This window comes from Streptomyces sp. Edi4, from assembly GCF_040253615.1.
GTDB lineage: Bacteria > Actinomycetota > Actinomycetes > Streptomycetales > Streptomycetaceae > Streptomyces.
This window is the reverse complement of the sequence record NZ_JBEJGY010000004.1, coordinates 2,229,831-3,143,983: the sequence shown is the minus strand read 5'-3', so window position 1 is coordinate 3,143,983 and position 914,153 is coordinate 2,229,831. Positions and strand designations below refer to the sequence as shown.

821 protein-coding genes, 16 tRNA genes, 2 other RNA genes, 17 pseudogenes and 2 riboswitches (2 of these 858 cut by a window edge) are annotated in these 914,153 nt (G+C 71.2%); of the genes and pseudogenes, 447 read left to right on the top strand and 409 right to left on the bottom strand.

Features of this window, described 5'->3' with window-relative positions; all coding sequences use genetic code 11:
• Window positions 1-895, bottom strand: the 5' portion of a protein-coding gene (locus ABR738_RS16350) for a glycerophosphoryl diester phosphodiesterase membrane domain-containing protein (RefSeq protein WP_350230710.1). Its footprint begins 350 nt before the window's first position; the window shows 895 of its 1,245 coding nt (coding positions 1-895); the start codon lies at window positions 893-895; its stop codon lies off the left edge, out of view.
• A 155-nt stretch (window positions 896-1,050) separates the two neighbouring features.
• On the opposite strand from ABR738_RS16350, the gene mtnA reads away from it, so the two are divergent.
• The 7 genes from mtnA (at window position 1,051) to ABR738_RS16315 (ending at window position 9,748) form a co-directional block, all read left to right on the top strand.
• Entirely contained in the window at window positions 1,051-2,199 is a 1,149-nt protein-coding gene (gene mtnA / locus ABR738_RS16345) for an S-methyl-5-thioribose-1-phosphate isomerase (protein WP_350230709.1), read from the top strand.
• A 4-nt stretch (window positions 2,200-2,203) separates the two neighbouring features.
• A complete protein-coding gene (mtrA, locus tag ABR738_RS16340) occupies window positions 2,204-2,893 on the top strand; it encodes a two-component system response regulator MtrA (RefSeq protein WP_189389435.1) in 690 nt (229 codons plus the stop codon).
• A gap of 1 nt (window position 2,894) precedes the next feature.
• Entirely contained in the window at window positions 2,895-4,895 is a 2,001-nt protein-coding gene (gene mtrB / locus ABR738_RS16335; protein ID WP_350230708.1) for an MtrAB system histidine kinase MtrB, read from the top strand.
• Window positions 4,885-6,786: an LpqB family beta-propeller domain-containing protein gene (locus ABR738_RS16330; protein WP_502964094.1), complete on the top strand. Its 1,902-nt coding sequence runs from the start codon at window positions 4,885-4,887 to the stop codon at window positions 6,784-6,786. The genes mtrB and ABR738_RS16330 overlap by 11 nt, the downstream gene beginning before the upstream one ends.
• A 113-nt stretch (window positions 6,787-6,899) precedes the next feature.
• Window positions 6,900-7,736: a ComF family protein gene (locus ABR738_RS16325; protein ID WP_350230707.1), complete on the top strand. Its 837-nt coding sequence runs from the start codon at window positions 6,900-6,902 to the stop codon at window positions 7,734-7,736.
• A 317-nt stretch (window positions 7,737-8,053) separates the two neighbouring features.
• Window positions 8,054-8,743 (top strand): ribosome hibernation-promoting factor, HPF/YfiA family, encoded by a 690-nt coding sequence (gene hpf / locus ABR738_RS16320; protein ID WP_350230706.1) that lies wholly within the window; start codon window positions 8,054-8,056, stop codon window positions 8,741-8,743.
• Window positions 8,744-8,992: 249 nt separating this feature from the next.
• Complete coding sequence (locus tag ABR738_RS16315; protein ID WP_350230705.1) at window positions 8,993-9,748, top strand: response regulator; 756 nt, start codon at window positions 8,993-8,995, stop codon at window positions 9,746-9,748.
• A gap of 21 nt (window positions 9,749-9,769) precedes the next feature.
• Here the strand turns inward: ABR738_RS16315 and ABR738_RS16310 are convergent, their stop codons facing one another.
• Window positions 9,770-10,933: a winged helix-turn-helix domain-containing protein gene (locus ABR738_RS16310; RefSeq protein WP_350230704.1), complete on the bottom strand. Its 1,164-nt coding sequence runs from the start codon at window positions 10,931-10,933 to the stop codon at window positions 9,770-9,772.
• A 120-nt stretch (window positions 10,934-11,053) separates the two neighbouring features.
• On the bottom strand, window positions 11,054-11,626 hold the full coding sequence (locus ABR738_RS16305; RefSeq protein ID WP_350230703.1) for a GNAT family N-acetyltransferase: 573 nt from the start codon (window positions 11,624-11,626) through the stop codon (window positions 11,054-11,056).
• Window positions 11,627-11,824: 198 nt separating this feature from the next.
• Between ABR738_RS16305 and secA the strand changes: the two genes are divergently transcribed.
• Window positions 11,825-14,650, top strand: a complete 2,826-nt coding sequence (secA, locus tag ABR738_RS16300) for a preprotein translocase subunit SecA (protein ID WP_350230702.1) — start codon at window positions 11,825-11,827, stop codon at window positions 14,648-14,650.
• 378 nt (window positions 14,651-15,028) lie between these two features.
• On the opposite strand, the gene ABR738_RS16295 is transcribed toward secA, so the two are convergent.
• Window positions 15,029-15,436, bottom strand: coding sequence for an Rv3235 family protein (locus ABR738_RS16295; RefSeq protein ID WP_350230701.1), 408 nt, complete (start codon window positions 15,434-15,436; stop codon window positions 15,029-15,031).
• A gap of 279 nt (window positions 15,437-15,715) precedes the next feature.
• On the opposite strand from ABR738_RS16295, the gene ABR738_RS16290 reads away from it, so the two are divergent.
• The 3 genes from ABR738_RS16290 (at window position 15,716) to ABR738_RS16280 (ending at window position 22,899) form a co-directional block, all read left to right on the top strand.
• A complete protein-coding gene (locus tag ABR738_RS16290) occupies window positions 15,716-16,222 on the top strand; it encodes a DUF6912 family protein (protein WP_350230700.1) in 507 nt (168 codons plus the stop codon).
• A gap of 91 nt (window positions 16,223-16,313) precedes the next feature.
• Window positions 16,314-17,021, top strand: coding sequence for an HAD family hydrolase (locus ABR738_RS16285; protein WP_350230699.1), 708 nt, complete (start codon window positions 16,314-16,316; stop codon window positions 17,019-17,021).
• Window positions 17,022-17,913: 892 nt separating this feature from the next.
• Window positions 17,914-22,899, top strand: a complete 4,986-nt coding sequence (locus tag ABR738_RS16280; protein WP_350230698.1) for an NAD-glutamate dehydrogenase — start codon at window positions 17,914-17,916, stop codon at window positions 22,897-22,899.
• Between the two features lie 387 nt (window positions 22,900-23,286).
• Here the strand turns inward: ABR738_RS16280 and ABR738_RS16275 are convergent, their stop codons facing one another.
• A complete protein-coding gene (locus tag ABR738_RS16275) occupies window positions 23,287-24,096 on the bottom strand; it encodes an ABC transporter ATP-binding protein (protein ID WP_350234602.1) in 810 nt (269 codons plus the stop codon).
• Window positions 24,097-24,106: 10 nt separating this feature from the next.
• A complete protein-coding gene (locus tag ABR738_RS16270; RefSeq protein ID WP_350234601.1) occupies window positions 24,107-25,009 on the bottom strand; it encodes an ABC transporter permease in 903 nt (300 codons plus the stop codon).
• A gap of 236 nt (window positions 25,010-25,245) precedes the next feature.
• Here ABR738_RS16270 and ABR738_RS16265 point away from each other — a divergent pair, with 236 nt between their 5' ends.
• Window positions 25,246-25,872: a TetR/AcrR family transcriptional regulator gene (locus ABR738_RS16265; RefSeq protein WP_350230697.1), complete on the top strand. Its 627-nt coding sequence runs from the start codon at window positions 25,246-25,248 to the stop codon at window positions 25,870-25,872.
• 543 nt (window positions 25,873-26,415) lie between these two features.
• Here ABR738_RS16265 and ABR738_RS16260 read toward each other — a convergent pair.
• The 4 genes from ABR738_RS16260 to ABR738_RS16245 form a co-directional block, all read right to left on the bottom strand.
• Window positions 26,416-27,297 carry a carbohydrate ABC transporter permease gene (locus ABR738_RS16260; protein WP_350230696.1) on the bottom strand — a complete coding sequence of 294 codons (882 nt, stop codon included), beginning with the start codon at window positions 27,295-27,297 and terminating at the stop codon, window positions 26,416-26,418.
• 171 nt (window positions 27,298-27,468) lie between these two features.
• Window positions 27,469-28,821, bottom strand: coding sequence for a carbohydrate ABC transporter permease (locus ABR738_RS16255; RefSeq protein ID WP_350230695.1), 1,353 nt, complete (start codon window positions 28,819-28,821; stop codon window positions 27,469-27,471).
• Window positions 28,822-28,828: 7 nt separating this feature from the next.
• Window positions 28,829-30,196, bottom strand: a complete 1,368-nt coding sequence (locus tag ABR738_RS16250; RefSeq protein WP_350230694.1) for an ABC transporter substrate-binding protein — start codon at window positions 30,194-30,196, stop codon at window positions 28,829-28,831.
• A 260-nt stretch (window positions 30,197-30,456) separates the two neighbouring features.
• A complete protein-coding gene (locus tag ABR738_RS16245) occupies window positions 30,457-33,678 on the bottom strand; it encodes an FtsK/SpoIIIE domain-containing protein (RefSeq protein ID WP_350230693.1) in 3,222 nt (1,073 codons plus the stop codon).
• A gap of 430 nt (window positions 33,679-34,108) precedes the next feature.
• On the opposite strand from ABR738_RS16245, the gene ABR738_RS16240 reads away from it, so the two are divergent.
• The 4 genes from ABR738_RS16240 to ABR738_RS16225 all read left to right on the top strand — a co-directional run bounded on the left by ABR738_RS16240 (window position 34,109) and on the right by ABR738_RS16225 (window position 39,767).
• A complete protein-coding gene (locus ABR738_RS16240; RefSeq protein WP_350230692.1) occupies window positions 34,109-35,791 on the top strand; it encodes a serine/threonine-protein kinase in 1,683 nt (560 codons plus the stop codon).
• Between the two features lie 142 nt (window positions 35,792-35,933).
• Window positions 35,934-37,178, top strand: coding sequence for a serine/threonine-protein kinase (locus ABR738_RS16235; RefSeq protein ID WP_350230691.1), 1,245 nt, complete (start codon window positions 35,934-35,936; stop codon window positions 37,176-37,178).
• A gap of 89 nt (window positions 37,179-37,267) precedes the next feature.
• Complete coding sequence (prfB, locus tag ABR738_RS16230) at window positions 37,268-38,374, top strand: peptide chain release factor 2 (RefSeq protein ID WP_350230690.1); 1,107 nt, start codon at window positions 37,268-37,270, stop codon at window positions 38,372-38,374.
• Window positions 38,375-38,813: 439 nt separating this feature from the next.
• Entirely contained in the window at window positions 38,814-39,767 is a 954-nt protein-coding gene (locus tag ABR738_RS16225; protein WP_350230689.1) for a hypothetical protein, read from the top strand.
• A gap of 134 nt (window positions 39,768-39,901) precedes the next feature.
• On the opposite strand, the gene ABR738_RS16220 is transcribed toward ABR738_RS16225, so the two are convergent.
• Window positions 39,902-40,093, bottom strand: a complete 192-nt coding sequence (locus ABR738_RS16220; protein ID WP_350230688.1) for a hypothetical protein — start codon at window positions 40,091-40,093, stop codon at window positions 39,902-39,904.
• Window positions 40,094-40,369: 276 nt separating this feature from the next.
• Here ABR738_RS16220 and ftsE point away from each other — a divergent pair, with 276 nt between their 5' ends.
• From ftsE to ssrA, 5 genes are all read left to right on the top strand, one after another.
• Window positions 40,370-41,059 carry a cell division ATP-binding protein FtsE gene (gene ftsE, locus ABR738_RS16215; RefSeq protein ID WP_350230687.1) on the top strand — a complete coding sequence of 230 codons (690 nt, stop codon included), beginning with the start codon at window positions 40,370-40,372 and terminating at the stop codon, window positions 41,057-41,059.
• A gap of 46 nt (window positions 41,060-41,105) precedes the next feature.
• The gene (gene ftsX, locus ABR738_RS16210) at window positions 41,106-42,029 is read left to right on the top strand and encodes a permease-like cell division protein FtsX (protein WP_350230686.1); all 924 of its coding nucleotides are present in this window, start codon (window positions 41,106-41,108) and stop codon (window positions 42,027-42,029) included.
• 136 nt (window positions 42,030-42,165) lie between these two features.
• Entirely contained in the window at window positions 42,166-43,368 is a 1,203-nt protein-coding gene (locus ABR738_RS16205; RefSeq protein WP_350230685.1) for a S41 family peptidase, read from the top strand.
• A 34-nt stretch (window positions 43,369-43,402) separates the two neighbouring features.
• Window positions 43,403-43,915: an SsrA-binding protein SmpB gene (smpB, locus tag ABR738_RS16200; RefSeq protein ID WP_350230684.1), complete on the top strand. Its 513-nt coding sequence runs from the start codon at window positions 43,403-43,405 to the stop codon at window positions 43,913-43,915.
• Window positions 43,916-44,113: 198 nt separating this feature from the next.
• Window positions 44,114-44,483, top strand: a transfer-messenger RNA (tmRNA) gene (gene ssrA / locus ABR738_RS16195).
• Between the two features lie 95 nt (window positions 44,484-44,578).
• Here the strand turns inward: ssrA and ABR738_RS16190 are convergent.
• The gene (locus ABR738_RS16190) at window positions 44,579-44,998 is read right to left on the bottom strand and encodes a hypothetical protein (RefSeq protein ID WP_350230683.1); all 420 of its coding nucleotides are present in this window, start codon (window positions 44,996-44,998) and stop codon (window positions 44,579-44,581) included.
• Window positions 44,999-45,084: 86 nt separating this feature from the next.
• Complete coding sequence (locus tag ABR738_RS16185; protein WP_502964093.1) at window positions 45,085-46,647, bottom strand: MFS transporter; 1,563 nt, start codon at window positions 46,645-46,647, stop codon at window positions 45,085-45,087.
• 101 nt (window positions 46,648-46,748) lie between these two features.
• Here ABR738_RS16185 and ABR738_RS16180 point away from each other — a divergent pair, with 101 nt between their 5' ends.
• The 6 genes from ABR738_RS16180 to ABR738_RS16155 all read left to right on the top strand — a co-directional run bounded on the left by ABR738_RS16180 (window position 46,749) and on the right by ABR738_RS16155 (window position 55,434).
• Window positions 46,749-47,759, top strand: coding sequence for a LysR family transcriptional regulator (locus ABR738_RS16180; protein WP_350230682.1), 1,011 nt, complete (start codon window positions 46,749-46,751; stop codon window positions 47,757-47,759).
• 153 nt (window positions 47,760-47,912) lie between these two features.
• Window positions 47,913-49,202, top strand: a complete 1,290-nt coding sequence (locus ABR738_RS16175) for a hypothetical protein (protein WP_350230681.1) — start codon at window positions 47,913-47,915, stop codon at window positions 49,200-49,202.
• Between the two features lie 237 nt (window positions 49,203-49,439).
• Window positions 49,440-51,542 carry a bifunctional polysaccharide deacetylase/glycosyltransferase family 2 protein gene (locus ABR738_RS16170; protein ID WP_350234598.1) on the top strand — a complete coding sequence of 701 codons (2,103 nt, stop codon included), beginning with the start codon at window positions 49,440-49,442 and terminating at the stop codon, window positions 51,540-51,542.
• Window positions 51,539-52,696 carry an acyltransferase family protein gene (locus ABR738_RS16165; protein WP_350230680.1) on the top strand — a complete coding sequence of 386 codons (1,158 nt, stop codon included), beginning with the start codon at window positions 51,539-51,541 and terminating at the stop codon, window positions 52,694-52,696. The genes ABR738_RS16170 and ABR738_RS16165 overlap by 4 nt, the downstream gene beginning before the upstream one ends.
• 143 nt (window positions 52,697-52,839) lie before the next feature.
• A complete protein-coding gene (locus ABR738_RS16160) occupies window positions 52,840-54,177 on the top strand; it encodes a nitrate/nitrite transporter (RefSeq protein WP_350230679.1) in 1,338 nt (445 codons plus the stop codon).
• 102 nt (window positions 54,178-54,279) lie between these two features.
• A complete protein-coding gene (locus ABR738_RS16155) occupies window positions 54,280-55,434 on the top strand; it encodes a uroporphyrinogen-III synthase (protein ID WP_350230678.1) in 1,155 nt (384 codons plus the stop codon).
• Between the two features lie 57 nt (window positions 55,435-55,491).
• On the opposite strand, the gene ABR738_RS16150 is transcribed toward ABR738_RS16155, so the two are convergent.
• Window positions 55,492-55,716 (bottom strand): type II toxin-antitoxin system VapB family antitoxin, encoded by a 225-nt coding sequence (locus tag ABR738_RS16150; RefSeq protein WP_350230677.1) that lies wholly within the window; start codon window positions 55,714-55,716, stop codon window positions 55,492-55,494.
• Between the two features lie 80 nt (window positions 55,717-55,796).
• On the opposite strand from ABR738_RS16150, the gene ABR738_RS16145 reads away from it, so the two are divergent.
• From ABR738_RS16145 to ABR738_RS16115, 7 genes are all read left to right on the top strand, one after another.
• On the top strand, window positions 55,797-56,318 hold the full coding sequence (locus tag ABR738_RS16145) for a GNAT family N-acetyltransferase (protein WP_350230676.1): 522 nt from the start codon (window positions 55,797-55,799) through the stop codon (window positions 56,316-56,318).
• 78 nt (window positions 56,319-56,396) lie between these two features.
• Window positions 56,397-56,957, top strand: coding sequence for a CGNR zinc finger domain-containing protein (locus ABR738_RS16140; protein ID WP_350230675.1), 561 nt, complete (start codon window positions 56,397-56,399; stop codon window positions 56,955-56,957).
• Between the two features lie 105 nt (window positions 56,958-57,062).
• On the top strand, window positions 57,063-57,650 hold the full coding sequence (locus ABR738_RS16135) for a sigma-70 family RNA polymerase sigma factor (RefSeq protein WP_350234597.1): 588 nt from the start codon (window positions 57,063-57,065) through the stop codon (window positions 57,648-57,650).
• Entirely contained in the window at window positions 57,647-58,405 is a 759-nt protein-coding gene (locus ABR738_RS16130) for an anti-sigma factor family protein (RefSeq protein ID WP_350230674.1), read from the top strand. The genes ABR738_RS16135 and ABR738_RS16130 overlap by 4 nt, the downstream gene beginning before the upstream one ends.
• Before the next feature lie 117 nt (window positions 58,406-58,522).
• The gene (locus tag ABR738_RS16125; protein ID WP_350230673.1) at window positions 58,523-60,934 is read left to right on the top strand and encodes a HelD family protein; all 2,412 of its coding nucleotides are present in this window, start codon (window positions 58,523-58,525) and stop codon (window positions 60,932-60,934) included.
• Window positions 60,935-61,328: 394 nt separating this feature from the next.
• Window positions 61,329-62,762, top strand: a complete 1,434-nt coding sequence (locus ABR738_RS16120) for an NAD-dependent malic enzyme (RefSeq protein WP_350230672.1) — start codon at window positions 61,329-61,331, stop codon at window positions 62,760-62,762.
• Between the two features lie 365 nt (window positions 62,763-63,127).
• Complete coding sequence (locus ABR738_RS16115) at window positions 63,128-63,409, top strand: HU family DNA-binding protein (RefSeq protein ID WP_037692421.1); 282 nt, start codon at window positions 63,128-63,130, stop codon at window positions 63,407-63,409.
• Between the two features lie 735 nt (window positions 63,410-64,144).
• Here ABR738_RS16115 and murA read toward each other — a convergent pair.
• Window positions 64,145-65,485 carry a UDP-N-acetylglucosamine 1-carboxyvinyltransferase gene (gene murA, locus ABR738_RS16110; RefSeq protein ID WP_350230671.1) on the bottom strand — a complete coding sequence of 447 codons (1,341 nt, stop codon included), beginning with the start codon at window positions 65,483-65,485 and terminating at the stop codon, window positions 64,145-64,147.
• Window positions 65,486-65,789: 304 nt separating this feature from the next.
• Between murA and ABR738_RS16105 the strand changes: the two genes are divergently transcribed.
• The 12 genes from ABR738_RS16105 to ABR738_RS16050 all read left to right on the top strand — a co-directional run bounded on the left by ABR738_RS16105 (window position 65,790) and on the right by ABR738_RS16050 (window position 81,691).
• Window positions 65,790-66,389: a YqgE/AlgH family protein gene (locus tag ABR738_RS16105; protein WP_350230670.1), complete on the top strand. Its 600-nt coding sequence runs from the start codon at window positions 65,790-65,792 to the stop codon at window positions 66,387-66,389.
• Window positions 66,390-66,444: 55 nt separating this feature from the next.
• The gene (locus tag ABR738_RS16100; protein ID WP_267052954.1) at window positions 66,445-66,732 is read left to right on the top strand and encodes a DUF3039 domain-containing protein; all 288 of its coding nucleotides are present in this window, start codon (window positions 66,445-66,447) and stop codon (window positions 66,730-66,732) included.
• 198 nt (window positions 66,733-66,930) lie between these two features.
• The gene (locus ABR738_RS16095) at window positions 66,931-68,250 is read left to right on the top strand and encodes an extracellular solute-binding protein (RefSeq protein ID WP_350230669.1); all 1,320 of its coding nucleotides are present in this window, start codon (window positions 66,931-66,933) and stop codon (window positions 68,248-68,250) included.
• A gap of 26 nt (window positions 68,251-68,276) precedes the next feature.
• The gene (locus tag ABR738_RS16090; protein WP_350234596.1) at window positions 68,277-69,200 is read left to right on the top strand and encodes a carbohydrate ABC transporter permease; all 924 of its coding nucleotides are present in this window, start codon (window positions 68,277-68,279) and stop codon (window positions 69,198-69,200) included.
• A gap of 104 nt (window positions 69,201-69,304) precedes the next feature.
• Window positions 69,305-70,123, top strand: a complete 819-nt coding sequence (locus tag ABR738_RS16085; protein WP_350234595.1) for a carbohydrate ABC transporter permease — start codon at window positions 69,305-69,307, stop codon at window positions 70,121-70,123.
• A 750-nt stretch (window positions 70,124-70,873) separates the two neighbouring features.
• Window positions 70,874-72,619, top strand: coding sequence for a beta-N-acetylhexosaminidase (locus ABR738_RS16080; protein WP_350230668.1), 1,746 nt, complete (start codon window positions 70,874-70,876; stop codon window positions 72,617-72,619).
• A 343-nt stretch (window positions 72,620-72,962) separates the two neighbouring features.
• On the top strand, window positions 72,963-73,862 hold the full coding sequence (locus tag ABR738_RS16075; RefSeq protein ID WP_350230667.1) for an FAD binding domain-containing protein: 900 nt from the start codon (window positions 72,963-72,965) through the stop codon (window positions 73,860-73,862).
• On the top strand, window positions 73,859-75,940 hold the full coding sequence (locus tag ABR738_RS16070) for a (2Fe-2S)-binding protein (protein WP_350230666.1): 2,082 nt from the start codon (window positions 73,859-73,861) through the stop codon (window positions 75,938-75,940). The genes ABR738_RS16075 and ABR738_RS16070 overlap by 4 nt, the downstream gene beginning before the upstream one ends.
• Window positions 75,937-78,252 (top strand): xanthine dehydrogenase family protein molybdopterin-binding subunit, encoded by a 2,316-nt coding sequence (locus ABR738_RS16065; RefSeq protein ID WP_350230665.1) that lies wholly within the window; start codon window positions 75,937-75,939, stop codon window positions 78,250-78,252. Before ABR738_RS16070 ends, ABR738_RS16065 begins: the two co-directional genes overlap by 4 nt.
• A gap of 123 nt (window positions 78,253-78,375) precedes the next feature.
• A complete protein-coding gene (locus ABR738_RS16060) occupies window positions 78,376-78,792 on the top strand; it encodes a hypothetical protein (protein WP_350230664.1) in 417 nt (138 codons plus the stop codon).
• A 20-nt stretch (window positions 78,793-78,812) separates the two neighbouring features.
• On the top strand, window positions 78,813-81,128 hold the full coding sequence (locus tag ABR738_RS16055; RefSeq protein WP_350230663.1) for a DUF6571 family protein: 2,316 nt from the start codon (window positions 78,813-78,815) through the stop codon (window positions 81,126-81,128).
• Between the two features lie 194 nt (window positions 81,129-81,322).
• Complete coding sequence (locus ABR738_RS16050; RefSeq protein ID WP_350230662.1) at window positions 81,323-81,691, top strand: hypothetical protein; 369 nt, start codon at window positions 81,323-81,325, stop codon at window positions 81,689-81,691.
• A gap of 6 nt (window positions 81,692-81,697) precedes the next feature.
• Here ABR738_RS16050 and ABR738_RS16045 read toward each other — a convergent pair.
• A tRNA-Cys gene (locus tag ABR738_RS16045) sits at window positions 81,698-81,772 on the bottom strand.
• A gap of 194 nt (window positions 81,773-81,966) precedes the next feature.
• Between ABR738_RS16045 and ABR738_RS16040 the strand changes: the two genes are divergently transcribed.
• From ABR738_RS16040 to ABR738_RS16025, 4 genes are all read left to right on the top strand, one after another.
• A complete protein-coding gene (locus tag ABR738_RS16040) occupies window positions 81,967-83,403 on the top strand; it encodes an MFS transporter (RefSeq protein WP_350230661.1) in 1,437 nt (478 codons plus the stop codon).
• A gap of 842 nt (window positions 83,404-84,245) precedes the next feature.
• Complete coding sequence (locus ABR738_RS16035) at window positions 84,246-86,072, top strand: DEAD/DEAH box helicase (RefSeq protein ID WP_502964092.1); 1,827 nt, start codon at window positions 84,246-84,248, stop codon at window positions 86,070-86,072.
• 480 nt (window positions 86,073-86,552) lie between these two features.
• Window positions 86,553-87,197 carry an IclR family transcriptional regulator gene (locus ABR738_RS16030; protein ID WP_350230659.1) on the top strand — a complete coding sequence of 215 codons (645 nt, stop codon included), beginning with the start codon at window positions 86,553-86,555 and terminating at the stop codon, window positions 87,195-87,197.
• A 189-nt stretch (window positions 87,198-87,386) separates the two neighbouring features.
• On the top strand, window positions 87,387-88,175 hold the full coding sequence (locus tag ABR738_RS16025; protein WP_350230658.1) for a S16 family serine protease: 789 nt from the start codon (window positions 87,387-87,389) through the stop codon (window positions 88,173-88,175).
• Here the strand turns inward: ABR738_RS16025 and ABR738_RS16020 are convergent.
• The 8 genes from ABR738_RS16020 to ABR738_RS15985 all read right to left on the bottom strand — a co-directional run bounded on the left by ABR738_RS16020 (window position 88,105) and on the right by ABR738_RS15985 (window position 94,781).
• Window positions 88,105-89,481, bottom strand: a complete 1,377-nt coding sequence (locus ABR738_RS16020) for an MFS transporter (RefSeq protein ID WP_350230657.1) — start codon at window positions 89,479-89,481, stop codon at window positions 88,105-88,107. The two genes, ABR738_RS16025 and ABR738_RS16020, sit on opposite strands and share 71 nt — an antisense overlap.
• A complete protein-coding gene (locus tag ABR738_RS16015) occupies window positions 89,478-89,657 on the bottom strand; it encodes a hypothetical protein (protein ID WP_350230656.1) in 180 nt (59 codons plus the stop codon). Before ABR738_RS16015 ends, ABR738_RS16020 begins: the two co-directional genes overlap by 4 nt.
• A 40-nt stretch (window positions 89,658-89,697) precedes the next feature.
• Window positions 89,698-90,318: an ArsR/SmtB family transcription factor gene (locus tag ABR738_RS16010; protein WP_350230655.1), complete on the bottom strand. Its 621-nt coding sequence runs from the start codon at window positions 90,316-90,318 to the stop codon at window positions 89,698-89,700.
• A 111-nt stretch (window positions 90,319-90,429) separates the two neighbouring features.
• On the bottom strand, window positions 90,430-91,395 hold the full coding sequence (locus ABR738_RS16005) for a glycine betaine ABC transporter substrate-binding protein (protein WP_502964221.1): 966 nt from the start codon (window positions 91,393-91,395) through the stop codon (window positions 90,430-90,432).
• A gap of 17 nt (window positions 91,396-91,412) precedes the next feature.
• Entirely contained in the window at window positions 91,413-92,288 is an 876-nt protein-coding gene (locus ABR738_RS16000) for an ABC transporter permease (RefSeq protein WP_350230654.1), read from the bottom strand.
• On the bottom strand, window positions 92,285-93,541 hold the full coding sequence (locus ABR738_RS15995; RefSeq protein ID WP_350234593.1) for an ABC transporter ATP-binding protein: 1,257 nt from the start codon (window positions 93,539-93,541) through the stop codon (window positions 92,285-92,287). The genes ABR738_RS16000 and ABR738_RS15995 overlap by 4 nt, the downstream gene beginning before the upstream one ends.
• Before the next feature lie 37 nt (window positions 93,542-93,578).
• Window positions 93,579-94,226, bottom strand: coding sequence for an ABC transporter permease (locus tag ABR738_RS15990; protein ID WP_350230653.1), 648 nt, complete (start codon window positions 94,224-94,226; stop codon window positions 93,579-93,581).
• 39 nt (window positions 94,227-94,265) lie between these two features.
• Window positions 94,266-94,781, bottom strand: coding sequence for an Lrp/AsnC family transcriptional regulator (locus ABR738_RS15985; protein ID WP_350230652.1), 516 nt, complete (start codon window positions 94,779-94,781; stop codon window positions 94,266-94,268).
• A gap of 121 nt (window positions 94,782-94,902) precedes the next feature.
• Here ABR738_RS15985 and hppD point away from each other — a divergent pair, with 121 nt between their 5' ends.
• Window positions 94,903-96,048, top strand: coding sequence for a 4-hydroxyphenylpyruvate dioxygenase (hppD, locus tag ABR738_RS15980; protein WP_350230651.1), 1,146 nt, complete (start codon window positions 94,903-94,905; stop codon window positions 96,046-96,048).
• A gap of 158 nt (window positions 96,049-96,206) precedes the next feature.
• On the opposite strand, the gene ABR738_RS15975 is transcribed toward hppD, so the two are convergent.
• Window positions 96,207-97,844 (bottom strand): tetratricopeptide repeat protein, encoded by a 1,638-nt coding sequence (locus tag ABR738_RS15975; RefSeq protein WP_350230650.1) that lies wholly within the window; start codon window positions 97,842-97,844, stop codon window positions 96,207-96,209.
• A 98-nt stretch (window positions 97,845-97,942) separates the two neighbouring features.
• On the opposite strand from ABR738_RS15975, the gene ABR738_RS15970 reads away from it, so the two are divergent.
• On the top strand, window positions 97,943-99,310 hold the full coding sequence (locus tag ABR738_RS15970; protein ID WP_350230649.1) for an FAD-binding oxidoreductase: 1,368 nt from the start codon (window positions 97,943-97,945) through the stop codon (window positions 99,308-99,310).
• A gap of 10 nt (window positions 99,311-99,320) precedes the next feature.
• Here ABR738_RS15970 and ABR738_RS15965 read toward each other — a convergent pair whose 3' ends face one another.
• Together ABR738_RS15965 and ABR738_RS15960 are read right to left on the bottom strand one after the other, a co-directional pair.
• Complete coding sequence (locus tag ABR738_RS15965) at window positions 99,321-99,815, bottom strand: SsgA family sporulation/cell division regulator (RefSeq protein WP_350230648.1); 495 nt, start codon at window positions 99,813-99,815, stop codon at window positions 99,321-99,323.
• Between the two features lie 143 nt (window positions 99,816-99,958).
• A complete protein-coding gene (locus ABR738_RS15960) occupies window positions 99,959-101,125 on the bottom strand; it encodes a putative hexosyltransferase (protein WP_502964091.1) in 1,167 nt (388 codons plus the stop codon).
• A 266-nt stretch (window positions 101,126-101,391) separates the two neighbouring features.
• Here ABR738_RS15960 and ABR738_RS15955 point away from each other — a divergent pair, with 266 nt between their 5' ends.
• Together ABR738_RS15955 and ABR738_RS15950 are read left to right on the top strand one after the other, a co-directional pair.
• The gene (locus ABR738_RS15955; protein WP_350230646.1) at window positions 101,392-102,993 is read left to right on the top strand and encodes an RDD family protein; all 1,602 of its coding nucleotides are present in this window, start codon (window positions 101,392-101,394) and stop codon (window positions 102,991-102,993) included.
• Window positions 102,994-103,097: 104 nt separating this feature from the next.
• Window positions 103,098-103,907 carry an RDD family protein gene (locus ABR738_RS15950; RefSeq protein WP_350230645.1) on the top strand — a complete coding sequence of 270 codons (810 nt, stop codon included), beginning with the start codon at window positions 103,098-103,100 and terminating at the stop codon, window positions 103,905-103,907.
• On the opposite strand, the gene ABR738_RS15945 is transcribed toward ABR738_RS15950, so the two are convergent.
• Window positions 103,893-104,243 carry a hypothetical protein gene (locus ABR738_RS15945; RefSeq protein ID WP_350230644.1) on the bottom strand — a complete coding sequence of 117 codons (351 nt, stop codon included), beginning with the start codon at window positions 104,241-104,243 and terminating at the stop codon, window positions 103,893-103,895. The two genes, ABR738_RS15950 and ABR738_RS15945, sit on opposite strands and share 15 nt — an antisense overlap.
• Before the next feature lie 423 nt (window positions 104,244-104,666).
• Here ABR738_RS15945 and ABR738_RS15940 point away from each other — a divergent pair, with 423 nt between their 5' ends.
• Together ABR738_RS15940 and ABR738_RS15935 are read left to right on the top strand one after the other, a co-directional pair.
• Window positions 104,667-107,057: an immune inhibitor A domain-containing protein gene (locus ABR738_RS15940; protein ID WP_350230643.1), complete on the top strand. Its 2,391-nt coding sequence runs from the start codon at window positions 104,667-104,669 to the stop codon at window positions 107,055-107,057.
• A gap of 135 nt (window positions 107,058-107,192) precedes the next feature.
• The gene (locus tag ABR738_RS15935) at window positions 107,193-107,492 is read left to right on the top strand and encodes a hypothetical protein (RefSeq protein ID WP_120723159.1); all 300 of its coding nucleotides are present in this window, start codon (window positions 107,193-107,195) and stop codon (window positions 107,490-107,492) included.
• A 22-nt stretch (window positions 107,493-107,514) separates the two neighbouring features.
• Here ABR738_RS15935 and ABR738_RS15930 read toward each other — a convergent pair whose 3' ends face one another.
• Both ABR738_RS15930 and ABR738_RS15925 read right to left on the bottom strand, forming a co-directional pair.
• A complete protein-coding gene (locus ABR738_RS15930) occupies window positions 107,515-108,102 on the bottom strand; it encodes an isochorismatase family protein (RefSeq protein ID WP_350230642.1) in 588 nt (195 codons plus the stop codon).
• 179 nt (window positions 108,103-108,281) lie between these two features.
• Window positions 108,282-109,610, bottom strand: coding sequence for a nicotinate phosphoribosyltransferase (locus ABR738_RS15925; RefSeq protein WP_350230641.1), 1,329 nt, complete (start codon window positions 109,608-109,610; stop codon window positions 108,282-108,284).
• 284 nt (window positions 109,611-109,894) lie between these two features.
• On the opposite strand from ABR738_RS15925, the gene clpS reads away from it, so the two are divergent.
• The 10 genes from clpS (at window position 109,895) to ABR738_RS15875 (ending at window position 117,708) form a co-directional block, all read left to right on the top strand.
• On the top strand, window positions 109,895-110,200 hold the full coding sequence (gene clpS, locus ABR738_RS15920; RefSeq protein WP_350230640.1) for an ATP-dependent Clp protease adapter ClpS: 306 nt from the start codon (window positions 109,895-109,897) through the stop codon (window positions 110,198-110,200).
• Entirely contained in the window at window positions 110,200-110,790 is a 591-nt protein-coding gene (locus ABR738_RS15915) for a DUF2017 domain-containing protein (protein ID WP_350230639.1), read from the top strand. Before clpS ends, ABR738_RS15915 begins: the two co-directional genes overlap by 1 nt.
• Before the next feature lie 319 nt (window positions 110,791-111,109).
• On the top strand, window positions 111,110-112,579 hold the full coding sequence (locus ABR738_RS15910) for an amino acid permease (protein ID WP_350230638.1): 1,470 nt from the start codon (window positions 111,110-111,112) through the stop codon (window positions 112,577-112,579).
• 85 nt (window positions 112,580-112,664) lie between these two features.
• Window positions 112,665-113,087: a M67 family metallopeptidase gene (locus tag ABR738_RS15905; RefSeq protein WP_350230637.1), complete on the top strand. Its 423-nt coding sequence runs from the start codon at window positions 112,665-112,667 to the stop codon at window positions 113,085-113,087.
• A 68-nt stretch (window positions 113,088-113,155) separates the two neighbouring features.
• Window positions 113,156-113,281: riboswitch (cobalamin riboswitch) on the top strand.
• 38 nt (window positions 113,282-113,319) lie between these two features.
• Complete coding sequence (locus ABR738_RS15900) at window positions 113,320-114,294, top strand: ABC transporter substrate-binding protein (protein WP_350230636.1); 975 nt, start codon at window positions 113,320-113,322, stop codon at window positions 114,292-114,294.
• Window positions 114,295-114,352: 58 nt separating this feature from the next.
• A complete protein-coding gene (locus tag ABR738_RS15895; RefSeq protein ID WP_350230635.1) occupies window positions 114,353-115,381 on the top strand; it encodes a FecCD family ABC transporter permease in 1,029 nt (342 codons plus the stop codon).
• On the top strand, window positions 115,378-116,172 hold the full coding sequence (locus ABR738_RS15890; protein WP_350230634.1) for an ABC transporter ATP-binding protein: 795 nt from the start codon (window positions 115,378-115,380) through the stop codon (window positions 116,170-116,172). The genes ABR738_RS15895 and ABR738_RS15890 overlap by 4 nt, the downstream gene beginning before the upstream one ends.
• A 66-nt stretch (window positions 116,173-116,238) precedes the next feature.
• A complete protein-coding gene (locus ABR738_RS15885; protein WP_264198279.1) occupies window positions 116,239-116,367 on the top strand; it encodes a putative leader peptide in 129 nt (42 codons plus the stop codon).
• A 110-nt stretch (window positions 116,368-116,477) separates the two neighbouring features.
• Window positions 116,478-116,756 carry a MoaD/ThiS family protein gene (locus ABR738_RS15880; RefSeq protein ID WP_350230633.1) on the top strand — a complete coding sequence of 93 codons (279 nt, stop codon included), beginning with the start codon at window positions 116,478-116,480 and terminating at the stop codon, window positions 116,754-116,756.
• A 1-nt stretch (window position 116,757) separates the two neighbouring features.
• Window positions 116,758-117,708: a PLP-dependent cysteine synthase family protein gene (locus ABR738_RS15875; protein ID WP_350230632.1), complete on the top strand. Its 951-nt coding sequence runs from the start codon at window positions 116,758-116,760 to the stop codon at window positions 117,706-117,708.
• A 75-nt stretch (window positions 117,709-117,783) separates the two neighbouring features.
• Here the strand turns inward: ABR738_RS15875 and ABR738_RS15870 are convergent, their stop codons facing one another.
• Entirely contained in the window at window positions 117,784-118,296 is a 513-nt protein-coding gene (locus tag ABR738_RS15870) for a type II toxin-antitoxin system PemK/MazF family toxin (RefSeq protein ID WP_350230631.1), read from the bottom strand.
• A 317-nt stretch (window positions 118,297-118,613) separates the two neighbouring features.
• Here ABR738_RS15870 and ABR738_RS15865 point away from each other — a divergent pair, with 317 nt between their 5' ends.
• Complete coding sequence (locus ABR738_RS15865; RefSeq protein WP_350230630.1) at window positions 118,614-119,366, top strand: MBL fold metallo-hydrolase; 753 nt, start codon at window positions 118,614-118,616, stop codon at window positions 119,364-119,366.
• 70 nt (window positions 119,367-119,436) lie between these two features.
• Here the strand turns inward: ABR738_RS15865 and ABR738_RS15860 are convergent, their stop codons facing one another.
• Entirely contained in the window at window positions 119,437-120,687 is a 1,251-nt protein-coding gene (locus tag ABR738_RS15860) for a PTS transporter subunit EIIC (RefSeq protein WP_350230629.1), read from the bottom strand.
• A gap of 304 nt (window positions 120,688-120,991) precedes the next feature.
• Complete coding sequence (locus ABR738_RS15855; protein ID WP_350230628.1) at window positions 120,992-122,287, bottom strand: PTS transporter subunit EIIC; 1,296 nt, start codon at window positions 122,285-122,287, stop codon at window positions 120,992-120,994.
• Between the two features lie 229 nt (window positions 122,288-122,516).
• Between ABR738_RS15855 and ABR738_RS15850 the strand changes: the two genes are divergently transcribed.
• From ABR738_RS15850 to rdgB, 3 genes are all read left to right on the top strand, one after another.
• Window positions 122,517-122,750 (top strand): PTS sugar transporter subunit IIB, encoded by a 234-nt coding sequence (locus ABR738_RS15850; RefSeq protein WP_018517946.1) that lies wholly within the window; start codon window positions 122,517-122,519, stop codon window positions 122,748-122,750.
• A 531-nt stretch (window positions 122,751-123,281) separates the two neighbouring features.
• Window positions 123,282-124,019 (top strand): ribonuclease PH, encoded by a 738-nt coding sequence (gene rph, locus ABR738_RS15845; protein ID WP_350230627.1) that lies wholly within the window; start codon window positions 123,282-123,284, stop codon window positions 124,017-124,019.
• 114 nt (window positions 124,020-124,133) lie between these two features.
• Entirely contained in the window at window positions 124,134-124,736 is a 603-nt protein-coding gene (gene rdgB / locus ABR738_RS15840) for an RdgB/HAM1 family non-canonical purine NTP pyrophosphatase (protein ID WP_350230626.1), read from the top strand.
• A gap of 42 nt (window positions 124,737-124,778) precedes the next feature.
• Here the strand turns inward: rdgB and ABR738_RS15835 are convergent.
• The 4 genes from ABR738_RS15835 to bcp all read right to left on the bottom strand — a co-directional run bounded on the left by ABR738_RS15835 (window position 124,779) and on the right by bcp (window position 126,831).
• Window positions 124,779-124,866 (bottom strand) — tRNA-Leu (locus ABR738_RS15835).
• A 49-nt stretch (window positions 124,867-124,915) separates the two neighbouring features.
• A complete protein-coding gene (locus tag ABR738_RS15830) occupies window positions 124,916-125,581 on the bottom strand; it encodes an HNH endonuclease (protein ID WP_350230625.1) in 666 nt (221 codons plus the stop codon).
• A complete protein-coding gene (locus ABR738_RS15825) occupies window positions 125,578-126,225 on the bottom strand; it encodes an HNH endonuclease signature motif containing protein (RefSeq protein ID WP_350230624.1) in 648 nt (215 codons plus the stop codon). The genes ABR738_RS15830 and ABR738_RS15825 overlap by 4 nt, the downstream gene beginning before the upstream one ends.
• 138 nt (window positions 126,226-126,363) lie before the next feature.
• Complete coding sequence (bcp, locus tag ABR738_RS15820) at window positions 126,364-126,831, bottom strand: thioredoxin-dependent thiol peroxidase (protein WP_350230623.1); 468 nt, start codon at window positions 126,829-126,831, stop codon at window positions 126,364-126,366.
• Between the two features lie 153 nt (window positions 126,832-126,984).
• On the opposite strand from bcp, the gene ABR738_RS15815 reads away from it, so the two are divergent.
• From ABR738_RS15815 to ABR738_RS15805, 3 genes are all read left to right on the top strand, one after another.
• Window positions 126,985-127,302: a DUF3618 domain-containing protein gene (locus ABR738_RS15815; RefSeq protein ID WP_350230622.1), complete on the top strand. Its 318-nt coding sequence runs from the start codon at window positions 126,985-126,987 to the stop codon at window positions 127,300-127,302.
• A 44-nt stretch (window positions 127,303-127,346) separates the two neighbouring features.
• The gene (locus ABR738_RS15810; RefSeq protein ID WP_114036654.1) at window positions 127,347-127,679 is read left to right on the top strand and encodes a GroES family chaperonin; all 333 of its coding nucleotides are present in this window, start codon (window positions 127,347-127,349) and stop codon (window positions 127,677-127,679) included.
• 74 nt (window positions 127,680-127,753) lie between these two features.
• Window positions 127,754-127,818: riboswitch (guanidine-III (ykkC-III) riboswitch) on the top strand.
• A 31-nt stretch (window positions 127,819-127,849) separates the two neighbouring features.
• The gene (locus ABR738_RS15805) at window positions 127,850-128,170 is read left to right on the top strand and encodes a DMT family transporter (RefSeq protein WP_350230621.1); all 321 of its coding nucleotides are present in this window, start codon (window positions 127,850-127,852) and stop codon (window positions 128,168-128,170) included.
• 79 nt (window positions 128,171-128,249) lie between these two features.
• On the opposite strand, the gene ABR738_RS15800 is transcribed toward ABR738_RS15805, so the two are convergent.
• From ABR738_RS15800 to ABR738_RS15790, 3 genes are all read right to left on the bottom strand, one after another.
• Window positions 128,250-128,609, bottom strand: a complete 360-nt coding sequence (locus ABR738_RS15800; RefSeq protein WP_350230620.1) for a hypothetical protein — start codon at window positions 128,607-128,609, stop codon at window positions 128,250-128,252.
• An 18-nt stretch (window positions 128,610-128,627) separates the two neighbouring features.
• Entirely contained in the window at window positions 128,628-128,795 is a 168-nt protein-coding gene (locus tag ABR738_RS15795) for a hypothetical protein (RefSeq protein WP_350230619.1), read from the bottom strand.
• A gap of 187 nt (window positions 128,796-128,982) precedes the next feature.
• Window positions 128,983-131,574, bottom strand: coding sequence for a transglycosylase domain-containing protein (locus ABR738_RS15790; protein WP_350230618.1), 2,592 nt, complete (start codon window positions 131,572-131,574; stop codon window positions 128,983-128,985).
• Between the two features lie 194 nt (window positions 131,575-131,768).
• On the opposite strand from ABR738_RS15790, the gene ABR738_RS15785 reads away from it, so the two are divergent.
• From ABR738_RS15785 to ABR738_RS15775, 3 genes and pseudogenes are all read left to right on the top strand, one after another.
• The gene (locus tag ABR738_RS15785) at window positions 131,769-132,569 is read left to right on the top strand and encodes an ABC transporter permease (RefSeq protein WP_350230617.1); all 801 of its coding nucleotides are present in this window, start codon (window positions 131,769-131,771) and stop codon (window positions 132,567-132,569) included.
• A gap of 109 nt (window positions 132,570-132,678) precedes the next feature.
• Window positions 132,679-133,455 (top strand): ABC transporter permease, encoded by a 777-nt coding sequence (locus ABR738_RS15780; protein ID WP_350234592.1) that lies wholly within the window; start codon window positions 132,679-132,681, stop codon window positions 133,453-133,455.
• Between the two features lie 55 nt (window positions 133,456-133,510).
• Window positions 133,511-133,807 (top strand): annotated as a pseudogene (locus ABR738_RS15775) (ATP-binding cassette domain-containing protein); the annotation flags it as partial.
• A gap of 106 nt (window positions 133,808-133,913) precedes the next feature.
• Here the strand turns inward: ABR738_RS15775 and ABR738_RS15770 are convergent.
• Together ABR738_RS15770 and ABR738_RS15765 are read right to left on the bottom strand one after the other, a co-directional pair.
• Window positions 133,914-134,642: a 5-formyltetrahydrofolate cyclo-ligase gene (locus ABR738_RS15770; RefSeq protein WP_350230616.1), complete on the bottom strand. Its 729-nt coding sequence runs from the start codon at window positions 134,640-134,642 to the stop codon at window positions 133,914-133,916.
• Between the two features lie 12 nt (window positions 134,643-134,654).
• The gene (locus ABR738_RS15765) at window positions 134,655-135,821 is read right to left on the bottom strand and encodes an NsdA family TPR-like regulatory protein (protein ID WP_350230615.1); all 1,167 of its coding nucleotides are present in this window, start codon (window positions 135,819-135,821) and stop codon (window positions 134,655-134,657) included.
• A 218-nt stretch (window positions 135,822-136,039) separates the two neighbouring features.
• Between ABR738_RS15765 and ABR738_RS15760 the strand changes: the two genes are divergently transcribed.
• The 5 genes from ABR738_RS15760 to ABR738_RS15740 are packed head-to-tail and all read left to right on the top strand — an operon-like array spanning window position 136,040 to window position 137,859.
• Window positions 136,040-136,363 carry a recombinase family protein gene (locus ABR738_RS15760; protein WP_350230614.1) on the top strand — a complete coding sequence of 108 codons (324 nt, stop codon included), beginning with the start codon at window positions 136,040-136,042 and terminating at the stop codon, window positions 136,361-136,363.
• Entirely contained in the window at window positions 136,360-136,710 is a 351-nt protein-coding gene (locus ABR738_RS15755; RefSeq protein WP_350230613.1) for a beta/alpha barrel domain-containing protein, read from the top strand. Before ABR738_RS15760 ends, ABR738_RS15755 begins: the two co-directional genes overlap by 4 nt.
• Before the next feature lie 46 nt (window positions 136,711-136,756).
• Entirely contained in the window at window positions 136,757-137,272 is a 516-nt protein-coding gene (locus ABR738_RS15750; protein ID WP_350230612.1) for an ATP-binding protein, read from the top strand.
• Between the two features lie 57 nt (window positions 137,273-137,329).
• Window positions 137,330-137,578: a DUF7848 domain-containing protein gene (locus tag ABR738_RS15745; RefSeq protein ID WP_350230611.1), complete on the top strand. Its 249-nt coding sequence runs from the start codon at window positions 137,330-137,332 to the stop codon at window positions 137,576-137,578.
• 35 nt (window positions 137,579-137,613) lie between these two features.
• Window positions 137,614-137,859, top strand: coding sequence for a DUF7848 domain-containing protein (locus tag ABR738_RS15740; protein WP_350230610.1), 246 nt, complete (start codon window positions 137,614-137,616; stop codon window positions 137,857-137,859).
• A gap of 122 nt (window positions 137,860-137,981) precedes the next feature.
• On the opposite strand, the gene ABR738_RS15735 is transcribed toward ABR738_RS15740, so the two are convergent.
• The gene (locus ABR738_RS15735) at window positions 137,982-138,155 is read right to left on the bottom strand and encodes a hypothetical protein (protein ID WP_350230609.1); all 174 of its coding nucleotides are present in this window, start codon (window positions 138,153-138,155) and stop codon (window positions 137,982-137,984) included.
• Window positions 138,156-138,341: 186 nt separating this feature from the next.
• Window positions 138,342-139,676, bottom strand: coding sequence for a hypothetical protein (locus ABR738_RS15730; RefSeq protein WP_350230608.1), 1,335 nt, complete (start codon window positions 139,674-139,676; stop codon window positions 138,342-138,344).
• A 175-nt stretch (window positions 139,677-139,851) separates the two neighbouring features.
• On the opposite strand from ABR738_RS15730, the gene ABR738_RS15725 reads away from it, so the two are divergent.
• The 6 genes from ABR738_RS15725 (at window position 139,852) to ABR738_RS15700 (ending at window position 144,831) form a co-directional block, all read left to right on the top strand.
• Window positions 139,852-140,184 carry a hypothetical protein gene (locus ABR738_RS15725; RefSeq protein WP_350230607.1) on the top strand — a complete coding sequence of 111 codons (333 nt, stop codon included), beginning with the start codon at window positions 139,852-139,854 and terminating at the stop codon, window positions 140,182-140,184.
• 248 nt (window positions 140,185-140,432) lie between these two features.
• Window positions 140,433-140,657: a hypothetical protein gene (locus tag ABR738_RS15720; RefSeq protein WP_350230606.1), complete on the top strand. Its 225-nt coding sequence runs from the start codon at window positions 140,433-140,435 to the stop codon at window positions 140,655-140,657.
• 158 nt (window positions 140,658-140,815) lie between these two features.
• Window positions 140,816-140,950, top strand: a complete 135-nt coding sequence (locus ABR738_RS15715; RefSeq protein ID WP_350230605.1) for a hypothetical protein — start codon at window positions 140,816-140,818, stop codon at window positions 140,948-140,950.
• Window positions 140,951-140,996: 46 nt separating this feature from the next.
• Window positions 140,997-143,285 (top strand): type IV secretory system conjugative DNA transfer family protein, encoded by a 2,289-nt coding sequence (locus tag ABR738_RS15710; RefSeq protein WP_350230604.1) that lies wholly within the window; start codon window positions 140,997-140,999, stop codon window positions 143,283-143,285.
• A 131-nt stretch (window positions 143,286-143,416) separates the two neighbouring features.
• Window positions 143,417-144,097: a replication-relaxation family protein gene (locus ABR738_RS15705; RefSeq protein ID WP_350230603.1), complete on the top strand. Its 681-nt coding sequence runs from the start codon at window positions 143,417-143,419 to the stop codon at window positions 144,095-144,097.
• A 407-nt stretch (window positions 144,098-144,504) separates the two neighbouring features.
• Window positions 144,505-144,831 carry a hypothetical protein gene (locus tag ABR738_RS15700; protein WP_350230602.1) on the top strand — a complete coding sequence of 109 codons (327 nt, stop codon included), beginning with the start codon at window positions 144,505-144,507 and terminating at the stop codon, window positions 144,829-144,831.
• A gap of 339 nt (window positions 144,832-145,170) precedes the next feature.
• Here ABR738_RS15700 and ABR738_RS15695 read toward each other — a convergent pair whose 3' ends face one another.
• Window positions 145,171-145,665, bottom strand: coding sequence for a hypothetical protein (locus tag ABR738_RS15695; protein ID WP_350230601.1), 495 nt, complete (start codon window positions 145,663-145,665; stop codon window positions 145,171-145,173).
• Window positions 145,666-146,160: 495 nt separating this feature from the next.
• Here ABR738_RS15695 and ABR738_RS15690 point away from each other — a divergent pair, with 495 nt between their 5' ends.
• Window positions 146,161-146,571: a type II toxin-antitoxin system death-on-curing family toxin gene (locus tag ABR738_RS15690; protein ID WP_350230600.1), complete on the top strand. Its 411-nt coding sequence runs from the start codon at window positions 146,161-146,163 to the stop codon at window positions 146,569-146,571.
• A gap of 16 nt (window positions 146,572-146,587) precedes the next feature.
• On the opposite strand, the gene ABR738_RS15685 is transcribed toward ABR738_RS15690, so the two are convergent.
• A complete protein-coding gene (locus ABR738_RS15685) occupies window positions 146,588-146,800 on the bottom strand; it encodes a hypothetical protein (protein ID WP_350230599.1) in 213 nt (70 codons plus the stop codon).
• 362 nt (window positions 146,801-147,162) lie between these two features.
• On the opposite strand from ABR738_RS15685, the gene ABR738_RS15680 reads away from it, so the two are divergent.
• The gene (locus tag ABR738_RS15680) at window positions 147,163-147,939 is read left to right on the top strand and encodes a ParA family protein (protein WP_350230598.1); all 777 of its coding nucleotides are present in this window, start codon (window positions 147,163-147,165) and stop codon (window positions 147,937-147,939) included.
• 202 nt (window positions 147,940-148,141) lie between these two features.
• On the top strand, window positions 148,142-148,315 hold the full coding sequence (locus tag ABR738_RS15675) for a hypothetical protein (protein WP_350230597.1): 174 nt from the start codon (window positions 148,142-148,144) through the stop codon (window positions 148,313-148,315).
• A 274-nt stretch (window positions 148,316-148,589) separates the two neighbouring features.
• Here ABR738_RS15675 and ABR738_RS15670 read toward each other — a convergent pair whose 3' ends face one another.
• From ABR738_RS15670 to ABR738_RS15655, 4 genes are all read right to left on the bottom strand, one after another.
• The gene (locus ABR738_RS15670; protein ID WP_350230596.1) at window positions 148,590-149,282 is read right to left on the bottom strand and encodes a hypothetical protein; all 693 of its coding nucleotides are present in this window, start codon (window positions 149,280-149,282) and stop codon (window positions 148,590-148,592) included.
• Window positions 149,283-149,417: 135 nt separating this feature from the next.
• On the bottom strand, window positions 149,418-151,658 hold the full coding sequence (locus ABR738_RS15665) for an SGNH/GDSL hydrolase family protein (RefSeq protein ID WP_350230595.1): 2,241 nt from the start codon (window positions 151,656-151,658) through the stop codon (window positions 149,418-149,420).
• Between the two features lie 309 nt (window positions 151,659-151,967).
• Window positions 151,968-152,291 (bottom strand): hypothetical protein, encoded by a 324-nt coding sequence (locus tag ABR738_RS15660; protein WP_350230594.1) that lies wholly within the window; start codon window positions 152,289-152,291, stop codon window positions 151,968-151,970.
• Between the two features lie 311 nt (window positions 152,292-152,602).
• Complete coding sequence (locus tag ABR738_RS15655; RefSeq protein ID WP_350230593.1) at window positions 152,603-154,180, bottom strand: recombinase family protein; 1,578 nt, start codon at window positions 154,178-154,180, stop codon at window positions 152,603-152,605.
• Window positions 154,181-154,234: 54 nt separating this feature from the next.
• On the opposite strand from ABR738_RS15655, the pseudogene ABR738_RS15650 reads away from it, so the two are divergent.
• The 3 genes and pseudogenes from ABR738_RS15650 to ABR738_RS15640 all read left to right on the top strand — a co-directional run.
• A pseudogene (locus ABR738_RS15650) lies at window positions 154,235-154,954 on the top strand (AAA family ATPase); the annotation flags it as partial.
• Window positions 154,955-155,049: 95 nt separating this feature from the next.
• Window positions 155,050-155,748: a DUF1707 SHOCT-like domain-containing protein gene (locus ABR738_RS15645; RefSeq protein ID WP_502964090.1), complete on the top strand. Its 699-nt coding sequence runs from the start codon at window positions 155,050-155,052 to the stop codon at window positions 155,746-155,748.
• Between the two features lie 229 nt (window positions 155,749-155,977).
• Entirely contained in the window at window positions 155,978-157,408 is a 1,431-nt protein-coding gene (locus ABR738_RS15640) for a DUF445 domain-containing protein (RefSeq protein ID WP_350230592.1), read from the top strand.
• A gap of 431 nt (window positions 157,409-157,839) precedes the next feature.
• On the opposite strand, the gene ABR738_RS15635 is transcribed toward ABR738_RS15640, so the two are convergent.
• From ABR738_RS15635 to ABR738_RS15625, 3 genes are all read right to left on the bottom strand, one after another.
• Entirely contained in the window at window positions 157,840-158,145 is a 306-nt protein-coding gene (locus tag ABR738_RS15635) for a hypothetical protein (RefSeq protein ID WP_350230591.1), read from the bottom strand.
• A 94-nt stretch (window positions 158,146-158,239) separates the two neighbouring features.
• Window positions 158,240-158,431, bottom strand: a complete 192-nt coding sequence (locus tag ABR738_RS15630; RefSeq protein WP_350230590.1) for a DUF397 domain-containing protein — start codon at window positions 158,429-158,431, stop codon at window positions 158,240-158,242.
• Window positions 158,431-159,276, bottom strand: a complete 846-nt coding sequence (locus ABR738_RS15625; RefSeq protein ID WP_350230589.1) for a helix-turn-helix domain-containing protein — start codon at window positions 159,274-159,276, stop codon at window positions 158,431-158,433. The genes ABR738_RS15630 and ABR738_RS15625 overlap by 1 nt, the downstream gene beginning before the upstream one ends.
• 261 nt (window positions 159,277-159,537) lie before the next feature.
• Here ABR738_RS15625 and ABR738_RS15620 point away from each other — a divergent pair, with 261 nt between their 5' ends.
• Entirely contained in the window at window positions 159,538-160,140 is a 603-nt protein-coding gene (locus ABR738_RS15620) for an ATP-binding protein (protein WP_350230588.1), read from the top strand.
• Between the two features lie 41 nt (window positions 160,141-160,181).
• Here ABR738_RS15620 and ABR738_RS15615 read toward each other — a convergent pair whose 3' ends face one another.
• Window positions 160,182-161,111 carry an HNH endonuclease gene (locus ABR738_RS15615; RefSeq protein ID WP_350230587.1) on the bottom strand — a complete coding sequence of 310 codons (930 nt, stop codon included), beginning with the start codon at window positions 161,109-161,111 and terminating at the stop codon, window positions 160,182-160,184.
• 262 nt (window positions 161,112-161,373) lie between these two features.
• Between ABR738_RS15615 and ABR738_RS15610 the strand changes: the two genes are divergently transcribed.
• Complete coding sequence (locus ABR738_RS15610; protein WP_350230586.1) at window positions 161,374-162,519, top strand: DNA cytosine methyltransferase; 1,146 nt, start codon at window positions 161,374-161,376, stop codon at window positions 162,517-162,519.
• Window positions 162,520-162,589: 70 nt separating this feature from the next.
• On the opposite strand, the gene ABR738_RS15605 is transcribed toward ABR738_RS15610, so the two are convergent.
• Both ABR738_RS15605 and ABR738_RS15600 read right to left on the bottom strand, forming a co-directional pair.
• Window positions 162,590-163,027 carry a very short patch repair endonuclease gene (locus ABR738_RS15605; RefSeq protein WP_350230585.1) on the bottom strand — a complete coding sequence of 146 codons (438 nt, stop codon included), beginning with the start codon at window positions 163,025-163,027 and terminating at the stop codon, window positions 162,590-162,592.
• A gap of 29 nt (window positions 163,028-163,056) precedes the next feature.
• Window positions 163,057-164,076 carry an SEC-C domain-containing protein gene (locus ABR738_RS15600; protein ID WP_350230584.1) on the bottom strand — a complete coding sequence of 340 codons (1,020 nt, stop codon included), beginning with the start codon at window positions 164,074-164,076 and terminating at the stop codon, window positions 163,057-163,059.
• A gap of 507 nt (window positions 164,077-164,583) precedes the next feature.
• Here ABR738_RS15600 and ABR738_RS15595 point away from each other — a divergent pair.
• The 7 genes from ABR738_RS15595 to ABR738_RS15565 all read left to right on the top strand — a co-directional run bounded on the left by ABR738_RS15595 (window position 164,584) and on the right by ABR738_RS15565 (window position 171,977).
• The gene (locus ABR738_RS15595) at window positions 164,584-165,360 is read left to right on the top strand and encodes a class E sortase (protein ID WP_350230583.1); all 777 of its coding nucleotides are present in this window, start codon (window positions 164,584-164,586) and stop codon (window positions 165,358-165,360) included.
• A 9-nt stretch (window positions 165,361-165,369) separates the two neighbouring features.
• Window positions 165,370-165,621 (top strand): DUF3311 domain-containing protein, encoded by a 252-nt coding sequence (locus tag ABR738_RS15590; protein ID WP_350230582.1) that lies wholly within the window; start codon window positions 165,370-165,372, stop codon window positions 165,619-165,621.
• Window positions 165,618-167,114: a sodium:solute symporter family protein gene (locus ABR738_RS15585; RefSeq protein ID WP_350230581.1), complete on the top strand. Its 1,497-nt coding sequence runs from the start codon at window positions 165,618-165,620 to the stop codon at window positions 167,112-167,114. The genes ABR738_RS15590 and ABR738_RS15585 overlap by 4 nt, the downstream gene beginning before the upstream one ends.
• A gap of 240 nt (window positions 167,115-167,354) precedes the next feature.
• Entirely contained in the window at window positions 167,355-167,675 is a 321-nt protein-coding gene (locus ABR738_RS15580) for a DUF6412 domain-containing protein (protein ID WP_350230580.1), read from the top strand.
• A 158-nt stretch (window positions 167,676-167,833) separates the two neighbouring features.
• A complete protein-coding gene (locus tag ABR738_RS15575; RefSeq protein WP_350230579.1) occupies window positions 167,834-168,601 on the top strand; it encodes a YidC/Oxa1 family membrane protein insertase in 768 nt (255 codons plus the stop codon).
• Between the two features lie 134 nt (window positions 168,602-168,735).
• The gene (locus ABR738_RS15570; protein ID WP_350230578.1) at window positions 168,736-169,593 is read left to right on the top strand and encodes a fumarylacetoacetate hydrolase family protein; all 858 of its coding nucleotides are present in this window, start codon (window positions 168,736-168,738) and stop codon (window positions 169,591-169,593) included.
• Between the two features lie 860 nt (window positions 169,594-170,453).
• Complete coding sequence (locus ABR738_RS15565; RefSeq protein ID WP_350230577.1) at window positions 170,454-171,977, top strand: choice-of-anchor A family protein; 1,524 nt, start codon at window positions 170,454-170,456, stop codon at window positions 171,975-171,977.
• Between the two features lie 95 nt (window positions 171,978-172,072).
• Here ABR738_RS15565 and ABR738_RS15560 read toward each other — a convergent pair whose 3' ends face one another.
• Both ABR738_RS15560 and ABR738_RS15555 read right to left on the bottom strand, forming a co-directional pair.
• Window positions 172,073-172,576 carry a heme-degrading domain-containing protein gene (locus tag ABR738_RS15560; protein ID WP_350234590.1) on the bottom strand — a complete coding sequence of 168 codons (504 nt, stop codon included), beginning with the start codon at window positions 172,574-172,576 and terminating at the stop codon, window positions 172,073-172,075.
• Window positions 172,577-172,647: 71 nt separating this feature from the next.
• On the bottom strand, window positions 172,648-173,850 hold the full coding sequence (locus ABR738_RS15555) for a Gfo/Idh/MocA family oxidoreductase (RefSeq protein WP_350230576.1): 1,203 nt from the start codon (window positions 173,848-173,850) through the stop codon (window positions 172,648-172,650).
• Window positions 173,851-173,918: 68 nt separating this feature from the next.
• Between ABR738_RS15555 and ABR738_RS15550 the strand changes: the two genes are divergently transcribed.
• The 13 genes from ABR738_RS15550 to ABR738_RS15490 all read left to right on the top strand — a co-directional run bounded on the left by ABR738_RS15550 (window position 173,919) and on the right by ABR738_RS15490 (window position 187,510).
• Window positions 173,919-175,070 carry an ROK family transcriptional regulator gene (locus ABR738_RS15550; RefSeq protein ID WP_350230575.1) on the top strand — a complete coding sequence of 384 codons (1,152 nt, stop codon included), beginning with the start codon at window positions 173,919-173,921 and terminating at the stop codon, window positions 175,068-175,070.
• A gap of 237 nt (window positions 175,071-175,307) precedes the next feature.
• Entirely contained in the window at window positions 175,308-176,099 is a 792-nt protein-coding gene (locus ABR738_RS15545) for a hypothetical protein (RefSeq protein WP_350230574.1), read from the top strand.
• A 143-nt stretch (window positions 176,100-176,242) separates the two neighbouring features.
• The gene (locus ABR738_RS15540) at window positions 176,243-177,037 is read left to right on the top strand and encodes a GntR family transcriptional regulator (RefSeq protein ID WP_350230573.1); all 795 of its coding nucleotides are present in this window, start codon (window positions 176,243-176,245) and stop codon (window positions 177,035-177,037) included.
• Between the two features lie 825 nt (window positions 177,038-177,862).
• Window positions 177,863-178,993 carry a TIGR03364 family FAD-dependent oxidoreductase gene (locus ABR738_RS15535; protein ID WP_350230572.1) on the top strand — a complete coding sequence of 377 codons (1,131 nt, stop codon included), beginning with the start codon at window positions 177,863-177,865 and terminating at the stop codon, window positions 178,991-178,993.
• 74 nt (window positions 178,994-179,067) lie between these two features.
• The gene (locus ABR738_RS15530; protein ID WP_350234588.1) at window positions 179,068-179,778 is read left to right on the top strand and encodes a phosphonatase-like hydrolase; all 711 of its coding nucleotides are present in this window, start codon (window positions 179,068-179,070) and stop codon (window positions 179,776-179,778) included.
• Window positions 179,775-180,854: an ABC transporter ATP-binding protein gene (locus ABR738_RS15525; RefSeq protein ID WP_350230571.1), complete on the top strand. Its 1,080-nt coding sequence runs from the start codon at window positions 179,775-179,777 to the stop codon at window positions 180,852-180,854. Before ABR738_RS15530 ends, ABR738_RS15525 begins: the two co-directional genes overlap by 4 nt.
• A 133-nt stretch (window positions 180,855-180,987) precedes the next feature.
• On the top strand, window positions 180,988-181,797 hold the full coding sequence (locus ABR738_RS15520) for a 2-aminoethylphosphonate ABC transporter permease subunit (RefSeq protein WP_350230570.1): 810 nt from the start codon (window positions 180,988-180,990) through the stop codon (window positions 181,795-181,797).
• Complete coding sequence (locus ABR738_RS15515) at window positions 181,784-182,581, top strand: ABC transporter permease (protein WP_350230569.1); 798 nt, start codon at window positions 181,784-181,786, stop codon at window positions 182,579-182,581. Before ABR738_RS15520 ends, ABR738_RS15515 begins: the two co-directional genes overlap by 14 nt.
• Window positions 182,582-182,684: 103 nt before the next feature.
• Entirely contained in the window at window positions 182,685-183,785 is a 1,101-nt protein-coding gene (locus tag ABR738_RS15510; RefSeq protein WP_350230568.1) for a 2-aminoethylphosphonate ABC transporter substrate-binding protein, read from the top strand.
• A 140-nt stretch (window positions 183,786-183,925) separates the two neighbouring features.
• Complete coding sequence (locus ABR738_RS15505) at window positions 183,926-184,705, top strand: HAD-IIA family hydrolase (protein ID WP_350230567.1); 780 nt, start codon at window positions 183,926-183,928, stop codon at window positions 184,703-184,705.
• Between the two features lie 114 nt (window positions 184,706-184,819).
• Entirely contained in the window at window positions 184,820-185,410 is a 591-nt protein-coding gene (locus ABR738_RS15500) for a hypothetical protein (protein WP_350230566.1), read from the top strand.
• Between the two features lies 1 nt (window position 185,411).
• Complete coding sequence (locus ABR738_RS15495; protein WP_350230565.1) at window positions 185,412-186,095, top strand: class F sortase; 684 nt, start codon at window positions 185,412-185,414, stop codon at window positions 186,093-186,095.
• Window positions 186,096-186,520: 425 nt separating this feature from the next.
• Window positions 186,521-187,510, top strand: a complete 990-nt coding sequence (locus ABR738_RS15490) for a glycoside hydrolase family 6 protein (RefSeq protein WP_350230564.1) — start codon at window positions 186,521-186,523, stop codon at window positions 187,508-187,510.
• A gap of 62 nt (window positions 187,511-187,572) precedes the next feature.
• Here the strand turns inward: ABR738_RS15490 and ABR738_RS15485 are convergent.
• Window positions 187,573-187,646 (bottom strand) — tRNA-Lys (locus ABR738_RS15485).
• Window positions 187,647-187,841: 195 nt separating this feature from the next.
• Between ABR738_RS15485 and ABR738_RS15480 the strand changes: the two genes are divergently transcribed.
• The 5 genes from ABR738_RS15480 (at window position 187,842) to ABR738_RS15460 (ending at window position 193,764) form a co-directional block, all read left to right on the top strand.
• Window positions 187,842-189,587 carry a peptidoglycan-binding protein gene (locus ABR738_RS15480; RefSeq protein WP_350230563.1) on the top strand — a complete coding sequence of 582 codons (1,746 nt, stop codon included), beginning with the start codon at window positions 187,842-187,844 and terminating at the stop codon, window positions 189,585-189,587.
• 11 nt (window positions 189,588-189,598) lie between these two features.
• A complete protein-coding gene (locus ABR738_RS15475; protein WP_350230562.1) occupies window positions 189,599-191,044 on the top strand; it encodes an SPFH domain-containing protein in 1,446 nt (481 codons plus the stop codon).
• 190 nt (window positions 191,045-191,234) lie between these two features.
• Entirely contained in the window at window positions 191,235-191,834 is a 600-nt protein-coding gene (locus ABR738_RS15470; RefSeq protein WP_350230561.1) for a lytic polysaccharide monooxygenase auxiliary activity family 9 protein, read from the top strand.
• Window positions 191,835-191,916: 82 nt separating this feature from the next.
• Window positions 191,917-192,567, top strand: coding sequence for an HAD family hydrolase (locus ABR738_RS15465; protein ID WP_350230560.1), 651 nt, complete (start codon window positions 191,917-191,919; stop codon window positions 192,565-192,567).
• 198 nt (window positions 192,568-192,765) lie between these two features.
• Window positions 192,766-193,764, top strand: coding sequence for an SGNH/GDSL hydrolase family protein (locus ABR738_RS15460; RefSeq protein WP_350230559.1), 999 nt, complete (start codon window positions 192,766-192,768; stop codon window positions 193,762-193,764).
• A 34-nt stretch (window positions 193,765-193,798) separates the two neighbouring features.
• Here the strand turns inward: ABR738_RS15460 and ABR738_RS15455 are convergent, their stop codons facing one another.
• The 8 genes from ABR738_RS15455 to ABR738_RS15420 all read right to left on the bottom strand — a co-directional run bounded on the left by ABR738_RS15455 (window position 193,799) and on the right by ABR738_RS15420 (window position 201,309).
• On the bottom strand, window positions 193,799-195,409 hold the full coding sequence (locus tag ABR738_RS15455) for an MFS transporter (protein WP_350230558.1): 1,611 nt from the start codon (window positions 195,407-195,409) through the stop codon (window positions 193,799-193,801).
• 333 nt (window positions 195,410-195,742) lie between these two features.
• A tRNA-Lys gene (locus tag ABR738_RS15450) sits at window positions 195,743-195,816 on the bottom strand.
• A gap of 91 nt (window positions 195,817-195,907) precedes the next feature.
• A complete protein-coding gene (locus ABR738_RS15445; RefSeq protein WP_350230557.1) occupies window positions 195,908-196,666 on the bottom strand; it encodes an IclR family transcriptional regulator in 759 nt (252 codons plus the stop codon).
• 212 nt (window positions 196,667-196,878) lie between these two features.
• Window positions 196,879-197,661 (bottom strand): amino acid ABC transporter ATP-binding protein, encoded by a 783-nt coding sequence (locus tag ABR738_RS15440; protein WP_350230556.1) that lies wholly within the window; start codon window positions 197,659-197,661, stop codon window positions 196,879-196,881.
• Window positions 197,651-198,301, bottom strand: coding sequence for an ectoine/hydroxyectoine ABC transporter permease subunit EhuD (ehuD, locus tag ABR738_RS15435; RefSeq protein ID WP_350230555.1), 651 nt, complete (start codon window positions 198,299-198,301; stop codon window positions 197,651-197,653). Before ehuD ends, ABR738_RS15440 begins: the two co-directional genes overlap by 11 nt.
• On the bottom strand, window positions 198,298-198,957 hold the full coding sequence (gene ehuC, locus ABR738_RS15430; RefSeq protein ID WP_350230554.1) for an ectoine/hydroxyectoine ABC transporter permease subunit EhuC: 660 nt from the start codon (window positions 198,955-198,957) through the stop codon (window positions 198,298-198,300). The genes ehuD and ehuC overlap by 4 nt, the downstream gene beginning before the upstream one ends.
• Window positions 198,954-199,832, bottom strand: coding sequence for an ectoine/hydroxyectoine ABC transporter substrate-binding protein EhuB (gene ehuB, locus ABR738_RS15425; RefSeq protein WP_350230553.1), 879 nt, complete (start codon window positions 199,830-199,832; stop codon window positions 198,954-198,956). The genes ehuC and ehuB overlap by 4 nt, the downstream gene beginning before the upstream one ends.
• A gap of 76 nt (window positions 199,833-199,908) precedes the next feature.
• On the bottom strand, window positions 199,909-201,309 hold the full coding sequence (locus ABR738_RS15420) for an amidase (protein ID WP_350230552.1): 1,401 nt from the start codon (window positions 201,307-201,309) through the stop codon (window positions 199,909-199,911).
• Between the two features lie 244 nt (window positions 201,310-201,553).
• Here ABR738_RS15420 and ABR738_RS15415 point away from each other — a divergent pair, with 244 nt between their 5' ends.
• Together ABR738_RS15415 and ABR738_RS15410 are read left to right on the top strand one after the other, a co-directional pair.
• Entirely contained in the window at window positions 201,554-202,690 is a 1,137-nt protein-coding gene (locus tag ABR738_RS15415; protein ID WP_350234587.1) for an LLM class flavin-dependent oxidoreductase, read from the top strand.
• A gap of 598 nt (window positions 202,691-203,288) precedes the next feature.
• Entirely contained in the window at window positions 203,289-205,010 is a 1,722-nt protein-coding gene (locus ABR738_RS15410) for a glycosyl hydrolase family 18 protein (RefSeq protein ID WP_350230551.1), read from the top strand.
• Window positions 205,011-205,140: 130 nt separating this feature from the next.
• Here the strand turns inward: ABR738_RS15410 and ABR738_RS15405 are convergent, their stop codons facing one another.
• Window positions 205,141-207,066, bottom strand: a complete 1,926-nt coding sequence (locus ABR738_RS15405) for a putative bifunctional diguanylate cyclase/phosphodiesterase (protein WP_350230550.1) — start codon at window positions 207,064-207,066, stop codon at window positions 205,141-205,143.
• A gap of 341 nt (window positions 207,067-207,407) precedes the next feature.
• On the opposite strand from ABR738_RS15405, the gene ABR738_RS15400 reads away from it, so the two are divergent.
• Complete coding sequence (locus tag ABR738_RS15400) at window positions 207,408-208,679, top strand: M6 family metalloprotease domain-containing protein (RefSeq protein WP_350230549.1); 1,272 nt, start codon at window positions 207,408-207,410, stop codon at window positions 208,677-208,679.
• A gap of 513 nt (window positions 208,680-209,192) precedes the next feature.
• Here the strand turns inward: ABR738_RS15400 and ABR738_RS15395 are convergent.
• The 4 genes from ABR738_RS15395 to ABR738_RS15380 all read right to left on the bottom strand — a co-directional run bounded on the left by ABR738_RS15395 (window position 209,193) and on the right by ABR738_RS15380 (window position 211,656).
• Window positions 209,193-209,266 (bottom strand) — tRNA-Lys (locus tag ABR738_RS15395).
• Window positions 209,257-209,982: a bifunctional DNA primase/polymerase gene (locus ABR738_RS15390; RefSeq protein ID WP_350230548.1), complete on the bottom strand. Its 726-nt coding sequence runs from the start codon at window positions 209,980-209,982 to the stop codon at window positions 209,257-209,259. Before ABR738_RS15390 ends, ABR738_RS15395 begins: the two co-directional genes overlap by 10 nt.
• A 231-nt stretch (window positions 209,983-210,213) precedes the next feature.
• Window positions 210,214-210,561 (bottom strand): DUF8844 domain-containing protein, encoded by a 348-nt coding sequence (locus ABR738_RS15385; RefSeq protein WP_350230547.1) that lies wholly within the window; start codon window positions 210,559-210,561, stop codon window positions 210,214-210,216.
• Between the two features lie 219 nt (window positions 210,562-210,780).
• Window positions 210,781-211,656 carry a LysR family transcriptional regulator gene (locus tag ABR738_RS15380; protein WP_350230546.1) on the bottom strand — a complete coding sequence of 292 codons (876 nt, stop codon included), beginning with the start codon at window positions 211,654-211,656 and terminating at the stop codon, window positions 210,781-210,783.
• Window positions 211,657-211,759: 103 nt separating this feature from the next.
• Here ABR738_RS15380 and ABR738_RS15375 point away from each other — a divergent pair, with 103 nt between their 5' ends.
• Window positions 211,760-212,368: a GNAT family N-acetyltransferase gene (locus ABR738_RS15375; protein ID WP_350230545.1), complete on the top strand. Its 609-nt coding sequence runs from the start codon at window positions 211,760-211,762 to the stop codon at window positions 212,366-212,368.
• Between the two features lie 113 nt (window positions 212,369-212,481).
• Here ABR738_RS15375 and ABR738_RS15370 read toward each other — a convergent pair whose 3' ends face one another.
• The 11 genes and pseudogenes from ABR738_RS15370 to ABR738_RS15320 all read right to left on the bottom strand — a co-directional run bounded on the left by ABR738_RS15370 (window position 212,482) and on the right by ABR738_RS15320 (window position 220,520).
• The gene (locus ABR738_RS15370) at window positions 212,482-212,691 is read right to left on the bottom strand and encodes a DUF397 domain-containing protein (RefSeq protein ID WP_350230544.1); all 210 of its coding nucleotides are present in this window, start codon (window positions 212,689-212,691) and stop codon (window positions 212,482-212,484) included.
• A 273-nt stretch (window positions 212,692-212,964) separates the two neighbouring features.
• On the bottom strand, window positions 212,965-213,159 hold the full coding sequence (locus tag ABR738_RS15365; protein WP_350230543.1) for a hypothetical protein: 195 nt from the start codon (window positions 213,157-213,159) through the stop codon (window positions 212,965-212,967).
• Window positions 213,156-213,383: a hypothetical protein gene (locus tag ABR738_RS15360; RefSeq protein ID WP_350230542.1), complete on the bottom strand. Its 228-nt coding sequence runs from the start codon at window positions 213,381-213,383 to the stop codon at window positions 213,156-213,158. Before ABR738_RS15360 ends, ABR738_RS15365 begins: the two co-directional genes overlap by 4 nt.
• Window positions 213,384-213,388: 5 nt before the next feature.
• Complete coding sequence (locus ABR738_RS15355; protein WP_350230541.1) at window positions 213,389-213,604, bottom strand: hypothetical protein; 216 nt, start codon at window positions 213,602-213,604, stop codon at window positions 213,389-213,391.
• A 69-nt stretch (window positions 213,605-213,673) separates the two neighbouring features.
• Complete coding sequence (locus ABR738_RS15350) at window positions 213,674-214,519, bottom strand: helix-turn-helix domain-containing protein (RefSeq protein ID WP_350230540.1); 846 nt, start codon at window positions 214,517-214,519, stop codon at window positions 213,674-213,676.
• A complete protein-coding gene (locus tag ABR738_RS15345) occupies window positions 214,509-215,030 on the bottom strand; it encodes a DUF6879 family protein (protein ID WP_350230539.1) in 522 nt (173 codons plus the stop codon). The genes ABR738_RS15350 and ABR738_RS15345 overlap by 11 nt, the downstream gene beginning before the upstream one ends.
• Complete coding sequence (locus tag ABR738_RS15340) at window positions 215,014-215,220, bottom strand: hypothetical protein (RefSeq protein WP_350230538.1); 207 nt, start codon at window positions 215,218-215,220, stop codon at window positions 215,014-215,016. The genes ABR738_RS15345 and ABR738_RS15340 overlap by 17 nt, the downstream gene beginning before the upstream one ends.
• Window positions 215,221-215,403: 183 nt before the next feature.
• On the bottom strand, window positions 215,404-216,735 hold the full coding sequence (locus ABR738_RS15335) for an AAA domain-containing protein (RefSeq protein WP_350230537.1): 1,332 nt from the start codon (window positions 216,733-216,735) through the stop codon (window positions 215,404-215,406).
• A complete protein-coding gene (locus ABR738_RS15330; protein ID WP_350230536.1) occupies window positions 216,732-218,318 on the bottom strand; it encodes a hypothetical protein in 1,587 nt (528 codons plus the stop codon). Before ABR738_RS15330 ends, ABR738_RS15335 begins: the two co-directional genes overlap by 4 nt.
• A gap of 239 nt (window positions 218,319-218,557) precedes the next feature.
• A pseudogene (locus ABR738_RS15325) lies at window positions 218,558-219,712 on the bottom strand (hypothetical protein); the annotation flags it as partial.
• On the bottom strand, window positions 219,633-220,520 hold the full coding sequence (locus ABR738_RS15320) for a phosphatase PAP2 family protein (protein WP_350230534.1): 888 nt from the start codon (window positions 220,518-220,520) through the stop codon (window positions 219,633-219,635). The pseudogene ABR738_RS15325 and the gene ABR738_RS15320, both read right to left, overlap by 80 nt.
• A 328-nt stretch (window positions 220,521-220,848) precedes the next feature.
• On the opposite strand from ABR738_RS15320, the gene ABR738_RS15315 reads away from it, so the two are divergent.
• Window positions 220,849-221,454, top strand: coding sequence for a histidine phosphatase family protein (locus ABR738_RS15315; protein WP_350230533.1), 606 nt, complete (start codon window positions 220,849-220,851; stop codon window positions 221,452-221,454).
• Window positions 221,455-221,765: 311 nt separating this feature from the next.
• On the opposite strand, the gene ABR738_RS15310 is transcribed toward ABR738_RS15315, so the two are convergent.
• Window positions 221,766-223,343, bottom strand: coding sequence for an NsdA family TPR-like regulatory protein (locus ABR738_RS15310; protein WP_350234586.1), 1,578 nt, complete (start codon window positions 223,341-223,343; stop codon window positions 221,766-221,768).
• A 402-nt stretch (window positions 223,344-223,745) separates the two neighbouring features.
• Between ABR738_RS15310 and ABR738_RS15305 the strand changes: the two genes are divergently transcribed.
• Both ABR738_RS15305 and ABR738_RS15300 read left to right on the top strand, forming a co-directional pair.
• The gene (locus ABR738_RS15305) at window positions 223,746-224,156 is read left to right on the top strand and encodes a hypothetical protein (RefSeq protein WP_350234585.1); all 411 of its coding nucleotides are present in this window, start codon (window positions 223,746-223,748) and stop codon (window positions 224,154-224,156) included.
• Between the two features lie 52 nt (window positions 224,157-224,208).
• Window positions 224,209-225,072, top strand: coding sequence for a spermidine synthase (locus tag ABR738_RS15300; RefSeq protein WP_350230532.1), 864 nt, complete (start codon window positions 224,209-224,211; stop codon window positions 225,070-225,072).
• A gap of 12 nt (window positions 225,073-225,084) precedes the next feature.
• On the opposite strand, the gene ABR738_RS15295 is transcribed toward ABR738_RS15300, so the two are convergent.
• Window positions 225,085-225,675: a hypothetical protein gene (locus tag ABR738_RS15295; RefSeq protein WP_350230531.1), complete on the bottom strand. Its 591-nt coding sequence runs from the start codon at window positions 225,673-225,675 to the stop codon at window positions 225,085-225,087.
• Between the two features lie 99 nt (window positions 225,676-225,774).
• On the opposite strand from ABR738_RS15295, the gene ABR738_RS15290 reads away from it, so the two are divergent.
• Both ABR738_RS15290 and ABR738_RS15285 read left to right on the top strand, forming a co-directional pair.
• Window positions 225,775-226,464, top strand: a complete 690-nt coding sequence (locus ABR738_RS15290; protein WP_350230530.1) for a response regulator transcription factor — start codon at window positions 225,775-225,777, stop codon at window positions 226,462-226,464.
• Complete coding sequence (locus ABR738_RS15285; protein ID WP_350230529.1) at window positions 226,461-227,858, top strand: sensor histidine kinase; 1,398 nt, start codon at window positions 226,461-226,463, stop codon at window positions 227,856-227,858. The genes ABR738_RS15290 and ABR738_RS15285 overlap by 4 nt, the downstream gene beginning before the upstream one ends.
• A gap of 152 nt (window positions 227,859-228,010) precedes the next feature.
• Here ABR738_RS15285 and ABR738_RS15280 read toward each other — a convergent pair whose 3' ends face one another.
• Window positions 228,011-228,580: a GNAT family N-acetyltransferase gene (locus tag ABR738_RS15280; RefSeq protein WP_350230528.1), complete on the bottom strand. Its 570-nt coding sequence runs from the start codon at window positions 228,578-228,580 to the stop codon at window positions 228,011-228,013.
• A 280-nt stretch (window positions 228,581-228,860) separates the two neighbouring features.
• On the opposite strand from ABR738_RS15280, the gene ABR738_RS15275 reads away from it, so the two are divergent.
• Window positions 228,861-230,342, top strand: coding sequence for a cellulose binding domain-containing protein (locus ABR738_RS15275; protein ID WP_350230527.1), 1,482 nt, complete (start codon window positions 228,861-228,863; stop codon window positions 230,340-230,342).
• Between the two features lie 63 nt (window positions 230,343-230,405).
• Here the strand turns inward: ABR738_RS15275 and ABR738_RS15270 are convergent, their stop codons facing one another.
• The 6 genes from ABR738_RS15270 to ABR738_RS15245 all read right to left on the bottom strand — a co-directional run bounded on the left by ABR738_RS15270 (window position 230,406) and on the right by ABR738_RS15245 (window position 236,213).
• Window positions 230,406-230,612: a hypothetical protein gene (locus ABR738_RS15270; RefSeq protein ID WP_350230526.1), complete on the bottom strand. Its 207-nt coding sequence runs from the start codon at window positions 230,610-230,612 to the stop codon at window positions 230,406-230,408.
• A gap of 11 nt (window positions 230,613-230,623) precedes the next feature.
• Window positions 230,624-231,391, bottom strand: coding sequence for a MerR family transcriptional regulator (locus ABR738_RS15265; RefSeq protein WP_350230525.1), 768 nt, complete (start codon window positions 231,389-231,391; stop codon window positions 230,624-230,626).
• Between the two features lie 56 nt (window positions 231,392-231,447).
• The gene (locus ABR738_RS15260; RefSeq protein WP_350230524.1) at window positions 231,448-232,893 is read right to left on the bottom strand and encodes a GH1 family beta-glucosidase; all 1,446 of its coding nucleotides are present in this window, start codon (window positions 232,891-232,893) and stop codon (window positions 231,448-231,450) included.
• 145 nt (window positions 232,894-233,038) lie between these two features.
• Complete coding sequence (locus ABR738_RS15255; RefSeq protein ID WP_350230523.1) at window positions 233,039-233,881, bottom strand: carbohydrate ABC transporter permease; 843 nt, start codon at window positions 233,879-233,881, stop codon at window positions 233,039-233,041.
• Window positions 233,878-234,873 (bottom strand): carbohydrate ABC transporter permease, encoded by a 996-nt coding sequence (locus ABR738_RS15250; RefSeq protein ID WP_350230522.1) that lies wholly within the window; start codon window positions 234,871-234,873, stop codon window positions 233,878-233,880. The genes ABR738_RS15255 and ABR738_RS15250 overlap by 4 nt, the downstream gene beginning before the upstream one ends.
• Before the next feature lie 2 nt (window positions 234,874-234,875).
• Window positions 234,876-236,213, bottom strand: coding sequence for an ABC transporter substrate-binding protein (locus ABR738_RS15245; protein ID WP_350230521.1), 1,338 nt, complete (start codon window positions 236,211-236,213; stop codon window positions 234,876-234,878).
• Window positions 236,214-236,446: 233 nt separating this feature from the next.
• On the opposite strand from ABR738_RS15245, the gene ABR738_RS15240 reads away from it, so the two are divergent.
• Entirely contained in the window at window positions 236,447-237,481 is a 1,035-nt protein-coding gene (locus tag ABR738_RS15240) for a LacI family DNA-binding transcriptional regulator (RefSeq protein ID WP_350230520.1), read from the top strand.
• A 213-nt stretch (window positions 237,482-237,694) separates the two neighbouring features.
• On the opposite strand, the gene ABR738_RS15235 is transcribed toward ABR738_RS15240, so the two are convergent.
• From ABR738_RS15235 to ABR738_RS15220, 4 genes are all read right to left on the bottom strand, one after another.
• Window positions 237,695-237,767 (bottom strand) — tRNA-His (locus tag ABR738_RS15235).
• Window positions 237,768-238,047: 280 nt separating this feature from the next.
• Entirely contained in the window at window positions 238,048-238,650 is a 603-nt protein-coding gene (gene orn, locus ABR738_RS15230; protein WP_350230519.1) for an oligoribonuclease, read from the bottom strand.
• A 10-nt stretch (window positions 238,651-238,660) separates the two neighbouring features.
• Window positions 238,661-239,911 carry a helix-turn-helix domain-containing protein gene (locus ABR738_RS15225; protein WP_350230518.1) on the bottom strand — a complete coding sequence of 417 codons (1,251 nt, stop codon included), beginning with the start codon at window positions 239,909-239,911 and terminating at the stop codon, window positions 238,661-238,663.
• 386 nt (window positions 239,912-240,297) lie between these two features.
• Window positions 240,298-240,621, bottom strand: coding sequence for a hypothetical protein (locus ABR738_RS15220; protein ID WP_350230517.1), 324 nt, complete (start codon window positions 240,619-240,621; stop codon window positions 240,298-240,300).
• A gap of 480 nt (window positions 240,622-241,101) precedes the next feature.
• Between ABR738_RS15220 and ABR738_RS15215 the strand changes: the two genes are divergently transcribed.
• Entirely contained in the window at window positions 241,102-241,623 is a 522-nt protein-coding gene (locus ABR738_RS15215) for a universal stress protein (protein WP_350230516.1), read from the top strand.
• Window positions 241,624-241,836: 213 nt separating this feature from the next.
• Here ABR738_RS15215 and glmS read toward each other — a convergent pair whose 3' ends face one another.
• From glmS to ABR738_RS15200, 3 genes are all read right to left on the bottom strand, one after another.
• Entirely contained in the window at window positions 241,837-243,654 is a 1,818-nt protein-coding gene (gene glmS, locus ABR738_RS15210) for a glutamine--fructose-6-phosphate transaminase (isomerizing) (protein ID WP_350230515.1), read from the bottom strand.
• 63 nt (window positions 243,655-243,717) lie between these two features.
• A complete protein-coding gene (locus tag ABR738_RS15205) occupies window positions 243,718-243,999 on the bottom strand; it encodes a hypothetical protein (protein WP_053723696.1) in 282 nt (93 codons plus the stop codon).
• Between the two features lie 146 nt (window positions 244,000-244,145).
• Window positions 244,146-245,030, bottom strand: coding sequence for a DUF4429 domain-containing protein (locus ABR738_RS15200; RefSeq protein ID WP_350230514.1), 885 nt, complete (start codon window positions 245,028-245,030; stop codon window positions 244,146-244,148).
• A gap of 178 nt (window positions 245,031-245,208) precedes the next feature.
• Between ABR738_RS15200 and ABR738_RS15195 the strand changes: the two genes are divergently transcribed.
• Window positions 245,209-246,810, top strand: coding sequence for a beta-N-acetylhexosaminidase (locus ABR738_RS15195; protein WP_350230513.1), 1,602 nt, complete (start codon window positions 245,209-245,211; stop codon window positions 246,808-246,810).
• A 55-nt stretch (window positions 246,811-246,865) separates the two neighbouring features.
• On the opposite strand, the gene ABR738_RS15190 is transcribed toward ABR738_RS15195, so the two are convergent.
• From ABR738_RS15190 to ABR738_RS15140, 11 genes are all read right to left on the bottom strand, one after another.
• Window positions 246,866-248,704 carry an IucA/IucC family protein gene (locus tag ABR738_RS15190; protein ID WP_350230512.1) on the bottom strand — a complete coding sequence of 613 codons (1,839 nt, stop codon included), beginning with the start codon at window positions 248,702-248,704 and terminating at the stop codon, window positions 246,866-246,868.
• A complete protein-coding gene (locus ABR738_RS15185; RefSeq protein ID WP_350230511.1) occupies window positions 248,701-249,288 on the bottom strand; it encodes a GNAT family N-acetyltransferase in 588 nt (195 codons plus the stop codon). Before ABR738_RS15185 ends, ABR738_RS15190 begins: the two co-directional genes overlap by 4 nt.
• Window positions 249,285-250,580: a lysine N(6)-hydroxylase/L-ornithine N(5)-oxygenase family protein gene (locus ABR738_RS15180; RefSeq protein ID WP_350230510.1), complete on the bottom strand. Its 1,296-nt coding sequence runs from the start codon at window positions 250,578-250,580 to the stop codon at window positions 249,285-249,287. Before ABR738_RS15180 ends, ABR738_RS15185 begins: the two co-directional genes overlap by 4 nt.
• Window positions 250,564-252,012 carry a pyridoxal phosphate-dependent decarboxylase family protein gene (locus ABR738_RS15175; RefSeq protein WP_350230509.1) on the bottom strand — a complete coding sequence of 483 codons (1,449 nt, stop codon included), beginning with the start codon at window positions 252,010-252,012 and terminating at the stop codon, window positions 250,564-250,566. The genes ABR738_RS15180 and ABR738_RS15175 overlap by 17 nt, the downstream gene beginning before the upstream one ends.
• A gap of 799 nt (window positions 252,013-252,811) precedes the next feature.
• Window positions 252,812-253,648 carry a siderophore-interacting protein gene (locus ABR738_RS15170; protein WP_350230508.1) on the bottom strand — a complete coding sequence of 279 codons (837 nt, stop codon included), beginning with the start codon at window positions 253,646-253,648 and terminating at the stop codon, window positions 252,812-252,814.
• A 2-nt stretch (window positions 253,649-253,650) separates the two neighbouring features.
• Window positions 253,651-254,682, bottom strand: a complete 1,032-nt coding sequence (locus tag ABR738_RS15165) for an ABC transporter substrate-binding protein (protein ID WP_350230507.1) — start codon at window positions 254,680-254,682, stop codon at window positions 253,651-253,653.
• Window positions 254,683-254,794: 112 nt separating this feature from the next.
• The gene (locus ABR738_RS15160; protein ID WP_350230506.1) at window positions 254,795-254,989 is read right to left on the bottom strand and encodes a hypothetical protein; all 195 of its coding nucleotides are present in this window, start codon (window positions 254,987-254,989) and stop codon (window positions 254,795-254,797) included.
• Between the two features lie 104 nt (window positions 254,990-255,093).
• Complete coding sequence (locus ABR738_RS15155; protein ID WP_350230505.1) at window positions 255,094-256,254, bottom strand: acyl-CoA dehydrogenase family protein; 1,161 nt, start codon at window positions 256,252-256,254, stop codon at window positions 255,094-255,096.
• Between the two features lie 2 nt (window positions 256,255-256,256).
• Window positions 256,257-257,195 carry a hydroxymethylglutaryl-CoA lyase gene (locus tag ABR738_RS15150; RefSeq protein ID WP_350230504.1) on the bottom strand — a complete coding sequence of 313 codons (939 nt, stop codon included), beginning with the start codon at window positions 257,193-257,195 and terminating at the stop codon, window positions 256,257-256,259.
• The gene (locus ABR738_RS15145) at window positions 257,192-259,171 is read right to left on the bottom strand and encodes an ATP-binding protein (RefSeq protein WP_350230503.1); all 1,980 of its coding nucleotides are present in this window, start codon (window positions 259,169-259,171) and stop codon (window positions 257,192-257,194) included. The genes ABR738_RS15150 and ABR738_RS15145 overlap by 4 nt, the downstream gene beginning before the upstream one ends.
• Before the next feature lie 53 nt (window positions 259,172-259,224).
• Complete coding sequence (locus ABR738_RS15140; protein ID WP_350230502.1) at window positions 259,225-260,832, bottom strand: carboxyl transferase domain-containing protein; 1,608 nt, start codon at window positions 260,830-260,832, stop codon at window positions 259,225-259,227.
• Between the two features lie 110 nt (window positions 260,833-260,942).
• Here ABR738_RS15140 and ABR738_RS15135 point away from each other — a divergent pair, with 110 nt between their 5' ends.
• Together ABR738_RS15135 and ABR738_RS15130 are read left to right on the top strand one after the other, a co-directional pair.
• Entirely contained in the window at window positions 260,943-261,539 is a 597-nt protein-coding gene (locus tag ABR738_RS15135) for an SACE_7040 family transcriptional regulator (RefSeq protein ID WP_350230501.1), read from the top strand.
• 101 nt (window positions 261,540-261,640) lie between these two features.
• Window positions 261,641-262,411 carry a phosphatase gene (locus ABR738_RS15130; RefSeq protein ID WP_350230500.1) on the top strand — a complete coding sequence of 257 codons (771 nt, stop codon included), beginning with the start codon at window positions 261,641-261,643 and terminating at the stop codon, window positions 262,409-262,411.
• A gap of 341 nt (window positions 262,412-262,752) precedes the next feature.
• Here the strand turns inward: ABR738_RS15130 and tesB are convergent, their stop codons facing one another.
• The 4 genes from tesB to ABR738_RS15110 all read right to left on the bottom strand — a co-directional run bounded on the left by tesB (window position 262,753) and on the right by ABR738_RS15110 (window position 265,998).
• The gene (gene tesB / locus ABR738_RS15125; protein ID WP_350230499.1) at window positions 262,753-263,628 is read right to left on the bottom strand and encodes an acyl-CoA thioesterase II; all 876 of its coding nucleotides are present in this window, start codon (window positions 263,626-263,628) and stop codon (window positions 262,753-262,755) included.
• Between the two features lie 24 nt (window positions 263,629-263,652).
• Window positions 263,653-264,810, bottom strand: coding sequence for an acyl-CoA dehydrogenase family protein (locus tag ABR738_RS15120; RefSeq protein ID WP_350230498.1), 1,158 nt, complete (start codon window positions 264,808-264,810; stop codon window positions 263,653-263,655).
• Window positions 264,811-264,989: 179 nt separating this feature from the next.
• The gene (locus ABR738_RS15115; RefSeq protein WP_350230497.1) at window positions 264,990-265,211 is read right to left on the bottom strand and encodes a DUF397 domain-containing protein; all 222 of its coding nucleotides are present in this window, start codon (window positions 265,209-265,211) and stop codon (window positions 264,990-264,992) included.
• Window positions 265,204-265,998: a helix-turn-helix domain-containing protein gene (locus ABR738_RS15110; RefSeq protein WP_350230496.1), complete on the bottom strand. Its 795-nt coding sequence runs from the start codon at window positions 265,996-265,998 to the stop codon at window positions 265,204-265,206. Before ABR738_RS15110 ends, ABR738_RS15115 begins: the two co-directional genes overlap by 8 nt.
• 139 nt (window positions 265,999-266,137) lie before the next feature.
• Here ABR738_RS15110 and ABR738_RS15105 point away from each other — a divergent pair, with 139 nt between their 5' ends.
• Entirely contained in the window at window positions 266,138-266,410 is a 273-nt protein-coding gene (locus ABR738_RS15105; protein WP_350230495.1) for a hypothetical protein, read from the top strand.
• Between the two features lie 93 nt (window positions 266,411-266,503).
• Here the strand turns inward: ABR738_RS15105 and ABR738_RS15100 are convergent, their stop codons facing one another.
• A complete protein-coding gene (locus ABR738_RS15100; protein WP_350230494.1) occupies window positions 266,504-268,495 on the bottom strand; it encodes a PucR family transcriptional regulator ligand-binding domain-containing protein in 1,992 nt (663 codons plus the stop codon).
• Between the two features lie 263 nt (window positions 268,496-268,758).
• Between ABR738_RS15100 and speB the strand changes: the two genes are divergently transcribed.
• The 3 genes from speB to ABR738_RS15085 all read left to right on the top strand — a co-directional run bounded on the left by speB (window position 268,759) and on the right by ABR738_RS15085 (window position 275,442).
• A complete protein-coding gene (gene speB / locus ABR738_RS15095) occupies window positions 268,759-269,724 on the top strand; it encodes an agmatinase (RefSeq protein ID WP_350230493.1) in 966 nt (321 codons plus the stop codon).
• 124 nt (window positions 269,725-269,848) lie between these two features.
• The gene (locus tag ABR738_RS15090; RefSeq protein WP_350230492.1) at window positions 269,849-271,522 is read left to right on the top strand and encodes a thiamine pyrophosphate-binding protein; all 1,674 of its coding nucleotides are present in this window, start codon (window positions 269,849-269,851) and stop codon (window positions 271,520-271,522) included.
• A 131-nt stretch (window positions 271,523-271,653) separates the two neighbouring features.
• Complete coding sequence (locus ABR738_RS15085) at window positions 271,654-275,442, top strand: ABC transporter ATP-binding protein (RefSeq protein ID WP_350230491.1); 3,789 nt, start codon at window positions 271,654-271,656, stop codon at window positions 275,440-275,442.
• A gap of 127 nt (window positions 275,443-275,569) precedes the next feature.
• Here ABR738_RS15085 and ABR738_RS15080 read toward each other — a convergent pair whose 3' ends face one another.
• From ABR738_RS15080 to ABR738_RS15045, 8 genes are all read right to left on the bottom strand, one after another.
• Window positions 275,570-276,349 (bottom strand): ANTAR domain-containing protein, encoded by a 780-nt coding sequence (locus ABR738_RS15080; RefSeq protein ID WP_350234584.1) that lies wholly within the window; start codon window positions 276,347-276,349, stop codon window positions 275,570-275,572.
• A 196-nt stretch (window positions 276,350-276,545) separates the two neighbouring features.
• Window positions 276,546-277,028 carry a DUF5994 family protein gene (locus tag ABR738_RS15075; protein WP_350234583.1) on the bottom strand — a complete coding sequence of 161 codons (483 nt, stop codon included), beginning with the start codon at window positions 277,026-277,028 and terminating at the stop codon, window positions 276,546-276,548.
• 323 nt (window positions 277,029-277,351) lie between these two features.
• Entirely contained in the window at window positions 277,352-278,224 is an 873-nt protein-coding gene (locus tag ABR738_RS15070; protein ID WP_350230490.1) for a slipin family protein, read from the bottom strand.
• 356 nt (window positions 278,225-278,580) lie between these two features.
• A complete protein-coding gene (locus ABR738_RS15065) occupies window positions 278,581-279,165 on the bottom strand; it encodes a DUF5994 family protein (RefSeq protein ID WP_350230489.1) in 585 nt (194 codons plus the stop codon).
• 460 nt (window positions 279,166-279,625) lie between these two features.
• Window positions 279,626-280,024: a MarR family winged helix-turn-helix transcriptional regulator gene (locus ABR738_RS15060; protein ID WP_350230488.1), complete on the bottom strand. Its 399-nt coding sequence runs from the start codon at window positions 280,022-280,024 to the stop codon at window positions 279,626-279,628.
• A gap of 346 nt (window positions 280,025-280,370) precedes the next feature.
• Window positions 280,371-282,749 (bottom strand): phosphoketolase family protein, encoded by a 2,379-nt coding sequence (locus ABR738_RS15055; protein WP_350230487.1) that lies wholly within the window; start codon window positions 282,747-282,749, stop codon window positions 280,371-280,373.
• Window positions 282,742-285,420 carry a magnesium-translocating P-type ATPase gene (gene mgtA / locus ABR738_RS15050; protein WP_350234581.1) on the bottom strand — a complete coding sequence of 893 codons (2,679 nt, stop codon included), beginning with the start codon at window positions 285,418-285,420 and terminating at the stop codon, window positions 282,742-282,744. Before mgtA ends, ABR738_RS15055 begins: the two co-directional genes overlap by 8 nt.
• A gap of 351 nt (window positions 285,421-285,771) precedes the next feature.
• Window positions 285,772-285,921, bottom strand: coding sequence for a hypothetical protein (locus ABR738_RS15045; protein ID WP_350230486.1), 150 nt, complete (start codon window positions 285,919-285,921; stop codon window positions 285,772-285,774).
• A 948-nt stretch (window positions 285,922-286,869) separates the two neighbouring features.
• Between ABR738_RS15045 and ABR738_RS15040 the strand changes: the two are divergent.
• From ABR738_RS15040 to ABR738_RS15025, 4 genes and pseudogenes are all read left to right on the top strand, one after another.
• A pseudogene (locus tag ABR738_RS15040) lies at window positions 286,870-286,995 on the top strand (IS5/IS1182 family transposase); the annotation flags it as partial.
• 285 nt (window positions 286,996-287,280) lie between these two features.
• The gene (locus tag ABR738_RS15035; protein ID WP_350230485.1) at window positions 287,281-287,907 is read left to right on the top strand and encodes a histidine phosphatase family protein; all 627 of its coding nucleotides are present in this window, start codon (window positions 287,281-287,283) and stop codon (window positions 287,905-287,907) included.
• Between the two features lie 163 nt (window positions 287,908-288,070).
• Complete coding sequence (locus ABR738_RS15030; protein WP_350230484.1) at window positions 288,071-288,421, top strand: hypothetical protein; 351 nt, start codon at window positions 288,071-288,073, stop codon at window positions 288,419-288,421.
• Between the two features lie 108 nt (window positions 288,422-288,529).
• Window positions 288,530-289,933, top strand: coding sequence for a S28 family serine protease (locus tag ABR738_RS15025; RefSeq protein WP_350230483.1), 1,404 nt, complete (start codon window positions 288,530-288,532; stop codon window positions 289,931-289,933).
• 417 nt (window positions 289,934-290,350) lie between these two features.
• On the opposite strand, the gene ABR738_RS15020 is transcribed toward ABR738_RS15025, so the two are convergent.
• Window positions 290,351-290,572 carry a hypothetical protein gene (locus ABR738_RS15020; protein WP_350230482.1) on the bottom strand — a complete coding sequence of 74 codons (222 nt, stop codon included), beginning with the start codon at window positions 290,570-290,572 and terminating at the stop codon, window positions 290,351-290,353.
• Window positions 290,573-290,685: 113 nt separating this feature from the next.
• Here ABR738_RS15020 and ABR738_RS15015 point away from each other — a divergent pair, with 113 nt between their 5' ends.
• On the top strand, window positions 290,686-291,510 hold the full coding sequence (locus tag ABR738_RS15015; RefSeq protein WP_350230481.1) for a helix-turn-helix domain-containing protein: 825 nt from the start codon (window positions 290,686-290,688) through the stop codon (window positions 291,508-291,510).
• Window positions 291,497-291,862, top strand: coding sequence for a DUF397 domain-containing protein (locus ABR738_RS15010; protein WP_350230480.1), 366 nt, complete (start codon window positions 291,497-291,499; stop codon window positions 291,860-291,862). Before ABR738_RS15015 ends, ABR738_RS15010 begins: the two co-directional genes overlap by 14 nt.
• A gap of 12 nt (window positions 291,863-291,874) precedes the next feature.
• On the opposite strand, the gene ABR738_RS15005 is transcribed toward ABR738_RS15010, so the two are convergent.
• Window positions 291,875-292,435 (bottom strand): carboxymuconolactone decarboxylase family protein, encoded by a 561-nt coding sequence (locus ABR738_RS15005; protein WP_350230479.1) that lies wholly within the window; start codon window positions 292,433-292,435, stop codon window positions 291,875-291,877.
• Between the two features lie 73 nt (window positions 292,436-292,508).
• Here ABR738_RS15005 and ABR738_RS15000 point away from each other — a divergent pair, with 73 nt between their 5' ends.
• Window positions 292,509-292,868: a winged helix-turn-helix transcriptional regulator gene (locus tag ABR738_RS15000; protein ID WP_350230478.1), complete on the top strand. Its 360-nt coding sequence runs from the start codon at window positions 292,509-292,511 to the stop codon at window positions 292,866-292,868.
• Window positions 292,869-292,896: 28 nt separating this feature from the next.
• Here the strand turns inward: ABR738_RS15000 and ABR738_RS14995 are convergent, their stop codons facing one another.
• On the bottom strand, window positions 292,897-293,889 hold the full coding sequence (locus ABR738_RS14995) for a LysR family transcriptional regulator (protein WP_350230477.1): 993 nt from the start codon (window positions 293,887-293,889) through the stop codon (window positions 292,897-292,899).
• Window positions 293,890-294,054: 165 nt separating this feature from the next.
• Here ABR738_RS14995 and ABR738_RS14990 point away from each other — a divergent pair, with 165 nt between their 5' ends.
• The gene (locus ABR738_RS14990; RefSeq protein WP_350230476.1) at window positions 294,055-294,978 is read left to right on the top strand and encodes an EamA family transporter; all 924 of its coding nucleotides are present in this window, start codon (window positions 294,055-294,057) and stop codon (window positions 294,976-294,978) included.
• On the opposite strand, the gene ABR738_RS14985 is transcribed toward ABR738_RS14990, so the two are convergent.
• The 5 genes from ABR738_RS14985 to ABR738_RS14965 all read right to left on the bottom strand — a co-directional run bounded on the left by ABR738_RS14985 (window position 294,939) and on the right by ABR738_RS14965 (window position 300,007).
• Window positions 294,939-295,736: a sugar phosphate isomerase/epimerase family protein gene (locus ABR738_RS14985; protein WP_350230475.1), complete on the bottom strand. Its 798-nt coding sequence runs from the start codon at window positions 295,734-295,736 to the stop codon at window positions 294,939-294,941. The genes ABR738_RS14990 and ABR738_RS14985 overlap by 40 nt on opposite strands.
• A 326-nt stretch (window positions 295,737-296,062) precedes the next feature.
• A complete protein-coding gene (locus tag ABR738_RS14980) occupies window positions 296,063-296,482 on the bottom strand; it encodes a sporulation inhibitor A family protein (protein WP_350230474.1) in 420 nt (139 codons plus the stop codon).
• A gap of 299 nt (window positions 296,483-296,781) precedes the next feature.
• Window positions 296,782-297,645: a sugar phosphate isomerase/epimerase family protein gene (locus ABR738_RS14975; protein WP_350234580.1), complete on the bottom strand. Its 864-nt coding sequence runs from the start codon at window positions 297,643-297,645 to the stop codon at window positions 296,782-296,784.
• 29 nt (window positions 297,646-297,674) lie between these two features.
• A complete protein-coding gene (locus tag ABR738_RS14970; protein WP_350230473.1) occupies window positions 297,675-298,856 on the bottom strand; it encodes a dihydrodipicolinate synthase family protein in 1,182 nt (393 codons plus the stop codon).
• Window positions 298,853-300,007: a Gfo/Idh/MocA family protein gene (locus tag ABR738_RS14965; protein ID WP_350230472.1), complete on the bottom strand. Its 1,155-nt coding sequence runs from the start codon at window positions 300,005-300,007 to the stop codon at window positions 298,853-298,855. Before ABR738_RS14965 ends, ABR738_RS14970 begins: the two co-directional genes overlap by 4 nt.
• Before the next feature lie 225 nt (window positions 300,008-300,232).
• On the opposite strand from ABR738_RS14965, the gene ABR738_RS14960 reads away from it, so the two are divergent.
• A complete protein-coding gene (locus ABR738_RS14960; protein ID WP_350230471.1) occupies window positions 300,233-301,282 on the top strand; it encodes a LacI family DNA-binding transcriptional regulator in 1,050 nt (349 codons plus the stop codon).
• A 374-nt stretch (window positions 301,283-301,656) separates the two neighbouring features.
• On the opposite strand, the gene ABR738_RS14955 is transcribed toward ABR738_RS14960, so the two are convergent.
• Complete coding sequence (locus tag ABR738_RS14955; RefSeq protein WP_350230470.1) at window positions 301,657-302,811, bottom strand: CapA family protein; 1,155 nt, start codon at window positions 302,809-302,811, stop codon at window positions 301,657-301,659.
• A 185-nt stretch (window positions 302,812-302,996) separates the two neighbouring features.
• On the opposite strand from ABR738_RS14955, the gene ABR738_RS14950 reads away from it, so the two are divergent.
• The 3 genes from ABR738_RS14950 to ABR738_RS14940 all read left to right on the top strand — a co-directional run bounded on the left by ABR738_RS14950 (window position 302,997) and on the right by ABR738_RS14940 (window position 307,245).
• A complete protein-coding gene (locus ABR738_RS14950) occupies window positions 302,997-303,233 on the top strand; it encodes a hypothetical protein (RefSeq protein ID WP_350230469.1) in 237 nt (78 codons plus the stop codon).
• A gap of 311 nt (window positions 303,234-303,544) precedes the next feature.
• Window positions 303,545-305,767 carry an SF1B family DNA helicase RecD2 gene (gene recD2 / locus ABR738_RS14945; RefSeq protein WP_350230468.1) on the top strand — a complete coding sequence of 741 codons (2,223 nt, stop codon included), beginning with the start codon at window positions 303,545-303,547 and terminating at the stop codon, window positions 305,765-305,767.
• Window positions 305,768-305,946: 179 nt separating this feature from the next.
• Complete coding sequence (locus tag ABR738_RS14940; RefSeq protein ID WP_350230467.1) at window positions 305,947-307,245, top strand: citrate synthase; 1,299 nt, start codon at window positions 305,947-305,949, stop codon at window positions 307,243-307,245.
• Window positions 307,246-307,759: 514 nt separating this feature from the next.
• On the opposite strand, the gene ABR738_RS14935 is transcribed toward ABR738_RS14940, so the two are convergent.
• The 3 genes from ABR738_RS14935 to ABR738_RS14925 form a co-directional block, all read right to left on the bottom strand.
• A complete protein-coding gene (locus ABR738_RS14935; RefSeq protein ID WP_350230466.1) occupies window positions 307,760-307,984 on the bottom strand; it encodes a heavy-metal-associated domain-containing protein in 225 nt (74 codons plus the stop codon).
• An 86-nt stretch (window positions 307,985-308,070) separates the two neighbouring features.
• On the bottom strand, window positions 308,071-308,271 hold the full coding sequence (locus tag ABR738_RS14930; RefSeq protein ID WP_267053117.1) for a helix-turn-helix transcriptional regulator: 201 nt from the start codon (window positions 308,269-308,271) through the stop codon (window positions 308,071-308,073).
• A gap of 293 nt (window positions 308,272-308,564) precedes the next feature.
• Window positions 308,565-309,467: a sugar phosphate isomerase/epimerase family protein gene (locus tag ABR738_RS14925; protein WP_350230465.1), complete on the bottom strand. Its 903-nt coding sequence runs from the start codon at window positions 309,465-309,467 to the stop codon at window positions 308,565-308,567.
• Between the two features lie 350 nt (window positions 309,468-309,817).
• On the opposite strand from ABR738_RS14925, the gene ABR738_RS14920 reads away from it, so the two are divergent.
• The 5 genes from ABR738_RS14920 to ABR738_RS14900 are packed head-to-tail and all read left to right on the top strand — an operon-like array spanning window position 309,818 to window position 316,137.
• Window positions 309,818-311,008, top strand: coding sequence for a 5-dehydro-2-deoxygluconokinase (locus ABR738_RS14920; protein ID WP_350234579.1), 1,191 nt, complete (start codon window positions 309,818-309,820; stop codon window positions 311,006-311,008).
• Window positions 311,005-311,892 carry a Cgl0159 family (beta/alpha)8-fold protein gene (locus tag ABR738_RS14915; RefSeq protein WP_350230464.1) on the top strand — a complete coding sequence of 296 codons (888 nt, stop codon included), beginning with the start codon at window positions 311,005-311,007 and terminating at the stop codon, window positions 311,890-311,892. Before ABR738_RS14920 ends, ABR738_RS14915 begins: the two co-directional genes overlap by 4 nt.
• A gap of 32 nt (window positions 311,893-311,924) precedes the next feature.
• The gene (gene iolB, locus ABR738_RS14910; protein ID WP_350230463.1) at window positions 311,925-312,740 is read left to right on the top strand and encodes a 5-deoxy-glucuronate isomerase; all 816 of its coding nucleotides are present in this window, start codon (window positions 311,925-311,927) and stop codon (window positions 312,738-312,740) included.
• Complete coding sequence (iolD, locus tag ABR738_RS14905; protein ID WP_350230462.1) at window positions 312,737-314,620, top strand: 3D-(3,5/4)-trihydroxycyclohexane-1,2-dione acylhydrolase (decyclizing); 1,884 nt, start codon at window positions 312,737-312,739, stop codon at window positions 314,618-314,620. The genes iolB and iolD overlap by 4 nt, the downstream gene beginning before the upstream one ends.
• Before the next feature lie 14 nt (window positions 314,621-314,634).
• Complete coding sequence (locus ABR738_RS14900) at window positions 314,635-316,137, top strand: CoA-acylating methylmalonate-semialdehyde dehydrogenase (protein WP_350230461.1); 1,503 nt, start codon at window positions 314,635-314,637, stop codon at window positions 316,135-316,137.
• Between the two features lie 187 nt (window positions 316,138-316,324).
• Here the strand turns inward: ABR738_RS14900 and ABR738_RS14895 are convergent, their stop codons facing one another.
• A complete protein-coding gene (locus tag ABR738_RS14895) occupies window positions 316,325-317,032 on the bottom strand; it encodes a CTP synthase C-terminal region-related (seleno)protein (RefSeq protein WP_350230460.1) in 708 nt (235 codons plus the stop codon).
• 76 nt (window positions 317,033-317,108) lie between these two features.
• Here ABR738_RS14895 and ABR738_RS14890 point away from each other — a divergent pair, with 76 nt between their 5' ends.
• The 5 genes from ABR738_RS14890 to ABR738_RS14870 all read left to right on the top strand — a co-directional run bounded on the left by ABR738_RS14890 (window position 317,109) and on the right by ABR738_RS14870 (window position 324,239).
• Window positions 317,109-317,999 (top strand): LysR family transcriptional regulator, encoded by an 891-nt coding sequence (locus tag ABR738_RS14890; RefSeq protein ID WP_350230459.1) that lies wholly within the window; start codon window positions 317,109-317,111, stop codon window positions 317,997-317,999.
• A 383-nt stretch (window positions 318,000-318,382) separates the two neighbouring features.
• The gene (locus ABR738_RS14885) at window positions 318,383-319,852 is read left to right on the top strand and encodes an APC family permease (RefSeq protein ID WP_350230458.1); all 1,470 of its coding nucleotides are present in this window, start codon (window positions 318,383-318,385) and stop codon (window positions 319,850-319,852) included.
• 21 nt (window positions 319,853-319,873) lie between these two features.
• The gene (locus tag ABR738_RS14880; protein ID WP_350230457.1) at window positions 319,874-320,644 is read left to right on the top strand and encodes a maleylpyruvate isomerase family mycothiol-dependent enzyme; all 771 of its coding nucleotides are present in this window, start codon (window positions 319,874-319,876) and stop codon (window positions 320,642-320,644) included.
• Window positions 320,645-320,742: 98 nt separating this feature from the next.
• Complete coding sequence (locus ABR738_RS14875) at window positions 320,743-323,373, top strand: alpha/beta fold hydrolase (protein WP_350230456.1); 2,631 nt, start codon at window positions 320,743-320,745, stop codon at window positions 323,371-323,373.
• An 8-nt stretch (window positions 323,374-323,381) separates the two neighbouring features.
• Entirely contained in the window at window positions 323,382-324,239 is an 858-nt protein-coding gene (locus ABR738_RS14870) for an ABC transporter permease (protein ID WP_350234578.1), read from the top strand.
• Between the two features lie 37 nt (window positions 324,240-324,276).
• Here the strand turns inward: ABR738_RS14870 and ABR738_RS14865 are convergent, their stop codons facing one another.
• Window positions 324,277-325,548 (bottom strand): aspartate aminotransferase type Ic, encoded by a 1,272-nt coding sequence (locus ABR738_RS14865; RefSeq protein WP_350230455.1) that lies wholly within the window; start codon window positions 325,546-325,548, stop codon window positions 324,277-324,279.
• Between the two features lie 179 nt (window positions 325,549-325,727).
• On the opposite strand from ABR738_RS14865, the gene ABR738_RS14860 reads away from it, so the two are divergent.
• Both ABR738_RS14860 and ABR738_RS14855 read left to right on the top strand, forming a co-directional pair.
• On the top strand, window positions 325,728-326,348 hold the full coding sequence (locus ABR738_RS14860; protein WP_350230454.1) for a hypothetical protein: 621 nt from the start codon (window positions 325,728-325,730) through the stop codon (window positions 326,346-326,348).
• 36 nt (window positions 326,349-326,384) lie between these two features.
• Window positions 326,385-326,729, top strand: a pseudogene (locus ABR738_RS14855) (glycosyltransferase family 2 protein); the annotation flags it as partial.
• Between the two features lie 72 nt (window positions 326,730-326,801).
• Here ABR738_RS14855 and ABR738_RS14850 read toward each other — a convergent pair.
• The 5 genes from ABR738_RS14850 to ABR738_RS14830 form a co-directional block, all read right to left on the bottom strand.
• The gene (locus ABR738_RS14850) at window positions 326,802-328,220 is read right to left on the bottom strand and encodes a glutamine synthetase family protein (protein ID WP_350230453.1); all 1,419 of its coding nucleotides are present in this window, start codon (window positions 328,218-328,220) and stop codon (window positions 326,802-326,804) included.
• 17 nt (window positions 328,221-328,237) lie between these two features.
• Entirely contained in the window at window positions 328,238-329,761 is a 1,524-nt protein-coding gene (locus ABR738_RS14845) for an amino acid permease (protein ID WP_350230452.1), read from the bottom strand.
• A 103-nt stretch (window positions 329,762-329,864) separates the two neighbouring features.
• Window positions 329,865-330,896, bottom strand: a complete 1,032-nt coding sequence (locus ABR738_RS14840) for a hypothetical protein (RefSeq protein ID WP_350230451.1) — start codon at window positions 330,894-330,896, stop codon at window positions 329,865-329,867.
• 832 nt (window positions 330,897-331,728) lie between these two features.
• Window positions 331,729-332,295, bottom strand: coding sequence for an HAD hydrolase-like protein (locus ABR738_RS14835; RefSeq protein ID WP_350230450.1), 567 nt, complete (start codon window positions 332,293-332,295; stop codon window positions 331,729-331,731).
• Window positions 332,296-332,403: 108 nt separating this feature from the next.
• A tRNA-Arg gene (locus ABR738_RS14830) sits at window positions 332,404-332,476 on the bottom strand.
• A 210-nt stretch (window positions 332,477-332,686) separates the two neighbouring features.
• On the opposite strand from ABR738_RS14830, the gene ABR738_RS14825 reads away from it, so the two are divergent.
• The gene (locus tag ABR738_RS14825; protein WP_350230449.1) at window positions 332,687-333,583 is read left to right on the top strand and encodes a DUF5655 domain-containing protein; all 897 of its coding nucleotides are present in this window, start codon (window positions 332,687-332,689) and stop codon (window positions 333,581-333,583) included.
• Window positions 333,584-333,681: 98 nt separating this feature from the next.
• Here the strand turns inward: ABR738_RS14825 and ABR738_RS37765 are convergent, their stop codons facing one another.
• From ABR738_RS37765 to ABR738_RS14660, 32 genes are all read right to left on the bottom strand, one after another.
• Window positions 333,682-335,139, bottom strand: a complete 1,458-nt coding sequence (locus tag ABR738_RS37765) for an SPDY domain-containing protein (protein WP_502964089.1) — start codon at window positions 335,137-335,139, stop codon at window positions 333,682-333,684.
• 65 nt (window positions 335,140-335,204) lie between these two features.
• On the bottom strand, window positions 335,205-336,323 hold the full coding sequence (locus tag ABR738_RS14810; RefSeq protein WP_350230448.1) for a DnaB-like helicase N-terminal domain-containing protein: 1,119 nt from the start codon (window positions 336,321-336,323) through the stop codon (window positions 335,205-335,207).
• Complete coding sequence (locus tag ABR738_RS14805) at window positions 336,323-337,594, bottom strand: DNA cytosine methyltransferase (protein ID WP_350230447.1); 1,272 nt, start codon at window positions 337,592-337,594, stop codon at window positions 336,323-336,325. Before ABR738_RS14805 ends, ABR738_RS14810 begins: the two co-directional genes overlap by 1 nt.
• Entirely contained in the window at window positions 337,591-338,454 is an 864-nt protein-coding gene (locus ABR738_RS14800) for an adenine nucleotide alpha hydrolase family protein (RefSeq protein ID WP_350234576.1), read from the bottom strand. Before ABR738_RS14800 ends, ABR738_RS14805 begins: the two co-directional genes overlap by 4 nt.
• Before the next feature lie 247 nt (window positions 338,455-338,701).
• Window positions 338,702-339,124 carry a hypothetical protein gene (locus ABR738_RS14795; protein ID WP_350230446.1) on the bottom strand — a complete coding sequence of 141 codons (423 nt, stop codon included), beginning with the start codon at window positions 339,122-339,124 and terminating at the stop codon, window positions 338,702-338,704.
• Between the two features lie 158 nt (window positions 339,125-339,282).
• Window positions 339,283-339,885, bottom strand: coding sequence for a hypothetical protein (locus ABR738_RS14790; RefSeq protein ID WP_350230445.1), 603 nt, complete (start codon window positions 339,883-339,885; stop codon window positions 339,283-339,285).
• Window positions 339,886-339,972: 87 nt separating this feature from the next.
• Window positions 339,973-340,116: a hypothetical protein gene (locus tag ABR738_RS14785; RefSeq protein WP_350230444.1), complete on the bottom strand. Its 144-nt coding sequence runs from the start codon at window positions 340,114-340,116 to the stop codon at window positions 339,973-339,975.
• Window positions 340,117-340,831: 715 nt separating this feature from the next.
• Window positions 340,832-342,622 carry a type IV secretory system conjugative DNA transfer family protein gene (locus ABR738_RS14780; protein WP_350230443.1) on the bottom strand — a complete coding sequence of 597 codons (1,791 nt, stop codon included), beginning with the start codon at window positions 342,620-342,622 and terminating at the stop codon, window positions 340,832-340,834.
• 34 nt (window positions 342,623-342,656) lie between these two features.
• The gene (locus ABR738_RS14775) at window positions 342,657-343,442 is read right to left on the bottom strand and encodes an SPDY domain-containing protein (RefSeq protein WP_350230442.1); all 786 of its coding nucleotides are present in this window, start codon (window positions 343,440-343,442) and stop codon (window positions 342,657-342,659) included.
• A 2-nt stretch (window positions 343,443-343,444) separates the two neighbouring features.
• On the bottom strand, window positions 343,445-343,867 hold the full coding sequence (locus tag ABR738_RS14770; RefSeq protein ID WP_350230441.1) for a hypothetical protein: 423 nt from the start codon (window positions 343,865-343,867) through the stop codon (window positions 343,445-343,447).
• A 166-nt stretch (window positions 343,868-344,033) separates the two neighbouring features.
• The gene (locus ABR738_RS14765) at window positions 344,034-344,855 is read right to left on the bottom strand and encodes an SPDY domain-containing protein (protein ID WP_350230440.1); all 822 of its coding nucleotides are present in this window, start codon (window positions 344,853-344,855) and stop codon (window positions 344,034-344,036) included.
• Window positions 344,855-345,202: a hypothetical protein gene (locus tag ABR738_RS14760; protein WP_350230439.1), complete on the bottom strand. Its 348-nt coding sequence runs from the start codon at window positions 345,200-345,202 to the stop codon at window positions 344,855-344,857. The genes ABR738_RS14765 and ABR738_RS14760 overlap by 1 nt, the downstream gene beginning before the upstream one ends.
• A 29-nt stretch (window positions 345,203-345,231) precedes the next feature.
• Window positions 345,232-346,035: an SPDY domain-containing protein gene (locus ABR738_RS14755; RefSeq protein ID WP_350230438.1), complete on the bottom strand. Its 804-nt coding sequence runs from the start codon at window positions 346,033-346,035 to the stop codon at window positions 345,232-345,234.
• Window positions 346,032-346,415 carry a hypothetical protein gene (locus ABR738_RS14750; protein ID WP_350230437.1) on the bottom strand — a complete coding sequence of 128 codons (384 nt, stop codon included), beginning with the start codon at window positions 346,413-346,415 and terminating at the stop codon, window positions 346,032-346,034. Before ABR738_RS14750 ends, ABR738_RS14755 begins: the two co-directional genes overlap by 4 nt.
• Before the next feature lie 274 nt (window positions 346,416-346,689).
• On the bottom strand, window positions 346,690-347,097 hold the full coding sequence (locus ABR738_RS14745; protein WP_350230436.1) for a hypothetical protein: 408 nt from the start codon (window positions 347,095-347,097) through the stop codon (window positions 346,690-346,692).
• A gap of 115 nt (window positions 347,098-347,212) precedes the next feature.
• Window positions 347,213-347,971, bottom strand: a complete 759-nt coding sequence (locus tag ABR738_RS14740; RefSeq protein WP_350230435.1) for a hypothetical protein — start codon at window positions 347,969-347,971, stop codon at window positions 347,213-347,215.
• A gap of 23 nt (window positions 347,972-347,994) precedes the next feature.
• Window positions 347,995-348,690, bottom strand: coding sequence for a hypothetical protein (locus ABR738_RS14735; protein ID WP_350230434.1), 696 nt, complete (start codon window positions 348,688-348,690; stop codon window positions 347,995-347,997).
• 13 nt (window positions 348,691-348,703) lie between these two features.
• A complete protein-coding gene (locus ABR738_RS14730) occupies window positions 348,704-349,558 on the bottom strand; it encodes a relaxase/mobilization nuclease (RefSeq protein ID WP_350230433.1) in 855 nt (284 codons plus the stop codon).
• Window positions 349,555-349,980 carry a hypothetical protein gene (locus ABR738_RS14725; RefSeq protein ID WP_350230432.1) on the bottom strand — a complete coding sequence of 142 codons (426 nt, stop codon included), beginning with the start codon at window positions 349,978-349,980 and terminating at the stop codon, window positions 349,555-349,557. Before ABR738_RS14725 ends, ABR738_RS14730 begins: the two co-directional genes overlap by 4 nt.
• 101 nt (window positions 349,981-350,081) lie before the next feature.
• The gene (locus ABR738_RS14720) at window positions 350,082-350,579 is read right to left on the bottom strand and encodes a hypothetical protein (protein ID WP_350230431.1); all 498 of its coding nucleotides are present in this window, start codon (window positions 350,577-350,579) and stop codon (window positions 350,082-350,084) included.
• A gap of 48 nt (window positions 350,580-350,627) precedes the next feature.
• Window positions 350,628-351,899: an MFS transporter gene (locus tag ABR738_RS14715; RefSeq protein ID WP_350230430.1), complete on the bottom strand. Its 1,272-nt coding sequence runs from the start codon at window positions 351,897-351,899 to the stop codon at window positions 350,628-350,630.
• A 27-nt stretch (window positions 351,900-351,926) separates the two neighbouring features.
• Entirely contained in the window at window positions 351,927-353,024 is a 1,098-nt protein-coding gene (locus ABR738_RS14710; protein ID WP_350230429.1) for a hypothetical protein, read from the bottom strand.
• A 77-nt stretch (window positions 353,025-353,101) separates the two neighbouring features.
• Window positions 353,102-353,560, bottom strand: coding sequence for a hypothetical protein (locus tag ABR738_RS14705; protein WP_350230428.1), 459 nt, complete (start codon window positions 353,558-353,560; stop codon window positions 353,102-353,104).
• A 39-nt stretch (window positions 353,561-353,599) separates the two neighbouring features.
• Window positions 353,600-354,700, bottom strand: a complete 1,101-nt coding sequence (locus ABR738_RS14700; RefSeq protein WP_350230427.1) for a hypothetical protein — start codon at window positions 354,698-354,700, stop codon at window positions 353,600-353,602.
• The gene (locus ABR738_RS14695) at window positions 354,693-355,433 is read right to left on the bottom strand and encodes a glycosyltransferase family 2 protein (RefSeq protein WP_350234575.1); all 741 of its coding nucleotides are present in this window, start codon (window positions 355,431-355,433) and stop codon (window positions 354,693-354,695) included. Before ABR738_RS14695 ends, ABR738_RS14700 begins: the two co-directional genes overlap by 8 nt.
• 50 nt (window positions 355,434-355,483) lie before the next feature.
• Window positions 355,484-356,017, bottom strand: a complete 534-nt coding sequence (locus tag ABR738_RS14690; RefSeq protein WP_350230426.1) for a hypothetical protein — start codon at window positions 356,015-356,017, stop codon at window positions 355,484-355,486.
• 83 nt (window positions 356,018-356,100) lie between these two features.
• Entirely contained in the window at window positions 356,101-356,649 is a 549-nt protein-coding gene (locus ABR738_RS14685) for a hypothetical protein (RefSeq protein WP_350230425.1), read from the bottom strand.
• Window positions 356,650-356,657: 8 nt separating this feature from the next.
• A complete protein-coding gene (locus ABR738_RS14680; protein WP_350230424.1) occupies window positions 356,658-357,647 on the bottom strand; it encodes a DUF8094 domain-containing protein in 990 nt (329 codons plus the stop codon).
• A 218-nt stretch (window positions 357,648-357,865) separates the two neighbouring features.
• Complete coding sequence (locus tag ABR738_RS14675) at window positions 357,866-358,633, bottom strand: hypothetical protein (protein ID WP_350230423.1); 768 nt, start codon at window positions 358,631-358,633, stop codon at window positions 357,866-357,868.
• Window positions 358,634-358,670: 37 nt separating this feature from the next.
• On the bottom strand, window positions 358,671-359,597 hold the full coding sequence (locus tag ABR738_RS14670) for a hypothetical protein (RefSeq protein WP_350230422.1): 927 nt from the start codon (window positions 359,595-359,597) through the stop codon (window positions 358,671-358,673).
• A complete protein-coding gene (locus ABR738_RS14665) occupies window positions 359,587-359,817 on the bottom strand; it encodes a hypothetical protein (RefSeq protein WP_350230421.1) in 231 nt (76 codons plus the stop codon). Before ABR738_RS14665 ends, ABR738_RS14670 begins: the two co-directional genes overlap by 11 nt.
• Window positions 359,818-359,941: 124 nt before the next feature.
• A complete protein-coding gene (locus tag ABR738_RS14660; RefSeq protein ID WP_350230420.1) occupies window positions 359,942-360,163 on the bottom strand; it encodes a hypothetical protein in 222 nt (73 codons plus the stop codon).
• 36 nt (window positions 360,164-360,199) lie between these two features.
• Here ABR738_RS14660 and ABR738_RS14655 point away from each other — a divergent pair, with 36 nt between their 5' ends.
• The gene (locus ABR738_RS14655) at window positions 360,200-360,355 is read left to right on the top strand and encodes a hypothetical protein (protein ID WP_350230419.1); all 156 of its coding nucleotides are present in this window, start codon (window positions 360,200-360,202) and stop codon (window positions 360,353-360,355) included.
• A gap of 83 nt (window positions 360,356-360,438) precedes the next feature.
• Here ABR738_RS14655 and ABR738_RS14650 read toward each other — a convergent pair whose 3' ends face one another.
• From ABR738_RS14650 to ABR738_RS14615, 8 genes are all read right to left on the bottom strand, one after another.
• Window positions 360,439-361,239: a plasmid replication/partition related protein gene (locus tag ABR738_RS14650; protein WP_502964088.1), complete on the bottom strand. Its 801-nt coding sequence runs from the start codon at window positions 361,237-361,239 to the stop codon at window positions 360,439-360,441.
• 131 nt (window positions 361,240-361,370) lie between these two features.
• Window positions 361,371-362,885 carry a VirB4 family type IV secretion system protein gene (locus ABR738_RS14645; protein ID WP_350230418.1) on the bottom strand — a complete coding sequence of 505 codons (1,515 nt, stop codon included), beginning with the start codon at window positions 362,883-362,885 and terminating at the stop codon, window positions 361,371-361,373.
• Window positions 362,886-362,913: 28 nt separating this feature from the next.
• A complete protein-coding gene (locus tag ABR738_RS14640) occupies window positions 362,914-363,378 on the bottom strand; it encodes a DUF6238 family protein (RefSeq protein WP_350230417.1) in 465 nt (154 codons plus the stop codon).
• Window positions 363,379-363,502: 124 nt separating this feature from the next.
• Window positions 363,503-364,975 carry an SCO6880 family protein gene (locus ABR738_RS14635; protein WP_350230416.1) on the bottom strand — a complete coding sequence of 491 codons (1,473 nt, stop codon included), beginning with the start codon at window positions 364,973-364,975 and terminating at the stop codon, window positions 363,503-363,505.
• Window positions 364,976-365,058: 83 nt separating this feature from the next.
• On the bottom strand, window positions 365,059-366,435 hold the full coding sequence (locus ABR738_RS14630; protein WP_350230415.1) for an SCO6881 family protein: 1,377 nt from the start codon (window positions 366,433-366,435) through the stop codon (window positions 365,059-365,061).
• A 36-nt stretch (window positions 366,436-366,471) separates the two neighbouring features.
• Window positions 366,472-367,164 carry a hypothetical protein gene (locus tag ABR738_RS14625; RefSeq protein ID WP_350230414.1) on the bottom strand — a complete coding sequence of 231 codons (693 nt, stop codon included), beginning with the start codon at window positions 367,162-367,164 and terminating at the stop codon, window positions 366,472-366,474.
• Window positions 367,164-367,478, bottom strand: a complete 315-nt coding sequence (locus tag ABR738_RS14620; protein WP_350230413.1) for a DUF6112 family protein — start codon at window positions 367,476-367,478, stop codon at window positions 367,164-367,166. The genes ABR738_RS14625 and ABR738_RS14620 overlap by 1 nt, the downstream gene beginning before the upstream one ends.
• A 501-nt stretch (window positions 367,479-367,979) precedes the next feature.
• The gene (locus tag ABR738_RS14615; protein WP_350230412.1) at window positions 367,980-369,113 is read right to left on the bottom strand and encodes a C40 family peptidase; all 1,134 of its coding nucleotides are present in this window, start codon (window positions 369,111-369,113) and stop codon (window positions 367,980-367,982) included.
• 512 nt (window positions 369,114-369,625) lie between these two features.
• Between ABR738_RS14615 and ABR738_RS14610 the strand changes: the two genes are divergently transcribed.
• From ABR738_RS14610 to ABR738_RS14525, 18 genes and pseudogenes are all read left to right on the top strand, one after another.
• Window positions 369,626-370,381: a DNA-methyltransferase gene (locus tag ABR738_RS14610; RefSeq protein WP_350230411.1), complete on the top strand. Its 756-nt coding sequence runs from the start codon at window positions 369,626-369,628 to the stop codon at window positions 370,379-370,381.
• Between the two features lie 252 nt (window positions 370,382-370,633).
• Window positions 370,634-371,185: a DUF4913 domain-containing protein gene (locus tag ABR738_RS14605; RefSeq protein WP_350234573.1), complete on the top strand. Its 552-nt coding sequence runs from the start codon at window positions 370,634-370,636 to the stop codon at window positions 371,183-371,185.
• Complete coding sequence (locus ABR738_RS14600; protein ID WP_350230410.1) at window positions 371,182-371,664, top strand: hypothetical protein; 483 nt, start codon at window positions 371,182-371,184, stop codon at window positions 371,662-371,664. The genes ABR738_RS14605 and ABR738_RS14600 overlap by 4 nt, the downstream gene beginning before the upstream one ends.
• A gap of 18 nt (window positions 371,665-371,682) precedes the next feature.
• Window positions 371,683-372,384 carry a hypothetical protein gene (locus tag ABR738_RS14595; protein ID WP_350230409.1) on the top strand — a complete coding sequence of 234 codons (702 nt, stop codon included), beginning with the start codon at window positions 371,683-371,685 and terminating at the stop codon, window positions 372,382-372,384.
• A 24-nt stretch (window positions 372,385-372,408) separates the two neighbouring features.
• Window positions 372,409-373,128, top strand: a complete 720-nt coding sequence (locus ABR738_RS14590) for a hypothetical protein (RefSeq protein WP_350230408.1) — start codon at window positions 372,409-372,411, stop codon at window positions 373,126-373,128.
• Between the two features lie 178 nt (window positions 373,129-373,306).
• The gene (locus ABR738_RS14585) at window positions 373,307-373,627 is read left to right on the top strand and encodes an SH3 domain-containing protein (protein WP_350234571.1); all 321 of its coding nucleotides are present in this window, start codon (window positions 373,307-373,309) and stop codon (window positions 373,625-373,627) included.
• A gap of 106 nt (window positions 373,628-373,733) precedes the next feature.
• Complete coding sequence (locus tag ABR738_RS14580; protein WP_350230407.1) at window positions 373,734-374,222, top strand: hypothetical protein; 489 nt, start codon at window positions 373,734-373,736, stop codon at window positions 374,220-374,222.
• The gene (locus ABR738_RS14575; protein ID WP_350230406.1) at window positions 374,219-374,668 is read left to right on the top strand and encodes a hypothetical protein; all 450 of its coding nucleotides are present in this window, start codon (window positions 374,219-374,221) and stop codon (window positions 374,666-374,668) included. The genes ABR738_RS14580 and ABR738_RS14575 overlap by 4 nt, the downstream gene beginning before the upstream one ends.
• A gap of 10 nt (window positions 374,669-374,678) precedes the next feature.
• Window positions 374,679-375,086 (top strand): annotated as a pseudogene (locus tag ABR738_RS14570) (hypothetical protein); the annotation flags it as partial.
• Between the two features lie 44 nt (window positions 375,087-375,130).
• Entirely contained in the window at window positions 375,131-375,976 is an 846-nt protein-coding gene (locus tag ABR738_RS14565; protein WP_350230405.1) for a winged helix-turn-helix transcriptional regulator, read from the top strand.
• Window positions 375,973-376,491, top strand: a complete 519-nt coding sequence (locus ABR738_RS14560) for a regulator (RefSeq protein WP_350230404.1) — start codon at window positions 375,973-375,975, stop codon at window positions 376,489-376,491. The genes ABR738_RS14565 and ABR738_RS14560 overlap by 4 nt, the downstream gene beginning before the upstream one ends.
• Entirely contained in the window at window positions 376,488-377,723 is a 1,236-nt protein-coding gene (locus tag ABR738_RS14555; RefSeq protein ID WP_350230403.1) for an MFS transporter, read from the top strand. The genes ABR738_RS14560 and ABR738_RS14555 overlap by 4 nt, the downstream gene beginning before the upstream one ends.
• Before the next feature lie 35 nt (window positions 377,724-377,758).
• Window positions 377,759-378,061: a hypothetical protein gene (locus tag ABR738_RS14550; protein ID WP_350230402.1), complete on the top strand. Its 303-nt coding sequence runs from the start codon at window positions 377,759-377,761 to the stop codon at window positions 378,059-378,061.
• Between the two features lie 52 nt (window positions 378,062-378,113).
• On the top strand, window positions 378,114-379,343 hold the full coding sequence (locus ABR738_RS14545) for an ATP-grasp domain-containing protein (protein WP_350230401.1): 1,230 nt from the start codon (window positions 378,114-378,116) through the stop codon (window positions 379,341-379,343).
• Window positions 379,340-380,212 (top strand): SPDY domain-containing protein, encoded by an 873-nt coding sequence (locus tag ABR738_RS14540; RefSeq protein ID WP_350230400.1) that lies wholly within the window; start codon window positions 379,340-379,342, stop codon window positions 380,210-380,212. The genes ABR738_RS14545 and ABR738_RS14540 overlap by 4 nt, the downstream gene beginning before the upstream one ends.
• 30 nt (window positions 380,213-380,242) lie before the next feature.
• A complete protein-coding gene (locus tag ABR738_RS14535; RefSeq protein WP_350230399.1) occupies window positions 380,243-380,731 on the top strand; it encodes a hypothetical protein in 489 nt (162 codons plus the stop codon).
• Window positions 380,732-380,946: 215 nt separating this feature from the next.
• Entirely contained in the window at window positions 380,947-381,240 is a 294-nt protein-coding gene (locus ABR738_RS14530; RefSeq protein ID WP_350230398.1) for a hypothetical protein, read from the top strand.
• 110 nt (window positions 381,241-381,350) lie between these two features.
• Window positions 381,351-382,283 carry an MSCRAMM family protein gene (locus ABR738_RS14525; RefSeq protein WP_350230397.1) on the top strand — a complete coding sequence of 311 codons (933 nt, stop codon included), beginning with the start codon at window positions 381,351-381,353 and terminating at the stop codon, window positions 382,281-382,283.
• Between the two features lie 248 nt (window positions 382,284-382,531).
• On the opposite strand, the gene ABR738_RS14520 is transcribed toward ABR738_RS14525, so the two are convergent.
• From ABR738_RS14520 to ABR738_RS37760, 3 genes are all read right to left on the bottom strand, one after another.
• A complete protein-coding gene (locus ABR738_RS14520) occupies window positions 382,532-384,769 on the bottom strand; it encodes a helix-turn-helix domain-containing protein (protein WP_350230396.1) in 2,238 nt (745 codons plus the stop codon).
• Between the two features lie 232 nt (window positions 384,770-385,001).
• Entirely contained in the window at window positions 385,002-385,475 is a 474-nt protein-coding gene (locus ABR738_RS14515; RefSeq protein ID WP_502964087.1) for a GNAT family N-acetyltransferase, read from the bottom strand.
• Window positions 385,405-386,745: an NsdA family TPR-like regulatory protein gene (locus ABR738_RS37760; RefSeq protein WP_502964220.1), complete on the bottom strand. Its 1,341-nt coding sequence runs from the start codon at window positions 386,743-386,745 to the stop codon at window positions 385,405-385,407. Before ABR738_RS37760 ends, ABR738_RS14515 begins: the two co-directional genes overlap by 71 nt.
• 270 nt (window positions 386,746-387,015) lie before the next feature.
• On the opposite strand from ABR738_RS37760, the gene ABR738_RS14510 reads away from it, so the two are divergent.
• From ABR738_RS14510 to ABR738_RS14475, 9 genes are all read left to right on the top strand, one after another.
• Complete coding sequence (locus ABR738_RS14510) at window positions 387,016-387,432, top strand: ATP-binding protein (RefSeq protein ID WP_350234569.1); 417 nt, start codon at window positions 387,016-387,018, stop codon at window positions 387,430-387,432.
• The gene (locus ABR738_RS37755; RefSeq protein ID WP_502964086.1) at window positions 387,399-387,986 is read left to right on the top strand and encodes a DUF6415 family natural product biosynthesis protein; all 588 of its coding nucleotides are present in this window, start codon (window positions 387,399-387,401) and stop codon (window positions 387,984-387,986) included. Before ABR738_RS14510 ends, ABR738_RS37755 begins: the two co-directional genes overlap by 34 nt.
• A 22-nt stretch (window positions 387,987-388,008) precedes the next feature.
• Window positions 388,009-388,599, top strand: coding sequence for a hypothetical protein (locus ABR738_RS14505; RefSeq protein ID WP_350230394.1), 591 nt, complete (start codon window positions 388,009-388,011; stop codon window positions 388,597-388,599).
• Window positions 388,600-388,665: 66 nt separating this feature from the next.
• Window positions 388,666-388,968 (top strand): hypothetical protein, encoded by a 303-nt coding sequence (locus tag ABR738_RS14500; protein ID WP_350230393.1) that lies wholly within the window; start codon window positions 388,666-388,668, stop codon window positions 388,966-388,968.
• A gap of 167 nt (window positions 388,969-389,135) precedes the next feature.
• A complete protein-coding gene (locus ABR738_RS14495) occupies window positions 389,136-389,297 on the top strand; it encodes a hypothetical protein (RefSeq protein WP_350230392.1) in 162 nt (53 codons plus the stop codon).
• 461 nt (window positions 389,298-389,758) lie between these two features.
• Window positions 389,759-390,205, top strand: coding sequence for a hypothetical protein (locus ABR738_RS14490; RefSeq protein WP_350230391.1), 447 nt, complete (start codon window positions 389,759-389,761; stop codon window positions 390,203-390,205).
• A 91-nt stretch (window positions 390,206-390,296) separates the two neighbouring features.
• Complete coding sequence (locus tag ABR738_RS14485; protein WP_078983438.1) at window positions 390,297-390,470, top strand: CsbD family protein; 174 nt, start codon at window positions 390,297-390,299, stop codon at window positions 390,468-390,470.
• Between the two features lie 287 nt (window positions 390,471-390,757).
• Entirely contained in the window at window positions 390,758-391,711 is a 954-nt protein-coding gene (locus ABR738_RS14480) for a YihY/virulence factor BrkB family protein (protein ID WP_350230390.1), read from the top strand.
• 406 nt (window positions 391,712-392,117) lie between these two features.
• Entirely contained in the window at window positions 392,118-392,327 is a 210-nt protein-coding gene (locus ABR738_RS14475; RefSeq protein WP_350230389.1) for a hypothetical protein, read from the top strand.
• 65 nt (window positions 392,328-392,392) lie between these two features.
• On the opposite strand, the pseudogene ABR738_RS37750 reads toward ABR738_RS14475, so the two are convergent.
• Window positions 392,393-392,518 (bottom strand): annotated as a pseudogene (locus ABR738_RS37750) (ribonuclease BN); the annotation flags it as partial.
• Between ABR738_RS37750 and ABR738_RS14470 the strand changes: the two are divergent.
• From ABR738_RS14470 to ABR738_RS14450, 5 genes are all read left to right on the top strand, one after another.
• Complete coding sequence (locus ABR738_RS14470; protein ID WP_350230388.1) at window positions 392,505-392,837, top strand: hypothetical protein; 333 nt, start codon at window positions 392,505-392,507, stop codon at window positions 392,835-392,837. The pseudogene ABR738_RS37750 and the gene ABR738_RS14470 sit on opposite strands and share 14 nt — an antisense overlap.
• Window positions 392,834-393,067 (top strand): hypothetical protein, encoded by a 234-nt coding sequence (locus ABR738_RS14465; RefSeq protein WP_350230387.1) that lies wholly within the window; start codon window positions 392,834-392,836, stop codon window positions 393,065-393,067. The genes ABR738_RS14470 and ABR738_RS14465 overlap by 4 nt, the downstream gene beginning before the upstream one ends.
• A 30-nt stretch (window positions 393,068-393,097) precedes the next feature.
• A complete protein-coding gene (locus ABR738_RS14460; RefSeq protein WP_350230386.1) occupies window positions 393,098-393,298 on the top strand; it encodes a hypothetical protein in 201 nt (66 codons plus the stop codon).
• Between the two features lie 470 nt (window positions 393,299-393,768).
• Entirely contained in the window at window positions 393,769-394,362 is a 594-nt protein-coding gene (locus tag ABR738_RS14455) for a hypothetical protein (protein ID WP_350230385.1), read from the top strand.
• A gap of 71 nt (window positions 394,363-394,433) precedes the next feature.
• Window positions 394,434-394,802, top strand: coding sequence for a helix-turn-helix transcriptional regulator (locus tag ABR738_RS14450; RefSeq protein ID WP_350230384.1), 369 nt, complete (start codon window positions 394,434-394,436; stop codon window positions 394,800-394,802).
• A gap of 232 nt (window positions 394,803-395,034) precedes the next feature.
• Here the strand turns inward: ABR738_RS14450 and ABR738_RS14445 are convergent, their stop codons facing one another.
• Window positions 395,035-395,391 carry a PRC-barrel domain-containing protein gene (locus ABR738_RS14445; protein ID WP_350230383.1) on the bottom strand — a complete coding sequence of 119 codons (357 nt, stop codon included), beginning with the start codon at window positions 395,389-395,391 and terminating at the stop codon, window positions 395,035-395,037.
• Window positions 395,392-395,612: 221 nt separating this feature from the next.
• Here ABR738_RS14445 and ABR738_RS14440 point away from each other — a divergent pair, with 221 nt between their 5' ends.
• Window positions 395,613-395,999 carry an STAS domain-containing protein gene (locus tag ABR738_RS14440; protein WP_350230382.1) on the top strand — a complete coding sequence of 129 codons (387 nt, stop codon included), beginning with the start codon at window positions 395,613-395,615 and terminating at the stop codon, window positions 395,997-395,999.
• Between the two features lie 213 nt (window positions 396,000-396,212).
• On the opposite strand, the gene ABR738_RS14435 is transcribed toward ABR738_RS14440, so the two are convergent.
• Together ABR738_RS14435 and ABR738_RS14430 are read right to left on the bottom strand one after the other, a co-directional pair.
• Window positions 396,213-396,695: an Asp23/Gls24 family envelope stress response protein gene (locus ABR738_RS14435; protein WP_502964085.1), complete on the bottom strand. Its 483-nt coding sequence runs from the start codon at window positions 396,693-396,695 to the stop codon at window positions 396,213-396,215.
• Between the two features lie 181 nt (window positions 396,696-396,876).
• Window positions 396,877-397,302 (bottom strand): ATP-binding protein, encoded by a 426-nt coding sequence (locus tag ABR738_RS14430; protein WP_350230381.1) that lies wholly within the window; start codon window positions 397,300-397,302, stop codon window positions 396,877-396,879.
• A 646-nt stretch (window positions 397,303-397,948) separates the two neighbouring features.
• Between ABR738_RS14430 and ABR738_RS14425 the strand changes: the two genes are divergently transcribed.
• The 5 genes from ABR738_RS14425 to ABR738_RS14405 all read left to right on the top strand — a co-directional run bounded on the left by ABR738_RS14425 (window position 397,949) and on the right by ABR738_RS14405 (window position 400,380).
• Window positions 397,949-398,284 (top strand): MerR family transcriptional regulator, encoded by a 336-nt coding sequence (locus ABR738_RS14425; protein ID WP_350230380.1) that lies wholly within the window; start codon window positions 397,949-397,951, stop codon window positions 398,282-398,284.
• Between the two features lie 100 nt (window positions 398,285-398,384).
• The gene (locus tag ABR738_RS14420) at window positions 398,385-398,789 is read left to right on the top strand and encodes a porphobilinogen synthase (protein ID WP_350230379.1); all 405 of its coding nucleotides are present in this window, start codon (window positions 398,385-398,387) and stop codon (window positions 398,787-398,789) included.
• Window positions 398,790-398,795: 6 nt separating this feature from the next.
• Window positions 398,796-399,149, top strand: a complete 354-nt coding sequence (locus ABR738_RS14415; protein ID WP_350230378.1) for an SPDY domain-containing protein — start codon at window positions 398,796-398,798, stop codon at window positions 399,147-399,149.
• Window positions 399,150-399,255: 106 nt separating this feature from the next.
• Window positions 399,256-399,546 (top strand): hypothetical protein, encoded by a 291-nt coding sequence (locus ABR738_RS14410; protein WP_350230377.1) that lies wholly within the window; start codon window positions 399,256-399,258, stop codon window positions 399,544-399,546.
• A 15-nt stretch (window positions 399,547-399,561) separates the two neighbouring features.
• On the top strand, window positions 399,562-400,380 hold the full coding sequence (locus ABR738_RS14405; protein ID WP_350230376.1) for an SPDY domain-containing protein: 819 nt from the start codon (window positions 399,562-399,564) through the stop codon (window positions 400,378-400,380).
• Between the two features lie 651 nt (window positions 400,381-401,031).
• Here ABR738_RS14405 and ABR738_RS14400 read toward each other — a convergent pair.
• The 3 genes from ABR738_RS14400 to ABR738_RS14390 form a co-directional block, all read right to left on the bottom strand.
• Complete coding sequence (locus tag ABR738_RS14400) at window positions 401,032-401,730, bottom strand: hypothetical protein (RefSeq protein ID WP_350230375.1); 699 nt, start codon at window positions 401,728-401,730, stop codon at window positions 401,032-401,034.
• 79 nt (window positions 401,731-401,809) lie between these two features.
• Window positions 401,810-402,211, bottom strand: coding sequence for a hypothetical protein (locus ABR738_RS14395; RefSeq protein ID WP_350230374.1), 402 nt, complete (start codon window positions 402,209-402,211; stop codon window positions 401,810-401,812).
• Window positions 402,212-402,678: 467 nt separating this feature from the next.
• On the bottom strand, window positions 402,679-404,415 hold the full coding sequence (locus ABR738_RS14390; protein WP_350230373.1) for a relaxase/mobilization nuclease domain-containing protein: 1,737 nt from the start codon (window positions 404,413-404,415) through the stop codon (window positions 402,679-402,681).
• An 84-nt stretch (window positions 404,416-404,499) separates the two neighbouring features.
• Here ABR738_RS14390 and ABR738_RS14385 point away from each other — a divergent pair, with 84 nt between their 5' ends.
• Window positions 404,500-404,985 carry a hypothetical protein gene (locus ABR738_RS14385; protein WP_350230372.1) on the top strand — a complete coding sequence of 162 codons (486 nt, stop codon included), beginning with the start codon at window positions 404,500-404,502 and terminating at the stop codon, window positions 404,983-404,985.
• A 9-nt stretch (window positions 404,986-404,994) separates the two neighbouring features.
• On the opposite strand, the gene ABR738_RS14380 is transcribed toward ABR738_RS14385, so the two are convergent.
• The 7 genes from ABR738_RS14380 to ABR738_RS14350 form a co-directional block, all read right to left on the bottom strand.
• A complete protein-coding gene (locus ABR738_RS14380; RefSeq protein ID WP_350230371.1) occupies window positions 404,995-405,465 on the bottom strand; it encodes a plasmid mobilization protein in 471 nt (156 codons plus the stop codon).
• 158 nt (window positions 405,466-405,623) lie between these two features.
• On the bottom strand, window positions 405,624-405,860 hold the full coding sequence (locus ABR738_RS14375) for a hypothetical protein (RefSeq protein WP_350230370.1): 237 nt from the start codon (window positions 405,858-405,860) through the stop codon (window positions 405,624-405,626).
• 87 nt (window positions 405,861-405,947) lie between these two features.
• A complete protein-coding gene (locus ABR738_RS14370) occupies window positions 405,948-406,139 on the bottom strand; it encodes a hypothetical protein (protein ID WP_350230369.1) in 192 nt (63 codons plus the stop codon).
• Window positions 406,136-407,743: a hypothetical protein gene (locus ABR738_RS14365; RefSeq protein ID WP_350230368.1), complete on the bottom strand. Its 1,608-nt coding sequence runs from the start codon at window positions 407,741-407,743 to the stop codon at window positions 406,136-406,138. The genes ABR738_RS14370 and ABR738_RS14365 overlap by 4 nt, the downstream gene beginning before the upstream one ends.
• The gene (locus tag ABR738_RS14360) at window positions 407,740-408,381 is read right to left on the bottom strand and encodes a WhiB family transcriptional regulator (RefSeq protein WP_350230367.1); all 642 of its coding nucleotides are present in this window, start codon (window positions 408,379-408,381) and stop codon (window positions 407,740-407,742) included. The genes ABR738_RS14365 and ABR738_RS14360 overlap by 4 nt, the downstream gene beginning before the upstream one ends.
• Window positions 408,382-408,544: 163 nt before the next feature.
• On the bottom strand, window positions 408,545-409,252 hold the full coding sequence (locus ABR738_RS14355; RefSeq protein ID WP_350230366.1) for a zinc finger domain-containing protein: 708 nt from the start codon (window positions 409,250-409,252) through the stop codon (window positions 408,545-408,547).
• Between the two features lie 2 nt (window positions 409,253-409,254).
• Window positions 409,255-410,151 carry a helix-turn-helix domain-containing protein gene (locus ABR738_RS14350; RefSeq protein ID WP_350230365.1) on the bottom strand — a complete coding sequence of 299 codons (897 nt, stop codon included), beginning with the start codon at window positions 410,149-410,151 and terminating at the stop codon, window positions 409,255-409,257.
• Between the two features lie 1,140 nt (window positions 410,152-411,291).
• On the opposite strand from ABR738_RS14350, the gene ABR738_RS14345 reads away from it, so the two are divergent.
• Complete coding sequence (locus ABR738_RS14345; protein WP_350230364.1) at window positions 411,292-412,731, top strand: helix-turn-helix transcriptional regulator; 1,440 nt, start codon at window positions 411,292-411,294, stop codon at window positions 412,729-412,731.
• Between the two features lie 93 nt (window positions 412,732-412,824).
• On the top strand, window positions 412,825-413,232 hold the full coding sequence (locus tag ABR738_RS14340) for an acyl-CoA thioesterase (protein ID WP_350230363.1): 408 nt from the start codon (window positions 412,825-412,827) through the stop codon (window positions 413,230-413,232).
• Between the two features lie 290 nt (window positions 413,233-413,522).
• Here ABR738_RS14340 and ABR738_RS14335 read toward each other — a convergent pair whose 3' ends face one another.
• On the bottom strand, window positions 413,523-414,155 hold the full coding sequence (locus ABR738_RS14335; RefSeq protein ID WP_055643649.1) for an HAD-IA family hydrolase: 633 nt from the start codon (window positions 414,153-414,155) through the stop codon (window positions 413,523-413,525).
• Window positions 414,156-414,329: 174 nt separating this feature from the next.
• On the opposite strand from ABR738_RS14335, the gene ABR738_RS14330 reads away from it, so the two are divergent.
• The 12 genes from ABR738_RS14330 to ABR738_RS14275 all read left to right on the top strand — a co-directional run bounded on the left by ABR738_RS14330 (window position 414,330) and on the right by ABR738_RS14275 (window position 426,059).
• Window positions 414,330-415,550: a helix-turn-helix domain-containing protein gene (locus tag ABR738_RS14330; protein WP_350230362.1), complete on the top strand. Its 1,221-nt coding sequence runs from the start codon at window positions 414,330-414,332 to the stop codon at window positions 415,548-415,550.
• A 514-nt stretch (window positions 415,551-416,064) separates the two neighbouring features.
• Window positions 416,065-416,532, top strand: a complete 468-nt coding sequence (locus ABR738_RS14325; protein WP_350230361.1) for an ATP-binding protein — start codon at window positions 416,065-416,067, stop codon at window positions 416,530-416,532.
• A complete protein-coding gene (locus ABR738_RS14320; protein ID WP_350230360.1) occupies window positions 416,532-417,056 on the top strand; it encodes a DUF6415 family natural product biosynthesis protein in 525 nt (174 codons plus the stop codon). Before ABR738_RS14325 ends, ABR738_RS14320 begins: the two co-directional genes overlap by 1 nt.
• Window positions 417,050-417,514, top strand: coding sequence for a DUF6302 family protein (locus ABR738_RS14315; protein ID WP_350230359.1), 465 nt, complete (start codon window positions 417,050-417,052; stop codon window positions 417,512-417,514). The genes ABR738_RS14320 and ABR738_RS14315 overlap by 7 nt, the downstream gene beginning before the upstream one ends.
• A gap of 53 nt (window positions 417,515-417,567) precedes the next feature.
• Window positions 417,568-417,771 carry a DUF5999 family protein gene (locus ABR738_RS14310; protein ID WP_350230358.1) on the top strand — a complete coding sequence of 68 codons (204 nt, stop codon included), beginning with the start codon at window positions 417,568-417,570 and terminating at the stop codon, window positions 417,769-417,771.
• On the top strand, window positions 417,768-418,415 hold the full coding sequence (locus tag ABR738_RS14305) for a hypothetical protein (protein ID WP_350230357.1): 648 nt from the start codon (window positions 417,768-417,770) through the stop codon (window positions 418,413-418,415). Before ABR738_RS14310 ends, ABR738_RS14305 begins: the two co-directional genes overlap by 4 nt.
• 149 nt (window positions 418,416-418,564) lie before the next feature.
• On the top strand, window positions 418,565-419,797 hold the full coding sequence (gene fxlM / locus ABR738_RS14300) for a methyltransferase, FxLD system (protein ID WP_350230356.1): 1,233 nt from the start codon (window positions 418,565-418,567) through the stop codon (window positions 419,795-419,797).
• A gap of 62 nt (window positions 419,798-419,859) precedes the next feature.
• Window positions 419,860-420,060 carry an FxLD family lanthipeptide gene (locus tag ABR738_RS14295; protein ID WP_350230355.1) on the top strand — a complete coding sequence of 67 codons (201 nt, stop codon included), beginning with the start codon at window positions 419,860-419,862 and terminating at the stop codon, window positions 420,058-420,060.
• Between the two features lie 89 nt (window positions 420,061-420,149).
• On the top strand, window positions 420,150-423,155 hold the full coding sequence (locus ABR738_RS14290) for a lantibiotic dehydratase (protein ID WP_350230354.1): 3,006 nt from the start codon (window positions 420,150-420,152) through the stop codon (window positions 423,153-423,155).
• Entirely contained in the window at window positions 423,152-424,297 is a 1,146-nt protein-coding gene (locus ABR738_RS14285; RefSeq protein WP_350230353.1) for a lanthionine synthetase C family protein, read from the top strand. Before ABR738_RS14290 ends, ABR738_RS14285 begins: the two co-directional genes overlap by 4 nt.
• Window positions 424,298-424,308: 11 nt before the next feature.
• A complete protein-coding gene (locus ABR738_RS14280; RefSeq protein WP_350230352.1) occupies window positions 424,309-425,259 on the top strand; it encodes a thiopeptide-type bacteriocin biosynthesis protein in 951 nt (316 codons plus the stop codon).
• 476 nt (window positions 425,260-425,735) lie between these two features.
• Window positions 425,736-426,059: a hypothetical protein gene (locus tag ABR738_RS14275; protein ID WP_350230351.1), complete on the top strand. Its 324-nt coding sequence runs from the start codon at window positions 425,736-425,738 to the stop codon at window positions 426,057-426,059.
• A 1-nt stretch (window position 426,060) separates the two neighbouring features.
• On the opposite strand, the gene ABR738_RS14270 is transcribed toward ABR738_RS14275, so the two are convergent.
• From ABR738_RS14270 to ABR738_RS14255, 4 genes are all read right to left on the bottom strand, one after another.
• Window positions 426,061-426,414, bottom strand: coding sequence for a hypothetical protein (locus ABR738_RS14270; protein WP_350230350.1), 354 nt, complete (start codon window positions 426,412-426,414; stop codon window positions 426,061-426,063).
• Window positions 426,415-426,647: 233 nt separating this feature from the next.
• The gene (locus tag ABR738_RS14265; RefSeq protein ID WP_350230349.1) at window positions 426,648-427,472 is read right to left on the bottom strand and encodes a shikimate dehydrogenase; all 825 of its coding nucleotides are present in this window, start codon (window positions 427,470-427,472) and stop codon (window positions 426,648-426,650) included.
• 7 nt (window positions 427,473-427,479) lie between these two features.
• On the bottom strand, window positions 427,480-428,235 hold the full coding sequence (locus ABR738_RS14260) for an NAD-dependent epimerase/dehydratase family protein (RefSeq protein WP_350230348.1): 756 nt from the start codon (window positions 428,233-428,235) through the stop codon (window positions 427,480-427,482).
• On the bottom strand, window positions 428,232-428,405 hold the full coding sequence (locus ABR738_RS14255; RefSeq protein WP_350230347.1) for a hypothetical protein: 174 nt from the start codon (window positions 428,403-428,405) through the stop codon (window positions 428,232-428,234). The genes ABR738_RS14260 and ABR738_RS14255 overlap by 4 nt, the downstream gene beginning before the upstream one ends.
• Before the next feature lie 166 nt (window positions 428,406-428,571).
• Here ABR738_RS14255 and ABR738_RS14250 point away from each other — a divergent pair, with 166 nt between their 5' ends.
• Window positions 428,572-429,351, top strand: a complete 780-nt coding sequence (locus tag ABR738_RS14250) for a coenzyme F420-0:L-glutamate ligase (RefSeq protein WP_350230346.1) — start codon at window positions 428,572-428,574, stop codon at window positions 429,349-429,351.
• Window positions 429,352-429,651: 300 nt separating this feature from the next.
• Here the strand turns inward: ABR738_RS14250 and ABR738_RS14245 are convergent, their stop codons facing one another.
• The 3 genes from ABR738_RS14245 to ABR738_RS14235 all read right to left on the bottom strand — a co-directional run bounded on the left by ABR738_RS14245 (window position 429,652) and on the right by ABR738_RS14235 (window position 433,132).
• Window positions 429,652-430,830, bottom strand: a complete 1,179-nt coding sequence (locus tag ABR738_RS14245) for a methyltransferase domain-containing protein (RefSeq protein ID WP_350230345.1) — start codon at window positions 430,828-430,830, stop codon at window positions 429,652-429,654.
• A gap of 15 nt (window positions 430,831-430,845) precedes the next feature.
• Window positions 430,846-431,742, bottom strand: a complete 897-nt coding sequence (locus ABR738_RS14240) for a radical SAM/SPASM domain-containing protein (protein ID WP_350230344.1) — start codon at window positions 431,740-431,742, stop codon at window positions 430,846-430,848.
• A gap of 73 nt (window positions 431,743-431,815) precedes the next feature.
• Window positions 431,816-433,132 (bottom strand): NsdA family TPR-like regulatory protein, encoded by a 1,317-nt coding sequence (locus ABR738_RS14235; protein ID WP_350230343.1) that lies wholly within the window; start codon window positions 433,130-433,132, stop codon window positions 431,816-431,818.
• Between the two features lie 220 nt (window positions 433,133-433,352).
• On the opposite strand from ABR738_RS14235, the gene ABR738_RS14230 reads away from it, so the two are divergent.
• The 6 genes from ABR738_RS14230 (at window position 433,353) to ABR738_RS14205 (ending at window position 438,771) form a co-directional block, all read left to right on the top strand.
• Window positions 433,353-434,273: a dTDP-4-dehydrorhamnose reductase family protein gene (locus ABR738_RS14230; protein WP_350230342.1), complete on the top strand. Its 921-nt coding sequence runs from the start codon at window positions 433,353-433,355 to the stop codon at window positions 434,271-434,273.
• On the top strand, window positions 434,270-435,475 hold the full coding sequence (locus tag ABR738_RS14225) for an SIS domain-containing protein (RefSeq protein ID WP_350230341.1): 1,206 nt from the start codon (window positions 434,270-434,272) through the stop codon (window positions 435,473-435,475). The genes ABR738_RS14230 and ABR738_RS14225 overlap by 4 nt, the downstream gene beginning before the upstream one ends.
• A 16-nt stretch (window positions 435,476-435,491) precedes the next feature.
• Window positions 435,492-436,157: an RraA family protein gene (locus ABR738_RS14220; RefSeq protein ID WP_350230340.1), complete on the top strand. Its 666-nt coding sequence runs from the start codon at window positions 435,492-435,494 to the stop codon at window positions 436,155-436,157.
• 11 nt (window positions 436,158-436,168) lie between these two features.
• Entirely contained in the window at window positions 436,169-437,221 is a 1,053-nt protein-coding gene (locus ABR738_RS14215) for a DUF2332 domain-containing protein (RefSeq protein WP_350230339.1), read from the top strand.
• Between the two features lie 13 nt (window positions 437,222-437,234).
• The gene (locus ABR738_RS14210; protein ID WP_350230338.1) at window positions 437,235-438,002 is read left to right on the top strand and encodes a sugar phosphate nucleotidyltransferase; all 768 of its coding nucleotides are present in this window, start codon (window positions 437,235-437,237) and stop codon (window positions 438,000-438,002) included.
• A 70-nt stretch (window positions 438,003-438,072) separates the two neighbouring features.
• Complete coding sequence (locus tag ABR738_RS14205) at window positions 438,073-438,771, top strand: alpha/beta hydrolase (protein ID WP_350230337.1); 699 nt, start codon at window positions 438,073-438,075, stop codon at window positions 438,769-438,771.
• A 15-nt stretch (window positions 438,772-438,786) separates the two neighbouring features.
• On the opposite strand, the gene galE (ABR738_RS14200) is transcribed toward ABR738_RS14205, so the two are convergent.
• The 3 genes from galE (ABR738_RS14200) to ABR738_RS14190 form a co-directional block, all read right to left on the bottom strand.
• Window positions 438,787-439,782: a UDP-glucose 4-epimerase GalE gene (galE, locus tag ABR738_RS14200; RefSeq protein WP_350230336.1), complete on the bottom strand. Its 996-nt coding sequence runs from the start codon at window positions 439,780-439,782 to the stop codon at window positions 438,787-438,789.
• 293 nt (window positions 439,783-440,075) lie between these two features.
• The gene (locus ABR738_RS14195; RefSeq protein WP_350230335.1) at window positions 440,076-440,522 is read right to left on the bottom strand and encodes a hypothetical protein; all 447 of its coding nucleotides are present in this window, start codon (window positions 440,520-440,522) and stop codon (window positions 440,076-440,078) included.
• Complete coding sequence (locus ABR738_RS14190; RefSeq protein WP_350230334.1) at window positions 440,519-440,902, bottom strand: hypothetical protein; 384 nt, start codon at window positions 440,900-440,902, stop codon at window positions 440,519-440,521. Before ABR738_RS14190 ends, ABR738_RS14195 begins: the two co-directional genes overlap by 4 nt.
• A 958-nt stretch (window positions 440,903-441,860) precedes the next feature.
• Here ABR738_RS14190 and ABR738_RS14185 point away from each other — a divergent pair.
• Together ABR738_RS14185 and ABR738_RS14180 are read left to right on the top strand one after the other, a co-directional pair.
• Window positions 441,861-442,058 (top strand): helix-turn-helix transcriptional regulator, encoded by a 198-nt coding sequence (locus ABR738_RS14185; RefSeq protein ID WP_350230333.1) that lies wholly within the window; start codon window positions 441,861-441,863, stop codon window positions 442,056-442,058.
• A complete protein-coding gene (locus ABR738_RS14180) occupies window positions 442,055-443,446 on the top strand; it encodes a tyrosine-type recombinase/integrase (RefSeq protein ID WP_350230332.1) in 1,392 nt (463 codons plus the stop codon). Before ABR738_RS14185 ends, ABR738_RS14180 begins: the two co-directional genes overlap by 4 nt.
• Before the next feature lie 264 nt (window positions 443,447-443,710).
• On the opposite strand, the gene ABR738_RS14175 is transcribed toward ABR738_RS14180, so the two are convergent.
• Window positions 443,711-443,786: transfer RNA gene (locus ABR738_RS14175), tRNA-Arg, on the bottom strand.
• Window positions 443,787-444,151: 365 nt separating this feature from the next.
• Between ABR738_RS14175 and ABR738_RS14170 the strand changes: the two genes are divergently transcribed.
• The 7 genes and pseudogenes from ABR738_RS14170 to ABR738_RS14140 all read left to right on the top strand — a co-directional run bounded on the left by ABR738_RS14170 (window position 444,152) and on the right by ABR738_RS14140 (window position 453,206).
• Complete coding sequence (locus ABR738_RS14170) at window positions 444,152-445,756, top strand: dynamin family protein (RefSeq protein WP_350234567.1); 1,605 nt, start codon at window positions 444,152-444,154, stop codon at window positions 445,754-445,756.
• The gene (locus ABR738_RS14165; RefSeq protein WP_350230331.1) at window positions 445,753-447,504 is read left to right on the top strand and encodes a GTPase; all 1,752 of its coding nucleotides are present in this window, start codon (window positions 445,753-445,755) and stop codon (window positions 447,502-447,504) included. The genes ABR738_RS14170 and ABR738_RS14165 overlap by 4 nt, the downstream gene beginning before the upstream one ends.
• A gap of 157 nt (window positions 447,505-447,661) precedes the next feature.
• A pseudogene (locus ABR738_RS14160) lies at window positions 447,662-448,057 on the top strand (single-stranded DNA-binding protein); the annotation flags it as partial.
• Window positions 448,058-448,593: 536 nt separating this feature from the next.
• On the top strand, window positions 448,594-450,006 hold the full coding sequence (locus ABR738_RS14155; RefSeq protein WP_350230329.1) for a Cys-Gln thioester bond-forming surface protein: 1,413 nt from the start codon (window positions 448,594-448,596) through the stop codon (window positions 450,004-450,006).
• Between the two features lie 310 nt (window positions 450,007-450,316).
• Window positions 450,317-451,981, top strand: coding sequence for an energy-dependent translational throttle protein EttA (ettA, locus tag ABR738_RS14150; RefSeq protein ID WP_350230328.1), 1,665 nt, complete (start codon window positions 450,317-450,319; stop codon window positions 451,979-451,981).
• Between the two features lie 5 nt (window positions 451,982-451,986).
• Window positions 451,987-452,514: an acyl-CoA thioesterase gene (locus ABR738_RS14145; RefSeq protein WP_350230327.1), complete on the top strand. Its 528-nt coding sequence runs from the start codon at window positions 451,987-451,989 to the stop codon at window positions 452,512-452,514.
• Window positions 452,511-453,206, top strand: a complete 696-nt coding sequence (locus ABR738_RS14140; RefSeq protein ID WP_350230326.1) for a DUF8010 domain-containing protein — start codon at window positions 452,511-452,513, stop codon at window positions 453,204-453,206. Before ABR738_RS14145 ends, ABR738_RS14140 begins: the two co-directional genes overlap by 4 nt.
• A 346-nt stretch (window positions 453,207-453,552) precedes the next feature.
• Here the strand turns inward: ABR738_RS14140 and ABR738_RS14135 are convergent, their stop codons facing one another.
• The 4 genes from ABR738_RS14135 to ABR738_RS14120 all read right to left on the bottom strand — a co-directional run bounded on the left by ABR738_RS14135 (window position 453,553) and on the right by ABR738_RS14120 (window position 461,054).
• On the bottom strand, window positions 453,553-454,500 hold the full coding sequence (locus ABR738_RS14135) for an ABC transporter ATP-binding protein (RefSeq protein ID WP_350230325.1): 948 nt from the start codon (window positions 454,498-454,500) through the stop codon (window positions 453,553-453,555).
• On the bottom strand, window positions 454,497-457,214 hold the full coding sequence (locus tag ABR738_RS14130; RefSeq protein WP_350230324.1) for an FtsX-like permease family protein: 2,718 nt from the start codon (window positions 457,212-457,214) through the stop codon (window positions 454,497-454,499). Before ABR738_RS14130 ends, ABR738_RS14135 begins: the two co-directional genes overlap by 4 nt.
• Window position 457,215: 1 nt before the next feature.
• Complete coding sequence (locus ABR738_RS14125) at window positions 457,216-460,458, bottom strand: ABC transporter permease (RefSeq protein ID WP_350230323.1); 3,243 nt, start codon at window positions 460,456-460,458, stop codon at window positions 457,216-457,218.
• A 191-nt stretch (window positions 460,459-460,649) separates the two neighbouring features.
• Window positions 460,650-461,054, bottom strand: a complete 405-nt coding sequence (locus ABR738_RS14120) for a globin (RefSeq protein WP_350230322.1) — start codon at window positions 461,052-461,054, stop codon at window positions 460,650-460,652.
• Window positions 461,055-461,248: 194 nt separating this feature from the next.
• Between ABR738_RS14120 and ABR738_RS14115 the strand changes: the two genes are divergently transcribed.
• Window positions 461,249-462,223 carry a methyltransferase domain-containing protein gene (locus ABR738_RS14115; RefSeq protein ID WP_350230321.1) on the top strand — a complete coding sequence of 325 codons (975 nt, stop codon included), beginning with the start codon at window positions 461,249-461,251 and terminating at the stop codon, window positions 462,221-462,223.
• On the opposite strand, the gene ABR738_RS14110 is transcribed toward ABR738_RS14115, so the two are convergent.
• The 13 genes from ABR738_RS14110 to ABR738_RS14050 form a co-directional block, all read right to left on the bottom strand.
• Window positions 462,204-463,715 (bottom strand): FHA domain-containing protein, encoded by a 1,512-nt coding sequence (locus ABR738_RS14110; RefSeq protein WP_350230320.1) that lies wholly within the window; start codon window positions 463,713-463,715, stop codon window positions 462,204-462,206. The two genes, ABR738_RS14115 and ABR738_RS14110, sit on opposite strands and share 20 nt — an antisense overlap.
• A gap of 207 nt (window positions 463,716-463,922) precedes the next feature.
• Entirely contained in the window at window positions 463,923-465,281 is a 1,359-nt protein-coding gene (locus ABR738_RS14105) for a vWA domain-containing protein (RefSeq protein ID WP_350230319.1), read from the bottom strand.
• A 103-nt stretch (window positions 465,282-465,384) separates the two neighbouring features.
• Window positions 465,385-466,674, bottom strand: a complete 1,290-nt coding sequence (locus ABR738_RS14100) for a PP2C family protein-serine/threonine phosphatase (protein WP_350230318.1) — start codon at window positions 466,672-466,674, stop codon at window positions 465,385-465,387.
• A gap of 2 nt (window positions 466,675-466,676) precedes the next feature.
• On the bottom strand, window positions 466,677-469,286 hold the full coding sequence (locus ABR738_RS14095; RefSeq protein ID WP_350234566.1) for a tetratricopeptide repeat protein: 2,610 nt from the start codon (window positions 469,284-469,286) through the stop codon (window positions 466,677-466,679).
• Between the two features lie 50 nt (window positions 469,287-469,336).
• Window positions 469,337-470,677, bottom strand: a complete 1,341-nt coding sequence (locus ABR738_RS14090) for a coiled-coil domain-containing protein (protein ID WP_350230317.1) — start codon at window positions 470,675-470,677, stop codon at window positions 469,337-469,339.
• A gap of 44 nt (window positions 470,678-470,721) precedes the next feature.
• A complete protein-coding gene (locus ABR738_RS14085) occupies window positions 470,722-471,777 on the bottom strand; it encodes a glutamate ABC transporter substrate-binding protein (RefSeq protein WP_502964084.1) in 1,056 nt (351 codons plus the stop codon).
• A gap of 59 nt (window positions 471,778-471,836) precedes the next feature.
• Window positions 471,837-473,219: a GlnX family signal transduction membrane protein gene (locus ABR738_RS14080; protein ID WP_502964083.1), complete on the bottom strand. Its 1,383-nt coding sequence runs from the start codon at window positions 473,217-473,219 to the stop codon at window positions 471,837-471,839.
• Window positions 473,220-473,420: 201 nt separating this feature from the next.
• On the bottom strand, window positions 473,421-474,395 hold the full coding sequence (locus tag ABR738_RS14075; RefSeq protein ID WP_502964082.1) for an N-acetylglucosamine kinase: 975 nt from the start codon (window positions 474,393-474,395) through the stop codon (window positions 473,421-473,423).
• The gene (locus ABR738_RS14070; protein WP_350230315.1) at window positions 474,392-475,657 is read right to left on the bottom strand and encodes a 6-phospho-beta-glucosidase; all 1,266 of its coding nucleotides are present in this window, start codon (window positions 475,655-475,657) and stop codon (window positions 474,392-474,394) included. The genes ABR738_RS14075 and ABR738_RS14070 overlap by 4 nt, the downstream gene beginning before the upstream one ends.
• An 8-nt stretch (window positions 475,658-475,665) precedes the next feature.
• Window positions 475,666-476,544, bottom strand: a complete 879-nt coding sequence (locus tag ABR738_RS14065; RefSeq protein WP_350230314.1) for a carbohydrate ABC transporter permease — start codon at window positions 476,542-476,544, stop codon at window positions 475,666-475,668.
• Window position 476,545: 1 nt separating this feature from the next.
• A complete protein-coding gene (locus ABR738_RS14060; protein ID WP_350230313.1) occupies window positions 476,546-477,490 on the bottom strand; it encodes a carbohydrate ABC transporter permease in 945 nt (314 codons plus the stop codon).
• 7 nt (window positions 477,491-477,497) lie between these two features.
• A complete protein-coding gene (locus ABR738_RS14055; protein ID WP_350230312.1) occupies window positions 477,498-478,835 on the bottom strand; it encodes an ABC transporter substrate-binding protein in 1,338 nt (445 codons plus the stop codon).
• A gap of 41 nt (window positions 478,836-478,876) precedes the next feature.
• On the bottom strand, window positions 478,877-480,079 hold the full coding sequence (locus ABR738_RS14050; protein ID WP_350230311.1) for an ROK family transcriptional regulator: 1,203 nt from the start codon (window positions 480,077-480,079) through the stop codon (window positions 478,877-478,879).
• A gap of 582 nt (window positions 480,080-480,661) precedes the next feature.
• Here ABR738_RS14050 and ABR738_RS14045 point away from each other — a divergent pair.
• On the top strand, window positions 480,662-481,153 hold the full coding sequence (locus tag ABR738_RS14045) for an ATP-binding protein (protein WP_350230310.1): 492 nt from the start codon (window positions 480,662-480,664) through the stop codon (window positions 481,151-481,153).
• A 63-nt stretch (window positions 481,154-481,216) separates the two neighbouring features.
• On the opposite strand, the gene ABR738_RS14040 is transcribed toward ABR738_RS14045, so the two are convergent.
• Together ABR738_RS14040 and ABR738_RS14035 are read right to left on the bottom strand one after the other, a co-directional pair.
• Complete coding sequence (locus ABR738_RS14040) at window positions 481,217-481,888, bottom strand: class I SAM-dependent methyltransferase (protein ID WP_350230309.1); 672 nt, start codon at window positions 481,886-481,888, stop codon at window positions 481,217-481,219.
• A gap of 202 nt (window positions 481,889-482,090) precedes the next feature.
• Window positions 482,091-483,161, bottom strand: coding sequence for a mechanosensitive ion channel family protein (locus ABR738_RS14035; protein WP_350230308.1), 1,071 nt, complete (start codon window positions 483,159-483,161; stop codon window positions 482,091-482,093).
• A 253-nt stretch (window positions 483,162-483,414) separates the two neighbouring features.
• Between ABR738_RS14035 and ABR738_RS14030 the strand changes: the two genes are divergently transcribed.
• The 4 genes from ABR738_RS14030 to ABR738_RS14015 all read left to right on the top strand — a co-directional run bounded on the left by ABR738_RS14030 (window position 483,415) and on the right by ABR738_RS14015 (window position 486,635).
• Window positions 483,415-483,951 (top strand): HNH endonuclease, encoded by a 537-nt coding sequence (locus ABR738_RS14030; protein WP_350230307.1) that lies wholly within the window; start codon window positions 483,415-483,417, stop codon window positions 483,949-483,951.
• A 174-nt stretch (window positions 483,952-484,125) separates the two neighbouring features.
• Window positions 484,126-484,272, top strand: a complete 147-nt coding sequence (locus ABR738_RS14025) for a hypothetical protein (protein WP_350234898.1) — start codon at window positions 484,126-484,128, stop codon at window positions 484,270-484,272.
• A 4-nt stretch (window positions 484,273-484,276) separates the two neighbouring features.
• Window positions 484,277-486,301 (top strand): 4-alpha-glucanotransferase, encoded by a 2,025-nt coding sequence (gene malQ, locus ABR738_RS14020; RefSeq protein WP_350230306.1) that lies wholly within the window; start codon window positions 484,277-484,279, stop codon window positions 486,299-486,301.
• A 94-nt stretch (window positions 486,302-486,395) separates the two neighbouring features.
• A complete protein-coding gene (locus ABR738_RS14015; protein WP_350230305.1) occupies window positions 486,396-486,635 on the top strand; it encodes a hypothetical protein in 240 nt (79 codons plus the stop codon).
• A 132-nt stretch (window positions 486,636-486,767) separates the two neighbouring features.
• Here the strand turns inward: ABR738_RS14015 and ABR738_RS14010 are convergent, their stop codons facing one another.
• The 3 genes from ABR738_RS14010 to ABR738_RS14000 all read right to left on the bottom strand — a co-directional run bounded on the left by ABR738_RS14010 (window position 486,768) and on the right by ABR738_RS14000 (window position 489,984).
• Window positions 486,768-487,988, bottom strand: coding sequence for a beta-ketoacyl-[acyl-carrier-protein] synthase family protein (locus tag ABR738_RS14010; RefSeq protein ID WP_350230304.1), 1,221 nt, complete (start codon window positions 487,986-487,988; stop codon window positions 486,768-486,770).
• A complete protein-coding gene (locus tag ABR738_RS14005; RefSeq protein WP_350230303.1) occupies window positions 487,985-488,278 on the bottom strand; it encodes a phosphopantetheine-binding protein in 294 nt (97 codons plus the stop codon). Before ABR738_RS14005 ends, ABR738_RS14010 begins: the two co-directional genes overlap by 4 nt.
• A 68-nt stretch (window positions 488,279-488,346) precedes the next feature.
• Window positions 488,347-489,984 (bottom strand): MFS transporter, encoded by a 1,638-nt coding sequence (locus ABR738_RS14000; RefSeq protein ID WP_350230302.1) that lies wholly within the window; start codon window positions 489,982-489,984, stop codon window positions 488,347-488,349.
• A 142-nt stretch (window positions 489,985-490,126) separates the two neighbouring features.
• Between ABR738_RS14000 and ABR738_RS13995 the strand changes: the two genes are divergently transcribed.
• A complete protein-coding gene (locus tag ABR738_RS13995) occupies window positions 490,127-491,374 on the top strand; it encodes a cytochrome P450 (protein ID WP_350230301.1) in 1,248 nt (415 codons plus the stop codon).
• Window positions 491,375-491,438: 64 nt separating this feature from the next.
• Here ABR738_RS13995 and ABR738_RS13990 read toward each other — a convergent pair whose 3' ends face one another.
• A complete protein-coding gene (locus ABR738_RS13990) occupies window positions 491,439-491,903 on the bottom strand; it encodes a MarR family winged helix-turn-helix transcriptional regulator (protein WP_350234563.1) in 465 nt (154 codons plus the stop codon).
• A gap of 251 nt (window positions 491,904-492,154) precedes the next feature.
• Between ABR738_RS13990 and ABR738_RS13985 the strand changes: the two genes are divergently transcribed.
• The 4 genes from ABR738_RS13985 to ABR738_RS13970 all read left to right on the top strand — a co-directional run bounded on the left by ABR738_RS13985 (window position 492,155) and on the right by ABR738_RS13970 (window position 496,604).
• A complete protein-coding gene (locus ABR738_RS13985) occupies window positions 492,155-493,450 on the top strand; it encodes an MFS transporter (RefSeq protein WP_350230300.1) in 1,296 nt (431 codons plus the stop codon).
• A 175-nt stretch (window positions 493,451-493,625) separates the two neighbouring features.
• Window positions 493,626-494,534: an EamA family transporter gene (locus tag ABR738_RS13980; RefSeq protein WP_350230299.1), complete on the top strand. Its 909-nt coding sequence runs from the start codon at window positions 493,626-493,628 to the stop codon at window positions 494,532-494,534.
• 152 nt (window positions 494,535-494,686) lie between these two features.
• A complete protein-coding gene (locus tag ABR738_RS13975) occupies window positions 494,687-495,658 on the top strand; it encodes a DMT family transporter (protein WP_350230298.1) in 972 nt (323 codons plus the stop codon).
• Window positions 495,659-495,692: 34 nt separating this feature from the next.
• Window positions 495,693-496,604, top strand: a complete 912-nt coding sequence (locus tag ABR738_RS13970; protein WP_350230297.1) for a LysR substrate-binding domain-containing protein — start codon at window positions 495,693-495,695, stop codon at window positions 496,602-496,604.
• A gap of 92 nt (window positions 496,605-496,696) precedes the next feature.
• On the opposite strand, the gene ABR738_RS13965 is transcribed toward ABR738_RS13970, so the two are convergent.
• Window positions 496,697-497,605 (bottom strand): aldo/keto reductase, encoded by a 909-nt coding sequence (locus tag ABR738_RS13965; protein ID WP_350230296.1) that lies wholly within the window; start codon window positions 497,603-497,605, stop codon window positions 496,697-496,699.
• 346 nt (window positions 497,606-497,951) lie between these two features.
• Here ABR738_RS13965 and alc point away from each other — a divergent pair, with 346 nt between their 5' ends.
• Complete coding sequence (gene alc / locus ABR738_RS13960; RefSeq protein ID WP_350230295.1) at window positions 497,952-499,109, top strand: allantoicase; 1,158 nt, start codon at window positions 497,952-497,954, stop codon at window positions 499,107-499,109.
• A gap of 126 nt (window positions 499,110-499,235) precedes the next feature.
• Here alc and ABR738_RS13955 read toward each other — a convergent pair whose 3' ends face one another.
• The 3 genes from ABR738_RS13955 to ABR738_RS13945 are packed head-to-tail and all read right to left on the bottom strand — an operon-like array spanning window position 499,236 to window position 503,176.
• On the bottom strand, window positions 499,236-500,330 hold the full coding sequence (locus tag ABR738_RS13955) for a hypothetical protein (protein ID WP_350230294.1): 1,095 nt from the start codon (window positions 500,328-500,330) through the stop codon (window positions 499,236-499,238).
• Between the two features lie 58 nt (window positions 500,331-500,388).
• Window positions 500,389-502,659 carry a hypothetical protein gene (locus ABR738_RS13950; protein WP_350230293.1) on the bottom strand — a complete coding sequence of 757 codons (2,271 nt, stop codon included), beginning with the start codon at window positions 502,657-502,659 and terminating at the stop codon, window positions 500,389-500,391.
• Window positions 502,660-502,702: 43 nt separating this feature from the next.
• Entirely contained in the window at window positions 502,703-503,176 is a 474-nt protein-coding gene (locus tag ABR738_RS13945) for a hypothetical protein (RefSeq protein WP_350230292.1), read from the bottom strand.
• A 237-nt stretch (window positions 503,177-503,413) separates the two neighbouring features.
• Here ABR738_RS13945 and ABR738_RS13940 point away from each other — a divergent pair.
• Window positions 503,414-503,560, top strand: a pseudogene (locus tag ABR738_RS13940) (allantoicase); the annotation flags it as partial.
• 206 nt (window positions 503,561-503,766) lie between these two features.
• On the top strand, window positions 503,767-504,618 hold the full coding sequence (locus tag ABR738_RS13935) for a hypothetical protein (protein ID WP_350230291.1): 852 nt from the start codon (window positions 503,767-503,769) through the stop codon (window positions 504,616-504,618).
• A gap of 13 nt (window positions 504,619-504,631) precedes the next feature.
• Here the strand turns inward: ABR738_RS13935 and ABR738_RS13930 are convergent, their stop codons facing one another.
• On the bottom strand, window positions 504,632-504,838 hold the full coding sequence (locus ABR738_RS13930; protein WP_350230290.1) for a DUF397 domain-containing protein: 207 nt from the start codon (window positions 504,836-504,838) through the stop codon (window positions 504,632-504,634).
• Complete coding sequence (locus ABR738_RS13925) at window positions 504,835-505,671, bottom strand: helix-turn-helix domain-containing protein (protein ID WP_350230289.1); 837 nt, start codon at window positions 505,669-505,671, stop codon at window positions 504,835-504,837. Before ABR738_RS13925 ends, ABR738_RS13930 begins: the two co-directional genes overlap by 4 nt.
• Window positions 505,672-505,781: 110 nt before the next feature.
• Between ABR738_RS13925 and ABR738_RS13920 the strand changes: the two genes are divergently transcribed.
• The 3 genes from ABR738_RS13920 to ABR738_RS13910 are packed head-to-tail and all read left to right on the top strand — an operon-like array spanning window position 505,782 to window position 507,555.
• The gene (locus ABR738_RS13920) at window positions 505,782-505,982 is read left to right on the top strand and encodes a hypothetical protein (protein ID WP_350230288.1); all 201 of its coding nucleotides are present in this window, start codon (window positions 505,782-505,784) and stop codon (window positions 505,980-505,982) included.
• Window positions 505,960-506,364, top strand: coding sequence for a hypothetical protein (locus ABR738_RS13915; RefSeq protein ID WP_350230287.1), 405 nt, complete (start codon window positions 505,960-505,962; stop codon window positions 506,362-506,364). The genes ABR738_RS13920 and ABR738_RS13915 overlap by 23 nt, the downstream gene beginning before the upstream one ends.
• A 3-nt stretch (window positions 506,365-506,367) precedes the next feature.
• Window positions 506,368-507,555, top strand: a complete 1,188-nt coding sequence (locus ABR738_RS13910) for a methyltransferase domain-containing protein (RefSeq protein WP_350230286.1) — start codon at window positions 506,368-506,370, stop codon at window positions 507,553-507,555.
• A gap of 86 nt (window positions 507,556-507,641) precedes the next feature.
• Here the strand turns inward: ABR738_RS13910 and pepN (ABR738_RS13905) are convergent, their stop codons facing one another.
• The gene (gene pepN, locus ABR738_RS13905) at window positions 507,642-510,212 is read right to left on the bottom strand and encodes an aminopeptidase N (RefSeq protein ID WP_350230285.1); all 2,571 of its coding nucleotides are present in this window, start codon (window positions 510,210-510,212) and stop codon (window positions 507,642-507,644) included.
• Between the two features lie 603 nt (window positions 510,213-510,815).
• Window positions 510,816-511,832: an aspartate-semialdehyde dehydrogenase gene (locus ABR738_RS13900; protein ID WP_350230284.1), complete on the bottom strand. Its 1,017-nt coding sequence runs from the start codon at window positions 511,830-511,832 to the stop codon at window positions 510,816-510,818.
• 253 nt (window positions 511,833-512,085) lie between these two features.
• Between ABR738_RS13900 and ABR738_RS13895 the strand changes: the two genes are divergently transcribed.
• Complete coding sequence (locus ABR738_RS13895) at window positions 512,086-513,564, top strand: M28 family metallopeptidase (RefSeq protein ID WP_350230283.1); 1,479 nt, start codon at window positions 512,086-512,088, stop codon at window positions 513,562-513,564.
• A gap of 92 nt (window positions 513,565-513,656) precedes the next feature.
• Here ABR738_RS13895 and ABR738_RS13890 read toward each other — a convergent pair whose 3' ends face one another.
• Window positions 513,657-516,989 (bottom strand): S8 family serine peptidase, encoded by a 3,333-nt coding sequence (locus tag ABR738_RS13890; protein ID WP_350230282.1) that lies wholly within the window; start codon window positions 516,987-516,989, stop codon window positions 513,657-513,659.
• Between the two features lie 219 nt (window positions 516,990-517,208).
• On the opposite strand from ABR738_RS13890, the gene ABR738_RS13885 reads away from it, so the two are divergent.
• The gene (locus tag ABR738_RS13885) at window positions 517,209-517,679 is read left to right on the top strand and encodes an NUDIX hydrolase (protein ID WP_350230281.1); all 471 of its coding nucleotides are present in this window, start codon (window positions 517,209-517,211) and stop codon (window positions 517,677-517,679) included.
• Window positions 517,680-517,742: 63 nt separating this feature from the next.
• Here ABR738_RS13885 and ABR738_RS13880 read toward each other — a convergent pair whose 3' ends face one another.
• Together ABR738_RS13880 and pepN (ABR738_RS13875) are read right to left on the bottom strand one after the other, a co-directional pair.
• Window positions 517,743-518,786: a hypothetical protein gene (locus ABR738_RS13880; protein WP_350230280.1), complete on the bottom strand. Its 1,044-nt coding sequence runs from the start codon at window positions 518,784-518,786 to the stop codon at window positions 517,743-517,745.
• A 147-nt stretch (window positions 518,787-518,933) separates the two neighbouring features.
• Window positions 518,934-521,516 carry an aminopeptidase N gene (pepN, locus tag ABR738_RS13875; RefSeq protein WP_350230279.1) on the bottom strand — a complete coding sequence of 861 codons (2,583 nt, stop codon included), beginning with the start codon at window positions 521,514-521,516 and terminating at the stop codon, window positions 518,934-518,936.
• Window positions 521,517-521,729: 213 nt separating this feature from the next.
• On the opposite strand from pepN (ABR738_RS13875), the gene ABR738_RS13870 reads away from it, so the two are divergent.
• Window positions 521,730-522,380, top strand: coding sequence for a mycothiol-dependent nitroreductase Rv2466c family protein (locus tag ABR738_RS13870; protein WP_350230278.1), 651 nt, complete (start codon window positions 521,730-521,732; stop codon window positions 522,378-522,380).
• 744 nt (window positions 522,381-523,124) lie between these two features.
• On the opposite strand, the gene ABR738_RS13865 is transcribed toward ABR738_RS13870, so the two are convergent.
• From ABR738_RS13865 to ABR738_RS13855, 3 genes are all read right to left on the bottom strand, one after another.
• The gene (locus ABR738_RS13865; protein WP_350230277.1) at window positions 523,125-523,766 is read right to left on the bottom strand and encodes a superoxide dismutase; all 642 of its coding nucleotides are present in this window, start codon (window positions 523,764-523,766) and stop codon (window positions 523,125-523,127) included.
• A gap of 206 nt (window positions 523,767-523,972) precedes the next feature.
• Window positions 523,973-525,382: an amino acid permease gene (locus ABR738_RS13860; RefSeq protein WP_350230276.1), complete on the bottom strand. Its 1,410-nt coding sequence runs from the start codon at window positions 525,380-525,382 to the stop codon at window positions 523,973-523,975.
• A gap of 150 nt (window positions 525,383-525,532) precedes the next feature.
• Window positions 525,533-526,900, bottom strand: coding sequence for an amino acid permease (locus ABR738_RS13855; RefSeq protein ID WP_350230275.1), 1,368 nt, complete (start codon window positions 526,898-526,900; stop codon window positions 525,533-525,535).
• 258 nt (window positions 526,901-527,158) lie between these two features.
• On the opposite strand from ABR738_RS13855, the gene ABR738_RS13850 reads away from it, so the two are divergent.
• Together ABR738_RS13850 and ABR738_RS13845 are read left to right on the top strand one after the other, a co-directional pair.
• Window positions 527,159-527,779 (top strand): biotin transporter BioY, encoded by a 621-nt coding sequence (locus ABR738_RS13850; protein WP_350230274.1) that lies wholly within the window; start codon window positions 527,159-527,161, stop codon window positions 527,777-527,779.
• Between the two features lie 148 nt (window positions 527,780-527,927).
• On the top strand, window positions 527,928-528,887 hold the full coding sequence (locus ABR738_RS13845; protein WP_350234562.1) for a threonine/serine dehydratase family protein: 960 nt from the start codon (window positions 527,928-527,930) through the stop codon (window positions 528,885-528,887).
• Between the two features lie 66 nt (window positions 528,888-528,953).
• On the opposite strand, the gene ABR738_RS13840 is transcribed toward ABR738_RS13845, so the two are convergent.
• The gene (locus ABR738_RS13840; RefSeq protein ID WP_350230273.1) at window positions 528,954-530,423 is read right to left on the bottom strand and encodes an amino acid permease; all 1,470 of its coding nucleotides are present in this window, start codon (window positions 530,421-530,423) and stop codon (window positions 528,954-528,956) included.
• Window positions 530,424-530,606: 183 nt separating this feature from the next.
• Between ABR738_RS13840 and ABR738_RS13835 the strand changes: the two genes are divergently transcribed.
• Window positions 530,607-531,095, top strand: coding sequence for a ribose-5-phosphate isomerase (locus tag ABR738_RS13835; protein ID WP_350230272.1), 489 nt, complete (start codon window positions 530,607-530,609; stop codon window positions 531,093-531,095).
• A gap of 9 nt (window positions 531,096-531,104) precedes the next feature.
• Window positions 531,105-531,914, top strand: a complete 810-nt coding sequence (locus ABR738_RS13830; protein ID WP_350230271.1) for an Fpg/Nei family DNA glycosylase — start codon at window positions 531,105-531,107, stop codon at window positions 531,912-531,914.
• Here ABR738_RS13830 and ABR738_RS13825 read toward each other — a convergent pair.
• Complete coding sequence (locus tag ABR738_RS13825; protein WP_350230270.1) at window positions 531,902-533,131, bottom strand: GNAT family N-acetyltransferase; 1,230 nt, start codon at window positions 533,129-533,131, stop codon at window positions 531,902-531,904. The two genes, ABR738_RS13830 and ABR738_RS13825, sit on opposite strands and share 13 nt — an antisense overlap.
• Before the next feature lie 118 nt (window positions 533,132-533,249).
• Between ABR738_RS13825 and ABR738_RS13820 the strand changes: the two genes are divergently transcribed.
• Together ABR738_RS13820 and ABR738_RS13815 are read left to right on the top strand one after the other, a co-directional pair.
• Window positions 533,250-534,395: a SpoIIE family protein phosphatase gene (locus tag ABR738_RS13820; RefSeq protein WP_350230269.1), complete on the top strand. Its 1,146-nt coding sequence runs from the start codon at window positions 533,250-533,252 to the stop codon at window positions 534,393-534,395.
• 284 nt (window positions 534,396-534,679) lie between these two features.
• Window positions 534,680-534,874, top strand: coding sequence for a hypothetical protein (locus tag ABR738_RS13815; RefSeq protein WP_350230268.1), 195 nt, complete (start codon window positions 534,680-534,682; stop codon window positions 534,872-534,874).
• 160 nt (window positions 534,875-535,034) lie between these two features.
• Here ABR738_RS13815 and ABR738_RS13810 read toward each other — a convergent pair.
• A tRNA-Gly gene (locus ABR738_RS13810) sits at window positions 535,035-535,108 on the bottom strand.
• A 205-nt stretch (window positions 535,109-535,313) separates the two neighbouring features.
• On the opposite strand from ABR738_RS13810, the gene ABR738_RS13805 reads away from it, so the two are divergent.
• The 5 genes from ABR738_RS13805 (at window position 535,314) to clpX (ending at window position 540,043) form a co-directional block, all read left to right on the top strand.
• Window positions 535,314-535,390 (top strand) — tRNA-Pro (locus tag ABR738_RS13805).
• Window positions 535,391-535,578: 188 nt separating this feature from the next.
• Window positions 535,579-536,973 (top strand): trigger factor, encoded by a 1,395-nt coding sequence (tig, locus tag ABR738_RS13800; RefSeq protein WP_350230267.1) that lies wholly within the window; start codon window positions 535,579-535,581, stop codon window positions 536,971-536,973.
• A 263-nt stretch (window positions 536,974-537,236) separates the two neighbouring features.
• Window positions 537,237-537,845 carry an ATP-dependent Clp protease proteolytic subunit gene (locus tag ABR738_RS13795; protein WP_350234561.1) on the top strand — a complete coding sequence of 203 codons (609 nt, stop codon included), beginning with the start codon at window positions 537,237-537,239 and terminating at the stop codon, window positions 537,843-537,845.
• A gap of 45 nt (window positions 537,846-537,890) precedes the next feature.
• Window positions 537,891-538,574, top strand: a complete 684-nt coding sequence (locus ABR738_RS13790) for an ATP-dependent Clp protease proteolytic subunit (protein WP_350234560.1) — start codon at window positions 537,891-537,893, stop codon at window positions 538,572-538,574.
• A 176-nt stretch (window positions 538,575-538,750) separates the two neighbouring features.
• Window positions 538,751-540,043, top strand: coding sequence for an ATP-dependent Clp protease ATP-binding subunit ClpX (gene clpX, locus ABR738_RS13785; RefSeq protein WP_350230266.1), 1,293 nt, complete (start codon window positions 538,751-538,753; stop codon window positions 540,041-540,043).
• 81 nt (window positions 540,044-540,124) lie between these two features.
• Here clpX and ABR738_RS13780 read toward each other — a convergent pair whose 3' ends face one another.
• Both ABR738_RS13780 and ABR738_RS13775 read right to left on the bottom strand, forming a co-directional pair.
• Entirely contained in the window at window positions 540,125-541,114 is a 990-nt protein-coding gene (locus tag ABR738_RS13780) for a hypothetical protein (protein ID WP_350230265.1), read from the bottom strand.
• Window positions 541,115-541,201: 87 nt separating this feature from the next.
• A complete protein-coding gene (locus tag ABR738_RS13775; protein ID WP_350230264.1) occupies window positions 541,202-541,795 on the bottom strand; it encodes a transposase in 594 nt (197 codons plus the stop codon).
• Window positions 541,796-541,919: 124 nt separating this feature from the next.
• Here ABR738_RS13775 and ABR738_RS13770 point away from each other — a divergent pair, with 124 nt between their 5' ends.
• The 3 genes from ABR738_RS13770 to ABR738_RS13760 all read left to right on the top strand — a co-directional run bounded on the left by ABR738_RS13770 (window position 541,920) and on the right by ABR738_RS13760 (window position 547,374).
• A complete protein-coding gene (locus tag ABR738_RS13770) occupies window positions 541,920-543,089 on the top strand; it encodes an RNA-guided endonuclease InsQ/TnpB family protein (RefSeq protein ID WP_350230263.1) in 1,170 nt (389 codons plus the stop codon).
• Between the two features lie 180 nt (window positions 543,090-543,269).
• A complete protein-coding gene (locus ABR738_RS13765; protein WP_350230262.1) occupies window positions 543,270-545,894 on the top strand; it encodes a valine--tRNA ligase in 2,625 nt (874 codons plus the stop codon).
• A 319-nt stretch (window positions 545,895-546,213) separates the two neighbouring features.
• On the top strand, window positions 546,214-547,374 hold the full coding sequence (locus tag ABR738_RS13760) for a sensor histidine kinase (RefSeq protein WP_350230261.1): 1,161 nt from the start codon (window positions 546,214-546,216) through the stop codon (window positions 547,372-547,374).
• Between the two features lie 45 nt (window positions 547,375-547,419).
• Here ABR738_RS13760 and ABR738_RS13755 read toward each other — a convergent pair whose 3' ends face one another.
• Window positions 547,420-548,427, bottom strand: a complete 1,008-nt coding sequence (locus ABR738_RS13755) for a rod shape-determining protein (RefSeq protein WP_350230260.1) — start codon at window positions 548,425-548,427, stop codon at window positions 547,420-547,422.
• A gap of 101 nt (window positions 548,428-548,528) precedes the next feature.
• On the opposite strand from ABR738_RS13755, the gene folC reads away from it, so the two are divergent.
• From folC to ABR738_RS13705, 10 genes are all read left to right on the top strand, one after another.
• Entirely contained in the window at window positions 548,529-550,034 is a 1,506-nt protein-coding gene (gene folC / locus ABR738_RS13750) for a bifunctional tetrahydrofolate synthase/dihydrofolate synthase (protein WP_350230259.1), read from the top strand.
• A 4-nt stretch (window positions 550,035-550,038) separates the two neighbouring features.
• Window positions 550,039-550,410, top strand: a complete 372-nt coding sequence (locus tag ABR738_RS13745) for a DUF4233 domain-containing protein (RefSeq protein WP_350230258.1) — start codon at window positions 550,039-550,041, stop codon at window positions 550,408-550,410.
• A 111-nt stretch (window positions 550,411-550,521) separates the two neighbouring features.
• On the top strand, window positions 550,522-550,935 hold the full coding sequence (gene ndk, locus ABR738_RS13740; protein ID WP_350230257.1) for a nucleoside-diphosphate kinase: 414 nt from the start codon (window positions 550,522-550,524) through the stop codon (window positions 550,933-550,935).
• Window positions 550,936-551,201: 266 nt separating this feature from the next.
• Window positions 551,202-552,221, top strand: coding sequence for a rod shape-determining protein (locus ABR738_RS13735; RefSeq protein WP_053727412.1), 1,020 nt, complete (start codon window positions 551,202-551,204; stop codon window positions 552,219-552,221).
• A 122-nt stretch (window positions 552,222-552,343) separates the two neighbouring features.
• Window positions 552,344-553,465 carry a rod shape-determining protein MreC gene (gene mreC, locus ABR738_RS13730; RefSeq protein ID WP_350230256.1) on the top strand — a complete coding sequence of 374 codons (1,122 nt, stop codon included), beginning with the start codon at window positions 552,344-552,346 and terminating at the stop codon, window positions 553,463-553,465.
• A gap of 12 nt (window positions 553,466-553,477) precedes the next feature.
• Window positions 553,478-554,152, top strand: coding sequence for a rod shape-determining protein MreD (gene mreD, locus ABR738_RS13725; protein ID WP_350230255.1), 675 nt, complete (start codon window positions 553,478-553,480; stop codon window positions 554,150-554,152).
• A 19-nt stretch (window positions 554,153-554,171) separates the two neighbouring features.
• Window positions 554,172-556,430: a penicillin-binding protein 2 gene (gene mrdA, locus ABR738_RS13720; RefSeq protein ID WP_350230254.1), complete on the top strand. Its 2,259-nt coding sequence runs from the start codon at window positions 554,172-554,174 to the stop codon at window positions 556,428-556,430.
• 4 nt (window positions 556,431-556,434) lie between these two features.
• Window positions 556,435-557,628 carry a rod shape-determining protein RodA gene (rodA, locus tag ABR738_RS13715; protein WP_350230253.1) on the top strand — a complete coding sequence of 398 codons (1,194 nt, stop codon included), beginning with the start codon at window positions 556,435-556,437 and terminating at the stop codon, window positions 557,626-557,628.
• Window positions 557,629-557,878: 250 nt separating this feature from the next.
• Entirely contained in the window at window positions 557,879-559,432 is a 1,554-nt protein-coding gene (locus tag ABR738_RS13710) for a CYTH and CHAD domain-containing protein (protein ID WP_350230252.1), read from the top strand.
• Window positions 559,433-559,518: 86 nt separating this feature from the next.
• Window positions 559,519-561,444, top strand: a complete 1,926-nt coding sequence (locus ABR738_RS13705) for a TIGR03960 family B12-binding radical SAM protein (RefSeq protein ID WP_350230251.1) — start codon at window positions 559,519-559,521, stop codon at window positions 561,442-561,444.
• A 243-nt stretch (window positions 561,445-561,687) separates the two neighbouring features.
• Here ABR738_RS13705 and ABR738_RS13700 read toward each other — a convergent pair whose 3' ends face one another.
• On the bottom strand, window positions 561,688-562,680 hold the full coding sequence (locus ABR738_RS13700) for an aldo/keto reductase (protein ID WP_350230250.1): 993 nt from the start codon (window positions 562,678-562,680) through the stop codon (window positions 561,688-561,690).
• A gap of 126 nt (window positions 562,681-562,806) precedes the next feature.
• Between ABR738_RS13700 and ABR738_RS13695 the strand changes: the two genes are divergently transcribed.
• The 10 genes from ABR738_RS13695 (at window position 562,807) to galE (ABR738_RS13650) (ending at window position 576,203) form a co-directional block, all read left to right on the top strand.
• Window positions 562,807-563,436 (top strand): TetR/AcrR family transcriptional regulator, encoded by a 630-nt coding sequence (locus ABR738_RS13695; RefSeq protein WP_350230249.1) that lies wholly within the window; start codon window positions 562,807-562,809, stop codon window positions 563,434-563,436.
• A gap of 141 nt (window positions 563,437-563,577) precedes the next feature.
• Window positions 563,578-564,732 carry a hypothetical protein gene (locus tag ABR738_RS13690; protein ID WP_350230248.1) on the top strand — a complete coding sequence of 385 codons (1,155 nt, stop codon included), beginning with the start codon at window positions 563,578-563,580 and terminating at the stop codon, window positions 564,730-564,732.
• Window positions 564,733-564,864: 132 nt separating this feature from the next.
• Window positions 564,865-565,698 carry a TIGR03936 family radical SAM-associated protein gene (locus tag ABR738_RS13685; RefSeq protein WP_350230247.1) on the top strand — a complete coding sequence of 278 codons (834 nt, stop codon included), beginning with the start codon at window positions 564,865-564,867 and terminating at the stop codon, window positions 565,696-565,698.
• A gap of 222 nt (window positions 565,699-565,920) precedes the next feature.
• Window positions 565,921-570,045, top strand: a complete 4,125-nt coding sequence (locus tag ABR738_RS13680) for an Rne/Rng family ribonuclease (protein ID WP_350230246.1) — start codon at window positions 565,921-565,923, stop codon at window positions 570,043-570,045.
• Between the two features lie 249 nt (window positions 570,046-570,294).
• Window positions 570,295-571,167, top strand: coding sequence for a UTP--glucose-1-phosphate uridylyltransferase GalU (gene galU / locus ABR738_RS13675; RefSeq protein WP_350230245.1), 873 nt, complete (start codon window positions 570,295-570,297; stop codon window positions 571,165-571,167).
• 170 nt (window positions 571,168-571,337) lie between these two features.
• Complete coding sequence (rplU, locus tag ABR738_RS13670; RefSeq protein ID WP_120723413.1) at window positions 571,338-571,658, top strand: 50S ribosomal protein L21; 321 nt, start codon at window positions 571,338-571,340, stop codon at window positions 571,656-571,658.
• A 14-nt stretch (window positions 571,659-571,672) separates the two neighbouring features.
• On the top strand, window positions 571,673-571,927 hold the full coding sequence (rpmA, locus tag ABR738_RS13665) for a 50S ribosomal protein L27 (protein ID WP_350230244.1): 255 nt from the start codon (window positions 571,673-571,675) through the stop codon (window positions 571,925-571,927).
• Between the two features lie 149 nt (window positions 571,928-572,076).
• Window positions 572,077-573,516: a GTPase ObgE gene (gene obgE, locus ABR738_RS13660; RefSeq protein WP_350230243.1), complete on the top strand. Its 1,440-nt coding sequence runs from the start codon at window positions 572,077-572,079 to the stop codon at window positions 573,514-573,516.
• A 61-nt stretch (window positions 573,517-573,577) separates the two neighbouring features.
• A complete protein-coding gene (locus ABR738_RS13655; RefSeq protein WP_350230242.1) occupies window positions 573,578-575,212 on the top strand; it encodes a glycosyltransferase family 2 protein in 1,635 nt (544 codons plus the stop codon).
• Window positions 575,213-575,228: 16 nt separating this feature from the next.
• On the top strand, window positions 575,229-576,203 hold the full coding sequence (gene galE, locus ABR738_RS13650) for a UDP-glucose 4-epimerase GalE (RefSeq protein ID WP_350230241.1): 975 nt from the start codon (window positions 575,229-575,231) through the stop codon (window positions 576,201-576,203).
• Window positions 576,204-576,288: 85 nt separating this feature from the next.
• Here galE (ABR738_RS13650) and ABR738_RS13645 read toward each other — a convergent pair whose 3' ends face one another.
• The 3 genes from ABR738_RS13645 to ABR738_RS13635 all read right to left on the bottom strand — a co-directional run bounded on the left by ABR738_RS13645 (window position 576,289) and on the right by ABR738_RS13635 (window position 582,559).
• Window positions 576,289-578,163 carry a glycosyltransferase family 2 protein gene (locus tag ABR738_RS13645; protein WP_350234559.1) on the bottom strand — a complete coding sequence of 625 codons (1,875 nt, stop codon included), beginning with the start codon at window positions 578,161-578,163 and terminating at the stop codon, window positions 576,289-576,291.
• A 356-nt stretch (window positions 578,164-578,519) separates the two neighbouring features.
• Window positions 578,520-579,692, bottom strand: a complete 1,173-nt coding sequence (locus ABR738_RS13640; RefSeq protein WP_350230240.1) for a glycosyltransferase — start codon at window positions 579,690-579,692, stop codon at window positions 578,520-578,522.
• Entirely contained in the window at window positions 579,689-582,559 is a 2,871-nt protein-coding gene (locus tag ABR738_RS13635) for a bifunctional glycosyltransferase/CDP-glycerol:glycerophosphate glycerophosphotransferase (protein ID WP_350230239.1), read from the bottom strand. Before ABR738_RS13635 ends, ABR738_RS13640 begins: the two co-directional genes overlap by 4 nt.
• A gap of 313 nt (window positions 582,560-582,872) precedes the next feature.
• Between ABR738_RS13635 and ABR738_RS13630 the strand changes: the two genes are divergently transcribed.
• Genes ABR738_RS13630 through ABR738_RS13620 form a run of 3 tightly spaced genes read left to right on the top strand, consistent with a single transcriptional unit; the run spans window position 582,873 to window position 586,911 of the window.
• A complete protein-coding gene (locus tag ABR738_RS13630) occupies window positions 582,873-585,455 on the top strand; it encodes a YfhO family protein (protein ID WP_350230238.1) in 2,583 nt (860 codons plus the stop codon).
• A gap of 2 nt (window positions 585,456-585,457) precedes the next feature.
• Entirely contained in the window at window positions 585,458-586,459 is a 1,002-nt protein-coding gene (locus ABR738_RS13625; protein ID WP_350234558.1) for a glycosyltransferase family 2 protein, read from the top strand.
• Entirely contained in the window at window positions 586,459-586,911 is a 453-nt protein-coding gene (locus tag ABR738_RS13620; protein WP_350230237.1) for a GtrA family protein, read from the top strand. The genes ABR738_RS13625 and ABR738_RS13620 overlap by 1 nt, the downstream gene beginning before the upstream one ends.
• Window positions 586,912-587,073: 162 nt before the next feature.
• Here the strand turns inward: ABR738_RS13620 and ABR738_RS13615 are convergent, their stop codons facing one another.
• The gene (locus ABR738_RS13615; protein ID WP_350230236.1) at window positions 587,074-589,281 is read right to left on the bottom strand and encodes a PIG-L family deacetylase; all 2,208 of its coding nucleotides are present in this window, start codon (window positions 589,279-589,281) and stop codon (window positions 587,074-587,076) included.
• A gap of 316 nt (window positions 589,282-589,597) precedes the next feature.
• Between ABR738_RS13615 and proB the strand changes: the two genes are divergently transcribed.
• The 5 genes and pseudogenes from proB to ABR738_RS13590 all read left to right on the top strand — a co-directional run bounded on the left by proB (window position 589,598) and on the right by ABR738_RS13590 (window position 595,181).
• Window positions 589,598-590,725, top strand: a complete 1,128-nt coding sequence (gene proB, locus ABR738_RS13610) for a glutamate 5-kinase (RefSeq protein WP_350230235.1) — start codon at window positions 589,598-589,600, stop codon at window positions 590,723-590,725.
• 152 nt (window positions 590,726-590,877) lie between these two features.
• On the top strand, window positions 590,878-591,339 hold the full coding sequence (locus tag ABR738_RS13605; protein ID WP_350230234.1) for a DUF8830 family protein: 462 nt from the start codon (window positions 590,878-590,880) through the stop codon (window positions 591,337-591,339).
• 416 nt (window positions 591,340-591,755) lie between these two features.
• A complete protein-coding gene (locus tag ABR738_RS13600) occupies window positions 591,756-593,072 on the top strand; it encodes a glutamate-5-semialdehyde dehydrogenase (protein ID WP_350230233.1) in 1,317 nt (438 codons plus the stop codon).
• Window positions 593,073-593,151: 79 nt separating this feature from the next.
• Window positions 593,152-593,724 (top strand): annotated as a pseudogene (locus tag ABR738_RS13595) (SCO2584 family spore wall biosynthesis protein); the annotation flags it as partial.
• A gap of 359 nt (window positions 593,725-594,083) precedes the next feature.
• Window positions 594,084-595,181 (top strand): SCO2583 family membrane protein, encoded by a 1,098-nt coding sequence (locus ABR738_RS13590; protein ID WP_350230232.1) that lies wholly within the window; start codon window positions 594,084-594,086, stop codon window positions 595,179-595,181.
• 232 nt (window positions 595,182-595,413) lie between these two features.
• Here ABR738_RS13590 and ABR738_RS13585 read toward each other — a convergent pair whose 3' ends face one another.
• Window positions 595,414-596,532, bottom strand: coding sequence for a M48 family metallopeptidase (locus ABR738_RS13585; protein WP_350230231.1), 1,119 nt, complete (start codon window positions 596,530-596,532; stop codon window positions 595,414-595,416).
• Window positions 596,533-596,641: 109 nt separating this feature from the next.
• On the opposite strand from ABR738_RS13585, the gene ABR738_RS13580 reads away from it, so the two are divergent.
• The 9 genes from ABR738_RS13580 (at window position 596,642) to ABR738_RS13540 (ending at window position 601,606) form a co-directional block, all read left to right on the top strand.
• Entirely contained in the window at window positions 596,642-596,815 is a 174-nt protein-coding gene (locus tag ABR738_RS13580; protein WP_350234896.1) for a hypothetical protein, read from the top strand.
• An 81-nt stretch (window positions 596,816-596,896) separates the two neighbouring features.
• Window positions 596,897-597,058: a hypothetical protein gene (locus ABR738_RS13575; RefSeq protein ID WP_350230230.1), complete on the top strand. Its 162-nt coding sequence runs from the start codon at window positions 596,897-596,899 to the stop codon at window positions 597,056-597,058.
• Window positions 597,059-597,095: 37 nt separating this feature from the next.
• The gene (gene nadD, locus ABR738_RS13570) at window positions 597,096-597,713 is read left to right on the top strand and encodes a nicotinate-nucleotide adenylyltransferase (protein ID WP_350230229.1); all 618 of its coding nucleotides are present in this window, start codon (window positions 597,096-597,098) and stop codon (window positions 597,711-597,713) included.
• A 46-nt stretch (window positions 597,714-597,759) separates the two neighbouring features.
• Window positions 597,760-599,568 (top strand): LCP family protein, encoded by a 1,809-nt coding sequence (locus ABR738_RS13565; protein WP_350230228.1) that lies wholly within the window; start codon window positions 597,760-597,762, stop codon window positions 599,566-599,568.
• Window positions 599,569-599,660: 92 nt separating this feature from the next.
• A complete protein-coding gene (gene rsfS / locus ABR738_RS13560; protein WP_100578254.1) occupies window positions 599,661-600,098 on the top strand; it encodes a ribosome silencing factor in 438 nt (145 codons plus the stop codon).
• Window positions 600,095-600,751 (top strand): histidine phosphatase family protein, encoded by a 657-nt coding sequence (locus ABR738_RS13555; protein WP_350234557.1) that lies wholly within the window; start codon window positions 600,095-600,097, stop codon window positions 600,749-600,751. Before rsfS ends, ABR738_RS13555 begins: the two co-directional genes overlap by 4 nt.
• A gap of 112 nt (window positions 600,752-600,863) precedes the next feature.
• Window positions 600,864-600,936, top strand: a tRNA-Ala gene (locus tag ABR738_RS13550).
• A 263-nt stretch (window positions 600,937-601,199) separates the two neighbouring features.
• Window positions 601,200-601,370 (top strand): hypothetical protein, encoded by a 171-nt coding sequence (locus tag ABR738_RS13545; RefSeq protein WP_350230227.1) that lies wholly within the window; start codon window positions 601,200-601,202, stop codon window positions 601,368-601,370.
• Window positions 601,371-601,372: 2 nt separating this feature from the next.
• Window positions 601,373-601,606 (top strand): hypothetical protein, encoded by a 234-nt coding sequence (locus tag ABR738_RS13540; protein WP_053726163.1) that lies wholly within the window; start codon window positions 601,373-601,375, stop codon window positions 601,604-601,606.
• Between the two features lie 52 nt (window positions 601,607-601,658).
• Here ABR738_RS13540 and ABR738_RS13535 read toward each other — a convergent pair.
• Window positions 601,659-602,855: pseudogene (locus ABR738_RS13535) on the bottom strand (glycosyltransferase 87 family protein); the annotation flags it as partial.
• A 121-nt stretch (window positions 602,856-602,976) separates the two neighbouring features.
• On the opposite strand from ABR738_RS13535, the gene ABR738_RS13530 reads away from it, so the two are divergent.
• Window positions 602,977-603,049: transfer RNA gene (locus tag ABR738_RS13530), tRNA-Ala, on the top strand.
• 60 nt (window positions 603,050-603,109) lie between these two features.
• On the opposite strand, the gene ABR738_RS13525 is transcribed toward ABR738_RS13530, so the two are convergent.
• Together ABR738_RS13525 and ABR738_RS13520 are read right to left on the bottom strand one after the other, a co-directional pair.
• Window positions 603,110-604,669, bottom strand: coding sequence for an NADH-ubiquinone oxidoreductase-F iron-sulfur binding region domain-containing protein (locus ABR738_RS13525; RefSeq protein ID WP_350230226.1), 1,560 nt, complete (start codon window positions 604,667-604,669; stop codon window positions 603,110-603,112).
• 28 nt (window positions 604,670-604,697) lie between these two features.
• Entirely contained in the window at window positions 604,698-605,972 is a 1,275-nt protein-coding gene (locus ABR738_RS13520; RefSeq protein ID WP_350230225.1) for a ferric reductase-like transmembrane domain-containing protein, read from the bottom strand.
• 428 nt (window positions 605,973-606,400) lie between these two features.
• Between ABR738_RS13520 and leuS the strand changes: the two genes are divergently transcribed.
• The 5 genes from leuS to ABR738_RS13495 all read left to right on the top strand — a co-directional run bounded on the left by leuS (window position 606,401) and on the right by ABR738_RS13495 (window position 615,145).
• Window positions 606,401-609,274, top strand: a complete 2,874-nt coding sequence (gene leuS / locus ABR738_RS13515) for a leucine--tRNA ligase (RefSeq protein WP_350230224.1) — start codon at window positions 606,401-606,403, stop codon at window positions 609,272-609,274.
• A 155-nt stretch (window positions 609,275-609,429) separates the two neighbouring features.
• The gene (locus ABR738_RS13510; RefSeq protein WP_350230223.1) at window positions 609,430-610,173 is read left to right on the top strand and encodes a hypothetical protein; all 744 of its coding nucleotides are present in this window, start codon (window positions 609,430-609,432) and stop codon (window positions 610,171-610,173) included.
• 113 nt (window positions 610,174-610,286) lie between these two features.
• Window positions 610,287-611,132, top strand: a complete 846-nt coding sequence (locus ABR738_RS13505; protein ID WP_350230222.1) for a DegV family protein — start codon at window positions 610,287-610,289, stop codon at window positions 611,130-611,132.
• A 297-nt stretch (window positions 611,133-611,429) separates the two neighbouring features.
• Window positions 611,430-612,440 (top strand): ComEA family DNA-binding protein, encoded by a 1,011-nt coding sequence (locus tag ABR738_RS13500; protein ID WP_350230221.1) that lies wholly within the window; start codon window positions 611,430-611,432, stop codon window positions 612,438-612,440.
• Entirely contained in the window at window positions 612,437-615,145 is a 2,709-nt protein-coding gene (locus ABR738_RS13495) for a ComEC/Rec2 family competence protein (RefSeq protein WP_350230220.1), read from the top strand. Before ABR738_RS13500 ends, ABR738_RS13495 begins: the two co-directional genes overlap by 4 nt.
• Window positions 615,146-615,265: 120 nt before the next feature.
• Here the strand turns inward: ABR738_RS13495 and ABR738_RS13490 are convergent, their stop codons facing one another.
• A complete protein-coding gene (locus tag ABR738_RS13490; RefSeq protein ID WP_350230219.1) occupies window positions 615,266-615,724 on the bottom strand; it encodes a pyridoxamine 5'-phosphate oxidase family protein in 459 nt (152 codons plus the stop codon).
• Between the two features lie 309 nt (window positions 615,725-616,033).
• On the opposite strand from ABR738_RS13490, the gene ABR738_RS13485 reads away from it, so the two are divergent.
• Complete coding sequence (locus tag ABR738_RS13485; protein WP_350230218.1) at window positions 616,034-616,921, top strand: YceI family protein; 888 nt, start codon at window positions 616,034-616,036, stop codon at window positions 616,919-616,921.
• 84 nt (window positions 616,922-617,005) lie between these two features.
• On the opposite strand, the gene ABR738_RS13480 is transcribed toward ABR738_RS13485, so the two are convergent.
• On the bottom strand, window positions 617,006-617,254 hold the full coding sequence (locus ABR738_RS13480; protein ID WP_350230217.1) for a hypothetical protein: 249 nt from the start codon (window positions 617,252-617,254) through the stop codon (window positions 617,006-617,008).
• Between the two features lie 78 nt (window positions 617,255-617,332).
• Between ABR738_RS13480 and holA the strand changes: the two genes are divergently transcribed.
• Complete coding sequence (holA, locus tag ABR738_RS13475) at window positions 617,333-618,334, top strand: DNA polymerase III subunit delta (protein WP_350230216.1); 1,002 nt, start codon at window positions 617,333-617,335, stop codon at window positions 618,332-618,334.
• Window positions 618,335-619,276: 942 nt separating this feature from the next.
• On the opposite strand, the gene ABR738_RS13470 is transcribed toward holA, so the two are convergent.
• Window positions 619,277-619,990: an ABC transporter permease gene (locus ABR738_RS13470; protein WP_350230215.1), complete on the bottom strand. Its 714-nt coding sequence runs from the start codon at window positions 619,988-619,990 to the stop codon at window positions 619,277-619,279.
• Complete coding sequence (locus tag ABR738_RS13465) at window positions 619,990-620,916, bottom strand: ABC transporter ATP-binding protein (RefSeq protein ID WP_350230214.1); 927 nt, start codon at window positions 620,914-620,916, stop codon at window positions 619,990-619,992. Before ABR738_RS13465 ends, ABR738_RS13470 begins: the two co-directional genes overlap by 1 nt.
• 602 nt (window positions 620,917-621,518) lie before the next feature.
• Between ABR738_RS13465 and ABR738_RS13460 the strand changes: the two genes are divergently transcribed.
• From ABR738_RS13460 to ABR738_RS13445, 4 genes are all read left to right on the top strand, one after another.
• Window positions 621,519-622,163, top strand: coding sequence for a hypothetical protein (locus ABR738_RS13460; RefSeq protein WP_350230213.1), 645 nt, complete (start codon window positions 621,519-621,521; stop codon window positions 622,161-622,163).
• A gap of 104 nt (window positions 622,164-622,267) precedes the next feature.
• Window positions 622,268-624,658: a sensor histidine kinase gene (locus ABR738_RS13455; protein ID WP_350230212.1), complete on the top strand. Its 2,391-nt coding sequence runs from the start codon at window positions 622,268-622,270 to the stop codon at window positions 624,656-624,658.
• A 271-nt stretch (window positions 624,659-624,929) separates the two neighbouring features.
• Window positions 624,930-627,305, top strand: coding sequence for a sensor histidine kinase (locus tag ABR738_RS13450; RefSeq protein ID WP_350230211.1), 2,376 nt, complete (start codon window positions 624,930-624,932; stop codon window positions 627,303-627,305).
• A gap of 89 nt (window positions 627,306-627,394) precedes the next feature.
• Complete coding sequence (locus tag ABR738_RS13445) at window positions 627,395-630,025, top strand: sensor histidine kinase (protein ID WP_350230210.1); 2,631 nt, start codon at window positions 627,395-627,397, stop codon at window positions 630,023-630,025.
• A gap of 27 nt (window positions 630,026-630,052) precedes the next feature.
• Here ABR738_RS13445 and ABR738_RS13440 read toward each other — a convergent pair whose 3' ends face one another.
• Together ABR738_RS13440 and rpsT are read right to left on the bottom strand one after the other, a co-directional pair.
• On the bottom strand, window positions 630,053-630,667 hold the full coding sequence (locus ABR738_RS13440; RefSeq protein ID WP_350230209.1) for a response regulator transcription factor: 615 nt from the start codon (window positions 630,665-630,667) through the stop codon (window positions 630,053-630,055).
• Window positions 630,668-631,667: 1,000 nt separating this feature from the next.
• A complete protein-coding gene (rpsT, locus tag ABR738_RS13435; protein WP_350230208.1) occupies window positions 631,668-631,934 on the bottom strand; it encodes a 30S ribosomal protein S20 in 267 nt (88 codons plus the stop codon).
• 227 nt (window positions 631,935-632,161) lie between these two features.
• On the opposite strand from rpsT, the gene lepA reads away from it, so the two are divergent.
• From lepA to hemW, 3 genes are all read left to right on the top strand, one after another.
• Entirely contained in the window at window positions 632,162-634,027 is a 1,866-nt protein-coding gene (gene lepA, locus ABR738_RS13430; protein WP_350230207.1) for a translation elongation factor 4, read from the top strand.
• A gap of 272 nt (window positions 634,028-634,299) precedes the next feature.
• Entirely contained in the window at window positions 634,300-636,183 is a 1,884-nt protein-coding gene (locus ABR738_RS13425; RefSeq protein ID WP_350230206.1) for an AMP-dependent synthetase/ligase, read from the top strand.
• A 78-nt stretch (window positions 636,184-636,261) separates the two neighbouring features.
• Window positions 636,262-637,494 (top strand): radical SAM family heme chaperone HemW, encoded by a 1,233-nt coding sequence (gene hemW / locus ABR738_RS13420; RefSeq protein ID WP_350230205.1) that lies wholly within the window; start codon window positions 636,262-636,264, stop codon window positions 637,492-637,494.
• Between the two features lie 257 nt (window positions 637,495-637,751).
• On the opposite strand, the gene ABR738_RS13415 is transcribed toward hemW, so the two are convergent.
• Together ABR738_RS13415 and ABR738_RS13410 are read right to left on the bottom strand one after the other, a co-directional pair.
• On the bottom strand, window positions 637,752-638,576 hold the full coding sequence (locus ABR738_RS13415) for a DUF3097 domain-containing protein (RefSeq protein ID WP_350230204.1): 825 nt from the start codon (window positions 638,574-638,576) through the stop codon (window positions 637,752-637,754).
• Window positions 638,577-638,602: 26 nt separating this feature from the next.
• Window positions 638,603-639,325: an MBL fold metallo-hydrolase gene (locus ABR738_RS13410; protein ID WP_350230203.1), complete on the bottom strand. Its 723-nt coding sequence runs from the start codon at window positions 639,323-639,325 to the stop codon at window positions 638,603-638,605.
• A gap of 164 nt (window positions 639,326-639,489) precedes the next feature.
• Between ABR738_RS13410 and hrcA the strand changes: the two genes are divergently transcribed.
• The 8 genes from hrcA (at window position 639,490) to ABR738_RS13370 (ending at window position 647,052) form a co-directional block, all read left to right on the top strand.
• Window positions 639,490-640,509: a heat-inducible transcriptional repressor HrcA gene (hrcA, locus tag ABR738_RS13405; protein WP_100578282.1), complete on the top strand. Its 1,020-nt coding sequence runs from the start codon at window positions 639,490-639,492 to the stop codon at window positions 640,507-640,509.
• Complete coding sequence (gene dnaJ, locus ABR738_RS13400) at window positions 640,510-641,649, top strand: molecular chaperone DnaJ (RefSeq protein WP_350230202.1); 1,140 nt, start codon at window positions 640,510-640,512, stop codon at window positions 641,647-641,649.
• A gap of 204 nt (window positions 641,650-641,853) precedes the next feature.
• Window positions 641,854-642,945, top strand: a complete 1,092-nt coding sequence (locus tag ABR738_RS13395) for a nitronate monooxygenase (protein WP_350230201.1) — start codon at window positions 641,854-641,856, stop codon at window positions 642,943-642,945.
• A complete protein-coding gene (locus tag ABR738_RS13390; RefSeq protein ID WP_350230200.1) occupies window positions 642,942-643,685 on the top strand; it encodes a 16S rRNA (uracil(1498)-N(3))-methyltransferase in 744 nt (247 codons plus the stop codon). Before ABR738_RS13395 ends, ABR738_RS13390 begins: the two co-directional genes overlap by 4 nt.
• Before the next feature lie 311 nt (window positions 643,686-643,996).
• Window positions 643,997-644,557: a hypothetical protein gene (locus ABR738_RS13385; RefSeq protein WP_350230199.1), complete on the top strand. Its 561-nt coding sequence runs from the start codon at window positions 643,997-643,999 to the stop codon at window positions 644,555-644,557.
• Window positions 644,558-644,675: 118 nt separating this feature from the next.
• The gene (locus ABR738_RS13380) at window positions 644,676-645,035 is read left to right on the top strand and encodes a histidine triad nucleotide-binding protein (protein ID WP_350230198.1); all 360 of its coding nucleotides are present in this window, start codon (window positions 644,676-644,678) and stop codon (window positions 645,033-645,035) included.
• Between the two features lie 48 nt (window positions 645,036-645,083).
• Window positions 645,084-645,995 (top strand): ribonuclease Z, encoded by a 912-nt coding sequence (locus ABR738_RS13375; protein ID WP_350230197.1) that lies wholly within the window; start codon window positions 645,084-645,086, stop codon window positions 645,993-645,995.
• 58 nt (window positions 645,996-646,053) lie between these two features.
• Window positions 646,054-647,052, top strand: a complete 999-nt coding sequence (locus ABR738_RS13370) for an adenosine deaminase (RefSeq protein ID WP_350230196.1) — start codon at window positions 646,054-646,056, stop codon at window positions 647,050-647,052.
• Between the two features lie 548 nt (window positions 647,053-647,600).
• Here ABR738_RS13370 and ABR738_RS13365 read toward each other — a convergent pair.
• On the bottom strand, window positions 647,601-648,935 hold the full coding sequence (locus ABR738_RS13365) for an MFS transporter (protein ID WP_350230195.1): 1,335 nt from the start codon (window positions 648,933-648,935) through the stop codon (window positions 647,601-647,603).
• Window positions 648,936-649,731: 796 nt separating this feature from the next.
• Here ABR738_RS13365 and ABR738_RS13360 point away from each other — a divergent pair.
• From ABR738_RS13360 to ABR738_RS13340, 5 genes are all read left to right on the top strand, one after another.
• Window positions 649,732-650,799, top strand: a complete 1,068-nt coding sequence (locus ABR738_RS13360) for a carbohydrate kinase family protein (RefSeq protein ID WP_350234556.1) — start codon at window positions 649,732-649,734, stop codon at window positions 650,797-650,799.
• A 174-nt stretch (window positions 650,800-650,973) separates the two neighbouring features.
• Window positions 650,974-652,011: a PhoH family protein gene (locus ABR738_RS13355; protein WP_350230194.1), complete on the top strand. Its 1,038-nt coding sequence runs from the start codon at window positions 650,974-650,976 to the stop codon at window positions 652,009-652,011.
• Window positions 652,012-652,024: 13 nt separating this feature from the next.
• Entirely contained in the window at window positions 652,025-652,528 is a 504-nt protein-coding gene (ybeY, locus tag ABR738_RS13350) for an rRNA maturation RNase YbeY (RefSeq protein ID WP_350230193.1), read from the top strand.
• Window positions 652,525-653,826, top strand: a complete 1,302-nt coding sequence (locus ABR738_RS13345; RefSeq protein ID WP_350230192.1) for a hemolysin family protein — start codon at window positions 652,525-652,527, stop codon at window positions 653,824-653,826. Before ybeY ends, ABR738_RS13345 begins: the two co-directional genes overlap by 4 nt.
• A complete protein-coding gene (locus tag ABR738_RS13340; protein WP_350230191.1) occupies window positions 653,823-654,176 on the top strand; it encodes an MmcQ/YjbR family DNA-binding protein in 354 nt (117 codons plus the stop codon). Before ABR738_RS13345 ends, ABR738_RS13340 begins: the two co-directional genes overlap by 4 nt.
• A gap of 33 nt (window positions 654,177-654,209) precedes the next feature.
• Here ABR738_RS13340 and ABR738_RS13335 read toward each other — a convergent pair whose 3' ends face one another.
• Window positions 654,210-655,697, bottom strand: coding sequence for an MFS transporter (locus ABR738_RS13335; RefSeq protein ID WP_350230190.1), 1,488 nt, complete (start codon window positions 655,695-655,697; stop codon window positions 654,210-654,212).
• Window positions 655,698-655,841: 144 nt separating this feature from the next.
• Here ABR738_RS13335 and ABR738_RS13330 point away from each other — a divergent pair, with 144 nt between their 5' ends.
• The 5 genes from ABR738_RS13330 (at window position 655,842) to ABR738_RS13310 (ending at window position 660,808) form a co-directional block, all read left to right on the top strand.
• On the top strand, window positions 655,842-656,663 hold the full coding sequence (locus tag ABR738_RS13330; protein ID WP_350234555.1) for a helix-turn-helix transcriptional regulator: 822 nt from the start codon (window positions 655,842-655,844) through the stop codon (window positions 656,661-656,663).
• A gap of 42 nt (window positions 656,664-656,705) precedes the next feature.
• Window positions 656,706-657,050 carry a cytidine deaminase-like protein gene (locus ABR738_RS13325; protein WP_350230189.1) on the top strand — a complete coding sequence of 115 codons (345 nt, stop codon included), beginning with the start codon at window positions 656,706-656,708 and terminating at the stop codon, window positions 657,048-657,050.
• Between the two features lie 578 nt (window positions 657,051-657,628).
• Window positions 657,629-658,111, top strand: a complete 483-nt coding sequence (locus ABR738_RS13320; RefSeq protein ID WP_350230188.1) for a hypothetical protein — start codon at window positions 657,629-657,631, stop codon at window positions 658,109-658,111.
• Between the two features lie 275 nt (window positions 658,112-658,386).
• Window positions 658,387-659,706 (top strand): beta-xylosidase, encoded by a 1,320-nt coding sequence (locus ABR738_RS13315; RefSeq protein ID WP_350230187.1) that lies wholly within the window; start codon window positions 658,387-658,389, stop codon window positions 659,704-659,706.
• 61 nt (window positions 659,707-659,767) lie between these two features.
• Entirely contained in the window at window positions 659,768-660,808 is a 1,041-nt protein-coding gene (locus tag ABR738_RS13310; protein WP_350230186.1) for a WxL protein peptidoglycan domain-containing protein, read from the top strand.
• Window positions 660,809-660,865: 57 nt separating this feature from the next.
• Here ABR738_RS13310 and ABR738_RS13305 read toward each other — a convergent pair whose 3' ends face one another.
• Window positions 660,866-661,636, bottom strand: coding sequence for an SDR family NAD(P)-dependent oxidoreductase (locus tag ABR738_RS13305; protein ID WP_350230185.1), 771 nt, complete (start codon window positions 661,634-661,636; stop codon window positions 660,866-660,868).
• A 413-nt stretch (window positions 661,637-662,049) separates the two neighbouring features.
• On the opposite strand from ABR738_RS13305, the gene era reads away from it, so the two are divergent.
• The gene (era, locus tag ABR738_RS13300; protein ID WP_350230184.1) at window positions 662,050-663,003 is read left to right on the top strand and encodes a GTPase Era; all 954 of its coding nucleotides are present in this window, start codon (window positions 662,050-662,052) and stop codon (window positions 663,001-663,003) included.
• Window positions 663,004-663,021: 18 nt separating this feature from the next.
• Here the strand turns inward: era and ABR738_RS13295 are convergent, their stop codons facing one another.
• The 3 genes from ABR738_RS13295 to ABR738_RS13285 all read right to left on the bottom strand — a co-directional run bounded on the left by ABR738_RS13295 (window position 663,022) and on the right by ABR738_RS13285 (window position 665,971).
• Window positions 663,022-664,473: a serine hydrolase domain-containing protein gene (locus ABR738_RS13295; protein WP_350230183.1), complete on the bottom strand. Its 1,452-nt coding sequence runs from the start codon at window positions 664,471-664,473 to the stop codon at window positions 663,022-663,024.
• A 344-nt stretch (window positions 664,474-664,817) separates the two neighbouring features.
• Window positions 664,818-665,651, bottom strand: a complete 834-nt coding sequence (locus tag ABR738_RS13290) for a GNAT family N-acetyltransferase (RefSeq protein ID WP_350230182.1) — start codon at window positions 665,649-665,651, stop codon at window positions 664,818-664,820.
• A gap of 53 nt (window positions 665,652-665,704) precedes the next feature.
• Window positions 665,705-665,971, bottom strand: coding sequence for a protealysin inhibitor emfourin (locus ABR738_RS13285; RefSeq protein ID WP_350230181.1), 267 nt, complete (start codon window positions 665,969-665,971; stop codon window positions 665,705-665,707).
• A 301-nt stretch (window positions 665,972-666,272) separates the two neighbouring features.
• On the opposite strand from ABR738_RS13285, the gene ABR738_RS13280 reads away from it, so the two are divergent.
• From ABR738_RS13280 to ABR738_RS13265, 4 genes and pseudogenes are all read left to right on the top strand, one after another.
• Window positions 666,273-666,608 carry an RNase A-like domain-containing protein gene (locus ABR738_RS13280; RefSeq protein WP_502964081.1) on the top strand — a complete coding sequence of 112 codons (336 nt, stop codon included), beginning with the start codon at window positions 666,273-666,275 and terminating at the stop codon, window positions 666,606-666,608.
• A 24-nt stretch (window positions 666,609-666,632) separates the two neighbouring features.
• Window positions 666,633-667,326, top strand: a pseudogene (locus tag ABR738_RS13275) (contact-dependent growth inhibition system immunity protein).
• A 240-nt stretch (window positions 667,327-667,566) separates the two neighbouring features.
• Complete coding sequence (gene leuA / locus ABR738_RS13270) at window positions 667,567-669,333, top strand: 2-isopropylmalate synthase (RefSeq protein ID WP_350230180.1); 1,767 nt, start codon at window positions 667,567-667,569, stop codon at window positions 669,331-669,333.
• Between the two features lie 326 nt (window positions 669,334-669,659).
• The gene (locus ABR738_RS13265) at window positions 669,660-670,394 is read left to right on the top strand and encodes a TerB family tellurite resistance protein (protein ID WP_502964080.1); all 735 of its coding nucleotides are present in this window, start codon (window positions 669,660-669,662) and stop codon (window positions 670,392-670,394) included.
• Between the two features lie 58 nt (window positions 670,395-670,452).
• On the opposite strand, the gene ABR738_RS13260 is transcribed toward ABR738_RS13265, so the two are convergent.
• Window positions 670,453-670,914: a hypothetical protein gene (locus ABR738_RS13260; protein WP_350230179.1), complete on the bottom strand. Its 462-nt coding sequence runs from the start codon at window positions 670,912-670,914 to the stop codon at window positions 670,453-670,455.
• A 98-nt stretch (window positions 670,915-671,012) separates the two neighbouring features.
• Window positions 671,013-671,741, bottom strand: a complete 729-nt coding sequence (locus ABR738_RS13255; protein WP_350230178.1) for a hypothetical protein — start codon at window positions 671,739-671,741, stop codon at window positions 671,013-671,015.
• Between the two features lie 306 nt (window positions 671,742-672,047).
• On the opposite strand from ABR738_RS13255, the gene recO reads away from it, so the two are divergent.
• The gene (recO, locus tag ABR738_RS13250; RefSeq protein WP_350230177.1) at window positions 672,048-672,797 is read left to right on the top strand and encodes a DNA repair protein RecO; all 750 of its coding nucleotides are present in this window, start codon (window positions 672,048-672,050) and stop codon (window positions 672,795-672,797) included.
• Window positions 672,798-672,907: 110 nt separating this feature from the next.
• Window positions 672,908-673,753: an isoprenyl transferase gene (locus ABR738_RS13245; RefSeq protein ID WP_350230176.1), complete on the top strand. Its 846-nt coding sequence runs from the start codon at window positions 672,908-672,910 to the stop codon at window positions 673,751-673,753.
• 345 nt (window positions 673,754-674,098) lie between these two features.
• Here ABR738_RS13245 and ABR738_RS13240 read toward each other — a convergent pair.
• The 4 genes and pseudogenes from ABR738_RS13240 to ABR738_RS13225 form a co-directional block, all read right to left on the bottom strand.
• A pseudogene (locus tag ABR738_RS13240) lies at window positions 674,099-674,528 on the bottom strand (Fur family transcriptional regulator).
• 59 nt (window positions 674,529-674,587) lie between these two features.
• A complete protein-coding gene (locus ABR738_RS13235; protein ID WP_350234553.1) occupies window positions 674,588-675,490 on the bottom strand; it encodes a metal ABC transporter permease in 903 nt (300 codons plus the stop codon).
• A gap of 5 nt (window positions 675,491-675,495) precedes the next feature.
• The gene (locus ABR738_RS13230; protein ID WP_350230175.1) at window positions 675,496-676,254 is read right to left on the bottom strand and encodes a metal ABC transporter ATP-binding protein; all 759 of its coding nucleotides are present in this window, start codon (window positions 676,252-676,254) and stop codon (window positions 675,496-675,498) included.
• A 29-nt stretch (window positions 676,255-676,283) separates the two neighbouring features.
• Window positions 676,284-677,291, bottom strand: a complete 1,008-nt coding sequence (locus ABR738_RS13225; protein ID WP_350230174.1) for a metal ABC transporter substrate-binding protein — start codon at window positions 677,289-677,291, stop codon at window positions 676,284-676,286.
• Between the two features lie 165 nt (window positions 677,292-677,456).
• Here ABR738_RS13225 and ABR738_RS13220 point away from each other — a divergent pair, with 165 nt between their 5' ends.
• Window positions 677,457-678,839 carry a glycine--tRNA ligase gene (locus tag ABR738_RS13220; protein WP_350230173.1) on the top strand — a complete coding sequence of 461 codons (1,383 nt, stop codon included), beginning with the start codon at window positions 677,457-677,459 and terminating at the stop codon, window positions 678,837-678,839.
• 1,077 nt (window positions 678,840-679,916) lie between these two features.
• Here ABR738_RS13220 and ABR738_RS13215 read toward each other — a convergent pair.
• Window positions 679,917-680,351, bottom strand: coding sequence for a hypothetical protein (locus tag ABR738_RS13215; protein WP_350230172.1), 435 nt, complete (start codon window positions 680,349-680,351; stop codon window positions 679,917-679,919).
• Window positions 680,352-680,528: 177 nt separating this feature from the next.
• On the opposite strand from ABR738_RS13215, the gene ABR738_RS13210 reads away from it, so the two are divergent.
• From ABR738_RS13210 to ABR738_RS13200, 3 genes are read left to right on the top strand one after another with little or no spacing between them, the layout of a single operon-like run.
• Window positions 680,529-681,776: a sensor histidine kinase gene (locus ABR738_RS13210; protein WP_350230171.1), complete on the top strand. Its 1,248-nt coding sequence runs from the start codon at window positions 680,529-680,531 to the stop codon at window positions 681,774-681,776.
• Window positions 681,764-682,420, top strand: a complete 657-nt coding sequence (locus ABR738_RS13205) for a response regulator transcription factor (protein WP_350230170.1) — start codon at window positions 681,764-681,766, stop codon at window positions 682,418-682,420. The genes ABR738_RS13210 and ABR738_RS13205 overlap by 13 nt, the downstream gene beginning before the upstream one ends.
• A complete protein-coding gene (locus ABR738_RS13200) occupies window positions 682,417-683,268 on the top strand; it encodes a DUF4097 family beta strand repeat-containing protein (RefSeq protein ID WP_350230169.1) in 852 nt (283 codons plus the stop codon). The genes ABR738_RS13205 and ABR738_RS13200 overlap by 4 nt, the downstream gene beginning before the upstream one ends.
• Window positions 683,269-683,462: 194 nt before the next feature.
• On the opposite strand, the gene ABR738_RS13195 is transcribed toward ABR738_RS13200, so the two are convergent.
• Together ABR738_RS13195 and ABR738_RS13190 are read right to left on the bottom strand one after the other, a co-directional pair.
• Complete coding sequence (locus tag ABR738_RS13195; protein WP_350230168.1) at window positions 683,463-684,050, bottom strand: TetR/AcrR family transcriptional regulator; 588 nt, start codon at window positions 684,048-684,050, stop codon at window positions 683,463-683,465.
• Between the two features lie 97 nt (window positions 684,051-684,147).
• Complete coding sequence (locus tag ABR738_RS13190; protein ID WP_350230167.1) at window positions 684,148-685,164, bottom strand: aldo/keto reductase; 1,017 nt, start codon at window positions 685,162-685,164, stop codon at window positions 684,148-684,150.
• A gap of 179 nt (window positions 685,165-685,343) precedes the next feature.
• Here ABR738_RS13190 and ABR738_RS13185 point away from each other — a divergent pair, with 179 nt between their 5' ends.
• A complete protein-coding gene (locus ABR738_RS13185; protein ID WP_350230166.1) occupies window positions 685,344-685,532 on the top strand; it encodes a DUF6243 family protein in 189 nt (62 codons plus the stop codon).
• A 106-nt stretch (window positions 685,533-685,638) separates the two neighbouring features.
• Here the strand turns inward: ABR738_RS13185 and ABR738_RS13180 are convergent, their stop codons facing one another.
• Window positions 685,639-687,036, bottom strand: a complete 1,398-nt coding sequence (locus ABR738_RS13180; protein ID WP_350230165.1) for an MFS transporter — start codon at window positions 687,034-687,036, stop codon at window positions 685,639-685,641.
• Window positions 687,037-687,348: 312 nt separating this feature from the next.
• Between ABR738_RS13180 and ABR738_RS13175 the strand changes: the two genes are divergently transcribed.
• On the top strand, window positions 687,349-688,230 hold the full coding sequence (locus ABR738_RS13175) for an MmyB family transcriptional regulator (protein WP_350230164.1): 882 nt from the start codon (window positions 687,349-687,351) through the stop codon (window positions 688,228-688,230).
• On the opposite strand, the gene ABR738_RS13170 is transcribed toward ABR738_RS13175, so the two are convergent.
• Window positions 688,203-689,705: an MFS transporter gene (locus ABR738_RS13170; protein ID WP_502964079.1), complete on the bottom strand. Its 1,503-nt coding sequence runs from the start codon at window positions 689,703-689,705 to the stop codon at window positions 688,203-688,205. The two genes, ABR738_RS13175 and ABR738_RS13170, sit on opposite strands and share 28 nt — an antisense overlap.
• A gap of 401 nt (window positions 689,706-690,106) precedes the next feature.
• Here ABR738_RS13170 and dusB point away from each other — a divergent pair, with 401 nt between their 5' ends.
• The 3 genes from dusB (at window position 690,107) to ABR738_RS13155 (ending at window position 696,026) form a co-directional block, all read left to right on the top strand.
• Entirely contained in the window at window positions 690,107-691,252 is a 1,146-nt protein-coding gene (gene dusB, locus ABR738_RS13165) for a tRNA dihydrouridine synthase DusB (protein ID WP_502964078.1), read from the top strand.
• A 450-nt stretch (window positions 691,253-691,702) separates the two neighbouring features.
• Window positions 691,703-694,438, top strand: a complete 2,736-nt coding sequence (gene ppdK / locus ABR738_RS13160; protein WP_350230162.1) for a pyruvate, phosphate dikinase — start codon at window positions 691,703-691,705, stop codon at window positions 694,436-694,438.
• Between the two features lie 556 nt (window positions 694,439-694,994).
• Window positions 694,995-696,026 (top strand): ArsR/SmtB family transcription factor, encoded by a 1,032-nt coding sequence (locus ABR738_RS13155; RefSeq protein WP_350230161.1) that lies wholly within the window; start codon window positions 694,995-694,997, stop codon window positions 696,024-696,026.
• Here ABR738_RS13155 and ABR738_RS13150 read toward each other — a convergent pair.
• The 4 genes from ABR738_RS13150 to ABR738_RS13135 form a co-directional block, all read right to left on the bottom strand.
• The gene (locus ABR738_RS13150) at window positions 695,984-696,850 is read right to left on the bottom strand and encodes a carbohydrate ABC transporter permease (RefSeq protein WP_350230160.1); all 867 of its coding nucleotides are present in this window, start codon (window positions 696,848-696,850) and stop codon (window positions 695,984-695,986) included. The two genes, ABR738_RS13155 and ABR738_RS13150, sit on opposite strands and share 43 nt — an antisense overlap.
• Window positions 696,847-697,785 (bottom strand): carbohydrate ABC transporter permease, encoded by a 939-nt coding sequence (locus tag ABR738_RS13145; protein ID WP_350230159.1) that lies wholly within the window; start codon window positions 697,783-697,785, stop codon window positions 696,847-696,849. The genes ABR738_RS13150 and ABR738_RS13145 overlap by 4 nt, the downstream gene beginning before the upstream one ends.
• A 65-nt stretch (window positions 697,786-697,850) precedes the next feature.
• Entirely contained in the window at window positions 697,851-699,104 is a 1,254-nt protein-coding gene (locus ABR738_RS13140) for an ABC transporter substrate-binding protein (RefSeq protein ID WP_350230158.1), read from the bottom strand.
• A gap of 125 nt (window positions 699,105-699,229) precedes the next feature.
• The gene (locus ABR738_RS13135) at window positions 699,230-701,086 is read right to left on the bottom strand and encodes an APC family permease (protein WP_350234550.1); all 1,857 of its coding nucleotides are present in this window, start codon (window positions 701,084-701,086) and stop codon (window positions 699,230-699,232) included.
• Window positions 701,087-701,293: 207 nt separating this feature from the next.
• On the opposite strand from ABR738_RS13135, the gene ABR738_RS13130 reads away from it, so the two are divergent.
• Window positions 701,294-701,698 (top strand): VOC family protein, encoded by a 405-nt coding sequence (locus ABR738_RS13130; protein ID WP_350230157.1) that lies wholly within the window; start codon window positions 701,294-701,296, stop codon window positions 701,696-701,698.
• A 63-nt stretch (window positions 701,699-701,761) separates the two neighbouring features.
• On the opposite strand, the gene ABR738_RS13125 is transcribed toward ABR738_RS13130, so the two are convergent.
• Genes ABR738_RS13125 through ABR738_RS13110 form a run of 4 tightly spaced genes read right to left on the bottom strand, consistent with a single transcriptional unit; the run spans window position 701,762 to window position 706,772 of the window.
• Window positions 701,762-702,685: an oxidoreductase gene (locus ABR738_RS13125; protein WP_350230156.1), complete on the bottom strand. Its 924-nt coding sequence runs from the start codon at window positions 702,683-702,685 to the stop codon at window positions 701,762-701,764.
• Window positions 702,686-702,740: 55 nt separating this feature from the next.
• Window positions 702,741-703,088, bottom strand: a complete 348-nt coding sequence (gene nirD, locus ABR738_RS13120; RefSeq protein WP_350230155.1) for a nitrite reductase small subunit NirD — start codon at window positions 703,086-703,088, stop codon at window positions 702,741-702,743.
• The gene (gene nirB / locus ABR738_RS13115) at window positions 703,085-705,553 is read right to left on the bottom strand and encodes a nitrite reductase large subunit NirB (RefSeq protein WP_350234549.1); all 2,469 of its coding nucleotides are present in this window, start codon (window positions 705,551-705,553) and stop codon (window positions 703,085-703,087) included. The genes nirD and nirB overlap by 4 nt, the downstream gene beginning before the upstream one ends.
• A 46-nt stretch (window positions 705,554-705,599) precedes the next feature.
• Window positions 705,600-706,772, bottom strand: a complete 1,173-nt coding sequence (locus tag ABR738_RS13110) for an NAD(P)/FAD-dependent oxidoreductase (protein WP_350230154.1) — start codon at window positions 706,770-706,772, stop codon at window positions 705,600-705,602.
• 294 nt (window positions 706,773-707,066) lie between these two features.
• On the opposite strand from ABR738_RS13110, the gene ABR738_RS13105 reads away from it, so the two are divergent.
• The 4 genes from ABR738_RS13105 (at window position 707,067) to ABR738_RS13090 (ending at window position 710,475) form a co-directional block, all read left to right on the top strand.
• Entirely contained in the window at window positions 707,067-707,627 is a 561-nt protein-coding gene (locus ABR738_RS13105) for a hypothetical protein (protein WP_350230153.1), read from the top strand.
• 22 nt (window positions 707,628-707,649) lie between these two features.
• Window positions 707,650-708,948 carry a sensor histidine kinase gene (locus ABR738_RS13100; RefSeq protein ID WP_350230152.1) on the top strand — a complete coding sequence of 433 codons (1,299 nt, stop codon included), beginning with the start codon at window positions 707,650-707,652 and terminating at the stop codon, window positions 708,946-708,948.
• 23 nt (window positions 708,949-708,971) lie between these two features.
• The gene (locus ABR738_RS13095) at window positions 708,972-709,628 is read left to right on the top strand and encodes a response regulator (RefSeq protein ID WP_350230151.1); all 657 of its coding nucleotides are present in this window, start codon (window positions 708,972-708,974) and stop codon (window positions 709,626-709,628) included.
• Window positions 709,629-709,695: 67 nt separating this feature from the next.
• Window positions 709,696-710,475, top strand: a complete 780-nt coding sequence (locus tag ABR738_RS13090; protein WP_350230150.1) for a TSUP family transporter — start codon at window positions 709,696-709,698, stop codon at window positions 710,473-710,475.
• An 89-nt stretch (window positions 710,476-710,564) separates the two neighbouring features.
• Here ABR738_RS13090 and ABR738_RS13085 read toward each other — a convergent pair whose 3' ends face one another.
• The 3 genes from ABR738_RS13085 to ABR738_RS13075 all read right to left on the bottom strand — a co-directional run bounded on the left by ABR738_RS13085 (window position 710,565) and on the right by ABR738_RS13075 (window position 712,909).
• On the bottom strand, window positions 710,565-711,302 hold the full coding sequence (locus ABR738_RS13085; protein ID WP_350230149.1) for a class F sortase: 738 nt from the start codon (window positions 711,300-711,302) through the stop codon (window positions 710,565-710,567).
• A 6-nt stretch (window positions 711,303-711,308) separates the two neighbouring features.
• A complete protein-coding gene (locus ABR738_RS13080; RefSeq protein WP_350230148.1) occupies window positions 711,309-711,941 on the bottom strand; it encodes a GVDTG sorting domain-containing protein in 633 nt (210 codons plus the stop codon).
• Window positions 711,942-712,120: 179 nt separating this feature from the next.
• On the bottom strand, window positions 712,121-712,909 hold the full coding sequence (locus ABR738_RS13075; RefSeq protein ID WP_350230147.1) for an aminotransferase class IV: 789 nt from the start codon (window positions 712,907-712,909) through the stop codon (window positions 712,121-712,123).
• 69 nt (window positions 712,910-712,978) lie between these two features.
• Here ABR738_RS13075 and ABR738_RS13070 point away from each other — a divergent pair, with 69 nt between their 5' ends.
• From ABR738_RS13070 to ABR738_RS13060, 3 genes and pseudogenes are all read left to right on the top strand, one after another.
• On the top strand, window positions 712,979-713,635 hold the full coding sequence (locus tag ABR738_RS13070; protein WP_350230146.1) for an NADPH-dependent FMN reductase: 657 nt from the start codon (window positions 712,979-712,981) through the stop codon (window positions 713,633-713,635).
• A gap of 135 nt (window positions 713,636-713,770) precedes the next feature.
• Window positions 713,771-714,091 (top strand): annotated as a pseudogene (cutA, locus tag ABR738_RS13065) (divalent-cation tolerance protein CutA); the annotation flags it as partial.
• Window positions 714,092-714,276: 185 nt separating this feature from the next.
• The gene (locus ABR738_RS13060; protein WP_350230145.1) at window positions 714,277-714,765 is read left to right on the top strand and encodes a gamma-glutamylcyclotransferase family protein; all 489 of its coding nucleotides are present in this window, start codon (window positions 714,277-714,279) and stop codon (window positions 714,763-714,765) included.
• Here the strand turns inward: ABR738_RS13060 and ABR738_RS13055 are convergent.
• The gene (locus ABR738_RS13055) at window positions 714,719-716,833 is read right to left on the bottom strand and encodes a molybdopterin oxidoreductase family protein (protein WP_350230144.1); all 2,115 of its coding nucleotides are present in this window, start codon (window positions 716,831-716,833) and stop codon (window positions 714,719-714,721) included. The genes ABR738_RS13060 and ABR738_RS13055 overlap by 47 nt on opposite strands.
• Window positions 716,834-717,043: 210 nt before the next feature.
• Complete coding sequence (locus ABR738_RS13050; RefSeq protein ID WP_502964219.1) at window positions 717,044-717,715, bottom strand: SanA/YdcF family protein; 672 nt, start codon at window positions 717,713-717,715, stop codon at window positions 717,044-717,046.
• Window positions 717,716-717,915: 200 nt separating this feature from the next.
• Here ABR738_RS13050 and ABR738_RS13045 point away from each other — a divergent pair, with 200 nt between their 5' ends.
• From ABR738_RS13045 to ABR738_RS13025, 5 genes are all read left to right on the top strand, one after another.
• Window positions 717,916-718,887 (top strand): sirohydrochlorin chelatase, encoded by a 972-nt coding sequence (locus tag ABR738_RS13045; RefSeq protein ID WP_350230142.1) that lies wholly within the window; start codon window positions 717,916-717,918, stop codon window positions 718,885-718,887.
• A gap of 68 nt (window positions 718,888-718,955) precedes the next feature.
• The gene (locus ABR738_RS13040) at window positions 718,956-720,275 is read left to right on the top strand and encodes a deoxyguanosinetriphosphate triphosphohydrolase (RefSeq protein WP_350230141.1); all 1,320 of its coding nucleotides are present in this window, start codon (window positions 718,956-718,958) and stop codon (window positions 720,273-720,275) included.
• Between the two features lie 109 nt (window positions 720,276-720,384).
• Window positions 720,385-721,647, top strand: coding sequence for an NAD(P)/FAD-dependent oxidoreductase (locus tag ABR738_RS13035; protein ID WP_350230140.1), 1,263 nt, complete (start codon window positions 720,385-720,387; stop codon window positions 721,645-721,647).
• A 29-nt stretch (window positions 721,648-721,676) separates the two neighbouring features.
• A complete protein-coding gene (dnaG, locus tag ABR738_RS13030; protein ID WP_350230139.1) occupies window positions 721,677-723,572 on the top strand; it encodes a DNA primase in 1,896 nt (631 codons plus the stop codon).
• Between the two features lie 167 nt (window positions 723,573-723,739).
• Entirely contained in the window at window positions 723,740-724,999 is a 1,260-nt protein-coding gene (locus ABR738_RS13025) for an RNA polymerase sigma factor (RefSeq protein ID WP_350230138.1), read from the top strand.
• A 50-nt stretch (window positions 725,000-725,049) separates the two neighbouring features.
• Here ABR738_RS13025 and ABR738_RS13020 read toward each other — a convergent pair whose 3' ends face one another.
• The 4 genes from ABR738_RS13020 to ABR738_RS13005 form a co-directional block, all read right to left on the bottom strand.
• Window positions 725,050-726,978: an ABC transporter ATP-binding protein gene (locus ABR738_RS13020; protein ID WP_350230137.1), complete on the bottom strand. Its 1,929-nt coding sequence runs from the start codon at window positions 726,976-726,978 to the stop codon at window positions 725,050-725,052.
• The gene (locus tag ABR738_RS13015; protein WP_350234547.1) at window positions 726,975-728,708 is read right to left on the bottom strand and encodes an ABC transporter ATP-binding protein; all 1,734 of its coding nucleotides are present in this window, start codon (window positions 728,706-728,708) and stop codon (window positions 726,975-726,977) included. The genes ABR738_RS13020 and ABR738_RS13015 overlap by 4 nt, the downstream gene beginning before the upstream one ends.
• Before the next feature lie 129 nt (window positions 728,709-728,837).
• On the bottom strand, window positions 728,838-730,283 hold the full coding sequence (locus ABR738_RS13010; RefSeq protein WP_350230136.1) for a xylulokinase: 1,446 nt from the start codon (window positions 730,281-730,283) through the stop codon (window positions 728,838-728,840).
• 123 nt (window positions 730,284-730,406) lie between these two features.
• Window positions 730,407-730,706, bottom strand: coding sequence for a YtxH domain-containing protein (locus ABR738_RS13005; RefSeq protein ID WP_350234546.1), 300 nt, complete (start codon window positions 730,704-730,706; stop codon window positions 730,407-730,409).
• A 171-nt stretch (window positions 730,707-730,877) separates the two neighbouring features.
• Here ABR738_RS13005 and ABR738_RS13000 point away from each other — a divergent pair.
• From ABR738_RS13000 to ABR738_RS12985, 4 genes are all read left to right on the top strand, one after another.
• Window positions 730,878-730,950 (top strand) — tRNA-Asn (locus ABR738_RS13000).
• Between the two features lie 5 nt (window positions 730,951-730,955).
• Window positions 730,956-731,028, top strand: a tRNA-Asn gene (locus tag ABR738_RS12995).
• A 165-nt stretch (window positions 731,029-731,193) separates the two neighbouring features.
• Window positions 731,194-731,270, top strand: a tRNA-Ile gene (locus ABR738_RS12990).
• A gap of 627 nt (window positions 731,271-731,897) precedes the next feature.
• Complete coding sequence (locus ABR738_RS12985; RefSeq protein ID WP_350230135.1) at window positions 731,898-732,311, top strand: hypothetical protein; 414 nt, start codon at window positions 731,898-731,900, stop codon at window positions 732,309-732,311.
• A gap of 642 nt (window positions 732,312-732,953) precedes the next feature.
• Here the strand turns inward: ABR738_RS12985 and ABR738_RS12980 are convergent.
• The 6 genes from ABR738_RS12980 to ABR738_RS12955 form a co-directional block, all read right to left on the bottom strand.
• Entirely contained in the window at window positions 732,954-733,388 is a 435-nt protein-coding gene (locus tag ABR738_RS12980) for a hypothetical protein (protein ID WP_350230134.1), read from the bottom strand.
• A 6-nt stretch (window positions 733,389-733,394) separates the two neighbouring features.
• The gene (locus tag ABR738_RS12975; protein ID WP_350230133.1) at window positions 733,395-737,087 is read right to left on the bottom strand and encodes an RHS repeat domain-containing protein; all 3,693 of its coding nucleotides are present in this window, start codon (window positions 737,085-737,087) and stop codon (window positions 733,395-733,397) included.
• Window positions 737,088-737,349: 262 nt separating this feature from the next.
• Window positions 737,350-738,126, bottom strand: coding sequence for a hypothetical protein (locus ABR738_RS12970; protein WP_350230132.1), 777 nt, complete (start codon window positions 738,124-738,126; stop codon window positions 737,350-737,352).
• The gene (locus ABR738_RS12965; RefSeq protein ID WP_350230131.1) at window positions 738,123-739,640 is read right to left on the bottom strand and encodes a C2 family cysteine protease; all 1,518 of its coding nucleotides are present in this window, start codon (window positions 739,638-739,640) and stop codon (window positions 738,123-738,125) included. Before ABR738_RS12965 ends, ABR738_RS12970 begins: the two co-directional genes overlap by 4 nt.
• Window positions 739,641-739,698: 58 nt before the next feature.
• The gene (locus ABR738_RS12960) at window positions 739,699-740,037 is read right to left on the bottom strand and encodes a hypothetical protein (RefSeq protein WP_350230130.1); all 339 of its coding nucleotides are present in this window, start codon (window positions 740,035-740,037) and stop codon (window positions 739,699-739,701) included.
• A 430-nt stretch (window positions 740,038-740,467) separates the two neighbouring features.
• On the bottom strand, window positions 740,468-740,650 hold the full coding sequence (locus ABR738_RS12955) for a hypothetical protein (protein ID WP_350230129.1): 183 nt from the start codon (window positions 740,648-740,650) through the stop codon (window positions 740,468-740,470).
• Between the two features lie 562 nt (window positions 740,651-741,212).
• Here ABR738_RS12955 and ABR738_RS12950 point away from each other — a divergent pair.
• Window positions 741,213-742,523 (top strand): MFS transporter, encoded by a 1,311-nt coding sequence (locus ABR738_RS12950; RefSeq protein WP_350234545.1) that lies wholly within the window; start codon window positions 741,213-741,215, stop codon window positions 742,521-742,523.
• Window positions 742,524-743,049: 526 nt separating this feature from the next.
• Here the strand turns inward: ABR738_RS12950 and ABR738_RS12945 are convergent.
• The 5 genes from ABR738_RS12945 to ABR738_RS12925 all read right to left on the bottom strand — a co-directional run bounded on the left by ABR738_RS12945 (window position 743,050) and on the right by ABR738_RS12925 (window position 749,490).
• Entirely contained in the window at window positions 743,050-744,387 is a 1,338-nt protein-coding gene (locus ABR738_RS12945; protein WP_350230128.1) for a carboxyl transferase domain-containing protein, read from the bottom strand.
• The gene (locus tag ABR738_RS12940) at window positions 744,380-745,792 is read right to left on the bottom strand and encodes an acyl-CoA synthetase (protein WP_350230127.1); all 1,413 of its coding nucleotides are present in this window, start codon (window positions 745,790-745,792) and stop codon (window positions 744,380-744,382) included. Before ABR738_RS12940 ends, ABR738_RS12945 begins: the two co-directional genes overlap by 8 nt.
• 221 nt (window positions 745,793-746,013) lie before the next feature.
• Entirely contained in the window at window positions 746,014-747,645 is a 1,632-nt protein-coding gene (locus tag ABR738_RS12935) for a GAF domain-containing protein (RefSeq protein ID WP_350230126.1), read from the bottom strand.
• 42 nt (window positions 747,646-747,687) lie between these two features.
• Window positions 747,688-748,731, bottom strand: a complete 1,044-nt coding sequence (locus tag ABR738_RS12930) for a rod shape-determining protein (RefSeq protein WP_350230125.1) — start codon at window positions 748,729-748,731, stop codon at window positions 747,688-747,690.
• A 192-nt stretch (window positions 748,732-748,923) separates the two neighbouring features.
• Window positions 748,924-749,490, bottom strand: coding sequence for a hypothetical protein (locus ABR738_RS12925; protein ID WP_350230124.1), 567 nt, complete (start codon window positions 749,488-749,490; stop codon window positions 748,924-748,926).
• Between the two features lie 147 nt (window positions 749,491-749,637).
• Between ABR738_RS12925 and ABR738_RS12920 the strand changes: the two genes are divergently transcribed.
• Entirely contained in the window at window positions 749,638-750,342 is a 705-nt protein-coding gene (locus ABR738_RS12920) for an SCO2400 family protein (protein WP_350230123.1), read from the top strand.
• Between the two features lie 85 nt (window positions 750,343-750,427).
• On the opposite strand, the gene ABR738_RS12915 is transcribed toward ABR738_RS12920, so the two are convergent.
• A complete protein-coding gene (locus ABR738_RS12915) occupies window positions 750,428-750,850 on the bottom strand; it encodes a MarR family winged helix-turn-helix transcriptional regulator (RefSeq protein WP_350230122.1) in 423 nt (140 codons plus the stop codon).
• Between the two features lie 218 nt (window positions 750,851-751,068).
• Here ABR738_RS12915 and ABR738_RS12910 point away from each other — a divergent pair, with 218 nt between their 5' ends.
• The 4 genes from ABR738_RS12910 to ABR738_RS12895 all read left to right on the top strand — a co-directional run bounded on the left by ABR738_RS12910 (window position 751,069) and on the right by ABR738_RS12895 (window position 754,694).
• Complete coding sequence (locus ABR738_RS12910; RefSeq protein ID WP_350230121.1) at window positions 751,069-752,097, top strand: NADP-dependent oxidoreductase; 1,029 nt, start codon at window positions 751,069-751,071, stop codon at window positions 752,095-752,097.
• Between the two features lie 182 nt (window positions 752,098-752,279).
• Window positions 752,280-752,705: an organic hydroperoxide resistance protein gene (locus tag ABR738_RS12905; RefSeq protein WP_350230120.1), complete on the top strand. Its 426-nt coding sequence runs from the start codon at window positions 752,280-752,282 to the stop codon at window positions 752,703-752,705.
• A gap of 144 nt (window positions 752,706-752,849) precedes the next feature.
• On the top strand, window positions 752,850-753,812 hold the full coding sequence (gene pip, locus ABR738_RS12900; protein WP_502964077.1) for a prolyl aminopeptidase: 963 nt from the start codon (window positions 752,850-752,852) through the stop codon (window positions 753,810-753,812).
• 48 nt (window positions 753,813-753,860) lie between these two features.
• Entirely contained in the window at window positions 753,861-754,694 is an 834-nt protein-coding gene (locus tag ABR738_RS12895; protein ID WP_350230118.1) for an EI24 domain-containing protein, read from the top strand.
• Window positions 754,695-754,778: 84 nt separating this feature from the next.
• Here the strand turns inward: ABR738_RS12895 and ABR738_RS12890 are convergent, their stop codons facing one another.
• The 3 genes and pseudogenes from ABR738_RS12890 to ABR738_RS12880 all read right to left on the bottom strand — a co-directional run bounded on the left by ABR738_RS12890 (window position 754,779) and on the right by ABR738_RS12880 (window position 757,437).
• Window positions 754,779-756,026 (bottom strand): pyroglutamyl-peptidase I, encoded by a 1,248-nt coding sequence (locus tag ABR738_RS12890; RefSeq protein WP_350230117.1) that lies wholly within the window; start codon window positions 756,024-756,026, stop codon window positions 754,779-754,781.
• A 66-nt stretch (window positions 756,027-756,092) separates the two neighbouring features.
• Window positions 756,093-756,543: pseudogene (locus ABR738_RS12885) on the bottom strand (TetR family transcriptional regulator C-terminal domain-containing protein); the annotation flags it as partial.
• A 9-nt stretch (window positions 756,544-756,552) separates the two neighbouring features.
• Complete coding sequence (locus tag ABR738_RS12880) at window positions 756,553-757,437, bottom strand: SGNH/GDSL hydrolase family protein (RefSeq protein ID WP_350230116.1); 885 nt, start codon at window positions 757,435-757,437, stop codon at window positions 756,553-756,555.
• A 327-nt stretch (window positions 757,438-757,764) separates the two neighbouring features.
• On the opposite strand from ABR738_RS12880, the gene ABR738_RS12875 reads away from it, so the two are divergent.
• Window positions 757,765-758,259, top strand: a complete 495-nt coding sequence (locus ABR738_RS12875; RefSeq protein ID WP_350230115.1) for a DUF3145 domain-containing protein — start codon at window positions 757,765-757,767, stop codon at window positions 758,257-758,259.
• A gap of 69 nt (window positions 758,260-758,328) precedes the next feature.
• Here ABR738_RS12875 and fabF read toward each other — a convergent pair whose 3' ends face one another.
• The 5 genes from fabF to ABR738_RS12850 form a co-directional block, all read right to left on the bottom strand.
• A complete protein-coding gene (gene fabF / locus ABR738_RS12870) occupies window positions 758,329-759,591 on the bottom strand; it encodes a beta-ketoacyl-ACP synthase II (RefSeq protein ID WP_350230114.1) in 1,263 nt (420 codons plus the stop codon).
• Window positions 759,592-759,669: 78 nt separating this feature from the next.
• Window positions 759,670-759,918, bottom strand: coding sequence for an acyl carrier protein (locus tag ABR738_RS12865; protein ID WP_350230113.1), 249 nt, complete (start codon window positions 759,916-759,918; stop codon window positions 759,670-759,672).
• A 59-nt stretch (window positions 759,919-759,977) separates the two neighbouring features.
• Window positions 759,978-760,973, bottom strand: a complete 996-nt coding sequence (locus ABR738_RS12860) for a ketoacyl-ACP synthase III (protein WP_350230112.1) — start codon at window positions 760,971-760,973, stop codon at window positions 759,978-759,980.
• Between the two features lie 13 nt (window positions 760,974-760,986).
• On the bottom strand, window positions 760,987-761,904 hold the full coding sequence (locus ABR738_RS12855; protein ID WP_350230111.1) for an ACP S-malonyltransferase: 918 nt from the start codon (window positions 761,902-761,904) through the stop codon (window positions 760,987-760,989).
• Between the two features lie 89 nt (window positions 761,905-761,993).
• Complete coding sequence (locus ABR738_RS12850; protein ID WP_350230110.1) at window positions 761,994-763,190, bottom strand: PucR family transcriptional regulator; 1,197 nt, start codon at window positions 763,188-763,190, stop codon at window positions 761,994-761,996.
• Between the two features lie 100 nt (window positions 763,191-763,290).
• On the opposite strand from ABR738_RS12850, the gene ABR738_RS12845 reads away from it, so the two are divergent.
• Entirely contained in the window at window positions 763,291-763,950 is a 660-nt protein-coding gene (locus ABR738_RS12845) for a pirin family protein (protein WP_350230109.1), read from the top strand.
• Here the strand turns inward: ABR738_RS12845 and ABR738_RS12840 are convergent.
• A complete protein-coding gene (locus tag ABR738_RS12840) occupies window positions 763,937-764,755 on the bottom strand; it encodes a serine hydrolase domain-containing protein (RefSeq protein WP_350230108.1) in 819 nt (272 codons plus the stop codon). The two genes, ABR738_RS12845 and ABR738_RS12840, sit on opposite strands and share 14 nt — an antisense overlap.
• 169 nt (window positions 764,756-764,924) lie before the next feature.
• On the opposite strand from ABR738_RS12840, the gene ABR738_RS12835 reads away from it, so the two are divergent.
• Window positions 764,925-765,419, top strand: a complete 495-nt coding sequence (locus tag ABR738_RS12835) for a MerR family transcriptional regulator (RefSeq protein ID WP_350230107.1) — start codon at window positions 764,925-764,927, stop codon at window positions 765,417-765,419.
• 6 nt (window positions 765,420-765,425) lie between these two features.
• Complete coding sequence (locus ABR738_RS12830; RefSeq protein ID WP_350230106.1) at window positions 765,426-766,454, top strand: aldo/keto reductase; 1,029 nt, start codon at window positions 765,426-765,428, stop codon at window positions 766,452-766,454.
• 61 nt (window positions 766,455-766,515) lie between these two features.
• On the opposite strand, the gene ABR738_RS12825 is transcribed toward ABR738_RS12830, so the two are convergent.
• The 3 genes from ABR738_RS12825 to ABR738_RS12815 all read right to left on the bottom strand — a co-directional run bounded on the left by ABR738_RS12825 (window position 766,516) and on the right by ABR738_RS12815 (window position 769,545).
• The gene (locus tag ABR738_RS12825) at window positions 766,516-767,412 is read right to left on the bottom strand and encodes a DUF4429 domain-containing protein (protein ID WP_350230105.1); all 897 of its coding nucleotides are present in this window, start codon (window positions 767,410-767,412) and stop codon (window positions 766,516-766,518) included.
• A 117-nt stretch (window positions 767,413-767,529) separates the two neighbouring features.
• On the bottom strand, window positions 767,530-768,741 hold the full coding sequence (locus ABR738_RS12820) for an alpha/beta hydrolase (protein WP_350230104.1): 1,212 nt from the start codon (window positions 768,739-768,741) through the stop codon (window positions 767,530-767,532).
• Window positions 768,742-768,891: 150 nt separating this feature from the next.
• Window positions 768,892-769,545 (bottom strand): TetR/AcrR family transcriptional regulator, encoded by a 654-nt coding sequence (locus ABR738_RS12815; protein ID WP_350230103.1) that lies wholly within the window; start codon window positions 769,543-769,545, stop codon window positions 768,892-768,894.
• A gap of 193 nt (window positions 769,546-769,738) precedes the next feature.
• Between ABR738_RS12815 and ABR738_RS12810 the strand changes: the two genes are divergently transcribed.
• Complete coding sequence (locus tag ABR738_RS12810) at window positions 769,739-771,337, top strand: MFS transporter (RefSeq protein ID WP_350230102.1); 1,599 nt, start codon at window positions 769,739-769,741, stop codon at window positions 771,335-771,337.
• 141 nt (window positions 771,338-771,478) lie between these two features.
• Entirely contained in the window at window positions 771,479-771,763 is a 285-nt protein-coding gene (locus tag ABR738_RS12805) for a small hydrophobic protein (protein ID WP_350230101.1), read from the top strand.
• 507 nt (window positions 771,764-772,270) lie between these two features.
• On the opposite strand, the gene aceE is transcribed toward ABR738_RS12805, so the two are convergent.
• Window positions 772,271-775,000 (bottom strand): pyruvate dehydrogenase (acetyl-transferring), homodimeric type, encoded by a 2,730-nt coding sequence (gene aceE / locus ABR738_RS12800; protein ID WP_350230100.1) that lies wholly within the window; start codon window positions 774,998-775,000, stop codon window positions 772,271-772,273.
• Between the two features lie 438 nt (window positions 775,001-775,438).
• On the opposite strand from aceE, the gene ABR738_RS12795 reads away from it, so the two are divergent.
• From ABR738_RS12795 to ABR738_RS12785, 3 genes are all read left to right on the top strand, one after another.
• Complete coding sequence (locus ABR738_RS12795) at window positions 775,439-775,861, top strand: DUF3052 domain-containing protein (RefSeq protein ID WP_350230099.1); 423 nt, start codon at window positions 775,439-775,441, stop codon at window positions 775,859-775,861.
• A gap of 114 nt (window positions 775,862-775,975) precedes the next feature.
• Entirely contained in the window at window positions 775,976-776,434 is a 459-nt protein-coding gene (locus tag ABR738_RS12790; protein WP_350230098.1) for a peroxiredoxin, read from the top strand.
• A gap of 162 nt (window positions 776,435-776,596) precedes the next feature.
• The gene (locus ABR738_RS12785; protein ID WP_350230097.1) at window positions 776,597-777,172 is read left to right on the top strand and encodes a TerD family protein; all 576 of its coding nucleotides are present in this window, start codon (window positions 776,597-776,599) and stop codon (window positions 777,170-777,172) included.
• A 74-nt stretch (window positions 777,173-777,246) separates the two neighbouring features.
• On the opposite strand, the gene ABR738_RS12780 is transcribed toward ABR738_RS12785, so the two are convergent.
• Genes ABR738_RS12780 through ABR738_RS12760 form a run of 5 tightly spaced genes read right to left on the bottom strand, consistent with a single transcriptional unit; the run spans window position 777,247 to window position 779,288 of the window.
• A complete protein-coding gene (locus tag ABR738_RS12780; protein ID WP_350230096.1) occupies window positions 777,247-777,483 on the bottom strand; it encodes a hypothetical protein in 237 nt (78 codons plus the stop codon).
• Window positions 777,480-777,692, bottom strand: a complete 213-nt coding sequence (locus ABR738_RS12775) for a hypothetical protein (protein WP_350230095.1) — start codon at window positions 777,690-777,692, stop codon at window positions 777,480-777,482. The genes ABR738_RS12780 and ABR738_RS12775 overlap by 4 nt, the downstream gene beginning before the upstream one ends.
• A gap of 60 nt (window positions 777,693-777,752) precedes the next feature.
• Window positions 777,753-778,583, bottom strand: a complete 831-nt coding sequence (locus ABR738_RS12770; protein ID WP_350230094.1) for a helix-turn-helix domain-containing protein — start codon at window positions 778,581-778,583, stop codon at window positions 777,753-777,755.
• On the bottom strand, window positions 778,580-779,107 hold the full coding sequence (locus tag ABR738_RS12765) for a DUF6879 family protein (RefSeq protein ID WP_350230093.1): 528 nt from the start codon (window positions 779,105-779,107) through the stop codon (window positions 778,580-778,582). Before ABR738_RS12765 ends, ABR738_RS12770 begins: the two co-directional genes overlap by 4 nt.
• Window positions 779,079-779,288, bottom strand: coding sequence for a hypothetical protein (locus tag ABR738_RS12760; RefSeq protein ID WP_350230092.1), 210 nt, complete (start codon window positions 779,286-779,288; stop codon window positions 779,079-779,081). Before ABR738_RS12760 ends, ABR738_RS12765 begins: the two co-directional genes overlap by 29 nt.
• A gap of 415 nt (window positions 779,289-779,703) precedes the next feature.
• On the opposite strand from ABR738_RS12760, the gene ABR738_RS12755 reads away from it, so the two are divergent.
• The 3 genes from ABR738_RS12755 (at window position 779,704) to ABR738_RS12745 (ending at window position 782,490) form a co-directional block, all read left to right on the top strand.
• Complete coding sequence (locus tag ABR738_RS12755; protein ID WP_350230091.1) at window positions 779,704-780,279, top strand: TerD family protein; 576 nt, start codon at window positions 779,704-779,706, stop codon at window positions 780,277-780,279.
• 161 nt (window positions 780,280-780,440) lie between these two features.
• Window positions 780,441-781,583, top strand: coding sequence for a DUF475 domain-containing protein (locus ABR738_RS12750; RefSeq protein WP_350230090.1), 1,143 nt, complete (start codon window positions 780,441-780,443; stop codon window positions 781,581-781,583).
• Between the two features lie 169 nt (window positions 781,584-781,752).
• Window positions 781,753-782,490, top strand: coding sequence for a TerD family protein (locus ABR738_RS12745; RefSeq protein WP_350230089.1), 738 nt, complete (start codon window positions 781,753-781,755; stop codon window positions 782,488-782,490).
• Between the two features lie 17 nt (window positions 782,491-782,507).
• On the opposite strand, the gene ABR738_RS12740 is transcribed toward ABR738_RS12745, so the two are convergent.
• Complete coding sequence (locus ABR738_RS12740) at window positions 782,508-783,410, bottom strand: TerD family protein (RefSeq protein WP_350234544.1); 903 nt, start codon at window positions 783,408-783,410, stop codon at window positions 782,508-782,510.
• A gap of 220 nt (window positions 783,411-783,630) precedes the next feature.
• On the opposite strand from ABR738_RS12740, the gene ABR738_RS12735 reads away from it, so the two are divergent.
• The 4 genes from ABR738_RS12735 (at window position 783,631) to ABR738_RS12720 (ending at window position 788,894) form a co-directional block, all read left to right on the top strand.
• Window positions 783,631-784,794, top strand: coding sequence for an HpcH/HpaI aldolase/citrate lyase family protein (locus tag ABR738_RS12735; protein WP_350230088.1), 1,164 nt, complete (start codon window positions 783,631-783,633; stop codon window positions 784,792-784,794).
• Window positions 784,795-784,900: 106 nt separating this feature from the next.
• The gene (locus ABR738_RS12730) at window positions 784,901-787,378 is read left to right on the top strand and encodes a phosphoribosyltransferase (protein ID WP_350230087.1); all 2,478 of its coding nucleotides are present in this window, start codon (window positions 784,901-784,903) and stop codon (window positions 787,376-787,378) included.
• Window positions 787,375-788,187 (top strand): HAD family hydrolase, encoded by an 813-nt coding sequence (locus ABR738_RS12725; RefSeq protein WP_350230086.1) that lies wholly within the window; start codon window positions 787,375-787,377, stop codon window positions 788,185-788,187. The genes ABR738_RS12730 and ABR738_RS12725 overlap by 4 nt, the downstream gene beginning before the upstream one ends.
• Window positions 788,188-788,231: 44 nt before the next feature.
• A complete protein-coding gene (locus tag ABR738_RS12720) occupies window positions 788,232-788,894 on the top strand; it encodes an O-methyltransferase (RefSeq protein WP_350230085.1) in 663 nt (220 codons plus the stop codon).
• Between the two features lie 419 nt (window positions 788,895-789,313).
• Here the strand turns inward: ABR738_RS12720 and ABR738_RS12715 are convergent, their stop codons facing one another.
• The 4 genes from ABR738_RS12715 to ABR738_RS12700 all read right to left on the bottom strand — a co-directional run bounded on the left by ABR738_RS12715 (window position 789,314) and on the right by ABR738_RS12700 (window position 792,658).
• Entirely contained in the window at window positions 789,314-789,529 is a 216-nt protein-coding gene (locus ABR738_RS12715; protein ID WP_350230084.1) for an FmdB family zinc ribbon protein, read from the bottom strand.
• An 87-nt stretch (window positions 789,530-789,616) separates the two neighbouring features.
• Complete coding sequence (locus tag ABR738_RS12710; RefSeq protein WP_350230083.1) at window positions 789,617-790,138, bottom strand: DUF4383 domain-containing protein; 522 nt, start codon at window positions 790,136-790,138, stop codon at window positions 789,617-789,619.
• A gap of 244 nt (window positions 790,139-790,382) precedes the next feature.
• Window positions 790,383-791,744: a hypothetical protein gene (locus tag ABR738_RS12705; RefSeq protein WP_350230082.1), complete on the bottom strand. Its 1,362-nt coding sequence runs from the start codon at window positions 791,742-791,744 to the stop codon at window positions 790,383-790,385.
• A gap of 155 nt (window positions 791,745-791,899) precedes the next feature.
• Entirely contained in the window at window positions 791,900-792,658 is a 759-nt protein-coding gene (locus ABR738_RS12700) for a DUF4097 family beta strand repeat-containing protein (RefSeq protein ID WP_350230081.1), read from the bottom strand.
• A gap of 183 nt (window positions 792,659-792,841) precedes the next feature.
• Between ABR738_RS12700 and ABR738_RS12695 the strand changes: the two genes are divergently transcribed.
• Window positions 792,842-792,916 (top strand) — tRNA-Val (locus ABR738_RS12695).
• Between the two features lie 119 nt (window positions 792,917-793,035).
• On the opposite strand, the gene ABR738_RS12690 is transcribed toward ABR738_RS12695, so the two are convergent.
• Genes ABR738_RS12690 through ABR738_RS12680 form a run of 3 tightly spaced genes read right to left on the bottom strand, consistent with a single transcriptional unit; the run spans window position 793,036 to window position 794,029 of the window.
• On the bottom strand, window positions 793,036-793,275 hold the full coding sequence (locus ABR738_RS12690; RefSeq protein WP_350230080.1) for a hypothetical protein: 240 nt from the start codon (window positions 793,273-793,275) through the stop codon (window positions 793,036-793,038).
• Window positions 793,272-793,766 carry a hypothetical protein gene (locus ABR738_RS12685; protein ID WP_350230079.1) on the bottom strand — a complete coding sequence of 165 codons (495 nt, stop codon included), beginning with the start codon at window positions 793,764-793,766 and terminating at the stop codon, window positions 793,272-793,274. Before ABR738_RS12685 ends, ABR738_RS12690 begins: the two co-directional genes overlap by 4 nt.
• Before the next feature lie 41 nt (window positions 793,767-793,807).
• The gene (locus tag ABR738_RS12680; RefSeq protein ID WP_350230078.1) at window positions 793,808-794,029 is read right to left on the bottom strand and encodes a hypothetical protein; all 222 of its coding nucleotides are present in this window, start codon (window positions 794,027-794,029) and stop codon (window positions 793,808-793,810) included.
• A gap of 172 nt (window positions 794,030-794,201) precedes the next feature.
• On the opposite strand from ABR738_RS12680, the gene ABR738_RS12675 reads away from it, so the two are divergent.
• The 5 genes from ABR738_RS12675 (at window position 794,202) to corA (ending at window position 798,685) form a co-directional block, all read left to right on the top strand.
• Complete coding sequence (locus ABR738_RS12675) at window positions 794,202-794,954, top strand: DUF6879 family protein (protein WP_350230077.1); 753 nt, start codon at window positions 794,202-794,204, stop codon at window positions 794,952-794,954.
• A gap of 13 nt (window positions 794,955-794,967) precedes the next feature.
• Window positions 794,968-795,810, top strand: coding sequence for a helix-turn-helix domain-containing protein (locus tag ABR738_RS12670; RefSeq protein ID WP_350230076.1), 843 nt, complete (start codon window positions 794,968-794,970; stop codon window positions 795,808-795,810).
• Window positions 795,811-796,023: 213 nt separating this feature from the next.
• Window positions 796,024-796,200, top strand: a complete 177-nt coding sequence (locus ABR738_RS12665; RefSeq protein WP_350230075.1) for a hypothetical protein — start codon at window positions 796,024-796,026, stop codon at window positions 796,198-796,200.
• 707 nt (window positions 796,201-796,907) lie between these two features.
• The gene (locus ABR738_RS12660) at window positions 796,908-797,486 is read left to right on the top strand and encodes a DUF1990 domain-containing protein (protein ID WP_350230074.1); all 579 of its coding nucleotides are present in this window, start codon (window positions 796,908-796,910) and stop codon (window positions 797,484-797,486) included.
• A 113-nt stretch (window positions 797,487-797,599) separates the two neighbouring features.
• On the top strand, window positions 797,600-798,685 hold the full coding sequence (gene corA / locus ABR738_RS12655) for a magnesium/cobalt transporter CorA (protein ID WP_350234543.1): 1,086 nt from the start codon (window positions 797,600-797,602) through the stop codon (window positions 798,683-798,685).
• Between the two features lie 46 nt (window positions 798,686-798,731).
• On the opposite strand, the gene ABR738_RS12650 is transcribed toward corA, so the two are convergent.
• Together ABR738_RS12650 and ABR738_RS12645 are read right to left on the bottom strand one after the other, a co-directional pair.
• Window positions 798,732-798,998 carry a hypothetical protein gene (locus ABR738_RS12650; RefSeq protein WP_350230073.1) on the bottom strand — a complete coding sequence of 89 codons (267 nt, stop codon included), beginning with the start codon at window positions 798,996-798,998 and terminating at the stop codon, window positions 798,732-798,734.
• A gap of 657 nt (window positions 798,999-799,655) precedes the next feature.
• On the bottom strand, window positions 799,656-800,069 hold the full coding sequence (locus ABR738_RS12645) for an RNA-binding S4 domain-containing protein (protein WP_350230072.1): 414 nt from the start codon (window positions 800,067-800,069) through the stop codon (window positions 799,656-799,658).
• Between the two features lie 99 nt (window positions 800,070-800,168).
• Here ABR738_RS12645 and ABR738_RS12640 point away from each other — a divergent pair, with 99 nt between their 5' ends.
• Window positions 800,169-800,402 carry a DUF2277 domain-containing protein gene (locus ABR738_RS12640; RefSeq protein ID WP_350230071.1) on the top strand — a complete coding sequence of 78 codons (234 nt, stop codon included), beginning with the start codon at window positions 800,169-800,171 and terminating at the stop codon, window positions 800,400-800,402.
• Between the two features lie 170 nt (window positions 800,403-800,572).
• Here the strand turns inward: ABR738_RS12640 and ABR738_RS12635 are convergent, their stop codons facing one another.
• The 7 genes and pseudogenes from ABR738_RS12635 to ABR738_RS12605 form a co-directional block, all read right to left on the bottom strand.
• Window positions 800,573-801,208: a DedA family protein gene (locus tag ABR738_RS12635; RefSeq protein WP_350230070.1), complete on the bottom strand. Its 636-nt coding sequence runs from the start codon at window positions 801,206-801,208 to the stop codon at window positions 800,573-800,575.
• A 210-nt stretch (window positions 801,209-801,418) separates the two neighbouring features.
• Complete coding sequence (locus ABR738_RS12630; RefSeq protein WP_350230069.1) at window positions 801,419-801,877, bottom strand: DoxX family protein; 459 nt, start codon at window positions 801,875-801,877, stop codon at window positions 801,419-801,421.
• Between the two features lie 82 nt (window positions 801,878-801,959).
• Window positions 801,960-802,528 (bottom strand): annotated as a pseudogene (locus ABR738_RS12625) (alkaline phosphatase D family protein); the annotation flags it as partial.
• Entirely contained in the window at window positions 802,503-802,661 is a 159-nt protein-coding gene (locus tag ABR738_RS12620) for a hypothetical protein (RefSeq protein WP_350230068.1), read from the bottom strand. The pseudogene ABR738_RS12625 and the gene ABR738_RS12620, both read right to left, overlap by 26 nt.
• A gap of 120 nt (window positions 802,662-802,781) precedes the next feature.
• Window positions 802,782-803,306, bottom strand: coding sequence for a hypothetical protein (locus ABR738_RS12615; protein ID WP_350230067.1), 525 nt, complete (start codon window positions 803,304-803,306; stop codon window positions 802,782-802,784).
• Window positions 803,307-803,438: 132 nt separating this feature from the next.
• Window positions 803,439-803,582 carry a hypothetical protein gene (locus ABR738_RS12610; RefSeq protein ID WP_350230066.1) on the bottom strand — a complete coding sequence of 48 codons (144 nt, stop codon included), beginning with the start codon at window positions 803,580-803,582 and terminating at the stop codon, window positions 803,439-803,441.
• Window positions 803,579-803,785 carry a hypothetical protein gene (locus ABR738_RS12605; protein WP_350230065.1) on the bottom strand — a complete coding sequence of 69 codons (207 nt, stop codon included), beginning with the start codon at window positions 803,783-803,785 and terminating at the stop codon, window positions 803,579-803,581. Before ABR738_RS12605 ends, ABR738_RS12610 begins: the two co-directional genes overlap by 4 nt.
• A gap of 395 nt (window positions 803,786-804,180) precedes the next feature.
• On the opposite strand from ABR738_RS12605, the gene ABR738_RS12600 reads away from it, so the two are divergent.
• A complete protein-coding gene (locus ABR738_RS12600) occupies window positions 804,181-804,933 on the top strand; it encodes an ABC transporter permease (protein WP_350230064.1) in 753 nt (250 codons plus the stop codon).
• A gap of 254 nt (window positions 804,934-805,187) precedes the next feature.
• The gene (locus tag ABR738_RS12595) at window positions 805,188-805,769 is read left to right on the top strand and encodes a TMEM165/GDT1 family protein (protein WP_350230063.1); all 582 of its coding nucleotides are present in this window, start codon (window positions 805,188-805,190) and stop codon (window positions 805,767-805,769) included.
• Window positions 805,770-805,927: 158 nt separating this feature from the next.
• Here the strand turns inward: ABR738_RS12595 and ABR738_RS12590 are convergent, their stop codons facing one another.
• Both ABR738_RS12590 and ABR738_RS12585 read right to left on the bottom strand, forming a co-directional pair.
• A complete protein-coding gene (locus ABR738_RS12590) occupies window positions 805,928-806,602 on the bottom strand; it encodes an HAD-IA family hydrolase (RefSeq protein ID WP_350230062.1) in 675 nt (224 codons plus the stop codon).
• A 210-nt stretch (window positions 806,603-806,812) separates the two neighbouring features.
• Entirely contained in the window at window positions 806,813-807,661 is an 849-nt protein-coding gene (locus tag ABR738_RS12585; protein WP_350230061.1) for a peptidoglycan-binding domain-containing protein, read from the bottom strand.
• A 542-nt stretch (window positions 807,662-808,203) separates the two neighbouring features.
• Here ABR738_RS12585 and ABR738_RS12580 point away from each other — a divergent pair.
• Window positions 808,204-810,264 (top strand): MDR family MFS transporter, encoded by a 2,061-nt coding sequence (locus ABR738_RS12580; RefSeq protein WP_350230060.1) that lies wholly within the window; start codon window positions 808,204-808,206, stop codon window positions 810,262-810,264.
• 23 nt (window positions 810,265-810,287) lie between these two features.
• Here ABR738_RS12580 and ABR738_RS12575 read toward each other — a convergent pair whose 3' ends face one another.
• On the bottom strand, window positions 810,288-810,791 hold the full coding sequence (locus tag ABR738_RS12575; protein WP_350230059.1) for a GNAT family N-acetyltransferase: 504 nt from the start codon (window positions 810,789-810,791) through the stop codon (window positions 810,288-810,290).
• A gap of 107 nt (window positions 810,792-810,898) precedes the next feature.
• Window positions 810,899-811,231, bottom strand: a complete 333-nt coding sequence (locus tag ABR738_RS12570; protein WP_350230058.1) for an antibiotic biosynthesis monooxygenase family protein — start codon at window positions 811,229-811,231, stop codon at window positions 810,899-810,901.
• A 119-nt stretch (window positions 811,232-811,350) separates the two neighbouring features.
• Here ABR738_RS12570 and ABR738_RS12565 point away from each other — a divergent pair, with 119 nt between their 5' ends.
• Window positions 811,351-812,490 (top strand): serpin family protein, encoded by a 1,140-nt coding sequence (locus ABR738_RS12565; protein ID WP_350230057.1) that lies wholly within the window; start codon window positions 811,351-811,353, stop codon window positions 812,488-812,490.
• Here the strand turns inward: ABR738_RS12565 and ABR738_RS12560 are convergent.
• The 4 genes from ABR738_RS12560 to ABR738_RS12545 form a co-directional block, all read right to left on the bottom strand.
• On the bottom strand, window positions 812,447-813,544 hold the full coding sequence (locus ABR738_RS12560) for a DUF2330 domain-containing protein (protein WP_350230056.1): 1,098 nt from the start codon (window positions 813,542-813,544) through the stop codon (window positions 812,447-812,449). The genes ABR738_RS12565 and ABR738_RS12560 overlap by 44 nt on opposite strands.
• A gap of 122 nt (window positions 813,545-813,666) precedes the next feature.
• Window positions 813,667-814,446 carry a pyridoxamine 5'-phosphate oxidase family protein gene (locus ABR738_RS12555; protein WP_350230055.1) on the bottom strand — a complete coding sequence of 260 codons (780 nt, stop codon included), beginning with the start codon at window positions 814,444-814,446 and terminating at the stop codon, window positions 813,667-813,669.
• A gap of 80 nt (window positions 814,447-814,526) precedes the next feature.
• Window positions 814,527-814,898: a hypothetical protein gene (locus ABR738_RS12550; RefSeq protein ID WP_502964076.1), complete on the bottom strand. Its 372-nt coding sequence runs from the start codon at window positions 814,896-814,898 to the stop codon at window positions 814,527-814,529.
• Window positions 814,895-816,142, bottom strand: coding sequence for a cytochrome P450 (locus ABR738_RS12545; protein WP_350230054.1), 1,248 nt, complete (start codon window positions 816,140-816,142; stop codon window positions 814,895-814,897). The genes ABR738_RS12550 and ABR738_RS12545 overlap by 4 nt, the downstream gene beginning before the upstream one ends.
• 261 nt (window positions 816,143-816,403) lie before the next feature.
• On the opposite strand from ABR738_RS12545, the gene ABR738_RS12540 reads away from it, so the two are divergent.
• Both ABR738_RS12540 and ABR738_RS12535 read left to right on the top strand, forming a co-directional pair.
• Window positions 816,404-817,576, top strand: a complete 1,173-nt coding sequence (locus ABR738_RS12540; protein ID WP_350230053.1) for a steroid 3-ketoacyl-CoA thiolase — start codon at window positions 816,404-816,406, stop codon at window positions 817,574-817,576.
• A 541-nt stretch (window positions 817,577-818,117) separates the two neighbouring features.
• A complete protein-coding gene (locus ABR738_RS12535; RefSeq protein ID WP_350230052.1) occupies window positions 818,118-819,329 on the top strand; it encodes an alpha/beta hydrolase in 1,212 nt (403 codons plus the stop codon).
• Here the strand turns inward: ABR738_RS12535 and ABR738_RS12530 are convergent.
• The 7 genes from ABR738_RS12530 to ABR738_RS12500 form a co-directional block, all read right to left on the bottom strand.
• A complete protein-coding gene (locus ABR738_RS12530; protein ID WP_350230051.1) occupies window positions 819,326-819,748 on the bottom strand; it encodes an aggregation-promoting factor C-terminal-like domain-containing protein in 423 nt (140 codons plus the stop codon). The two genes, ABR738_RS12535 and ABR738_RS12530, sit on opposite strands and share 4 nt — an antisense overlap.
• 305 nt (window positions 819,749-820,053) lie before the next feature.
• On the bottom strand, window positions 820,054-820,899 hold the full coding sequence (locus ABR738_RS12525) for an ECF transporter S component (RefSeq protein WP_350230050.1): 846 nt from the start codon (window positions 820,897-820,899) through the stop codon (window positions 820,054-820,056).
• Window positions 820,896-822,623 carry an ABC transporter ATP-binding protein gene (locus ABR738_RS12520; RefSeq protein WP_350230049.1) on the bottom strand — a complete coding sequence of 576 codons (1,728 nt, stop codon included), beginning with the start codon at window positions 822,621-822,623 and terminating at the stop codon, window positions 820,896-820,898. Before ABR738_RS12520 ends, ABR738_RS12525 begins: the two co-directional genes overlap by 4 nt.
• Entirely contained in the window at window positions 822,620-823,891 is a 1,272-nt protein-coding gene (locus tag ABR738_RS12515; protein WP_350230048.1) for an energy-coupling factor transporter transmembrane component T, read from the bottom strand. The genes ABR738_RS12520 and ABR738_RS12515 overlap by 4 nt, the downstream gene beginning before the upstream one ends.
• Window positions 823,892-823,897: 6 nt before the next feature.
• Window positions 823,898-824,542, bottom strand: a complete 645-nt coding sequence (locus ABR738_RS12510; RefSeq protein WP_350230047.1) for an SCO2322 family protein — start codon at window positions 824,540-824,542, stop codon at window positions 823,898-823,900.
• The gene (locus tag ABR738_RS12505; RefSeq protein WP_350230046.1) at window positions 824,542-825,795 is read right to left on the bottom strand and encodes an SCO2321 family membrane protein; all 1,254 of its coding nucleotides are present in this window, start codon (window positions 825,793-825,795) and stop codon (window positions 824,542-824,544) included. Before ABR738_RS12505 ends, ABR738_RS12510 begins: the two co-directional genes overlap by 1 nt.
• A gap of 779 nt (window positions 825,796-826,574) precedes the next feature.
• Window positions 826,575-827,636: a Strvi_7410 family MBL fold metallo-hydrolase gene (locus ABR738_RS12500; RefSeq protein ID WP_350230045.1), complete on the bottom strand. Its 1,062-nt coding sequence runs from the start codon at window positions 827,634-827,636 to the stop codon at window positions 826,575-826,577.
• A 710-nt stretch (window positions 827,637-828,346) separates the two neighbouring features.
• On the opposite strand from ABR738_RS12500, the gene ABR738_RS12495 reads away from it, so the two are divergent.
• The 3 genes from ABR738_RS12495 to ABR738_RS12485 all read left to right on the top strand — a co-directional run bounded on the left by ABR738_RS12495 (window position 828,347) and on the right by ABR738_RS12485 (window position 830,636).
• On the top strand, window positions 828,347-828,622 hold the full coding sequence (locus ABR738_RS12495) for a hypothetical protein (RefSeq protein ID WP_350230044.1): 276 nt from the start codon (window positions 828,347-828,349) through the stop codon (window positions 828,620-828,622).
• A 320-nt stretch (window positions 828,623-828,942) separates the two neighbouring features.
• Window positions 828,943-830,403: an aldehyde dehydrogenase gene (locus tag ABR738_RS12490; protein ID WP_350230043.1), complete on the top strand. Its 1,461-nt coding sequence runs from the start codon at window positions 828,943-828,945 to the stop codon at window positions 830,401-830,403.
• Complete coding sequence (locus ABR738_RS12485) at window positions 830,403-830,636, top strand: ferredoxin (RefSeq protein WP_350230042.1); 234 nt, start codon at window positions 830,403-830,405, stop codon at window positions 830,634-830,636. Before ABR738_RS12490 ends, ABR738_RS12485 begins: the two co-directional genes overlap by 1 nt.
• A gap of 33 nt (window positions 830,637-830,669) precedes the next feature.
• Here ABR738_RS12485 and ABR738_RS12480 read toward each other — a convergent pair whose 3' ends face one another.
• Complete coding sequence (locus ABR738_RS12480; protein WP_350230041.1) at window positions 830,670-831,287, bottom strand: TetR family transcriptional regulator; 618 nt, start codon at window positions 831,285-831,287, stop codon at window positions 830,670-830,672.
• Between the two features lie 254 nt (window positions 831,288-831,541).
• Between ABR738_RS12480 and ABR738_RS12475 the strand changes: the two genes are divergently transcribed.
• From ABR738_RS12475 to ABR738_RS12460, 4 genes are all read left to right on the top strand, one after another.
• Window positions 831,542-832,864 carry a glycosyltransferase family 4 protein gene (locus ABR738_RS12475; protein WP_350230040.1) on the top strand — a complete coding sequence of 441 codons (1,323 nt, stop codon included), beginning with the start codon at window positions 831,542-831,544 and terminating at the stop codon, window positions 832,862-832,864.
• Between the two features lie 121 nt (window positions 832,865-832,985).
• The gene (locus tag ABR738_RS12470; protein WP_350230039.1) at window positions 832,986-833,741 is read left to right on the top strand and encodes a class I SAM-dependent methyltransferase; all 756 of its coding nucleotides are present in this window, start codon (window positions 832,986-832,988) and stop codon (window positions 833,739-833,741) included.
• Complete coding sequence (locus tag ABR738_RS12465) at window positions 833,738-834,814, top strand: prenyltransferase/squalene oxidase repeat-containing protein (RefSeq protein ID WP_350230038.1); 1,077 nt, start codon at window positions 833,738-833,740, stop codon at window positions 834,812-834,814. Before ABR738_RS12470 ends, ABR738_RS12465 begins: the two co-directional genes overlap by 4 nt.
• 86 nt (window positions 834,815-834,900) lie before the next feature.
• Window positions 834,901-835,470, top strand: coding sequence for a hypothetical protein (locus ABR738_RS12460; protein WP_350230037.1), 570 nt, complete (start codon window positions 834,901-834,903; stop codon window positions 835,468-835,470).
• 20 nt (window positions 835,471-835,490) lie between these two features.
• Here the strand turns inward: ABR738_RS12460 and ABR738_RS12455 are convergent, their stop codons facing one another.
• From ABR738_RS12455 to ABR738_RS12440, 4 genes are all read right to left on the bottom strand, one after another.
• Complete coding sequence (locus ABR738_RS12455) at window positions 835,491-836,501, bottom strand: LLM class F420-dependent oxidoreductase (RefSeq protein ID WP_350230036.1); 1,011 nt, start codon at window positions 836,499-836,501, stop codon at window positions 835,491-835,493.
• 114 nt (window positions 836,502-836,615) lie between these two features.
• Entirely contained in the window at window positions 836,616-837,467 is an 852-nt protein-coding gene (locus ABR738_RS12450) for a hypothetical protein (RefSeq protein WP_350230035.1), read from the bottom strand.
• Between the two features lie 144 nt (window positions 837,468-837,611).
• Window positions 837,612-838,580 (bottom strand): N-acetylmuramoyl-L-alanine amidase, encoded by a 969-nt coding sequence (locus ABR738_RS12445; RefSeq protein ID WP_350230034.1) that lies wholly within the window; start codon window positions 838,578-838,580, stop codon window positions 837,612-837,614.
• A 125-nt stretch (window positions 838,581-838,705) separates the two neighbouring features.
• Window positions 838,706-839,299 carry a class I SAM-dependent methyltransferase gene (locus tag ABR738_RS12440; RefSeq protein WP_350234542.1) on the bottom strand — a complete coding sequence of 198 codons (594 nt, stop codon included), beginning with the start codon at window positions 839,297-839,299 and terminating at the stop codon, window positions 838,706-838,708.
• A 332-nt stretch (window positions 839,300-839,631) separates the two neighbouring features.
• On the opposite strand from ABR738_RS12440, the gene ABR738_RS12435 reads away from it, so the two are divergent.
• Complete coding sequence (locus tag ABR738_RS12435; RefSeq protein ID WP_350230033.1) at window positions 839,632-840,846, top strand: thiolase C-terminal domain-containing protein; 1,215 nt, start codon at window positions 839,632-839,634, stop codon at window positions 840,844-840,846.
• Between the two features lie 646 nt (window positions 840,847-841,492).
• Complete coding sequence (locus ABR738_RS12430; protein WP_502964075.1) at window positions 841,493-842,932, top strand: MFS transporter; 1,440 nt, start codon at window positions 841,493-841,495, stop codon at window positions 842,930-842,932.
• 34 nt (window positions 842,933-842,966) lie between these two features.
• Here the strand turns inward: ABR738_RS12430 and ABR738_RS12425 are convergent, their stop codons facing one another.
• Window positions 842,967-843,608, bottom strand: a complete 642-nt coding sequence (locus ABR738_RS12425) for a response regulator (protein WP_350230031.1) — start codon at window positions 843,606-843,608, stop codon at window positions 842,967-842,969.
• Window positions 843,609-843,997: 389 nt separating this feature from the next.
• Between ABR738_RS12425 and ABR738_RS12420 the strand changes: the two genes are divergently transcribed.
• The 3 genes from ABR738_RS12420 to ABR738_RS12410 all read left to right on the top strand — a co-directional run bounded on the left by ABR738_RS12420 (window position 843,998) and on the right by ABR738_RS12410 (window position 847,126).
• A complete protein-coding gene (locus tag ABR738_RS12420; protein ID WP_350230030.1) occupies window positions 843,998-845,206 on the top strand; it encodes an ice-binding family protein in 1,209 nt (402 codons plus the stop codon).
• 164 nt (window positions 845,207-845,370) lie between these two features.
• Window positions 845,371-846,051 (top strand): DUF5819 family protein, encoded by a 681-nt coding sequence (locus ABR738_RS12415; RefSeq protein WP_350230029.1) that lies wholly within the window; start codon window positions 845,371-845,373, stop codon window positions 846,049-846,051.
• A 64-nt stretch (window positions 846,052-846,115) separates the two neighbouring features.
• A complete protein-coding gene (locus tag ABR738_RS12410) occupies window positions 846,116-847,126 on the top strand; it encodes an HTTM domain-containing protein (protein ID WP_350234541.1) in 1,011 nt (336 codons plus the stop codon).
• A gap of 81 nt (window positions 847,127-847,207) precedes the next feature.
• Here ABR738_RS12410 and ABR738_RS12405 read toward each other — a convergent pair whose 3' ends face one another.
• From ABR738_RS12405 to ABR738_RS12390, 4 genes are all read right to left on the bottom strand, one after another.
• Complete coding sequence (locus ABR738_RS12405) at window positions 847,208-847,429, bottom strand: hypothetical protein (protein ID WP_350230028.1); 222 nt, start codon at window positions 847,427-847,429, stop codon at window positions 847,208-847,210.
• A gap of 337 nt (window positions 847,430-847,766) precedes the next feature.
• Window positions 847,767-848,963 (bottom strand): histidine kinase, encoded by a 1,197-nt coding sequence (locus ABR738_RS12400; protein ID WP_350230027.1) that lies wholly within the window; start codon window positions 848,961-848,963, stop codon window positions 847,767-847,769.
• A gap of 56 nt (window positions 848,964-849,019) precedes the next feature.
• On the bottom strand, window positions 849,020-849,742 hold the full coding sequence (locus ABR738_RS12395; RefSeq protein WP_350230026.1) for an ABC transporter permease: 723 nt from the start codon (window positions 849,740-849,742) through the stop codon (window positions 849,020-849,022).
• On the bottom strand, window positions 849,739-850,656 hold the full coding sequence (locus tag ABR738_RS12390) for an ABC transporter ATP-binding protein (RefSeq protein ID WP_350230025.1): 918 nt from the start codon (window positions 850,654-850,656) through the stop codon (window positions 849,739-849,741). Before ABR738_RS12390 ends, ABR738_RS12395 begins: the two co-directional genes overlap by 4 nt.
• 348 nt (window positions 850,657-851,004) lie before the next feature.
• Here ABR738_RS12390 and chsH3 point away from each other — a divergent pair, with 348 nt between their 5' ends.
• From chsH3 to ABR738_RS12370, 4 genes are all read left to right on the top strand, one after another.
• Entirely contained in the window at window positions 851,005-851,859 is an 855-nt protein-coding gene (chsH3, locus tag ABR738_RS12385; RefSeq protein WP_350230024.1) for an enoyl-CoA hydratase ChsH3, read from the top strand.
• 100 nt (window positions 851,860-851,959) lie between these two features.
• Window positions 851,960-853,036, top strand: a complete 1,077-nt coding sequence (locus ABR738_RS12380; RefSeq protein ID WP_350230023.1) for a Zn-dependent alcohol dehydrogenase — start codon at window positions 851,960-851,962, stop codon at window positions 853,034-853,036.
• 153 nt (window positions 853,037-853,189) lie between these two features.
• Window positions 853,190-854,140: a 3-oxoacyl-ACP reductase gene (locus ABR738_RS12375; protein ID WP_350230022.1), complete on the top strand. Its 951-nt coding sequence runs from the start codon at window positions 853,190-853,192 to the stop codon at window positions 854,138-854,140.
• A gap of 124 nt (window positions 854,141-854,264) precedes the next feature.
• Window positions 854,265-854,675 carry a DUF3592 domain-containing protein gene (locus ABR738_RS12370; protein ID WP_350230021.1) on the top strand — a complete coding sequence of 137 codons (411 nt, stop codon included), beginning with the start codon at window positions 854,265-854,267 and terminating at the stop codon, window positions 854,673-854,675.
• A gap of 525 nt (window positions 854,676-855,200) precedes the next feature.
• Here ABR738_RS12370 and ABR738_RS12365 read toward each other — a convergent pair.
• On the bottom strand, window positions 855,201-855,347 hold the full coding sequence (locus tag ABR738_RS12365; protein WP_350230020.1) for a hypothetical protein: 147 nt from the start codon (window positions 855,345-855,347) through the stop codon (window positions 855,201-855,203).
• A 57-nt stretch (window positions 855,348-855,404) separates the two neighbouring features.
• On the bottom strand, window positions 855,405-856,526 hold the full coding sequence (locus ABR738_RS12360) for a hypothetical protein (protein WP_350230019.1): 1,122 nt from the start codon (window positions 856,524-856,526) through the stop codon (window positions 855,405-855,407).
• 251 nt (window positions 856,527-856,777) lie between these two features.
• Between ABR738_RS12360 and ABR738_RS12355 the strand changes: the two genes are divergently transcribed.
• The 4 genes from ABR738_RS12355 to ABR738_RS12340 all read left to right on the top strand — a co-directional run bounded on the left by ABR738_RS12355 (window position 856,778) and on the right by ABR738_RS12340 (window position 860,120).
• Window positions 856,778-857,002, top strand: coding sequence for a hypothetical protein (locus tag ABR738_RS12355; RefSeq protein ID WP_502964074.1), 225 nt, complete (start codon window positions 856,778-856,780; stop codon window positions 857,000-857,002).
• 110 nt (window positions 857,003-857,112) lie between these two features.
• A complete protein-coding gene (locus tag ABR738_RS12350; RefSeq protein ID WP_350230018.1) occupies window positions 857,113-857,970 on the top strand; it encodes a Nif3-like dinuclear metal center hexameric protein in 858 nt (285 codons plus the stop codon).
• Window positions 857,967-858,710 (top strand): zinc ribbon domain-containing protein, encoded by a 744-nt coding sequence (locus tag ABR738_RS12345; RefSeq protein ID WP_350234540.1) that lies wholly within the window; start codon window positions 857,967-857,969, stop codon window positions 858,708-858,710. The genes ABR738_RS12350 and ABR738_RS12345 overlap by 4 nt, the downstream gene beginning before the upstream one ends.
• Window positions 858,711-860,120: a bifunctional RNase H/acid phosphatase gene (locus tag ABR738_RS12340; RefSeq protein WP_350230017.1), complete on the top strand. Its 1,410-nt coding sequence runs from the start codon at window positions 858,711-858,713 to the stop codon at window positions 860,118-860,120.
• Window positions 860,121-860,289: 169 nt separating this feature from the next.
• Here ABR738_RS12340 and eda read toward each other — a convergent pair whose 3' ends face one another.
• Together eda and yaaA are read right to left on the bottom strand one after the other, a co-directional pair.
• Complete coding sequence (gene eda, locus ABR738_RS12335) at window positions 860,290-860,958, bottom strand: bifunctional 4-hydroxy-2-oxoglutarate aldolase/2-dehydro-3-deoxy-phosphogluconate aldolase (protein ID WP_350230016.1); 669 nt, start codon at window positions 860,956-860,958, stop codon at window positions 860,290-860,292.
• Window positions 860,959-861,070: 112 nt separating this feature from the next.
• Complete coding sequence (gene yaaA, locus ABR738_RS12330; RefSeq protein ID WP_350230015.1) at window positions 861,071-861,871, bottom strand: peroxide stress protein YaaA; 801 nt, start codon at window positions 861,869-861,871, stop codon at window positions 861,071-861,073.
• 394 nt (window positions 861,872-862,265) lie between these two features.
• On the opposite strand from yaaA, the gene ABR738_RS12325 reads away from it, so the two are divergent.
• Window positions 862,266-863,705, top strand: a complete 1,440-nt coding sequence (locus tag ABR738_RS12325; RefSeq protein WP_350230014.1) for an RNB domain-containing ribonuclease — start codon at window positions 862,266-862,268, stop codon at window positions 863,703-863,705.
• 36 nt (window positions 863,706-863,741) lie between these two features.
• Here the strand turns inward: ABR738_RS12325 and ABR738_RS12320 are convergent, their stop codons facing one another.
• Together ABR738_RS12320 and ABR738_RS12315 are read right to left on the bottom strand one after the other, a co-directional pair.
• Window positions 863,742-864,341 carry a hypothetical protein gene (locus ABR738_RS12320; protein ID WP_350230013.1) on the bottom strand — a complete coding sequence of 200 codons (600 nt, stop codon included), beginning with the start codon at window positions 864,339-864,341 and terminating at the stop codon, window positions 863,742-863,744.
• Entirely contained in the window at window positions 864,338-865,207 is an 870-nt protein-coding gene (locus ABR738_RS12315) for a MerR family transcriptional regulator (RefSeq protein WP_350230012.1), read from the bottom strand. Before ABR738_RS12315 ends, ABR738_RS12320 begins: the two co-directional genes overlap by 4 nt.
• A gap of 150 nt (window positions 865,208-865,357) precedes the next feature.
• Here ABR738_RS12315 and rnpB point away from each other — a divergent pair.
• Both rnpB and ABR738_RS12305 read left to right on the top strand, forming a co-directional pair.
• Window positions 865,358-865,756: RNase P RNA component class A (rnpB, locus tag ABR738_RS12310), an RNA gene on the top strand.
• 313 nt (window positions 865,757-866,069) lie between these two features.
• Entirely contained in the window at window positions 866,070-866,264 is a 195-nt protein-coding gene (locus ABR738_RS12305; protein WP_159030374.1) for a hypothetical protein, read from the top strand.
• Between the two features lie 16 nt (window positions 866,265-866,280).
• Here the strand turns inward: ABR738_RS12305 and ABR738_RS12300 are convergent, their stop codons facing one another.
• A complete protein-coding gene (locus tag ABR738_RS12300) occupies window positions 866,281-866,619 on the bottom strand; it encodes a MazG-like family protein (RefSeq protein WP_350230011.1) in 339 nt (112 codons plus the stop codon).
• 77 nt (window positions 866,620-866,696) lie between these two features.
• Here ABR738_RS12300 and ABR738_RS12295 point away from each other — a divergent pair, with 77 nt between their 5' ends.
• Window positions 866,697-867,053 carry a nuclear transport factor 2 family protein gene (locus tag ABR738_RS12295; protein WP_350230010.1) on the top strand — a complete coding sequence of 119 codons (357 nt, stop codon included), beginning with the start codon at window positions 866,697-866,699 and terminating at the stop codon, window positions 867,051-867,053.
• Between the two features lie 66 nt (window positions 867,054-867,119).
• Here ABR738_RS12295 and ABR738_RS12290 read toward each other — a convergent pair whose 3' ends face one another.
• Both ABR738_RS12290 and ABR738_RS12285 read right to left on the bottom strand, forming a co-directional pair.
• Complete coding sequence (locus tag ABR738_RS12290; RefSeq protein ID WP_350230009.1) at window positions 867,120-868,001, bottom strand: PhzF family phenazine biosynthesis protein; 882 nt, start codon at window positions 867,999-868,001, stop codon at window positions 867,120-867,122.
• 62 nt (window positions 868,002-868,063) lie between these two features.
• Window positions 868,064-868,825, bottom strand: coding sequence for an SDR family oxidoreductase (locus ABR738_RS12285; protein ID WP_350230008.1), 762 nt, complete (start codon window positions 868,823-868,825; stop codon window positions 868,064-868,066).
• Window positions 868,826-869,180: 355 nt separating this feature from the next.
• Here ABR738_RS12285 and ABR738_RS12280 point away from each other — a divergent pair, with 355 nt between their 5' ends.
• Window positions 869,181-870,506 carry a Bcr/CflA family multidrug efflux MFS transporter gene (locus tag ABR738_RS12280; RefSeq protein WP_350230007.1) on the top strand — a complete coding sequence of 442 codons (1,326 nt, stop codon included), beginning with the start codon at window positions 869,181-869,183 and terminating at the stop codon, window positions 870,504-870,506.
• Between the two features lie 10 nt (window positions 870,507-870,516).
• Window positions 870,517-871,533, top strand: a complete 1,017-nt coding sequence (locus tag ABR738_RS12275) for a small ribosomal subunit Rsm22 family protein (RefSeq protein WP_350230006.1) — start codon at window positions 870,517-870,519, stop codon at window positions 871,531-871,533.
• A 17-nt stretch (window positions 871,534-871,550) separates the two neighbouring features.
• Here ABR738_RS12275 and ddaH read toward each other — a convergent pair whose 3' ends face one another.
• Window positions 871,551-872,393, bottom strand: a complete 843-nt coding sequence (ddaH, locus tag ABR738_RS12270; RefSeq protein ID WP_350230005.1) for a dimethylargininase — start codon at window positions 872,391-872,393, stop codon at window positions 871,551-871,553.
• A 333-nt stretch (window positions 872,394-872,726) separates the two neighbouring features.
• Here ddaH and ABR738_RS12265 point away from each other — a divergent pair, with 333 nt between their 5' ends.
• Window positions 872,727-873,464, top strand: coding sequence for a bifunctional DNA primase/polymerase (locus tag ABR738_RS12265; protein WP_350230004.1), 738 nt, complete (start codon window positions 872,727-872,729; stop codon window positions 873,462-873,464).
• A gap of 298 nt (window positions 873,465-873,762) precedes the next feature.
• Here ABR738_RS12265 and ABR738_RS12260 read toward each other — a convergent pair whose 3' ends face one another.
• The 4 genes from ABR738_RS12260 to efeO are packed head-to-tail and all read right to left on the bottom strand — an operon-like array spanning window position 873,763 to window position 878,052.
• On the bottom strand, window positions 873,763-874,722 hold the full coding sequence (locus ABR738_RS12260; RefSeq protein ID WP_350234539.1) for an SCO2278 family lipoprotein: 960 nt from the start codon (window positions 874,720-874,722) through the stop codon (window positions 873,763-873,765).
• Window positions 874,622-875,596: an iron uptake transporter permease EfeU gene (gene efeU / locus ABR738_RS12255; protein WP_350230003.1), complete on the bottom strand. Its 975-nt coding sequence runs from the start codon at window positions 875,594-875,596 to the stop codon at window positions 874,622-874,624. The genes ABR738_RS12260 and efeU overlap by 101 nt, the downstream gene beginning before the upstream one ends.
• A gap of 9 nt (window positions 875,597-875,605) precedes the next feature.
• Window positions 875,606-876,868: an iron uptake transporter deferrochelatase/peroxidase subunit gene (gene efeB / locus ABR738_RS12250; RefSeq protein WP_350230002.1), complete on the bottom strand. Its 1,263-nt coding sequence runs from the start codon at window positions 876,866-876,868 to the stop codon at window positions 875,606-875,608.
• 35 nt (window positions 876,869-876,903) lie between these two features.
• Complete coding sequence (gene efeO / locus ABR738_RS12245) at window positions 876,904-878,052, bottom strand: iron uptake system protein EfeO (RefSeq protein ID WP_350230001.1); 1,149 nt, start codon at window positions 878,050-878,052, stop codon at window positions 876,904-876,906.
• A gap of 166 nt (window positions 878,053-878,218) precedes the next feature.
• Here efeO and ABR738_RS12240 point away from each other — a divergent pair, with 166 nt between their 5' ends.
• Complete coding sequence (locus ABR738_RS12240; protein WP_350230000.1) at window positions 878,219-878,896, top strand: PhzF family phenazine biosynthesis protein; 678 nt, start codon at window positions 878,219-878,221, stop codon at window positions 878,894-878,896.
• Window positions 878,897-879,165: 269 nt separating this feature from the next.
• On the opposite strand, the gene ABR738_RS12235 is transcribed toward ABR738_RS12240, so the two are convergent.
• The gene (locus ABR738_RS12235; protein WP_350229999.1) at window positions 879,166-882,990 is read right to left on the bottom strand and encodes a ricin-type beta-trefoil lectin domain protein; all 3,825 of its coding nucleotides are present in this window, start codon (window positions 882,988-882,990) and stop codon (window positions 879,166-879,168) included.
• A 1,343-nt stretch (window positions 882,991-884,333) separates the two neighbouring features.
• Here ABR738_RS12235 and ABR738_RS12230 point away from each other — a divergent pair.
• A complete protein-coding gene (locus tag ABR738_RS12230; protein ID WP_350229998.1) occupies window positions 884,334-891,059 on the top strand; it encodes a polymorphic toxin-type HINT domain-containing protein in 6,726 nt (2,241 codons plus the stop codon).
• A 615-nt stretch (window positions 891,060-891,674) separates the two neighbouring features.
• Here ABR738_RS12230 and ABR738_RS12225 read toward each other — a convergent pair.
• The 7 genes from ABR738_RS12225 to ABR738_RS12195 all read right to left on the bottom strand — a co-directional run bounded on the left by ABR738_RS12225 (window position 891,675) and on the right by ABR738_RS12195 (window position 897,478).
• Window positions 891,675-892,976, bottom strand: a complete 1,302-nt coding sequence (locus ABR738_RS12225) for a tyrosine-type recombinase/integrase (protein ID WP_350229997.1) — start codon at window positions 892,974-892,976, stop codon at window positions 891,675-891,677.
• Window positions 892,976-893,200, bottom strand: coding sequence for a helix-turn-helix domain-containing protein (locus ABR738_RS12220; protein ID WP_350229996.1), 225 nt, complete (start codon window positions 893,198-893,200; stop codon window positions 892,976-892,978). Before ABR738_RS12220 ends, ABR738_RS12225 begins: the two co-directional genes overlap by 1 nt.
• Window positions 893,200-894,645 (bottom strand): replication initiator, encoded by a 1,446-nt coding sequence (locus ABR738_RS12215; protein WP_350229995.1) that lies wholly within the window; start codon window positions 894,643-894,645, stop codon window positions 893,200-893,202. Before ABR738_RS12215 ends, ABR738_RS12220 begins: the two co-directional genes overlap by 1 nt.
• 146 nt (window positions 894,646-894,791) lie before the next feature.
• Window positions 894,792-895,490 (bottom strand): DUF2637 domain-containing protein, encoded by a 699-nt coding sequence (locus ABR738_RS12210; RefSeq protein WP_350229994.1) that lies wholly within the window; start codon window positions 895,488-895,490, stop codon window positions 894,792-894,794.
• A 35-nt stretch (window positions 895,491-895,525) separates the two neighbouring features.
• A complete protein-coding gene (locus ABR738_RS12205; RefSeq protein ID WP_350229993.1) occupies window positions 895,526-896,938 on the bottom strand; it encodes a cell division protein FtsK in 1,413 nt (470 codons plus the stop codon).
• A 1-nt stretch (window position 896,939) separates the two neighbouring features.
• On the bottom strand, window positions 896,940-897,128 hold the full coding sequence (locus ABR738_RS12200; protein ID WP_350229992.1) for a hypothetical protein: 189 nt from the start codon (window positions 897,126-897,128) through the stop codon (window positions 896,940-896,942).
• Complete coding sequence (locus ABR738_RS12195; protein ID WP_350229991.1) at window positions 897,125-897,478, bottom strand: SCO3933 family regulatory protein; 354 nt, start codon at window positions 897,476-897,478, stop codon at window positions 897,125-897,127. The genes ABR738_RS12200 and ABR738_RS12195 overlap by 4 nt, the downstream gene beginning before the upstream one ends.
• A 178-nt stretch (window positions 897,479-897,656) precedes the next feature.
• Here ABR738_RS12195 and ABR738_RS12190 point away from each other — a divergent pair, with 178 nt between their 5' ends.
• Complete coding sequence (locus tag ABR738_RS12190) at window positions 897,657-898,526, top strand: GntR family transcriptional regulator (RefSeq protein WP_350229990.1); 870 nt, start codon at window positions 897,657-897,659, stop codon at window positions 898,524-898,526.
• Between the two features lie 51 nt (window positions 898,527-898,577).
• Window positions 898,578-898,904, top strand: a complete 327-nt coding sequence (locus tag ABR738_RS12185; protein WP_350229989.1) for a hypothetical protein — start codon at window positions 898,578-898,580, stop codon at window positions 898,902-898,904.
• Between the two features lie 506 nt (window positions 898,905-899,410).
• Here ABR738_RS12185 and ABR738_RS12180 read toward each other — a convergent pair.
• The gene (locus tag ABR738_RS12180; protein ID WP_350229988.1) at window positions 899,411-900,613 is read right to left on the bottom strand and encodes an NsdA family TPR-like regulatory protein; all 1,203 of its coding nucleotides are present in this window, start codon (window positions 900,611-900,613) and stop codon (window positions 899,411-899,413) included.
• A 145-nt stretch (window positions 900,614-900,758) separates the two neighbouring features.
• On the opposite strand from ABR738_RS12180, the gene ABR738_RS12175 reads away from it, so the two are divergent.
• The 3 genes from ABR738_RS12175 (at window position 900,759) to ABR738_RS12165 (ending at window position 902,454) form a co-directional block, all read left to right on the top strand.
• Window positions 900,759-901,064, top strand: coding sequence for a hypothetical protein (locus tag ABR738_RS12175; RefSeq protein WP_350229987.1), 306 nt, complete (start codon window positions 900,759-900,761; stop codon window positions 901,062-901,064).
• Window positions 901,057-901,344 (top strand): DUF7848 domain-containing protein, encoded by a 288-nt coding sequence (locus ABR738_RS12170; RefSeq protein ID WP_502964073.1) that lies wholly within the window; start codon window positions 901,057-901,059, stop codon window positions 901,342-901,344. Before ABR738_RS12175 ends, ABR738_RS12170 begins: the two co-directional genes overlap by 8 nt.
• A gap of 858 nt (window positions 901,345-902,202) precedes the next feature.
• Window positions 902,203-902,454, top strand: coding sequence for a hypothetical protein (locus tag ABR738_RS12165; protein ID WP_350229985.1), 252 nt, complete (start codon window positions 902,203-902,205; stop codon window positions 902,452-902,454).
• A 136-nt stretch (window positions 902,455-902,590) separates the two neighbouring features.
• Here the strand turns inward: ABR738_RS12165 and ABR738_RS12160 are convergent, their stop codons facing one another.
• A complete protein-coding gene (locus ABR738_RS12160; RefSeq protein WP_350229984.1) occupies window positions 902,591-902,755 on the bottom strand; it encodes a hypothetical protein in 165 nt (54 codons plus the stop codon).
• Window positions 902,756-902,856: 101 nt separating this feature from the next.
• Here ABR738_RS12160 and ABR738_RS12155 point away from each other — a divergent pair, with 101 nt between their 5' ends.
• Both ABR738_RS12155 and ABR738_RS12150 read left to right on the top strand, forming a co-directional pair.
• Entirely contained in the window at window positions 902,857-903,219 is a 363-nt protein-coding gene (locus ABR738_RS12155) for a hypothetical protein (RefSeq protein ID WP_350229983.1), read from the top strand.
• A complete protein-coding gene (locus ABR738_RS12150) occupies window positions 903,216-903,629 on the top strand; it encodes a hypothetical protein (protein ID WP_350229982.1) in 414 nt (137 codons plus the stop codon). Before ABR738_RS12155 ends, ABR738_RS12150 begins: the two co-directional genes overlap by 4 nt.
• A 92-nt stretch (window positions 903,630-903,721) precedes the next feature.
• Here the strand turns inward: ABR738_RS12150 and ABR738_RS12145 are convergent.
• From ABR738_RS12145 to map, 3 genes and pseudogenes are all read right to left on the bottom strand, one after another.
• Window positions 903,722-905,001: pseudogene (locus tag ABR738_RS12145) on the bottom strand (tyrosine-type recombinase/integrase).
• Window positions 905,002-905,232: 231 nt separating this feature from the next.
• The gene (locus ABR738_RS12140; protein ID WP_350229981.1) at window positions 905,233-905,895 is read right to left on the bottom strand and encodes a biliverdin-producing heme oxygenase; all 663 of its coding nucleotides are present in this window, start codon (window positions 905,893-905,895) and stop codon (window positions 905,233-905,235) included.
• 196 nt (window positions 905,896-906,091) lie between these two features.
• Window positions 906,092-906,961 (bottom strand): type I methionyl aminopeptidase, encoded by an 870-nt coding sequence (gene map / locus ABR738_RS12135; protein ID WP_350229980.1) that lies wholly within the window; start codon window positions 906,959-906,961, stop codon window positions 906,092-906,094.
• 89 nt (window positions 906,962-907,050) lie between these two features.
• Between map and ABR738_RS12130 the strand changes: the two genes are divergently transcribed.
• On the top strand, window positions 907,051-907,281 hold the full coding sequence (locus ABR738_RS12130; protein ID WP_350229979.1) for a hypothetical protein: 231 nt from the start codon (window positions 907,051-907,053) through the stop codon (window positions 907,279-907,281).
• 156 nt (window positions 907,282-907,437) lie between these two features.
• Here the strand turns inward: ABR738_RS12130 and ABR738_RS12125 are convergent, their stop codons facing one another.
• Both ABR738_RS12125 and ABR738_RS12120 read right to left on the bottom strand, forming a co-directional pair.
• Window positions 907,438-907,764 (bottom strand): MerR family transcriptional regulator, encoded by a 327-nt coding sequence (locus ABR738_RS12125; RefSeq protein WP_350229978.1) that lies wholly within the window; start codon window positions 907,762-907,764, stop codon window positions 907,438-907,440.
• 563 nt (window positions 907,765-908,327) lie between these two features.
• Window positions 908,328-909,011 carry a type III effector protein gene (locus ABR738_RS12120; protein WP_350229977.1) on the bottom strand — a complete coding sequence of 228 codons (684 nt, stop codon included), beginning with the start codon at window positions 909,009-909,011 and terminating at the stop codon, window positions 908,328-908,330.
• Window positions 909,012-909,139: 128 nt separating this feature from the next.
• On the opposite strand from ABR738_RS12120, the gene ABR738_RS12115 reads away from it, so the two are divergent.
• On the top strand, window positions 909,140-909,571 hold the full coding sequence (locus tag ABR738_RS12115) for an Hsp20/alpha crystallin family protein (protein ID WP_350229976.1): 432 nt from the start codon (window positions 909,140-909,142) through the stop codon (window positions 909,569-909,571).
• Between the two features lie 265 nt (window positions 909,572-909,836).
• Window positions 909,837-910,232, top strand: a complete 396-nt coding sequence (locus tag ABR738_RS12110; RefSeq protein WP_350234538.1) for a DUF2267 domain-containing protein — start codon at window positions 909,837-909,839, stop codon at window positions 910,230-910,232.
• 6 nt (window positions 910,233-910,238) lie between these two features.
• On the opposite strand, the gene ABR738_RS12105 is transcribed toward ABR738_RS12110, so the two are convergent.
• Window positions 910,239-911,552: an MFS transporter gene (locus tag ABR738_RS12105; RefSeq protein WP_350229975.1), complete on the bottom strand. Its 1,314-nt coding sequence runs from the start codon at window positions 911,550-911,552 to the stop codon at window positions 910,239-910,241.
• Window positions 911,553-911,656: 104 nt separating this feature from the next.
• The gene (locus ABR738_RS12100; RefSeq protein ID WP_350229974.1) at window positions 911,657-912,256 is read right to left on the bottom strand and encodes a hypothetical protein; all 600 of its coding nucleotides are present in this window, start codon (window positions 912,254-912,256) and stop codon (window positions 911,657-911,659) included.
• A gap of 96 nt (window positions 912,257-912,352) precedes the next feature.
• Here ABR738_RS12100 and npdG point away from each other — a divergent pair, with 96 nt between their 5' ends.
• Window positions 912,353-913,054, top strand: a complete 702-nt coding sequence (gene npdG, locus ABR738_RS12095; protein WP_350229973.1) for an NADPH-dependent F420 reductase — start codon at window positions 912,353-912,355, stop codon at window positions 913,052-913,054.
• Between the two features lie 177 nt (window positions 913,055-913,231).
• Entirely contained in the window at window positions 913,232-913,408 is a 177-nt protein-coding gene (locus ABR738_RS12090; protein WP_350229972.1) for a hypothetical protein, read from the top strand.
• 11 nt (window positions 913,409-913,419) lie between these two features.
• Here ABR738_RS12090 and ABR738_RS12085 read toward each other — a convergent pair whose 3' ends face one another.
• Window positions 913,420-914,153, bottom strand: the 3' portion of a protein-coding gene (locus ABR738_RS12085) for a site-2 protease family protein (protein ID WP_350229971.1). The gene runs 61 nt beyond the window's last position; 734 of the gene's 795 nt are visible here — the last part of the coding sequence; its start codon lies off the right edge, out of view; it ends in the stop codon at window positions 913,420-913,422.

Here is a 914,153-nt window from a genome sequence, read left to right as displayed (position 1 = left end):
ACCGGCGCAGCGCCTGGACGATGCCCTGCCGCTCCAGCATCAGCGCCGGGCCGGCGAGGATGTAGCGGATGTACAGCCAGAGGGTGACCACGCACGCGGCGAGTCCGCCGAGCGCGGTGAGCGCGGCGCCGCCGCCCCCGCCAAGGAGCGCCCCGGGCAGGATGCCGACGGCGGAGATCGCGGTGAACAGGAGGGTCAACAGGCCCACCAGGCCGAACAGGCTGAGCAGGCGCGGGCGGGCCTCGGCCCAGAGGGCGCCCGGCGTCACGGAGCGGCCCAGGACGGAGCGGCTGACCACCAGGGCCAGGACGGCGGTCGTCAGCATGGTGGCGAGCTGACCGATGACCACCGATGGCATGAGCGCGAGGAGGCTGGACTGCATCGCGTCGAAGGCCTGGTTGATGGCCTCGGCGCCGGTGGCGTTCGGGTCGACCGTGGCGGGCGCCGGCAGGATGAAACGCGTGGTGAGGAGCTGGGCGGTCTGGGAGACCACCGCGACCGCCAGCGTCAGACCGACGACGGTGCGCCAATGGGCGCGTGCGGCGGAAACCGCGCCGTCGAGGATTTCGCCGACGCCCAGCGGGCGCAGCGGGATCACGCCCGGCTTGGCCGCGGGCGGGCGGCCGTAGTTGTGGTTCCAGTTGCCGCCGGGCGGCTGTCCCGGGATCCGGCCCCAGCCGCCGTGGCCGGTAGGCGGGCCATTCCAGCCCGGTGCGGGCGGGGGCGGGTTCTGGCCGGGACCCGGCGAGGACCACGGGGCGGCCGGCGGCTGGTCCTGGGACCACTTCGAGGAGGCGTGGGCCCGCTCGGACGGTTCGGGCGCCGGAGAGGTCCCGGAATTGTCGCCGTCGGAGGGGGCCGATCCGGGCGAGGCCCAGCCCGGAGAGTCATTCACGGTCGTCCACCTCGTGGATTGGTCACGGGACCGGCTGCGCGAGCCGGCTCCTTGGGGTTGGCTGCCATCGTGCCATGTGGATCCGGGCCATGGACCGGCCCCCGTATCTCGTTCGCACCTTCATTTGTCGGTGGCTCACGGGGCAGACTGGGCGGATGGCTGATCAGGACGTGCGAACGACCATGGGGTCCGCTCCCTCGGGAATACCTTCGCTGCGCTGGGACGAGCCGCCGGAGGGCCCGGTGCTGGTTCTGCTGGACCAGACCCGGCTGCCCGCCGAGGAGGTGGAACTGGTCTGTACGGATGTGCCGGCGCTCGTGCGGGCCATCCAGACACTGGCGGTGCGCGGAGCCCCGCTGCTCGGCCTCGCCGGGGCCTACGGGGTGGCGCTGGCCGCGGCGCGCGGGTACGACGTGGACGAGGCCGCGGCGCACCTCGCCGGGGCGCGGCCCACCGCGGTCAACCTCGAGTACGGGGTGCGGCTGGCGACCAGGGCGTACCGGGCAGCGGTGGAGAAGGGCGCGGAACCGGCGGAGGCGGGGGCGGCGGCGCTGGCCGCGGCCAAGGAGCTGCACCGGCTGGACGCCGAGGGCAGTGCGGCCATGGCCCGGCACGGGCTCGCGCTGCTCGACGAGCTGCTGCCGGGCGGCAGCCATCGCGTCCTCACGCACTGCAACACCGGGCGTCTGGTCTCCGGCGGTGAGGGCACCGCGTTCGCGGTCGCGCTGGCCGCGCACCGGGCGGGCCGTCTGCGGCGGCTGTGGGTCGACGAGACGCGGCCGCTGTTGCAGGGGGCGCGGCTGACGGCGTACGAGGCGGCCGGCAGCGGGATGGCGTACAGCCTGCTGAGTGACAACGCCGCCGGCTCGCTGTTCGCGGCCGGGGAGGTGGATGCTGTCCTCATCGGCGCCGATCGCATCGCCGCCGACGGCTCGGTGGCCAACAAGGTGGGAAGCTATCCCCTCGCCGTGCTGGCCAAATACCACCATGTGCCGTTCATCGTGGTCGCGCCGGTCACCACGGTGGATCTGAACACCCCCGACGGCGCATCCATCGAGGTCGAGCAGCGTCCCGGCCAGGAGGTGACAGAGTTCACTGCCCCGCAGATCCCAGGGGGCGGCTGGGGGTCCGGTTCCGGGCTCCCGGTGGCACCGCTGGGGACGCAGGCGTACAACCCCGCCTTCGATGTGACACCGCCGGAACTGGTCACGGCGATCGTCACAGAGGAGGGTGTCCTGTCCCCGGTGACAGGCGGCGGGCTGAGGGAGCTGTGTGCCAGGTCACGCCAGGTAACGATTAGCTAATGGGATGATGACGTTTATGAAGGGACGCGTCCTTGTCGTCGACGACGACACCGCACTGGCCGAGATGCTCGGCATTGTGTTGCGTGGAGAAGGTTTTGAGCCGTCGTTCGTAGCGGATGGCGACAAGGCACTGGCGGCATTCCGTGACGCCAAGCCCGACCTGGTGCTGCTCGATCTCATGCTGCCCGGACGGGACGGCATCGAGGTGTGCAGGCTGATCAGGGCCGAGTCGGGTGTGCCGATCGTCATGCTCACCGCCAAGAGCGACACCGTGGACGTGGTGGTCGGCCTGGAGTCCGGGGCCGACGACTACATCGTCAAGCCGTTCAAGCCCAAGGAACTGGTCGCCCGGATCCGGGCGAGGCTGCGCAGGTCTGAGGAGCCCGCGCCGGAGCAGCTCGCCATCGGCGATCTGGTGATCGACGTGGCCGGACACTCGGTGAAGCGGGACGGGCAGTCGATCGCGCTGACCCCGCTGGAGTTCGACCTGCTGGTCGCACTGGCTCGCAAGCCGTGGCAGGTGTTCACTCGTGAAGTACTCCTCGAACAGGTCTGGGGGTACCGCCACGCGGCGGACACCCGCCTGGTCAATGTGCATGTCCAGCGGCTGCGCTCGAAGGTCGAGAAGGACCCCGAGCGGCCGGAGATCGTGGTGACCGTCCGTGGCGTCGGTTACAAGGCAGGACCGAGCTGAGATGACCCAAGTGGCTGGGCGCAAGACGTCCTGGGGCGGCCGGTTGCTCCAGGACGGAGCGCCCGGCGGTCCGGTGCTGCGGCTCGTCGTGCGCTGGCTGCGGCGCCCGCTGCTGCCCGCCGCGCGGCTGTGGCGGCGCAACATCCAGCTCCGCGTGGTCGCGACCACGCTGCTGATGTCGCTCGGCGTGGTGCTGCTGCTCGGCTTCGTGGTCATCGGCGCGGTGCGCAACGGCCTTCTTGAGACCAAGGAGAAGGCCGCCGAGAGCCAGTCCGCCGGAGGATTCGCGGTGGCGAAGGACAAGGCGGGCACGCCCGTCTCGTCCGGCGCCGACGACTCCGCCCCGGGCGGGCGCGGCTCCGGTTCATCGGTGAGCTGGCGCAACGATCTGGTCACCCAGCTCGCCAGCAGTGGCCAGGGCGCGTTCTACGTCGTCGCCCTCGGCTCGGCGTCCTCCGACTCGGCGTCCAGCAACCGGGGGCCGCGCGCCTCCGGGTTCGTCGATCCCCGGGCGAGCGTGCCGCAGGCCCTGCGGGACGATGTCGACGGGGGCACCGGCGCGTTCAAGACGTACACCTCGATCAAGTTCACCGACGGCCAGGAGGCCGAGCCCGGGCTCGTGGTGGGGACCCGGCTCAAGGACGTCGACGGGCAGTCCTATCAGCTGTACTACCTCTTCCCGCTGGTGCAGGAGGAGAAGTCGCTCACCCTGGTCAAGACGACCCTGGCGACCGCCGGGCTGTTCGTCGTCGTCCTGCTCGGGGCGATCGCCTGGCTCGTGGTGCGCCAGGTGGTGACGCCGGTGCGGATGGCGGCGGGGGTGGCCGAACGGCTGTCCACCGGCGTCCTCAGAGAGCGCATGAAGGTCACGGGCGAGGACGACATCGCCCGCCTCGGCGAGGCCTTCAACAAGATGGCGCAGAACCTCCAGCTCAAGATCAACCAGCTGGAGGAGCTGTCGCGGATGCAGCGCCGGTTCGTGTCCGACGTCTCCCACGAGCTGCGCACCCCGTTGACGACCGTACGGATGGCGGCCGACGTCATCCATGAGGCCCGGGCCGACTTCGACCCGGTCACGGCGCGCTCGGCGGAGCTGCTGGCGGGGCAGCTCGACCGGTTCGAGTCGCTGCTCGCCGACCTCCTGGAGATCAGCCGGTTCGACGCGGGCGCGGCGGCCCTCGAGGCCGAGCCGATAGACCTGCGGGAAGTCGTACGCCGGGTGATCGAGGGCGCCGAGCCGCTGGCCCAGTGCAAGGGCACCCGGATACGCGTGTCCGGCGACGAGCAGCCCGTGGTGGCCGAGGCCGATGCCCGCCGCGTCGAGCGGGTGCTGCGCAACCTGGTGGTCAACGCCGTGGAGCACGGCGAGGGCAGGGACGTCGTGGTGCGCCTCGCGGCGGCCTCGGGCGCCGTCGCGGTGGCGGTGCGGGACTACGGTGTGGGGCTCAAGCCCGGCGAGGCGACCCGCGTGTTCAACCGCTTCTGGCGGGCCGACCCGGCCCGCGCCCGCACCACCGGCGGTACCGGCCTCGGCCTGTCGATCGCCGTCGAGGACGCGCGGCTGCACGGCGGCTGGCTCCAGGCCTGGGGCGAGCCGGGCGGAGGCTCCCAGTTCCGTCTGACGCTGCCGCGTACCGCCGATGAGCCGCTGCGCGGATCGCCCATACCGCTGGAGCCTGAGGACTCACGGGCCGCCCGTGAGCGCGCCAAGGCCGAGGCGGCGGCCGGTCAGGCACAGGGCAACCGGCTCTCCACCGTCCCGACGCCGCGCGTGGACCGTTCGACGCTGCCCGTGCCGCCCACGGCCCCTGCGCGCCCGCGCACCTCGGGTCCGGCCGCGAGCCCTGCGGGGCTGCCAGGAGGCGGCGGGGGCCGGGTGGTGACGCGGCTGGGTGACGCCGAGCAGGGCGCGCGGGCGGGCACCGAGCGCGGCGAGGGCATGGCGGGCCCCGAACGGTTCGCCGAAGCGACTGACCAGGAGGGATCGGCCCGTGGGCGCTGACCGGGGGAGGGCCCGCGGCAAGCTGCTGGGGCCAGTGGTGGCGCTGGGCTGCGGCTCGCTGCTCGTGTCGGGCTGCGCGTCCATGCCGAGCAGCGGTGACGTGCACTCGGTCTCGGCGTCCCAGCGGGCCGACTCGCAGGTGCAGGTCTACGCGGTGCCGCCACGGCCCGGGGCCGAGCCCAATGAGATCGTCGCGGGCTTCCTCGAGGCGATGACCAGCGATGATCCGCAGTTCGCGATGGCTCGTCAGTATCTGACCACGAAGGCCGCCAAGGACTGGCGGGCCGACCAGGTCACCGTCCTGGCCGACGGCCCCGACCCGCAGGCCAACCGCTCCAGCGACCGGGGCGCGGACTCCAGCGGCTTCACCTTCACCGTCTCCGGCAAGCGTGTCGCCCTCGTCGACAAGCAGCGCGCCTACCAGCCGGCCAAGCCGCAGGAGACGTACACCCAGACCATCCACCTGGTCCGCCAGAGCGGCCCGGACGGGTCTGGCCGGGAGTGGCGCATCGACGCGCTGCCGCAGGGACTGCTGCTCGGGCAGTCGGACTTCCAGCGGATCTACCGTTCCGTCAACAAGTACTACTTCGCTGCGGGCCAGGACCGTCTGGTCGCCGACCCGGTGTACGTGCGCCAGCGCACCGATCCCGAGACGCAGATGAACCTCATCACGCAGACGGTGCAGTCGGTCCTCGACGGCCCCACCAGTTGGCTGGAACCGGTCGTCACATCGAAGTTTCCCTCGGGCACGTCGCTGAAGAGCGACACCAAGTCGCTCGCCCTTGACGACCGCAACGCGCTGAAGGTTCCCCTGAATGAGCGCGCGTCCAACGCCGGTGAAGCGGTGTGCAAGCGGATGGCGGCCCAACTCCTGTTCACCGTGCGGGATCTGACGACCACTCGGGTCGGCTCCGTGGAGCTCGACCGTGCCAATGGATCCCAGTTGTGCGTACTCAGCGGCGACCAGGCCGAGACGTACGCGCCCGACCGCATGTCGACAAGTCCCGGACAGTACTTCGTGGACGCCGGGGGCCATGTGGAGCGCATGCGCGCCGACAGCGGTAGCGGCGGCTCGGGCAGTGGCGTGGACGGCTCCGACGACACGGACTCCACGGCGGTCACGGAGCCGGTGCAGGGCCCGTTCGGCAAGGGCGAGCAACAGGTGCGTACGGTCGCCGTCTCGCGGGACGAGAAGCGCGCGGCCGGGGTGTCGGCGGACGGCAAGTCGCTGTTCGTGGCTCCGCTCGCGGCCGGCGGCGAACTGGTGCGGACGTCGGTGACCAGCGCCGACAAGGACGTCAACGGGGGCCTGTCGGCGCCGAGTTGGGACGGGAGAGGCGATTTGTGGGTGGCCGACCGTGACCCGGCGAGGCCTCGTCTGCTGCGCCTTGTGCAGGGCTCGGGCTCACCGGAGACGGTGGACGTCGCCGGTCTCGGCGGCGCGCGAGTGCAGCAGGTGCGGATGTCGGCGGACGGGGTGCGGGCCGCGCTGCTGGTGTCCGACGGCGGCCGTACGACGCTGCGGATCGGCCGGGTCGAGCGGACCGCACAGGGCGGCAAGAACGTGATCTCGGTGGTCGAACTACGGCCTGCCGCCCCGCAGATGGAGGACGTGACGGCGGTGTCCTGGGCCGGACGCAGCCGCCTGGTGGTGGTCGGCAAGGAGGCCGGCGGGGTCTCGCAGCAGCTGCGTTACGTGCAGACCGACGGTTCCACCTCGGCGGCCGGCACCCTGCCCAGCGTCAACAAGGTCACGGATGTCGCCGCCACCGACGACGACCGGATGCCGTTGGTGGCCCACTCGCAGGAGGACGGCATCGTCCGGCTGCCGCCGGGTGCGAACTGGAAGACGGCGGTGAAGAAGGGCTCGGCGCCGGCCTACCCGGGCTAGTCGGTCCGGGGACGCGACGCCCAGCGCCCCCGGCACCCGCCTGCTCCGCCTGACGGTCCCCCCGGTTGTCCACAGGGGTGGCCGGGGCGCGGCGGTGTGGGCACAGTGGACTCATGCGGGGGTGGTGGCGGGAGTTCTCCGGCCTGGTGCTGCCGGCTTCCTGCGGCGGCTGCGGCAGGCAGCGTACGGCGCTGTGCGGGCGGTGCCGGGCGGCGCTGCTGGACGGGCCGGCGCGGCGGGTGCGTCCGGCGCCCGAGCCGGCCGGGCTGCCCGAGGTGTACGCGGCGGCGCGGTACGAGGACGCGGTGCGCGCGGTGCTGCTCGGTCACAAGGAGCGCGGCGCCCTCGGTCTGGCCGGGGTGCTCGGGCGGGCGCTGGCGGGCGCGGTGCGGGCGGCCGCCGGCCCCTGCGCGCGGGGGCAGTTGGTGCTGGTCCCCGTGCCGTCGTCGCGCCGCGCGGTACGGGCCCGGGGCCATGACGCGACCCGCAGGATGGCGCTGGCCGCCGCCGGAGAGCTGCGCAGGACGGGGACGGACGCCCGGGTGGCGCCGGTCCTGCGCCAGGGCCGCGCGGTGGCCGACCAGGCGGGGCTGAGCGCGCCGCAGAGGCTCGCGAATCTGGCGGGCGCCCTGAGGGTGGCGGGCGGCGGGGCGCGGCTCCTGGAGGGCGGCAGCGTGGTCCTGGTGGACGATCTGATGACCACGGGCGCGTCCCTGGTGGAGGCCGCGCGGGCGGTTGCCGCAGGGCGGGTACGGGAACCCGGTATGGGTTACCGCGGAGAAGGCGAAGAAGATGGATGCCTCAGGCAGAGAATTCCGGGAATTTCACCGCCCGGATCCGCGCATCATCGGCGAAGAAGCGGGGATGCGCAGTGGCATGCGGGTCCTCGGCGGGTCCTGGCCGCGGTTGTCGCGGCCACTCCGGAATCGTTCGCGATAAACCGGAACTGACCGAGAACTTGCATCGTTGCAGGTAGTGAGAGAGCGGAAACACCTGACTGGAGGTACGTTCCAGTAGCGGGTGCCGACATCGCGTCGGGCGAGCTATGTTCGGTGGTGAGGAATGGCGAAAGCCCGTTCACTTAATGCACGGCTGAGCTCCGGCGCGTTTTCACTTACCACCCGACGAGGTGGGGTGGGGATCTTCTCGACGGGGGAGGAGGAGGTGATACGTCACCGAGTCCGAGGCTCCGGCACTATCACCGGGGTCTGGTGCAAAAGGGAGCAACTCCGCGTTGAGGCGGAGTGATCCGGGAACGGAGTTCTGCGTGGACATCGTCGTCAAGGGCCGCAAGACCGAGGTGCCCGAGCGGTTCCGCAAGCACGTGGCCGAGAAGCTGAAGCTGGAGAAGATCCAGAAGCTCGACGGCAAGGTAATCAGCCTGGACGTCGAGGTGTCCAAGGAGCACAACCCGCGGCAGGCGGACCGCTCGGACCGGGTGGAGATCACCCTCCACTCGCGAGGCCCGGTGATCCGGGCCGAAGCGGCGGCAGCGGACCCGTACGCGGCGCTCGACCTGGCGACCGGCAAGCTGGAGGCGCGGCTGCGCAAGCAGCACGACAAGCGTTACACCCGCCGCGGCAACGGGCGGCTCTCGGCCGCCGAGGTCGTCGACGCCGTTCCGGGCGTGGCGCAGCTGGACGGAAACGGCGAGCTCGTGGCCACCGCGGATGAGGACCGCGTCCCCACCACCAGGATCGGCTCGCTCGAAGTGCAGGGCGAAGGACCGCTGGTGGTGCGCGAGAAGACACACACCGCGGCTCCCGTGACGCTTGACCAGGCGCTCTACGAGATGGAGCTGGTCGGGCACGACTTCTATCTGTTCGTCGACTCCGAGACCAAGCAGCCCAGTGTCGTCTATCGGCGGCACGCGTACGACTACGGCGTCATCCGCCTGGAGACCGACCCGCTCGCCGGCGAGGACGCGAGTGGCGCGGGCGGCGCTCTGGGCGGCTGATCCCGCCGGGAAGGACCACGGGTGAACGCGCCGGCCGACGCGCTGAACAACGGCGGACGGCGTGCCGTATCCACGGATGATGGTGCCCCTGGAGCGTCTGTGCGCCCCCAGGGGCACCACCGTGCGACCACGGAATCGCCTTTCTGAGGGCCGGGCATGAAATCATGGCGTCGCACGCCAACCCCGCCTCCCCGGAGCGTGGTTGGTGCAGCACACCAACTCGGGCCACGGCCTTCAGGGGGAGGAACGATGGCGGACAGCTTCGGGCCGGTGCACCACGGTTCCCACGCGGACAGCCCGAGCGGTGGGGACGGCTGCGACAGCGGCATGGGCGGCTCGCGCGAGGAGCCCATCCGCGTCCTGGTCGTGGACGACCACGCCCTCTTCCGCCGGGGCCTTGAGATCGTGCTGGCCGCCGAGGAGGACATCCAGGTCGTCGGCGAGGCCGGGGACGGCGCGGAGGCGGTGGACAAGGCGGCCGATCTGCTGCCCGACATCGTCCTGATGGACGTGCGCATGCCCCGGCGCGGCGGCATCGAGGCCTGCACCTCCATCAAGGAGGTGGCCCCCAGCGCGAAGATCATCATGCTGACGATCAGCGACGAGGAGGCCGACCTCTATGACGCGATCAAGGCCGGCGCGACCGGCTATCTCCTGAAGGAGATCTCCACCGACGAGGTGGCGACCGCGATCCGGGCGGTGGCCGACGGCCAGTCGCAGATCAGCCCGTCGATGGCCTCCAAGCTGCTCACCGAGTTCAAGTCGATGATCCAGCGCACCGACGAGCGCCGCCTGGTGCCCGCGCCCCGGCTCACCGACCGGGAACTCGAAGTGCTCAAGCTCGTAGCGACCGGGATGAACAACCGTGACATCGCCAAGCAGCTGTTCATCTCCGAGAACACCGTGAAGAACCATGTGCGCAACATCCTGGAGAAGCTGCAACTGCACTCCAGGATGGAGGCGGTGGTCTACGCGATGCGCGAGAAGATCCTCGAAATCAGATGACCGGCGCCGAAGCCGTGGCCCTCACGTGAGCGCCGCGGTGAGCGCCGCCGTCTCCTGAGGCGTCCCGGCCCGCTCGATCCGTACGGCGTCGCAGTCCACCCACTGGGCCGCCTCCCGCAGCGCCTCGGCCATGGGCCCGACGGCTTTGGGCGACTCCAGGGAGACCTGCTTGGCGACCAGGGTGCGGCCCTCGCGTGCCGGATCGACCCGGCCGATCAGCTTGCCGCCGGACAGCAGCGGCATCGCGAAGTACCCGTGGATCCGGCGGGGTTTGGGGACGTAGGCCTCCAGGCGGTGGGTGAAGCCGAAGATCCGCTCGGCCCGGGCCCGCTCCCACACCAGCGAGTCGAACGGCGAGAGCAGCGTGGTGCGGTGACGGCCGCGCGGCACGGAGGCCAGCGCCTGAGGATCGGCCCACGCGGGCTTGGACCAGCCCCGCACGGTCACCGGGACCAGGCCGGAATCGGCGACCACCGCGTCGAACTGTTCACCCTTGAGGCGGTGGTAGTCCGCGATGTCCGTGCGCGTGCCGACGCCGAGGGACTGGCCCGCGAGCCGCACCAGCCGGCGCAGGCATTCGGTGTCGTCCAGATCGTCGTGCAGCAGCGCGTCCGGAATCGCGCGCTCGGCCAGGTCGTAGACCCGCTTCCAGCCGCGCCGCTCGGTGCAGACCACCTCGCCGTACATCAGGGCGCGCTCGACGGCGATCTTGGTGGCCGACCAGTCCCACCACTCGCCCTTGTTCTTGGCACCGCCCAGGTCCGTCGCGGTGAGCGGGCCCTCGGCGCGCAGCTGCTTGATCACCTGCTCGTAGGTGCTCTGCGGCAAGTCGTGGTTCCAGTGCGGGCGCGCGCGGTAGGCGCGGCGGCGGAAGGCGAAGTGCGGCCACTCCTCGATGGGCAGGACGCAGGCCGCGTGCGACCAGTACTCAAAGGCGTGGCCGCCGCTCCAGTACGCCTCTTCGACGGCCTTGCGGCCCACCGCGCCGAGGCGGGCGTAGGCGACGAGCTCGTGCGAGCGGGCGAGCACGGAGATGGTGTCGAGCTGGACCGCGCCGAGGTGGCGCAGCACTGCGCGCACTCCGCCCCTGCGGTCGGGCGCGCCCAGGAAACCCTGCGCGCGCAGGGCGATCCGGCGGGCCTCGTCGGCGGACAGTTCGACGGCGGGGAGCGGCAGGCTGGTCATGCTCCGCACGATAGTGGCCGCCACTGACAGCGCCCCAGGGGTGGGCGGGTGCGCGTGGGCGGGGGCGGGCCCGGGCCCACGTCCACGGGCAACGGCCGTCGCCGCGCGGGCAGATGACGCTCAGGCCCGCGCGGGCAGATGCGGCAGCGTGGAGGGCAGGCCGAGATCGGAGGGGAGCAGGGAGCCGACCCAGGCATCGCGCCGGGTGCCCTTGTTGACCGTGCCCGCGCGCAGGACGCCCTCGATGGTGAACCCGGCCCGCTCGGCGACGGCTCGCGAGGCGGTGTTGCCGACCTCGGCCCGCCACTCGAGACGGTCGACCCCGATCTGGGTGAACGCCCAGCGGGCGAGCAGCAGCACGGCCTCCGTCACATAGCCGTGGCCCCGGTGGCCGGCCGCCGCCCAGAAGCCGATCTCGGCTCCGCCCCGGCCGCGCGCCATGACGCCCATCACGCCGAGCAGCGGACCGCCGCCCCTGGGGAAGATCGCGAAACAGTACTCGGTGCCGTCCCGCCAGGCCTGCGGAGCGATCTTCCCGGCGAAGGTTTCGGCGTCGGAGCGCGCATAAGGGGAGGGGATGGTCGTCCAGCGCTGGATCGCCGGGTCCTGGGCGGCTTCGTAAACCGCGTTGATGTCCTGGGGGCCGAGCGGACGCAGAAGCAGGCGCTCGCTGGTCAGCGTGGTGGGTTCCATCGCCCGATTCTCCGGGGGTCCCGGCGGGCACGGCCACCCCTTTTCCCCCTCAGCCCGGCACCTTCGGACAGTCCTGTCCGTTGTCGTAACAGCAGACCTCCCGGCGCGGCCGGGTCCTCGCATACGATGACCGTTGCTGTATCCACACCCATAGCCACTCGACCGCGCCAGGCCCGACCGGCAAGGAGACCAACCCCCGTGTCCGTCCTCTCAAAGATCATGCGTGCAGGCGAAGGCAAGATCCTGCGCAAGCTGCACCGCATCGCGGACCAGGTCAACTCCATCGAAGAGGACTTCGTCAACCTCTCCGACGCCGAGCTGCGAGCCCTCACCGACGAGTACAAGGAGCGGTACGCGAACGGCGAGAGCCTGGACGACCTGCTCCCCGAAGCTTTCGCGACCGTGCGTGAGGCGGCCAAGCGCGTCCTCGGCCAGCGTCACTACGACGTCCAGATGATGGGTGGCGCCGCCCTGCACCTCGGCTACGTCGCGGAGATGAAGACCGGTGAGGGCAAGACCCTCGTCGGCACGCTGCCGGCCTACCTCAACGCGCTGTCCGGCAAGGGCGTCCACCTGATCACGGTCAACGACTACCTGGCCGAGCGCGACTCCGAAATGATGGGCCGGGTGCACAAGTTCCTCGGTCTCGAGGTCGGCTGCATCCTCGCCAACATGTCGCCCGCCGAGCGCCGTGCCCAGTACAACTGCGACATCACGTACGGCACGAACAACGAGTTCGGCTTCGACTACCTGCGCGACAACATGGCGTGGTCCCAGGACGAGCTCGTCCAGCGCGGCCACAACTTCGCGATCGTCGACGAGGTCGACTCGATTCTGGTGGACGAGGCGCGTACGCCGCTGATCATCTCCGGCCCCGCCGACCAGGCCACCAAGTGGTACGGCGACTTCGCCAAGCTGGTGACGCGCCTGACCAAGGGCGAGCCGGGCAACCCGCTCAAGGGCATCGAGGAGACCGGCGACTACGAGGTCGACGAGAAGAAGCGCACGGTCGCCATCCACGAGCCGGGCGTCGCCAAGGTCGAGGACTGGCTGGGCATCGACAACCTCTACGAGTCGGTCAACACCCCGCTCGTCGGATACCTGAACAACGCCATCAAGGCGAAGGAACTGTTCAAGAAGGACAAGGACTACGTCGTCATCGACGGCGAAGTCATGATCGTCGACGAGCACACCGGCCGTATCCTCGCCGGCCGCCGCTACAACGAGGGCATGCACCAGGCCATCGAGGCGAAGGAAGGGGTGGACATCAAGGACGAGAACCAGACGCTCGCCACGATCACCCTCCAGAACTTCTTCCGCCTCTACTCCAAGCTGTCGGGCATGACCGGTACGGCGATGACCGAGGCCGCCGAGTTCCACCAGATCTACAAGCTGGGCGTCGTGCCGATCCCGACGAACCGGCCCATGGTCCGCAAGGACCAGTCGGACCTGATCTACCGCACCGAGGTCGCCAAGTTCGACGCGGTCGTCGACGACATCGCCGAGAAGCACGAGAAGGGCCAGCCGATCCTGGTCGGCACCACCTCGGTCGAGAAGTCGGAGTACCTGTCGCAGCAGCTCTCCAAGCGCGGCATCCAGCACGAAGTGCTCAACGCCAAGCAGCACGACCGGGAGGCGACCATCGTCGCCCAGGCCGGCCGCAAGGGCGCCGTCACCGTCGCCACCAACATGGCCGGACGAGGCACCGACATCAAGCTCGGCGGCAACCCCGACGACCTGGCCGAGGCGGAGCTGCGCCAGGCGGGCCTCGACCCGGTCGAGCACGTCGAGGAGTGGGCTGCCGCGCTGCCCGCCGCCCTGGAGAAGGCCGAGCAGGCCGTCAAGGCCGAGTTCGAAGAGGTCAAGGAGCTCGGCGGCCTGTATGTGCTCGGCACCGAGCGCCACGAGTCGCGCCGTATCGACAACCAGCTGCGCGGCCGCTCCGGCCGTCAGGGCGACCCCGGCGAGTCCCGCTTCTACCTGTCGCTCGGGGACGACCTGATGCGCCTGTTCAAGGCCCAGATGGTCGAGCGCGTCATGGCGATGGCCAACGTGCCGGACGACGTGCCGATCGAGAACAAGATGGTCACGCGCGCGATCGCCTCGGCTCAGTCGCAGGTCGAGCAGCAGAATTTCGAGACCCGCAAGAACGTCCTGAAGTACGACGAGGTGCTGAACCGCCAGCGCGAGGTCATCTACGGCGAGCGCCGCCGCGTCCTTGAGGGCGAGGACCTGCACGAGCAGGTCAGGCACTTCATGGACGACACGATCGACGCCTACATTCAGGCCGAGACCGTCGAGGGCTTCGCCGAGGAGTGGGACCTGGACCGGCTGTGGGGCGCCTTCAAGCAGCTCTACCCGGTGAAGGTCACCGTGGAGGAGCTGGAGGACGCGGCGGGAGACCGCGCGGGCATCACCGCCGAGTTCATCGCCGAGTCCGTCAAGGACGACATCCACGAGCAGTACGCCGCCCGCGAGGAGCAGCTGGGCTCCGACATCATGCGCGAGCTGGAGCGCCGCGTGGTCCTGTCGGTGCTCGACCGCAAGTGGCGTGAGCACCTGTACGAGATGGACTACCTCCAGGAGGGCATCGGCCTGCGGGCCATGGCGCAGAAGGACCCGCTGGTGGAGTACCAGCGCGAGGGCTTCGACATGTTCAACGCCATGATGGAGGGCATCAAGGAGGAGTCGGTCGGCTACCTGTTCAACCTGGAGGTCCAGGTCGAGCAGCAGGTCGAGGAGGTCCCGGTCGTGGACGCCGCGCCCGCCGACGCGCCCTCGCTCACCAAGGAGGACACCATCCCGGCCGCGCGTCCGGAGATCCGGGCCAAGGGCCTGGACGCCCCGCAGCGCCCGGACCGGCTGCACTTCTCGGCGCCGACGGTGGACGGCGAGGGCGGCATCGTCGAGGGCGACTTCGACAACGGTGACGACGAGCCGGCCCGCTCGGAGTCCGACGGCATGACCCGCGCGGAGCGCCGCAAGGCGCAGAAGACGGCGGGTGGTCGCCGCCGCAAGAAGTAAGCGGTCGGCACACCGGCGAGGGCCCGGCACCGGGCTGGGACACGAACGTCCCGGACGGCGCGGGGCCCTTTGCCGTGCCGGGCTCTTAGCCGTGGCGTGCCCTCCGCTGTGCCGGGCCCCTCCGCTGTGCCGGGCCCCTCCGCTGTGCCGGGCCCCTCCGCTGTGCCGGGCCCCTCCGCCGTGCCGGGCGCTTCGCAGCGCCGGGCTCCGCCATGCCGGGCCCTTTGCCGTGCCGGGCCCCTCCGCTGTGCCGGGCTCCCCGCCGTGGCGGGCCCTTCGTGCCGGGCCCTTCGCTGTTCCGGGGCGGCGGAAGGGCGCCGGGCTCGCCACGGTCGCCCGCCCGCTGCCTGGCCACGCCGCCGGCCTGGCCCGCACCCGTCATCCCCGCACCCGCTCACCGCCGAGTTCGACCGCCGCGCAGCGCCAGCGCAGGTCCGCTCCCCGCTCCAGGCGGAAGGCCATGGCGCGCACCTGCTCGCCGGCCGCGATGCAGGCGGCCACCTCGACGATGCCCCGGGCCGGCGGGGCCGCGCGGCAGGACCGTACGACGGGGCGGGCGCCCCGGGTGCGGAAGGGCGTGCCCGGGGCGAGCCGCACCAGTTGCTCGTACGCCTCTCCGACGGTCAGGCCCAGCATCCAGTGCACCGGGCGTTCGCCGCTGAGCACGGCGAGCAGCTTGTGCGCGAACAGTTCATGCGGAGTGAGCCGCCGTGGCCCGCGGGTTCCGGTGCTCCCGGGCCCACGCTGATCGCCGCGCCCCGCCGGTCCTGTCGTGGTCCTGCTCATGGCTGCCGCCTCCTTCGATACCAGTGAGTAACGTGTGTTGGGGACCTTGTACGGGGGCGGCGGGAGGGCCCGCAAGGACCGCGCCGGGGGAGCCGAGGGGGCGCGGCCCTTCACCTATCCGAGTGAGCGCGGGGCACGTCTTCCCAGGTGGCGGCGGTGCTGACCGGCTTCGCGGGGAAGGGACACCGGGCGGACACCGGCAGCTCGAAGGGGGACTCCCGCGCGTATCCTGAAGCCGTCTCCCGACCCGATGAGACGACGAGAAGAGAGCGGTCCCTCATGCGCGTGTACGTACCCCTGACCATCTCCGGTCTCGCGACGGCGCACCGTGCCGGAGAGCTCGGCCCCGGGCCGCTCACCGCCTACGCCGTCACGCCCGGCCTGCGCGAGTGGTACGTGTCCGACGACATCGAGGAACTGGAGTACGCGGCGCTCAACCGGGCGGCCGCCGCCTCGCTGCGGCTGCTCGCCGGGGAGCCCGGCACGCCAAGACGCCGGGTCGTGATCGCCGCCGATGTGCCCGACAACGCTGCGACCGCCGACCCGGACCGGGCGCTGGACGCGAGCTCGGTCGGCGAAGTGCGGATCGAGACCTCGGTGGCGCTGGCGAGGGCGGCCGCCGTCCACGTGGACGCCGAGGACGCGGTGGCCGATGTGACGGCTGCGGCCGACGCGCTCGGCGCCGCCGACCACGGCGACGACGACGCCCAGTTCACGCTGGACGGCGCCGAGGACCACGAGCTGCTGTGGTTCGGGGTGCAGGAGATCCCCAACCTGATCGCCTGACCTGCGCGTACGCCCGCCGCCCGGGCGTCGCGGGCCGACGTCACGGCCTGCGCCGTGCTCGATTGTCAGTGGGGGTGGGTACTTTTTTGTCATGGGGTTCGTCATGGGGAACGGCACGCAGAAGACGGGAAAGCGCCCGGCGCATCTCGTCTGGGACTGGAACGGCACGCTGCTCGACGACATCGCCGCGGTCATTGAGGCGACCAACGCCGCGTTCGCGCAGCTCGGCATGGCGCCGATCACGCTGGAGCGCTACCGCGACCTGTACTGCGTGCCGATCCCGGTGTTCTACCAGCGGCTGATGGGCCGGCTGCCCACGGACGCGGAGTGGCTGGTCATGGACGCGGCCTTCCACGAGCAGTACTGGGCCAGGGCGGATGCCTGCGGGCTCACCGAGGGCGCCGCCGAGCTCCTTGCCGCGCGCCAAAGGGCGGGGCGCGGCCAGTCGCTGCTGTCCATGGCGCCGCACGAGCACCTGGTGCCGATCGTGCGCCGGCACGGCATCACCGAGCACTTCCTGCGGGTCGACGGGCGCACGGGACCCTCGCACGGCAGCAAGGCCGAGCACATGGTGCGCCATCTGACCGCGCTGCGGGCGGCCGACCCGGAGATATCGGGCGAGCGGATCGTGGTGATCGGGGACGCGGTGGACGACGCGGTGGCGGCGGCCGCCGTGGGGGCGCGGGCGGTGCTGTTCACCGGCGGCTCCCACAGCCGGGTCAGCCTCACGGTCGCGGGCGTCCCAGTCGTCGACACCCTCGCGGAGGCGGTGGCCGTCGCGGAAGAACTGGTCGGCTGAGCTCGGGAGCGACGTCTTAGCAGACCGGCGACGTCTGGGGCGGCGCCCTGGCTGGGCGGGACGGGAGGGACGGGCCGGGCGGTACAGCCGGGGCAGACCGGGGCTGGGGCAGACCGGGCCGCACGGGCGGACCCGACCGGAAGACCGGGCCGAAGTAGACCGGGGCTGGGGCAGGCCGGGCCGTATGGGCGGACCGGACCGGACCGGAAGACCGGGCCGAAGTAGACCGGGGCTGGGGCAGGCCGGGCCGGGCAGCCGAACCGTACGGCCGAACCGGGCGGCCGAACCGGGCGGGGCCGGACCGGGTCGGAGAAGACCGGGCCAGGGCAGACCCGGGCGGGAGGAGACCGAGCCGAGCAGACTCGGGCCAGGGCAGACCGGACCCGAGAGGACCGGGTGAGGGCAGACCCGGGCCGGGAAGAGACAGGGTCGGGGCAGGCCGGGCCGGGGGAGACCGGGCGGGATCGGGCCGGACGAGGCCGGGGGCCCCTCAGCGGCTGGTTCACGTCGTTGCTCGCGCCTCGGCGACGGGCCATGGAGACGGCCGTCGCCGGGTGCGCTGTCCAGAGTGTCCAACTCTGAGGCCCGCTTTTGTACACAAGAGGCTCATGACGATCCGGGGCCCAGGAGCGATAGCCTAGTCCCGTGATCAGCGCGATATGTCGCGGAGGCACTGATGCCTCTGCCCTGCGCCCGGCGCACGACCGTGCCCGGGCAGTCGCTGATTCCCCCCACCCGGAATCAAGGCCCCCAGCCACACAATTGGCCGGTATGCGCCCGGGTATCTCCCATCGCGGCATAGCGTCGACACCGACCGGACACCCCGCGTCGTGGCGTTGCGTCGCTTCTTTCCCCTACGTCACGCAACGGCGCGCGACAGGAGCCAGAGGACATGCAGACCAAGCTGGACGAAGCCAAGGCCGAGCTGCTCGCACGGGCGGCCCGGGTAGCTGAGAACAGCCCGGCCGGGGGGCCCGGAGCCCTGGGGGACACCCCCAGGAGCGACCGGGCGGCCACGACCGAGGCCACGAGCGAGGAAGGACCCGACCAGGGCGTCCTCCTCGGATACCTCCAGCGCTACTACCTGCACACCGCACCCGAGGACCTGGCCGACCGCGACCCGGTCGACGTCTTCGGCGCGGCACTTTCCCACTACCGCCTCGCGGAGAACCGGCCACAGGGCACCGCCAACGTCCGGGTGCACACCCCGACGGTCGAGGAGAACGGCTGGACGTGCAGCCACTCCGTCGTCGAGGTCGTCACCGACGACATGCCCTTCCTCGTGGACTCGGTCACCAACGAGCTGTCCCGGCAGAGCCGTGGCATCCACGTGGTCATCCACCCGCAGGTGGTCGTGCGCCGCGATCTGACCGGCAAGCTCATCGAGGTCCTGGACACCGGGACCCAGACGGCCGACCTGCCGCACGACGCGCTCACCGAGTCCTGGATCCACGTCGAGATCGACCGCGAGACCGACCGGGCCGACCTGAAGCAGATCACCGCCGATCTGCTGCGCGTCCTGTCCGACGTACGGGAAGCCGTCGAGGACTGGGAGAAGATGCGCGACGCCGCGCTGCGCATCGCCGACGAGCTGCCCAAGGAGCCGAAGGCCGGTGACCTGCTCGACGAGGACATCGACGAGGCCAGGGAACTGCTGCGCTGGCTCTCCACCGACCACTTCACCTTCCTCGGCTACCGCGAGTACCAGCTCACCGACGACGACTCGCTCTCCGCCGTCCCCGGCACCGGCCTCGGCATCCTGCGCTCCGACCCCAAGCACGGTGAGGACGACGCCCACCCCGTCTCGCCGTCCTTCAGCCGGCTGCCCGCCGACGCCCGCGCCAAGGCCCGCGAGCACAAGCTGCTCGTGCTGACCAAGGCCAACAGCCGCGCCACCGTGCACCGCCCGTCCTACCTCGACTACGTCGGCGTCAAGAAGTTCGACGAGCAGGGCAACGTGATCGGCGAGCGCCGCTTCCTCGGCCTGTTCTCCTCGGCCGCGTACACCGAGTCCGTGCGCCGGGTGCCGGTCGTGCGCCGCAAGGTCCAGGAAGTCCTCAAGGGCGCGGGCTTCTCGCCCAACAGCCACGACGGCCGCGACCTGCTCCAGATCATGGAGACCTACCCGCGCGACGAGCTGTTCCAGACCCCCGCCGACCAGCTGCGCTCCATCGTGACCTCCGTCCTGTACCTCCAGGAGCGGCGCCGGCTGCGCCTCTACCTGCGTCAGGACGAATACGGCCGCTACTACTCGGCGCTGGTCTACCTGCCGCGCGACCGCTACACCACGGGCGTACGGCTGCGGCTCATCGACATCCTGAAGGAAGAGCTCGGCGGCACCAGCGTCGACTTCACCGCCTGGAACACCGAGTCGATCCTGTCCCGGCTGCACTTCGTGGTCCGCGTCCCGGCCGGCACCGAGCTCACCGCGCTCACCGACGCCGACTCCGAGCGCATCGAGGCCCGCCTGGTCGACGCCGCCCGCTCCTGGGCCGACGGCTTCTCCGACGCGCTGAACGCCGAGTGCGGCGAGGAGCGCGCCGCCGAGCTGCTGCGCCGCTACGGACACGCCTTCCCCGAGGGCTACAAGGCCGACCACTCGCCGCGCGCGGCCGTCGCCGACCTCGTCCACCTGGAGCAACTCACCCACGGGCGGCGGGACTTCGCGCTCTCGCTGTACGAGCCGGTGGGCGCCGCACCCGGCGAGCGCCGCTTCAAGATCTACCGGATCGGCGAGCAGGTCTCGCTCTCCGCGGTGCTCCCGGTCCTCCAGCGCCTGGGCGTCGAGGTCACCGACGAGCGGCCCTACGAGCTGCGCTGCGCCGACCGTACGCACGCCTGGATCTACGACTTCGGCCTGCGCATGCCGAAGAAGAACAGCGGCGACCACCTGGCCGACGACGCCCGCGAGCGCTTCCAGGAGGCCTTCGCCGCCACCTGGACCGGCGCCGCCGAGAACGACGGCTTCAACTCCCTGGTGCTGCGCGCCGGCCTCAACTGGCGCCAGGCGATGGTGCTGCGGGCCTACGCCAAGTACCTGCGCCAGGCCGGCTCCACCTTCAGCCAGGACTACATGGAGGACACCCTCCGCGACAACGTCCACACCACCCGGCTGCTCGTCTCGCTCTTCGAGGCGCGGCTCGCGCCGGAGCGTCAGCGGGCCGGCACCGAGCTCATCGACGGCCTGCTCGAAGAGCTCGACGGCGCCCTCGACCAGGTCGCGAGCCTGGACGAGGACCGCATCCTGCGCTCCTTCCTGACCGTCATCAAGGCGACGCTGCGCACCAACTACTGGCAGAAGAACGCCGAGGGCAAGCCCCACGCGTACATCTCGATGAAGTTCGACCCGCAGGCGATCCCCGATCTCCCGGCGCCCCGCCCGCAGTTCGAGATCTGGGTGTACTCGCCGCGTGTGGAGGGTGTCCACCTGCGCTTCGGCAAGGTCGCCCGCGGCGGCCTGCGCTGGTCGGACCGGCGTGAGGACTTCCGCACCGAGATCCTTGGCCTGGTCAAGGCGCAGATGGTGAAGAACACCGTCATCGTGCCGGTCGGCGCAAAGGGCGGTTTCGTCGCCAAGCAGCTGCCCGACCCGTCGGTGGACCGCGACGCCTGGCTCGCCGAGGGCATCGCCAGCTACAAGACGTTCATCTCGGCGCTGCTCGACATCACCGACAACCTGGTCGGCGGCGAGGTCGTGCCCCCGGCCGACGTGGTCCGTCACGACGAGGACGACACCTACCTCGTGGTCGCCGCGGACAAGGGCACCGCGACGTTCTCGGACATCGCCAACGACGTGGCCATCAGCTACAACTTCTGGCTCGGCGACGCCTTCGCCTCCGGCGGCTCCGCCGGCTACGACCACAAGGGCATGGGCATCACCGCCCGGGGCGCCTGGGAGTCCGTCAAGCGGCACTTCCGCGAGCTCGGCCACGACACCCAGAGCGAGGACTTCACGGTCGTCGGCGTCGGCGACATGTCGGGCGACGTGTTCGGCAACGGCATGCTGCTCTCGGAGCACATCCGCCTGGTCGCCGCCTTCGACCACCGGCACATCTTCATCGACCCGAAGCCGGACGCGGCCGTCTCCTACGCCGAGCGCCGCCGTCTGTTCGACCTGCCGCGCTCCAGCTGGGCCGACTACAACAAGGAACTGCTCTCGGCCGGCGGCGGCATCCACCCCCGCACCGCCAAGTCGATCCCGCTGAACACGCACATCCGTGAGGCCCTGGGCATTCCGGCAGGCGTCACCAAGCTGACCCCGGCCGACCTGATGCAGGCGATCCTGAAGGCGCCGGTCGACCTGCTGTGGAACGGCGGCATCGGTACGTATGTGAAGTCGTCCGCGGAGTCCAACGCGGACGTCGGCGACAAGGCCAACGACGCGATCCGCGTCAACGGCGAGGACCTGCGGGTCAAGGTCGTCGGCGAGGGCGGCAACCTGGGTCTGACCCAGCTCGGCCGGATCGAGTTCGACCGCAAGGGCGGCCCGGACGGCGAGGGCGGCAAGGTCAACACCGACGCCATCGACAACAGCGCCGGCGTGGACACCTCCGACCACGAGGTGAACATCAAGATCCTGCTCAACGGGCTCGTCACCGACGGCGACATGACCGTCAAGCAGCGCAACAAGATCCTCGCCGCGATGACCGACGAGGTCGGCCACCTGGTGCTGCGCAACAACTACGCGCAGAACGTGGCGCTGGCCAACGCGGTCGCGCAGTCGCCCTCGTTGCTCCACGCCCATCAGCGCTTCATGCGCCGTCTGGGCCGGGACGGGCACCTGGACCGCGCGCTGGAGTTCCTGCCGAACGACCGCCAGATCCGTGAACTGCTCAACGGCAACAAGGGGCTCAGCCAGCCCGAGCTCGCCGTCCTGCTCGCGTACACCAAGATCACGGTGGCCGACGAGCTGATCCACACGGTGCTCCCGGACGACCCGTACCTCGCCAAGCTCCTGCACGCCTACTTCCCCGAGCAGCTGCGCGAGAAGTTCACGGAGGCGGTCGACGGGCACGCGCTGCGCCGCGAGATCATCACCACGGTGCTGGTCAACGACACCGTCAACATCGGTGGTTCGACCTTCCTGCACCGTCTCCGCGAGGAGACCGGGGCCTCCCTCGAGGAGATCGTGCGGGCGCACGCCGCGGCCCGCGAGATCTTCGGCGTGAACGGCGTGTGGGACGCGGTGGAGGCGCTGGACAACAAGGTCGACGCCGACGTCCAGACCCGGATCCGGCTGCACTCGCGCCGTCTGGTGGAGCGCGGCACCCGCTGGCTGCTCAACAACCGGCCGCAGCCGCTCCGGATCGCCGAGACGATCGAGGACTTCTCTGCCGGTGTCGCCCAGGTCTGGGACGCGCTGACGGGGCTGCTGCGGGGCGCCGACCTGGAGTGGCACCAGGGCATCCTGAAGGAGCTCACCGGGGCGGGTGTCCCGGATGAGCTGGCGCGACGGGTCGCCGGGTTCTCCTCGGCCTTCCCCGCGCTGGACATCGTGGCCATCGCGGCCCGCACCGGCAAGGAACCGCTCCAGGTCGCCGAGGTCTACTACGACCTGGCCGACCGGTTGGGGATCGCCCAGCTGCTCGACCGGATCATCGAGCTGCCGCGCGCCGACCGCTGGCAGTCGATGGCCCGCGCCGCCATCCGCGAGGACCTGTTCGCCACGCACGCCGCCCTGACGCAGGACGTCCTGTCGGCCGGCGACGACGCCAGCTCGCCGGAGGAGCGCTTCAAGGCGTGGGAGGAGCAGAACGCGGCGATCCTGGGTCGCGCCCGCACCACCCTGGAGGAGATCCAGTCCTCCGACGCCTTCGACCTGGCGAACCTGTCGGTCGCGATGCGGACCATGCGGACGCTGCTGCGCACGCACAGCTGAGGCGGTGAACGGCCCGGGGCCGTGAACCGTTGAAGGGGGCGCCCACCATCACGGTGGGCGCCCCCTTCGCGTGCTCGGGGCACGGTCAGGCGTCGGAGGCGTTCGCGCCCCGGCGGCCGGGCCGGGCGGTGCCGGAGGTCGTGGTCGTGCCCGTGGACGCGGTGACCGTGGCGTTCCACAGCCTTCGGCAGGAGTGCGGAGCTGGCTGTGCGTGGTGGTCATACGTGGTTGGTCGTACGTGGCTGGTCGCGCAGTTCCCCGCGCCCCTTGAGCATCCGGGGCCGGCCCGCGTGGGCAGGTTCGGCTCCCCCCGGCCGGCAGGGTGGGGGCCGGTCCGCACGAGCAGGTCCGCCCCCCCCCGGCGGGGCCGGGGGCGGACCGCGTTGGTCACCTCTTCTTCGTGAAGCTTTCGTACGCCGCCAGTACCTCGTCCGTCGGCCCGTCCATCCGCAGCGTGCCCGACTCCAGCCACAGCGTCCGCTCGCAGGTCTCCCTGATCGACGCGTTGCTGTGGCTGACCAGGAACACCGTGCCGGCCTCCTTGCGCAGCTCGGTGATGCGCTCCTGGCTGCGACGCTGGAAGCGGGCGTCCCCCGTGGCCAGGGCCTCGTCGATGAGCAGTACGTCGTGGTTCTTGGCGGCCGCGATGGAGAAGCGCAGCCGGGCGCCCATCCCGGAGGAGTACGTGCGCATGGGCAGCGAGATGAAGTCGTCCTTCTCGTTGATCCCGGAGAAGTCGACGATGTCGTCGTAGCGCTCACGCACCTCCTCGCGGGACATGCCCATGGCGAGCGCGCCGAGCGTGACGTTGCGTTCGCCCGTCAGGTCGTTCATCAGCGCCGCGTTCACGCCGAGCAGCGACGGCTGGCCCTGCGTGTAGATCTTGCCCCGCGCGGTGGGGAGCAGCCCCGCGATCGCCTTGAGCAGGGTCGACTTGCCCGAGCCGTTGGAGCCGATGAGGCCGATCGCCTCGCCGCGCCGGGCCACGAAGCTCACGCCCTTCACCGCGTGCACCTCGCGCAGGCCCGGGCTCTCCTTGCGCGAGACGATGCGGTTGAGCGCGGCGGTCGCGCCGCCCTTGTTCTTGGCGCCCCCGCCGACGACCTTGTACACGATGTGCACGTCGTCGGCGATGACGGTCGGGGTGCCTGGGGTGCCCGGCGCGTCCGTCGTGGCCTTCGGGGCCTTCGGGGTCAGGGTGTCGGTGTCAGCCACGGCCGTACTGCTCCTCTGCCTTCCAGAAGTAGATGAAGCCCGCCGCCAGCGCGACGAAGGCCCAGCCCCCGGCCACCAGCCACACGTGCGGCGGCAGCTGCTTGGCGTGGAAGCTCTTGATCATGGCGAACCGGACCAGGTCGATGTAGACCGCGACCGGGTTGAGGCCGAGCAGCCGTCCCACCACGTGCGGCAGCTTGTGCAGCTGCGGGGCGAGGTTCCACATCACGCCGGACATGTACATCCAGGTGCGCAGGATGAACGGCATCACCTGGGCGATGTCCGGGGTCTTCGCGGTGACCCGGGCCATCACCAGGGACAGGCCCGTGTTGAACATCGATTGCAGGACGAGCGCCGGCACGAGCAGCAGCCACGAGACGCCCGGCAGCTGCCCGAAGCCGATGATGATGATCGCCAGCGCCGCCAGCGAGAACAGCAGCTGCTGGAGCTGCTGGAGGGCGAGCGAGACGGGCAGTGAGGCGCGCGGGAAGTGCAGCGCGCGCACCAGGCCGATGTTGCCGGTGATCGCACGGGTGCCCGACATGATCGAGTTGGCCGTGAAGGTCCAGATGAACACGCCCGTGACCAGCCACGGGATGTAGTCCGGCGTGCTGGACTTGTTGCCCATCAGGATGCCGAAGATGAAGTAGTACACCGCCGCGTTCAGGAGCGGGGTCATCAGCTGCCAGATCTGGCCCAGCTTCGCCTCGCTGTACTGCGCGGTCAGCTTGGCGGTGGCGAACGCGGTGATGAAGTGGCGCCGGGCCCACAGCTGGCGTACGTAGTCGGGCAGCGTCGGGCGGGCGCCGCTCACCTTCAGGCCGTACTTGGCGGCCAGCTCGGCCGGGCTGAGGTTCTGGTCGCCGGCGGAGCTGCGGGTGGACTGCGTCGGGATGGATGCCGACGCTGCCGATGGTGCTGCGGTCGGTCGCGCAGCTGCGGTCTGGCTCACTACGGTCGCTTTCGCCGGGGGCCCCGGGAGGCTTCCCGGGGGCGGGGGATCACTCGCGACGGGAGGGTTCCCGGGCGGGGGAGGGCTTGCGACGGGACGGGACCGTATCGTCGCAACGATGAGAGTAGGACGCGGCACGTCGCAACGCAACCGTCTCGTCGCAACGCTATGCTCAAGCCATGACCAAGACGGACCCGGAGCCCCCCGCAAGCCGACCGCCGTCGCGGCGCGCGCCCGCCGGGGCGGCCGTGCTGCGTGAGGACGTCACGGACGCCATCCGCAAGGCCGTTTTCGAGGAACTTGCCGCGGTCGGGTTCGCCCGGATGTCCATCGAGGGGATCGCGCGGCGCGCCGGGGTCGGCAAGACGGCGGTCTACCGGCGCTGGAAGTCCAAGCTCAGCCTGGTCCTCGACCTGGTGTCCGTCTTCGCCGAGCAGGGGCTTCCGGTGCCGCACACGGGGTCGCTGTACGGGGACATCCGGGCGCTGCTCGCGGTGGCCTCGCTCGCCCTGCGCCACCCCATCGCCTCGCAGGTCATCCCGGATCTGCTCGTCGAGTCCGTACGCCATCCGGAGATCGCCGACGCGATCAAGACGGCGCTGCTCGACGGGCAGCAGGGGGTGGCGGCGGTGGTGGTACGGGAGGCGGTCGAGCGGGGTGAGCTGGCGGCCGGGGCGGATCCCGACCGTGCGCTCGATCTGATCGTGGGTCCGCTGTACTGGCGGCTCGTCGTGGTCAAGGGTCCCCTGCCGAAGGGGTACCTGGACGATCTGGCCAAGTCGGCGGTGGCCGCGCTGACGGCGTAACGGGCCGGACCCCGGCGGGGTATGCGGATGCGGGCCAGCGCCAACCCCGCCGGGGGCGCGGGGAACTGCGTGAGGAGCGCCCCCGGTCCGCAGCCGACGTCCCTGGGGCTCCGCCCCAGACCCCGTTCGCGCTGAACGCGCTCGTCCTCAATCTCCCCCAAGGCCTTAAGGGCCAGGGGGTACCCCCATGACGGGCTGGGGTTGCCTCAGCAGGAGCCCTGCCAGGGGCGCGGGGAACTGCGCGCTCAGCCACGCACGGCCCGCACCCGAGGTCTCTGGGGCTCCGCCCCAGACCCCGTTCGCGCCTGAAGGGCGCTCGTCCTCAAACTCCCCCAAGGCCTTGAGGGCCAGGGGGTACCCCCATGACGGGCTGAGGGTGCCGGTGTGGGCCAGCACCGACCCTGCCAGGTGCGCGGGGACTGCGCGACCAGCCACCGCACGGCCCGCACGCCGAAGCGTCCCCGGGGTTCGGCCGGGACCCGTCGACCCCGGCCCGCACCTCGAAGGCCCCGGGGCCGGGGCGGTCGGCCCGGGTGGTGGGGGTTACTTCACCGCGCCGGCCATCACCCCGGACACGAACTGCCGCTGAAACGCGAAGAACACCGCCAGCGGAATCACCATCGACACGAACGCCCCCGGCGCCAGCACATCGATGTTGTTGCCGAACTGCCGGACCTGCTGCTGAAGCGCCACCGTGATCGGCGGATGCTTGGAGTCGGCGAAGATCAGGGCGACCAGCATGTCGTTCCACACCCACAGGAACTGGAAGATGCCGAGCGAGGCGATCGCCGGCCCGCCCAGCGGCATCACGACCCGGGTGAACAGCCGGATCTCGCCCGCCCCGTCGAGCCGCGCGGCCTCAAGCAGCTCGCGCGGGATCTCCGCGAAGAAGTTGCGCAGCAGGAAGATCGCGAACGGCAGGCCGAAGGCGACGTGGAAGATGATCACGCCGGCCGTCGTCTCGAAGATCCCGATCTGGCCGAAGAGCTTGGCGACCGGCACGAGCGCGACCTGCACCGGCACCACCAGCAGGCTCACCACGACCATGAACCACCAGTCACGCCCGGGAAAGTCCATCCACGCGAACGCGTAGCCCGCGAGGGATCCGATCACGACGACCAGAACGGTGGCCGGGACGGTGATCGTGACCGTGGACAGGAGGGAGTTGGTGATCGTGCTGTTGTCGAGCAGGCTCGCGTAGTTGTGGAAGGTGAACTGGGACGGGTCGGCGAACGTCTTCCACCAGCCGGTCGAGGCGATGTCGGCGGGGCTGCGCAGCGAGGAGAGCAGCAGCCCGACGGTCGGCATCAGCCAGAACAGCGCGACCAGGATCAGGAAGACGCGCAGCGCCCCGCCGCCGGCCCGCGAGGCGATCCGCGCGGGCAGCGACTGCCGGGCCCTGACGATCCCTTCGACGGCGGTCATCGCCTGGCCTCCTCGCGCGGGTAACGGGCGGCGCCGCGCTCACCGGCGCGGAACGGGATGGGAGATCCCCCGCGTCGGGCGGTCATCGCCTGGCCTCCTCGGGCCTGGAACGGGTGGTGCCGTGCTCACCGGGGCGGTGGCCAAGAGCTGGAGGCACCCCGCGTCGGGCGGTCATCGCCTCGCCTCCCGTCGCATGCGGCGGACATTGAACAGCATCACCGGGATCACGAGCAGCAGCAGCAGAACCGCGATCGCGCTGCCGATGCCCAGGTCCGCCTCCGTGCCGAAGGACGAGCGGTAGAGCTGAAGGGCGAGCACGTTCGCGTCGGCCTGGCTGGAGCCGGGGGCGATGATGAAGACCAGGTCGAAGATCTTCAGGACGTTGATCATCAACGTGACCAGGACGACCGCGAGCACCGGCGCGAGCAGCGGGACCGTCACCCGGCGGAACACCTGCCACTCGTTCGCGCCGTCGACCCGCGCCGCTTCGAGCAGTTCCCGTGGCAGACCCGCCAGGCCCGCCGCGATGAGCACCATCGCGAACCCCGCCCACATCCAGATGTACGAGCCGATGATGGCGGGGGTGACCAGGGCCGGGCCCAGCCATTCGACGCCGTTGTACGGGGCGTGGAAGTTGCTTTCGGGGAGCCGGAGTTGGGCCCCGTCGGCCGTGGCCGGCAGCGAGAACGTACCGTCCGCGGCCGCCGTGGCCGAGGCGACCACCTTGCCGCCGCGTACCGCCTCGACCTTCATGCCCTTGAGGCCGAGCTCCTTGGGGTCGATGACGGTCGGCCGCCCCCCGCCGCCCTTGGTGAAGTCGAGCCAGACCGTGCCGGTGACCTTGCCCGGGGTGCTGGGGGCGGCCTTCGCGGGCGCGGCCGACGACGGCATCGCGTCGGCGGCGACGCCCACGAGGGGCAGCAGCACAGGGTGGCCGGCCCGCACCGGGCCACGGGTGAGGAACGTGCCACCGCCGCCGTCCTTGAGCGGCGCGGTCGGCAGCGGATGCGCCTTCGGATAGCCGGCCGCGTCGGTGAACGTGTCGTGCACGCCCACCACGACCGCGTTGGCCACCCCGCGCGCCGGGTCCTGCTCGTACACCAGGCGGAAGATGATGCCCGCGGCGAGCATGGAGATCGCCATCGGCATGAAGACGACGAGCTTGAACGCCGTTCCCCAGCGCACCCGTTCGGTCAGCACGGCGAAGATCAGGCCGAGGGCGGTGGCGATGGTGGGGGCGCAGACGACCCAGATCGCGTTGTTCTTCACCGCCGTACGGATGGTGTGGTCGGTGAACAGGGTCTTGTAGTTGTCGATCCCGGCGAAGGAGCTCCCCGACTGGTCGAAGAACGAGCGGTAGACCGAGAAACCGATCGGATAGACGACGAGCGCGCCGAGCAGCACGAGCGCGGGCAGCAGGAACACGGCCGCGATCCACTTGCGTGTGGCGGTGACGCTCTTGCGGGTCCTGGGCGCGGGGGGTGCGGCGGGCGGTGGGGCGCCCCCCGCCGTGGCGGTGGTCATCGCGGGGTCAGTTCTTGAACGCCGCGGCCGCGTCGGCCTCCAGCTTGGACTGGGTGCCCGCGACGTCGGAGGGGTTCTTCAGGAAGTCCTGGAGGTCCTTCCACTCGCCCTTGCCGGGGGTGCCGCCGAAGGACTGCGGGGCCTGGTCCGACATGTCGAAACGTACGTTGTCCCCGGCCGCGACCAGCGCCTTGGCGATGCCGCGCTGCACATCATTGGGGTACGCGCCGAAGTCGAGGGCCTTGTTGGGCGAGATGAAGCCGCCGGAGCCGGCCGCGATCTTCGCGGCGTCGGTGGACGCCAGCCAGGTCAGCAGCGCCTGCGCGCCCTTGGTGTCCTTCAGGGCCACCGCCGCGTCGCCGCCGGTGACCACCGGCGCCTTGTCACCCACCGAGGGGAAGGGGAACGCCTTCGCGTCGGTGCCGACCTTGGCGGAGGTCTCCGCGATGTTGACCGAGGCGAAGTCGCCCTCGAAGACCATGGCCGCCTTGGGCTGGTCACCGCCGGTGAACGTCTGGGTGACGGAGGCGGGGAACTCGGTCTGGAGCGCGCCGTCGGTGCCGCCCGCGATCAGGTTCGGCTTGCCGAAGAGCTGGGCGAGCGTGGTGAGCGCGTCCTTCACGGACGGGTCCGTCCACTTGATGGCGTGCTTGGCCAGCTGGTCGTACTTCTCGGGGCCGGCCTGGGAGAGATAGACGTTCTCGAACCAGTCGGTGAGGGTCCAGCCGTCCGCGCCGCCGACGGACACCGGGGTCACACCGGAGGCGGAGATCGCCTCGGCGGTGCTGAGGAAGTTCTTCCACGTCGTGGGCGGGGTGGCGCCCGCGTTGTCGAAGACCTTGGTGTTGTACCAGACCAGGGACTTGTTGGCGGCCTTGAAGTACACCCCGTACTGGGTGCCGTCGACCGCGCCCAGGTCCTGCCACACCTTGGAGTAGTTCGCGGTGAGCTGCGCCTTGGCCTCGGGACCGGCCGGCTTGGTCCACTTCTTCGCCACGGCCTGCTGAATCGCGCCGACCTGGGGAAGCATGGCCACATCGGGCGGGCTGCCGCCGGCGATCTTCGTGCCGAGGAAGTTGACGATCGGGTCCTGGGCGGGGACGAAGGTGACGGTGGCGCCGGTCCGCTTCTCGAACTCCTTGAGCACCTTGACGAAGTTGGCCTGCTCGGCCCCCGTCCACACCGCGGCGACCTCGATCTTCTCGCCGTCGAGCCTGGGGAGCTGGACGCCGGAGGCCGATGTCGTGCGGGTGGCGCTCGTGGACGGCGTGTCCTTCTTGCCGTCGCCACCGCCGCACGCGGTGGCGCCGAGCGCGAGAGCGCCGACGGCCAGGGCGGCCGCGAAGGTGCGGCCGGGTGTGCTGGTGCCTGCCATGGTGCGGACTGTGCGAGTGGTGCGCATGCGTGCCCCGTCTCTCCCGTGCGCGTACGAACTGCCGCGCCCGGTGACGCAGGCGCCGCCGCTCTCGTCCCGTGCGACAGTCCTACGCCGCGTGCCGGGGCCCCGCAATACCGCCTTCACCGCCAACTCGGTGATCGTAATGGGCTTGTGACGTTGGGTCATGCCGAGATGCCCCAACTACCGCCCCTTGCGGCCGGGTTGATCACCTGGGCGGGCGCAGCGGGCTTCGGTCCCTACGTCAGCGGCCCCACCGGGCAGGCGTTGACCAAGGACGCCGCGCGCTCCAGGGCGCTGGCGAGCAGGGCCAGGTCGGTCGGGCCGTTGCCGAGTTCGCGGACGGGCCTGCGGGCCGGCGGGTCGCCCATCCGCTCCCACTCCAGGACCACGACCGTGGGGCGCTGCGTCGCGGTGCGCGGTATGCGCCCGGTGACGCGGCCACCCTGGAAGGGGACGGACACCCCGTCCGCCTGGTGCAGCCGGCCACGGCCCGGGGACGGCTCGTCCGGCGAGGGAGCGGCGGGCGGCGCGTCGAGGACCACCCGGTGCCGGGCGCCGCGCGCGAGCTCGGTGTCGGCCGTGCGGTCGGGCCGGGCCGATGACGCCACCAGGTGCACCCCAAGGCGCTCGCCGTCCCTGGCGACCGCCTCCAGGGCGCGGACGACCGAGCCGGCGGCGGGCCGGCCCGGGCTGCCGAGGGCGGGCGCGACCAGCGCGTCCAGATCGTCGACCAGGACGACAAGGCGGGGCAGCGCCGGGCCGTCGTCCGCGCGCTCACGGGAGACCGGGCGCAGTCGCAAGGTGCTGCTGCCGGGCGGATCGAGGTCGCCCCGGCTCTCCGTGGCGGGCGCCTGGCGCTGGCCCACCAGACGGCCGGCGATCTCGCGCCGCTCCTGCCACGCGGTGAAGCCGAGGCCGCCCAACAGCTCGGCCCTGCGCTTCAGTTCGGCCCCGAGCGCCTGCGCGAACTCCCGCATCCGTACGGGGTCGGAGGCGACCAAGTGCGTGGAGACGTGCGGTAGTTCGGTGCACGGGCGCAGGCCGTCGCCGCGCTCGCCGCCCGCACCGTCGACCAGGATCAGGCCGAGCCGGTCGGGGCGCGCCCCTGCCGCGAGGGAGGCGGCGGCCGCCCGCAACAGCTCCGTACGGCCGCTGCCGGGCGGGCCTTCGATCAATAGGTGGGGGCCTTCGGACACCAGGTCCACGCCGAGCGGGCCGCGCGGCCCCGTGCCGAGCACCACCGTGCCGTCCGGCGCAGACTCCCAGCGGGCCATCAGGGACGCGGGAGTGGCCCGGGCGAGCCCCAGCTCGTCAAGCAGGCGCGAGGTCCCCGGCAGCGACGAGGCGAGCCGCCCCGCCGATGCCGTCGCGCCGTCGCCGGTGCGCAGCGGGGCCAGCGCGCGGGCGAACCGCTCGGCCCAGGGCCGCGACACCGCGTCCACCGCCGCCACCGTGCCGTGGCCCGCCGGGTGGCCGCCCGCGATGCGCACCAGGCGCAGCGCGGTGGCCACATCGCCGCTGAGCAGGGCGACCGCCCCGCACTCACGGAAGGCGAGCGAGGCCGCGCACGCCGTCTCATAGGTGGCCGCGACGGGGGAGGAGGCGGACGCGGCCGGGGTCTCGGCCAGGCACAGCAGATGGATGCCCGCGGCGGCGCCGGCCGCGGCGAGGCGCGCGGTGCTCTCGCGCAGCGGGGCCGAGCCCGGGTCGCCGTCCACGACGACCACCGTGAAGGGGCCCTCGTAGCGGGCGGCCGCCTCGGTCACCGCGCCCCGGTCCGCGGAGGCCCAGCCCGGGCCGAGCGGGCCCGCGTCGAGTCTTCTGGTCAGCTCCGCGGTGCGGGCCGCGGCCTGGTCGCGGTCGTAGGCGAGCAGCAGCCGGCAGTCCTGGCCGTGCGCGGGGCGCACCTGGGGGAGCCAGCCGAGCCAGTCCCACTCGGCGGTGCGCGCCTGGAGGCCGCGTGCCCGGTCCGTGCTGATGAGGACGATCTCCAGGGTGGCCGGCGCGTGCAGCGCGGCGAGCTGGGCGATCGCCGAGCGGGCCAGGCCCGCGAGCCGCTCGCGGGGCCCCGCGAGGCCCAGCGAGCCCGCCTCGCGCAGCCCCACCGTGACCGGCACGGCCGCGAGCTCGCCCCGGTCCGCCGTGCCGAGCCGTACGGCAAGCGCCTCCGGGTGGCCGGGGCCGCGCTCCCACAGCCGGGGGCCGGGGCCGAGTGCGGTCAGGAGCAGCGCGGCCGGGTCGGGCCAGCTCTCGGTCGTGGGCGCGGCCGGGAACTCGTCCGGCTCCGCCGTTGCCTGCTCGGGGGCCGGCTCACCGCGCCCGCCGGCCAGCCGCCGCGCCCATGCTCCTATCCCGCCTCGCCTGCGGCCGCCGTCGGCCTGGTCGGCGCGCGCGTGCTCGACCTCGTCGATCGCCTGGCGCATGTGTTCCGGCAGCCGGGTGCCGCGCGTCGGGGTGCCCTGGCGTCTGCTGGGCCCCTGCTCCCGCCGGTCGTCCCGGCCGTCGTACCCGTACCCCCTGGGGGCCTGGGGCGTACCGAAGGCGTCGAAGCGCTCGCCGTACGGCGGCTCGTGCCCGCCGGGTCCCGAGGCGGGACCCGAGTCGGTACGGAAGGAAGCCGGGCCGGGAGGGGCCGTACGGGGAGAGGGGGAGACCGTGTGCGGGGGCGCCCCGGAGGAACCGGAGGAACCGGAGGGGGGTGAGGTGGGCGGGGGAGCGGTTGGGGACGACGGGGACGTGCCGGGCCGGGCTTCCAACGGGGCCGCGCCGCTTGCCTGTTGGGGGTCCGGGGTCAGGGGTGGCGCCGGGGCCGGGGTGACCCGGAGGTGGCCCTCGCCGTCCGGCGTGGTCGCGAGGGACGGCTCCGCGCCGGGCCCGCCGAGCGTGAGGCGCAGCGCGGACTCGCCGATCCGCAGCAGCGCGCCGGGGGCGAGCCGGACCGGCCGGGCGCCGATCTCCCCACCGTCGATCCGGGTGCCGTTGGTGGAGTCGAGATCGGCGACGCTCACGCGGCCGTCCTCGCCGACGGTGACCGCGCAGTGCCGGCGCGAGACGTCGGGGTCGTCGAGCGCGACATCGGACTCCGTGGAGCGGCCGATGACGACGCGGCCGCCGTGCAGCAGATGGACCCCGCCCGCGTCGGGCCCCGCCACCACGTGCAGCCGGGCCGGGGCCGGGCCGTCGTGGGCGGGCTCGTCCTCGGCCGGGGCCGCGAGCGAGAGCACCGCGCCGTCCACAAGCGGCGGCTCGCCGAGGACGCGGCGCTGGGGGTCGAGCCGGTCACGGCCCGCGAACAGCACCACGGAGGCGCCCGACACCTCGGCGCCGGACGCGGCCGACGCGAGGCCCGAGGCGACGGCCGCGAGCGCCGTCCCCGCCGGGGCGGTGACGAGCACGTCACAGGCGCGCGCCACAGCGTGGCCGCTGCGCGGCGCGAGGACGGTCAGCCGGATCTGCATCGCCTCGGCGGTCCCTTCTGCGCGGGGGTGCCGCGAAAGGGGGAGCAGCCTTGTGATTCCCCCCACCCGGCACACAATTCGTGCTGAGGGCATCCTCGCACCTGCCACTGACAACACGCCCGTCGCCCACCTCGAATTGATCTTGATTGGTCGGCTCGGCGCGCAAAAGTGGACGCAAAAGTGGCTGGTTGCGACCGAGTGGGGCATGTGCGACGGATGCCTGGCACGGTCGTTCGGCAACCTTCCGTACGAGGGGCGCGTCTTCCCCGAAAAGCGTGACGCGCCGTCCCCGGGAGCGCCCCGGGACGCGGGAGAAGAGCGTGAACAACCTGGTGGCGCCGAGCCCACGACCCGCCGGGACCGCCGGGGGCGGCATTAGAGTGGGCCGGAAACCCCCAGCAATGGACGCGAGCAGCAGGGAGCGCATGACGTGCGGCCGGTAGGCAGCAAGTACCTGCTCGAGGAGCCGCTCGGACGCGGCGCCACGGGCACCGTCTGGCGAGCCCGCCAGCGCGAGACCGCGGGGTCCGAGGCGTCCGTCGCGGGCCAGCCGGGCGAGACCGTGGCCATCAAGGTCCTCAAGGAAGAGCTCGCCAACGACGCGGACGTGGTGATGCGCTTCCTGCGCGAGCGCTCCGTCCTGTTGCGGCTGCGCCACGACAACATCGTGCGCACCCGCGACCTGGTCGTCGAGGGCGATCTGCTCGCCCTGGTCATGGACCTGGTCGACGGCCCCGACCTGCACCGCTACATCCGCGAGAACGGCCCGCTCACGCCGGTCGCCGCCGCGCTGCTCACCGCGCAGATCGCCGACGCGCTCGCCGCGAGCCACGCCGACGGCGTGGTGCACCGCGATCTGAAGCCCGCCAACGTCCTCCTGGACGAGCGCGACGGCGCGATGCGCCCGATGCTCACCGACTTCGGCATCGCCCGCCTCGCCGACTCCCCGGGCCTGACCCGTACGCACGAGTTCGTCGGGACCCCGGCCTATGTCGCGCCGGAGTCCGCCGAGGGCCGGCCCCAGACCTCGGCCGTGGACATCTACGGCGCGGGGATCCTGCTGTACGAGCTGGTCACCGGGCGTCCGCCGTTCGCCGGCGGCACCGCGCTCGAAGTGCTGCACCGCCACCTCAGCGAGGAGCCGCGCCGCCCCACGACGGTGCCCGCCCCGCTGTGGACGGTCATCGAGCGCTGCCTCAGCAAGGATCCCGAGCGCCGCCCGAGCGCCGAGAACCTGGCGCGCGGGCTGCGCGTCGTCGCGGCCGGCATCGGTGTGCACTCCACGCCTGCCCAGGTCGAGGCGGCCGACGGCGTGGGCGCGCTCCTCGCGCCCGATCCGGCGCCCGCGCCGGTCCCCGACGCGCCGGGCGCCGCCGACCCCACCCAGGTGCTGCCGAGCAACGCGGCCTCCTACGACCCGGCCGCGCGCACCTCGGTGCTCCCGCAGACGGGTCAGGGCCCCCACGCCGACCCGACCGCCGTCATGCCGCCGGTCCCGCAGGGGCAGCCCCAGCCGCAGGAACCGCACCCCTGGCAGTCCCAGCTCCAGGCGGCCCGCGACCGCAACGAGCAGACCCAGGTCGGCTACCTGCCGCCCGACCAGGACCCGCTGCGCCGCCGCCCGCACCGCCAGCAGCAGCCCCCGCAGGGCTACGGCCAGCAGGGCGGCCAGCCCCCGCAGGGCTACGGACAGCAGCCTCAGCAGGGCTACGGCCAGCGTCCGCCACAGGGCCACCAGCGCCCGCCCCAGCACCAGCAGCAGTACGCGCCCCCGCCGGGGTCCTACCAGCAGCCGCAGCACTACGAGCCGCCGCGCCAGCAGTACGCGCCGCAGCCGCAGGCGCCGCAGCCGCAGGCCCCCGCGCGTGAGCCCAGGGAGCCCCGCGAGCCGCGCCGGCGCAGCCCGAACCGGATGCGCATTCCGGGCCTCGGCTGCCTCAAGGGCTGCCTGTTCACGTTCGTGCTGCTCTTCGTGGCGGGCTGGCTGATCTGGGAGCTCACCCCGCTCCAGGACTGGGTCGCCCAGGGCAAGAGCTACTGGCAGGCGATCGGTGACGGGATTTCGACGGTATCCGGCTGGATCAAGAGCATCGGCAACGCGGCGAAGCAGTGATCACGGGACTCCGCGTCACCCGCACGGGACGCGAGTTCGTGGATTTGTCGACTTCCAGAGGGTGATTTCGGCGCCAGAAGTGAAGGTTGGCGTCCCGGCCGCGTAGCCTCAGCGTGCACAGCCAGCCGCTGAGGGAGCAGTCTTGGCACGGAATATCGGCAGCCGGTACACCGCCCACCAGATCCTGGGCCGGGGGAGCGCCGGCACGGTGTGGCTCGGCGAGGGGCCTGAGGGGCCCGTCGCCATCAAGCTGCTGCGCGAAGACCTCGCGGCCGATCAGGAGCTGGTAGGCCGCTTCGTGCAGGAGCGCACAGCCCTGCTCGGCCTCGACCACCCCCATGTGGTGGGCGTACGCGACCTGGTGGTCGACGGCAACGACCTCGCCCTGGTCATGGACCTGATCCGTGGCACGGACGTGCGCACCCGGCTCGACCGCGAGCGCAGGCTCGCCCCCGAGGCGGCCGTGGCCATCGCCGCCGACGTCGCCGACGGACTCGCCGCCGCGCACGCGGCGGGCATCGTGCACCGCGACGTCAAGCCCGAGAACATCCTCCTGGACATGCAGGGCCCGCTCGGCCCCGGCGGCGCCCACCCCGCGCTGCTCACCGACTTCGGCGTCGCCAAGCTCATCGACACCCCCCGCCGCACCAAGGCGACCCGCATCATCGGCACCCCGGACTACCTGGCCCCCGAGATCGTCGAGGGCCTGCCGCCGCGCGCCGCCGTCGACATCTACGCGCTCGCCACCGTCCTGTACGAACTGCTCGCGGGCTTCACCCCGTTCGGCGGCGGCCACCCCGGAGCCGTCCTGCGCCGCCATGTGACCGAGACCGTGGTCCCGCTGCCCGGCATCCCCGACGAGCTGTGGCAGCTGATCGTCCAGTGCCTTGCCAAGGCGCCGGCCTCCCGCCTGCGCGCCTCCGAGCTCTCGGCCCGGCTGCGCGAACTGCTCCCCCTGGTCGCGGGCATGCCCCCGCTGGACGTGGACGAGCCCGGCGCCGAGGGCGACGCGGACGAGGAGGCGTACGAGGACCCGTACCCGACCGCTCCCACCAGCCCCCGGCGCGGCGCGGTCCCGCTGGTGCCCGGGGCGCCGCACGACTCCGCGAACCGCGACACCCACACCAGCATGCGGGTGCCGGGCCCCGACGAGCTGGCCGGCGGCCCCCTCGGCACCGCCCGCGCGCCGCGCCCGGCGGGCACGCCACGGCCGGGCTCGGCCCGGCACCGCGCCGACCAGGTCCGCAAGCGCCGCCTGGTCCTGACGGCGGCCGCGGTCGCCCTGGCCGCCGCGGTCGGCGTCGGCGGCTGGCTGGCCCTGAGCGACGATTCCGGCTCCCAGCCGCCGCCGCACGACACCAAGAACTCGGCGCCCGTCGTCCCCTAGACGGCGCCGGGTGCGGCCGGAGCGGGCCGGCGGGCCCGTGATCCGGCGGCCCGGGGAACGCCGGAGCGCGCAGCCGTTACGCTGGACCCGTGGCAGTCGTCGATGTATCCGAAGAGCTGAAGTCCCTCTCCTCGACCATGGGGTCGATCGAGGCCGTCCTGGACCTCGACACGATGAGGGCAGATATCGCTGCGCTCGAAGAGCAGGCGGCCGCCCCGTCCCTCTGGGACGACCCGGAGGCGGCGCAGAAGATCACTAGCAAGCTGTCGCACCTCCAGGCGGAGCTGCGCAAGACCGAGGCCCTGCGCAGCCGGATCGACGACCTGGCGGTGCTCTTCGAGCTCGCCGAGGAGATGGACGACCCGGACACCCGCACCGAGGCCGAGGCCGAGCTGGAGTCCGTGCGCAAGGCGCTGGACGAGATGGAGGTCCGCACCCTCCTGTCCGGCGAGTACGACGCCCGTGAGGCGCTGGTCAACATCCGCGCCGAGGCCGGCGGCGTCGACGCCTCCGACTTCGCCGAGCGCCTTCAGCGCATGTACCTGCGCTGGGCCGAGCGCCACGGCTACAAGACCGAGGTGTACGAGACCTCGTACGCGGAAGAGGCCGGCATCAAGTCGACCACCTTCGTGGTCAGCGCGCCCTACGCCTACGGCACGCTCTCCGTGGAGCAGGGCACGCACCGCCTGGTGCGCATCTCGCCCTTCGACAACCAGGGCCGCCGCCAGACGTCCTTCGCGGGTGTCGAGGTGCTGCCGGTCGTGGAGCAGTCCGACCACGTCGACATCGACGAGACCGAGCTGCGCATCGACGTGTACCGCGCGTCCGGCCCCGGCGGCCAGGGCGTCAACACCACCGACTCCGCGGTCCGCATCACGCACGTGCCGACCGGCATCGTGGTGTCCTGCCAGAACGAGCGCTCCCAGATCCAGAACAAGGCGAGCGCCATGAACGTCCTCCAGGCCAAGCTCCTTGAGCGCCGCCGCCAGGAGGAGCAGGCGCTGATGGACTCCCTCAAGGGCGACGGCGGCAACTCCTGGGGCAACCAGATGCGTTCGTACGTCCTGCACCCGTACCAGATGGTCAAGGACCTGCGCACGGAGTTCGAGGTCGGCAACCCGCAGGCGGTGCTCGACGGCGAGATCGACGGCTTCCTCGAAGCGGGCATCCGCTGGCGCAAGCAGCAGGAGAAGTAAGCCCGTACGCGTACGTACGGACACGACGGCGCCGGGCCCCGTTCAAGGGGCCCGGCGCCGTCCGTCGTACCCGGGATGCGTGTGCCGCGACGGCGGTTCGGCGGGGAGGCGGCGGGCACGGATCTCCTCCGGCGCCGAATTAGCTCGCGCAAGCGTGAGTGGAGCGACTCGGCGCTTTGTCGACATCGGAACTTCCCTTTGTGGGGCGCCAGTTCGGGTCTTCTGTCACAGTCGTATTCCCGTACGCCCGGCAAGTGAGTTGATATCGGACATTGCGTACGCAACGGCCTTGACGCGCTCTTTAAAACTGACAAAGCTAGCGCGCGGCATGCGTAACTCTGGGGCGCGTGTGACGGGGGAGGGGCTTTTACGGTCCGCCCGGTGTTGCCGCCCCGGGCGCTGCTCCATGACGAGATCGGCTACTGGGGGTAGCAAGCAGATGACCAAGAACACGCGGCTGCGCGTCGCGCGGATAGCCGCCGGCGCGGTGATCGCCGCCGGTGCGTCCCTGACCGCTGCGGGGGCGGCCCAGGCCGTCGGCTCCGGCGACACCACCCCGCCCGCACTCACGCTCGGCGGCACGTGCGCGCCGACCGACCCGCTGTGCGGTGGCGCCACGGGCAGCACCGGCTCGACCGGCTCCACGGGTTCGACCGGCAGCACGGGCTCCACCGGGTCCACGGGCAGCACCGGCACCACCGGGTCCACGGGCTCGACCGGCAGCACGGGCTCCACGGGCAGCACCGGTTCGACGGGCACCACCGGCTCGACGGGCACCACCGGTTCGACCGGTAGCACCGGTTCGACGGGGTCCACGGGCTCCACCGGTTCGACGGGCTCCACCGGCAGCACCGGGTCCACGGGCTCCACCGGGTCCACGGGCAGCACCGGCTCCACCGGCTCGACGGGCAGCACCGGCTCCACCGGTTCGACGAGCACCACCGGTTCCACGGGCTCCACCGGTTCGACCGGTAGCACCGGTTCGACGGGGTCCACGGGCTCCACCGGTTCGACGGGCTCCACCGGCAGCACCGGGTCCACGGGCTCGACCGGGTCCACGGGCAGCACCGGCTCCACGGGCTCGACCGGCAGCACTGGTTCGACGGGCTCCACCGGCACCTCGGGCACCACCGGTTCGACGGGCTCCACGGGTTCGACCGGCACCACGGGCACGACCGGCACCACCGGTTCCGTCGGCACCACGGGCAACACCGGCACCAACCCGGACACCGTCGGGTCGCAGCCGGTCGAGCAGGGTCAGCAGAAGGAGGAGCTGGCTGCCACCGGAGCGGGCGGGACCACCTTCCTGCTGATCGGCGCCGCCACCATGATCGCGGGCGGCATCGGCTTCCGCTTCATGCCGCGCGTGGTCAACGGCCGTAACGTCGCGTAAGCACACACGCCGTAAGCACACGCCGTAAACACACGCCATAGGCACACGAGAGGGCCCTGAGCGCGATCACGCGCCCCGGGCCCTCTTCGCTTACCGGCGTCGTCGCGTACCCGCCCGCGCGGGCACAGTCCGTCTCAGACGGTCTGGTGGGCCAGCAGGGCCACGGCGCCCACCAGCACGATCAGCAGCGTGATCAGGGCGGCGGGGCTCAGGGATCCCCACTGGTGCTCCTGCTGGAGGCGCTCCCGGTTCGCCCGGCAGACGCGGCAGCGGCCCTCGCTCACGGGCGCCGCGCAGTTGGCGCACACCAATCGGTCATAGGTCATGCGCTCTCCTCCTCCCGCGCGGCGGAGCCGGCGTGTCCTGCTTCAACCCGCTGTCTCTCCGCTCAACGCTCAGGGAAACGCAACCGTTCCCACCTACCACTGTGCCAGCTTCCGCGCGGTTCGGCGCGCCCCACCGGATTCGTCACCGCCCCGCCCCCGCCGTCAAGGGACATGTCCTGGGACATAAGGGGCATCCAAGGACGGGGCCTGCGCGGGCTCGTCCCCTTCGCGTAAGGTCACGCACACCTATACTCCCGGCCGACCCGTGGTGCACCCGTGATCCGATTCGACAATGTCTCCAAGACCTATCCCAAGCAGACCCGACCAGCCCTGCGGGAAGTCTCCCTCGACATCGAGAAGGGCGAGTTCGTCTTCCTCGTCGGCTCGTCCGGTTCCGGGAAGTCGACCTTCCTGCGACTCGTCCTTCGGGAAGAGCGCGCCAGCCACGGGCAGGTGCACGTGCTGGGCAAGGACCTGGCCCGCCTGTCCAATTGGAAGGTGCCGCACATGCGGCGCCAACTGGGCACCGTCTTCCAGGACTTCCGCCTGCTGCCCAACAAGACCGTGGCGGAGAACGTCGCGTTCGCCCAGGAGGTCATCGGCAAGGCGCCCGGTGAGATCCGCAAGGCCGTGCCCCAGGTGCTCGACCTGGTCGGGCTCTCCGGCAAGGAGGACCGCAGACCCGGTGAGCTGTCCGGCGGTGAGCAGCAGCGCGTGGCCATCGCCCGCGCCTTCGTCAACCGGCCCATGCTGCTCATCGCGGACGAGCCGACCGGCAACCTCGACCCGCAGACCTCCGTCGGCATCATGAAACTGCTCGACCGGATCAACCGGACCGGCACCACGGTCATCATGGCGACGCACGACCAGAACATCGTCGACCAGATGCGCAAGCGCGTCATCGAGCTGGAGTCCGGCCGACTCGTACGCGACCAGGCGCGCGGCGTCTACGGCTACCAGCACTGAGCGCCGTAGCGCACTCGTCGAGCACTGAAAGGCTGAAATAGTCGCCATGCGCGCCCAGTTCGTACTCTCGGAGATCGGGGTCGGTCTCCGCCGCAACCTGACCATGACGATCGCCGTCGTCGTCTCCGTCGCCCTCTCGCTGGCCCTGTTCGGCGGGACGCTGCTGATGCGGGACCAGGTCAACAGCATGAAGGACTACTGGTACGACAAGGTCAACGTCTCCCTCTTCCTGTGCAACAAGGCGGAAGCCGAGACCGAGAAGGTCACCCAGTGCGCCAAGGGCGCGGTGACGGCGCAGCAGAAGAAGGACATCGAGGCCGACCTCAAGAAGCTCGACATCGTGCAGAGCGTGGTGTACGAGTCGCAGGACGAGGCGTACAAGCACTACAAGGACCAGTACGGCTCCACCCCGATGGCCAGCACCATCACCCCCGACCAGATGCAGGAGTCCTTCCGGGTCAAGCTCAAGGACCCGCAGAAGTACAAGGTGGTGGCCACCGCCTTCGCCGGCCGGGACGGCATCGAGTCGGTGCAGGACCAGCGCGGCACCCTCGACACCCTCTTCAAGATCCTCAACGGCATGAACGCGGCGGCCCTCGCGGTCATGGCGATCATGCTGATCGTGGCGTTGATGCTGATCGTCAACACGGTGCGGGTCTCGGCGTTCAGCCGCCGGCGCGAGACCGGGATCATGCGCCTGGTCGGCGCGTCCAGCTTCTACATCCAGGCGCCGTTCATCATGGAGGCCGCGTTCGCCGGGCTGCTCGGCGGCATCGGGGCGGCCGGACTCCTCGTCATGGCGCGGTACTTCATAATTGATCACGGCATGTCGCTGGCGCAGAACCTGAGCCTCATCAAGTTCATCGGATGGAACGCCGTGCTCGCCAAGATCCCGCTGGTGCTCGCCGCCAGCGTCCTGATGCCCGCCGTCGCGGCCTTCCTCGCGCTGCGCAAGTACCTCAAGGTCTGAGTCAGGTCCGAGTCGGGTCCTGGTGAGGACCGAGTGAGGTCCGGGTCCGGACCGACCCCCGCGTGTGACGTACGCCCCGGGCGCCATGGGAGCAACACCCCCTGTGGCGCCCGGGGTTTGTCCTAGACTCGGCGCCATGTCCGGCCCCGATCTCTGTCCCGGGCCCCGTGGCGCGGGCCGCCGCGGGGCCGCTCTGGCGCTGGTCCTCCTGGGCGTGCTGGCCACCGCCGCCGCCACCAACTGCCTGCCGGGCCCCGAGCGCGCGCCCCTCGTCCTGACGTCCGGCACCTCGGTGGCCGCCGGGGCGGACGCGCGCGCGGGGCACACCACCCGGGGCGGCGAACGCGCCGTCGATGAAGTGCGGCGCGCGGCCGCCGAGGCCGAGGCCGACGGCAAGTCGGGGGCCCGGGCCGCCGAGGAGGCGGTGGGGCGCAGCGGGGACCGCTGGGGCGCGGTGTACGACAGGGCGCAGTACGAGCAGTACGAGGACGCTCTCGAAGGCCGCTACACCGGGGTCGGGCTCTGGCTCGCCCGCACCGCCGACGGCCGCACCGAGGTGACCCGCGTCCAGGACGACGGCCCCGCCGCCCGCGCCGGCGTCCGGCCCGGCGACTTCCTGCGCGCGGTCGACGGCCGGCCCACCCAGGGGCAGCCCGTCACCGACGTGGTCGCCCGGCTGCGCGGCGACGCGGCCGGAAGCAGGGTCGCCCTCGACCTGAGCCGGGGGACGCGCGCCTGGACCCTGACGCTCGGCCGGGCCGTCCTCGCCGCCCAGGACGTGAGCGTCACCGATCTCTCCGCCAAGGTCGTGATGATCAAGGTGGCGGCCTTCACCAAGGGAACGGGCGAGCGGGTGCGCGGCGCGGCGCGCCGGGCCCCGAAGGGCGCCGGGATCCTGCTCGACCTGCGGGGCAACAGCGGGGGCCTGGTCACCGAGGCCACCACGGCGGCCTCCGCCTTCCTCGACGGCGGCCTCGTGGCCACGTACGACGTGCACGGCCGTCAGCACGCGCTGTACGCGCAGGGCGGCGGCGACGGCACGCGCCCCCTGGTCGTCCTGATCGACGGCGGCACCATGAGCGCGGCCGAGCTGCTGACCGGCGCACTCCAGGACCGGGGCCGCGCGGTCACGGTCGGCGCGCGCACCTTCGGCAAGGGCTCGGTCCAGATGCCCACCGGGCTCGCGGGCGGCGCGGTGGCCGAGCTGACCGTGGGCCACTACCGCACCCCGGCGGGCCACGCCCTGGACGGCTCGGGCATCACGCCGGACCTGCCCGTCACCGACCACCCGCTCGAGCACGCGGAGACGGTCCTGAGCGGTCTGGGCGGCGCGAGGTAAACCGCTTGCGCGGGGGTGAGAAAATGGCCGCACTATGGTTAAGAACACGGGCAAGGACAAAGAGAAGGACAGCAAGCGCAAGCTCGTCGCGCAGAACAAGAAGGCACGGCACGACTACCTCATCATCGACACCTACGAGTGCGGTCTCGTGCTGACCGGTACCGAGGTGAAGTCGCTGCGGCAGGGCCGGGCCTCGCTGGTCGACGGGTTCGTGCAGATCGACGGCGGCGAGGCGTGGCTGCACAACGTGCACGTGCCGGAGTACGCGCAGGGCACGTGGACCAACCACAGCGCGCGGCGCAAGCGGAAGCTGCTGATGCACCGGGTCGAGATCGACAAGCTGGAGTCGAAGTCGGGCGAGACGGGTCACACGATCGTGCCCCTCGCGCTCTACTTCAAGGACGGCCGCGCCAAGATCGAGATCGCGCTGGCCAAGGGCAAGAAGGAGTACGACAAGCGGCAGACCCTGCGCGAGAAGCAGGACCGGCGCGAGACGGACCGGGCCATCTCGGCGGTCAAGCGCAAGGAGCGGGCGAGCCTGCGGTAGGACCCGCCCCTCGGCCCCACCCGGTCCGCCCGGTCCGCACCCGGTCCGCCCGGTCCGCACCCGGCCCGCCCGGTCCGCGCCCGGCCACCCCGGTCCGCGCGCCGCACGCGCGTAATGGGCTGGCACCGTCGGGCGTCGGTCACGTACGATGGCACTGCACCTCAGCGAAGGTGCGGCACCACCTTGAAAACACCACATGGGGATGATCGGTTTCGACAGCGGATGTCGAAGCAGGGGAAGCGTGTCGAGGAAGCGGCAATGATCTCGTAAACCATATGTCGCAAACAATAATCGCCAACACCAAGCGCGATTCCTTCGCCCTCGCTGCCTAAGTAGCGACTTGCGAAGTGTCAGCCCGGGGCTGTTCCCGACCCGGATCCTGGCATCAGCTAGGGAACTAAACTTCTGGACCCGGTCACGGGGTCCAGGAGGAAATAAAACAGTGACTGGGCCCGTCGGCGACTTGTTCGCGTGATTGCCGGGGCCGAGAAAATCGCAGCGAACTGCACACGGAGAAGCCCTGTTTTTGCACCGTTGGACGCGGGTTCGATTCCCGCCATCTCCACCGTCGAGGAGAACCGGATGTCCGGCTCGCCTCGCCCCATGTAGGCAAGGGCCCGGTCGCTTTCGAGCGGCCGGGCCTTTGTCGTGCCCGGAGCCGGATCAGGCGACCGGGCGGCCGGTGAGCATGCCGAGGAGCTGGTCCATCTCCTTGCGCCACATGCGGTGGACGTTCATGCGGACCGGCTTCGGCCGGCCGGGCAGCTGACAGCGGAACGAGCTCCACAGCGTGTTGCGCCGGACGTCGGTGATCATCCGCATCGCCTCGTGCGGCGGGATCGCGGTGACGAGCTCCTGGGGGCGGTTGCTCATCCGGCTGGCCCGGTGGAGCAGCACGGCCTGCTGGGTCACGGTGACGAAGTAGTAGGTCAAGAAGGCCTGACCCACGATGCCGAACAGGCTCATCAGCCAGACGCTGGGGCCGGCTATCGCCTGGATCGTGACGACCGGGCGGTCCTGCGGATTGGCCAGGGCTATCGCCTCGGCGACCTGCCGCTGGATCGTCGACTTCTTCATGGCCACGGGGAAAGGCCTTTCTTCGTTACGCGGACACGCGGGCGGAGGGGGCCGCCCCTGAGCGGTGTCGCAAGCGGAGGGAGATGCCCCGCTCATCGGCGGGGCGGTGCAGAGTACCGCCCGTGTCCCGCGACGCACACCACCAGGGCGACGGCCGCCGCGCAGACCGGGACCAAGTAGCCCATCACGGCGTCCGCTTGAGCGATGACCTGGCCACCGGCCGCCGAGCCGAGCGCGATGCCGCCGAGGATCGCGGTGACGGCGAGCGTCATGCCCTCGTTCAGCCGGCCGCGCGGGGTGCGCCGCTGTATCAGCGTCATGCCCGTGACCATGGTGGGCGCGGTGGCGGCGCCCGCGCACAGCAGCGCCGCCGCGAGCACGGGCAGCGAGCCGTCCGCACGCGCCGCCAGCAGCGGGAGGCACATCAGGGCGCTCATGGCCGCGACACACACCACGAGCCGCCCGGCCGCGCGGCGGGCCGGGCGCAGGGCGCCGTAGGCGAGACCGGCGGCGCAGGACCCGGCCGCCTGGAGCGCGAGCACCGCACCGGCGGCGGCGCGGTGGCCGAGCGCGTCGGCGTACGCGATGGTCGTGATCTCCAGGGCGCCGAACACCGCGCCGGTGGCCACGAAGACGGCGAGCAGCGGGACGAACCCCCGGACGCGGACCGGGGACTTGGAGGTCTTCGTACGGGGTACGGCGGGCGGCTCGGTGGCGCGCTGGGCGGCGAAGATCAGCACGCTCGTCATCAGGAGCACCGTCCCGACGAGGGTGCCGGCCTCGGGGAACAGGGCCGAGCACAGAAAGGCGGCGGCGACCGGACCGGCCAGGAAACAGAGCTCGTCGGCGGCCTGTTCGAAGGAGTTGGCGGTGTGCAGGGCGGCCGCGTCCGCCGGCGACGGGCCGCTGAACAGATGGGCCCAGCGGGCACGGGACATCCCGCCGGTGTTGGGGGTGGTGGCGGTAGCGGCGTACGCGGCGAACAGTGTCCAGTCGGGGGCGCCCAGGCGCACGCACAGCAGCAGCGCGAGCGAACCGGCGACCGCGATCGCCGTGGCGGGTACGGCGACCCGGGCCTGTCCGTGCCGGTCGACGAGCCGGGCCGTCCAGGGGGCCACCAGGGCGGTCGCGGCGAGACCGGTCGCGGTGACCGCACCCGCCAGGGCGTAGGAACCGCGCGACCCCGAGATCATGAGGACGGCGCTCACGCTGAACATGCCCATGGGAAGCCGGGCGAGCAGATTGCCCAACGTGAAGGCGAGGGCGCCCGGGGTGCGCAGGAGGCGGAGGTAAGGGTTCGACGGGCTCGAAGGCTTCGCCGGCTTCGCCGGGGTCGGGTGGCTTGGCGGCTTCGCCGGGCTCGACAGGCCCGAAGGCTTCGACGAGCTCGATGAGTTCGCCGGCGTCGATGGGTTCGATGGGTTCGGTGGGGTCGTCTGGCTCGATGGCTTCGCCGGGGTCGCCGGGTTCGGCGGCTTCGCCGGGCTCGACGAGCTCGAAGGCTTTGACGAGCTCGATGAGTTCGGCGGCCTCGATGGCCTCGATGGCTTCGCCGAGGTCGGCGGGTTCGATGGCTTCGACGGGCTCGACGGGCTCGACGGGCTCGGCGGGTTCGGCGGGTTCGGCGGGTGGGCGTGCGGGGGCGTGGGCGGCATGGCCCGATCCTTTCCGTCGCCGCGCACAGCGGTCCAACACCTGCTCAGCGCCCATTCACGCACTCTTGTTGTCAACGCGCGGCGTGCGGTTGACTGCCCGCGTGCCCCGTGACGCCGACCCCCGTCTGCTGCGCTCCTTCTTGGCCGTCGCCGAGGAGTCGCACTTCACCCGTGCCGCCGCCCGGCTCTTCGTCGCCCAGCAGGCCCTGAGCCGTGATGTCCGGCGCCTGGAGCGGGAGTTGGGGGCCGAACTGTTCGTGCGTACCACCCGCGCGGTGGCGCTCACGGCGGACGGCGCGCGCCTGCTGCCGTACGCCCGCCGGGTGCTCGCCGCGCACGACGAGCTGCGCGCGGCCTGGGTCGGCGGCGCGGAGGAGCGGCCGCTCGTCGTCGACATCTCGGCGCCGGTCGGCACCGGCGCGCGGGTGCTGGCGGCAGCCCGGGCCGAGGCGCCAGGCGTCGAGTTCGTGGCCCGGTACATCAGCGGCCTCACCGGGGCGGCCGCCGAGATCCTGGCCGGACGCGTCGACGTCTCCTTCGGTCGGGTGGCCGGGCTCGGGCCCGAGGTCCTGGCCGGGCTCGACCACCAGCCGGTGCGCTTCGAGCGGATGGCGGTGCTGCTCGACGCGGGGCACCGCCTCGCGGGTCTGGCCGAGGTGCCGGTGGACGCGCTGGCCGGCGAGACGCTGTACGTGGCGGCGGGCAACCCGGCCACCCTGGAGTGGACCGATCCGGCCCGGCGGCTCTTCGCGGGGCGCGGCATCGAGGCGGCCGCGCCGTTCCCGGAGATCGCGGGCGAGGAGGAGTTCGTACGGGTGGTGCGCAAGCGGGGCTGGTCGGTGCTGGCCAGTACCGACTTCATGGAGGTGCCCGGCATGGTCGTGCGCCCGCTGACCGCGCCCGTGCCGCTCGCGCCGGTGTCGATGGTGTGGCGCGCGGGGTTCTCGCACCCGGGTCTCGGCGCCCTGCGCCGGGTGGCCGACGCGGCGGCGGCACGGCGCGGATGGCTGACGCGGCCCCCGCGAAGCTGGCTGCCCGAGCCCGACTTGTCCTTGATGGAGCCGTATGCCCCAGGTGTGGGCGGCCTAAGGCGAACATCACGCGATACGTGAATACATGTCCACAGCAGCGTGCGCTACATTCAACGCCCGGGTGCGGCGGGATAGTGGGGGCGCGAGGAACGGGTGGGGTTTTCCCCGTTCCGGAGGTGGTGCCCGGGAGTCGTGCGCGCAACCCGCGAACACATTCAGGGAGTGCGTACGAACATGGACAGTCGGATAGACAGCGGGCCGGGCGGACAGCCCCCGGCCGGACGCGCGGCCAAGGAACACCCGCAGCACGACGCGACGATGCAACTCGGCGTCCTGGCCGAGCCGTTGAGCGCACCCGGGCCCACGGAGCGGCCCTCGGCGCCCGCCCCCCGCCCCCGCCCGGCCCAGGCCACCGCCACGGCCCCCACGGCTCAGCTCACCGCCCGGGTGTCCCAGCCGGCCCCAGCGGCCCGGGTGTCCGCCACGCAGCCCACCGACGGGACCGCCCCCCGGCCCGCCGACGCGGCCGCCACCCCGCCGCCCGCCGCCGACCGCTTGACCAAGCCTGCCCCCGCCGACCGCTTGACCAAGCCCGCCCCCGCCGACCGCTTGACCAAGCCCGCCCCCGCCGACCGTGCGGCCGCGCGGCCCGAGCTGGAGGACGGGACGACCAAGCTGCGGCCCCTCGACCGGACAGCCCTCCGGCCTCAGCCCCAGCCCGTGGGCCGGACCGCCAACGCCCAGGCCAACGCCCAGGCCGACGACCGGGTGAGCGGCCCGGGGCCCGTGGCCCGGACCGCCACCCCGCCGCCCTCCGCCGACCGCTTGACCAAGCCCGCCCCCGCCGACCGTGCGGCGGCGCGGCCCGAGCTGGAGGACCGGACGACCAAGCTGCGGCCCCTCGACCGGGTCGTCGCGTCGGGTGCGTCCGCGTGGGCGGGCGGGGTGGGCGCGGCGCAGGAGGGCGGCCGGGCTGGTGGGGCGGGCCGGGTGGCCGAGGGCGGGGCGCAGAGCGAGGTGGAGCGGTCGGCCACGCAGAAGATCCCCATCTTCCGGCCGCTCGCCGCCATACCGAGCCAGCGCGGCCACGACCGGCCCGTGTTCGTCGACTCCAGCGGGCGCCGAGGCAAGAAGGTGCGCTGGCTCGGCTGGGTCTTCGGCCTCGCCGCGACCGGCTTCGCCGCCGCGCTCGTCGGCTCGCTGCTCGGCGGCAGCGCCACCGCCCCGAGCCTGACGATCCCCGACGGCGGCGGCAAGGCCGACGCCGTGACGGCGCCCCCGCAGGCGGCCTCCTCGCAGGCCCCGGAGCCCAAGGCGTCCCCGAAGAAGATCACGGCGCCCACGCACACCGTCCCCAAGGCGCCCTCGCCCAAGGCATCCAAGCCCGCCGGCAAGCTCCCGCACGGCGCGACCCCGGTCACGGGACACATCCCGGTGAATACCAAGGCGTCCCCGCCCGCGGGCACCGCCTCCAAGCCGGCCGGCCACGCGGTCTCGCCCTCCGGCGGCAAGACCGGCGCCTGAGCCGAGAGGCCGCCCGCGGGGCCGCCCGGCGCGGCCCGCCCGAACTCCCGCACCCCGCCGGCACCCCGGCGCCCGGCACCCCCCTCCCGGCCCGCCCGCAGTGGTCCAGGGCGCGCCGGCAACCCTCAGCACCAACCCCGTACGGCCACGTCGGCGTACCGGCCCGAAGGCGTAACGACACCTGCCATGAGAACCACCAAGGCCAAGCCGCGGCCCATGCGGCGCAAGCGGCTGCCCATGCGCTATCTGCTGCCGCTGCTGCTGCTCGTCGCGCTCGTCGCGATGCTGATGCTGCGCGGCTATGTGCACAGCGAGATCTCCGCGGACCACCGCGTGCGCGACCCCGCGCCCACCGACAGGGTCCCGGACAAGATCATCGACGGTGGCCCGGTCATCGACGCGCGCACCCCCGGCAAGCCGGTCAGCCTCCAGATCCCGGACCACAAGATCGTCATCACCTTCGACGACGGCCCGGACCCGACCTGGACCCCCAAGGTCCTCGACGAGCTGAAGAAGTACCACGCGCACGCCGTCTTCTTCGTGACCGGCACCAACGCCTCGCGCTACCCGGACCTCATCAAACGCATGGTCGCCGAGGGCCACGAGGTGGGTCTGCACACCTTCAACCACCCCGATCTGTCCTACCAGTCCAAGTCGCGCATCGACCGCGAGCTCTCCGAGAACCAACTGGCGCTCGCTGGCGCGGCCGGCGTGCACAGCTCGCTGTTCCGGCCGCCGTACTCCTCCTTCGCCGACGCCATGGACAACGACACCTGGCCGGTCGTCCAGTACGTCGGCAGCAAGGGCTACGTCGTGGCCCTCGACTCCACCGACAGCGAGGACTGGAAGCGGCCAGGCGTCAAGAAGATCATTCACAACGCCACCCCGGAGGACGACAAGGGCGCCATCGTCCTGATGCACGACTTCGGCGGCGACCGCTCGCAGACCGTGGCCGCGCTCGACAAGTTCCTGCCGGACATGCAGGAATCGGGCTACACCTTCGTCAACCTCACCACCGCGCTCGGCGCTCCCAGCGCCCTGACCCCGGTCAGCGGCATGGACCTGTGGAAGGGCGAGGCGTTCGTCGGCGCCGTCCAGGTGGCGGAGCACACCACCGACTTCCTGGTCGTCGGCCTCGCCGTCGTCGGCGTGCTCGTCTTCGCCCGCTTCGGCCTGATGCTGGTGCTGTCCTTCGCGCACGCCCGCAAGGTGCGCGGCAAGGGCTTCCAATGGGGAGCGCCGGTCACCGAACCGGTCTCGGTGCTCGTGCCCGCGTACAACGAGCGTGAATGCATCGCCAATACCGTTCGTTCGCTCATGGCGAGCGATCATCCGATCGAAGTGATCGTGATCGATGACGGTTCGAGCGACGGCACCGCCGACATCGTCGAAGCGCTCGGCTACCCCAATGTGCGTGTGGTGCGCCAGGAGAACGCGGGCAAGCCCGCCGCCCTCAACAACGGCATCGCGCACGCCCGTTACGAACTCGTCGTCATGATGGACGGCGACACCGTCTTCGAGCCGTCCACCGTGCGCGAACTGGTGCAGCCCTTCGGCAACACACGCGTGGGAGCCGTCGCGGGCAACGCCAAGGTCGGCAACCGCGACTCGCTCATCGGCGCCTGGCAGCACATCGAGTACGTCATGGGCTTCAACCTCGACCGCCGCATGTACGACCTGATGGGCATCATGCCCACCATCCCCGGCGCGGTCGGCGCCTTCCGCCGCCAGGCCCTGGAACGCGTCGGCGGCATGAGCGAGGACACCCTCGCCGAGGACACCGACATCACCATGGCCATCCACCGGGACGGCTGGCGCGTGGTCTACTCCGAGAACGCCCGCGCCTGGACCGAGGCCCCCGAGTCCGTCCAGCAGCTCTGGTCGCAGCGCTACCGCTGGTCCTACGGCACCATGCAGGCGATCTGGAAGCACCGGGGCGCCGTCAAGGACCGGGGCGCGTCCGGCCGTTTCGGCCGCGTCGGCCTGCCCCTTGTCGCCCTGTTCATGGTCGTGGCCCCGCTGCTCGCGCCGCTCATCGACATCTTCCTGCTGTACGGGATCGTCTTCGGCAAGACCGAGCAGACCATCGTGGCCTGGCTCGTCGTGCTCGCGATCCAGGGGGTGTGCGCGGCGTACGCCTTCCGGCTCGACAAGGAACGCCTGACCCACCTCCTGTCGCTGCCCCTCCAGCAGGTCCTGTACCGGCAGTTGATGTACGTCGTGCTGCTCCAGTCCTGGATCACCGCGGTGACCGGCGGCCGCCTTCGCTGGCAGAAGCTGCGCCGCACCGGCGTGGTCGAGGCGCCCGGCAACCCGGCCGAGCGGAAGGCCGCGCGATGAGTTCGTACGTGGAGGTGCCCCAGGCGGTGGCGACGGCGCCCGCCCCGGCACCCCGGGTGCCCGCGCGCGACCGGTACTTCGACTTCCTGCGCGCCCTGGCCCTGTTCCGGGTGGTGCTCTACCACCTCATGGGCTGGGCCTGGCTGCCGCTCGCCTTCCCTTCCATGGGCGTGATGTTCGCGCTCGCAGGCAACCTGATGTCCCGCTCCCTGAAGCGGCCCGCCCTCCAGGTCGTCCGCGGCCGGATGCGCCGCCTGCTGCCCCCGATGTGGCTGCTCGGCGCGGTCGGGATCACCGGCATGCTCGCGCAGGGCTGGGGACCCGGCTCCGAGGGGCACCCCGCGTGGTGGTGGGGGCACCTGCTGTTCTGGGTGGTCCCGCTGAGCGATCCGCCGTACGCGGCCGGCCTGCCCGGCATCCACCACGTCCTCGGCGACAACTGGGGTGCCAACCTCGCCGAACCGCTCTGGTACCTGCGGGCCTACCTGTGGTTCGTGCTGCTCTCGCCGCTCTTCCGGGCGATGCTGCGCCGCGCCGCCTGGCCCACCGTCCTCGCCCCGGTCGCGCTCTGCGCGCTCCTGGAGTTCGTCGACCTCGGCCTTCCCGGGCGCGTCGACTCCGCGCTCACCGACTTCGCCACGTTCGGCGCCTGCTGGATCCTCGGCATGGCCCACCAGGCGGGCGTGCTGCGCAAGGTGCCGGGCTATCTGGTGCCCTCGCTCGCCCCGATCGTGATGGCCCTGGGCTACGCGTGGGCGGTGCACGGCGGGTACTCCGTCACCGGCTCCACCGAACTGGACTCCATCCCGCTCGCCCAGGCCCTGTGGTCGCTCGGGTCGGTGCTCCTGCTGCTGCACATCAGCCCCTCGTGGGCCCAGTGGCCGGCCCCGCTGCGTCGCTGGGACCGGGTGATCACCCTGCTCAACTCCCGCGCCGTGACGGTCTACCTCTGGCACAACCTGTGCATCCTGGTCGCCGCCACCGTCTGGGACGACCTGTGGAGCATCCACGCGCTCGCGGGCGCGGGCAAGTTCCTCAACAGCTCATGGCCGGTCCTCGCGGTGACCTGGTTCCTGGTCGGCCTGTGCGTGCTCTGCTTCGGCTGGGTCGAGGACGTGGCCGCCAAACGCGCACCACGGCTCTTTCCCGTGTGAGCCCCGTGGGCGGCGGCGGGCTCACCGCCGCCGCCCGCACCGCGTGAAGACACGGTTGCACCCCGGTCACCGGGCGCCATGCGGGCGAAACCCGGCCTCCCTACGGTCGCTCCCACCAGTGGTGGACCGACCGTGGAGGCACGATGACCGGCCGATGGATCGAACGGTGGGAGCCGGAGGACGACACCTTCTGGCGCCACACGGGCGCACGCGTCGCCCGGCGCAACCTGTACCTGTCCGTGTTCTGCGAACACATCGGGTTCTCCGTCTGGAGCCTGTGGTCGGTCCTTGTGCTCTTCATGGGCCCCGCCTACGGAGTGGACCCGGCGGGCAAGTTCATCCTCATCTCGCTCGCCACCCTCCTCGGCGCCCTCGCCCGCATCCCCTACACCTTCGCCGTCGCCCGCTTCGGCGGCCGTGACTGGAGCGTCTTCAGCACCCTGCTGCTCCTGGTCCCGGCCGGCGCCGCGTGGTGGGCGATGCGCCCCGGCACCTCGTACACCACCTTCCTGCTCGTCGCCGCGCTCGCCGGGGTCGGCGGCGGCACCTTCGCCTCCTCGATGACCAACATCAACGCCTTCTTCCCGCTCCGCGAGAAGGGCTGGGCGCTCGGCCTCAACGCGGGCGGCGGCAACATCGGCGTACCCGTCGTCCAGCTCGTCGGGCTGCTCGTCATCGCGACGGCGGGGGCCGGCCACCCCCGGGTCCTGCTCGCCGTCTACCTGCCGCTCATCGTGCTCGCCGGGCTCGCCGCCGCGCTCGGGATGGACAACCTGGCGCCGGTGCGGGGCGACACCGGAGCCGTCAAGGAAGCGCTGCGCGACGTTCACACCTGGATCATGGCGTTCCTCTACCTCGGCTCGTTCGGCTCGTTCATCGGCTACAGCTTCGCCTTCGGCCTGGTGCTCCAGACCCAGTTCGGACGCACCCCGCTGCAAGCGGCCTCGCTCACCTTCGTCGGGCCGCTGCTGGGCTCCCTGATCCGGCCCCTCGGCGGCCGGCTCGCCGACCGCTACGGCGGCGCCCGCATCACCCTCGGCAACTTCGCCGCGATGGCCGCGGCGACCTGCGTCGTCCTGTACGCCTCGCTCCACGCCTCGCTGCCGGTCTTCCTGACCGGGTTCATCGCCCTGTTCGCGCTCAGCGGGCTCGGCAACGGCTCCACGTACAAGATGATCCCCGCGCTCTTCCAGGCCAAGGCGCTCGCCCAGGGGCTGACCGCAGGGGAGGCGGCGGACCGGGGACGGCGGGTCTCGGGGGCGGCCATGGGTCTGGTCGGCGCGGTCGGCGCGCTCGGCGGACTCGCCGTCAACCTGGCCTTTCGCCAGTCCTTCCAGACCTCGGGCACCGGCACCGCCGCCTTCGCGGCCTTCCTGGTCTGCTACGCGGCGTGCTCGGCGGTCACCTGGGCGGTATACGTCCGCAGGCCCGCCCCGGCGCCGGTACGCGCGGAGGCGGCGCCCGTGGGCGGCGAAGTGTGATCCTGGTCGGCGGGGCGGTACGTAACAGCGGGGAAACCGGGGTGAACCGCGCACGTCACGCCCCGTTGGCAGGCTCGGCCGTCACCGCACACCTGGAGAGTCATGACCGCAGCACCACAAGCGGCCGCAACCCACGGGCCGCTCGCCGGGTTCACCGTCGGGGTCACCGCCGCCCGCCGCGCCGACGAGCTCGCGGCGCTGCTCACCCGACGCGGCGCCACCGTGCTGCACGCGCCCGCGCTGCGGATCGTGCCGCTCGCCGACGACAGCGAACTCCTGGCCACCACACGGCAGTTGATCGCCGGTCCGCCCGACACGGTGGTGGCCACCACCGCCATCGGCTTCCGGGGCTGGATCGAGGCCGCCGACGGCTGGGGAGTGGGCGGCGCCCTGCTCGACACCCTCAAGGGCGTCGAACTCCTCGCGCGCGGGCCCAAGGTGAAGGGCGCGGTGCGGGCGGCCGGGCTCACCGAACGCTGGTCGCCGGCCTCGGAGTCGATGGCCGAGGTCCTCGACCGGCTGCTCGCCGAGGGCGTCGCGGGCCGGCGCGTCGCGGTCCAGCTGCACGGCGAACCGCTGCCGGGCTTCGTGGAGGCGCTGCGCGAGGGCGGCGCCGAGGTCGTCGGGGTGCCGGTGTACCGGTGGCTGCCGCCGCAGGACATGGCGCCGCTCGACCGGCTCCTGGACGCGGCCCTCGTGCGCGGCCTGGACGCGCTCACCTTCACCAGCGCGCCCGCCGCGACCTCCCTCCTGAACCGGGCCGAGGAGCGCGGCCTGCTGCCCGAACTCCTCGCCGCGCTCCGCGACGACGTACTCGTGGCCTGCGTGGGCCCGGTCACCGCGCTGCCGCTCCAGGCCAGGGGCGTGACCACCTATACCCCCGAGCGCTTCCGCCTCGGCCCCCTCGTCCAGCTCCTGTGCGCCGAACTCCCGGCCCGGGCCGGGGTGTTGCCGTTGGCCGGGCACGCCGTGGAGATCCGGGGCCACGCCGTCGTGGTGGACGGCGAACCGCGCCCGGTCCCCCCGGCGGGCATGGCCCTCCTGCGCACCCTGGCCCGCCGCCCCGGCTGGGTGGTGCCCCGCGCCGAACTGCTCCGCGCCCTACCCGGCTCGGGCACCGACGAACACGCCGTGGAGACGGCGATGACCCGCCTGCGCACGGCCCTCGGCACCCCCCGCCTCATCCAGACGGTCGTCAAACGCGGCTACCGGCTGGCGCTTGATCCGGGGGTGGATGCGAAGTATGGGGGCGGGTGAGAGTTCCGGAGCGGACGTCAGCGACAGGCCGGCGCCGGTCATCAAGTGGGGGCCAGGTCAAAGGGTGTCCTTCTCGGCGGCACGCAGTCGCCGGAAGCCCTCGGCGTCACAGGCCCGCGCCAGCTGGAAGTACTTCCGACGGGCCTCGGTGCGGCTGCGGCTGCGGCGCTCGGCGTACTCGCGCAGGGCGAGGTTCACCACCTCGTGCTTCGTGAGGGCGCCGGACAGGCGCATCGCCTCGGCGAGCGCTTCGCCGTCGATGTCGATCTGTGTGGCGGACACGTGACCTCCCGGCGGCTCGGGGCACCTGCCAAGGTGGCCGTGCCGCATGCCTGGGTACTGCGGATCGCTACCGTACGCCCATGACCACACTGCGCCCCGCCGCGATCTCCGACGCCCCCGCCATGGCCGCCGCGCTGCTGCGGAACCGGGAGCACATGCGGCGCTGGGAGCCCTACCGGCACGCGGGCTTCTACACCGCCGCCGGGCAGGAGGAGCGGCTTCGGGCGCCGGGGGCGCGGGTCTGGGTGTGGGTGGACGGGGAGCGGGTGGTGGGGCAGTTCACCCTGTCCGGGATCGTGCTAGGGCCCTCGTGCAGCGCGAGCCTCGGGTACTGGGTCGACGCCGAGTACAACGGGCGGGGCATCGCCACGCGGGGCACCGAGGAGATCTGCCGCGTGGCCCGCGAGGAACTGGGTCTGCACCGGATCGAGGCCGGAACCGTGCTGCACAACGTCGCTTCCCAACGGGTGCTCGCCAAGGCCGGGTTCGAGGAGTTCGGGCTCGCCCCGCGCTATCTGCACATCGATGGCGAGTGGCGCGACCACCGGCTCTTCCAGCGCATCCTGCACGACGCGCCGCCCGCGTCGGCGTCCGGACGGTAGGAGGGGTTCCGGGGGCGGCTCCGGGCGGGCACTCTGGGGGTGGCACTCACCGGTAACCCCCTAGGCGGTGACAGGCGCATGGCGCGGTTCGACTCGGGGCGGATCTGTCTCGATCTGCTGGCGACCGGGGCGTACGACAGGGAACAGCTGGGCGGCGCCAAGGAGTTGGGGCAATGGCTGCGCGGCGCCGGACTGCTGCCCGGGGGTGCGGCGCCCGTCGTGGTCGGCGGTGACTGGCCCGCCAGGTTCGTCGAACTGCGCTGCTGCGTGGGTCAGTTGGTCCACGCCGAGCTGGACGCACGGCGCGATGGCGCCCCCGACGCGCTCGCCCGCGTCAACGCCCTCGCGGCCGTGCCGCCGCCAGGAGTGCGCGCGGTCCGGGGCGCGCACGGCGGCCTCGTACGGACCCTGGAGCGCGCGCCCGAGTGCGGCGCGCTGCTCGCCCTCGTGGCCCGGGACGCCATCGACCTGCTCACCGACCCCGGCGCACTTGCCCTGCTGCGCCAGTGCGAGGGCGACACCTGCCGGCTGCTCTACCTCGACACCTCGCGCGGGCGCAGACGCCGCTGGTGCTCGAGCGAGGCGTGCGGCAACCGCGAACGGGTGGCGCGCCACCGCAGGCGCGTCGCCGCGCTCTGACGGGGGCGCCGAACGGCCGCCGCGCCGGGAAAGGCGCCGCCGGTTTGAATGGTTGCGGTCAACCGTCCGTATGGAGGGACGTACCGGCTCGCAGCCGCGCGCCGGATGGTCTCGACCTGGAGGTGCCGGTTGCGCAAGGATGCCGCCGTGGCCGATGACCGTCCGCGCGGAGCCCGGCACCGCTCCGTGCCCGACGAGGAGCTGATGCGGGCGCTGTACCGCGAGCACGCGGGGCCGCTGCTCGGGTACGTCATGCGGCTCGTGGCGGGCGACCGCCAGCGGGCCGAGGACGTCGTGCAGGAGACGCTCATCCGTGCCTGGAAGAACGCCGGTCAGCTCAACCGGGCCACCGGTTCGGTCCGCCCCTGGCTGGTGACGGTCGCGCGTCGCATCGTCATCGACGGCCACCGCAGCCGGCAGGCCCGGCCGCAGGAGGTCGATCCGTCGCCGCTGGAGGTCATGCCCGCGGAGGACGAGATCGACAAGGCGCTGTGGCTCATGACCCTCTCCGACGCGCTCGACGACCTGACCCCGGCCCACCGGGAGGCGCTGGTCGAGACGTATTTCAAGGGACGTACGGTCAATGAGGCCGCCCAGGCGCTCGGCGTGCCCAGCGGGACCGTGCGGTCCCGGGTGTTCTACGCCCTGCGCTCGATGAAGCTCGCACTGGAGGAGCGGGGGGTGACGGCATGACGAGCGGGGAGTACGCCGAGGGCTCGGCGCACGAGGCGGTCGGCGCCTACGCGCTCGGCATCCTCGACGACGCCGAGGCCACCGCCTTCGAGGCGCACCTCGCGGGCTGCGAGGCGTGCGCCGCCGAACTGGACGACCTGGCGGGCATGGAGCCGGTGCTGGCCGCGCTCAAGGAGTTCCCGGGCCCCGCCGCCCAGCCGCTGCGGCCGGTGCCGCCGGGGATGACCGAGGGCCTGATCAACGAGGTCGCCGCCCAGCGCGCCCGGCGCAGGCGCCGCACCACCTGTCTGGTGGCGGCCGCGGCCGCGCTGATCGTGGGCGGGCCCGCGGTCGCGGTGGTGGCGACCTCGTCGGACACCGGCACCCACCAGAGCGCCCAGGCCAATCCAGTCAACCCGGCCGCGGACGCCTTCGACCACATGACGCGGAAGGTCTCCGCGACCGACCCCACCACCGGGACCACCGCGACGGTGGGCACCGAGGCCAAGGCCTGGGGCACCCACACCGTCCTCGAGCTCAAGAACGCCAAGGGCCCCCAGAAGTGCAGCCTGATCGCGATCGGCAAGAACGGCGAGCAGGAGACCGTGACGTCCTGGGCGGTGCCGGCGTGGGGCTACGGCATCAAGGACAGCCCGCACGCCTCGGCCCGCTACCCGCTGTACGTGCACGGCGGCACCGCGATGAACCGCGACCAGATCGACCACTTCGAGGTCCGCACGTTCGACGGGAAGGCACTCGTGGACGTTCCCGCGTGAGCCCGGGGCCCAGACGGGTGTCCCGACATGCGGGGCCGCACCGGACAGTGGCCTGACAAGGGGTCCCCCTTCGCGTACGGTTGACGGCTGCCCAATGCACGTCAGAAGGGGGCCTCGGTGGCCGCGCAGGATGCCGCTGTCGATTCCGCTGCCGGTACCTCCGAATCCGCGGTGGATTCGGTCCGGGAACGCGAAATCGCCGGCGAACAGGTACATCTCGACCAGGTGTACCGCCGCCTGGAGGAGAAGATCCATGAGGCGGAGTTCCTGATGAACGACGCCGCCAAGCGCGGACAGGTCGGCACGCCGGGTGCCCTGGCCGAGCGCGACGCCCAGGTCTTCCGGGCGGGGGTCCATCTCAACCGGCTCAACAACGAGTTCGAGGACTTCCTCTTCGGCCGGATCGACCTGCTGCTCGGCAAGGACGGCAAGAAGGGACCGGACGGCGCGTACACCTCGGTCGAGCCCGCCGAGGACGCGGTGCGCCCCGACGCCACGGCCGACATCGCCGAGACCCTGCACATCGGCCGCATCGGCGTCCTGGACGCCGATTACTCGCCGCTGGTGATCGACTGGCGCGCCCCGGCCGCCGCGCCGTTCTACCGCTCGACGCCGGTCGACCCCGGCCGGGTGGTGCGCCGCCGCGTCATCCGCTCCAAGGGCCGCAAGGTGCTCGGCGTCGAGGACGACCTGATGCGCCCCGAGCTGACCGCGACCCTGGACGGGGCCGCGCTCGCGGTCATCGGCGACGGCGCCCTGATGGCGGCGCTCGGCCAGGCCCGCAGCCACACCATGCGGGACATCGTCGCCTCCATCCAGGCCGAGCAGGACATGGTGATCCGGGCGCCCGCCGCCTCCGTCACCTACGTCGAGGGCGGCCCCGGCACCGGCAAGACCGCCGTCGCGCTGCACCGCGCCGCCTACCTGCTCTACCAGGACCGGCGCCGCTACGCGGGCGGCATCCTGATCGTCTCGCCCACCCCGCTGCTCGTCTCCTACACCGAGGGCGTGCTGCCGTCGCTCGGCGAGGAGGGCCAGGTCGCGATCCGCGCGGTCGGCAACCTCGTGGACGGCGCGGAGGCCACCGCGTACGACGACCCGGCGGTCGCCCGGATCAAGGGCTCGTCCCGCATGCTCCACGTGCTGCGCAAGGCCGCCAGAGGCGCCCTTGAGGGGCCGGGGGAGCGCCCGGGACGCTCCAGACGGCGCGGCGGCGAACAGCTCGCCCTCGGTGACCAGCTGCCCCTCGGCGAGCAGGCGCCCGCGCCGGAGCCCGCCCAGCGGCTGCGGGTCGTCGCGTTCGGAGCCCGTATCGAGCTGGAGGGCGAGGAGCTGCGGCGCATCCGCCAGACCGTGCTCAGCGGCACCGCGCCCGTCAACCTGCTGCGCCCGCGCGCCCGCAGGCTCCTGCTCGACGCCCTGTGGGCCAAGTCCGGCGCGGGCGGGCGCCACACGGACCCGGAACTCGCCGCCGAACTGCGCTCCTCCTTCGACGACGACATCACATCCGAGGACTCCTTCATCGCCTTCCTCGACGCGTGGTGGCCCGAGCTGACCCCGCGCGGGGTGCTGGCGGCGATGGCCGACGAGCGGCGCCTGGCGCGCTGGTCGCGCCGGGTCCTCAACCAGGGCGAGGTGCGCCGCCTGGCCCGCTCGCTCGCCCGGGCCGCCGACGGCGCGTACTCGGTGCACGACGTGGCCCTCCTGGACGAGCTGGAGACGCTGCTCGGCGCCCCGGCCCGGCCCAGGCGCAAGCGCGAGTACGACCCGCTGGACGCGCTGACCGGCCTCGAAGAGCTCATGCCGCACCGCGAGGAGAGCCAGCGCGAGCGGGCCGAACGTCTGGCCCAGGAGCGCACCGAGTACGCGCACGTCATCGTCGACGAGGCGCAGGACCTGACCCCCATGCAGTGGCGCATGGTGGGCCGCAGGGGCCGCACCGCCACCTGGACCGTGGTGGGCGACCCCGCGCAGTCCTCCTGGTCGGATCCGGACGAGGCGGCCCAGGCGCGCGACGAAGCGCTCGGCAGCCGCCCGCGCCGCCGCTTCGAGCTGACCGTGAACTACCGCAACCCGGCGGAGATCGCCGAACTGGCCGCCAAGGTGCTGGAGTTGGCGATGCCGGGCATGAAGTCCCCGGCCGCCGTCCGCTCCACGGGCGTGGAGCCGAGGTTCGCGGTGGTGCGCGACGGCGACCTCGCCCGCTCGGTGCGCCAGGAGGCGGCGCGCCTGCTGGACCAGGTGGACGGCACCGTCGGCGTGGTCGTCGCCATGCGGCGCCGCGAACAGGCCGCGCGCTGGCTCGCGGAGCTCGGCGACCGCGTGGTGGCCCTGGGCAGCCTCGAGGCCAAGGGCCTGGAGTACGACGCCACGGTGGTCGTGTCGCCGGCCGAGATCGCGGACGAGTCCCCGGCCGGGCTGCGGGTGCTCTACGTGGCCCTGACCCGGGCGACGCAGCAGCTCACGGTGGTCTCGGGGGACCGGGACGAGCCCGACGCGGACGGGGTGCCGGACCTGCTCCGGGATTAAATTCGCAGTCAACTCGCGATGCGGGGATCACTTCCCGGGGTGGTTTGTTAGCCTGGTTGTGGCACCGGCTCGATCCAAGCCCCCGGGCCCAACCTTAGTCGCTCAGAGCGACCACTTGCCGCGAGGCGAGCATGGCGGGCCGGTGTCCTTAACGTGAGCGACAGGCCCACGTCACCCTCTGGTGACGTGGGCCTGTTGTCGTTGGCGGGGTCATCTGCTGTGTGCGGCGGGGTCTTCCGCCGACCACCGCTTTCTCGTATGGTGGAAACAACTTTCCGAAACAGGACGCCCATTATCGGCTACCAGCCAGTAGGTGCGACCATCGGATGGCACCACCACGCCACAGCCGAGGCGGTGCTAGCAACGAAGCTAGGGAAAGCAGAGGAACACGGTCATGGCAACGGCGCCCAGCGTCTCGTACTCGATGACGGTCCGTCTTGAGGTGCCGGCAAGCGGCACGGCGGTATCGCAGCTCACCACGGCGGTCGAGTCCTCGGGCGGCTCCGTCACCGGCCTGGACGTGACCGCCTCGGGCCACGAGAAGCTGCGGATCGACGTCACCATCGCGGCCACCTCCACCGCGCACGCCGACGAGATCGTCGAGGAACTGCGCCGCATCGAGGGCGTCACCCTGGGCAAGGTCTCCGACCGTACGTTCCTGATGCACCTCGGCGGCAAGATCGAGATGCAGTCCAAGCATCCCATCCGCAACCGTGACGACCTCTCGATGATCTACACCCCGGGTGTGGCCCGCGTGTGCATGGCGATCGCCGAGAACCCCGAGGACGCCCGGCGCCTGACCATCAAGCGCAACACCGTCGCAGTCGTGACGGACGGTTCCGCCGTGCTCGGCCTCGGCAACATCGGCCCGATGGCCGCCATGCCGGTCATGGAGGGCAAGGCGGCCCTGTTCAAGCGCTTCGCCGACATCGACGCCTGGCCCATCTGCCTGGACACCCAGGACACCGACGCCATCGTCGAGATCGTCAAGGCGATCGCCCCCGGCTTCGCCGGCATCAACCTGGAGGACATCTCCGCGCCGCGCTGCTTCGAGATCGAGGCCCGCCTGCGCGAAGCCCTCGACATCCCCGTCTTCCACGACGACCAGCACGGCACCGCGATCGTGGTCCTCGCCTCGCTGACCAACGCCCTGCGCGTGGTGGGCAAGGGAATCGGCGACGTACGCGTCGTCATGTCCGGCGCGGGCGCGGCCGGTACGGCCATCCTCAAGCTGCTGCTCGCGGCCGGCGTCAAGAACGCGGTTGTCGCCGACATCCACGGCGTGGTGCACGCCGGCCGCGCCGACCTGGTCGACGCGAGCCCGGAGTCCCCGCTGCGCTGGATCGCCGACAACACCAACCCCGAGGGCCTGACCGGCACGCTCAAGGAGGCCGTGGTCGGCGCCGACGTCTTCATCGGCGTCTCCGCCCCCAACGTCCTGAACGGCGACGACGTCGCGGCGATGGCGGAGGGCGCGATCGTGTTCGCGCTCGCGAACCCCGACCCCGAGGTCGACCCGGCGATCGCCCGCGAGACCGCGGCCGTCGTCGCCACCGGCCGCTCGGACTTCCCCAACCAGATCAACAACGTCCTGGTCTTCCCCGGCGTCTTCCGCGGCCTCCTGGACGCGCAGTCGCGCACCGTCAACACCGAGATGATGCTGGCCGCGGCCGGCGCGCTCGCGGACGTCGTCGCCGAGGACGAGCTCAACGCGAACTACATCATCCCGTCGGTCTTCAACGACAAGGTGGCCGGGGCGGTGGCCGGGGCCGTCCGCAACGCCGCCAAGGCCGCCGGAGCGGCTGTGACGGGCCCCACGTCGGCCTGAGCTACGGCGCGTCGCGGGATGCGGGCCCAGTAACGCCCCCTTAGGGTGGCGGACCATGACCCGCATCCGTACCGGCCCCTCGTGAGTCCTCACGTTGTCGACGGAGCGTCACCTTGACGAGGCAGTGGCGCTTTTCGTGTGACTCAGTGTGACTCGGACGGGTGCCGGATTGGCTTTCCCGCCGTAGGTGGGGGCAGGATGCTCCCCCAAGGACTTCGTCCAGGGGGGACCCCCAGGACGCGAGGGTCGTGACCCGGGTGCGGGGACTGTCCGAGGGCCCTGGCAGCATCGGCTTCGCTGTATCCAACATGCGGCTTCCGCCGCGTGGCACGCCTCACAGGCAAGAAGAACACGGGAGTAAGAACATGAACCGCAGTGAGCTGGTGGCCGCGCTGGCCGACCGCGCCGAGGTGACCCGCAAGGACGCCGACGCCGTGCTGGCCGCTCTCGCCGAGACCGTCGGCGAGATCGTCGCCAAGGGCGACGAGAAGGTCACCATCCCCGGCTTCCTGACCTTCGAGCGCACCCACCGTGCCGCTCGTACCGCTCGTAACCCGCAGACCGGCGACCCGATCGACATCCCGGCCGGTTACAGCGTGAAGGTCTCGGCGGGCTCGAAGCTCAAGGAAGCCGCCAAGGGCAAGTAAGCGTCCTTTGCTCCGCAAGGCCGCTTAGCAGCAAACGCCGAGGGCGGCCACCCTGTCCAACAGGGTGGCCGCCCTTTCGCGTGCCGCGGGTGGCTGGGTGCGCAGTTCCCCGCGCCCCTGGTGGGGTCTGTGCCGGCCCGCGTGGGCATGGTCGGGCTGTCCGGCCTTTGAGGACGAGGCCGTTCGGGCCGAACGGGGTCTGGGGCGGAGCCCCCGGGGTCCCGGCTGCGGGTCGTGGTCGCTTCTCGCGCAGTTCCCCGCGCCCCTGGCGGGGTCTGTGCCGGCCCGCATGGGCATGGTCGGCCTGTCCGGCCCTTTGAGGACGAGCGCGTTCAGCGCGAGCGGGGTCGGGGGCGGAGCCCCCGGGTCCCGGCTGCGGGTCGTGGTCGCTTCTCGCGCAGTTCCCCGCGCCCCTGGTGGGGTCTGTGCCGGCCCGCGTGGGCATGGTCGGGCTGTCCGGCCTTTGAGGACGAGCGCGTTCAGCGCGAGCGGGGTCGGGGGCGGAGCCCCAGAGGGTTGGGCCTCAGCCCGCTCATGACCCCCGGAGGGTTGCAGGGAGGGGCGGGGTGGGGCGTCCCCGGGGTCTGGGGCGGAGCCCCGGCAACCCCCGCCCGGTTTCGGGTGCGGGCCGTGCTGGGGCGCCCGCGCGGTTCCACGCGCCCCTCGTGGGGCACCCGGCACGGCCCCGCGCCCCTCGTAGGGCCCCCGGCACGGCCTCAGCCGCCCCCGGGTCGGCTAGACCAGGGCGCCGTTGGGGAGTTCCACCTTCGCGCCCAGGCTTTCCAGTTTCTCCATGAAGTTCTCGTAGCCCCGGTTGATCAGGTCGATGCCGTGGACCCGGGACGTACCCTGGGCCGCCAGCGCCGCGATGAGGTAGGAGAAGCCGCCCCGCAGGTCCGGGATGACCAGGTCGGCGCCCTGGAGCTTCGTGGGCCCGCTCACGACCGCCGAGTGCAGGAAGTTGCGCTGCCCGAAGCGGCAGTCCGAACCGCCCAGGCACTCGCGGTAGAGCTGGATGTGCGCGCCCATCTGGTTGAGCGCGGAGGTGAACCCGAGCCGCGACTCGTACACCGTCTCGTGGACGATGGACAGCCCGGTGGCCTGGGTGAGAGCGACGACCAGCGGCTGCTGCCAGTCCGTCTGGAAGCCCGGGTGGACGTCCGTCTCCAGCGCGATGGACTTGAGCGAGCCGCCGGGGTGCCAGAAGCGGATGCCCTCGTCGTCGATCTCGAAGGCACCGCCGACCTTGCGGTAGGTGTTCAGGAACGTCATCATCGAGCGCTGCTGGGCGCCCCGGACGTAGATGTTGCCCTCGGTCGCCAGCGCGGCGGACGCCCAGGAGGCGGCCTCCAGGCGGTCCGAGAGGGCCCGGTGGGTGTAGCCGCCGAGCGTGTCGACACCGGTGACCCTGATGGTCCGGTCGGTGTCCATGGCGATGATCGCGCCCATTTTCTGGAGGACGCAGATCAGGTCCTCGATCTCCGGCTCGACCGCCGCGTTGGACAGCTCGGTCACGCCTTCCGCGAGGACGGCCGTCAGGAGCACCTGCTCGGTCGCCCCGACCGAGGGGTACGGCAGCGTGATCTTGCACCCGCGAAGCCTCTGGGGGGCCTCCAGGTACTGGCCGTCGGCCCGCTTCTCGATGGTCGCGCCGAACTGCCGCAGCACCTCGAAGTGGAAGTCGATCGGCCGGCCGCCGATGTCGCAGCCGCCGAGGCCCGGGATGAAGGCGTGGCCGAGGCGGTGCAGGAGGGGGCCGCACAGCAGGATCGGGATCCGCGAGGACCCCGCGTGCGCGTCGATGTCGGCGACGTTGGCGGACTCGACGTGGGAGGGGTCGAGGATCAGCTCGCCGGGCTCGTCGCCGGGGCGGACCGTGACGCCGTGCAGTTGCAGCAGGCCCCGGACGACGCGTACGTCGCGGATGTCGGGCACGTTGCGCAGTCTGCTCGGGCCGCTGCCGAGGAGGGCGGCGACCATCGCCTTCGGCACGAGGTTCTTCGCGCCGCGGACGCGGATCTCGCCCTCAAGCGGGGTTCCGCCGTGGACAAGCAGTACATCGTCTGTGCCGGTCATGAATCTCGCGTTCCGGAGTCGTCGGGCAAGGGGCAGGGGTAAAGGGTAAGGGGCTTTCGCCCCTGCCCCATAAGGCCAAGGACGGTTCACGTATGTAATGAATTCGCTACAGCACGCTCCGCTCAGGCCCGCTCACCGCAGGGTCACGGACCCGGGCCCCCCGCGGGAGGCACGGGGCCGGGGCACGCGCGTGCGCCCCGCTGCTGCCGTGCGCCCGCCGGCCGCCCCGGCCCCCACCCCGTGTGACGCCCTTCGCGGGCCGTCCCGTCTCCCGCGGGGCCCGGTTATGCGGGATCATGTCGGCATGACCGAGGTGTCCTCGCTCACCGGGCGGCTGCTCGTCGCCACACCGGCCCTCGCGGATCCGAACTTCGACCGCGCGGTCGTGCTGCTCCTCGATCACGACGAGGAGGGCACGCTCGGCGTGGTCCTGAACCGTCCGACACCGGTCGGCGTCGGCGACATCCTGGAGTCCTGGGCGGGCCTGGCGGGGGAGCCGGGGGTGGTGTTCCAGGGCGGCCCGGTCTCGCTGGACTCCGCGCTCGGCATCGCGGTCATCCCCGGCGACGAGGGCACGTCCCCGAGCTCTCAGCTCCGTTCGAGCAGGGGAGACCCCGTCGGCTGGCGCCGGGTGTACGGGGCGATCGGCCTGGTCGACCTGGAGGCGCCGCCGGAACTGCTCGCGGGCGCGCTCGGCTCGCTGCGGATCTTCGCCGGGTACGCGGGCTGGGGCCCGGGTCAGCTGGAGGCCGAACTCGGCGACGGCGCCTGGTACGTGGTCGAGTCGGAGCCCGGCGACGTCTCCTCCCCGGATCCGGAGAGCCTGTGGCGGGCGGTGCTGCGCCGCCAGCGCAGCGATCTCGCGATGGTCGCCACCTATCCGGACGATCCCTCGCTCAATTGACGTCCTGGCGACGTCCTTCCCCCGGTTCCGGGTGGCTTCAGTACCCTTGGTGGTTATGAGCACTCTTGAGCCCGAGCGCGGGGCAGGTACGGGGACCCTCGTAGAGCCGACACCCCAGGTGTCGAACGGCGACGGCGACCACGAGCGCTTCGCCCACTACGTCCAGAAGGACAAGATCATGGCGAGCGCGCTCGACGGCACACCCGTCGTCGCGCTCTGCGGCAAGGTGTGGGTGCCGGGGCGCGACCCGAAGAAGTACCCGGTCTGCCCGATGTGCAAGGAGATCTACGAGTCCATGAGCGCCGGCGGCGACAAGGACAAGGGCGGCAAGGACAAGAAGTAGGTCTTTCCGCCTCCACGGCCCCCGGGGTGTGCCTCAAGCACACCCCGGGGGCCGTTTCGCGTCCCCGGGGGCCTCCGTGGGCCGGCGGGTTGTCCAGACCTCTTGCCCAGGGCTTTGCCGCCGCCATAACCTCCTCCCTGTTGTGCAAGATGCGAAACGCTCGTTGCGTATGTTGCAACGCCCTGGGGAGGATCCACCGTGAAGCTGTCGAAGCAGCTGTCGAAGCTCTCTGCCCGAACCGCCCTTCCGCTGGCGGCACTTGCCCTCTTCTGCGCGGCCGGCTGCGCCCCTCAGACCTCCGACACCTCCGCGAAGAGCGACGACAAAAGCGGCACCCTGCGGGTCTGGCTCTTCCAGGAGGTGAGCAACGGCCCCAAACAGCAGGTGGTGGACAAGGCCGTGGCCGCCTTCGAACAGGCTCATCACGGCGTGGACGTGCGGGTCGAGTACATACCCGTCGACACCCGCGCCCAGAAGATCAAGGCCGCGTTCAACGACCCGGGCTCCGCGCCCGATCTGATCGAGTACGGCAACACCGACACGGCGGGCTATGTGCGGGACGGCGGACTCGCCGATGTGAGCGCGGAGTTCGCCGCCTGGGACGAGGCGAAGGACACCGACCCGACGGCGAAGCAGTCCGTGACGGTCGGCCGGAAGATCTACGGTGCCCCGCTGTTCGTGGGCGTCCGCGCGCTGTACTACCGCACCGACGTCCTCAAGGACCTCGGTATCGCCGTGCCGAAGACCCAGGACGAGCTGGCCGCCGCGGCCAAGAAGATCCACCGGGCCGAACCCGCTCTGTACGGGCTCGCCGTGGGCGGCGCCTACACGTACGGGGCGCTGCCCTTCCTGTGGGCCCACGGGGGCGAACTGGCCACCGAGAACGGCGGAAAATACACCTCCGCCCTCGACAGCGCGCCCGCCCGCGAGGGCATCGCCGCCTACACCTCGCTCTTCGGCGACGACAACTGCCCGGCCGCCAAGTGCGCCCAGATGGGCGGAAACGCCACCATCACCGCCTTCGCGGGCGGCAAGGCGGCCATGGCGATCGGTGGCGACTTCAACCATGCCGCCGTCGAGGCCGGCGCGGTCAAGGGCAAGTACGCCGTCGTGCCGCTGCCCGGCCGCACACCGGGATCGGTCGCCCCCGCCTTCGCCGGCGGCAACAACATCGGCGTACTGAAGAGCAGTTCGCACCGTTCGCTCGCGGTCGGCCTCATGAAGCAGCTCACCGGCAAGGCGACCCAGCGCGAGATGTTCGACGCGATGGGCTTCCTGCCGACGTACACCGATGTACGCGCCGAGGCCGCCAGGAAGCAGCCGTTCGTCGAGCCGTTCGTCCGCACCCTGGCCTCGGGCACCAAGTTCGTCCCCGCGTCGCCGGGTTGGGGACAGATCGACTCCTCGCTGGTGCTGCCCACGATGTTCCAGGAGATCGTCAGCGGCAAGAAGGACGTCGCCCGGGCGTCCTCGGAGGCGGCGAAGAAGATGAACGAGGCGTTCGGGGCGGCGGGTTGAGCCCCGCGACGGCCGAGCGGACGAAAGTGCCGCCGCCCGCGCCGAATTCCCCGCCCAGGCGCACCCGCTCCTTCGGCCGGGCGGGCTTGACGCCATGGCTCCATCTGGCCCCCGCGCTCGCTGTCCTGGCCGCGCTGCTCGTCTACCCGATCTACCAACTCGGCCTGATCTCCTTCCTCGAATACACCCAGGCGCAGGTCAGCGGCGGCGCGGCGACCAGCTTCCAGGGGTTTGGCAACTACGCCACGCTGTTCTCGGACGGCCAGTTCTGGTCGGTGCTGCTGGCCACGCTCGTCTTCGCGGCGGCCTGCGTCCTGTGCACCCTCGTGGCCGGCTGCGCGCTCGCCGTCCTCCTGACGCGCGTACGGGCGCTGCCCCGGCTCGCGCTGATGCTGGCCGCGCTCGGGGCGTGGGCCACGCCCGCCATCACCGGCTCGACGGTGTGGATGTTCCTGTTCGACCCTGACTTCGGCCCGGTCAACCGCGTGCTCGGCCTCGGCGGCCACTCCTGGACGTACGGCCGCTACAGCGCGTTCCTGCTCGTGCTGCTCGAAGTGGTGTGGTGCTCGTTCCCGTTCGTGATGATCACGGTGTACGCCGGGATCCGGGCCATCCCGGGTGAGGTCCTGGAGGCCGCCGCCCTCGACGGCGCCTCGCAGTGGCGGATCTGGCGGGCCGTCATGGTCCCGATGCTGCGGCCGATTCTCACCGTCGTCACGATCCAGTCCGTCATCTGGGACTTCAAGGTGTTCACGCAGATCTACGTCATGACGAACGGCGGCGGCATCGCGGGCCAGAACCTGGTCCTGAACGTGTACGCGTACCAAAAGGCGTTCGCCTCCTCGCAGTACAGCCTCGGCTCGGCGATCGGGGTGGTGATGCTGGTGATCCTGCTGGTGGTGACGCTGGTGTATGTGCGGTTGCTGAGGCGACGGGGGGAGGAACTGTGAGCGGCAGCAAGGTAGTTGAGGCCGGTGGGGCCCGCGCGGCCAGGGTTGGCGCGGGGCCCGGTTCCGGTTCGGGTTCCGTCCGCCCTGGGTTCTCTCTCCGGGTCCTGCGGCCCGGGCGGCCGGCCGCCGAGGGGGTCGCGCTGCTGGTGGCCGCGGTGGTCGCCTTCCCCCTGTACTGGATGGTCCTTTCCGCGTTCAAGCCGGCGGGGGAGGTGCAGACGACCCACCCCCGGCCGTGGACGCTGTCCCCCTCGCTCGACTCCTTCCGGCGTGTCTTCACCCAGCAGGACTTCGGGCGCTACTTCCTCAACAGCCTGATCGTGGCGGGGACGGTGGTGCTGCTCTCCGCGCTGATCGCCTTCCTGGCCGCGACCGCGGTGACCCGCTTCCGGTTCCGGTTCCGCACCACGTTGCTGATCATGTTCCTGGTGGCGCAGATGGTGCCGGTCGAGGCGCTGACGATCCCGCTGTTCTTTTTGATGCGCGACCTCGGGCAGCTCAACACGCTGGGGTCGTTGATCCTGCCGCACCTCGCGTTCTCGCTGCCGTTCGCGATCTGGATGCTGCGGGGGTTCGTGAAGGGGGTGCCGGTCGCGCTGGAGGAGGCGGCGGCGCTCGATGGGGCGAGCCGTACGCGGTTCCTGTGGCAGATCCTGTTTCCGCTGGTCTTTCCCGGGCTCGTGGCGACCAGCGTCTTCTCCTTCATCTCCGCGTGGAACGACTTCCTGTTCGCGAAGTCGTTCATCATCAGCGACACGTCGCAGTCCACGTTGCCGATGGCGCTGCTCGTCTTCTTCAAGCCGGACGAGAACGACTGGGGCGGGATCATGGCGGCGTCGACGGTCATGACCGTGCCGGTGCTGGTGTTCTTCGTGCTGGTGCAGCGGAGGTTGGTGGTGGGGGTGGGCGGTGCGCTCAAATAACCCCGGGTACGCCTCCACCCGGGCGCCATCCCCGTTCCGGCCCCTCCCGACCCGGGCCAGGCATCCGCCGGGCTGCCACCCGGACCGCTTCTGGCCCCGGCCAGCCCGGGTACGCGTCGCCGGGGTGCCACCCCGGACCGGGTCTGACCCCTCCCGGGCCAGGCATCCGCCGGGCTGCCACCCGGACCGCTTCTGGCCCCGGCCAGCCCGGGTACGCGTCGCCGGGGTGCCGCCCCGGACCGGGTCTGGCCCCTCCCGGGCCTGGGAACGTCGCCGGGGTTGCCGTCCAGGATCTGGCCCCTCCCCGCCCCTTCCCTAAACCCGCCGGGGGTGAAAGACCCTGGGGCTCCGCCCCAGACCCCGTTCGGCCTGAACGTCCTCGTCCTCAAATGCCGGACAGGCTGAGATTGCCTGTGCGGGCCAGCACCAACCCCGCCAGGGGCGCGGGGAACTGCGCGAGAAGCGACCAGGGCCCGCACCCGAACGCCAAACCCTTTAAGGGGCGCGGGGAACTGCGCGGGAAGTGACCAGGGCCCGCACCCGAACGCAAGCCTCTTGAGGGGCGCGGGGAATGGCGCGAGAAGTGACCAGGGCCCGCACCCGAACGCAAGCCTCTTGAGGGGCGCGGGGAACTGCGCGATCGGTCCCCCCGGCCCCGCCGCACCCACCACCCCGTACCCGCACCCCCTCCCACCCCCGGCGGGTTTCGGGAAGGGGCGGGGAGGGGCAAACCAAACCGAAGGACCACCCATGCCCACCAACCCCCCCACCAACCCCGCCCACACCCTCATCCCCGCCCCCCGCACCCTCCTCACCCACGACACCCCCACCCCAGCCCCCCACCCCCTCACCCCCCTGACCCGCCTCTGCCCCACGACCACCCTCCACACCGCCCCCGGCACCGAACCCCTCGCCCCACTCCTCCGAAACACCATCGGCGCCGCGACCGGCCTCCCCCTCCCGGGCGGAGCCCCCACCCCGGACGGCATCGTCCTGCGCCTCACCCCCGCCGTCCCCGCCGTCCCCGCCGTCCCCGCGGGCCCCGCCGGCACGGGCAACCCCACCCACCCGGAGGGCTACCGCCTCACCACCGACCGCTCCGTCGAGAACGTCGCCGTCCTCCTCGAATCCCCCACCCCCGCCGGCCTCTTCCGGGGCATCCAGACGCTGCGCCAGCTGCTGGGGCCGGAGGCGTTCCGGCGGGCCCCGCTCAGGGGCGCCGGTCAGAGCTGGGCGCTGCCGCAGGTCAGCGTGGCGGACGAACCCCGGTTCGCCTGGCGCGGGCTCATGCTCGACGTGGCCCGGCACTTCATGCCGAAGGACGGCGTACTGCGCTACCTCGACCTCATCGCCGCCCACAAGCTCAACGTCTTCCACTTCCACCTCACCGACGACCAGGGCTGGCGGATCGAGATCAAGCGCCACCCCCGGCTCACCGACGTCGGCGCGTGGCGCGGCCGCACCAAATGGGGGCACCGCGCCTCACCCCTGTGGGACGAGAAGCCGCACGGGGGTTACTACACCCAGGACGACATCCGCGAGATCGTCGCGTACGCCGCCGAGCGGCATATCCGCGTCGTCCCGGAGATCGACCTCCCCGGCCACTCGCAGGCCGCCATCGCCGCGTACCCCGAACTCGGCAACACCGACGTCATCGACACCGCCTCCCTCTCCGTCTGGGACACCTGGGGCGTCAATCCGAACGTACTCGCCCCCACTGACACCACCCTCCGCTTCTACGAAGGCGTGTTGGAGGAGGTGCTGGAGCTTTTCCCCGAGGACGTCTCGCCGTTCATCCACATCGGGGGCGACGAGTGCCCCAAGGACCAGTGGCAGAAGTCGGACATCGCCCAGGCGCGGATCCGCGAGCTCGGGCTCGCCGGTGAGAACGAGCTCCAGTCCTGGATCATCCGGCACTTCGACACCTGGCTCAGCGCGCGCGGGCGCCGGCTCATCGGGTGGGACGAGATCCTGGAGGGCGGTCTCGCGCCCGGCGCGGCCGTCGCGTCCTGGCGGGGATACGGCGCCGGCGTCGCCGCCGCCGAGGCCGGGCACGACGTGGTGATGTGCCCCGAGCAGTACGTGTACTTGGACCACCGCCAGGCCCCGGGGGCCGAAGAGCCCATGCCCATCGGGTTCGTGCGCACGCTGGAGGACGTCTACCGGTTCGAGCCCGTTCCGGCCGGGCTCGGCCCCGAGGCCGCCGCCCACATCCTGGGCACCCAGGCCAACGTGTGGACCGAGGTGATGGAGAACCAGGCCCGCGTCGACTACCAGACCTTCCCCCGCCTCGCCGCCTTCGCCGAGGTCGCCTGGAGCGCCCTGCCCGCCCCCGCCGACCGCGACTTCGCGGATTTCGAGGCGCGAATGACCGCCCACTACCGGCGCCTTGACGCCCTCGGCGTCGATTACCGGCCGCCCACGGGCCCGTTGCCGTGGCAGCGGCGCCCCGGTGTGCTCGGACGCCCGATCGAGGGGGCGCCCCCAAACAGGTGAGCCACGGCCCAAGGTGACCGCTCGGCGGCCGTCCTCCTGGGAGCGTGGCCCCGGGTCACGGCCGCCCGGCCACGACCGGCTGCGAGGAAGACCGCTGTGACGAACACCCGGCGTGCGGAACGAGGCGTACCGCACAAGGCGCACAAGTCGCGCAAGGCTTGCGAAACCGGAACATTCCCCGGAGCGGGGACAGAAGTGAGCTTCGTGGACCCTCCCGTCGGGCGGTACGGAAGATGTGCCAGAGTTGCCACGTCCGGGCTGTGAGCACGTACGGTACGGCCATCAGCAGGTGGCCACAGACGGCACAGTCGTACGGCCGGGACACCGGGAAGGGGCAGCTGGGTTGACCACGCACGCACCGCAGACGGCGCAGTCGGTGACGCTGCCGGTCTCGCTCGACGAGGCCGTGGCGGCTCTCGCGGCCATGCCCGCCGCCGTGCCCGTCGCCGGCGGCACCGACCTGATGGCGGCGGTGAACCGGGGTCTGCTGCGCCCCGCGGGACTCGTCGGACTCGGCCGCATCAACGAGATCCGTGGCTGGCAGTACCAGGACGGCCATGCCCTGCTGGGCGCCGGGCTCACGCACGCGCGGATGGGGCGCCCCGACTTCGCGGCGCTCATTCCGGCGCTCGCCGCCGCCGCGCGCGCCGCCGGGCCCCCGCAGATCCGCAACGCGGGCACCCTCGGCGGCAACATCGCCTCCGCCGCCCCCACCGGCGACGCGCTGCCCGTGCTCGCCGCCCTCGAAGCCACTCTCGTCATCGCGGGCCCCGATGGCGCGCGCCGCGAGCTCCCGGTGTCGCATCTGCTGGCGGGCCGCGACATGCTGGCCCCGGCCGAGTTGATCGGTTATGTCCGGGTGCCGCTGCTGCACGCGCCCCAAGTTTTCCTCAAGGCGACCGGCCGCACCGGACCCGGCCGCGCGACCGCCTCGGTCGCCGTCGTCCTCGACCCCGCCCGGCGCGGCGTGCGGTGCGCCGTCGGCGCCATCGCGCCGATGCCCCTGCGCCCCCTCGAGGCCGAGCACTGGATCGCCTCGCTCATCGACTGGGACGGTGAGCGCGCCGCCCTCGCCCCCGAGGCGCTCGGCGCGTTCGGCGAGTACGTGGCCGCCGCCTGCGTACCCGACCCGGCGCCCCCCACGGACGGCTCGCCCCCGCCGCCCCTCTCGCCCGCCGTACTGCATCTGCGGCGCACCGTCGCCGCGTTGGCCCGACGAGCACTGGGGAGGGCGCTGTCGTGACCGACCGCGACAACGAACACGAGCCCGAGCGGGCGTACGAGCCCGAGCGCGAGCAGGAGTCCGCGCGGGCGTACGGGTACGGCTACGGCCAGGCCCACGGGTACGGCGGCTGGGAGCCGGTGCCGCACGGCGGCGAGTACGAGCCGGACGCCACGGCGTTCGTCCAGCTGCCCCCGGACATGGACATGATGGGCGCGCCCCTCGAGGCGCCCGGGCACGGCTATGTGCCGCCCATGATCGTGCCGCTCACCCCGGCCGCCGCCACGGATCCGGGTGCCACCGGCGTCTGGCGCATCCCGACGGAGCTGTCCGGCCAGGGCCCGTCCGGCGCGCCCGAGACCGAGCACGCGCCCGGCGCGCAGACGGTGGTGTGGCCGGAGCCCCCCGCGCCCACCCCGCAGCCCGCGACCCCGACGCACCCCGCCCACGACCCCTCGGCCACGGCCCAGTGGAACTTCGTCGACGAGCCCTCCCTCGCGGGCACCGGCCAGTGGACGATCCCGGTCGCGCAGGGTGAACTCCCGGAGGAATCCGGCGAGTTCACCACCTCGTCGTTGATCGAGCAGTGGGGTTCGACCCCGCCCGCCACGCTTCCCGGCGGCGCGCCCGCGCCCTGGGCCCACCAGTTCCCCGAGCCCGCGCCGCACCCCGCGACCGGGACCCAGGAGCACGCGCCGAGCGCGCCCGGCGACGCGGACGCGCCGGACGCGCGGAACATCCCGGACGCGCCCGTGACACCCGCGTCGCCGCACGCGCCGGTGGCACCGCACGCGCCGGTCGCCCCGGCCGGGCACACGGCCGCGGACGCCCCGGAAGCGTCGGCCGCGCCGGGTACCACGACGCCGCCGCAGACGCCACGAGTGCCGGACGCACGCGACGATTCGGGCGCCCCGGGGTACGAAGACAGCCCTGCGTCCAACCCGTTCCCGCACGCGTACCCCCAGCCCCCCGAGCAGCCGCACGCCGAGGCGGTGCCACAGCCGTACCCGGACGCGGCACCCGCCCCGCACCCGGCCCCCGGACCGCACCCGGCGCCAGCCCCGGCCCCCGAAGCCGGGTCGGTACCGCAGCCGCACCCGCTCCCGGAAACGTCTGCCGCCGAGCCCGTGGCGGAAGCCGCCCCCGAGCCCGAGCCCGAAACGGCTGCCCCGGAGGCAACCGGCGCACCCGCCGCCCCCGGTGAGCCCACCGCGCCCACCGCGCCCGAGCCCACCGCGCCCGAGTCCGCCGCCCACGCGACCGCTCCCACCGGCGACCCGGCCACCCCCCCTGGCCCGGACGCCACCCTCATCACCGAGTCCGCCACCCCGGGCCCCGAAGCCCCCGCATCCGCATCGGAGCCCCAGCCCGAACCGGAGCCCGCGCCCGCCGCCCCCGAGCCCGCGTCACCCGAAGCCGTCGCCGCGCCCACCGCGCCCGAAGACGCGCCGACCGCCGAGCCGACCGCGCCCACCGCCGAGCCGGCCGCACCGCCCGCCGACGTGACCCCCGCCTCCGACCTCGAACACCCCCGCGCCTCCTACGTGTTGCGTGTCAACGGCGCCGACCGGCCCGTCACCGAGGCCTGGGTCGGCGAGTCGCTGCTGTACGTGCTGCGCGAACGGCTCGGGCTCGCAGGCGCCAAGGACGGCTGCTCGCAGGGCGAGTGCGGGGCGTGCAACGTCCAGGTGGACGGGCGGCTCGTCGCCTCCTGCCTGGTGCCCGCGGCGACCGCCGCCGGGAGCGAGGTCCGCACCGTCGAGGGGCTTGCCACCGACGGTGAACCCTCCGACGTACAGCGCGCGTTGGCCGAATGCGGCGCCGTGCAGTGCGGCTTCTGCATCCCCGGCATGGCGATGACCGTGCACGACCTGCTCGAAGGCAACCACGCGCCCACCGAGCTCGAAACGCGCCAGGCCCTCTGCGGCAACCTGTGCCGCTGCTCCGGCTACCGGGGCGTGCTCGACGCCGTGAAGGACGTGGTGGCGGCGCGCGAGGCGGCCGGAGCGCCGGCCGACGAGCCCCGCATCCCGCACCAGGCACCCCCGGGGGCCGGCAGCGTGCAGCCCCCGCACACGCACGACGGAGGCATGGCGTGAGCAACGACGCAGCCACCGCGACGGCCGAAGGCGCCGCTTCGGCGGCGGGGCCGGAGCAGCAGCCGCCCACGCACGGGATCGGCGCGTCGCTCGCGCCCGTCGAGGCGCGGGCCAAGACCGAGGGGACCTTCCCCTACGCGGCCGATCTGTGGGCCGAGGGTCTGCTGTGGGCGGCCGTGCTGCGCGCGCCGCACGCGTACGCCCGTATCGTCTCGATCGACACCGCGGCCGCCGCCGCCATGCCGGGCGTACGGGCCGTGGTGACCCACGCCGACGTGCCCGGCGAGCCCGCCTTCGGGCGCCGCGTCGCCGACCGTCCGGTCTTCGCCTCCGAGTTCGTACGCCACCACGGCGAGCCCATCGCCGCCGTGGCCGCCGACCATCCGGACACCGCGCGCCTGGCGGCCGCCGCGATCGCCGTCGAGTACGAGGTGCTGGAACCGGTCACCGACCCGGAGAAGGCGTTCTCGGCCGAACCGCTGCACCCCGACGGCAACTTGATCCGGCACATCCCGCTCCAGTTCGGCGACCCCGAGGTGACCGGCGACGTCGTCGTCGAGGGTCTTTACCGGATCGGCCGCCAGGACCCCGCGGCCATCGGCGCCGAGGCGGGCCTCGCGGTGCCGAGGCCCGACGGCGGCGTGGAGCTCTACACCGCCTCCACCGACCCGCACAGCGACCGCGACCTGGCCGCCGCCTGCTTCGGCCTCGAACCGGAGCGGGTGAAGGTCGTGGTGACCGGAGTGCCCGGCGCGACCGGCGACCGCGAGGACCTGAGCTTCCAACTCCCGCTCGGGCTACTGGCGTTGAAGACGGGCTGCCCGGTCAAGCTGACCGCGACCCGCGAGGAGTCCTTCCTCGGACACGCCCACCGTCACCCCACCCTGCTGCGCTACCGCCACCACGCGGACGCCGAGGGCCGCCTGGTCAAGGTGGAGGCACAGATCCTCCTCGACGCGGGCGCCTACGCGGAGGCCTCCGCCGAATCCCTCGCCGCCGCCGTCGCGTTCGCCTGCGGCCCCTACGTCGTGCCGCACGCCTTCGTGGAGGGCTGGGCGGTGCGCACCAACAACCCGCCGTCCGGGCATGTGCGGGGCGAGGGCGCGATGCAGGTGTGCGCGGCCTACGAGGGCCAAATGGACAAACTGGCGACGAAGTTGGGTCTTGACCCGGCCGAGCTGCGGATGCGCAATGTGCTCGCCACCGGCGACCTGCTGCCCACCGGCCAGACGGTCACCTGCCCGGCCCCGGTGGCCGAACTCCTGGGCGCGGTACGGGACTTCCCGCTCCCGGTGCTGCCCAAGGACGCGCCCGAGGACGACTGGCTGCTGCCGGGCGGACCCGAGGGCGCGGGCGAGCCGGACGCCGTGCGGCGCGGGGTCGGCTACGCGCTCGGCATGGTCCACATGCTCGGCGCCGAGGGCACCGACGAGGTCTCCACGGCCACGGTCAAGGTCCACGACGGCGTCGCCACGGTCATCTGCGCCGCCGTCGAGACCGGCCAGGGCTTCACCACGCTCGCCCGCCAGATCGTCCAGGAGACCCTGGGCATCGAGGAGGTGCACGTCGCGCCGGTCGACACCGACCAGCCCCCGGCGGGCCCCGCCACCCACGGCCGCCACACCTGGGTGTCCGGCGGCGCGGTGGAGCGCGCGGCCAAGATGGTCCGCACCCAGCTCCTCCAGCCCCTGGCGCACAAGTTCGGCATGTCCACGGAACTGCTCCAGATCGCGGACGGCAAGATCACGTCGTACGACGGCGTCCTGTCGACCACGGTCAGCGAGGCCATGGACGGCAAGGAACTCTGGGCCACCGCCCAGTGCCGCCCGCACCCCACCGAACCGCTCGACGACACCGGCCAGGGCGACGCGTTCGTGGGCCTGGCGTTCTGCGCGATCCGGGCGGTCGTGGACGTCGACGTCGAACTCGGCTCGGTCCGCGTCGTCGAACTCGCCGTCGCCCAGGACGTGGGCCGCGTCCTCAACCCCCGCCAGCTCGCCACCCGCATCGAGGCCGGTGTGACCCAGGGCGTGGGCGCCGCCCTGACGGAGAACCTGCGCACCTCGCGCGGCCGGATCCGCCACCCCGACCTCACGGGCTACGCCCTGCCGACCGCCCTGGACGCCCCCGACATCCGCATCGTCAAGCTGGTCGAGGAGCGCGATGTGGTGGCGCCCTTCGGCGCGAAGGCGGCCAGCGCGGTGCCGGTCGTCACCTCCCCGGCCGCGATCGCCTCGGCGGTCCGCGCGGCGACGGGCCGCCCGGTCAACCGCCTCCCGATCCGCCCCCAGGCGGCGGTGGTGCAGGCCTGAGGCCTCAAGTGGCCTTCCCGGTAACCCCGTTGGGCTGAATCTGTCCGGATCCGCCTGGTGAGGTCCGCGCAAGCTCCGTAAGGTACGCGATCGGCAAAGGTCCGGTCCGTACAGGGAGTTGGCATGGCCTTCGAGGACGAATGGCGTCAGTCGCATGCGAGCGTCGCCATGCGGCTGAACCAGGTTCCTGGGGACCCGGGAGGCCCCGGCGCCGGGGGAGACCTCGTGGCGCACGCCGACGACCTCGGGGTGGTGGGCGGCGACGCGTACAAGCTGTACGAGGCCCTGCGGACCGACGGCGACCGCGCCCGGCAGTCCACCTTCGAGGCCGCGCGGGCGCTCGGCGCCGACAACTTCACCAGCGGCGATGCCCTGATGCGCGTCCACGACCGGTGGGGGACCCAGTTCTCCACGCTGAAGGACGCCTGCGCCCAGATCTCCAACCATCTCGACTATTCGGTCGCGCGCCACGCCAAGGACGACGCGGCGGTGCTCGGCACGCTCACCCAGGTCTCGGTCATCAGCCAATACCTCAAGTAGGGCCACGGGAGGGTCAGTTCATGCTCGGGTACGCGGACGTCCTGAACGCGCCGGTGGACAAGCTGAAGAGCGCGGTGAACGACTGGTCGGACATGGCGACCCGGCTCAAGAAGCTCGCCGGTGAGGCGCACGACGGCATGCGGGCGCACGCCGAGCGGGCCGCGTGGGCGGGCGTGAACGCCGGTGTCTCGCGGGAGTTCATCGCCCGAACGGCCCATGAGTTCGACGACGCGGCCAAGGAGGCGGCCGGCGTCCATCAGGTCCTGCTCGACGGGTACGGCGCGTTCAAGAAGGCCAAGGACGACCTGCGGGCGATTGCGGACGACGCCGGGCGCGACGGCATCGCGATCGACGCGGCCGGGACCGTCACCGCCCGCCACCCCCTCCAGGACGACCTCGCGGCCCGCCACGACCGCGACCATCCGCAGGCGGTCCAGAAGCAGAACGACGCCATCCGGTCCTGGCAGCGGCGCGTCGACGCGGTCCTGGAGACGTGCGCCGACGCGGACGAGGCGCTGCGACGCGCGCTGGACGGCAATGCCACCGACGCCCACGACTTCACCGCGCCGGCGTTCGCGAGCCTCGCCGACGAGGAGGCCGCGCGCGCCGCCGGCCTCGCGAAGAAGGTCACAGGGCCGGGCGGCACCGCCCGCAACGTGGCCGAACTCGGGGAACTCCAGGAGCTGTTGGACGACCATCGAGGCGACCCGGCCTTCTCCGCCGCCTTCTACCGGCGGATGGGCGCGGACGGCACGCTGGAGTTCTACACCCGGGTGTCCCTGGACGCGACGGGCCTCGGCCCGGCCGGCGCGGACCGGGCGGCGGCCGTCCGGCACATCCAGGACGACATGGGCCCCATGCTCAGCCTCGCCACCAGCCCCCGCACCCCCGGCCACCTCGACGCGGGCTGGACACTCGACCTGATGCGGGCCGGCCGCAAGAGGGTCGATGTCAGTGGTTTCGCGGGTGTCACCACGCAGGTGTACGGCTACCAGGCACTCGGCGCGCTGCTGCGGCACGGCACGTACGACAGGGAGTTCCTGCTGCCCGTCGCCCGTGACCTGGTGGGCTTCGAGCACCAGCACCCGAAAATCTTCCAGCAGGCCGTGCCGTACAACAACGCGATGGCCTTCAACCTGGACAAGGAGGGCGGACGCGGCTTCGACCCCCTGACCGGCCTGATGACGGCCCTGAGCAACAACCCGCGTGTGGCATCGGAGTTCTTCAACGAGCCGGTGCGCGAGGACACCGATGGCAACGGCATCGTCACCACCGACGACAGCCCGGTGACCGTCATGGGGGACGACGGCAGGCGCGCGCCGCTGGGCATGGTCGACCACATGCTGGACAAGGAGGCGAACGACGACTGGTACGACACGGCGCCGGGCGGCGGCTCGACGCCGTTCCAGTCGGCCATGGGCAACGCCCTGGAGGCGGCCGTCACGGGCCGCACCCCGGGCGACACCGACGCACGCCCGGTGGAGCACACGGCGGCCATGGCGCGGGTGATGGAGCAGGTGGTCGAGAAGATCGGCTCCGACCCGGGCCTCCTGAAGGAGGACGAGGACGGCAACCCCGGCAAACTGTCGGGCCTGATGGGGCACTTCGGGGACATGGCGGCGGAGTACATGCCGGATGTGCAGATCGCCACGGAGAACGGCGCTCACCAGGGAAAGCCGTTCGGGGTGCCCGCGGCGTTCGACCGGGTGCACGTGGCACGCTTCCTCGGCGCCGTGGCCCAGGACCCGGGGGCGTACGGTGCCATCACCAACGCCCAACAGGCCTATACGACGCTGCTGGTCCGGGACGTCTTCGTCCACCCCGACCAGCACGGCCACGACGTGGGCGAGGCGGTACGCAACGCCGTGCATCCGGGCGGGCAGATCGCCGGAATGATGGCCGAAGCGCGGGTGGAAGCCGTCTATGAGAAGCAGGCGGCCGACGACGAGGAGTTCAACAAGGCCGTCGAGGCGAAGTCCAAGTGGGTCAACCGGATCATCGACTCGGTGGGCGGCAAGTACATCGAGCTGCTGCCCGTCGGAGGCGATGCGGTCGGCTGGCTCAAGGAGGACATCACGGAGTCCTTGACCGAGGGAGCCCAGCAGGACACTTCCGAGGAGGCGGGGCAGGCGGCGGCGGACGGATACGCGAAGGCGCAGACGAACGCCAAGAGGGCCGCCGCCGACGCGGTGGGCAGCGCGGGACGCAGCGCGGGGCTCGCGGAGCGGGACATCCGGGAGTACCGGGGGACGGCGTCGACGAGTGTCGCGGACGCGTTTGCGGATGGGCGGGGCGCCACCTCGGTCGCGTCGCGCCCCGGGGGCAGCGGGAAGTGATACGCGGCCGGACCGGGACGGCCGCCGTCGCGGCGGCCGGTGTACTGCTGGCGGCCTTGAGCGGTTGCTCGACGGATCCGTCCGTGCCCAGTGTTCCCCCGAGCCTGTGCTGGGGGGCTTTCGCCGGAAGTTCTGTGGTGCCCCTTCTTCCGGACGGCGGATGGGCCGGTCAGAGAACTGACAGCCCGTTCGACGTGTTCGAGAAGCAGAGCAGCGCCTACTGCGCCCTGTTCGTCGACGATTACGCCGCCTTCATCGTCTCCGTCGAACGCAGGAACAGCGGCAGGGGCTCGGACTGGAACGGTTACGCCCGCAAGAACGGTACGCCGGTGCGGGCCGGTGACGAGGGGTTCGTCTGGGACAGGGGCGCGGGCGCGGTCTTCCTCTGCGAGCGCCCGGATCTGCCAAGAGGCCCCGCGCTGCCGCCGTCGCAGAAGTACGTCGAGCTCGAACTCTCCGCCGACCGGGCCCCGAGGACGCCCCGCAGCCGCGAGATCCTGACCTCGCTGCTCCAGCGGTACGCCGAGTTCGCCCGGCGGGCGCTCAAGTGCCGTAACACATGAGGGAGTTGGAGGCCGTGGCGGGAATTGAACCCGCGTAACTCGCTTTGCAGGCGAGTCCCTGAGCCACTCGGGTACACGGCCGTGTGGTGGTGCGTTGTGATGACCGTAGGGGCGGGGGAGCGGGGTGGGGAAGGGGCGGGAGTGGGCCGCAATGTGACTGCCATGCGGCGTTCACGGGGGTTCACGCACGGTGTGGGTGCCTGGGTCCATCGGACGAGGGCTGGATACGACTTTCGACAGGGGCCAGAGGGCCGTATGCCTCTTACTCTGAGCCAATGAGCGCCCTTGAACCGATCAATGCCGACATCGCCGATGTACCTGCCGGCGACCTCCTGGAGGGCGGGATCCTCGGGCGGGAGCGCCGCGCGCTGAGCTTCGGGATCGTCACCGTCGTGCTGCTGATCGCGTTCGAGGCGACCGCCGTCGGCACCGCGATGCCCGTCGCCGCGCGCCGCCTCGGCGGGGTGTCGCTGTACGCCTTCGCCTTCTCCGCGTACTTCACGACGAGCCTGTTCGGGATGGTGGTCGCGGGCCAGTGGGCCGACCGGCGCGGGCCGCTCGGGGCGCTCGGCGTGGGGATCAGCGGGTTCGCGGCGGGGCTCGTGCTGTCGGGGACGGCGATGAACATGTGGACGTTCATCGCGGGCCGCGCCGTGCAGGGGCTCGGCGGCGGCCTGGTGATCGTCGCGGTGTACGTCGTGGTGGGCCGGGCCTACCCCGCGCGTCTCCAGCCCACCATCATGGCGGCGTTCGCGGCGGGCTGGGTCGTGCCCTCCGTGGTGGGGCCGCTCGTCGCGGGGACGGTCACCGAACAGCTCGGCTGGCGTTGGGTGTTCCTCGGGATCCCGGTGCTCGTGGTGTTCCCGCTGGCGCTCGCCCTGCCGGCGACGCGGCGCATCGCGTCCGGGCCCGCCGACCCGGCCGCGCCGGTCGAACCCTTCGACCGGCGCCGGATCAAGCTCGCGCTCGGCATCTCGACGGGGGCGGGGCTCCTGCAGTACGCCGGGCAGGACCTCAGGTGGCTGTCCGTGCTCCCCTTCCTCGCCGGCGCGGCCCTGCTCGGACCCGCCGTCGTCGGGCCGCGCGCGCTGCTGCCGCACGGCACCTGGCGGTCGGCGCGGGGGCTGCCCTCCGTGGTGCTGCTGCGGGGGGTGGCGGCGGGGTCGTTCATCGTGGCGGAATCATTCGTGCCGCTGATGCTCGTCACCGAGCGCGGTCTCACCCCCACGATGGCCGGGCTCTCGCTGGCCGTGGGCGGGGTGACCTGGGCGCTGGGGTCCTACGTCCAGGCGCGGCCCCGGGTCGAGGCGCACCGGGAACGGTTCATGGTGGCCGGGATGGTCCTGGTGGCCCTCGCGATCCTGGCGGCGCCCAGTGTGCTTCTGCCGGCGGTGCCGGTGTGGGTGGTGGCCGTCGCCTGGGGCGTGGGGTGCTTCGGGATGGGCGTGGTCATCACCTCCACGAGCGTGCTGCTGCTCAAGCTGTCGGCGCCGCGGGAGGCCGGGGCGAATTCCGCGGCGCTCCAGATCTCGGACGGGCTGTGCAACGTGCTGCTGCTGGCGGGGGGTGGGGCGGGGTTCGCGGCGCTGGGGGGTGGGTCGGTGGCGGGGGCCTCGGGTTCGCACCTGGGGGCGTTCTTGGTGGTGTTCTTGCCGATGGGGGTGGTGGCGTTGGGCGGGGTGTTCGTCGCGGGGCGGGTTCGCGCGCGCTGAGCGGCGGGGGCCGGGCTCCACCCCACCCCGCCCCTTCCCCAAACCCGCCGGGGGACCGGCCCGGCTGCGGGCCGTGCGTGGCCGCTCGCGCAGTTCCCCGCGCCCCTGGCGGGGTTGGTGCTGGCCCGCATCGGCAACTTCAGCCCGTCCTGGGGCCTCTGGCCCTTCAAGGCCTTGGGGGAGTTTGAGGACGAGCGCCTTCAGCGCGAACGGGGTCCGGGGCGGAGCCCCGGGGACCTCGACTGCGGCCGCGGACGCTTCTCGCGCAGTTCCCCGCGCCCCTGGCGGGGGCGACGCTGGTCCGCATCGGCAACTTCAGCCTGTCATGGGGGTCCCCCGTGGCCCTTGAGGCCTTGGGACGGGGTCCGGGGCGGAGCCCCGGGATCCTGGAGCTCAGCCCGCTCACAAGCCCCCGGAGGTTTCGGGAAGGGGCGGGGTGGGGCCATTACCGGGGTTTGGGGCGGAGCCCCAGGGAGCCCGGCTGCGGGCCGTGCGTGGCTGGGCGCGCAGTTCCCCGCGCCCCTGCCGGGATCCGTGCTGGTCCAGATCGGCAACCTCAGCCTGTTCGCCCCTGGCGGGGTCGGTGCCGCCCGCATGCGCGTCCTCAGCCGTGTTCGCCCCTGGCGGGGCCGGTGCCGGCCCGCGTCGGCGAGCTCAGCCTGTTCGCCCCTGGCAGGGGGCGGTGCGGCCCGCATGGGTGTGGTCAGCCCGTCGTGGGGTCCGGGTGTGAGCCCGATCTCATGGGTGGGCTGCCGCGAGGCGATGCGGCGGGGGACCGGCGCCCGCGCCGGTAGGGTGGCCCGGTTGTCGTACGTAAGCCCCGCCGGGCCCCCGCGGCCCGGATGCCCGTGACCCCGTACACCGAGAGACCCGAACCGGAGACCGTGACTACTACCGCCTCCCACCACCTCTCGCCCGCCTTCCCCGGCCGCGCCCCCTGGGGCACCGCCAACAAGCTGCGTGCCTGGCAGCAGGGCGCCCTGGAGAGGTACGTCCAGGAGCAGCCCCGCGACTTCCTCGCCGTCGCGACGCCCGGCGCCGGCAAGACAACGTTCGCGCTGACGCTCGCGTCGTGGCTGCTCCACCACCACGTGGTGCAGCAGATCACCGTCGTCGCGCCGACCGAACACCTCAAGAAGCAGTGGGCGGACGCGGCGGCCCGCGTCGGCATCAAGCTCGACCCGGACTACAGCGCGGGCCCGCTGAACCGCGAGTACCACGGTGTCGCCGTCACCTACGCCGGCGTCGGCGTGCGCCCGATGCTGCACCGCAACCGGTGCGAGCAGCGCAAGACGCTCGTCATCCTCGACGAGATCCACCACGCCGGTGACAGCAAGTCGTGGGGCGAGGCGTGCCTGGAGGCGTTCGACCCCGCCACCCGGCGCCTCGCGCTCACCGGCACCCCCTTCCGCTCGGACACGAACCCGATCCCGTTCGTCACGTACGAGGAGGGGAACGACGGGATCCGGCGCTCCTCCGCCGACTACACGTACGGATACGGCAACGCGCTCGCCGACGGCGTCGTGCGGCCGGTCATATTCATGAGCTACAGCGGCAACATGCGCTGGCGCACCAAGGCGGGCGACGAGATCGCCGCCCGGCTCGGCGAGCCCATGACCAAGGACGCCATCTCGCAGGCCTGGCGCACCGCGCTCGACCCGCGCGGCGACTGGATGCCCAATGTGCTGCGCGCCGCCGACCAGCGCCTGACCGAGGTCAGGAAGGCGATCCCGGACGCGGGCGCGCTCGTCATCGCCTCCGACCAGGACTCCGCCCGCGCCTACGCCAAGCTGATCCGCGAGATCACCGGTTCCAAGGCGACGGTCGTCCTCTCCGACGACACCGGCGCCTCCAAGCGGATCGACGAGTTCAGCGCGAACGACGACCGGTGGATGGTCGCCGTTCGCATGGTGTCGGAGGGCGTCGACGTACCGCGGCTCGCGGTCGGGGTGTACGCCACCACCATTTCGACCCCCCTCTTCTTCGCCCAGGCCGTCGGCCGATTCGTCCGCTCGCGCCGGCGCGGTGAGACCGCTTCCGTTTTCCTCCCCACCATTCCGATGCTGCTGAGCTTCGCCAATGAGATGGAGGTCGAGCGCGACCACGTGCTCGACAAGCCGAAGAAGGACGGCGAGGAAGACCCCTACGCCGAGTCCGAACAGGAAATGGACGACGCGAACAAGCAGGAGGACGAGGACACCGGGGAGCAGGACACGCTGCCCTTCGAGGCCCTTGAATCCGACGCCGTGTTCGACCGCGTCATGTACAACGGCGCCGAATTCGGCATGCAGGCCCACCCGGGGAGCGAGGAGGAGCAGGACTATCTCGGCATTCCCGGGCTCCTCGAACCCGACCAGGTGCAGATGCTGCTCCAGAAGCGGCAGGCCCGGCAGATCGCGCACAGCCGCCAGAAGCCGGCCGACCAGGCCGACCTGCTCGAAATGCCCGCCGAGCGGCGGCCCGTGGTCTCGCACAAGGAACTGCTCGAGCTCCGCAAGTCGCTCAACACGATGGTCGGCGCGTACGTCCATCAGAGCGGCAAGCCGCACGGCGTCATCCACACCGAGCTGCGCCGGGTGTGCGGCGGCCCGCCGAGCGCCGAGGCGTCTGCGGGCCAGCTCCGTGAGCGGATCAAGAAGGTCCAGGAGTGGGCCACCCGCATGAAGTAGGCGCCCGGGAACGCGAGCGGGGCCCGGCGTGCGCTGCCGGGCCCCGCTCGATCCCATGCGGTCGGGATGGGTGCGAGGAGCGGCCCCCACGGACGCCCCCCGGACGTCGCCCACGGTAATGTCCCGGCAAATCCCTGGCGCCCGGCCAAGGTCCCTCGTGATACGGACTTTGGTCCCGAAGGTGATCGAACAGGGATCAAATTCATCGCTTCCGGTGTTTATTTGTCCATCCAACGGTTCCCTTACGCCCCTTTACCGGCGCGCGGAATTCTGCTCGCGCCCGGATTCTGGACGAGGTCTTCCGCTGAGCGGTGTCCGCTCGCTACTGTCCCCGCCATGCAAATCGCCCCGTGGCAGCGTCGCCGCGGAGCGCAGCCGGTGCCTTGGCCTCGCCGGCGGGCTCTGCGCGCGCCGCCGACGGGACCGGTGTCGCGAATCACGTGAGAGCGCCGCCGCGACTCGCCACCTAAGGAGTGGGTCGTGACCGCGGAGACCTCCCAGACGCTCGACCGGGGACTGCGTGTCCTCAAGCTGCTCGCCGACACCGACCACGGCCTCACCGTCACCGAGTTGTCCAACAAACTCGGGGTCAACCGCACGGTCGTCTACCGCCTGCTCGCCACCCTCGAACAGCACACCCTGGTCCGCCGCGACCTCGGCGGCCGCGCCAGGGTCGGGCTCGGGGTGCTGCGCCTGGGCCGCCAGGTGCACCCGCTGGTGCGCGAGGCGGCGCTGCCCGCGCTGCGCTCGCTCGCCGAGGACATAGGCGCCACCGCCCACCTCACCCTGGTCGACGGTTCGGACGCGCTCGCGGTGGCCGTGGTCGAACCGACCTGGACGGACTACCACGTCGCCTACCGCGCCGGGTTCCGCCACCCCCTGGACAAGGGGGCCGCGGGCCGGGCGATCCTCGCGGCCCGGCAGAACGGCGGGCTCGCCGAGCCCGGCTTCACCCTCACGCACGGCGAGCTGGAGGCCGGCGCGAGCGGCGCCGCCGCGCCGCTGGTCGGGGTCACCGGGATAGAGGGCAGCGTGGGCGTGGTGATGCTCGCCGACGCCGTGCCCGAGCGGGTCGGGCCCCGAGTGGTGGACGCGGCGCGGGAAGTCGCCGACGCCCTGCGCTGAGCGCCGACGCCCTGCGCTGAGCGCCGACGCCCTGCGCTGAGCGGCGGCGGCCGGCCCGGGGCGCCGGGGGCGGGGTCGGGCCCCGGGCGCCGGGGAGCGGGCGGCGGGACCGCGTGCGGCAACGGGCGGGGCCGCGTGCGGCAAGGGGCGTGCGGCCGTCGGCGGGAAGCGTACGGATAGATTGGGCCCGTGCTCTTTCGTCACCCCCGCCTCCGTAACCTCGCCATCGGCGCCGCACCGGTCGTCGCGCTGCTCGCCGTCGCCTGTTTCGCGCCGCTGCCGTTCGCGGTGGCGCAGCCTGGGCCGACCGCGAACGTGCTGGGGGACGACGCGGGCAAGCCGGTGATCACCATTACCGGCGCCCCCACCCGCCCGACCACCGGGCAGCTGCGGATGACCACGATCCTGGCGACGGGGCCCGACGCGGACGTCGGTGTCACGGACGTCGTCGACGGCTGGTTCCGTACCGACCGGGCCGTGATGCCCCGCGACTCGGTCTACCCCGGCGGCGGCAGCGAGAAGGACATCTCCGAGCACAACCAGGCCGAGATGAAGCAGTCGCAGGACGCCGCGTCCGTCGCCGCGCTCGGCTACCTGGGCCTGAGCCCCGACAAGGTCAAGATCGACCTGCACCTCGCCGACGTGGGCGGCCCGAGCGCGGGCCTGCTCTTCACGCTCGGCATCATCGACAAGCTGAACGGCGACGGCGCGGGCGGCGACCTCACCGGCGGGCGCACCATCGCCGGCACCGGGACGATCGCCGGTAACGGCGAGGTCGGCGCGGTCGGCGGGGTCGCGCTCAAGACCCAGGCCGCCGCGCGCGACGGCGCGACGGTCTTCCTGGTGCCGAAGGGCGAGTGCTCGGACGCCACCTCCGAACTGCCCAAGGGCCTGCGCCTGATCCCCGTCACGACACTGAAGGGCGCGGTGTCCGCGCTTCAGGCGCTGCACAAGGGTGACGCGGTCCCGTCCTGCTGACGCCGGTCCCGGCCGCTTCCCCGCCGGTCCCGGCCGCTCCCGCACCGGCTTCTCCCGCCCCGCCGGGCCCCGTTGCCAGGCCTCGCCACGCCGGGAAGACCAGCGGACTCAGCGTGGCCAGCAGATACACCCCGCCGACCACGAGCAGCGCGCCGTGCGGGCCCGCGCTCTCCACGAGGAGGCCCGCCGCGATCCCGCCGAGCGGCATCGCCAGTTCGCAGCCCGCCGTGAGCACCCCGGAGACCCGGCTGCGCAGCGCGTCCGGCACCCTCTCGTAGATCACCGTGGTCAGGATCGGGTTGAGCGTGCCGCCGGCGAGTCCCGCCACCACCATCGTGACGGCCAGCGGCAGTGTGGTGTGGGTCAGCGCGGCCACCGCGTAACGGGGCGCCCCGCACAGCAGCACGCAGACCGAGAAGACGGTACGACGCGAGAAACGGTGGCCGACCAGACCGTACAGGAGCGCGCCCGCGAGGCCGCCGGCCCCGAACAGGGCGGTCAGCAGGCCGAGTTGGGACGCGCCGCCCAGGTACCGCTCGGCGTGGACCGGAAGCAGTACGGCGTTCCAGCCCTGGTCGGTCCCGTTCATCAGCATGACCATGGCGACCACCGCGAGCAGCAGCCGCGTACGCGCCAAGTGGGCGTATCCTTCGCGCAGTTCGGCCTTGTACGTCCGCACGGTGACCGGCGCCGGTCCGCGCCGGGGTCGCGCCTCGGGGAGCCCGCGCAGGCCGGCCGCGACGAGCAGGGCCGACACGGCGAAGGTCGCGCCGTCGATGAGCAGGACGTTGCCCGCGCCCGTCAGCGCGATGAGTACGCCGGCCAGGGCCGCGCCGGTCATGCGAGCGCCGCGTGCGACGGCGTCGTACGCGCTGGCCGCGCGCGCCAGGGTCAGCCCCGACCGCCGGGCGAGATCCGGCAGCAGGACGGCGCGCGCGGTGGCGCCCGGGGTGTGCGCGAGGCCGCCGAGCGCCATGAGGACGCACAGCAGCCAGAACGCGAGCAGTCCGGCCTGGTGCAGGAGCGGGATCGCCGCGACCGCCAGCCCGCACACCACGTCGGAGCCCACCGACACCCGGCGGCGCCCGACGCGGTCGATGACCGGGCCTCCGGCCAGGGCCGACACGACGATCGGCAGTGTCGCGCAGAAGGCCACGACGCCTGCGCGGCCCGCGCTGCCCGTGGTCTGGAGCACGAACCAGGGCACGCCGATGAGGGTGAGCGAACTCCCCGTGGCCGAAACGGCGTTGGCGGTCAGGACCGCCGTGAGTGGTCGTCTGTCGCGGTGTCCCCCCGGCCCGCTCATGCGAAGTGGGCCCGCCGGTGCGGCGTTCGGTGGGCGGCCAGGCGCAGCCCGACCTCGACCAGCAGCCAGCCGACGCGGGCGCGCAGACGGTGCTCGCCGGGGACGGTGGCGGCTGCCCGGGTGGTCAGTTCGGCGGCGCGCAGGTGGTGCAGCAGGAGATGGGTGTCGCTGTGCATGGCGTGAGTCCCTTCGGTGGGGTGGCGGGTGGCGTGCGGGTCAGGCAGGCGGGACGGCGCGCGGGAAGGAGTGCAGATGGACCCGGACCTGGGCGGCCTCGGAGCCGTGCGATGTGTCGGGGCCCGCCGTGCGGTACGTCTCGACGACGGCGTGCAACTTCTCATTCAGCTCATGCAGTTGGGCGGCGGTCAGGTTCAGGGTGAAGTCGCTCAGATCGCCGCTGGTAGCCCAGGGAGCCGGCCAGTCGCGCGCGGTGGCGAGCCAGGTCGACACCTCCTGGGTGTGGATGCCGGCGACCTCATGCATGAACAGATCCGCGGCGCCCCGCACTTCGGGGTCGGTGCTGGTGTGCAGGTCGTCGGCGAACGTCGTGCCGGTGTGCACGGCCTTCCACCAGCGCTCGCGCCCCCTGCCGCGTTCGGGGTCGTCGTCCACGAAGCCGTGGGTGGCGAGCTGGCGCAGGTGGTAACTGGTCGCGCCGCTCGACTCGCCCAGACGCTCGGCGAGTTGGGAGGCGGTGGCGGGGCCGTCGTGGCGCAGGGACTTCAGGATCCGGATGCGCAAGGGGTGGGCGAGACCGCGCAGGGCGCGCGCGTCGAGGATGCGTTCGCCGCTCTCACCGAGCAGGGGAGCGGCGTCGGACGGCTTCTTCTCGGGCATGGTCCAAAGATAGCTATGCAAAGGAAAGGTTGCAACGCCTTCTTTGCAACGGCTTCTTTGCGAAGCATCCCTGCCCCACACCGCCCCTCCGGAGCGCCAACTGCCGCCCGCTCACGCCTTCTTGATGAACCCCTCCCGCACCAGCCACTCCAGCGCCACGTCATGCGGATCCTGCCCCTCGACGTCGACCTTGGCGTTCAGGCTTCGCGCGACCTGGGTCGTCAGCTTCGCGCTGAGCGGGTCCAACAGGGCCGCGATCGCCGGGTACTTGGCGTACGCACGGCTGTGGATCACCGGCGCCGCGTTGTAGTTGGGGAAGAAGTGCTTGTCGTCCTCGACGGTCGCCAGATTCATCGCCTTGATGCGGCCGTCGGTGGTGAACACCTCGCCCAGCAGGCAGGAGTTGGACTTGGACACCTGGGTGTAGATGATCCCGGCGTCCATCTTCTGGATGCGGGACGCGGGGATCGACATCCCGTACGCCTTCTCCATGCCCACGAGGCCGTCCTCGCGCGAGGCGAACTCGTTCTCCACGCAGATCGTCACCGCCGAGGGGTCCTTCTTGGCCAGCGCGGCCACGTCCGAGAGCGTCTTGAGGTGGTACTTGGCGTTGTTGGCCTGGCTGATGCCGAGGGAGTAGGTGTTGTTCAGGGACGACTGCGGCAGCCAGGTCACCCCGTTCTTCAGGTCGGCGTCCCGCACCGCCCGCCACTGCGCCGCCGGGTCGGTGATCGGCTTGCTGTGGCCGAGGAAAGTGATCCAGCCCGTGCCCGTGTAGTCGTACATGGCGTCCGCGTCGCCCTTGATGATCGCCTCGCGGGCGCTGATCGAGCCGGGCAGGTTGGTGCGGTCAAGGACCTCGGCGCCGGCCGCCTTGAAGACCAGGCCGACCATCTGGCCCAGGATGATGTTCTCGCTGAAGTTCTTCGACGTGACCGTCAAGGACGCCCCCTTGAGGGGCAGGCCCCTGCCGAGTGAGCCGGGCACGACGTCGTCCACCATCGGCGAGCCGGACTTGAGCCCGCAGCCCGACACCGCGGCGAGCAGCGAGAGCGAGGCCCCGGCGGCGGCCAGGATCGTACGGAGGCGGTGCGTCACGACTCCTCCAGACCGCGCGGGGTCAGCGCCACTTCGGCCAGCGAGGCCAGCCAGTCCACGAAGAGCGCGAGCGCCACGGTGAGGATCGAGCCGATGACCAGGACCGGCATGCGCTGGGTCTGGATGCCGGACGTGATCAGGTCCCCGAGCCCGCCTCCGCCGCCGAAGGTGGCCAGCGTCGCGGTGCCGACGTTCAGGACGAGCGCGGTGCGCACCCCCGCGAGGATCAGCGGTACCGCCAGCGGCAGTTCGACCCTGCCGAGCGTGCCGAAGGCCGACATGCCGATGCCGCGGGCCGCCTCGACGAGCTGGGGGTCGATCGCGCGGAGCCCCGCCACCGTGTTGGAGAGCACCGGCAGGACCGCGTAGATCACCATGCCGATGACGGCGGTGCCGGGGCCGATGCCGAGCCAGATCACCAGGAGCGCGAGCAGTCCGATCGCGGGGGTGGCCTGACCGATGTTGGCGATGGCGGTGACCGGTGGCGCGGCCCTGCTCACACCGCGCCGGGTCAGCGCGATGCCGAGCGGGATCGCGATGATCAGCACCCAGAAGGTGGAGATGGCGGTCAGCTTCACGTGCTGCCACAGGCGCAGGGGCACATTCCCGTTGCCCAGGGAGTTCTTCGCGATCGTGTCCAGCTGGGCATGCGTGATCCAGACGTAGGTGATCACCAGGACGACCGCGAGGACGAGCGGCAGCAGGACCAGCTTCTGCCAGGTGACGCGCCGGGCCGGTCGGGTGGCGGGGGCCGGGCTCGGCGGCTCATCGGGCTCGGTGAGCGGGTCGGGCGGCTCGTCGTGGAAGGCGTGGCCCTTGACGTCGTGCTCGCCCGGCGGGCGCTCGGCGGGGGCGGGGTTCCTCGGCGTCATGGCGTCTCCGCACCGCCCTCCAGCTCCTGTTCGGTCTGGTGATGGCGGAGGTCTTCGAGGTCGTGCTGGTGCTCCATGGCGGCGAGCCGGTCGGCCTCAAGGAGTTCGTGCACGGAGTTCATCAAGGTCTCCATGTCGACGACGCCGATGTACTCGCCGCGCCGCCCCGTCACCGCGACCCGGCCGCCGGAGTCGGTGAGCACCGCCTCAAGGGCGTCGTGCAGCGTCGCGTCGCGGGTCACGGTGTCGTGCACCAGCTGTCCGGCCCGGGCGAGTGAGCCCTTGGCGCGCATCAGGTCGCCGCGCCGCAGCCATTTGTAGGGGCGGTTCCTGCGGTCCAGCATGAGCAGTTCGTTGTGCGGGCCGCTGCGGAGCTTGTTGAAGATCGACTGGAGCGGGTCGTCCACGGTGACGGTGGGGAACTGCGCCATCTCCACGTGCCGTACGCGGGTGAGGTTGAGCCGCTTGAGGGCGGCGCCCGCGCCCACGAAGCCGGAGACGAAGTCGTCGGCGGGGTTGGTGAGGATGGCCTCGGGGGTGTCGAACTGGGCGATGTGGGAGTGCTCGCGCAGCACCGCGATCCGGTCGCCCAGCTTGATCGCCTCGTCGAAGTCGTGGGTGACGAAGACGATCGTCTTGTGCAGTTCGTGCTGGAGGCGGATCAGCTCGTCCTGGAGGTGGTCACGGGTGATCGGGTCCACCGCCCCGAAGGGTTCGTCCATCAGGAGCACCGGCGGGTCGGCCGCCAACGCCCTTGCCACGCCCACCCGTTGCTGCTGTCCTCCGGAGAGCTGGCGCGGATAGCGGCCGTGGAACTCGCGGGGGTCGAGCCCGACCAGGTCGAGCATTTCCTCCACCCGGTCCTTCACCTTCGCCTTGGACCAGCCGACCATCTTCGGCACCAGCGCGATGTTGTCGGCGACCGTCATGTGCGGGAAGAGCCCGGACGACTGGATCGCGTACCCGACCTTGCGGCGCAGCTTGACCGGGTCGATGTCGGTGACGTCCTCGTCGTTGATCCGGATGCGGCCCGACGTCGGTTCGATCAGGCGGTTGATCATCTTCAGCGTGGTCGACTTCCCGCACCCCGAGGGCCCCACGAAGATGACCGTCTCGCCCGCCTTGATCTCCATCGTGACGCTGTCCACCGACGGGGTGGGGTTGCCCGGGTAGCGCTTGGTCAGGTTCTCCAGGTGGATGGAGGCGCCCGAGGTGGCCGCTCCACCGGGCCCCGGCTCGGCCCGCCCGGACACGACGGACGCGGACACGACGGACGCGGACTCGGATCGCTCAGACACGGATCCCCCTCGGGATGGTGAGACGGCCGATCAGGACGTACGCCGCGTCGAAGAGCAGGGCGAGCACCACGATGCCGAGGGTGCCCGCGAGCACCTGGTTGATGGCGTTGGCGCTGCCCAGCGAGGCGATGCCGCGGAAGATCTCGTTGCCGAGGCCCGGGCCCGAGGCGTACGCCGCGATCGCCGCGATGCCCATCAGCATCTGGGTGGAGACGCGGATGCCGGTCAGGATCGGAGGCCAGGCCAGCGGGAGTTCGACGCGCAGCAGGCGGGCGGCGCGCGACATGCCGATGCCCTTGGCGGCGTCCACCAGCGAGGGGTCCACGCCGCGCAGGCCCACGATGGAGTTGCGCACGATCGGCAGCAGTCCGTACAGGGTCAGGGTGACCACCGTGGGCGCCACGCCGAGTCCCACCAGCGGGATCAGCAGGCCGATCATGGCGAGCGAGGGGATCGTCAGGATGGTCGAGGTGGAGGTGACGGCCAGACCCGCTGCCCAGCCGCTGTGGTACGTCACCACGCCGATCACCACACCCAGCACGGTGGCGATCACCATGCACTGGAACACCGCGCTCGCGTGCTGGAGGGCGTCGGTGAGCAGCTGCTGGTGCCGGCTGGAGAGGTAGTCCCAGAACCCCACGCGCTCACCCCTGTCCTCACGCGGTCGGCCACCCGCTCCTTACGCGGTCGGCCACCGCTCCTCGCGCGGTCGTCCACCGCCGGGCACGGAGTCCTGACCCGCCTGCTCCACCAGCGGGATGATCCGCAGGGGGACCGGGTTCTCCATGACGATCGCCGTCGCGGCCCGGACGATGCCATCAAAACCGACAACCCGGTCGATCACACGTTGGAGATCGGCGTTGGAGCGGGCCACCAGACGGCACAGCATGTCGCCCTGGCCGGTGGTCGTGTGCAGTTCGAGGACCTCGGGCACGGACGCCAAGTGGGCCCGCACGTCCGCCCCCTGACCCTGTTTGATCTCCAGCGTGGCGAAGGCGGTGACGGGATAGCCGAGCGCCGCCGGATCGACATCGGGCCCGAAACCGCGGATGACTCCATTGGACTGAAGCCGGTCCAGTCGCGCCTGGACGGTGCCACGGGCCACGCCGAGCCGCCGGGACGCCTCCAGGACCCCGATGCGGGGTTCACGCGCGAGCAGCACGATCAGCCGCCCGTCCAGATGATCGATCGCCATGGCCGCCTCCGGATGGTCACCGTGTACAGAACGCCCTCCCATCCTCGGCCCCTACTGGACAGATTGACCAGTGAAAACGCGAACTATTGCGCAGCTTGCCTCCTGGGGTGACGCTCCCTCTATGACTGAGACCCTGGATCAGACCCCCGGAACCGCGCGGCAGGCCGACCCCTTCCCGGTGAAGGGCATGGACGCGGTCGTCTTCGCTGTGGGCAACGCCAAGCAGGCCGCGCACTACTACTCGACGGCCTTCGGCATGAAGCTGGTGGCGTACTCCGGACCGGAGAACGGCAGCCGCGAGACGGCGAGCTACGTGCTGACCAGCGGCGCCGCCCGCTTCGTCTTCACCTCCGTCATCAAGCCCGCCACCGACCGGGGCCGTTTCCTCGCCGATCACGTCGCCGAGCACGGTGACGGTGTGGTGGACCTCGCCATCGAGGTGCCCGACGCGCGTGCCGCGTACAAGTACGCCACCGAGCACGGCGCCACCGGGATCGAGGAGCCGCACGAGGTCTCCGACGAGCACGGCACCGTCGTCCTCGCCGCGATCGCCACCTACGGCAAGACCCGGCACACCCTGGTCGAGCGCTCCGGCTACACCGGCCCCTACCTGCCGGGCTTCGTCGAGGCCGCCCCGATGGTCGCGCCCGTGGAGAAGCGTTTCTTCCAGGCGATCGACCACTGCGTGGGCAATGTGGAGCTCGGCAAGATGAACGAGTGGGTGGCGTTCTACAACAACGTCATGGGCTTCACCAACATGAAGGAGTTCGTGGGCGACGACATCGCCACCGAGTACTCCGCGCTCATGTCCAAGGTCGTCGCCGACGGCACCCTCAAGGTGAAGTTCCCGCTCAACGAGCCGGCCATCGCCAAGAAGAAGTCCCAGATCGACGAGTACCTGGAGTTCTACGGCGGCCCCGGCGTCCAGCACATCGCGCTCGCCACCAACGACATCGTCGCCTCGGTCAAGGCCATGCGCGCCGCCGGCGTCCAGTTCCTCGACACCCCCGACTCCTACTACGACACCCTCGGCGAGTGGGCCGGCGAGACCCGGGTGCCCGTGGAGACGCTGCGCGAGCTGAAGATCCTCGTCGACCGCGACGAGGACGGCTACCTGCTCCAGATCTTCACCAAGCCGGTGCAGGACCGCCCGACCGTCTTCTTCGAGATGATCGAGCGGCACGGTTCGATGGGCTTCGGCAAGGGCAACTTCAAGGCCCTGTTCGAGGCGATCGAGCGCGAGCAGGAGCGGCGCGGCAACCTCTGACCTGCAACAGGTCTCGTCCGTACGGTAAGTGAGTTACCGTCATGAGTCCCCGGCCCCACGGACCTGACCCGTGGGGCCGTGGCCTTTCGTCGCCCCACGCTCCCGTAACCCCGCGCTCCCGTGGCCCCGCGCTCCCGTGGCCCCGCGCTCCCGGGGTCTCAGTGCCGCTGCGAGGGCTTGGCGGGCCTGGCCTGGCGGGGCCTCGCGGGCCGCCGTGCGCCCTGGCCCGACGACGAGCCGGACGACGACGCTGCGGCGCCCCCGCCCCCGCCGCCGGATTCCGCGTCGGAGCCCGAAGGGCCCGCCTGCGCGGCCGCCGCCACATGCCCGTACATGTCCCTCGGTCCGCCGTCGGGCGGCTCGCCCAGCGCCGCGAGCGCTTCCTTCGCCTTCGGCGCGAGCAGCGGCGAGAAGTACGGATTGGTGCGCAGCGCGTCCTGGAGGTGGCGCCGGGCCGCGCCCGACTGGCCCAACTCCCGCTCGATCACGGCCTGATGGTAGGAGAACAGGGCGCTGCGCACCCCGGAGTCGGTCGCCTTGCGCAGATGCGTCAGCGCCTCCTCCGTCTCGCCCGCGTGGTACATCGCCCAGCCGAGCGCGTCCTCCGCGTCCGCGCTCGGATGTGCCTTCCACTCCGCTTCCAGCCGGTCCACCGCGGCGTGCGCCGCCCCGTGGTCCGTCTCGAAGCGGCCGAGCAGCAAGGCGTCGTCCACCCCGCCCGCCTCGTCCCGCGCGATCAGCTCGCGCATCTTGGCGAACCACGTCCTCGCGTCGCCGTCCAGGCCCTGCGACTCGTACAACTCGCCCAGTTCCAGGGCGAATCGCGGCTCCGGCAGCCGGGCGACGGCCGTCTGGTAGTCGCGCTGGGCCTCGGCCTTGCGGCCGAGCGCGGCCTCGGCCCTGGCCCGGCCCGCGTACGCCGGGGCCGCGCCGGGATCGGCGTGCAGGGCCGCCGCGTAGCGCGCCAGCGCGCCCTCCGGCTCGCCCCGTTCCCACGCCAGGTCGCCCGCCGCCGTCAGCGCGGCCGCCTTCTGCACCGGCGAGGCGGCGTGCGCGACGGCCTCGTCGAGCGCCACCGACGCGTCCTCGCGCCAGCCGCGCGTACGGTAGACCTCGCCCGCCCGCGCCAACGCGCCCGCGCCCTCGCGCAGTTCGAGCAGCCGCTCCGCCGCCTTGGCCGCGGCCTTGGTGTCCCCGAGCCCGCTGTAGGCATCGATCAGCGGGGGATACAGCGTCCAGCGGTCGGCCGCGCGGGACCGTACCCCCTCGGCCAGCGTGCGCGCCGCCGCGTAGTCGTGCCGGGCGTCCGCGAGCGCCGCGAGGCCGATCTCGGCGTCCTGGTTGTCCCGTGGCCGCACCTCCAGGGACCGCCGCAGCGCCCACTCGGCCCGCGGATAGCAGGCGGGGTCCGCGCCGCGCGCCCCGCGCTCCACATAGGCCGAGCCGAGCACCGCCCAGGACGCCTCGTCCTTGGGGTGGGTGCGCACCCAGGCCGCCCGGTCCGCGATGAGCGCCGTCAGATCGCCCACCGAGGCGGGGGCCCCCGAGGCCACCGCCGTCAGGGCCCGCGTGGCGGGCCCCGGCGCGGGCGGCGCCTCCTTGCGGGCCCCGCCGTCGGGCCGCAGCAGCAGGACGCCCCCGACCAGTGTCCCCGCCGCGAGCGCCACCAGGGCGGCCCGCCGCAGGACGGGGCCCGGGCCCCGGCGCCGCGCGGTGCGCTGGGCCGCCGCCGACGCCGAGAGCCACGCCGCCCGCCGGGCCGCGGCCGGATCCTGTTCGGTCTTAGCGATCTCCATGGTGTTCACTGTGCGTCAATACGAAGAGCACACCCGGCGCCGCCCGACCGGCCGGGTAAAGGGTTCACACCGATGGCCCCGGGTGCCACGCTGAGGACATGGACGATCTTCTCGAACGGCTGCGCAAGGGCCTCCCGGCGGACGCCGTCGTCTCCGATCCCGACATCACCGCCTCCTACGCCCACGACATGGCGAGCTTCTGCGCGGCGGGCAGTCCGGCCGTGGTGGTGCTGCCCCGCACTGTCGAGCAGGTCCAGCACGTCATGCGCACGGCCACCGCGCTGCGGGTGCCCGTCGTGCCGCAGGGCGCGCGCACCGGTCTGTCCGGCGCGGCCAACGCGAGCGACGGCTGCGTCGTCCTCTCGCTCGTCAAGATGGACCGCATCCTGGAGATCAACCCCGTCGACCGGGTCGCGGTCGTCGAACCCGGCGTCGTCAACGCCGTACTGTCGCGCGCGGTCCACGAACACGGGCTCTACTACCCGCCGGATCCCTCCAGTTGGGAGATGTGCACCATCGGCGGGAACATCGGCACCGCGTCCGGCGGGCTGTGCTGTGTGAAGTACGGGGTGACCGCCGAGTACGTCCTCGGCCTCGAGGTCGTCCTCGCCGACGGACGGCTCATGAGCACCGGCCGGCGGACCGCCAAGGGCGTCGCCGGGTACGACCTGACCCGGCTGTTCGTCGGCTCCGAAGGCAGCCTCGGCATCGTCGTCAAGGCGGTGCTCGCGCTGCGTCCAGCGCCGCCGCCCCAGCTCGTGCTCGCCGCCGAGTTCGCCTCTGCGGCGGCCGCCTGCGACGCCGTCGTGGCGATCATGGAGCGCGGCCACACGCCCTCGCTGCTCGAACTCATGGACCGCACCACCATCCAGGCCGTCAACCGCATGGCCCACATGGGGCTGCCCGAGAGCACCGAGGCGCTGCTGCTCGCCGCCTTCGACACGCCGGGCGCGGCCGCCGACCTCGCCGCCGTGGGCGAGCTGTGCGCGGCCGCAGGCGCCACCGACGTCGTCCCCGCCGACAGCGCCGCCGAGTCCGAACTGCTGCTCCAGGCACGGCGGTTGTCGCTCACCGCCCTGGAGGCGATCGCGCCGGCCACGATGATCGACGACGTGTGCGTGCCCCGGTCCCGGCTCGCCGCGATGCTGGAGGGCACCGCGGCGATCGCCGCCAAGCACGATTTGACCATCGGCGTCTGCGCGCACGCCGGCGACGGCAACACCCACCCCGTGGTCTGCTTCGACGACGCCGACGAGGACGCCTCGCGGCGCGCCCGTGAGTCCTTCGACGAGATCATGGCGCTCGGCCTGGAACTCGGTGGCACCATCACCGGCGAACACGGCGTAGGCGTCCTGAAGAAGGAGTGGCTGGCCCGCGAGCTCGGCCCGGTGGGTATCGAGATGCAGCGCGCGGTCAAGCGCGCCTTCGACCCGCTCGGTCTCCTCAACCCGGGCAAGCTGTTCTGACCCGGGGCCCTCACGCGCCCTCCTCCGGCCGCGACTCCTTGCGGGACCAGCGTTCCCCCAGCCACGCCTCGTCGGCCGGGCCCCGGCCGGTGGTGGTCGCGAGCAGTTCGGCCAGGCCGTCGTCGACGCACAGCAGCTCGCTCTCGCGGCCGGGCGGCACCACCCGCAGCGAGCGCTCGAGCCACGCCGACACCTGCGCCGCGGGCGCCTCCAGGAGCGCGTCGCCGTCCGGCGAGCTGAGCGCCATCAGGACCGCGCCGCGGCCCTCGGTCCTCGTCGGCCAGATCCGCACATCGCCGTGGCCGCACGGCCGGAACACTCCCTCGACCAGGAGCTCACGCGCGAAGGTCCAGTGGACGGGGGTGTCGGAACCGATGTGGAAGGTGATGTGCACGGCGTAGGGGTCGTCGGCGCGGTAGGTGAGGCGGGCCGGCACGGGGACGGCGCGCTCGGGCGACAGGACCAGCTTCAGTTCGAGTTCGCGCTCCACCACGGTGACATGCATGGGGTTCCTCATTCTCTTCCCGGTACGCGGCCGACGCGGGTGGCGGCGGCGCGGTACGGGCCCGGGAGCGGGCCGTACCGGATGAGAGCGCGTCGCCCCGGGTTCATTACGCGAGAACGGGAAACTTTTTCGGCGCGCCCCTCCTACGGCGGCCCCGAGCCGTTGAGCCAGCTCGCTCCGTACACCGCCGAACCGAGCGCGAGAGCCGCGACGACGGGCACCGAACGCGCGGCGCGCACCCGTGACAGCGCGAGCGCCACCGGGAGCAGCAGCGGGAAGGCGGGCAGCAGCAGACGCGGCTTGGAGCCGAAGTAGCCCGACGAGCACAGCGCGAGCGCCAGCACGACACCGGTGTAGACGAGCAGCGCAAGCGGCTGGCGCCCGCGCACACACGCCACGTACGCCCACAGCGCGAGCGCCGTGCCCGCGATCAGACCGAGCCCGGCGAGCACGACGGGCCAGCCGCCCAGGTGCGCCACGATGAACTTCCCGTACGCCAGACCGCCGTCGAAGCCGTTGCCCCACTCCGCCTGCACGTCCAGATAGGCCAGGAGGCGGCCCCGGCGCAGCCCCACCCACAGGATGTAACCGGCCGCGCCGAGCGGGGCGATCACCATCCCGGCGAGCATCCGCGCGCCGACGCGGCGGGTGCGCCACGCCTCGACGACGGCGCCCGCCCACAGCGCGGCGGCCACCGCGAGCCCCACCGGCCGGGTGAGTCCCGCCAGCGACGCGAGCAGCCCCGCCACCACCCAGCGCCCGCGCGCGACCGCGTACAGGGACCAGGCGGCGAGCGCCACGAACAGGGCCTCGCTGTACGCCATCGACTGGACGATCCCGACCGGCACCGCCGCCCACAGCGTCACCAGGAAGAGCCCCGCCCGGTGGCCGTAGAAGTGGTGGCCCATCAGATACATGCCCCAGGCGGCCATGGGCCCCGCGATCCCGCTGACCAGCAGGCCCGCGTCGCCGGGACCCAGCGGGCTCACCGCGCCGACAGCCCGCTCGAGCCAGGGGAGCAGCGGGAAGAACGCCTGGTCGGACAGGACCCGCCCGTCCGGCGCGGTCAGCGTGAAGTCGTAGCCGCAGGCCGCGACCCGCGCGTACCAGAGCGAGTCCCAGCGCGCGGACAGCAGCTCATGGGCGTCCTCGCCGTTGACGCGTGACCACAGGCCGAGCACGAGCAGGCCGAGCGCGCGGACCGCCGCGAAGGCCGCGACCGCCGTCCACGCCCGCCGCAGCGCCGGCTCCGTCACCGGGGGACCGTCCACCGGGCTGTCATGACCGGTCCGGCCAGGCCCCACGCGCATTGCTCACTCACTTTCCTGACCGGCGGCGCCGGGGGCACCAGTTCGATGCGCCACGACTGTACGCAACCGTGGGGCGCGGTCGCGCTGCGGCGGACCCGGGCGTCGCGCGTCGCCCGTACGCGGGCTTCCTGCACGGCTTCCTCCAACGGGCCGCGCGTTCTTGGTTAGGGTCCTCCTGGGACAAGCGGAAGCGCGCGGTCTGGCCCGGTGCGGCCGCCGTACCGCGGCGGAGATCAACTGTGCTGGATCGGAACGGAGTTGGGGACATGGCGACGGTTCCTCCTGACAACGACGGGAGCGCGGCCCGGGAGGGGTACTACCCGGATCCCTCCATCCCGGGATATGTCCGGTACTGGAACGGGGTCTCCTGGGTGCCCGGCACGAGCCGGCCCGCGCCCGCCGCCGGTGAGGCGCCGCCCTCCCCGCCGCCGGGCGCCCAGCCCGCCCCTGCGCCCTCGCTCGCCGCGGTGCCGCCGGTCACGGCCGCCCCCGCCGCCGAGGAGACAGGCCCGGTCTTCCTGGACGAGCCCGAGCCCTCGGCCGCCGCACCCGGGCAGGCCGGGCCGCAGCCCGCCTGGCACGCGGACGCCGCCCACCAGTCCGGTTTCGGCGGCGACCAGGACCGCCGGGTCTCCTGGGGCCTGCCGGCCGAAACACCCGACCCGCGCCTGCCCGACCCGTGCCTTCCTGATCCGCGCCTTCCTGATTCGCGTCTGCCCGACCCCCGGCGCTCCGGAACCCCCGGACGCGCGGTCCCGGAGCAGCCGCGCCCCGGGCACGGGTCGAACCCCGGGCACGGGTCGAACCCGGCGCACGCGGCGAACCCCGGGCATGCGGCGAACCCCGGGCACGGGTCGAACCCCGCGCACGCGGCGAACCCCGGACACCCCGCGCCGTCGTCGGACCCTGGGCCGTCCGGGCCGACGGGTGCCCCGGCCGGTGCGCGGCCCGGCGGCTCGGTGCCGCACCAGCACCAGCACCCGCAGCCGCATCAACAGCCGCACCAGCAGCACGCCCCCCAGCCCATCCCGTCCGGCCCGTCCGGACCGTTCGCCGCGCTCGCGGGGCCCGTGCAGCCCGCCGCCGTCGAACCCGCACCCGCGCGGGCCCAACTCCCGCGCCCCGCCGACCCGTTGCCGGCCGCGCAGTCCGGCCCCGCGCAGTCCGGCCCCGCGCAGCCCGGACCCGTACAGCAACAGCTGCCGGCCGTCGCCGTGCCCGGGTCGCCGATGGCGGCCGGGGCCGGGGGAGGGGCCGCGTCCTGGGCGCAGCAGGTGCACCAGCTCGCGCAGCCCGACCCCCGGGCAAGCGAGCCCGTCGCGCCGTGGAAGCCGCCCGTCGCCGACCCCTTCCTCGCGGCCGCGCAGGCGCAGGCGGCGGCCCGGCCCGCCGGGCTCGGCAGGCGCCTCGCCGCGCGGCTCATCGACACGGTGGTGCTCGGCGTCGTGGCGGGCGGCCTCGCCCTGCCGCTGCTCACCCGGGTCGGCGACCACATCCAGGAGAAGATCGACGCGGCCAAGCTGTCGGGCCGTACGGTCACCGTCTACCTCCTGGACGCCACGACGGCGAGTCTCCTCGGCATCGTGCTGGGCGCGTTCCTCGTCCTGGGGCTGCTGTACGAGGCGCTGCCCACCGCCAAGTGGGGCCGCACCCTCGGCAAGCGGATCTGCGGGGTGGAGGTGCGCGGCATCGAGTCGTTCGAGCAGCCCACGTTCGGCCAGGCGGCGCGGCGCTGGGTGGTCTACGGGGTGCTGGGACTGCTCGTGGTCGGCGCGGTCAACGTGGTGTGGTGCCTCTTCGACCGTCCGTGGCGCCAGTGCTGGCACGACAAGGTGGCCCATACGTTCGTCGCCCAGGGACAGGGATAGCCCGGGCGCCGCCCCTTCCCCGGAACGCCCTTCCCCGGAACGGCCCGCCCCCCGAACGGCCCGCCCCGGTCGCGGGGCTCTCGCGCGCGCGGTGCACTACCGGCATGAGCACCGATCAGCCGCCGCCCGGTCAGCCGCCCGAGGACGACCCGTTCCGCAAGAAGCCGTCCGAGCCTCCGCCGAGCGGTTCGCCCTACGGCGGCACGCAGCCGCCGCCCGCTGATCCGCCCCGCGGCCCGGGCCCGTCCGGCGGCCAGGGCCCCTACGGAAGCCCGCCCCCACCGGGCGGAGGCGGCCCTTACGGCGGTGGCCCCTACGGCGGTGGTCCCTACGGCGGGCCGCCCCCCGGCGGCGGCTCGCCCTACGACAGCGCGCCGCCACCGCCGTCGGACCCGTACGGCGGCCAGTACGGCGGTGTGGACCCGCTGGCCGGCATGCCGCCGCTCGCCGACTTCGGCAGGCGGTTCCTGGCCCGGGTCATCGACTTCCTGATCATCGCGGTGCCGCTCAACCTGATCGAATGGGCGACAAGCAATCGCGTGGTGATCTCCACGGACAACGGTGACTCCGGCACCGAAGTGATCAGCAAGACGTACTCCGGCACGGGTCTGCTGTGGCTGCTGATCTCGCTCGCCGCCTACATCGGTTACGACACCCTGATGGTCTCGAAGACCGGGCAGACCCTCGGCAAGAAGTGGCTGGGGCTGCGGGTGGCGATGCTCAACGACGGCAGGGTGCCCACCATCAACGCCGCGCTCGCCCGGGCCGCCGTGCTGTGGGCGCCGTTCGTGCTGTGCTGCTACTGCCTGTGGGACCTCGTCCTGATCATCACGATCGTCGCGGACAAGCCCTATCGGCAGGGCTGGCACGACAAGGCGGCCAAGACGGTGGTGGTGGTCTCAACTCCGCAGTGAGTGCGCACGGGCGGCGGTGCGCTGCCCTCGGGGGGAGGGGACGCCCTCCCGGTGCCGTACGGGCCCGGGACGAGGCGTCGTCGCGGAAGTCTCCTGGACGGCCGCACGGTCGACCGGCGCTGTACTGGCCGGCGCCGTGCGGCCGTTCGCGCGTGCGCGCCGGGGCAGCGGCATGGGGACCGTCACGGCGACGAGCAGTCCGAGCAGCAGCGCGGCGAGCACGATGACCGCGACTCCGACGCCCGACTCGGTGCGCGAGAGCAGCAGCATGGCGACGGTCGAGAAGACGACGGTGGCCGAACCGTAGGAGAGCTGTGCGGCAGTGGGACGCGGCATGGCGTTATCCGTCCTCATGGTTCGGATAGGGGGTGAGCCTCAAGACCGTTCTTCGACCGGCGGCCCCGGGCCACCGGATCGCACTGCCTAGCGACTCTACGACGGTCCATGCCCGAGCGGAACTGTTGGTAAGCATGACCTAACCCACAGTGCCGGTGCACGGGGGGCGCATGGAGTCATTCCGGGATGCGCCCCGGTCCGGATGGCGAGACGCGTGCACCTGTTGTCCCGGTCTGTTAGCACACCTGTCACGTTCGGATAGCGGAACGTGCCTTCTACATAATGTACTTGGCACGAACAAGTCAAGATCTGTCTTTTCTTTGGTAACTCCGGTCCAATGTCGTCACTTGAGACGCGTGTCGTGCACCGGAACCAGCTCCTCACCCCCGGGTTCCTGCCGGCCGCGGGGGAGGAAATCGTCAAGTGACCAGCAGCAGGAGGGCGGCAAGAGCCGCCGCCGTGCTCGTGGCCATAGCCACGGTCGGCGCAACGGGGTCGGCATTCGCCACGGCCCAGGCCGACTCGAAGGCTCCGGCGGCCGTACAGCGCCAGGACCCGTCGAGGGCCAGCGGCCAGGAGCACAACCTCAAGGGCCCGTTCAGTGACCAGCAGGCGCAGCAGCGCCAGGCGGCGCTAGAGCAGGTCATCTCCGGCAAGAAGCAGGTGGAGAAGCGCGGCGGCTCCGACGTCGTGAAGCTCAGCGACAAGAAGTACGTCGAGCTCGGCCGCGAGAAGACCGACAAGATCTTCACGATCCTGGTGGAGTTCGGCGACAAGGTCGACAACACCACCATGTACGACCCGGACGGTCCCGACGGTCCCAAGCCGCCGCAGCCCAAGTACGGGGGCACCCCCGGCCCGGCGCACAACCAGATAGCCCAGCCTGACCGGGCCAAGGACAACTCCACGGCCTGGCAGGCGGATTACAACCAGAAGCACTACCAGGACCTGTACTTCGGTACGGGCAAGAACGTCAACTCGCTCAAGACGTACTACGAGAAGACGTCATCGGGCCGCTACTCGGTCGACGGCCAGGTCACCGACTGGGTCAAGATCCCGTACAACGAGGCCCGTTACGGCTCCAACTACTGCGGCCAGACCAACTGCGCCAACGTCTGGGACACCGTCCGCGACGGCGTCAACGCCTGGGTCGCCGACCAGAAGGCCAAGGGCCAGACGGACGCGCAGATCAAGGCCACCCTGGGGCAGTACGACCAGTGGGACCGCAACGACTACAACAACAACGGCAACTTCAACGAGCCCGACGGCTACATCGACCACTTCCAGATCGTGCACGCCGGCGAGGACGAGTCGGCGGGCGGCGGCGCCCAGGGCACCAACGCCCTGTGGGCGCACCGCTGGTACGCCTACGGCACCGACGCGGGCAAGACCGGCCCCTCCTACAACAAGGCCGGCGGCACCCAGATCGGCGACACCGGGATGTGGGTCGGCGACTACACGATGCAGCCGGAGAACGGCGGTCTCGGTGTCTTCGCGCACGAGTACGGCCACGACCTCGGTCTGCCGGACCTCTACGACACCACCAACACCGCCGAGAACTCGGTCGGTTTCTGGTCCCTGATGTCGGCGGGCTCCTGGCTCGGCACCGGCAAGGACTCCATCGGAAACCTGCCCGGCGACATGACCGCGTGGGACAAGCTCCAGCTGGGCTGGCTCGACTACGCCTCGGTGAAGGCGGGTTCGAAGGTCACCGCCAAGCTGGGCGTCTCGGAGTACAACACCAAGGACAACCAGGCGCTCGTCGTCGAGTTGCCCAAGAAGGAAGTCACCACCACCGTCGTCAAGCCCGTCGAGGGCACCAAGCAGTGGTGGAGCGGGATGGGTGACAACCTCAACAACACCCTGACCCGTTCGGTCGACCTGACCGGCAAGTCCAAGGCGTCCCTGGACCTTTCGGGCTGGTGGGACATCGAGAAGGACTACGACTTCCTCTACACCGAGGTCTCCACGGACAACGGCGCCAGCTGGAACGCGATCGACGGCACCGCCGACGGCAAGGCCATCACGCGCGACTCCAGCGACAAGCCGGCCCTGACCGACGCGTCGGGCGCGTACAAGAAGCTGTCGTACCCGCTCGACCAGTTCGCCGGCAAGAACATCCAGCTCCGCTTCCGCTACCAGACGGACGGCGGCGCGGGCGGCAAGGGCTTCACCGCCGACGCGATCACCGTCACCGCCGACGGCACCGCCGTGGTCACCGACGGCGCCGAGGGCGGCGACAACGGCTGGGCGGCGAAGAACTTCACCCGCATCGGGCAGTCCTTCACCAACGACTACCCGCAGTACTACCTCGCGGAGAACCGCCAGTACGTCTCGTACGACACGACCCTCAAGGTCGGCCCGTACAACTTCGGCTTCTCCAAAACCCGGCCGAGCTGGGTCGAGCACTACCCGTACCAGAAGGGTCTGCTCATCTGGCTCTGGGACACCTCCCAGAAGGACAACAACGTCTCGGCCCACCCCGGCCAGGGCCTGATCCTGCCGATCGACGCGCACGCCAAGCCGCTCAAGTGGGCCGACGGCACGATGATCCGCAACAAGATCCAGCCGTTCGACGCGCCGTTCAGCCAGTACCGGACGGACGCCTTCACGCTGCACAACGCGGACGTGGCGACCAAGATCAAGTCGCAGGCGGGCGTGCCTGTCTTCGACGACCACCAGGGCACGTACTGGTACGCCGAGAACCCGACCGGAAGCGTCAAGGTTCCTGACACCAGGACGCGGATCTCGATCGTCGACCAGCCGCGGAGCGGCCAGACGATCACGGTGAAGGTCGGCACCTCACCCAAGTAATCAGCAAAACAGCAGGTCAAATCATGATCGGCCGTCGCCCTCTAGCGGGCGGCGGCCGATCGTGTTTAGGTGCGTTCTACGAGTCCTTATTGACAGCGGGTCCAACGCGTCGTCCCGCAGGGGGAGTGGTCCGGCATGCCCGGCGGAGGATATTGCAAGTTGCCAGGGGGCAGCGTGGTCGTCGCGCTGACCCTGCCGAACCCGGCGGCGCCGGGCAGTGACGTGCGCGTCCTGGTGCACGCCGTCAACCGGGCGCGGGCCCTGACCAGGCTCCGCAACCTCGGCCTGCGGGCGGTGTACCTGCGCGGCCAGACCGAGCCGCCCACCCTGGACGAGATCACGGCCGTCCTGCACCATCCGGACGGCCTGCTGTGGCGCACGGCCCCGGAGACCACCGAGGAGCTGTGGCACCCGATACGGGCGCTCCTGCGATAGCGCCGCGCGCCCCGGACCCCGGCTAGACCACGGGTTTGCCCGACAGGTCCACGCCTGCCGCCCGCATCTCCTCCAGGGCCGCCGACGTGGTGCCCGGGGCCACCCCCGCCGTCAGGTCGAGCAGGACATGGGTGACGAACCCGGCGCGCACCGCGTCGAGCGCGGTGGCCCGCACGCAGTGGTCGGTGGCGATGCCCACCACGTCGACCTCGCCCACCTGCCGCTCGCGCAGCCAGTCCGCCAGCGAGAGACCGTTCTCGTCAAGCCCCTCGAAGCCGCTGTACGCGGCGGCGTAGGCGCCCTTGTCGAAGACCGCGTCGATGGCCCCGCAGGCGACGGCGGGGGCGAAATTGGGGTGGAAGCCCACGCCCTCGGTCCCGGCGACGCAGTGCACCGGCCAGGAGTGCTCGAAGTCGGGCGTGTCCGAGAAGTGCGCGCCCGGGTCGATGTGGTGGTCGCGGGTGGCCACCACGTGGCGGTAGGCGGATCCGGCCGCCTCGCCCACGAGCTCGGTGATCGCTGCGGCGACGTCCGAGCCGCCCGCGACCGCGAGGGAGCCGCCCTCACAGAAGTCGTTCTGGACGTCCACGACGATCAAAGCGCGGTGCATGTCGGCTGTCCTTCGGTCTGCGGGCCCGGGTGGGGGAGGGCTGTGCTTCGAGCGTAGAGACTTCGATCCGCGTGCGGCAGGGGGCAAACGGGGGCGGAAAACCCGCCGGGCGGCCCGGCCGCACGCCGAGGCCGCGCCCGGGGCCCGGCTCAGACGTCCTCAGATGTCCTCAGACGTCCTCAGACGTACTCGGTCGGGATGACCGGTTCGCCGCGCGAGAGCTGGCTCGCGGACATCGGCAGCGCGGCCAGCGCCTCGATGTGCCGCGCGCGGGCGGCGTCCAACGGTTCGCGGGCCACGACCGTGCCGCCCTTGACCAGCTCGACCAGGAGCTGACGCTCACCGAGCGCGGCCGGCACCGCCCCGGTGCCCACGACCTCGGCCTCGGCGATCCCGTACGCGTCCGGGCGGCGCGCGGCCCACTTGCGGCCGCCCAGCGAGGACTTCGCGCCGAGCGACTTCTTGGCGACCGGGACCAGCGGGGCCCTGGGGTCGGCGGACTGGGCGCGGGCGACCAGTTTGTAGACCATCGAGCACGTCGGGTGCCCCGAGCCGGTGACCAGCTGGGTGCCCACCCCGTAGGCGTCCACGGGGGCCGCGGCCAGCGAGGCGATGGCGTACTCGTCGAGGTCGGAGGTGACCACGATCCTGGTGGCGGTGGCGCCGAGCTCGTCCAGCTGCTGGCGCACCCGGTGGGCGACCAGGAGCAGGTCGCCGGAGTCGATGCGGACCGCGCCGAGCTCGGGCCCGGCGATCTCGACGGCGGCGCGGACCGCCTCGGCGACGTCGTAGGTGTCCACCAGCAACGTGGTGCCCCGGCCCAGCGAGTCGACCTGGGCCCGGAAGGCGTCCCGCTCGCTGTCGTGCAGCAGCGTGAAGGCGTGGGCGCTGGTGCCGACGGTGGGGATGCCGTAGCGGAAGCCGGCCGCGAGGTCGGATGTGGTGCTGAAACCGCCGACGTAGGCGGCGCGAGCGGAGGCGACGGCGGACAGCTCGTGGGTGCGGCGCGCGCCCATCTCGATCAGGGGGCGCCCGCCGGCCGCCGACGACATCCGGGAGGCGGCGGCGGCGATCGCGGAGTCGTGGTTGAGGATCGAGAGGATCACCGTCTCCAGGAGCACGCACTCGGCGAAGGAGCCCTCGACGCGCAGGATCGGTGAGCCGGGGAAGTAGACCTCGCCCTCGGGGTAGCCCCAGATGTCGCCGCTGAAGCGGTAGGCGGAGAGCCAGCGCAAGGTGGGCTCGTCCACGATGTTCCGCTCGCGCAGGAAGCCGAGGACGCCCGCGTCGAAGCGGAAGTTCTCCACCGCGTCCAGGACGCGCCCGGTGCCGCCCACCACGCCGTAGCGGCGGCCCTCGGGCAGGCGGCGGGTGAAGACCTCGAAGACCGAGCGCCGCTCGGCCGTGCCGGCCTTCAGGGCGGCCTGGAGCATCGTGAACTCGTACTGATCGGTGAAGAGCGCGGTCGACGGCACGTCCACCGGCAGACCGAGGTCCGCAGCATTCACAGCGAGCTACCTCGCACTTTCGTCCGGGCCGGGCGCACGCCGGCCGGGGGTCGCTGGATCGCCCCGTGCGGGGCATGCCGGGATGCTACCCCGAATACTCGTCACTCTGACGATTTCCAGGGGCCCGTTTGTGCGATGAGCCGCCCCGGGTGGCAGCATGGAGGCCGTGGCCGTTTCGGCTGCGCCGACCGGGGGCCCTCCGGAAACGGCGCAACCCTCGGCAGGCTGTTGTTCCCCGGGGCCGGCCCCCGGCCCCGGCAGAAGAGACAAGGTCGCCCCAAGTCGTGAGCGTTGCCCCGGTAGAGATCGAACGTCCCGAGTCGGCGGAGTCGGACCTTCCCGTCGCCGAGCCCGACGTGCCCTGGGTGACGCTCGTCCACAACGACCCCGTCAATCTCATGAGTTACGTGCAGTACGTCTTCCAGTCCTACTTCGGCTACTCCAAGGACAAGGCCCACCAGCTGATGCTCGACGTGCACCACAAGGGACGGGCCGTGGTCTCCAGCGGCAGCCGCGAGGAGATGGAACGCGACGTGCAGGCCATGCACGGCTACGGCCTGTGGGCCACGCTCACCCAGGACCGCGGCTGATGGCCGGGGCCGTGAGCGGCTTCGAGGCGCTGCCGCGCGGTGGCGCCGCCGCCGCGTTCGACGAGGTCGAGATCGCCATCCTGCGCTCCCTCGCCGTCCAGCTGCTCGAACTCATCGGACCCGGCGACCAGGCCGCCGAGGAGGAGGACCCGCTGGCCGCCCTCTTCGCCGAGGGCCCCAGCGAGCCGCCCACCGACCCGGCGCTCGCCCGCCTCTTCCCCGAGGCGTACGCGAGCGAGGAGAGCGAGGAACTGCGCGCCAAGTCGGCCGAGTTCAGGCGCTTCACCGAGAACGACCTGCGGGCCCGCAAGCGCGCCGACGCCCTCGCGGTCGTCCGCGGCCTCGACGAGCTGAGCCCCCGGGGCGACGGCGGCGCCGTCCTGAAGCTGACCGCCGACGACGCGCGGCACTGGCTCGGCGCCCTCAACGACCTGCGTCTGACCATCGCCACCCGCCTGGACATCACCGACGAGGACGAGAGCGGCGAGCTCTACCGGCTGCCGGACGACGACCCGCGCAAGCCGATGGTGATGGCCTATCTGTGGCTGGGTGTGCTGCAAGAAACACTCATCGACACGCTCATGCCCTGAGCGATCGACCGGAAAATGACCGTTCGCTCAGCGGACGCTCAAATCCGTATAACGATCCCATCACCACATCGACCTGCTTTGTCATATTGAATGCGGTTTGTCCGCTTCTTCCTGTGATCCCCGCCACAAAGCCCGCTGGGGATCACCCATAAGCCCGTGATAAATCTTCACGACCACCCGGGGACGCCACCCATGTTCCCGGGGGCGCTTCGACCGGCTGACCGCCGGCGGCACTCCATCCACATCCGGGGGGATCAGGACCTGATCCGTCGCTTCGTGACCGAGGCGGACGGGTCAGCATGGAGAAAGGCGCACCACCATGACCTCAGCGCAGGTCGACCAGCACGGAGACCGTCCTGCCGGCAATGAGGCCGCGGGGACCGACAGCGTCAACGAACCGGGCGAAGTCGCGGGCGAGGGTTACCAGCGGGGCCTCGGGGCCCGGCAGATCCAGATGATCGCGATCGGCGGTGCCATCGGCACCGGCCTCTTCCTCGGCGCGGGCAAGGCCATCTCCAAGGCCGGACCCAGCCTCATCCTGGCGTACGCCATCGCCGGCCTCGTCATCTTCTTCATCATGCGCGCCCTCGGCGAGCTGCTCATGTACCGGCCCGTCTCGGGCTCCTTCTCGGAGTACGCCCGCGAGTTCATCGGCCCGTTCTGGGGCTATGTGACCGGCTGGACGTACTGGCTCTTCTGGGTCGTCACCGGCATCACCGAAGTGACCGCGGCCGCCCAGTACATGTCCTTCTGGACCCACGGCAGCATCCCGCAATGGGCGTACGCCCTGATCTTCACGCTCATCCTGTACGCCGTGAACCTCATCTCCGTGAAGCTCTTCGGCGAGCTGGAGTTCTGGTTCTCCATGGTCAAGGTCACCGCCATCGTCGGCATGATCCTGATCTGCGCCGGCATCCTGACCGTGGGCTTCTCCGACGCCGCGGACACCGCCACCGTCGCCAACCTCTGGAACGACCACGGCTTCTTCCCCAAGGGCATCGGCGGCACGCTGATGACGCTCCAGATCGTGATGTTCGCCTTCCTCGCCGTCGAGCTGGTCGGCGTGACCGCGGGCGAGTCCAAGGACCCCGAGAAGACGCTGCCCAAGGCCATCAACACCGTGCCGTGGCGCATCGCCGTCTTCTACATCGGCGCCCTGATCATGATCCTCTCGGTCGTCCCGTGGCACGAGTTCCAGCCCGGCGTGAGCCCCTTCGTCGCCGCGTTCCAGAAGATGGGCCTCGGCGTCGGCGCGGGCATCGTCAACTTCGTCGTGCTGACCGCCGCGCTCTCCTCCTGCAACTCGGGCATGTACTCCACCGGCCGCATGCTGCGCGACCTCGCGCTCAACGGCCAGGGCCCCAAGGTCTTCACCAAGCTCACCAGGAGCGGCACCCCGCTGGTGGGCACCTCGGTCTCCGCCGGGCTCATGCTGGTCGGTGTCTGGATCAACTACGTCGCGCCCGGCAAGGCCTTCGACTACGTCGTCTCCTTCGCCACCATCTCCGGCATGTGGGCCTGGATCATGATCCTGGTCTGCCAGATCCGCTACCGCGCCAAGTCCGACCGCGGCGAACTGCCACAGTCCACCTTCCGCGCCCCCGGAGCCCCGTGGACCAGCTGGTTCGCGCTGCTCTTCATCGGCATGGTCATCGTCATGATGGGCATCGACAAGGACTCCCGCGTCTCGCTGTACTGCGCGCCGCTGTGGGCCCTGATCCTGGGCGTCTCCTACCTGGTCCTCAAGGCCAAGAACCCGGAGAACAAGGCGTTCGCCAAGCGCGACTGAGCCGCTGACCGGCACGTTCTCACCATGTGGGCCGCCGCGTATCGACACTCGATACGCGGCGGCCCCTTTGCTTATCCTTGCCGACATGCTGACCCTCACCCAGGCCCTCTACGACCAGCTCGTCGCGCACGCCCGCGCCGACCACCCCGACGAGGCGTGCGGTGTGGTCGCGGGCCCGGCCGGCACCGGCCGCCCCGAGCGCTTCATCCCCATGCTGAACGCGGCCCGCTCGCCCACGTTCTACGAGTTCGACTCGCAGGACCTCCTCAAGCTCTACCGCGAGATGGACGACCGCGACGAGGAGCCGGTGATCGTCTACCACTCCCACACCGCGACCGAGGCCTACCCCTCGCGCACCGACGTGTCCTACGCCAACGAGCCCGGCGCGCACTACGTCCTGGTGTCCACGGCGGACACGGACGGCGCGGGCGAGTTCCAGTTCCGCTCGTACCGGATCGTGGACGGTGTGATCACGGAGGAAGACGTCAAGGTCGTCGAGGCCTACTGAGTCGTACCCGGGCGCCGTGACGGATGGCGCGTACCGATCGAAATTCGCGCATACTGTCCGTACGAAATTTCGATCATCGGGCGGCAGGACCCAGGAAGCCGGTGCGAATCCGGCACGGTCCCGCCACTGTGACCGGCCCCGGGGGACCCCCTCGGAGCCGGAAGCCAGGAACTGACCTGCCGCCTTCTCCCATCGACAGGGGACGTGGAAATCCCCTTGGAGGAGCGCAGTCATGCTCTGGCGCCGCGCGGCACTCGCCGCCGCCCTGCTGTTCCCGCTCGCCGCGTGCACGACGCGGCCGCAGCCCGAGGCCACGGGCGCTACGGCCTCCGGCTTCCCGTACACCGTCACCAACTGCGGCGTGCGCACCACCTTCACCGCGCCCCCGAAACGGGCCGTGACGATGAACCAGCACGCCACCGAGGTGATGCTGGAGCTCGGCCTCGCCAAGTCCCTTGCCGGGACGGCCTACTTGGACGACAAGGTGCTGCCGAAGTACGAGGCGTCCTACCGCTCGGTCCCGGTCCTGGCCGCCGAGTACCCCTCCTACGAAAAGCTCCTGGCCGCCGACCCCGACTACGTCTACGGCGGTTACGCCTCGGCCTTCGCCGCGGGCGAGGGCCGAAGCCGCGAAGCCCTCGCCAAGAGCGGCATCAAGACCCGCCTCAACGTGGAGAACTGCCCCCGCGCCGGCGCGACCACGATGGACGACGTGTATGAGGAGGTCACCGAGGTCGGCCGCACCTTCGGGGTGCCCGAGCGGGCCCAGGCGTGGATACGGTCGGCCCAGGAGGCCAACGAGCGTACGCGGACGGCGCTTTCGGGCCGGGAGCCGGTGCCGGTGTTCGTCTACGACAGCGGCGACAAGACGGCGTTCACGGCCGGCGGCAAGGGCATCGGCAACGACATCGTGACGCGGGCGGGCGGACGCAACATCTTCGCGGACGACCTGAAGACGGCCTCCTTCGGCGACGCGAGCTGGGAGGACGTGGTGGCCCGCGCGCCGGAAACCATCCTCATCCTGGACTACGGCGGCACGAGCGTGGAGGCCAAGAAGAAGCGCCTGCGCGACGACCCGGCGCTCGCCTCGGTGCCCGCCGTCAAGAACAACAGCTTCGCGGTCCTCGCGCTGTCCGACATGGTGACGGGCGTACGGGCCCCGGACGCGGTGGCCAAGCTGGCCGCGCAGCTCGGGGCGGGAGCATGAGGGGGCGCCACCGCGCGGGCCCGCCGCCCCGTCCGGCCGGTCGAGAAGGAGGCCGCCGATGACCCCCCGCCGGCGCTACCTCGCGCTGCTCGGCGGCCTCACCATCGTGCTCCTGGCCGGCGCCACCGCCGGGCTCGCGCTCGGATCGGTACGGATACCGGCGGGGGAGGTGTGGGCCATCGTCACCGGCGCCGCCGAACCCGGCCCCCACCGCACCATCGTGCTGGAGGTCAGAGCCCCCCGGGTCGTGCTCGGCGCGGTCACCGGCGCCGGTCTCGCCGTCATCGGCACCACCCTCCAGGCCCTCGTGCGCAATCCGCTCGCCGACCCCTTCCTGCTGGGCGTCTCCAGCGGAGCCTCCGCCGGGGCCGTCGCCGTGATCGTCCTCGGGGCCGGCGCCGGGGTGGCCACCACCGTCGCCCTGCCCGCCGCCGCCTTCGCCGGAGCGCTCGCCGCCCTCGTCCTCGTCTACGCGCTCGCCCGGCGCGCCGGCTCCCTGGCGGGCGGGCGCCTGGTGCTGGCCGGGGTCGCCGTCTCCTACGTCCTGTCCGCGCTCACCAGCCTGATCCTGGTCACATCGGCCAGCGCCGAACACGTGACGGAAGTCCTGCACTGGACGCTCGGCGGACTCGGCGGCGCCCGCTGGGACATGCTCGCCCTGCCCGCGCTCGCCCTCGCCGCCGGCACCCTGCTCCTGATCGCCCTGGCCCGCCCGCTGGACCTGCTGCTCGTCGGCGAGGAGGGCGCCACCGTGCTCGGCCTCGACACCGGGCGCTTCCGCGCGGCCGCCTTCGTGCTGGCATCGCTGCTCACCGGCGTCCTCGTCGCGTACACCGGGTCGATCGGCTTCGTCGGCCTGATGGTGCCGCACGCCGCCCGCATGGCCGTCGGCGCCGCCCACCGCACCCTGCTGCCCGTCGCGGCCCTGGGCGGCGCCGCCTTCCTCGTCCTGGCCGACCTGGCGGCCCGCACGGTCGCCGCGCCCCAGGACATCCCCGTCGGCGTCCTCACCGCGCTCACCGGTGGCCCGTTCTTCCTGTGGATGCTGCGCGGACACGGCGCCCGCGCGGAAGGCGGCCCCGCATGACCACGCTGCGCGCCGAATCGCTCTCGTACACCACCCCCCAGGGCCGCGTCCTGCTGCACGACATCACCCTGCACGCCGCCGACGGCGAGACCGTCGGCCTGGTCGGGCCCAACGGCAGCGGCAAGACCACGCTGCTGCGCTGCGTCTACGCCACCCTGCGCCCCACCTCGGGCCGCGTCCTGCTCGACGGCGCCGACCTGCACGCCCTGCCGGCCAGGGCCCGCGCCCGCCGTGTCGCGACCGTCCCGCAGGACGCCGACGCCGGCGGCATCGAACTGAGCGTGCGCGAGATCGTCGCCATGGGCCGCTCCCCGCACCACCGCTTCTGGGAGGCCGACACCGCCGCCGACGACGCCCTCGTACGCGACGCGCTGGCCCGCGTCGGCATCGCGGACCTGGCCGCCCGCCCCTTCCCGTCCCTGTCCGGCGGCGAACGCCAGCGCGCCCTGGTCGCCCGCGCCCTCGTACAGCAGCCGGACGTCGTCGTCCTGGACGAGCCGACCAACCACCTCGACATCCGCTACCAGCTCGAAGTGCTCTCCCTGGTAAGGGAGTTGGGCACGGTCAATCTGCTCGCCCTGCACGATCTGAATCTGGCCGCGCAGTACTGCGACCGCCTCTGCGTCCTGGCGGACGGCCGGATCGTCGCGGCGGGAGCGCCCGCGGACGTGCTGACTCCGGATCTGCTGCGCGAGGTGTACGGGGTCGAAGCCGACATCGGCGTACACCCCACCACCGGGGCGCCCACCGTCGTCTACCTGCCGCCCACCAGGAGGGTGACCACATCCTGAGCGGGATGGGTCCAGGATGCGAGATCACATTCCGGGAAGCGGACCGGGAATCTATACGATGACCCCATGGTTTCGAACGACGTGAGCGACAAGACGCCGAGCAGCGGCCCCGCCCTGCTGCTCGTGGCGCGGCTGCACGTCGACCTGTGCCGTCTCGCCAGCGCGATCTGTACGGCCCGCGCAGCCGCCGTCTGACGCCGCGCGCCCCGCACCAACGCACCACCGCACGCCCCCGGGCGTGCGGCGCGCGGACCCGAGCCCGAGCCGCGCCCACGCCTCACATCTTCCGATCAGGAGCCCACGCCATGGCCATCGAGGTCCGCATCCCGACCATCCTCCGCACCTACACCGACGGCGCCAAGGCCGTCGAGGGCAGCGGCGCCACCCTCGCCGAGCTGCTGGGCGACCTCGAAACCCGGCACACCGGCATCCGCGAGCGCATCGTGGACGGCGACAAACTGCGCCGCTTCGTGAACGTGTACCTCAACGACGAGGACGTCCGCTTCCTCGACGGCATCGACACCAAGCTGTCCGACGGCGACAACGTCACGATCCTGCCCGCAGTCGCGGGCGGCCGCGTCTGACATGCGCTACGACTCCCCGCTCGCCGCGGTCGGCAACACCCCGCTGGTCCGCCTGCCCCGGCTCTCCCCCTCGGCGGACGTACGGATCTGGGCCAAGCTGGAGGACCGCAACCCGACCGGCTCCATCAAGGACCGGCCGGCCCTCCACATGGTCGAACAGGCCGAGAAGGACGGCCGGTTGACACCCGGCTGCACCATTCTCGAACCCACCAGCGGCAACACGGGCATCTCGCTGGCGATGGCGGCCAGGCTCAAGGGCTACCGCATCGTGTGCGTCATGCCGGAGAACACCTCCCAGGAGCGCCGCGACCTGCTCACGATGTGGGGCGCCGAGATCGTGTCGTCCCCGGCGGCCGGCGGCTCCAACACGGCCGTACGGGTCGCCAAGGAGCTGGCCGCCGAGAATCCGTCCTGGGTGATGCTCTACCAGTACGGAAACCCGGACAACGCGGGCGCCCACTACGCCACCACCGGCCCCGAGATCCTGGCAGACCTGCCCTCCATCACGCACTTCGTGGCGGGCCTCGGCACCACCGGAACGCTGATGGGCGTCGGCCGCTACCTGCGCGAGAACGTCCCCGGCATCCAGATCGTCGCAGCCGAACCCCGCTACGACGACCTGGTCTACGGGCTGCGCAACCTCGACGAGGGCTTCGTGCCCGAGCTGTACGACGCCTCGGTCCTCACCACCCGCTTCTCGGTCGGCTCGGCCGACGCGGTCACCCGCACCCGCGAACTCCTCAAGGAGGAGGGCATCTTCGCGGGCGTCTCCACCGGCGCCGCCCTGCACGCGGCGATCGGCGTCGGCAAGAAGGCCGTCAAGGCGGGCACCCCCGCCGACATCGCCTTCGTCGTCGCCGACGGCGGCTGGAAGTACCTGTCGACCGGCGTCTACACCGCGCCGACCACCGAGGCGGCCATCGAGACCCTGCACGGCCAGCTCTGGGCGTGAGCGCCCCCGGGGCGGGGACCGGGCTACGCGCCACGAGCGGGCCCGGCCCCTTACGTCACGCGGGCCGGGTCTCCGTCACCTCGCCAGGTGACGGACCTGGTCCCACAGGGTGGGGTCCACGACGCCCACCCGGCGCCGGAACGCCGACACCCCGACCTCGCGCAGCTCGTCGGTCTCCAGAAAACTGGGCCGGCCGTGCGCGTCGGCCACCGTGCCCGGCGGCAGCGGAATGACCCCCGCGCGCTCGTCGTGGTACTTGCTGGTGATCTTCGCGACGGTCACCGTCCCGCCCCGCACCCGCAGCACCAGACACGGACGGTCCTTGCCGCCCGGAACATCCTCATAGGGCACCTCGGCCCACCAGATCTCCGCCGCCTTCGGCGCCTGCCGCGCCCGCTCGGCACCCGAGGGCCGCGCCCGCTCATCGCGCCGCCCGCGCGGCCGCGTCCCCCGCGCACGCCCCGGCGCCGCCCGCGGCCGCGAGCGCCCACCGGGCCCCCGCCGCGTCCGCCCGCGCCCGTCCACGACGGCCGCCACCAGCGCGAGCGCCACCACGGCGCCGAGCGCCAGCCACCACGACGTGTCCATACCGCAGACGTTACCGGCGCACCATTCCCGGCGCGCCCCCCGGGACCACCCCTCCCAGCGGCACGATCGAACCCCTGTTCCACCCCCGGGCCGCCCCGGCCCCACGGCCGCACACCTGCGCCCCTGGCCGTACGGGGGAAGAGTGGACTTGGCGGTGACTTCCCCCACAACGGCCCGCCGCGAAGGAGCGGGCGGCCCTGGCGCGCCTTACGCTCGACGCACCGCAAGCCGTTACCCGCGGTCTCCCCGCCGGCCCCGCGCCCCGCCCCGCAACGACGGGCTTCGCCCATCCCCTGCTGTCCGGAGGTTCACGCTCCATGAAGCTCACCGTCGTCGGCTGCTCCGGGTCGTTCCCGTCCGCGGAATCGGCCTGCTCCAGCTACCTCCTCGAGGCAGACGGCTTCCGGCTGCTCCTCGACCTGGGCAACGGGGCCCTCGGTGAGCTACAGCGCCACATCGGTCTGTACGACCTCGACGCGATCTTCCTCTCGCATCTGCACGCCGACCACTGCATCGACATGTGCGGCTACTTCGTCGCCCGCTACTACCGCCACGACGGCGGGCGCTGCGCCCCCATGCCGGTGTACGCGCCCGAAGGTGCCGAACAGCGCCTGACCACCGCCTACGCGGACACGCCCTCCGCCTCCGCGATGAGCGAGGTCTTCGACTTCCACACCCTGAAGCCGGGCACGTTCGACGTCGGCCCCTTCTCGGTGCGCACCGAACGCGTCTGCCACCCCGTCGAGGCGTACGCCGTCCGCGTCGAGCACGGCGGCCGCGCCCTGACGTACTCCGGCGACACCGGCCCGTGCGCCGCCCTGGACGAACTGGCCGCGGGCGCGGACCTGTTCCTGTGCGAGGCGTCCTTCACGTACGGCAAGGAGGACATCCCCGGACTGCACCTCAACGGCCGCGAGGCCGGCGAGCACGCGGCGCGCGCCGGGGCCGGGCGCCTGGTCCTCACGCACATCCCGCCGTGGACGGACGGCGAGATCGCCCTCGCGGACGCCCGCGCCGTCTACGCGGGCCCCACGACGCTGGCCGCGCCGGGCGCGGTGTACGAGGTCTGACCCCGCGCGGCCCCGCACGCGAAGGGTCCCGGAACCAGGTGGTTCCGGGACCCTTGCCGTGCCGCTGGGCTTACGCCTTCGTGAGGTCCTCGACCTCTTCCTCGGGCTCACGGCCCGGGGTGGGGATGTTGAACTTGACGATCGCGAAGCGGAAGAGGAAGTAGTAGATCGCTCCGAAGACCAGGCCGATGGGGATGATCAGCCAGGGCTTGGTGGCGTGCGACCAGTTCAGCCCGTAGTCGATCAGGCCGGCCGAGAAGTTGAATCCGGCGTGTACGCCCAGGGCCCAGGTCACCGCCATCGAGATGGCGGTGAGCACCACGTGGATCACGTACAGAACCGGCGCGATGAACATGAAGGAGAACTCGATCGGCTCGGTCACACCGGTGACGAACGAGGTCAGCGCCAGCGAGACCATCATGCCGAGGACGACCTTGCGGCGCTCCGGGCGAGCGGTGTGGGCGATCGCGAGGGCAGCGGCCGGGAGGCCGAACATCATGATCGGGAAGAAGCCGGACTGGAACATGCCAGCCGTATGGTCACCGGCGAGGAAGCGCGGGATGTCACCGTGGACGACCTGGCCGGCCGCGTCCGTGTAGTCACCGATCTGGAACCAGGCGACGGTGTTGACGAACTGGTGCATGCCGACCGGGATCAGGGCACGGTTGACGCCGCCGAAGAGGGCCGCGCCACCGGCGCCGAGGCCGGTCATCCACTGGCCGAAGTCGGCGATGCCGTTGCCGATGGGCTCCCAGACGAGACCGAAGAACACACCGACGACCAGACCGACGAAGGCCATGATGATCGGGACGAGACGGCGGCCGTTGAAGAAGCCGAGCCAGTCGACGAGCCTGGTGCGGTGGAACTTCTGCCACAGCACGGCCGCGAGCAGACCCATGATGATTCCGCCGAGGACGCCGGGGTCGTTGTACTTGGCGTCGACGATCTTGCCGTCGGCTATGTGCTGCTGCACGATCGGGAAGGCTTGCAGCACCTTGCTGTAGACGAGGAAGCCGACCAGCGCGGCCAGAGCGGTGGAACCGTCGGACTTCTTGGCGAAGCCGATCGCCACACCGATGCAGAACAGCACGGGAAGGGCGCCCGTGATCGCGCCGCCCGCGTTGCCGAAGACGTCGGAGACCTTGTTCCAGCCCAGACCGTCCTTGCCGAACACGTCGGGCTGACCCAGGCGGACCATGATGCCCGCCGCGGGCAGCACGGCGATCGGCAGCTGCAAGCTGCGGCCGACCTTCTGCAAACCCTGGAACAGGCCGGAGCCCCGCTTCTTCGCGGGCGCCGCCGTAGCGGTGGCCGTACTCATCAACATCCTCCAGTAGGGCAAGGCGCCGCCCGGGGGCATGGGAAAATACGGGGGGACGGCGGCGTCTCAGGGGAACGCGGTCAAGCCCGCGTGGTCTACACCAATGAGTGGTGTAGACCAGTTTTAGCACGGTGAGGGTTAGATAAGGAACCTTCGTTTTTTGTGGCCTGAGCCATACCGGGCAATCAGGGCAGGACCGACCCCGCGCCGTAACCCTTTCGTTGCCCGCCGAGGGTGCCGGACCTGCGAAAAGCCCCCGGACCACAGGGTCCGAGGGCTTGACGAGGTGGTGGGGTACGGGCCGCTACGCCTGGGTGTTCTCCTTCTCCAGCTCGTCCTCGTCCGGCTCCCGCCCCGGCGTCGGCAGGTTGAACTTGGTGATCGCGAAGCGGAACACCGCGTAATAGACGACGGCGAAACAGAGCCCCACCGGAATGATCAGCCAGGGCTTGGTCGCCAGGCTCCAGTTGATGACGTAGTCGATCAGGCCCGCCGAGAAGCTGAACCCGTCCTTGATGCCGAGCCCCCAGCTCACCGCCATCGACACACCCGTGAGCACCGCGTGGATGACGTACAGGAGCGGCGCGATGAACACGAAGGAGTACTCGATCGGTTCGGTGATGCCCGTGACGAACGAGGTCAGGCCCACCGAGAGCATCATGCCGGCGACCTCCTTGCGCCGGTGCGGCTTGGCGCAGTGCGCGATCGCCAGTGCCGCCGCCGGCAGCGCGAACATCATGATCGGGAAGAAGCCGGTCTGGAACTGCCCGGCCGTCGGGTCGCCCGCGAGGAAGCGCGGGATGTCGCCGTGCACGATCGTCCCGTCCGGCTTGGTGAAGTCGCCGAACTGAAACCAGATGAACGTGTTCAGGAACTGGTGCATGCCGATCACGAGCAGCGCGCGGTTGGCGACACCGAAAATGCCCGAACCCGTCGCGCCCAGGTCCACCAGCCACTTGCTGAAACTGGTCAGCGCGTCACCGATCGGCGGCCACACCCACAGGCACGCCACCGAGAACACGATCGCGACCCCGGCCATGATGATCGGCACGAGCCGGCGGCCGTTGAAGAAGCCGAGCCAGTCCACCAGCTTCGTACGGTGGAAGCGCTGCCAGAAGTACGCGGTGAGCAGGCCCATCACGATGCCGCCGAACACCCCGGGGTTCTGGTACGTGGCGAGGACCGCCGAGCCGTCCTTGGCGACGCACGCCCCTGCGGTCAGCTTCGCCCCGGCCGCGCAGTCCTTCGGGAATTGCAGCAGCACCCCGTAGTAGACGAGGAACCCGGCCACCGCCGCGAGCGCGGTCGAGCCGTCCGCCTTCTTCGCCATGCCGATGGCGACGCCCACGCAGAACAGCAGCGGCAGCCCGAGCGAACCGTTCAGGAGCGCGCCGCCCGCGCCGGCGAACACCTTCGCCACGTCGTTCCAGCCGAGCCCGGTCTTGCCGAACACGTCGTCCTGGCCGAGCCGGTTGAGGATGCCGGCCGCGGGGAGCACGGCGATGGGGAGCTGGAGGCTGCGGCCCATCTTCTGCAACCCCTGGAACAGGCCGTTCCACCACTTGGGCCGCGGTAGGGCGGTCGCGCTGCTCGCACTCATCGGCAACCTCCAGGCTCGCGGAACAAGCCGACTAGGACCGTCGTTTGCACTGGTGTAGACCAGTTGCGGTATCGTCCGGAGGGGCCCCTCGCGGGCACGGCTCCGGTGATCGCCATCCTTGGCCAGGCGGAATGCGCCCGCGCGCATAGCTGGGCCAAACGTGGGTTACCGTGACGAAGCGGACCTACCGTGGGCCGACACAGCGTTCTTCACGAACCAGGAGAGACACATGGCCAGCAAGGCTGAGAAGATCGTCGCCGGCCTCGGCGGTATCGAGAACATCGAAGAGGTCGAGGGCTGCATCACCCGCCTGCGCACCGAGGTCATCGACCCGAGCAAGGTCGACGAGGCGGCGCTGAAGGCGGCCGGTGCCCACGGTGTCGTCAAGATGGGGACGGCGATCCAGGTCGTCATCGGGACCGACGCGGACCCGATCGCTGCGGACATCGAAGACATGATGTGAGCCGCTGACCCCCTCAGCCCCCCAAGGCCGGCCCCTCACCAGGAGGCCGGCCTTCCGCGTCCCCGCCCAGGGGCGCGGGGAACTGCGCGAGGAGCGACCACGGCCCGCAGTCGAGCTCCCTGGGGCTCGGCCCCAGACCCCGTTCGCGCTGAACGCGCTCGTCCTCAAACGCCGGACGGGCTGACCATGCCGGTGTGGGCCAGCATCCAGCCCTGCCAGGGGCGCGGGGAACTGCGCGCCCAGCCGCGCACGGTCCGCAGCCGAGGCCCCTGGGGCTCTGCCCCAGACCCCGTTCGCGCCTAAAGGGCGCTCGTCCTCAAAACGCCGGACGGGCTGGGGATGCCCCTGGGGGCCCGCGCCAGGTGCTGAGCGGCACGGGCTGAGGTTGCCCATGCGGGCCAGCACAGGATGCTCAGGGGCGCGAGGAACTGCGCGACCAGCCACACGCGGCCCGCACGTCCACGCGGCCCGCACCCCGCAGGGGCGCCGCAGGGGAACCCGCCCCCACCCATATCGCCTAGGCTCATCCCCATGTCTCGAATCGACGGCCGCACCCCCGAACAGCTCCGCCCCGTCACCATCGAACGCGGATGGAGCAAGCACGCCGAGGGCTCCGTCCTCATCTCCTTCGGCGACACCAAAGTCTTCTGCACCGCCTCCTTCAGCGAAGGCGTCCCGCGCTGGCGCAAGGGCAGCGGCGAAGGCTGGGTCACCGCCGAATACTCGATGCTGCCCCGCTCCACCAACACCCGCGGCGACCGCGAATCCGTACGCGGCAAGATCGGCGGCCGCACCCACGAGATCTCCCGGCTCATCGGCCGCTCCCTGCGCGCCGTCATCGACTACAAGGCGCTCGGCGAGAACACCATCGTCCTGGACTGCGACGTCCTCCAGGCCGACGGCGGCACCCGCACCGCCGCCATCACCGGCGCCTACGTCGCCCTCGCCGACGCCGTCACCTGGGCCCAGGGCAAGAAGCTCATCAAGCACGGCCGCCAGCCCCTGACCGGCACCGTCTCCGCCGTCTCCGTGGGCATCGTCGACGGCGCCCCCCTCCTCGACCTCTGCTACGAGGAAGACGTACGCGCCGAGACCGACATGAACGTCGTCTGCACCGGCGACGGCCGCTTCGTCGAAGTCCAGGGCACCGCCGAAGCCGAGCCCTTCGACCGCAAGGAGCTCAACGCCCTGCTCGACCTCGCCACCGGAGGCTGCGCCGACCTCGCCGCTCTCCAACTCCGGGCCCTGGCCGCGGCGTCCGAAGAGTAACCACGCGTAAGGGACGTACGGGCGTACGGGCGTACGGGCATAATCTCGTACGTCCCTCCCGCGCCGGGCCCCTCCCGCGCCGGGCGCCCGCCATGCCCCCCGATACTGGTGGGCATGACCCGCCTGATCCTCGCCACCCGCAACGCCGGCAAAATCACCGAGCTCCACGCCATCCTCGCCGCCGAAGGCCTGCCCCACGAACTCGTCGGCGCCGACGCCTACCCCGACATCCCCGACGTCAAGGAAACCGGCGTCACGTTCGCCGAGAACGCCCTCCTCAAAGCGCACGCCCTGGCCAAGGCCACCGGACTGCCCGCCATCGCCGACGACTCCGGCCTCTGCGTCGACGTCCTGAACGGCGCCCCCGGTATCTTCTCGGCCCGCTGGTCCGGCACCCACGGCGACGACCGGGCCAATCTGGACCTCCTCCTCGCCCAGCTCTCCGACATCGCCGACGAACACCGCGCCGCGCACTTCGCCTGCGCCGCCGCGCTGGCCCTGCCGGACGGCACGGAACGCGTGGTGGAGGGCCGCCTCCTGGGCACCCTGCGCCACACCCCGGCCGGCACGGGCGGCTTCGGCTACGACCCGATCCTCCAGCCGGAGGGCGAGACCCGCACGTGCGCGGAGCTGACGGCCGACGAGAAGAACGCGATCAGCCACCGGGGCCAGGCGTTCCGGGCGCTGGTGCCGGTGGTGCGGGAGCTGGTGGGGTAGGCAGCCGAAAGGGCGCCCGTGGTCCGAGGCGCCCTTTCGATGTGGTGCGGCCGATGGGATTCGAACCCACATGGGCGAAAACGCCCAGAGGCACCTAAAACCTCCGCTTATACCATTCAGCAACGGCCGCAGGCCGCCTGCCATGATACTGGCAAGCGGCTACTTCGGTGCAGGCGTTCCTACCGGGTGGTGCCGCGCCCGCCGCCCCGGCACCAAGTGTTGGTGATCGCGTGGCAGTTGGGGCAGAGCAACCGCAAGTTCTCGCGCCTGTCGTCGCTCCAGTCGCCGTTGATGTGGTCCACCTCCAGGGTCATGGGCCTGCCCAGCCATTCCGGCCCGGTACCGCACTCGTCGCACCGCTCGGGGACGCCGATGTCGGCCAGTGCTCGGCGCAGGTGGACGGTTTTCGCGCGACGCTTGTCGTCGTGCTTGCGCAGTACGTCCTCGGCGCTCTTGCGCCGGTCGATGCGGACCCGGCCCCGCTGGTGCGCCTGCCCGAGAAGATGCTCGGTGGAGATCTCGTCCTCGGCCAACCAGCCGCGCAGCGCCCTCCTTTGACTCGTGCTGTCCGGTCTGCCGAGGCGCCGGAGCACGCCGACGAGTGACACGGACTCGGCCACGGCGCCGCGCAGCTCTGCCGTGCGGGGGCGGTCGCCAACCCGTCGGTGCCCGTGGCTCGGGAAGTGCGAAACGTCGATCCCGAAATGAGCGAAGCGCTTGAGCAGATAGCGCCGCAGGGGTCCGTACGGCGGGGTGCCGAAGAACGTAATGACCTCGTCGATGTCCCGACAAGCGCGCGCCGCCTCGACGAGTCGTTCACGCGGATAGCTCGGAGTCGCACTCATCTCGCACCCCCGTTCCCGGTCTTGCCCCGGCCACGGTAACTGTCCGTCGTGGAATGGCAGTTGGGGCAGAGGAACCGCAGGTTTCCGATCCGATTGTTCCGCCAGTCCCCGTCAATGTGATCGACTTCGAGGGGGAGCGGACGACCTCGCCAGGTCGGCTCGGTGCCGCACAACGCGCAGTGCTCCGGGACCTCCAGGACAGCCATCGCGCGCCTCAGGCGGTCACTCGGGATGCGCCGCGCCGTGGCTGGTTCCTGCTCGACGAGCAGCGCTTCCGGTTGCCGCCGCCGGGTCTCGCCGACGCGCGACGGAGGCCTGAAGTGCGAGGTGTCGATGCCGTACGCCCTGATCCGGCGACTGATGTGCGTGTGGTGACCGCCGACCACGTCGAGACCCAGTCGGCGCAGCACCTCGCACACGCTCGTCGAGACCGCGACCACTGGCGCAAGAACCTCCCGCGTCCAGCGGGCCCCCTCGCGTTCGAAGTGCGCGGTGTCTATGCCCAGCTTCCGCATCCGCTCGCGTATGTACCGCCGCGACCCGCCCTTCGGATCGACCCCCAGCCCGGTCAGCGCCTCCGACAAGGTGCGGGAGGCGCCGGCCGCCTCGGCCAGCCTCTCCCTGGTGTACGGGCTCGTGCCCACGATCCCCTCCGTCCCGGCCACGCGTTCGCGACCTCGTACGGAGTAACGAACCGAATAGCGGACAGTCACACCCGACATGCGGAACGGCCCGTACCCCTTGGGTCGGCGGGGGCCGTTCCGTGAGGGAGTGGGGAGGGTTCAGACACCCAGGTCCTTGATGATCTTGGCTACGTGGCCCGTCGCCTTCACGTTGTACAGGGCCCGCTCCACCTTGCCCTCCTCGTCCACGACCACCGTCGAGCGGATGACCCCGGTGACGGTCTTGCCGTACAGCTTCTTCTCGCCGTACGCCCCGTACGCCTCCAGGGTCTCCTTGGAGGGGTCGCCGACCAGCGTGACCTTCAGGGACTCCTTCTCGCGGAACTTCGCCAGCTTCTCCGGCTTGTCGGGGGAGACGCCGATGACGTCGTACCCGGCGCCCGCCAGCAGTTCCAGGTTGTCCGTGAAGTCGCACGCCTGCTTGGTGCAGCCGGGTGTCAGGGCGGCGGGGTAGAAGTAGACGATGACCTTGCGGCCCAGGTGGGCGGCGAGCGAGACCTCGTTGCCGTCGGCGTCGGGCAGGGTGAAGGCGGGCGCGGTGTCGCCGGGCTGAAGTCGCTCACTCATGGGGTTTCCTCCGGGAAGGCCAGAAAGTGCAGAGGGACGGGGGTCGGGGCGTACACCGACAGAGCCTAATGGGGGCCTGTGACAGTGCATTGGCCACAGAGCTGACAGACTGTGGAGGACGGACGACCCCATACGACCACCGGAGGCGGCGCAGTGTCGGATGCCAGGACCCCTGCGCAGATCGAGGCGGACATCAGGAGCCGGCGGGCCCAGCTCGCGGTGACCCTCGACGAGATCGGCGTGCGGCTGCACCCGTCCACGATCGTCGGCGATGCCAAGGCACGGATCGCCTCGACTGTGGACCACACCGCGGGACGCGCGTACGTCGCGGTGAACCGCGCGGTGAGCGATGTGAAGGCGCGCTTCGTGTCCGAGGACGGGGCGCCCCGCGTGGAGCGGATCGTGCCGGTCGCGCTCGTCGCGGTGGGCCTGGTGGGGCTGCTGGCGCTGTCGAGGAAGCGGCGTGCCTGACCCTTCGGCACACGCGTGGCGCCCGGCCGGGTAGGTTCGACCCCGTGAGCGAGAACACCCACGACAAGCTGCCCATCCGGATGCTGCACGACCGTGTGCTGGTCCGGTCCGACACGCCTGAGGGCGAGCGGCGTTCGGGCGGCGGCATCCTCATTCCGGCGACCGCCGCCGTCGGCAAGCGCCTGGCCTGGGCCGAGGTGGTCGCGGTCGGCCAGAACGTACGGACGGTGGAGCCGGGCGACCGGGTCCTGTACGACCCCGAGGACCGTGCCGAGGTCGAGGTGCGGGGCGTGGCGTACGTCCTGATGCGCGAGCGCGATCTGCACGCGGTGGCGTCGGAGCGGGTGTCGGTGGACGCGACGGGGCTGTATCTGTAGCCAGATCTGTAGCCAGCTGCGCGTAAGGGCATGGGTAAGGGCCGGTGACCATGGTCACCGGCCCTTACCCATGCCCTTTGCTACGGTGGTGGGACCCCGACGAGACGCGTCGTACCGGGTCAGGACAAGACGACGCACCCGTATTCGTCACGTGTCTCGGAGGTGCCGTCATGGCGTGGGTTCTGCTGGTGGTCGCCGGTCTGCTGGAAGTGGGCTGGTCGATCGGGATGAAGTACACCGAGGGGTTCACCCGTCTGGTCCCTAGCGTGCTGACGTGCGCGGGAATCGTCGTTTCCATGCTGCTGCTGTCGCAGGCCGCCAAGACGCTGCCCATCGGTACGGCATACGGCGTGTGGGTGGGCATCGGCGCGGCCGGCGCGGCGGTGCTCGGCATGGTGGTGCTCGGGGAGCCGGTGACCGCGGCCCGGATCTTCTTCGTCTGTCTGCTGCTGGTGGCCGTGGTCGGCCTGAAGGCGACGAGCGGACACTGAGGAGCGGCCCGAACCCCCGCCGCGCGCGGCCCCGGCCAGGTGGGCCGGAGTCAGGTGGTCCCGGGCCGGTGGTCCGTGGTCAGCCGGCCCGGCTGCCCGGCGAGCGGGAGCCGTCGGCCCCGGGGGACGCGGGGGCCCAGTTCGGCGCCCTGGCGGCTTCGGCGGGGTCGGTCTCGGCCAGGGTGACGCCCCAGGTGTCGTGACCGCCGAGGCGTACGTCGATGGCTTTGCGCCGGCCGCCCGCGGCGAAGTACAGCACCACGGTCTGCCGGGTCGAGCCCTCGTCGTAGAAGTCCGCCGTCACCTTCCCGCCCGCCGCCTCCCCGAACGCGGTGACCCAGTGCCGGGCCGTGGCGCGGGCGTCCCGGCCGCCGTCGACTGCGAGGGCGGCCAGCGCGTCGGCGTCGCGGTCCGCGAGCCGCCATACCGTCTTCTGCACCACGTCCAGGCTGCCGCGTTAGGGGTAGCCCACGACGTGCAGGGGCTCATGGCGGGAGTAGTCGCTCTGGTAGCCGGCCAGGTCCTGGTCCGTGGCGCACGCGGTGGTGGCGGCGCCGAGGAGCAGGAGCAGGGCGAGGGGAAAGCGGGAGGGGAAGGGGCGGAGGTTCTGCTTGCGCGCCCGCATGGCCGTCCTGGTCCCCCTTGAACTGTCGTCGGCCCAGCCTGCCTGCCTGCGACCCAGGGCTCCGAACGCATCGTACCGCCCGCCACCAGGCACGTTCCGGGGCTCGCGCCGCCAGGGCTCGTGGCCGCCGGGCTCGTGGCCACCGCGGATCACGGCCCCGGCGGGTCATGAGCGGGTCATGAGCGGATCATGGGCGGGTCGGGCTCCACGGGGTGCGGGGGACGTGGGGGCGGTCGGCGGCGCCGGTCGTGGTGCCGCCCAGGCCCTCGGTGGTTCCGCCGTCGGTGACGCCGCCGTTGTCGCCGGCGCCGGTGCCTCCGGTGCTCCCGGTGGTCTGGCCGCCGTCCGTGGTGCCGCCCTGGGTCCTGCCCTGGCTCTGTCCCTGACTCTGGCCTTGGGTGCGGCCCTGGCTCTGACCGGCGTTGACCGCGCCCTCGTTGTCGGCGCCGCCCTGCGTCCCCTGGTTCTGGCCCTGCGTCTGCCCCTGGTTCTGTCCTTGGTTCAGGCCCTGGGTCCTGCCCTGGTCCTGGCCCTGGGTGCGGCCCTGGTCGCGGCCGCCGGTGCGGCCCTGGTTCTGCCCCTGCGTCTGCCCTTGGTCCCGGCCCTGGTTCTGCCCTTCGGTCTGCCCCTGGTCGCCGCCGGGCGTCGGGGACTGGAACGGGTTGGTGGTGGGCGGCTCGACGGGGGCGTTCGCGCCGTCCTGGAGCTCCAGGTCGAAGTCCTTGGCGTCGCTGCCCTGGAGGGCGCCCTTGGTGTACTGGGCCCAGATCTGCGCGGGCGGTCCGCCGCCGTTCATCCGGGGCAGGCCGAGCGCTCCGTACAGCGGCTGCTGCGCGGCGGTGTCGGGGTCGGCGCCCATGACGGCGACGACGGTCGCGAGGTCGGGGGTGTAGCCGGCGAACCAGGCGGCCTTGTCCTGTTCGGCGGTGCCGGTCTTGCCGGCGGCGGGCCGTCCCGAAGCCTGCGCGGCGGTTCCCGTGCCGCCGTCCACGACGCTTTGCAGCATGGACGTCGTGGTGTCGGCGGCCTCCCGGCTGACGGCCTGCTCGGTGTCCTGCGAGGGCAGGTCGGTCCGCTCGCCGTCCTTGGTGACCGATTCGACCAACGTGTACGTGCCGTGCCGGCCGTGTCCCGCGAGCGTGGCGTACGCCTGCGTCATGTCGAGCACGCTCGCGGTGGCGGGGCCGAGCGCGATCGAGGGGGAGGCCACCAGGTCCGGTGTGGCGGCCGGGATGCCGAGGCTGATGGCGGTCTGCTTGACCTTGGCGGGGCCCACGTCGACGGCCATCTGCGCGTACACCGCGTTGACGGACTTGTCGGTGGCGGTGCGCACGGTGATCTGCCCGTAGGAGGCGTCGTCCTCGTTGGCGGGGCTGTAGGGGCCGCCCTTCCAGCCCTGCACGGGACGCCTGTTGGTGCCGTCGTAGAGGGTGTTGGGGGTGATGACGCGCCCGTCCTGCGTGGTGGAGCCGTTGGCCACGGCCGAGGTGAAGACGAACGGCTTGAAGGTGGAGCCGACTTGGAAGTCGCGCCGGGTCGCGTTGTTGACGTACTGCTTGGTGTAGTCGATGCCTCCGTACAGGGCGAGGACCTTGCCGGTCGCCGGGTCGATGGAGGCGCCTCCCACGCGTACGTTGCGGTCGGCCTTGCGCACGCTGCTCAGCTTGGAGTTCACCTTGTCGTCGACGGCCTTGACGAAGGCGTCCTGCTTGTCCTTCTGGATGGTGGTGGTGATGCGGTAGCCGCCGGTCGCGAGGGTGTTCTCCTCGATGATCCCTTTGCTGGTGAGGTAGTCCTTGACCGCCTCGACCAGATAGCCGCGCTGGCCCGCGAGCCCGGCGCGCGGCTTGACCTTGCCGGGCACGGGGAAGGTGGTCGCGGCCCGCTCCGAGGCGCTGAGCCACTTCTTCTTGACCATGCCGTCGAGTACGTAGTTCCAGCGGGCCAGCGCCCGGGGCTTGTTCTCGGGGTGGGAGATCACGTCGTATGCGCTGGGGGAGTTGAGCAGTGAGGCGAGGTAGGCGCCCTCGGCGGTGGTGAGCTGTTCGACGTTCTTGCTGTAGTACGCCTGGGACGCGGCCTGGATGCCGTAGGCGTTGCGGCCGAAGTAGCTGGTGTTGAGGTAGCCGGTGAGGATGTCCTCCTTGGTCTCCTCGCGGTTGAGCTTGATCGCGATGAAGAACTCCTTCACCTTGCGGGTGACGGTCTGTTCCTGGCCCAGGTAGTAGTTCTTGACGTACTGCTGGGTGATGGTGGAGCCGCCCTGGGTGCCCTTGCCGCTGAGCGTGTTCCAGGCGGCGCGGACCATGGCCTTGGGGTCGACGGCGCGTTCGGAGTAGAAGTCGCGGTCCTCTGCCGCGAGCACGGTGCGCTGCACGCTCAGCGGGACCTGGGAGAGCTGGATGTTCTCGCGGTTGACCTCGCCGTCCGAGGCGAGCTGGGTGCCGTCGGCGTACAGGAAGACGTTGGACTGCGCGGTGGCGACGGCGTTGGCGGGCGGGATGGAGACGAGGGTGTAGCCGGCGATGAACGCCCCGATGAGCAGCAGGGCGCAGAACAGGAAGAGGCCGAGCACGACGCGCCAGCGGGGGACGAAGCGGCGCCATCCGGTGCGCCCCGGGCGCTCCGCGGCGGGGGCCGGTCCTCCCTGGTGGGGGTCGCCGGGCGCGGCGGCGGGGTCGGCCTGGGCGCCCGTCGCGCCGCCGAGGTCCCGGGGCGCCCAGGTCCGCGGCGGCTGGGGTCCGGGGTGCGGTGGCTCCGGCTGCTCGTCGTCGCTCATGTCTCTCCGGCCGATGCGTCTGGTTCGTGGGCTGGTGGGGCCGATGCGAGCCGATGTGGGTGTTTCATCCCTCTTCGGCGGTTTTGGGCTGTGTAGACATCTTGCATGCCGGGCGGTGGAAATTCCGTCGCGAAGGGCCAAAGCGCTGGGCTAGGCTCCTGCGCTTTGGTGCCGATGGAGGGAGGGCGGCGTTCGTGCGGCTGTACGGGGCGGTGGCCCTTGGCGGGTTCCGGCGGTATACGACCTACCGGGTGGCCACCGCGGCAGGGGTGTTCACCAACACGGTGTTCGGCGTCATCGTGGCCTACACCTATATAGCCCTGTGGGAGCAGCGCCCCCACCTCGGCGGTTACGACCAGTCGCAGGCCCTGACCTTCGTGTGGGTCAGCCAGGCCCTGCTGATGACGGTCAACCTGTTCGGCGGAGGCTTCGCGGACGAGCTGGTGGAACGCATCCGTACGGGTGACATCGCCATCGACCTCTACCGCCCGGCGGATCTCCAGATGTGGTGGCTCGCGGCGGACATGGGCCGGGCGCTCTTCCACTTCCTGGGGCGCGGGGTGATCCCGCTCGCCTTCGGCGCGCTCGTCTTCGACCTCGCGCTGCCCGGCGACCCGGTGACCTGGCTCGCGTTCCTCCTGGCGGTCCTGTTCGCCGTGGTGGTGAGCTTCGCGCTGCGCTTCCTGGTGGCGCTCACGGCGTTCTGGCTGCTCGACGGCGCGGGCGTCACCTCGCTCGTGTCCATCGCGGGGCTGTTCTTCTCCGGCATGCTGTTGCCGCTCAACGCCTTCCCCGGCCTGCTCGGCGAGGTGGCCCGGGCGCTGCCGTGGTCCGCGCTGTTGCAGATCCCTGCGGACGTCCTGATGGGCCGCCACCGGGGCGTGGGCCTGCTGGGCGCGTACGGCTTCCAGCTCGGCTGGACGGCGGCCCTGCTCGGCGCGGGCCGGCTGCTCCAGAACGCGGCGGTACGAAGGGTGGTGGTGCAGGGTGGCTGACGTACGCGGGACGGCGGCGCGGGCCGACGAGGGCGCCGGGCCCGGGTCCGGGTCCGGCGGCCGGAGTGCGGGCGGACGGTCGGCGCCGGGCGCGTTCGGCGCGTACCGCATGATCGCCGGGATGTGGATCCGCTCGACCCTGGCCTACCGGGCCTCGTTCGCGATGATGCTGGTCGGCAACTTCCTGGTGACGGCGTTCGACTTCGTCGTGATCGCCCTGATGTTCTCGCAGGTCCGCTCGCTCGGCGGCTACTCGTTCGCCGAAGTGGCCTTCCTGTACGGGACGTCGACGACGGCGTTCGGCCTCGCCAACGCGGTGGTCGGCTCGATCGACAAGCTCGGCGCGCGCATCCGCGACGGCACGCTCGACACGCTCCTCGTCCGCCCGGTGCCGGTGCTCGCGCAGGTCGCCGCCGACCGGTTCGGGCTCCAGCGCCTGGGCCGGCTGCTCCAGGGCATCCTGGTCCTGGCGGGCGCCCTGGTGGCTCTCGACGTGCACTGGACGGTGCTCAAGGTGCTCCTGGTGCCGGTGATGCTGGGGAGCGGCACGGCGATCTTCTGTGCGGTGTTCGTGGCGGGCGCGGCCTTCCAGTTCTGGGCGCAGGACGCGGCGGAGGTGCAGAGCGCGTTCACTTACGGCGGCCAGACGCTGCTGCAATACCCGCCGACGGTGTTCGCCAAGGACATGGTGCGGGGCGTGACCTTCATCCTGCCGCTGGCCTTCGTGAACTGGCTGCCCGCCCTGTATGTCCTTGGCCGCCCCTACCCGCTGGACCTGCCGCACTGGCTGGCGTTCACCCCGCCGCTGGTGGCCGCCGCGTGCGTGGCCCTGTCCGGGCTCGCCTGGCGGGTCGGCGTACGGGCCTACCGCAGCACGGGCAGCTGAGCGGACCAGCCGCCAAGAACACACCAACGGAGCCAGCACGGAAGGGAGTTGACCAGTGGACGACCTCATCGAACTCGACGACGTGGAGAAGGTCTTCGACGTACGGCGCAGGACGGGCCGGCTGCGCCGCGAGAAGCGGCAGGTCAGGGCCGTCGACGGGATCAGTTTCCGGGTGCCGCGCGGCGAGATGGTGGGCTACATCGGGCCCAACGGCGCCGGCAAGTCCACCACCATCAAGATGCTGACGGGCATCTTGACCCCGAGCGCCGGAAGGCTGCGCGTGGCGGGCCTCGACCCGTCCCGTGAGCGGACCGCGCTGGCTCGCCGGATCGGCGTGGTCTTCGGGCAGCGCTACCGGAAACGATGTGCTGGACAAGTCCAGTGTATCGGCCGGTAGGCCCCTGTCGGCAGGCTTGGCCCGAGAGGACGAAACCGCAGCTCAGCGGCCGTTTCCGCCCCTACGGCTGACCCTGTCGCGCGTGCTGCGCTGCCAGTACGGGGATAGCGGCAATCTTGTCGGGCGTTAGGTCGTCCCAGACAATGCCGCGCGGCCTGCGCGGTGAATCGCAGCGGATCACCTCGTCGGGGGTGACGATGTAATCGACGCTGAAATCATGCTCCGTCTCGGGGATGTCATCCTCGACCACTTGCAGCGCATGAACCGGGGCAACGATCACGGTGTCGTCGGTCACGAGGCCCGCCTCGATCAACAGGGCAACCTCAAGGTCGGAATACCCGGCACCCTTGCCGATGCGTGCCCCCGACCGGTTCACGGCGACACTGCCGCACACCACGACGTCGATAGGTCGCATGGACTCAACCCCAAGCCGGCGGCCGTACTGGGCCGCGCCCTTCTTCTGCGCCGCTTCCTGCGGCGAGACCGTCAGCGCTTCGGGGTCGAGAGCAAGGAACGGTTCGAGGCTGGCCATCCTCGGCACGGCGACGTAGAGAAACTTGCCGTCTTCCAGGGCACGCACGCGTACGGGAAGCTGTGCCCAATCCGGGTTGGCCTTGATGGTTGTGGCTTGCTGCCACACGTCCAGTTCGGCCAGTCGCTCCGCCGTCCGGTCGCTTCCGTAGAAGCCAGGAATCTTCCCGTAAGAGTCCTCCGGAGCGCCGCCGCCGTCGATGAGGCGACGCCATGCCTTCTCGCGTACCGCCTGCTTAGCCTGGTCGATGTCGGTCACGTCGTACCCGTTCTAGATCGCTGCCATCAAGGCAAGCAGCCGGTCGTTGATGTCCTGCGCCCACGTTTCGCCGCGCCACGGCCGCAGCTCACGCCCCGCCGAGAACGCCAGGTTAAGGCCGCCGCCGCCGCGCGTCAGCTCCACCGCATCAATGGTGCGGTGCATGGTGTCCGCTGCTTCATCCAGCTTCCCTTGACGGATGAACGCAAGCGTCAGGTTGCCGAGCGCGATGGCCTGGCTCTTCTTCTTGGCGGCCAGCGCACGGGTGGTCATACGAAGGATCGGCTCCGCTCGCTCAGGTAGGCCGAGGAACAAGTAACAGGAGCCAGCCAGCCGGTTGAACTCGTTGATCGTGTAGTACTGAGCGGACACGTCGTCACTGTTCACCCGATCGAACTGGGTCTCGGCCTTCTTAAGAGCGTCTTCGCACTCCTTGAGCCCGCCGGTCATGGCGTACCCCTCCGCGACGTGAAGCAGAGAGAGGCCCGTCAGTGATGGACTGGCGACCTGGGCCACCTCGGCCGCCTGCTGGGCAAGGTGCCGACCCTTGGTCGCGTCCTTCTCTCCGTACAGCGCGATGAAGCTCTTGCGAAGCACGGCGTAGGACTCCACCGAAGGGTCACGGACATGCCGAGCGGCATCCACGGCTTCATCGAGGTACGTCAGCGGGGCTTGGTGGTCGCGTCTTTGGCTGACGTCCCATACGAGTTGACTCATGAGCGTTGCCGAGTCGGCCTCGACCTCGTAAAGCGCGCGACGTACGCGCGGGTTGGTGGCGTTCTCTCGAAGGAACTTCACCTGCCCGTGAACCTGTCCCGCTGGCCCCAAGATCGCCGTCGAGGACGTGTGGTCGTAAGACTCGTCAAGCTGCCGCAGTCGCTCATGAAGGTAGGCGACGGCGACCATGTCGGCCGAGCCAGGATTTTGAAGCACGTAGTTCATGCGTTCGCTCGGTTGCGCCTGAATGACGGTCACGTCATCGAGGAGTGCTTGCAACTCGTCGTCTGAAACTTGAAGCGCGCGAGCTAACTTCGGCCGGTGCCACGGTTGAGGCTCCGTGTCAGCACTCTCCCAACGGCCAACAGTGGAGCGCTCGACGCCGAGATGTTCGGCAAGTTTCTCTTGGCTAAAGCCCATTGCCTTTCGACGCTGGGCGAGCCGTACCCGCTTCGCCGCCATCGCTCATCCCTCCGGGGGTAGGCGCGAACTCCCAGCCTAGCCACCGAGTTGCCATCTGTGCAGGCCAGTTGGGGTAATGCGGCAACTATGCGGCAGGCGTGCGCCTCTTCTGCTGTGGGTTTTCGCAGGTCAGACGGCTTCTCTGGATGAGCGCCGGATCGGCGGTGCCGGACATACGAGCCCACTGCCGATCCGGTCTCTCGGCCCCAGGAGGACGGATGCGACCTGTGATTTACGGCTACATGCGCTTGACCGCGACGGACGTGGAAGGCGATGAAAGCGAGCGCGTAAGGCGGCAGTTGGCAACGTACGCCGAACGCGAGGGTTTCACCCTCGACCAGGTATTCACCGAGCACATCAGCGCGAATGAATCCGCGTTTCAAGCGATGCTCGACGCGATCAGGCGCACGGACGTAAAGAACGTCATTGTCCCGTCTCTTTGGCACTTCGCGCGGCTGCCCGGACTCCAGAACGCCATGCGCGAACACATCGAGCAAGAGACCGGTGCACGTCTCTGGGTGGTTCAAGGGCAACAGCGATGAACACCTTGAAGCCCCTGGCTTATGGGTACATGCGGATCTTCTGTGATGTGACCGAGCAACAGGTCTTCGCTATGGAACATCGCATGAAGGAGTTTGCCGAGGAACTGGGCTTCCAACTCGTCACGATGTATCAGGAAGTCGTGAACGGCTCGATTGAAGAGTTCTGCGACATGTGCAAGGAACTCGAACAAGCCGGGGTGCACGACGTGATCGTGCCGTCGCTGCGTCACTTTTCGCCTCACGAGATTATGCAAGGCGGGATGGTCGAACGCCTCTTATTCACGCTCGACACCACCGTGCACGCGCTCAACGAACACCATTCGGAGAAGACCTCACAAGACGGGTAGCGCCATGTCTCATCCCCGGTTTACGGATCAGCTCAACTTCGCCGCAGTGCTCACGGCCGTCAACTCGTCGCGCGTCTTCACGAAAATAACGCTGACCAAGTGGGGCGCGGGTCGCGTTCTAGATGATGCGCTCCTCATCGTCTCCGAGCTGGTGACCAACGCCGTGAAGGCAACCGGGGTGACCGAGCCCAACCCCACATGGGGCGAGCTGTCGAAGCTCAAGCTCATCAACGTGCGCCTGGTCGGCCTCGAATCGTCCATCGTCATCGAGGTATGGGACTGCGAGCCGAAGGAGCCCGTACCTACCGAAGCGACAGACGACGACGAAAACGGGCGCGGCCTCACCTTGATCGACGCGCTCTCTAAGCGGTGGGGTACCTACCCGTCCCGCGGGGGCAAGGTGGTGTGGGCCGAACTACCGGTACACCCCGTCACCGCCAAGGGCCTGCCCCGCCGCCGTAAGTCGTCCCCTTCTACGGGCACGCCGGCGGAGGCGGATGAACGTCCGCCACCTGATGCGTACCTCCTGCGACGTCTGATCGTCGCCCTTCAACGCCTGTAGCGACCCCCTGAGTTCTCCGCATCTACCCGTAGCGACAACGAATCGAGAAGTCCGGCAATGGCCGATGAAGTGATCTACCGATCTGGTGGCCTGGTGCTCCGCGCTGACAGCAGCGAGGAAGACCCGAAGGAAATATTCATGGCGGAGTGCCGCGAGTGTTCGGCCACTTCCAATGTGGTCGATGACGTTCGGTTGCCCGTCGAGGTCTGGACGGTGAAGCACACCAAAGAGAATCCGGGCCACGAACGGTACCGGCTGACGACTGACACCTTCTGGGCGGTGAAGCGCACCACTAAGCGAAAGTAGGTGCCTCCACCCACCCCAGCAGCGCAGGAGTAAAGATGGGCATTACGCGAAGGTTCCGATTCCAGAACTACGAAATCCAGCCCGACCCCGTTGGCGAGACAACCTACGCCGCAGAGTGTGTCTCCGGTGACGAGGCCGATTGCGGCGCGCAGTCCGGGGAGAAAGACGAAACGGCCAAGGTTGCTCAGTGGATCGCGGAGCACACACGGGACACGGGCCACCAGCGCTACCGGCGAACGGTTGCCGACTACGTCACGGCGGAGCCGGGAGAATGGCAGTAATGCCGGGTTGATGGATCGCACCTACCGGCCAGGCCCGAAAACGAAGAACACCCCGCGTCCACAACGGACGCGGGGTGTTCTTCGTTGCGGGTGCGGGGTGGTGAGTGTCGGAGAGGACGGGGTCAGCCCTCCAGGTCGATCACCGCTTGAACGGTGAGACCGTTGTCCATGGCGAACTGAAGACGACGAGCCGTCAGCGGGTCGATCCTGTCGAGGACCTTCAGGAAGCGGCGGTAAGCCAGGTAGTCGAGGGTGTTGCTGATGAAGCGAGGGGTGAAACGCCGATTCTTCGACATGTGGTGTGCCTCTTTGGCTCGATTCGGGTGCGGCACGCCACCAGCCGGTTAAGTGGGCGGGGTGCTGCACCAGAAGAGTTGAGACACGGGTGCTATCGCTTGAATACGATTGCTTCTATTTATAACACAATTCACTTAAAAGATCAATACCTACTGGAATGCCACCCCTGTAAGAGAGAAGGTGATTTACCCGAGTGTTGCCGTTATCTTGAAGCTTACGTATCCGCCGTTCTGCCCGATCAGGCCGTCACCGTTGTCCCCCAGGAGCACGCCCTTATCGTGGATCGGGGCGTCTTCGGCACCGGGCAGGGGCACGCCTTCGGTCGGGGTGTTGTTGGTGCGCATCCGGGCGGAGCCGAGAACGTAGCGCAGGCTCACCGGCCGGGCCGCGACGAAATTACAGGAGTCCCAGACCTGTTCGGCGTTGTTGGCCGACAGGATGCCCGTAAGCCCGGGGTTCAGCTTGGAGTCATCCGGAAACCAGATGCGCAGCCGTGCCCCTTGGAGCTTGGCAGCTACGTTCCCGCCGACGTTGGGTGAAGCGATGGAATCCAGGTTGGGGGCGATGTCGTTCACCACCAGGGCCATGCACTCGTAGGTGTGGCCATCCTTAGCGACCATCTCGTCGTCCCAGCCCTGGGCGTCCTTCGCGGTGTCCTTGCACTGCACGAAGTTTCGTTCATCCCCGTGCCCGGGTTGGTCGGTGATTGAGTTGAACACCGGATACGACGACGGGTGCTGCATGGTGAACGTCTTTCGCTCCGGCCCCCACCCTTGGCCGTTGTCAATCTTCGGGGCTGCCGCACTGCGGACAGTCACGCCGGTTGGAACGGTGGCGCTCTCGACCTTGTCGGGGCCGTGGTGTGCCTCTGAACCCAGCGGAATCACGCCCGTAAGAATCAGGGTGATGGCGATGACAAGCCCGACACCAGCCGTGCCCACTAGGGCGAGCTGACCAAGCTGCTCGCGGTCGGTCGGAAGCGACCACTGACCAACGACACCGCGGACGGCCTGGATGAAGCCCGCGTTCTCGGGGCCAGCCGGCGGGGAGGATTGGTCGTCCGGTTCATCCGCTTCCACGGGCGCATCTAGATCGGGGTCGTCCAGAACGACGGGCCCGGCGCTCTGGAAGGGGTCGGCTGGTGTCGTCGCTTCGACGATGAGGTGCGCCAGATCTCCGAACCCGCCCCTGTCTTCTTCAAGACGGATATGGGTGCTGCGACCTACCTCAAGGAAGCGCTCGTTCTTTGGGCGGTCGAGACCTCTGGCCCAGTTGCGGCGCTCTTCAAGCTCACCGTGCCACTCCAGCTCGATGTTCAAGGCGTTCCGAACGGCTCTGGCCTTCGGGGTATCGCCCATGAGGTTAATGAACTCGTCCAACCGCTTGAGAGCTGCTGTCGGGTTGCCGGGTGTCTGTAGGAGGTCGAGCATCCACGGACGTTCGCGGAGCTTGGCAGTGGTGACACCCTCTTTGACGCGCATCTCTTTGAAGGCTGCGACCAGCCGCTCCACGTCGTCCACGTGATGCCTCCTCACCCGCTGATCCACCGAGTGCCAAGTATCCCATCCCACCTACGTGCCAGCAGCGTTCCAACCTGGGCTGATACGTCAGTGACATGTACTGGGATGTCCTCACCGCCGCACCTTGAAGGAGCAGGCCAACGAGGCCCGCTCAAACAAGAAGGAGGCAACGACCATGGGTGGCGAACTCTCGCTCTTTGGTGGCAGCGACCGAGGTGGACGGGGTGAGGTGGCCCGACCGACCAGGCGGCAGCGGGCAGCCGTAGAACGGGCGGACATCGAGCTGTTCCAGCTCGCGGCCAGCGGCAAGCACGAAGAAGTGAAGGCCATGCTGCGCAAGCGGCTGACCGAGGACGCCATGCAGGACGTGACCGACGTGGGCAAGTTGGCCGAAGAGCTGGCGGGTACCGACCAGTTCCTTGCGACCCTGCTTATTCCGATCGTCCAGGAGTACGCCCGCACCACCGCGCGGGACATTCGGGACTTCGGCCGGGGCCGGGGCTTCTAGATGGACGGGGTCAACCAAGCCGGGCTGCTCATCTCGCTTGTCGTCCTCTTCCTGTGTGTACGGGCTCTCTGTACCCCGTCGCGCAGGGAGAAGCGGCGCACGCCGAGACAGCCGCAGGGACTCAGCGAGATGGACATGTATGCGCTGCGTCGGCAGCGCAAGAACGACGCCATGCGACAGATGCGATCGGTTGTCCGTGACCACCACAACCCGACTTCCTCCCGGCGTGACCGAAGGGATTGGCACTCATGAAGCAGCAGTCCACGGAGAAGAACGGTCTGTTCTACGCCTTCGGCGCCCAGGCCGAGAAGTCCTCGCTTCATTGGCAGCTCGACCGCCGTCATGGGTGGCGGTCACCTATCAACCGGCGCCAGCGGCGAAACGACCCCTCGGTGTTGCTGCGGACTCACCGGCACGGCATGACCTGGTGGCTGATGTCCGGCTGGTTCGCGGGCGGGCCGCTCAAGAAGTAGCGCTCTTCGGGGAAGGCAGCTTCGGCCATCGCCACCCCACCAACCTGGAAGGGGACGTGTCGTTGATACGTCCCCTTCCAACTCCCCGCCGGCCACGAAGTTAGGTCGGCGGCTTCATCCCTCGGGAGGTGACCGTGAAGAAAGCCCGGAGCTTGCTCGTGACGTTGCTACTCGCTGCCCTGACGATTCGGGTGCTGTGGTGGGCGGTTGAGCCGTTCATTCCCTACCTCATCGGCATGCTCGCAATCGTCATGGCACTGGGGTACATCTACTTCCGCATGACGCGGTGGTAAAAGTTACACACCACATACTCATGTTGGTATGAGAAAATAGATCAGCATGAGTCTCGCAATATCCGTCATCACGTCAGGTGGACTGGCGCTTTTAATCGGCGCCTTCTTGATGGGACTCAGAAGTATGCAGTCGCAGACCGATGAACGAGTGACGTACCGCCTCACCTTCCCGGCCGACCTTACGGCCGCTCAGGTCATCGAGTGGATCAAACGAGTAAGTGGCACTCTCCACACCGGCCCCCGCCGGTTGATTGGTCTGCCTTCAGTGGTCTTCGAGGTGCGAGCGAATGATCGGGAGATCAGCCACCGCATACGAGTACCGCGCCACCAAGAGCGATTCATTGTTCCGCAACTCCGCTCGCTCGTACCGGGCATGACGGCGACCCCTGAGACGGATGAACCGGAACATCAGTGGATGGCGGCCGTAGAGCTTGGCAATACCCATCCAGAGCGCACGCTTGATACTCAGAACGCGGAAACCATCTCGACAAGCATCCTCACGGCAATGGACAACCTCGGCCGGGGTGAAGAGATGGTGTATCAGTGGGTGGTGTCGCCTGCCCTGCGGGAGCAACTACCCGCGCAGGGACGCGAGCATGTAAGTAGTCATTTCAGCGTGGCCGGGCAGCTCCTTTCTGGATCACGTTCTGCTGAGCGAGACGAAATCACCGACCGGCGAACCAAGTTGAGTGAACCCAACTTCGTCGGGGTTCTTCGCATCGCGGCCAAGGGCTTCAACAAGCAGCACGCGGCGAGCTTGCTCGCACCGATCAACCACACGCTTATGAGCGTCAGGACCCCGTACAACGGATTCCGTCGGCGTCTCGGACGCGAGAGCGGCATCCTAAAGCGCGTCGCCCTTGCCAGCCCTCTCACGGTCTATCCCGCCAAACTTGCGGCAAGTGAGCTGGGGAGTTTGATTGCCTGGCCCATCGGGACGCCCCATCTTTCGCGGCTCCCGCGCGCAAGGACACGGCACCTTCCGGCAACGGCAGCGATCCCTAATAAGGGCCGCGTCATCGGAGAGTCCAACTTCCCCGGAGGTGAGCGCGCTCTTGCCTTGAGCCCTGTCGAGTCTGCTCAGCACCTTCAAGTCGTCGGCCCGACGGGTTCAGGTAAGACGGTTCTACTGAACAACTTGATGACTCAGGACATGGAGGCCGGCCGCGGGGTCATCCTGATCGAGAGTAAAGGCGACCTGTTCAACGAGGCGCTTGCCAGGGTGCCAGAACGTCGGCTTCAAGACGTCGTGCTCCTGGACGTGACCGACACGGCTTATCCGGTGGGCTTCAACCTGTTGCAGGGAAACCCGTACGCCGTGGCCTCGGAGATTCAACGTCTCTTCGACCACCTGTATCCGCAGGACGCTCGGGGCGTGCGCGTACGGCAAGGGTTCTATCACCTGATCCTGACGCTGTTGATGAGCACGAATGCAGAGCGACCGATGACCTTCGCGGATATCGGGGCGCTCAGCGTGCCGAGAACAGATCAAGAAGAGTTCGCCAGCAACCTGATTGCTGGCGTTTCACACCTTGAGGAGCTGGCCGGTTGGTGGCAGGACATCCAGCGCATGCCCCGGCAGCAACGAGAGAACTACTTCAAGCCGCTCACTGACAGGACGTGGCAGCTCACTTCTCGGCGGTCGCTGCGCAACATCATCGGGCAGAGCCAAAGCACCATCGACATGCGCGAGGTGATCCGAGGAAACAAAATTCTTCTCGTCAACCTCGGCCGTGCAACAGAAGGAAAGGAGACGGCCGGGCTACTCGGCAGCCTCATCTTGAACTATGTATGGAGTGCCGTTCAGGGTGGTGCAGCCAACCCAAACAACCCGACGATGCTCTACCTCGATGAGTTTCAAGACTTCCTCAACTTGCCGATTGCTCCGGCCGATATGTTCGCGCAGGCGCGCAGTCTGGGACTAGCGATGACTGTTGCCCACCAGCACATCGGACAGCTCTCTAAGGAGTTGCAGGAAGCGACCTCGACGAACGCCCGTTCAACGGTGGTCTTTCAGACCTCGGCGGATGAAGCCAAGCACTTTGCACGGCAGTTCGGCCGTAACGTCAGTGATGATGACTTCATGAACCTCGGACGGTTCGAGGTCATTATGCGACTCGCCACAAGGGCGGGCGTAAGTCCGCCCGCAACGGCCGTCACGTTGCCGCCGGTTGGAACGACAGGGCTTGCCGACAAGGTGCGGCAGCTTTCACAGAAGAAGTACGGACGACCGATCGCCGACGTTGAACGGGAGATCGCTCAACGACGCGGCGCGAAGGTGAAAGCCAAGCGTTCTACGAAACGCCGCTTCGGTGGCGGGAGTTGGAACCCGTGACCCTTCCTGGTACAGGGGTGCACCCCAGGCTAGGCCCAGGTCAGCCCCAGGCGCATCCCTGTACCCGCGTACCCCCTGACCAGGGGGTACGCCCCCACCTATCAGCGCATGACTATCTACGGAGCACACACATGGAACTTACTACCCGAGACTTCAATATCCTGACACTCGTCCACACATTCACCCAGCTATCATCCACACACTTGAAAGAACTGGTCTTCTTCGATAGATCCCACAGCATCCCTGACGTTGTTCTCGGCCGCTTGGTGCGTCTGCATTACTTGTCACGAGTTGGAAGACGTGCGACAGGTGATAAAGGCGGCTCCGGCGCTTACACCTATCAACTTGGTCGGTACGGTCGGGTACTCCTCGGCGTCGAAGGACGGTTGTCGCCCAACGTCAACAATCATGCCCTGATGATTGCCGACACCTACCTTGAGATTCGGCGGGCCGAAAGGGCAGGTGTCCTCGCGCTGAAGCGCTGGGAGATAGAACTCCCGGTTCCTCCTGGTGTTCGCTCCGACCTGTTCGTAGCTGCCGACTTTCCACACCAAGCGCGAAGCGGCGCATACTTTCTTGAGATCGACCTCAGTACGGAAGCGCCCATCCGTATCCGCGAGAAAATCCAAGCGTATTGGCGGGCGGCCGAGCTGAGCGAGGCTGACGACTTCCCTTACGTGGTCTTCGTGGTGAAGCACGAGGCCCGAAAGGCGGAGATCGGACGCATCATCCGCAAGCTACCGGAGGAGCAACGCGAGATGGTTCGCGTCTTTCTCCTCGGTGAGCTGATACCGGCTCTCATGCAGCTTTAGAGGCGTTGTTCTTTCTACACTGCTAACAGGGGTGAAAGACATTGATCAACAGGGGTGGATTCTTTATAATAGAAGTAGTAACACAGGAGACCAACGCCATGGCTCGACGCACACGCAAACAACCCCTTATCGCAGCCCTCGTATGGGGATCGCAGAAACCCGCGCGCCGGGGTGGTGTTCAGGTTCGCCGTGTACCGGCCCGTACTCGTCCGGTAGAAGACTTCGTTCTCGCCGTCATCTTAGGCGGGGGATTTACCGTCTACCTTGCTATGACGACCTGGCTTTAGAACGTCACCACTTAGCGGCTGTGTCGTCACCTGCCGAAATTCGCTGAGCCTGGCAATATCAGTCGGCTGGAATTATGCTCCATCGAGAAAGGCCGCTCACTCGGAGGGAACGGACACACGATGGACGTACCGCAGGCTCATGCAGGAATCAAGCGCCTTCTTGTCGAGGTAGCAGGTTCCATTGATCCGGTTGTTCTACGGCGCATTGTGAGAGAGACGTCCGAACACGTCGATGCCAACTATTTGCCGCACGATGAAACCGCGCAACTTGTCGTCTCGGCTCGCCTCGAAGAACTACAGCTCTTTCAGCGTGTGGTCGCCGCGTTCCTCGATGACATCAGTAGTGGCGAGATACTCGATGAGAACGACCTGATGGAACGGCTCGTTGAGTGGATCAGTGGACGACGTAAGGTTGTCAGGGCTTTGGCGGCACGAAAGCCGGACTAAGGCCAACGCGTTCTAGCGGTCGTGGCCGGCTGCGGGTGGAACGATCGGATCAACGTACGGCCGCGGGGCACGGTAGATCGAGGGCACCACAAAGAGCCCGCGGTGGGCGGGAGATTCGAGAGAGTTAACCGACGCTCAAAACGACGGTAGATTCGGCCGACCTAGAGGCCGCGCCGACGGAAAGTTAGAAGCCGTGGTTCATCGCCGTAGCCCCATGCAGAAGATTCGCTGAATCCTGGGGCGCTCAGAGGGCCTGTAAGGGGAATTTTTGGTCAGACACATCAAGTGTCATCTTCCCTGCCATCGACGCTCACAGCGTCTCTCAACGCGTTCTACGTCCTAGCCAAGCGTTGCACTGGTCTGGTTCTTCAAAGCTAACGTGCAGAACAGCCCGAACGGATGTGTCTTACCTGTCTCGGCCGCCGTTACAGCGAAACGCACGGCACCTTGCCTGTGACGCCACGCAGCTTTGAAGACAGCACCAACGCTCTTAGCGGGCACGGTGATTCGTTTCCTGACCTCTTGGACAACGCGTTGAACCTCGCGCATTTTGGCAAGGAAGTCGAGGGTACGTTCCCAGCACTTCTTAGCGGTGACGCTGGCGAACCAACGCGACGGCTTTTCCTTGGTGTGGGCCACCTCGACAAGGTCGAGTAGGTCTTGTAAGTGTCCTCGACGGATGAGCGCTTTGAACTTGTTGCGGTACATCTTATTGTCGATCAGTTCATCTACAACCTGCGGGATCTCTCCCTCTTCTATAGAAGAAAGGGCGTTTTTGCCTTCGTTTCTTCTATAGAACTGCCGCTCCGCTAACGTTGATCCGATTGCTTGCATGTTGGTGTTCCTCCAGCTTTGATGCTTGGGCGCAACAAAGCCACCCCTCTTGTGGGGATGAATAAGTTAGTTGTTCAGGCTCAACTCAACCAAAGTGTGAGGACAATTAGAAAAGGCCCCACTTGGGGGCCTTGCCTACTCATTCATCTAAGCTACTACCATAATAAACAATACCAACAGTAAATGCAATACTTTTCCTGCGGTTTTCTACCATGGATATGAATAATACCCCCAAAGTCGATAGCCACCACCCATTCGGTGCTTAGATGAACGAGTAGATGACTTGGTTTTAAGTATAAAGTGCGCGCGTGAAAAAAGCAACGATTTCACATGTCACCCCTATTCAAATAGGCGACCCTGTTTTATAATCGAAGATATGCAGAATAACGTACCCGTCGCTGAAACCCTGACTCCTCGCCAGAAGGCCGAGATTGATCGTGCTGTGAAGCGGACGGTTAAGCGCTACCGCAAGACGCTAACGCGCCTCGCTCTTACATGAAGAAGCTGACCGTAGCGGAGGCCAGATACGCAGCCCTGCGAGTCAAAGAACTTCTCGATTACGATGAACCGATGGACTTTGATGTCCGCACTCCTGGCAGGCTTGAGAGCTGCCTAGAGCACCCTTTCGCCCACTTCAACGGACGGTATATCTACTGGACGCTTCCCCATCGAGCAGCCGTCCTCTTCTACCTGGTCATTAAGAACCACCCTTTCGCTAACGGCAACAAGCGCATGGCGGTCGTGCTCGCCTCTCTCTTGATTCAGCAGAACGGCCGATGGCTCGACATACCTCAAGATGAGCTATACGACCTCGCTTGCGATGTGGCCAACAGTGACGCCAAAGACAAGGATGCCGTCATCGCGGCGTTGAAGGACACGTTCAAACGACACCTCAGTGAATGGTAGAACCGCGGCCGGCGCCCTACCGCGTCAGCGCGTCTTTGAACTGAAACTCCCTCAATGCCTGCTGCATAATCTCGTAGTCTTTAAGGTCGCGCTCAAGGGCTTCTCGCTTAACCCACTTAATCATCTCCTTCGGAAGGTGGGTGGTGTACTTGACCACTAGTGGTTTTGTGGCGTTGTCCACTTCCCTACTTGTGGTCTTGTGGTCAATCGGTGGTGTTGGTTGTGTCATTGGTTATCTCCTTCTCTTGGTTGGCTTTAACGGGGTCGTTCTCATCAGACGTGACGCGAGCCGTATCCAGGCTGCGTCTGCTGTGAGCTGATGATGTTTGGGATTTATGCCTAGCCTCTCGATCACAAAGGCTTTAGAGAGCTGGCCAACGAATTCTGGTGCGATGATTGCTGTGTTCTTTTGCATTGCGTTATTCCTCTTACTCTTTCATTCTAACGCAACAATGCTCTAGAATTCAAGAGTTTAATTGCTCTAGAGCTCTCAAACTCTAGAGTTCTAGAGAATGCATGTATTGAAGCGTGCGTAATTGCGTTGATGCACTATCTCGTGTTAACGTAATTGAATAGGAGAACAAATGAATAATGGCCAAGAAGATAGCAATAGCCATCCACAAAGGTGGAGTAGGGAAGACCACCACCGCTAAGAACATCGCGGCGGCCTTGGCTCTGGCCGGACACGCAACGCTTCTCGTAGACCTTGACGAGCAGGCCAACGCCACCAAGGGACTGGGGATAGATCCCGCTGACTTAACGGTCACGTTGAACGATCTGTTCACGAGCCCGGAGGTTGACCCGTCCTCGGCCGTGCTCACCACGGCGATAGAGGGGCTGCATCTGATTGCCGGGCATCCAAACCTTGCCCGCACAGAGACAGGCATGGCCTTTCAACGTGCTGACCCAACGGCCCCTGATCCGATCGAGGCCCTGCGAACGATCCTCTCGGCCCTGGATGACCGGTATGACTTCATCATCCTCGACACACCACCGTCGCTGAACTACATGACCATCAACGCTCTCGCCGCAGCGGACGAGCTGGTGATCCCAGCGGCGGCCAGTGCGTACAGCCAAGAAGGGTTGAGCCGCACCATCGAGGCTCACGAGCGTGCGGTGGGGAGCTACAACCCAACACTGCGGCTTCGCGGCATCTTGATTACGCGCGTCAAGCGCACGAACGCTTCCTCGGCCGTCCTCGACGGGATAGGGGAGGCGTACAGCGGCCTCGTGATCCCTCAGCTCATCGTTGAGTCAACGTCCGTCGATGAAGCAGAACAACTGAACCAACCGGTAGTGCTCTATGACCCCGAGAGTCCAGCCGCACAAGGGTATAAGCGGGTCGCGGAGATTCTAAGCAATGACTAGCAAATTCAAGCAACAGGCAAGCGAGCGGCCAAAGTTCGTACCTCGGGCGGCCATCCCGCAGGTTGATCCAGAGTCACCTAAGCCCAGGCCGGCGGCGACCGTAGCTGCGAGCCAACCAGCGCCCGCGCCGCAGGCCGTAGAAGCCGCGCCTCAAGAGGGCACCGCGGCAGCAGCCACAGAGCGGCCGATCTACCTCACCCCCGTGAGCACCGATGAACAGCCGACCAACCGGGGCTTCGTCATGTACCCGTCTCGGCACACCCAAGTCGTGCGCGACCTCGCGTTCATTGAGGGACGCCGACCGTGGGCCATTATCGAGGACGCACTAGAGGAGTACGTCACCCGGCACTACGGAAAGCAATACAAACGCAAGTAGAAGGCAGCCCATTCAACATGCCGATGATGCGTCGCACAATCTACCTTTTACGACGTTAGTTCAAACGTAACAGGGGTGGATGCCTGCGAGACCATGTGTTTTGGAAGATTGCTATGCGCTATGGGCGCCCGCGCTGAATGAATTCTTGTAGACAGATCGGCTTGTTCATTGCCGAATTAGCGTTCTGCACCGAAGTTGTTAGATCATAGATCTCGGGTTTCGCAACTGTATTGCCAAGCGGCACAGAAGGTGGTTTGGCTATTTAGAAGTAGGATTACTTGTTTGCGGAGTGCGGAGGGAATATGCAGCTTATTCCGAGGATGTCTAATCCGCTGCTGGAACACGTCCAGTATGTTTCCTTTACGGTCACTCCTACGACTGTTGCTCCGTCAGCGGGAGCGCCAATTCGGTGCGATATAAGTGCGTCGGTGATAGCACTAGATTCCGGGCCATTGACGCTCGTTGGCCACGTTGACCAGCCAATGCGAGCAGTCGTGTGTTGCTTCGAATAATCAACGTCCCCTCCTCTGGTGCCATCGAGTACCTGGTGCGTGTAGTCATTATCAGTAAACTTCTTAAACCCTAGGGACTCAAGCTTTGTGTTGGCGAGTGAGAGCGTCGCTTTCTTGTCTCCGGTTATTTCAAAGTATTTATAGCCTTCCATTGAACACTCGATTCGGGTCGAAAGACCGACCGAGCTTCCACTGTCACAACCTTGATCTACCGTAGTTGAAGCGAGCTGCTTACCCGGTAATTGAGTAGCTTCAAGCGCTGTCTGGATGCGACTCTTCACCTCGTCAGTATTTGCGCTGTAGCGTTGATCTGCTCTAAAGAAGGCGAGCCAGGTTATAAGGGCTACCAAAACTGCGACCGCGATCACTCTTAAGTAGAGCGGCGTACTATTAAAGGTTTCTAGGGGTTTTGTATTGCCCTTTTTCGCTTTGGTTGATTGTGTTTTACTTGCCATATACTTAATAGTTTATCAGGACGCAACAAAAGAACAATCTTTAAATTGAAGAAGGCCCCCAGTCCCGTTCCGCCTGGCTGGCGGATCGAAGGACTGGGGGCCGTTGGCTCTTCAGTTCATTCTGTGCTTGTGGTACTACTCCCCGATCGCCTGGCGAACCAGTTGAGCGTAGGCCGCTTGGCCCTTCTCGTTGGGGTGGAACACGTAGGCGAGGCCGTTCAGGGCCTGGTCGACGTTGTTGAAGTAGGACTCACCCGTGCCGCACACTTCGTGCCCGGCGAACGGGGAGTTCGTTCCCGTTGCCGAGACGAACACGAGTCGTTGGTTGTCGGCGTCGAGCGCCCGCACCGCGTTCACGGTGTCGCTGATCTTCGTGTTGAGCTTGGTGACGATGTCACGCGCAGCTCGCGCGTCTTCCCAGTAGCGACCGGATGCCACCGGGACGCTCTCGTACATGTACGGGCATCGGGCGTCACCCGGATCGGTAATCGTCTTGTTGGCGATCACCTGGGGGTAGCCGAGCACGTACACCTTGGTTCCGGCAGTCTTGGTGACCTCCAGGAGCTTCTTGTAGGTGGTCGTCAGGCTCGTTCCGAGCGTGTTGTTGATCGCGTTCAGCGACGTGTTGTACTTGGCGCTGCTGAAGTTGCAGGTGTCGAGGACACACGCCTTGGCGAAGTCCGTGAAGAAGATGTCGTTCCCACCGATGGTGATGGTGGCGACCTTCGGGCTTCCTGACGACAGCGCACTGACCTGTGACGGTTCGTAGTGTGTGCTGTCGTTCCATCCGTTGAGGACGTGAGTCGTCTGCGCGCCGGAGCACGCGACGAACTTGTCCAGTTGCAGGGTGAGGTTCGGGTTCAACCCGTTGACTCGCGGATACGCAACGGCACTGCGGTTGCAGGCCGTTGTGTCCACGAACGGCGGGTCTCCCTCTCCAGAAGAGAAGGAATCACCGAGTGCGACGTACGAACGTGGCACGGGCTGTGTCGCGGTGTTCGCCGTGATCACGGGCCCTTGCGGGTAGTTCGTACCGACGCCGTTCACCGTTAGGGCGAACAGCTTCCTGGTGATGCTCCCGCAGTTGCCGCTGCACCGTGCCCTGACGTACAGGGTGTTGGCGACGGCGTTGGCGGGTTGCCCCGACGAGGTGTCTAGCGCGTATCCGTAGGGCTGGGGTGTTGCGTTCGGGTCACCCAGGATCGCCTGTTGGTACGGATACGTGTTGTTCACGGGATCGTACGTCTGCACCAAGATACCGGGCACGGTGGCCGGGTAGCTGAGACCAGTGTTGACGTTCAACTCGCGGACGACAGCCACCTTCCCGCCACTCTCGGCGGTGAGGTAGGTGCCGCCGTATGTGCCGTTGGCGTAGGTGTCAGGGAGGAGGACCGACCTGACTTTCTGGCCGCTGGCGTTGATGGTGACGAGTCGCCTTTCCCACGTTTTCGGCGTGGCAGGGACTCCGTCGGAGATCATGTGCTGTTCGGTGGTCAGGGCGACCACACCGCCTCCCGGAGTGGGAAACAGTTGGACGCCGTTGGTGTCGGCCTGCGGCTGCGAAGCCGAGACCGCCCACTTCACGGCGCCCATGGTGGGGTCGTAGCGCGAGACACTGATGCCACGGAATCCGCTGCCCGACACGTAAGACGCGACGAACAACTGACCCTCGGCGTTCAGCTTCTCGTACCAGACATCACCAGTGGTGGCCTGACCGAGAAACTTGCCGCTGTAGCTGTAGTACCAGGCGTTTCCGCTCGACTGGCCATGCAGCACGATCCCGTCCTTGTAGGTACGGAGCATCATGCTGCAATCGTTCGAGATCTTGACGTCCAGCACCTTGGTCGGTGCGGTCTGGCCGGCGGCCACCCCGGGCGTGAGCCCGATGAGGTGAACGCCATCACTCAACCGTGCGGTCGAGTAGATGTTGCCGTTGGCACCCACCGCGTACGACGGGTTCGGGTCGATCCCGCAGTTGAGCGGGTACTTCCACTTGAGGGTGTTCCCGGTGTACGCGAGGAGGTTGGCCCCCCTCACCGAGTTGTTGTTGGCGTCCTTGCCGAACGGCACACCGTAGATGTCGCCGTTCTTGTCGGCGATCGGCGCGTTGAGGCAGTTGGTGACTCCGTCGATGACGGAGGTTCGCGAGATCTGGCGAACTACCTGCCCGGAGGCGTTGTAGGTCGTCAGGTCGCTTCCCGCGTCCGTGGTTGAACACGGCAGCGTGATGTCACCGTTGGTGCTGACGATGGGGTCGTCGATGCGGCCGATGGTCGGTGCGGGCCACTGGAGCGGCGGGATTGACTCCGCCGCGTTGGCCGTTCCCGTAGGAACGAGCACCAGGAGCGAAACCAGCAAGCTGAACAGAGTCAGCATGACTGGTGTGCGCTTTGATTGGCACATGCGTTGTTTCACCATTTCCACTACTAGTTTCGGGTTTTTAACGAGCGGACAAAAAAGGGACGGGCGTGCCTTGCGGCATACCCGTCCCGATTCGTCTTCTTTGACTGAAGAGCCAAACGTATTTATGACATTTTCAATGCGTTTTGCATAGGGTGGAAAAAACAACAGTGATAAGGGTGCGTGAACTTACCTCTATAAAAAAGCCCCTGCCCCGGCTGGATGCCGGGACAGGGTTTCCGCCTCAACTACCGGGAGCGTTGGTAGGAAGCGGAGTTTTTGGGGTTACCCGTTGCCGTTGCCGACTCGGGTTCCCGGAACGCGGCCCCTCGTGCCACGAGCGTTCTTCAGAACCTCGCTCATGTCGGGGGCCAGCTTGTCGAAGTCCGCCCGCTTCATGGCGACGTCCCTCTTGGAGCCGTTCGGCATGGAGACCTCGATGACCACCAGGTCACCGATCTCCTTGAACTGCTCGGCCTCAGTGGCCAGCACGTCCAGCGCCTTCGGCTGGTCGATGGAGGGGTGCTGACGCACCACCACCGTTGCGAACTCCGCGTCGGTACCTTCCTGACCAGTCAGGTCAGATACCTTGCGACTCACGATTGCCATTTCTGCTCCGCTGGTTGGACTTTAGCCGTGTATTCACAGCCGTCATCTATTTACGCATATCATGCGTAGGTTTAATATGGTGAAATTGGCAACGGCTCGACTTCACTGTCTTAAATTCTGGGTTCTATTGTATAATTGAAGCAGAGATAAATGCATGAAAGCTACTGACCTACAACGCACGCCGGCATCGAGGAAGAACCAGCCAACCAAGGATGGTTCGAGTGCGCGTGTAACCGTAGAAAAAAAATGGATCGAAGCTCAGTTGCAAAATGCCCCTGAACTCCGACCCACTCAAGTTGAGCGTATTGCCACTATCCTTGGTGCCACACCACCTGGAGACGCTCGGGATTAAAGCGGTTGCTGCCCTTGGTGGCTGGCATCAAGATGATGGCCTCGAACAACTCGGCTGCGATGGCGTTCTTCTGCTCGACTTCCAAATCGGGCCACGTCTCGACCATGTTCGTTGACTTGGGTTTGGCGTTCTTCTTGGCGTAGGCCGCGCGCTCTTTAACGAGCACGGCGATAGCCGCTTCCTTCTTCCGTACTTCCGGCCAGATGTGCGGCCCCATGTCGGGGTTCTCTTTGAACTGAGCCAGCAAGCCTGCCTTTGCCGCGTTGAGAGCGGTGAGTTCTTCCGCCTTCTGCCACGGCTGCGGCTCCACCTCGATGTGTTGCTCTTCCAGCCGAGCAAGGATGAGCTTGGTGACGATGGCATCAATGGCGATGCCGGAACCGCACGCCTTACCGCACCCTCCGTCGTTGACCTTGCAGGCGTAGTCGAAGCGGTTGTTCGGCTTGGCGTTGCCTGAGATCTTGTTGCCACAGCTCCCGCACCGGATGATGCGCGACAACATGTACTTCAGCTTCCCGATGTCCGCGTGTCCTTCCGGACGGTCGGGGCCTGCGAGGAGCGCCACAACTGAGTGCCAGGTGTGCTCATCGAGAATGGCCTCGTGCTGACCCTTCACCGGGTGGCCTTGGTCGTTGGTGAGATAGCGCGTGTGGTGCGGCTGATCCATCGGGCCATAGACCCGGTACCCCACTACGCGGGGCGACGTCATCATGAGGACGAACGTCCTTCGGCTCCACGGGTTGCCCTTGGTGGTGCGCTTCCCAGCCTTGTTCCACTTGCGGATGATGGTGGACGCCTTCACACCAGCTAGCAGCAACCTTGCCGCCGCCCGGATCTGCCAGGCTTCGCGCGGAACGATGGTGCGCTTGTCTTCCGCCCATCCGAACGCACGGTTGCCACCTACGGGGATGCCCCGCATTGCGCGCGAAAGATGGCTGTCCCTCAACCGGCGTGACGTGTCGGTTGAGGAACTGGCGCGGGCGTTCAGGACGTAGCGCGCCGCAGACCGACCGTTGTCGGTCAGTAGGTCGAGCGAGCCTCGGATGTCGAGGATGGGACGGTGGTAGTACTGCACTACCTCGATCGCGTCTTCAAGGTGACGGTGGTCTCGGGTGAGACGGTCGATGTCATAGACCACCGAGCCGTCAACAGCCGTGGTCTTACCGAACCCATCGGCCGGGGTGAAGTGCGCCGACTCAGTAGACCCCTTCTTGAGGTCACTGAGCATCCCTTCAAACACAGGGCGGATGACGCGGTAGATGTAGCTTCCGTCCTCCTGCTTGATGCGCTTCTTCTTCCACGCCGAGGTGTCGGGCTCGTCGTACGTGCCGACGTACGTTCCGCCGCGCGACTCGACGTACTTGCGGCAGAACGCCTCTTGTTCGTCGCGGTTGTTGATGTCCCCACCGGTCATCGGAGGACCGGACGTTTCACGGTCAGGGTGGGTTTCGAAGGAGAGCCGAACCAATCCGGCGATGTGAAGGCCGGTCAAGTCGCCCCGTTGGACGCGCTCAATGATGTTCGGTTGTGATTGCACTGCGTGATCTCCTGTTACTTATTGTAACATTGATCACATCGTTTGCAATACTGCTGCGGCCAACGGACCACGCTGTGGTGGGACTTGCCGCTGTACGACTCCTACCGCCTGGCCCACCGCATGTACCGCATCCCCGACCACCGCTTCCGCGAAAACCTGGACCGGTGCGTGGAACTCCTCGACCTGGGGGACCTGTTGGACGTACCCGTACGCCAGCTCTCCCTGGGTCAGCGCATGCGCGGCGACATCGCGGCTGCGCTCCTGCACGACCCGGACGTGCTCTACCTCGACGAGCCGACGATCGGCCTCGACGTCATCAGCAAGGCGAAGGTGCGGCAGTTCCTGCGCGACCTGAACGCCGAACGCGCCACCACCATCCTGCTCACCACGCACGATCTGACCGACATCGAGCAGTTGTGTGAGCGGGTGATGGTCATCGATCACGGCCGCCTCATGTACGACGGGGCGCTCGCGGGGCTGCACGAGGCGGGCGAGGGCGAACGCACCCTGGTGGTCGACCTGGAGCGCGAACTGCCCCCCGTGCGGGCCGAGGGCGCCCGCGTGGTGAAGGTCGAGGGCCCGCGCCAGTGGCTCGCCTTCCCCGCGTCGGCGTCGGCCGCGCCACTGGTCGCGCACATCGCCGAGACATATCCGCTGGTGGACCTGTCGATCCGCGAACCCGACATCGAGGCGGTGATCGCGCGCATGCTGTACGCGCCGGACGGCGGCGCCGACGGCTCCCCGGACGAGCCCGCCCCGCTCTCCCCGCCGTGAGCCGGGCCGGCGCCCCCGCACTGCGGTACCCCCCCCGCATCCCCGCACCCCACACCCCCAGCGCCATGGGGCGGGGACTTCACTAGGCTTCGCCCATGACGAGTGAACCAGCGGGTGGGCTGCCGGAGATGCGCGCTTCGGACGCGGAACGCGAGCGTGTCGCGGAATCGCTGCGGGAGGCGATGGCGGAGGGGCGGCTCGACATGGAGGAGTTCGAGCAGCGCCTCGAAGCCGCCTACAAGGCGCGTACACATGGGGAGTTGGAGCCGCTGGTGCGCGACCTGCCGGCGCCGGGCGCCATCGGGCCGGACCTCGCGGTGCCGCGCGCGACGCGGGACGACGCGGAGGTCCACTGGCCTTCGCGCATCGGCCACGCGCCGACCTCCAAAGGAGGCTTCGCCTTCTGGAGCGGCTTCTCCCGTAAGGGCGAGTGGACGGTGGCGAAGAAGTTCACGGCGTTCGCGATGTGGGGCGGCGGCGAGATCGACCTGCGCGAGGCGCGCTTCGAGGACCGCGAGACGGTGCTGCGGCTTTTCACGATCATGGGCGGGATGGGTGTGACGGTACCGCCGGAGCTGAACGTCCAGGTCAAGGGCTTCGGCCTGATGGGCGGAGTGGACGGCGGCAAGGCCAACGGCGTGGGCACGCCGGGCTCCCCGAAGGTGACGATCGTGGCGTTCGCCCTGATGGGCGGAATCGGCGTGGACCGCAAGCTGCGCAAGGCGCAGAAGGAGCGGATGCGGCTGGAGAAGAGGGGGGAGGAGGGGGACGGGGGCCGGAAGGAACTGAGGTGACCGGGGCGGCACACCCCGCGCCCGCACCGGCCAGGGGCTCCGGCTCGGGGCTCCGGCCCGGGCCGGCCGTTCTCCGCCCCCACCCGAACGAGTGGACGTACGCACGTACGGGGCCGTACGGGAACTGATCGCGCACCCCGTGAGTACTTCATGTAGAGCACGGCAAGTACGACATGGAGAGCACGACGTCGGCCGGGGAAGGCCGCTTCCGGTGAGAACGGTGGAGCGCATGCAACGTACGGGAACGGGGTCCGAGGAACCCGGCCCCCAGACGCCGGGCGCGGTGGGGGCGGCGGCCGGGACGGGACCGGGTGCCGGGGCGGACCGGGGTGCCGCGGCGGCCCCGGGTGCCGAGGCGGCGGGGGCCGGGACCGGCCCGGGCGGACCCCTCTCCTCGGCCTTCGCCTACACGGCGGCGGACGAGGAGAAGCGCCGGGGCGTACGCCGGATGAAGGCGACGGCGACCGGTCTGCTGATCCTGGTCGCGGTGGTCTTCGCGCTCGCGACCTGGGCGGACCGTACGGGGGCGGGCGCCTGGGCGGGGTATGTCGCGGCGGCGGCCGAGGCCGGCATGGTGGGCGCGCTTGCGGACTGGTTCGCGGTGACGGCGCTGTTCCGCCGCCCGCTGGGCCTGCCCATTCCGCACACGGCGATCATCCAGAACAAGAAGGACCAGTTCGGCGCGTCCCTGGGCACGTTCGTCGGCGAGAACTTCCTGTCGGCCGCGGTGGTACGCACCCGCCTGCACGCGCTGGGGATCGGGCAGCGCCTGGGCACCTGGCTCGCGGAGCCCGAGCACGCGGACAGGGTCACCTCGGAACTGGCCACGGCGCTGCGCGGCGCCCTGACGGTGCTGAGGGACGCCGACGTGCAGGCGGTGGTGGGCGAGGCCATCACGCGCCGGGCGGACGCGGCGGAGATCGCGCCGGGCGTGGGCAAGACGCTGGAGCGGATCGTCGCGGACGGCAGCCACCGCAAGGCCGTGGACCTGGTGTGCGTGCGGGCCCACGACTGGCTGGTGCTGCACGGGGACTCGGTGATGGACGCGGTGCAGGGCGGCGCGCCCGGCTGGACGCCGCGCTTCGTGGACCGCAAGGTGGGCGAGCGCGTCTACAAGGAATTGCTGCGCTTCGTGACGGAGATGCGCGACATGCCGGCGCATCCGGCCCGGGGCGCGCTCGACCGCTTCCTGGCCGATTTCGCGGCGGACCTCCAGTCGGACACGGAGACGCGGACCAGGGTGGAACGGTTCAAGTCGGAGATCCTGGCCCGTGGGGAGGTGCAGGACATCATCGCCTCGGCGTGGTCCTCGGTGCGTTCGATGATCATCGCGGCGGCGGAGGACGACCACAGCGAACTGCGCCGGCGCGCGCGGGCGTCCCTGCTCTCCCTCGGCACCCGCCTGACGACGGACCCACGCCTCCAGTCGAAGCTGGACGGCTGGCTCGAGGACGCGGCGGCGTACGTGGTGTCGACGTACCGCGCGGAGATCACCTCACTGATCACGGACACGGTGGCCTCGTGGGACGCGAACGACACATCCCGCAAGATCGAGGCGAACATCGGCCGCGACCTGCAATTCATCCGGATCAACGGCACGGTGGTCGGCGCGTTGGCGGGGCTGCTGATCTATACGGTGTCGCACGCGGTGGGGGGGTGAGGGGGCGCGGGTTTGCTGCGGGCGTCGGCATCGGGGTGCGGTGGGGGCTCGGGCGCGCGGCGTGGAGGTGGCCGAGGTGGGCGCCGGCGCGGGCGCACGGATGCGTGGTCCGGACTCTGGGAGCGAGGTCTACGGGGCCAGGGCCCCGCAACCACCCGCGTTGTGTGGCCCCAGGCGTGGCAGGCCCCGACCTGGACCACTCCCGTACGGGACAAAACTCCCGTACGGGGCGGCTCCCTCCCCGCCGGGCGCATGACCGGCCTTGTCTGTCCCTGCCGTACGGCCATGCGCCCGACCACTGGGGGGAGTTGCTCCTGAGTACGGACCGGGAGCGGACTCCGTTCAACTCAGCGCGGCGGAAGAGTTTCCGGCACTGCCCGGGCCGCCGCTTGGGGTGCCCCGGGGCGCCCCCCGTCAGCGCCCAGTGACGCCTATGCGGCGGAGTTGCGCGTCACGGCCCATGAGGCCACGGCGACCGCGCCGGCCACGCCGAACACGGAGGGCCACGCGCCGACCTTCTTGGCCAGCGGATGCGACCCGGCGAACGCGGCGACGTAGGCCCCGGTCAGCCCGACGGCCGCCTTGGTCCCGGCAGCCTGCTGCCACTGCCGCGCCGCCAGCGCCCCGGCGGCAGCGAGCGCCACCCCGCCGAGCGGCCGCTTCTTGGTCCACCGGGCAACCCCGTAGCCCCCGATGAGCCCGCCGGCCGCGATAACAGTCGCGGGAACCTTCGCCATGGTGTGCCTCCTGAGGTGCGGTTTTTCCCGAGGCTAGCGCGGGGGTCGGGCGCGGCTTCGGGGGCCCTGGTATGCGCCGCACCCGGGTGCCTCCTCAGACGGCATCCTGGCGGAGGGCCCGCACGAAAGTGGCCCACGTGGAGGTGCCGAAGGATATGCGTGGCCCAGCAGGCCGCTGCGAGTCGCGCACCGCCGTACGCGCCAGGATGCGCGCGACCTCCACGCACTCGGTCCCGCTACCACCGCTGTACGAGGACTTCACCCAGCGAATGTCGTGCTGATCCATCAAAGCTCCCTGCGGGCCCGATCGAGGAGCGCGGCCGACGTCTCAATGTCCAACGCCTGGGCGCTCAGGTACTGGAACGCCAATTTATAGCGGTCCAACTCCTCAGGCTTCTCCATGAAGAGGCCGCCGCCGATGATGTCCACGTACACGACGTCGAGCTCGGGCGTCGGTCCACCCAGGATCACGAAGCTACCGACGGCGGCAGCGTGCGCTCCCTGGGCGAACGGCAGGACCTGCACGGTTACTTGCGGCTGTCTGGACTGTGCGTGCAGGTGATTCAACTGCTCCCGCATGACCTCTTTGCCCCCGACCATGCGGCGGATGACCGCTTCATCGACCACCGCCCAGATGTGCGGAGCATCGTCACGGACGAGGAGCTCTTGGCGCTTCATGCGGATGTCCACCATGTGCGCGATCTCCTGCTCGGTGCAGCGCATCTCCGATGCCCGATGGACGGCCTCGGCGTACGCGCGTGTCTGCAGAAGCCCGGGAACGTACATGCACGCGTAGTGATCCTCCCGGACGACCTCGTCCTCCAGGGTCAACATCAGGTTCATGGACTCCGGGATGGGGTCGGCGAGCGATCGCCACCAACCTTGAATCCTGGCGCCCTTGGCCAACTCAACAAGCGTTCTACGTTCTTCGTCGGTGGCGCCGTATGCGCGACACAGAGCTTCTACGGTCGGCCACTTGACCGCCCCTTCCTTGGTCTCGTAGCGACTCAGAGTGGCTTTGGAGACGCTGACGAGTGCGCCGGCCTCCTCCAGAGTGAGCCCCTTGTGCTCACGGAGGCGACGTAGGTCGGCGCCGAGCTGGCGCCTGCGAGTAGTTGGCCCAACTGCCATGGTGGTGGCCCTTCATGTCGATCTCCCTGAGCGTGCCTGGCACACCCCGGTCGGTACAAGGCAGCGCACGCCGGGGGCGCGTATGTCTGTCGTTCACACCTACAAGTCGCTTGTGAGAGTTCCAAATTGAGAGTTTCACTGGCAACCTGAAGAAGCGTCGGACTGCACGCTGCACGGGCAAACATGGGCGACTGGGCAAGGGCGGCTGTGATGGAGAAGTGCCGATTCGGGATCGATCGGAAGGCGTGGGACCTTCCGTTCATGGCGGAGCCGGAGGGACTGGGGGACTTGAGGCGCATCGTGCGCCGCAATTTGACTGTGTGGGGCTTGCCGCACCTCGTCGAGCCCGCTCAGCTGTGCGCGACGGAACTCGTGACAAATGTGATCACGCATGTGGGACGGCAGACCCCCACGACGCTTGCCGTGTCCATGAGTGGAAGGTCCCTGCGCATCGAGGTGATCGATCCGGCTGCATGCGCGCTACCAACTCGCCGGGAGGCCGGGACTGATGACGAGTCGGGACGAGGGCTGGTGCTTGTGGAGGCGCTGTCGGAACGCTGGGGAGTAGTGCTTCGCGCGGACAGGAAGGTCACCTGGTGTGAACTGGCGACGGGCCTTCACTCCGAAAAGGATCACATTGAAGACTTGCGGGCGGAGAGGGCCGAACTGCTGCTGTCTTTGTACTGCTTCGAGGCCAACGTCAAAGCTTCGACCGGTCGCGTGGGTGTGGCCGTCGCGGAGGAGGCGGCCATCGACGTGATCGCCGACCTCCTCCACTGGCTCCGCTCGCACGGGCGCGATCCGGATGGCGCTCTGGATCACGCATGGATGCACTTTGAAGCTGAGATCAGTGAGAGACCTTGAGCGAGCGAAGAGCAGTTGGCTTCCTTGCTACGGTGACTCCACTAAGCCAAGTCTGGCTCATTTTCGGGATGAAGAAGTTCGTCCTGCACTCCGAATTTTGAGGTGCTGTGTCGACCTGCATGGCAATTCTGGCACAGTGTGATCAGGTTGTCGTCGTTGTTCTGGCCGCCCAGGTGTACCGGTAGGATATGATGCACCTGTAGAACTATGCCGTTACTGTCAGGTCCATTGCCGCAGTCTTTGCAGCGCTTTCCGTCGCGCTCAAGAATTGCATGGCGTTGTTTGATGGCTTGGCGAGCGCGTGGTGGGCGCTGCGTCAGGTCTTCAAGATAGTAGCTACCCGGAGCCAGCGAAGAGTCGTCGACGTTCGAGACGATCTTCCATCCTTCTTCATCCAGCTCGCGCATGCGGCGCGGCCACTCCTGGATTCTGGCTACGTAGGCCAGGCGCTCCTTGTCGACGACCGCCGGGCTTACGGCCTTGAGGTATTCAAGGACCCGAGACTTCCCGGATCCATCTTTCTTGCGTATCACTTTCGCCAATTTCCACGCCTTGGCGAGCTCTGCGTCAGGGGAATCGTTGTTTAGTCGGTAGTAATCTTCGCCCAGGCGAGGGTCGGACACATGAGAATCGATCGGCCACCCCTCTTCGACTCGCAGCTCGCGTACGCGACGGGCCCACTCCCCGATGCCCGAGACGCCTTCAAGTCTGTGGGCATGAACCGGCTCGTTCAGATGCAACCGCAAATACGCCAGAATGGCAGCCTTCCCCGAGTTGAGCCCATATTCGGAGTTCGCCATTGCAACGGCGCCCCGGATATCCGCCGCGTGCACTCCGATCTCGGCGGCTGTCTCAAGCCACTTGATTCGAAGGGAATCGTCAAATGGGTACCCCTCCTGACCGTCGTGGATCCGGGCAGCGAGTGCTTGCAGTCTCTGCTCGACTCTGGTCAGTGCCTCATCTGCGCTCATGGGCGCAGATCATGACATGGCGAGGAGCTGTGCGGGAGGGGGCGCGAGCCCTGGCCGAGACGAGTGACAGGAGTCACTGACGGTCAAGTTGTGATGGCTCCCCGCACCTCGCTGCTGCGGCTGGAACGGTGGGGAAGGAGCTGTTGGCAGGCCTTTCCGTGCCTGGGACCACGAGGAGTTGCGGCCGTAGCCGGCGCGCCACACGGGAGGCGTGATGGCTGCTGAGCCCCCCGATGTCAGAGGAGCCATCTAACCTGTCCTCATGGCCCGACCTATCACCATGATCGACTTGTTCGCCGGCTGCGGCGGTATGACTTCCGGCTTCGTCTCCGCCAAGGGGTACAAGCCGGTGATGGCAGTGGAGTGGGAGTTGGCGGCCGCTGCGACGTACGCGGCCAACTTCGGGGAACCCCACATGCGCTGGGGTGACATCGCCGAAGTGCCGGATTCGGACATCCCTGAAGCGGACCTGATCATCGGCGGGCCGCCCTGCCAGGGCTTCTCAAACCTTGGCACACGTGACGTCGACGATCCGCGGAATCAACTTTGGAAAGAGTACATCCGCTTCGTTCGGCATGCTCGACCCAAGGTCTTCGTGATTGAAAACGTAGACCGTTTCCGAAAGTCTTCGGAGTTTGAGCTCCTGCTTCAGGAGACCCAAAAGGGCGGCCTTCTTGACGAGTATGAGCTGACTCACGACTTGCTCTTGGCTGCCGATTATGGCGCACCTCAGCGACGGAAGCGAACCATCGTCATTGGTTCTCGCATCGGTAAGATTCCGATGCCTGAGCCGACGCATGAGCCAAGCGGCCTCTTGGGGCTCGAGCCGTGGAAAACGGTGCGCGACGCCATTGCGGGTCTGCCCGAGACCCCAGATGTAACTGAACTCCCTAAAGTCGTTGCAGAGTACTTCGGGAAGAAGGTGGCCGGGCCGTTCAAGAGTGTCGATCTCCATCTCGGCAGGAAGCCTACGGAACGTTCCCTGGAGCGATACGATCACATCCCTCCGGGCGGGGGCAGGTTCGACCTCCCGGATCACTTGCTGTCTCGTTGCTGGAGAGAGAAGAAGACAGGTACCACCGATGTCATGGGGCGGATGCGCTGGGATCACCCGTCGTTGACTATCCGCACGGAGTTCTTCAAGCCCGAGAAGGGGCAGTATCTACATCCTCAGTGGGATGCCAACGATGCGGAGAACCGGGTCAATAGGCCTATCACTCACCGTGAAGCTGCCAGGCTGCAAACGTTTCCTGATGAGTTCCTGTGGTGCGGTAGTAAAATCGAAATCGCGCGACAAATCGGGAACGCCGTGCCCCCCGTTCTGGCCAAGGCCATCGCGATGCATCTGAAGCCTTACTTGCAGGCTGATGTTCCTGCTCCTCGGAAGGTGGAATTGGCCGAGGCGTGATGATCGATTCCCGCATGTGGGTGCCGTGGGAATGCGCGAGGCCGGTGGGCGCAGACGCCGCCGGCCTCGTTTATTTTCCTTCTGCTTTGGAAATGGTGGCTTTTTCTGCCGCCTCGGCCACGAGTCGGGCAACGAATTCCGGAGATTCGTGCTCCCAGAATCGGAGGACCGTCCAGCCGGCTGCGGCCAGGTGTTCCGTCGTCTCGCGGTCCCGGGCCATGTTCCTGTCCAGCTTCGTGCGCCACCATTCTGCGTTCGCCTTCGGGTGGGTGGCGTGCTGAGGGCAGCCGTGCCAGAAGCAGCCGTCCATGAAGACCGCGAGTTTGGCTCGACCGAAGGCGATGTCGATCGTGCGGCGGGGCATGCCAGGGACCGGGACGTTCACGCGGTAACGCATGCCCGCCGCGTGAAGCAGTTTGCGTACGGCCAGCTCCGGAGTGGTGTCGCGGGAGCCCTGGCGGCTCATGCGGGCCGAGACGGAGGGGGAGGACGGGACGGCGTCGGACATGGCGGGCATTCTGTCAGGGGAGGCCGGGGTCACTGCGCGCCGTGGCAGTCCCCGTAGTTGACTCCCGAGCCGCACCAGCAGTCCGCGCCGCGGCTTGGGGGCCAGGGGACTGCTCGGCCTCGGGCGGCCAGGGTGGTGGCGTACTGGGGGAGGAGGTCGGCGTTGGCGGGGGAGGAGGATTCCGAGGCGGCGAAGGCTTCGTAGGAGGGGACCGTGGCCGTCACGATGCCCAGGTTGGGGGTGCCGGCGGCCGCCAGTTCGCGCAGAGAGGCCTCGATGTCCAGCAAGTGGGCCGTGTGGGTGGGGTATTCGGACTGGAGCTCGGGATACGCGGTGAGGAGTTCGTCCAGTTCGGGTTCCGGCCAGTGCAGGACCGCGACCGGGAACGGGCGGGACAGGGCCAGTCGGTAGTGGCCCAACTCCGCGCGCAGGCGGGCCAGTTCGGCTCGGAGTTCCGCCGGGTCCTCCGAGCCGAGGGACCACAGGCGCTTGGGGTCGTGGAGTTCGTCCAGGGAGATCGGCGCGGTGTGCAGCTCGTCGGCCAGGGTGTCCCACGTGTCGTGCGGCAGGGCCAGCAGGCGGCGCACCCGGTGCCGGGTGGCGAGCAGGGACTGGGTGCTGTACGGGATGCCCGTGCGGTCCACCGACGCCTCCGCGACGCCCAGCAGGGTCAGCGCGGTGGTCAGCGAGGCGTGGGCCAGGTCGAGTTCGTCGTGGGCCTCCAGCGTTTCGGCGACGATCTCCCAGGCCGCCGGGTCCAGCGGCGCCGCCGCCCGGATGCCGTCGATGATCGCGCGTGCCTCCGGCTCGTGGCCGTACTCCCACAGGTTCGCCGCCTTGAACGCCTTCACCAGGTGGGGGTGGTCCACCTTCGCGGACGAGGACAGCAGGCGGTCGTAGAGCGTCGTGGCCCCGGGGCGGTCACCCGAGAGTTCCAGGTGGGCCGCGGCCCGCAGCAGCAGGGGCTCGTGGTCCTCCGGGTACTGGGCCGCGGTGCGCAGCAGACGCTCGGCTTCGGCAGTGTGATCGGCAGGCGTGTCGGGGCGCATGAGGGACACCGTACTGCTGTACGGGGGCTCGACGGAGGGTGCTTGGGAGGCTGGGGGGCGAGTGCGTCACGTCGGATCCGTCACGTTCGGGTCCGTCGCCTCGGGTCCGTCACGTCGGGACCGTTGTCTCGGGCCGCCGCCTCGGGTCGGGTCCGTCGCGTCCGGCCGTCGCGTGGGGCCGGCACGTTCGGGTCCGTCGCCTCGGGCCGTCAGCTCTGGCCCGGCACGTTCGGGGCGTCGCGTGGAGCCCGGCAATGTTCGGGCCCGGCACGTTCGGGCCGTCGCGTCGCGGGGCTGGTGGGTTGCGGGCGCGCCACCTACCCTGCGGCCGTGCGCACAGGGATGCCGGTGGTGGCGCGGGGCGGGCGCGGGTGGCGGGTTCGGGTGGCCGCTCGGCGGGGGTGGCGGCGCTGGGCGGGCCGGCGCCGGTGGCGGCGGGTCCGGGTGGCTCGGTCCGGGTGGCGGGGGTGGGGGGTGCGGGGGCTGTGGGCCGGGGCCGAGGCCGCCGTGACTCTTGGGCTCGTCGTCCTGCTGCTCGTCGCGCACCAGCTGTGGTGGACCAACCGGGAGGCGCGCGCCGAGGCCGGCCGCACGGTCCACTCCCTGGAGGAGACGTGGAGAGCGGCTGGGCGGGGGCCTGCGGCCACCGGGCTCGCGGCAGGGCAGGGGGACGTAAACAGTCAGGGTGACGTAAGCGGTCAAGGGGGCGCAATCGGTCAGGAGGGCGGGACCGGTCAGGGGAGCGCGGGCGATGGGCACGTGTCCGTCGACCGGGGCGGCCCGGCCGCCGGGGTCGGGTCCTCCGGCGGCGGAGGTGGCGGCGCGCCGCGCGGGGACCAGGCGTACGCCGTCATCCGGATCCCCCGGATCGGCATCACCGCGCCCGTCGCGCAGGGGATCAGTAAGGCCGGCGTCCTGGACAAGGGGTACGTCGGGCACTATCCGGGGAGCGCACAGCCGGGGCAGGCGGGCAACTTCGCGCTCGCCGGGCACCGCAACACTCACGGGGAGCCCTTCCGCCACCTCGACAAGCTGCGGACGGGGGACGAGGTGGTGGTGGAGACGCGGGACGCCGTCTATACGTACGTTGTCGATTCCGTGCTGCCCCAGACCTCGGCGCGCGACGGCGGAACCATAGCGGCCGTTCCCCATAGTGATGTCAAGCCCTCGTACGGGTACAGCGCGCCCGGGCACTACCTCACACTCACCACCTGTACGCCCGAGTTCACCTCCACCTACCGCCTGGTTGTGTGGGGCAAGTTGACGTCGAGCCGGCCGCGCTAGCGTTCGGGTATGCGTCGTCGTCGATCTCATGTGCTCTGGCTCGGGGTGCCCTACCTGCTCTACCTGGGGGCGCTGCCCTTCGTGAACAAGGTGCGGCCCGTGGTGTTCGGGCTCCCCTTCCTCTTCTTGTGGCTGCTGATCGCGACGCTGCTGACGCCGCTCGCCATCTGGTTCACCTGGCGGGGCGACCGTCGCGCCCGCGCGGCAGCGGCAGCGGCGGCGGCAACGAAGCCGGCACCGGCGGCGGGGGGCGAGCGATGAGCAGCGCCGCCGTCGCCACGACCATCTTCGGCGCCTTCATGGTCGGCACGGTCGCACTCGGGCTGCTCGCCGTCCGTGGCCGAAGGGCCGAAGGAGGGGGCGGGCTCGCCGAGTGGTCCGTCGGCGGGCGGAGCCTTGGGACCGTGTTCATCTGGGTCCTGATGGCCGGCGAGAGCTACACCAGTTTCAGCTATCTGGGTGCCGCGGGCTGGGGCTACAACTACGGCGCCCCGGTGCTGTACGTGGTCGCCTACATGTCGTGCGGCTACGCCGTGGGGTACGTGGTCGGGCCCCTGCTCTGGGCGTACGCGAAGAAGCACGGCCTGGTGGGGATCACCGACATGGTGGCCCACCGGTACGGGCGGCCCTGGCTGGGGGCGCTGGTCGCGCTGCTCGCCACCGTCTTTCTGCTGCCGTACATCCAGTTGCAGATCACCGGCATGGGCGTGGTCGTCTCGACCATCTCCTACGGCGCGATCTCGCTCGACTGGGCCTATTTCCTTGCCTTCGCGGTCACCACGGGGTTCGTGGTGGTCAGCGGGCTGCGCGGCAGTGCCTGGGTGTCCGTGCTCAAGGACGTGCTCGTCATCGTCACCCTGGCCCTCCTGGCGATCTATGTACCGCTGCACTATTTCGACGGGTACGGGCACTTCTTCGACCGGATCGTGAGCGAGAAGAGCGACTGGCTGACGCTTCCCGGTCACGGCGGGGTGTTCGGGCAGGCGTGGTTCGCTTCGACGACCGTCCTCAACTCCCTGACCGTCGTCATCTTCCCGACCACGGTGGCCGGTTACCTCGGCGCCCGCAGCGCCGACACCCTGCGGCGCAACGCCATGCTGCTGCCCGCCTACAACGTGCTGCTCTTCGTGCCCATGCTGCTCGGCATGGCGGCGGTCTTCGTCGTGCCGGGGCTGGTGGGCGCCGGCTCCAACCTCGCGCTCTTCAAACTCGTCGTGGACTCGCTGCCCGCGTGGACCGTCGGGCTCATCGGCGTGGCCGCGGCCCTGTCCTCGATCGTGCCGATGGCGGTGTTCATGCTGGTCATCGGCACGATGTGGGGGCGCAGCGTGCTCTCGCTCGTACCCCGGCTCCGGACGCGGCAGAAGGCGGCCTCGCAGGTCGTGGTGGTCGTCGCGGGGGCGCTGGCGCTGCTCATGACGTACACCGTGCCCAACACCCTCGTACGGCTCTCACTCATCTCCTACGAGGGGATGGCGCAGCTCCTGCCGCTGCTGCTACTGGGGCTCGTGTGGCGGAGGGTGACGCTGGTGGGCGGGCTCGTGGGGCTCGCGGTGGGGGTCGGGACGGTCTGCGGGTTCGTGTTCACCGATCACGATCCGGTGTGGGGGGTGAACGCGGGGATCGTCGCGCTCGGCCTCAATCTCGCGGTGACGCTCGCGCTGTCGTACGCCGGGCCGAAGGAGGCGGAGCCGGTGGGCGAGGACGTCCTGGCCCGCGATCCGTTCGGTGAGTTCGACGACATTCGGGTGTGAGGCGGCTTGGGCGGGGTGGTGGCCCGGACGAGGTGGCCCGGATGGGGCGGCCGTCCCCCGCAGGGCCGGAAGCGCAGGGCCGGAAGCGCAGGGCCGGAAGCGCGGGGCCGCTCGCCCGGGGCCGTCCGCCCGGGGCCGCCCCGCAACGGGGCCGTCCCTCAACGGGGTCGCGCCCGGGGGGTCGTGTATAACGGGAAGGACATACGCGGCTGAACGAGTGACCGAAGGAGGGCGGGCGGCATGAGCGGAGTCATCGCGCGGTGCGCACGGCTCGCCCGGCCCTTGTTCGGTTTCCTGCTCCTCGTGCTCGCCCAGGCCGTCCTCGTCGAGGGCGGCACGCTCTCCGCCGCCGTCGCGCTCGCCGCGACCGCCGCCGTGGGCTCCGCGCTCGCCGTGTGCGCCACGCTCGCCTCGCGCGCGGTGCCCGTGGCGCGCACCCGGGTGCGGACCGCGATCCGCGACCGGGAACGGCGTACCGCCTTCCTGCCGCAGCGCGATCCCGACGCCTCCGGGCGGCCCAGGCCCCGAGCGCCCGGCCGTCTCGCCCTGACGGCCGCGTAGGGGCATCCGCACCCCCACCAGCGCTTCCTAGCCTCCTGGCCTTCTGGCTTCCTGGCTGCTCTGCGTCGCCCCGCCGGCTCGTCACCGCACGCGCATCCGCACGTCACACACGTGCGCCCACGTGTCATCCCTGACGAGACGCCCCGGAGGGCTTCCGCATGTTCACGCCCCTTTTCAGCGCTTTCGCGAACCTCACCGAACACCTCGCCGGTCTGCTCGACCCGGTCTTCCACGGTGCGTCGACGGCCGTCGCGATCATGCTTTTCACTGCTTTTGTACGTCTCGCTGTGCACCCCCTGTCGCGGCAGGCAGCGCGGGGTCACAAGGCGCAGGCCAGGTTGAAGCCGCAGATCACCGCGCTGCGGGAGAAGCACGGCAAGGACAGCAAGGCACTCCAGAAGGCGGTCATGGAGCTGCACGCCGCCGAGAAGGTGTCGCCGATGTCGGGGTGTCTGCCGGGGCTGCTCCAGATGCCCGCGTTCTTCCTGCTCTACCACCTGTTCTCCAGCACCGAGATCGGCGGCAGGGCCAACGGTCTGCTCGACCACACCCTCTTCCAGGCGCCGCTCGGCGGGCACTGGGCGGACGCGCTCGCGCACGGCGGGTTCTTCGGCGCGCGCGGGCTCGTGTATGTCGCGCTGTTCGCGGTCGTCGGGGCCGTGGCCACCTTCAACTACCGGCGGATGAAGCGGCAGATGGCGGCCAGCCCCGTCGTGGCGCCGGGCGGGCAGGACGCGGTGCCGGGGATGGCGGCGATGAGCAAGTTCATGCCGCTGCTGTCCTTCGGCACCCTGTTCACGGTCGCCGTGGTGCCCCTCGCCGCCGCGCTCTACGTCGTGACCAGCACCACCTGGACCGCCGTCGAGCGGGCCTTTCTCTACCAGCACATGCTGCCCGCGCCCGCCACGGCGGCACTCGCCGCCTAGCACGTGCCGCCCTGGTTACGGTCCAGTACGTGAACGGGGTCTTGCGGAGTGGACTGCCGCCTTGGAGGATCGGACGATCCTCCGATGGCCGCTACCCATCGGCCGGGCCCCGCTCGACCATAGGGAGACTGACCATGAAGCTGTTGCGCGTAGGCGACGCCGGTGCGGAACGTCCGGCGCTGCTCGACGCCGACGGGACCCTGCGGGACCTGTCCGGCCTGGTGACGGACATCGACGGCGACCTGCTCGCCGACGAGTTCGCCCTGGACCGGATACGGGCCGCGGCCGGCGCCGGGGTGCTGCCCGCGCTCGCTGATGCCGGGGTGCGCGTCGGGCCGCCGGTGGCGGGGATCGGGAAGGTCGTGTGCATCGGGCTGAACTACCACGACCACGCCGCCGAGACCGGCGCGGCGACGCCCGCCGAGCCCGTCGTCTTCCTCAAGGCGGCCGACACGGTGGTCGGGCCCGACGACACGGTGCTCGTGCCGCGCGGGTCGGTCAAGACCGACTGGGAGGTCGAGCTGGCCATCGTCGTCGGGCGCACCGCGCGGTATGTGGGCGAGGACGAGGACGCGCTGGCGTACGTCGCCGGGTACGCGGTGTCGCACGACGTGTCCGAGCGGGAGTTCCAGCTGGAGCGCGGCGGCACGTGGGACAAGGGCAAGAACTGCGAGACGTTCAACCCGCTCGGGCCGTGGCTGGTCACCCGGGACGAGGTGCCCGACCCGCAGGCGCTGTCGCTGAGGCTCTGGGTCAACGGCGAGCTGAAGCAGGACGGGTCGACGGCGGGGCAGATCTTCTCCGTGGCAGAGGTCGTGCGGTACGTCAGCCGGTTCATGACGCTGTACCCGGGGGACGTCATCAACACGGGTACGCCTGCGGGGGTGGCCATGGGGCAGGCCGAGCCCAAGCCGTACCTCCGGGAGGGGGACGTGGTGGAGCTTGAGGTTGCCGGGCTCGGGCGGCAGCGGCAGGTGTTGAAGGGGGCGTAGCGCTTCCAGCGGGGTTGGGGGTGGGGGTGGGGGGCTTGGGCCTGCGGCCCTTGCCCTTGCCCACCCGCCCGCCCGTGCGGCCGGGTTGGCGGGTTCGGCCACCTGTGGGTGGCGTGCGTTTCGCCGGCTCCCGGCGGTGGGTGGTCGCGACGCCCGCCTGCGGCGGGCCGGGCTTTCCCACCCGCCCGCCCGTTCTGCCGGGTTGGCATAGGTGGCCACCTGTGGGTGGCTTGTGTCTCGTTGGCGGCCGGTGGTCGGTGGTCGGTGGTCGGTGGCCGGTGGCCGGTGGCCGGTGGCCGGTGGACGCGGCGCCCGCCTGCGGCGGGCCGGGCTTTCCCACCAGCCTGCCCGTGTGGCCGGGTTGGCGTAGGCGTCCGCCTGTGGGGGCGTGCGTTTCGTCGGCTTCCGGCGGCCGGTGGTCGTGGCGCCCGCCTGCGGTGACCTGCCTGCCCGTGCGGCCGGGTTGGCGTAGGCGTCCGCCTGTGGGTGGTGTGCGTTTCGCCGGCTCGCGGCGGCCGGTGGTCGTGGTGCCCGCCTGCCCGTTCTGCCGGGTTGGCGTAGGTGGCCGCCTGTGGGTGGCTTGCGGCTCGTCTTCTTCCGGCCCCGGGGGGGGCATGGCGTCCGGCCGGGATGTTCTGGTCCTGCGCCGGATGGGGCGCCTCCGTGCGTGTCTCAGGGGATACGCGTGGCAAATTTCGCATATTGCGTAAATGCGAAATGCGGCAGGAATTCGGAAAAGGGCGGCCACTGCCTCGGCCGTTGTCGTGGGGGCGTCCGTCGTCGTCGGGGCCCTGGCCACGCTCGGGGTCGCCGATCCGTTGCCCGACGGGCTCGGGCCCTGCAAAGGGAGCAACTGTCCGGTGGTCTACCCCGATCACAACAACGGGCCGCTCGCCGGGCGGGACAACAACATCAACATCTTCGTCGGCGGGGACTTCCTCGTGCGGCAGGCCGCCGCCGAGGCCGAGGGAAAGGTCGTCGTCCTCGGCAACTTCGACCAGCACAAGGCGGCCGGTGTCTCCCAGATCTACAACGTCGGCGTCGCCGGCGTCGGCTCCCGCGTGCCGCCGGACAACGGCACCGACTTCCTGACCACCGGCAAGGACGTCACTGTCGCCCCCGGCCAACGCCTCCTCGCCGAAGAGGGGTCCACCTTCGGCGTCGTACGCCACGGCGGGGCGCTCAGCGGCACCGTCCGGCCCCGGGCCGTGCAGGACGACGACGCGGCCGCCCCGTACGCCCGGCTCAGGCCGAGCCTCGCCGCAGCCAGCCACTGTTACGCCTACGTGGACGGCAAGCCGAGGCCTGCCACCGGCACCGCGCGCAACAACGGCAACGAGACGCTGTTCACCGGCGACGGAACGTCCGCGATCCAGGTGTTCAACGTCGACTTCGACCTCATCTCCTCGGGCGGCGGCGCGCAGGGGTACTTGTTCACCGGGATCCCCGCCGGGGCCACCGTCCTGGTCAACCTCACCGGTGAGGCGCGCGAGATCAACACGTACATGGGTACGCTCCCGCCCGCTCTGCGCGACCGGCTGTTGTGGAACTTCCCCGACGCCGGGACGGTCCGGCTGCGCGGCAGCGGGCAGTTCTCCGGCAGCGTTCTGGTCGGCAACGCCGACAGCACCACCACGGTCACGCTGCCCGGCGTCAACGGGCGCTTCTTCACGGTTGGTTCGCTCATCCACACCTCCGTGGTGGGGGGTGGGGGCGGGCAGGAGTTCCACGCCTATCCCTTCAACGGGGACCTGCCCAGCTGCCGGGGCGAGGAGCCGGAGCCCTCACCGACCCCGCCCACCCCGACGCCGGAGCCCCCGACCCCCACACCGGAGCCTCCGACGCCCACGCCGGAACCCCCCACTCCCACACCGGAGCCCCCCACTCCGACCCCCGAACCTCCTACGCCAACTCCCGAACCCCCGACTCCGACCCCCGAGCCGCCGACTCCGACCCCCGAGCCTCCGACTCCGACCCCCGAACCGCCCACTCCGACCCCCGAGCCGCCGACTCCGACCCCGAGCCCCACGGACTCCGAGGAGACGACCACCGGCGGAACCACGGGCGGCACGAACGGCGGTGACACCGGTGGCACGAACGGTGGCAACTCCGGCGGTGACACCGGTGGCACGAACGGCGGCGACACCGGCGGTGACACCGGTGGCACGAACGGCGGCACCACCGGTGGGGATTCCGGTGGGAATTCCGGCGGCAGCGACTCCGGCGGGTACGGCACGGACGGCGGGAGCAACGGCGGCGGTGAGCTCCCCGACACCGGTACGCCCTCCGACACGATGGTCCTGTACGGCGGACTCGCCGTGGCCCTCGTCGCGGCCGGCGGCGTCACCTATGTCGTGACCCGCAAGCCCAAGGGCCTGGGTTAGGACGCCAGAAGGCCAGACCCCGGCCACAAGGCCACAAGGCCAGAAGGCCAGAAGGCCACAAGGCCACAAGGCCAGAAGGCCAGAAGGCCAGAACGCTAGGACCCGTCCCGCCGTGGCCGGGTGCCGGCGAGCAGTTCGCCGAGCGCCCTGGCCACCAGGGCGTGATCCTGCGCCTGGGGCAGGCCCGAGACCGTCGCCGTCCCGACGACCCCGACGCCCTCGACCGTCACCGGGTACGAACCCCCGTGCGCGGCGTAGGAGTCGGGGTCCAGGCGCGACCCCTCTTCGAACGTCGTGCCCTTGGCCCTGAACCGGGCGCCGACCAGGAAGGACGGCGCCCCGTACCGTTCGGCGACCCGGCGCTTGCGGTCGATCCAGGCGTCGTTGTCGGCGCTCGACCCGGGCAGCGCGCAGCGGAACACCGTACGGGCGCCGTGCCGTACGTCGATCACGACCGGCGCGTTCCGCTCGACGGCGAGCGCGCGCAGGAGCATCCCGAGTTCCCAGGCGTCCTCGTACGTGAACTGCCGCAGCGTCAGGCGCTGTTGCTCGGCTTCGAGGGCGGCCACGTCGTCCCCGGGTGTGCCGGTGCCGGCCACGCCGCTCAGGGAGGCGGAGCCGGCGGGGGCGCCGCCCGCCGGCTCCGGGTGCGTCGTCGTGTCCCGTGCCCTCACAGCGCCACCTCCACCGTCACGCCCTCGCGGGCCGAGCGCCGGGCCGCCTCCAGGACGTCGAGGGCGGCCGCCGCCTCGTGCGCGGTGACCGGCGGTTCGCCGCCCTCGCGCAGGGCCTTGGCGATCGCCGCGTAGTACGCCGGGTAGTCGCCGGGCTCCGTCGGCACGGGGCATCCGCCGCCGGTCAACGGGGAGTCTCCGCTGCCGACCCGGCCCCACAGCGACTCGGGTTCCACCCCCCACGGCTCGTCCGCCGAGGGACGCCTGCCCTCGCGCAGGGCCGCCTCCTGCGGGTCGAGCCCGTACTTCACGTAACCCGCCGAGGAGCCCAACACGCGCATGCGCGGGCCGAGTTGGGCCGTGGTCGCGCTGACGTACAGGTGGGAGCGGACGCCGTTCGCGTGCGTGATCGCGATGAAGGTGTCGTCGTCGGCCTGGGCGCCGGGGCGGCGCACGTCGGCCTCCGCGTAGACGCGCAGCGCCGGGCCGAACAGGACGAGCGCCTGGTCGACGACGTGGCTGCCCAGGTCGTACAGGAGCCCGCCGATCTCCGTCGGGTCACCGGACTCGCGCCAGCCGCCCTTGGGCTGCGGCCGCCACCGCTCGAAGCGTGACTCGAAGCGCTGGACCTCGCCGAGTTCGCCGTCCGCCAGCAGCCGCTCCAGGGTCAGGAAGTCGTTGTCCCAGCGGCGGTTCTGGAAGACCGAGAGCAGCAGACCGCGCTCCTCGGCGAGGGCGGCGAGCTCGCGCGCCTCGGCCGCGGTGCCGGCCAGCGGCTTGTCCACGACGACGGGAAGGCCGGCCTTGAGCGCGCCGGTCGCGATCGGCACGTGCGTCTTGTTGGGCGAGGCGATCACGACGAGGTCGAGCCCCGCGTCGTACAGCTCCTCGGGGCTGCCCGCGAAGCACAGCCGCTCGCCGTGCTCGGCGCGGGCCTGCGCCTGCCGCTCAGGGCTGGAGGTGACGACCGTGTCGAGGACCAGGCCCTCGGTCGCGGCGATCAGCGGGGCGTGGAAGACGGAGCCGGCCAGGCCGTAGCCCACAAGTCCCACGCGGAGCTCGGCGGTCGGGTGCGCGCTCTTCCGGCTCCCGGCGGTCCCGGGGTTCGCGGTGGTCCCTGGGCTCCCGGCGGTCCCGGGGTTCGCGGCGGTCCCTGGGTTCGCGGCGGTCCCGGTGGTCGTGGCGTTACCGGCGTTCATGGGGTCCTTCATGCGTCCCACTTAAGCAACGCTGTTGCCAAAGTGCAAGCAACAGGGACAATGGGTCGGTGAACAGGAGCAATACGGGTGTGAATCTGCCGGCGCTGCGCCATCACAACGCCGCGCTCGTCCTCGACCTGCTGCGCGCGGCGGGCGAGCGGGGCATCAGCAGACTGGAGCTGGCCGAGCGCACGGGGCTCACCCCCCAGGCGGTCAGCAAGATCACCGGGCGGCTGCGGGACGAGGGCACGGCCACCGAGGCGGGTCGGCGCGCCTCGACCGGGGGCAAGCCGCGCACCGTGCTCAAGTTGGTGCCCTCCGCCGCGCACGCGATCGGGCTCCATCTGGACCGCGATGAGCTGACGGCGGTCCTCGTCGACCTCGCGGGCACCCTGGTCGGCGCCAGGACCGTACCGCTGGACCTCGGCGAGAAGCCTGCCCGGGTGGTGGAGGCGGCCGCCGCCGAGGCCGAGGCGCTGACCGGCGGCCGGCGCGTGCTCGGCGTGGGCGTCGCCATGCCGGGCCCGCTCGACCACGCCGGCGGGATCCTGCACCGCGTCACCGGTTTCCCGCACTGGAACGGCTTCCCGCTGCGCGGCGCGCTCGCCGAACGGCTCGGCCAGAAGGTCTTCCTCGACAAGGACACCAACGCGGCCGCTCTGGGTCTCGCCCTGCGCGACCGCACCGGGGACGGCTCCTTCGCCTACCTCCACCTGGGCAGCGGGCTCGGCGCGGGGCTCGTGCTCGGCGGCGCGCTGCACCGGGGGGCCCGTACGGGGGCGGGCGAGTTCGGCCACCAGACGATCCTGCTCGGCGGGCCGGCGTGCGGGTGCGGGGGGCGCGGCTGCATCGAGGCGCTGTGCCTGGCGGCGGTCGCCCGGGGGGACATCGCGGCCGCCGCCCGCTTCCTCGGGGTGGGCGCGGCCAACCTCGTCGGGCTGCTCGACATCGACGAGATCCTGCTCGGCGGGCGTACGGTCACCGCCGACCAGGACACGTTCGTGCGGGGTGTGAGCGCGGTTGTCGAGGAGCGGGCCCGGCGCGGCGGGGCTCCGGCGGTCCCGGTCCTTCCGGCGGCCGGGGGCCCGCACGCGGTGGCCGAGGGCGCGGCCCAGCTGGTCCTCGTCCCCGTCTTCGGCCGCGCGAGCGTGGCCGGGCCGGGGCCCCGGCGGGAGAGCGCGGCGAAGCGCACTGACAGGAGCGCGGCGACGGCGCACTGACAGGAGCGCGGCGACGGCGGACCGATAGGGCGGTATTGGGCTGATAGGGCGGTCTTACCGGTACGCGTGGCCGCGCCGGGCCGCGTCGCCCGGAAATGCGGCGCGGGCGCGTGGCAGGCTCGCGGACCACGGCCGCGGTCGGCGAGGAGCCCCGGCTCCGGGCGCGGCCCCGAAGTCCGGGCCCGAACCCGGGCCGTGAGCCCGAGCCCCGAACGCCGCGAGCAGCAAAGGCCCCGCATGCGACTGCGTACCGCCCTCGCCACCGCAGTGGCCGCCGCCACGATCGTCCCGCTCGCGGGGGTCGCGGCGGCCGACGACGGCGGACTGCCGCCCGGACGGCACGATGTCGCGCCGCGCAAGCCGGTCGTCGCCACCCAGCCCGTCGAGCGGCCGCTCGCCGAGAAGCCGGCGCCGTGCGCCCTGAAGACCGGCTCCGCCTTCCCGCTGGACACGCGGATCCAGGGCGGGCCCGCCGAGTACGTCCCCGGCGGCGAAAGCCAGGAGTGGTCCATCGGCCTCACCAACACCTCGGGCGAGACCTGCGACGGCATCCACCCGGTGCTGGTCCTCGTCGACCGGGACCGCACGCTGGACAACTCCCAGCTGCGGATGGAGTTCGACGACCCGGCCACCGGACGCCGGCACCCGGTGACGTTCGTCAAGACGGATCTGGACGAGCACATCGGCGCCTTCGATGACGGCTTTGCCGGGTTCGTCATCGGCCCGGGCAGAACCGTCACCGTGCGGGTGCGGCTCGGCTTCACCGACGACACCGTGCCGGGGCCCGTCACGGCGAACGCGGCGATCGTGCAGCGCCGGGGGAGCGACGGCCAGTGGGTCGGGGAGTCCGGCGACTACCACTTCGACATCGTGGCCGAGGACGATCTGCTGGGCGCACTCGACGCCGAGCTCGCCGCGACCGGCCGGGGCAGCGCGCTCACCGGGCTCGCGCTCACCGCGGCCGTGCTGCTCGTCGTGGGGGCGGCGCTCATGAGCGGGGCGCGCAGGCTGCGCGGGCGGCGCGACTGAGGCCGCGCCGGCAAAGACCCCGGCCCGCCCGGGTTCCCGTTCCGGGCTCACGTCCCGGGTGTCCCGTCCCGGGCGTCCCCGTTCCGCAGCGCCCCCGTTCCGGCGGCCCCGGGCGTTCATCTGCCCGTGCGAGCATCGACCCCGTGGCACACCAGAACGACTCCCTGCCCGGCTACCCCGAGAACCAGGCACCCGGCGCCCCCGTCCGCTCCGGCATCCCCGAGCACGGGCGCATCCCCAAGTACTACCTCGTCAAGGCCCAAGTGTCCCTGCTCATCGACGAGTTGGGGGAGGGCGGCCTGCTGCCGGCCGAGCGTGATCTGGCCCTGCGCTACGAGGTTGCCCGTGAGACGGTGCGGCTCGCGCTGCGCGAGCTGGTCCTGGAGGGAAGGCTGCGGCGCCAGGGCCGGGGCACGGTGGTGGCGGGGCCCAAGCTGGAACAGCCCCTGTCGCTGGCCAGCTACACCGAGGGCGTACGCCGTCAGGGGCGCAAACCCGGGCGGCATCTCATCACGCTCGAACGCTTCCCCTGCCCGCCCGCGCTCGCCGACGAGACCGGGCTGCGGCGGGGGGAGCCGGTGTGGCACATGGAGCGGGTGCTGCTCGCGGACGACGAGCGGGTGGGGCTGGAGAGTACGTATGCCTCGGTGGCCCGCATGCCGGATCTGGAGGCGGAGTTCGCGCCGGACTCCTCCTTCTACGCCTATCTGCGCGACCGGCTCGGCGTGACCCTCGGCGATGTCGACGAACGCATCGAGACGGTGCTGGCCACGCCTCGGGAGGCGCTGCTCATCGGTACGCCGCCGGCGTTGCCGATGCTGCTGATTCACCGGGTTTCGCGGGATGCACGGGGGTTGCCGCTGGAGCGGGTGCGGACGCTGTACCGGGGGGACCGGTTCTCTTTCACCACGCACCTGGACGCGAGCGCCCGCCCCTGAACGCTCCGTGCGGGCCGCGTTCGAGTGTGTGGTGCGGGTTGGTGCTGGCTGGTCGCGCAGTTCCCCGCGCCCCTTGGCGGGGTCTGTGCTGGCCCGCATGGGCATACCCAGCCCGTCATGGGGGTCCCCCCTGGCCCTTGGCCCTTAACGCCTTGGGGATGATTGAGGACGAGGCCCTTCAGGCCGAACGGGGTCTGGGGCGGAGCCCCAGGAGCCCTGGGTGCGGGCCGCAGGGTGCTGGTCGCGCAGTTCCCCGCGCCCCTGGGCATCCGGTGCTGGCCCGCACCGGCGGCCTCGCGCCTGCGCGGGGGCCTTGCCCGCGGACCGTGCGTGGCTGGTCGCGCAGTTCCCCGCGCCCCTGGGCATCCGGTGCCGGCCCGCATCGGCAACCTTGCGTCTGCGCGGGGGCCTTTGCCGCAGACCGTGGATGGCTGGGCGCGCAGTTCCCCGCGCCCCTGGCGGGGCTGGTGCTGGTCCACACCGGCATCCTCAGCCGGTCCGGCGTTGCCCCCGGCGGGGTCCGTGCTGGCCCACTGGGACATAGTCAGCCCGTCCGGCGATTGAGGACGAGCGCCCTTCAGGCACGAATGGGGTCTGGGGCGGAGCCCCAGGGGCCCTGGGTGCGGACCGTGGGCGCTCCTCGCGCAGTTCCCCGCGCCCCTGGCCAGGGTTGATGCCGGCCCGCGCGGCCATGGTTGGACTGGCCGCACGCGCCGCGCAAGGTCACGGAGACATAACGGGTCTAGGCCAAGTTTGGGGGGCCGTTCACCGGGGGGTTGCCGGGGGGACCGGGGTGGGACACCCGGGCGCAGGAGCGTGGGCCGCGTGAGAGTCATCGTCGTAGGAGCCGGCGTGGTGGGAACCACACACGCCTGGCACGCAGTGGAACGCGGCCACGAGGTCGTACACATCGAGCGCGAGAGCGAGGCCCGCGGCGCCTCGCTGCGCAACTTCGGCCAGATCTGGGTCAGCGGCCGCGCGGGCGGTGAGGAACTGGCCACCGCCCTGCGCGCCCGCGAGCTGTGGGAGGAGATCGGCCAACGCGTCCCCGGCCTGGGCTTTCGCGCCAACGGCTCGCTGACCCCGCTGCGTACGGACCTGGAGGTGGCCGTGGCCGAGGCCGCGGCGGCCCGCGACGACGCTGCCGAGCGCGGCTACCGGCTCGTCACCGCCGACCGGGCCCGCGCCCTCAACCCCGCTCTGCGCGGCGACTTCAGGGCCGCCCTGTGGTGCGAAAGGGATGCCGCGGTGGAGCCCCGTACCGCGCAACTCGCCCTGAAACAGGCCTTGTTGGCATCCGGGCGCTACACCTACCTGGGCGGCAGGGAGGTGCGCGAGGTCCTGGAAGGCCCGGGCGGTCACGCCGTCCGCGACGACCACGGCGAGAGGCACACCGGCGACGCCGTGATCCTGTGCACCGGCGCCTGGCTCGGCGGACTCGTGCGCGAACTCGTCCCCGACCTGCCGGTGCGCCGCGTACGCCTCCAGATGATGCAGACCGCGCCGCTCGGCGAGCCGCTGACCACCTCCGTCGCCGACGCCGACAGCTTCCGCTACTACCCCGCCTACGCAGGCGACGCGCTGGACGCGCTGAACGCGGGCCAGGCGCAGGAGCCGGCCGCCGCCGCGCACAGGATGCAACTCCTCATGGTGCAGCGCGCGGACGGCGGACTGACCATCGGTGACACCCACGAATACGAGCACCCCTTCGCCTTCGACGTGACCGAGGAGCCCTACGACCACCTCACCCGGGTCGTGGAGTCCTTCCTCGGGCGGCCCCTGCCGGCGATCCGGCGCCGCTGGGCCGGGGTCTACGCCCAGTGCGTGGACACCACCCGCGTCGTGCACCGCCAGCGCGTGTCGGACGGGGTGTGGCTGGTGACCGGGCCCGGCGGACGCGGCATGACCTGCTCGCCCGCCATCGCCGAGCGGACCGCCAACGAGCTGGACTGGTAAGGGAGTCGACCACCGTGACCACAACCAACGTGACCACAACCAACGTGACCACAACCAACGTGACCACAACCAACGTGACCACAGCCACCGCGACCGCCTACAACCTGGTCGTGCTCGACATGGCGGGCACCACCGTCGCCGACGGCGGACTCGTCGAGCGGGCCTTCGCGAGCGCGGCGGACCGCCTCGGCGTCGAGCCCGGTTCCGCCGAGCACGCCACCATGCTCGACCACGTCCGCGCCACCATGGGCGAGTCCAAGATCTCCGTCTTCCGCCACCTGTTCGGCGACGAGGACAAGGCGCGGCTCGCCAACACCGCCTTCGAGGGGGCCTACGCGAGCCTCGTCGACGCCGGGCACATCGCCCCCGTCCCCGGCGCCCGCGAGGCCGTCGAGCGGCTGAAGGCCGAGGGGCGCACCGTGGTCCTGTCCACCGGCTTCGCCCGCGTCACCCAGGACGCGATCCTCGCGGCGCTCGGCTGGCAGGACCTCGTCCCGCTCACGCTGTGCCCCGCCGACGCGGGCGGTCGCGGCCGCCCCTACCCCGACCTGGTGCTCAGCGCGTTCCTGCGGACCCGCGCCGTCGACTCGGTGCGCGCCGTCGCGGTGGCGGGCGACACCTCCTACGACATGCTCAGCGGCGTACGGGCGGGGGCGGGCATCGTCGCGGGCGTGCTGACCGGCGCCCACGACCGGGCGGCGCTCACCGAGGCGGGCGCCGGCCATGTGCTCGCGTCGGTTGCCGAACTACCGGACCTCGTAGCGGAGTTGGAGGCCGCGAGGTGAGCGGCACGGCCCCGCCCGGCGCGCCCGGCAGTGGTATCCGCTTCGACGGCGTCACCGTCGCCTACGACGGCAACGTCGTCCTCGACTCGCTCCAGCTGAGCGTCGAGCCCGGCGAGATCTTGGCCCTGCTCGGCCCCTCCGGCTCGGGCAAGACGACCGCGCTGCGCGCCGTCGCCGGGTTCGTCCGGCCCGCCGCAGGCCGGGTGTTCATCGGTGAACGCGACGTGACCCACCTGCCGCCCCACCGGCGCGGCATCGGCATGGTCGTCCAGCAGTACGCGCTCTTCCCACACCTGCGCGTCCAGGACAACGTCGCCTTCGGGCTGCGGGCGCGCAAGGTGCCCAAGGCGCAGATCGCCGTCAGGGTCGCCGAAGCCCTCGCCATGACCGGCATGGAGAGCTACGCCAAGCGCCATCCGCGCGAGCTCTCCGGCGGCCAGCAGCAGCGCGTGGCCATCGCCCGCGCGCTCGCCATCCGCCCCGGCGTCCTCCTCCTGGACGAGCCGCTGTCCGCGCTCGACGCTCAGCTGCGCTCGGGCATGCTGGCCGAACTCGCGCGCCTGCACCGGGAGTTGCCGGACATCACCATCCTGTACGTCACCCACGACCAGATCGAGGCGCTGACCCTCGCCGACCGCATCGCGGTCATGGACCGCGCCCGCCTCCAGGACTGCGGAACCCCGCAGGACCTCTACCGCAGGCCCCGTACGCAGTTCACGGCGTCGTTCGTCGGCAACGCCAACCTCCTTCCCGTGCGGGTGGGTTCGGGCTCGGTCCTCTTCGGCGGCACCGAGCTCTCGGTCGCCACCCACGAGGTGGCCAGGGGCGCGCAGGCCACTCTGTGCGTGCGGCCGCACCTGGTCGGGCTCGGCGCAGGACCCAACGCGCTGCGCGGCAGGGTCGCGGAGGTGCAGTGGCGGGGAGCCACGCACCGGCTGTACGTGGATGTGGACGGCCACCGCGTGAAGGCGGACGTCCGCGAGCTGCGGACCACCCCGGCCCTCGGCGACGAGGTCACCCTGCACTTCGCCCGCGAGGACGCGGTGCTGCTCGGCGCGGAGGTGAGCGGTGGATAGGAGCGCGGTGCTCAAGAGCGGCCCGGCGCCTGGGGCCGCGCCGAACGGTTCCGCCCGGCGCGGCGACAACGCGCGGGAGCGACGGGAGCGACGGGAGCAACGGGAGCAAGGAGGGCGCGGCCGTCATGTCCCCGTGTTCGTATGGGCGTTGCCGCCCGTCCTGGTCCTTGCCGCCGTCTTCCTCTACCCGCTGGCCCTCGTCGTCCGGCAGTCCCTCTCCCCGGACACCGGCGGGACCTCGTTCGCGCCGTACGCCGACGTGTTCGCATCGGCCGCGTTCCGGGACGCGCTGGGGACCACGGTGTGGCTGGCGGCCGGGGCCACCGCCGGGTGCCTCGTGCTGGGGTTCGTGCTGGCGCTGGTCATCGCGTTCGTGCCGTTTCCCGGTGGGAAGGCCGTCGCCCGATTCATCGACGTCTTCCTCTCCTTCCCGTCCTTCCTGATCACGCTGGCCCTGCTGTTCGTCTACGGCTCGGTCGGCATGGCCAACGGCCTGTGGAGCGACGTCACCGGCGCGGGCACCGGGCCCTTCCAGTTCCTGACCACCCCCTGGGGCGTGCTGCTCGCGGAGATCACGTACTTCACGCCGTTCGTGATGCGTCCGCTGCTCGCCGCGTTCTCCCAACTCGACACCGCGCAGCTGGAAGTGGCGGCGTCGCTGGGCGCGCGGCCCGCCAGGATCGTGCGGCAGGTGATCCTGCCCGAGGCGCTGCCCGCGCTCGCGGCCGGGGGCGCGCTGGTCCTGGTGATGTGCCTCAACGAGTTCGGCATCGTCCTGTTCACCGGCGCCAAGGGCGTCACCACACTGCCGATGCTCGTCTACAGCAAGGCGATCCTGGAGTCCGACTATCCGGCCGCCTGTGTCGTCGCCGTCGTCAACGTCGTCATTTCCGTGGGTCTTTACGGCCTCTACCGGGTGGTGAGCCGTCGTGTTGGTGCATAGCCGGGCCGCCCGCCGGGCCACCTGGGCGCTCTTCTTCGTGCTGTTCCTGCCGGTCTTCGCGCTGCCCCTGCTGGTCATCGTGGCCGCCTCGTTCGCGACCAGCTGGTCCGGCGCCTTCCCGTCCGGCCTCACCGCGTCGCACTACGGCGCGGCCACCACCGGTGACTCTCTTCAGGCGCTCACCACGAGCCTGGTCACCGCGCTCGCGGCGAGCGTCCTCGCGCTCACCGTCGGCTCCTGGGCGGCGCTCGCGGCGGCCGGCCTGAAGAAGGGCGGGCGGCGGCTCATGGACGCCTTGTTCGTGCTGCCGGTCGCCGTGCCGTCGGTGGTCGTGGGCCTCGCGGTCCTCGTCGCGTACTCCAGGCCGCCGGTGCTCCTGAACGGGACACGCTGGATCGTGATCCTCGCGCACACCGTTCTGGTCATGGCCTTCGCCCACCAGTCGGTCGCCGCCGCCATCCGGCGCCTCGACCCGATGTACGAACAGGCCGCGGCCAGCCTCGGCGCCCGGCCGCTCGTGGTGCTGTGGCGGGTCAGACTGCCCCTGCTGCTGCCGTCCCTGACGGCGGCCGCCGGGCTCTGCTTCGCGCTGTCCATGGGCGAGTTGAGCGCCACGATGATGCTCTACCCGCCGGACTGGACACCGCTGCCGGTGCAGATCTTCGCGGCCACCGACCGGGGCTCGCTGTTCACCGGGGCCGCCGTCGCCGTGGTCCTGATGGGCACGACGCTGCTCGTCCTGCTCGCCGTCTCCCGCATCCGTACCCGCGCCTCCTTCCGCTGACCCGCGCCCCGCCCCCCGCGTCCGTGCCCGCCTCCGTACCCCGCACCCGGTGCGGCGCCCGCCGAACCCTGTTGATCCGAAAACCTCAGGAGCCCCGAACGTCATGCGCACCCACACCCGCCTGTCCGCCCGAGCCACCGCCCGCACCACGGTCAAGCCGGTCGCCGCCGTCACCGGCGCCCTCGTCCTCGCCGCCGCCCTCTCCGCCTGCGACGCCACCTCCTCCGCCGACGCGAACGCGAAGACCGTCACCGTCTACAGCGCCGACGGCCTCAAGGGCGAGAAGGGCGACGGCTGGTACGACCGGGTCTTCAAGGACTTCGAGGCGAAGACCGGCATCAAGGTCAAGTACGTCGAGGGCGGCTCCGGCGAGATGGTGCAGCGCGCGGTCCGCGAGAAGTCCAACACCCAGGCCGACGTGCTGGTGACGCTGCCGCCCTTCATCCAGCAGGCCGAGGACAAGGGCCTGCTGCAAAGGTACGAGCCCGCCGGCGCCGACAAGGTCGACGGCGGAGCCAAGTCGCCCGACGGCACGTGGACCTCCATCGTCAACAACTACTTCGGATTCATCTACAACAAGAAGGAGCTCAAGGAGCCCCCCAGGAACTGGGAGGACCTGCTCGACGCGCGCTACAAGAACAAGATCCAGTACTCCACGCCGGGGGTCGCGGGCGACGGCACCGCCCTCGTCGTCAAGGCCATGCACGACTTCGGCGGCAAGGAGGCCGCAATGGAGTACCTGCGCAAGCTCCAGGCCAACAACGTCGGGCCGTCCGCCTCCACCGGAAAGCTCGCGCCCAAGGTGGACAAGGGCGAACTGCTGGCCGCCAACGGCGACGTGCAGATGAACTACGCCCAGTCCAAGACCATGCCCAACCTCGGCATCTGGTTCCCCGGCACCTCGAGCGGCACCAAGCCGTCGTCCTTCGTGCTGCCCTACGCCGCCGGTCTCCTCGGCGGCGCCCCGCACAGCGCCAACGGCAAGAAGCTCCTGGACTACCTGCTGAGCGAGCCGGCGCAGCGCCAGGTCAGCGAGATCGGCGGCGGCTTCGCGGCCCGCACCGACATCTTGGCCACCGACGCCAACGCGGTCGCGCTCGCCGGACTGACGCGGGGCATCGACATCTTCCAGCCCGACTGGATGGACATCTCGAAGAACCTGCCGAAGTACATCGACGCGTGGAAGAGCGCCACCGGAAGCTGACCGGGGCGATCGGCCGGACCGTGATCCTCGGTACCTGACTAGGCTAAGGGCGTCGGCAACGCACAGTGCGGTGCGCCGGCGCCCCCAGCTGATCGCTCATCAGCGCGTAATAACCGCGCAGAACGCAGGAGTCCGCACCCATGGCAGAGCGCAAGCCGATCGAATCCTGGCTCACCGACATGGACGGTGTCCTCATCCACGAGGGTACCCCCATCCCCGGTGCGGACGCCTTCCTCAGGACGCTCAAGGACTCGGGCCGCCCCTTCCTCGTCCTCACCAACAACTCGATCTACACCCCGCGCGACCTGCACGCCCGGCTGATGCGGATGGGGCTCGACGTGCCGGTCGAGAACATCTGGACCTCGGCGCTCGCCACCGCCAAGTTCCTCGACGACCAGCGCCCCGGCGGCACCGCCTACGTCATCGGCGAGGCGGGCCTGACCACCGCGCTGCACGACATCGGCTACGTCCTGACCGACCACGAGCCCGATTACGTGGTGCTGGGCGAGACGCGTACGTACAGCTTCGAAGCGCTCACCAAGGCGATCCGGCTGATCAACGCGGGGGCCAGGTTCATCTGCACCAACCCGGACGAGACGGGCCCGAGCCAGGAGGGCCCGCTGCCCGCGACCGGTGCCGTGGCCGCGCTGATCACCAAGGCCACCGGCAAGAAGCCCTACTTCGCGGGCAAGCCCAACCCGCTCATGATGCGCACCGGGCTCAACGCGATCGGCGCGCACTCCGAGACCAGCGCCATGATCGGCGACCGGATGGACACCGACGTGCTGGCCGGCCTCGAGGCGGGCATGCAGACGTTTCTGGTCCTGACCGGTCTGACCCGGCCGGCGGACGTGGAGTCCTACCCCTTCCGCCCCTCCAAGATCGTCGACTCGATCGCCGACCTGGTGAAGCTGGTCTGACGCCGATCCCTGCCGACGGGCGGGCGTGTCGTGCGCCCGTCCGGCGCAGTCCTGCCGCCTCCCGGGATGCGAAAGCGCGCGCCGCGCGTGACGCTCGGTGGCAGGAGGTTCACGATGCGCATCCGTCCCACGACACTCTGCGCGGCCGTGGCGGCCGCCGCCCTGACCGTGCTGCCCGCGTCCCCCGCGGTGGCCGAGTCCGAGCCGCACGGATCGGTGCGGGTGACCCCGAGCACCACGGCCCCCGGCGGGGAGGTGGACCTCAGGGTCAGCGTGTGCGGCGGCCGCGAGGCGGTCGGCTCCTCGGACGCCTTCGTCTCGGAGGCCCGCTTCACGCCCGCCGACGGCGGTCTCGTCGCCCAGGCCCGCATCCGTTCGGACGCCCAGGACCGTGACTACGACGTCTGGGTCACCTGCAAGGACAGCCACGGCAAGGCGAGCGGACGGTTCACCGTGGTGCACGGCGACCGCCGCGACCACGACCACGGCCGCGACCAAGACCATGACCGCGACCACGACCACGGCCGTCCCACTCCCGACCACCCCGTGCACGCGGGCGGAGGCGGCGCGGCGACGCTCGCCTCCGAGGAAGCCAACGAGCAGGGCCCCGGCACCCGGCACGCGGTGATCGGGCTCGCGCTCGCGGCGGTGGCGGCGGTCGCCGTGGCCTCGCGCAGCGTCCGCCGTCGGCGCGGCGGCGGCTGACATGTCCTCGGCGCGGGGCAGCGGGCGGCTCGTCACCGGACTTGCCTGGGCGGTGCTGCTGCTCGGACTGTGGCTGTGGGGCCGGGACGTCTCCGACGGCACCGGCAGCACGTCGGCGCCCACCACGGGCGACATAGCCGCCGTGGGCCGGCCGCTCGGCGTGGCGCTGCCGCCCGCCCACGACCCCCTCAGGGGCGCGGCGCCCCGGCGGGTGGAGATCCCCTCCATAGGCATCGCCGCGCCGGTCATACCGCGCGGCCTCGACGCGGACGGCGCGGTGGACCCGCCGCCCTACGCACAGCCCGGCACAGTGGGCTGGTTCGACAGCGGGGCCCGGCCCGGTGAGGCCGGAACGGCCCTGCTCGTCGGGCATGTGGACACCCAGAGCAAACCGGCCGTGTTCTACGGCCTGAGCGCGGCCCGCCCCGGCCAGCGCGTGAAGGTGACCGGTGCCGACGGCACGGTCGCCGAGTTCACCATCGACGACGTGCAGGTCTTCCCGCGCAAGCACTTCGACGCCGCGAAGGTGTACGGGCCCCGCAGGCGCGGCCGCGCCGAGCTGCGCCTGATCACCTGTGGCGGGACCTACGACCGCGAGACGAAGGCGTACACCGCCAACGTGGTCGTCTCGGCCTACCTCACCGGCGCCCAGGACCCGGCCCCCTCACCCCAGGACAAGCCCTGATCGCGCGGCGCGGCCCGGCGGGCGGCCGAGCGGCGCGCACCTGGCCCGGCCGACGGCCCGCTCCCCCCGTGACCGCAGGCCGGGCCGGTCCTCGACCGCCGGTGCGCGGGCCGCGGGAGAAGCCCCGCACTGCCACGGGAGGTTCAGTGGGGCCAGGGACTCATGAGACGGCCGGCGCAGGGGCCGGCCCCACCACTGTAGAGCTGCCCCGCATCGCGGGCCCGGGACCGGGTAACGCCAACTGCCCTTGCGGCGTAGGCGAGTTGAGCGATCGGACGAGCGGCCCCCGGGGTCGCGGAGCACCGTCCGGGCGCGGGCGCGGGCGCGGGCGCGGGCGTGAGCGTGGGCGCGGGCGGCGCGCGGACCGCACGGCCGAGGGGCGCCGCGCGGGCGCACGCGCAACGGCGCCCGGGGCGAGGTTCGCGGTGCCGGCCGTCGTGACGGCGCTGCTCCTCGCGGGGTGCGGGGGATCCGGCGGGGGCGGGGGCGCGGGAGAACGTCGGGCGACGCCGCCCGCCGCCGCCCAACTGCCGTCCTCCGCGGGGCCGTTCTGGGTGGACCCGGACTCCAAGGCCGCACGCCAGCTCGCCGCGTACACCCGGGCGGGCGATCACCACAAGGCCGCGCTCGTGCGGAGGATCGCCGAGCAGCCGATGGGCGAGTGGATCGGCGGCACGGACCCCGAGGCGGTGGTCCGCGGCTACACCGAGAGCGCCGCCAGGGCCGGGCGGACCGCGCTGCTCGTCCTGTACAACATCCCGCACCGCGACTGCGGCCAGTTCTCCCGTGGCGGCGCGGCCGACGGCGACGCCTACCGGGCCTGGGTCGAGCAGGTGGCCCGGGGCATCGGGCAGCGCCGCGCGATGATCGTCCTGGAACCGGACGCGCTCCTGCACGTCGTGGACGGCTGCGCCTCCCAGGAGCTGCGCGAGGAGCGGTACGCGCTGCTCAAGGGCGCCGTCGACCGGCTCAAGCGGCTGCCCGCGACGAAGGTGTACGTGGACGCGGGCAACGCCGGATGGCGTTCGGCGGACGCCCTTGACGAGCCGCTGCGGCGCGCGGGCATCGCGGGCGCGGACGGGTTCGCGGTCAACGTGTCCAACTTCCAGACGACGCGGGCGAGCCGGGAGTTCGGGGAGCGGCTTTCGGCGAAGGTCGGCGGCAAGCACTTCGTGATCGACACCAGCCGCAACGGCAACGGCCCCTACACCGAGGGCGACCCGGAGGAGCGCTGGTGCAACCCTCCCGGCCGGGCGCTGGGCGAGCGCCCGACGATCGCCACGGGCGGCGGGCCGGTCGACGCGTATGTCTGGGTGAAGCGCCCGGGTGAGTCCGACGGCCCCTGCAAGGGCGGTCCACCCGCCGGCACCTGGTGGCCGGAGTACGCCCTGTCCCTCGCGGGCAACACGCGCTGAACGTGTCGCCACCGGAACGACCGAGGCCCCCTCGCGCTGGGCGAGGGGGCCTCGGTGGTGCGTGCGCCGCCAGGGACTCGAACCCCGGACCCGCTGATTAAGAGTCAGCTGCTCTAACCAACTGAGCTAGCGGCGCCTGCTGACACGGAAAACTTTACCGGACTCCTGAGGGTGGTTTTGACCAGCGCCACGCTGTCAGATGTTCGTTTTATCGGTACTAATCGGTCAAAATGTGACGTGCTTGGGCAGTGTTGAACGCTGTCCCCGCGTGTCCCCGCGCGGAAACGATCGCCGACGTCCGTGAGAGCGGAACCAACGGGAAGGGCAGCGGATGGAAGCCAGTACACCCGGGCCGGTGTTCGAGGACTACGAGCCCCCCGGGGACTGCGGCTGCCCCGGCTGCGCGGACGGGCGGCGCAGGCAGCTGCTCCCGGTACGCGACGGCGGCCATCCGGGGGCGCACGGCGGTGCCCGCCGCGCGCTGGTGGCGGCCACCGCGGCCTCGATGGTGCTCGGCGCGGCCACGGCCGCCGCGGCCGCGCCCCTGCCCGGACCCGAGGGACCCGGCGCGAACAGGGCCGCCGATCCCGGGCCGCCCACCCAGCAGGGCGCCACCAGCGGACTGCACGGCGCGCCCGGCCACGGCGCGAACTCCGACAAGCCGCGCCCCACCACCCGGGCCGAGATCATCGACCGGGCCAAGGTGTGGGTGGCCGCGGCGGTGCCGTACGACATGGAGGCGTACTGGACGGACGGGTACCGCCAGGACTGCTCGGGCTATGTCTCGATGGCGTGGGACCTCGGCACCAACGAGTGGACGGGGAGCCTGGCGAAGTTCGGGGTGCGGGTGACCCGCGACGAGCTCCAGCCCGGCGACATCCTGCTCTTCCACAACCCCGCCGACCCCACCAAGGGCTCCCACGTCGTGATCTTCGGCGGCTGGACCGACCAGACGCACACCTATTACACGGCCTACGAACAGACCCCGCCGAACGCCCGGTCCCAGACCACCCCGTACGCGTACTGGAAGAACTCCAGCAGATACGTGCCCTACCGCTACAAGGGGATCAAGGTGAGCGCCCCCGCGACGCCGGTCGTCGCCCCCACCACACCGGCCGTCCCCGCCAAGCCGACGACAACCACGCCCACGGCGCCCACTACGCCGACTACGCCGCCTACCTCGACTACGCCCGCAGCGCCTACTACGCCCACGGCACCCACCGCGCCTGCCGCGCCCACCACTCCCGCCGCCCCCGCCACCCCCACCACTCCCGCTACCTCCGCCACGCCCACCGCGCCCAGCGCCCCCGCGAGCGCCACCCCCGCTGCCCCCGCCAAACTCAGCACCGCGCTGCCCGCCACCCCCACGCAGCCCGTCGCTCCCGCCGCCACGTCTCCCACGAGCGCCGCCGCCACCGCCCCGACCACCCCCGGCGTCGCCGCCAAGCCCGACGCCACCGCCACGCCGGCCGGCACCGGCGTCAAGAAGGAGAGCGGCGCGGGCGGTGCGGTCTTCCCCGGGTCGGACAAGTTCGGGCCGGGCGCCGAGAACCCGCACGTCACCCGGCTCGGCCGGATGCTGGTACGGCGCGGCGGCAAACGCTTCTACGGCGAGGGACCCGGGCCGCGCTGGGGGATCGCCGACCGGAACGCAACCCGCGCCTTCCAGGAGGCACAGGGCTGGAGCGGCGCCGACGCCGACGGCATCCCCGGGGCGGCCACCTGGTCGCTGCTGGTGCGCGGGACCGGCCGGAACATCCCCGCCGACCAGGGCGGGCTCCCCGCACTCGACGCCGCGGACACCGCGCAGACGGCGCGGCCCGCCTCCTGGACGCAGGCCCCCGCCTACCCGGGCCCCGGCCTCTTCCGTCCCGGGCAGAGCAGCCCGTACGTCACCCGGCTCGGCCGGCAGCTCGTGCGCAAGGGCTTCGGCGCGTACTACACCGACGGTCCCGGACCGCGCTGGGGCGAGGCGGACCGGCGCAACGTCGAGGCGTTCCAGCGCGCGCAGGGCTGGCGCGGCGCGGAGGCCGACGGCTATCCCGGCCCCGAGACCTGGCGGCGGCTCTTCGCATGATGGAGGGACAGATGAGCATGCAGACCCCGACCCAGACCCCGACCCAGACCCCGACCCAGACCCCGACCCAGACCCCGACCCAGGCCCCGGCTCAGACCCCGGCCCAGGCCCCGGCCCAGGCCCCGGCCCAGGGCCCGGCCGCCCCCGAGGACGCAGGCCCCTCCCGAAACCAGGCGCCCGCTCCCGCGACCGGTATCGCGCCCGCTCCCGCGACCGGTATCGCGCCCGCTCCCGCGACCGGCATCGCGCCCGCTCCCGCGACCGGCATCGCGCCCGCTCCCGCGACCGGCATCGCCCCCGCCTCCGCGACCGGTACCGCCCCCGCCACCGCCCCCGCGCCGGACACCGGGCGCAGGGTGGCCGTGATCCGTGGCGAGCACACCGCCGAGATCCCGGTCCATCTGCTGTTCCGCGACGACACCGTGCCCGTCCCTCCCGTCTCCGCCGCCGATCCGCCCGCCCCGCGCACCGCCCCGCGCACCGTCGCGCGACCGCCCCAGCAGGCGGGCGCGCGCCCGGCGGTGGCCGCGCCGGCCAGGCCCGCGACCCCGGTCGATCCGCGCATCTCGGAACGGCCGGGCCCGGTGATGGCCGGTGCCACGGCGGTGGCGGCCGGGCTCCTCGCGCTCCTGGGGTGCGGCGCGGTGATCTGGTGGGCGGGTGTCCTGCCGCGTTCCCTCACCGCGCTGCTGCGCCTTCCGGCGTACCCGTACCACGGGATCACGCTGGGGCAGTGGGGGCTGATCACGCTCGCGGTGAGCGCGGCGGTCCTCGCTTTCGGCGGGCTCGTACGGGGCCAGGTCGGCTACGCCTGGGTGCTCTCGCTCTTCGGTGACTACCGGGGCACCGTGCGGCGTACGGGTCTGATGTGGATGAGCCCGCTGCTGCTGCGGCGCCGGGTCGATCTGCGGCTGCGGCACTGGCGCAGCGCGCCGATGGGCGCCGTCGACGCCCGGGGTACCGCGCTCCAGGTGGTGGTGCTCGTGGTGTGGCGGATCAGGGACACCGCGCGGGCCACCCTCGCCGTCGCCGACCACGAGCGGTATCTGCGGGAGCAGGTGGAGGCGGCGATGGCCCGGGTGCTCTCGCAGCTGCCCGCCGACGCCTTCCACGAGGACGCGCCGACGCTGCGCGACGCCGAGGCGGTCGGCGACGCGCTGACCCGCATGCTGAAGGCGGAGGCGGAGCCGGTGGGCATCGAGGTGTACTCGGCGCAGCCGACCCGGATCGAGTACGCGCCGGAGGTGGCGGCGGCGATGCGGCGCCGGCGGGTCGCGGCCATCGACGCCCAGCACCGCGACTCGGTGCTGACGTCGGTCGTGGACGCGGTGGACGACACCGTGCAGCGGCTGACCTCGCGAGGGCTCGTGGAGCTCGACGCCTATGAGCGCAAGGCCCTTGTGAAGGACCTGACCGTCGCGTTCTACACGGGACGGGGGACGGGGGAGGGGGCCTGAGGGAGCCCCGAGGGAGACCGAGGGAGCCCTGAGGGAGCCCGAGGGGACCCAAGCGGATTGGCCTGGACCGACCCCTGGACACGCTCAACCGCCGTACTTACTCTGGTAGTTGGTCTAGACCGGAACATGACATACCGCACGCGTGCGGCTCCACTCAAGGAACTCCCCCACGTTCTCCAGGAGTGACAGCATGCGAAAGAAGCAGCGGCTCGGTGCCGCTGTGGTGGGGCTCGCCGTCGCCGGCGCGTCCCTGCTCGCGACCGGAAGCGCGAGCAGCCACGGTTACACCGACCAGCCCATCAGCCGGCAGAAGCTGTGCGCCAACGGCACGGTCGAGGACTGCGGTGACATCCAGTGGGAGCCGCAGTCCGTCGAGGGCCCCAAGGGCTTCCCGGCGGCCGGACCCGCCGACGGCACGATCTGCGCGGGCGGCAACAGCAGGTTCGCCGAACTGGACGACCCGCGCGGCGGCGCCGGCTGGCCCACGACGCAGCTGACGGGAGGTCAGACCTACACCTTCCGCTGGCAGTTCACCGCCCGCCACGCGACGACCGACTTCCGTTACTACCTCACCAAGCAGGGCTGGGACCCGACCCAGCGGCTCACCCGGGCCGCGCTCGACACCCGGCCCTTCCTCACCGTGCCCTACGGCGACAAGCAGCCACCGGCCACGGTCTCCCACCAGGGGACCATCCCCACCGGCCGGACCGGGCATCAGCTGATCGTCGCCGTGTGGACGATCGCGGACACGGGCAACGCCTTCTACGCCTGCTCGGACGTACAGTTCTGACGCTGCGTCAACAACCGTGCGGCACCCGGCCTTCAGCGGAACTCGGCGCCAAGATGGGCCGGGCCGGGCCTATGCTGCGCAAATGATCAAGCCGATAGAACTCGTCATATTCGACTGCGACGGTGTGCTCGTCGACAGTGAACGCATCGCCGTGCGTATCCAGATCGCGCTGGGAGCGGAGCTCGGCTGGCCGCTGACGCAGGCAGACGTCGTCGACCGGTTCATCGGGCGCTCACGGGAATCCATCTGCGAACAGATCGCCCAGCGCCTGGGGGAGGAGACCGCCGCCCTCTGGTGGAAGCAGCTGATCCAGCGCCACCGGGAGGCGGTGGACGCAGGGCTCGAGGCCGTGGACGGGGTGCCCGAGGCGCTGGCCGAGATCACCCTGCCGGTCTGCGTAGCCTCCAGCGGCTCCCACGAGAAGATGCGCCACACGCTCGGCGTCACCGGACTCCACGACCGGTTCGCGGGCCGCGTCTTCAGCTCCACCGAGGTCGCCCGGGGCAAGCCGGCCCCCGACCTCTTCCTGCATGCGGCACGGCGGATGGGCGTCGATCCCGCGGCCTGCGCCGTGGTCGAGGACAGCCGCCCCGGCGTCCAGGCCGCCCGCGCCGCCGGGATGCGCGCCTTCGGCTACGCGGGCGGATTCACCCCGGCCGAACGACTCGAAGGCCCCGGCACCATCGTCTTCCACGACATGCGCGAACTCCCCGGCCTCATCAAGGGGCAGTAGATTCGCCGGCCCTGCCTCACACAGCGGGGCATGCACGCGGCACGTACGGGAATCGCGTCAACTCGGGGCCCTCCGGGCCCCGGAGGGCCGAGGGAAGGGGCGAGGCGGGGCGAAAACCCCCGGCCCCTTTTCCCGCTCCCGGGTGAATTCCCGGCCAGCGTCCCCCCTCGGGGCAGGGCGCAATGGGTGGATGGGGCCGTGAAGCCCCGTTTCCTTCTTGTCGCCCTCGCCGCCGTCTCCGCCCTCCTCGGCGTCCCGGCCGCCCCGGCTCTGGCCGCCGCGCCCGGCGCACCCGCCGGGATGTCCGCCGTCGGCCCGCCAGGCCCGGGTCCGGCCGGACCCGGTACAGCCGTCCCCGCCACTCGTGGCGCCCCCCGCTTCCGTGAATACGTCGCCCTCGGTGACTCCTGGTCCGCCGATGTCACCGTGCTCGGGATCGACGCCACCTACGCCCCGGCCGGCTGCGCCCAGAGCACCTGGAACTACCCCAAGCAGGTCGCCCGCCGGCTCGGCGTCGCCGTGTTCCGGGACGCGACCTGCGGCGGCGCGACCACCGCCGAGATGACCGCGCCGCAGGACGTCGGCCGTTTCCCGCTGCTCGCCGAGGGTGTGAACCCGGCCCAGTTCGACCGGCTCACCCCCACCACCGACCTCGTCACCGTGGGCATCGGCGGCAACGACATCGGGCTCGCCGCCGCCGTCGTCGGGTGCGTCGACCCGGTGCCCGCCCCGCTGGCCGGCCCGTGCCGTGCCCGTTACACCCGCGCCGACGGCACGGACGTCATGTCTCACCGGATCGCCGACACCGAGTCCCGGATCACCGACGTCCTCGCGGGCATCAGGCGGCGTTCGCCCCACGCCACGATCCTGGTCGTCGACTATCTGGCCGGCGTCGCGACCGACCACGGCTGCTACCCCCTGGTGCCCATCCACGACGAGGACCTGGCCTGGTTCGGCGCCCGGCTCAAGGAGTTGAACGGGATGCTCGCCCGCGCCGCAGCCCAAAGCGGTGCCTCCTTCGTCGACACCTACCGGGGCAGCCGTGGACACGACGTCTGCGAGCCCATCGGCACCCGGTGGGTGGAGGGCCTGGTGCCGCTCTCCACCAACCCGCCCGGCCTCGCCGTCCCGTTCCACCCCAACCGCTCCGGAGCCGACCACCAGGCCGCAACTGTGCTGGAGTCCCTGGGCGGTTGAGGCCCGGCTTGTCGTGTTCTCGTGCGGAATCGGCTCAGGCGACCGGTTGCGCGACCGGGCCCGGTGCCGCCACACCCGCATCCACCGCATCCGCACCCGCACCCGTACTCGGGGCCGGGGCCCCGGCACCGGCCCCCTGCTCCAGCGCCGCCGCGTCCGCCGCCCGCGCCGGGCCCCGCAGCAGTCCCACCGCCAGCACCGCCGCGATGGCCAGGACCAGCGTGGCGCCGACCGCCGCGTACCGCATGCCGTGCACGAAGGCGTCCCGGGCGAGGTCCGCCAGGGCGTGGTCGGCGCCGGCCACCGCCGCGCCCAGGGTCCGGCGGGCGGCCACCGGCGCCGATGCCGGCATGTCCGAGCGGTAGACCGCCGTGCCGATCGAGCCGAGCACCGCCATCCCGAGCGCGCCGCCGAACTCCTGCCCGGTCTCCAGGAGCGACGCGGCCGAGCCCGCCTTCGCGACCGGGGCCGAGGCCAGCGCCATGTCGGAGACCAGCGCCATCACCGTGACGATGCCGCTCCCGATGACCGCGGTCCCGGCCAGCACGAGCCACAGCGAGTCCGTGCCGGTCAGGGCGAGCAGGGCATACCCGGCCGCGGCGACCGCGAAGCCCGTGGCGATGACGTAGGCCCGGTTGACCTTCCGCGCGGCGGCGGACGCGGCGGGGGCGGCGCCGCCGATGGCGAGCGAAGGGGCGACGCTCCACAGCGCGGCCCGCATCGTGCTCATGTCGAGCACCGACTGGAGGTACTGGGTGGTGAAGTACGCCGAACCCATCATCGCGAACGCGGCGATCGTGTTCAGCGAGATCGCGGCGCCGAACCCCCGCCCCGGGATGAACAGTTGGCGGCCGATCAGCGCCGAGCTCCGGGTGAGCTGACGGCGTACGAAGACCGCGCCCAGTACCAGCCCCGCCGCGATGCACGCCGCGTACGACCAGGCGAAGCCTTCGGCCGCGCACTCCTTGAGCCCGTACACCAGCGGCAGCACCGCGCCCATCGAGAGCGGCACGCTCAGCACGTCGAACTTCCCCGGCGCCGCGTCCTTGGACTCCGGTACCAGCACCGGCGCAAGCATCAGGAGCAGCACCATCGCCGGCACGTTGATGAGGAAGACCGAGCCCCACCACAGGTGCTCCAGCATGATCCCGCTGAGCACCGAGCCGAGCGCGATCCCGCCCGTCATGGCCGCCGACCAGATGCCGATCGCCTGCCCGCGCTGCCTGTCGTCGCGGAACATGGTGCGCACCAGGCCCATCGTCGAGGGCATCAGGGTGGCCCCGCCGACGCCGAGCAGCGCGCGAGCGGCGATGAGCTGGTCGGCGCTGGTGGCGTACGCGGCGGTCACCGAGGCGACGCCGAAGGCGGCGGCCCCGAACAGGAGCAGCCTGCGGCGCCCGATCCGGTCGCCGAGCGAGCCCATCGTGATCAGCAGCCCGGCGAGCGCGAAGGCGTACACATCGATGATCCACAGCTGCTGCGTGGCGGTGGGGTCGAGTTCGCGGCTGATGGAGGGGAGCGCGAAGTACAGGACGGAGACGTCCATCGAGACGAGGAGGAGGGGCAGCAGAAGGACCGTGAACGCGATCCATTCCTTGCGCCCGGCGCGGAGCGCGCTCGTGCTGGTGCTCTTCGAGTTCGGCATGGCAGCAATGTACGAACGTATTAAACGATTGTCTAGTACGTACGTATGGGACGTGTGTATGAATCCGGCGCCGTGTGGGCGTGTGGGCGTGTGGGAGTGTGGACGTGCGACAGCGTCGGCAAGGGCGAGGTGCCGGCTGCCGGTCGTGCGGGTCGGCTGCCGGGGCGGCACCGCAGGGGATCGTGGTCATGCGGCAAGGCTCGCCGGGGCGGGCAGGATCAACCGGATCCCGGTGATGGCCGGCACCGGCGAGGGCGGTCCTGCCAGGGGCCGCATCCCGGGCCCCCGGACACGAAGAAGCCCCCCGCTCGCGCGAGGGGCTTCTTCTGTCGGTGCGCCGCCAGGGACTCGAACCCCGGACCCGCTGATTAAGAGTCAGCTGCTCTAACCAACTGAGCTAGCGGCGCCTGCTGACAGAGAAAATACTACCTGGTCCCCGGGGGTGCTGATGACCACCCCTGACGGCCGTCCTCATCGGGGCCCGGGTGGCACCCGGCCTCAGATGGCCAGCGAGAGCACCACCGGGGCGGCCCGGCGGTTGAGGGTGGCAGCCGCCGCGCGCAGCCGGTGAGCGTGCTCGATCGGCAGGGACAGGGCGAGGCAGCCCACGGCGGATCCGGCGGTCAGCGGAACGGCGGCGCAGACCGTGCCCACCGCGTACTCCTGGAGGTCGAGGACGGGCACCGTGGCGGGCTGGCTGTCGAGCTTGGAGAACAGGACCTTCTCGCTGGTGATCGTGCGCGAGGTCAGCCGGGCGATCTTGTGGCGCGAGAGGTGGTCCCGGCGGCCGTTCTGGTCGAGCTGGGTCAGCAGGCACTTGCCGACCGCGCTCGCGTGCGCCGCCGACTTGAAGTCGACCCACTCGTTGACCTTCGGCGCGCACGGCCCGTCCGCGTACTGGGTGATCTTCACTTCGCCGTCGATGTAGCGGCTGATGTAGACCGCCGCGCCCACCGAGTCGCGCAGCGACATGAGGGTGTCCTGGATCTTGGACTCAAGCGCTTCCTTGCGGGCGGCGCCCGAACCGAGCAGCACCATCGAATCGCCGATCACATACGCGCCGTCGGCCACCTGCTCCACATAGCCCTCGCGGCGCAGCATCAGGAGCATGGAGGCCAGATGGGCGGTGGGCAGACCCGTCTCGCGCGCGATCTGGACATCGGTGACGCCCCCGCCGTGCCGGGAAATCGCCTCCAGGACGCGCAGGACGTAGTGCACCGAGTGGAACGGCGCGGTCGGCTCCGGCTTCAGCGCCACGGTTTCCCCCTAGCAGGTCGAGCTGCGAAGGTGGCAGGTCTGCCCTCCCACGATAGCCGCCAAGACCCGTTTCCGGTGGGGGTGTTGACAAGATTGGTGCCACGCCCCAGGGCCCCTGTCCTGGGACGCGGCACCGTGGCATATGCCAGAGGCACGATTACGGGGCGTTCGGGTGGCCGGAACGTGAGGTCAGCGTCGTGTACGGCGCGTGTTCACGCGATCGCGCCCAGGAACTCCCGGGTGCGCTCGTGCTCCGGCGCACCGAAGATCTGCTCCGGCGGGCCCGACTCGATGACCTTGCCCGCGTCGAACATCATCACCTCGTCCGAGATGTCCCGCGCGAAGCTCATCTCGTGGGTGACGCAGAGCATGGTGATGTCCGTGGTGCGGGCGATGTCGCGCAGCAGATCGAGGACGCCCGCCACCAGCTCCGGGTCGAGCGCGGAGGTCACCTCGTCCAGGAGCAGCACCTCCGGCCGCATCGCCAGCGCCCGCGCGATCGCGACGCGCTGCTGCTGCCCGCCGGACAGCTGGACGGGCTTGGCGTCGCGCTTGTCGCCGAGCCCCACCAGGTCGAGCAGTTCGCGGGCGCGCGCCTCGGCCTCGTCGGGGGACAGGCCGAGCACGCGCACCGGCGCCTCGGTGATGTTGCGCAGCACGCTCATGTTGGGGAACAGGTTGAACTGCTGGAAGACCATGCCGATCTTCTTGCGGGCCTCTCTGCGCTCCTTCTCGCCCGCGGGGAACAACCGGCTCCCGTTGACCTGGATGGTCCCCGAGTCCGGGGTCTCCAGGGTCATGAGCAGCCGCAGGATCGTGGTCTTGCCGGAGCCCGAGGGGCCGATCAGCGTGACGTGCCTGCCCTTGCGGGCGGTGAAGCAGAGGTCGTCGAGGACGGTGTTGTCGCCGAAGCGTTTGGTGACGTTCTCGAAGCGGATCAGCTCGGTGCCGCTCCGCTTCTTCAGGGGCGTCTCGATCTGGGTGTCAGCGGACAAGGCGGCGCTCCAGGGCTCGTACGAACAGCGAAGCCGGATAGGCGATGAGGATGAAGGCGACGCCGACCACGGTCAGCGGCTCGGTGTACTGGAAGGTGCTCGCCCCCGCCAGACGGGACTGCTGCAACATCTCCAGGACGCTGATGCCGGCGAGCAGCGGCGTGTCCTTCAGCATGGAGATGACGTAGTTGCCGAGCGCCGGCGCGATGCGGCGGACGGCCTGGGGCAGGATCACCGCGAGCCAGGTGCGGTGCGCGGGCAGGCTCAGCGCGGTCGCCGCCTCCCACTGGCCCTTGGGCACGGCGTCGATGCCGGCCCGGTAGACCTGCGCGGTGTACGTGGAGTAGTGCAGGCCGATGGCGAGGATGCCGGTGGTCAGGGCGGAGAACTTCACGCCCCACTCCGGCAGCACGAAGAACAGGAAGAACAGCTGCACAAGCAGCGGGGTGGTGCGGATGAACTCCGTGATCAGGTTGACCGGCCAGCGCACGAAACGGGTCGGCGCGCGGAAGGCGAGCGCCCACACCAGGCCGAGGGAGAAGGAGATGAGGGAGCCGAGCGCGAGGACCTTCAGCGTGGTGAGCACGCCGTCCCCGAAACGCGGCATGAAGTCCCAGACGGCGGACCAGTCCCAGTTCACTTGACGCTCACCCCCAGATTCGCCTTGGTGCGCCGCTCCAGCGCCTTCATCCCCCGGGTCAGGCCGAAGGCGAGCACGAAGTAGATGACCAGCGTCACGGTGTAGATCCCCGCGCTGTCCTGCGTCGCGAGCCGCACCAGATACGCCGCGAACGACACGTCGCCCACCCCGAGCAGGGAGACGAGCGCGGTCCCCTTGAGCAGTTCGACCAGCAGGTTGCAGAACGGCGGGATCATCTCCGGCACCGCCTGCGGCAGCAGCACGAGCCGCATCCGCTGCCAGGGGGTCAGGCTGAGCGCGATGCCCGCCTCACGCTGGGCGGGTGCCACCGCGTTCAGGGCGCCGCGCACGATCTCCGCTCCGTACGCCCCGTAGGACAGGCCGAGCGCGAGCACCGCCGCCCACATCGGGACCAGCTGCCAGCCCGCGAGCGGCGGCAGCACGAAGAACAGCCAGAACATCAGGACCAGCGCCGAGGTGCCCCGGAAGATCTCCGTGTACGCGGCCGCGAAGAAGCGCACCGCGCGGGAGCGGTGGGTGCGAGCCATACCCACACCGAAGGCGACGACGGCCGCCAACGCGGCGCTGTAGAGGGTGAGTTGGACCGTGATCCAGATTCCCGGCAGCACCCAGTGCTGCCACAGTCCCGCCGTCATCGGCACAGCTCCTTGGCGGTCAGGGTGGTCATCTCGGCCTGGGTGAAACCGAAGGGCCTCAGGATCCGGAAGAGTTCGCCGCTCCGCTTCATGCGGTGGATCTCGGCGTTGAAGGCGTCGCGCAGCGCGCCGTCGGTGGGCCGGAACGCGAAGCCGCCGCCGTCGATCTTCTTCCTTCCGTCGACGACCGCCGCGAAGGGTTCGGTGGCCTCGGCCCGCGCGCTCTTCTTCGCCACCTCGCGCACCGTCAGCGCGGTGCCGGCGAACACGTCGACGCGCCCGGACTCCACGGCGTTCAGGCCCGCCACCTGGTCCTGGAGGATCACGATGTCTTTTTCGGGATATCCGGCGGCGCCGGCGTAGCCGATCTCCGCGTAGCCGGTGCCGGTCGCGAACCGTGCCTTGGCGCGGACGACGTCCTCGTAGGTGCGCAGGTTCTTCGGGTTGCCCTTGCGGACGATGAACGCGTCCAGCATCTGGTACTCGGGGTCGGCGAACAGCACTTGGGCGCAGCGGTCCTTGTTGATGTACATCCCGGCCGAAACGACGTCGAACTGCTGGGAGTTGAGCCCGGGGATCAGCGAGGAGAAGTCCGTGGCCACGGGCTGGACGCGGCCGATTCCGAGCCGTTTGAAAATCACCCGGGCCAGTTCGGGGGCCTCGCCGGTGAACTCGCCCTGCTCGTTCACATACCCGTAGGGGACCTCGCCGGCGATGCCGAGGCGGACCGTGCCCTGTGACTTCAGGCGGGCCAGCGCGTCGCCCTTGGGGACCCGCGAGCAGGCGGCGGCGCCGGTGAGGGCGACGGCGGCGGCGCCGGTGAGCAGCGTCCGCCGGGGTATGGAGGGTCTGGGGCGTGGGGTAGCTCGAGCCATGGCGGCGCGGCTACCCCTCTTCATCCGGCCCATGCCTCGAATTTTTTCGGACATCGTGCGGGCCCGCGCCCCGGGCTCACCCCATCGGGGCGCCCAGGACGGCAGCGGCCGCGCGCAGGACCACGGCGTCGCCGTGGCGCGCGGCGATCAGCTGGAGGCCGATCGCAAGCCCGTCGGTGTCGGCGCCGACGGGCACGGTCGTCGCCGGCTGCTGGGTGAGGTTGAACGGATACGTGAACGGCGTCCAGCCCGTCCAGCCGTGCGGCGACGCCCCCGCCGGCGCCTCGCGGCCCGCCGCGAAGGCGGTCAGCGGCAAGGTCGGGGTCACCAGGAGGTCGTAGCGCCGGTGGAAACGGGCCATGCGCCGGGCGAGCTCAAGGCGCGCGTCCTGTGCGGCGAGCAGATCGAGGGCCGAGAGCCGGGCGCCGCGCGCCGCGATCGCCCGCAGCCCCGGGTCGATCAACTGGCGCTTGTCCAGGGCGACTTGGCCGACCAGGCGGGCCGCCCCCGCGTTCCACAGCGCCTGGAAGACCTCGACCGGGTCGGCGAAGTCGGGGTCGGCCTCTTCCACGTACGCGCCGAGACCGGCGAGCCGGGTCACCGCCGCCCGCACCGCGGCCGCCACCTCGGGGCGCACCGCGACCTGCCCGCCGAAGGAGGCCGAGTAGGCGATCCGCAGGCCTTTGACGCCGGACGCCGCGTCCTCGGCGAGCGCGTTCGCGCACGAGCGGGCGGGGGGTTCGAGCGCGGTCGGGTCCCGCTCGTCCGCGCCGCTGATGACGTCGAGGAGCAGCGCGGCGTCCGCCGCGTCCCGGGCGATGGGGCCCACGTGGGAGAGGGCGCCGAAGGGGCTCGCGGGGTACAGGGGGACCCGGCCGTAGGTGGGCTTGAGCCCGACGACCCCGCAGAACGACGCCGGGATGCGGATCGAGCCCCCGCCGTCCGTGCCGAGCGACAGCGGCCCCGCTCCCGCCGCGACCGCCGCCGCGCTGCCGCCGCTGGATCCGCCCGCCGTGCGCGCGGGGTCGTGGGGGTTGCGGGTGACGCCGGTGCGCGGGGAATCGGTGACGCCCTTCCAGCCGAACTCGGGCGTCGCCGTCTTGCCGATGAGCACCGCGCCGTGCTCGCGCAGGCGCGCGACGGCCGGGGCGTCCTCGTCCCAACCCCCTTTCTCAGAAGTGGTGTTGGAGCCCCGAAGGGTGGGGCCGCCCGCCTGGAGGAGCAGGTCCTTGACCGACACCGGAACCCCGTCGAGCAGACCTTTCGGCTCCGAGGAATGCCAGCGCTCCGTGGCGGCGCGGGCCTGGGCGAGGGCGGACTCGTGATCGACGCGTACGAAGGCGTTGAGGCGGGTCCTGACCTCTTCGGCGCGGGCCAGGACCGCGCGGGTGGCCTCGGTGGGCGAGAAAGCCTTGGCCCGGTAGCCGGCCAGCAGTTGACGTGCCGTCAGGCCGCTCAGTTCGCTCGGCTCAGTCATGAGGGATGTCGTACCCATGTTTCCCCGGGCCCACGTGGGCGGATGTTTCCCTGGCCCCGCGTGAGCGGATGTTTCCCCGGCCCCGCGTGAGCGGACGGGCCGGGCTCCGCCCGTGTCCGGCGCGCGGAGGCCCCCCGGGGGCGGCCGGGAATAAACGGAGTGTGCCTCCTGTTGTCCCGGGGGTGCGCGGATGCGTACGCGTGTGACGACGATGATGACGGCGCGTGTGATGTCGACGCGTGTGATGACGACCTGGAGGCGTGGAGCGGTGGACGTGGATGCGATACGTGGGACGGCGCTCGGCGCCGCGCCCGTACCCCTGTCCGTACTCGACCTGGTGACGGTGGGCGCCGGCTACACCGCGCACCGGGCGCTCGCCACCAGCGTGGAGATCTCCCGGTGCGCCGAGCGGCGCGGCTTCCACCGGCACTGGGTGGCCGAGCACCACTCCATGCCCGGGGTCGCCTCGTCCGCGCCCGCCGTGATCCTGGCCCACCTCGCCGCGCACACCTCGCGCATCCGGCTCGGCTCGGGCGGCGTGATGCTGCCCAACCACGCGCCGCTGGTGATCGCCGAGCAGTTCGGCACGCTGGAGGCGATGGCGCCGGGCCGTATCGACCTCGGGCTCGGGCGTGCGCCCGGCACGGACGGCGCGACGGCGGCGGCGCTGCGCCGCACGGACATCCCCCAAGCTCTCGGCTCCGCTCGAGCAGGGGGGACCCCCCTCCACTCGGGCGCCGAGGACTTCCCCCAGCAGCTCGCCGAGCTGACCCGTTTCCTCGACAACGACTTCCCCGACGGGCACCCCTACGCCCGCATCCACGCGGTCCCGGGCCCCGTGCAGGGTCCCTCGGCCCGGCCGCCCATCTGGCTGCTCGGCTCCTCCGGCTTCAGCGCCCGCCTGGCCGGGGCGCTCGGCCTGCCCTTCGCCTTCGCCCACCACTTCTCGGCGGCGAACACGGTGCCCGCGCTCGACCTCTACCGCGACTCCTTCCGGCCCTCGGAGCTCCTGGACGCGCCGTACGCCCTGATCGGCGTCTCCGCGCTGGCGGCGGACGACGAGCGCGAGGCGCGGCGCCAGACGCTGACCAACGCGCTGTCGATGGTCCGGCTGCGCACCGGGCGCCCGGGCCTCGTGCCGACGCCCGAGGAGGCCGAGGCGTACCACTTCAGCGCGCTGGAGCGGGAGTTCGTGGACGGCTGGCTCGCGAACGTCATCTCCGGTACGGGTCAGGAGGTGCGGGCGGGGCTCGACGACCTCCAGAAGCGGACGGGGGCGGACGAGCTGATGATCACGGCGAACGCGCACGGGCCGGATGTGCGGGTCCGCTCGTACGCCCTGATCGCCGACGCGTACGACCTCCCCACCCTGCCCTCCTGACCCGGACGGGGTCGGGTATCCCGTGCCGGCCCCTGCCGGGGGCGGGGCTGAGGATGCGCATGCGGGCCGGCGCGGACCCTGCCGGGAGCGGGGCTGAGGATGCGCACGCGGGCCGGCGCGGACCCTGCCAGGGGCGCGGGGAACTGCGCGAGAAGCGCCCACGGTCCGCAGCCGGGGCCCCTGGGGCTCCGCCCCAGACCCCATTCGCGCTGAACGCGCTCGTCCTCAATCGCCGGACAGGCTGAGGTTGCCCATGAGGGCCAGCACGGACCCTGCCGGGCGCGGGGCTGAGGATGCGCATGCGGGCCGGCGCCGAGTAGTCAGGGGCGCGGGGAACTGCGCGCCCAGCCACGCACGGCCCGCAGCCGGGGTACGTGCACACGGGCCGGCATCGATCCCGCCAGGGGCGCGGGGAACTGCGCGAGTGCGGGGCCGGCATGGGGCAGACCGGGGCAACTGGGGGCCGGCGCTGGGGAGTCGTGGCGCGATTGGTCTAGTCCTTATTTGGTTCAGACCATTGACGTGACCCGGACAGGGTCGCTACTAATTCCTCACCCGCCCATTCCGCACCCCGCGCCCCACCCCCCCGGAGGCCGACTTGCCCCGCCGCACCCCCCTCGTCGCCGCCCTGAGCACCGCCGTGCTCACCGCCGGCGCCCTGGCCGCCTTCGCGGGCCTCGGCACCGCGTCCGCCGCCGACTCCGCCCAGAGCTCCGCCCAGGGCGCCGCCGCCGCGCCCTCCACCGGCGGCGTGAAGATCGCGTACTACGACCAGTGGAGCGTGTACGGGAACGCCTTCTACCCCAAGCACCTCGACACCCGCGGCATCGCCGGCAAACTCGACGTCCTGAACTACTCGTTCGGCAACATCGACCCCACCAACCTCACCTGCTTCGAGGCGAACAAGGCGGCGGGCGACGACAACAACCCCAACGCCGGTGACGGCGCGGGCGATTCGTTCGCCGACTACCAGAAGTCGTTCTCGGCCGCCGACAGCGTGAGCGGCGTCGCAGACACCTGGAACCAGCCCATCGTGGGCGTCTTCAACCAGTTCAAGGAGCTGAAGGCGAAGTACCCCAAGCTGAAAATCAACATCTCGATCGGCGGCTGGACGTACTCCAAGTACTTCCACGACGCGGCCCTCACCGACGCCAGCCGCAAGAAGTTCGTGTCGTCCTGCATCGACCAGTACATCGCCGGCAACCTGCCGGTCGACGGCGGGTACGGCGGCGCCGGCGCGGCGGCCGGGATCTTCGACGGCGTCGACATCGACTGGGAGTACCCGGGCTCGCCCGACGGCCACCTAGGCAACCACTACGGCGCCGAGGACAAGGCCAACTACACCGCCCTGCTCGCCGAGTTCCGCAAGCAGCTCGACGCGTACGGCTCCGCGCACGGCGGCAAGCACTACCTCCTGACGGCGGCGCTCCCGGCCGGCCAGGACAAGATCAAGAACATCGAGACGGACAAGATCGGCGCGTCCCTCGACTACGCCAACATCATGACGTACGACATGCACGGCGCCTGGAACGCGACGGGACCCGCCTACCACCAGTCCCCGCTGGTCTCGCCGCCCAACGACCCCACGGACGTCATCAAGCCGGGCACCCAGAAGTACTCGATCTCCAACGCGATCGACTCCTGGATCGACGGCAACCCCGCCTACGGCATAGCCGGCGGCTTCCCCGCCAACAAGATCACGCTGGGGTACGAGTTCTACTACCGGGGCTGGAAGGGCGTCCCCGCCACCAACAACGGCCTCGGCCAGAGTGCGACCGGGCCCTCCAACGCCCGGCCGACCAGTCAGGTCGCGGGCACCGCGCTCTACAAGGAGCTCGGCGGCATCGTCGACAACCCGGCGACCACCTTCTGGGACGCCGACGCGAAGGCCTCGTACTTCTACAAGGACGGCGAGTTCTTCACCGGCCTCGACAAGCAGTCCATCCAGGCCCGCGCCGACTACGCCCACCAGCGCGGCCTGGCCGGCGCCATGATGTACAGCCTGCTCGGGCTCGACGACAAGACGACCCTGCTCAACCAGATCGTGGACGCGGTCGGCTCCTCGCCCTCCTCGACCCCGGACCCGACGCCCACGGCCACCAACTCCCCCTCGCCGTCGCCGACTCCGACCGCCACCACCAGCCCCTCCCCGACGCCCGGCGGCTGCACCGCCACCGCGTGGGACAGCGGCGCCACCTACACCGGCGGCAGCCAGGTCTCCTACGGCGGTCACAACTGGAAAGCCCAGTGGTGGACGAAGGGCGAGCAGCCCGGCACCACCGGACAGTGGGGCGTCTGGCAGGACCTCGGCGCCTGCTGAGTCCGCCGAACCCGCACCGCCACCCCGCCCCGCGCCCGCTCCGCCCTCCTCCCCGGGGGCGGGGCGGGCGCGCGGGCGTATGGGCCTCCCGCAAGCTCAGGGCTCTCGCAAGCCCAGACCTCCCGCCGCCTCAGACCTCCTGCGCGCTGAGGCCGATCATCATGGCGATGCGCTCCGGCGCGACGGCCCGTGAGTAGTGCCAGCCCTGGCCGGTGTCGCAGCCGATCCGGGCGAGCCGGGTCGCCTGCTCGGCGGTCTCCACGCACTCGGCGGTGACGGTGAGCCCGAGCCGGTGGGCGAGCTGGACCATGGCCTCGACGATGGTCTCGTCGGCGGGGCTCGGGTGCGCGCCGCCCTCGTCGTACTGGAAGCCGCGTACGAAGGAGCCGTCCAGTTTGAGGACGGAGACGGGCAGCCGGCTCAGATAGGCGAGGTTGGAGTACCCGGTCCCGAAGTCGTCGATCGCGATGTTCACGCCCATGTCGGACAGTGCCTGAAGGGCCTGGAGCGGACGGCCGGCCGAGCCCATCACCGCGGACTCGGTCAGCTCCAACTGGAGCAGATCCGGGCTCAGTTGGGTTTCTTCCAGGATTTCCGCGACGTCCGCCACCAGGTCGGAGTCCCACACCTGGCGCACCGCGACATTGACGCTCACGAAGACCGGCGGCACGTCCGGGTGCTCGATCTGCCAGCGCCTGGCCTGCCGGCACGCGGTGCGCAGCACCCAGCGCCCGAGCTGCACCACCGAGCCGTCCTCCTCGGCGATCTGGATGAACCGATTCGGCGGAAGCAGCCCGAATTGCGGGTGGTTCCAGCGGACCAGCGCCTCCACGCCGTGCACGACCCCGTCGGCCATGCCCACCAGCGGCTGGTACTCCAGGGTGAACTCGCCGCGCTCCACGGCCGGCCGGAGCGTGGAGGACAGGGCCTGGCGGGTCATGCGGTGGGCGTTGCGCTCGGGGTCGAAGAGCGTCCAGCGGGCCTTGCCGTCGGCCTTCGCCCAGTACAGCGTGGTGTCGGCGGCCTGCATGAGGCCGGTCGCCGTGGTGCCGGCGCCGGCCCGCTCCACCACCCCGATCGAGGCCGACACCGACAGGCGCTGGCCCGCGAGGTCGAAGGGCCGCTGCAACGCGTTCAGTACGGAACGGGCGAGCTCGGCCAGCTGCTCGGTCCCCGTGGAGTCCTCGACCAGGACCGCGAACTCGTCGCCGCCGAGCCGCGCCACCAGGTGACCGCCGCCGCGCGCGTAGCCGGACTGGTCGGCGCACTCCATCAGGCGCGCCGCGACCGCGCTGAGCAGCCGGTCCCCGACGCGGTGCCCGAGCGTGTCGTTGACCGCCTTGAACCCGTCGAGGTCGAGGTAGCAGATCCCGATCCGGCCGGTGCCGCCGTTGTCGTACGGGGACGCCTCAAGGGCGGAGGTCAGCCGCTCGAAGAACAGGGTGCGGTTGGGCAGGCGGGTCACCGGGTCGTGCATCTGGAGGTGGCGCAGGCGGGCCTGGAGTTCGCGCCGGTCGCTGATGTCGGCGATGGACAGCAGCACGCTGGCGCTGTCGGGGACGGGGGCGACGGTGACCTCGGCCCACAGCGAGTGCCCGTCGGGGTGTTTGAGGCGGCGGGTGCAGCGGAAGCGGTTGCGGGCGCCGCGCAGTACCTCGCGGTAGGCGTGCCAGGTGCGGTGGTCGGCGGCGAGGTCGACGAGGTCGGCGGCGTCCTGCTCGCGCAGGGAGGCCGGGTCGGTGCCGAGGAGTTCGGCGAGGGCGTCGTTGGCGGCGACGACGCTTCCCTCGCGGTCGACGACGGCCATCGCGAGGTGGGCGGCGTTGAAGGCGGCCTGGTAGTCGCGCGGGGCGGAGGCGGCGTGCGCACCGGGGGCGCGGGCGGGGCCGGCCGGGGCGGAGGGGGAGGGGTCGGGGGGATGCTCGGACAGGGGGCGTCCGGGGCTTTCCGGGGGGCGCTCCGCCACGGCGCCCGCGATCCGGTCCGTATGACGCTCTGTGACGGGCGGCCGGATGGTCCCGGGTGCGCGACCCGGTCCTTCGGAGGTTCCGCTCACCGCTGGCTCCCGCAGTGCATTCGAGTTGTGCAGAGGTAGTACGGAGGTGGCCGGGGTCTTCGGCCGGGGTGGACGACGGCCCCAAGAGGCCGGATCCACGCAGGAAAGTGTGCCGATCATAGAGGCTGGCGCACGGCGCGATCCAGCGTCACCGTCGTGATCAAGAGCACCCGACGTTCTCCGTCGATCGTTGACCGATCGTTTCTGCGCGGGTGTGGCCGGGCTCCGTCCGTCGGTGACCACTCGTGACTTTCTGTATATCAGCCGGGGTGTCGCACCCCTCACCCTTCCGGGCCAGCAAAACATGGCATAACTCTGTAAATCTGCACAAAGTGGGCGGGATGTCCCGCAACCCGCTTCCGGAGGTCGCCGTGCAGGGTCAGCAGACACCCGGGGGAGTGGAGCGTGTCCGGCTGCGCAGCGCGGCCGCCGCGCTCACCTCCTTCATGGCGCTCGCCGCCATCTCCCTGGTGTCGGGTCCCGCCGTGGCGGCGGACTCCCCGGTGCTGCCGTGTGCCCTGCCGAGGACCGACGCCCACCACTCGCTCGGCGTCGACAGCTGGAACTCCGCCTACCCGCGCCCGGTGCGCGCCCTGAAGGCGGTCATGGTGTTCCTGTCCTTCCCCGACTCCCGGCCCGTCACCGACCCCAAGGACCTGGCCGCCGACTACTTCCCCGCCACCAGCCGCTTCTTCGAGCAGGCCTCGTACGGGAAGTTCCGGCTCGACGCCGAGCCGCAGCGACGCTGGGTGCGGATGCCGGCCGCGTCGACCTCGTACCGCATGGAGCGGGACTGGGACCCCGCCCAGCGCACCCGGTACCTCACGGACGCGATCCGGGCGGCCGACCCCACGACGGACTTCTCTCGGTACGACATCGTCTATCTGGTCGCCGATCCGGACGCGCCCGGCGTCGACTCGGACGCCACCAAGGTGGTCAACTTCGACCGGCCCGTGCGCGCCGACGGCCGCGACATCAACCGGGTCGTGACGGTCTTCGAGCACCACCCGCCGGACCGCAATGTGCTGGCCCACGAGACCGGGCACGTCTTCGACCTGCCCGACCTCTACCACCGGCCGCAGGACGGCAAGAGCGGCGACTGGGACACGTACGTCGGCGACTGGGATGTGATGGGCAGTCAGTTCGGCACGGCGCCCGACCTGTTCGCCTGGCAGAAGTGGAAGCTCGGCTGGATCGACCGGCGCGAGGTCGGCTGCGTGAGCGGCGACGGCACGAGCCGGATCACCCTGGAGCCACTGTCCGCGTCCCCCGCGAAGGCGGGCGCGGGCAAGCGGCTCGCGGTGGTCCGCACCGGCGAGGACCGCGCCATCGCCATCGAGGCGCGCGAACCGGCGGGCCTCGACCGGGCGAGCTGCGCGTCGGGGCTCCTGGTCTACCGGGTGCGCAGCGGATCCGGGTCCGGCGGCGGCCCGGTGGAGGTGCTGGACGCACATCCCGACACGGAGGCGTGCTGGGAGAAGTCGGTCTACCCGGCGCTCGCGGACGCGCCGGTGGGCGTGGGCGAGACGTTCACCGTGCCGGGCGAGGGGATCAGGATCGAGGCGGAGGGGCGGACGAAATCGGGCGCGTGGACGGTGAAGATCTCCCACTGACGCGGAGGTCTCCTGCCGACCCTGGCGCGCCCCGGCCCTGCCTGGGGGGCGCCGCGTGCGGGGGTCACCGCGCACCGGGGTCGCGCGTGCGGGGTCGCCCGCGTGCCGGGGTCGGCCGCGCCGGGGTCCGCCGCCTTGGGCTGCTGTCACCGGGCTGCCTCCGGGGCCGCCTCGCCGCGCCCGTCCCGCTGGGCCTGGCTCGCGGGGTTGCCTCATCGGGCCCGTCCCGCTGGGCCTGGCTCGCGGGGTTGCCTCATCGGGCCCGTCCCGCTGGGCCCGCCTCACGGGGTTGCCTCATCGGGCCCGTCCCGCTGGGCCCGCCTCACGGGGTTGCCTCATTGGACCAGTCCCGCTGGGCCGCCTCGCCGCGCCCGTCCCGCCGGGCCGCCTCACGGGGCCTGTCCCGCCGGGCCGCCTCGCCGGGCCCGCGCTGGCTGCCCCCGGTGACGCTCCAAGGATCCCGCCCGGGGCACGAAAAAGCCCCCCGCTCGCGCGAGGGGCTTCTTCCGTCGGTGCGCCGCCAGGGACTCGAACCCCGGACCCGCTGATTAAGAGTCAGCTGCTCTAACCAACTGAGCTAGCGGCGCCTGCTGACGTCGTAGACATTAGCATCCTGATCCTCGCGAGGAAAAATCGATAACCGGGACGCGTCCACGGCCTCGTTCCTGGCGGCCCGCACGCACGCCCACAGCAGGACGTCCGGCCCCGGCAACCAGGGGCGGCGGGTGTCCGGCGCGACCAGCCAGCGGGCCGCGCCGGAGCTCTCCCGCCCCGGGGGCACCAGCGCCGGGACGGTGACGGCGTCACCGGCGCCGTGGCACAGCAGCGGGGGCACGGTGGCGTCGGGCCCGTACCACTCCTCCCACTCCAGGAGCGAGGGCAGACGCTGCGCGGTCCCGGGGGCGGCGAACAGGAGCATGCGGCCCCGGTGGACCGCGACGGGCCCCGAGCCGGGCCCCTCCGCCCACAGCCGGTCGAGCATGCGGCGTCCGAAGATCGACGGCACGTTGACCACGTCGAAGACCGAACCGCAGGACACCACGCCGGGCGCGGTGGGCCGGGCCTCCCACAGTGCGAGCGTGCTGCGCGGATGCCCACAGGCGGACGCCAGCCAGGCCGCCCCTGCCGAGGTCACCTCCCCGGCCTGGTGACACCCCTCGTCCCGCAGCAGACGGAAGACGTCGAGGGTGTCGTCGTGGCCGGCGGGGCCGCCGCCGCGCGGGCTCACCGCCGTGAGGTGGCCGCCACCCGTCTCCGTCTGCCGCACGCCGCTGCTCCCGCCGTTGCCGTTGCCGCTGCTCATGCTCTACGTCTACCGGCCGCGTCGGCCCGGCCCCGGCGGCTTGGCGGAAACCGGGACAGGGCGGGGCGGGAAGGCGTATCTTGCGGCCCGGCATATGCCCGGGGCGCGTGGTCAAGGGAAGTGGGGGCCGACTGGGGAGCGGGCCGTACGGGGTGGTCGCGCAGGGTGCCGGGGCCTCGGGGCCAGGGCCCGCCCGTCGCGCGGCCGGGTTTGAAGGGGGACTCCCCGGGGCTACGCCAGGTCGCTTCCCCGCATCAGATCCCGGCCGAACTCGATCATCTTCTTCGCGTAGTCCTCGGTCCACTGCGCCCGTTCCGCCACGTCGGCGGGGGTGAGGCGGTCGAAGCGGCGCGGGTCGGCGAGCTGGGCCGCCGCGACCGCCTGGAACTCCACCGCGCGGTCGGCGGCCGCCCGGAAGGCGAGCGCGAGCTCGGTGGCGCGCGACAGGAGCGCCCGGGGGTCGTCCATGGACTCCAGATCGAAGAAGTGCTCCGGGTCGGCGGTCGCCTCGGAAGGCTCGAAGAGCAGCGGCGCGGGCCTCAGCCGCTGCCGCTCCTCGTTCCGCTCGTGCTCCGGCATGTCTGTCCTCCCAGGGCAGGTCGACGCACAGGGTCCGGGCGCCCTGGGCCACCGTCCATTCTCCCGCGTGCGCGCAAGGGGGCCCGGCGGGGGCGGGCACGCGCGGGCGCGCGCCGGGTGGCCCGCGGTGCAGGTGCAGAGCGAGGACGGCTTGGACGAGGCTGGTGATGCGTGGGGCGGGGTCGTTTCCCGCGTGGTGGTGTCCGTGGGTGCGGTGGGTCAGGACTTGAGGTGGCCCAGGGCGTTGATCACGGCAGCGATGGCGGGCTCGGCGGCGCGTTCGCGGTGGTGGGCCGCCATGAGGTGGACGTGCCATTCGGGCATGTCGCTCACGTCGAGTTCGACCAGGGTGCGGGCGGCGAGGTCGCGGTCGACCGTGGCGCGGGTGAGGACGGCGACGGCCTGCCCGGAGCGCGCGAGATCGGCTGCCGTCTCGGCGGAACTGACGCGGTAGAGCTGATGCGCGCGGGTGGGGGCGTCCAGGAGCAGTTCGTGAAAGAGCCGCGCACCGCTGCCCCAGAGGTTCACGGCGAGGGGGTGGCCGCTCAGCCCCGCAATGTCGCAGGGGCCCGCCGTGAGCGGGTGGTCCGGGTGACAGACCGCGATGACCGGCTCACTGCGGAACGGGTGCAGCCGTACCTCGTGAGCGTGCGGCATCGGCAGTGTGATGGCGATGTCGGTCGCGCCCACCGCCACCCGTTGGAGTGCGTCCTGACTGTGCTGGTCGTCGACCACGACGGCGTATCCGAGCGGTTGCAGGGCACCGATGACGAAGGGGACGGCCAGCGGCGCGTAGCCGGCGTGGGTGGTCATGTGCAGGGTGCCTTGGGTGCCGTCCTCCCGTGCGATGTCCAGGGCCCGGGCCGCCAGATCCAGACACCGCTCCGCGTGGGGCAGCAGCCGTTCCCCCGCAGGCGTCAGCGACACTCCTCGGCTGGAGCGGTCGAGCAGTGGCTGACCGACGAGCCGTTCCAGTCGGCGCAGCCGCTCGCTGACGGACGGTTGCGCGACGCGCAGCTCACGTGCTGCGGCCGACAGCGAGCCGACGGATGCGGCGGTGACGAAGACACGCAGGTCCGCGAGTTCCAGGGCCATAGGTGCAGCCTATGGCCAGCGCCTTCCGATCATGGGGTTCTGCGGGGCCGAAGGCGCCCATAGCGTGCCGGTATGACATCCCCGTCGAGGTGAGGAGCCTCTCGTGCACGAGATTTACGAGACTGCTGTGGAACTCGTCCCTGCGACTACGGATGATCTGCCCGGGGTCGTCGCCATCCAGGATCACATGGCCGCGACCTCGCACGCCCGGTTCGCCACCGGACCGCATCGCATGGAGGAGCGGCGGGACTGGTTCGCTCAGTTCGCGGAGACGGGTCCGTACCGGATGCTCGTCGCCCGTCGCGGCAACCAGGTTCTCGGTTATGCCTGTAGCCAGTGCTACCGCGATCAGGACGCTTTCCGGGAAACGGTCGAGGTGAGCATCGGACTCGGCGAGGACAGCAGAGGACGGGGGCTGGGAACCGCCCTCTACCGTGCGCTCTTCGGCCTCCTGGCCGACGAACCGGTGCATGTCGCCCTCGCCGGCATCGCCCTGCCGAACGACGTGTCGGTGGCCCTGCACCGCAAGTTCGGCTTCACCGAAATCGGGACCTTCCGTGAGTACGCCGTGAAGAACGGCCAGTACCTGAGCTCCCTGTGGATGCAACGCCTGCGGTCCCCCTATATCCGTTGGCCCCTGGCACACGATCACGGAACCGGTCAGCTCCGGTCCGGTCCCGGGAACGGGGTGCCCACGCCTCGGCACCGTTGATCAAGCGGCAGTGCCCACACTCCCCAGCACGACATGCAGCGCATCACTCCCGAGTGTTCCGGATCGCGCTCCGTGCTAGGGCCGCACAAGGGGCGCTGCTGCATGACGACTCCCTACGCCGTGACGTCGAACTCGCCCGGCTCGGCACCGGGAAGGAAGTCCGCCCACTCGACGGCGGTGAACTCGACCGTCTGGCCCGTCGCGGAGTTGCGGACCGCGACCGTGCCGGGAACGTTGGTCGCCACCTCGGCACACAGCTTGTTGCTGCTGCCGTACTTGCACGCGCTGGACGTGCGGAACTCGAACTCGGGGATTGCGCTCACCGTGCCTAGCCCTTCGCCGTGCATGCGGGGAAGCGGTCCCCGCGCCGTCGTGCTGGGTGTTTGTGCTCCGGCTTCCCTGGGCCCGAAGCGGTCTGCTCTCACTGCCCAGGGCAACATCCCCAGTTGGGGGGCGGGCCGGGCCGGGAGCCTGAGCACGTCGGCTCAGACGGGACACGTCCTGTCCCTACGCGGTTGTCCGGTCGGGGGAATGCGGTCCGCTCCTGCCACATCGCGCCGCCGCGACCATGGAAAGAGCGGAGGTTCAGGCGCACATCAGGTCAGGGGCGGCAGGCGAATCGTGCCCAGTCGACGTACCTCGGCCATGAAGGCGTATGGCCCCAGCCCTCGGGCGCCGGTCGTGATGACGGAGCCATTTTCTGCGGCGATGCTCAGGGCGAGCCGGTACAGCACCGCAAGCGATTCGTCCGGGCTCAACTCCTCGGGCGTGTACGCCGCAAGCTCGCTCACGACGGGCCCACGTGGTCGAGGCTCCCGGCCCGGATCACCTCGGCGACCCGCTCGGCCAGGTACGCCGGGAGCTGGCCCACGTCGACCCAGGCCGTCCCCTTGCGGCTCACCGTGGGCCGCAGGTGCGCCGTACGCGTCGCGCCGGCCCCCATCCCGTCCAGGGCTTCCCTGAGCGCGTCGGTGGCGTGCTGGGCGCGGTCCCAGGCGTCGCGCCATTCCCGCATCTCCACTACCTCACCCGATTCGGGTGAGGGTGGTTGCGGCGGACCTCCGCCGCGGCGTCGTACGCCGCGCTCCACTTCTTGGCCGCCTTCGCCTCTTCCAACTCCCGCGCGAGCGCGGCACACACCCCGCACCCATCGGCCGGCGCGCAGTCGTACAGGTATGCCTCCACCGCCCCGGCCAACTCCACCGGGGGGCGCGGGTACTTGAGCGGACTGGTCATGGCTTCCCTCTCGTCGGCGTCTTTGGCACGCCCGAGAAGTGTCGACCCGGTGGTGCATAGAACTCGCCCTTATGGGCGTTGTCGGGTAAATATCTCTGCCCACTCGGACAACAGGGCGCGGCAAGCGTCATCGAACAAGGCGTACTGCTCGTATCTGTCGAAGTCTTCCCGGTACGCATTCACGTCTCTGTGGTCGCGAAGGACGAGGGCGCCGGTGGCGGTCTCAACGGTAACTAGGCGACGGTCGTAGCACGTGAATACGTTCAGGGGTGTTTCCGCGATAGGCGTGAGACCGAGAGGGATTACGCCGAGTCGTACAGTTGGGATGCGCGACACGGACGCCAGATGATCGAGTTGCATTCCCATGGCGACGGGCTTGACGAGTGGCCACCGAACGGCCTGCTCAGTCAGTAGAAACGTGAACCGTTTCGAGTCGTCAAGTAGGACGCGCTGACGCTCCACCTTCTTGGCGACCGTCTTGGACATGTCGCCAGAGTTCCGGGAGACGCTTGCTCGGATGTACTCGGGCGTCGCCAGGAGGCTCGTGATCATCGTGGGCAGGAAGTAGCGGAACTCTCGGGTGACGTTCTCAAGGCGAGCTAGCTCGTTCTGCTTCTTGTCGAGTCCCCGCCGTAGGGACGACCAGTCGTCTTGCCACTCAGTGTTCGCCGTCCGCGCGAGAGCCAGAATCTCTGGGACTAGCTTTCCTCCTGCTTGGAGTGCTTCGAGGATCAGCTCAACGTCAACGATGGTAGGGGTGAGCTTTCCACCCTCAATGTTACTAATCTTCGTTTGTGACATGTTGCAGCGCTTAGCGAGCCAGGTTTGAGTATGCCCGGCCCGCTTACGCTCCCTGCGTAGTGCTTCCGCTAGGTCCGATCTGGACTGACCTAGGCTCTCTGGTTCAAGAGTCAAGGCCCTTCACGTATTCCTCGAAGGGTACCGACTCGGCGATGGCAATTCGCTGGTATTCGAGGAACGGTGTTACGTCTCCTTCGAATACTTCCCGACTGATCTGTGTTCCGTCTTCCCCGTAGTTCATGAGTACGATCTGTGACCTATCGAAGCTCCAGAAATCTTGAACCCCCGCGAGAGGGTTGGGCCGACCGGTTACGTCCATGATGCGGATGTCCTCACCAGCCCACGCGTGAGGGCGGTAGTACATGAACTCGTAACGAAGGTAGTCCGACAGAGGGCGAGTGACGACATGTACGCGCCCCTTGCTTTTCCCCTCTCGCCGAATGCGCTTCAGGTCATCGGTGTACTCGTTCGAGTAGGCGTGCGGGTCGATCCGTTCACCAGCCAGGAACGCCTCGATTTCCTCTGCTTCCTGCGGGACGCGGTACTGCGGCAGCGTCTCAAGTCGCCATGCTTCCTGTTGGAAGTCACGGAATTTGGCTGCCCAGTCCTCACCATCCAAGAGCACGGAACGCCTCCCTCAGTGTCTCTTCGGGGATCTCTACGAGCCCTTCGCCGGTCGGCGGGGTAAACGCTCCCGATACGTCGCCCTGGACGACGAACGAGCCTGACTCGGTGCGATAGACGTTGGGACAGTCGTTCTTGTTGCAGTTGCCGTTCCCGTTGCCGGTAAGGCGGGTCAGTTCCTCACGAGCCATGATGTGAACCCCCTCGTCCTGGCCCCTGTGAGCCGGTCGAACACGACGCTACGAGCGGAGGGGGCCGCGAGTCCATGCGTGGACGCCAATATTCGCGTAGTCGGGTAGAGACCGCGCCGGCTGCCTGTGCGGCCGGCGGTGGGCTCGCCGCCCGAGCGTGTGCGGTGTTGTCGCTGTCGTGGGTCAGCGCCGCCAGGGCACCCGGTGTTCCTCCAGGTGGGACAAGACCGCGTGGTTCGCCTCCCAGCCGTCGGGGAACTTCATCGTCACGCCCAGCTGGACCGGCTCCGTCGAGGGGTGGTCGTCCAGGAGGGTGGTCACGCCCGCGCGGCACACCACCACGCAGGCGTGCCGGTGCCGGGAGGCCAGGACGCACAGGCGGCCCGTCTCCAGGTGGAAGGCCGTCGCGTCGGGGCGGCCCGACAGTGGGTGCAGGACGACCGTCACGTCGAACTCCCGCCCCTGCAACCGGTTCGCGGTGTCCACCGTCACCCCGCCGACGCCGAGCTCCGCCAGGGCCGACCGGACCGCCGCGGCCTGGTCGCGGTGCGCGGTGCCGACCGCGATCCGGTCCGCGGTGAGCGGGACCGGGTCCGGCGAGCGCTCGCTGGTCGCCGCGCCGCCCCGGTCGAGGAGACGGCGTACGACCAGGGCGACCGCGCGCACCGCCTCCGGGTCGGTGCGCGGGGTGTGCCGGGCCGGCAGCTCAAGAAGGGCCCAGCCCGACGCCGCCGCCTCGTCCACGGCCCGGTCCGCCGCCGAACCGTCCGACGCGACAGCGAAGGCCAGCCGCCGGTCGCCGTGACCCGTGCCGCTGCGAAACGGCGTGAACGGATAGAACGCGTCGGAGACCAAAGGCGCCGCCGACGCCGGAAGACGCCACGACACCGGCAGCCGGTGCTGCGGCAGCTCCGGGTTGTGCGCCAGCAGTGTGGAGACCGCACTCGCCGACGGATCGTAGGAAAGCCCCGCCCACTGCCCGGCGTCGGCGATCGCGAACGGGTCGAGCTGGCCCGGATCGCCCACGAACAGCGCCCGCTCGAACAGGCCGGCCACAGCGAGCAGCGCGTCCGAACGCATCTGGTACGCCTCGTCGACGATCGCGTGCCCCCAGGGCTCGACGTCCTTGACGTGCGCCCACTTCGCGGACGTCGAGATCACCACGTCGAGCCCCGCCAGATCGCCCGCCTTCGACGACTTCCGTACGTTCTCCAAATCGTCGAGGACCTTGTCGTACGGGTCGCTCTCGCTGCTGTGCAGCCGCCCCACCGGCAGGTCGGGGGCCTTCTCGGCGAGACGTACGACGAGGTCGTCGACCTGGGAGTTGGTCTGCGCGACCACCATCAACGGGCGCCCCGCAGCGGCCAGTTCGAGCGCGGCGCGCACCACCAGCGTCGACTTCCCCGCGCCCGGCGGCGAGTCCACCACGACGCCACGCGAGGAGCCGCCCAGGGTGTCGGCGAGGATCGCGTCGGTGGCCTCGGCCGCGGCCGTACCCGGATCGAAGGCGGTCACAGCAGGTCCTCGGGGGTGAGCGGGTCGGGCGCCTCGGTGGCGCTCGCGGGCGGCCCGCCGTGCGTCCACGGCGTGGCGTCGGGATCCGGCAGCTTGGGGGCGCCGCGCTGATCGTGCTCGAACAGCGTCCAGCACATCCGGTCGCCCTTGTCGGGCACCGACCCCGGCGCCGGGTCCTTGCCGCGCCCCATCTTGTCCAGGACGCGCAGAACCACGGCGCCCTCCGGTTCGTACGTCACGAACTCGGCCTTCTGCGGCTTGCCGTCCAGGGCGCGGTAGACCTTCGCGCCCTCCGCGAGGTGCGGGGCGTCCTGCGTGCGCAGGGTGATCAGCGGGCGGGGGCTGGGGCGCTTGGACTCCGACCACGCCGGAGTCACCTCCACCACCTCACCCGCGAACGCCTCACCCGCGAGCCTGCGGCCCGCCATCACCAGCGGGTCGTCCAGCGCCTCGCCCGCCTCCAGCTCGGCCTGCGCGCGCTCGCGGCGCAGCAGCTTGGTGGCGGCGGTCACCGCGTCGTCGCGGCGCGGCTGGGGCGGCTCGCCCGCGGTGATCCGGTCGCGGTGGCCCGTGAACGACCAGCGGTCGCTCGTCCAGCGCGCCGCCGCCCGCTCACCCTCGGGCAGCTCCCGCAGCAGGTCCAGGGCGCGCCACACCGCCGACCAGGTGGGCCTGAGCTGCGCCGCCACCAGACGGCGGATCTCCCGCTCGGCGGCGGTCAGTTGGCCCAGGCGTTCATCGGCGGCCGCGCCGTCCTCGGCCGCCTGGAGCGCTTGGCGGGCCCGGTCGTAGCGCTCCACCGCCGGAGCCAGCAGCCGGTTGTCGAACGCCGGGTCGGTGGCCGGGCCGGCCGGCGGACACAGAAGCTGGCCGTCGGCGCCCCGCGCGAGCTCCGCCCGCAGCGCCGCGTCCGCCCCCGACTCCCCGGCGGGCGGGTCGATCCAGGCGAGCAGGGCGCCCAGGTGCTGGTCCTCAAGGCTGGACTGGCCCGTCGCCCAGTGCCGGTTCAACAGATCGGTGGCGGCCAGCAGCAGCGCGGCGCCGGGGGTGCGGGCCCGCTCGGCGTAATGCGTGAACCAGCGGCCCAGCAGCGGGACCCGGGGCGGCGCGGGATACGGCGCGTCCGGATCCTGCTCGGCGGTGCGGCGAAAACGCATCGAACGGCCGAGCAGGCGCACGAAGTCGATGCCGCCCCGGCCGGGGACGATCAACTGCGGCGCGTCCGCGCACAGTTCGACCTCGACCTTGGTCTTCTTGCCCGTGTCCGGATCCGTCTCGGAGCGCTCGGTGAGCTCGACGTCGCCCGCGTATGCCTCCAGGTACGGCAGGACGGCCTCGGCGAGGTCGGCGAGGAAGGCGAAACGCAGGTCGCGGTCGCGGGGCTGAGGAACCACGAGCAGCGTCGGCGCCTCGCGGTCGGTGCCGACCAGGGCGCCGAGCGGCGCGCCCGCCTCGCCCGCCGTGGTCAGCGGCACGAAGACGAGCGGCCGCTCGGACAGATGGCGGTGGCGGACGGTGGCGAGCGGCTGGGCACGGCCGCACTCGACGGCCTCCAGGCGGGCCAGGGTGGAGATCAGCGACACGGCGCTCCCTCCGGGGCGGTCGCCTCGGCGGCGGCGGGTTGCGAGACGGGGCGCGCGCCGGCGGCGGGTTGTGGGGCGGGGGTCGCGTCGTCGGCCGGGGGCTGTGGGGCGGGGGGCGCGGCGGGGGCGGCCGACGCCGGTGCGGTCCGGTCGTGCGCGGCCCGGTGCGGGGCTTTGTCCGGGGCCTCGCACGGTGCTTCGCCCGCAGCCTCGGCCGTGCGCGGGGGGGCCATGGCGGGGCGCGCGCCCGTGCGCGCTCCGGTCGCCTCCGCGCGCAGGGCGGCCGCGCGCCGCACCGCCGCCACCGTCGGATCGGCCGGATCGCCCGCCTCGCCGCGCGCCGCCGCCAGGACGTCGCCGATGGTCGTCAGGGCGCCGAGCTCGCCGCGCAACGGGCGGCCGAGCGCCGTCACCAGGTCCTGCTGCCGGGCCCGGGAGCGGCAGTGGAAGGCCAGCTCGCAGGCGGACAGGCACTCCGGCGCGTACACCGCGGGAACCGCCTCGACCGCCGATGCCAGGGCGGCCCCCGACTGGCCGTCGAGTTCGAAGGTGGTGCCAGGCGGCAGCGCGTCGGCGATGTCCTCGATCCGGGCCAGACGCGTCAACTGGCGCCGCGTGACCGACAGTTGCTTGCGTACGTCGATCACCGACGCGGTCGGCAGGTTGGAGAAGTCCTTCGGGCAGACGAGCAGCACCGAGTGGTCCACCGACGCGCCCTCGGTGCGCTCCGCGACCCGCTCCAGGGCCAGGACGTACACGGCGGACTGGCGGGCGGCCGCGCCGACCTTCGACGGGTCCGCGGCCGCGTCGATCATCGGGAAGGACTTGATCTCCACCACGGTCCAGCGGCCGTCCGGATGGACCACCACCGCGTCCGGCTCCAGGTAGGCGGGGGAGCCCGCCACGTCCAGGGCCAGCATCGGGTGGTCGAGCAGCGCCCATTCCCCGGCCGTCGTGGCCTCGCGCAGGGCGAGCGCGGTGCGGGCCGCGCGGCCCTCGGGGCCGGCCGCCGCGAGGTCGGGTGAGGCGGCGGCGCCCGGCGGCTCGGCGCCGGTGCCCATCCGCTCGTACAGCAGGCGCAGCAGCTCGGTGCCGCCGTCGCCCTTGACCTTCGCCTCGAAGGCGTTGCCCCGCATGAACGCGAACTGGGACTGGCCGAACGCCGCCGATGGCGACCCGATCGCCTCCGCGAGCGCGCCCTTGTCCACCCCGGCGCCGTCCAGCAGGGCGCGTCTGCGGCAGCCCGGGTTGGCGGCGAGGGCCGCGAGCGCCCGCGCGTCCAGCGGCCGGGCGGGGGCCGCCGGGCCGCGTAGCTCAGCGAGCCTTCGACGCAGTGACGTCGACGGCTTCTGCGGGGGTGTCGGAGGAGGTCCGCTGCCCAGGGAATGGCTCACCCTGGGAAGTCTGGCATCCAGGACTGACAATCGGGGCGCCGGTGGCCGAAGGGGCGGCTGTGAAGCGGGCACGCACGCGCGCCGCGAGCCGCAGCAGGGGCTTGGAGAGCAGCAGGCCGACGCCCATGACGGCGACGCCCGCGACCGCGTCGAGCAGATAGTGGTTCGCCGTGCCCATCACCACGAACGTGATGGTCAGCGGGTACGCGACGGCCGCGACCCGGGCGATCTTGCCGCCGCCGAAGCGCCACAGCATCACCCCGCACCACAGCGCCCACCCGACGTGCAGACTGGGCATCGCCGCGAACTGGTTGGTCATCCCGCCCAGGCCGCGCGGCGCGCTCGCCTCGCCGCCCCACCAGCCGTACGAGCCGTACTGCGCCATCGTGTCCGTGAAGCCGTGCACCGCCGGGAGCAGCCGGGGCGGGCAGGTCGGCAGGAACGTGAAGCCGATGAGGCCGAGCATCGTGGACGTCATCAGCCAGCCGCGGGCCGCCCGGTACTGGGCGGGGCGGCGGCGGAACAGCCAGATCAAGATGGCCGGGGTGATCAGGTAGTGCAGTGAGGCGTAGAGGAAGTCGGCGGGTATGCCGACGGCCGGGGTGTGCGTGAACAGCCGGTTCAGCGGGTGCTCGGCGTTGAGGTGGAGCGTTTTCTCCAGGCGCAGGATGGACAGGCCGTGCTCGACGGCCCGTGCCTCGTCACCGCGTACGATCAGCCGGCCCGCGGAGTACGCCCCGTAGATGAGCGCGATCAGGGGGAGTTCGGTCCACCAGCGCGGTCGCGTGGCATGCTGCGGCAACTGCATCCGGAAGGGTCCCCCCACTTGGTCCTCGGGCTGCCCGCTGGGGGCCTCCGGGTTTTCGACGTGCGTTCAACCGTACGGTGTAAGCGGTCGCCTCCGCACATGACCCCGGTGTTCGGATCAGACGCCGGGATCCGGCTCGGGGTTGCTTCGGGGGGTGCGCGATGATGGGTGGCGGCACATTTGGCAGTATTTCGGCACGGGTTGTGCGTCAGGTGTGAGGTGTGACGCGTTGCTCGCCATTGCTCGTCGAACGACGGACAGATTTCAGTATTCGTCATGTGTTATCCGTCATTTGTCAGATCTCGTACGGCATCGGGAGAGAACACCCATGGCAGCCGCCGCACCGCGCATCCTGCTGGCCCGGCACGGGCAGACCGAGTGGTCGCTCGCGGGCAAGCACACCGGCAGGACCGACATTCCTCTCCTGGAGGAGGGCCGGCGCGGAGCCAAGCTGCTCGGTGAGCGGCTGCACCGCGCGCCGTGGGACGGGCTGCCCGGCGTCGAGGTGCGTACGAGTCCGCTGGTGCGGGCCGCCGAGACGTGTCAGCTCGCGGGGTTCGGGGAGCGGGCCGAGCCGTGGGACGCGCTGATGGAGTACGACTACGGGGCGTACGAGGGGATGGCGCCGCCCGAGATCCAGGCCGTGCGGCCGGGCTGGTTCATCTGGCGGGACGGGGTGCCGGACGGCGAGAGCCTGGCCCAGGTCTCGGCGCGGGCGGACGAGGTGGTGGCGTGGGCGCGGTCGGCCGGGCGGGACGTGCTGGTCTTCGCCCATGGGCACATTCTGCGGTCCATCGCGGCGCGGTGGCTGGGCGAGGACATCTCCTTCGCCGCGCGGGTGCGGCTGGATCCGACGTCGCTTTCGGTGCTGGGGTGGGCGTATGGGGCGCCGGCGGTTGAGCGGTGGAACGACACGGGTCACCTCGAGCAGTAGGCCCCTGTGGCTCCGCCCCAGCCCCGTTGGCCGTGTCCATGCGGGCCGACTCGACCCTGCCAGGGTCGCGGGGAACTGCGCGCTCAGCCACGCACGGTCCGCAGTCGGGGTCCCTGGGGCTTCGCCCCAGACCCCGTTCGGCCTGAAGGGGCCTCGTCCTCAATCTCCCCCAAGGCCTCAAGGGCCAGGGGGGACCCCCATGACGGGCTGAGGTTGCCGGTGTGGGCCGGCACGGACCCTGTCCAGGGGCGCGGGCGACTGCGCGGCCAGCCACGTACGAGCCGCAGGGGCCGGGAAAGGGAGCCGGGGCGTTAGACCGCCGTGGCTGTGCGGCGTTCCAGGAAGGAGGCCACCTCCGGGCAGGAGCGGTGAGGGGTCAGCGTGTGGGACGTATCCGTCAGCATGGCCTGGACGCGCGTGGACTGGACCTGGTTCAACAGGTCGAGGACCTGATGGCCCGCCGCAGCGGATTCGGCCGGGGCCCCCGCCCGCGCCAGATCCTCGGCCAGCTCCGCCCGGTACAGCGCGAGGTTCCGCGTGAAGTACGGATCCTGAAGCCCCGCCGCCCGCCGAGCGTGCCGCGCCGCCCGCCCCCAGTCGCCCAGCGCCGAGTAGCACTGCGCCCGCAACATCTCCAGCTCGGCCTCGACGAAGAAGCTCATCCACTCCGGATCGAGGTCCGAGACGCCCCGCCCGAACAAGTCCTGCGCCCGCCCCAGCGCCTCCTCGCACGCCGAGCGGTCACCGAGCCCGGCCCAGCCGCCCGCCTCACGCAGCGCGAGCAGCGAGAGCAGCCGGGCCGAGCCGAGCGGCCGCGCGGCCCGTTCGCCCGCCTGCGCCGCCCGCATCGCCTCGCGCGGCCGGCCCATGTCCCTGGCCAGGAACGACATGTTGCAGAACGCGTGCGCCTCCAGCGCGCCGTCCCCCGCGAGCCGGGCCGTCGCGAGCGCTTCCGCATAGTGCGAGCGGGCCTCGCCGAAGCGGCCCGAGTCGTGCGCGAGCCAGCCCACGGAGATGGCCAGTTCTCCCGCGCCGGAATGCAGCCGCTCCTGGGTGGAACGGCGGGCCGCGCTCGCGTCGAGCAGTGCGTAGGCGGTGCGCAGTGGCTGCTCGGCACGCTGATAGAGCCCGTCCGCGCCGTGCCGGTCGTCCAGGAGTCTGATCCGGCGCACCGCCTCCTCGACCGCGCTCACCTCGGCCTCACCGACGCGCTGGACGGAACGTGCGGACGCCGGGCCGAGACCGAGCGAGACAGCGGCCACAGTGGCGGTGGAGCCCGTCATGAATGCGCGACGCAGCACGTCGCTCTCCTCGTGGTTCTGGTGGTGCCGGTGGTCATGGTGATTGTGGGGATTACGGGAATTGCCGGAATCGCGGGGGTCGTGGTGGTCTTGGTGAGGGCGGTGAGCCCGATCGGCGCTGTCGGCCCTGCGACCGCTGCGGTCACGTTGATCGCCGTGGTCACGTCGATCTCCGTGTGCTCCGTGCGCTCCGTGCGCTCCGTGCGCTTCATGTGCTTCGTGCGCTTCGTGTGCTTCATACTCCGCGTACTTCGTGTACTCCTCGCGCTCGGGACGGGCTGCCGGACGGATCAGCGGGGTGGCGGCGAGGGGGCGTGCCCCTCGGCCCCGTACCGTCTCCCGTGCCGAGAACCCCAAGTCCGCCAGGGTCAAACCTGGGAACATGTGCCGGAAGACCCTTTCGTACGCATAGTTGGGGCAACGGATCTCGCCGTTCTCCACGCGTCCGATGTAGCGGGCGTCGCAGGCGACCTGCTCGCCGATCTCGCGGGCCGCGCGCCGCACCGCCGCCGCGAACTCGCCGGGCGAGCGCGCGCCCCTCAACTGCCGGAACGCCGCGTTGGGTTCCGGGGGAGGCCGGTGCGGCATCGCCGGGGGCCGCGCGTTCACCCGGGGGTCTGCCTGGGGATCTGGTGACGGCGCCATGGCACGACAGCTCTCTCTGGCGGGGTGGTGCGGAGCAAGAACGTACCGTCTGTGACGGGGTGTTCACACAGTGTTTGGCTACAAAAGGGATATCTCACCCGCGATCCGCCATGAACTGCCATCCTTTGCGGCGGCGTGCCGCCGTTCCTCTTGACGCGCACGGGCGTTGAACCATGTGGAGAGCGCCAGACGCCGCCAAGACGCGGAGGGCTTGCCTTGTTGGAGGACTGCGTGAACACCGACGCCCACATCGACTTCACCGTTTCCGCTGTTTCCGCCGCTTCCGCCGTCCGCGCTCCGCGGCCGACGGCCGCCGTCCAGTATCCGCGCGCCGGCGCCCCGCCCGTGTTCGCGCGGGGCGCCGAGGAACCCTGCGACCTGGTGACCGTGCCCGCGCGCCAGGGCCTCGAGGCCGTCGACATCATCCGCCGGGGCGCCGCCCCGGCCGCCGTCGGACCGGTCCTGCACGACGGGACCTGCGACACCGTCGGCTTCCTCGTGCCCCCCGGCACCGCCGCCGCCTGGGACGTGCCGGGCAGCGCCTGTACGGAGACCAACGGGCGCGGGCTGCGCCTCGCGGGCCTGCCCGTCCAGCCGCCCGTCACCGGCTCGGGCTGGCTGCTTCCGCCGGACGCCACCGAGGTCACCGACCCGGGCCTGCTGCGGGCCGCCCTCGGCGAGGCGGCCCGGATGATCAAGGCGGCCGACGGCATCTGCGAGGCCACCCCCCGCGCCGACGGGCCCGAGCGCCGCTGACCTGCCCCGCCCCGGGCGGGCGGCGCCCGCGCGGCCGGTCGATAATGGCCGGATGGCGAAGAGCAGCAGGCGGCGGGGGGCGGGCCCGGAACCCGTCGTGGAGGCCGTGGACGGCGGTCTCGCCGAGCTCATACCGGACCGCGACCGCTCGGGCGGCTGGACCCTGCTGCTCGACGGCGCGCCCCAGTCGCACGTGGACCTCGCCGCCCCGGAGCGGCTGACCTTCGAGTACCAGCGCCGCCTCGGCCATGTCATCGACCTCGCCGCCGCGCCGGGACAGCCCCTGAACGTCCTGCACCTCGGCGGCGGCGCCTTCACCCTGGCCCGCTACATAGCGGCGACCCGGCCCCGCTCCACCCAGCAGATAGTCGAACTCGACGCCGCGCTCGTCCAGCTCGTACGCCGGGAGCTGCCGCTCGATCCCGGGGCCCGGATCCGGGTGCGCGGCGGCGACGCGCGGGCCGGGCTCGCCAAGCTCCCCGACGCCCTGGCCGATCTGGTCATCGCGGACGTGTTCAGCGGGGCCCGCACCCCCGCCCATCTGACCAGCGCCGAATTCCTCGACGAGGTACGCCGGGTGCTCAAACCGGGCGGTACGTACGCCGCGAACCTCGCCGACGGGCCGCCGCTGGCGCATCTGCGAGGCCAGATCGCCACCGCCGCCACCGTCTTCCCCGAACTCGCGCTCGCCGCCGACCCGACCGTGCTGCGCGGCAAGCGGTTCGGCAACGCGGTGCTCGTCGGCTCGGCCGTGCCCCTGCCCGTGGCGGAGCTGACCCGGCGCATCGCGGGCGACCCGCACCCCGGGCGCGTCCAGCACGGGCGTGAGCTCGCCGACTTCACGGGTGGCGCGGCGGTGGTGCGCGACGCGAGTGCCAAGCCCTCGCCCGCGCCGCCCGCGTCGGCCTTCCGGTGAAGCGCCCGGCCGTCAGGCGTCGTTGATCTCCACGGCGGGCGGATGGCCGTTCCAGGTGCAGAACACCGAGACGGAGTCGCTGCCGCGCGTGAAGGTGACCCGTATCCACTCCGTCTGGATCCAGCGTTCCATCCGCCACCCGGACGCGGGTGTGGCGGAGACCAGTTGGGCCGAGCCGGCGCCGAGGTCGAAGACGACCCGGCCGCCCGAGACGTTGTAGCCCCGCACCGCGCCCGAGTGGGTGGGATCGTCCGAACTGCCGGGCGGGGTGGGCGACTTGGCGGTCGCCGAGGGCGAGTGTCCGCCCGGCGGCTGCCCGGCCTCCGGGTCCTTGGCGGCACCGGACGCGGACGCCGCCGGCGCGGACGGGCTCCGCGTAGGGCCCGGGCCGGTGGAGGGGTCCGGGCCGGTGGAGGCGCCCGGGCCGGTGGAGGCGCCCGGGGTCGCGCTCGGCGACAGGCGCGCCCCGCCGCCGATCGGCAGGGCTCGCGGCGGGTCGTACGCGGTGCCTGCCATCACCGAGTGCACACCCCACCACGAGAGCGTCACCGCCGCCCCCGTGGCGAGCGCCCACGCCGATACGTGTACGAGTCCTCTGAGCATCCGGGCCATACTGCACCACGGCCCACACCCGTGTCCCACCGCCGCCGACTCCCCTCCCACGGGGGACCCGGTCCCTCCGTATGGCGTACGGTGCGGCCCATGGCAAGTGTGCTCGTGGTCGAGGACGACCAGTTTGTCCGATCCGCCCTCATCCGCCACCTCACCGAGGCCTCCCACACGGTACGGAGCGTCGGCACGGCGCTCGAGGCACTGCGCGAAGTGGCCCATGTCCGGTACGACGTGGTCATCCTGGACCTCGGCCTGCCCGATCTGGACGGGGCCGAGGCGCTGAAGATGCTGCGCGGCATCACCGACGTACCGGTGATCATCGCGACCGCGCGGGACGACGAGTCGGAGATCGTACGGCTGCTCAACGACGGCGCCGACGACTACCTCACCAAGCCGTTCTCCGTGGAGCACCTGTCCGCGCGGATGGCCGCCGTGCTGCGCAGGGCGCGCGGCTCGGCCGGGGCCGAGCCGCCCTCGCGGGTGCTCCGGGTCGGCGGACTCCGGGTCGATCCGCTGCGCCGCCAGGCCGAACTCGACGGCGTCCAACTCGACCTGACCCGGCGGGAGTTCGACCTGCTGGCCTTCCTCGCCGGGCGGCCCGGCGTGGTCGTGGCGCGCAAGGAACTCCTTGCCGAGGTGTGGCAGCAGTCCTACGGCGACGACCAGACCATCGACGTCCATCTGTCGTGGCTGCGGCGCAAGTTGGGCGAGACGGCCGCGCGGCCCCGCTATCTGCACACCCTGCGCGGGGTCGGCGTGAAACTGGAGCCGCCGCGATGAGATGGGCCCTGGTCAAGGTCTGTCTCGCCGTCACGGTGATGGTCGTCGTCGCCTTCGCGGTGCCGCTCGGCATGGTCATCAAGGAGATGGCCCGCGACCGGGCGTTCTCCAACGCCGAACGGCAGGCCGCGGCGATCGGGCCCACCCTGTCCATCACCACCGACCGCGACGCGCTGGAGCGGGCCGTCGCCTCCACGCAGTCCGGCGCCGAGGACCGGATGGCCGTGCATGTGCCGGCCGACCCGGCCGTGCCCGCCAGCGCGCCCCTCGACATCGGCACGCGGCGGGCGCCGGACAAGGACCTCGAAGCCACCCGCGAGGTCATCAAGGCCTCGGTCACCGATGTCCCGGGCGGCTCCACGCTGCTCCAGCCGACCGCCCTCAGCTCCGGCCAGATCGCCATCGTCGAGGTCTTCGTGCCGCAGGCCGAGGTCACCCACGGCGTCACGACGGCCTGGCTGGTGCTCGCGGGCGTGGGCGTCGCCCTGATCATCGGGTCCGTGGCCGTCGCCGACCGGCTCGGGGTACGCATGGTCCGCCCGGCCCAGCGGCTCGCGGGCGCGGCGCAGGACCTCGGGGAGGGCAGGCTCGGGGCGCGGGTCCCGGAGGAGGGCCCCACCGAACTGCGCTCCGCCGCCGTCGCCTTCAACTCCATGGCCGACCAGGTCGTCCAACTCCTGGCCAACGAGCGGGAGTTGGCGGCCGACCTCTCGCACCGGCTGCGTACGCCGCTGACCGTGCTCCGGCTGAACGCGGCCTCCTTGGGCGAGGGGCCGGCGGCCGAGCAGACCCGGGCGGCGGTCGAGCAGCTGGAGCGTGAGGTCGACACCATCATCCGCACGGCGCGCGACGCCAGGCCGAGGACGCAGCCGGACGGGCCGGGGGCGGGGTGCGACGCCTGCGAGGTGATCCGGGAGCGGATGGCGTTCTGGTCGGCGCTGGCGGAGGACGAGGGCCGCGAGGTGCGGCTCGCGGGGGTGGAGCGGCCCGTCCGCGTCCCGGTCGCCCGGGCCGACCTCGTCGCGGTCCTCGACGCGCTGCTCGGCAACGTGTTCCGGCACACCCCGGAGGGGACGGCGTTCTCGGTGGACGTCCACAACGGCGAGGACGCGGTGATCGTGCTGGTCTCCGACGCGGGGGCGGGCATCGCCGATCCCCGGGCGGCGCTCGCGCGGGGCAACAGCGGGGGCCGGCCCGGGTCGACCGGACTCGGGCTCGACATCGTCCGCCGGGTGGCCGAATCGACGGGCGGCGACGTGCGGATCGGCCGGTCCGTCCTGGGCGGCACGGAAGTCCGCCTCTGGCTGACCCGGGCCCGGCCCGGCGCCCGCCCCCGCCGAAACCACCGCCTGCGCCGCAGGGGAACCCGGGTACAGCGTCACGGACCCGCGTAGGGCGTCACGGGGCCCCGCCCGCACGGGCCACCTGCGGCCCCGGGAACGCGAGTCCTGTCGCAGAGGCGCGGGCGGGGCGGGTGCGGGCGGCAGGCCCAGCCCCGTGCGCCACCCCGCGTGAGCACCCGGCCCGCTCCTGGCCGCCGCCCATTTCAGGGGCGGGGAGCGCCCTTGGTGGGCGGCGTGGGACGGTTCAGGCGCCAGATCACGTCGATCCCGCTGCCCGACGGGGCCACGGGCGGCGTTCCCTGTTCCCGCAGGACCTCGGTGAAGCCCAGCCGGCGTGGTATCGCGGCGCTGGCGGCGTTGGACAGATCGTGCGCGATTTCCAGGTACTCCACGTCCGGCAGGGAGAACATCTCCTCGACCACGGCCGCCGTCGCCCTGGTGGCGATGCCCCGGCCGGTGGCGGCGGGGTGCAGCCAGTACCCCATGCGCCGCCCGTGAGGTGCGCCCGCGCGGTAGGCCTGGCACATGCCGAGGGGAGTTCCGTCCTTGACGATGGCGTAGTTGTACACGTCACCGCTCGCCCACTTCGACTCGGACGACGCGAGGAAGTCCCGGGTGCCTCGCGCACTGTGCCCGGCGACCCACGGCTCCCAGGGGCGCAGGTGCTCCAGCGACTCCTCGATCAACTGGTGCGCCGGAGCGAAGTCGTCCTGTCCCCGCCAGCGCCGCAGGACGAAGTCTTCACACTCGATGATCTGTCTCGGTCGGTCCATGGCGGCCATGGTGATCCGCAGGCCTGTCCCGTCGCAACGGGATACCGGGAAGCCGCGACGGGACACCGGGAAGCGGCGACGGGAGACCGCGAACCGCTGGGCCGTCGACCCGGCAGGGATCGGCCCCTTCGGCCGCGTGGCTTAACCCGGGCCCATTGGATCCTTAAGGCCGCCCTAAGATCCCCAACCACCGCCCTGAACTGGGCATTTGTCCGGTTCCCCGGAGTTAGCGTGCTGCCCGCACCCCCAGATACCCCCGCGACGCAGAGGCAGGCACGGCATGGCCACCAGTACGCACCGGCGCACCACGAGCGGCAGGACCAAGGTCGTCGGCGGGATCGTCGCCGCCACCGTCGTCGGCGGCACCGCCTTCGCGCTCACCGGCACCGCACAGGCCGCCTCGGTCGGCGCGGCGTACACCAGGACCAGCGGCTGGACCGGCGGTTACACCGGGCAGTACGTCATCACCAACGACACCGGCAAGACCCTGCCCACCTGGACCCTGGAGTTCGACCTGCCGGCCGGCACATCGCTTTCCTCCCTCTGGAACGGTGACCAGAGCGTCAAGGGGCAGCACGTCACGGTGCGGCCGGCGAGCTGGGACCGGGACGGACTCGCCCCGGGCAAGTCCGTCACCGTCGGCTTCGTGACCTCGGCGACCGGCACCGCGGGCGACCCCACCGGCTGCCTCATAGACCAGGAGAAGTGTTCCGCCGGCACCGGCGCCACCCCCACGCCCAGCGGCCGCCCCACCCAGCGCCCCACCACCGCGCCCACCCCGTCGGCGAGCACCGGGCCCACCAGCAAACCGACCGCGACCGCGACCCCGACCGCGACCCCGTCCACGCCGGCCACCCCGGCCCCCGCCGGGCACGCCGGGTTCGCGCCGTACGTCGACACCTCGCTCTACCCGGCGTACGACCTGACCGGTACCGCCGACAAGACCGGCGTCAAGCAGTTCACGCTCGCCTTCATCACCTCGGGCGGCGGCTGCGCCCCGCTGTGGGGCGGCGTCACCGGCCTGCCGGACGACAAGGTCGCCGCGGGGATCGGCGCGCTGCGCGCCAAAGGCGGCGACGTCCGCGTCTCCTTCGGCGGCGCCTCCGGCTCGGAGCTCGGCCTGGTCTGCAAGAGCGCCGACGAGCTCGCGGCCGCGTACGCCAAGGTCATCGACGCGTACAAGCTCACCAAGGTCGACTTCGACATCGAGGGCGCGGCGCTGCCCGACACGGCAGCCAACACCCGCCGCGCGCAGGCCATCGCCAAGCTCCAGAAGTCCCACCCCGGCCTCGACGTCTCGTTCACGCTGCCCGTGATGCCGCAGGGCCTGACGCAGCCCGGCGTGGATCTCGTCGCCGACGCCAAGAAGAACGGCGTCGCCCTCTCCGCCGTCAACATCATGGCGATGGACTACGGGCCCTCCTTCAGCGGCGACATGGGCGACTACGCGATCCAGGCGGCCACGGCGACGCAGGCGCAGATCAAGGGAGTTCTGGGTCTGTCGGAGGCCGCCGCGTGGAAGGCGGTCGCGGTGACCCCGATGATCGGCGTCAACGACGTCAACGTCGAGAAGTTCACCGTCGCCGACGCCACGCGGCTCGTGGAGTTCGCCAAGTCCAAGGGGCTCGGCGCCCTGTCGATGTGGTCCGCCGCCCGCGACAAGGAGTGCCCCGGCGGCGCCAAGAACTCCGCCGACCCCACCTGCTCCTCCATCGCCCAGGAACCCCTCGCCTTCACCAAGGCGTTCAGCGCCTACCAGTAGCCCTCGCGGGCCGATCGACCAGCGCCCCGGCCGGACCCTTCCCCCACGCCGGCCGGGGCGCCCTCAACGCGGGCGCGCCTTCGATCCCGCCCGCACCGCCCCCGCGAGCACACCCACCGCGCCCACCACCCCCAGGACCGCGCCCCACCCGATCACCCCGCACCCCGCGAGCACGCACACCAGCGGCACGGTGATCAGCAGGAACGGCAACAGTGAGTACGCGTTCAGCGCGGGCGCCCGGCCCACGCGGCGCCCGCGCTCCCTCCACACCCGCGCCCCCTTCACTGCCCGGCCCCCGCTCTCGCCGCGTCCAGGTACGCCGTGAGACCGTCCCACTGACCGGGCCTGGCCGATGCGTCACCGGACAGGGCCGCCGGGTCCTCGCGCCACGCGGCCCGTACGCCCGACGCGATCGCCGTGTCGCCGCCGCCGAACAGCGCGCTCAGCTCGTCCATCCGGGCCGCCAGGGCGCGTGCGCGGGGATCGGCCGGCGGGGCGCCCGATGCCCTCAACTCCTCGGCCCGCCGGTACAGTTCGGGCCACTCCACCTCCAGCAGATAGTGCGCGGCAGGCCCCGCGGCCGCGCCGTGGACGCCGAGTGCCCGCAGCTGGTCGTCGTCCAGATGGCGGCGTACCGCCTCATCGGCGCCGGGGCCCGCGACGCCGGTGGCGCGCACGGCGGCCAGGACCGAGTCCGTGGTCGGCGCCCCGCCGTCCGCGACCTCCCGCTCGATCCGCGCGAGCCGGTCCCGCAGGACGGTGAGCGCGGCGATGTGGGCCTCGACGCTCGCGCGGTGGTCGCGCAGGATCCGGGTGGGATCGACCCCGGCGTCCAGGCAGACGGCGATGGTGTCGAGTCCGAGCCCGAGGCCGCGCAGGGCGAGGATCTGGTAGAGCCGGGCGACGTCGTCCTCGGTGTACTCGCGGTGCCCGGCCGGGGTGCGCCGCGACGGCGACAGCAGCCCGATGGTGTCCCAGTGGTGCAGGGTACGAACGGTGAGTCCGCCGGTCTCGGCCAGCGGACCCACCTTCCAGGTGGAAGCGGTCATGCCCCCACTGTGCGTCCTGACGCCACGTGAGGTTCAAGCCCCGCGCGGTGTGCCCCTCACAGCCCGGGCCCCTCGGGCACCTCGGGCAGCTCCCCGGTCCGGGCGACCCGTGCGTACCAGCGGGCGCTCGACTTCGGGGTGCGGGTCAGGGTCTCGTAGTCCACGTACACCGCGCCGAAACGCTTGCCGTACCCGTACGACCACTCGAAGTTGTCCATCAGGGACCACAGGTAGTAGCCCCGTACGTCCGCGCCCGCCTCCATCGCCTGGCGCACGGCCGCGAGGTGGCCGCGCAGGTAGTGGATGCGGTCCGGGTCGTGCACGGTGCCGTCGGGGCCGGGCTCGTCCTCGCAGGCCGCGCCGTTCTCGGTGACCAGGAGCGGGAGCCCCGGGGCCTCCTTGGTGTAGCGCAGCAGCAGGTCGTACAGGCCCGTCGGGTCGATGGTCCAGCCCATCGCCGTCCGCTCGCCCGGCGGCTGGTGGAAGGCGACGGAGTCGGCGCCGGGCCAGCACGAATGGGCGCTGGCGCCGTGGCCGTCGGAGCGGGCGCCCGTGTGGCCGGGTGCGGCCGCCGACACCAGGGACGTCGTGTAGTAGTTGAGTCCGAGCGCGTCGAGCGGCTGGTGGATGGCGCGTACGTCGCCGTCGTGCACGAAGGACCAGTCGGTGACGGACGCCGTGTCGGCGAACAGCCGGTTCGGGTAGGCGCCGTGCAGCATCGGGCCGTGGAAGATCCCGTTGGCCAGGTCGTCGATCCTGCGCGCCGCCTCCAGGTCCGCCGGGTCCTGCGAAAGCGGCCTGACGACGGCCGAGTTGAGGCTCACCGCGATCTGGTTGCGGGCCGGCATTACCGCGCGCAGAGCCGAAGTCGCCTGGCCGTGCGCGAGGTTGAGGTGGTGGGCGGCGCGCAGGGCTGCGACCGGGTCCGTGCGTCCGGGGGCGTGCACGCCGGACGCGTACCCCAGAAAGGCGCTGCACCAGGGCTCGTTGAGGGTGATCCATCGCTCGACCCGGTCGCCGAGCGCGGCCCCGACGAGCGCCGCGTACTCGGCGAAGCGGGCCGCCGTGTCGCGGGCGGGCCAGCCGCCGCCCGCGGCGGAGCCGCTGGAGGACCCGGTCTCCAGCTCCTGCGGCAGGTCCCAGTGGTAGAGGGTGAGCGCGGGTGCGATGCCGTGGTCGAGCAGTTCGTCGACCAGGCGCCGGTAGAAGTCGAGGCCGACCTGGACGGCGGGCCCGCGACCGGTGGGCTGCACCCGGGACCAGGAGACGGAGAAGCGGTAGGAGGTGAGGCCGAGGTCCGCCATGAGGGCGACGTCCTCGCGCATCCGGTGGTAGTGGTCCACGGCCACGTCCCCGGTGTCGCCGTCGGCGGTCCGGCCCGGGGTGTGGCTGAAGGTGTCCCAGATGGAGGGGGTGCGGCCGTCCTTCCGTACCGCCCCCTCGATCTGGTAGGCGGAGGTGGCGGCGCCCCAGAGGAACCCGGGCGGAAAGCGGTCGGACATGCGGCACTCCCAACGAGCTGCGGAACAAGGGGACTTGGGGCGGAGAGGCGGAGGAGAGAGGGAGATCAGAGGGCCCGGAGGGCTCAGGGGGCCGGGGGGCCAAGGGGCCGGGGCCAGGGGGCTCAGAGGATCAGGGCCCCGGGGGCTACCCCTTGACCGCGCCCTGCATGATCCCGCCCACGATCTGTCGCCCGAACACCACGAACGCGATGAGCAGCGGCAGCGTGCCGAGCAGGGCGCCGGCCATGATGACCGACTGGTCCGGGATGTAGCCACGGCCGAGCCCCGTCAGGGCCACCTGGACGGTGGGGCTGCCGTTCTGGGTCAGCGCGATGACCGGCCAGAAGAAGTCGTTCCACGCCATCACGAACGTGAGCATCCCGAGCACCGCCATCGCGGGCCGGGCGACGGGGAACACGATGTGCCACACCACCCGCCAGCTGCTCGCCCCGTCCACCCGGGCCGCCTCGATCAGCTCGGTGGGCAGCGCCCCCACGAGGTACTGCCGCATGAAGAACACCCCGAACGCGCTGACCAGGGTGGGCAGGATGACGGCCTGGAGCTGGTCGGTCCAGGACAGCTTGGCGACCATCATGTACAGCGGTACGACGCTGAGCTGCGGCGGCACCATCATCGTGGAGATCACCAGGGTCAGCAGCAGGTTCTTGAAGCGGAAACGCAGCTTGGCGAAGGCGAAGCCGGCCAGCGTGGAGAAGAACACCGTGCCGGCCGCGACACACCCCGCCACGATCGTCGTGTTGAGCAGGGCCGTGCCCATGTTGGCGTCGGTCCAGGCGATCTTGAGGTTCCGGAACAGGTTCCCGCCGAACCAGAGCGGCGGCGGTGTCTGGGCGAGCCGGGTGTTGGTGCGGGAGGCGGCCACCGCCGTCCAGATCAGCGGGAAGAGGGATCCGGCGGTGAACACGGTCAGTACGGCGTAGGTGAGGCGGCCGCCGTGGAGCTGGCGGCCGGCGCGCTGGGCCCTCAACTGGTCATCCCCTTACGCAGTTTGCGGGAGACGAGCCAGTTCACCGCGCCGATGAGGAGCAGGATCAGGAACATCGCCCAGGCGATCGCCGAGGCCCGGCCCAGGTGCAGGTTCACCCAGCCCTGTTCGTACAGATACAGGCCGAGCGTCTGGAACTGGTGGTCCGAGCCGCCGGTGGCGCCCGCCGCCCCGTTGAAGAGCAGCGGCTCGCCGAACAGCTGGGTCGCGCCGATGGTGGAGACGACCGCGGTGAACAGGATCGTCGGCCGCAGGGACGGGATCGTCACATGGCGGAACTGCTGCCAGCGCGAGGCGCCGTCGAGGGCGGCGGACTCGTACAGATCGGCGGGCACGGCCTGCATCGCGGCGAGGTAGATCAGCGCGTTGTAGCCGGTCCAGCGCCAGACGACGATGGTGGAGACGGCGAGCTGGGAGGTCCAGGTGCCGTTCTGCCAGTCCACGTGGCCGAACCCGACGAGCCCGAGCGCCCAGTTGATCATTCCGTAGTCGCGCCCGAAGAGCAGCACGAACACCAGGGTCGCCGCCGCCACGCTGGTGGCGTACGGGGTGAGGACGGCGACCCGGAAGAACATCGAGCCGCGCAGCTTGTAGTTGAGCAGATGCGCGACGCCGAGCGCGATGAGCAGCTGCGGCACGGTGGACAGGAGGCCGATGGTGAAGGTGTTGCGCAGCGCGTTCCAGAAGAAGTCGTCGGACAGCAGCCGTGAGAAGTTGCGCAGGCCCACCCACGTCATGTCGTTCGGCGCGGTCAGCTCGACCTGGTGCAGCGAGGCCCAGCCGGTGTAGAGGAGCGGGAAGAGGCCGAAGACGGCGAAGAAGACGAAGAAGGGCGCGATGAACGCGTAGGGACTCCAGCGCGTGTCGCGCCGGTAGCGGCGGCTGCGGCGCTCGTCGGCGTCGGCCCGGCCGGGGGCCGTGCTCTCCTGCCCGGGGGTGGGGGAGGGCACGGCGGCCGTGGTGTCGCTCGCCATCGTCACTGGTCCAGGGCGTTGTCGATCGCCTTCACGGCGGCGTCCCAGCCCTGCTGCGGCGTCTTGCCCTTCTGCTCGACCTGGAGCATGCCGATGTCGGTGAGGTTCTGCTGGATGATCTGGTCCTTGGGGCCGAGGATCTGCACCGGGGTGCCCTCGGCGGCCTTCGCGAAGATCTGTCCGATGGGCGCGCCGCCGAAGTAGGCGTGCTTGGCGTCGGCGACGGCGGGCAGCGCGTAGGCGGCCTTGGCGCTCGGGAAGCTGCCGCGCTTTTCGAACAGGGTGGCCTGCTGGGCGGGGGCGGTCAGCCACGCGGCGAGCTTGGCGGCCTCCGCCTTGTGCTTGCCGGCCGAGGGCACGGTCAGGAAGGAGCCGCCCCAGTTGGACGGCTTGGGGGCGGCGGCCACGTCCCACTGGTCCTTGCCCGGGGCGCCCGCCTTGTCCTGGATGTAGCCGAGCATCCAGGCCGGGCAGGAGACGGTGGCGAAGGTGGCGTTGGCGAAGCCCTGGTCCCAGGTGGGCTGGAACTGCTGGAGCTTGGCGGTGAGCCCGTCGGCGGCGAACGCGGTCGCGGTGGTCCAGGCCTCCTTGATGGCCGGGTTCGACTTGTAGACGACTTTGCCGTCGGTGTCGTAATAACGGACGGCGCTGGACCCGGTGATCGAGTTCAGTACGCCCGACGCGGAGTCCACGAAGGCCGGGCCCGAGGGGACCTTCGCCCTGAACTGGCGCCCCGCCTCCAGGTACTTGTTCCAGTCGCCCGCCCACAGCTTGCCCACGGCGTCGCGGTCGGTGGGCAGCCCGGCCTTGGCGAACAGGTCCTTGCGGTAGCAGATGCCGGTGGGGCCGGTGTCGGTGCCGAGCCCCACCGTCCTGTTGTCCTTGGTGGTGGCCTCGGACCACTTCCACGGCAGGAAGTCGCCCTTGTTCACGCCGGGCGCCTTGGACAGGTCCTCCAGCTTGCCGCTCTGGGTGGCGGTGATCTCGGCGATGTTGCTGACCTCGACGGCCTGGATGTCGGCCAGGCCGCTGCCGGAACCGAGGTGGGTGAGCAGCTGGGGGTAGTAGTTCTCGTTCCGCTCGATCGAGGTCTGCTTGATCTCGATGTCGGGGTGGAGCTTCATGTACGCGTCGTAGAGGCCGGCCTCCTTCAGGCCGAACGCGCCGAAGACACCGACGGTGAGGGTGGTCTTCGCGCCGCCCCCGCCCCCGCCGCCCGCCGTGGGGCCGTCGCTCGCCTGCTTGCCGTCGTCGGCGCACCCGGTGAGCAGCCCGGTGCCGAGGGCGGCCACGGCCGCGAGCGCGGCGAGGCGTCTGGACATACGTGTACGCGTGCGCATGTGCTTCCTCCAACTGTCGTCCGGGCCGGACCCGTTGGGGCGGTCGGCGCGGGCGGAAAGGATGCGAAAGGTGTAGTGACCTACTACTGTGGGAGCGCTCCCAGCCGTGATGTGTTGAAGGGTCGCGGCTCGCTGTTGGACTGTCAAGGGACCGCGCGAGGACGGCTCATGGGGTTCCCCGCGCGGCCGGGGCTGTTACTTTCACCCAAGTTGCGCGAGTGGGGGAGGCAGACGTGGCGACAGCTCGTACGGCCAGGGGCCGGGGCGCGGGGCGGCCCACGCTCGAAGAAGTGGCGGCAAGGGCCGGGGTCGGCCGGGGCACGGTGTCCCGGGTGATCAACGGCTCGCCGCGGGTCAGCGAGGACACCCGCGCCGCCGTGGAGGCCGCCGTCGCCGAGCTGGGCTACGTACCCAACCGGGCGGCCCGCGCGCTGGCCGCCAACCGCGCCGACGCGATCGCGCTGGTCGTCCCCGAGCCCGAGGCCCGCTTCTTCGCCGAGCCGTACTTCTCCGACATCGTGCGCGGGGTGGGCGCGGCGCTCGCCGGCACCGAGATGCAGCTGCTGCTGACCCTGGTCGGCGACGATCGCGAACGCCGCCGCCTGGCCCAGTACCTGGGCGCCCACCGGGTGGACGGGGTGCTGCTCGTCTCCGTCCACGCCGACGATCCGCTGCCCGAACTCCTGGCCCAGCTCGGCATCCCCGTGGTCATCAGCGGCCGCCGCCGCGAGGACGAACCCCTCGCCTCGGTCGACTCCGACAACTTCGAGGGGGCACGCGGCGCGGTGGCCCACCTCGTCGCCCGGGGCCGGCGCGGCATAGCCACGATCGCGGGCCCGCAGGACGTGTACGGGGCCCGTCGCCGCCTGGACGGCTACCGGGCCGCGCTCGCGGACGCGGGCCTGCGCGAGTGCGTCGCCCACGCCGACTTCACCGAGGAGGGCGGGCGCCGCGCGATGACCGAACTCCTCAGCCGCGCCCCGGACCTGGACGCCGTGTTCGCCGCGTCCGACGTGATGGCCTCCGGCGCCCGCCAGATCCTGCGCGAGGCCGGCCGCCGCGTCCCCGAGGACACGGCCCTGGTCGGCTTCGACGACTCCTCGATCGCCCGCCACATGGACCCGCCCCTGACGAGCGTGCGCCAGCCGATCGAAGACATGGGCCGCGCGATGGCCGAACTCCTCCTGACCCAGCTGACCCCCACCCCCGAACCGGCCCGCCGCAGCGTGGTGCTGCCCACGGAACTCGTGGTGCGGGGGTCGTCGTGAGCGGCGCCCGGTCAAGGTCGGCCGAGGCTGACAAAGCCCATCCGACGCCCCCAGAAACGCCCCCTGCCCCACCGGAAGGCCAGGCAGGGGCAGCCAACGCGGACGGCCCCGGAGCGCAGCTGCGGCACCCCCCGGGGCCCCGCATGTTTGGTCAAGGGCTGTAACACAATCAAGGCCCGCCCCGTTTTCACGGGGCGGGCCTTGATCCTTCAGGGTGAGTAACGGGACTCGAACCCGCGACATCCTGGACCACAACCAGGTGCTCTACCAGCTGAGCTATACCCACCATGCGTGACCGGACTGTTGTGGTCTTGGGAAGTCCCTGGGGGCTTCCCTACCGGCCGAGAAAAAGTGTACAGGGTCCGGGAGGGTGCTCGCGCACATGTTTCGCGGCGCCCTCCCGGGACCCTGTCAGAGCCGTACCGGCGCCCTGCCGAGCGCACCCGGCAGATCCACCGCCGCCCCGCCGCCGAGCGCACCGGCACGCGTACGGCCGACGCACCGGCCAGCGCCCCGGCCCGCGTCCGGCCGTACCGGCGCGCGGTACGGCCGAGCGCGCCGCGGGGCTACTGCGCGGGCAGGACGTACTTCGCCGCGATGGCCTTCGCGGTGTCGGAATCCGGGCCGGGCTGCGGGACGAAGACCGCCTCGCGGTAGTAGCGGAGCTCCGCGATGGATTCGCGGATGTCCGCAAGCGCCCGGTGGTTGCCGTTCTTGTCCGGGCTGTTGAAGTACGCCCGCGGATACCAGCGGCGGGCGAGCTCCTTCACGGAGGAGACGTCCACGATCCGGTAGTGGAGGTGGGACTCCAGGCTCGGCATGTCCCGCAGCAGGAAGCCCCGGTCGGTGCCGACCGAGTTCCCGCAGAGCGGCGCCCTGCCCGGCTCCTTGACGTGTTCACGTACATACGCCAGGACCTGCTCCTCGGCGTCGGCCAGCGTGGTGCCGCCGGCCAGCTCGTCGAGGAGCCCGGAGGCGGTGTGCATGGTGCGCACCACCTCCGGCATGGTCTCCAGCGCGGCGTCGGGGGGACGGATCACGATGTCCACCCCTTCGCCCAGTACGTTCAGCTCCGAGTCGGTGACCAGCGCGGCCACCTCGATGAGTGCGTCGTCCGCCAGCGAGAGCCCGGTCATCTCGCAGTCGATCCACACCATGCGGTCGTTCATGTGTCTTACCCTACGGGGCGCTCCGCTGGCCGGGCAGACTCGGACGGCCACCGGCGTAACCGGAGGCGTACAGATCGGAGCTGGGTTTTCCCGGCTCCGGCCCGGTGTGCGAGGTGGCGGAAGGACCCATCACCGCGCTGGCCGCCGCCGTCCGCCGGACCTGGGGAAGCGCCTGGGGCGGCACGGTCTCCGGCACGGGGGCCGGCAGGGCCACCGCGACGGGACCTCCGTTCGGTTCCGGCTGGGGACGCCTCGCCCGGTAGGCCGCCCGGTAGGAGGCCGGGGACGAGCCGAGCTGGCGGCGGAAGTGCCCGCGCAGCGCGACCGGCGAACGGAAGCCGCAGCGGCCCGCGACCTCGTCCACCGAGTAGTCCGACGTCTCCAGGAGACGCTGGGCCTGGAGCACCCGCTGAGTGATCAGCCACTGGAGCGGGGCCGACCCGGTCAGCGAGCGGAACCGGCGGTCGAAGGTACGGCGGCTCATGTACGCCCGTGCGGCCAGGGTCTCCACGTCGAACTGCTCGTGGAGGTGTTCCAGCGCCCAGGCGACGACCTCGGCCAGCGGGTCGGAGCCGATCTCCTCTGGTAAAGACCTGTCCAGATAGCGCTCCTGCCCGCCACTGCGGCGCGGCGGCACGACGAGCCGGCGGGCCAGTGCTCCGGCCGCCTCACTGCCGTGGTCCGTCCGCACGATGTGCAGGCAGAGGTCGATTCCGGCCGCGGTCCCGGCCGAGGTGAGCACGTCCCCGTCGTCGACGAAGAGCTCCCTCGGGTCCACATGGACCGATGGATACCGCTTGGCCAGTGTCGGCGCGTACATCCAGTGCGTCGTCGCCGGGCGGCCGTCGAGCAGACCGGCCGCGGCGAGCACGAACGCGCCGGTGCACAGCCCGACGATCCTTGCCCCTTCCTCGTGTGCCCGGCGCAGCGCTTCGAGCGCGGCGGCGGGGGGCGGCGAGGTGATGGAACGCCACGCGGGCACCACCACCGTTCCCGCCCTGCTGATGGCTTCCAGGCCGTAGGGCGCGGTGAGTTCGAGTCCCCCTGTGGTCCGCAGGGGTCCTTCCTCACCGGCACACACCAGCAGCCTGTAACGCGGTACTCCCGCGTCCTGTCGGTCGATCCCGAACACGGAGAGCGGAATGGAACTTTCGAAGATAGGGCCGCCGCTGAACAGCAGTACGGCGACAACCTCCCGGCGTCGGCGGCCGGCCAGCTTCCTTGCGGTCTCCGGTGATGCGGCAGCGGAGTCCTGGCTCATGGCGCTAAGCCCCCCTCGGTGTTCGCGGCTCCCCGTTCTTGTCGGGCCTGTCGCTCCTGCACTTTTCCCCTCGGTTTTGCACGAGTCCCCAGCCTTCGATACGCATGATCGAATCTACTGCGTCCCGTGGCGCCGGCGTGACAAGTCCGGCACCCAGCGCTATGTCGACAAGGCAACTTGGCGCGAAGCTTTCGATCACGAGCGTTTCACTCGTGGGCCGGGTAGGGGAAGTGCGCCTCCGGGGGATGGCCCGTACCCGTATGGTGCCAGAGGCCGTAATAGTCCTTTCCCCCCTGGTGACAAGGGGGTTGACAGGCCATTTGGCCAAGGAATACGCCACCCTGGGAAGTTGGCCGAAAACATACGGGTCCAGGTGTGCGATCGAGCTACCTTCCGGGTGTACGGCCTCCCCCGTGACGCCCTCCTCGACGCCCTCCCGCCGACGCCCGGCCGGCTCGGCCGGACGGCGCGAGCGGCACCTCGCCCCGCCCGTCGGCGGCCGCGCGCTCGGACCGGCGCAACAGCAGCCGGCACGCCGCTGTCACGGCCATCAGGCCGATCGCGGAGCCTGCCGCGCCCGCGAACGAGGACCCGTAGACGACGAGAACCACGGGTACGAGCAGGCAGCTGAACGCCGCCCAGCGCACGACGTCGCCCGCCGGATCCGACGCGGACCCCTCGACGGGGGACCAGAGTAGTTTGGCGTTCACGGACCGGTTGGTACGTACGGTTTCAGCCGCGCGCGAGGGTCCACGCGCGTGGCGCCCGGTTCGGGTCGGCGCGGCGGGGGCGGAGGGGCGGACGACCGGGGGAGGGGGCACGGGAGGTGCTTCCTGATCGGGGTCGGGGTGATCGCCTGCCTAACGCGGAAGCGGCTGCTCCGGTCACTGGAAGATCATCCGCAAGGGGCCGGCCGCCGGCGCGGACGGTGGGGCGCCGGGGACGGCTGTAAAGGGCACCGGGCATTGCCATCCGGGGCGGGCTCGTGCATGCTCCGGGGAACGCCGAGAAGGTTCGGCGTCCTCGGGCGGGGAAGGAGTGTCGCCGTACCCTTGGGGGTATGGGGTTGGGAAGATGATTCCCGGACACGGCTCCCCCCGGACACCGCTACGCCGCCGACTCGTTGTTGCACGTCAGTCCCCTGCTCCCCCCTTGTCCCTCGACTGAGGACCTCTTTCGCCGAGACACCCATGGCCGGTCACGAATTCTCCGAACCAGCGGACCGCAAGCAGGTAGCCGACCCCACGTCGGACCTCCAAGCGGCGACAGAACCACGTCATTCCTGCGATCCCGCATTCCGTCACGGCGTCGTCGTCGGCTTCGACGGCTCGACCTCCAGCGAACGGGCTCTCGCGTACGCCATCGGCATGGCCAGGCGCTCGGGCTCCGGGCTGATCATCGTCCATGTGGCCAACCGGCTGCCCACCACGGTGTGGGCGGGCTGCGAGCCACCGGTCTTCGTGGACGTCCCCGACCACCGCACGGAAGTCCTCGGCCTCGAGCTGGCCTGCGCCGACTACCTCGCGGAGGTTCCCTGGATCCTGGTGGAGCGCGGCGGGGACATCTGCCACGAACTGGAAGAAGTCGGTCGGGAGTACGCGGCGGACGCGATCGTGGTCGGCTCCACGCACGGCCTGGTCGGGCGGATCTTCGGCTCGGTCGCGGGGCGCCTCGCCCGGCGCGCCCAGCGCCCCGTCGTCGTCATTCCGTAAACCGGCGTATTGGCTGACGCGGCGTCAAATCCCTTGCCCCGCAAGTGAATCCACGTGTGTGCAGGGGGGCAATGCACCCGTGCGCCGGGGTGCGGGGTGCGGGGTGCGCCGGTCGCCTGGCGGCACCGGCACGCGCGAGGGCGGCCCCCGCTCTTTCGCGGAGGCCGCCCTCATGGTGTACGCGGTGCGTACGGCGCGTACGCCCTGTCTCGGCTACTCGACCGTGACGGACTTCGCCAGGTTGCGCGGCTTGTCGATGTCGCGGCCCATCGCGAGCGCCGTGTGGTACGCGAAGAGCTGGAGCGGGATGCCCATGAGGATCGGGTCGAGCTCGTCCTCGTTCTTCGGCACGACGATGGTGTGGTCGGCCTTCTCCTGGTTCTGGTGCGCGACCGCGAGGATGCGGCCGCTGCGGGCCTTGATCTCCTCGAGGGCGGCGCGGTTCTTCTCCAGGAGGTCGTCGTCGGGGACGATCGCGACCGTCGGCAGCGCGGGCTCGATGAGCGCGAGCGGGCCGTGCTTGAGCTCGGAGGCGGGGTAGGCCTCGGCGTGGATGTAGGAGATCTCCTTGAGCTTCAGGGAGGCCTCGAGGGCGACGGGGTAGCCGCGCACGCGTCCGATGAACATCATCGACTGGGCGCCGGCGTACTCCTGGGCCAGCTTCTCGATCTCCGGCTCCATGGCCAGGATCTCCTCGATCTGGCCGGGCAGCTTGCGCAGGCCCTCGATGATCCGCTTGCCGTCGGCGACCGAGAGGTCGCGGATGCGGCCGAGGTGCAGGGCGAGCAGCGCGAAGGCGACGACGGTGTTGGTGAAGCACTTGGTTGAGACGACGCAGACCTCGGGGCCCGCGTGCACGTAGGTGCCGCCGTCGGCCTCGCGGGCGATCGCGGAGCCCACCACGTTCACCACGCCGAGGACGCGGGCGCCCTTGCGCTTGAGCTCCTGCACCGCCGCCAGCACGTCGTAGGTCTCACCCGACTGCGAGACCGCGATGTAGAGGGTGTCGGGGTCCACGACCGGGTTGCGGTAGCGGAACTCCGAGGCCGGCTCGGCGTCGGCGGGGATGCGGGCCAGCTCCTCGATGAGGCCGGCGCCGATCAGGCCCGCGTGGTAGGAGGTGCCGCAGCCGAGGATCTTGATCCGGCGCACCCCGCGCGCTTCGCGGGCGTCCAGGTTCAGGCCGCCGAGGTGAACGGTGGAGAACTGGTCGTCGATGCGGCCGCGCAGGACCCGGTCGACGGCCTCGGCCTGCTCGCTCATCTCCTTGTGCATGTACGTGTCGTGGCCGCCCATGTCGAAGGAGGCGGCCTCCCACTCGACGGTCTCGGGGGTGGCGTTGGTGACCGTGCCCGAGGTGGTGTACGTCCGGAAGTCGTCGGCCTTCAGGGTCGCCATCTCGCCGTCGTTGAGGGTGACGACCTGGCGGGTGTGGGCGATGAGCGCGGCCACGTCGGAGGCGACCAGCATCTCCTTCTCGCCGATGCCCAGGATGACCGGGGAGCCGTTGCGGGCCACCACGATGCGGTCGGCGAAGTCGGCGTGCATCACGGCGATGCCGTAGGTGCCCTCGATGACCTTCAGCGCCTCGCGGACCTTCTCCTCAAGGGAGTCGGCCGGGGAGCGGGCGATGAGGTGGGTGATGACCTCGGTGTCGGTCTCGGAGGCGAAGACGACGCCTTCGGCCTCCAGCTTGCCGCGCAGGTCGGCGGCGTTGTCCACGATGCCGTTGTGGACGACGGCGACCTTGTTCTCGGGGTCGAGGTGCGGGTGCGAGTTCACGTCGGACGGGGCGCCGTGCGTGGCCCAGCGGGTGTGGGCGATGCCCGTGGTGCCGGCGAAGCGCTTGGGGACGCGGGCCTCCAGGTCGCGGACGCGACCCTTGGCCTTGACCATCTTCAGGGCCCCGGACTTGGGGGTGTTGACGACCATGCCCGCGGAGTCGTAACCCCGGTACTCCAGCCGCGCCAGGCCTTCCAGCAGCAGCGGAGCCACATCACGCTTACCGATATAACCGACGATTCCGCACATAAAGTCTCTGCCCCTCCATCGACGTACAACGTTCCTGTGTGCCCGGCCCCGCCCGTTGGCGGATCAGCCGTAGACGATGCGGCGCAGCTGCCGGAGCGAGAGCTCCGGTGGCGCCACGGCGCGGTGCGGCAGCTCGGCCGCGATCCGCTCGAAGATCTCCGCGTTGACCGCGCCACCAGATTGCAGTTCACGATGGCGCCGGCGCACGAATTCCTCGCATGTTTCGTCGAAGTACGCCAGCACTTCGAGAACAACCCGGGCCGCCTCACCGCGCTGGAGCGCGGTGCTGCGCACCAGATGATCTACGAGGTCGTCGTGGGACGACGGGTTGCGGCGTTCGAGCACCCGTCGATATTGCGGGCTGACGGGGTCTTACGCAAGAATCCTGCCCGATTCCGGGCAGGATCTCCATGATCACGCCCATGGTCTGGACCAGGTGCGACCCTCGGGGGCGGCCGGCCCGGACGCCGGCGGTCCCGCGTCCGGCCTTCTCACAGCCGCTTCAGGACCGCCTGCTTGGCCAGCGTGAACTCCTCCTCCGTCAGGACCCCGCTCTGCCGCAGCTCGCCCAGCTCCCGCAGCCGGCGCAGCAGGGCGTCGTGGTCCTCGGCGGGCGCGGCAGCCGGCGCCTCCAGCGCCCTGGCCGGCGCGGCGGCCTCCAACTGCCGTTGCGGGGCGCCCGGATGGGGCATCCGGGCCACCACGGCCGAGGCGAGCAGCGCCATCAGCGGGTCCTTCTTGAAGCCGTTCAGCTCGACCGCGAGCGGGTCGCTGCCAGGAGCGAGGCGCGGCGCGTTCGCCGTGGTCACGAAGCGCAGATGGCCGTCGGCCAGACCCCGCGCGGGCTGCCAGTGCACCGCCGTGAGGTCGTCCAGGTCCAGACTGACCGGCCCGGCCGCGACCTTCTTGTCGTCGGTGTGCCAGGTCCACTCCAGCCGCACCGTGCGCCCGTCGAAGCTGACCGTGCCATCCCCCGCGCCCACCGTCATCGGCAGCGCGGGCCCCGGCAGGAGATAGGCGTCGACCGGACCGTCCGGCACCTCGTCGAGCAGCAGCGCGTTGCGCACCTCGTCCACCATGTATTCGGCCACCGCCGCCGACCGCGTCTCCACCGTCAGGACGTACGGGTCCGAGCCTTCGGGCAGCTTGCCCGCGGTGACCTGCGTCAACGGACACGCGCCGTCCCGCAGGCGCAGCCTGAGCCGCCCGCTCCTGCGCCCCGGCTCGTACGCGATGCCCGCGAGCGCTTTCAGCGGCAGTGCTATCTCCCCGAGCGTCCTGCGCAGCAGACCGACCGACTTGTCGCTGCCCGGCACGATCCGCAGCGTGGAGCCGTCGAACGTCCACGTGCCGTCCTTCTGGATGATTTCCGCCATGAAAGGATTCTTCCACCGGGCGACAGGGCGATGATCGACTTACGGCCGTCCCCCGTGCGCACCGCCCTGCCCACCGGCCGGTTGGCACCTTGACCCGGCCGGGATCGCCGGGTCCCATGGGAAGGGTTCGGTTGCTCGGCCCCCCACAGCTGCGTGCGCCCTTGGAAGGGAACCGCTTGTGAGACAGAGACAGCGCAGGACATTCGCCCGGCTCCTCGGCTCGCTGGTCCTGGTGTCGGCCGCCGGGCTCACCGGCATCGGATCATCGGCGGCCCCCGCCTCGGCGGCCGCGCCCCGCCCGCTGGGCCAGATCGTGCCCGCCCCCGCCGACACCTCACCCGGCGGCTCCCCCTACACCATCGGCTCCGCCACCCGGATCGGCGTCACCCCCGGCTCGCCCGAGGCCCAGCGGATCGGCGCCTACCTGGCGGACATCCTGCGCCCCTCGACCGGGTACGCCCTGCCCGTCACCACGGCCCGCGGCAACACCGGCATCCGTCTGCTGCTCGACGCCGGCGACGCCGACGAGGGGACCCTGGGCGATGAGGGCTACCGGCTCACCTCCACCCAGGCCTCGGTCACCATCGCGGCCAACACGCCGGCCGGGCTCTTCCACGGCGTACAGACCCTGCGTCAGCTGCTGCCCGCGAAGGTGGAGAAGAAGACCAGGCAGACCGGGCCCTGGCAGATCGCCGGCGGCTCGGTCACCGACGCGCCGCGCTATGCCTACCGGGGCGCGATGATCGACGTCTCGCGGCACTTCTTCACCGTCGCCCAGGTCGAGCGGTACATCGACCAGCTCGCGCTCTACAAGATCAACGAACTGCATCTGCACCTCAGCGACGACCAGGGCTGGCGTATCGCCATCGACTCCTGGCCCAGGCTCGCCACCTACGGCGGCCAGACCCAGGTCGGCGGCGGCAAGGGCGGCTACTACACCAAGGCCGACTACCGGGCGATCCTCGACCACGCCGCCTCGCGCTACATGGAGGTCGTGCCCGAGATCGACGCCCCCGGACACATCAACGCGGCGCTCGCCTCCTACGCCGAGCTGAACTGCGACGGCGTCGCGCCCCCGCTCTACACCGGCACCCACGTCGGCTTCAGCTCGCTGTGCGTGCCCAAGGACGTGACGTACGCCTTCTACGACGACGTGGTGCGCGAGGTCGCCGCCATGACGCCGGGACGCTATGTCCACATCGGCGGCGACGAGGCGCAGTCCACCTCCAAGGAGGACTACGCCACCTTCATGGACCGGGCCCAGCCCGTCGTGCGCAAGTACGGCAAGACGGTGATGGCCTGGCACCAGATCGTCGACGCCACACCGGTGCCGGGGGCGGTCGCCCAGTACTGGGGCACCACCGGTGACGAGGCGGACGTGGCGGCGGCCGCACAAGCCGGCACCCGCCTGGTGATGTCGCCGGCCAACCGCGCCTACCTCGACATGAAGTACGACGCGAAGACGAAGCTGGGCACCAACTGGGCCGGCTACGTCGACGTCGACAAGTCCTACGCCTGGGACCCGGACACCTTCGTGCGCGGCGTGCCCGCCGGCGCCGTGCTCGGCGTGGAGGCCCCGATCTGGTCGGAGACGCTGAGCACCAGCGCCCAGATCGAGTACATGGCCTTCCCCCGGCTCCAGTCGATCGCCGAGATCGGCTGGTCGCCCGCCGCCACGCACGACTGGGCGTCCTACAAGGTGCGCCTCGCGCAGCAGGGCCCCAGGATGTCGGCGCTCGGCATCGGCTTCTACCGCTCGCCGCTGGTGCCCTGGGTCTGAGCTCCGGCGAACCCGCGCGGTGCGGGGGCGGCCTGCCCGCCCCCGCACCGCCATGTCAGGCGGCGATGGGGTTGCGCAGGGTCCCCACCAGCTGGAGGGCGCCCGCCGGGTCGGCGAGGTCGACCATCTGCTTGTTGTCGCGCAGTTGGAGGCGGTTCAGGCAGGACAGCGCGAAGTCCGGCGTGAACAGGTCGTACTGCTCGAAGCGGTCGGCCAGCTCGGGCTTGGAGTCCTGGTAGGCCCGCACGCAGTCGGCGACCGTCCCCCAGAACTCCCTCTCCTCCAGGACGCCCTCGGTGACGAGCGCCGCGTTCAAGAACCGCAGGAAGCAGTCGAAGACGTCCGTGAAGACGGAGAGCAGTTTCAGGTCGTCGGGCACGTCGGCCCGGATCCGCTCCACCTCGGGGGGCAAAACGGCGTGCGGGTCCATCACCGCGATCTCCTCGGCGATGTCCTTGAAGATCGCCCGCGTGACCGTGCCGTCCTCGCCGAGTACCAGGATCACGTTCTCGCCGTGCGGCATGAAGACCAGGTCGTAGGCGTAGAAGGAGTGCAGGACCGGCACGAGATAGGCGTCCAGATAGCGGCGCAGCCACTGCGCGGGGGACAGAGCGGACCCGGCGATCAGGGCCCCGGCGAACGAGGCGCCCTCGTGATCGGTGTGCAGCAGCGAGGCCATCGTGGCCAGGCGCTCGCCGGGCGCGAGCGAAGGCACCGGGCTCTCGCGCCACAGCGCGGCCAGCATCTTGCGGTAGGGCGAGTAGCGGTCGGTGGCCCGCTCGTACTGCTCGTGGCGGTAGCCGATCGCGGCGCGCTCGCGGATGATCGAGAACCGGGCGGCGCGGAACGTCTCGTCGGCGGCGATCACCCCCGCGAGCCAGTCGTTGATCGCGGGCGTCGCCTCCATGTACGCGGCCGAGAGCCCGCGCATGAAGCCCATGTTGAGCACCGAGAGCGCGGTCTTGACGTAGTGCTTGGCCGGGTCGCTGGTGTTGAAGAAGGTACGGATGGACTGCTGGGCCAGGTAGTCGTCGTCGCCCTCGCCGAGCAGCACAAGGCGCTCCTGGGCGACCTCGGCGGCGAAGGTGACCGACAGCTTGTTCCGCCACTGCCAGGGGTGCACGGGCAGCAGCAGATAGTCGTCCGACTTCAGCCCGCGCGCCTCCAGTTGGGCGGCGAACCGGTCGAGCGTCGCGGGGCCGAGTTCGGCGCGCATCAGGCTCTCGTGGTCCAGGCCGGCGCCCGCGGTGAAGGTGGCGCGGTCACGGCGGGCGGCGAGCCAGATCAGCCGGACCGGGCTCGCGGTCTCGGGAGCGTACGCCAGGTACTCGTGGGCGCCGAAACCGAGCCGGCCGTTGTTGGCGACGAAGCAGGGGTGCCCCTCGGTCATGCCGGTCTCGATGGCCTGGAAACCGGCGCGGGCCAGCTCGGCGGAGGTGACCGGCTCCTTGGTGAGTTTGTACGCCGTGCCCGCGAGCGTGGAGGAGATCTCCTCCAGGTACACCGGCAGGATGTCCTCGCTCAGGCCGAGGGAGGAGCGCAGGTCGAGAAAGAAGTCCAGGGCGTCCAGGGGGAGTTGGCCGCTCGCGTCGTGCCGTGAGATCGACTCGGGCCGGATGTGCCAGTGGTCGAGGGCGAGCCGGGAGGCGGTGAAGCGGTACTCGACGGTTCCCTCGTCGGCGCGCACGCGGTAGGAGGTCTCACCCGGCCGGGCGGGGCCGGGAGCGCCGGGCAGGTCGTCGGCCAGCGGCTCGGGGGTGAGCAGGCGCTCGTGCGCGAACTCGGCGAGCGCCTTGCGGATCAGCTGCCGGCCCGCCTCGGCCCACCGGGCGGGGGTGAGGTGGGGGACCGTGGTGCCGGCGGTGGCAGTGTCGGTGTCGGTATCGGTGGTCATCGTGCTGGGGCCTCTCCGGCTCGGGCCGTACGGAACTGCTCTCGGGTGCAGAAGGACAACAGGGCGTCCTTCTCGGGCTTGGCGACCCGCCCGGCGGCCTCGAAGCCGACGGTCGCGTTCAGCGCGTGCACCGCCGTGTTGCGCACATCGGGTTCGACCACGACACGTTCGGTGGCGGGGTCGGTGAACAGGTGCTCCATCACGGCGGTGATGACGGCCCGTGTGAAGCCGTGCACCGGGGTGTCGGTGGGGGCGACGAGGAAGTGCATGCCGACATCGCCCGGCCGGGGTTCGTACAGGCCGACGAGCTCGACGCGCGAGGGGTCGTAGTGCTCCATGAGGAACGCGGGCTCGCCCTGGTGCAGCCCGATCAGGGCGTGGTGGTGGGGGTGGGCCGCGATCGCCATGTACTCGCGCTCGACGTCCTGGAGCCTTGCGTCCTGCATCAGCCAGAACGCCGACTTGGGGTGCGTCACCCAGGCGTGCACGAGCTCGGCGTCGGCGGTGGCATCGAGCGGCCGGAAGGCGAAGGGGCCGATGGCGGGGGCGTCGGCGCTGTGGGTGCCGGAGACGGGGGTGCTCATATGGCGAACTCCTGGAAGGCGATGGACTTCTCGACCGGGTAGTGGGCGCGGCCGAGCAGTTCGCCGATGATGTACGCGTTGCGGTAGGCGCCCATGCCGAGGTCGGGCGAGGTGATCGAGTGGGTGTGCACGCCGGCGTTCTGGAGGAACACTCCGCGCCCGGTGGTGTCGATGGAGTAGTTGCGGGCCACGTCGAAGCGCCCGCGCCCGTCGCGCCGCAGCCGGCCCGCGATGGGGGCAAGGAACTCCGGCTCGGCGTACTGGTAGCCGGTGGCGAGCACCAGGCCCTCGGTGCTGAGCGCGTAGTCCTTCTCCTGCTCCTCCTGGCGCAGACCGAGCGTGTACGTACCCGTGGTGGCGTCGTAACTGGCCGCGTTCAGCGCCGAGTTGGTGACCAGCCGGGTCGGCACCGGGCCCTTGAGGTTCTTCTGGTAGAGCAGATCGAAGATGGCGTCGATGAGCTGCGAGTCGATGCCCTTGAACAGCCCCTTCTGCGCCGTCTCCAGACGGTAGCGGGTGGCTTCCGGCAGGGCGTGGAAGTAGTCGATGTACTCCGGGGAGGTCATCTCCAGGGTGAGCTTGGTGTATTCGAGCGGGAAGAAGCGCGGCGAGCGCGTCACCCAGTTCAACTGGTAGCCGTGGACGTCGATCTCGCTGAGCAGGTCGTAGTAGATCTCGGCGGCGGACTGCCCGGAGCCGACCAGCGTGATCGACCGCTTCTTCTGCAAGGACTCCTTGTGCTCCAGGTAACGGGAGTTGTGCAGGAGGTCGCCGCCAAGGCCCCGGCAGGGTTCGGGAAGGTGCGGCGGGGTGCCGGTGCCCAGCACGAGGCGCCGGGCCCGGAAGGCCTCGCCGGTGGTGGTCGTGACCAGATACGTTTCGCTGGTCTCCTCGTACGTCACGGAGGCGACGGTCTGGTTGAACCGGATGGAGCTCAGTTTCGCGGCGGCCCAGCGGCAGTAGTCGTTGTACTCGGTACGCAGCGGATAGAAGTTCTCGCGGATGTAGAACGAGTACAACCGCCCGGATTCCTTGAGGTAGTTGAGGAAGGAGTAGGGCGAGGTCGGGTCGGCGAGGGTGACCAGGTCGGACAGGAAGGGCGTCTGGAGGTGGGCGCCCTCCAGGAACATCCCCGAGTGCCACTCGAAGTCCGGCTTGGTCTCGAGGAAGAGCCCGTTCAGCTCCTCGATGGGTTCGGCCAGGCAGGCGAGGCCGAGGTTGAAGGGGCCGAGCCCGATCCCGATGAAGTCGTACGCCTCGGACGTGCCGGGGGTTTCAGGACGCGTGGACAAGGTTCTCTCCCAGGTACTGCTCGGCGTGGCCGGCGATCAGATCGAGTACGGCGGCGATGTCCTCGACGCTCGTCTCGGGGTTGAGCAGGGTGAACTTCAGGTACTGGCGGCCGCCGGACTTGGTCCCGGCGACGACGGCCTCGCCGGACGCGAAGAGCGCCTTGCGTGCGTAGAGGTTGGCGCGGTCGATTTCGGCGGGCGAGGTGACGGTGGCGGGGATGTAGCGGAAGACGAGGGTGGACAGCGAGGGCCGCACGACCACGTCGTAACGCGGATCGGCGGCGAGCAACCGCCAGCCCTCGTCGGCGAGTTCACACACCTCGTCGAAGAGCGAGCCGATGCCGTCGGCGCCCATGGTGCGCAGGGTCATCCACAGTTTCAGGGCGTCGAAGCGGCGGGTGGTCTGGAGCGACTTGTCCACCTGGTTGGGGATGCGCTCCTCGGCGGCCCGGCGCGGGTTGAGGTAGTCGGCGTGGTACGTGGCGTGGCGCAGCGTGGCTCCGTCGCGGACCAGGACGGCGCTCGAACTCACCGGCTGGAAGAAGGACTTGTGGTAGTCCACGGTGACCGAGTCGGCGCGCTCGATGCCGTCGAGCAGGGCGCGGCGGGCCGGGGTGGGCGAGGCGAGCAGGCCGCACCCGTAGGCGGCGTCGACATGCATCCAGGCGCCGTACTGGGCGCAGAGCTCGGCGATGCCGGGCAGCGGGTCGATGGAGCCGAAGTCGGTGGTGCCGGCGGTGGCGACGACCGCCATGGGGACGTTGCCCTCCTCGACGCAGCGCTCAAGGGCGCGGGCCAGCGCGACGGTCTGCATGCGCTTGGCGTGGTCGGTGGGGACCGGGACGACCGCGTCCCGTCCCATGCCCAGCAGTTGGGCGGACTTCTGCACGCTGAAGTGGCTGCACTCGGATGCGAAGACGCGCAGCCGGGCGAGGTCGGTGGTCTTGGCCTCCTCACGGGCCAGCAGCAGCGAATGGAGGTTGGACTGGGTGCCGCCACTGGTGAACACGCCGTCGGCGGCGGGCCCGAGCCCGATCCGGGACGCGGTCCAGTCGATGAGGCGGCGCTCGATGAGGGTGCCGCCCGCGCTCTGGTCCCAGGTGTCGAGGGAGGAGTTGACGGCGGAGAGCACCGCCTCGCCGAGCACGGCGGGGATGACGACGGGGCAGTTGAGGTGGGCGAGGTAACGGGGGTGGTGGAAGTAGACGGCGTCGCGGAGGTAGACGTCCTCGAGTTCGTCGAGCACGGCGGAGGCGTCGCCGAGGGGGCGGTCGAGGTCGATGCCGTCGATGAGCGGGGCGAGGTCGTCGACGCCGACGCCGGTGAACGGCCGCCGCGTCGCGGCGAGTTTGCGGGCCACCCGCTCGACTCCCTCGGTCACGGAGCGGCGGTAGTGCTCCGCGGTCGTGTCGTTGAGCAGATGGGAACGCATGCGGGTCCTCCTGGGGGCGTGAACTCGAATTAGGTTAGCCTAACCTAAGTAGTGGTTCAACGGGGGGTCTTCCCCCGTGCCACCCGGTGGAACGGTGGGCCCCGGGGGGCGCTCGCTTTCGGGCGCGGACCCGTGACCGGCCGCTCGCGCAGTTCCCCGCGCCCCTGACCACGCGGTGCTGGCCCGTACGGGGACTTGGGCTCCGTACGGCGCAGTTCCCCGCGCCCCTGGCGGGGTTCACGCCGGCCCGCGTGGGGGCTCCGGCTCGGTCGGCGCAGTTCCCCGCGCCCCTTGAGAGCTTGGCGGTCGAGTGCCGGTCGCGGGCGCTCCTCGCGCGGTTCCCCGCGCCCTTGAGCACGTGGTACTGGCCCGCACGGGGGCTTTGGCCCGGTTGGCGCAGTTCCCCGCGCCCCTGGTGGGGTTGGTGCCGGCCCGCTTCCGCATACCTAGCCCGTCCGGCGATTGAGGACGAGGCCGTTCAGGCCGAACGGGGTCTGGGGCGGAGCCCCAAGGTCTTTCCTTGCACCCCCGGAGGGTTTAGGGAAGGGGCGGGGAGGGGCACCCCGGGGCCTGGGGCGGAGCCCCAGGGGCCCCGGCTGCGGACCGTGCGTGGCTGGGCGCGCAGTTCCCCGCGCCCCTGGCGGGGTCCGTTCTGGCCCGCACGGGGACTTCGGCCCGGTCGGCGCAGTTCCCCGCGCCTCTGACCACGTGGTGCCGGCCCGCATGGGGGCTTCGGCCGCGGCGTGGTGCTCGGCGGGTCGGGGCGGGCCCACGTTCGTCACCTCGACCCGGCCGGGGGCTACGCTGCCGCGCGGAGTTCGTCCTCCGTGCGCCCCCGGCGCCAGTAGCCCACAAACGTGACCCGCCCCCGCTCAACCCCCCGCTCTCCCACGAAGTGGCGCCGCAACGCCCGCACTTGGCCCGCCTCCCCGGCGATCCACACGTAGGGGCAGGACCCGGGCAGCACCCCGGCCCGCACGGAGTCGAGCGCCGATTCGCCCCGCAGCCACGTCACCTCCGCCGCCGCCTCCGTGGCGAGCGGAAGCCGGTCCTCGTCGTGCGGGACGGACAGGAAGACCCGCGCGGGGGTCCCCACCGGGAGCCATTCCAGGATGGCCGCGGCGGCGGGCAGCGCCGTCTCGTCGGCCCAGATGACCACGGAGTCCGTCCCGACCGGCGGCCGGAAACGTACCGCCGTGTTGTCCGCGACGGCCGGCCCGAACACCGCGACCCGGTCACCCGTCCGCGCCGAACCGGCCCAACGGCAGGCGGGCCCGCCGTCGTCGTGCAGCGCGAAGTCGATGTCGAGGACGTGGGAGCCGTCGGGCTCGCGGCGCTGCGCGCGCACCGTGTAGGAACGCATCACGGCCCGTACGTCCTCGGGCAGCGCCCGATACGCCCCCCACCAGCCGCCCGCGTCGTCGGCGGCCGGCAGGACAGGGGCGTCCTGGCCGGGGCGCGGAAGGAAGAGGGAAAGGCTCTGGTCGCGGCCCCCGGCGGCGAACGACGAAAGGTCCTCGTCGCCAAAGCCGCCGAAGGTGACCCGCGCGAGCGAGCGGCCGAGCCGCCGGGCCCGTACCACGCGCAGATCGAAGAGGCGGAAGGGAGCGGTGGCGGTCTCGGCCGGCGCGGTCATCGTCAGGCGACCTTCTTCGCGTTCTCGATGGTCTGGGCGAGCGCGTCGACGATGGGGGCGACGCGCGCGTAGGAGTAGATCGGTTCGGTCAGGCGCGGCACGACCTGCTGGGCCTTGACGGCGGGCAGCCGCGCCCAGGTCGGCTTGGAGCCGAGGTCGGAGGGCTGGAGCGTGCCGGTGCGGTTGTCCATGAGGATCAGGTCCGCCGGGTACTTGCCGACGTTCTCCCAGCTCAGCGACTCGAAGAAGCCTTGCGAGTCGACCTTCGGGGTGACGAACTGGACGCCGAGCTCCTGGAAGTAGCGGGTGTCGCAGCTCCGCTTGGCCTCGGAGACATAGAAGAGGTCGGGGCTCGCGGAGCCGAGCAGGACCTTGATGCCGGGATTGGCCCTGGTGGCGGCGCGCAGCCGCGCGGAGGCCTTCTCGAAGGCGGCCTTGGCGTCGGTGACCTGCTTCGCGTTCAGGTCCGCGCCCAGGGACTTGGCGAGATCCGCGCGGCGCTGGAGGGCCGCGGGCATGCTCTGGTCGGCGGCCCACAGCGCCACGCTCGGCGCCAGCTTGAGGATCTTGTCCTTGCTGTTGTCCGGCACGTACCAGAGGACGTCCTTCTGCCACATGTCCGTGATTAGCACGTCGGGCTCGAGCGCGGCGTACTTTTCGACGTTGAACTCGCCGTAGACATTGCCGATGATCTCGACCTTGCTGATGTCGAGTCCTCCGGCCTGCACATCGGCCTTGCCGTCCTTGGTCCTGGTGGGCCCGAAGACGCCCTTGACCTTGATGCCGTAGTCGAAGAGGGCGGCGGCGGTGCCGGTGTAGGCGACGATGTTCTTCGGCAGCGACTTCGTCTGCGCCGTCTGGCCCCGGTCGTCCTTGAAGGACCAGGGGCCGGACGGTCCCGCGCCCGTGTCGCCGGCGGCCGACCCGCTCTTCTTGCCACCGCCGCAGGCGGTCAGCGCGGCACCGATGCCGATCGCTCCGCCCATGGCCAACAGGCCGCGACGGGTGGGCAGGGACGCTCGGGCGTGGGGCATGACGGTGTCCGCTTTCGTACGTACGACGAGCCGGGGATCGGCCACTGACTGACGCGAACAAAGGTTAGCCTAACCTCATTCGATGTCCAGTGGCCGCCCGCCCTGCTCCGCCCTACCCGAGCAGCGGCAGCTGCCTGCGCAACGGCGCGTATGTGAACCGCACCTTGTGCGACGCGCTCGGTTCGTACGTGCGCAGACACAGCACGCAGTGCCAGTGCCAGCGGTCGGCGGCGCCCGGCGCCGTGGTCGAGGTGTCCTTCCACAGGGGTGGACGGTTCGCACAACTGGGGCACGTCGGGGGATTCACCCTGACAGGGTGCGGCCCCGGGCCCCCACCGAGGCGCCGACGCGAGCGGCACCACCCCATCGGGGGACCCGGGGCCCGGGGAGCGCGAAGACCCGGCGCGGACCTCAGGCGGGCAGCCCCAGTTCACGGGCGATCAGCATCCGCTGCACCTCGCTCGTGCCCTCGCCGATCTCCAGGATCTTGGAGTCGCGCCACATGCGGGCCACCGGATACTCGTTCATGAAGCCGTATCCGCCGAAGATCTGCGTGCCCTCACGGGCGTTGTCCACCGCCACCGTCGAGGAGTACAGCTTCGCCAGCGCCGCCTCCTTCTTGAACGGCTCGCCGTGCACCAGGCGCGAGGCCGCGTCGCGCCAGCCGACCCGCGCCATGTGCGCCCGCAGCTCCATGTCCGCGATCTTGAACTGGATGGCCTGGTTCTCGCCGATGGGACGGCCGAAGGCGTGCCGCTCCTTGGCGTACTTCACCGACTCGTCCACACAGCCCTGCGCGAGGCCGGTCGCGAGCGCCGAGATGGCGATGCGGCCCTCGTCCAGGATGCGCAGGAACTGGGCGTATCCACGGCCCTCTTCGCCGAGCAGGTTCGCCACCGGCACGCGCACGTCGGAGAAGGACAGCTCACGGGTGTCCGAGGCGTTCCAGCCGACCTTCGAGTAGGGCGCGGCGACCGTGAAGCCCGGCGTGCCGGACGGCACGATGATCGAGGAGATCAGCGGACGGCCGTCGTCCTTGCGGCCGGTGACCGCGGTGACGGTGACCAGACCCGTGATGTCCGTGCCGGAGTTGGTGATGAAGCACTTCGAGCCGTTGATGACCCACTCGTCGCCGTCGCGCACCGCCGTCGTCCGGGTGCCGCCCGCGTCCGAGCCGCAGTCCGGCTCGGTCAGACCGAACGCGCCAAGCGCCTCACCCGAGCACAGCTTCGGCAGCCACTGCCGCTTCTGCTCCTCGGTGCCGAACCGGAAAATGGGCATCGCGCCGAGCGAGACACCCGCCTCCAGGGTGATGGCGACCGACGAGTCGACCCGGGCCAGCTCCTCAAGGGCGATGCCAAGGGCGAGATAGTCGCCCCCCATGCCCCCGTACTCCTCGGGGAAGGGCAGCCCGAACAGGCCCATGCGGCCCATCTCGCGGACGATCTCGTAGGGGAACTCGTGGCGCTCGTAGAAGTCACCGATCTTGGGCGCGATGACGTCGTGGGCGAACTCCTCGACGGTGCGGCGAAGTTCCTCGTGCTCGGGGGTGAGACGGTGGTCGAGGGGCATGGCTACGACTCCTGGTGGGAGAGGGCACGTACGGTGCGGGAGGGGCTGGGGCGGCCCAGCTGTCCGGCCATCCAGGCGCTGGTGGCGCTGAGCAGGCCGAGATCGACCCCGGTGTCGACACCGAGGCCCTTGAGCATCCACACGAGGTCTTCGGTGGCGAGGTTTCCGGTCGCGGACTTGGCGTAGGGGCAGCCGCCGAGGCCGCCCGCCGACGCGTCCACGGTGCTCACTCCGTGCTGGAGTGCGGCAAGGGTGTTGGCGAGTGCCTGGCCGTAGGTGTCGTGGAAGTGCACCCCGATGGCGTCGGTCGGCACGCCCTGTTCGTTGAGCGCGCCCAGCAGGGCCCGCACATGGCCGGGGGTGGCGACGCCGATGGTGTCGCCGAGGCTCAGCTCGTCGCAGCCCATGTCGATGAGCGCCTTGGCGACGCGCACCACCCGCGCGATGGGCACCGCCTCTTCCCACGGGTCGCCGAAGCACATCGACAGATAGCCCCGCACGTGCGCGCCCTCGGCCCGGGCGCGGGCCACCACCGGCTCGAACATGGCGAGGGAGGTGTCGACCGAGCGGTTCAGATTGGCCTGGGCGAAGGACTCGGTGGCACTGGCGAACACCGCGACGCGACGGACGCCGAGCGCGAGCGCCCGCTCAAGGCCCCGCTCGTTCGGTACGAGGACGGGCAGCGCCACGCCCTCCAGGTCGCCCAGCATCGGGAACAGGGCTTCGGCGTCGGCGAGTTGGGGCACCCACTTGGGGTGCACGAAGCTCGTCGCCTCGATGGTGGTCAGGCCGGCGGCGGCCAGGCGGTGCACGAACTCGGCCTTGACCTCGGTGGGCACGACCGCCTTCTCGTTCTGGAGCCCGTCGCGCGCGCCGACCTCGTGAATGCGGACCCGGGCCGGGAGCTCCGGCGCCGGTACGACCATGGGCAGGCCGGTCATGACGGCTCCTCGGGGCTCTCCTGGGCGGCGGGCGTGACGACGGCCAGGACCTGGTCCATGGCCACGGTGGAGCCGGGCACCACGTCGAGTTCGGTGACCGTCCCGGCGTGCGGCGCGGAGATGACGTGCTCCATCTTCATCGCTTCGACCACCAACAGGCTCTGCCCGGCGTCCACTTCGTCGCCGAGTGCCACCTTGACGACGGTGACCGTGCCCGGCATGGGCGCGGCCAGCGTGTCGGCGCCGCCATGGCTCCGGCCGGACAGGGCGGCCTCCACGGCGTCGTGGTCCTGCACGTGCCAGCTGTCGCCGTCCCTGCCGAGCCAGTGTCCGGCGCGGTGGAAGGTGTGGGTGACGCCGTCCAGCTCGACGGTGACGCGGTCGGCGGTGACGGCCGCCCCGGTGGGCGCCGGCCGCATGACGGGTTCGAGTCCCGCCACGCGCAGCGGGAAGGCCAGGGCCTTCGGCTCGCCGCCCATGCGCCAGCCGCTCGGCACCGAGAACGGGTCGGTCCAGCCCTCGGCGGGCACGGGTTTCAGCGCGTCCAGCCGTACGGCGGCCGCCGCCGCGTACACCTCCTCGGGTACGCCGTCCGGGATGAGCGAATCCGCCTCGCGCTCCACGAGACCGGTGTCCAACTCGCCCGCCACCACAGCCGGATGGGCCAGCAGGCGGCGCAGGAACCCGGCGTTGGTGGGCACCCCGAGGGTGACCGTGCCGGCGAGCGCCGCACGCAGCTTGCGCAGCGCGGTCGCCCGGTCGGGCCCGTACGCGATGACCTTGGACAGCATCGGGTCGTAGAGGCTGCCGACCTCGGCGCCCTCGCTCAGACCCGAGTCGGTGCGCACTCCCTCACCCTGCGGTTCGCGCAAGCCCAGGACCGTACCGCCCGAGGGCAGGAAGCCGCGCGAGGGGTCCTCGGCGCACAGCCGGGCCTCGATGGCGTGGCCGGTGAGGGTGATGTCCTTCTGCTCGTAGGGGAGTTGTTCGCCGGCCGCGACGCGCAGCTGCCACTCCACGAGGTCCACGCCGTCCCCGGCGCCGGCCGGACCGAAGGACACGACGAGCTCGGTGACCGGGTGCTCGACCTGGAGGCGGGTGTTCATCTCCATGAAGTAGTACGAGGAGGGGTCGCTGCCCGGCACGATGAACTCCACCGTGCCCGCGCCCGAGTAGCCGCACGAGCGGGCCGCCTGGACGGCCGCCTCGCCCATCGCCGCGCGCGTCGCCTCGTCGAGCAGGACGCTGGGCGCCTCCTCGATGATCTTCTGATGGCGGCGCTGGAGCGAGCACTCGCGCTCGCCTAGGTGGATCACGTTGCCGTGGCCGTCGGCCAGGACCTGGATCTCGATGTGGCGCGGCCGGTCGATCCAGCGCTCGACGAGCAGCGTGTCGTCACCGAAGGAGGCGCGGGCCTCCCGCCGCGCCGCCGCGATCTCCTCGCCAAGCAGCGCCTCCTCGCGCACCAGGCGCATGCCCTTGCCGCCGCCGCCCGCGCTGGGCTTGAGGAGCACCGGCATGCCGATCTCCCGTGCCGCGTCGGCCAGTTGGGCATCGCTCAGGCCGCTGCCCGAGGAGCCGGGCACGACCGGGACGCCGGCCTTCTGCACGGTCTCCTTGGCGCGGATCTTGTCGCCCATCAGGGAGATCGCGCCGGCCGGCGGGCCGATGAAGACGAGACCCGCTTCGGCACAGGCCTGGGCGAATCCCGCGTTCTCCGCGAGGAAGCCGTAGCCCGGGTGGACGGCCTGGGCGCCGCTGCGCAGCGCCGCCTCGATCAGCCGCTCGGGGCGCAGATAGCTCTCGGAGGCGGCGGCCGGACCGATCCGTACCGCCGTGTCCGCCTCCTGGACGTGGCGCGCCTGGGCGTCCGCGTCGCTGAAGACGGCGACCGAGCGGATGCCGAGCCGGCGCAGGGTGCGGATCACGCGGACCGCGATCTCGCCCCGGTTGGCGACGAGCACTGTCGTGAACATGGGAGCTCTCACCCTTGAAATCGACGTGGATGGCGTCATGGACGGTGTGCCCCTCACATCCGGAAGACGCCGAAGGCGGGCTCGGCGAGCGGGGCGTTGGCGCACGCGGTCAGGGCGAGGCCGAGGACCTGGCGGGTGTCGACCGGGTCGATCACCCCGTCGTCCCAGAGCCGGGCCGTCGCGTAGTAGGCGTTGCCCTGGGTCTCGTACTGCTCGCGGATGGGGGCCTTGAAGGCCTCCTCGTCCTCGGCGCTCCAGTCGTCGCCCAACTGGTCGCGCTTGACGGTCGCGAGGACGGAGGCGGCCTGCTCGCCGCCCATCACCGAGATCTTGGCGTTGGGCCACATCCACAGGAAGCGGGGGCTGTAGGCCCGGCCGCACATCGAGTAGTTGCCCGCGCCGTAGGAGCCGCCGATCACGACGGTCAGCTTCGGCACGCGTGTGCAGGCGACCGCCGTCACCATCTTCGCGCCGTGCTTGGCGATGCCGCCCGCCTCGTAGTCGCGCCCGACCATGAAGCCCGAGATGTTCTGGAGGAACACCAGCGGGATGCCGCGCTGGTCGCACAGCTCGATGAAGTGGGCGCCCTTCTGGGCGGATTCGGAGAACAGGATGCCGTTGTTGGCGACGATCCCGACGGGGTGGCCGTGGATCCGCGCGAACCCGGTGACCAGGGTCTGCCCGAACTCGGCCTTGAACTCCTGGAAGCGCAAGCCGTCGACGACCCGGGCGATCACTTCCCGTACGTCGTAGGGCGTGCGCGAGTCGACCGGCACCGCGCCGTAGAGCCCGAACGGGTCGGCCTTGGGCTCCTCGGCCGGTTCCACCGACCACGGCAGCGGGCCGCGCGCGGGCAGGGTGGCCACGATGGTGCGCACGATCCTCAGAGCGTGCGCGTCGTCCTCCGCCAGGTGGTCGGTGACGCCCGAGACGCGCGAGTGCACCTCCCCGCCGCCCAGCTCCTCGGCGGTGACGACCTCGCCGGTCGCCGCCTTCACCAGCGGGGGCCCGCCCAGGAAGATCGTGCCCTGGTTGCGGACGATCACGGCCTCGTCGCTCATCGCGGGCACATACGCGCCGCCCGCCGTGCACGAGCCGAGCACGGCCGCGATCTGCGGAATGCCCGCGCCTGACATCCGGGCCTGGTTGTAGAAGATCCGGCCGAAGTGCTCGCGGTCGGGGAACACCTCGTCCTGCATCGGCAGGAACGCGCCGCCCGAGTCGACCAGGTAGAGGCACGGCAGCCGGTTCTCCAGGGCCACCTCCTGCGCGCGCAGGTGCTTCTTGACCGTCATCGGGTAGTACGTGCCGCCCTTGACCGTGGCGTCATTGGCGACGATCACGCACTCGCGACCGCTCACCCGCCCGATCCCGGCGATCACGCCCGCGGCGGGCGCCTGCCCCTCGTACAGCCCGTCGGCGGCCAGCGGGGCCAGCTCCAGGAAGGGCGAGCCGGCATCGAGGAGGGTGTCCACGCGGTCTCGGGGCAGCAGCTTGCCGCGCGCCACATGCCGCGCGCGCGACCGCTCACCCCCGCCGAGCCGGGCCGCGGCGAGCTTGGCCCGCAGCTCCTCGCCGAGCGCCCGGTGCGCCGCCTCGTTGGCCCGCCAGGCCTCGGATGCGGGATCCTCCCCGCTCCTCAGGACCGGTGCCTGCTGCATCGTGTCGAGCCCCCTTGCCCGTACGCGGCGATGTCAACGAATGTTAATAACCGTTAACTCATTCCCTTCAGGTTAACGAGCGCTAACCCCATTGTCTAGAATGACTTCTCATGAGCACCCGTACCGACGCCCCCACCCGGCGCGAGCAGATCCTGCGCGAGGCCGCCCGCCTCTTCGCCGAGCGCGGCTTCCACGGCGTCGGCGTCGATGAGATAGGGGCGGCCGTCGGCATCAGCGGACCCGGCCTCTACCGGCACTTCGCCGGCAAGGACGCGATGCTGGCCGAACTGCTCGTCGGCATCAGCGGGCGCCTGTACGACGGCGGGCGCAAGCGGGTCGCTGAGGCGACGGGCGACCCCGAGCGGCTGCTCGGCTCGCTCATCGACGGCCACATCGACTTCGCGCTCGACGACCGGGCCCTGATCACCCTGCACGACCGCGAACTCGACCGGTTGCGCGAGAGCGACCGCAAGCTCGTGCGCCAGCTCCAGCGGCAGTACGTCGAGCTGTGGGTCGGAGCCGTGCGGGAGCTGTATCCATCGGTGCCGGAGGCGGAGGTGCGCGGCGCCGTGCACGCCGTGTTCGGGCTGCTCAACTCCACGCCGCACCTCGGCGCGCACGGCACGGGGCTGCCGGGGCGCGCGGGCACCGAGGCGCTGCTGCGCCGCCTCGCACACGGCGCGTTCGCCTCGCTCGAGGGGCGCTGAGCACGACGGGCGGCGCGCGGTGGGCCCGGCGGGCGGCGCGTGCGGTGTCCGGTCGCGGGACGGGACGGCGGACCGCGGACCGGGCGGGGCAGAATGGCCGCATGCCGATACCCAGCCGTGCCGCCCTCGTCGACCATCTCGTCCGCACCCGTATCGCCGGTGACGTCGCCACGCCCCGCGACAACAACCTCTCCCACTACCGCAAGCTCGCCAACGGCGACCGCCACTACTGGCTGGGCCTTGAGCTGGGGGACCGCTGGCGCGACGAGCAGGACGTGCTGGCCGTCATGGCCGAGCGCTGCGGCGTCGTGGACGACCCCGGGCACCGCGCGGGGCAGGACACCATCGACCCCGAGCTGACCGTCGACGCCCTGGAGCGGATGGCGGCGCGGCTGCGCAAGGCGGCGGCGGGGCGGGAGCGGGTGCTGTTCGCGACCGGCCACCCGGGCGCGCTCCTGGACGTCCACAGCCGGACGGCGGCGGCGCTGCGGGCGGCGGGGTGCGAGATCGTACGCATCCCGGGCGGGCTCACGGCCGACGAGGGGTACGTCGTGCAGTTCGCCGACGTGGCCGTCTTCGAGCGGGGCGCGTCGCTGTGGCACACCCACTCGCCCGAGCCCATGCGGGCGATCCTGGGCGCGCTCGACACGGCGCCGGACCTCGTGGTGGCCGACCACGGGTGGGCGGGGTGCGCGGGGCAGCTCGGGGTGGACGCGATGGGGTACGCGGACTGCAACGACCCGGCGCTGTTCATCGGCGAGGCGGAGGGGACGCTACAGGTCGCCGTTCCCTTGGACGACCACGTCCTGGACCCGCGCTTCTACGAGCCCATGACGGCGTACGTCCTGAACGCGGCGGGCCTCCTGAACTAACCCCCGGGGCCCGCCCCAGACCCCGTTCGGCCTGAACGGCCTCGTCCTCAAACGCCGGACAGGCTGGGGTTGCCGCTGCGGGCCGGCACGTCCCCTGTCAGGGGCTGACATTCCCATGTGGACCAGCACCAGCCCCGCCAGGGGCGCGGGGAACTGCGCGCCCAGCCACCCACGGTCCGCAGCCGGGGTCCCTGGGGCTCTGCCCCAGACCCCGTTCGGCCTGAACGGCCTCGTCCTCAATCGCCGGACAGGCTGGGTATGTGCACATGGGCCAGCACAAGCCCCGCCAGGGGCGCGGGGAACTGCGCAAAACGGGGCCACGGTCCGCAGACGGCCGGGGCTTACGCGCGCGGCACCCGGACCACGCCCTCCTGGATCACTGTGATCGCCAGACGGCCGTCCTGCGTGTAGATGCGGGCCTGCCCCAGCCCGCGCCCGCCCGCCGCCGAAGGCGACTCCTGGTCGTACAGGAGCCATTCGTCCGCCCGGAACGGCCGGTGGAACCACATCGCGTGGTCGAGCGACGCACCCACCACGTCGCCCACCGCCCACCCGCCCCGCCCGTGCGCGAGCAGCACCGAGTCGAGCAGCGTCATGTCGGAGACGTACGTGGCCAGGCACACGTGCAGCAGCGGATCGTCCGCCAGCTTGCCGTTCGTGCGGAACCACACCTGCGAGCGCGGCTCACGCGGCGTGCCGACCGTGCCCCACGGCGGCGCGTCCACGTACCGAAGATCGACCGCCGCGCGCGCTTCGATCAGCCGGTCCACCACCCCCGGGTCGCGGAAGGCGGACGCGTACCGCGGCAGCATCTCGGCGGCCGTCGCCAGCGACTCCGGGTCCGGCGCGGCCGGCATCGAGGCCTGGTGCTCCATGCCCTCCTCGTACGTCTGGAACGACGCCGAGAGATGGAAGATCGGCTTCCCGTGCTGGATGGCCACGACCCGGCGGGTCGTGAAGGACGCGCCGTCACGGATCCGGTCCACGGTGTAGACGATCGGCGCGCCCGGGTCACCCGCCCGCAGGAAGTACGCGTGCAGCGAGTGCGCCGGCCGCTCGACCGGGACGGTACGCCCGGCCGCGACCAGCGCCTGCGCCGCCACCTGCCCGCCGAAGACGCGGGGGACCACCGCCGAGCGGGAGTGCCCCCGGAAGATGTCCTCCTCGATCCGCTCGAGGTCGAGCAGATCGAGAAGGCTCTCAAGTGCCTGATGCATGAAGGTAGTTGTACCCGAGCCCTGCTACAGACCCATGTCCTTGGCGATGATGGACTTCATGATCTCGCTGGTGCCGCCGTAGATCCGGTTCACCCGGTTGTCCGCGTACAGGCGGGCGATCGGGTACTCGTTCATGAAGCCGTACCCGCCGTGCAGCTGGAGGCAGCGGTCGATGACGCGGTGCGCCACCTCGGTGCAGAACAGCTTCGCGGACGCGGCCTCGGCCGGCGTCAGCTCACCCGCGTCGAGCGCTTCGAGCGCGCGGTCGGCGACGGCCTCCGCGGCGTCCACCTCGGCCTGGCAGGCGGCCAGTTCGAACTTGGTGTTCTGGAACGAGGCGACCGTCTTGCCGAACACCGTACGGTCCTGGACGTACTCCTTGGCGAACCGCACGGCCGCCTTGGCCTGCGCGTACGCCCCGAAGGCGATGCCCCAGCGCTCGGAGGCGAGGTTGTGGCCGAGGTAGTAGAAGCCCTTGTTCTCCTCGCCGAGCAGGTCCTCGACGGGCACCTTCACGTCGACGAACGCCAGCTCGGCGGTGTCGGAGGTCTTCAGGCCCAGCTTGTCGAGCTTGCGGCCCACCGAGTAGCCCTCGGACCTGGTGTCCACCGCGAACAGCGAGATGCCGTGGCGGCGGTCCTCGGCGGAGGGCGCGGCGGTACGGGCGCAGACGATCACACGGTCGGCGTGCACGCCGCCGGTGATGAAGGTCTTGGCGCCGTTGAGGACGTAGTGCGTGCCGTCCTCGGAGAGCTTGGCGGTGGTCTTCATGCCCGCGAGGTCGGAACCGGTGCCGGGCTCGGTCATCGCGAGCGCCCACATCTCCTCACCGGAGACGAACTTCGGCAGGAACCGCTTCTTCTGCTCGTCGGTGGCGAGCATCTTGATGTAGGGCAGGCCGAGCAGCACGTGCACGCCCGAGCCGCCGAACTGGACGCCCGCGCGGGCCGTCTCCTCGTACATCACGGCCTCGAACTTGTACGAGTCGATGCCGGCGCCGCCGAACTCCTCGTCCACGCGGATGCCGAAGATGCCGAGCTCGGCGAGCTTGTAGTAGAACTCGCGCGGCACGATGCCCTGCGCGAACCACTCGTCGTAGACCGGGACGACCTCGGCCTCGATGAAGGCGCGCAGGGTCTCCCGGAACGCCTCGTGGTCTTCGTTGAATACCGTACGGCGCACGGACGCCCTCCTCGGCTCGCAATTCGGCTAAGCGCTTGCTCAGGTTGAATAACGAAGTTACCCGGCGGTCACCGGCGCTGTCCAGAGTGAGACCGCACACGCTCGGGTGCCTCCCGAGGCGAGCCGTTCCAGAGAGAGGCCCGCGCTCTGGGAAGCGCGGGCCTGTTGTCTGGGCATATTCAGACGGCGAACTCTCCAGCTTTGACTGCCGCGACGAAAGATGACCAGCCCCTCACAGGGAAGACCAGCGCCGGGCCGTTCGGGGCCTTGGAGTCGCGGACGGGGACGCCCGTCGGGTAGGCATCCACCACTTCGACGCAGCTGTCCGAGTCGCTTCCGCTGTGTGACGACTTACGCCAGCCGCTCAGCGAGGCGGCGTCCGGGATTATGTGCTCACTCACGGTATCCGTAGTCCTTTGCTCGCGCCCTCATGAGGGCGAGTGACTCTTTCGTCGGTAGCGCTTCACCCAGTGCAAGATCGTAGATGGCTTGCAGTCGCTCGACCTCGGCTGGGGAGTCGTGGACCTTAGCGATGGACAACCCTTCGCTGTAGGCGGCAGGGGGTTGGTCCTCGAACCACATCAGCGTCAGCATGCTCTGCATGAGCGGGTAGGCCCCCAAGCTCAGGGGCAACACATGCGTGCGCAACCGCCCGCTCTCAGCCAGCCGGACGACGTGCATGATCTGCTCAGCCATGACCTCCGGTCCGCCAACTGGGCGCTGGAGTACCGCCTCGTCCAGCAGCGCCCACACTACGGGGGTTACCGGATTGGTGAGGATCTTCGAGCGGTCAAGCCGTGCGACAACCCGCGTGTCACACTCCTCCTCGCCGTGAGGCGGGAACGCGGCGCCAATAACCGCGCGTGCGTATCTTTCTGTCTGCAAGATGCCCGGCACGTATGAGAGCGCGAACTCCCTGATCATTGTGGCCTGTTGTTCGAGGTATCGCGCGGCCACGAAGCGATCGGCGACTGGCGAATCATCCCCCGGCAGAAAGCTGCTCAGTACATCGCCCGTACCCAGCGCCATGTCCAGTCTCCGCGCATCGTCCTTGGAGGGAATCCTTCGCCCCGCCTCGATGTGCGCGATGTGCGACCGCGTCATGAACGCCTTCTCGGCCAGCGCCTGCTGAGTGAGGCCGGCCGCCTCGCGCTGCTGGCGCAGCCACTCGCCGTACGTATTGGTCACGGCCAACTCCCTTGCGACAAAAGCCTTGTCACGCGCTACCCGCTGGCAAGGCTAGCCCGCCCGGTCTCACTCTGTAAGTGGATCGCTACACAACGACATCGAGGCGGGCGCCCGCCAACTGCGTGGAAAGGGCCGCGACATGACGTATTGGATCATCCGACTGCTTGAAAGCCTGCTGCTGCGGTTACGGGCCGCCGAGCCGGAACCGGATCCGCCGCGCCCCTCCCCGCCGAGGGCCGTCGCCGCCCCGGACCCCGAACCGATCTTCCGGGGTGAGGACAGCCTCCTCGTCCGCCCCTATCTCGTCGCGCACGAGCGGGATGAGGCCCGGCGGCGGCGCGTGCTCTGGCTCACGGCGCACGGAGTCGAGATCGAGCCGCACCCGCACCGGCCTGCGGGAGTGGGCGCATGAGGGGCGAGTGGACTACGACGTGGCGCACGAGCTTGCTCACGTGCTGACTTCCGGCCACTGTGCCGATCTCTGGCGGCTGTTACTGAAGTGACCTTACAAGTGGCGCAGCGCCAGCCACAGCTCTGTGCGGACGTCCATGTCGTCGAGGTCGGCGCCGAGCAGCGCCGCGCAGCGGGCGATGCGTTGGCGCACGGTGTTGCGGTGTACGCCGAGGGTGGTGGCCGTGCGGTCCCAACTGCCGTGCAGGGCGAGCCAGTTGCCCAGGGTGGTGCGCAGGGGTTCGCTGAGTGGGGTGAGGAGTTCGCGGGCGTACGCGGTGGCCTCGGCGGGGTCGAGCAGGCCGGCGAATCCGGCTGGGCGGTGGCGGGCCAACGGGGTGCGGGTGGCCACGGCGCGGGCCAGGGCGCGGGCGGCCTGGGTGTCGGCCACGGCCAGCCCCTCGATGCCGGCCGGGGCGCTGACGCCCAGGGCCCAGCCGGGGTGCGGGGTGACCTCGCGGTCGGCCGGTACCAGGGCGCGTACGGCGGGGCCGGCGGCGTCGACCAGCGGCGTCCCCAGGTCGGGCGGGGTGCCCGTGCCCCGGGCGCATACGACGACCCAGGGTCCTTCGCCCAGCAGCGCCGCCGTCTCGCCGGGGGAGCCGCCGAGCAGCATCCGTACCAACGCGGCGGAACGGGCGGCCTCGGCGGTGGTGGGGCGCCCGGCGGTGAGCAGCGAGAGCAGCACGGCCGCGACGCCGGCGATGGTGGGGTCGCCGGGGGCGCGGTGGGGGGTGGCGACGGCGAGGGCCATCCCTCCGGGCTCGGCCAGAGCGTAGGCGGCGAGGTGGGTGCCGTTGGCGGAGTCGGTGGCGGTGAGGGGGTGTGCCTTCGGCGAGTTCTCCCCGCCCCGCCCCTTCCCGAAAGCCTCCGGCGGAGTGTCAGCGGCCCGCGCCCCGAAGGATGCCCCGGTCCCTCCGCCCCCGGCCCCCCGCTCCTCGAACGCCGGAGGGGTTGAGGGGCCTCGTTTGTGCGCGGCGTGCGGCCCGGCGGTTGCCCCGGGCCGTCTGCCCCCAGACCCCGGCTCCTCGAACGCCGGAGGGGTTGAGGGGCCTCGTTTGTGCGCGGCGTGCGGCCCGGTGGTTGCCCCGGGCCGTCTGCCCCCAGACCCCGGCTCCTCGGACGCCGGAGGGGCTGAGGGGTCAGGGCGCTCCGGCGTGGAAGCGGGCCCCTGGGAGCCGGGGGTTCGACCGCCCGGTGCCCGCTCCTCGAGCGACCCTCGCTCCTCAAGCGGCGCCCGCTGCTCACGCGGCATCGCGCAATTCAGCCCCTCCGGCGTTTGAGGAGCGGGGTCCGGGGCGGTGCCCCGTGGCTGCCGGGCCGCAGGCGACGGAGCCGCGTCCCCCGCCCCGCCCGCCGGAGGCTTTCGGGAAGGGGCGGGGTGGGGACGATCCGCCGAAGGCGACACCACCCGCACCAGCGCCCCCAGCGCCTCCCCTACCGGGGCCGACGGGGCAGCCCCCGCCGACTCGACCACCGACCCCGCCGGGGTCATGAGCGCCGCCCACCCCCCGAGCCGCCCCGCCAGCACCCGCAACACCGCCCCCACCGGCGCGGAGCGCTCCGCCCCCACCGGCGCGGAGCGCGACGCCGCCGCCGCGAGCGCGCGCTGGGCCTCGTTCACGCGGCGCAGCTCGTCCTCGCGGGCCCGGGCCATCAGGAGCCACACCGCCCGCGCCACCCGGGAGAACGTCGTACGGGGCGGCACCTCAAGCAGGGGAAGCCCGTGCCGCGCGCAGGCCGCCACCAGCGCGGGCGGCACCTCCTCGTACACCGGCGCCACCCCGAAACCCAGCGCCGCCGCCCCGGCCGCGACGACCCGGGACACGTACGCCTCGGGGTCGCCCAGCTGGATGCCGGCCGTCATCAGAAGCTCCCCGCCGAGCAGATACGGGTACGGGTCGGCCATCTCCGAGGCGTGCACCCAACGGATGGACGCGTCCGGTGGCCCCGCGAGCTGCCGCAGGCCCAGATCGGTCCGGGCGAGCAGCGCGGCGAGGGCGATGGGCGGCGTGGGCGGGGCGGTCGGTGCGGTCGGTTCCGGCATGGTGGACGATCCATCCATCGGCGGCGTCAGAAGTGGAGGAAACGTACACTTCAGTGGGGCCGCCCGGCCACCTAAGGTCATGCGGAGGCGGCGAGCGCCGCCCACGCGGCGCATCCGGGGGCGCACCCGGGGGCGCGGACAGGCCCCGCGCGCCGCCGGTCCCGGCCGGACCCGCGCCACCGACGCACCCCCCTGGGTGCGCCCCACCGGCGCACCCCCGGCCCCGGGCCGCCTCAACACGCTGAAAAAGAAGGGCAGTTCACATGAGCAGCAACGAAACGCCGCGCGGTCCGATCGACTCGTCCCGCATCCCGCGGTACGCCGGTCCCGCGACCTTCGCCCGGCTGCCCCGCCTCGACGAGGTCGGCACGGCCGACGTCGCCGTGGTCGGCGTGCCCTTCGACTCCGGCGTCTCCTACCGCCCCGGCGCCCGCTTCGGCGGCAACGCCATCCGCGAGGCCTCGCGTCTGCTGCGCCCCTACAACCCCGCCCAGGACGCCTCGCCCTTCGCGCTCGCCCAGGTCGCCGACGCCGGTGACATCGCGGCCAACCCGTTCAACATCAATGAGGCCGTCGACACGATCGAGGCGGCCGCGGACGACCTGCTCTCCACCGGCGCCCGCCTCATGACGCTCGGCGGCGACCACACCATCGCGCTGCCGCTGCTGCGCTCGGTCGCCAAGAAGCACGGCCCGGTCGCGCTGCTCCACTTCGACGCGCACCTGGACACGTGGGACACCTACTTCGGCGCCGAGTACACCCACGGCACCCCCTTCCGGCGCGCCGTCGAGGAGGGCATCCTCGACACCGAGGCGCTGTCCCACGTCGGCACCCGCGGCCCGCTCTACGGCAAGCAGGACCTGACGGACGACGAGAAGATGGGCTTCGGCATCGTCACCTCCGCCGACGTCTACCGGCGCGGCGCGGACGAGGTAGCCGACCAGCTCCGCCAGCGCATCGGCGACCGCCCGCTGTACATCTCCATCGACATCGACTGCCTCGACCCGGCGCACGCGCCCGGCACCGGCACCCCCGAGGCCGGCGGCATGACCTCGCGCGAGCTCCTGGAGATCCTGCGGGGCCTGACCTCCTGCAACCTGGTCTCGGCCGACGTCGTCGAGGTCGCCCCCGCCTACGACCACGCCGAGATCACCAGCGTGGCCGCCTCGCACACGGCCTACGAGCTGACCACGATCATGTCCCGCCAGATCGCGGCGGGCCGCGCCTGAGACGCGGGAGGGGCCGGCGGAGGACCCCGGTCCGCGACCCGGAACCGGCGGCGGGGCGATCCGCTGCTGGCCCGGGCCGAGTGCCACAGCCGGGCCCGGGCCCAGTGCCACAGGAGAGGACGCGATGACCCACGACCACCACGACATCGAGCTGCGGCCCACACCGCGCCAGGTGGCGGCGGCCCTGAACCCTCCGCCCGGCCGCATCGGCGGTGACCTGGTCGTGGAGACGCTGGCCGGGCTCGGCGCGACCACCGTGTTCGGGCTGCCCGGCCAGCACGCGCTCGGCATGTTCGACGCCCTGCGCCGCTCGGACCTCACGTACGTCGGGCTGCGGGTCGAGAACAACGCGGGCTTCGCGGCCGACGCGTACGGCCGGATCACCGGAGAGGCGGCCCCGCTGCTGCTCTCGACCGGGCCCGGCGCGCTCACCTCGCTCGCCGCGCTCCAGGAGGCGGCGGCCGCCTCATCGCCGGTCGTGGCGATCTCAAGTCAGGTCCCGCGCAAGGGACTTGGCGGCGGACGCCACGGCCATCTGCACGAGCTGCGCGACCAGCAGGCCTCCTTCCGCGACATCGTGAAGTCCGTCCACACCGTGCGGAGCCAGTCGCAGATCCCCTCCGCGATCGCGGCCGCCTGGGAGTCGGCGCTGACCGCGCCGCACGGGCCGGTCTGGGTGGAGATCCCCGAGGACGTGCTCCTCGCCGAGGCGGCGCTGCCCGTCGTCACCGCGATGGACGCCTTCCCCGAGGACCTGGTCCCGCGCCACGAGCTGACCGCCGTGGCCGCCGACCTGCTGTCCCGCGCGGCCCGGCCCGTGATCATCGCGGGCGGCGGGGTCGTACGCTCCGACGCCTCGGGCAAGCTCCGCGCGCTGGCCGAACGCCTCGACGCGCCCGTGGTGACGACCTTCGGCGGCAAGGGCGCCTTCCCCTGGGAGCACCCGCTCTCGCTCCAGTCCTGGCTTGAGGACCGCCACACCACCGACTTCCTCGAAGACGCCGACGTCCTGCTCGTGGTGGGCTCCGGGCTCGGCGAGCTGTCGTCGAACTACCACACCTTCGCGCCGCGCGGCCGGATCATCCAGATCGAGGCCGACCTCGGCAAACTGGAGTCCAACCACCCCGCGCTCGGCATCCACGCGGACGCCCGCATCGCGCTCCAGGCCCTGCTCGAAACCGTCGACGCACGTACGGACCCGGGGGCGCCCGAGCGCGTACGGACCGTCCTGGACCGGGTACGGGCCCGTATCGACGCCCAGGGGCTCGGCGAGGAGCAGAAGATCCTCGCCGCCGTGCGCGCGGCGCTTCCCTCCTCGGCGCCCAGCTTCTGGGACATGACGATCCTCACCTACTGGGCGTGGTCGGCGTGGCCCGGCGCGATGCACTCCGCCCAGGGCGCCGGGGGCCTGGGCTACGCGTTCCCCTCCGCGCTCGGCGCCGCCGTCGCCGACCCCGCCACCCCGGTCCTCGCGGTCTCCGGCGACGGCGGCGCGATGTACTCCATCGCCGAGCTCGCCACGGCCCGCCAGTACGACCTGCCGGTGACGTGGCTGATCGTCGACGACGGCGGCTACGGCATCCTGCGCGAGTATCAGACGGACACGTTCGGTGCGACCACGGCGACCGAACTCGCCCGCCCGGACTTCGCCGCCCTGGCCGAGTCCTTCGGCGTGCCCGCCGTCCGCACGGGCGCGGACACCCTGACCGCCGACCTGTCCCAGGCCCTGGCCACCCCCGGCCCCTCGGTGGTCGTACTGCCCGCAGTCCTGAGGATGTTCGCCCCGACCCACCGATAGGGCGCCTGCGGAACGCGATGAAGGCCCGGGGTCCTCGCGTCCTTACGGCCCGTATTCATTGCGGCGGGATGAAATCCGCCGGCCGCCGCGTTGGGGCTTGCGGCAGGGCACGTACCAACGGGAGGAACGTCGTGACGGAGGGTGTGCGACAGGGGTGGGCGCGCAGGCTGACCGGGTACGCCTGGCGGTACCGGCGCGATGTGGTGCTGGCGCTCGGCTCGTCGCTCGGCGGCATGGCCGTCATGGCGCTCGTGCCGCTGATCACCAAGGTCGTCATCGACGACGTCATCGGCGACCACACGCGCTCCCTCGCCGTGTGGACCGGGCTCCTCATAGCCTGCGCCGTCGTGGTGTACGCGATGACGTACATACGGCGGTACTACGGAGGGCGCCTCGCCCTCGACGTCCAGCACGACCTGCGCACCGAGATGTACCGCACGATCACCCGGCTCGACGGGCGGCGCCAGGACGAGCTGTCCACGGGGCAGGTCGTCGGCCGGGCCACCAGCGACCTCCAGCTGATCCAGGGCCTGCTCTTCATGCTGCCGATGACCATCGGCAACATCCTGCTCTTCGTCATCTCCGTCGTGATCATGGCGTGGCTCTCGCCGCTGCTCACCCTCGTCGCCCTCGCGGTGGCCCCCGCCCTGTGGTTCATCGCCAAGCGCAGCCGCACCCGCCTCTTCCCCGCCACCTGGTACGCCCAGGGCCAGGCGGCCGCCGTCGCCGGGGTCGTGGACGGCGCGGTGTCCGGGGTCCGCGTCGTCAAGGGCTTCGGCCAGGAGGACCAGGAGACCGGCAAGCTGCGCGAAGTGGGGCGCAAGCTGTTCGCGGGCCGCCTGCGCACGATCAAGCTGAACGCCCGCTACACCCCCGCCCTCCAGGCCGTCCCCGCGCTCGGCCAGGTCGCCATGCTGGCCCTCGGCGGCTGGCTCGCCACCCGGGGCCAGATCACGCTCGGTACGTTCGTCGCGTTCTCCACCTACCTCGCCCAGCTCGTCGGGCCCGTGCGCATGCTCGCCATGGTGCTCACCGTGGGCCAGCAGGCCCGGGCCGGCGTCGAACGCGTCCTTGAGCTGATCGACACCGAGCCGTCCATGGCGGACGGCACGAAGGAACTGCCCGCCGACGCTCCCGCCACCGTCGAATTCGACGACGTGCGCTTCGGCTACGACGACGAGCGGCCCGTCCTTGACGGCTTCTCGCTCGACATCCGCCCCGGCGAGACCGTCGCCGTGGTCGGCTCCTCCGGCTCCGGCAAGTCCACCGTCTCCCTGCTCCTGCCACGCTTCTACGACGTCGCGCACGGCGCCGTCCTCGTCGGCGGCCACGACGTGCGCGAGCTGACCCTCTCCTCGCTGCGCGCCGCGATCGGCCTGGTCCCCGAGGACTCCTTCCTCTTCTCCGACACCATCCGCGCCAACATCGCGTACGGGAAGCCGGACGCCACACAGGAGGAGATCGACAGGGCGGCCCGCGCCGCCCAGGCCGACGGGTTCATCGCCGAGCTGCCCAAGGGGTACGACACCACCGTCGGCGAACACGGCCTGACGCTCTCCGGCGGCCAGCGCCAGCGCATCGCGCTCGCCCGCGCCATCCTCACCGACCCCCGCCTGCTCGTCCTGGACGACGCGACCTCGGCGGTCGACGCCCGCGTCGAGCACGAGATCCACGAGGCCCTGAAGTCGGTCATGGCCGGCCGCACCACGCTGCTCATCGCGCACCGCCGCTCCACCCTCGCGCTCGCCGACCGCATCGCCGTCCTCGACGGCGGACGGCTCGCCGCGATCGGCACCCACGACGAGCTCCAGCGCGACAGCGCGCTCTACCGCCGCCTGCTCACCGACCCCGACGAGCTGGGCGCGGTGTCGCCCGGACACACCCCGGCCGCACCCGCCGCCGAGGAGGACGATCACTCCGTACGGGACGAGCTGGACGCGGAGTTCGACGCCGAGCGCGGCATCACGCCGCCGCTGTGGATCCGCGAGGACAAGGCGGAGTCCGCCGCCCCCGGCGGCATGCCCTTCCCCAAGCTCTCAACTTCGTTCGAGCAGGGCAGGCCCCAATCGCCCGAACTGCTCGCCCAGGTCGAGGCGTTGCCGCCCGCGACCGATGTGCCGGGCATCGACGAGGCGAAGGCGGTCCAGCCGGAGGAGTCGTACGGCCTGCGTGGGCTGCTGCGGGGCTTCGGCCTCCCCCTGCTCGTCTCGCTCCTCCTCGTGGCGATCGACGCGGGCGGCTCCCTCATCCTGCCCGTCCTGATCCGGCACGGCATCGACCAGGGCGTCACCAAGCTCGCGCTGGGCGCGGTGTGGGCGGCGTCCGGGCTCGCCCTGCTCACCGTCGCCGTGCAGTGGCTCGCCCAGACCGGCGAGACCCGCATGACCGGACGCACCGGCGAACGCGTCCTCTACACCCTGCGCCTGAAGATCTTCGCGCAGCTCCAGCGGCTCGGACTCGACTACTACGAACGGGAGTTGACCGGCCGGATCATGACCCGCATGACGACGGACGTGGACGCGCTGTCCACGTTCCTCCAGACGGGTCTGGTCACCGCGTTCGTCTCCGTCGTCACGTTCTTCGGCATCATGGTCGCGCTGCTCTTCATCGACCTCCAGCTCGCCCTCGTCGTCTTCGCGACGCTCCCGCTGCTCGTCATCGGCACGTACGTTTTCCGCAAGAAGAGCGTGAAGGCGTACGAGCTGGCCCGTGAGCGGATCAGCGTCGTCAACGCCGACCTCCAGGAGTCGGTGTCGGGTCTGCGCATCGTGCAGGCGTTCCGGCGCGAGCACGACGGGGCCGAGCGGTTCGCGAAGCGCAGCGACCACTACCGCGCGGCGCGGGTGCGCGGGCAGTGGCTGATCTCGGTGTACTTCCCCTTCGTGCAGCTCCTGTCGTCGGTGGCGGCGGCCGCCGTCCTGATCGTGGGCGCGCACCGGGTCGACGGCGGCACCCTGACCACGGGTGCGCTCGTCGCCTACCTCCTCTACATCGACCTGTTCTTCGCGCCCGTCCAGCAGCTCTCGCAGGTCTTCGACGGCTACCAGCAGGCGGCGGTATCGCTCAAGCGGATCCAGGAACTCCTCCAGGAGAAGACCTCCACGTCGGCGGCGGCCGAACCGCTCGACGTGCGCTCCCTGCGCGGGGAGATCGCCTTCGAGAACGTCGACTTCGCGTACCGGGCCGCCGATGCGGGCGATACGGGCGATGCCGCCCAGGAGTCCGAGGACGCGCTCAGCGGCATCGACCTGCGCATACCGGCCGGGCAGACCGTCGCCTTCGTCGGCGAGACCGGCGCGGGCAAGTCCACCCTGGTCAAGCTGGTGGCGCGCTTCTACGATCCGACGGGCGGGCGGGTGACGGTCGACGGCACGGACCTGCGTGACCTCGACATCACCGCCTACCGGCACCGGCTCGGGGTGGTCCCGCAGGAGGCGTACCTCTTCGCGGGTACGGTCCGCGACGCCATCGCGTACGGGCGCCCCGACGCGAGCGACGCGCAGGTGGAGGCGGCGGCGCGGGCGGTCGGCGCGCACGACATGATCGCGACGCTGGACGGGGGCTACCTCCACGAGGTCGCCGAGCGCGGCCGCAACCTCTCCGCCGGGCAGCGCCAGCTGATCGCGCTGGCCCGCGCGGAACTGGTCGACCCGGACGTGCTGCTCCTCGACGAGGCGACGGCGGCGCTGGATCTGGCGACCGAGGCCCAGGTCAACCAGGCCACGGACCGCCTGACCGGGCGCCGCACCACGCTGGTGGTCGCCCACCGCCTCACCACGGCGGCCCGCGCGGACCGGGTGATCGTGATGGACGGGGGCCGGGTGGCGGAGGACGGCACGCACGCGGAGCTTCTGGCGGCGGGGGGTGTGTACGCCCGCCTGTGGCACACGTTCACCGCCACCCCGGTCCCCACGGCATAACGCCCCGACGCGGGTCGGCCCGGATGCGCAGGGGCGCGGGGAACTGCGCGAGGAGCGCCCACGGCCCGCAGCCGGGGCCCCTGGGGCTCCGCCCCAGCCCCCGTTCGCGCCTAACCCGGGCCAACGCTCAACTGGCCGCGACGCCCACCAACACGGCCCGGGTGGCAATAGGGGTGCCTAGGTGGCACCCATCGCGCCTCAATTCACCTCTGAACGAAGTCTCACGGCCGCCGCCGGGCTGGCGGCGGCCGGGGGCGCGTGGGGTGCGAGGCTCCCCTCCTCGTCGTCCCACGTGCGGGTCCTTGATGGCAGTGGGGGTCGCGGGAGGGCCCCGGAATCCTGCCATGGAGGACCCTGGAGGCTGGAGCCGCGGGTTGTTGGCGGTGCGGCTCCAGCCGGGCCTCATGGTCTGAAGGGCTCGGGTCTCGGAGCCGTGACGGGGTTGCGTCGTGCGAACCCCGTTGCGCCTGCCCCGCCAACATAGGCCGGGAGCGAGCAGCCCGGTAGGGTGCCGACCGGCCACATTTCCCCCGTGGCTGGGAAACACAAGTGGCAGGTACGCGCGGGGCAGCGCACCCAAGGTGAGAGACCCGGGTGGCGCCGCGCGAGGGTGACCGGCCTCAGACCGGACGGCTGCCGTGCGGACCGTTGTTGATGATCTGGTGGGCGAGGTCGCAGATGCGCAGGCCGTGGTCCGGGCATAGGTGCGGAAGCGGGTGAAGGTGTCGTCGGGGCTGGTGTGCCAGCGTTCCGCGAGGATGCCTTCGGCCTGTTCTATGACGATCCGGCTGGTCAGTGCGGCCTGGAGCTGGTCGCGCTCGACGTAGGTCTGTTCCAGGGTGCGCTGCTGGCGGATCGCGATGGTGGCGGTGTCCGCGAGTGCCTGGGCGAGCGCGGTGTTCTCCACCTTGGCGGCCTGCTCGCTGAGCACTACAACCCGCCCGCCTTCTCTCGGCCGGCAGACGGAGCCTGCGGGTCAGAAGCTGGCTCAGCCGGGTGCCCCGGACGCCGGCGCAGCGGGAACACCTCGGCGAGACCGGTCCCTGCAAACAGCGGAGACATACTGCCTCCGAGTGCAGACCAGCCGCCCCCGCCGGCGTGCACTACGGCGAGCGGCGAACAGGGCCAACGACGGCCCGCGCCGCCGGCTCCGAAATGCCTGTCCGAGCGTCGGTCGGCACCGGCTGGGTCCTGCCTCCCGCGGCGGGGCCGTCCGCGATGGACAGGAGGCGCAGTGCCTCGGTTCTCTCGGTGCGAGTGCGGACGACCAGCAGGTCCCATCGGCCGTGGCCGGGGGCGACGAGGCAGATCGTGTCAGGGGTGCGGTGGCTGCTGGCTCGGTGCAGTTGGATCACTTGGTTGGCGACGAGGATCCGGCCGGGGAAGGCCGACCACATGGTCGCGTTCGCGGTGACGTGGGCGATTCGCGGCCACGAGTGGGGCAACGCGCGGATCAGGCGGGGCAGTTCGGTGGTCAGGTCATCCGAGCGGGGCCACCAGACGCCGTCGATGGGGCGGGGACCGTTGCCCCGCGATGTCAGGCGCAGGCGTACCGGCAGCAGCGAAGAAGGGGGGCGCAGGGTCATGGTCACGGGCTCGGTCCTTCGATGGTGGGAGACAAGCGGGGGGATACGCGGGGGCGCCGCTGCGGTCGGAGACGGGCTGGTAGGCCCGGGAGGGCGTTTGGCGCGCGTGTCATGCCCCACGTACAGGCACCCCCTCTGGTGCGTGCGGCTGTCCGCGGGCGGCCGAGAAGGGCGAGGAACTCTCCGTCGTCTCCGAGGTCGAGGGGACGTCTGCTGAAGACCTGGCCGGGCGGCGACGAGAGGTGACGGACGGACACGGCGGGCTCCCGGACTCGGCATGGGCGCTGCGGGCGGACCGGCCGGGACTGGGGCCAGAGGGGATGTCAGTTGTACTGGGGGAGTGGGCCAGGTTTGTTGTTCGACCCCGGGACCGGGACGGTCTCGGCGTCGTCCGCGGCCGGGTGCGGTGTCGGCGCCGGTGCCGCGGCCGCGGATTCCCTGCTGAGGAAGGCGCCCAGTTCGCCGATGGTACTCATCAGGGGCGCGGGGAAGACGACGGTGGTGTTCTTATCGACGCCGATCTCCACGAGGCTTTGCAAGTTGCGGAGCTGGAGCGCCAGCGGGTGGGCCATCATCGTGTCGGAGGCGTCTCCGAGTGCCGCCGCCGCGAGCGACTCTCCCTCGGCGTTGATGATTTTGGCTCGCTTTTCACGCTCGGCCTCGGCCTGGCGGGCCATCGCGCGCTTCATACTGTCCGGCAGCTGGATGTCCTTGAGCTCGACGAGTGTGACCTCAACTCCCCACTCCGCGGTGGCGACATCGAGGATCTCGCGGATGCCCAGGTTGATGCGGTCAGTCTCCGAGAGCGTCTCGTCCAGTGTGTGCTGGCCCACCACCTTGCGCAGGGTGGTCTGGGCGATCTGGTTGATGGCGGCGGACACGTTCTCGATGGCGATGACCGATTTCACGGCGTCCACGACACGGAAGTACGCGACGGCCGATACGTCGACGCTGACGTTGTCGCGGGTGATGATGCCCTGCGACTGGATCGGCATTGTCACGATGCGTAGCGACACCCGGTGCAGGACGTCGACCAGGGGAATGATGACGCGCAACCCGGGCGTCCGCGTGCCGGCCAGCCGTCCGAGTCGGAAGAGCACCGCCTTCTCGTACTGTTTGACGATCTTGATGGACATCGCCAGTGCCAGGAGCACAAGTAGGGCGACGACGACAACGAGCGTGATCAGAAGCTGCATGGCGGAACTCCCATGGGCGAGGCCGGCCGGCCCTGACTGGATCCCGGGGCGGGTCACGGATCAGGCGTGACTCACGGATCAACTGCCCCTGTCCCGGCGGACGCGACGCCGAGGACGCAGACGTCCCCGTCCCCCCTCGCGCTGATCCCGGCGGGTCGGTACGGCGGGCGGATCCGCCTGGCCGGCCGGCTGCGGAGCGTTTTCGCCGCGGGCGTCCCGGTCACGGGGTTGGAAGCGGGAGTAGTGGTGGAGCGCTATCCGCTCGGCGCGCTGTGCGTTGAGCAGGTGGATCATGCGTGCCGCGGCAACGATCAGGAGCAACGTGACCACGATGGTCAGGGCCGTGGTCATGGCACTCACATCCCCACCAGGAGGCGGCTGGGGCGGGCCGTGACAACGGCGAAGGTCGAGGAGGCGCCGCCCTCGTACTCCCACGCCTCCTCAGGGTCTTGCCGCCGGTCGACGGCCGTCGCGTTGTGCAGGGCCGCCTCCGCGCCCATGAGGGCGCTCGCGGTGAGCTGTGGGCCGGTGCTGTCGGTGGCGGCCGCCATGAGCCGGGCAGCGGTGGAGGCGTCGGTTTCCGGCGGGATGACGAGAAGGTCCCAGCGTCCGGCCGTGTAGGACAGAAGCAGAAGCTTGTGCGGGTCCTGCTCGGTTGTGAACCAGCCCGCCTTCACCACGTGCCCGGCCACCGGAATCTTCCGCGGAATGACGGGCCAGTGCCGGGGATTCACGGCAATGCGGGTGATCCGCCCCCATCGTGCGTCCAAGACCTCGATCAATGCGGGCAGTTCACGCAGCAAGTCGCGGGAGCGGGGCCACCAGGCGCCGTCCAAGAGCCCGGGAGAGCCGTCGGGGGGTTTCAGCGCGATGCGTGTGCCCGAAGCCGCCGGGGGCTCGCGCCGGAGGTACAGGTACGGGTCGGTCTTGGTCGCGGACATGGCGCGAACCTGTCTCCGGGGGCACTGTCCATGGACGACACCCGGCTGTCTTTGCTCACCGGGAACGACGACGGCATGAAGGCCAGTGTGCGAAATGCTCCCAGTGCGCTCAACCCTACTCCTCTGTGTCTCGGCCGGGCCGGATCGTGTCAGCTCCCGTGCCGAAATGACCGCACCAGCGCGCCGCGCGTCCAGGCGAACACCGGGCGTGAACTGGATCTTCGCAAGACCCCCTGCGTCAGAAGCTCGCTCGTGGGTCACGCTTTCGCCCCTCCGGTGACGTAGTTGGAGTAGGCGTTTGAAAGATCGCGTTACGTGGCAGTCGCGCGGCCCATCGTCAGCACATCTGACGAATAGGGCAACTAGGCTGACCACATCAAGGAGTGAGCCGAAGCCTGTCGGCGTCCCTGGCGGCTCGGCGTGATCGAGAATCGAGGCGGACGGCTCGGCGCGTCCGGGTCTACCTCGCGTAGGGGTCGGTGATCTCGCGAAGTTGATCCAGGATCTGGTGCAACAACGCGAAATTGCGGGTGCCCAGGTAGGCCTTCCACTCCGAAAGGATCTCGTCGAGTGTCGCCGAGGCCACCTCGACCGCCCGCCTGCCGCGTTCCTCGATCACGATCAACCGGGCACGGCCGTCCGTCGGGTCGGGGACCCGGCGGACATAGCCCAGGCGTTCCAGCTGATCGACCAGTACGCCGGCGCTCTGTTTGCTCATTTGGGCCTGGTCAGCAAGGTCCGTGAGGCGCGAACCGTCCGGGGCGACGCGCTGGAACACCCGGCACTGGGCGAGGGTCCGGCCGGCGTCACTCGCGATCTCAACGACGCGCTTCCACGCCGCGGTGCTCTGTCGGACCACACAGCCCCGCTACCCATTCCGGAGCGCATCCGGGCCACCCGCTCGCTCACCAGTACAAACGGGCGTAGACCGACGCGACGACTGCACAGCAGACGCGCACCCGGCGCATGGCCCGCCCGGCAAGGCTTGATGCGCATACGGCCAGGAAGTTCGTACCCGATCCAGACCAAGCGGACCGATGCGGCGCCGGTCTCGAAGAGCAGCCACGCCCACCGGCGCCTATTTCCCGCAGCAGAGTGAGCCTTCGGGCGCACCCAGATCTCCGGGCCCGCCTCTCTCCCACTGAGCCAACAGGTCCGGTGCGGGCCCTGTCTCCAATCCGAGTCGCGACGATCGTTTCTGGTGCTCAGTTCCACGACCATTCGGCGACTTCGGGCAGATCGGTGCCGTGTTCGTGGATCCAGCCGTGGTGCCGCAGCCGGATGTCCGCCAGTTCCTGTCGTACGGTCCCGGCGCGTGCTCCCAGGCCCGGAACGCGGTCGATGACATCCATGGCCAGGCGGTACCGATCGAGGTCGTTGCGGACGACCATGTCGAAGGGTGTGGTGGTGGAACCTTCCTCCTTGTAGCCACGGACGTGGAAGTGTGCGTGCCCGGTGCGGCGGTAGGCGAGACGGTGGATCAGCCACGGGTAGCCGTGGTAGGCGAAGACGACCGGTTTGTCGGCGGTGAACAGGGCATCGAACTCCGCGTCTGCCATGCCGTGTGGATGCTCCTGGGCCGGGAGCAGACGGGCCAGGTCCACCACGTTGACGACACGTAGGGCGAGATCCGGTAGGTGATGACGGAGCAGCTGCGCGGCGGCCAGCACCTCCAGGGTCGGCACGTCGCCCGCGCAGGCGAGTACGGCATCGGGTTCGTTGCCGCTCTCGGTGCCGGCCCAGCCCCAGATCCCGGCGCCACGCGCGCAGTGCCCGCGCGCCTCGTCGAGCGTCAGCCAGTCGAAGCAGGGCTGCTTGCCCGCGACGACCACGTTGACGTGGTCACGGGAGCGCAGCACGTGGTCCGCCACCGCGAGAAGGGTGTTGGTGTCCGGGGGGAGATAGACCCGCACGACCTCGGGGGACTTGTTGAGTACGTGGTCGATGAAGCCGGGGTCCTGGTGCGAGAAGCCGTTGTTGTCCTGTCGCCACACGTGCGAGGTGAGCAGGTAGTTGAGGGAGGCGATGGGCCGGCGCCACGGAATCCGGCGTGAGGTGCGCAGCCATTTGATGTGCTGGTTGACCATCGAGTCCACGATGTGGACGAAGGCTTCGTAGCAGGAGAACATCCCGTGCCGGCCGGTGAGGAGATAACCCTCCAGCCAGCCTTGGCAGGTGTGTTCGGACAGGATCTCCATCACGCGGCCGTGCCGGTCCAGGTTCTCGTCCACCTCCAGCATCTGTTCCTGCCATGCCTTTCCGGTGGCCCGATACACGGCCTGGAGGCGGTTGGAGGCGGTCTCGTCGGGGCCGAACAGGCGGAAGTCGCGGCGCCCTGCCGTGCGCACCATGACCGTTTCCAGCAGACCTCCCAGGACCCGGGTCGGTTCGTGCAGCGTCGTGCCGCGCTTGTCGACCGGGACGGCGTACCCCTCGAGGGACGGCACCGGGAGGTCGCGCACCAGCAGACCGCCGTTGGTGTGCGCGCTCGCGCCGAGGCGGTGCGCCCCGTCAGGTACGCACTCCAGGACCCGCGCGTGGGGGCGGCCCTGGTCGTCGAACAACTCACCCGGCCGGTAGGAGCGCAGCCATTGTTCCAACTGCCGTCGGTGGTCCGGGTTTTCACGGACGGCGGCAAGAGGGACTTGATGGGCGCGCCACGTGCCCTCCACGGGCAGGCCGTCGACCTCGGCCGGGCCGGTCCAGCCCTTGGGCGTACGAAGAACGATCAGCGGCCAGCGGTGGCGTTCGGTGACCCCCTCGTGGCGGGCTCCGTGCTGGATGGCGCCGATACGGTCGAGCGCGGTGTCCATGGCGTGTGCCATGGCACTGTGGACGTGGAGAGGGTCGTCGCCCTCGACGTGGAGCGGGTCATGACCCAACCCGCGCAGCAGATCGTCGAGTTCGTACGACGGAAGCCGGGCGAGTATCGACGGGTTGGCGATCTTGTAGCCGTTGAGGTGCAGGATCGGCAGGACGGCGCCGTCGTGGACCGGGTCGAGGAACTTGTTGGAGTGCCAGGAGGCGGCCAGCGGTCCGGTCTCGGCCTCCCCGTCACCGACCACGCAAGCGACCAGCAGCTCCGGATTGTCGAGCGCGGCGCCGTAGGCGTGGGAGAGCGAGTAGCCGAGCTCACCGCCCTCGTGGATCGAGCCGGGGGTCTCCGGGGCGACATGGCTGGGCACCCCGCCCGGGAAGGAGAACTGGCGGAAGAGCAGTGCCATGCCCTCCGCGTCGCGGCTGACGTCCGGGTACGTCTTCGAATAGCTGCCCTCCAGCCATGAGTTGGCGAGGACGGCCGGACCGCCATGGCCGGGTCCCCAGACGCAGAGGGCATCCATTCCGCGGCTCTTGATCACGCGGTTGAGATGGGTGTGAACGAGGTTGAGACCGGGTGAAGTACCCCAGTGACCCAGCAGCCTCGGCTTGATGTGCTCCGGGCGGAGCGGCTCGTTGAGCAGCGGGTTTGCCATCAGGTAGATTTGGCCGACGGTCAGGTAGTTAGCTGCGCGCCAGTGTGCGTCGAGCGCCAACAGCTCCGTTTCGTCAAGGTAGTTGGCTGATTTCTGATGGCTGTCAGACATGCTTTGTTCCTCCATCTGTGACCGCGTGAAGTGGTCGAGCGGTGCTGAACCGGGCGGCCCGGCGCCGCAGGAGGCGGTGGTTTCTGTGAGGGCGCGGGGCGGCGTCCGGTGTGGGGCGGGGCCGGTAGAAGAGCCGCTTGCCCAGCTCGATCAGGGCGAGATAGCCGACGACCATGGCGGCCAGCGCGGCGAAGAAGCCTGGAGGCAGCGGCTGGAAACCGAGCGTGTGAGCCAGCGGGGTGGAGGGGAGCAGGGCTCCGACAGCAACCACCCCGCAGGCGGCCAGGGCCAACGGCAGGCTGGGGCGGCTGCGCCAGAACGGGATGCGCCTGGTGCGGATCGCGAAGATCACCAAGGTCTGGGTGGCGAGGGACTCCACGAACCAGCCGGTACGGAACTGGGTAGCCCCGGAGTGGAAGATCCACAGCATGGCGCCGAAGGTCGCGAAGTCGAACAGCGAGCTGACGGGCCCGAAGCAGAGCATGAAGCGGCGGATGAAGGCGATGTCCCAGTGCGAGGGACGGCGCAGCTGTGCCTCGTCGACGTGGTCGGTGGGGATGGCGAGCTGACTGGTGTCGTACAGGAGGTTGTTGAGCAGAATCTGGGAGGGCAGCATGGGCAGGAAGCTCAAAAACAGCGAGGCGCCGGCGGCGCTGAACATGTTGCCGAAGTTGCTGGACGTCCCCATCAGAACGTACTTGATGGTGTTGGCGAAGATCCGTCGGCCGCCCACGACGCCGTCGGCGAGAACGTCCAGGTCCTTCTCCAGCAGGATGACATCGGCCGCGTCCTTGGCAACGTCCGTGGCGGAGTCGACGGAGATGCCGACGTCGGCGGCGTGCAGAGCGAGCGCGTCGTTGACGCCGTCGCCGAGGAAGGCCACATCGTGGCCGGTGGTGCGCTGGGCCCGGACGATGCGGGCCTTGTGTTCCGGGCTGACCCGGGCGAACACGGTGGTGCGCGCGATCGCCTCGACGAGCTCGGTGTCGTTCATGGCGTCGAGGTCGGTTCCGGTCAGCGTGCCGGTGCCGGTGAGTTCGAGAGCGAGCTCCTGGCAGACCTTGACGGCGACGGCCGGGTTGTCACCGGTGACGATTTTGACGGTGATACCGAGTGCGGCAAGGCGCAGCAGTGCCGCGGCGGCATCGGGTTTCGGCGGATCGAGGAAGACCAGCAGTCCGGCAAGCTCCAGATCATGTTCGTCGCCGGCGGTGGGTTGGGTGAGGTCCTGGGCGGGGCGGGTGGCCACGGCGACCACCCGGTTGCCCGCGGCGAACTCCGCGTCCAGCATCGCGCGCGCCGCGCCGGGCACGTCGGCGCAGCGTTCCAGAACGGATTCAGGGGCGCCCTTGGTGACCAGGACCGCCCCTCCGGTGCGGCCGCGCACGAGGGTGGAGATCATGCGCCGCTCATGGTCGAACGGCAGGGCCCCGAGCCGCTGGTACGCCGCCAGGGCCGCCTGCTGTGAGCGGGCGGCCGGAGTGGCCCACAATGCCGCGTCCAGCGGATTGCCGCCCACCGCTCGGCTGCCGGCGCCGACGGCCCCGGCGTCCGCCTCCGTGCACAGCAGGCCCCATCGCAGTACTTGCTCGGGGCTCTGGCCACCGGCGGGCAGCGCCCGCGTGAACTCGACGCGGCCCTGGGTCAGGGTGCCGGTCTTGTCCGTGAACAGTACGTCGACATCGCCCAAGTCCTCGATGCAGACCAGCCGTTTGACCAGGACCTTCTGTTGGCTCATGCGGCGCGATCCAGCCGCCAGACTGGTGGACACCACCGCGGGCAGCAGCTGCGGGGTGATTCCGACCGCGATGGCGAGGGAGAACAGCAGCGCGTCGATGAGCGGTTTGTGCAGCACCACGTTGATCACGAAGATCGACGCGGTCAGCGAACCAGCCACGTACACCAGCAGCATGGAGAATCGCCGTAGTCCCCGCTGGAACTCGGTCTCCAGCTGGTGTCCGCTCAGCCCGGCTGCGATCCTTCCGAACTCCGCGGCGGCTCCGGTGGCGACCACCACCCCCCGGGCGCTGCCGGCGTGCACGACCGTTCCCATCAGGGCGCAGCTGGACAGGTCGGCCAGCGCAGTGCCGGCGGCGACGGGAGCCTTGTCCTTGAGCACCGGCAGTGACTCGCCGGTCAGTACCGACTCCCCGCACTCCAGGGCGGACACCTCAAGGAGGCGGACGTCGGCCGGAACGATGTCGCCCAGCCGGAGTTGGACGACATCTCCGGGCACCAGGGCAGTGACGTCCACCGCCGTCGCGTCCCCGTCCCGCAGGACCACGGCCTGGTGACGGATCTGGCCGTGCAGCGACTCGGCCGCCTTCTCCGCACGGTACTCATTCACGAAGCCGAGCCCCACGGACAGCGCCACGATCACGCCGATGATCACAGCGTCACTGCGCTCGCCGACCGCGTATGAGACCGCCGCGGCCGCCAGCAGCAGCGCAAGCAGGGGCGAACGCAACTGCCGCCACAGCACGGGCAGAGCCCTGGCTCTGTGTGAGGCCACCGCGTTGGGCCCCCATCGCACCAGTCTGTCGGCGGCCACCGCAGCCGAGAGCCCTTGGCGGCTGGAGGCCAGCCGAGCCAGCACCTCGTCCTCCGCCAGAGCGGCGGCAGCGAGGATGCCTTGCGGCGCCGGACCACGAGACGGTGCCGCGGTGTTCACCGTGATGGGGCACGGCCAGTCCGGTTCACGCTTTGACACATCGGCCACCTCCCGGAGCGGAACATGCGGTTGCAGCCGGGGACTGGGGCTTCGCTCCACAGCGAGGCCTGCCCCCCTGGTCGTGGCGGCCCGCCGGTACCGACTCAGCCGCGCCCCAGCGAACGCGGTCGGCATTGGCAAGCGTGGAGCCGCCCAGGCCCTCGGCCGCGCGGGGCGATTCCCACGCTCCGGGCTCGTTCATAGGCCCGATGACCGGCTCGTCGCCGAACCGCTGGGAGACCTGGAGGGCGGCCGCCCTCTGCCGCGGCTCGATGGTCCGCAGCATCTCGCGTGGGTCGTGGGCCGGATTCTTCAGATGGCCAGCACTCGGTTCGCGGTCTCCCAGTACTGCTCCAGGGCGACGCGCAATTCATCGGTCTCGGCTCGGGTGCCCTGGCCCTGCCAATTCGCGCGGAGGGCGCTCTGGCGTGCGGCGAGGGCGTTCGTCAGGTAAGTCACCATTTCGGCGAGGGCGCTGTCGGCTTCCTCCACGGCGTGGCGCGGGCTGTTCGCGAAGTCATTGACGGCCTGCTAGAGGCGGGCGGCCAGCCTTTCCCGTTCCTCCACTGAGAGGAGCCGGTGTTCTGTCACCTGGGTGCGGCCGGCGTTGGCGGTTCCGGCGGGGCCATCTCGCGGCGCCGGGACCGGTTCGGCTTTGGGCCTCTGTGCTGCGCGCCGCGTGGTGCGATCCGGGGTATCGGCCTTGGGCTGCCGTGCGCGTTCTGAGTCATACAGCATGTGCGTGCCACTTCCCTCTGCTTGATGTTCGCTGGCGATGGCGCCTGTTCGGCCGAAGTCGTTGGCGGCGGCGAACGGTATCGGCCGCGTCGGCCTACTGCTGGCCGACCCCAATGCGGCGAAGAGGCCGCGGGCCTCAGCCGTGAACTGCCCTTGCCGTCGGGCCTATTCGACGACGTACTGTTCGCGGGCCTCCGGCGACAGGCGGCTGCTCCGCAAAGGCAGGGCCTCCCCGCGGCACAGGGCCGTAAGCCCTGTTCTTCGCGGGGTCCAGGCGAAACAAGATGGAGCGCGCCGTCCGGATGGTCCGGAGTGTCATGGCCTCGCGCTGTACCTGGCAGTCAACTCCCCGTGCTCCGCGCTGTCAACGCGCCCACCGTGAGGCCGTGCTCGCGGGTCGGGGCCGGGGTGAGCGAAACTCGTGAGACTCGACGTCCTTTTCCCGCGGGACGCGCGGGACACGCCGGCCCGCTCTCGCACCCTGGCCAGACGCCGGCCCGCTCTCGCCGAACCGCTGCCAACTGGCCAAGTTTAAGCGGGCGTTGATGCGGACCCCAGCGCTCGGTCGCGTGATCCGTTCCGTGACCGGACAGGCCCCTGCTGCTCACTCTCGTCACCCGACCGTGTTCAATCTCGGCTTCTCCACCAGCCTGGGCGGGTGGCTGGCGTGGCGCCATCGCCTGGCTCCACGGCCCCCGCCGCCTACGGACCCGCTGGGAAACACGCGACGACATGCACGACGCCTTCCTCCAACTCGCCCACTGCATGACCCTCGCCCGCAAGCACCCAGCATCCTGAAAGGACCCTTTAGGGCCAGGGGGGACCCCCATGACGGGCTGAGGTTGCCGATGCGGGCCAGCACCAGCCCTGCCAGGTGCGCGGGGAACTGCGCGCTCAGCCACGCACGGCCCGCAGCCGAGGTACCCGCATGCGGGCCCGCGCCGGATGCTCAGGGGCGCGGGGAACTGCGCGGGCGCCACGCTCGGCCCGCACCCGCACGTCGGTCCGGCCGGGGCGGAACCAGGGGGATCGGGGGCGCGTCCCAGGCGGGGCCCGCTTGATCCATTCTGGAGGAGGGACCCCATGAACCCCGGCGCCGCCCCCCGCTATCTCTACGTGACCCGCCACGCAGAGGCGACCCCGGACGAATCCGGCCTCACCGACGCCGGCCGCAGGCAGGCCACCCTGCTCGGGCAACGCCTGCGCACCGCCCCGCTCACCGCGATCCATCACGGCCCCCTCGCCCGCGCCGAGGAGACCGCCCGCCTGATCGCCGACCAGCTCGAAGGCGTCCCCCTGCGCCGCGCGGCGGCGGCCGGCGACTACCTCCCGTACCCCCCGACCCGCGAGGAACTGCCGCAGGAGATGGCCGACGCCTTCCTGACGTTCCTGGACCGATTCCCGGAACAGGAACGCGAACACGGCACCCGCCTCGCCGCCACCGCACTCGCCGATCTCACCGGCCCCGTCCCCGGCGACGAGCCGCGCCACGAACTCCTGGTCACCCACAACTTCCTCGTCGGCTGGCTCATACGCGCCGCCTTCGACGCGCCCAACTGGCGATGGGCCGGCGTCAACCACGCCAACGCCGCCCTGACCGTCATCCGGTACGCCCCCGGCCGCCCCCCGTCGCTCCTGCTCTTCAACGACACCGGCCACCTCCCCGCCGAACTGCGCTGGACCGGCTTCCCCCAGGAGCTGCACATCTGAGCGACCGCACAACCGGGCCGAGCCCACCGCACGCACCCCCGGAGAACCATCCGGCCACCCGTCGCGTCCCACCCCACATACGCGCAAGCGACGGAAGGGTGCAAGCGTGTTCGGAGGGACAGGAAGCGGGCCGGGGAAGAGGCGGCGGGGGGTTCTCCCGGGCGTGGCCGCCGTGCTCGTCATGGCGGGCGGCCTGGTCGTGTGCGGCCCCGGAGGCAGCGCGGACGCGGCGGCCGCCTGCGCGGGCCGGCCCGCGAAGACGGTCGGGTTCAGCACGGGGGAGCTGCGCCTGTACAAGGGCAACGGGTACGCCTGCGCGGTGACCGTCGCCGACAGCGCGGGCGCCCGGCGCCAGATGTCGGTGACGATCCAGGCGCGCGGCGGCGCCCCGGCCGGCGACTCGGGCCTCTACACCCAGCGCGCCGGTCCGGTCACGGTGTACGTGGGCAGCCGCTGCGTCCGCGCCACCGGCGCGATATCGGGGAGCTCGGGCCAGACCGGCTGGGTCTGCTGACGGGCACCCGAACCCTGAGGTCAACGAGGTCTGGCGGGGCGGGTGTTGGCCCGGTTAGGTTCGCGGGGCCACGTTTTGAGCCCACAGGGGCCCCACAGGGGAGTGTGAATGCGCAAGGCGCTCAGATGGCTGCTGTCGCTCGTCGTGCTGATAGGCACGATGACCGCGACCACGGCCACGGCAGGGGCGGCCACCGCCGCCGAGCCGGACATCAAGGACCGCATCCTGGCGATACCCGGGATGAGCCTCATCCAGGAGAAGCCGTACGCCGGCTACCGCTACTTCGTACTGAACTTCACGCAGCCGGTCGACCACCACAACCCGTACAGCAGGGCCACGTTCAAGCAGCGGATCACCGTGCTGCACAAGGACACCGACCGCCCGACGGTGATGTACACCAGCGGCTACGACGTGTCGACCAACCCCGGCCGCACCGAGCCGACGCAGCTCGTCGACGGCAACCAGGTCTCCGTCGAGTACCGCTACTTCCCCCAGTCGCGGCCCACGCCCGCCGACTGGTCCAAGGACGACATCTGGCAGGCGGCCAGCGACCAGCACGCCATCTTCAAGGCCCTCAAGCCGATCTACTCCAAGAACTGGCTGACCACCGGCGCGTCCAAGGGTGGCATGACCGCCACGTACTACAAGCGGTTCTACCCGCGCGACATGGACGGCGTCGTCGCGTACGTCGCGCCCGACGACGTGGTGAACAACGAGGACTCGGCCTACGACCGGTTCCTCGCGACGGTCGGCACCAAGGAGTGCCGCGACAAGCTGGCGGGCGTCCAGCGCGAGGCGCTGGTGCGGCGCGCGCCGCTGGAGCAGAAGTACCAGGCGTACGCGGCGGCCAACGGCTACACCTTCAAGACCATCGGCTCGCTCGACAAGGCGTACGAGGCGGTCGTCCTCGACTACGTGTGGGGCTTTTGGCAGTACCACCTGCTCGCCGAGTGCGCCACGATCCCGGCGGACGCGGCGCACGCGAGCGACCAGGCGATCTGGGACTCCATCGACACGATCTCCGGGTTCTCCTTCTACACCGACCAGGGTCTCGCGCCCTACACGGCGTACTACTACCAGGCCGGTACGCAGCTGGGCTCGCCCACGATCAAGCAACCGTGGCTGGGCAAGCTCAGCCGGTACGGGTACCAGCCGCCGCGCAACTTCGTGCCGCGCGACATCCCCATGCGGTTCCAGCCGTGGGCGATGCGGGACGTCGACACGTGGGTCAAGCACCACGCGGACCACATGCTGTACGTGTACGGGCAGAACGACCCCTGGGGCGCCGAGCGGTTCTCCCTCGGGGCGGGGGCGCGTGACTCCTACGTCTACACCGTGCCGGGCGGCAACCACGGCTCGAAGGTGGCTCTGCTCCCCTCCGCGCAGAAGTCCTCGGCCACGGCCTCCATTCTCCGCTGGGCGGGCCTGAACGCGAACGCGTCGAAGCCGGCCCCCTTCGACGCGAAGCTGGACGCCCCGGCCCTGACGAAGGAGCCCGCGCTGCGTCCCTGACCAGTGCGCTCCGCCCCTGACCGGATCGTCCGGCCCCCGCCCCCGTCGGGGTCCGGGAAGGGGCGGGGTGGGGGAACGCACCCGTCAGCACGTCAGACCGTGACCGATGGGATGCAGCACCCCGGCGGATCGTCGGCCCGGCGGCCCGGGACCGGGAGACGGCGCCGGGGGCGGCCCGAGCCGCCAACACCCGCGCCGCTGCGAGCGGTTCGGCGCGCCGCCATCCGAAAGTGACTGTCAGTCAGGGCCGCACGCGACCCGCCGCGTCGTGGCGCCTCGGCGGAGTACGCGGAGGTGGATCCTCCACATCCTCCACCCCGTGTGAGAGCCCGGCCCACGCGGACGGGCGGGGCATGACGTACGGCTGCCACGTCCGGCCCCCGTCGTGCGTCACCCGCAGCGCCACCGGGAAACCGGCTACCAGCTGCCCCCATGCCGGACGGCCTTCTCCATCAGCCACGCGGCCACCTCCTCTTCCTCCTGTGCGGAGGCGGTCCGCAGATCGCGTACGGCGATGGTGGCGACGAAATAGACGAACCGGACCCGTCGCCACTCGCCGTCCACGCCGATCACCTTGCCGGGCCCGTACACGTCGGTCCCTGTGTGGGCGACGTACGCCCCCACGCCGTGCGCTGTCATGCGACTGCCTCTCACTGTGTGTGGTGTTCCGCTCACAGCGTGGGGTTACGTTGCGTACGCTGGCCAGTGCACAGAGCGTGACAACGCGGCCCGCACGCAAGGGAGTTGACCGCGTGGCGATCGAGGACAACCCGGTATCCCGTATCCGGTACGGAGAAGAACTCAAGGCCCGGCGCGAGGCCGCCGGTCTCACCCAGGAAGAGCTCAGCCGACTTGTCATGATGTCCCGCACGCACATCGCCCACATCGAGGCGGGGCGAAGGCGGCCGGACATCGAGGACGCGCGCCGCCTCGACGTGGTGCTGAAGACTGATGGGTTCTTCGAGCGGTTCTTGCCGACCCTGGACGGGCGTCAGGTCGCTGAACACTTCGAGGAGGCGCTGGAGTTCGAGGGCCAGGCGACGGTCATCCGGGAGTACGCGCCCAAGCTGGTTCCGGGCATCTTGCAGACAGAGTCGTATGCGCGCGAAGTGCTCAGCTCGGGGCACCCTCCCAAGAGCAACACGGAACGCGATCGTCTCCTCGTCACGCGGCTGGAACGCGCCCGCATCCTCGAAACCTTCGACGTGCCTGTCGTGTGGACGCTGTTGGACGAGGCAGTGCTGCGACGACCTATAGGCGGTCCGTCCGTGATGTGCGAGCAGCTACGGCACATCTTGACGCTGGGTGAATATCGGCGAATTCGCGTGCACGTGCTCCCGTTTGCGGTGGGCGCCCACGCCATTCTGGAAGGGTTCGTCTCGCTCATGTGGTTCACAGACCTCCCGCCCATCGCGTACGTCGAAGGGTTGAAGACGGGCCGAGTCTGGGAGCTTCCGTCCGTGGTGAGGCAGTGCCAGGAAGTCTACGATCACGCCCTGGGGGACGCACTGTCGCACCGGAAGTCCCTAGCGCTGATCAGGTCTGTAGCGGAGGATTACGAACATGAAGCGCAGTGAGCAGATCGTGCCCAACGCCTCGGTGCTGACCGGTTGGCGCAAGTCCAGCTACAGCGGCGGCGAGAGCGGCGAATGCCTCGAAGTGAGCGAGGCGTACGCATCCTGGCGTAAGTCCTCGTACAGCGGCGCGAGCGAAGGCAGTTGCCTCGAAGTGAACGACGCCTACGCGACCTGGCGTAAGTCGTCCTACAGCGGCGGTAGCAGCGGGGAGTGCCTGGAATTCAGCGACTCCTGCGCCGCCTGCGTGCCCGTGCGGGACAGTAAGAATCCGTCCGGGCCCGCCGTCGTGTTCGGGACCGGCGCTTGGACGTCGTTCGTGGACGCGGTCAAGGGGGAGGCGTTGGGCGCCTGACCCGCAGCGGGGTCACCGGGACGGGAACGGCGTACCCCAGGGCTCTGCCGGGAGGTCGAGCCCGTTGGCCAGGTAGCTGATGGTCCGGTACCAGCCGGCCAGCACGAGGAGTTCGAGCAGCTGCGCGTCCTCGTAGTGGGCGCGCAGGGCATCCCACGCGGGTTGCGAGAGGCGCGCGGTGTCGTGCAGTTCGTCGACCGCGCCGAGCAGGGCCACATGGCGCGGCAGCCAGGTGACGTCCGCCGTGGGGTCGGGGTCGGTGGTCGCCTTGAGCTGCCTCGGGGTGAGTCCGGCCTGCCGGGCGAGGGACGCCGCGTGGACGCCCCATTCGTAGCCGCAGCCGGCGCGCGCGGTCGCCCGGGCGATGACGATCTCGCGGTCGGCGGCGGGGAGCAGTCCGTGCCCCAGCAGGCCGGAGCCCAGGGCGAACATGCGGGAAGCGAGTTCGGGGTTGCGGTGCAGGACCCGGAACAGTGCGATCGGCTCGTACGGCGCGCCAGGTGGCATCCAGCGGCGGAGCGCCTGGTCCACGGCGGGGTCGTACGGCGGGTGGAGCGGTTCGATGCGTGACATGCGGGCGGCGCCTCCTGCTTCGATTTTCGAATCACTATGATGCTTCGAAAGGCGAAGCGCAAGGAGTACGCACATGGAAGCCAGAACTCCTCGGCCCGGTGTGCCGGTACGGGGGTCCGCGTCGGGGCGCCCGATCATGGCCGCGCTCGACCTGCTCGGGCGGCGCTGGGCGATGCGCGTGCTGTGGGAGCTGAGCCAAAGCCCGGCGGGATTCCGGGAGTTGCAGCGGCGCTGCGGGCAGATGTCCTCCAGCGTGCTGAGCACCCGGATCACCGAGCTGACCGAGGCCGGACTGCTCACCCTGGACGACGCCGCCTACCACCTCACCCGGCTCGGCCGGGACCTCGTCGAGGCGCTGAGTCCGCTGGACGCGTGGAGCAGGCGATGGGCGAAGGAAACGGAGGCCGGTGCGGCGGGGGCGTCCGAGGGGTGAGGGGGGCGTTCCGTTCGGGGGCGGGCGGTCAGTGGGCCGGGCGGGGCGACGGGCGGGGCGCATCCGGCTCGGGCGCCGGGCGGGGCGACGCATCCGGCTCGGGCGCCGGGCCGGGCGCATCCGGTTCGGCGGCCCACGCGTCGCGCAGCGCCTGGACCGCTGCCTTGATCGCGGGGCGGCGGGCCGCGCCGGTGCGCCACAGGGCGTACAGGCGGCGGGTCGGTACGGGGGTGAGGGGCAGGGCGACGACGCCTTCGGGGAGCGGGCCCCGGCCCAGACGCGGCACGAGCGCGATGCCCAACCCGGCGGCCACCAGGGCGAGTTGGGTGTGGTACTCGGCCGCCTGGTGACGCAGATCGGGCTCGTGGCCGTCGGCGCGCAGGGTGCGGACGAGCCAGTCGTGACAGACCGAGCCCGGCGGCTGGCAGATCCAGGGTTCGTGGGCGAGGTCGGCGCGGCGGATTGCGGGGCGGGCGGCGAGGGGATGGCCGGCCGGGACCAGGATGTCGCAGTGGTCGTCGCCGATGGGCGCGTGCTGGACGCCGTCGGGGGCGGGCAGCGGGGCGATGTCCCAGTCGTGGGCGACGGCCAGGTCGATGAGGCCCTTGGCGACGAGGTCGACGGAAATGTGCGGATCGACTTCGGACAACCGCGTTTGCAGGGTGGGGTGTTCGCGGGCGAGGGCGGCGAGCGCTGTGGGAAGCAGTCCGCGCGCGGCGGTGGCGAACGCGCCGACACTCAGCACGCCGGTGGGCTGTCCGCGCCGCTCTTCGAGCGTGGTCTCCGTACGCTCGACGATGGCCAGCAACTCCTGCGCTGCCGACGCCAGTTGGAGGGCGTCCTCGGTGAGGGCGATGCCCCGGCCCTTGCGTTCGAGCAGGGTGGTACGGGTTTCGCGTTCCAGCTTGGTGATCTGCTGGGAGATCGCGGAGGGGGTGTAGCCGAGCGCGGCGGCAGCGGCGGCCACCGAACCGTGGACGTGGACCGCGTGCAGCGCGCGCAGCCGGGCGAGATCGAGCACGGGGCCTCCCTTGGGCGACGGGACGGGGCGGGGCAACGGGGCTGGACTGGGTGACGGGCCTCGGCTGAACGATGGGTCTGGGCGGGATGAATTAAGAGCTGCTTCATCCCATCATCAAGGAAACCGTGCTGGTGCTGAAGGGTCGGCGCCGGTGATCCTCGACGCATGCGTCCCGTACACATCCTGCTCGCCGTCCTCGTCACCGCCGTCTGGGGGGTGAACTTCGTCGTCATCGACGTGGGGCTCGGCCATTTCCCGCCGCTGCTCTTCTCCGCACTGCGCTTCCTGGTCGCGGCACTGCCCGCCGTGTTCTTCGTGGGGCGGCCCAAGGTCGCCTGGAAGTGGATCGTGGCGGTGGGACTTGTGCTCGGGGTGGCGAAGTTCGGGCTGCTGTTCATCGGGATGAGCCAGGGGATGCCGGCGGGCCTGTCCTCGCTGGTCCTCCAGGTGCAGGCGGTGTTCACGACGGTGGTGGCGATGGTGGTCCTGGGCGAACGCGTCGTCGGCGTACGTCTGTTGGGGATGGGGGTCGCGCTCGCGGGGATCACGGTGGCGGGGGTGGACGAGGGGACGAGCGGGCCGCTGCTCGGGTTCGCGCTGACAGTGGGCGCGGCGGCGTGCTGGGGCGTGTCGAACGTCCTGACCCGCAAGGCGGCCCCGCCCGACGCGCTCAACTTCATGGTGTGGGTGTCCGTCGTCCCCGTACTCCCGCTGCTCGCCCTCTCCCTCCTCTTCGAGCGCCCGGCGCGCGACGCGGACGCGCTGGCCGGGCTCGACTGGAGCGGGGCGGGGGCGCTGGTGTACGTGGCGTGGATCAGCACGGTGTTCGGGTTCGCCGCGTGGGGAATGCTGCTGCGCCGCTACCCGGCGTCGTCGGTGGCACCGTTCAGCCTGCTGGTGCCGGTCTTCGGCATGTCGTCGGCCGCGCTCCTGCTGGGCGAGCCGGTGACAGGGGCGCGGTGGTGCGCGGCGGCTCTGCTGGTGGGCGGGGTCGCCCTGACGTCGCTGCCCCGGCGGTCGGGGGTGACTGCCGTGCCACGACCGCGCGCTCAGCCCGTGGACGCGGTCCCGGTCAGCCGGGCCAGGTAGGCGTGGCCTGGCTGGAGGAGGGCGGGGAGGGGGGTGGCCAGGGGGTACCAGCGCTTTTCGTACTCCCAGCACAGCCAGCCCTCCGGCGGGAGATGGGCGACGCACGCGGCGAGGGGGAGTACGCCGGCGCCGAGGGGGAGCGGGGTGGTGTCCTCGGCGGAGGCGATGTCCTTGACCTGGGTGTAGCCGAGGTGGGGCGAGAGGTGGGTGAAGGACTCCTCCGGGGTCTCGCCGCCGAGCCAGGTGTGCATGACGTCCCAGAGCGCGCCCACGCCGTCGTGGTCCACTCGGTCCAGGACACGGGCGGTGGCTCTGCCGGTGCGGTGGGAGTCGTGGGTTTCCAGGAGGACGCGGACGCCGTTGCGGTGGGCGAGGGGGGCGGCTTCCGCGAGACGGCGTACGGCGAGGTCGTCCTCGGTCCGGATGTCCGCGGCGGGGGTGTCCTTTCCGGCGCCGCCCGGGAAGACGCGGAGGTACCGCGCGCCCAGATCGCTTGCCAGCTCGATGAGTTGGGTGAGATCGGTGGTGTCGTCGGGGTCCGCGACCCGGGCGTAGGTGGCGAGAGCGAGGATGTCGAGGCCGGCCGCCTCGAAGGTGCGGGCCACGGATGCGCGCTGCGCGGCGTCCAGGGCGGGGTGGACGGGTTCTTCGGGGTGGGTGCGGAGTTCCACGCCGTGGTAGCCGGCTCGGGCGGTCAGATCCGCGACGGCGGGAAGGGGGGTGCCGGGGAGGCCCAGGGTGGAGAGGGCGAGCTTCATGGAGGTCCTTGTCTGTGTGCCGCGCGGGTCCGGTCCGGTCACGCCCGCCCGCGCTGGCTGCTTGCGCAGTTCCCCGCGCCCCTAAACCCCGGTTCCTCCGTCCGGGCCGGTTGCGGGATGCGTGCGGGGTGTGGGTGGCTGGTCGCGCATCGCGTCCCCCAACGTGGCCGCCAGCCGATTTACGAACACCGGCTGATACCGGGCACCAGCACCCGGCGCCCGCTTTCCGGCCCCACCGCGAGTCGCGTGCCGGTGTCCCTCCACCCCCGCACCCGCCGCCCGCCCAACTCAGCTACTGATGGCCGGTCTCCGCGGCGCCACGTGGTTCAGCTGCCTGGTGCAACCTTCTTCTTCCGGGTTTGGGCCGTCGCCAACCGCTTCTTCACCGCGGCGATGTACTCCTGTGGGACGCCTTCGAAGGCGGGCGCCTCCTCGTATGTCCAGAGCGCGAAGTAGTCCCGGATGCGTCCTTGGAGCTCGTTGGGGAGCGGTAGCCCGCAGACCCGGACCGCCGTCTCGCTGTCCTGGCCGCCCCAACGCTTCCGGATGTCCCGGGCGAACAGCTCCAGGGGGCGCGCCAGCGCGTCGAATGCGGCCTCTATGTCGTCGAGGAAGTCGGGCTCCACGTCGAGTTCCTGGGCCGTTTCGCAAATGTCGAGCCACTGGTCGTCGTCGACCAGGACGAGAGGGAAGACCGGTTCGTCCGGGGGCCCGTACGGTTCCAAAGTCACCATCTCCTCTGTCACGGGCGGCAGTTCCTGATGGCGCCGTTGTCTCGCAGTGGTAGGGCACGCACTTCCAAGGCGGTTCCGCAGAACGCAGGGCACCTTCCCCGATGGTTACTCACCCGATAAGAGGGTGACGCGACAGGTTGGGTTGCGCAACGCGCGATCTTCATGCAGCCCCAGTGTCTCCGAGGCAGGAGTTCTCGCTGGCTCGCGGCCCGTATTCGGCCATGGCGACGATCGCGCCACTAATGGAGAAGAGGGCCGTTCAGGCATGAGCGGGGTCTGGGGCGAAGCCCTGGGGTCCCGGCGGCGGGTGTTCAGGGGAGGGGCTGGGCGGGGGGCGTCTCCCGGGGGCCGGGGCGCGACCCCGGGAGCGGCCCGGGTTGGCGCAGGAGCCGGGTCGCGCGGTGGGCCGTGTCGGTCAGGAGGGTCACGCCGTCTTCCGTCCACAGCGTCTCGTTGAAGAGCTCCACCTCCACCGGGCCCGCGTACCCCGCCTCCTTCAGCAACCCGCACCACCCCGCCAGGTCCACCGCGCCCTCCCCCAACTGTCCCCGCCCGTTCAGGACCCCCGCCGGCAGGGGTGTGACCCAGTCCGCCAGCTGAAAGGCGTGGATGCGCCCCGCCGAGCCCGCCCGGGCCACCGCCTCCGGCGCCGTCTCGTCCCACCACACGTGGTACGTGTCGACCACCACCCCCACCTCCGCCGCCGGAAACCGCTCCGCGATCCCCAGCGCCTGACCGAGCGTGGACACCACGCACCGGTCCGACGCGAACATCGGATGCAGCGGCTCGATGGCCAGCCGCACCCCCCGCGCCGCCGCGTACGGCGCGAGCGATGACAGCGCGTCGGCGACCCGCTCGCGTGCGCCCACGAGGTCCTTGGATCCGGGCGGGAGCCCGCCCGACACCAGTACCAGCGTGTCCGTGCCGAGCGCCGCAGCCTCGTCGATGGCGGCCCGGTTGTCGTCGATCGCCGCCGCCCGCGCATCCGGCTCGATCGCCGTGAGGAAACCGCCCCGGCACAGGGAGGTCACCTCAAGTCCGGTGTCACGCAGCAGTTTTGACGTTGCGTCGAGGCCGTATGACGCCACTGGTTCGCGCCACAGGCCCACCCCGCGCACCCCGAGCCGCACACACGCCTCGGCGAGATCCGGCAGCGAGAGCTGCCGCACCGTCATCTGGTTGATGCTGAACCGCGCCGAGATGGTCACTGGGCAACTCCGTACACCGTGAGGAAGGACCGCATGCGGGACTCCGCCCGCCCGGGGTCGGGGAAGAGGCCGAGCCCGTCCGCCAGCTCGTACGCCCGCGCCAGATGCGGCAACGAGCGGGCCGACTGGAGGCCGCCGACCATCGTGAAGTGCGTCTGGTGCCCCGCGAGCCACGCCAGGAACACCACGCCCGTCTTGTAGAAGCGGGTCGGCGGCTCGAAGAGGTGGCGGGCCAGCGCGAGCGTCGGGTCGAGGGCGGCGCGGAAGGCGTCGGTGTCGCCCTCGTCGAGCAGGCGTACCGCCCGGGCCGCCAGCGGTCCGAGCGGGTCGAAAGCTCCCAACAGGGCGTGGCTGAAGCCATGTTCGTCGCCCGCGATCAGCTCGGGGTAGTGGAAGTCGTCGCCCGTGTAGCACCGTACGCCCTCGGGAAGGCGACGCCTCAGCTCCACCTCGCGACGGGCGTCCAGAAGGGACACCTTGACGCCGTCGACCTTGTCGGGGTGGGCGGCGATGACATCGAGGAAGGTGTCGGTGGCGGCGGCCAGGTCGGACGAGCCCCAGTAGCCGTCGAGCGCCGGGTCGAACATCGGGCCGAGCCAGTGCAGGATCACCGGCGCGGAGGCCTGGCGCAGCAGGTGTCCGTACACCGCGAGGTAGTCCTCGGCACCACGGGCCGCCGCCGCGAGGGCGCGCGACGCCATCAGGATCGGCTGCGCCCCGGCGCCCTCGACGTGCGCGAGCTGGTCCTCGTACGCCGCCCGCACCTCGGCGAGCCCGCCGGAGCCGAGCCCGCCGGAGCCGAGCTGAACGGTGCCGAGCTGGTCGGTGCCGACCCCGCACGCGATGCGTCCGCCAACCGCCGCCGCCTCCAACGCGCTTCGGCGGATCAGCTCGGCTGCCGTCGGCCAGTCGAGGCCCATGCCGCGCTGCGCGGTGTCCATGGCTTCCGCGACGCCGAGGCCGTGCGACCACAGATGGCGGCGGAAGGCGAGCGTGGCGTCCCAGTCGACGGCGGCGGGCGCGCCGGGCGCGAGGTCCGCGCGGGAGTCGGCCACCACGTGCGCGGCCGCGAAGACCGTACGGGAGCGGGCGGGCGGCCCCGGCGCGAACGCGAGCGGGTCGGCGCGGGGCTCGTGGCGCCTGGTCGTGCCGGAGGGGCCCGGCAGCAGGAGGCTCACAGCGCGATCTCCGGCACGTCGAGGCGGCGGCCCTCGGCGCAGGAGCGCAGGCCGAGCTCCGCGAGCTGCACGCCGCGCGCGCCCGCCAGCAGGTCCCAGTGGTAGGGCTCGTCCAGCGCGACGTGGCGCAGGAACAGCTCCCACTGCGCCTTGAACCCGTTGTCGAACGTGACGTTGTCCGGCACCTCCTGCCACTGCGCGCGGAAGGGCTCGGTGGCGGGGAGGTCGGGGTTCCACACCGGCTTCGGCGTCGAACTCCGGTGTTGCACGCGGCAGTTGCGCAGCCCGGCGACGGCCGAGCCCTCCGTTCCGTCCACCTGGAACTCCACGAGCTCGTCGCGGTGGACGCGGACCGCCCACGAGGAGTTGATCTGGGCGATCACGCCGCCCTCCAGCTGGAAGATCCCGTACGCCGCGTCGTCGGCGGTCGCCGCGTACGGCTCGCCTTGCTCGTCCCAGCGCCGGGGGATGTGGGTGGCGGTCTGCGCGGTGACGGAAGTGACCCGGCCGAACAGCTCGTGCAGCACGTACTCCCAGTGCGGGAACATGTCGACGACGATGCCGCCGCCGTCCTCGCGCCGGTAGTTCCAGGACGGACGCTGCGCGCTCTGCCAGTCGCCCTCGAAGACCCAGTAGCCGAACTCGCCTCGCACGGACAGCACTTGGCCGAAGAAGCCGCCGTCCAGCAGGCGCTTCAGCTTGAGCAGGCCCGGCAGGAACAGCTTGTCCTGCACCACGCCGTGCTTGACGCCGGCCGCGCGGGCGCGCCGGGCCAGGTCCAGCGCGCCCGCGAGGCCCGTCGCGGTGGGCTTCTCGGTGTAGATGTGCTTGCCCGCCGCGATGGCCTTGCCGATCGCCTCTTCGCGGGCGGACGTCACCTGGGCGTCGAAGTAGATGTCGATGCCCGGGTCGGCGAGGACCGCGTCGAGGTCGGTGGACCACTCGCTCAGGCCGTGCCGGTCGGCCATCGCCTTGAGCGCGTGGTCGCGCCGGCCGACCAGGACCGGCTCGGGCCACAGCGTGGTGCCGTCGCCGAGATCGAGGCCGCCCCGGTCGCGCAGGGCGAGGAGGGAGCGTACGAGGTGCTGGCGGTAACCCATGCGTCCGGTGACGCCGTTCATGGCGATCCGCACGGTCCTGCGTGACGTCATGTGGTCCCTCCCAGGGGGTCGGAGCTAGGCGGGCGACGATAGTAAGCGCTTTCTACAGGGAGGGACGCTAGCCTGCGCACAGCGCCTCGGACAAGAGGCCGAAAGCTTGAACGGCCGGGCGGTGGTCCGACCTCGGCCCGGGCGTGCGTGCCCGGGGCGCGGGCGGCGCGGCGCGACCGGGCCGGCCGCGGTTCGACCACGGCCCCGATCGGTGCGGAGGCAGAGATGACAGCGACCCTGGCGGATGTGGCGGCCCGGGCCCGGGTGTCCCCGGCGACCGTCTCGCGCGTGCTCAACGGCAACTATCCGGTGGCCGCGGCGACCCGGGAGCGGGTGCTGCGCGCGGTCGACGAACTCGACTACGTCCTGAACGGGCCCGCGAGTTCGCTCGCCGCGGCCACGTCCGATCTGGTCGGCATCCTCGTCAACGACATCGCCGACCCGTTCTTCGGCATCATCGCGGGCGCGGCGCAGGGGGCGATCGGGGAGGAGCGCGGGGAGCGCGGGGGCCGCGAGAAGCTGTCCGTCATCTGCAACACCGGGGGCTCGCCGGAACGCGAACTCACCTATCTGACGCTGCTTCAGCGCCAGCGGGCGGCGGCCGTCATCGTGACGGGCGGGGCGCTCGAGGACCCCGAGCACCAGGCCGCCGTCGGTGCGAAGCTCGCGCGGCTCGCGGAGGCGGGCACCCGGATCGTGCTGTGCGGCCGGCCGCCGCTGCCCGGCGACAGCGTGGCCGCGACGCTCGCCTTCGACAACCGGGGAGGCGCGAGGCGGCTCGCGGAACACGTCGTCGCGCTCGGGCACCGGCGGATCGGCTACGTCGCGGGGCCGCCCGAGCGGACCACGACCCGGCACCGGCTCGAAGGGCACACGGCCGCGCTCGAAGCGGCGGGGATCGAGGCGGGGCGGCTGGTCGTGCACGGGTCCTACGACCGCCGCTCCGGGTATGACGCGGCGGTCGAACTCCTGCGCCGCGAGCCCGGGTTGACGGCGGTCGTGGCCGCGAACGACACGGTGGCGCTGGGGGTGTGCGCGGCGTTGCGGGACCGGGGTCGGTCCGTGCCCGATGACGTGTCGGTGGCGGGGTTCGGGGACCTGCCCTTCAGCGCGGACGCGGTGCCGGGGCTGACGACGGTGCGGCTTCCGCTGTATGCGGCGGGGGTGCGGGCGGGGCGGCTCGCGCTGGGGCTCGCCCCCGTGCCGCCCGGGGGGATGGCGACGGTCCAGGGCGAACTGATGGTCCGGGCGTCAACTGCGGCCCCGCGAGCCTGAATTCGGGCCCCGGTTGGAGTTCGGGTGCGGGTCGAGTGCGGCCGGTCGCGCAGTTCCCCGCGCCCCTGGCAGGGTGCGTGCCGGCCTGCATGGGCATAGTCAGCCCGTCATGGGGGTCCCCCCTGGCCCTTAAGGCCTTGGGGGAGTTTGAGGACGAGGCCGTTCAGGCCCGACCCTGGCTGCGGGTCGAGTGCGGCCGGTCGCGCAGTTCCCCGCGCCCCTGGCAGGGCTCGTGCCGGCCTGCATGGGCATAGTCAGCCCGTCATGGGGGTCCCCCCTGGCCCTTAAGGCCTTGGGGGAGTTTGAGGACGAGGGCCCTTCAGGCCCGACTTTGGCTGCCGGCCGTGCGCGGCTGGGCTCGGGCCGAGAGGAGGTCAGTGGGGGGCCGGGGTCAGGGCCGTGCAAGGGGTGAGGGCGGTCAGGCGGGACGTGACGGCGTCGGCCGCCGCCCCGGACTGCGGCATGGGAACACCCCGCCCATCCACCACCGCCGGCGTGAACACCTGCTTGACCACCTTCCCCCGGGCAACCGTCAACGTCGCGATCCCGCTGTCGTCGGAGTGCGGATACGGCGACGTCCCGTACCAAAGCAGGTTGCCCAGGCCGTAGTTGACGTACGTACGGCCCAGCATCCCCGACCCCAGCATCACGTGCGCGTGCGTCCCCACCACCGCCGTCGCCCCCGCCGCCGACAACTTCGCGGCGATGGCCTTCTGCTCCGGCCCCGGACAGCTCTTCCCCTCCGTGCCCCAGTGCAGGTACACCACGACCACATCGGCCCGCGCCTTCGCCCGCTTCACCGCCGCGACGAGCTTCGTGGCGTCCAGCGCGGAGGCTATCCCCGGCTTCTTCGGACCGGCCCGGAACTTGTCGTTGGTCAGGTCCATGACCTGGCTCGCCGCGACCACGGCCAGCTTCACGCCCCGGATCTCCTTGACGTACGGCTTGTACGCCTCGGCCTCGTCCGCCCCGATCCCGAGCACCGGTATGGGCGCGTGACGCACGGCGTCGAGGGTGTCGGTGAGGCCGGCCGGCCCGTAGTCCACGGCGTGGTTGTTGGCCATCGACACCGCGTCCACACCCGACTTCTGGAGCACGTCCAGCGCGCTCGGCGGCGTACGGAAGTGGTACAGCTTGGGCTCCTCGGACCCCCGCGTGGTGATCGCCGTCTCCAGGTTGACCATCGCGAAGTCGGCGCTCGCGACGGTCCTGGATATCGGGCCGAGCGCGGGGTCGGCCGGGGTCGCGTTCAGACGGGACGCGGTCCGCTCGGTGAAGTGGACGTCACCGCCGAACGCGAGCGTGATGGTGCCCGGCGGAAGCGACGGCGTTGGCCCGGCCGTCACATCGGCCCCCGCCTCGGGGCTCGCGTCGGCGGCCCGCGCGGCCCCGGACCGTACGGCGGAGGGGGCGGCGGACCGCGCGCCCGAGCACCCGGCGGACGCGAGCAGGACGCAGGCGGCCAGCGCCCCGGCCCGGGCGACGGCGGACGGACGCGGGCAGGCGCGGGTGCGGGCGGACGCGATCATGCCGGTCAGAGTATTCGCGCGGATGTGCGAGGAGGGTCGCGGGGTCCCCGGCGCCCGGGACGCGGCCCGCAAGGCGCGCGGCGGATGCCGGGTCCATCTGTCCTTCTGTACGTATGCGTGGGCATGCGCGCCGATAAGAGGGGAAGTGTTGCCGGTAGGGGGCACGATCACGATCGGAGACAGTCATGGCAGGGTTTCTCGACCGGGCCAAGGAGCAGGCGCAGAGCGCCATGCAGCAGGGCAAGCAGAAGGTGGACGAGGTCCAGCAGCAGCGCGCCGGGAACGATCTCCTGAAGAAGCTGGGCGCGGCGTACTACGCGGAGCGGCACGGCGGCGGGTCCGAACAGACCACGGGTCTCGCGCTGGCCGCCCTCGAAGCGCACATCGCGGCGCACGGCGACGCGTTCCTGCGCGGGGCCTGACCGGGCAGGGCGGCCGCGCGGCTGATGGGCGAACCCCGGAAAAAAATTACTGCCCGCAGTCGTGCAACCCTTTCGGGGTGACGGAAGTCTTAAGGGGAGTCAGTGCTTCAGGGGAGGGATCCGGGGGGATTTCGGGAAGCGCTGACGGGGAGGGAAATCAAGGGGCCCGGCCGACGGGTCGGGTCCCCTTGAACCCCGTGTCACTTGAACCCCGTGTCACTTGAACCCCGCGACATTTTGACCCCCAAGCAACCGCCCTGGTACGCAACCGACTTGTCCGCGTTGTCAGTGCGGGGCGGTAGCGTCGGGGCATGTCCAGTCTCACGGGTGCCGCGGTGGTGGAGGGGGTCCTCGAACGGATCACGTACGCCAATGAGGAGAGCGGCTACACCGTCGCGCGCGTCGACACCGGCCGCGGCGGCAACGACCTGCTCACGGTGGTCGGCTCGCTGCTCGGCGCGCAGCCGGGGGAGTCGCTGCGCATGGAGGGGCGCTGGGGCTCCCATCCCCAGTACGGCAAGCAGTTCACGGTCGACAACTACACGACCGTCCTGCCCGCCACCATCCAGGGCATCCGCCGCTATCTCGGCTCCGGCCTGATCAAGGGCATCGGCCCGGTCTTCGCCGACCGCATCACGCGCCACTTCGGCGCCGACACCCTCGACATCATCGAGCAGGACCCGAAGCGCCTGATCGAGGTGCCGGGGCTCGGCCCGAAGCGGACCAAGAAGATCACCGCCGCGTGGGAGGAACAGAAGGCGATCAAGGAGGTCATGGTCTTCCTCCAGGGCGTCGGGGTCTCCACGTCCATCGCCGTACGCATCTACAAGAAGTACGAGGACGCGTCGATCTCCGTCGTGAAGAACCAGCCCTACCGGCTGGCCGCCGACGTCTGGGGCATCGGGTTCCTCACCGCCGACAAGATCGCCCAAGCCGTCGGCATCCCGCACGACAGCCCCGAGCGCGTGAAGGCGGGCCTGCAATACGCGCTGTCGCAGTCCACCGACCAGGGCCACTGCTTCCTGCCCGAGGAGCGTCTGATCGCCGACGCGGTCAAGCTCCTCCAGGTCGACACCGGGCTCGTCATCGAGTGCCTGGCCGAGCTGATCGCCGAGGAGGGGGCGGTGCGCGAGAAGGTGCCGGGACCGGACGGCGGCGAGCCCGTCGCGGCCGTCTACCTCGTGCCGTTCCACCGCGCGGAGCTGTCCCTTGCCGCCCAGGTGGGGCGTCTGCTGCGCACCGGTGAGGACCGGATGCCGGGGTTCGCCGGGGTCGACTGGGGCAAGGCGCTCGGCTGGCTCGCGGGGCGCACCGGCGCCGAGCTCGCGCCCGAGCAGAGCGAAGCGGTGAAGCTGGCCCTGACCAGCAAGGTCGCCGTGCTCACCGGCGGCCCGGGCTGCGGCAAGTCCTTCACGGTCCGCTCGATCGTGGAGCTGGCCCGGGCCAAGAAGGCGAAGGTGGTGCTCGCCGCGCCCACCGGGCGGGCCGCCAAGCGCCTGGCCGAGCTCACCGGCGCCGAGGCCTCCACGGTCCACCGCCTGCTCGAACTGAAACCGGGCGGCGACGCCGCGTACGACAAGGACCGGCCGCTGGACGCGGACCTGGTGGTGGTCGACGAGGCGTCCATGCTCGATCTGCTGCTCGCCAACAAGCTCGTGAAGGCGGTGGCGCCCGGCGCCCATCTGCTGCTTGTGGGCGACGTCGACCAGCTGCCATCGGTCGGTGCGGGCGAGGTGCTGCGCGACCTGCTCGCCGAGGGCGGCCCGGTGCCGAGCGTGCGGCTGACCCGGATCTTCCGGCAGGCCCAGCAGTCCGGTGTCGTCACCAACGCCCACCGCATCAACTCCGGTACGCAGCCCATCACTTCGGGCCTCGACGACTTCTTCCTCTTCGTGGAGGACGAGACGGAGGACGCGGGGCGGCTCACGGTCGACGTGGCGGCCCGGCGCATCCCCGCGAAGTTCGGGCTCGATCCGCGCCGCGACATCCAGGTGCTCGCGCCGATGCACCGGGGCCCGGCCGGGGCCGGCGCCCTCAACGGCCTGCTCCAGCAGGCCATCACGCCGGGCCGGCCGGATCTGCCGGAGAAGAGGTTCGGCGGAAGGGTCTTCCGCGTCGGCGACAAGGTGACCCAGATTCGCAACAATTACGAGAAGGGCGAGAACGGCGTCTTCAACGGCACCGTCGGCGTGGTCACCTCGCTCAACCTCGACGACCAGTGCCTGACGGTCCGCACCGACGAGGACGAGGAGGTGGCGTACGACTTCGACGAGCTGGACGAGCTGGCCCACGCCTACGCCGTGACGATCCACCGCTCCCAGGGCAGCGAGTATCCGGCCGTCGTCATCCCGGTCACCACGAGTGCCTGGATGATGCTCCAGCGCAATCTGCTCTACACGGCGGTGACCCGCGCCAAGAAGCTCGTCGTCCTGGTGGGGTCCCGCAAGGCGATCGGTCAGGCGGTACGCACCGTTTCCGCAGGCAGGCGCTTTACCGCACTGGCTCACCGGCTGGCAGGGGGCACTTTGGTGTGAAACGTCACCCAGGGCTTTCCTAACTGGGGCGAACGGGGCAGGATGAGCAGGTTGGCGGCACTGAGTGCCGTGAATAAGCCCAATGGGCGACCCCGAGTGCACTCTGCTGAGCCAAATGGGGGATGGTAGAGACAGTCAGGGCACCTCGAAGAAGAGGCACTACGTCGGTGAGGGATGACGTGAGCGAGAACGCGAACAACGCTGTAGTACTGCGGTTCGGCGATGGCGAGTACACCTACCCGGTGATCGACAGCACCGTCGGCGACAAGGGCTTCGACATCGGGAAGCTCCGAGCCCAGACCGGGCTGGTCACCCTCGACAGCGGATACGGCAACACGGCCGCCTATAAATCCGCCATTACCTACCTGGACGGCGAGCAGGGCATCCTGCGCTACCGCGGGTACCCGATCGAGCAGCTGGCCGAGCGCTCGACCTTCGTCGAGGTCGCGTACCTGCTGATCAACGGCGAGCTGCCGACCGTCGACCAGCTCTCCAGCTTCAAGGACGAGATCACCGGGCACACCCTGCTCCACGAGGACGTGAAGCGGTTCTTCGACGGCTTCCCTCGTGACGCCCACCCGATGGCCATGCTGTCCTCGGTGGTCTCCGCGCTGTCCACGTTCTACCAGGACAGCCACAACCCGTTCGACGAGAAGCAGCGCCACCTCTCCACGATCCGGCTCCTGGCCAAGCTGCCGACGATCGCGGCGTACGCGTACAAGAAGTCGATCGGCCACCCCTTCGTCTACCCGCGCAACGACCTCGGCTACGTCGAGAACTTCCTGCGCATGACGTTCTCGGTGCCGGCCCAGGAGTACGAGCTGGACCCGGTCGTCGTCTCGGCCCTGGACAAGCTGCTCATCCTGCACGCGGACCACGAGCAGAACTGTTCGACCTCCACCGTGCGTCTGGTCGGCTCCTCGCAGGCGAACATGTTCGCGTCGATCTCGGCCGGCATCTCGGCCCTGTGGGGTCCCCTGCACGGTGGCGCCAACCAGTCCGTCCTGGAGATGCTGGAAGGCATCCAGGCCAACGGCGGCGACGTGGACTCCTTCATCCGCAAGGTGAAGAACAAGGAGGACGGCGTCCGCCTGATGGGCTTCGGCCACCGGGTGTACAAGTCCTTCGACCCCCGCGCGAAGATCATCAAGGCCGCCGCGCACGACGTCCTCTCCGCGCTCGGCAAGTCCGACGAGCTGCTGGACATCGCGCTGAAGCTGGAAGAGCACGCGCTGAGCGACGACTACTTCGTCTCGCGCAACCTGTACCCGAACGTGGACTTCTACACGGGTCTGATCTACCGCGCCATGGGCTTCCCGACCGAGATGTTCACGGTCCTGTTCGCGCTCGGCCGCCTTCCGGGCTGGATCGCCCAGTGGCACGAGATGATCAAGGAGCCCGGTTCGCGCATCGGCCGCCCGCGCCAGATCTACACGGGCGAGGTCCTGCGCGACTTCGTGCCGGTCGAGGGCCGCTGAGCGGATTTCGCGACCTCGTGCGACTGAGCGCCGTCGCGGCGCCCGATCCGCTTCGCTGAGGCGGCCCGCCCCGCGCTCCGCACACGGAAAAGCGCCCCGCTGCCGATCCCCCCACGGGTCGACAGCCGGGGCGCTTCCCTGTTTCCCGGTGCGGATTCCCCCCACGGGATCCGAGCCGGGGGTCTAGGCGGTCTGCCGGGGTACGTACCTGTCGGTGGGCCGCTCAAAGCTCCCGACGTACGTGCCCCGGCCAACGCGTTGCCTGGAACGTCCCCCAAGACATTCCATGGACGTCCCCCAAGACATCCGTGGCATCGCCCACTTAGACTCCCGACCCCTCCCGATGGTTACCTCGAAACCTCTGTGATCTAGATCTCTTTGTGGAGGTCAGGTGAAGGAACGCGACCGTAGGGTTTTGGGTACCACGAATACGCGGGCGAGCGCCAGGGCCGCACACACGCGGACCGGCGCCGACCCGTACGGATCGGCGCCGGAGGCTTGGGGGTTCGGAGGGTCAGGCGCGGCCGACCAGTTCATAACCCGCTTCGTCGACGGCGGCCCGCACGGCCTCCTCGTCCAGCGGCGCGGCGGACACGACGGTGACCTCCCCGGTGGAGGCGACGGCCTTCACCGAGCTGACCCCCTCGATGCCGGAGATCTCCTCGGTCACCGCGCCCTCGCAGTGGCCGCAGGTCATGCCGGACACCCGGTAGACGGTGGTGACGGTCTCGGCGGTCATGGCGTTCTCCTCTTTACGGGCGTACGGGTTCACGGCTGTACCCAGACTATACCCCTAGGGGGTATAAAGCGGGGAAGGGGTGGGGGTCAGCCGTCGCGACGGCCGCGATTGCCCGGGCGGCGCGCCACCCATGTACGGATGGTGTCCGCGAACCAATAGGGTTTGCCGTTCTCCACGAGGTCCGGCGCGGGAAGAAGTCCGTGTTTGCGATACGAGCGCACGGTGTCGGGCTGCACCCGGATGTGCGCGGCGATCTCCTTGTAGGACCAGAGCCGTCGGTCGGTCATGTGCGGCACCTCCTGCGTACGCCGCAGCGGCGGCCGGAAGGCCGTCGGGGGAGCTGCGGCGCGAACGTGTGGCGATCACTCAGCCTGTGCCCGTTGAACGACACAGAGTGATGCCGAGGGGCCGCCTGTCGACCGGCTGTGACGCAAGACCCGCGTAATCGAGACATGTGTGACGGGAGGGAGATCCTTGTAACAGGAGTGAGAAAGAGGGCTGTTGGGGCGGTGTCGGGGCAAATGGGTGGTGCGGTGGGGCGGGGTCGACGGGGCGCCGGGGGCCAGTGAGGCGCCGGTGGTCAGGCGCCGCACGAGCGCAGGAAGGCGCGGGTGCGTTCCGCGATGGGCAGGGGGCGGTCGGGATCGCACGGGTACATGTCCTGCTCGACGATCGCGAACAGGTCGACGTCCAGGGCCTGGGCCGCCGCGAGCACCGGCTCCAGCGCGGGCACGCCGCGCGGCGGCTCGCACATCACGCCCTGCGCGACGGCCGGCCCGAACGGCGTTCCGGCGGCGCGCACCCGGGCCAGCACCTCGGGGTCCACCTGCTTGAGGTGGAGGTAGCCGATCCGCTCCCCGTACGTCTCGATCAGCTTGACGCTGTCGCCGCCGCAGTACGCGTAGTGCCCGGTGTCCAGGCAGAGCGAGACCAGGCCGGAGTCGGTGGAGTGCAGGAAGCGGACCACGCTCTCCTCGCTGTCGATGTGGGTGTCCGCGTGCGGGTGCACGACCACGCGCAGGCCGTACCGGTCCCGTACCTCGCGGGCCAGGCGCTCGGTCTGGCCCGCCAGATCGCGCCACTGCGCGGCCGTCAGGGTGCGCTCCTCCAGGACCTCGCCGCTCTTGTCGTCGCGCCAGAACGACGGAATGACGACGAGGTGCCCGGCGCCGGACGCCTGGGCGAGCGCGGCCACCTGGGACACGTGCGCCCAAGTCCGCTCCCACACCGCGGGGCCGTGGTGCAGCCCCGTGAACACCGTGCCGGCCGAGACGCGCAGACCGCGTGCGGCGGTCTCCTCGGCGAGGCGCGCGGGATCGGTGGGGAGGTAGCCGTACGGTCCCAGTTCGATCCAGCGGTAGCCGGCGTGGGCCACCTCGTCCAGGAAGCGCCGCCAAGGGACTTGACGGGGGTCGTCGGGGAACCAGACGCCCCAGGAGTCGGGGGCCGAACCGATCCGGATGCGGGTCTTCGCCGTCGTCATGGGGCCAGCCTTCCGGGGGCGCCGGAGGGGTGTCAAGGTCACGTCCTAATGTAAGGACAAAAGATTGACAGGGGTGGGAGGAGGCGGCTAGACCTGGGGCCCAGGGCCATCGGCGGCGGCCGCCGGGCGATCCGAGGGGATGTGCGCTGCGCATGGACGAGGCTTCGTACGGCACGGGACGGGCGGACGGACCGGGGAGCGTCCCGCCCCCGGTTCCCCCGCCCCCTGCCTCCGGCGCGGGGCCCGTGCGGCCCGCCTCCGATCCGGGCCCCACGCCGCCCGCCTCCGGCCTGGGGCCCGTGTCCGGGCCGGCGGTCGCTGCCTCCTCGCCCCCGTACGACGTGATCACCATGGGCCGGATCGGGGTCGACCTCTACCCCTTGCAGACCGGGGTGTCGCTCGCCAAGGTCACCTCGTTCGGCAAGTTCCTGGGCGGCTCGCCCTCCAACGTGGCGGTCGCCGCGGCGCGCCTCGGGCGCCGGACCGCTGTCATCACCCGCACGGGGCGCGACCCGTTCGGGGACTATCTCCGTACGGAGCTGGGCGAGTTCGGGGTGGACGCGCGCTGGGCCACGCCGGTGGACGGCCTGCCCACGCCGGTCACGTTCTGCGAGGTGTTCCCGCCGGACGACTTCCCGCTGTACTTCTACCGGCTGCCCAAGGCGCCCGATCTGGAGCTGAGGGAAGGGGAGTTGGACCTCGCGGCGGTCCGGGCGGCCAGGATCTTCTGGGTGACGGGGACGGGTCTGTGCGCGGAACCGAGCCGAAGCGCGACGCTGGCGGCCCTACGAGCAAGGCACGAGCCTTCTCCCACCCCGCCCCTCCTCGAAACCCGCCGGGGGCTGGGTGCGGGTGGGGGCCCGGGGGCGGCGGGGACGGTGCGTCCGGGGGCCGGGGGCGCGGGTTCCGTTGAGGGGGCTTCCGGGGTCGAGCCGGCCTGGGGGAGCGCGGCGGGAGCGGGCCAGGAGGCGCCCGGGGCGGAAGGCGATCTGGGCCCCGCCCCGGCCCTTCCCGAAACCCGCCGGGGGCTGGGTGCGGTGCGTCCGGGTTTCGGGTGCTCGGGTCGCTCGGGGCATACCGTTTTTGATCTGGATTGGCGGCCCATGTTCTGGGCGGATCCCGCCGAAGCGCGGCCGCACTACCGCGCGGCGCTCGCTCATGCCACCGTCGCCGTCGGCAACCTCGACGAGTGCGAGGTGGCCACCGGGGAGCGGGAGCCCCGGGCCGCGGCCGAGGCGCTGCTCGGGGCCGGGGTCGAGCTCGCCGTCGTCAAGCAGGGGCCCAGGGGCGTGCTCGCCGTGCACCGCGACGGCACGGTCGCCGAGGTCGCGCCCGTACCCGTCGACGTGGTCAACGGGCTCGGCGCGGGCGACGCGTTCGGCGGGGCGCTCTGCCACGGGCTGCTCGCCGGGTGGGAGCTGGACCGCGTCATGCGGTACGCCAACGCCGCCGGCGCCATCGTCGCCTCCCGCCTCGCCTGCTCCTCCGCCATGCCCACGCCCGCCGAGGTCGAACGCGTCCTGAAGGGCGGCCGGGCATGAGCGCCCCCCTTGGGCCGGGCGGCCTCGCGCGGATCAGGGCCCGCCACCCCGAAGCCGTCGCAGAGGCCGCCGCCCGCCGGGCACGCAGGCCGCTGCTGCGCGGTGAGGGCGGGCGGCTCCTGGTGATCGCCGCCGACCACCCCGCCCGCGGCGCGCTCGGCGTGGGCGCCGACGCGCTCGCCATGGCCGACCGGGGCGACCTGCTCGACCGGCTCTGCCTGGCCCTGGCGCGGCCCGGCGTGGACGGCGTGCTGGCCGGCGCCGACGTCCTGGAGGACCTGCTGCTGCTCGGCGCCCTGGACGACAAGGTCGTCATCGGTTCCATGAACCGCGGCGGCCTCGCCGGAGCCGCATTCGAACTCGACGACCGCTTCACCGGCCACCGCGCGGAGGACCTGGCCCGGCTCGGCTTCGACGCGGGCAAACTCCTGCTCAGGATCGACTACCAGGACCCCGGCTCGCTCGACACGCTGCACGCCGCCGCCCGCGCCGTCGACGACATGGCCGCGCGTCAACTCCCCGTGTTCATCGAGCCGTTCATCTGCCGAAGGGCCGAGGGCACGCTTCGCGTCGACCTGTCCGCCGACGCCGTCACCCGCTCCATCGCCATCGCCTCTGGCCTGGCCGGCACGTCCGCGTACACCTGGCTCAAGGTGCCCGTCACCGCGAACCCCGACGACATGGCCCAGGTCATGGCCACCAGCACGCTGCCCGCCGTGCTGCTCGGCGGCGACATCGGGGACGACCAGGACGCCGCGTTCGAGAAGTGGCGCGGCGCCCTGCGCCTGCCCACCGTGCAGGGCCTGGTCGCAGGACGCTCGCTGCTCTATCCGCCCGACGGCGACGTGGCGGCGGCCGTCGACACCGCCGTCGGCCTGCTGTAGCGATGACCACCGGGGAAGGGTAGGGATCGGGCATGGATCACCAGGAACTGCTGGTACGGGCGGGCGCATCGGCCCGCGCCCCGTACGCACTCGACATCGGCCCCGAACGCGCCGGCTGGGACTACTCCTCGCTGCGCGTCCTCGACCTGCCGCCCGGCGGCTCGCACCAGCTCGACACCGGGGACAGCGAATGGCTCGTGGTGCCGCTCAGCGGCGGCGCCACGGTACGCGTGGACGGCCTGGAGCTCCGCCTCGCGGGCCGCGAGAGCGTCTTCGATGGGCCCACCGACTTCGTCTACGTCCCGCGTGCCGCGCACGCCCGGATCTCCTCCGGCGCGGGAGGCCGGTTCGCGCTGACAGGAGCGCGGTGCGAGCGCCGACTCCCCGCTCGCCACGCCCCCGCGCCGGAGGTGCCCGTAGAGGCGCGCGGCTCGGGCACCACCGCCCGTACCGTGCGCAACTTCGCCGCCGCCGACGCCTTCGCGTGCGAGCGCCTGATCGCCGTCGAGGTGATCACGCCCGGCGGCAACTGGTCCTCCTATCCGCCGCACAAACACGACGAGCACCGGCCGGGCCGCGAGAGCGTACTGGAGGAGATCTACTACTTCGCGTTCGAGCACCCGGACGGCTACGGCTACCAGCGCGTCGCGCCGTCCCGGCCCGGTGGCGCGGATCTGCTCGCCGAAGTGCGCTCCGGCGACGCGGTGCTCGTGCCCAACGGCTGGCACGGGCCGTCGATCGCCCAGCCGGCAAACGCCATGTACTACCTGAACGTGATGGCGGGCCCGGGGCAGGAACGGGAGTGGAAGATCTCCTTCCACCCCGACCACATGGAGGGATACCAGTGACCGGCAGAACGCGCCGCCTCACCACCGCCCAGGCGCTGATCGCGTTCCTGGCCCGCCAGTACACCGCGTGCGACGGCGTCAACCACCGCCTGATCGCGGCCACTTGGGGCATCTTCGGGCATGGCAACGTCGCCGGGATCGGGCAGGCCCTGCTCGAATCCGGGCCCGGGGCCATGCCCTTCCACCAGGGCCGAAACGAGCAGGCCATGGTGCACGCGGCCGTGGGTTACGCCCGCCAGTCGGGGCGGCTCTCCGCGCACGCGGTGACCACCTCGATCGGGCCAGGCGCCACCAACCTGGTCACCGGCGCGGCCCTGGCCACCGTCAACCACCTGCCGGTGCTCCTGCTGCCCGGCGACATTTTCGCCGCCCGGCCCGCCGACCCGGTGCTGCAACAGCTCGAAGTCCCCTACGCGGGCGATGTGTCGGTCAACGACTGCCTGCGGCCGGTCTCGCGCTACTTCGACCGCGTGACCCGGCCCGAGGCGCTGATCCCGGCCGCCCTGAACGCGATGGGTGTCCTGGCCGACCCCGCGAACACGGGCGCGGTCACGCTCGCGCTGCCGCAGGACGTCCAGGCGGAGGCGTACGACTGGCCCGAGGAGTTCTTCCGCGAGCGGGTGTGGCCGGTCCGCGCCCCCGCCGTCGATCCGGACGAACTGGCGTGGGCGGCGCGGGAGTTGCGGGAGGCTCGGCGGCCGCTCGTCGTGGTGGGCGGCGGGGTGCGGCACGCCCGGGCCCAGAGCGAACTCGACGCCTTCGCGCGGTCCACCGGCATCCCGGTGGCGAGCACCCAGGCCGGCAAGGGCGCCCTCGACCACGACCATCCCCAGGACGTCGGCGGCATCGGCCACACCGGCACGGCCGCCGCCGACGCGCTGGCCCGCGCAGCCGACGTGGTGCTCGGCGTCGGCACCCGCTGGACCGACTTCACCACCGCGTCCGCCACCCTCTTCCAGAACCCGGACGTCCGCTTCATCAACCTGAACATCCGTCCCGCCGACGCGCTCAAGATGGGCGGGCGGCAGCTGACCGGCGACGCCCGCACCGGGCTGGCCGCGCTGCGCGAGGCGCTGACGGGGCATCGCGTACCGGCGGAGTACGAGGCCGAGTGCGCGCGCCTGAAGGGGGAGTGGGAGCGCAGGGTCGAGGCCGCGTACGCCCCGGCCTGCGAGACGGCGCGCCCCACGCAGGCCCAAGTCCTCGGCGTACTCGACACGTTGGTGACCGGGGACGACATCCTGATCAACGCGGCGGGCTCGCTCCCCGGCGACCTCCACCAGCTGTGGCGGACCCGTTCGCGCGATCAGTACCACGTCGAATACGGCTACTCCTGCATGGGCTATGAGATCCCGGCGGCCATCGGAGTCGCCCTCGCCGCGCCGGGCCGGCCGGTGTGGGCGCTGGTCGGCGACGGTACGTATCTGATGAATCCGACCGAGATCGTCACCGCCGTGCAGGAGAACATCCCCATCAAGGTGGTGATCCTGAACAACCATGGGTACGCCTCGATCGGTGGGCTCTCGCAGGCGGTGGGGGGTGAGCGGTTCGGCACGGCGTACCGGTTCCGGGGGGCGGACGGCGCCTGTGACGGCGCGCCCCTGCCGGTGGACCTCGCGGCCAACGCGGCCTCGCTCGGGATGCGGGTGCGGCGCGCGGAAACCGTGCGTGACCTGCGAGAAGCCCTCACGTGGGCACGCTCGCAGGACGTTCCCACATGTGTCTACGTGGAGACCGAAACGCCCGACACAGTGTCGGGCCCGCCCCCGGCCCAGGCGTGGTGGGATGTGCCCGTGGCCGAGACCGCGACCCGTCAGCCGGCGGTCACGGCCCGCGAGGAGTACGAACGGCACGTCACCGCCCGACGCCGCCATCTGTGAAGGAGCACTTGGACATGACGAAGACCGTCCACCACTGGATCGGTGGCAAGACCGTCGAAGGCACGTCGGGCGAGTTCGGCCCCGTGACCGACCCGGCGACCGGCGAGGTCACCACGCGGGTCGCCTTCGCGTCCGCCGAGGAGGTGGACCGGGCGGTGGCCATCGCGCGAGCGGCGTACTCGACCTGGGGCACGTCCTCGCTGGCCCAGCGCACCACGGTGCTCTTCGCGTTCCGGGCGCTGCTGGACGCGAACCGGGACGCGATCGCCGAGCTGATCACCGCCGAGCACGGCAAGGTCCACTCGGACGCCCTCGGCGAGGTCGCGCGCGGCCTGGAGATCGTGGACCTGGCGTGCGGCATCACCACCCAGCTCAAGGGCGAGCTGTCCACGCAGGTCTCCAGCCGGGTGGACGTGGCCTCCATCCGCCAGCCGCTGGGTGTCGTGGCGGGCATCACCCCGTTCAACTTCCCCGCGATGGTGCCGATGTGGATGTTCCCGCTCGCCATCGCGTGCGGCAACACGTTCATCCTGAAGCCGTCCGAGAAGGACCCGTCGGCGTCGATGAAGATCGCCGAACTGCTGGCGGAGGCCGGGCTTCCCGACGGCGTCTTCACCGTGCTGCACGGTGACAAGGTGGCCGTCGACGCGCTGCTCGCCCACCCGGACGTGGCGGCCGTCTCCTTCGTCGGCTCCACCCCGATCGCCCGCCACATCCACACCACCGCGTCCGCGGGCGGCAAGCGGGTGCAGGCGCTCGGCGGCGCCAAGAACCACATGCTGGTGCTGCCGGACGCCGACCTCGACGCGGCCGCCGACGCCGCCGTCTCGGCCGCCTACGGTTCGGCGGGCGAGCGCTGCATGGCCATCTCCGCGGTCGTGGCGGTCGGCGCGATCGGCGACGAGCTGGTGGCGAAGATCCGCGAGCGCGCCGAAAAGATCAAGATCGGCCCCGGCAACGACCCGTCGTCCGAGATGGGCCCGCTGATCACGGCGGCCCACCGCGACAAGGTCGCCTCGTACGTGAAGGGCGCGGCGGCGCAGGGCTGCGAGGTCGTCCTTGACGGCACCGGCTACACCGTCGACGGCTTCGAGGGCGGCCACTGGATCGGCCTGTCCCTCCTGGACCACGTGCCGACCTCGTCCGACGCCTATCGCGACGAGATCTTCGGCCCGGTCCTGTGCGTGCTGCGCGCCCAGACGTACGAGGAGGGCCTGGCGCTGATCAACGCCTCGCCGTTCGGCAACGGCACCGCGATCTTCACCCGCGACGGCGGCGCGGCCCGCCGCTTCCAGCTGGAGGTGGAGGCCGGCATGGTCGGCGTCAACGTGCCGATCCCGGTGCCGGTGGGCTACCACTCCTTCGGCGGCTGGAAGGACTCGCTCTTCGGCGACCACCACATCTACGGCAACGACGGCACGCACTTCTACACCCGCGGCAAGGTCGTCACCACCCGCTGGCCGGACCCGGCGGACGCTCCCACGGGCGTGGACCTGGGCTTCCCCAGGAACCACTGACCCGCCGCCCGCGCCGACCCCCCGCCTTCCCGTCGCGGACGGCGGGGGATCTCGTGCGGGATGCGCCCGGGCCGCCCGGGACCACCCCGGACGCGGACCAGCGTCGGCTCGGCGGGGTGCAGGAGGGGGCTCAGGGCCGCGGCTTCGCGCACGGTGCACCAGCGCACGTACGCGAGCAGCACCGTTCTCACCGCGTCGCCTTCGCGTGGTCCGTCGCGGCCCTCGCGAGGCCCAGGATGAAGGGGTGCGGGCGGTGGCCGTCTCCTGCCAGTTCCGGCTGGAAGAGGGTGGCCAGGAAGAAGGGGTGGCCGGGGAGTTCGGCGATGCGTACGTCGCCCTCGGTGTCGGTGCCGGAAAAGCGCAGGCCGTGGGCGCGCAGGGTGTCCACGTGGGCGGCGCCGGCGCCGTAGTCGCAGTGGTAGCGCTCCAGGCTGCGCTCGGCGCCCAGGAGCCCGGCCGCGAGCGAGCCCGGCTCCAGCGCGATCGCCCCCTCGTGGCCGACCAGTGAGCAGGCGAGCGGCACGATCAAGGGGTCCTCGGCGTCCGGGGTGTTCTCGGCGTGGCTGGCCCCGTGCAACCCGCACACGTCGCGCGCGTACTCCAAAAGCGCGTGCTGGAACCCGGCGCAGGTGCCGAGGAAGGGGATGCGTTCCTCGCGGGCGGTGCGTACGGCGGCAAGCGCCCCGGTCTCGCTGCGGTAGGGGCTGCCCGGCAGCAGCCACACCGCGTCGAAGCCGCCGACGCCGTGCTCCTCGGCCTCCTCGGTCGGGATCCAGTACGCGTCGAGGTCGAGGCCTTCGCATTCGCGCAGGGCGTCCAGGAGCAGTGGCACGCGGGTGTGGGAGCGGACGTCGGGGGAGCGGTCGCCGACCAGGGCGATGCGGGTCGTGTTCATGCACGTAAGCCTGGCCGGGCGCCCGCATCACGTCCAACGATGATTCATGGATTCCGCATTAGCGATACTGATGCCCATGGATCCGCATCTGCTGCGCACCTTCGTCGCCGTCGTCGAGCACCGCTCGTTCTCCACCGCCGCCCGGGAACTCGGCTACACCCAGTCCGCCGTGTCGCAGCACATCGCCGCGCTCGAAGCCGACCTCGCCACCCCGCTGCTCGGGCGCCGCCCGGTGGAGCCCACCCCGGCCGGGGCGCGCCTCATGGAGCACGCGCGCCCTCTGCTGCTCCGCCTCGACGCGGCCCGCGCCGACCTCGCCCGGCTCACCGAGGTGCGGCCCGCGCGGCTCGCCGTCGCCTGCGCGCCCGACGCGCTGAGCCCCGCCTTCGCCCGCGCGCTCGGCGTCGTGCGCCAGGCCGTTCCCGGGCTGGCCGTCGAGGTGCGCGTCCTTGGCCGGGACGCGAGCGTGCGGGCGGTCCTGACGGGCGCGGCCGACCTCGGCCTGGTCACCGGCGCCGCGGCGCCCAGCGATCCGCTGCCGCTGCCCGACGCGGGAACGCTGATCACGCGAGGGATCGCCGAGGAACCGCTCGTGGTGCTGCTGCCGGCCGGGCACCCCCTCGCGGGCCGCCCCGCCCTGCGTCTCGGCGATCTCGCCGACGCCCGCTGGATCGACGCCCCGGACGCGGCCGTGCCCCTGGCGCAGCTGCGCGCGGCCGCCCGCAGTGACGGATTCCTGGGTCAAGTGGCGTATGCGGGAACGGAGTTGACGGGGCTCGGGGTGCTCGTCGCCGCCGGGCACGGGATCGTCGCCGTGGCGGCCGGAGTCGCCGAGGGGGCGGCGGGGACGGTCGCCGTGCGGATCTCGGCGCCGCGTCTCGTGCACCGTACCGAGGTCGTCCACCCGCGCGAGCCCGCCGGCCCCGTGCGGGCGCTGATGGCCGCGCTGACCGAATCGAGCGGCTGACCGGGCGGGTGGCTGAGCGGGCGGGTGGCTGAGCGCCCGGGCAGGGGAGCACCCGGGCGGGGGAGCGCCCGGATCGGGGAGCGCCGGTCGGGGCCCGGCTGGGTGCGAGCGTCCGCAGTGCGGAAAGTTGTCGACGAACTTCGATGCGGAAGCTACGGTTCCCGCACCGGCCGATCCTGGTTCCTGACGCCCCCTTGACGCCGAAAACCGGCGCAAACCGCGTCCCGATCTTCGGATTCCGCAGGTAACCCCCTATTGACCTGCGGTTCTGCGAAGGATTGCATAACGGCACCCCGGGAGCCCCGAACTCTTCACCACCCGCCTCTGGAGGCGATACCGCTCCCGGTGACCGGACTCCGCACCAGTCGATCGGAACCCGCACGATGACGGAAACGCTCAGCGCTCCCCAAGCGCTCGCCCCCGCGACCGGACCCACCCCCCAGCAGGCGCAGAAGCTCAAGCGGTCCATCGGCGTCGTGGGCGGCACCCTGCTCACGCTGTCGTGCGTGACCCCCGCCTCCACGCTGTTCGTCGTCGTGCCCGACCTCTTCTCCACCCTGGGCACCTACACCGCCCTCACCATCGCCATCGGTTCGCTGCTCTGTATCGCCGTGGCGTTCTGCTACTCGGAGCTGGGCACCCTCATCCCCAGCGCGGGCGGCGAGTACGCCATGGTCTCCACGATGGCCGGACGGCTCGCGGGCTGGCTGGTGTTCGTGCTCTCGCTGCTCGTCGTGATGATCGTGCCGCCCGTCATCGCGATGGGCACCGCCGACTACCTCGCGCCGGTCGTGCACATCCCGGCCCCCGTCGCCGGCGGCGCGGTCATGCTGCTCGCCACCCTGGCCGGCCTGCTCGACCTGCGCGCCAACGCCTGGATCACCGGCATCTTCCTCGTACTCGAAGTCATCGCGGCCGGCGTCGTCGCCGTCCTCGGCTTCGCCCACAGCCAGCGGGGCGCCTCCGCCCTGGTGCACGGCACGGTTGCCGGTGACGGCCACACCACTTCGACGGTCACCGCGATGATGGTGGTATCCGGCCTCGCCATCGCCCTGTTCATCACCCAGGGCTTCTCCACCGCCGTCTACCTCTCCGAGGAGCTTGAGCACCCCCGGCGCAACGTCGCCCGCACCGTGCTCGCCACCCTCGCCATCTCAACCGCCGTGATCCTGGTGCCCGTTGTGGCCATCACGCTGGGCGCCCCCGACCTCGCCACCCTCACCAGCGGCAACCTGAGCGACATGGTCAACGCCTGGTCGAACTCGGCGGTCGGCACCTTCGTGAGCCTGTGCGTCGCCCTCGCCATCATCAACGCGGGCATCGTCATGGTCATCCAGAACTCCCGGGTCCTGTTCGCCTCCGCCCGCGACAAGGCCTGGCCCGAGCCCGTCAACCGGGGCCTGTCCCGGCTCGGCCGCTTCGGCTCGCCGTGGGTGGCCACCCTCCTCGTCGGCGTCCCCGGCGCGGCCCTGTGCTTCGTCAACCTCGACACCCTCTACGGCGTCACCGGCGTCTCCGTCACCGCCATGTACCTCCTGGTCGCCGTCGCGGCCCTGCTGTGCCGGCGCGGCGCCCACAAGCACGCCACCGCCTGGCGGATGCCGCTGTGGCCCGCGGTCCCGGTGCTGCTCATCGCCGTACTCGCCTACATCCTCACCCAGCAGGAGACCCGCTACCTGGTGTGGACCGGCGGCATCACCGCCGCGGCCACCCTGTACTGGGCGCTGTACCTGCGGCCGCGCCGCGACACCCGCTGGCTGGTCAGCATCCCCGAGGACGAGATGGGTCTGGACGAGGGCGGGGCCGGCCTTCCCGAGGGCGAGGCCGGCCTCCCCGCGAACGCCCGCGCCTGAGGCGTTGCCTAGGGTGTCGCCATGACCCTTGAACACCTGACGTACTGCGACCAAATCGTCCGCCAGAGCGCCGAGTTGCGGTCCCATCTCGCGGGCGCCGACCTTTCGGCGCCCGTGCCGACCTGTCCCGAGTGGACCCTGCGCCAGCTCGCCCGGCACGTGGGCGGGGCCCACCGCTGGTCCACCGAGATCGTCCGCACCAAGGCCACCGAGCCGTTCCCGCCGGACCAGGTGCCCGGCGCGGCCGGTCCCGACAGCGATGATCCGGCCGCCCTCGACGCCTGGCTCGCCGAAGGTGCCGAGAACTGCGCGAAGGTCCTGCGCGAGGCGGGGACCGACGTGCCGGTCTGGTCCTGGACGGGCCCGACGACCAGCGCGTTCTGGGCCCGCAGGATGACCCACGAGACCCTGGTGCACCGGGCGGACGCGGCCGGCGCACTCGGCGCCGCCTTCACGGCGCCCGCCGACGTCGCGGCCGACGCCATCGACGAATGGCTCGACGTCCTCAGCTTCGCCCGTGCGTTCAGGAGCAGCAGCGGCGAGCTCGGCGAGCCCGGACAGTCCCTGCACCTGCACGCCACGGACGTGCCCGACGCCGAGTGGTTCATCGAGATCGGCGACGAGGGCTTCACCTGGCGCCGCGCCCACGAGAAGGCGACGGCCGTGGTGCGCGGACCCCTCACCGACGTGCTGCGTGTCCTCTACCGCCGCCTGCCCACCGACTCCCCGGCCGTCGAAGTACTCGGCGAGCGGGGGGTCCTGGACACGTGGCTGGCCAAGACGGCGTTCTGAGCCGGGCACGGACCTTGAGCGCACCCGGGCGCGACCCCGGGCCGCGCTGTACCCACCGGGCCGCGTCGGTTGTCGGTGCGGGCGCATACCGTTGGGGGATGGAGATCAGGATGGGCAGACGGCGGTGGCGGACGGCCGCGGGGGCGGCAGTCCTTGCCGTGCTGGCCGGCGCCGGCGTCTGGGGCGCGGCCGACGCGTCGGGCGCCGGCGCCGTGCACCGCCAGGACCAGGTGCTCGACCTGCCGGGAGCGAGGATCGACACCTCGTTCTTCACGGCGGGCGGCGCGCGGGACAAGCGGCCAGCCGTGCTGATCGGGCACGGCTTCGGCGGCAGCAAGGACGAGGTGAAGGGCCAGGCCGAACAGCTCGCGCGCGACGGGTACGCGGTCCTGACGTGGTCCGCGCGCGGTTTTGGCAAGTCCACCGGCAAGATCGGCATCAACGACCCCGCGTTCGAGGTCAAGGACGTCTCGCGGCTCATCGACTGGCTGGCCCGCCGGCCCGAGGTGCGGCTCGACAAGCCGGGCGATCCGCGCGTCGGCGTCACCGGGGTGTCCTACGGCGGGGCGATCTCGCTGCTCGCCGCCGGATACGACCACCGTGTCGACGCGATCGCCCCGGAGATGACGTACTGGAACCTCTCCGACGTCTTCTTCCCCGGCGGCGTCTACAAGAAGCTGTGGGCCGGCATCTTCGTCTCCACGGCGGGCGGCTGCCAGAAGTTCCAGCCCGAACTGTGCGCGATGTACGACCGGGTGGCGACCGCCGGGCAGCCGGACCCGGAGGCCGTCAGGCTCCTGGAGTCCCGCAGCCCTTCCGCCGTCGGCGACCGGATCAAGGTGCCCGCGCTGATCATGCAGGGCCAGACCGACTCGCTCTTCCCGCTCGGCCAGGCCGACGCCATGGCGAAGACGATCGCCGCCAACGGCGCCCCGGTCTCCGTCGACTGGATCGCCGGCGGCCACGACGGCGGCGACCGCGAGAGCGCCCGCACCCAGGCCCGCGTCACCCAGTGGTTCGACCGCTATCTCAAGGACGACAAGGGTGCCTCCACCGGCCCAGCTTTCCGCGTCACCCGTACCGGAGGCGTCAACTCCACCGATGGCGCCGCCCAGTTGCGGGGCGCCACCAGCGGCAGCTACCCCGGTCTCACGAGCGGGCGTGAGGCTGTCGCGCTGACCGGCCGCGAGCAGAGCTTCGGCAATCCGCCGGGCGGCGCCCCGCCCGCGATCTCGGCGGTGCCCGGCCTCGGTTCGGGGGCGGCGGGCCTTTCGGGTCTCTCCTCGCTCGGCGTCGGCCTCTCCCTCGACTTCCCCGGCCAGTACGCCGCGTTCGACTTGGCGCCGCTGACCACCGGCCTCCACATCACCGGGTCGCCCACCGTCAGGCTCAAGGTCACGTCGAGCACCGACACCGCCGTCCTGTTCGGCAAGGTGTACGACGTCGGACCCGACGGCAAGCAGCGGGTGCTGCCCTCCCAGCTCGTCGCGCCGCTGCGGGTCGACGGCGCGAAGGGCGGCAGGAGCGTGGAGCTGACGCTGCCCGCCGTGGATCACAACGTCGAGGCCGGTCACCGGCTGCGCCTGGTCGTCGCCGCCACCGACCTCGGCTTCGCCTCCCCGGCCGCGCCCGCCACGTACACCGTCGCCCTGGACGGCCCGTCCCTCGGCGTGCCCACCGTGCCCGCCCTGCGGACCGCGTCGGCAGGGCTCGCCTGGTGGGTGTGGGGGCTGCCGCCGGCCGGCGCTCTCATCGGCGCGGCGCTCCTGATCACCCGGCGCACCCACACCCCGGCCCCCGATCCGGAGCTGGCCCAAGTTCCGCTCCAGATCACGGACTTGACCAAGAAGTACGCCAAGTCCAGCGATCGGTATGCCGTACGGGAGCTCTCCTTCCGGGTCGAGAAGGGCCAGGTACTCGGGCTGCTCGGGCCCAACGGCGCGGGCAAGACCACCACCCTGCGCATGCTGATGGGGCTGATCCGGCCCGACGGCGGCGAGATCCGCGTGTTCGGGCACGCCATCCGGCCGGGCTCGCCCGTCCTGTCCCGGGTCGGCGCGTTCGTCGAGGGCGCGGGCTTCCTGCCGCACCTGTCGGGCCGCGAGAACCTGGAGCTGTACTGGGCGGCCACCGGCCGCCCCTCGGGGGACGCCCGCATGGCGGAGGCCCTGGAGATCGCGGGCCTCGGCGACGCTCTCCAGCGCGCCGTGCGCACCTACTCCCAGGGCATGCGCCAGCGCCTGGCCATCGCACAGGCCATGCTCGGCATGCCGGACCTGCTGATCCTGGACGAGCCGACCAACGGACTCGACCCGCCCCAGATCCGCGAGATGCGGGACGTGATGATCCGGTACGCCGAGGGCGGCCGCACCGTGATCGTCTCCAGCCACCTCTTGTCCGAGGTCGAGCAGTCCTGCACGCATCTGGTGGTCATGGACCGGGGCCGCCTCGTCCAGGCAGGACCGGTCGCCGAGATCACCGGCGCGAGCGACACCCTGCTCGTCACCACCGCGGAGAAGGTCCCCGAAGCCGTCGTCGACAAGGTGGCCGCGCTGCCCGGCATCGACTCGGCGCTGGTCACCGACGACGGCCTCCTGATCCGTCTCGACGGGGCGAGCACGACCGAGCTCATCGCCGAACTGCTGCGCCTGGACGTGCGGTTGACCGGCGTCGGGCCGCACCGCCGCCTGGAGGACGCCTTCCTCACCCTGATCGGAGGGACCGCGTGAGCACCCTGATGGAGTCCCCGGCGGAAGAGACCGCGCCGGGCTACCGGCCCGGGCGCACCCTGCCCCTGCGCGTCGAGGCCCTGCGCCAGCTCAAACGCCGGCGCACCCTGGTGATGGGCGCGGTGCTCGGCGCGCTGCCCTTCGTCCTGATCATCGCCTTCGCCATCGGCGGCACCCCGAGCAGCCGGAACGGCCGGATCACCCTGATGGACACGGCCACCGCGTCCGGCGCCAATTTCGCCGCGACGTGCCTGTTCGTCTCGGCGGGCTTCCTGCTGGTGGTGCCGGTCGCGCTGTTCTGCGGCGACACCGTCGCCTCCGAGGCGAGCTGGTCCTCGCTGCGCTATCTGCTGGCGGCGCCGGTGCCACGGGCGAGGCTGCTGTGGTCGAAGCTGGCGGTGGCGCTCGCCTTCAGCGCGGCGGCGATCGTGCTGCTGCCTTTGGTGGCGCTCGCGGCGGGGACCGCGTTCTACGGCTGGGGGCCGCTGGAGATCCCCACCGGCGGCGCGCTCGGCGCGTGCCAGGCGCTGCCCCGCCTCGCGGCGGCGGTCGCCTTCGTCTTCGTGTCCCAACTGGTCACCGCCGCGCTGGCGTTCTGGCTCTCCACCCGGACCGACGCGCCGCTCGGCGCGGTCGGCGGCGCGGTCGGCCTGACCATCGTCGGCAACGTCCTGGACGCGGTGACCGCGCTCGGCGACTGGCGCGACTTCCTGCCCGCGCACTGGCAGTTCGCCTGGGCCGACGCGCTCCAGCCGCACCTGGAGTGGGACGGCATGCTGAAGGGCTCGGCGGTCTCCGTCGCGTACGCGCTCGTCCTGTTCGCGCTGGCCTTCCGCGGCTTCGCCCGCAAGGACATCGTGTCGTAGACCCGGGGTCCTCGCGGGCGCGGCGCGGGCGGGCGGATCAGGCGGCGAGCAGCTTCTCGTATCCGACGAGCCGCACGCACGCGGTGAGCCCGAGGATCGCCTGCTCCAGCTCCGCCGGGTCCGGGTAGCTGGGCGCGATGCGGATGGTCGCGTCCTGGGGGTCGTTGCCGTAGGGGTGCGTCGCGCCGGCCGGGGTCAGCACCACGCCCGCCGCGCCGGCCCGCGCCACGACCTCCTTGGCGCAGCCGTCCGGCACCTGGAGCGTGACGAAGTAGCCGCCCTTGGGGACCGTCCAGGTCGCCAGGCCCGTGCCGCCGAGCTCGCTCTCCAGGATCCGCTGGACGGTGGCGAACTTGGGCTCCAGCAGGGCGCGCTGGCGCTCCATGTGGATCCGTACGCCGTCCGCGTCGCGCAGGAACAGCACGTGGCGCAGCTGGTTGACCTTGTCCGGGCCGATCGAGCGCTTGGAGTTGTTGGCGAGCAGCCAGCGCACATTGGCGGGCGAGGCGCCGAAGAACGCGACGCCGGCGCCCGCCGCCGTGATCTTCGAGGTGGAGCCGAAGACGAACGCGCGGTCCTCGTGACCGGCCCCTGCGCACGCGCCGAGGAGGTCGGCGATCTCCACGGGCTCATCGGTGAGGTGGTGCGCGGCGTAGGCGTTGTCCCAGAAGACGCGGAAGTCGCCGGCCGCGGTCTCCATGCGGGCCAGGCGCGCCACGGTCTCGTCGCTGTAGCTGACGCCGCTCGGGTTGCTGTACTTCGGCACGCACCAGATGCCCTTGACGGCCGCGTCCTCGGCGACCAGGCGCTCCACGACGTCCATGTCCGGGCCCGCGTCGGTCATGGGCACCGGGATCATCTCGATGCCGAACCGCTCGCACAGCGCGAAGTGCCGGTCATAGCCGGGCACGGGGCACAGGAAGGCCACGCGCTCCTCGTCCGCCCAGCGCCGCTGCGCGCCGGGCAGGACGCTGAGCAGCGCGTGCACCAGGCAGTCGTGCATGAGCTCAAGGCTGGAGTTGCCCGCGGCCAGCAGCTGCCCGGCCGGCACCTGGAGCACTCCGGCGAAGATCTCCCGCAGCTCCATGAGGCCCTGGAGGCCGCCGTAATTGCGTACGTCGGTGCCGTCGGCGGCGGTGTGGCGGCCGCCGGGCAGGCTCAGCAGGTCCTCGCTGAGGTCGAGCTGTTCGGGCGCGGGCTTGCCCCGGGTGAGGTCGAGCTTGAGACCGCGGGCGGCCAGCGCCTCGTAGTCCTTCCGGGCCCGGTCGAGCAGCCCGGCCAGGGCGTCGGAGCTCAGCTCGGTGGTCATGGTGATTCCTCTCGCGGGGCCGCGCCTGCGGGGTACGGCTCGGGGTGGGTGCGCCCCATCGAGCTTACAAAGCCCTTCCCGTCCCCAGGCCTCCCCGGGTCCCCCAGGCCTCCCCGGGCCCCCTGGGTGAGCCCACCATAAGTGGGGAATGCTCCCCGGTCAGTCTGAGGGAGGCGGCGGTGGAGCGGCCCCGCGGGGCCCTCCCCTGCTGTTCGGCGTGCGCGTTCTCGTCCGGAGGCGCGCTGGAACTGCCGGCGGCGCGGGTCCACCTCCTGACCCCGCACGAGCAGTACCGGCCGGCCGCCGAAGGCAGGTCGCTGCGGGCCCGGCCCTCCCGCGCCTACTTCGGCGAGGGCGGCCAGGTCACCAGGGCGACGCGGGAGGAGCGCGAAGGCCTGGCGGCGGGGCACGGGGAGCGGGCCGGGCACGCCGGGAACGCGGGACGATCCGGGCGCGAGGGCGCCGGTGGGCGCCGGTCGGCGAACCGTACGGGAATGTCGTCGCGTACGCCGCGAAACAGCCAACTCACCGACGCGCGACGCCTGTTGGTGACCACCTGCGGCGCGGTCGACGCGGCGACGACCGACGCCACCTGGGTGGTACGGGACGGTCACGCCCTCGGCATCCTCCTGCGGGCGGACTCACCGCAGGCCGGCCGGCTGCGGGCCGGGTCGCGGGTTCTGGTCGCGGGTTCTGGGCGCGGACGCGGCGAGGTCCGGGGCCCTGCGGGTGAGGCCGGTGTTCCTGGACGCCGAGGCGGACTCTTTCGATCGCGTACAGGGAGGCGCCGAGCGTGCTGAGGGCGAAGAGCAGGTCCTCCGGGACGACGTCGGTGCGCCCTGGCGTGGCGCGCGCTCGACGCGGGCTGGAAGATCCGCTACGAGCCGGAGCTGGTCCTCCAGCACCCGAGGACGTCCCCCGCGCGGCACGCGGGCCACTACCGGTACACCGCGCGCAACCGCGTCTGGCTGGCGCGGCGCCGGCTTCCCGCCCCGCTGATCCCCGTCCATCTCGGCGTATGGATCCTGCTGACCGTTCTTCGGACCCGGTCACTGCCCGGCCTCAGGGCGTGGTGGGGCGGGTTCGTCGAGGGCTGGCGGCAGCCGTGCGGGGCGCGTCGGCCGATGGGGTGGGGCACGGTGTGGCGGATGACCCGGCTGGGGCGGCCGCCCGTGCTGTGAGCGCGGGGCGGGCCGCGTGCGCGGGGCGGGGCGTGCGTGGGGCGTGTGGTTCTGCGGGCCCCCGCCGGGCCGTCAGGCCTGAGTGAACCAGCGGTTCTGTTCGGTGTCCGGGACCGCGTGGCGCTGGTGGGCGAGTTCGACCTGCGCCAAGTGGGCGTAGTGGGACACCACTTCGGGGCCGAACGCCTGCTGCGCGAGGGGGCTCTCGCGGAAGGCGGCCAGGGCTTCGTCGAGGGTGAGCGGCAGCGAGGGGGCGTCCTGGGCGAGGTAGGCGTTGGTGGTCCGGGGTGGCGGGGGTGTCAGGTTCCGGTCGAGGCCGTGGCTGATCGCGGCCAGGACGGCCGAAGCCGCCAGGTACGGGTTCGCGTCGGCGCCCGGGACGCGTACCTCCAGGTGCAGTCCGCTGCCCCGGCCGACGACGCGGATGGCGCACGTCCGGTTGTCGTGGCCCCATGTCGTCCCGGTCGGGGCGAACGAGCCGGGGGCGAACCGGCGGTAGGAGTTGGTGTTCGGGGCGTACAGCGGGGCCAGCTGCGGCAGCGCCTCCACGAGGCCTCCGATCGCGTGGCGCGCGACGTCGGACAGGTCGCCGTCGAGGGTGACGAGCGCGGGGTCGCCGGAGCGCCACAGCGAGACGTGCACGTGCAGTCCGCTGGCCACGCCGGTCTGCGGGGCGGCCATGTACGTCGCGGTCAGCCCGGCCCGGCCGGCGAGGGTGCGGACCGCGTGCTTGAACAGCACATGGGTGTCGCACGCCTCAAGGACGGGGCCGTAGGGGAACGTCACTTCCACCTGTCCCGGCGCGGCCTCCGTCTTGACGGCTTCCACCGGGGATCCGGCGCCGGCCAGGGCGGACTGGAGGCGGCGCAGGAAACGGTCGAGGACAGGCGGGTGGTCGAGCGCGTAGTCGAGGTTCGTGGCGGTCAGCGGTTTCAGGCCGCCGTCCCCGATGCGCGGGGTTTCGCCGAACACGCCCTCGTACAGCAGGAACTCGCTTTCGAGTCCGGCCATGGGGTGCAGGCCGTGGGCGGCCAGGCGCGCGATCTGGTCGAGCAGCATCTGGCGCGGGGCCACTGCGAGCGGCCGGTGCTCGCGGGCGGTGAGCGCGTGGCCGAGCAGGACGGCCGTCCGACGCTGCCACGGCATCATCCGCAGCGTGCTCAGATCCGGGGCGAGAGCCAGGTCGGCGTACCCGTTCTCCCAGGACGTGAGCGCGAATCCGTCGACCGGGTTCATCGCGGCGTCGGTGGCGAGCAGGTAGGCGCACAGGTCGGCGTGGCCGCCCGCCACCCGATCGAGGAAGTGGGCCGCGCCGTACCTCTTGCCCTTGAGGCGGCCCTGGAGATCGGGCAGCGCGAGCAGCACGGTGTCGATGCGGCCCCGGCTCACGGCCGTGCGCAGTTCTTCGAGGTCGAGCCGGCCGGTCCGCGGGCCCCGCTCACCGCTCGCGGCGTGCGGGGCGGGCGCGGGCACGTGGGGGAGCGGGCCCATGAGGGGACGGTTCGGCATCAGATGACGTCGCTTTCCAGGTCGGCCATGTCGTGGTCGACGGCGGCGGCCGGCACGCTGTAGCCGCGACGGGCGATCCGCCACCACAGGGCGGCCAGCACGAGCATGACGACCAGGGCCGCGGGCGCGTAGTTGAACGTGTCCACGGTCATGAGGCCACCCGTGGCCGGGCGGGTCTGCGGCAGGCAGAACAGCACGGTCACGAACGCCACCCAGACCACGGCCACGACGCCGATGGGCACACCCCAGCGGCCCAGGTGCCAGGGCCCGGGCACGAAGCGGCGCCGGTTCTTGACCCGCAGAAAGATGGGGATGGCGTAGGCGGGCGTGATGCCGATGACGTTGATCGCGGTGACGGCGCCGTACGCGGTGGGACTGTAGAGCGATGGCAGCGCGATGATCGCGGCGACCCCGACCGAGAGCCACACGGCGGCCCTCGGGGTGCCGCCCGTGACCCGCTGCCACAGGTGGGAGCCGGGCAGCGCGTTGTCACGCGAGAACGCGAAGATCATGCGCGAGGCCGCGGCGGTCTCGGCGTTGCCGCAGAACAACTGGGCGACGATCACGATCAGCAGCAGCGCCTTCGCCCCGCCGGGACCGAGCGCGTCGAGGAAGATCTGCGCCGGCGGGACACCGGTGTCGGTGCCCTGGGTGCCCGCGTAGTCCTGGATGGCGAACGTCAGGCCCGCGAGCAGGACGAACCCGGCCGCCCACGACCAGGTGATGGCCCGCATGATCCCCCGGGGGGCCGCGACCTGCGCGTTGGCGGTCTCCTCCGACAGGTGCGCGGAGGCGTCGTAACCGGAGAAGGTGTACTGCGCGAGCAGCAGCCCGATCATGACCACGTACAGGTTGCTCGACCAGCCGGTGTCGTTGACGAACTTGGTGAACACGAACCCGGCCGACTGGTGGTGGGCGGGTACGACGGCGAGGGCGGCCACGATGACGGCAACCCCCACCAGGTGCCACCACACGCTGATGCCGTTGAGGAGGTTGACCAGGCGCACCCCGCGCAGATTGAGCACCGCGTGCAGCAGCAGGATCGCGAAGAAGATCAGGATGATCTTCTTCGGGGTGGGCGCGAACCCGAACTGGAGGTTCAGGAGCGCGCCGGTGAACAGCGCGCACCCGTAGTCGATCCCGGCGATCGCGCCGAGCAGGCCCAGCAGGTTGAGCCAGCCGGTGTACCAGCCCCACTTCTTGCCGCCGAGCTTGTGCGCCATGAAGAACAGGGCGCCGCTCGTGGGATAGGCGGAGGTGACCTCGGCCAGGCCGGCGCCGACGAACAGCACCATGACGCCGACGATCACCCAGCCCCACATCATGACCGCGGGTCCGCCGGTCGTCAGCCCGAACCCGTACAGGGTCATGCACCCGGACAGGACGCTGATCACGGAGAACGAGATGGCCGCGTTGCCGAAACCGGTCATGCGGCGCGACAGCTGCGGCGTGTAACCCAGCTCACGCAGCACCAGATCGTCGGAGTGGACCCCGGCGGCGCGATGGTGGGACGGGCGAGACATGAAGGAACCTCCAGGCGCGGAGAACGTGTGCGGGCGGTGAGCCTGTACGTGTGCGGGCGGTGAGCCTGTACGTGTGCGGGCGGTGTGGATCAGGCGGTGCGTGTCAATCGAGAGCGCGGGTCCCCCAGGAGGCGGCCCGGTGGTCCGGGGCGCGCCTGGCAGCGGCGGCCGACTCGGCCCGGGCCCGCAGGAACAAGGACTCGGCCGCGCGCGGTTGGCCGCCGTAGTCGTGCACCGAGGCCCACGGCTCCCGGGCGGCGTACGGCGCCATCGCCGCGAACACCGCGTCGGCCCGCGCCAGTTGGTGCCCCGCCCACAGGGCACAGGCCAGATGGTTGAGGTCCAGCACCGAGCACCGGGCCGGATCCGTGCGCAGGAACCAGGAGTGGAACGCTCGAAGGGTGTAGCCGATCGCGGGCTCCTCCGCCCATCGCAGGCGCCAGGTCACCGTCCGGCGCTGGTCGCTCTGGCGGCGGCACTGCTCGGCGAGCGCGTACAGCGGCAGCAGGAGCAGGGGCGAGCCATCGAGCGCCCAGGACGCCACCCACCGGCCGAAGTCGACCACGTCCGCCAGGACCGCGGACTCCGGCGCCCGGCGGGCCAGCAGGAACTGGACCACCCGGTGGTACGCCTCCCGGCTGCCCGGATCGCGCTGATTGACCTCGTGCAGCAGCCCCCACGGGCCGGGCGGCAGCATGGGCTCGGCCGCCCGCGCCCTGTGCTCCCCGCGCAGGGCGCGCTCGTCGATCTGGGCCAGGGCCAGAAGGCACAGCCACGGCACCGGGTCGCGCTGCTCGCGGCCGGCCGCGGTGAGCGCCGCGCGCCGGGCCCGCTGCTCCAGGTCCTGGGCGGCGGCGTGCCGCTGGTGGTGCGAGCGCAGCGCGCGCTCCGCCGACACGCGGGCGAGCATCACATGTGCGTCATAGCTGTCCGGCTCCTCGGCCAGCCATGCCTCCGTCACGTCCGAGCCGGCCGCCCTGATGCCGAGCACCTGGGTACGGAAACTCCGCAGGGGCCAGTTCGCGCCGGTCTCCGCCAGGAGATCACGCATGGCCATCCAGCGGCCGACCTTCAGGGCCGTCAGGGCCGAGCGCAGCTCACCGTCCGCGCCGGCGGGGTGGTACACCGGCTCCATCAGCCCGCCCCGTCCACCACGGCCCGGCGTAAGGGGCGCGGCCGGGCGGCCGCGTCCGGCCGGTGCGCGCGGGCCGGTCTCGCGAACGGACCGGCCGACGGCGGACGCGAGGCCCTGGGGCGGGGGAAACGGGCGAACACCGGTACCTCCACTACAACTCATGAACGCATGCGGGACCCGCGCTCTTCACCAACTACGGCCGCGCGGACAGCCGTTGATCCGTGAGTCTGTCGGAAGAAGTCCCCCGATGTACATGACATTGGGGATGCCGGTGCGGTAATTCCCCAGCTGGCTAAGGGATTTGGGCCGCGCCCGGTGAATCAGAGGGAGGCTCGAGTCGGCTTCGAGTTCTATACGACGGCTGTTGCGCTTCCACGTCAGAAACGCGACAACTCCGCCGGTCAGCGGGGCGCTGGCCGACCGCTGGCCGGCCATGGGGCCCGCGCTCAAAGTCCCTTGCCGGCACGGGACTTCGCGGGCGATGGCAGCCGGGACTGCGCGCTGCGGCAGCCCCGGGAGAGGTTCCCGATCCGGCCCGGTCTCGACTTCGCCGTTCCGCCGATACTTGAATTCTGAACGTGCCGAGATTCATCGCGTCGTGCCTTTGGGGCCGGGCCCCGGTGAATAGGACGCGACCGGTTGCCGACCCGCCGTCCGGAGTCATCCGCTGCTTGCGGGCGAACAGGGTGGGCTGCTGACCGGGCTGGTCCACCGCGGAAGCTGGACCGCACGTCGAGCAGAGCTTGGGCGGTCTCGGTGCGGTGGAGGATGCCGCAGTCCGATGCGGGGTCCCAGCGCATGGCCGTGATGAGGCTGCCGTGATCACCAACATTCAGGTGTACGGCGACAACAACGCCCCGATCCAGAGTGTCGCGGGAAACAACATCAGCGACGTGGGCCAGAACAACGCCCCGCGAGGAGGAGAGTGAAGATCGGCGGACGACGACGCCCCGAACCCAACCCCCGGCACGGCTCGGGCGCCGGCGTCGGCGGCGACAACAACGCCCCCATCCAGAACGTCGTAGGGCAGAACACCTGGGGCGCGTTCTTTTCCGGGCTTGTTGACGTAGGCGATGGAGCGCCCACCGGTCGCCTTGGTGGCCTCCATGTCCGTCACCGGGCCTCCGATGAGCGTGCAATCGCGCGGGAGTGTGTCCAGCTCGCTGGACGCCAGCAGCGGCGAGTGGGGGTCGGACTTCATCGCGTCCGGCCGGTGTGGGGCTCGGCCAACGACCACGTCCACCAGTTGACGGAGCTCGTGGAGCATCAGGAACGCCCGGACGCACGCGGTCGAGTTGTTGCTGATGATGGCGACCTTCCGGCCTGATGCAGGAGCCGCTTCGAGCGCCGCGACAGCGCCAGGGATAGGCGGGCCGGCCAACCGGACGGCCGGGCTCACCAGGGGCGGGTGCGGCGCTTACGCGGGTGCTACCGGCCGCTCGGTATGGTGCTCTGACCAGCAAAAAGGCCCTCCCGAAGGAGGGCCAAATCGGCACTGGCGCGGATGCGCCCCCGGCAGGACTCGAACCTGCGGCCAAGCGCTTAGAAGGCACGTGCTCTATCCGCTGAGCTACGGGGGCTGACCTGCGTAAACGCAGCTTCCGGGCGCTGTCCCCTGGGGCGCGGGGGACGCATGGGGGAATCTTAGATTCCCGGTGACCGGGGGACGCGAGCGCTCTCCGGCCGGGCCGTACGTAGGGTCTCACACTATCTTCACGCCCCCGTAGCCTCTCGCGGAAACAATCCCGCACCCCTTCGGCGTTGGTGATCTCCGAGCAGGGGAAGGGGAGGTGTCGGGCCTGAAGCTGTTTCGCACGGACACGACGAATGGCGGCATGACCGAGGTCGTGCCGCGTCTTGCTGAGGTCGAGGCCGATGTGCAGGGTCTCGTCGAGACGCACATGGAGACGCTGCTGGGAGTCCGGTTCCTGGCGAGCGAGTACAGCACCGGACCGGTGCACGGGGGCCGGGTCGACTCGCTGGGGCTGGACGAGAACGGCTCGCCGGTCATCGTGGAATACAAGCGCGGCACGGATGCCGGCGTGATCAATCAGGGGCTGTTCTACCTGGCCTGGTTGATGGACCACCGTGCCGAGTTCGAGCACCTGGTCCGCGACCGGCTCGGGGTGACGGCCGCGTCCCAGGTCCTGTGGAGCGGCCCACGTCTGATCTGCATCGCCGGCGACTTCACCCGCTACGACGTGCACGCCGTGCGCGAGCACCGGCGCTCGATCGACCTGGTCCGCTACCGACTCTTCGGCAACGACCTGCTCGGCCTTGAGACCGTGGCCTCGGTGAGCGGCGGCATGCAGCTGGCTCGCCGCGCACGGCGCCAGTCTGTTGCTCAGGCAGCGGCCGATGTCCAGAGCGCGGCGATGATGGAGTTGGCGGGCGCGGTCGACGAGGTCCTGCTCGGGCTCGGGGACGGCGTGAACCGCGTGGAGCGCAAGCAGTACCGGGCGTACCAGCGGCTGCGGAACTTTGCCTGCCTGTGCCCGCCGCAGCGCAGCAAGCTGTTGGTCTACCTGAAGGTCGACCCGAAGGACGTCGAGCTCGTTCCGGGCTTCACTCGGGACGTGTCCGGTCTCGGTCACCACGGGACGGGCGACCTGGAGGTCCAGCTCCGTACGCCGAGGGACGTGGAGCGGGCGCAGGATCTGTTCCGGGCGAGCTACGCGGCGGCGTGAACGGATGCCGCTGCATGCCACCTGACGGGCTGCGCTTCGTGTTGTGTCTGCGGTCGCGGGAGGGGCCTTTCGACGTTCGGGCAGGGGGTGGCGGTGGACTATCTATGGTCCGCGGGATCGCCGGTTTGGCCAACCGGTGATCCCGCGCTATGTTGCCCCGCTCGTGTGGGCTGATGATCAGCGTGAGCGGCTGACGGAGCGGCCGGCCGTGACCGCCGGAGCCGTCGGTGCTCTGGTGGCGAGGCGGGTCTGGTGCTCGCGGCCCGGCTGGGCCTGGCGCGTGCCGGTCTGGTGGGCGAGGGTCTCGGAGAGACCTGCCAGCAGCGAACTCGGGATGTGGGGGGACGCTGTGACGGTCCAGGCGGGCCGGTCCGGACCCGGTCCGGACCGGGTCCGGACCAGATGGTCCAGGTGGCCAGGTTCTGATTCGGGTGCTGCGCGGCGAAGGCGTCGAAGTGGACGCCCGCAGCGCCGTCAGAGGACGTCCAGCGGATCCAGCGCCCGTCCACGGTGTGCTTCCATCCGGCGTCGGAGAGCGGCTGGGTTGCTGCGGTGACCATCTTCTCGTCAACCGGGGCGCCGACGTGGGTGTCCCAGCCGTCTCCGTCGGCGAGGTGGGTGAGCAGATCCTGCAGCACCGGTGCGGGGGTGGCGCCGGTCGCGGTGAGGACCCACATGCGGTCGGAGACGGGTGTCTCGTAGGCAGCCACGGTCCAGGCGGTCTCGTGGGCGGGGGTGTCGTGGACGCGTTCGATGCGCAGGGTCTGCGACTCGTGAATGGCGTGGGTCGTGTCATCCGACCAGGTTCGCCACTTGTCGAACTCGCCGTGCGCGTTGAGAAAGGTGTCGAGGAGAGCGTCGTGGTCACCGGCATCGGCCAGATAGACGGGGACAATCTCCGGCTCCGGGCGGGAAGGCTCGGACTTGGCCGTGGTGACGTCGAAGACGGAGCGCGCTTCGATGGCGGCGCGTTCGGTGTCGGTCAGGGGCGCCGGCCCGGGGCGCATCTCGGCCGCGTGGACACGTTCGAAGGCCATCAGTGCTTCTGCGGGCGAGTCGAAGGTGTCGGCGACCTGACGCAGGTGGTCCTCGCCGTGCAAGTAGACGGACTTGCCTCCCCGGTGGAGGTAGGTGCCGACCGCGACGGTGGTGTGGCCGTCGCGGGCGTGGGCGTGGATGAGGAGGTGGCCGTGGCGGATGTCGTCGTGGATCTTCTGCGCCTGGTCGGAGACCTCACGGATCTCGCTGCGGGTGCACCACGGCATCGGATAGTTCGGCCAGCTCCATTCCCCGTCGATGGCTTCCTGGAGCCGCGGGGTGACTTCGACGGTGATGCCTTCTGCTGTCAGGTGCTTGGCTGCGTCGTTGGCCCAGTACGGCTCCTCGTGATCGATGCGGGCCAGGATCAGGACGTTGGTGGCGGCGACGCTCCAGCCGGCGGCCTCGAGAGCCATGAGAGCGACGCGGGCCTGCGTGCCGGTCAGGATGGCCTGTACGGCGCTCGGGTGAGTGGGGTGGGTGTCGAGGCGGACGTGGGCGTCGATGGCGGCAGTCACGTGGGGGTCTCACCTGTTCTGCCGGTGGCCGGGCCTTCGGGTCCGGCCACCGGCGTACTCGGGGGCTACCGGGTTGCTCGTGCGGACCGGGGGACGTGCGCGGCCCTGGTCGTCGGTGGCCCGGCGCGGGTGGTGGACGCGGGCCGCCGCCGCTGTGGCGGGGTGACTCCGGTGGCGTGCTGCCAGCGGGTGCGGACGGCGGAGATGTCGGCGAGGGCACGGCGTGCGCCGACGACGAGCTGGAAGGGGGTGTTCGCTGGGTCGCCGGCGTACGCCTCGATGCGCCGGCCGGTGTGCTCAGCCGTGGTCAGGAGGGAGCGCAGCAGGGCCCGCTCACCCCAGTGCTCGACGGAACCAGCGGGCTCCGCCAGCATGCGCAGGACCTCGCCCGGTTCACTTCCCTCGTCCAGCAGGCCACGCTGCTGGGCTTCCCACAGGACCGTGACGGGGTCGACGGGCTCGTGGCGGCGGGCCAGTGCTGTCAGGCACTGCCACAGGCCGGCATGCAGCGGCAGGGCGAGGTCGTCGGGGAGTAGCCACCGGACGGAGTCGATGTCGGAGGGGCAGGCGGTGGCGGTGGCGAGCAGGAGCTGCTCCTCCTCGACCGCCTCAGCGGGGTCTTGCGCGGCGGGTGGCGGCGGTGCCGTGGTGCGGGGAAGCACGCCTGCGCGGGGCGGGAAGCGATTGGCGATGTCGTCCACGACCGTGGCGAGCGCGTCGGCCTCGGTGAGCACCGTCTGGACGGGGTGCGGGAGGGAGACGTCGTGGACGGTCTGGACGAGGCGTTCGGCGGCTGTCTGCAGGCGGCGGCGGGCGTGCTCCGCCTCGACCATCCGGGCGTAGGCAGGGGCATGGCTGGGCCAGGGGCAGACCTGGACGAGGGCGTGCAGATAGGAGGCGGTCAGCCCGCGCGCCTGCTCCTGGGCCGTGGCGAGCACGCGGTCGAGCCACTTGGTGTTCTTCGCGTGCTCGGCGGGGTCGGGCCGCGGCAGGGTGGTGATCGCGCCGTACAGGGCGGCGTGCGCGGCGGTGGAGAAGGAGTCGGCGGCGATGCCGCTCACGTCGTCCACCCGGTGCGGGTCGAGGAGGAGGGCCCCGAGGAGGGCCTGCTCGACGTGGAACACCGGCTGGGGAGGTGCGACGGCGTCGAGGTCGTCTTCGTCGGGTTCGGGGGTGTGGGGCATCAGGCGGCGAGGGTGAAGTCGTCGGGGTCGAGGGCGACGCCGAGGTGCGGGGCGAGGAGGTGGCCGGCGAGCAACGGGGGCACCGCGTTGCCGATCTGGGAGAACTGCTGGCCCTTGTTGCCGGCCCAGGGGTAGTCGGCCGGGAAGGTCTGCAGGAGGCCGGCCTCGCGGGCAGTGATCCGGATCGGCTCGGGGACGGCCGGCACGTCGGTGTCTTTGGCCGGAGGTGTGGTGGGTTCGGCGACCCAGGTGCACTCGTTCGCGCGGTGACCGAAGAACAGCGTGCCGGCCGGCTCGGACAGCGGACGGACGGTGGCGTTGGCCTGGTTGTTGCTGCGTAGGGACCATGACCAGCGGTGGGCCTCGGCGGTGAACGTCGGCGCCGGAGCGTCGGCGCCACGGTTCTCGCGGGTGCCGTGCCTGGCTGCCCATCCCGTTCCTTCGCGACGGGACTGCAGGACCATCCCCTCCGGCCGGGGCATCCAGGTGCCGCGCTGCCGGGCATCGGACAGCGTCTTGCGCGAGCCCGACGGGAACGGTTCGGGTCCGCCGCCGGGGCCGCCGCCCGCGCAGACGGTGGGGACGGGGCGGTCGGTTGCCCCCCACCCCAGGGCTTCGGCCATGCTGACCCAGCGGACGCGGCCCGGACCGAACAGCGACTGGGGCTCGGCGAGTTGGGCGTGCGTGGGCGTGGGCGGCTGTGCCGTGCGGACGCGGGAGGCCAGGAGGATCGCTCGCCTTCTGGTCTGGGGGACGCCGAAGTCGGCGGCGTTGAGGATGCCGTACCAGACGGAGAATCCCCACCCGCGCAGGACGGCCGCGTACTGCTTCCACAGGGGCAGGACGTCCGGTACTTCCTCCATGGCGACCCAGTCGGGCTCGCCGACCGTGTTCAGGGCGTAGAGGTAGCGCATCGGCTCGGCGGCGAGCAGGGAACGCTCGTCGCGGCAGGCGGCGAGGAGACGCTCGCGGGTGTCGCGGCCGGCGGCCAGGTCTTCGACCGCCGCGTGCACCAGCGGCTGGTCGAGCAGACCGAGGCGCTTGCCGGCCATGCTCCACGCCTGACACGGCGGCGAGGCGATCACGCCGCGCGTGCGGCCGACGAAAGGCCAGGTCGGATACATGGCCACATCGGTCCGGATGGTCAACTGTCCTGCCGCAGAACGGGTCTTGCACGCCCACTGGTCCCATTCCAGCCCGACGTCACGCACGCCCAGGACGTGCAGTGCCCTGCTCCAGCCGCCCGGCCCCGCGAAGAGGTCGAGTATCACGTGGCAAGCCCGAAGTCGTCCTGCGCCAGCGCGTCGGCGCCGCCGCGGCACGCCCAGGGCGAGCAGCCGTCCTCGACGCCGTTCTCCAGGACGTCGGCCTCGTCCGCTCCGATGCGCAGGGCGGCCCGTTCGGCGGCGGTGACGTGGTCGATCGGCGCCTGGCTCAGCGGGACGCGGGAGCGGTGCAAGAACGCCTCGCCGAGCAGTCGGCTGCCCGACGCATTGGCGCGGGCATTTCCCTGCCGGATGGCCGTGTCGAATTCGACGACGTCCGCCCACTCGGAAGGAGAGGTGTCCCTGATATGCCTCCACTGCGCATTTCCGTGGAACGGGCATCCCAGACAACTCGACTTCGGCGTGTCGGCGAGGCCGAGTGAGGTCAGGTATCGCACACAGTCGGCCCTGCTCCAGGACATGTCCAGAAGGGGGTGCCGATTGCGCATGTACTTGACGTCTGCGTCCTTCGCGCGATGGAATTCATCGGTCGAGATTCCGACCCATTGTTCGACGAACACGCCCTTCGGAATGCGTGCGGGATAGGGGTATCCAAGCAGATCGCGAACCTTCTGCTTTATTGGCTTTACCTTATACTCGCCGGTGCACTGCCGTCGGGTCATTCCAGGTCGCCCGTCCTGATTGAGAATGTGGAGAGGCATGGAGGCGAACCGGTGATCGGGGTTCAATGCATCGCTGCGAATGTTTCCGGATGAGACGCGGAAGACTGGTATGCCGGCAGGTTTTGCTATCTCTCTTTCCAGGCGGTCCAGGTGAGAGTAAACAGCCTCGGGCTCCCAGCCGGTATCGGCGAAAATCGCGTAGTCGACCTTGGGGAGGATTCCCTCGGCTGAAAGGGCAAGCAGGGTGCTGGACTGAACTCCCGCACCTAGCGAAATGATTTTCAGGGTGGGGGTACTCATAGAATTCCAGGGGTGAGGGCGCGGTGATCCGCGTGGTGAAGGGGCGGGCGGGGTGCCGGGCAGCGCGGGCGACGGGCCAGGGCTGAGGCGTCCGAGGCCGGAGTCAATTGGGTGCGCGACTTCGCGGATCGGACGGGCTGCGGATTCAGGCGACCGTGCGTTCCCGGGGTGGACCGATGCTGGATGCGGGTCAGCGGGTGCGTGGCGTGGCTGCGACTGTGCTGGAGGGCGGCAGCGCAGGCGGCCTCGTGGGGGTGCTGGTGTGAGCGGTGGAGCTGCGGAGGACTTCAAGGTGGGCGCCAGTTTCGGCAAGGCGCCAGAACGTCCATCCGGTACGGATGGGCGAGACCTGTGGGCGCAGCGCTGTGATGACGGCGCGAGCGGCACCGCTGGGGGTCTTGTACTGGCCCGCTCCAGGGCCTGCGGGGATGCTCAAGGAGCCGGTGGAACGGTCGAAGTGTCCCTCGATGCGCCTGTGCTGGTAGATGGCGTAGACGGGGGTGAGCGTCCCGGCGCGGACTGGTGTCTCGGACGCGGGTTGGGCGTAGAGGTGGAGCAGGTGAGCGATGGTCTCGCCGGCGGTGAGCCCCAATGCGCGGGCGAGGAGAGCCACTTGCTGGTGAATCTCGGACTCGACGTGGAGGTGCTGGGGTGCGGATGTCAGGTCGTTCTCCTGGGTGGTCGTGGAGTGGAGGTCCGCCAGGGGGTTTTGGTGGCACCAACCGCTCGCTGCGTATTGCGTGGTAGAGGGTGGGGATGCGGTGGCGGAGATCAGCGGGCGCGACGACGGGCAGCAGGCGTGGCCGGTGGGCCGGGAACGGCAGTTGAGGTGCGGCGGGGTGCGGCCGGGATGGCCTGCGGGTCGGGGATGTTGAGGCCGACGCGAACACCGAGGCCGTGGGTGTAAGCGTGTGCCTCAGCGCGCGTGACGGCGCCGAGCAGGCCGCCGTGGTCGAGCCCAGGCGGCGGCTGGTGGTCGGAGCCGTCTACCGCGAGGGTGAAACCGTGCAGCTCCAGCAGGGAGCGGGCGGCGTCGGTCCCGGCTGTCGCGGCCACGGTGTCGTCGGTGAACTGGAAACGGATTTCCGGTTCGGACACGGGAGTGTCCGGGCTCCAGCGCGTCGTCCAGGAGAGGTCGACAAGGTCGTGGGTGTGGGCCAGGAGTCCGTACATCGCGGCGCCGGCGCGCTCGTGTGCGTCCTGGGCAGTTCCCGGTGGGAGCAGATAGACCGTGCGGCCGAGGTGCTCGCGAGCGGTGAACCCGGCCTCGGTCAGCAGACGGTCGGCATCGCGGATACGGCGGTTGAGGGCGACGAAGGTATGCCCATCGTCGGTGGACCCGATGAACACATCGGGGATGTCTATGAGAGACATGGTTCTCCAGGGAGGGGCCGGGTGCAGGATCCGGCGGTGCTTCTTCGCTGCCTTCTCGGCGCCCCCGATCTCTGGTTGCGGTGAAGATCAGCGGGCCCGGCGCGAAGCGGTCTCTCCGCGTGCTGCCGTCGGTCCGGCGCTGACCGGGTGGGAGCGGACGTCGGCGATGACTGCGTTCAGTGCTGCGGTGGGCGTCATGGCGTCGAGGTCGTGGGATTCGTAGGTGCCCATGAGCGTGTCCCGTCAGGGGCTTGCCAGAGGGTGCGGGCGATCTGCTCGGTCCCGAGGTCGGTCCGCGGCCGGGATGGCGTGTGCCAGCCCGGCCGCGGCGGGCGGCAGCACGTCGAACAGCAGGCCCTCGACTGGCGGTTGGATCACGCCCGACGAGGATGCTGTGCGGCCGGGGCGGGCACCGGTACTGCGGCGGGCAGGCTTGGCGCAAGGGGGTGGTGAGGCACGTCCGGGCGGGCTCGGGCCGCTCGCTGTGCGCGAAGGGCCTCGTTGCGGGCGTGGATGTAGTGCGGGAGCAGCCGTTCCCGCAACCGCCAGGCGGCGCGGACCGGGACGGGGGGCACCGCGATAGACGGAGGCGCGGGAACGCGGTCGGCGAGGTCCTCGTGCAGGCCGCCGGGGATGAGCGGGCAGACCAGCACGCGGCCGGTCCGGTGCGGAAGCAGATAGAGGGCCTGCCCACTCGGGCCGGCTAGCACGGCATCCGTGACAGGGCCGAACCGGGCGAGTGAGGGGCGGGCGTCGTACGGGGTCCACACGCGGCCGATGAGGCCGGATCGCAGAACTGGGTCAGTGTGGCTTTCTACGTCAGCAGCCCAGTCGCCGGGCAGATGCAGCGCGAGGCCGCGTGCGAACTCGGCGATGTTGGTGGGAGTAATGGGCGGATCCTTCGAGGCAGGAGAGAGCGGGAGCGGGAGGGGGCGAGCGGAGGCGGTCACGCGGCCTTGCCGAAGTCGGTCTGCTTCGGGGCGGCCTTGGCGACGGCGCGCTCGGTGATGCCCTTCGAGGCGCGGGCGGAGGCGGCGGACAGTTCGGCGGCGCCGGGTTCGAGATACCAGGGGCGCAGGTCGAGCATGGCGGCGCGCATGCCGGTGGCGAAGCACAGGGCGGTGCCCTTGGGCAGGGCGCGGATCGCGTCGGCGGGCAGGATCCGCTGCTGCCGCATGCTGACCGAGGTCGACTTGCCGGACTCCGAATGCGAGGTCGACGTGGTCTCCACGTCGTGGTCGCCAATCAGACGGGACAGTTTGTCCGCGAAGTCCGGATCATCGATGCCGGAGCCGATGACCTTCACGGTGGAGGCGGACCACATGGCGTCCATGCCGGCGTCTCCCCAGACTTTCTGGCCCTGGCGGTAGCTCTGGAGGATCGTGATCGGGATGATGCCGCGGCTTCCGAGGTGGGAGTACAAGTCCGGAAGGTCCGAGATTTTACAGACGTTGGCGGCCTCGTCGAGGATCGCGAGCATTGGCGGGTCGAGGCGTCCGCCGGCGCGCTCGGCTTGTGCGGTCGCGGCGCGCATCACGGAGTCCGCGCACGCGGCGATCAACGCCGAGGCTCCGCCGCCGCCGTCCTTGCTCAGCAGGAACAGCGTGTCCGTGGACGTGACGAAGTCGGCGGGCCGGAACTCGGGGACGTCCTTCTGTGGCGTCACCCAGGCCGCGATCTCGGAGTTGAGCAGGGCGGCGGCGTACTGGCGGGCGGTCTCGTAGATGCCGTCACGCGTCTCCGGTGGTCCCTCCACGGTCCCCTTGAGCTGGGCGGCGACGGCGGCGAAGCCGTGGTCGCGGAGGATGTCGAGCGGGGTGCGGTCGGCCGGGAAGGCGAGCCACTGCATGATGTCGGTGATCGGCCGCTCGTCGAGGGCTGCTGCCAGCAGTAGCTGGGAGAGGATGTTGCTGCCGGCCTTGGACCAGAAGTCGCCCTGCTGCGAAGCGTCCACCGAGGCGGCGAGGAAGTGGCCGGCCAGCCGGTTCGCCCCGTCCAGAGTGGTCGCGCTGGCGAGGGGGTTCCACCACATCTCACGGGCAGCGTGGGCGATCTGCTGCGGGTCCATGGTCCACACCTGCCCCACCTCCGCCCGGGCGTCGTAGGCGGTGGTGAAGGCATCGCCTGCGGCTTTGTTCGAGGTCAGCAGGACCGGGCCGGGCGCGGCGAGGATGGAGGGGATGGCCAGCGAGGTGGTCTTGCCGGAGCGGGGGGCCATGATCGCAACGGCGACGTCCTCGAACCCCATCCGTACCTCGTGGCGGCTGCCTTGGATGTTGCCGAGCAGGATGCCGGTGTCGTTCGCGTCGATGTGCTTGGCGTCCTTCAGGCTCGGGCGCAGGGAGCGGGCCTTGGCGGTGATCGCCTTGGCCATCAGCGGCTCGATATCCCGAGCCTTGGCCATGTCGGTGATCTTTTTCTGTCGGCCGCCGCTGCGGTTCTTGTGCCGGGCCCACACGATGCCGGCCGCTGCTCCGAGGGCCAGGAGGAGGAGAACGGGAACGATGCGGCTGCCGATCAGAAGGGACGTTTCTCCCGCCTCGGGCCAGAGCTGTTCGGGGTGGAGCAAGGCGGCGGTCGGCTGGTACGGCGCCCAGGCGGCTCCGCTGAGGTAGGCGGTGATGTTGCCGCACAGCCAGGCGAGGTGGGACAGGGGGACGACGATGGCGAGCACGCCGAGGAGGAGGCGCAGGACGAGGTCGTACCCGTCGGTGGAACTGTTGGAGGAGGGTGGCAAAGGGCTACATGCTTCCGGGCGGGGGACGAAGGGGTTAGCGGTTGCGGCGGTTGTTGTCCGGTGGCCGTCGCAGGGGGCTCGGGCTGGCCAGCGGGCCGGTGCGGCGGGCGCCGAGAGTGTGGAGGCGTTCTTCCAGGGCCGAGGCGACCTGCACGGCGGGCACCTCCCGGCGTGTGCGGGTGACGGCGTTCGGGTTGCGGGTCGGGAGACGGCGCAAGCTGTCGGTGCGCGGCACGGGGCGCGGGTCGGCGAGCGCAGTGGTGAACGCGGTGATCAGGTGCGGTGGGGTGTGCTCGCCGAAGCGGGCCTGCCACACCGGCCGGAGCTCCGGGCCAACCGTGGCGTCGATGAACCAGGCGCCCGGTTCCTGCAAACTCCCCGAGCGCTGGATGTACGCGGTGCCGTCGGGCGACATGAGGCCGTCGCCTCCGATGCTGGGGGGCGACCAGGCGAGCCGCTGGAGCGGTTCGTACGGATCGGCTGGTGCGGTCGCCGTCGGGGCCGGGTCGGTAAGGGCGTCGGTGACGGCCGCGATGAGTTCGACCGGGGTGCGTGCGCCGAAACTCGCATACCAGGCGGGCCGGTCCGGCTGGTGGGCGTGATGGAGTGTCCACCACTGCCCGTCGGGGTCAGGCTCCAGGCGCAGGAGCGCCTGCTGGTCGGGGCTGGAGAGGATGACGCGGGGCATCAGGGGATCGTGTCCGTAGCTCCAGCCGCAGGCGCGGTGCAGGGGGACGGTGACCCAGGCAGGGTCGCCGCCGCCGGCCAGGTGACGCGGTGCGATGAAGTCGACCTCGACGGTCTCGGGCTTCGGGGGCATGTTCACCTCCGCACCGGGGTTCGCCGGCCGGGTGCGGGGACCGTGGTCGGTGGTGGGGCCAGGGGCGAGGGGGCGTTCAGGGCGGCGGAGTTGATCTCGCGGAGGGCCTGGCCGTGGGAGGCCCAGTCGTCGAGGTAGCTCCACGATTCGGCGTGATGCTCGGCGAGGGCGTCGTCGAAGGCCGGGGTGCCGGGCTGGGCGTTGGCGGGGAGGTTGTCGCGGGTCGCCTGCCACTGCTCGTGCAGCTCTTCGAGCCGTTCGAGCGCGGCGTGCAGAACGCCCAACTGGTAGACCCAGCGGCTCTGCACGGTGTTCTCCGGCAGGCGGGCAAGCTGGGTCTCGGCTGTGACCAGCAGGTGACGGGCGCTGGAGCGGAGCGGCTCGAACGCTGTGTGGGTGTCGGCGTCGCGCTGGCTTGCGCGCATTCCGTAGGCGTGGTCGTCGTACGGCCAGCCGTCGAGGTCGGTGTGCTCGTCGGAGTAGACGTCCCAGGCGTCGAGGATCTGCTTGCTGTCGCTCAGGTAGCCGTCGAGGTGACGGAGGAAAACGCGGTGTGCGGTGTGATCGGCGGAGATGAGGGGTCCTGTCGGTTCAGCGGCGAGCGGCCGGTTGGGCGGTTGCGGTCGGCGCCGGGGTCGTCGCGGGTTTCGTCCGCTGCCTGCGGGCGGCGCGTGATTGCGCGCGGAGGGCGTCGATGCGGGTGGCGTGCGCGTCGACGGTCTGCTGCGGGGTGTGCGGGCTGGGCTGTTGCACGACGCTGTGGTGGGCGGTGCGGTCGAACATGGCGCGCTGCAGCGGGGCGGGGTCGGCGAGCGCGGTGACGAAGGCGGTCACGAGGTGCTCGGGCGTGTTGCCGTCGAACCAGGCGTGCCAGATCCGGGGGCCCATGGGGGTTCCGTGTCCCGGCTCGCAGGTCTCGACGTGCCAGAACCCTTGGGCGTCGTCCGGATCGGGACGACGTTCCACATGGCACATGCCGTCGGCGGAGTGGGCCGCGGTCGCCGTCTTCCGCGCCCATCCTGCCGACTCCAGGACCTGAAACGGGTCCGGTCGCTGGGTGGTCGGCGGGGCGATGAGGGTGTCGGTGAGGTGGCCGAGGATCTCGGCGGGCACGAGTTCGCCGAATTCGGCGTACCAGCCCGGCTCGGTGCCGGTGGGCTCGGCCCACAGCCGCCACCATGCGGAGGTGGCGGACTGCGGGTCGAACTGGAGGCGGTAGCGGTGATCGGGGCTGTGCAGGACGATCTCGGCACTCAGCGGGTCGGATGTCGGGCTCCAACCGGCGGCGGCCAGACCGTGGGTGACATGGCGAGCGTCTCCGGGGCCGGCGAGGTGGCGGGGGCTGGTGTCGAACGGGATCTGCCAGGCGTGCTTGTCGGCGAAGGCGGCGAGTTGCCGTTCGCTCAGCGGCATCAGCCGCTCCCCGGCTCGGCTGTGGGGTCCTTCTCGCGCAGGGTGCGCAGGCCGTCGAGGACGTAGTGGAGGGTGTGCTGGTCGGCCTGTTCCCACGCGGCGGCGCGCAGCTCCGTGATCAGAAGGCTGGCGTGCTTGGTGCGCGGGGTGTCCGGGTGATCCTGCACGACGCGGGCGAGGGCGCGCAGGGTGTCGGCGAGTTGGACGGGGACGCCGGTGTACTCGTCGAGCAGGGGTTCGACGAGGGCGAGCGCCTCGTCCGGTTCGGGGTTGTCGCGCAGGTAGTTGGTGAGGCGGGACAGGGTTTCGGTCGCGGTGCGGATGGTGTCCGGGGTGAGTGCGGGCATCGGGCTCCTCGGGTTGTGGGTGTCGGGGTTCAGCGGCGGGTTCGGGTGCCGCCGGCGTGGGCGTGGGGGCGGGCCGTGGTGCGGGGGCGGGTGCTTCGGGCGGTGTTGCGGGCCCAGGTGGCGGCGCGGGCGGCGGTGATGCGGGCCTGTTGCCAGGCGCTGAGCTGGGAGGGCAGGACGGACACGGACGTGGTGCGGATCTGTGCGCTGTGCGGGACGCGGCCGAGGGGGCGCATCACGGGTTCGGGGCTGGCGAGTGCGGTCGAGAAGGCTTGCACGAGGTGCATGGGGGTGCTGGGTGTGAACTGTGCTGTCCAGCCGTTGCCTTGGCTGTCCTTGGCCCCGGTCCACCACATCGCCTCGCCGTCGGGACTCTGGTGGTACTGCATCCAGGCGCTGCCGTCGGGGCTGGTCGCGGTCACGTGCTCGCTGTTGGGCGGACGGTGCCATCCCTGGTCCCGCAAAGGTGCCCACACGTTGGGGGCGTGCGCGGAGCGGGGGCGGGTGAGGGCGTCGGTGAGACCGGCGACGATCTCCACCGGCGTCTGCCGCCCAAGGTGCGCCCACCACTGGTCCTGATGGCCGTTCGCGGCGCCGTGGATTGTCCACCCGCCGGGCAGGACGTAAGGGTCGTAGGAGATACGGACCGCGCGGTCCGGGCTTTCCATGGCGAGGGGGCCGCCCGTCTTGGACTTGTCTCGCCATCCCGATGCGCGCAGGAACTCGGAGACGTGCCGGACGTCGCCGCCACCGGCAAGGGCGCGCGGCTCGACGAGGTAGTGCTGCTGGGCCTGCTCGCCCGCCCCCCAGCCCTGCCACTGCTTCCTCTTCACCGGCGCCGCCGGACGACGAGCGGAGCGGGAGCCGGCGGCTTCGCCGCTGTTGTGGCGGGCTGGGCGCCGACGCGCCGGAGGGTGGCGCGGTGTTCGTCCAGGTCCCCGCCGATGGCGTCGAGCTCATTGGTGGCCCGGCCGAGGGCGAGCCACACCTCCGCTGGCAGCACGCCCCGCTTGGCCTGCTCCTTCGCGAACGTGCTGCTGACGGACACGAGGCCGGTGACGCCGTCGAGCAGGCCGTCGTCCGGGTCGAGGACGCGGGCGATGACCTGCATCGCTTCGTTAGGCGGGAGCTGGGCGAGGTGGTCGGCGAGCAGGCCGAGCTGGCGGGTGATCTCGTCGGCTAGCCGCACTGGGTACGGGGTGGGGTGGGACATGCTCCTCCAGGTCGGGGGGCGGTCAGTGGTGGTGGCGGTGGCCGATCCGCCGGGCTTCGCTGAGGACGGCTTCGGGGCGGGCGCCTGCCAGCGGGGAGGGGCGGTCAGGCCCGGTGGCGATGCAGGCGCGGAGGTAGCGGCGGAACAGGGCGGTGGCGAGGCGGGGCTTGAGGCGCCGGGAGATCGGCGGGGGCGCGAGGGGTGTTACGGGGACTCCAGTCGGTGGTGCGGTCGGGGGCGGCCCCGGCGGAGGCACCGGGGCCGCCGTTCGGGCTTACGGGCTACGTCGGGACGGCGCCGTGGGAGGAGAGGCAGCAGGCGAGGCGGGGCTGTGCACGGAAGGCCGGGGCTGATGGGCGCGTATCGCGTGCACGGCCTGCTGGTAGGCGGTCTCGTCGAACAGGTCCGGATCGATGTTGACCTTGTATCCGGCCACGAGGAGGGCTGGGATCGCGCGGCTCGCGAGGCGCTTCTGTTCCGCCTCTGGCAGGTGGTCCGGGACGGTGTGCCAGACGTAGACAGGGCCGCCGGTACGGACCTCCTGGCGCTCCATGCCGAGGTGGTCGAGCAGCGCGAGGAGCTTCTCGGACGCGCCAGTCGGTGTAGCCGCGTAGATCGTGCTGGTCAGTGCTTTGACGTAGAACTCGACGTCCGTCCCGCAGTCGTCGGCTCGGTTACCCAAGTGCGGTGCTCCTGATCGTCGTGGGGGGGCAGCGGCGGCGGGACGGCGCGGATGCCGAGGGTGCGAGAAGTGATGGTGATGTACTCCAGCACCAGGAAGTCGGGCTCCCTTTGCTTCATCGGGCCCTGTGGGCCGGGGTGCGGGTCGCAGCCGGGGCCGGCGGCATGGCGGCCGGGCTGGCGGCAGGTGCGATCCGGCCCGAGGGGTGCTGGAGGGCGGTGCCGATGCCGAGCGCGTCGAGCTGTGGGCCGATCTCGCGCAGGGCGCGAGCCTGGGCCCTGGTGTCGTCTGCGCTGAGGCGATAGATACCGGTCTGCTGGTCCTGGATGAAGCCGTGGGCCACCAGGACGGCGCCGGCCGTGTCGCCGACGGGCGCGGTGGCGACACTGCCGTCCTGCTGCCAGGTCAGGACGACCCGGTCCGGCTGGGACGGCTGGATGCCGTCCAGGGCGTTGTGGCGGACCTGGGCGAGAGCGGTGTCGTAGCGGGTGAGCAGGTCACCGGTGACCTGCTCGGCACTCAGGAAGGGGTCGTCCGCCAGAGCGATGCCGTTGGGCTCGGGTACTGCGCGGTATGCCTCGTCGGGCAGCGCTCGGGGGGCGACGGCGGCGATGAGGAAGCCGTCGCGTTCGTCGTGCCGGTCCAGGACGACGAGCTGGGCACCGTCCGGGCGGCTCAGAACGGCTGCCTGCTGGAGCGGGTGCTCGGCGAGGGATGCGGCGACCAGGTCCAGGTCCCAGATGCGGTCGGCCAGCTCGGCGAGGTCGTCCTTGTTCTCGGGAGGGTGGTAGGAACTGGTCCAGACGCCGGGGAGTTCGCCGGCGAGGACGTCGGCGTACGAGGCGAGGCGCTCGGAGGTTTCGTGATCGTGCATGGTGTCCTTGGGCGAGGTGAGGGTCAGCGGCGCAGCCCGGCGGCCACCGGGGGCGGCGGGGCCGGCAGTGTGCGCGGCGGGGGCGGGCAGGCGCACACGGCGGAGCGCTCACGTTCGGTGGCGGGGACCTCTTCGGCACAGGTGCTGCGGCCGGGGTGCGGGGCGTGCCGGTCGGCGAGGGCGTCGCGGGTGTGGGCGAGGTCGTTGCGGATGGAGCGCACACGCCACTCTTCGAGGTAGCGCAGGCGCCGGGCGATGTGCGGGTCGGCCGCGTCGCCGAGCCCGTCGTGGAACTCGGCGGTGGCGGTCAGGACTTCGCCCAGGGCGGCGAGGATGCCGTCGTGGGCGGCGGTTAGCTCGGTGAGGGTGTCGGCCACTTCGTCGGTGGTGGTGGCCTCGCGGATGCGTTCGGCGAGGCGGGCCACCGTTGCGCCCAGGGTCTGGTACCGGGGCGGGAGTTCTCCTGGCTCGAAGAGGACGTCGCATTCGACGTGGTATCCATCGGCTCGCAGTCGGGCGACGGCTTCGGTGGCGAGGCGGGACTCGTCGTGCTCGGTGAGACCGGTGGGGGCGCGGTGGTAGGTCTCGTGGACGCGGATGACGGGAACGAAACCGGAGCGCTGCAGGACACTGTGGGCCTTGGGGTCTCCGCCGCGGGCGAGGACCTCTTCGGAGTGCGGGTCGCGGCGGATGTCCAGGAAGCGGTCGTCCAGGGGCAAAGAGACGTTTCTCCTACGGTGATCGATGTGCGGCGCGGTGGGGGGCAGGCGGTGCGGCAGCGACGCGGGGGTGGACGGCAGGACTCAGGCGGGCTGCCGTCGTGTCCAGGTCTTCCTGGACGGCGTGGAGCCGGCGGGCGACCAGTTCCAGGTGATGCGCCGTGTCGGCACCGGCCACGCCGGGCTGTCGAGCGATGCGGTGGGCGGTGTGCTCGATGAGTCCGCGCACCGCGGCCAGCGGCCCGGACTGCTCGTCGGCGAGCTGCGTGAGGATGGCCGCCAGCTGGGCAGACACGGTGGGAACGGGCCTGGCAGCGGCCTGGAGCCGAGCAGCGGTTCGTACGGGGATCAGGCGCAGGTCCTGCTCGATGCGGCGGGACTCCTCCGAGAGGCGCCGCAAGGCGTCGGCCTGCGGGGCGTGCCATGTGCCGTCGAGGCGGACCAGGTTGGCGATCAGGTCGAGGCGCCCGGGCTGGGCCTGAACGGCGATCCACCGGCAGCCGTTCTTCTCGCCGGGGACTTCGATGCCGGCGGCGCGGGCCAGCCGGTGGGCAACCTCGGCCCATTCGGGGCCGGTCAGCTCGCGGTCGTCGGGGTGGAGCCGGACGCCGAGGTGGAAGATCGCCCGCCGGTCGCCCTTGGGGCCGGCGGCGAACCGGTGCTCCAGAAGCGGGTCTTCGAGGTGTTCGGCCCACTGGAGGGACGTCCAGATCTCCTGCTCGTCGTCCAAGGTGTAGGAGTCCAGGCCCGACCAGTGGGCGACGACGGTGTGCTCGGTCAGCCCCTCCTCCGGCGACACCGGGCGCCCAAGCGCCTCGGAGAGCGGGTCGTGCGGGGTGTCGGTCCGCTGATGGAGACGGGCAATCACCGGCCACCCCGGGCATCGGCGATGTGCACCAACTGGTTGAGGGCGGTGGTGGTGTACCAGCCGCAGTCGATCAGGGCGTTGTCGTCGGTGTACTTCGGCAGGAGAGCATCTTCCATGGCCCGCAGGTGGATCAGGCAGTCCGGGCAGCGACGCGAGAGATGCACGAGGTAGCGGGGGTGGGCGGTGATGTACGACTGTGCGCCGCCGGTCGCATCGCGCAGCCGCCAGCCGTCCTCGTCGGTCGGGGTGTGCCAGGACGGGGCGACCACGCGCATGGCGTCTCCCCACAGTTCTCCGCCGGCGACCCCCTTCAGGACGACAACCGTGTCACCGGCCTGAAAATGGGCGTGGGTGATGTCCCGGTCGGGGGTGAGCGGGTCGGGTGCCGGAGCGAACACCGGGGTGGGTGGGGTCAGGGACATGCGGTTCCTTCCACGCGAGGCGGGGTGGCGGTGGGAGGAACAATGGTCCGGAGGATCGCCGGTTTGGCTAACCGGCGATCCTCGGCTATGTTGCGCCCCCGTCAGCGGAACGGGTTCTCCGTCCCGCGGTCGTCCTCGCCGGCGGCGTCGAGGAGTTCGAGCAGGTCGGAGCCCTCCGCATCCCGCTGGTCGATCCACCATCCGGCGCGGGTGATGGAGCGGGCCTTCTCCTCCAGCTCCGCCCAGTCCGCCTCGTCCCAGGACCCCTCGATCACCAGCGCGGTGTGCGCGGAAGTCATCAGCTGGTGGCGGGATCGCTCGCCCCAGTCCAGGGCCCTCTCCGGGCCCTCCAACTGCGGCATGTCGAACTTCTCCGCCCACTCGACGGCAGCCTGCTGCTCCTCGGCGCGCTTCGCGGCGAGCCACTCCTCCTTGGACCCCGTGTCGGCATCGCGAGCTGCCTTCCAGCAATCGGTGCAATCCTTAGCCGCGAGCCAGCGGGCGAACCCAGCACGCTTGTCAGCGGGACGGTTGGACAAGTCATGAACGACCTGGTGAGAGCACGAGTGCTCGACAGTCCACTGCCTACGGACGGCCATATGTGAATCTCCTCAAAATAGGGTTAACGGTGACTGATTGGGCGCTGTTCAGGGCGACTTGTGCCGACCCGAAGACGGGCGGCGGTGTCGGCCGCGCCGCGAGAGGTGCCCCGTGGGGCTAAGGTGCGGGCGCGCGGCGAACAGGACGGTGAGCGCGAAGACGGCACCGGCGGCGGGGAGCGCGGCGCTGGCGAAGGGCTGCTCGGCGAGGCGCCCGGCGAGGGCGGTACCTGCGGACTGGCCCGCACCGATCGACAGGATCAGCCACGCGTACGCCTCGCTCGTCCGGCCCGCAGGGGTGAGCGCGTCGGTGGTGACGTAGGCGCAGGCAACCACGACGGTCAGGAACGCACCGGGTACGACGACCGCACAGGTGGCCGCGTACGGTCCCAGGAGGGCAAGCAGCGGGAGCCACCCAGCCAGGAACGCGGTCCCGGCAGCGATCAGCCGGCGGGTGGTGGTACTGGTCCAGGTACGGCGTCCGTAGATGAGCCCGCCGAGGAAGCTGCCGGTCGAGAACGCGGCGGGCAGGATCCCGGAGAGCATGTCCTGTCCGTGGTGCTCGGCCATGGCGATGGCCCACACGTTCAGCGCTCCGATCGCGAACCCGATCCCGGTAAGGGAGGCGAACAGCAGCACCAGGCCGGTGCTTGCCAGCCGCCGCCCGGGCCCGCCGTCCGTGCTCGTCGGCTGCGCGGGACGCCAGCGCCGGGAGGGCGGTGCGCAGGCGACAGTGGCGGTGCCGACCAGACCGAGGGCAGCGGTGACGGCGAGTGCAAGGGACGGGCTGTATGCGGAGGCGAGCGCGGCGACGAGCAGCGGGCCGACGATGTACAGCAAGCCCTGCGTGCCCGTGTCCAGGGCGAGCGCGGCATGCCGAAGCCGGGGATTGGGAAGCACACTCGGCCACAGCGCCCGGAGCCCGGCCTCCAACGGTGGCGTGCTCAGTCCGGCGGCGATGACGATCGTCGTGGCGATGGCCGTCCCGCCGTGCGGGCCGGCCAGCGGCAGGGCCACCAGCAGTGCGGAGTTGAGCAGGGCGGCGGGCAGGTGCACGGCGGTCTGGCCGTGGCGGTCCATCAGGCGTCCCTTGACCGGCTGCGCCAGCGCCGAGGACAGCCCGTACAGGGCGCTGAGCAGCCCGCCGAAGGCGATGCTGCCTCCGGTCGCGGTGGCCCACAAGAGGATGGCTACGGGTGCCATGCCGTTGGGGAGGCGGCCGGTGAGGGTGCCGCCGAGCAGGCGGGCGACGTACGGGCTGCCCAGCACCGCGCCATAGGTGATGCGCGGTGCCGGGGCCGGGGGTGCGGTCAGGGACAACGGGTGCTTTCTCTCGGGGAGCGGTGCCTAGCGGTGGCGGGCGGTGGTGGTGCGAGGTGGCGGCGTGGGCGGGGTGGTGTCCACGGCGGGGCGCGGGCGGACCCGTAGGACGGGGGTGCGGTGCGGCGGCAGGACGGCCACGGTCGCGCCGAGGTCCTCGGCCGCCTCGTGCACTTCGCGGGTGAGGAAGTCGATCTGCCGGCCGAGTGCGGCGAGCCGGGCGGCGATCTGCCGGCCCTGTACGGTCTCCAGCGCGCTCGCGAACTGGGCCCCGGTTTCCAGGAGTTCCTGGAGGCGGATCATCGGGCCCGCGTTGTAGCCGCGCTGGGTGGCGCCGAGGAGCGCGTTCGAGGCGTCACCGGCGTGCTGGGCCTCGACGACGTCCCGGATGAGTTCCTGCAAGGACACCTCGGGGGTGGGCTCCGGGCGGTTGAACCGGGAGACGTCCGCGCGCAGCACGCCGGGCGGGACCGGGGCGGGCAGCGCTTGTCCGGCCTCGTATTCGTGGGCGTAGTGCCCGATCACCTGCCAGCCCGGTGCGTCCGGGTCGCCGAGCAGGGCGACCACCGTCGAGTCGTCGTCCTCGATCAGATGGGCGAGGGTGATGGGCTGCCCGTCAGCGGCGTACCACGACTCGGTCAGCTCCAGTTCGCCTCGCCTATGCGCGGCCTGGGCCCGCTCGGTCCACATCTGCTGTTCTTCGTCGGTCAGCGGGGCGTGCTGCAGGCGTTGGTGCTGGTCGGCGAGGTTGGTGGCGATGAAGCTGTGGTCCGCCCAGGCGGTCAGGTGTGGCCACAGGGCCGTGTGCTGGGCGCGTTCGGCCGCCGAGCCGGGGGCGGCTGGCCGGTCGAGGGCCCGGCGGATCTCGGCGGTGGAGGCGGTGAGGCCGTCCAGCACGGTCCGCCATCCGGTGGTGTGCCGGGCGGGCGGCAGCTCGTCGAGAGCACGGTGGGCGGCATTGAGCAGCGCATCGGCGTGCGGGGCAAGGTGCGTGGCATACGCCTCCACGGCTGCCTGATTGCGCTGGCCGCGGGCGGCTGCCGCGGCACCGGGGTGAACGGTTCGCCCGTAGCGGTCGCGTGTGATGTCGAGCGCGGTCTCGGTCTCGCTGTCGATGACGGCCATCCGCAGCCGGAAGTCGCGCGCTCGGTGTGCAAGGTCAGGTACGGGCAGGGGGACGGGGACGGGTTCGTTTCCGGGCTTCATCGAGGCCGCCCGGTGCTGGAGGCCGTCAGGTGGACGGTCGGTGCGTAGGTGGGCTTCGGCGGGACTGGCCGGGCTGGCGGGGGCGAGGTGGTGGGCGCGGTGCCGCGTTGCGTCGTGCGGCCGGCGGCGGCCTGCGCGAGGCGGCTGCGGCGTTCCAGGAGCCCGTTCGGCAGAACGGGCCGCGGCGGGCTGGCCGAGGCGGCGGGGTCGAGAGCTATGTCGGCGTGCACGGCGTACCCATGACGGCGGAGATCGTGTACGGCCTGGCGGGTGCGGCGGGCGCCGTCGCGCTCGGGTTCGCTGAGCCGGAACAGCCCGGGTTCGCCGGGGACGGGTTCGAACTGTTCGCGGACCAGGAACCACTGGGCGAGGTGCGCGGACATGGAGGAGGTGAAGGAGGCGACGAAGCCGTGGTCTTCATGGGTGCCGAAGACGAAGTGGGTGCCAGGGTCCAAGGGGCGGGATTCTCCTCACGATGAAGGTGGTAGGGCAGGTCAGCGGCGCTGTGCGCGACGGGCCACCGGCAGGGCGAGGGGTGCGGAAACGGCGAGGGCTGGACGCCGGTGCGGAGCGCTGACGCGGGCCTGGCGCAGGAACGCTTCACCGTCGGCCAGCCAGGTCTCGATGGCCGGCCACGCTCGCGCGTTGCGCTCCTGGGGCCGGAGAGGTCCGCCGCAGAGCAGCTCCTTCCGCAGGCCCTCGGCGTCGGTCAGGGCGGTGGCCAGGCGGGTGAGCGCTGCGGCGTCCTGGGGCCACGGGCTGCTGGCCGGGCGGCACCGGTTGAGCAACGCCGGGGCGCGGTCCACGACGGTGACAAAGCTCCGCCAGGACTGGTCGAGAAACTCCTCGGTCGCGGCGCCGAGGGCGTTCACGTTGAGAGGGCTGGCGTCGCTGTAGCGGCCGGAGGCAACCATGGCCTCCCAGGTCTCGCGCTCGGAGCCGATGCGCTGGAGCACGGTGGCGATGGCCGCGGCATGGCGGGCATGGACGGCCTGCTCGTAGGAGGGGAGGTACCGGTCGGCGACGGCCTGCGCCGCACGTCCGGGAAACGGCGGCAGGACGATACTGCGCGGGGCGTGCGGATCGCCGTAGCCCTCTTCGAGCCCCTCGGGCACGAACGCTCCTACCAGGTAGTCGAGTTGGTGCCCGGGGCGCTCGACGAGCAGCAGCGTGGTACCGGAGACCGGGTCGGCGAGCGTGGCCGCGTAGGGGATCCGCTCAGTCTGTAGGGCCCGGCCGAGTTCGCCGCTGTCCCATATCCAGGGCACGAGATCCTCCTGCCAGACGGGGTGGGAGTAGATCTCGACCGTCGTGTCCCACTGGCCGGGCAGCAGGCGGGCCATGTCCCGGGCGGCGTCGCCGATGAACCGCCGGCTGCTCGTGCTCACGCTGGTGCGGTGCCGTTCGGCACAGCGGACCAGGTCGGCCACGGTGGCGCGGGAGGCATCTGCCGGCAGGTGGTAGACGCCGGCCTCGCCGCGCCGGAAGCCGGTCTCTTCCAGGGCGGTGTGCGCCCACGGGTAATGCTCGCCCGAGGCGATGGCGACGATGCCCGCGTCCCGGCTGTACGACAGGGTGATCCGCGCGTCAGCCACGGACCAGGTCTTCGCGATCGCGCAGGGCCGAGAGCAGGCTGCGGCCGTACTGCCAGGCATGGTCTCTGGCCGCAGCCTCCAGCTGGTCGTAACCCGACTGGGCTGTCATCTGGCCCAAGTGCTTTCGATATCTGTACACGGGTACCGGCAGCAGAATTCCGGGCGCGAGGTTCGTGAGGCCGATGGCGCAGTAGTCCTCGCCCTGGACGAGGCCGCCCATCGGGGCGGCGCGCACCAGTTCGGTGCGGGCGAGGATCGTGGTCGGCCCGATCGGGATGGTGTCCGCCGGGGACTTCCAGTACGTCCATACGTCGCCGGCCTCGTGCCGGCCGGGCGGCGTGGGGCACCGCCACAGGGTGGTCGAGCCGTCGGGGTGCAGGTCCTCACTCCACCCTGCACACCAGCCCACCCCAGCCGCTTCCAGGGCGTTGAGTCGCACGGACATGGCGTCGTCGCTGAACTCGTCATCGTCGTCCGCCCAGTTCGTGTAGGGGGTGCGGACCTGGGTGAGAGCGAGGTTGCGGGCGCAGGCGGCGCCGACCGGGCGGGGCAGCACGAGGGTGCGGACGCGGGGGTCCTCGGCAAGCGGGGCGGGCAGGCGATCGGCCGAAACCCCGTCGAGCGCGATCAGGGCTTCCCACGGCACGGACTGCCGGGTCAGGCTGGCGTGCATGGCGCTCAGATAGCCGAGCCGGTCCTCGCGCAGGCGGCTGGCGATGACGATGGTGATCAGGGGCGTGGCGTGCGAGGGCAGGAAAGACTCCGGGGAACGAGGAGGAGGGACTAGCGGCGTGTGGCGGGGCGGCGCGGGGTGCCGGCCTTCGCCGGGGCCGCGGTGGGAGTGCTCTGGGGCGGCGTACTGCGTACGGCCCTGATGACCGGCGGGGCTGCCAGGGAGGACCAGCGATCCGGGTGGTCGCTGAAGACGGTGCGCGGGTCGGTGGCCCAGTCCACGACTGGGCCGATGTCTTCATGGAGCAGGCTGATCACTTCGATCCCCTGCCGGTGCAGGACGTAGCCCCACTGCATGTCCTGCGCGTCGGCCGTGTCGTCGGTGACCGTCATGCGTGCCGGCGGGGAGCCGTCGGGGGTGATCAGGTGGTCCAGCGTGCGGCTGGGCCACTGTTCGCCGCCGGTCAGCGCGGTGATGAGCGCGGGCGGGGCGCCGTCGAGGAGATCCGTGCCCAGCTCTTCCCAGCCGATGGCGACGTTGTCGACGAGGTGACGGGTCATGGCCTCCAGTCCACGCCCGAACCGGTGCTGGTAGGCGGTCAGGAGCAGGGGCAGGTGGTGGCTGGGTACGCCGTCGAGCTGCACGTGGATGCCGCTGTAGCCGGTGGGGGTGGGGCGGGCGATAAAGGAACGGGTCGACAGGTGCGGCCTCCGAAGGGGGCGGGTGGTTACCGGCCGGGTGTGGGGTCGGCGGGCGGGGCGTGCGGCGGGGCCGGGGGAAGCCCCGTCGAGGGCCGTGCCGGGCCCGGCGGCGGGCGGGTCGGCGTCGGCGCCGGGTCGTACTCGGCGCGCAGGGTCGTCAGATCGGCTTCGTCTGCGATGGCCGCCACGGACAGGCTGCGGCTGGCCGCTTCCATCAGCAGCTTGGGCGGCGAACCCTTCGCCGCGCCGCGGTGCTGGCCGCGCCACTGCGCGGCGGCGAGGAGGTAGTCGCTCACCGCCCGCAGTGCGGGTTCGGCGGCATCCAGAAGGTGCTGGGTGACGGCGCTGACCTCGGCAGGGTTCCGGGCTGCGGCGAGCGCGGCTAGGTAGGGTGCGAGGCCAGGGCTGGGCAGGGGCTTGTCCGGCAGCGGGTGTTTGGCCAGGAAGGGCTCGGCATCCCGCCGCGCCCACCGGAGCAGATCACCGCGGGTGGCGATGCCGTAGCGGGCGGCGGCGATCTGGTCGGCGTCGCGGCCGACGTTGTCGTACAGCTCGAAGTCGGGGTGGTGAGGCACGGGTCCTTCTAGACGGAGGTGCTCGGGCCGGCGGCCTTGGCGTCGGTGCGGCGGCAGCCGTAGCCGAGGAGGCTGGAGGGCTCGGGCACGCTGGGGACGGCGGCGATGTCAGAGCAGGTGAAGGTGTAGGTGAAGGCGGGGCTGGGGCTGGTGCCGAGCCAGGCGCGGTCCTGCTTCTCCGGCACGATCCCCAGGCCCGGGGCGGTCACCGCGTCGTGCTGGGTGTGGGTGTGGGAGAAGACCACGAGTGCGCCCGTGGTGGTCTTCAGCGCGTACGCGTCGGCGAACTGCGGGTCGGCGGAGGCGAAGCGGGTGGTGCCGCGCGGGCCGAACTTCCCCGTCGTCTCGTCATGCACCTTGATCTGCCGCTGGGAGGCTTCCGACGGGTTGAAGACCTTCTTCCCGGTCGTCTCCCCTCCGGTGGCGAAGTTGTCGGTCACGGCGGAGCGCAGCACACCGACCGGCGCGGCCAGGGACGTCGAGGCGGCGTCGACCGCGGTGGCGTACCCGTCCTTGTCCAGCACGAGCTGCGGGAGTTGCTTCGGGTCGTCGAGGTCGACAGTGGCCACCATCTCCCACTGCTTCGACGTCGTACTCTCCGCCATGATCAGGACACGGGCGTACTGCTGCTGACTTCCGGCCCGGGTGACGGCGGCGAACCACCGCTGCTGTCCGTCCTTCAGGCGCGGAATGTACAGGTCGGTGGTCGAGAGGTCGTACGACCACGGTCGGTACGGCTCACGATCGGCCTTGGGCAGGGCCTCGTCCTGCTTGAGGTCGGACAGTGACATCGCGTACCGGGGCCCGCCCTCGACGGTGTCGAGAAGGGCGCGGTCCTGGCTCTGGTGGGCGAGGTTGTTGGTCTTCGAGTAGTGGGTGATGGCCTCGCGTGCCTGCGCCTGGGTGAGCGCAGGGGCCAGCGTCGGCTTCGGCGCAGTGCTGGCGCTGGGGGCCTTTTTGGCGTCGGAGGTGCCGCTGTTGTTGGCGCAGGCGGTCATGGCCAGCGTGAGACAGGCGGCGCCAGCTATCAGCGGAAGGGTGCGACGGGCGTTGCGGATGGGGACTCCATTGATCTTCGGGGCGGGGTCAGCGTGTACGGGTGAAACGGGGTGAGGCACGGCGCGTCCGCAGGTGCCCACGGCCGGCGTGTGCCAGTGGGGGTGGACCAGCGCTTGGGGCATCGGCCTGCTTGCCGACGTGGCAGTGCGGTCCCATATCAACGGTGCAGCGCGCGGGCGGCATTCGGCGATGCCGGCGGAAGGCCAGGACCGGTGGTGGGTGCCGAGTGACGCAGGTTCACGCCGATGCCTTTGGCAGTGAGCTGTTGGGCCACGGCTTGGACGCGCAGTGCCCGACCGCTCTCGCCGTAGGTGGCGGGCAGGAGGAACGCGGCCTGGTGCGGGTGGTACTGGAAGCCATGGGCGTACAGCACCATGCGGGCATCAGGCGGCACACTTCCGTACGGCGCCCCCAGGGCCCCGTCGTCGTACAACGTCAGGGTGAGGACCTGGTCGACCTGCGGTGGGGCAGACCGGTGCGATGGGTCGGGCTGGTTCGCCACGTTGTCGAGCACCGCTTCCAGGGCCTGCTCGTAGCGGGGCAGCACCCGCCGGGTGACCTGGGCCGCCGCCCGTGCGGGATCGTTGGGGACGGTGATGCCGTTGGGCTCCTCCACACCGTCGAAGTGGTGGGGCTTGACGCCGCTTGTGTCGGGCGCGAGCGGGGCGACGACGAACTGATACGGGTAGAGGGGCCGGTCGGCGACGTAGAGCCGTTGGTCGCCCGGACCGTGCAGCACAGCGTCGTGGGTGAGGACGTACTGGCTGACGATGTAGTCGACGTGGCCGGCGTCCCAGAGCTGTACGGTCCGGGGAAACTGGTCCTCATACGTCGCGTGGCGTTGATACTCGCTGGTCCAGGCGCCCGGCAGGCAGCCGGCCAGAGCCCTGGCGAAGTCGGACAGGTCGGTTCGGGTGGGGATCACGGACTCCTGGGGGAAGCGGCCGCGACGCCCGGCGGCATCAGCGTGTGTGCCGCGGCTTCGCCGGGCGAGCGGGCGGCGGGGGAAGGCCCGGTGTACGGGGCGGGGCTGCTGAAGGCCGGCGTGCCGGCGGTTGGGCAGTGAGTGCCCGCATCCGGTCCTCGGCCACGTGCAGCGTCTCCCCGAGGTTTCGGATCTCGGCAGCGGCCTCCGCGAGGTCGTACGACAGGTCGAAGCCGTCGTCCTGCTCGGCTTCCTTGGCCTTCTCCCCGGCCGCTTCGAAAAAGTCGCCGAGCCGCTCCAGAAGGCCGTCAGTCGGCTCCAGGACCTGGCGCAGCAGTGCGGCGGCCTCCGCATACGACTCGGTTGCGTTGAGCTGGTCGGTGAGAGCGAGGAGAGCGTCGCCGTAGACGTAGGTGGCTGGGCGGCCCGCGGCGTCGAAATAGTCCGCGGGCTCTGGTGCGGGGGGCTGCGGGGCTGTGGACATGAGCGGCTTTCTGCTAGGCGAGGGGACCGCCGGCAGTAGCCCAAGCTGGGTGAGCCGCGTCTCGATGGCCTCGACCAGGTGCGAGGCACTGCCTGCGTTGCATGCTTCGGGCCGCTCAGGGACACCGGGGTCGGTCGAGGGGACCGAGTCGTAGAGAACCTCGAACAGCGCATGGTCACCGGGGTGTTGGTGCGTCACAGTCCAGCCGTCCGGGTCCCCCGGTGGACGGTCGGAAGGGGGTTCCTGCGGCGGGGAAATGATCAGGTAGCTCTCGTCGGGGAGCGCTACGCGCACGAGGTACGCGCTGTGGCCGAACTCGATGTCGCATTCCAGTCCGCGCTGTCGCAGCGGTGTGGTGATGTGCGCGTGGCGGCGCCACAGCTCCTGCCACCACGGGGTGTCCACGTTGCGGTGGTCGGGAAGCGGTGCGAGCCAAACCGCGCGGTGGGTGTCTGGGCTGCTCGCTGCGTCAGCGGCCACGTTTCCTCCCGTGGGAGGAGGCGGGCGAGCGGTGTGGCGGAAGCGTCCGTCGAGCGGGGGTGGCCCCCGGCTGCGGCTCCTGATGAAAGCCGAGTTCGCACTCGTCGTGGGTGGCGGTCAGGTCGTGTTCCATCCGGGCTTCGTAAACGGCGACCTGTGCCATGACGCTGTCATGTTCGGCTTGGCGCTGTTGGTATTCGGCCCATTCGGTGGCGCTCATGTGAGGGGGACGTTTCAAGAAGACTCCATGTGCGGGCGGGTGATGGCCATGAGGGGCCAGTACTCCTTCGGCGGGTGGCCAGCCGCATAGGGGAGGGGTTGGCCACCAGCGATCTGCCGACGGGCTACGGCTCGTCGAAGGCGAGATCGTCCAGGGTTCCCTGCCGGTAGTGGAAGACGGTCTCTTCGAGCTGGGAGAGCCGCTCGCAGGAGGGGTTCGCACGGAAGGCGTCGGTGCGGTCGAGGGCGTACTGCTGCTTTTCCAACTCTGCGGTGACGACCTGGGCGGCGTTCCGGGAGGAGATGCGGGCCCACTGGGTGGTGTCGGTGGGGGTGGCGTCCTTCATCCACACCCAGATGCCCTGGCCGAGCCGGATGACGCCGTGCGGGTGGTACAGCCCGCCGGTTTTGCGGTGGCGCCGGGGACTGCGGCGTTCAGCGAAGTCGCGCGCGACGGCTTGGGACGCTTTGTGGAAGGCTGCATGGCTCAGTTCTTGGTCCTGGCGCAGCCGTTCGGCCAGAGCTTCCTGGAAGTCTGATGTGTGTATGCGACCGACGTCTGTGGTGACCTGCAGGGCTACGTCGAGGGCGAGCTTTCGCAGTGCCGGGTCGAAAGGGTTCTTCAGGGAAGGTCACGCTCCTTCCATACCGACGCGATCTCCTGCAGTGCCGTCGCCGCGTGCGCGATGACCTCCCGGGTCACGGCGCGTCCTGGAGGAGCGAACTGCGGGTCGTAGAGGGTGAAGGTCTTGCTGCCCCGGACTTGGGCGAGGGACGGCAGAACTTCGCAAAGGAGCTGCGTGGCAACCCGTCGCTGTCGCGTCTCCTCCTCTTGCCGTGCCTTGCGCTCTGCCCAGGCACCTTGCAAAGTCAGCTCACCCTCCACGACGCGGGCGGCGAGGGCGGGGTCCTCGTTGCGGAGTTTGGCCAGCTGGGCTTCCGCCGAGTCGGTCTGCGCCTTCTTCTGCCTGGCGGTTTCGTAGGCGCGGTCCAGCCCGACGGCGCCGCTGATCACGGAGTCGACGAGTTCAGGTGCGTGCTGCCATACGACATTCGCCCTTCCGATTACGGCGCGCGCGACTCCGAGCTGCTCCTCGATGTCCCTGACCGTGTGTCCCTTTTCGGGACGCGCTTCGTGTCCCCCATCGGGACAAGCCTCTTGTCCCTTCTCGGGACAGGCTTCGTACCCCATGGTCGCCCGGGCTTTGACCGTGATCATCGCGGACTGGCCCTTGGTGAAGCTGCGGCGTTTGAGGTTGACGGACAGGCTGTAGATATCGGCGCCGGCGCCGTCGTAGGTGATGAAGGCGGGCTCGATGTGCAGACGTTCACAGACCGCGAGCCTGCCGCGACCGTCGAGGATCCGGCCTGAGCGGTCCAGAACGATGGGCTGGAGAAGTCCGTTCTCCTGGATGTCGTGCATGAGGACAGCCAGGTCGTCCTCGTCGAGCGGCGGGATGAGGGAGTTCGTGGGGTGCGATTCGATGATGGTCTCCGTAGGGGAAGGTGTAGTACCTGCTGGGTGTGGTTCTCCGGGCGGCCCGGGCGCCTTTTTCAGTGCATGCGGGCGTCTGTGTCGAACAGAGCCAGCTCGTGGGCATGCAAAAGATGTTGAACGATGAATGATCGTCCGGCGACCTTCCACAAGCCGCGCCCGCGGTTGAGGTGCGCGATGGCGTCCATCTCCACAGAAGTCAGGCCGAGCAGCGAGGCCGCGGCGTGGAGTTGATCGGTCTCCTGGCGGTAGATGATGCGGGTGGAGCAGTCGGCCAGGAGGCCCTCGGCGAGGGCGCGGCCTTGTGATCCGGCGTCGCCCGCGGTGAGCAGGTCGGACAGCCGGTGGATGACCATGAGGTTGGCGATGCCGAGGCCGCGGGAGAGTTTCCACTGGGCCTGCATGCGCTGGAGGAGGCCAGGGTGGCGCATCAGGCGCCATGCCTCGTCGTAGACGATCCATCGCCGGCCGCCGTTGGGGTCGGTCAGGGCGGATTCCATCCAGGCGGACGCGCAGGTCATGGCGAGGACGAGGGCGGTGTCGTCGCCGGACCCGCCGAGTCGGGACAGGTCGATGGTGAGCATCGGTGCGCTGGGATCGAAGGCGACGGTGGAGGGGGCGTCGAACATGCCGGCCAGGTCGCCGTGGACCAGGCGGCGCATGGCGTGGGCGAGGTCGCGGGCCGCTTCCCCGAGCCGTCCGGACATCATCCCGGCGGCCTCTTCGAGTTGCTCGGGGTTGTTGAGGGCGGCGGCGACGTCGCCGAGAAGCGGTGTGCGGCCGGTGGCGGCGGCATGGGTGACGACGGCGTCGAGGGCGACGTCGAGGGCCGTGTGCTCCATCGGGAGCAGGTCCCGGCCGAGCACGGTCCGGGCCAGTGACCCGAGCAGCAGCAGGCGCCGCTTGCGGATCTCGCCGGTCCAGTCGGCCTCGGAGACGCTGTCGGGTCGCGGTGCGGCATCCAGAGGGTTGAGCTTGCCGGGCAGTCCGGGCCCGAGGGCGACGGAGGTGCCACCGAGCGCCTTGGCGACGGGCGTCCACTCGCCCTTGGGGTCGCACGGGACGTAGATGCGGTAGCCGAAGGCGACCGACCGCAGCGCGAACGACTTCGCCAGTGCTGATTTGCCCTGGCCGATCACGCCTGCGAGCAGGATGTTGGGGTTGGTGAAGCCTTCGACCTTGCCGTACAGGGCGAACGGGTCGAACACGAATGAGGCTTCGGCGTGGACGTCGCGGCCGACGTAGATGCCTTCGGCACCCAGGCCACCCTCGGCGAGGAACGGGTACGCGCCGGCGGCGACGGCGGTGGTCATGCGGTGGGCGGGCAGCTTCAGCCGGTTTCCGCGGGCGGAGGCGGGGCCGGGGCGCCCGCTCGGCGGATAGAGAGCAGCGGGCATCTCGTGCTCGTCGGGCGCGGTGCCGGGTGGGTGGGCGGCTGCCTCGGCTCGGGCCTTGGCGGCGGCTTCGGCGAGCTGGCGGCGGGCGGCTTTGCGGCTGGCCCGGTCGGTGCCGTGCGGGGTGAACAGCGGGGAGGCGGAGGCGCGGCGGGCTCGGCGGGCGGGCCGGTGGCTCATCTGGGGCCCTCGATTCTGCGGGTGGTGCTCATCGCACGCAGGCCGTGGTGTGCGCGCGGAGATCGGTGGGGGTGGTCTTGCGCCGGATGATGTGTCCGGCGGCGAGGTGCCGCTGGCAGATGGTCAGCACGGGCGGTCCCTCGGGCAGCCGTTCGGGATGGCACTCGCGCGCCTCGGCGTTTTCCGTCGCTGTGTTGCTGGGCAGCAGGTGGAAGGCCGAATGGATCTCGGTGGTGGCCTGCCAGAGGCGGGTGTGCGCGGTGGTCAGGTGCCGGCCTGCGGCAGGGTGGGGTGGCCGGGTGGTCTCGGCGAGGTGGTCGAGGAGCTGGTGCAGGGCGGTGAGGTGGGCGTGCAGCACGTCAAGGTGCACGCGGTCCACCGGCGTGGGCGGGGTAGCGTCCGGCCGTGCCAGGGCTCGGGTGTGGTGGCGGACTCCGGCGCTCGCGGCGCGGAGGTAGGGGTGCGCGTCGTCCGGACGCGTGCGAGAGGTCAAGGGTGGTCCTTCCTGCCGGGAGGCAGGGGCAGCGGCGGATGCTCCGTCGCGGAGTGATCGAAAAGTGGCGGGCCAGGGTCTGGTCGACGCAGCGGCGCGGGGCCGGCGGTGGAATGCGCCCTGGTCACAGGGCGGTGCGGGCGAGCGGCAGCGCGGTGAGGGTGAAGGCGTCGGGCTGCTGGTAGTTGAGCCTTCGCAGATCGACGCCCGAGCTGACGGCGTGGGTCTCGATCTGCGCGCAGGCCGCGTCGAGGAGGGCGTCGGTCTCGGCCGTGACGGTCACCAGACCAGTCAGGGCCACGTCCGCATGCCCGGCGATGAGCTGGCGCTCGCGCGTCTTGACGTCGGCGTACTCGACGGAGTCTTCCTCGCTGTCGACCTGTCCACGGCGGGCTCGCTCATTCGCGTCAGCGATGATCGCCGCCTTCTTCCGCTGAACGTCCCGCAGCGCAGACTCGAGCCCCTGGGGCGCGTAGATAAGGGACAGGCTGCGCCGCACTCCGGCCGTGAACATGATCCCGTGCAGGAACCCGGCCCCCATTTCGGTGCGCGGCCAGTTCTCCACCCAGTACGTGGCGTGGCGGGCGGTGTCGGTGGCGAGCCGGTCGTACTCCTCGAACTGGACGACGGGCCCGGCGGCTGCCGGGTCCGCCTCGGCGCGGCCGGTCTCGGACCACTGCTGGAGCGCGGCGAGCGCCTTGGGGTCGTAGGCGGTGCGGATGACGGCGGCGATCTCCCGGGCGCTCAGCCACCCGGTCACCATGAGTCCGGCGTTCCGGGCGGCCTGGGCGATGGACGCGGTCGTCTGCTCCATGACGGTGAACGCGCCCGGCAGCCCGCCGCCGGCCTGCGAGATCAAGCGCTTGGCGGCCTTCAGGTCGAGGGAGATGGCGAGGTAGGTCTCGTGCGGGGCGGCGGCGGGGCCGGCCGAGGCGACCAGTTCGGAGTAGATCTGTCCGGCGACCGGAGTCTGGGGCTGCCCGTTCTGGGTCCAGTGGCGGGTGAGGGTGTCGCCACTGTCGGGGACGGTGCGCTCCAGCACTTGCACGGTGGCGACGTGCCCGGTGCGGGCGATGCCAGCAAGAGCCCGTCCCCAACTGTGGACGTTGTGGTTCTGGGTGGCGGGGTCGAGCAGGGCGAAGGCCCGGGAGGAGACCCGGGCGATGGCGGTCAGGGTCTGGCGGTGCGGGTCGTGCACGGCCGCAGCGCCGTTGGCGGAGTCGCCGGGCGTGACCACCTTGAGGGAGGAGGCGGTGCCGGGCAGATGGAGGACGCCTTCCTGCCGCGGCCGGGTGACGGGCCGGGCGAGCCAGAGCGTCTGGCCGGTGCGCCGGCGCTGTGCGTAGCGGGCGACGATCGGCGCCCAGTCGATCAGTGAGCGGCCGTGCCGGCGGATCGCGACGAGCGCACCCGAGGCAGCCCACAGCGGGCTCAGAACGAGGGCGCCGATCAGCCCGGCGGAGACCACCGTCATGAGCAGCAGCGCCAACGTGCACGATACGAGGACGAGTTGGGGGAGCGAGAGGCCGAGGAGGATGCCGCGGCGGGACCGGTGGGGGAATTTCACCGTGACCGGGGCGACGGAGAGGTCAGTCAAGGGGCGGGTCCTGGAGGCGCGGTGGGGACCCGGGGGCGGGAGGCGCGGAGCACGTCCCGCCCCCGGGGAAGCGGGCAGAGGGATCAGAGGCCGGTCGGGGGCGGCGGGGGTGCCGTGCCGCTGTTCCCGGCGGGCTGTGAGCTGGAGGACGGCGGTGCGCCCTGCGGCGGCGGGGTCGTGGTCGGCGGGGCCGACTGCCATCCGCCGTCCTGACCGGACGCGGCGCTCGCTCCGGAACCGCCCGGTCCCTGGCTGCCGCCCACCTGGCCGCTGGTGTCGTCGGAGACGCTCGTCGGCGCGGGCTGGACAGCGTTCTCCAGGCCGGACTTGATGGCATCTGCGCCGGGCGAGACGCCCGTACCGCCACCTTGCGGAGCTTCCTTGCCGCCCCCGCCTCCGCCGGTCGGATTGGCGGCGATGTCGCCAGGGAAGCTGCCTCCGCCCGCGGTGTCGGGGCCTTGCGGGGCGGCGCCTGCTCCGGCTGCCGCTCCGCCGGTTCCGGCGGTGGCTGCTGCCGCGGCTGCCTTGCGGGCAGCCTTCTCAGCATGTGCCTTGGCGATCTGGGCTCCGGCGCCGCCGGCGCGGTGGATTGACTCGCCGTCGGTTCCGTCGGCCGCCCAGTGCACGAACTTGAAGACCGCGTACGGGCACAGCAGCACCAGGACCATGATCACGATTCCGGCCATGACGTCGGCGAGGGCGCCGATGCCGTCCTTGGCTTCGGTCTTGCCCATGGCGGCGATGCCGAGCACGAAGATCACGGTCATCAAGAGCTTGGAGACCACGAGGGTGGCGGTGGCTTCGATCCATCCCTTGCGCCAGCGGCGTGCGACCTCCCAGCCGCCACCGGCGCTGGCGAAGATCGCCAGGGTGACCATGACGAGGATGCCGACCTTGCGGACCATCATCACGCACCAGTAGAGGAAGGCGCCGATCGCGGCGCCGAGACCGGCGACGACCGGGACGAGCCAGCCCAGTCCGGCCAGGGCGCCGATCTGGTTGACCTTCACGATGCGGCGCACGGCCGACTCGATGTTCAGGTGCGCGGTTTTGAACAGGCCGTCGCTGACGGCGTCGACCACTTCGACGGCGACCGTGGTGAACGCGATGGCGCAGAAGGCGAAGAGAACGCCGCTCATGGTGCCAGTGAATGCCTGCGTGAGGGCCTGCCCGTCGCGTCTGACGGCGGCCCGGACGAGCTGCGCGCAGAACGTCGCGACCAGCAGAACCAGGCCCAGCGGCAGCAGCATCTCGTAGTTGTCGCGGAACCAGCCGGCGTTCAGGTCGACCTTGGTGGTGGTGTTGACCGCCTTGGCCGCCAGGTCGGCGGCGGCTGCCGCCAGTTCACCTGCGGACTTCGCCATCCAGTCGCCGATGGCCTTGCCGGGGTTCGAGGCGAAGTTGACCGCGTCGCCGACGGCGCACAGCTTGTCTGCCAGGGGGAAATCACAGAAACCCACGGAGAGTTACTCCTCCTTTCTTGTGTCAGGCGCGGGTCACTGCGTGACGCTCGGAGCGATGGCTGCCAGGGTGCAGTCGTGGTTGGGGCGGCACTGCACGGCCAGGGTCACGGCGCGTTCTTCGGCGCCGCCGCCGCCCTTCTTCCAGGCGATCTGCTGCTTGCCATTGACGGTGACGACGTAGATGTACGCCTTGGTGATCGCGGACGGATCGTCGGCCAGCGCCTGCTTGAACGCGGAGGGGAAGTGCCCCTCGGTGACGCTGGCGGTGGCGTGCTGGTCTTGGTCGGCCATCCGCGACCAGAGCACCGGATCGGGGACCTGGCCCAAGACCGAGGCCCAGTCCGCGTACGTGGTCTCGCCGGTCATCCACGCGCGCATACCAGCGAGCTGCTGGTCGCGGCTGGTGACGCGGGTGTCGTAGGACCACAGCATCTGGGCCGCGGCCTTGGCGTAGGCGACCGGCTCGGCGATCTGCGGAGGCTTCGGCACCGACCCCGATCCGGCAGCGGGCTTGGGGGCGGCTTCGGAGGAGGACGGGCTGCTCGCCGGGGCCGAGGCGGCGTGGTCCGGACCCTGGCGGCCGTTCCCGTTCCCGCTCAGCCAGGCGACCGTGGTGGCGGTTGCAAGCAGGACGGCGACGACCAGAGCGACGATCACGATGCGCTTGTTGGCCGACCAGCCGACGCCGTAGGAGGACAGCGAGACGGAGGGAAGTCGTTTCTGCATCAGTGAACCTGGGACCCGAGGGCCGAGAAGAACGCGACGATTCCGTTCGCGGCGCCCAGGCCGAGGGCGGCGCCGGCGGCGACGACGGCACCCTTCTTGCCGTTGGCTTCGGCCTGGTGGCCGCCGGTGTGGTGGCCCCAGGCCCACACACCGAGCGAGACGGCCAAGGCTCCGACGACGGCGATGATCCCGAACATGTTGATGCTGTTGACCACGTTCTTCAGGACGGAGAGGCCGGGCAGGCCGCCGCCCTGGGGGGTGATGCCTGGGTCATAGGCGAGCTGGATGACGCTGTCTGCGAGGGGGAGGGGCATAGGTGTGTCGGGGCTCCTTGCGTACGCAGGCCAGGCGAGGGGCCGGCGGGAAAGGGGGGAAGGGCAGGGGGTGGCGCGCGTGGCACGGGAAGTGGCCGTGCGGCGGCCCGCCCGGAGCGGAGTCCGGGCTGTAGGTTCCGACCTGAGTTGTCGATCGGAAGCGCTGTGACCAGCGAATTTGGTTAGTCGTCCAGGCGATCTGTCGGCCGTTTCGTCCGGCTGATTTGTCGCTTCCTGCGCGCCGAACCCTGATCTGCGCAGTTGGGCCGACTGACTGTCCAGCCACTTGTCGTCGTCGGCACAGACGAGGGACGAGGCGGCGGATACCGGTGTGACGCCCTCCGGCCAGGGGTAACCTGCCGACGAGGCAGGACGCCTAGGCGGTAGGTGATCTGGAAACGGGAGCCAGGAGCCCCCAACGAGAGGCCCAGACCGACAAGTTGTTGTCAGATTGCTCGGACAGTGACAACTTGAATCGGGACCTACACGGGCGGGGCGGCGTCAGATGACGCGGCGGGCGGCGAGGATGTCCCAGTCCTTGATCGGGGTGATCCGGACGGGCTTGGATGTGCGCGGCGCCTCGATGACGAGGCCCTCACCCATGTACATGCCAACGTGTTCGGGGCGGCTCGCGGTGCCGCGGCTGAAGATCAGGTCGCCGGGCTGGAGCTGGCTGGGCGAGACGGGCTTGCCTTCGTTGACCTGCGTGTACGTGGTGCGGGTGAGGGTGATGCCGGCGTGGGCGTACGCCTGCTGCATCAGTGAACTGCAGTCGCAGCGGCCCATCGGGTCGGGGCCGTGCGCGTCGGTGCAGCTGCCGCCCCACTGGTACTGCGTACCGAGCTGGTGCATCGCCCAGTCCAGGGCTTTGCGGGCCTTGGGGTCGGCGTCCTTGGGGATCTTGTATCCCTTGGGGACGCTGCCCTCGGGGATGCGGCCGAAGCCGGAGCCGTCCTTGGACGGAGCGCAGCCGGTGGTGCTGGTCGCGGGCTCCTTGCCCTGCTTCGGCTCCTTGTCGTCCTTGTCCTTGCCGGTGCTCGGGAAGGTCTTGGCGATGGCTTCCTGCAGGGCGGTGGAAAGGTCCTCCCACTGCGCGTAAGCGTCGGGAAAGCCTGATGCCTGGACAGCCTGTGCGGCCTGGGTGACGGTCATCTGCTGCCAGCCGTCCACCTTGAGCAGCGCCTTGTAGAAGCGCTCGCTGGCGTAGACCGGATCACGGATCTGCTGGGCGGTGCCCCAGCCCTGGGAGGGACGCTGCTGGAACAAGCCGAGGCTGTCCAGGTCTCCGTAGTTGAGATTGCGCAGCCGTGATTCCTGCATCGCCGTGGCGAGCGCGATGATCTGGCCCTTCTTGGGCACGTCGAGGCTGATGCCGCTGGCCACGATGGTCTGCGCATTGGGGACTTGCTCGGCGGGCAGATCGAGGCCCTCGATGTGGATGTCCTTGCCGGACGCCCCGTCAAGGATCTTGGTGACCTGCTTGGCGACCTCGCCGGAGTTGATGTCGGTCAGGCAGCCGCTGAAGGAGCCGGAGGTCTGCACGGCATCGGCGGAGGAGGCCATCATCATGGCCGTTCCGGCGAGCAGGAGTGGAGAGAGGAAGACGACGCCGATGCCGGCGGCGACCGCTTTCAACCGGCGCGGACCGTTCGCGCGTCAGCGATTTCGGGCATGGGTGGGGAGCAGGGCGTCATGGACGTGTCCTTCGGGGTGCGGTGTCCGGCGTGCCGCGTGCGCATGGCGTGGTGGAAGGGGGCGGCAGCCGGGGTGGGCAATCGAGACGGGGCCGGCGCGGGCGAGTTGCCGCTCGCTCCGCGTGGCCGGGTCGTGAGCTAGGTGTGCCGGGGCAGGGGGTACCTCCGTGAGGCGTGGTGGGGGTGTGGCCAGCGGCGGTGTGCGCCGGGCGGTTCAAAAACAGTAGGCCCGGATTGGCGGTTGACCAAAAAGTGGGCGTGAGGGCTCGGAATCCGACCCCTCAGCAACGGACTTCTTGGTCGTCGGCGCTTTCACCTCTACAGTTTTTGGACTCCCCTCGCCCTTGTCGGTCTGCGGCCCGGGCTTCTTCATGCCCAATTCCGGCCTGCGAGGACTCGTATGCGAGACGGGTACTTCCCGCCGCGCTCCAACACCCGAATCGGGGTTCCTCTTTGTCTTTTTCCCTGCACCAGGGCGACGCTCTCAGCGTCCTCGCCGGCCTGCCGGACGACTGCGTCGACTCCGTCATCACCGACCCGCCGTACAACAGCGGTGGCCGGACCGCCAAGGAGCGCACCACGCGCTCGGCGAAGCAGAAGTACACCTCGGCCGATGCCCAGCACGCCCTGCCGGATTTCGTCGGCGAGAACATGGATCAGCGCAGCTACGGATTCTGGCTGACGCAGATCATGACTGAAGCCCACCGCCTCACCCGCACTGGTGGCACTGCGCTGCTGTTCACCGACTGGCGCCAGCTCCCGACCACGACGGATGCGATCCAGGCGGCCGGCTGGCTGTGGCGCGGGGTGGTGGCCTGGCACAAGCCGCAGGCCAGGCCCCAGAAGGGCCGGTTCACACAGAACTGCGAGTTCATCGTGTGGGCCTCCAAGGGTGCGATCGACGGCTCCCGCAACCCCGTCTACCTGCCCGGCCTGTACAGCGCCTCGCAGCCCTCGGGTGCGAAGCGCCAGCACATCACGCAAAAGCCCGTCGAGGTGATGCGCGAGCTGGTCAAGATCAGCCCCGAGGGCGGCACGGTGCTCGACTTCTGCGCCGGCTCCGGCTCCACCGGTGTCGCCGCCCTGCTGGAAGGCCGCGACTTCATCGGCGTGGAGAAGACCGAGCACTACGCGTCCATCGCAGCCGACCGGCTCACCGAGACGATCCGCGAAACCCTCACCCAGGACGACGTGACCCTCACTGTCTGAGGCCGCAACCGTGCTTCCTGCGCCGGAAACCGGTGCGCCATTGCCAGCCCTGGACGACATCCCGTCGTGGCGCACCACATGTCCGTCGGCCGGTCTGCTCATCACCGCTTCCGCTTTCCCTCTTTCCGCGTCTCGTAGGAGGCCACACGTTTCATGCCTGAATCCATAGAACCTTCGGACGAAGGGGAGTTGGAGCCGGTTCGTATTCCGGACCCCCAGTTGGAGGGAATCGAGGCGAGCGTCCGGCGCCTGATGGAGCAGTCGGCGCAGCAGGCCCAGCAGCTCGACCATCTCGCCTCCGCACCCACGCCGGGCGGATCGCCGTTCGCGGCGTTCGGCATGCCGGGACTCGGCGGACCGCCTCCGGCTGCGCCGCCGGAGCCGCGCCCGATTCTGGAACTGGAGGGGGAGGAGCGCGAGGACGAGCTCGACGCCTTGTCCGACTGGGTTGACGACTTCCTGCTGCCCGTCTACGGGGCGGAGGTCACCACGGCGGCGCCCTGGTGCCTGCAGTGGCAGGAGCACGACGATGTCGTGGCTTGGCTTCACGCCCTGTGGCTGGCCTACCAGCAGCACAAGGACCCCGAAGCCGGACTCTCCGGTCTGTTCGTGTGGCACCGGGACTTCCTCACCCACGCCGTCGCGGCGATTCGTGCGCCGGGCGGTCCCTTGTCGGCCTGCATGACCTCCCCGGAGCGTCCCGCGCACCGGATCCTTCCCGGACCGCCGCCTTCAGCGCGTACGGAGAAGGCGAGCGCGGCGGAGGCGGCCGGGCCCGCTGAGCCGCTCGAGCCGACGTCATGAACGGGGGGCAGCAGCCGGCCTTCGGCCTGAGCTTCGACCCCCGTGCTCTGACCGATCTCCTCCAGGCACCCAGCGACATCCGCGATCTCACCCTCGCCTACCTGCAGGAGGTGGTGAACGCCGAGCGCTTCGGGCTGCGGCTCACCGGCGACCTGGAGGGCTACCGCAAGCTGTTCGTGGACTCCCGCAAGGACTGGCGGGTCGTCTATGGCGTGCGCCCGGCGCCCGAGGAATCCACATACCAGCGGGAGATCCACGTCGTCGCCATCCGGCCGCGTGCGGGCAACGACGTCTACGACGAGGTCGGCCGCCGCCTGGGGATGACCCGCCGGCCGCTGAGCGCCCGCACCCACGCGGCCCGCTCCCGCCCCCCTCAGCTCACAACTCGCGGCCCCGCACCGCGGCCCGGACCGCCTGCCTCCGCGCTGCCGGGCCTGCCCAGGCCCGCGCAGAATCCCTCGCACCAACACACCCGCTGAACGCACGGAGCCCCGCCTATGCCCCCTGATCCCGCGCCGGCAGCAGCCCGGCGTGCGGTATCCCCACTCGACCACCGCATCGAAGCCGTCACCGGCCATGACGTCGACACCCTGTGGGCCTACCGCGACCGCGGCGTCCTCGACGCCCCGCATGCCCGCCTGGTCGACCGGCACCGCGAGCTGGCCTCTGCTCAGACCAGTGTGATCTTCTACCGCACTCTCCTCCACCGCCTGGCCAGCGGTGAGTTCCCGGTCGACAACGCCCTGCTGGAGCGCATCGACCGCACCGTGGACCAGCTGGAAGAGGCCGCCACCGCGCACGACAGCGCAGCCCGACGGGTGCTGGCGGCGTTGGAGCCGATCGAGGCCACGGCTCAGCGAGAACCGCCGGACGGGCACGATCGGCTGTCAGCCGCCGACCAGGCGGCGCTGCTGTCCATCGCGGGCGGCGCCAGGGTGCACGCGCATCTGCTCACCGGCCGGATGTCCGTACCCACCGCCTCCGGCACCAGGATCCCGTACGCCCACCTGCAGCGCCTCGAAGCCGCCGGCCTGGTCTCCCGGGACGTCAGCCACCCCGTGGAGGCCGGGCAGCCGGTCACCTTGACCGAGCCCGGCCGCAGCGCACTGGCCAGCAGTCGCCGACACCGGCCGGCCACGGCACCGGCGGCGCCCCGGCCCGGTACCTGGCCCACTTCCCCCACGCGCCCTCACCGCTGAACCGGGCCGCCCACCAGGAGATCTATGCCCACACCCGAACTCGAACTCCACCTCGATGACTTCGAGGCCATGGACGATCAGACCGGTCAGTCCTTCCTGCACGCGGTCGAAATCAACCAGGACCAGCTCCTCCCGCTGGCCGAGCATCACAGTCCTTGTGGGGCGAACAGCTTCTACGTCCTGCACGACGGCTCGGCCACCTGGGGCATCCCCGGGGAGCCCCAGATCGTCGCGCTCCACCTGCAACGGGACCTGAAGGAACAGACGTTCAAGTTCGATCTCGAAAGGCTGCCCCTGCCGTCGATGGCGCAGTCCTGGCTCATTCACCGCGGCTGCCCTGCCGACGCCATCGGCCTCAACCCCGAGCTGGGCCCTGCGCCGGCCGATGAGGCCACGCTTGCACTGGAGCGACGGCTCATGGGGGACGGAGACCACCACGCGTGCGGCTACTCCTACACCCGCGACGACCCCAACGACATGGTCACCGTCGTGGCACTGCGCACCCTGGATGAGCGGGCCTCCTCGCCGTTTCGCGTCGTGGTCGAGGAAGTCGACACCGACGCGTGGACCCACACCCTGCGCGAGGGTGGCTTCGCCACCGTCCAGGAGGCCCTCCAGTGGTGCCAGGACCGGCTCGCAGGCACGGCCAGCCCCCTCCCGCCGGTCCGCCCGGCAGCCGCATCCGCCCGGCCGGCTGCCCTGCCGAAGGCTCCTGCTCCGCGCCCGCCCGGCCGATCACGCTAAGCCCCAAGGACGGCGGGCGCGGCGCAACATAGCCGACGATCGCCGGTTAGCCAAACCGGCGTTTCTCCGGACTCTTATACAGCCGCCGGAACAACCCGCGGCACCCTTCACGCAATCCCTATGCCTGCACGGAGGTCTATTCCGCATGCGATCCACCCGAATTGCCATTTCCGCTGCGATGCTCGGCGCACTTGCACTGCCGGTGCTGTCCGCCACCACCGCGAGCGCGGCACCCGTCGCCACCGCGGCAACGGTCGCCAGCTACAACAGCTGCCCGGATCTCCCGCCGCTCCCGTACGAGGTCCACGCGAAGGCCGTGACCATCCGGTCCGAGGCCACCACGAAGTCCACCGCGCTCGGGGTGCTCTACCGCAGCCACAAGTTCACCGTGCACAAGAAGAGCGGCAACTGGCTCTACATCACGGACAAGACCACCGGCGTAAACGGCTGGGTCTCCGGCACCTACGTCTACCGCGACGTCCGAATGTGCCTGTCCTGACAGGCGTCCAGCGGCAACCCGGTTAAGCCGTAACTGAGTTGCCCGCGCGTTCTTCAAGCCCCTTCCCCTGAACCCCCAGGCGTCGCCCTCCGGAAAGGAGTTTCCCTTGACCGACGACATATCCGACGGCATTGAGGATGTCGTGGGCGTGCTCACCGAACGGATCGAAGCCCACTTCGGAATGGGCATGGACCGGTTGAAGGCCGCAGTCGCCGTCGCGCCGACCGCGAATCCTGACGCCACCGATGTCGTCAAGTGGCACGGCCTTCTCGTCGACTCCCAGACGGTCCTCGACCGCGCGGAGGACGACCTCCTCGCCGCGCTTCAGACACAGCCCAGCGAGGTCGACGACCCGACGATGGGCCTCGCCCAGCGGGTCAACGCGGCCGTTACCGCCCGCGACGGCCGGGCTCTGGTCGTGCGGTGGCTTCTCGACCCGGACGCTCCGGGGAAGAAGGATCTCGCCGCCGAACGCCTTGCCCGCCTCAATCGCGGAGTCCGCAAGGGCCCAGCGGTGCAGACCAGCGCTCCGCACCGCCCCGCGGTCGCATCTGCGCCGGGTGTGCTGCCGCGAACGGGAAGGGCCCAACGGTGAGCGTCCGCCTCAAGCCCAGCACCGCGGACGGTCAGTTGCAGGAGGTCTTCGGCGCCCCGGTCCCCGCGCTGTACGCGACGGCGACCGAGCCCGATGCCTCCCCCGCTCTGGCCCGCGCCCTGGAACTGCGCTCTTTCCTCGCCCTGGCCGAGGAGCAGGTCGCCCGCGTCCGTGACCGCGTGCACGAGGCGATGGCACCCGACCGGGACATGGGCGAGCTGTCAGCCGATGACCTGCGCCTTGACGCGCAGTGGCTGGAAGCGGCGCTCGATGCCCGCGACGGCTACCGCGCCGCGCTCGGCGAGCTGCTGCGCAGCATGCCACCGCCCGCCCAGCAGCCTCGCGCCGTCCGCCTGACTCAGACGGCGGTCGCTGCCACCCCACCCCCCTCCGTCGCCGCCCCGGCACCGCAGCGTGCCGGGGCGGCCCGGGCCCGCCGACCGTGAAAGCCCCCGCTTGCCCCACCTCACGTCCACCGAGATAGCCGGACGGATCGAGGACCTGTACGGCGCACCGCTCGCCGAGCTCGAAGCCCACGTCCAGGACCAGCCGCCCGGCATGCTCTCCGCCCTGCTCGGCATGCACGACGACCTCACCCTCGCCGAGCGCAGCATCGACTTCCACCGCGACCACCTCACCCGGCTTCTCCACCCCGAGCGGCAGATCCGCGGACACGAGGTCTCCCACCTTCTCGACGGCGCCCGCCGGCTCGCCGAAGCGGTCGCCGTCCGCGACGTCCAGGCCAAGTCGGTCTCCGCCGTTCTCCAGAGCCTCACCCGCGTCCCCACATCCGCACCGTCCCCGGCCACCGCGCCAGCTGTACCCGCCCCGCCCGTTGCGGCCGTGAGCCCTGCACGAAGCCGCTTGACCCGCGGGCATCCCCCTTCACTCACCCAGGAGTTCCTCCCTTGGCCCTCACCGGTCTGCCCCCTGACACCGACGCTGACATCGCGAGGGTCACCGAGGCACTCGCCATGATCACTCCGCGATGGAACGTGCGGATCCTGCTGGCTCTCTCCGGGCCGCCGCTGCGGTACAGCGAGATCGCGGATCGGCTGTCGTGGCTGCAGAACGGCCAGCTCCACCCAAAGCTCAAGTCGCTGTGCGACGCCGGCCTCGTGCAGCGCACCGAACACACCTCGCGGCACGTCACCTACGGACACACCGACCGCGGCGCAGCCCTTCTGCCGGTGCTGCCGGTGATCGTCACCTGGGCCGAGAAGCACCTGGAGAAGGCGGACCGCCCGCTGCCCGCGATCGAGCAGATCGAGGACAGCCTCACCCTGCTCACCCGGCGGCACGCCGCCGCCATCCTGTGGGTGCTGAAGTCCCGTGAAGAGGTCAGCGGCCGGGCCCTGGCCAGGATCGTCATGCCCAGCAGCGACTGGACCAACATCTACCCCCCGCTGCGGCAGCTCGTGGCCGACGGCCTGGTCAACACCGAGGGCATAGGCCAGCCCTACCGCCTGTCCGTTTCGGGCGACGGCCTTGGGCCCGTCTTCGGCGCCCTGTCCGCGTGGTCCGCCGGAATCCCCCTCACCCATGCCGCCCAGCACCCGGTCTGGGGCCGCCCGGGGGCCGCACTCGCCCCGAAGCAGTGGGTCAGCAACCAAGCCCTGCCAGCTCCCACAGCCTCTCCGGCCGTCCGGGCTGAAGGCGCCTCCCGCCCGACGTGGCAGACCCGCGACCTGTTCTCGCACACCCCGACCGCCCGCCCGAAGGCGGCGCTCCCGGCAGGAGGCCCGCGCCGATGACCGCCCCCTTCACCCCGGCTGAACTGCACAACGCATTCGCCCTGCTGTCCTCGCCGGCCCTGATCCGGCTGATCACCGAGATCGACGACAACGGTCCGATCCCACCGAGAAGGCTCGCCGGCACCCTCCCCGACCTCTCTGCGCACCACCTTCGCCGGACCACCCACGTTGCCCGCGTGCACGGCCTCGTCCGGGTCGCACCCGGCGTCGGCCTTGCCCTCACCGAGGCCGGCTCGGACCTGGCCGACTTCTACGACACCGTCGCCCGCTGGGCCCGACGCCACGCCTACCCGACCCGCGTCAGCGACTTCACCACCCGCCTCCAGCACTCCCTCAGCCTCCTGGCCCCCGTCCCCCTCGCCGACGGCGCCGATGACTCCCCACGCCCAGCGAGCGAGAACATGCCCAGCGCCGAGGCCGAGGCGGGTCTGGCCCACCCGCGCGCTCTGCTGGCCCAGTGGCTGAACGCCAACCCGCAGGTCACCGCGCTCCTTGAACCAGAGCCAATCGCGTGAGCGGAGGAGTCACCCCCCGGCACGCCCTCCACACCGGGGGACTGCTGCGCAGCATCTATCTGCCGCGCACGGCGGACGCCCTCGCGTTCGCCATGTCCACCTACGGCATCCCGCTCCTGGTCCTGGCCACCACGGGCTCCGCGGCGCTGACGGGCCTGGCATTCGCCCTGGAATGGCTGCCCAGGCTGGCAGCGTTCGGGTGGGCCGGCGCGATTGTCGACCGACGGGGAGCGGCGGTCGTCTTCTTCCTCGCCTCCCTCGGCCGCGCGCTGGTCATCGCCGCCGGCGTGGCCATCCTCCTCCTCCATCCATCCGGCGCCGTGGCGAGCGGGACGGTGATGGCGCTCGCGGCTACCACGGGGGTGCTCACCGAGTTCAGTTACATCGCGGCCGAGACCGCTGGCTCGGCCGCCGGACGCAGAGCAGGGGCACAGGCCCACCGCGTTCAGGCCGCCCTACTCGGGATCGACCAGATCGCGACCCTGACCGGCCCGGCGCTGGCAGGTCTGCTGCTTCTCGCAGGTCCTCCGCAGATGCTCGTGGTAATCACGGTGCTCTCGCTGCTCGCCGCGCTGCTCGCGCTGCGCACACCGCCCTCCCCGGTCGCCCCGGCCCGCGCACCAAAGAGCAGTACGAGAGATGGGCTCCTCACCGGCTGGCGCACCATCCGCTCCCTGCCCGCACTCGGCCGGCTCGTGACTGGCCTGACCCTGTCCAACCTTGCCATCGGCTTCCTTCAGGCGGCCGGTCCGGTGATCGTCGTCAACCACTACGGGCAGTCCACCACCGCCGTGGGCCTGGTCTGGTCCGCTGCCGCAGCAGCCACGCTCCTTACCGTCACCGTCTGCCGGTTCGCGATCGACCGCCTGGGCCTGTGGCCGGTCGGCGCCGCCTGTGCCGCCTTCGCCTCGCTTGCCACTCTCGCCGCCGCACAGGCCCCCGACTACCTCTCCTACCTGGTCCTGGTTGCGGTCCTGATGGCAGCGGAGGGCGGCATGACGGTCGTCCTGCGCACCCTGCGCTCCCGCCTGATCCCACCGGACAGGTTCGGCAGCACCTTGTCGGCGACCATCCTCATCCTCCTGCTGCCCTTCCCCGTCGCCGGCGTGCTGACCGCACTCACACCGCCCGACGCGCTGGGCCACGTCATCACCGCGTGCGCCGTCGTGCAGGCACTCGGTCTGTTCCTTGCTTTCGCCCGCCTGCGCACCGATCCCGCCCTGCGCTCCTGACCGGCGCCTTTCCCCAGCCTGTGGAGAACTTTCCCATGTCCCCTGTCTGCCCCGGCGTGAACCGTACGAGCGGTCGCACCATCACCGAGAAGTTCCACGCCTTCCACGCTCAGCACCCGCACGTCTACCGCGCGCTGGAGCGCATGGCCGCCTGCCAGCTCGCCGCCGGCGCCACACGCGTCGGTCTCAAGAACCTCTTCGAGGACCTGCGCCGACAACTCCCGTACGGCGTGCCCGGACTGAACAACAACTTCACCGCCCTCTACGCCCGACAGCTCGTCTCCGCGCACCCTAAGTGGGCCAGCGCGTTCGAGCTGCGCCGCCGCCGCGCCGACTGACAACCCCCTGCTTCCTTCATCCTGTCGTCCACCGATTCGGAGAACCCTCTTCTTGCCCGCTCGCCCCCTCGTACTCGTCGTTTTTCCCGGCGATGAGACCTTTCGCGGCTACTGCCTTGAGCAGGTGGCCGCCGCGTACGACGTCGTCCTGCTGACCGGCACGGAGCCGTCGTGGGAGAAGCCGTACATCGTCGACCACGCCGTCGTCGACCTCCACGACGACGCCGCGCTGCTCTCCGCCGGCCGGGCCCTGGCGGCACGCCACGAACTCGCCGGCATCGTCACCTGGGACGAGTGGCACCTCGTCCCCACCGCCCGCCTCGCTCGCGCGCTCGGTCTGGCCGCGAACTCCGTCGAGGTGATGCGGGCCTGCCGCAACAAGGCCACCGCCCGCACCTTGTTCGCCCGCCACGGGGTCCCGTCGGCCGCCTCGATGAAGGCCCGGACCCTGGCGGAGGCAGGACGGGCGACGATGACCATCGGCTTCCCCGCCGTCATCAAGCCCGCCGCGTTCGCCGGGAGTATCGGCGTGATCCGCATCGACCGCCCCGAGGAACTGCCCGTCGCCTTCGAGTTCGCCTCGGCCGGAGCCAGCCAGAGCCGCGAGGACACCGGTGTCCTGGTCGAGGAGTACCTCGACGGCCCGGAAGTCTCCGTCGAGTGCGTCACCCACTGCGGCGAGACGACCGCCGTCGCCGTGACCCGCAAGAGCCTTGGACCCGCCCCGTATTTCTCCGAGACCGGACACACCGTCGATGCCACCGACCCGCTCCTCGCACAGGTAGCCCCTGTGGCCGCCGCTGCGGTCAAGGCCCTGGGGATCACCGATGGCGTGCAGCACGTCGAGCTGCGCCTCGTGGACGGTCGGCCCCGGCTGATCGAGGTCAACGCCAGGATCGGTGGCGACAGGATCGGCCACCTCGTCCGCCTCGCCACCGGCATCGACCTGCCCAAGGCTGCCGCCGACGTCGCCTGCGGCCGGGCACCGGACCTCACCCCAACTCGGGCTGGGGCCGCAGGCATCCGCATGCTCTACCCGAACACCTCCGGCACGCTCACCGCACGGCACATCGACCAGCAGTTCGCCGCCCACACCCCGTGGCTGCGGCAGGTCCAGTGGATCCGCAGGATCGGCGACCGCCTCCTTCTGCCGCCCGAAGGCGACCTGTTCACTGCCCGGGCCGGGTTCTACATCGTCACCGGCCGCAACACTGCCGAAGTCACTAAACGCCTCGACACGGCAGCCGACGAGATCACCGTCACCACGAAGGCGGACCGATGAGCCACCAGCCCGACCCGCTCGGCGATCTCGACGGCGATGTGTACGTCTCCCCGCGCCATCTCGCTTCCACCACCGGGACCGGGGACCCCGCCCTCGCCCCTTTGCTCGACCTCGGCTGGGACCTGCGATACGACGAGGACTCCAACGTGTACATGAGTGCTCCCGACCGGCGCGTGCGCTTGGGCTACCTGCCCGAAGGCGACGACGACGGGCTCTGGCGTATCAATGCCTACAAGGACTCGTTCGGGCCGCCAGTCTGGGGCGTCTGCTTCAACGACCGCGTCCCCACCGAGTTCGTCCAGGCGTTCACCACCGTGCTAGCCACGGCATACGAGCAGGGGCCGGACGCCTACCTCGCCCGGCCGGTCGCCGGGACCGACGAGCACGATCCCTTCCTCGCGATCGTGCCGCTCCTGAAACAGGGCTGGGAGATAGACCGACCCCGCTGGGATGTCATCGCGGTGCACGCCCCGGACGGACTCGCCGGCATGGAGTTCACCGCCGGCGACCTCGATTCGGAAGCCGAGCTGACAACGCGAGCTGCCCGCTGGCAGCTGTGGGCGGGCAAGTCCGTTGACCGGCCCACCTGGTACGCCACCGCCAGTACCGACACCCCCGTAGCCCTGCTCGCCGCTGTCACCGAGTGCGTCGCCGATCCGGCTCCGCTTCCCCGGTGGCGCGAGGCGACCTTCAGCTACATCAAGGACATGGCCCAGCTCACCCCGATCCTCCCGCCCGGCTCGACGGCCCCCACACCGCTCGACGTACGCCGGACCACCGCATCCCGCCGCCCGGCGGCGCTCCCCGCGGCCAGCGTCCCGCGCTGGAGCACCACCAGCCCACCGGCCCTGCCTGGCCCACGCCGGTAGGACCATCCCCACCCCGACCGGAGCCCCCACTTGCCGCTACAGGCCGCCGAGTTCTTCGCCGAACTGTGTCTCCCCTTCCACGACCACGCCGTCGTGGGCAACACCTACTTCGCCACCCCCGCCCCCGGCGCACCCCTGCGGCTGCGCATCGACTTCACCCGCACCATCCACGCGGACACCTACGGCGGACTGCGGGTCGCGGTCGTCCACCCGGACCGCGGAGAAATCGACGCGGTGGCCCTCGGCTTCGTGGAACACGGCACCTTCCACCGCCGCGACGAGGCCACCAACGTCCGGCCGAACACGAAGCAGTACGGCACGTTCGACACCTACCACCGCCCAGGCCGCCCACCGTGGGACGGGGCCGTCACCACCGGTTTGCGCGACGCCATCAAGCAGTACGCCGCTGTCTGGTTCCCCGGCGCCTGGACCGAATCCGCGCCGAGCCGCGCCACTGGGCGGACCGCAATCCCGGCACCCGCCCATCCAGCCTCACGCAACGGCTCCCGAGCCCGTTGAGCCCCCCCGGAGCCCCATGTCGCCGCTCCGCTGGCTGCCCTCCCGCCGTCAGCCTCCCCAGCCGCCTCCACCTACCGGTGGCCTGCCGTCCCCGCCCCGGGACCTGCCGGACTCTGGCTGGCCGACCCTGCCGCTCAGGACCAGCTGCACCGGGCCACACTCGCCCTGCTCGACATCATCGAGGACGTCATGAACGACGACGTTCCCCTCACTGCTTGCACGAAGCGCGGTTCCACGCCGTCGAGATGCTCGGCATCCCCGCCGAGTACGCCGCCGTGGTCGAAGCCTCAGCCGCCTGGCAGATCGTTCAAGAGGCCGGCCTCACCGTCGACTCACCCTTCGGGCACAAGATCGCTCAGGGCCTGGCCAGCATCGAGCAGAGCCCAGTCGCGGAACAGCAGCGAATCGTGCGGGCGGCGGGCCGCCGCTACGCGATCACCGCACCGCCACGCCCACGTCCGCTCCCAGCATCACCACCCCCAAGCCGGGCCCGCGGCCATTCCCGCTGAACCGCCCGATCCCTAACCACCGGGCCCTGCGGCCTGCCAACAACCAGGAGAATCTCCACTTGCGCATCCCGTCCCGGCGCCTCGCCGCTGCCGTCACAGTCGCCACTACGATGACCAGCACCCTGGTCTCCGCCCCGAGTGCTTTCGCCCATGCTCCTGACACCGGCGGCATCCAGATCCTGAAGAAGGACACCGGCGGCGCCCCGATCGGCGGCGTCTCCTTCACCTTGCTCGACAGCACCGGCAAGGAAGCCGCCAGCGGCAAGACCGACGCGGACGGCAAGCTTGTCTTCAAGGGCCTGGAGGTGGGCGTCTACCGGCTCAAGGAGACCTCCAGCGGCATCCCGATCCTCGACGTCGTGCCCGACCAGGACGTCATCGTCACCGCTGGCAATGGCACCCCCGTCACCGTGATCGATCCGTTCAAGCCCGCTGAGGTAACCGTCAAGAAGACCGACAAGAGCACCGGCCAGCCCCTCGCGGGCGCCGTCATCAACATCACCTCCGCCACCGGCGGCACGCCGGTCACCCTGACCACCGGCAAGGACGGAACGGCCAAGGCCACCCTCCCCGTCGCCTCGCGCGCCGGCACTAACTACACCGCCGCCGAGGTCAAGGCTCCCGAGGGCTACCAGCTCGACGCCGCTCCGGAGAAGTTCACCGCCAAGCCTGGTGCCCCGGTCAACGTCACCTTTACGGACACCAAGAAGGAACAGCCGCCCAGCCCGAAGCCGACTCCGCCGACCCCGCAGCCGACTCCACCGACCCCGGACACCAGCACGCCGCCCAAGGCGACCCCGCACACCCCCACCACGCCTGCTCCCTCCGCCTCGGCATCGGTCTCCCCGCCGCCGGTGCCGGATGAAGTCCCGAGCCCCCCGGCCCTCGCACCGGAAGGCTCCCTCGCCCACACCGGCGCCGACGCCACCCCGTGGCTGCTCGGCGGCGCAGGCGCCCTCCTCCTCGCCGGCGGTGGCGTGATCGCGCTGACCCGCCGACGCCGTATGCAGAAGCCCGACGATAGCGGCTCCGAAGAGAGCTGACCCCACCTGCTCCGCTATGCCTGCCCCCGGAATCCACGTGATTCCGGGGGCATTTGCGTGGCAGGCCGATCTTTGGAAGCTTCAGCGGTCGACGGCCGCCCCCTGGTCCAAGCCCGTATCGCGCAGGATGCGCTCCACCGTCTCGTCCAGGGTTGAAACCGTGTCCGTAATTCCCGGTCGTACGGCCTCTGTACTTACGAGAGTGGATGAGATCGGCGGGGGCGTCCAATGCGCCTGTCCGAGCTGGGTCACTCGGGGCGGCCCTGCTCGTCCGGCGGCGGAACAGGCAGCGGCCAGTACGCCGTGTCTCGCTTGCCCTCCAGCGCGGCGAGCAGGACGTCCTCGGACAGTTGCAGGGCCGGGGCGCAGCGCAGGAGCTGGGAGGGTGTGACGGGGGCACCGTCGAGCCAGGCGGTGACCAGGGGTTCGGGGAGGATGGCTTCCTCGGCGAGCTGGGCACTGCTCATGCCAAGGTGGCGGGTGCGGTGGCGCAGCAGGCCGGCTGTGGTGAGGTCCCGTGCGAGTTCGCGCAGGCGGGCGGGCAGCACGTCGTAGAGCTGGCGGTCCAGAGGCGGGGTGGACGGGCCGCCTCGAAGGAAGCCCATGGCGGTCTGCCCGTAGTTGGCCAGGATGTATTTGGCGCAGTCCTCAAGGAGGGCGACGGCCCACTCGCGTGCCTCGCGGTCCGTGCGGTCGCAGCTCAGGCGCCAGGTGCGGGTGTATCCCTGCAGGCAGAAGTCATGGTCGACGAGCAGCAGCCCTGTCTTGACAGCGCTGGCGCGGGGGTTGAGCGGCCAGATATGGAAGGGCACCACGGTGTCGGTGTCGAAGAGGCGGGTGAGTAGACGGTCCAGGCTTGCGGCCATCGCGATGGCGCACGGCTCGTCGAAGAAGCGGCGCTGGGCAAGGCCGATGAAGTGCTCGAACTCGTCTCGGAGCTGTCCGGGCAGCACGGTGGCCGTGTCCGCCTCCGCGGACGGGGTGCCGAGCTTGGCCAGGGCTGGGGTGCTGGCGAAAAAGATGTCGGGATCCGCGTCGGCGAGGCGTGCACGGTGCTGGTCGGTCAGGGAGCGAGGAAGGCGGGGGCGGATGTTGCCGAAGGGTGCGAACCAGGCGCGGGGGCGCAGGTCTCCGGTGCCGAGTTGCTGGCTTGCCGGGTGGTCGGGGTCAGAGGCGACGCCGGCGAGGTCCTGGTCGTAGTGGAACAGGACGTCTTCGTCCTGCAGGAAGGCTTCCCTCCAATGGTCGAAGGTACGGTGGCGGACGGTGAACTGGCCGCCAGTTGGCAGGCCCACGGCGTGGGCGTATCCATCGTCCTCGTCGAGGTAGTCCAGGACCGTCCGGGCCTCGGACAGGATCAGATGGAACGCGAGTTCCTCGGCGGTGCAGGTTGGCAGCGGGGCACGTCCCGAGCGCAGGTCATCGGCCAGGTTCTCCACGGCCCGCACCATAGCCAGGCGCCAGGCGGCGGACTGACCGTCGCACAGCGGCGGCAACTGGAGGAGGAAGGACTCCTCAAGCTCCCAGACATCCTCCTCCTCGTCGGGGCGTGCGAAGACCCGGTCGCCGTGGGCGAGCAGGTCATGCCAGCCGCGCTCGCCCACCATCTCGGCGGCCACCGTCAGCAGCCTGGCCGCCAGCGGAGTCAGCGTGTCCGCCATCGTCCGCACCCGGGGGCGCAGGACATCGCTCTCTGCCGCCTCCCATGGGTCGAAGTCATCGCCCAAGCCCAGCAGGTGCGCTGCCCGCTCGGTGCTGGGCACCCCCGATGGTGTAGGACTCTGCTCCGGAGTGTCGGACCAGCCCGGGTGGCCTCGCTCGGCGTCGCGGGGGCGGGTGATGCCATAAGGGGAGAACCAGTAGGCGGGAGCGTCCCAGCCGCCCTCGGGCTCCGGAACCGCGTCGGCCTCCTCGGCATCGTCCGCTGTCTCCTGGGGGGAGGCAGGCGGTTGGGTCTCAGGGATGGTGTACTTCGCGTCCTCGATGACGAACGCCCAGGCTTCCTCTTCGAAGTACGGTGCCCGATAGGAGGATTCGCCCGTGTCCGAGGGGAGGGGCACGCCGAGCGTGGTCAGTTCCTCGTCGTCGGCGGCACACATCCGGGGCGCTGCATCCAGCATGGTCGTAAGGGCCCAGGTCTCGGCCTGGCAGCGCGGTAGCGGGGCGCGCCCGGCCGCGAGGTCGTCGGCCAGGTCCCAGAAGGCGCGCGCCACATCCCGGCGGAATGCGTGGCCCTGGCCGTCGCATGTCTCGGGCAGCAGGTTCAGCACCGTGGCAGCGGCGTCTTTCTCGCCGCGGTCGAAGGGGCGGTCTGCGTAGTAAGCGGCGTCGCGGTAGGCGCAGACGGCCAGCATGCGGCCGGCCGCCATCAGCAGTCCGGCCTCGAACGGCCGGAGATACTCGTCGAGCACCCCGTTGGGCAGCTCGTCGAAGAGGTCGGCGTCTTCGGTGTAAGCGCCGAAGGGGCCATCTGCCGTAATGCCCATCTGTCGTCCGTCCTGCCGTTCGCCCTAGGTGGTGCGGACAAGTCTCGCAGGGCAGCAGCATGGACCGCGCTGGTACGGCAAGAACGAGGTGTTGGCAAGGTCGCCGCCCACCTGAACGGCCACGACTACATCGACGGCTACGACACCACGGAATCCGTCGCGTGAGCATGGCCCCGCTCTCGTCTGGGAGCGGGGCCGCCTTGTTGTGGCCAACTATGCGGTTACCTGGAACTCAAGCCAGCGGCCGACCAGAAGCCGCGAGTGGCTTGACCATGATCGTGAAGACGGGTGAATCCTCGAAGGGCTTCTGCTCGCCGACCTTTTCGTACTTCCAGGTCTCGTAGAGGCCCTGGACTTTCGGATGTGTCGTGTCGACCAGGAGCGTCGCGAAGTCCTCACCGCGACTGTCCACCAGCGCCTCGTGGAGTTTCGTGGACACTCCAGTTTTGCGCCAGTTCTCCATCACCATCAGCTCTGACAGGGCGAAGACCGTCGCTTCAGGCGCGACAGAGGCCGGCCTCTCCGAGCCCTTCCACCACTTGCCGGGCTCGAAGGGCGCTCCGTAGGCGAATCCGGTGGGCGCCCCCTTGTCGAAGCCGACCACGCATGACCAGCCTTCCTTGCCACTCCAAAGGTCAACGAACCAGGCGAAGCGTTCCCTCTCGTGAAAGCGGTCTTCGCCGCCGTCGTAGACAGCGTCGTGCATGTCGAGAAGCATTTCTCGAATGTCGGCAGCGTCCTTGTGTGCGTAGGTCTTCAGATCCATGCCTGTGCCCTCTCCGCCCAGTCCAGAACCCTGGGCTCCTTTGTCCCCGACGCCACGACGGTTTTGCGCACGTTCGCCAGGGTGTCTGTCGTGCGCTTCGAGCCACGAACCTTGGCCAGCAGGTCCGCAGCTCGGTTCGCCGTGCTGCACGCTTGCTCCAGGTCACTTGCTTGGCCTGCGCCAGGGACAAGTGTGCGGTGTAGTAGGTCCGGTTCCGGAGGAGATCCGGGCGGATAGCGCCCAGAGCACGGTGCAGGTGGTACTCCGCACGCTCGGGTTCGCCTAGGCGGAGCCACACGATCGACGTGAGGCCGTCGAGTTCGGCCTCGTCGTAGAACGTGATCCAGGGGGGCCGCTCAACGTCCATGTGGCGGCCGAACGAGCGTTCTGCGGCAGCGAGGGCCCTGAGAGCGGTGCTGCGCTCGCGGCTTCCTGCGTAGGCGTGGGCATTGCGCATGTGTGCCAGGGAGGCGTACAGCGGGTCCTTCTTGGCGATGGCCGAGCTCTTTGCCGCGTCTGCTGCCGCGGAGACTTCGGCGTAGTCCTTACGCTGTCCGGCCACCATCGCAAGGTGGTTCCATACGTGGTACTGAGTCTCGCTGTCTCCCGACAGGCCGGCGAACGTGACGGCGGTGTCCAGGTGGTTGCGGGCACGGGTACGGGCTTGAGCGTCGATGGCGGCGAAGGCTGCCGAGCAAGTGACGTCCGAGGCAAGGCAGTAGAGCTTCGTCCGAACCCAGGCGGAGGCGCCTCCCGCAGCCAGTGACGACTTGATTCGCATCGCCAGTTCTACGGCGTGGTTCTCGACTTGCTGGGCACCGCCGAGCGCTTGGTCATCCGCGACGATCTCGGCGTACTCGGCATGGAAGCGGTTCACGTCGCTCTGGCCGAGGCGGGGGCGCGCGGCGCCCGTTGTGAGTGCGACGGCGGTTCCGGTGGCGGCGGCGAAAAGAGTACGGCGGTGCATCGGGTCCTCCGGTGGTGCTTGTGCTGCGTTCTTGGACCGGGGAACGAAGCCCAGGTCGATAGCTGAACGACCGAGTACCTTCTCGACGCACAACCGCTGCTTGGCCTGCGGCCATTGGGTCTTGCCGTCCAGCCACCTCCGGATGTCTCGGTCAGTGACGTGGCCTTCTTGCCCCGTCAGGGCCCCGATCTCCGTGTTGATGCGTCGGGCTAACTCCGCCTGCCCTATCCGGCAGTCGTCCATAGCCGCAGCGAGCTTGCGGTTCTCTCCCACAACCGCAAGGTAGCGGCGCGGCCACCAAGGACGACACCCCGAAGGTAAAAATCACCGGGGTCACCCCTTCGGCATCTGAAGAAATCACCTGTCGAGGGCGAAGCTACGGCGGTGCACTGGTCTCTCGCCACCACCGCCGCAGCGAACAGGCGCCACACGGTGCTCGCTGCATGGAGGAGAACGGCCGGCCTTCCCCCCTTCAAGGCCGGCCGCTCCACCCCGGAGGGAAGCCCCGTGACCATGACAGCCGCCCGACCGACTGGGACAGGTGCCCCCGGTTACACCGAGACCTGGCCGTGCGAGCCGGAGTCCGCCCGCCGTGCCCGCTTGCTCGTCTCTGCCGCCCTCAACACGTGGGGAGCGGACGAGCTGGTCGACGCTGGGACGTGCATCGTCTCCGAACTCGTCGCTAACGCCATCGACCACACCCCTTGCCGCCTGGTTCGCGTCACCGTTGATCGAGCGAGCAACGGCGTGGTCCGGATCAGCGTCGCCGACAAGTGCCGCGCCACGCCCGAGCTGGGGCGGCCCGGCGACGATGAGGAGGGCGGGCGCGGCCTGCTCTTGGTGGATGCGATGTGCTGGCGTTGGGGCTACGACCGCAAGCCGTGGGGAAAGGTCGTATGGGCCGAGCTTCGCGAAGGCAGGCGCGCCTGATGGCCAGACATGCGAAGCGGCGTACAGCGTTCTCCCTCGTTCCTCGCGGCCTGGGTCTGCGGGACCTCGCCGAGAGCCGTGAGCGGGGCACATCCTGGGCGCACCGACTTCCTGAACGGGGATTCGCCGCATCCGAGGGAGTGGGGCCGGAGACAGACCTCCTCCGCCGGTTCCTCGACGCCATGCGACGGCAGCAAGTCGAAGAGTCCGGGGATGGGCCTGTCCGCATCACGGTCGAGGCGATCCAGCACACCGCGGATTATGTGCTCAGCAGTCACCTGGACGCGGCTCAGGACAGCGAGCTTGAGGCCACGCTCTTGACGATTCAAGGCCATCTCGCGGCCCTCGCGGACGTGGCCGAGACGCAGTTGGACACGGGGCGCGTTGTGGTTCGCCAAATGGTCACGCGGGCTCGCGCCGTGGCTGATGAAGAGCGCCGGCCGTCACGGAAGAGCGCCCGGCAGGCTGCTCTGGTGGCGCGGGACCTCCTGACTTTGCTGACCCGTGAGGGATGGGACGCCTCGGCAGAACCGGGGGAACCAGCCTGTGCCTAAGAAGACGATCAGCAGACCAACGGTGACACCGTTTGTTGTCGCGTACGACGACGAGTTGGCTGGTCGCCTCGCCGATCTCACGGTCCAGTTGGCCCCGAGTCCGCGGCTCGCCTACAAGGTCATGCAGGCCGAGGACCGCGACCGGGGTGGAGTGCTCTGGGCACGCACCGAGCGGGGCCCGCGCACGGGCAAGCCGCAATACGGCCTCATGGACCCCGAGCGTCAGCGCGAGGCCATGTACGACCTGCTGTGTCAGGTCTGCTCCCTGCCCGCGAGCCGCACCAAAGAGGGCTGGCTGTTCCTGGACTGGCGGATGCCGCAAGATCCACCGTCGTGGCCCGAGGGATCACTCACGAACATGCCCCCACTGTGCGTGGAGTGCTCGCGCGTGGCGGTGAAAGAGTGCCCGTACGCCAGGGAGTTCACCCCACTTCGCGTCGGACTGCCGCGTCTGTGGGGAGTCAGCGGGACGCAGTACCGGCCGACCGAGGAAGGCTGGGAGCTCGACAACTCCCTTTCTTGGCTTCCATACGGGGACGAGCGGCTGTCCTTTGTCGTTGCCTCCCAGCTCATCCGTGAACTGCGCAGGGTCACGGTGGTCGATTTCCCCTGAAGCCCCGCTCATCAAGGGCCGTCAGAGACGGCGGCCCTGGTCGAAATAGAGAGAGGACATCCGTCCGTGCAGCATTTCTGGAGCTTCCGCCGTGCTCGCGCCTTCTGGGCCATGCGTCGTCGCTTCGAGTCGTATGACGTCGTAGACGCCTACGCGGAGGAGATCGGTGCGGCCGACTGGCCGACCGAGCGCACCTACTTGCAGGTCTCCGCTTTCGGGTTCCGCGCCGAGGCCCAGGGCAAGACCGGGTTTGCCGCTCTGAAAGTGATGCGCGAGCAGTACCCCGTGGTCGTCCACGTCCTCTACACCTACCTGGCTGTCATGGGACTGCTGTCCGTGCTGGCTCTCAGCACCTTCCTGCCCAGGTAGGAAGGGCGGCCCGAATCCACTGCCGCCATCGGCGGGGGCTTCCCGGGCGGCGGTACCCATCACGGCCGGCTGCCCAACCGATGGCGGTGCCCACTCCGCTGTGCGTGCGGACGGGCTACCCCGCCCCAGCAGGGCCGGGGACGACGACGAGAAGAGGGAGGGCGCAGATGCCCGCGATCATCGAGACGACCGAGACGGACAAGCCGGAGGTCGCCGAGAGCGACACCGAGATCGCTACGGAGGACGGCCAGACCGGCGTCGGCGGAGACGACCAGGGCGACAGCGACACCGCTGAACCGCTCGGCGCCTACGCGGTGCTCATGGCGTAACGCCACACAACCCGCCCCCGCCCCGGCCGGGGCACCACACTCTGTTCCGTATTCCCCCACGGCGCGGGTGGTCCGGCCGGGGCGGGCCCCATTCCCCCACGCAGTCAACGATCGCCAAGGTCGCGGCGAGCCGTCGGGTCGGGCGGCCCGCAGCGGCGTTCGCCGAGGCCATGTGGCATTCCGGAATGCCATCCGAGGAGGTGCTGACAGGCAGCGGGGAGTGGTTCACGGGCCGGTTCACCAGGCCCGCCCCGGCTGGGTGCTCTTCGAGCGGCAACACAAGCGCGACTCACCAAGCCCTCTCTCGCCTACGGCCACCTGGAAGATCGAGCGTTGTCGCGGTCGATGGTCTCCGGCGAGTGAGCCGCCAGTCCCGGGGAATCCTGCCGTCCCTGCCGCGGTGGCTCCGTGGACGGCGCGGTTCTACCGTGGGAGTAGCAGGTAGATCCTTGGAGCGCGTCATGATCGTCATCCTCGGAATCATCATCTTGATCGCCGCAGTAGTTGTCGGCGTGGCCGGTGTTCTCACCAACAGCGGCAGCGGGCACGAACTCGCCGGCGGGTTCTCGGTATTTGGCCACGGCATGACCGGCTCCACCGGCATGCTGTTCTTGTACGGCATCGTCGTCGGAGCGGCGGCCCTGTTCGGGCTGAGCCTGATCTTGACCGGTGCACGCCGCAGCTCTTCTAGACGGGGCAGCGCATCGCGCCGTGGAGTCAAGCAGTCGCGCCGCGAGACGACCTTTGCTGGGAGGGGCCGCGACGACCGGGCCGAGCAACGCGAGCCCGCCCGCGCGGAGAACGCGAACGCGCAGGGAGGCTCACCCCACGGTGATCGCGCTCCCGCCCCGGACGGCGGTCGTCGGAGCAGACTGCACTTGTTCGGGCACCGATCCGCCCCCCGGTAGACCGCCCCCACGCGCAGATTGGTGGCCGGCCAGCGCCACGGATCTTCCTGCCACCGAACCCCAGCAGACAACTCACCGAGGGTGGCAACCCATGAGTATCGCAAAGAAGATCGCGCACAAGGCCGAAGCGATGAAAGGCGGCGCCAAGAAAACGACCGGCCGCGCCACCGGCAGTCGGCGCCTGCAGGCCGAAGGCCGCGGCGACCAAGTCAAGGGCAACATCAAGCAGGCCGGGGCGAAGATCAAGGACGCCTTCAAGCACTGACCACTCCGCCCCGGTCCGCTAGGGGTGGAAGCCGTACAGAGTGGGGAGTTTTGCTGTCTGCGGGGAGTTTTAGTGTCCGCCGGTGGGGGGCATCGTTTCCGCCACCGGAGAGATCAAGGTTTCGGCCGACAATCCGGGCCCTCCAGCGGGTTCGTCGTGCATGCAGGTCGGTTACCGCGACTGCTCCGTCCCTGAACTGGCGGCCAAACGATCTCAGAGCGGAAAGCGGGTTTCGCCGCCACATGCCTCTTCTCCCGCCGTGGGTACGCTGAGAGTAGGTGTTCACCATGGATTGGCTGACAAGGCTTCCTGGTATCGCACGGCTGATGCGTACGCACGTGTGGCGGGCGTACGAGCGGCTGGCCAAGACCCACTGGGCCCGGCTCGCCGCCGCCGTCACCTACATCAGTTTCGTCGCGCTCTTTCCGCTGATCACTGCGGGCGCGGCGATCGGCGCCAAGCTGCTGAGCAAGGACCAGCTCAGCAAGCTTGAGGACAAGATTGCCGGCCAGGCGCCGGGCCTTTCCCACCTGCTGAACCTGAACAGCCTCGTCGCGCACGCCGGAACCGTCGGGCTCATCGCGGGCGCGCTGCTGCTCGTGATCGGCATCAACTGGGTCGGCGCCCTTCGCGGGTGCCTGCGTGCGGTCTGGGAAAAGGAGCAGGACCCGGGAAATCCGATCCTGCTCAGGCTCAAGGACACCGGGGTACTGGTCGGTCTCGGCGTGGTCGGGCTGGTCGCGATGGGCAGTTCGGTGTCCGCGAACAGCGCGGTCGGCTGGGCAGCCGACAAGGTCGGGATCGAGGGCGGGGCAGGACGGGTGCTCCTGTTCTTCGCCGGCTTGGCCATTGCCCTGCTCGTCGACTTCCTGCTCCTGATCTACCTGCTCACCCGGCTGCCGCGGGTGCATCCCGGCCGACGTGCGGTCGTGGTCGCCGGCCTGATCGGTGCGGTCGGCTTCGAACTGCTCAAGCTGCTGCTGACCGGCTATTTCCAGGGCGTCGCAGGGAAGAGCATGTACGGCGCCTTCGCCGTCCCGGTCGCCGTCGTGCTGTGGATCAACCTCATGGCCAGGCTGCTGCTGTACTGCGCCGCTTGGACGGCGACGGGCACAGCAGCGCAGGCCAGCGAAGCAGACGCAGGTGAGGGCCCGGTTCCCGGGACCGGACCCGCAGTGACCGACGAACCCCAGCGGGCAGCGGAAGGCAGCGGTCCACCAACAACACCACGCAGGCCGTGATACCGAGCGGCCCCCCCAACCCGCCCTGCGGCACGTGCCCACCGACACCCACCCGAAGGGCAGTGGGCTCCTGCCAGTTCCCTGCTTCATTCCCACGATGAGGGCGCGCCAACAATCCGCCGCAACAGCCACACTGGGGCAGCCCGCCGAAGCGCCAGGGGTGGACGGGCCACCGACGACGAGTCGGCGGGCGTGTTCACGGAGTGTCGCAGTACTCGTGGCCCAAATTGACTTCGAGCAGGTTGACGCCTTCCGGTTCACCCGAGTGGCCCCTTTCCGATGGTCCGATCAGGTGCTGCGGAGTTGCATGGACGAGCGGGGCGGGGTCCGGCCAGCAGCGCGTCCCCGACTCGCCCCAGACGAAGCGACCCACGGCCCACCGAGGTCTCAACCAGGGGAGAAGCCGATGTACGAGATGATCGCCGCCCCTGCGACGACCGGTGCCCAGGTCATGTGGCACGTAAAGGCCAAGGGCGATGTCCGCACCACACTGTGCGGCCAGGAGGTCGCACAAACCGCGCGTGCCAGACCGGTCCTCGATGACACGCCGGCCGAACGCTACTGCTCGCCCTGCATGGCCGTCGTCCACGCGAGGATGCGGTCTGATGCACGCTGATCAGGCGCACGCCCCCGGCGAAGGGCGTCCGGGCGTGAGCAGCTCCGGGCTCCGAGGTTCCCGTCTCATCCTCGCCGTTTCAGCGCACGTGCCACGCGTGGGAGCTCCTCATGCAGCAGCCGGCCGACCAGGGCACCGCCGAATACGACGACGCCCACACCGACCAGCCAGGACTGGATGACCAGGACGGTCAGCAGCTACAGGGCGCTTGCCGAGCACGAGAAACGGGCGGTATACCCGGAGGCCGTCGAAGCGGCGCACACCGACTTCGCCGCTCTCCAGAGCGTCGGGAGCGTTTTCGGGCCAGATGGCGGGGACCATGAGCGCATGATCTACGGACAGTGGCGAACCAAGGGCGCGCCCGCGCTGGGAGCACTCCTCCCGGGCGAGTACGGCCCCTTCGGCCAACGGCCCCCGCCGAGCGAGGACGACGAAGTCGACGTGGACACAGGGGAAATGGAGCCGCCGACCGCCGCAGTGCCCGCGCCCCGGAACGGGAGCGGGCGGTGACGCTGTGGCGGCAGGTCCTGGCGGCGCTTAACGACCCCGCCCTCGACGACGCCGAGCGAGAGCGGATCGTGGCCCGCGGCGCCGCCCAGCTCGCCGCACACCGCGCACCCGCAGGACAGCAGCCCACGCCCGAGGCGGTGATGGCCGTGGCCCTCCACGAGTTTGCGCTTGTCCTCGACGTCGACCAGGCCCGTACCGCACTGCGTCAATCCGGCCCCGCCCGGGGGTAACCCGGACGGCCCAGACGGCGTTGAACCCGCGTGACCCCCACGATGCGGCTCCTGCGGCTCACGCCCGCCATCGGCGCGCAGCGCGCCGGCAGTGAAACGGTTCCGCACCCCGCGCTGGAGCCGATCTTCACTGCGCTCGCCAAGCAGTGGGAGACCGACGGCCGCCTGGTGCCGGGCCGCGTGGATGAGGAGTGGACGATCCTCACCCGCCGCTATCCCTGGCCTCGCTGACCGCGCGGTGCGGGCACGGCCCCCACCGCCCCCGCACCGCACCCCCGAGGAGTCCGCAGGCGCACCGTCGGCGCCGCGCTCCTGGGCTGCTGGACCGGCACACCGTGGTTGGGCCCGCCGGTCCGGCAGCCCCACCAGCCAACCACTCACACCCGTCCGGACGGAACCCCGCCTCCGGCAGCGCGAAGGCTCCAACCGCTCGGGGCAGGCCAGGGCCTCAGCACGCGCGGTCCGTGGACAGGGCCAGCCAAAGGGGAAGCTGACGCGGCCCCGACGCCGGGCGGGAATCGGGGCCGCGGACGGCACCGGCCCGCCGTGGGGGGCCCAAGCCAGTGCACGCGTCACCACCACCAACGCAGGGGTGGCCGGAAGGACACGGGACACGGGCCACGGTCTGCGTACGGAACGTCTCCGGCGTACTCACCTCACCAGAGACCAAGATTCTCTCTGCTCCTGCGGTCCATGGTGGGGTGTCGGCAGACAAGCGCCGGGCGGCCGTCGAACGGCTGTCCCGGCTTCGGGAGGACGAGGCGCTGACGGCCGCGCAGGTGCACACGGTCGCGGAGGGCCTTGAGGTGCCGGAGCGGACGGCGTGGCGCCGGCTCGCGCCGCCGAAGCCAGCCGCGCCCGCCGTCCGCCCGCGCTACGAGCTGAGCGAGACCGACCGGGCGGTGCTCGCCTTCTACCGGGGCAAAGTCGCCGCGGCCCTCCGCGCCCGGCGCGCGGTGACCAACGGGTACGGCACGACGGCCGGGGCGCCGGTGCCCGGCTTCCTCGCCGAGAGCAGACAACCATCCCGCCCGCCCGCACCAAACACCGCCTCCTCTTCACCGCGAAGGGCCGCGCTCGGGTCCGGCCACGGCCGACCGGTCCGGTCCCGCAACGGCGACGGCCCCGACGCCGGGCGCGGAGTCGAGGCCGTCACCTGCACGCATCCTGCCGTGGGGCGCCAGGACACGTGCACGTGTCGCGACGTCCAACGCGCCGCACGCCCAAAAGTCACTGACCCCTCGCCTCCGTCCACTGATCCAGTCTCCGAGCCCCGGGGCTCCCTGCGACCATGAGGGAGGGCGGTTTCCGGCATTGCTTACTGTGTATGCGGGGCCGGGAGCGCAGAGAAGGGCGTCTGATCAGGATGAATCGCCAGCAGGAGGGGCGGTGGACGTTCTTGACCAACCACGCCAGGGTGCTGCTGGTCATCGCACGCGACCCCAGCGCACGGCTGCGGAACATCGCCGCCTGCTGCCAGATCACCGAACGAACCGTCCAGGCCATCGTCGCCGACCTCGAACGGGGCGGCTATCTGCAGCGGCACCGGGTCGGGCGGCGCAACCGGTACACCCTTCATCTCGACGCGCCGTTGCGGCACCCGGCGGAAGCCGGCCTGACCGTCCGTGCCCTCGTGCGGCTCGCGGTCGCGGGCGGACACCCCGTGCGCGAGGAAGAAGGTCGGCGTACAAGTGGACGTGTTGAGGGCTCCGGCACGGTGGGCAGTCACGGGTGAGAGTAGGGGCCGCGCGGTGGACGGGTGAGTCAGCGCAGGGGGCGCCGGCCAGAGCGTTTCCACCGCAGGGCGAGGTAGACCAAGTCCGCCACGAACAGCAGGATGGCGATGATCAGCAGGTAGAAGAGCCCATGGGCGAGGGCGCCGGTGAAGCCCAGGACGATCGCCGCGATGAGCAGGAGCAGGAACAGGACCTGACGCCAGCGCCTCCTTGGCCTGGGTACGGGGATGCTCAGCGGCGGGCGAGCTGCCGCTCGCCGTTGGCGCCGGGCTGGTAGGCGAGGTTGTAGTGCTCGAAGATGGCGGCCTCCTCCGCAGCGGGCAGCACGTCGTCCGTGCCGATTGGGGGGCACTTCTTGACCAGTGCCTTGTCGTAGGCGACCTTGACGTAGCCCGGCCCGACGATCGCGTCGTTGAGCGGCACGAAGACCAGGTGGTGACGGGTGGGCAGACCGACCTGGACGCTCGCCATCGCAGGCTCGTCGGTGCTGGTGTCCACGTAGACCGCTTCGAACGTACCGATCTTGTGCCCACCGGGGTCGATGACGTCGTGCGTGCGCCACTCCCGGATATCCGCTGCCTGGATCATCCTCACGTCCCTTCGCGCCGCCCAGGCCGGTGGCCTCTGTATTCTCAGCCTGCCCCCGCCTGCTCACTTCCACCAGCCTGGGCCCGGCCCCGGATGAAACCGGGGGCGGTCGGCGGCCTGCCGACAGGGCCTTCCGGCGGGTGTGGACACGGCGGGCAGCCGGGGGGTTTCCTGGACGCACGGCCCGACGAGCCGTGTGCCCCACGTCGAAAGGGGTGGCGATGAACGAGACGATGGCCCGCGTAGCTCTCACAGCCACCGGACCCGACATCTGCCGCGTGAGCGTGGCTGGTGATCTCGACGTGGTGACGGCCCCCGAGATCCGTGACGCCCTCCGCGAGGCCGTGGCCACCCACCAGCGGGTCGACCTGGACTGCTCCGGGCTCACCTTCGTTGACTGCTCCGGCCTGGGTGCGCTGCTGGCCGCCGCCCGCACGGCGAAGGCCGCTGGCAGCGAGCTGCGACTATGCGCGGTCCCGCGCGCCCTGGCCCGGCTGCTGAGGCTCTCCCACACGGACAGCGCTTTCGCGATCGAGCAGACACCTGTGCATGTAGCGAAGCCGCCACCGGGCCGCAGTGCCGCTGCTGACACTGCCGCGAACCGCTGAGGCTGACTGACCGCAACGACGATGCCCTGCTTCCCGGCAGCCTGCACACAAGCGAACGCCAGGTCGCCGAGCCACTCTGTCGAGATGTCGGGATCGCACAGGGCAGAGGAGCTGCCCCGGCCGGCGACGCCTGTTCACCCGGGCTGCGGCTATCGTGACGCCGTGTCTTCGGCGCCTGACTCCGGGCCTGCCGCTGGGGGCTGGGCAAGGTGGTCACTGCACGCGGCCCTCGGCCGTCTCTTCCTCTGCTTCGTCCGGGAGGTGGACGTCGTTGACGGCGATGTTCACCTCGACGACTTCCAGGCCGGTCATCCGTTCGACTCCGGCGATGACGTTCTCGCGGACTTCCGCGGCGAGGTCGGCGATGGCGAACCCGTACTCCACGACAACGGCGAGGTCGATGGCGGTCTGGATCTCGCCGACCTCGACCTTGACCCCGCGGGTTACACCCGCGCGCCCGCCGGGGACCATGTCCCGCACCGCGCCCATCGTGCGGGCGAAGCCACCGCCCAGGGCGTGGACACCCGGTACTTCCCGCGCCGCCATCCCGGCGATCTTCTCCACCACGCCGTCCGCGATGGTCGTCCTGCCCCGGCTCGCCGCCGGTGCGTCCGCCCCGGTCTTTCCCTGCAAGGTCCTTGCGCCCGAGTCGCGGGACTGCGTCTTGGTCTCGGCTGTGCTGGTCGCCTCCGTCACAGGAAGCCACCTCCTCGATCAGGCGGGCCCACCACGAGCCCGGCGAACGTACCGGCCCCCTTACTACTCCTACCCGCCAAGGGCCGCCCCCGCTCGTTAAACCCCCCGGGACAAGGCCCTGCGCTCAGACACCCCACCAGACAATTCCTGCTGCGCAAGGTCACCTGAGCGCCGCGATGGGTCAGGCCCCCAGCCGGGGGAGCTGGGCGTGAATCGTCTTGCCCGTGCCGGGGCCGGGGGTGATGGTCAGGTGGGTGGTGAGGCGGCGGACCATGTGCCAGCCGAAGCCGCCGCTGCCACCGTTGAGGTCCGGGGTCCGTTCGCGCGGAGGCGCCGGGCTGGGATCGCTGACTGCGGCGGCCACCCCGTCTGCCGTGGCAGACAGTTCGAGGGTGTACCGGCCGCCACCGTGCCGCAGCGCATTGGTGACAAGTTCGGAGACCACCAGGACAAGGGTATCGGCCGTGGCAGGGTCCAGGGCCGGGACGAGGCTGTCGGTGAAGGCACGGGCAGTCTCACGGGCCCGGCGGACACTGTCGGTGCTCTCGCCCCGCACCACGGTCGGCGCGGAGGATGCCGGAGCGATGGTGATCTTCGTGCCGTTCATGCGCGTTCACCCCACCTGTTATCGGTTGTGCCGCTTTGCAGTGCCAGGCCGTATGCCCTCTCTGCCGGCCTCCACACCTGACCCCCACACGTCGGGGTCGGGCTTTCCGGTGCCCTTGACGGCAGAACACCGCCATCGCGGCACGCAGAAAATCTGTCATGACGGGAGTAGACATGCGCGATCCCGGGGGTTAACGTTTTGCCCGTAGCCAAGAAGTCACGAAGGCTCGGCAGACACGAACTGCCGAGCATGCAAGACCGGTAGGTAGTGGCACGGCAGTGGAGCGGCGGGGCCGGAAGGGTTACGGGGTCCCCTCGCTGGCTGCCGGGCCGGGCGGCTCACAGGGGCCGCCATACGCAGGACCCGCAGGTGCAAGCAGCTGGATCGGAAAGAAGAGAAGGAGGCAGACGCCATCAGGATCGCCCGGGTGAGAACGTAGTCGGCCCGGGTACCGCAGGCCCCGGAACGGAAGGTGGTCCCACGGTCACGTATACGCGATCCCCGCACGCATCCCCCTCTCCCGGGAGAGCGAGCGGAAAGAGAAGCCCGGCATCGCAGTAAGCCGGCAGATGGTGTTCAAATCCCTCGGGGCCCTGGTGCCGTACGGCACCAGGGCCCCTCGATGCGTTCCCCAACGGAGGTGCGAATGACCGCAGAAAACTCTCTAGGTCGTCTCGATGACGACGACTACCCCGCCTACACGATGGGTCGGGCCGCCGAAATGCTCGGCACCACCCCCGCCTTCCTGCGGGCCCTTGGCGAGGCCCGCCTCATCACCCCGCTGCGCTCGGAGGGCGGCCACCGCCGCTACTCCCGCTACCAGCTGAAAACCGCTGCCCGCGCTCGCGAACTCGTCGACCAGGGCACTCCGGTCGGCGCCGCCTGCCGCATCGTCATCCTGGAAGACCAGCTCGAAGAAGCCCAGCGCATCAACGAAGAGCATCGTGGCGCTGTCAGGCCGCACGGCACGGCGGACGCCTGATCCGGCTGCCACGAAGCCGACAAGCACGTACCCGTTGACCGCACCCGGCCGACGGCACTCTAGCGGCCACCGGCCGATGCCCACGCTCATGGTGCGGGACGTGCCCAGCGCGGTCGCGGCCCTGGAGTCTCTCGGCGTGAAGTCGGTGAAGATTTTCGCCGGCTCCCGCATCCGGGATGCCCGCGCTTCGCAGGGCGCATCCCCCACGGGCCTGATGGCCCGTTCGATCCGGGCGGCGAAGAAGGCCGCGCCCGGCATCGCTGTCATGACGGAGACGTGCGTGTGCTCGCACAACGACTCGGGCGAGTGCTGGCTCGCGGACGAACGTGGCGCCATGGACCTGGAGGAGACGACCGAGGTCATTGCGGCCCCCGCCGGGCTGAAATCAATGGCAACGGACAGTTCGCCGGGGGCAGACAGGAAAGATCCACGAAAGACTGGCCAACGCGGCCAGAGGCATGTCAACGTAGACGACCTCGCAAGAACCCCCAGGTCAGAGAGGTGATTGCCCGTGACCGTGGCTCCCGTTGGCCCCGGTTTCTCCACCAGCATCGAGGCCCTGCGGCTGCGCGAGTGGCAGCTCGGCCCGGGCCAGCCCACGCTCGTTCTGGACCAGTTCTCCGCCGAGGACTTCCACCTGATTGTGGATGACCGGGCGGACGTGCACGTCAGCAGCAAGGACGGCCGCTTCTACCTCGGTTGGTTCCCGCTCGGCCGCCCCGGCACCGATGGCGAGGGGTGGAAAGTCGCCGTCACCGGTACGGCGAAGGTCCGCGGCTACCACCTGTCCTTCGACACCGAGACGCCGGCCGATATCGTCGCCGCCGCTGTGGCGCGCGTGCTGGAGACCTCCCGGCGTGTGTAGCACCGGAGTCTCGAGTTGGAAGTCCTCCCCCGAGGGCGGCTCTCCAGCTGCTGGCGGCATGCCAGTTCCACCGCTCACCGCTTTCCCTCACACAAGGAGGCTGTCCGTGACGCACACGGAGATGACCGTCGGCGAACTCATCGACCTTTTGACCGACTGCGACCGGAGCGCTCCGGTACGCCAGGCGATGAACCCCTTCTTCCCGATGGCACATCGCCTCGCGCAGGTCGTGCAGTCTGTGGACGAGACCGGCCAGCCCGTCGTCTACCTCGCCGAAGGGCGGCAGGAGGACACACAGCTCGGTCATCTGCCGCCCGAGGTTGCAGTCGCTCTGGCCTGGCAAGGCCCGGTCCAGGCGCCCCCGCGCCGCGCCCGCCGCAGTGCCGGCGGCAAGTAGAACCGCACCTAGCCTTTGGAGGCGCCCCTGTATCCCGACTTCCCGCTCGGCCCGCCCGCCCCGACCAGTGCCCAGTCCGCGTACTGGGTCGGTCCCCGGCACTTGGCCGGTGACGACGGTCGCCTCTACGACGCCGTCGCCGACACGCTCGCCGGCCTTGGCTGGACGAACCTGACGATCGTCCGCGGGCGACACGAGCCGGACGAGGCACCGGAGGACCGGCAGGTCCTGCGCAGCACCGTCCTGCACATCAGCCCCGACACCCTCCGCTGGGCCCAGTGGGTCCTGGCGGACGAGCCGTTCCACCTGGGGGAACTGCCGATCGCCTGGCAGGTCTCCGCTCGCGCGGATACGAGCAGCCCGCTAGCCGCGTGGTCGGCCTACTTCACTCCCGACGTCCCTGGGGAGGTCCTCGTCGACTTCCTCGTCGCACTCGACGCCCGAGACCAGCCCGCCGTGCCGCTCGCCGGCCCCGACCTGGTCCTCGACGCCGTCACGGCACACGGCTGGCTCCGCGACATCGACCAGCCCCAGGCGGGAGCGACAGATCCCACGTTCACCTCGCACATCAGCCTCGGGGAGGTGCCGCCCCTCATCCAGGACGCCGACCCGCGCGCCCTGGCCACCGAGGCCGACGAGGCGGGTCTGGCCGGATGGCAGGCATGGGCCGAGCCCGCGCTCGGCGCTCGGTGCCTGTGGGCGGTGTCCTTCGGCGCCAGCGCGCCCCACGACCTCGTCGCAGCGTTCGCCGCCTCCCTCAGCTCGACGGCACCGGTCCTGCGCCGCGTGCTGCCCGAGGCCACGCGGGAGCGACTCCTGCGCGCGCCGGCCTAGCGTTCGGCGGCGCTCCTCCTTCCGACGTAAGTAGCCCGGTCTTCCCGAATGGGAAGGCCGGGCTTCTTGCTGCCCCTCGGGGGCGAATATGGACTGTGGAAGTCGGTGGAGAAATCCGAGGTGCGTCATTGTCCGAGGGACGCCCGTTGGATGAGCACGGGGTGCGGGGTTACGCGGCATAGGCGCCTACCTCCGGATCCGGAGGTGAAGTGGGGTGAAGTAGGGACGGCGCGGCGTAGCGGTGGATACTGCTCGCGTGGTATGGCCCACGCCTCAAGTGGGGCAAGGTAGCCAAGCTTTGGCGTAGCGGTGCCGTTCGCCATGTGGTATTCAGTGAGCCGTTGAAGTGGGGCAAAGTGGCTAAGGTATGGCGTAGCGGTGCCACGTTCCCGTGCGGCTGAATAGCGATATGCGTCGAACGGAAGAGAAACAGCAGCCCGCACTTGAACTCCGCTGCGGTGGATTACATGTGATCGTCCAACGTGTCCCGGGGTGGCTGGTGGCAGCCCTCGCCACGACCGCGGGAAGCGGACTCGCAGCATGGCTCACGGCCCGCTAGGCACCTCCCGGGCCGTTCAGCACCATGCGTCGCACAGCCCTGCTGCCCCCGACCGGGTCTTCGGTCGGGGGCAGCAGCATGTCGGCAGCCGGTTAGCTGGCCGTTGTTGCTTTGGCGAGGGCCTTGTCGAGGTGGCGGTCGACGAGGGCCGGAGCACCGGAGACGATCAGCAGCAGACTGCCGTCGCGGACCGCGGTCTGCTTCACGACAGTGCTCTGCCCACCGGTGGAGAACGTCAGGAGCTGGCTCCACTGCTCGTCACCGCGCTGGTGGGGTGCGGTCAGCTTCTGCGAGGCCATATCGATCGCGGTGCCGCCCGCGACGACCTGATAGGTGGGACAGTCGGTCATGGCGTCGAAGATCCGGTCGATGCCGGCGGACAGTTTTCCGGCGCTGTCGCTGTACAGCTCCTCGGAGATCTCCGAGTTGCTGCTGCTGGCATAGGTGAAGGCGGCCTTCGCTTTGCGCGGGAAGGTGAGCGGGCCGCCGGTCGCCGCATCGCCGCCCAGCTCGCTGAGGGCCGGGCAGCCGACGACGGTCACGTCGTGCCGGGACGGACGCTCCGGCTTGCGCAGGTACCCGCTACCGAGGTCACTCTCGTCGAGCAGGCGAGCCTCCAGTGCGGCCGACGACAGTGGAGCGCCGTTCTGGGCGGCCCCGGCCGGCTCCCCGGCCCGGGCGGCGGAGACGGTATCGGGTTTGGCCCCGGTGGTGTCGGTGGAGCAGGCGGGCACGGTGAGGAGCGTGACGGCGGTGAGGCCGGCGGCGGTGGTGGCGACGCGAACGCGCATGGTTGAACTGACCCCTTGGTGCTAGGCGACGGGTGGTCAGTGCGGGCTCGTGAGCCCGGTGGGGTCGTAGGAGTGGGGGTCAGTGCCCGAGGTGGCGCAGGCAGTCCTCGAACGTGGCGTGCGTCGCGTCCGCGGGGCCGGTGTGCCGGTTGTACCAGGCGGTGTCGAGACGCGTCTCCTGCTGCTGGTGGCCCGCCCGGCACCGCAGCCAGATCTGGTCACGGGTGGAGAGGATGAGCCAGTCCCGGTACGCGCCGCACTCGGTGCAGGCGACCATGTCGCCGTCGAGGACGAGCGGCTGCTTCCAGGCCGTCATCCGGCCGTCGAGCTGGTCGTGGCTGGGCACGCGCAGCTCCGGCGGAAGGAAATCGTCGACCACGGTGGCCGGCCCGGCATGTGCCAGTTCGGCCCGCACCTGCTCGACCTCCGGCGGTACCCGGCCCTCAAGCCGCGCCGACAGCTCGAAGTACCGGCGCTGCATCTCGCTGGGCTCCGCAACCCGGCGGCGTATCCGGTGAAACACCCTGACGTCCTCCTCGTCTCGTCCTGCACGCGTCATGATCGTGCCCCAGGTCCCCGGCAGGTTCAATTCACAAAGTCAACAGTCATGTCCCTAGGCCAGGAGGCGTCTTTCACTGCCCGACGCGGAGGATTACGAGTTGGCCACGGCACGTGCCGCGGGAGGCGGGGCGGCGTTTCCCCGGTATGCCCAGTCCGGCTTCGCCCCCTGTTATCGTCCAACTGCTCGACGCCTATTGGCTCGATTCGTCGTTTCTGCTGCACTCGTCTTCGTGTAAATGCATCGGCGCCAACGCTCCGCAGCACGGGCCGCCGCCCCGCCGGGTGCCGGTGTGGCGCACGGTCATGCTGTGGATCGCGGGCGGAATGGTGGTGGTTTCCTTGCTCTCGGCGGTGCGCTGAGTCTGCGGCCGAGCGAATCGGCAGGGCTCAGCGTGTGTTGCCCCCTGCCTCTTCGCCGCGATGCCGGCCAGGTGAGGTGGGACGGGGCGCCGCCGGATGCATGGCGGACGGGCCCTTCACCGTGCCGTGTTCGGGGGCCCCAGAGGCGTCGGCAGGCAGATCGGCCAGACGCCGCAGCCGCCACACCAGCACGTCGCTCACCGAGTCCGCGGTGTCGAGTTCGCGGCGCTCTACGGCGTCGGACAGGAGGGTGGCCGGGTCGTGGCCGGCGGCTTCGGCGTCCGCGATGGTCGCTGCCAGTGCGTACCAGCCGGGCTCGGCGAGGATCTGCTCGGCCAGGCCCGGCAGTGCCGCGCGCAGGAGCACCGTCTGCCGTTGGAGCAGGGGCCGGTTCAGGCGCCGGCCGCGCTGGTAGAGGACTCCGAGGGGTTGGACAGCGGCGGCCTGGTAGGCGGAACGCAGGTGCTCGGCGGCTTGGCGGGCGGCGGCGGCCTGCTGCGCGTGCCCCTTCTTCGCGTGCCAGTGCATGGTGGCGGTGATCAGGAAGAAGAGCATGTCGATGGCCATCGCGGTCGATGCGCCGTCTTCGCCGCGGCCGAGGGCGGGGCCGCCGTGTACGAGGTCGCGGGCGGCCTGCCGCAGCGCTCGGTCGTGCCCGCGCTCGGCACGGACGTGGGAGCGGGAGGCGCGTTCGAACGCGAAGGCGGCGTCGCGCAGTTCGCGGCGGGTGTGGGCGGCGGAGGTCTTCGCGAGCGCGTCCAGGACCTCGCCGGCCGACGCGATGTATGCGGCGGCGACCGCGTCGTCGCCCTGCTCGACGATCGTGATCGCGGTCCAGACGGCCGATGCGGTCCGCCGGCGCGCGGCAGACGGGCTGTCCGGTGTCGCGCGGCCGGGGCTACCCGTTGAGGGGGCCTGGTCGGGGTGGTCGGCGGACCAGCGCTCCCGGATCCGGGGCAGGGACAGGTCCGGGGCGAGGCGTGCGCCGGGGTAGAACACGGGCTCGTCGTCCTTGTTGCGGTCGTCGGGAAGGGCCACCTTGTATCCGAGCAGGTCGCCGGAGGGCGCCTTGCGCGTGCGGATCAAGAGGCCGGCGGCGGTCAGCCGGCCGAAGAACTCCTCCTCGTTCCGGGCGCCGGCCGCCGCGCGGCGTACGGTCTCGCGCAGTTCTTCCCTTGCGGTGCGCTCGCGGCCCTGGCGCTTCGCCTTGTGGCGCTCGGCGCTGGTGGGGCGCTTCGCGGCGGTGCCGTCACCCTTGTTGAGGCGGCGCAGGCCCAGCTCTGCTTCGAGGGCGCGGGCCTGGGCCTGGACGCGGGCGGCGTCGTTGTCGAGGTCGGGTTTGTACCCGTCTTCGCGGACGAGGGTGGCGATGATGTGGATGTGGTCGTCGGCGTGCCGGACGGCTGCCCACCGGCAGCCCGCTCCCGTCTCGGGGTCGTCGATGCGGGCGGCGGCGACCATGCGGCGGGCGACATCACCCCACTCCTCGTCCGTCAGGATCCGGTCCTCGGGACCGTTGCGCACCGACAGGTGCCACACGTGCTTCCTCGGTCGCTGCGCTTGGTCGATGTTCTCGACGGGCTGGTCCAGGAGCTGCTGGAGCTGCTTGAGGGTCGCGGAGGCGTCGCGGCCGGGGTCGGGAGCGTTGTGGTCCCAGGAGGCGACCAGGTGCGGGTCGGTGTGTTCTTCGAACTTTCCCGGCCCGTACAGGTAATAGAGGAGGCCGATGGTGCGCTGGCCGCGCTTTTGGATCCGGGGAATCATGCTGCTGTCCTTGACCGATTGATCAACTGGCGTGGCCAGTGGGAAGGTGGCGTTCCAGGTCCTCGTGGCGGGAATGCCTCACGGATGAACTGGGTATCGCCGCTTGCCGCGCTGGTGGGAGTTCTGCTTGGGGCCGGCGCGACGGCGCTGGCGGATCGGCGGCGGTGGCGCCGGGAGGCGGTCACGCGCCTATTGGAGTTGCGTACGGCGCTGTATGCCGAGTACCTGGTCGCGATGGAGGAGACGGGGCGGGACCTTCTCCGCGTGCTGAGCACCACGGCAGCCCAGGAACGTGCAGGGGCCGCCGCAGCGGCCTTCGCCGGCTTCAACCTTGGCGGCACCCGGCAGCGGATCCACGTCCTGGCCTCGACGGATGTGGTTCAGGCGGCCGACGCCGTCTTCTACGGTCTGAGGCGTGCGCGCGACTATGTGGCCACTGCGGACCCTCGGGACATCCAGGGCCTGCGCGTCATGAGGGACGAGGTCGGGACGCTGCGCGACCGGTTCCAGGAGGTCGTGCGGCGCGACGTCCGTGCCCTGCTGTCCGGCAGGGCCTCGTGGTCGGTGTGAACGGCGGGTTCAACGCCGTTCCAGCAGGTTGTCGGTGGCCACCTGCACGCGGGTCACGGCGCGCTGGACTGCGGCGACGACCGTGTCGATCTCCGTCGGCTGGCCACCGGAGTTGATGGCACGGGCTACCTGGTTGAGGTTGTTGCCGACTTGTCCGAGGCTTCGGCGGGCGGCGAACAGTTCGGCGATCAGTTCGCGATGGCCTGCGACAGCGGCGGCGGTGTTGTCGAGGTCGTGCGCGGCTGCGAGTCCGCTGCGGGCCAGAAAGGCAGGCAGGCTCGTACGGGTCGCTTTGGCAGCGGCGGCGAGCAGGGTCTTCTCGTCGTCGTTCAGTCGGACGCTGCACACGTAATCGCGTTTGTGTGCAGGCGGTTTCGGTGAGCGCTTGCGCGAGGTTGTCTTCGCGGCGCGGCGTTTGCGCGGCGACGGCTTCTCCTCCGGCTGCGATCCGCCCTCGGTCGCTGCCTCGCGGACCAGCACCCCCCGGTGCTGGTCCGCTCCCGCCACCCCCGGGGCGGGTTCTGGCCAAGACACCTTCCCCGACGGGGAAGAGTGTCTTGGCCGATAACTTGCTCGCCCCGAGACCGAGTTGAGGTCACGAGCAGGTTCCGGGGTGGTGCCGTTCTGGGGCGGGTTCGTCATCGGGATTCGGGCCTCGTGGAGCGGACGCGGTGCTGGATAGTGGCGGCGAGTTCGACGACGTCGGCCGGTCCTGTGAGGACGCGGACGGGTCCGTCGGGCTGGTGCTGGACGAGCCACTGGCCGGTCGGGGCGAGGACTGCGGCGTGCAGGAGGTGTCGGCGGACCAGGACGTCCGCCCAGGCGCCGGCCTCGGCGGTCGTGGGCTCGGATGAGCGAGTGGGGCGCGGGATCACTGCGTGTCTCCTGGAGCGGGGCGGTGGCCCGGCACGGAGCCGGGCCACCTGTTGCAGATAGGGGAGTTGAGCTGCGGCTTTGCCGGTTCAGCCGCACTCGGGGCAGCGCCCGACGTGGCTGCTGAGTGCCCGGGCCATCCGCGCCTTCGCCGACGCGGCTTGCTTCGCGCTGGACTTCGCCGCCGGCCTGCCCTTGTGCCGTTCGGAGTGGGCGATCATGTAGCCGATCTCCCGCTCGTACTCCGCACGGACGGTGTTGAACTGGTGGCAGGTCTTCATCGGGCGGTGCTCCTGATCTTTGTGGTGTCTTCGCTCCGCAGTTGCTGGAGGACGAGGCTGAGTCGGTCGTTCCGGCCGCCCTTGAGGCCCTCGCGCCGGAGGATCTCCCGTAGCTGGACCCGGGTGACGGCTTCGTTGCCGTCGCGTGCGAGCAGGGCGGGGACGTGGGGGAGGACCTGCTGGACGAGCTGGTCCACGGACTGTTCCGGCTCGCGCGGCGGGCGCTGCGTCTGCGGGCTGCGGGACCGGCCACTTCGCTTGCCCTTGCTCTTGGCCTTCGTGGTCGGCTTCCGCCGCAGGGGAACCTTGTGTCCCCGGTCCCCGGTGGGCTCGGTCCCCGTGTCGGTGTCGGTCGGTCCCCGGTCCCCGGTGGGCTCGGTCCCCGTGTCGGTGTCGGTCGGTCCCCGGTCCCCGGTGGGCTCGGTCCCCGACTCGGTGCCCTTCGGTCCCCGGTGCGATACCTGGGCCTGAGCAGGCACTTCAACCGCAGGGCAGCCGGTCCCCGCGTCACCGTCGTGTCCCTCGTTGGGCTCCGGCTTGACGGGTTCGGTCCCCGTGCTGGTCTCCGCGTCGGGCCTCTCGGTCCCCGTGCCACTCCCCGGGTCCTCGCCCCCTGTCCCGGGGACCGGCCCCCTTTCCTTACGCGGTCCCCGGTCCCCGATCAGTTCGGCGGGACCGGGGGGACCGACAGCGGGGACCGGCGCGCTCGGGGCCTTCGGCGAGGGGACCGTGGCCGCCGTGGCACTGTCATGCGGCGGGGACCAGGGCGAGGGCAGCGGGACCGTGGCGAGCGCGAGTGCGTGTCGGCGGGCGGCGAGCTGGTCGAGCAGCTGCGCGCGCTGGAGGGGGTCGGTGCCGACCGATGCCCTGCCGACCGCCTTCGACAGCCGCCGGGTGAGCCGTCGGCCGCGCCAGCTTCGCTGCTGCTCGGGCGTGCGCTCGGCGAGGCGGGCGGCCAGGGCGACCGCGCGGGTGGTGGCGCGGTCGCGGGTGATCTGCGCGGCGTCGCGGTCTCGGGCGGCGATGCCGAGGCGGGACAGCAGGCGTTCGCGCGCCTCCCGCCCCAAAGCGGCGAGCAGGCCGTGGGACGCGGCGCCCGGGGTGCGCAGGCGCAGTTCGATGCCCATGGCGAGGTGCCAGAGCATCGCCGCCATGATCGGGCCGACGAAGGCGCGGACCGTGCCGCCGACGGGGCCGCTCTCGGCATAGGCGGGGATCACCTGCACGCCGGTGATGACCCAGACCAGGGTGCCCGGCAGCCCGGGCGCTCCCTGGGTGGCCAGGTTCTGGCGTGCCATCAGCGCGGTCGCGAAGAGCGCGAGTTCGGCCGCGGCGAACATGCCGACGCGTTCGGCGGTGCCGGCCATGTCGAGGTAGTCGGCGGCGAACCGCCAGCTGGTGTCTGCGCTGTAGGCGGTGCAGCCGAGCGCGGCGAGGGCTGCGACCTTGACCGCCGGGCTGCCGAGACGTTTCTGCGGTCCCGTGTCCCGGCGCCGGATCGCCCAGGTGGTCAGCATCAGGGCGAGGGCGGCGACGGGTACGCCGATCGCGAGGAGGAGAGGCAGGTCCGGAGCGGCACCGAGGGACAGGATGGGGCGGGTCATGCGGCCTTTCCGAGAGGGGCGTGCGCCGAGGTCGACGCCACCGGACGGGACACCGGCTGCTGTGTGCCAGGCTGGGCGGGTGCGGGGCTGCCTGTTGTCGGGGCGGTCTTCTTCCGCTTCTTCTTGGGCCTGGGTACGCCGTAGGTGCGGTCGCGGTCGAAGACCTTGTTGGCTGCCTGCCGGAGCAGGTCGCGGGCGTGCTTGTGGCTGATCTGCAGGGCGGCGGCGAGCCGGTCGGTGCGCCAGCCTCGGACGTAGGCGTGGTCGATGACGACCTGGCGCTCGGCCTCGGTCAGGTGCACGTCGCGTCCATTGAAGAACGCGCTCACGCGCCGGTAGTCGAGGCGCTGGGGCAGTCCGTCGTGCCAGGGGCGCCGCTCGGCCTCGGTGAGGCCGCCCCAGACGCCCTCCTTGAGGACGTTCTCCAGGGAGTAGTTGAGGCAGTCGCGGCGCACCGGGCACAGGCTGCACAGCTCCTTGGCCTCGGCGATGGCTTCGTGGTCCCGGGGGAGCGGGAAGAATACGGCGTCGGCGTCTTCGGGGTCCATGCCGTGGCATACGCCGCGGGTTTGCCAGCTGGTGTCGCCGATGGCGCGCAGGCCGGTGGGCGGCGCGTCGTGGGTGGTGATGTGGCGCAAGGGTGGTCTCCGATGTGCTGCCGCGTCGGCCGGTCAGGGCCGGCGGCGGGAGGACGCGGCGTCGGGTGCCGGCTGCGGCGCGAGGGCCTGCGCCGCAGCCGAGGCGGGACGGTGGTGTGGTGGCGGTGCACCGGATGGGGGATGCCCCGGCGTTGGGCGCCGGTCAGGCCATCGCCGGCTGCTGGGCCTGCTGGCTCTGCTGGGCGGCGGCGATGTCCAGGCGGCCGGGGTGCGGGGTCGCGCGCGGGGCGGTTCCACGAGCTCCGCCGTCGGGGCCGATCCTCCGGCGACGGCACGGCTCACCGGGCTGGGCCAGGCACCACTCGCACCGCACGCTCAGGGCGTCGGGCTGCCCCTTGGCGACGGCTGCCTCGCGTGCTGCGCGGGCTGGCCGGTAGGGCGCGAGGGCCGCTCGGGTGGCGGGAGGGATGCAGGAGCCGATCTCCCGCAGCCTCGCCTCCAGCTCCGGGTCGATCCCGTCGCGACCGCTGGTGATCGCCCGGGCCTGCGCAGGCTGGGCGGTCCCGGTGGCGACGGCGCGTCGGGTGCCGACCAGCTCCGCGGTCCAGGCGGCCTGGTCGTCCGGATCGACGGACGGGGTGGGGTCGGTGTGCCGGGCCAGGCGGTCGCGCCGGTAGCTCTCCCACGGGCGGGCGACGTCCGCGGGCAGGATCTGGTACGGCGAGAGGCGGACGTGCTGGCGGGCGGCGACGCGGGCGTCCCAGCCGTGCGGCGTGGCCATCGGCACGTCGCCGAGCAGCTCGTGCCACTGGGCGAGCTGGTCGCGGGCCTCGCCCTGGTCGGTGCGGATGGTGCGGGGGTCGAGTCGGCCGATGTAGGCCAGCAGGGCGGCGATTTCGCGGCGATCCACGGTCAGCCCTCCGTTCCGGTCGGCTCGTCGAGGGCGGCGAGGAGGGCGGCGGTGTGGGCCTCGGCGCGGGTCATGCCGCCCGGCGCAGCGGAACCTCCGCCGGGTACGGCGTAGAGGTTCGGGCGGCTGGGGGCGTGCTCTCGGGCGATCCAGGAGCGCCAGTCGGCAGCCCAGGCCCCCGCCGCCCGCGGCTTGAAGTCGGCCCGATGGGCACGCCACTTCGCGTCGGCTGCCTGCAGGCCCTCCGCGCCGAGGCGGTCGAGATGTCCCTGCTGGCGGGCCCAGGCGTGGGTTGCTGGGTCGACCTGCCACTCGGCTGCCGGGGTGACGGAGGTGCCACTGCTGCTGTACCTACGGTTCACCTTCGGTTCACTACGGTTCTGGGGTGTGGAATCCGTACCTTCGAGGGTGCGGATTCCTGACCGTCGGGGGGTCGGATTCCGTCGCGAGGGGTCGGAATCCGCGCCGGTCGGATTCCGTGGCGAGGGTGCCGAATCCGTGCCCTTCTTGGGCCAGATCCCGTACCGCTGGAGCTTCTCCGGCTCCAGCTCGGGCACCGGGTCCGCGTCGGACGGCTCGACGTGTGCGTCCGGGTCTTCCTTCCTGGCCGCGTCGAGCTTGGCCTGGAAGGCGGCGGCGCGGGGCAGGCGGTAGACCGTGGCACGTTGCGGGCCCTGGTAGTCGTCGAGCAGTTCCAGCTCGTCGCCGTCGGCCAGAGCCCGCAGAGCCGCGCGTACGGCGGTCCGCGACGCGTTGGTCCGCTCGACCAGGCTCGTCATCGAGGCCCAGGCCACGCACTGCTTGTCGGGAACCCGGTCGGCGATCGACAGCAGGACCAGGCGTGCTGTTCCCCGGCTGGAGCTGTGCTCCCATACCCACTCGCGGGCATCGACGCTCATCGGCTGCTCCCGCTCACGAGGCGGGGCCGGCAGCTCGCCGGAGCCGTGGCGGTGTCTTCCGTCCCGGGGCGGGAGAGTGCCGGGGCGGAGGTGGCTGTCGCGCAGGCCAGGCGGATGGGCCTTTTGCGCAGGGCAGGAGGCATGCAAGAATCCCCTTTGCAGTGTTGCCACGCTGACGCGCCCGGTGGAATGGGATCAGCGTGGTGATGGTGGGCAATCGCCGCCCTTGCCGGGGTGGTTATGCCGTCAGGCGTTCGGCGTCCGGGAGTTCGCTCTCGGGCGCCGCCGCTGTTTTCGGACCTGTGCGGTCCGGTCCGTTTGCCGCTCGCTCCTCGCATTCGCAGTGCCGGGCGGGGTTGCCCGGGGGACGACGAACATACGCACGGACCCGCGTCAAGATCCAGAGTTGGTTCTTAATCTCTGTACTAGTTGCAGCGAGTGACGAGGCGAAGCGCTCGGGGCGCCCCTCAGAGGTACCGGCTCAGACTGCCGGGGGATCGTTGCCGCGATTGCCCGGAGCGCTCGACGGGTGCCGCAGGCGGAGGCGGCTGGCGGGGGCAGGGCAGCAGGCTGCTCGCTCCGGGTCTCCGGGATGAGCTTCACTGTGACCCCCACGTGTCTCACGCCACAACTTTTGTTGAACCTGCTGGCCAGAGCGATTTAAGCCAAGCCCTGCCAGGGCAGTCAACGGCGATCCTTTGTCCCGTTTGGGTGCATAGGTCGCCGCGGTGGCGTGTGCCTCGCTGTGCACTTACGGTCTCGTAAGTCACTTGCCGCATAAGGGGAATGGCGAATGCCGGGCAATCTGAAAAGCTATTAGGTGATGTGGTCTAGACCGAGCAAAACGATCTCCGACGAAAATCGGCAACCTTTTGCCGGTTTCTCCAGCGCCTCCACTTAATGATCAAGGGGTGCGTCCGTTTCGGGTATGAACATACCGCGATGTCGGGCGAATGTGGTTCGACGTTAAACCGCAGCGGCGATGCCCTTTGTGCGCCAAACCACATACGGCCAAGATCGTCTCAATCTTGCGTATGGTTCCTCTCGGGAGACGGTGGGACGGGGGTTCAGTGCATGCACTGAACCCATTTGCATGCCCGGAAGTCGGAGTCTCCGCAGAGGCGTAAAGGCAGGTTTCTCGTGATCACAAATGGACAGGGTCCCGGCAGCGACGACGGTGCGGACGAGGAGGTTTCGGGTCTGGGCGCCAGCCCGGCGGGCGAGGAGACCTCGGGGGATGATGGCGGCCAGGCATTGGCCGGCCAGTTCATGGGGTTCGGCGCACTCCTGCGCAGGTGGCGCAAGAACGCGGGCGTGAACCAGCTCCCGGTGGCGAGAGCCCTGGACATGGGCGAGCGGACGTACCGCAAGATCGAGCGGGGCGCGATCCCGCCCAGGCTGTCCCGGGCGCAGTGCGAGGCCCTCGCGACCCTGCTCAACCTCGACCGTGACGAGCGTCATGCGCTGGTGCTCCACAACATCGGTTCGGGCCTGGTGCCGCCGAGCGGCACCGGGCAGCACGAACTGCAGCAGGCCCTGCGCCTGCTCATCGACCGGCAGATGCCCAGTCCCGCCTATCTGTGCGACCGGCACTGGAACATCCTGGGATTCAACACCGCGATGGCCGAGTGGTGGCCCTGGGTGATGGAGCCGGGCGCGAACCTCATCCGCTGGGCTTTGACCGCCCCCGAGGCGCGTGCGCAGTACCAGGACTGGGATAAGCACGCCTCGGCCTACGTGAAGATACTCAAGTTCGCGCAGGCCACGAAGAAGGAGGACGACGCCGAACTGCGCCGGCTGATCGAGGAAGTCAAAAAGGATCCCGACGTGCGGCATGTCTGGGAGACCGAACAGGCCATGGGCGAGACGCGCGACGGCCACGTCTTCCGCATGAACGTGCCGGCACTGAACTGGGAAACCGTCGAGGTCGTCAGCCACGTCCTCTACCCGGCGTCGATGCCCGACTGCCGCTTCGTCGTGATCACCTGGGTCGAGGGCAACGAAGACGACGAAGAGCGCGACGCCCTCGGAGGCACCCGCAACGCGTGGGCCGCCACGACGGCTAATCAGGACGATGTCGCCACCGCGCAGCGGCACGCGGAGAACCGCGCGGCCGAGGACGCCGCCACCCGCTGGCGCCGGGAAGCGGCGGCACTCGCCTCCCGGGCCGTCGTGGCCACCGCCGAGGAAGCGGCGGCCCAGGCCGGGACGAACGGTGTACCGCTGCCGGCCATCAGCAGGGTTCTGGGCCCAGACGCCCAGCTGACGCTCGCCCCCGACAAGCGCACCGTGGTGTGGGCTATGGAGGAGGCGACCGGATGCTGGTCCGTCACCCACGTCTCGCCGGCCACGGTGATCGCCCGCGTACCCAGGCAAGCCCTGGAGGGCGCCTGCCTCGCTGAGATGCACCAGCTGGTCCGCGCCGCACTGCCGGCCGACCCCGCAGCGGCAACTGCCCGCATCGGACAGCTCCTCCACGAGCGCGACACCGAGCAGCGCGTGCTCCGCGACGTCCTGCAGGAGATCAAGCAAAGCGACACCGGCGAGCCAGATGTCCGGGAGACCGGCCAACAACACTAGGCCACCAGTTCCGCCGCGTAGCCGACCCGCGCGCCGCCGACCTGCTGGTGCAGCCGCCGTCGCACCCAGCCCTTCGCACAGAAAGACCTTCCCGTGAACACCTACACCTATCCGCTGCCGCTGCGCTGGGCCGACGCGGACGCCTACGGGCACGTCAACAACTCGCTCTTCCTCACGTATCTGGAGGAGGCGCGGACGCGGATGTTCCAGGACATGCTGCCCATTGACGAGGCCGGACGGCGCCAGCACGCCTTCGTGGTCAGCCAGTCCGTCGTCGACTACCGCGCTCCGCTGACCTACCGCGAGGAGCCGGTCAACGTGGAGGTCTGGGTCGTCAACTGCCGTGGGGCGCGCCTCGAACTCGGATACGCCATCCGGGACGCCGAGCGTACGTACGCGGAAGCCGTCACGAAGATGGCCGCGTACGACCTGGACACCGGCCGTCCGCGGCGTATCTCCGAAGCTGAGCTGGAGTTCCTCACCCGCTACACGGAATCCTGACCCCAGCGCGCCAAGGTCGGCCGGTCGCCGTCGGCTCTGTACGCGTGGCCGAACGTCGCAACACCTGACATCCGGCTAGGCGATGAAGTGACGGGACGGTTGGGGGCGCCCGCACGGCAGAAGGGCGCCCCCCCAAGGTCCAGCAGAGGTCTCTTGAACTGATACACGGTGGTGCCACCAAGAGCCCATACCTGTCCTTCAGCGTTCGAGGAGCCTTAGGGGTTCCTCGAACGCTGCTGCCGTTCGTTGGCCGTCGTGACGTCCTCGGCGAGCTGTGTCGCTCTGTTCGCTCAGGCGGGGGCGGGGTCGAGGAGAAGCGAGTCGAGGATGGCAGCTGTGCCGGTGGGATCGGTCGTGTGGTGCACGGTGCGGATGCCCAGGGTCTCGGCGGGCGGCAGGTTCTCCGCGTGGTCATCAACGAAGACGCACTCGGGACCGGTCAGGTCCAGGGCGTCAAGCGCGCGCTGATAGATGAGCGGCGACGGCTTCCGTACGCCTTCCAGCTCCGACAAGATCACGGCATCGAAGAAGTCCGTCCACATGCCCTTGTCCTCGTACGGGTTGTAGGGCTCGATCCCGAACGAGTTGCTGAGCATGGCCACCTTGATCCCTGCCGCGCGAGCGCGCTTCGCGGCGGCGACGATCTGAGGCTCCGGGTGGAGGTTGGCCAGAGCGCGCCGCATCAGGTCGGTGGAGTCGATACCGAGGATGCCGCCGATGACACGGTTCCAGTCCTCCTGGGTTGCCTCACCGACCTCCAGCGCTGCGTAGATCGCGACGCCGTCGGGATGCTCGTTCAGTGCCGCGAAATACGCGCCTGGAGTCAGTCCCTCCGTCCTCTCGAACGCCTGCCCGTTCAGTCGCATCCGCGTGGTGAGCACACCACCGAAGTCGAGGATCAGGCCACGGTATGGGGCTGGCAAAGCGGCCTCCTTGCCGATCTTTCCTACGTGTACGCGGTCCCCCGGCCGCAGGGCGACAGGGGGACCGTTGAGTGCCCTCCCCAGAGGGAGAGACCCCCAGTATCGCCCCTCCCCGAAGCACCTGGGCCTACGCTTGACACGAGTGCCCTGTCCACTACGGCGAACGGTCAACCCATGGTGTATGACGGAGAGTTGTTCAGCATCGGCCAGCGGATCAAGTGGTGGCGTGAGCGCCGGGGCTTGTCCCAAAGGATGCTGGGAGACCTAATCGGCAGGTCAGAGAACTGGGTCTACAAGATCGAGAATGACCGGATGCCCTTGGACCGGCTTCCGATCCTGATCGCCCTGAGTAAGCAGCTGCGATGCAGCCTGGAGGACCTGACGGGCGGCTACGTATCCGGAATCGTTACGGCGGGCACGGAGCACGAGCACGTTCCGCTCATCCGACAGGCCCTGTCGCTGCCCGCCTCCCTCCTTCCGCAGCGGATCGGGGCGGTCACCTCCGACGACTTCGAGTCCTCGGTTACGGACGCCTGGAAGGTCTACGAGACGCAGGCTGACGACCGGTACCGCGACGTCGGCGAGCGGCTGCCCACCTTGCTGCGGCAGGGACATGCCGCTCTGCGCGACGCCTCTCCTGAGCAGGAGGGCACCGTCCTCCGGCAGCTCATCAGTCTCTACGGCCTGCACCAGATCTGGCTTCGCCGCGTCGGTGAACCGACCCTCGCCCGCATCGCGGCCGACCGCGGCCTCTCCCTCGCGGACAACGCCGGTGACCCGGCCCTCCTCGCAGCTGCGGCCTGGAACCTGGCCTGCGTTCTCACTTCCGCTGGTGACGTGGAAGACAGCTACGAACTTGCCCGGCAGACCATCGCCCAGTGCCGGCCGCATGACGACTCCAACGCGGAACACTGGTCCGCGTACGGCGCACTACACCTGCAAGGTGCCGTCGCCGCGGTACGCGCCACAAAGGGCCCGAGGGCGTGGGACTTGTACAACGGCGCGCAGCAGGCCGTGGACCGGGTCGGCGCAGACCTCAACCACTGGCACACGTGCTTCGGTCCGACCAACTTCGCCATGCACGAGGTACACCTGAAGGCGGAGGAGGGCGACACCAGCGAAGCACTCCGCGCCGCCGATCACGTCCTCGTCAACGAAGAGGTCCCGCTCGAACGTCGGACCCGGTACCTGATCGAGGTAATGAACCTCAACCGCATCCAGCGAGACGACTACGCGACGGTGCACATTCTCGGCAAGCTGCTGAAGCAGTCTCCGGAGGAGATCGTGTTCTCTCCCCTGGTCAGGGAGGCGGTGGCCGACCTGCTGAAGCGCGAGAAGCCGATGTGGCGCGACGACCTTCGTGCGGTAGCGAAGCACATCGGGCTCGCCGCATAGGCATATGCCAACCCTGAGCGTTACTCAGCCCTGATTTTTTCTCAGGGGTGGGGTCTCGAAGTGGCCCTACGTTTACGGGTCATGACGACAAGTCACGCTCAGACGGAAGCTGGCGCGGCGCCCTTACCGCCCGCCAAGCGCCACCTCCGCCTTGCTCGTGAGGCCGAGGTCGCGCACACGGAGGCCGGTCGTTTCGCGGTCCCCCTCGATCTGCACGAGGGGGCCGCGGAGCCCGCGACCATTCCGCTGGTCCTGACGGCCGATGAAGCGGTTGCTTTGCACAGCCGGCTCGGTGCCCTCTTCCCGTTCGCGGAAGGGGACAACCGATGACCGCACGAACCCCCGCAGATCGTGAGCGCCGCCGCAACCTCGCGGACGCTTCGATCACACCGTTGCCCCCTTTCGCCGGACACCTCCGGCACGTCCCGGGCCAGCTGCGCCGGACGGGCCCGCTCGCTTCCCTTGACGATCGGGCCGCCCCTGCAAACGGGGCCTCGCAGATCGGGACGGAGCGGTGATCGGCCCGGCGTCGCAGCGCCGGACCGCAACTCGTGCCGGCGGCCTGGTGGAGGAGCGCTTCTCCATCACCAAGCACTCCCCGGGCGAGCGCCCCCCTCCCGTAGACGAGTCCCGCGTCCGCGCCATGAGGCTCGTGACCCGCGAACGTCTCACCTCCCGCGGTCTGACCTGCGTCGCCGACGACGCGACACTCGTTGTCTCTGAGCTGATCACTAATGCCATCGTGCACAGCGGTGGCAGGCAAATCCGGCTGACCCTTGAGGTGCGCGATGGCATCCTGCGCATCCGTGTCCATGACGGCGTGCCCGGACCTCGCCCCACTGCTCAGTGCCCCAAGGACGACGACGAGCACGGTCGCGGCCTGGTGCTCGTGCGGGAGATCGCCCGAAGCAGACAGGGCGCGTGGGGTGTCAGCGACAACGGCGCCACCACGTGGTGCGAGCTGAGTTTGGTGGCGTGCTGATGACGAACACCGCATTACGCGAGGAGACGACGAGCCCGGAGACCATGCCGGTCCGCGTCAAGGACCCTACGGTCCCGACGAACCCCTGGTCGCCGCCGCTCGGCAGGCTGGGTCTCCATGACCTGTTGAGCGCTGTGCGCGATTGGGAGCCTGTGGACTGGGACGCGGTCTATGACGGCCTGGACACCGTCCTGAACGAGGAAGTCAGCCACCACGCGGCCGGTGCAAGCAGTAGCAGCCGGCCCGGGACCGCTGGTCCCGGGTACGACGAAGCCGAAGAACTCGCCCAGCGCTTTCGCGGCGCGCTCATGCAGCTCGTGAACCGGGGTCTGCGTGACGACGCCAACAAGAAGCATCCGGACATCGCCGACCTGATCGAACAAGCACGTACGTTGCGTTCCGAAGAGCTGCCCGGCGACGAGCACAAGGCCCTGACGTTCCTGCGGAGGCTGGGCCGGGTCACCTTGGAGCTCGCGGAGCGCCTGGAAGAAGTCGGCATCGTGCGGGGGCTGGTCGAATGCTGACCACCGCCACAACGCTGTCGAGCCCTCCAACCATCTCCCTTCGCCCGGCTGCGGAAGCATACGACTACGAGTACTTCCACAGCCGTCTCGCCGAGCCCGCTCTTCTGGCTGACGCCGTAGCAGTCCGTATCTTTCGGGCGCCCCTCCTCGCCGTTCCCGTCGGTGGGTCGCGCCGCGGCGGATACATGTCCTTCGACCTGCTGACTCTGGCGACGGCAGCGCGCGGCCTCCTCGCGGATCAACCGGGGTTCCCGGACCTGCGCGTTCGCTGGTCGCCGTACCGCGACACCTGCCACACGGTCGAGTGGGGGGATGCCGCTCCCGAGTGGTGGGAGGACGACGCGGTCTTCGGCCACTTCTACGGCTACAGCGAGTCCGCCGTCACCTCGTACGTACGTGAACGCCCACAGACACCCCCTTCGGCAACCTCCACTCCGTGTTCCCCCGCGGCTTCGTAGTCGCCGAAGAGGGCTCGACTTCCCCGCACTGCCTTGAGAGGACGACGAGTACGATGTGCAAGCACACCCCGCCGTGTCCCACGGCCGAGGCATCCGACCGAGAGGCCGCCCGCCCCACTGCGGCCCACCCTGGACAGGGCTGGAGCCTGCTGTGCAACGGGGTGCTGCTCTTTGAGGACACCGGTGAGCTGTTGCCGGACGGCCAGATCATCGCTCCGCACCGGCCGGTCGCGCTCGCCGCCGGAAGCACCGCGTGACCACCGCTCCCGAGGTCGTCGTGCCCTACATCACCGCCCGGGAGGGTGAAGAGGCCGACTCATTCCTCAACCTACGCCTGGGCCGAGGGCCGGACGGCCGGCCACGTCTCCGATACGTGGATGAGGTGCCGCCGGACCGGGACCTCAAGAACGTGCTCTGGGCCCGCTACTCCATGTCGCTCGACACCTTTGGGCAGCCCTGCGGGACACCGCGTTGGCGGATGGTTCACCCGCACCGTCAGCGCGTGACGATGGCGCTGCTGCGGTGCCAGGTGTGCACCGTCCAGTTGAAGCGCACCGACGGCATCCTGTTCCTGGAGACGGCGGGTGAACAGGACCACGAAGGTCCGGTGAGGACCGCGCAGCCGCCGGTCTGCCTGGAGCACGCCCGGATGGCGGCAGGCCGGTGTCCACGGCTCAGGACCAAGGGCTACATCGCGCTTCTGGCTGCCCGTTTCCCGCTGTATGGCGTGATCGGCCACGCGTACCAGTGGAGCGCAGGCGGACTCCAGGCCCTTTCGGACATTGACTCTCCCATTCCCTACAGCCACCCCCAGATCGGCATGTTCCTCGCCTCCCAGCTCGTACGGGAACTGCGGGACTACAAGGTCGTCAATCTGGATGATCTCGTGCCCGCCGCCTAGACGGCCGCCCGGCGGACCGGATGTGACGGGCCGGTCCGTCGGGCGGTTAACCACCCCGGCGCGGTGCCCCGCGCCGGTCCGGAAATCCGCTCAACCAGCTCGGCGCAAACGCGCCGAGGAGGAGAACCCGCGTGGATAACGTCCCCGACATGACGACCAACACCGATGTCCAAGAGGCCCAGACGGAACAGCAGTTGCGCGACGCCTTGGCGGAAAAGCTCATCGAGATCGGAGCGGCCCGCAGCCCCCGTGTCGTGGCCGCGTTCCGCACCGTCCGTCGGCACCTGGCTACGCCCGAGGCGGACATGGCCTCGACGTACAACGCCGAGGTCGCGACGATCACCAAGACCGACGAGCACGGGGTGGACATCAGCTCCGTCTCCGCGCCCCGCGTCCAGGCCATGCAGATGGAGCAGGGCGACATCGCGCCCGGGATGTCCGTGCTGGAGATCGGGTCCGGGGGCCCGAACGCCGCACTCCTGGCCGAAGTCGTCGGCGACAACGGCCGCGTGGTCACCGTGGACATCGACCCGGACGTGACCAGCCGTGCCACGGCCTTCCTGAAGGAGACCGGCTACCGCAACGTCACCGTGCTCACTGCTGACGCCGAGAATGGCGCCCCCGACCACGCGCCGTTCGACCGGATCATCGTCACCGTCCAGGCCGCCGATATCCCGCCGGCCTGGATCGCCCAGCTCAAGGACGGCGGTCGCCTCGTCGTTCCGCTCCGGATGCGCGGCCTGACGCGCACGGTGGCCTTCGTCCGCGACGGTGAACGGCTCGTCAGCGACGGGTTCGAGCTGTGTGGCTTCGTGCCCATGCAGGGCGTCGGAGAGAACCGGGTGCGCCTCGCGGTCCTGCACGCCGAGGAAGGCGCGGAGGTCGGCCTGCGCGTCGATGGGCACCCCGAGCCGGACACCGCCGCCCTCGCCAAGGCCCTGGCGATGGCGCGGAACGAGCAGTGGTCCGGTGTGACGCTCGGAGGCAGCGAGTCCAACGAACACCTCGACATGTGGCTGACCACCGCGCTGGACAACCTTCCGTTGCTGGCTGCGAAGCCCGGTGCGCGCTCGCGCGGGCTGGTGGCCTCGGCCTCGCCGCTCGGCATCCCCACGCTCGTGGACGGCGACAGCTTCGCCTACCGCACCGTACGGGCCACCGACCAGGAGGACCGCTACGAGCTGGGCGCCATCGGACACGGCCCGCGTGGGCAGCAGCTCGCCGAGCGCCTGGTCGAGGAGATCCGCACCTGGGACCGCGACCACCGTGGTGATCGGGCGCACATCGAGGTCTACCCGGCGGGCACGCCGGATGACCGTCTTCCCGCTGGCGGCCGGCGCATCGAGCGACGGCACTCGCGGGTCACGATCACCTGGCCGTAGCCACATCGGCCACCGGCCAGGTTGCACAGCACATCCCTACAACCTCCCTGGAGGAGAGCGAGATGGCACATCAGATCAGCTCCAAGTCCGGCACCGTGCTGAAGGCGGCAACGGACTTCCGTTCCGACGGCGGGGACTTCGACCTGAACATCGAGACGGTCTCCTCGGCCCCCGTCCTCGGGGCGCTGCTGAACGACACCAGCGACAACTGCACGTCCACCTGCGCGTCGGCCTGCTCGAACAGCACCTGCATCGGCGGCTGACCTGCGGCACCACCACCCGTAGTTGACGGGACCCGGGGGCGGGCGGTCGGCCGTCCGCCCCCGGGGCGCCGCGATCTAAAGGAGTATGGATGTACCGTCACGTTGACGCGAGCATGATCAGAGCGTCGGTCTTCCCGCTCGCCTCCCCCACTCCCGTATGGCCGGGGGAGAACACCGGCGTCGAGCAGGTCCGCGCATGGGTGGAACAGGTCTGGGCGGACGCCCCCCGGGCCGAGGCGATCGGCCACGCCTCACCGGTGCTCGCTTCCGCTGTCCTGGAGGTGGTGGAGGGGACCGCCAAGCCTTCCTGTATCCGCCGGACCGGTCGAGCCCTGGCCCGCTACCTGCTGAGAATGCGATACCGGGCGACGCCGTTTGGGCTGTTCGCCGGCCCGATGGTCGCGCACACCGGGCAGGAGACTCACGTCCACTGGGGCCCCAAAAACCGAGCCTTCGCGCACGCCGACGCCTCATGGCTGCACGACATCACCACCGCCCTGGAGCGCGACCTCGCCGTCCTGCGGTATCTGACGGTGGTCGCCGACCCCGCCCACGTTGTGCGCGGCTCCCGCATCTTCGTCATGAACCAGCCCGGCAAGGAAGGCCCCACGGACACCGCCCTCCGGCGCACCCGGCCCGCCGAGGACGCGCTGAAGCTGGCCCGCTCTCCGATTTCGGTCCACGTCCTGGTGGCGAAGCTCGGCATCGAGTATCCCGAGGCCCCGAAGGCTGCCATCGAGGAGATGGTGCGCAACCTCGTCGCGCACCGAGTCCTGCTGACCGAACTCCAGCCGCCGATGACCTGCCCGGATGCCCTGGGTCACCTCGTTGCCCGACTCGATGAGACCGGCGCCGACGTACCGAAGGCGGCCCGGCTCCGCACCATCCACGGATTCCTGGACTGTCACGACCGCGCGCTCCCCGCGGAGCAACCGGATCTGCGGGCGAAGGCCACCGAGGCAATGACCGCTCTGTCCGGGGTCGCCGAACACACCCTCGTGGTCAACGTCCGCCCGGACGGCAACATCATCCTGCCCCACGCGGTTGCCCGTGAGGCGGAACGCGCCCTGAGCCTGATGGCCAGGATCACGCCCTACCCGCACGGTTCGGCCGCCTGGAAGGACTACCGGACGCGGTTCCTGGAGCGCTACAGCTTGGGTACCGTCGTCCCCGTCCTCGAACTCACCGACCCGGACACCGGTCTCGGCTTCCCCGTCGGCTACCGCGGCACCGTGCTGCCCCGGCCGATCCTCGCCACGACGCCCCGCGACGAACACCTTCTCGCCCTTGCGCAGGACGCGGCCCTCACCGACCGGCGAGAGATCGTCCTCACCGAGGAGGACATCGAGGCCCTGTCCCTCGGGGAGCCGACGGCGGTCCCGGCTCACGTCGAGTTGTGTTTCAGCGTGTTCGCGCAGTCCACCCGCGCGCTGACGGAGGGCCGATTCACCCTGTCCACCGTCGGTCTGTCCCTCGCCGCCGGCACTCTCGCTGGCCGCTTCCTGCCGATGCTGGAACCCGCTGACCAGGCTCGGATGGCGGCCGAGTACGCCGCCCTGCCCACACTGACCGAAGGCGCGGCACGCCCTCAGATCTCCGCGCCCCCGTTGCGCCGCAAGACCTACAACGTCGGGCGGGCCCCCGTCGTCGCTGCCGAGACGCTGGCCGTCGGTGAGCACAACCCCGACGCCACCCTTGACCTGGAGGACCTGGGCGTCGTCGCCGACGCGGGGCGCCTCTACCTCGTGTCCCTCTCCTCCGGCCGTTGCCTCGAACCGTCCGTGATGAGCGCCGTCGAACTGAGCACGGCGACGCATCCCCTGGTGCGGTTCCTGACCGAGGTGCATCGCTCCCATGCGGCCATCCTTGCCCCCTTCGCTTGGGGCGCTGCGGGCCGCCTGCCGTTCCTGCCGGAAGTCCGCTACGGCCGCACCGTCCTGTCGGCGGCGTGCTGGAGACTGCGAGCCCGTGATCTCTCAGCCCCCGAACGCTGGGTGGAGGACTTCACCAACTGGCGCATCCGGTACGGCGTCCCGCGCACCGTGTACGTCGGCTCCGCCGACCAGCAGCTCCGCCTCGACCTCGACCTGCCTGCTCACCTCGGCCTGCTTCGGGCCGAGTTGGACCGTCACTTCGTCCTCGCCCTGCACGAGGCTCCGGAAGAGAGTGCCTACGGCTGGATCGGGCGCGCGCACGAGGTGACCATGTCCTTCGCCGCAGACCAGCAACCCGTACCGGCCCCAGCTCGCCGGGCGGTGGCCCGGCGGACCGCCGGCCGCCTGCCGGGCGGCTCGGACTGGACGTACCTGAAGGTCTACGGCAGCGAGGCCCGCGCCACCGAAATCCTCACCAGCCATCTGCCCCGCCTGCTGGACGAACTGGCGACGGCGTCGGAGGCTTGGTTCATCCGGTACGCGAACCCCGAGGCGCACCTGCGCGTCCGGCTGCGCCTGCTATCCCCAGACGCGTTCGGCGCCGTGGCGGGCATGGTCGCTGAATGGGCGGACGAACTGCGCGAGGAGGGCCTGATCCAACGCGTGCAGTGGGACACCGACGAGCCGGAGACCGGCCGATACGGTACCGGCGCGGTGCTGGTCGCTGCGGAGCGATACTTCTCCGCCGACACCGCGGCAGCCCTGGCACAGATGCGGCTCGCTCTTCCTGCGGACCTCTGTCCGGGGGTTACTGCCGCGTCGTACGTGGACATCGCCACCGGCTTCCTCGGCTCCCCCGGCGACGGGCGCACCTGGCTGACCCAGCACCTTCTTCGCGGTGACGGCGCTTCGGCCCCCCGCCCCACGCAGGCCCTCGTGCTCCGGCTTACCAACAGCGACGACGCAGGCCCAGCCCTGGCCGACTTCGCCGGGGGCGACGCCGTCCTGGATGCCTGGCAGCACCGGCGAGAAGCCCTCGTCCACTACCGCCACGCGCTCGACACCGCCGGACTCGATCCGTCCGGCGTCCTGGCCTCCCTGCTGCACATGCACCACAACCGCGTCGCGGGCATCGACCCCGACGCCGAAGCCCTCTGCCGGCGCATGGCCCGCGCCGCAGCTCTGTCCTGGACCGTCCGACCCCAAGGAGCCGTGCGGTGATCACCGCCCCACCGTCCCCCGACACCACCCTGTCCTACCGACAGTCGCTCTCCCACGGCCCCCTGGGCTCCGCTCTGCGGCATGTCGAGCGGGCCCGCCGCGGCACTGGAGACTGGAGCGAGGTGCACCGTGGCCTCTCGGAGATCGGGCCGCTGATCGATGGCAGAGACGCCAGCCTCTTCCTCGGCGCCCCCGCGATGACCCTCGTCCTCCACCTGGCCGCCGACGGCACCGATCGCTACGCGGGCGCGCTTCACACCCTCGACGGTGTCGTGGCCGCACACACCCGGCAGCGACTCACCGCCGCGCACGCCCGCATCGACGCTGGCCGCCACCCCGCCTTCGCCGAGTACGACCTGTTCCGTGGCCTGACCGGAATCGGCGCGCTGCTGCTGCGCCGCCAACCCCACGGTGCGGAGCTGAAGGGCGTCCTGGAGTACCTGGTGCGCCTCACCGAGCCCATCACCCCGGCGGGCGAGACCCTGCCCGGCTGGTGGGTCGGCCACGCCCCGGCCAGTGACACGACAGCCACCCCCGGCGGACACGCGAACGCGGGGCTGGCGCACGGCATCACCGGCCCCCTCGCCCTTCTCGCCCTCGCCCTTCGCGCGGGCGTCAGCGTGGACGGCCACCGGGAAGCCATGCTGCGCATCTGCCGGTGGCTCGACCAGATACGGCAGAGCGACTACCGCGGAACCCGCTGGCCGCGCTGGATCAGCCATCGCGGACCCGCGCCCGCGCTACCAGCCACCCCCTCGTGGTGCTACGGCACCCCGGGCCTGGCCCGTGCCCAGCAGCTCGCCGGCATCGTTCTCGAAGACGGCGACCGGAAGCGGATGGCCGAGCGGGCCCTTCTGCACTGTCTGAGCGACCCGGGTCAGCTCGACAAGATTGCCGACCGCGGCCTGTGCCACGGCTTCGGCGGTCTTCTCCGCACTGTGCAGCGTGTTGCCCAGGACGCCGAAGCGCCGGTCATCTTCCGCGACCGGGTCAACCTCATCACCAACAGGGTCCTGACCGTGGATGCCCCGGACGAGACGGGGTTCCTCACGGGGAAGGCCGGTGCCGCCCTCGCCTTCCAGGACGCAGAATCGGGCACCGAGCCCCAAGGGCAGTGGGACACCTGCCTCCTGCTGACGTGAGGGGAACGCCCGTGCCGTACGACGCCGACCGCACCGAGGACGCCGTCCTGGCCGTACTCGGCGGCGCGGCCGTCGAAGCAGCCGCCCGCGCCACCAGCATCGCGCCTGACCACCTCGCCGAGGCGATCGAGAGATACCGGGCTGCGGGCCGGGCCGCACTGGACGCCCAACCCTCCGGCTGGCACCAGGTCAACATCCGCTTCGCTGACTACCCGACCTCGGAACGCGCCTTCCGCGCCTACCTCGCGCCCGCCCTGCGCGCCGGGCCGGTCGGAACCTGGTGGTTCGTGCGCAAGCACCCGCACTGGCGCCTGCGATACTTCCCCGCCCCGGGCACCGACCCCGAGAAGGCCGTCACGCACGTCACCGAAGCACTCGACAGTTCCGTCTCCTGGGGGGTGGCTGTGGACTGGAGACCCGCCCGGTACGAACCGGAGACCGTAGCCTTCGGCGGGCCGGCAGGAATGACGCTCGCGCACGAGCTGTTCCACACCGACAGCGTCGGCGTGCTCGACTACTTCCGCGCCGCAGCCCAGGAACTTCCCGGAAGACCCGACGCCAAGACAACGTCCCTCCTGACCATGTCCCAGTTGATGCGCGCCGCGCGGCTGGAGTACGGCGAACAGGGCGACGTATGGGGGAAAGTCGAGGAGCGCCGCCCGCTCACGGACGACGTGACCGCAGAGCAGGTCAGCACCATGGTCGAACCCATGCGACGTCTCCTGCTGGCCGATGTCCACCCGCTCGACTCCGGCCCCCTCGCCCACGTACGCGACTGGGCCGAAGGGCTGGAGCGCAGCGGCCGAGCCCTGGAAGAAGCCGCGGATAGCGGAGCGCTCAGTCTCGGTAAGCGCGGCATCCTCGCCCGCCACGTCCTCTTCCACTGGAACCGAATGGGCTTCACCGTCCGCCAACAATCCATCTGGTCCCGTGCAGCCCGGGAGGCCGTCCTTGACCAATGAGCCAGCCGGAGAGCCGCACCCGGACGACGCTATCCGACCAGAACACACGAGAGAGGGCATGCCATGACCACCCCTTCACAGCCGAGACGATGGGTAAGCCTCGGGTTGGTGTTCGGGGGCCACACCCCGGTCTACTCAATCCCACAGCCCGCTTCCGGCCCCCCACGTGCCCCCGTGCCGCCCGTCGGTGAACCCGATGAAGAGGACGCCGAGGAGCTGATGCGTGAAGCGCGCTACAGGCCGAAGGTGCCGTACCCCGGCGCACGCTCGATGCCTTGGGACAGCGAGTGCATCGACTGCGGGGCACATCGCAGACCCTCGCTTCAGGACGTCGAGCGCGGGATTCGGTGCAAGCACATCCGGCGTAGGTCCGGCGCATGAGGCGAGCCCCCGTAACCGCGCAGAGCGCGGTGTTCCAGTGCAAGTTATGTCCGAACAAGGGGACAGACCGGCAGATCCGAGGTGTCGGCGCGCGGATGGCTGCGTATCGGGTGTGCAGCTCGTGTGACTTCTGGCTGATGTGCCTGGGGTACGCGATGCTCGGCGACCAAGACCCGGACGGCCGTCGTGCCCTGCGGATCGACGGCGTCCATTACCTGTCGTGGACCGAGGAGCAAGGGTTCCCGCCCGAGATCGGCTACGTAGGGGACGAGGAGTCCCGCTACGTCCTGCTGGACGATCCGACAGGCACTGTGCACGTGACGCGCCGGCTCTGGCTCATGGGCACCATCCCGGACGCGTTCCGCGACCGGATGCCCGACAACGCGGTCTTCGCTCCGTCCGGGGAGGATCACACCTGATTCATGACACTCCCGCCTCGGGCTGAATCTCGCATACGGGTGCGATCGCCTGTGTGATGGCCTCGTCGAGGCTGGTGGCGAGGGCGGTGACGAGGACGCGTTGCTGCTCCGTGAAATCGAGCTGGTCGCCGAGGGGCCCGTCCATTGTCATCACGGTATGCAGGGCGTAGGCGGCGAACGCAGGGCCGGCTTCGATCAGGGCACGACGCATCGATTCGCGTTCGTCGTTGCCGTAGCTGCGGGCGCTGTCGTAGTGGGTGAGTGCTGTGGTCACGACGTCGTCGAAAGCGGCTCGGATCTTCGGGTCGATGGAGAAGGCATCGGGTAGCAGAAGCGCGCGGGTGGAGTCAGCCATGGGGCGAGCGTAGTCAGGCGATGGGGCTGCCGTGTCGAAGGGGTTCGGGTTCGGCGGTAGGACGGTGCGTGAGGGATTGACAAGGTTCTCCCGAGGTTGTCCGCGGCCAGTGGGGCCCTGCCGTCGACGCGCGGGACGGCTGGTTCGGTGGTCCTGATCGGGAGCGCCTACCCACGCGCTCGTGGTCTCAGACCGCGAACGTCGTTGTCTGCGCCGACGGGCGCCTACCCCACCTACGCGTTCGACGTGAGGGTGCCGAGGGCGCCTTCGGCGGCTTTCCGCATCGCGGCCAGGGGCGCCGGAGTGCGGCCGGCCTGGAGTTCGACCTGCCGGGCGGCCTGGTGCACGAGCATCATCAGGCCGCCGATGACAGTGCTGCCCGCGCGGCGGGCGGCCTGGGCGAGCGGGGTGGGCCAGGGCCAGTACACGACGTCGAGCAGTGTGTTGCCCGCCGACTTCCACCGCGGGGCGAGCGGGTCGGCTGCCCCGGGCGGGAGGGCGGAGACGACTAGACCCGCGTGAAGGTGCCGGGCGGCCTCGTGCCACGGCCGGATACGCAGGGCGACCCCGATGCGCTCAGCTGCGCGCGCCAGCTCGTCGGCGCGGGCGGGGGTGCGGGCGACGGCGGTCACCTCACGGCAGCCGAGGGTGTGCAGGACGGCCAGGGCGGTGGCGGCGGTCGCGCCCGTCCCGAGCACGCACGCCGATTCCGCCCGGGTGATCCCGGCGTCGAGGAGGGTCTGGAGCATGCCGTCGACGTCGGTGTTCTCGCCCAGGAGCCGGCCGTCGCGCACGGTGACGGTGTTGGCGGTGCCGGTGGCCTTCACGGTCTGCGAGACCTCGTCGAGCAGGGGGACGGCGACGCGCTTGAGCGGCATGGTCAGCGACAGCCCCGCCCAGCCGTCGTCCAGACCGGCGAAGAAGGAGGCGAGGCGGTCGGGGGTGCAGTCGATGGGGCGGTAGCTCCAGTCCAGGCCGAGCGCCTGGTAGGCGGCGCGGTGCAGCACCGGGGACAGGGCCTGGCCGATCGGGGAACCGAGCACGGCGAGCTGCTTCATCACGCTCCTACGTGGGGAGTTCGTCGTCGGCGAATGCGCCGCCCATGAAGCGGTCAGCCAGCGGGCCGGGTGCGGGGTGTTGGTCGGCGCTGTCGGCCGGCTGGTAGCCGAGGGTGTCCCAGCCGGTGCGCGGCCACCACGACTCGCGGTTGCTGGAGGTGCCGTACACGGTGAGGAACGGGCGGGCCAGGGGGCGGGTGGCGGCGGCGTACAGCAGGGCGGTGGCGTCGCGGGGGCTGAGCCAGGTCGCCCGGTGGCGGGGCTCGGTGGGGCGGTCGCGATAGCTGCCGATCCGGACGGAGACCACCTGTACGTTGGTCTTGTGGGCGTAGAGGTGGCCCAGGGCCTCGGTGGTGACCTTGGATACGGCGTAGAAGCTGTCGGGGGCCAGCGGCGTGGTCAGGGCGTCGACGGGGTTGAGGCCGGTGACGTGGTGGCTGCTGGCCAGCACCACGCGCGGCACGTGCTGGCGGCGGGCGGCCTCCAGGACGTGGTGGGTGCCGGTGATGTTGTGCTCCACCATGCTGGCGAACGGCCCTTCGTGTGTGAGGCCCGCAAGGTGCACGACGGCGGATATCCCGATGGTGTCCTTCTCGATCGCCTCCTGGTCGCGCAGGTCGGCCTGTAGGAAGTCGGCGCCCGCGGGCGGCAGGCTGGCGGGTGGGTGCTGGTCGAGCAGCCGGAGCGGGACGCCGTGGGCGGCCAGGCCGGTGGCCAGCCGGGTGCCGATGGTCCCGGCGGCCCCCGTGATCAGCAGCGTCACGGCCGGTGGTGGGGCATCGCGGAAACTCCCTTGTCGCTGGCGGTGTAGGCGATGCCGCGCAGTACGGCGACGGGGGCGCCCCGGCCGCGCTGCCCCAGGATGATCCCGGCGGCGGCGGCGATGAGGTCGCTGAAAGTCTCCTCCTGCTTCTTGCCGCCGTGCTCCGTCACGCGAAGGGGGGCGACGCCGGCGGTTATCCCGCCAGTGTCATGTGATCGTCCCCCGAGTGACAGGACAGCAACTCCGCTGGTAGCGGCGAGAATGCGTGTGCCACCCCATGCAACAGTGGTGTTGCCCTCAGCCGAGTACACCGGGACAGCGGCATCATGAGCAGTCATGGAGACATCGAACCAGTCCCTTGCGGCCCAGCAGAAGACCGCACCCGCAACCTCTAACTTCTGCGTATTCGCTCTGGAACCCTTCCCCGAGCTCCAGCCGGGCGACGACCTGGCAGGCACCATCACCGACGTCCTCACCCGCACGGGCACCGAGCTGCAGGACGGGGACGTAGTGGTAGTGGCCTCTAAGGTCGTAAGCATCGTGGAGAAGCGGTACGTCGACCTCGCCAGCGTCACCCCCGGCGCCGAGGCCCTGGAGCTGTCCGCCAAGACGGGCAAGCCCGCCGAGATCGTGCAACTGATCCTGGACTCCAGCGACAGCTACTTCCTGGCCACCGAGAAGGGCCCGATCATCGCCCGGCACACGCTCGGCTACCAGCTCACCTCAGCCGGGATCGACCGCGCCGGGACTGAGGGTGCCTGGTTGTTGCCGGTGGACCCGGACGCCTCTGCCCGCGCTCTGCGGGACGCCCTGATCACCTTCTCTAGCGCCGAGGTCGCGGTCGTCATCGCGGATTCAGACGGCCGTGCCGACCGGCGCGGGGCCACGTGCATTTCGCTGGGGGCTGCCGGACTTGCACCCCTTCGAGTGACGGAGTACGCCGAGCAGGGTGGCAGGGCCAAGCGGCAGGAGGAATCCTTCACCGACATGGTCGCTGCGGCAGCTGGCATCGTTCTGGGCCAGCGTGGACGTGGTGTCCCCGTCGCTGTCCTCCGCGGCATCAACTTCACTCCGAGCGATGAGGGAGTAGCTTCGATGATCCATCGCGAACGGTAGAAGCTGGGCGGCGAGGCCGGTCAGGCGCCGCTACTCAGCCGCTCGAAGACCGGTGTCAACGGCGTCGATTTCGACGGCGGTGCGGCGGATGCCTTCCTTGTCGTCGAAGGTGCGCTGCTTGAGGCGGCGCGTCCTCAACGGCGGTGCATACGCCGAGTTGCTGTGGGTGGGCGCTGCTGGCCCGGTGGGAGTTCGTCAGGGGTCTTTCCCCCCGCCCCGCCGGGCCCGTTCAGTGTTGCCTACTGCTCGGCATCCGGATGCCGAGGGTGGCGTTCACGAGACGCCGTGCTGGGCTACTTCTCAGGTGACGGTGGCTGACCAGCCCTTCCGGCAGAAGGTGATCGCTCCGTCGGGGGTGATGGTCACCGTGGCGCCGCGGATGGGGAGGTCGCCATCGACGGCGAGCCAGGTGCGGATGCGCTCCAGCTCGTCCCACAGCCGCCGAGGCCCGCCCTGGTGCACGGTCGGGGAGCCCCGGCGCCCGGCAGCCGTGGCGCGGGCCCAGGAGCCGTCCGCGTGGAGCATGTAGACGGTGCGGGTGCCGTCGTCTGCGGTGCGCTGGCGGTGGTCGATGCCGGGCACGATCAGTTCGAGGGTGGAGCGCACGTCCCAGGTGTCCGGCACGTACATCAGCGGGTAGCGGCTGGTGGTGACGGATTCGCCCTCGGCGTGCTGGGCGGTCTGCCACACCGGCGGGTTCTCCGGGAAGGTGTCGTCGTAGTCCTCGCCGTGGCGCGCGGACATGAACCCGGCCGCCTCCGGCGCGACGTGCCCGACGGCGCCGCCGTCGGGGGTCTTGTCCGCGACAATGACCAGCCCGGTGTCGGCGATGGTTGTCACCAGCCGACCGCCGGGGGCCAGCGCCTCCAACCACGAGACGGGCACGGCGGGCACGGCGACGGTGGAGATGATCCGGTCGTAGGTGCCCTCGGGCAGGTCACCGGTCAGGTCGCAGACTTCGAGGCGCGGATGGTGGCCGGCCTCGGCCAGCCGCTTCCGGGCCGCGTGCACGAGATACGGATCGACGTCCACGCTCGTGACCTGCTTCTCGTCGAGGCGGGCGCAGGCCAGGGCGGTGCCGTAGCCGCTGCCGCAGGTCAGCAGCAGCCTGGAGGTGTCGGTGATCCATGCGGCTCGGTACATCGTCAGGATCAGCGCGGGCAGCGTGGAGGAGGAGGTGGAGCGGCCCGTCCGCCCCCGGGCTGGTGTCTGGCCCGCCTCGGCGTGGTCGGCGTGGAGGCTTCCGACGCGGGTGACGAGCGTGGTGTCGGCGTAGGTGTCTCGCATCCACGCCTCGGTGTCGCTCACGCCGTCGCGCAGCTGCCACACCTCCTCGCCGTCGCCGTTCGTGGCCCTGGTCCACCACCGCGGCACGAAGAGGTGCCGCGGGGTGGTGGCCACCGGCTGATACCAGCGTGACTCGGGCCGGATCACGGTGCCGGCGGCCAGCCGCTGTGCTGCTGCTTCCCAGTCCTTCAAGGGGGTCCTTGCCTTTCAGCCCGCAGAGTTCGGGATGGCGCTGTCGTCGGCGGGGCCGCAGGTTCCGCCGCCACCCTGGCTGTCGTCGTTGGGGCCGCAGTCCGGGCCGCACGGGTCGAGGCGGCCGGCCGGGATGCTCGCGGCGACCTGCTGCCACTGCGGAGAGCCGAAGACCCGTGCCAGCGGGGCGCTCTTGATCTGCCCGGCCGGGAGGAAACGGCCGATCACGCAGGGGGTCACGGTGCCGTCCGACAGGATCGCGGCGGTGCCCCTGGCGCACCGGCCGCACAGCTCGGACGTGGACGGCAGATCGGTGCCCTTGGCCGCGTTGCCGACGGCGCGGACGCGGTCGATGTGCACGTCCGTGATGCCGAGCTCTTCCAGTTCCGCGCGGGCCTGCTCGACGCGCTGTCCGTCCCGCACGTCGACGATGCCGACCCGGACACGGATGCCGCGGCGGTGCGCCTCGATGATGTTCGTGCGGGTCGCCTCGTGGGAGCCGGTGCGCCCCGTCACCTCGTCGTGTCCCTCGTCGGTGTCGGCGTAGTACGACGTCGCCAGGGTGACGCCGGGACGGCTGAAAAGCGTCCAGTGCTCACGGCGGACGCGGTAGAGGTTGGTGTAGACGCGAACCTCGAGACCCTGGGCGAGGGCGTGTTCCACGAGCGCGGCGAAGTCGGGGTGGAGCGTGGGTTCGCCGCCGATCAGCTGGATCTTCTTGACGCCGAGGGCGGCGGCCTCGCTGATGACCCGGTTCCAGTCCTCGCCGGTCATGGTGCCGTGCCCCTGGGTCGGGCCCGCTTTGACGAAGCAGAGCGTCGGGCACGTGAGCTGGCAGCGGCGGGTGATCTCCAGCTCAAGGAAGCCGGGGATATGGAGAGTTGTCGTCGGGGTTTCGGGTGCGATCGTCACGGGCCGTTCCCTTCAGTCATGTTCCATGGCTCAGCAGGACCTCAACGCTTCAAGAGCATCCCTTGGCCCCTTTTCACACGCCGGCGACGGCCGACGACAGGGCTTCGAACCGATGGACCATGCGCTGGGAGCTGACGGTGCCGATGAGCCCTTCGGCCTGATCGAGGAGTTCCCGTGCCTGGTCGTCGTCGCCGCACTGGTGAACAGTGTCGGCCAGGTCGAGCACTGCGTAGAGGTGGTCGCGCGGGTAGTCGGGTGCACTCGCCTCGACGCGGCTGCGCAGGAAGGGGACGGCCCGTGACGGCTGGTCGCAGGCGAGCCAGGCCCGGCCGGTGGCGGCGTCCACGGAGTCCTTCGTGAGCCAGGTCGCCCACCACGGTGTGCGCTCGTCTGGAGAGCTGAGGTGGAGCAGCGCTTCGTCGCGGAATCGGAGGACCGCGTCAGGGTCGTGCCGCCGTCCTGCGGCGTAGACACGCCGGTCGGCGATCACCGCCGCCGCTGCGGACGGAAGCTCTGGCGTCCGTGCGGCGATGTCGAGGAGCGCGGCAGCGTCGTTGTGGTGGCCCAGCCATGCGGCCTGGTAGGCGGCGGAGGAAACAAGATTGGCCGTCGAGTGACGGGCGGTCAACGACATTCCAGCCTCGCGCGCCAGCCGCATCCCCGTGTGGTAGACACGCTGGGCCTGGGGTTGTTGGCGGGCGTCGAAGAGCATCCAGCCGACCTGCTCGCTCAGCTCGATGTAAGCGGTCTGGAGCCGGTCGACGAGTGGCCCGTGGCCCCGGGCCTGTGCGACGACCCGGGAAGTGCTCTGCCAGATGCCGAGGCCCCAGGTGAGGTCGCCGCTGGCACTCCCGGTGGAGTCGTCCATCTCCCGGAGGTCCCGGACCGCGCTCTCGATCGAGCCGACGAGCTTCTCGCTCAGGCGCGTGGCGGACGGCGCGGCGGCAGCCTCCGCTATCGGGCCGAGCAGCAGCGCGAGGGCGGGGGCGGTGGCTGCGGCTCCGGTGAGCATGAGCAGGTTGCGGCGGTCCATCAGGTCTCCTTGGCTGATCTCCTGGAGCAGGGCCTCCAGGGGGGCGTCGCCGGGCGCGTCGAGGTGACGCTGACGGGTCCTGGGACGAGGCAGGTCCCATCCGACGTCGGCCGCGGTGATGCACCGTCCAGCCCTGGCGGTGAGGACGGCCAGGGCGTCCGCCTGGTTATCGGGCTGCGGGAGAGAGGGGATCTCGCGCAGCCAGGGGTAGGCCGCCTTCGGGCTGAGGGGGGAACAGCCGCGGCGGGCCCGCCGCTGGTTGATGCGGGCGATGAGCTGCTCCGGCCGCATCCCCAACTGCTGTAACAGGGCGCCGAGCACATTGGCCGGCGGGGCGTCAACCGCTGCTGGCTCCATGGGCACTCCAAGTCCGGCGGGGTCCTGGCCGGAAGGTACCACCGCTCAGGGGACCGCCTGAAGATGGGGCGAATGGGGCCTGGTGTACGTACACCAGGCAGCAAGACGGGTGCCCGTACACCGAGTTGGTGTGTGCACCGGGTACACCGCGGCGACCTCTCCCGATCACGCCTCCGCCTCCGCTTGTCTGTCTCACCTCGCACGACCGCGGAGGTGAGGCATGCGAGCAGTGATCTTCGGTGCGTCCGGGCTCCTGGGCCGCTCCGTGATGCGGGCCTTCGGCGACATGACCGCGACGGGCACCGCCTTCAGCCGGAGTGCCGGCGCCCTGGTCGCGGTCGACGCGACGTCGGCCGACGCCATCGCGCGCCTGCTCGGCAAGGTGCGGCCAGACGTCGTCGTGAACTGCGTGGGCGAGCGCCGCCCCGCGGTATGGGCTGGTGCACCGGAGAGGGCCCGCGCGGGAAACGTGGACGCGGCCCGGCTGATCGCCGAAGGCGCACGCCGGTGCGGTGCCCGGCTGGTGCACATCTCCAGCGACTACGTCTTCGATGGGACGGCGCCGCCCTACCGGCCCGACAGCCTCCCGAATCCGCTGAACGCCTACGGCCGGTGGAAGCTGCTGGCCGAGCACGCCGTGCGCGGGGCCTGCCCGGACGCGGCGATCCTGCGGCTGCCCGTGCTGTACGGGCCCGTGCGGTTCGCCACCGAGACCAACCTGACCGAGATCGCCCGCCAGGTCGCTGCCGGTACCCCGGTCGAGCTGGACGACGTGTGCGTCCGCTACCCCACGCACACGGACGAGGCCGCCGAGGTGTGCCGCCGACTCGCCGGTGCCCTCCTGCAAGGGCAGCGCCTGGGCTCGGTCGCCCACTGGAGTGCGGAGCAGGGCCTGACCAAGTACCGGATGGCGCTGATGATCGCGCGCAGGTTCCACCTGCCCGCCGATCACGTCCGCGCCGGCGCGACGGACGCGGCGTCCGGGGACCGGCCGGTCGACTGCCGCCTCGACTGCCAGGACCTGCCCGCGGCCCTGGGCCCGGTCCGCCGCCGCCTGTTCGACATCGAGTTCCCGCCCGCGGTCGAGCCCTGGCTCACCCCCGCCGGACCCGCTGCGGGACGAAGGAAGGACCCATCGTGACCACGCTCCTCTACGAGGACTTCGCCCACGCGTACGTGACCGAGGTGGGCGACGCCGTCCGCCGCATGCTCACCCGTGGCGCCGAGGCCGTCGACCTGCTGGCCAAGGCCACCGCCGGCGGCGGCGAGATCCGCGCCTTCGGCAACGGCGGCTCCTCGGCGATCGTCCGCTCGGCGCTCCTCCAGCTCCACGCGCAGGCCGGGGTGCCGGTGAACGACGCGATGATGAGCCCGGCGACCCTGGCCTACAGCGCCCAGCAGGACGACTACCGCACGGCCTTCGCGCGGTCGCTCGCCCGGGACATCGACAGGGTGGACCTGGTCGTCGTCGCCAGCGTCAGCGGCCGGTCGGCGAACATCCTTGAGACCGCCCGGCTCTGCGCCCACCACCGCGTGCCGGTATTGGCGCTCGTGGGCGGCGACGGCACCCAGATGGAGCCGGCCGACGGCATGGTCTGGGCGACCGGAACCACGGACCAGCAGATCAGCGAGGACGCCATGCTGACCGTGCTCACCCTGGCCGCCACCGCGCTCAGCGCCGGCACGGAGCCGCTGCCAGCCCGAGCGGAGCAGCACCTGCATGCCCTGGCCGCGGTGGACGCCGAACTGCTCGGGAGCTTCCTGCGGGAGGCGACCGAGGCCGCCCGGGACGCGATCCGCAACCGGCGCCGGATCTACGTGCTGTGCCCGGACGGCGGACCTCTCGCCCTCGTCGGCGAGCACTTCGCGCACAACCTGCGCTGGGACGCGCCGCTCGGCGTCGACGGGGTACAGCCCCCGCTCGTCGTCTGCGATCCCTCGCTGGCCGACATGAGCGCGATCTACAACGACCACCCCGACCCCGCCCACGGCGTCCGCCACCAGCTCAGCAGCGCCAGCCCCGGGGACGTGGTGTTCCTCCTGGCCTACGACTCGGCCGGCAGGACGACCCGCGAGGCCGTCAACGCCGCCACCGTGGCGGGCACCCGGCCGTTCCTGCTGCACCGGGACGGCCCCGGCCGTTCCGGCGCCGGGGCGCGTGGCTTCCGGCTGCCGCGCGTCGACGACTTCGCGCTCGCGGCCCTGGTGCAGTCCCTCGCCCATCTGCTCTGCCGGACCACCCGCGCCGCCCTCACCGCGGGCCAGGCCGCTCTGTCACCCGACGACCTCATGGCCCGTGACCTGGCGCCGCTCCGCGAACTCTCCGACACCCCGTCCCTCTGAACGAAAGGCACCGATCATGTCCGTACGCGAGATCCACACCGAGATCACACGCCCCGCCCGCAGCGAGATCGCCGCCCTGTCGCGGATCCCGGTCGCCTCCATCGTGGACGCCCTCGGCAAGACCGGCGCCCTCTCCCACTGTCTGCGCCTTCAGACCCCCGGCCTGGTCCTGTGCGGCAGCGCCATTACCGCGCTGGGCCCGGACGTGACCGTGCGCCGCGCGGCGATCGACCTGGCGCAGCCCGGCGACGTCGTCGTGGTCGCGGCCGGGGGCGGCAAGGAACGCTCGTGCTTCGGGGGCGTGACCGCCGCGCACATGCAGACCCGGGGCATCGCCGGGGTCCTGGTCGACGGCATGGTCCGAGACCTCGCCGAGCTGCGCCGCATCGCGTTCCCCACGGTCGCCCGCGGCACCACCCCGCTGAACTTCGACTACCCCGCCGGCCGCCAGGACGGCGCGGTCAACGTCCCCGTGGACATCGACGGCGTCCGCATCGCCCCCGGGGACGTCGTGGTCAGCGACGAGGACGGCACGGTGATCGTCCCCCGCGACAAGGTCGCGGCCGTCATCGCCACGGCGCAGGCGTCCCAGGCCGCCGAGGAGGAGAAGTGGTGGGCCCGCCGCGGCCAGAGCCTCGGCGCCGTGCAGCAGCTCGCCGACTCCGGCTACAAGATCATCTGAGGAGATCCCCGATGACCGACCACACCCAGCTCGCCGAGACCTTCCGGCGGTTCGCCGACCAGCAGGCCGCGGGCCCGTCCCCGCTGTACGCCACCCTGTCCCGCGCCATCGCCCGCACCCCCGAGCTGCTCGACCTCGCGGCCCTCGCCCAGCCGGGACAGCCCGCCCCGAACATGCTGCTCGGGGCCGTCCACCACATCCTCCGCCGTGGCGTGAAGCACGCGCTCGCCCCCTACTTCGCCGGCCGCGAGGACCTGACCGACGACCGAGCCGCCGATCTGCTGACGGACTTCTGCCGCCGCCATGCCGGACGGATCCGGAGGATCATCTCCACCCGGTCCGTCCAGACCAACGAGGTCAACCGCTGTACCGTCCTGCTGCCCGCCTTCGCCGCGCTCCAGCAGCAGCTCGACGACGGACGGCCGATCAGGATCGTGGACGTGGGCGCCAGCGCCGGGCTGGCCCTGCTCTGGGACCGCTACACCTACGACTACGACGGGCACCGGCTCACCCTGCCGGACAGCGATCCGGACACGGTCCTGCACTGCGAGGTCAGGGGCGCGACGCCACCCCTGACGCTGGATCCGGCACGGTTCGTCCGGCCTGTCGGGATCGAACCGAGTCCGGTGAACGTCACCGACCCCGTGGCCACCGAGTGGCTGGTCAGCCTCACCTGGCCCGAACAGACCAGCCGGATGCGCACCCTGAACTCCGCCCTGGCGCTGGCCGCCCGCACTCCGCCGATGATCCTGGCCGGCACGGCCCAGGACCACCTCGCCGACGTCGTCGCCGAGACCCCCGACGAGCAACACCTGGTCCTCGTCTTCTCGTGGTCGATCTACCAGATCTTCGGCTCGCCCGGCGGCCGGGAACGCCTCGTCGACACCCTCGCCGAGCTGAGCCGGCGCCGCCCGCTGCACGAGATCTCCATCGGCCACTTCGGCCACGACACCCCCCGCATGATCATGGCCAGCCACGACGGCGGCGTGAGCCGCTCCGACGTCGTGGCCCACTGCGACGTCTACGGCACCTGGCTCGAGTGGCTGGCCAAGCCGGGCGCCTGACGGGAGGGACGTCATGTCGCGCACGATCACCAGGGCGGTCGTGGCCGCCGGCGGGGCCGGGACCAAGATGGACCCGATCACCCGCGTCTTTCCCAAGGAGATGCTGCCCGCCGGGGGACGGCCGATCCTGGAGCACCTCGTCCACGAGCTGCGCGCGGCCGGGATCACCGACGTCCTGTTCGTGATCTCCTCGCGCAAGCCGCAGATCCCGGCCTACTTCGGCAGTGGCGCGGCGTACGGCATGGATTTCTCCTACCGTGTCCAGGACGATGGCGCTGGCCCTGGCGCCCCCGTCCTCGCTGCCGAGACATGGACCCAGGGCCAGCCGTTCGTCCTCGCGTTCGGGGACAACCTGATCCGCGGCGCCGTCGGCGGCGAGACACCGCTGAAGCGGCTCGTCGCCGGCACGTCGGACTGCTCCGTCCTGACCCGCGTCTTCTCAGCGGACAGCATCCCCGCGCACGAGACCCTCCTGGGCGCGGCCGACGCGCCCGGGACCGGGCCGGCCGCGGTCGCCTTCGGCAGGGACCTCCTGGACCACGCCGGTGCCCAGTGGGTGCACGCCTGCGCCGCCCGCTGGGTGCTCGGGCCGTTCGTCTTCGATGCCCTGAGCGCGTGCCCGCCCCGCCCGGGCGGCGAGCTCTACCTCATCGACGCCGTCCGGCGCTGGATCAGCACCGGCAACCACCTCACGGCGCTGCCGCTCCGGCCGGACGACCTCCGGTTCAACTGCGACAACTGGGAGACCTACCACGATGCCGTCGCCGCCCTCCGCCCATGAACACCTGCCCGCGGGCACCCGGTTGGTCCTCTTGGAGAGCCCGTTCCAAAGGCCCGGAACGCAGGTCACCGTGATCTGGCCCGAGCAGCGGGTGCGCAGGGTTGTGCTCGCCCTGCCCGTCGAGAAGGGCGACGGCCGCAAGTACGGCCACAGCCTCGCCGAGATCGGACGGCTCCCGGCTCACCTGCGCGACGGGACCGTCTTCGCCGCACCGACGTTCAGCGAGTCGCCCTGGCTGGTCAACCACGCCACCCGGGCCGACTGCCGACAGGAGGACCACCTCGTCCGCGTGGTCGTACCGACGGTCCTGGCCCTGCTCGGCGGCCAGGCCCGGCCGCCGGTGCACCTGCTGGGATTCAGCAAGGGAGGCTTCGCCGCCCTCAACCTGCTGACCCGGCACCCCGGCCTCTTCGCCGTTGCGAGCGTCTGGGATGCCTCACTGCTCAGCGACCGGCCGCCCCACCCGCAGCTCGTGGACGTCGCCGGCAGTGCCGCACGGCTCGACGAGTACGACGTACGGCAGAACCTGCGCCGCCACGCGGCAACACTCCACGGAGCCCGCCGCATCGCGCTCGGCGGCATCGGCACCCTGGAAGCCGACTGGATCGCCGGCCACCGGCTCCTCGAAGCGCTCGGCATCCCCCACGACGCCTACCGGGATGCACCGGCGGACCACCGGTGGGACACCGCGTGGCTCGCTCCCGCCCTCGGGCACCTGCTCGCCCTCGAAGCGGGCTTCCTCCCGGGCGCTCGGGCCCGGGAGGAGTAAGGGCGGGGAAAGGGCTCAGTCCTTCAGCAGCTCGTCGCGCACCGGAATCCAGTCCAGGGCGGAGCGGATGCCGTCTTCCAGGGACAGCTTCGGCGTCCACCCCAGCAGCTCGGCCGCCCGGTCGCTCTTGGTGTAGCCGCCGGCCACGTCACCGGGCCGCGGGTCGGCGTCGATGGTCGCCAGCGGGGTGCTGACGACGTCGTTGAACGCGGCGCACAGCTCCCGGACCGTGGTGCCGGAGCCGGTGCCCAGGTTGATCGCGATCGAGCGCTTCGACCCTGTGAGGATGGAGTCGAAGCGCTCGATCGCCGCGATGTGGGCCGCGGCGAGATCCCAGACGTGCACGTAGTCCCGGATGCCCGAGCCGTCGCGCGTCGGGTAGTTCGTCCCCGTGATCGGGAACGGACGGCCTTCCTGGTGTGCCTGAATGAGCACGCCCAGGGCATGGCTGGGCCGCTTGAGCTGGAGCCCGGTACGCAGCTCGGGGTCGGCCCCGACCGGGTTGAAGTACCGCAGCGACAGCACGCGCGGCCCCGCCACGGCGATGTCGGCGAACATCTCCTCGCACACGGCCTTCGTCCGCGCATACGGGCTCTGCGGCGCCAGCGGCGAGTCCTCGTTGACGGGCGAGCCGTCCTCGGCCTGGTAGATGGAGGCCGAGCTGCTGAAGATGATGCGGTCGCAGCCGTTGCGGTGCAGGTGGCGGATGAAGGCCAGGCTCTTGGCCACGTTCGCCTCGTAGTAGCCGATCGGGTCCGCGACGGACTCGGGCACCACGATCAGCGCCGCGCAGTGCACCACAGCGGAGATGTCCGGGTGCTCCGAGAAAATCCGGTCGACCAGCGCGCCGTCCGCGATGTCGCCCTCGTAGAAGGTACGGCCCTCGGTGAACTCGCGGCGGCCCCTAACGAGGCTGTCGAGGATCACGGGGGTGATACCCGCGTCCAGGCAGGCCGAGGCGACCGTGCTGCCGATGTAACCGGCTCCCCCGGCGATAAGGACCTTCACCACGATGTTTCTCTCCCGGAGTAGGCGACCGGCAGCAAGGCTAGCGGAGAAACCAGGCGGGGGAGGGCGGCCTCTCGGCTGCCCCGCCGGGCCGGTTCACGGACGCCGCCGCTCCTCGCGCGCGAAGGTGAGTACGCCACCCTGTGGCGTACTCAGGCCCGCACGTACAGCGACCTGCCGCAGACCTGAACTCGGCGCTCCCACGCGGGATGAGTGGCTGAACACCGCCGTGTTCTCTGGGATCCGGCTCATATCCGCGACCGAGCCGCCTCGTTCCTGGTCCACGAATCTGCCGTTCACGTACTCCGAGAACGTCCTTCAGGGGCACGACGTCGGGGAATAGGCCGGACCTTCGCCGCATCGGCTTCCGTGCCTGCCAGAGCAGCATTCTCCAGCGTCAGCAGATGGAGAGCGGCCGCATAGATCTCGACCCGCTCTTCGAGGAACCGGCAGTGGGCCTGCAGATCGGAGTGCTTCTTCTTCAGCTCTTCGAAGGCGTCGGCGGATCTGACGTGTGTCGCACACTTCGCCGCCTCCTCGATGGTCGCGGCCTGGAAGAGGTCCTTGAGGTCGGGGTGCTGGTGGGTCAGATGCCAGCGCTTAACGTCGGCCTCGATGGCCAGCTGCGAGACGTTGAGCCGTCCACTCGATCGTTGCGGGGTGCCGGCGAAGAGCCGGTTCATCGCGGCGATGAGTGCCCGGCGGACGGGATCCGTCTCCTGATCGAAGGGGAACGTGGTCACCGGTCCTGCGCTCCCTTCTCATGGGCATCGATGATCGCCTTGAGGCGGTCCAACTCGCGCTGCTCGCGGGCGTGCCGAATGGGCGGGGAGAGCGGGTCGGCCACGACCTCTTCCAATTCGATCACCTGTTGTCTGTGGTGCTCGATGTCGCGATCAGTGTGGGCGAGGCAGAGACAATTGGGACGGCAGTCGTCCGTGTCCGGCGTGACCATCGGGTCGTCGACCGCGCCGCGAAGCTGACAGGCTGCGGTCCTGGGGTTGAGGACGCACGTCATGCCCTCGCCGTGGTGGATCTGCAGCAGCGGATTGCCGAGCAGGTCGTGGGCCTGCTTGTCGCTCGTCAGCACCTGGCCGGCGAACTCCTTGGACGCGGCCGTCACCCGATGCCGGTAGGCGTCGGCGGCAAATCCCGGGGCTTCTGGTCGTGGCGCTGCGGAATGCCCCATTCCTTGTCAGCCGTATTCGCCTACGGCAGACAAAGAAGTTGCAGCAAAGACTGGATTCCCCTCCGGAGCTATGTCAACGTACAACACCCCCGGAAGAATAGAGCCCGCCAGCAACTCACCGGGCGAAATGTAAGGAGGCTGTTCTGTCGACCCGCTCTCTCCGATCTGTTCGAGCTACCGCCGCAGTCCCCTTTGCTCTGGGGGCTGCCAACGCATGGTCGACGCAAACGCAGTCGGATTGCGGGGCCCTTTCGTCCGCCGTCGGCCTGTGCGTCTGTGCTGTCGGCCTCTTCGGTGAGGACCTTGTGCAGCGTGGGTACCGCTTGGATCGCCGCATCCTCGTCTGCGTGGCACGAAATCCCGGCTCGGCAGGGCGTTCATTTTCCGCGCAGGTTGACCGGCCCGAACGGGTCGGCGCTGCGAGGCTTGAGCGCCTCTGCGAGGCAGATCTACTGGTCGAGGACCAGGCGGACATCGGGCAGTTGAACGCGCACCGGCTGGCACCTATGGCGGCGGACGGGACGTCTCCCGGGGTCGGGGTGAGCGCAACATAGACGACGATCGCCGGTTAGCCAAACCGGCGATCGTCGCGACCATTGAGGTGTTCGCTTTTCGGCTGCGCTTGGCGGTGGAGTCGTGGCGGACGCAGGCAGCTTCGCGTTGGCAAGAGGAGGCGCGAGGCAGTTCTGCTGCGGCTCCTCTGCCGTAGGCAGCGCGTGCCGCCGGCAGGCGGCCCTCCTGGCGCAGACAGCGCGAGGTGATGCTGCTGCGCCCCTGTCGCTCCTCGCTCCCCGCAAGGAAACCCTGCCATGTGCCGATCCGCGATACCCCCTGCCCTTTTCCTCCCTGAGACGACACCGAGCCTTGCCCTCGGTGTCTGCGAGGTGCCGGCATGGCGGTAGCGGTGCGGCCTGGGGCAAAGCTGACGGTCGATGACGTGTGTGGCGAGCTGGGGATAGCTCGATCCACCTTCTACGACTGGCGACAGAAGGGGCGAGGACCGCGCTGCATCCGACTTCCCAACGGAAGTCTCCGGATACGGCGTAGCGATTTCGAAAATTGGCTTAGTGATTGTGAGGACGCCTCTTGATTGATGGCACGTTTGACGTACGGATCTACAACATCGAGCGCCGGACGCGAGCGAACGGATACACCTACAAGGTGGTCTGGAAGGTCGGCACCAAAAAGCACAGCAAGACCTACCCGACCAAGGCACTCGCGGATGCCCGACGTTCCGACCTGTTGACCGCAGTCAAGCGTGGCGAGCCTTTCGGCGCCGAGACCGGCATGCCGATCTCTTACTCCAGTAAGGCGGCGGATACCAACTGGTTTGACTTCGCCGTTGAGTTCGTCGACAAGACGTGGCCGCATTTCTCCGCGAACCAGCGGAAGAACGTGGCGAAGGCGCTGACCCCTGCGACCATCGCCTTGCTCCGGACGCCCCCGAAGCAGTTTGATCCGGTCAAGGTGCGTACGGCGCTGCGCGAGTGGGCCTTCAACTCCAAGCGCCGGACCAACCCCGAGGAGCCGATACCGGACGAGGTGCGTGTCATCCTCGACTGGGTCCAGCGCAACACGCTGTCGATGGCAGCGTGGGAGCAGTCGGACCGAATCGACACGGTCGTCTCCGCTCTCGGAACCCTGCTAGACGGCACTGCCGCGGCGGCCAGCTCCGTGACCCGCAATCGGCGGATCATGAACCTGGCGATGGAGTACGCCGTTCGTCACGGCATCCTGCGCCAGAACCCCCTGCCGAAGGGGAAGGGCAGTGGAGGCGGTGCCCCCAAGGTTGCGCAGGCCATCGACAAGCGTTCGCTGCTGAACCCGGAGCAGGTCACCGCGCTCCTCGACTGGATCGGTCAGCGCCCTCGGCGGGGGCTCATCTACCGGGCCTTCTTCGCCACTCTGTGCTACGCCGGACTTCGACCGGAGGAAGCCGTCGCGCTGCACGTCAGCGACGCCACTCTCCCCGAAACGGGCTGGGGCGAGTTCATCGTCCATAAGGCCCGGCCGGAGGTCGGCAGCCAGTGGACCGACAGTGGTGATCCCCATGACGACCGCGACCTGAAGGGGCGAGCCGAGGGCGACACACGAACTGTGCCCATCCACCCCGACCTCGTCGCCTTCCTGCGCGAGATCATCGACCGCTACAAGCTCAAGCCGACCGACCTCCTCTTCCCTGGAGAGAACGGCGGCATGCTGGCGGGCTCGGTGTTCCGACGGGTCTGGGAGAAGGCCCGAAAGGCTGTTCTAAAGCCTCACGAGTTCAAGTCGCCCGCAGGCAAGCGTGTGTATGACTGCCGCCACACCTGCCTCACGGCGTGGCTCAACAAGGGCATACCCCCGGCCCAGGTCGCCGAGTGGGCGGGGAACAGCGTGCCCGTGCTCCTCGCTATCTACGCGAGGTGCATTGCCGGGCAGCTGGCCAACTATCTGAAGCAGATCGAAGGCATCCGGTACGTCCCCGAGGCGGGTTAAGCCGGATGCGGTCGAGGGCGGTGCGGGACCCCACGAAGACGGGGTCCCGCACCGCCCTTCGGCGTTGCTCGGCAGGGTGCCCTTCGGGTGCATTTGGGCGGGGAGGCTGGGGGACGCATGGGGGACAGACACCCGTAGAGGCCCAGTTTCAGCCGGTGCTAGCCGGACTCCCGCACCTTCCGACGAAGCGGCGTACGCTGGAGATCTGCGCGGGTCATACACGGTCTGACCAGCCAAAACACAGCCAAGCTGACGTGACGTCAGTGGTGCCCCCGGCAGGACTCGAACCTGCGGCCAAGCGCTTAGAAGGCGCCTGCTCTATCCACTGAGCTACGGGGGCCGGGCGGGGCCTCGGTGGGGCTGGGGTCCCGGGCGGCAGGGTTGTCGGTCCGGGGCGGGTCCCGGGCCGGTGACCTTGCCGGGGACAAGGATAGGGCTCCTGTCACCTCGTCCCGGTTGCTTCACCTGCGTGGCACGATGTGGAGGTTCGGTGAAGCGAACCGATAATCGCAGGCAGGTGCGAATCCCGCAGCGGTTTTGGCGCTCGTGGCCCAGGGTGTTGTGCACTCGTTATGCCTGCGTCCCACTCGTCCCCTGTGTCCCATCTGTCCGTTCGGTGCGTCCTGGCGGCGTACGGACGCGCGCGGAAGTAGCCATACGCTTCAAAAAGCCGCCAAAATTGGGCATTCTTCGCATGTGGTGACCTTGGACGTACGGCCTCAGCTCATCGACGCACTCTCCGCCCTGCGCGACAGTGTCGCCGCCGTGCGCCTCCCGCTGCCCCTGCCGGGGGCGCCACGTGCCCGGCAGACCCGCGGCGAACTGCTCGCACAGCTCGACGACTATCTGCTGCCCCGCCTGCGCGACCCCGAAGCCCCGCTGCTCGCGGTCATCGGCGGTTCCACCGGCGCGGGGAAGTCCACGCTCGTCAACTCCCTTGTGGGACGCCGGGTGAGCCAGGCGGGCGTGCTGCGCCCCACCACGCGTACGCCCGTGCTCGTCTGCCACCCCGACGACAAGGAGTGGTTCGCCGGTGTGCGGGTGCTGCCCGGGCTCACCCGCGTCTGGCTGCCCCAGCAGCACGAGGACGCCGAACCCGAGGACCTGCCGGGCGGGGACGACGACGGCACCGTACGCGTGGAGACCGCCACCACCCTGCCGCGCGGGCTCGCCCTGCTGGACGCGCCCGACATCGACTCACTGATCGTCAGCAACCGCGTCCTGGCCGCCGAACTCATCTGCGCCGCCGACGTCTGGGTCATGGTCACCACCGCGTCCCGCTACGCCGACGCGGTGCCCTGGCACCTGCTGCGTACCGCCAAGGAGTACGACGCCACTCTCATCACCGTCCTGGACCGGGTGCCCCATCAGGTGCTCGCCGAAGTGTCGCGGCAGTACGGCGCGTTGCTCACCCGCGCCGGGCTCGGTGACGTGCCGCGCTTCACCGTGCCCGAACTGCCCGAATCCGCGGGCGCCTCGCACGGCCTGCTGCCCTCCACCGCCGTCGCCGCGCTGCGCACCTGGCTCACCCACCGCAGCCAGGACCCCGCCGCCCGCCAGCAGGCCGTCGCCCGCACCGCGTCCGGCGCCATCGAATCGCTCAACGCCCGGATGCCGGAGCTCGCTTCGGCCGTCGCCGCGCAGTACGCCGCCGCCGTCCGCCTCACCGGCGCGGTCGAGGACGCGTACGCCAAGGAGGGTGAGCGGGTGCGGCGGCGCCTGCGGGCCGGTGAGGTGCTGGCCGGGGACGCGCTCACCCGCTGGCGCGCCCACCCCGGCGGCGCGTCCGCCGGCGAGCTCCTTGACGCGCTCGTGGACAGCCTCGCCGAACTCCTGCGGTGCGCGGCGGCCGCCGCCGACGAGCGGGTCAGGGCGGCCTGGGCGCGGGAGCCGGCGGCGGGGCGGTTCGCCGACGCCGGCCGCCACCAGGACCCCGAGGACCGCATCGGGCTCGCGGTGCGGCGCTGGCGGCGGGTCCTGGAGGAGCTGGCCGAGGACGAGGTGCGGGAGATGGAGCGCTCGGTGGCGCCCGACCCCGAGACCGTGGCCGCGCTGCTCGCCGCGGCCCTGCTCGGCGGCCGCAGGGCCCGCAGGGCGGGGGAGCGTCTTGCCGAGCGGATCGGCGCCCAGGGCGCGCTGCGGCTGCGCGACAAGGGCGGCGAACTCGTCGCCACGTACATCGACCAGGTGCTCGGCGCCGAACGTGAACGGCGGCTCGCGCCGCTGGACGCCCTTGAGGTGACACCCGAGCCGCAGGCCGGGCTGATCGCCGCCCTGTCCGTGGTGCAGAAGGAGAGGAAAGCGGCATGACGCAGGACGTCGAGGACCGCTGGGCCGACGGGCTGATCGCGCGGCGCGCCGCCGAGCCCGGCGAGATGTCACCCGCCGCCGAGGACGGCGAACAGGCGCGGGACGCCGCGTTCGAACCCATCGGCGGGCCCTACGCGGGCGCGGTGCGCGGACGCCTGGACGCGCTGCGCGAACTGGTCGGCCTCTCCCGTACGCGCCTCGACGAGCAGGCGCTCGCGGAGGCCGGGCGGGTGCTGGACGAGGCGTCCGCCCGCCAGCGCCTGTCCGCGCGGCACACCGTGGTCGCCGTCGCGGGCGCCACCGGAAGCGGCAAGTCCACCCTCTTCAACGCCCTTGCCAGAAGCCAGATCTCGGACACCGGGCTGCGCCGGCCGACCACCGGCGCGCCCATCGCGTGCAGCTGGACCGACGGCGCCGCCGGGCTGCTCGACCGGCTCGGCATCCCCGGCCGGCTGCGCAGGCGCCCGCTGGAGACGGCGGGTGGCGGCGATCTGGAGGGCCTGGTCCTTGTGGACCTGCCCGATCTCGATTCCGCGCTCGTCACGCACCGCGAGGCCGCCGACCGGGTGCTCGCCCTGGTGGACGCGATCGTGTGGGTCGTGGACCCCGAGAAGTACGCGGACGCCGTGCTGCACGAGCGCTACCTGCGCCCGATGGCGGGCCACGCCGAGGTCAGCTTCGTCGTCCTGAACCAGGTGGACCGGCTGCCCGGCGACGCCGCCGACCAGGTCCTGGACGATCTGCGCCGGCTGCTCGACGAGGACGGCGTGGCGCTCGGCGAGCACGGCGAGCCCGGCGCCTGCGTGCTCGCGCTGTCCGCCCTGACCGGCCAGGGCGTCGCCGAACTGCGCGAACAGCTCGGTCACTTCGTGCGCGAGCGCGGCGCGGCGGGTCGCAGACTGGCCGCCGACGTGGACCGGGCCGCGGCCGAACTGCGTCCGCTGTACGTCGCCGACGGGCGGCCCGGGCTCGGCGAACGGGCCCGCGACGAATTCGCCGACCGCCTCGCCCGCGCGGTCGGCGCCACCGCTGCGGGGGAGGCCGCCGAACGCGAATGGCGCCTGGGCGCCCAGCGCGCGTGCGGGACGCCGTGGCTGCGGCTGTGGCGCTGGTACGACCGCATCCGCGTCCCCGCCACCCAGCGCCCGCGCTCCGATGCCCCCGTCGAGGAGCAGGTCACCGCGCGCCAGCGCGTCGAGCAGGCGGTGCGTACGGTCGCCGACCACGCCACCGCGGGGCTTCCCGCGCCCTGGGCGCAGTCCGTGCGCGAGGCGGCGGTACGGGGCGCGGAGGGGCTTGCGGAGGCCCTGGACGAGCTCGCGGTGCGGGAGGAGCTGGAGCGCGGCGCCTCGCCCCGGCCGCCGTGGTGGCCTGCGGCCGTGCTGGCCCAGATGACGATGACGGCCATTCAGATCGTGGGCGGGCTCTGGCTGCTGGGCCAGATCCTCGGGGTGCTCACGCCGGGGCTCGTGGTGCCCGCGCTGGTGATGCTGGCGGGCGTGGTCGGGGGGCCGCTGGTGGAGTGGGCGTGCGCGGTGGCGGCGCGCGGGCCCGGGCGCCGCTACGGGCAGGAGGCCGAACGCAGGCTCAGGGAGGCCGCTGCGGCCTGCGGGCGGGCCAAGGTCCTCGATCCGCTGGCGGCCGAGTTGCTGCGCTATCGCGAAGTGCGGGAACAGTACGCGGCGGTGGTGGGCGCGGGAGCCACGCGCGCCACGGGGGTGAGCGGGTTGTCCACAACCCGGCGGTAATCCACAGGCCCCGGCACGGACTCCCCGTCCGGTCCAGCATGGAGATCGACAGCGCAAGGGTTCGATCGACGGCCGGACTGGGCGGGGCTTTTCACACCCGCCGGTGTCCGGCGCGAGCAGGGCCCAGCGGTTTGGACGGGCACGGGGGTTGAGAGCAGTGAACGAGACGATGGTGACGCTGGTCGGCAACGTGGCCACGCAGGTGGAGTGGCGCGAGACGCCGACCGGCGGGGCAGCGAGGCTCCGGCTCGCGGTGAGCGCGCGCCGCTTCGACCGCGAGAAGCAGTGCTGGGTGGACGGGGTGACGAGCTTCTACACGGTGTGGGCGGCGCGGACCCTCGGAAAGAATCTGACGGGCTCGGTGGCGGTCGGCGAACCCCTGCTGGTGCACGGCCGCCTGAAAGTGCGTGATGAGGAACGCGAGGACGGCTCGCGCCGGTTCTCGGCGGACGTGGACGCGGTGGCGATCGGGCACGACATGACGCGGGGCACCAGCGCGTTCCGGCGGGTGTTCAAGGGCGAGGCCGCCCCGGCCGAACGGGCCGTGCGCCAGGGGGAGCTGAGTGGGGCGGGCCCGGGCTCGGCGGCGGGCTCCTCGGGGGCGGCAGGGGCGGGGGAGCCGGGTGGCGCCTTGGCGGGTGCGGTCAGCGGGGGTGCGGTCAGCGGGGGTGCGCCGGTGGTATGGGAGTCGGTTTCGGCCACAGTTTCGGACACGGCCGTGATGGGCTTCTAGGCGCGCTCACTTGGGGGATCCACGGGGGAGGCGGCGCGGCGGTGCCTGGGCGGAGGGTCCCGCGGAGGGCCGGCCGGTGCCGCGCCGGGGGGACGGGCAGCGAGCGCCGATGTACCGAAACTCCCCATCTGTGCCGGGGATTTGTCGACAACGTCGCTTGGCACACGTGTTCCGGGATAACGATTGCGAATCGGAATGGTTATCTGATGTCATGACCGCGAAACGTCGTCTTCCGAATCCCTAGGATTCCCGCGTACTCACGGGGCACTTGAGTCTGCCGGCGAGGCACTTCCCCCAACGCGCACCTCTGTGCACGCGCACCACATGCGAAAGAGCCTCGCCCGAAGGGGAATTCTGTGTTTTCAGCCGTTCACGGGCCTTCCGCCCGCAAGCGGGGTGCGCTGCGCCTCGCCACCGTCACAGCCGTCTCAGGTCTCGTCGCGGTCGGTGCGATAGCCGGCGCCGGCGCGGCCAGCGCGGACGGCAAGCCCGCCGCCTCGTCGTCCGGTGCGCACGCCACCCTGAAGAGCGCCGACGTCGCGGTGGGCGACACGGTGGACATCACCGACGCCAAGGGCGTCGTGACGCACCCCAAGGGCGGGCTCTTCGAGCTCAAGGTCGACGGCGCGGGCGTCATACAGACGTACTGCATCGACCTGAACCACGGCACGGTGGCCAACTCCAGCTACAAGGAGGTCACCTGGGCGGAGTCCTCGCTCGCGGGCAAGGAGGAGGCCGCCGGGAAGATCAACTGGATCCTCCAGAACTCCTACCCGGCCAAGACCCCGGGCGAGCTCGGCGCGGGCCTCACCAAGGAGACGGCCGCCGCCGGCACCCAGGCCGCGATCTGGACGCTCTCCGACAACGCCAAGGCGATGCCCGAGAACCCGGCCGCCGCGAAGCTGATGGCGAAGCTGCTCAAGGAGGCGGACCCGAAGGCGTACAAGGAGCCCAAGGCATCCCTGGCCTTCGACAAGGACGCGGTCTCCGGTCTCGCCGGTGGCGAGGTCGGTCCCCTCACGGTCCACACCAACGCCTCCGCCAGCAAGGTGACCCTGGGCCTCGCGCCGGGCGCCCCGGCCGGCGTGCAGCTCACCGACAAGGACGGCAAGGTCATCACCTCCGCCTCCGACGGCACCGAGGTCTACTTCAAGGTGCCCAAGGGCACCCCGGACGGCTCCGTCAAGGTGACCGCGACCACGCAGACCAAGGTTCCGGTCGGCCGCGCGTTCATCAGCGACGGCCAGATCAAGAGCCAGACGTTCATCCTGGCCGGCACCAGCGACGTGCCGGTGACCGCGGTCGCCATGGCCAAGTGGGGCACCGCCCCGGCCGTCACGGTCAAGAACAACTGCGTCAAGGGCGGCCTTGACATCGCCGTGAGCAACAAGGGCGACAAGCCGTTCGACGTGGTCGTGCTCGACAAGAAGCTGGGCACGGTCCCGCCGAACTCCGCCCAGACGCTGTTCATGCCGGTCGCCGAGGACGCCACGTACTCCTTCGACCTGGCCGGCCAGCACTTCACCGGCGTACTGGACTGCAAGACGGCCGGCAGCGGTACGCCCACGCCCGCCGCGTCCACCCCGGCGTCCAAGCCCAGCCCCGCCTCGGCCGGCGGCAGCTCGACCGGGACCACCGGCGGCACCAACCTGGCCGAGACCGGCAGCTCCAGCTCCACCCCGATGATCGCCGGCGCGGCGGTCGCCCTGGTGCTGGTCGGTGGCGGCGCGGTGTTCTTCCTCCGCAAGAAGAAGACGGCCGGTCAGTAAGCACCTGGCGGTAACCGCACGGCGGTAGCCACCCGGCAGTGACCATCCGGCGGCACGGCATCCGCTGACGCACGACGGCCCCGGTACGCATCGCGTACCGGGGCCGTTGCCGTGCCGGGCACCCTTCCGCGGCGTGCCGGGCGACGGTCCGTACGTGTGCGGCGACACTCGGTGAGCGAACCATCCCTCCGGCGTGGGCGAAGGAAGCGCCAGGTCACCGGCGTGCGGGGGAACCCGTTTCCTCCCGGGGGTGGCCGTCAGGCAAGATGGGGTGTATCTGCCCACACTTCGATCTGCCGGACGGTTTCTCTTGGCTGAGTTCATCTACACCATGCGCAAGACGCGCAAGGCGCACGGCGACAAGGTGATCCTTGATGACGTCACCTTGAACTTCCTTCCCGGCGCGAAGATCGGTGTGGTCGGCCCGAACGGTGCCGGTAAGTCCACCGTTCTCAAGATCATGGCGGGCCTTGAGCAGCCCTCCAACGGCGACGCCTTCCTGTCGCCCGGCTACAGCGTCGGCATCCTCATGCAGGAGCCCCAGCTCGACGAGTCCAAGACCGTCCTTCAGAACGTCCAGGACGGCGCGGCCGAGCTCATGGGCAAGCTGACGCGCTTCAACGAGGTCGCCGAGCTCATGGCGACCGACTACTCCGACGCGCTCCTCGAAGAGATGGGCAAGCTCCAGGAGGACCTGGACCACGCAGGCGCGTGGGACCTGGACGCCCAGCTCGAGCAGGCCATGGACGCGCTCGGCTGCCCGCCCGGCGACTGGCCGGTCACCAACCTCTCCGGCGGCGAGAAGCGCCGCGTGGCGCTGTGCAAGCTGCTCATCGAGGCCCCGGACCTGCTCCTGCTCGACGAGCCCACCAACCACCTCGACGCCGAGTCGGTGAACTGGCTGGAGCAGCACCTCTCCAAGTACTCCGGCGCCGTCGTCGCGGTCACCCACGACCGGTACTTCCTGAACAACGTCGCCGAGTGGATCCTGGAGCTCGACCGCGGCCGGGCCATCCCCTACGAGGGCAACTACTCGACCTACCTCGACAAGAAGGCCACCCGCCTCAAGGTCGAGGGCAAGAAGGACGAGAAGCGCGCCAAGCGCCTCAAGGAAGAGCTGGAGTGGGTGCGGTCCAACGCCAAGGGGCGTCAGACCAAGTCCAAGGCCCGCCTCGCCCGCTACGAGGAGATGGCCGCCGAAGCCGACAAGATGCGCAAGCTCGACTTCGAGGAGATCCAGATCCCGCCGGGCCCGCGTCTGGGCTCCATCGTCGTCGAGGTCAACAACCTCTCGAAGGCGTTCGGCGACAAGGTCCTCATCGACGACCTCAGCTTCACCCTGCCGCGCAACGGCATCGTGGGCGTCATCGGCCCCAACGGCGCCGGCAAGACCACGCTGTTCAAGATGATCCAGGGCCTTGAGACGCCGGACAACGGCTCCATCAAGGTCGGCGACACCGTCAAGATCAGCTACGTCGACCAGAGCCGCGCCAACATCGACCCCAAGAAGACGCTGTGGGCCGTCGTCTCCGACGAGCTCGACTACATCAACGTCGGCCAGGTCGAGATGCCCTCGCGCGCGTACGTCAGCGCCTTCGGCTTCAAGGGCCCGGACCAGCAGAAGCCCGCGGGCGTGCTCTCCGGCGGTGAGCGCAACCGTCTCAACCTGGCGCTGACGCTCAAGGAGGGCGGCAACCTGCTGCTCCTCGACGAGCCCACCAACGACCTCGACGTCGAAACGCTGTCCTCCTTGGAGAACGCGCTCCTTGAGTTCCCCGGCGCGGCCGTCGTGATCTCCCACGACCGCTGGTTCCTGGACCGAGTGGCCACCCACATCCTCGCCTACGAGGGCGAGTCCAAGTGGTACTGGTTCGAGGGCAACTTCGAGTCGTACGAGAAGAACAAGGTCGAGCGCCTTGGCGCGGACGCGGCCCGTCCGCACCGCGCCACGTACAAGAAGCTCACGCGGGGCTGAGTCACGTGAGCCGTCATATCTACCGCTGCCCGTTGCGCTGGTCGGACATGGATGCCTTCGGGCACGTCAACAACGCGGTCTTCGTCCGGTACTTGGAGGAAGCCCGCATCGACTTCATGTTCCGCCTCGAACCGGGCGACGGGTCGCCGTCGTTCCAGGGCGGGTCCGTCGTGGCCCGCCACGAGATCGACTACAAGCGGCCCCTGGTGCACCGGCACGAGCCGGTGACCATCGAGTCGTGGGTGACGAAGATCGGGGCGGCGTCGCTGACCATCGCGTACGAGATCAAGGAGCCCGAGGAGGGTGGACAGGTGTATGTCACCGCGTCCACCGTCGTCGTGCCCTTCGATCTCGCGGCGGGGCGTCCTCGGCGGATCACGGCCGAGGAGAAGTCCTTCCTGATGGAGTACCTGGACGACGGCTCCTCCGGCGAGGGCTCGTCCGCCAAGGGCTCGGCTGCGGCCAGCGCGTCCGGTGACGGGCAGCAGCGGACCGTTCGCGCCGACGGCGGGCAGGAGCGGGCCGCGGCATGAGCGCCGTGCTCCGGTTCGACGACACGAGGGAGGTGGCGGATCTCGCCGCCTTCCTCGGGCGGCTGATCCACTACGACCGGGCCGCCGCGGTCCGCCTCCAGGCGGGCGGCGGGGCCCTGGCCGTCTTCGGCCGGCCGCCGTCCTTCGAGGTGCTGGCCATTCGCACGGCCCGGCTCGGCGACGACGCGCTCGTCCTGGACGTGACCGTCTCCGCCGGTGAACTCCTGGAATCCCTGGACGAGACGGCGTGCGCCGGGCGCGTTCCCGCCGCCGTCACCGGGCCGCCGTGGGCCGGGGTGCTCCCGCCGCGCGGCGGCTGGCAGCCGGTGCCGGGCCTGCCGGAACCGGACCGGATGCGGGGGGCGGTCGCGGCCGCCGTCGCCGAGTTCCGGGCCAGGGACGAGGCGTTGCCCGAGCAGCGGCGTACGCGGGCCGAGCGTGAGCTGATCGGGCGCGAGATCTGGTCGCGCACCCTTGGCTCGACCGAGCTGCCGTTGCGGGCCGTGCATGCGGCCCAGTCCCTCGGCTTTTTGCGGCCGGTCCGCGCGCTGGCCGCCTCGGCGGGGGCGGCTGCGGCTCCCGACCCGGTGACTCTCTTCGCCTCGGGGCCGTGGCTGCGACTGCGCACCCCGTACGGGTCGATCGCGCTGCGGCGGGCGGGACTTGGCGGCCTGACCGTGACCCCGGCGTAACGCGCGCCCAGCCCCCAAACCCTGGGGCTCCGCCCCAGACCCCGTTCGGCCTAAACGGCCTCGTCCTCAAACGCCGGACAGGCTGGGTATGTGCACATGAGCCCGCACCGACCCCGCCAGGGGCGCGGGGAACTGCGCGAGAAGCGCCCACGGTCCGCAGCCGGGGTCCCTGGGGCTCCGCCCCAGACCCCGTTCGCGCTGAACGCGCTCGTCCTCAATCGCCGGACGGGCTGGGTATGTGCACATGGGCCCGCACCGACCCCGTCAGGGGCGCGGGGAACTGCGCGAGAAGCGACCACGGCCCGCAGCCGGGTTGGGGGCCAAGGCCCCACCCGCGGGCCGCCTCTCAGCGCTCGTCCGGCCAGATCTGGATGTGGTCCGGTTCCAGTTCCAGGGCCACTCGGTGTTCCATGGCCAGGGCGCGGGTGTACTCCGCCGGGAGTTGCAGGCGGCCCGCGCGGTCGAGCATCGCGTATTCGCGGGCCACCAGGGACTCCTCGCCCGTCGCCGCGTCCACCTGGGTGCGGCGCAGGACCTCCGTCGAGGTGCGGCCGTCGCGGATGGCGACCGTGCGGCGGACCTCGCTCGCCACGGCCTGGTCGTGGGTGACGATCACGATCGTCGTGCCCAGCTCCTCGTTGGCCCGGCGGAACGCGGCGAAGATCTGCTCACCGGTCGCCGAGTCCAGCTCGCCCGTCGGCTCGTCGGCCAGCAGGACGGAGGGGCCGTTGGCCAGCGCCACCGCGATCGCCACGCGCTGCTGCTCGCCGCCCGACATCTGGTGCGGCCTGCGGTCGCGGCAGTGGGCGACCTCCAGCATGGTCAGGAGGGAGTCGGCCCGTTCGGCCTTCTTCCGCTTGGCGAGCGCGCCGCGCAACTGCATCGGCAGGGCCACGTTCTGCACGGCCGTGAGGTAGGGCAGCAGGTTGCGGGCGGTCTGCTGCCACACGAAGCCCACCACGTCGCGCCGGTAGCCGAGCCGGGCCCGGGCGTCCATCGCGAGCAGGTCGCGCCCGGCCACCCTGGCCGCGCCGGCCGTCGGCACGTCGAGCCCCGCCAGAATGTTCATCAGCGTCGACTTGCCGCTGCCCGACGCCCCCACCAGGGCCATCAACTCGCCCTCGGCGACCAGGAGATCGAGTCCTTGCAGGGCCTGCACCTCCACGCCGTCGGTGGCGAAGACGCGGACCAGCCGGTCGCAGGCGATGAGCGCGTCGTGGCCGTACGCCGGCCGGTCGCGGTGGGCCGTCGCCCGGCGCTCCAGGTCTTCGAGCGATGTGGCCGATGTCGTCATCGTGCGTCTCCTGCCCTGAGTTCGGTGATGGATCCACGCCGGCCGCTCCACCAGGCCTGCGCCGCCGCCACGCCCGTCGCGAGCAGCAGGACGCACACGGCGGGCAGCACCAACGACACCGGATCCGCGCGCAGTTCGGCGCCGACCGGCGCCAGGCCGCTCGTGGTGGCCAGGGCCAGGCCCGCGAGGTCGATGCCCGGCGCGAGGAGCGCGATCGAGGCCCAGCCGGTGAGCGCGCCGCCCGCCGCCGCGAGGAACGCCGCGGGCAGCGATTCCAGGACGAGCAGCGCGCGGCCCTGGCGGCGGGTCAGGCCCATGGTGCGCAGCCGGGCGAGCAGCGCGGAGCGCTCGGGCGCGCCGCGCAGGAGCGAGAGGAGCAGGGCGAGGGCGGCGAAGCCCGCGCCCGCCGCGACGGCCACGCCGTAGACGCGTCCGGCGCCCTTCTGCAACGGGGAGTCGGTGAACGCCTCCCGCGCCTGCGAGCGCAGCCGTACGGTGGCGCCGCCGTGCTCGGCCGTCGCCCGGAGCGCCTTGGCGTCGAGCAAGCTCCCGCCGACGAGGAGCGCTGTGGGGTCCTTGGCGGCGAGACCCGCCGCGTCCACCAGCAGGTACGCGGTGCCCGGCACGGCGGCCGACCACGCGTGGCCCGCGCTCACGCGCACCGTCACGTCCTGGCCGCCCACGCGCAACGTGACCGGGCCCGGGCCGAGGAGCCGGGCGAGGGAGGGGGAGGCGAGGGCGGGCAGGACGGCCGTGCCGGGCTTCGCCGACGGCGCCTTGAGCCGGGCGGCGTCCACGTCGAGCGCGGTGCCGGAGGTCAGCCGGGCGTACGCCTGGGGGTCCACGCCCGCGACGGCGGCCTTGGCGCCGCCGGGCAGCTCCACCGCGTACTCGATGTGGACGGCCGCCACGCTCCGCACACCCGGTACCCCCGCCACCTTGGCGGCCAGGTCCTTCGGCAGGACCACGCCGTCGACCCGGGCGTCGGCGCCCGTGGCGTACAGCGCCGCCCGGTCGCGCGCGTCCGCCGTTCCCGCGAGGACCGAACCGCCGAACGCGGCCGTGGAAAGCGCCGTGAGCAGGGCCAGCAGGGGCAGCGCCCCACCGCCGGGGGCGCGCCCGGCGCGGGCCAGCGCGAGGAAGCCGAGGACGCCGCGCAGCCGGCCGGCCGGGCGGGCCGCCCAGCGCAGCGGCAGCGGATGCAGCCGGATCAGGACCAGCGCGGCCATCACCCCGATGAGCACCGGCGCCGCGCTGAGCAGCAAGTCCACGGAGCCGCCCGCGGTGCCCCTGCGGCGCAGTGCGAACACCGCGCCCGCCGCGAGTACCAGGAGCGTCAGCTCGGCCACCGTGCGGCGCGCCGAGGCCTTCTCCCGTACCAGGTCGGCGCGTTCGGCGGCGGAGCGCACCGTGCGGTGGGCGGGCGCCGCGCGCAGCGGCAGGGCCACGCAGCCGAGCACCGCGACCCCGGCCGCCGCCGCGAGCGCGGGGCCGAACCGGCCGTCGGGTACGGCGAGTACGGCGAGCAGCAGTCCTGCGCCGGCGGCCGGGAGCACCACGACCGCGCTCTCCGCGCACAGCCGGCCCGCGATCTGGGGCAGCGAACCGCCACGGGCCCGCAGCAGGGTCAGCTCGGCGGCGCGCCGGGTCGCGGCGAGGCCGCCCGCCATCAGGAGCACCACGGCCGCCACGGTCGCGGTGCCGAAGCCCGCCACCGCGACCACCGGGCTGATCGCGTCGCGCGCCGAGCCGTAGGCGATGAGCACCTTGTCGAGTTCGGTGAAGACGGCCGTGGAGGAGGAGAAGACGGTACGGACGTCGTTGAGCGCGGGACCGGCCTGGAGGGAGGCGACGGCATCCTTGAGGTCGTCGAGGCCCCGGGCGTTCAACGGGGCTGATTCCGGGGCGAGTTGGGCGTACATCTCGGGCTTGCCGCCGGTGGCGAGCAGCGCGGGTGCGGCGTCGGGCGCGAGCAGCAGCGCGCCGTGCCAGTACTTGGGCGGTTCGGGGGCCGCGGACGGCACGCTCTCGAGCTGGGGGGTGCGCAGGACAGGCTGGACCGACCAGTAGCCGCCGCCCGGCTCCAGCGGCCGTACGATGCCGGTCACCGTCAGGGCCAGCGGGCCGCGTCCGACCCCGGCCACGTGCAGCACCGCGCCCGGGGTGAGGCGCAGGGTGCGCGCGGTGTCCTCGGTGACGGCGACCTCGGCGCCCGCCGACTCCTGGTCGGCCCGCCCGCCCGGCAGCCGCCCGGACACCAGACGGGCGTGGGTGGCCAGGCCGGCCTGGGCGGCCACCGTGAACCGCGCCGGGATCCCGCTGGGCCGGGGCAGGAACGGCTCGTCGGACTCCAGGCTCTGCCCGGTCCGCAGCCCGTACGCCGACTGGGCGCGGTCGATCGTGAGCGGGGCGGGCACCGTGCGCACCACCGCGTCGAAGTGCTGTCGCAGCTCGGCGGGAGAGACCATCGCCGCGCGGTCCGGCGCGGTCGCGGAGAGCCCGGGCGCGCCCGCGCTGAACTGGAGGGCGGTGCGGGCCGGCGCGGCCGACGCCACCGCGTGGCGCAGCCCGTCGTTCTCGTACGTCTCCACGCCGCGCGGGAAGGCGGCCGCGAGCCACGCGGTCATCAGGACCAGGACGGCGAGCGCGGCCGCCGCCCCGGGGGCGGTCCGCAGCCGGGTGCGCACCCAGGGCGCGTGGGCTCTGCCTGCCATGTCAGTTGCCCCCTTGGCCGCGCAGTGTGACGGCGGGATCGCTGCGGCGCAGCGCGATCGCCGCGACGATCAGGAGCGGGACGGCGGCCACCGCGCCGAGCAGCAACGCCACCCGCCCCGCCGGGAGTTCGACCAGGACGGCGGGCACCGGCTGGGCGGCCTGGTCGGTCAGCACGATCAGCGGTACCACCGCCCGGGTGAGGAGTTCACCGAGGCCGAACCCGGCGAGCAGCGCGATCGCGATGAGAACGCCCTGCTCGGCGGCGATCAGCCGGGCGAGCTGGCGGCGCGGGGTGCCGAGGGCGCGCAGTACGCCGAACTCCCGGCCGCGCTCGCGCAGCGATCCGGCCGCGCTCACGGTGAAGCCGACCGCCGCGAGCGCCGCCGCCACCAGGGACACGGCCGCAAGCGCGGACTGGGGGCCCGCGCCGAGCGGGTCGTCGCGCAGTTGGCGCGCGAGGTCGGCGCGGGAGACGATCCCCGCCGGGTCGGTGTCGGGCCGGTCCCGGAGCGCGGCTGCGGCCTCGGCGGCGCGGCCGGGCGCGGTGGTCAGCCACCATTCGGTGGCCGTCAGGCCCGTGGCGCCGTCGTTGTGGAGCAGCGCGTTGGCGGCCCGCAGGTCCAGCAGCAGCCCGCCGCCGTCCAGGGCGGCCGGCACCTGGGGCGCTCCGGTGGCCGCCGGCGCGCCGCTGCCGGTGGTCGGAAGCTGCCCGAGGCGGGCGACGATCTTCACGCGCACGGTGTGGCTGCCGAGCGGTACGTCGATGATCTGGCCGACCTTGCCGCCGCTCGAGGCGAGGAACCGGTCGTCGGCGACGGCCGTCGCCGGGGGCGGCGCGGAGCGGCGGGCGGTGAGGCCGAGCGTGCGGGTGAGGGGGCCCGTCTCCTCGCCGTCCCAGCCGGGTTGGGACTGCTGGTCCTGGCTCGAGGTGGTCCAGCGCGCGGCGGGCGGCACGGCGACCGGCCGGTCCTGGCCGCCCGCTCCCTCGGCGCGCAGCCCCTCCAGAGCGACGCCGCCCGGACCTTCGGTGCCGGGCGGGACCGGGAGCGCCACGGTCAGGCCGGTCAGGCGCACGGGTCCTGCGGGGCGTCCTGTCGGCGGGCCCGCGGCGGCGGCCAGGTCGAGGCCCAGTCGGTGGGCCCGGCCGTCGGGTGCCAGCGTGCCGAGCGGGAAGGAGAACCGCACCCCGAACCGGTCCTCCAGGGTCGCGGTCACCGCGCCGGGCCGCCCCTTGGGGACGGCCGGGCCGGTCAGCCGCAGATCGAGGCCGATCCGCCCGGTGTCATCGGGCAGGACGGCGCCGCCCGGCGGGTCCTGTTCCGGGGTGAGCAGGGACAGCAGTTCCGGCGCCGTGCGGCCCGCCAGGTCCGGGCGCAGCAGGAAGCCGCGGGCGTCGCGGGTGTCGAGGGCTAGTACGGTGCCCGAGCGCCCGCCGCTCAGCGGCATCGACTCGCGCACGGCGGGGGCGACGGCGCTGACGCCGGGGACCGTGGCGTAGGAGCCGCCCTGGCCGAAGGGGCTGGTGGCCGAGGTGAGCACCCGGATGTCGGTGCCCGCGCGGAAGTCGGCCTGGTCGCTCTGCGAACGGTTCCAGGTCGCCGACTGGCCGAGCGTGAGCAGGCCCATCGCGACCGCGAGGATGAGCAGCAGCACCGGGCCCGCGCCGCGCAGCGGCCGGCGGCTGAACTGCCAGCCCGCGAGCGCCATCGGCAGTCCCCGCCCGCCCGCCGCCCACCGCTCGGCGAGCCGGGCCGCGGGCGGCAGCAGCCGCAGCACGAGGACGGTCCCGGCGAGCAGGGCGAGCGCGGGCGCCGCCACGAGCAAGGGATCGACGCCGAGTCCGCCCGAGGCGTCGGTGTCGAGAGCGCCGGAGCCGGCGGCGGAGGTCTGCCGGTCGAGCTGCCAGTAGGCCACGCCCGCGATCAGCAGGAGCCCGATGTCGGCGCCCGCGCGGACCGGCGCGGGCAGCGCGCCCGCGCGCCCGCCGCGCCGCCTGGGCCCCGCCGCGAGCGCGGGCGCCACCACAGCCGCCGCGCAGCCGAGCGCGACCAGCACGGCGACGAGCCACACCGTGGCGGTGGCCGAGGTGTCCAGGCGGAGCCCGGCCCGCGCCAGTGCGCCCTGCCCGGCGAGCAGCCGGGTCAGCGGGCCGGCCAGGAGCGGCGCGATCAGCGCGGCGGGCACCGCGAGCAGCAGCGCCTCGGCGGCGGCGAGCCAGGCGATCTGGCGCCGCGATCCGCCCCGGGCGCGCAGCAGTTCGGTCTCGCCCGACCGCTCGGTGCTCAGCAGGCGGGCGACCAGGAGCAGCGCGTATCCGGCGAGCAGGACCAGCTGGAGGGCGACGATGAGCAGGGTCGAGCGGGACACGAGCAGGGAGCGTTCGGCCCGGTCGAGAATCGAGGGCAGGGAGGTCACCGCCGTGGCGTCGGGCCCCAACGCGCCTTGTTTCACCAGGGACTTGGGGCCTTCGGTCGCCGCCGTGCGCAGGGCGTCGATCCGGTCCGTGGTGATCGTCGAGAAGTCGGCGGTGGCGAGCCAGGCGCTCGGGCCCGCGCTCACGCGGCCGCCCTCGAACACCGAGGGGTCCGCGAGCAGGGGTCCGTAGGTGGTGAAGTCGAGCTTGCGGACGCCGCGCCCGCCGAGGTCGTCCAGGCGCCAGTACGCGTCGGACACGTCGGCGGCGCGGTAGACGCCGGTGATCCGCACGGTGATGTCCGGGCCGCCGAGCCGGTCGGTGAGGGTGAGGACGGCGCCGGGGCGCACCGGGAGCCGGGCGGCGGCGGACTCGGGCAGGGCGGCCTGGATCTCGCCGCCCCGCGCGTCGGCCGGAGCGGAGGGCCAGCCGCCGGCCGTCAGGCGGACCCGCGTGCGGTCGACGGCGGCCAGGAAGGTGAGGTCGGGATTGGCGGCGCCGGCGTTCTGCGGGGAGCGGGGCAGCGCGTAGGTGCCCGACCGCGTGAACTGCCGTGTGGTGACCGGCAGATGGTCGAAGACGGTGGCCGCGCCCGTCCGTACCGCGTCCGCCGCCGCCTGCCGCTGGTCGGGCCGGACCCCGGACGTGACGGCGAGGGCGGCCGGGGCGGCGGCGCGGGTGGCGAGCGTGTGGCGCAGCGCCGCGTCGGAGACCGAGCCGGAGAACGTGGTCAGCGCCGCCAGGACCGAGGTCGTGAGCAGCACGGCGAGCAGCGCCGCCAGAAGCAGCAAGCGGTGTGCGCGGACGCGCAGCAAGACGAACCCCGGCACACGGCCCCCCTCGGGCTGTTGGCCATTCCCCCGAAATGTGTCCAGATGTTTTCAGGACGCGCGGGGTCGTGGAAACCGCTTACTCGGTGTTCTTGCCCGATCGTGATCGGAATGCGACCACGGATGACCGAGTTCCGGTCGGAAGGGCAGTCTTCGCGGGTGCTGAGGGGCAGCCGGGGCGTCCGGTGGGCTCAGCCCTCGGAGTTGACCATCGAGGCGGCCGCGTACGTCAGATAGTTCAGAAGCGTCCGCTCGTGCTCCGGGGACAGGCCCAACTCGTCCACGGCGGCGCGCATATGACGCAGCCAGGCGTCGTGGGCGGCGCGGTCGACCGTGAACGGCGCGTGCCGCATCCGCAGCCGGGGATGGCCCCGGCCGTCGCTGTAGGTGCGCGGGCCGCCCCAGTACTGCATCAGGAACAGCGCGAGCCGTTCCTCGGCCGGGCCCAGATCCTGCTCCGGGTACATCGGGCGCAGCAGCGGATCATCGGCGACACCCCGGTAGAAGAGATGGACGAGCCGGCGGAAGGTCTGCTCGCCGCCGACCTGCTCGTAGAACGTCTGCTCCTGGAGCGTGCCGCGCGGAATCTCGGTCACGTTGAACACCCTCGCAATGTCATGGGGCCTGCCCCGGGACGCCGCCCGGAGCCCAGGGGCCGTCCCTGGGTGAATGCGGCGCGCTTCCATGGTCTCAGACCGGGCGGCCGAGTACCGGGGCCCTAGGACCGCTCTCCCTGGGTCCGGCCCGGGGACGGCTCGCCCGGCGGGTCCCGGCGCAGCACAGTGGAGGCATGAGGACGGACCTGGAGCTGCGGCGGGCCCTGGTGCGGGAGCTCGTGGCGGGCGGCGCGCTCGGCGACCCGGCGCTGCGGGCCGCCTTCGAGGACGTGCCGCGCCATCTCTTCGTGCCGTACTTCTACGAGAGCGGACCTCGTGGCTACAGCCGGCTGTGGGGCGAGGACCCCGACCCCGGGCGGCGCGAACGCTGGCTGACCGGCGCATACGCGGACGCCCCGCTGGCCACCCGGCTGCGCGACGGCGACCTCGTCTCCTCCAGCAGCCAGCCTTCCTTGATGGCCGGCATGCTGGCGGCCCTCGACCTCGCGGACGGCGACCGGGTCCTGGAGATCGGCGCGGGCACCGGATACAACGCGGCGCTGCTGTGCCACCGGCTCGGCGAGGCGAACGTGGCCACCGTTGACCTGGACCCCGAGATCACCGATTCCGCGCGGGCGCATCTGGCCGCCGCCGGGTACCGGCCCGCCGTGATCACTGGGGACGGGGCGCGCGGCGCTCCCGCGCGGGCCCCCTTCGACAAGGTCGTGGCGACGTGCGCGGTCGCCTCGGTGCCGCACGAGTGGGTCGCCCAGTGCCGGCCGGGCGCGCTGATCCTGGCCCCGCTCGCCACCGGTCTGATCCGGCTGCGGGTGACGGGTCCGGGCCGCGCCGAGGGCCGCTTCCTTGGCACCCCGGCCTACTTCGTGCCGTTGCGCGGCGCGGGTCCGGACGCGGGGCCCACGTCCGGCGCCGCCGGATCGGCCCGCGCGATCGTGGCCGACGAACTGTTCCGCTTCCTCGTCGAGCTGACAGCGGGCAGCCTCGACCCGTACGAGGCGTACGAGCTGTGGCGGCGCGAGGCGCGGCCCCGGCGCGAGCGGTTCGGGCTGACGGTGGACGGCGGCGCCCAGTGGGCGTGGCTGGACGATCCGCAAGGGCCCCACACGTGGCCCTTGCGGCGCGCGCCGTTCAGCCCCGGCGCACCGTGATCGTCGTCCAGGCGCCCACGTGCACCCGGTCGCCGTCCTGGAGCGGCACCGGCACATAGGGCTGGATCGGCTCGCTCGCGCCGTTGACCGTCGTGCCGTTCGTCGAGTTCTGGTCGACGACCGCCCAGGTGCCGTCCGGCTGCTGCACCAGCACCGCGTGCTGGTGCGAGACGCCCGGGTCCTCCGGCGGCACCGACAGGTCGATGTCGGGCGCCTCGCCGGTGGAGTGGCGGCGCCGGCCGATGGTGATCTGGTTGCCGGACAGCGGACGCTGCTGCTCGGGCGAGTACGCGGGCAGGTTGAGCCCGGCCGCCTCGGGGCCGCTGCGCTGCATCATCGCCAGGAAGTAGTCCCGGTCGGGCCCGACCGTGATGGACCAGGGCGCGGGCGCCGGCGGCGGCACCGCCTGCGGCCAGTCGTCGCCACGCTCGGGCGCGGCGGCCTGCGGCGCGGCCTGGGGTGACGCCTGGGGCCAGTCGTCGGCGGCGCGCTCGGGCGCGGGCCCCGGGGGCGCCTCGGGCGCGGCCTGCGGCCAGTCGTCGGCGCCGCGCTCGGGGGTGGAGCGGGGGCCCGGCTGCGGCCAGTCGTCGGCCGCGCGCTCGGGGGTGGGCCTCGGGGTCGCCTCGGGCCGGGCCTGCGGCCAGTCGTCGGCGCCGCGTTCGGGCGTGGCCGGCTGCGGCCAGTCGTCGGCGCGGTCGGTGCCGGGCTGCCTGCCCTGGCCCGGCACGGCCTGGGAGGGCGGCGGCAGCATCCAGTCGTCGTCGGCCCCCGGCCGGGGCTCCCGCGCCTGCGGCGGCGGACCCTGCTGCTGGAAGGGCGGCGGCGGAGGCGGCCCGCCCTGGGGCCCACCGAACGGCGGCTGCGGCGGGCCACCCTGAGGGCCGCCCGGCGCACCACCCTGAGGGCCGCCCTGCGGTCCCGCGAACGGCTGGCGCGGCGGCGCGGGCGGCTGCTGCTGGAACCCGTTCGGCGGCACCTGCTGCCCGGGACGCCGCGCGGGGTCGGCGGCCAGCGGCTCGGCGGGCCGGTTCACCTGCGAGGGCCGCGAGCTGTGGTACTCGTAGGGATCACGCGGCGCGGGCGGCGGACCCTGCTGGAAGGCGGGCGGCAGATTCAGACCGGGGCCGGGCGTGGAACCCGGACCGCCCACAGGACCCGGACCGCCCACAGGACCCGGACCGCCCACGGGGCCGGGGCCACTCACGGGGCCGGGGCCCTGCGGCGGCAGGGGGTGCTGGGGGGCCAGCGGGGTGTACGAGGTCGCCGTGTTGGTGAGGAAGTTCCACCGGCACTCCTCGCAGAAGGGCGCACCGGCCTCGCGCGGGGTCCGGCACTGCGGGCAGAGCTCGGCCTGCGCGGTGGCGTTCGGGTCCCTGGGGCCCGGGTACGCGGGCGGCGGCGGGGGAGGCGGCGGCACGGCGCCCATGCGATGGCCGCAGATCTCGCACCAGTCGTCGGAACCCGACTGGTGTCCGTTCGGGCAGGTCGGCATGGAGTCGCTTCCCCCTCTCCTTGTCCGGCCCGGTGGGCCGAGGCATCTCGGTGGTTCTCAGTACTCGGTGCTGCTCGGGTGCTTCGGTGTTCGGTGCTTCGGTACGGCTGGCTGTCTCTGTACGGCTCGGTGCTTCCGGGTCCTGCTCGGTACGTCTTGGTCGTAACCCCGCGACGCGCCGCGCGACTACTTACTGTTCGCTTCCTGCTACTTCTTGACGCGAACGGTTTTGGTCGAGCGCGTTTCGAGGGTCATCTCGTCCGCTTCCGCAACCTTCGCCTTCAGTCGCACAGTACCTGTCACCTCGTCGACCACGTCCACCACCTTCGCGAGCAGTCTCGCAGTATCCGCGTTCCCGGAGGCGGCGGCCAGCTGGACCGCCCGGCCGAGCTTCGCCGTGGCCCCGTCCACATCGCCCGACTTGCGCGCATCCAGGCCCTGTTGGATGACTTGGGCCAGTTCGGCCTGACCTGTGTAGTGGGCGACCTGGGGGTTGATGGAGGTGGACGCCACCATGTCGTCGGTCCACACCGCCCGCACCAGACCCTGCGAGAGCACCTGGGGCGTACCGCCCTCGCGGTCCGGCACGATCAGGGAGACACGGGCCGCCAGCATTTCCTGGCCGATGTTGGCCTGGGGCACCCGCACGCAGATGTGGTAGTCGCGCGACTCGTCGCCCCACGAGCCGGTCGGATAGTCCCCGGCGCGCGGACCCGCCTCGGTGCGACGGTGCGTCAACTCCTCGACAGCGGGAGCCACTTGCTTGACGAACATGACCTCCACGCCGACCGGCGTCCACAGCCGCAGCGCCACGTCCGCGACCTCCTTGCCCATCGCGTTCTCCATCATCCGCGTGAAGTCGCCGGCCAGCTGGGCCGGGTCGGCGACGATGTCGGCGGTGCCGAGCAGCGCGGAGGCGATCGAGGTCACCTCCTTGACCTCCCAGTCGGTCCCCACGCCACGGGCGTCACAGGTGAACCGCCCGGCGCACGCCTGGAGCGCGGCGCGCAGGTCCTCGGGCGACTCGTGCTCATTGCGCCCGTCGGTCAGCAGGATGCCGTGTCTGATCGGCACGTCCGCCGTCCCGAGCAGCCGGTCGGCCAGGCGCAGCCAGGTGCCGATCGCGGTGCCGCCGCCCGCGCTCAGCTTGCGCAGCGCGTCCTTGGCCTGCGCCCGGGTCCGGCTGTCGGCGGTGGCCAGGCGGCCGTTGCCGGGGTAGACCTCGCGGGCGGTGTGGGTGCCGGCGACCACCGCGAACTCGACCCCGTCGCGCAGGGTGTCGATGGCGGCGGCCGTCGCGTCGCGGGCGTTGCGCATCTTGGTCGGCGGGTGGTCCATGGAGCCCGAACAGTCCACCATGATCACCACGGCGGCGGCGGGCGCCTGCCCCGGCACGTGGACGGGCGAGACCGTGGCCGTCGTGAGGGGACCGCCCCCCAGGGTGCCGCCCCCGGTGGAGGCCACCGTGACGATCGCGTTGACCTCGCGCCCGCCCTCGGGCAGGAACTCGTTCTGGTACACCTCTACGGAGAACTGCGGCACGGTGGACTTCGAGAAGTTGGCCATCGGAAAAGGCTCCTTGAGGCTCCATGGACCTGAAGTGACAAGAGTGCGGGGCGAGTTGCGGGGTGCGGGTGGCGCCGGGCGGGCGGGTGAGGGCGCAGGAGGCCTACGGGCGGCCGGGAGCCGCCCCCTGCGGCTCCACCGCGAACGGCAGCAGGGCCACGGTCACGTTGTCGTGGCCCCCGCCGTCCAGGGCGTGCCCGACCAGGACCCGCGCGCCGCGCAGCGGCTGTGCGGCGGCGTCCACCGGGACGACACGGGCCATCTCCTCGGCGCCTTCGGCGTAGTTCCACAGCCCGTCCGTGCAGACCACCACCACGCCGGAGCGGTCCGGCTTGAACGAGGCGGTGTGCGGGTCGAGATCGTAGGCGTCCGCGCCGAGCCACCCCGTGATGGCGTGGGCCCGCTCGTCCGCGTAGGCGTCGGCCTCGCTCATCAGGCGCGCCGCCACCATCTGCGCGGCCCACGAGTCGTCCTCGGTGAGCCGGGCCGGCGCGGCCGTACGGTCGTCGGGGACCCAGTACGCGCGGCTGTCGCCGACCCAGCCCACCACCAGGAGCCCGCCCGCCGACACCGCGCCCACCAGCGTGCAGGCCGGCGCGTTCTGGTGGCGGTGCGCCTCGTGCGGCAGGGCCTGGACGGGCTCCGCGGCAAGGGAGTTGACGGCTTCGGCGGCCGCCAGGATCGCGTCGTGCATCGCCTGCTGCGGGTGGGTGCCCTGCTCCAGAGCGGCCAGCAGCGACTCGTTGGCGGTGGCCGCGGCGGCCGCCGACGCCTCGTCGGGCCGGGTCGCCGACGACACCCCGTCGCAGACGATGGCCACGACGGCGGGCGAGCCGTCGGGCAGCGCGGTCGAGGACAGCGCGAAGGAGTCCTCGTTGCGGTGGTGGCGCAGGCCCCGGTCGCTCACCGCCGAGACGCCGCCGAGCTCCTGCTCCATGTGGTCGCGCTCGCGCGGCTGGGCGTGCCCGCAGTTCTCGCAGTAGCCGTCGCCGTCGACCCGGCCCGCCCGGCAGGCCACGCAGACCTTGGCGGGGGCCGCCGGCGGCCGCGCCACATGGGTGTGCGCGTCGGGAGCGTCGGGTTCGGCGGCGCGCGGGTCGGGCGCCGCGAGCGCGTACGCCTCCTGCCCGGGCCGGCCGGGCTGCCCGGGCTGCTCACCCTGAGCCGCCTCCGCCCCCGCCCCCGGCGCCGCCGCCGGGCCGTCCGGGCTCGTGGGGCGGGGCACGTGGGGCGGCACGGCGGCGGCCGGTGACGCCAACTCGATGGTCGGATGGTCGAGCGGGGGCTCGGGCACGGCCGACAGGTCGTACCCGCAGGCCCCGCAGAACAGGTCGCCCGTCTCCAGCGGCTCTTCGCAGCCGGGGCAGGCGGCGAGCTGATGCGTCTGCGACATCGTCACACCCAGGTCCGTGGGCGGAATCGGTTGGCCCGTTCCACCAGGTCGATCCTTTCCTCGCCGCGCTGTGCGAGCCGGGCGAGCATCCGGTACGAACGTTCCAGACCGAAGCGCAGGCCCCGCTCGTCGACTTCGCTGCCGAGCAGGACGGTTGTGTCCTGCCCGGCGCCGGTGCTCCCCGACAGTACCCAGTCCAGGGCGCTGCCCAGGACCTCGGCCGTCAGCTGCGCACGTCGCACGGCGTCGAGTCCGAACGCGTCCAGCGCCTCGATCTGGGCCGCGGCCGCCAACAGGTCCGCGCGCAACGGGTCGTGGGGGGAGCGGCCGCGCAGCCGCGCCCGGACGGCGGCGACCCGGGCCGCCGTGTAGTGGATGGAGGCCTCCGGCACCGATTCCAGAGTCCTGACCGCGCCGGCGCGGTCACCGGCGGCGAGCCGCACCCGGGCCAGGCCGAAGGCGGCACTGACGTAACCGGGATCCGTCATCCACACCAGGCGGTAGTACTCGGCGGCGTTGTCGAGCTGGCCCAGCACCTCCGCGCATACGCCGAGGGCGAGCTTGGGGGCGGGCTCGCCCGGGAACGCGTCGTAGATCGCGTCGAAGGACAGCGCCGCGTTCTCGTTGTCGCCCGCCGCCAGCGCGGCAAGACCTCGGTACCAGACCACCCGCCAGTCGTCGGGGTGGTCGGCCTCCAGGGAGTCCAGCGCCTTGGCGGCGGACAGTCGCTCGTCCAGGTCGAGCCGGGCCCGCAGCTCGCGCAGCCGGCGCTCGATGGACTGGGCGGGCGCCGAGCGCAGCGCGATGATCAGCTCGGCGGGCGCGGCCGCCATCAGGCCCGCGAGGAAACCCGCGTTGGGATCGCCCGGGTCCACGTGCGGTACCGGCAGCGCGAGCGCGGTGGCGCGGGCGTCGAGCGGCGCGAGCGCGAGCACGGGCGGCCCGCCGACGGCGCCCTCGGCGCGCGGCGCGGGGACGGCGCCCGGCGCGGGGACGGCGCCCGGCGCGGGGACGGCGCCCGGCCTCGCCAAGTGGGACACTGCGGTTGTGCCCGGCGCGGGCGGGGCGCTCCCCGAAACGGCGGCCGGGGCGGCCGGCGCGGTCGCGGCCGCCGCGAGTGCCTTGCGGCCCCGGCGGCCCGGTGGGGCCACCCGCGCCCCGAGCCGCGAGACGGCGCCGGCGTCGTGCGGCGCGGCGAACAACTTGGTGTCCGTGACGCGCAGTTCGGTGCCGAACAGCGTCGAGAGTGCGGGCCTCGGCCGGCCCGTCTGGAGTGCGACGACCTCACGCAGCACGCCCGTCAGCTGCTCCGCCATCTCCTGCGCGGAGGCGAACCTGCGCGCCGGGTCGGGGTCGGTGGCCCGTACCAGGAAGCGGTAGTACGACTCGTAGGCGCGGAAGACCTCGATGGTGTCGGGGTCGGGCAGACAGTCCGCGTAGACGTTGGTGTAGCCCTGGAAGTCGAAGGTCAGCACGGCCAGGGTGCGCGCCACCGTGTACAGGTCGGAGGCGACCGATGGTCCCGCCTCGGCGACCTCGGGGGCCTGGTAGCCGACCGTGCCGTAGATCGCCGACTCGTCGTCGTCCATGCGGCGCACCGCGCCCATGTCGATCAGCTTGAGCTGGTCCTCGGTCTGGATGGCGTTGTCGACCTTGAAGTCGCAGTACAGCAGGTTGCGGCTGTGCAGATGCCCCAGCGCCTCCAGCGCCTCGATGCCGAACGCGCAGGCCTGCTCGACCGGTAGCGGATCGCGCCTGCCCGCCGCCGTGCGCCGCTCGTTGGCTATGTCCTTGAGCGACTTGCCGCCGACGTACTCCATGACGATGTAGCCGTCGAGCGAGCCGGTGCGCTGGTCCAGGTGCTCGACGAAGTTGTAGATCCGCACGATGTTGGAGTGCTCGATCTCCGCGAGGAAGCGACGCTCGGAGATCGCCGCCGCCATCGCGTCCTGGTCGCCGGTGTCCAGCAGGCCCTTGAGCACCACCCAGCGGTCGGAGACCGCCCGGTCCACGGCGAGGTAGACCCAGCCGAGGCCGCCGTGCGCCAGACAGCCCATCACCTCGTACTGGCCGTGCACGATGTCACCGGTGCGCAGCTTGGGCACGAAGGAGTACGGGTGGCCGCACTTGGTGCAGAAGCCCTCGGTGCGCCCGGGCCGCTCCCCGCGCGAGCGGCCCACCGCAGCCCCGCAGTCCGAGCGTGAGCAGAACCGCTTGCGCTCGGGCACCTCGGGGCGCTCCATCACCGCCGAACGCGGATCGGGGCGCGGCACCGCGGGCACCGTCACCAGACCCGCGCCGAGCCGGCTGCGCGCCGAGGAACTGGCCGCCGCACCCGAACTGCGCACCGACACCGAGCGCGCGGTCCCGGCGCCGGACAGCGACGACAGGCGCCCCGAGACCGAACGACGAGACGTCGACGAGCGCGAGGAGCGGGCGGAGGCGCGCGATGAGGACCGGGCAGACCGGGAGGACGGGGAGGACGCGGCCGCCGAGGAGGCCGAGCGGTGGCCGCCGCCGGTGATCCCGGTGGGCGGCGACGACACCATGCCGGTGGGCGACACGACGGGCGCGAGCCCGCAGGTGTCGCAGTACAGCTCGCCGCCGCCCATGTCCTCGTACGTGCCCGCGCAACCGGGGCGCTGGCACTGGGTGTTCTCGCTCACGAATCCCCCCTCACGTCCTGGGTTCCCGACTGCCCGGGGACCAGCACTTCCGCCGCCGCACGCTGGTAGCGCAGCACCGCGTCCTCGGCGACCCGCAGGTCGCAGGGCGCCGACCACAGCATCCGGCGGGCCGCGTCGTACCGCTCCATCAGGAGCGGGTCCTCTGCCATGCCGTGCCGGGCCACCTTCGCCTTGTACGCGTCGAGGCGCCCGCGCAGCTCGGCGCGGACCGCGAGCGGCGCGGTCACCGCCGTCAACGAGGCGCGTGCGCGCAGCAGTTCGTCCTCCGCCTCGCGCTCAAGGGACTCAAGGAGGGGCGACAGGCGGTGCCACTGGGCGTGCCTGCGGTACTCGGCGGCCGCCGCCAGCTGTTCCTGGAGCACGATGGAGGGCCCGCTGACGGCCGGCACCTCGCTGGCGGCGATCTTCGCCAGGACCTCACCGCGCGCCGAGCGCGCCTCGGCCAGCGTGCGGTCGGCCCGCGACAGGACGTCCCGCAGCCGGGCCAGGCGCTGCTCGGCGTCCTGACGTACCGTCAGCACCGCGTCGATCTCGCGCCGTACGTCCTCAAGGGCGCGCGCGGCCCGGTCGTAGCGGCCGGTGTCGGGGCGGCCGCCGCCCGGCGCCGAGCTGCCCGGGGCCGGCACCCAGAAGGCGAGCGGGTCGGAGATCACCTGGGTGCGCAGCTCGGCCAGCTCGGCCGTGATCGCCTCCAGGTCGTCGCCCGAGGGGTGCTCGCCCGGCCGCACACCCACCGAGTGCGCGAGCCCCCGGGTGCGGTGCAGCTCGGCGGCCAGCAGGTCTATCCGGGCGGGCAGCGCGGACCACACCGTGTCGGCGGCCACGACCAGGTCGAGCGAGCGGGCGTACAGCTCGTTCATCCGGTGGACGAGGTCGGCGAGCGAGAAGCGCTCGGTCAGCTTCGCGGGGCCACCGGCCAGCGTGGGCGCGCCGTGCAGGGCGGCGCCGGAGAGCGTGACGGACTCGCCGCGCAGCCGGTCGGTCAGCTCCACCAGGTCCTCCCGGCTCGGCCAGCGCCGCCGGGCGCGCAGCTCACGCGCGGAGCTGAGGGCCGCCGTGTACGCGTCGAAGTACGCCCACAGCAGGGAGATGGACTGCTCGGTGGCGGCCCAGCGTTCCCGGGTGACGCCGGTGAGCTCGGCCCCTTCCAGGAGCCGGCGCCCGGCATGGTCCTGGAGGGCAAGCAGCGAGGTCTCCACGGCCTCGTGCTCGGCGTCCAGGCGCGCCAGCGCACGGTCCGCCTCGTCCCGGTCCATGACCGGCGGGGCCGGCTCGGGGGGCCTTCCGGTGGAGCCGGGAAAGGATCCCGCGCCCATCGATCACCTCTCCGCTCTGTGGTACGGCCGCTGCCTCAACGTGCTCATCCCGTCCGGTACTTGGGTGCCGGCGGGCTCTTTATGCCCGGCAGGTCGGCGGCCAGCCACTGACGGTAGGCCTTCATCCAGGCGCTGTTGTCCCCGCCGTCCCGGTAGTCCACCAGGACCTGGTTGACCCGCCGCACCACATCGGTGTTGCCGAGCTTGACGGCGACGCCGTAGTACTCGGTGGTGAAGGGGCTGCCCTTGAGCTGGACCGCCGGGTCCTGGGCGGCCTGTCCGGCGGCCAGCGCGTTGTCGGTGACGACCGCGTCCACCAGGTTCTCCTGGAGGCGCACCAGGCAGTCCAGCTGGTTGGGGACCGTGAAGTCCTGGTAGTCGGCGCCGTGCGAGGCGGCCTTGAGCGCGTCGAAGGCGGTGGAGCCCGCCGCCACGCAGACCCGCTTGCCCTTGAGGGAGTCGTCGAAGCCGGTGATGGCGGAGGACTTGGGGGCGAGCACCTGCTGGCCCGCCTCGAAGTACGCGGTGGAGAACGAGGCCTGCTTGACGCGCTTGCAGTTGACGGTCATGGTCCGCACCACCACGTCCACCGTGCCGTTCTGGAGCGCGGGAATGCGCTGGCTGGTGGGGATGGCGCGGTAGATCACCGCGTTCTCGTCGCCCAGGATGTTCTTCGCGATCGCCTTCACCAGGTCGATGTCGAAGCCTTCCAGGGTGCGGGTCGTGGGATTGCGGTAGCCCCAGCGGAAGCTGTTCTGGTCGACGCCCGCGATCAGCTTGCCGCGCCGCTTGATGGCGTCGATGTTCGGGCCGTCCGCGCTCGACGGGGGCAGGCTCGCCTCGGGATCCACGCAGTCGTCGGCCTTGGCCGGCACGCCCCGCGCGGCGGCGGGGCCGACGCTCACCGAGGTGGCCTGGCCGCCGTGCCGGCTCAGCGGGATCAGGGCGCCGGCCGCGACGGCGAGCGCGAGGGCCATCCCGGCCACCCCGCCCCAGCCGCGCAGCCGCCTGGCCGCGCGCCGGGCACGGCCCGGCGTGCCGGTGCCGGTGCCGGGGGCGGCCGCGCGGGCCGGGTCCGCCGAGCTCTTCGCGCCGCTCATCGCGACCCCTCTCGCCCATCCACCGCTGCTCGCTGGTCCATTGCCGCCGTCCATGCCGCTCACCTGTACTCCGCGAGGCGGCGGCTGACGCCCACCCCGGCGCCCGCCGCCGCGAGCACGGCGAGGACCGCCGCGCCGAGGGGCAGACCCGAGAAGGCGCCCCGGCCGTCGGACGCGGCCGAGGTGAACTGGCGCTGCTCGTGGGCGATCGCCGTGTCCAGCGCCCTGTCCACCTGGTCGAAGCTCTCACCCGTGGAGTTCTTGGCGCCAAGCACCTGGGTCAGCGCGCCGTCGTAGTCGCCGCTGTCGTCCGTCCTGCGGGCCGCCGTGTGCCGTGCGCGCCAGGTGTTCATGTCGGCGGCCGCGGCGGCCACGGGGGACTTGCCCGCGTCGTCGTCGGCGAGGGCGCGGGCCGCGCCGAGCCGGTCGGACAGGGTCGCCATCTCCCGGATGTAGTCCGCCTCGTACTGGTCCTTGCCGTCGGAGGTGAGCACCGCGCCCCGGGCCACCAGCGTCAGGTTCTCGTTCGCGCGGGCCTGGAGGGAGCTGATCCGGGCGTCGTTGAGGACCTTCAGGGACTCCTGGCCGTGCGCGCGCGAGGCCGACAGGTCAGAGGAGGCCACCGCGTGCCCCACCACCAGCCAGAGCAGCATCACCGTGGCGGCGGCCGTCGCGGCCAGCAGGCCGTGGTTGAACACCCGGTTGGTGCGCAGATAGGTGCGCCGCTGGGCCCACAGGAGGCCGCCGAGCGCCACCAGGCCGAGCACGGTCGCCGCGTACGGCCAGGTGTCGGCCTGGCCGTAGTCGTCGTAGAGGCGGCCCGTCTCCGCCTCGTACAGCTTCTGCGCGGCGGGCAGCAGGCTGGTGGACATCTTCTGGTTGGCGAAGCGCAGATAGGCGCCGCCGACCGGGAAGCCCTGCCGGTTGTTGGCCCGCGCCTGCTCGATCAGGCCGTTGTAGAGCGGGAGTTGCTGGTTCAGGGTGGCGATCTGCTGGGCGGAGTCGGCCGAGCCGGTGGTGTTGGCGGCCGCCTTGACCAGGAGCCGGGAGGCGGTCGCGATGTCGCTGTCGTACCGCGCGCGCACATCGAGCGGTTCCTGGCCGCCCGCGAGGAAGCCGCTCGCCGCCGCCGTGTCCGCGTCGGCGAGCGAACGGTAGATGGACGCGGCGTCCGCGCTGAGCGGCTGGCTGCGGCTCACCACGTCGTCGGCGGCGGCCGCGCGGTCAAAGACCTCCCAGGCGGTGGCCGCGCCGAAGGCGAGCACCAGGGCCGCCACGACCGTGCCGATGATCCACAGCCGGCCGGGCTCGGTCGTCGCGGCGGCGCGCGCCCGCTCGCGGGCCTCGGCCAAGCCCCGGCGCGCGCCCGGGCGCGGCTGCGCGATGGACCGGACCGCGGCCCCCCGCGTCCCCGGTTCGCGCACGTTCGGCGGATTCGCCACCTGACCTCCCCCTCGGTCGCTGCCTAGGCAGTATGGCCGCAGGGACCGACAACCATCCAGCGTTGTCTGGATCTTGTTACCTGCCACCCCGCGCGCCGTGAGCCCCGCGCGCCCCCCGCCCCCACGTTCCCTCCCCATGTATACGCGGCGCCCGGGCGTTCGGTTCCCCCGGCCCCCATCGCCCCACCGTCCCTTGCGGCCCTACGGGTACTGGGCCCGCAGCCGCGCGTACGCCTCGTCGGGCGCCGAGACCCGGTCGAGGCCGAGCAGGCCCGCGCCGAGCACGGGCGACGCCGTCACCACCAGCGGCACCGCCTTGGGCGCCCGGACCGCGAGCCGTTCGCGTACGCCGTCGTCCAGCTGGGGATGGCGGGCCGCGAGCACACCGCCGCCGAGCAGGACCGGCGTCTCCACCTCCAGGAGGCCGAGCCGCCCGAGCGCCACGGTGGCCAGGGCCACGATCTCCTCCGCCTGCCGCTCGACGAGCGAACGCGCCACCTTGTCACCGGCCGCCGCGACCTCGAAGAGCACCGGGCTCAGCTCGTGCAGCCGCACCACCGGGATCCTCCCCAGGTGCAGCCCCTCGATCAGCTCGTACATCGAGGAGAGCCCGAAGTGGTCGGGCAGGGCGCAGGCGAGCGCGGTCGCCCCGCCCCGCCCGTCCTCGGCGCGCGCCGCGAAGAACAGGGCCTCCTCGGCGAGCCCGCCGCCCCCGCCCCAGTCGCCGGAGATCTTCCCGATGGCGGGGAAGCGGGCGGTGCGCCCGTCCGGTGTCATGCCGACGCAGTTGATGCCCGCGCCGCACACCACCGCGACCCCGCACGGCTCGGCGCCCACGGGCAGCCCGGCGCGCAGGATCGCGAAGGTGTCGTTGTGGACGCTCACCGACGCCCCCCAGCCGCGCGCGGTCAGCGCGGCCGTCAACTCCCGCTCCTCCACGGGCAGATCGGCGTTGGCCAGGCACGCCGAAACGTGCTCGACCCGCAGCGGCCCGGGGCTACCCGCGGCGAGGTGGGCCTCCTCCACCGTGGTGGCCAGCATGTGCATGGCCACCTCGACGCCCACCGCCGGCGGCCGGAAGCCTCCGCCGCGCGCGGCGCCTAGCACCGTGCCGTCCGCGTCGATCAGCGCCACGTCGGTCTTGCTGTTGCCGGCGTCGATCGCCAGCACCCTCATGCCCACGAAAGGTGCTCCCGGTTGTGCGCGATCAGCCGGTCGGTGAGTTTCTCGGCGTGGTCGTACTGCCCGACCAGCGGGTGCGCGAGCAGGGCGCGGAACACCCGGTCGCGCCCACCGCGCAGGGCGGCCTCGATGGCCAGGTCCTCATACGCGGTGACGTGTGCGATCAGCCCCGCGTACAGCGGGTCGAGCCGGGGCACCGGGAGCGGGACCGCGCCGTCGCGTCCCACCCGGGCCGGCACCTCGATGACGGCGTCGTCCGCGAGGAAGGGCAGCGTGCCGTTGTTGTACGTGTTGACGACCTGCACGGGGCTTCCCCCGCCGCCGAGCAGTGACGCCGCGAGGTCGACGGCGGCCTCGGAGTAGAAGGCGCCGCCGCGCTTGGCCAGCAGCTCCGGCTTCTCCTCGAGCGCCGGGTCGCCGTACATCTCCAGCAACTCCCTTTCCATTGCCGCGACTTCGGCGGCCCTGGACGGCTTGGTGGCGAGCTCGCGCACCACCTCGTCGTGGGAGTAGAAGTAGCGCAGATAGTAGGAGGGCACCACGCCGAGCCGGTCCAGGACCTGGCGGGGCAGGCGCAGGTCGTCGGCGATGGCGTCGCCGTGCTCGGCGAGCAGCCCGGGCAGTACGTTCTCGCCCGCGGGACCGCCCAGACGTACCCCGAACTCCCAGGTGAGGTGGTTGAGACCGACGTGGTCGAGGTGGACCTCGCCGGGCGTCACCTGGAGCAGCTTGGCGAACTTGCGCTGGAGCCCGATGGCCACGTTGCACAGGCCGACCGCCTTGTGCCCGGCCTGGAGCAGGGCCCGGGTCACGATGCCCACCGGATTGGTGAAGTCGATGATCCAGGCGTCCGGGTTGGCGCGGCGCACGCGCTCGGCGATGCCGAGCACCACCGGCACCGTACGCAGGGCCTTGGCCAGGCCCCCCGCGCCGGTCGTCTCCTGGCCCACGCAGCCGCACTCCAGCGGCCAGGTCTCGTCCTGCTGCCGGGCGGCCTGTCCGCCGACGCGCAGCTGGAGCAGCACGGCGTCCGCGTCCGCGACACCGGCGTCCAGGTCGGAGGTGGTGATGATCTTCCCCGGGTGCCCCTGCTTGGCGAAGATGCGCCGGGCGAGCCCGCCCACCAGCTCCAGGCGGTCGGCGGCCGGGTCGACCAGGACGAGCTCACTGACGGGCAGCGTGTCCCGCAACCGGGCGAAGCCGTCGATGAGTTCGGGGGTGTAGGTGGACCCGCCCCCCACTACTGCGAGCTTCATGGAATCGATCAGCCCTTCACTCCGGTCAGCGTGACGCCCTCGACGAAGGCCTTCTGTGCGAAGAAGAAGACGAGGATCACGGGGGCCATGACCAGAACGGTCGCGGCCATGGTCAGGTTCCAGTCGGTATGGTGCGCGCTCTTGAAGGACTCGAGGCCATAGCTCAGCGTCCAGGACCCCGGCGTGTCGGACGCGTAGATCTGGGGTCCGAAGTAGTCGTTCCAGGCGTAGAAGAACTGGAAGAGCGCGACGGCGGCGATGCCGGGGCGTGCCATGGGCAGCACCACCTTGAGCAGGGTGCGCAGCTCCCCGCACCCGTCCACCTTCGCGGCGTCCAGGTACTCGTTGGGGATGGTCATCAGGAACTGCCGCAGCAGGAAGATGGTGAACGCGTCGCCGAAGGCCAGCGGGATGATCAGCGGCCACAGGGTGCCCGACAGGTCCAGCTGCCTGGCCCAGAACAGATACATCGGGATGATGACCACCTGGGGCGGCAGCATCATCGTCGAGATGACCAGCATCAGCGACAGATGGCGCCCCCGGAAGCGGAACTTGGCGAGCGCGTAGGCCACCGGCACCGACGACACCACGCTGAGCACGGTGCCGAGCCCGGCGTACAGCAGGGTGTTCTTCCACCAGCCCAAGAAGCCGGGCGTGTCGAACACCTGGCGGTAGTTGGACCACGCCCAGTGGTGCGGGACGAGGTCGCGGGTGAGGGTCTGGTGGTCGTCCATCAGCGAGGTGAGCAGCAGGAAGACGAAGGGCAGCACGAAGAACAGGGCGGCGGCGACACCGAGCGCGTGCACCGCGATCCAGTGCAGCGCGGCCTTGCGCCGGGCGACCCTGGCCGCCGGGGTCGCCGCCGGAGCCTCAAGGGCGTACGTCATGTCACTCACCTGCCTGGACGAGTCCGCCGCGCCGCTTCATGAGCAGCGCCGTGAAGGCCATGGAGAGGGCGAACAGGACCAGCGCGACCACACAGGCGGAGCCGTAGTCGAAGCGCTGGAAGCCCAGGTTGTAGACGAGCTGGGGCAGGGTCAGCGTCGACTTGTCGGGGTAGCCGGGCTCGAACTGCTGGCCCGAGTTGCCGAGGTTCCCGGAGGCGACCTTGCCCGCCACCAGCGGCTGGGTGTAGCTCTGCATCGCCTGGATGACGCCGGTGACCACCGCGAACATCACGATCGGCGAGATGTTGGGCAGCGTGACATAACGGAACCGCTGCCAGGCGGACGCCCCGTCGAGTTCGGCGGCCTCGTACTGCTCCTTCGGCACGTCCAGGAGCGCGGCCATGAAGATCACCATGAGGTCGCCGACGCCCCACACCGCGAGCAGGGTCAGCGCGGGCTTGGACCAGGACGGGTCGGTGAACCAGTCCGGCGCCGGGATGCCCAGGTCGCCCAGGAGTGAATTGACCGGCCCCGTACCGGGGTTGAGCAGGAAGACGAAGCCGAGGGTGGCCGCGACCGGCGGGGCGAGGTAGGGCAGATAGAACAGTGTGCGGAAGACGCCGACCCCCGTCTTGATCTTGGTGACGAGCAGGCCGACGCCGAGTCCGAACACCACCCGGCAGGCGACCATGACGACCACCAGCCACAGGGTGTTGCGCAGCGCCGGCCAGAACAGCGGGTAGTCGTTGAAGACATAACCCCAGTTCTTGAGACCGTCGAAGGTGGCCGCGCCGAAACCGTCGTAGTGGGTGAAGGAGAAGTAGACCGTGGAGATCAGCGGGTAGGCGAAGAAGACGCCGAACCCGATCAGCCAGGGTGAGAGGAACGCCAGGGTGCGCAGCGCCGAGCGGCGGTGCTTGGCGCGCAGTGAGTAGGTGGTGCTCATGGCCGGGCTACTTCGCCTGCGCGATCGCGGCGTCGATCTCCCGGGCGGTGCCGGCCAGACCCGCCTTGATGTCGCCCTGCTTGCCGCTCTCCACGCCGTAGCCGAGGTTTTGCAGCGACACGATGTACTGGCCGCCGTTGACGGAGGCGGGGGTGGTGGTGGAGTTCGGGTTCTGGGCGATGTCCAGGAACGTCTTGAAGCGCGGGTCGGCCTGGAGCTTCGGAGACTTCAGGGCGTCGAAGGTGGAGGGCACGTTGTGGATGGCGTTGGCGAAGTTCACCACCGCGTCGGTGTCGGTGGTCAGGAACTTGACCAGCTCCCACGCCGCGTTCTGCTTCTTGGAGGTCGCGGCGATGCCCGCGATGGTGCCGGTCAGATAACCCTTGCCGTACGTGGCCCGCTGGTCGTCCGGCACGGGCAGCGGCGCCACCCCGATGTCGAACTTCGCCTTGCCCGCGAGCGCCATGCCAAGGCGCCACTCACCGTCCATGGCCATCGCGACCTGACCGGTGTTGAACGGATTGGTGTCGCCGAACTCCTCACCGAAGGAGGTCCGGTACTTCTCCAGCTCGGCGAAGCCGCCCAGATCGTCGACGAGCCGCTTCTGGAAGGCGAGGCCCTTCTCGAACGCGGGGTCCTTGGCGATGTTGGACTTGCCGCTGGAGTCGAAGTACGTCGGCGACCACTGCGCCAGGTAGTGCTCGGTCGTCGTCTCGTAGCCGTGGTAGTCGGGCATGAAGCCGAGCTGTTCGTAGGAGTCGCCCTTCGGCTTGGTCAGCAGCTTGGCGTCGGCCTCGAACTGTGACCACGTGGTGGGCGGCCCGTCGATGCCGGCCGCCTTGAAGGCGTCCTTGTTGTAGTAGAGCGCGTAGGCGTCCCCGAGCAGCGGCAGCGCGCACCGCTTGCCGTTGAACTGGGTGTACTCGTTCATGCTCTTCGGGAACGTCTTCGCCGGGTCGATGCCGTCCTTCTTCAGGAACGGGGCGAGGTCGGCCAAGGCGTTGGACGAGCAGAACTTGCCCACGTTGTTGGTGGTGAACGACGACACCACGTCCGGCGCGCTGGAACCGCCCGCGCGCAGCGCCTGGTTGATCTTGTCGTCGGTGACGTTGCCGACGACCTTGACGTGGATGTTGGGGTGCGCCTTCTGGAAGGCGTCCACGTCGGCCTGGATGGCCTTGACCTCGCTCGCCGCGCTCCACCCGTGCCAGAAGGTGATCGTCGTGTCCTTGGACGCGTCGTCCGTCGCCCCGGCGCCGCTCTGGCCCGTACAGGCGGAGGCGAACAGGGCTATGGACGCGGTCGCGGCCAGTACGACGGCCGGGGTGCGGCGGGTGGTGGGCATGGCGGTGTCTCCCGGGAGGGCTGGGGGGTGGGGAAGGGGGTTCAGCGTGCGGTGTCGAAGACTTCGTCACGCGTGGTGGCGAGCGCTGCTTCCAACGCGCCGCGCAGGACGGGGAGTCGGGTGACCTCGCCGACGACGAGCCGGGGCCGGGAGGCCGCCAGCTCGCCCAGTTCGCTCCGCACGAGCTCACACAGCGGTTCGCCGCCGGCCGCGATCAGCGCGCCCGACAGCACCACGAGCTCGGGGTCGAGGACGGCCACCATCGAGGCGAGACCGGTCGCGAGCCCGGTGGCGAAGGCCGCGAGGAGTTCGCGCTCGGGTCCTTCGGCCGCCTCGGCGCCGCGCGCGATCAGGGCGACGGCGACCTCGTTCGCGGTTTTGGCGGGCACGTCGGCGACGCCGAGTTCGCGGGCGAGCCGGAGCAGCGCCTGCCCGCCGGCCAGCTCCTGGAAGCCGCCGGAGTTCGCCTTGGTGACCTGCCGTACGAGCGGGGCGCCCGGCACCGGCAGGAAGCCGACCTCGCCCGCGCCGCCGGTGAAGCCCCGGTGCAGCCGTCCCGCGATGACGAGCGCGGCGCCGAGCCCGCCCTCGTTCCACAGCAGGACGAAGTCGTCGTGGCCCCGGGCCGCGCCCAGGCGCTGCTCGGCGATGGCGGCGAGGTTGACGTCGTTCTCGTACTCGAGCGGCATGGGCAGGGCGGCGGCCAGCTCGTCCAGCAGGGTGGGGGAGTGCCAGCCCGGCAGATGGGAGGCGTACCGCAGCCGTCCGGTGCCCGGGTCGAAGGCGCCGGGGGTGCCGATGACGACCCGGTGCAGATCGCCGCGCACGAGTCCGGCGGCCTTGGCCGCGCCGTCCAGCGCGTCGGTGACCTGGCGCACCACGGACTCGGCGCGCCGCCCGGGCGTGGTGACCTCGAACTCCCCGACGACCCCGCCCGCCACGTCGGCGACGGCGGCGCGGATCCGCTCGGGCGTCACGTCGAGCCCGGCCACGTGGGCGGCGCGGGCGTTGACCGCGTACAGCTGGGCGTTGGGCCCCGGCCGTCCCTCGGTGGTCCCGGTGGCGACGACGAGCCCGGCGGCCTCCAAGCGCGCGAGCAGCTGTGAGGCGGTGGGCTTGGAGAGCCCGGTGAGCTTGCCGATCCGGGTCCGTGACAGGGGGCCGTGCTCCAGGAGCAGATCGAGCGCGGCCCGGTCGTTCATCGCGCGGAGTACGCGCGGCGTCCCCGGGGTAGTACCGGCCACGACGAATCCACCTCCCCCTTCGCCCGCTTCCCCACCACACTGTTAGGAAAGTTTCCTATCCGTTGGGAGGAACGTAGGGCGCGGTTCGGCGCGCGTCAATGGGGTGGGGCGAGCCGACGGTCAAAGTGTTATCCGCCGAGGTCGTCCAGTCCGTGGAACTCACACAGCGTACGGATGTCCGGGTCGCGCGCCGGGACCGGGCCCCGCTCCCCCTTTACGATGCTCGACTTCGAGGCGGCGATGACGTGGACGGCCCGCTGCCGCGCCCCGCCCGCCGCGTCGCGCGGCCGCAGGAGTTCCCCACCGGGCCCGCGCCCCAGGACAGTTGAGGCCCGGTCGCGCTGTCGAACCGATCCGTCCACGGGACGGGCGCGGCGCCCGCGACGCGCGCGGACCGGTCCCCCCTCACCCGACCGGGACACTTGTCCCCGGACGACTCGCGCGCGTTCCAGGTGCCTCACGGGCGTCGCGGTCCCAACGCCGGGCCACCACGGCGAACAATGACGGGAGTGCACCCAACCGCCCCGCACGGGCAACCGCATAGCCACTGTCACCCCGAGCCGCACAAGGAGGTGCGTGTCCATGGAGGAGCGCAAGCAGGTTCCGGCGTACGAGGACTGCCTCGACTACACCCCCGATGCCCGCAGCGTGAGCCTGGCCCGCCGTCGCACCGCCGCGCTCGTCGTCGCGTGGGGGCACCCCGAACTCGCCGGGGACGCCGCGCTGTTGGTGAGCGAACTGGCCACCAACGCACTGCTGCACGGGTGCCTGTGCGACCGGCTGTTCCGGGTGCGCCTGACGCTGGGCGCCACGGCGCTGCGCATCGAAGTCACCGACCCGCGCGGCGAATCGGCGCCGAGACCGCGCGCGGCGGCGGACGACGAACAGTTCGGCCGGGGCCTGCTGCTGGTCGGGGCGCTCGCGGACCGCTGGGGCATCGAACCGCGTGCGGTCGGCAAGACGGTCTACGCGGAACTGGCCCTGGGGCGGGCCGAGGCCGCCGGTGCGGCCCGGCACGCCATGGCCAGGGGCGCGGAGCGCCGCCCGTCCGGCCACGCGCGGCCCGCGCGCTGAAACGGGCCCCTCGGGGCTCAAACCGACGAGGCGCGCGCCAACCGCTGAGCGGCGCCGAGAAGTTCAGACGTCCGCCTTGCGCGCGAGCAGATGGACCTCCTTGAACGGGCGGCGGTCCGTGGGCAGCGGCTCGCGGACCATCCGGGCCACCTCCACGAGGCCATGCTCGCGCAGCAGCGCGGCGAGGTGGTCGGGCCACCAGCGGTAGGCCGGCGCGACCGCGTGGTCGAAGACCTGGACGGGCTCGGCCGCGCCGTCGCTCGCCGAGAAGCCGAGCAGAAGGTGGCCGCCGGGGGCCAGCACACGCGCGAACTCCTCGACGACGACCGGGAGTTCGGGTGGCGGGATGTGGATGATCGACCAGCGCGACAGCACCCCGGCCAGCGTGCCGTCGGGAAGGTCCAGGGAGCCCATCGTGCCGATGGCGAACTGAAGCTCCGGGTACGCCTGTTGGGCCAGCTCAATCATGGCGGGGCAAGCGTCGACACCGAACACGTCGTCCTTACGCGTCCCCAACCCGGCCAGGTACGCCGTGACATGACCGGGGCCGCACCCGAGGTCCCCGACCCGGCCGCCCCCGCCCGCCCGCACCGCTTCCGCGAACACCCCGAGCATCGCCCGGTCCAGGGGGCTGTCACGCAGCGAGTCACGGAACAGCCTCGCGTAGGTGGGGGCGGCGCTGTCGTACGCGTCGCGCGTGGCGGTGAGGGAGTCGTGCGGGGCGTCTTCAGGCATGCGCCCGAGAGTAAAGGGCCGACCCCAGTCCCTTACGCGCGGCCCGTGCGTGGCCGGTCGCGCAGTTCCCCGCATCCCTGGCGGGGTCGCGGCGGGCCCGCACGGGCACGGTCGGCCCGTCCGACAATTGAGGACGAGGCCGTTCAGGCCGAACGGGGTCCGGGGCGGAGCCCCGGCGGGGTCGGCGTCCGGTGGGGAGGCGCTACTTCGACATGTTCGACGGGTTCGGGTTGGGGATGGGCGCCGTTGCCAGGGACTGCGGGGAGGTCGGGTTGTTCAGGGCGGACGGGGCGGCGACCGAGGCCGACGGGTCGGCCGTGGGCGGCTCCTCCGCGAGCGGGAGGCCGCCGACGATGCGGATGCCCGCCGCGTCCAGCGCGATCTTGATCCGCCAGCGCAGCTCGCGCTCCACGCTCAGCGCCTTGCCCGGCATGGTCTTGGCGGAGACGCGGACCACCATCGAGTCCAGCAGCACCTCGTCGAGGCCAAGGATCTCCACCGGACCCCACAGGCGCTCGTTCCACGGCTCTTCCTTCGCCATGGACTCGGTCGCCTCGTTGATCACCGTACGCAGCCGTTCCAGGTCCTCAGCCGCGCGCACCCGTACATCCACCCCGGCCGTCGCCCAGCCCTGCGACAGGTTGCCGATGCGCTTGATCTCACCGTTGCGCACGTACCAGATCTCGCCGTCCGCGCCGCGCAGCTTCGTCACGCGCAGGCCGACCTCGATGACCTCGCCGGAGGCGACCCCGGCGTCGATGGAGTCGCCGACGCCGTACTGGTCCTCCAGGATCATGAACACGCCGGACAGGAAGTCCGTGACCAGGTTGCGCGCGCCGAAACCGATCGCCACACCGGCCACACCCGCCGAGGCGAGCAGCGGGGCCAGGTCGATGTTGAGGACGCCGAGGACCATCAGCGCGGCCGTGCCCATGATCAGGAACGACGCCACCGAGCGCAGCACCGAGCCGATGGCCTCCGAGCGCTGGCGCCGGCGCTCGGCGTTGACCAGCAGGCCGCCGAGCGCGGTCCCCTCGACCGCCTGGGCGCTGCGGTTCATCCGGTCGATGAGCTTGGTCAGGGCCCGGCGCACCAGGACTCTGAGGACCGAGGCGATGACGATGATCAGGAGGATGCGGAAGCCGACGTACAGCCAGGTCGACCAGTTCTGCTCGACCCAGCCGGCGGCCTCGGTGGCCGACTTCTGGGCGTCGTCGAGCGTCGCGGGCCTGGGCGACGGCGATCCGTCGGCCAGGACGGCGGACCAGTTCACGGCAGGAACCTCCAGCGTTGCGGTGCCGGCGAAGGAGCGGCGGCAGACCTACCACACTAACGGGGCAAGGGCTGTGCTCCGTTGACGTGTTCGGGGGAGAGACCGGCTCCACCTGGGAAGGAAGGGGATGTGGTCGAAAACACTTCGGGCCCGTTACCCGGACGTGGTGGCGCTTCGACCAGGCATGAGGAGAGACTGGAGAACAGATCGTCCCGGCGCGAGCCACGCGCCGCCGGCGTAAGAGGAGGCACCCGTGCCGCACGTCCTGGTCCTCAACGCGTCGTACGAGCCCCTCGGCGTCGTACCGCTCCGTCGCGCGCTCGTCCTCGTCCTCGAAAACAAGGCCGTCAGCCTTGAGGAGTCAGGCGCCTTCCTGCACAGCGCGACCCGTGCTGTGGCCGCGCCCAGTGTCGTGCGGCTCAAAAGATTCGTACGGGTCCCCTACCGGGGGCCCGTTCCGCTGACCCGCCGTGCCCTGTTCGCCCGGGACGGCGGGCGCTGCATGTACTGCGGGGGCGTCGCCACCAGCGTCGACCATGTCATTCCGCGCAGCCGCGGCGGCCAGCACGCCTGGGAGAACGTCGTCGCCGCGTGCCGGCGCTGCAACCACGTCAAGGCCGACCGGCACCTCATGGAGCTCGGCTGGCGCCTGCGCCACCAGCCCGCCCCGCCCACCGGGCTCGCCTGGCGGATCATCGGCACCGGCCACCGCGATCCGCGCTGGCTGCCCTACCTCCAGCCCTTCGGCGCGGACGACGCCCTGGCCCGGATCGACGGCGTCTCCGCCTGACACGGTCCGAGCCCTGGCGTCCGGCCGCCGCGTACGTCTGCCCCGGCCCCGGGCGACGCGGCGTCCAGCGCGCCGCGACGGGCGCGGCGGGAGCTTGTGGGGCGCGGCACGACTGGTGCGGCCCGCGCTGGGTAGGGCACCCTCTGTCCCTGCTGTCCACCCCTGGAGGCCCCCGTGGTCGCTCCCGCCCCCGAACAGCCGCTGACCAGCGAACCCCCGATGGCCGACGCCGAGCCACTGATCAGCGAGCCCCCGATGGCCGACGTCATCCCGCTCACCAGCGAGCCGACCCCGGTGGCCGCCGCGGCCGTGGGATTCTGAGGCCATGACCCTGGCCAGGCTGGCCGCCCGGCACGGCGTGGCCACGTCGTACTCCCCTTCGCCCGATGTGACCGTGCGGGTGCCGGACACCACGGTGGTCGCCGTCCTCGCCGCGCTCGGCGTCGACGCCTCGACCCCGGACGCGCTGGCCCGCTCCCTCGCCGACGCCGAGGCGGCCGATGCGGACCGGTTGCTGCCCCCCACGCTGGTGCGCTGGGGCGACGCGCCGGGTCCCGACCTGTGCGACGAGCTGACGGTCCTCGGCGACCCCATCCATCAACTCCCGCCCGGCGTGCACCAGTTGGACGTGCGGCACCGGGACGGGCGTACGGCCTCCGCGACGCTCGTCGTCGCGCCCGCCGCCGTGCCGGGGCCCCCCGCCCGCGCCCACGGCTTCCTCGTCCAGCTGTACTCGCTGCTGTCCACACGCTCGTGGGGCATGGGCGACCTCGGTGACCTCGCGGAGCTGGCGGGCTGGGCGGGCCGCGCCGTGGGATCCGGGTTCGTGCAGGTCAACCCGTTGCACGCGGCCGTGCCCGGGACGCCGACCGACCCCTCGCCCTACCGGCCCTCCTCACGCCGCTTCCCCGACCCCGTCCACCTGCGTGTCGAGGACGTCCCCGAGTACGCCTACGCCACCGACCGCGCCGAACTCGACGCCCTGGTCGCGCGGGCCGACGCGCTGCGCGAACAGGTGCTGTCCAAGGGCGAGTTGATCGACCGCGACGCCGTGTGGGAGCTCAAGCGCGCGGCCCTCGGCGTGCTGTACCGGGTGCCGCTCCAGCCCGGCCGCCGGGCCGCGTACTGCGACTTCCTCGCCGAACAGGGCCAGGCCCTTGAGGACCACGCGACGTGGTGCGCGTTCACCGAGACGTACGGGCCGAACTGGCGTCACTGGCCCGTGGGGCTGCGCGACCCCCGGTCCGCCGAGACCGCCCGCAAGCGGCGCGACCTCATCGACCGCGTCGACTTCCACTCCTGGCTCGCCTGGCTGACCGACACCCAGCTCGCCGCCGCCCAGCGCGCCGCGCGCGATGCGGGCATGGCGGTCGGTCTCGTCCACGACCTCGCCGTCGGGGTGCATCCCGACGGCGCCGACGCATGGGCCCAGCAGGACGCCTTCGCGCCCGGCATGTCGGTGGGGGCGCCCCCCGACGCCTTCAACGCGCACGGCCAGGACTGGGGGCTGCCGCCCTGGCGCCCCGACGTCCTGGCCGCCCGTGGCTACGCGCCCTACCGGGGCCTGCTCCAGGGCCTGCTGCGGCACGCGGGCGCCCTGCGCATCGACCATGTGATGGGCCTGTTCCGGCTGTGGTGGGTGCCCGAGGGCCGCCCGCCCACGGAGGGGACGTACGTCCACTACGACGCCGAGGCGATGCTCGCCGTCCTCGCCCTTGAGGCGCACCGCGCGGGCGCCGCCGTCATCGGGGAAGACCTCGGCACCGTGGAGCCCGGCGTACGCGAGGCCCTGGCGGCCAGGGGTGTGCTCGGCACGTCGGTGCTGTGGTTCGAGCGGGACTGGGCGGGGGACGGGCGGCCGCTGGCCCCCGAGTCCTGGCGGCCCGGCTGCCTGGCCACCGCGACCACCCACGACCTGCCCTCCACGGCGGCCCGGCTCACCGGCGAACACGTCACGCTGCGGCACAGCCTCGGTCTGCTCACCGACTCCCTGGTCCAGGAGGAGAGCGCCGCCCGCGCCGAGGTGGGGCAGTGGCTCGCCCACCTCGAACGGCTCGGGCTCCTGCCCGACGCGCCCGGTGACGAGGAGGAGGAGATCCGGGCGGTGTACCGCTTCCTGCTGCGCACCCCGGCGCGGCTCGTCGGGGTGTGGCTGCCGGACACGGTCGGCGATCGCAGGCCGCAGAACCTGCCCGGCACATGGGACCAGTACCCCAACTGGCGCCTGCCCATCGCCGGCCCCGACGCCTGCCCCCTGACCCTGGACCAGCTCACCGCCTCGCCCCGGCTGCACGCCCTGATGCGGATCTTCCCGCGCGGGGGGCCGGGGGCGGGCGCGGACACGGGGTGAACGCGGGCGCTATTCGTCAGGGGTCCGGGCGCGCGGGGGCTCGTACGGCACCCCCGGGCGCGCGGCCCTGGCGGGCGTTCGCTACGTTTGCTCCGTGGACAAGAAGAACGCCCTGCGCGCCGGCGCCGTAGCAGCCGGTACGACGCTGATGATGCTGCTCATGTCGTCCCCCGCGCTCGCGCTCACGCGCGACGACGGTGACGACCCGGGGTCAGGCCTGAGCGTGATCGACACGATCGGTCTGTTCGTGATCGCGCCCATCGCGCTGTTCGCGATCATCGCGGGTCTGGTGATGGTGCTGGACAAGTCCCGCAAGACCGCGAAGAAGGCGTAACCCCCCTCCGGGACCTCCAGGTCCCGGTCCCGAACCGCGCCCCGCGAGGGACGCGGCGGTTTCCCGTACGTCCACCCGCCCCCGGCGCGCATCGCGTGCCGGGGGCGGGCCGGTTCTCGGCGCTCTCGCGCCTCAGCACTCTTGCAGGACCAGGGCCGCGTTCTGGCCGCCGAATCCGCAGGACGTGGTGACCATGGCCCGGACGCGGGCCGCCCGGGGCTCTTTCGTCACGACGTCCAGGTCGATGGCGTCGTCGAGCCGGTGGAGGTTGGCGGTCGGGTGGATCAGCTGGTGGCGCAGCGTGAGCGCGCTGACCACGGCTTCGATGGCCCCGGCGGCGCCCAGGGAATGCCCCAGGACGCTCTTGGTCGCGGTGACCGGCGGCGGCGTGCCGAAGACAGCGCGCAGGGCCTGCGCCTCGACCCGGTCGTTCAACGTGGTCGCCGTGGCGTGCGCGTTGACGTGGTCGATGTCCTCGGGGGAGAGACCGGCGTCGGCGATGGCGCAGCGCAGCGCGCGCTGGACGCCCGCGCCCTCGGGGTGCGGCGCGGTGGCGTGGTGGGCGTCGCCGCTGGCCCCGTATCCGGTGAGCAGGGCGTGGGGGCGGGCCCGGCGGGCCCGGGCGTCGGCCGCGCGCTCCAGGACGAGGACGCCTGCTCCCTCGCCGAGGACGAATCCGTCCCGGTCGGCGTCGAAGGGGCGGGAGGCGCCCAGCGGATCGTGGGTGCGGGTGGAGAGCGCCCCCATGCGCCAGAACGCCGCCGAGGTGACGCGGCCGGCGCCTTCGCTGCCGCCGGCGACCGCGATGTCGCACATGCCGGCCCGCAGCAGCAGGGCGGCCGTGCCGATGGCGGTGGTGCCCGAGGCGCAGGCCGTGCTGGTGCACAGGGTGGGCCCCTCGGCGCCCAGCGCCATGCCCACGTACCCGGCGGCCATGTTCGGCGCGCTGCGCGCGACCAGGGTGGGCGGGATCGCCGCGTAGTGATGCGCGGCCAGGGCCGCGCTCGCCCTGGGCGTCAGATCGTGGGAGGCGCTGCCCACACCGATGACGACGGCCACCCGTGGCCCGTCCCAACTGCCGTGGTCCAGACCGGCGTCGGCGACGGCCTCCCGGGCCGCGGCCACCGCGAACCGGATGAACGGGTCGGTGCGCCAGGCGGGCCCGGGCGCGGCCGCTCGCAGGGCCGCCTGGGGAACGCGGCAGGCGAAGGGGACGGGCAGCCCCGCGAGGTCGGGGTCGAGGGCGGCGGTCGGCGCGCCCGCGCACAGGCGCTCCCAGGTGTCCCGCGCGCCCACGCCGGCCGCCGTGACCAGGCCGAGGCCGGTGACCGCGATCGCGGCGGCGTGCTTCACCCGGTGACCATGTCGCCGGCCCCGACGGCGGGCGCCTGCGCCACGGCGCGCGTGAGAACGCGGGCGGCCTCGTGGTAGGGCGTTTGGGGGGAGATCGGCAGGTCCAGGGTGGAGATCTCCTTGTGCGTCCGCGCTTCGACGGCCACCAGGAGTTCCAGGAGCCCCAAGGAGTCGAGACCCAGTTCCTCCAGGGTGGCGCCCTCGGTGAGTTGGTCGGCGGAGATCTCGAACTCCTCCACGACGATGTTCATGAGTGCTTCTTCGGTGAAGGCGACTTCTGAGGTGGTCAAGGCGGCCTTTCGGCGGGGTGCGGACGGTGGGACGCCCCCGTGATATCGGCGTCCCCGGCGCTGGGCGGTCAGGGACACCCGCCTCGCTCGGCAGAATCACCGCATTGGCGGACCCCGTGGGCCTGCTCCGCGAAGCGGGCGCGGCCCGGCAGCCGCAGCCACGTGAGGAAGAACGCCGCCGACGCCACGGCGGCCGAGGCCAGAGCGGCGTGGGAGAGCCCGTGGGTGAACGCGTCCGCGGCCGCGGCGCGCAGCCGTTCACCGGCTTGTGGCGGGAGCCGGCGGGCGATCGTCGCGGCGGACAGGATGTTGTCCGAGGCCTCGGCCATCTGCGGGGGAAGGGGCGCGGGGGAGCGCGCGAGCGTGTCGTCGAGCCGGCCGGTGTACGCGCTGGACAGGAGCGAGCCCTGTACGGCGACTCCCAGAGCGGCGCCGACCTGGCGGGTGGCGTCGTTGACCGAGGAGCCGAGCCCGGCCCGCGAGGGCGGCACGGCGTTCATGACGCAGGCGGTCGAGGCGGCGGCGGTCAGTCCCGCGCCCGCGCCGGCGAGGAGGAGGAAGACCAGCAGGCGTCCGTAGCCGGAGTCGGCCGACGTGCCGGCCAGCAGGGCGAACGCGGCCACCACGGCGAGCAGCCCCAGCAGCACACTGCTCTTGTCGCCCCAGCGCGCCGTGACCCCCAGCGACAGCGCCGCGCCCGCCATGAGCCCGCCGGGCAGCGGCAGGATGCGTACCCCCGCCTGCCAGGGCGTACAGCCCAGCACCCCCTGGAGGTAGAGGGTGACCACGAAGAGCGCGCCGAACAGGGCGAACGACATCATGGCCAGGGCCACCGCAGCGGTGCTGACCCGCGCCGGGCGCACCAGGGCCAGCGGCAGGACCGGCGCGTCGCTGCGGTGCTCCACGGCGAGGAAGGCGGCAAGCAGCAGCCCCGCCACCGCGTACGCGCCGAGCGTGAGCGGATCCGTCCAGCCCCGGGCCGGGCTCTCGATGACCGCCCACACCAGGACGAGCAGCCCGCTAGCCGAAAGGACCGCGCCCGGCCCGTCGAAGCGGGGCGCAGGGCCCGGGGCGCGGCGCTCGTCGGCGGGCACGAGGGCCAGCGCCAGGGCGATGGCGAGGACGGCGATGGGGACGTTGATCCAGAAGGCGGCACGCCAGGAAGCGGTCTCCACCAGCCGGCCTCCGACCACCGGGCCGCAGGCGCCGCCGAGTCCTCCCACCGCCGCCCACACGGCGATCGCGCTCCGGCCCCGCGCGGGGCCGGGAAAGAGGCCGGTGATCAGGCACAGCGTCGCCGGCATCAACAGGGCGGCGCCCACGCCCATGCCCGCGCGCGCGGCGATGATCTGGCCGGGGGAGTGGACGAGGCCGCCCGCGACGGAGGAGACGGCGCAGACGGTGAGGCCCGCGACGAACGCGCGCCGGCGCCCCAGCCGGTCGGTGAGTCCTCCGCTGGTCAGCACGAGGCCGCCGAGCGCCAGCACATAGGCGTCCACGATCCACTGGGTCTGCCGCATGCTCGCGTCCAGGGCGTCGCGGAGTTCGGGGACGGCCACGTTCAGGACCGTCAGGTCAAGGCCGAGCAGGAAGAGCCCGAGGCACACGGAAAGGGCGGCCGCCCACCGCCGCCGCTCCGAGAGCCCGGCCGGCGCGCCCCCGTCCGCCTCGCGGACGCGGCCTTCGACCGTGACGAATTCAGCCATGGGGCCAGCGAACCACCCAAGGACGCGCGCGCCGGGGCGCCACGTGCGGCACGCGCACGGGCGGCCCATGGCTTCGCGTCCCGGGGCACGGCGGGACGTGGCTCACCGGCCCCGGGCACAACAGCCCCTACAGTCACTCGGCATGCAGAGCACGCGCGTCGGGAACCCGGTCTCCTGGTACGACCTCATCGCGGAGCAAGTGGACTGCGACACCAGCAGCGAGGCCTACCGGGCCGATCCGAACCGGTTCACCGAAGCCCTGCGCGAAAGATCGGGCCCCGTCCACCGCACCCCCTCGGGTGTGCTCCTGCTGCTCGGTCACGCCGAGTGCGCCGAGGTGCTGCGCGACCCGCGCTTCGGCCACGGCGCGGCCACGGCCCGCGACATCACCGGCTACGGCGTGCCCGCCCGGTCCTTCCTCCTGACCGACCCGCCCGAACACGACCGCCAGCGCGGCACGGTCAGCGGTGCCTTCACCGCCAGGGCCACCGCCCGGCTCACGCCGAGCGTCGAGGGTTACGTCCGCGACCTCGTCGAGGCGGCCTGGCAGCGGCGGGAGGTGGACGTGGTCGCCGACCTCGCGCGGCCGCTCGCCGCCTCGGTCCTCCGCGACGTCCTGGGCCTGCCGCCCGGCGGCGAGGACCACTTCGGGGACATGGCGGAACTCCTCGTGCGCGGCATGGACCCGAGGGAGAGCGGCGATCCCGCCGTCCGGGACCGCATCGCCGGGGCCCGCACCGATTTCGTCCGCACCTTCAGCCGGCTCCTGCGGCGCCCGCCAGAGGACCGGGGCCCGAGCGTCATCGGCGGGCTCGCCCGGGCCGCCGCGCGCCAGGACGACCCCGTCCGGCTGAGCGAGGCCGTGGCGACCTGCGGGCAGCTCATCGCGGCCGGCTACGAGACAACGGTCGGCCTGATCGCGAACGGCCTGCACACACTGCTCACCCACCCAGAGGAGAGCCGTGTCCTGGACGCCGGGCGCGATGACGCCGACGTCATCGCGACGGCCGTCGAGGAACTGCTGCGCTACGAACCACCCGTCCCCATCGCGGTGCGCACCGCCCTGACGGACGCGCGGGTGGGCGGGACGGCGGTTCCGGCGGGGACGATCATCACCCTGCTGCTCAACGCCGCCAACCGCGACCCCCTCGTGCACGCCCGCCCCCACCGCCTCGACCTCCGGCGCGGCGCCAGGCACCTCGCCTTCGGCCTGGGGTCCCACTTCTGCCTCGGCGCGCCCCTGGCCCGCCTCGAAGCACAGCTCATGCTGCGCGCCCTGTGGCGCGGGAGACCGGAGCTGGCCGAAGAGCACGTGACGTACACCGTGGGCCTGGTGGCCCGCCGGGTGGAGCGGCTGCGCGTGCGGCTGACGCGGTGCCCGACGTCGTGAGCGCACCGGCTCGCGACGGCGAGCGGCGGGCCGGGAGGTGCCTGCGGCGGTCGCGATGGCCGGCTCAGTACGCGGCGAGCAACTTCCTCAGCAGGATGGACAGTTGGTCCACCTCCGCCTCGTCGAGGGCGGACGAGAGGACCTCGGTCTGGGCGGCGAGGCCCGCCGTCACGGACTCGTCCACCAGCTTCAGGCCACGCTCCGTCAGCGTCACCCGCAGCCCGCGCCGGTCCGTCGGATCGGGGCTGCGCGACAGCAGGCCGGCCTTCTCCAGTTTGTCCAGGCGCCCCGTCATGCCCCCGGTCGTCAGCATCAGCGTCGCCGAGAGCTGCCGCGGTGAGAGCGTGTACGGCTCGCCCGCGCGCCGCAGGGTCGCCAGGACGTCGAACTCCCCGCGCCCGATGCCGAACCGCGCGTACTCCTTGTCCATCCGCTCGCCCATCGCGCGCGCGATCCGGTAGATCCGCCCGTACACCGCCATCGGCGCCGTCGCGAGGTCGGGGCGGACCGAGGCCCACTGGCCGGTCATCGCGTCCACCGCGTCCGAAGGCGTCTCGGGCGCCGTGGGCCGCGAACGGGGGGCCGGGGAGGTCGTCTCTGCGCCAGTCATGGGACCAGTATCGGCACCCGGTCGGTCGGACGCAAGTAAGTAGCTTGACGGAAAGTAGCTCCCGAGTAAGCTACTTTCAGCTGAGCCACTTAGGGCTGAGCTACCGGGCCGAGCCTCCCCTGCCCGGCCCCCGACCGCCGCCCACCCGTGGCCCGGAGACGGAGTTCCCGATGCGTACGTTCCGCAGTCCTGCCCGCACCCCCCGCACGCCGGGCCGGACGCCGAGCCGCATGCCGGCCCGCATACCGGGGGAGCGGCGCATGCTCGTCGCCATGGCGGTCGACGCGACCGGCTCCGGGATGTACATACCGTTCAGCCTGGTCTTCTTCCACCACGTCACCGGGCTCGCGTTCGCCACCGTCGGCCTCGTGCTCACCGTCGTCGGACTGCTCGGGCTCGGCGCGCTGCCGTTCGCCGGCGCGGCCGTCGACCGGTACGGGGCCCGCCGCGTCCAGCTCCTGCTGTACGGGGTGCGCGGCGCCGGTTTCCTGCTCTACCCCTTCGCCCACGCGCTGCCCGCCTTCGCCGCCGTCGCCCTCGCCACCGCGTTCGGCGACCGTGCCTTCCCCGCCGTGCAGCAGTCCCTGCTCGGCGAGGTCGCCCGGGGCGCCGACCGGGACCGGCTCCAGGCCTCCTCGCGCGCCCTGCGCAACGGCGGGCTCGGCGCGGGCTCGCTGCTCGCCTCGCTGATCGTCGGGTTCGGCGGCGACGCCGGGTTCACCGCGGCGGCCTGGCTGAACGCCGCGAGCTTCGCCCTCGCGGCGCTCTTGATGCGCGGCGTCCCCTCCGGGCGGCGGCCGCGGCAGCCAGTGTTGGCCCCCGCTCAGCGTCCCGCCGGTTACCGGCAGGTCTTCGCGGACCGGCCCTTCCTCGGCCTGACCGCCGTCAACTTCCTCAACGCGCTGAGCTATTCGGCCCTCCCCGTGCTCTTCCCGCTCTACATCACCACCTGGCTGCGCGGCCCCCAGGCCCTGACCGGTACGGCGTTCACGCTCAACACCGTGATGTGCGCGGCGGGCGGCGTCGTGATCGGCGCCCGGATCCGCGCCCGTGGCGCCCGGCGCACCCGTTCCGCCGCGCTCGGCTCGCTCCTGTTCGCCGCCGCCTTCACCGCGCAGATCGCCCTCGGCACGGTCCGGCCCGGCTCCGGCATCGTGCTGGGCGGGGCGCTCCTGGTCATCGTCGTGCTGTACACGCTGGGCGAACTCGTCCACAACCCGGCGGCCGGGGCGCTGTCGGTGGCGGTCGCGCCGGAGGCGCTGCGCGGGCGGTACCTGGCCGCGTACCAGCTGTCCTGGTCGCTGGCGTCGGCGATCGCGCCCTCGCTCTACACCGCGCTGATGGCGGTGGACGGACGCGTGCCGTGGGCGGTCCTGGTCGCGACATCGGTGGTGGCGGCGGCCGCCGTGGTACGCCTTGAGCGGCGACTGCCAGGCGCGGCGGTAGGGATGGCGCTCGCGGCCTGACCCGCCGCCCTTCGCCGGGGCGGTAGGGGTGGCGCTGGCCGCCTGACCCGCCGTCCTCCGGCGTGACAGACCCCCTCGCCCCGACCCCGCGCCCCCCAACCCGCTGCCGCGCGCACCCCGTCACCCCGGCCGCAACTCCCGCGCCCCCGCGCCCCGCGCCCCGAAGGGAACCCCCATGAACCGCGCCCGCCTCACCACCACCGCCCTCACCGCCCTCGCTCCCCTCTCCTGGGGCTCCACCTACTTCGTCACCACGCAGTTCCTCCCCGCCGACCGGCCGTTGTTCACCGGCATGATGCGCGCCCTGCCCGCCGGACTCGCGTTGGTGGCGCTCACCAGACGGCTGCCACGCGGCGCCTGGTGGTGGAAGGCGGCGGTGCTCGGCGCCCTCAACATCGGGGCGTTCTTCCCGCTGCTCTTCCTCTCCGCCTACCGCCTCCCGGGCGGCATGGCCGCCGTGATCGGGTCCGTCGGACCGCTCTGGGTGGCCGGGCTCGCCGCCCTGTTCCTGGGGGAGAAGCCCACCTCGCGCACCCTGCTCACCGGCATCGCCGCCGCCCTCGGCGTGAGCCTGGTGGTCCTCAAGGCGACCGGCTCCTTCGACGCGGTGGGGGTGATCGCCGCGCTGGGTTCGTCCGCCTCGATGTCCGCCGGGACCGTGTTCACCAAGCGGTGGGGGCGGCCCGAGGGCGCGGGGCCACTCGTCCTGACCGGCTGGCAGCTCACCGCGGGCGGCCTCCTCATCGCACCGGTCGCCTTCCTCGTGGAGGGCGCGCCGCCCGCGCTGGACGGGCGCGAGATCGCGGGGTACGTCTACCTCGCCCTGGTGAACACGGCCGTCGCGTACTGGCTCTGGTTCCGTGGCATCGGCCGCATGAGCGCGACCTCCGTCACCCTCCTCGGCCCGCTCTCCCCGCTCAGCGCCGCCGTCATCGGCTGGGCGGCGCTGGGCCAGGCCCTCGCCCCGGTGCAGGTGCTCGGCATGGTGATGGCCCTCGGCGCCACCCTTGCCGGTCAGGCCGCGCCCCGGGGAGCCGCCCGGACGCGGAAGCCGGCCCCCCGCTCAACCTTTCACTTCTGCTGAAGGTATCGCGCGGAAACTTTCGATGGACGTGATCGGTCAGCCGGTGCGACGGTAGGGGCCGACCGACGCGAGGGCGGGCCGGCGACGGAGAGCCGCCCCCACCCCTCACCCCACCGCCCCGCCCCACCCCGCACACCCGAAACGGAGTCACCGTGACCGTCCTGGACCACGTCCGCAGCACACCGCGCGCCACCGAGGCCGGAAGGGGCGACGGAAGGGGCGACGGAAGGGGCGACGGGAGGGGCGACGGAAGGGCGGGCGGTTCCGCCGGGCTCGGGCTCGTCCTCGCGGGCGTCGCGACGGTCGTCTGGTCCGGGAGCTTCGTCGCGAGCCGCGCCCTGCACGACTCCGTGCCGCCCGTGCAGGCCGCCTTCTGGCGCTGGCTGATCGCCATCGCGGCGGTGGCGCCGTTCGCCGTGAGCGAGGCCTGGCGTCAACGGGCCCTGATCCGGCGGCACTTGGGGTTCCTGACCGTCGCCTCCCTGCTCGGCATCACCGTGTACAACACCCTCGTCAACCAGGCCGGCACCTCCACGTCGGCCGGGAACATGGGCCTGATCATGGCCGCGTCGCCGGTCCTGATGGCCGTCCATGAACGCCTCGCCGGGGGACGCCTCGGCCCCCGGCGCACCCTCGGACTGCTCATCGCCGTCGTGGGCGTACTCCTCCTGGTCAGCAAGGGCTCGCTCGGCCTCGACCTCGCGCCGGGGGACCTGTGGATGGTCGCGGCCGCCGTCAGCTTCACCTCGTACAGCGTGCTGCTGCGCCGCCGGCCGGCCGAACTGGGCTCCCTCGCCTTCCTGTTCACCACGTTCGTGCTCGGCGCGCTCATGCTGGCGCCCGCCTACGGGGTCAGCCTCGCGGTCCAGGGCGGGTTCACCGCGACGCCCGCCACCGTCGGGCCGCTCCTCTACGTGGGAGTGCTCTCCTCCGCCGTCGCCTTCTTCGCCTGGAACAAGGCGATCTCCCTGATCGGCGCCGCCCGCGCCGGTGTCGTCTACTACCTCCAGCCGGTCTGCGTGGCGCTGCTCTCCTACCCCCTGCTCGGCGAGGCGACGGGACCCGCGCAAGCGGGGTGCATGGCGCTCGTCCTCGGCGGCGTCGTCCTGGGAACCCGCAGGTGAGCCGGGCCCCGCAGCCGCCGCTAGGGTGCGTGCCATGAGCGAGTGGGACATCAGGAAACTCCACATCCTGCGGACCCTGCGCGAGCAGGGCACCGTGACCGCGACCGCCGAGGTGCTGCTCATGACGCCCTCGGCGGTCTCGCAGCAGCTGTCCAACCTCGCCAAGCAGCTCGGGGTGCCCCTGCTCGAAGCGCACGGCCGCCGGGTGCGTCTCACCGACGCCGCCCATCTCGTCCTGCGGCACGCCGAGGCCGTCTTCGCCCAACTGGAGCGCGCGGACGCCGAGTTGGCGGGCTATTTGCAGGGTGAGGCGGGCGAGGTGCGCGTCGGGGCGTTCTCCACCGCCGTACCCGCGCTCGTCGTCCCCGCCGTACGGCAGCTGCGCCGCAGCCACCCCGCCCTTGAGGTACGCGTACGGGAGGCGGAGGCAGCCGAGGCGTTCGAGCTCCTGTCGGCGGGGGCGGTCGACCTCGCCCTGTCGCTCGCCGCGCACGCCCCCAGCGCCCGCGACCCCAAGTTCGCGCTGCTGCCCCTGCTCGCCGACCCCCTCGACGTGGCGCTGCCCGCCGGGCACCCGCTCGCCGCCGAACCGGGTCTGCGCCTGGCCGATTTGGCGCACGAGGCATGGATCTTCGGCGGCAGCGGCCCCTGGTCGCAGATCACCACGGCGGCCTGCGAGGCGGCCGGGTTCGTGCCCGAACAGGCGCACAGCGCGGCCGGATGGACCGCGATCCTGGCCATGGTGGAGGCCGGGATGGGGGTGGCGCTCGTACCGCGCATGGCGGCGGCCGAACGCCGCGCGGGTGTCGTCATGCGGGTGCTCAGCGCGGACCAGCCCCGGCGCCATGTCGTGGCGGCGGTACGGCGCGGCGCGCAGGAGGGCCCGGCGGTGGCCCGGGTCCTGGCGGCCCTGCGCGACGCGGCCGACGTACGCCCCGGGAGCTGAGCCCCCGCGCGAGGCGGCCGACGTACGCCCCGGGAGCTGAGCCCCCGCGTGCCTGTCGCCGCGCACGCTACCGGCCGGGGCCCCCACGCGCGTCAGGGGCGCCGCGCCTCCAGGCGGGCCAGTTGGCCGGTGGTCAGGCGCAGTGCGCCCGCCGCCACGTTGTCGGCGAGGTGGTCCAGGTCGCCGGTGCCGGGGATGGCCAGGACGTGCGGCCCTCGGTGCAGTGTCCACGCGAGCCGTACGCGCGCCGCGCTCACCCCGTGCTCACGCGCGATCACCAGCACCTCCTCGTCCTGCGCGCCGCCCGCGTCCGCGCCCGCCTCGCGCCCCGCCCCCGCGATCGCGTAGAACGGCACGAACGCGATGCCCCGCTCGCCGCACAGCCGCAGCATGGCCTCCTGCTCGGCGGACGCGCCGATGCCGTACGGATTCTGTACGCACACGACGGGCGCGATGGCCTGGGCCTCGTCGAGGTGGGCCGGGCGCACATTGGACAGGCCCAGGTGGCGGATGAGCCCCGCTTCGCGCAGCTCGGCGAGCGCGCCGAACCGCTCGGCGACCGAGTCCGGCCCGACCACCCGCAGATTGACCACGTCCAGGTGGTCGCGGCCGAGCTGGCGCAAATTCTCCTCGACCTGCGCGCGCAGCGCCCCCGGGGTCCTGGCATGCTCGCCCCACTCGCCCGAGGGAAGCCGGGCCGGCCCGACCTTGGTGGTGATGACGAGGTCGTCGGCGTAGGGGGCGAGCGCCCGGTTGATCAGCTCGTTGGCGGAGCGCAGCGGGGAGAAGTAGAAGGCGGCGGTGTCGAGGTGGTTGACCCCGAGCTCAACTGCCCTGCGCAGAACGGCGATTGCCTGCTCACGGTCCCGGGGTACGGCGTCGGGGCGCAGGGCCGCGCCCCGCTGCGGCAGCCGCATGGTGCCGAAGCCGATGCGGTTGACGTCCAGATCGCCGAGCTTCCAGGTGCCCGCGGCGGCCGCGGTGATGGTGGGTGAAGTCATGCGGGGAGCATGCCAGCGCGAAGGGCGGCCGCCGCGAGGTGGCCAGAAGTGGCCAGACGGCCAGGGGCCCCCCGCGGCCCCGGCCGGACGGCCCCGGGGGCCCCTGGCCGGACGGCCCGGGTGCCCCCCGGCCAGGCGACCGGGGCGGGCGCCCTGCGGCCAGGCGACCCGGGCGGGGCCCCTGGCCAGGCGACCCGGGTGCGCGCCCCGGCCGGACGCCCCGGTGCGCGCCGCGCCCCCGCCCCGACGATCCGACGGCGCGCGCTCAACCATTCAGCACAGCTGAAAGGTATATCCCGAAACTTTCGATGGACGCGGGGCCCGGGAGGCGACGAGAGTCTGAGCCATGACCTCCGCCACCGAGCACCCCGGGAACCTCGCCCCCGCATCCTCAGCCGACCCGCACGCCAACGACGCCGCGCCCTACGGCGGCGGCGACCCGTACGCCGACTACCGCTCGGGCCACTTCGCCTTCACCGAGCTCGTCGACCTCGCGGACCGCAGGCTCGGCGCGGGGGTCATCGCCGCCAACGACGAGTTCTTCGCCGAGCGCGAGAACCTGCTCGTGCGCGAGCGCGCCGTCTTCGACCCGGAGCACTTCGGGCACAAGGGCAAGATCATGGACGGCTGGGAGACCCGCCGCAGGCGCGGGGTGGACGCCGACCACGTCTTCCCCGCGCCGCAGGACCACGACTGGGCGCTCGTACGCCTCGGCGCGCCCGGCGTGATCAAGGGCGTCGTCGTCGACACGGCGCACTTCCGCGGCAACTACCCGCAGCGGATCTCCCTCCAGGCCACCGCGGTCGAGGGCTCACCCGGCCCCGACCAGCTCCTTGCCGACGACGTGAAGTGGGACGAGCTCGTCCCGCCCACCCCGGTGCGCGGCCACGCCGAGAACGGCTTCGAGATCACGACGGGCCGCCGCTACACCCACGTACGGCTCTGCCAGCACCCCGACGGCGGCGTGGCGCGCCTGCGCGTGCACGGCGAGGTCGTGCCGGACCCGGAGTGGCTGGACACGCTGGGCACCATCGACCTCGTGGCGGCCGTCAACGGCGGCTCCTACGAGGACGCGAGCGACAAGTTCTACTCCTCGCCCACGCAGATCATCCTGCCCGGCACCTCGCGCAAGATGGACGACGGCTGGGAGAACCGGCGCCGCCGCGTGCGCGACACCAACGACTGGGTGCGCTTCCGGCTGGTCGCACGGGGGGCGATCAGGGCGGTCGAGATCGACACGGCGTACCTGAAGGGCAACTCGGCGGGCTGGATCGCGCTGAGCGGGCGCGACGGCGAGACGGGGGAGTGGTTCGAGATCATCCCGCGTACGCGCCTCCAGCCCGACACGCTGCACCGGTTCCGCCTCACGTCCCAGGCGGTGGCGACCCATGTCCGCCTCGACGCGTTCCCCGACGGCGGGGTGGCCCGGATGCGCCTGCACGGCACCCTCACGCCCGAGGGTGCGGCCGAACTGCGCCGCCGCCACACGGAGTTGACGGGCTGACCCCGCCCCTCCCTCCCACCTCCGCCCGGCGGAACGGCTGCGCGACGACGCCCGTCCGCCGGGCGGTTCTCATGGGTGGGCGCATGGGAGCAAGCGGCGGGGTCTGGCGTGGCTCCTGAGAACCCGTCAGGGTAGCGTGACCCGGGGGCACCTGTGTGCGTCGGCGGTGGCGTCGAGAAAGTTCTGGAACGCGGCCTTCTTCGCCTTGGTGTAGTCGGCAGCGGAATGGCTGACGCTGTCGAGCAGGGCTCCTTCGTACGTGTTGCTCCAATGCGCCGCGAAGTACGTGTCCCCGGCGCCGCAGTGCAGAACGGCCTGGTCCGGGCCGGCGACTCCGCGGTCGGCGGGGAGATCGCGCAGCGTCTCGCTGCCGCCCGTCGCCGCCTGAACCATGTTCGTGTCCGTCGTCGCGGCGAAGGAGACGGACGCCTTCTCCGACCCCGCCAGGTGCAGGTCGCACGCCCAGGTACGGGGGCCGCCTTGATTCACCTGCTCCGTGTCCGGCTCGGCCCGGCCGACGAGGACGACACTCTTGGGCAGTGTGAAACCGCGCACGCCGCACATGTTCTGGACATCCGTCGGGCGTGCCGCCGAGGGAGCGGCGAGAGCGGGGGAGCTCGGGAGCGCAGGGGTGTCGCAGCCGGCCTTCTCGGCGACCTGCCGGGCCGAGCGCGTCAACAACCGGGCCAGCCCGTCCAGGTCCGCCGAGCCCTTCTCGACCGTGGCCGTCACCACCGCCACCTCGCCGTCCCCGGCCCGCACGACCCGATTGCCCTGGAGGCCGCCGACCTTGCTCCAACACGCCTTCGGTAGAACGACGTACCCACCGCTGGACGACAATGCGCCCGTCGCGCCGGAGGTGAGGTAGGAACGGCCCGCGGGATCCTTCCAGACGCTGGTGGTGAAGGGGAACGCGCCCTGCTCGTGGGTCGTCCTCACCGTCACCCGTTGCTCCTCACCCCCGATGAAGCGACTGGTCCGTTCGAGGGTGCACGCGAACTCGGCATGCCGCGCGTCACCTTGGACACGAACCTGCGCCAGCCGCCCCGGGGAGTCCAGAGCGGCCCGCGCCTCCTCGCTGCCCAACCGCCCCCCACAGAACGAGTCCGCGCCGAGCAGATCCGTATTCCACCAGCAGTACCCGGACGCGAGCAGGGCGAGCACGGCCAGGGACCCCGCGGCTATGAGGGCAGGCTTCTTCTTCGGTACCAGGACGGTCATGGCGCGGCCCAAGCTTTCTTGTTGCGGCGTCGAGTCGGAATGGACAGCCTTACGCGCGTCAGGTGCGGGAACGCAGGGCCTCGAACGCTATCTGGCGTCCACCGACATAACTTTGTCGGGCCTCCCCCGCCGCGGCCGACGCGATGCCGGGGTCTATGTGTCGTTCGCTGCCCCAAGCGTTGAAGTAGCGGTCGAGGTTGTCCTGAGCGATGTCGTTGCCTCGGCTCAGCTCCTCTTTCGACAAGGAGCCTTCCTCGGCCTGCACGCCGGCGAGCCAGTCGTTCAGGCCCACATCCACGAGGCGCTGAGCGCCATCGCCGATGCCGGGGATGCCGGTGATCAGGCCGCCTCCTATGTGATAGCCGTAGAAGCGCTTCGCGGTGGCATCGCTGATTCTGCTGTCATGGACGTCCATCTTCACGTCACCGCCGACCGCGTTGAGAGCACCGGTGACCTCGCCGAACTTACGCGCTTCGTTGGTGGCGGCGGTGGCGTCGGGGAAGTGCTGGCTCATCAGTTCCTGGGACATGTAACCCTGTTGCGCTTGATAGACGCGCTCGAAATTGGTGGTGTTGCCGTCCTCGGAGACGCCGCGGATCATGCGGATCAAGCTGCTTCGGCTATTTTGTATTTGCGAGTCGGCACCCTGTGCGTGGATCTCCGCGTGACCGGCACGGCCGCCGGGTGCGTCGCCGTTGATGATGTCGACAGCGTCGGGCGAGTAGTCGGCGAGGGCCTGAGACAGTGGTCCACGCATGGCCGCATAATCCTGCTGGCCCAGGACGGTGTCTGCCTTGCCGATCCGCGGGTGACGGGGGTCTTCACCGTTCTTGCCGTCGGCGTCGCCATAGTCGATGAGGTTGATCGTGTCGTGCATTACGCGGGCCTGAGCGGCTGTGTGGCGGCCGAGTTCGCCTCCCACTGCGTCCGGCACATTTCCGGTAGCTCCAGCTGAAAGGGCGAGCCCGAGACCGGTACGGACGTCGCCGTCGAATGTGTCGGGGCCGGCAACCTCTGCCTTACCGACCTCGTTCGAAGCGTGGACGTGGTTCCAGTCCCGATCGTTGAGCAGGTACTTCAGGTTGTCGTTCTTGCCGTCCGCGCCCGGGTCAAGGTAGCTGGTAGTCGTTTCCGGGTCCTGGGACATGATGCCGAGGACGCCGTCGAGGGGGTCGTTGGCGAACCATCCGTCGTTCTTGCCGCTGAAGTCCCCCCATAGATCCCAAATCCCGGGGTCGCCCCCTTTGGTCTTGTCTTCGGCGGTCCGGATGTCGGTGGCCATGTCCTTGAGGAATTGTCCGGAGTAACCGCCGCCCTGCTCCATCAGGGTTACAAGGCTCTGATAACCGCGCACTTGCTGTCCATGGCCGGTGCCGACCTTTATCTTGTCGCCGGCGGCGTCCAGATCAAATTTCTGGACCCCGGCCCTCTGTAGGTTGGAGCGGAACTTTTTGTACCATGCTGAATTTGTATCCTTCGTGGCTGCGGCCAGGGAGTTGGCGAGATCTTTCTGAAGTTCCGCATATGTCCCCTGGCTCTTGCCGCCATGGGTGAGGTCACTGAGTTTATTGGCGAATTCGATCGCGCCAGCAGCGCCCAGTCCATCCAGGAACATCTGGTTGAAGGCTTTGTTGCCGGCGTTGTCACGAAAGGCGCGACGCGCCTCCTCGATATCTTGAGCGCTGGCCGATCCTGAGTCTATTCGAGTGGCAATATGGGCGAGTTCGTCCGCCTCGTATTTTTCGATATCGCCACTGGCTTGGCCATTGAAGCCGTTTACCGTGCCGTCCAGAACATTCGAGTCGAGTGTGACCGCCAGGAAGGCGACTTCGACACCCTTGTCCGCGTCGTTGACTGCCTTGACCGCGTTGTCGATATGTTCCTGCCATGTGGCAGTGGCCTTGAGTGCGCTCTGTCTGAAGTCAGGATCGTGCTGAATCGCCGTTCGTTCGCTCTCGGTCAGTCGGTCGTAGTCATACGCGACGACGCCTTGCTCCGAGACCTTCATGCCGGCCTTGACGGCATCGTCGTGAGCGGCCTGCACCTTCGCTTTGAGGGCCGCGTACTGTGCGTGTGCGTCGCGCAGAAGTGAGGCGATGGACTTGGCTTCGGTCTGCGCATATTGGAATTCGCGCAGAGTCACATCAAACCGTCCTCGGGCCGCAGCGGCGCTGATCCCCTGCCATCCGCTGCCCATGGAGATTCCGTGCACGTCACGCTTGTAAGCGACTTCCTGGTCATGGAATTTGCTTGCCATGCCGTCCCAACTGGTGGCGGCTGTGGTGAGTGCGCCGAGATCTGTAGTCAGTATCTCGTGGTACGTAGGCATGTAATCCCCGTCAAATGCGTTTGCATCAAAGGCGTCAGTCTGCTCAGTACATGTCGATAGCGGAGGAAGTACGCACCTTCTGAAGCTCCGACCGCACGCCGAAGTCCGGATTGCTCAACGACGTATTCGCGCTTCGCAGAGCGCCCTTCTCGGAACTGAGGCGATTCATGAGGCCTTGCACCTGCTCGCCCCAGGCCTTGTGCACCTGCCTGAGTGCGGACGAAATGAGCCAGCCGTGACCGTCTTTTGCGTCGAAAGCTTTGGCCGCCTTGGATGTCTCTTCATCCGAGTGGCTGCCGGCCTGCCTCGTGTTCGGCTCGATGTGGTCCTCAATGGCCCTGGCCGCAGCAGTCTTCTGCCTGGGTGACGAGACCAGATCCTGCTGACCACCGAAAGAGCCCGAAGGTGGAGTGGTGGCCCCGGCTGGACTACCGGGGTCCGCAGGTATTTGGTTGATCTGCGTTCTGGTGGACGGATCCGCAGTGCCACCCGAATTTTCCGCGTCGCCCCACACCATGGCTCCTGTTCCCCCTGATGGCCGTTCCTCAACCGTCAAGGCGAGGTTAGCAAGCGCCCGTTCTGGGGCCGGAGCCGCCCTCCGGCAGGCGGCCTGAACGGGTGTACCTCAACTCGTATGGCAAATGGCCTGGTTGTGGGACTGGCGTGACCTGTCACTGGAGCGGTCGCAGCAGGGCTATCTCCGAGACCGGCAGGCAGGTAGCCCCATTCGAGCTCCTGGGAGCGCGCCCGCAGCTTCCCCATCACGTCCCAGGCGGTGGCGACCCATGTCCGCCTCGACGCGTTCCCCGACGGCGGGGTGGCGCGGATGCGCCTGCACGGCACCCTCACGGCAGAGGGCGCGGCCGAACTGCGCCGCCGCCACACGGAGTTGACGGGCTGACCCCGCCCCTCCCTCCCACCTCCGCCCGGCGGAACGGCTGCGCGACGACGCCCGTCCGCCGGGCGGTTCTCATGGGTGGGCGGGCGCGTCCGTCGACCGTCGATTGAACGCGTTCAAAATACCTGACAGGATGGCGCTCATCGTCGAGGCCGACAGACCGCTGGTGGAACGGCGTTCATTCGTCGTGCCGCGAGGGGGCTCGCACAGTGGAGCAGGGGGAGGGGCCCAAGCGCCGCTTGCTGCCGGCCTCGACGCTGGTGCTGTTGGTGGAGGGGGCGCTCGGCCTTGTGGTCTGGACGGTGCTCGGTGTGACCCAGGAGTCGCGGCCTCCCGCCATCGGAATCCTGACGCTGCCGTGCCTTGCCGTGGGCGGCACACTCCTCGCGGTCGCGGTCTCCGCGGTGTTCGTCCTGCCCTCGGTGCGCCTCGCCGACGCACTGGCCCGCCGCTTCGGCGGCCGGGCGCGGTGGTGGGTGCCGCTCGTGGCGTCGGTGCTCACGCTGGTAGTGGTCGCGGCGCCGGTCTCGCTGAGCGGCGGGTCGTCCCTCCTGACCACCACCGCGTGCTGGCTGACGGCAGCCGCCGCGCTGACCGCCCCCGCCCTGCTCTGCCGCCTCGGATGCGGCCGGCCCCTGCGCAGGCTGGCCCTGTGGGGAACGGGCACGGTGCTCGCCACCGCGGCCCTCGGTGCGACCGCCCTCCTCACCGGCGTCCTGCACGAGTACCGCCCACCGACCCTCACCCCGGCCGCGCTGGCCGGAACGTGGACGGACGGAAAGGGCGGCACGGTGACCCTTGAACGTGACGGCACAGCCAGGGCGTTCGGCGTGGGCCCGGATGCGCGCGACGAGGAGAAGTGCACGGCACAGGGCACATGGGCCCTCCGGGAAGGCACAAGCCGCTGGACCCAGACCGTCGACATCAAGGCCGGCACCTGCGCGGGACATACCTGGAACGTGGGCGGCACGACGGCCCGTCCCGCCCTGTATCAGTACGTGGGCGACCCGGACGAGGATGAGGTGTACGAGCTGCGGAAGACGAGCGGGGCCACGGAGTAGCCCCGCCGGCCTCTTACGCGCCGGCCCCCCGGGCGAGTTCGACGAGGCCGAGGAAGGCGCGCGGGGTGAGGCGCAGGACCGGACCGCCGGGGTTCTTGCTGTCGCGCACCGGGACCACGCCGTCGCCGGTGTCGGCGAGGTTGGTGGCGACTTCCACGCACTGGCCGCCGTTTTCGCTGTACGAGGACGTGAACCAACGGGGGGAGGGTTCGGCTGTCACGGAGTGCCCCTTCGTATCTCGCTGATCATGGCCACGGAGGCCGCCTGAGAGAGCGCTTCCGCCTGTAGCTGATGGTACTTGCGCAGTATGGGGAGAACCGCAGTGGATTCGCGCTCCAGATGGCCTCGTTGGGACGACTCGGCGTACGACATGAGCGAGCGGTCGGTGCTTGTCAGCACGGTGACGGGCAGGCTGAACGGTCGTCGTTCCCCCATGCTGAACGGCGCGACTTGGAGGACGGTGTTCGGGAGCTCGGCAAAGCTCAACAGCCCCTCGCACTGGGCGTCCATGACAGCGGCACCGCCGACGGGCCTGCGTACGCAACTCTCGTCCAGCACCACGAAGACCATCGGCGGCGGCGTCCGGGCGATCGCCGCCTGACGTTCGGCGACGAGCGCCATCTGTTCCGCCGCCTGCTCGGGCGTGATGGCGCCCCGCTTGACGGCGCTCCCCGCTAGGACGGCCGCGTACTCCGGTGTCTGGAGCAGACCGGGGACGACGCCCACCTCGTACAGGCGGATCTCCGCCGCCCGGCTCTCGTGGCCCACGTACTCCGGGAACCCCTCCAGGAGCGAGCCGTGCCGGATCTCGCGCCAGTCGCGCTCGAACGTGTCGAGGGAGCCCACGAGACCGAAGGCGACGTCGGCTCTGCGCGCGAAGCGGAGAGTCGCCATCTTGCGACCGGTTTCGACGGCCGACACATGCGTGCCGGAGTAACCCATCTCCCCGCCAAGGTCCTCCTGCTTCCAGCCGCGTGCCTCCCGCGCACTGCGCAGACGTGCCCCGAAGGCTGCTTGGGGACTGGCGTCCGGCTGTAACTCCTTGCGGTTCAAGGCGACTTCACCAACCTTCCGTGCGGTTCTGCCACGTTGATCGGTTCTCGACTCTAGGCCACGCTGATGGCTGTTGGTAGCGAAACCGTTACAGAGAGGAGTGAAGAACCATGCCTCGGAAGTACACCCCGCCCTGGCTCTGTTCGCGCTCGCCCGTTCCGCCCGAGCCCGTCCCCGAACCCGGCTGCGAGGCCTGCGTGGCGGCCAGCGTGGTGCGGGCGCGCGCCCACATGGCCGGTGACGCCGACGGCGTCGCCCGGGCCACCCGGCGGATCCGGCTGCACCCCCATGAGCACGACGACGAGTGCTGAGCGGAGGGCGATCGTGCTGGACTTGGCCGCCGTGCGGGCCACGGACTTCATGAAGCCACGGCCGGGCCCCATCGACCCGCGCTCCTGCCCGGCCTGTGCGCTGGTCAAGTCGATCGCCATCGAGGCGGCCGAGACCAGGGACCGGGAACTGACCATCCAATGGGTCGAACTCGCCTCCACCCACGCCCAGTTGGGGCACCCGTGGGACCGCAGGTGGGCCGCGGCCGTCACGACGTGCGACGCGACATGGGAGAACAACGACGTGAGTGCTACGGCGCACAACGGTGGGGACAAGCTCCCCGGTACGCCCTACCCCGGGCCGCATCTGCCGCCGACTCCCGACGGCGGCCCGGGAGTTCCGAACCCGCCGAAGGCCGGCTGACCGATGAACCCCGACGCACAGCGGGCGCGCCCCAGCCGTACCGGGCTGGGGCGCGCCCTCATGGCCTGCGGTGTGCTCGCCTCGGACTGGGCGCCCGCCTTCGCCGCCGTTCCGCGCGCGGCCTTCCTGCCCGACCTCATCTGGCCCTTCGACGTGGAGACGGGGCAAAGCGTCGCCGTCTTCAGGGCGGAGGAACCGGAGCGCTGGCATCAGTACGCCGACGCCGACGTGCCGATCGTCACGCAGTGGGACGACGGTGCCCACACCGGGCGCGAGCCGGGATGCGTCGCGACCAGCTCGGCGTCCATGCCCAGCGTCGTGTTCTCGATGCTCCGGGACCTGGACGTGCGGCCCGGCCACCGCGTGCTGGAGATCGGTACCGGCACCGGATGGAACGCCGCCCTGCTCGCCCACCGGCTGGGCGCCGCGAACGTGGTCACGGTGGAGGTGGACGCTGCCGTGGCGGCCACCGCGCGAAGCAACCTCGCACGGTTCGAAATGCCCGGCGTGCGGGTGGTCCACGGGGACGGGTTCAACGACTGCCCGGACGCGGCACCCTACGACCGCACCATCGCCACCTGCGGGCTCCGGTCCATCCCGTACGCGTGGGTCGAACAGTCCGTGCCGGGCGGGGTCGTCGTCGTCCCCTGGGGGACGCACTTCGGCAACGGGGACGCCGTGGCCCGGCTGGTCGTCGCCGACGACGGGAAAAGCGCGTCGGGGAGGTTCACGGGACCCGTCGAGTTCATGAAGCTCCGCGCGCAGCGCCTGCCGGTCGTGGACCACTCCTCGTACGTCCCGGGCAGCGTCGCCGACGGCGACGAGTCGTCCACCACCCGCACGGAAAACCGGTTCGTCGGCGGCCCGTTCAGCCCTCGGGACTTCGTCCTCGGGCTGTGCGTACGGGACTGCGCGCGGACGGTCGCCGCGAAGGAGGAGGGAGCGAGGGCCGTCTGGTTCTACGGGCTGTCGGGCTGCCGCTCCTGGGCGTGCGTCCAGTTCCGGGACGGCGCCACCACGCGCGTCTGGCAGTCGGGGCCCCGCCGCCTCTGGGACGAGGTGGAAGCCGCCCTGCGATGGTGGGACGGGCAGGGGCGCCCGAGGCCCGGCCGGTTCGGACTGACCGTGGACGCGGCGGGCGAGCGGGTGTGGCTGGGCGTCCCGGACAACCCGGTGCCAGGTGGCCCGTAGCGGGAAGGGGCGGGGAGCGGACCGTACGGCCTGCTCCCCGCCCCTCCAACTCCGTTACGCGGACTCCGTCGCGCGGACGAACTCCGTTACACGGACGCCGCGTCCGCCGCGCGGGCCCGCAGGGCGCGTTCCACGCCTGCTCGGGATTCCGAGATCAGGCGGCGCAGGGACGCGTTGGGCTCGGCCTTGGCCAGCCACGCGTCCGTCGCGTCCAGGGTCTCCTGGGAGACCAGCAGCGACGGGTACAGGCCCACCGCGATCTGCTGGGCGATCTCGTGCGAGCGGGTCTCCCAGACGCCCTTGACCGCGTCGAAGAACTTCGGCGCGTACGGCGCGAGCAGTTCGCGCTGGTCGGTCTGGACGAAGCCGCCGATGACCGCCTCCTGTACCGCGTTCGGGAGGGCGTCGCCCTCCACCACCGACGCCCACGCCTCGGCCTTCGCCTCCGGCGTCGGCCGCGCGGCCCGGGCGGTCGCCGCGTGCCGCTCGCCCGCCGCCGTCCGGTCGCGCTCCAGCTCCGCGGCGATGTCCGGCTCGTCGAAGACGCCGGTCGCGGCCAGCCGCTCCACGAAAGCCCAGCGCAGCTCGGTGTCCACGACAAGGCCCTCGATGACCTGGGCGCCCGTCAGCAGGTCCTGGAGCAGGTCGATCTGCTGCGGGGTGCGCGCCGTCGCGGCGAACGCGCGGGCCCACGCCAGCTGGTGGTCGCTGCCCGGCTCCGCGGTGCGCAGGTGCGCGAGCGTGGCCTCGGTCCACTGGGTCAGACCCGCGTCGCGCCACTCGGGCGCCGCGTACAGGTCGAGGGCCAGCTTCACCTGGCGGTGCAGGGACTGCACCACACCGATGTCGGACTCCTTGGTCACGCCCGACAGGACGAGCGCCAGGTAGTCACGCGTGGGGAGCTCGCCGTCGCGGGTCATGTCCCAGGCAGACGCCCAGCACAGCGCGCGCGGCAGGGACTCGGCGAAGTCGCCCAGGTGCTCGGTGACGACGCGCAGGGACTCCTCGTCCAGGCGGACCTTCGCGTAGGAGAGGTCGTCGTCGTTGAGCAGCACGACCGCCGGGCGGGCCTTGCCCACCAGGGCGTCCACGGCGGTCAGTTCACCGTCGATGTCCAGCTCGACGCGGTCGGTGCGCACCAGCTTGCCGGCCTCGTCCAGAGCGTAGAAGCCGATCGCGATGCGGTGCGGCCGCAGCGTGGGCTCGCCCTTGGCGCCGGCGGGCAGCGCGGGGGCCTCCTGGCGGACGGCGAAGGAGGTGATGACGCCCGACTCGTCGACCGTGATCTCGGGCCGCAGCACATTGATGCCGGCCGTTTCCAGCCACGCCTTGGACCACGTCTTCAGGTCACGCCCGCTCGTCTTCTCCAGCGCGCCGAGCAGGTCCGAGAGGCGGGTGTTGCCGAACGCGTGCGCCTTGAAGTAGGCCTGCACGCCCTGGAAGAACTCGTCCATGCCGACGTAGGCGACGAGCTGCTTGAGCACCGAGGCGCCCTTGGCGTACGTGATGCCGTCGAAGTTGACCAGGACGTCGTCCAGGTCGCTGATGTCCGCCATGATCGGGTGCGTGGAGGGAAGCTGGTCCTGGCGGTAGGCCCAGGTCTTCATCGTGTTGGCGAACGTCGTCCACGAGTGCGGCCAGCGCGAACCCGGCGCGTGGGCCTGGCAGGCGATCGAGGTGTACGTGGCGAACGACTCGTTCAGCCACAGGTCGTTCCACCACTCCATCGTCACCAGGTCGCCGAACCACATGTGGGCCAGCTCGTGCAGGATGGTCTCGGCGCGGACCTCGTAGGCGGCGTCGGTCACCTTCGAGCGGAAGACGTACTGGTCGCGGATGGTGACCGCGCCCGCGTTCTCCATCGCGCCCGCGTTGAACTCCGGCACGAAGAGCTGGTCGTACTTGGCGAACGGGTAGGCGTAGTCGAACTTCTCCTGGAACCAGTCGAAGCCCTGGCGGGTCACCGCGAAGATCTCGTCCGCGTCGAGGAATTCGGCGAGCGAGGGGCGGCAGTAGATGCCGAGCGGGACGCTCTGGCCGTCCTTCTCGTAGCTGCTGTGCACCGAGTGGTACGGGCCGGCGATCAGGGCGGTGATGTAGGAGGAGATGCGCGGCGTGGGCTCGAAGACCCAGACGTCGTCCTTCGGCTCCGGGGTCGGCGAGTTGGAGATCACCGTCCAGCCGCTCGGCGCCTTCACGGTGAACTGGAAGCTCGCCTTCAGGTCCGGCTGCTCGAAGGAGGCGAAGACGCGGCGCGCGTCGGGGACCTCGAACTGCGTGTACAGGTAGGCCTGTTGGTCCACCGGGTCCACGAAGCGGTGCAGGCCCTCGCCGGTGTTGGTGTACGCGCAGTCCGCGACCACCCTCAGTTCGTTCGCGCCCGCGGCGAGCCCGGTCAGGGTGATCCGCGAGTCGGCGAAGGCGGCGGCCGCGTCCAGGGCGGTGCCGTTCAGGACGACCTCGCGCACGGTCGGTGCGACGAGGTCGATGAAGGTCTCCGCCCCGGCTTCGGCGCACTCGAAGCGCACGGTTGCGACGGAGCTGTACGTTCCGCCCTCCTGTGCGCCGCTCAGGTCGAGCTCGATCGTGTACGAGTCGACGGTGAGCAGGGCTGCCCGTCGCTGCGCCTCTTCACGGGTCAGATTCGTGCCAGGCACCCGGTCATCTCCTTCAGATGCTTCAGTTCCATCAGATCGTGACGTTCCGGCCATCCTTGCACGGGGGGTGTGGGCGGCGCGATGGCCGTTTTTCGGGGGTACGGTTTCGGCTGCGGGCCGTCGGAGGATGCCCGCGCAGTTCCCCGCGCCCCTTGAGGCGTGCGTGCACCGGTGGGGGCCGTTCGCGCAGTTCCCCGCGCCCCTTAACAGGTGCGTTCTTCGGTGCGGGGTTGTTTGTGGTTGCTCGCGCAGTTCCTCGCGCCCCTTGAGGGGTGCGTGCACCGGTGCGGGCCGGTGGGGGCCGTTCGCGCAGTTCCCCGCGCCCCTTAACAGGTGCGTTCTTCGGTGCGGGGTTGTTTGTGGTTGCTCGCGCAGTTCCTCGCGCCCCTTAGGGAGCGCGTTCCCTTCCGGTGCTGGGCGGGCACGGCCTTTAGGGGCGCGGGGAACTGCGCGATCAGCCCGCGCCGGCCCGCGGGCGGGATTGCACGGCGGCGTCCCCTCCGGCCCGGGGGCGGGTACGGCTTCAGGGGCGCGGGGAACTGCGCGGGCGACCCCGGCCGGCTCGCGGGCGGGCCGGCGCTGGGGGTGCCCAGGGTGGCGGGGTCAGGACGTCAGTTCGGTGGCGACCAGTTCCGCGATCTGGACGGCGTTGAGCGCCGCCCCCTTGCGGAGGTTGTCGTTGGACATGAACAGCGCGAGACCGTTCTCCACGGTCTCGTCGACCCGGATGCGGCCCACATACGACGCGTCCTTGCCCGCCGCCTGAAGCGGGGTCGGGATCTCGGAGAGCTCCACCCCGGGCGCCGAGCCCAGCAGCTCGTACGCGCGCTCCACGCTGATCGGCCGGGCGAAACGCGCGTTGACCTGGAGCGAGTGCCCGGAGAAGACCGGCACGCGCACACACGTGCCGGACACCTTGAGGTCCGGGATCTCCAGGATCTTGCGGGACTCGTTGCGGAGCTTCTGCTCCTCGTCGGTCTCGAAGGAGCCGTCGTCCACCAGGTTGCCCGCGAACGGCAGCACGTTGAAGGCGATAGGACGCTTGTAGACGCCCGGCTCGGGGAACTCGACGGCGTCCCCGTCGAAGGTCAGCTGGTCGGCGGCCTCGGCGACCTTGCAGGCCTGCTCGTGCAGCTCGGCCACGCCCGCCAGGCCCGAGCCGGAGACGGCCTGGTAGGTGGTGGCGACCAGCGCGGTGAGGCCCGCCTCGTCGTGCAGCGGACGAAGGACCGGCATCGCGGCCATCGTGGTGCAGTTCGGGTTGGCGATGATGCCCTTGGGGCGGTTGGCGACGGCGTGCGGGTTGACCTCGGAGACCACGAGCGGCACCTCGGGGTGGCCACGCCACGCGGAGGAGTTGTCGATCACCACGGCGCCCTGCGACGCCACCTTCTCGGCCAGGGCGCGCGAGGTCGCGCCGCCCGCCGAGAACAGCACGATGTCCAGGCCCGAGTAGTCGGCCGTGGAGGCGTCCTCGACCGTCACGCCGTCCAGGACCGTACCGGCGGAGCGCGCGGAGGCGAACAGGCGCAGCTCGTCGACCGGGAACGCCCGCTCGACGAGGATCTTGCGCATGACTGAGCCGACCTGCCCGGTGGCTCCGACGATTCCGACCCTCACGGTGACTCCTTTGGTGCTCACGTGCGGCGCACGTGGTCTTCGAACGACTCCGGCGCATCCATGATGCGTCGGCGCCCGGCGGACTTGTCCAATCCATTGTCCGGGGTGTGGGACGCCTGCCCACTTGTGACAAGTCCATGGCATCCGTGTTGCATCCGCCCCGAAATGCCCCATGGGGCGGTTTTTGCTGGTTACGGTCCTGGCAAGCCGGTCGATCACCGGCGACACCGCACCGCGTACCGGAGGATTTCCCGTGCCCGTATCCCGCCGCAACCGGGTCATAGCGGCTCTGGCCGCCGCTCCCGTCCTGGTGGCCCTCGCGACCCCGGCCACTGCCCGCCCCGCCCCCGGCCCGCGCCTCGCCAGGACGCTGGTCGAGGACGCGTCGGGAGAGAGCGCCTACCGCCACCTCGTGAAGTTCCAGGAGATCGCCGACGCCAACGGCGGCAACCGCGCCGCGGGCACCCCCGGCTACGACGCCTCGGCCGCCTATGTGTACGGACAGCTCCAGCGGGCCGGGTACGACGTCTCGTACCAGGACTTCAGCATCTACGAGTCGAAGACGCTGCGCGAGAAGCTGACCGTGGCCGGCGCGAACGGGGCCGGCGGCCGTCAACTGCCCGTCTCCGCCTTCCAGTTCAGCAAGTCGACCCCCGAGGGCGGGCTCACCGCCGAGGTGAAGGCGGCGCGGGTGGACGACACCCCGGGCTGCTCGCTCGACGACTACGCCTCCGGCGACTTCACCGGCAGGATCGCCCTGGTCAAGCGCGGCAGCTGCACCTTCAAGGAGAAGGAGGCCGTCGCGGCCCGGGCCGGCGCGGCCGGCCTCATCCTCTACAACCACTCCGGGACCGCGCCGGTGCGCGGCACGAACGAGGCGCCGGACAACGCACACATCCCGGCCGCCGGGATCTCCCTGGCCGACGGCGAAGCGCTCGCCGCGCGGGCGGCCAAGGGGCCGGTGAAGGTCACCCTCGACGTGGCCACCCGGTCCATCGCCAAGAAGACCCGCAATGTGATCGCCGAGACCCGCACGGGCAGCCCCGACGAGGTCGTCGCGCTCGGCAGCCACCTCGATTCGGTGCCCGCGGGCCCCGGCATCAACGACAACGGCTCCGGCTCGGCCGGACTGCTCGAAGTGGCGCTCAAGCTGGCCGATGAGACCAAGCAGACCAGGAAGCACCCCAAGAGACTCCCGCACAAGGTGCGGTTCGCCTGGTGGTCGGGCGAAGAGCTCGGCCTGCTCGGCTCGGACCACTATGTGAAGAGCCTCACCGAACGGCAGAAGCAGCAGATCAAGCTGTATCTGAACTTCGACATGATCGGCTCGCCCAACGCCGCCCAGCTCGTCTACGACGGCGACGACTCCGACAAGAAGGGCGCGGGCCCTGGACCGGCCGGCTCGGCCGGCATCGAGAACCTGATCAACGGCTACCTCGACCAGCGCCACGTACCGCACGAGGGCTATGACTTCGACGGCCGCTCCGACTACGGCCCCTTCATCGAGGTCGGCATCCCCGCCGGCGGCACCTACACCGGCGCCGAGGAGATCAAGACGGCCGAGCAGGCCGCCAAGTGGGGCGGCCGCGCGGGCGAGGCCTTCGACCCGCACTACCACGCGGCCGGCGACACGTTGGACAACATCGACAGGAAGTACTTCGACCTCAACATCGACGTCATCGCGCACGCGGTGGGCATCTACGCCCACGACCTGAGTTCGCTCGGCCACTGAGCCGGGCGCGAAAAGCGGGGCGGGTGCTCGTGAAGAGCGCCCGCCCCGCCGTCGTTCCCGCGCGGGCCTCTACCGCCGGCCCGCGCGTCCCGCTACTGGGTGACCTTCCCGATGAGCACGCTGCCGGTGCCGGCCGCGGTGCCGCGCTCGTTCACCAGCTGCACGGTGCCGAAGAACTGACGTCCCTCGGGAGCCGCGCCCGCCGCCACGACATCGGCGCTCACCTGCGCCGACGCGCCGCTCGCGAGCGTGACGCTCTTGCTCTCGTCGACCTTGACCGTGCCGAGCGAGGGCGCGAAGTACACGTCCTTGTAGGCGTACGTCGTCGACCCGGACGGGACCGCGTAGCCGGCCACCTGGATCGTGTACGTGCCCGCCGCCGGCTTGACCAGGCTGACCGACTCGTTGGCGCTGCTCGTCGTCGACTGGGCGACCGCCTTGCCGTTCTGGTCGAGGACGTACAGGTCGAGGTCGGCGCCGGTGTCCGAGGTGGAGCCGATGGAGACGTCCAGGTGCTCGACGCCCGCGCCGATGGTGACCGTGCTGGTCTGGGTCTCACCGGTCTTGATGGTGGGGGTCGCGACCTTGGCGGAGCCCAGCGAGCCGCCCTTCAGGTTGCCCTCCAGCGCGGCGAAGCCGTTGGTGACCTTCCACTGGACGGGAGCGGGGGTGCCGGTCTTCGCCTCGGGCACCGTCTGGGTGGCCGGGTCGAAGGTGACGCCGAGCGCCGAGACGTCCAGCTTGAAGGAGTTGTCCAGGTACGGCGACGTACGGCGTGCCTCGACCTCGATCTCCCAGACGCCGGCCTGCGGATTGGCGTAGGAACGCAGGTCGGGGCGGCAGGTGTTGGCCGGGTTGTCGTAGTTGGGGTAGCAGTTCGGCGTGGCCGTCGTGTCCAGGGCGACGCCGTAGGGGTGCAGGGAGATGAAACGGGTCTGGCTGCCCGAGCGCAGCGCGCTCATGCGGACCTCCAGGTTCTTCGCGCCCGCCGGCACGTTGATGAAGTACGACTTGGTGGAGTCGCGCTGCACCGTCGAGGAGGCCGAGAAGGTGTAGCCCGGGCCCGCGATGGGCGTCGCGACGATGACCGTGGCCATGATCTGCTGGTCGACACCGACCGTCTTGGCGTCGTCCACCTGGAGGATCGCGCTGTGCACGCCCACCGACCTCGGCTGCGCCTGCACCTTGACGGTGACGGGCTTGCCGAGCGGCAGGGCCACCTCCTTGGCGCCGAGCACCTTGAACGTGCCGTCGTCGTTCTTCAGCGACAGCTTGTGCTTGACGTTCGAGTCCGGGCCCGTGGTGCGGGTGATCGTGACGTCGTACGTCTTCTTCTGGCCCGTCTTCAGGCCGCTCTCGCGGTCGTAGATGCCGGTGCCGACGTTCGGGGTCTTGAGCGCGGCGCCCAGGGCGCTGGAGACGGGCGCCGCCACCGTGTACTCGTGGGCCGGGGCGTGCTTCTTCGCGGTCTGCTCGACCGCGTCCCAGGCGCCCACCACGTTGATCAGGCCCGCGCCCTCGGCGTAGGGCTGAACGCCCTTGATGTGCTTGGCCGTTGAGGTCAGCGCGGTGCGCAGGTCGGCCGGCGGCAGGTCGATGCCCTGCTGCTTGGCGGCCGAGATCAGCAGCGCGGAGGCGCCGGCGGCCTGCGGGGAGGCCATCGAGGTGCCCTGGAGCATCGAGTAGCCGGCCGGCAGGTCGTAACCCGACTCCTTGACCGGGCTGCCGGGCAGCCAGGTCTCGGTGGAGTTGATGGCCGCGCCGGGCGCGGTCAGGGTCGGCGTGAAGCCGCCGTCCTCACGCGGGCCGCGCGAGGAGAAGGGCATCATCTGGTACTCCGTGGAGACACCGGAGCCGTAGTTGGCGGCCCAGGTGTCCTTGGAGATGCTGGCGCCGACCGAGATGACGTGGTCGGCGAGGCCCGGGTCGCCGATGGTGTTGACGCCGGGGCCGTCGTTGCCGGCCGAGATGACCAGCTGGACGCCGTAGGTGTCGATGAGGCGCTTGTAGAGCTCCGAGCGCGCGTTGTTGCCGTCGTTGAGCGCCGGCAGGCCGCCGATCGACATGTTCACGATGTCGACGTGGCGGTTGGTGACGAGGTCGATCATGCCCTCGGTCAGCGCGATGTTGGTGCAGCCGCCGTCCCAGTTGCAGGCGCGCGAGGAGACGAGCTTGGCGCCGGGCGCAGCCCCGCTCATCTTGCCGCCGAACAGGCCGTTGGCGGCGGTGATGCCCGCGACGTGGGTGCCGTGCTCGGACTCGATGACGCCGATGTTGACGTAGTCCGAGGTGTGCCCGGCCGCGTCGTAGGCGACGTTCTTGCGGATCTCGACGGTGAACGGGATCCGCTCGGAGACGTCGGTGGCCGGGTTGTCGGTGCCGAAGTAGCCGACCTGGTAGCCGTCCTTGTACGGCTTCATCGGGACGTCGTCCGAGAAGTCGTTGTTGTTGTTCAGGTCCACCCGGACCGTGCCGGCGACCGGGTCGTAGAGCACGCCCCAGCTGTCGGTGGTGTCGCCGTCCCGGTTCAGGTCGCCCTTGGCGTCGCCGCCCGCGGTGACCTTCTCGGCGAAGGTGGAGAAGTCGTAGGAGCCCGCCGGGGCCCGCCACGTCTTGCCGGCCGCGGTGAACGTAGGACCGCTGACCGCCGTGTTGGCGCGCAGCCAGGTGCCGTCGTTGTCCTGCACCGGGTCCGTCGAGGTGACCCAGTCGACGATCTTGCGCTCGCCGGTGGTCGTCTTCTGGAGCGCCGGGTGGCCGAGGTCGACGCCGGAGTCCAGGATGCCGATGGTGACCCCGCGGCCGTCCGCCTGCGGGTGCTGCTTGACGAAGTCGACCGCGCCCGTCTCGAAGTTCGGGTTGTACGGGTTCTTCGCGGGGGTGTCCTTGCCCGGCGCCGGGTAGCTGCTGGAGGTCCGCAGCTGCTTGGCGGAGCGCGTGGTGTCGCCCGACGGGGTCGGGTCGTCCAGCTGGATGTCCTGCTTGAGGTCGATGCCGTGCACCGAGGGCAGCTTCGCGGCCGCCTTCAGGGCGGCTTCGGCCTTCGCCATCGGCAGCGTCGCGCGGACGTAGCCGAGCTTGTCGTCCTGCTTGCCCACGGTCGCCCCCGCGACCGCGTGCATCTGCTGGGTGACGTCGGACGTGGCGCCCGGGGCGGTGGCCACCATCACGGTGACGCTCTTCTCGCCCTTGGCCTGCGCCTCGGCCAGACGCTGCTCGTCGGCCCTGCCCAGCTTGTCCTCGGGGGTCTTGGCCGGAGCGGTCTTCACCGGCGGCGCGGCCGACGGGCCGTCCCCGCCGGTGGTGGCGAACGCCGGGGCGGCGCCCGCCGTGACGAGCGCGGCCACCAGGCCGGCCGCCGCCGCTATTCGGGCCGCGCGTCTGGCCCCGGGTATGGGGCGCGGGGATTCAGTGGTCATCAGCATCCCTGTGAAGTGATTAAGGGTCCGGCTCGTGCACGTTCGTAATTCGGTGCCGGATGACCGCTGAGCATTGCGTATATGACTGTTGTTTGTGGAGAGTTGACCGTTGTGTGATGTGAACATGGCACATTTCCGCCAGGGTGCGGGGTCCGCCACGGGGGCCCGGCGGGCCCGTCGCGCCAAGGGGCCGCGCCCGCGTGCGCCGCCCCGTAATCTCACCCAATGAACACGGAGTTGCGGGTGGCGGCCTACGCCGTATGCGTACGGGAAACCGAGGGTGTCCAGGAGATCCTGCTGGCCCGCTGGGTGGCCGGTGACGGCACCAGACGCTGGACGCTGCCGGGCGGCGGCATGGACCACGGTGAGGACCCCCTCGACACCGTGGTGCGCGAACTCGACGAGGAGACGGGCTATGTGGTCGAACCCGTCCGGCTGCTCGGCATCGACTCCATCAACCGGCGTTATCCGCGCAAGCTCGGCCGGTTCGCCGACTTCCAGGGGCTGCGCGTCGTCTACGAGGGCCGGGTGACGGGGGGCGAGCTGCGCCACGAGACCAACGGCTCCACCGACCTGGCCGCCTGGCACCGCCTCGATGAGGTGCCCGGCCTCGAGCGGGTCGAACTCGTCGACGTGGGGCTCCAGTTGTGGCGCACCCGGCCGCCGACGGGCAAGGCGGAGCCCGCCGAGGCCTGACGCCTCACCTCCAATCGCGGGCGGCGCGCCGCACGGACACCGGGCCGCCGCCCGCGCCCGGGATCAACGCGGCAGCACCACCACATAGGCGGCGGGCTCCCGCTCGGCGGCCGCCATCAGCGCGGTCCGCACCACCGTGGCCTGCTGGTCGGGACAGTCGCGCAGCTTCTTCGGCGTGAGGTGCACGACGGTGATCCCGAGCCGTTCCAGCGCCTCCCGCTTGGCGCTGCACCGCGACCACGCCGCCGCTTGTTCCTCCTGGCCCTGCCGGGGCGCCCGGGTGTCCAGCTCCAGCGCCACCCCCTGCTCGGGCCAGTACGCGTCAAGACCGCCCAGGTGCGGACCGCCGGGCAGCCGCAGGTCCACATTCCACAGCGGGGCCGGCAGGCCGAACTCGCGCACCATGGCATACAGCCGGTCCTCCGCGATGGAGCGCCCCTCGGCGAGCAGCGCGTCCACCGCGTCCACCACATGCGCCCGCGACAACAGCCGCGCCCGCGTCAACTCCGCTACGATCGCGGCCGGTTCGGTGTGCCCTTGGCGCACCGCCTCGGTGAGCAGACGGCGTACGGTCTCGGCGTCGTCCAGGACCGCGACCGCGTCGGCGAGCGCCCTCGGCACCGGCGCCACCGGAAGCCCCGCGATCATCTCGGCGCCGGGCATCGCGTGCGCCCGCACGAGCCGCACCCACCCGGTGGAGCGCAGCCTGCGGGTGCGCGTGACCAGGACGTCGATCCGGTCGAGCGCGAGCAGCGGGGGAGCGCAGGAGAAGCGGTGCAGGGCGAGCGCCGCCAGGCCCGTGACGACGGCCGCCGGCGGCTCGTCGGGGGCGTGGCCCTGCGCGGGGACGGACGCGGCGCGCCCGGCGGTCGGCCGGTCCGCGTACAGCAGCGCGGCGTGCAGGCGCTCCTCGCTGGTGGCGGGCCCCGAGTGCAGCACGTACACGCCCGGGAGCAGCTGCTGCCAGGGGCCGCCCGGCCGGCACTGGGCTGCGGCGCGCGCGGCCGAAATCCCGTGCGCGCGCAGCTGGTCGGCGGACAGCACGCGGCGCTGGACCTCGATGAGGTGGCTCAGGGGGCGGGGGGAGAGCGGGGTGTCGTGGTTCATGCCGGGGGGTTTTCCGCACCCCGGCCGCCCGCTAACCGCTGTTACACACTCGTCGGAAAATCCGGACAACCCCGTCCTAAAGTACGGGCGTTCGAGTGCCGATCAGGGGGCCCGGCGCCGGACCCCCCGAACGGGTGTCACCGGATGTCAGGCGGCGCTCGCCGCCGCCGCGTCGCATGCCTGGCCGCGCAGGGTGCGTGCCAGGTCGTCACGGGCCTCGAGGACCAGGCGGCGCAGGGCCGGGGCGGCGTCCTGGTGCGCGGCGAGCCACGCGTCGGTCGCCCGCAGCGTCGCCTCGTCGCCCTGGAGTCCGGGGAAGAGCCCCTTGACGACGTCCATGCCGATCTGGATCGAGCGCTCGGCCCAGATCCGCTCGATCACCTCGAAGTACTTCGGGGCGTAGGGAGCGGTCAGCTCGCGCTGCGAGGCCTGGTCGAAGCCCGAAATGGTCGCCTCCACCAGCGCGTTGGAGAGCGTGTCCGACTCCACGACCTGCGCCCAGGCCTGCGCCTTGACCGCCGCCGACGGACGCGCGGCCAGACAGCGCACGTGGTGGCGCTTGCCGGAGGCGGTGTCGTCGCGGGCCAGCTCCGCGTCGATGGCGGCCTCGTCGACGACGCCGTGCGCGGCCAGCGGTTCCAGCAGCGCCCAGCGCAGCTCCTGGTCCACGTCCAGGCCGTCGATCTTCGCGGTGCCCGCAAGCAGCCCCTCAAGGAGCTGGAAGTCGGAGCCGGAGACGGCCGTCGCCGCGAAGAAGCGGGCCCAGGTCAGCTGGTGCTCGCTGCCCGGCTCGGCGAGGCGCAGCTCGTGCAGGGCGCCCGCCGACAGCAGCGGACCGCCCTCGGCGCGCCACTGGGGCGTCGCGTAGTGCGTGAGCGCCGACCGGGCCCAGGCGTGCAGCATCTGGAGCACGCCGATGTCCGACTCGCGTCCCGCGTGCGCGAGGACGAGCGCCACGAAGTCGCGGGCCGGCATGAGCGCGTCCCGCGTCAGGCTCCACAGCGCCGACCAGCACAGGGCGCGGGCCAGCGGGTCGGTCATGTCACCGAGGTGGGCGCGCAGCGTGCTGAGCGAGCCCTCGTCGAAACGGATCTTGCAGTAGGTCAGGTCGTCGTCGTTGACCAGGATCAGATCGGGCCGCTCGGCGCCGGCGAGCTCGCTCACCACGGTGCGCGGTCCCTCGACGTCGACCTCGGCGCGGGCATAGCGCACGAGCGCGCCCCCCTCGCTGCGGTACAGGCCCACCGCGACCCGGTGCGGGCGCAGTTCGGGGTGCGACGGTGCGGCCTCCTGGATGACGGCGAGCTCGGTGACGCGTCGGTTCGCGTCGTAAGTGACCACCGGTGTAAGGGAGTTGACACCGGCCGTCTGCAACCAGGAGCGCGACCAGGCCGACATGTCACGCCCGGAGACCTCTTCGAGGACCGAGAGCAGATCACCGAGGCGGGTGTTGCCGTAGGCGTGACGCTTGAAGTAGCGCCGCGCGCCCTCCAGGAAGTCCTCCCGGCCGACGTAGGCGACGAGCTGCTTGAGGACCGAGGCGCCCTTGGCGTACGTGATGCCGTCGAAGTTGAGCTTGGCGTCCTCCAGGTCACGGATGTCGGCCGTGATCGGGTGGGTGGAGGGCAGCTGGTCGGCGCGGTAGGCCCACGCCTTGCGGTTGTTGGCGAAGGTCACCCAGCTGTTGGTGAAGCGGGTGGCCTCGGCGAGCGAGAAGGAACCCATGAAGTCGGCGAAGGACTCCTTGAGCCACAGGTCGTCCCACCACACCATGGTGACCAGGTCGCCGAACCACATGTGCGCCATCTCGTGCAGGATGACGTTGGCCCGGCGCTCGTAGGCGGCCTGCGTCACCTTGCCCCGGTAGATGTACTCCTCGCGGAAGGTCACAAGGCCCGGGTTCTCCATCGCGCCCAGGTTGTACTCCGGCACGAACGCCTGGTCGTACTTCCCGAACGGGTAGGGGAAGTCGAAGTTGTCGTGGAAGAAGTCCAGGCCCTGCTTGGTGATCAGGAAGATGTCGTCGGCGTCGAAGTGCCTGGCCAGACCCTTGCGGCACATCGCGCCCAGCGGGATGTCCAGGGTGCGGCCGTCGTCGAGGGTCCGCGTGTAGGAGTCGGTGACGTAGTGGTAGGGGCCGGCGACGACGCAGGTGATGTACGTCGAGATGGGCTCGGTCGGCGCGAAGCGCCACACGCCGTCGCTCTCCTGGCCGCCCGCGCCGTTGGACCACACCGTCCAGCCCTCGGGGGCCAGCGCCTCGAAGACGAAGGGCGCCTTCAGGTCGGGCTGCTCGAAGTTGGCGAACACCCGGCGCGAGTCGGCCGGTTCGTACTGCGTGTAGAGGTAGACCTCGCCGTCCTCCGGGTCCACGAAGCGGTGCATGCCCTCGCCGGTCCTGCTGTAGGCGCACTGGGCGTCGACCACGAGGACGTTGTCGGCGGCCAGGTCCTCCAGGGCGATCCGGCTGCCGTCGAAGACCTTGGCTGGGTCGAGCTCGCGGCCGTTGAGGGTCACCGAGGTCACCGACGGGGCGATGAGGTCGGCGAAGGCCGAGGCGCCGGGGCGGGCCGCGCGGAAGCGGATCGTCGTCAGGGACCGGAACGTGCGGGGCCCGTCCGGGGCGTCACCGACCGCGGACCGCAGGTCGAGGAAGACGTCGTAGCCCTCGACGGACAGCAGTTCGGCCCGCGCGCGGGCCTCGTCGCGGGACAGATTCTCACCGGGCACGGGCACTCCTTTGTGTCTCGTTCGAACGGCTTCGATCCTCCCATGCCCGGCAGTCGGTGGCCGAGCGCGGGGAAGGCCGGGCTGGGCCGGGCCGGGCTGGGCCGGGCTTTACGGACAGCGGTGGAATGCTTTCGGCCAGTTCCGGTGTTCTGCTGGGCAGACGCTTGCTTTTTGCCGTCGCCCGATGGCGAGCACCGCTGCCCGAGGAGAGACATGTCCGAGTCCGCCAAGACCCCCGTCGACTTCTGGTTCGACCCGCTGTGCCCCTGGGCCTGGATGACCTCGCGCTGGATGGTGGAGGTCGAGAAGGTGCGCGACGTCCAGGTGCGCTGGCACGTGATGAGCCTCGCGGTCCTCAACGAGGACCGCCTGGACGACCTGCCCGCCGAGTACGCCGAGAGCATGCGGCCGGGCGGCAAGGCCTGGGGCCCGGTCCGTGTCGTCACCGCGGCCCGCGAACTGCACGGCGACGAGGTGGTCGGGGAGCTGTACACCGCGCTCGGCACGCGCATCCACAACGAGGGGCTTGGCGTCACGCGTGAGTCCGTCGCCGCGGCGCTCAAGGACGTGGGCCTGCCGGCCGGTCTGATCGACCACGGCGACCAGGACACCTACGACGCCGAGCTGCGCGCGTCCCACCGCAGGGGCATCGAGCTGGTGGGCCAGGACGTCGGCACCCCGGTCATCGCGGTGCCCGGCGCGGATGGGAAGCAGGTCGCCTTCTTCGGGCCGGTGGTCACGCCCGCGCCCGAGGGGGAGGCGGCGGCGCGGCTGTGGGACGGGACGCTGCTGGTTGCCGGGACGCCGGGTTTCTACGAGCTCAAGCGCACCCGCACGACGGGCCCCGACTTCAGCAACCTCTGACCCGGGCCGTGGCCCAGCCCCGCCAGGGGCGCGGGGAACCGCGCGAGGAGCGCCCACGGTCCGCGGCCGAGGTCCCCGGGGCTCCGCCCCGGACCCCGTTCGCGCTGAACGCGCTCGTCCTCGACGCTGGACAGGCTGACTATGCCCGTGCAGGCCAGCACAAGCCCCGCCAGGGGCGCGGGGAACTGCGCGAGGAGCGCCCACGGTCCGCGGCCGAGGTCCCCGGGGCTCCGCCCCGGACCCCGTTCGCGCTGAACGCGCTCGTCCTCGACGCTGGACAGGCTGACTATGCCAGTGCAGGCCAGCACAAGCCCCGCCAGAGGCGCGGGGAACTGCGCGAGGAGCGCCCACGGTCCGCGGCCGAGGTCCCCGGGGCTCCGCCCCGGACCCCGTTCGCGCTGAACGCGCTCGTCCTCGATCTCCCCCAAGGCCTTGAGGGCCAGGGGGGACCCCCATGACGGGCTGAGGTTGCCCATGCGGGCCAGCGCGACGTGGTCAGGGAATTGCCGGAAGGCCGAGGCAGGTGCGTCCGGGCCGGCACGGACCCCGCCAGAGGCGCGGGGAACTGCGCGCGCGGCCAGGGGCGGTGTGCGAGCGGCCAACCGTGCGCGGCCGGGGCGGAATGCGAACGGCCCCCTCGAGTCACGTCCTCGTGGGGGCCGTTCGTTTTCGTCGCCCGCACGTGAAGGGTGAGAAGACGATCACGAGCAGGACGTCAGGGGCGCGCCGGACGGGCGCGGGGTGTTACGGGGCCAGGATCAGGTTGTTGCCGGCCTGCTTGGCGGCGACGTAACGCTTCGCCACGTCCTGCCAGTTGACGACCCGCCACATGGCCTCGATGAAGTCGACCTTCTGGTTCTTGTACTGGAGATAGAAGGCGTGCTCCCAGGCGTCGAAGACCAGGATCGGGGTCGAGCCCTGGCCGACGTTGCCCTGGTGGTCGTAGATCTGCTCGACCACCAGACGCCCGCTGATGGGCTCGTACGCGAGCACGCCCCAGCCCGAACCCTGCGTCGTGGCCGACGCCTTGGTCAGCTGGGCCTTGAACTTGGCGAAGGAGCCGAAGGACTCGGCGATGGCGTCGGCGAGCTCGCCGGTGCCGTCCTTCTCCAGGGGCTCACCGCCGCCGTCACCGGTCATGTTGTGCCAGTAGATGGAGTGCAGGATGTGGCCGGAGAGGTGGAACGCGAGGTTCTTCTCCAGGCCGTTGATCGCGCCCCAGGCATCCTTGTCGCGAGCCTCCGCGAGCTGCTCCAGGGTGTCGTTCGCGCCCTTCACATACGCCGCGTGGTGCTTGTCGTGGTGCAGCTCGATGATCTCCGGGCTGATGACGGGTTCGAGCGCCGCGTAGTCGTACGGAAGTTCAGGAAGCGTGTAAATGGCCATGTCCGAGCCCTCCGGCTGCTCACTGCACATGCTGTCTGCTCACCGCACATGCTTATTGCAATTGATGCGCAAGTGCACGCTACCAGCAGCAATGCGGGGCCGCAGCCAAGGGTGACCTCAGCAAAAAGTCCTGCGTCCCGGGGCGTAGGACCCGGGGACGCAGGACAGTTGAGCAAGGTGGTGGCGGTGGGTGGGGGCGGCGCAGGTCAGGCGTCGAGAGGGGCGGCGGTCGACGTGCGCTGGCGGATGTAGCCGATGACCGCGAGGACCACCGTGAGGCCGCCGGTGTAGTAGAGCTGTACGCGCGTGCCGTCCTCACGGGCCATCAGGACGAAGACCACCGCCATGCCGAGCAGGGCGAGATAGGTGAGCCAGGGGTAGAGCCACATCTTCACGACCAGCTTCTCCGGAGTCTCGCTCTCGGTGCGGCGCCGCAGCAGCAACTGGGAGGCGGCGATGAAGAACCAGACGACGAGGATGATCGCGCCGATGGTGTTCAGGAGCCACTGGAAGATGTCGTCGGGACGCCAGTAGCTGAGCAGGACGCACAGGAAACCGAAGGCGGACGAGGTGAGCACCGCCACCCGCGGCACCCCGCCCGAGATCTTCCCGAGCACCTTGGGCCCCTGGCCGCGCGCGACGAGCGAACCGGCCATGCGGGAGGCGCCGTAGATGTTGGCGTTCATCGCCGAGAGCAGGGCGACCAGCACCACGATGTTCATGATCTGGCCGGCGGCCGGGATGCCGAGGTGGTTGAGGGTCGCCACGTACGGTCCCTTGGTGACGATGTCCTTGCCGGTCCACGGAAGGAGCGTCACCACGACCGCCATCGAGCCCACGTAGAAGATGGCGATCCGCCACATCGCGGTGCGCACCGCCTTGGCGACGCCCTGGACGGGGTGTTCGGACTCGGCCGCCGCGATGGTGACCGTCTCCAGGCCGCCGTAGGCGAAGACGGAGGCCAGCAGTCCGACGATGAGGCCTTCGCTGCCGTTGGGCATGAAGCCGCCGTGGCCGGTGAGGTTGGTCAGGCCCGGGGCGTGGGTGTCGGGCAGTACGCCGATGATGGCGAGGACGCCGATGGCGAGGAAGAGGACGATCGCGCCGATCTTCAGCGCGGCGAACCAGAACTCGAACTCACCGAAGTTCTTCACGGCCGCCAGGTTGGTGCCGCAGAACAGCAGCATGAACACGGCGACCAGCGCCCACTCCGGAACGCCCGGCAGCCAGCCGTGCACGATGCCCGCCGCGCCGATGCCCTCGAGTCCGACGGCCACACACAACAGGAACCAGAAGGCCCAGCCCGCGGTGAACCCGGCCCACGGCCCCATCGCCCGTTCGGCGTGGACCGAGAAGGATCCGGAGGCGGGATTGGCCGCCGACATCTCCCCCAGCATGCGCATGACGAGCATGACCAGCGCGCCGGATATCGCGTAGGCGAGAATGATCGAGGGACCGGCCGCGGCGATCGCGGTGCCGGATCCGATGAAGAGCCCGGCGCCGATGACGCCGCCGAGAGCGATCATCGACAGATGCCGCTGCTTGAGGCCGTGGGTGAGCGGTGAGCCGGTCGCTGACTGGCTGTCGTCCTGCACGGGCGCGGTTGTCCGAGACATGGGCATGCCCTGTTCAGTAGCTGATCCACCGGGGCGGCGGCACGGGCCCACAGTCTTAGGGCGGCCCCGCTCAGAGGGAACACCCGACCGCTATGCGGACACTCGACTCACACAGAGTGAAGGCATCGGCGCGATTTGTTTACGCAAGCTTCACACGTGGCGCGTGCGCAACTCCCGTACCCCTGCCACCACGAGCACCACCGCGGTCGCCCCCGCCGACCACAGCACCTGCGGCCGGGCCGAGGCGTCGAACAGCATCAGGACCAGCACCGCGCCCATGGCGGCGAGCGCCGCCCGGGTGAGCCAGGGGAAGGCCCACATCCTCAGCGACAGGGTCTCGGGCGCCTCGCGCTCGATGCGGCGGCGCAGCCGCAACTGCGACAGCGCGATCAGCGCCCACACGAACAGGAGCACCGCGCCGACCGCGTTGAGCATGTAGAGGAACACCGAGTCGGGCCACTTCAGGTTCAGCAGGACCGAGACGAACCCGAAGGCCACCGAGGCGAGCACCGCCCGGCGCGGCACCCCGCCGCCGGACACCTTCAGCAGGCCCCGGGGAGCCTCGCCCCGCTCGGCCAGCGAGAAGATCATGCGCGATGAGCCGTACAGATTGGCGTTGAGCGCCGAGAGCAGCGCAACGAACACCACGATGTTCATGATCTGCCCGGCCGAGGGAATGCCGATCGCGTCCAGGACGGCGACATAGGGGCTCTGGCCCGGCTTCATCGACGTCCACGGCAGCAGCGTCACGATGACCAGCATCGAGCCCACATAGAAGAAGAGGATGCGCCACACCGCGCTGCGCACCGCGCGCCCCACCGCCCGCACCGGGTCGTCGGACTCGGCGGCGGCGATCGTGACGACCTCGAGACCGCCGAACGCGAAGATCACCGCGAGCACCCCGGAGACCACGCCGCTCACCCCGGCGGGCAGAAAGCCGCCCCGCCCGGTCAGGTTGGACAGGCCCACCGCCGACGTGTCGGGCAGCACCCCGAAGATCGCGAGCAGGCCGAGCACGAGGAACGCGAGGATCGCGAAGATCTTCAGCGCGGCGAACCAGAACTCGAACTCCCCGAAGTTCTTCACCGAGGCCAGGTTGGCGGCAGTGAACACCACCATGAAGATCAGCACCCAGGCCCACTGCGGCACCCCGGGCGCCCACCCGTTCGCGATCTTCGCCGCGCCGGTCGCCTCCACGGCGAGCACGACCACCAGCAGGAACCAGTACAGCCAGCCCACGCTGAACCCGGCCCAGCGCCCGAGCGCCCGCTCGGCGTGCACCGAGAACGACCCCGACGCGGGCATCGCCGCCGACATCTCGCCCAGCATCCTCATCACCAGCATCGCGATCGCGCCCGCGATCAGATACGACACGACGATGCCGGGGCCCGCCACCGCGATCCCCGCGCCCGACCCGACGAAGAGCCCGGCGCCGATCACCCCGCCGAGGCCGAGCATGGTCAGATGGCGCTGCTTCAGCCCGTGCGAGAGGGGTTCGGCGGGCAAGGGCTCGTGCATGGCGCTCGTATCGTTCGGTTTATGGGGAACCTACAGTCTCGCCCAGGCCCGACCCCGGGCGCAAAAGGGGCAGCCGAGCCCGTCGGCCGAGTGATGAGGGTCACGCGGGAGGGCGCCTGAAGCCGGTCCTTTGTCCGGACCCCACCACGGCGTCAACACCCGCTTTGTGGACGGCTGCTGGTGATCCCGGGAGATCGGGTGGGCTAACGTCACGATGTCCCCGCACGTCCCGCCCTCCCACCACCTGCCGGAGTCCCGATGAGCACTGCGTCCGCCACCGCCCCCCGTACCGGAACGGTCCTCGCCGACCTGCTGCCCTCGCCCAGGCTCTCGGCCTCCCTGGCACAGGCGGGCGTCCGCGCCCGGGACATCGCGCTCGTCGTCGGCGGCGCGGCCCTCACCGGGATCGCCGCCCAGATCGCCGTGCCCGTGCCCGGCTCGCCCGTGCCGGTCACCGGCCAGACCTTCGCGGCGCTGCTCGTCGGCGCGGGCCTCGGTGCCGGCCGTGGCTTCCTCTCGCTGGCCCTGTACGCCCTGGTCGGCATGGCGGGCCTGCCCTGGTTCGCCAACGGCACCTCCGGCGCGGGCGGAGCCTCCTTCGGCTACGTCCTCGGCATGCTGCTCGCCTCCACCGTCGTCGGGGCGCTGGCCCGCCGGGGCGCGGACCGCTCGGTCCCGCGCACCGCGGGCATGATGGTGCTCGGCTCGGGGATCATCTACGCGGTGGGCGTGCCCTACCTGGCCGCCTCGACCGGCATGTCCCTGAGCGCGGCCGTCGCGGCGGGCCTGACCCCCTTCCTCATCGGCGACGCCCTGAAGGCCGCCCTGGCGATGGGCCTGCTGCCGGCCGCGTGGAAGCTGGTCGGCCGCCGGGGCTGATCTCTCCGACGCGAAGGGGCCCGGCGGATGCCGGGCCCTTTGGCGTTCCCGGGGCCAAAGCCACCGTCGGACGACCGCCCCCCACCGCGCCGGGGGATGATGCGGGTCCGGTCACTGCCGGCCGGATCACGCAACGGAGGCGAATGTGCTGATCACTGTGGCGGACGTGGAAGCCGCGGCGGAGCGGATCGCCGGGCATGTCATCAAGACCCCGACCGTGGCCAGTCCCGGCCTTTCCGCACTCCTCGGCGCGCGGGTCACCGCGAAGCTGGAACTGCTCCAGCGCACCGGTTCGTTCAAGGTGCGGGGGGCGACGGCGAAACTGCTCGGGCTCGGCGCGCGCGAACGGGCCGCGGGGGTCGTGGCGGTGAGCGGCGGCAACCACGGCATCGCGGTGGCGGTCATGGCCGGCGCCCTGGGCATCGAGGCGACCGTCGTCATGCCGAGGTCCGCTCCGAGCCGTGCCGTGGGCATCGCGGAGAGCGCCGGGGCCCATGTCGTCCTCGCCGACTCCATGGACGGCGCGTTCGCGCTCCTCGAGGAGTTCACGGCCAAGGGGCTCACCCTGGTCCACCCCTTCGACGACCCCGTCGTCATCGCCGCCCAGGGCACGGTCGGTCTTGAGCTGGCCGAGGACGCCGATGAACTCACGGACGTCCTGGTCAGCATCGGCGGGGGAGGGCTGATCTCCGGCGTCGCCGCCGCACTGCGCGCGCGCCGCCCCGGCGTACGGATCTGGGGGGTGGAGACCGACGGCGCGCGGGCCATGTCGCAGGCCCTGGCCGCCGGCGGTCCCGTGCCGGTCGAACTGTCCTCGGTGGTCTCGACGCTGAGCGCCCCCACCGCCTCGCAGCTCACGTACGAGCACGTCTCGGCGCTGGTCACCGATGTCCTGACGGTGAGCGACGCCGAGGCCGTGCGGGGCACCCTCGACCTCGCCGAGCACGCGAAGGTGTGGGCCGAGCCCGCCGCCGGGTGCCTGCTCCCCGCCGCCCGCCGGGTGCTGGAGCGGGTCGGCGAGGACGCGCGGCTCGGCCTGGTGGTCTGCGGCGGCAACGTGACGCCCGCCGACGTCGGCGCCTGGGCCGAGAAGTTCAACTTGCGCTGACCGCTCGGGCCCCGATGATCCCGGCGGCCCGGCGCGAAGCTCCGCCGGGCCGCCCCTTCCCCGCTGCTATGCCGCTGTGACGTCGTCCCGTACGCCGGCGGCGACGGGAGCGCGCTCGGCGAGCACCCGCTGGCGGACCAGCGCGATCACGATGACGAGCGCCGCGACGGCCAGCGACCAGAGCACCTGCTCGCGCCCGGAGTCGTCGAACAGCATGTAGACGAGGACGAAGGAGATCATCCCGATCGTCAGCCAGGTGAGATAGGGGAAGCCCCACATCTTCACCGTCAGCTTCTCCGGCTGCTCGCGCAGGATGATGCCGCGCATCCGCAGCTGGGTGCAGCAGATCACCAGCCACACGAACAGGGCGACCGCGCCCGAGGAGTTGAGCAGGAACGCGAAGACGGTGTCGGGCCACTCGTAGTTGAAGAAGACCGCCACGAAGCCGAACACGACCGAGGACAGGATCGCGACCTGCGGCACGCCCCGCTTGTTGGTGCGGGCGAACGACTTCGGCGCGTCGCCGCGCTCACCGAGCGAGAACGCCATCCGGGAGGCCGTGTACAGGCCGGAGTTGAGGCAGGACAGGACCGCCGTCAGCACGATCACGTTCATGATCTGGTCGGCGTGCGGGATGCCGATCGTCTTGAGGGCCGCCACATAGGAGCCGTCCGCGACGATCGAGGGGTCGCTCCACTTCAGGAGCGTCAGGACCACCAGGATCGAACCGAGGTAGAACACCGCGATGCGCCAGATCACGCTGTTGGTCGCCTTGGTCACGGCGCGGCGCGGGTCCTCGGACTCACCGGCGGCCAGCGTGACGATCTCGGAGCCCATGAAGGAGAACACGACCATCAGGACGCCGGTGAGGACCGCCCCGTACCCCTTGGGGAAGAAGCCGCCCGCGTCGGTGAGGTGCGAGAAGCCGGCCCCCGGATTGTCCGAGCCCGGCAGCACGCCGAAGACCGCGAGCAGTCCGATCACCACGAAGGCGCCGATCGCGACGACCTTGATCCCGGCGAACCAGAACTCGAACTCGCCGTAGGAGGACACCGAGGCCAGGTTGCTGGCGGTCAGGACCAGCATCACGATGAGCGCCCAGCCCCACTGCGGGACCCCCGGCACCCACTGGTGCAGGATCTTGGCGCCGGCCGTGCCCTCCACCGCGAGCACCACGACCCAGAAGAACCAGTAGAGCCAGCCGATCGAGAACCCGGCCCAGCGGCCGAGCGCGCGGTCCGCGTACGCCGAGAACGAGCCCGATGAGGGGCGCGCGGCGGCCATCTCGCCCAGCATCCGCATCACGAACACCACCATCACGCCGACCAGGGCGTACGACAGCAGGATGGCGGGGCCGGCCGCGGCGATGCCGGAGCCGGAGCCCACGAACAGGCCCGCGCCGATCACACCGCCGATGGCGATCATGGACAGATGGCGGTTCTTGAGGCCGGCCTTGAGGCCGCCGTCGGGCGACTGCGACTGACCGGGTTCACCGGGCAGACGGTCTTCCTTCGCAAGGGAGGGTTGCGAGGTCATGGACGCTTCCTTAAGTCTTCGGAGCACTCGGGTCACGAGCCCGTGCATTGAAACCCGGACCGGTTCGGGACGGAAGACCTGAATCCGGATCGTTGTACGAGGCCGAAGGGCCCCCGCGGCACGGGACCGAAGTCCCCCACCCACCTCCCCCTGCCCGGCGCCGCGCATGCCACACTCGGGTGCATGCGCGTGTACCTCGGCTCCGACCATGCCGGCTTCGAACTCAAGAACCACCTCGTGGAATGGCTCAAGGCCCACGGGCACGAGCCCGTGGACTGCGGTCCGCACATCTACGACGCCCAGGACGACTACCCGCCGTTCTGTCTGCGGGCCGCCGAGAGGACGGCCGCGGACCCCGAGGCCCTGGGCATCGTGATCGGTGGCTCCGGCAACGGCGAGCAGATCGCCGCGAACAAGGTCAAGGGCGTCCGCGCCGCGCTGGCCTGGAGCGAGCAGACCGCCGCGCTCGGCCGTGAGCACAACGACGCCAACGTGATCTCCATCGGCGGCCGGATGCACACCGAGGAAGAGGCGACCAGGTTCGTCGAGATCTTCCTGGCCACGCCGTACTCGGGCGAGGAACGTCACACCCGCCGCATCGAGATGCTGAGCGCGTACGAGAGGACCGGCAAGCTCCCCGAGATCCCGGCCCACCACCCCCAGCAGGGCTGATCAGGGCCCATGCCCGAAGGCCACACCATCCACCGCCTGGCCGCCGACCACGACCTGAGGTTCGGCGGCCGGCCGCTGCGCGCGTCCAGCCCCCAGGGCAAGTTCTCCGACGGCGCCGCCCTGGTCGACGGCCAGGTCCTGGAAGGCGCCGAGGCCCACGGAAAGCACCTGTTCCTCGGCTTCGGACCGGCGGGCTGGGTCCAGATCCACCTCGGCCTGTTCGGCAAGTACGGCTTCGGCGCCATGCCCGCGCCGCCGCCCACCGACACCGTACGGCTGCGGCTGACGAACGACACGGCGTACGCGGACCTGCGTGGTCCCACCACCTGCGCGCTGATCACCGACGGCGAGAAGCAGGCGATACACGACCGGCTCGGCCCCGACCCGCTGCGCCCCGCCGACACCGGCGAGAAGGCCTGGCAACGGATCTCCCGCAGCCGCACCACCATCGCCGCCCTGCTCATGGACCAGAAGATCGTGGCGGGCGTCGGCAACGTCTACCGCGCCGAAGTCCTCTTCCGGCACGGCATCGACCCCTACCGGCCAGGCAAGGAGCTCACGCGCGCCCAGTGGGACGCGATCTGGGCCGACCTGGTGGAGCTGATGCGCGAGGGCGTACGCCTGAACCGCATCGACACCGTCCGCCCCGAGCACACCCCCGAGGCCATGGGGCGCCCGCCGCGCGTGGACGACCACGGCGGCGAGGTGTACGTCTACCGCCGGGCGAACCTGCCCTGCCACCTCTGCGGGGGCGAGATCCGCACCGCCGGTCTCGCCGCCCGCAATCTGTTCTGGTGTCCCGCCTGTCAGAAACCGTGAGGCAGCCACGGCGCGAGCTCGCTGCCGAACGCCGTGGAGGCCTCGGCCAGCGCGCCGGGGCGCAGCTCACGCACCCGGCCCGCGCCCGCGAGTGAGGCGAGCGTGCACCCGCCGAGGTAGGCCGCTCCCAACTCCCGCACCGACAGGGCGAGTTCGGCCGGATCGTCGCTCCGGGTACAGCTGGCTCCCTTCGCGTCGCCACGCAGCCGCCAGCGGCCCGCGTTCCAGGGACAGAACGCGTCCTCGACCTCAAGGACCACATCGACGGGCGCCGCGTACGTCCGCGCCTCAAGGGCCGCGCCCAGCTCCACCAGACGCAGATGCAGCCGGTCGCGCAGGCGGGGCGCGCACCGGCGCACATCGGACACCAGGTGCTGGAAGGGATCGTCCACCGGCCGGTCCTTCACCTTCAGGACCGTGGTGAGATCGATGTCGAACAGATAGCGCCACAGCGCCGCCGACACCGCCGGATCCACGGCCTCCAGCGTGCTGAGCGAGACCGCGCCGGCCACACCGGCCGGCCCGTCGGTCGTCGAGACGCGGTAGCGGGCATAGCCCACCAGCTCACCGTCGCGTTCCGCGAGCACGCACTGCGAGGGCGAACCACCGCCGCGGTGCGCGACCGGGTCGAGGCTCGTCATACGGTCCCAGCCGGGCATTCTGGCCAGCATCCCGGGCCGGCGCGGCACCAGGCGCGCGTACAGCTCCTCGCACCGGGCCAGCGACTCCTCGACCTTCGCGTACCTCAGCCGCACCTCGTCGGCGCCCGGCGGCAACTGGACGCGGACCCGGGCGGTGTCGATCTCGGCGGACAGCGCCATCGTGGCGATGCCGTACCCGAACCGTCCGTAGATGGCCGGCTCGGACGCGGTCAGGACCGCGAGGCTTTCGCCCCGCTCCCGTACGTCGTCGAGCTGGCGCCGCATCATCGCCGTGAGGAGCCCGCGACGGCGGTGAGTGGGCAGCACACCGACCCCGGTCACGCCCGCCGCCGGCACCACCGCGCCGCCCGGCACACTGATCCGGAAGGGGAACGTGCTGGTGGCCGCCACACACACGGAGCCGTCCCACACCCCGAGGGAGCGGTCGGCGACGATCAGCTCACGCCACAGCTCCACCTCTTCCTCGGCGTCCGGGATCCCTCCGAACGCCGCCACTATGGCCGCGTACCACTCGTCCCACTCGGCCGGGTCCAGGACCCGCAGCTGCGTCGTCATGAGCCCATCCCTACCAGGGCGCGGCACCGGCGGTCGCCCCCTTTTCCGCCGCCCCGGCCCGGCTCTGTCCACGGGGGCACCTGCGCACGGCGGGTCCGGCTGGATAGGGTCCTCGGCAATGGCACGCGCGAGGAGAGCGGACTCGTTCACGGCCCGGTGGCGCAAGGCGCTGCACCGGGTCCGCATCGCGGTGCGCAGATCCGGCGTCGACTACTTCCGGGGCGACGGATCCGACTGGGTGGCCCTCGCCGCCCTCCTGCTCACCGTGCCCGCGATCACCGCCGCCACACTCTGGGCCCCGGTGTGGTGCGCGCCCTCCGCGCTCGTCCTGCCCATCGTGGCCGGCGGACTCCTGCTGCGCCCCGCCAACCTGCTCGGTCTGTACGCGGCCGCCGCGACCGCCCTGATCGTGGAGTCCGTACGGCTCGGCCCCTACACCTCAGGGCCCTCCCGGGTCACTCCGGGAACCGTCCTCGTGGTGGCCGCGTGCGGGCTCTTCGGGCTGCTCATCGCCCAGTTCAGGGCCCGGGTCGGGGTGCCCTGGCGGCGCGGCGGCACCATGCTCTTCGACCTGCGCGAACGCATCCGGGTCCAGAGCGCGCTGCCCCAGCTGCCCAAGGGCTGGCACCGCGAGATGGCGCTGCGGCCGGCCGGCGGGCAGTCCTTCTCCGGCGACTTCGTCGTCGCCGCCCGCACCGGCGACGGACGCACCCTGGAGATCGTCCTCACCGACGTCTCCGGCAAGGGCATGGACGCGGGATCGCGCGCCCTGCTGCTCTCCGGCGCGTTCGGCGGCCTGCTCGGCTCGCTGCCCCCGCACGCCTTCCTGCCGGCCGCCAACGGCTATCTGCTGCGCCAGGACTGGGACGAGGGCTTCGCCACCGCCATCCACCTCGTCCTCGACCTCGACTCCGGCGACTACGAACTCCTCTCGGCCGGGCATCCGCCGGCCCTCCAGCTCCACGCGGGCTCCGGGCGCTGGCGCGAACAGGCCGCCGAGGGGCCGCTGCTCGGTGTCTACGACGGCGCGGAATTCCACCCGGCCAAGGGCTCCCTCGCCCCCGGCGACGTCCTGCTGCTGTTCACCGACGGGCTCGTGGAGACCTCCGAACGCGACATCGCCGAAGGCATCGACCGCCTCACCGGCGAGGCCGACCGCTATGTCTCGACGGGCTTCTCGGGCGCGGCCTGGCACCTGATCGAAGCGGTCGCCAAGGACGTCAACGACGACCGGGCCCTGCTCCTGATCAGGCGGGACGCGTAAGGCCCGGCGGGCCCGGGTGCTCGGGCGCCCGGCCCGGCACCCGGGCCCGCCGGGGCGGCGCGCTGTGCTTTCCGGTGGCTGAAACCAGCCGTGCTCGCGGCCCACGCCCGCCCGAACTCGACGAACACCCTTGGCCAGGTCGCCTGTTGGCCGGATCCTTACCTTGGCGATCCGTCACCGGGGAACAACCAGCGGGGTGTTGGTGGCACGATAGTCACTGTGGGGGTGTGGGCGGCACGCTCCCGGGCCGGCAAGGCGGACCGACCAAGGGTGTGTGATCAGTTGTGGCCATCTCACTGTCAGTGGTGCTGCTGTTGGCGGTCATCCTCGTGGTGCTCATCCGGGGCGGCTCGATCAAGGCCGGTCCGGCCATCGTCGCCATACTGTTCGGCTTCTTCCTGGCCTCGACGGGCATGGCCCCCTCGATCCAGCACTTCCTGAACTCGATAGCGGCTTCGATCAACCAGATCAAGTTCTAGGGCACGGCTGCGGTTTGCGGGCCGCGGCCCGCGGCCCGCGGCCCAGGAAAGGCGCGACGTCCCGCCCGGCGCGAGACGTCCGCCGGGCCCTCGCGCGGGCCCAAACGGCGAGAGCCGGTCCCGCGCGTGGCGGTACCGGCTCTGACCTGGTGATTCTGCGTGGAGCGGGCGACGGGAATCGAACCCGCGTAGCTAGTTTGGAAGACTAGGGCTCTACCATTGAGCTACGCCCGCGAGCAGCGCGCCGCCGGTCCTGGTGACCGCGGCACGTAGAGCATCGTAGCGGGTCACCCCCGGGACGTGCACACCGCGCTCCCGTGGTGGGCTCCGGTCGGCGGCCGGCCCGCCGGAGAACGGACCGGGGAGGGGCCAGGAACGGGCCGAAGGGCAAAGGGGCCGACGCGGAGCGCTGGGGCATGTACCCTACGTCTCGCACCGACGGGGTGTGGCGCAGCTTGGTAGCGCGTCCGCTTTGGGAGCGGAAGGCCGTGGGTTCAAATCCCGCCACCCCGACCAGCGTCACCGGCGTTCGATGTCCGCGTTCTCCGCGTATCAAGATCACATTGTGGGTGGCATCCCGCTTGCGGTTACTATGCAAGCTGCGTGCCCGTGTGTCTGATGAATGATGTACCGGGCCCCATCCGCCAAGACCGTCGGTCTTCGGCAGAACCCCCCAAAGAAGTCAGCCACAAGGAGACCGAACCGTGAAGAGCGCCGTGGAGACCCTGAACCCGACTCGGGTTCGGCTCACTGTCGAGGTGCCCTTCGAGGAGCTCAAGGACAGCCTCGACGCGGCGTACAAGAAGATCAACCAGCAGGTCACGGTCAAGGGCTTCCGCAAGGGCAAGATCCCGGCCCGCGTGATCGACCAGCGGTTCGGTCGTGGCGCCGTGCTCGAAGAGGCCGTCAATGACGCGCTTCCGAAGTTCTACACCGAGGCGATCAACGAGGCGGAGCTCAACCCGCTGGGTCAGCCCGAGGTCGACATCACCGAGCTGAAGGACGGCGAGACGCTGAACTTCACCGCTGAGGTCGACATCCGTCCGGCCATCGAGATCCCGGACTACTCCGGCATCGAGGTCACCGTTGACGCCGTCGAGGTCAGCGACGAGGACGTCGAGAAGTCCGTGGAGCAGCTGCGCGAGCGCTTCGCCTCCACCTCGCCGGTCGAGCGTGCCGCCGAGGACGGCGACGTCGTGACGATCGACCTTCAGGCCAAGGTCGACGGCGAGGTCCTCGAGGACGGCGTGGCCGAGGGTGTCTCGTACACCATCGGCTCCGGCGAGCTCCTTGAGGGCATCGACGAGGCCGTCAAGGGCCTGGAGGCCGGTGGCGAGGCCACCTTCACCTCCGAGCTCAAGGGCGGCTCGGCCGAGGGCAAGGAGGCCGAGGTCACCGTCAAGGTCACCCAGGTCGCCGCCCGTGAACTGCCCGCCCTGGACGACGACTTCGCGCAGCTCGCATCGGAGTTCGACACCCTGGACGAGCTCAAGGCCGACAGCCGCAAGCGCCTTGAGAACATGAAGCAGTACGACCAGGCCACCCAGGCCCAGGAGCGCGTCCTCGACGAGCTCCTGAAGCTGGCCGAGGTCCCGATCCCCGAGAAGCTTCTCGCGGACGAGATCCAGACCCGCAAGCACAACCTCGAGCACCACCAGCTCGGCCAGATGGGCATCGACCTCGCCAAGTACCTGGAGATCCAGGGCAAGACCGAGGAAGAGTTCACCGCCGAGACCGAGGAGCAGGCGGTCAAGGGCATCAAGACGCAGTTCATCCTTGACGAGCTCGTCAACAAGGAGAAGCTGAACGTCAACCAGGAGGAGCTGACCGAGCACCTCATGCGGCGCGCCGCCTCCTCCGGCATGAGCCCCGACCAGTTCGCCCAGGCCGTCGTCGAGGGTGGCCAGGTGCCGATGCTGGTGGGCGAGGTCGCCCGCGGCAAGGCGCTCGCCGTCGTCGTGGAGGCCGCCAAGGTCACCGACACCAACGGTGAGATCGTCGACCTGGACGACGCCGAGGACGAGGCCGCCGAGACGGTGGAGGCCGCCGCCGACGCCGAGCCCGCCGAGGCCGAGGCCGCGGAGAAGACCGAGGCCTGAGCCTCCGCATGACCCGAGCGAGGGCCCGTACGCAGTCGCGTACGGGCCCTCGTCCGTAGCCGATTCCCCCTCATGCGCCTTCAACCACCTTGCGCTCCGAGCGAACAGTTCGGGAACCGGGATGGCGTTGTCCCACCTGCGCGTTAGGGTCCATGAATACGAGGGTGGTGGAGTCTGGCGAACAGGAGTCCGCGCCCCCGGAACGAAGACGCTGAGACGGTTGAAGCCGTCAGAGACGAGCAGGTGGATACGTGACGAATCTGATGCCTTACGCCGCCGGTGAGCCGTCCCTCGGTGGTGGCCTCGGTGACCAGGTCTACAGCCGACTGCTCAACGACCGCATCATCTTCCTCGGCCAGCAGGTCGACGACGAGATCGCCAACAAGATCACCGCCCAGATGCTCCTCCTGGCCGCCGCCGACCAGGACAAGGACATCTACCTCTACATCAACAGCCCCGGTGGCTCGGTGACGGCCGGCATGGCGGTCTACGACACCATGCAGTACATCCAGAACGACGTGGTCACCATCGGCATGGGCATGGCCGCCTCGATGGGTCAGTTCCTGCTGACCGGTGGCGCCGCCGGCAAGCGCTTCGCGCTCCCCAACACCGACATCCTGATGCACCAGGGCTCCGCCGGCATCGGCGGCACCGCCTCCGACATCAAGATCCAGGCCGAGTACCTGATCCGCACGAAGAAGCGCATGGCGGAGATCACCGCCGCGCACTCCGGGCAGTCCGTCGAGACGATCATCCGCGACGGCGACCGCGACCGCTGGTACACGGCGGAGGAGGCCAAGGACTACGGCCTCATCGACGAGATCATCTCCGCTGCCTCGGGTGTTCCGGGCGGCGGCGGCACCGGGGCCTGAGCCCCGAACCGCACCGCTACCCCCGCCCACTTGAACGCCACCAGGATGGTGAACACCCCCATGAGCAACATCAACTCGGCTGCCGCGAACGGCCTTTACACGGGCCCCCAGGTCGACAGCCGCTACATCGTTCCGCGCTTCGTCGAGCGCACCTCGCAGGGCGTGCGTGAGTACGACCCGTACGCGAAGCTCTTCGAGGAGCGCGTGATCTTCCTCGGCGTGCAGATCGACGACGCGTCCGCCAACGACGTCATGGCGCAGCTCCTGTGCCTGGAGTCGATGGACCCGGACCGTGACATCTCCATCTACATCAACAGCCCGGGTGGTTCCTTCACCGCCCTCACGGCGATCTACGACACGATGCAGTTCGTGAAGCCGGACATCCAGACGGTCTGCATGGGCCAGGCGGCCTCCGCCGCCGCCGTCCTGCTCGCCGCCGGCACGCCGGGCAAGCGCATGGCGCTGCCCAACGCCCGCATCCTGATCCACCAGCCCTCGGGCGGCACCGGCCGCGAGCAGCTCTCCGACCTGGAGATCGCGGCCAACGAAATCCTCCGGATGCGTACGCAGCTGGAGGAGATGCTGGCCAAGCACTCGACGACGCCGCTGGAGAAGATCCGCGACGACATCGAGCGCGACAAGATCCTCACGGCCGAGGACGCGCTGGCCTACGGCCTGGTCGACCAGATCGTCTCGACCCGCAAGACGGGTGCCCCCGCGGCCGCCTGAACCACTTCGGAGCCCCCGGCGTGGTCCACTCACCAGTGAACCGCGCCAAGGGGGGCCCGGACGGGGGGTTCGGCAAGGTACCGTCGGTAGGGGGTCTGGGGGTGTCCCCCCGGAACACGCAGTAGGCACCAGGAGGCGGCGCACATGGCGTCTCCCAGGCGAAGGGGAAGCACCTCGTGGCACGCATCGGTGACGGCGGCGACCTGCTCAAGTGCTCGTTCTGCGGAAAGAGCCAGAAGCAGGTGAAGAAGCTCATCGCAGGCCCCGGGGTGTACATCTGCGACGAGTGCATCGACCTCTGCAACGAGATCATCGAGGAGGAGCTGGCGGAGTCCTCCGAGGTGCGGTGGGAGGAACTGCCCAAGCCGCGCGAGATCTATGAGTTCCTTGAGGGCTACGTGGTCGGGCAGGAGCCCGCCAAGAAGGCCCTCTCGGTGGCGGTCTACAACCACTACAAGCGAGTGCAGGCCGGCGAGAACGGCGGCGGCACGAGCCGGGACGACGCGATCGAGCTCGCCAAGTCCAACATCCTGCTGCTCGGCCCCACCGGCTCGGGCAAGACGCTGCTCGCGCAGACGCTCGCCCGCATGCTCAACGTCCCGTTCGCCATCGCCGACGCCACCGCGCTCACCGAGGCGGGCTACGTCGGCGAGGACGTCGAGAACATCCTGCTCAAGCTGATCCAGGCCGCTGACTACGACGTCAAGAAGGCCGAGACGGGCATCATCTACATCGACGAGATCGACAAGGTGGCCCGCAAGAGCGAGAACCCCTCGATCACGCGCGATGTCAGCGGCGAGGGCGTCCAGCAGGCGCTGCTCAAGATCCTGGAGGGCACCACCGCCTCCGTCCCGCCCCAGGGCGGACGCAAGCACCCCCACCAGGAGTTCATCCAGATCGACACGACGAACGTGCTGTTCATCGTGGGCGGCGCCTTCTCGGGTCTTGAGAAGATCATCGAGTCGCGGGCCGGCGCCAAGGGCATCGGCTTCGGCGCCACCATCCGCTCCAAGCGCGAGATCGAGGCCAGCGACCAGTTCCAGGAGGTCATGCCGGAGGACCTGGTGAAGTTCGGGATGATCCCCGAGTTCATCGGCCGCCTCCCCGTCCTCACCTCGGTCCACAACCTCGACCGTGAAGCGCTCCTCCAGATCCTGGTCGAGCCGCGCAACGCGCTCGTCAAGCAGTACCAGCGCCTGTTCGAACTCGACGGCGTGGAGCTGGACTTCGACCGCCCCGCGCTCGAAGCCATCGCCGACCAGGCCATCCTGCGCGGCACCGGCGCGCGCGGCCTGCGCGCCATCATGGAGGAAGTCCTCCAGTCGGTGATGTACGAGGTCCCCTCCCGCAAGGACGTGGCCCGCGTCGTCATCACCGCCGACGTCGTCCGCAACAACGTCAACCCGACGCTGGTCCCGCGCGAGCCGCGCATCGTGAAGAACGACGGGCGGCACGAGAAGAGCGCGTAGCGCCACGGCCCATCCGCACGGCAAAGGGGCGCCCGGTCAACTTCCTTGACCGGGCGCCCCTTCACGTGTGCTCCGCGACCGTCAGACCTTCTGGCGGGAGGTGTTGTAGAGCGAGGCGGTCAGCTTGGCGGCGTCGTCCTGGCTCGCGCCGCCACCGGTGGCGGCCTTGCCCAGGTCCATCAGGATCACCACGCCGTACGTGCTGTAGTCGGCCCACACGCACGCCGGGGCCGTGAACTCCTTGGGCCCCTTGTCGAGCGACCCGTCGGCCGCGGAGTTGGTGAACTTCATGTCCTGGCACTTCATCAGCGCGCCCCTGAACCCGGCCGGCTTGACGAGCTTGGCCGAGCCGACCAGCTCCGCCTTGATGGTCTTGTTCTTGGCGGTGCTGTCCTTGGCGTTCTGGAACGAGGCGTCGATCACCTTCGCCGGGTCGGAGATCTGCCCCCACACCGCCTGCACCTGGAGCATCCTGGCGGTCAGCGGGTTCTTGGCGGGGTCACCCTGGTCGTACGAGGTGGCCACCTGCTGCGGGTTCTTGACGCCGAGCGCTTCGGCCTTCTTCTTCTGCTCGTCCGTCATGGCCTGCGTCTGATCGCCCGCCGCGCCCTTCTTGTAGTCGTCGACCGTGGCGGGCAGCACGACCTTGTAGCCCTTGGTGGCGTCCGACACGTCGGAGTTGCTGGCGCCCCCCTTGGTGAGGAACCACACCCCGCCGCCGATGACCGCGAGCGCCACGACGGCCGCCGCGACGATCAGACCCGTCTTCTTCTTCGGGGGCGCGGGCTGCGCCGGGCCGCCGTACGGGGGCTGCTGGCCGTAGCCGGGCTGCTGGCCGTACGGGGCCTGCTGGGGCCCCTGCTGCGGGTAGCCGTAGGGCGGCTGCTGCGGAGGCTGCTGGCCGTAGGGGCCCGCCTGCTGCGGCGGCACGCCCTGCGGGGCCTGCTGCGGGTATCCGTAACCGGGCTGCGGCTGGCCGGGCTGGCCGTACGGCTGCTGCGGCGGCTGCTGGCCGTACGGACCGGGCTGCTGAGGCTGGCCACCGTACGGGCCCGGCTGGTTGTAGCTCATCGCTGTGTTCCCCCTAGGGATGTTTATCCGATCCGGACATCCTGACGGAAGGGGGAGCGACCCGCAGTACCCGGGGTCGATCGATGTCTAGCTGTTGACGACTTGTTCCTGTTCCCGCACGAACTCGTCGATGCGGTCCGGACTTTCGGTTCCCACCGAAGCCACGAAGTACGACGGCGCCCAAACCTGCGCCATGCCTGCCCGACGGAGCACGCGTTCAGAGGCGGTTCTGAGCCTTCCGGCCACGTCGGTGGCGGCAAGATCGGCCGGATAGCGGATCAGGGCCCGTACATGGTCGGATGCTCCACTGAAGGCCTCGATATGAGCATCGGCTGCTCCGGCAGCCACGTTCAAGGAGTGCTCCGCCAAGCGCAGCATTTCGGCGGTCAGCACGGCCCGGCGGTGCGTGACAAAGGCGATGTGGGCCGTCAGACAGGGGAACGAGGCATCGGGACGGCTCGACACGGTCTCGATGCGCCGCTGAGGGCGCCGTCGCCGCCCCTTCGCGGGATGTTCTGCTCGCCAGGCGTCGAGCTCCGACGCCAGCCAGGTCGGCGTCCGCCCGATGTGCTCGGGTTCGGGGAAGCCGTTGTTCGGGCGCGAGTTGAGCACATAGATGGCCTGGACCGAAACCCCTAGGCGCTCGGCGGCCTGCGTAGGAATGAGCCGTACTGCTGACATGGCTTTCACCGTACGACAGACAAGTTGAGCTTATCTATGTAGCGTGGGGAAGTGTCCATCGAGAAAGGTGAGGGGGCGTGGGGTCGTGGGGTGCAAATCTGTCAGTCCGGCGAATACCGGGCGCGTGTACCGCCTGTACCCCGCCCCGGCACAGGCCGAGCGCTTGCGGCGCTGGGGTCATACCTGTCGCGCCGTGTGGAACCTGGCCCTTGAGCAACGGATCTACGTCCTTCAACAGCGGGGCCGGTGTCTGCGGGCGGATGAGCAATGCCGGTACCTGACACAAGCGCGCCACGACCTCGACTGGATCGGCGAGCTGCCCTCCCAGACGCCGCAGCAGATCCTCCGGCGTCTCGATCGGGCCTACGACAACTTTTGGAACGCGGACCATCCCGCTCGATTCCCTCGCTACAAGAAGCGATCGGCGCGGCTCTCCATCCCCCTGCCCGGCCAGGCGGTTCGCGTACGGCCGATCAACCGGAAATGGGCCTTCGTGCGGATTCCGAAGCTCGGCGAGGTCAAGTTCCGGCTGTCCCGCGCCCTGGGCGGTGACGTCCAGAACGCGACGGTCACCACTGATGCCTCCGGGCGCTGGTCCATCAGCTTCGCCGTACGTACGCGGAGCCCAGCGCCCCTCGCCAACACCCTGCCGCCGGTCGGCGTCGACTTCGGGGTCAAACAAGCCGCCTACTGTTCCGACGAAGCTCAGCCCCGGCTCATGCCGCCGACTCTCACGGCGGGGGAGCGGCGGCGGCTGGAGGGACTGGAGAGACGCAAAGCACGGCAAGTGCGCCATGCGCACACACATCGCGGTGGACGGCACAGCATCCGCCTACAGAAAACCCTCAGAGAGATCGCCCGTATCAAGGCCCGGCAAGCCCGCCGACGGTTGGACTTCACACACAAGCTCACCACCGATCTGGCCAAGAACCACGGCCTGGTCGGGATCGAGGATCTGCGGGTGAAGTCCATGACGGCGAGCGCCGGACGAGGCTCGCGCAAAGCGGGGCTCAATCGCGGCATCCTCGACAACACCCCCGGGGAACGCAGGCGCCAGCTCGCCTACAAGTGCCCCAGGTACGGGTCGGTGCTGGTCGCGGTCGTACCTGCGGGCACGTCGCAGACCTGCGGGCGCTGTGGCCACCGGGATCCGCTTTCCCGGACCGACCGGGACAGCTTTCGCTGCGTAAAGTGCGGGCACGGGGATGACGCCGATCACAACGCCGCCACCGTCACGCTCCACCGCGCTCTGCGGATGGCGGACGACGCGGTCTGCCGCAGAGCACTGCGGTGAACAGCACGCATCGGCCGGCCGCACCAGGCCGGTCATGCCCGGCGGCAAAACCGGGCGCACGCGTGAACTTCTTGCTCCGCTCCCCAGCGTCAGCAAGGAATCCTCGCAGGCCATCGCGGGGCGGATGCCAACAAAGATTCCCGTTTCAGTACGGGCCCGTGACACCCCTAAACTGGCCCGGTGACCGAGAACACTCAGCAGCAGAATCCAGCGCCCCCCACCGAACTGCCGACCCAGTACGCGCCGGCCGAGGTAGAGGGGAAGCTGTATGAGCGCTGGGTAGAGCGCGGGTACTTCACCGCCGACGCGGGCTCCGACAAGGACCCGTACACCATCGTCATCCCGCCGCCGAACGTCACGGGCGCGCTGCACCTGGGCCACGCCTTCCAGGTCACGCTCATGGACGCGCTCACCCGCCGCAAGCGGATGCAGGGCTACGAGACGCTGTGGCTGCCCGGCATGGACCACGCGGGCATCGCCACGCAGAACAAGGTCGAGCAGCAGCTCGCCGAGGAGGGCAAGTCCCGCCAGGACCTCGGCCGCGAGGCGTTCACCGAGCGCGTGTGGCAGTGGAAGGGCGAGTACGGCGGCCGGATCCTGGGCCAGCTCAAGCGGCTGGGCGCGGGGCTTGACTGGTCGCGCGAGCGGTTCACCATGGACGAGGGCCTGTCCAAGGCCGTCCAGACCATCTTCAAGAACCTCTACGACGACGAGCTGATCTACCGCGCCGAGCGCATCATCAACTGGTGCCCGCGCTGCCTGACGGCCATCTCCGACATCGAGGTGGAGTACCAGGAGGACCCGGGCGAGCTGGTCTCCCTGAAGTACGGCGAGGGCGAGGACACCCTGGTCGTGGCCACCACGCGCGCCGAGACGATGCTCGGCGACACCGCGATCGCCGTCCACCCCGACGACGAGCGCTACCGGCACCTGGTCGGCAAGCTCATCAAGCTGCCGCTGACCGACCGCTCCATCCCGGTCGTCGCGGACACCCACGTCGACCCCGAGTTCGGCACAGGCTGCGTCAAGGTGACCCCGGCGCACGACCCCAACGACTTCGCCATCGGGCAGCGGCACGGCCTGGAATCAATGACGATCATGGACGAGCGCGGTGTCATCACCGTCCCCGGCCCCTTCCAGGGACTCGACCGCTACGAGGCCCGCTCGGCCGTCGTGGGCGCGCTCAAGGAGCAGGGCCGCATCGTCGCCGAGAAGCGCCCCTACATGCACTCGGTCGGCCACTGCTCGCGCTGCAAGACCACTGTCGAGCCGCGGCTTTCGATGCAGTGGTGGGTCAAGGTCGGCCCGCTCGCCCAGGCGGCGGGTGACGCGGTCCGTGACGGCCGGGTCAAGATCCACCCCGAGGACATGTCGAAGCGGTATTTCGACTGGGTCGACAACATGCACGACTGGTGCATCTCGCGCCAGTTGTGGTGGGGCCACCGCATCCCGATCTGGTACGGCCCCGAGGGCCAGGTCGTGTGCGTGGGGCCCGACGACGAGATCCCCACCGGCGAGGGCTGGCGCCAGGACCCCGACGTCCTGGACACCTGGTTCTCGTCCGGCCTGTGGCCGTTCTCCACGCTCGGCTGGCCGGAGAAGACCGCCGACCTGGAGAAGTTCTACTCCACCGACGTCCTGCTCACCGGCCACGACATCATCTTCTTCTGGGTCGCCCGGATGATGATGTTCGGTCTGTACGCGATGGACGGCGAAGTCCCGTTCAAGACGGTCGCGTTGACCGGTCTGGTCCGCGACGAGTTCGGCAAGAAGATGTCGAAGTCCAACCCCAACGCGGTCGACCCGCTGGACTGGATGGACAACTACGGCTCGGACGCGGTCCGCTTCACCCTCGCCAAGGGCGCCAACCCCGGCGCGGACGTCCCCATCGGCGAGGACTGGGTCCAGGCGTCCCGCAACTTCGCCAACAAGATCTGGAACGCGACCCGCTTCGCGCTCATGAACGGCGCCACCGTCGAGGGTGAACTCCCGCCCGTGGAGCGGCTTTCGGCGACCGACCGCTGGATCCTGTCGCGGCTCAACAAGACCGTGGCCGAGGTCGACGCGTACTACGAGGACTACCAGTTCGCCAAGCTCAGCGAGGCGCTGTACCACTTCGCGTGGGACGAGGTCTTCGACTGGTACGTCGAGCTGTCGAAGACCACGTTCTTCGCGGGCGGCGAGCAGGCGAAGGTCTCGGGCCGGGTCCTGGGCGAGGTCCTTGACGTGATGCTGCGGGTCCTGCACCCGATCGTCCCGTTCGTCACCGACACCCTGTGGACGACGCTGACCAGGGGCGAGTCCCTGGTCGTCGCCGACTGGCCCAAGGACAGCGGCTTCCGCGACGAGGCCGCCGAGCGCGAGATCGAGCTGGTCCAGCAGGTCGTCACCGAGGTCCGCCGCTTCCGTTCCGACCAGGGTCTCCAGCCCGGCCAGAAGGTCCCGGCCGAGCTCACCCTGAGCGGCACGTCGCTGGCCCCGCACGAGGCGGCCATCCGTCAGCTGCTCCGTCTCCAGCCGGCCGGCGAGGACTTCCACGCCACCGCCTCGCTGCCGGTCGCGGGCGCCACGGTCGCGCTCGACCTCTCGGGCACCATCGACGTCGAGGCCGAGCGCAAGCGTCTGACCAAGGACCTGGGCGCGGCCGAGAAGGAGAAGGCGGACGCGAACAAGAAGCTCGGCAACGAGGCGTTCCTCGCCAAGGCGCCGGACAACGTGGTCGACAAGATCCGCGGCCGCCTTGCCAAGGCGGAGGCCGACATCGAGCGGATCACCCGCCAGATCGCGGCCCTGCCCCAGGGCTGACCCGACCGCCGTACCTCCCGTACGCCGTCGCAGTACGCGGGTGAGGGCCCCCGGGACTCCGGGGCGCTGTTGGCCAACAGCGTCCTTCGGTCCCGGGGGCCCTTCGCGTGCGGAGCGCCGCGCACGCCGGGCGCCTCGGGCCCGTCCTGTGCGAGCCCCGTGCGAGCCCCGCGCGGGCGGGCGTGCCCGAGGCGCGGGGGAGCGGGGGAGTGGCGTCCGGTCACGTGCGACATCTCCGTCCGGCCGCGTGCGGCATATCACTGCGTGGGGGCCGTTCGGCGCAGGTGTGGGGGTCCCAAGACCTTGGATGATGGAGAGCATGCACTCGCCGTCCCCGACCTCCGCGCCGCGCCGCGCGACGGCGGCGGCGCGTGCCGCGAGCGCGCGCTGGGTCGGCGACGACCGCGCCATGGACGTGCTGATCGCGCTGAGCTGCTTCGGCCTGATGATCCTCGACGTGCCGGGCCTGGCCCGCGACGACAACTCGCTCAACAGCTACACCGCGCCGCCCGTCCTCGCGCTCGGCGCCGCCACTCTGCTCCTGCGCAGGCGCTGGCCCTGGCTGCCCTACCTGGTGGCGCTCGGCTATCTGGGCTGGCTGCACCAGCTGAACCTGGTGCAGTTCGCGCTGTACTCGCTCGGCCGCTTCCGCGGGCGGCGCGCCGGCATCCTCGCCACGTGCGGCTACATCGCGGTGGCGTACGTCCTGTTCAACCTGCCGGGCTGGCCCGACATCCGGGGCGAGACGCTCAGCTCGTTCCTGGCGATCGTGGTGCCGGTGGGGGTGCTCGCCTGCGGCGTCGGCATCTCCGCCTACCGGCACGACCTCGTCCACGAACTGGAGGCCCAGCGCGCCCAGACCGCGGGTCTGCGCGCCGTGCAGGCCGAGCGGATCTCGGTGGCCCGGGACGTGCACGACATGGTGGGGCGCGAGCTGACGATGCTCGCGGTGCGCTCCGAAGTGCTCGCCGTGCGGGCCAGGAACGAGCCGCACCACAAGGACTTCGAAGAGCTCGCCGACAGCGCGCGCCGCGCTCACCTCATGCTGAACGAGATCATCGTGCGGCGCGCCGACGAACGCACCGCGACGCCCGGCCTGGACGGCCTGGACGCACTGGCCGAGGAGAGCCGGCTCGCGGGCACCCCGGTCGGGCTCGACATCGAGGCGGACGCGCACCGGCTCTCGCCGCTGCGGCAGGCGGCCGTGTACCGGGTGGTGCAGGAGTGCCTGACCAACTCCGTCAAGCACGCCAGGGGCGAGCCGGTCGCGGTGACGATCCGGCTGGTGGCTGGGGATCTCGTGGTCACCGTGCAGAATCCGCTGCCGCGCTCGGCGCCGGTGAAGGAGCCGGTCTCCTCGGGGACCGGCACGTTCTCGATGCGCGAGCGGGTGGACAGCATGGGCGGCTCGCTCACCACGACCCGTACCGACACCACCTACGAGGTGCGGGCGACGCTGCCGGCGGGCGCGGTGGGCTGAGCCGTCCCGCGCGGGCGGTGGGCCGAGCCGCCCCGCACGCCCGCTCTAGGTGCCCACAAGGAGCCGCTGCAACTGGTCGAAGTCCTCCACGCACTTGCCCGCGCCCAGCACCACACAGTCCAGCGGATCGTCCGCGACGAACACGGGGATGCCGGTCGCCGAGGCGATGCGCAGATCAAGGCCCGGCAGCAGCGCGCCGCCGCCGGTCAGCACGATGCCGTGCTCCATCACGTCACCGGCGAGCTCCGGCGGGCACTCCTCCAGGGTGACCCGCACCGCCGCGATGATCGCCTCGACGGGCTCGTCGAGGGCGGCCCGCACCTCGCGCGCCGTGAGCAAGAGCGTCATGGGCAGCCCCTTGACCTTCTCGCGGCCCCGCACCGTGAACGTACGCTCCTCCAGTTCCGCGTTGCCCGGCACCGGCCACGCGGACCCGATCGCGCACTTGACGTCCTCGGCGGTGCGCTCGCCGATGAGCAGCGCGTGCTCCTTGCGCACGTAGTCGGTGATCGCGGTGTCCAGGCGGTCGCCGCCCACCCGCAGGGACTGCGAGGTCACGATGCCCCCGAGTGAGATCACGGCGACCTCCGTGGTGCCGCCGCCGATGTCCACCACCATCGAGCCGCGCGGCTCGGCGACCGGCAGGCCGGCTCCGATCGCCGCCGCCATCGGCTCCTCGATGAGGTGCACGGCCTTCGCGCCGGCCCGCTGGGAGGCGTGCACGATGGCGCGCCGCTCCACCGGGGTCACCCCGCTCGGCACGCACACCACCATGCGGGTGCGCGGGCGGCGCCCGGGCACGGCCTGTTTCACGAAGTGGCGGATCATTTCCTCCGCCGCCTCGTAGTCGCTGATCACGCCGTCCCGCAGGGGCCGGATGGCGGTGATCGAACCAGGCGTACGGCCGATGGTCTCCTTGGCCTGTGTGCCTACGGCGAGCGCCGAGCGGCCGCCCTCCTTCATCGCCACCACGGACGGCTCATTGAGCACGATGCCCTGCCCCCGGGCGTAGAGAAGCGTGTTGGCGGTACCGAGGTCGATGCCTATGTCCATGATCGCCAAGTTTGCCCGGACAGTCTGTGGGACCCGGGGGCCGAACGTCCCGAAAGGGGCGGGTCCAAGGTCCCCTCGGTGCTTCTCCGTAGACTGGACCCGTGACCGAGCAGCCCGACCCCAGTGAAGCCGACGACTTCGATCAGATCGTCGAGGCCGAGACCGACAGAGACCCCGACCTCGCGGTGATCGAGGCAGGCAGCCGCACCCTGCGCACGCACGGCGCAGCGCCCCAGGGCGACGCCGTGCCGGGCCGTCCCGCGGACCCCGAGGTCGACGCGGCGCTGCGCGCGGTGGAGACCGAGCTCGCCGGCCGCTGGGGCGAGACCAAGCTGGAGCCGTCGGTGCGCCGCATCGCCGCCCTGATGGACGTCCTGGGCGAGCCGCAGCGCGCGTACCCGACGATCCACATCACCGGCACCAACGGCAAGACCTCCACCGCCCGGATGATCGAGGCCCTGCTCGGCGCCTTCGAGCTGCGCACCGGGCGCTACACCTCGCCGCACGTCCAGTCGATCACCGAGCGCATCAGCCTGGACGGCCTGCCGATCCCCGCCGAGCGCTTCGTCGAGACGTATGACGACATCAAGCCGTACGTCGAGATGGTGGACGCGCGCGAGGAGTTCCGGCTCTCCTTCTTCGAGGTCCTGACCGGCATGGCGTACGCGGCCTTCGCCGACGCGCCCGTCGACGTGGCGGTCGTCGAGGTCGGCATGGGCGGCACCTGGGACGCGACGAATGTCATCGAGGCGGGCGTCGCCGTCGTCACCCCGATCGACCTCGACCACACCGACCGGCTCGGCAACACCACCGGCGAGATCGCCACCGAGAAGTCCGGGATCATCAAGCAGGGCGCGACGGTGATCCTGGCCCAGCAGCCCGTCGACGCGGCGCAGGTCATGCTGAAGAAGGCCGTCGAGGCGGACGCCACGGTGGCCCGCGAGGGCATGGAGTTCGGCGTCGTGGGGCGTGAGGTCGCCGTAGGCGGCCAGCTCCTGACCCTGCGCGGCCTCGGCGGTGAGTACGAGGAGATCTTCCTGCCGCTGTACGGGGCCCACATGGCGCACAACGCGGCGGTGGCGCTCGCCGCGGTCGAGGCGTTCTTCGGCGTCGGCTCCCAGCAGCCGGGCCCGCTCGACCTCGACACCGTCCGCAAGGCGTTCGCCTCCGTGGTCTCGCCCGGCCGCCTTGAGGTCGTGCGCCGCTCGCCCACCGTCGTCCTGGACGCGGCGCACAACCCCGCGGGCGCCCGGGCCACCGCGGAGGGCCTGACCGAGGCGTTCGGCTTCTCGCGCCTGATCGGCGTGGTCGCCGCGAGCGCCGACAAGGACGTCAAGGGTTTGCTCGAGGCGTTCGAGCCGGTCTTCGCCGAGATCGTGGTCACCGCCAACACCACCGCGCGCTCCATGGACGTGGACGAACTGGCCGCGCTCGCCGTCGAGGTGTTCGGCGACGAGCGCGTCGTGGTCGAACCGCGCCTGGACGACGCGATCGAGGCCGCCATCACCCTGGCCGAGGAGGAGGACGAGTACGCGGGAGCGGGCGTCCTGATCACCGGTTCCGTGTTCACGGTCGGCGACGCCCGGCTCATGCTGAAGAGGGGCTGACCCGATGCGTACGCTCTGCGCGTCCACCCTGATCGGTGAATTCTTCGTGATCGCCTTCGCGGGCCTGGTCGCGATGAAGGACCCGGACCTGGCCACCACCACCGTGTGGACGGTCTGCGGCATCGGCATGGTGCTGTCGGTGCTGCTGTGCGGGACGCTGGGCCGGCGCGGCGGCGTCGCGCTCGGCTGGGGCCTCCAGATCGCCCTGGTCGCGAGCGGGTTCGCCGTCCCGCCGATGTTCTTCATGGGCGTCCTGTTCGGCGCCCTGTGGTGGGCCTCGGTGCACTACGGCCGCAAGATCGACGAGGCGAAGGCGCGGTTCGCCGCGCAGGCCCAGGCGGGGACCGGGGCGCAGGCCGAGGCGCAGGCGCAGTAGGGGCGGTGCTGCGATGGCGGGGCTTGGCCGAGTCCGGATGCCACCCGTTCGGCGTCACCCGGTAGCCTCGCCTCACCGCACCCGTAATGCCTGCAAGGAGATCCGCACACCATGACCGAGCGCACCCTGGTCCTGCTCAAGCCCGACACCGTTCGCCGTGGCCTGATCGGCGAGGTGATCAGCCGCATCGAGCGCAAGGCCGGCTGGAGCATCCGCGCTCTTGAGCTGCGCTCCCTGGACCAGGACACCCTGGAGCAGCACTACGGCGAGCACAAGGGCAAGCCCTTCTACGAGCCGCTGGTGGCCTTCATGTCCTCGGGCCCGGTCGTCGCCCTGGTGGTCGAGGGCGAGCGCGTCATCGAGGGAGTACGCCAATTGGCGGGCCCCACCGACCCGATCGCGGCCGCCCCCGGTTCCATTCGCGGCGATTTCGGCACCATCGTCCGGGAAAACCTCATCCACGCCTCGGATTCGGCCGAGTCCGCCGAGCGGGAACTGAAGATTTTCTTCCCGGGCCGCGACTGACCGTTACTGACGGAATGTCCGCCATATAGCGCTCACGACCTGGGGCGACCGAAGGAATTTCGGTCGCCCTTGGGCATATGCGGGCCGACTTCGGGAACGCATCGCCCCGACACGACGTCACCCATACTGAGGTGGACCACCGCGCCGTGTCCGTGCGGGCCGGACTACGATGGGGCCTCACGCTCATCGCACCCACCTCGCCGACCTGAGAAGCCGTCAACGCTCGAATAGGGAAGGCCGGACGCATCCTCATGGGGAGCAACAAAATGTCGTTCATCGGCCGTGACATGGCTGTCGACCTCGGGACCGCCAACACGCTGGTGTACGTCAGGGGCCGCGGAATCGTCCTGAACGAGCCGTCCGTCGTCGCCATCAACACCAACACCGGCGGCATCCTCGCGGTCGGCGCGGAAGCCAAGAAGATGATCGGCCGCACGCCGGGCAACATCGTCGCCGTACGGCCCCTGAAGGACGGCGTGATCGCCGACTTCGAGATCACCGAGCGGATGCTCCGCTACTTCATCCTGAAGATCCACAAGCGCCGGTACCTGGCCCGTCCGCGCGTCGTGGTCTGTGTGCCCTCGGGCATCACGGGAGTCGAGCGCCGCGCCGTCATCGAGGCCTCCACCCAGGCCGGTGCCCGCCAGGTGCACATCATCGAAGAGCCCATGGCCGCGGCCATCGGCTCGGGTCTGCCGGTCCACGAGGCCACCGGCAACATGGTCGTGGACATCGGTGGCGGCACCACCGAGGTCGCCGTGATCTCGCTCGGCGGAATCGTCACGGCGCAGTCGATCCGGGTCGCGGGCGACGAGCTGGACAACGCGATCATCCAGCACATCAAGAAGGAGTACTCCCTCCTTCTCGGTGAGCGCACCGCGGAACAGATCAAGATCACGATCGGTTCGGCCTACGACCTCGACAAGGACGAGCACACCGAGATCCGCGGCCGCGACCTCGTCTCGGGGCTGCCCAAGACCGTGGTGATCTCCGCGGCCGAGGTGCGCAAGGCGATCGAGGAGCCGGTCAACGCGATCGTCGACGCGGTCAAGACGACCCTGGACAAGTGCCCGCCCGAGCTCTCCGGCGACATCATGGACCGCGGCATCGTCCTGACCGGCGGCGGCGCCCTGCTGCGCGGCCTCGACGAGCGGCTGCGCCGCGAGACCGGCATGCCGATCCACATCGCCGAGGACCCGCTGGACTCCGTGGCCCTCGGCTCCGGCAAGTGCGTGGAGGAGTTCGAAGCCCTCCAGCAGGTGCTCGACGCCCAGCCCCGCAGGTAGCCTCCGGGCCCGCCGTCCGCCGTATGGGTCACTGCCGACCCGTACGGCGGATCGTTGATATACAGATCGAAGAGATCTTGTAGATCACCCACATTCCTACGAGGAAGGCACGGCCGCCGCACGTGAGGGACACACGAGAGAGCCGGCTGCTCCTGGTGCTGCTGATCGCCGTAGCGTTCGCGCTGATCACGGTCGATATCAGAGGCGGGGCGAATTCACCGGTGGACGGTGCCCGGCAGGCCGCCGCCGCCGTCTTCGGACCGGTGGAGAACGGGGTCGCCGGCGCCGTCGACCCGGTCGGCAACGCGATCGGCGCGGTACGCGACTCCGGCAAGCGCCACGACAAGATCGCCGCCCTCCAGGCCGAGAACGAGGCGCTCAAGCAGCGGCTCGGCAGCGACGCCCGCAACCGCAGCCGCCTGGGCCAGCTCGACTCGATGCTCAAGACCGCCGGCGAGGGCCAGTACGGCATCAAGGCCGCCCAGGTCGTCGCCATAGGAGCGGCCCAGGGCTTCTCCTGGACGGTCACCATCGACGCCGGGTCCAACGACGGCATCCAGCGCGACATGACGGTGCTCAACGGCGACGGCCTGGTCGGGCGGGTCACGACGGTGGGGCCCTCCACCTCCACCGTGCTGCTCGCCAACGACCCCGACTTCACCGTCGGCACCCGGATGGAGAAGAGCGACGAGCTCGGCTTCGCCACCGGCCACGGAGACCGGCCGCTGTCGGTCCAACTGCTCAACGGCAAGGCCAAGGTGAGCCCCGGCGACCGTCTGGTGACCTTCGGCTCGCAGGCCGACAAGCCGTTCGTGCCCGGCGTCCCGGTCGGCGAGGTCGTCAAGGTCGACCCCTCCGGCGGCGACCTCACGCGCACCATCTACGTACGCCCCTACGTCGGCTTCACCAAGCTCGACATCGTCGGCGTCGTCGTCCAGGCCCCGCGCACCGACCCGCGCGACCAGGTGCTGCCCGCCAAGCCCCAGCCCACCCCGACGCCCACGGTCACGGTCACGGCCACCCCCACCGGCGCCGCGACCCCCAATGGCCAGGGCAACACGAACATCGCCGACCAGAGCGCCGACGCGAACCAGGGCGCCGACCCGAACGCCAAGCCCAGCCCCCAGGCCGGCAAGCCCAACGTGCCGGCCGGCACCGCGCAGGCCCCCGACGGCAACGCCAACGCGAACCCGCCCCCGGGCGGCGACCCCAACGGCCAAGCCAACGCCGACGGCGAGCAGTAGGAGCTGATCCAGATGCGTGTCAACAGGGTCATCCTCTCCGCCGCCCTGGTCGTCGTCGCCCTCGTCGTCCAGGTGAGCATCCTCGCCCGCCTCCAACTGCCCGGCGCCGTACCGGACTTGGTACTCCTGACCGTCCTTGGTCTGGCCCTGGTCTACGGCCACGTCGGCGGCGCCTTCGTCGGCTTCGGCGCGGGCCTGCTCGCCGACCTCGCGCCCCCCGCCGACCACGCCGCCGGGCGCTACGCCCTGGTCCTGTGCGTGATCGGCTACCTCGCGGGCCTGGCCAAGCCCGACCACGGGCGGCTGCGCAGCGCGGCGGGACCGATGATGGTGGTGGTCGGCGCGGCCATCGGCTCGACGCTGCTCTACGCCACGGTGGGCGCCCTGGTGGGAGACACCGCGGCCCGCCATGTCGGCCTGCCCGGGCTGCTGTTCACGGCCGCGCTCTACGATCTGCTGCTCGCGCCGTTCACCGTGCCGCTGATCATGGCGATCGCCCGGCGCGCCGAGAACGACCCGCTCGCGGACACCACCGGCAACGGCAGCCCCAGGAACAACATCGGCTCCGGCTGGCTCTCCGGCGGCACCGGCCTGCGCATCGGCAACCAGCGCGGCGGGCTGCGGATCAAGGCCGCCAGGAACAGAGCGGCCCGGGCGGGCCGTATCAAGGGTGTCAAGCGACTGTGAACCAGGGGGCCGCCACCGCATGAGCAACATCCCCGAGACGGGCCGCACCCCCCGGGTGCGGATCCGGCTCGTCATCATCCAGGTCCTGGTCTTCTCGCTCCTGCTCACGCTGGGCGGACGCCTGTGGTACCTCCAGATCCGCAACGGCCGGCAGTACGAGGACGAGGCCAAGAACAACCACGTCCAGCAGGTCGTCCAGCCCGCCGTGCGCGGCTCGATCCTCGACGCGCGCGGCGTCCCGCTCGCCGACAACGAGACGCGCCTTGTGGTCTCCGCCTCCCGCACCGACCTGTCCAAGATGCCCGACCGCGGCAAGGCCGTCCTGACCCGCCTCGCCGCCGTCCTCGGCATGAAGCCGCAGGAGGTCATGGACAAGGTCAGGCTCTGTGACGCCAAGACCCCCAAGCCCTGCTGGAACGGCTCCCCGTACCAGCCGATCCCCGTCACCGACAAGGCCACCACCCAGCAGGCCCTCCAGATCCGCGAGCGCTCCGAGGACTTCCCCGGCATCACCGCCGACCCCACCGCCGTGCGCCGCTATCCCGGGCCCGGCAAGTCCAACACCGCCCAGGTGCTCGGCTACCTCTCGCCCGTCACCGACGACGAGATCACCAAGGCCAAGGACACCGACTCGCCCTATCTGCGCTCCGACCAGGTCGGCCGCTCGGGCCTGGAGCGCACCTACGACAAGCAGCTGCGCGGCAAGGCGGGCGTGACCCGCTACGAGGTCGACAACCTCGGCCGGGTCATCGGCCAGGCCGAGAGCGACAAGGCGCAGCCCGGCGCCAACGTCGTCACCTCGATAGACGCACGCGTGCAGGCCGTCGCCGAGTACGAGCTCAACAACGCGATGGTCGAGGCCCGCCAGCAGTACGACAAGATCACCAACGAGAACTACAAGGCCGACTCCGGCGCGGTCGTCGTCATGGAGGCCAAGACCGGGCGGATCGTCGCCATGGCCTCGGCGCCCACCTACGACCCCAACGTCTGGGTCGGCGGCATCTCCGGCAAGGACTACCAGACGCTCACCGGCAAGGACGGCAACTATCCGCTCCTGAACCGCGCCATACAGGGTCAGGCCGCGCCCGGTTCGACGTTCAAGGTGGTCTCCACCGCCGCCGCCGTCGAAGCCGGCTACAAGTGGGACGGCGGTTACCCCTGCACCAGCTCGTACTCCGTGGGCGGTCAGGTCTTCAAGAACTTCGAGGGCGAGAACTTCGGCCCCATCTCGCTCGGGCGCGCCCTCGAGGTCTCCTGCGACACCGTCTTCTACGGACTCGCCGACAACGAGTGGAAGAAGGACGGCGGAATCAACCCCAAGAAGGGCCAGCCCAAGGACTACTTCTACAAGGCCGCCCACCAGTTCGGCCTCGGCAAGATCACCGGCGTCGACCTGCCCAACGAGGTCACCGGCCGCGTCCCGGACCGCCAGTGGAAGGAGAACTACTGGAGCGCCAACAAGGACAGCTGGTGCAGGACCGGCAAGAAGGACGGCAGTTACGTCGAGAAGATCGCGTACGAGAACTGCCTCGAAGGCAACAAGATGCGTGAGGGCGACTCGATCAACTACTCCATCGGCCAGGGCGACACCCTCGTCACGCCGATCCAGGAGGCCATGATCTACGGGGCCATCGCCAACGGCGGCACCATGCACGCCCCCACCATCGGCAAGGCGATCATCAGCGCCGACGGCAAGTCCGTCCAGGAGATCAAGCCGAAGGTCAACGGGAAGCTCCCCGTCACCCAGGCCACCCTCGACGGCTTCAACAAGGCCCTCGCGGGCGTCGTCACCAGCGGCACCGCCGCCTGGAAGTTCCAGGGCTGGCCCCAGGACAAGATCGAGCTGCACGCCAAGACCGGCACCGCCGAGGTCTACGGCAAGCAGACCACCTCCTGGCTCGCCACGTACTCCAAGGACTACACGGTCGTGATGACGATCGCCCAGGCCGGTACGGGCTCCGGCGCCTCCGGTGAGGCCGTCCGCAAGATCTACGAGGCGATGTACGGCATCGACGACGCCGGCAACCAGGACCTCAAGCGCGCCCTGCTCCCGCAGCCCGAGCAGTCCCTGCCCAAGATCCAGCCCGACGGCTCCATCGACGCCCCCACGGTCACCGCCTACGACCCCAACGCCGGCAAGACCAAGGACAAGGGAGCCAAGGGGGACAAGACCGACAAGCCCGACCAGGGCAACGGCACCAAGCAGCCCGACGGCCAGCCCCAGCCCGCCACCTCCCCGGCCGGCACCGTCGACAACCGCAACCCACGAAGGGACTAGCGCCATGGCAGGCTTCTCCGTCCAGCGCTACGCCCCCAAGGAGCGCGGGACCCTGGCCAGACTCGCCGCCCGCGACTCGGTGCTGCGCAGACTCGACTGGCCGCTGCTCCTCTCGGCCCTCGCGCTCTGCCTCATCGGCTCGCTCCTGGTGTGGTCCGCCACCCGCAACCGCACCAGCATCAACCAGGGCGACCCGTACTTTTTCCTGATCCGGCACATCATGAACGCCGGCATCGGGGTCTGCCTGATGATCGGCACCATCTGGCTCGGCCACCGCACCCTGCGCGGCGCGGTCCCGATCCTGTATGGGCTCTCCATCCTGCTGCTGCTCGCCGTGCTCTCCCCGCTCGGCGCCACCGTCAACGGCGCCCACTCCTGGATCGTGCTCGGCGGCGGATTCTCCCTCCAGCCCTCCGAGTTCGCGAAGATCGCGATCATCCTGTGCATGGCGATGCTGCTCGCCGCGCGGGTGGACGCCGGCGACCAGGAGCACCCCGATCACCGCACGGTGATGAAGGCCCTCGCCCTCGCGATGATCCCCATCGGCTGCATCATGCTGATGCCCGACCTCGGTTCCACCATGGTCATCGTGGTGATCATCCTCGGCGTGCTGCTGTCCTCCGGGGCCTCCAACCGCTGGATCTTCGGGCTGCTCGGCGCGGGCGTGGTCGGCGCCGTCCTCGTCGCCGCGCTCGGAATACTGGACAAGTACCAGATCAACCGGTTCGCGGCGTTCGCCAACCCCAACCTCGACCCGGCGGGCGTCGGCTACAACACCGGCCAGGCCAGGATCGCGATCGGCTCCGGCGGCCTCACCGGCACCGGACTCTTCAAGGGCTCCCAGACCACCGGGCAGTTCGTCCCCGAACAGCAGACGGACTTCGTGTTCACCGTGGCCGGCGAGGAGCTGGGCTTCGTCGGCGCGGGCCTGATCATCGTGCTGATCGGCGTCATCCTGTGGCGCGCCTGCCGCATCGCCCGCGAGACGACCGAGCTGTACGGCACCGTCGTCGCGGCCGGCATCATCGCCTGGTTCGCCTTCCAGTCCTTCGAGAACATCGGCATGACCCTCGGCATCATGCCGGTCGCGGGCATCCCGCTGCCGTTCGTCTCCTACGGAGGGTCCTCGATGTTCGCGGTGTGGGTGGCCATAGGGCTGCTCCAGTCGATCCGGGTGCAGCGGCCGATAACGGCGTAGACCTTGGGCGGTCGGCGGTGGCGTAGCCCCGGGCGGTCGGTGGCGTAGACCCGGATGGTTGGCGGGGGCACGGAAAGGGGCGCGGGACCCGGCGACGGCGGGTCCCGCGCCCCTTTCGCCGGGAGCGGGCCGGAGCGGGCCTGGGGTGCTTTCTTGGGGCCCACCCCATCCGGCCACCCGGCCCCCACCCCGCTTCTGCCGCCGACCCCGCGCCCTGCCGTTCGGGGCGCGACGCGTCTAGGGTCGATTCATGGCGGACACGAAGCGCGAGATCGAGCGGAAATTCGAGTTCCCCGCGTCGCACGGGGGCCCGCCCCCGCTCCCCGACCTGACCACGCTCCCCGGCGTCGCCCGCGTCACCGACCCGGGCGTCGTCGAACTCGACGCGGTCTACTACGACACCCAGGACCTGCGCCTGGGCGCCGGCTCTCTGACGCTGCGCCGCAGAACGGGCGGCGCCGACGCCGGCTGGCACCTCAAACTCCCCGTTTCCGCCGGCGTCCGCGACGAGATCCGCGCCCCGCTCAGCGACGACGTGCCGCCCGCGCTCGCCGCCCTGGTGCGCTCCCGCGTACGCGAGGGCACGCTCGTCCCCGTCGTACGCCTGCGTTCCTCGCGCGCCGTACGCCACCTCCTGGCTGAGGACGGCGGCCGGCTCGTCGAGATCAGCGTCGACACCGTACGCGCCGAAGGGCTGCGCCCGGGCTGCTCCGCCACCTCCTGGACCGAGATCGAGGCCGAACTCGCCGACGGCGTCCAGGACGTCGCCCTCCTGGACCACATCGGCGCGCTGCTCGCCGAGACGGGTATCAAGCCCGCCACCAGCCCCTCCAAGGTGGCCCGCGCCCTGCGCGAGACGGCCCCGGCGCCGACGGGCGCGGACGCGGAGGCCGGGCGGACCCGGGGCGTGCCGCCCGAGCCCGCAGAGGACACCGCCGGCGCCCGGGTGCTCGCGCATCTGCGGGCCCAGCGTGATGCCCTCGTCGCCCTCGACCCGGCCGTGCGCCGCGAACTGCCCGACGCCGTCCACCGGATGAGGGTCACCACACGCCGCCTGCGCAGCGCGTTCAAGTCGTACGCCAAAGTCCTCGACCGGACCGTCACCGATCCCCTCGGCGACGAGCTGAAATGGCTCGCGCGTGAACTCGGCGTCGACCGCGACGGCGACGTGCTCGCCCAGCGCCTCGACGCCCACATCCGGGCGCTGCCCACCACCTTGGTGCTCGGCCCCGTCACCGCCCGGCTGTGCGTCCGCCGCGTCGCCCAGCACGCCGAAGCCCGGCGCACCACCCTCGCCGCGCTCGACAGCCCGCGCCATCTGGCGCTCCTCGGCGCCCTCGACCGCCTCCTCGCCGACCCGCCGCTGCTGCCCGGCGCCCACCGGCCCGCCGCCCGCGTCCTGCGCCGGGCCGTGCGCAAGGACCACCGGCGTCTGGCGCGCCGCCTCGACACCGCCCTCGCCCTGGCCCCCGGCCCCGAACGCGACCTCGCCCTGCACGCCGCCCGCAAGGCCGCCAAACGCGCCCGCTACGCCGCCCAGGCCGCGACCCCCGTGCTCGGCAAGCCCGCCAAGAAGCTCGCCAAGCGCCTCAAGGCCGTACAGAACACCCTCGGCGACCACCAGGACAGCGTGGTCGCGCGCGCCGCGCTGCGCACCCTGGCCGCCCGGGCCCACGCGGCCGGCGAGACCGCGTTCACCTGGGGGCTCCTGTACGGGCGCGAGGAGGCGCGCGCGGCGGCGCGCGAGCGGGAACTGCCCGAGGTGTGGGCCCGGGCCCGCCGGGCCCGGCTCCACGGCGGCTGACGGCCGGCCCGTGATCGGCGGGCGAGGGGGCGACGCGACGCGCGTTACGCTAGAGAGTCGCCCCCTGCCAGCCCACGAAGGTCGAGATGTCTGCCGAGTCCGTCTTCCCACAGCTCGAAGCGCTGCTCCCGCACGTGCAGAAGCCGATCCAGTACGTCGGCGGTGAGCTCAACTCCACCGTCAAGGCCTGGGACGAGTGTGACGTCCGCTGGGCGCTCATGTACCCGGACGCGTACGAGGTGGGCCTGCCCAACCAGGGCGTCATGATCCTCTATGAGGTGCTGAACGAGCGCGAGGGCGTCCTGGCCGAGCGCACGTACAGCGTGTGGCCCGACATGGAAGAGCTCATGCGGGAGCACCAGGTGCCCCAGTTCACCGTGGACTCGCACCGCCCGCTGAAGGCGTTCGACGTCTTCGGCCTCAGCTTCTCCACCGAGCTCGGCTACACCAACATGCTGACCGCCCTCGACCTCGCGGGCATCCCGCTGGAGTCCAAGGACCGCACCCTGGACGACCCGATCGTCCTCGCGGGCGGCCACGCGGCCTTCAACCCCGAGCCGATCGCGGACTTCATCGACTGCGCGATCATCGGCGACGGCGAGCAGGCCGTCCTCGACATGACGGAGATCGTCCGGGCGTGGAAGGCCGAGGGCCGCCCCGGCGGCCGCGAAGAGGTCCTGTTCCGCCTGTCGCGCACCGGCAGCGTGTACGTTCCCGCCTTCTACGACGTCGAGTACCTGCCCGACGGCCGCATCGCCCGTGTCGTACCCAACAGGTCGGGTGTGCCGTGGCGGGTCTCCAAGCACACCGTCATGGACCTCGACGAGTGGCCCTACCCCAAGCAGCCCCTGGTCCCGCTTGCCGAGACCGTCCACGAACGCATGTCCGTGGAGATCTTCCGCGGCTGCACCCGAGGCTGCCGCTTCTGCCAGGCCGGCATGATCACGCGCCCCGTGCGGGAGCGAAGCATCACCGGCATCGGCGAGATGGTGGAGAAGGGCCTCAAGGCCACCGGCTTCGAAGAGGTGGGCCTGCTCTCCCTGTCCTCGGCCGACCACACCGAGATCGGCGACATCGCCAAGGGCCTCGCGGACCGCTACACGGACGACAAGATCGGCCTGTCGCTGCCCTCGACCCGCGTGGACGCCTTCAACGTCGACCTCGCCAACGAACTGACCCGCAACGGCCGCCGCTCGGGCCTCACCTTCGCCCCCGAGGGCGGCTCCGAGCGCATGCGCAAGGTCATCAACAAGATGGTCTCCGAAGAGGACCTGATCCGCACCGTCGCCACCGCGTACGGCAACGGCTGGCGCCAGGTGAAGCTGTACTTCATGTGCGGCCTGCCCACCGAGACCGACGAGGACGTCCTCCAGATCGGCGACATGGCGGTCAACGTCATCGCCAAGGGCCGCGAGGTATCCGGCCAGAACGACATCCGCTGCACGGTCTCCATCGGCGGATTCGTACCCAAGCCCCACACCCCCTTCCAGTGGGCGCCGCAGCTGTCGGCCGAGGAGACGGACGCGCGCCTGACCAAGCTGCGCGACAAGATCCGCGGCGACAAGAAGTACGGCCGCTCCATCGGTTTCCGCTACCACGACGGCAAGCCCGGCATCGTCGAGGGCCTGCTCTCGCGCGGCGACCGCCGCGTGGGCGCCGTCATCCGCGCCGTCTACGAGGACGGCGGCCGCTTCGACGGCTGGCGCGAGCACTTCAGCTACGACCGCTGGATGGCCTGCGCCGACAAGACGCTGCCCGCCTTCGGCGTCGACGTCGACTGGTACACCACCCGCGAGCGCACCTACGAGGAAGTCCTGCCCTGGGACCACCTCGACTCGGGCCTCGACAAGGACTGGCTGTGGGAGGACTGGCAGGACTCGCTCGACGAGACCGAGGTCGAGGACTGCCGCTGGACGCCGTGCTTCGACTGCGGGGTGTGCCCGCAGATGGACACGTCCATCCAGATCGGCCCCACGGGCAAGAAACTGCTGCCGCTGACGGTCGTCAAGTAGCGCCGCGCGCAGACCCAAACGCTGCCGTGTCCATCCGAGCCCCGGTGGACACGGCAGCGTCATGTGCGGGCCCTCCGGACGCACCGGCGGCTGCCGGCGCGACCGGAAACCCCTCGGAGCAGGACGCGCTGTGGCTGGTGCGCGCGTCGGCGTGTCCTCCCGGTCATGGCCCCGCCCGGGAGGACACGGCCGCCGCTGCTCGGCGCCGCTTGCCCGGGACGGCCGAACTCGAAGTGCGGGCTGTCAGTCGGTGCGGAAGCCGGCCATCAATGAGGCCGGGTAGCGGCTGCCCGCGGAGCCCTGGGGGAGGACCTCCCGGATACGGGCCAGGTCGGCCTCGGTGAGTTCCATATCGGTGGCGCCGACGTTCTCCTCCAGACGTGTGGCGCTGCGGGTGCCCGGGATCGGGACGACGTCCTCGCCCTGGGCCAGAAGCCATGCCAGGGCGATCTGGGCGGGGGTGATGCCCTTGGTGGCGGCGAGCTTTCGGAGCTGGCCGGCGGCGTTCAGGTTGTAGGCGTAGTTCTCGCCCTGCCAGCGCTCGTCCCAGCGGCGCATGTCGTCCTCGGGATACTCGTCGGCGGGCTTGACCACGCCGGAGAGGAAGCCGCGGCCGAGCGGCGAGTACGGCACCAGGCCGATCCCCAACTCCCGCAGGACCGGCAGGATCTCGTCCTCCACCTCGCGTTCGAAGATCGAGTACTCGTACTGAAGGGCTGTGACCGGGGTGACGGCGTGGGCGCGGCGGATGTACCGCGGGCCGACGTTGCTCAGGCCGAAGTACCGCACCTTGCCTTCGGTGATCAGGTCACCGACAGTGCCTGCGACCTCCTCGGCCGGTACGTCGGGGTCGGAGATGTGCTGGTAGAAGAGGTCGATGCGGTCGGTCTTGAGGTAGCGCAGGCTGTTCTCCGCGACCTCGCGGATGTTCTGAGGGCGGCTGTCGACGCCGCTCCCCAACGCGTCGCTGGTCATGTCGAAGCCGAACTTGGTGGCCAGGACGACCTCGTCGCGGAAGTCCTCGACCGCGTTGCCGAGCAGCGTCTCGTTGCTGCCGGTGCCTTGGCCGTACAGCTCGGCGGTGTCGAAGAAGTCCACTCCGAGTTCGTGGGCGCGGTGGATGGTGGAGATGGCGTCCTCGTCGTTCGAGGGGCCGTAGGCCAGGGACATCCCCATCACGCCCAGTCCGAGCGCGGAGACGCGCAGGCCCTGCCGTCCCAGGGTGCGGTGCTGCATGAGATCGCTCCTCGTGTCGTATGTCGGCGCAGCTCCCAGCTGGCCAAACCAAACGGTTTGGTATGACCCTACGTCCGCCCGGAGTGCGGCGCAAAACCGAACGGTTCGGTCGCCTATCCTGGGCCCATGCCTCGTTCCACCGGCCCTGGCCAGACCCCCGACGCCGCCATCCCGGGCGAGTCCACCGACTCCACGCGCCACAGGATCGTCGCCACCGCGACGGAGGAGTTTGCCCGGCACGGGATCGCCGGCGCCCGTGTGGACCGCATCGCCAAGCAGGCCAGGACGAGCAAGGAACGGGTCTACGCCTACTTCCGCAGCAAGGAAGCCCTCTACGCGTACGTCGCCGCACGCGAGACGGCCACACTCGTCGAGGCGACTCGGCTGGACCCGGCCGACCTGCCCGGTTACGCCGGCACCCTCTTCGACCACTTCGCGGCCCGTCCGGACCACTACCGCCTGATCACCTGGGGCCGCCTCGAGCTGGCCGAGTCGGCGGACAACACCGCCGGCCCCCTCCAAGCCACGATCACCGGCAAGCTCGACAAACTCCGCGACGCCCAGCGTGTCGGCCTGCTCGACCCGACCTGGGACCCGGTCGACGTCCTCGCCCTGATCAACCAGCTCGCCATGACCTGGGCAGGCCAGCCCGAAATCGCCGCCGCTGCCGCGGACCAGGCCGCGGACCCCTCCATCACCGCCCGCCGCGCCGCGCTGGTGACCGCAGTCGAACGGATATTCCCCCGCCCGGTCTGAGGCCCACGCCCGACCCGTACGCGCTTCCGGCCGCGCCCGCCCCCGCGCTGTCACGCCCGGCCCTGCTCGTGCCCGGTCTCCGACGGCAGATCAGAGGGCCTGGAGCGCAACGCCGGGACCTGTTCGTGCGTCCTGGACGACATGGAGAACCACCCGTCCCCCCAGCCCTCCGAAGGCTGCCTCGCCGTCGCCGTGCGCATACCCGTGCGGATTGTCGTCTTTGTGCTCGTCGTGCCTGTGCGGGTGGTGTGGGACCTGCTCGCGGTCGGGGTCAAGGCGTTGGGGCGGCGGGTGTTCGCGCCGGTGTGGCGGGGGCTGGTGGTGATCCCGTTCGGGTGGTTGTACCGGGCGGTGTTGACGCCTGTCGGGCACGCGGTGTGCTGGGTCGGCCGGGGGATCGGGGCCGGGATCGGCGCGCTCGCGCGAGGCGTGGGCTGGGTGCTCGCCACGCTGGTCGCGCTCCCGCTCGTATGGCTGTACCGGACGGTCCTGACTCCGCTGGGGCGGGGCACCGCCTGGGTGCTCAAGGGGATCGGGCTCGGGCTCGCGTGGGGCGTCAAGGGCATCGCGGCCGCCCTCATCTGGGTACTGCGGGCCGTGTTCGTGTGGCCCTGGGTCGCGCTTTGGCGCTGGGTGCTCGCGCCGCTGCTGCGGTACGGGCTGGTCGCGCCGGCGGCCTGGCTGTACCGGCACGTGCTCACTCCGGTCGGGCACGGCCTCGCCCGGCTCGCCTCGCTGGCCGCGGCCGGACTGGCCCTGACGGGGCGCGGGCTCGCGGCGGTGGGCGCGCTGCTGCTCGTGGTGCCCGCGCTGTGGCTGTACCGCACGGTCCTCACGCCCCTGGGACGTGCGGTCCGCGTCGTCGTGCGGGAGACCGGCGCCGCCTTCGCACACGCCTGGCGCGCCGCCGGCTTCGTCTCCCGGGCGGCGGGACGCGCCCTGAAGTGGCTCGCCCGGAACCTCCTGGGACGGCCCGTGCGCTGGGTGTACGTGACCCTGCTCACCCCGGTCGGGCACTGGGTGCGCGACGCGGTGCTGCGACCGGTCGGGCGCCTCGCCCTGGCGGCGGGACGCGCCGCGAGCGAGGCGGCCCGCAGCGCCGGGCGCGCCACGCGGGAAGCGCTGGCCTCGGCCCGCCGGACCGTACGCACCGCCCGGCAGGACGCCTGGCGAGCCCTGGTCGGCGGCCCGCCCCGGGAACCCGCCGCGCACGGGGCGCGTACTCTGGGTAGTACAACTACTGCCTCCGGCGCGGTGCCCGCCCCCGAGATCTCCCTCAGCAAAGCGGAGGGATGAGCCGGGCGACGTACGGTCCGTGACCGGAGGGGCCCCCACAGGACGGTGGGCGGCGCCCACCGCGCCCGCCCCGCACGAGGAGAAGAACCACTGGGCAAGCGACAGCCCGAAGGCCCGCCGCCCGCACCCGCGGTGCAGCGCATCCGCCTGCGCTACACCAAGCGCGGCCGCCTCCGGTTCACCAGCCACCGTGACTTCCAGCGCGCCTTCGAGCGGGCCCTGCGCCGCGCCGAGGTGCCCATGGCGTACTCGGCGGGCTTCACCCCGCACCCCAAGGTGTCGTACGCCAACGCCGCGCCCACCGGCGTCGGCTCCGAGGCCGAATACCTGGAGATCGCCCTCACCGCGCACCGCGACCCCGAGAAACTGCGCGCGCTGCTCGACGAGTCGCTGCCCACCGGGCTCGACATCACCGACGCCGTCGAAGCCCGCACCTCGGGCCTCGCCGACCGTCTGACCGCCTCCATCTGGGAGCTGCGCCTGGACGGCGTCACCCTGGACGAGGCCGAGAAGGCCGTCACCGCCTTCCTCGCCGCCGACAGCGTCGAGGTCCAGCGCAAGACCAAGAACGGCATGCGCACCTTCGACACCCGGGGCGCGGTCGCCGAACTGCGGGCACTCGCCCCGGGGGCCGATAGGCCTCTCGGCGAGGCCTGTGCGATACTGCGGCTGGTAGTGCGGCACGTGACACCTGCCGTGCGACCTGACGACGTCCTGTCCGGTCTCCACGCCGTGGCCGACCTGGCGCCGCCCGTCGCCGCAGCGGTGACCAGGCTGGCGCAGGGGCTCTTCGACGAGGAGTCCGGCACGGTGACCGACCCCCTCGCGCCCGACCGCGAGGCAGCCCCGGCCGCTCCACAAGTCCCCAAGTTCTCGGCTTCGCTCGAACTGGGGGAGACCCCAATCGCCGGGACCGTCTCCGCGGCGACGCCGGAAGGTCCCGCCGCGCAAGGGCGGCCGTCGTAGCGCAGCCCTGGCACTCGGGAGCCACCTGAGCCGGGCAGCGCACTGACCTAAAAGACTTTCGCCAGGCCGTGCGTACATCGCGCAGGGAACCGGCGAGCCAGACATATCAGCTCCCGTGCGGCGCCCGCGCCCCGGACGGCGGCACCCGCGCACATCACGCGGTACGTGCCGCCGGACCGGAACAGGCGCGGCGCCCGGGAGCGTGACGGGAGCTACGCCCGCATGCTTGAGCAGAACGAATCCGGCACCCCCGGAAACACCAACGACCAGAGCAGCCCCAGCGACACGCTGCCGCCGCGCCGCAGGCGCCGCGCGGCGTCGCGGCCCGCCGGGCCCCCGGCCGGAGCGCAGGGCACCGAGCCCACCGCCGCGGCCCCGGCCCCCGCCCAGGCCGAGGACCAGCACACCGCGCCGGCCGCGCCCGCCGCCGACGAGGCCGCCGCACCCGCACCCCGTACCCGCCGCCGCGCCACGCGCACCGCGTCCGCTCCGGCCACCACCACGGCCCCGGGCGCCGAGACCGCGCAGACGCCGGCCACCACCGAAACCGGCGCCACCGAGGCGCCCGCCGCCCCCGAGGCCGCCGACGACACCGCCGCCGCGCCCGCCCCGCGCACCCGCCGCCGTGCCACGCGCAAGGCCAACGCCCCCGCCGGCGCCCCGGCCCCCGCCGAGGAGATCGTCGAGGCCGAGCCCGCGCCCGCCGTCCCCGAGGCGACCGGCGACAGCGCCGAGACCCCCTCCCCGCGTGCCCGCCGCCGCGCCACGCGCAAGGCCACCGCGCCCGCCGGCGCGCCCCGTGCCGGCGAGGAGATCGTCGAGGCCGCCCAGGCCCCGGCCGCCGCGCCCGAGGCCCCCGCCGCGCCCGCCGCGCCCGCCGCCGAAGAGGCCGCCGAGGCGCCCGCGCCGCGTACCCGCCGCCGCGCCACCCGCAAGGCGACCGCGCCGGAGACCACCGTCGCCGCCGAGGTCACCGCGCCCGAGGCGCCCGCCGCCCCCGAGGAGACGGACGAGACGGACGAGGACCAGGAGACCGCCGTCGCCGAGGCCCCGGCCGCCGCCCAAGCCCCCGTCGAGGACGAGGCACCCCGGGGCCGGACCCGCCGCCGCGCCGCGCGCCCCGCCTCCGCCCCGCAGTTCACCCCCGTCCAGCCGGAGCCGCAGGCCGCCGCCCCGCGCGCCGAGGAGCCCGCCCCCACCGGCCGCTCCCGCCGCCGCGCCACGCGCCCCGCCGTCGCCGTGTTCCAGGCGCCCGTGTTCACCGAGCCGATGTTCCAGACCCCAGAGACGGCCGCCGCTGCCGCCGCCGCGCGCGTCGATGAGCCTGCCGAGGACGAGGAGACGGTGGTCGAGGCCGCCGCCCCCGAGCCCGTCGCCGCCGAGCCCGCCGCCGAACCCCAGGGCCGATCGCGCCGTCGCCGCCGCCGCGGCGAGAGCGCCGAACCCGTCCAGGACAAGCCCGCCGACGAGCCGGTCGAGGAGCAGTCGGACGAGCCCGCCGAGGCCGAGGCCGACACGGACTCCGACGACACCGACGACGACCGTCCCTCGCGCCGCCGTCGCCGAGGCGGCCGTCGCCGTCGCCGCGGTGAGAGCGCCGAGGCGGAGGACGCCGCGGACGAGCAGGCGTACGAGCAGGCCGAACAGGGCGAAGCCGCCCACAGTGAGACCGAGTCCGAGTCCGAGTCCGACGAGCACGAGGACGAGGACGACACCGACGGCACGCCCTCCGCCGCCGGCACCAGCAGCAGCCGGCGCCGGCGCCGCCGCCGTCGCCGCACGGGCGACGCGGGCCCCGAGGCCGAGACCGGAGCCGACGACCCGGAGCGCACGGTCGTCAAGGTCCGCGAGCCGCGCCCGGTCCGCGAGCGCATGGACGCCCTCGCGTCCTCCTCGTCCGACGAGGTCCAGTCCATCAAGGGCTCGACGCGTCTGGAGGCCAAGAAGCAGCGCCGCCGCGAAGGCCGCGAGCAGGGCCGCCGCCGCGTCCCGATCATCACCGAGGCCGAGTTCCTGGCCCGCCGCGAAGCCGTCGAGCGCGTGATGGTCGTGCGCCAGAGCGGCGAGCGCACCCAGATCGGTGTCCTCGAGGACGACGTTCTCGTCGAGCACTACGTCAACAAGGAGCAGGCCACCTCGTACGTCGGCAACGTCTACCTGGGCAAGGTCCAGAACGTGCTGCCGTCCATGGAGGCCGCGTTCGTCGACATCGGCAAGGGCCGCAACGCCGTCCTGTACGCCGGTGAGGTCAACTTCGAATCGCTCGGCATGGGCAACGGCCCGCGCCGCATCGAAGCCGCCCTCAAGTCCGGCCAGTCGGTGCTCGTCCAGGTCACCAAGGACCCCATCGGCCACAAGGGCGCCCGCCTGACCAGCCAGGTCTCGCTGCCCGGCCGCTACCTGGTGTACGTGCCCGAAGGCTCGATGACCGGCATCAGCCGCAAGCTCCCCGACACCGAGCGCGCGCGTCTGAAGACCATCCTCAAGAAGATCGTCCCCGAGGACGCGGGCGTCATCGTGCGCACCGCCGCCGAGGGCGCGAGCGAGGACGAGCTGCGCCGCGACGTCGAGCGCCTTCAGGCGCAGTGGGCCGAGATCCAGAAGAAGGCCAACCAGATCTCGACGTCCTCGCCGTCGCTGCTCTACGGCGAGCCGGACATGACCGTCCGGGTCGTCCGCGACATCTTCAACGAGGACTTCACCAAGGTCATCGTCAGCGGTGACGAGGCGTGGGAGACCATCCACGGGTACGTCGCCCACGTCGCCCCGGACCTCACCGAGCGCCTGTCGCGCTGGACCAGCGAGGTCGACGTCTTCGCGACGTACCGGATCGACGAGCAGCTGGCCAAGGCGCTCGACCGCAAGGTCTGGCTGCCGTCCGGCGGTTCGCTGGTGATCGACAAGACCGAGGCGATGATCGTCGTCGACGTCAACACCGGCAAGTTCACCGGCCAGGGCGGCAACCTCGAAGAGACCGTGACGAGGAACAACCTCGAAGCGGCCGAGGAGATCGTGCGCCAGCTGCGGCTGCGCGACCTCGGTGGCATCGTCGTCATCGACTTCATCGACATGGTCCTTGAGTCCAACCGCGACCTGGTCCTGCGCCGGCTGCTCGAATGCCTGGGCCGCGACCGCACCAAGCACCAGGTGGCCGAGGTCACCTCGCTCGGCCTGGTGCAGATGACCCGCAAGCGGGTCGGCCAGGGCCTGCTCGAGTCGTTCTCGGAGACCTGCGTCCACTGCAACGGGCGCGGCGTGATCGTGCACATGGAGCAGCCGGCCGCGGTCGGCGGCGGCGCGGGCAAGCGTGCCAAGAAGCGCGGCCGCGGCGGCGCCGAGCACGACCAGCACGACCAGCACACCCACGAGCACGAGCACGAGACCGCCGAGGCCGAAGCCATCGAGGACGTCGAGGCCATCGAGTCCGAGGCCGAGGTCGCCGCGGAGATCGCGGCGCCCGTCGCGCTCGCCGAGCCCGAGTTCGTGCCCGACGAGGAGCTGTACAGCAGCGTCGCAGAGGCGGAGTATGCGGCCCGTGGCGGCCGCTCACGCCGCCGCGCCACCCGCAAGGCATCCGCGCCCGCCGGCGCACCGCGCGCCGCCGCCGAGACCCCGGCGGCCCCGGACCCCGTGGCCGAGGAGGCCAAGCAGGGCAAGCAGGGCAGGGAGCCCAAGGAGGCGGAGCCCGAGCGGGCCCCGGCCGCGGTGACGGTCGCCTCGTTCATCGAGGACGACGCGCCGCGCGGCCTCTCCCGGGGCCTCAAGGGCCAGGGAGGCGCCCCCAACCGCCGTCGCGCCACCCGCAAGGCGACCGCCCCGGCAGGCGCGCCGACGTCGGCCGCCGCCGAGCCGGTCGTGGTCGTCACGGAGCCCGAGCCGAAGGCGCAGGAGACGAAGGCCGAGGCGCCCGTGGCCGAGCCCGCCGCGCCCGTGACCGAGTCCGTCGTCGAGGAGGCGCCCGTCGCCGCCCCGCCGCGGGCCCGCCGCCGCGCCACCCGCAAGGCCACGGCCCCCGCCGGTTCGCCGTCGGGCGCCGAGGACGCCGCGGTCGTCGTGGTGGTCGCCACCCCGGCAGCCGAGCCGGCCGCGCCCGCCGAGTCGGCCGTGTCCTCGGACCCGGCGCAGTCCCCGGAGAGCGCCGAGGAGGCCGCACCGGCCAAGAAGGCGGCCCGCAAGACGGCGAAGAAGGCCACCGCGAAGAAGGCGGTCACCAAGAAGACGGCGGCCACGAAGACGGCGGCGAAGAAGACGACCGCGAAGAAGACGACCGCGAAGAAGGCCACGGCGAAGAAGACGGCGGCGGCCGAACAGCAGTCGCCGTCGGTGTCGGCGACGACGGAGGACTGACAGTCGGCGGATGACAGCTGACAACTTTCCATCGTCAGTTATCAGTTGTCGTCCGCCGTCACCCCTCCCGCCATCCCGCACCCACCCGCTGCCGGCTGCCCGTCGCCACCCCGTCACCCGACAGCTGACGGACAGCCGCCGCTCAGCCCATGTACATCGAGCGGTAGTTGGCTGATGCGAGGCCCAGGAGCCCGCCCCCGGATCGCCGGGGGCGGGCTCTGTCGTGACGAAGGAGAGTCCGCGCCCCGCATGAGTGTGATCAGCAAAGCCGTCATCCCCGCAGCCGGTCTCGGCACCCGTTTTCTGCCCGCCACCAAGGCCACTCCGAAAGAGATGCTGCCGGTGGTCGACAAACCGGCGATCCAGTACGTCGTCGAGGAGGCCGTCGCGGCGGGGCTGTGGGACGTCCTGATGGTCACCGGGCGCAACAAGCGGGCCCTTGAGGACCACTTCGACCGCAACCACGAACTGGAGTCCGCGCTGGCCCGCAAGGGCGACACCGACCGGCTCGCCAAGGTCCGCGAGCCCAGCGGCCTCGGCGCGATCCACTACGTGCGCCAGGGCGACCCCAAGGGGCTCGGGCACGCGGTGCTGTGCGCCGCCCCGCACGTCGGGGACGAGCCCTTCGCGGTGCTGCTCGGCGACGACCTGATCGACGCCCGCGATCCGCTCCTCGCCCGCATGGTGGAGGTGCGCGAACGCGAGGGCGGCAGCGTGGTCGCGCTGATGGAGGTGGCGCCCGAGCAGATCCACCAGTACGGATGCGCCGCCGTTGAGGCGACCGGCGAGGCCGACGTCGTCCGCGTACGGAGCCTGGTGGAGAAGCCGGACCGGTCGGCGGCGCCCTCGAACCTGGCGGTGATCGGCCGCTACGTCCTGGACCCGGCCGTCTTCGAGGTGCTGCGCCGCACCGGGCCCGGCCGGGGCGGCGAGATCCAGCTCACCGACGCGCTCAACCGGCTCGACACCGTGCACGGCGTCGTCTTCACCGGCCGCCGCTACGACACCGGTGATCGGGCGCAGTATCTGCGGGCCATCGTCCGCCTGGCCGGCGAGCGCGCGGATCTGGGCCCGGACTTCCGCTCGTGGCTGCGTGGTTTCGTCGCCGAGGAGTGCGGGTAATGACGCTGGTTTGACCCACCACGTCCGGCCCCGTAGCCTTGTCCCTCGGCGTGTTTATATACGCGCCCGCCCCTGAGCACCTCACCTCCCGGTCCGCCGGGGGAGGCCCCCTGCTTCTTCGCGGGACGGCTGGCTTCAAGGGTTCCGTATCGAGCGAGAGAGAGATCCGCGTGTACGCCATCGTGCGCAGCGGTGGTCGCCAGCACAAGGTTGCTGTCGGCGACATCGTTGAGGTTGACAAGATTTCCACTGCCAAGGTTGGCGACACGGTCGAGCTCTCGACCCTGCTCGTTGTCGACGGCGACGCTGTGACCAGCGACCCGTGGGTGCTGGCCGGCATCAAGGTCACCGCCGAGATCGTGGACCACCACAAGGGTGCCAAGATCGACATCCTTCGGTACAAGAACAAGACCGGTTACCGCCGTCGCCAGGGCCACCGCCAGCAGTACACGGCGATCAAGGTCACCGGCATCCCCACGGCTGCGAAGTAAGGGACTGAGGAGACATGGCACACAAGAAGGGCGCATCGTCCACTCGGAACGGTCGCGATTCCAACGCTCAGCGGCTCGGCGTCAAGCGCTTCGGCGGTCAGACCGTCAACGCCGGTGAGATCCTGGTCCGCCAGCGCGGCACCCACTTCCACCCGGGCGCGGGCGTCGGTCGCGGTGGCGACGACACCCTCTTCGCGCTCCAGGCCGGTGCGGTGGAGTTCGGCACCCACCGTGGCCGCAAGGTCGTGAACATCGTTCCGGCTGCCTGATCACTTAGGCATCTGTAGAGCGGTTTCAGCGGAGGCGGACCTCACTTCCCTTTCGGGAAGCGGGTCCGCCTTTCGCGTGTTACAGAATAGACATCCCCGTATCTACCTCCAGCCTGAGAAACGGCCGGGGGCCCCAGGAGGCACATCCCATGACCACCTTCGTGGACCGCGTCGAGCTGCACGTCGCCGCGGGTAACGGAGGCCACGGCTGTGCCTCCGTCCACCGTGAGAAGTTCAAGCCGCTCGGCGGCCCGGACGGCGGCAACGGCGGCCGTGGCGGCGATGTCACCCTGGTCGTCGACCAGTCGGTGACCACGCTCCTCGAATACCACCACTCGCCGCACCGCAAGGCCACCAACGGCCAGCCCGGCGCCGGCGACAACCGCTCGGGCAAGGACGGCCAGGACCTGATCCTGCCCGTGCCCGACGGCACCGTCGTCCTGGACAAGCAGGGCAATGTGCTCGCCGACCTCGTCGGTGAGGGCACCACCTACATCGCGGGCCAGGGCGGCCGCGGCGGCCTCGGCAACGCGGCGCTCGCCTCCGCCCGCCGCAAGGCCCCCGGTTTCGCGCTGCTCGGCGTGCCCGGCGAGTCGGCCGACATCGTCCTGGAGCTCAAGACCGTCGCCGACGTGGCCCTCGTGGGCTACCCGAGCGCCGGCAAGTCCTCGCTGATCTCGGTGCTCTCCGCGGCCAAGCCGAAGATCGCGGACTACCCGTTCACGACGCTCGTCCCCAACCTGGGCGTGGTGACGGCCGGCTCGACCGTCTACACCATCGCGGACGTCCCCGGTCTGATCCCGGGAGCCAGCCAGGGCAAGGGCCTCGGCCTGGAATTCCTGCGGCACGTCGAGCGCTGCTCGGTCCTCGTGCACGTCCTGGACACCGCGACGCTCGAATCCGACCGCGACCCGGTCTCCGACCTCGACATCATCGAGGAGGAGCTGCGCCAGTACGGCGGGCTCGACGACCGGCCCCGCATCGTGGTCCTCAACAAGATCGACATCCCGGACGGCCAGGACCTCGCCGACATGATCCGGCCGGAACTCCAAGAGCGCGGCTACCAGGTCTTCGAGGTGTCCGCCGTGGCCCGCACGGGCCTGAAGGAGCTGTCCTTCGCGCTCGCCGCGATCGTCGCCGAGGCGCGCGCCGCCAAGCCGAAGGAGGAGGCGACGCGCATCGTCATCCGCCCCAAGGCCGTCGACGACGCGGGCTTCACCGTCACCTACGACGAGGCGAACGAGGTCTACCGGGTGCGCGGCGAGAAGCCCGAGCGCTGGATCCGCCAGACCGACTTCAACAACGACGAGGCCGTCGGCTACCTCGCTGACCGGCTCAACCGCCTCGGCGTCGAGGAGGCGTTGATGAAGGCAGGCGCCCGTTCGGGTGACGGTGTGGCCATCGGCCCCGAGGAGAACGCGGTCGTCTTCGACTGGGAGCCCACCATGATGGCGGGCGCCGAAATGCTCGGCCGCCGAGGCGAGGACCACCGCCTCGAAGCCCCCCGGCCTGCCGCGCAGCGCCGCCGGGACCGCGACGCCGAGCGTGACGAAGCCGACCAGGAATTCAAGGAATTCGGACCGTTCTAATCGGTCAGGGTGGCCCTTGGTCGAGACCAGGGGCCACAGCCAGCTCCCGTAGGATTCCCGCGTGACCCAGAGCCCCCCCACTTCGGACGGCCCTCGTGGCGTCAGTGTCGTCGTCATCGCCTACAACGACGCCGAGCTGGTCGCCGAGGCCGTCCGCTCGGCCCTCGCCCAGGGTCCGGACGTCTTTGAGGTCGTGGCCGTGGACGACTGCTCCCACGACGCCACCCCCGCCGTCCTGGAGCGTCTGGCCGCCGTCGAACCCCGGGTCAAGGTGGTGCGCCGCACCGAGAACAGCGGCGGCTGCGGAACCCCCCGCAACGACGGGATCGCCGCGGCCACCGGCAGGTACGTGATGTTCCTCGACAGCGACGACGTGCTGCCCCCCGGCGCCGTGCCGGCCCTGGTGGGCGCGGCCGAGGAGAGCGGCGCTGAGGTCGCCGTGGGCCGGGTCGTGCGCCGCGAGCTGCCCGAGCGCCAAGACGTGCGCTGGCAGCCCGGTCTGTACCGGGAAGCGGCGGTGCACGAGTCGCCCGAGGCGGCCCCCGAACTCCTGCACGACACCCTGTGCGTCAACAAGCTCTACCGTCGCGATTTCCTGACGGGTCATCAACTGACGTTCCCCGACGGCAAGTTCGTGTACGAGGACTTCGTCTTCACGGCCCGCGTGTACGCCGCCGCACCCCGCGTCGCCATCGTGCCCCGGCTCGTGTACGTCTGGCATGTGCGCCGCGCCGCCAGCCATGTCTCCATCTCGCTCGCGCGCCAGGACATCGGCAATTGGCAGTCGAGGATCGCCGCCCACGTCCGCGCCGTCGAGACCTTCCGGGGCGCCGACCGCAAGGCGCTCGCCGCCGCCTGCCGCACCAAGTTCATCGACTACGACCTCTGTCTGTACCTGCGCGAACTGCGGGTGCGCGACGTCGGCTACCGGGCGGACTGGTGGCGGCTGACCCGCGCCTATCTCACCGGCTTCGATCCCGCCGAGCTCGCCGCCGCGACGGCGCCTGCCCGCTGGAGCGCCCAGGTGGTGCTCGCCTGCGAGAGCCCCCGCGATCTCGACCGGCTCGCGCAGCTCGCCGCCGACCCGGCCCGCCTCATCCCGCCGTACGCCACCGCCGATGGCGGCCCGGTGTGGGCCAAGGACCTCGCGCGGGTGCCGCTCGACGGTCTTGAGGCGATGCCCGCCGAGCGGCTGCCGGTCACCGTGGACGCGACGTTCCAGGCAGGCCGGCGCAGCCTGCTCAAGCTGCGGGTGCACGAACTGTACGGACGGCTCACCGCGAGCGGCGCCCCCGCGCGCGCCGACGTCGAGTTCGTGCCGCGTGACGGCGACCGCGGCGTCCTGACCATCACCGCGCCGCTGCGCGCGGCCGAGGGCGGCTGGTCCGGGCAGGTCCTGGTGCCGCTGACCCGGCTGGCCGCGGCGGGCGGGCGCGGCACCCAGATCTGGGATCTGCGGGTCGCTCTGAGCGGCGCCGCGCCGGGCGGCCCGTGCACCTCGCTGCGGGCCCGGCCCTCGGGTCTGCGGCGCACGGTCGTTCCCGCCAGAGGGTACGGTGTTCTGCTGGTGCAGCCGTACCGCACATCGAGCGGATCGCTCGCGGTGCGGCTCGCGCCCGGATTGCAGGGGGCTCTCGGAGTGGTCGGCGGGAAGCTGCGCAGACTCGCCCGGGCGGCCCGTTCAAGGCGACGATGAGGACGTGGACGCGCACATGACTTTTCTGATCACTGGCGGCGCCGGATACATCGGGTCCCACGTAGTGCGGGCCATGACGTCGGCGGGGGAGCGGGTCGTCGTCCTGGACGACCTCTCCACCGGCGACGCGGCCCGGCTGCCGCAGGACGTGCCTTTGGTGGTCGGCTCCGTCCTGGACCGTGAACTCGTCGACCGCGCCCTGGCCGAGCACGCCATCACCGGCGTGGTGCACCTCGCGGGCAAGAAGCAGGTCGGCGAGTCGGTCGAGATCCCGCTGCACTACTACCGCGAGAACGTCTTCGGTCTGACCGTGCTCCTCGAAGCGGTGGCCGCGGCGGGCGTGCGCACCTTCCTGTTCTCGTCGTCCGCGTCCGTGTACGGCATGCCCGACGTCGACCTCGTCACCGAGGACACCCCGTGCCTGCCGATGAGCCCCTACGGCGAGACCAAGCTCGCCGGTGAGTGGCTGGTGCGCGCCGCGGGGAAGGCGCACAACATCTCCACGGGCTGCCTGCGCTACTTCAACGTGGCGGGCGCCGCCGCCCCCGAACTCGCCGACACCGGCATCTTCAACCTCGTACCGATGGTGTTCGAGAAGCTGGAGGACGGGCAGCCGCCGCGCATCTTCGGCGACGACTACGCCACCCCCGACGGCACGTGCGTGCGCGACTACATCCACGTCGAGGACCTGGCCGACGCCCACCTCGCCGCCGCCCGCAAGCTCGCCGAGGCCTCCGGCGGGGCCGTGGACCTGACCGTCAACATCGGCCGTGGCGAAGGCGTTTCGGTACGCGAGATGGTCGGCCTGATCAACGAGATCACCGGGCGCGGCATCGCCCCCGAGGTCCACCCGCGCCGCGCGGGCGACCCGGCGCGTGTGGTGGCCTCCGCCGACCGCATCGCCGCCGAGCTCGGCTGGAAGGCCCGCCACGACGTGCGCGCGATGATCTCCTCGGCGTGGGCGGGCTGGCGCCACCACCGCGACGGCTGATCCACGCGGCCCCAGCGCACGCGAAGGCCCCGCGCACACGAAGGCCGCACACGAAGGCCCCGCCCGTCGGCGGTTCGCGCTGTGCTCAGTGTCCGCGCAGTACCGAGGCCGCCCTGCGGCGCACCTGGCGCACCAGCGGGACCGGAACGCTCAGCCGCACCGGCGCGCCCGAGGCGTCGCTCACCACGAGGTCCCGGCGGAACCCGCCGGCGATCAGGCGCAGCCGCAGCTCCCAGGTGCCCGGATCGACGCCGTCGGCGCGGGCCACCGCCGAGACGCGGCCGTCGGCGCCGACCTCGGTGGAGGTGGGCGCGGTCAGGGTGCGCCGGCCGGAGACGAGCAGCAGCCGGGCCTCGCCGAGGCCGGGGCGCCAGCCCGTCACGGTGACGCGGGCGGTGGCCTCGACGCGGCCGAGGCGAGTGCGGGTGACGGCGCCCCGTGCCGTGGTCGGCAGCAGCACGCGGGTGTCGCCGATGTCGAGGTTGAGGTGCTGGTGGGCCGCCGAGTGGAAGACGGCGGCCGCGACGGGCCCCGCCCGGCCGCGATCGACGAGGCGGGGCCCGGGCGGGGCGTCGTACCGGCTGTCCTCGGGGCGCGCGAGCCACGCCTCCCTGCGAAGCTCGCCCGCGCTCGCCACGATCCGCATGCTCCATGTCCCCTCGGGCAGCGGCTCGCCGTCGGCGGCCCGGCCGATGTCGATAAAGAGCGTGTACGTGCCGTCCTCGGCGATGTCGGCGGGCACCCAGTAGGTGTAGCCCTGGCGGCGCAGCAGCACGCCGACGCGCCGGCCCTCGTCGTCGATCTCGCTGAGCCGGGCCGTGCCGCTCAGCCGCAGCACCGGCCCCTGCCACGCGTAGGAGTCGACCCGCTGGACGAGCCGGACGCGGGAGGTCAGGTCGTAGCAGGAGTCGGGGATCGCCCCTCGCTCGTCGCGGAAGTAGGGGTAGGCGGCGTAAGCGCGGTCGCCCTCCAGATGGGCGGGGGGCAGGGTGGCTCCGGTGTCGGCGCGGATGATCTCGGCGAGTTCGTCCAGGAGGCCGGCCCGCAGACAGTGCGCGCGCAGTCTGAGCCGGGGCGGCAGCGCCCGCGTGATCCGGTCGGTGCTCCACTCGTCGAGCAGGACGCGTGCGGCGGCCGCGATGGCCTCGCGGTCCTCGGCGTCGCGGGCCAGATAGGGCTCGGCGAACATGCTGAGGACTTCACCGTGGAAGTGACGCTCCATCAGTTTGTCCCGCTCGGGGCCGGCCGGCACCAGATCGGCCACGGTGCGCAGGATGCCGCCCACGAAGGCGAGTTGATCGGCCCAGTCGACGTCCTGACGGCTGGCGTTGGTCCCGTCGCCGCGGCCCTCGAGGAAATAGCAGTCGTGGTCGGCGACCACGGAGATCTTCTTGGCGCGCAGCACCGCGGGGACGGCGAAGGCCACGTCCTCGTTGAGCAGGCGGTGCTCGGCGAACCTCAGCCCGTGTTCCTCGATCAGCGAGCGGCGCCACAGTTTGTAGGGGGCCAGCGTCCAGTAGACGGGGGAGTCGTAGAGGCTGACCTCGGGGCTGGTGGTGCGCAGGTCCACCGGGGCGCCCCGGCCCACGCCCACGATCCGGCCGTACACGACGTCGGACTTCTCCCGGTCGGCCATCGCCACCATCCGCCGCAGCGCGTCCGGGCCGAGGTGGTCGTCGGAGTCGAGGAAGAACAGGTAGGTGCCGCGCGCGAGGCCGATGCCCACGTTGCGCGGCTTGCCCGCGCCGCCGGAGGCCTCCTGGTGGATCACCCGGGCGTTGCCCCGGTCGCGGGCCCAGTCGTCCAGCCAGGCGCCGCTGCCGTCGCGGGAGCCGTCGTCGACCACGATCACTTCGAGCCTGCGCCGGCCGATGGTCTGCGCGTCCACGGACCCCAGGCAACGCTCCAGATAGCGCAGGGTGTTGTGCACGGGGACGATCACGGTGACGACGGGGTCCATGGACACAGAACACATCCTCGGCCTGGGAGCACGGATGGCAGGCATGGTCGGGGCACGCCAGGACACCGGCTCACCAAGCAAGGGACGCTGGCACATTTCCTCCTTTTCATTGGACGACGCCCGAGGGACCTGTGTCAAAGGGTGTGGACAACCGGCCCCCGCGGACGGTTCGCAGGTGAGGACGGCGAAAAGCCCCGGCACACACGGTGTGCCGGGGCCGGAGGCGATCGCGGCCGGTCAGCGGCCGATCAGCAGTCGGTCGGCAAACGATCGGCGGCCGGTCGGCTCACCGCGCGCGCGTCGGCGCGCGGCCGTGGGCTCAGCGCTCCAGGAACGCGAAGCGCGCGGCCGTCGGCTCAGCGCTCCAGGAACGCGAACAGGTCCTCCCAGCGCCGGACGATCTCCTCGGTCCGGTAGCGCTGGATGTTGGTCCGGGCCGCCTCGCCGAGGCGGTCGCGCAGCTCCTGGTCGCCGAGCAGGCTGTCGAGGCGGCGCGCGAAGGCCAGCGTGTTGCCGGGGGGCGCGAGCAGGCCGTCCTCGCCGTCCCGGATGATCTCCCGGATGCCGGGCGCCACGTCGAAGGCCACACAGGGCACGCCGGTCGCCATGGCCTCAAGGAGCGACAGCGGGAAGCCCTCGCCGCGCGAGGCGAGCGTGAAGACCGAACCCTCGCGCAGCGCGCCCGCCGGGTCGTCGGTGCGGCCCATCCACTCCACCGAGCCGTCCAGGCCGAGCTCGGCGCACTGGTGGCGCAGCGCGGCCTCGTCCGATCCCGTGCCGTACACACGCAGCGTCCAGCCCGGGTGCAGCGGCGCCACCTCGGACCAGGCGTCGAGCAGGAGATCGGTGCCCTTCTCCTCGTGCAGGCGGCCGATGCTCACCACGTGCTTGCCGGTGCGCGGCGACGGCGTCTCGGGGAAGAACGGCAGCGGGTTGGGCATGAAGTCGACGTTGTCGAGCCTCTGTTGGGCCCACAGGTCGGCGTCCTCGCGGGTCAGCGCGAGCAGCCGGTCGACGCCGTTGTTGCCGTAGAACCGCTTGACCCGTGCGAAGCGGGAGGATCTGCGGCAGGTCTCGAACGACTCGTGCGTCATGCCGATGACGGTGAGCGCCGAGGTGTCGGCGAGCGCCACCCACTCCATCGCCCACACCTGCGTGACGATGACGACCGCGCCGGGCCGGGCCCGGTCGAACATCCGGGTGAGCTTGTCCGCCTGCTCCCGCATGCCCTCGGCGCGGGCGGCGCGCCGGCGGCGGTCGGCCACGTTCAGCTTGCCCTTGATGCCGCGCGCGCCGGGCACCGACGGCGGGTGGACGTCGTAGAGCGTCGTCGTCCCGTACGGCAGGTCCTGGTCCAGCTCGAAGGGGTGCGAGGGCGGGGTGATGCCGACGACGTGCACCAGATGGCCCCGGGCCGCGAAGAGGCGGGCCATCTGGTGCGTCCAGGTCCCGACGCCGCCGAGCTCGTTGACGGCGTTGCAGACGAGGAAGATGTCACGGCCGCCGTCCTTGGCGGGCTGCTCGGTCACTTGCCGCTCCCGGAGGTGAAGAACTTCGCGACGATGCGCTCGGCCGCGGTGCCCTGGTCGTACTCGGCGAACTCGGCGGTGAAGCGCTCGCGCGCCGCCGCGAACTCGGTGTCGGCCGCCTTCAGGTCCTCGATCGCCGAGAACAGCTCGGCCCCGCTCGTCACGACCGGGCCCGGTGCCTTCTCGCGCAGGTCGAAGTAGGTGCCCCGGCTCTCGTCCGCGTACTCGTCGTAGTCGTACGCGTAGAAGACCATCGGGCGGTCCAGGAGCGTGTAGTCGAACATCAGCGAGGAGTAGTCGGTGATCAGGGCGTCGGCGAGGACGAGCAGCGGCGAGATGTCGTAGCCGCTGGACACGTCGATGACCCGGCCGCGCACCGAGGGCGGCAGCACGACCTGGTTGAGGTAGTGCGAGCGGATGAGCAGCGTGTACTCCTCGCCGAAGCGTCTGGCGAACTCCTCGACGTCAAAGGGAAGTTCGAAGGCGCGGACCGCGCCCTGGGGGGTGGCCCGGAACGTCGGCGCGTACAGCAGGACCTTCTTGGCCGGGTCGATCCCCAGTTCCCCGGCGAGCGGGCCGCGCTCGCGGGCGCCCCGGGCGGCTTCCGCCTCGCGGGCCTTGACCAGTTCGTCATTGCGCGGATATCCGATGCGCAGCAGCCGGTCCTCGCGCAGTCCGAAGCTCCGGGCCAGGGTGCGCACATCGTGCTCCGAGCGGACCAGGAAGTGGTCGAAGCGGTCCAGGGCCCGCTGGCGGCGCTCGCGCTCGGGGCGGCCCAGGAGCTTCATCTGCGGCAGGTCGAAGCCCATCCGCTTGAGCGCGCTGCCGTGCCAGGTCTGGATGTAGGTGGTACCGGGGCGTTTGGCGAGGGAGGCGGGGAAGCCCTGGTTGTCGATCCAGAACTCCGCCTGCGCCAGCGCCCTGAGATAGGCGTAGCTCCAGCGCCGTACCAGCGTGGCGTCCTTGGGGAACCCGGTGGGCTTGGCGCCCTCGTAGGACCACACGGCCTCGAAGTCCACGCCCTGGCGGCGCAGTTCGTCGTAGATGGCCTTGGGGCTGTCGCTGAACTGCTTGCCCAGGTGGCTCTCGAAGACCACCAGGCCCTTGCGGAGGGGCAGTTTGCTCAGCACCTCCTCGTACACCCGGACCTTGGTGGCACCCGAGCTGAGGTCCTTCTTGGCCCGGCGGGCCTTGCGCAGGCTCTTCTTGGCGACGCCCGCCGCCCGGCTGCGCAGCGCCTCCTCGATCAGACCCTGGGCGCGCACGGCCGCCGCGCCCCGGGCGGTCAGGACGTAGGACAGGTTGCCCTTCTTGGAGACGGAGGGCTCGATGCGGTCGGAGACCAGGCGGGTCAGCCGGGGGCGCACGCGCAGCGGATGCCCGGAGTTCACGTCGATGCTGCCGGCCGAGACCCGGGTGGCGACCGTGTCGCCGTCGATGTCCAGGTTGAGCCAGACGTCCCAGACCACGTCGATGATGCCCAGCGGACGCAGCTTGCGGGCGATGTCCGCCTGCGCCGTCCAGTCCAGCGTCCCCCCCGCGTGGGTCAGCGAGGTGAGCGGGAAGTGGAAGGACTGCAAGCTGGTGCGGCGGGCCCGGAACTCCAGGGAGCCGTGCAGTTCGGCGCCGGGCTTGACGCGGCCCAGCGGGTTGACCACCGAACCGGCCAGGCGCACCTTGCCGTGCCCGTCGTCGGCGTAGGAGGTGAGGCGGTTGCCCAGGGAGAGCTTGGTCAGCGGGCGGGTGTGGTAGCCGGCGTCGGTGACGTCCAGGATGCGGGCGCCGTCCGGGTCGTCCAGGTGCTCGGCGCACCAGTAGATCCGGCCGTCCTTCTCCACCAGCGGCGTGGTGACCTTGCCGGGGGTGATCAGGGCCTCGGCGGCCGGCATCAGGTTCTGCCAGTCCTCGCGGCCCAGGAGGTAGGCGCAGATGGCCTGGATGGGTGTCACCTCGGCGTAGGCGTCCGGCGAGATGGTCGCCAGATAGCTGTTGGCGAGCTCGGCGAACTCGTGCCGGTAGGCGTTGTCGAGCAGCGGCAGATCGCGCAGATGGAGGACGAGGTCGTGCTTGAGGAACTTGACGTCCTTGCGGAACTTCAGGTCGTCGTAGCCCTTGGCGTCGAGCAGGTCGTCCACGCGCCGGTGGATCTCCATGCGGTGCACGAAGTTGGCGATCTCGTGGCGCCGGTTGCTGATCGACTTCGCCGCGGCGCTCTCCGTGACGTTCCAGTAGTAGACGTGGTTGGGGATCAGGGTGATCCGGGCGGCGGCGACATAGGCCTGCGCGGAGAACAGCAGGTCCTCGTAGTGGATGCCGACGGGGAAGGTCAGCTCCTGTTCGAGCAGGTAGGCGCGCCGGTAGCACTTGTTCGTCGACAGGGTGTCGAAGACCAGCAGGTCCGGCATCTCGGTGATCGACTCGAGCGTGCGGGTCGCGGAGTAGATCCACGGATACCACTCGGTGGTCTTGCCGTGCCGGCTGTCCAGGTGGACGCGGACGCACATGCCCGAGACCAGGTCGGCGCCGGTGCGCTCGGCGGCGGCCACCATGTTGCGGCAGGCGTTGCGCTCCAGGACGTCGTCGCTGTCGAGGAACATCACGTACGTGCCGAGGGCCTCGGAAATACCGTGGTTGCGCGGCGCTCCGCAGCCGCCGCTGTTTCGCGGCAGCTGGAATGCCCGGACCCGTCCCGGGTTGGCGGCCTGGAGCTCCTGCGCGACCTCGAAGGAGCGGTCCTTGCTGCAGTCGTCGACGATCAGGACCTCGACGCTCCTGTGCGTCTGATCCAACACGGACTGGACGGCCGTCGGCAGTCGATCTTCATCGTTGTAGACGATGACGATCACGGAGACGTCAGGCACTGGCACCTCAATCCATTTGCGCTCATGGCATGCGGGCCAACGCTACCTGGTGTCCGGGGGCCTTCAGGCAGGCGCCCACACGGGTGGCCGGTCCTTGCCGGTGTGCGTCGATGTGATCGCATTCGCACATCCGCACGAGTCCGTTACGCAACCGTGAGGAAGCCCCGGGCAACCGGAAGCCCGCCGTCCTCCTCTACCGAAGGGGCGATGCCAGGGCACGCGCCCCCCGGAAACGTCATACTGCTCCGCGAGCCCACCACTGTCACGGCAAGGCACCGCGTGGGCGAAGAGACATACGGCGAGTGAACGAGAAGGCACGGTGCTGAAAACCTCCCCCGCGGGACCGGCGACCACCGAGAAGGCCGACCGTCCCCGCAGGAAGCCGCCCGGGGCCCGGACGGCCGCCGCGATGCTGTCGGCCGTGATCTCCATGGGGGCCTACTGCCTGGCGATGGCCGTCCACGGCACCTACCCCTTCGGTTCCCGTTCACGAGCCGTCAACGACCTGGGCAACCAGTTCGTGCCCTTCCACGCGCACCTGTGGGACCTTTTGCGCGGGAACACCTCCGGAGACCTGCTTTTCAACTGGAGCAGCGGATTCGGTGTCCCCTTTCTGGGGGACTTCTTCACCTATCTGATGAACCCCTTCTCCTGGCTCGTCGCGCTCTTCCCGCGCGACCAGGTGGAGCTGCCGGTCTTCCTGGTCACCCTGCTCAGCGTCGGCCTCGGCGCGTTCCTCATGACCGTCCTGCTCGGGCGGCTGCGCCCGGGCTCGCCCTGGCTGCGCGCGCTGCTCGCGACCGGCTACGCGGTCAGCGCCTGGATGATCTCCGACGGCTTCTCCGACCCCATGTGGATGTGGGGCCTGGCCGCCTTCCCGCTGCTCGGCATCGCCTCCGACTGGTGCCTGCGCGGGCGCCATTGGATCCTCGGCGCCCTGCTCGTCTTCGCCTCCTGGGCCGGCAACTTCTACATCGCGGCGATGGCCACCATCGGCATGGGCCTGGTCTTCGCCGTACGCCTCCTGCTGGCCGACACCCCCCGCAGGCAGCGCCTGAACGCCCTGGTGCGGGCCGCCACGATGACCGCGACCGGCATCCTGCTCGCCGCCCCCGTCCTGAGTGTCGGCCTCAAGGCCAGCAAGCTCTCGCAGCCCGCCCCCGACGCCACCTACCCGGGCCCGCCCGACGTCACCGACTATCTCGCGCACCTGCTGCCCGGCGGCCTGCTCGCCCCGGCCCCGCAGATCTCCGTCGGCATCCTGCCGCTGCTCCTGGTGTTCACCCTCCCCTTCGTGCGGCGGGTGCCCGGCAAGGAGCGGATCGCCTGGTGCGTCCTGCTCGTGCTGGTCGCGCTCTCCTTCATCTGGACGCCGACGATCCTGCTCTGGCACGGCCTCGCCATGCCCAACGGCAGCCCCTACCGCGCCTCCATCGCCCTCACCGCGATGCTCGTGATCGTCGCCTGGATGGCGCTCGCCCGCCGCCCGCGCCCCCGGGAACTGCTGTACGGCGCGGGGGTGACCGTCGTGGTGGTGGCGCTCGGGGCGCGCAGCGTCTACCTGGTGCGCGCCTCCTGGATCCTCACCGTCGGCGGCGGAGCGCTCGTCCTCGTACTGCTCCTGCTGCTGTACCGCCACCGGGGCCGGCGGCGACTTCGCGTCGCCCTGACCGCCGCGCTGGCCTGCACCGTGTTCCTGTCCACCGCGTACACCGTCTTCTCGGTCACCGTGATCCGCGACAAGAGCGCCTGGTGGAGCCCGAAGCGGACGCTGGACGCCCACTCCCGCGCCGCCTACGACGCCGTACGGGCCCACGACGACTGGCCGGCCCACCGCAGCGACCCGGGCCCGCACGAGTTCGCCAACAACGACCCGCTGCTGCTCGGGGGTGAGGGCGGTTCGTACTACAGCAGCTATGTGCCGGCCACGACCGCCGAGGCGCTGCACGGCCTCGGCGCCGGCTGGTACATCCAGGGCCGCCACACCCTGAGCGTCACCGACCCCGTCGGCCGCGCGATCATGGGCGTCGGCAGCTATCTGGACTGGGCCAAGAACGCCGACGGGTTCACCCACAAGACGGTGGCGGCGCCGCCCGTGGTCACCTGGCGCCCGGGCAGCGCCACCGACGCCGGCGCCCACGACACCTCGGTCTTCGCCCGCCAGGAACGCGTGCTCGGCGCCGGCGTCTACGGCGTACCCGCCCTCACGCCCACCGCGGGCCCGGCGCCCAGCACCGGCCCCGGCGGCGCGTTGCGCCTGCCCGGCAACGCCACGGGCTCCCCGTGGACGACGTTCAGCGCCACGTGCGCCCCGGGCACCGAGGCCTTCTGGTACGCGCCCTGGTACGCGGGCGGCGTCCAGGCGCTCGGCAGGACCCAGGAGCAGCACGGCCGCGCCACCATGACGAGCAATACCCTGCTGTCGCTGGGGACCGTACCGGCGGACGGCAAGTTCACCGTCGCGTTGGGTACCCACAAGATCCAGGACATCCCGAAGTTCCCGGTCGGGTGCCTGGACCATGACAAGCTCAAGGCCGCCGTCCAGAAACTCACGACGACGGCCCCCCTCGAGGTCACGGCCGGCGGCCACTCGATCGCCGCCACCTTCCGCGAGGGCACCACCGGAACCGCCGTCATCTCCACGCCCGCCGTCACCGGCTGGCAGTGCTCGGTGGACGGCGGCGCCGCGCGGGCCCCCGGTACCCTGGGCGGGCTGATGGCCGTGAGTCTCGGCGACGGCGGATCCCGCCTCTCGTGCTCGTACCGGGCCCCCGGGCTGACGTCCGGGCTCCTGGCGAGCGGCCTGGCGCTGGCGGCCCTGCTCGCGGTGGGGGCCGCAGGCATGATCCGTACCCGGTCGTCCCGTTGCTCGCCCACCTCTTCCCTCCACGGAAAGCACTGATGATGAAGCTGTCGGTCGTCGTCCCCTGTTACAACGAAGACGCGGTCATCGACCAGTTCGACGCCAAGACCCGCAGCGTCCTTGACACCCTGCGCGTCGAGTACGAGATCTGCTACGTGGACGACGGCAGCCGCGACAAGACGCTCATCCACCTGCGCGACCTGGCCGAAAAGCACCCCGACGCCACCCGCTACGTCTCCTTCAGCCGCAACTTCGGCAAGGAGGCCGGCATGCTCGCCGGGCTGCGCGAGGCCACCGGCGACGCCGTGGTCATCATGGACGCCGACCTCCAGCACCCGCCGGAGCTCATCGAGCGGATGATCGACCTCTACCAGCTCGGCCACGACCAGATCATCGCCCGCCGCACCCGCGAGGGCGACAAGAAGGTCCGCTCCGCCCTGAGCAGCATCTACTACCGCGCGGTCAACAAGTGGGTCGACGTCGAACTCACCGACGGCGTGGGCGACTTCCGCATGCTGTCGCGGCCCGCCGTGGACGCGCTGCTCTCGCTCGGCGAGTACAACCGCTTCTCCAAAGGCCTCTTCTCCTGGATCGGCTTCGACACCGTCACCTTCGACTACCAGAACGCCCAGCGCGAGGCGGGCGAGACCAAGTGGAAGTTCGGCTCCCTGCTCAACTACGGCATGGACGGCCTGATCTCCTTCAACAACCGCCCGCTGCGCATCGCGATCTGGCTCGGCCTCCTGCTGGCCGGAGTCGGCGCCGCCTACGCCCTGTGGATCATCGTCGCCGCCATCGCCTACGGCGTCAGCACACCGGGCTATGTCACCCTCGTCGCGATCATCGTGGGCCTCGGCGGGGTGCAGATGGTGATGCTCGGCCTGATCGGCGAGTACATCGGTCGCATCTACTACGAGACCAAGCGCCGCCCGCACTTCCTGGTGAAGGAGGCGCACGGCTTCCCGGGCAAGCCGCACGGCGTGCAGCCGAGGGTGCCGCTGCGTGAGCCGCTGGACGACGCCCGGACCCGCGGGGCCATCTGATGAAAGCCCGGCTTGACCGTCTGATGGACACGCAGCTCGGGCAGGTGATCCGGTTCGGCTTCGTCGGCGGGGTCAACACCTGCACCTTCTACGCCTTCTACTGGCCGCTGCTCCACCTGGCGCACCTGCCGTACTTCATCGCGTACACCATCGCCTTCCTGCTCAGCATGGTCGGCTCGTTCTTCCTGAACACCTACTTCACCTACCGCACCCAGCCGACCTGGAAGAAGTTCCTGCTCTTCCCGCTCACCAACGTCACCAACTTCGTGGTGCAGAGCGCCGGACTTTTCGCCCTGGTGCACTGGGTCGGGATGAACAAGACCATCGCTCCGCTGGTCGCCGCCGTGGTCGCGATCCCGTTCACTTATGTGCTCTCCCGTCGGATTCTGGTGCCCCGCCATCCGGGCCCCGGCGAACCCGAGGCGGCGGCGCGCGAGATCCCGGTGAAATAGCCGGCCCGCCCCGGCCACGCGAAAGGGGGCGGACACCCTGACGGGCGTCCGCCCCCTTTCCGTATGTCCGCGTTCCGTATGCCGACTGCCGACTGCCGACTGCCGTATGCCGGCTGCCGTATGCCGGCTGCCGGCTGCCGGCTGCCGGTTGCCCGCGTCCCGCTAGACGCGGCTGCCCTGGCTCTGGTGCGCCGCCACCGCCCAGTTCCCGAACCGGGCGCCCGGCTTGGTCTGGCGGGAGGCGTACAGCAGGCCGTCCGTGCCGAGGACCACGATCACGCCCCGGCCCCCCGCGTCCTGGGCGATCCCCGGTATCCCCACGAACTGAAGGCCCGGCGTCTCCCAGCCGTCCGGCCCCGCCGACGCGTGCGAGGAGGCGACCACACGGCCCTGGTCGTCCCGGGCCGCGAGGATCAGGGGCGAGCCGTTGCCGCTGAGCCGGGCCACCGCGACCCGGCCGTAACCGCCCACCGGAGCGCGCCGCTCCGTCTTCCACTGCTCGGCGGAACCGTCGGGCGAGGCGAGAGCCACCTGCGCGGTGCCCGCCTGGCGGTAGACCGCGCACACGCCGCCCTTGCCGTCCGCCACCAGACTCACCGCGCTGCCCGACGGCGTCATCCCCGTCGGCGGCGTCAGCTCCGGCAGTTCGCCCGGCGCGGGCGACACCCAGTGCAGCACCGTCTTGGCGATCGGCGCGGCCACATGGAGCCGGCCCGAGGGATCGACCAGGGCGTCGATCCCCTCCACCACCAAAGGATGCGGCGGCTGCTTGCCCGCCGGGTGGTCGAGCAGCCGCCAGGGCCCCCAGCCCCGGCCGCCGCGCCCGCTGCGCAGGGCGATGTCGCCCGCCCAGTTGCGCACCAGGACATGCACCGTGCCGTCCGGGGCGAGGGCGGTCGCCGGATAGCCCGTCTCCAGTGTCTTGTCCAAGGCGGTGTCCGGCGCCCCCAGCGAGGTCCAGGCGCCGAACGTGGGCACCCCGTCGGCGCCGATGCCGCTCTGCTGGACGCACACCAGTTCCTTGTGGTGCTTGTTCCCGTTGAACGGCAGCACCGTACGCGCCGCGAACAGCTGAAGCGTTCCGTCAGCGTGGCGCACGACCTCCACCTGCGGGTCGAGCGGACCGCCCGCGCTGCCCACCGCGTCGAACGGCCCCAGCCACGTGCCCTTGCCCGCCGCCTGCTCCACCCAGCAGCGCACCGCGCCGTTGAGCACCGCGAACGCCGCGAGCCGGCCGTCCTTGAGCGGCGCCACCCAGCGCGAGGTGCCCGGCGTGCGGGTGCGGGTGCCGCGCGCCCAGCCGGCCCCGCCGCCCTTCAGACCATTGGGGCCCACCTTGAGGTCGCCGCAACCCGAAGGGTCGCCGCAGTCCCGGTGGTCCGCCCAGCCGTAGGCGTTGAGGAGCTGGGAGTTGCGCCGGGTGGCCGCCGCGTCCAGGGACGGCGGCGTGTAATTGGTCGGGTAGCCGATGTAGTTGGACACCGAGGCCGCGCGGCGCTTGCCCGCGGCCCAGTACCGCTCCATCGCGGCCTGCATGAACCGGGCCGAGGACGTGTGGTCCTGATGGTCCAGATAGCTCAGCCCGCGCAGTATCGTCGGCGCGCTCATCATCGCCACCGTCTCGCGCGGCGCGTGCATCGGTGTGGGGTCCAGGGTCCGTATCACCGTCGGGTTGACCCGCGCGATCACCGCCACCAGGGCGTCGATGATCTGGTCGCGGGTATAGGCGCGCGGCATCCCCACCGTGCTGCCCGTGCCCGGCAGCGTCGGCAGCTCCTTGATGGCGCCCAGCCACAGACCGCGCATGCTCACCGGGCGCGGCACGCTCACATAGCGCGCCTCGCACAGGCCCATGTAGATCAGCTGCACATGCGGGGCCGCCTGCAAGTAGTGCAGTTCCGCGCGGTATCCCGGCAGCAGCTCCACCGGCTCCACCGTCCAGGGACTGTTGTCGTCACCGGTCGCCATCAGGGCGTTGGCGGCGCGCAGCCCGTTGATGCGGGCGCGCGCGAAGCCGGGCCGGTCCGTGGGCGTCGCCTTGAACTGGGCCGCCCTGCCGGGCGCGTTGCGGCCGTCCGACTCACCGCTGGTCATGCACACCGTCATGGACAGGGCGCCGCTGCGTATCGACTGCTCCAGGTCCGGGTTCATGAAGTAGATGCTGTCGTCGGCGTGCGCGATGACATGCAGATACGCCTGATCGGCGGAGTCCGACGCGGGCTTTCCCGTGGTGGTGCCCGTGGACGGGTCCTCGTCGCCCGACCCTCGGTGCGGCGCCAGCCACTGCCATCCGCCATACGCGAGAGGCGCCGCCACGAGGCCGCCCCCGGCGACCTGCAGCAGACGTCGGCGAGGTGGTGACGAGGGCATTTCGGCACGCTCCTTGTTGCATCCATGTGCCCCGAATCCCCCGGGAGCGCGTCATGGAGTTGTTCGACAAGTCATCAGAAGGGAGGGGGCAGCGGCCCGGGAGGTTTCACTTCCGACCCTAAAATCGCCTCGCCGGTACAAAGCCGCACGGTATGGAGGTGTGGGCTTCAACACGCCGGCAAGCCACGCCATCCCCGGTTTTCCCGCCTTTTCGAGCTTATTCGAGCTTAAAGGATCTCTGTCCCGTCCCGGTGAGGCTGTCCGCCGGTTGGAACTTCCAAGCGCCGCCCGGCCGTCCTGACATAGATTTCATGGTGTGACAGTGGCAAGGCAGCAGGTGGCACAGGCCCGCCGCATCGTGGTCAAGATCGGTTCCTCTTCCCTCACCACCGCCTCCGGCGGCCTCGACGCGGACCGGGTCGACGCCCTCGTCGACGTCCTCGCCAAGGCACGCGGCGGCGGCGAGAAGGACATCGTGCTCGTCTCCTCCGGCGCCATCGCCGCCGGCCTCGCCCCCCTCGGACTGCGCCGCCGCCCCAAGGACCTCGCCCGCCAGCAGGCCGCGGCCAGCGTCGGCCAGGGCCTCCTCGTCGCCCGCTACACCGCCTCCTTCGCCCGCTACGGCGTACGCGTGGGACAGGTCCTGCTCACCACCGACGACACCAGCCGGCGCGCCCACTACCGCAACGCCTACCGCACGTTGGACCAGCTCCTGGCCATGGGCGCGCTTCCCGTCGTCAACGAGAACGACACGGTGGCCACCGACGAGATCCGCTTCGGCGACAACGACCGGCTCGCGGCCCTCGTCGCCCACCTGGTCCGCGCCGACCTGCTGGTCCTGCTCTCCGATGTCGACGGCCTCTACGACGGCGACCCCGCCCGGCCCGGCACCGCGCGCATCGAGGAGGTGCGTGGCCCCGACGACATCGCGCACGTCCAGATCGGCAGCGCGGGCAAGGCCGGGGTCGGCACCGGCGGCATGGTCACCAAGGTCGAGGCGGCCCGGATCGCGGCGGCCGCCGGCATCCCCGTCGTCCTCACGTCCGCGAGCCGGGCCGCCGACGCGCTCGCCGGCCGCGCGACCGGAACCCACTTCCACCGCACCGGACGCCGCTCGGCCGACCGCCTTTTGTGGCTGGCCCACGCCTCCACCCCGCAGGGCGCCCTCGTCCTGGACGACGGAGCCGTACGCGCCGTCGTCGAAGGCCACAAGTCCCTGCTCCCGGCCGGAATCGCCGCCGTCGAGGGCGAGTTCGCCGCAGGCGACCCCGTCGAACTGCGCGATCTGGCGGGCCGGGCCGTCGCCCGTGGCCTGGTCACCTTCGACGCCAAGGAGATCCCCCAGCTCCTTGGGCGCTCCACCCGCGAGCTCGCGCGCGAACTCGGCCCCGCCTACGAGCGCGAAGTCGTACACAGGGACGATCTGGCCGTCCTGCACCCCTGAAACGGCTGAAAGTCCAGCCATAAGACAGACACCTTCAGGAAAACCGCCCCGCGCCCGGCCTCGGGCTGGTCAACTTTGAAGCGGGGTACGCGGGGAGTGGCAATCCGCGCAGTACCGCACCGCATCGCACACAGCAGCGCAGGAGGCCGCCGGTGAGACGAGCGCGCCCGGGGGCGGCGCCCCGAGGGACGACGGCTGAGCGGACCCTGACCAGTGTGGGGACGGGGGCCGACGTCGAACGCGGAGAAGTACCCGACAAGCAGCACGGGGACACCCCGAGGCTGTGGCACATCACGCTCAGCGTCTCGGGGGCCGAGACGCCGCTGAAGGAGGTCCGACGGGGCCTCGAACAGCTCGCCCACGACCACCCCTTCCTGCTGACCAGCCGCTACGCCGAGGACCACGCCGAGATCCGCTACTGGGAAGAGGCCCGCGACCTGCACGACGCGGCGGCCGTCGCCCTGCGCCTGTGGGGCGAACACCGCTCCACCGCGAAGCTCCCGCCCTGGGAGATCGTCGGCCTCGAGGTCATCGACCGAGGCACCTACCACCAGCGGCTGGCCGAAGGCTACGGACCACCCCCGGCCGCCCCGGTGGGCGTCCACCCGTTCTGACCCATGCGGCCCTGCGCCGCCCTCGCGCGCGGAATAGCCGGACACGTCGGGAGCGATTCCGGACGCCCTGGGAGCGATTCCGGACACCTCGGGAGTCCTGCGGGGTCCTGGGGGGCCGTGTGCCGGTGGGGGCTTGTGCCGGTGGGGGCCCGCGCCGCTTGGGGGACCGGGGGCGCGGGGGAGGGGGCCCGGGGACGCTCCCCCGACCGCCCGGGGTACACCGCGGGGTCCCCGGGGGCCGCCCGGGCGAGCGCTGGGGAAGCCACGTGGAGCATCCAGGGGAGCACCGCAAGAGCACCGGGGGAGCCCCGGGGGACCACCGGGGGGGCTCCCCCGACCGCCCGGGGAGCCGCAGGGCGGTCTCGGGGAGTGGAACCGGGGCGAAACGCCCGCCCCGCGCGCATTACCCTGCGGGCATGGCTTCGCACTCCTCGCCCTCCCCGGCCTCGCCCTCCCCGGCCTCCTCGCCCGACGACGTCTCCCCGGTCACGCGGACCGCCCAGCAGGCGCGCGCTGCCGCCGCCGAGATCGCGCCACTTCCGCGCGCGGTCAAGGACGCCGTGCTGCATGCGATCGCGGACGCCCTGGAGGCCCGCGCCGCCGAGATCGTCGAGGCCAACGCCGTGGACGTCGCCAAGGCCCGCGAGGCCGGCACCGGCGAGACCGTCATCGACCGGCTGACCCTGACCCCCGAGCGGATCGCCGCCATCGCCTCCGACGTGCGCGACGTGGCGGCCCTGCCCGACCCCGTCGGCGAGGTCGTGCGCGGCTCGACCCTGCCCAACGGCATCGACCTGCGCCAGATCCGCGTCCCGCTCGGCGTCGTCGGCATCATCTACGAGGCCCGGCCCAACGTGACCGTGGACGCCGCCGCCCTCTGCCTCAAGTCCGGCAACGCCGTGTTGCTGCGCGGCTCGTCCTCGGCGTACGCCTCCAACACCGCCCTGGTCGGCGTGGTGCGCGACGCCGTCGCAGGCGCGGGTCTGCCCGCCGACGCGGTGCAACTCGTCCCCGGCGAATCCCGCGACTCCGTACGGGAGTTGATGCGCGCACGAGGCCTCGTGGACGTCCTCATCCCGCGCGGCGGCGCCTCCCTGATCCGCACCGTCGTGGAGCAGTCCACCGTCCCCGTCATCGAGACCGGCACCGGCAACTGCCATGTGTACGTCGATGCCGAGGCCGACCTCGCCATGGCCGTCGGCATCCTGATCAACTCCAAGGCGCAGCGCCCCTCGGTCTGCAACTCCGCCGAGACCCTTCTCGTCCACCGCGACATCGCCGACGCCTTCCTGCCGCTCGCCCTGGACGCGCTCGCCGAAGCCGGCGTCACCGTCCACGCCGACGCCCGTGTGCGCTCCTACGCGGACGCCTCCAAGGCGACCGTCGTCGACGCCACGGCCGAGGACTGGGAGACCGAATACCTCTCGTACGACATCGCCGCCGCCGTCGTCGACTCCCTCGACGACGCCGTCGCCCACATCCGGCAGTGGACCTCGGGGCACACCGAGGCCATCGTCACCACCTCGCAGGCCGCCGCCCGCCGCTTCACCCAGCTCGTCGACTCCACCACCGTCGCCGTCAACGCCTCGACCCGCTTCACCGACGGCGGCCAGTTCGGATTCGGCGCCGAGATCGGCATCTCCACCCAGAAGCTGCACGCCCGCGGCCCCATGGGACTGCCCGAGCTGACCTCGACGAAGTACATCGTGACCGGCGACGGTCACATCCGGTAGTTGACGACAACTCCCTTTCCGGGCGCCCGACTTCAGCCAGTCTCTGCCCAAACCGGCCGCCCGGGGCTACCCTGAACAGGTGCCGGACGACGTAGGGGGCGGGCCGTTCCCGGACGGCTGGGAGCCCGACGACGACCGCGGGGGCGCGGACGATGACTTCGCCTCCGTGGTGTTCGACGAGGACTTCGTACGAGCCGCCGCCATCCACGAACCCAGCGCGGTCGAGCGCCTGCTCGCCGCCGCGCAGGCCCGCGCCGACGCCGAAGCGGCCCGCGCCCGCGCGGGCGCCGGAGCCCCCGACGACGACCTCTACGACGACGGTTACGACCCCCGCCACCCCGGCCGCGACCCGCACGACCTCTTCTTTGACGGTCCCGGCCTGTCCGGCAGCGCGGAAGCAGGCCCTTACGGCCGCTTCGGCGGGGTCCTGCGTCCCTATCGCGGCCGCACCCGCTGGCACCGGCCCATCGCCTGGGTGATGGCCGTGATCATGGGTATCGGCATGGTCGCCCTCGCCTTCTCCGCCGTCTACCGTGGCGCCTCCTCGAGCCGCGACGACAAGGCCCCGCCCCCGGCCACCAGCAACGTGGACAACCCGACGAACGCCACCGCCACCGGCAGCGCCCCGGCCCCGGGTGCCCCGGTACTCCCGGGCACGAGAGACACACCGGGTGCGGGGGTCCCGCCGGGTACGGCAGACACACCGGGCACGGGAGGCACGTCGAGTACGGGGGTCACGCGGGGCACGGGGGGCACGTTGGGTACGGGGGTTGCACCGGGCACGCCGGTGGCGTCCGCCACGGCGGCGCCCGCCGTACCAGCCACGTCCGCCGTACCAGCCACGTCCGCCGCACAAGCCACGTCCGCGGCATCCGCGGCGTCCGGTTCGGCTGGGGGCTCCCTCGCCCCGCGCACCCCCTGAGCAGCGCCTGAACCACCCCGCCGGAACTCCGCGGAACTTGTCGCGCACCAGCGCGTTTACCTTCCCCCCGCCAGACCTACCCTGAAGGTATGGCAGGGCGTGAAGTGCCACCCGAGGGACCCGAGGGGACACCCGAGGGCCTTCCCGGCGGAGGTGACGACGAGTACCGGTCCGTCGTCTTCGACGAATCGTTCGTCCGCGCTGCCCGGCTCCAGGAGTACTCCGCGCAGGAGCGGATGCACGAACACGCGCGTGCCGTACGCCCTCGTCCGGCCTGGTCCCTCAGGGCTTCCTCCAAACCCGCCATCGCCCTGGTCCTGCTGCTCCTCCTCGCCTTCAGCACCGCCATCTACATGGGCGTCCGCCACCCCTATCAGCCGCCGTCCGCCAGCAGTCCCGACGCCCTGCGGATGACCGTCGTCCCCCTGGCCCCCCAGGGCCCCGTGCCGGGCGGCGACGCCGACCAGCTCTTCGCGCACAGCCCGGCCGCCTCGTTCCGCACCGGTGCCGCCGGGATCGATCTGCCCCCGGTCACCAAAACCTCCCACTTCTCCGAAGCCCAGGTGATGGACGCCCTCACCATCACCAAGGACTACCTGGTCAAGTCGTCCCTGGACCCGAGCGTCCTCACCGGCGGCCCGGCCCGGGCGGTCCGTGTGCTGCTCGACCCCGATCTGATGGCCCAGTTCGACCAGAGCCTTGCCACCCCGGCCGACGACGGCCGGCACTCCGCCACCGGCTGGCTGGTCCGCTTCGACCCGGCCAAGGTGGCACTGGCCGACCCCCACGTACGGGTCCAGGGCGCGATGGGCTACGCGGAGGCCGGTTCCGACGCGCTCGACGTCAGCGCCGACTACGTCTTCGTGTACGCGCTGCGCCCGGCCGGCGCGGGCCCGCACGCCGGGGACGCCTCGCTGTTCGTGGTCCGTCGCGAGCTCCACTTCCGGCTCGACCGCGAGGATCTGCGTCTGGACAGGACCGAGCTCCAGACCAGCACCCTGGAGGCCGGCCCGCAGTCCTGCTCCGCCGATGTGGCCGGTCTGCTGCGGCCGCTCCTCGCGGGGGAGCGGGCGAGCGCGGCCGGGCCGGCCGCCACCGATCCGTTCGCGACCGGCCCCGCCCCCGAGGGTTTCTGCGCCACCCTGTCCCCAGCCGCGCAGCCCATCCCAGCAACAGCAACCGGCTGACGCCCGCGCGGTCCCACCCAAGCAGCCCGGTCACCGACGCCCGGCGCGCCCGCTCACACCCCTTGGCCGGGAGGCTTGGCCTTCCCGGGCTCAGCCTCCCGGGCTCAGCCTCCCGGGCTCAGCCTCCCGGGCTCAGCCGGGCTTGGCCTTCCCGGACTCAGCCTCCCGGGCTCAGACTCCCGAGCTCAGCCTTCCCGCGCTCAGCTTTCCGGCCGGTCCTCTGGTCCCCGTTCTAGTCCCCCTTCTGGTCCCGCGTCTGGTCCCCCCTGTCGTCCTTGCCGTCGGATGCCGGCGCGTCCGGGCCGGCCGCCTTGTCCGTGGGACGGGCCCCCGCCCCCGTGAACTTGTCGCGCAGCTTGCCGCCCAGGTCCGCCGTGCCGCCCGCGATGTCGCCGACCAGCTTCATCAGCGGGTCCTTGCTCGTCTTGACCGCGTCGGCGTAGGAGGCCGCAGACTCCCGGAAGGAGTCGGACACCGAGGTGTCCTTGTCCTCGTCGCGGTGCGGATAGTGACCGTCCATGATCCGCTGGTAGTCGCGAGTCTCCGTCCACTTCTTCAACTCGGCGGCGCGCACCGCGGTGAAGGGGTGGGAGCGGGGCAGCACATTGAGGATCTTCAGTACGGAATCGCGCAGGTCGCCCCCGGCCTCGTACTCCTCGGCCTGCTCAAGGAACGCGTCCACGTTCATCTCGTGCAGGTGGTTGCCGCCGGCTATCTTCATCAGCCCCCGCATCGAGGCGTGCGGATCCTGGCCCACCAGCAGCCCGGCCCGGTCCGCCGACAGCTCCGACTTGCGGAACCATTCACGAAGCGCCGTCACGATCGCCATGATCGCCACGTTGCCCAGCGGGATCCACGCGACCTTGAGGGCGAGGTTGGTCAGGAAGAGCAGGATCGTGCGGTAGACCGCGTGGCCGGAGAGGGCATGGCCCACCTCGTGGCCCACGACCGCGCGCATCTCCTCCTCGTCAAGCAGCTCCACCAGGCCCGTCGTCACCACGATGATCGGCTCGTCGAGACCGATGCACATCGCGTTGGGCTGCGGGTTCTGCGTGACGTACATCGGGGGGACCTTCTCCAGGTCCAGGATGTAACAGGCGTCCCGCAGCATGGAGTTGAGGTGGGCGAACTGTGTGTCGCCCACGCGCACGGAGTCCGACAGGAAAAGCAGTCTCAGGCTGCGCTCGGGCAGGAGCCCGCTCAGTGCCTTGAATACGGTGTCGAAACCGGACAGCTTGCGCAGCGCGACCAGCGCCGAGCGGTCGGCGGGGTGTTCGTAGGCCCGGGAGGAGATCCCGGGGAACCTGCGCCGCTGCCTGCTCGGCACGTTGTCGTTGAAGCCCTCGGTCATGGGTGCCCCCTGTCGTTCGAGTGTCGGCTCGTCCCCCTGACGACATCCACACTAGGCGGTGGCGGTACCGTGGCCCGGGGGCCTGTGGATAACTTCGAGGAGACCTGCCATGCCGGACGTCATGCCGGACGTCGTCACTGCTCTCGCCGCCGCCTCCGGGCAGGGACCGGGTGCGCTGCTGCGGATCCTGCTCCTCGCCTCCATGGTCGGAGCGGCCCTGCTGGCCTGGTTCCTGCTGCGCGGATACCGCTCGAACGGCGGCGACGACAACGACAACGACTGAGTCGGCGTGAGCGTGCCCGGACCGCCCGCATACGATGTGGGCGAAGTCTCCGCCCCGACTCCCGGATAGGTCCTGCCGAAGATGAGCCTCCACAGCACCGCCGCCAACCTGGTCTCGCTCGCCGAAGGCGCCGAGCACGGTGGCAACCACGACAGCTTGCAGCCCTGGATGACGGGCGGCGGCGCGCTGCTCGCCCTGCTCCTGCTGCTCTGGATCACCACCCGCTTCAACCGCGACCGCTGATCCGGGGCCGTAAGCCGGGCCAGTAGGCTCTGCACGCATGGGAGAGCAGGAAGTGCCTACCGGTCCGGTGAAGCGACGCATCGGTGTGATGGGCGGAACGTTTGATCCGATCCATCACGGACACCTCGTGGCCGCGAGCGAGGTGGCCTCGCAGTTCCATCTGGACGAGGTCGTCTTCGTGCCGACCGGGCAGCCCTGGCAGAAGAGCCACAAGCTGGTGTCCCCGGCCGAGGACCGTTATCTGATGACGGTCATCGCCACCGCGTCCAACCCGCAGTTCTCGGTCAGCCGCATCGACATCGACCGGGGCGGGGCGACGTACACCATCGACACCCTGCGAGATCTGCGCGACCGTAACAGCGACGCGGACCTCTTCTTCATCACCGGCGCCGACGCGCTGGCCCAGATCCTCACCTGGCGGGACGCCGAAGAGCTGTTCTCGCTCGCCCATTTCATCGGTGTGACCCGCCCCGGCCATGTGCTGACGGACGACGGTCTGCCCGAGGGCGGGGTCTCGTTGGTGGAGGTGCCGGCGCTGGCGATTTCCTCGACCGGCTGCCGGGCCAGGGTCGCGCAGGGCGACCCCGTCTGGTATCTGGTTCCGGACGGTGTGGTCCGCTACATCGACAAGCGCCAGCTGTACCGCGGCGAGTGAGACCAGCTGTAGCGCCTGTACGTCGGCGAGTGAGAGAAGGCCACCGGTGAACGACCGCCAGTACGATCCGCATGCACCTCAGGTGCAGTTGGTCGGATACGACGAGTACGGCCGACCGGTGTACCAGCAGGTCCCGCAGCAGCAGGCTTCGCATCAGCAGGTCCCGCCGCACCAGCAGGTCCCGTCGCAGCAGCAGGCGTACGACCCCTACGCGCGGCCGCAGGAACCTCAGCAGCAACAGCAGCAACAGGGGTACGGGTACGACCAGACGTACGTGCCGCAGCAGTCGCCGTACGACCCCTACGGGCAGCAACTGCCCCAGCAGCCACAGGAGTTCCAGGGGACCCAGCGGTTCCCGCAGCAGGCCTACGGGACCGGCCAGGGAAGCGACTACGGGCAGAGCTACGGGCAGGGTCCTGCCTCCGCCCAGCAGCCGCCCGCCCAGGCGCCCCCGCCGCCGGCCACCCCTCCGACGCCCGCCGCGACACAGGCGTCCGCCGCGTCGGCGCCGTCCGGGGCGGAGCCGCCGACCGCGCCCGCGGTGCCCAAGCAGCGCAAGGACGAGGGCGGCGAGAAAGCCGACCGCGACTACGGCACCGAGCAGTTCTCCTTCATCGAGGAGCCCAATGAGGACTCCGAAGACGTCATCGACTGGCTGAAGTTCACCGAGAGCCGCAGCGAGCGCCGCGAGGAGGCCAAGCGTCGTGGCCGCAACCGCGTCGTCGCCCTCGTCGTGGCGCTCGTCCTGCTGGTGGCGGGCGGCGTCGGCTACCTCTGGTTCGCGGGCAAGCTGCCCGGTTCCTCGTCCTCGTCGGACGCCAAGAAGGGCGGGGCCACGGCCGGGGCGCAGAAGCGAGACGTGATCGTCGTGCATCTGCACAACACCAAGGCGGGCGGCACCTCCACGGTGCTGCTCGTCAACAACGCGGGTGCCGGGCAGGGCACCACCGTGCTGCTGCCCAACTCCCTGGCCCTCACCGACGACGACGGCAGCCGCACCACCCTGGGCAAGTCCGTGGACGGGGACGGCTCGCAGGGCACCCGGGACGCGCTGTCCAACCTCCTCGGCGCCAAGATCACTGGCACGTGGCGGCTCGACACCCCGTACCTGGAAAACCTCGTAGACCTCGTCGGAAACATCGACATCAGTACGGATGCGGACGTTCCCGGCGCCAAGCAGGGCAGCGACCCGGTGGTGAAGAAGGGCGAGGACCAGACGCTCAGCGGCCCGATGGCCGTCGCCTATGCCACCTACCGGGGCCCCGGCGAGCCCGAGACCAAGCAGCTCCAGCGGTTCGGCGCGGTGATGTACGGGGTGCTGCGCAAGATCTCGGACGATCCGAAGGCGGCCACCGTCACCGTCCAGACGCTCGCGCAGATCCTCGATCCGTCGCTGCCCGAGAGCGACCTGGGGGCGGCGCTGGCCAAGCTCGCCGAGCACGCCAAGGCCGGCGCGTACAAGACGGCGCTGCTTCCGGTGCAGCCCGACGGCACGCTGAGCCAGCAGACCAGCGACAGCGTGATCAAGGACATTCTGGGTGGACGTCTGGGCGCCGGCGGGTCCGACCAGGGCGCCGCTGTCCGGGTCGGCGTCAAGAACGCCAGCGGCAACGCCAAAGCCTCCGAGTCCGCCCGGATCACCCTGGTCAACGGCGGCTACGCGTTCGTGGACGCCGGAAGCGGCGGCACGCAGGCCGCCTCGCAGGTTCTGTACGCGGACGCGGCGAAGAAGGCGAAGGCCACGGAGGTGGCCAAGACCCTCGGCCTGCCGGACAGCGCCGTCAAGCAGGGCGACGCGGCCGCCAACGCCGACGTTTCGGTGGTCATCGGCAAGGATTACAAACCCACCGGCTGAGGGCGCGAAAGCGATCCTTTCGGGACTGTCGGCGGTCCGTGAGATCCTGGAATTCGATCTGATCCGATCTGACCGCCGACGAAAGCCTGCTTGTGACCGCCACGGACCGTTCCATCGAGCTCATCACCGCCGCCGCTCAGGCGGCCGCCGACCGGCTCGCGCACGACATCATCGCGTACGACGTCAGCGACGTGCTGTCGATCACCGACGCCTTCCTGCTCGCCTCCGCGCCCAACGACCGCCAGGTCAAGTCGATCGTCGACGAGATCGAAGAGCGGCTGAACAAGGAGCTCGGCGCCAAGCCGGTGCGCCGTGAGGGCGACCGCGACGCCCGCTGGATCCTGCTCGACTACGTCGACATCGTCGTGCACGTCCAGCACAGCGAGGAGCGCGTCTTCTACGCGCTCGAGCGCCTGTGGAAGGACTGCCCCGAGCTGCCCCTGCCGGACGACGCCATGAAGACCCGGGGCAAGGCGGCCGAGCACGCCGCGCTCACCGGCGCCGACGAGACGGACGGTGAGCTGAGCTGAACGGCACCACCAAGGGCGGCCGTGGCCGCCGGATAGTCCTGTGGCGGCACGGCCAGACGGCCTGGAACCTGGAGCGCCGCTTCCAGGGCTCCACGGACATCGAGCTGACGGAGACCGGCGTCGCCCAGGCGCACCGGGCCGCGCGCCTGCTGGCCGCGCTGAAGCCGGACGCGATCATCGCCTCCGACCTTCAGCGGGCCGCCGCCACGGCCGCCGAGCTCGCGGCCGTCACCGGCCTGCCGGTCGAGCACGACGCGGGGCTGCGCGAGACGTACGCGGGCGCCTGGCAGGGGCTCACGCACGAGGAGATCGTCGCCCGGTACGGCGAGCAGTACGCCGCGTGGAAGCGCGGCGAGGCGGTGCGCAGGGGCGGCGGCGAGCTGGAGACCGAGGTCGCAGACCGGGCCGCCCCGGTCGTGCTGCGGCATGCCGACAAACTGCCCGACGGCGGCAGCCTCGTCGTCGTCAGCCACGGCGGCACCATCCGCACCACCATCGGCCGCCTGCTCGGACTTGAAGCGCACCACTGGGAGGGCCTTGGCGGCCTCACCAACTGCTGCTGGTCCGTCCTCGGCGAGGGCGCGCGCGGCTGGCGTCTGCTCGAGCACAACGCCGGCACGCTCCCCGAGCCGGTCCTCGGCGACGACGACTAACCGCTGCTCAGGGGTGGTGGAGGCCGGATTTCACTTTCCGGCAGGTCACAGGCTAGAGTTCTTCTTGTTCGCAGCGCGGGACCGCCGAAGAAGCGGAAACAAGGCGAACAGCGGGGCTATAGCTCAGTTGGTAGAGCGCCTGCATGGCATGCAGGAGGTCAGGAGTTCAATTCTCCTTAGCTCCACAATCGGATCCCGTCCCCTCGTGGGGGCGGGATCTTCTTGTTGGGGTCCTTGTTGGGGTCCTGGTTCCCTGAGCGCGGCGCGGCCGCGGCCGGCGCGCACTTGCGCCCGCGCGCCGTACCCACACTCCCGCGCACCTGATGGTGGGGCCGTCCTGGGCGGCCTGGCCGGTCTCGTACCCCGACAGCACTGACCCTCTTGCGAGGACATGGCAGAATCGGGACGGCCGGAGGGGGACGACGGACCGAACGGGAGGGAGCGCGCGATGCCCGCGAGTCGCGAAGAATTCCCACAACCGCCCGGCGGCCCGCACGCGCCGGTGCTCGGTACCCGCCTGAGCTGCCCGTCCTGCGGTTCCTCCCATGTCGCCCAGATGCTCGGCGACAACGGTGGCGTGTCCTACGTGTGCACGGCCTGCGGCCACAGCTGGAGCTGAACATGGGTGCACACAGGCGGAAATGCGACTGGTGCGGCAGTGGTACGCCCATCGTCAGGGACATGGATCCGGTCAACACCGACTATCAGTACTGGTGCGAGGAGTGCGCCCGGGCGCTGATCATAAAGGGCGACCCCATCGAGACGTACCGGGAACTCGAAGGGGAGCCGATCTACGGCCGTCTCCTTGAGGCGCACTGCACACTGAAGCGCTTCTACTCCTTCGCCACGGCCTGAGCGTCCTTCCTGACGGCCTGCGCGTCCTTCCCCATGGCCTGAGCGTCCTTCCTGACGGCCTGCGCGTCCTTCCCCATGGCCTGAGCGCCGCCAGCACGAGGAAGCACGCGCCCGCCAGCGGATAGAGCGCCGAGAGCACCATGTCGCCGCCGCCCTGGGCCAGTTCGGGCCGGCTCGTGCCGTGCGGGACCCACCACAGCGCGTACGTGGCGAAGACGGCGGTGCCCCCCAGCGCCCAGCGCGGCCTCTCGAAGCCGAGCAGCACCACCGCCGGCACACACCACACCCAGTGGTGCGACCAGGAGACGGGGCTGACGAGCAGTCCGGTCACGGCGCAGGTCAGCGTGGCCCAGGCCCGCTCCCCGCGCAGTTCGGCGCGGACCGCGACCGCCAGCCCGAGCGCGGCTGTAACGACCGCTCCCGCCGTCCACCACGCGCCCGGCTCCCCGGTGTGCAGCAGGCGGGCCAGCACCCCGCGCAGCGACTGGTTGGCGGTGTCCTCCGCATGACCGACCCGGCCCGCCTCGAAGACCATGGACGTCCAGAAGCGCACCGAGTCGCGCGGGAGCAGTGCGGCGGCCGCCGCAGTGGCCGCGCAGAACACCGAAGCGGCCCTAATGGTCATGGCGCGCGAAAAGTTCCCGGCGGCTGTTTCCTTGCCGACGACGGCGGTGACCAGCAGGAACAGCGCGAACAGGGCAGGGGTGAGCTTCAGTGCGGCGGCCAGGCCGATGCCGGCGCCCGCCCAGCGGTGGCCCTCGGCGCGCGTGAGATCCCAGAGCACCGCGACGGCCAGCAGCAGATTGATCTGGCCATAGCGCAGCGTCGTCCACACCGGCTCGCACCACACGGCGAGCGCGGCGATCCACAGCGCGGCTCCGGGGCGGTGGCGCCCCGCGAGCCGCAGTGACAGATGGGCCAGAGCGACCAGCAGCCCCAGATTGGCCAGGGGCGCAAGCACCCGCAGCTGCGGGACGCCGAGCAGGGTGAGCGGGGTGAACACCAGGGCCGCGAACGGCGGGTAGGTGGTGGGCAGCCGCGCGGGTGTCGCGCGCATCGCGTACAGGTCGGCGCCCGCCCGTACGGCCCGGCCCTCGGCCCGGTAGACCAGCAGGTCGATCATCGAGACCCCGGCGGCCCGCTGAGCGGCCCAGAAGACCGCGAAGGAGAACAGGCAGACGGCGGCGGCCAGGGGCACGGGACGGCGTGCGGAGGGGAAGCGGACAGCGGCGTGCGCCAGTACCTTCACGGTCACGAAGGTGGACGTTACCGCCCTTCTTCGTGCAGAACGGAAACCGATTTGGTGAAGCACCGGGGTGACCGTGTAATGTTCTCGATGTCGCCGGGGGAAACCGGGCGGCACACAGCAAGGGGCTATAGCTCAGTTGGTAGAGCGCCTGCATGGCATGCAGGAGGTCAGGAGTTCAATTCTCCTTAGCTCCACAGTTGAGAAGGCGGGTCATCCGAATCGGATGCCCCGCCTTCTCGTTGTGTCACAACCGGTCAACTCCGGCCAGTGCCCAGGGCTTTGCGCGTGACCTGAGGCAGTGCCGTCGGCGCCTGCTCGATCCGGAGCGCGAGCGCGGGGCAGCGGCGTACGGCTCGTTGCGCGCGCCCTCGCAGATGCATCGGCACGGTGGCGTCCGCGACCAGGGGGTAGCCGTCGGGGCCCAGCCGGATCAGCTCCGGCACGATGTCGGCGCAGAGCCCGTGGCCCTCGCACAACGTCCAGTCCACCAGCATCTTCTCGCCGCTCGGTACGCCCTCGTCCCGGTAGCCGGGCGCGGGCAGCGGCAACACCCCCACGGTCGGTCTGCCGCAGCCTCCGCCGAGCACATGGGCCGCCAGGTCGTCCGTGAACGCCGCCAGGGTGGATGCCAAGAACCGTGCCGAGCCGTCCGGATGCTTGCAGGCACCCCGGCCCTTGACGGCCCGCGTCACCTCGCGCAGCGCCTCTAGCGCGGCCGGTCCGCCGCCGCCCAGCACGTCGGCGAGCCCTGCGGCGGCGGCCGGCAGGCCCAGCCTGCACGGGCCGCATTGGCCGGCCGTCTCGGCGGCCAGCCACTTGGCGACCCGAAGCGCCTCACCGAGCGCGCAGGTCCCCGGGCCGATCGGCAGGATCGCGCCCGCCCCGAGCGCGCCGCCGAGCGCCGAGAGGGAGGCGCGTGAGAGGGCCGCGTCGTGGGCGGCCACCGAGTTGAGCCAGGCGCCGTGATAGCCGCCCGTCAGGACACCTTGGGGCAGCGACGGCGCCCCGGCCAGCTGGAGTACGTACCGCAGTGGCACCCCCGTGGGCGCCTCGACCACCATCGGGCGGGCGACGGCGCCGGACACCGTCAGCAGGACGGTGCCGGGCTCGGTGGGCTCGCCCGTGTTGCCGAACCGCTGGGGGCCGAGCCGGGCGGCCACCGCGAGCTGGGCGAACGTCTCGGCGTTGGAGAGCAGCGTCGGGGCGCCCCCGACGCCGGACTCCGCCGCCCGCTCACGCCGGCCCGGCGGCAAGGCGGGGCCGCCGTCCACCGCCCGGATCACCGCCGACGCCTCGCCGGACACCATGCGCTCGGGGGTGCGGACCACGCGGGCGCGCAGCGGGGCGCTCCGCTTGTCGGTGAGACCGCGCTCGATGAAGGCGGCACGCACGGACGCCTCCGTCGAATCGCGGGTGACGGCGACGACCAGGGTGCGCGCGCCCAGCGCCTCGGCGGCCAGCAGCGCGCCGTCCAGGACGAGATGAGGGGCCCGGCACACCAGGACGGTGTCCTTGCGGCAGGCGGGCTCGCCCTCGCTCGCGTTGATGACGACGACCGGGCGTATCCCGCGCCGGATCGCGGCGGACGCGACCGCCCGCAGCTTGCGGCCGAAGGGGAAACCAGCGCCGCCCCGGCCGGTGAGGGCGACATCGTCGGCGAGTTGGGCAAGCCGCTCGCCGTTGATCGGTTCCAGCGCGCCGTGCACCTTGAGGTGCATCGGCAAGGTGAGGCGTTCGACGAGATTGAAGCCGGCGGTCAAATGGGGCAGACCCACGACGCGGACCTCGGGAACATCGGGGAGGGGGCTGTTCATGGTCGTACTCCTGCTGTCGCTGGCACCTTCACGGGCGTTCTCCGGCGGCGGGGCCCGGCGGGGAGTGCCAGGGCTCGCCCGCGGCGGGCTGCTGGTAGGGCGTGGACGGCGCGGGATCGCCGTTGGGCAGCGGCTCGGGAGGGCGGGGCGAGGGCGCGGGCCAGCGGGCGTCGGGCGGTGTGGCCGGGGGGACGGCCGGGGGCGGCGGGGCGAGCGAGACCGCTCGGTAGGCCGCCGAGATGCCCGTACCGGCGTCGCCGACGGGCCGCGCGTTGCTGGGACGGTAGCGCGGTGGTGCCTGGTGCGGGGGCTCGTACAGGGTGTGTGTTTCCTCGGGCTGCCGCGCCCCGCCGAGGACTTCGCGCCGGGGGCGGCCCGCGCGCAGGCGCCGCGTGGGCCGCGCCTCGTAAGCCTCATAAGAGGGCGGCGTCAAGGAAGCCGCCTCCATGGAGGCGGTTTGGGACGAAGGCGAGGCAAGAGGTGACGCGAACGAGGACGTGTCGTAGGACGACGCCTCGTAGGAGGGCGCCTCATAAGGGGGCGGCATGGCCGGTGGTGGCGGCGTCGCTTCGGGGCGTTCGGGCTCGGGGCGCGCGAGCAGCGGCGCGAGCCGGGCGACGATGCGGCGCTGCGCGGGCCGGGGCAGCGCGCGTACGGCCAGCGCACCCGCCACAGCCGCCAGGCTCAGGGCATACATCGCCACCACCCAGCCCGCCGGGGGCCGCCCCGCGAACAGACCGTGCACCAGCGCCGAGCACCAGGTGGGGTAGGCCAGCATGTGGACCGCGCGCCAGCGTCCCGCGATGCGGCCCGGCGTGGTGAAGGCGCTGCGCATGGCGCCCGTGACGGCCGTGAGCACCATCAGGATGCCGGCGAGCGACCCGAGGCCGATCAGACCGGATGTGCCGGTGGTGCCGAGCCCGAACGGCACGAGCGCGCCCAGGAGTCCGACATGGCCCAGCGCGATCTTGAGGGTGACGTGCAGCAGGAGGAAGCCGATCGAGGCGATGGCGGTCGCGCGGTGGACAGCCTGCGCCATGAGGCGGTCGCGCGGGGTGAGCAGCAGCCGGTCGGTGGCGAGCAGGCCCCAGGCGACGGACGCGGTCAGCGAGACCAGGGAGAGGACGCCGGAGGTGAAGTCGAGGGCGGCACGCAGGCCGTCGGACGTCAGCAGGGCCAGCGGCGGTATGAGCAGGGCGACGACGCCGAGGGCGGCCGCGGAGAGTCCGCCCTTGCGGGGCGGACGGCCCCGGGCGGGGTTGTGACGCGGATGGTGCGGGTTGAGCGGATGGCGAGGTTTCATGGTGGGGCGACTCCGAATGGTTCGGCAAAGCGGTCCCGTGGCGGCATGCTAGGTCGCCCCATACCGGCCGGTACGGGGTTTGAGCGGTTGCCCCAGAAGAGGGCGGTACGCGGAGTAACCTCGCCCCCGCCCCTCGCGGACACCCCTTCGGGGAGCGGCGGGCCCGCCGCTCCTCGTCCGGAGTCCACACCCCCCTCGGGTACTCCGTGCGAGGCCTGTGAGGCCTGCGGTACCCTGACGCCATGCGTGCCGTACGCCTTCTGCTTAGCGAGCCGCGCTGAACACTCCCGACCGATGAAGAGATCCGGTCGGACTCGGCGCGGCGCCCCCTCCTGTGCGAGGGGTTTTTTCGTTTGGCGATTCGATGGCGGATCGACGGACGAACGCTCGTAACCGCTGGCAGAGACGATCGATGGAGCTTTGAGGACATGAGCGAGACGAACACCGCTGCCGCCGCAGAGACGGCCGCGCCGCACCGCTACACGGCGGCCATGGCCGCCGACATCGAGGCACGCTGGCAGGACTTCTGGGACACCGACGGCACCTATGAGACGCCGAACCCGACGGGCGACCTGGCCGGGGACGCGGCGGTCGCCGCGCGGCCCAAGAAGTTCGTCATGGACATGTTCCCCTACCCCTCGGGCACGGGCCTGCACGTCGGTCACCCGCTGGGTTACATCGCCACCGACGTCTACGCCCGCCACCAGCGCATGACCGGCCACAACGTGCTGCACACGCTGGGCTTCGACGCGTTCGGCCTGCCCGCCGAGCAGCACGCGGTCGCCACCGGCACGCACCCGCGGGTCTCCACCGAGGCCGCCATGGACAACATGAAGCGGCAGCTGCGCCGGCTGGGCCTGGGCCACGACAAGCGCCGGTCGGTCGCGACGATCGACCCGGAGTACTACAAGTGGACCCAGTGGATCTTCCTGCAGATCTTCAACTCCTGGTACGACGCCGACGCGCGCAAGGCCCGCCCGATCGCCGAACTGGTCGCCGCGTTCGAGGACGGCAGCCGCGAGGTCCCCGGCGGCCGTGACTGGGCCGCCCTGAGCTCCGCCGAGCGCGCCGACGTGCTGGGCGGATTCCGCCTGGCGTACGCCTCCGACGCGCCCGTCAACTGGTGCCCCGGCCTGGGCACTGTCCTGGCCAACGAGGAGGTCACCGCCGACGGCCGTTCCGAGCGCGGCAACTTCCCCGTCTTCAAGTCCAAGCTGCGCCAGTGGAACATGCGCATCACCGCCTACGCGGACCGCCTCCTGGACGACCTGGACGGCCTGGACTGGCCGGACGCGATCAAGCTGCAGCAGCGCAACTGGATCGGCCGCTCCGAAGGTGCCCGCGTCGACTTCAAGGTCACCGACACCGACGCGATCACCGTCTTCTCCACCCGGCAGGACACCCTGTTCGGCGCGACCTACATGGTGCTCGCGCCCGAGCACGAGCTGGTCGACACCATTGTCCCGGCCGCCTGGCCCGAGGGCACCCACGACGTGTGGACCGGCGGCCACGCCACCCCGGCCGACGCCGTCGCCACGTACCGCGCGTTCGCCGCGGCCAAGTCGGACGTCGAGCGCCAGGCCGACGCCAAGCAGAAGACCGGCGTCTTCACCGGCGCGTTCGCGACCAACCCCGTCAGCGGCGAAAAAGTTCCCGTCTTCATCGCCGACTATGTGCTGATGGGCTACGGCACCGGCGCGATCATGGCCGTACCGGCGCACGACGCCCGTGACTTCGCCTTCGCGCGCGCCTTCGAGCTGCCCATGCGCTGCGTCGTCCAGCCCGACGACGACCGTGGCACCGACGCCTCCACGTGGGACGAGGCGTTCGTCTCCCACGAGGCGAAGCTGGTCAACTCCGCCAACGACGAGATCTCGCTGGACGGCCTGGGCGTCGTCGAGGCCAAGGCGAAGATCACCGACTGGCTGACCGAGCGCGGCATCGGCGAGGGCACCGTCAACTTCCGGCTGCGCGACTGGCTGTTCAGCCGCCAGCGGTACTGGGGCGAGCCCTTCCCGATCGTCTACGACGAGGACGGCATCGCCCACCCGCTGCCCGAGTCGATGCTGCCCCTGGAACTGCCGGAGGTCGACGACTACTCGCCGCGCACCTTCGAGCCCGACGACGCCGACACCTCGCCGGAGACCCCGCTGTCCCGCAACGAGGACTGGGTCAACGTCGAGCTCGACCTGGGAGACGGCGTCAAGAAGTACCGCCGCGAGACCAACACCATGCCCAACTGGGCCGGTTCCTGCTGGTACCAGCTGCGCTACCTGGACCCGCACAACAGCGAGAAGCTGGTCGACCCGGCCGTCGAGCAGTACTGGATGGGCCCGCGCGAGGGTCAGCCGACCGGTGGCGTCGACCTGTACGTCGGCGGCGCCGAACACGCCGTGCTGCACCTGCTGTACGCGCGCTTCTGGTCCAAGGTCCTGTTCGACCTCGGCCACATCTCCTCCGCCGAGCCGTACCACAAGCTGTACAACCAGGGCATGATCCAGGCGTACGTCTACCGGGACAGCCGAGGCTTCCCGGTGCCGGCCGCCGAGATCGAGGAGCGCGACGGCAAGTTCTTCTTCGAGGGTGAGCCCGTCAAGCGCGAGCTGGGCAAAATGGGCAAGTCCCTGAAGAACGCGGTCACTCCGGACGAGATCTGCGCCGAATACGGCGCCGACACCCTGCGCCTGTACGAGATGGCGATGGGTCCCCTGGACGTCTCACGCCCCTGGGACACGCGCGCCGTGGTCGGCCAGTACCGGCTGTTGCAGCGGCTGTGGCGCAACATCGTCGACGAGGCGACCGGAGAGGTCACCGTCACCGACGCCGAGCCCGACGAGGCCACCCTGCGCGCCCTGCACAAGGCGATCGACGGCGCGGGCGGCGACCTGGCGGGGCTGCGGTTCAACACCGCCATCGCCAAGATCACCGAGCTGAACAACCACCTGACCAAGGCGGGCGGCCCGCTGGCCCGGCCGGTCGCCGAGCAGCTGGTCCTGCTGATCGCCCCGCTGGCCCCGCACATCGCCGAGGAGCTGTGGCGCAAGCTGGGTCACACCGACTCCGTGGTGCACCGCGACTTCCCCGTCGCCGACCCCGCGTACGTCGTGGACGAGGCCGTGACCTGCGTCGTCCAGATCAAGGGCAAGGTCAAGGCCCGCCTTGAGGTGCCGCCGGCGATCACCGAGGACGAGCTGGAGAAGCTGGCACTGGCCGACGAGGCCGTCGTCGCGGCCCTGGCCGGCGCGGACATCCGCAAGGTCATCGTGCGGGCGCCGAAGCTGGTGAACATCGTTCCCGCGTAAGCCCCGTTCGGACCCGCGCCCGCGCCCCGCGCTCGCGTGAGGACCGAAGCGGCACTGGGGGCTTCCCCCTACGGGCAGGTTGGGGGTTCCACGGGAACCCACGGCCTGCCCGTTGCGTTTACCGTGGAGGGACGACACCGACCGAGGGGACGTTCATGGAAGCCGCGATCTTGATCCTGGCGCTGCTGTTCGTCGCCTTCGTGGTGCTCGGCGTGTACGTGACGGTCAAGGTGGTCGGCGCGGCGAAGCGCGGAGTGGAGCGTACGGTCACCCAGGCACGCAGGACCGTCGAGGACACCACGCTGCGCGCCAAGAGCGTGGCCCAGCCCGGCGTCGCCGGCCAGCTCGCCCAGTTGCGCCTCTCGCTGCGCACCTCGATGCGGTCCACCCAGGAGGCGCTGCACGCGCGTGTCGGCGAAGACGCGTCCCTGAAGGAATCCCTCGCCCTGTTCGAGCGGCTGAGCGGGCACGGCCACGAACTGGACGACGAGCTCAGGCGGCTGGAGCGCGAGCCGGACAGGCGCACGATCGCCGACCGGCTGCCGGAGCTGCGCGAGCGCACCGAACGGATCACGCGCTCGGCGGACTCGCTGCGCTGGGCCGTCCGCGACCGGGCCCGGCAGTTCGCGGACGACGACCTGGCCTCGCTCAGCGAGCAGATCGACCTGGAGTCGGGAGCCCTGCGGCACTGGTCCGTCAAGGGACCCGCCAACGGACGAGCCCCCTCCTGGGACGAGGACGCCGGCCATGCCACCGCGCCGGGCGGCCCGTCCCCGGAGCGACAGGACGGCCGCTCCCGGCACCGGCCCCCAGCCGAAGCACCGCACGAGCTCGGCGCCACCCAGCCTCCCGTGACGTACCCCTGGCAGAAGGCGGCCCGCCCCGAAGCGGCGAGCTGAGCAGACGAACACCGGCGCGCGGCACGGGATCCGGGCGACTTGCGCCGACCCGAACCGATCATTGGACAGGGCCGGGCTGCCACGGGGCGCCATCGCCGGGTAACCTCCCGGTCATGTCCCGCCATGTCGCGATCGTCACTGATTCAACGGCCTATCTGCCGCCACAGACGATGGAGCGGCACCGCATCACCGCCGTGCCGTTGACCGTGGTCCTGGGCAACCGGGCGCTGGAGGAAGGCACGGAGATCTCGGCCCGCTCGCTGGCCGTCGCGCTGCAGAAGCGGCGCCCCGTCACCACGTCCCGGCCCAGCCCCGAGGTGTTCGCGGCCGCCTACCGCAAGATCGCCGAATCGGGAGCGACCGGCATCGTCTCGCTGCACCTCTCCGCCGAGTTCTCCGGCACCTACGACGCGGCCGTGCTCGCCGCGAAGGACGCCCCGGTGCCCGTACGGGTGGTCGACACCGGGATGGTCGCGATGGCCCTCGGGTTCTGCGCGCTGGCGGCGGCCCAGGCCGCCGACGCGGGCGGAACGCTGGACGAAGCGGTGGCGGCGGCGGAGAAGCGGGCCGCGGAGACCTCCGCGTTCTTCTACGTCGACACCCTCGACTATCTCCGGCGGGGCGGCCGCATCGGGGCTGCGCAGGCGCTGCTCGGCTCGGCCCTGGCCGTCAAGCCCCTGCTCCAGCTCGTGGACGGCCGGATCGACATGCTGGAGAAGGTACGCACGGCCTCCCGGGCCATCGCCCGGCTCGAGGAGATCGTGGTCGACCGGGCCGGCACCAGGCCCGTCGACATCGCGGTGCACCATCTCGCGGCCCCCGAGCGCGCCGCCACCCTTGCCGAGCGGCTGCGGACGAGGGTGCCCGGCCTCGTCGATCTGCACACGAGCGAGGTCGGAGCGGTGATCGGCGCGCATACGGGACCGGGGCTGCTCGGCGCCATCGTCTCGCCGCGCTGAGTGGTTCGCCCCCGGTTGATTCACTGGCACGGGTGACCGAGATATCCACAACTAGCGGGTTGTCCACCGAATTTGGGGGTGCTCAGCGGATTCGGGGCGAAGTGCCTAACGTCTCGTGACATGGAAATCCGATCACGACGCACCGCCACGAGCGGACCGGGCCGGCCCGCCGGCTCGGACAGCAGGACCCGACGGGGACACACCCACCGCAGCCCGGGCACGCGTGCCCGGGCCACCGGCCCCGCACCTTCACCTGCACCTGTCCCTGCACCTGCACCTGCACCTGTCCTTGGCTCCGTGCCGCCGGGCCAGGGGAGCGACGTACAGGCCTCCGTCTCCGTTCTGACCGCGCGCAGACGCGCGGACGCGCTGTTCCTCACGCCGCCTCCGGGCACGGCGGCCCCTCCGCGCGACCCCGACGCGCCGACCGCCCGCAGCCTGGGGGAGTCCGCGCTCGCGATCCCGCCCGAACCCCCACCTCCCTCCCGCGCTGCCGATGCCGCTGCTCCGGCCCCTCTCGCCCCTGCGGGAGCGGGTGCGAGCGTGGGCGCGGGGGAGCGGATCTGGGCGGCGGTGCGCGACCGGCTGCCCCTGTGGGCGCAGACGAGGTGCGGGCTCGCGCCGCGCAGTCTGGCCGCGCTGTGCGTGGTCCTCCTGGTCGCGACGGGATTCACCGTCCGGCACTTCTGGGCCGGGCGCCCCCGGTCCGTGCCCGCGCCCGCCCTGGCTGAGGGGCCGGCGTCCGCCACGCCTGGGACGAAGAGTGCGGGCGGCGGCTCGAACCGTGGGGCGCGTAGGGAGGCGAGCGCCATGGGCTCGCCCCCCACACCGGTCGCGAACACGGAGCCCTCGCCGGCCGGTGTGCTGGTAGTGGACGTCGGGGGCAAGGTGCTGCGGCCCGGGATCTACCGGCTGCCCGCCGGATCGAGGGTCGCCGACGCGCTGACCGTGGCGGGTGGTGTCCGCGAGGGCACGGATCTGACGGGGCTCAACCGGGCGAGGCTGCTCGCGGACGGGGAACAGGTGCTGGCCGGAGTGCCGGGCGGGGGCGCGCCCGTCGCCGGAGCGGGCGGAGCGGGTCGTTCGGGCCGCGGCGGAACAGGTACAGGCCCCAGCGGGCCGGTCAGCCTCAACTCCGCCTCGGCGGACCAGTTGGACGCCCTGCCCGGAGTCGGCCCCGTGCTCGCCCAGCACATCGTCGACTACCGGACTCAACACGGTGGGTTCCGGTCGGTCGGTGAGCTGCGCGAGGTGAAGGGGATCGGCGAAGGACGGTTCAACGATCTGCAAGCCCTGGTGCGGCTATGAGCCGCGTGGAGATCCACGCGGAGTCGGGCGGCCGGCTCGGCGTGGCCAACCCACACCGGGAAGGACCGACGGACCTACGCTTGGTGGGGCCGGCGCTGGGCGCATGGGGAGGGGCCGCCTTGGCGGGCAACTTATCCGGTGCCGCAGCGAGTTGGTGTGTAGCTCTGTGCCTGGCCTTGATGGGCGTGCTGGTCGCTCCGGCTGTGCGGGACCGGTTGTCGCGGAGGGGGCAGGAGGCACGGGCGGCGTGCCAGGGGGAGTGCCGCGCGGAGACGGCGGGTGGACTCGACGCGGCGCGGGGACGCGAAGGAGCTGATGCGAGCGATGCCCGCGATGCGGGGGATTCGGGTGGTGTGAGCGATGCGGGTCGTCCGGGTAATGCCGACAATGCGAGCGATCCGGGCGGTGCGGCCTCTGGCAGCACAACAGGTAGCACTGGCAAGGGAGTTGGCGGGGTCTGGCGGTATCGGGGCGCGGTCGCTGGGGTGCTGGTCTGTGTCGCTGTCGGGATGACGGTCGGAGGACTCCATGCCGAACAGGCGCGCAGGGGTCCCGTGCCGGGACTGGCGAGGGAGTTCGGTCGGGCCACCATGGAGTTGGTGGTCGCCGGCGATCCCCGGCCGACCCGGTCCGGGGGCTGGGGCGGCACTTCAGTAGCCGTCGACGCCGAGGTGGAGCGGGTCGTGGGAGCCGATGGCGAGGAGTGCCGCGTCCATACGCCGGTGCTCGTCCTGGCGCCCGGGAGCTGGCGGGGGCTGCTGCCGTCCACCCGGGTGCGGGTGGACGCGCGGCTCGCGCCGGGCGAGGGGAAAGTGGCCGCCGTTCTCAAGGTGCCGAACGGGCCGCCGCGCGTCATCGGAGCACCGAATGCCGTGCAGCGATGGGCCGGTGAACTGCGCTCCGGGCTGCGGGAAGCGACCCAGAGGCTGTCGCCGGACGCGAGGGCGCTGTTGCCTGGGCTGGTCGTCGGCGACACGTCCAGGGTCACACCGGAGCTGCGCGCCGCGTTCCAGGCGACCGACCTCACACATCTCATGGCGGTGTCGGGCAGCAACCTGATGATCGTCCTCGTCCTGTTGATCGGCCCGCCGGGGCGGGCGCTTCTGGCCGAGCGGGGCGGCCTGGCGCCCCGGCTCGGGGTCTCCCTGCGGGGGACCGCCCTACTCGGAGGGTTGCTCACGATCGCGTTCGTGGTGGTGTGCCGGCCCGAGCCGAGTGTGCTGCGGGCCGCCGCGTGCGGCCTGGTCGCGCTGCTGGCGATCGGCACGGGCCGGCGGCGATCCTTGATTCCCGCGCTGGCGGCCACCGTCCTGCTGCTGGTGCTGTACGCGCCCGAACTGGCCCGCAGCTATGGGTTCCTGCTGTCGGTGCTCGCCACGGGGGCCCTGCTCACCATCGCGCCGGGCTGGAGCGCGGCGCTGCGTCGACGCGGGGTGCCGGCCAGGCTCGCCGAGGTGCTGGCCGCCGCTGCGGCGGCGCAGGCGGTGTGCGCGCCGGTGGTGGCCGTGTTCGCGGCGCGGATCAGCCTGGTCGCCGTACCGTGCAATCTGCTGGCCGAGCCGGGAGTGGCGCTGGCGACGGTCGCGGGGTTCGCCGCCCTCGCCGCGGCGCCGGTCGCGATGCCCCTCGCCAAACTCCTCGCCTGGTGCGCGAGTTGGCCCACCACGTGGATCGCGTCGGTGGCGCGCACCGGGGCGGCTCTGCCCGGCGCGGAGTCGGGCTGGCCGGGCGGCTGGGCCGGGGGACTGCTGCTCGCGGTCGTCACCGCGCTGGTGGTGCTCCTGGCGCGGAGGATTCCCCGACACCCCTGGGCGGCCGCGACACTCGCACTCGTGCTGCTGCTCGCCGTGGTGCGGCCCGCGCCGCTCACCAGGATCGTCACCGGGTGGCCGCCGCCGGACTGGTCGTACGCGATGTGCGATGTGGGACAAGGGGATGCCACGGTGCTGGCGGCGGGCGGGGGCGCGGCCGTGGTGGTCGATGCCGGGCCCGAGCCGGCGCCGGTGGACCGCTGTCTGCGCGAACTCGGCGTCACCCGGATCCCGCTGCTGGTGCTCACGCACTTCCACGCCGACCATGTGGGCGGTCTTGCCGGGGTGTTGCGGGGACGGACGGTCGGGGCCATCGAGACGACGGGGTTCGCGGAGCCGGCGGACCAGGCGGCGTTCGTGCGGCGCACTGCGGCGGCGGAGGGGGTCGCGTTGGTGACGGCCGGGTTCGGGGAACGGCGGGTGCTGGGCGGGCTTTCGTGGGAGGTCCTGTGGCCTCCACCGCAACCCGCTCCGGCGCCGGACGGGCCCAATGACGCCAGCGTCACGCTGCTCGTCCGTGCCGCCAACGGGCTGACCCTGCTGTTGCCGGGCGATCTCGAACCCCCGGCCCAACGGCAGTTGTCGCGGCGGCAGCCGATGCCGGTCCGGGTGGACGTCCTGAAGGTCGCCCACCACGGCTCGGCGCATCAGGATCCCGGCCTGTTGCGATCCGTACGTCCGAGGCTTGCGCTGGTCTCGGTCGGACGGGGCAACCGGTACGGCCACCCAGCACCCGGCACGATCGCCGTGCTGCGGGCGTGGGGTGCCGCAGTGCTGCGGACCGACACCGACGGGGCGATCGCGGTCACGGGTGTGGGCGACACCCTGCGGGCCGTGCCCCGGGGCCGCGACACGACGCAGGCGGCAGCGGCGCCCCGGGGGCGAGGCCCATGACCGGCCGCGACCGGCGGCCGTGACTCTGGCGGTGGGTGGCGGCGCGGCGGCCCCGCGACAAGCGTCCATCCCGTGGCCATCACGCACCCATCCTGGCGTCGGGCGCGCGGAGTTGAGGGGTCAGACGAGCCAGATGCCGTCGCGCATCAGCTCGCGGCCGGCTATTTCATTGGCCTCGCGCCATGCCAGGACGTGCTGGGGGACGACACGGAAGTAGGTGTACGCGGCGTTCTCGCGCGGGTCCCACACGATCTTGGCGGCGAAGGCGTCGGCCGAGTCAGTGGGGAGTTCGGAGGGCGAAATGGTGACGGCGGTGCCCGTGATGTGCACGACATCGCGGGTGTGCCCCAGCGTGACCTGGACGGGGCGGTCGCCGGACTCGACGTTGCGCAGGGTGGGGCTGGCTCGACGGGTGCACATCAGGAGTGTGCCGTGCTCCCAGACGAAGGAGAGAGGTATGAGGTGTGGTTCACCGGTGGCGGAGGCGGTCGCCACCCAGGCGTCCTCGTCCTTTTCGAGGCGCGTCAGGACGTCCTGCTTGCGCTGTTCGCGGCTGCGCGCCGGCTCGGAGATCGTCACGCCCCTTGACGCTAGCGGCAGTTGGGCCCGGTCTGCTTCAGTCGAGAGGACCAGGGCCTGCGACGTACGACGGGGAGTCGCGGGCGGGGAGCGGGTGGGCTGGGGGCCGGGGAAGCGGAATGGCCAATTCGGGCCTCTGGTGACAGGTGCCGCAACAGTGACTAGGCGCCGCGTTTGCCTCGAACGGCACATCAGTGATCGAATGCGTCTTCGTCATGGGGTCGGGGACCTGCTGTGGCGAGGGCGGATGAGGATGTCCGCCCCCGGCGCGGCCCGGCAGTTACTTCTTCGCGCGGGGGTGCGTGCACAGTGTTCAGCCGCTGGTTCGGCAAAAGCTCGGCCAGTTCTCCGCTTCGTCTCGGGCCGCTGGCGGGCCTGGCCGTTCCGTCGACCGCGGGCGTGCTCAGCTGCCGGGTGCTCGATCCGGTCAGCGAGCCCGTACAGCGGGCCGAGTTCGTGGTCAGCGACGCTTCGGGCCGCCGCGTCGTGGGCGGGGAGACCGACCCGTTCGGGACGGTGGTCACGACGGTTCCGGCGGGCGAGTACCGGCTGGCCATCACGGCCGAGGGGTACACGCCCTTCCACGGCAACGTCACCGTCACCGCGAGCGGGCTCGCGGCGCTCGGCGACGTCATGCTCCAGGTCGCAGCCCCTGCGGCGCTGCCGGAGCCGGGCGAGTGGGAACTCGACCCGACGCACTCGCAGATCGGCTTCACCGCGAGCCACATCGGCCTGGCCCGCATCCACGGCCGGTTCAACACGTTCGCCGGGGCCGTCCGGATCGCGGAGCGCATGGAGGGGTCGGCGATGCACGTGATCATCGACACCGCCTCCATCGACACGGGCGTTGGGATGCGCGACGACCATCTGCGGTCGGGTGACTTCCTGGACGTGGGGAACTACCCGACGATGGAGTTCTACAGCGACCGTTTCGTGCACCGGGGTGGCAGCCGCTGGGCGATCATCGGCGGCCTGACACTGCACGGGGTGAGCCGTACGGTGACGCTCGACACGCAGTACCTCGGTCTGGGGACCGGGCTCGGCGGGGAGACCCGGGGTGCCTGCCGGGCCACCACGGAACTGCACCGCGAGGACTTCACGCTCACCTGGCAGACCATGCTGGCCCGGGGGATCGCGGCGATCGGGTCGTCCATCTCGATCGACCTCGACATCCAGGTCATACCGAAGGCGGCCTGACCCCTCGGCCGCGCCCGCCATCCGCCGGGTTCACCCCCGGTCGTGCTCACGGTCGGCGGTGGTGGCGCCCGGCCGCCGTGTGGATCAGGGGGCTTCCAGCCAGCCGTCGTAGGCGGCGGCCAGGCTGTCCAGGGCCTTGGGGTCGAGCCGGGCGTCGGGGTCCTCCACGACGACGAGCCACTGGGCGTCCTCGGCGTCGTCCTCGCCCGCCAAGGCGTCGCGCACGAGCTGGGGCTCCTCCGCGAGGCCGAAGAGGTCGGTCAGCTCGGTGGTCACGTCCTCGGCGGCGTCGCGGTCAGGGAGGACGAGTACGTGTCGGGTCACATCGTTCACCTGGCCATTCTCCGGTATGGGGGCGGTGGGGCCGGGAGCGGGCCGGACTGTCAGTGGCCCGTGGGATGCTGGAAGGCGATGGCCACCAGGAAGAATTCCACCGACGATCCACTCGCCCCCGTCACGCTGGCCGTGGGCCAGGAGGACCTGCTGCTCGACCGCGCCGTGCAGCAGGTGGTGGCGGCCGCCCGGGCCGCCGACTCCGACACCGATGTGCGTGACCTGACCTCCGACCAGGTGCAGCCCGGCACGCTCGCCGAGCTGACCAGCCCTTCGCTCTTCGCCGAGCGCAAGGTCGTGGTCGTACGCAACGCGCAGGACCTGTCGGCGGACACGGTCAAGGACGTGAAGGCGTACCTCGACGCGCCCGCCGAGGAGATCACGCTGGTGCTGCTGCACGCCGGCGGCGCCAAGGGCAAGGGGTTGCTGGACGCGGCGCGCAAAGCGGGGGCGCGGGAAGTGGCGTGCCCCAAGACCACGAAGCCGGCCGAGCGGCTGACGTTCGTACGGCAGGAGTTCCGGGCGCTGGGGCGTTCGGCCACGCCGGAGGCGTGTCAGGCGCTGGTCGACTCCATCGGAAGCGATCTGCGCGAGCTGGCGTCCGCGGTGTCCCAGCTCTGCGCGGACGTGGAGGGGACGATCGACGAGGCGGTCGTCGGGCGCTACTACACGGGGCGGGCCGAGGCGTCCAGCTTCACCGTCGCCGACCGTGCGGTGGAAGGGCGGGCCGCGGAGGCGCTGGAGGCGCTGCGGTGGTCGCTGTCGACCGGGGTCGCGCCGGTGCTGATCACCAGTGCGCTCGCGCAGGGGGTGCGGGCGATCGGGAAGCTGTCCTCCGCGCGGGGGGGCCGGCCGGCCGATCTGGCGCGGGAGTTGGGGATGCCGCCTTGGAAGATCGACCGGGTGCGGCAGCAGATGCGGGGGTGGACGCCGGAGGGGGTGTCTTTGGCCCTGCGGGCCGTGGCTGAGGCGGATGCGGGGGTCAAGGGCGGGGGGGATGATCCTGAGTACGCTCTGGAGAAGGCCGTGGTTGCGGTTGCGCGGGCTGCCAGGCCTCTCGCCGGCCCGGGTTTGCGGTAGCCATCCTGGGGTGTGCGGCTCGCCTGTTGCGTGCGGGGGGGGGTTGGGTGTGTGCGCAATTCCCCGCGCCCCTTGAGCCCCGGGCTTCGCCCTGGGGGCCTTTGGTCGGTTGTGTGCGGGTTGTCGGTGGCTGGTCGCGCAGTTCCCCGCGCCCCTGGCGGGCTCGGGCTGCGCCCCGCCCCGTCGGCCCCTGGTGGGCCTGGGCTGCGCCCCCCTCGGCCCCGCAGTGGGCTCGGGCTGCGCCCTTGCCCGTCGGTCCCTGCCCTGTCGTGGCTGTTCGTTGCCTGCGGGTTGTCGGTGGCTGGTCGCGCAGTTCCCCGCGCCCCTGGCGGGCTCGGGCTGGCGCCCTTGCCCGTCGGTCCCGCGGTGGGCTTGGGCTGCGCCCCGCCCCCTCGGCCCTTGGTGGGCTTGGGCTGCGCCCCGCCCCCCCCCGCGCCCCTGGCGGGCTCGGGCTGCGCCTCGCCCCCTCGGCCCCCCCAGCGGGCTTCGACTGCGCCCCTCCCCCTCGGCCCCCGACGGGGCTTGGGCCGCGCGCTTCAGCCGGCGGTCCCAAACGAGCGCCCAAACGCCGCCCCGGGTCGGGCCCGGGCCGGCACGGGCGCCCTTGCCCCGTCGGTCCCGCGGTGGGCTTGGGCTGCGCCCCCCGCCCCTGGTGGGCTCGAGCGCCCAAACGGCGCCCCGGGTCGGGCCCGGGTCGGCACGTTGGCTGGTGCCCGCGGGTGCGGGTGGGCTGCCGCTGACTGGTCGGGGTGGCGGCAGCCACAGGGGGGATCAGTCGCGGCGGTTTTTCAGGGCGTCGCCGCCGAATTTTGCTATGAGGCAGACGACTACGGTGACGGCGAGGCCGATGATGAGGTGGCTCATGGTGTCCTCCTGAGGACGGTTTGCGGGGCGGCGGTACGCCGGGGCTCCGGGGTGTATGGGGCGTGTGGGGTGGGTGGGTCAGGCGTGGCGGCCGCCTCTGCGGTAGGCGAACGCGGCGAACGCCGCGAGCAGCGCCGTCCACAGGGCGAGCACGCCGAGACCGGTGCCGCTCGGCGCCGTGTTGGCGGCCGCGTCCCAGGAGAGCTGGGCGTAGCGGTAGACCGGTGTCTGCTTCGACAGCGGTTGCAGCCAGCCGGGCAGCGTGTCGGTCGGCATCATCAAGCCGCCGAGCAGCGTGAGCGTCAGATACGAGACGGTGCCCGCGATCTGGGCGAGCTGCGCCTTGAAGAGGTAGCCGATGCCGATGCCGAGCATCGCGAGCGGGGCGATGCCGACCCAGAGCAGCAGGAAGATCTCCAGCCAGGTGCCGGGCGAGAGGTCAACGCCCCGGTAGAACTTGCCGATCAGGCCGATGACCACGATCGGCAGGATGCCCAGGCACGTGGCGACGGCACCGCGCGCGATGACGACCTGTACCGGGGACAGCGGGGTGAGGCGCAGCTGACGCAGCCAGCCGAGCGCCCGGTCCTCCGCGATGCCGGTGCCGTTGGTGATGACCACGCCGAGCGCGCCGAACGCCGCCGCGCCCACCATCGCCCGCACCAGCGACTCCTGGTCGGGGCCGCCGCCCGCGAGGGTGACGTACAGGCCGACCGGCATGACGAGGCTCATCATGAGGTAGCCGCCGTTGCGGACGAGCCGCAGGATTTCGAGGCGGATGTAACCGAGCATCAGGTGGTCCGTCCTTCCGGAGCGGGCGCGTGGCGGGACTGGTGGGTGAGCGCGATGAAGGCTTCCTCCAGGCCCACGCCCGAGATCTCCAGGTCGGTGAAGGCGTCGGCGCGCGACAGGGCGTGCACCGTCGAGTCGGAGTCGCTGGTACGCAGGTGGACGCGTCCGCCGCGGTACTCCACGGAGGAGACGCCCGGCAGCAGGTCGAAGCCGTCGTGGCCGCCGCGCGGCACGAAGCTGACCGTGCGCCCCTCGATCATGGACTTGATCCCCGAGGTGGTGCCGTCGGCGACGACCCGGCCCGACGCGATGACGACGACGCGGTCGGCGCTGTCGTCGGCCTCTTCGAGGTAGTGCGTCGAGAACAGGACGGTGTTGCCGCGCTCGGCATACCGTCGCATCGCGTCCCACAGTTCGCGCCGGGACTCGACGTCCAGGGCGGCGGTCGGCTCGTCGAGGACCACCAGGTCCGGGTCGCCGGCCAGGGCGAGCGCGAACCGCACCCGCTGGGCCTGGCCGCCGGAGAGCCGGTCCACGTTGCGGCCCGCGATCTTGGTGAGTTCGGCGAGCTCCAGGATTTCCTGGAGCGGCAGCGGCTTGCGGTAGGTCTGGCGTACGAAGTCGACCAGCTCGCGCACCGACACCCGGGGAATCATCTTCCCCTCCTGGAGCATGGCCCCCAAGTGCCCGGCGCGCATGGCGAGTTCGGGCTTCTTGCCGAAGACCTCGATGGTTCCCCGGTCCGGTGGGAAGAGTCCGAGGAGCATGTTGATGGTGGTGGACTTGCCGGCGCCGTTGGGGCCGAGCAGGGCGACCGTCTCGCCGCGGCCGATCGTCAGATCGATCCCGTCGACGGCGCGGACACCGCCGTACTCCTTGACGACACCCGTGAAGACGACCGCGGGCGGGCCGTGCTGTGCTGCCATGGGGGGTGGCACCTGTTCCCTTTCGTGTGTGAGTGAGCGCATGCCGGATCAGCCCTTCCAAGGGGTGGCGGTGTGGACCAGTTCCGTGGGGCCTGACGGGTCGGGGCCTTGGGGTTCGGATCTGCCGGATGACCTGGCGGTTCGTTCGCGCCACCTGGCTCCAAGCACCCCCACAAGCTGTCACCCGGGCCCTGATCGCGGCAGTGCCATTCTCCTGAAACCGGCATGCGGCTGACCCGGGCGCCGGTATGAAAGATTCACGCCCATCCCGTGAGCACGGCACTGGGACTGACGGGCCGCGCCCGGCAGAGTTCTGGGCGCCGGGCTCTTGCCGTGGTCGGCGTACGGCGCCCCAACTCGTCTCTGGGCGAACGGACTTGGGCCCCAGGCGGCCCGCCGCGCCCACCAGCGCTCCCCTCCACACGCCACCCGCCGCACGCCACACACCCGCGAACCCGCACCCTCCGCACGCCGCACGCCACACACCCGCGAACCCACACCCTCCGCACGCCGCACGCCACACACCCGCGAACCCACACCCTCCGCACATCACACCCCACGCCCCGCACACCACACCCCGCCGGTGGGAAGGACCCCCTCTCATGCGTATCGACCGCCTCGGGGCCCGGGAGCTCGGGGAGTTCTGGTCGCTGCTCGAGGACGTCGAGTTCCTGCCCGGTCCCCACACCGCGCTGCGCACGCCGTGGGGGGAACTGCGGCTTGAGCGTCCCGGTGCGCTGCTGGGTGAGGCGCTGCGCCGGATGCAGCTCGGACCGGTCTCGCTCGGCAACGTGGTGCCCGGCTTCCCCGGTTACGACGTGCCCGAGGAGGAATGGAGCGAGGCGTCCCGCGAACTGCTCGGCGCCCTCGAACCGCTCCAGCACGTCACCGTGCGCCACCTCGCGATCGGCGCGTCCCTGCTCCTGAGCGTGATCCCGCTCTCGCCCCGGGCCCGGTTCCGCCCGGCGCCCGCCGCGCCCGGGAGCCACCTGCGCGTGCCCAGCGGCGCGGTACTGCGCGGTCCGGGACGCGATCCCGTGCTCGCGTACGAGGGCGGTGAGCACCGCGTCGAACTGCACGGCCCCGACGCCCCGCTCCTGCTCCTCCACCTCCGAGCGGGCGGCGGCGATTTCCGGTCAGCGCGCGGTGTCGCGCTGCCGTGGAGCGTCGTCCGCGCCGCCCGCGCCTACACGGCCGCCGCCGGACTGCTCCGCGCGGTCGGCCCCCGGGGCGCCGACCCGCCGTGAGAACAGGCCGGGCACTAGGGATCCGGCCAACGGATTACCTATGATCCGGACCGGAGAGGTGCTTGCGGTGCTCGTGAGCGGGTGCCGCGAGCCATGGGGGACAGTTGACAGCGGAACGGCTCGGCCATCCGGAAGGAATATCCGCCGACATCGGCAGCGTCGTCCTTCCGCCGCGCAAGGCCATAGCCGTGACCGTGGTCGCGCTGCTCGGATTCTTCGTGACCGACGCCGTCTATCTCTGGGCCGAGAATCCGCCCTGGTGGCAGCGCGCCGCCGCCCTGGCCTGCTTCGTGGCGATCATGGGCCTGCAACTCATCCACTCCTTTCCGCACTTCCTGCCGGGCCTCCAACGCCACCGGTACGCGACCTGGGGCCTCCAGGCCGTCCTCGCCTACGCCCCCCTCCCCCTGTTCGGCTTCGCCTGGAGCGGGATGGCCGAATTCCTCACCGCCTCCTCGGTCCTGGTCCTCCCCGCCGTGCTCGGATGGCCGCTCTTCGGCGTCGGCGTGCTCACCTGCTGGGGCCTGTACAGCGGACGCGGCACCACCACCGTCGCGTACAACGTCATCGAAGGCGCCCTCATCCCCCTCGTCGTCATCGGGCTCTCCCGGATGTCCGACATGATCATCAAGCTGCACCGCTCGCGCGAGGAACTGTCGCGGCTCGCGGTGGCGGGGGAGCGGCTGCGTTTCGCGCGTGACGTGCACGATGTGCTCGGTCTCAGTCTGTCGGCGATCTCTCTCAAGTGTGAGCTGGCGTATCGGTTGCTCGGGGAGGCGCCGGCGAGGGCTGTTGAGGAGTTGGGCGAGGTGCTGTGTGCGTCGCGCGGGGCGCTGGCGGAGGTGCGTTCGGTCAGTCGTGGTTATCGGGAGATGTCGTTGTCGGGCGAGGCGGACGCGGCGGTCTCGATGCTGTCCGCCGCCGGCATCCGTACGACTGTGAGCATCGAGACCGGCGCTTTGCCGGCTGCCGTGGACACCGTCCTCGCGGCCGCCCTGCGCGAGGGCCTGACGAACCTGCTGCGCCACAGCAACGCCGAACGGTGCGAGATACGGGCCGAACTCCGCGCCGGATCAGCCCTGTTGACACTGGTCAACGACGGCGTCGGCCGCACCCGGCCCCCCAAGGACGCACCGGACGGCGGCCTCGCCGCCCTCGGCTGCCGGATCGGACAGCTCGGCGGCAGCCTCGGGCACGGCAGCCTCGGGCACGGCAGCGACGGCCGGGGCTGGTTCCGCCTCGAAGCGGCCGTACCCCTGCCCCACCGGCCACGGGAGGACCGGGACACGGATCCCGGGGCCGGGCCGCGCGCGGACGGCGCCGCCCGGCCGCCCGCACGCGCCCGGGGCCACCGCGACCTGGTGCCCCGGGCCGCCACGGCGATGACGCTCACCGTCCTGACCGGCTACTTCCTCGCGTACGCCGTGGTCGCCGCCTCCTACGATCCGCCGCCCGGCCACACGGCCGCCACCGGACTCTGCCTGAGCGCCACCTTCCTCCTCCAGCTCGCGATCTCCTTCCAGTGGCGCTCGGCCCAGCTGTCCCGCCACGGCCGCCCGTTGCGCCTGGCCACCCTCGCCGGACTGCTGCTGCTCCAGTGCCTGCCCTGGTTCTTCCTCGGCCCGGACTACCTCGGCATGCCGGGCTTCGTCGCGGGCTCGGCACTTCTCGTCCTGCCGCCCGCCGCCGCGTGGCCGGCCCTCGCGGCGATGACCGTCGCCGGTGGCGTCTCGGTCCAGCTGTCCGGGGGCTCGTTCCAGGACGTCACGTACGAATCGGCGTACACCGTCATCTGCGCGCTGGTGGTGTACGGGCTGTCCCGGATGGCCCAGCTGGCCTGTGACCTCCACCGGTCGCGGGCCGAGATCGCGCGGCTCGCGGTGACGACGGAGCGGTTGCGGTTCGCGCGTGACCTGCATGATCTGTTGGGTTTCGGTCTGTCGGCGATCACGTTGAAGTGTGAGCTGGTACGGCGTTTGGCGGTGAGCCGGCCTGACATGGCGCGGGAGGAGCTGAGGGAGGTGCTGTCCATAGCTCGGGGGGCGTTGGCGGATGTGCGGACGGTCGCTGAGGGGCGGCAGCGGTTGAGCCTGCGTGCGGAGGTGGAGAGCGCGGTCGCGGTGTTGGAGGGGGCGGGGATTCGGGCGTTGGTGGACATGGGTGGTGGGGAGTTGCTGGGGGATGTCGATGTGGAGACCGTTCTTGCCACGGTGGTGCGGGAGGGGTTGACGAATGTGTTGCGGCACAGCCGGGCCGCCCGCTGTGAGATACGAGTTCGGCGGACGGGGGCGGTTGGGGTGCGGCTCACCGTCGTCAATGACGGGGTGGGCGCGTGCGGGGTGGTGGGGCCGGGATCGGGGAGTGGCGGGGGCAGCGGGATCGCTAATCTGACGACGCGGGTGAGCGCGGTGAACGGCCGGCTCGTGGCGCGGGAGCGGGCGGACGGCTGGTTCGAGCTGACGGTGGAAGTCGACCTGCTCGACGCGGGGGCGTGAGGGGCCGGCGGCGTACGCGACCACCACCTTCGACCGCCCTCAACCACCCGATTTCTACGCGCCATTGACGACGACCGAGACAGCAAGCATGGGGGAGACCGAGACCTTGAGGACCGACACTGTCGGCCGCGCGGAGCCGGAGCCGAATCCGGAGCCGAATCCGGAGCCGAATCCGGAACCCGGGCCGAATCCGGAGCCGGAACCCGGGCCGGAGCCGGGACGTGACGGGTGGGACTCGCCGCCTCGGCGTACGGCGATCGCCCTCACGATTGTGGTGCTGGTCGGTTTCTTCGTCATTGACGGCGCGTGGGTCTGGTTCGAGCATCCGCCGCTGTGGGAGCTGTCGCTCGGCGCGCTCGGTTTCGGAGCGATCCTGGGGCTTCAGCTCGCCCACTCCTTTCCCGGCCTTGCGCCCTGGCCCGCCCGCTTCCGGTTCGCCACGTGGGGGCTCCAGGGCGTGCTGACCTATGCGCCGATTCTCGCGTTCGGGGTCGGCTGGGGCGGGATGGCCGCGTTCTTGACCGCTTCGGCGGTGCTGGTGTTCCCCGGGGTGGTGGGGTGGGCGCTGTTCTGCCTGGGTGCGCTGGCCGACAGCCTGGTCTTCTACCACTTCGGGACCGGCTGGGAGACCACCGTGTACGCGGTGATCGAGGCGGTGCTGATCCCGTTGACCGTGATCGGGCTCTCGCGGATGTCCGACATGATCGTGAAGCTGCACCGTTCGCGTGCGGAGCTGTCCCGGCTCGCGGTGGCGGGGGAGCGGCTGCGTTTCGCGCGTGATCTGCACGATGTGCTCGGTCTCGGTCTGTCGGCGATCTCACTGAGGTGTGAGCTGGCGTACCGGCTGCTCACGGAGGCGCCGGCGAAGGCCGATGAGGAGCTGGGTGAGGTGCTGCGCACCGCGCGCAAGGCGCTGGCGGATGTGCGCTCGGTCAGTCGTGGCTACCGCGAGATGTCCCTGTCCGCCGAGGCCCACGCGGCGGTCTCGATGCTCTCGGCGGCGGGAATTCGCACGTCGCTCGACGTGGCCGGGGAGGAGCTGCCGGGCGACGTGGACACCGTTCTCGCGACCGTCCTGCGGGAGGGCCTGACGAACATGTTGCGCCACAGCAAGGCCGAGCGGTGCGAGATACGGGTGCGACTGCGCGACGACGGGTCCGCCGTGTTGACCCTGGTCAACGATGGCGGCGGGCGGACGCGGAGTGCCAGGGGTGCCAGGGGCGGTGCTGGGGGTGGTTTGACCATGCTCGCTTCCCAGGTGGGTGAGCTCGGCGGCACACTCACCCATGGCACGGACGGCCAGGGTCGGTTCCGCCTCGAAGCCGTGGTTCCGGTGGCGGTGCGGGTGGCGGTGGCGGTGCCGGACCGCGCGTGGCCGGGACAGCCGGGTGCGGGGCGGCGGCCCGCGCCGGAGACGGGCGAACCCGGTCAACTTCCTGCTCCCACACGGGGGTTCAGGCACCCCGACATGCTGCCGCGTGCGGCCTCCGCCATCGCGTTCGCGGTTCTGGCGGGCTACTTCCTCGCGTACTCGGAAGTGGCCATGGCCTACCACCCCACCCTCGGCCACGGCGTCGCCACGGAGCTCTGCGTCGTCGCCATCTTCGTGCTGCAACTGGCGGTCTCCTTCCACTGGCGGTACGCCTGGCCGGTCAGCCGGCCATGGGTGACGCGCGGCGCCCTGGGCGCGCTGACGCTGCTCCAGTTCGCGCCGCTGGTGTTCCTCGGCCCGACCTGGCTGGGACTGCCGGGCTTCCTCGGGGGCACGGCGCTCCTGACGCTGCCGGCTGTCGCCGCCTGGCCCCTGCTCGCGGCCGTGACGACGGCGGGCGGCATCGAGCTGTACCGCATCGGCAACGGCGTGTGGGACCTGACGTACGAATCGGCGTACACCGTCATCTGCGCGCTGGTGGTGTACGGGCTGTCCCGGTTGGCGCGGTTGGCGCATGAGCTGCATCGCTCCCGCGCGGAGATCGCGCGGCTCGCGGTGACGACGGAGCGGTTGCGTTTCGCGCGTGACCTGCATGATTTGTTGGGTTTCGGTCTGTCGGCGGTCACGTTGAAGTGTGAGTTGGTGCGGCGTTTGGCGGTGAGCCGGCCTGAGGTGGCGCGGGGGGAGTTGGTGGAGGTGCTGGGGATCGTGCGGGGGGCGTTGGGGGATGTGCGGTCGGTGGCTGAGGGGCGGCAGCGGTTGAGTCTGCGTGCGGAGGTGGGGAGCGCGGTGGCGGTGTTGGAGGGGGCGGGGATTGGGGCGACGGTGGATACGGATGGTGGGGTGTTGCCGGGGGATGTGGAGACCGTTCTTGCGACGGTGGTGCGGGAGGGGTTGACGAATGTGTTGCGGCACAGTCGGGCGGGTCGCTGTGAGATACGGGTTCGGCGGACGGGGGCGGGTGGGGTGCGGCTCACCGTCGTCAATGACGGGGTGGACGGCTGTCCGTCGTCCGGTCTTGATTCCCGGGCCGGAGGCGGGGGAAGTGGGATCGGCAATCTCGCGGCGCGGGTGCGGGCGGTGAATGGGCGTCTGACGGCGGGGGCGCGGCCCGATGGCCGGTTCGAGCTGACGGCGGAGGTCGACCTGTCGGGTACGGCGGCCTGCGGGCTCGGCTCCGTAGGCGACGCCCCGATGCCCGTCGGCCGCCGATGACGGAAGTAGCGGACCTCAGCGGGCAGTTGAGGGTCGACGACACGGACGGTCGCAGGGGGAGTGGCGGTCGCAGTCGCCACCGCGGTCGTATGGGCGACGGGCTCGGGCATCTCGACGGGCGGGCGCTGTCACGGCGTACGGCGATCGGCATCACCGCCGGAGTGCTGCTCGGCTTCTTCGTCATCGACGGCAGTCACGTCTGGGCCGAGCACCCGCCTCCTTGGCACGCTGTGGGGGCCGTGCTCGGCTTCGTGGCCATCATGGGGCTTCAACTCCTCCATTCCTTCCCGGGGTTCGCCGGTCGGCCCGGTCGCCTGCGCTGGGCCACGTGGCTGCTGCTCGGGGTGCTTTCCTACGGGCCGATCGCCGTGTTCGGGGCCGCATGGGGCGGGATGACGGAGTTCTTCGCCGCCTCGGCGGTCCTCGTCTTCCCCTCGGTCCTCGGATGGCCACTCTTCGTGAGCGCCGTCGCGGGGGAATTCGCGCTCTTTCGCCAACTCGGCTTCGGGGCGGGGGACTTCACGTACGCGGGGATCGAGGCGGTGCTGATCCCGCTGGTCGTCATCGGGCTCTCGCGGATGCCCGACATGATCGACCAGCTGCACGCCACGCGCGAGGAACTGTCGCGCCTCGCGGTGGCGCGGGAGCGGCTGCGGTTCGCCCGTGATCTGCACGAGGTGCTGGGGCGCAGCCTCTCCGAGATCGCCCTCAGATGCGAACTGGCCCGCCGTCTCGTCGTGGACGCGCCCGCCGGGGCGGGTGAGGCGGTCGGTGCGATGCTGGTCATCGCGCGCAAGGCGCTCAGTGACGTGCGGACCGTCAGCCGTGGCTACCGGCGGATGTCCCTGACGGACGAGGTGGCTTCGGCGGTTCCGACGCTTTCGGCGGCGGGGATCGACACCACGGTCCGCCACGGTTGCGGCGATCTGCCGGACCCGGTGGACACCGTCCTGGCCGCCGTGCTCGGCGAGGGTCTGACGAACCTGCTGCGGCACAGCCGGGCCGAACGCTGCGTGATCACCACCGAGTGCGACGGTGTCGCGGCCGTCCTGGTTGTCGCCAACGACGGCGTCGGGCCGGGCGGGGTTGGGCCGGGCGCCCCGATGCCTGCGCGTGCCGTGGGCGGTGGCGTGCCGGACGGGGCCCACGACGGTGCCATGCCCGGCGGGGTCCACGTCGGCGCCCCACTGGGCGTGGCCCACGTCGTTGCCCCATCGGGCGGGGTCGACGACGGTGCCCCCGGCGGCGGGCTCGCCGTGCTGGACGGCCGGGTCCGCGAGCTCGGCGGCGCCCTGGCCCACGGGCTCGACGGCGAGGGCTGGTTCAGGCTGCGGGCCACCCTGCCGCTGCGGCAGGACGCGCCGCGACCGGGGCCCGACGCCCCGGGGTCCGGCGGTACGCGACCGGGGCTCGACGCCCCCGGGCCTGGCGGTATGCGGCCGGGGCCCTCCGCCCCGGGGTCCGGCGGTACGCGGCCGGAGCCCGACGCCCCCGGGCCTGGCGGTATGCGGCCGGGGCCCTCCGCCCCAGGGTCTGGCGGTACGCGACCGGGGCCCGACGGCAGGTCGCGCGGGGCGGGGCGGGTGGACGAGCGCGGGGTGCTGCCCCGTGCCGCACGCGCGATCACGCTTGTGGTGCTCGTCGGATACTTCCTGTCGTACTCGGCCGAGGGCTGGTCCTACGCGCCGTACGCCCACGGCCTGTTCGCCGTCGAACTCTGTCTGCTCGGCTGCCTCGCGCTCCAGCTCGCCGAGTCCTTCCACTGGTGCTCGCCCTGGGGAGCGCGCTGGAAGGGGCGCCTGCGGTACGGGGCGCTGGGCGCGCAGGCGGTGCTCCAGTTCGCGCCGTTCCTGGTGTTCGGCAGGGCGTGGGCGGGTACCCCGGGCTTCCTGGCCGGGTCGGCGCTGCTCGCCCTGCCCGCGGTGGCCGCCTGGCCGGTCCTCGCGCTGGTCACCGCCGCGAGCGGGGCCGCGCAGTACGCGCTGGGGGTCGCGACGCAGGACGTGATCTACGAGAGCGCGTACACACCGATCTGCGCGGTGGTCGTCTTCGGGCTGACCCGCATGGCGCGGCTGGCCGGCGCGCTGCACCGCTCGCGCGCCGAGGTCGCCCGGCTCGCGGTGACCACCGAGCGGCTGCGTTTCGCGCGTGATCTGCACGACCTGCTCGGCTTCAGCCTGTCGGCGATCACGCTCAAGTGCGAGCTGGTGCGTCGGATCGCGCGGGACCGGCCGGCGCGGGCACGCGAGGAGCTGACCGAAGTGCTGGCCATCGCCCGCGCGGCGCTGGCCGACGTCCCCGCCCTGGCGGACGGCGGCGGAAGGATGTCGCTGGCCGCCGAGGCCGAGCACGCCACGGCCCTGCTGTCCGGCGTCGGCATCCGCGCCACCGTCCGGCTGGAGTGCGGGGAGCTGCCCGACGACGTGGAGAGCGTCCTCGCCACCCTGGTGCGCGAGGGCCTGACCAACATGTTGCGGCACAGCACAGCGGCGTCCTGCGAGATCACCGCCGGGCGCACGGCGGGCGCGGTGTGGCTGAGCCTGGTCAACGACGGGGCGGGGGCGGCCGGGGGCGCGGGCCTGGGCTCGGGGTTCGCGGGTGGCAGTGGGATCGGGAACCTGATGGCGCGGGTCGAGTCGGTCAACGGCCGCCTCACGGCGGGGCCTCGGCCCGGCGGCCGGTTCGAACTCTGCGCGGAGGTCCGGCTGGCGGGGGTGTGAGGCGGCGGGTGGCGAGGCGGCGGGGCCTCAGCTCGCGTGCAGCCAGCCCGCGTCGCGCGCGATGCGGATCGCGTCGACGCGGTTGCGCGCGTTCAGTTTGCTGACGGCCGACGCCAGGTAGTTGCGTACGGTGCCGGACGACAGGTGCAGCCGGGACGCGATGTGCCCGGCCTCCAGGCCCTCGGAAGCGAGGTGCAGCACTTCGCGTTCGCGGTCGGTGAGCGGGGAGGGGCCCGAGTCGAGCGTGGCGAGGGCCAGTTGGGGGTCGATGACGCGCTCGCCCGCCGCCACCCGCCGGATCGCGGCGCACAGGCTGTCCGGGTCGGAGTCCTTGGGCAGGAAGCCGGAGACGTGGGCGGCCAGCGCGCGCCTGAGGTTCCCGGGCCGGCCGAGGCTGGTCAGAATGAGGGTGCGGCACTCCGGTACGGAGGTGTGCAGGGCGGCGGCGGCGGTGATGCCGTCGGTGCCGGGCAGGTCGATGTCGAGGACGGCGACGTCCGGCCGTATCGCCATCGCGGTCGGCACGATGTCCGTGCCCGACGCCAGCTCGGCGACGACCTCCAGATCGGGCTCGAGCTCGATGAGCGACACCAGTGCCCTGCGCAGCATGTGCATGTCTTCGGCAATCAGAACGCGCACCATGGTGCCCCCCGTTGTGCTGGATCATGGGTCGGTCCCAGCGATTATGCAGTAGGCCTCCGGCCCGGGTCGTAATCGGCGGTCCATGCCATGGCCCGGGCGGTCCCGGGCTGGCGGCGCCGGTCACGGCCCGCGGTGCCGGCAGCGACCCGGGCGGTTCCCACCACGGCCTGGCGGTTCCCACCATGGCCTGGGCGGTCCCGGCCGCGACCCGGGCGGTTCCCACCACGGCCTGGCGGTTCCCACCATGGCCTGGGCGGTCCCGGCCGCGACCCGGGCGGTTCCCACCACGGCCCGGCGGTCCCCACCATGGCCTGGGCGGTCCCGGCTACGGCCTGGGCGGTCCCGGCCATGACCCCGCCGAGGTTTCGGCCGTGACCCCGGCGGTGCCACCGCACCGGACCCCGGCTGTGCGCCCACCCGGCCAGGCACCGGGTGGGACTTCGCGGTCTTCACCTCGGTCGGCGCCCACGGGGCGGGGCTGGCCCGTCACGGCGGGAGGCGCCTGGCGCGGGGCCGTCCACGAGCGCGGGCCGGGCGACGCCTGCGGATCCGGCGGCCCCTGCCTCGGACGCCTTCCGCCCCGGACGCTGAGCAGTGCCCGTCCCGGACACCTGGGCGGTGTGCCGACCCCGGGCGCCTAGCGGGACCTCGCGGTCTCCACCCCGGTCGGTGCCCACGGGGCGGGGCTGGCCCGCCACCCGCGCGAGGCACCCGGCGCGGGGTCCGCCCAAGAGCGTGGGCCGGGGCCGGGCGACGCTCGCCCTGCGGCGCGGAGCCACGCACGGCACGGGACCGGCGGGCGCCGCACGCCCCCGTGGCACGCACGAGGGCCCCGTCGTCTCCTGGGGAAGGAGGCGACGGGGCCCTCGTGTCACTTCTGGTGGCACCGCGCCCGCGTGGCGAACGCGTCCGCGCGCGGCACTCAAGCTGCCGTACGGGAGCGGTAGAGAGGGTCCGCTGGGTCCCGTACAGGCGGTCGTTCAGATGAAGCGGTTGAGCCTTAGCCCTGGAGAGCGGCAACCTTGTGCGCCAGCGCCGACTTCTTGTTGGCGGCGGCGTTCTTGTGGATGACACCCTTGCTGACGGCCTTGTCGAGCTTCTTGGAGGCCTCGCGAGCGGCCACGGTGGCCTTCTCGAGGTCGCCGGCCGCAGCAGCCTCACGGGCCTTGCGGATCGCGGTCTTGAGCGAGGACTTGACGGCCTTGTTGCGCAGGCGCGCCTTCTCGTTCGTCTTGTTCCGCTTGATCTGGGACTTGATGTTCGCCACGAAAGAGCCTTTGCAGGTTCGATGATTCGATCTTCGGTCGTGTCCCGCCGCCGAAAGAGTGACGAGACACAGCTGTCCACGTTACCAGTCGCCCCCCGACCAGCCCAAACCGGGCGCAGGCCCGCAGGCGTGGGACGATAGGGGTTGCTACTTACGTATCGAACCGTCGTCGACCCGAGACGAGGCGCCGCGATCAGACCCGCGGGCCTCAAGAATCAGGACCCTGCGTGCCCGCGACTCCTCCCAACGTGCCCGAGCCGAGCCGTACCGACCCGGCGCTGATCCGCAACTTCTGCATCATCGCCCACATCGACCACGGCAAGTCGACCCTTGCCGACCGGATGCTCCAGCTGACCGGCGTGGTCGAGCAGCGGCAGATGCGCGCCCAGTACCTCGACCGCATGGACATCGAGCGCGAGCGCGGCATCACGATCAAGTCCCAGGCGGTCCGTCTGCCGTGGGCCCCCACCGAGGGCCCCGACCAGGGCCGGGCCCACATCCTGAACATGATCGACACCCCGGGCCACGTGGACTTCACGTACGAGGTGTCGCGTTCGCTCGCCGCCTGCGAGGGCACCGTCCTGCTCGTCGACGCCGCCCAGGGCATCGAGGCGCAGACCCTGGCCAACCTGTACCTGGCCATGGAGAACGACCTCACCATCGTTCCCGTCCTCAACAAGATCGACCTGCCGGCCGCCCAGCCGGAGAAGTTCTCCGAGGAGCTGGCCAACCTCATCGGCTGCCAGCCCGAGGACGTCCTGAAGGTCTCGGCGAAGACCGGTGTCGGCGTGGACGCGCTCCTGAACCGCGTGGTGCGTGACGTGCCGGCCCCGGTCGGTGTCGCCGACGCGCCCGCCCGCGCGATGATCTTCGACTCGGTGTACGACTCCTACCGGGGCGTCGTCACCTATGTCCGTGTCGTGGACGGCCAGCTCAACAAGCGCGAGCGCATCCGCATGATGTCGACCGGCGCCACCCACGAGCTCCTTGAGATCGGCGTCTCCTCCCCCGAGATGACCCCGGCCGACGGCATCGGCGTCGGCGAGGTGGGCTACATCATCACCGGCGTGAAGGACGTGCGTCAGTCCAAGGTCGGTGACACCATCACCAGCCTGCACAACGGCGCGACCGAGGCCCTGGGCGGCTACAAGGACCCCAAGCCGATGGTCTTCTCGGGTCTGTATCCGCTGGACGGCTCGGACTACCCCGACCTGCGCGAGGCCCTGGACAAGCTCCAGCTCAACGACGCCGCCCTGGTGTACGAGCCGGAGACCTCCGCGGCCCTCGGCTTCGGCTTCCGCGTCGGCTTCCTCGGCCTGCTGCACCTGGACGTGATCCGCGAGCGCCTGGAGCGCGAGTTCAACCTCGACCTCATCGCGACCGCGCCCAACGTGGTCTACCGCGTCGTCCTGGAGGACGGCAAGGAGGTCACCGTCACCAATCCGAGCGAGTTCCCCGAGGGCAAGATCTCGGACGTGTACGAGCCGGTCGTGCGGGCCACCATCCTGGCGCCCAGCGAGTTCATCGGCTCGATCATGGAGCTGTGCCAGACCCGGCGCGGCACCCTGCTCGGCATGGACTACCTCTCCGAGGACCGCGTCGAGATCCGCTACACGCTGCCGCTCGCGGAGATCGTCTTCGACTTCTTCGACCAGCTGAAGTCCAAGACGCGCGGGTACGCCTCCCTGGACTACGAGCCCACCGGCGAGCAGGCCGCGAGCCTGGTCAAGGTCGACATCCTGCTGCACGGCGACAAGGTGGACGCCTTCTCGGCGGTCTGCCACAAGGACGCGGCGTACGCCTACGGGGTGCGCCTGGTCGCCAAGCTGCGCGAGCTCATCCCGCGCCAGGCCTTCGAGGTGCCCGTACAGGCCGCGATCGGCTCCCGGGTCATCGCCCGCGAGACGATCCGCGCCATCCGCAAGGACGTCCTCGCCAAGTGCTACGGCGGCGACATCTCCCGCAAGCGCAAGCTCCTCGAAAAGCAGAAGGAGGGCAAGAAGCGGATGAAGATGGTGGGCTCGGTCGAGGTCCCCCAGGAAGCCTTCATCGCGGTGCTCTCCAGCGACGAGTCGGGCGCCAAGAAGAAGTAGTACGCCCGCGATCACCGGCTCTTCGCACCATCACCACAACGGCCCCCCGTGCTCCGGCACGGGGGTCCGTTCGTTATGAAACCACTCTTGGTTGCCCCTTACGTGGCGGGCGGCGGCGCTCTACTCTGATCACGCCCGATGGTTACTCACCAGTTAAACAAGCGTCGGACAGCCAGAGGACCCAGAGCACTCGGACTCAGCACACGCAGCCCAGAGCACTCGGACAACCAGCCAGTCGCGCAGCCTTGCCGCAGGCCAGCCCGGAGGACGTCGTGAGCGACACCCAGACCTTGATCGAGAACCGGCCGCCGTCCGTGGCGACCCTCTTCGTCCAGCGCGTGGACGCGACACCGGACGCGGAGGCCTACCGCTATCCGGTCCCGGGCACGGGCCAGAGCCCCGACGAGTGGAAGTCGCTCAGCTGGGCCCAGGCCGCCGAGCGGGTCCACGCGATCGCCGCAGGCCTGATCACCCTCGGGATCGGGGCCGAGGAGCGGGTCGCGCTCGCCTCCTCCACCCGCGTCGAGTGGATCCTGGCCGACCTCGGCGTGATGTGCGCGGGCGCCGCCACGACCACGATCTACCCCTCCACCAACGCCGAGGAGTCGGCGTTCATCCTGGCCGACTCCGAGAGCCGGGTCCTGATCGCCGAGGACGCCGCCCAGCTGGCCAAGGCCCGCGAGCGGCGCGAGGCGCTGGTGGACCTGCGGCACGTCGTGGTCATCGACCCGGCGGGCGCCGAGCCCGCCGAGGGCGACCCCGAGGGCTGGGTGCTCACCCTCGCCGAGCTCGAGGCGCGCGGCGCCGCCCACCTGGAGAAGAACCCCGGCGCGGTCAAGGAGCGCATCGCGGCCATCACCGCGGACCAGCTCGCCACCCTCATCTACACCTCCGGCACCACCGGCCGCCCCAAGGGTGTGCGACTGCCGCACGACAACTGGTCGTACATGGCCAAGGCCATCGCCGCGACCGGCCTCATCACCGGCGAGGACGTGCAGTACCTGTGGCTGCCGCTCGCCCACGTCTTCGGCAAGGTGCTCACCTCCGGGCAGATCGAGGTCGGCCATGTGACGGCAGTCGACGGCCGCATCGACAAGATCATCGACAATCTGCCAGTCGTCCAGCCGACCTACATGGCCGCCGTCCCGCGCATCTTCGAGAAGGTGTACAACGGGATCGCGGGCAAGGCCCGTGAGGGCGGTGGCGCCAAGTACAAGATCTTCCAGTGGGCGGCCGGGGTGGCCCGCGAGTACGCCAAGGTCAGCCAGGACAACTACCGCCGCACCGGCCGGCCCGGCGCGCCCTTCGCGCTGTCGGCCAGGCACAGGGTCGCCGACGCGCTGGTCTACAGCAAGATCCGCGAGGCGTTCGGCGGGCGGCTGCGGGCCTGCGTCTCCGGCTCGGCGGCGCTCGCGCCCGAGATCGGCTTCTTCTTCGCCGGCGCCGGCATCCACATCCTGGAGGGCTACGGCCTGACCGAGACCTCGGCCGCCTCCTTCGTCAACCCGGGCGAGGCCTACCGCACCGGCACCGTCGGCAAGCCGTTCCCCGGCACCGAGGTACGCATCGCGGACGACGGCGAGATCCTGCTGCGCGGCCCCGGCGTCATGGAGGGCTACCACCGGCTGCCCGAGAAGACCCTCGAAGTCCTGGAGTCCGACGGCTGGTTCCACACCGGTGACATCGGCGAGCTGTCCGCCGACGGCTATCTGCGGATCACCGACCGCAAGAAGGACCTCATCAAAACCTCCGGCGGCAAGTACATCGCCCCCGCCGAGGTCGAGGGCCAGTTCAAGGCGGTCTGCCCCTTCGTCTCCAACATCCTGGTCCACGGCGCCGACCGGAACTTCTGCACCGCGCTGATCTCGCTCGACGAGCCGACCATCCTCGGCTGGGCCAAGGAGCAGGGCATCGACGGCTCGTACGCGCAGGTGGTGGCGGCGCCGCAGACGGTGGAGCTGGTCGAGGGCTACATCAAGCGCCTCAACGAGGGGTTGCAGCGCTGGCAGACGATCAAGAAGTTCCGGCTGCTGCCGCGCGACCTCGACATCGAGCACGGCGAGCTCACCCCCAGTCTCAAGCTGAAGCGGCCGGTGGTGGAGCGCGAGTACCGCGCCCTGATCGACGAGATGTACGCGGGCTCGCGCGAGGCCTGAGCGGGGCCGCCGGCGCGGTGGAGGGGGGCGGGGCTCCCGTGGGCCCCGGCCGCTCGCGCGGTGGCGGACAATGGGGGCATGCCTTCCGTACTGCCCGATGGTGAGCCCATGCCCGAGGACGGGTCCCTGCCCCGCCATGCCCTGGAGGGCGCCGGGGAGCGGCCGCTCGGGTTCTACCTGCACGTGCCGTACTGCGCGACGCGCTGCGGCTACTGCGACTTCAACACGTACACGGCGAGCGAACTGGTCGGCAAGGGCGGCGTCCTGGCCTCCCGGGACAACTACGCGGACATGGTCGTGGAGGAGATCCGCCTCGCCCGCAAGGTGCTCGGCGGGGACCCGCGCCCGGTGCGGACCGTGTTCGTCGGCGGCGGCACCCCGACCCTGCTCGCGGCGTCCGACCTGGTGCGCATGCTGGCGGCGGTACGCGAGGAATTCGGCCTCGCCGACGACGCGGAGGTGACGACCGAGGCGAACCCGGAGTCCGTGAACCCCGCCTACCTGGCCGAGCTGCGCGCGGGCGGCTTCAACCGGGTCTCCTTCGGCATGCAGAGCGCCCGCCGGCACGTCCTGAAGGTCCTCGACCGTACGCATACGCCGGGCCGGCCGGAGGCGTGCGTCGCCGAGGCGCGCGCGGCGGGCTTCGACCACGTCAACCTGGACCTGATCTACGGCACGCCCGGCGAGAGCGACGAGGACTGGCGGGCCTCGCTGACGGCGGCGGTGGGCGCGGGCCCCGACCACATCAGCGCGTACGCCCTCATCGTCGAGGAGGGTACGCAGCTGGCCCGCCGCATCCGGCGCGGCGAGGTCCCGATGACGGACGACGACGAGCACGCGGACCGGTATCTGATCGCCGACGAGGTGCTGGGAGCGGCGGGCTACTCCTGGTACGAGGTCTCCAACTGGGCCACCACCGAGGCGGGACGCTGCCTGCACAACGAGCTGTACTGGCGCGGGGCGGACTGGTGGGGGGCCGGACCCGGCGCGCACAGCCACGTGGGCGGGGTGCGGTGGTGGAACGTGAAGCATCCGGGCGCGTATGCCGCCGCGCTGGCCCAGGGCCGCTCTCCCGGTGCGGGCCGGGAACTGCTGTCCTTGGAGGACCGCAGGGTGGAGCGCATCCTCCTGGAGCTCCGCCTGCGCGAGGGCTGCCCCCTCGATCTGCTGCGGCCCGCGGGGCTCGCGGCGGCGCGGGGCGCGGTCGCGGGCGGGCTGCTGTCGGGGCCGGAGTTCGCGGAGGGGCGGGCGGCCTTGACCCTGCGAGGCCGACTGCTCGCGGACGCGGTAATCCGGGACCTGGTCGACTGACCCACCCGTCCCGCTTTCGGGTGCGGGCCGTGCGTGACTGATCGCGCAGTTCCCCGCACCCCTGAGCATCCGTTCCTGGCCCGCATGGGCGTACCCAGCCCGTCATGGGGCCCCCTGGCCCTTGAGACCTTGGGGGAGCTTGAGGACGAGCGCCCTTCAGGCGCGAACGGGGTCTGGGGCGGAGCCCCAGGGTCTTTCTCCCCCGGCGGGTTTGGGGAAGGGGCGGGGAGGGGCCAGAAACCGGGCCCCGGGCGGAGCTACGGGACCGTGACGAAGTCGATCAGGTGCTCCACGGAGCCGAGCAGCGACGGATCCAGGTCGCGATAGGACCGCACCCCCGAAAGGATCCGCTGCCACGCCGCCCCCGTGTTCTCGGGCCACCCCAGCGCCCGGCACACCCCCGTCTTCCAGTCCTGCCCCCGCGGCACCACCGGCCACGCCGCGATCCCGACGGACGACGGCTTCACGGCCTCCCACACGTCGATGTAGGGGTGCCCGACCACCAGCACGTCCGGATGCGTCACGGACGCGGCGATACGGGACTCCTTGGAACCCGGGACCAGGTGGTCGACCAGGACGCCCAGCCGCGCGTCCGGCCCGGGCGCGAACTCCGCGACGATGGCGGGAAGATCGTCGATGCCTTCCAGGTACTCCACGACGACGCCCTCGACGCGCAGGTCGTCCCCCCACACCTTCTCCACGAGCTCCGCGTCGTGCCGCCCCTCGACGTAGATCCGGCCCGCCCGCGCGACCCGCGCCCGCGCCCCGGGCACGGCCACCGAACCGGACGCGGTGCGCGCGGGGCGCACGGGCGCGGGCGCGACCGCCGAGGGGCGTACGAGGGTGACGACCCGGCCCTCCAGGAGGAAGCCGCGCGGCTCCATGGGGAAGACCCGGTGCTTGCCGAAGCGGTCCTCCAGGGTGACGGTCGGTCCCTGCGCCGTCTTCTCGCAGCGGATCACCGCCCCGCAGAACCCCGTGGAAACCTCCTCGACGACGAGGTCGGCCTCGGCAGGAACCTCAGGAACAGGTGCCTGCTTCTTCTTCCACGGCGGAGTGAGATCGGGGCTGTAGCTGCGCATGCGTCAGACGATACGGGCGGCCGGCGCTACGACACGCCGAATCTGACGGCGAGTTGGTCACGCTGGGCGCGGACGAAGGACGCGTCCACCACCGCCCCGTGCCCGGGCACGTACAGCGCTGCCGGGCCGCCGAGCGACAGCACCCGGTCCAGGGCGGCCGGCCAGCGCGGGGTGACCGCGTCCGGGCCCGCCTGCGGCTCGCCCGACTCCTCCACGAGGTCGCCGCACAGGACGATCTCCGGCGACCCGCCGCTCGCGGGGACGAGCACCACCAGGTCGTGCCCGCTGTGCCCGGGCCCGACGTTGGCGAGCAGCACCTGGCGCCCGCCCAGGTCGAGCGTCCACTCGCCGGACACCGCGTGATGGGGCAGCACCAGCAGGTCGGCCGCCTCGGCCGCGTCCCGCTCGGGCACGCCCTGGGCCACTGAGTCGTAGCGCATCTGCTCAGAGGTCATGACCCGCTCGATGCCGACAGCCCCGTACACCTGGGCGCCGGAGAAGGCCGCGGTGCCGAGAACGTGGTCGAAATGGGGGTGGCTGAGCGCGATGTGGGTCACACGGCGGCCGAACAGGGCCTGCGCCTGCGCCCGCAGTTCGGCGCCCTCACGCAGCGTCGCGCCCGTGTCGTACAGGAGCAGCGCGTCCTCGCCCGCGACCAGCGCGGCGGTCGCGTCCCAGCCCGGCAGGCGTCTGCGCCCCACTCCATCACCCAGGCGCTCCCAACCGAACTCTTCCCAACTTATGTCCATGAGGCGACGCTATCCGCGATCCGGGAGCGACGCCGCGAGGTAGCGTGGTCGGCCGCCCTTGCTAGGGGCGTACCGGTCGGCCGTACACTGACCGGGGGATTGCTGGCACTCGAACGCAGTGAGTGCCAAACGGACGGCTACTGGAGCTACTGGAGGTGTGCGCGATGCTCAGTGAACGCAGGCTCGAGGTGCTGCGCGCCATCGTCCAGGACTATGTCGGCACCGAGGAGCCGGTCGGGTCGAAGGCCCTGACCGAGCGGCACGCGCTGGGCGTCTCACCGGCGACCGTGCGCAACGACATGGCGGTCCTGGAGGAGGAGGGCTTCATCGCCCAGCCCCACACCAGCGCCGGCCGCATCCCGACCGACAAGGGCTACCGGCTCTTCGTCGACCGGCTCGCGGGCGTCAAGCCCCTGTCGTCGCCTGAGCGCCGCGCGATCCAGAACTTCCTGGACAGCGCGGTGGACCTGGACGACGTCGTGGCCCGTACGGTGCGGCTGCTCGCGCAGCTGACCCGGCAGGTGGCGGTCGTGCAGTACCCGTCGCTGACCCGCTCGACGGTGCGGCATGTGGAACTGCTCTCACTCGCCGCGGCCCGGCTCATGCTGGTGCTGATCACGGACACCGGCCGGGTCGAGCAGCGTATGGTCGACTGCCCGGCGCCGTTCGGCGAGGCCGCGCTCGCGGATCTGCGGGCCCGGCTCAACGCACGGGTGGTGGGACGCCGCTTCGCGGACGTGCCGCAGCTCGTGCAGGACCTGCCGGAGTCCTTTGAACCGGAGGACCGGGGAACCGTCTCGACGGTCCTCGCCACCCTCCTCGAAACCCTGGTCGAAGAGACCGAGGAGCGGCTGATGATCGGCGGCACCGCCAATCTGACCCGCTTCGGACACGACTTCCCGCTGACCATCAGGCCGGTGCTGGAAGCACTCGAGGAGCAGGTCGTGCTCCTCAAGCTGCTCGGCGAGGCCAAGGAATCGGGCATGACCGTACGCATCGGGCACGAGAACAACGCCCATGAAGGACTGAACTCCACGTCCGTCGTGTCGGTCGGCTACGGTTCCGGCGGCGAGGCGGTCGCCAAACTCGGCGTGGTCGGACCGACCCGCATGGATTACCCCGGAACGATGGGAGCGGTACGCGCAGTGGCACGTTACGTCGGACAGATCCTGGCGGAGTCGTAAGTGGCCACGGACTACTACGCCGTACTCGGCGTGCGCCGCGACGCATCACAGGACGAGATCAAGAAGGCGTTCCGGCGCCTCGCACGCGAACTCCACCCGGATGTGAATCCGGACCCGAAGACGCAGGAGCGCTTCAAGGAGATCAACGCCGCGTACGAGGTCCTGTCGGACCCGCAGAAGAAGCAGGTCTACGACCTTGGCGGGGACCCGCTGTCGTCGTCGGGCGGCGGTGGCGGGGCCGGCGGCTTCGGCGCGGGCGGCTTCGGCAACTTCTCGGACATCATGGACGCCTTCTTCGGCACGGCATCCCAGCGCGGCCCGCGCTCGCGGACCCGCCGGGGCCAGGACGCCATGATCCGCCTGGAGATCGACCTCAACGAGGCGGCCTTCGGCACCACCAAGGAGATCCAGGTCGACACCGCCGTGGTGTGCACGACCTGCTCGGGCGAGGGCGCCGCCCCCGGCACCTCCGCGCAGACCTGTGACATGTGCCGCGGCCGCGGCGAGGTGTCCCAGGTCACCCGGTCCTTCCTCGGCCAGGTCATGACCTCGCGGCCCTGCCCGCAGTGCCAGGGCTTCGGCACCGTGGTGCCCACCCCGTGCCCGGAGTGCGCCGGCGACGGCCGCATCCGCTCGCGGCGCACCCTGACCGTGAAGATCCCGGCCGGTGTCGACAACGGCACCCGCATCCAGCTCGCGGGCGAGGGCGAGGTCGGCCCCGGCGGCGGCCCCGCAGGCGACCTGTATGTGGAGATCCACGAGCTGGCGCACGACGTGTTCCAGCGGCGCGGCGACGACCTGCACTGCACGGTCACCATCCCCATGACGGCGGCGGCGCTCGGCACGAAGGTGCCGCTCCAGACGCTGGACGGCATGGAGGAGGTGGACATCCGCCCGGGCAGCCAGTCCGGCCAGTCCATCCCGCTGCACGCCCGCGGCATCACGCATCTGCGCGGCGGCGGGCGCGGTGACCTCATCGTGCACGTGGAGGTCCTGACCCCGAGCAAGCTGGACCCGCAGCAGGAGGACCTGCTGCGTCAGCTGGCCGAGCTGCGCGGCGAGGAGCGCCCCACGGGCCAGTTCCAGCCGGGCCAGCAGGGCCTGTTCTCCCGCCTGAAGGACGCGTTCAACGGCCGGTAGGCCGTACGGGAAGGGGGCCGGGGTCACCACCCCGGCCCCCTTTTCGCATCCCCTCCACGTTCCCGCGGGCCGGGCCGCCGGCCCTTGGGCGTTCGAGGAGCGGGCGGCGGCGCACGCGGGAGCCCCGGGCAAGGCGGCGAGCCTCATCACCCCGGCGGCGAGCGGCGATTCGGTGCGAGAGCAACGTCGTGGCACGATGCAAGCATGGCTTTGACCGATCTCTGCCGGTATCCGATCGTGCAGGCGCCCATGGCGGGCGGCGCCTCCGGTCCGGCGCTGGCCGCGGCCGTGTCCGAGGCCGGGGGGCTCGGCTTCCTGGCCGCCGGGTACAAGACGGCCGACGGCATGTACCAGGAGATCAAGCAGGTGCGCGGCCTGACCGGCCGGCCCTTCGGCGTCAACCTGTTCATGCCCCAGGACCCCGGCACCGACCCCGCCGCCATCGAGGTCTACCGCCACCAGCTCGCGGGCGAGGCCACCTGGTACGAGACGCCGCTGGGCGACGCCGACACCGGGGGCGACGACAACTACGAGGCCAAGCTCGCCATCCTGCGCGAGGACCCGGTGCCCGTCGTCTCCTTCACCTTCGGCTGCCCCGACCGCGCGGTCGTGGACGCGTTCGCGAAGATCGGCACCTACACGATCGTCACCGTGACCACGCCCCAGGAGGCCCAGGCCGCGCAGTGGGCGGGGGCCGACGCGGTGTGTGTGCAGGGCGTCGAAGCGGGCGGCCACCAGGGCACCTTCCGCGACGATGCGCAGGCCGGCGGCGCGGGCATCGGACTGCTCACCCTGATCGCCCTCGTACGCGACAGCGTCCAGCTGCCGATCGTCGCCGCGGGCGGCCTGATGCGCGGCGCCCAGATCGCGGCGGTGCTCGCGGCCGGCGCGGACGCGGCGCAACTGGGCACCGCCTTCCTCGTATGTCCCGAGTCGGGCGCCAACGTGCTGCACAAGCAGGCCCTGACCAATCCCCTTTTCGTCCGTACGGAGCTGACGCGCGCGTTCTCCGGACGGCCCGCGCGGGGCCTGGTGAACCGTTTCATGCGCGAGCACGGCCCCTACGCCCCCGCCGCCTACCCCCAGGTGCACCAGCTGACCGCCGGCGTGCGCAAGGCGGCCGCCGAGGCCGGCGACCCCCAGGGCATGGCGCTGTGGGCGGGCCAGGGCCACCGCCTCGCCCGCGAGCTCCCCGCGGCCCGCCTCGTCGAGGTCCTGGCGGCCGAACTGGACGACGCGGCGGCCGAGTTGACCACCAACCTGCGGAACCTGAAGAACACGAGGAGTGCGTCATGACCGCCCCGGTCTTCGTCGTCGACACGGTGCCGGGCGCCGGCGCGTACGTCCTGGACGGCGCGGAGGGCCGGCACGCCGTCTCCGTGAAGCGGCTGCGCCCCGACGAGGAGGTGACCCTCACCGACGGCGCGGGCAACTGGGCCCACGCGGTCGTCGTGGCCGCCGAGGGCAAGGACCGCCTGAGCGTCCGCGTCACCGCCGCCGGGAGCGAGCCCGAGCCCGCGCTCCGCGTCACCGTGGTGCAGGCGCTGCCCAAGGGGGACCGGGGCGAGGTCGCCGTGGAGACGATGACCGAGACCGGCGTCGACGCGATCGTGCCCTGGCAGGCCGCGCGCTGCATCACGCAGTGGAAGGGGGAGCGTGGCGCCAAGTCCCTTGCCAAATGGCGCGGTACGGCCCGTGAGGCGGGCAAGCAGTCACGCCGGGTGCGCTTCCCCGAGGTGCGGGACGCGCTGAGCACCAAGCAGGTCGCGGCGCTGCTGGCCGGGGCGGATCTGGCGGTGGTCCTGCACGAGGACCGCGACGCGGCGTCGGCCGCCCTCGCCGCGGTGGAACTCCCCGCCGCCGGAGAGATCGTCCTGGTGGTGGGCCCCGAGGGCGGCGTCTCACCGGAGGAACTGGCCACGTTCGCCGAGGCCGGCGCGCGGCCCCACCGCCTGGGCCCGAGCGTGCTGCGCACCTCGACGGCGGGCACGGTTGCGGCGGCGGTCCTGCTGTCGAGAACCCCCCGCTGGACCTGACCACCCCGATCCGGCAATTCAGCCCCTCCGAACCTGGGTAACTGAGCCCCTCCGGCGTTCTGCAACTCAGCCCCTCCGGCGTTCGAGGCGCGGAGCCCCGTGCGGGCGGACAGGCGGGTGCGGCGGGGTATTTGGACGGTTCCGGCAATTCAGCCCCTCCGGCGTTTGAGGAGCGGGGTCCGGGGCGGAGCCCCGCCGCCCACCGGCGGGCGGCCGGGGGGCGTAGGCGGAGCCCAAGGGGCGCCGGTCCGCGGCCGGGATGGCCGCAAGGGGGCTACCGCGCCCCGGACAGCGGTGGCACCCTGGCGCCCATGGGGGCCAAGAACTCATACCGCGTCCACCGCACCCGCCACCACACCGCGCGCCGCACGGCCTCGCGCGCGCTGCCCGCGCCGGCCGCCGTCGTCCTCGCGCTCGTCGGGCTCACCGCCTGCGACCCCGTCGGCGGCCTCAACTCCGCCGCCGTCGCCGTCACCACGGAACAGGCCGCGACCGCCGAACTTCCCCACCACCACGTCGACATCAAGTGGCTCACCTGCACCGCCGACCTCGACCACGGCCCCTCCGCGACCCCTTCGGCGGGCAGCACCACCCGTGACGTCGCCGACGTCGACTGCCAGGGCGAGACCAAGGACGGCAGGCCGGTCACGGTCAAGGGCCGGGTCACCGCCGAAGTCGAGGGCCGCTGCGTGAAGGGCGACCTGACCGCGAAGGCCGCCGGGAGGACCGTCCTGCGCGTCTCCGTCCTGGGCGACTGCGCGGCCCCCGCGCCCACGGCCGGGCAGGCGACGCCCCGCCCGGGCGCCACCCCCACGGTCACCGTGACGGCAACCGTGACCGTGACCGTCACCGAATCCTTCCGCGGCAAGTAGACCGGGCTCGCACCCCCCGCACCCCCGTGCCGGCCCGGAACCCCGCGCTCCGCGTCCTGGTCCGAACGCGTTGAGTAGCATGCGGTTACCTGATCAACGCGACCAAGGAGACCGGACCATGGCCGGAGAGCCGCAGGCCGACTGCCTGTTCTGCAAAATCGTCTCGGGCGATGTCCCGGCGACCGTCGTGCGCGAGACCGACACGACGGTGGCGTTCCGCGACATCAACCCCCAGGCGCCCTCCCACATCCTGGTCATCCCCAAGGTGCACCACCCCGACGCCGCCTCGCTCGCCGCCGCCGAACCCACCGTCCTCGCGGACGTCGTACGGGAGGCCGGGCAGGTCGCCGCCGATGAGAACATCGACAAGAGCGGCTACCGGCTCGTGTTCAACACCGGCAGCGGCGCGGGCCAGACCGTCTTCCACGCCCACGTGCACGTCCTGGGCGGCCGCGGCCTCCAGTGGCCGCCCGGATAGTTCCGCGCCAGCGCCCGTCCAGCGTCCCGCACAGCAAGGCGACTCCCCGTGTCCGTACGTGAATTGGTGGTGCTCGGCACCGCGAGCCAGGTGCCCACCCGGCACCGCAACCACAACGGCTACCTGCTGCGGTGGGACGGCGAGGGCATCCTCTTCGACCCGGGCGAGGGCACGCAGCGCCAGATGCTGCGGGCCGGGGTCGCCGCCCACGACATCGACCGGATCTGCGTCACGCACTTCCACGGCGACCATTCGCTGGGCCTGGCCGGGGTGATCCAGCGGATCAACCTCGACCGGGTCCCGCACCCGGTCACCGCGCACTACCCGCGCAGCGGCGAGCACTTCTTCGAGCGGCTGCGGTACGCCACGGCCTACCGGCAGTCGGTGGAGCTCGGCCAGGAGCCGGTCGAGGGCGAGGGCGCGGTGCTGGCCACGACGCCCGCGTACACCCTGGACGCCCGCCGCCTCTCCCACCCCGTGGAGTCGTACGGCTACCGGCTCGTCGAGCCCGACGGGCGCCGGATGCTGCCCGAACTGCTGGCCGAGCGCGGCATCGCGGGCCCCGACGTGGGGCGCCTGGCGCGCGAGGGCGAGCTGAACGGTGTCACGCTCGACGACGTCAGCGAGATCCGGCGCGGGCAGCGCTTCGCGTTCATCATGGACACCCGCCTGTGCGAGGGCGTACGGGTCCTCGCGGACGGCTGCGACATGCTGGTGATCGAGTCGACGTTCCTGGACGACGACGTCCAACTCGCCACCGACCACGGGCACTTGACGGCGGGTCAGGCGGCGACCGTGGCCCGCGACGCGGGCGTGCGCGCACTGGTCCTCACCCACTTCTCGCAGCGCTACGCCGACCCGGGGGAGTTCGAGCGCCAGGCCCGCGCCGCCGGGTACGAGGGCGAGCTGACCGTGGCGGCCGACCTCACCCGGATCCCCGTCCCCCGACGCGCCGCCTGAGCCACCCCCACCGGCCCGCACCGAACCACCCACCCCAGCACCACCCTTAGGACCCCCCATGCCCCTCCCCAAAGCCGAACTCCACCTCCACATCGAAGGGACCCTCGAACCCGAGCTGGCCTTCGAACTCGCCGCCCGCAACGGCGTAGAGCTGCCGTACGCCGACACCGAGGAGCTGCGCAAGGCGTACCTCTTCGACGACCTCCAGTCCTTTCTGAACCTGTACTACTCCCTGATGCGGGTGCTGCGGACCGAGGACGACTTCGCGGCGCTGGCCGACGCCTATCTGACCCGGGCCGCCGCCCAGGGCGTCCGGCACGCCGAGATCTTCTTCGACCCGCAGGCACACATGGCGCGGGGCGTGCCCATGGGCACGGTGGTGGAGGGCCTGTGGCGGGCGCTGTCCACGAGCGAGGAACGCCACGGCATCTCGACCCGGCTCATCCTGTGCTTCCTGCGGGACGAGTCGGCCCAGTCGGCGCTGCTCACGCTGGAGGCGGCGCGGCCGTACCTGGACCGGATCACGGGCATCGGGCTCGACTCGGCGGAGGTCGGCCATCCGCCGGCGAAGTTCCGCGAGGTGTACGAGGCGGCGGCGGCCCTCGGGCTGCGGCGGGTCGCGCACGCGGGCGAGGAGGGGCCGCCGGCGTACATCACCGAGGCGCTGGACGTGCTGGGGGTGGAGCGGATCGACCACGGCCTGCGGGCCCTGGAGGACCCCGATCTGGTGACCCGCCTGGTCCGCGACCGCATCCCGCTGACGCTCTGCCCGCTGTCGAACGTCCGGCTGCGCGCGATCGACACGCTGGAGGAGCATCCGCTGGCGGCCATGATGGACGCGGGCCTGCTGTGCACGGTCAACTCCGACGACCCGGCGTACTTCGGCGGGTACGTGGGCGACACGTTTCACGCGGTGCGGGAGGCGTTGGGGCTTGGGCGGGAGCGGTTGCGGGAGTTGGCGCGGAACTCGTTCGTGGCGTCGTTCCTGGACGATGACGAGGCGCTGCGCGAGCGCTATTTGGCGGAGGTCGCCGCGTACACCTTCCCGGAGGCCTGACCCCCCGGGTCCAGCCTTGGGGTTGCGGGCCCGGGGCGGCCGGCCGCGCAGTTCCCCGCGCCCCTGCCGGGGTCGGCGCTGGCCAGCATGTGCTTCCTCAGCCCCGCTCCCGGCAGGGGCCGTGCTGGCCTGCATGGGCATAGTGAGCCTGTCCGGCGTTTGAGGACGAGCGCCCTTCAGGCGCGAATGGGGTCTGGGACGGAGCCCCAGGGACCCTGGCTGCGGGCCGTGGGTGGCTGTTCGCGCAGTTCCCCGCGCCCCTAACTACTCGGCGCTGGCCAGCATGTGCTTCCTCAGCCCCGCTCCCGGCAGGGGCCGTGCTGGCCTGCATGGGCATAGTCAGCCTGTCCGGCGTTTGAGGACGAGGCCGTTCAGGCCGAATGGGGTCTGGGGCGGAGCCCCAGGGGTCCCGGCTGCGGGCCGTGGGTGGCTGGTCGCGCAGTTCCCCGCGCCCCTGACGGGGTCGGCGCTGGCCAGCATGGGCATACCTGGCCTGCCCCCGCGCCCCCGGCAGGGTTGGTGCTGGCCCGGATGGGTGGGCGGCCGGGTCAGGAGGCCAGGACCTTGCGGCGGCGCCTCGCGCGGGAGGCGATCGCGATCTCCGCGACCTCCTGCTCCGGCACCCCGATCTGCGGCAGCAACCCCGCCGCCCCGGCCCCCCGCCCCGCGACCACCGCCGCAGGCGTACCACCCCGGCGCCGGATGGACCCCGGCACCAGCGGCCGCCCGGACGTGTGCAGCGCCACCGCGCTCAGCGGCGCCGCGACGAGCAGCAGCAGCGCGCACAGCGTGAACCCCATCCCGCCGTACCCCGCGTACTGCGAGAGCAGGCTGCCGGTGACCGGCCCGCAGGCGACCCCGAGCGAGGACGCCGACCCCGCCAGGACCGCCCAGCGCCCGTGCGGATCGAGCGAGGCGGACAGGCCGATGAGGTAGGAGAGCACCACCGGGTAGAACAGGTTCCACAGGATCTCGCCGCCCGCGAAGGACACGAGTCCCCGCGCGGACGAACTCAGCACGACGCAGCACGCGATGATCGCCGTACCGGCGCCGATCGGCACCGCCCGCCCGAGCCGCGCGCCGAGCGCACCCGCCCCGAGCACACCGAGCAGCCCCGAGCCGAGCCCGGCCGCGAAGACCATGCCGACGGTGACCTCGCTCAGCCCGGCCTGCGTGATCCCGATCCGCCCGCTGACCCCCCACAGCGCGTTCTGCGCGAGGGACCAGCAGAGCATGGTCGCGGCCAGGACCGTACCGGAGCGCCGGTGCGGCAGCCGTGCGCCGACCGCACCCACCGCGCCGACCGCGCCGACCGCGCCGACCGTCTCCCCGGGCCGCTCCGCGCCGTACGCGCCCGGAAGCCACCGCGTCGCAGGCCACGCGAGGGCCGCCACCAGGGCGATCGAGGCGAGCGGGGTCGCGTGTCCGCCGCCGAGGTGAGGAATCGTCAGGTAGAGCGCGCCCGCCGTCGCGGAGACGCAGAGCAGGCCGAGCGTGGACGCGCGGTGGGGGTCGCGCTGGGCGGCGATACCGGCCGCCGCCACCGCCGTGGCCGTGCCGGACCCGAGGCCGCCGACGACCGCCCCGGCCACGACGAGCGGGATCAGCGTGGTGAGGGCCGCGACACCGTACCCGGTGACCGCGAGCAGCAGCCCCAGCCTGGCAAGACGGCGCGGCCCGTGCCGTTCCACCCGGGAGGCGAGAGTGAACCCGGCCGTCGCCGAGCTCAACAGCAGGGCGGAGCCGACAAGTCCGGCCTCGGCGGGGGAGAGGCCGAGGCCCGCCGAGAGACGGCCGACGACGGTGGGGAGCAGATACGCGGCGAGGTAACCGGCGGTGAAGACGGCGACCAGGGGCCAGACGGCACGAGAGCGTGCGGACATGGGCGTTCCAAGGAACAGTGCCCGTGGGGCAGGAGGTCAAAGAGGGGGGATGCGCCCGGTGTTGTGCGGGAACGCGGCCCAATTTGTATCAAGGGTCCGGAGGGCGCGAAAAGCCGGAACGGTGTGATCTGAGTCACGTTGCGTTTGGTCTGGAGTCTGTCGGGTAAACAAGCGAATTTCGCGCGCCGGGGCGGAGGTTGGGCGGGCCCGCAGTGGCCCGTCGGGCCGGTCCTCGACGCCGCCCTCGTTCACACACGTAGTCTCAATTCCCCCTTCTGGACGGGCTCGTGAGAAGAGGCCGCGGGGATGCGCGCTCCACACACGTCACATACGCCACGCCCGCCACACGCACCGCCCGCACCGCACGCACACTGGTCTGCGCCGCCGCCCCTCAACGTCCAGGGCAACCACCAGCCGTAGCCTCAATGGGCCGTTCACCTTGTTGAACACCCTCGGGTGTGAACCGGCCCGAGCCGCACCGGCGCCGACTCGACCACGACGGCACCCTGGCGCGAACGCGACGCGGCCGCCCCCGCCCACGGATCGGGCAGACTTGCCAGATCTGTACGCGAACGGAGAGCCCGCCGTGACGACACCACCCAGCAGAGAGCAGCCGCCCACCCCCCACGACCACCGCGCGCCCGAACCCCCCGGCGAGCACCGGCCCGGCCCCGCGGAGCCGGGCGCGGGCGTGAACGCTCCGGCGCCGGCCGGCCGGCGGCGTCCCGGCGACCCCGGCGGGCCCCACGGCGAGCGGCGCCACGCCTCCACGGCCCAGCCGCGCCCCTCCTCGCCACTGGACCCGCTAGACGGGCTGCGCGACCCCCGCGACCCGCCCTGCGACGTCTTCCTCACCGGCACCGTCTTCCTCGACATCATCTTCACCGGCCTCGACTCCGCCCCGGTGCGCGGCACCGAGTCCTGGGCGCGCGGCATGGGATCGAGCCCCGGCGGCGTCGCCAACATGGCCACCGCGCTGGCCCGGCTCGGCCTGCACACCTCACTCGCCGCGGCCTTCGGGGACGACCACTACGGCGAGTACTGCTGGGACGCGCTGGAACAGGGCGAGGGCATCGACCTGTCGCTCTCGCGCACCGTGCGCGGCTGGCACTCCCCGGTCACCGTGTCCATGGCGTACGAGGGCGAACGCACGATGGTCACGCACGGGCACGAGGCGCCGCACGAGGTGTCCGCGCCCAGCTGCCCGCCGCGCGCACGGGCCGCCGTCGCCTCCCTGGAGCCCGGCCGCCCCGAGGCGTGGATCGCGGACGCCGCGCGGTCCGGTTCGCGGATCTTCGCGGACGTCGGCTGGGACGACTCCGGGCGCTGGGACCTCGCGGCGCTCGCCGACCTCGCCCATTGCGAGGCGTTCTTGCCCAACGCGGCCGAGGCCATGCGCTACACCCGCACCGACTGCCCGCGCGCAGCGGCCCGCGCGCTGGCCGAGAAGGTGCCGCTCGCGGTGGTCACCCTGGGGTCCGAGGGCGCGTACGCGGTGGACGCGGCGACCGGCGAGACGGCGGACGTCCCGGCCATCGAGGTGGAGGCCCTCGACCCCACGGGCGCGGGCGACGTCTTCGTGGCGGGATTCGTCACCGGCACCCTGGCGGGCTGGCCGCTCGCCGACCGGCTCGCCTTCGCGGGGCTCACGGCGGCCCTGTCGGTCCAGGAGTTCGGCGGTTCGCTCTCGGCGCCGGGCTGGGCGGAGATCGCGAGCTGGTGGGAGCGGGTGCGCACCCTGCCCGACCAGGACCCGGCGGCCCTGCGCCGCTACGCCTTCCTGACCGCCCTCCTGCCGGGCCCGGCCCGCACCTGGCCCCTGCGCCGGGCCCTGCCCACCCTGGGCTTCCGCCCCCCGTCCTGAGCGGGCGGCCCCGCCTCGCCGACGGGGCGGAGCCCGCCCCGGGCGCCCCCGGGCAGGCCCAGGGCGTAAAACCTCTCGGCCACGTCCGCGGCAAGTCGTACGCTTGGTAACCCAGAGGCTCTCGAGCGGCGAGAACCCTGCAACGGAGGTATGTGCAGGCCACAGAGCCGGCCCATGACGCAGACACCCACACACCCGCAGGCGCACGCCCAGATCACCATCCCGGCCAAGCACCCCATGGTGACCGTCCTGGGGTCGAGCGATTCCCTGCTGCGCGTGATCGAGAAGGCCTTCCCGTCGGCCGACATCCACGTACGGGGCAATGAGATCAGCGCCGTGGGAGACGCGACGGAAGTCGCCCTCGTGCAGCGCCTGTTCGACGAGATGTTGCTGGTGCTCCGCACCGGACAGCCGATGACGGAGGACGCAGTGGAACGCTCGGTCGCCATGCTCCGCGCGAGCGGCAGCGCAGCCAACGGGGACGCCGAGGGCGAGACCCCCGCCGAAGTGCTCACGCAGAACATCCTCTCCAACCGCGGCCGCACCATCCGCCCCAAGACGCTCAACCAGAAGCGCTACGTCGACGCGATCGACAAGCACACGATCGTCTTCGGCATCGGCCCGGCCGGCACCGGCAAGACCTATCTGGCCATGGCCAAGGCGGTCCAGGCCCTTCAGTCCAAGCAGGTCACCCGGATCATCCTGACCCGCCCGGCGGTCGAGGCCGGCGAACGCCTCGGCTTTTTGCCCGGCACGCTCTACGAGAAGATCGACCCGTACCTGCGCCCGCTGTACGACGCCCTGCACGACATGCTCGACCCGGAGTCCATCCCCCGCCTGATGGCGGCCGGCACCATCGAGGTCGCCCCACTGGCGTACATGAGGGGTCGCACGCTCAATGACGCGTTCATCATCCTCGACGAGGCGCAGAACACCAGCGCCGAGCAGATGAAGATGTTCCTGACCCGCCTCGGCTTCGACTCCAAGATCGTCATCACCGGTGACGTCACCCAGGTCGACCTGCCCAGCGGCACCAAGAGTGGTCTGCGCCAGGTCCAGGAGATCCTGGAAGGCGTCGATGACGTGCACTTCTCCCGGCTCACCTCGCAGGATGTCGTCCGGCACAAGCTCGTCGGCCGTATCGTCGACGCGTACGAGCAGTACGACAGCCGCCAGGACCACGAAGGTCGGCGCGGCCGGAACGGGAAGTAGAGCAGAGCGCACCATGTCGATCGACGTCAACAACGAATCCGGAACCGAGGTCGACGAGCAGGCGATCCTCGACATCGCCCGCTACGCCCTCACGCGGATGCGGATCCACCCGCTCTCCGAGCTCTCGGTGATCGTCGTGGACGCCGAAGCCATGGAGCAGCTGCACATCCAGTGGATGGACCTGCCCGGCCCCACCGACGTCATGTCCTTCCCGATGGACGAGCTGCGCCCGCCGGCCAAGGCCGACGACGCGGCGGAGCTCCCGCAGGGGCTCCTCGGTGACATCGTGCTGTGCCCCGAGGTCGCCAAGAAGCAGGGCGAGGACGCCGAGACGCAGCACTCCATGGACGAGGAGCTTCAGCTCCTGACCGTCCACGGCGTGCTGCACCTGCTCGGCTACGACCACGAGGAGCCGGACGAGAAGGCCGAGATGTTCGGCCTCCAGGCGGCGATCGTCGACGGCTGGCGCGCGGAGAAGGGCCTCACCGGTCCCTCCCCTGCGCCGACCGTCTCATGACCGGGCAGCTCATCGCCGGTGCCGTCGCGCTGGTCGTCGTCGCCTGGCTCGCCGCCTGCGCCGAGGCCGGGCTCGCCCGTACGTCCTCCTTCGGCGCGCAGGAGGCGGTCCGCACCGGGCGGCGCGGCAGCGCCAAGCTCGCCCAGATCGCCTCCGACCCCACGCGCTATCTCAATGTGGCGCTGCTCGTGCGGGTCGCCTGCGAGATGGCCGCCGGCGTCCTGGTCACCTACGTCTGCCTGGAGGAGTTCGCCCAGACATGGGCGGCGCTGCTGGTCGCCATCGCGGTGATGGTGCTCGTCTCCTACGTCGCCGTCGGCGTCTCACCGCGCACCATCGGCCGCCAGCACCCGCTGAACACCGCGACGGCGGCCGCGTACGTGCTGCTGCCGCTTGCCCGGGTCATGGGTCCCGTCCCGCAGCTGCTGATCCTGCTCGGCAACGCGCTGACCCCGGGCAAGGGCTTCCGCAAGGGCCCCTTCGCCTCCGAGGCCGAACTGCGCGCCCTGGTGGACCTCGCCGAGCGGGAATCCCTGATCGAGGACGACGAGCGCCGCATGGTGCACTCCGTCTTCGAGCTCGGCGACACCCTGGTGCGCGAGGTCATGGTTCCGCGCACCGACCTCGTGTGCATCGAGCGCTACAAGACGATCCGCCAGGCGCTCACACTCGCCCTGCGCTCCGGCTTCTCCCGGATCCCGGTGACCGGCGAGAACGAGGACGACATCGTCGGGATCGTCTATCTGAAGGACCTGGTGCGCAAGACGCACATCAACCGGGACAGCGAGGCCGACCTCGTCTCCACCGCGATGCGCCCCGCCGCCTTCGTGCCCGACACCAAGAACGCCGGTGACCTGCTGCGCGAGATGCAGCAGCAGCGCAGCCACGTCGCGGTCGTCATCGACGAGTACGGCGGCACCGCCGGCATCGTCACCATCGAGGACATCCTGGAGGAGATCGTCGGCGAGATCACCGACGAGTACGACCGCGAGCTGCCCCCGGTCACCGAGCTCGCGGACGGCTGCTTCCGGGTCACCGCCCGCCTCGACATCGGCGACCTGGGCGAGCTGTTCGGGTTCGACGCGTTCGACGACGAGGACGTGGAGACGGTCGGGGGACTGCTCGCCAAGGCTCTCGGCCGGGTTCCCATCGCGGGCGCCTCGGCGCGCGTGGCGCTGCCGGACGGCCGCGAGCTGCGGCTGACGGCGGAATCCCCGGCGGGCCGGCGCAACAAGATCGTCACTGTGCTCGTGGAGCCGTCGGTGAGCGAGGCGGAGGAGAAGGAGGGCGCGAGATGACACCTCAGCAACTGCGGGCGTTCTGCCGGGAGTTCAACGCCGTGACCGAGGAGTTCCCGTTCAACCCGGAGACCTCGGTCTTCAAGGTGGCGGGGAAGATGTTCGCGCTCACCGCGCTCGACGCGAAGCCGCTGACCATCAACCTCAAGTGCGACCCCGACGACGCGGTACGGCTGCGCGAGGAGCACCCCGCGATCGTGCCGGGCTGGCACATGAACAAGCGGCACTGGAACACCGTGGACGTGGCCGGGCTCCCGGACCGGATGGTCCGGGAGCTCATCGAGGACTCCTACGATCTGGTGGTGGCCGGCCTGCCGAAGGCGCAGCGGCTCCGGCTCGACCGCCCCTGACCGGCCCGCCGCGGCCCACCGGACCGGGGCCCATCAGGCCTTCCCGCGGCGCCCGAGACCGACCGCCGCCAGCGCGGCCGTCGCCAGCACGATGGCCGCGTCGATCGCCAGGACCGTACGCACCCCGTCGAACAGCGAGGTCTGCGTGGTGGCCAGCACACCGAGCAGCGGGATGCCGACGGTGATGCCGACCTGCTGGGTGGTGGTGACAAGGCCGGTCGCGAGTCCCTGCTCCTCGTCGGGGACGCCGCTGGTCACCGTGATCCCGTACGAGATGATCGCGCCCAGGTGGCACATGCTGGCCAGCGAGACGGCGACGGTGGCAAGCAAAGCGCCGGCGCCGGTGCCGATGCCCAGGAGCGCGGCGATGAACAGACCCTGCCCGAGCAGCGAGCCGGCCAGGACGCGCCGGGCGCCGAAGCGGCCGATCAGGCGGGCGGCGCGGGTGCCGGCGAAGGCCGACGCGAGGCCCTGGACGCCGAAGACAAGACCGGTCCTGAACGGCGACAGGTGCAGGATGTCCTGGAGGTAGAGGGTCAGGACGAAGATCACCGTCGACATCATCGAGAAGGTGACGAGACCGCCCACGTTGCCCCAGGCGACCGTGCGGCGCCCCAGCATCGGCAGCGAGACCAGCGGCGCCGACGCCTTCGCCTCCACGATCACGAAGGCGGCGAGCAGGAGCAGTCCCGCGAGCAGGGTGCCCCACACGTCCACGCCGCCGAAGCCGCGCTGGGCCGCCGAGGACAGGGCGTAGATCAGTGCCAGGAGACCGCCGGTGACGGTGACCGCACCGGGCACGTCCAGGCGCGGCCGCTCAGGGGTGCGCGACTCGGGCAGCAGGCCGGGGGCGAGCGCCAGGACGATCGCCGCGAAGCCCACGAGCAGGCCCATCGTGGAGCGCCAGCCCAGGGTGTCGGTCATGACGCCGCCCAGCACCATCCCGATGGTGAAGCCCAGCGAGAGCAGCGTGCCGGAGATGCCGAGCGCCTTGTCGCGCAGCGGGCCCTCGGGGAACGTCGTGGTCAGCAGGGACATGCCGGTCGGCACGATGGCGGCCGCGCCGAGACCCTGAAGGGCGCGCCCGGTCAGGAAGGACGCCGGGTCCCAGGCGAGGGTGGCCAGCAGCGAGGCCGAACCGAACAGGGCGAGGCCGGCCAGGAACAGCTTCTTGCGGCCGAAGAGGTCGGCGACGCGGCCGAACAGCAGCAGGAAGCCGCCCGACGGCAGGGCGAACGCGGTGACGGCCCACTGCAACGCGGACCGGCTCAGGCCCAGGTCGTCGCCGAGCACGGGCAGCGCCACGTTCAGTACGGAGAAGTCGAGCGCCACCATGAACTGGGCGGCACACAGCACGAAAAGGACCAGCCTGGCCCGGCGGCTGAGCCGGGCCGGTGCCGTGTCGGCGCCGGTGCCGGTGCCGGTGCCGGTGCCGGTGTCCGAATGGGAGGAAAGGGGAGCGGAAGGGGCGGGGGCCGCCGCGTGGGGCCCGGGATCAGTGGTCGGGGTGTCGATCGCCATGGCCCTACCCTCGCGGCCCGGGAATGTCCGTGGAGAGTGGGAACTTATCCTGTTGGTGGCACCACCAGGCAGCCGGTTTCTCAGGGGGAGTCCGTGGCCACACCGGTCGACAAACGCCGCCGCAGCGAGCTGCGCGAGTTCTTGATGAGCAGACGGGCGCGGATCACACCCGCGCAGGCCGGGCTGCCCGACGGCGGGGCCCGTCGCCGCACGCCGGGCCTGCGCCGCGAGGAGGTCGCCGTGCTCGCGGGCGTCGGGGTCTCCTGGTACCAGTGGCTGGAGCAGGGCCGCGACATCACGGTCTCGCCTCAGGTGCTGGACGCGGTGGGCCGGGTGCTCCAGCTGACCAGCGCCGAGCGCCGCCACCTGTATGTCCTGGCCGGCCTCAACCCGCCGGCCCCCCAGGTGGACCCGGCGGGCGCCGCCATGTGTGACGGTCTGCAACGCCTCATCGACGCGTGGATGCCCTTCCCCGCGCACATCATGGACGCGTACTGGAACACGGTCATGTACAACGACGCGGCCTCGCTGGTCCTCGGGATGCGTCCGGAGATCGTGCAGAACTGTCTGCTCGCCTTCTTCTGCGACCCCATCTACCGTGCCCGCGCCAAGCGTTGGGAGGAGATCGCCTGCCACGTCGTCGCCCAGTTCCGCGCGGCGTGCTCGGAGCGGCCCGACGACGAGGGGTTCCAGGCGGTGATCGAGCAGGCGATGGAGCTCAGCGAGGAGTTCGTCGAGCTGTGGGAGCGGCGCGACGTCCAGTCCGGCGGGCAGCTGCGCAAGGAGATGGAGCATCCGGTGGTCGGCGCGCTGCACGTGGAGTCCACGCAACTGCGCGTCCCCGCCCGCCCGGACCTGGTGATCGTGCTGCACACTCCGCTGCCGAACACCGGCACCGCCGAGAAGCTGGAGTGGCTGACCTCGCCGGAGGGGCGGCGCGGGTCGATGTACCCGATCGCGGGCTGAGCCCCCGGCGCGGGCGCGCGGGGCACTCCTTATGCTCGGGGCATGACACAGAGCACCGAACTCGGGCCCGAGGACCGCAAGATCATCACGCTGGCGCGCAGCGCCCGGGCCCGCAACGGCGTGGCCGAGGGTGCGGCCGTGCGCGACGAGACGGGCCGTACGTATGTGGCGGGCACGGTGGAGCTGCCCTCTCTGAAGCTGTCCGCGCTGCGGACGGCGGTGGCGATGGCGGTGGCCAGCGGGGCGGAGTCGCTGGAGGCGGCGGTGGTGGTGACGGGATCGCCCCAGCCGACGGAGGCCGACGTGGCGGCAGTACGAGACCTGGGCGGCCCCGCCACCCCCCTCTTCCTCGCAACCCCCTCCGGAGAAGTAACCGGAACGTTCTGACCCCCCCCAAGACACCCGCCCCCTGCCCTCCGAACCAACCCGGCCCGTAGGGACGGGGGGTTAGGGGCGCGGGGAACGGCGCGAGCAACCACGCACGGCGGCCGGACGACGTCGGTCTGAGGGGCGCGGGGAACTGCGGGCCCAGCCACGCATGGTCCGCGGGGGCCGGGTTTGAGGGGCGCGGGGAACGGCGCGAGCAGCCACGCACGGCCGGGGCCTAGGGGCGCGGGGAACTGCGCAGGGGTGGGCCCGGGCCAACAATCAACGTGGTGGGGCTTGCAATCCCAAGAGCCCCGCGCATCAATGGACGGCAGTCGACCCGACGGCCCGTCAGCCAACCCGGGACGGAACCGGCACGGGGTGCAGAGCCGCAACCCCGCACCGGCGTCGGCCACACCCCCCGCGCACCCACCACGCACCCCCTCCCCGGCAGAGCCATGCCCGCACGCCCGCGCACCCGTGCGCGTGGGCCACCGGGGCAGGCGGTGGACGCGCGGCACAGGCACCCGGCCCCGCACGCGCGGCCCGGCGCCGACGACGCGGCAGACGTTCAACTCCCTGCAAGGGGAAGGGGAATCATGCGCAAGAGCACCAGCAGGCCGGTCGCGCGGGCCGCACTCGCCGTGGGGGCGGTGGCCGCCGCAGGCCTCGCCCTCGCCCCGAGCGCCGCCGCCGTCACGCCGACCACGGCGACCGCCACGTACGACTGCGGTACCTGGGGCGGTGGCGGCGCCACCCTCACCGCCACCCAGAGCGGTACGGCCGCGACCATCACGCTGACCTCGGCCGTCACCACCCCGATCTCGGTCGGCGCCAACCAGATCAGCGCCACCCTGACCCTCGCCAAGGCCGGCGGCGGCACCAGGGTCTTCAGCGGCAAGGCCAACCCGGCTCTCCCGGCGGGCAGTTCGGTCACGATCGGCCCGCTGGGCGGTACCGTCGCCGCCGGCGACAGCCTCAACTCCTACTTCGCCGGCACCGCCCTGAAGATGGTGATCTTCGGGATCACCGTCAACTGCGACGCGACCACCTCGCAGGCCCCGGGCCCGTTCGTGTTCTGACCCGGCACCCTGCTCGACCACCGCTCACCCCAGCACCGCACGCAAGGAGCCGGCGCCGCCCCACGCGGCGCCGGCTTCCGCGCGCCCGCGTCGTCGAGCGGTCGGCGGTGCGAAGATGCGTGAAATGCCGCCAGGGCGTGGGACCTTGACAGTATCTGATGGGCCATCAGTCGCTGCGCCGGGATGCCATTGACTTCTCTTCATGCCGAGCCGTCAATGGGCCCCTGCCGGCGCAGCCGAGCCGCGCTGTGCCACTTCACGAAGGGGGCCCGCCCATGTCGAACCGTCGAAGACGGCGTATGGCCGCCGTATTGGGGGCGGTCGCACTCGCCGCCGGGACCGGCGCGCTCGCCGCACCCGCGCACGCGCTGGCCGCGACGCCCGTCGACTTCGCCACGCACTGCGTCCCGCCGGCCATCGCCGGCATCCCGCCCATCGACGGCACCACGAACGCGACCGTCGCCGTCGACAACGCCTCACCCAAGGTGGGCGACAAGGTCACCGTGACGTACACGGTGAACAAGCCCGCCGCCAGCAACCCCGTCGACATCGCCCTGCCCGCCGACATCATGACCCCGACCGGCAAGGTCGTCCTGGCGGGCGCCCAGAGCGGCACCGTGGACGTGACGGGCCCCAAGAAGAACGACCCCGTACCCGGCAAGGGTGCCTTCCCCGCGTTCTCCATGAGCGGCAGCTTCACCGCCACCAAGGCCGGCGCGATCACCCTGTCGCCCGGCGACTACAACATCCACACCAGCTACATCATGGAGCTGGACACCCCCTGTACGGTGACCAACCCGCCCGCGCCCGTCTCCGGGACGGTCGACGTCACGGACGGCGGCGGACAGGTCAACGAGCGGGCCATCACGGCCGACCCCGCGTCGGGCAACGCGGGCGAGCGCACCACGGTGACCGGGTCCAAATTCACCCCGAACGCCGACGTCACCGTCGCGGGCTGGAACGGCACCGCCACCACCGCCGACAAGATCACCTTCAAGTCGGACGCCAATGGCGCGTTCACCGCACGGCCGAAGATCACCGACCCGGCGACCACCGGGATCGTGGCGTACGAAGGCGCGTCCTGGGACCCGGCCGCCGGGGCCGGCCCGGTGGCGTACACGGTGACCGGCACGCCGCCGCCGGCCGGCCCGAGCCAGAAGCTCACCACGGCCGTGAACGCGGGCACGCTCTCGATGTCCCAGGCCGGTGACAGCGTCGGTCTCGGCGCGGTCGACTTCGGCAGGGGCGGCGCCTCCACCGGCGCCCTGAACACGGTGACGGTCCAGGACTTCCGCGGCGGCCCCGCAGGCTGGTCCCTGACCGGCAAGGTCACCGACTTCACCGGTCCCGGCGGCTCCATCGACGCCGGCGGACTCAGCTGGACCCCCGCCTGCGCCACCAAGGCCGGCTCGCCGTCCGTGTGCGTCGCGGGCTCGGCCACAACCGTGGGCGGCGCGGGCGCGACCCTCGCCTCCACCCCGAACGGCGCGCTCACCGGTGGCGAGTTCAGCGTGGACGCGAAGCTCTCGCTGGACGTGCCGGCGTTCACCCCGCCCGGCGCCTACAGCGGCGTACTGACCCTCACCCTCACCTGATGTCCACCCGTGGGCCGGGCGCGCACCCGGCCGGCCCACCCGTCCCCGGGGGTCTCGCACCGTGCGCAAGCCGTTCGCGCTCCCAGCCCTCCTCCTGACCGTTCTGCTCGCTCTGCCAGCTCTGCTCGCCGCGTTCGCCCTGCTGTCCGCGCCCCTGGCCCGCGCCGCCGACAACGGCAACTGGTCGGTGTATCCGGCGAGTTCGGGAGCGTCCGCGCGCCCGTACTTCTACCTCGCCGCCGCCCCCGGAGCCACCCTCCGCGACCAGGTGACCGTCACCAACAAGACGGCGGCGCCCCTGAATCTGCGGCTGTACGGAGCCGACGCGTACAACACCGAGCGCGACGGCGGGTTCGCCGTGCGCGCCGAGCAGGAGAAGCAGAGCGGGGTGGGGGCCTGGGTGAGACCCGAGCGGAGCGCGATCACCGTACCGGCCCGCTCCTCGCTGGCCGTGCCCTTCACCCTCGCCGTGCCCGAGGACGCCGAGCCGGGCGACCACGTGGGCGCCCTTGTCGCGCTCGACGACCGGATCGCGCCGGGCCCCGCCGCCAGTGGCAAGGTCGCCGTCGGTCTGCGGCAGGCCGTGGGCGCCCGGGTCTATCTGCGCGTCGGCGGGCCCACCGTGCCCGCGCTCGCCGTCGAGAACGTCCGGCTCAGCCAGCACCGGCCGCTGGTGCCCGGCGCCGGAGAGAGCCGCACCGACATCACGTACACGCTGCACAACCGGGGCAACGTCACGCTCAGCCCGAAGGTCGCGCTGCGCGCCACGGGTCTGTTCGGGCGGACCCTGCTCAGCCGGGACCCGGCCGCGGTCCCCGCCGAGCTGCTGCCCGGCCAGCGGGTCACGCTCACCGAGACCTGGCGTGGCTCCCCCCAACTCGACTGGGGACACGTCACGTTGACGGCGAGCGCGAAGGACGCGAAGGGTTCCGCCGGCGCGTCGTTCCTGGCCCTGCCCTGGCTCGCTCTGGTCGTCCTCGCGGCCGCAGCCCTCGCCTTCACGGCGCACCGAGTCGTACGCCGCCGCGCCGGGCGACGCCGGCGGGCCATCGGGACGGCGGCGCGGCGCCCGTCGGCGCGGCTCACGTCCGCGGACACATGAGCCCAGTGAGGGCTCACGTCCTGCTCACGTCCGGCGCGGGTGCGGCGCACGTCCGGCTCATGTCCGCAGGTACGAAGCCCCGTTGAGGTCGAGGACCGTCCCCGAGGCCCACTCCGCGGCCGGTGACGCCAGCCACAGCGCGGCCGACGCGATCTCCTGCGGCGTCGCCACCCGGCCGAACGGGCTCTGGGCGCGGATCGCCTCGCCCTCGGCGCCGCTCAGCCGGTGGGCGACCCGCTCTGTCTCGAAGAACCCGGGGGCCACGGAGGCGACGCCGATCCCGTACGGGGCCAGGTGCACGGCCAGGGACTGGCCCAGCGCGTGCACCGCCGCCTTCGTCGCCCCGTAGGCCGGGTGGTCGGGCTCGCCGCGGAACGCGCCGCGCGAGCCGACGTTGATGATCCGGCCACCGGTGCCCTGCTCGATCATGCGGCGCGCCGCGAGGTGGCTGAGATTCGCGGTCGCGAGGAGGTTGACGCAGACGTGGCTCTGCCAGGCAGCCGCCCAGTCCTCGTAGGAGGTGGTGGCCAGGGGGTGCGGGAGATTCACGGCGGCGTTGTTGACGAGCACGTCGATTCCGCCGAGCCCCTCGCTCGCGGTCTCGGCGACGGTGCGGGCGCCCTGCGGGGTGGACAGGTCGCCCCCCGCCAGCACGTGGCCCGTCCCGGCGAGCGAGGCGAGGGTCTGTTCGGCCTCCTCGCGCCGGGCGCCGAAGTGCACGGCCACGGTGTCGCCGTGGTCGGCGAAGGCCTGGGCGAGCGCACGGCCCAGGCCTCGGGAGGCGCCGCTGACGAGCACGCGGCGGCGGGTGGGGGTGACATCATCCATACGGATCATGATGCCGCCCCCCGACATGGACGCCCGGCGCCCCCTGAGTATCCGATCCTGACCCGCACCGGGACCCTCAACCCGTTCGCGCAGTTCCCCGCGCCCCTGGCGGGGTGGGTGCTGGCCCGCTCCGGCACCCTCAGCCTGTCCGGCATTTGAGGACGAGTGCCCTTCAGGCGCGAACGGGGTCTGGGGCGGAGCCCCAGTGACTCCGGCTGCCGACCGTGCGTGGCTGAGCGCGCAGTTCCCCGCGCCCCTGAGCATCCGACGTGGGCCCGCGTGGGCACCCTCAGCCTGTCCGGCGTTCGAGGACGAGCGCCCTTCAGGTGCGATCGGGGTCCGGGGCGGAGCCCGGGGGGCCGGATTGGGAGGGGCTGGGCGGCGACGGGGTCGGGATCGGGGAGAATGGCCGCATGAGCGCTCGCACCCCTGCCGCCGACCCCGCCACCGACCCCACCCACCGGGCCGGCTTCGCCTGCTTCGTCGGCCGCCCCAACGCGGGCAAGTCCACCCTCACGAACGCTCTGGTCGGGCAGAAGGTGGCCATCACCTCCAACCGCCCGCAGACCACCCGGCACACCGTGCGCGGCATCGTGCACCGCCCCGACGCCCAGCTGATCCTCGTGGACACCCCCGGGCTCCACAAGCCGCGCACCCTGCTCGGTGAGCGCCTGAACGACGTGGTCCGCACCACCTGGGCCGAGGTCGACGTGATCGGCTTCTGCCTGCCCGCCGACCAGAAGCTCGGCCCGGGCGACAAATTCATCGCCAAGGAACTCGCCGGGATCAAGAAGACCCCCAAGATCGCGATCGTCACCAAGACCGACCTGGTCGACTCCAAGACACTGGCCGAACAGCTCATCGCCGTGGACCAGCTCTCCACGGAGCTCGGCTTCGAGTGGGCCCAGATCGTGCCGGTCTCCGCCGTGGGCGACGTACAGGTCAACCTCGTCGCCGACCTGCTCATCCCGATGCTCCCCAAGAGCCCCCCGCTCTACCCCGAGGGCGACCTCACCGACGAGCCCGAGCAGGTGATGGTCGCCGAGCTGATCCGCGAGGCCGCGCTCGAAGGCGTACGGGACGAGCTGCCGCACTCCATCGCGGTCGTCGTGGAGGAGATGATCCCGCGCGAGGACCGGCCCGCCGACAGGCCGCTCCTGGACATCCACGCCAACGTCTACATCGAGCGGCCGAGCCAGAAGGGCATCATCATCGGCCCCAAGGGCAAGCGCCTGAAGGAAGTCGGCATGAAGTCCCGCAAGCACATCGAGGCGCTGCTGGGCACGCCGGTCTTCCTCGACCTGCACGTCAAGGTCGCCAAGGACTGGCAGCGCGACCCCAAGCAGCTGCGCAAGCTCGGTTTCTAGCCCCGTCGCGGGGGCGGTTCAGGCGACCTTCGGGGCGCAGCGCATGCCGATGCAGCAGCAGGCCGTGCCGTCCGGCAGGGTGGCGAAGACGACCGGCATCCAGTCCGCGCTGTACGCCCCCGAGCCGGCCCCCGCGAACACCGTGTCCGTCACCGCCACGAGCTCCATCCGCAGCGGCGGCGAGAAGTCCTTCATGCCGCCGGTGAACTCGTACACCAGGTGCGGCCCGCCGTCCTGCTCGAAGACGGTGATGCGGACGCCCTCACGCTCGTAGGTGCCGGTGAGCGGCGCGAAGTCCACCGCGACCGGCTCGGCGGGCGGTCCGAACGGCGCGGGCATCCGCACGCCGGCCAGCTCGTGCAGCAGGTCGGCGAACAGGTCCTCGTACAGCCGGCGCGCGTCGCCGCCGTTGGTCAGGAGCACCACCGCGACGTCCGCGCCCGGCACCACCCGCAGGAAGCCGTACTGGCCGATCGAGGCACCGTCGTGCCCAAAGCCCTGGACGCCGTTCCAGTCGTACAGCGTCCAGCCGAGCCCCCAGCCGTCGGCGTGGACGGTCCACTTGTCGGGGGAGTCGACCTCACGGCTTCGCATCGCGGCGACGCTCGCGGGGCTCAGGAGCCGGGTCCCGTCCGGGGCGGCGCCGCCCGCCAGGTGCATCCGGGCGAGCCGGGCGACGTCACCGGCGGTGGCCAGCACCCGGCCGTAGGGCCCCGCCGAACGCGGCATGAGGTCCCAGGCCGGAGCGGGGACGGGGTCCTCGCCGTACTCGCCGAGATGGCCCATCGCGGCGCGGAACGCCAGCGCCTCCTCGGGCAGCGTCATCGTGTGGGTGAGGCCGAGCGGCGTGAGAAGCAGGTCCTTGAGGGCCTGGTCCCACGTCGTGCCGGTCAAAACCTCCACGATGCGGCCGAGCACGTTGAAGCCGAGGCTGCTGTAGGAGCAGGCGGCGCCGGGCGGGCAGTCGAGGGCGACGCCGCTCGCGGCGTCCACATACCGCTCCAGGCAGTCGTCCCCTCGCCCCGAGTCGAAGGTGAAGTCGCACGTCAGACCGCTCGTGTGGGAGAGCAGCTGCCGGGGCGTGATGGTGCGGGACGCCTCGTCGTCGGCGACGGTGAAGTCGGGCAGCACCTCGCGGACCGGCGCGTCCAGATCGAGCTTTCCCGCGTCGACCAGCCGCATGACGAGGGTCGCGGTGTACGTCTTGGCCAGCGAGCCGAGCTGGAAGACCGAGTCGGTGGTGGCGGCCACGCCGGTGCCGGTGTGCAGCACCCCGCCGGCCAGCTCGTGGATCCTGCCGTGGGCGAGCACGGCGAGGGTGGCGCCGGGGACGTGGTGCTTCCTGCGCAGCTGATCGAGCCTCGCCTGCCAGGCGTCCAGGTGAAAACGCTCGCCGTCCGAGCCCTGGGCCCCCCATGCCCCCTCGGCGCTCCACTGCCCCCGCTCGTCCCAGCTGACGTTCTTCGACATCGGGTTCCCCTCCCGGATCAACGGCGTGCGTACACCGTTCCCTTGTTGCGCACACTGTACGCAGAACGGTGTGCGCAGGGCAAGAGGTGATCTTGCGGGGCGGGACGGGCGGGACGGGACGGGCGGGGTGGGACGGGGTGGGGTGGGGCGGCGCGGCTCGGAACGGCGCGGTGCGAGGCGGTGCGGCCCGGACTGGCGGGCCTCGGGCGCCCAACTGCCGTCAAGAACCTGCGGGTTCGGTGATCAGGGCGACGCTCGCCGGGTGCGGCCGCACAACTGCCGTCAGGAACCCTCGACTTCGACGACCGGAGCGGCCCCCGCCGCCTGCTGCCGCACAACCGCCGTCAGGAACCGGCCGGTTCGGCGATCAGGGCCGTGCCGACCGGGCGAAAGCCCAGGCTCGCGTACATCCGGGCCACGTCGGCGTCGCCCGCCGACAGGAAGACCGTCGCGGCGCCCGCGCCCCGCGCGTCGGCGACCAGCGCCGCCGTCACCGCGCGCCCAAGGCCCCTGCGTCGCGCGGCCGGCAGCGTGCCCACCGCGACGATCTCGCTGACCTGCCCCACCGGATTGTGCATGCCGGAACAGAGCGGCAGCCCGTTCTCGACGGCGGCCGCCACCGCCGTGCGGCCCGCGCGGATCCGCTCGCCGACCTGCTGGGCCAAGCCGTCACCGGCATGAGCCACGATCGCGGCGGTCAACTCGCCGACCCCGGCCCCGCCCACGTCCGTACCGGGCGCGGCGAACGCCAGCCGGGGCACGACGAGCGCGGCGTGCAGCAGCGGATCACCCGCGCCGAGCACCCGGACCAAGGGGTGCGGCTCGGCCGGGGGCGCTTGGGGATCCAGGAGCATCAGCGGGTGCTCGTGCACGCCGAGCCCGGACTCCTCGACCGCCGCGCGCAGCCCCGGATTCACCTCGGCGACCCACTCCAGCGCCTCGGGCACGCCGAGCGCGCGCTGCCGGGCCCGCACCGCGTCCACGTCGGCGGCCGTGACCGGCCCCGGATGCCCAGGCGTCGGCCGCGCGTAGAAGGGCCACCCCGCGCCCTCCCGGACGAAGAGGGTGAGCGGACCGAAGTCCTCCACGCGCGCCGCACTCCTGGGCGCGGCATCGTAGTAGCGCTCAAGGGCGTCGAGCGAGGGGTGGAAGGACTGGGTGGTGGAACGGGTCGTCATGGCGGCATCCAAGCAGGACGCACCGGCCGGCACCCGCCCTTTTCCGCCCGGCGCTACGCCCCTTCCTTCAACACCCGTGTGATCAGCTCACGTTGGGCGTCCGTCAGGTCCGGGTCGGCGCAGTGCACGGTACGGCCGTCCGCCGTGATCACATAGTGGAACCCGTCCGGCACCCCCGCCACCGGCCGGGCACACCCCGCCGTGAACGCCGCCTCCACCAGCGCCCGCCACTCCTCGGCATCGGGCAGCCCGGAGGTGTCCACCTCCGCCCGCCGCTCGATCCCCGCGAACCCGCCTGACCGACACACTTGGATACGCATGCCCTCTGTCTAGCAGCCGACGCGAGCCCCCGTCACCACATCACCCGAGGGTGGCCGACACACGCGCGCCTGCGGGCCCCCACGCGGCCGTCGTAGCGGCACGAGGTGGCCGCAGGGTTCGCGTGTGAGCAGATGCCGTTCGACGGGGGCGCCAAGAAGCTGCTCACGGAGCTCGGGGCGTACCCGGACGCAGGCGGTTACGGCACTGCCGCACAGGGATTCAGCGCCCGCCTACGGTTCGGTCCCCGACCTCGAGTGTGGTCTGGCACGTCGTCCGCCCTATGCTCGAGCACGCGTTCCGGTGGGGCAAGGCCGCGCAGGTGTACCCGTACCCCCAGCAGCACTACCTCAACTCGCTGTCGCAGACCGCGAAACCGCCCAATGGGCCACGCAGCAGGTCGTCACGGCGAGCGAGCAGCACGTCCATCGGTGGCTCGCCCAGTCGACCCGCCCCCGGCTCACGATCGAGGCCACGTGGCCCTCGCGCCCGGGTCCGGTCGGTCGAGTCCTGCTCCAGGCGATGCTGCTGGCAGGCCGTGACCCCGTCGACGTGCGTGCCGCACGGGTGGTCCTCAAGCGGGACGCCACCAGTCCGCACGGATTCGTCGTGCATGCCTCGTTCCCCGTATACCTGTGATCACCTGTTGAGGACGCAGCAACCGTGCCCATGAACCCGCTCGAACACGACCGCCGCTACGGCGAGTTGGACCAGGTGCTGCGCGCGTACGCGGGCCAGCCCGCGGACGACACCGAGGGCGCGCCCGGCGCGGCCCTCACGGCGTACCTCCGCCATGCCTGGCACACCCGGCCATGGGCGCTCGCGGCCGCCGAGCAGCAGCTGCGTGAATACTCGCTCCGCCCTCCGGGGCGGCTGCGCGTGCGCCTGGGCGAGTTCTACGCGATTGCGGACGTCGGTCTGCCGGAGCACGAGATCCAGGACTGGCTGCGTCTCCTCGCGGACCACATCAGGCGCAGCATCGAGGAAGGTGAGGTTCCGGCGCCCTGTGCCCCCCCAGACGCACTGGGAGTGGCACGCCCGCTTCCCGGAGACCGCCCAGTTCCTCGGTGGCTGGTTCTCCCAGGACATGCCGGAGGAGTTCGCGGATCACGACGCGGCAGTCGCCGACTACATCGCCGAGACGGACCCCCAGCTGACGGCCCGCCTCGCCGGCGAGATCCATGAACTGCTCGCTCTGGTCCTCGACGAGTCCGCCTGCGCCCTCGCGGTGGCGGAACTGGGCATGGAGGTCGACCCGCCCGCACCGTACGCGCCCAGCGGCTGGCTGGCGCGCGTCGCGGCCCAGCTGGGCGGGGGTGACCGTACGCGTGGGGTGCGGGAGGGCGCCCAGGGGTGAAGCCCTGGCCGTGGCATATGTCACGTCCTGGGCGATTTGACTTCCGCGTCCCGCATGCTGATACGGGACCGGCGCTCGCGCGGTCCCTCGGCTAGGCTGCGGCATCATGCGTATCGGGCTGCTTCTCCTTAGCTGCCGCGGCGAGGGCCTGTAGTCGTAGGCCGACCCCCTCCCCGCGGGATCTGGTGTTGCGCTCGACAGTCGGCCGTCCCTCCCTCTGCTTCCGAGGAGCCGCACGCCATGTCCCAGCCCGTAGGCCGCCCCACCCCCGTCACCAACGCCACCCAGGCCCAGAAGCCGTCCGGGATGCCGGTCCACAAGTACGCCCCGTACGACGCCGTGGACATCCCCGACCGCACCTGGCCCGACCGCCGCATCACCAAGGCCCCGCGCTGGCTCTCCACCGACCTGCGCGACGGCAACCAGGCGCTGATCGACCCGATGAGCCCGGCCCGCAAGCGCGAGATGTTCGACCTGCTGGTGCGCATGGGCTACAAGGAGATCGAGGTCGGCTTCCCCTCCTCCGGCGAGACCGACTTCACCTTCGTACGCTCCATCATCGAAGAGGGCGCGATCCCCGAGGACGTGACGATCTCCGTCCTGACGCAGGCCCGCGAAGAGCTGATCGAGCGCACCGTGGAGTCCCTGCGCGGAGCCCACCGCGCCACCGTCCATCTGTACAACGCGACCGCCCCCACCTTCCGCCGCGTCGTCTTCCGCGGCACCAAGGAGCAGGTCAAGCACATCGCCGTGGACGGCACACGGCTGGTCATGGAGTACGCCGACAAGATCCTGGGCGACGAGACGATCTTCGGCTACCAGTACTCTCCGGAGATCTTCACCGACACCGAGCTGGACTTCGCCCTGGAGGTCTGCGAGGCGGTGTGCGACGTCTGGCAGCCCGAGGAGGGCCGCGAGATCATCCTCAACCTGCCCGCCACGGTGGAGCGTTCGACCCCCTCCACGCACGCGGACCGCTTCGAGTGGATGAGCCGCAACCTGACGCGCCGCGAGCACGTGTGCCTGTCCGTGCACCCCCACAACGACCGCGGTACGGCCGTGGCCGCCGCCGAACTGGCCATCATGGCCGGCGCCGACCGTATCGAGGGCTGCCTGTTCGGCCAGGGCGAGCGCACCGGCAACGTCGACCTGGTGACCCTGGGCATGAACCTGTTCAGCCAGGGCGTCGACCCGCAGATCGACTTCTCCCAGATCGACGAGATCCGCCGCACCTCCGAGTACTGCAACCAGATGGAGGTCCACCCGCGCCACCCCTACGCGGGTGACCTGGTCTACACCGCCTTCTCCGGCTCCCACCAGGACGCCATCAAGAAGGGCTTCGACGCGATGGAGGCGGACGCGGCCGCCCAGGGCAAGACCATGGACGACATCGAGTGGGCCGTCCCCTACCTGCCCATCGACCCCAAGGACGTCGGCCGCTCCTACGAGGCCGTCATCCGGGTCAACTCCCAGTCCGGCAAGGGCGGTATCGCCTACGTCCTGAAGAACGACCACAAGCTGGACCTGCCGCGCCGGATGCAGATCGAGTTCTCGAAGATCATCCAGCAGAAGACGGACTCCGAGGGCGGCGAGGTCACCCCCGCCGCGATCTGGTCGGTCTTCCAGGACGAGTACCTGCCCAACCCCGAGAACCCCGAGGCCCGTTGGGGCCGCGTGCAGCTGCGCTCGGGCCAGACGACGACGGACACCGACGGCCGCGACACCCTGACGGTGGAGGCGGTCGTGGACGGCGTCGACACGGTCCTGACCGGCACCGGCAACGGTCCGATCTCGGCCTTCTTCGAGGCGCTGGCCGCGATCGGCGTGGACGCGCGGCTGCTGGACTACCAGGAGCACACGATGAGCGAGGGTGCGTCGGCCCAGGCCGCGTCGTACATCGAGTGTGCGATCGACGGGGTCGTGCTGTGGGGGATCGGGATCGACGCGAACACGACGCGGGCGTCGCTGAAGGCGGTCATCTCCGCCGTCAACCGGGCCGCCCGCTGACCTGCCCGGTCAGCCGCTCGGTGCGGGCCGCGGGCAGCTGTTCGCGCAGTTCCCCGCGCCCCTGAGCATCCGATCCTGGCCCACTCGGGTCTCCTCAACCCCGCTCGCGCAGTTCCCCGCGCCCCTGGCGGGGCTGGGGGCCGGCCGGCACCCCCCGCACATACCCGCGCCCCTGGCGGGGTTGGCGCCGGCCCGCACGGGCATGACCCGGGCGCAATTCGGCCAAGGCGGACGGCTTCCCCCGCCGGGGTGCTGACGCCGCCTCGAGGATGTGGCTAACATCACGTCAACGCGGCAACGTTGCCGGAGCGTTACGGAGGTGCGCGGTGCGGCCAGCACGGGGACACAACGGTACAAACCTCAGCACCGGGCCGCTGCCCGGCTTCCGCCCCCGCCTCTGGACCACCCGCACCCTGTGGCACACCGTGGGCGACGGCGAGTTCTTCTGCCCCGACTGCGGAGGCGACCGCAACTACCAGCGCCGCACCGGCCGCAGGCGCCTCACCGTCCTCGGCATCCCCCTGGTCACCCGCGGCGCCGCAGGCCCCGTGGTCGAGTGCGCCGCCTGCCAGGGGCGCTTCGGCACGGACGCCCTGGACCACCCCACCACCACCCGCTTCTCGGCGATGCTGCGCGACGCCGTGCACACCGTCGCCCTGGCCGTCCTCGCGGCGGGCGGCACCTCCTCCCGTACGGTCACCGCCACCGCCGTCGCCACGGTGCGGGCCGCCGGGTTCGAGGACTGCACGGAGGAACAGCTCATCGCCCTCATCGAGGCGCTGGCCGCCGACACCGGCCGCTTCGTGAGCGACCCGGTCGACGAGAGCGACCCCTGCGGCGCGGCCCTCGGCATCGAACTGCACGAGGCGCTGGAACCCCTCGCCCCCCACCTGGCTCCGGCCGGACGCGAGTCGATCCTGCTCCAGGGCGCGCGCATCGCCCTCGCGGACGGCCCCTACAGCCCGGCCGAACGGGAAGTGCTCACCACGGTCGGCGGCGCGCTCTCGCTGTGCGCGGACGACACCGCCCGCCTGCTCGCGGCGGCCCGCACCCCCTCCTGAACCCCGCCGAACAAGCCCCTCGGGGCGCCTCGGGCCTCAGGAGGGCCCGCGTGGCCCGTCAGTCCTTGAGCGTGTACGAGCACGGCTTGGGCGAGGCGCCGTCGTTGTTGTCCGCCACCTTCTTGCCGTCCACCGTGATCGTGCACGGGGCGGCCTTGAGCTTGCCGTCCCCCGCCTCCACCGAACCGGGCACCACCGACACCGGGACGCCGACCTTCAGCTGGGCGTCCTCCAGCTGAACCGTCTCCGTCTTCGTCCACGGCAGCGTCACCTGCTCGAAGTGGTTGGTGTTGCCCACCCACATCACCCGGGACGGGCCCGTGCCGCCCACCTCGAAGACCACCCGGTGCGCGATGCCCTTCACGACGGCGTCGGAGTCCTTGCCGGGGGCGCTCGCGAAGGCACCGGGCGAACCGTTCGCGCCCCTGGCGGGAGCGGCGTCCTTCGTGTCGCTGCCGCACCCCGTCAGGAGCGCGGCCGCCGCGAGCAGACCGAGAGCGAGCATGGCTGTTTTACGCATGTGTGGAGACCCCCGTGGTCGAACCGATCGGTACTGGTGCAGTAGGAGACCGTAGATCATGGCCAGGGGCCCGGGCCCGCGGGGGGCGCCGCCCGGCCTCAGCCCCCGCCCGGGCCCTTCGTGCCGTCGGCCGGTTCGATCAGGGAGTCCTCGGAGGGCCGGGCCTTCGCTGCGCCCCTGGCGGGGTCGGAGGCGGCGGGCAGCGGGGCGAGCTCGCTGCCGTTCCAGCGCAGTGTGGTCGCCACCTGACGGTCGCGTCCGCCGGCCGGCTCGGTGACCACCAGATCCGTGCCCAGCGTCTCCGCGCTCATACCGGCCCGCCCCGCGTACTCGAGGACGGCGTGGGCCTGCTCGCCCACAGCGGTGTACACCCACAAAATGGTGCGGCCCAAGTCGTCGTAGGCCAAGACCAGTTCACGCTCGCCGTCGCCGGTCAGATCGGCGTACGCGGGCGGCCGCAGCCGGCACGAGGACTGCTGCGGGCACTCCTTGAGCCCGCTGCGCACCGCGCGGTCGGTGCCGGGATCGGCGGCCAGCAGCCGCACCCCGTCGACCTTGGTGAGGTCACCGCCCGGCACGTCCACCCCCGGCACGGGCCCGCGCGCGTGGAAACCCTGGCCGGGCTTGGCGGGCGCGGCGGTGACGGTGTGGCCGGGCCACAGCGGGGACGCGGTCACCGAGGCGGAGGGACTGGGCGCGGGCCCGTCGTCACGGACCCCCTCACCCGCCGAACACCCCGCGAGCACCAGCAGCACACCCGCACACCCCGCCGCACGCGCGAGCGCGACGCGGGCACGGCGACCGGCACCGGTCGTGGGCAGCGGCATTCCGGTCCGTCCAGGAAGAGGGGGAGCCTCGGCTCACAGGGGAGTGGACCCTGCTGCCGCAATGGTGCCCCATCGCCCTGTGGGTACCCCACGAACCACCCCGCCCCACACCCCACGAGACCCCCCAAGCGCTTGGCGGACAAGGCAGACGCGGCCACCGTGATCCCTGCCACGTCACCCACCGGGGGCGCCGGTTCCCGGGCGCGTACCGTACGTGGCCGCCCGCGCGGCTCTGCGCGCGCCCCGACGGGACCCGGGCCACGCCCCCCGGCCACACCCCCGCGGGGGTGCAGGACAATGGAGGGCATGAGTCTGTTCCGTGATGACGGCATCGTCCTGCGCACCCAGAAGCTGGGTGAGGCGGACCGGATCATCACGCTGCTCACCCGGGGGCACGGCCGGGTGCGGGCCGTCGCGCGGGGAGTACGGCGCACCAAGTCCAAGTTCGGCGCGCGGCTCGAACCGTTCAGCCACGTCGACGTGCAGTTCTTCGCACGCGGCAGCGAACTCGTGGGACGCGGCCTCCCGCTGTGCACCCAGAGCGAGACCATCGCTCCCTACGGTGGCGGCATCGTCGCCGACTACGCCCGCTACACCGCAGGCACGGCCATGCTGGAGACGGCGGAACGGTTCACCGACAACGAGGGCGAGCCGGCCGTCCAGCAGTACCTGCTCCTCGTCGGCGGCCTGCGCACCCTCGCCCGGGGCGAACACGCTCCCCACCTCATCCTCGACGCCTTCCTGCTGCGCTCCCTCGCCGTCAACGGCTACGCGCCCAGCTTCGAGGACTGCGCCAAGTGCGGCCTGCACGGACCCAACAGGTTCTTCTCCGTGGCGGGCGGCGGCGTGGTGTGCGGTGACTGCCGCGTACCCGGCAGCGTCGTACCCTCTGCGGAGGCCATCGGACTGCTCAGCGCGCTGCTCACGGGGGACTGGGAGACGGCGGACGCGAGTGAGCCGAGGCATGTGCGGGAGGGGAGCGGGCTCGTATCGGCCTATCTGCACTGGCACCTGGAGCGCGGCCTGCGCTCCTTGCGGTATGTAGAGAAGTCCTGAGCGGCCCGAGCGCCTTCAGTCAGCACAGGACACAGCACACACAGCGGACACAGCACACACAGCGGATACAGCACACACAGCAGTCAGAGCATCTAGGGAGAGAGCTCCACATGGCAGTACGCGGAATCCTGGGCGGGCGGTCCCGGCGTGAGTACAAGACCCCCGAGCCGCACCCCTCGGGCGCGGTGCCGCCGAAGATCCCGGCCGAGCTGGTGCCCAACCACGTCGCCTGCGTCATGGACGGCAACGGCCGCTGGGCCAAGGAGCGCGGGCTGCCCCGCACCGAGGGGCACAAGGTCGGCGAGGGCGTCGTCCTCGACGTGCTCAAGGGCTGCCTGGAGATGGGCGTCAAGAACCTGTCCCTGTACGCCTTCTCCACCGAGAACTGGAAGCGCTCGCCCGACGAGGTCCGCTTCCTGATGAACTTCAACCGGGACGTCATCCGGCGCCGGCGGGACGAGATGAACGAACTCGGCATCCGCATCCGCTGGGTGGGGCGCATGCCCAAGATGTGGAAGTCCGTCGTCCAGGAGCTCCAGATCGCCCAGGAGCAGACCGTCGCCAACGACGCGATGACGCTGTACTTCTGCGTCAACTACGGCGGGCGTGCCGAACTCGCCGACGCGGCGCAGGCGATCGCCCGGGATGTCGCGGCGGGCAGGCTCGATCCGTCGAAGGTCAACGAGAAGACCTTCGCGAAGTATCTGTACTACCCGGACATGCCGGACGTCGACCTCTTCCTGCGGCCCAGCGGGGAGCAGCGCACGTCCAACTACCTGATCTGGCAGTCCAGTTACGCGGAGATGGTCTTCCAGGACGTGCTGTGGCCGGACTTCGACCGGCGGGACCTGTGGCGGGCCTGCCTCGAGTACGCCTCCCGTGACCGGCGCTTCGGAGGCGCCATCCCCAACGAGGCGCTGGCCGCCCTGGACAAGTCCGGCGACGCCCGCCCATAACCCGGGCCGGCCCGGGCAGCCCACGGGTCTGGGGCTCCACCCCAGACCCCGTTCGGGCCTGGAGGGCCCTCGTCCTCAAGCTCCCCCAAGGCCTTAAGGGCCACGGGACCCCCACGACGGGCTGACAGCGCTCATGCGGGCCGGTACGGCCCGGCCAGGGGCGCGGGGAACTGCGCGAGAAGCGACCACGGCCCGCGCCCGACCACCAAGCCACCAAGGGGCGCGGGGAACTGCGCGACCAGGCACGCATGGCCCGCAGGCACGGTCCGCAGGGACCAGGGTTTCAGGGGCGCGGGGAACCTGCGGAAGGCCCATTCGTGGCGACCCGGGTCCAGCGTGACCCCGCTAAGCGGCGGCGCACGCCTCACACGTGCCGAAGATCTCCACCGTGTGCGCCACATTCACATACCCGTGCTGCGCCGCGATCGACTCCGCCCACTTCTCGACCGTCGGGCCCCTCGACCTCCACGGCCTTGCCGCACACCCGGCACACCAGATGATGGTGGTGGTCGCCCGAGGAGCACCGCCGGTACACCGACTCCCCGTCACTGGTGCGCAGCACATCCACCTCGCCCGCGTCCGCGAGGGACTGGAGCGTGCGGTAGACGGTGGTCAGGCCCACCGAGTCACCCCGGTGCTTGAGCATGTCGTGCAGTTCCTGCGCGCTGCGGAACTCATCCACCTCGTCCAGCGCCGCCGCCACCGCGGCACGCTGCCGGGTGGACCGGCCTCGTACGGGGGCGGTATTGGACCCGCCGAGCGGCGCTGTCGTCACAGGTGCCTCCAAGCCTTGACCCGTACAAACCTTCCTCGGGCCATTGTGCCAGCTCCCGCTCAGACCGTGACCTCGCCGGCCTGGGGCTTCGCGGGGGCGGGCACGTCAAGACCGCACTCGCCCTCGGCCGTGTGCGCTGCCGCCGCCCGGGCGCGCCGCCTGGCCAGGGGCGTGGCGAGCGCGGTCAGGACGATGAAGATCGCGATGGTGAACAGGACGATGACGGCGCCGGGCGGTACGTCCTCGTAGTACGTGACGACCGTGCCGCCGAGCGTGACCGACACCCCGATGGCGACGGCGATCGCGAACGTCAGGGCGAAACTGCGCGAGAGCTGCTGGGCGGCCGCGACCGGCACCACCATCAGGGCGGAGACCAGGAGCAGGCCCACGACCCGCATCGCGACGGTGACGGTGACCGCCGCCGTGACGGCCGTCAGCAGGTTCAGGGCGCGCACCGGCAGGCCGGTCACCCGGGCGAACTCCTCGTCCTGGCTGACCGCGAACAGCTGGCGGCGCAGGCCGACGGTCACCAGCAGCACGAACGCCCCGAGCAGGCTGATGGCCCACACGTCGGAGGGCGAGACCGTGGAGAGCGAGCCGAAGAGGTAGGAGTTGAGGTTGGCGGTGGAGCCGCCGGGCGCGAGGTTGATGAAGAGCACGCCGCCGGCCATGCCGCCGTAGAAGAGCATCGCGAGCGCGATGTCGCCGCGCGTCCTGCCGTACCAGCGGATCAGTTCCATCGTGACCGCGCCCAGCACGGAGACCAGCGTCGCCATCCACACCGGCGAGGTGGACAGCAAGAAGCCGAGGCCGACGCCGGTCATCGCCACATGGCCGATGCCGTCGCCCATGAGGGCCTGGCGGCGCTGGACCAGGTAGATCCCGACGGCGGGCGCGATGATCCCGACGAGGATCGCGGCGATCAACGCCCGTTGCATGAAGGGGGAGTTCAGGATTTCCATCATGATCAGGTCAGCAGTCCCGTGCGTACCGGCTCGGTGGCCGTGTGCGGATGTACGTGGTCGTGGCCGGGCAGGGCGTGCTGGCCCACGGCCCTGGGCGGCGGCCCGTCGTGCACGACGCATCCGTCGCGCAGGACCACCGCCCGGTCGATCAACGGCTCAAGGGGGCCGAGCTCGTGCAGGACGAGCAGCACCGACGCGCCGGCGGCGACCTGCTCGCGCAGGGTGGCCGCGAGGATTTCCTGGCTCTCGATGTCGACGCCCGCCATGGGCTCGTCCATGATCAGCAATTCCGGTCCGGCCGCCAGCGCCCGGGCGATCAGGACGCGCTGGTGCTGGCCGCCGGAGAGCGCGTCCACGGAGTCCTTGGCCCGGTCGGCCAGGCCCACCGCGGCGATCGCCCGCTCGACGGCCTCACGGTCGGCCCTGCGCAGCAGTCCGAAGCGGGTGCGCGAGAGACGGCCGGTGGAGACGACCTCGCGGATCGTGGCGGGCACGCCGCCCGAGGCCGTGGTGCGCTGCGGTACGTAGCCCACGCGGCCCCAGTCGCGAAAGCGCCGGCGCGGGGTACCGAAGATCTCCACCGAGCCGCCGCTGAGCGGCACCTGCCCGATGATGGTGCGGATCGCGGTGGACTTGCCCGAGCCGTTCGCGCCGAGCAGGGCCACGACCTCGCCGGGCCCAACAGCCAGGTCGATGCCGCGAAGGACGGGGCGTGAGCCGAGCTCGGCGCACACCTGGGTGAGCGATATGACGGGCGCCATGACGGGTGCCTCCGAGGGGGATGGGGTGGTCATTCGGTGCCGAGCGCCGTCTTCAGGGCGGCCAGGTTGGACCGCATCACCGAGAAGTAGTCGGTGCCCTTGGACCGGTCGGTGATGCCTTCGAGGGGGTCGAGCACATCGGTCCTGAGCGAGGCGTCCGCCGCCAGGGTCTTGGCGGTCTTGTCGCTGACCAGGGTCTCGTAGAAGACGGTGGTGACGCCGTCGGCCTTCGCCATCTTCTGGAGCGCCTTGATCCGGGCCGGGCTCGGCTCGGAGTCGGGGTCGAGGCCGGTGATGGCCTCCTCGGTCAGGCCGTAGCGCTCGGCGAGGTAGCCGAAGGCGGCGTGGGTGGTGATGAAGACCCGCGAGGTGAGGGCCGTGTTCTTCAGGGCGGCCGCGTACTCCTTGTCCAGGGCGTCGAGCCTGGCAAGCAGGGCGGTGGTGTTGCTCCGGTAGTCCGCCGCGTGCGCGGGGTCGGCCTTCTCGAGGGCCGCGCCGACGCCCTTGGCGACCTCGGCGTACTTCACCGGGTCCAGCCAGATGTGCGGGTCCTCGCCGGCGCCGGAGTGCTGGTGGCCGTGGTCGCCGGATTCGCCGGCGGGGTGCTCGTCCTCGCCGGGGTGGTCGTCGTGGGCCGCCGCGTGGCCGCCGACCTCGTTGCCGTGCTTCTCCATCGAGGTGAGCGTCGAGGCGTCGACCTTCGTCTTGACGTCGGCCTGTCCCACCGCCGCGTCCACGGCGGGTTGCAGGCCCTTGAGGTAGACGACGGCGTCGGCGTCGTTGAGCGCGGCGATCTGGCGGACGCGCAGCTCCAGGTCGTGCGGCTCCACGCCCGGCTTGGTCAGGCCGGTGACCGCGACATGGGCCCCGCCTATCTGCTCGGTCAGGAACTGCAACGGGTAGAACGACGCCACCACGTCCAGCTTGCCGTCCTTGCGGGTGGCCGCCGCACCGGAACCGCAGGCCGTCAGGGCCGTGAGGCTGAGGAGGGCGGCGCAGGACAGGGCGGCCGCCGGTATGAGGCGTCGTACGTTCATGACATCCATTTTCAACAAAGATGGAAACGGTTGTCAATAATCAGTGCGGGCGGCCCCGGGCGGCGGGCCCCGCGCGGCAACCGATTTGATAGAGGGGGTGCGGCCGCCGCTAATCTGAAGGCTTCGCCGTTCCCCGTTCACGTCGTCGTTAATGAAGAGAGCACCGTGGCCGCCGACAAGATCGACACCATCGTCAACCTGAGCAAGCGCCGTGGCTTCGTCTACCCGTGCAGTGAGATCTACGGTGGTCAGCGTGCCGCCTGGGACTACGGGCCGCTGGGTGTCGAGCTGAAGGAAAACCTGAAGCGCCAGTGGTGGCGCTACATGGTCACCTCGCGCGAGGACGTCGTCGGCATCGACTCGTCGGTGATCCTGGCCTCCGAGGTCTGGGAGGCCTCCGGCCACGTCGCCACCTTCACCGACCCGCTCACCGAGTGCACCTCCTGCCACAAGCGCTTCCGCGCGGACCACCTCGAAGAGGCCTACGAGGAGAAGCACGGCAAGGCCCCCGCGAACGGCCTCGCCGACCTCAACTGCCCCAACTGCGGCAACAAGGGCACCTTCACCGAGCCCAAGAGCTTCTCCGGCCTGCTCTCCACCCACCTCGGCCCCACCCAGGACACCGCCTCGGTCGCCTACCTGCGGCCCGAGACCGCCCAGGGCATCTTCACCAACTTCGGCCAGGTCCAGCAGACTTCCCGCAAGAAGCCGCCGTTCGGCATCGCGCAGATGGGCAAGTCCTTCCGCAACGAGATCACGCCCGGCAACTTCATCTTCCGCACCCGCGAGTTCGAGCAGATGGAGATGGAGTTCTTCGTCAAGCCCGGCGAGGACGAGCAGTGGCAGGAATACTGGATGGAGCAGCGCTGGAACTGGTACACGGGCCTGGGCATGCGTGAAGAGAACATGCGCTGGTACGAGCACCCCGCCGAGAAGCTCTCCCACTACTCCAAGCGCACCGCCGACATCGAGTACCGCTTCAGCTTCGGCGGCAGCGAATGGGGAGAGCTCGAAGGCGTCGCCAACCGCACCGACTACGACCTCACCGCGCACTCCAAGGCCTCCGGCCACGACCTGGTCTACTTCGACCAGGAAGCCGGCGAGCGCTGGACGCCGTACGTCATCGAGCCCGCCGCCGGCGTCGGCCGCGCCATGCTCGCCTTCCTCCTCGACGCCTACAACGAGGACGAGGCCCCCAACGCCAAGGGCGTCATGGAAAAGCGCGCCGTCATGCGCCTCGACCCGCGCCTGGCGCCCGTCAAGGTCGCCGTCCTGCCGCTGTCGCGCAACCCCCAGCTCTCCCCGAAGGCCAAGGGCCTCGCGGCCGACCTGCGCCAGAACTGGAACATCGAGTTCGACGACGCCGGCGCGATCGGGCGGCGCTACCGCCGCCAGGACGAGATCGGTACGCCGTTCTGCGTGACCGTCGACTTCGACACGCTCGACGACAACGCGGTGACGGTGCGGGAGCGGGACACGATGGCCCAGGAACGGGTGTCCCTGGACCAGATCCAGCAGTACCTCGGGAGCCGTCTGCTCGGCTGCTGACCCGAACCGGCCGCCGAGCCGAACCGGCCGCCGAGCCGAACCGGCCGCCGAGCCGAACCGGCCGCCGAGCCGAACCGGCCGCCGAGCCGAACCGGCCGCCGAGCCGAACCGGGCCGGCCGCCGAGCCGAACCGGGCCGGCCGCCGAGCCGAACCGGGCCGGCCGCTGAGCCGGGCCGGTCGCTGAGCCGGGCCGGCCCGGGGCGCGGGACACCGCCGATGCGGTTGCCCGCGCCCCGTTGCGTGTGCGCGCGCCGTCTGTCTGTCCGGTGATCGCGGCCGAGCGCCCCAACCGTGAACGGGTTCCGAGACGAAGCCCCAGGGGCGTCTCCTCCCTCCGTCGCCTCGGAGGGTTTCGCTCCCTCGGGCGGGGTCGTTGCGTCCATCGCTTCGGGGGTTTCCGTACGCCTCCTGGCGGGGTTGTCGCGTCCGCCGCTTCGGCGGGTTCCTTCCCCCCCCCGGGAGGGTTGTTCCCTCCACCGCCTCGGCGGGTTTCCTTCCGCCCCGGGAGGGGTGGTCGTTCCCTGCACCCCTCGGGGGGTTTCTCCCGCCCTCCGGAAGGGTTGTTGCATCTACCGCTTCGGGGGTTTCCGTCCGCCTCCTGGCAGGGTTGGTCCCTGCACCCTCGGAGGGTTTCCTTCCGCGCCCTGGCAGGGTTGGCCCCTGCACCCTCGGAGGGTTTCCTTCCGTCCCCCGGCAGGGTTGGTCCCTGCACCCTCGGAGGTTTCCTCCCGCCCCCGGAAGGGTTGCCGCCTCCACCGCCCCGGAGGGCCCCCGGCAGAGTTGTTCCCTCCCCGCAGGGTTTCTCTCCAGCCCCCGGAGGGTTTAGGGAAGGGGCGGGGAGGGGCCTTCCGGGGTCTGGGGCGGAGCCCCAGGGCCGTCCGCTTTCGGGTGCCGGCCGGTGGATGGCTGGGCGCGCAGTTCCCCGCGCCCCTGGCGGGGTTGGTGCGGACCCGAATGACGGCTTCGCGCCCCTGGCCGGGGTTGGGGCCGGACCGGGTGTCGGCTTCGCCCCTGGCGGGGTTGGCGTGGGCCCGAATGACGGCTTCGCGCCCCTGGCGGCCCGGGCCGGCCCGGGGTCAGGGGCGGGGGCGTAGGGCGATGTACGCGCATATCGCTGCCATCGGCAACTCCGCCACCAGGGCGAGCCCCAGCGCCACACCGAACTCCGCCCCCGCCGCGGCCGTCATGACGTCGAACCACGCGTCCACCACCAGCACCGCCCCCGCCGCCGCGGCCGCCTGCGCCGCCCGAGGATCCCCCCGCCGCACCAGCACCCCCGTACCCGTCAGCCCCACCGCGAGCAGCGCGTCAAGCCCCACCCACGCCGTCGACCAGTGCGAAACCTCCGTGCTCGCCGGCAACGTCTTGGCCAGCACCACCATCCACGGCACCAGCGCGATGCCCGCCCCTGTCAAAACCGTTGCCATCCGCGGCAGGCGCCGCGAACCCAGGGCGCCCGCGACGGTACGGACCGGCCTGCTCGTACGCGGCCCCGGGACAACAAGAGTCATGGCTGCCGGCTCCTTCCGCCCCGGCGGACCCTCCGCCCGAGCACACCCACCACACTTCCGCGCCCCGCCGCCCAGGTCAGTAACGCCGCTGTCCGAACCCGGGGTGGTGCTGGCTATACCCCCGCCCTGGCAGCAGCATGATGGAACGCCCCTGACCAGCCCAACTACGCTGTGGACATGGCAACTCCCGGCCCGCTGCGGCGCGCGTACCAGTGGACCGCCGCCCACGCGCCGTGGTCGCCGTGGGCCTGGCGCAACACCGCCCTGGTGGCCGCCGCCGTCCCCGTCGCCGTCCCCGTGGCGCTCGCCCTCGCCTACACCTTCAGCAACCCCGGGCACCTTTTCAAAACCCTCGGCTTCGTCCTCCTCATCTCCCCGCTGCTCACCCCCCTCCAACGCGGCCGCTTCTGGTCACTGACCGGCCTCGACATCCCCAAGGTCCCCTGGATTCAACCCTGGTACCGGCCAGGCGGCCTGCTGACCCGGCTGCGCGCCGAGTCCACCTGGCGCCAATACGGCTACCACCTGTGCGTGTCCCCGCTCGCCGCGCTCGGCGGCGCCCTCGTCGTGCTCAGCTGGGCCACCGGCGCCGCCTTCGCCCTCGTCTACTCCTGGGCCTGGGCACTGCCCGTCGACCAGCGGCCCGTCGGCTGGAGCGACCGATACCTCGCCTTCACCGTCATCGGTGTCCTGCTGCTCCTGGCCACCCCCGCCCTCGCCGCTCTCGTCGCCCGCCTCGACTCCCACGCCGCAAGCGCCCTGCTCGGACCCAGCCGCGCCAAAGAACTCGCCCGCCGCGTCGAGGACCTGGCCGAAAGCCGCGCCGACATCCTGGACGCCGCCGACCTGGAACGCCGCCGCATCGAACGCGACCTCCACGACGGCGCCCAACAACGCCTGGTCTCCCTCGCCATGAACCTCGGCATCGCCCGCGCCACCCTCACCGACCTGCCACCCGAAGCCCGCGCCGTCATCGACGAAGCCCACCGCGAGGCCAAGGAAGCCATCGAAGAACTCAGCAACCTCGTCCGCGGCCTGCACCCCGCCGTCCTGGAGGACCGAGGCCTCGACGCCGCCATCTCCGGCATCGCCGCCCGCGCCCCCTTCCCCGTCGACCTCACCGTGGAACTCGCCGAACGGCCCACACCCACCGTCGAGGCCGTCGCCTACTTCGTCGTCTCCGAAACCCTCGCCAACGTCGCCAAACACGCCCGGGCCACCCGCTGTTCGGTCCACGTCCGCCGCCGCGCCCAACTCCTGACGATCACCGTCGGGGACAACGGCGTGGGCGGCGCCGACCCGGCCGGCGGCACCGGACTACAGGGCCTGCGCAAACGCGTAGGGTCGGTCGACGGAACCATCCAGATCAACAGCCCCCGCGGGGGCCCTACCGTCATCACCGTGGAGCTGCCGTGCGGGCTGTGATCGCCGAAGATTCGGTACTGCTGAGGATAGGCCTCGTCAAAGTCCTCGAAATGGCCGGATTCGAGGTCGCCGCCGAAGCCGGCGACGCCGAGACCCTGCTGCGGGCCGTCGAACAACACCGCCCCGACCTCGCCCTCGTCGACGTCCGGATGCCACCCGGCTTCACCGACGAAGGCGTACGCGCCGCCCTGATGATCCGTCAGCAGACTCCGGACACCGCCGTGTTGCTGCTCTCGCAATACGTCGAGGAACGGTACGCCGCCGACCTGCTCGCCACCCAGAGCGGAGGCATCGGCTACCTCCTCAAACAACGCGTCGCCGACGTCGAGGAATTCATCGACGCCCTCAGACGCGTCGCCGCCGGCGGCACCGCCCTCGACCCCCAGGTCGTCGCCCAGCTCCTGCTGCGCCGAGGCGGCGGACCCGACCCCCTGGAACGCCTCACCCCCCGCGAACGCGAAGTCCTCGCCCTCATGGCCGAAGGCCGCTCGAACGCCGGCATCGCCACCGAACTCGTCGTCAGCGAAAGCGCCGTGGCCAAACACATCAACAACATCTTCGCCAAACTCGACCTGCCCGTCGCCGACGGCGACCACCGCCGCGTCCTGGCCGTCCTGCGCTTCCTCGACGGCGGCCCCGCATGACGGCCACCACCCACCAACCACACGCGACACCCCCCGCGCCCGAAACCGGCGAACCACGCCCCCGCCACCGCCTCGCCTGGACCGTCGTCGCCATCATCGGCGCCCTGTTCATCGTCGTCCCCCTCACCCTCACCCTCCTGGCCGACACCTTCAGCCGGGACGTCGGCTACACCAGCCCCGACAACGGCCGCCCCCACCCCGTGCGGACCATCGACGTGGACGCCGGCGCCGCCCAGCTCACCGTCACCACCGGCCCCCCAGGACGCGTCACCCTCACCGGCGACCTGCGCTACCTCCTCAAACGGCCCCGCATCGAACGGACCTGGGACGGCGACACCCTCAAAGTGGGCGCCCGGTGCGAGGGCTTCGTCGACCAGTACGTACAGGACTGCGCGATCGACCTCCACCTGACCGTGCCCCAAGACGTCGCGCTCACCGTGCGCGGCGGATCGGGCGACATCAAAGTGCGCGACCTGACCGGACGCGTCGACCTCGCCGGCGGCTCCGGCGCCATGAAACTGCGCGCCCTCAAGGGCACCGTCCACGCCACCGTCGACTCCGGCGAGATCCAAGCCACCCAACTCACCTCACCCGACGTCGACTTGAGCGCCGGATCGGGAACCCTGCACGCCGACTTCACCACCCCGCCCCAACGCGTCGTCGCCTCCACCGGCTCTGGCGCCGTCACCCTCACCGTCCCCGCCGCCACCCGCTACCAGGTCCGAGGTGACTCCGGATCAGGCTCCCGCACCATCGCGCACGACCTGCTCGACGCCACCTCACCCCACGTCCTGGACATCTCCAGCGGCTCGGGATCCGTCACCATCGGATACCCCACCGACTGGTGAGCCCCCTCCGCCCGCGTCCGCGTCAGCACCGCGACGCTCCTTCCCACAGCCCGGGCATCGGCGGATAATCCGGAACCGGCGCCGGCCCCACGACCGGCCGGCGCCCGCAGGCGACGGGGAGACCGACGGTGGGGGACCAGACGATCGCGGGACGGAACCCGGCCCCGCCGCCACCCGCACCCCCTGACCCCGGGCTAGCGCCTCAATCCCCGTATGAGGAGATCCACCACCGCGCCGAAGTCGTCCCGGATCGACGGACGCGACCACTCACCCGCGTACACCGGATCATGGAAGCGGCCCGTCGCGTCGAACACCGCCCGCGCCGAGAGGGCCGGCGTATCCGCAACCACGAACTCCCCCCGCTCCACACCGAATTGGACAATTGTGGTGAGCTGCCCCACCAGCTCAGCGATGTGCTCCTCCACCACCCGGCTGTTCTCCCGCAGCAGCACCTCATAGGTCCCGAAGAGCTCCGGGTCATCACCGGCCTTGTGCATCTTGGCCAGGAACAGCTCGCTCAGCCACAGCCGCAGCACCACGGCCGACTCCAGATCCTGCCGGGCCGCGATGTCCCGCAGCGCATCCGTCGAGCGGTTCAGCCACCGCTCAGTGACCGCCTCGCGCAACGCCGCCTTCGTACCAAAATGCCGGTAGACACTGCCATGACTCACCCCGAGCTGGCGCGCGACATCCACCACCGTGGCCTTCGCCGGGCCATGACGGCGCAGCACCTCCTCGGTCGCGACGAGGATGCGCTCGGCGGTCAGCGGTTGCGTACTCATGGCTTCGACGTTACCTTCCGCTCCCGACCGTCCGCCGAGCCTGTGGACAACCCCGGCCACGGCTTGTCCACAGGCCCGGAGCGCCGCGCGAAACCGCTCAGCGCTCGCTGTCCAGATGCGCCATCTGAGCCGCCGGATACCGCTCGCCCGCCGCCGCGCCCACCGGCACCGCCGCCTCGATCGCCGCCAGATCGTCCGCGCCCAGCTCCACATCGAGCGCGCCAAGCGCCTCGGCCAGCCGCTCCCGGGTACGCGCCCCGACCAGCGGCACGATCTCCACGCCCCGCCGGCCACCCTGCGCGAGCACCCACGCGATGGCGATCTGCGCCACCGATACGCCCTTCCGCTCGGCGATCTCGCGCAGCGCCTCGACGAGGTCGAGGTTGTGCCGCAGGTTGTCGCCCTGGAAACGCGGGCTCATGCCCCGGAAGTCGTTCGCGGCCAGCTGCCGGTCACGCGCGAAGTGCCCGCTGATCAGCCCGCGCGACAGGACCCCGTACGCGGTGACGCCGACGCCGAGCTCACCGGCGGCCGGCAGGATCTCGGCCTCGATGCCGCGCGAGATCAGCGAGTACTCGATCTGGAGGTCCGAGACCGGCGCCGTGGCGACGGCCCTGCGCAACGTGGCCGCGCCGACCTCGGAGAGCCCGATGTGCCGTACGTGACCGGCCTCGACCAGCTCCGCGATGGCGCCGACCGTCTCCTCGATCGGCACGTCCGGGTCGACCCGGGCGATCCGGTAGATGTCGATGTGGTCGACGCCGAGGCGCTGGAGAGAGTAGGCGGCGAAGTTCTTGACCGCGGCGGGCCGGCCGTCATAACCCGACCAGCCGCCGTCCGGGTCGCGAAGGGCGCCGAACTTGACGCTCGTCAGAGCCTGTTCACGGGCCGAGGCGGGCGCCGAGCGCAGCGCCTCGCCGATCAGCATCTCATTGTGGCCCATCGCGTAGAAGTCACCGGTGTCGAGCAGAGTGACGCCGGCGTCGAGCGCGGCATGAATGGTGGCGATGGACTCGTCCCGGTCGGCGTCTCCGTACAGCGCCGACATGCCCATGCAGCCGAGGCCGAGTGCGGAGACGCGAGGTCCTTTGGTGCCGAGAGTGCGGGTGCGCATGGGGACTCCTTGGTGGTGGGGTGTGCTTCCACCTTGGCATGACAGCTGACAGATTTCAATATCTGTCAGCTGTCATCCGTTGGTCGTCATCCGTCCGCTGTCGACGAACTACCGCGCCAACCCCGCCACCCCCCCGAAATCTGGTACGAGCCACCCTCCCGGGCGGGTACCGTCACCCCATGGCTAATAGTCGTAACAACCTGCTCGGTGTTGGTGGACAGCGCAAGAAGGTGTCCCGCAACGGAGACCAGGGCTCGGTCCAGGGGAGCGCGGCCGACCGCAAGGCGGCCGTGGACAAGAAGGAGGAGCTGCTGCGCAAGATGCGTGAGCGCGCCAACCCCGTGACGACGGAGACCGTCGAGAGCTGATCCGCCGACGCCGAAGGGCCCGGACCGTGTCCACGACGCGGTCCGGGCCCTTCGTTTCACCACTCACCACTCACCACTCACCACTCACCACTCACCCCTCATCGGCTCACCGCATGACACGTGGCAGCCGCAGGCTCAGGAGCGCCGTCACCACGATGAGGGCGAGCTGCGCGAGGAGCGTCACCACCAGCGAGTCCCGCATGCCCACGGACGGGGCGAGCGCGAGGAAGAGGCTGCCCAGGGTCGCCACGCCGAGGGCGAGCGCGGACTGCTGGGTGGTGACCACCACGCCGCCGCCCACGCCGGCCCGGTCGGCCGGTATGTCGGAGAGCATCAGGCGGATGAGGACCGGGAGCTGAAGTCCCTGGCCGAGTCCGGCCAGCGCCACGCCGGGGGCGAGTTCGACGACGGTCAGACCCGACCAGCCGCGCCACACGGTCACGGTGAGCAGGAGGATGCCCACCGCCTGGATGACACCGCCGGCGCTCACCACTCGGGTGCCGAACCGGCCGATCAGGCGGGGCCCCGCGAGGGAGGCGGCGAAGAAGGCGAGCGCCATCGGCACCAGGGCGAGCCCGGCCGCGACCGGGCCCATCCGCAGCCCCTGCTGAAGCACCACCGCGACGACGAACATGAAGCCGCTGAAGCCGATCGAGAATGGCACGACCATCACCAGACCGCGCCGCAGAGAGTCCGTCCGCAGCAGGCTCGGCGGCACGAGCGGCGTCCGTCCGAGCCGGTCGGCGCGCCGCTCGACCAGGAAGAACGCGCTCGCCGCGAACGGGAAGACGCCGAGCGAGACCCACGTCCACAGCGGCCAGCCCGCGGCCCGGCCCTCGGTCAGCGGAACGAGCAGCGAGACCAGGGAAAGGGCCAGCAGCAGCGTGCCCGGCACATCGATCGTGGCCGGCCGCTCCGAGCGGGTCTCCGGTACCGCGCGCACGGCGAGCACCAGGCCCGCCACCGCGACCGGCACGTTCACCAGGAACACCGAGCGCCAGCCGGTCCCGGCCACGTCGGCCGCGACCAGGACGCCGCCGAGGATCTGCCCGGCGACCATGGACAGGCCGGCGGTCGCCCCGTACAGGCTCATCGCCTTGGCGCGGCGCGGGCCCTGCGTCGTGGCCTGGATGGTGGCCAGGACCTGCGGCATCATCAACGCGGCCGCGGCGCCCTGTGCCACCCGGGCGCCCACCAGGGTCCAGGCGGTGGGGGCGAGGCCGCAGGCGAGCGAGGTGAGGCCGAAGGCGGCCATGCCGGCCAGGAAGAGCCGGCGCCGGCCGGCCATGTCGCCGAGGCGCCCGCCGAGTACGAGCAGCACGGCGTAGGCGACGCCGTAGCCGGCCACGACGAGCTCCAGCATCGCCGGGCCCGCGGCGAGGTCGCTGTCCATGGACGGCAGGGCGACGTTGACGATGAAGAAGTCGATCAGGGGCAGTGCCGCGCCGAGCAGCACCGTGAACAGCCCGAGCGGACCGATGGCGGTCGCCGCGTGGTGGATCACGGGGACGGCGGGTGCCTGCGCGGAAGCGGAGGAACCAGAGGAACCAGAGGAACCAGAGGAACCAGAGGAACCAGAGGAACCAGAGGAACCAGAGGAACCAGAGGAACCAGAGGAACCAGAGGAACCAGAAGAACTGGCAGAGGTCGAAGAGGTGGCAGGGGTGGGAGGGGTGGAGGTCGTGCGTACCGTTGTGTCGCTCACGAAGGGAACGATCCTCCTCTTCCCAGCCTGGTACCAGAGTCTGCTTATCCTGGTACAAGCACTACCCGGCAACCCGCTGACAAGCGTCGACGGGTGCGGCACGCTGAGACCATGAGCACTGTGGCACCGGCGAGCGACGTCCGCCGCCATGAGCTGGCGGAATTCCTGCGCAGCCGACGTGAGCGCATCACCCCCGAGCAGGTCGGTCTGCCGCCCGGCAGACGCCGGCGCACCCCGGGACTGCGCCGTGAGGAGGTCGCCCAGCTCTCCGCTGTCGGTGTCACCTGGTACACCTGGCTGGAACAGGCCCGCGACATCCAGGTCTCCCCGCAGGTCCTGGACGCCCTCGCGCGGGCCCTGCTGCTCGACCCCAGCGAGCGCAGCCACCTGTTCGCGCTGGCCGGCGCCCAGGACCCGACGCCCAACGCGCCTTGCCCGCGCGTGACCCCCGCGCTGCGGGCCATGCTCGACCAGCTGGCCCCGATCCCGGCCTGTATCCAGAACAGCCGGTACGACATCCTCGCGTACAACAGCACCTACGGAAAGCTGCTCTGTGATCTCGACGCGCTGGCGCCCGAGGACCGCAACTGCCTGTGGCTGACCTTCACCCATCCTGCCTGGCGGGCCGCGGTGGTCGATCTGGCCGACATGAACCGGGTGATGGCCGCCAAGTTCCGCGCCTCGATGGCCGAACACCTCACCGACGCGCCGTGGAAGGCGCTGCTGGCCCGCCTGGAGGGGGCGTCGGCGGAGTTCCGCGAGGTGTGGGCCCGTCATGAGGTGGTCACGCACGGCGGCAAGACGAAGTATCTGCGCAACGCCCACGTGGGCCTGTTGTCGCTCGAGCACACCAATCTGTGGCTCGGGCCGTCGGCCGGTCCGCGTCTGGTGATGTACGTGCCGTGCGACGCGGAGACCCGCGGACGCCTGGAGGAGCTTCAAGCGCTGGCGGAGTCGGGCCGCGGTCAGGCGTTGGCGTCGGCCGGAGTCTGAGCGACGGGCGCCTCCAGGCGCCGCGCGGTCCGCCTCGCCGACTCGCGCGCCCAGCGTCCGCTGGTGGCGAGCCCGAGGACCAGCACGCTCAGGCCGCACCCCGCGATGATCCACCAGGCGGGCCTGGCGGCGTCCGGGAAGCGGTCGGCGTAGCCGGCGGAGGAGACGCCCGCCATGCCGCCTGCCAGCACCGCGCCGATCACCGCGACCCCGAGCGTCTGGCCGATCTGGCGGCTGGTGGAGGCGACGGCCGCGGCCACGCCCGCCTGCGAGCGCGGCATCCCGGAGACCGCGGTGTTGGTGATGGGCGCGTTCACCATGCCGAAGCCGAGGCCGAACAGGACGTATCCGGTGAACAGCAGCCCCGTGGTCCGCTCGGCGTCGAACAGGGCGAACAGCAGCCCGCTCGAAGCCATCGCGATCCCCGCGATCAACAGGGAGATCCGGGGGCCCCTGCTGCCCACGAGCCGGCCCGACAGGGGCGCGCAGACGAAGGTGAGCGCGGCCATGGGCAGCATGTGCAGGCCCGCGTCCAGGGCGCTCAGGCCGAGGGCGTTTTGCAGATAGAGGGTGTTGAGGAAGAGGAATCCGCTGAGCGCGGAGAAGGCCGCGACCGCTATGACGGTGGCTCCGCTGAACGGCGCACTGCCGAAGAAGCGCAGGTCGATGAGGGGTTCGGCACGCCGTGGCTCGTACACGAGGAACGCTGTGAGCGCGGCGACGAAGAGCGCGGCGAACGCCCAGATCTTCGGCGAGGCCCAGCCCGCGCTGGGCGTCTCGATGATCGCGTACGTCAGTGAACCGAGCAGCGCGATGACCAGGAGCTGGCCGACCGGGTCGGGGCGGCGCGGCTTGGGGGCGCGGGATTCGGGGATGAAGCGCCAGGTCAGGAAGAGGGCGAGCAGGCCGACGGGCAGGTTGAGCCAGAAGATCGAACGCCAGCCGACCGTTTCGACGAGCGCGCCGCCGACGATGGGACCCATGGCCATGGAGATGCCGACGACGGCGCCCCAGACACCGATGGCGCGAGCGCGTTCGCGCGGGTCGGTGAAGGTGTTGGTGATGATCGACATCGCGACCGGGTTGAGCATCGAGCCGCCGACGGCCTGCACCATGCGGAAGACCACGAGCAGTTCGAGGCTGGGCGCCAGCGAGCAGAGCACCGAGCCGAGGGTGAACAGGAGCAGACCCGTCTGGAAGACCTTGCGCCGCCCGACGCGGTCGGCGGTGGAGCCCGACAGCATCAGGAGCGAGGCGAGGACGAGGGTGTAGGCGTCGATCGTCCACTGAAGTCCGGAGACCTCGGCGTGGAACTCCCGTTGCAGGGAGGGCAGGGCGACGTTGAGGACGGTGTTGTCGAGGCTCACGATCAGCAGGCTCATGCAGCAGATCGCCAGGATGAGCATCCGTCGGCGGTGGGTCGGCTCGGGCTCGGAGGTCGGCTCGATGGTCGGCTCAGTGGTCGGGTCGGACATGGCTTCGATAGTACGCCTAACTAATGAACCCGGTCGGCGCGACCCGGGTGGCCGGCGGCCCGGGCCGGTATCGGTACTGGCCCCCTTGGTACCTGCGGTCCCGGTACCGGCGGCCCCGGCCCGCCCGCTCCGGCCCGCCCGCTCCGGTACCGGCGGCCCCGGCCCGCCCGCTCCGGCCCGCCCGCTCCGGTACCGGCGGCCCCGGCCCGCCCGCTCCGGTACCGGCGGCCCCGGCCCGCCCGCTCCGGTACCGGCGGCCCCGGCCCGCCCGCTCCGGTACCGGCGGCCCCGGCCCGCCCGCTCCGGTACCGGCGGCCCCGGCCCGCCCGCCCCGGTACCGGCGGTACCCCCACGGCCCCCACGCCCGCGTTGTCCACAGGCCCCGCAGGCGCGCGCCCGCCATGCGCGACAATGAACAGATGACCACGCTCTCCATCGGCCCGCACACCGTGCAGCCGCCCGTGGTGCTCGCACCCATGGCCGGCATCACCAACGCCCCGTTCCGCACCCTGTGCCGTGAGTTCTCCGGCGGCAAGGGCCTGTTCGTCAGCGAGATGATCACGACGCGGGCGCTGGTCGAGCGCAACGAGAAGACCATGCAGCTCATCCACTTCGACGCGAGCGAGACCCCGCGCTCGATCCAGCTGTACGGAGTGGACCCGGTCACCGTCGGCAAGGCCGTCCGGATGATCGTGGACGAGGACCTGGCAGACCACATCGACCTCAACTTCGGCTGCCCCGTGCCCAAGGTGACGCGCAAGGGCGGCGGCTCCGCGCTGCCCTACAAGCGGCCGCTGCTGCGCGCGATCCTGCACGAGGCGGTGTCCAACGCCGGGGACCTGCCGGTCACCATGAAGATGCGCAAGGGCATCGACGAGGATCACATCACCTATCTCGACGCCGGACGGATCGCCGTCGAGGAGGGCGTCACCGCGATCGCCCTGCACGGCCGCACCGCCGCCCAGCACTACGGCGGCACCGCCGACTGGGAGGCCATCGCCCGCCTCAAGGAGCACGTCCCGGAGATCCCCGTGCTCGGCAACGGCGACATCTGGTCCGCCGAGGACGCGCTGCGCATGGTCAAGGAGACCGGCTGCGACGGCGTCGTGGTGGGCCGAGGATGCCTGGGGCGCCCCTGGCTCTTCGGCGACCTGGTGGCCGCCTTCGAGGGCACCGACTCCTTCGCGCGCCCCACCCTGCGCACCGTCTCCGAGGTGATGCTGCGCCACGCCACGCTGCTGGGGGAGTGGATCGGCGACGAGAAGCGCGGTGTGATCGACTTCCGCAAGCACGTCGCCTGGTACCTGAAGGGGTTCGCGGTCGGTTCGACGCTGCGCAAGTCCCTCGCGGTCACCTCCTCCCTGGACGAACTGGCCGCTCAGTTGAGCGAGCTGGACCTGGACCAGTCGTGGCCGGACGGCGCCGACGGCCCGCGCGGCAGAACGTCCGGAAACAACCGGGTCGTCCTGCCGGACGGCTGGCTGAAGGACCCCTACGACTGCTCCGGCATCACGATGGAAGCCGAGCTCGACACCTCCGGCGGCTGATCCGGGCCGGTCCGGGCCGGTAGGAGCCGGTCCGATCCGGCCCGGGCCGCGCCGGATCGTCCCGCCGAGCCGTCCGAGGGCTGAAATCCCGCTCGATCGAGCGCGTGATTCTCGCCACCCCTGATAGGGGTTGCGCTCAGATGAGCACTCTCCGCGTGGCTGCATCTCTGAAAGGGGTGGCACTCAGTGCCACCCCTTCCGCATTCACCTCCTGAACTCACTTGCGGAGTCCTCCGCTCCGATGAGCGCACACGACGGCTTTCCTGAGCCTTCGTCTTCAAGTGTTGAAGGAACGCCTGACCTACCCATTACGCGCCAGTCACTTTCGATCTGGTGGCGGACGGGTGGTTACGACCCCGTGACGCGCAAGTGGACGTACCCAGACACCTTCGATCTGGGTATGTTCCTCGCCGTCAGGGCAGCCACCGCGGATTCGAGGAGTCGAGACCCGTGTCGGAAGACAAAGACCTCCAGCACACCCAGAAGTTCGTCTACGACTTCACCGAGGGAAACAGGGACCTCAAGGACCTTCTCGGCGGCAAGGGCGCGAACCTCGCCGAGATGACCAACCTCGGCCTCCCGGTCCCGCCCGGGTTCACGATCACCACCGAGGCGTGCAAGGTCTACCTCGACAGCGGTGAGGAGCCCGCCGAGCTGCGCGACGAGGTCACCGCGCACCTGGACACCCTCCAGCAGACGATGGGCAAGAAGCTCGGCCAGGCCGACGACCCGCTGCTCGTCTCCGTCCGCTCCGGCGCCAAGTTCTCCATGCCCGGCATGATGGACACCGTCCTCAACATCGGGCTCTCCGACAAGTCGGTGGCCGGCCTCGCCAAGCAGTCCGGCGACGAGCGCTTCGCCTGGGACTCCTACCGCCGCCTCATCCAGATGTTCGGCAAGACCGTCCTCGGCGTCGACGGCGAGCTCTTCGAGGAAGCCCTTGAGGAGGCCAAGGCCGCCAAGAAGGTCACCGTCGACACCGACCTCGACGCGAGCGACCTGAAGAAGCTCGTCAAGCACTTCAAGAAGATCGTCAAGGAGGAGGCCGGACGCGACTTCCCGCAGGACCCGCGCGAGCAGATGGACCTCGCGATCTGCTCGGTCTTCGAGTCGTGGAACACCGACCGCGCCAAGCTCTACCGCCGCCAGGAGCGCATCCCCGGCGACCTCGGCACGGCCGTCAACATCTGCTCCATGGTCTTCGGCAACCTCGGCCCCGACTCCGGCACCGGCGTCGCCTTCACCCGCGACCCCGCCTCCGGCCACCAGGGCGTGTACGGCGACTACCTCCAGAACGCGCAGGGCGAGGACGTCGTCGCCGGCATCCGCAACACCGTCGCGCTCGCCGACCTCGAGGGCATCGACAAGAAGTCCTACGACCAGCTCATGGGGATCATGGAGACCCTGGAGACCCACTACAAGGATCTCTGCGACATCGAGTTCACCATCGAGCGCGGCCAGCTGTGGATGCTCCAGACCCGCGTCGGCAAGCGCACCGCGGGCGCCGCCTTCCGCATCGCCACTCAGCTCGTGGACCAGGGCCTCATCGACGAGGCCGAGGCGCTGCAACGCGTCAACGGCGCCCAGCTCGCCCAGCTGATGTTCCCGCGCTTCGACGAGGACGCCAAGAGCGACCTGATCGGCCGGGGCATCGCCGCCTCGCCGGGCGCCGCCGTCGGCAAGGCCGTCTTCGACTCCTACACCGCCGTCAAGTGGTCGCGCTCGGGCGAGAAGGTCATCCTGATCCGCCGCGAGACCAACCCCGACGACCTCGACGGCATGATCGCCTCCGAGGGCATCCTGACCTCGCGCGGCGGCAAGACCTCCCATGCCGCCGTTGTCGCCCGGGGCATGGGCAAGACGTGCGTCTGCGGCGCCGAGGAGCTGGAGGTCGACACCAAGCGCCGCCGCATGACCACGCAGGCCGGCACCGTCATCGAAGAGGGCGACGTCGTCTCCATCGACGGCTCCACCGGCAAGGTCTACCTCGGCGAGGTGCCCGTGGTGCCCTCGCCGGTCGTGGAGTACTTCGAGGGCCGCATGCACGCCGGCGCCGACGACGCCGACGAACTGGTCGGCGCCGTGCACCGTGTCATGGCCTACGCCGACCGCGTACGCCGCCTGCGCGTGAGGGCCAACGCCGACAACGCCGAGGACGCCCTGCGCGCCCGGCGCTTCGGCGCCCAGGGCATCGGCCTGTGCCGCACCGAGCACATGTTCCTCGGTGAGCGGCGCGAGATGGTCGAGAAGCTGATCCTCGCCGACACCGACGACGAACGCGAGACGGCACTCAGTGCCTTGCTGCCGCTTCAGAAGAAGGACTTCGTCGAGCTGTTCGAGGCGATGGACGGACTCCCCGTCACCGTGCGCCTCCTCGACCCGCCGCTGCACGAATTCCTGCCCGACATCACCGAGTTGTCGGTGCGCGTCGCGCTCGCGGAGTCCCGCAAGGACGCCAACGAGAACGATCTGCGCCTGCTCCAGGCCGTGCACAAGCTGCACGAGCAGAACCCGATGCTGGGCCTGCGCGGCGTACGCCTGGGTCTGGTCATCCCGGGCCTGTTCGCCATGCAGGTACGGGCGATCGCCGAGGCGGCCGCCGAGCGCAAGAGCGCCAAGGGCGACCCGCGCGCCGAGATCATGATCCCGCTGGTGGGCACCGTCCAGGAGCTGGAGATCGTCCGCGAGGAGGCCGACCAGGTCATCGCCGAGGTCGAGGCCGCCACCGGCACCGAACTCAAGCTGACCATCGGCACCATGATCGAGCTGCCCCGCGCCGCCCTGACGGCGGGTCAGATCGCCGAGGCCGCCCAGTTCTTCAGCTTCGGCACCAACGACCTGACCCAGACGGTGTGGGGCTTCTCCCGCGACGACGTCGAGGCCAGCTTCTTCACCGCATACCTGGAGAAGGGCATCTTCGGGGTCTCGCCGTTCGAGACCATCGACAAGGACGGCGTCGGCTCGCTGGTGCGCTCCGCCGTCCAGGCCGGCCGCGCCACCCGCCCCGACCTCAAGCTCGGTGTCTGCGGCGAGCACGGCGGCGACCCCGAGTCGGTGCACTTCTTCCACGAGGTGGGCCTGGACTACGTGTCCTGCTCGCCCTTCCGCATCCCCGTCGCCCGCCTGGAAGCGGGCCGCGCGGCCGCCGTGCCCGGCGCCGGGGACAAGGGCAGCGACTCGCGCTGAGACCCCGCGGCCGCCGCCGGGTCCCCGACCCTCACCACCGATCCGGCGGCGGCCGCGGTCACAAGAAGGGGCAGCAACCCTGTGCGGGGGTGCTGCCCCTTTCGCGTGCGTCCGCGGCGTGTCCGCCCCGGGTAAGCGTTCGCCCGATGCCCGCGCGCTACCCGAAGCGGGTGTGCGAGCGCTTAATTCCGGTTGAATGGCGGACATTTAACGGGGAGGTGGCCGGAAATGCAGAGTGCGGTTCACGGATCCCCACCCGTGAACCGCACTCTGTCAACCACGCCGAGCACGGAGCCGCCACCTACGCCCACCGCCGCCAGAGCCCGCGAAGCCCCCCACGGTCTTCGCAGAATCTTTCCGGTCGGCTCGGTGTCGTGCCCGACGAGGTACAGCTTTTCGTCCCCGGTGCCCCTTGCGCGAGGCCTTTCAACTGTGGCTGAAAGGCCCGTGGTCACGGGCAGTGACGGGAGGCATACTCAGTCGAGTCGATCGGGGGATCAATTGCGGATGCAACACAACGCAACAGGTTGCAACACACTGGACAGGTGGGATTTCGGTGCTGCGCATTCATTTCACCGGCGAGGATCTGGCCCGGCTCCGTATGGCGCCGGGTCCTGACACGCTGTGGGAAACGATTCTCAGCTTTCACCGCTTAAGGGACCGGCGGGGTGCTTCCGTATTCGGGGAATGGCGACAGGAAACTCGTGGGCGGCTCAGCGGGAAAACACGATTGCTCTCCGCAGTCGTGCCCTGCCGGGGATATTTCCCCGACTTCCTCACCCCGCCCCAGGGCCCCCATTCCCTCGACGCCGGCCTCGAACGCATTCGGGAGACCGGCCCTGAGCGCCTGAACGCGGAACTCTCCCGGCTGCCCGGCGGCCGCCCCACCACCGGCTGGGCGGCCCGCCTCGCCGACGGCGGCCCCGGCCAACTCGCCCGCCTCACCGAGGCGTTGGCGGACTACCACCGTTCGGCCGTCTCCCCGTACTGGGCCCACATACAGACCCGGGTGGACGCCGACCGCGCCGCCCGGGGCCGCGCCCTGCTGAACGGCGGCGCGGGCGAACTCCTCGCCTCGCTGCCGCCGATGCTGCGCTGGCGCGCCCCCGTCCTGGAGGCGGACTACCCCGTGGAGCGCGACCTCCACCTGAACGGACGCGGGCTGCTGCTCCAGCCGTCCTACTTCTGCCGCCGCACCCCCGTCGCGCTCCACAACCCCAAGCTGCCGCCCGTGCTCGTCTACCCGGTCACCCACACCCAGGCGCCCTACGAATCCCCGCCCGCCCCCGACCGCGGCACCTCGCTCGGCCGGCTCGTCGGCCACACCCGCTCCAGCGTGCTGCACGCCATCGGCAACGGCTGCACCACCAGTGAACTCGCCCGCCGGGCCAGCGTCTCGCTCGCCTCGGCGAGCCAGCACGCCGGCGTCCTGCGCGACGCCGGCCTCCTGGTCACGCTGCGGCACGGCAACTCCGTCCTGCACACGCTCACCCCCCTCGGCTCCGCGCTCCTGTTCGGCGGCGCGCCGCCCGCGCCGCGCCGGCTTCAGTCGTCGATCCCCGAACGCTCCACGCCCGCCACGATGTAGCGCTGGAGCAGCAGGAAGACCACGACCAGCGGGACGATGGAGACGGCCGCCGCCACGAACAGCTCGTGCAGATGGACCACTTGGGCGGTCGTGAAGGTCGACAGGGCCACCTGCACCGTCCACGCCTGCCGGTCCTGCCCGATGACCAGCGGCCACAGAAAGGAATTCCAGGCACCGATGAACACAATGGTGCCGACGGCCGCGAACACCGGACGCGCATTGGGCACGACGATCCGCCAGTACGTCCGCCAATAGCCAAGACCGTCCACGCGCGCCGCGTCCTCCAACTCACGTGGAAATCCCGTGAAGAACTGGCGGAAGACGAAGCACGCGAACCCCGAGAACAGGGTGGGGACGATCAGACCGCGCAAGCTCGACACCCATCCGAGCGACGAAACAAGAACGAAACTTGGTACGAACGTGACCGCCGCCGGAACCATCAGCGTGCCGATCACCGCGTAGAAGACCTGGCCCGCGAACCGGTACGGGATGCGCGCGAGCCCGTACCCCGCCAGGGAGGCCAGCAGCAGCGTGCCGAGCGACGTCGCCACCGCGATCAGCGCCGAGTTGAGCAGCGAGCGCGCCATCGGCACCGCCGGATCGTCGAAGAGCTCCCGCACGTTCGACCAGTGCAGCGTGGAGGGGAAGAACGTCCACCCGGGCGAGGTGATGTCCTGCTCGGCCGCCAGACCGTTGCGCACCAGCAGATAGAAGGGGAGCAAAAAGAGCAGCGCGAGCGCCACCAGGACCACCGCGCGCAGCGCGCGCCCCGCCCGCACCAGGGCGTCCTCGGGGCGCCCGCCCCCCTTGACCGGAGTCCTCACGCGTCCGTCTCCTTCCTGCCCAGGCCGAACCACCGCGCCTGGAACACCGTCACGACCGCGATGATCAGGGCGAGGATCACCGCGCCCGCGCTGCCCATCCCCAGGTTCTGGCCCTGGCCGAGCGCCGTGTAGTAGAGGTAGACCAGCGGCGGGCGGGCATAGGGCGGATAGCCGCGCGCGTCGGAGAGCAGGTTGTAGAACTCGTCGAAGGCCTGGAAGGCGTTGATCACCAGGAGCAGGACCACCGCGACGGAGGTGGTGCGCAGCTGCGGGAAGGTGATGTGCCTGAACACCTGCCAGCCCGGCCGCGCGCCGTCCACGGCGGCCGCCTCGTACAGGCGCGGGCTGACGCGCTGGAGCCCCGCGAGGAAGAGGATCATGTAGAACCCGGCCTGGAGCCACAGCCGTACCGTCACGATGACCAGCCAGTACCAGGGCGGATGCGTCGTGGAGAGCCAGGCGGTCTGATCGGCGCCGAACCAGCCGAGCACCGTGTTCGCCAGGCCGAACCGTACCCCGCTGAAGATCGACATCTTCCAGATCAGGGCGGCCACCACATACGAACAGGCGGCGGGCAGGAAGAAGACCGAGCGGAAGAACGCCTGGAAGCGGCGGATCCGGTTCACCATCAGCGCGAGCCCCAGCGCGAGGGCGTAGGTCGCCGGCACGATGAAGAGCGAGAACACCGCGAAGGTGGCGAGGCTGGAGGTGAACGCGTCGTCGCGCAGCATCGCGGCGTAGTTGTCCAGGCCCACGAAGTCGGTCGGCGAGACGGTGTTGTGGGCGTCGAAGAAGCTGAGGTAGACGCTCCACAGGAGCGGGACGTAGGTGAACAGGGCCAGACCGGCGGCGAAGGGGCCGACGAAGATCCAGAACCAGAGGGTGTCGCCGGAGCGGCGGCGCGCGGGGGAGGGGCGCGTCGCAGAGTGTCGCATCGAGGGGCGCCGCATCGCAGGGCGTGGCAACGCAGGGCGTGGTGTCGAGAGGCGTCGCATCGCTGTCAGTGCTTCTTCATCCGCTGAAGTTCGTCATTGGTTTGACGGATGACAGATTTCAGCTCACTGTCAGGGCTCGCCCCGTCCTTGATGATCCGGTTCAGCGCGTCCTGGTAGGCGCTCTGGAGCGTCGGCGTCCACAGCAGCGGCTGCGCGTAGCCGTGATCGGTCACGAATGTGACGACGTCGGCGGCGGCCCCCTCGCGCAGCTTGGCCGCCTTCTTGGCGAGCGAGAGCCGCGCGGGAATGTGGAAACCGTAGCTCAGCGCGAAGTCCTCCTGATGGTCGGCGCGTTCGACCCACAGCCACTTCACATACGCCTTCGCCTCGGCCTGGTGCTTCGAGCGGGCCGACACCGCGGCGGCGTACGCGCCCACCGGCACCGACGGTTTGCCGGCCGGGCCGTCCTTGGGGAACGGCAGCACCCCGAAGTCGTCCCCGAGCGCCTGGCGCACGGCCGGCAGCGCCCACAGGCCCGACCACTGCATCGCGGTGAGCCCCTGGGTGAAGGCGGCCGGGTCCGACCAGTCGGACGGCGCGCCGAGCAGCAGCGACTTGTCGGCGTACAGCTGGCGCAGCTTGCCGAGCGTACGGGCCGCCGCCGGGTCGTCGAAGCCGGGCCGGCCGTCGTCGGTGACCAGGCTGAGGCCCGCCGAGTACAGCGGCGTACCGCCAAGCACGCCCGCCCCGCCGTCGTTGCCGAGGAAAAGACCCTTGACCTTGTTCCGCGTCAACGCCTTGGCGGCGTCCACGAGTTGGTCGAGGGTGGCCGGCGGCTGGACGCCTGCGGCGGCCAGCAGGCTCTTGCGGTAGTAGAGGAACTGTGTGTCGATCACCTGGGGGATGCCCCAGACTCTGCCGTCGTACGTCTTGGGCGCGAGCACGGCCGGGTTGAAGTCGTCGCGCACGCCATCGAGCAGCGCGCTCAGATCGGTGACCTGGCCGCCCCTGATCTGGTCCAGGGTCGGCCCGTTGACCTCGAAGACGTCCGGACCGGAGTCGGTGAGCAGGGCGGCGGCGGTCTGCTGGTCGTAATTGCCGGGGCGCCACTGCACGGTGACCTTCGCCTTGCCGTAGGCGGCCGCGTAGCGGCGCACGGCGGCCTCGGTGCCGGGCTCGCCGTACTGGTGGTACCACTGGCTGAGCGTGACACCCCCGCCCGGCGAACTGCCCTGGTCGCGGCCTGTGTTGGAGCCGCAGGCGGTGAGCAGGCCGAGTGCGGCCCCGGTGCCGAGCAGTGTCCGGCGGCTGATCGTCATGGCGGGCGCCCCCCTGTTCGTCATGTGGCTGTACGGCTCAACGATCAACCATGCAGGGGGATTACGACAGGGGTATTGCCAGGATGTGTCGGCCCGCGCCGGGCCGCCGCCGCGTCGCCCGGCGCTCAGGCCTCACGGCGCGCGGGCGGCGTTCCGAGCCGCAGGCGCAGCCGGCAGATCACCGCGTCGGTGTCCCTGCGCACCGCGTGCGCCAGGACCGCGCCGCGCTGGTTCTGGAGCACCCGCTGCCAGATGTGCGCGGGCTCCACCTCCGGGATGAGGACGGTGACACGGGTGCGCGGATGGTAGGTGTGGACGCGGCGCACATAGGCGGCGACCGGACGGCCAAGGCCGCGGTGTTCGCAGGCCAGCTCGACCAGCTCGACGCCCGGGCTCCACCGCTCCCAGTCCCGGCGCAGCGCCTCCGCCTGGGGCCGGTCCTCCTCGTCGAGGTGGCTGACGGTCACCGCCCGCACCTCATCGCCCAGCGACACCGCCGCGTTCAGGGCCTCGCGGGTCAGCCGGGACAGGTGCGACACCGGCACGATCACCAACGACCGGTCCCGGCACGGAGGTTCGGGCACGCGGCCCAGATCCAGGCGTTCGGCGATCCGCCCGTACGCGCGGTGGACCGCCTCCAGGACGAGCACCAGCAGCGGCAGCGCGACGACGATCAGCCAGGCGCCGTCGGTGAACTTGGTGGCGGTGACCACGACCGCCGCGACACCGGTCAGGGCCGCGCCGAAACCGTTGAGCAGGACCTTGCGGGACCGGCCGGGTACGCCCTCGCGGCACCAGTGGACCACCATGCCGCTCTGGCAGATCGTGAAGCCGACGAAGACACCGATGGCGAAGAGCGGGACCAGCGTGTTGGTGTCGCCGCCGGAGAACACCAGGAGAACCGCGGAGACGGCGGCCAGCGCCAGCACACCGTGCCGGTGCACCTGCCGGTCGGCCTTGAGGGCGAACACGTGCGGCAGATAGTGGTCCCGGGCCAGCAGCGACATCAGCAGGGGCAGCCCGCCGAAGGAGGTGTTGGCGGCCAGCGCGAGCAGCACGACGGTGGCGAACTGCACGACGTAGAACGCCCAGGTGTGGCCGAGGGAGGCGTCCGCGAGCTGGGCCAGGACGGTGACGCCTTCGGCCGGCTGGAGGTGGAAGCGGCCGATCAGCACCGCAAGACCGATCAGCATGGCCCCGAGCAGTGCGCCGAGCGCCACCTCGGTGCGCTGGGCGCGCCGGGTGGCGGGGGCGCGGAAGGAGGGCACCGCGTTGGCGACGGCCTCCACGCCCGTCAGCGCGGAACAGCCCGACGCGAAGGCTTTGAGCAGCAGCAGCGCGCCGACCCCGGTCGCGTCGCCCGCGAGGACGGAGGTGTGGCCGTCGGCGGTGTACGTGGACGCGGGCGCCGCCCGGAACAGGCCCACCACCACGATCGCCCCGATCGCGGCGACGAAGACGGCGCTCGGCACGACGAACAGTTTCGCCGACTCCACCACGCCCCGCAGATTGACGGCGGTGACCAGCGCCAGGGCGGCCAGGCACAGCACGAGCCGGTCGCCGTACAGGCAAGGGAACGCCGACGTCAGGGCGGCGACCCCGGCCGTGACGGAGACCGCCGCGTTCAGGACGTAGTCCAGGATCAGGCAGGCCGCCGCGACCAGGCTCGCGCGGGCCCCCAGGTGCCTGCGGGCCACCGCGTAGGAGCCCCCGCCGTCCGGGAAGGCCGCGATGACCTGCCGGTAGGAGGCGACGAGCACCGCGAGCAGCGCGGCGATGGCGAGCGTCACGGGCAGCGTGAAACCGAGCCCGTGTCCGCCGGCGGCGGCCAGGACCAGGACGATGGCCTCGGGCCCGTACGCCACCGACGCCAGCGCGTCCAGGGCGAGCGCGGCGAGCCCCTGCGTGGCGGTGAGCCGGTGCCGGTCGCCCGCACGGGGGCGCTGTCCGGGGGCCGCGCCCTGGGCGACGGCCTTCGACATGGTGAGCATGGACCCAGCGTGCGGGCCGGGTGGGCACCCGCCGGGCGCCCTTGGCGTCGCCCTGTCGCGCGGAACACGCATCCATACGCGCTCTTGGCGGCGGCTCTTTGCGGCGGATGGAAAAACAAACCCGGCGGGGCGATGAGTTTCCGCGCGGCTCGCCGTCTACCCCTCGTACAGCCGACACCACCCACGAGGGAGCACACCATGCCCACCATGATCTTCGTCAATCTGCCGGTGAAGGACCTGGAGCGCTCGAAGGAGTTCTTCGGCAAGCTGGGCTACTCCTTCAACCCCCAGTTCACCGACGAGAACGCGGGCTGCCTGGTCATCAGCGACACCATCTACGCCATGCTCCTGACCGAGCCGTTCTTCAAGAACTTCACCCAGCGGGAGATCGCCGACACCGCGACGACGGTCGAGTCGATCGTCTGCCTGAGCGCGGACAGCCGCCAGGAGGTGGACCGCCTCGTCGACACCGCCCTGGCCGGCGGCGGCTCGCCCGCCAACGACACCATGGAGCAGGGCCCGATGTACGGCCGCTCCTTCCTTGACCCCGACGGCCACCACTGGGAGGTCATGTACATGGACCCGGCCGCGGTCAACGCCTGAGAGCCGCCCGGGCCGCCCCGCGCCGCCGGAGCGGCGCACGGTCCGGGCCGCCCGGCCCGTACGTCACAGAGCCTCGTAGGTGACGCCGGTGAGCCGCTGGGACGCCGCCCACAGCAGCTCACCGGCGACGTCGTCGCGGGTCCAGGCCGCCCGCCAGGACGCGCCGGGCGCGCCGCGCAACCCCATCAGGGACGGCCCGGTGAACGAGTCGGGCCGCACCCCGGGCGCGGTCGCCGCGTACAGGGTGGGCAGCGCGCCGGTCTCGGCGGGCTGGGCCACCAGGCGGTTGCCGAGCTTGACGATCCGCTCGGCGGCCCCGCGGCCCTCCATGCGCACGGCCCGCGTCTGGAGGTCGGTGTCGGCGTAACCGGGGTGCGCGGCCGCCGCGACCACGGGGGAGTTCGCCGCGCCGAGCCGCCGCGCGAGTTCGTGGACGAAGAGCAGGTTGGCGGACTTGGAGCGCCCGTAGGCGATCCAACGCCGGTAGCGCCGCTCACTGTTGAGGTCGCGGATGTCGATGTTGGACAGCACGTGCAGGCCGCTCGACACGCTCACCACGCGGGCCGCTTCGGCCGCCCGCAGCCGGGGCAGGAGCAGCCCGGTGAGCGCGAAGTGACCGAGGTGGTTGACCCCGAACTGCGTCTCGAAGCCGTCGGCGGTGCGGCCGTGGGGGAGCGCCATCACGCCCGCGTTGTTGATGAGCAGATCGAGCCGGGAGCCGGGCAGCGCGGCCGCGAACTCCCGCACCGAGGCGAGGTCGGCGAGGTCGAGCCGGCGAAACTCCGCCCGCGCGCCGGGGACTTCGCGGCGGATGTGCTCCTCGGCCGCCCGCCCCCGCTCCTGGCTGCGGCAGGCGAGCACCACCCGCGCGCCGCGACGGGCGAGCTCGCGCGCCGTGACGAGGCCTATGCCGCTGTTCGCCCCGGTGACCACGGCCGTGCGGCCGCTCTGATCGGGGATGTCCTGAACGTTCCAGCCACCAGTCATACCGCCACCGTACCGTTCGGTATGCGGGTGGGCGGGGCGGATGAGACCCCGCCGGTCAGGCGGAGGCGGCCGCGCCGGAACGCTCGGTCGCATATGTCCGCACGGCGTGCGCCTCGTCGTCGAGGCAGGCGCCGGTCTCCAGGTCGAAGCGGTGTTTGAGGAGCGGGGACGCGACATAGGGGCGGCCCTGCGGTGTGGAGCCGAGCAGCCCGCGCGACAGGACATAGGCGCCGGTGAACGGATCGCGGTTGTCGATGGCGTAGGTGCGGCCGTGCCGGTCGGTGAAGACGGCGGCCTGGCGGCCGTCGGGCAGCAGCGCGGCCACCCCGCGCCCGGGGGTGAGCCGGGCGGCCTCGCACACCGCGAACCAGCCTTCTTCCAGCTTGAGATGGACCATGGTCATCGGGTGGCTCCCAGGGTGAGGAGGGGCAGTTCGGGTTTGATCTGGTCGCGTTCGGCGACGAAGCGGACCGAGGGGTCGGGCGCGCCGGGCGCGTTCACGAACGAGACGAAGCGGGCGAGCCGTTCGGGGTCGTCCAGGGTCCCCGCCCACTCGTCGCGGTAGCCGGCCACATGCGCGGCCATCAGGGACTCCAGCTCGGCGCAGATGCCGAGCGAGTCGTTCACCACCACGTCCCTGACGTGGGCGAGGCCGCCCTCGATGCGCTCCAGCCACACCGAGGTGCGCTCCAGGCGGTCGGCGGTGCGGATGTAGAACATCAGGAATCTGTCGATCAGACGGACAAGTTCGTCATCTGTCAGGTCCTGGGCCAACAGGTCGGCGTGGCGTGGGCTCGCGCCGCCGTTGCCGCCGACGTACAGGTTCCAGCCGTTGGCCGTGGCGATCACACCGAAGTCCTTGGACTGGGCCTCGGCGCACTCGCGGGCGCAGCCCGAGACCGCGGACTTCAGCTTGTGCGGCGAGCGCAGCCCCCGGTAGCGCAGCTCCAGGTCGATCGCCATCCGCACCGAGTCCTGCACGCCGTAGCGGCACCAGGTCTGGCCGACACACGACTTGACCGTACGCAGTGACTTCCCGTACGCGTGCCCGGACTCGAAACCGGCGTCCACCAACCTGGCCCAGATGACGGGCAGTTGGTCGACGCGCGCGCCGAACAGGTCGATGCGCTGTCCGCCCGTGATCTTGGTGTACAGGCCGAAGTCCCGGGCCACCTCGCCGATCACGATGAGCTTGTCCGGGGTGATCTCGCCGCCGGGGATGCGCGGCACGACCGAATAGGAGCCGTTGCGCTGCAAGTTGGCCAGGAAGTGGTCGTTGGTGTCCTGGAGCGCGGCCTGTTCGCCGTCCAGGATGTGCCCGTTACCGAGGGCGGCCAGGATCGAGGCGATGGTCGGCTTGCAGATCTCGCATCCCTCGCCGCCGCGCGCCCCGGCGCGCCCGTGCCCGTCGAGCAGTTCGGTGAAGGTCGTCAGACGCAGCGCGAGCGCGATCTCGTACAGCTCCTGGCGGCTCTGGGCGAAGCAGGCGCAGAGCCCGTCATCGCCGGACTTCGGCAGCAGCTGCCCGATGGTCTTGACGCAACTGCCGCAGCCCGTACCGGCCTTGGTGCACTTCTTGACCTCGGGCAGCGAGGAGCAGGCGGTGATCGCTCCCTTGGTGACGTTGTGGCAGGAGCAGATGACCGCGTCGTCGGGCAGCGACTCGGGTCCGAGCGCGGCCGGCGCGCCGAGCCCGGCGGGCAGGACCAGCTGCTCGGGGGCGACGGGCGGCACGTGCCCGGTCAGCGGGCGCAGCATGCCGTACGCGTCGGCGTCGCCGACCAGGACGCCGCCGAGCAGGGCGCCATCGGCCGACATGACGAGCTTCTTGTAGACGCCGGAGCGGGAATCGGAGTAGACGACGTCGAGGCAGCCCGGCGCGGCGCCGTGCGCGTCGCCGAACGACGCCACGTCGACGCCGAGCAGCTTCAGTTTGGTCGACAGGTCGGCGCCGGTGAAGGCGCGGCGGGCGGTGGCGGCGATGGTGTCGGCGGCGGTCTGCGCCATGTCGTAGCCGGGCGCGACCAGGCCGTACACCCGGCCGTCGGCGGCCAGCGCGCACTCGCCGATCGCGAAGACGGCCGGGTCGCTGGTGCGGCACTGCTCGTCGACGACGACGCCGCCGCGCTCGCCGACCGTGAGGCCGCAGGCGCGGGCCAGCTGGTCGCGGGGGCGGACGCCGGCGGAGAAGACCACGAGATCGGTTGACAGATGAGAGCTGTCAGAAAGTGTCATCCCGCTGACGCGTCCCTCATCGTCGGCGGTGATCTCCTGGGTCCCCACACCGGTGTGCACGGTGAGGCCCATGTTCTCGATGGTGCGCAGCAGCGCGGCGCCGCCGCCCTCGTCGACCTGGACCGGCATCAGCCGGGGCGCGAACTCCACGATGTGGGTGTCCAGGCCCAGTCCGCGCAGCGCGCCGGCCGCCTCGAGACCGAGCAGCCCGCCGCCCACCACCGCGCCGGTCGTCGCGGTCTTCGCGTACGCCTCGATGGCGAGCAGGTCCTCGATCGTGCGGTAGACGAAGCAGCCGGGGATGTCCTTGCCGGGCACGGGCGGCACGAACGGGTAGGAGCCGGTCGCCAGGACGAGCGTGTCGTAGACGAAGGTGCGGCCCGAGCGGGCGGTGACGGTGCGCGCCGCCCGGTCGATGGAGGCGGCCGGGTCGTCCACGTACAGCTCGATGCCGTGTTCGCTGAGGAATCCTTCGGGCACCAGGCTGAGTTCGTCGGGCGTGCGGCCCTCGAAGTAGGAGGTGAGGTGGACGCGGTCGTAGGCCGGGCGGGGCTCCTCGCACAGCACGACCACCCGGGTCCGCGCGGTCGCGCCGCGCTCGGCCAGTGCCTCGAGGAAGCGCTGGCCGACCATGCCGTGGCCGATGACCACGAGGGTGGGAAGGTGTTCGGTGGGCACGTCAGGAACCTCCGTCGTGGGTGAGCAGATGGAGCAGGGACGCGTCGGGCAGCGGCTCGTCGCCCGCCCAGGCGCGCGCGAGCGTCCCGACCGCGCCGAGGTCGCCGAGGAGTACGCCCCCCACCAGGCGGTCGCCGCGCACGACGACCTTGCGGTAGGCGCCCCGGGTGGCGTCCGCGAGATGGGCCACGTCGTCGCCGGGGCGGGGCGTGGGTTCCCCGAACGCGGCCAGGTCGAGGGGGCGCGGACCGCCGAGGGTGAGCCGGGTCAGGCCCCGGGTGCCGGGGTAGGAGCCGCGTCCGGTGGCGAGCAACGCGCCCAGCGCGTCGGCCTGTTCGAGCGCCGCGCCCGCCCGCCCGTACACCGTGCCCCGGTGCTCGGCGCAGTCGCCGACGGCGTGGATGAAGGGGTCGGACGTACGCAGTTCGTCGTCGACGACGACGCCCTGGCGGACGTCGAGCCCGGCGTCCCGCGCGAGCCCGGTCCTCGGGCGCACGCCGGTGGCGAGGACGACGAGTTCGGCGCCGAGCACGAAGCCGTCGGCGAGCTCGACGTCGGTGCCGGCCGGCCCGGTGAGCCCGCGCACCCGGCACTCGGTGTGCACCTCGACGCCGAGGACTTCGAGGTGTGCCCGCACCAACGACGATGCCTGGGCGTCGAGTTGACGCTCCATCAGGCGCTCACCCTGCTGGGCCAGGACGACCTGCGTCCCGCGTTCGGCGAGCGCCCGCGCCGCCATCACCCCCAGCAGGCCGCCGCCGATGACGACCGCGCGGGCGCCGGCGCGGGCCCGTTCGCGCAGCGCGAGCGCGTCGTCGAGGGTGCGGAAGGGGTGTACGCCATCGGGGAGGCGGCCCTCGCGAAGGCCCCTGAGCGGGGGCAGGACCGGGTTGGAGCCGGTCGCGAGCACGAGCCGGCCGTAGGGGACGGCGCGGCCGTCGTCGCAGTGCACCACCCGGGCCGCGCGGTCGATCCGCACCGCCCGCACGCCCCGCCGCACCGGCACCGGGGGCAGGGCCGTCACCTCGGGCCCGTACCGTCCGGCCAGCACCTCGGCGAGGAGCACCCGGTTGTACGGCGCGTGGGTCTCCTCCCCGATGACGGTCACCGGGACATGCCGGGCCAGGCGGGCACCCGCTGTGCCGCCGCCGATCACCACGATGTCCGTACTCATGTGCCCAGCGTGCGCGGTGGCTGTTTCCCGGCCGCATCCCGCCGATTACCGGCGGGGAACCTTGAGCTCAGCGGGGCGGGGGGAGGGGTGTGAGGGGACGGGGGGTGAGGCGGCGGGGGGGGATTGACGGGGCGGACATCGCCCGGTGGCGGGGGGCGGCGGGGCGGCGGGGGTGACGGTGGCTGGGGGTGGATGGTGGCTGGGGTCGGTGGTGGCCGGGGTGGGGTAAACCGAACCCGCAAGATCCGTGCTGGCACGATCGAAAGGGCGGGCTCGGGGCGGGAGCCTTGACGCATGGACCTCGACCAGCGGCATGCCGCACCCCCACCGACCCGGCCGGGCACGCACAGCCCCGCCCATCTGACACCGCGCGCCGCCACGGCCACCGGCGCGCCCCGCGCCGCGCCGCCGGGCGCCGGGGCGGCTGTCCCGGACACACCGGGCTCCGATCGGCGCCCTCAGCACGCCCGCCAAGCCCAGTCGGTGCACCAAGCCCAGTCGGCCCACCAAGCCCAGCCGGCCCAGCACGACCGGCGCGCAGGAGGCCGGGGCCCGGGCTGGAAGGGGATACTCCGGGAGCCGTTCCGGGCCCGGACATGGGTGCGGCCCGCCTACCTCCCGCTCGCCCTGCCGTTCGCGATCCTGTGCGTCCCGCTGGCCCTCGTCGGCGGGCCGGCCGGCCGGATACAGCGCGGGCCGGCCCGCAGGCTGCTTGGCATGGAGGTCGCCGCCCCGGAGCGCACCGGGCCTCTCGCGCCGGCCCACGCGCTGATCAGCCTGCCGCTCAACCTGATCGCGCTCGCCGTGGCGGCGCTCTGCGCGCTCCTGTCCATACCGGTGATCCGCCAGCTCTGACCGAGCGGCTTAGGTTGTGCTCATGCACCGTCCCCACCTGGCGCGGTTCCTGGAGTTCCCCTACCGGCGGGAGCGGCTGGGCACGATCGCGCGGGCCGCCCTGTACTCGCTGATCGCGCTGCCGCTCACCGTGGCCGGCTGGTTCGCTGTCGTCGGTGTCCTGCTGGCCGGCGCGGTCCTGTCGTGGACGACGCCGGGGCTCTGGCTTGTCGCCATAGGCGTCCGGGGGGCGCTGGCCCTCGGAGACGTTCAACGACGCCTGACGCGCGCCCTGTTGGGCACCGAGATCGATCCCCCGCCCCGCGCGGAGACGTCGGGGGCGTTCGACTGGCGGCGCTCGGTGCTGGGGGGACGGCACGGATGGCGGGCGGTGAGCTGCGCCCTGGTCGCGCCGCTGACGGCGCTGCTGCCGCTGCTCGCGGTGTGTGTCGGCTTCGTGCAAGGAGCGCTCCTGAGTCTGTATCCGCTGCTCAAGCGCTGGGACTACTTCACGATCTCGGAAGGCGACGGTTCCATGCGGCGGGTGGGAGTGGAGGTGGGAGGAGTGGAGTTGGACAGCTGGCCGCAGCGGCTGGCCCCGTTCGCCCTCGGCCTGCTGCTCCTGTGGGCGGCGCCGTGGCTGGACCGTCACGCGCTGGCCCCGCACCGGATGCTGCTCACCGCGCTGCTCGGGCCCGACCGGACGGACCAGCGCATCCAGACCCTGGAGGAGACCCGGGCGCAGGCCGTGGACGACGCGGCGGCGACGCTGCGCCGCATCGAACGCGATCTTCACGACGGCACCCAGGCCCGCCTGGTGGGTCTCGGCATGCACCTCACGATGATCCGTGAACTGGTGACGGCCGGCGCCGATCAGGACCGGATCCTGCGGGTCGTGGAGACCGCCCAGGGCAATGCCAAGCAGGCGGTCGCCGATCTGCGGCACCTGGTGAAGGGCATCCACCCGCCGGTGCTCGACCAGGGCTTGGACACGGCGCTTGCCACCCTCGCGGCGGACAGCGCCCTGCCGGTGCGGGTGAGGTGCGGGATCGAGGGCCGGCCAAGCCCCGCGGTCGAGTCCATCGCCTACTTCTGCGCGGCCGAGCTGCTGGCCAACGCGGCCAAGCACAGCGGGGCTTCGGCGGTGGAGGTCACCGTGGTCGGCGCGGCGCGGATGCTGCTGCTCACCGTCGAGGACGACGGACGTGGGGGAGCGGTGGTCGGCGCGGGCAGTGGCCTGGCGGGGCTGCGGGCCCGGGTGCGGACCGTGGATGGATCGCTGACCTGCAACAGTCCACCGGGAGGGCCTACGGTGGTGAGCGTGTTGCTGCCCTTCAAATGAGTGAGAACGGAACGGGTCGATTCATGCGCGTTGTCATCGCCGAGGACTCCTCGATCCTGCGCGACGGACTCGTCCAGCTCCTGGAGTTGCGCGGGGTGGAGGTGGCGGCCGCCGTGGCGGACGCGTCGGCGCTGCTCGCCGCGGTCGCCGAACACCGCCCGGACGCGGCGGTGGTGGACATCCGGCTGCCGCCGACGCAGACCGACGAAGGACTCAGGGCGGCCGTGGAGATCCGCCGCACGGCGCCCGGCACCGGCGTGCTGATCTTCTCGCAGTATGTGGAGACCAAGTACGCGGCGCAGCTCATCGGCGACGGAGGGGCCGGTGTGGGCTATCTGCTGAAGGAACGGGTCGTGGACATCGGGGAGTTCGTCAACGCCCTGGAGCGGGTGGCGGCGGGTGGCACCGCGCTGGACCCGGAGGTGGTGGCCCAGCTGTTCGGCGCGAGCCGGCGGGCGGCGGCGCTGGACGCGCTGACGCCGCGCGAGCGGGATGTGCTCGGGCTGATGGCGGAGGGACGCACCAACCATGCCATCGCGACGTCGTTCGGGGTGTCGGAGCGGGCAGTGGAGAAACACATCGCGAACATCTTCACCAAACTGGATCTGCCGCCGTCGGAGTCGGGACACCGTCGGGTGCTGGCGGTGCTGCGGTATCTGGACCGATCCGTGTCGCCGTAGCTCAGATCCGGCTCAAGCATTCCGAAAGTAATGGACGCACGCGGGCTGCGCTCCTTAAAGTCGCGCTGTGCCCGACATATCGCTGACCATGCTCATCGTGCTCTGTCTCGCCGCCGGCGCGGCCGGCTGGATCGACGCGGTGGTCGGCGGGGGCGGACTGCTCATGCTGCCCGCGCTGCTGCTGGGCCTGCCGCACGTTCCGGCGGCGCACATCCTGGGCACCAACAAGGCCGTTGCCATCGTGGGCACCTCCGGTGCGGCCGTGACGTATGTGCGCAAGGCGCCCGTTCAGGTGAAGTCCGCGGTGCGGATCGGGCTCGCGGCGCTCGTGGGCTCCATGACCGGGGCGTTCTTCGCGGCCGGTATCAGCAGCGCGGTGTTGCGGCCGGTGATTCTGGTCGTGCTGCTGGGGGTGGCGGCGTTCGTGATGTTCAAGCCCGCGTTCGGGACGGCGGCCGGCGGGCGGCCCGTCACCCGGGCCCGCGCCGTGACGGCGGTCGTGCTCGTCGGCGGCGGCATCGGCCTCTACGACGGGCTCTTCGGCCCCGGGACCGGTACGTTCCTGGTCCTCGCCCTCACGGCCGTGCTCCACCTCGACCTGGTGACGGCGAGCGCCACCGCCAAGATCGTGAACGTCTGCACCAACGCGGGCGCGCTCGCGATGTTCGCCTACCAGGGCAACGTGCTGTGGCAACTGGCCGCGATCATGGCGGTGTTCAATCTGGCGGGCGGCATGATCGGCGCGCGGATGGCACTGAGCAGGGGCAGCGAGTTCGTCCGGGGTGTGCTGCTGGTGGTCGTCTTCTCCCTGATCGCGAAGCTGGCCTTCGACCAGTGGAACGCGTGAGGGCGGCGCGGGGCGCGGCGGGCCTGCGCCAACCCTGCCCGGCGCCGGGAGGGTCTGCGCCAACCCCGCCCGGCGCCGGGCCCGTTCGTTCAGAGGGCGCGTTCCGGACCCGTGTGGGCGGGTGGGCGGAGCACGCCGGTCAGGTGGGCGAAGGCGACCACGTTGCCCCGGTAGCCGGTCCCCGGGGAGAAGCCGCCGCCGCAGGTGATCAGGCGCAGCTCCGGGCGGGGCGCGGCGCCGTACACCTTGGCGTCCGGGAACGCCTCGTTCTCGTACACCTCGACCGCGTCGACGTCGAACACCGCCGTCAGTCCGTCGGCGCGGGTCACCTCGACCCGGCTGCCCTTCTTCAGCGCGCCCAGCGCGTAGAAGACGGCGGGACCGCGCGCGTCGTCGACGTGGCCCGCCATCACGGACGTGCCCCGGGTGCCCGGCGGCGTGCCGTCCTTGTACCAGCCCGCCATGTTCGTGCTGCCCGGCGGCGGCACGTCCAGGGTGTGGCCGGCGCCGAGGCCGAGCCGCGTCACGGGCGCGTCCACGCCGATCGCCGGGATCTTGACCCGTACGGGTTCGGCGGGCGGGAGGCCGTCGGGGGGCGGGAGTTCGGTCCCGGACCGCACGGCGGACCCGCTCCTGGGATCAGCCGCGATCCCGTCGCGGGACGCTCCCCTGCTCCCAGCTCCCGCCGGTCCTGCCGCGAACGCCTCGGCCCTGGCGGGCCGGGGCGGCTCCACGGTCTCCAGTCCTCGCTCGATCAACCAGATCCCGGCGAACGCGGCGATCACCACCAGCCAGCCCGCGTCGCGCCGGGCGCCCCCGGTCGACAAGGGCGGTCAGCCCCGGCCCTGCGCGCCGCTCGCCCGGCGACGCAGCAGCCAGGTGCCGCCCACGGCGGCCGCGGCCAGTACCGCCGCGCCCACCGCGATCTCGGTGGTGTCGGGGCGGACGCTGCCGCCGACCCCGGTTCTGACATGACCCCGTGGCTCGTCGCCCTCCCACGGTTTGACGCGCCCCGGCTGATCCTTGACGTCCCAGGGCCTGTCGTGACCGGGGGAGTCCTTGACGTCCCAGGGTTTGTCGCGTCCCGTGCGGTCCTTGACGTCCCACGGCTTGTCGCGTCCCGTGCGGTCCTTGACGTCCCACGGTTTGTCGCGGGCCCCCTGGTCCTTGGGGTCCCACGGCGTGTCGCGGCCCGGCTGATCGCCGCTGGCGTCGACCCCGGGGCGCGTCTCGGCGGTCTCGGTGTTTTTGGTGTTTTCGGCGTTCTTGGCGTTCCTGGCGTTCGCGCAGCGCGCCGATCCGCAGGCGGTGGAGCGCCCGGCCACCGTCGCACCCGGGGACGCGCTCGTCGCCCCGGGATCCGGCGGTCCGCCGGGCTCGGCGTCGGCGTACGCGAGCGCACCCGCCGGGCCCAGCACGGCGGCGCCCGCCAGCAGGGCGCTCGTCAGGAGTCGGGCAGCACGCATGGGTCCTCCGTGGGCGAGGCAGAAGCTACTGCCTACGACCTAAGAGCCACCCCGGCCCCGGCGCCCGCCGGCGGGGGACAAAAGGGTGAGACCCGGGGCCGTACGAGTTACGGGTGACCGCCCCGCCGGGCCCTGCCCCGCAGCGCCCCGCCCTCGCCCCCGCCGCCGTGCGGTGTGGTTCACCCCGGGTGGATCGGGTCCCAGGGGGTTTCCTCGAACGTTCGCCACACCACCTTCATCAGCTCCGCGTCCACCGCGAACTCCCGCTCGTCGACGCGCCCCACCGGGGCGATGCCGCGCGCGTTCGTGACGAAGGCCGCGCCGTACGTGGCAAGGCCCGCCAGGGTCACCTCACGGCGGGTCGACTTCAGGCCGTGGTCCGCCAGACGGGGTTCGAGTACGGCCCGGGTGACGCCGGGCAGCGCGGGACGGTCGGGCCAGACCACCGAAGTCCCGTCCCAGAAGGCGATGTTGGTGACCGCGCCCTCCGCGATCACGCCACCGGGGCCGGTCAGAAGGGCGTCGGTGAAGCCCTGGCGCCGGGCGAGGCGGCCGTAGTAGGCCTGCGCGAACCCGCCGAGGTGCTTGAGGTGGGCGACCGGCCGCTCGTAGGGCACGGACAGCAGCGACTGGGCGCCGGAGGGCATGTCGACGGGCTCGTTCACGACGACCATCACGGTGGGCGCGTCCTCGGGCCCGTACACGTAGACCCGTACGGCCGCGTCCCGCGTGCCCGCCGCGTCCAGGGCCCCGGCCACCAGCGCGCGGACCCGGCCGCCGTCGAGAGCCGGGCCGAACAGCTCGCGGTTGGCACGGTCGAGACGGGTCAGATGGTGGGCGAGACCACGCACGCACGCGTCGCGCACCTGCATGGCGGTGTAGTGCCCGTAGCCGCCGGTCAGCGCGGGAACGAGGAGGTTCTCGGCGTTCGCGGGACGGCCGTCGATCTCGACGTACGGAAGTGTCATGCGCCTCAACATAGTTCGCCGACGCCCGGGCTTGACCTCAACTGGGCTTGAGGTTGAATCCTTCTCGCCATGGACATCACCACGGACATCACCACCGCTACGGACACCGACACCGACACCGCCACCGGGGCCACCACCGGCGCCGAGCAGGCTCCTCTTCGGCTCGCCGTCGTCATCGCCTCCAACCGCGAGGGCCGCTTCGCGCCGGTCGTCGCCGAGTGGTTCCTGGCCCGGGCCCGCGAACACCAGGGCCTGGCCATCGACGTGCTCGACCTCGCCGAGACCGAACTGCCGACCACCCTCTCCCACAACCCCTCGCCCGCCGTCGCCGCCCAACTCGCCGTCACCTCGCCGAAGTTGGCCGACGCCGACGCCTTCGTCGTGATCACCCCCGAGTACAACCACTCCTTCCCCGCCCCCTTGAAGAACCTCATCGACTGGCACTACACGCAGTGGCAGGCCAAGCCTGTCGGCTTCGTCTCGTACGGCGGGGTCTCCGGCGGTCTGCGCGCCGTCGAGCAGCTGCGGCAGGTCTTCGCCGAGCTGCACGCCGTCACCGTGCGGGACGGGGTCAGCTTCCAGCACGTGCACGGCCTGTTCGACGAGGAGGGCGAGCACCGCGAGCCCTCGCAGGCGGACGCGGCCGTCAAGAAGATGCTCGACCAGGTGACCTGGTGGGCGCTCGCGCTGCGCGACGCCAAGCAGGTCCGCCCCTACGCCGCCTGAGGGCGGTGGTGGCGAGACGGCGCCGGTGACGTGGCGCCCGGCCCGGCGCGTCCGGCAGGATCGGGATCCACGCCCGGGCCGGGGTGGCGCTCGCCGTCCCGGCCGGGCCCGGGACCACCACCGAGGGAGGACGCCGTGACATCGGCCCAGACGCTGACCGTGCACACCACCACCGACAGCCAGGACAAGGCGGCGGCGCTGGCCCGTGGCGCGGTGGAGGCCCGCCTCGCGGCCTGCGCCCAGATCGCGGGGCCCCTCACCTCCGTCTACCACTGGGCGGGCGGCATCGAGACGACGCAGGAGTGGCGGGTGCTCTTCAAGACCACCACCGCGCGCTACCCGTCCCTGGAACGCCACCTCCTGGCCGCCCACGACTACGAGACGCCCGAGATCATCGCGACCCCGGTGGTCGCGGGCAGCCCGGCGTACCTGGCGTGGATCACGGCTGAGACGGCGGAGGCGGTGGAGGCGGCTGAGGTGACTGAGGTGACTGAGGTGACTGAGAAGGTTGCGTCGGCCGGGTCGGCAGAGACGACGGCGCCGGCCGGGACCTCCGAGTCGGCCGGGACCTCCGAGTCGGCCGGGACGACCGGGGCCCCCGACCCGACCGACCCGACCGACCCGACCGACCCGACCGTGCGATGAGCCGCGCCGAGCCCGCGCTCCCCTTCTTCGTGTACGGCACGTTGCGCCCCGGTGAGCGCTACCACCGGCGGTTCCTGCGTGGCCGTACGGTTGCGGAGCGACCGGCGCTGCTGGCCGGCGCTGTCCTGTACGACGGGCCCGGCTACCCGTACGCCCTGGCGCATGCCGCGCTCGAAGGCGGCGCGGCCGGGCCCGGGGTCCCTGCGGTCACCGGCACTCTCGTCGAGATCGCCCCCGCCGACTACCCACAACTCCTGGGCGCGCTGGATGAGTTGGAGGAGTACTTCGGGGCCGGGGACCCCCGTAACGTCTACGACCGGGTGGCGCGCGAGGTCGCCGTCGAGGGGCGCTCCGTGTGGTCCTGGGTCTATCTCGCGGCGCCCCGCCTCGCCCGAGAGCTGCGCGCGGGCGGCACCGCGATCCCCGGCGGCGACTGGCTCAGGCGGCCGGTCCCGCCCGCTCCACCCGTACCGCGCACGCCTTGAACTCGGGCATCCTGGACACCGGGTCGAGCGCGGGGTTGGTGAGGTTGTTGGCCCGGCCCTCGCCCGGCCAGTGGAACGGCATGAACACGGTGTCGGAGCGGATCGCGGCGGTGACGCGGGCCGGGGCGGTGGCGTGCCCGCGCCGGGAGGTCACCGTCACCGCGTCGCCCTCGGCCACCCCGATCCGGCCGGCGAGCAGGGGGTGCAGCTCCACGAAGGCGCCGGGCGCCGCCGCGTCGAGTTCGGGGACGCGCCGGGTCTGCGCGCCCGACTGGTACTGCGCGAGCACGCGTCCGGTGGTGAGCACCAGCGGATACTCGGCGTCGGTCTCCTCCTCGGGGCCCCTGTGGGTGACCTCGACGAACCTGGCCCGCCCGTCATCCGTCGCGAACCGTTCGAGGAAGAGCCGGGGTGTGCCCGGGTGGTCCTCGTCGGGGCAGGGCCAGAACACGCCGTCCTCGGCCTCGATGCGGCGGTAGCTGATGCCCGCGTAGTCGGCCGCGCCGCCCGCCGACGCCCGGCGCAGCTCCTGGAACACCGTCTCGGGGTCGGCGGGGAACTTCTTCGCCATCTTCTCGCAACCCAACAGCGCGGCAAGGGCGTTGAGAACGGACAGGTCGCCGCGTACGCCGTCCGGTGGGGCGAGGGCGGCCCGGCGCAGCAGCACCCGGCCCTCCAGGTTGGTCATCGTGCCGGTCTCCTCCGCCCACTGCGTCACCGGCAGCACCACGTCCGCGAGTTCGGCGGTCTCCGAGAGCACCACGTCCGCGACGGCCAGGAAGTCCAGCGCGCGCAGCCTGCCTTCGATGTGGGCCGCGCGCGGCGCCGAGATCACCGGGTTCGAGCCCATCACGAGCAGTGCCCGCACCTCGCCGCCGAGCGCGTCGAGGAGTTCGTACGCGCTGGGCCCTGGCCCGGGCAGCGAGTCCGCGGGCACTCCCCACACGTCCGCCACATGGGCGCGTGCCCGGGGGTCGGTCAGTTTGCGGTAGCCGGGCAACTGATCGGCTTTCTGGCCGTGTTCGCGGCCGCCCTGGCCGTTGCCCTGGCCGGTGAGGCAACCGTATCCGGACAAGGGCCGGCCCGCCCGTCCGGTCGCGAGACAGAAGTTGATCCAGGCGCCCACCGTGTCGGTGCCGCTGGCGTGCTGCTCGGCGCCGCGCGCGGTCAGCACCATGCCGTCCGGCGCGTCGCAGAACAGGTCGACGGCCGCGCGCAGTTGGGGCACAGGCACCCCGGTGATCTTCTCCACCAGCTCCGGCCAGTGCGCCATCACCGCCGTCCGCGCCGCCTCCCAGCCCGTGGTCCGCCGGGCTATGAACGCCTCGTCGGTGCGCCCCTGGGCCACCACCAGGTGCAGCAGGCCAAGGGCGAGGGCGAGGTCGGTGCCCGGGCGCGGTGCCAGATGGAGATCCGCCTGCTCGGCCGTCCTGGTCCTGCGGGGATCGACCACGATCAACTTGCCGCCGTTCTCCCGCAGTTCCCGCAGATAACGCACGGCGGGCGGCATGGTCTCGGCCAGGTTCGAGCCCGCCAGGATCACACAGCCGGTCCGCGCCACGTCCTGGAGCGGGAACGGCAGCCCCCGGTCCACGCCGAACGCCCGCTGGTGGGCGGCCGCCGCCGACGACATGCAAAACCGCCCGTTGTAGTCGATGGCGGAGGTCTTGAGCACCACGCGGGCGAACTTCCCGAGCGCGTACGCCTTCTCGTTGGTCAGGCCGCCGCCCCCGAACACCCCGACCGCGTCCGGGCCGTGCTCCTCGCCGACCGCGCCGAGCCGCGCGGCCACCAGGGCCAGCGCCGCGTCCCAGGTGGCAGGTTCGAGCCGTCCGGTGGCGGCGTTGCGGATCAGTGGTTCGGTCAGGCGCAGCCTCCGGTCGAGGAGGGCGGGAGCGGAGCTGCCCTTGCCGCACAGGGCGCCCCGGTTCACGGGGAAGTCGCGCAGGACCACTTCGAGGCCGCCGGGCGCGCCGCTCGCGGCCCGCAGCCCCATGCCGCACTGGAGCGAGCAGTACGGGCAGTGGGTGGCGGTGACGGGCGGGGGCGCGGGGGCGTCGGTGGGCATGCCCCCACGCTGCGCGAGGCGTGTTACGCCCGGCGCCGCCCGCCGGTTACGCGCCCGCTGCGACGGCCTCATCGCGGCGGCCGGCGCGCGGTGAGGCCGTCGCCATCGGAACGTGCCCCGGCAGGGCCGGGCCCCCGCCCCGGGCTCCCGCCGTCCCGGGCCCCGGCTGGGCTGGGCTCCCGCCTCGCCCCGGGCGGGCCCGCCCGTGCATCAGCCGGCCAGCGCCCGCGCCACTGCGGGCTCGGTGGGGCCGAGGAAGGTGGGGTCGGGCTTGAACACGACATCCATCAGGGCCTTGCCCGCGGCGAACACCTCGCGTGCGCCGCCGTAGTACCAGGTCACGTTGTGCGCGGCGTCGACGCCCACCCCGTAGGAGCGCACGCCCGCGGCCTCGCACAGCGCCACCGCGCGCCGGATGTGGAAGCCCTGGCTGACCAGGAGGGCCCGGTCCACGCCGAAGATCTTCTTGGCCCGTACGCAGGAATCCCAGGTGTCGAAGCCGGCGAAGTCGGCGACCACGCGGGTGTCCGGCACCCCGTGGCGCAGGAGATAGCCGCGCATGGCGTCGGGTTCGTCGTAGTCGGCGCGGCTGTTGTCGCCGGTGACCAGGATGGCCCGCACCTTTCCCGCCCGGTACAGCTCGACCGCCGCGTCGAGCCGGCCGGCCAGGTACGGCGAGGGCTCGCCCTTCCACAGGCCCGCCCCGAACACCACCGCGACCCCGGCCGCCGGCGCATCGGCCACGGTGCCGACACGGCCGACGGTGCTGGTACGGAGCCAGGTGGCGGGCATGAGCGCGAGCACGCACCCGGCGACCACACCCCACAGCAGGCGCCGCCGCCCCGCGCGGGTACGCGGCAGACGGGGTCGTTTCAGTGGGATGCGCGGCACGGGGTCCCTCCGGGGGCGGATCGGTGTACGAAAGGGTGGACGCGTGGGGCGGCGCGCCGGTTCGCCCGCGCCAGCGCGACCCCTGGGCGCGAACGGGGGTGGTGAGCGGGGTTGTCGGCGCGGTTGTGACGTGACCGGGGCTGTGACCGGGGCGCAATGGGCCGGCAACATGTGCGGGGCACCATCGGCGCATGACAGATCAGGGCCGGCGCAGGACCGACACGGACTCCGGTGGGCCCGCTCTCGTGGCCGTCGCGCACGGCAGCCGTGACCCCGGGGCGTTGCGGACGGCCAACGCGCTCCTGGACCGGGTGCGCGCGCTGCGCCCGGATCTCGATGTGCGGCTCGGGAACATCGAGATGGACCGGCCCGCGCTGCCCGAGACGCTGGCACAGCTGCGTGGCGAGGCCGTCCTCGTACCGCTGCTGCTGGGGCGCGGCCACCACGTCAAGCACGACATCCCGCGCCTTCTGGCCACGGCGGGCGGCCATCTGCGGGCCCGGATCGCGGCGCCACTCGGCCCGCATCCGCTGCTCGCCGAGGCCCTGCACGCCCGGCTCATCGAGGCGGGATGGCCAGGCGAGGCCGCCGGCGCGCACGCCACTGAAACCGCGCGCGCAACTGAAACCGCGCGCGCCACCGACGCCGGGTGCGCCACCGACGCCGGGTGTGCCGCCGAGGCCGCGCGCTCCACCGACACCGCGCGCGCCACTGACACCGTGCACTCCACCGACGCCGAGCGCGCCCCCGACGCCGCGCTCTCCACCGACACCGCGCGCTCCCTGGCCGTCGTGCTGGCCGCCGCCGGCTCGCGCGATCCCGCGTCGGCCGCCGACACGCGCCGCACCGCCCGCCTGCTCAGCGCACGCCTGGGCGGTGTGCCGGTGGTGCCCGCCTACGCGTCGGCCGCCTCGCCCACCGTGCCCGATGCGCTGCGCGCACTGGCCGCGCGCGGCAGGCACCGGGTCGCGATCGCCTCGTACTTCACCGCGCCGGGACGTTTCGCCGCGCAGTGCGCGGCCCGGGCGCCGTGGGTGGCGGCGGCGCCCCTGGGGGCGCATCCGGCGATGGCCGAGCTCGTACTGCGCCGCTACGCACAGGAGTTGGCCCCGCACGCGGCCCTGCGCGATCCCCGGGCGGATCCGGCGCTCGCCCGGGTGTGAACGGCGGGGACGCAGCGCGAGGCCCCCCATGAGCCCCACTTGTCACTGTCTGCGTTTACTGTCGGTGCATGGAGTTCTACGCCGAGGCCGACACAGAGCGCTGGGCCGCCGAGCCCGACAAGCGGCCGGGCCGCACGGCTTTCCAGCGCGATCGCGCGCGCGTGTTGCACTCGGGGGCGCTGCGCCGGCTGTCCGGCAAGACGCAGGTCGTCACGCCCGGCTCGCTGCCCCGGGGGCTCGGCGCCACCCGGCCGGGACAGATCCCGCTCCAGGCCTGGGACGCGAGCCCGCGCACCCGCCTGACGCACTCCCTGGAGTGCGCGCAGGTCGGCCGTGAGCTGGGCGCCGCCCTCGGCTGCGACCCCGACCTCGTCGAAACCGCCTGCCTCGCCCACGACATGGGACACCCGCCGTTCGGGCACAACGGCGAGCAGGCGCTCAATGAATTCGCCGAGGACATCGGCGGTTTCGAGGGCAACGCGCAGTCGCTGCGCCTGCTGACCCGGCTCGAACCGAAGCGGTTCGTGCGCTCGTCGGTGACCGGGGCGCCCGTCAGCGTCGGGCTCAACCTCACGCGCGCCGCGCTGGACGCCGCCACCAAGTACCCCTGGCCGCGCGGCGCCCACCCCGGCGGCCCGGCGTCGGTGAAGTTCGGGGTGTACGAGGACGACCTGCCGGTGTTCTCCTGGGTCAGGCAGGGCGCCACGCCCTACCGCACGTGTTTCGAGGCCCAGGTCATGGACTGGTCGGACGATGTGGCGTACTCGGTGCACGACTTCGAGGACGGCCTGCACGCCGGGCACATCGACCCGCGCGCGCTGCTCTCGGCGACCGAGCGCGCCGAAGTGTGGCGCGTCGCGATCGGCCGGTACGTGCCGCAGGACACCGCCCCCCAGGAGCTGGCCGACGCCCTGGACCGGCTCATGGAGCAAGAGTGGTGGCCGCACGGCTACGACGGCTCCGCCGTCTCCCAGGCCCGCCTGAAGGACGCCACGAGCCAGCTCATCGGCCGGTTCTGCCTGGCCGCCGAGAGCGCCACGCGCGCCGCGTACGGCACCGGACACCTCACCCGCTACGGCGCGGAGCTGGTCGTGCCGCGCGCGGCCCGCAATGAATGCGCCGTCCTGAAAGCGGTCGCCGACCGCTATGTGATGCAGCGCGACGAGCAGGAGCGGCTGCGCGCCGACCAGCGCGTGGTGCTGACCGAGCTGGCCGAGGCGCTGACGGCCCGTGCTCCCGCCGACGGCCTCGATCCGCAGTTCCGGGCGCTGTATGAGGAAGCCGACGACGACCGCGACCGCAAGCGTGTGATCGTCGATCAGGTCGCCTCACTCACCGACGCGGCGGCGCGCTCGCTTCACTCCAGACTCACCGTGCACCACCGGTAATCCAGGCCGACCCGGCGTCCAGGCGGAGCAAGCCCTCTTCCCCCATCACGCTCCGTGCGGGACGCTCGCAGATGGCGGCGCCGCGCAGCAAGCACCGAGGAGGCATCAAGTGGTCGACGCAGATCGGACATTCGTGATCGTGGGAGGCGGTCTCGCCGGGGCGAAAGCCGCCGAGACCCTTCGCGCCGAAGGGTTCAGCGGGCGGGTGATCCTCATCGGTGACGAACGCGAGCACCCCTATGAACGGCCGCCCCTGTCCAAGGGGTTCCTGGCCGGCAAGGAGGAGCGCGACAGCGTCTTCACGCACGAGCCGGCCTGGTACGCGCAGCGCGACATCGAGCTCCACCTCGGCCAGCCCGTGACCGCCATCGACCGCGCGGCCAAGACGGTCCGCCTCGGTGACGGCGCGCTCATCCAGTACGACCGCCTGCTGCTGGCCACCGGCGCCGAGCCGCGCCGCCTGGAGATCCCCGGTACCGGCCTGGCGGGCGTCCACCATCTGCGGCGCCTGGCCCACGCCGAGCGCCTGAGGCACGTCCTGAAGGCGCTCGGCCGCGACAACGGCCACCTCGTCGTCGCGGGCGCCGGCTGGATCGGCCTGGAGGTCGCCGCGGCCGCCAGGGGCTACGGCGCGGAGGTCACCGTCGTCGAGCCCGAGCCGACCCCGCTGCACAACGTGGTGGGCCCCGAACTCGGCCAGCTCTTCACCGACCTGCACGCCGAGCACGGCGTCCGCTTCCACTTCGGGGCCCGCCTCACCGAGATCGTCGGGCAGGACGGCATGGTGCTCGCGGCCCGCACCGACGACGGCGAGGAGCACCCCGCGCACGACGTGCTCGCCGCGATCGGCGCGGCCCCGCGCACCTCGCTCGCCGAGACGGCCGGGCTCGCGATGGTCGACCGGGAGCACGGCGGAGGCATCGCCGTGGACGCCTCGCTGCGGACGTCGGATCCCGACATCTTCGCGGCCGGCGACGTGGCCGCGGTCCACCATCCGCTGCTCGGCGTCCGGCTGCGCGTGGAGCACTGGGCCAACGCGCTCAACGGCGGTCCGGCCGCCGCCCGCGCCATGCTGGACCAGGACATCACCTACGACCGGATCCCGTACTTCTTCTCCGACCAGTACGACGTCGGCCTCGAATACTCGGGCTGGGCGCCGCCCGGCTCCTACGACCAGGTGGTGGTCCGGGGGGACACGGGCAAGCGCGAGTTCATCGCGTTCTGGCTCAAGGAGCGCCGGGTCCTGGCCGGGATGAACGTCAACGTGTGGGATGTCACAGAGCCCATCCAGGCCCTCATCCGGGGCGGGGCCCAGGTGGACGCCGACGCGCTCGCCGATGCTTCCGTCCCGCTCGACTCCCTCGCACCCTGAGTGTCGGCGCGTCCCCGTAGACTTCACGCGTGGCAGGCAGGATCAACGATGACGACGTGAAGGCGGTACGGGACGCGGTCCCGATCGACGCCGTCGTGTCCGAATACCTCCAGCTGCGCAACGCGGGCGGCGGCAACCTCAAGGGTCTGTGTCCCTTCCACGACGAGAAGTCCCCGTCCTTCCAGGTCAGCCCGAGCAAGGGTCTCTTCCACTGCTTCGGCTGCCAGGAAGGCGGCGACACGATCGCCTTCGTGCGCAAGATCGACCACCTGTCGTTCTCCGAGGCGGTCGAGCGCCTGGCCGCCACCGCGGGTATCACCCTGCGCTACGAGGAGGGCGGCTACAACCCCTCGCACCAGCGCGGCGAACGCATCCGCCTGGTCGAGGCGCACAAGGCGGCCGCGCAGTTCTACAGCGAACAGCTGGGCAGCCCCGAGGCGGAGATCGGCCGGGCCTTCCTCGCCGAGCGCGGCTTCGACCAGGCGGCGGCCGCCCACTTCGGTGTGGGCTACAGCCCGGCGGGCTGGGACCACCTGACGCGCTATCTGCGCGGCAAGGGCTTCAGCGACAAGGAACTGCTCACCTCGGGCCTGGCCCAGGAGAGCCGCCGCAACCCCATCGACCGCTTCCGGGGCCGCCTGATGTGGCCGATCCGCGACGTGTCGGGCGAGGTCGTCGGCTTCGGCGCGCGCAAGCTGCGCGACGACGACAACGGCCCCAAGTACCTCAACACCCCCGAGACGCCGATCTACAAGAAGTCGCAGGTCCTGTACGGCATCGACCTGGCCAAGAAGGACATCGCCAAGTCCAGCCGCGCGGTCGTCGTCGAGGGCTACACCGACGTCATGGCCTGCCACCTGGCCGGCGTCACCACCGCGATCGCCACGTGCGGCACCGCCTTCGGCGGCGACCACATCAAGATCCTTCGCCGGCTGCTCATGGACAACGGCTCGGCCCGCGTGATCTTCACCTTCGACGGCGACGCGGCGGGCCAGAAGGCGGCTCTGCGGGCCTTCGAGGACGACCAGAAGTTCGCCGCCGAGACCTACATCGCGATCGCGCCCGACAACATGGACCCCTGCGATCTGCGCCTGGCCAAGGGCGACGAGGCGGTCGCCGAGCTGGTCCAGCCCCGCACCCCGCTCTTCGAGTTCGCCATCCGCCAGATCGTGAGCCGCTACGACCTGGAGACGCCGGCGGGGCGGGCCGCGGCCCTGGACGAGGCGGCCCCCATCGTGGCCCGCATCAAGAACGTCGCCTCCCAGCACGAGGTCGCCGTCCAACTCGCGGGCATCCTCGGCATCCTGGACACCCAGTTCGTGGTCAAGCGCGTCGCCCAGCTCGCCCGCTGGGCCCGCGACCGGGGCGGCAAGGGCCCCGCGCCCGCGCCCGGCCGCCGCCAGGGCTACGAGAGCGCCGCCCCCCGCCCCTCGGTGGGCCCCGGCCCCGCGCTGAACCTGCGCAGCCCCGCCCACCGCACCGAACGGGAGCTGCTGAAGCTGGCGCTCCAGTACCCGCACCTGGTCTCCCCGGCGTTCGACGCCTATGGCGCGGACGAGTTCACCGCGCCGCCCTACGCGGCGGTGCGCCAGTGCATCCAGGAAGCGGGCGGCGCCACCGACGCCCCGTCGGACTATCTGCCCACCGTCATGGACCGCGCGCCCAACGACGTGGTCCGCGCCCTGGTCACCGAGCTCGCCGTCGAGGCCATCCACGCCCGCACCGTCGACGAGGCGTACGCGGGCGAGCAGTTGGTGGCCGTGCGCCGCCGCGCCGTCGACCGGCGCCTCCTGGACATCCAGGGCAGCCTCGCCCGCCTCGGCCAGCACGGCGACCCGGCCCAACTGGCCGCCGTACAGAACGAGTTGTGGGTGCTTCAGCAGTACGGTCAGGCCCTGCGCAACAAGGGCGCGGCCGCGCTCTAGACGCCGCGGCGGCCCGATCCGGTCGCGCGGCGGCCGCGCCCGGCCCCGCCGCTCGGGTGACCACCCGGCGCTCCCGGCCCACCGCGTGGGTAACCACCCGCTCACGCACGGCTTCAAAAAGTCACCGCACGCCCGTCGCGGCGGGACTGTGTCGTACCCCACACTGGATGGCGGTGCCTGAGTCCTCGGAGCGCGGCCGGCCCACCCCCGCAGGTGGGCACCTCACCCCCGCGGATCCGCTCAACGATGAGTCCGGGACGGAATGCGGCCCGGCCGCCCCCGTCCCGCTGCCGGACGCCCCCGATCCGGCAGCGATCACCCTGGAGGTCGCCCCCGTGCAGACCCGGACCCTGACCGACCACGACGTCGTCACGGCAGCGCTGGCGCCGCGGCCCCGCCCCGCGCGCCGCCCGGACACGGAGCGGACCGGGCCCCAGGCGGGGCCCGCGCCCGAACCGTTCGAGGAAGAGGCGCCCCGGCCCCCGGCCCCCGGCCCCGGCCGGGCCGACACAGGCGGCCCCTCCTCGGACCTCTTTCGCCAGTACCTGCGCGAGATCGGACGCATCCCGCTGCTCACCGCCGTCGAGGAGGTCGAGCTGGCGCGGCGCGTCGAGGCCGGTCTGTTCGCCGAGGAGAAGCTGAACACCGCCCCCGACCTCGACTCCCGACTCGCCGTGGATCTGGACACGTTGGTCGTCATGGGCCGCATGGCCAAACGCCGCCTCATCGAGGCGAACCTGCGGCTCGTGGTCTCGGTGGCCAAGCGGTACGTGGGGCGCGGCCTGACCATGCTCGACCTGGTCCAGGAGGGCAACCTCGGTCTGATCAGGGCGGTGGAGAAGTTCGACTACGCGCGGGGCTACAAGTTCTCCACGTACGCGACCTGGTGGATCCGCCAGGCCATGTCGCGGGCGCTCGCCGACCAGGCCCGCACCATACGGGTGCCCGTGCACGTCGTCGAACTCATCAACCGCGTGGTGCGCGTCCAGCGCCGGATGCTTCAGGAACGCGGCTACGAGCCGACAGCCGACGAGGTCGCCGCCCACCTCGACCTGACCCCGGAACGGGTCGGCGAGGTGCTGCGCCTGGCCCAGGAACCGATCTCGCTGCACGCGCCGGTGGGGGAGGAGGACGATGTCGCGCTCGGCGACCTCATCGAGGACGGCGACGCCGCCTCCCCCGTGGAGTCCGCCGCGTTCCTGCTGCTTCGCCAGCATCTGGAAGCGGTGCTGTCCACGCTCGGTGAACGCGAACGCAAAGTGGTGCAGCTGCGGTACGGGCTCGCGGACGGCCGGCCGCGCACGCTGGAGGAGATAGGGCGCATCTTCGGCGTGACCCGGGAGCGGATCCGCCAGATCGAGTCGAAGACGCTGAACAAACTCCGCGACCACGCGTTCGCGGAGCAGCTGCGGGGTTACCTGGACTGAGACGCAAAGGGGCCGGCACCACCGCGCACCGGCCCCGACACGCCGACGGATCAGTCCACTTCGGCGACCGCCTGGGCGAACTGGGCCGCGTACAGGCGGGCGTACGCGCCGTCCGCCGCCAACAGCTCGTCGTGCGTGCCCTGTTCGACGATCGAGCCGTCCTCCATCACGAGGATCACGTCCGCGTCCCGGATCGTGGAGAGCCGGTGCGCGATGACGAACGACGTACGCCCGTGCGCGAGCCGGGCCATCGCCTTCTGGATCAGCACCTCCGTGCGGGTGTCGACCGAGCTCGTCGCCTCGTCGAGGACCAGGATCACCGGGTCGGACAGGAACGCCCGCGCGATCGTGATGAGCTGCTTCTCGCCCGCGCTGACCCCGGAGCCCTCGTCGTCGATGACGGTGTCGTAGCCCTCGGGGAGCGTACGGATGAAGCGGTCGGCGTGGGCCGCCTTCGCCGCCTCCTCGATCTCCTCGCGGGTCACGTCCTTCGGGGCGCCGTACGCGATGTTGTCCGCGATCGTGCCGCCGAACAGCCAGGTGTCCTGGAGCACCATGCCGATGCCGGCCCGCACCTCCTCGCGGGTCATCCGCGCCGCGTCCACCCCGTCCAGGGTGATCCGGCCGCCGGTGACCTCGTAGAAACGCATGAGCAGATTGACCAGGGTCGTCTTGCCGGCGCCGGTGGGGCCGACGATGGCGACCGTGTGCCCGGGCTCCACCGTCAAGGACAGGTCCTCGATGAGCGGCTTGTCGGGCTCGTAGCGGAAGGACACGTGCTCCAGGGCGACCGCGCCGCGCGCCACCTCGGGGCGCTCGGGCGATGAGGTGTCCGGCTCCTGCTCGTCGGCGTCGAGGAGTTCGAAGATCCGCTCGGCGGAGGCGACGCCGGACTGCACCAGGTTGGCCATGGAGGCGACCTGGGTCAGCGGCATCGAGAACTGCCGCGAGTACTGGATGAACGCCTGCACGTCACCGATGGACAGCGAGCCCGTCGCGACCCGAAGACCACCGACGACCGCCACCAGGACGTAGTTCAGGTTGGACACGAACATCATCAGGGGCTGCATGACGCCGCTGTTGAACTGCGCCTTGAACGAGGCCTCGTACAGCGCGTCGTTCTGCTCGGCGAACGCCCGCGCCGACTCCTGCTGGCGGCCGAACACCTTCACCAGGGCGTGCCCGGTGTACATCTCCTCGATGTGCGCGTTCAGCTTGCCCGTGGACTTCCACTGCTGGACGAACTGGGGCTGCGAGCGCTTGCCGACCCTGGTGGCGACCACGATCGACAGCGGCACCGTGACCAGCGCCACCAGGGCGAGCAGCGGGGAGATCCAGAACATCATCACCAGGACGCCGACGATGGTCAGGAGCGAGTTGATGAGCTGGCCCATCGTCTGCTGCATCGTCTGCGAGATGTTGTCGATGTCGTTGGTGGCGCGGCTGAGCACCTCACCGCGCTTGGCCTTGTCGAAGTAGGACAGCGGCAGCCGCGACAGCTTGCTCTGGATGTCCTCGCGCATGCGGAACACGGTCTTGTTGATGGCGCGGTTGGACAGCCGGGTCGCCACGAGCATGAGCAGCCCCGCGCCCACGTACACCGCGAGCGCCGCGAGCAGCACACGTGCGACGCCGTCGAAGTCGATGCCGTGGCCGGGGTGGAAGTCCACTCCGGAGAGCATGTCGGCGAGGCCGCCCTGGCCCTTGTGGCGCAGGCCGTCCAGGGCCTGCGCCTTGGTGACGCCCTCGGGGATCTTGCGTCCGACGACCCCGGCGAAGACCAGGTCGGTCGCCTTGCCGAGGATCTTCGGCCCGACCACCGAGAGACCGACGCTGCACACGACCGCGAGGAGCATCACACTCAGCGTGGCCTTCTCCGGTGCGAGCCGTTTGACCAGCCGTTTTCCGGAGTCCTTGAAGTTCATCGACCGCTGATCGGGGCCGCCGCCCATCATCATGCGTCCACCGGGCCCGCTCATGCCGCCTCAGCCTCCGTCAGCTGGGAGAGCACGATCTCCCGGTACGTCTCGTTGTCGGCCATCAGTTCGTGATGGCGGCCGGTCCCCACGACCCGTCCCTCGTCGAGGACGATGATGCGGTCGGCTTCGCGGATGGTGGAGACCCGCTGGGCCACGATCACGACCGTGGCCTCGGCGGTCTCACGGGCGAGCGCGGAGCGCAGCGCCGCGTCGGTGGCGTAGTCGAGCGCCGAGAAGGAGTCGTCGAAGAGGTAGATCTCCGGGCGCTGGACCAGGGTGCGCGCGATGGCGAGCCGTTGGCGCTGGCCGCCGGAGACGTTGGTGCCGCCCTGCGCGATCGGCGCGTCGAGGCCGCCGTCGAGGCGGGAGACGAAGTCCTTGGCCTGCGCCACTTCCAGGGCGTGCCAGAGCTCGTCGTCGCTCGCGTCGGGGTTGCCGTAGCGCAGGTTGGTGGCGACGGTGCCGGAGAACAGGTACGGCTTCTGCGGTACGAGGGAGACGGTCTTGGCCAGCAGGACGGGGTCGAGGGTGCGCACGTCCTCGCCGTCGACCAGGACCTGCCCGTCGGTCGCGTCCATCAGGCGCGGCACGAGGCCGAGCAGCGTGGACTTGCCGCTGCCCGTCGAGCCGATGACGGCGGTGATCTCGCCGGGCCTTGCCACCAGGTCCACGCCGCGCAGTACGGACGCCTCGGCGCCGGGGTACTTGAAGTCGGCGCCGCGCACTTCCAGATGGCCGTGCCGACGCAGTTCCAGCACCGGGCTCCTGGGCGCCACCACACTGGTGTCGGTGGCGAGGACTTCCTCGATGCGTTCGGCGCAGACTTCGGCGCGCGGCACCATCATGAACATGAAGGTGGCCATCATCACGGCCATCACGATCTGCATGAGGTAGGCCAGGAACGCGGTGAGCTGGCCGATCTGCATGTCGCCGCTGTCGATGCGGTGCGCGCCGAACCAGACCACGGCGACCGAGGAGACGTTCACGACGGTCATGACCGTCGGGAACATCAGCGCCATCAGGCGGCCGGTCGCGAGTGTGACGTCGGTGAGCTCGGTGTTGGCACCCTTGAAGCGGTCCTGCTCGTAGGCGTCGCGCACGAAGGCGCGGATCACGCGGTTGCCGGTGATCTGCTCGCGCAGCACCCGGTTCACGGTGTCCAGGCGGGTCTGCATGGTGCGAAACAGCGGCCGCATCCGGCGCACGATCAGCGAGACCGCGACGCCGAGGACGGGTACGACGGCGAGCAGCACCGCCGAGAGCGGCACGTCCTGGCCGAGCGCCATGATGATGCCGCCGACGCACATGATCGGCGCGGACACCATCAGGGTGAACGTCATCAGGACCAGCATCTGGACCTGCTGGACGTCATTGGTGGTGCGGGTGATCAGGGACGGCGCCCCGAACTGACCGACCTCGCGGGCCGAGAAGGACTGCACCCGCGCGAAGACGGCGGCCCGGACGTCGCGCCCGAGCGCGGCCGCGGTCCTGGCGCCGAAGAAGACGGCACCGATGTTGCACAGCACCTGGACGAGGCTGATGGCGATCATGATGCCGCCGTGACCCAGGATGTAGCCCGTGTCACCGTTGACGACACCGTTGTCAATGATGTTCGCGTTCAGGGTGGGCAGGTAAAGGGTGGCGCTGGTCTGCAAGAGTTGCAGCAGCACCAGGAAGGCGATCGGTTTCTTGTACGGCCCTAGGTGGGACCGCAGGAGACGTATGAGCACGCGCAGGCTCTCCGGGTCGGCAAGATCGGGGGTTCGACCCCCCATCTTGCGACACCCCACCCCTGGAAGCTCAAGCGATTATCGCGCTGGAGTCAAAAGGAATAGCAAAGAGCGTACGGCGGGCGCGCGTCAAGCACCCTGGCCGAAGGCGCCGGGGTGTATCTCGTCACGCGTCGCGACGTACTGCTGACGGACCGCCTGCCCCACGGCCAGTTCCTCACCGGCCTCGAAGACCTGCGCCGACGCCCCCTGCCAGGCGGGCGGGGTGTGGGCGGCGAGCGTGCCACGGGCGACCCCGAGCGCCCAGGCGGCCTGGCGGGCCGCGCCGAGCGCCGCGTACTCGGCGGGCTGCGGCACGACGACCTGCGTACCGAAGATCGCGGGCGCCGCCGCCTGCACGGCGGGCAGTTCGGCCGCCGCGCCCAGCAGGAAGACCCGCCGCACCTCGACGCCGCGCCCGCGCAGCACGTCCAGGGCGTCGGCGAGCGAGCAGAGCATCCCCTCGAAGGCGGCCCTGGCCAGGTGCTCCGGCTGCATCGACTCGCGCCGCAGCCCCGAAAGCGTGCCGGCGGCGTGCGGAAGGCGGGGGGTGCGCTCGCCCTCCAGGTAGGGCAGCAGGACCAGACCGCAGGCGCCGGGGGTGGAGGTGAGGGCGAGCTCGCTCAGGGCCGCGAGGTCGTCGACGCCGAGCATCTGCGCCGTCCCGCGCAGGGCACGGACGGCATTGCTCGTATGCACGACGGGCAGATGCATCCCCGTCGCGTCGGCGAAGGACGTAATCATCCCGCTCGGATCGGCCAGCGCCTCGTGGTGCACGGCCATGACCGAACCCGAGGCGCCGAGCGAGACCACCGCGTCGCCCACGCCGACGCCGAGCCCGAACGCGGCCGCCATCGTCTCGCCCGTACCGGCCGAGATCAGCAGCCCCTCGGGGGTGGTGCCGGCCGCGTCCGATGGCCCGAGCACTTCCGGCAGCGCCACCTGGTGGCCGAGCGCGAGCTCGACCAGATCGGGACGGTAGAAGCCGGTGGCCGCCGACCAGTAGCCGGTGCCGGAGGCGGCGCCCCGGTCGGTGGTGCGCCGGGCCGGCCGGCCGAGCAGCTGCCACACCAGCCAGTCGTGCGCCTGGAGGACACCGACGGTGCGCTTGGCGGCCTCCGGCTCGTTGCGCGCGATCCAGCGCAGCTTGGCCACGGCCTGCGCGGCCTGCGGCACACAGCCCACGGCCTGCGCCCAGGCCTCCCGGCTGCCGAGCCCGTCCACCAGATCGGCGGCGGAGACCTGGGCCCGCTTGTCGTTGCCGGTCAGCGCGGGACGTACGAGATTGCCCGCGCCGTCCAGCGGCAGCAGCCCGTGCTGCTGGGCCGAGACGCCGATCGCCTCGACCCCTTCGAGCAGCCCGCCGCTCGCCGCCTCCCCGAGCGAGAGCAGCCACGCCTGCGGATCGACCTCCGTGGCCTTGGGTTCGACCGGGTGGGGGGCGTACCCCTGGCGCAGAACGGCGCCCGTGTCCGTGTCGCAGACGACGATGCGCGTGAAGGCGGAAGAACTGTCAAGACCGGCGACTATCCCCATGGCCCCGATTCTGCCGCACGGGCGGGGCGGCCGGGACGGCAGTGGCCGGGACAACGCTGCCGCCCGGCCAGGGCGGCGTCCCGCGCCGCGGGCGTCGTCGGCGCGTCAGGTGTTGCCGGTGCGTCAGGTGTTGCTGGTGCCCCAGTCGTCCTCGCCGCCCTGACCGCGCTCGCGCAGGGAGCGCACCCGGCCGGCCACGGAGGCCGGCACCTTGTCCCCGACCTTCTCGCTCACCGCGTGGAACGCCTTGCCCGCCACGTCCCGCGAGGTCTGCGCGGCCGACTCGGCGGTGTTGCGCACGGCGGGGTTCTGCGCCACCTGGCGCGCGGACTTCTTCAACTGCTCGTAGCGCTCGCGGCCGGCCCGGGTCCCGAGCACGTATCCAAGAGCCATTCCGGCGGCGAACGAGAGCCGGTATCGCATGGCGGTCACCCTTCCCTAGCGTGTGAGCCGCGCCTACCCGCGCAGCCCCGTGATCACCCGGGGCGGAACCGATTGGCGGAGCACCCCCCTGCTTGCGCTAATGTATGTGTCGCAGCGAACGCACGCCGCCCGGGGTCACCCCAGGTGGGTACGTTCGAGGCGACGAGACATTCCCCTGTAGCTCAATTGGCAGAGCAGCCGGCTGTTAACCGGCAGGTTACTGGTTCGAGTCCAGTCGGGGGAGCTCGGTCTCCTGTAGCTCAATTGGCAGAGCAGCCGGCTGTTAACCGGCAGGTTACTGGTTCGAGTCCAGTCGGGAGAGCAGCGGAATCGGACCCTTCGGGGTCCTTTTTCGTATCCGGTGGAACCGCCGGGATCCCCGCGAAGTCCTCATGGGCGTGCGAAGCCGACCATCCGAGGCAGGAGATCGTATGAGCGGCTATGCTGCGGCAGACGGCGCGCACACATGTGCGCGACGCGCCGTAAAGGGGCGGTAGCTCAGCCGGTTAGAGCAGCGGACTCATAATCCGTCGGCCGTGGGTTCGAGTCCCACCCGCCCCACCAGCAGTTCCCTGCGCAGAAACGTTTTAACCCGCGCCTTTGGCGTTCCCGGAGGAACCCGCCGGGTCCTCGACGGCTCTCGCTGTTCCCTCACGCGCGGCCCGAGGACTGCGGGAAGGAGCTTTTCGCCCGTCAGGGGCCAGGCGGCCGGGTCGGGCGCCGCTCCGTCTCATGGAGGGGCGTGGTCGGTGGGCGGAGCGGGGGATCCGAGAGGCCAGGCCCCCAGGTCCCGGTCCGGTCGCCCGGTCGACGGGGACACGCAGGAGCGTGGTGGAAGGCCTCTGATCCCCGAGGGGCACGTCGCCCAGGTCGCCGACGCAAAGCAAAGGTCCGGTCGGACAAGGTTCCGTGCCCACTGCCGCGCACGTTGAGCGTGGCGTGCGTCACAGACAGGAGCCCTTGCTGGTTGCGTGGGCGATGCCAAGAGGACCAGCCACCGCGGACGCGGTGAGCCCTCGGGCTGACCGAGAGTGGCTGTGCTTGTGTGTGGACAGGCCCGACCGGCGCACGGACGAGCTGTGGCTGAAAGCACTGGAAGTGAAGTCGCCGAGGTACGCAAGGATCGGGAGGGCTGGACACGGGGGGCAACCGTCAATTGGCCATCACGGCACTGATCGCACCGTTCGGGCCGTGCTGACCACGCCGGCCTCGGCGACGGACGTCCTCCAGGCCGTCATCGATGAACGAGCCCCGCCCGGCGCCGACAACGAGGCGAACACCGACGGCAGCAGCTGCTTCTACGGCGCCGCGCTGATCAACTCGGACGAGGGCAGCGATCCTTGGCCAGAGGTCTGCCCGAGGCCCAGGTGGACGCCGCAGTCCCCTGTGCCGCCGCAGCTGCGCCGGGCGCACGGCCGGAGCGACGGGTTCGTCATCGATCATGAGGAATGGCAGCCGGGCAAGCCCGACCCCTCCTTCTTCGAACGACTTCCGCGCCCGCGTCGCGCGCTACCTCAAGGGCAACTCCTCGGGCGGGAAGCAGACCCCCGCCGTCTCTGCGCCCCCGTGCGTCGCGGCGTCGGGTGGGCTGGGAACGGTCAATGACTCGCCCCGCCCCTTTCCTCCTTGGCCAGCAGCTCGTACGTAGGGGGGACGGCCGCCACTACATGGTCGACCCCGCCCGAGACTGGAGCGAGGCCGGCCGACAGCACCACCGAGGACTTCCAGCGCGACCAGGCCTGGGCCAGATCCGACGCCGACGACGCCCCGGCCCGGCCCGGAAGCCTAGTACCGACGCCGGCTGTGCCCGCTGCGATCGGCTGGCTCATCGCCGTGGCTCTGTGGCATGGCACGGCATGGCATCGGACTCGATGAGACGGCCGGGACCGGAGTCCCCACGCTCGTCGTCACGTTCTTCTATTACGCGGTCTTCCGTTTCGCCGAGGAGCAGGTCTTGCCGCGATTCGCCCGGCTCCTGGGCTACGCGCGGGAGCAGTTTTCAGAGGCTGCGCCATGTGCATTGTTCAGAGGTTGAGCGCAAGAACACGCCCCGAAATTGTATCCGGTGGAGCGGAATGCTCCCTCGCAGAGGCCCGGCAGCACTCGCAGGAATCACTGAGGCGCACCCCTTGATTTTTCGAAAGTCACCCAATTTCGGGCGACGCGCGCCTCACGCACGTGACCGACGTGAGCGGGGGCAAAACCGGCCGGGGGCGGGTGTTGAGGCAACGACCGCCCCCGGCTGGATCAATCCTGTCTCGGAGCCAAAGGTGCCGGCATCGTGGCAGCGAAGATCCCCTGGAATGCCGCTTGGACAATCAGTGGGAGCAACGCGCCGGAAAACAGCATGACCCAAAGGGGGAGCATGAGGAGAACGCCCGTTGTGACTCGAAGCTGCTCGATAGGCATCTTCTGGCCTCGATACCCCATGCACATGATAATGACCACGGAGGGGACGGCGATCAGCAGGAACATCGCGGGACATGCGGACATGTAGTCTTTGAACGACGCCCACCTCGACATTTCTGCGAATCTCCCGGGCTGGTGCGGGTCCTGCCCCGGCGGACCGACAGCTGCCGTCACAATCCATCCGATCACGAATGTCACACAGTATCGTATGGCGCAGAGCGCGATCCAATTCTGCTTTTCTTCTGGAGTGGGATTATCCACGTCTGTTGTCATATGCTCTCAGCATCCTGTAATGCATGTGCCATTTTTCCACATCTTGTCAATTTTGGGGAACCCGATGGGGGACACATCCAGGCCGTTCATTGCGTTGGACGCGTGCGCCATGCTGTCGGTGGCCAGCGTGCGCACCGATTGACCCCGCTGGTATTGGTAGACCTCCATGTCGGGATACGCGTCACCCGACCGCATCACGTAGGTTCCCTTTTTGGTGAACCGAATATGGAATTCGTCGTCGGCTGCGAAGATCGGCATGAGGCTGTTTACCCCATGAATGCTCACATTCAGGCCGTCGGCATCGCCACCGCCATTGATGACGTTCCTTGCGAGCACGGTCTTCCATGACGCCGAATTCCTGTAGATGGGGTCGGCGGGTATCGTCTCAGGGTCGCCTTCGATCAGCTTTGGCTTGCCAACCTTCCCCAGCCCGCCTTCTTCGACGATACGCCGTCCGGTTGTTCGAGAGGGGGCGACGGTGAATGTGACTTCACCCGTAGCGGTGTCCCAGACGACCTTCATGCGGAAGGGGGCATCCGGGTCATCTGTGAAGCCGCGATTATCGCCCAGCAGCATGCCCAGCGCAGCCTCTTGGGTGTGAATAAAGAAGCGGGCCACGATCACCCCGCGGTCGGGTCCGGCTCCCACGTTGAATTGAATCGTCCTCGAACCGTCGGCTGCGAGCTGGCCGCTGCCCCTGCTGCCGCCGCTGCCTTTTCCGCCGCTTCCGCCGCTTCCGCCCTTTCCTCCGTCGCCGCCTCCGCCTTTTCCTCCGTCACCGCCGCCGCCGACCTTTCCAGTGACTCCTTGCTGGTACTGAGGCGATGGGCCGGTGGAGACGCCATTGGTGTCGCGCTGTTCGGAGTGTCCGCTGCCGTCATCACGCCAGAGGCCGGTGGGGTCTGTGTAGGCGAGGGGGTTGTTGTTGCCGTAGGTATACCCGTGTGCCTGTTGTGGGTCAGACAGATCCATGAGCGGGTCGACGGATATGAAGCGGCCGATGGTCGGGTCGTATTCGCGGGCGCCAAGGTGGCCAAGGTGGGTGAGACCGGTGTCGGAGTCCTTCGTGCCGCCGACGAAGCCCTTGTCTCCGGCCCAGTTGGTGGGCTCCGCGCCTCGGGGGGCGCCGAAGATGGTGGATTTGCGGCGTGTGACCGCTTGGGTGCTGTCGGTGGTGATCTGGGTGGTTCCGGTGCCGTGGGGGTCGCTCAGAAGGTAGGTGAGTTTGGCGCCGGTTCGCATGGCGACGGTCTGTCCGCCGACAGTGTAGTAGCGGGTGCCGCTGACGATGCCGGCCTTGTCGAGATGGAGTTCGTTGCCGCCGGGGAGGTAGAGGGTGGTACCGGTTGAGTCGCGTCGGACGAGGCGCTGTCCCTCGGCGTCGTACAGGTAGTCGCTGGTATTGGCGCCGTCGGTGAGGGCTTTGAGGTGGCCCTCGTCGTCCCAGGACAGGGTTTGAGTGCTGGGGCCGACAGAACGGGATCTGGTGTTGCCGTTCTGGTCGTACGCGTAGGTCTCATCGTGCGCGGCGGAGCCGGTCTGCGTGACCTTCGGCAGGTTGTGGGTGCCGGGGGCGGGCGCGGCGTAGGTGCGTGTGGTGTTGGCTGCCGGTCGGGCGCTGGTCGCGTGCTGAGTTTCGGTCTTGCGGTTGCCGACCGCGTCGTAGGCGTAGCTCGTCCAGTACGGGTCCTGTCCGCCGACGACCCCGGCAGATGGGTTGGTGGCGCACTGTTCGCCGGTGTTCGTCCAGGCTTCGGTGACGCGGCGCAGGGCGTCGGTGGTGAAGCACTGGGTGTCGGTAGTGCGGGTGGTGTCCTGGCCGTAGGCTGCGGCTGCCGCGGTGAGGTTGCCCGCCGGGTCGTAGCCGTAGTGCGTGTCGTCGATGCGCTTGGGGCTGGTGTCGCGGTCGTTGGTGACGCGCGTGGGTTGTCCCGTGTGGTCGTCGTATTCGGTGGTGGTCCACGCGTGCTGGTTGAAGGCGCCGTATTCCTGGCGGAGCGGCTTACCGTAGTGGTCGTATGTGGTGGCCGAGATCAAAGGGTCGCTGCCAGCGTAGGCGAAGTCGACCAGGCCGTGGACCGCTGTGTAGGCCGTGGAAACCTGTTCTTCCGGCAGGTCGCCGACCGCCGGTTGATAGGTGTACTCCTGCTGACCACTGTTCGCGTTGTAACCCGCGAACCACTCGTAGGCGCCGGCGAGTTTGCCCTCGCTGGCAGGGACGGTGGCAACGGTGTCCGTGGGATTGTAGAGGTCGTCGTAGCCCGTGATCTCTACGGTATAGGCGTCCGAGCCGGCGTAGCGGGTCGACTTGCTGAGCTTTCCCTTGGCGATGGTGTCGTAGGTCCAAGCGGCGAGAGTGCTGCTGCCTTTCTTGAGGGCGGTTTTGCGACCGAGGGTGTCGAAGTCTGTATGCAGGATGATGCCACGGGCATCGATGGAGTCGGTGGCCCGATCCCCCTTGTCGTAGACAGTTTTAGTGACGCCCTTGTCGGGGTCGTCGAGGCTGGTCTGACGACCACGAGTGTCGTAGGTATAGGTCCACTTGGCGCCGGACGGGTCGGTTACCTGTTGCAGGCGCCCGTAATTGTTGTAGCTGTACAGGGTGGTCTGGTACGCGGTGCGGTCCGCGTCAGTGTACTGGCGCAGTTCTGTGGTACGTCCGAGAGCGTCGACGACCGTCGTGGTGCTGGTGCCGCCCTGCGGTGGAATGACGGTGGTGGTGTCACCCGTGTAGCTGGTGACAGTCTTTTCCTTCACGTCGCCGTACCGCTTGCTGAGCACGGAGATGACGCGGCCCGCACCGTCAAACTGGGTTTCCCCGGATGCGGGGTAGTCAGTGGATTCCGCGCCCGTGACCAGTACAGGTTCGGCCTTGCCAGTGGCGTAGTAGGTGCCGGAGGTGCGGTTGGCTTCGCCGCGGGTGTTGTAAAAGGTTTCGCTGACCAGGCGTCCCGAGCGGTCGGGCGACTCGGCCTGGGTCTCCCTGGCACGCAGCAACCCGTCGAAGAAGGAGTAACTGGTGTCGAGCTGACTGTCATGGGTGAGGCTGGTCTTGGTCACCACGGTCGGCCCGTCGTTACGGATCTGGTAACCGAATGCGAAGTTGGGCGAGTTGGGATAGGCGAGCGCGGAACGTGAGGCGATCCAGACTTCGGAAATCCGGCCCAGGGCGTCGTATCCGTTGGTGGTGACCTTGCCGTTGGCGTCGGTGACCTGCGTCGGCTGGCCGCGCAGCGGCTCGAACAGGGCGGTCACCGTGTGGCCCAGCGCGTTGGTAAGGACGGTCTTTGTCGGCGGTTCGCCACTGGCCGGGGTATAGGCGGTGGAGGTGGTGTTGCCGTAGGCGTCGGCGGCGACGAGGCCGCGGCCGTACTGGTCGTAGCAGAGCTGGTTCTGGCTGAGCCCGCAGGTGCTGGGAACCGAGGAAATGGTCTCGTAGGCGGTACCGTCGCCGGTGAGCTTTTCGGTCTTGGTCACATCGCCCTTGGTGGGGGCGGCCTTCAGGTCGGTGTTGTTGTCGAAGTAGGTGCGGGTGTCGTCGGTGACGTAACCGTGCACACCACATTCCGTGGGAATGGTCCGAACCTCGGCGACTTTGTCGAGGAGCCAGATGCCGGTGTTGCGAGCATAGGTCGTGGTGGCGCACTGCTCGTCGCCGGGTTTGCTGGTGTCGCCGCTTTGGAAGACCGAGTCGACCATGCCGTAGTCGTCGAAGTGCCGCGTCAACTCGGTGGCTCGCGATCCGCCAGTGACGGTGGTGCGGGCTCGCCCGTTTGGTCAAGCATCGAGACCCGGCGTATTGAGGTGGGCCGCGTCAACTGGTGGGATTCCATGGCTGGTTGACAATGATCCGATCACCTATGCAGGCGACGCCGTCCGGGCCGTAGCCGGGACGCGGCCTGCGGGCCCGCCAGGAACGACGCGGGGCCGTGGAGAGCCGGGCCGTGAGGGCGCCCCCGGTTCAGGCGGACGGGCCGAGCAGTTGGAGGTCGACGTACCCCGAGTGGGGGTTCGCCATGGACGGGTTGCCGTCACCCGTGTCGATGACGGTCAGCTTCCAGAGGCGGCCCGCGAATTCGAGGGTGTCGCCGACGCGGGCGTCCTGGTAGCTGGCGCCGCCGCCGGCGCGGCTGGTGACCGCGATGTAGGCGCGGGCCGGGTCGGCGTCGACGTCATGCAGGACGGCGCTGATCGCGCCGTGCTGCTCGGTGTTCGGAACGTGCCAGCGCAGGCGCAGACGCCCGTCCGTCAGGTCCGGCCACCTCGGGTCGACGGCGTTGGGCACGGGCGACTGGTTCACGGTGGTCTCGTCCTTCGGCGTGAGTACGACTCGGTACGTACAGATCTGCGAGACGGTGAAGGCCTTGCCCTTCACCGTGAGGGACTGGCCTGGCCGCACCGGCCAGGACTCGGTGCCCGCCGACGCGGTGCCCGTGCCCGTGCCGTTGGTCAGGGTCGCCGTGCGGTGCGTCCCGTCCGAGCCGCCCTCCTTGTACAGCACCGCGCCGGCCCCGCCGGGCAGCGTCTCCGAGCCGCCGCGCAGGACGTGCAGGCCCTTGGCGGCCGGGGCGCCCTCGCACTCGGGGCCCTTGTCGGCGGGGGGAGCGGGGGCGGGGGAGCGCGGCGGGGGCGTGGTGGACGCGTCGACGCCACCGGAGGCGCCCCCACAGCCCGCCGCCAGTACCAGCATGCATCCCGCCAGTGCGGCGGCGCGTACGGGCCGTATGCGGGCTGTCACTTGGGCACCTCCAGGGCCTGTGGATCACTGAAGAACTCTTTGTACTGCTCCGGCGTGGCCACGATGTCCGCGTTGGGCGGACCCCAGGGGTTGCCCAGGACGATGTTGTCGCCCTGGAAACCCTTCACGTAGTACACGTGCCGGGTCGAGAAGGTGTCCCTCCACAGGGCGTGACCCTTCTGCTGGGCGTCCTCGCCACTGCCGGTCTGGACGATGATCGGGTGGCCCGACTCGAAGCTTTTGCGCAGGGCCGGAACGTTGTTGCTGATGCCGTCCGAGTCGTGGCCGGTCACGTACGGCGGCGCCTTGTCCGTGTTGTCCCACTCGGTTGCCCCGTAGTCGCCGCGCTCCGCGCGATCGTACTTCGGGTTGCCGATCTTGCCGTCCGGTGCGCCGCCGCGGTCGCCGCCGTAGACAAGGGCGAACGCCTTCTCGTAGTACGCCGGCCAGACCGAGCCGCCGGAGGTGGCGCCCAGGACATTGCCGCTCTTGTCCAGCGGCAGGTCCGGTGTGACCGTCACCCAGCGCTTGTTGCCGTCCTTGTCCCAGATGCGCACGTTCACCGTGCCGTTCGGGTTCTGGACGATGCCGTCCCGGATGAACTGCGGGTTCACCTGGGCGGTCGAGGTCAGGGACGCGATGTACCAGCAGTCGGCGAAGCGCCCCTGCATGATGTCGGCGGCCGTGATCTCCTTGCCGTCGGTGCCCGGGGCGAAGAGCGGTTTGCCGGGGTCCCCCCAGTGCATGCCTTTGGCTTCGTTGCCGTTCTGCGCGTTCTGGCCGTCCAGGAAGGCGTCCGTGGTGTCGAAGCCCGGCTGCATCCCGGGAAACGCGGCCTGCGCCTTCGCCCAGTGCGAGGGCCCCAGCTTCGCCAGGATCGCACTGAGGTGGTCGCGGCGGTCGCCCTCGGGCAGGCCGTTCTCGTCCCACCACTTCCAGACGCTGTCGTCCGTATCGTTGATCAGGTCGTTGTAGCGCTTGAGGTCGGCCTCGGGGACCTTGTCGAAGAAGGCGTCGAGCTCGGCGGCCGTCATGCCGTCCAGCAGGCGCTTGACTTTCTGGAGGTCGTCGCGGTTGCCGTTGGTGCCGAAGTCCTTCCCGTCCAGCTCGTGGATCTTCTTCAGCGCGTCGGTGACGTCCTTCTCGCTGGGGGCGTCCTCGTCGGCGAAGAGCAGAGACGGGTCGACCGCGTACCCGTGCTCGATGAGCACCTTGACCTCGTCCAGCTGTTTGCTGCGGCGATCCATCGAGCCCGCCATGTCGCCCAGCTCGCCGCCGAGCACGCCCGGCAGGGACGAGGGGCCGTTGCCGAAGAGCGAGAAGGTGAAGATCTGCCCTACCAGGGGGCTCAACTGCGGGTCGGTGGTGGCGGGCTTGCCCTTCATGAGCTGCTGTGCCTCGGTGAGCAGCCAGGCGAGGTCGTGGTGGAGACCCTGCGCGTCATCGCCCTGCTTGCGCAGGCCGGCGGCGAGGGAGCGTATCTGCTCGGTGTCGAAGCCGCGGAAGTCGGTCATCGCCCTGCTCCGGGTGCGGGTGTGGGTGTGGGTGCGAAGCCCCGGGTGGCGTCGCCGTTCAATGGCCCGCCCCCGCCTTCGGCTTGGCGCCCGCCGTCTTCGCCTGTAGGTCCAGGCTGTCGGCCTCGGCATCCCAGCGGCCCGCGTCGTGGAGGAGCGCGGACGCCATCTGGTTCACGGAGTTCCTGCGACGCACCAGCGCGTCGGTCGACCGAGCGGCGAACGGACCGCGCCAGATCGCCGGATCCAGCTGCGACGCCTTCTTTGCCGAGGCGTCCAGCAGCGGGCCGAGCCGCTTGGCCAGCGCGCGGGCCCTGCGAGCGCAGTCGCGCAGGTCGCCGGCGCGCTTCTTCAACTGCTCCGGGGTCTCCCCCGGAGCATCGTCGGTTTGCTCCACGTCTTCTTACCCCCGTCGCTGTTCCGTCCGTCCACAGAACCGGCAGGCGAGACTAGCACCCCGCTTCACCTGCGGATCTGGTCGGCGTGATCAGGCTCCTATCGTCCGTGCGGGACAAGCCAGTTGCGCATCGGGATCCTTCGAAGCCGCTGGCGGGTTGCTTCCGTGAGCTTCGGCTCACCGTGTTTCACCCGGCCCCGCCGCCGGACCATCTCCACGGCGATGCCACCGCCCTTGAGTCTGCGCCGGGTTGCGCCGCCCGGCGACGAAGCCGTCCTGCGGGGCAGTGAGTTGGCAGTCGTCGTGGCCGGGTCCCGGCCGGGCGTGGTCCCGTATGCCGGTGTGCCGGTGGTACGGCGAAGGCCCCCGGTGGTGCGCACGGGCTGTGCGGCCGGCGGGGGCCCTCGCGGGGGCGTGGGTTACGTGGTCTTCACAGGGCGGACTGGAACGCCGAGGCGCTGGGGACATTCGTGGCGATCGTGGTGACGCGGTCGAGGGTGGCCGGCGTGTGGCCGGCGTGCTGGGCCGCGGCCCGTGCGGTGAGGGGCACGCGCCGGGCGGGGGCCGGGGCGGGGGTTGCGCTGCGGGCGGCGGCGGAGATCAGGGTGTTCATGGTGGGCCTTCCGGCGAGATGCGTCGCCGCCCCCGCCTGATGAAGGCGGGGGCGGCGACGACGTGTACTGATCGGGGGAAGCGTAGCGGCGGCCGGGGACTTCGGCGCGCGCGTCCACGTGTGGCGCGAACGTGCCCCCCGCAACCGGTTCCGATCGCCACGCCCGCGACCTGAGGCGATGGATGCGCGGCCGGGGCGCCGACCGGTTCCGCGGGGCCCGCGCCCCGCCCACGCACCGCAGACCCAGGCCATTGACCCAGCCGGGGTACGGGCCCCCAACGGCCCCGGCCGCCGGACGGAATCCGAGCGGATCCGCCCCGGCCGACCGTCGGCCCGCGCCGCTCCCTCCCGTGCACCACACCACCCACCACCCGCACCACGCCCGCTACCCCCCACCCGCACCACGCCCACCACGCCCACCACCCCCACCATCCACCCGGGGCGTCCCCGCCCCCCACCCCCTGTGAGGTCGGCCCTACCTCGCTGCTCCCGGCCGGGGTTAGCATCCCGCGTGAGCGAACAAGCCGAGCAGCCCGCCCAGAGCCCCGCGCCACCGTGCGGTATGGCCGGAACCGAGTCGGGCTCCGGCGCCACCCCCGGCGGCGGGACCGCGCCGGAGGCGGCGACCGGATCCATACCGACCCGGGGTCGCGTGTTCGCCGACCTCACCCCGCTGCGGACATCACCGGACTACCGCCGGCTCTGGTTCGGCAACATGGTCTCCTGGGTCGGCAGCGGCATGACCGCGCTCGCCATCTCGCTCCAGGTCTACGACCTCACCGGCTCCAGCTTCTCCGTCGGCCTGGTCGGCATCTTCACCCTCGTACCGCTGGTCGTGTTCGGGCTGTACGGCGGTGCGATCGCCGACACCGTGGACCGCCGCAAACTCGGCCTCTACAGCGCGCTCGGCTCCGCCGCGCTCTCCTCGGCGCTCGCCGCCGGCACCTTCGCCGGGCTCGCCGACGTCTGGTTCCTGTACGCCGTCATCGCGCTCCAGTCGATCTGTCAGGCCCTCAACGCCCCCGCCCGGTCCGCGATGATCCCCAAGCTGCTGTCGGCCGAGCAGCTGCCCGCCGCCAACGCGCTCAACTCCATGATCATGACGACCGGCACGCTGGTCGGGCCGATGCTGGGCGGTCTCGTCGTCGGCTTCGCCGGGTACAAGACGGCGTACCTCATCGACGCGATCACCTTCGCCGCCTCCCTGTACGCGATGTGGCGGCTGCCCGCGATGCTGCCCGAGCGGGCCGGCGGCGGCGCGCGGCCCTCGGTCCTTGAGGGGCTGCGCTTCCTCGCCACCCGGCCCAACCTGCGGATGACCTTCTTCAGCGACTTCTGCGCGATGATCCTGGCCCACCCCCGCGCCCTGTTCCCCGCCGTCGCCGTGCTCTGGTACGGCGGTGACGCGCGCACCACCGGGCTGCTCGTGGCGGCGCCCGCGATCGGCGCGCTGCTCGGCGGGGTGTTCTCCGGCTGGCAGGGACGCGTCCACCGGCACGGGCTCGCGGTGCTGATCTCGGTGGGCGGCTGGGGCGGGGCCATCGCGGCGTTCGGCCTGACCCGGCAGCTGTGGCTCGGCCTGCTCATGCTGGCCGTCGCCGGGTTCTGCGACACCGTGTCCATGGTGTTCCGCAACACGATGATGCAGGTGGCGGCGCCGGACGAGATGCGGGGCCGGCTCCAGGGCGTGTTCATCGTGGTCGTCGCGGGCGGGCCGAGGCTCGGCGACTTCCTCGCGGGTACGGTCGCCGATCTGACCTCGCCCGGGGTGATGGTGGTCGGTGGCGGACTTGCGTGTGTCCTCGCGGTGGCGGTGCTTGGGGTGTGGCGGCGGGGGTTCGCCCGCTACGACGCGCGCCGTCCCGTCCCGTAGGACCCACCCCCTGGGGCTCCGCCCCAGACCCCGTTCGCGCCTGAAGGGCGCTCGTCCTCAAGCGCCGGACGGGCTGACCATGCCCGTGCGGCTCAGGTTCGGATGCTCAGGGGCGCGGGGAACTGCGCGCTCAGCCACGCACGGTCCGCAGCCGGGGTCCCTGGGGCTCCGCCCCAGACCCCGTTCGCGCCTGAAGGGCGCTCGTCCTCAAGCGCCGGACGGGCTGGGTAGGCCGTGACGGGCAGGATGTCCATGCGGGCCGGCACCGGTCCCGGCAGGGGCGCGGGGAACTGCGCGAGAAGCGGGCACGGTCCGCAGCCGGGGTCCCTGGGGCGCTGCTCCAGACCCCGTTCGCGCCTGGAGGGCGCTTGTCCTCAAGCGCCGGACGGGCTGACCATGCCCGCACGGGCCAGGATCGGATGCTCAGGGACGCGGGCAACTGCGCGCGCCGCACCGAGCGGGCGGCCAGGGTGGGGGAGACCCCACGCGAGCCGCACCGGGCGGGCGGCCCGGGTGGGGGACCCCGCTACGTGCCCAGTACCCCCCTCGCCACCCCCAGTTCCACCAAGTCCTGGGGGCGCAGCCGGAGTTGGGAGGACGTGTGGCGCACCTGTGAGGCGTCGCGCTTCAAGATGGCCGCCGCCAGCTCCGGGGCGATCACCGAGAAGTAGCTGTCCGCCGTCACCCAGGTCCGGTCGGGGGAGGTCAGCGCCAGCGCGCCGCCCGAGCCGCCCTCGCCGATGACCAGCGTGGTCACCGGGACGCGCGCCGAGGCCACCGCGGCGAACGCCTCCGCGATCGCCGCGCCCTGCCCGGCCCGTTCCGCCGCCGCGTCGTTGGCCGCGCCCGGGGTGTCCACCAGGGTCAGGACCGGGATGCCCAGGCGGTCGGCGAGGCGGATGAGACGGGCGGCGGTGCGGTAGCCCGCAGGGCGGGTCGCGGTGCCGGTCTGCGCGGCGTAGGCGTAACTCCGTCCGCCGTGCAGGCCGAAGCCGCACAGCATGCCCGGGTCCACGCCCCCGCACCGGTCGCCCACCAGGGCCTGGCGGTGCGGGAAGTACGCGTCGAGGTAGGCCGCCGCGCGGGGCCGGCCCGCCGCGCGGGCCCGGCCCACCGCCTCCCAGCCGTCCGCCGGAAGACCCGGGCCGTCGAAGGGCGCCGGCAGCGGCGCCGGCTCGGACCCGTCGGCGCGCAGCAGGGTCAGCCAGCCCGCGAGGACGCCCCGCAGGTCCTCCTTGCGTACGATCGCGTCGATCTGGCCCGCCGCGAGCTGGCCCTGGGCCGAGTAGGCCGCCGGGTCCGCGTCCACCGGGCGCACCCGGGAGCCCGCGAAGCCGATCTGGGCGCCCGGCAGGGCGAGCACCACATCGGCGCCCGCGCCGAGCGTGGCCCAGCCGCCGCCCGTCGTGGGGTCGCGCAGCACCGAGATCTGCGCCAGCCCCGCCTCCTTGAGCAGCGCCGACTGCCGGGCCACGCGCTGGAGTTGGGTGAGCGCGAGCATGCCCTCCTGCATCCGGCTGCCGCCGGTCGCGATCAGCGAGACCAGAGGCAGCCGCCGCTCGCGTGCCGTGGCGTACGCGAGTTCCAGCCGGTCTCCCGTGCACTGGCCGAGAGAGCCACCGAGGAAGCCGAACTCGAAGGAGAGCAGCACGCACGGCCGCCCCTCCACCGAGGCGAGGCCGCACACGACCGACTCCGTCTCGCCGGTGCGCTCCCTGGCGCGCGCCCGCGAGGCGCCGTAACCCGACCAGTCCAGGGGGCCGTCCTCGGGGAAGTCCCGCTGCGGCGCGGGCAGTTCGTCGAACGTGGAGGCAGCGGCCGCGATCGCCTCGCGCGCCGTCATCCGCCCGGCCGGCTCAGACATGCAGAGCCCGCTTCATGATCTTGCCCATGTCGTTGCGGGGCAGCTCGGACAGGTAGCGCACCACGCGCGGGCGCTTGTGCGGGGCGAGCTGCGCGGCGACGTGGTCGCTCAACTCGGCTGCGTCCGGCGGGGATTGGGGGTCCGTCGGCACGACCCAGGCCACCACGCGCTCGCCCAGGTCCTCGTCGGGCTCGCCCGTCACCGCAGCCTCGCGCACACCGGGGTGGTCCAGGAGTACGTTCTCGATCTCGCCCGCGCCGATCTTGTAGCCGCCGCTCTTGATGAGGTCGGTGGCCTTGCGGCCGACGATCCGCACCTGGCCGTCCGCGTCCACGCTCGCCATGTCGCCGGTGCGGAACCAGCCGTCGTCGGTGAACGCGGCGCCGGTCGCGTCCGGGCGGTTCAGATAGCCGCTGAACAGGTTCGGGCCGCGCACCTGGATCTCGCCGATGCCGTCGGCCTCGTCCGCCAGGCGAAGCGCGACGCCGGGCAGCGGGGCGCCCACCGTGCCCGGGCGCGCCCCGCCGTCCGCGCGCTCGGCGCACAGCATCAGCGTCTCGGTCATGCCGTACCGCTCGATCACAGCGCGGCCCGTCGCGCGGGTGATGCGCCGGTGGTCGGGCGCGGTCAGTGCCGCCGAGCCGGACACCAAAAGCCGCGCGCCCGCAAGGGCCCTCGTCAACTCCGGGTCCTCGTCGACCAGTTCGGCGATCCGGTGGTACATCGTGGGCACCCCGAACAGCATGGTGGCGCCCGTGGAGAGTTCGCGGGTCACGCCGTCCACCGAGAAGCGGCCGAGGTGGCGCACCGAGCCGCCCCGGCGCAGCGGGCCCAGGACGCCGAGGATCAGGCCGTGGACGTGGAACAGCGGAAGCCCGTGCACCAGGACGTCGTCCGCCGTCCAGGCCCAGGCGTCGCGGAGCGCGTCGAGCGTCGCCGCGATCGCCCGGCGGGGCAGCACCGCGCCCTTCGGGGGGCCGGTGGTGCCCGAGGTGTAGACGATCAGGGCGGGCGTCTCGTCGCCCGGCTCGGCGGGCAGCCGCCGCGCCGTTCCCGTCAGCGGTACGTCGATACGGGTCAACGCGGCCAGCGCGTCCGGGAGTTGGTCGCCCGGTGCGGCAAGCACCGCCGTGGGTTCGCTGTCGCCGACGATGTGGGCCAGTTCCCGCTCGCCCGTCTTCGGGTTCAGCGGGATCGCGGGCACGCCCGCGACGAGCGCCGCCACCACGCCGACCACGGTCTGGGGGGTCGGTGTCGCCCAGAGCGCGACGCGTCCGGCGCCCGCGAGCCGGGTCGCCAAGGAGCCCGCGGCGGCGGCCAGTTCGGCGTGGGTCAGCGACCGCTCGCCGAAGCGGACCGCCTCCCCCGGCTCGGCGGCGTACAGGGCGGGGAAGAGAGGGGACACGTACGGGACTCCTCGGCATCGACGGCGTCGCGCCGGTCGGCGCGCTCGGGGCGGCGGCCGGACCGTGCCGGGGAGCGGGTCGTGGACCCCCGCGCGGCGCCGTCCGGACGCGTGATCCGCATCCTGCCGTACCGGGCCCCGCGTTCCGCCGGAGCGTGAGCACTCTCACGGCGACCGGGCGCGGGCCGGGGCGGGCCGCGCCCGTGACGGTGGGACGTCGGCTACTCCAGCGGGGCCTGCCAGGTCAGGGTCGTGCCCCGGATGCCGTCGTCGCGCATGCCGTTGTCGACGACGGTGAGCCGGACGGCGGAGCGACCGTCGGGCAGCTCGGCGTCCGCGTCCACGACGACCCGTACGGAGGAGACCCCCGCCCTGCGATGCGCGGCGGCCAGCGCGCCGCGCAGCGCGGCGACGAGCCGGCCGCCCACCACGTCCCCGACCAGGGTGTCGACCGCCCCGTCGAAGCGGACCGAGGGGCGAAAGCCCAGCAGGGCGGCCGCCCCTGCGGTCTCGCGCAGGACGCGGCCGCGCGGTGTGGCCGGCGCCTCGGCCGGGGGCTGCTGGAGGGCGAAGATCGCGGTGCGGACCTCCTGGATGGTGGAGTCCAGCTCGTCCACGGCCCGGGTCAGCAGCTCGTCCGTGTCGTCGGCCGCCGACTTCTGCGCCCTGCGCCGGGTGGACTCCAGCATCATCTCGGTGGCGAACAGGCGCTGGACGACCAGGTCGTGCAGGTCGCGGGCGATGCGGTCGCGGTCCTCGTACACGGCGAGCTGTTCGCGGTTGTGCTGGGCGTCGGCCAGGACGAGGGCGAGGGCCGCCTGCGAGGCGAACTGCGAGGCGAGCAGCCGGTCCACCGCCGTGTAGGGGCGCGCTCCGCGCCTGCGGGGCAGCGCGAGCGTGCCGATGAGCTTGCCGCCGCTCTGCAAAGGCAGCATCATGCTCGGCCCGAACCGCGAGCGTACGCGGGTGGTCATTCGGGGGTCGGTCGCCGAGTCCTCGATGAACACGGGCTCCCCGCCGAGGAGTTGGACCAGGACCGGCGAGCCGGGTTCGATCGTCGTGCCGATGATGTCGGTGGCGTCGGCTTCGGTGTCCGTGGCGTCGGCTCCGGTGTCCGGGACGGACGCGGCGACGATCTCCATGCCGCCCGCCGGGGTGGGCTGGAGCACGACACCGGCGGCCGCGTCCGCGAGCAGCCGGGCCCGCTCGGCCACCGTCGTCAGGGCGTTCGCCGCGGTGTCGCCGGTGAGCAGCGACGTGGTGACGGCGGCCGCGCCGTCGATCCAGCGTTCCCGCAGCCGCACGGTCTCATACAGCCGGGCGTTGCCGACGGCGATCCCGGCCTGCGCGGCCAGGACCCGCAGCAGCGCGAGGTCGTCCTCGGTGAAGGAGCCGCCGCGCTTCTCGGTGAGGTAGAGGTTGCCGAACACCTGGTTGTGCACGCGGATCGGTACGCCGAGGAACGAGCGCATCGGCGGGTGGCCGGGAGGCAGGCCGACCGAACGGGGGTCCTCGCTCAGGTTGTCCAGGCGCAGGGGCCGAGGGTCGTGGATGAGGGCGCCGGGCAACCCGGTGCGGCCGTCCGGCAGCGGCCCGACGCGTTCACGTTCGGCGTCGGTGAGGCCGGTGGTGAACAGCTCGGTGAGCCGGCCGCGTTCGGGGTCGACCACCCCCAGCGCCCCGTACCGGGCGTCGGTCAGCTCGACGGCGGTGTCCACGACGTGCTGGAGCGTGGTGCGCAGTTCGAGATCGGTCCCGACGCTGAGCACGGCCTGAAGCAGCAGGGGCAACCGGGGCGCGGCCACCGCCCGGGCCCCGGCGTCCGCGCCGGGCGGGCTCCCCGCTTCAGTCATCCTTCGATGATCCACCATCGTTCGACGCGGCCCCCGCGCCGCTCACTCGGCCACCGGCGTCGGATTGAGGACCATCGGCTGGATCTTGCCCTCCAGCATCGCGCCCAGGCCTTGGATCGCGCACACGTCGGGCCGCTCCGCGATGTGCACCGGCACCCCCGTGGAGTCGCGCAGCATCTGGTCGAGGCCGGGGAGCAGCGCGCTGCCGCCGACCATCATGATGCCCCGCTCGGCCAGGTCGGCGACCAGGTCGGGCGGGCACTCGCGGAGCACCTTGCCGATGCCGTCGAGGACCGCGGTGAGCGGGGTGTGGATCGCGTCGCGCACGGCGGCCGTGTCCACCAGGACCGAACGGGCGAGGCCGGTCGCCACGTCGCGCCCGTGGATCTCGGTGCGCGCGGGCCCCTGGGGGGTGAGGCCATTGCCGCGCAGGGCCAGCTGCAAGGGGCGTACGGACTGGCTCGGAAGCATCAACTCGTGCTGGTGGCGCAGGTGTTGGATCACCGCGTGGTCGATCGCCTCGCCGCCGACCGGGATGCGGACGGCCGTCACGATGGCGCCGAGGGAGAGCACCGCGATCTGTGTCGTGGCCGCCCCGCACACCATGATCATGGTGGCGGTGGGCTGCTCCACCGGGAGCCCGCACCCCACGGCCGCCGCGATCAGGGTGTCGACGAGCTCGACCCTGCGGGCGCCGAGCCCCACCAGCGTCTCCATCGCCGCGCGCTGGGCCAGCGGGTCGCTGTCGTGCGGCGTGCAGGCGGCCGCGCGCAGCCGGGGCTTGCGGCGCAGCTGGCGGCGCAGCTTCTCGCCCAGCAGGTGGCGCAGCATGCGCTGGGCCATCTCGATGTCGACGACCGTGCCGCCCGAGACCGGGCGGGCCACCCGGATGTAGTCGGGCGTGCGGCCCGTCATCTGTTCGGCGAAGGCGCCGACCGCGATCAGCGCGCCCGTACGGGTGTTGACGGCGGCCACACTCGGCTCGTCCACGACGAGCCCGGCGCCCTTGATGTAGACGCGGGTCCTGGCGGCCCCGAGGTCGACGGCTACATGGCAACGGCGCAACTGCTCAAGACTGACGGTCACGGCAGATCCTCCCGAGAGCGGTACGTGGTTCGCTTCCTGCGACCGGCACGTAATTCGCATCATGGGACGGCCCGGGGACCGGCGCGCGCTGGGCTGCGCCCTTCGGGGAGCCGCCTCCTGACGCTCAGCGGGCCGGGCGGCTCCTGCCGTGACGCCGGCGCCCGGACCCGCGACGGCGGTCCGGACGCCCTTTCACGGCAGAAGCCGTTGCAGCAACCCCCACGTGAACTCCGCGACGCGCTCCTCGCCGCCGGGCAGCGTGAGCGCAAGCTGCCGGCGTGTCGGCGCCGAGCCCTCCATCGGGCGGGCCGGCGCGAAGGCCCGCGCCGCCTCGTCCACCGTGCACGACCAGGGCCGCAGGTCCGCCTCCGAGCGCAGGTCTGGGCCCGGTATGCCCGGCGCCCGGACCAGCCACTCGTTCCACACCGCCCCGCCGGGCCCCGCCAGCACCTCGAAGCACAGCCCGGGCCACAGCGGGACCGGCCACAGCAGCGCCTCGCACTCCAGATCGCCGATCCTGCGCCGCGTGACCGACTCGGGTGCGCCGAGCACCGAGCGGTAACGGGCGAGCGCGCCACGGGAGCGGGACGAACGGAGCATGGCCTGCCAGCGCTTGTTGGCCTCGCGCATGTCCGCGATCGACGCGCCGAGCTCGCGGCGGGCATCCTCCACCAGGCCCGGCTGGTGGTCGGCCATCCGTCGCAGCAGCACCAGTTGGAAGTCCAGCGGGCCCAGTGGCCGCGTCACGGTTTCCGTCATGACGTCCATCCTGCCCCGCCCCACTGACAACGCCCCGGTCCATGGTGATTCGTCGCGCGGACGCGCCCGGGGCACGGCCCTTCCGCACAAGATCCACACAACTCCGGCCCCTTTTGTCTCCCGGCCGCCGCATAGCCTCCCGGAGCCATGGATTACTGCCACTCCTGCCGACGGCACCTCAACGGCGCCCTGGCCTGCGCCGGATGCGGAACCCCCGCGCAGGAGCTGGGGCCACACCCCGAAAGCGAACCCGACGAGCTCCTGGTGTACGCCGGCGCCCCGGCCCGTACCCCGGGGGCGGCCGCGCCCTCGGGCCACCGACGCCGCGCGCGCCCCGGCCGGCGCGCCCGGCCCAGACGCGGAAAGGCGATCCTCTTCGGCGCGGCCGGCCTGGTCCTGGTGGCCGGCGCGGTGGGCTTCGTCCAGATGGCGCTTGAGCCGCCGACGGGTGACCGGGCCTCTTCCGTGCACGACGACGAGTCGATCTCCGACCCCCAGCCGCTGCCGTCGGGTAGCGTCGCGCCGGTGCCCGCGCGGGTCACGGCCGAGCCGGTGTCCTCGCGGGGGCACGGCCGGGGCACGGCGGGCGGGCAGACGCCGCGCGGTGAGCGTAGTGACGGACCGCGCGGGGGGAGCCCGTCGCCGAAGGCGTCGGCCTCGCTCACGCACGGTCCTGGCGCCCCGTCGTCCGGACCGGCCGCGCCCACGTCCTCCGCCTCTCCGGGCGTTTCCGACTCACCCGGGCCGCAGGATCCCCCGCCCTCGACCGGGCCCACGCCCCCGCCCCCGCCGCCGCCCCCCACGCCCACGCCGACCAAGACCTGCCACCGCTTCCTGTGGTGGTGCTCCTGATCCGGCGGTCGTTGTGCCTGATCCGGCGGTGGTGCTCCTGATCCGGCTCGTGCGGCGCGCCTGAGGCGGGCGGCTTCCGGGCCCGCTACTCGCCGAGCATCCGCCGCAGCAGATCCCGCAGTACCGTGCGCTCCTCGGCGGAGAGTCCGGCGAGCGGTTCCCGCGCGAAGTTCAGGGAGTCGCGCAGATGGGCCGCCGTCGCCAGGCCCTCGGCGGTGGGGGCGGCCAGTTTGACGCGGCGGTCGGCCGGGTCGGGACGGCGCTCGACCAGGCCCCGGGCCTCCAGCCGGTCGACGATGCCCGTGATGTTGGACGGCTCGCACTTCAGCTTCTGGGCGATCCGGCGCATCGGCATCGGTTCCAAGGCGAGGAGACCGAGCACCCGGGCCTGCGCGCCCGTGAGGGAGTGCTCGGCGGCGGCCCGCTCGTACTCCTCGTAGTAGCGGCCGACGACCGTGCCGATCAGCTCGACGACTTCGAGGCTCAGGGGATCCATTCGGGGGGCCATGCCCACCAGCGTACCGATATACTTGACAACCTCAAATATGTGGGCGCATGGTTCTTTCAGTGTCTGAAGTATTCGGGCCCCGGCGCCACCGCGCCATGTGCCCCGCGTGCCCGGCTCGGGCGTACTGATGTGTGCCCGATGTGCCGAGCAGGACGAGCAGCCCGAACAGGCAGACCGAGCAGACCGATCAATATTTGCTTCGCAGGAGGACGCACCCCATGGCCACCTCGCCCGCACTCCCCGCCACCAGCCGCGCATGGCACCTCGTCGCCCGCCCGAACGGCTGGCCCGTGGCGTCCGACTTCGCGCTGCGCGAGACCCCCGTCTCCGAGCCGGCGCCCGGCCACGTCCTGGTCCGCAACCTCTTCATGTCCGTCGACCCGTACATGCGCGGGCGGATGAACGACACCAAGTCCTACATCCCGCCCTTCCAGCTGGAGCAGCCGATGGACGGCGGCGCGGTCGGTGAGGTCATCGCCTCGGGCGACGAGCGCTTCGCGGTCGGCGACCACGTCCTGCACGGGCTCGGCTGGCGCGAGTACGCCGACGTGGAGGCCAAGCACGCCGTGAAGGTGGACGCCGGGATCGCCCCGCTCTCCGCCTACCTCGGCGTGCTCGGCATGCCGGGCCTCACCGCGTACGCGGGCCTCCTGGACGTCGCCTCCTTCAAGGAGGGCGACGCCGTGTTCGTCTCCGGCGCGGCCGGCGCGGTCGGCAGCCAGGTCGGCCAGATCGCCCGCCTCAAGGGCGCCTCCCGCGTCATCGGCTCGGCCGGCTCCGACGAGAAGGTCAAGTGGCTCGTGGACGAGCTCGGCTTCGACGCCGCCTTCAACTACAAGAAGGGCCCGGTCCTGGAGCAGTTGCGCGCGGCCGCCCCGGACGGCATCGACGTGTACTTCGACAACGTCGGCGGTGACCACCTGGAAGCGGCCATCTCCACGCTCAACGTGCACGGCCGCGCCACCCTCTGCGGCGCGATCGCGGGCTACAACGACACCGAGCCCACCCCTGGCCCGTCCAACATGGTCATGGTCATCGGCAAGCGGCTCCAGCTCAAGGGCATCCTGGTCGGCGACCACTACGGCATGCAGGAGCAGTTCGTCGGCGAGGTCGGCGGCTGGCTGGCGTCGGGCGAGCTCAAGTACAACGAGACGTTCGTCGAGGGCATCGAGAACGGCGTGGACGCCTTCCTCGGCATGCTGCGCGGCGAGAACACCGGAAAGATGGTCGTCACGCTCGGCGAGTAGCCCGGTGTCCCCCGGGGAGTGCGCCCGGCGCCCGAGGGGTAGTGGGCCGCGAGTGGACCCCTGCGGCCGCGAGTGACCCACCGCACACTCCGCCTCACGGTTTCCGCTATCCGATAAGGTTTTTCCACATCCCGGCGGCCGTGAGGCGCGAGCGGCCGCGTACCCAGGAGGAGCACCCCAGCATGTCCATTCAGAAGTCCGAGGTCCTCTACACCGCCGTCGCCACCGCCGAGAACGGCCGTGACGGCCGCGTCTCCACCGACGACGGTCAGCTGGACGTCGTGGTCAACCCGCCGAAGGAGATGGGCGGCAACGGCGCGGGCACCAACCCCGAGCAGCTGTTCGCCGCCGGTTACAGCGCCTGCTTCCAGGGCGCCCTCGGCGTCGTGGCGCGGAGCGAGAAGGCCGACATCTCCGGCTCGACCGTCGCCGCGCACGTCGGCATCGGCAAGAACGACGACGGCTTCGGCATCTACGTCGAGATCACCGCGACCATCCCGAACGTGGACCGCGCCACCGCCCAGGACCTGATCGAGAAGGCCCACCAGGTCTGCCCGTACTCCAAGGCGACCCGGGGCAACATCACGGTGAACCTCGCCGTCGCGTAACCAGCGCACGCGCGGGAGACCGCGCCGCCGCAGGACAGAAGGACCGCGCCCCCTTGCCGGGCGCGGTCCTTCGCCGTGGGGCCCGGGTCGGGCCGCGTAACAATCGTGCTGCCCTCGCGGCCGGTCCTTGCCAGGATGGCCCGCATGACCCATCCCGAAACGGTCCCTTACGACCACGGCATGCTCGACACCGGCGACGGCGACCTCGTTTACTGGGAGGTCTGCGGAAACCCCGAGGGCAAACCCGCCGTCGTGGTGCACGGCGGACCCGGTTCCGGCGCCACGCCGTCCTGGCGGCGCTACTTCGACCCCGCCCGCTACCGCGTCGTCCTGTTCGACCAGCGCGGCTGCGGCCGCTCCACCCCATCGGTCAGCGACGCGTCCACCAGCCTCGCCGCCAACACCACGCACCACTTGATCGCCGACATGGAGCGGCTGCGCGAGCAGCTGTCCATCGACAAGTGGCTTGTCTTCGGCGGCTCCTGGGGCGCGACGCTCGGCCTCGCCTACACCCAAGCGCACCCGGAGCGGGTCAGCGAGGTCGTCCTCGTCTCGGTCGCCACCACCACCCGCGCCGAGGTGGAATGGGTCACCGAGGGCGTCGGGGTGCACTTCCCCGAGGCGTGGGCGGCCTACCGCGCCGCCGGACGGCCCCGCGCGGGGGAGCGGGTCGTCGACGCGTACGCCCGGCTGCTCGCCGACCCCGACCCGGCCGTGCGCGAACGGGCCGCCTACGACTGGTGCCGCTGGGAGGAGACCCACGTCCGGCCGCCGGGGGCCCAACTCCCCGACGAGTTCGGGGACTCGCGCTATGCCGACCCGGGCGTCCGCATGACCATCGCCCGCCTCGTCACCCACTACTGGCGCCACGCCGCCTGGCTCGGGGAGAACCAACTCAGGGACGGGGCAGCCCAGTTGGGCGCGATCCCCGGGGTGCTCGTCACGGGGGAGCAGGACGTGAGCTCGCCGCCGGACCCGGCCCGCGCGCTCGCGGCGAACTGGCCCGGCTGCGAACTGCTTGTGATCGAGCAGGCGCGCCACGGCCTGGGCCACCCGGAGATGAGCGGCGCCGCCCAGGCCGCGCTCGACCGGTTCGCCCGCCGCTGACCCGACGCGGCGAAATCCGCTCCTTGGTGGCCGGATAGGGTCGAAGCCATGCGTGACATAGGGACGGGTTTCGGTTATCTGGTCAAGGGGCAGCGCTGGGCCGCCGGGCACGGCAGGTCACTCGGCGTGGGACTGCTGCCCGGCCTCATCACCCTCGTCCTGTACGTGGGCGCCCTGATCGGGCTCGCCTTCGGCGCGGACGACGTCGTCGGCTGGGCGACCCCGTTCGCCGACGGCTGGTCCTCGCCCTGGCTCGGCCTGTTCCGGGGGTTCTTGACCGCGCTCGTCTTCGCGCTCGGCCTCTTCCTCGCCGTGATCTCCTTCACGGCGGTGACCCTGCTCGTCGGCCAGCCCTTCTACGAGAAGCTGTCCGCCGACGTGGACCGGGCGGTGAGCGGCGGCGCGGCCCCCGAGTCGGGCCTGCCGCTCTGGCGCGAGCTGTGGATCTCCGCCCGTGACTCCCTGCGCGTCCTCGTGCGGGTCTCCTGCTACGGCCTCCTGCTGTTCGGCCTCGGTTTCGTGCCGGTGATCGGCCAGAGCGTGATCCCGGCGATCGGGTTCTGCGTCACGGGCTTCTTCCTCGCCGAAGAGCTCACGGCGGTCGCCCTGCAACGCAGGGGCATGGAACTGCGGCCCCGGCTCGCCCTGTTGCGCTCGCGCCGTCTGCTGGTCCTCGGCTTCGGCGTGCCCCTCGCCGTGGCCTTCGCGGTCCCGCTGGTCGCGGTCTTCCTCATGCCGGGGGCGGTCGCGGGAGCCACCCTGATGGTGCGGGACCTGCTCGGCGAGCCGGACGCCCCGCAGAGCGACGACGCGGAGCCGGGCGACGACACGGAGCCGGGCGGGGACGTGGGCGCGGCCGGCGCGGCGCCGGCCGCCTGCTAGAGCCCGGCCGGAAAGTGGCCGCGCCGGCCGCCTGCTAGGGCCCCCCGGAAAGCCGCCGCGCCGGACGGGCCCGGCGCCGCCGCCCTACCGCGCCGCCACCGCCACGATCGCCCTCATCTGGGCCACGATGTCCAACCGGTTGCGGACGAACTGGGGATCGCTGACCGTGCCCGTCCCCGGGTCGGTGTTGCCCGGCCCGAACTCCAGGACCGGCGTGTGCACATGGCCGCCCGGGATGCCGAGGCCGAGGCGGTCGCGGAGCAGGGTGGCCCGGTAGGCGATCTCGTTGGAGAGGTAGTCGCCACCGCCCCCGGCCCGCGCGGCCGAGCCCGGAGTGGGTCCATCGAGCCGGTCGACCGGGGTGGTCGCGCCGGCCGGGATCTCGGTGACATCGGTGTGGTCGTAGACCGGGAAGGGCCCGGTCTTCGCGGCCACGATGCGCTGGTACGGAAGTGTCGTACGGGTCCACTGCGGCTGGGAGGCGGGATCGCTCACCGGAACCGTGCCGGTGCTCGACGCGTCCACGTTGTCCCAGAAGCCGCCCCGCCAGGCCCCGTTGAAGCGCTCGACGTCGATGCGGCCGACCCGGCCCTGGCTCACCGTGGTGAAGGCGTCCACCTTCGGCAGGACCGGCGTGAGCGCCCGCTCCACCGCCCCGTCCGCGAAGTCCTGCCAGCGCACCGGGAACGTCACGGCCTCGATCCGCGCGAACTGCCCGTCGGGGGTGCGGAGCCAGGTGCCGTCCAGGGCGAGCGCGGTCGCGCCGGAGGGGTTGCTGATGCGGATGTCGCTGTCCAGCGTGAACGGATCGAACCCGGTCACCAGGACGCGCTTGAAGCCCTTGCCCTCGGGATAGCGCACGCTCTTCTGGCCGCGCGAGGTCTGCTCAAGGCTGTCGATGAGCGCCGCCCGGTCCGCGTCGGACAGGGTGAAGTCCGGCTCCCACAGCCTCAGTTCGCGGGTGAGGCCGAGCCTGGCCCAGTACAGCGGGCGGTCGTCGTCGCGGCTCAGGTCGCCGCCCGCCGGGCCCCGGCCCTGCACCCGGTCCACCGCCCGCTGCCACAGGCGCGTCCCCTCGCGGGCCACGAGCCGGCGCGCCGCTTCGGCGGACCGTACGCCGTGCAGGGCGCGCGTGAACTCGGGCGCCACGTCGGAGAATCCGCTGCGTTCCAGGATCTCCTTCGGCACCGGGTCCGCCAGGCGCTGCTCCTCCACGGTGGCCGTCCGGGGCCCCGTCGCGGCCTGCGCCGGGGCCGGGCCGAGCAGTGCGCAGAACGTCAGCGCCGCCAGAGCCGGGGCGAGCCGTGCCACCCGTATACGTCGTCGCACCATGGGTCCTTCCGTCGGAATCGGGTGGCGCCCAGTATTGGCACGGAAGTCCCGTGTGGATAGAGGGACTTATGAGCCGCCGGACCCGTGCGGCAGCGTCACGAGGTCGCGGAAGGCGCCCGCCATGTCCACCGCGTCCGGATCGAGCAGCCACTGGTACTGGAGGCCGTCGAGCACCGCGACGAGCAGCGGCGCGGCCCGCTCCGGGCTCAGGCCGCCGGGCAGCCGCTCACCGAACTCCGCCCGCGGCACCGCCGCCATCTCGCCGCGCACCTGCGCGTAGGCCGGTGAAGAACGCGCGGGCCGGATGCCGCTCGGTCACCGATTCACCGAGCAGCGCCGAGAACGTCCGGACCACGCCGGGCCGCATGGCGTGGTACTCGACCAAGGAGGCCGGCAGCTCAAGGCGCCGGCCCTCGGCCGCCTCGCGCCGCCCGCCGGTGCCCCACTGGTCCCGCTCCTCCAGGACGGCGACGAGCAGCGCCTCCTTGGGGGGGCGGAGCCCCGACGACGTGGCCCCGGCGCACGCTCAGGCCGTGACCCTCGCGTACGCGAGCTCGGCCAACCGCGCCTGTCCGTCCTTGCTGGGGTGGAACCAGTCCCAGGGGCTGAGCTGAGCCCCGGAGAAGGAATAGGAGAAGACCGCCCCGTCGTCGTAACGGCACGCCCGGTCCTTCACACACACGTCCTTGAGGACCTGGTTGTACGCCACGACCCGGTCGTAGACGGCCTCCCGCCGCGCGACCGCCGCCGCCCCCAGATCGTCCGCGTCCGCCAGCATCGACTGACAGATGCCGAGCTTCCAGATCTGCTTGCCCAGCGGACTGCCCCGCCCCGTGGACCACAGCCGCTTCAAATCGGGCACACTCGCCACGTACACCTGGGACTGGGGCGAGACCGCGCGCAGTTCACCAAGCGCCTTCACGAACTCCGCACGGAAGGTGGCGACCGGCGTCATCGCCGCCACGTCGTCGCGACAGGCGTCATTCGCGCCGGTCATCACGGTGACCAGGCCGGGATGTTCGGCCGCGGCCCGGGTCATCTGCCCGGGCAGGTCGGCCATCCTGGCCCCGGTCTTGGCGTAGTTCCAGCTGTGGGTGGGCGCCGATGGCCCCAGCAGCCGCGTCGCGAGCGAGTCGACCTGGGTGTCGCCGCCCGTCGCCCAGGAGACCTCGGGGCAGTCGGCGAGCACCGTACAGGCGTCGAAACCGCGGGTGATCGAGTCACCCACGGCGGCTATCGAGCGGGGGCTGCGGTTCCAGGCGGGCGACGGCGTGGGCGACGGTTTCTTCGAGGCGGCGGGGCCCGCTCCGGTGGGGCCACCGGACTCGCAGCCGGCGGTCAGGGCGAGCGCGGCCGCCGCGAGCAGGGCGGCCATGGCGGGCGTGCGACGGCCCTGGCGGCTGTCCGGCATGTCCCGGTCCCCCTCCGTGCGGTGGTCGTGCGGTTCTCGCGGCGTCCTCGCGGGTGAAAGCTTCGTGTTCGAAGACGCTCCGACCGACATTACGACACCCTTGGCAGGGCTCAGCGCGGTAGCTTGGGCCCGTCCAGCCAGAGGAACCACGCCAGACGGCTCCGGTAAATTACATCACGTCACATACTGTCCCTTTTCAGGAGATTAGCTCCCGATGCTGTTTACTGTTGAACCCAGGGGCAGAATGTCAGGTGCTGTCCTGACCGGGAACGGCAGGGGCGCGAGGCCGCTGGGGAAGGCGAACCTCGAACCGCACTGGAGGTCCCGGTGACGACACGTGGAGTTCTCTACGTCCACTCAGCCCCGCGCGCGCTGTGCCCGCACGTCGAATGGGCCGTGGCCGGCGTCCTGGGGGTGCGCGTCCAGCTCGACTGGATCCGCCAGCCCGCCTCGCCCGGCACCTGGAGAGCCGAGTTCTCCTGGCGCGGCGAACCCGGCACGGCCTCCAAGCTCGCCTCCGCGCTGCGCGGCTGGCACCTGCTGCGCTTCGAGGTGACGGCCGAGCCGTGCGCCACCGCCGAGGGCGAGCGCTACAGCGCCACGCCCGACCTCGGCATCTTCCACGCCGTGACCGGCATGCACGGCGACATCCTGATCCCGGAGGACCGGCTGCGGGCCGCGCTCGCCCGCTCCGCGCAGGGCGAGACCGTCCTGGAGGCCGAGATCGCCAAGCTGCTCGGCAAGCCCTGGGACGATGAACTGGAGCCCTTCCGCTACGCCGGAGAGGGCGCCCCGGTGCGCTGGCTGCACCAGGTCGTCTGAGAACACACCCGCGTACGCGAAAGGGCCCCACCACAGGGTGGGGCCCTTTCACACGTGTACGGAACGCGCTCAGACCGAGCGGAAGGCGAGCACCACGTTGTGGCCGCCGAAGCCGAACGAGTTGTTGATCGCGGAGATCGAACCCTCGGGCAGCTTGCGCGGCTCGCTGCTCACCAGGGCCGCGTCGACCTCGTCGTCGAGTTCGTCGACGTTGATGGTCGGCGGCGCCACGCGGTGGTGCAGGGCCAGGACGGTGGCGACGGTCTCGATGCCGCCCGCGCCGCCGAGCAGATGGCCGGTCATGGACTTCGTCGCGGAGATCGCCACGTGGTCCAGGTCGTCGCCGAGCACCTTGCGCAGCGCCTTGATCTCGGCGATGTCACCCTGCGGCGTTGAGGTGGCGTGCGCGTTGAGGTGGACCACCTCGGACGGCTTGAGGTCGGTGGAGTCGAGCAGGTTCCGCACCGCGGCGGCGACGCCCCGGCCGGTCGGCTCGGGCTGCGCGATGTGGTGGCTGTCGGCCGAAAGACCCTGGCCCAGCACCTCGCAGTAGACCCGGGCGCCACGCTTGGCCGCGTGCTCGGCGGACTCCAGGACCACGACGCCGGCGCCCTCGCCCAGGACGAAGCCGTCACGGGCCTTGTCGTAGGGGCGCGAGGCCTGCTCGGGGTGGTCGTTGTTCTTGGACATCGCCATCATGTTGGCGAACGCCGCGATGGGCAGCGGGTGGATGGCCGCCTCGGTGCCGCCCGCGACCACCACGTCGGCGCGGCCGGTGCGGATCATCTCGACGGCGTACCCGATGGCCTCGGCGCCCGAGGCGCACGCGGAGACGGGGGTGTGCACGCCCGCGCGGGCGTTGACCTCCAGGCCGACGTTGGCCGAGGGGCCGTTGGGCATGAGCATGGGCACGGTGTGCGGGGAGACGCGGCGTACGCCCTTCTCCTTGAGCACGTCGTACTGGTCGAGCAGGGTGGTGACGCCGCCGATGCCCGACGCGATGACCGTGCCGAGCCGTTCCGGCGCGAGGCCGGACTCCTCGCCCGCCGGGGCGGTGAAGCCCGCGTCCGCCCAGGCCTCCTTGGCCGCGATCAGCGCGAACTGCGCCGAGCGGTCCAGCTTGCGGGCCAGCGGGCGGGGCAGCACCTCACCGGGGTCGACCGCGGCCGGGGCCGCGATCCTGACCGGCAGTTCGGCGAAACGCTCACCCTCGAGGGCACGGACACCGGAGCGTCCCGCCAGCAGACCTTCCCAGGTCGAGGCGGTGTCGCCACCCAGCGGTGTGGTTGCGCCGATACCGGTGACGACCACGGTGCGATTGGTCGAGCTCACAGGAAATTTCTCCACGTGTGTAAGGGGCGTGAATCAGCGGCGCCACCGCTGGGTGGCGGCCCGAATTCAGGTCCTGAATCAGGCCTGGTGCTTCAGGATGTAGTCAGCGGCGTCGCCGACCGTCTTGAGGTTCTTGACGTCCTCGTCCGGGATCTTGACCTCGAAGCGCTCTTCGGCGGCGACGACGACCTCGACCATGGACAGCGAGTCGACGTCCAGGTCGTCGGTGAAGGACTTGCCCAGCTCGACGTCCTCGACCGGGATACCGGCGATCTCGTTGACGATCTCGGCGAGACCCTCGAGGATCTCTTCCTGCGTGGCGGCCATGTTGGCGCTCCTTCGGTGTCAATGCTTGGAATTACGGGCTTCCGGAAGATCCGGAGTGCCTAGGGGAGGGTAACGACCGTCGCGGCGTACACGAGACCCGCCCCGAAGCCGATGACGAGCGCGGTGTCGCCGCTCTTCGCCTGTCCGGTCGCCAGAAGCCGCTCCATCGCGAGCGGAATCGAGGCGGCCGAGGTATTGCCGGTGGTCTCCACGTCACGGGCGACCGTGACGTGGTCCGGCAGCTTGAGAGTCTTCACCATCGAGTCGATGATCCGCATGTTGGCCTGGTGCGGAATGAAGACATCCAGGTCGTCCGGGCTGATCCCGGCCGCGTCCAGCGCCTGCTGGGCGACCTTCGCCATCTCGTACACGGCCCAGCGGAAGACCGCCTGGCCCTCCTGCGTGATGGCGGGGAACTTGCCCGAGCTGTCGTACTCGGTCCACGGCACGGTCTGCTTGATGGTCTCCGACTTGTCGCCCTCGGAACCCCAGATCGTGGGGCCGATGGCCGGCTCGTTGGAGGGGCCCACCACGACGGCGCCCGCGCCGTCCCCGAACAGGAACGCCGTCGCGCGGTCCTCGAGGTCGGTCAGGTCGCTCAGCCGCTCCACGCCGATGACCAGCACATACTCGGCCGAACCTTCGACGATCATGCCCTTGGCCAGGGTCAGACCGTAGCCGAAGCCCGCGCAGCCGGCCGAGATGTCGAAGGCGGCCGCCTTGCCGGTGCCCAGCTTGTCGGCGATCTCCGTCGCCACGGCCGGGGTCTGCTTGAAGTGCGAGACGGTGGAGACGATCACGCCGCCGATCTGGGCGGCGTCGATCCCGGCGTTGGCGATCGCCTTGCCCGAGGCCTCGATCGACATCGCGGCCACGGTCTCCTCGGCGGAGGCCCAGTGGCGGGTGGCGATGCCGGAGCGCGAGCGGATCCACTCGTCGGAGGAGTCGATCGTCTCCAGGATCACCTCGTTGGGCACCACACGCACCGGACGGTAGCCGCCGACGCCCAGGACGCGGGCGTACGGAGCGCCCTTGCTGGGCCGGATCTTCGACATGGCTCTTCGCTCCTTAGGCGGATGCGTGCTCGGCGATGACCGCGCGAGCCGCGTCGAGGTCGGCGGGGGTCTTCAGGGCGAGGGTCTTGACGCCGGGCATCGCGCGCTTGGCGAGGCCGGTCAGGGTGCCGCCCGGGCACAGCTCGATCAGCGCCGTCGCGCCCAGCTCGGTGAAGGTCTCCATGCACCGGTCCCAACGGACCGGATTGGAGACCTGGTTGACCAGGCGGGCCACGATGTCCTGGCCGCTCGCCACGGCCTGGCCGTCCGCGTTGGAGACGTAGGTCAGGCGCGGCTGTGCGATGTCGAGCGACTTCGCGGCCTCGGCCAGCTCCGCCACGGCCGGGGCCATGTGGTGGGTGTGGAAGGCTCCGGCGACCTTGAGGGCCACCACCTTGCGCACGCCCTCGGGCTTGTCGGCCTCCAGTGCGGCCAGCTGCTCGGCGGTGCCCGCGGCCACGATCTGGCCCGCGCCGTTCACGTTGGCCGGCGTCAGGCCCAGCTTCTCCAGGTGCGGCAGCACGTCATCGGGCGCGCCGCCGAGCAGCGCGGCCATGCCGGTCGGCGTGACGGCGGCGGCCTTGGCCATGCCCAGACCACGCTTGCGCACGAAGCCCAGCGCGGCCTCGTCCGACAGGACGCCCGCGATGGCGGTGGCGGTGATCTCGCCCACGCTGTGCCCCGCGACGGCGCCCGGGGAGATCTCACCCAGCGCAGAGGCGGCCAGCAGACCGGCGGCGACCAGCAGGGGCTGGGCCACGGCGGTGTCACGGATCGCGTCGGCGTCCGCCTGCGTGCCGTAGTGGACGAGGTCGAGACCGATGGCGTCCGACCATCCGGCGAGCCGGTCGGCGGCGCCGGGCAGTTCAAGCCAAGGGGTCAGGAAGCCGGGCGTCTGAGCGCCTTGGCCGGGAGCGACGAGTACGAGCACTCTCACACTCTCTCTTGTGGACGGCTCCGTACGCCCGTGGGGACAGGGACGAAGAACCGTCGGGGGAATTGTGGGTGTCCGACAAAAGTCTAGGACTGCGAATCTCCGTCGGCCAGGCGCCCCAGGATCAGCGCGATCCGCAGCGTGAACGCGGAGCGCACATCGGAGGGTGACCATCCGGTGACGTCCGTCACACGTCGCAGCCGGTAGCGGACGGTATTGGGGTGGACGAACAACATCCGGGCGGCGCCCTCGAGGCTGCTCGCCTGCTCCAGATAGACACTCAGGGTTTCCAGGAGCGCCGAGCCCGCCTCTTCCAGCGGTCTGTAGATCTCCTCCACCAACTGCTCGCGCGCGGCAGGATCGGAGGCGATCGCGCGCTCCGGCAGCAGATCGTCCGCGAGAACCGGCCGGGGCGCGTCCTGCCAGGCCGAGCACGCCTTCAGCCCTGCGGCCGCCGCCTGCGCGGACCGGGTCGCGGCCAGCAGGTCGGGCACGATGGGCCCGGCCACCACGGGGCCCGCGGCATAGGGCCCGATCAGGCCCTTGGCCACCTGGAGCGGATTGTCGCTGCCGCCCGCGATGACCACCAGACGGTCGCCGAGCACCCCGGTGAGCACCTGGAGCTTGGTGTGCCGCGCCGCCCGCCGGATCGCCTCCACGGTCAGCTCGCTGTCGCCGTCGGGCGCCGTACCGAGCACCACGCACACGTGCTCGGGCGAATTCCAGCCGAGGGCCGCGGCCCGGGACACGGCGCCCTCGTCCGCCTCACCGGACAGCACCGCGTTGACCACCAGGGATTCGAGCCGCGCGTCCCAGGCGCCGCGCGCCTCGGCGGCCTGCGCGTACACCTGGGCCGTCGCGAAGGCGATCTCGCGGGCGTACACGAGCAGCGCCTCGCGCAGGATCGACTCGTCGCCCGGCGCCGCGACCTCGTCGATCGCGGTCTCCATGACCTCGATGGTGGTGCGCACCATCTCCACGGTCTGGCGCAGGGTGATGGCCCGGGTCAGTTCGCGCGGGGCGGTGCCGAAGACGTCGGTCGAGATCGCCTGGGGCGTCTCGGGATGCCGGAACCACTCGGTGAAGGCCGCGATGCCGGCCTGGGCGACCAGACCGATCCAGGAGCGGTTCTCCGGCGGCATCGCCCGGTACCACGGCAACGTCGCGTCCATGCGGGCGATCGCGTTCGCCGCGAGCCGTCCCGAGGACTGCTCCAGGCGTTTGAGGGTCGCCGCGTGCGGATGGGCATTCTTCGCGGGGTGTTCGGGATCGGGTGCTGGCACGGGGACAAGAGTGCCTTATCGGCAACCCTCCGCGCCGGGCCGGGGTGAGTCCGGGTGACAAACGGCTCGGGCCGGCGCCGCCGGGTCTACCGTGGTGGGCGTGATTTCAGTCAGGCGCGGCGACGAGCGCTACCCGGGCGGGGAAGCGGACGCCGGCATCGAGTCCCTGCACGCCTTCTCCTTCGGCCGCTTCTACGACCCGGACAACCTGCGCTTCGGGCCGGTGCTCGCGTGCAACGAGGAACGCCTCGCGCCCGGCGCGGGCTTCGACGAGCATCCGCACAGCCACACCGAGATCGTGACCTGGGTGATCGAGGGCGAGCTCACCCACCGCGACTCGACGGGCCACACCACGCGGGTGCGCCCGGGAGACGTGCAGTGGCTGAGCTCGGCGGCCGGCGTGCGGCACGAGGAGCGCAACGAGGGAGCGGAGCCGCTGGTCTTCCTCCAGATGTGGCTCGCCCCGGCCGAGCCCGGCGGCGTCCCCGCCTACGACATCGTGCGCGCCGTCGCGGACTCCACGCCGTACCCGGTCCGCCCGGCGGGCGCCGTGCTCCACGTGCGGCGCCTCGCGCCCGGCGCGCGCACCGAGGTGCCGGGTGCGCCGGGTGTGTACGTCCATGTCGTGCGCGGTCGCGTGCGCCTGGCGCAGGACGTGCTGGCGCCGGGCGACTCGGCGCGGATCAGCGCCGCCGGCGGCCTGGATCTGGTGGCCGAGGACGCCGCCGAAGTGCTGCTGTGGGAGCTCAGCTCCGGGTGAACTCGGCGAGCACCGCGTCGGTGAACACCGGCCACACCTCGGCCGCCCAGGGCCCGAACGCGCGGTCGGTCAGGGCGACGCAGGCCAGGCCCGCGTCCGGGTCGCACCACAGGAACGTACCGGCCTGGCCGAAGTGGCCGAAGGTGCGCGGCGAGGACGAACTTCCGGTCCAGTGCGGGGACTTGGCGCTCCGGATCTCGAAGCCGAGCCCCCAGTCGTTGGGGTTCTGGTGGCCGTAGCCGGGCAGCACGCCCTTGAGGCCCGGGTACTGCACATGCGTGGCCTCGGCGACCGTGGCCGGGTGCAGCAGCCGGGGCGCCTGGAGTTCCGCCGCGAACTTCGCGAGGTCTTCGACGGTCGAGACGCCGTCCTTGGCCGGGGAGCCCTCCACGCTGCTCGCGTCCATGCCGAGCGGCGCGAACACGGCCTGACGGACGTAGTCGGCGAAGGGGATGCCCGACTGCTTGGCGATGTGGTCGCCCAGGACCTCGAAGCCCGCGTTGGAGTACAGCCGGCGATCACCGGGGGGCGCCATGACGCGGTGCTCGTCGAAGGCGAGGCCGGAGGTGTGCGCGAGCAGGTGCCGTACGGTGGCGCCGGCGGGCCCGGCCGGCTCGTCGAGCTCGATGGCGCCCTCCTCGTACGCGACGAGGGCCGCGTAGGCGGCGAGCGGCTTGGTGACGGAGGCCAGCGGGAACCGGTGGGACACCGCTCCGTGCGCGCCGGCCAGTGTTCCGTCCGCCCGCACCACCGCCGCCGCGGCGGTGGGCACGGGCCAGGTCTCTATGATCCGCAGGCTCTCCATGCGTACGAGCCTAGCCCGCGCCCCCGAGCCCGACGCGGCCGCGTCGGGCTCCGTCCGGTTGCCGCGAGCGCCCGGGCGGTGTGCGGTGGAGGCGAGCGCAGGCACGCGGGAGGATCCGGCGCCCAATTCGCTTGCTTGGAGTGCACTCCAAGGTCCTAGCGTGGAGGACATGACGGTGATCGACAGCACGGCGGTGAAGGTCGCGGCACGGGTCCGGCAGGGGCTGTGCGCGACGGAACCGCCCCACCCCCGCCCCGACGGCCAGGACCGCTACACCATCAGCGAAGTGGTGGCGTGCACCGGACTCACCGCGCACACCTTGCGCTGGTACGAACGCATCGGCCTGATGCCGCACGTGGACCGCTCGCACACCGGGCAGCGCAGGTTCAGCAACAAGGACCTGACCTGGCTGGCCTTCGTCGGCAAGCTCCGCCTGACCGGCATGCCGGTCGCGAGCATGGTCCGCTACGCCGAACTCGTCCGCGAGGGAGCACACACCTTCGAGGAGCGCCAGGAGCTCCTGGAGCAGACCCGGCGCGACGTCATCGCGCGCATGGCGGAGCTCCAGGACACGCTCGCCGTACTCGACTACAAGATCGACTTTTACGCGGACGCCCGCAAGGCGTCCGAAGCGGACGCCTTCCCGGCGTCGGAAAGGGCCTGAATCCCCATGAGCGAGAACCCGGTTGAGAAGATCAGCACCGTACGGCTCGGCGCCGACGGGCCGATGATCGGTGTCCAGGGCTTCGGCGCCATGGGCATCAGCGAGTTCTACGGCGACACCGACGAGGCCGCCGCGCGCGACACCCTGGAGGCGACCGTCGAGGCGGGCGTCACCCTCATCGACACCGCCGACGTCTACGGCTCCGGCGCCAACGAACGCTTCCTCGCGCCCTTCCTCGCCGCCCACCGCGACGAGGTGACGCTGGCCACCAAGTTCGCCATCGAGCGCCGCGCCGACGACCCGCACTACCGGGGCATCAACAACAGTCCCGCGTACATCAAGAAGGCCGTCGAGGCGAGCCTGCGCCGCCTGGACATCGAGGTCATCGACCTCTACTACATGCACCGCCGCAACCCCGAGGTGCCGCTCGCGGAGTCCGTCGGCGCGATGGCCGAGCTGGTACGGGAGGGCAAGGTCAAGCACCTGGGCCTGAGCGAGGTCACCGGCGCCGAACTGCGCGAGGCGCACGCCGTGCACCCCATCACCGCGCTCCAGTCGGAGTGGTCGGTCTTCAGCCGCGACGTCGAGCGCAGCGCCGTGCCGGCCGCCGCCGAACTCGGCGTCACCTTCGTGCCGTACTCGCCGCTGGGCCGCGGCTTCCTCACCGGCGCGTTCGCCGACGCGGGCAAGGACTTGACCGACGGCGACTTCCGCAGGCACCAGCCCCGCTTCACCGGCGACAACGCCGCCGCCAACGCGGCCCTGCTCGAACCGCTGCACAAGATCGCGGCGGCGCACGGCGCGACGACCGCCCAGATCGCGCTGGCCTGGGTGCAGCAGCGGGCCCAGGTGCACGGCCTGACCGTCGTGCCGATCCCCGGCACCCGCAAGCGCGGCCGCCTCCTGGAGAACACCGGCGCCACCCGCATCACCTTGAGCGCCGAGGAGCTGGCACTGCTCGAGCCCATCGCCGGGCAGGTGGCGGGCGACCGCTACCCGGACATGTCGTCCACCTCGGCGGCCCGCGAGCAGTAGGCCGCCCGCCGCCACCCCGGGCTCCCGGCTCCTGGCCACAGCCCCGTAAGGATCTCCCCGCCTACAGCTCCGCCAGGAGCTCCGCCTTCTTCGCGCTGAACTCGTCGTCCGTCACCAGGCCCGCCCGGTGCAGGTCTCCGAGGTGGCGGATGCGTTCCGCGATGTCCGCCGGGTCGCGCCGGTCCGCCGGGACCGGGACGATCTGGTGCGGGATCGAGAGGCCTGCCCCACCGGCCCCACCGCCCCCGCCGTCCCGCACGGCCGCCAGGACCGCGGCGGCGAAGGGCAGCGACTCGTGCACCGGGCCGTAGCCGAGGCCGAAGATTACGGACGCCGGATCGCGGTCGGCGGGTCCGGCGAAACCTTCCGTCCCGTCCGTCGCGCGCGGCAGCAGCCGCAGATGTCCGTCGAAGACCTCGGGGGAGCGCCATTCGACGCCGCTGAGCCGGGCGACGGGGAAGGTCTGGTCGCCGGCCTTCCACTTCTCCGAGGAGGCGCCCGTCCAGAACCACCGGAAGGTGACCTGCTTGCCGTCGAAGCCGGCCCGGCCGTCGTACGCCTTGAAGCTCAGCGGGGCCTCGGGCGCCGCCACCAGATGGCGCTCGGCCGTGTCACCGGCGTGTGCCACCAAGGAGGAGCGCAGTTCGTCGGCGTAGTACTCGGCCAGCATCTCGCGCTCGGCCGGCAGCACCAGGCGGTAGGGGTCGCAGGACTCCTTCAGCTGGCCGGCGGCGGCTTCCATCAGCGGATCGGCGCCAGGTCTCGGCACCGCGTGCAGCACCACCGTGCCGCGTTTGCCCGGGCAGAGCGTCACCGACTCCAACGCCTCGTAGGGGATGCGTCGTTCCCGCAGCGCCTGGAAGAGCTTCGGCGCGCGGATCCCCCGTTCGAAGCGGATGAGCACGGAGTCGGTCCCGAACTCCCAGGTGGCATGAATTCCGGCCAGCACATCACCCATGCGCCTCATCGTAGGCGGCTCGGGCCTCCGCGTCCCCCCTCCGAGGAAACCCCGTCCTCGCCCCGCCGCACGGGACAACCCACGGCGTCTACGCGTGTCCGCCCGCCGTCGCGTCCGTCAAGCCGCGGACCGGACGGAAATTCCGCTGGAGCAGTCGGCGTCGGCCGCGGCGCAGCCGACCGCCTGGTACGCGCCAACCCCGATGGCGGCGAAGTTGGCGAGGCTGCGGGTGCCGGGCTCGAAATAGCCGGTGTGGCCGATCGCTCCGGCGGCCGACATGACGCGGGCGCCGAAGGCGGCCGAGACCGGGTCCGCGCCGTGGCCGAGGCCCGCGACGTCCAGGTACGGCACGTCCTGGATCCAGTCGTCCTTGTCGCGCATCGCCCAGACCTGGGCCGATGTGCCCAGCTGCGCGGCGTCGCGCACCCGCATGCCGGGGCTGCCCGCCACCGCGATGTCACTGACGCGGGACGGCAGTTCACGGGTGGAGACCCCGCACACCACGGAGCCGTAGCTGTGGCAGAACAGCTCGACCCGCGAGGTCCCCGGCAGCGCCCGCACCATGGCGGAAAGGCGTACCGCGCCCTCTTCGGCCAGCCTGCCGATCGCCGCGTCGATGCCGAGCCCGGCCGGCGCCGTGTAGTCGGCCCAGGCGATCACGGCGGTTTTGGTGCCGGGCGAGGCCGCCTGCTCGGCCGCGTACAGGGACTCGGCCATGCCGACCGGTGCGGTGTTCCTGCGGCTGGACTTCTCGAAGGTCAAGACGTTGGTGTCGACCCCGGGGACGATCACCGAGACTCGCTCGGCGTGGTCCAGATCACCGAAGACCTCCGCGACCCGGCCGGTGTCGGAGGGGTCGAAGGCGAGGATCTGGCGGTCGTCGTCGAGCAGTGACGCGAACCGGCGCATCCGCCGGTTCGCGTCCTGGCGGCCGTCGGCGGAGAGCCTGGGATCGACCGTGCGTTTCTGCTCGACGGCGCGGGCCTCGGTGAGCGCGGCCCGGTTGGCGCGGTAGCGCAGGGATACGGGGGCGCCGTTCAGGTTGCCCACGACCAGCGGGTAGCGGTCGGCCAGCTCGTCGCGCTCGTGGGAGGTGAGCGTGCCGAAGAAGTGCGCGAGCTGCTGCGCGGTGCCGTCGGCCCCGGGCAGCTTGTGGCCCTCTATCGTGCCCCGCGCCCAGGCCGCGAGGGCTTTGGCGCGAGGCGCGGAGTCGTCGGCGTGGCCGCGGATCGCCGTCCAGCCGGAGGTCGCGAGCATGACGAACACGACGGCGAGCGCGAGCAGCGCGCGCCAGGCGTTCAGCGTGGGGGAGGAGTCGAAGGAAGTCACTGCGGACCACAGTAGGAGACCCGGGAGGCCCCCCGCACTGACAGTGACTCAGATCACGTTTGAACTCGGCGTAGCCTCACCAAGAGCGCGCGCGGGCGCACGCTCCGTACGGTGCGGGCGCCGCCGTCGGCCCCGCCGCGCCCCTTCGGGTCAGGAGCGCCAGTCGTCGGCGAGGGCGGGGCCGAGGTGATCCATGTAGGCGCAGGTGAGTTCGCGGATCGCCGCCACGCTCGTGTCCTGGCCCTTCCCCCAGAGACAGCCGGCCACCCGCATCACCCCGGTGAAGGCGGCCACCGCCACCCGGGGCCTGGGGTCGGCGTCCACGTCCAGACCCTCGCGTTCGGCGATCAGACGCGCGATGTGCTCCTCCAGCTCCACCGAGCGGCGCAGATGGACGGCGAGCAGCGCGGGGGTCGACTCGATCACCTGGTACGTACGCATGTAGAGGGTGACCGGCACCACGGGGGACAGGCGCTCCTCGATGGTGTCCCAGGCCGAGAGCACCGAACGGCGCATCGCGGTGAACGGGCCCTCACCGGGGGGCCGTTCGCGCAGCGCGTCGATGAAGTGCCCCTCCACGGCGGACTGGGCGGCGAAGACCACGGCCTCCTTGTTGGCGAAGTAGCGGAAGAACGTGCGCTGCGAGACGTCGACCGCTTCGGCGATCTCGTCGATGGTCGTCCGCTCGTACCCCTGGGTCGTGAACAGTTCGAGGGCCACCCGCAGCAGGGCGTCGCGGGTGCGCTGCTTCTTCAGCTCGCGCAGGCCGCCCGAGGGCGCCACCGGCCGCTGCTCCACCGTCACGTCAGGTTCTCTTTTCGTCGCGTCCCAGTCGCATGCCGGTCCGGATGCCGGCCAAATATCCACCACATTCCAGCCGAATCTCAGTCATATCCGGCCGTATTCGGCACGCTCAGTCTAGCTGTGAGCCATGTGACAGCCACCGACTTGTGAAATGGTTTGTCAACTGTCAGCCGCTGACACTAGCCTCGAACGCATGACTAGTCATATCGCCGTGGAAAAGGCGCCGCAGGATGAGATACCGGCGCCGGCCAAGGGGCTGCGCGGCCACCCCTGGCTGACGCTCTTCGCCGTGGCCATCGGCGTGATGATGGTCGCGCTCGACGGCACCATCGTGGCCATCGCGAACCCGGCCATCCAGCACGACCTGGACGCCTCGCTCCAGGACGTCCAATGGATCACCAACGGCTACATGCTGGCCCTGGCCGTCTCGCTGATCACCGCGGGCAAGCTCGGTGACCGCTTCGGCCACCGCCAGACCTTCCTCATCGGTGTGGTCGGCTTCGCGGCCGCGTCCGGGGCCATCGGCCTGTCCCACAGCGTCACCTTCGTCATCGCCTTCCGCGTGCTCCAGGGCCTGTTCGGCGCGCTCCTGATGCCGGCCGCGCTCGGTCTGCTGCGCGCCACCTTCCCGGCCGAGAAGCTGAACATGGCGATCGGCATCTGGGGCATGGTCATCGGCGCCTCCACGGCGGGCGGCCCGATCCTGGGCGGCGTGCTCGTCGAGCACGTCAGCTGGCAGTCCGTGTTCTTCATCAACGTGCCGGTCGGCGCGATCGCGCTGGTGCTCGGCCTGCTGATCCTGCGCGATCACCGCGCGGAGAACGCCCCGAAGTCGTTCGACGTCCTGGGCATCCTGCTCCTCTCGGTCGCGATGTTCTGCATGATCTGGGCCCTCATCAAGGGCTCGGAGTACGGCTGGGGCAGCGGGAAGACCCTCGGGTTCATCGCGGCCGCGGTGATCTGCTTCGTGCTCTTCGCGCTGTGGGAGACCAAGGTCAAGGAACCGCTGATCCCGCTCGGCCTGTTCCGCTCCGTCCCGCTCTCGGCGGGCACCGTCTTGATGATCCTCATGGCGTTCGCCTTCATGGGCGGCCTCTTCTTCGTCACCTTCTACCTTCAGAACGTGCACGGCATGACGGCCGTCGATAGCGGGCTCCACCTGCTGCCGCTGACCGGCATGATGATCGTCGCCTCGCCCGTCGCGGGCATCCTGATCACCAAGCTCGGTCCGCGTATCCCGCTGGTCGGCGGCATGGTCTGCACCGCCGTCGCCATGTTCGGCATGTCCCGGCTGACCATCGGCACGGGCACCGCCACCATGTCGATCTGGTTCGCGCTGCTCGGCATGGGCCTGGCCCCCGTCATGGTCGGCGCCACCGAGGTCATCGTCGGCAACGCGCCGCTGGAGCTGTCCGGCGTCGCGGGCGGTCTCCAGCAGGCCGGCATGCAGGTGGGCGGCTCGCTCGGCACCGCCGTGCTCGGCGCGGTGATGTCCTCGCAGGTCACCTCCAAGCTCCCCGAGAACTGGGCCGCCGCCAAGCTCCCGCCCCTGAGCCCCAAGGACTCCTCCGGCCTGTCCAAGGCGGTCGAGGTCGGCATGGGCCCGACCAAGCCGGGCACGCCGCCGGAGATCGCTGCCAAGATCGCGGGCGTCGCGCATGACACGTTCGTGTCGGGCATGAGCGCCGCGTTCACCGTCGCCGGGGTCGTGGCGGTGCTCGCCGCGGCGGTCGCGATGTTCACCAAGCGCGGCGAGAACGCGCAGGCGGGTGCGGGCGCCGGTCACATCTGACCGGGCCGGCTCGGTGTTCCGGCGGGCGCCGCGCGCCTCAGTCCCCTCAATCCCCCTGTTCGGTACGGGAGTTCAGGGTGTGGGGGAGCCGAGGCGTGGTACCCGGTTCTGTGGAGGCCGAGCCGACAACCTCAGGGAGTGATGATGGCGGGCTTCGGACACACGAGCCGTACGCGCAGGACCCCCCGGTCACGGAACCGCATGTGGCCCCGGACCGGGCCGGACCGCGCGACGCTGGGCATCATCGGGCTCGTCTGCGCGGTCGCGGGATTCTTCGTCCTGTCGATCGTCCTGGGGCCGGTGGCGATGGCCTGCGGCTGGGAGGCGATGGGGCGCCGCCGGGCCTCCGGTGCGGTGCCGGCCTGGGTCGCCCTGATCCTGGGCGCGATCGATACGGTGCTGGCCATCATCTGGCTGGTGGGCTGAGCGTCCGGGGTGGCCGCCCCGTGCAATTCCTTCCGGGGGCGCGGGGAACGCGGCGGGCCTACCCGCGCCCGGGCCCCCGGGGCTCCGCCCCAGACCCCGGGGTGCCCCTCCCCACCCCTTCCCTAAACCCTCCGGGGGTAAAGGGAAAACCCCTGGGGCTCCGCCCCAGACCCCGTTCGCGCCTAAAGGGCGCTCGTCCTCAATCGCCGGACGGGCTGACCATGCATGTGCGGGCCCGCACCGACCCCGCCAGGGGCGCGGGGAACGGCGCGAGCAACCACGCACGGGCCCGCACCCGAAGTCTGCCCCTTGAAGGGGCGCGGGGAACGGCGCGAGCAATCACCCACGGACCCGCACCCGAGGTCCGACCCTTCAAGGGGCGCGGGGAACTGCGCAATCAGCCGCGCGTGGCTACAGGCGACCATCCGGACAGGGCGAGGCCGGCGGGGGGCAACCCCGCCGGCGCCCACCGCACCGCATCCGTACCCCGCAACCCCAGCGGAGCGCTTACGCGTCGCCCCCTGCCGCCCCCGGCTCAGCCGCACTCACATCCAGCAACCGGTACCGGTCGACCGCCTGCTTGAGCGCCGACCGGTCGACCTTCCCCTCCCGGGCCAGCTCCGTGAGCACGGCCAGCACGATCGACTGCGCGTCGATGTGGAAGAAGCGCCGCGCCGCACCCCGCGTGTCCGCGAAGCCGAACCCGTCCGCGCCGAGCGACTGGTACGTGCCGGGAACCCAGCGCGCGATCTGGTCGGGCACGGCCCGCATCCAGTCGGAGACGGCCACGAAGGGCCCCTGCGCGCCCTGGAGCTTGCGCGTGACGTACGGGACGCGCTGCTCCTCCTCGGGGTGCAGCAGGTTGTGCTCCTCCACCTCGACGGCGTCACGGCGCAGCTCGTTCCAGGACGTCGCCGACCAGACGTCGGCTCGTACGTTCCACTCCTCGGCGAGGATCCGCTGCGCCTCGATGGCCCAGGGCACGGCGACACCGGACGCCATGATCTGCGCCGGGATGGCGCCCGACGCACCGGGGGCGACGCGGTGGATGCCCTTGAGGATGCCGTCCACGTCGACGTCCGACGGCTCGGCCGGGTGCTGGATCGGCTCGTTGTAGACCGTGAGGTAGTAGAAGACGTCCTCACTCTCGGGCCCGTACATCCGGCGCAGACCGTCCTTGACGATGTGCGCGATCTCGTAGCCGTACGCCGGGTCGTAGGCGACACAGGCCGGGTTGGTCGAGGCCAGCAGGTGCGAGTGCCCGTCGGCGTGCTGCAACCCCTCGCCGGTCAGCGTCGTACGTCCGGCGGTCGCGCCGAGGACGAATCCGCGCGCCAACTGGTCGGCCATCTGCCAGAACTGGTCGCCGGTGCGCTGGAAACCGAACATCGAGTAGAAGACGTACACCGGGATCAGCGGCTCGCCGTGCGTGGCGTACGCCGAACCCGCGGCGATCAGGGACGCCGTGCAGCCCGCCTCGGAGATGCCGTCGTGCAGCATCTGGCCCGTGGGCGACTCCTTGTAGGCGAGCAGGAGTTCGCGGTCGACCGCCTCGTACTGCTGACCCAGCGGGTTGTAGATCTTGGCGCTCGGGAAGAACGCGTCCATGCCGAAGGTGCGGTACTCGTCGGGCGCGATCAGCACGAAGCGCCTGCCGATCTCCTTGTCCCGCATCAGGTCCTTCAGGATGCGCACGAACGCCATCGTCGTGGCGATCGACTGCTGGCCCGAACCCTTCTTGGCGGCCGCGTACGTCTTGTCCTCGGGCAGCGGAAGCGGCTTGGCGCGCACCACGCGCGTCGGCACATAGCCACCGAGCCCGAGCCGGCGGTCGTGCATGTACTGGATCTCCTCGGACTTGCGTCCGGGGTGGTAGTACGGCGGCGCGCCGCCCTCCAGCTCCTTGTCCGTGATCGGGATGTGCAGCCGGTCCCGGAAGCCCTTGAGGTCGTCGACCGTCAGCTTCTTCATCTGGTGGGTCGCGTTGCGGCCCTCGAAGTTGGGCCCGAGCGTCCAGCCCTTGACGGTGTGGGCAAGGATCACGGTCGGCTGGCCCTTGTGCGCCTTGGCCGCCGCGAACGCCGCGAAGATCTTCTTGTGGTCGTGGCCGCCGCGCCCGAGGTGCAGGATCTGCTGGTCGGTCATGCCCTCGACCATGGCCCGCAGTCGGTGGTCGTCGCCGAAGAAGTGCTCACGGATGTAGGCGCCGGTCTCGGTGGCGTAGGTCTGGAACTGGCCGTCCGGCGTGGTGTTCATCTTGTTGACCAGGATGCCGTCGCGGTCCTGGGCGAGCAGCGGGTCCCAACTGCGGTCCCAGATCAGCTTGATGACGTTCCATCCGGCGCCGCGGAACTGCGACTCCAGCTCCTGGATGATCTTGCCGTTGCCGCGCACCGGGCCGTCGAGGCGCTGGAGGTTGCAGTTGACGACGAAGGTCAGGTTGTCCAGGTTCTCGCGGGCCGCGATGGACAGCTGGCCAAGCGACTCGGGCTCGTCCATCTCGCCGTCGCCGAGGAAGGCCCACACGTGCGAGTTGGAGGTGTCGGCGATGCCGCGCGCCTCCATGTAACGGTTCATCCGCGCCTGGTAGATCGCGCCGAGCGGGCCAAGGCCCATCGAGACGGTCGGGAACTCCCAGAAGTCCGGCATGAGCCGCGGGTGCGGGTAGGAGGAGAGCCCGTGCGGGGCCTTCGACTTCTCCTGGCGGAAGGCGTCGAGCTGCTGCTCGCTGAGCCGGTCGAGGAGGTAGGCGCGGGCGTAGATGCCGGGGGAGGCGTGGCCCTGGAAGAAGATCTGGTCGCCGCCGTCCTCCTCCTTGCCGCGGAAGAAGTGGTTGAAGCCCACGTCGTACAGGGAGGCGGAGGAGGCGAAGGTCGCGATGTGGCCGCCGACGCCGATGCCGGGGCGCTGCGCACGGGAGACCATCACGGCCGCGTTCCAGCGGGTCGCGTTGAGGACCTTGCGCTCGATCTCCTCGTTGCCGGGGAAGAACGGCTCGTCCTTGGTGGCGATCGTGTTGACATAGTCCGAGCTGCGCATCTCGGGCACGGCCACGCGCTTCTCGCGCGCCCGCTCGATCAGCCGGAGCATCAGATAGCGGGCCCGTTCCCGGCCGCGTTCGTCGACGGCGGCGTCCAGGGAGTCGAGCCACTCCTGGGTCTCTTCGGGATCGAAGTCCGGGACCTGGCTCGGCAGGCCGCCAATGATGATCGGGTTGCGATCGGATCCGGAAGCCACGCTGTTCCTTCACTGTCGGGGGATGCGGGGACAGCCAATTGTGCGCCGCATCCCATCGTGTACCGCTGGGGCGCAAACGTCATCTCTACCGAGAGGTAACCGAGGGGTAACCGGCACCGGAGCAGGAAGTAGGCTCAGGGCCTGGACGGGTCGGGCCAAATCGCAACCTTACGCTCAACCCGGCCATCCGTTCCCGAAGGGTGTTCGAACCCGAGAGGGGTACCCGGAGGAACAGAACGGAACAAATAGTGACCAAGCGTGTGGGATGAATCACCGGCGGGGATGCGGATGTCCCTGAACACGGCCACACTGGGCCCCGAAGGGCGGGTTCGGGTGCCGGGTACTTGCGAGATTCGTCCCGCCCGTGTGGACTACGCCCCATGCCCCGCGTACGCGCGCGGCTGGAGAACTTACCGAATCAAGATCAGGAGGCAAGCCGTGAGCGCGACCGCGGACCACGCGGAGGAGCGGACCAACCCGGCCATGAGGCTGGGGTTCGAGCCCGGACAGGTGGTCCAGGAGATCGGTTACGACGACGACGTCGACCAGGATCTCCGCGAGGGCATCGAGTCCCTGATTGGCCAGGATCTCGTCGACGAGGACTATGACGACACAGCCGATGTCGTGCTGTTGTGGTTCCGGGACGAGGACGGCGACCTTACGGACGCGCTGGTGGACGCCATCGGTCTTCTGGAGGACGCCGGCACCATCTGGCTGCTGAGCCCGAAGACCGGCCGGGACGGATACATCGAGCCCAGCGACATCCAGGACGCGGCGCAGACCGCCGGCCTGTCGCCGGCCAAGAGCGTCAGCGTCGCCAAGGACTGGTCGGGCACCCGCCTGAAGTCCGGCAAGCGCTGATCCCTCCTCACGCCCCAAGGGCCCCCTCAGGCTGTTGCCCGAGGGGGCCCTTGGCGTGGCGGGGTGCGTAGGGTGGGTGTCACCAGATCGGCCCAGTGAAGGGAAGGCGTTTTGATGGCTATCGAGGTCGGCACCAAGGCCCCGGAGTTCGAGCTCAAGGACAACCACGGCAGGACCGTGAAGCTCAGCGACTTCCGCGGTGAGAAGAACGTGGTGCTGCTCTTCTACCCGTTCGCCTTCACCGGCGTCTGCACGGGCGAGCTGTGCGAACTGCGCGACAACCTGCCGAAGTTCGTCAACGACGACACCCAGCTGCTCGCCGTCTCCAACGACTCCATCCACACCCTGCGCGTCTTCGCCGAGCAGGAGGGCCTGGAGTACCCGCTGGTCTCCGACTTCTGGCCGCACGGCGAGGTCAGCCGCGCGTACGGCGTCTTCGACGAGGACAAGGGCTGCGCGGTGCGCGGCACCTTCGTCATCGACAAGGAAGGTGTGGTCCGCTGGAGCGTGGTGAACGGCCTTCCGGACGCACGCGACCTGAACGACTACCTCAAGGCGCTCGACACCATCTGAGCGCGCGGCGCCGCCGGACCGGCCGGGCGACACCTGATGCGTCGTTCGGCCGAATCGTCTGTCTGACCCGGGAACCGGTCACTAGGATCCATTCGTTGATCCGATGCCAACGCACGACGGGGACGCTGACCCAGCTTGCCCCTCACACCATTGGGAGGACTCGTGGGAGTCAGCCTCAGCAAGGGCGGCAACGTCTCGCTGACCAAGGCCGCCCCCAACCTGACCGCGGTCATCGTCGGTCTGGGATGGGACGCACGCACCACCACCGGGGGTGACTTCGACCTGGATGCCAGTGCCCTGCTGACCAACGACCAGGGCAAGGTCACCAACGACTCGAACTTCGTGTTCTTCAACAACCTCAAGAGCCCCGACGGCTCGGTCGAGCACACCGGTGACAACCTCACCGGTGAGGGCGAGGGCGACGACGAGGTCATCAAGGTGAACCTGGCCGCGGTGCCGGCCGATGTCGCCAAGATCGTCTTTCCGGTCTCGATCTACGAGGCCGAGTCCCGCCAGCAGTCCTTCGGCCAGGTGCGCAACGCCTACATCCGCGTGGTGAACCAGGCGGACAATTCCGAGCTGGCGCGCTACGACCTGAGCGAGGACGCCTCGACGGAGACCGCGATGGTCTTCGGCGAGCTGTACCGCAACGGCGCGGAGTGGAAGTTCCGCGCCATCGGCCAGGGTTACGCGTCGGGCCTGCGCGGCATCGCACAGGACTTCGGCGTCAACGTCTGAGGCCGGCCCTCCGACCACAGGCCCCCCAACTTCACCTTGGGGGGCCTTCGCGGCGCTATACGTCGCACGCCCGCTCATGACTGACCGGTGCGGTCGAGGCTCCCGGCCCGGATCACCTCGGCGACCCGCTCGGCCAGGTACGCCGGGAGCTGACCCACGTCGACCCAGGCCGTCCCCTTGCGGCTCACCGTGGGCCGCAAGTGCGCCGTGCGCGTCGCACCGGCCCCCATCCCGTCCAGGGCTTCCCTGAGCGCGTCGGTGGCGTGCTGGGCGCGGTCCCAGGCGTCGCGCCACTCCCGCATCTCCATCACCGCCCCCGCCTCGGGTGCGGGTGATTCCTGACCTCCGCGGCAGCGTCGTACGCCGCGCTCCACTTCCCGGCCGCCTTGGCCTCACCCAACTCCCTCACAAGCGCGGCGCACACCCCGCACCCATCGGCCGGCGCACAGTCGTACAGATACGCCTCCACCGCCCCGGCCAACTCCACCGGCGGGCGCGGGTACTTGAGCGGACTGGTCATGGCTTCCCCTCGTCGGAGTCCTCGTCACCGCACAAGTGTCAGCCTGGCGCGGACCGCCGCCTAGAGAGTTTCCTGTTCGCGCAAAAAGCCGTCCCGGATGGAAGCGATCAATTCCCGCATATCCCCCCCAGCAACAGCGGTACGCGCGAATCCATCAAACTTTGACGTGTAGAGCGCTATATCCCGGGGATCGGTCACCACGCTCTCTGCGTGGACAGTCTCGATGGTCACCGTGCGCGCATCCTTGATGGAGAACGAATGCCCCGGAAAGTCCACCTGTGGGGCGGCCAGGGGTACCACTCGAATATCCACGTTGGGGAGCCGGGATGCGGATATTACCCTGTCCAACTGTCCAACCATCAATAGCGGGGCCACAATCCGCCAGCGAAGCACGGATTCCGTAATGATGAACCGAAACTCCTTGTCGACATCATAAAGCGCGGCTTGCCGTGCCAGCCTCGCGCTAATCGTGAGATCCAGTTGCGCCTCGGTGAGGTTCCTGCGCGCGAAGACGGCTCGAATGTACTCCGGTGTCTGGAGGAGGCCTGGGATCAGTGACGGCTGAAACAGGCGGAATAGGTGAGTCTGAGATTCCAGAGCCTGAATCTGTTGTTGCTTTCGGTTGTACCCCAGTCGTCGGATCAGGCGCCAGGTGGTCGTCTCTGTCGCTGCTGCTCGCGCGGCAGCCATGTACTCGGCCTTGACCTCTTTTGAAACAGCCAGCGCGGTGAGGATGCAGTCCACGTCAGTGACGCTCGGAGACGTGTTGCCGTTCTCGATCTTGGACAGTTTGGACCTGGACATGGCGGCGCTACGAGCCACTGCCTTGGCCTCCATCCCGGAGGACTCGCGCAGCGCCCGTAGCGCAGAACCGAGACTCGATCTGTTCACTCGCCGTACTGGGCCCACCACTCGGGGAACGGAACGGCCGAAGCCATCGCCGTATCCCGGTACCGGCGGAACTCCGGCCGTTTGTCTTCACTGATGAAGTCGACGCCGAGGTACTTACCCTCACCGTCGTACTTCATGGCTCCAATCGTCTGGTCATCGAACATCCAGAAGTCGGGAGCTTCCGGGACAGGGTTCCCCTGGCTGGTGGTGTCCAGGATGAAGAACTCCTCTCCGGCAGCCATGTTGCGAATGTAGCCCCACGACAGCTCGAACCGAAGATAGTCGGTCAGCGGACGTGCCAACACGTGTACGCGGTAGATGCGCTTTCCCGCCTGCACCGCGTCGCTTACTGTCCTGACCCATCCGGCGGTTTTGTATTCCTCCGGTTGAGGTTTCCCGGCAAGGAAGGCCTGGTAGGCATCCACGCCGCCGGACTGGCTGTAATCGTCCAGGGTTTCCAGTCGGAAAGCTTCCCGCTCGAAGTCTTTGAACCAGTCACCCAGAGACTTGGATGAGGTTGTCACGGATTGCCTTTCGGATGAGCTCGATGGGGATTTCAACCATGGTCTCGTACGCGGGAATCTCCCGTCCGTGGTCGGTGATTTCCGCACCTTGTACGGCGAGCGTCCCCCTGTCGGTGGCGTAGATCGTCGGGCAGTCGCCCTCGTCACAGACCCCGACCAAAAGCGTCAGTTCTGTTGCCACTGGGCCCCCTCCGCTTCAGGTGTCGTGTCCGATGTTCGCGGCCCCTCATGGCGGTGGCAAGGGGATCGAGTTTCCTCTACTGGAAACCACCCCCACGCGCTGAGGTGTGCTGGCCCGGACGGCCCCACGGGCCAGCACCCAGCCGTCACGGCGCCCCCAGACGCACCCAACCACCACCGCACCCCCAAAGGCACGGAAACGGGCCGGAACCCGCCGGGAATGCGATCAGGGCATGTAGGCTCTGACCTGTGCGTTTGGCTGTGCCGGACGGGGGTGCTATAGGCCCTGGTCACAGGGGCTGAGGGCTTCGGCGTCGACGTCGGAGCCCGCCGCTTTTTCGTCCGGCCCACCGCCCCCAAAGGCGCGGCGCCGGACGCGCTCACCACCTGTTCCACTTATCGGGGAGGACACGATCATGGGCGTCACGCTCGCCAAGGGAGGCAATGTCTCCCTCTCCAAGGCCGCACCGAACCTCACGCAGGTCCTCGTCGGCCTCGGCTGGGACGCGCGCTCCACCACCGGAGCCGACTTCGACCTCGACGCCAGCGCGCTGCTGTGCGCCAACGGACGCGTGCTGGGCGATGAGTACTTCGTCTTCTACAACAACCTCACGAGCCCCGAGGGCTCCGTCGAGCACACCGGCGACAACCTCACGGGCGAGGGGGAGGGCGACGACGAGTCCCTGATCGTCGACCTGACGAAGGTGCCCGCCGGCTGCGACAAGATCGTCTTTCCGGTCTCGATCCACGACGCCGACAACCGGGGCCAGACCTTCGGGCAGGTCGCCAACGCGTTCATCCGCGTGGTCAACCAGGCCGACGGCCAGGAGCTGGCCCGCTACGACCTCAGCGAGGACGCCTCGACGGAGACCGCGATGATCTTCGGCGAGCTGTACCGCTACGGCGGCGAGTGGAAGTTCCGGGCCGTCGGCCAGGGGTACGCATCGGGTCTGCGGGGCATCGCCCTAGACTTCGGGGTCAACGTCTCCTAAAGAGATCACCCGGTTGCCCTCAAATCGAGCGCCGATCGGGGCGGTCCCTGCAAGGGGGCCCGGGGGTCCGCCTCCGGGAGACAGCTGCGTCAAGCCGCGCGCGGTGCGGGGGGACACCCGCTCTTCGTCGGGTCGGCCCGCTCTACACGATGGGGAAGTCAGTGCTTCTGAAAACCTTCGGCTGGTCATTCGTGATCACCGCGATCGGCCTGGCCCTGGCCGTGCTCTACGACGGCTGGACCGCCCTCGGGGTCGTCGCCATCCTGGCGGTCCTGGAGATCTCGCTGTCCTTCGACAACGCGGTGGTCAACGCCGGAATCCTGAAGAAGATGAATGCCTTCTGGCAGAAGATCTTCCTCACGGTCGGCGTCCTCATCGCCGTCTTCGGCATGCGCCTGCTCTTCCCCGTCGTCATCGTCGCCATCAGCGCCAAGATCGGTCCCATCGACGCGGTCGACCTGGCCCTGAACGACGCGGACCGCTACCAGCAGCTGGTGACCGACGCGCACCCCTCCATCGCCGCCTTCGGTGGCATGTTCCTCCTGATGATCTTCCTCGACTTCATTTTCGAGGACCGCGACATCAAATGGCTCGCCTGGCTCGAGCGCCCGCTGGCCAAGCTCGGCAAGATCGACATGCTCTCGGTCTGCATCGCCCTGATCGCGCTGCTCGTCGCCTCCATGACGGTGGCCACCCACGCCCACCAGCACGGCGGCGCGCACGTGGACAAGGCGCAGACGGTCCTGATCTCCGGCATCGCCGGCCTCATCACCTACCTCGTCGTCGGCGGCCTCTCGGGCTACTTCGAGAACCGCCTCGAAGAGGACGAGGAGCGTGAGCACGAGCAGGAGGAAGAGGCCAAGCGCACCGGCAGCAAGGTGTCCGCCGTCGCCATGGCCGGCAAGGCCGCCTTCTTCATGTTCCTCTACCTGGAGGTCCTGGACGCGTCGTTCTCCTTCGACGGCGTGATCGGCGCCTTCGCCATCACCAACGACATCGTCCTGATGGCGCTCGGCCTCGGCATCGGCGCGATGTACGTACGGTCGCTCACCGTCTACCTGGTCCGCCAGGGCACCCTGGACGACTACGTCTACCTGGAGCACGGAGCGCACTACGCGATCGGTGCGCTGGCCGTGATCCTGCTCGTCACCATCCAGTACGAGATCAACGACGTGATCACGGGTCTGGTCGGCGTCGTCCTCATCGCGTGGTCCTTCTTCTCCTCCGTGCGCCGCAACCGGCGGATCGCGGCGGCCGACGGCGAGGGCGCGGGCGAACCGGCGGAAGTCGGCTCCGGGGTGTGACCCCGGTGCTTCCGGAGCGCACGCCCCAGGGCGTGTGATCCGCCCTCGAATGAGGAACGCTCTGAGCGGGGCGGTCACGAGGCTCCGGCCTCGCCGGCCGCCCCGCGGTGTGTCGCCGGTCCGGTGCCGGCGTGTGCGGGGACGGTTCACGACCTATGGGGTGGGGGCAATGGCGTTCTGGGACGGCCTGTGGCGAGGCAAGGCCTCACAGTTCGACTCGGGCAGCGCGGCGACCAACACGATCGAGCTGACCCGACGGCACAACACGGTCTCGCTCGGCAAGCAGGGCGCCAACACCGGCAGCCTGCGGGTCAACCTGTCATGGCGGATGCGGACATCGGACTTCGGCGGCAAACCCGAGCAGGGCGGGCGGCTGCTGCGCCACCCGCTCCAGTTCTTCAAGCCGGAGATGGTCCAGGGCCACACCCAGTCCATGGTCAACGTGGACCTCGACCTGGGCTGTCTGTACGAACTCCAGGACGGCACCAAGGGAGTCGTCCAGCCGCTCGGCAACTTCTTCGGCGCCACCAACAAACCGCCGTACGTGGAGTGCAGCGGCGACGACCGATTCGGTTCGGCCTCCGGCGAGACGGTCTTCGTCAACCTGGACCACCGCGACGAGATCAAACGACTGCTGATCTTCGTCTACATCTACGACCAGACGCCGGCCTTCGACCGCACCCACGCCAAGGTGACGCTGTATCCGAGCAACGGCCCGCGCATCGAGATCGAACTCGACGAGCGCGCGCCCGAGGCCCGCTCCTGCGCCGTGGTCTCCATCGAGAACGTCAAGGGCGACATGGTGGTGCGCCGCGAGGTGAAGTTCGTGTACGGCTTCCAGGCCGAGCTCGACCGGCTGTACGGCTGGGGGCTCCAGTGGGGCCGCGGCTACAAGACCAAGGCCTGAGCCGCGGCCGCGACGACCTAGGAGCGGATGAACTGCGGCCCCATGGGCGGCAGTACGAACGCGGGGTCCGGCGTGAGGGCCGGGGCAGGCGCCGGGACGCTCTGGGGGTAGCCGTACGCGGGCCCCGGCGAGGCCGGCTGCGGATAGCCGTAGGAGGGCGCCGCGGCCGGCGGCCTCGTCGGGGGAGCAGGGTGCGGATAGCCGTAGGCGGGCGGGGCCGCGTGCCTGGGCAGCGGCTGGGGCACGGACGGCGCACTGGGCGCGCTCGGGGTGCTAGGGGCGCTCGATGAGTTGGACGCGCTGCCGGCGCTGTCAGGCCCGCCGACGCCACCGACGCCGCTCGCGCTGTCCGCGCCGGCCACGCCGTGCGCGCCCTCGCCGTCGTCCACCGAGATGCCGTACTCGGTGGCGAGACCGACCAGGCCGGTGGGGTACCCCTGGCCCACCGCGCGGAACTTCCACCCCTCGCCACGGCGGTACAGCTCACCGCAGATGATCGCGGTCTCCTCGCCGGTCTCGGGCTTCACATCGAACAGCGCGACCGGCTCGCCCCCCGACGCCGCCGCGTCGAACAGCGCGATCCGCAGATCGCGCACGGCGCGGAAGGTCGCCCCGTCCGACGACGCGGTGATCAACACGCGGTCCACGGACGGGTCGAGCGCCGACAGATCGGCCTCGACGGTGTCGGTCAGACCCTCCGCGACCCGCTTCTTGGGCAGCCGGCGCACCAGACCCGAGGGATGGCGCGGCTGGTTGTAGAAGACGAAGTCCTCATCCGAACGCACCCGTCCGTCGGCGGCGAGCAGCAGCGCCGAGGCGTCCACGTCCGGGACGTCGGCGCCGGGTGACCAGCGGAGCACGGCCCGTACGGCCGAAGCCTTCAGCGGGACGTTCGATCCCTTCAGCATCGCGTGCGTCATGCCGGTCATCCTGCCTCCCCGCGGGCCCCCCGGACAACGCGGGGACCGGCCCGGTCCCGTCCCCCGGCCGTCCCGCGGCGTACGCGCGTGGCCCACGGGGCGTGACGATGCAGATGAGTTACGCGAATTTCATGCACTTGGGGAACTCTTGACACGTCTTCTTACGTACTATTACCGGCCACCCAAAATCTTGGCCCGCCGGGCAGTGCAGGGGATATATATGCGTCATTTCGGGCACGTCCCGTCGGCTGTGCGGAAGGACCTCTTCCATCAGGAGCCCGGTGAGTTCACCGCCGGCTCGCCCGCACGCGTGCTGTCGGCCGCCCTGGGCGCGACGCTCTACAGCCCCGCGACCAGGCCCGCCCTCGCCGACGACGTCCTGAAACAGGCCCGCCGGGGTGTGGTGTCCATGGTCCTGTGCCTGGAGGATTCGATCGACGACGCCGAGGTGGCGGCAGCCGAGGACAACCTGGTCCGCCAGTTCGCCGACCTCGAAGCCCGGGGCGAGGAAGTCCCGCTGCTGTTCGTGCGCGTCCGCGACCCGCTCCAGATAACCGGCCTCGTCCAGCGCATGGGCACCTCCGCCCGGCTGCTCAGCGGCTTCGTCCTGCCGAAGTTCACCGAGGAGCGCGGCCTGCCGTTCCTCGAAGCGCTCACCGCCGCCGAGACCGCGTGCGGCCACCGGCTCTTCGCCATGCCCGTCCTGGAATCGTCCCAGCTGCTCCATCTGGAGACCCGCGCCGAAACCCTGGCCGGGATCGCCCGCGCCGTGGAGAAGTACCGCGAGCGGGTCCTCGCGCTCCGCCTCGGTGTCACCGACTTCTGCGCCGCCTACGGACTGCGCCGCTCGCCGGAGATGACGGCGTACGACGTGCAGATCGTGGCCGGCGTCATCGCGGACGTGGTGAACGTGCTGGGCCGCGCCGACGGCAGCGGCTTCACCATCACCGGCCCCGTGTGGGAGTACTTCCGGCTCCAGGAGCGGATGTTCAAGCCCCAGCTGCGCCGCAGCCCCTTCCTGGAGGGCCGCGCCGAAAAGCTGCGCACCGCCCTGATCGAGCACGACCTGGACGGCCTGCTGCGCGAGATCGAGCTCGACCGGGCCAACGGCCTGCTCGGCAAGACCTGCATCCACCCCTCGCACGTGGCGCCCGTCCACGCCCTTTCGGTGGTCAGTCACGAGGAGTTCAGCGACGCGGCGGACATCCTGCGCCCCGAACGGGACGGCGGCGGGGTGCTGCGCTCGGCGTACACGAACAAGATGAACGAGGTGAAGCCGCACCGCGCCTGGGCCGAGCGCACCCTGCTGCGGGCCGAGGTGTTCGGCGTCGCCGCGAAGGACGTCGGCTTCGTGGACCTCCTGGCCGCCGGGCTCGCCGTCTGAAGGCGCGCGCCATGGCCGGTCCCGTGCGGGCGAACAAGAACCCTTTTCGCGCGAACGAGAAACCCTTTCGTGCGAACGACACGAACGAACAGAGAGAGACAGCTACGTGGTTGAGTGGTCGGGAACGTGGGTCGCCGAGCGGCTGGGCGTAGAGCTCGTCGGGGACGAGCGCCTGCGCGACGCGCTCGGGCTCGCCCTGCGCCGCAACCCCAAGCGCGCCCACCTGCTCGTCTCCAACGTCCTTGGCAAGCACGTGCCGCAGAGCCCGGCGGTGGTGTGGCGCGCCGGGTACGAACTGGGCGTACGCGTGCGGAAGTTGCTCGGGGACGAGTCGGCCGCGCGGGCCGTGGTCCTCGGGTACGCCGAGACCGCGACGGGCCTTGGCCACTCGGTCGCCGACGGCCTGGCCCTGGCCCCCTGTCTGCACTCCACCCGGCGCCCGGTCGAGGGCGTGGCCGTGGCCGGCGGATTCGAGGAGTCCCACTCCCACGCCACCTCCCACCTGATCCTGCCCGAAGATCCCCAACTCCTCGCGGGCAACGGCCCGTTGGTGCTGGTCGACGACGAGTTCTCGACCGGCAACACGGTCCTGAACACCATCCGCGACCTGCACGCCCGCCACCCCCGCGACCACTATGTGATCGTCGCCCTCGTCGACATGCGCGCCCCCGGGGACCGCGACCGCCTCACCGCCTTCGCGGCCGAGACCGGCGCCCGCGTCGACCTGATCGCCGCCGCGTCGGGCACGGTACGGCTGCCGGAGGGGGTCCTGGAGAAGGGGCGGGCGCTGGTCGAGCAGTACGAGACGAAGAGCCCCCGACACCTGCTTGGTAAGAGCAGCGCTCCCCAGTGGAGCGCCCCGCACCGCGTCGACCCGCGCTGGCCCGCCGGCCTGCCCGACGGCGGGCGGCACGGGTTCACCCCCGCCCACCGGGCCGAGCTGGAGGCCGCGCTGCCCGGCATGGCCGACCGGCTCGCCGAGGCGCTGGGCGCCACCGGAGCCGGCGCGCGGCCGCGACGCGTCCTCGTGCTCGGCTTCGAAGAGCTGATGTACGCGCCGCTGCGCCTGGCCGTCGCCCTCGAAGAGCTCGGCGCGGCCGAGGTGCGTTACTCCACCACCACCCGCTCGCCCGTCCTCGCCGTCGACGACCCCGGCTACGCCATCCGCACCCGGCTCGCCTTCCCCGCGCACGACGACCCGGCCGACGGACCGGGCGAGCGGTACGCCTACAACGTCGCGGGCGGCGGCTTCGACGCGGTCGTGGCCGTCGTCGACTCGGTCGCCGACACCCCCCAACTGCACGCGCACGACGGCCTGTTGGCCCAGCTCGCCGCCCACATACCGCACGTCGTGCTGGCCGTGCTGCCCAGTTACGTACCCCAAGGTGCCCCCATGCCCGAGCCGCTGCCCGAACCTCTCAGGGGACCCGCCTTCTCCTCCTACGCGCCCGACGAGGTGGGCTGGCTGCTCAAGGACCTGTCCGGGGCCGAGCTCGAAGCCCCCACGGAGGAGCGCGAGGAGGCCATCCAGAACGGCGGCGCCCACTACGCGGAGTCGCTGCCGGTCGAGTACCAGCCGAGTCCCCAGTACCAGGAGCTGTTCCGCGCCGCGCTCGACGCATCGGCCCCCCGGATCGCGCGCGCCGTCGGCGTGGTCACCGAGACCGTCCTGACCGAGCTCCCCCAACGCCGAAAGCGCCGGGGGGACCCCCATCCGCGCCCGGTGCTCGTCTCGCTGGCCCGCGCCGGCACCCCCGTCGGCGTCCTGATGCGCCGCTGGGCCCGGCACCGCCACGGCCTCGACCTGCCGCACTACGCGGTGTCCATCGTGCGCGGGCGCGGCATCGACCCCAACGCCCTGCGCTGGCTGGCCGCCCACCACGACCCGGCCGACGTCGTGTTCGTCGACGGCTGGACGGGCAAGGGCGCCATCACCCGCGAACTGGCCGCCGCGATAAGGGAGTTCCCCGAGTTCTCCGGCTTCGACCCGGAGATCGCCGTGCTCGCCGACCCCGGGTCCTGTGTGCGCACCTACGGCACCCGCGAGGACTTCCTCATCCCCTCCGCCTGCCTCAACTCCACGGTGAGCGGCCTGATCTCACGAACCGTGCTGCGCCAGGACCTCATCGGCCCCGGCGACTTCCACGGCGCCAAGTTCTACCGCGAGCTGGCCGGCGCGGACGTGTCGGGCGACTTCCTCGACGCGGTCGCGGCCCGCTTCGGTGAGGTCGAGGACGACGTGGAGCGCGAGGCCAAGGAGCTGCGCGACACCGACCGCACCCCGAGCTGGGAGGGCTGGGCCGCCGTCGAGCGGATCAGTGAGGAGTACGGGATCCACGACATCAACCTGGTCAAGCCCGGCGTCGGCGAGACCACCCGGGTGCTCCTTCGCCGCGTCCCCTGGAAGATCCTCGCGGGGCGCGGCGCGGGCGCCGACCTCGACCACGTCCGCCTCCTCGCCGAGCAGCGCGGCGTACCCGTCGAGGAGGTGGACGGCCTTCCCTACAGCTGCGTCGGCCTGATCCACCCCCAGTACACCCGGGGTGCCACCGGCGCCGACGGCAAGGCGGTGGCGGCCGAATGAGCCCGCTCCCGCTGGTCGCGAGCGACCTCGACCGCACCCTGATCTACTCCAGCGCGGCCCTCGCCATCGCCGGGCCCGACGAGCGGGCGCCGAGACTGCTGTGCGTCGAGGTGTACGAGCACAAGCCCCTCTCGTACGTCACCGAGGACGCGGCCCGGCTGCTCACGGAGCTGAAGTCGGCGGCCGTGTTCGTGCCCACCACGACCCGCACCCGCGCGCAGTACCGGCGCGTCCGGCTCCCCGGCCCGCCCTCGCGGTTCGCGATCTGCGCCAACGGCGGCCATCTGCTCGTCGACGGCGCGTCCGACCAGGACTGGGCCCGCGCGGTGGCCGCCCGCATCGCCGCCGAGTGCGCCCCGCTGGAGGAGGTCACCGCCCACCTGCGGGCCACCGCCGACCCGCGCTGGCTGCGCAAGGAACGGACCGCCGAGGACCTGTTCGCCTACCTCGTCGTCGAGCGGGATGCGCTGCCCGAGCAGTGGGTCAAGGAACTCGCCGCCTGGGCCGGGCCGCGCGGCTGGACCGTCTCGCTCCAGGGCCGCAAGGTCTACGCCGTGCCGAAGCCGCTCACCAAGAGCGCGGCGGTCCGTGAGATCGCCCGGCGCACCGGGGCCACGCTCACCCTGGCCGCCGGGGACTCCCTCCTCGACGCCGACCTGCTGCTCGCCGCCGACGCTGCCTGGCGCCCGGGCCACGGCGAACTGGCCGAGGCCGGCTGGCTCGCCCCGAACACCGAGGCGCTGGCCGAGCGCGGCGTCGTCGCGGGCGAGGAGATCCTGCGGCGTTTCCTGGCCCGTGCCGCGCGCTGACGCGAAACGGCCGAACGGCGCCAAGATCCAGGTACGGTCGCCGCATGAGCAAGGGAAACAGCACCAAGATCACGGATGAGCTGTACGCCTACATGCTGGCGCACAATCCGCCCCTGGACGCCGTTCAGCGGGGTCTGGTGACCACCACCTACGACCGGCTGCCGGACCACGCGGGCATGCAGTCGGCCGAGGAGCAGGCGCCGCTCCTCGCCTTCCTGGTACGCCTGGTGAACGCCCGGCACGTCGTCGAGGTGGGCACCTTCACGGGGTTCTCGGCGCTCGCCATGGCGCAGGCGCTGCCGGCCGACGGCACGCTGATCGCCTGCGACATCTCCGAGGAGTGGACGGCGTACGGCAAGGAGGCCTGGGCGAAGGCGGGCGTCGCCGACCGCGTCGACCTGCGGATCGCGCCGGCGCTCGACACGCTGCGCGCGATGCCGGCCGAGCCGCACATCGACTTCGCGTATCTGGACGCGGACAAGGAGAACTATGTCGCGTACTGGGAGGAGTTGGTGCCCCGGATGCGGGCCGGGGGGCTCATCGCGGCGGACAACGTGCTGCTGCACGGGCGGGTGGTGGATCCCGGGGCGGGCGGGGCGGCGGCGGCGGGGATCAGGGCGTTCAATGAACACGTGGCCGCGGACGCGCGCATGGACAGCGTGATGCTGACCGTGGCGGATGGCCTCACCCTCGCCCGCAAACGCTGACCCACCCCGCGGGGTTCGCGTGCGGGTGGGTGGGGTCTGGTCGCGCAGTTCCCCGCGCCCCTGAGTGTTCGGTGCTGGCCGGCACGGGCATCCTCGGCCCGTCTCCGCGCCGCTGGCAGGGCTGGTGCTGGCCCGCATGGGCAACCTCAGCCCGTCTCCGTGCCCCTGGCAGGGGTCCGCGCGGGCCCGCATCGGCACCCTCAGCCTGTCATGGGGGTCCCCCTGGCCCTCAAGGCCTTGGGGGAGTTTGAGGACGAGCGCCCTTTAGGCGCGAATGGGGTCTGGGGCGGAGCCCCAGGGGTTCCGGCTGCGGGCCGTGGGTGGCTGGGCGCGCAGTTCCTCGCGTCCCTGGCGGGGCCGGTGCTGGCCCGCGTGCACATCCTTGGCCCGCCCCGCGCCCCACGCTCACCCCGACGGAGTCAGGCGCAGCAACCGCCGCCGCAGCAACCGCCCCCGCCCCCGCCGGACGGCGCCGGCCCGGACTTCGCGGAGCCGCCCACTGCCACGGTGGAGAGCAATTTCACCGTGTCCTCATGCCCGGCAGGACAATTCGCGGGCGCGGCGGACTGCGCCATCGGCCGACTGAGTTCGAAGGTGTCGCCGCACGAACGGCAGCGGTATTCATAACGAGGCATGGCCTCAGAGTAAGCGGTGCCCGGGCCGGCTCAGCCGCGGTCGACCGAGCCGCCCTCCGCCCACCGTCCATGCCCCGGACGGGACGATCAGGGACGCTCTTCCTCCACGTGCTCGTGACGCGCCCTCCAGTACGGATTGTCGTGCGGCAGAAACCCCGTGACCCGCCCGTACATGCCGAACACCATCAGGATCAGCCCGACCACGAAGCTGAACAGCACGTTCTGCATCTTGAACGCGAGGAAGTTCCGCGAGGTGTCCAGCAGCGCGAGGTTCACGAACCCACTGATCAGGAACAGCACGCCGAGCACGATGTTGAGGGTGGAGGCGAAGTTGCCGCCCTTGACCATCCCGTACAGGAGCAGCAGGCCGACGACGATGGACAGCACGCTCAGCGCGCCATTGGTGTTCAGCCCGGCGACGGTGTCACCGCCCGTGTCGAAGAAGCCGATCCGGTGGATCAGACCGAGGATGCCGAAGACCAGCAGGACGACCCCCATGGCCCCGGCGCCGAAGCGGTAGACGCGGTTCAGCCGGTGGTCGACCGGCAGGTGCTCGTTCAGCGAGACCCGGCTGTGGTTGAAGCGCTGCGAGATCGTATGGCTGGCCATCGTGGCGGCCCTCCTCATCCCTAGACCGGCAGAGCGCACGTGCACGTACGCGGGCGCACGCGTATGTACGCGGGCCTACATGACGTACGCGGGCGTACATGACGTACTCAGGCATACGTGACGTACTCAGGCATACGTGACGTACTCAGGCGTACGTACACCAGGGTGCGCCCGGCCGGTGTCCGCAACAACTCAGCGCCGGGCGGATGGGGCAGCGGCAGGGACAGGGCTGGAAGCGGACCGGTCAGGCGCCGTGCCCCAGCTCCTCGCGAATCGTGGCCACCACCCGCGCCACGGCCGCCCGCACCGCCTCGGTCTCCGTGAGGAAGTGCCAGTAGTCCGGGTGACGCCCCTCCAGTGTGGCGATGGCCCGCTCAAGGCGTGCCACCGCGTCGTCCAGGGGCCGGGCGTGCCGGGGGTCGGGGGTGGCGCGGCCGGACATCGCCAGGCGCTGTGCGTCGCGCAGGGCGAAACGGGTGCGCTGGATCTCCTGCTGCGGGTCCTTGGCCACCGCGTCGAGACGGCGCAACCGGTCACCGGCGGCCGAGACGGCCTCGTCCGTGGTGTTCAGGAGCGCCCGCACCGTACTGAGACGCGAGGTGGCGTCGGCCCAGCGCTGCTCCTGGCGCGCCGAGGCCGCCTCCTTGAGCTTGTCCTCGGCCTGCCGTACGGAGACGGCGGCCTGCTCGGGCACCTGCTGGAGGTCCTGCCAGCAGGCGGCGGCGAAACGGCGGCGCAGCTCGCTCAGGACCGGCTCGACCTGCCCGGCCCGGGTGGTGAGCGCCTGGGCGCGGGTACGCAGCGAGACCAGCCTGCGGTCGATCTCGGCGGCCTTCGCGGGCAGCTGCTCGGCCTCGGCCCGCAGCGCTTCGGCCTCACGCAGCACGCGGTCGGCGCGCTGCAACGTCTCGGGCACGCCGTGCCGGCCCGCGCCCTCGTTGAGCTTGGTCAGCTCCGGACCGAGCGCGGCGAGCCGGGCGGCGAGGTCGTCGGCGCGCAGCCCCGAGGCGCGCACCGCGTCGAGGGCGGTGCTGGCGCCGAGCAGCGCGTGCCGGGCGCGTTCCACGGCGGGGGCGAGCCGGGCGAGCTGGGTCTCGGCGGTGTCCAGGAGCGGGCGCAGGCTCTGCTCGAAACGGTCGAGGTCGCCCTTGACCCGGACGAGTTCGTCCTTGGCGGCCGTCAGTTCCGTCCGCGCCCGTGCGGCCACGGAGGTGTCGAGGCCGTCGCGGTCGAGGTCATGGGCGTCGACCGCGCCGATGTAGCGGTTGGAGACCTCGTCGATGCGGCGGCCGAGTGCGGCGAAGTCGTCGACGGCCCGGCGGGCACCGGGCGAACTGTCCACCGCCGTGATCGTCTCGATGGAGATCCGCAGATCGCGCTGGGCGGTGTCGAGCTCGTAGAACGCGGCCGCCGCGGCGTCCTTGGCGGCCTGCGCGTCCGCCCGCACGCTCTCCCCGCGCCCGCCGAACCAGCGCCGCGTGCCGCCGCCTGCGAAGGCGCCGGGCAGCACCGATGCGCCGAGCACCAGGGGCAACGCCATGAGCGCCAGCACATCCCGGACGGTGGCACCCGCTCTGCTGTACGGCCGCGCGTGTGTCGCCGTCACATCCCTCTCCCGTGCTGTGTCGCCCTGCCCGGTCCATTCTCCCACCAGGTAAGGACGAACACACGGCCCGGTCAGTTCACGCTCGGCCCCGGCTTTCGCGTGCGGTGCCGGTTCGGTGACGGCCGGGCGGGTTCAGCTGTGCCGGCCTGGCGGGTTCAGCTGTGCCGGATGGTGACCCGGCCGTCGTCACTGCGCGCGGTCAGGTGGTGCGTACTGCCCTCGGAGCGGTCCACGCCCACGTCGACGCGGCCGTCGTCGGAGCGGGCCGCGACCTTGTACGTGCCCTTCGGTACGGTCAGGTCCACCCGGCCGTCGTCGCTCGTGGCCACCACGCTGTCCGGTACGGCGGCGAACGTCAGCGCCACCCGGCCGCTGTCCGAGCCGGCCCGTACGCTGGCGGCCCGGATGCCCTCGCCGTCGATCCGGCCGTTGTCCGAGGTGAGGTCGAGCGGGCCCGAGGAGTCCTTGACGCTCACCCGGCCGTTGTCGCAGGAGATCTTCAGCGGGGTGTCGAACCCGCTCGCCTCGACCCGGCCGTCGTTGTCGCGCACGGTCACCGCGACCCCGCGCGGCACCTTCACCACGTGCCGGGCGCCGCAGTTCTCGACCAGCCCGCTGCACTTCACGGTGAGGCTCAGGGTGCCGTCCCTGAGCCCCCAGCTCGCCTCGGGCCCGCTGCCGAAGGCGACCCATCCGTCCACCTGCCGGTCGACCTCGACATCCTTCACGTCGGCGGGCGAGACCACGACCGTGGAGGCGTCGGCCTCGATGGCCAGCGCCTTCCCGGCGAACGCGAAGTCCTTGTGCTCGACGGGTGCCTTGGACGCGTCCGAACTCCCGCACCCCACGACAGCCAACGCCAGCAGTCCGGCCCCGCCCGTGGCGATCAGCGTGGTGCGAAGGCGAGATGCCATGGTGTTCTTCCCCCGGTTTGCCTGCCGGTCCGCGTCACGCACGCGGCCGTCCCTCCACGCTAGGGCCACGACCCGCGCCGCGCCCTGAGGCCCGCATCCGCATCCAAGGTGGTGCCAGCCCCACCCCCGGGATCCGGTGTGCGGCGGTGGGTCGCGGGCCATGTAGGCTGTTTCCTCATCCACGGGTGTGTAGCTCAGGGGTAGAGCGCTGCTCTTACAAAGCAGATGTCGGCGGTTCGAAACCGTCCACGCCCACCAGCGAGATGTGTCCAGGCGAAAGCCTGTTTCGGCCCCCAGTCGTAATCGACTGGGGGCCTTCTCATGACCGAGGCCGGACCGTCTCCCGTAACGCGCGTCAGATCTACGCCGGTCGACGCTCAGCGCCGGTGCGGCAGGAAACTTGGCTGGGACTCCCGGGTCAACCCCGCCGCCCGCGCAGTCTCCGTCTCCACCGCCGAAGCTGGACGCAACTCGCCGGTCCGGATGGTCGCCTCGCTCAGCTGTCCGGGCGACGACGGCCGTAGGAAGGCGACCCGCTCCATGTCGGGCCCGTCGTCGACGGTGATGAGCCCGGTCCGGCCCTCACGTTCGTAGCCGACGTAGTCCCACTGCTTCACGCGTCGGCCTCTTCGTCGAGTGCGGCCGTGCCGGCGCGGATGAGCCTCAGGACGCGGTTCGGGTCGCACAGGGTGCCGGGTGCGGGCATGGGGACGGCCCAGTAGCTGGACCATGTGTCGGTGTGCTGGTCGTCTCCGATGCGCGGTACACCGATGTAGTGGCCGAGGCCGAGGTATGTCGCGTGGGGGCCAGCGTCTGGGCCCGGCGGGGCGGGTGGCACGAGGGCGTAGTAGCGGCGGCCGCGCGGGTCGTGGATGACCGGGCCGGCGAGGGCGCGCAGGATGGTCGAGGCGGTCGAGAACTCGGTGGCGGCGTCGACGGCGTGCACGAGTTCGTCGGCCAGGCGGAACGCGCAGAACCGGCTGCCGAGCGCGAGGACGGCGAGGTGACGGTCGGCCCACTGGGTGTAGGCGTCGGCGGGACGGTTGAGGCTGGCTGCCAGCCACGCGCTGACCGCCTGGTTTTGTGCCTTTTCGGGTGCGGTGCTCACAGAGTCTCTCTGTCCCTGGGATCGGGTGTGTGCGTCGGTGGCTACAGGGCTGTGTCCGGCGGGAACGCGGCGGCATGCGGCTCATCGAGGCGGGCAGCCAGCTGGATCGCGACGTCGGAACGGACGCGTCCGAGATTGATGAGGCCGTAAGGTCCGCCGTCGTCCAGTCCGAGAGACGGGAAGACGATCCCCGCGCGGGTCAGCGCGGCGCGCAGCTGTTCGGTTGCCGCGCTCGGATCGATCGTGTCGCTCTGCGTTGCCATGAACGGGACGGTAGGGATGACGCGTTCTCCCAGCTATCCCGATTTCTCGGTATTTCCCACGCGAGCACCAGGCTTTCCCAGGATTTCTTCTGAGGGTCCGCACACGCTGTGGTACCGATTTGGGGGCGCCCGGAATGATGGGCGGACCAACGTCCACGAAAGGGCAGTGACCATGACCCGGAGGCTGCGCTTCAACGGCACGGACAGCAAAGAAGGCGGCTGCCCCGCCCTGCACACCGACACCGAGACGGGCGAGGTGATCGTTCAGGGCAGGCCGCTCGCCGACCCCACCGACCTGAATCAGCTCCAGCACTTCAGCGACGGGGACGCGGCGGTGATCGTGCCGCGCGACCTGCTCGTCAACTGGGGACCGAAGGAGACCGAGCACGTGCCGCACATCATCGAACCGGCCGAGCTCGGCGCACTGTTTCGCAGCTTCAAGCACACGGCCTGGAGGCTGGAGACTCGCCGTGGCTACGCATCCGACCTGGACGACGACTCCTACATCGCGTTCAAGGAGACCGGCTCCGCCACGTGGGACCTCGACAGCCCCTGGGCCATGAACATGCGCGCCCAGACCGCGGCAGGTAAGCGCGTAGGAAGGGTCCGCGTCGTGGACGACCCCCCGACCACGGGCCAGTTGTTCCTCCTCGACTACGCGAAGTGCAACGCGGCGACCGGCGAGGACATCCGCAGCCTGTGGCGCGGCGACGCGGAACGCCTGCACCTCGGAGACGAAGACTTCTGGATCTTCGATTCCCGGCTCGTGGCCGTGCTCCGCTTCGACGACAACGACGTGCTCCTGAACATCGAGCTGACCACGGAGCCGGCCGAGGTGGTGCGATACTCCATGCTGCGCGATGCGGCCACGCATCACGCCGCCCCCTTCGAGGAGTTCGCGGCCCAGCTGACCGCGAGGCAGTAGCGGGAGTGATCCGGTGGGCACGGACTACCAGCAGGCACGTAGCGCACTTGGGGCGCGATTACGTGAACTGAGACTGCAAGCCCTGCTCACCGGCGCCCAATTGGCCGCAGCTCTCGGCTGGCCGCCATCCAAGGTCAGCAAGCTCGAACACGGTCGGCAGACGGCGACGATCGACGACCTGAAGCGATGGACCACGGCAACAGGGACGCCGCAGGCTCTCAACGAACTCACGTCGCGGTTGCAGGGATTCGAATCGCACATCCGGTCATGGCGCCGACAGCTCGCCAACGGCCACGGACCCGTCCAAGAGACCTGGAACGCGGAGATCCGCAGGACCGCCACCATCCGGGTATGGGAAGAGGCGGTCATCGTCGGCATGCTTCAGACGCCCGATTACGCCCGCCACATGTTCCTGAGCTACACGCGGTTGCACGGCTCCGCACGCGATGTCGACGAAGCCGTGCGGGCCCGCATGCGTCGCCAGGAATGGCTGTACGAGCCGGGGCGCAGACTGCACGCCATCATGTGGGAGCCGGCGCTTCACGCCCTGACGTGCCCCCCGTCAGTGCTGGCCGCCCAGCTGGATCGGCTCGCCGGACTCATCGGCATGGACACGATCGAACTCGGCATCGTGCCCCTCTCCTCCTCCCTGAAGGTACCTACGGCCAACGGGTTCTGGATCCTGGACGACCGCCTCACCATCACCGAGGACTGGCACGCCGAGCTGTGGCTGGACGACGAGGAATCGGTCAGTCTGTACGCAACCGTGTGGAATGCCTTGCGCGAGTCCGCGGTCTACGGCGCGGACGCACACCGGGTGATCGCTCGCGCCCGAAGCGCGCTGCTCCGCCCGTGAGCACGCAAAACGCCAGGGGGTCAGGCGGGGGCGTACTCGCGCGGTGACGTCCCCTGTCCGACCGCGGCCGTGGGGGACCACCTCGTCTGCCCCCCCACGTGCAGAGCCGCCCCCGTCCGTGCACCGATGCTCTCCGTTCGCGCCTGCCCGGCGGCGGTCGTCCCTGGGACGATGCGGTGTTCCGTCCATGGCGATTCGTACGCAGGAGGGCACGTGACGCAACCGTTGTGTGGAGCGCCCACCAAAAGTGGGAAGCGGTGTCAGAACAAGACGGTCATCGGCACCTCCCGGTGCTCCAGGCATCAGGGGACGTGGTCCGCCTACGCGGTCGAGCAGCGGAAGAAGAAGGAAGCCGAGGCGAAGATGAAGAAGATCCGCAAGAAGCGGTGAGGCGGGACGCCGGGTGCCAGGCGCTGGACGCCGGGCGCCCGGCGGACTCGCGCCCAGCGGGTGCGGGCCGTTCGGAATCGGGCCCGTCCACTGTGGGCCTGGCGGTTCGGAGGCGGGGCCCTGCACTGCCGGCCCGGCGGCTCGGCACCGGGGCCGTTCACGGCTGGCGCGGCGGTTCGGGGCCGGGCCCGTGCACTGCTGGCCCGGCGGTTCGGAATCGGGCCCCCCGTCACTGCCGGCCCGGCGGTTCGGAACCGGGGCCGTTCACCGCCGGCGCGGCGGTTCGGGACCGTCCCCGGCCGCTGCCGCGCTTCGAATTCGGGCCCGTCCACGACGCTCCACCGGCGCGAAGGCTCCAGGCGATCTTGGCCGGGGTCTTCGTCGTGCCCGGGCCGCACGCCACGCGGCGTACCCGCGCCCCGCAACTCGCCGGTGCGGGCGGTCACTTCGAGCCGTCGGCCCGGGCCCACGCGGCGTGCCCCGGGTGCTCGGCCCCGACGGCCGGAAGCCCCGTCGCACGAGGACGGGGCTTCGCGGTGGCGCCGTAGCGGGGCTCGGGGTCGCTCGACGCCGGGTCCGGCGGGCCGGGAGCGGGGGGAGGCACCGCCGGATGGCCGAGAGTACGCCTGTGGTTGGCTGAAAAGTAACCCCTTTGCGGAAGGGGACTCCGGTGAGTCCGGCGGGTGGGGGCGGGAAGGCGAGGAGCCATGGGTGTCGAGTGGAGACGGCGGGCGGGCCTGCGGGGCGCGTACGAGCGCGCGTGTGCGGCCGGGCCCGGATACGGGGAGGTCGGCGCCACCGCAGGCCCCGTACTGCCGGGGCCGGAGGCCGGCTACCGCGTGTTCCGGCGGCGGATCACGGTCGGGCACGGGCCGGAGGCGTTCGAGCGTGCCGGGGGGTATGTGCTGGACTGGGGGACCCAGCGGGGCGCCGGGTTCGGCGTGTATCCGGGTGCACCCGTCACCTCCGGCGCGACCACCCTGGTCGTCCTGCGCCTGCCCGGGACTGCGTTTCCCCGGCTCGTCATCCCCTGCCGCGTCATCTGGACCGTGAACACCGCCGAGCGCGTCGGATTCGCCTACGGCACGCTGCCCGGGCACCCCGAACGCGGCGAGGAGGCGTTCGTCGTGGGCCGGGACCCCGACGGGCGTGTCTGGTTCGAGGTCGCCGCGTTCTCGAGGCCCGAGCTCTGGTACGCCCGGCTCGGCGGCCCCCTCACCCGCCTGCTCCAGGATCTGGCCACCCGCCGCTACCTGCGGGCGGTGGCCGCAGCCGTACGCCGCTGAGGGAACGCGCGAGCGGTGGATCACGTCCCTCAGGGGGTGCGTGGACGTGACGAGGGCGGTGGCACACTGGCCGCTCGTTCGGTGAAGGCGGGGAAAGGGAGCTTGTCGTGGCGATGATGCGGAATCTGCGGAGGGCGGTGCGCCGCGCCTACCGCAGGAGCGTCGATCTCAGCCACCCGGCGCGCTCGCCGCTGGGAAGCGCCGTGGTCAACTGCGCCGTGTACGTCGACGGCGCGCGCCGGCCGGAGGACTGCCCGGTGGACGAGGCGCTGCGCAGGGTGCGCAAACTGGGCGACGGGGCGTTCGTCTGGGTCGGGCTGCACGAGCCGACCGAGGAGGAGTTCGCGGGGATCGCCGCGCTGTTCGGGCTGCACCCACTGGCTGTCCAGGACGCCGTCACCGCGCACCAGCGCCCCAAGGTCGTGCCGTACGACGACACCCTCTTCTCCGTCTTCAAGACGTGCCGCTACGTCGAACACGAGGAACTCACCGCCAGTAGCGAGGTGGTGGACACCGGCGAGCTGATGGTCTTCACCGGCGGGGACTTCGTCATCACCGTGCGCCATGGAATGCACGGCTCGCTCGGCCCGCTGCGGGAGGCGCTCGAGGGCGAGCGCGCGCAACTGGCCAAGGGCCCGTCGGCGGTGCTGCACGCCCTGGTCGACCATGTCGTCGACGAGTACCTGGAGGTCGCCGACGCCATGCGCGGCGACATGGACGCCGTCGAGGCCGCCGTCTTCGCGGAGAACGCCGGGCGCGGTGACGCGGGCCGGATCTACCAGCTCAAGCGCGAACTGCTCGAACTGAAGCGGGCGGTGGCGCCGCTCGCCCGGCCCTTGCAGAAGCTCGCCGGTGAACCGGTGCCCTCCGTGGACGCGGAGGTCAGGCCGTACTTCCGCGACGTCGCCGACCACCTCCTTCGTACCGTGGAGCAGATCACCGCCTACGACGGGCTGCTCGACTCCATACTCCAGGCGCACCTGGCGCAGGTCACCGTCGCCCAGAACGAGGACATGCGGAAGATCACCGCCTGGGCGGCCATCGTCGCCGTGCCGACGATGGTGTGCGGCATCTACGGCATGAACTTCGAGAACATGCCCGAACTGCACTGGCGTTACGGGTACTTCATGGCACTCGGGGTCATGGCGGTGGCCTGTCTCGTCATCCACCGGGGGTTCCGGCGCAACGGCTGGCTGTGACGGGCCGGCCGGCGCGAGGTCGCGCACGGCCGGCCCGGCGGCCGTCTCAGTCGCGGTGGCGCGAGAAGGGGCTCTGGCGTTCGCGCTGGTAGCGCCGCTCCCAGCGGTCCATCCGGTCCCGCCGCGCGCGGTAGGCGCGGTAGGTCGTGTCCGTACGCGCGGGCCCGCTGCCCGCGCCGGGGGCCCGGTCCCCACCCGGCCGGCGCCGGGTGCCGGCCAGCGCGGCGGCGATGGCGACCCAGAAGACGATGGCGACGGGGCCCAGGCCGAATCCGTGGAGCAATAGGGCGAGAAGGATCATCCAGAGAATCATGATGGGTCCTTGAGGCAGATCGGGAGCTTCCCCCAGCTCCCGGGTCAGATCCTCAAGCTACTCCGTGGCAAAGGGAGTTGGCGCGCGAGTTAATGGGCGGGGAAGGCCGTGGGCTCCGTGCGGATCGGCGGTGACGCGGGCCGGCTCGAAGCCGTCGGCCGAGGACCCGGCCCGGCGCGCGGCCGCGTGCCCTGCGCAGGGCTTGGGCCCCGTCGCGGGCACCGGCCCCCGGCGCGAGCCCTGCGCACGGCTTGGGCCCGTCGCGAGCCCCGCGTACGACTCGGGTCCCTGCGGCGAGCCCCGCGTACGACTCGGGTCCCTGCGGCGAGCCCCGGCTCCTGTCGCGGGCACCGGCCCCGCCGCGAGCCCTGCGCACGGCTTGGGCCTCCGTCGCGAGCCCCGCGTACGGCTCGAGCCCTGCCCCCGTCGCGAGCCCTGCGCACGGCTTGGGCCCCCGTCGCGAGCCCTGCGCACGGCTTGGGCCCCGTCGCGAGCCCCGCGTACGGCTCGAGCCCTGCGCACGGCTCGGACTCCTGCCGCGAGTCTCGGCTCCCTGCCGCAGTCCCGGCCCTGGCCGGGGCTCCCGGCTCCTTGCGGCAGCCCCCGGCCCCGGCCCCCGCCGCGCGGCTCTGCCTCCCCGCGCCGTGCGACCCGGGTTCAGCCCGCGGCGCGGCGGCTCTCCGCCAGGCCGCGCAGGCGCTCCATCTCGCGCCGGTCGCGCTTGGTGGGGCGGCCGAGGCCCCGGTCCCGGACGCCCGCCGCGAGGACGTCCGCGCGGGCGGGCGGCGGCGGGCTCTTGTCGATGTACGCCTCGACGGCGACCGGGGCGCCCACCCGCTTGCGCAGCAGCTGGACGACCTTCACGATCCGCTCCCGGCCCTCAAGGCGGACCCGTACCTCGTCGCCGGCCTTCACCTGGTGGGAGGCCTTCACTCGCTCGCCGTTGACATGGACGTGTCCTGCCCGGCAGGCCGTGCCCGCTTGGGAGCGCGTCTTGGTCAGCCGGACCGACCAGATCCAGCTGTCGACGCGTACGGGGCCGGTGCTGGGGCCGTTCGCTGCTTCCGCCATGGCGTCGACTTTAGTCGGCGGCCCTGGCGTAGCCTCGCGGATTTCGGCCGGGGCGTCCGGGTCCGGGCCGTTGTCAGTGGTGTCGGTCACACTGGGGGCATGTGCAGAAGTATCAAAACTTTGCGGCCACCGGCCATGCCGGAGAAGGCCACCGAGGACGACATGAGGGCGGCGGCCCTCCAGTACGTGCGCAAGGTGTCCGGGTTCCGGGTGCCGGCCGCGCACAACAAGGAGGTTTTCGACAGCGCGGTGGAGGAGATAGCCGAGGCGACCCGCGCGCTCCTGGCCGGGATCGAGGTGCGCGGATCCGGAGCCGCCGCGAGCCGGGCCTGACGGCCGCGCGGGCCGAGTGGGCTGGGCAGGCCGGGTCGCCCGGGCCAGGGCGCGCCCCGCGCTCTCGTCAGGACGCGGGTGCCGGGGCGGGGCGGCCGGTCAAGGACGCAGGCGTCGGGGCAGGCCCAGGTTCAAGGTTCAGGACGCGGGCATCAGGGCTGGGCGGCGGCTCAGGACGCAGGCGTTGGGGCGGGCGCCGGGCGCTTTACGACGTATGCCGCGAGGGCGCCCGCTGCGAACAGCGCGAGCAGGGACACCGCCGTGCCCAGCCAGGTCGCGCCGAGCCACTGCCCGCCGAAGTAGCCGAGCCCCACGCTGTACGTCGCCCAGGCCACCCCGGCCAGCGCCGACCACGGCAGGAACTCGCGGATCCCGCGGTGCGCGGCGCCCGCGCCGAGGGAGACCACGGAGCGTCCGGCGGGGGCGAAGCGGGCGATGACGACGAGGCCGCCGCCGCCCCGGCTGAGCGCGATGCCGAGTCGTTCCTGCGCCCGGGTCAGGCGGCGCGAGCGGGCGATCGCGCGCTCCAGGCGGGCCCCGCCGCGCCGCGCCAGACGGTAGGCGATGAGGTCCCCGACGACGGAGGCGGTGGCGGCACAGGCGGCCAGGGCGAGCAGGTCGGCGTGGCCGGTCCGGGTGGCGTCACCGGCTCCGGCGGCGGTCGCCGACCCGGCGGCCGTCGTCGCCGCGGTGATGACGAGTACGCCGCTGGGCAGTACGGGCAGGAAGACATCGAGCAGCACGGAGAGCGCGACCACCGCGTAGATCCAGGGGCTCGACGTGAGCGCCCCCACACTCTCCAGCACGTTCGCTCCTCTGCGGCTTGTCGGTTCCCCGGGACGTGAATACCGCGGTGTCGCGGGGAAGCGGCAGGGGCGGCGGTACAGCCGTACAGCGTACGCCCGGGCCCGCGCGGGTCCGCGCGAGGGGTCGGCCGCGGGAGGGACCGGCATGCCGCTGCCCGGAGTTCGGCGGCTGAACTCCGGGCAGCGTGAGCGGTGGGCGAGGGGCGGGGCTCAGGCCGTGACGGTCTCGCGCTGGGTGTCCGGGGCCGGCCGGGCGGTGCGGCGGGCGCCCAGGAACTGGTCGAGGGCGAGCGCGCCGGGGCCGGTGAAGACGAGGAGCACGAAGGCCCAGCAGTACATCGCGGACGCCTCGCCGCCGTTTTGCAGGGGGAGCAGCGCGTGGGACTGGTGGACGCTGAAGTAGGCGTACGCCATGGAGCCCGAGGAGATCAGGGCGACGGGGCGGGTGAAGAGGCCGGCCAGCACCAGGACACCGCCGACGAGCTGGATCACCGCGGCGTACCAGCCGGGCCAGGTGCCCGCGGGGATCGAGCCGCCGCCCATCGCGCCGCCGAAGACGCCGAAGAGGGACGCCGCGCCGTGGCAGGCGAAGAGGAGGCCGATGACTATGCGGAACAGGCCGAGCGCGTAGGGGCGCGCTCTGTCGGAGTCGAGCGTGGGGGAGGCCATGGAGGGCTCCTTCGGTTGGGGACGGGACCGATGGGGTCCACAGGTTAGGCAGCCCTCAGTAGTGCTTGCAAGTTCAACATGTTTAATTTCTTGTTTCAGACGGCTGAAACAAGCCAAGGGGGGTGTGCGGAGTGAGAGGGGGATCGAGGACGGTCGACAGGCGGTCCGGGCCGCCGTGCCGACGGCGGGCCCGGCGCGTCCGTCGCAGACTCAGGCGCGCCGAACGGCCGTGCAGCGTAAGGGACATGAGCTGGTGGCCGAACCGGGGCCCGCCCGTCCTGCGCCGGTCGACGACGGGTCGCGCCCCCCGGCCGTGCCGCACCAAAAGCCGGCCGAGCCCCCGCCCGGTCCGGCTCCAGCCGAAGCGGAACCCGGCCCGCACGGGGCCGAAACCCTGTTGTGCGGAGGCGAACACGTCAACTGAACGATCCGAGAGGCGGGTTGAGGGGCGTTATGTGGCCAGGACGGCTCCGCCACGTAGGCGTGGTGCACATCACCCGACAGGACGCTGATGGTGGCCGGCGCGCCGGTGCCCGTGCCCGCGCGGGCGATCAACTCGCCGAGCAGGGCGAACGAGGCGGGGAACGCGGCCCAGTGCTCCAGGTCCGCCCGGCGGCGCAGCCACTCACCGGCGCGCCCCCAACGCGGGCCGCCGGGTGTACTCCTCGTAGTCGGCGACCTGCGCGCCCGGCGCCTCGCGCAGGTCACGGCGCGCGGCCGGCCGACGCCGGGTGCCGGCCGAGACGTTGTCGACGTACACCTGATCGCCCAGGAGCAACAGCACGTCGGGCCGTTCGCCGGCCGGACCAGGCGGGATCGGCCGCCAGGTCGCGGGCGAGGGCGCCCAGGGGTGGCACTGCTGGAGGGACCCTGAGGCGGGCGGCGCCGATCAGTACCGTCGCGTTCAGCCCACGCCGGTGACCCGCAGCGCGGTGGTCCAGTCGGTCCTGATGGCGGCACGTGCCGCGGACAACGTGGTCCGGCCGTCGCACACCGCGTTCTTCAGCTTGGTTTCGACGCCGTCCTTGCTGTAAGCCGTCTGGCTGCCGTAGTGCGGCTCGGGCCACAGGTTCGCCGGGTCTTTCGGCGCGCCTCCGAGCTCCAGGGGCACGAGGTGGTCTTCCTCGTAGTCGGACATGCTGGTGTCGGAGTAGCCGTAGTCGATGATGCCCTGGGCCTTGAGGCCGTTGGTGTAGCTGGTGGAGGGGCGGACCGTGGCGGTCCATCCGGGGACGCAGATGGTCGAGTCGATGGTCGACTGCGTCACGTCCGGGTTGTACGAACCGGGGGTGCAGGACGCGTCGGGCAGCGGCAGGTGGGCGGTCGAGCAGGTGCTGGCCTGGGCGCTGCCGGCGCTGAGCACGAGGCCGCTGACCGCCAGGCAGAAAGCGGAGGCGGTGGCGGCGGCGAGTCGGGGAATGGAGTGCATGGGTTTCTCCTCGTAGGTCATGCGCATGACATATGAGCGCTCGGAGAGGTGGCGTCCTCCGGCGGAGGGGGCGGCCGGTCCGGAGCGCTGTCGCTTCGTCGGCGGCACGCGGCCGACGCCTTGAAGTGAGGGTCAGCCGGGCTCGTTGAGGGCCGGCATGGATGCGATGCGGACGATGTCCACGTCGGGCGTCGCGGTCCGGGTGGCGCCGCCGCCGGACGCGTGGTGCCAACTGCCGCTGGTGACAGCACAGTTGGCGTCGGGGGTGACGTTCACGCCGTCGCGCTCGCGGGCCGCTTCGCGGGTGTCGGGGATGCCGGACCGGGTGATCCAGTGCGGAACTCGTCACGGCTGCGACCGGTGAGCGAGCCCTCCGCCTGCACCGTCGGCTCGCCCGGATACGTGCGGGCGGTGGCGGCGAAGACGGCCGCGTGACGCGCGTAGAGGCGGGATATGCGGGTTGCGGTGGTGCCTGCCATGCGAACTCCCTTGGTGTGGGGGAACTTGTCCGGCCGCGAAGGGGGGCGGCTCGGCCAGCGTGTCGGCGCCGGGTTGCCCGGGGATGGGCGCCAGGTAACAGCGTGGCGACATGGTCACGTCAGATCAAGGGTCCGGACGAGACCGGCGGAAGCGGGATGTGACGAACCGTCCGGGGACGCGTCTGCGGGCGCGTCCACGCACGCGGCCCTTGCCGCAGAAGGCCCCGCGCCGGCCCCTCCGCCCCCCCGCTCGCGAGGAGGCTTGCGTGCGCCCTTCCGACGGGGACCGGCCCGCGAGGGAAAGCGGCCCGGGGCGCGGTCGGTCCGTGGGGGACACCGGCTCGAGTGGGAGGTCGCGGGGTGGGTTCGGGGGGTGGGGGTCGTACCGTGGGGGCGTGTTGTTGCCCGTGAATGTCACGCTCGGGGTCGTGCTCGCGGCCCTGCTTGTCGCCGCCGCGGGCGTCGCCGCCGCCGCGCGCCTCGGGCGGCACCGCGAGATCCTGGTCGCCGGGGTGCGGGCGGCCGTTCAGCTCGCCGTGGTCGCCCTCGCGATCCACTGGGTGGTCGGCTCCGTGCCGTTGCTGCTCGCCTTCCTGGCGCTGATGTTCGCGGTCGCGGCCCGCACCGCGGGACGCCGGATGACCGCCAACCGCACCTGGTGGTGGGCGGCCGCCCCCATCGCGGCCGGCGTGGTCCCGGTGGTCTCGGCACTGCTGCTCACCGGCCTCGTCCCCGTCAAGGGCATCGCGCTCATCCCCGTCACCGGCATCCTCATCGGCGGCGCGCTCACCGCGACCGTGCTCGGCGGGCGCCGCGCGCTGGACGAGCTGACCGCGCGGCGCGGCGAGGTGGAGGCCGCGATGGCGCTCGGGCTGCTCGACCGCGACGCGCGCCTGGAGATCGCCAGGCCCGCCGCGTCCGACGCGCTGCTGCCCGGCCTCGACCAGACCAGGACCGTGGGCCTGGTCACGCTGCCCGGCGCGTTCGTCGGCATGCTGCTCGGCGGCGCGTCCCCCGTGCAGGCGGGCGCGGTCCAGCTCTTCGTCCTGGTCGCGCTCATGGCCGTACAGGCGGTCGCCGTGTCGGTGGTGCTCGAACTGGTCGCGCGCGGCAGAGTGCACCGTGACGTCCGGGAACTCCGTCCCTGAGGGGCGCGCGCGGCATGCCGTACCCTTGAGGGCGCAGAAGGGGAGTAGCTCTTCGCCGGAACGTCGACATACTGCCGAATCCCTCAGGGGTCCTCGGCCGGCGCCCGGAGGCGTGTGCCCGTGAGGGACCCGCCAGCGAGACCTTCGGCCGCAGTGACCATGACCCATCATGGCGCCGCCGTGCCGAAGCGACCCCGGATTCAGCTCGGACTTGCTCTCGGTGCGGCGCGCCCGACCGACAGAGGAACCCTTCCGTGCTCAGCTTCACGATCATGGCGATCACCTTCGGCGTGATCTTCCTTGCCGAACTCCCCGACAAGACCGCGCTCGCGGGCCTGATGCTCGGCACCCGCTACAAGGCGTCGTACGTATTCGTCGGCGTCGCGGCCGCCTTCGCCGTCCACGTCGTCCTAGCCATCGCGGCGGGCAGCGTGCTCACCCTGCTGCCGCACCGGCTGCTCCAGGCGATCGTCGGGGTGCTCTTCCTCGCCGGCGCGGCGATGCTGCTCTTCAAGAAGGGCGACGACGACGAAGAGGTGAAGGCGCCGGCCGACCAGTCGTTCTGGAAGGTGTCGGGGGCGGGCTTCATGCTCATCCTGGTGGCCGAGTTCGGCGACCTGACCCAGATCATGACGGCCAACCTGGCTGCCCGCTACGACAACCCGCTCTCCGTGGGCATCGGCGCGGTGCTCGGCCTCTGGGCGGTCGCCGGGCTCGGCATCGTCGGCGGGCGGACCCTGATGAAGCACGTGCCGCTGCGCCTGATCACCAAGGTCGCGGCCTGCCTGATGCTGGCCCTGGCCGGGTTCAGCCTGTTCGAGGCGATCGCGGGCTGAGCCCGGGGGTCGGGCTCGGCCCACGCCCGGGCCGCCGGGCCCCGGCCCGGCTCCACCGATGGAAACGGCCCCCGTGGTAGGACGGGGGCCGTTTGCTCGTGGTGGCCGCAGCTCGTGGTGGCCGGCCGCGGCACGGGGCGGTCGTTGTCGCGTCCGGCTCAGCCGGTGATCTCCAGGCGCAGGCCGCCGTCCGCCTCGGTGGTGACGGTGAGGTGGGTGAGGTCGGGCACGTGGACGGTTGGCTCATGGGCGCCCGCGCGCGGGCCCACGCCCACCACGCGCATCCCCGCCGCCAGGCCCGCCGCGATCCCCGCCTCTGAGTCCTCGAAGACCACGCAGTCCGCCGGGGCGAAGCCCAGCGCGGCGGCGCCCTTGAGGAAGCCCTCCGGGTCCGGCTTGCTCGCGCCCACGGACTCGGCGGTGATCCGCACCTCGGGCATCGGCAGGCCGGCAGCGGTCATACGGGCCCGGGCGAGCGCCGCGTCGGCGGAGGTCACCAGGGCGTGCGGCGCCTTCGCGATCGCGGCCAGGAACGCGGGGGCGCCCGGGACCGGCACCACGCCGTCGGTGTCCGCCGTCTCCTCGGCGAGCATCACCTTGTTGTCGGCGTGGTTCTGCTCCATCGGCCGGTCCGGCAGGAGCAGCGCCATCGTGGCGTAGCCCTGGCGGCCGTGGACGACCTTGAGCGCGGCGTCGGGGTCGAGGCCCTGCCGCTCGGCCCAGCGGCGCCAGCAGCGCTCGACCACGGCGTCGGAGTTCACGATCGTGCCGTCCATGTCGAGCAGGAAGGCGCGGGCGGTCAGGACGGTGGGGGTCGTGGTGCTGGCCGGCATCGGCGGACTCCAAGTGCGCGGGAGCGGGTGGTGCGGGGGCGACGCGGTCGGCGGCGCGAAAACACAAAGGTGATCCCCGCCCGCCGGTCAGGGAGTACAGGCAGGGATCACTTTGTTCCTTCACGATACAAAACGAGTCGGGGGTTGTGCCACCCGCCCCCCTTCTGCCGGGCGAGAACGCGCGCCGGCGGGGGTTGCGGACCGGGGGGTCTACGGCTGGTCCGTCATCGACTCCAGGGCCTGTCGGGTCCGGGGCCCGTAGACGCCGGCGGGGTCGTCCGTGATGCCCAGGTACGACTGGAAGTCCCGCACCGCACGCTCGGTGCGCGAGCCGAAACCGCCGTCGGCGCTGCCGGTGTAGAGGCCCAACTGGGCCAATCGCTCCTGGAGTTCGAGCACCCCGGGCCCGCTGTCGCCCCTCCGCAGCGTCTGCCCCGGCGGGGGCGGCGCGAGCGGCTTGCCCTGCGGGGCGCGGGAGTCCGGCCCGGATGCGGAGGCCGACGGCGCGGGCGCGGACTTCGACGGACTCGGCGCGGCGGCCCCGGAGGCGGAGGCGGACGCGGAGGGGGACGGCGGGGCCGAGGCGGACGCGGAGGCGGACGAGGGCGCGGAATGGCTCGGGGCGGGTCTTCTGGTGTGCGTGGCGGTGGCCGAGGGCGTCGCGGAGTCGGTGCCGGCGCCGCTGTAGGGGACACCGGTGTCCACGGCGTCCGGCAACGCCTGCTTCGGTGTCGCGTCACTCGCGAACAGCGTGCTGGCGAACGCCGCCGCGGCGATGACGACGGCGGTGGCGACGCCGATGGTCAGCGCGGTGAGCCTGCGGCGCGGGGTGGTGGCCGGGCGGCCGGGGATACGGCGCGCGGGGTACGACCCCGGGTCCGCGCCGCCCTGCGGGGCGGGGCGACCCGGGCCGACCTCGTATGCGCCGCCCTGCGGGTCGGGGCGACCCGGGCTGACCTCGTACGCGCCGCCCTGCGGGTCGAGGCGACCGGGGCCGACCTCGTACGCGCCGCCCTGTGGGGCGACCCCACCCGGGCTGACCTCGTACGCACCGCTCACGTCCGGGCCGGTGCCATACGGGTCCCGACCCGGGCCGCCCACCCCCGGGCCGCCCACCCCCGGGCCAACGCCCTGCGAGCCGCCTTCACGTGGGGTGGCCCCGCCCGGGCCCGCGCCATCCCGGCAAACGCCCCCCGGATCGCCCCCCGGCGCGTTCGGCAGCGTCACGTACGGGCGGATGCGCAGCGGGTCGAAGTCCTCCGCCGCCGCGGCCTCGGCCGAGCGCTCGGCGTGTGGGATCCGGGCGGCGCGCTCGGCGCACGCGCAGCCGGGTCTTCCGTCCTCCCCGCGCTCCCCGCGCTCCCCGCGTTTTGCGCCGCACGCGGGACAGTCCTGTCCGGTCATCGTCGGTCCCCTCCCCTTGGACTGCGAGCGATTATGCCGGGCGCCCCGCGGGAACCCGGGGGTGCGTGGCCCGCCCCGGCAGGCCATTTCCGTACATTCCGATCAAGATGGTGTGTGCGAGTCGGAGCACACCACGGGACGCGGATCAGACGCAGACCCAATGGATCGGACGCAGACCAAACGGATGGGACGTGGCCATGGCTCAGGGAACCGCCTCCGCCACCGTCGCCCCCGGTACGGGGCACGAGCGGCGGGCCGTACTGGTCGCCATCGGCGCGCTGCTGCTCGGCATGCTGCTCGCCGCACTCGACCAGACCATCGTGTCGACCGCGCTGCCGACCATCGTCAGCGACCTCGGCGGGATGGAGCACCTGTCGTGGGTCGTGACCGCGTACATGCTGGCCTCCACCGCCGCCACTCCGCTGTGGGGCAAGCTCGGCGACCAGTACGGCCGCAAGAAGCTGTTCCAGGCGGCGATCGTCATCTTCCTCATCGGCTCCGCGCTGTGCGGCGTGGCGCAGAACATGGGGCAGCTGATCGGCTTCCGGGCGCTCCAGGGCCTGGGCGGCGGCGGTCTGATGGTGCTGTCGATGGCGATCGTCGGCGACCTCGTCTCGCCGCGTGAGCGTGGCAAGTACCAGGGCCTGTTCGGCGCGGTCTTCGGCGCGACCAGCGTCCTGGGCCCGCTGCTCGGCGGGTTCTTCACCGAACAGCTCAGCTGGCGCTGGGTGTTCTACATCAACCTGCCCATCGGCGTGGTCGCGCTCCTGGTCATCGCCGCCGTGCTGCACATCCCCGCGCGCGGCACCCGGCACACCATCGACTACCTGGGCACCTTCCTCATCGCCTCCGTCGCGACCTGCCTGGTCCTCGTCGCCTCGCTCGGCGGCACCACCTGGCCGTGGGCCTCGGCGCAGATCATCGGGCTCGCGGTGCTCGGCGTCGTGCTGCTCGTGGCGTTCGTCGCGGTGGAGCGGCGGGCCGTCGAGCCGGTCCTGCCGCTGAAGCTGTTCCGCATCCGCACGTTCACCCTGGTCGCCCTCATCAGCTTCATCGTGGGCTTCGCCATGTTCGGCGCGATGACCTACCTGCCGACGTTCCTCCAGGTCGTCCAGGGCATCTCGCCCACCATGTCCGGGGTGCACATGCTGCAGATGGTCCTCGGCATGCTGCTGACCTCCACGGCGTCCGGCCAGATCGTGTCGCGGACGGGGCGGTGGAAGGCGTTCCCCATCGCGGGCACGGCGATCACCACGGTCGGCCTGCTGCTCCTGCACCGGCTCACCGAGACGAGCTCCACCTGGGAGATGAGCGTCTACTTCTTCGTCTTCGGCGCGGGCCTGGGTCTCGTGATGCAGGTCCTGGTCCTGGTCGTGCAGAACGCGGTCGACTACGCGGACCTCGGCGTCGCGACCTCGGGCGCCACGTTCTTCCGCTCCATCGGCGCCTCGTTCGGGGTCGCCATCTTCGGCACGATCTTCACCAACCGGCTCACCGGCAAGCTCTCCGACGCGCTGGCCGGGCAGCGGCTTCCGCCCGGCACCGGCCCGGGCACGATCGCGGCCGACCCGCACACCATCGCCCGCATCCCCCCGGCGGCGCGCGGGCCCGTCCTGCACGCGTACTCCTCCTCCATCACGGACGTCTTCCTGTACGCGGCCCCGGTCGTCCTGCTCGCCTTCGTGACCGCGTGGTTCCTCAAGGAGGACAAGCTGCGGGGCGCGGTCACCGCGCCCGACACCAGCCAGACCCTTGCCTCCAACCCGGTGGAGCGGTCCTCCTACGACGAGTGCGCGCGGGCCCTTTCGGTGCTCGGCACCCGCGAGGGCCGCCGTGAGGTCTACGTGACGATCACCAAGAAGGCCGATCTCGATCTGCTTCCGGCGGCGAGCTGGCTGCTCCTGCGCATCCACAAGTACGGATCCGCCGAACCCGGGATGCTCGCCGAACGCAGCCCCGTGCCGCTGCATGTGATCACGGAGGCGGCGCGCCAGGTCGAGGAGCGCGGGCTCGCCCGGCGCGAGGGCATGCCGATGGTCCTGACGGACGAGGGCCGGCGGATCGCCATGCGGCTCTCGACGGCGCGCGAGGAGTCCCTGGCCGAGCTCCTTGGCGACTGGTGGGGCCCCCACCGTCCCACCGACCTGGTGAAGCTGGTGCGGGAACTCTGCTCGGAGCTCTCGGGCTCGGACGAGGAACAGCCGAACTCGCCCGCGGCGCGCCAGGACCTCAGGACGCGCGGGCGCGGCGAGGCGTAGGGGGGCCCGGGCCCGCCCGCCCGCTACAGCTCCTTGGCGAACCAGCGCTCACGGAAGGGCCCCTCGCCGTACGGGGCCACCTCGCGGTAGCCGTGTTTGGCGTACAGGCCTCGCGCCTCCACCAGATCGTGCCGGGTGTCGAGGGCGAGCCGGCGCGCACCCAGGCGGCGGGCCGCGTCCTCCAGGGCGTTCAGGAGAGCACCGCCGCCCCCGGTTCCGCGCGCGAAGGGGCGCACGTAGATCCGGGTGAGTTCGGCGGTCGCCGGGGACGTCCCGTCGATCACGGGGGCCGGCGAGCAGAGCAGCACACCCCCGCACGCGGCGGGCCGCCCCTCGTACCGTCCGACCACGAAGTCGCCGGTGGGCAGCGCCAGTTGGCCGGCGCCGTCGTCGGTGAGGCCCTGCTCGATCTCGGCCTCGGTGGCGGGCCGCCCGTACCACCGGCTCGCCACCTCGTCGTAGTAGTCGCGGCGCAGCAGGCTCGCGTCGGGGGTGTCGGGCCGCTCGGCGGTCATGATCCAGCTCATGGACGACTGCCTATCCCGAGGGCCCGGGCGCCGGCCACCGAATTTCGGCGGGCGGCCTGGCTCGGGCTACGGGCGGCCTGGCTCAGGATTTCTACGGGCGGCCCGGCTCAGGCCTTGGGAGCCGCCTGCTGGACGACCTCGAAGGACCACAGCGTGGACCCGGACGCCGCCGGCTTGGGCCGCTCGCCGCCCTCCCCCTGGCCGCCGTGCGCGCCCGCGCCCCGCATCGAGGTGGCCATCCAGTTCTGGAAGTCCTCCTCGCTGCGCCAGCGGGTGTAGACGAGGTACTGGTCGGTGCCCTCCATCGGGCGCAGCAGCTCGAACCACTCGAACCCGTCGGAGTTCTCCACCGACCCCGCACGCGAGGCGAACCGCTTCTCCAGCACCTCGCGCTGGTCGTCCGGCACGGTCAGTACGTTGATCTTTACGACGCTTGGCACGTGACACCTCTCGTCAGAAGGACGCCGGGTCGGCGCCTTCGCCTTGTCCATCGCGATCAGTGTGCTACACAGCTTTCTCGCGCGCGGCAAGGGGCGGCGCGGCGATACGGGAGGTCGCGTTGACAGGGGTCGAAGCCGAGGGATTCACCGGGCACGCCCACGCGATACGGGAACTGGCCGTCCGCTGGCTGCCGCAGCTCGGCGACGGGCACGGCGACGGGCACGGCGTTGGGCGCGAGGGTGTCGCCGGTGACTTCGTGAGTTCGCCGGCCGGGCTGTGGCTGGCGCTCGGCGCGGTCGCGGCCGGGGCGCGCGCCGAGACCGCCGACGAGCTGCGCGCGCTGCTCGGCGTGGCCGGGGACGAGGCCGCCGACGCGGTCACCGCGACCACCCGTGACCTGCGGGCCACCGACGCGCTCGCCGTGGCGACCCGCGCATGGGCCACCGCGCCGCTGTACCGCGCCTACCGCGACGCGCTCCCGGTCCTCGCCCTCGGCGGCGTCCCGGATCAGGCGCAGGCCGACACGTGGGTGCGGGAGGTGACCGGCGGACTCATCGCGAACCTGCCCGTCACGCTCGACCCGGGCACCGCGCTCACCATCGTCAACATCCTTGCCTTGAAGGCGCGTTGGGAGCATCCGTTCCGCGAGTGGGGCACGCGTCCGGAACCGTTCACCGATGCCCAGGGCGTCGAGCACGAGGTGGTGACCATGCACGGCGCCGTCGACCCGGCGGACGCGTGGCGGGCGCCGGGCGGCGTACGCGTCGTCGAACTGCGCACCGCGGGCGCCGCCGGTGCCAGGGTGCGGTTCCTGCTCGGCCCGCGCGGCGCCGGCCCCGGCGAGGTGCTGCCTGCCGCCTGGGCCGAGGAGCGCACCGCCATCCGCGCCGACGAGGTACGCCTGGCGCTGCCCCGGCTGACGCTGCGCACCCGCGTGAACGTGACGCGCCAACTGCCCGCCCTGGGCGTGGAGTTCGCGACGCACGAAGGGCTGGCCGACTTCTCCGGGATGTCACCGGAACCGCTGTATGTCGGTCAGGTGGTGCAGGAGGCCGTTCTCGCCGTCGCCGAGGAGGGCGTCGAGGCCGCCGCCGTGACGGTGGCGGCCATGGACTGGATGAGCGGCGACGAGGAGCCCGTCCGCGTCGAGACGATCGCCTTCGACCGTCCCTTCGCAATCGTGGTCCTCGACTCCTTCGGTGAGGTTCCCCTCTTCACCGCATGGCAGTCCGCCGTGCCCGTGTCCGACGCACCGTGAGCGCGCCCGCGCAGACGAGCATTACCAGGGCGGCCCCCACCGTCAGGAGCCAGGCGGGTACGCCGCCCACCGTCATCAACTGCTCCGTGTACCAGGCCCGTTGGAAGCCCGCGTCGCCGGGAGCCCGGCGGATGTCGTGGTCGGCGGTGATCTCGGCGGGCCGGGGAAAGAACTGGGTCAGGGCCGTCACGTACACCGAGGGCGCGTGGTCCGTCAGCTCGCCCAGCGCGCCGCCGGGTTCCGCGACCCGGCCCGCGAACAGCGTCCGGGGCTCCTCGCCCCCGATGGCCGACGCCGTCTCCATCCGGTGCGCGCCCAGCACGTACAGGTTCAGCGTCTGCGGATTCCTCGCGAGGCGCGAGAGCCGCATCGGGTAGACCGGGGTGTCACTGGCGAAGGTCAGACTCAGCGGATCGAGCGGGCCGCCAAGGGTCTGGCCGGCCTGATCGGGGGCGAGCCGGATCGCCACGTACTCCCACTTCCGGGCGACATAGGGCTTCAGCTCGGTGGCGAGGGCGGGCGGCAGCCGGAAGCCGTTGTCCGTCAGCCAGTTCCGCAGCGCGGTGGGATCGGACGCGGTGAGGCGGGCCACGTCGAACGGGCCGAGGCGCTGCCTGCCGACCACCTCCACGGGTGGCTTCGCCGCCGCACCCGGCGCGCCGTCACCCACGCCGCGGTCCTTGGCGAACGGCCAGTCGCCGTCCCCTGGCCAGAAGTGGGAGCGCGTGCGGTGCACGGGCGCGGCGATCTGCTCCAGCTCGTCGAAGAGGCGCCGGTCGCCCAGTTCCACCGTCGCCCGGCTCGGCACCGGCATGATCCACGCGGCGCGCGGCGCGTTGCCGTCGACCGTGAGGCGCATGACGATCTGCTCGCTGTGCCCGTCCCAGCGGACCGCCGATGTCTCCTGGCGCACGCTCAGCCGGCTCCCGTTCTGCGGCACCATCGCCCCGCAGCCGCAGGCGTACGCGGGCGCCACCAGCGAGCCCAGTTGCAGCGCCACCAGGGCGAGCGCCAACACAAGGGCCCGCCGCCACAGTCGTTCCGCGTGCCGCATGCCCATGTCCCCCGTGTGCTCGTCCCGGCAGCCGGCGGCCCGGACGGCCGGTCGCCGGGAGCTACGACGACGTCGCGGTGGTTTCGGTTCCGTTCAGGCGCGGGCCAGGGGTTCGCGGGGATTCAGCCGGTGGCGCTGCCTGCGGCCAGCATCGCGACATGGCGGGGGACGGGGATGTTCCCGGGCAGGGCGGGGTCCGGTTCGGGGGCGGCGAAGTGTGTCCTGAGCGGTATCACGCCGGCCCACAGGCCGAGTTCTCCGTCGGGCCCTTCCGCGTCGTCGGGCGGTCCCGACGCCACCTTGACCGACGCTTCGTCGAGCGAGAGGGCGAGCAGCGAAGTGGCCGCGATTTCCTTGGAGTTGGGGGAGCGGGCGTACTCCCACTGGCCCGGCGCGCAGTGCTCGGTGAGGACCTTGAGTCCGTGCAGCAGCTCGTCGCCGTCGGTGATGAGCCGGGGCACGGCGTAGATCATCGCGCTGCGGTAGTTGACCCCGTGCTCGAAGACCGACCGGGCGAGCACCAGCCCGTCGACGTGCGTGACGGTCACGCACACCGTGGCCCCCGGCGCCCGCACCACACTGCGGCTCGCGACCGAACCGTGCGTGAACAGCGTCCGGGTCGCGAAGTCCACGCCGTACACCGTCGGCACGACCATGGGGACGCCGTCCACGAGGACCCCGAGGTGGCAGACGAAGCCGGCCCGGAGGATCGCGTCGAGATCGGCCACCCGGGTACTGCCCTGCTCCCGCAGCCGCCGGTGCCGGGTCCGCTCGGTGACCGCGAGCCGCGCGCCGCCCGACTCCTTGCCACCCGGCTCGGCCCCGCCCGGCCGGGCCGGGGCGTCCGGCTCCGCCGGAGCTTGATGGGGGTGCGGGTACTGATCCGGTCGCTGTACGTCCATGTTCCTGCCGATTCCGTCGCGAGAGGGTGCCGAGGCAACTGTTTCAGTGGGGCGGCCGGCCGACAAGAGGTCGTCGCCCCTCACTCGCGGGCACGTTCGCGCAGGACCGCCGCGATGTACTCCTCAAGGCGTCGCCCGACGAGGTCGTCGGTGAGGTCGGCGCGGCCGAGGGCGCGCCAGGGCGCGGCGACCTTCTCGGCGTACGGGGCGAAGGTGAGGGCGTCGAGGACCCGCCAGTACAGACGGTCGTCCGGGTCGGGCGAGAGCCGGCCGCCCGCCGCCGTGTACCGGCCGGCGAAGCCGAGGCCGGCCGGGATGCCGTGCGGCAGCGCGAGGTTGGTCGAGCAGTGGGCCACGTCGAGATCGGCCGGACCCCAGGAGGTCTCGACCCAGTCGACCACGCCGCTCACGCGCGACTGGGGTTCGAGGGGGTGAGCGGCCAGGGTGGTCAACCGCGGGTGACTGGGAGGCCCTTGATGCCGTTCAGCCAGGCCGAGCGGAGGCGGCGGGGGGCGCCCGTGAGGCGGAGGTCGGGCAGGGTGTCCGCGATGGCGTTGAAGATCAGGTCGATTTCGAGGACCGCGAGGGACTTCCCCAGGCAGAAGTGCGGGCCTCCGCCGCCGAAGCCGAGGTGGGGGTTGGGGTCGCGGGTGATGTCGAAGCGCTCGGGGTCCTCGAAGACGTCGGGGTCGTTGTTGGCGGAGGAGTAGAAGAGGCCGACGCGGTCGCCCGCCTTGATCTGCTGGCCGGCAAGGTCGGTGTCCCGGGTCGCCGTGCGCTGGAAGGCGACGACCGGGGTCGCCCAGCGCACGATCTCCTCGGCGGCGGTGGCGGGGCGCCGGCGTTTGTAGAGTTCCCACTGGTCGGGGTGGGTCAAGAACGCGTGCATGCCGTGGCTGATCGCGTTGCGGGTCGTCTCGTTGCCGGCCACCGCGAGCAGGATGACGAAGAAGCCGAACTCGTCGGAGAGCAGGTTGCCCTCGCCCTCCGCCGCCACCAGCTGCGACACGATGTCCTTGGCCGGGCACTCCTTGCGGGCGGCGGCGAGGTTCATCGCATATGAGACCAGCTCCATCGCCGCCTCGGCGCCGATCTCCTCGGTGATGGCGTACTCGGGGTCGTCGTACGCCGCCATCTTGTTGGACCAGTCGAAGATCTTGGTCCGGTCCTCCTGGGGGACGCCGATGAGCTCGGCGATGGCCTGGAGGGGGAGCTCGACCGCGATGCGGGTGACGAAGTCGAAGGAGCCGTCGTTCTTGTCGGCCTCCAACAGCGCCGCGTCCACGATGGAGCGGGCGCGCTCGCGCAGGGCGCCCTCCAGGGAGCGGATCGCGCGCGGGGTGAAGCCGCGCTGGACGATCTGGCGGACCCGGGTGTGCTCGGGCGGGTCCATGTTCAGCATGATCAGTTTCTGGACGTCGATCTGCTCGCGGCTGATCGACTCGTTGAAGCGGATCACGGCCGTGTTGGTGGTGGAGGAGAACAGCTCCGGGTGCGTGGAGACGTACCGGACGTCGGCGTGCCGCGTCACCGCCCAGTAGCCGTCGTCCTGGAAGCCGGCGATGCCGGTCGGCTGGGCGCACCACCACACCGGCGCCGTCTGCCGCAGCTCGGCGAACTCCGGGTGGGGCACACGGGATTGGAGCAGGTCGGGGTCGGTGAAGTCGAACCCCTCGGGCAGGTGGGGGCAACGCATCGGCCGCTCCAGGTCTGACGGTCATGACTGACGATGACTGACGGTCCATCAGAAGGTGTCCGGAAAGGTAGTAACGGGCTCTACAACAAGCAAGGCTCGCGGCAGGATCTATTGCGCACCGAACTGCCCACCGGAGTCGTGCGCAACCCTTGCGTACCGGGGGTAGCTCTCATAAGACTGCACTCAGAACTAGAACGCGTATCAGTTCGTGGCCGTGCGGTGCCGGGACACCCAGCGGCTGTGTCAGGAGAGGACGAGCTCATGGCCGCGGAACCTGTCATCGTCGAAGCCGTACGCACGCCCATCGGCAAGCGCGGAGGCGCGCTCGCCAATCTGCACCCCGCCTACCTGCTCGGCGAGACCTACCGCGAACTCCTCGGTCGCACCGGCATCCACGCCGACTGCGTCGAGCAGATCGTCGGCGGTACGGTCACGCACGCCGGCGAGCAGTCCATGAACCCCGCGCGCACCGCCTGGCTCGCGGTGGGGCTGCCGTACGAGACCGCCGCGACCACCGTGGACTGCCAGTGCGGGTCCTCGCAGCAGGCCAGCCACATGGTCGCGAACATGATCGCGGCGGGAGTCATCGACGTCGGCATCAGCTGCGGGGTGGAGGCGATGTCGCGGGTGCCGCTCGGCTCCGGCTCCAAGCACGGGCCGGGCAAGCCCTGGCCCGACGAGTGGAACGTGGACCTGCCCAACCAGTTCGAGGCGGCGGAGCGGATCGCCCGCAAGCGGGGGCTGAGCCGGGAGCGGGTCGACGCGCTCGGGCTCCTGTCGCAGGAGCGGGCGGCGGCGGCGTGGGGCGAGGAGCGCTTCAAACGGGAGACGTATCCCGTGCAGGTGCCCACGACGGAGGAGGAGCAGGCGGCCGGGCAGGGCATGTGGCGGCTCGTGGACCGCGACGAGGGGCTGCGCGACACGTCCATGGAGGCGCTGGGGCGGCTCAAGCCGGTCATGCCTACGGCGGTGCACACCGCGGGCAACTCCTCGCAGATCTCCGACGGTTCGGCCGCGATCATGTGGGCGTCCAAGCGGATGGCCCGCGCGCTCAAGCTCAGGCCCCGGGCGCGGATCGTGGCGCAGGCGCTGGTCGGGGCGGATCCGCACTTCCATCTCGACGGGCCGATCGACGCGACGCGGGCAGTGCTGGGGAAGGCGGGGATGTCGTTGCGGGACATCGACCTCGTCGAGATCAACGAGGCCTTCGCTTCGGTGGTGTTGAGCTGGGCGCAGGTCTTCGAGCAGGACCTGGAGAAGGTGAACGTGAATGGGGGTGCGATCGCGCTGGGGCATCCCGTGGGGGCGACCGGGGCGCGGCTCATCGTGACCGCGCTGCACGAACTGGAGCGGCGGGACAAGGAGTTCGCGCTGGTCACCATGTGTGCGGGTGGGGCGTTGGCCACGGCCACGATCATCCAACGCCTGGGCTGAACCACGCGGGATGCCCCGCCCCCGCCAGGCCCCGTTCGCGCCGAACGCGCTCGTCCTCAATCGCCGGACGGGCTGACTATGCCGGTGCGGGCCAGCACGGACCCTGCCAGGGGCGCAGGGATGCGCGCGGGCCGGCACCAGCCCTGCCAGGGGCGCGGGGAACTGCGCGAGGAGCGACCACGGTCCGCAGCCGAGCTCCCTGGGGCTCCGCCCCAGACCCCGTTCGGCCTGAACGGCCTCGTCCTCAATCGCCGGACGGGCTGAAGTTGCCGGTGTGGGCCAGCACGGACCCCGCCCGCGGCGCGGGGAACTGCGCGCTCAGCCACGCACGGTCCGCAGCCGGGGCCCCTGGGGCTCCGCCCCAGACCCCGTTCGGCCTGAACGGCCTCATCCTGGGTATGCCTCAGCGTGGGCCCTGCCAGGGGCGCGGGGAACTGCGCGGACGGTGGGGGTAGCCCTACCTCGGGGTGGGTTTGGGGGAACCCGGGGGGCGGGGGGTTGTCGGATGGGGCTTCGGGGCGGGGCTGTTTACGGTCGGGGCATGAACAGCACACGCTTTCGCGCCGCCGCCGTAACCACCCTGCTCGCAGGGGCCGTTGGGGCATACGCCCCGGCCGCCCAGGCCCACCCGACCCCCCAGCGGGGCGACCTCCTGTCCGTGGAGGCCGTAGCCACCCGCACCCCCACCCAGGTCTCCGGCTTCCTCAGGGCGGCCGGCATCGAGGGCGCCGACGTCCGCCACGGCGTACGCGGATACCGGCTCACCTACCGCACCATCACCCCGCAGGGCACCCGCACCACCGCCACCGGCCTTCTCGTGCTGCCCGACGACGGGCGCCACACCCCGCTCGACCTCGTCGCCGACACCCACGGGACCATGGTCGACCGGGACTACGCGCCCTCCGCGAGCGAGGACGACGGACGGCTCTCGCCCTATCTGCACGCCGCGGCCGGCCGGGCCGTCGCCGCGCCGGACTACCTGGGCCTCGGCGAGGGGCCCGGCCGGCATCCGTACATGGACACCGCCTCCGCCGTGTCCGCCTCGCTCGACATGCTGCGCGCCACCCGCACCGCCGCGCGCGAGCTGGGGCGCCCGCTGACCGGGGACGTGTACGGGACGGGGTTCTCGCAGGGCGGCCAGGTCGCCATGGCGCTCGGCCGGGCGCTGAGCCAGGGTGACGACGCCCACTTCCGGCTGAAGGCACTCGCGCCGGTGTCCGGACCGTACGACATCGAGGGGCAGGAGATGCCCGCGCTCCTCGACGGACGGGTCAACGACACCAGCGGGGTGCTGTACATCGCGTACTGGCTCACCGCGCAGAACCGGCTGCACCCCTTCTACACCGACCCCGCCAAGGTCTTCCGCGCGCCGTACGCCGGTGTCGTCGGCGACCTCTTTGACAGCCGCCACACCACCGAGGAAGTGCTCGCGGCCCTGCCCGGCACGGTGAAGGACATGCTCACGCCGGAGTTCTACGCGAGCCTCACGCACCCCAGGGGCCCGCTGCTGGACGCCATGCGGGTCAACGGCCACAGCTGCGACTGGAAGCCCGACGTGCCGGTGCGGCTCTACACCGCGAGCGGCGACACCGACGTACCGATGGGCAACACGCTCAGCTGCGCGCGGCAGTTGGCCGCACACGGGAAGAAGGCCCCGGTGACCGACCAGGGAGCGGTCGGCCACGACGGGGCCTTCATGAAGTCGGCGCCGGCGATCGCGCGGCTCTTCGACTCCGTTGCCGGCAGGGCTTAGTACCAGCTGTTCTGCTGCCAGAAGTTCCACGCGCCACACGGGCTGCCGTAGCGCTCGTTCATGTAGTTCAGGCCCCACTTGATCTGGGTGGCCGGGTTGGACTTCCAGTCGGCACCGGCGGAGGCCATCTTCGAACCGGGCAGGGCCTGGACCAGACCGTAGGCGCCGGAGGAGGCGTTGGTGGCGGACGGGTTCCAGCCGGACTCGTGGTTCACGATCTTGCTGAAGCACTGGAACTGCCCGGCCGGCATCATCTTCTGCGCGATCGCCTGGGCGCTCGACGGTGCGGCCTGGGCCGGGACGGCGGCCATGGCGACACCGGCGGCGGCGAGCACAGTGGCGCCGGCGGCGGCGATGGACTTCTTACGAGCGGTGAAACGGGCGGCGAAAGACAACACGAAACCTAACTTCGGGGACATGGTCGTCGCGCTCAGCCGGACGTCTCGAGGACTTCGACGGCGGGGGAACCCGTAAGGAGTCGGCCCGGTGAGCGGACCGGGCGGTTCCGGCGACTCGAACAGTTGTAGCTGGCCCCGGGGGGCGGCCGCAACGACCCCGGTTACTAGTGGCAGTCGCACCCGGGGCGCAACGCCCCCCTCCGTGCGAGGGAGGGAAAGGCCAGCTCAGGGCGGGGATCGAGGGGGCTTTGGATCACGGCATGGGCCCACTAAGTCCGCTCGTAGAGGACCAAGGCCCTGTGGGGGGCCTCACCCTCACGGGACCCTTATGAGCCCTCGAATGTGACCTGGGCCTCGAAGGCGGCGCGCCGCGTGGCCCGCCTCAGCGCCTTGAGGACCGTCGTGCCGAGGGCCGCCGTCAGGACCACGGTGAGCGCGGCCCGGCCCAGGTCCCAGCCCAGCGAGGTGGCCGCGCAGTACGCGAAAAAGCGCAGCAGGTTGTCCTGGAGCGCGTCACCGGGGTGGAAGGAGATGCCCGATGACATGCCGCCGATGAACGTCCAGCCCTGGAGGTTCATGACCGTGCCGTACGCGAACGAGGCGAGCGCGCCGTACAGGGCGAGCAGCGCGATCTCGGCGCGGCCGCGCAGCCGGTGCGGGCCGGGGAGCAGGCCCGCGCCCATCGTGAACCAGCCCATCGCCAGCATCTGGAACGGCATCCACGGGCCGACCCCGCCGGTCAGCAGGGCCGAGGCGAACATCGTCACCGAGCCGAGGACGAAGCCGAAGCCCGGGCCGAGCACCCGGCCGCTCAGCACCATCAGGAAGAACATCGGCTCCAGACCGGCTGTGCCCGCGCCGAGCGGGCGCAGCGCCGCGCCCACGGCGGCGAGCACCCCGAGCATCGCCACCGCCTTGGCGTCCAGGCCGCCGTCGGCGATGGTGGCGACCACCACACCCACCAGGAGCGGGAGCAGCGCGGCGAAGAGCCAGGGGGTGTCCCGCGCGTGCGCGAGCCCGGCGTCCGCGTCGGCGAGCAGGGGCCAGCCGAAGGCGGCGACGCCGATGAGGGTGATCAGGCAGAGGGCCACGACCGCGCGCGGGCCGAGGCGGACGGGCGCGGTCGCGCCGGTGGCGCGGGGCCGCCGCGCGGGCCCTGTGACGCGGGTCATACCAGGGCCTCGCGTACCTGCGGGACGGTCAGCCAGTGCTGCGGGGCGAGGATCTTGGCGACCTGGGGGGCGAAGGCGGGCGAGGAGAGGACGACCTCGGCGGTCGGGCCGTCCGCGACGACCTCACCGCCCGCGAGGATCACGACCCGGTGGGCGAGCTCGGCGGCCAGCTCCACGTCATGGGTGGCCAGGACGATGGCGTGCCCTTCGGCGGCGAGCGCGCGCAGCACCGTGACCAGGCGGCCCTTCGCCGCGTAGTCGAGGCCGCGGGTCGGCTCGTCCAGGAGGAGCAGGGGCGGGCGGCCGGTCAGCACGAGTGCGAGGGCCAGGGCCAGGCGCTGGCCCTCGGACAGGTCGCGGGGGTGGGTGTCGTCGGCCACGCCAGGCAGCAGCTCGCGGACCAGGTCCCGGCAGCTTCCCGGGGCGGCGCCCGCGTCCTCGTCGGCGGCGGCGCACTCCGCGGCCACCGTGTTGGCGTACAGCAGGTCGCGCGGCTCCTGCGGTACGAGGCCGACCTCGCGGATCAGGTCGCGCGGCGGGGTGCGGTGGGGGGTGCGGCCGCCCACGGTGACCGATCCCGAGGTGGGCTCGATCATGCCGATGAGGGTGTTGAGCAGCGTGGACTTGCCCGCGCCGTTGCGTCCCATCAGGGCGATGGTCTCGCCAGGGGCGACGGTGAGGTCCACCTGGCGCAGGGCCTCCACCCGGGCGCGGCGTACGGCGAGGGCGCTCACGGTGGCGACGGCGGCGTGGGTGGGGGTGTGCGGGGGCCGGCGGAACAGCGTGGCCAGGGTCCGCCTCGGCGCGGCGGGGGCGGGCCGCCCGGCGCCGCCCGGGCGGGGGGCCGCTCCCGGCCCTTGGGGCGCTTGTGATGTGTGCGGCAGTGGGGGCCTTCGGCCGGGGGTGTGGGAAGACAGGCGCTCGCGCAGGGGGGCGGCCAGGCGGCGGGCGTCCCGCACCGACAGGGGGAGCGGGGACCAGCGAGCCAGCCGGCCGAGGGCCACCACCGGGGGGTGGACCGGGGAGATCTTCATGATGTCGGCGGGGGCGCCCATGACCGGCGGGGCGCCGGGGGCGGGGAGCAGGATGACCCGGTCGGCGTACTGGACCACCCTTTCCAGGCGGTGCTCGGCCAGCAGGACCGTCGTGCCCAGGTCGTGCACAAGGCGTTGCAGGACCGCCAGGACGTCCTCGGCCGCCGCGGGGTCGAGCGCCGACGTCGGCTCGTCAAGGACCAGGACCTTCGGGTGCGGCGTGAGCACCGAGCCGATCGCGACGCGCTGCTGCTGGCCGCCCGAGAGCGTGGCGATCGGGCGGTCGCGCAGCTCCGCGAGGCCCAGCAGGTCAAGGGTCTCCTCCACCCGGCGGCGCATCACGGCGGGAGCCAGGCCCAACGACTCCATTCCGTAGGCCAGTTCGTCCTCGACGGTGTCGGTGACGAAGTGCGCCAGTGGGTCCTGGCCCACCGTGCCGACCAGGTCGGCGAGTTCGCGCGGCTTGTGGGTGCGGGTGTCGCGGCCGTCCACGGTGACCCGGCCGCGCAGGGTGCCGCCGGTGAAGTGCGGGACGAGGCCGGAGACGGTACCGAGCAGGGTCGACTTGCCGACCCCGGACGGTCCGACGAGGAGCACCAACTCCCCTTCAGGGACGGTCAGTTCGACCCCCTGGACGGTCGGCTGCGCGGCGGAGTCGTAGGTGACCGACACGTTCTCGAACCGGATCACGTGGACTCCTTGGGAGGTACGGGTGCGACGAAGGCGGGGAGGAGACCGGCGAGCAGGGACAGTGCGGGCCACAGCGGCAGGCCCGGCGCGGTCAGCGGGACGACGCCGACGGTCAGGGCCTCGGAGGCGTACGTACCCGCCCAGAGCGTCAGCGCGGCGACGGCGACGCCGGATCCGGCCACGAGCAGGGAGCGGGCGCCCCAGCGGTCGGGGCGGTAGCGGGTGCGGATCTGGCGCCGGCCGCCCAGACGCAGTCCGGCGAGGCACGCCAGCAGTCCGGCGACCAGGACCGGGGCGCCGTACCCGGCGCCCTGTGAACCGAGCAGCCCGTACGTACCGACGCACACGCCGAGCAGGCCGCCCAGGGTCAGCGCGGTGGTGGTGTGGCGTACGGGGGCGGGGACCTCGGCGCTGCGGCCGTAGCCACGGGCGTCCATGGAGGCGGCGACGGCGACGGAGCGTTCCAGGGCGCCTTCGAGCACGGGCAGGCCGATCTGGGCGATCGCCTTGATGCCGCCGGTGGGGCGGCCGCGCAGTCTGCGCGCGGTCCGCAGGCGTACGACGTCGGCGACCATGTTCGGCGCGAACGTCATCGCGACGACGACCGCGACGCCGGCCTCGTACAGGGCGCCGGGCAGTGACTTGAGGAGGCGGGCGGGGTTGGCGAGGGCGTTCGCCGCGCCGACGCAGATCAGCAGGGTGGCCAGGCGTACGCCGTCGTACAGGGCGAAGAGCATGCCCTCGGCGGTGACCCGGCCGCCGACGCGGATGCCCTTCGCCCAGTCGGGGAGCGGGAGTCCGGGCAGCGTGAACAGGGTGTGGCTGCCGGGGACCGGCGAGCCGAGGACCAGGTTGAAGGCGAGGCGTACGGCGACGACGAACAGGCCGATCTTGAGGAACGCGGTGTAGGAGCGGGCCCAGGGGGCGTCGGTCTTGCGGGCGGCCACGACGTAGCCGGCGACGCCGACGAGGAGGCCCAGCAGGAGGGGGTTGTTCGTGCGTGACGCGGCGGTGGCGAGACCGAGCGCCCAGAGCCACCAGGCGCCCGGGTGCACGGCGTTGCTCCGGGACGCGGAGGGCGGGGCGAGCCCCAGGCCCAGGGCCCTGGGTACGCGCCCGGGCCCGGCCGGGGTGGTCAGCGGCCGTGTCCCGGGCGGGCCCTCGTTGCCGCCCGTCCCGTGGGGCGCGCTCGCCGTCGGCGCCTGCGACCGGCCGTCCGAGGCCGGCGGGGGGAGGGCTGGGCTGGGGCCCGGGGTGCTGGGGGGCATACCGCCTCAGTTCCCGCGGCGGCGGCGGGACTGCCAGATCGCCGCGCCCGCCAGGGCCACGACCGCGGCCGCGCCGGTGAGCAGGCCGGCCGAGGGGCCGCCGCCGGCGTTGTCCTTCGCGGCGGGTTCCGGCGCGGGGGCCGTGTCGCCCACCTGCTCGCCGCAGCCCGCACGCGGGTAGCCGTTGATCGCGCACAGCAGGGCCGCGCTGTTGTAGCGCAGCGGCTTGGCGACGGCCGCGAGCGCGTCCGCCGTGGTGGCGTCCGGGGCGACCTGGGCGCAGGCGGTGCGCGGCGCGGGCGGGGTCTCGCCCCGCGCGGCGTCCTGCGGCGTACCGAAGTCGATGACGAGCGCGACCCGCTTGGTGCCGTCCTTGGTCGGTGTCGAGCCGCACACCGCCTCGAAGGACGGCGCGGAACGCGGCTTGGTGGCGTCCTGGGAGTCCGCGCTCACCGCGAAGCGGAATCCCTCCACCGCGCCGTCACCGGGGTGCGCGGACGCCGGGCCCTGGGTGGCGTACGTCCAGGCGTCGCCCGCCAGGTCCCAGAAGGACCAGTACCGGTACCCGGCGGCCTGTGCCTGGCCCGTGCCGGCGGCCAGCGCCACCAGCGTGAGGAGCAGCGCGGCCAGGGAAGCGAGTCGCGAGCGCATCAGAGTCGCTGGTTCTTCTTGCGGCCGCTGATCAGGAAGCCGACGCCGATGCCGGCGAGCAGGCCGACGCCCACGATCCACCAGACGGAGATGCCGTCGTCCTTCTTCTCGTCGTCCTTCTTCTTGGTCTCGTCGGCCGGCGCCGAGGAGGACGCGGCGGCCTTGGGCGCGGGGCCGGTGGCGTTGAGGGCCTTGACGAGGTCGGTGCCGCCGAAGTTCTTCGGGTCGGCGCCGGCCGCGTCGGCGGCGAAGACGAGCTGGGCGTAGGCGGCCGGGCCGTTGTCCTTGGCCCAGGCGGTGGCGTTCTTGGCGAGCCAGTCGGCGGACTTCTTGGCCTGGTCGGGCAGGCCCGCGGCGGCGAGGGCGACGACCGCGTCGGCGGTGTTGCCGTAGTCGGGCTGGTCGGTGGCGCCCGGCATCGCGGACTTCAGGAAACCGGTCGGTGCCAGCGTCCTGGCGAGGTAGGCGGCGCCGTTGTGCGCGCCCTGCTCGGGGGTGGCGGCCTTCTCGCAGGCGGCGCCCTTGGTGTCGGCGGCGCCGGCGGTGGCGGTGAGGCCCTTGCCGAGCGAGCCGGTCACGGCTGCGGCGGTCGCGTCGGCGTTGGCGTACAGCTTCTGCGTCTTGGGGTCGGGCTGGAAGGCGAAGGCGCCCGCGCCGTTGGGGTCGTCGCAGGGCAGCGCGAAGGTGAGCAGCGCGTCGAAGGGGGTCTTGCCGCCCTTGGCGGACTTCACGTCGGCGGGCTTCTCGCCGGCGGCGGCGAGGGCACCGATCACGATCGCGGTGGAGTTGGCGTCGCTGCCGCCCATGCCGGGCGTGTACGGCCAGCCGCCGTCGTCCTGCTGCACGGACTTCAGCCAGGTGACGCTCTTCTTGACGGCGTCGGTGTGGCCGCCGACCGCGACGAGTGCCTGCACGGCGGCGGAGGTGGCGTTGGTGTCCAGCTTGGCCGGATCGCACGCCTTGGCGGGGTCGGCGCGGAAGGACATGAAGGAGCCGTCGGCGCACTGCTGCCCGGCGAGCCAGGCGATGGCCTTGTCGGCGGGGGAGACGGCGGCCTTCTCCTGGGCGAGGAAGGCGAGCGACTGCCGGAAGACTCCGTCGAACTGGGGGTCCTTCGTGCCGTACAGGCCCGGCGGGACCGCGGCGGGGGGCGGCGTGCCGTCGGCGAAGGCGGCCGGGGCGGCTGCGCCGATGGCGGCGGTGGCTGCGGCGAATGCTGCGGCGACTGCTGCGGCGCGGCGGCGTACGGTCATGGCGGGCGGTGCCTCTCCTGCGGGGGAGCACGGGCACGGGCGCATGCTGCACCCGGCTCCGGCTCCGTGTACCTCGACGGTGCCGGTCACCTGCGGTGTGCGGGTGACGGTGAGCCGGTCATGCGGTGACGGGGCATTCCGGCTTGCCCCCAGTGGGGGTGGCTCACGGAGCCGAGAGCCCTGGGGAAGGGGCGGCGCCGGGGTCGCGCCGGGTTCCCCCCGTACGGGCATGACGACGACGCGTCCACCTTACCGGTGGGGTTCAGCAGCGGGGGGCAGGGGCCCGGGCCCCTGCCCGAAACCCGGTCCGCTCTCGGCTGCGGACCGCGACTGGCCGCCCGCGCGCTTCCCCGCGCCCCGGAGGTTCTGGTCCGCCCTCGGGCGCGGGCCGTGCGTGGCTGGTCGCGCAGTTCCCCGCGCCCCTGAGCATCCGGTGCTGGCCGGCACGGGCATCCTCGGCCTGTGGCCGCAGTCCCTGGCAGGGGCCGCGCCGGCCCGCATACGCATACCCAGCCCGTCCGGCGATTGAGGACGAGCGCCCTTCAGGCGCGAACGGGGTCTGGGGCGGAGCCCCAGGAGTGCCGGCTGCGGGCCGTGCGTGGCTGGTCGCGCAGTTCCCCGCGCCCCTGGCGGGGGCGATGCTGGCCCACGTCGGCATCCTCAGCCTGTCATGGGGGTCCCCCCTGGCCCTTAAGGCCTTGGGAGAGATTGAGGACGAGCGCCCTTCAGGCGCGAAGGGGGTCTGGGGCGGAGCCCCAGGCGCCAGGGTGCGGGACGGGCTACAGGGACCGGTACCGGACGGGCCCCGCGTCCGGGGGCTCGAGGCGTTCGACGCGGCCCCTCTTCTCCAGCCGCCGCACATGCGCCTCCGCCTCGGAGACGGCAATCGTGCGCGACCCGTACGGAATCTGCTCCCAGGGCCGGTTCCACTCCATGCGCTCGGCCAGCTGCCACGGCGTGAGCGGCGTGGAGAGCAGGGCGAGCAGCCCGTTGAGGCGGTCCTCGTGGTGGGCAAGCAACTGGGCCACCCGAGCCTGCGCGCCCGTGAAGGGATGCTGGTGCGCGGGCAGCACCTCCGCGACCCCGAGCCGCCCGACCCGTTCGAGGGAGTCGAGATAGTCGCCCAGCGGATCGGTGCAGGCGGCGTCGTCGGGGTCCTCGTACAGACCGATGTGCGGCGTGATGCCGGGGAGCAGGTGGTCCCCGCTGAACAAGCGGCCGTTTCCCGGGAGTTGGGACGGATGCGCCTCCTCCAGGTGGAGGCAGACGTGGCCGGGCGTGTGCCCGGGCGTCCAGATCGCGCGGAGCCGGCGCCCGGCCAGCGGCAGCAGCTCGCCGGGCGCGATCTCGCGGTCGGGCAGCGCGGCCCGCAGCCCCGGCAGGGTCCCCGTGCGCCCGGACGCGCGGGCCTCCCGCAGGGGAGCGAGGTGTTCCTCGGGCGCCCCGGCGGCCGCGAGCTTGGCGCACAGATAGGTGAGCCAGAGCCCGGGTTCGGCCGCCCGGGTGCGGCGTACGACGGCCGCGTCGGCGGCGTGCATCGCGATCCAGGCCCCGGACGCCTCCCTGACCCGGCCGGAGAGCCCGTGGTGGTCGGGGTGGTGATGGGTGATGACCACGCCGTGCACGTCACGGACCTCCGTACCGAGCGCGCGCAGCCCGGCCGTGAGGATGTCCCAGGACGCGGGGTCGTCCCACCCGGTGTCGACGAGGACCGGACCCCGGTCGGTGTCGAGGAGGTGGACCAGGGTGTGGCCGAGCGGGTTGTCCGGTATCGGCACCTTGATGGAGTGGACGCCGCCCCCGTGGTCGGTCACCTGAGGAGCGGCCGGCTCCTGCGACATGGAGTCCTCGTCTCTTCGGTGTCCTGCGGATGTACGGCCGACGGCACGTATCACCGTCACTATAACGAGAACTGACGGATCGTCAGTCATTGCGCGGCGAAACCACCGGCAGTCCCGAGGGCGCCCCGTCCCGCGACTGAGACGCGCGCCACACCGCGCGTCCAGGTGGTCCGGCCACCACGTGCACCGGCCAATCACCGCGCCCACCAGGGCCTTTGGCGCCCGTGCCCGCACCCGGCCCTTGCCTCTGTCAGGAGGCGACAACATATCGGCGCTGGCTTTGTGCACGATCCCATGGGCGGCGCCGGGCACGGCACATGCACTCTGAGACATCCACTCCGGATGCCCGGCCCAGCCGGCGGGCCCCGCGAGGGACGTTGACAACTCCACAGCCCTATCGCGCACCACATGGCGCCACTTGAAGGCGCGTCGCCGACAAGAGCCGAACCGGTCCCTCCGGGGCGGCCTCGTCAACAAGTGCCGCACCCGGTCCCTCCGGGAGCTCTTCAGTAAGGGGAGTCGCACCCGACGCCAGTCGTCCTACGGGTGTCCTCCCGTGGCAGATCCCGATCCGGTTGCCTCCCCTGGGGGCGGCCGGGTCGGCCGACCGGCTGTCTCCCGGCCGAACAGACCGAGCGGCAGCCACCGCAAGAGCACCACCAGCGTGACCCTCGCGATAGGGAGCGGTTTTGGAACGGTTCCAAGAGTGGATGCTTTGGTCGCACTACGCAGTCGTCATTGGCGAGATCCTGCGCTGGTGCTGGGAGGCCTCGCGGTACGCCGCCGCGGGCCGCCGAGCCAGGAGGGAGCGCCGTCAGGCGCCCGTCGACACCACCTACATCACCTACAACGCCAACACCTACAACCTCGTCTACGCCCCGACCTTTCAGGTGGTCAACCCTGAACCAGGTCGGCCCCCGGCACTGCCGGAGCCCCCACCGGGATCCGGGCTACCAGAGGTGCTGAGGGACATCCGGCGGGGGTGAGGAGCGGGCCGGGTTCGGAAGCAGGATCAGTGCCTCCGACCCCGGCCCCGCGATCGGCCCTCCGCAGCCGGCGGGGGGCCTTTCGCGTGGGTGCCCTCATTCCTGGCCCGCACCGGAGTTGGGGGCCGGTGCGATGCCCACGTCCATGATGGCCGTGGAGACGCGGATCACAAGCCGATTGCCGGACCTTTAACGCGCTCGCTACGCACTTGTGCGGTAGGGGGCCGGACCACGCGCGCCCCCGGCCTCCGCCGTGGACTCCTGCAACGGGAACTGGTATCAGTTCTGAAACAGCGTCAGGTCCCGGGAGGCACCAGGTCATGACCGAACTCGTGGAACACCGACAGCTCTACATCGGCGGGGAGTTGACCGACCCCCTCGGCTCCGGCGTCATCGAGGTCATCTCACCGCACACCGAGGAGGTCATCGGCCGCGTCCCGCACGCCTCGCCGGCCGACGTGGACCGGGCCGTCGCCGCCGCGCGCACGGCGTTCGAGTCGGGGCCCTGGGCGCGGGCCACGCCCGAGGAGCGCGTCGAGGTGGTGTCGCGGATCAAGGACGCGATCCTCGCGCGGCACGAGGAGATCGCCCGGACGATCAGCGCGCAGAACGGCTCGCCGTACTCCTGGAGCGTGCTCGCCCAGGCGCTCGGCGCGATGATGGTGTGGGACTCGGCCATCACCGTCGCCCGTCGATTCCCGTACGAGGAAAGGCGATCGGGCGCGCTCGGCCCGCTCCTGGTGCGGCGCGAGCCGGTCGGTGTGGTGGCGGCCGTGGTGCCGTGGAACGTGCCCCAGTTCGTGGCCGCCGCCAAGCTCGCCCCGGCGCTGCTCACCGGCTGCTCGGTCGTCCTCAAGCCGTCGCCCGAGACGCCGCTGGACGCCTACATCCTGGGCGAGATCGCCGCCGGGGCCGGGCTGCCCGAGGGCGTCCTGTCCATCCTGCCCGCCGACCGCGAGGTCAGCGAGTACCTGGTCGGGCACCCCGGCGTCGACAAGGTGGCCTTCACCGGGTCCGTCGCCGCCGGCAAGCGCGTGATGGAGGTGGCCGCGCGCCACCTGACCCGCGTCACCCTGGAGCTCGGCGGCAAGTCGGCCGCGGTGATCCTGCCGGACGCGGATCTCGAGGCGGCCGTCGCCGGTGTCGTCCCCGCCGCCTGGATGAACAACGGGCAGGCCTGCGTGGCCCAGACGCGCGTCCTCGCGCCGCGCGCCCGCTACGACGAGTACGCCGAGGCGTTCGCCGCCGCCGCCAACGCGCTGGTCGTCGGGGACCCGATGGACTCGGCCACCCAGGTCGGGCCGCTGGTCGCCGAGCGCCAGCGGCGCCGCTCGCTCGACTACATCCGGATCGGCCAGGAGGAGGGCGCAAAGATCCTCGCGGGCGGCGGCCGCCCCGCCGGGCTCGACCGTGGCTGGTACGTCGAGCCGACGCTCTTCGGCGAGGTCGACAACACGATGCGCGTGGCCCGCGAGGAGATCTTCGGGCCGGTGATCTGTCTGCTGCCGTACGAGGACGAGGCCGAGGCGCTGCGGATCGCCAACGATTCCGCGTACGGGCTCAGCGGCAGCGTGTGGACCGCCGACGTGGAGCACGGCATCGACTTCGGGCGCCGGGTGCGCACCGGCACCTTCAACGTCAACACCTTCAGCCTCGACATGCTCGGCCCCTTCGGCGGCTACAAGTCCTCAGGTCTGGGGCGGGAGTTCGGGCCCGAGGGCTTCGGGGAGTACCTGGAGCACAAGATGATCCATCTGCCCGCCGGGCATGGGGGTGCGTGATGGGCGACCGCTGGCACGTCGAGGTCGACCGGAGCGTGTGCATCGGCTCCGGCATGTGCCTCCATCACGCCCCGGACGGCTTCCGGCTCGACGCCGCGCGCCAGTCCCATCCCCGTACGCCCGATTCCGACGCCGACGAGAACGTCCTGGCCGCCGCCGAGGGCTGCCCGGTCGAGGCCATTTCGGTCACTCTGCTCGGCACCGGCGAGAGCGTCTTCCCGCCCGAGGAGTGAGTCCCGGCGGCCCCGGACGGCTCCGACAGCCGGTCAGGGGCTCGGCGGGGCGGTGATGTCGATCAGTTTGCAGACCGTTTCGATGTCGATCTTGACCTGCGCGATGGAGGCCCGGCCCGAGAGCCAGGTGATCAGGGCCGAGTGCCAGGTGTGCTCGATGACCCGGACGGCGGAAAGCTGCTCCGGGCTCGGCCGGTCGAGCCCCATCGCGTCGAGGATGATCGCCGTGGTCTGCCGCGAGACGGTGTCCACCTCGGGGCTGACCGAGCGGTCCGCGAAGGTGAGCGCCCGCACCATCGCGTCCGCCAGATGCGGCTCGCGCTGGAGCGCGCGGAAGGCCCGCATGAGGGTTTCGGCCACCCGCTCGGCCGAACCGGCGCCGGACGGCGGATGCTTGCGCAGCGTGCCGTGCAGGTGCTGCAACTGGTCCTGCATCGTGGCGACCAGCAGATGGATCTTGGAAGGGAAGTAGCGGTACAAGGTGCCGAGCGCGACCCCCGCGGCCTCGGCCACCTCGCGCATCTGCACCGCGTCGAAGCCGCCCCGGCCGGCCAGCTGGGCGCTCGCGTGCAGGATGCGGCGGCGCCGGGCCTCCTGGCGTTCGGTCAGGGCAGGGGAGGCCGAGGTGGCCGCCTTGACTTCCGCTGTCATATGTACCGTTCCGTTTGTCCGCTTCCCCGGCTTCTCCGGCGTTCTCTGCCACGGTCTTGGGCGGCCCAGCATGGCAGGGGCCCCGTGGTGGCGCGAATCACCTGATCCGGCCCTTACAGTCGCACTACCTGCCGGTAGATTCGATGCTCCTTGAGTGATCAAAGCACGCTCAAGAAGGATCAAGTCTGGAACTTGTTCTAGATTAGCGCGAGCGGTTACGCTCCGGCGAAACGCAGTGATGAAGGGGGCCGCGAGTGACCGCTGAGGCCATAGAAGCAAGCCCCCGCACCGGGGACGCCGACCGCGCGGACGAACGCCCGCTGCGCATCGCGCTCCTGACCTACAAGGGGAACCCGTTCTGCGGCGGCCAGGGCGTCTACGTGCGTCACCTCTCGCGCGAACTGGCCCGGCTCGGCCACCACGTCGAGGTCATCGGCGCCCAGCCCTACCCCGTGCTCGACGAGGGCGTCCGGCTCACCGAGCTCGCCAGCATGGACCTCTACCGCTCGCCCGACCCCTTCCGCACCCCGGCGCGGGAGGAGTACCGGGACTGGATCGACCACCTGGAAGTCGCCACCATGCGCACCGGCGGCTTTCCCGAGCCGCTGACGTTCTCGCTGCGCGCCCGGCGCCATCTGGCCGGACGCCGGGGCGAGTTCGACGTCGTGCACGACAACCAGACCCTCGGCTACGGCCTGCTCGGCGACATCGGCGCGCCCCTGGTCACCACGATCCACCACCCCATCACCGTCGACCGCAGGCTCGAACTGGACGCGGCCCCCGACTGGAAGCGCCGCGCCTCGGTGCGCCGCTGGTACGGCTTCACGCACATGCAGAAGCGGGTCGCCCGCCGGCTGCCCTCCGTGCTCACCGTCTCCGGCACCTCCAAGGGTGAGATCGTCGACCACCTCGGGGTCCGCGAGGATCGCATCGAGGTCGTGCACATCGGCGCGGACACCACCCTGTGGTCGCCCGATCCCGCCGTCGCCGAGGTGCCCGGCCGCGTCGTGACCACATCGAGCGCGGACGTCCCGCTCAAGGGCCTGGTCTTCCTCGTCGAAGCCCTGGCCAAGGTGCGCGCCGAGCGTCCCGACGCCCACCTCGTCGTGGTCGGCAAACGCGCCGAGGACGGACCGGTCGCCCAGGCCATCGAGAAGTACGGGCTCGCCGACGCCGTCGCGTTCGTCAAGGGCATCACCGACGCCGAACTCGTCGACCTCGTACGCTCGGCGCAGGTCGCCTGCGTACCGTCGCTGTACGAGGGCTTCTCGCTGCCCGCCGCCGAGGCCATGGCCACCGCCACCCCGCTGCTCGCCACGACCGGCGGCGCCATCCCGGAGGTCGCGGGCCCCGACGGCGAGACCTGCCTCGCGGTGCCACCCGGCGACGCCGGCGCGCTGGCCGGCAAACTCACCCGGCTGCTCGGCGACGCGGAGCTGCGGACCAGGCTCGGCGCGGCGGGCCGCGAACGCGTCCTGGATCGGTTCACCTGGGCCCGCGCCGCCGAGGGCACGGCCCGGCTCTACCGCGAGGCCATCGCCGCCCAGGGCCGCCCGGCCCGGAAGGCGGCCAGGTGACCCGGAGCGCGAGCGCCGGACGCCCGGCGTCCGGCCGCCGCGGCCCAGGGGGGTGCCTGGTGACGCGGCGCCCCCAAGACCACGCCCGACCCCATCCCCCCGTCCGCGAAAGCAGGCATCCGTGCTGACCGTCGACTTCTCCCGCTTCCCGCTCGCCCCGGGCGACCGCGTGCTCGACCTGGGCTGCGGCGCGGGCCGGCACGCCTTCGAGTGCTACCGGCGCGGCGCCCAGGTCGTGGCCCTCGACCAGAACGGCGAGGAGATCCGCGAGGTCGCGAAGTGGTTCGCGGCGATGAAGGAGGCGGGCGAGGCACCCCAGGGCGCCACCGCCACCGCGATGGAGGGCGACGCGTTGAACCTGCCCTTCCCCGACGAGTCCTTCGACGTCGTGATCATCTCCGAGGTCATGGAGCACATCCCCGACGACAAGGGCGTGCTCGCCGAGATGGTCCGCGTCCTCAAGCCCGGCGGCCGCATCGCGGTGACCGTGCCGCGCTACGGGCCCGAGAAGGTCTGTTGGGCGCTGTCCGACGCCTACCACGAGGTCGAGGGCGGCCACATCCGCATCTACAAGGCCGACGAGCTCATCGGCAAGATGAGGCAGGCCGGTCTCAAGCCGTACGGCAGCCACCACGCGCACGCGCTGCACTCGCCCTACTGGTGGCTCAAGTGCGCCTTCGGCGTGGACAACGACAAGGCGTTGCCGGTCAAGGCGTACCACCAGCTCCTGGTCTGGGACATCATGAAGACCCCGGGCATCAGCACCCTGACCCGGCTCGCCGAGCGGGCGCTCAACCCGGTCGTCGGCAAGAGCTTCGTGGCGTACGCGACCAAGCCGCACCTGCCCGTGCCGGCGGAAGAGAGCGCCGCCAAGTGACCTCTCCGGAGCGCACCGAACACCTCGTGCTGCCCGGGGTGCTCACCGCGGCCGAGGCGCGCCAGACGGTCGCGGCGCTGCTCGCGGCGCAGCGCGCCGACGGCGCCATCCCCTGGTTCCGCGGCCACCACCTGGACCCCTGGGACCACACCGAGGCCGCGATGGCGCTGGACGCGGCGGGCGAACACGCCGCCGCCGAGCGCGCCTACGACTGGCTGGCCCGCCACCAGAACGCGGACGGCTCCTGGTACGCCGCCTACCACGACGGCGCCCACGACAAGGTCACCGACCACGGCCGGGAGTCCAACTTCGTCGCCTACATCGCTGTCGGCGTCTGGCACCACTACCTCGCCACCGGCGACGACGCCTTCCTCGACCGGATGTGGCCCATCGTGCTGGGCGCCGTCGAGTGGGTCCTGGCCCTTCAGCAGAGCGGCGGACAGATCGGCTGGAAGCGTGAGGAGGACGGCAGCGCCGTCACCGACGCGCTGCTCACCGGCAGCTCCTCCGTGCACCACGCGCTGCGCTGCGCGCTGGCCATCGCCGACCAGCTCGAAGAGCCGCAGCCGGACTGGGAGTTGGCCACCGGCGCGCTCGCCCACGCCATCCAGCGTCACCCCGAGCGCTTCCTCGACAAGTCCCGCTACTCGATGGACTGGTACTACCCCGTCCTCGGCGGCGCGCTCACCGGCGCCGACGCCAAGGCCCGCATCGAGGCGCTGTGGGACGACTTCGTGGTGCCGGGGCTCGGGGTGCGCTGTGTGCTGCCCAACCCCTGGGTCACCGGCGGCGAGAGCTGCGAACTGGCGCTCGCACTGTGGGCGATGGGGGAGTCCGACCGCGCCCTGGACGTCCTCCAGTCCATCCAGCACCTGCGGGACGGGGCGACGGGCATGTACTGGACGGGGTACGTCTTCGAGGGCGACCGCGCGGTGTGGCCGGAGGAGCTGACGACGTGGACGGCGGGGTCGCTGCTGCTCGCGGTGGCGGCGCTCGGCGGCGACGAGGCGACCGGGGCCGTCTTCGGCGGCGACCGGCTCCCCAGGGGCCTCGCGCCGTCCTGCTGCGGCTAGGACGACCCGTACGGAGTCGCCCGGGTGGCGCAGTGCGGCGGTGCGGGTGAGGCTGCCGGGGAGGCCGAACATCCCCGGAGGTCATCGTGCCCACTACCTTCCCCATCCGCCGCATAATCGTGGCGGTCGTCCTGTCCTGCGCCGTTCTGGTGCCGACGACCGCCTGCGGCGGAGCGACCAGCTCCACCCAGAGCGCCGCGCTCGCCGCGGCCGAGAGCGCCCCGTCGCCGAGCGCGTCGGCCGAGCGGCAGAAGCTCGCCAAGACGCGCTTCGTCGCCAACGCCGGACTCGCGGCGGGCGCCGCCTACCAGTGGATCGTGAAGCCGTACAAGGCCGGCAAGTTCAAGAAGGGCGCCAAGGGCCGTACGTTCGCCCTCGTCAAGGCGGGCCTGGCCGGAGCGTTCACGTACAACCGGCTGAAGGCCGCGTCCGAGAACGCCAAGGGCGACCCGCTGCTCTCCAAGGCCGTCGCGCCCCTGAGCTCCGGCATCGACTCGCTCAAGAACCTGGGCGGCAAGCTGCGCAAGGGCGACGCGAACGACCAGGACGTCGGCATGTTCCAGAACGTGATCGACGGCGTCAAGGGCGCGGGCCAGAAGGCGGGCGCCCCGGTCAAGGACCAGGTGCCGTCGGCCGGCCAGCTCAGCGGCGGCTGAGCCGCGTCTGAGAGGCGCGGCTAGGCGTTCAGCTCCGCGAGCGTGCGGAGCGTCAAGGGGTCCGGTGAGGTGACCAGGAGGTCCGTCACCGGGCCCCCGCGCCACAACTCGAGCCGCTCCGCTATGCGTTGGCGCGGGCCCACCAGGGAGATCTCGTCCGCGAACGCGTCCGGCACGGCCGCGACCGCTTCCTCGCGGCGGCCACCGAGGAACAGCTCCCGCACGCGGCGCGCCGCCTCCTCGTACCCCATGCGCGCCATCAGATCGGCGTGGAAGTTGCGGGTGGCGTGGCCCATGCCGCCGATGTAGAAGCCCAGCATCGCCTTGACCGGAAGCAGCCCCTCGGCGATGTCGTCGCACACCTGGGCCCGCACCAGCGGAGCCACCATGAAGCCCTCGCGCAGCCCCGCGAGGGCGTCGGCGTACGCCTCGGTGCGGGTCGGCGACCAGTACAGCGGGAGCCAGCCGTCCGCGATGCGGGTGGTCTGGGCGATGTTCTTGGGGCCCTCGGCGCCCAGGAGCACGGGCAGGTCCGGGCGCAGGGGGTGGGTGATGGCCCGCAGAGGCCTGCCGAGGCCCGTGCCGTCCGCGCCCGCGTAGGGGTGGGTGTGGAAGCGGCCCGCCAGCTCCACCGGTCCCTCGCGGCGCAGCACCTGGCGGACGATGTCGACGTACTCGCGGGTCGCGGTGAGCGGGCTCGCGGGGAAGGGGCGCCCGTACCAGCCCTCGACGACCTGCGGCCCCGAGAGCCCGAGGCCCAGCATCATCCGGCCGCCCGAGAGGTGGTCGAGGGTCAGGGCGTGCATGGCGGTCGCGGTGGGGGTGCGGGCCGCCATCTGCGCGACGGCGGTGCCGAGGCGGATGCGGGAGGTGTGCGCGGCGATCCAGGTCAGCGGGGTGAAGGCGTCCGAGCCCCAGGCCTCCGCCGTCCACACCGAGTGGTAGCCCAACTCCTCGGCCGCGCGGGCCAGTTCGAGGTGGGCGGGGTTGGGGCCGCGCCCCCAGTAGCCGAGTGCGAGTCCCAGGCGCATGCGCGTCCCCTCCCGTGTCCGGGCGCCCGAACCTGACGGGCCGTCAGGGGACTGTAGGGCAACGGCCCCCCGCCCGGAAGGGGCGGAGGGCCGTCGTGGAGCGGTGCGGGCGGATCAGCCGCGCTGGATGCCGGTGGTGTCCTGAAGGACGCCGCGGCGGCCGTCCTGCGTCTGGGCGACCAGGCCGGGACCGCGCTGGTCGACCGCCAGGTACCAGGTGCCGGGGGCGAGCTCGGCGATCGGGGTCGGCGAACCGTCCTCCGCGTACAGCGGGCGGGCGACGGGGACCGCGAACCAGAACGGGGCGAAGTCGCCGGCCGGGGCGCCGGCGGCGGCGGGCTGTGCCTGGGTGTCCTTGGCCGGCTCGGCGGCCGGAGCCTGCGCGCCGTACGCCTGGGCACCCGGCTGGCCGCCGAGGCTCGGGTCACCAAGGTGGGCGCCGTAGGGCTGCTGGGCGGCGCCGGGGTAGCCGTAGCCGCCCGCGGGCTGGGCCGCGCCCGGGTATCCGTACCCCTGCGGGGCAGCCGGGCTCGGGGTGCCCATCAGCGGCGCCTTCAGGGCGCCGACCAGCGGGGTGGCTACGGCCGCCCCGGCCAGCACCAGCGCGGCGATGAGGCCGAGGATCATGCCGGCGCCCGAGCCGTGCGCGTCGATGATCGTCCAGAACGCGGTCCACGCGGCGAAGACGGTGAAGGCGACGCCGAACTGGGTGAGGTCGAGACCCGCGACCTTCTTGGGCTGCGGCAGTGAACGGCCCACGACGACGAGCACGGCGCCGATGATGCCGCCGAGGAACATGCTCATCAGCAGCGAGAGCGAGTCCCAGGCGTTCGGGGCGGCGATGCTCGGGCAGTACGGCCCGGAGCAGCTCGGGGCGGACGTGAGATTCAGGAACGAGGCGATGAACAGCAACACCGCCGCACCGATCACCACGCCGTCGCCTCGTGTGAGGGAGCGGATGTTCACGTAAAAGTCCTCTTTTGTGTCGTCTCGTCGGGGCGGTCATCGCTGCCGCCGGTGTACGTGCACACGGCGTGAAGCTGTAGGTGGTTCCCCCTGTGCGGAAGAATCTATCGTCTGGATCCGTGGGCCGTACGGCGGGTCGGGAGCCTACCCGGCCAGGAACGCCATAATGCCGTCGGCGATCCCCTGCGCGGCCTTCTGGTGCCAGTCCGCGCTCTTGAGAAGCGCCGAATCCCGGGAATCACGCATGTTGCCGCACTCGATGAACACCTTCGGAACGGTCGACAAGTTGAGCCCGCCGAGGTCGCTGCGCACGTCGAGAGCGGTGCCGTCGCCCACGTAGTTGGAGGCGTTCATGCCCGTGTCCTGGGCGAACTTCCCCGCGATCCGCACACCGAGTTCACGCGAGGGACCCACGATGGGCGCGGTGTCGGCGGCCCCGCCCTTCACCTTCGCGGGCAGGATGACGTGGAAACCGCGCTGGCCCTCGGCGGCGCCGTCCGCATGCACCGACACGGCGGCATCCGCCTTGGCCTGATTGCCGATCCTGGCCCGCTCGTCCACACACGGCCCGAATGTCCGGTCGTTGTCGTAGGTGAACACGACCTTCGCGCCCTGCTTTTCGAGGATCGTCCTGATCCGGTGCGCCACATCGAGGGTGAACTCGGCTTCCGTATAACCGTCGTTGGTCTCGGTGCCGGTGGTGTCGCATTCCTTCTTGTTCGTTCCGATGTCCACCGGCTCATTGATCTCTTTTGTATGCCGGAAATTATTCGGATTGTGACCAGGATCGATGACGACCGTCTTCCCGGCGAGCGGCCCGGCGCCGGATCCGTCCCGCGGCGGGGAGGAGGGGCCGGCGGAGCCCGGGCGCGGGGTGCCCGTGACCGTCAGGGTCGCGGTGCCGGTTCCGGGGCGCGCGGACTGTTCGGTGCGGCTTGGCTGGGGCAGCGCGTTGGGCTGCTTGTCGTCCTGGCCGCCGGGGCCGCCCACTGCCTGCCACGCGAGCCACCCCGCAAGGACGGTCGGCGCGAGCGCCGCGAGGGCGACGAGGGCCCGGCGGCGCACGCGGCGCGACCGGCTGTCCGGATTCGATGACTCGCTGTCGTACGACACGCAGGCGATGCTAGCCGCGCCACCCCGCCCGGCCCGGGCACGCGACACCCCGAAGTGTCACGCCCGGCCCGGGCACGCGACACCCCGAAGTGTCACGCCCCGCCCGCGCCGTCGCGGGCCCCGTATCACAGCGCGGCGGACGTCCGGCGCAGAACCCGCAGCGAGTCGGTCGCCGAGACCTCGGTGAACGCGCCGGACTCCAGGGCCCGCAGATAGACGCGGTAGGGAGCCTGGCCGGTGAACTCGTCCACCGGGTCGGGGAAGACGTCGTGGATGACCAGCAGGCCGCCCTCGGCGAGCTTGGGCGCCCAGCCCTCGTAGTCGGCGCTCGCGTGCTCGTCGGTGTGGCCGCCGTCGATGAAGACGAGGCCGAGCCGCCCGCCCCACACCCGGGCCACCTGCGGGGAGTGCCCGACCACCGCGATGACGTGGTCCTCGAGGCCCGCCGCGTGCAGGGTCCGCCGGAAGGTGGGCAGCGTGTCCATCCGGCCCACCTCGGGGTCCACCACGGTCGGGTCGTGGTAGTCCCAGCCCGGCTGCTGCTCCTCACTGCCGCGGTGGTGGTCGACGGTGACGGCGAGCGTGCCGCACTCGCGGGCCGCCTCGGCGAGCAGGATCGTGGAGCGCCCGCAGTAGGTGCCGACCTCCAGGAGGGGAAGGCCGAGCGCCCCGGCGGCGGTCGCGGCCGCGTACAGCGCCAGTCCTTCCCGTACGGGCATGAAGCCCTTGGCCGCCTCGAAGGCGGCCAGGATCTGCGGCTTGGGAGTGGCCACGGCCGGGCTCCTTGGGGTGTGGGGTGTCTGGGCGCTCCATGGTGCCGTACGCCGCGTGGGGGCTGCCCGGCGGGCGGGTGGCCCGGGCGGGCGGGGCGGACCGCGCCGGCGCGCCGGGCTCCCGACCATCTGACCTTCCGTCAGATTGAAACGTGTTCTACTCTTGCGCCGTTCCGGGTCCAGCTCCATGCCGTCGCCGAGGGCGTCCTCGGCCCGCCCCGAGACTGAAGGGTCCCGCTGCCGTGAACAGTGCGCTGAAGAGTTCGATGAAGAGGGCGATGAAGAGTTACGTCGTGGGTGTCGGCATGACCAGGTTCGAGAAGCCGCAGTCCCGCGACTGGCAGTACTGGGACATGGTGAAGGAGGCGGGGGGCGCGGCGCTCGCGGACGCGGGGATCGACTACGGCGCGGTGGAACAGGTCCCCGTCGGCTACTGCTTCCAGGCCTCGACGGCCGGTCAACGGGCCGTGTACGAACTGGGGTTGACCGGCGTGCCCGTCTACAACGTCAACAACAACTGCGCGACCGGGGCGAGCGCGCTGATGCTGGCGCGGCAGTTCGTCGAGGGCGGCGTCAGCGACTGCGTCCTCGCGATCGGCTTCGAGAAGATGAAGCGGGGCGCGCTCGGCGGGGGCTCCGACGGCGGCGACTTCGCGACCTCGCCGGTGGCCCGGCACTACGGGGTCATGGCGGCCCGCCACGGCTTCGAGATGACACCGCCCACCGCGCAGATCTTCGGCAACGCGGCGCGCGAGCACATGGAGCGGTACGGGACGACCCCGGCGCAGCTCGCCGCGGTGGGCGCCAAGAACCACCGCCACTCCGTGCACAACCCCAACGCGCAGTTCCAGGACGCGTACACGGTCGAGGAGGTCCTGGCCGCGAAGACCATCCACCGGCCGCTGACCAAGCTCCAGTGCTCCCCGACGTCCGACGGCGCGGCGGCGGCGGTCGTGGTGTCGGAGCGGTTCGTGGACCGGCGCGGGCTCGGCGACAGGGCGGTCGAGCTGGCCGGCCAGGCCATGACGACCGACACCGAGGAGTCGTTCGCGTCGGGCAGCTGCGTCGACGCGGTGGGGGCGCCGATGTCGCGGGAGGCGGGGCGGCAGGCGCTGGAGCGGGCGGGGCTCGGCATCGACGACGTCGACGTCATCGAACTGCACGACTGCTTCTCGATCAACGAGCTCTTGACGTACGAGGCGTTGGGGATGTGCGCGCCGGGGGAATCGGGGAAGCTGGTGGAGTCCGGGGTGACGACGTACGGCGGCCGGTGGGTGGTCAACCCGTCCGGCGGCCTGATCTCCAAGGGGCACCCCTTGGGGGCGACGGGACTCGCGCAGGTGGCGGAGCTGGTGTGGCAGCTGCGGGGGGTCGCGGGGGCGCGGCAGGTCGAGGGCGCGCGGGTGGGTCTCGCGCACAACATCGGGCTCGGCGGTGCGGCGGTGGTCACGGTCCTGCGCCGCGAGCCTGCCGGGGGCGCGGGGACTGGCTGAGGCCGCCCATGCGGGCCGGCGCGGGCCCTGCCGGGGGCGCGGGGGCTGGCTGGGTATGTCCATGCGGGCCCGCATGGACCCCGCCAGGGGCGCGGGGGCTGGCTGAGGTTGCGCATGCGGGCCAGCACGGATCCCGTCAGGGGCGCGGGGGCTGGCTGGGTATGCCCATGCGGGCCCGCATGGACCCCGTCAGGGGCGCGGGGACGGGCTGAGGTTGCGCATGCGGGCCAGCACGGACTCCGTCAGGGGCGCGGGGAACTGCGCGATCAGCCACGCACGGCCGGCAGCCGGGGTTCCTGGGGATCCGCCCCAGACCTCCGTTCGTGCCTGAAGGGCGCTCGTCCTCAATCTCCCCAAGGCCTTGAGGGCCAGGGGGGACCCCCTGACGGGCTGAGGTTGCCCATGCGGGCCCGCACGGATCCCGTCAGGGGCGCGGGGACTGGCTGAGGTTGCCCATGCGGGCCCGCACGGATCCCGTCAGGGGCGCGGGGACTGGCTGAGGTTGCCCATGCGGGCCCGCACGGATCCCGTCAGGGGCGCGGGGACTGGCTGAGGTTGCCCATGCGGGCCCGCACGGATCCTGTCAGGGGCGCGGGGAACTGCGCGGGGCCGGACCAGCCTTCGGCACGCGAAACCCCGTGCGACCATGACTCGCATGGCCCACGCCTCCAGTGACACCCACATAGCCGCCCCCGCCAAGACCCCCCGCACCTGGCCGGTCGTCGCGGCCGCGTGTGCGGGGCAGTTCCTCGTCGTGCTCGACGTGTCCGTCGTCAACGTCGCCCTGCCCTCCATGCGCACCGGCCTCGGCATGAGCGCGGGCGGGCTGCAATGGGTGGTCAACGCGTACGCCATCGCCTTCGCCGGGTTCATGCTGCTCGGCGGACGCGCGGGCGATCTGTACGGACGCAAGCGGATGTTCCTCGTGGGTCTCGGCCTGTTCACGCTGGCCAGCCTCGGCGGCGGCCTCGCCCAGGAGGGCTGGCAGCTGCTCGCGGCGCGGGCCGCGCAGGGGCTCGGGGCGGCGGTCCTCGCGCCGGCCACCCTGACCATCCTGACCGCCGCCGTCCCGGAGGGCGCCGCCCGCACCCGGGCGATCGGCACCTGGGCGGCGGTCGGCGCGGGCGGCGGCGCGGCGGGCGGACTGGTGGGCGGCGTGCTCACCGACGCCCTGTCCTGGCGCTGGGTGCTGCTCATCAACGTGCCCGTCGGCGCGCTGGTTCTGCTCGGCGCCGTGCTCTGGGTCACCGAGTCGCGGGCCCGCGAGCGCCACCGGCTCGACCTGCCAGGCGCGGTCCTCGTGACGGCGGGGCTCGCGACGCTCTCGTACGGCATCGTGCAGACCGAGGAGTCGGGCTGGGGCGCGCCCGCGACGCTGGTCCCGCTGCTCGGCGGCCTCGGCCTGCTGCTCGCGTTCCTCGTCGTGGAGAGCAGGACCGCCGCGCCCCTGATGCCGCTGCGGCTCTTCCGGCTACGGGCCGTCTCGGGCGCCAACGCCGTGATGTTCGTGTGCGGTTCGGCGATGTTCTGCACCTGGTTCCTGATGACCCTGTACGCCCAGAACGTGCTCGGCTACACCCCCCTGGACGCGGGCCTCGCCTTCATCCCCAGCTCGCTCAGCGTCGTCCTCGGCTCGAAGCTCGCCCCGCGCGTCATGCCGTGGACGGGTGCGCGGAACCTGGCCGTGCTCGGCATGCTGGTGACGGCGGCCGGGTTCGGCTGGCAGTCCACGATGCGCGCCGACGATCCCTACTGGCTCTCCATCCTGGTGCCGGGCGTGCTGATGATGACCGGCGCGGGCCTGGCCACAACTCCCCTTGCTTCACTGGCCACTTCAGGGGCGGCGCCGGGTGAGGCGGGCCTGGTGTCGGGCCTGATCAACACGTCCCGGACGATGGGCGGCGCGCTGGGCCTCGCGGTGCTGTCCACGGTCGCGGCGTCCCGGACCGGCGCGGTCCAGAGCGCGGAGAACCTGACCGCCGGGTACGCCCTGGCCTTCCGGGTCGGCGGTTTCGTCCTGCTGGCGAGCGTGGCGCTCGGCCTGGCGTGGCTGCCGAGGGCGACGGGCCCGGCCCGGCGGGGCTGAGGCCGGGGCCTGAGGCCGGGTTGAGGCCGGGGCCTCAGAGCCAGCCCTGCTGACGGGCGGACCGTACCGCCTCCATGCGGTTGCGGGTGCCGGTCTTGCCGATGGCGGAGGACAGGTAGTTGCGGACCGTCGACTCCGACAGGTGCAGCTTGCCCGCGATGTCGCTGACGGTCGCCCCGTCCACCGCCGCGTTCAGGACGTCGCGTTCGCGCGCGGTCAGCGGGCTCGGGCCCGCGCTGAGGGCGGCGGCCGCGAGCGCCGGGTCGATGACGGTCTCGCCGCGCAGCACCCGGCGGATCGCCTCGGCCAGCTCCTCCACCGGCCCGTCCTTCACGAGGAACCCCGCGGCGCCCGCCTCCATGGCCCGGCGCAGATAGCCGGGCCGGCCGAACGTGGTGAGAATCAGAACCCGGCAGTCCGGCACTTCCTCGCGCAGCTCGGCGGCCGCGTCAAGACCGCTCTTGCCCGGCAGTTCGATGTCGAGCAGCGCAACGTCCGGCCGCGACACCAGGGCCTGCGGGACGATTGCGTCGCCGGCCGAGACCTGCGCGACCACCTCCATGTCCTCCTCAAGCCCGAGCAGCAGCGCGAGCGCGCCGCGCATCATGCCCTGGTCCTCGGCGAGAAGAACGCGTACTGATCTGGCGGGGCGGTGGTCCTGGGGCATCTCGTCCATGGCGACAGGCTACGGCCAGCGCTCCGGTGCGGGGCAGCGGGAAGCCCCGGCCAGCACACGGGGAACGTGCCGACACGGGGCCGATGCCGAGTCTTACGGGACGTGCGTGCGGGTGCTCCGGGTCGCACTTCACTGCACCACATCACGCCTCCACAGCTACCGTGACGGACCGCCGGAAAGAAACCGACAGCCCGTCATAAAGATCGAGGTTCAATCATCTGAGTATATAAATCGTCGAATTCTTTCATTCCAGTGAATGGGCGAAAACGCCTTGAGGGGCCGAAATCCAGAGAATACTCCTGTGTAATGTGTAATATGCCACGCGCAGAATCGGATTGCGTACGGCCGGGAATTTCCAGGATCATCCTCTTAAAGGAGTTGGCCCCTCGATGACGCTGAACCTTCCTGAAGCGCCCCCACGGCGCACATTGTCGGTCTGGACCGCGGCGGTTATGGCCGTCGTGATCGCCGCCGCCGTCCTCGCGGTGACGCCGACGCGCGCCGATGCTGTCGCCAGCCCCGTGCCGCTGGGTACGGCCGCCAGTTTCGGAGTACTGGCCGGCGCCACGGTCACCAACACCGGTCCCACAGTGGTCGACGGCCTCAGTGTCGGGGTGAGCCCCGGGACGGCCATCACCGGATTCCAGACATCCGACGGGGGGCCGGGCACGGTGACCCCGCCCGGGGTTCTGCACTCCGCCGACGCCGTCGCGGGCCAGGCCAAGACGGACCTGAACGCGGCGTACAACCAGGCCGCCGGCCAGACGCTGCGGGATGCGACCTACAACGACGCTCCCCACGAGTTCGGTGGCCAGACGCTGACGCCAGGTCTCTATCGGGCGAACAGCTCCGCCGGGATCACCGGCACGCTCACCCTGGACGCCCAGGGCAACTCCAGCGCCGTCTGGGTGTTCCAGATCGGCTCGACGCTGACGACGGCGTCAGCCAGTACGGTGAGCTTCATCAATGGGGCCTCGCCGTGCAACGTGTACTGGCAGGTCGGCAGCTCGGCCACGCTCGGCGCCGACTCCACATTCGTGGGCACGATCCTGGCAGACACCTCGATCACCGCCACCACGGGCGCCGCCGTCAACGGCCGGCTGCTGGCCGACGCGGGCCTGCGCGGTGACGGCGCCGTGACACTGGACAGCAACAGGATCTCCCAGGGCTCCTGCGCAACCGGATCCACGGGCGGATCCACGGGTGGCTCCACGAGCGGGTCCACGGCCGGGTCCACGGCCGGCCTGATCACCGGCGGCGTGGTCGCGGGCGCCACGTCCGGAGGAGCCACGGGCTCGACCACGGTCGGAGTCATCGGCGGCGTACCCACTGGAGGCGGAACGGGTGGCGTCCTGGGCGGTCTCCTCGGCGGCGTCCTGACCACCGGCGGTACCACGGGCGGAGCCCTCGGCGGCCTCGTCGCGGGTGCCACGACGAGCGGGACCACGGGTGCCACCACAGGCGGTGTCAACGGCGGCGCGACCGGCGGGACCGGACACGATCACGGTGGGAATCCCGAGGACCACGGATACGGCGGATACGGCGGATACGGGGACGATTCAGGCAAGGAGACCGGCTATGGCGGCGCCGGCCACTGAGTGGTCCACGCGCCCTTGACCGGACGAGTGGCGCGCGGTGGACAGCTCTCGAATCCGTCGCGCGCCACCGCCGAAAGCTCATAGCAGCAGCGAAAGAAGCAGGGATGGAAAGATCGGGTGGGGCCGTGCGGAATGGCGCTGTGTCGACTGCTGACGACGAATCCATGGACGATTACCCGCAACAACTCTCACCGCCGTCCACACCGAAGTCCACGGAGCGGCCACCGCCGGCATATCTGCGAGCGGCAACGACTGCCGCCGTCTTCCTCTGCCTCGTGACGGCCCTGGTCCATGTGTTTCTGGTCTTTCTCCATGTGGCGCCGCCGAACTCGCTCTCCCAGCGCTACAGCCGACAGATCACCGCATGGGTCTTCCCGCTGTTCGAGCAGAACTGGCGACTGTTCGCGCCGGACCCGGAGTCCGTCAACCGGAAGATCTCGGTGCGGTCCCTGCACACCGCCCCGGACAGGACCGTGCATGTCAGCGACTGGTTCGATCTGACCGCCGTCGACGACTCCGCGGTGGAACACAATCCCTTCCCGAGCCATACGACGCAGAACATGCTGCGGCGGGCCTGGAGTTCCTACCTCGAAAGCCACGTCGTCGACGACCAGCCGCGCTCGCCACGGGGGTTGATGACCCAGCGGTACCTGACCAACATCGCCTCGGAGCGCCTCGCGGCCCTGCGCGGCGGAAGCTTCGAGACCATCCAGCTGCGGGTGGTCACCGTACCCATCGCCGCGCCCACCCCGGCGAGCGGCGCGGGGGCGGCTTCCGCCAAGCCGAGGACGGCCGATACACGGTACCTGCCGTGGTGGAAGGTGGAGGCCTCCCGTGGAAATTGAGCAGCTGCCAGCAGCACACCCCCGTACCGCCGAGAGCCCGGGGCCCGACGCACCGCACCGCGTCATCGGCCGTGTCCGAGCGAGCCTCGATGTGCTCACCGAGCGGCCGGTCTCGCTGTACGCCACGGCGGTCCTGCGCATCGGTTACGGCTCGCTCTACCTCCTCTTCCTGCTGCGCGAGTTTCCGCACCGTGACGAGATCTGGGGCCCAGGATCACCGTGGACACCGGAACTCGCGAGGCAACTCTTCGACCAGACCGGCTGGTTCAGCATCCTCACCCTCTCGGACAACCGCGCCTACTTCGAGGCCTGTTACGCACTGGCCGTCGTCGCATCGGCCCTGTTCGCCCTCGGCTGGCGGACCAGGGCGGTGTCCGTGCTGTTCGCGGTCGTCGTCGCGTCGTTCCACGCCAGGGCGATCTTCATGACCGACGGAGGAGACAACCTCATGCTCCTCATGTCCCTCTACCTCGTCCCGACCGCCTGCGGCCGTCGCTGGTCGATGGACGCGCGCAGAACCGGACTCCGTGCGGGTGCGGGCGCTGCTGCGGGCCGGGCAGCGGGCGTGTTCCCCCCTCACCTGCGCGCTTCCCGGCGGACCCTGACCGCCGTGCTGCACAACTGCGCACTGTTCGTCATCGCGGCCCAGGTGTGTTTCCTCTACGGATCCGCGGGCCTGTACAAGGTGCAGGGCGGATCCTGGGGCAGCGGGACCGCGCTCCACTACGTCCTGCATCTCGACCTGTTCCGGCCCTGGCCCGCGCTGTCCCTCATGGCGGACGAGCACGAGGTTGTGATCGCCATCGCCTGCTACCTGACGGTTCTGTTGCAGGTCGCCTTCCCGTTCGTGCTGTTCGGGCGGCTCAAGTACCCGTTCCTGGCCATGTTGTCGGGCATACACCTGGGCATCGCGGTGCTCATGGGACTGCCCCTCTTCTCCGGCGCGATGATCATCGCTGACGCCGTCTTCCTGCCGGACCGGTTCTACCGCGCTCTGGGACGGCTGGGGCGCCGCGCGGCTCGGAGCGCAGCACGTCAGTCGCGACATTTCACCTCAACGACTTTGTCCAGGTGAAGCCTTGATGACCCGCGTGCGAGGAAGTGTCCGGTGCCGACGAGCCCTGTCGCGCGGCCTGAGCTTGCCGATCAATGCTGATCACGTGGCCCCCATGCACGTGGATCCAGATACGTGTGGATCCACGATCACCATCCATCTGGCGACGGGGGCGCGGCGGCGAGAGGCGAGGCAGCGCGGGCAGTTCACGGCGCGCAGCCATACGTCCTTCTCGTCGTCGGGGTCGCCCGCGCCGCCCAGCGCCCTCAACTCGCCCGTCCACTGCGGGTCATGCAGCAGGCCGAGGAGTCTGTGCGCGGTCATCACGTCTTCTCCGACCGTGCCCGCTGGGACCGCCTCGCGACGGGGTTCCTCGCCCTCACGCCCGGTCGGCCCTTCGGTGCGGGTGGTTCGCGATCTCGTCGTTGCGGCTCCGCACCGTGAGGGGGCCTCCGGTGGTTCGGGCCGCCTCGCGCTGCCGGGTGAGGGCCCCGCACACATCGCGGCCTTCCGCCGGCACGGGCTCGAGGGCGGGGCCGGGAGCGCCGGAGCTGTCGTTTGCGTCCGCCTCCGTGGTGCCAAGTCCCGCGGCTGACCCGCACCGACCGGAGCCCCGCCACTCCACCCCGTTCGGAGCGACGGGGCTCTTCGCCGCCCCGCCTCACTCCCGCGCCGTACTCAGTTCGGCGTCCAGCGCCGTGTCCTGCGGGTCCACCGGGAGTTCGGCGCTGACCTGGAAACCGGCGCGGGGCGCGGGGCCCGACCGCAGGGAGCCGCCCGCCGAGGCCAGCCGTTCGGTCAGGCCCTTCAGCCCGTTGCCGCCGGTCCGGGGCGACGGGGCGGGCGCGGCCGGGACGCCCCTGCCGTTGTCGGTGATCGTCAGGAGCACCCGCTCCGGCGTGCCCTCGATCACGATCTCGCAGCGCGTCGCGGCGCTGTGGCGTACGACGTTGGTGACGGCCTCGCGGACCACCCAGCCCAGCAGCGCCTCGGCCTGCGCGGGCAGCGGCGGGCCCGACTGGCGTACCAGCGGCTCCACTTCGGCGGCGCCGAGCGCCGAGCGGGCCCGGTCGAGTTCGGTGGCGAGGCTGCCCTCGCGGTAGCCGGTGACGGCCTCGCGGATCTCGGTGAGCGCCTGGCGGCCGACCGACTCGATGTCGGCGACCTGGCCGAGCGCCGCGTCCAGGTCGCGCGGCGCGATCCGGCGGGCGGCCTCCGACTTCACCACGATGACCGAGAGGGTGTGGCCCAGCAGGTCGTGCAGGTCGCGGGAGAAACGCAGGCGCTCCTTCTCCACGGCGGTACGCGCCAACTCCTGCCGGGTCGCGCGCAGTTCGCGCACGGTCTCGGACAGCGAGAGGAGGGCCGCGATCACCATGCCGGACAGGAACGTCCCGTACGCGATGGTCATGTTGTCCCACGGGTCGCCGGTCTTGATGCCGGAGATGACACCGACCGAACCCGCGAGCGTGAGGATCACGACGCCCAGGCGCCGGTCGCGCAGCACCGCCCCGCAGGTCAAGGAGAACAGCGGGAAGAAGAGCAGCCAGCTACCGCCGTAGCCGAGACCGAGGGCGTAGGTGACGGCGCCGAGCCCGCCGAGCAGGACCAGGGTGGCCCGCTCCTCGCGGCGCGGCTTGTCGAAGGCCCGGTAGGCGACCAGCGCGTACAGGACGACGAAGGCGACGATGCCGAGGCCGCCGAGGACCGGGTGGGCCACATCGCCCCTGACCACGTCGATCGCGGCGCCGGTGCCCATCAGGAGCCACGGCAGGAAGGTGTGGGCGTTGGCCGGCGGGCCGGGGAACTCGTCGGGCTTGGCTCCCCGCGCGGGCAGCTTCGGCAGCAGTGATGGCATCGCGTTCTCCCCGTTTTGACGGCCTGACGGAACCTGACGGCACCCGGTCCCGGCGCTCACACGGTCCGAGCGGACCGGCGGTAGGAGACCACGGCGTACGAACCGAAGACCACCAGCCAGGCCGCCATCAGGGCGATGGTGGCAACCCCGGGGGCGTGGCCCCGCGAGGTGGACCAGCCGAGGTCGGCGAAGCGGTGGGTCGGAGTGTACTCGGCGATCCTACGCAGCCAGCCGGGGAAGGCGGTGACGGGGAACCACAGGCCGCCGAGGATCGCGAGGCCCATCAGGCAGGCCACGTTCACGACGCCGGTGGCCTGCGCGGAGAGCCGGTAGCCGTTGCCGAGGCCCAGCATCGTGAAGGGCAGCGCCCCGAGCCAGAGCAGCAGCGTGAGCGCGGCCCACTGCCAGGCGTCCAGGCGCACCCCGTCGACCAGCGCGCCGGCCAGGAACACGGCGAGGATGCCGGGCAGGACGGTCACCGAGCCGCTGATGGCCCGCCCGGTCACCACCTTCGCCGGGGCGAGCGGGGCGATCCGCAGCTGGCGCAGCCACCCGATCGACTTGTCGGACGCGACCCCGGTCCCGACGCCGAGGGCGGCGCCCAGCGCGCCGTAGGCCGCCATGCCGATCATCGACTGGACCTTCCAGTCGTCGCCGTTGCCGGACCCGCCGATGTTGGTGAAGAGCAGATACATCAGGACGGGCATCCCGATGCCGAAGATCACGAATGACGCGTCCCGCAGGGTGCGCCGCATCTCCAGCTTGATGTACTCGATCATCGGACGGTCTCGCTTTCGTGCGCGGTGAGGGAGAGGAAGGCGTCCTCCAGGCTCGCGGGGGCCACTTCGAGGCGGCGTACGGCACCCATGGATGCCAGCGCCATGACGGTGGCGTCGGAGTCGGAGGTGCGCAGCCGGGCCCGGTCGCCGTCGGTCTCGACACCGACCACGCCGGGCAGCAGCGCGAGGCCGGCGCTCGAGGCCCCGGCGAGGTCGAAGGAGACCAGGCTGCCACCGGCCGCCCGCTTGATCTGCTCGCCGGGCCCGTCGGCGACGACGCGGCCCCGGTCGATGACGACGACGCGGTCCGCGTTGTCGTCGGCCTCCTCGAGATAGTGGGTGGAGAACATGACGGTGTTGCCGCGGGCGGCGTAGACGCGCATGGACTCCCAGAACGCGCGGCGCGCCTCCACGTCCAGGGCGGCGGTCGGCTCGTCCAGGAGCAGCAGTTCCGGGTTGCCCGCGAGCGCCATCGCGAACCGCACCCGCTGGGTCTGGCCGCCGGAGAGCTTGTCGACCCGGCGGTCGGCGAACTCGGTGAGCCCGGCAAGGGCCAGCGCCTCGGTGACCGGCATCGGCTTCGGGTACATGCTGGCGATGAAGAACACCAGCTCGCGCACGGTCACCCGGGGGATCGGGCTGCCCTCCTGGAGCATCGCCCCGACGAGCCCGTCCCGCACCGCCCGCTCCGGGCTCCGGCCGAAGACCCGCACCTCGCCGGCGTCGGGCTCGTTCAGGCCGAGCAGGAGGCCGATGGTGGTGGACTTGCCGGCGCCGTTGCGGCCGAGCAGCGCCACGGTCTCGCCGCGCCCGATGGCCAGCTCGGCCCCGTCCACGGCCCGCACCGCCCCGTAGGACTTCACCACCCCGGTGAAACGGACCGCGGTGGCGCTCTGTGTCGTCGTCTGCGTCATGTCCCGAACGCTACGGAGCCAGTGGGGGGCCGCCCCAGATGCGCTTGTACGCAGCTGGGCGGGACAAATGTCCTGGGTGCCCCCGGCGAGGAGGGCGAGGAGGGCGAGGAGGGCGTACGGGCAAGGGAGCTGACGCGGCGTCAGAAGCCTTCCCAACGGCCGGGGCGTGCGCTATACCTGGGGGCCGTCGGCCTAGAACGCGTTCTAGAACGGGTCCCGCACCGGGCGGACCGGCCCGGAGCGCGTCCTCGGTCCGGTCCAGGACGACCTCGGTGGGGCCGACGGTGCGGACGGCCGCGCCGAGGTCTTCTCCCCGTGCCCGCACCACGCTCAAGGAGCAGCATCCCGATGCCCATTGATGCCGCGAAGGCGCTCGCCGCCGAGCCCCGGTCCACCACCATCACCTGGGACCACAAGGACGTACAGCTCTACCACCTGGGGCTCGGCGCGGGCCGGCCCGCCACCGACCCCGACGAGCTGCGCTACACCCTGGAGTCCAAGCTGCACGTGCTGCCCTCCTTCGCGACCGTGGCGGGCGCCGGCATGGGCGTGGTCGGGGGCCTCTCCGCGCCCGGCATCGACGTGGACCTCGCGGCGGTGCTCCACGGCGGCCAGTCCATCGCCGTGCACCGGCCCGTGCCGGTGCGCGGCGAGGCCACCTCGACCTCCAAGGTCGCCGCCGTCCACGACAAGGGCAAGGCCGCCATCCTGGTCCTGCGCACCGAGGCCGCCGACGCGGACGGGCCCCTGTGGACAAGCGACGCGCAGATCTACGTACGCGGCGAGGGCGGCTTCGGCGGCGAGCGAGGGCCATCCACCCGCGCCGAGCTGCCCGACCGGGACCCCGACCACGTGGTGGAGCGGCCGGTGCGCGAGGAACAGGCCCTGCTCTACCGCCTGTCCGGCGACTGGAACCCGCTGCACGCCGACCCCGACTTCGCCAAGCTCGCCGGCTTCGAGCGGCCCATCCTGCACGGCCTGTGCACGTACGGGATGACGCTCAAGGCCGTCGTGGACACCCTGCTCGACGGCGACGTGACCCGGGTGCGGTCCTACGCCACCCGCTTCACCGGGATCGTCTTCCCGGGCGAGACCCTGCGCGTCCGGATGTGGTCGGCGCCCGGCCGCGTCCAGGTGACGGTGACGGCCGTCGAGCGGGACGACGCGCCGGTACTGGCCGACACGGTCGTAGAACTCGACTGAGCCCGCCTGCAACCGCGCCCGCCTGCAACCGCGCCCGCCCGTCCCGCAGGTGGTCCAGCACTTGTTCCGGTACGTGAGGGAACCCGAGGGGAGCCGCACCATGCGCGCAGCCGTACTGCACGAGATTGGCCAGGACAAGCTGGACGTGGTCGACGACATGGAGGCCACCGGGTTCGGGCCGGGCAAGGTCAAGCTCCGCGTCCGCGCCACCGGCCTGTGCCACTCCGACCTCTCGGCGATGAGCGGGGTGCTGCCCCAGCCCGCGCCGTTCGTGCCCGGCCACGAGGGGGCGGGCGAGGTCGTCGACGTCGGCGACGGCGTGAGCGGCATCGCGCCGGGCGACCGGGTCCTGATGTGCTGGCTGCCGGCGTGCGGGGCGTGCCCGTCCTGCAAGCGCGGCCAGACCCAGCTGTGCCTGGCCGGGTTCATGAACGCCGGGACCCCCAACTTCCGCCGCCCCGGCGGCGACGTGTTCGGCTTCGCCGGCACCGGAACCTTCGCCGAGGAGGTCGTGGTCGCGGCCGGCTGCGCGGTGCCGATCCCCGACGACGTGCCGTACGAGATCGCCGCGCTCATCGGCTGCGGGGTCACCACCGGACTCGGGGCCGCCATCAACACCGCGCGGGTGGAGGCGGGTTCGTCGGTCGCCGTCATCGGGTGCGGCGGGGTCGGCATCAGCGCCGTCCAGGGCGCCAGGGTGCAGGGCGCAGCCCAGATCGTGGCCGTCGACCCGGTCGCCTCGCGGCGGGAGGCGGCGCTCCGGTTCGGCGCCACCGAGGCGGTCTCGCCCGAGGAGTTCGCCGACGCCAAGCAGCGGATCACCTCGGGTGAGGGTTTCGACTACGTCTTCGAAGTGGTCGGCCGCTCGGCGACCGCGCGCACCGCGTACGAGAACACCCGGCGCGGCGGGACCCTGTGCGTGGTCGGCGCCGGCGCCCTTGACGACTTCTTCCAGGTCAACATGTTCGAGCTGTTCTTCGACGAGAAGCGCATCCTGCCGTCGATGTACGGCGGCGGCGACGTGCTGCGCTCCTACGAACGGGCCATCGCGCTGTGGCGGGCGGGCCGCATCGACCTGGAGGGCCTGATCACCCACCGGGTGCGGCTGGCCGAGATCAACGACGCGCTCGACCAGATGCGCAGCGGCGAGGCGCTGCGGACGTGCGTGGAGATCTGAACCCGTCGCTGTCCGGCACCGGTCGCCGTCCGGCACCGGTCGCCGTCCGGCACCGGTGACCGTCCGGCAACGGTGAGACGCCGGTCGCTCTCCGGCGCCCGCCCCCATTTCCCGCCCCCCCTGTGCTCCCCTCTGTGAGAGGACCCAACCGGCATGACAGCACCAGCACTGCCACTTGAAGGGCTTTCCGCGATCGTCACCGGCGCCGGGCGCGGGCTCGGCCGGGCCGAGGCGGTCGAACTCGCCCGGCTCGGCGCGGCCATCGTCGTCAACGACTTCGGACAGCCGGGCCGCGACGGTTCTGGGCAGGCCTCGGCGGGCCCCGCCGAGGAGGTCGCCGCCGAGATCCGCGCGGCGGGCGGCCGGGCGACGGCCCACACCGGTGACGTGGCCGATCACCAACAGGCGCGCGCCTTGGTCGAGTTGGCGATCCAGACCTACGGAAAGCTGGACATCCTGGTCAACAACGCGGGCATCCTGCGGGACCGGATGATCTTCTCGATGAGCGAGGCCGAGTGGGACTCGGTGATCCAGGTGCACCTCAAGGGGCACTACAACACCACCCACTTCGCCGCTGCGCACTGGCGCGAGCGCTCCAAGGCGGCGGGCGGCCCCGTCTACGGCCGCGTCGTGAACACCTCCTCGGAGGCCTTCCTGGCGGGCTCGGCCGGCCAGCCCAACTACGCGGCGGCCAAGGGCGGCATCGTCGGCCTCACCACCTCAACGGCGCTCGCGCTCGGCAAGTACGGGGTGACGGCCAACGCGATCTGTCCGCGGGCCAGGACCCGGATGACCGAGGACGTGTTCGCGGGGTTCGCGGAACCGGGAGAGGGCGAGCTCGACCCACTGGCGCCGGAACACGTCTCGCCCCTGGTCGGCTACTTGGCCTCACCCGCGGCCACCCGGATCAACGGGCAGCTCCTGGTGGTGCACGGTGGGATGGTCGCGGTCATGGAGCGGCCGCGGGTGGCCGCGCGTTTCGACACGGCGAAGGAGGTCTTCTCGTACGAGGAGCTGGACGAGCTGATCTCTCCGTACTACGCGGGCCGTCCCAAGGACGAGACGTTCGCGGCGACGGAGGTACTGGGGCTGCGCCACGGGTGAGGTGGCGCCGGGGTTCCCGCCCGGCCGCGGGTCGGCGCACGGCCGGCATGCGCGTACTTGGCGCGTCATGGGGCCCCTTGGCCGAGGAATTCATCGTTCTGTCGCAGGTCGGTAGTCTGTCGGGATGCTTGTCACGGGGATTCTGCTCACGGCCGTTGCCGGTCCGGGATGCGCCTATCTGTCGTGGCAGTTGTGGAACCGGCTGCGTTCGGTGTTCGGAGGCATAGCCGTGGAGGGTCGTTGTGTGCGCCGCTATTCCACGGACAGTGCGGACAGTGGAACCCAGTGGCACCATGTGCATGGCTTCACCACCCTTGAAGGCCAGTATGTGGAATTCGAGGAAGACGTGATGCTGCTGGCTGAGGGCGACTCTCTGACGGTCCGCTACCGCCCGGAAAACCCGGCACGTTCCGCGACGGTCATGGGTCCTGGCGGAGCTTGGTCCCCGTTGTTCGGCCAGCTCCTCGGCATTACGGTCACCGGCGTGTTCGCGCTGTTCGGCCTGCTGTTGGTCTGGCTGTACGTCCGCCAGTGAATTGATCGCGGTTTTCCTGTTTGGTTTTCGCGACGCGACGTGCCGGTGAGCGTTTGGTGCGGGCCTGCGTGGGCGTACCCAGCCTGCTGGGGCGGAGCCCCAGGGGGTTTCGGCTGCGGGTGGTGGTCGCTCCTCGCGCAGTTCCCCGCGCCCCTGGCAGGGCTGGTGCTGGCCCTCATGGGAACCTCAGCCCCTGGCAGGGTCCGCGCTGGCCCGCAGCGGCATAGTCAGCCTGTCATGGGGGTCCCCCCTGGCCCTTAAGGCCTTGGGGGAGATTGAGGACGAGCGCCCTTCAGGCGCGATACGGGGTCTGGGGCGGAGCCCCAGGGAGCTCGGGTGCGGGCCGTGGTCGCTTCTCGCGCAGTTCCCCGCGCCCCTGGCGGGGTCGGGCGCTGGCCCGCGTCGGCATCCTCAGCCCGTCCGGCGATTGAGGGCGAGGGCGTTCAGGACGGACCGGGTCTGGGGCGGAGCCCGGGGTGGGCGTGGGCCCGGCGGGGCCGGCGGCGGCCCGGGCTCCGCGGTGGGTCAGGCGGTGCTGGGCGCGTTTTCCTCGCGCCGGTGGCGTCCGTGGGGCGGCGTCACCGAATCCTCGGTGGACGCCGCACCCCCCCGGTGCCGGCCCGCGTGGTCGTTCCCCGTCTCCTGCGGACGGATGTCGGTCTGGTTGGACATGAGCTGTGGTCACCCCGTAGTCGTCTTCACACGTATCGCTCGTACAGGGCGCCGATTCTAACGATCTCCTGACGGGGGCCGACGGCCGGTCAGGGGCGCCTGACCGAGGGGTACGGGCTTGGTGTGGGCCAAAGGCGGCGGCGCGGGCGGGGCCGGCGCGGGGTCGGCCGGCGCGGCCAGCTCGTGCACCGCGCACGGGTTCGCCCGCGTGGCGTACGGAAGCCGCAGCACCCCCTGCGCCGTCCACAGTCCCGCACCCGCCAACCACCCCTGCGGCGCGGCCAGTTGGTGCAAGCGGCGGCCGGACGGGCGCCAGACGCCGAGCCAGGTGCCGGCCGCCGCGTCAATGCGCAGGGCCACCGCGCAGGACTCCGGCATCAGGACCTGGCCCGGCTGTATGGCGAACGGTGTGACGGCCGCGTCCGCAAGACGCAGGCACTCGGGGAAGCGCACCGGCAGCGCGGAGCCGAGCACGCCCCAGCCGAGCCGTTCGTGGCCCGGCGCGTTCGAACGGATCAGGAGCAGCCCGCTGTCGGCGTCCGCGAGCAGCAGCCGGTCGTCGCTGTCCTCGGTGATCTCAAGGAGCTCGGTGACCTCGCCGCCGCGCTCCAGGTCGACGGTGACCGCCTTCGTGCGGCCGTCGAGCTCCCGGTCGAGGGCGAGCAGCCGTCCGGTGCGGTCCAGCCAGACCCCGCCCGAGCATCGCCCCTTGATCCGGGTCACCAGCTCGGGGCCGAACGCGCCGCCCGCCACCCGCCACAGCGCCGTGCTGTCCTGTCCGGCCGCGACGGCGTAGGCACAGGTGCCGTCCGGGGACGGCGGGAGCAGGGTGAGCTCGTCCGCCCCGGCGTCCACCGTGCCGAGCGGCAGCTCGCCCGTGGCGGGTCCGGTGGGATAGAGCAGGGCGAAGGCGTGCCGGCCGGCGATCCGGCGCTGGATGAGCACCCGGCCGTCCGCCAGGGGCAGGACCCCCGTGTCCGGTTCCTCCGGCTGGTTGCCGGGGAGCGGCACCGCGTACGGCTCGGGGCCGTCGAGCGTCCAGCGCTCGGGGAACCAGGCCGCGCTCCCGCCCTCGTCGCGCACCAGCCGCGCGGCGTACGAACCGTTCGCCGTGATCGCGAATCCCGTACCTGCGACCGCGCCGTCCTCGGCTGCGGACTCGATGGCCAAAGCCGTCATCAGATGGGTCACCTCCGGCCACCGAAGCTAGTTTTCGCACCTTCGGCCCGACAACGTGAGCCCTGCGGCTTCACACCAATGGGTGGCCCTCGCGCGGTTCGCCCGTGGGGAGCGGGGCGGATGTGCAGGAACGGTTTACGTGAGAGCCCCGGCCCTCACCGTGGCCGCCGGGCTCTGCCTCGCGGCCGCCGCGGACAGGACGGCGGCCATGGGCACGGACGCGGCGCCCGGCCGGTTCCCGCGCACCGTGTGTGGCACTCGATGGGCGCCGCCGAGATCAAGGCGACGAGGGCGCCCCCAGCCATGTGAAGAAGGACGCGGGCGCCCCCCGAAGCGTCGGCACGATCAACGGCCTCAGCCTGGAGGCGATCGCCGCACTCAAGCCCGACCTCATCCTCGTCGACGCCGGCATCCCGTGCCCCAAGAACCAGGCGTGGCGAGGCGGGCGGGACAAGGGGGTGACGAAGCGGGTGTGACGAAGCGGGTGCGACGAAGCGGGTGTGACGCAGCGGCGTGAGGAAGCGGCGTGAAGAAGTACGTACCGGCGGCCGGCCGGAGGGGTGCGCGGCGCGGGTAACCTGTCTGCGTGCCCCGTCTGTCTGAAGTCATCGCAGCGCTCGACGCCCTCTGGCCGCCCGAGCGGGCCGAGGGGTGGGACGCCGTCGGCACCGTCTGCGGCGACCCCGACGCCGAGGTGCGCCGGGTCCTGTTCGCCGTCGACCCCGTCCAGGACATCGTGGACGAAGCCGTCAAGCTCGGCGCCGACCTGGTCGTCACCCACCACCCGCTCTATCTGCGCGGCACCACCACGGTCGCCGCGGGCCACTTCAAGGGCCGGGTCGTGCACACGCTGATCAAGCACGACATCGCCCTGCACGTCGCGCACACCAACGCCGACACCGCGGACCCGGGTGTGAGCGACGCCCTGGCGGGCGCCCTCGACGTACGCGTCACCGGCCCCTTGGTGCCGGATTCCAGCGACCCGGCGGGCCGCAGGGGCCTCGGCCGGATCTGCGCGGTGGAGCCCCCCATGACGCTCGGCGAGTTCGCCGCCCGCGCCGCCGCCCGGCTGCCCGCCACCGCGCAGGGCATCCGCGTCGCGGGCGACCCCGGCGCCCCGGTGCGGACCGTCGCCGTCAGCGGCGGCTCGGGCGACAGCCTCTTCGACGCCGTACGCGCCTCGGGAGCGGACGCCTTCCTCACCGCCGACCTGCGCCACCACCCGGTCTCCGAAGCCACCCAGCACTCTCCGCACTCTCCGCTCGGGCTGATCGACGCCGCGCACTGGGCCACCGAGTGGCCCTGGTGCGAGCAGGCCGCGGCGCAGCTCGACGAGATCTCCGACCGCCACGGCTGGGACCTGAGGGTCCACGTCTCGAAGACGGTCACCGACCCCTGGTCGGCCCACCACACCTCCCCTTCTATTGATGGAGCCCCCAACTGAACGCCGCGCCCGCCGACCAGATCCGCCTTCTCGACGTACAGGCGCTGGACCTGCGCCTGTCGCAGCTCGCGCACAAGCGCACCTCGCTGCCCGAGCACGCCGAGATCGACTCGCTCACCAAGGACCTCACCCAGCTGCGCGACCTCCTGGTCGCCTCACAGACCGAGGAGAGCGACACCGCCCGCGAGCAGACCAAGGCCGAGCAGGACGTGGACCAGGTGCGTCAGCGCGCCACCCGTGACCAGCAGCGCCTGGACTCCGGCGCGGTCTCCTCGCCCAAGGACCTGGAGAGCCTTCAGCGGGAGATCGTCTCGCTCGCCAAGCGCCAGGGCGACCTCGAAGACGTCGTCCTCGAAGTGATGGAGCGCCGCGAGGCCGCCCAGGAGCGGGCCGCCGAGCTGACCGAGCGCGTCTCCTCCGTCCAGGCCAGGACCGACGACGCCACCACGCGCCGCGACAGCGCGCTGGCCGAGCTCGACGCGGAGATCGCCTCGGTCACCAAGGAGCGCGAGATCGTCGCCGGCTCCGTGCCGGGCGACCTCCTCAAGCTCTACGACAAGCTGCGCGGCCAGCAGGGCGGGGTCGGCGCGGCCCGCCTCTACCAGCGCCGCTGCGAGGGCTGCCGCCTGGAGCTCAACATCACCGAGGTCAACGAGGTCAAGGCCGCCGCTCCCGACGCGGTCCTGCGCTGCGAGAACTGCCGCCGCATCCTGGTGCGCACCTCGGAATCGGGTCTGTAAGTGCCGTCTTCGCCCGCCACGGGACGGCAGTTCGTCGTCGAGGCCGACGGCGGCTCCCGGGGCAACCCGGGACCCGCCGGCTACGGCGCGGTCGTGCTCGACCCGGTGACGGGCGAGACGCTGGCCGAGGCCGCCGAGTTCATCGGGGTCGCCACGAACAACGTAGCCGAGTACAAGGGGCTCATCGCCGGCCTGCGCGCCGCGCGCGAGCTCGACCCGGCGGCGATGGTGCGGGTCCGCATGGACTCCAAGCTCGTCGTCGAGCAGATGTCGGGCCGCTGGAGGATCAAGCACCCCGACATGAAGCCGCTGGCCGCGGAGGCCGCGCGGATCCTGCCGTCCGGGCAGGTGTCGTACGAGTGGATCCCGCGCGAGCGCAACAAGCACGCGGACCGGCTCGCCAACGAGGCGATGGACGCGGGCCGGCAGGGACGGCGCTGGGAGCCCTCGGCGTCCACTGCGTCCATGGAGTCCTCGGCGTCCTCGGCGTCCTCGGCGCTCGCTTCCGCCGCCGACGCGGGTGCGGCCCGGGTGGTCGGGGATCACGCGGCGGGCGCGGCCAGGGCGCGGGCGGCGCTCGCGGGGGCGATGGGGGCGGGGGCGACGGGGGCGGGGTTGTCCGGCGGTTCGGCTTCCGTGCCGGTGTCCGCGAGTGCCGCCGGTGCCGTGGGTGCCGGGAGCGCTGTGGGTGCCCGGAGCGCGGGGAGCATTGGGGGTGCAACTGCCGTGCCGGACAAGCCTGTTGAGGCTTCGCCCGGCGTCGGGTGGGGGGCCTCCGCCGATCTGGGGGCGCCCGCGACCTTCGTCCTGCTGCGGCACGGCGAGACGGCGCTCACGCCCATGAAGCGGTTCTCCGGCAGTGGCGGAACCGACCCCGAGCTGTCGGCCGTCGGGCGGGGTCAGGCCGAGCGGGCCGCGGCGGCGTTCGCCGAGCGCGGCACCATCGAGGCCATCGTCTCCTCGCCGTTGCGGCGGTGCCGTGAGACGGCGGCGGCGGTCGCCGACCGTCTCGGACTCGACGTCCACGTCGAACCGGGCCTGCGGGAAACGGACTTCGGGGCGTGGGAGGGGCTGACCTTCGCCGAGGTGCGCGAGCGGTACGCCGACGACCTCGACGCGTGGCTCGGCTCGGCCAAGGCGGCGCCGACGGGAGGCGGGGAGAGCTTCGCGGCGGTGGCGCGGCGGGTCGCCGCGGCCCGGGACCGGCTGATCGCCGCGTACCCCCGGCGCACGGTGCTCGTGGTCACGCATGTGACCCCGATCAAGACCCTGGTCAGGCTGGCTCTGGGGGCGCCGCCGGAGTCCCTGTTCCGGATGGAGCTTTCGGCTGCGTCGGTGTCGGAGGTGGCGTATTACGGGGACGGGAACGCGTCGGTGCGGGGGCTGAACGATACGGGGCACCTGCGGTAGCGGTCCGGGTCCTTCGGGTGCGCCCGGGTCCCGTTTCGCGCAGTTCCCCGCGCCCCTTGCAACCCTGTTTCGCTTTCGGGTGCGGGCCGGTGCGTGGCCGGTCGCGCAGTTCCCCGCGCCCCTGGCGGGGTTCGTGGCGGCCGGCGTGGGCCTGTCCGCCCCCAGGGGGTCAGAGGCGGGCCAGGGTTGATGCCTCGTGGGCCAGGGTCTCGATGCGGGGCCAGTCCTTGTCGGCCAGGGCTTCCGCGGGGAGCATCCACGTACCCCCCACACACCCCACGTTCGGCAGGGCCAGGTACGTCGGGGCCGAGGCGCGCGTGATGCCCCCCGTGGGGCAGAAGCGGGCCCGGGGAAGCGGCGACGCGAGGGACGCGAGGTAGGCGGCCCCGCCCGCAGCCTCGGCCGGGAAGAACTTCATCTCCGTCACGTCCTGTTCCAGCAGCGCCACCACCTCCGACGCCGTCGAGACCCCGGGCAGGAACGGAACGCCCGACTCCTTCATCGCGGCCAGCAGCCCCGGCGTCCATCCCGGGCTCACCAGGAACCGGGCGCCCGCCCCGACCGCGTCGGCGACCCCGGCGGGCGTGATGACCGTACCCGCGCCCACCACCGCCTCCGGCACCCGTCGCGCCACGGCCCGGATCGCGTCGAGCGCGGCCGGCGTGCGCAGCGTCACCTCGATCGCCCGGAGCCCGCCCGCCACCAGCGCGCGGGCCAGCGGCACGGCGTCGTCGGCGTCGTCGACGACCACGACCGGTATGACGGGGGCGAGGTCCAGGACGGAGGCGGGGGTGGGGCCGGGGCCGGGGGCAGGGGAGGGCGCTGCGGAGGGCGTCATGCGGGTCATATTGCCGGGGGGCTACGTCATCTGCAATGAGCGTTGCGTATGGTGCAACGCCCGGCGGAGGTGTGCCACGCCGGGTCGGCTCCGTGCCCGTGCGCACCGACCGTCAGTGGATCTGGGTCACCACCACGTCCAGGGACCAGGCGCGGCCCGGCTTGGCCGGCGCTTCGGCCTCCACGACGTGGCCCATGCCGCGCAGGGTCTCCACGAGCTCCGCCGGGTCGGCGGGCCGGGCCCCGGTGGTGAGCAGGTCGCGTACGATCCGGCCCTTCGTCGCCTTGTTGAAGTGGCTCACGACCGAGCGCTTCTCGACCCCGTCGACGACCTGCGCGTGCAGCACCCGGACGGTGGCCGTGCGCTCCGCCACGGCGCCCTTCGGCTTCCACGCGGCGGCGTACGCGGAGGAACGCAGGTCCAGGACGAGGCCGGTGCCGGCGGCCTCCGTCATCACCGGGTCCATCACGGTCCGCCAGTACGCCCCGAGCGCGCCAAGGCCCGGCAGCTTCACACCCATTGAGCAGCGGTACGAGGGAATCCGGTCGCCGGTGCGCACCGCGCCCCACAGTCCCGAGAACACCAGCAGCGACTGCGCGGCGCGGCGCTTGGCGGCGGCGTCCAGGGAGGCGAGGCCGAGGGCGTCGTACAGGACGCCGGTGTAGATCTCGCCCGCCGGGCGGGTTCCCGCCGTACGCAGCTCGACGTTCTTGGCGATCTCGCCCCGCAGGCCCTCGCTCAGGCCCAGGACCTCGCGTGCCTTGTCCTCGTCGGCGGCGCACAGCTCGACGAGCTCGTCCAGGACGGCGGCGCGGGCGGGTGCGAGGCCCGGCAGGGACAGCGTCTCCGGCTTGAGCGGCGCGCCGCGACCCGAAGCGGCCTTGCCTTCGGAGGGCGGCAACAGCACCAACACGGTCGTTCTCCTTCGTACGTCGGGGGAGGGGGTGCGGCCCCTGCGGCCAGCGTACGGGGGCGCTGCGCTGGGCTTGACCAGGCCTGAGGTTGCCCCGGCCGTGAGGCGCGGCCGGCACGTCACGGTGCTCCCGCCCCGGTCCCTGGCTCCTCGAGCTCCCCCAAGGCCTCAAGGGCCAGGGGGACCCCATGAGGGGCTGATTTTTGGTTCCGCGCGCGGTGAGGCGCGGCCGGCACGTCACGGTGCTCCCGCCCCGGTCCCTGGCTCCTCGAGCTCCCCCAAGGCCTCAAGGGCCAGGGGGACCCCATGAGGGGCTGGATTTTGGCGCGGCCGGCATCACACGCGGCTCCCGCCCCGCACGCCGACGTGGCCGTTCTGGCCTACGCTCGAACGCATGCCACGTCGACACCTTCACCTCCGCGGCGCCGCCCAGGCTCCGTTGCGTGCCGCGTTCGCGGCGTTGCGGGTGGGGCTCGATGTTCCCGGCGCGTTCGGCGGGGACGTGCTCGCCGAGGCGGAGCGGGTCGCCTCCTCGCCGCGGCTGCCCTCGTACGACGCGACCGGCGTCGAGCTCTTCACCATCGACCCGCCCGCCTCCACCGACCTCGACCAGGCCATGTGCCTGGAGCGGCGGCCCGGCGGGGGTTTCAGGGTGTACTACGCCATCGCCGACGTCGCCGCCTTCGTCGCGCCGGGTGGCGCCTTGGACGCCGAGGCGCACCGCCGGGTGACCACTCTCTACTTCCCGGACGGCAAGACCCCGCTGCACCCCACCGTCCTGTCCGAGGGCGCCGCAAGCCTGCTGCCGGGCCAGGACCGGCCCGCGCTGCTGTGGCGGATCGACCTCGACGCGGACGGCGCCGCCACCGCCACCGACGTACGCCGCGCCCTCGTCCGCAGCCGCGCCAAACTCGACTACGAGGGCGTACAGCGGGAGATCGACACCGGTACCGCACCCGAATCCCTCGCCCTGCTGCGCGACATCGGCTCCCTGCGCGAACAGCGGGAACTCGCCCGTGGCGGCATCTCGCTCAACGTCCCCGAGCAGGAGATCGTCGAGCACGGCGACCGCTACGGCCTCACCTACCGCGCCCCGCTGCCCGCGGACGGCTGGAACGCCCAGATCTCCCTGCTCACCGGGATCGAGGGCGCCCGGCTCATGCTGGCATACGGCACCGGGATCCTGCGTACCCTGCCCAGCGCCCCGGACGGCGCGGTCGCCCGGCTGCGGCGTTCGGCGCGGGCGCTGGGCATCGAGTGGCCCCACCACGTCCCGTACGCGGCGCTCATCCGCTCCCTGGACCCTCGCGAGCCGCACCACGCGGCCTTCCTCCAGGAGTGCACGTCGCTGCTGCGGGGCGCCGGGTACACCGTGTTCACCGGCGGCACGACGCCCGAGCACGCCGTGCACGCCGCGGTGGCCGCGCCGTACACGCACTGCACCGCCCCGCTGCGCCGCCTCGTCGACCGGTACGCCGGCGAACTGTGCCTCGCCGCCGTGGCCGGCCGGGAACCGCCCGGGTGGGTGATGGCCGCGCTCGACGAGCTGCCCAAGGAGATGGCCCGGGGCACCGGCCGCGCCAACACGGTGGAGCGCGAGAGCGTCGACATCGTCGAGGCGGCGCTGCTCAAGGACCGCGTCGGCGAGGTCTTCGACGCGACCGTCATCGACGTGCGCGAGGAGCGGCCCACCGTCGCCACCGTGCACGTGAAGGACCCGGCGGTCGTGGCCCGCGTCGAGGGCGGCGGTCCCCTCCCGCTCGGCGAGCGCCTGCGCGTCCGGCTGACCCAGGCCGACCCCGGGTCGGCGAAGGTGCTGTTCGCGCCGGCGTGAGCGGCGGGGCCTGTGCGCGGGCTCGCGCCCGCCCGCTCACGGAGCGACCGCCGCCCGCACCGCGTTCGCCAGCTCCCCGGCCCGGTCCGCGTGGAAGCGTACGACCGACACCTCGCGCCGCTTTCCCAGGAGCGATACGTGGGTGACGGGCCCGGCCAGCTCCACGGTGAGGGAGGTCTGGGAGCCGACGGGCAGCTCCAGGACGTCGTCCGGGGCCTTGCCGCCCGCGCCCTGGAACCTCAGCTCGTCGCGGACGCCGGCTATGCGGTCGAGCGGGATGACCAGATCGACCCGGGCGCCCGCCCGCACCCGCAGGGCGTCCGGGGTCAGCACGTGCGGCCGGGTCACGGCGGCGGACTGCGTGCCGAGCACCAGGACGACCGTATAGAGGTCCAGCACGAAGAGCACCGCGTGCACGACGGGCCACTGTCGTACCAGGAACGACACCCCGACCGTCTCGACGACGCAGACGAAGGCGAGCCCGTACACCGTCGCCGCCTGCGGGCCCGCGTACCCGAACGCCCGGTCTTCCGGGCCCACTTGGTGGCGTCGCCGCCCGATCCACATCCCGAAGCTGCCGAGCACCTTGCCCTCGTGCGCGGCGAGCCGCCGCAGCGCCCCCGGCTCCCGTGTCATCCCGTGTCCCCGTCCGTGATGGTGTCCGCCGTCGTGTCCGGCATGGTGTCTGCCGTGATGTGCGGGGCGCCCGTCGTCCCCGCCCGTCGCGCGATCCTCGCCATCGCCTGCCGTACCGCCTCGGCCTGGGCGGGCGCGAAGTCGGCGAGGAAGGTCTTGAGGAAGCCCTGGTCGGCCGAGCCCGGGGAGTCCGTGGCCGGGCCGGGGGAGTCTGTGTCCGGCGCTCCCAGCTCGACCGGAAGACAGTCGGCCAGCGCCCGCGCCGCCGTGCCGACCCGGGGGTCGGAGGGGTCGGCGTCCACCAGGTCGTCGAGGAGCGCGTACACCTGGCGCGCCCGCTCGGCGGCGCCGGGCACCTGGGCCGCGGACCGTACGGCGGCCGTCAGGCGCTCCCGCTCCTCGGGCGTGGCGGCCGTCTCCATGAGGGCGAGCAGTTCGCGGTCCTTGGCGGCCATGGGGGAGTCGGCGGGGTGATCGCCCAACGCGGCGAAGAAGTCGGCCAGTTCGGGCGAGAGCTCGTCACCGGGCGACAGACGTCCGTCCTCGGCCCGGGCGAGCAGCGTGGCCAGCCGCTGTCTGCGAGCCCTGATCCGCGCCTCCTGACGCGCGAGGTCGGCGTCCAACTCGGCCAGTACATCGGCCAGTTCGTACCCCGCGTCGTCCGCGATCACGTCCCGCACCTCGTCGAGGCCGAGCCCCAGCTCGGTCAGGCGCCGGATACGGGCGAGCGCGACGGCGTCGCGCACCGCGTAGTGCCGGTAACCGTTGGCGAGCCGGGCGGGCTCCGGCAGCAGCCCGAGGTGGTGATAGTGCCTGACGGCCCGCGTGGTCACCCCTACCAGCGCGGCGAGCTCCGAGATCCGCATGGCCTCATTAGAAACGTTGACGTAGCGGCAGGGTCAAGCGGAGACGCGGCGCGGGCCGCCCGGGCGCGGTGGGCGGCGGCCGGGGGGCGGTGGGCGGCGGCCGGGGGCCGCGGGGTGCCGTACGCCGGGTAGCATGGTCGGCACGGCAGACGAGCCGGGCGGGCGGCCGCGTGGAGATCTTGCGATCTTCCCGAGGAACGTCCGGGCTCCACAAGGCAGGGTGGTGGCTAACGGCCACCCGGGGTGACCCGCGGGACAGTGCCACAGAAAACAGACCGCCGGGGACCTCGGTCCTCGGTAAGGGTGAAACGGTGGTGTAAGAGACCACCAGCGCCTGAGGTGACTCAGGCGGCTAGGTAAACCCCACCCGGAGCAAGGTCAAGAGGGAGCGCTTTGGTGCTCCTGCGCGGACGACCGAGGGCAGCCTGCCCGAGTCCGCGGGTAGACCGCACGAGGCCGGCGGCAACGCCGGCCCTAGATGGATGGCCGTCGCCCCGACGACCGCGAGGTCCCGGGGTACAGAACCCGGCGTACAGCCCGACTCGTCTGCCGCTACCTGGGCCGGCTCGCCAGGAAGAGGCGGCCCGTAATGGCCCCCACTCCCTCACCCGCTTCGAGCGCTCGCCCCGCGGCAGGGGCCGGCTCGCGCTGGTCGTGGTGGCCGTCGGCTTCACCGCGGTGATGGCGCTCGGAGGGCGGTCCCACCTGCACGCGTCACCCCACGTGAGCGCCTGCTCATCCTCCGTGTGGCGGAACGCGCTTCCCGGTCGTAGCGTGATCTGCGGTACCGATCGCAAGCTCGTACCCCGTCCAGGTGGCGGGGTGCTGTTCTCGTCGACTCGGGGACACGAGGTGAAACGCCGTGCCTTCCCTGCACTTTCCCGTGATGCTGGCGCTCGCAGCGGGTGCCTTCTTCCTCCTCCGCAAAGGCGGCACCAAGCTCTCCCACGCGCTCATCTGCGCCGGGTTCGGCTTCTACCTCGCCGACACCGCGGTCGCCCCCTCGCTGCACACTGCGCTCAACTCCGTCACCGGCATGCTCGGCCAGCTCGGCTGAGGGCGCGGCCGGAAGGTCAACCGCCGGATGTGGCACGGTCGTTGCCGAGAGAGCGCCGTGCCACGCCGGCCAGGTGGGATTCGAAGGTGCCGGCCGGGTCCGGGGTCAGGGTGGTCAGGGCGACCATCGCGGTGATGATGACGTCGCACAGCTCGGACTCCACGTCCTGCCACGTGTGCGAGTGGCCCTTGCGGGGGTTCTGGCCCGTCGCCCCGATGACGGCTTCGGCGGCCTCGCCGACCTCCTCCGACAGCTTCAGCACTCGCAGGAGCCGCTGCTGCTCGGGCGGTACGGGGCTCTGTTCGGTCAGCCAGGCGTGCAGCGCGGCGATGGTCGGCCAGGGGGAGGTGTTCATGGGCCCAGCGTCGCATCCGGCGGCGCATCGGTGGCGCGATGTCCGCACCTGGGGTGTCCTGGGAGGTGCAGTTCCGCATGAGTTCCAGACTCCACCGACCGGGAGAAACCGTGTCCATCGCCCTCGACAGGCTGACCAATCCCGCCGTCCGCGCCTTTGTCGGCGCGCTCAACTCCGGTGACCAGAGCGCCTTCCACGCCGCTCTCGCGCCCGGCGCCACCATGTCCGACGACGGCACGGACCGCGACGTCGCGGACTGGTCCGAGCGCGAGATCTTCTCCTCGGGCGGCCACATGGACATCGAGAAGCAGACGAACGACGGGCTCGGCCTGGTCGCCAGCTACCGCAACGACACCTGGGGTGAGATGCGCACCGCCTGGCGTTTCACCGTCGACGGCGGCAAGGTCAGCCGGTTCGAAACCGGGCAGGCCTAGCCCCAACGCCCGTGTGCATGCGCCCGGTTGGGGCCGGGTGCGCCCCGACCGGACGGTGTCCGCCTCCTACGCCTCGATGCGCGTGCCCACCCCGCTCACCCGGACCCTCGGGTCACCCGCGCGCAGCGTCACCGTCAGTTCGCCGGGGCGTCCCAGGTCCTCGCCCTGGTGCAGGGTCAGCACCGAGTCCGGCGCGACCAGGCCAAGTTCACGCGCGTACGCCCCGAACGCGGCCGCCGCGGCCCCCGTGGCCGGGTCCTCCACGACCCCGCCGACCGGGAACGGGTCGCGGACGTGGAACACCGTCTTCGAGGCGCGCCAGACCAGTTGGACGGTGGTGAGGTCCAGGCGGTGCATCAGCGCCGTGAGCCGGTCGAAGTCGTAGGACAGCGCGGCCAGGCGTTCCCGGGTGGCCGCGCCCAGGACGAGGTGGCGAGCGCCGGCGAAGGCGATCCCCGGCGTGATCGCGGGGTCGAGGTCGTCGGCCGGCCAGTCGAGGGCGGCCAGCGCCTCGGCCAGATCCCTGTCCTTGACGGGCTCGGAGTGGGGTTCGACGCTGGTCAGGGTGGCGCGCAGGGCGCCGCTCGCCGAGTCCTCGGTGACGGCCACCGGTACCGTGCCGGCCGGGGTCGCGAACGTCAGCTCCCCGGGGCCGATCCGCTCGCCCAGCGCGACCGCCGTCGCCACGGTGGCGTGCCCGCAGAACGGCACCTCGGCCTTCGGGCTGAAGAACCGCAGCGTGAACGCGCGGCCCGGCTCGCCGAGCCCCTGCGGCGGCGCCGTCAAGAAGGCCGACTCGCTGTAGCCGAGACCGGCCGCGATGGCCAGCATCGCGGAGTCGTCGAGCCCGGAGGCGTCCAGGACGACCCCGGCCGGGTTGCCTCCGGCCGGGTCGCCGGAGAAAGCGGTGTAGTGGAGGACCTGGGGGGCCGGCTCGGCATTCGTCATGTCCGGCCCAACCCCCGCGCGGGGTCGCCTATTCCGGCCGTGCACTCCGGGGCCGCCGCCCCTCAGCCCCGCCCGATGTACGGCATCGTCGTCGCCAGCACCGTCGCGAACTGCACGTTCGCCTCCAGGGGCAGCTCCGCCATGTGCAGCACCGTGCGTGCCACGTCCGCCGTGTCCATGACCGGCTCCACCGCCAACTCCCCGTTGGCCTGCGGGATTCCGGTGCGCATGCGCTCCGTCATCTCCGTCGCCGCGTTGCCGATGTCGATCTGTCCCACCGCGATCCGGTACGGGCGCCCGTCCAGGGACAGCGACTTGGTCAGCCCCGTCATCGCGTGCTTGGTCGCCGTGTACGCCACCGAGTTCGGCCGGGGCGCGTGCGCCGAGATCGAGCCGTTGTTGATGATCCGGCCGCCCTGCGGCGCCTGTTCCTTCATCGCGCGGAACGCGGCCTGCGCGCACAGGAACGCGCCGGTCAGATTCACGTCGACGACCGAGCGCCACGCCTCGTACGACAGCTCCTCGACCGGCACCCCGCCAGGCCCGAACGTACCCGCGTTGTTGAACAGCAGGTCCACCCGCCCGTGTGCCGCGAGCGCCGCCGCGAACAGCGCGCCCACCTCGTCGGGCGAGGTCACGTCCGTGGGGGCGCACAGGGTCCGGGCCCCGGGGCCCGCCAGCGCGGCGGTCTCCTCCAGGGGCTCGGCGCGGCGCCCGGCCAGCGTCACCGACCAGCCCGCGCCGGCCAGCGCGAGCGCCACGGAACGGCCGATGCCGGACCCGGCACCCGTCACTACGGCGGACTTCTGCGAGGTGATCTCCATGGGCCCGGAGCGTACGGGAGGGGGCGTTCGGTGAGACCGCCCGTCCGCGATGTGGGAGCGGTGCGTCGGCGGCCGGGCCCCGACCGCGTCCGGGGCGGGCCGCGACCGTGTCCGGGGTGGGCCGCGACCGTGTCCGGGGCGGGCCGCGCCCGGATCCGGGGCGGGCCCCGACCGCCTACGGGGCGGGCCGCGCGCGGAGGTGACACCGTGCCGGGCGGGACGCCGTCCGCGACGCGTGGTCACGACCTGGCCGGGATGTGACCCGCGCCTCCCCTCTTTGTGGTCGGAGTGGTCCCGCCGCCGCGACCGGGCTGCGACCATGGAGATTCGCTACAACTTTCAAGGAGAGAGACCGATGCCGGAGCGCGGCACCCAGGACACCCGCAGCCACATACCGAACACGGCCGGCGCCGGGGCCCCCCGGGACCCGGGCGTCGCCGCCGTCCGCCGCGCCGGCCTCCTCGTCACGCTCGTCCTCGGCGGGCTCACCGCGCTCCCGCCGCTCTCCATGGACATGTACCTGCCGGCCCTCCCCGAGGTCACCGACGCGCTGCGCTCGCCCGCCGCCACCGTCCAGCTCACCCTCACCGCCTGCCTCGCCGGCATGGCGCTCGGGCAACTGGTCGTCGGGCCGATGAGCGACAAGTGGGGACGGCGGCGGCCCCTGCTCATCGGCATGGTCGTGTACGTCCTGGCCACCGCCGTGTGCGCCTTCGCCCCGAACGTGGAACTCCTCATCGCCTTCCGCCTGTTGCAGGGTCTCGCCGGAGCCGCGGGCATCGTGATCGCCCGGGCCGTGGTGCGCGACCTGTACGACGGCGTCGAGATGGCCCGGTTCTTCTCCACCTTGATGCTGATCTCCGGTGTCGCCCCCGTGGTCGCCCCGCTGATCGGCGGGCAGGTGCTGCGCCTGACCGACTGGCGCGGCGTCTTCGCCGTCCTGACCGTGGTCGGGCTGCTCCTGACGGCCGTCGTGTTCAAGTGGCTGCACGAGACGCTGCCCGCCGAGCGCCGCCACCCGGGCGGCGTGGGCCAGGCGCTGCGCACCATGGGCGCTCTCCTGAAGGACCGCGTGTTCACGGGCTACATGCTGGCGGGCGGATTCGCCTTCGCCGCGCTGTTCGCCTACATCAGCGCCTCGCCCTTCGTGGTGCAGGAGATCTACGGCGCCTCCCCGCAGACGTTCTCGCTGCTGTTCGGCCTGAACTCCGTGGGCCTGGTCGTCGTCGGCCAGATCAACGGCAAGCTCCTCATCGGCCGGGTCAGCCTCGACAAGGTGCTCGGCCTCGGCCTCGCCGTGATCGCCCTTGCGGCCACCGCGCTGCTCCTCATGACGTCGGGCGTCTTCGGTGACGTGGGCCTCGTGCCCGTCGCGGCCGGCCTGTTCGTGCTGATGTCGGCGATGGGCCTGGCCATGCCCAACACCAACGCCCAGGCCCTGATGCGTACCCCCAACGCCGCCGGTTCCGCCTCCGCGCTGCTCGGCACCTCCTCCTTCCTGGTCGGCGCGGTCGCCTCCCCGCTGGTCGGCATCGCGGGCGAGGCCACCGCCGTGCCGATGGCGGTCGTGCAGCTCGCCTCTGCCATCGCCGCGCTGCTCTGCTTCCTGCTTTTGTGCCGGCCCTGGCGGCGGGAGCGCGAACCGCTCGCCGAGGCCGGTGGTGTGGCGCCGCAAAAGTAGACTCCTGCCGGTGAACGACTCCCTCCCCCTCCCGGACGTCCTGCGCTCGGCGCTCGCCGGACTGCTCGACGGGCTGCCGCCCTCGGCGACCACCGGCGCCGTCGACCGGCTGATCGGCCACTACCGGGGCGTCGTCCCCACCCACGCCCCGGTGCTGCGCGACCGCTCCGACGTCGCCGCGTACGCCGCGTACCGGATGCCCGCCACCTTCGAAGCGGTGCGCTCCGCGCTCGGCGCGCTGCGGGACGCGACCGGGACCTGGACGCCCGCCACGCACACCGACATCGGCGGCGGTACGGGCTCCGCGAGCTGGGCGGTCGCCGAGGCCTGGCAGGACGCGGACGCCCCCGTGGCCACGACCGTCCTCGACTGGGCGGAGCCCGCGCTCGCGGTGGGCCGCGAACTGGCCGAGGCCTCCGGGGTCCCCGGGCTGCGCGAGGCGCGCTGGCAGCGGGCCCGCATCGGCTCGGCCCTCACCCTGGAGAGCGCCGGCCTCATCACCGTCTCGTACGTCCTGAACGAGCTGACCGCCGACGACCGCCGCGCCCTGGTGGACGCGGTGGCCGGCGCGGCCACCGGGGCCGTCCTCATCGTGGAGCCCGGCACCCCCGACGGCTACGCCCGCATCATCGAGGCGCGCGACCGGCTGATCGCGGCGGGGCTGAGCGTCGCCGCGCCCTGCCCGCACAGCGCCGCCTGCCCCATCGAGCCCGGCACCGACTGGTGCCACTTCTCGGCCCGGGTCAGCCGCTCCTCGCTGCACCGCCAGGTCAAGGGCGGCTCACTGGCGTACGAGGACGAGAAGTTCAGCTACGTCGCCGCCACCCGGTTCGACCCCGACCCCGCCACGGCGCGAGTCGTCCGGCGCCCCCAGATCCGCAAGGGGCAGGTGCTGCTCGACCTGTGCCTGCCGGACGAGCGGCTGCGCCGCGAGACCGTCAGCAAGCGGCACGGCCCGCTGTACCGGGCGGCCCGGGACGCCGAGTGGGGCGACCCGTGGCCGCCCCACTCGGCGGACCCCCTCTAGCGGGACCGTCGGGACCGTCAGGGGCGCAGCTCCTGCGTGCAGCACTTCACGCTGCCGCCGCCCTTGAGCAGTTCGCCCAGGTCCATGGCGATCGGCTCGTAGCCGCGTGCGCGCAGGGGGTCGAAGAGCCCGACGGCGCCCTGGGGGATCAGGACGTTGCGGCCGTCGCTCACCGCGTTGAGCCCGAGCGCGGCCGCGTCCGCCTCCTTGGCGATCAAGGCGCCGGGGAACAGCCTGGCGAGCACGGCGCGGCTGCCGGGGGAGAAGGCAGGCGGGTAGTACATGATCTCGTCCGCCCGGTCGTCCAGCACGCACAGGGCCGTGTCCAGGTGGTAATAGCGCGGGTCGACGAGGTCGAGGCCGATGACCGGGCGGCCGAAGAACTCCTGGGCCTCGTCGTGCGAGAGCGGGCTCGAACGGAAGCCCCGGCCGGCCAGGACGTAGGAGTCGGTGACGGCGAAGTCCCCCTCGCCCTCGTTGATGTGGTCCGGCTCACGCACGGTGGTGAAGTCGTGCGCGCGGAACCAGTCGCGGTGGACCTCGGCCTCGGCGGCGCGTTCGGGGTGGGCGAAGCGGGCGCCGAGCACCCGGCCGTCGATCACGGTGGCGCCGTTGGCTGCGAAAACCATGTCGGGCAGGTCGGGGCGGGGGTCGAGCAGTTCGACGGTGTGGCCGAGCGCGCGGTAGCGGTCGCGCAGCACCTCCCACTGGGCCAGCGCGAGCGGCAGGTCGACGGGCTTGTCCGGGTCCATCCAGGGGTTGATGGAGTACGTGACCTTGAAGTGTGCCGGCGGGCACATGAGGTAGCGCCGGGGCCGGGCGGCTCTCGGGGTACGGAGGTCACGGGTTGCAGGAGGCAATGAGGGCTCCTCACGGGCGACTTGGGCCGCACGGACGTGCAGCCGCGTGCAGCCCATGGTCCGCCGTGCCGGGCGCCGGCGCAGTGCACCGTCCGAGTGTTTTTCACCCGGCCCGTGCGGTTCATCCGTACGTCCTTGGCACGTGCGTCGCCGTACGCCTCTGCCGCACCACGGGTACGCCAGGTTCCGGCCCCGGCCGGGTGCCCGCGGGTCATGGGCGGGTCATGTCACACACCCCGGATGTCCGGTGCGGTCACCCGGGGAGCAGGATGGTGGGACGATGTTCAGCGTGGACGCGAGTCCCTTGGGGTCGACGGTGAGGTGAGGGGATAGATGGGCGCTGAGTTCGGCCGTTCCCGCGGCGAGGAGAGCAAACTGTCCCGCTGGCTGCGCAGGCGGCCCAAGGACGCTCCGGGCGCGGACCAGAGCCGGCTCGATCTGCTGCTCGCCGTGGCCGCCGCCGGGCTGCCGCTCGCGCCTGCCGCCCACCCCGTGGGCTTCCGGTGTTCGTGCGAGCGCGTCGGGTGTCCCACGCCGGCCCGCCATCCCGTCTCCTTCGCCTGGCAGACGCAGTCCACCACCGACCGCGCGCAGATCGAGCGCTGGGCGCTCGGGCAGCCCGAGGCCAACTTCATCACCGCGACCGGCATGGTCCACGACGTGCTCGACGTGCCGCTCGAAGCGGGGCGCGAGGCGCTGGCGCGGCTGCTCTCCGAGGGCGTCGACGTCGGGCCCGTCGCCGAGGCGGCCGGTGACGGCGACCACGGGCGGATGCTGTTCTTCACCGCGACGCGGGGTACGCCGGAGGACGAGGACGAGTGGTGGCCCTGCGAGCTCGACTGCCACCCCGAGACGATGGACGAGCATCCCGGGCTGCGGTGGCACTGCCGGGGGAGCTACGTGCTGGTGCCGCCGGCACGGTTGCCGGGGGAGCTCGGGGTCGCGTGGGTACGAGGGCCGGAACTTGCGCTTCCGGATCCGCTGACGTTGCTTGAGGCGCTGACGGACGCGTGCGCGCGGTACGCAGGCCAGTCCGGGTCCCCGGCCGCCGCCTGGCCCCTGGGCCGCTGACCCCTCAATCGCCGGGCAGGCTGAACTTCACCATGCGGGCCAGCACCGACCCCGCCAGCGGCCGGGGGAGGCTGGGGTTGCCGTGCGGGCCGACACCAGCCCTGCCAGGGGCGCGGGGAACTGCGCGCTCAGCCACGCATGGTCGGCAGCCGGGGCCCCTGGGGCTCCGCCCCAGACCCCGATCGCGCCTGAAGGGCGCTCGTCCTCAATCGCCGGACGGGCTGGGTATGCCTGTGCTGGCCAGGGCCGAGTGGTCAGGGCCGCGGGGAACTGCGCGAATTGGGGTCGAGGGGCGGGGCTACTCTCCCTTCAGGGATATCAGGCCCTGGACCCGGTTCGGGATGACCACTTGGCCCTTGCGCGGGACCAGGGCCAGTTCGTTGGAGATCCACTCCCGGGTCAGCGAGGAGTGGACCTCACCGCTCAGCAGGGCCTTCTCGTCCGGCGAGATGTCGAGGCGTACCCCCTGCGCCACCGTCTGCCGCTCGAAGTGCCGCGCCGCGAAGAAGACCAGCGCGCGCCCGTCCGCCGTCCGCAGCCCGAACGGCGCGAAGTCGCCCTCGCTCAAGGGCTGGTCCACGAACTGGCTGACCCGCCCGTTGCCCACCGCGTTCTTGCTCCGCGCCGCACGCCAGCCACTGGTGTGGTCCCCGTCCGCGAACACCGGCGGTTTGCCGCCCTGGAGATAGGACACGTAGTCGGCGCTGAGGTCCTTGGGCGCGACCGCGAAGGTGGCGTCGTCGGGGCGTACCGGCTCGGCGAAGCCGTTCTTGTCCTGCTGGAAGGCGGGCACGTCCCCGGCGCCCAGGACCGACAGATACGCCAGCTTCCACACCTGGCCGGGGCCGCCCCGCGTGAACAGGAGCAGCCAGCGCGTGTCGGCGGGACCCCGGTCGTCCTGGTCCCGGTTGGAGTCGGTGTCGGCGACGAACCAGCGCGGCCAGCCGGCCTGCCTCGGTATCAGATACCTGGTGTCGGTCAGGGCCAGCGCCGAGTGCTGGGGGTTGCCGCCCGGGCTCGTCACGTGCCGGGCGGTGAAGCCCGCCTGGGTCGTGGCGCCGAACGCGCCGGTGACCCGGCCCGCGTCGAGGGCCGGGTCGTAGGCCTGGTCGGCCCGGTTGTAGGCGTCGGTGAACTCGCTGAGCGCCCGCGCGGCCTCAGCCTTCGTCGCCGACGGTACGACTTCCCGCTCCCCGTGCACCGTCACGCAGCCGCTCGCGCCCACCGTCAGTACGGTCGCCGTCGCGAGCGCCGCCATCAGCCGACTCACCCTGCTCATGAACCGCCTTCTGCCCCTCGGCCCTCGTAGCCCCCACGGACTTCCGGAACCCTACCGGGGCGAAGAACAGCGTGAGCGTGGGGATCAGGTAGAGCGCCCACACGACGCTCTGGAGGACCGTCGGGTCGGGCTGGAAGTTGAGGACGCCCTTGAGGAGGGTCCCGTACCAGCTGTCCGGCGGGATCGTCGAACTGATGTCGAAGGCAAGGGAGTTGATGCCCGGGATGAAGTCGGCCTCCTGGAGGTCGTGCACCCCGTACGCGAGCACGCCGGCCGCGACGACCACCAGCATGCCGCCGGTCCACGTGAAGAACTTCGCCAGGTTGATCTTGAGCGCGCCCCGGTAGAACAGCCAGCCGAGGAACACCGCGGTGGCGAGACCGAGCAGGGCGCCGATCATCGGCTCGGCGGTACCGTTCTCGGACCCGGCCGCGTGCACCGATGTCCAGACGAACAGCGCCGTCTCCAGACCCTCGCGGCCGACCGCCAGGAACGCGGTCGCCACCAGCGCGCCGGTGCCCATGCGCAGAGCCGAGTCGAGCTTGCCGTGGAGCTCGCTCTTCAGATGCCGCGCGGTGCGCCGCATCCAGAACACCATCCAGGTGACCAGGGCGACGGCGACGATGGACAGCGAACCACCCAGCGCCTCCTGCGCCTTGAACGTCATTTCCTGCGAGCCGAATTCGAGCCCCGCGCCGAACCCGAACGCCACGATCACGGCGACCGCGATGCCCGCCCACACGGGCTTCAGGGCGTCCCTGCGGCCGGTCTTGACGAGGTAGGCGACCAGGATGCAGACGACCAGGCTCGCTTCGAGCCCTTCGCGCAGGCCGATCAGATAGTTGGCGAACATGTCTTCCTCTCAGCCGAAGAGTCCCCGGCCCCACCAGTCGTCCTTGTCGCGGACGCCCGGCGGGATCGCGAAAATCGCCGAACCCACGTGCTGGATGTATTCGTTGAGTGCGTCGTGGCGGGCCAGGGAGCGTTGCAGGGGCAGAAAGCCCTTGCGCACGTCACGCTGGTAGGCCAGGAAGAACAGGCCCGCGTCCAGGCGGCCCAGTCCGTCGGTGCCGTCCGTGAAGGAGTAGCCGCGGCGCAGGATCCGTACGCCGTCGTTGGAGTCGGGGTGCGCCAGACGCACGTGCGCGGTCGGCTTCATCGCCTTCAGGAACGGCTCGTCGCGCTCCTTGGCCCTGCCGACCGGCGCGCCCTCGCCCTTGTCGCGGCCGAAGACGTCCTCCTGCTCCTGGAGCGAGGTACGGTCCCAGGTCTCGATGTGCATCCGGATGCGGCGGGCCACCAGGTAGGAGCCGCCGGTCATCCAGTCGCCGCCGTCCTTGGCGCCGACCCAGACGTGGTCGTCGAGGGCCTTGGTGTCGGTGCCCGAGATGTTACGGGTGCCGTCCTTGAAGCCCATCATGTTGCGCGGGGTCTGGGCGTCCGGCGTCGTCGAGGACGTCTTGCCGAAGCCGAGCTGCGACCAGCGGATGGCCACCTTGCCCATGCCGATGCGGGCCAGGTTGCGGATCGCGTGCACCGCGACCTGCGGGTCGTCCGCGCAGGCCTGCACGCACAGATCGCCGCCGCTGCGGGCCGGGTCGAGGTTGTCGCCGGGGAACTGCTCGATGTCGATCAGGGCCTCGGGCCGCTTGGCCTCGAGCCCGAAGCGGTCCTTGGCGAAGAGGGAGGGGCCCACGCCGAAGGTCAGGGTGAGCCGGCACGGCTTGAGGCCAAGCGCCTCGCCCGTGTCGTCCGGCGGCGCCTCGGGGAGACCGCCGTACGCGCCGTCGCCGACCGCCTTGCCCTCGGTCATCGCGGCGGCGGCCGCCGTCCAGTCCTTGAGCAGCTGGACCAGCTCGGCGCGGTCCTTCGTCGTCACGTCGAAGGAGGCGAAGTGCAGCCGGTCCTGGACGGCGGTGGCTATGCCGGCCTGGTGCGGGCCGCGGAAGGGCACCGCGGCGCCCGTGTCGGCTGCGGCCACCGCGTCGCTGCCGTCACCCTTGACGACGGCGACCGCGCCACCGGCCGCGGCCGCGCCCAGCGCGAGACCCGCGCCGCCCCAGCCGAGCAGTGCCCGGCGGGAGGGGGCCCGGCCGGTCCCCGTGACCTCGCTCGTGTCGCTCATGACGGATCTCCTCCTGGTCCTGGCTGGCTGCCGTGTTACTTCGCGACGGCGGCGGCGAGCTTGGAAAGCGGCTCGGCGAGCGCGTTCACGGCGTCCGAGAGCTTCTTGCGGTCACCCTCGCTCACCTTGTCGTACGGGGTGAAATCGTAGGAGGTCTTGTCGGTGCGGTACTGGTCGAGCACGGTGTTCAGGGACGCGAACTGCTTGTCGAGCTCGGCGGTGAGCGCCGCGTCGTTCTTCGAGGCGACCGGCTTGAGCAGTTCGTAGGCCTTCTGCGCGCCCTCGACGTTGCCCTTGAAGTCGGACAGGTCGGTGTGGCTGTAGCGGTCCTCCTCACCGGTGATCTTGCCGGTGGCGACCTCGTCCAGGAGTTCCTTGGCGCCGTTGGCCATCGAGGTCGGGGTGATCTCGGCGGTGCCGACCCGCTTCTGCCAGTCGGCGAGGTCCTTGTCCAGCTGGGTGGCGAGGTCCTTCTCGTCCGGGCCGATCTTCTGGTCCGCCCACAGCGACTTCTCCAGGCGGTGCCAGCCGGTCCACTTCTGGCCCTGCTCCAGGTGGTCCTCGCGGGTGTCGGTCTTCGGGTCGATGTCACCGAAGGACTCCGCGACCGGCTCCGTGCGCTCCCAGCCGAGGCGGGAGGGGGCGAACGCCTTCTGCGCCGCCTCCAGGTCGCCGGCCCGCACCGCGTCCGTGAAGACCTTCGCCTTGGGCAGGGTCTCGTCCGCCTGCTCCTGCGCGTACTTGCGGTACTCGGCGACCGCCGTGTCCAGCTGGGGGTCGCGCTTGGCGGCCGTGGCGCCGCCGGTGACGGTGACCTTCTGGCGGATGCCGTCGCCCTTCATGCCGGGCTTGCAGGCGACCTCGTACGTGCCGGCCTTGACCTCGGCGGTGAGCTGCTGCTTCAGGCCGGGGCCTATGTTCTCGCGCTCGGCGACGATGCGGTCGTCGGGGAAGAGGAGGTAGACCTCGGTGACCTTGGAGCCCTTGTTCTCGATGTCGAACTTGACGTGGCCGGCCGGGAAGTCGCTCTTCGACAGCTTGCAGGAGCTGTCGGTGGCGGTCACCTGGATCGAACCGGCCGCTCCGTCGGCCTTGGCGTCGGACTTGTCGGCGCATCCCGTGACGGCGGTCAGGGCCGCGACGGCAGCGGCGGCGGTGACTACGGAGGTACGGACGGGTCGCATGCGGGCTCCACGCTGGGTCAGGGTCGAGGGGTCGACTGAGGCGGACCTAACTTAACCGAGGCTTACCTGACCGATACCCTCGGGGTGCGTGATTCACCTCTCATCGGGCGCATCCGCGTTCCCGAGTGCGCCGGGGCGCGACCGGTCCGCTGCTTCAATTGAGCGCGTGAACGAGACGGATGTGGTGATCGATGTGCTCCGGGTCTTCTGTGGACCCGACGGTCGGCACGGCAACGCGCTGGGTGTGGTGCGCGAGGGCACGGCCGTGCCCGGTCAGGCGGCCCGTCAGGCACTCGCCCGCCAACTCGGCTTCAGCGAGACCGTATTCGTCGACGACGCCGAGCGCGGCGCGGTGGACATCTACACGCCGGGCTCGCGTCTGCCCTTCGCCGGGCACCCCCTGGTCGGCACGGCGTGGCTGCTCGGTCTCGACGTCCTGCGGCTGCCGGTCGGTGACGTCACGGTCCGCCGGGACGCAGAGCTCACCTGGATCACGGCCCGCCCGGAGTGGGCGCCGCCTCGCACCCTGCGCCAGTACGCCTCACCCGCCGAGGTGGACGCGCTCGCCGTGCCGGAGCCGGGGGAGTGGGTGTACGCGTGGGCCTGGCAGGACGAGGGGGCCGGGCGGGTACGGGCGCGGGGCTTTCCGGGGCGGGGGGACGGTGTGGAGGAGGACGAGGCGACGGGGGCGGCGGCGCTCCTCCTCACCCGGGCCCTGGGACGCCCCCTGACCATCACCCAGGGAGCGGGCTCCCACCTTCTGACGTCCCCGACCCCGAACGGCAGGATAGAAATAGCCGGCCGAGTAACCCCGTCCCACGTCCTCACCCGTGGCCCCCGCTAGGAGCGCGCCCCCGTTCGCACCGAACGCGCTCGCCCTCAATCGTCGGGCGGGCTGAGGTTGCCGGTCCGGGCCGGCGCCGGGTAGTCAGGGGCGCGGGGAACTGCGCGACCAGCCACGCACGGCCCGCAGCCGGCACCCTGGGGCTCCGCCCCAGACCCCGTTCGCGCTGAACGCGCTCGGGTGGAACATGGAGCCGAGTCGGGGTCGAGGCTCCGGGTGGACCCGGACGTCGGTCCACCGGAGACCTCTGAGCGGGTGGCGTTGGCTTCTTATTGGTACCAGGTTTGGGCCGGGTAGCTGGGGTCGGCGGCGTGGTCCCGTTGCTGGGCCGGGGCGCCGTTGGTGGTGGAGGAGCTGGAGATTTCCAGGGTCTTTCCGCTGTTGGCGTTGGTCAGTGAGAGATCGCTGCTGTTGCCGATGAAATTCACGTACCACTGCTGGGTCTTGAGGCCGACGCAGTCCCATTGCTGGGCGGGGGCGCCGTTGTCGGTGCGCGAGTCGGCGATCTCCAGGCAGAGGTTGCTGTTGGCGTTGCGGATTTCGTAGAGGTTGCCGCCCACGGGGCGCAGGTTCCAGCGGTCCCCGAGCCGGTCTCCGCAGTCCCATTGCTGGGCGGGGGCGCCATTGTCGGTACGGGAGCCGACGGTCTCCAGGCACAGGGTGCTGTTGCGGTTGTGTAGGAAGCGGACGCCCGACGGCAGGTAGCCGAGCTGGACGGGGGCGGTGAACTGGGCGGTGCCGGCGGCGGGGACTTTTCCGGGGTATTCGGTGATCTGGTCGAGGCTGCTGGTCGCATAGAGGTCGGGATTGGTGTCCGGGTTGCCGGAGGGGCTGTTGACGTCGCCGGGCGAAGTGACGGACGGGTAGGTGGTGGGGTTCAGGTACGGGGACAAAAGGGCTGCCTGAGCCGGGAGCGGGGTGGTGGCGTTGCCGGACCAGACCTGGTCGTTGACGGTGGTGCAGTCGGCAAGGATGAGCTGGGTGCCGCCTGTTTTCCCGTCGGGGTCGGCGAGGCAGCGGCCGGACTGCGGGTTGGCGAGCGATCCGTTGGGGCCGGGCTTCCACTGCTGGGCGCCGCTGCCGTTGCAGCTCCAGATCTGGATGGGGGTCCAGTTGGCGGTGCCGTCATCGGTGGCGTCCAGGCACATGCCCTGGTTGCGGACGGTGTTGTCGGTGCCCAGGACCCATTGCTGGGCGTTGCTCTGGTTGCACCACCACACCTGGGCCTTGGTGCCGTTGAGGGTGGAGCCGCGGTCGGCGTCCAGGCACATGGCCTTGCCGTCGGCGGCGGCCACACCGGATGCGAGGACATGGCTGGTGGGGGCGGTCAGGATGCTGCTGGGGATGCCGTTGGTGTCGAACTGGAGCGGATAGGTGTAGAGGGTGCCGGTCTGGTCGTCACGGGCCCACAGGGTGGGGGCGTTGCCGACCTTGCCGGGGGCGATGAGGGTGGTGTGGGACCAGTCGCCGGAGCCCAGGAGCATGCCCTGCCCGAGATGGGCACCTCCGCGCGCGGTGCCGGGGTAGTACCAGAGCTGGCCGTTCTCCACGGTGATCAGATCAGCGAGTCCGCCGGGGTTGTCGAAGCCGCCGGGGGCGAGGATCTGGGCCACCGAGGACCAAGTGGTGTCGTAGCCGGCACAGATGGAGGCAGAGTTGCAGGCGGGCTTGCTGGTGAGGGGAATGCGGCCGCTGGTATCGGTGAAGTGGCCGGGTGTGCCGTTGCTGGTGGCGTCGTTGCTGTAGGCGTACATGCTGTGGGTGGCCTTGTTGTACGCGAAGAGGTCGTCCACGCCGGACTGGCTGAGGCTGCCGCGGTGGGTGACCAGGTAGTTGTCCCAGCCGGTGCCGTCCGGGCTCTGGGACGCGGTGGAGGCGGTCACAGGGGTGGCCGAGGTGTCGGTGTTGCCCGGGATCAGAAGCAGGCTGCCGCTCTTGTCGGTCTTGAGCAGGTCGGGGATGCCGTCGTTCGTGAGGTCACCCGCAGTGACCTTGGCGGTCGGGTTCCACGGGGCGTAGAAGGCGTAGGAGGAGGGACGGGCGTTGCCCGCGCCGTCCACCGCCTGTACGTACAGGGTGTGGGTGCCCCACTGCTGGGCGGCCAGGCTGATCGGGATGTTTACCGTGGCGGTGCCGTTGCTGTCCGGGGTCGCGGAGAGGGATGTCGCGCCGGTGGGCGGGATGGGCACATCCAGGGAGTAGTCGAAGCGGCGGATGCCGCTGCTGTAGCACGGGCCGAGCTCGCAGCCGCCGGGCACCGGATCGGTGCTGGTGACGGGGATCGTGATGCCGGAGTCACCGGCGTGCGCGGTAGGGGTGCGGTTGCTGCCGAGCGGCGGGTAGGCGGCGGAGTCGCCGAAGGCGGCCGCAGTCGGGGCCGAGAGGTCGACGTTGAAGTGGCAGCCGGCCACCACCGGGCCGGACAGGGTGCCGTCGTAAGCCTTCACCATCCAGCCGTACTGGTGCCCGTCCTGGACCGCGGCGCCGATGTTGGCGCGCACCGTGGTGCCGGACGCCTCGTAGTAGCTGCTGGGCGTGGAGATGCCTGCGCCGCTGCCGTGGCCGTCGTCCTTCCGGTTGTCCCAGACGGAGAACAGGCCCTTCACGTTGGCGCCGCTCATCGGGGTGGTGAGGCGGGCGTTGAGGGTGATGTTGCTGTTGCCGCCAGTGAGGGTGGTTGCGCCGATCCAGCCGATGGAGCCGTTGTTGCAGCCGGCGCCGCTCGGGTTCATCGAGTCGGGGGTGGTGCTGAGGTTGTCCGGTGCGTTCGGCGGGATGTCATAGACGGTCACAATGTACGGGTTGCTGCTGAACCGCATGAAGCCGTAGTTCGACGACGACGTGCTGGTGTCCCCGAACAGCCCGAACGTCCAGGTCTCCCACTCCCGGGCGGCGGCGACCTGAATCCGGCTGGTGATGTCGAAGTTGACGTATCGGTTGCCGCAGTTTGAGGCGGCGCTCTTCACGTACTGGGTGCCGAGCGTGGCGGCCACGCCGGGGCGGTTGTTCCACGAGGTGCCGCTGCTGATCGTTCCGGTCTCCTTCAGCGTGACCGGCCAGGTGTTGTCGCAGCCGTGATCCGCACCGTACGTCTCGGTCAGATACAGCGTGGACTTGGAGACCACCATGGTGTTGTACAGGTAGCGGGTGTTGATCTCGTAGTACGACTCCTGCATACCGAAGCAGTTCGAGGAGTACTGCTGATAGCCGACGCCCTGGCCGTTGTCCTGAGGCTTGTCGTAGGTGGTCGCGCCGGAGCACCCTTGCTGCGCCGCGACGAAATGCCCCGTCTGGCCGGTGACCGGACTGACGAACGGGTCGATGTACACCGGGTACTTGGTCGACGCCCCCGTGAGGAGTCCGTCATTGGGCGTGAGGGTGAGGGCTCCGGACTCCGTGCTCAACCCGACCGATTCGACCTGCGCCCCCGGGCCGGGGCCAGTCACGGAGGACGGCGCGGAGGGATTAACGGCGGCCGGGTCGTTCTCGGCTGCGGAGGTGCGGGCGAGGAACTTCGGCGACGCAGGCGCCGACGGCTGGGCGGTGGAGGAGTCCCACATCAAAGGAGCGGCACTGCGATAGGCGAGGCTTCCGTCCGACGCCACGGCGCTCAGGTTGCCCGTGATATCCGCAGCGAGCGTGAGTCCCTCCGTGCGGGTGACCAGACGCAGTTTCTTCAGCTCTGGATTGGCCGCCGCTGCGGCGTCGTGGACGATCAGCACCTCACTGAACGCGCCTTGGTCGCTGACCGTGGCCTGCAGGTCCACTCCGGGCAGAACCGCCGAGTACAAGGCGGTGTTGCCGCTCACCTGCGGAGCCGGCAAGGCGTGCGGGAAGGAGATGGAGAGCCGTCGGCCAGCGGTGTCGGTCAGCGTGGCCAACGGGGCCGTCCCTCCGCCGGACAGCGCCACATCCGACGGAGTCACCCCTGGACTGTAGGTCCCGTCGTTGTTCTTCCCCAGCGTGGCATCAACAGCCTTCCACACGCCCTCCTTCTGGGCCCGTACCGGCTTGACGTTCGTCGTGGTGGTCAGCGTGCCGTCCGGGTTGGCCGCCGTCTCGCTGGTCTGCGTGGTGAGCGCCTGAACGGTCACGGCCTTGCCCTCGGTCTTGGCCTGTAGCAGGGCTGTTTGCGTGGGACCGCCCGGACGGTCGGGAGAGGCGGAAACGGCCGGAACTCGGCCGGTAGGCGGTGGTTCATCAGCCCTCGCCGGTCCGGTGAGCAAGGCGGCAAGGCCGACAGCGGAGGACAGGACTGCAAGATGCCGTCTGCGCTGTCGTTGATCTCTTCTTTTCACGCGGGTTATCCCCCTGGCTTTAGTCCGGTTTCGGACTCGTGGCGCTCTTGACGAGCGAGGTAGTAGAGGCGAATTCCGGCCAGCCGCCGGAGATGAATGGCCAAACTGCATCGCATGGAGCCCCCGGTTTCGCGGCAAAGGCCGCAAGCGGGGCTGAAGTTTCGGATGCGACTCACGGTGATGTCGGGGAGGGTATTGCGGATCGCGCTGGTGTAGCAATACGGTTCCGAACGATTGCACAGGGCTTCGTGATCGCTGCTCTGTATGAAACGGCCCCTCGGGGTCGCGCACTTGGGGTGGGGACTTTGAGAGTGCGTTCTTTGGTATGCCGTCTTTCCGGTGCTCGTCACAGAGCGGCGGCCCGGCGGGTGGGTCTGGTGGTCGCCACGGCTGCGGCGATGTCACTCATCGCGCCACTGGCCACCGCCGAAGGGGTGGGGGGATACCACTACACCGGCAAGCTGTGGGACGAAGGCAAGAGCCCCGGCCTACCGGCGGTCGATGGGCATCCCGTGACCAGCGCGGCCCGCGCCGCTCGCGTACCGGCGCCGAAGAACGCTCGCGCCCTGAGCCCGAATGCCCCGCAGGCGCCCAAGTGGCCTGTTGCGAGCACGGATTCAGTACGCCTTGGCCCGGCCGGGCAGAGCCCTACCGCACATAGCGGGAATGTGCCAATACACGTCGCTTCAACTCCTGTCTGGGTCTACCCCGGTGCCGCAACCAGCGGGGGTGCGAGGGGAGGCGAGGCCCCGTCCGATGAGCCGACATCAATGGACATTAAGACAGCGAGTCACCTACAGGCCGCCAGTACCGGCGTTGATGGTCTGCTGGTGGGATTGGCCCGAACGGACGGCAAGAGCGATACCGGCCGGATCAAGATCGCACTCGACTACGGATCAATTGCACAGGCATATGGCGGCGGATGGGCGTCGCGTCTGCACCTGATTGCTCTCCCCGGCTGCTCGCTAAGTTCTCCGCAAAAAGCGGAATGTAGAATTCGGACTCCGCTGCCTTCGGCCAACGATGCGGCGGAGCACAAACTGACGACCACGGTCACCCTTCCTGCCACCGACTTTGTGCGCCGGTCTTCACGGCCCCGGCCGTCTACTGCCCCCGGCTTCACCCCTGCGCTAACCCCTATGTCGATGGCGGTCGCCGCAGTTGCCGACACCGGTGGGTCCCAGGGCGACTACACCGCAACCAGCCTCTCGGCATCGGGTTCGTGGACGCAGACCGCGTCTGGCGCCTTCACCTACAGCTACCCCATTGCGCTGCCGCCTGCGCTGGGCGGCGGCAGCCCGGCCGTCTCGCTCTCGTACGACTCGCAGGCCATCGACGGCAAGACGTCGGCACGCAACTCCCAGTCCTCATGGCTCGGGGACGGGTGGTCGTACGCGCCTGGCTCCATCGAGCGCACCTATAAGGGGTGCAAGTACGACGGCATCAAGGACTCCGGGGACCTGTGCTGGAGTGACTTCAACGCCACGCTGTCGCTCGGCTCCCGCACGGGGCAGTTGGTCCGTGCGAGCGATGGCACCTACCGCCTCCAGTCGGACGACGGCACCAAGATCGAGCGGCTGACGGGGGCAGCGAACGGCTTGTGGGGCGGCGAGTACTTCAAGGTCACCACGCCGGACGGCACGGCCTACTACCTCGGCGCGAACCACGCGCCGGGAACCACGGCGGATGGTGCCACGAACAGCGCGTGGGGCGCGCCGATCTACCATCCGAAGTCGGGCGACCCCTGTTACGACGCCGCCAAGGGCAACAAGTCGCAGTGCGACAAGCCGGTCGGCTACCGCTTCAACCTCGACTTCGTCGTCGATCCGCACGGTAATGTCCAGCGCTTCGACTACGCGACCGAATCCAACTACTACAACATGGGACACGGCCAAGTAGCGGCCACGGGCGGCGGTGGCACGCTGACGCAGTACGTCCGCGGCGGCTATCCCACCCGCATCTCCTACGGCTTCACCCTGAGCGATGCGGTGGCCGGCAAAGACCCGGCGGCGCGGGTCATCTTCAACACTGCCCAGCGGTGCGTGACGTCGGACAGCGTCTGCACGTACGGGAACCTCTCGAAGTCCACGGCGACCAACTGGCCCGATGTCCCCTACGACACCAACTGCCCCTCGACGTACAAGACATCAGGCGAGGGCGACGACGTCTGTCTCGTCGGGTCCCCGACGTTCTGGTCCACCTACCGGCTGAAGAACATCACCACGCAGATCAAGACGGACGACGGCTTCCACGATGTCGACTCCTACACCCTGACTCACCTCTTCTCCGACGCCGGCGGGGTCATCGACCCCGTCACCGGCAAGACCGGTGACAAGGGGAACGCCGGGCAACTCCAGTCGATCATGTGGCTGTCCTCCATCCAGCACACCGGTCTGGACACCAGCGCAGGCAGCAGCGACCCGGTCGCTCTGGACCCCGTCACGTTCACCGGCGTCGAGATGGACAACCGGGTCGACGGCCTGGAGCCCGGGGCTCCGCCCCTATACCACCCGCGCATCTCCAGCATCCGCACGGAAGCCGGCTCCTCCATAGCCGTCACATACCGCGATCCCGAATGCTCGCGCGTCAACCACACCATGCCGTCCTCGCCGGACAACAACACCATGGCGTGCTACGGCGTGCACTGGACCCCGGCAGGAGCGGCGACACCGATCGCCGACTGGTTCCACAAGACACTCGTCGCCCAGGTCGTCACCAGCGACCTGACCAAGGCCGGATCACCGGCCCAGGTCAGCAGCTACACCTACTCCGACGGCGCGGCGTGGCACCGAGACGATTCCGACAGCACGGACGACCAGTACCGCGACTGGAGAGAGTTCCGCGGCTACCGCACCGTGACCACCACCACCGGTGCGGCCCCCGACCCCATCACCAAAACCGTCTCCACCTACCTGCAGGGCATGGACGGCGACTACAAAGCCGACGGAACGCAGCGCACCGTCACTGTCACGAACGCGCTCAACGAGCACATCACGGACAGCAACTGGCTGGCCGGCACCGCACTGCAGACCGAGACCTACGCGAACGCCAACGGCATCGTCACCTCCAGGGTCATCAACGGACCCTTCGACGCGTCGACCACGCTCAACCAGCCACGCACGGCCTGGACCTCGAAGGACCCCGCCCCGGCCAAGCTGTCCACGCTGCCCGACCTCACCGCACGGCGCACGATCTCCGACACCCAGCGGGGACTGGGGCGCCTGGCCGACGGGACATGGCGCACAGGCAAGAAGGTCACCGGATACGACTCCCTCGGACGCGTCCACCAGGTGGACAGCCAGGGCGATGTCGCCGATCCGAAACAACAGACCTGCACCACCACCAACTACGCCGACGCCCCACCGAGTAACCCGATGATGCTCACCTACCCGAGCGAGACGATCGCGGTAGCCGGGCCGTGCGACACCGTGCCGGACAGCAGGACGACCCTCAACTACAAGCGGCTCTTCTACGACGGCGACGGCAGCATCACCACCCTGGGAACGACGGGGAAGCTCGGACAGACGTGGTCCTCGGACGGCAAGACGCACTCGCTGGGCTACATCACCGGAACCCAGACTCTGAAGTCCTACGACGACAGCGGCGCTCCTGTCTTCCAGACCGCCGGCGCGATCAGCTATGACGGCTACGGGCGCGTGACCAAGGCTGTCGATGCCGCTGGGCAGGTCACCAGCACCACCTATACGCCGGCCACGGCAACGCTTCCCACCCAGGTCACCACGGTGTCTCCGCAGCCGTTCAACTGGACGTCGACCGCCACCATGGCTCCGGCGCGTGGCCTCACCACCCATACCGTGGACGTCAACGGCCGTATCACCGACACGACCTACGACAGCCTGGGCCGCCGCACACAGGTATGGAAGCCGGGCCGGAACAAGGCCACCCAGACACCCGACTACAAGTTCACCTACACCGTCCGCAGCGCCGGAGACAGCCCCAGCCCCTCGACCATCACCACCCAGTCGCTGCGTGAAGATGGCACGTACAGCACCGCTGTTGCCTTCTACGACGGGATGCTGCATGAGCGCCAGGTGCAGAAGACGACCGCCGACGACTCCTCTGGGCGCCTGATCTCCTCCACGCGCTACGACAGCCATGGCTGGGCCGTCTCCACCATCGCCCCGTACTCGGAGCCCACCACTGCCCCGTCCACCACCATGTGGGTGGAGTACGAGAACACCGTTCCGAACCAAACCCTCACCGGCTACGACGGCCAGGGCCGCCCCGCAGTCACTGAACTGTGGTCCCGAGCGGTGAAGTTGTGGAAGTCCACCGTCGCCCACCCCGGCTTCGACCGCACCGAAACCACCCCGCCCGACGGCGGCCAATCCACGGTCACCCTCACCAACGGGCTCGGGCAGCAGACCGCCACGCAGTCGAAGGACACCACCCCGGACCGCAGGCTTCCCCCAGGCACCACCATCGCCTCCGGAAGCACCATCGCCTCCAACAGCGTCCGACTCGCCATGCAGGCCGACGGCAACCTGGTCCTGACAGGCATCGCCAACAGCAAGACCCTGTGGGCCTCGAACACGGCCGGAAACCCCGGCGCCAACGCCACCGTCCGCCCCGACGGCAACCTCGTGGTCACCAGCGTCGCCGGCACGGTGCTCTGGTCGTCCGGCACCGGCGCGGGCGGTGCAACAGGTGCCTACGCGCTTGTTCGTGACGACGCCAGCGTCCAGATCTACAACAGCTCCAATACGAGCATCTGGAGTACCGGCACCACAGGCCAGGCCACAGCCGCCGATGTCACCACCAGCTACACCTACACCCCTGCTGGGCAGGTCGCCTCCATCAGCGACACCGTCGGCAACACCTGGACCTACGGCTACAACCTCCTGGGCCAGAAAACCAGCCAGTCCGACCCGGACGCCGGCACCAGCACCTATGCCTACGACCAGCTGGGCAACCAGATCCAGAGCACCGACAGCCGGGGCCAGACCCTCTCGTACACCTACGACGGGTTGCACCGCAAGACCGGCGAATACGACGGCACGGTCACCACCGACCCGGCCAAGCAACTCGCCGCCTGGACTTACGACACGCTCGCCAAGGGCTACGTGACCTCCTCGACACGATACGCGGGCGGGCGTAACGGCAGTGCTTACGTCAAGCAGATCAACGGTTACAACACCGCCTACCAGCCCACCGGCACCTCCGTAGTGATCCCGTCCACGGAGGGAAAGCTCGCCAACACCTACACCGTCGGCAACACCTACACCCCGACCGTGGGGCTGCTGGCAACCTCGGTGTACGGCCCGGACGCCGGGCTGCCCGACGAAACTGTCGGCTATGGCTACGACCTCCAGGGCCTCGTGGTCGAAGGCGGCTCTGACACCACGCCCTACCTGGACAAGGCCCTCTACACACCGCTCGGACAGGTCAGGCAGTCCACCTACGGCGTCTACGGCAAGCAGCTCCGCACGGCGCAGACCTACGACCAGGCCACTGGCCGCCTGGCCACCAACACCGTGAGCCTGCAGACCAACAGCACCAACCCCATCGACGCCACCACCTACGGCTACGACCAGACCGGAAACCTCACCACCACGAGCACGGCCCAGTCCACCGGCGGAACCATCACCGCCACCGACACCCAGTGCTTCACCTACGACGGACAGAACCAACTTGCCGAAGCCTGGACGGACACCAAGGGCATCGCCGCCCCGACCACCGGTCAGCTCTCCCGCTGCAACAGCAGCACCCCAACCGCCGCCACCCTCGGCGGACCCGCCCCGTACTGGCAGTCCTTCACCTACAACCTGCTCGGTGACCGCACCCAGCAGGTCCAGCACGACACCAGCGGCAACCCGCTGAAGAACACCACGCAGAACAGCATCTACCCGGGCAACGGCACCGGTCCAGCACCCCAGCCAAACACCCTCACAAGCACCACCACGAGCGGCCCGAGCGGCACCACCACACTCACGCCGCATTATGACGCAGCCGGCAGCACCACCGGCCGCGACACCAAGACAGGCACAGCCAGCACCGCCAGCCAGCTCCTCACCTACAACCCCTACGGCCGAACAGAGACCGTCACCACTCCTCAGCCGGGCGGGGCAGTCCAGACCTCGAGTTACGTCTACGACGCGGACGGCGCCCTGCTCATCCAGAAAAGTAGCGACACCAACGTCCTCTACCTCTTCGGCGGGGCGGAACAACTCACGCTCGCCAAAGCAACCAACACCGTCTCGGGCACCCGCTACTACGACAACCCCGACGGCACCCGTATCACCCGCTCCTCCAGCGGGACCCTGACCTACCAGGCGGCCAACCCCCAGCACACCGCACAGCTCCAGGTGGACGCGAGCAGCCTTGCCATCACTCGCCGCGCCTTCGACCCCTACGGCACCCCTCGCGGACCACAGTCCGCCAAGTGGGTCGACAACCGCGCCTACCTGGGTCAGCCCACCGACACCACCAGCGGCCTCGACCTTCTCGGCGCCCGCCAATACGACCCCGCCCTCGGCCGGTTCCTCAGTGTCGACCCGGTCCTGGAAGCCGGCGACGCCAACCAGATGGGCGGTTACACCTATTCGGGCAACGACCCCGTCAATTCCAGCGATCCCAGTGGCCTGATGGGCTGCGAGACCCCTGACGAGTGCGGCGGTGGCATCCAACTCGGCAACAACGGCTCCCGCGGCAGCGCCAAGCCGCTCAACGACAAGTCGTGGGGGTGCACCAACTGCGACAACGACAGCTACGACGACGACGTCCAGAACACCACCATGGACACGGTGTATCCCGGGGTCCGGGCGCCCAAGGAATGGAAGAAGAAGGACGAGTTCGGCAAAAAACTCAACAAGATGATCCACCAGCTCTGCTCACCGTCGCCCGACTCCTGCCTCACCCGCTGGATCTACGGCGACGATGAAGACGTGGCCAGGGTGGGCCGCTTCCAGCTCCAGCAGATGGTGTACATCCTCTGCGGATCGCTCCGCTGCCCCAAGATCATGGGCGTCACCTTCAAGGACACCCTCGCCGCCGCCGCCATGGCTGGAATGCTCGCAGGTGGAAACGGCGCCCTCAACCGCGGAGCAAGCAGGGGCACGGGGAAGCTATGGGGAGGGGAAACCCCACCGGAAGGAAAGATATCCAGCGGAGCGAAACCCGGATGCACCCAGTGCTTCCTGGCCGGCACCAAGGTGCTCATGGCGGACTCCTCGACCAAGAAGATCGAGGACGTCAGGGAAGGCGACCAGGTTGTCGCCACGGACCCCCTCACCGGTGAAACAGGAGCCCGAAAAGTAGTCCGCCTCATCATCACCGAGGACGACAAGCACTTCAACGAGCTGACCATCCAAACCGGTGCAGGCACCGAGAAGCTCACGGCAACATACGAGCACCCATTCTGGAGCCCCTCGGAGAAGAACTGGGTCAGCGCATACCACCTCAAGCCCGGCATGACGCTCCGCACGGAGAGCGGAAAATCCGTAACCATCCGGGCCAACCGCGCATTCACCCAGCACGCCCGCACCTACAATCTCACCGTTGACGACCTCCACACGTACTATGTACTCGCCGGAAATACGCCAGTGCTGGTGCACAACACTGGATGCGGAATCACGACGACGACCGAGAAGGCTGGTGATCTCGGTAAATATACCGAGGGGCAGAAGACTCGGGATCCGGCATCGCAGTGGTATCACGAGGAACTGAGCAATGAAGAACTCCTGGATGGAATCAACAACCCTGGCGAGGGAGACGGAATTCTCGTCTCGCGTGACGGCACGATCCTGGGAGGGCATCACCGCTGGGATGAACTTCAAACAAGAGTCAGGGACGGGCGCATTGACCCCGATACGCCGATACGCGTTGACGTCTACGACCCGGAGTAATGTCTGATGCCTCTGATCCGTTCGACCGACCCCGACTTTCGTATTTGCCAGATCAGCTTCGAAACGCTTCTCGCGATCCAGTTGGAGGCGGAGGGGCGAGGCTGGGCGACTAGGTGGTCCTCGGTAGACGCGCTCCGCAGCCAGGTCAGGGATGGTTCTGTCGTCCTCCAGTCGCTCATGCGAGAGGAGCGAGGTGGGGCTGTATGGGCATACCGGTGTCTCGTGTTGTTCTCGGCCGTAGACGGCAAGGGGGCTGGCGGAATCGCCACGATCGATATTGACCCGGCAAGGTTCGAGTCGTTGGAGCGGCTTGATCGTGACCCGGATGTCCGAAAGGCTTTTGCGCGAATGTTCTCCCTTGCAAGCGGCGGAATTTCGATGGTCTCGAAGAAATAGCGAGGTCTATCAATGGTCAGCCATTGGCGGAGCGGTTGCAGATCGAGTCGGTGAATTTCTCACCTCCCTGAATGGGAAACTGATCTCTGACGCGAAGTTTGGCCGCCCAGCTGGGAGGATTCCCCGTCGATAACGACCAGCGGTAACCGCAGAGGCTCCACCGGAATAATGTTCCGGTGGAGCCTCTGCGGTGTCTGACGGCAGTAGTTGACGGCAACGTCAGCGGACGGGCGCTGCCCAGTGAGGCGGTTCGTCGCCGTCCTCCCGCCCGGCGGTGGGGTTGCGGAGGGCGTTGCCGAGGAGGTCGATGGCATCGCGCTGGAGGCGGAGTCGGACATGGGCGTACACCGACGCGGTGACGCCGATGTGGGCGTGCCCCAACAGTTCCTTGATCACGACGAGTTCGACGCCCTGCTCCAGGAGGAGGGTCGCCGCCGAGTGCCGGAGATCATGGAAACGGATGCGGCGCAGCCTGGCGCGGCGGAGCAGGGTGTTGAAGTGCCGGGTGAGGGTGGCGCCCTCGATCGGGGAGCCGTCGGGACGGGTGAAGACATAGCCGCTCGCCTTCCAACCGGTCCCCGACGCTTCGCCTTCCTGACGCTGCCGTTCGTGGTGCTGTTCGAGGGAGTGCAGACACTCGGTGGCCAGCGCGATCCGCCGCTCCGAGCTCTGGGTCTTCGTGGGGAGGGTGGTCAGGCCGCTGGAGTTGGTGCGTTGGAGGGTGCGGCGGATACTGGCGGTTCCGCCGGCCAGGTCGAGGTCTTCCCAGCGCAGGCCGAGGAGTTCGCCCTTGCGGAGCCCGGTGTGGAGAGCGAGTTCGAACAGGGCGTGCAGCCGGTGTCCGCGCGCGACGGCAAGGAACTGGCGGGCTTCTTCAGCAGTGAGGGGTTCAAAGCGGCGGGGCCGAGGCGTTCCGGTGCGGACGTTGCGGGCGACGTTGCGCGGGATCTCCTCCTCGCGTACCGCGTGCTCCAGGGCGGACTTGAGCACGGAGTGCACATAGGCCAGGGTCAGCGGCGAGAGCCGCTTGGAGCAGCACTTTCCGACAGTGCAGCAGCGGGGTTGGTCGCGGGCGGTGTCGAGGCCGCGGGTGCAGCACTGGCAGGTGGTGCGGAGGCGGTTGAGCCAGGTGCGGACGTCCTTGGCGGTGAGCTTTGCGAGCTTCTTCTTGCCCAGTCCGGGGATGAGGTAGAGCCGGGCGACGGCGGTGTAGCGGGTGTGGGTGTTCTCGCGGAGCTGGTGGACTGCGACGTTTTGAAGCCAGTACGTCAGGTATGCGGCCAGGCCGCCCTGCGCGGAGGGGGCGGGGAGGCCGCGGTTGCTGTTGGCGAGCTTCTCGGTGAGCTTGGCGAGGGCTTCCTTGCGGGTGGTGCCGTAGACGCGGATGCGCTTGCGGGTGTTGCCGGGGGCCAGTACGTATCCGGCGGCTTCCCAGCGGCTGTCCTTGCGCTGGTAGACGGTCCCGTCTCCGTTCGCACGGGTGCGGGAGCGGCGGGACGATGCGGGGCGGGCTGTGGTCATCAGGCGGCTTCCTGTTCGAGGCGGGTGCGGATGAAGTCGGTGAGGGCGTGGGTGGGGATGCGGCGGGCGCGGCCGAGGGTGATCGAGGCGAGCTGGCCGGAGCGGAGGAGGTCGTAGACGGCGGAGCGGCCGAGCTGAAGGCGGGCCATGACCTGGGGGACTGTCAGCAACTCCCGTGACGGGTCCGGTTCTTGGCGAAGCGCCGTAGGTGGGTACGTAGTCATCAGCAGCCGCCCTCTGCCACGAACTGCCGTTCCTGTGCTCTGCGGTGCCGGACGTGGGCGGCGAGGAGTGCGGCGCCGGGGCTATAGCCCGAGCCGAGGTAGTCCCAGTGGCCGACGACGAGCGTGGTGGTCGGGGCGAGGTCGGGCAGGCCGGCGCGGATGCGGGCCTGTTCGGTGCGCCAGGCACGGCGGACGTCGCGCAGCGCGCCCAAGGTGGTGGAGTAGCTGCGGGACTTGGTGGAGAAGTGGCCCCGGAAGCCGAGCATGTGAGCCCACTTCCGGAGCTTGAGGTCGGCGAATTCCGGCAGCCTGCCCAGCTCCCAGCAGGTGCGGATCATCTGCCGCACGTGCCGGGCGACGGCCAGGCGGGGCAGCGGGCGGGCCTGCCCGGTGCCGCCGCAGGCGGTACACGGGAGTGGGGTCCCGTGGGGCAGGAGGGTGGCGCCGCGTCCCTGGCAGGGGCGGCAGAACAGGGCGCGGTCGAGGGCGCCGGAGGCATCGGCGGACTTGGTGGCGTACTTGGCCACGTAGGCGGCCACGGCCTGGTCGGTGAATTCGGCGTCGGTGCCGAAGGCAGTGATCTCGCGTACGTCGAGCTGTTCGCCCCAGCCGAGTTTGCGTTCCCCGACCGCGTCCGACTCGACCGTGACGCGGACTCGCGCGGCGGCGGCGCGGACGGCGTCGGTGAGTACGGCGACGGTGGCGTCCGGCGGTGGGGGCTGGCTGTTGCCGTCCGGGCCGTCGAGTCGGATGACGGCGTGGAAGTGGACCAGGCCGCGCTGCTGGTACTCGGCGACCTTGGCGAAGGACACCCGCAGGACCGCGTGGGTGGCTTTCTGGGTCATGCCGAGCCCGGCGGCGATCTCGCGGCGCAGGTAGGTGGTGAAGCGGGCCCACAGCGCGGAGGCGTGGGCGTTGAACAGAACCGCGCCCTTGTAGTCGTACGTCGCCGGGTTCAGCGGCGTCCCGATCAGAGCATCCGTAGGGCCGTGGAGCTTGCGGCAGCGGCAGGGCCGGATGTCGCCGCCGGGGGTGGTGAGGCGGTTGTGGACGGGGCCGAAGGACGGCGGGGTGAGAGTGGCGAAGACCCTGGGGTGGGTGCGGACGGTGTCAGGCACGGTCTTGCCGCCGGACAGGCCGGCGCGGATGAGGTGATAGGTGTCGGCGGCATACAGGCGCGAGCAGGCCGGGCAGCGGGAAGCGCGGCGGTTGCCGCACGCGGTGAGCAGACTGCCCGTGGGCTCCTCGGAAGAGACGTAAGTACGCAGTACCTCGCCGGTCGTGGTGTCGACGGTGGTGCTGTGGCCGGTCAGGCGGACGGGTTCGGTGCAGCCGCCGAGGCGTTCGATCTGCTGCTGTGCGCGGTCGAAGTCGGGGTGATTGACAAGGTGGAGCAGGTCCCGCACGGCGGGGCTTGCCACGTGGCGCAGGTCCAGGGTGACCATTCGAGGCGTGTCCCTTCTGTTCGGGTGGGGGCCCCGAGCAGCAACCAGCCGAAGCTGTGGGCGTGTTGGTGCTCGGGGCATGGCGAACCAGGCCCTGGGGCGGGCGTGGGTTCAGCGAGGGGGATGCGGCCGGTGAGGGCCAGAGCTCAGAGCTGAGCGAGGGCGGCGGTGGCCACCGGCAGGGCGACGCCCATGCGCGTGCCCAGGTGGGCGGCGGTGATGGGCGTTCCGTACTCGGCGCGGTGGGTGTCCGCGATGCGCCGGGCCGCGTCCAGCAGGGCGGCAGGCAGGGCCGGGCCGGAGGCGGGCCGAGTCGTCTTGGCGACGGCGACGGGCAGAGCGGCGGCCGGAGCCGGGGCGGGCGTCGGGGGCTCGGGTACGGGTGCTTCGTCGGGCACCGGTTCAGAGATGGGGGCGGCTGCCTCCAGGTGCGGGGTGGGGCGGATGAGGGTGTGGAACTGGGTGAGGAAGGCGGGGCCGACGTGGCCCCAGCCGAGCAGCAGGAGCGGGGCGACGGTGTCCAGGCAGGCCCGTCCGTAGCGTCCGGTCAGCAGTGGTTCGGCGGTGTTCAGGGCGAGGGTGAGCAGGCCGCACAGGTGCAGCAGCCGGGTACCAGCCTTCAGCTCTGCCTTGGGGACGCCGCGCAGGGCGAGGAACCGCAGCGCGACCAGGAGGCCGACGACGGACAGGTCCACCATGGGGGCGATCAGTGGGGCGATCGGGTGGGGGACGCCGAGCCGCAGGGCGAGTGCCCAGACGTTGCCGAAGGAGAAGACGAAGGCCAGAGCCGCGATGACCACCATGACCGCGGTCACGGTGCGCCGGGTAAACCGCTCCTCCGCCATATCCTCAACCTCCTTTCTGGCGTGGGTGGTTTGGTCTACTTGGTGAGCGGGACGGGAGCGCCGTCCGGTCCTTCGTCGTCGGGGAATGTCCGGCCGGTCGAGTCGAGGAGGGCGTCCAGGCACAGGGCGGGATCGGCGGTCAGATCCGAGGTGTCCTCGGCGACGCGGGCCGCGTCGGCGTCGGAGACGTAGGGGGTGCGGATGCGGGTGTAGCCGGGGCGGCCCTGCATCGCCATCACCGCGACGCCGACGTAGGCGGGGTCCTGCAAGGTCACCGGGCTGGCGTCGGGCCAGTTGCGGATGTCGTCACCCAGCGCCGCCACCGCGGCTTCCACAGTCTTCTGCGCGAAGGACAGCCCGATGGGGCACACGTCACGGATGAAGGTCGGGAGAGCGTCACCGGTGGTCTTCTGGCTGATCAGGATCACCAGAATGCCGACGCTGCGGCCCTTCTTGACCAGGTCCTCCACCAGCCGGGCGTTCTCCGCCGTCAGCGCGGCCAAACGTTTCGTCTCGGCGTCGCTGCCCTTGTACTCGCGGAAGAACGTGTGCGCCTCGTCGATGATCAGGACCGTGAGCGGCCACTGCGGTGAGGGGCCGACGTGCCACATGTTCTTCACGCCCAGTACGTCACGGATGGTCGAGGACCGGCGTCGACGCAGCTTCACCAGCCGCTTGAACAGTGCGTTGGCTTCGTCGAGGTCGTCACCGCAGAACGCGAACATTCGCTTGACGAGGTCGGCGTAGTCACCCTCGGAGGCGCGTGACACCTTGCCGTCCGCCGTCGCGATCTGCACGGCCGGCGAGGGTGCGAAGTCGCAGACGAACTTGTTGACGGTCGAGGTCTTGCCCGCGCCGGGGGTGCCGGCCACGGTCACGCCGGGCACGTTGGCCAAGGACACGCACACCTGGGCGGCGTACTCGTCCACGCCCAGCTCCCAGCGCGTCAGGTCCGTGGGCGGCCAGCCGGTGGGCCGGTGTGCGGTCGGCGTGGTCAGCGGATCTGAGCGCACGCCCCGGATCACCACCTTGCCGGGGCCGTCCGGCAGGACGGACACCCGCGTGCACCGCCAGGCGTCCGCCAGGAACCGCGCCGACTTCTGATACTCCTCCAGCCCGACCTGCGGCAGCGTCCGAGCCCGGACGACCACGCCGAACCGGTCCGGCGTCACCTTGATCCGAGGCGTCAGCACCCGAGGCGCCGGGGCAGGACCGTCCTTGGACGCGGTGATCTGCGCGAGCAGTCCAGGCGTCTTGTCGGTGACCGTCAGCCCGGCCATCCGCGCGAGCCGCACCCAGCCCCACCGCACCCGCACGGCCTGCCGCATGCTCACCCGCGTGCCCCGGTCGGCACGCACATAGCGCACCACCGTCCACAGCAGCCACACACCGACCAGCGCAGTAGCGATCGGCAGCGCATACGACGCGTATCCCGTGATGGGTTCCATGTCAGGCCCCCTCTTTGCGTATCAGGCAGAGCACGTGACCCAGGTCCAGGCGGGCCGCCTGCTCCGGGCTCAGGCCGAGCAGATCGAGCACCGCAGACGAGACGCCGAACGTGGCCTTGCCCTCGGTCCCCGACAGGGGCCGGAGCGGGTACAACTCCCGCTCCAGTGCAGGGCTTTCGAAGCAGATCACTGGGCCGCCTCCACCGTGACCAGCTCCAGGCGGGCGGCGCGGTAGGCGACGCCGTCGGAGAGCTGCCCGTTGAAGATCCGCGCCCACGGGGTCGCGAACAGTTCCACCGGCCGCACCATCGCCCCCGGCTTGAGGCCGGCGGCCAGGCCCGTCTCCGGGACCGTGATCTTCAGGACCTCGGCCCGGCCGCCCTCCATGAGCATCACGGTCACCGTGTACAGCGATGCACCGGTCTCCCGGTCGGTGGCGACCTCCCCGGTCTGCTGGTCCTTGATCTTCAGCGTCGGGTCGGTGCCCGCGATGCACACCGCCGACGGCAGCAGGGCAACACGGATTCGAGTCATGGCCATGCCATCACATCCTCGTTCGATGGAGCCGCTTGATCGGCTCGACGTGAAGCATAGGGAGATGATCGCTCAACTTGCAAGGTCGATTAGGTTGTGACTTCGATCAGGTTGGTAGGTGGTCAGGTTGGGAACCCGGGGATGTGCCTGTAGCGCTACGGCTTGCTGGCGATACCGTGGGGGCATGACCCTGCCCTTGGACGAGGACTCCCGGCCGCCATACCTCCAGGCCGCCGAGGCGCTGCGGGACGCGATCTTGAACGGCGAGTACCGCCCCGGCGAGCGTCTGCCCTCGGCCAACGTGCTGCGCGATCGGTTCGGGGTCTCCAGCTCCACCGTCCAGAACGCCCTGCGCGTGCTCAAGCAAGAAGGCTTGGTCTACTCCCAGCTCGGCCGGGGCAGCTACGTCAGCACTTCCGTCGGCAGGAGCGCCGAAGAGACCGATGGCGAGCACGAGGACGCCGACACCGAGGGGCCGGACTGGCCGGTCGACGTCATCCGCAACGAAGACGTCCGACCGCCGTACGCCCAGGTCGCCGACATCCTCCGCCGAGAGATCCTGGAAGGCACCTACCCTCCGGGCTCCCAGCTCCCTCCCGCCCGGGAGATCCAAGAGCGGTTCAAAGTCGCCAACTCCACCGCGCAGAATGCCTATCGAAGTCTCAAGCAGGCGGGGCTGGTGTACGCGGTCAAGGGGCGCGGTGTTTTCGTGCGCCAGGAACCGGAGCCGGGCAAGTACCACGGACCGATCACGAACTACCTGCTGCGCGATGAGATCGCCCGCGAGGCACGCGCAGCCGCCACCGAGTTCGCCGACCTCAGCGATGAGGAGCTGCTGGCACGGGAAGCGGAGCTAGACCGGCGATGGGACGTGGTTCGGGAGGAGCATCAGCGACTCTTCAGCGAGCGCCGCAAGGTCAAGCGAGAGAAGAGCCGGCGCGGCCTGTTCCTGCCACCCCTCCATGACGACGACGCCGAGCCGGACGTGTCGCCGAGCGAGAAGCTGAAGACCGCACTGGCCGAATCGAAGAAGCGCCGGCAGCAGCGACCCTGACCATCGGCCGGGCAGCTTGACCAGCGGGTGAGCTGTTCAGAGTTTCTTTACTTGATCAAGTACCACGGACCGATCACGAACTACCTGCTGCGCGATGAGATCGCCCGCGAGGCACGCGCAGCCGCCACCGAGTTCGCCGACCTCAGCGATGAGGAGCTGCTGGCACGGGAAGCGGAGCTAGACCGGCGATGGGACGTGGTTCGGGAGGAGCATCAGCGACTCTTCAGCGAGCGCCGCAAGGTCAAGCGAGAGAAGAGCCGGCGCGGCCTGTTCCTGCCACCCCTCCATGACGACGACGCCGAGCCGGACGTGTCGCCGAGCGAGAAGCTGAAGACCGCACTGGCCGAATCGAAGAAGCGCCGGCAGCAGCGACCCTGACCATCGGCCGGGCAGCTTGACCAGCGGGTGAGCTGTTCAGAGTTTCTTTACTTGATCAAGGCGGCCCGCTCACGCGGGCCGCGCGCGATCCGGCCCTGCGGGGCCGCCGCCCGCTCCTGTCTCCGCCCCGCAGGCGACGGCCCCGCCGGTCCGGGCGCGCAACAGCCAGCACAGCGAACCTTTCCGGGGCCCTGCCCCAGACCCCGGCCCTCTCTCCGAGGGGGCCGGGGCGAGTATGTCGGGTGCGGCTTCGTCGTGGTGTGGGGTCGTGGGTCGCGGGAGGGGTCCCTCGCCGCCCGGTCACCGAAGGCGTACCAGGAACCCCCGGGGGCCGCCAAGGCCGAGCGCACGCGTCACGGTGTGAGCCTTGGCGGCCCCCGGAGAACCCTGGCACGGCGAAGCTGCCCGACCGACGAGGGACCCCTCCCGCTCAGGCCGACTTTCTGCCGGAGGCATCGGCGACGGCCGATGGGCAGTGTCCATCGGCCGAGGTGCATCAAGAGTGGTTAGGACGCCAGCAGTTCGGCGACTTCGGGCACGTCGCGAAACGCCCGCAGGCGGGCCAGCACGACCCGCGTGCGCTCTGCAGTCCGTTCGCTGCCGCTCTGCCCCAGGGTGAGCATGCGGCTCGTCGTCTCGGCGGCGGCCTCGGGCTCGTTGGCGTCGGCGTATGCCACGGCCAGCCACGAGAGGTACAGCGCCAACTCCCGTGCGTGGCTGGCGTCGTAGCGTCCGAGCACATTCGTCAGCAGCGGTACGGCGCGCAGCGGACGGTGCAGCTCGGTATAGACGCGGGCCTCCATGACCTGCAATTCCCCGGCGTCCATCCAGTACAGGTACGACGGCGATTCGGTGCCGGCCGACTCCTCGGCCAGGGCCTCGGCCGCTTCTCCGAGGGCGGTCATCGCCGGGCGGTCCTGACCGGCGCGGGTATGCGCCCAGGCCACGCGGTCCCAGTACAGCGCGCGAGCCTTCGGCGGAGCATCCGGACCGGCGTCCTCCAGTGCGGCGCGGGCCAGCCCGACCGCGTCGGAGGTGTGCCCGGTGTTACTCCACTGGTAGGCCAGCGAGCCCGCCACATTCCCGGACAGCACGCCGTCCCCGGCAGCCTGCGCGGCGCTCATGCCGAGTCGATAGATGCGCTCCGCCTCGGCATGTTCCCCGGCGTCGGAAGCCACCCACCCGGCAATTTGTGCCAACTCGCCAATCGCCCGCAGCAGTTCGCGACCGACCTCTTCGGTATGCACACCCTCGCGGTAGAGCTTCACCGCCGCCCGCAGCTCGCGCAGGGCGGGACCGATCAGGTCCCTGCCGTACACTACGTCGTCGGCCAGCCGCAGGCCGTGGACCCGCTGGGCCAGGTCGGTCACCTGCCCGGCCCCGATCCGGCGGCCTGTACGGGCACGCAGTGGGGACAGCGGGTCGCTCTCGGGCAGGAAGTCGGCCACCGACCGTACGTACGGCGCGGACTCGACAGGCGCAACAGCCTTCGCCGCCTCCAGCATCTCGCGCGGAACCTGAAGCACCCGCGCGAGGAACGGCAGCCACTCGCGCGGGGACCGCACCCCAATCTCCCAGCGTGACACGTCATTTCGCGTCGGAGGAACGCGCCCAGGAGCAGCTTCAGCCAGCGCCTCGGCGAGCCGCCGCTGACTCCACCCACGCGCCAGACGCAGCCGCCTAACCAGTTCCCCGACCGTCTCCCGCACCCAACCAGCTTGGCAGACAGCAAGGCAGACACGCTGGCTACTCCCGAAGGTCCACGCCAGCGAGATGGTGATCAGTAGCCCCGAGTCGAGCCGAGGAGAGGGAATCAGGATGGCCGAGCGAGCGACACAGCGGCCCCATGGCCCCATGGCAGAGGGGCCGCGCCTGCTGCCGTGGACCACCCAGGGCGGGAATCCCTGTTACCTGAGCACCGACGGTCAGGGCTATCTCGCCAACCTTGCCGACAGTATCGAAGCCGTACAGCTGGGCATGGGCGAGGACCTGTTGGAATACGCCCGAGACGCCATGGCCCCTGACGCGAAGACCTTGTCGGCGACCGAATACCGCTGGCTGGCCCGCCGGCTGACCGAAGCCCTCTCCGACGCGCTCAGGGTCGCCGACTCGCGTGGGCAACGCCTCCCCCACCCGGAAGAGGTGACCGAGGATGCCTGAGTCCGCGAACGCTGAAGTGCAGTCCCATAGCGCCACGCGAGGACGCTACCGATTCCGCGAGTACCACGTGACCACCGTCCCTGACCCCATGGCGCTGCCCGGCTACGAAGCGGTCTGCGTCACCGGCGAAGAACACAACTGCGGTGCCGTATCCGGCACCCTGCACACCTCGGACGAGCTGACCCGCTGGATCGCCGGACACTGCGCCACCACCGGCCACGAACTGTACGAGCAGACCACCCGCACCCTTCTCCGGGCCGAACCCGGCGCATGGCAGTAAGGTCCTCATGCGTCGCAGCCGCGCCAGCAACAGCACGACGCAACTCCCGCACCCCTGACGGCAGTAGCGACGGCAACAACCACGGATTCCCCCGCACAACCACGGACACCAGCGGAACCCGAAACCGCCGCTGATCTGCGAATACGCAGATAGAGAGGGGTCGCATAGCACACGTACTATGTGCTGGCGGGCGAGACTCCGGTATTGGTTCACAATGCAAACTGCGGCCCTGAAATTGGCACCAAATTGGAGTACTTCTTCGGGAATGCCACCGGGAATGCTCACAACATTCAACGAAGCGGCGACATGGCCAGCCAGTTGAACCGGATTGGGATCGGGGATAACGCCACGGGGCGTGCGCTATTCTCTGATCATCTTGATGAGGTGTTCAATAATCCCAACTCTGTGGTGCGGGTTCAGGAGAATGGGCGCACTGTGAGGGAGGGCCTCTTGAAGGGGCCTGATGGAATGCTCAAGACGGAGACGATCTGGGACGGCAACAGATTGATCACCGGACAGTTGTACGGATCTAATTCGAGATACCGGAAGTAGGTGGTGGTCGTGTCGATGTTCAGGATCGCATTCGGTAGCAGTGCAATGGAGTGCTCGGTTTGGTCGAGTTCCGGAGAAGCGCGTGCCGGATCATCCGCCCACCTAGAAATTGCGAACGAGTGCGGATCCGGCTCGGGGCCCGTGTACGTCTTCTCGTCGGCAGAGGATGCCGGGGAGGGTAGTCTGGGGCGAGCTGTAGGGATTCAAATGGATTCAGAATTCGAGTCCCCTACGATCTTTGGTAGCGAATGGGGCGGGGTGCGTTGGATTGGCTGCAACTCGCACCTCTATCGAATCTCACCCAGCATGGCCATTGATCGCGAGATTGGTCTCGATTCGAGATTCGACAGCTTCAGGTACATTTCTCACCTGGATAGGTTAATCGTTCTCGCCGAAGTCGGTCTCTTCGCTGTGTGCAGCAGTGGCGAGATTGATTGGCGCGTGAATCTAGAGGTCGTCACCGATGTGCGCTGGGAGAGCGAAAGTGCGTTGATTTCTCAGATGGACAGCTCAGAAGTGCGCGTGGACCTTCGAGATGGGTCTGTGGCACCTGTGTGACAGTTCTTCCGCCATAGAGGGTGCTGACAGACAGCAGATCCGTGGCGCTAAGTGGTGACGCCCATTGTTTGCAATCGCACAGCTCCACCGGTGACTCCACCGGCGGAGTCCTTGACGGCAGTAGTTGACGGCAACGTCAGCGGACGACGGCGGCGCAGGGCGGCGGTTCGTCGCCGTCGCCGTTGGCCCCGGGGAACTGACGCGCTGGATCGCCGGACACTGCGCGCAGACCGGGCACCAGTCGTGCGAGCAGACCACCCGCACCGTCCGCGCCGAGCCCGGCGCATGGCAGTAGGATCATGCGCGCGGCTTCAGCGCACATCCACGAACACCGACGGACCGTCAAAACTTCGCTGACCTGCGAAAAGCAGGCGGAGAGAGATCGCGAAGCACACGTACTATGTGCTGGCGGGTAAGACTCCGGTCCTTGTTCACAACAGCAACTGTGACTTCAAGATTGGTGTTGCGGACGAGAAATACGACAAGCATGTCCTGGGTCTCGATGATTCCGGAAACCCCACCCGTAGGCCCGATATGCCGGAATGTGATACGGATGATGGGTTTGAAAGATACGTCGCGGACGCGCAGGCGCTGATGTGTCCCGGTAGCTGTCCTGCTGCCGCGCGTGAAGCTGTCAGTAGTGATGGTGTCATCATTCGAATGGACTCCCAAGGAAGAATAGGAATGAGAGACGGAAATACCATCACGACCTATTTCCGGCCGGATGATCCGCTCGCGTACTTCCAGAGGGAGGCGGCTCGATGAACCAAGATACTGGGAACTTCCGTGACGCGTTCTCCAGCTTCGTCAGAGAGTCTGGTCGGTGGCGTGACGTCGAGCCGGAGGCGCTTCTGTCTCGCTGGAGCACGTTCGTCGAAAGTTGCGAGCAGGGCTATCGTGGTGACGCCGAAGACTACTTCAACGATCTGACATCAAGGGATTCGCTGGCGCGAGCTCTGGATTCTGCGGAACTGCAAAGATTTCCCGAGTTTGTGCTGCTTCGCGCAGAAGTGGAAGCGGTAGACGCAAGATTCCGCACACTCCTAATGCCGGATGCATTCCCGAGAATCTCTGAGGAATCCTGGTGGGCGCGCGGCGTGGTGAAATCCGCGCGGAGGCGGCTGGTGGAGGATCTGGGCCGCGAATATCTCCTTGAGGTGGCACTAGTCGAATAGTCCTTACAGGTTCGCGCCAGTAAAGCGAAGCCCCGTCAGGTGCGTCCTGGCGGGGCTTCTGCGCGGGGTGACGGCAGTAGTTGACGGCAACGTCAACGGACGAGGGCAGCGCAGGGTGGCGGTTCATCGCTGTTGGAGCGTGCCGTCTCGTTGGCCTCCCGGCTGACGAGCGTGGTGCTGAGGGTGTCGATGGCGTCGCGCTGGAGTCGGAGCCTGACGTGGGCGTAGACGGTGGCGGTGACGCCGATGTGGGCGTGGCCGAGGAGTTCCTTGATCACGACGAGTTCGGCGCCCTGTTCCAGGAGCAGGGTCGCAGTCGAATGGCGGAGGTCGTGGAAGCGGATGCGGCGGAGCCGGCCTTACGGAGGGGCGTGGTGAAGGCGCGGGTGAGGTTTGTCGGGTCGATCGGTCCGCCCTGCACCGTGGTGAACACGTACCCGCTGCGCTGCCACGCGATGCCTGCTGCCTCGCGCTCGCGCTGCTGCTGTTCGTGATGGTGCTTCAGCGACTGGACGCAGCTGGCGGGGAGGGCGATGCGGCGTTCGGAGGCCCGCGTCTTGGTGGGCAGTGTGGTGAGCCCGCCTGCGCTGGTGCGCTGCAAGGTGCGGCGGATGGCGGCGGTGCCCGCGTCGAGGTCGAGGTCCTCCCAGCGCAGGCCGAGAAGTTCGCCCTTGCGGAGTCCGGTGTGGAGAGCGAGTTCGAACAGGGCATGGAGCCGGTGTCCACGCGCGGCGGCCAGGAACTTGCGGGCTTCGTCGGTGGTGAGGGGTTCGAAGCGGCGGACCCGGGGTGTGCCGGTGCGGACGTTGCGGGCGACGTTGCGCGGGATCTCCTCTTCGCGCACCGCGTGCTCCAGGACCGACTTGAGTACGGAGTGCACGTAGACCAGGGTCGGCGGCAGGAGCCGTCTAGAGCAGCACTTTCCGGCGGCGCAGCAGCGGGGCTGATCGCGGGCCACGTCGAGGCCGCGCGTGCAGCACTGGCAGGTGGTGCGGAGCCGGTTGAGCCAGGTGCGGACGTCCTTGGCAGTGAGCTTGGCGAGCTTCTTCTTGCCCAGGCCAGGGATGAGGTAGAGCCGGGTGACGGCGGTGTAGCGGGTGTGGGTGTTCTCGCGGAGCTGGTAGACAGCGACAGCGTCGAGCCAGTACGTCAGGTACGCCTCTAGGCTGCCCTGAGCGGACGGGATGGAGAGGTCGCGGTTGCTGGCGGCGATCTTCTCGATGAGCTTGGCCAAGGCCTCCTTGCGAGTGGTGCCGTAGAGGCGGATGCGCTTGCGAGTGTTGCCGGGGGCGAGGACGTATCCGGCGGCCTCCCAGTGGCTCTCCTTGCGCTGGTAGGCGGTTCCGTCGCCGTTGGTCCACGTGACACACAGAGATCATTTTGAAAGAACCCTTAAGTAAGGGCCAGGGGGCCATGACAGGCTGCGGTTGCCGGTCCGGGTCAGCGCAAGCCCCGCCAAGGGGCGCGGGGAACTGCGCGCTCAACCGTCCACGGCCCGCGCGTGAGGGCCAGGGATGCGAGCGACCGCCCACGGCCCGTGCCCGCGAACGGGGTTGGCCGGGGCGCGGGGAACTGCGCAAAAGCGTGCCCACCCGGCGGAGCCCTACGCGCTGAGTGGGAACTCCTCTCCCAGCTCCTTGAACACAGCCGTGTTCAAGGAAAAAGCCCGCTTGCACTCCTCCACAACCCGCCGCTTCTCCAACTCGTCCACCCCCAACCCGTCGAGCCGTTCGCGATAACCCCGCTTGAACGCCGCCGGGTTGGCGATCGACTCGAAGACGTAGAACCGCACGCCGTCCCCCTTGCGCGCGAACCCCCACGTCCGTTCCGCCCGGTCGCGGATGATCTGGCCGCCCGACAGATCGCCGAGGTAGCGGGTGTAGTGGTGCGCCACATACCCGGCGGGCCACTCGCGCGCGCACACCGCGACGCGCTCGGCGTAGGCGGCCGTGGCGGGCAGCGGGGTCGCGCCGGCCCGCCAGTCCGTGCCCCGCAGATGCGCCAGGTCCCGCTCGAGCGAGGCCGTGCGCATCAGCTCGGGGGTGATGAAGGGCCCCGCCACCGGATCCTCCGCGAGCGCCGACGCGCCCTCCTCCAAGGCCCGGTACACGAACCACAGCTGCTCGGTGTAGCGGGCGTACGCCGCCACGCCGAGCCGCCCGCCCAGCAGGTCTCCCATGAACGAGGACGTCTCCGCCTCGGTGTGCTGCTCGTGCGACGCCGTGCGGATGAGCGTGGAGAACGGGGTGGAAGCGGGCGCGATCAAAGGGGCCTCCGGGGACCGAGGGATGCGGGAACCGGAAGGATCGCCCCCGTCTTGGGCGGCTCTGAGCCAACCAGTTCCCGACGTCTTGTCGGTAAAAACGTACCCGGTGGGCCCCGCCACGACACCCCGAGGGAAAAACCACCCGCGCGCGGCTGCGGCAAGGCGGCCGCAGCAGAGACGGTTGCGGCAGAGACGGCTACGGCAGCGTAAGAATCTCCGTGCCGGTCTCCGTGACCACCAGCGTGTGCTCGAACTGGGCCGTGCGCCTGCGGTCCTTGGTGACGACCGTCCAGCCGTCCTCCCACATGTCGTACTCGTGGGTGCCGAGCGTCAGCATGGGCTCGATCGTGAAGGTCATGCCGGGCTTGATCACCGTGGTGGCGTGCGGGGCGTCGTAGTGCGGCACGATCAGGCCGGAGTGGAAGGCCGTGCTGATCCCGTGCCCGGTGAAGTCCCGTACGACGCCGTACCCGAAGCGCTTGGCGTACGACTCGATGACGCGGCCGATGATGTTGATCTGCCGGCCGGGCTTGACGGCCTTGATCGCGCGGTTCAGGGATTCGCGGGTGCGCTCCACCAGCAGCCTGGACTCGTCGTCGACGTCACCGCACAGGTAGGTGGCGTTGTTGTCGCCGTGTACGCCGCCGATGTAAGCGGTGACGTCCAGGTTGACGATGTCGCCGTCCTTGAGCACGGTCGAGTCGGGGATGCCGTGGCAGATGACCTCGTTCACCGAGGAGCACAGCGATTTGGGAAAGCCCCGGTAGCCGAGCGTGGAGGGGTAGGCGCCGTGGTCGCACATGAACTCGTGGGCGACCCGGTCCAGTTCGTCGGTCGTCACCCCCGGCGCGATGTGCTTGGCCGCCTCCTCCATCGCCTGCGCCGCGATCCGCCCGGCGGTCCGCATCAGCTCGATGGTTTCGGGGCTCTGCACGTCGGGGCCGGTGTACGGCGTGGGCATGGGCTTCCCGACGTACTCCGGACGCGGGATGCGGCCCGGGACGGAGCGGGGCGGAGAGATCTCCCCGGGCACGAGCGGGGACTGCGACTTCGGCTGGCCAGACATGCCGGCGAGTCTATCCAGCGGCTGTGGGGCAGCATGGCTTTGAGGCCCCGGCCACCGTCCGAGGGAACCGTTCAACGAGAGAGGCACCCATGGCCCTGTTCAAGCGGCGCACCGCCGGCAAGCCCGGCGAGTGGTTCTACTGCCTGGCCCATCACAAGGTCGAGGAGGGCCCGGACTGCCCGGCCAAGGACCGCTTCGGCCCGTACGCGACCCGGGAGGAGGCCGAGCACGCGATGAGCACCGCGCAGGAGCGCAACCTGGAGTGGGAGAACGATCCCAAGTGGCACGACAAGCAGGCCCTGGGGGACGGCGCGGAGTAGCGGGCGAGGAGGCTGTACGCGGCTGCTCCCCGTCCGGACCGTACGCGGCTGCTCCCGCCCCCGGTCGCCGGTTGCCGGGCGTGGGGCGGGGCGATCGCGCGGTGTGGTGCCGCGTCGCGCGCGAGAACGGTGGCCGTCTCGCCGCGGGCGCGTACGTCAGGAGCTGGCCGACTCGGCGGCGCGGCGGTATTCGGCGTTGATGCGCTGGGCTTCTTCGAGCTGGTCCTCGAGGATGACGATGCGGCAGGCGGCCTCGATGGGGGTGCCCTGGTCGACGAGCTCGCGGGCGCGGGCGGCGACGCGCAGCTGGTAGCGGGAGTAGCGGCGGTGGCCGCCGGCCGAGCGCAGCGGCGTGATGAGGCGGGCCTCGCCGATGGCGCGCAGGAAGCCCTGGGTGGTGCCGAGCATTTCGGCCGCCCGGCCCATGGTGTAGGCGGGATAGTCGTCGTCGTCGAGACGCCCGTTGAAGTCCTCTGCTGTCATTTGCACCTCTCCGTGAAACACGTTGAGGGGCTCTGGTGCCGTGCGGCACCAGAGCCCCGAAGGAACTGCTACACCATCTGCCGACCTTCGTCCAGCGTCGGCCTTCTGTTTTCGCGAGCCCGGCCGGCGTGCCGTCGGGGCTGCGAGGATCGCACTTGCTTGACCGGAGACCACCTCACTATCGCGATGTCCTGCGGTACCCGGACTCATCTCTTACGTCCGGGCGATCCTGATGGCGTTCTGCTCCTCCGTTCTTCCCTCTGAACTTACTGACTTGCTGAACTGCTACCGCGAACTGCGGGCACTGCGGGTACTGCGTACTGCTGGTGTTGCGGGAACTGCGTACTGCTCTGAACTGCGTACTGCTGTGGCGGCCCCTGATGACTGCGGGCCACCCGGTCCGGTCGTCAGTCCCGTCACCGTCCTGCTCATGCTCTGGCTCCGGAACTCCACCACCGCACCGCACTGCGATACCGCTTCCCGGCAGTTCGTTTCTGTCGGGCTTTCTCGATCTCGGCTACGAGAGAAACCATAGTCACGTCACGGCGCAATGTCTACTCCGGTCACGACAGATTTTCTCGTCGTGCGGCCGGGTTGATGAGGGCGTCGAGCTGACCGGCGAGGCGGGGGTGGGCGCCCAGGTGGGCGTGGGCGGCGGCGAGGGGGTGGATGAGCGCGGCCGGGTCGTCGTGGCCGAGCGCCGCGTCCAGTCGGCCGACCGCGCCGCGCGAGGCCGGGGGGAGGTCGGTCAGGGCGGTGATCTGGCCGGCCAGACGGCGCAGGGCCGCGGCGTTGTCCCGGGCCCACGCGCTCTGGTCGCGGTCGGCGGCGCGACGTTCACGGGTGGCCTGGACGCGCTGCTCGCCGGTGCTTCCGGCCGGGCCCGGCCGGTTGCGCAGATAGCGCCGTTCGGCGGCCTGGCGGCTGGCCACGCCGAGGGGGTGGGCCAGCTCCGCCCAGCTGGCGCCGGCGTGGCGGGCCGTCTCGATCAGGCCGGTCTCCCAGCCGGCCAGCTGCTCGCGGACCTGGCGCAGCAGCAGCAGTGAGGCCAGCGCCTGCTCCGGTCCGACGCCCGCGCCCGCGCCCGCGGGCTCGGCCGCCTCCTCGTGCGCGTCGCGCACGGCGTGCTCGATGGCTTCGAGGGCCGCGGCGGCGGCGAGGAAGGAGGCCGGGCTCTGGGCGTCGGGGGAGGGGCGCTTCTTCGGGGCGGGACCGGGCCCGGGCGGCGACTGGCCTGCTGCTGTCATGAGGACTCCTCGGCGGTTGTCATCCTTTCGATGACAGGGTGTTTGTCATCCAATGGATGACATGCTACAACGGTGAGCAGTGAAGCGCATTGGCGGGTACAACCCGAACCTTCTGGAGGTGTTTCGCGATGTTGATGCGCACTGACCCCTTCCGTGAGCTCGACCGGCTCGCCCAGCAGCTGACCGGCTCCGGCACGTGGACGCGGCCGTCCGCGATGGCGATGGACGCCTACCGCGAGGGCGGCGAGTACGTGGTGGCCTTCGACCTCCCCGGTGTCGACCCCGAGGCGATCGACATCGACGTCGAACGGAACATGCTGACCGTCAAGGCCGAGCGCCGGCCCGTGGCCAAGGCCGACGACGTGCAGATGGAGCTGTCCGAGCGGCCGCTGGGCGTCTTCTCCCGCCAGATCGTGCTGTCCGACGTGCTGGACACCGCGCGCATCGCGGCCGACTACGACGCCGGGGTGCTGACCCTGCGCATCCCGATCGCCGAGCGCGCCAAGCCCCGCAAGATCTCCGTCGGCGTGGGCTCGTCCCACAAGGAGATCTCCGGCTGAATCCGCGCCGCCCCCCGGCCGGGCGGACCGGCAGGCACCGCGCGGGACGGGCACCCCGCCCGTCCTGCGCCCCCTCGGCGGTCCCGGCGCACCGGGGCCGGTGATCCGGGACGGGCCCAGCCCACCGCGACGCGTCGAGACGTGAGAGGCGAGACGCACGCACCGATGGACGCACCCACCGATTCGAGACGAGACGAGACGAGAAAGGCGATACGCAGTGACGACGACCGACCAGCGTGAACGGACCCAGGGCCGGGCGGCGACGATGACGTACCAGGACATGCTGGAGAAGGTCCGTTACGACGGCGCGTATCCCACCACGGAGCGGGCCGCCGAAGCCGTCCGCCTGGTGCTCACGGGGCTCGGCCGTCAGCTGGGCGGCGACGAGCGAGCGGAGCTCGCCGCCCGCCTGCCCCTGGAGGCCGCGTGCCTCCTCACCGCCGAGGCCCCCTCGCCGGAGCGGCTTTCCGGCTGGGCCTTCGTGAAGGACCTCGCCGCGCGCGTGGGCGCCACCCCGGCCACCGTCCGCTGGGACACCGGATCGGTCCTGGGCGTCGTCGCCGCGCTCGCGGGTCCCGACCTGCTCACCCGCGTCCTCGGCCGGCTCCCCGGCGGTTACGCCCTGCTGTTCGGCCGGGCCGAACTCGTCCAGGCCGCCTGAGCGTTGCTACGCCGCCGTCGTCGTGCCGGGCTGCCCGGCCGCGCGGCGGCGCGCCGCGTCCTCGTCGGTCGCCGCGTCGTAGGTGACCAGGCGGGGCAGGGCGAGGGCCAGCAGCCCCACCGCCGCCACGCAGGCCACCCCGCCCGACCACACCGCCGCCCTCGTCCCCGTCCAGCCGGCCATCGCGCCGGCCCGGACCTGGCCGAGTTGCGGGCCGACGCTGTACGACAGCACCTCTATCCCGGCCAGCCGGCCGCGCAGCTCGTCGGGGATGGTCTGGTTCCAGATCGTGGAGCGGCCGAGTCCGCTCAGCATGTCGCCCGCGCCCGCCACCGCGAGGCAGCCGAGCACCAGCCATACGTCACCGAAGAGGCCCGCGCCGGCCATCGCCGTGCCCCAGACGACCGCGCCGACCACCACGAACAGGCCGTGCCTGCGTACCCGTGAGGTCCACCCGCTGGTCACGCTCAGCAGCACCGAACCGGCCGAGCCCGCCGCGTACATGAGGCCGAGCGCCCAGGTGGCGTCCAGGCTGTCCGCGAGGAACGGGAAGATCGCGTTCGGGAAGGCGAAGAACATCGCGGCCATGTCGATGGCGTAGGTCCCGAGCAGCACCGGACGCGACCACGCGTAACGGGCACCCTCCGCGATGCCGCGCAGCGAGGGCTTCCGGGCGCCGTGGGCGGGCGGCGCCGGGGTCAGCCGGGCGCACATCACCACCGACAGGGTGAAGGTGGCCACGGTCGTGGTGTACGCCGTGGCCGTGCCCGCGTACGCCACGACGATCCCGGCGAGCGAGGGTCCCGCGATCGCGCCGAGCTGCCAGCGCAGCGCGTTGAGCGCGGCGGCCGCCGCCAGTTGGTCGTGCGGGACGATCCGGGCCATCAGCGAGTCCAGCGCCGGGCGCTGGAGCCCGGCCAGCGCCGAGACGCCCGCGGCCACCCCGTACAACGGCCACAGCGTCGGGCTCGGGAGCAGCGCGTTGACCAGCAGCACGAGCGCGAGCACGCCGAGTCCGGCCTCGGTGGCGAGAATGACCTTGCGCCGGTCCACCGCGTCCGCGAGCGCCCCGCCGTACAGGCCGAAGACGACCAGCGGGACGAGCTCCATGGCGCCCATCGCGCCCACCGCGAACGGTGATCCGGTGAGCTCCTTGATCTGGAGCGGCAGCGCGACCATCGCCATGAAGCTGCCGAAGTTGGTGACGAGCCCCTGCACCCAGAGCAGCCGGAAGTCGGCCGAGGCCCGCCAGGGCGCGAGATCGGGCAGGACGGAGCGGGGCCGGGACTCGGGCGGCGGCGCGGGAGGTTCGTCGGACACGACGGGCCATGCTCCGGCCCCGCCCGCGCCCAGAGCAACCTAATATCGTCATGTCGCCGGTCCGCGCCGCGAGCGGCCGGGACGGCCCCCGCCGCCCGTACCTCCTACCAGCGCCCCGGTGGCGGGGCCGTCAGCTGGTCGGCCAGGCGGGAGAGGCGGTCGCGGAAGCCGCCGGGGCCGCGCCGCGGGGGCAGGGTGTTCTCGCCCGCCGCCGCGCTGACCAGGTGCTGCACGGTGTCCAGGTCGAGTTCCGCGTCGGGGGTCACCGTCAGGGACTCGTGCACGAGGCCCCGCACCTCGCGGTCCCCGCCGTCCAGGGCGAGCACCGTCGCGCCCGCCCGGCGCGCGTCGTGGACACGTTCGAGCAGGGCGTCGGCGGGGCGCGTGGGCGCCACCAGGAGCAGCGTCTCGCCGCGCCGCGCCGCCTCCAGGCGCCCGAGCCCGACGGACAGATGCGGGGGGCCGCCCGGCTCGGCGCGGTGGCGCACCAGCGTCGGGCTCAGCTCGGGCAGCCCGGACCAGGCGGCCTCGTCGGTGAGATGGGCGGCCAGGTGCCAGGGCTCGTACGCCTCGGTGCCGACCAGGAGCAGCGTGCCGTGCGGCACGACGGAGGAGCGCAGCGCGCCCGCGAAGCGGCGGGTGGCGCGCAGCCACTCCGTCCCGGCGAGCACTTCCCGCAGCAGGGCGACCCGTACGGCATCCATGCCCGCACCCTGCCGCATCCGGGGTGCGGGGCGGGCCCGAACCGGGCGCCCGTCACTCCAACGAACGTCTGGCTACGGACGAGTAAGGTCGGCCTCATGACTTCCACTGACAAGGCGAAGCCCGCCCCGAGGGACCCCTGGGACCTGCCGGACGTCTCCGGTCTCGTCGTCGGCGTGCTCGGCGGCACCGGCGACCAGGGCCGTGGTCTGGCCTACCGGCTCGCCCGGGCCGGGCAGAAGGTGATCATCGGCTCGCGCGCCGCCGAGCGCGCCCGGAGCGCGGCCGACGAGCTCGGGCTCGGCGTCGAGGGCGCCGACAACGCCGAGTGCGCGCGGCGCAGCGACGTCGTGATCGTCGCGGTGCCGTGGGAGGGCCACGCCAAGACGCTCACGTCGCTGCGCGAGGAGCTTGCGGGCAAGCTCGTGATCGACTGCGTCAATCCGCTGGGCTTCGACAAGCAGGGCGCGTACGCCCTGAAGCCCGAGGAGGGCAGCGCGGCCCAGCAGGCCGCCGCGCTGCTGCCGGACGCGCGGGTGACGGCGGCCTTCCACCACCTGTCGGCGGTGCTGTTGCAGGACGCCTCGATCGAGGAGATCGACACCGATGTGATGGTGCTCGGCGAGGCCCGCGCCGACACCGACATCGTGCAGGCGCTGGCCGGCCGCGTCCCCGGCATGCGTGGCGTCTTCGCCGGACGGCTGCGCAACGCCCACCAGGTCGAGTCGCTGGTCGCGAACCTGATCTCGGTGAACCGGCGGCACAAGGCGCACGCGGGGCTGCGCGTCACCGACGTCTGAGCGCGGCGACGTCCGGGCACGGCGCGACCGGGTGCGGGGCGCCGCCGGCGATGGGGGACACTGGACGGGCGGGCGCCGAGCCCGTCCGTCCCTTTCGTCCCGGCCCCCCATCCCGCCGTTTCGTCCCGCCCCACCGCAGTGCCGCACCGCAGCCGTACCCGACAGGAGCCCCCCTCCATGCCCCGCCTCGCCCTGTACGCCCTCGCCGTCTGTGTCCTCGCCGTCGTCGCGGCCGTGGTCTCCTTCGTCCAGGGCAGCTGGCTCGGAATCATCTGGGTGCTGCTCGTGGGACTCTCGTCCAACATGTGCTGGTACTACCTGCGCAGGGACCGGGCCGCGACCCCCGGCGAGTGAGCGCGGCCGGCTCAGCCCTGCGGGGCGAGCGTGAGGTCGGGCCAGAACTGGTAGAGGCTCCGGCCGGCCGCCGCCTCCAGGTCGGAGACGCCCAGCACGTCGAGGATCGCGTAGATCAACCGGAAGAACTCACTGTTGATCTCGGGGATCCACAGCAGCCCGAACACCGCGAGCAGCCCGAACGGGGCGAACGGCTCGACCTGGCGCCGGGCCGCGTGCGAGAGCCAGGGCTCGATGATCCCGTACCCGTCCAGGCCCGGCACCGGCAGGAAGTTCAAGACCGCCGCCGACACCTGGAGCAGCGCGAGGAAGGCCAGCGCCACCCGGAAGTCGTAGGGCACCCCGTCCAGGGCGCCCAGCCAGAACGGCGCCGTGCACACGATCGCGAACGCGACATTCGTGAGCGGGCCCGCCGCCGAGATCAGACTGTGCCGCCAGCGGCCCCGGATCCGGGACCGCTCGATGAAGACCGCGCCGCCCGGCAGGCCGATGCCACCCATGATCACGAAGATCACCGGCAGCACGATCGAGAGCAGCGCGTGGGTGTACTTCAGCGGATTGAGCGTCAGATAGCCCTTGGCGCCGATCGTGATGTCCCCGCCGTGCAGCGCGGTGCGGGCGTGGGCGTACTCGTGCAGGCACAGCGACACGACCCACGCGGACGTCACGAACAGGAAGACGGCCAGGCCGCGGGATGCGGCGTAACTCGTCCACACCGCCCACCCGGAGACCGCCATGACGGCGA

Bases quoted from the DNA above. Each gene is read 5' to 3' on its own strand.
- ABR738_RS16010 (WP_350230655.1), bottom strand. From the start codon at position 90,318: ATGCCCGAGAAGAAGCCGTCCGACGCCGCTCCCCTGCTCGGTGAGAGC.
- ABR738_RS13040 (WP_350230141.1), top strand. From the start codon at position 718,956: ATGGAGTTCTACGCCGAGGCCGACACAGAGCGCTGGGCCGCCGAGCCC.
- ABR738_RS15360 (WP_350230542.1), bottom strand. From the start codon at position 213,383: ATGCGGGAATGGCGCGACGCCTGGGACCGCGCCCAGCACGCCACCGAC.
- ABR738_RS16140 (WP_350230675.1), top strand. From the start codon at position 56,397: ATGGCGCGGTTCGACTCGGGGCGGATCTGTCTCGATCTGCTGGCGACC.
- ndk (WP_350230257.1), top strand. From the start codon at position 550,522: ATGACCGAGCGCACCCTGGTCCTGCTCAAGCCCGACACCGTTCGCCGT.
- nirB (WP_350234549.1), bottom strand. From the start codon at position 705,553: ATGGTCGGCCAGCGCTTCCTCGAGGCACTGGCCGAGCGCGGCGCGACC.
- ABR738_RS13865 (WP_350230277.1), bottom strand. From the start codon at position 523,766: ATGGCCATTTACACGCTTCCTGAACTTCCGTACGACTACGCGGCGCTC.
- recO (WP_350230177.1), top strand. From the start codon at position 672,048: ATGAGTCTGTTCCGTGATGACGGCATCGTCCTGCGCACCCAGAAGCTG.
- ABR738_RS12935 (WP_350230126.1), bottom strand. From the start codon at position 747,645: ATGACTGAAGCGGGGAGCCCGCCCGGCGCGGACGCCGGGGCCCGGGCG.
- ABR738_RS15965 (WP_350230648.1), bottom strand. From the start codon at position 99,815: ATGCATGTCACCGTGGTGGAGCGCGAACTCGAACTGAAGCTGGTCCTG.
- ABR738_RS15755 (WP_350230613.1), top strand. From the start codon at position 136,360: ATGAACACCTTGAAGCCCCTGGCTTATGGGTACATGCGGATCTTCTGT.
- ABR738_RS15075 (WP_350234583.1), bottom strand. From the start codon at position 277,028: ATGACCCTGCGCCCCCCTTCTTCGCTGCTGCCGGTACGCCTGCGCCTG.
- ABR738_RS15285 (WP_350230529.1), top strand. From the start codon at position 226,461: ATGAGATGGGCCCTGGTCAAGGTCTGTCTCGCCGTCACGGTGATGGTC.
- ABR738_RS15630 (WP_350230590.1), bottom strand. From the start codon at position 158,431: ATGGATCAGCACGACATTCGCTGGGTGAAGTCCTCGTACAGCGGTGGT.
- ABR738_RS12605 (WP_350230065.1), bottom strand. From the start codon at position 803,785: ATGGCAGGCACCACCGCAACCCGCATATCCCGCCTCTACGCGCGTCAC.
- ABR738_RS15600 (WP_350230584.1), bottom strand. From the start codon at position 164,076: ATGCGCCCCGACACGCCTGCCGATCACACTGCCGAAGCCGAGCGTCTG.
- ABR738_RS15470 (WP_350230561.1), top strand. From the start codon at position 191,235: ATGCGAAAGAAGCAGCGGCTCGGTGCCGCTGTGGTGGGGCTCGCCGTC.
- ABR738_RS12955 (WP_350230129.1), bottom strand. From the start codon at position 740,650: ATGAACACCCTGATCTCCGCCGCCGCCCGCAGCGCAACCCCCGCCCCG.
- ABR738_RS12525 (WP_350230050.1), bottom strand. From the start codon at position 820,899: ATGACCCGCGTCACAGGGCCCGCGCGGCGGCCCCGCGCCACCGGCGCG.
- ABR738_RS15355 (WP_350230541.1), bottom strand. From the start codon at position 213,604: ATGACCAGTCCGCTCAAGTACCCGCGCCCCCCGGTGGAGTTGGCCGGG.
- ABR738_RS15315 (WP_350230533.1), top strand. From the start codon at position 220,849: ATGGCAGCCGCCGCACCGCGCATCCTGCTGGCCCGGCACGGGCAGACC.
- npdG (WP_350229973.1), top strand. From the start codon at position 912,353: ATGACTTCCACTGACAAGGCGAAGCCCGCCCCGAGGGACCCCTGGGAC.
- ABR738_RS13295 (WP_350230183.1), bottom strand. From the start codon at position 664,473: ATGTCGAAGAACGTCAGCTGGGACGAGCGGGGGCAGTGGAGCGCCGAG.
- ABR738_RS12425 (WP_350230031.1), bottom strand. From the start codon at position 843,608: ATGGACGAGATGCCCCAGGACCACCGCCCCGCCAGATCAGTACGCGTT.
- ABR738_RS12650 (WP_350230073.1), bottom strand. From the start codon at position 798,998: ATGATTCTCTGGATGATCCTTCTCGCCCTATTGCTCCACGGATTCGGC.
- ABR738_RS12370 (WP_350230021.1), top strand. From the start codon at position 854,265: ATGCTTGTCACGGGGATTCTGCTCACGGCCGTTGCCGGTCCGGGATGC.
- rdgB (WP_350230626.1), top strand. From the start codon at position 124,134: ATGACCCGCCTGATCCTCGCCACCCGCAACGCCGGCAAAATCACCGAG.
- ABR738_RS15680 (WP_350230598.1), top strand. From the start codon at position 147,163: ATGGCCAAGAAGATAGCAATAGCCATCCACAAAGGTGGAGTAGGGAAG.
- ABR738_RS13575 (WP_350230230.1), top strand. From the start codon at position 596,897: ATGAGCCTCCACAGCACCGCCGCCAACCTGGTCTCGCTCGCCGAAGGC.
- ABR738_RS15580 (WP_350230580.1), top strand. From the start codon at position 167,355: ATGAGCGGAGTCATCGCGCGGTGCGCACGGCTCGCCCGGCCCTTGTTC.
- ABR738_RS12975 (WP_350230133.1), bottom strand. From the start codon at position 737,087: ATGGTCGACTCGGTCTTCCAAAGCGGCGACACCAGCAAACCCGGCGAC.
- ABR738_RS16260 (WP_350230696.1), bottom strand. From the start codon at position 27,297: ATGACCGCCGTCGAAGGGATCGTCAGGGCCCGGCAGTCGCTGCCCGCG.
- ABR738_RS14885 (WP_350230458.1), top strand. From the start codon at position 318,383: ATGACGGAAACGCTCAGCGCTCCCCAAGCGCTCGCCCCCGCGACCGGA.
- ABR738_RS14560 (WP_350230404.1), top strand. From the start codon at position 375,973: ATGACCGCCCCCTTCACCCCGGCTGAACTGCACAACGCATTCGCCCTG.
- ABR738_RS13830 (WP_350230271.1), top strand. From the start codon at position 531,105: ATGCCCGAAGGCCACACCATCCACCGCCTGGCCGCCGACCACGACCTG.
- ABR738_RS13170 (WP_502964079.1), bottom strand. From the start codon at position 689,705: ATGTCCGACCCGACCACTGAGCCGACCATCGAGCCGACCTCCGAGCCC.
- ABR738_RS14840 (WP_350230451.1), bottom strand. From the start codon at position 330,896: ATGGAGCCGGTGTACCACCCCGCCGGCGCGGACGGTGAGCTGCGCTCG.
- ABR738_RS15500 (WP_350230566.1), top strand. From the start codon at position 184,820: ATGCGCATCCGTCCCACGACACTCTGCGCGGCCGTGGCGGCCGCCGCC.
- ABR738_RS13590 (WP_350230232.1), top strand. From the start codon at position 594,084: ATGGCAGGGCGTGAAGTGCCACCCGAGGGACCCGAGGGGACACCCGAG.
- ABR738_RS13195 (WP_350230168.1), bottom strand. From the start codon at position 684,050: ATGAGTACGCAACCGCTGACCGCCGAGCGCATCCTCGTCGCGACCGAG.
- ABR738_RS12120 (WP_350229977.1), bottom strand. From the start codon at position 909,011: ATGACAGCAGCAGGCCAGTCGCCGCCCGGGCCCGGTCCCGCCCCGAAG.
- ABR738_RS12790 (WP_350230098.1), top strand. From the start codon at position 775,976: ATGGCTATCGAGGTCGGCACCAAGGCCCCGGAGTTCGAGCTCAAGGAC.
- ABR738_RS14880 (WP_350230457.1), top strand. From the start codon at position 319,874: ATGACCCTTGAACACCTGACGTACTGCGACCAAATCGTCCGCCAGAGC.
- ABR738_RS15950 (WP_350230645.1), top strand. From the start codon at position 103,098: ATGAGCACCGATCAGCCGCCGCCCGGTCAGCCGCCCGAGGACGACCCG.
- ABR738_RS16015 (WP_350230656.1), bottom strand. From the start codon at position 89,657: ATGCACAGCGACACCCATCTCCTGCTGCACCACCTGCGCGCCGCCGAA.
- ABR738_RS14430 (WP_350230381.1), bottom strand. From the start codon at position 397,302: ATGAACGGCACGAAGATCACCATCGCTCCGGCATCCTCCGCGCCGACC.
- ABR738_RS15130 (WP_350230500.1), top strand. From the start codon at position 261,641: ATGCCGATACCCAGCCGTGCCGCCCTCGTCGACCATCTCGTCCGCACC.
- ABR738_RS14600 (WP_350230410.1), top strand. From the start codon at position 371,182: ATGAACGGGGGGCAGCAGCCGGCCTTCGGCCTGAGCTTCGACCCCCGT.
- ABR738_RS14625 (WP_350230414.1), bottom strand. From the start codon at position 367,164: ATGCAGAAACGACTTCCCTCCGTCTCGCTGTCCTCCTACGGCGTCGGC.
- ABR738_RS13970 (WP_350230297.1), top strand. From the start codon at position 495,693: ATGAGCGAGTGGGACATCAGGAAACTCCACATCCTGCGGACCCTGCGC.
- ABR738_RS14250 (WP_350230346.1), top strand. From the start codon at position 428,572: ATGGAGACATCGAACCAGTCCCTTGCGGCCCAGCAGAAGACCGCACCC.
- ABR738_RS15055 (WP_350230487.1), bottom strand. From the start codon at position 282,749: ATGTCTGACAGCCATCAGAAATCAGCCAACTACCTTGACGAAACGGAG.
- ABR738_RS14100 (WP_350230318.1), bottom strand. From the start codon at position 466,674: ATGTCGCAGACGCATCAGCTCGCCGCCTGCCCCGGCTGCGAAGAGCCG.
- ABR738_RS14370 (WP_350230369.1), bottom strand. From the start codon at position 406,139: ATGAAGACCTGCCACCAGTTCAACACCGTCCGTGCGGAGTACGAGCGG.
- ABR738_RS12825 (WP_350230105.1), bottom strand. From the start codon at position 767,412: ATGGGTGATGTGCTGGCCGGAATTCATGCCACCTGGGAGTTCGGGACC.
- ABR738_RS13615 (WP_350230236.1), bottom strand. From the start codon at position 589,281: ATGCCCTCGTCACCACCTCGCCGACGTCTGCTGCAGGTCGCCGGGGGC.
- ABR738_RS12905 (WP_350230120.1), top strand. From the start codon at position 752,280: ATGTCCATTCAGAAGTCCGAGGTCCTCTACACCGCCGTCGCCACCGCC.
- ABR738_RS15935 (WP_120723159.1), top strand. From the start codon at position 107,193: ATGCCCGGCGGAGGATATTGCAAGTTGCCAGGGGGCAGCGTGGTCGTC.
- ABR738_RS14585 (WP_350234571.1), top strand. From the start codon at position 373,307: ATGCTCGGCGCACTTGCACTGCCGGTGCTGTCCGCCACCACCGCGAGC.
- ABR738_RS14400 (WP_350230375.1), bottom strand. From the start codon at position 401,730: ATGCGCGTTCGCGTCGCCACCACCGCCGCCGGCCTCACCGCCGTCACG.
- ABR738_RS15000 (WP_350230478.1), top strand. From the start codon at position 292,509: ATGGAAGCCAGAACTCCTCGGCCCGGTGTGCCGGTACGGGGGTCCGCG.
- ABR738_RS15025 (WP_350230483.1), top strand. From the start codon at position 288,530: ATGCGCAAGGCGCTCAGATGGCTGCTGTCGCTCGTCGTGCTGATAGGC.
- ABR738_RS14475 (WP_350230389.1), top strand. From the start codon at position 392,118: ATGTACGAGATGATCGCCGCCCCTGCGACGACCGGTGCCCAGGTCATG.
- ABR738_RS12225 (WP_350229997.1), bottom strand. From the start codon at position 892,976: ATGACCACAGCCCGCCCCGCATCGTCCCGCCGCTCCCGCACCCGTGCG.
- ABR738_RS15495 (WP_350230565.1), top strand. From the start codon at position 185,412: ATGTCCTCGGCGCGGGGCAGCGGGCGGCTCGTCACCGGACTTGCCTGG.
- tesB (WP_350230499.1), bottom strand. From the start codon at position 263,628: ATGCATCAGGCACTTGAGAGCCTTCTCGATCTGCTCGACCTCGAGCGG.
- ABR738_RS15625 (WP_350230589.1), bottom strand. From the start codon at position 159,276: ATGGCAGTTGGGCCAACTACTCGCAGGCGCCAGCTCGGCGCCGACCTA.
- ABR738_RS16000 (WP_350230654.1), bottom strand. From the start codon at position 92,288: ATGACGCCGAGGAACCCCGCCCCCGCCGAGCGCCCGCCGGGCGAGCAC.
- ABR738_RS16310 (WP_350230704.1), bottom strand. From the start codon at position 10,933: ATGACCAGCCTGCCGCTCCCCGCCGTCGAACTGTCCGCCGACGAGGCC.
- ABR738_RS13760 (WP_350230261.1), top strand. From the start codon at position 546,214: ATGCACTCGCCGTCCCCGACCTCCGCGCCGCGCCGCGCGACGGCGGCG.
- ABR738_RS14650 (WP_502964088.1), bottom strand. From the start codon at position 361,239: ATGCACGACATCCAGGAGAACGGACTTCTCCAGCCCATCGTTCTGGAC.
- ABR738_RS15930 (WP_350230642.1), bottom strand. From the start codon at position 108,102: ATGCACCGCGCTTTGATCGTCGTGGACGTCCAGAACGACTTCTGTGAG.
- ABR738_RS13545 (WP_350230227.1), top strand. From the start codon at position 601,200: ATGCCCGCGAGTCGCGAAGAATTCCCACAACCGCCCGGCGGCCCGCAC.
- fxlM (WP_350230356.1), top strand. From the start codon at position 418,565: ATGACGACCAACACCGATGTCCAAGAGGCCCAGACGGAACAGCAGTTG.
- ABR738_RS12195 (WP_350229991.1), bottom strand. From the start codon at position 897,478: ATGGCCATGACTCGAATCCGTGTTGCCCTGCTGCCGTCGGCGGTGTGC.
- ABR738_RS14110 (WP_350230320.1), bottom strand. From the start codon at position 463,715: ATGCCGACCTGCCCGAACGGACACCAGTCGGGTTCCGACGACTGGTGC.
- ABR738_RS16205 (WP_350230685.1), top strand. From the start codon at position 42,166: ATGTCCGGCCCCGATCTCTGTCCCGGGCCCCGTGGCGCGGGCCGCCGC.
- ABR738_RS14985 (WP_350230475.1), bottom strand. From the start codon at position 295,736: ATGAAGCTCGCCCTCTCCACCCTGGGCCTCCCCGGCACCCCCCTTCCC.
- ABR738_RS16120 (WP_350230672.1), top strand. From the start codon at position 61,329: ATGGCAACGGCGCCCAGCGTCTCGTACTCGATGACGGTCCGTCTTGAG.
- ABR738_RS15865 (WP_350230630.1), top strand. From the start codon at position 118,614: ATGAAGCTCACCGTCGTCGGCTGCTCCGGGTCGTTCCCGTCCGCGGAA.
- ABR738_RS13055 (WP_350230144.1), bottom strand. From the start codon at position 716,833: ATGCCCACCGACGCCCCCGCGCCCCCGCCCGTCACCGCCACCCACTGC.
- ABR738_RS14320 (WP_350230360.1), top strand. From the start codon at position 416,532: ATGACGAACACCGCATTACGCGAGGAGACGACGAGCCCGGAGACCATG.
- ABR738_RS14425 (WP_350230380.1), top strand. From the start codon at position 397,949: ATGACCGCAGAAAACTCTCTAGGTCGTCTCGATGACGACGACTACCCC.
- ABR738_RS15970 (WP_350230649.1), top strand. From the start codon at position 97,943: ATGGACGATCTTCTCGAACGGCTGCGCAAGGGCCTCCCGGCGGACGCC.
- ABR738_RS14520 (WP_350230396.1), bottom strand. From the start codon at position 384,769: ATGGGCATTACGGCAGATGGCCCCTTCGGCGCTTACACCGAAGACGCC.
- ABR738_RS13580 (WP_350234896.1), top strand. From the start codon at position 596,642: ATGCCGGACGTCATGCCGGACGTCGTCACTGCTCTCGCCGCCGCCTCC.
- ABR738_RS14235 (WP_350230343.1), bottom strand. From the start codon at position 433,132: ATGGAGCCAGCAGCGGTTGACGCCCCGCCGGCCAATGTGCTCGGCGCC.
- ABR738_RS14725 (WP_350230432.1), bottom strand. From the start codon at position 349,980: ATGTCCCTGACCCCACCCACCCCGGTGTTCGCTCCGGCACCCGACCCG.
- ABR738_RS14605 (WP_350234573.1), top strand. From the start codon at position 370,634: ATGGAGCAGTCGGCGCAGCAGGCCCAGCAGCTCGACCATCTCGCCTCC.
- ABR738_RS12510 (WP_350230047.1), bottom strand. From the start codon at position 824,542: ATGCGCTCGCGACTCGCTTCCCTGGCCGCGCTGCTCCTCACGCTGGTG.
- ABR738_RS12165 (WP_350229985.1), top strand. From the start codon at position 902,203: ATGGCCATTGATCGCGAGATTGGTCTCGATTCGAGATTCGACAGCTTC.
- galE (WP_350230241.1), top strand. From the start codon at position 575,229: ATGACTTTTCTGATCACTGGCGGCGCCGGATACATCGGGTCCCACGTA.
- malQ (WP_350230306.1), top strand. From the start codon at position 484,277: ATGACCCTGGCCAGGCTGGCCGCCCGGCACGGCGTGGCCACGTCGTAC.
- ABR738_RS12495 (WP_350230044.1), top strand. From the start codon at position 828,347: ATGCTTTGGTCGCACTACGCAGTCGTCATTGGCGAGATCCTGCGCTGG.
- ABR738_RS13955 (WP_350230294.1), bottom strand. From the start codon at position 500,330: ATGACCGTCCTGGTACCGAAGAAGAAGCCTGCCCTCATAGCCGCGGGG.
- galU (WP_350230245.1), top strand. From the start codon at position 570,295: ATGAGTGTGATCAGCAAAGCCGTCATCCCCGCAGCCGGTCTCGGCACC.
- ABR738_RS12540 (WP_350230053.1), top strand. From the start codon at position 816,404: ATGGCCGCGGAACCTGTCATCGTCGAAGCCGTACGCACGCCCATCGGC.
- ABR738_RS13690 (WP_350230248.1), top strand. From the start codon at position 563,578: ATGGAGAACCACCCGTCCCCCCAGCCCTCCGAAGGCTGCCTCGCCGTC.
- ABR738_RS15985 (WP_350230652.1), bottom strand. From the start codon at position 94,781: ATGGCGATCGATCATCTGGACGGGCGGCTGATCGTGCTGCTCGCGCGT.
- ABR738_RS15790 (WP_350230618.1), bottom strand. From the start codon at position 131,574: ATGAGCGACGACGAGCAGCCGGAGCCACCGCACCCCGGACCCCAGCCG.
- ABR738_RS14470 (WP_350230388.1), top strand. From the start codon at position 392,505: ATGACCAGGACGGTCAGCAGCTACAGGGCGCTTGCCGAGCACGAGAAA.
- ABR738_RS16130 (WP_350230674.1), top strand. From the start codon at position 57,647: ATGACGAGCGGGGAGTACGCCGAGGGCTCGGCGCACGAGGCGGTCGGC.
- ABR738_RS15875 (WP_350230632.1), top strand. From the start codon at position 116,758: ATGCGCTACGACTCCCCGCTCGCCGCGGTCGGCAACACCCCGCTGGTC.
- ABR738_RS13840 (WP_350230273.1), bottom strand. From the start codon at position 530,423: ATGACCTCGCAACCCTCCCTTGCGAAGGAAGACCGTCTGCCCGGTGAA.
- ABR738_RS15300 (WP_350230532.1), top strand. From the start codon at position 224,209: ATGGCGAAGAGCAGCAGGCGGCGGGGGGCGGGCCCGGAACCCGTCGTG.
- ABR738_RS13285 (WP_350230181.1), bottom strand. From the start codon at position 665,971: ATGCGTATCCAAGTGTGTCGGTCAGGCGGGTTCGCGGGGATCGAGCGG.
- efeU (WP_350230003.1), bottom strand. From the start codon at position 875,596: ATGTTCGCCAACTATCTGATCGGCCTGCGCGAAGGGCTCGAAGCGAGC.
- ABR738_RS13025 (WP_350230138.1), top strand. From the start codon at position 723,740: ATGGCGGTGCCTGAGTCCTCGGAGCGCGGCCGGCCCACCCCCGCAGGT.
- ABR738_RS12420 (WP_350230030.1), top strand. From the start codon at position 843,998: ATGACGCTGAACCTTCCTGAAGCGCCCCCACGGCGCACATTGTCGGTC.
- ABR738_RS14140 (WP_350230326.1), top strand. From the start codon at position 452,511: ATGAGCGCCGTGCTCCGGTTCGACGACACGAGGGAGGTGGCGGATCTC.
- ABR738_RS14680 (WP_350230424.1), bottom strand. From the start codon at position 357,647: ATGACCGCCTGCGCCAACAACAGCGGCACCTCCGACGCCAAAAAGGCC.
- efeB (WP_350230002.1), bottom strand. From the start codon at position 876,868: ATGAGCGACACGAGCGAGGTCACGGGGACCGGCCGGGCCCCCTCCCGC.
- ABR738_RS13700 (WP_350230250.1), bottom strand. From the start codon at position 562,680: ATGCAGCACCGCACCCTGGGACGGCAGGGCCTGCGCGTCTCCGCGCTC.
- ABR738_RS13260 (WP_350230179.1), bottom strand. From the start codon at position 670,914: ATGCGTAAAACAGCCATGCTCGCTCTCGGTCTGCTCGCGGCGGCCGCG.
- ABR738_RS15905 (WP_350230637.1), top strand. From the start codon at position 112,665: ATGCTGACCCTCACCCAGGCCCTCTACGACCAGCTCGTCGCGCACGCC.
- ehuB (WP_350230553.1), bottom strand. From the start codon at position 199,832: ATGGCTCGAGCTACCCCACGCCCCAGACCCTCCATACCCCGGCGGACG.
- ABR738_RS12380 (WP_350230023.1), top strand. From the start codon at position 851,960: ATGCGCGCAGCCGTACTGCACGAGATTGGCCAGGACAAGCTGGACGTG.
- ABR738_RS15890 (WP_350230634.1), top strand. From the start codon at position 115,378: ATGACCACGCTGCGCGCCGAATCGCTCTCGTACACCACCCCCCAGGGC.
- ABR738_RS13965 (WP_350230296.1), bottom strand. From the start codon at position 497,605: ATGACTTCACCCACCATCACCGCGGCCGCCGCGGGCACCTGGAAGCTC.
- ABR738_RS14665 (WP_350230421.1), bottom strand. From the start codon at position 359,817: ATGAGCGCCACCGAATGGGCCGAATACCAACAGCGCCAAGCCGAACAT.
- ABR738_RS12125 (WP_350229978.1), bottom strand. From the start codon at position 907,764: ATGACAGCAGAGGACTTCAACGGGCGTCTCGACGACGACGACTATCCC.
- ABR738_RS12915 (WP_350230122.1), bottom strand. From the start codon at position 750,850: ATGGCCCCCCGAATGGATCCCCTGAGCCTCGAAGTCGTCGAGCTGATC.
- ABR738_RS14935 (WP_350230466.1), bottom strand. From the start codon at position 307,984: ATGACCGCCGAGACCGTCACCACCGTCTACCGGGTGTCCGGCATGACC.
- ABR738_RS14525 (WP_350230397.1), top strand. From the start codon at position 381,351: ATGACCAGCACCCTGGTCTCCGCCCCGAGTGCTTTCGCCCATGCTCCT.
- bcp (WP_350230623.1), bottom strand. From the start codon at position 126,831: ATGAGTGAGCGACTTCAGCCCGGCGACACCGCGCCCGCCTTCACCCTG.
- ABR738_RS15145 (WP_350230503.1), bottom strand. From the start codon at position 259,171: ATGTTCACGACAGTGCTCGTCGCCAACCGGGGCGAGATCGCGGTCCGC.
- ABR738_RS12295 (WP_350230010.1), top strand. From the start codon at position 866,697: ATGAGTTCCAGACTCCACCGACCGGGAGAAACCGTGTCCATCGCCCTC.
- ABR738_RS13445 (WP_350230210.1), top strand. From the start codon at position 627,395: ATGGGCGACGGGCTCGGGCATCTCGACGGGCGGGCGCTGTCACGGCGT.
- ABR738_RS16115 (WP_037692421.1), top strand. From the start codon at position 63,128: ATGAACCGCAGTGAGCTGGTGGCCGCGCTGGCCGACCGCGCCGAGGTG.
- ABR738_RS13850 (WP_350230274.1), top strand. From the start codon at position 527,159: ATGAGCACTGCGTCCGCCACCGCCCCCCGTACCGGAACGGTCCTCGCC.
- ABR738_RS14350 (WP_350230365.1), bottom strand. From the start codon at position 410,151: ATGAGCGTCGATGCCCGCGAGTGGGTATGGGAGCACAGCTCCAGCCGG.
- ABR738_RS15765 (WP_350230615.1), bottom strand. From the start codon at position 135,821: ATGGCGGCGAAGCGGGTACGGCTCGCCCAGCGTCGAAAGGCAATGGGC.
- ABR738_RS14895 (WP_350230460.1), bottom strand. From the start codon at position 317,032: ATGAACACGACCCGCATCGCCCTGGTCGGCGACCGCTCCCCCGACGTC.
- ABR738_RS16305 (WP_350230703.1), bottom strand. From the start codon at position 11,626: ATGGAACCCACCACGCTGACCAGCGAGCGCCTGCTTCTGCGTCCGCTC.
- ABR738_RS16285 (WP_350230699.1), top strand. From the start codon at position 16,314: ATGGGGTTCGTCATGGGGAACGGCACGCAGAAGACGGGAAAGCGCCCG.
- ABR738_RS14790 (WP_350230445.1), bottom strand. From the start codon at position 339,885: ATGTCTCTCATAGACATCCCCGATGTGTTCATCGGGTCCACCGACGAT.
- ABR738_RS12645 (WP_350230072.1), bottom strand. From the start codon at position 800,069: ATGGCGGAAGCAGCGAACGGCCCCAGCACCGGCCCCGTACGCGTCGAC.
- ABR738_RS15740 (WP_350230610.1), top strand. From the start codon at position 137,614: ATGGGCATTACGCGAAGGTTCCGATTCCAGAACTACGAAATCCAGCCC.
- ABR738_RS13835 (WP_350230272.1), top strand. From the start codon at position 530,607: ATGCGCGTGTACCTCGGCTCCGACCATGCCGGCTTCGAACTCAAGAAC.
- ABR738_RS13745 (WP_350230258.1), top strand. From the start codon at position 550,039: ATGCGTACGCTCTGCGCGTCCACCCTGATCGGTGAATTCTTCGTGATC.
- ABR738_RS14920 (WP_350234579.1), top strand. From the start codon at position 309,818: ATGGGCCGGATCGGGGTCGACCTCTACCCCTTGCAGACCGGGGTGTCG.
- ABR738_RS13080 (WP_350230148.1), bottom strand. From the start codon at position 711,941: ATGCGTGCTGCCCGACTCCTGACGAGCGCCCTGCTGGCGGGCGCCGCC.
- ABR738_RS14365 (WP_350230368.1), bottom strand. From the start codon at position 407,743: ATGACCCGCCCCATCCTGTCCCTCGGTGCCGCTCCGGACCTGCCTCTC.
- pip (WP_502964077.1), top strand. From the start codon at position 752,850: ATGACCCATCCCGAAACGGTCCCTTACGACCACGGCATGCTCGACACC.
- ABR738_RS12580 (WP_350230060.1), top strand. From the start codon at position 808,204: ATGGCTCAGGGAACCGCCTCCGCCACCGTCGCCCCCGGTACGGGGCAC.
- ABR738_RS12205 (WP_350229993.1), bottom strand. From the start codon at position 896,938: ATGGAACCCATCACGGGATACGCGTCGTATGCGCTGCCGATCGCTACT.
- ABR738_RS12190 (WP_350229990.1), top strand. From the start codon at position 897,657: ATGACCCTGCCCTTGGACGAGGACTCCCGGCCGCCATACCTCCAGGCC.
- ABR738_RS12505 (WP_350230046.1), bottom strand. From the start codon at position 825,795: ATGACCGTACGCCGCCGCGCCGCAGCAGTCGCCGCAGCATTCGCCGCA.
- ABR738_RS13775 (WP_350230264.1), bottom strand. From the start codon at position 541,795: ATGTCAGCAGTACGGCTCATTCCTACGCAGGCCGCCGAGCGCCTAGGG.
- ABR738_RS12110 (WP_350234538.1), top strand. From the start codon at position 909,837: ATGACGTACCAGGACATGCTGGAGAAGGTCCGTTACGACGGCGCGTAT.
- ABR738_RS14620 (WP_350230413.1), bottom strand. From the start codon at position 367,478: ATGCCCCTCCCCCTCGCAGACAGCGTCATCCAGCTCGCCTATGACCCA.
- ABR738_RS12360 (WP_350230019.1), bottom strand. From the start codon at position 856,526: ATGACGGCTTTGGCCATCGAGTCCGCAGCCGAGGACGGCGCGGTCGCA.
- ABR738_RS14515 (WP_502964087.1), bottom strand. From the start codon at position 385,475: ATGCACGACGCTGTCTACGACGGCGGCGAAGACCGCTTTCACGAGAGG.
- ABR738_RS15010 (WP_350230480.1), top strand. From the start codon at position 291,497: ATGAAGCGCAGTGAGCAGATCGTGCCCAACGCCTCGGTGCTGACCGGT.
- ABR738_RS12485 (WP_350230042.1), top strand. From the start codon at position 830,403: ATGGGCGACCGCTGGCACGTCGAGGTCGACCGGAGCGTGTGCATCGGC.
- ABR738_RS13175 (WP_350230164.1), top strand. From the start codon at position 687,349: ATGAGCACTGTGGCACCGGCGAGCGACGTCCGCCGCCATGAGCTGGCG.
- ABR738_RS13950 (WP_350230293.1), bottom strand. From the start codon at position 502,659: ATGCCTACGTACCACGAGATACTGACTACAGATCTCGGCGCACTCACC.
- ABR738_RS15385 (WP_350230547.1), bottom strand. From the start codon at position 210,561: ATGCCGGAGCACGAGCGGAACGAGGAGCGGCAGCGGCTGAGGCCCGCG.
- ABR738_RS14060 (WP_350230313.1), bottom strand. From the start codon at position 477,490: ATGAGCACCACCTACTCACTGCGCGCCAAGCACCGCCGCTCGGCGCTG.
- map (WP_350229980.1), bottom strand. From the start codon at position 906,961: ATGTCTGGCCAGCCGAAGTCGCAGTCCCCGCTCGTGCCCGGGGAGATC.
- ABR738_RS14450 (WP_350230384.1), top strand. From the start codon at position 394,434: ATGAATCGCCAGCAGGAGGGGCGGTGGACGTTCTTGACCAACCACGCC.
- ABR738_RS12265 (WP_350230004.1), top strand. From the start codon at position 872,727: ATGGGCGCTGAGTTCGGCCGTTCCCGCGGCGAGGAGAGCAAACTGTCC.
- ABR738_RS13225 (WP_350230174.1), bottom strand. From the start codon at position 677,291: ATGAACGTACGACGCCTCATACCGGCGGCCGCCCTGTCCTGCGCCGCC.
- ABR738_RS15225 (WP_350230518.1), bottom strand. From the start codon at position 239,911: ATGAGCCAGGACTCCGCTGCCGCATCACCGGAGACCGCAAGGAAGCTG.
- ABR738_RS13145 (WP_350230159.1), bottom strand. From the start codon at position 697,785: ATGCGACACTCTGCGACGCGCCCCTCCCCCGCGCGCCGCCGCTCCGGC.
- ABR738_RS13585 (WP_350230231.1), bottom strand. From the start codon at position 596,532: ATGACCGAGGGCTTCAACGACAACGTGCCGAGCAGGCAGCGGCGCAGG.
- ABR738_RS14490 (WP_350230391.1), top strand. From the start codon at position 389,759: ATGATCGTCATCCTCGGAATCATCATCTTGATCGCCGCAGTAGTTGTC.
- ABR738_RS16165 (WP_350230680.1), top strand. From the start codon at position 51,539: ATGAGTTCGTACGTGGAGGTGCCCCAGGCGGTGGCGACGGCGCCCGCC.
- alc (WP_350230295.1), top strand. From the start codon at position 497,952: ATGACCTCCGCCACCGAGCACCCCGGGAACCTCGCCCCCGCATCCTCA.
- ABR738_RS15885 (WP_264198279.1), top strand. From the start codon at position 116,239: ATGGTTTCGAACGACGTGAGCGACAAGACGCCGAGCAGCGGCCCCGCC.
- obgE (WP_350230243.1), top strand. From the start codon at position 572,077: ATGACCACCTTCGTGGACCGCGTCGAGCTGCACGTCGCCGCGGGTAAC.
- ABR738_RS12700 (WP_350230081.1), bottom strand. From the start codon at position 792,658: ATGGCATCTCGCCTTCGCACCACGCTGATCGCCACGGGCGGGGCCGGA.
- ABR738_RS13235 (WP_350234553.1), bottom strand. From the start codon at position 675,490: ATGGAAATCCTGAACTCCCCCTTCATGCAACGGGCGTTGATCGCCGCG.
- ABR738_RS15610 (WP_350230586.1), top strand. From the start codon at position 161,374: ATGGCCCGACCTATCACCATGATCGACTTGTTCGCCGGCTGCGGCGGT.
- ABR738_RS16265 (WP_350230697.1), top strand. From the start codon at position 25,246: ATGACCAAGACGGACCCGGAGCCCCCCGCAAGCCGACCGCCGTCGCGG.
- ABR738_RS14990 (WP_350230476.1), top strand. From the start codon at position 294,055: ATGCGTCCCGTACACATCCTGCTCGCCGTCCTCGTCACCGCCGTCTGG.
- ABR738_RS14870 (WP_350234578.1), top strand. From the start codon at position 323,382: ATGGAGTCCCCGGCGGAAGAGACCGCGCCGGGCTACCGGCCCGGGCGC.
- ABR738_RS13795 (WP_350234561.1), top strand. From the start codon at position 537,237: ATGCCTTACGCCGCCGGTGAGCCGTCCCTCGGTGGTGGCCTCGGTGAC.
- ABR738_RS12535 (WP_350230052.1), top strand. From the start codon at position 818,118: ATGAACAGCACACGCTTTCGCGCCGCCGCCGTAACCACCCTGCTCGCA.
- ABR738_RS14045 (WP_350230310.1), top strand. From the start codon at position 480,662: ATGGAGGAGCGCAAGCAGGTTCCGGCGTACGAGGACTGCCTCGACTAC.
- ABR738_RS12865 (WP_350230113.1), bottom strand. From the start codon at position 759,918: ATGGCCGCCACGCAGGAAGAGATCCTCGAGGGTCTCGCCGAGATCGTC.
- ABR738_RS15910 (WP_350230638.1), top strand. From the start codon at position 111,110: ATGACCTCAGCGCAGGTCGACCAGCACGGAGACCGTCCTGCCGGCAAT.
- ABR738_RS15870 (WP_350230631.1), bottom strand. From the start codon at position 118,296: ATGGACACGTCGTGGTGGCTGGCGCTCGGCGCCGTGGTGGCGCTCGCG.
- ABR738_RS14440 (WP_350230382.1), top strand. From the start codon at position 395,613: ATGAACGAGACGATGGCCCGCGTAGCTCTCACAGCCACCGGACCCGAC.
- ABR738_RS14065 (WP_350230314.1), bottom strand. From the start codon at position 476,544: ATGACGTACGCCCTTGAGGCTCCGGCGGCGACCCCGGCGGCCAGGGTC.
- ABR738_RS15705 (WP_350230603.1), top strand. From the start codon at position 143,417: ATGGAACTTACTACCCGAGACTTCAATATCCTGACACTCGTCCACACA.
- ABR738_RS12755 (WP_350230091.1), top strand. From the start codon at position 779,704: ATGGGCGTCACGCTCGCCAAGGGAGGCAATGTCTCCCTCTCCAAGGCC.
- ABR738_RS13860 (WP_350230276.1), bottom strand. From the start codon at position 525,382: ATGTCTCGGACAACCGCGCCCGTGCAGGACGACAGCCAGTCAGCGACC.
- ABR738_RS15020 (WP_350230482.1), bottom strand. From the start codon at position 290,572: ATGACAGCGCACGGCGTGGGGGCGTACGTCGCCCACACAGGGACCGAC.
- ABR738_RS13100 (WP_350230152.1), top strand. From the start codon at position 707,650: ATGCACCGTCCCCACCTGGCGCGGTTCCTGGAGTTCCCCTACCGGCGG.
- smpB (WP_350230684.1), top strand. From the start codon at position 43,403: ATGGTTAAGAACACGGGCAAGGACAAAGAGAAGGACAGCAAGCGCAAG.
- ABR738_RS12210 (WP_350229994.1), bottom strand. From the start codon at position 895,490: ATGGCGGAGGAGCGGTTTACCCGGCGCACCGTGACCGCGGTCATGGTG.
- ABR738_RS13110 (WP_350230154.1), bottom strand. From the start codon at position 706,772: ATGAGTACGGACATCGTGGTGATCGGCGGCGGCACAGCGGGTGCCCGC.
- ABR738_RS16145 (WP_350230676.1), top strand. From the start codon at position 55,797: ATGACCACACTGCGCCCCGCCGCGATCTCCGACGCCCCCGCCATGGCC.
- ABR738_RS16220 (WP_350230688.1), bottom strand. From the start codon at position 40,093: ATGACCTATGACCGATTGGTGTGCGCCAACTGCGCGGCGCCCGTGAGC.
- ABR738_RS14890 (WP_350230459.1), top strand. From the start codon at position 317,109: ATGGATCCGCATCTGCTGCGCACCTTCGTCGCCGTCGTCGAGCACCGC.
- ABR738_RS15505 (WP_350230567.1), top strand. From the start codon at position 183,926: ATGGCAGAGCGCAAGCCGATCGAATCCTGGCTCACCGACATGGACGGT.
- ABR738_RS12675 (WP_350230077.1), top strand. From the start codon at position 794,202: ATGACCCGGAGGCTGCGCTTCAACGGCACGGACAGCAAAGAAGGCGGC.
- ABR738_RS14710 (WP_350230429.1), bottom strand. From the start codon at position 353,024: ATGGCCGTCATCGACAGCGAGACCGAGACCGCGCTCGACATCACACGC.
- ABR738_RS13600 (WP_350230233.1), top strand. From the start codon at position 591,756: ATGGCTTCGCACTCCTCGCCCTCCCCGGCCTCGCCCTCCCCGGCCTCC.
- ABR738_RS12880 (WP_350230116.1), bottom strand. From the start codon at position 757,437: ATGCCGGACAGCCGCCAGGGCCGTCGCACGCCCGCCATGGCCGCCCTG.
- ABR738_RS12840 (WP_350230108.1), bottom strand. From the start codon at position 764,755: ATGGAGAGCCTGCGGATCATAGAGACCTGGCCCGTGCCCACCGCCGCG.
- ABR738_RS13320 (WP_350230188.1), top strand. From the start codon at position 657,629: ATGCGCAAGAGCACCAGCAGGCCGGTCGCGCGGGCCGCACTCGCCGTG.
- ABR738_RS12615 (WP_350230067.1), bottom strand. From the start codon at position 803,306: ATGCACTCCATTCCCCGACTCGCCGCCGCCACCGCCTCCGCTTTCTGC.
- ABR738_RS12430 (WP_502964075.1), top strand. From the start codon at position 841,493: ATGACTCGCATGGCCCACGCCTCCAGTGACACCCACATAGCCGCCCCC.
- ABR738_RS14040 (WP_350230309.1), bottom strand. From the start codon at position 481,888: ATGCCTGAAGACGCCCCGCACGACTCCCTCACCGCCACGCGCGACGCG.
- ABR738_RS14385 (WP_350230372.1), top strand. From the start codon at position 404,500: ATGAACTGGGTATCGCCGCTTGCCGCGCTGGTGGGAGTTCTGCTTGGG.
- ABR738_RS13355 (WP_350230194.1), top strand. From the start codon at position 650,974: ATGACGCAGACACCCACACACCCGCAGGCGCACGCCCAGATCACCATC.
- ABR738_RS13440 (WP_350230209.1), bottom strand. From the start codon at position 630,667: ATGGTGCGCGTTCTGATTGCCGAAGACATGCACATGCTGCGCAGGGCA.
- ABR738_RS16160 (WP_350230679.1), top strand. From the start codon at position 52,840: ATGACCGGCCGATGGATCGAACGGTGGGAGCCGGAGGACGACACCTTC.
- ABR738_RS12640 (WP_350230071.1), top strand. From the start codon at position 800,169: ATGTGCAGAAGTATCAAAACTTTGCGGCCACCGGCCATGCCGGAGAAG.
- ABR738_RS14775 (WP_350230442.1), bottom strand. From the start codon at position 343,442: ATGCCCCCGAAGCCCGAGACCGTCGAGGTCGACTTCATCGCACCGCGT.
- ABR738_RS15685 (WP_350230599.1), bottom strand. From the start codon at position 146,800: ATGACACAACCAACACCACCGATTGACCACAAGACCACAAGTAGGGAA.
- ehuC (WP_350230554.1), bottom strand. From the start codon at position 198,957: ATGACGGCGGGACTGTGGCAGCACTGGGTGCTGCCGGGAATCTGGATC.
- ABR738_RS14085 (WP_502964084.1), bottom strand. From the start codon at position 471,777: ATGAGCGGCGCGAAGAGCTCGGCGGACCCGGCCCGCGCGGCCGCCCCC.
- mrdA (WP_350230254.1), top strand. From the start codon at position 554,172: ATGAGCAACATCCCCGAGACGGGCCGCACCCCCCGGGTGCGGATCCGG.
- ABR738_RS16155 (WP_350230678.1), top strand. From the start codon at position 54,280: ATGACCGCAGCACCACAAGCGGCCGCAACCCACGGGCCGCTCGCCGGG.
- ABR738_RS12980 (WP_350230134.1), bottom strand. From the start codon at position 733,388: ATGACAACAGACGTGGATAATCCCACTCCAGAAGAAAAGCAGAATTGG.
- ABR738_RS15045 (WP_350230486.1), bottom strand. From the start codon at position 285,921: ATGGTGACTTACCTGACGAACGCCCTCGCCGCACGCCAGAGCGCCCTC.
- ABR738_RS16315 (WP_350230705.1), top strand. From the start codon at position 8,993: ATGGCGGACAGCTTCGGGCCGGTGCACCACGGTTCCCACGCGGACAGC.
- ABR738_RS13735 (WP_053727412.1), top strand. From the start codon at position 551,202: ATGTCGTTCATCGGCCGTGACATGGCTGTCGACCTCGGGACCGCCAAC.
- ABR738_RS12720 (WP_350230085.1), top strand. From the start codon at position 788,232: ATGAGCAAGGGAAACAGCACCAAGATCACGGATGAGCTGTACGCCTAC.
- ABR738_RS15090 (WP_350230492.1), top strand. From the start codon at position 269,849: ATGACCCACGACCACCACGACATCGAGCTGCGGCCCACACCGCGCCAG.
- ABR738_RS12480 (WP_350230041.1), bottom strand. From the start codon at position 831,287: ATGACAGCGGAAGTCAAGGCGGCCACCTCGGCCTCCCCTGCCCTGACC.
- ybeY (WP_350230193.1), top strand. From the start codon at position 652,025: ATGTCGATCGACGTCAACAACGAATCCGGAACCGAGGTCGACGAGCAG.
- ABR738_RS13695 (WP_350230249.1), top strand. From the start codon at position 562,807: ATGCCTCGTTCCACCGGCCCTGGCCAGACCCCCGACGCCGCCATCCCG.
- ABR738_RS15570 (WP_350230578.1), top strand. From the start codon at position 168,736: ATGAAGCTGTTGCGCGTAGGCGACGCCGGTGCGGAACGTCCGGCGCTG.
- mreD (WP_350230255.1), top strand. From the start codon at position 553,478: ATGCGTGTCAACAGGGTCATCCTCTCCGCCGCCCTGGTCGTCGTCGCC.
- ABR738_RS16290 (WP_350230700.1), top strand. From the start codon at position 15,716: ATGCGCGTGTACGTACCCCTGACCATCTCCGGTCTCGCGACGGCGCAC.
- ABR738_RS16250 (WP_350230694.1), bottom strand. From the start codon at position 30,196: ATGGCAGGCACCAGCACACCCGGCCGCACCTTCGCGGCCGCCCTGGCC.
- ABR738_RS12910 (WP_350230121.1), top strand. From the start codon at position 751,069: ATGGCCACCTCGCCCGCACTCCCCGCCACCAGCCGCGCATGGCACCTC.
- ABR738_RS14960 (WP_350230471.1), top strand. From the start codon at position 300,233: ATGACAGCGACCCTGGCGGATGTGGCGGCCCGGGCCCGGGTGTCCCCG.
- ABR738_RS12405 (WP_350230028.1), bottom strand. From the start codon at position 847,429: ATGACCGCGCACAGACTCCTCGGCCTGCTGCATGACCCGCAGTGGACG.
- ABR738_RS13335 (WP_350230190.1), bottom strand. From the start codon at position 655,697: ATGGCGATCGACACCCCGACCACTGATCCCGGGCCCCACGCGGCGGCC.
- speB (WP_350230493.1), top strand. From the start codon at position 268,759: ATGAGCAGCAACGAAACGCCGCGCGGTCCGATCGACTCGTCCCGCATC.
- ABR738_RS16080 (WP_350230668.1), top strand. From the start codon at position 70,874: ATGCCCACCAACCCCCCCACCAACCCCGCCCACACCCTCATCCCCGCC.
- ABR738_RS13470 (WP_350230215.1), bottom strand. From the start codon at position 619,990: ATGCTCGGTTACATCCGCCTCGAAATCCTGCGGCTCGTCCGCAACGGC.
- ABR738_RS13005 (WP_350234546.1), bottom strand. From the start codon at position 730,706: ATGCGATACCGGCTCTCGTTCGCCGCCGGAATGGCTCTTGGATACGTG.
- ABR738_RS16020 (WP_350230657.1), bottom strand. From the start codon at position 89,481: ATGAGCGGGCCGGGGGGACACCGCGACAGACGACCACTCACGGCGGTC.
- ABR738_RS12175 (WP_350229987.1), top strand. From the start codon at position 900,759: ATGGCAGAGGGGCCGCGCCTGCTGCCGTGGACCACCCAGGGCGGGAAT.
- ABR738_RS14550 (WP_350230402.1), top strand. From the start codon at position 377,759: ATGTCCCCTGTCTGCCCCGGCGTGAACCGTACGAGCGGTCGCACCATC.
- ABR738_RS13395 (WP_350230201.1), top strand. From the start codon at position 641,854: ATGGCTTTGACCGATCTCTGCCGGTATCCGATCGTGCAGGCGCCCATG.
- ABR738_RS12090 (WP_350229972.1), top strand. From the start codon at position 913,232: ATGCCCCGCCTCGCCCTGTACGCCCTCGCCGTCTGTGTCCTCGCCGTC.
- ABR738_RS13710 (WP_350230252.1), top strand. From the start codon at position 557,879: ATGGCGGACACGAAGCGCGAGATCGAGCGGAAATTCGAGTTCCCCGCG.
- ABR738_RS12455 (WP_350230036.1), bottom strand. From the start codon at position 836,501: ATGCGCCTGGGACTCGCACTCGGCTACTGGGGGCGCGGCCCCAACCCC.
- ABR738_RS16325 (WP_350230707.1), top strand. From the start codon at position 6,900: ATGCGGGGGTGGTGGCGGGAGTTCTCCGGCCTGGTGCTGCCGGCTTCC.
- ABR738_RS12220 (WP_350229996.1), bottom strand. From the start codon at position 893,200: ATGACTACGTACCCACCTACGGCGCTTCGCCAAGAACCGGACCCGTCA.
- ABR738_RS15695 (WP_350230601.1), bottom strand. From the start codon at position 145,665: ATGCAAGCAATCGGATCAACGTTAGCGGAGCGGCAGTTCTATAGAAGA.
- ABR738_RS16040 (WP_350230661.1), top strand. From the start codon at position 81,967: ATGAGCGCCCTTGAACCGATCAATGCCGACATCGCCGATGTACCTGCC.
- ABR738_RS15310 (WP_350234586.1), bottom strand. From the start codon at position 223,343: ATGCCGCACCGGCCTCCCCCGGAACCCAACGCGGCGTTCCGGCAGTTG.
- ABR738_RS13390 (WP_350230200.1), top strand. From the start codon at position 642,942: ATGACCGCCCCGGTCTTCGTCGTCGACACGGTGCCGGGCGCCGGCGCG.
- ABR738_RS14115 (WP_350230321.1), top strand. From the start codon at position 461,249: ATGAGGACGGACCTGGAGCTGCGGCGGGCCCTGGTGCGGGAGCTCGTG.
- ftsX (WP_350230686.1), top strand. From the start codon at position 41,106: ATGCGCGCCCAGTTCGTACTCTCGGAGATCGGGGTCGGTCTCCGCCGC.
- ABR738_RS12925 (WP_350230124.1), bottom strand. From the start codon at position 749,490: ATGACGGAAACCGTGACGCGGCCACTGGGCCCGCTGGACTTCCAACTG.
- ABR738_RS16225 (WP_350230689.1), top strand. From the start codon at position 38,814: ATGACCAAGAACACGCGGCTGCGCGTCGCGCGGATAGCCGCCGGCGCG.
- ABR738_RS12100 (WP_350229974.1), bottom strand. From the start codon at position 912,256: ATGGATGCCGTACGGGTCGCCCTGCTGCGGGAAGTGCTCGCCGGGACG.
- ABR738_RS13945 (WP_350230292.1), bottom strand. From the start codon at position 503,176: ATGGTGTGGGGCGACGCGGAAAATTCGGGTGGCACTGCGGATCCGTCC.
- ABR738_RS12775 (WP_350230095.1), bottom strand. From the start codon at position 777,692: ATGACCAGTCCGCTCAAGTACCCGCGCCCGCCGGTGGAGTTGGCCGGG.
- ABR738_RS12400 (WP_350230027.1), bottom strand. From the start codon at position 848,963: ATGCCATCACTGCTGCCGAAGCTGCCCGCGCGGGGAGCCAAGCCCGAC.
- ABR738_RS13340 (WP_350230191.1), top strand. From the start codon at position 653,823: ATGACACCTCAGCAACTGCGGGCGTTCTGCCGGGAGTTCAACGCCGTG.
- ABR738_RS15665 (WP_350230595.1), bottom strand. From the start codon at position 151,658: ATGCTGACTCTGTTCAGCTTGCTGGTTTCGCTCCTGGTGCTCGTTCCT.
- ABR738_RS15670 (WP_350230596.1), bottom strand. From the start codon at position 149,282: ATGGCAAGTAAAACACAATCAACCAAAGCGAAAAAGGGCAATACAAAA.
- ABR738_RS12500 (WP_350230045.1), bottom strand. From the start codon at position 827,636: ATGTCGCAGGAGCCGGCCGCTCCTCAGGTGACCGACCACGGGGGCGGC.
- ABR738_RS15140 (WP_350230502.1), bottom strand. From the start codon at position 260,832: ATGCAGCAGGCACCGGTCCTGAGGAGCGGGGAGGATCCCGCATCCGAG.
- orn (WP_350230519.1), bottom strand. From the start codon at position 238,650: ATGAACGACCGCATGGTGTGGATCGACTGCGAGATGACCGGGCTCTCG.
- ABR738_RS14315 (WP_350230359.1), top strand. From the start codon at position 417,050: ATGCTGACCACCGCCACAACGCTGTCGAGCCCTCCAACCATCTCCCTT.
- ABR738_RS15465 (WP_350230560.1), top strand. From the start codon at position 191,917: ATGATCAAGCCGATAGAACTCGTCATATTCGACTGCGACGGTGTGCTC.
- ABR738_RS13060 (WP_350230145.1), top strand. From the start codon at position 714,277: ATGAGCCGCGCCGAGCCCGCGCTCCCCTTCTTCGTGTACGGCACGTTG.
- ABR738_RS14055 (WP_350230312.1), bottom strand. From the start codon at position 478,835: ATGCCCACCACCCGCCGCACCCCGGCCGTCGTACTGGCCGCGACCGCG.
- ABR738_RS13105 (WP_350230153.1), top strand. From the start codon at position 707,067: ATGGACCTCGACCAGCGGCATGCCGCACCCCCACCGACCCGGCCGGGC.
- ABR738_RS15585 (WP_350230581.1), top strand. From the start codon at position 165,618: ATGAGCAGCGCCGCCGTCGCCACGACCATCTTCGGCGCCTTCATGGTC.
- ABR738_RS12810 (WP_350230102.1), top strand. From the start codon at position 769,739: ATGACTAGTCATATCGCCGTGGAAAAGGCGCCGCAGGATGAGATACCG.
- ABR738_RS14740 (WP_350230435.1), bottom strand. From the start codon at position 347,971: ATGCACGATCACGAAACCTCCGAGCGCCTCGCCTCGTACGCCGACGTC.
- ABR738_RS12890 (WP_350230117.1), bottom strand. From the start codon at position 756,026: ATGGTGCGACGACGTATACGGGTGGCACGGCTCGCCCCGGCTCTGGCG.
- era (WP_350230184.1), top strand. From the start codon at position 662,050: ATGAGCGCTCGCACCCCTGCCGCCGACCCCGCCACCGACCCCACCCAC.
- ABR738_RS13345 (WP_350230192.1), top strand. From the start codon at position 652,525: ATGACCGGGCAGCTCATCGCCGGTGCCGTCGCGCTGGTCGTCGTCGCC.
- ABR738_RS12440 (WP_350234542.1), bottom strand. From the start codon at position 839,299: ATGCCCGTACGGGAAGGACTGGCGCTGTACGCGGCCGCGACCGCCGCC.
- ABR738_RS12315 (WP_350230012.1), bottom strand. From the start codon at position 865,207: ATGCGGATCTCGGAGCTCGCCGCGCTGGTAGGGGTGACCACGCGGGCC.
- ABR738_RS14965 (WP_350230472.1), bottom strand. From the start codon at position 300,007: ATGACGTCACGCAGGACCGTGCGGATCGCCATGAACGGCGTCACCGGA.
- nadD (WP_350230229.1), top strand. From the start codon at position 597,096: ATGGGAGAGCAGGAAGTGCCTACCGGTCCGGTGAAGCGACGCATCGGT.
- ABR738_RS14295 (WP_350230355.1), top strand. From the start codon at position 419,860: ATGGCACATCAGATCAGCTCCAAGTCCGGCACCGTGCTGAAGGCGGCA.
- ABR738_RS14210 (WP_350230338.1), top strand. From the start codon at position 437,235: ATGTCGCGCACGATCACCAGGGCGGTCGTGGCCGCCGGCGGGGCCGGG.
- ABR738_RS15380 (WP_350230546.1), bottom strand. From the start codon at position 211,656: ATGGCCCTGGAACTCGCGGACCTGCGTGTCTTCGTCACCGCCGCATCC.
- ABR738_RS12325 (WP_350230014.1), top strand. From the start codon at position 862,266: ATGCCACGTCGACACCTTCACCTCCGCGGCGCCGCCCAGGCTCCGTTG.
- ABR738_RS16060 (WP_350230664.1), top strand. From the start codon at position 78,376: ATGGCCTTCGAGGACGAATGGCGTCAGTCGCATGCGAGCGTCGCCATG.
- ABR738_RS13070 (WP_350230146.1), top strand. From the start codon at position 712,979: ATGGACATCACCACGGACATCACCACCGCTACGGACACCGACACCGAC.
- rpmA (WP_350230244.1), top strand. From the start codon at position 571,673: ATGGCACACAAGAAGGGCGCATCGTCCACTCGGAACGGTCGCGATTCC.
- mtrA (WP_189389435.1), top strand. From the start codon at position 2,204: ATGATGACGTTTATGAAGGGACGCGTCCTTGTCGTCGACGACGACACC.
- ABR738_RS14720 (WP_350230431.1), bottom strand. From the start codon at position 350,579: ATGGCCGTCCGTAGGCAGTGGACTGTCGAGCACTCGTGCTCTCACCAG.
- ABR738_RS12680 (WP_350230078.1), bottom strand. From the start codon at position 794,029: ATGGCAACGCAGAGCGACACGATCGATCCGAGCGCGGCAACCGAACAG.
- ABR738_RS15830 (WP_350230625.1), bottom strand. From the start codon at position 125,581: ATGAGTGCGACTCCGAGCTATCCGCGTGAACGACTCGTCGAGGCGGCG.
- ABR738_RS13890 (WP_350230282.1), bottom strand. From the start codon at position 516,989: ATGCTGATGACCACTGAATCCCCGCGCCCCATACCCGGGGCCAGACGC.
- ABR738_RS13525 (WP_350230226.1), bottom strand. From the start codon at position 604,669: ATGAACAGCCCCCTCCCCGATGTTCCCGAGGTCCGCGTCGTGGGTCTG.
- ABR738_RS13880 (WP_350230280.1), bottom strand. From the start codon at position 518,786: ATGAACCACGACACCCCGCTCTCCCCCCGCCCCCTGAGCCACCTCATC.
- ABR738_RS12590 (WP_350230062.1), bottom strand. From the start codon at position 806,602: ATGCCGGCCAGCACCACGACCCCCACCGTCCTGACCGCCCGCGCCTTC.
- ABR738_RS12835 (WP_350230107.1), top strand. From the start codon at position 764,925: ATGACGGTGATCGACAGCACGGCGGTGAAGGTCGCGGCACGGGTCCGG.
- ABR738_RS13645 (WP_350234559.1), bottom strand. From the start codon at position 578,163: ATGGACCCCGTCGTCACCGTGATCGTCCCCGTGCACAACACCCTGCGC.
- holA (WP_350230216.1), top strand. From the start codon at position 617,333: ATGGCCACCAGGAAGAATTCCACCGACGATCCACTCGCCCCCGTCACG.
- ABR738_RS13245 (WP_350230176.1), top strand. From the start codon at position 672,908: ATGGCAGTACGCGGAATCCTGGGCGGGCGGTCCCGGCGTGAGTACAAG.
- iolB (WP_350230463.1), top strand. From the start codon at position 311,925: ATGGATCACCAGGAACTGCTGGTACGGGCGGGCGCATCGGCCCGCGCC.
- hemW (WP_350230205.1), top strand. From the start codon at position 636,262: ATGCCTTCCGTACTGCCCGATGGTGAGCCCATGCCCGAGGACGGGTCC.
- mtnA (WP_350230709.1), top strand. From the start codon at position 1,051: ATGGCTGATCAGGACGTGCGAACGACCATGGGGTCCGCTCCCTCGGGA.
- chsH3 (WP_350230024.1), top strand. From the start codon at position 851,005: ATGCCCATTGATGCCGCGAAGGCGCTCGCCGCCGAGCCCCGGTCCACC.
- ABR738_RS12415 (WP_350230029.1), top strand. From the start codon at position 845,371: ATGGACGATTACCCGCAACAACTCTCACCGCCGTCCACACCGAAGTCC.
- ABR738_RS15340 (WP_350230538.1), bottom strand. From the start codon at position 215,220: ATGGCTCGTGAGGAACTGACCCGCCTTACCGGCAACGGGAACGGCAAC.
- ABR738_RS13505 (WP_350230222.1), top strand. From the start codon at position 610,287: ATGTCCCGCCATGTCGCGATCGTCACTGATTCAACGGCCTATCTGCCG.
- ABR738_RS12260 (WP_350234539.1), bottom strand. From the start codon at position 874,722: ATGGCGGCGCTCGCGACGGCGACCGTACTGACGGTGGGCGCGAGCGGC.
- ABR738_RS12130 (WP_350229979.1), top strand. From the start codon at position 907,051: ATGGCCCTGTTCAAGCGGCGCACCGCCGGCAAGCCCGGCGAGTGGTTC.
- ABR738_RS12290 (WP_350230009.1), bottom strand. From the start codon at position 868,001: ATGACGAATGCCGAGCCGGCCCCCCAGGTCCTCCACTACACCGCTTTC.
- corA (WP_350234543.1), top strand. From the start codon at position 797,600: ATGATGCGGAATCTGCGGAGGGCGGTGCGCCGCGCCTACCGCAGGAGC.
- ABR738_RS15545 (WP_350230574.1), top strand. From the start codon at position 175,308: ATGCGACTGCGTACCGCCCTCGCCACCGCAGTGGCCGCCGCCACGATC.
- ABR738_RS15760 (WP_350230614.1), top strand. From the start codon at position 136,040: ATGCGACCTGTGATTTACGGCTACATGCGCTTGACCGCGACGGACGTG.
- ABR738_RS12710 (WP_350230083.1), bottom strand. From the start codon at position 790,138: ATGGCCAGCCATACGATCTCGCAGCGCTTCAACCACAGCCGGGTCTCG.
- ABR738_RS12170 (WP_502964073.1), top strand. From the start codon at position 901,057: ATGCCTGAGTCCGCGAACGCTGAAGTGCAGTCCCATAGCGCCACGCGA.
- ABR738_RS16105 (WP_350230670.1), top strand. From the start codon at position 65,790: ATGACCGAGGTGTCCTCGCTCACCGGGCGGCTGCTCGTCGCCACACCG.
- ABR738_RS14765 (WP_350230440.1), bottom strand. From the start codon at position 344,855: ATGCCGCTGAGCGAACGGCAACTCGCCGCCTTCGCCGACAAGCACGCC.
- ABR738_RS14265 (WP_350230349.1), bottom strand. From the start codon at position 427,472: ATGAAGCAGCTCGCCGTGCTCGGTTCCCCGATCGGCCAGGCCCTGTCC.
- ABR738_RS13125 (WP_350230156.1), bottom strand. From the start codon at position 702,685: ATGACTGGTGGCTGGAACGTTCAGGACATCCCCGATCAGAGCGGCCGC.
- ABR738_RS14215 (WP_350230339.1), top strand. From the start codon at position 436,169: ATGACCGACCACACCCAGCTCGCCGAGACCTTCCGGCGGTTCGCCGAC.
- ABR738_RS12390 (WP_350230025.1), bottom strand. From the start codon at position 850,656: ATGACGCAGACGACGACACAGAGCGCCACCGCGGTCCGTTTCACCGGG.
- ABR738_RS13370 (WP_350230196.1), top strand. From the start codon at position 646,054: ATGCCCCTCCCCAAAGCCGAACTCCACCTCCACATCGAAGGGACCCTC.
- ABR738_RS15615 (WP_350230587.1), bottom strand. From the start codon at position 161,111: ATGAGCGCAGATGAGGCACTGACCAGAGTCGAGCAGAGACTGCAAGCA.
- ABR738_RS15635 (WP_350230591.1), bottom strand. From the start codon at position 158,145: ATGGCGAAGGTTCCCGCGACTGTTATCGCGGCCGGCGGGCTCATCGGG.
- ABR738_RS15390 (WP_350230548.1), bottom strand. From the start codon at position 209,982: ATGAGCAGCGGCAACGGCAACGGCGGGAGCAGCGGCGTGCGGCAGACG.
- ABR738_RS15200 (WP_350230514.1), bottom strand. From the start codon at position 245,030: ATGGCGGAAATCATCCAGAAGGACGGCACGTGGACGTTCGACGGCTCC.
- ABR738_RS15620 (WP_350230588.1), top strand. From the start codon at position 159,538: ATGGCGGAGCCGGAGGGACTGGGGGACTTGAGGCGCATCGTGCGCCGC.
- ABR738_RS13255 (WP_350230178.1), bottom strand. From the start codon at position 671,741: ATGCCGCTGCCCACGACCGGTGCCGGTCGCCGTGCCCGCGTCGCGCTC.
- ABR738_RS37755 (WP_502964086.1), top strand. From the start codon at position 387,399: ATGGGCCGAGCTTCGCGAAGGCAGGCGCGCCTGATGGCCAGACATGCG.
- ABR738_RS14105 (WP_350230319.1), bottom strand. From the start codon at position 465,281: ATGGCCAACTTCTCGAAGTCCACCGTGCCGCAGTTCTCCGTAGAGGTG.
- ABR738_RS13625 (WP_350234558.1), top strand. From the start codon at position 585,458: ATGAAGCTGTCGGTCGTCGTCCCCTGTTACAACGAAGACGCGGTCATC.
- ABR738_RS15190 (WP_350230512.1), bottom strand. From the start codon at position 248,704: ATGACCACCGATACCGACACCGACACTGCCACCGCCGGCACCACGGTC.
- ABR738_RS16170 (WP_350234598.1), top strand. From the start codon at position 49,440: ATGCGCTATCTGCTGCCGCTGCTGCTGCTCGTCGCGCTCGTCGCGATG.
- ABR738_RS13365 (WP_350230195.1), bottom strand. From the start codon at position 648,935: ATGTCCGCACGCTCTCGTGCCGTCTGGCCCCTGGTCGCCGTCTTCACC.
- ABR738_RS13915 (WP_350230287.1), top strand. From the start codon at position 505,960: ATGAGCACGACGACGAGTGCTGAGCGGAGGGCGATCGTGCTGGACTTG.
- ABR738_RS12860 (WP_350230112.1), bottom strand. From the start codon at position 760,973: ATGTCGAAGATCCGGCCCAGCAAGGGCGCTCCGTACGCCCGCGTCCTG.
- ABR738_RS15035 (WP_350230485.1), top strand. From the start codon at position 287,281: ATGAACCCCGGCGCCGCCCCCCGCTATCTCTACGTGACCCGCCACGCA.
- ABR738_RS12555 (WP_350230055.1), bottom strand. From the start codon at position 814,446: ATGGACGTACAGCGACCGGATCAGTACCCGCACCCCCATCAAGCTCCG.
- ABR738_RS14590 (WP_350230408.1), top strand. From the start codon at position 372,409: ATGCCCACACCCGAACTCGAACTCCACCTCGATGACTTCGAGGCCATG.
- ABR738_RS13130 (WP_350230157.1), top strand. From the start codon at position 701,294: ATGCCCACCATGATCTTCGTCAATCTGCCGGTGAAGGACCTGGAGCGC.
- ABR738_RS15105 (WP_350230495.1), top strand. From the start codon at position 266,138: ATGACGTATTGGATCATCCGACTGCTTGAAAGCCTGCTGCTGCGGTTA.
- ABR738_RS12375 (WP_350230022.1), top strand. From the start codon at position 853,190: ATGACAGCACCAGCACTGCCACTTGAAGGGCTTTCCGCGATCGTCACC.
- ABR738_RS15690 (WP_350230600.1), top strand. From the start codon at position 146,161: ATGAAGAAGCTGACCGTAGCGGAGGCCAGATACGCAGCCCTGCGAGTC.
- ABR738_RS13620 (WP_350230237.1), top strand. From the start codon at position 586,459: ATGAAAGCCCGGCTTGACCGTCTGATGGACACGCAGCTCGGGCAGGTG.
- ABR738_RS16100 (WP_267052954.1), top strand. From the start codon at position 66,445: ATGAGCACTCTTGAGCCCGAGCGCGGGGCAGGTACGGGGACCCTCGTA.
- dusB (WP_502964078.1), top strand. From the start codon at position 690,107: ATGCGCGACAATGAACAGATGACCACGCTCTCCATCGGCCCGCACACC.
- ABR738_RS14770 (WP_350230441.1), bottom strand. From the start codon at position 343,867: ATGCGCGCAAGCCAGCGCGACGCCGACACCCACACAGCGTTCGAGCCG.
- ABR738_RS15135 (WP_350230501.1), top strand. From the start codon at position 260,943: ATGAGCACCCGTACCGACGCCCCCACCCGGCGCGAGCAGATCCTGCGC.
- murA (WP_350230671.1), bottom strand. From the start codon at position 65,485: ATGACCGGCACAGACGATGTACTGCTTGTCCACGGCGGAACCCCGCTT.
- hppD (WP_350230651.1), top strand. From the start codon at position 94,903: ATGACTGAGACCCTGGATCAGACCCCCGGAACCGCGCGGCAGGCCGAC.
- ABR738_RS15245 (WP_350230521.1), bottom strand. From the start codon at position 236,213: ATGCGCACGCGTACACGTATGTCCAGACGCCTCGCCGCGCTCGCGGCC.
- rodA (WP_350230253.1), top strand. From the start codon at position 556,435: ATGGCAGGCTTCTCCGTCCAGCGCTACGCCCCCAAGGAGCGCGGGACC.
- ABR738_RS13230 (WP_350230175.1), bottom strand. From the start codon at position 676,254: ATGGCGCCCGTCATATCGCTCACCCAGGTGTGCGCCGAGCTCGGCTCA.
- ABR738_RS15895 (WP_350230635.1), top strand. From the start codon at position 114,353: ATGACCCCCCGCCGGCGCTACCTCGCGCTGCTCGGCGGCCTCACCATC.
- ABR738_RS12530 (WP_350230051.1), bottom strand. From the start codon at position 819,748: ATGTCCCCGAAGTTAGGTTTCGTGTTGTCTTTCGCCGCCCGTTTCACC.
- ABR738_RS13010 (WP_350230136.1), bottom strand. From the start codon at position 730,283: ATGGGGATAGTCGCCGGTCTTGACAGTTCTTCCGCCTTCACGCGCATC.
- ABR738_RS14865 (WP_350230455.1), bottom strand. From the start codon at position 325,548: ATGACCACCGAGCTGAGCTCCGACGCCCTGGCCGGGCTGCTCGACCGG.
- ABR738_RS12515 (WP_350230048.1), bottom strand. From the start codon at position 823,891: ATGCCCCCCAGCACCCCGGGCCCCAGCCCAGCCCTCCCCCCGCCGGCC.
- ABR738_RS13410 (WP_350230203.1), bottom strand. From the start codon at position 639,325: ATGGACATAAGTTGGGAAGAGTTCGGTTGGGAGCGCCTGGGTGATGGA.
- ABR738_RS15645 (WP_502964090.1), top strand. From the start codon at position 155,050: ATGACGAGTGAACCAGCGGGTGGGCTGCCGGAGATGCGCGCTTCGGAC.
- ABR738_RS14760 (WP_350230439.1), bottom strand. From the start codon at position 345,202: ATGCCCGCACTCACCCCGGACACCATCCGCACCGCGACCGAAACCCTG.
- ABR738_RS14000 (WP_350230302.1), bottom strand. From the start codon at position 489,984: ATGGCTGAATTCGTCACGGTCGAAGGCCGCGTCCGCGAGGCGGACGGG.
- ABR738_RS15480 (WP_350230563.1), top strand. From the start codon at position 187,842: ATGGAAGCCAGTACACCCGGGCCGGTGTTCGAGGACTACGAGCCCCCC.
- ABR738_RS14645 (WP_350230418.1), bottom strand. From the start codon at position 362,885: ATGAGCCACCGGCCCGCCCGCCGAGCCCGCCGCGCCTCCGCCTCCCCG.
- ABR738_RS13185 (WP_350230166.1), top strand. From the start codon at position 685,344: ATGGCTAATAGTCGTAACAACCTGCTCGGTGTTGGTGGACAGCGCAAG.
- ABR738_RS14270 (WP_350230350.1), bottom strand. From the start codon at position 426,414: ATGGCTGACTCCACCCGCGCGCTTCTGCTACCCGATGCCTTCTCCATC.
- ABR738_RS15265 (WP_350230525.1), bottom strand. From the start codon at position 231,391: ATGACCGCTTCCACCTGGAAGGTGGGTCCGCTGGCCGAGACCGGCGGA.
- leuA (WP_350230180.1), top strand. From the start codon at position 667,567: ATGTCCCAGCCCGTAGGCCGCCCCACCCCCGTCACCAACGCCACCCAG.
- ABR738_RS15185 (WP_350230511.1), bottom strand. From the start codon at position 249,288: ATGAGCACCCCCGTCTCCGGCACCCACAGCGCCGACGCCCCCGCCATC.
- ABR738_RS14480 (WP_350230390.1), top strand. From the start codon at position 390,758: ATGGATTGGCTGACAAGGCTTCCTGGTATCGCACGGCTGATGCGTACG.
- ABR738_RS15745 (WP_350230611.1), top strand. From the start codon at position 137,330: ATGGCCGATGAAGTGATCTACCGATCTGGTGGCCTGGTGCTCCGCGCT.
- ABR738_RS13680 (WP_350230246.1), top strand. From the start codon at position 565,921: ATGCTTGAGCAGAACGAATCCGGCACCCCCGGAAACACCAACGACCAG.
- ABR738_RS12320 (WP_350230013.1), bottom strand. From the start codon at position 864,341: ATGACACGGGAGCCGGGGGCGCTGCGGCGGCTCGCCGCGCACGAGGGC.
- ABR738_RS14185 (WP_350230333.1), top strand. From the start codon at position 441,861: ATGGCGGTAGCGGTGCGGCCTGGGGCAAAGCTGACGGTCGATGACGTG.
- ABR738_RS15590 (WP_350230582.1), top strand. From the start codon at position 165,370: ATGCGTCGTCGTCGATCTCATGTGCTCTGGCTCGGGGTGCCCTACCTG.
- ABR738_RS14875 (WP_350230456.1), top strand. From the start codon at position 320,743: ATGGAGATCAGGATGGGCAGACGGCGGTGGCGGACGGCCGCGGGGGCG.
- ABR738_RS14540 (WP_350230400.1), top strand. From the start codon at position 379,340: ATGAGCCACCAGCCCGACCCGCTCGGCGATCTCGACGGCGATGTGTAC.
- ABR738_RS12735 (WP_350230088.1), top strand. From the start codon at position 783,631: ATGCGTCATTTCGGGCACGTCCCGTCGGCTGTGCGGAAGGACCTCTTC.
- ABR738_RS13415 (WP_350230204.1), bottom strand. From the start codon at position 638,576: ATGCGCAGCTACAGCCCCGATCTCACTCCGCCGTGGAAGAAGAAGCAG.
- ABR738_RS15475 (WP_350230562.1), top strand. From the start codon at position 189,599: ATGAGCATGCAGACCCCGACCCAGACCCCGACCCAGACCCCGACCCAG.
- ABR738_RS13790 (WP_350234560.1), top strand. From the start codon at position 537,891: ATGGTGAACACCCCCATGAGCAACATCAACTCGGCTGCCGCGAACGGC.
- ABR738_RS14925 (WP_350230465.1), bottom strand. From the start codon at position 309,467: ATGACGACGGCGAAGACCCGCATCCGGATCGGTTCGGCCCCCGACTCC.
- ABR738_RS13855 (WP_350230275.1), bottom strand. From the start codon at position 526,900: ATGCACGAGCCCTTGCCCGCCGAACCCCTCTCGCACGGGCTGAAGCAG.
- ABR738_RS16280 (WP_350230698.1), top strand. From the start codon at position 17,914: ATGCAGACCAAGCTGGACGAAGCCAAGGCCGAGCTGCTCGCACGGGCG.
- ABR738_RS12715 (WP_350230084.1), bottom strand. From the start codon at position 789,529: ATGCCTCGTTATGAATACCGCTGCCGTTCGTGCGGCGACACCTTCGAA.
- ABR738_RS12950 (WP_350234545.1), top strand. From the start codon at position 741,213: ATGGCCGGAACCGAGTCGGGCTCCGGCGCCACCCCCGGCGGCGGGACC.
- ABR738_RS12920 (WP_350230123.1), top strand. From the start codon at position 749,638: ATGGATTACTGCCACTCCTGCCGACGGCACCTCAACGGCGCCCTGGCC.
- ABR738_RS16055 (WP_350230663.1), top strand. From the start codon at position 78,813: ATGCTCGGGTACGCGGACGTCCTGAACGCGCCGGTGGACAAGCTGAAG.
- ABR738_RS15945 (WP_350230644.1), bottom strand. From the start codon at position 104,243: ATGCCGCGTCCCACTGCCGCACAGCTCTCCTACGGTTCGGCCACCGTC.
- ABR738_RS13075 (WP_350230147.1), bottom strand. From the start codon at position 712,909: ATGACACTTCCGTACGTCGAGATCGACGGCCGTCCCGCGAACGCCGAG.
- ABR738_RS14075 (WP_502964082.1), bottom strand. From the start codon at position 474,395: ATGAGGGTGCTGGCGATCGACGCCGGCAACAGCAAGACCGACGTGGCG.
- ABR738_RS15100 (WP_350230494.1), bottom strand. From the start codon at position 268,495: ATGCCGGAACCGACCGCACCGACCGCCCCGCCCACGCCGCCCATCGCC.
- ABR738_RS15415 (WP_350234587.1), top strand. From the start codon at position 201,554: ATGACGACCTGGAGGCGTGGAGCGGTGGACGTGGATGCGATACGTGGG.
- ABR738_RS15070 (WP_350230490.1), bottom strand. From the start codon at position 278,224: ATGCAGCTTCTGATCACGCTCGTTGTCGTCGTCGCCCTACTTGTGCTC.
- ABR738_RS12160 (WP_350229984.1), bottom strand. From the start codon at position 902,755: ATGATCCTACTGCCATGCGCCGGGCTCGGCGCGGACGGTGCGGGTGGT.
- ABR738_RS15320 (WP_350230534.1), bottom strand. From the start codon at position 220,520: ATGCAGTTGCCGCAGCATGCCACGCGACCGCGCTGGTGGACCGAACTC.
- ABR738_RS14810 (WP_350230448.1), bottom strand. From the start codon at position 336,323: ATGCCCCACACCCCCGAACCCGACGAAGACGACCTCGACGCCGTCGCA.
- ABR738_RS37760 (WP_502964220.1), bottom strand. From the start codon at position 386,745: ATGGACGACTGCCGGATAGGGCAGGCGGAGTTAGCCCGACGCATCAAC.
- ABR738_RS13985 (WP_350230300.1), top strand. From the start codon at position 492,155: ATGCGTACGTTCCGCAGTCCTGCCCGCACCCCCCGCACGCCGGGCCGG.
- ABR738_RS12365 (WP_350230020.1), bottom strand. From the start codon at position 855,347: ATGTCCAACCAGACCGACATCCGTCCGCAGGAGACGGGGAACGACCAC.
- ABR738_RS15420 (WP_350230552.1), bottom strand. From the start codon at position 201,309: ATGACTGAGCCGAGCGAACTGAGCGGCCTGACGGCACGTCAACTGCTG.
- ABR738_RS12545 (WP_350230054.1), bottom strand. From the start codon at position 816,142: ATGCGTTGCCCCCACCTGCCCGAGGGGTTCGACTTCACCGACCCCGAC.
- ABR738_RS13020 (WP_350230137.1), bottom strand. From the start codon at position 726,978: ATGAGCGGGCCCGGTGGACGCATGATGATGGGCGGCGGCCCCGATCAG.
- ABR738_RS15275 (WP_350230527.1), top strand. From the start codon at position 228,861: ATGGCCACCAGTACGCACCGGCGCACCACGAGCGGCAGGACCAAGGTC.
- ABR738_RS15710 (WP_350230604.1), top strand. From the start codon at position 140,997: ATGAGTCTCGCAATATCCGTCATCACGTCAGGTGGACTGGCGCTTTTA.
- ABR738_RS15295 (WP_350230531.1), bottom strand. From the start codon at position 225,675: ATGCTCAGAGGACTCGTACACGTATCGGCGTGGGCGCTCGCCACGGGG.
- ABR738_RS15250 (WP_350230522.1), bottom strand. From the start codon at position 234,873: ATGGCGAGCGACACCACGGCCGCCGTGCCCTCCCCCACCCCCGGGCAG.
- ABR738_RS13995 (WP_350230301.1), top strand. From the start codon at position 490,127: ATGCAGAGCACGCGCGTCGGGAACCCGGTCTCCTGGTACGACCTCATC.
- ABR738_RS13910 (WP_350230286.1), top strand. From the start codon at position 506,368: ATGAACCCCGACGCACAGCGGGCGCGCCCCAGCCGTACCGGGCTGGGG.
- ABR738_RS12895 (WP_350230118.1), top strand. From the start codon at position 753,861: ATGCGTGACATAGGGACGGGTTTCGGTTATCTGGTCAAGGGGCAGCGC.
- ABR738_RS15605 (WP_350230585.1), bottom strand. From the start codon at position 163,027: ATGTCCGACGCCGTCCCGTCCTCCCCCTCCGTCTCGGCCCGCATGAGC.
- ABR738_RS15960 (WP_502964091.1), bottom strand. From the start codon at position 101,125: ATGCGCGTGGGGCCTGGCCGGACCGGTCATGACAGCCCGGTGGACGGT.
- glmS (WP_350230515.1), bottom strand. From the start codon at position 243,654: ATGTGCGGAATCGTCGGTTATATCGGTAAGCGTGATGTGGCTCCGCTG.
- ABR738_RS16185 (WP_502964093.1), bottom strand. From the start codon at position 46,647: ATGCCGCCCACGCCCCCGCACGCCCACCCGCCGAACCCGCCGAACCCG.
- ABR738_RS13215 (WP_350230172.1), bottom strand. From the start codon at position 680,351: ATGACTCTTGTTGTCCCGGGGCCGCGTACGAGCAGGCCGGTCCGTACC.
- ABR738_RS13095 (WP_350230151.1), top strand. From the start codon at position 708,972: ATGCGCGTTGTCATCGCCGAGGACTCCTCGATCCTGCGCGACGGACTC.
- ABR738_RS16135 (WP_350234597.1), top strand. From the start codon at position 57,063: ATGGTCTCGACCTGGAGGTGCCGGTTGCGCAAGGATGCCGCCGTGGCC.
- ABR738_RS14090 (WP_350230317.1), bottom strand. From the start codon at position 470,677: ATGGGCGCGGGATCCTTTCCCGGCTCCACCGGAAGGCCCCCCGAGCCG.
- ABR738_RS13495 (WP_350230220.1), top strand. From the start codon at position 612,437: ATGAGCCGCGTGGAGATCCACGCGGAGTCGGGCGGCCGGCTCGGCGTG.
- ABR738_RS15280 (WP_350230528.1), bottom strand. From the start codon at position 228,580: ATGGACCGACCGAGACAGATCATCGAGTGTGAAGACTTCGTCCTGCGG.
- ABR738_RS13520 (WP_350230225.1), bottom strand. From the start codon at position 605,972: ATGAAACCTCGCCATCCGCTCAACCCGCACCATCCGCGTCACAACCCC.
- ABR738_RS14220 (WP_350230340.1), top strand. From the start codon at position 435,492: ATGTCCGTACGCGAGATCCACACCGAGATCACACGCCCCGCCCGCAGC.
- ABR738_RS16035 (WP_502964092.1), top strand. From the start codon at position 84,246: ATGCCCGTGACCCCGTACACCGAGAGACCCGAACCGGAGACCGTGACT.
- ABR738_RS12490 (WP_350230043.1), top strand. From the start codon at position 828,943: ATGACCGAACTCGTGGAACACCGACAGCTCTACATCGGCGGGGAGTTG.
- ABR738_RS15855 (WP_350230628.1), bottom strand. From the start codon at position 122,287: ATGAGTGCGAGCAGCGCGACCGCCCTACCGCGGCCCAAGTGGTGGAAC.
- ABR738_RS15860 (WP_350230629.1), bottom strand. From the start codon at position 120,687: ATGAGTACGGCCACCGCTACGGCGGCGCCCGCGAAGAAGCGGGGCTCC.
- ABR738_RS12725 (WP_350230086.1), top strand. From the start codon at position 787,375: ATGAGCCCGCTCCCGCTGGTCGCGAGCGACCTCGACCGCACCCTGATC.
- ABR738_RS12395 (WP_350230026.1), bottom strand. From the start codon at position 849,742: ATGATCGAGTACATCAAGCTGGAGATGCGGCGCACCCTGCGGGACGCG.
- ABR738_RS13190 (WP_350230167.1), bottom strand. From the start codon at position 685,164: ATGCGCACCCGCACTCTCGGCACCAAAGGACCTCGCGTCTCCGCACTC.
- ABR738_RS15260 (WP_350230524.1), bottom strand. From the start codon at position 232,893: ATGTCCGACCGCTTTCCGCCCGGGTTCCTCTGGGGCGCCGCCACCTCC.
- ABR738_RS13045 (WP_350230142.1), top strand. From the start codon at position 717,916: ATGACAGATCAGGGCCGGCGCAGGACCGACACGGACTCCGGTGGGCCC.
- ABR738_RS15805 (WP_350230621.1), top strand. From the start codon at position 127,850: ATGGCGTGGGTTCTGCTGGTGGTCGCCGGTCTGCTGGAAGTGGGCTGG.
- ABR738_RS14915 (WP_350230464.1), top strand. From the start codon at position 311,005: ATGAGCGCCCCCCTTGGGCCGGGCGGCCTCGCGCGGATCAGGGCCCGC.
- nirD (WP_350230155.1), bottom strand. From the start codon at position 703,088: ATGACCATGGTCCATCTCAAGCTGGAAGAAGGCTGGTTCGCGGTGTGC.
- ABR738_RS14275 (WP_350230351.1), top strand. From the start codon at position 425,736: ATGGCTGCGTATCGGGTGTGCAGCTCGTGTGACTTCTGGCTGATGTGC.
- ABR738_RS14955 (WP_350230470.1), bottom strand. From the start codon at position 302,811: ATGATCGCGTCCGCCCGCACCCGCGCCTGCCCGCGTCCGTCCGCCGTC.
- ABR738_RS12215 (WP_350229995.1), bottom strand. From the start codon at position 894,645: ATGGTCACCCTGGACCTGCGCCACGTGGCAAGCCCCGCCGTGCGGGAC.
- ABR738_RS16295 (WP_350230701.1), bottom strand. From the start codon at position 15,436: ATGAGCAGGACCACGACAGGACCGGCGGGGCGCGGCGATCAGCGTGGG.
- ABR738_RS14930 (WP_267053117.1), bottom strand. From the start codon at position 308,271: ATGACCGACCGACGGCTCTGGTCCTACAAGGAGATCGCCGCGCACATC.
- ABR738_RS13990 (WP_350234563.1), bottom strand. From the start codon at position 491,903: ATGACCGGCCAGTGGGCCTCGGTCCGCCCCGACCTCGCGACGGCGCCG.
- ABR738_RS15735 (WP_350230609.1), bottom strand. From the start codon at position 138,155: ATGTCGAAGAATCGGCGTTTCACCCCTCGCTTCATCAGCAACACCCTC.
- ABR738_RS15150 (WP_350230504.1), bottom strand. From the start codon at position 257,195: ATGACCGGCCTGCCCATGGTCGTACCGGCGCCGGAGCTCCCGGCCCGG.
- ABR738_RS15155 (WP_350230505.1), bottom strand. From the start codon at position 256,254: ATGCCCCTCGACCACCGTCTCACCCCCGAGCACGAGGAACTTCGCCGC.
- ABR738_RS15880 (WP_350230633.1), top strand. From the start codon at position 116,478: ATGGCCATCGAGGTCCGCATCCCGACCATCCTCCGCACCTACACCGAC.
- ABR738_RS13705 (WP_350230251.1), top strand. From the start codon at position 559,519: ATGTCTGCCGAGTCCGTCTTCCCACAGCTCGAAGCGCTGCTCCCGCAC.
- ABR738_RS15575 (WP_350230579.1), top strand. From the start codon at position 167,834: ATGTTCACGCCCCTTTTCAGCGCTTTCGCGAACCTCACCGAACACCTC.
- ABR738_RS12300 (WP_350230011.1), bottom strand. From the start codon at position 866,619: ATGAACACCTCCCCCTGGCCGACCATCGCCGCGCTGCACGCCTGGCTG.
- ABR738_RS14070 (WP_350230315.1), bottom strand. From the start codon at position 475,657: ATGAAGCTCGCAGTAGTGGGGGGCGGGTCCACCTACACCCCCGAACTC.
- ABR738_RS13135 (WP_350234550.1), bottom strand. From the start codon at position 701,086: ATGTCGAAGGCCGTCGCCCAGGGCGCGGCCCCCGGACAGCGCCCCCGT.
- ABR738_RS16175 (WP_350230681.1), top strand. From the start codon at position 47,913: ATGGACAGTCGGATAGACAGCGGGCCGGGCGGACAGCCCCCGGCCGGA.
- ABR738_RS14845 (WP_350230452.1), bottom strand. From the start codon at position 329,761: ATGTCTCGCCCGTCCCACCATCGCGCCGCCGGGGTCCACTCCGACGAT.
- leuS (WP_350230224.1), top strand. From the start codon at position 606,401: ATGAGCGAGACGAACACCGCTGCCGCCGCAGAGACGGCCGCGCCGCAC.
- ABR738_RS14290 (WP_350230354.1), top strand. From the start codon at position 420,150: ATGTACCGTCACGTTGACGCGAGCATGATCAGAGCGTCGGTCTTCCCG.
- ABR738_RS15850 (WP_018517946.1), top strand. From the start codon at position 122,517: ATGGCCAGCAAGGCTGAGAAGATCGTCGCCGGCCTCGGCGGTATCGAG.
- ABR738_RS15720 (WP_350230606.1), top strand. From the start codon at position 140,433: ATGAAGCAGCAGTCCACGGAGAAGAACGGTCTGTTCTACGCCTTCGGC.
- ABR738_RS15555 (WP_350230576.1), bottom strand. From the start codon at position 173,850: ATGAACGCCGGTAACGCCACGACCACCGGGACCGCCGCGAACCCAGGG.
- ABR738_RS14495 (WP_350230392.1), top strand. From the start codon at position 389,136: ATGCCCGCGATCATCGAGACGACCGAGACGGACAAGCCGGAGGTCGCC.
- ABR738_RS14660 (WP_350230420.1), bottom strand. From the start codon at position 360,163: ATGAAGGACGCCACCCCCACCGACACCACCCAGTGGGCCCGCATCTCC.
- ABR738_RS15215 (WP_350230516.1), top strand. From the start codon at position 241,102: ATGGCCGGTCACGAATTCTCCGAACCAGCGGACCGCAAGCAGGTAGCC.
- ABR738_RS14310 (WP_350230358.1), top strand. From the start codon at position 417,568: ATGTGCAAGCACACCCCGCCGTGTCCCACGGCCGAGGCATCCGACCGA.
- ABR738_RS13755 (WP_350230260.1), bottom strand. From the start codon at position 548,427: ATGGACATAGGCATCGACCTCGGTACCGCCAACACGCTTCTCTACGCC.
- ABR738_RS12805 (WP_350230101.1), top strand. From the start codon at position 771,479: ATGATGGCGGGCTTCGGACACACGAGCCGTACGCGCAGGACCCCCCGG.
- ABR738_RS16245 (WP_350230693.1), bottom strand. From the start codon at position 33,678: ATGCAGATCCGGCTGACCGTCCTCGCGCCGCGCAGCGGCCACGCTGTG.
- ABR738_RS13210 (WP_350230171.1), top strand. From the start codon at position 680,529: ATGGCAACTCCCGGCCCGCTGCGGCGCGCGTACCAGTGGACCGCCGCC.
- ABR738_RS13870 (WP_350230278.1), top strand. From the start codon at position 521,730: ATGTCCGAGTCCGCCAAGACCCCCGTCGACTTCTGGTTCGACCCGCTG.
- ABR738_RS12560 (WP_350230056.1), bottom strand. From the start codon at position 813,544: ATGCGGCACGCGGAACGACTGTGGCGGCGGGCCCTTGTGTTGGCGCTC.
- ABR738_RS14095 (WP_350234566.1), bottom strand. From the start codon at position 469,286: ATGGGCGGCGGCGAGCTGTACTGCGACACCTGCGGGCTCGCGCCCGTC.
- ABR738_RS14900 (WP_350230461.1), top strand. From the start codon at position 314,635: ATGACGAAGACCGTCCACCACTGGATCGGTGGCAAGACCGTCGAAGGC.
- ABR738_RS12945 (WP_350230128.1), bottom strand. From the start codon at position 744,387: ATGTCTGAGCCGGCCGGGCGGATGACGGCGCGCGAGGCGATCGCGGCC.
- ABR738_RS15915 (WP_350230639.1), top strand. From the start codon at position 110,200: ATGGCCGGGGCCGTGAGCGGCTTCGAGGCGCTGCCGCGCGGTGGCGCC.
- ABR738_RS13885 (WP_350230281.1), top strand. From the start codon at position 517,209: ATGAACACGGAGTTGCGGGTGGCGGCCTACGCCGTATGCGTACGGGAA.
- ABR738_RS13510 (WP_350230223.1), top strand. From the start codon at position 609,430: ATGGAAGCCGCGATCTTGATCCTGGCGCTGCTGTTCGTCGCCTTCGTG.
- ABR738_RS12285 (WP_350230008.1), bottom strand. From the start codon at position 868,825: ATGGAGATCACCTCGCAGAAGTCCGCCGTAGTGACGGGTGCCGGGTCC.
- ABR738_RS15725 (WP_350230607.1), top strand. From the start codon at position 139,852: ATGGGTGGCGAACTCTCGCTCTTTGGTGGCAGCGACCGAGGTGGACGG.
- ABR738_RS12740 (WP_350234544.1), bottom strand. From the start codon at position 783,410: ATGACGCACGCGATGCTGAAGGGATCGAACGTCCCGCTGAAGGCTTCG.
- ABR738_RS15510 (WP_350230568.1), top strand. From the start codon at position 182,685: ATGCGCACCCACACCCGCCTGTCCGCCCGAGCCACCGCCCGCACCACG.
- ABR738_RS13780 (WP_350230265.1), bottom strand. From the start codon at position 541,114: ATGAGCTACAACCAGCCGGGCCCGTACGGTGGCCAGCCTCAGCAGCCC.
- ABR738_RS13305 (WP_350230185.1), bottom strand. From the start codon at position 661,636: ATGGATGATGTCACCCCCACCCGCCGCCGCGTGCTCGTCAGCGGCGCC.
- ABR738_RS15290 (WP_350230530.1), top strand. From the start codon at position 225,775: ATGGCAAGTGTGCTCGTGGTCGAGGACGACCAGTTTGTCCGATCCGCC.
- ABR738_RS15900 (WP_350230636.1), top strand. From the start codon at position 113,320: ATGCTCTGGCGCCGCGCGGCACTCGCCGCCGCCCTGCTGTTCCCGCTC.
- ABR738_RS13315 (WP_350230187.1), top strand. From the start codon at position 658,387: ATGTCGAACCGTCGAAGACGGCGTATGGCCGCCGTATTGGGGGCGGTC.
- ABR738_RS12630 (WP_350230069.1), bottom strand. From the start codon at position 801,877: ATGGCCTCCCCCACGCTCGACTCCGACAGAGCGCGCCCCTACGCGCTC.
- ABR738_RS15975 (WP_350230650.1), bottom strand. From the start codon at position 97,844: ATGGAGATCGCTAAGACCGAACAGGATCCGGCCGCGGCCCGGCGGGCG.
- ABR738_RS14130 (WP_350230324.1), bottom strand. From the start codon at position 457,214: ATGGCAGGCAGAGCCCACGCGCCCTGGGTGCGCACCCGGCTGCGGACC.
- ABR738_RS12150 (WP_350229982.1), top strand. From the start codon at position 903,216: ATGAACCAAGATACTGGGAACTTCCGTGACGCGTTCTCCAGCTTCGTC.
- ABR738_RS13325 (WP_350230189.1), top strand. From the start codon at position 656,706: ATGACACAGAGCACCGAACTCGGGCCCGAGGACCGCAAGATCATCACG.
- ABR738_RS13920 (WP_350230288.1), top strand. From the start codon at position 505,782: ATGCCTCGGAAGTACACCCCGCCCTGGCTCTGTTCGCGCTCGCCCGTT.
- ABR738_RS14485 (WP_078983438.1), top strand. From the start codon at position 390,297: ATGAGTATCGCAAAGAAGATCGCGCACAAGGCCGAAGCGATGAAAGGC.
- ABR738_RS15640 (WP_350230592.1), top strand. From the start codon at position 155,978: ATGCAACGTACGGGAACGGGGTCCGAGGAACCCGGCCCCCAGACGCCG.
- hrcA (WP_100578282.1), top strand. From the start codon at position 639,490: ATGCTCAGTGAACGCAGGCTCGAGGTGCTGCGCGCCATCGTCCAGGAC.
- ABR738_RS15660 (WP_350230594.1), bottom strand. From the start codon at position 152,291: ATGGCAATCGTGAGTCGCAAGGTATCTGACCTGACTGGTCAGGAAGGT.
- ABR738_RS14135 (WP_350230325.1), bottom strand. From the start codon at position 454,500: ATGACGACATCGGCCACATCGCTCGAAGACCTGGAGCGCCGGGCGACG.
- ABR738_RS12280 (WP_350230007.1), top strand. From the start codon at position 869,181: ATGCCGGAGCGCGGCACCCAGGACACCCGCAGCCACATACCGAACACG.
- ABR738_RS12115 (WP_350229976.1), top strand. From the start codon at position 909,140: ATGTTGATGCGCACTGACCCCTTCCGTGAGCTCGACCGGCTCGCCCAG.
- ABR738_RS13460 (WP_350230213.1), top strand. From the start codon at position 621,519: ATGCGTATCGACCGCCTCGGGGCCCGGGAGCTCGGGGAGTTCTGGTCG.
- ABR738_RS15955 (WP_350230646.1), top strand. From the start codon at position 101,392: ATGGCGACGGTTCCTCCTGACAACGACGGGAGCGCGGCCCGGGAGGGG.
- ABR738_RS13330 (WP_350234555.1), top strand. From the start codon at position 655,842: ATGAGCAGACGGGCGCGGATCACACCCGCGCAGGCCGGGCTGCCCGAC.
- ABR738_RS15455 (WP_350230558.1), bottom strand. From the start codon at position 195,409: ATGCCGAACTCGAAGAGCACCAGCACGAGCGCGCTCCGCGCCGGGCGC.
- ABR738_RS15175 (WP_350230509.1), bottom strand. From the start codon at position 252,012: ATGCGTTCCCATCTGCTCAACGACACGACCGCGGAGCACTACCGCCGC.
- ABR738_RS15005 (WP_350230479.1), bottom strand. From the start codon at position 292,435: ATGTCACGCATCGAACCGCTCCACCCGCCGTACGACCCCGCCGTGGAC.
- ABR738_RS13825 (WP_350230270.1), bottom strand. From the start codon at position 533,131: ATGACGACGCAGCTGCGGGTCCTGGACCCGGCCGAGTGGGACGAGTGG.
- ABR738_RS15170 (WP_350230508.1), bottom strand. From the start codon at position 253,648: ATGACCGCGCCGGCCGAGACCGCCACCGCTCCCTTCCGCCTCTTCGAT.
- efeO (WP_350230001.1), bottom strand. From the start codon at position 878,052: ATGCGACCCGTCCGTACCTCCGTAGTCACCGCCGCCGCTGCCGTCGCG.
- ABR738_RS13140 (WP_350230158.1), bottom strand. From the start codon at position 699,104: ATGACGATCAGCCGCCGGACACTGCTCGGCACCGGGGCCGCACTCGGC.
- ABR738_RS15165 (WP_350230507.1), bottom strand. From the start codon at position 254,682: ATGCCCCACGCCCGAGCGTCCCTGCCCACCCGTCGCGGCCTGTTGGCC.
- ABR738_RS13380 (WP_350230198.1), top strand. From the start codon at position 644,676: ATGGCCGGAGAGCCGCAGGCCGACTGCCTGTTCTGCAAAATCGTCTCG.
- mtrB (WP_350230708.1), top strand. From the start codon at position 2,895: ATGACCCAAGTGGCTGGGCGCAAGACGTCCTGGGGCGGCCGGTTGCTC.
- ABR738_RS13465 (WP_350230214.1), bottom strand. From the start codon at position 620,916: ATGGCAGCACAGCACGGCCCGCCCGCGGTCGTCTTCACGGGTGTCGTC.
- ABR738_RS14975 (WP_350234580.1), bottom strand. From the start codon at position 297,645: ATGACGGTGCGGCAGCTCTCGCTGCCGGATCTCGCCGAGGCGTGTGTG.
- ABR738_RS13290 (WP_350230182.1), bottom strand. From the start codon at position 665,651: ATGACGACCCGTTCCACCACCCAGTCCTTCCACCCCTCGCTCGACGCC.
- eda (WP_350230016.1), bottom strand. From the start codon at position 860,958: ATGACGCCCTCCGCAGCGCCCTCCCCTGCCCCCGGCCCCGGCCCCACC.
- ABR738_RS13820 (WP_350230269.1), top strand. From the start codon at position 533,250: ATGGCACGCGCGAGGAGAGCGGACTCGTTCACGGCCCGGTGGCGCAAG.
- ABR738_RS12230 (WP_350229998.1), top strand. From the start codon at position 884,334: ATGTCGATGGCGGTCGCCGCAGTTGCCGACACCGGTGGGTCCCAGGGC.
- ABR738_RS14395 (WP_350230374.1), bottom strand. From the start codon at position 402,211: ATGCAGCGCCGGTACTTCGAGCTGTCGGCGCGGCTTGAGGGCCGGGTA.
- ABR738_RS14230 (WP_350230342.1), top strand. From the start codon at position 433,353: ATGCGAGCAGTGATCTTCGGTGCGTCCGGGCTCCTGGGCCGCTCCGTG.
- ABR738_RS13200 (WP_350230169.1), top strand. From the start codon at position 682,417: ATGACGGCCACCACCCACCAACCACACGCGACACCCCCCGCGCCCGAA.
- ABR738_RS14850 (WP_350230453.1), bottom strand. From the start codon at position 328,220: ATGGGCCCGCTCCCCCACGTGCCCGCGCCCGCCCCGCACGCCGCGAGC.
- ABR738_RS14165 (WP_350230331.1), top strand. From the start codon at position 445,753: ATGACGCAGGACGTCGAGGACCGCTGGGCCGACGGGCTGATCGCGCGG.
- ABR738_RS15780 (WP_350234592.1), top strand. From the start codon at position 132,679: ATGATCGCCGGGATGTGGATCCGCTCGACCCTGGCCTACCGGGCCTCG.
- ABR738_RS15795 (WP_350230619.1), bottom strand. From the start codon at position 128,795: ATGCGGGCGCGCAAGCAGAACCTCCGCCCCTTCCCCTCCCGCTTTCCC.
- ABR738_RS14750 (WP_350230437.1), bottom strand. From the start codon at position 346,415: ATGTCCCACCCCACCCCGTACCCAGTGCGGCTAGCCGACGAGATCACC.
- ABR738_RS13540 (WP_053726163.1), top strand. From the start codon at position 601,373: ATGGGTGCACACAGGCGGAAATGCGACTGGTGCGGCAGTGGTACGCCC.
- ABR738_RS12575 (WP_350230059.1), bottom strand. From the start codon at position 810,791: ATGAGCTGGATCATGACCGCCGAGCGGCCCGACACCCCCGACGCGAGC.
- ABR738_RS12830 (WP_350230106.1), top strand. From the start codon at position 765,426: ATGAGCGAGAACCCGGTTGAGAAGATCAGCACCGTACGGCTCGGCGCC.
- ABR738_RS12435 (WP_350230033.1), top strand. From the start codon at position 839,632: ATGAAGAGTTACGTCGTGGGTGTCGGCATGACCAGGTTCGAGAAGCCG.
- recD2 (WP_350230468.1), top strand. From the start codon at position 303,545: ATGTCCAGTCTCACGGGTGCCGCGGTGGTGGAGGGGGTCCTCGAACGG.
- ABR738_RS14510 (WP_350234569.1), top strand. From the start codon at position 387,016: ATGACAGCCGCCCGACCGACTGGGACAGGTGCCCCCGGTTACACCGAG.
- rph (WP_350230627.1), top strand. From the start codon at position 123,282: ATGTCTCGAATCGACGGCCGCACCCCCGAACAGCTCCGCCCCGTCACC.
- ABR738_RS13385 (WP_350230199.1), top strand. From the start codon at position 643,997: ATGGGGGCCAAGAACTCATACCGCGTCCACCGCACCCGCCACCACACC.
- ABR738_RS15400 (WP_350230549.1), top strand. From the start codon at position 207,408: ATGTCCCGCAACCCGCTTCCGGAGGTCGCCGTGCAGGGTCAGCAGACA.
- ABR738_RS15065 (WP_350230489.1), bottom strand. From the start codon at position 279,165: ATGTCCGCGACCAAGACCGACCCGTACCTGTACCTCCGGCGCGAGCCC.
- ABR738_RS13980 (WP_350230299.1), top strand. From the start codon at position 493,626: ATGAACCGCGCCCGCCTCACCACCACCGCCCTCACCGCCCTCGCTCCC.
- ABR738_RS12660 (WP_350230074.1), top strand. From the start codon at position 796,908: ATGGGTGTCGAGTGGAGACGGCGGGCGGGCCTGCGGGGCGCGTACGAG.
- ABR738_RS14595 (WP_350230409.1), top strand. From the start codon at position 371,683: ATGCCCCCTGATCCCGCGCCGGCAGCAGCCCGGCGTGCGGTATCCCCA.
- ABR738_RS16255 (WP_350230695.1), bottom strand. From the start codon at position 28,821: ATGACCACCGCCACGGCGGGGGGCGCCCCACCGCCCGCCGCACCCCCC.
- ABR738_RS14330 (WP_350230362.1), top strand. From the start codon at position 414,330: ATGGTGTATGACGGAGAGTTGTTCAGCATCGGCCAGCGGATCAAGTGG.
- ABR738_RS14390 (WP_350230373.1), bottom strand. From the start codon at position 404,415: ATGATTCCCCGGATCCAAAAGCGCGGCCAGCGCACCATCGGCCTCCTC.
- ABR738_RS12965 (WP_350230131.1), bottom strand. From the start codon at position 739,640: ATGACCGACTTCCGCGGCTTCGACACCGAGCAGATACGCTCCCTCGCC.
- ABR738_RS15700 (WP_350230602.1), top strand. From the start codon at position 144,505: ATGGACGTACCGCAGGCTCATGCAGGAATCAAGCGCCTTCTTGTCGAG.
- ABR738_RS12745 (WP_350230089.1), top strand. From the start codon at position 781,753: ATGGCGTTCTGGGACGGCCTGTGGCGAGGCAAGGCCTCACAGTTCGAC.
- ABR738_RS14785 (WP_350230444.1), bottom strand. From the start codon at position 340,116: ATGGGCACCTACGAATCCCACGACCTCGACGCCATGACGCCCACCGCA.
- ABR738_RS14445 (WP_350230383.1), bottom strand. From the start codon at position 395,391: ATGATCCAGGCAGCGGATATCCGGGAGTGGCGCACGCACGACGTCATC.
- ABR738_RS14950 (WP_350230469.1), top strand. From the start codon at position 302,997: ATGGCAGGGTTTCTCGACCGGGCCAAGGAGCAGGCGCAGAGCGCCATG.